The sequence below is a fragment of the Streptomyces sp. DG2A-72 genome, from assembly GCF_030499575.1.
Lineage (GTDB): Bacteria > Actinomycetota > Actinomycetes > Streptomycetales > Streptomycetaceae > Streptomyces.
On the sequence record NZ_JASTLC010000001.1, the window covers coordinates 8,327,306 to 9,239,525 of the forward strand.

General features: G+C 70.2%; 799 protein-coding genes, 2 tRNA genes, 65 pseudogenes and 2 riboswitches (1 of these 868 only partly in view). Of the genes and pseudogenes, 465 read left to right on the forward strand and 401 right to left on the reverse strand.

The window, feature by feature from the left end; genetic code table 11:
* Positions 1-59: 59 nt before the first annotated feature.
* On the reverse strand, positions 60-1,355 hold the full coding sequence (locus QQY66_RS39545; RefSeq protein ID WP_301985198.1) for a GAF domain-containing protein: 1,296 nt from the start codon (positions 1,353-1,355) through the stop codon (positions 60-62).
* A 381-nt stretch (positions 1,356-1,736) separates the two neighbouring features.
* Entirely contained in the window at positions 1,737-3,371 is a 1,635-nt protein-coding gene (locus tag QQY66_RS39550; protein ID WP_301985199.1) for an acyl-CoA dehydrogenase family protein, read from the reverse strand.
* A 133-nt stretch (positions 3,372-3,504) separates the two neighbouring features.
* Between QQY66_RS39550 and QQY66_RS39555 the strand changes: the two genes are divergently transcribed.
* A complete protein-coding gene (locus tag QQY66_RS39555) occupies positions 3,505-4,656 on the forward strand; it encodes a YihY/virulence factor BrkB family protein (RefSeq protein WP_301985200.1) in 1,152 nt (383 codons plus the stop codon).
* Positions 4,657-4,673: 17 nt separating this feature from the next.
* Here QQY66_RS39555 and QQY66_RS39560 read toward each other — a convergent pair whose 3' ends face one another.
* Positions 4,674-5,510: an SDR family oxidoreductase gene (locus QQY66_RS39560; protein WP_301985201.1), complete on the reverse strand. Its 837-nt coding sequence runs from the start codon at positions 5,508-5,510 to the stop codon at positions 4,674-4,676.
* An 80-nt stretch (positions 5,511-5,590) separates the two neighbouring features.
* Here QQY66_RS39560 and QQY66_RS39565 point away from each other — a divergent pair, with 80 nt between their 5' ends.
* Positions 5,591-6,565: an AraC family transcriptional regulator gene (locus QQY66_RS39565; RefSeq protein WP_301985202.1), complete on the forward strand. Its 975-nt coding sequence runs from the start codon at positions 5,591-5,593 to the stop codon at positions 6,563-6,565.
* Positions 6,566-6,612: 47 nt separating this feature from the next.
* Entirely contained in the window at positions 6,613-7,296 is a 684-nt protein-coding gene (locus QQY66_RS39570; RefSeq protein WP_301985204.1) for a helix-turn-helix transcriptional regulator, read from the forward strand.
* A gap of 113 nt (positions 7,297-7,409) precedes the next feature.
* On the opposite strand, the gene QQY66_RS39575 is transcribed toward QQY66_RS39570, so the two are convergent.
* From QQY66_RS39575 to QQY66_RS39600, 6 genes and pseudogenes are all read right to left on the reverse strand, one after another.
* The gene (locus tag QQY66_RS39575) at positions 7,410-7,820 is read right to left on the reverse strand and encodes a VOC family protein (protein WP_301985206.1); all 411 of its coding nucleotides are present in this window, start codon (positions 7,818-7,820) and stop codon (positions 7,410-7,412) included.
* A gap of 209 nt (positions 7,821-8,029) precedes the next feature.
* Positions 8,030-9,046 (reverse strand): DUF5954 family protein, encoded by a 1,017-nt coding sequence (locus QQY66_RS39580; RefSeq protein WP_301985207.1) that lies wholly within the window; start codon positions 9,044-9,046, stop codon positions 8,030-8,032.
* A gap of 91 nt (positions 9,047-9,137) precedes the next feature.
* Positions 9,138-10,178, reverse strand: coding sequence for a LacI family DNA-binding transcriptional regulator (locus tag QQY66_RS39585; RefSeq protein ID WP_301985208.1), 1,041 nt, complete (start codon positions 10,176-10,178; stop codon positions 9,138-9,140).
* A gap of 271 nt (positions 10,179-10,449) precedes the next feature.
* Positions 10,450-11,076: pseudogene (locus QQY66_RS50580) on the reverse strand (hypothetical protein); the annotation flags it as partial.
* Positions 11,077-11,090: 14 nt separating this feature from the next.
* Entirely contained in the window at positions 11,091-12,179 is a 1,089-nt protein-coding gene (locus QQY66_RS39595; protein WP_301985209.1) for a LacI family DNA-binding transcriptional regulator, read from the reverse strand.
* Positions 12,180-12,589: 410 nt separating this feature from the next.
* Complete coding sequence (locus tag QQY66_RS39600; protein ID WP_301985210.1) at positions 12,590-13,603, reverse strand: hydroxyacid dehydrogenase; 1,014 nt, start codon at positions 13,601-13,603, stop codon at positions 12,590-12,592.
* Positions 13,604-13,938: 335 nt separating this feature from the next.
* Between QQY66_RS39600 and QQY66_RS39605 the strand changes: the two are divergent.
* Positions 13,939-14,164, forward strand: a pseudogene (locus QQY66_RS39605) (Tat pathway signal sequence domain protein); the annotation flags it as partial.
* A 67-nt stretch (positions 14,165-14,231) separates the two neighbouring features.
* Positions 14,232-15,839, forward strand: a complete 1,608-nt coding sequence (locus QQY66_RS39610) for a carboxylesterase/lipase family protein (protein WP_301985211.1) — start codon at positions 14,232-14,234, stop codon at positions 15,837-15,839.
* Between the two features lie 4 nt (positions 15,840-15,843).
* Here QQY66_RS39610 and QQY66_RS39615 read toward each other — a convergent pair whose 3' ends face one another.
* Positions 15,844-16,893, reverse strand: coding sequence for a LacI family DNA-binding transcriptional regulator (locus QQY66_RS39615; protein ID WP_301985212.1), 1,050 nt, complete (start codon positions 16,891-16,893; stop codon positions 15,844-15,846).
* Positions 16,894-17,008: 115 nt separating this feature from the next.
* Entirely contained in the window at positions 17,009-17,920 is a 912-nt protein-coding gene (gene mmuM / locus QQY66_RS39620) for a homocysteine S-methyltransferase (RefSeq protein ID WP_301985214.1), read from the reverse strand.
* Between the two features lie 80 nt (positions 17,921-18,000).
* Here mmuM and QQY66_RS39625 point away from each other — a divergent pair, with 80 nt between their 5' ends.
* Positions 18,001-19,104, forward strand: a complete 1,104-nt coding sequence (locus QQY66_RS39625; RefSeq protein ID WP_301985215.1) for an aminoglycoside phosphotransferase — start codon at positions 18,001-18,003, stop codon at positions 19,102-19,104.
* 63 nt (positions 19,105-19,167) lie between these two features.
* On the opposite strand, the gene QQY66_RS39630 is transcribed toward QQY66_RS39625, so the two are convergent.
* Positions 19,168-21,267, reverse strand: coding sequence for an autotransporter (locus tag QQY66_RS39630; protein WP_301985216.1), 2,100 nt, complete (start codon positions 21,265-21,267; stop codon positions 19,168-19,170).
* A gap of 173 nt (positions 21,268-21,440) precedes the next feature.
* Here QQY66_RS39630 and QQY66_RS39635 point away from each other — a divergent pair, with 173 nt between their 5' ends.
* Together QQY66_RS39635 and QQY66_RS39640 are read left to right on the forward strand one after the other, a co-directional pair.
* A complete protein-coding gene (locus QQY66_RS39635) occupies positions 21,441-22,529 on the forward strand; it encodes a glycoside hydrolase family 43 protein (RefSeq protein ID WP_301985217.1) in 1,089 nt (362 codons plus the stop codon).
* A 1-nt stretch (position 22,530) separates the two neighbouring features.
* Positions 22,531-23,943, forward strand: coding sequence for an RICIN domain-containing protein (locus QQY66_RS39640; RefSeq protein WP_301985218.1), 1,413 nt, complete (start codon positions 22,531-22,533; stop codon positions 23,941-23,943).
* Positions 23,944-23,950: 7 nt separating this feature from the next.
* Here QQY66_RS39640 and QQY66_RS39645 read toward each other — a convergent pair.
* Positions 23,951-24,325, reverse strand: a pseudogene (locus QQY66_RS39645) (polysaccharide lyase family protein); the annotation flags it as partial.
* A gap of 143 nt (positions 24,326-24,468) precedes the next feature.
* Between QQY66_RS39645 and QQY66_RS39650 the strand changes: the two are divergent.
* The 6 genes and pseudogenes from QQY66_RS39650 to QQY66_RS39670 all read left to right on the forward strand — a co-directional run bounded on the left by QQY66_RS39650 (position 24,469) and on the right by QQY66_RS39670 (position 29,048).
* A complete protein-coding gene (locus QQY66_RS39650) occupies positions 24,469-25,488 on the forward strand; it encodes a rhamnogalacturonan acetylesterase (protein ID WP_301985220.1) in 1,020 nt (339 codons plus the stop codon).
* A 65-nt stretch (positions 25,489-25,553) separates the two neighbouring features.
* Positions 25,554-26,545 (forward strand): annotated as a pseudogene (locus tag QQY66_RS50585) (DUF2264 domain-containing protein); the annotation flags it as partial.
* Positions 26,546-26,629: 84 nt separating this feature from the next.
* Positions 26,630-27,241 carry a hypothetical protein gene (locus tag QQY66_RS50590; protein ID WP_367667106.1) on the forward strand — a complete coding sequence of 204 codons (612 nt, stop codon included), beginning with the start codon at positions 26,630-26,632 and terminating at the stop codon, positions 27,239-27,241.
* A 93-nt stretch (positions 27,242-27,334) separates the two neighbouring features.
* Positions 27,335-27,706, forward strand: coding sequence for a VOC family protein (locus QQY66_RS39660; RefSeq protein ID WP_301985221.1), 372 nt, complete (start codon positions 27,335-27,337; stop codon positions 27,704-27,706).
* A gap of 55 nt (positions 27,707-27,761) precedes the next feature.
* On the forward strand, positions 27,762-28,511 hold the full coding sequence (locus QQY66_RS39665) for an isocitrate lyase/phosphoenolpyruvate mutase family protein (RefSeq protein ID WP_301985222.1): 750 nt from the start codon (positions 27,762-27,764) through the stop codon (positions 28,509-28,511).
* A 117-nt stretch (positions 28,512-28,628) separates the two neighbouring features.
* Positions 28,629-29,048 (forward strand): NUDIX hydrolase, encoded by a 420-nt coding sequence (locus tag QQY66_RS39670; protein ID WP_301987647.1) that lies wholly within the window; start codon positions 28,629-28,631, stop codon positions 29,046-29,048.
* Here QQY66_RS39670 and QQY66_RS39675 read toward each other — a convergent pair.
* From QQY66_RS39675 to QQY66_RS39715, 9 genes are all read right to left on the reverse strand, one after another.
* Entirely contained in the window at positions 29,035-29,757 is a 723-nt protein-coding gene (locus QQY66_RS39675) for a hypothetical protein (protein WP_301985223.1), read from the reverse strand. The genes QQY66_RS39670 and QQY66_RS39675 overlap by 14 nt on opposite strands.
* A gap of 54 nt (positions 29,758-29,811) precedes the next feature.
* Positions 29,812-31,212 (reverse strand): hypothetical protein, encoded by a 1,401-nt coding sequence (locus QQY66_RS39680; protein WP_301985224.1) that lies wholly within the window; start codon positions 31,210-31,212, stop codon positions 29,812-29,814.
* 51 nt (positions 31,213-31,263) lie between these two features.
* Positions 31,264-32,079: an alpha/beta fold hydrolase gene (locus tag QQY66_RS39685; protein WP_301985225.1), complete on the reverse strand. Its 816-nt coding sequence runs from the start codon at positions 32,077-32,079 to the stop codon at positions 31,264-31,266.
* Positions 32,072-32,659, reverse strand: a complete 588-nt coding sequence (locus tag QQY66_RS39690) for a TetR/AcrR family transcriptional regulator (RefSeq protein ID WP_301985226.1) — start codon at positions 32,657-32,659, stop codon at positions 32,072-32,074. Before QQY66_RS39690 ends, QQY66_RS39685 begins: the two co-directional genes overlap by 8 nt.
* A 490-nt stretch (positions 32,660-33,149) precedes the next feature.
* Positions 33,150-33,425: a hypothetical protein gene (locus QQY66_RS39695; protein WP_301985227.1), complete on the reverse strand. Its 276-nt coding sequence runs from the start codon at positions 33,423-33,425 to the stop codon at positions 33,150-33,152.
* Positions 33,426-33,647: 222 nt separating this feature from the next.
* Positions 33,648-34,079 (reverse strand): caspase family protein, encoded by a 432-nt coding sequence (locus QQY66_RS39700; protein WP_301985228.1) that lies wholly within the window; start codon positions 34,077-34,079, stop codon positions 33,648-33,650.
* Positions 34,080-34,084: 5 nt separating this feature from the next.
* A complete protein-coding gene (locus QQY66_RS39705; protein WP_301985229.1) occupies positions 34,085-34,855 on the reverse strand; it encodes an alpha/beta hydrolase in 771 nt (256 codons plus the stop codon).
* A 22-nt stretch (positions 34,856-34,877) separates the two neighbouring features.
* Entirely contained in the window at positions 34,878-35,063 is a 186-nt protein-coding gene (locus QQY66_RS39710) for a DUF397 domain-containing protein (RefSeq protein WP_301985230.1), read from the reverse strand.
* Positions 35,060-35,905 carry a helix-turn-helix transcriptional regulator gene (locus tag QQY66_RS39715; RefSeq protein ID WP_301985231.1) on the reverse strand — a complete coding sequence of 282 codons (846 nt, stop codon included), beginning with the start codon at positions 35,903-35,905 and terminating at the stop codon, positions 35,060-35,062. Before QQY66_RS39715 ends, QQY66_RS39710 begins: the two co-directional genes overlap by 4 nt.
* A gap of 151 nt (positions 35,906-36,056) precedes the next feature.
* Between QQY66_RS39715 and QQY66_RS39720 the strand changes: the two genes are divergently transcribed.
* Positions 36,057-36,470, forward strand: coding sequence for an ATP-binding protein (locus QQY66_RS39720; RefSeq protein ID WP_301985233.1), 414 nt, complete (start codon positions 36,057-36,059; stop codon positions 36,468-36,470).
* A 65-nt stretch (positions 36,471-36,535) separates the two neighbouring features.
* Here QQY66_RS39720 and QQY66_RS39725 read toward each other — a convergent pair.
* Positions 36,536-37,851, reverse strand: a pseudogene (locus tag QQY66_RS39725) (jacalin-like lectin).
* A 246-nt stretch (positions 37,852-38,097) separates the two neighbouring features.
* Here QQY66_RS39725 and QQY66_RS39730 point away from each other — a divergent pair.
* The 4 genes and pseudogenes from QQY66_RS39730 to QQY66_RS39745 all read left to right on the forward strand — a co-directional run.
* Complete coding sequence (locus QQY66_RS39730) at positions 38,098-39,822, forward strand: PHP domain-containing protein (protein ID WP_301985235.1); 1,725 nt, start codon at positions 38,098-38,100, stop codon at positions 39,820-39,822.
* Positions 39,819-40,331, forward strand: coding sequence for a hypothetical protein (locus tag QQY66_RS39735; protein ID WP_301985237.1), 513 nt, complete (start codon positions 39,819-39,821; stop codon positions 40,329-40,331). Before QQY66_RS39730 ends, QQY66_RS39735 begins: the two co-directional genes overlap by 4 nt.
* Before the next feature lie 99 nt (positions 40,332-40,430).
* Positions 40,431-40,529 (forward strand): annotated as a pseudogene (locus QQY66_RS39740) (IS5/IS1182 family transposase); the annotation flags it as partial.
* Positions 40,525-40,788: pseudogene (locus tag QQY66_RS39745) on the forward strand (IS256 family transposase); the annotation flags it as partial. The pseudogenes QQY66_RS39740 and QQY66_RS39745, both read left to right, overlap by 5 nt.
* Positions 40,789-40,803: 15 nt before the next feature.
* On the opposite strand, the gene QQY66_RS39750 reads toward QQY66_RS39745, so the two are convergent.
* The gene (locus tag QQY66_RS39750; RefSeq protein ID WP_301985238.1) at positions 40,804-41,145 is read right to left on the reverse strand and encodes a helix-turn-helix transcriptional regulator; all 342 of its coding nucleotides are present in this window, start codon (positions 41,143-41,145) and stop codon (positions 40,804-40,806) included.
* A 35-nt stretch (positions 41,146-41,180) separates the two neighbouring features.
* Between QQY66_RS39750 and QQY66_RS39755 the strand changes: the two genes are divergently transcribed.
* On the forward strand, positions 41,181-41,669 hold the full coding sequence (locus QQY66_RS39755) for a nuclear transport factor 2 family protein (protein ID WP_301985239.1): 489 nt from the start codon (positions 41,181-41,183) through the stop codon (positions 41,667-41,669).
* 85 nt (positions 41,670-41,754) lie between these two features.
* A pseudogene (locus QQY66_RS39760) lies at positions 41,755-41,976 on the forward strand (hypothetical protein); the annotation flags it as partial.
* On the opposite strand, the gene QQY66_RS50595 reads toward QQY66_RS39760, so the two are convergent.
* The 3 genes and pseudogenes from QQY66_RS50595 to QQY66_RS39775 all read right to left on the reverse strand — a co-directional run bounded on the left by QQY66_RS50595 (position 41,960) and on the right by QQY66_RS39775 (position 43,277).
* Positions 41,960-42,220 (reverse strand): hypothetical protein, encoded by a 261-nt coding sequence (locus QQY66_RS50595; RefSeq protein WP_367667099.1) that lies wholly within the window; start codon positions 42,218-42,220, stop codon positions 41,960-41,962. The pseudogene QQY66_RS39760 and the gene QQY66_RS50595 overlap by 17 nt on opposite strands.
* A gap of 204 nt (positions 42,221-42,424) precedes the next feature.
* Positions 42,425-42,637, reverse strand: a pseudogene (locus tag QQY66_RS39770) (leucine zipper domain-containing protein); the annotation flags it as partial.
* A gap of 73 nt (positions 42,638-42,710) precedes the next feature.
* On the reverse strand, positions 42,711-43,277 hold the full coding sequence (locus tag QQY66_RS39775; RefSeq protein ID WP_301985240.1) for an alpha/beta hydrolase: 567 nt from the start codon (positions 43,275-43,277) through the stop codon (positions 42,711-42,713).
* Between the two features lie 105 nt (positions 43,278-43,382).
* Between QQY66_RS39775 and QQY66_RS39780 the strand changes: the two genes are divergently transcribed.
* Positions 43,383-43,838 (forward strand): Lrp/AsnC family transcriptional regulator, encoded by a 456-nt coding sequence (locus tag QQY66_RS39780; RefSeq protein ID WP_301985241.1) that lies wholly within the window; start codon positions 43,383-43,385, stop codon positions 43,836-43,838.
* A 218-nt stretch (positions 43,839-44,056) separates the two neighbouring features.
* Positions 44,057-44,965, forward strand: coding sequence for an aldo/keto reductase (locus QQY66_RS39785; protein ID WP_301985242.1), 909 nt, complete (start codon positions 44,057-44,059; stop codon positions 44,963-44,965).
* Positions 44,966-45,443: 478 nt separating this feature from the next.
* On the opposite strand, the gene QQY66_RS39790 is transcribed toward QQY66_RS39785, so the two are convergent.
* Positions 45,444-46,262 carry a helix-turn-helix transcriptional regulator gene (locus QQY66_RS39790; RefSeq protein WP_301985243.1) on the reverse strand — a complete coding sequence of 273 codons (819 nt, stop codon included), beginning with the start codon at positions 46,260-46,262 and terminating at the stop codon, positions 45,444-45,446.
* Between the two features lie 133 nt (positions 46,263-46,395).
* Between QQY66_RS39790 and QQY66_RS39795 the strand changes: the two genes are divergently transcribed.
* The 5 genes from QQY66_RS39795 to QQY66_RS39815 all read left to right on the forward strand — a co-directional run bounded on the left by QQY66_RS39795 (position 46,396) and on the right by QQY66_RS39815 (position 50,389).
* Positions 46,396-47,154, forward strand: a complete 759-nt coding sequence (locus QQY66_RS39795) for a hypothetical protein (protein ID WP_301985244.1) — start codon at positions 46,396-46,398, stop codon at positions 47,152-47,154.
* A 369-nt stretch (positions 47,155-47,523) separates the two neighbouring features.
* Positions 47,524-47,715, forward strand: coding sequence for a hypothetical protein (locus tag QQY66_RS39800; protein ID WP_301985245.1), 192 nt, complete (start codon positions 47,524-47,526; stop codon positions 47,713-47,715).
* Positions 47,712-48,338 carry a sigma-70 family RNA polymerase sigma factor gene (locus tag QQY66_RS39805; protein WP_301985246.1) on the forward strand — a complete coding sequence of 209 codons (627 nt, stop codon included), beginning with the start codon at positions 47,712-47,714 and terminating at the stop codon, positions 48,336-48,338. The genes QQY66_RS39800 and QQY66_RS39805 overlap by 4 nt, the downstream gene beginning before the upstream one ends.
* A 7-nt stretch (positions 48,339-48,345) precedes the next feature.
* The gene (locus tag QQY66_RS39810; protein ID WP_301985247.1) at positions 48,346-49,050 is read left to right on the forward strand and encodes a hypothetical protein; all 705 of its coding nucleotides are present in this window, start codon (positions 48,346-48,348) and stop codon (positions 49,048-49,050) included.
* Between the two features lie 103 nt (positions 49,051-49,153).
* Positions 49,154-50,389 carry an MFS transporter gene (locus tag QQY66_RS39815; protein WP_301987648.1) on the forward strand — a complete coding sequence of 412 codons (1,236 nt, stop codon included), beginning with the start codon at positions 49,154-49,156 and terminating at the stop codon, positions 50,387-50,389.
* A gap of 298 nt (positions 50,390-50,687) precedes the next feature.
* Here QQY66_RS39815 and QQY66_RS39820 read toward each other — a convergent pair whose 3' ends face one another.
* From QQY66_RS39820 to QQY66_RS39865, 10 genes are all read right to left on the reverse strand, one after another.
* Entirely contained in the window at positions 50,688-51,494 is an 807-nt protein-coding gene (locus QQY66_RS39820; protein ID WP_301985248.1) for an ABC transporter permease, read from the reverse strand.
* Between the two features lies 1 nt (position 51,495).
* Positions 51,496-52,299 (reverse strand): ABC-2 family transporter protein, encoded by an 804-nt coding sequence (locus tag QQY66_RS39825; RefSeq protein WP_301985249.1) that lies wholly within the window; start codon positions 52,297-52,299, stop codon positions 51,496-51,498.
* A gap of 1 nt (position 52,300) precedes the next feature.
* Positions 52,301-53,296 carry an ATP-binding cassette domain-containing protein gene (locus QQY66_RS39830; RefSeq protein ID WP_301985250.1) on the reverse strand — a complete coding sequence of 332 codons (996 nt, stop codon included), beginning with the start codon at positions 53,294-53,296 and terminating at the stop codon, positions 52,301-52,303.
* Positions 53,297-53,436: 140 nt separating this feature from the next.
* A complete protein-coding gene (locus tag QQY66_RS39835; protein ID WP_301985251.1) occupies positions 53,437-56,307 on the reverse strand; it encodes a glycoside hydrolase family 2 TIM barrel-domain containing protein in 2,871 nt (956 codons plus the stop codon).
* A gap of 12 nt (positions 56,308-56,319) precedes the next feature.
* Positions 56,320-57,219, reverse strand: a complete 900-nt coding sequence (locus tag QQY66_RS39840) for a carbohydrate ABC transporter permease (RefSeq protein WP_301985252.1) — start codon at positions 57,217-57,219, stop codon at positions 56,320-56,322.
* Positions 57,216-58,181: a carbohydrate ABC transporter permease gene (locus QQY66_RS39845; RefSeq protein ID WP_301985253.1), complete on the reverse strand. Its 966-nt coding sequence runs from the start codon at positions 58,179-58,181 to the stop codon at positions 57,216-57,218. Before QQY66_RS39845 ends, QQY66_RS39840 begins: the two co-directional genes overlap by 4 nt.
* Before the next feature lie 20 nt (positions 58,182-58,201).
* Positions 58,202-59,458, reverse strand: coding sequence for an ABC transporter substrate-binding protein (locus QQY66_RS39850; RefSeq protein ID WP_301985254.1), 1,257 nt, complete (start codon positions 59,456-59,458; stop codon positions 58,202-58,204).
* A 226-nt stretch (positions 59,459-59,684) separates the two neighbouring features.
* Positions 59,685-61,541 (reverse strand): glycoside hydrolase, encoded by a 1,857-nt coding sequence (locus QQY66_RS39855; RefSeq protein WP_301985255.1) that lies wholly within the window; start codon positions 61,539-61,541, stop codon positions 59,685-59,687.
* 11 nt (positions 61,542-61,552) lie between these two features.
* Positions 61,553-62,797: an ROK family protein gene (locus QQY66_RS39860; RefSeq protein WP_301985256.1), complete on the reverse strand. Its 1,245-nt coding sequence runs from the start codon at positions 62,795-62,797 to the stop codon at positions 61,553-61,555.
* 125 nt (positions 62,798-62,922) lie between these two features.
* A complete protein-coding gene (locus QQY66_RS39865) occupies positions 62,923-64,167 on the reverse strand; it encodes an FAD-binding protein (RefSeq protein ID WP_301985257.1) in 1,245 nt (414 codons plus the stop codon).
* A gap of 178 nt (positions 64,168-64,345) precedes the next feature.
* Here QQY66_RS39865 and QQY66_RS39870 point away from each other — a divergent pair, with 178 nt between their 5' ends.
* The 5 genes from QQY66_RS39870 (at position 64,346) to QQY66_RS39890 (ending at position 71,158) form a co-directional block, all read left to right on the forward strand.
* Entirely contained in the window at positions 64,346-65,665 is a 1,320-nt protein-coding gene (locus QQY66_RS39870) for a radical SAM protein (protein WP_301985258.1), read from the forward strand.
* A gap of 728 nt (positions 65,666-66,393) precedes the next feature.
* Entirely contained in the window at positions 66,394-67,881 is a 1,488-nt protein-coding gene (locus QQY66_RS39875; protein WP_301985259.1) for a cellulose binding domain-containing protein, read from the forward strand.
* A 265-nt stretch (positions 67,882-68,146) separates the two neighbouring features.
* Positions 68,147-69,238 carry a ribosome small subunit-dependent GTPase A gene (gene rsgA, locus QQY66_RS39880; protein ID WP_301985261.1) on the forward strand — a complete coding sequence of 364 codons (1,092 nt, stop codon included), beginning with the start codon at positions 68,147-68,149 and terminating at the stop codon, positions 69,236-69,238.
* Between the two features lie 67 nt (positions 69,239-69,305).
* Entirely contained in the window at positions 69,306-70,682 is a 1,377-nt protein-coding gene (locus QQY66_RS39885) for a DNA-3-methyladenine glycosylase 2 family protein (protein WP_301985262.1), read from the forward strand.
* On the forward strand, positions 70,679-71,158 hold the full coding sequence (locus QQY66_RS39890; protein WP_301985263.1) for a methylated-DNA--[protein]-cysteine S-methyltransferase: 480 nt from the start codon (positions 70,679-70,681) through the stop codon (positions 71,156-71,158). The genes QQY66_RS39885 and QQY66_RS39890 overlap by 4 nt, the downstream gene beginning before the upstream one ends.
* Positions 71,159-71,222: 64 nt before the next feature.
* Here QQY66_RS39890 and QQY66_RS39895 read toward each other — a convergent pair whose 3' ends face one another.
* The 4 genes from QQY66_RS39895 to QQY66_RS50600 form a co-directional block, all read right to left on the reverse strand.
* A complete protein-coding gene (locus QQY66_RS39895; RefSeq protein WP_301985264.1) occupies positions 71,223-71,594 on the reverse strand; it encodes a PPOX class F420-dependent oxidoreductase in 372 nt (123 codons plus the stop codon).
* Positions 71,595-71,948: 354 nt separating this feature from the next.
* Complete coding sequence (locus tag QQY66_RS39900) at positions 71,949-72,431, reverse strand: DUF456 domain-containing protein (protein WP_301985265.1); 483 nt, start codon at positions 72,429-72,431, stop codon at positions 71,949-71,951.
* A 418-nt stretch (positions 72,432-72,849) separates the two neighbouring features.
* Positions 72,850-73,293 (reverse strand): hypothetical protein, encoded by a 444-nt coding sequence (locus tag QQY66_RS39905; RefSeq protein WP_301987791.1) that lies wholly within the window; start codon positions 73,291-73,293, stop codon positions 72,850-72,852.
* Positions 73,294-73,725, reverse strand: a complete 432-nt coding sequence (locus QQY66_RS50600; RefSeq protein WP_367667029.1) for a hypothetical protein — start codon at positions 73,723-73,725, stop codon at positions 73,294-73,296.
* Between QQY66_RS50600 and QQY66_RS39910 the strand changes: the two genes are divergently transcribed.
* On the forward strand, positions 73,718-74,800 hold the full coding sequence (locus tag QQY66_RS39910; protein WP_367667030.1) for a PP2C family serine/threonine-protein phosphatase: 1,083 nt from the start codon (positions 73,718-73,720) through the stop codon (positions 74,798-74,800). The two genes, QQY66_RS50600 and QQY66_RS39910, sit on opposite strands and share 8 nt — an antisense overlap.
* Before the next feature lie 38 nt (positions 74,801-74,838).
* Here QQY66_RS39910 and QQY66_RS50605 read toward each other — a convergent pair.
* Positions 74,839-75,180: pseudogene (locus QQY66_RS50605) on the reverse strand (SLATT domain-containing protein); the annotation flags it as partial.
* A 247-nt stretch (positions 75,181-75,427) separates the two neighbouring features.
* Entirely contained in the window at positions 75,428-76,762 is a 1,335-nt protein-coding gene (locus QQY66_RS39915; RefSeq protein ID WP_301985266.1) for a helix-turn-helix transcriptional regulator, read from the reverse strand.
* A 204-nt stretch (positions 76,763-76,966) separates the two neighbouring features.
* Here QQY66_RS39915 and QQY66_RS39920 point away from each other — a divergent pair, with 204 nt between their 5' ends.
* Together QQY66_RS39920 and QQY66_RS39925 are read left to right on the forward strand one after the other, a co-directional pair.
* On the forward strand, positions 76,967-77,575 hold the full coding sequence (locus tag QQY66_RS39920) for a hypothetical protein (RefSeq protein WP_301985267.1): 609 nt from the start codon (positions 76,967-76,969) through the stop codon (positions 77,573-77,575).
* A 364-nt stretch (positions 77,576-77,939) separates the two neighbouring features.
* Positions 77,940-78,416, forward strand: a complete 477-nt coding sequence (locus QQY66_RS39925) for an ATP-binding protein (RefSeq protein WP_301985268.1) — start codon at positions 77,940-77,942, stop codon at positions 78,414-78,416.
* A 57-nt stretch (positions 78,417-78,473) separates the two neighbouring features.
* Here QQY66_RS39925 and QQY66_RS39930 read toward each other — a convergent pair whose 3' ends face one another.
* Complete coding sequence (locus tag QQY66_RS39930) at positions 78,474-79,523, reverse strand: DUF2637 domain-containing protein (protein WP_301985269.1); 1,050 nt, start codon at positions 79,521-79,523, stop codon at positions 78,474-78,476.
* Positions 79,524-79,828: 305 nt separating this feature from the next.
* Positions 79,829-80,677 (reverse strand): (2Fe-2S)-binding protein, encoded by an 849-nt coding sequence (locus QQY66_RS39935; protein WP_301985270.1) that lies wholly within the window; start codon positions 80,675-80,677, stop codon positions 79,829-79,831.
* A gap of 166 nt (positions 80,678-80,843) precedes the next feature.
* Here QQY66_RS39935 and QQY66_RS39940 point away from each other — a divergent pair, with 166 nt between their 5' ends.
* Positions 80,844-81,671 (forward strand): GntR family transcriptional regulator, encoded by an 828-nt coding sequence (locus tag QQY66_RS39940; RefSeq protein WP_301985271.1) that lies wholly within the window; start codon positions 80,844-80,846, stop codon positions 81,669-81,671.
* 26 nt (positions 81,672-81,697) lie between these two features.
* Here QQY66_RS39940 and QQY66_RS39945 read toward each other — a convergent pair whose 3' ends face one another.
* Both QQY66_RS39945 and QQY66_RS39950 read right to left on the reverse strand, forming a co-directional pair.
* Complete coding sequence (locus QQY66_RS39945) at positions 81,698-82,465, reverse strand: hypothetical protein (protein WP_301985272.1); 768 nt, start codon at positions 82,463-82,465, stop codon at positions 81,698-81,700.
* Positions 82,466-82,608: 143 nt separating this feature from the next.
* Positions 82,609-84,282: a PucR family transcriptional regulator gene (locus tag QQY66_RS39950; protein ID WP_301985273.1), complete on the reverse strand. Its 1,674-nt coding sequence runs from the start codon at positions 84,280-84,282 to the stop codon at positions 82,609-82,611.
* A 377-nt stretch (positions 84,283-84,659) separates the two neighbouring features.
* Between QQY66_RS39950 and QQY66_RS39955 the strand changes: the two genes are divergently transcribed.
* The 6 genes from QQY66_RS39955 to QQY66_RS39980 all read left to right on the forward strand — a co-directional run bounded on the left by QQY66_RS39955 (position 84,660) and on the right by QQY66_RS39980 (position 92,295).
* Positions 84,660-85,550, forward strand: a complete 891-nt coding sequence (locus tag QQY66_RS39955) for a xanthine dehydrogenase family protein subunit M (RefSeq protein WP_301985274.1) — start codon at positions 84,660-84,662, stop codon at positions 85,548-85,550.
* A complete protein-coding gene (locus QQY66_RS39960; protein WP_301985275.1) occupies positions 85,550-86,119 on the forward strand; it encodes a (2Fe-2S)-binding protein in 570 nt (189 codons plus the stop codon). Before QQY66_RS39955 ends, QQY66_RS39960 begins: the two co-directional genes overlap by 1 nt.
* 4 nt (positions 86,120-86,123) lie before the next feature.
* Positions 86,124-88,520 carry a xanthine dehydrogenase family protein molybdopterin-binding subunit gene (locus QQY66_RS39965; RefSeq protein WP_301985276.1) on the forward strand — a complete coding sequence of 799 codons (2,397 nt, stop codon included), beginning with the start codon at positions 86,124-86,126 and terminating at the stop codon, positions 88,518-88,520.
* A 279-nt stretch (positions 88,521-88,799) separates the two neighbouring features.
* The gene (locus tag QQY66_RS39970; RefSeq protein ID WP_301985277.1) at positions 88,800-90,257 is read left to right on the forward strand and encodes an NCS2 family permease; all 1,458 of its coding nucleotides are present in this window, start codon (positions 88,800-88,802) and stop codon (positions 90,255-90,257) included.
* A 63-nt stretch (positions 90,258-90,320) separates the two neighbouring features.
* Positions 90,321-91,478 carry an XdhC family protein gene (locus QQY66_RS39975; protein ID WP_301985278.1) on the forward strand — a complete coding sequence of 386 codons (1,158 nt, stop codon included), beginning with the start codon at positions 90,321-90,323 and terminating at the stop codon, positions 91,476-91,478.
* 4 nt (positions 91,479-91,482) lie between these two features.
* Positions 91,483-92,295, forward strand: coding sequence for an amidohydrolase family protein (locus QQY66_RS39980; RefSeq protein ID WP_301985279.1), 813 nt, complete (start codon positions 91,483-91,485; stop codon positions 92,293-92,295).
* Between the two features lie 12 nt (positions 92,296-92,307).
* On the opposite strand, the gene QQY66_RS39985 is transcribed toward QQY66_RS39980, so the two are convergent.
* Positions 92,308-92,748 (reverse strand): SRPBCC family protein, encoded by a 441-nt coding sequence (locus QQY66_RS39985; RefSeq protein ID WP_301985280.1) that lies wholly within the window; start codon positions 92,746-92,748, stop codon positions 92,308-92,310.
* Positions 92,749-92,881: 133 nt separating this feature from the next.
* Here QQY66_RS39985 and QQY66_RS39990 point away from each other — a divergent pair, with 133 nt between their 5' ends.
* Together QQY66_RS39990 and QQY66_RS39995 are read left to right on the forward strand one after the other, a co-directional pair.
* Positions 92,882-93,895 carry a DUF2278 family protein gene (locus tag QQY66_RS39990; protein WP_301985281.1) on the forward strand — a complete coding sequence of 338 codons (1,014 nt, stop codon included), beginning with the start codon at positions 92,882-92,884 and terminating at the stop codon, positions 93,893-93,895.
* A 33-nt stretch (positions 93,896-93,928) separates the two neighbouring features.
* The gene (locus QQY66_RS39995) at positions 93,929-95,152 is read left to right on the forward strand and encodes a cytochrome P450 (protein WP_301985282.1); all 1,224 of its coding nucleotides are present in this window, start codon (positions 93,929-93,931) and stop codon (positions 95,150-95,152) included.
* On the opposite strand, the gene QQY66_RS40000 is transcribed toward QQY66_RS39995, so the two are convergent.
* The 9 genes and pseudogenes from QQY66_RS40000 to QQY66_RS40040 all read right to left on the reverse strand — a co-directional run bounded on the left by QQY66_RS40000 (position 95,140) and on the right by QQY66_RS40040 (position 107,107).
* Positions 95,140-96,588, reverse strand: coding sequence for a family 43 glycosylhydrolase (locus QQY66_RS40000; protein ID WP_301985283.1), 1,449 nt, complete (start codon positions 96,586-96,588; stop codon positions 95,140-95,142). The genes QQY66_RS39995 and QQY66_RS40000 overlap by 13 nt on opposite strands.
* 19 nt (positions 96,589-96,607) lie before the next feature.
* The gene (locus QQY66_RS40005) at positions 96,608-98,080 is read right to left on the reverse strand and encodes a family 43 glycosylhydrolase (RefSeq protein WP_301985284.1); all 1,473 of its coding nucleotides are present in this window, start codon (positions 98,078-98,080) and stop codon (positions 96,608-96,610) included.
* Positions 98,081-98,175: 95 nt separating this feature from the next.
* Positions 98,176-98,439, reverse strand: coding sequence for a hypothetical protein (locus QQY66_RS40010; protein ID WP_301985285.1), 264 nt, complete (start codon positions 98,437-98,439; stop codon positions 98,176-98,178).
* A gap of 175 nt (positions 98,440-98,614) precedes the next feature.
* A complete protein-coding gene (locus QQY66_RS40015; protein WP_301985286.1) occupies positions 98,615-99,007 on the reverse strand; it encodes an SCO5389 family protein in 393 nt (130 codons plus the stop codon).
* A 54-nt stretch (positions 99,008-99,061) separates the two neighbouring features.
* Positions 99,062-100,021, reverse strand: coding sequence for an ATP-binding protein (locus QQY66_RS40020; protein ID WP_301985287.1), 960 nt, complete (start codon positions 100,019-100,021; stop codon positions 99,062-99,064).
* A gap of 542 nt (positions 100,022-100,563) precedes the next feature.
* Entirely contained in the window at positions 100,564-101,754 is a 1,191-nt protein-coding gene (locus QQY66_RS40025; protein ID WP_301985288.1) for a GTP-binding protein, read from the reverse strand.
* A 122-nt stretch (positions 101,755-101,876) separates the two neighbouring features.
* Positions 101,877-104,195, reverse strand: coding sequence for a 5-methyltetrahydropteroyltriglutamate--homocysteine S-methyltransferase (metE, locus tag QQY66_RS40030; protein ID WP_301985290.1), 2,319 nt, complete (start codon positions 104,193-104,195; stop codon positions 101,877-101,879).
* 150 nt (positions 104,196-104,345) lie between these two features.
* Positions 104,346-104,570: riboswitch (cobalamin riboswitch) on the reverse strand.
* Positions 104,569-106,207 (reverse strand): annotated as a pseudogene (locus tag QQY66_RS40035) (SpoIIE family protein phosphatase). Its footprint overlaps the riboswitch before it by 2 nt.
* 282 nt (positions 106,208-106,489) lie before the next feature.
* Entirely contained in the window at positions 106,490-107,107 is a 618-nt protein-coding gene (locus QQY66_RS40040) for a bifunctional 2-polyprenyl-6-hydroxyphenol methylase/3-demethylubiquinol 3-O-methyltransferase UbiG (RefSeq protein ID WP_301985291.1), read from the reverse strand.
* Between the two features lie 117 nt (positions 107,108-107,224).
* On the opposite strand from QQY66_RS40040, the gene QQY66_RS40045 reads away from it, so the two are divergent.
* The 5 genes from QQY66_RS40045 (at position 107,225) to QQY66_RS40065 (ending at position 112,109) form a co-directional block, all read left to right on the forward strand.
* On the forward strand, positions 107,225-107,731 hold the full coding sequence (locus QQY66_RS40045; protein ID WP_301985292.1) for a SigE family RNA polymerase sigma factor: 507 nt from the start codon (positions 107,225-107,227) through the stop codon (positions 107,729-107,731).
* A 10-nt stretch (positions 107,732-107,741) separates the two neighbouring features.
* Positions 107,742-108,254, forward strand: coding sequence for a hypothetical protein (locus tag QQY66_RS40050; protein WP_301985293.1), 513 nt, complete (start codon positions 107,742-107,744; stop codon positions 108,252-108,254).
* Between the two features lie 112 nt (positions 108,255-108,366).
* Positions 108,367-109,602: a bifunctional glycosyltransferase family 2/GtrA family protein gene (locus QQY66_RS40055; protein WP_301987651.1), complete on the forward strand. Its 1,236-nt coding sequence runs from the start codon at positions 108,367-108,369 to the stop codon at positions 109,600-109,602.
* Positions 109,599-110,858, forward strand: a complete 1,260-nt coding sequence (locus QQY66_RS40060; protein WP_301985294.1) for a glycosyltransferase family 39 protein — start codon at positions 109,599-109,601, stop codon at positions 110,856-110,858. The genes QQY66_RS40055 and QQY66_RS40060 overlap by 4 nt, the downstream gene beginning before the upstream one ends.
* Before the next feature lie 27 nt (positions 110,859-110,885).
* Positions 110,886-112,109: a hypothetical protein gene (locus tag QQY66_RS40065; protein ID WP_301985295.1), complete on the forward strand. Its 1,224-nt coding sequence runs from the start codon at positions 110,886-110,888 to the stop codon at positions 112,107-112,109.
* Positions 112,110-112,145: 36 nt separating this feature from the next.
* Here QQY66_RS40065 and QQY66_RS40070 read toward each other — a convergent pair whose 3' ends face one another.
* Positions 112,146-112,934, reverse strand: a complete 789-nt coding sequence (locus QQY66_RS40070; protein ID WP_301985296.1) for an IclR family transcriptional regulator — start codon at positions 112,932-112,934, stop codon at positions 112,146-112,148.
* Positions 112,935-113,049: 115 nt separating this feature from the next.
* Between QQY66_RS40070 and QQY66_RS40075 the strand changes: the two genes are divergently transcribed.
* From QQY66_RS40075 to QQY66_RS40085, 3 genes are all read left to right on the forward strand, one after another.
* On the forward strand, positions 113,050-114,009 hold the full coding sequence (locus QQY66_RS40075) for a 5-dehydro-4-deoxyglucarate dehydratase (RefSeq protein WP_301985297.1): 960 nt from the start codon (positions 113,050-113,052) through the stop codon (positions 114,007-114,009).
* An 88-nt stretch (positions 114,010-114,097) separates the two neighbouring features.
* A complete protein-coding gene (locus tag QQY66_RS40080) occupies positions 114,098-115,435 on the forward strand; it encodes a gluconate:H+ symporter (RefSeq protein WP_301985299.1) in 1,338 nt (445 codons plus the stop codon).
* Between the two features lie 50 nt (positions 115,436-115,485).
* Positions 115,486-116,814 (forward strand): enolase C-terminal domain-like protein, encoded by a 1,329-nt coding sequence (locus QQY66_RS40085; RefSeq protein WP_301985300.1) that lies wholly within the window; start codon positions 115,486-115,488, stop codon positions 116,812-116,814.
* Positions 116,815-117,193: 379 nt separating this feature from the next.
* Here QQY66_RS40085 and QQY66_RS40090 read toward each other — a convergent pair.
* From QQY66_RS40090 to QQY66_RS40100, 3 genes and pseudogenes are all read right to left on the reverse strand, one after another.
* A pseudogene (locus tag QQY66_RS40090) lies at positions 117,194-117,721 on the reverse strand (hypothetical protein); the annotation flags it as partial.
* 81 nt (positions 117,722-117,802) lie between these two features.
* Entirely contained in the window at positions 117,803-117,976 is a 174-nt protein-coding gene (locus tag QQY66_RS40095; protein WP_301985302.1) for a CsbD family protein, read from the reverse strand.
* A gap of 94 nt (positions 117,977-118,070) precedes the next feature.
* Positions 118,071-118,235, reverse strand: coding sequence for a hydrophobic protein (locus QQY66_RS40100; RefSeq protein ID WP_189327780.1), 165 nt, complete (start codon positions 118,233-118,235; stop codon positions 118,071-118,073).
* A 381-nt stretch (positions 118,236-118,616) separates the two neighbouring features.
* Between QQY66_RS40100 and QQY66_RS40105 the strand changes: the two genes are divergently transcribed.
* On the forward strand, positions 118,617-118,895 hold the full coding sequence (locus QQY66_RS40105) for a hypothetical protein (RefSeq protein ID WP_301985303.1): 279 nt from the start codon (positions 118,617-118,619) through the stop codon (positions 118,893-118,895).
* A gap of 70 nt (positions 118,896-118,965) precedes the next feature.
* On the opposite strand, the gene QQY66_RS40110 is transcribed toward QQY66_RS40105, so the two are convergent.
* Complete coding sequence (locus QQY66_RS40110) at positions 118,966-119,103, reverse strand: hypothetical protein (protein ID WP_301985304.1); 138 nt, start codon at positions 119,101-119,103, stop codon at positions 118,966-118,968.
* 59 nt (positions 119,104-119,162) lie between these two features.
* Here QQY66_RS40110 and QQY66_RS40115 point away from each other — a divergent pair, with 59 nt between their 5' ends.
* Together QQY66_RS40115 and QQY66_RS40120 are read left to right on the forward strand one after the other, a co-directional pair.
* A complete protein-coding gene (locus tag QQY66_RS40115; RefSeq protein ID WP_301985305.1) occupies positions 119,163-119,519 on the forward strand; it encodes a PRC-barrel domain-containing protein in 357 nt (118 codons plus the stop codon).
* 64 nt (positions 119,520-119,583) lie between these two features.
* Positions 119,584-119,943: an ANTAR domain-containing protein gene (locus QQY66_RS40120; RefSeq protein ID WP_301985306.1), complete on the forward strand. Its 360-nt coding sequence runs from the start codon at positions 119,584-119,586 to the stop codon at positions 119,941-119,943.
* A 135-nt stretch (positions 119,944-120,078) separates the two neighbouring features.
* Here QQY66_RS40120 and QQY66_RS40125 read toward each other — a convergent pair whose 3' ends face one another.
* The 8 genes from QQY66_RS40125 to QQY66_RS40160 form a co-directional block, all read right to left on the reverse strand.
* Complete coding sequence (locus QQY66_RS40125) at positions 120,079-120,795, reverse strand: GAF and ANTAR domain-containing protein (RefSeq protein ID WP_301985308.1); 717 nt, start codon at positions 120,793-120,795, stop codon at positions 120,079-120,081.
* 78 nt (positions 120,796-120,873) lie between these two features.
* Positions 120,874-121,635 carry a GAF and ANTAR domain-containing protein gene (locus QQY66_RS40130; protein ID WP_301985309.1) on the reverse strand — a complete coding sequence of 254 codons (762 nt, stop codon included), beginning with the start codon at positions 121,633-121,635 and terminating at the stop codon, positions 120,874-120,876.
* Positions 121,632-122,273, reverse strand: a complete 642-nt coding sequence (locus QQY66_RS40135; protein ID WP_301985310.1) for a hypothetical protein — start codon at positions 122,271-122,273, stop codon at positions 121,632-121,634. The genes QQY66_RS40130 and QQY66_RS40135 overlap by 4 nt, the downstream gene beginning before the upstream one ends.
* A 28-nt stretch (positions 122,274-122,301) precedes the next feature.
* A complete protein-coding gene (locus QQY66_RS40140; RefSeq protein WP_301985311.1) occupies positions 122,302-122,952 on the reverse strand; it encodes an SPFH domain-containing protein in 651 nt (216 codons plus the stop codon).
* A 173-nt stretch (positions 122,953-123,125) separates the two neighbouring features.
* Positions 123,126-123,614 carry a DUF5994 family protein gene (locus tag QQY66_RS40145; RefSeq protein WP_301985313.1) on the reverse strand — a complete coding sequence of 163 codons (489 nt, stop codon included), beginning with the start codon at positions 123,612-123,614 and terminating at the stop codon, positions 123,126-123,128.
* Positions 123,615-123,620: 6 nt separating this feature from the next.
* Positions 123,621-123,821 (reverse strand): hypothetical protein, encoded by a 201-nt coding sequence (locus QQY66_RS40150; RefSeq protein ID WP_301985314.1) that lies wholly within the window; start codon positions 123,819-123,821, stop codon positions 123,621-123,623.
* 5 nt (positions 123,822-123,826) lie between these two features.
* A complete protein-coding gene (locus QQY66_RS40155) occupies positions 123,827-124,417 on the reverse strand; it encodes a DUF5994 family protein (protein WP_301987652.1) in 591 nt (196 codons plus the stop codon).
* Between the two features lie 182 nt (positions 124,418-124,599).
* Positions 124,600-125,025, reverse strand: a complete 426-nt coding sequence (locus QQY66_RS40160; RefSeq protein ID WP_301985316.1) for an STAS domain-containing protein — start codon at positions 125,023-125,025, stop codon at positions 124,600-124,602.
* A gap of 515 nt (positions 125,026-125,540) precedes the next feature.
* Here QQY66_RS40160 and QQY66_RS40165 point away from each other — a divergent pair.
* Entirely contained in the window at positions 125,541-125,966 is a 426-nt protein-coding gene (locus QQY66_RS40165) for an Asp23/Gls24 family envelope stress response protein (protein ID WP_301987654.1), read from the forward strand.
* 163 nt (positions 125,967-126,129) lie between these two features.
* On the opposite strand, the gene QQY66_RS40170 is transcribed toward QQY66_RS40165, so the two are convergent.
* Complete coding sequence (locus tag QQY66_RS40170) at positions 126,130-126,312, reverse strand: hypothetical protein (protein ID WP_301985318.1); 183 nt, start codon at positions 126,310-126,312, stop codon at positions 126,130-126,132.
* 268 nt (positions 126,313-126,580) lie between these two features.
* Here QQY66_RS40170 and QQY66_RS40175 point away from each other — a divergent pair, with 268 nt between their 5' ends.
* Positions 126,581-126,901 carry a three-helix bundle dimerization domain-containing protein gene (locus QQY66_RS40175; protein WP_301985319.1) on the forward strand — a complete coding sequence of 107 codons (321 nt, stop codon included), beginning with the start codon at positions 126,581-126,583 and terminating at the stop codon, positions 126,899-126,901.
* A 142-nt stretch (positions 126,902-127,043) separates the two neighbouring features.
* Complete coding sequence (locus QQY66_RS40180) at positions 127,044-127,466, forward strand: hypothetical protein (RefSeq protein WP_301985320.1); 423 nt, start codon at positions 127,044-127,046, stop codon at positions 127,464-127,466.
* Positions 127,467-128,024: 558 nt separating this feature from the next.
* Here QQY66_RS40180 and QQY66_RS40185 read toward each other — a convergent pair.
* The 3 genes and pseudogenes from QQY66_RS40185 to QQY66_RS40195 form a co-directional block, all read right to left on the reverse strand.
* Positions 128,025-128,462, reverse strand: a complete 438-nt coding sequence (locus QQY66_RS40185) for a hypothetical protein (RefSeq protein ID WP_301985321.1) — start codon at positions 128,460-128,462, stop codon at positions 128,025-128,027.
* Positions 128,463-128,493: 31 nt separating this feature from the next.
* Positions 128,494-128,758, reverse strand: a pseudogene (locus tag QQY66_RS40190) (hypothetical protein); the annotation flags it as partial.
* Positions 128,759-129,173: 415 nt separating this feature from the next.
* Entirely contained in the window at positions 129,174-129,386 is a 213-nt protein-coding gene (locus tag QQY66_RS40195) for a hypothetical protein (protein WP_301985323.1), read from the reverse strand.
* A 383-nt stretch (positions 129,387-129,769) separates the two neighbouring features.
* Here QQY66_RS40195 and QQY66_RS40200 point away from each other — a divergent pair, with 383 nt between their 5' ends.
* On the forward strand, positions 129,770-130,048 hold the full coding sequence (locus QQY66_RS40200) for a hypothetical protein (protein ID WP_301985324.1): 279 nt from the start codon (positions 129,770-129,772) through the stop codon (positions 130,046-130,048).
* Complete coding sequence (locus tag QQY66_RS40205) at positions 130,045-130,536, forward strand: ANTAR domain-containing protein (RefSeq protein WP_301985325.1); 492 nt, start codon at positions 130,045-130,047, stop codon at positions 130,534-130,536. The genes QQY66_RS40200 and QQY66_RS40205 overlap by 4 nt, the downstream gene beginning before the upstream one ends.
* 185 nt (positions 130,537-130,721) lie before the next feature.
* Here QQY66_RS40205 and QQY66_RS40210 read toward each other — a convergent pair whose 3' ends face one another.
* Complete coding sequence (locus tag QQY66_RS40210; RefSeq protein ID WP_301985326.1) at positions 130,722-132,113, reverse strand: diacylglycerol kinase family protein; 1,392 nt, start codon at positions 132,111-132,113, stop codon at positions 130,722-130,724.
* 342 nt (positions 132,114-132,455) lie between these two features.
* Between QQY66_RS40210 and QQY66_RS40215 the strand changes: the two genes are divergently transcribed.
* Together QQY66_RS40215 and QQY66_RS40220 are read left to right on the forward strand one after the other, a co-directional pair.
* Positions 132,456-133,277, forward strand: coding sequence for a SigB/SigF/SigG family RNA polymerase sigma factor (locus QQY66_RS40215; protein ID WP_301985327.1), 822 nt, complete (start codon positions 132,456-132,458; stop codon positions 133,275-133,277).
* Positions 133,274-134,107, forward strand: a complete 834-nt coding sequence (locus QQY66_RS40220; protein ID WP_301985328.1) for a DUF1206 domain-containing protein — start codon at positions 133,274-133,276, stop codon at positions 134,105-134,107. The genes QQY66_RS40215 and QQY66_RS40220 overlap by 4 nt, the downstream gene beginning before the upstream one ends.
* A 41-nt stretch (positions 134,108-134,148) precedes the next feature.
* Here QQY66_RS40220 and QQY66_RS40225 read toward each other — a convergent pair whose 3' ends face one another.
* Positions 134,149-135,330, reverse strand: coding sequence for a magnesium and cobalt transport protein CorA (locus tag QQY66_RS40225; protein ID WP_301985329.1), 1,182 nt, complete (start codon positions 135,328-135,330; stop codon positions 134,149-134,151).
* A 128-nt stretch (positions 135,331-135,458) separates the two neighbouring features.
* On the opposite strand from QQY66_RS40225, the gene QQY66_RS40230 reads away from it, so the two are divergent.
* Complete coding sequence (locus QQY66_RS40230; protein ID WP_301985331.1) at positions 135,459-136,571, forward strand: winged helix DNA-binding domain-containing protein; 1,113 nt, start codon at positions 135,459-135,461, stop codon at positions 136,569-136,571.
* A 1-nt stretch (position 136,572) separates the two neighbouring features.
* On the opposite strand, the pseudogene QQY66_RS40235 reads toward QQY66_RS40230, so the two are convergent.
* The 3 genes and pseudogenes from QQY66_RS40235 to QQY66_RS40245 all read right to left on the reverse strand — a co-directional run bounded on the left by QQY66_RS40235 (position 136,573) and on the right by QQY66_RS40245 (position 141,134).
* A pseudogene (locus QQY66_RS40235) lies at positions 136,573-137,194 on the reverse strand (LysE family translocator).
* 136 nt (positions 137,195-137,330) lie between these two features.
* A complete protein-coding gene (locus QQY66_RS40240; protein ID WP_301985332.1) occupies positions 137,331-138,122 on the reverse strand; it encodes a trypsin-like serine protease in 792 nt (263 codons plus the stop codon).
* Between the two features lie 201 nt (positions 138,123-138,323).
* The gene (locus tag QQY66_RS40245; RefSeq protein ID WP_301985333.1) at positions 138,324-141,134 is read right to left on the reverse strand and encodes an AAA family ATPase; all 2,811 of its coding nucleotides are present in this window, start codon (positions 141,132-141,134) and stop codon (positions 138,324-138,326) included.
* A 293-nt stretch (positions 141,135-141,427) separates the two neighbouring features.
* Here QQY66_RS40245 and QQY66_RS40250 point away from each other — a divergent pair, with 293 nt between their 5' ends.
* Complete coding sequence (locus QQY66_RS40250; protein ID WP_301985335.1) at positions 141,428-143,098, forward strand: AMP-binding protein; 1,671 nt, start codon at positions 141,428-141,430, stop codon at positions 143,096-143,098.
* Entirely contained in the window at positions 143,095-144,690 is a 1,596-nt protein-coding gene (locus tag QQY66_RS40255; RefSeq protein ID WP_301985336.1) for an AMP-binding protein, read from the forward strand. The genes QQY66_RS40250 and QQY66_RS40255 overlap by 4 nt, the downstream gene beginning before the upstream one ends.
* Before the next feature lie 125 nt (positions 144,691-144,815).
* Here the strand turns inward: QQY66_RS40255 and QQY66_RS40260 are convergent, their stop codons facing one another.
* Positions 144,816-145,496 (reverse strand): hypothetical protein, encoded by a 681-nt coding sequence (locus QQY66_RS40260; RefSeq protein WP_301985337.1) that lies wholly within the window; start codon positions 145,494-145,496, stop codon positions 144,816-144,818.
* A gap of 218 nt (positions 145,497-145,714) precedes the next feature.
* On the opposite strand from QQY66_RS40260, the gene gcl reads away from it, so the two are divergent.
* Complete coding sequence (gene gcl, locus QQY66_RS40265; protein ID WP_301985338.1) at positions 145,715-147,499, forward strand: glyoxylate carboligase; 1,785 nt, start codon at positions 145,715-145,717, stop codon at positions 147,497-147,499.
* 216 nt (positions 147,500-147,715) lie between these two features.
* Here gcl and QQY66_RS40270 read toward each other — a convergent pair whose 3' ends face one another.
* From QQY66_RS40270 to QQY66_RS40345, 16 genes are all read right to left on the reverse strand, one after another.
* Positions 147,716-147,970, reverse strand: coding sequence for a hypothetical protein (locus QQY66_RS40270; protein WP_301985339.1), 255 nt, complete (start codon positions 147,968-147,970; stop codon positions 147,716-147,718).
* A gap of 290 nt (positions 147,971-148,260) precedes the next feature.
* Complete coding sequence (locus QQY66_RS40275) at positions 148,261-149,733, reverse strand: catalase (RefSeq protein WP_301985340.1); 1,473 nt, start codon at positions 149,731-149,733, stop codon at positions 148,261-148,263.
* Positions 149,734-149,916: 183 nt separating this feature from the next.
* Complete coding sequence (locus QQY66_RS40280) at positions 149,917-150,807, reverse strand: 2-hydroxy-3-oxopropionate reductase (protein ID WP_301985341.1); 891 nt, start codon at positions 150,805-150,807, stop codon at positions 149,917-149,919.
* 156 nt (positions 150,808-150,963) lie between these two features.
* Positions 150,964-151,803, reverse strand: a complete 840-nt coding sequence (locus tag QQY66_RS40285) for a TIM barrel protein (protein WP_301985342.1) — start codon at positions 151,801-151,803, stop codon at positions 150,964-150,966.
* 164 nt (positions 151,804-151,967) lie between these two features.
* On the reverse strand, positions 151,968-152,723 hold the full coding sequence (locus QQY66_RS40290; protein ID WP_301985343.1) for a hypothetical protein: 756 nt from the start codon (positions 152,721-152,723) through the stop codon (positions 151,968-151,970).
* Positions 152,724-152,756: 33 nt separating this feature from the next.
* Complete coding sequence (locus QQY66_RS40295; protein WP_301985344.1) at positions 152,757-153,308, reverse strand: hypothetical protein; 552 nt, start codon at positions 153,306-153,308, stop codon at positions 152,757-152,759.
* Entirely contained in the window at positions 153,281-154,555 is a 1,275-nt protein-coding gene (locus tag QQY66_RS40300) for an MCE family protein (protein WP_301985345.1), read from the reverse strand. The genes QQY66_RS40295 and QQY66_RS40300 overlap by 28 nt, the downstream gene beginning before the upstream one ends.
* The gene (locus QQY66_RS40305; protein ID WP_301985347.1) at positions 154,552-155,820 is read right to left on the reverse strand and encodes an MCE family protein; all 1,269 of its coding nucleotides are present in this window, start codon (positions 155,818-155,820) and stop codon (positions 154,552-154,554) included. The genes QQY66_RS40300 and QQY66_RS40305 overlap by 4 nt, the downstream gene beginning before the upstream one ends.
* Positions 155,817-156,938: an MCE family protein gene (locus QQY66_RS40310; RefSeq protein ID WP_301985348.1), complete on the reverse strand. Its 1,122-nt coding sequence runs from the start codon at positions 156,936-156,938 to the stop codon at positions 155,817-155,819. Before QQY66_RS40310 ends, QQY66_RS40305 begins: the two co-directional genes overlap by 4 nt.
* Positions 156,935-158,008, reverse strand: a complete 1,074-nt coding sequence (locus QQY66_RS40315) for an MCE family protein (RefSeq protein WP_301985349.1) — start codon at positions 158,006-158,008, stop codon at positions 156,935-156,937. The genes QQY66_RS40310 and QQY66_RS40315 overlap by 4 nt, the downstream gene beginning before the upstream one ends.
* Positions 158,005-159,042 (reverse strand): MCE family protein, encoded by a 1,038-nt coding sequence (locus QQY66_RS40320; protein ID WP_301985350.1) that lies wholly within the window; start codon positions 159,040-159,042, stop codon positions 158,005-158,007. Before QQY66_RS40320 ends, QQY66_RS40315 begins: the two co-directional genes overlap by 4 nt.
* Positions 159,039-160,250 (reverse strand): MCE family protein, encoded by a 1,212-nt coding sequence (locus tag QQY66_RS40325; RefSeq protein ID WP_301985351.1) that lies wholly within the window; start codon positions 160,248-160,250, stop codon positions 159,039-159,041. Before QQY66_RS40325 ends, QQY66_RS40320 begins: the two co-directional genes overlap by 4 nt.
* Positions 160,251-160,258: 8 nt before the next feature.
* On the reverse strand, positions 160,259-161,074 hold the full coding sequence (locus QQY66_RS40330; RefSeq protein ID WP_301985353.1) for an ABC transporter permease: 816 nt from the start codon (positions 161,072-161,074) through the stop codon (positions 160,259-160,261).
* A 3-nt stretch (positions 161,075-161,077) separates the two neighbouring features.
* The gene (locus QQY66_RS40335; protein WP_301985354.1) at positions 161,078-161,848 is read right to left on the reverse strand and encodes an ABC transporter permease; all 771 of its coding nucleotides are present in this window, start codon (positions 161,846-161,848) and stop codon (positions 161,078-161,080) included.
* Positions 161,845-162,759 carry an ABC transporter ATP-binding protein gene (locus QQY66_RS40340; protein ID WP_301985355.1) on the reverse strand — a complete coding sequence of 305 codons (915 nt, stop codon included), beginning with the start codon at positions 162,757-162,759 and terminating at the stop codon, positions 161,845-161,847. Before QQY66_RS40340 ends, QQY66_RS40335 begins: the two co-directional genes overlap by 4 nt.
* Positions 162,760-163,011: 252 nt before the next feature.
* Positions 163,012-164,040, reverse strand: coding sequence for a sigma-70 family RNA polymerase sigma factor (locus QQY66_RS40345; RefSeq protein ID WP_301985356.1), 1,029 nt, complete (start codon positions 164,038-164,040; stop codon positions 163,012-163,014).
* 84 nt (positions 164,041-164,124) lie between these two features.
* Here QQY66_RS40345 and QQY66_RS40350 point away from each other — a divergent pair, with 84 nt between their 5' ends.
* Entirely contained in the window at positions 164,125-164,418 is a 294-nt protein-coding gene (locus QQY66_RS40350) for a hypothetical protein (protein ID WP_301985357.1), read from the forward strand.
* A gap of 163 nt (positions 164,419-164,581) precedes the next feature.
* Here the strand turns inward: QQY66_RS40350 and QQY66_RS40355 are convergent, their stop codons facing one another.
* Complete coding sequence (locus tag QQY66_RS40355) at positions 164,582-166,129, reverse strand: sodium:alanine symporter family protein (protein ID WP_301985358.1); 1,548 nt, start codon at positions 166,127-166,129, stop codon at positions 164,582-164,584.
* A 535-nt stretch (positions 166,130-166,664) separates the two neighbouring features.
* On the opposite strand from QQY66_RS40355, the gene QQY66_RS40360 reads away from it, so the two are divergent.
* The 5 genes from QQY66_RS40360 to QQY66_RS40380 all read left to right on the forward strand — a co-directional run bounded on the left by QQY66_RS40360 (position 166,665) and on the right by QQY66_RS40380 (position 170,891).
* Positions 166,665-167,096, forward strand: a complete 432-nt coding sequence (locus QQY66_RS40360; protein WP_301985359.1) for an NfeD family protein — start codon at positions 166,665-166,667, stop codon at positions 167,094-167,096.
* Between the two features lie 4 nt (positions 167,097-167,100).
* On the forward strand, positions 167,101-168,138 hold the full coding sequence (locus QQY66_RS40365) for an SPFH domain-containing protein (RefSeq protein ID WP_301985360.1): 1,038 nt from the start codon (positions 167,101-167,103) through the stop codon (positions 168,136-168,138).
* Between the two features lie 167 nt (positions 168,139-168,305).
* A complete protein-coding gene (locus tag QQY66_RS40370) occupies positions 168,306-169,679 on the forward strand; it encodes a TrkH family potassium uptake protein (protein WP_301985362.1) in 1,374 nt (457 codons plus the stop codon).
* A complete protein-coding gene (locus QQY66_RS40375) occupies positions 169,672-170,397 on the forward strand; it encodes a TrkA family potassium uptake protein (RefSeq protein WP_301985363.1) in 726 nt (241 codons plus the stop codon). Before QQY66_RS40370 ends, QQY66_RS40375 begins: the two co-directional genes overlap by 8 nt.
* A 74-nt stretch (positions 170,398-170,471) precedes the next feature.
* Positions 170,472-170,891 (forward strand): hypothetical protein, encoded by a 420-nt coding sequence (locus tag QQY66_RS40380; protein WP_301985364.1) that lies wholly within the window; start codon positions 170,472-170,474, stop codon positions 170,889-170,891.
* 11 nt (positions 170,892-170,902) lie between these two features.
* Here the strand turns inward: QQY66_RS40380 and QQY66_RS40385 are convergent, their stop codons facing one another.
* The 4 genes and pseudogenes from QQY66_RS40385 to QQY66_RS40400 all read right to left on the reverse strand — a co-directional run bounded on the left by QQY66_RS40385 (position 170,903) and on the right by QQY66_RS40400 (position 174,558).
* Complete coding sequence (locus tag QQY66_RS40385; RefSeq protein WP_301985365.1) at positions 170,903-173,467, reverse strand: sensor histidine kinase KdpD; 2,565 nt, start codon at positions 173,465-173,467, stop codon at positions 170,903-170,905.
* A 31-nt stretch (positions 173,468-173,498) separates the two neighbouring features.
* Positions 173,499-173,648: pseudogene (locus tag QQY66_RS40390) on the reverse strand (winged helix-turn-helix domain-containing protein); the annotation flags it as partial.
* 10 nt (positions 173,649-173,658) lie between these two features.
* The gene (gene kdpF, locus QQY66_RS40395) at positions 173,659-173,748 is read right to left on the reverse strand and encodes a K(+)-transporting ATPase subunit F (protein WP_301985366.1); all 90 of its coding nucleotides are present in this window, start codon (positions 173,746-173,748) and stop codon (positions 173,659-173,661) included.
* Positions 173,749-173,997: 249 nt separating this feature from the next.
* Positions 173,998-174,558, reverse strand: coding sequence for a dihydrofolate reductase family protein (locus tag QQY66_RS40400; RefSeq protein WP_301985367.1), 561 nt, complete (start codon positions 174,556-174,558; stop codon positions 173,998-174,000).
* A 225-nt stretch (positions 174,559-174,783) separates the two neighbouring features.
* Between QQY66_RS40400 and QQY66_RS40405 the strand changes: the two genes are divergently transcribed.
* The 3 genes from QQY66_RS40405 to QQY66_RS40415 all read left to right on the forward strand — a co-directional run bounded on the left by QQY66_RS40405 (position 174,784) and on the right by QQY66_RS40415 (position 177,267).
* The gene (locus QQY66_RS40405; protein WP_301985368.1) at positions 174,784-175,299 is read left to right on the forward strand and encodes a hypothetical protein; all 516 of its coding nucleotides are present in this window, start codon (positions 174,784-174,786) and stop codon (positions 175,297-175,299) included.
* A gap of 103 nt (positions 175,300-175,402) precedes the next feature.
* A complete protein-coding gene (locus QQY66_RS40410) occupies positions 175,403-176,836 on the forward strand; it encodes a flotillin family protein (RefSeq protein WP_301985369.1) in 1,434 nt (477 codons plus the stop codon).
* A 281-nt stretch (positions 176,837-177,117) separates the two neighbouring features.
* Positions 177,118-177,267 (forward strand): hypothetical protein, encoded by a 150-nt coding sequence (locus QQY66_RS40415; RefSeq protein WP_301985371.1) that lies wholly within the window; start codon positions 177,118-177,120, stop codon positions 177,265-177,267.
* Positions 177,268-177,387: 120 nt separating this feature from the next.
* On the opposite strand, the gene QQY66_RS40420 is transcribed toward QQY66_RS40415, so the two are convergent.
* The 7 genes from QQY66_RS40420 to QQY66_RS40450 form a co-directional block, all read right to left on the reverse strand.
* On the reverse strand, positions 177,388-179,940 hold the full coding sequence (locus tag QQY66_RS40420) for a sensor histidine kinase KdpD (RefSeq protein WP_301985372.1): 2,553 nt from the start codon (positions 179,938-179,940) through the stop codon (positions 177,388-177,390).
* 46 nt (positions 179,941-179,986) lie between these two features.
* Positions 179,987-180,670, reverse strand: a complete 684-nt coding sequence (locus QQY66_RS40425; RefSeq protein ID WP_301985373.1) for a response regulator — start codon at positions 180,668-180,670, stop codon at positions 179,987-179,989.
* 118 nt (positions 180,671-180,788) lie between these two features.
* Positions 180,789-181,400, reverse strand: a complete 612-nt coding sequence (gene kdpC / locus QQY66_RS40430; RefSeq protein ID WP_301985374.1) for a potassium-transporting ATPase subunit KdpC — start codon at positions 181,398-181,400, stop codon at positions 180,789-180,791.
* A 6-nt stretch (positions 181,401-181,406) separates the two neighbouring features.
* Positions 181,407-183,545 (reverse strand): potassium-transporting ATPase subunit KdpB, encoded by a 2,139-nt coding sequence (gene kdpB, locus QQY66_RS40435; protein ID WP_301985375.1) that lies wholly within the window; start codon positions 183,543-183,545, stop codon positions 181,407-181,409.
* Complete coding sequence (gene kdpA / locus QQY66_RS40440) at positions 183,542-185,206, reverse strand: potassium-transporting ATPase subunit KdpA (protein WP_301985376.1); 1,665 nt, start codon at positions 185,204-185,206, stop codon at positions 183,542-183,544. Before kdpA ends, kdpB begins: the two co-directional genes overlap by 4 nt.
* A 9-nt stretch (positions 185,207-185,215) precedes the next feature.
* A complete protein-coding gene (gene kdpF / locus QQY66_RS40445; RefSeq protein WP_016434100.1) occupies positions 185,216-185,305 on the reverse strand; it encodes a K(+)-transporting ATPase subunit F in 90 nt (29 codons plus the stop codon).
* The gene (locus QQY66_RS40450; protein ID WP_301985379.1) at positions 185,302-185,484 is read right to left on the reverse strand and encodes a hypothetical protein; all 183 of its coding nucleotides are present in this window, start codon (positions 185,482-185,484) and stop codon (positions 185,302-185,304) included. Before QQY66_RS40450 ends, kdpF (QQY66_RS40445) begins: the two co-directional genes overlap by 4 nt.
* Before the next feature lie 194 nt (positions 185,485-185,678).
* Between QQY66_RS40450 and QQY66_RS40455 the strand changes: the two genes are divergently transcribed.
* Together QQY66_RS40455 and QQY66_RS40460 are read left to right on the forward strand one after the other, a co-directional pair.
* The gene (locus tag QQY66_RS40455; protein ID WP_301985380.1) at positions 185,679-187,727 is read left to right on the forward strand and encodes an APC family permease; all 2,049 of its coding nucleotides are present in this window, start codon (positions 185,679-185,681) and stop codon (positions 187,725-187,727) included.
* A gap of 200 nt (positions 187,728-187,927) precedes the next feature.
* Entirely contained in the window at positions 187,928-188,404 is a 477-nt protein-coding gene (locus tag QQY66_RS40460; RefSeq protein ID WP_301985381.1) for a CBS domain-containing protein, read from the forward strand.
* A 28-nt stretch (positions 188,405-188,432) separates the two neighbouring features.
* Here the strand turns inward: QQY66_RS40460 and QQY66_RS40465 are convergent, their stop codons facing one another.
* Both QQY66_RS40465 and QQY66_RS40470 read right to left on the reverse strand, forming a co-directional pair.
* Positions 188,433-188,990: a hypothetical protein gene (locus QQY66_RS40465; RefSeq protein ID WP_301985382.1), complete on the reverse strand. Its 558-nt coding sequence runs from the start codon at positions 188,988-188,990 to the stop codon at positions 188,433-188,435.
* A 114-nt stretch (positions 188,991-189,104) separates the two neighbouring features.
* Complete coding sequence (locus tag QQY66_RS40470) at positions 189,105-189,515, reverse strand: hypothetical protein (RefSeq protein WP_301985383.1); 411 nt, start codon at positions 189,513-189,515, stop codon at positions 189,105-189,107.
* A gap of 354 nt (positions 189,516-189,869) precedes the next feature.
* Between QQY66_RS40470 and QQY66_RS40475 the strand changes: the two genes are divergently transcribed.
* From QQY66_RS40475 to QQY66_RS40485, 3 genes are all read left to right on the forward strand, one after another.
* Positions 189,870-191,801: an NAD(P)-binding protein gene (locus tag QQY66_RS40475; protein ID WP_301985384.1), complete on the forward strand. Its 1,932-nt coding sequence runs from the start codon at positions 189,870-189,872 to the stop codon at positions 191,799-191,801.
* A gap of 427 nt (positions 191,802-192,228) precedes the next feature.
* Positions 192,229-193,290: a CdaR family transcriptional regulator gene (locus QQY66_RS40480; protein ID WP_301985385.1), complete on the forward strand. Its 1,062-nt coding sequence runs from the start codon at positions 192,229-192,231 to the stop codon at positions 193,288-193,290.
* 153 nt (positions 193,291-193,443) lie between these two features.
* On the forward strand, positions 193,444-193,677 hold the full coding sequence (locus tag QQY66_RS40485; RefSeq protein ID WP_301985386.1) for a hypothetical protein: 234 nt from the start codon (positions 193,444-193,446) through the stop codon (positions 193,675-193,677).
* Positions 193,678-194,110: 433 nt separating this feature from the next.
* On the opposite strand, the gene QQY66_RS40490 is transcribed toward QQY66_RS40485, so the two are convergent.
* The 4 genes from QQY66_RS40490 to QQY66_RS40505 form a co-directional block, all read right to left on the reverse strand.
* Positions 194,111-194,410: a hypothetical protein gene (locus QQY66_RS40490; protein WP_301985387.1), complete on the reverse strand. Its 300-nt coding sequence runs from the start codon at positions 194,408-194,410 to the stop codon at positions 194,111-194,113.
* Between the two features lie 62 nt (positions 194,411-194,472).
* Entirely contained in the window at positions 194,473-195,771 is a 1,299-nt protein-coding gene (locus QQY66_RS40495; protein ID WP_301985388.1) for an ArsB/NhaD family transporter, read from the reverse strand.
* Between the two features lie 135 nt (positions 195,772-195,906).
* A complete protein-coding gene (locus tag QQY66_RS40500; protein WP_301985389.1) occupies positions 195,907-196,071 on the reverse strand; it encodes a hypothetical protein in 165 nt (54 codons plus the stop codon).
* A complete protein-coding gene (locus tag QQY66_RS40505; protein WP_301985390.1) occupies positions 196,058-197,299 on the reverse strand; it encodes a sodium:proton antiporter in 1,242 nt (413 codons plus the stop codon). Before QQY66_RS40505 ends, QQY66_RS40500 begins: the two co-directional genes overlap by 14 nt.
* A gap of 753 nt (positions 197,300-198,052) precedes the next feature.
* Here QQY66_RS40505 and QQY66_RS40510 point away from each other — a divergent pair.
* From QQY66_RS40510 to QQY66_RS40540, 7 genes are all read left to right on the forward strand, one after another.
* On the forward strand, positions 198,053-198,304 hold the full coding sequence (locus QQY66_RS40510) for a hypothetical protein (RefSeq protein ID WP_301985392.1): 252 nt from the start codon (positions 198,053-198,055) through the stop codon (positions 198,302-198,304).
* Between the two features lie 47 nt (positions 198,305-198,351).
* Positions 198,352-198,663 carry a helix-turn-helix domain-containing protein gene (locus tag QQY66_RS40515; protein ID WP_155060317.1) on the forward strand — a complete coding sequence of 104 codons (312 nt, stop codon included), beginning with the start codon at positions 198,352-198,354 and terminating at the stop codon, positions 198,661-198,663.
* A gap of 144 nt (positions 198,664-198,807) precedes the next feature.
* Positions 198,808-199,320: a 2-oxo-4-hydroxy-4-carboxy-5-ureidoimidazoline decarboxylase gene (gene uraD, locus QQY66_RS40520; RefSeq protein ID WP_301985393.1), complete on the forward strand. Its 513-nt coding sequence runs from the start codon at positions 198,808-198,810 to the stop codon at positions 199,318-199,320.
* A gap of 4 nt (positions 199,321-199,324) precedes the next feature.
* A complete protein-coding gene (gene uraH, locus QQY66_RS40525; protein ID WP_301985394.1) occupies positions 199,325-199,717 on the forward strand; it encodes a hydroxyisourate hydrolase in 393 nt (130 codons plus the stop codon).
* A 6-nt stretch (positions 199,718-199,723) separates the two neighbouring features.
* Positions 199,724-200,647 (forward strand): factor-independent urate hydroxylase, encoded by a 924-nt coding sequence (pucL, locus tag QQY66_RS40530; RefSeq protein WP_301985395.1) that lies wholly within the window; start codon positions 199,724-199,726, stop codon positions 200,645-200,647.
* 120 nt (positions 200,648-200,767) lie between these two features.
* Positions 200,768-202,147 carry an 8-oxoguanine deaminase gene (locus QQY66_RS40535; RefSeq protein ID WP_301985397.1) on the forward strand — a complete coding sequence of 460 codons (1,380 nt, stop codon included), beginning with the start codon at positions 200,768-200,770 and terminating at the stop codon, positions 202,145-202,147.
* A gap of 323 nt (positions 202,148-202,470) precedes the next feature.
* Positions 202,471-203,838 (forward strand): nucleobase:cation symporter-2 family protein, encoded by a 1,368-nt coding sequence (locus QQY66_RS40540; RefSeq protein ID WP_301985398.1) that lies wholly within the window; start codon positions 202,471-202,473, stop codon positions 203,836-203,838.
* Between the two features lie 22 nt (positions 203,839-203,860).
* Here QQY66_RS40540 and QQY66_RS40545 read toward each other — a convergent pair whose 3' ends face one another.
* Both QQY66_RS40545 and QQY66_RS40550 read right to left on the reverse strand, forming a co-directional pair.
* On the reverse strand, positions 203,861-204,457 hold the full coding sequence (locus tag QQY66_RS40545; RefSeq protein ID WP_301985399.1) for a 3'-5' exoribonuclease: 597 nt from the start codon (positions 204,455-204,457) through the stop codon (positions 203,861-203,863).
* 101 nt (positions 204,458-204,558) lie between these two features.
* A complete protein-coding gene (locus QQY66_RS40550) occupies positions 204,559-205,908 on the reverse strand; it encodes an MFS transporter (RefSeq protein ID WP_301987655.1) in 1,350 nt (449 codons plus the stop codon).
* A 200-nt stretch (positions 205,909-206,108) separates the two neighbouring features.
* Here QQY66_RS40550 and QQY66_RS40555 point away from each other — a divergent pair, with 200 nt between their 5' ends.
* Positions 206,109-206,510 carry a helix-turn-helix domain-containing protein gene (locus QQY66_RS40555; protein ID WP_301985400.1) on the forward strand — a complete coding sequence of 134 codons (402 nt, stop codon included), beginning with the start codon at positions 206,109-206,111 and terminating at the stop codon, positions 206,508-206,510.
* Between the two features lie 169 nt (positions 206,511-206,679).
* On the opposite strand, the gene QQY66_RS40560 is transcribed toward QQY66_RS40555, so the two are convergent.
* From QQY66_RS40560 to QQY66_RS40570, 3 genes are all read right to left on the reverse strand, one after another.
* Complete coding sequence (locus tag QQY66_RS40560; protein WP_301985401.1) at positions 206,680-207,102, reverse strand: thioesterase family protein; 423 nt, start codon at positions 207,100-207,102, stop codon at positions 206,680-206,682.
* Between the two features lie 75 nt (positions 207,103-207,177).
* A complete protein-coding gene (locus QQY66_RS40565; protein WP_301985402.1) occupies positions 207,178-207,840 on the reverse strand; it encodes a hypothetical protein in 663 nt (220 codons plus the stop codon).
* 207 nt (positions 207,841-208,047) lie between these two features.
* Positions 208,048-209,256, reverse strand: coding sequence for a pyridoxal phosphate-dependent aminotransferase (locus QQY66_RS40570; protein ID WP_301985403.1), 1,209 nt, complete (start codon positions 209,254-209,256; stop codon positions 208,048-208,050).
* An 81-nt stretch (positions 209,257-209,337) separates the two neighbouring features.
* Here QQY66_RS40570 and QQY66_RS40575 point away from each other — a divergent pair, with 81 nt between their 5' ends.
* Positions 209,338-209,964 carry a winged helix-turn-helix transcriptional regulator gene (locus QQY66_RS40575; protein WP_301985404.1) on the forward strand — a complete coding sequence of 209 codons (627 nt, stop codon included), beginning with the start codon at positions 209,338-209,340 and terminating at the stop codon, positions 209,962-209,964.
* Between the two features lie 44 nt (positions 209,965-210,008).
* On the opposite strand, the gene QQY66_RS40580 is transcribed toward QQY66_RS40575, so the two are convergent.
* From QQY66_RS40580 to QQY66_RS40590, 3 genes are read right to left on the reverse strand one after another with little or no spacing between them, the layout of a single operon-like run.
* Positions 210,009-210,767, reverse strand: coding sequence for a hypothetical protein (locus QQY66_RS40580; protein WP_301985406.1), 759 nt, complete (start codon positions 210,765-210,767; stop codon positions 210,009-210,011).
* The gene (locus QQY66_RS40585) at positions 210,767-212,032 is read right to left on the reverse strand and encodes a VWA domain-containing protein (protein WP_301985407.1); all 1,266 of its coding nucleotides are present in this window, start codon (positions 212,030-212,032) and stop codon (positions 210,767-210,769) included. The genes QQY66_RS40580 and QQY66_RS40585 overlap by 1 nt, the downstream gene beginning before the upstream one ends.
* Positions 212,033-212,041: 9 nt before the next feature.
* On the reverse strand, positions 212,042-213,577 hold the full coding sequence (locus QQY66_RS40590; RefSeq protein ID WP_301985408.1) for an IucA/IucC family protein: 1,536 nt from the start codon (positions 213,575-213,577) through the stop codon (positions 212,042-212,044).
* A gap of 113 nt (positions 213,578-213,690) precedes the next feature.
* Here QQY66_RS40590 and QQY66_RS40595 point away from each other — a divergent pair, with 113 nt between their 5' ends.
* Entirely contained in the window at positions 213,691-215,175 is a 1,485-nt protein-coding gene (locus QQY66_RS40595; protein ID WP_301987656.1) for an IucA/IucC family siderophore biosynthesis protein, read from the forward strand.
* Between the two features lie 81 nt (positions 215,176-215,256).
* Here the strand turns inward: QQY66_RS40595 and QQY66_RS40600 are convergent, their stop codons facing one another.
* The 9 genes and pseudogenes from QQY66_RS40600 to aztA form a co-directional block, all read right to left on the reverse strand.
* Positions 215,257-216,102, reverse strand: coding sequence for a class I SAM-dependent methyltransferase (locus QQY66_RS40600; RefSeq protein WP_301985409.1), 846 nt, complete (start codon positions 216,100-216,102; stop codon positions 215,257-215,259).
* 97 nt (positions 216,103-216,199) lie between these two features.
* On the reverse strand, positions 216,200-216,475 hold the full coding sequence (locus QQY66_RS40605) for a helix-turn-helix transcriptional regulator (RefSeq protein ID WP_301985410.1): 276 nt from the start codon (positions 216,473-216,475) through the stop codon (positions 216,200-216,202).
* Between the two features lie 114 nt (positions 216,476-216,589).
* Positions 216,590-216,892, reverse strand: a complete 303-nt coding sequence (locus tag QQY66_RS40610) for a hypothetical protein (protein ID WP_301985411.1) — start codon at positions 216,890-216,892, stop codon at positions 216,590-216,592.
* A gap of 143 nt (positions 216,893-217,035) precedes the next feature.
* Positions 217,036-217,155 (reverse strand): annotated as a pseudogene (locus QQY66_RS40615) (ArsR family transcriptional regulator); the annotation flags it as partial.
* 19 nt (positions 217,156-217,174) lie between these two features.
* A complete protein-coding gene (locus QQY66_RS40620; RefSeq protein ID WP_301985412.1) occupies positions 217,175-217,945 on the reverse strand; it encodes a trans-aconitate 2-methyltransferase in 771 nt (256 codons plus the stop codon).
* A gap of 85 nt (positions 217,946-218,030) precedes the next feature.
* Positions 218,031-219,233: an aminotransferase class V-fold PLP-dependent enzyme gene (locus tag QQY66_RS40625; protein ID WP_301985413.1), complete on the reverse strand. Its 1,203-nt coding sequence runs from the start codon at positions 219,231-219,233 to the stop codon at positions 218,031-218,033.
* A 5-nt stretch (positions 219,234-219,238) separates the two neighbouring features.
* On the reverse strand, positions 219,239-220,594 hold the full coding sequence (locus QQY66_RS40630) for a pyridoxal-phosphate dependent enzyme (RefSeq protein WP_301985414.1): 1,356 nt from the start codon (positions 220,592-220,594) through the stop codon (positions 219,239-219,241).
* Positions 220,591-222,045: a Y4yA family PLP-dependent enzyme gene (locus QQY66_RS40635; RefSeq protein WP_301987657.1), complete on the reverse strand. Its 1,455-nt coding sequence runs from the start codon at positions 222,043-222,045 to the stop codon at positions 220,591-220,593. The genes QQY66_RS40630 and QQY66_RS40635 overlap by 4 nt, the downstream gene beginning before the upstream one ends.
* 922 nt (positions 222,046-222,967) lie before the next feature.
* On the reverse strand, positions 222,968-223,711 hold the full coding sequence (gene aztA / locus QQY66_RS40640; protein ID WP_301985415.1) for a zinc ABC transporter ATP-binding protein AztA: 744 nt from the start codon (positions 223,709-223,711) through the stop codon (positions 222,968-222,970).
* Between the two features lie 16 nt (positions 223,712-223,727).
* On the opposite strand from aztA, the gene aztB reads away from it, so the two are divergent.
* The 4 genes from aztB (at position 223,728) to aztD (ending at position 228,081) form a co-directional block, all read left to right on the forward strand.
* Positions 223,728-224,585 carry a zinc ABC transporter permease AztB gene (gene aztB / locus QQY66_RS40645; RefSeq protein WP_301985416.1) on the forward strand — a complete coding sequence of 286 codons (858 nt, stop codon included), beginning with the start codon at positions 223,728-223,730 and terminating at the stop codon, positions 224,583-224,585.
* Positions 224,586-224,602: 17 nt separating this feature from the next.
* A complete protein-coding gene (locus QQY66_RS40650) occupies positions 224,603-225,832 on the forward strand; it encodes a hypothetical protein (protein ID WP_301985417.1) in 1,230 nt (409 codons plus the stop codon).
* Positions 225,829-226,788, forward strand: a complete 960-nt coding sequence (gene aztC, locus QQY66_RS40655) for a zinc ABC transporter substrate-binding protein AztC (RefSeq protein WP_301985418.1) — start codon at positions 225,829-225,831, stop codon at positions 226,786-226,788. Before QQY66_RS40650 ends, aztC begins: the two co-directional genes overlap by 4 nt.
* Before the next feature lie 93 nt (positions 226,789-226,881).
* Entirely contained in the window at positions 226,882-228,081 is a 1,200-nt protein-coding gene (gene aztD / locus QQY66_RS40660; RefSeq protein ID WP_301985419.1) for a zinc metallochaperone AztD, read from the forward strand.
* A gap of 69 nt (positions 228,082-228,150) precedes the next feature.
* On the opposite strand, the gene QQY66_RS40665 is transcribed toward aztD, so the two are convergent.
* A complete protein-coding gene (locus tag QQY66_RS40665) occupies positions 228,151-228,354 on the reverse strand; it encodes a cold-shock protein (protein ID WP_301985421.1) in 204 nt (67 codons plus the stop codon).
* A 160-nt stretch (positions 228,355-228,514) separates the two neighbouring features.
* Positions 228,515-228,640, reverse strand: a pseudogene (locus QQY66_RS40670) (MFS transporter); the annotation flags it as partial.
* A gap of 151 nt (positions 228,641-228,791) precedes the next feature.
* Between QQY66_RS40670 and QQY66_RS40675 the strand changes: the two are divergent.
* The 3 genes from QQY66_RS40675 to QQY66_RS40685 all read left to right on the forward strand — a co-directional run bounded on the left by QQY66_RS40675 (position 228,792) and on the right by QQY66_RS40685 (position 231,305).
* Positions 228,792-229,502, forward strand: a complete 711-nt coding sequence (locus QQY66_RS40675; RefSeq protein WP_301985422.1) for a hypothetical protein — start codon at positions 228,792-228,794, stop codon at positions 229,500-229,502.
* Between the two features lie 185 nt (positions 229,503-229,687).
* Positions 229,688-230,317, forward strand: a complete 630-nt coding sequence (locus QQY66_RS40680) for a sigma-70 family RNA polymerase sigma factor (protein WP_301985423.1) — start codon at positions 229,688-229,690, stop codon at positions 230,315-230,317.
* Positions 230,318-230,552: 235 nt separating this feature from the next.
* Entirely contained in the window at positions 230,553-231,305 is a 753-nt protein-coding gene (locus QQY66_RS40685) for a DUF1775 domain-containing protein (RefSeq protein ID WP_301985424.1), read from the forward strand.
* Between the two features lie 6 nt (positions 231,306-231,311).
* On the opposite strand, the pseudogene QQY66_RS40690 reads toward QQY66_RS40685, so the two are convergent.
* From QQY66_RS40690 to QQY66_RS40700, 3 pseudogenes are all read right to left on the reverse strand, one after another.
* Positions 231,312-232,021: pseudogene (locus tag QQY66_RS40690) on the reverse strand (ABC transporter ATP-binding protein).
* A pseudogene (locus QQY66_RS40695) lies at positions 232,014-232,763 on the reverse strand (oligopeptide/dipeptide ABC transporter ATP-binding protein); the annotation flags it as partial. The pseudogenes QQY66_RS40695 and QQY66_RS40690, both read right to left, overlap by 8 nt.
* 31 nt (positions 232,764-232,794) lie before the next feature.
* Positions 232,795-232,947 (reverse strand): annotated as a pseudogene (locus QQY66_RS40700) (ArsR family transcriptional regulator); the annotation flags it as partial.
* Between the two features lie 149 nt (positions 232,948-233,096).
* On the opposite strand from QQY66_RS40700, the gene QQY66_RS40705 reads away from it, so the two are divergent.
* The 4 genes from QQY66_RS40705 (at position 233,097) to QQY66_RS40720 (ending at position 236,704) form a co-directional block, all read left to right on the forward strand.
* Positions 233,097-234,275: a sensor histidine kinase gene (locus QQY66_RS40705; RefSeq protein WP_301985425.1), complete on the forward strand. Its 1,179-nt coding sequence runs from the start codon at positions 233,097-233,099 to the stop codon at positions 234,273-234,275.
* A gap of 2 nt (positions 234,276-234,277) precedes the next feature.
* A complete protein-coding gene (locus QQY66_RS40710; protein WP_301985426.1) occupies positions 234,278-234,946 on the forward strand; it encodes a response regulator transcription factor in 669 nt (222 codons plus the stop codon).
* Positions 234,947-235,022: 76 nt separating this feature from the next.
* On the forward strand, positions 235,023-235,940 hold the full coding sequence (locus QQY66_RS40715) for an ATP-binding cassette domain-containing protein (RefSeq protein WP_301985427.1): 918 nt from the start codon (positions 235,023-235,025) through the stop codon (positions 235,938-235,940).
* Entirely contained in the window at positions 235,937-236,704 is a 768-nt protein-coding gene (locus QQY66_RS40720; protein ID WP_301985428.1) for an ABC transporter permease subunit, read from the forward strand. Before QQY66_RS40715 ends, QQY66_RS40720 begins: the two co-directional genes overlap by 4 nt.
* Positions 236,705-236,774: 70 nt before the next feature.
* Here the strand turns inward: QQY66_RS40720 and QQY66_RS40725 are convergent, their stop codons facing one another.
* Positions 236,775-236,915, reverse strand: coding sequence for a hypothetical protein (locus QQY66_RS40725; protein WP_301985429.1), 141 nt, complete (start codon positions 236,913-236,915; stop codon positions 236,775-236,777).
* 257 nt (positions 236,916-237,172) lie between these two features.
* Between QQY66_RS40725 and QQY66_RS40730 the strand changes: the two genes are divergently transcribed.
* Positions 237,173-237,946 (forward strand): sulfotransferase, encoded by a 774-nt coding sequence (locus QQY66_RS40730; RefSeq protein WP_301985430.1) that lies wholly within the window; start codon positions 237,173-237,175, stop codon positions 237,944-237,946.
* A gap of 5 nt (positions 237,947-237,951) precedes the next feature.
* Positions 237,952-238,320 carry a hypothetical protein gene (locus QQY66_RS40735; protein ID WP_301985431.1) on the forward strand — a complete coding sequence of 123 codons (369 nt, stop codon included), beginning with the start codon at positions 237,952-237,954 and terminating at the stop codon, positions 238,318-238,320.
* 27 nt (positions 238,321-238,347) lie between these two features.
* Here the strand turns inward: QQY66_RS40735 and QQY66_RS40740 are convergent, their stop codons facing one another.
* Together QQY66_RS40740 and QQY66_RS40745 are read right to left on the reverse strand one after the other, a co-directional pair.
* Positions 238,348-238,590, reverse strand: coding sequence for a twin-arginine translocase TatA/TatE family subunit (locus QQY66_RS40740; protein WP_301985432.1), 243 nt, complete (start codon positions 238,588-238,590; stop codon positions 238,348-238,350).
* Between the two features lie 16 nt (positions 238,591-238,606).
* The gene (locus QQY66_RS40745) at positions 238,607-239,182 is read right to left on the reverse strand and encodes a TerD family protein (protein WP_301985433.1); all 576 of its coding nucleotides are present in this window, start codon (positions 239,180-239,182) and stop codon (positions 238,607-238,609) included.
* A 190-nt stretch (positions 239,183-239,372) separates the two neighbouring features.
* On the opposite strand from QQY66_RS40745, the gene QQY66_RS40750 reads away from it, so the two are divergent.
* Both QQY66_RS40750 and QQY66_RS40755 read left to right on the forward strand, forming a co-directional pair.
* Positions 239,373-239,759, forward strand: a complete 387-nt coding sequence (locus tag QQY66_RS40750) for a BlaI/MecI/CopY family transcriptional regulator (RefSeq protein ID WP_301985434.1) — start codon at positions 239,373-239,375, stop codon at positions 239,757-239,759.
* A 6-nt stretch (positions 239,760-239,765) separates the two neighbouring features.
* On the forward strand, positions 239,766-240,698 hold the full coding sequence (locus QQY66_RS40755) for a M56 family metallopeptidase (protein ID WP_301985435.1): 933 nt from the start codon (positions 239,766-239,768) through the stop codon (positions 240,696-240,698).
* Between the two features lie 42 nt (positions 240,699-240,740).
* On the opposite strand, the gene QQY66_RS40760 is transcribed toward QQY66_RS40755, so the two are convergent.
* A complete protein-coding gene (locus tag QQY66_RS40760; protein WP_301985436.1) occupies positions 240,741-241,196 on the reverse strand; it encodes a tellurite resistance TerB family protein in 456 nt (151 codons plus the stop codon).
* 278 nt (positions 241,197-241,474) lie between these two features.
* On the opposite strand from QQY66_RS40760, the gene QQY66_RS40765 reads away from it, so the two are divergent.
* Entirely contained in the window at positions 241,475-242,812 is a 1,338-nt protein-coding gene (locus tag QQY66_RS40765) for a hemolysin family protein (RefSeq protein ID WP_301985437.1), read from the forward strand.
* Positions 242,809-243,831 (forward strand): hemolysin family protein, encoded by a 1,023-nt coding sequence (locus tag QQY66_RS40770; protein WP_301985438.1) that lies wholly within the window; start codon positions 242,809-242,811, stop codon positions 243,829-243,831. Before QQY66_RS40765 ends, QQY66_RS40770 begins: the two co-directional genes overlap by 4 nt.
* 70 nt (positions 243,832-243,901) lie before the next feature.
* Here the strand turns inward: QQY66_RS40770 and QQY66_RS40775 are convergent, their stop codons facing one another.
* Together QQY66_RS40775 and QQY66_RS40780 are read right to left on the reverse strand one after the other, a co-directional pair.
* Positions 243,902-244,873, reverse strand: a complete 972-nt coding sequence (locus QQY66_RS40775) for an NAD(P)-dependent alcohol dehydrogenase (RefSeq protein ID WP_301985439.1) — start codon at positions 244,871-244,873, stop codon at positions 243,902-243,904.
* Between the two features lie 231 nt (positions 244,874-245,104).
* Positions 245,105-246,034: a LysR family transcriptional regulator gene (locus tag QQY66_RS40780; protein ID WP_301985440.1), complete on the reverse strand. Its 930-nt coding sequence runs from the start codon at positions 246,032-246,034 to the stop codon at positions 245,105-245,107.
* A 119-nt stretch (positions 246,035-246,153) separates the two neighbouring features.
* Between QQY66_RS40780 and QQY66_RS40785 the strand changes: the two genes are divergently transcribed.
* The 8 genes and pseudogenes from QQY66_RS40785 (at position 246,154) to QQY66_RS40825 (ending at position 254,292) form a co-directional block, all read left to right on the forward strand.
* Positions 246,154-246,645 (forward strand): DoxX family protein, encoded by a 492-nt coding sequence (locus tag QQY66_RS40785; RefSeq protein ID WP_301985441.1) that lies wholly within the window; start codon positions 246,154-246,156, stop codon positions 246,643-246,645.
* Positions 246,642-247,877 (forward strand): trypsin-like peptidase domain-containing protein, encoded by a 1,236-nt coding sequence (locus QQY66_RS40790; protein ID WP_301985442.1) that lies wholly within the window; start codon positions 246,642-246,644, stop codon positions 247,875-247,877. The genes QQY66_RS40785 and QQY66_RS40790 overlap by 4 nt, the downstream gene beginning before the upstream one ends.
* 44 nt (positions 247,878-247,921) lie before the next feature.
* Entirely contained in the window at positions 247,922-248,956 is a 1,035-nt protein-coding gene (locus tag QQY66_RS40795; RefSeq protein ID WP_301985443.1) for an SDR family oxidoreductase, read from the forward strand.
* A gap of 781 nt (positions 248,957-249,737) precedes the next feature.
* Positions 249,738-251,027: a vanadium-dependent haloperoxidase gene (locus QQY66_RS40800; protein ID WP_301985444.1), complete on the forward strand. Its 1,290-nt coding sequence runs from the start codon at positions 249,738-249,740 to the stop codon at positions 251,025-251,027.
* Positions 251,028-251,664: 637 nt separating this feature from the next.
* Positions 251,665-252,118 (forward strand): annotated as a pseudogene (locus tag QQY66_RS50610) (hypothetical protein).
* Between the two features lie 22 nt (positions 252,119-252,140).
* On the forward strand, positions 252,141-253,091 hold the full coding sequence (locus QQY66_RS40815; protein ID WP_301985447.1) for an NAD(P)/FAD-dependent oxidoreductase: 951 nt from the start codon (positions 252,141-252,143) through the stop codon (positions 253,089-253,091).
* 698 nt (positions 253,092-253,789) lie between these two features.
* Positions 253,790-254,127 (forward strand): annotated as a pseudogene (locus QQY66_RS40820) (cytochrome P450); the annotation flags it as partial.
* Between the two features lie 36 nt (positions 254,128-254,163).
* Positions 254,164-254,292 carry a hypothetical protein gene (locus QQY66_RS40825; RefSeq protein ID WP_301987792.1) on the forward strand — a complete coding sequence of 43 codons (129 nt, stop codon included), beginning with the start codon at positions 254,164-254,166 and terminating at the stop codon, positions 254,290-254,292.
* Between the two features lie 10 nt (positions 254,293-254,302).
* Here the strand turns inward: QQY66_RS40825 and QQY66_RS40830 are convergent, their stop codons facing one another.
* Both QQY66_RS40830 and QQY66_RS40835 read right to left on the reverse strand, forming a co-directional pair.
* Positions 254,303-256,027 (reverse strand): CocE/NonD family hydrolase, encoded by a 1,725-nt coding sequence (locus QQY66_RS40830; protein ID WP_301985448.1) that lies wholly within the window; start codon positions 256,025-256,027, stop codon positions 254,303-254,305.
* A 45-nt stretch (positions 256,028-256,072) separates the two neighbouring features.
* Entirely contained in the window at positions 256,073-256,753 is a 681-nt protein-coding gene (locus QQY66_RS40835; protein ID WP_301985450.1) for a DUF3159 domain-containing protein, read from the reverse strand.
* A gap of 193 nt (positions 256,754-256,946) precedes the next feature.
* On the opposite strand from QQY66_RS40835, the gene QQY66_RS40840 reads away from it, so the two are divergent.
* Together QQY66_RS40840 and QQY66_RS40845 are read left to right on the forward strand one after the other, a co-directional pair.
* On the forward strand, positions 256,947-257,726 hold the full coding sequence (locus QQY66_RS40840) for a MerR family transcriptional regulator (RefSeq protein WP_301985451.1): 780 nt from the start codon (positions 256,947-256,949) through the stop codon (positions 257,724-257,726).
* Between the two features lie 137 nt (positions 257,727-257,863).
* Positions 257,864-258,427 carry a dihydrofolate reductase family protein gene (locus QQY66_RS40845; RefSeq protein ID WP_301985452.1) on the forward strand — a complete coding sequence of 188 codons (564 nt, stop codon included), beginning with the start codon at positions 257,864-257,866 and terminating at the stop codon, positions 258,425-258,427.
* Positions 258,428-258,490: 63 nt separating this feature from the next.
* Here QQY66_RS40845 and QQY66_RS40850 read toward each other — a convergent pair whose 3' ends face one another.
* Both QQY66_RS40850 and QQY66_RS40855 read right to left on the reverse strand, forming a co-directional pair.
* Positions 258,491-258,880: a hypothetical protein gene (locus QQY66_RS40850; protein WP_301985453.1), complete on the reverse strand. Its 390-nt coding sequence runs from the start codon at positions 258,878-258,880 to the stop codon at positions 258,491-258,493.
* Between the two features lie 276 nt (positions 258,881-259,156).
* Entirely contained in the window at positions 259,157-259,423 is a 267-nt protein-coding gene (locus QQY66_RS40855; RefSeq protein WP_301985454.1) for a hypothetical protein, read from the reverse strand.
* 530 nt (positions 259,424-259,953) lie between these two features.
* Between QQY66_RS40855 and QQY66_RS40860 the strand changes: the two genes are divergently transcribed.
* Complete coding sequence (locus QQY66_RS40860) at positions 259,954-260,793, forward strand: triacylglycerol lipase (RefSeq protein ID WP_301985455.1); 840 nt, start codon at positions 259,954-259,956, stop codon at positions 260,791-260,793.
* A 326-nt stretch (positions 260,794-261,119) separates the two neighbouring features.
* On the opposite strand, the gene QQY66_RS40865 is transcribed toward QQY66_RS40860, so the two are convergent.
* Positions 261,120-261,467 carry a GNAT family N-acetyltransferase gene (locus QQY66_RS40865; RefSeq protein ID WP_301985456.1) on the reverse strand — a complete coding sequence of 116 codons (348 nt, stop codon included), beginning with the start codon at positions 261,465-261,467 and terminating at the stop codon, positions 261,120-261,122.
* Positions 261,468-261,521: 54 nt separating this feature from the next.
* Here QQY66_RS40865 and QQY66_RS40870 point away from each other — a divergent pair.
* From QQY66_RS40870 to QQY66_RS40885, 4 genes and pseudogenes are all read left to right on the forward strand, one after another.
* Positions 261,522-261,863 (forward strand): annotated as a pseudogene (locus tag QQY66_RS40870) (transposase); the annotation flags it as partial.
* 226 nt (positions 261,864-262,089) lie between these two features.
* Complete coding sequence (locus QQY66_RS40875; protein WP_301985457.1) at positions 262,090-262,569, forward strand: RICIN domain-containing protein; 480 nt, start codon at positions 262,090-262,092, stop codon at positions 262,567-262,569.
* Positions 262,570-262,600: 31 nt separating this feature from the next.
* Positions 262,601-264,832, forward strand: a complete 2,232-nt coding sequence (locus QQY66_RS40880; RefSeq protein WP_301985458.1) for a glycoside hydrolase domain-containing protein — start codon at positions 262,601-262,603, stop codon at positions 264,830-264,832.
* A gap of 10 nt (positions 264,833-264,842) precedes the next feature.
* Complete coding sequence (locus QQY66_RS40885) at positions 264,843-265,445, forward strand: hypothetical protein (RefSeq protein ID WP_301985459.1); 603 nt, start codon at positions 264,843-264,845, stop codon at positions 265,443-265,445.
* Here QQY66_RS40885 and QQY66_RS40890 read toward each other — a convergent pair.
* The 5 genes and pseudogenes from QQY66_RS40890 to QQY66_RS40910 form a co-directional block, all read right to left on the reverse strand.
* Entirely contained in the window at positions 265,429-266,457 is a 1,029-nt protein-coding gene (locus QQY66_RS40890; protein WP_301985460.1) for a helix-turn-helix transcriptional regulator, read from the reverse strand. The two genes, QQY66_RS40885 and QQY66_RS40890, sit on opposite strands and share 17 nt — an antisense overlap.
* 143 nt (positions 266,458-266,600) lie before the next feature.
* A pseudogene (locus QQY66_RS40895) lies at positions 266,601-266,912 on the reverse strand (transposase); the annotation flags it as partial.
* Between the two features lie 54 nt (positions 266,913-266,966).
* Positions 266,967-267,260, reverse strand: a pseudogene (locus QQY66_RS40900) (IS5/IS1182 family transposase); the annotation flags it as partial.
* A gap of 180 nt (positions 267,261-267,440) precedes the next feature.
* A pseudogene (locus QQY66_RS40905) lies at positions 267,441-267,587 on the reverse strand (XRE family transcriptional regulator); the annotation flags it as partial.
* Positions 267,583-267,696, reverse strand: a pseudogene (locus QQY66_RS40910) (integrase); the annotation flags it as partial. The pseudogenes QQY66_RS40905 and QQY66_RS40910, both read right to left, overlap by 5 nt.
* Before the next feature lie 508 nt (positions 267,697-268,204).
* Here QQY66_RS40910 and QQY66_RS40915 point away from each other — a divergent pair.
* Positions 268,205-269,119: a HipA family kinase gene (locus QQY66_RS40915; RefSeq protein WP_301987658.1), complete on the forward strand. Its 915-nt coding sequence runs from the start codon at positions 268,205-268,207 to the stop codon at positions 269,117-269,119.
* A complete protein-coding gene (locus tag QQY66_RS40920) occupies positions 269,116-269,394 on the forward strand; it encodes a SelT/SelW/SelH family protein (RefSeq protein ID WP_301985462.1) in 279 nt (92 codons plus the stop codon). Before QQY66_RS40915 ends, QQY66_RS40920 begins: the two co-directional genes overlap by 4 nt.
* 3 nt (positions 269,395-269,397) lie before the next feature.
* On the opposite strand, the gene aceB is transcribed toward QQY66_RS40920, so the two are convergent.
* From aceB to QQY66_RS40940, 4 genes and pseudogenes are all read right to left on the reverse strand, one after another.
* A complete protein-coding gene (gene aceB, locus QQY66_RS40925; RefSeq protein WP_301985463.1) occupies positions 269,398-271,020 on the reverse strand; it encodes a malate synthase A in 1,623 nt (540 codons plus the stop codon).
* Between the two features lie 196 nt (positions 271,021-271,216).
* Positions 271,217-271,816, reverse strand: a complete 600-nt coding sequence (locus tag QQY66_RS40930) for a nucleotidyltransferase family protein (RefSeq protein WP_301987659.1) — start codon at positions 271,814-271,816, stop codon at positions 271,217-271,219.
* 252 nt (positions 271,817-272,068) lie between these two features.
* Positions 272,069-272,515, reverse strand: a pseudogene (locus tag QQY66_RS40935) (DUF6304 family protein); the annotation flags it as partial.
* Positions 272,515-273,318 (reverse strand): IclR family transcriptional regulator, encoded by an 804-nt coding sequence (locus tag QQY66_RS40940; protein ID WP_301985464.1) that lies wholly within the window; start codon positions 273,316-273,318, stop codon positions 272,515-272,517. The gene QQY66_RS40940 and the pseudogene QQY66_RS40935, both read right to left, overlap by 1 nt.
* Before the next feature lie 290 nt (positions 273,319-273,608).
* On the opposite strand from QQY66_RS40940, the gene allB reads away from it, so the two are divergent.
* Genes allB through QQY66_RS40955 form a run of 3 tightly spaced genes read left to right on the forward strand, consistent with a single transcriptional unit; the run spans position 273,609 to position 277,174 of the window.
* Complete coding sequence (allB, locus tag QQY66_RS40945; RefSeq protein ID WP_301985465.1) at positions 273,609-274,946, forward strand: allantoinase AllB; 1,338 nt, start codon at positions 273,609-273,611, stop codon at positions 274,944-274,946.
* 44 nt (positions 274,947-274,990) lie between these two features.
* Positions 274,991-276,106: an allantoicase gene (gene alc / locus QQY66_RS40950; protein ID WP_301985466.1), complete on the forward strand. Its 1,116-nt coding sequence runs from the start codon at positions 274,991-274,993 to the stop codon at positions 276,104-276,106.
* Between the two features lie 54 nt (positions 276,107-276,160).
* Entirely contained in the window at positions 276,161-277,174 is a 1,014-nt protein-coding gene (locus QQY66_RS40955) for a hypothetical protein (protein ID WP_301985467.1), read from the forward strand.
* A gap of 3 nt (positions 277,175-277,177) precedes the next feature.
* Here QQY66_RS40955 and QQY66_RS40960 read toward each other — a convergent pair whose 3' ends face one another.
* Entirely contained in the window at positions 277,178-277,921 is a 744-nt protein-coding gene (locus QQY66_RS40960; RefSeq protein ID WP_301985468.1) for an SDR family oxidoreductase, read from the reverse strand.
* A 112-nt stretch (positions 277,922-278,033) separates the two neighbouring features.
* Between QQY66_RS40960 and QQY66_RS40965 the strand changes: the two genes are divergently transcribed.
* The 3 genes from QQY66_RS40965 (at position 278,034) to QQY66_RS40975 (ending at position 280,065) form a co-directional block, all read left to right on the forward strand.
* Positions 278,034-278,846 (forward strand): AIM24 family protein, encoded by an 813-nt coding sequence (locus QQY66_RS40965; RefSeq protein WP_301985469.1) that lies wholly within the window; start codon positions 278,034-278,036, stop codon positions 278,844-278,846.
* Positions 278,847-278,920: 74 nt separating this feature from the next.
* Positions 278,921-279,547 (forward strand): dihydrofolate reductase family protein, encoded by a 627-nt coding sequence (locus tag QQY66_RS40970; RefSeq protein ID WP_301985470.1) that lies wholly within the window; start codon positions 278,921-278,923, stop codon positions 279,545-279,547.
* 131 nt (positions 279,548-279,678) lie between these two features.
* Positions 279,679-280,065, forward strand: a complete 387-nt coding sequence (locus tag QQY66_RS40975) for a ribonuclease domain-containing protein (protein ID WP_301985472.1) — start codon at positions 279,679-279,681, stop codon at positions 280,063-280,065.
* Between the two features lie 60 nt (positions 280,066-280,125).
* On the opposite strand, the gene QQY66_RS40980 is transcribed toward QQY66_RS40975, so the two are convergent.
* Positions 280,126-280,326 (reverse strand): hypothetical protein, encoded by a 201-nt coding sequence (locus tag QQY66_RS40980; protein ID WP_301985473.1) that lies wholly within the window; start codon positions 280,324-280,326, stop codon positions 280,126-280,128.
* A 180-nt stretch (positions 280,327-280,506) separates the two neighbouring features.
* Between QQY66_RS40980 and QQY66_RS40985 the strand changes: the two genes are divergently transcribed.
* The 3 genes from QQY66_RS40985 to QQY66_RS40995 all read left to right on the forward strand — a co-directional run bounded on the left by QQY66_RS40985 (position 280,507) and on the right by QQY66_RS40995 (position 283,748).
* The gene (locus tag QQY66_RS40985) at positions 280,507-281,757 is read left to right on the forward strand and encodes a histidine kinase (protein WP_301985474.1); all 1,251 of its coding nucleotides are present in this window, start codon (positions 280,507-280,509) and stop codon (positions 281,755-281,757) included.
* A gap of 47 nt (positions 281,758-281,804) precedes the next feature.
* The gene (locus QQY66_RS40990; protein WP_301985475.1) at positions 281,805-282,485 is read left to right on the forward strand and encodes a response regulator transcription factor; all 681 of its coding nucleotides are present in this window, start codon (positions 281,805-281,807) and stop codon (positions 282,483-282,485) included.
* Between the two features lie 84 nt (positions 282,486-282,569).
* Positions 282,570-283,748, forward strand: coding sequence for a cytochrome P450 (locus QQY66_RS40995; protein ID WP_301985476.1), 1,179 nt, complete (start codon positions 282,570-282,572; stop codon positions 283,746-283,748).
* Positions 283,749-284,003: 255 nt separating this feature from the next.
* Here QQY66_RS40995 and QQY66_RS41000 read toward each other — a convergent pair whose 3' ends face one another.
* Positions 284,004-285,026 (reverse strand): Gfo/Idh/MocA family oxidoreductase, encoded by a 1,023-nt coding sequence (locus QQY66_RS41000; RefSeq protein WP_301985477.1) that lies wholly within the window; start codon positions 285,024-285,026, stop codon positions 284,004-284,006.
* Between the two features lie 130 nt (positions 285,027-285,156).
* Here QQY66_RS41000 and QQY66_RS41005 point away from each other — a divergent pair, with 130 nt between their 5' ends.
* From QQY66_RS41005 to QQY66_RS41040, 8 genes are all read left to right on the forward strand, one after another.
* On the forward strand, positions 285,157-285,894 hold the full coding sequence (locus QQY66_RS41005; RefSeq protein ID WP_301987660.1) for a GntR family transcriptional regulator: 738 nt from the start codon (positions 285,157-285,159) through the stop codon (positions 285,892-285,894).
* 229 nt (positions 285,895-286,123) lie between these two features.
* A complete protein-coding gene (locus QQY66_RS41010; RefSeq protein WP_301985478.1) occupies positions 286,124-287,308 on the forward strand; it encodes an ROK family glucokinase in 1,185 nt (394 codons plus the stop codon).
* Positions 287,305-287,886, forward strand: coding sequence for a sugar kinase (locus QQY66_RS41015; RefSeq protein ID WP_301985479.1), 582 nt, complete (start codon positions 287,305-287,307; stop codon positions 287,884-287,886). The genes QQY66_RS41010 and QQY66_RS41015 overlap by 4 nt, the downstream gene beginning before the upstream one ends.
* 103 nt (positions 287,887-287,989) lie before the next feature.
* Complete coding sequence (locus QQY66_RS41020; RefSeq protein ID WP_301985480.1) at positions 287,990-290,824, forward strand: DEAD/DEAH box helicase; 2,835 nt, start codon at positions 287,990-287,992, stop codon at positions 290,822-290,824.
* Positions 290,821-293,091, forward strand: coding sequence for an SWIM zinc finger family protein (locus tag QQY66_RS41025; RefSeq protein WP_301985481.1), 2,271 nt, complete (start codon positions 290,821-290,823; stop codon positions 293,089-293,091). The genes QQY66_RS41020 and QQY66_RS41025 overlap by 4 nt, the downstream gene beginning before the upstream one ends.
* 157 nt (positions 293,092-293,248) lie before the next feature.
* A complete protein-coding gene (gene pcaC / locus QQY66_RS41030; protein ID WP_301985483.1) occupies positions 293,249-294,544 on the forward strand; it encodes a 4-carboxymuconolactone decarboxylase in 1,296 nt (431 codons plus the stop codon).
* A 70-nt stretch (positions 294,545-294,614) separates the two neighbouring features.
* Positions 294,615-295,250, forward strand: a complete 636-nt coding sequence (locus QQY66_RS41035; RefSeq protein WP_301985484.1) for an MBL fold metallo-hydrolase — start codon at positions 294,615-294,617, stop codon at positions 295,248-295,250.
* Positions 295,251-295,295: 45 nt separating this feature from the next.
* Positions 295,296-296,075, forward strand: coding sequence for an exodeoxyribonuclease III (locus QQY66_RS41040; protein ID WP_301985485.1), 780 nt, complete (start codon positions 295,296-295,298; stop codon positions 296,073-296,075).
* A gap of 120 nt (positions 296,076-296,195) precedes the next feature.
* Here the strand turns inward: QQY66_RS41040 and QQY66_RS41045 are convergent.
* Positions 296,196-297,108: pseudogene (locus QQY66_RS41045) on the reverse strand (SGNH/GDSL hydrolase family protein); the annotation flags it as partial.
* 201 nt (positions 297,109-297,309) lie between these two features.
* On the opposite strand from QQY66_RS41045, the gene QQY66_RS41050 reads away from it, so the two are divergent.
* Complete coding sequence (locus QQY66_RS41050) at positions 297,310-297,717, forward strand: DUF6278 family protein (RefSeq protein WP_301985486.1); 408 nt, start codon at positions 297,310-297,312, stop codon at positions 297,715-297,717.
* Positions 297,718-297,964: 247 nt separating this feature from the next.
* Here QQY66_RS41050 and QQY66_RS41055 read toward each other — a convergent pair whose 3' ends face one another.
* Positions 297,965-298,723, reverse strand: coding sequence for a hypothetical protein (locus tag QQY66_RS41055; protein WP_301985488.1), 759 nt, complete (start codon positions 298,721-298,723; stop codon positions 297,965-297,967).
* Positions 298,724-298,805: 82 nt separating this feature from the next.
* Between QQY66_RS41055 and ggt the strand changes: the two genes are divergently transcribed.
* Complete coding sequence (gene ggt / locus QQY66_RS41060) at positions 298,806-300,605, forward strand: gamma-glutamyltransferase (protein ID WP_301985489.1); 1,800 nt, start codon at positions 298,806-298,808, stop codon at positions 300,603-300,605.
* Between the two features lie 58 nt (positions 300,606-300,663).
* On the opposite strand, the gene QQY66_RS41065 is transcribed toward ggt, so the two are convergent.
* A complete protein-coding gene (locus QQY66_RS41065; protein ID WP_301985490.1) occupies positions 300,664-303,189 on the reverse strand; it encodes an ATP-dependent Clp protease ATP-binding subunit in 2,526 nt (841 codons plus the stop codon).
* 211 nt (positions 303,190-303,400) lie between these two features.
* Positions 303,401-304,168, reverse strand: a complete 768-nt coding sequence (gene map, locus QQY66_RS41070; protein ID WP_301985491.1) for a type I methionyl aminopeptidase — start codon at positions 304,166-304,168, stop codon at positions 303,401-303,403.
* 32 nt (positions 304,169-304,200) lie between these two features.
* Between map and QQY66_RS41075 the strand changes: the two genes are divergently transcribed.
* From QQY66_RS41075 to QQY66_RS41115, 9 genes are all read left to right on the forward strand, one after another.
* On the forward strand, positions 304,201-304,455 hold the full coding sequence (locus tag QQY66_RS41075) for a helix-turn-helix domain-containing protein (RefSeq protein WP_210571873.1): 255 nt from the start codon (positions 304,201-304,203) through the stop codon (positions 304,453-304,455).
* A gap of 158 nt (positions 304,456-304,613) precedes the next feature.
* A complete protein-coding gene (locus tag QQY66_RS41080; protein WP_301985492.1) occupies positions 304,614-306,314 on the forward strand; it encodes a hypothetical protein in 1,701 nt (566 codons plus the stop codon).
* Between the two features lie 179 nt (positions 306,315-306,493).
* A complete protein-coding gene (locus QQY66_RS41085) occupies positions 306,494-307,336 on the forward strand; it encodes a nitrilase-related carbon-nitrogen hydrolase (RefSeq protein ID WP_301985493.1) in 843 nt (280 codons plus the stop codon).
* Complete coding sequence (locus QQY66_RS41090; RefSeq protein ID WP_301985494.1) at positions 307,333-308,619, forward strand: aspartate aminotransferase family protein; 1,287 nt, start codon at positions 307,333-307,335, stop codon at positions 308,617-308,619. The genes QQY66_RS41085 and QQY66_RS41090 overlap by 4 nt, the downstream gene beginning before the upstream one ends.
* A gap of 25 nt (positions 308,620-308,644) precedes the next feature.
* Positions 308,645-310,222, forward strand: a complete 1,578-nt coding sequence (locus tag QQY66_RS41095; protein WP_301985495.1) for a PucR family transcriptional regulator — start codon at positions 308,645-308,647, stop codon at positions 310,220-310,222.
* Positions 310,223-310,554: 332 nt separating this feature from the next.
* A complete protein-coding gene (locus QQY66_RS41100) occupies positions 310,555-311,397 on the forward strand; it encodes a nitrilase-related carbon-nitrogen hydrolase (RefSeq protein WP_301985496.1) in 843 nt (280 codons plus the stop codon).
* A 95-nt stretch (positions 311,398-311,492) separates the two neighbouring features.
* A complete protein-coding gene (hydA, locus tag QQY66_RS41105; RefSeq protein ID WP_301985497.1) occupies positions 311,493-312,896 on the forward strand; it encodes a dihydropyrimidinase in 1,404 nt (467 codons plus the stop codon).
* Between the two features lie 10 nt (positions 312,897-312,906).
* The gene (locus QQY66_RS41110) at positions 312,907-313,926 is read left to right on the forward strand and encodes a TIGR03842 family LLM class F420-dependent oxidoreductase (protein WP_301985498.1); all 1,020 of its coding nucleotides are present in this window, start codon (positions 312,907-312,909) and stop codon (positions 313,924-313,926) included.
* A 163-nt stretch (positions 313,927-314,089) separates the two neighbouring features.
* Positions 314,090-315,616, forward strand: a complete 1,527-nt coding sequence (locus tag QQY66_RS41115) for an NCS1 family nucleobase:cation symporter-1 (RefSeq protein ID WP_301985499.1) — start codon at positions 314,090-314,092, stop codon at positions 315,614-315,616.
* A 17-nt stretch (positions 315,617-315,633) separates the two neighbouring features.
* On the opposite strand, the gene QQY66_RS41120 is transcribed toward QQY66_RS41115, so the two are convergent.
* Both QQY66_RS41120 and QQY66_RS41125 read right to left on the reverse strand, forming a co-directional pair.
* Positions 315,634-316,299: a hypothetical protein gene (locus tag QQY66_RS41120; protein WP_301985500.1), complete on the reverse strand. Its 666-nt coding sequence runs from the start codon at positions 316,297-316,299 to the stop codon at positions 315,634-315,636.
* A 199-nt stretch (positions 316,300-316,498) separates the two neighbouring features.
* Positions 316,499-316,707 (reverse strand): annotated as a pseudogene (locus QQY66_RS41125) (lipoate--protein ligase family protein); the annotation flags it as partial.
* 151 nt (positions 316,708-316,858) lie between these two features.
* Here QQY66_RS41125 and QQY66_RS41130 point away from each other — a divergent pair.
* From QQY66_RS41130 to QQY66_RS41145, 4 genes are all read left to right on the forward strand, one after another.
* Positions 316,859-318,670 carry a gamma-glutamyltransferase family protein gene (locus QQY66_RS41130; RefSeq protein ID WP_301985501.1) on the forward strand — a complete coding sequence of 604 codons (1,812 nt, stop codon included), beginning with the start codon at positions 316,859-316,861 and terminating at the stop codon, positions 318,668-318,670.
* A gap of 87 nt (positions 318,671-318,757) precedes the next feature.
* Positions 318,758-319,615 (forward strand): inositol monophosphatase family protein, encoded by an 858-nt coding sequence (locus QQY66_RS41135; RefSeq protein WP_301985502.1) that lies wholly within the window; start codon positions 318,758-318,760, stop codon positions 319,613-319,615.
* Positions 319,616-319,747: 132 nt separating this feature from the next.
* Entirely contained in the window at positions 319,748-321,157 is a 1,410-nt protein-coding gene (locus tag QQY66_RS41140; RefSeq protein ID WP_301987661.1) for an NAD(P)/FAD-dependent oxidoreductase, read from the forward strand.
* Positions 321,154-321,663 carry an O-acetyl-ADP-ribose deacetylase gene (locus tag QQY66_RS41145; RefSeq protein ID WP_301985503.1) on the forward strand — a complete coding sequence of 170 codons (510 nt, stop codon included), beginning with the start codon at positions 321,154-321,156 and terminating at the stop codon, positions 321,661-321,663. Before QQY66_RS41140 ends, QQY66_RS41145 begins: the two co-directional genes overlap by 4 nt.
* A 59-nt stretch (positions 321,664-321,722) precedes the next feature.
* On the opposite strand, the gene meaB is transcribed toward QQY66_RS41145, so the two are convergent.
* From meaB to QQY66_RS41165, 4 genes and pseudogenes are all read right to left on the reverse strand, one after another.
* Entirely contained in the window at positions 321,723-322,709 is a 987-nt protein-coding gene (gene meaB / locus QQY66_RS41150; RefSeq protein ID WP_301985504.1) for a methylmalonyl Co-A mutase-associated GTPase MeaB, read from the reverse strand.
* Entirely contained in the window at positions 322,706-324,868 is a 2,163-nt protein-coding gene (scpA, locus tag QQY66_RS41155; protein ID WP_301985505.1) for a methylmalonyl-CoA mutase, read from the reverse strand. The genes meaB and scpA overlap by 4 nt, the downstream gene beginning before the upstream one ends.
* Positions 324,868-326,667 (reverse strand): methylmalonyl-CoA mutase family protein, encoded by a 1,800-nt coding sequence (locus tag QQY66_RS41160; RefSeq protein ID WP_301985506.1) that lies wholly within the window; start codon positions 326,665-326,667, stop codon positions 324,868-324,870. Before QQY66_RS41160 ends, scpA begins: the two co-directional genes overlap by 1 nt.
* Positions 326,668-326,751: 84 nt before the next feature.
* Positions 326,752-327,225: pseudogene (locus QQY66_RS41165) on the reverse strand (ATP-binding cassette domain-containing protein); the annotation flags it as partial.
* A gap of 706 nt (positions 327,226-327,931) precedes the next feature.
* Here QQY66_RS41165 and QQY66_RS41170 point away from each other — a divergent pair.
* From QQY66_RS41170 to QQY66_RS41220, 11 genes are all read left to right on the forward strand, one after another.
* Positions 327,932-329,188 carry an ATP-grasp domain-containing protein gene (locus tag QQY66_RS41170; protein WP_301985507.1) on the forward strand — a complete coding sequence of 419 codons (1,257 nt, stop codon included), beginning with the start codon at positions 327,932-327,934 and terminating at the stop codon, positions 329,186-329,188.
* Positions 329,189-329,526: 338 nt separating this feature from the next.
* Positions 329,527-330,354, forward strand: coding sequence for a DUF364 domain-containing protein (locus tag QQY66_RS41175; protein WP_301987662.1), 828 nt, complete (start codon positions 329,527-329,529; stop codon positions 330,352-330,354).
* Complete coding sequence (locus QQY66_RS41180) at positions 330,351-331,430, forward strand: PLP-dependent cysteine synthase family protein (protein WP_301985509.1); 1,080 nt, start codon at positions 330,351-330,353, stop codon at positions 331,428-331,430. The genes QQY66_RS41175 and QQY66_RS41180 overlap by 4 nt, the downstream gene beginning before the upstream one ends.
* Positions 331,427-332,467 (forward strand): mandelate racemase/muconate lactonizing enzyme family protein, encoded by a 1,041-nt coding sequence (locus QQY66_RS41185; RefSeq protein ID WP_301985510.1) that lies wholly within the window; start codon positions 331,427-331,429, stop codon positions 332,465-332,467. The genes QQY66_RS41180 and QQY66_RS41185 overlap by 4 nt, the downstream gene beginning before the upstream one ends.
* Entirely contained in the window at positions 332,451-333,677 is a 1,227-nt protein-coding gene (locus tag QQY66_RS41190) for an MFS transporter (RefSeq protein ID WP_301985512.1), read from the forward strand. Before QQY66_RS41185 ends, QQY66_RS41190 begins: the two co-directional genes overlap by 17 nt.
* Complete coding sequence (locus tag QQY66_RS41195; RefSeq protein ID WP_301985513.1) at positions 333,674-334,465, forward strand: class I SAM-dependent methyltransferase; 792 nt, start codon at positions 333,674-333,676, stop codon at positions 334,463-334,465. The genes QQY66_RS41190 and QQY66_RS41195 overlap by 4 nt, the downstream gene beginning before the upstream one ends.
* Positions 334,466-334,475: 10 nt before the next feature.
* Positions 334,476-336,050: an ABC transporter substrate-binding protein gene (locus QQY66_RS41200; RefSeq protein ID WP_301985514.1), complete on the forward strand. Its 1,575-nt coding sequence runs from the start codon at positions 334,476-334,478 to the stop codon at positions 336,048-336,050.
* Between the two features lie 62 nt (positions 336,051-336,112).
* Entirely contained in the window at positions 336,113-337,105 is a 993-nt protein-coding gene (locus QQY66_RS41205; protein WP_301987663.1) for an ABC transporter permease, read from the forward strand.
* Positions 337,102-337,920 carry an ABC transporter permease gene (locus QQY66_RS41210; RefSeq protein ID WP_301985515.1) on the forward strand — a complete coding sequence of 273 codons (819 nt, stop codon included), beginning with the start codon at positions 337,102-337,104 and terminating at the stop codon, positions 337,918-337,920. The genes QQY66_RS41205 and QQY66_RS41210 overlap by 4 nt, the downstream gene beginning before the upstream one ends.
* Positions 337,917-339,455 carry an ABC transporter ATP-binding protein gene (locus tag QQY66_RS41215; RefSeq protein WP_301985516.1) on the forward strand — a complete coding sequence of 513 codons (1,539 nt, stop codon included), beginning with the start codon at positions 337,917-337,919 and terminating at the stop codon, positions 339,453-339,455. Before QQY66_RS41210 ends, QQY66_RS41215 begins: the two co-directional genes overlap by 4 nt.
* Positions 339,456-339,662: 207 nt before the next feature.
* Positions 339,663-343,565, forward strand: a complete 3,903-nt coding sequence (locus QQY66_RS41220) for a glycoside hydrolase family 2 TIM barrel-domain containing protein (RefSeq protein ID WP_301985518.1) — start codon at positions 339,663-339,665, stop codon at positions 343,563-343,565.
* Positions 343,566-343,579: 14 nt separating this feature from the next.
* Here the strand turns inward: QQY66_RS41220 and QQY66_RS41225 are convergent, their stop codons facing one another.
* From QQY66_RS41225 to QQY66_RS41245, 5 genes are all read right to left on the reverse strand, one after another.
* Positions 343,580-344,515 carry an endonuclease/exonuclease/phosphatase family protein gene (locus QQY66_RS41225; protein ID WP_301985519.1) on the reverse strand — a complete coding sequence of 312 codons (936 nt, stop codon included), beginning with the start codon at positions 344,513-344,515 and terminating at the stop codon, positions 343,580-343,582.
* Positions 344,516-344,581: 66 nt separating this feature from the next.
* Positions 344,582-346,105, reverse strand: coding sequence for an ABC transporter ATP-binding protein (locus tag QQY66_RS41230; protein WP_301985520.1), 1,524 nt, complete (start codon positions 346,103-346,105; stop codon positions 344,582-344,584).
* Between the two features lie 5 nt (positions 346,106-346,110).
* Positions 346,111-346,932: an ABC transporter permease gene (locus tag QQY66_RS41235; RefSeq protein WP_301985522.1), complete on the reverse strand. Its 822-nt coding sequence runs from the start codon at positions 346,930-346,932 to the stop codon at positions 346,111-346,113.
* Complete coding sequence (locus tag QQY66_RS41240) at positions 346,929-347,942, reverse strand: ABC transporter permease (RefSeq protein WP_301985523.1); 1,014 nt, start codon at positions 347,940-347,942, stop codon at positions 346,929-346,931. Before QQY66_RS41240 ends, QQY66_RS41235 begins: the two co-directional genes overlap by 4 nt.
* Positions 347,927-349,480 (reverse strand): ABC transporter substrate-binding protein, encoded by a 1,554-nt coding sequence (locus tag QQY66_RS41245; RefSeq protein WP_301985524.1) that lies wholly within the window; start codon positions 349,478-349,480, stop codon positions 347,927-347,929. The genes QQY66_RS41240 and QQY66_RS41245 overlap by 16 nt, the downstream gene beginning before the upstream one ends.
* A gap of 317 nt (positions 349,481-349,797) precedes the next feature.
* Here QQY66_RS41245 and QQY66_RS41250 point away from each other — a divergent pair, with 317 nt between their 5' ends.
* The 7 genes from QQY66_RS41250 (at position 349,798) to QQY66_RS41280 (ending at position 357,672) form a co-directional block, all read left to right on the forward strand.
* On the forward strand, positions 349,798-350,787 hold the full coding sequence (locus tag QQY66_RS41250; protein ID WP_301985525.1) for a TauD/TfdA family dioxygenase: 990 nt from the start codon (positions 349,798-349,800) through the stop codon (positions 350,785-350,787).
* A 23-nt stretch (positions 350,788-350,810) separates the two neighbouring features.
* Positions 350,811-351,815 carry an ornithine cyclodeaminase family protein gene (locus tag QQY66_RS41255; protein WP_301985526.1) on the forward strand — a complete coding sequence of 335 codons (1,005 nt, stop codon included), beginning with the start codon at positions 350,811-350,813 and terminating at the stop codon, positions 351,813-351,815.
* A gap of 41 nt (positions 351,816-351,856) precedes the next feature.
* A complete protein-coding gene (locus tag QQY66_RS41260) occupies positions 351,857-353,152 on the forward strand; it encodes a Y4yA family PLP-dependent enzyme (RefSeq protein ID WP_301985527.1) in 1,296 nt (431 codons plus the stop codon).
* 30 nt (positions 353,153-353,182) lie between these two features.
* Positions 353,183-354,211 carry a cysteine synthase family protein gene (locus QQY66_RS41265; protein WP_301985528.1) on the forward strand — a complete coding sequence of 343 codons (1,029 nt, stop codon included), beginning with the start codon at positions 353,183-353,185 and terminating at the stop codon, positions 354,209-354,211.
* 5 nt (positions 354,212-354,216) lie between these two features.
* On the forward strand, positions 354,217-355,605 hold the full coding sequence (locus QQY66_RS41270) for an MATE family efflux transporter (RefSeq protein ID WP_301985529.1): 1,389 nt from the start codon (positions 354,217-354,219) through the stop codon (positions 355,603-355,605).
* A gap of 101 nt (positions 355,606-355,706) precedes the next feature.
* Positions 355,707-357,179 (forward strand): DNA-3-methyladenine glycosylase 2 family protein, encoded by a 1,473-nt coding sequence (locus tag QQY66_RS41275; protein WP_301987664.1) that lies wholly within the window; start codon positions 355,707-355,709, stop codon positions 357,177-357,179.
* Between the two features lie 10 nt (positions 357,180-357,189).
* The gene (locus QQY66_RS41280) at positions 357,190-357,672 is read left to right on the forward strand and encodes a methylated-DNA--[protein]-cysteine S-methyltransferase (protein ID WP_301985530.1); all 483 of its coding nucleotides are present in this window, start codon (positions 357,190-357,192) and stop codon (positions 357,670-357,672) included.
* 15 nt (positions 357,673-357,687) lie between these two features.
* On the opposite strand, the gene QQY66_RS41285 is transcribed toward QQY66_RS41280, so the two are convergent.
* From QQY66_RS41285 to QQY66_RS41295, 3 genes are all read right to left on the reverse strand, one after another.
* Entirely contained in the window at positions 357,688-358,416 is a 729-nt protein-coding gene (locus tag QQY66_RS41285) for a Sir2 family NAD-dependent protein deacetylase (protein WP_301985531.1), read from the reverse strand.
* Positions 358,417-358,533: 117 nt separating this feature from the next.
* A complete protein-coding gene (locus QQY66_RS41290; RefSeq protein WP_301985532.1) occupies positions 358,534-359,025 on the reverse strand; it encodes an NUDIX hydrolase in 492 nt (163 codons plus the stop codon).
* Positions 359,026-359,123: 98 nt separating this feature from the next.
* Positions 359,124-360,194, reverse strand: a complete 1,071-nt coding sequence (locus QQY66_RS41295; RefSeq protein WP_301985533.1) for an ADP-ribosylglycohydrolase family protein — start codon at positions 360,192-360,194, stop codon at positions 359,124-359,126.
* Between the two features lie 179 nt (positions 360,195-360,373).
* Here QQY66_RS41295 and QQY66_RS41300 point away from each other — a divergent pair, with 179 nt between their 5' ends.
* Entirely contained in the window at positions 360,374-361,525 is a 1,152-nt protein-coding gene (locus tag QQY66_RS41300; protein WP_301985534.1) for a glycerate kinase, read from the forward strand.
* 86 nt (positions 361,526-361,611) lie between these two features.
* Here QQY66_RS41300 and pssA read toward each other — a convergent pair whose 3' ends face one another.
* Both pssA and QQY66_RS41310 read right to left on the reverse strand, forming a co-directional pair.
* Complete coding sequence (gene pssA / locus QQY66_RS41305) at positions 361,612-362,433, reverse strand: CDP-diacylglycerol--serine O-phosphatidyltransferase (RefSeq protein ID WP_301987665.1); 822 nt, start codon at positions 362,431-362,433, stop codon at positions 361,612-361,614.
* Positions 362,434-362,455: 22 nt separating this feature from the next.
* Positions 362,456-363,112, reverse strand: coding sequence for a phosphatidylserine decarboxylase (locus QQY66_RS41310; protein WP_301985535.1), 657 nt, complete (start codon positions 363,110-363,112; stop codon positions 362,456-362,458).
* A 2-nt stretch (positions 363,113-363,114) separates the two neighbouring features.
* Between QQY66_RS41310 and QQY66_RS41315 the strand changes: the two genes are divergently transcribed.
* Positions 363,115-363,237: a hypothetical protein gene (locus tag QQY66_RS41315; RefSeq protein WP_301985536.1), complete on the forward strand. Its 123-nt coding sequence runs from the start codon at positions 363,115-363,117 to the stop codon at positions 363,235-363,237.
* A gap of 46 nt (positions 363,238-363,283) precedes the next feature.
* Here QQY66_RS41315 and QQY66_RS41320 read toward each other — a convergent pair whose 3' ends face one another.
* From QQY66_RS41320 to QQY66_RS41350, 7 genes are all read right to left on the reverse strand, one after another.
* On the reverse strand, positions 363,284-364,489 hold the full coding sequence (locus tag QQY66_RS41320) for an acyl-CoA dehydrogenase family protein (RefSeq protein WP_301985538.1): 1,206 nt from the start codon (positions 364,487-364,489) through the stop codon (positions 363,284-363,286).
* 2 nt (positions 364,490-364,491) lie between these two features.
* A complete protein-coding gene (locus QQY66_RS41325; RefSeq protein WP_301985539.1) occupies positions 364,492-365,004 on the reverse strand; it encodes a MaoC family dehydratase in 513 nt (170 codons plus the stop codon).
* A gap of 5 nt (positions 365,005-365,009) precedes the next feature.
* Entirely contained in the window at positions 365,010-365,972 is a 963-nt protein-coding gene (locus QQY66_RS41330; protein WP_301985540.1) for a CoA ester lyase, read from the reverse strand.
* Positions 365,969-367,996: a protein meaA gene (locus tag QQY66_RS41335; RefSeq protein ID WP_301985541.1), complete on the reverse strand. Its 2,028-nt coding sequence runs from the start codon at positions 367,994-367,996 to the stop codon at positions 365,969-365,971. The genes QQY66_RS41330 and QQY66_RS41335 overlap by 4 nt, the downstream gene beginning before the upstream one ends.
* 9 nt (positions 367,997-368,005) lie before the next feature.
* Entirely contained in the window at positions 368,006-369,349 is a 1,344-nt protein-coding gene (ccrA, locus tag QQY66_RS41340) for a crotonyl-CoA carboxylase/reductase (RefSeq protein WP_301985542.1), read from the reverse strand.
* Positions 369,350-369,758: 409 nt separating this feature from the next.
* On the reverse strand, positions 369,759-370,571 hold the full coding sequence (locus QQY66_RS41345; RefSeq protein WP_301985543.1) for a TetR family transcriptional regulator: 813 nt from the start codon (positions 370,569-370,571) through the stop codon (positions 369,759-369,761).
* A gap of 160 nt (positions 370,572-370,731) precedes the next feature.
* Positions 370,732-372,537 carry a 3-hydroxyacyl-CoA dehydrogenase family protein gene (locus QQY66_RS41350; protein WP_301985544.1) on the reverse strand — a complete coding sequence of 602 codons (1,806 nt, stop codon included), beginning with the start codon at positions 372,535-372,537 and terminating at the stop codon, positions 370,732-370,734.
* Positions 372,538-372,909: 372 nt separating this feature from the next.
* Between QQY66_RS41350 and QQY66_RS41355 the strand changes: the two genes are divergently transcribed.
* Entirely contained in the window at positions 372,910-373,485 is a 576-nt protein-coding gene (locus QQY66_RS41355) for an adenylosuccinate lyase (protein ID WP_301985545.1), read from the forward strand.
* Between the two features lie 4 nt (positions 373,486-373,489).
* On the opposite strand, the pseudogene QQY66_RS41360 reads toward QQY66_RS41355, so the two are convergent.
* From QQY66_RS41360 to QQY66_RS41375, 4 genes and pseudogenes are all read right to left on the reverse strand, one after another.
* Positions 373,490-373,920: pseudogene (locus QQY66_RS41360) on the reverse strand (N-acetyltransferase family protein).
* Positions 373,921-373,940: 20 nt separating this feature from the next.
* Positions 373,941-374,339 (reverse strand): RidA family protein, encoded by a 399-nt coding sequence (locus tag QQY66_RS41365; protein WP_301985546.1) that lies wholly within the window; start codon positions 374,337-374,339, stop codon positions 373,941-373,943.
* 50 nt (positions 374,340-374,389) lie between these two features.
* Positions 374,390-375,961, reverse strand: coding sequence for an alpha/beta hydrolase (locus QQY66_RS41370; protein WP_301985547.1), 1,572 nt, complete (start codon positions 375,959-375,961; stop codon positions 374,390-374,392).
* Between the two features lie 136 nt (positions 375,962-376,097).
* Positions 376,098-377,135 (reverse strand): Rv2578c family radical SAM protein, encoded by a 1,038-nt coding sequence (locus QQY66_RS41375; protein ID WP_301985548.1) that lies wholly within the window; start codon positions 377,133-377,135, stop codon positions 376,098-376,100.
* Between the two features lie 169 nt (positions 377,136-377,304).
* On the opposite strand from QQY66_RS41375, the gene QQY66_RS41380 reads away from it, so the two are divergent.
* From QQY66_RS41380 to QQY66_RS41430, 11 genes are all read left to right on the forward strand, one after another.
* The gene (locus QQY66_RS41380) at positions 377,305-377,748 is read left to right on the forward strand and encodes an SRPBCC family protein (protein WP_301985549.1); all 444 of its coding nucleotides are present in this window, start codon (positions 377,305-377,307) and stop codon (positions 377,746-377,748) included.
* A 179-nt stretch (positions 377,749-377,927) separates the two neighbouring features.
* On the forward strand, positions 377,928-380,318 hold the full coding sequence (locus tag QQY66_RS41385; RefSeq protein WP_301985550.1) for an MFS transporter: 2,391 nt from the start codon (positions 377,928-377,930) through the stop codon (positions 380,316-380,318).
* A gap of 144 nt (positions 380,319-380,462) precedes the next feature.
* On the forward strand, positions 380,463-382,952 hold the full coding sequence (locus QQY66_RS41390) for a SpoIIE family protein phosphatase (protein ID WP_301985551.1): 2,490 nt from the start codon (positions 380,463-380,465) through the stop codon (positions 382,950-382,952).
* 202 nt (positions 382,953-383,154) lie between these two features.
* The gene (locus QQY66_RS41395) at positions 383,155-383,880 is read left to right on the forward strand and encodes a class I SAM-dependent methyltransferase (protein WP_301985552.1); all 726 of its coding nucleotides are present in this window, start codon (positions 383,155-383,157) and stop codon (positions 383,878-383,880) included.
* A 74-nt stretch (positions 383,881-383,954) separates the two neighbouring features.
* A complete protein-coding gene (locus QQY66_RS41400) occupies positions 383,955-385,361 on the forward strand; it encodes a M1 family metallopeptidase (protein WP_301985553.1) in 1,407 nt (468 codons plus the stop codon).
* Positions 385,362-385,477: 116 nt separating this feature from the next.
* Positions 385,478-386,311 (forward strand): M55 family metallopeptidase, encoded by an 834-nt coding sequence (locus QQY66_RS41405; protein WP_301985554.1) that lies wholly within the window; start codon positions 385,478-385,480, stop codon positions 386,309-386,311.
* A complete protein-coding gene (locus tag QQY66_RS41410) occupies positions 386,304-387,608 on the forward strand; it encodes a M20/M25/M40 family metallo-hydrolase (RefSeq protein ID WP_301985555.1) in 1,305 nt (434 codons plus the stop codon). Before QQY66_RS41405 ends, QQY66_RS41410 begins: the two co-directional genes overlap by 8 nt.
* A 4-nt stretch (positions 387,609-387,612) precedes the next feature.
* On the forward strand, positions 387,613-389,604 hold the full coding sequence (locus QQY66_RS41415; protein WP_301985556.1) for a prolyl oligopeptidase family serine peptidase: 1,992 nt from the start codon (positions 387,613-387,615) through the stop codon (positions 389,602-389,604).
* A 143-nt stretch (positions 389,605-389,747) separates the two neighbouring features.
* Positions 389,748-390,671 carry an LD-carboxypeptidase gene (locus tag QQY66_RS41420; RefSeq protein ID WP_301987666.1) on the forward strand — a complete coding sequence of 308 codons (924 nt, stop codon included), beginning with the start codon at positions 389,748-389,750 and terminating at the stop codon, positions 390,669-390,671.
* 130 nt (positions 390,672-390,801) lie between these two features.
* Positions 390,802-392,577 carry a CocE/NonD family hydrolase gene (locus tag QQY66_RS41425; protein WP_301985557.1) on the forward strand — a complete coding sequence of 592 codons (1,776 nt, stop codon included), beginning with the start codon at positions 390,802-390,804 and terminating at the stop codon, positions 392,575-392,577.
* A gap of 149 nt (positions 392,578-392,726) precedes the next feature.
* Positions 392,727-393,290: a GNAT family N-acetyltransferase gene (locus QQY66_RS41430; protein WP_301985558.1), complete on the forward strand. Its 564-nt coding sequence runs from the start codon at positions 392,727-392,729 to the stop codon at positions 393,288-393,290.
* Between the two features lie 144 nt (positions 393,291-393,434).
* Here the strand turns inward: QQY66_RS41430 and QQY66_RS41435 are convergent, their stop codons facing one another.
* On the reverse strand, positions 393,435-393,782 hold the full coding sequence (locus QQY66_RS41435; protein WP_301985559.1) for a VOC family protein: 348 nt from the start codon (positions 393,780-393,782) through the stop codon (positions 393,435-393,437).
* 171 nt (positions 393,783-393,953) lie between these two features.
* A pseudogene (locus QQY66_RS41440) lies at positions 393,954-394,040 on the reverse strand (hemerythrin domain-containing protein); the annotation flags it as partial.
* Between the two features lie 92 nt (positions 394,041-394,132).
* Between QQY66_RS41440 and QQY66_RS41445 the strand changes: the two are divergent.
* Together QQY66_RS41445 and QQY66_RS41450 are read left to right on the forward strand one after the other, a co-directional pair.
* Positions 394,133-394,663: a phage holin family protein gene (locus QQY66_RS41445; protein ID WP_301985560.1), complete on the forward strand. Its 531-nt coding sequence runs from the start codon at positions 394,133-394,135 to the stop codon at positions 394,661-394,663.
* Between the two features lie 6 nt (positions 394,664-394,669).
* Positions 394,670-395,716: an SDR family oxidoreductase gene (locus QQY66_RS41450; protein WP_301985561.1), complete on the forward strand. Its 1,047-nt coding sequence runs from the start codon at positions 394,670-394,672 to the stop codon at positions 395,714-395,716.
* Here the strand turns inward: QQY66_RS41450 and QQY66_RS41455 are convergent.
* Both QQY66_RS41455 and QQY66_RS41460 read right to left on the reverse strand, forming a co-directional pair.
* Positions 395,703-396,794 (reverse strand): enolase C-terminal domain-like protein, encoded by a 1,092-nt coding sequence (locus QQY66_RS41455; RefSeq protein WP_301985562.1) that lies wholly within the window; start codon positions 396,792-396,794, stop codon positions 395,703-395,705. The genes QQY66_RS41450 and QQY66_RS41455 overlap by 14 nt on opposite strands.
* A 22-nt stretch (positions 396,795-396,816) precedes the next feature.
* Positions 396,817-397,782 (reverse strand): LLM class F420-dependent oxidoreductase, encoded by a 966-nt coding sequence (locus QQY66_RS41460; protein ID WP_301985563.1) that lies wholly within the window; start codon positions 397,780-397,782, stop codon positions 396,817-396,819.
* 150 nt (positions 397,783-397,932) lie between these two features.
* On the opposite strand from QQY66_RS41460, the gene QQY66_RS41465 reads away from it, so the two are divergent.
* The 13 genes and pseudogenes from QQY66_RS41465 (at position 397,933) to QQY66_RS41525 (ending at position 407,029) form a co-directional block, all read left to right on the forward strand.
* On the forward strand, positions 397,933-399,378 hold the full coding sequence (locus tag QQY66_RS41465) for an NAD(P)/FAD-dependent oxidoreductase (RefSeq protein WP_301985564.1): 1,446 nt from the start codon (positions 397,933-397,935) through the stop codon (positions 399,376-399,378).
* A complete protein-coding gene (locus tag QQY66_RS41470) occupies positions 399,375-401,222 on the forward strand; it encodes a transketolase (protein WP_301985565.1) in 1,848 nt (615 codons plus the stop codon). Before QQY66_RS41465 ends, QQY66_RS41470 begins: the two co-directional genes overlap by 4 nt.
* Positions 401,219-402,145, forward strand: a complete 927-nt coding sequence (gene ligD, locus QQY66_RS41475; RefSeq protein ID WP_301985566.1) for a non-homologous end-joining DNA ligase — start codon at positions 401,219-401,221, stop codon at positions 402,143-402,145. Before QQY66_RS41470 ends, ligD (QQY66_RS41475) begins: the two co-directional genes overlap by 4 nt.
* Positions 402,146-402,205: 60 nt before the next feature.
* Positions 402,206-402,535, forward strand: a complete 330-nt coding sequence (locus QQY66_RS41480; RefSeq protein ID WP_301985567.1) for a gas vesicle protein — start codon at positions 402,206-402,208, stop codon at positions 402,533-402,535.
* A 43-nt stretch (positions 402,536-402,578) separates the two neighbouring features.
* Entirely contained in the window at positions 402,579-403,004 is a 426-nt protein-coding gene (locus tag QQY66_RS41485) for a gas vesicle structural protein GvpA (protein ID WP_301985568.1), read from the forward strand.
* The gene (locus QQY66_RS41490; protein WP_301985569.1) at positions 403,001-403,771 is read left to right on the forward strand and encodes a GvpL/GvpF family gas vesicle protein; all 771 of its coding nucleotides are present in this window, start codon (positions 403,001-403,003) and stop codon (positions 403,769-403,771) included. Before QQY66_RS41485 ends, QQY66_RS41490 begins: the two co-directional genes overlap by 4 nt.
* A gap of 3 nt (positions 403,772-403,774) precedes the next feature.
* The gene (locus tag QQY66_RS41495) at positions 403,775-404,038 is read left to right on the forward strand and encodes a gas vesicle protein GvpG (RefSeq protein ID WP_301985571.1); all 264 of its coding nucleotides are present in this window, start codon (positions 403,775-403,777) and stop codon (positions 404,036-404,038) included.
* A complete protein-coding gene (locus QQY66_RS41500) occupies positions 404,035-404,793 on the forward strand; it encodes a DNA primase (RefSeq protein ID WP_301985572.1) in 759 nt (252 codons plus the stop codon). Before QQY66_RS41495 ends, QQY66_RS41500 begins: the two co-directional genes overlap by 4 nt.
* Positions 404,793-405,449, forward strand: a pseudogene (locus tag QQY66_RS41505) (cyclase); the annotation flags it as partial. The gene QQY66_RS41500 and the pseudogene QQY66_RS41505, both read left to right, overlap by 1 nt.
* Positions 405,450-405,478: 29 nt before the next feature.
* Complete coding sequence (locus tag QQY66_RS41510) at positions 405,479-405,805, forward strand: gas vesicle protein (RefSeq protein ID WP_301985574.1); 327 nt, start codon at positions 405,479-405,481, stop codon at positions 405,803-405,805.
* Positions 405,802-406,566: a GvpL/GvpF family gas vesicle protein gene (locus QQY66_RS41515; protein ID WP_301985575.1), complete on the forward strand. Its 765-nt coding sequence runs from the start codon at positions 405,802-405,804 to the stop codon at positions 406,564-406,566. Before QQY66_RS41510 ends, QQY66_RS41515 begins: the two co-directional genes overlap by 4 nt.
* Positions 406,563-406,751, forward strand: a complete 189-nt coding sequence (locus tag QQY66_RS41520; protein ID WP_301985576.1) for a gas vesicle protein — start codon at positions 406,563-406,565, stop codon at positions 406,749-406,751. The genes QQY66_RS41515 and QQY66_RS41520 overlap by 4 nt, the downstream gene beginning before the upstream one ends.
* Positions 406,748-407,029 (forward strand): gas vesicle protein K, encoded by a 282-nt coding sequence (locus QQY66_RS41525; RefSeq protein WP_301985577.1) that lies wholly within the window; start codon positions 406,748-406,750, stop codon positions 407,027-407,029. The genes QQY66_RS41520 and QQY66_RS41525 overlap by 4 nt, the downstream gene beginning before the upstream one ends.
* Positions 407,030-407,096: 67 nt before the next feature.
* Here QQY66_RS41525 and QQY66_RS41530 read toward each other — a convergent pair whose 3' ends face one another.
* From QQY66_RS41530 to QQY66_RS41540, 3 genes are all read right to left on the reverse strand, one after another.
* A complete protein-coding gene (locus QQY66_RS41530) occupies positions 407,097-407,267 on the reverse strand; it encodes a hydrophobic protein (protein ID WP_301985578.1) in 171 nt (56 codons plus the stop codon).
* Between the two features lie 55 nt (positions 407,268-407,322).
* The gene (locus QQY66_RS41535; protein ID WP_301985579.1) at positions 407,323-408,156 is read right to left on the reverse strand and encodes a class I SAM-dependent methyltransferase; all 834 of its coding nucleotides are present in this window, start codon (positions 408,154-408,156) and stop codon (positions 407,323-407,325) included.
* A gap of 70 nt (positions 408,157-408,226) precedes the next feature.
* Complete coding sequence (locus QQY66_RS41540) at positions 408,227-409,723, reverse strand: bifunctional phosphatase PAP2/diacylglycerol kinase family protein (RefSeq protein ID WP_301985580.1); 1,497 nt, start codon at positions 409,721-409,723, stop codon at positions 408,227-408,229.
* 72 nt (positions 409,724-409,795) lie between these two features.
* Here QQY66_RS41540 and QQY66_RS41545 point away from each other — a divergent pair, with 72 nt between their 5' ends.
* The 3 genes from QQY66_RS41545 to QQY66_RS41555 all read left to right on the forward strand — a co-directional run bounded on the left by QQY66_RS41545 (position 409,796) and on the right by QQY66_RS41555 (position 412,455).
* Complete coding sequence (locus QQY66_RS41545) at positions 409,796-410,449, forward strand: histidine phosphatase family protein (RefSeq protein WP_301985581.1); 654 nt, start codon at positions 409,796-409,798, stop codon at positions 410,447-410,449.
* A gap of 64 nt (positions 410,450-410,513) precedes the next feature.
* Positions 410,514-412,133, forward strand: a complete 1,620-nt coding sequence (locus tag QQY66_RS41550; RefSeq protein WP_301985582.1) for an ABC-F family ATP-binding cassette domain-containing protein — start codon at positions 410,514-410,516, stop codon at positions 412,131-412,133.
* Between the two features lie 58 nt (positions 412,134-412,191).
* Positions 412,192-412,455 carry a DUF6158 family protein gene (locus QQY66_RS41555; protein WP_301985583.1) on the forward strand — a complete coding sequence of 88 codons (264 nt, stop codon included), beginning with the start codon at positions 412,192-412,194 and terminating at the stop codon, positions 412,453-412,455.
* 35 nt (positions 412,456-412,490) lie between these two features.
* Here QQY66_RS41555 and QQY66_RS41560 read toward each other — a convergent pair whose 3' ends face one another.
* The 5 genes and pseudogenes from QQY66_RS41560 to QQY66_RS41580 form a co-directional block, all read right to left on the reverse strand.
* Complete coding sequence (locus QQY66_RS41560; protein ID WP_301985584.1) at positions 412,491-413,033, reverse strand: type 1 glutamine amidotransferase domain-containing protein; 543 nt, start codon at positions 413,031-413,033, stop codon at positions 412,491-412,493.
* A gap of 6 nt (positions 413,034-413,039) precedes the next feature.
* A pseudogene (locus tag QQY66_RS41565) lies at positions 413,040-413,219 on the reverse strand (diguanylate cyclase); the annotation flags it as partial.
* A gap of 65 nt (positions 413,220-413,284) precedes the next feature.
* Positions 413,285-413,716: a CBS domain-containing protein gene (locus QQY66_RS41570; protein ID WP_301987667.1), complete on the reverse strand. Its 432-nt coding sequence runs from the start codon at positions 413,714-413,716 to the stop codon at positions 413,285-413,287.
* Positions 413,717-413,945: 229 nt separating this feature from the next.
* Complete coding sequence (locus tag QQY66_RS41575) at positions 413,946-414,320, reverse strand: DUF2795 domain-containing protein (protein ID WP_301985585.1); 375 nt, start codon at positions 414,318-414,320, stop codon at positions 413,946-413,948.
* Between the two features lie 63 nt (positions 414,321-414,383).
* Positions 414,384-416,180, reverse strand: coding sequence for a thiamine pyrophosphate-requiring protein (locus QQY66_RS41580; protein WP_301985586.1), 1,797 nt, complete (start codon positions 416,178-416,180; stop codon positions 414,384-414,386).
* A gap of 245 nt (positions 416,181-416,425) precedes the next feature.
* Between QQY66_RS41580 and QQY66_RS41585 the strand changes: the two genes are divergently transcribed.
* Positions 416,426-417,220: an RNA polymerase sigma factor SigF gene (locus QQY66_RS41585; RefSeq protein WP_301985587.1), complete on the forward strand. Its 795-nt coding sequence runs from the start codon at positions 416,426-416,428 to the stop codon at positions 417,218-417,220.
* Between the two features lie 79 nt (positions 417,221-417,299).
* Here the strand turns inward: QQY66_RS41585 and QQY66_RS41590 are convergent, their stop codons facing one another.
* On the reverse strand, positions 417,300-418,418 hold the full coding sequence (locus QQY66_RS41590) for a PAS domain-containing protein (protein WP_301985588.1): 1,119 nt from the start codon (positions 418,416-418,418) through the stop codon (positions 417,300-417,302).
* A 128-nt stretch (positions 418,419-418,546) separates the two neighbouring features.
* Between QQY66_RS41590 and QQY66_RS41595 the strand changes: the two genes are divergently transcribed.
* The 4 genes from QQY66_RS41595 to QQY66_RS41610 all read left to right on the forward strand — a co-directional run bounded on the left by QQY66_RS41595 (position 418,547) and on the right by QQY66_RS41610 (position 422,853).
* A complete protein-coding gene (locus QQY66_RS41595) occupies positions 418,547-419,263 on the forward strand; it encodes an ANTAR domain-containing response regulator (protein ID WP_301985589.1) in 717 nt (238 codons plus the stop codon).
* Positions 419,264-419,522: 259 nt separating this feature from the next.
* Positions 419,523-420,389 carry a hypothetical protein gene (locus QQY66_RS41600; RefSeq protein WP_301985590.1) on the forward strand — a complete coding sequence of 289 codons (867 nt, stop codon included), beginning with the start codon at positions 419,523-419,525 and terminating at the stop codon, positions 420,387-420,389.
* A gap of 149 nt (positions 420,390-420,538) precedes the next feature.
* Complete coding sequence (locus QQY66_RS41605; RefSeq protein ID WP_301985591.1) at positions 420,539-421,786, forward strand: aminotransferase class I/II-fold pyridoxal phosphate-dependent enzyme; 1,248 nt, start codon at positions 420,539-420,541, stop codon at positions 421,784-421,786.
* Positions 421,783-422,853: an MBL fold metallo-hydrolase gene (locus QQY66_RS41610; protein ID WP_301985592.1), complete on the forward strand. Its 1,071-nt coding sequence runs from the start codon at positions 421,783-421,785 to the stop codon at positions 422,851-422,853. Before QQY66_RS41605 ends, QQY66_RS41610 begins: the two co-directional genes overlap by 4 nt.
* A gap of 74 nt (positions 422,854-422,927) precedes the next feature.
* On the opposite strand, the gene QQY66_RS41615 is transcribed toward QQY66_RS41610, so the two are convergent.
* Both QQY66_RS41615 and QQY66_RS41620 read right to left on the reverse strand, forming a co-directional pair.
* Positions 422,928-423,545 (reverse strand): DedA family protein, encoded by a 618-nt coding sequence (locus QQY66_RS41615; RefSeq protein ID WP_301987669.1) that lies wholly within the window; start codon positions 423,543-423,545, stop codon positions 422,928-422,930.
* Positions 423,545-424,318 carry an MBL fold metallo-hydrolase gene (locus QQY66_RS41620; protein WP_301985593.1) on the reverse strand — a complete coding sequence of 258 codons (774 nt, stop codon included), beginning with the start codon at positions 424,316-424,318 and terminating at the stop codon, positions 423,545-423,547. Before QQY66_RS41620 ends, QQY66_RS41615 begins: the two co-directional genes overlap by 1 nt.
* An 85-nt stretch (positions 424,319-424,403) precedes the next feature.
* On the opposite strand from QQY66_RS41620, the gene QQY66_RS41625 reads away from it, so the two are divergent.
* From QQY66_RS41625 to dnaK, 6 genes are all read left to right on the forward strand, one after another.
* On the forward strand, positions 424,404-424,805 hold the full coding sequence (locus QQY66_RS41625) for a hypothetical protein (RefSeq protein ID WP_301985594.1): 402 nt from the start codon (positions 424,404-424,406) through the stop codon (positions 424,803-424,805).
* A 175-nt stretch (positions 424,806-424,980) separates the two neighbouring features.
* A complete protein-coding gene (locus tag QQY66_RS41630) occupies positions 424,981-427,056 on the forward strand; it encodes an alkaline phosphatase family protein (protein WP_301985595.1) in 2,076 nt (691 codons plus the stop codon).
* A gap of 81 nt (positions 427,057-427,137) precedes the next feature.
* Positions 427,138-428,199: an ATP-binding protein gene (locus QQY66_RS41635; protein WP_301985596.1), complete on the forward strand. Its 1,062-nt coding sequence runs from the start codon at positions 427,138-427,140 to the stop codon at positions 428,197-428,199.
* Positions 428,200-428,383: 184 nt separating this feature from the next.
* Entirely contained in the window at positions 428,384-430,120 is a 1,737-nt protein-coding gene (locus tag QQY66_RS41640; protein ID WP_301987670.1) for a hypothetical protein, read from the forward strand.
* Positions 430,121-430,183: 63 nt separating this feature from the next.
* Positions 430,184-430,612, forward strand: a complete 429-nt coding sequence (locus tag QQY66_RS41645; protein WP_301985597.1) for an OsmC family protein — start codon at positions 430,184-430,186, stop codon at positions 430,610-430,612.
* A gap of 243 nt (positions 430,613-430,855) precedes the next feature.
* Positions 430,856-432,718 (forward strand): molecular chaperone DnaK, encoded by a 1,863-nt coding sequence (dnaK, locus tag QQY66_RS41650; protein WP_301985598.1) that lies wholly within the window; start codon positions 430,856-430,858, stop codon positions 432,716-432,718.
* Positions 432,719-432,732: 14 nt separating this feature from the next.
* Here dnaK and narI read toward each other — a convergent pair whose 3' ends face one another.
* The 7 genes from narI to QQY66_RS41685 form a co-directional block, all read right to left on the reverse strand.
* Positions 432,733-433,455: a respiratory nitrate reductase subunit gamma gene (narI, locus tag QQY66_RS41655; RefSeq protein ID WP_301985599.1), complete on the reverse strand. Its 723-nt coding sequence runs from the start codon at positions 433,453-433,455 to the stop codon at positions 432,733-432,735.
* Positions 433,452-433,946 (reverse strand): nitrate reductase molybdenum cofactor assembly chaperone, encoded by a 495-nt coding sequence (gene narJ, locus QQY66_RS41660; protein WP_301985600.1) that lies wholly within the window; start codon positions 433,944-433,946, stop codon positions 433,452-433,454. The genes narI and narJ overlap by 4 nt, the downstream gene beginning before the upstream one ends.
* The gene (gene narH / locus QQY66_RS41665; RefSeq protein ID WP_301985601.1) at positions 433,946-435,496 is read right to left on the reverse strand and encodes a nitrate reductase subunit beta; all 1,551 of its coding nucleotides are present in this window, start codon (positions 435,494-435,496) and stop codon (positions 433,946-433,948) included. The genes narJ and narH overlap by 1 nt, the downstream gene beginning before the upstream one ends.
* The gene (locus QQY66_RS41670) at positions 435,496-439,107 is read right to left on the reverse strand and encodes a nitrate reductase subunit alpha (RefSeq protein ID WP_301985602.1); all 3,612 of its coding nucleotides are present in this window, start codon (positions 439,105-439,107) and stop codon (positions 435,496-435,498) included. Before QQY66_RS41670 ends, narH begins: the two co-directional genes overlap by 1 nt.
* Before the next feature lie 77 nt (positions 439,108-439,184).
* Positions 439,185-440,000, reverse strand: a complete 816-nt coding sequence (locus QQY66_RS41675) for an SAM-dependent methyltransferase (RefSeq protein ID WP_301985603.1) — start codon at positions 439,998-440,000, stop codon at positions 439,185-439,187.
* 37 nt (positions 440,001-440,037) lie between these two features.
* Positions 440,038-440,901, reverse strand: coding sequence for a helix-turn-helix transcriptional regulator (locus QQY66_RS41680; RefSeq protein ID WP_301985604.1), 864 nt, complete (start codon positions 440,899-440,901; stop codon positions 440,038-440,040).
* Between the two features lie 110 nt (positions 440,902-441,011).
* A complete protein-coding gene (locus QQY66_RS41685) occupies positions 441,012-441,827 on the reverse strand; it encodes a helix-turn-helix domain-containing protein (protein WP_301985605.1) in 816 nt (271 codons plus the stop codon).
* A 131-nt stretch (positions 441,828-441,958) separates the two neighbouring features.
* On the opposite strand from QQY66_RS41685, the gene QQY66_RS41690 reads away from it, so the two are divergent.
* Both QQY66_RS41690 and QQY66_RS41695 read left to right on the forward strand, forming a co-directional pair.
* Complete coding sequence (locus QQY66_RS41690) at positions 441,959-442,261, forward strand: 4a-hydroxytetrahydrobiopterin dehydratase (RefSeq protein WP_301985607.1); 303 nt, start codon at positions 441,959-441,961, stop codon at positions 442,259-442,261.
* 4 nt (positions 442,262-442,265) lie between these two features.
* Complete coding sequence (locus QQY66_RS41695) at positions 442,266-443,015, forward strand: class I SAM-dependent methyltransferase (protein WP_301985608.1); 750 nt, start codon at positions 442,266-442,268, stop codon at positions 443,013-443,015.
* On the opposite strand, the gene QQY66_RS41700 is transcribed toward QQY66_RS41695, so the two are convergent.
* A complete protein-coding gene (locus QQY66_RS41700) occupies positions 442,993-443,460 on the reverse strand; it encodes a hypothetical protein (protein WP_301985609.1) in 468 nt (155 codons plus the stop codon). The genes QQY66_RS41695 and QQY66_RS41700 overlap by 23 nt on opposite strands.
* Positions 443,457-443,936, reverse strand: coding sequence for a hypothetical protein (locus tag QQY66_RS41705; protein WP_301985610.1), 480 nt, complete (start codon positions 443,934-443,936; stop codon positions 443,457-443,459). The genes QQY66_RS41700 and QQY66_RS41705 overlap by 4 nt, the downstream gene beginning before the upstream one ends.
* A gap of 39 nt (positions 443,937-443,975) precedes the next feature.
* On the opposite strand from QQY66_RS41705, the gene QQY66_RS41710 reads away from it, so the two are divergent.
* The 4 genes and pseudogenes from QQY66_RS41710 (at position 443,976) to QQY66_RS41720 (ending at position 446,751) form a co-directional block, all read left to right on the forward strand.
* Positions 443,976-444,944, forward strand: coding sequence for a YafY family protein (locus tag QQY66_RS41710; RefSeq protein ID WP_301985611.1), 969 nt, complete (start codon positions 443,976-443,978; stop codon positions 444,942-444,944).
* A gap of 86 nt (positions 444,945-445,030) precedes the next feature.
* Positions 445,031-445,379 (forward strand): annotated as a pseudogene (locus QQY66_RS41715) (rhamnogalacturonan lyase); the annotation flags it as partial.
* A gap of 54 nt (positions 445,380-445,433) precedes the next feature.
* Positions 445,434-445,568 (forward strand): annotated as a pseudogene (locus QQY66_RS50615) (hypothetical protein); the annotation flags it as partial.
* A gap of 355 nt (positions 445,569-445,923) precedes the next feature.
* Positions 445,924-446,751 carry a helix-turn-helix transcriptional regulator gene (locus QQY66_RS41720; protein ID WP_301985612.1) on the forward strand — a complete coding sequence of 276 codons (828 nt, stop codon included), beginning with the start codon at positions 445,924-445,926 and terminating at the stop codon, positions 446,749-446,751.
* Here QQY66_RS41720 and QQY66_RS50620 read toward each other — a convergent pair.
* The 3 genes from QQY66_RS50620 to QQY66_RS41735 form a co-directional block, all read right to left on the reverse strand.
* Complete coding sequence (locus QQY66_RS50620; protein WP_367667031.1) at positions 446,685-446,978, reverse strand: DUF397 domain-containing protein; 294 nt, start codon at positions 446,976-446,978, stop codon at positions 446,685-446,687. The genes QQY66_RS41720 and QQY66_RS50620 overlap by 67 nt on opposite strands.
* A 395-nt stretch (positions 446,979-447,373) precedes the next feature.
* Complete coding sequence (locus QQY66_RS41730; RefSeq protein ID WP_301985613.1) at positions 447,374-450,025, reverse strand: cellulose binding domain-containing protein; 2,652 nt, start codon at positions 450,023-450,025, stop codon at positions 447,374-447,376.
* Positions 450,026-450,289: 264 nt separating this feature from the next.
* A complete protein-coding gene (locus tag QQY66_RS41735; RefSeq protein ID WP_301985614.1) occupies positions 450,290-453,205 on the reverse strand; it encodes a glycoside hydrolase family 48 protein in 2,916 nt (971 codons plus the stop codon).
* 319 nt (positions 453,206-453,524) lie between these two features.
* On the opposite strand from QQY66_RS41735, the gene QQY66_RS41740 reads away from it, so the two are divergent.
* Positions 453,525-453,656 carry a hypothetical protein gene (locus QQY66_RS41740; RefSeq protein ID WP_301985615.1) on the forward strand — a complete coding sequence of 44 codons (132 nt, stop codon included), beginning with the start codon at positions 453,525-453,527 and terminating at the stop codon, positions 453,654-453,656.
* Positions 453,657-453,718: 62 nt separating this feature from the next.
* Positions 453,719-455,419 carry a glycoside hydrolase family 6 protein gene (locus QQY66_RS41745; protein ID WP_301985616.1) on the forward strand — a complete coding sequence of 567 codons (1,701 nt, stop codon included), beginning with the start codon at positions 453,719-453,721 and terminating at the stop codon, positions 455,417-455,419.
* A 111-nt stretch (positions 455,420-455,530) separates the two neighbouring features.
* On the opposite strand, the gene QQY66_RS41750 is transcribed toward QQY66_RS41745, so the two are convergent.
* A complete protein-coding gene (locus tag QQY66_RS41750) occupies positions 455,531-456,301 on the reverse strand; it encodes a phytanoyl-CoA dioxygenase family protein (RefSeq protein ID WP_301985617.1) in 771 nt (256 codons plus the stop codon).
* A gap of 138 nt (positions 456,302-456,439) precedes the next feature.
* Here QQY66_RS41750 and QQY66_RS41755 point away from each other — a divergent pair, with 138 nt between their 5' ends.
* Both QQY66_RS41755 and QQY66_RS41760 read left to right on the forward strand, forming a co-directional pair.
* Positions 456,440-457,345, forward strand: coding sequence for a trans-aconitate 2-methyltransferase (locus QQY66_RS41755; RefSeq protein WP_301985618.1), 906 nt, complete (start codon positions 456,440-456,442; stop codon positions 457,343-457,345).
* 96 nt (positions 457,346-457,441) lie between these two features.
* On the forward strand, positions 457,442-458,143 hold the full coding sequence (locus tag QQY66_RS41760) for an SDR family oxidoreductase (protein ID WP_301985619.1): 702 nt from the start codon (positions 457,442-457,444) through the stop codon (positions 458,141-458,143).
* A gap of 28 nt (positions 458,144-458,171) precedes the next feature.
* Here the strand turns inward: QQY66_RS41760 and QQY66_RS41765 are convergent, their stop codons facing one another.
* The 4 genes from QQY66_RS41765 to QQY66_RS41780 all read right to left on the reverse strand — a co-directional run bounded on the left by QQY66_RS41765 (position 458,172) and on the right by QQY66_RS41780 (position 462,413).
* Positions 458,172-459,008 (reverse strand): aldo/keto reductase, encoded by an 837-nt coding sequence (locus tag QQY66_RS41765; protein ID WP_301985620.1) that lies wholly within the window; start codon positions 459,006-459,008, stop codon positions 458,172-458,174.
* A gap of 107 nt (positions 459,009-459,115) precedes the next feature.
* The gene (locus QQY66_RS41770; RefSeq protein WP_301985621.1) at positions 459,116-460,942 is read right to left on the reverse strand and encodes a long-chain fatty acid--CoA ligase; all 1,827 of its coding nucleotides are present in this window, start codon (positions 460,940-460,942) and stop codon (positions 459,116-459,118) included.
* 245 nt (positions 460,943-461,187) lie between these two features.
* Positions 461,188-461,490 carry a hypothetical protein gene (locus tag QQY66_RS50625; protein ID WP_367667032.1) on the reverse strand — a complete coding sequence of 101 codons (303 nt, stop codon included), beginning with the start codon at positions 461,488-461,490 and terminating at the stop codon, positions 461,188-461,190.
* Between the two features lie 44 nt (positions 461,491-461,534).
* Complete coding sequence (locus QQY66_RS41780) at positions 461,535-462,413, reverse strand: LysR substrate-binding domain-containing protein (protein ID WP_301985622.1); 879 nt, start codon at positions 462,411-462,413, stop codon at positions 461,535-461,537.
* 169 nt (positions 462,414-462,582) lie between these two features.
* Between QQY66_RS41780 and QQY66_RS41785 the strand changes: the two genes are divergently transcribed.
* Positions 462,583-463,587: a bile acid:sodium symporter family protein gene (locus QQY66_RS41785; RefSeq protein WP_301987671.1), complete on the forward strand. Its 1,005-nt coding sequence runs from the start codon at positions 462,583-462,585 to the stop codon at positions 463,585-463,587.
* On the opposite strand, the gene QQY66_RS41790 is transcribed toward QQY66_RS41785, so the two are convergent.
* The 3 genes from QQY66_RS41790 to QQY66_RS41800 all read right to left on the reverse strand — a co-directional run bounded on the left by QQY66_RS41790 (position 463,523) and on the right by QQY66_RS41800 (position 467,723).
* Complete coding sequence (locus QQY66_RS41790; protein WP_301985623.1) at positions 463,523-464,740, reverse strand: DUF4185 domain-containing protein; 1,218 nt, start codon at positions 464,738-464,740, stop codon at positions 463,523-463,525. The genes QQY66_RS41785 and QQY66_RS41790 overlap by 65 nt on opposite strands.
* Positions 464,741-464,749: 9 nt before the next feature.
* On the reverse strand, positions 464,750-466,648 hold the full coding sequence (locus tag QQY66_RS41795; RefSeq protein WP_301985625.1) for a sialidase family protein: 1,899 nt from the start codon (positions 466,646-466,648) through the stop codon (positions 464,750-464,752).
* 160 nt (positions 466,649-466,808) lie between these two features.
* Positions 466,809-467,723: a zinc-binding dehydrogenase gene (locus QQY66_RS41800; protein ID WP_301985626.1), complete on the reverse strand. Its 915-nt coding sequence runs from the start codon at positions 467,721-467,723 to the stop codon at positions 466,809-466,811.
* 90 nt (positions 467,724-467,813) lie between these two features.
* Here QQY66_RS41800 and QQY66_RS41805 point away from each other — a divergent pair, with 90 nt between their 5' ends.
* Entirely contained in the window at positions 467,814-468,251 is a 438-nt protein-coding gene (locus QQY66_RS41805; protein ID WP_301985627.1) for a MarR family winged helix-turn-helix transcriptional regulator, read from the forward strand.
* Between the two features lie 193 nt (positions 468,252-468,444).
* Here QQY66_RS41805 and fdhD read toward each other — a convergent pair whose 3' ends face one another.
* From fdhD to QQY66_RS41830, 5 genes are read right to left on the reverse strand one after another with little or no spacing between them, the layout of a single operon-like run.
* Positions 468,445-469,293 carry a formate dehydrogenase accessory sulfurtransferase FdhD gene (gene fdhD, locus QQY66_RS41810; protein WP_301985628.1) on the reverse strand — a complete coding sequence of 283 codons (849 nt, stop codon included), beginning with the start codon at positions 469,291-469,293 and terminating at the stop codon, positions 468,445-468,447.
* A gap of 7 nt (positions 469,294-469,300) precedes the next feature.
* Positions 469,301-470,161: a 2Fe-2S iron-sulfur cluster-binding protein gene (locus tag QQY66_RS41815; protein ID WP_301985629.1), complete on the reverse strand. Its 861-nt coding sequence runs from the start codon at positions 470,159-470,161 to the stop codon at positions 469,301-469,303.
* On the reverse strand, positions 470,158-471,975 hold the full coding sequence (locus tag QQY66_RS41820) for an NADH-ubiquinone oxidoreductase-F iron-sulfur binding region domain-containing protein (protein WP_301985630.1): 1,818 nt from the start codon (positions 471,973-471,975) through the stop codon (positions 470,158-470,160). Before QQY66_RS41820 ends, QQY66_RS41815 begins: the two co-directional genes overlap by 4 nt.
* A gap of 5 nt (positions 471,976-471,980) precedes the next feature.
* Entirely contained in the window at positions 471,981-473,909 is a 1,929-nt protein-coding gene (locus QQY66_RS41825; RefSeq protein ID WP_301985631.1) for a molybdopterin oxidoreductase family protein, read from the reverse strand.
* Positions 473,906-474,877 carry a 2-dehydropantoate 2-reductase gene (locus QQY66_RS41830; RefSeq protein ID WP_301985632.1) on the reverse strand — a complete coding sequence of 324 codons (972 nt, stop codon included), beginning with the start codon at positions 474,875-474,877 and terminating at the stop codon, positions 473,906-473,908. The genes QQY66_RS41825 and QQY66_RS41830 overlap by 4 nt, the downstream gene beginning before the upstream one ends.
* A gap of 229 nt (positions 474,878-475,106) precedes the next feature.
* Here QQY66_RS41830 and QQY66_RS41835 point away from each other — a divergent pair, with 229 nt between their 5' ends.
* From QQY66_RS41835 to QQY66_RS41930, 20 genes are all read left to right on the forward strand, one after another.
* The gene (locus tag QQY66_RS41835) at positions 475,107-476,444 is read left to right on the forward strand and encodes an OFA family MFS transporter (protein ID WP_301985633.1); all 1,338 of its coding nucleotides are present in this window, start codon (positions 475,107-475,109) and stop codon (positions 476,442-476,444) included.
* A complete protein-coding gene (locus QQY66_RS41840) occupies positions 476,413-476,547 on the forward strand; it encodes a hypothetical protein (RefSeq protein ID WP_301985634.1) in 135 nt (44 codons plus the stop codon). Before QQY66_RS41835 ends, QQY66_RS41840 begins: the two co-directional genes overlap by 32 nt.
* Positions 476,548-476,695: 148 nt before the next feature.
* Positions 476,696-477,634: a beta-ketoacyl-ACP synthase III gene (locus QQY66_RS41845; RefSeq protein WP_301985635.1), complete on the forward strand. Its 939-nt coding sequence runs from the start codon at positions 476,696-476,698 to the stop codon at positions 477,632-477,634.
* 183 nt (positions 477,635-477,817) lie between these two features.
* Positions 477,818-478,495, forward strand: a complete 678-nt coding sequence (locus QQY66_RS41850) for a GntR family transcriptional regulator (protein ID WP_301985636.1) — start codon at positions 477,818-477,820, stop codon at positions 478,493-478,495.
* 188 nt (positions 478,496-478,683) lie between these two features.
* The gene (locus tag QQY66_RS41855; RefSeq protein WP_301985637.1) at positions 478,684-479,865 is read left to right on the forward strand and encodes an ROK family protein; all 1,182 of its coding nucleotides are present in this window, start codon (positions 478,684-478,686) and stop codon (positions 479,863-479,865) included.
* Positions 479,866-479,978: 113 nt separating this feature from the next.
* Positions 479,979-481,496, forward strand: coding sequence for a sugar ABC transporter ATP-binding protein (locus tag QQY66_RS41860; RefSeq protein WP_301985638.1), 1,518 nt, complete (start codon positions 479,979-479,981; stop codon positions 481,494-481,496).
* Positions 481,493-482,512 carry an ABC transporter permease gene (locus tag QQY66_RS41865; protein WP_301985639.1) on the forward strand — a complete coding sequence of 340 codons (1,020 nt, stop codon included), beginning with the start codon at positions 481,493-481,495 and terminating at the stop codon, positions 482,510-482,512. The genes QQY66_RS41860 and QQY66_RS41865 overlap by 4 nt, the downstream gene beginning before the upstream one ends.
* Before the next feature lie 17 nt (positions 482,513-482,529).
* Positions 482,530-483,573: a substrate-binding domain-containing protein gene (locus tag QQY66_RS41870; RefSeq protein ID WP_301985640.1), complete on the forward strand. Its 1,044-nt coding sequence runs from the start codon at positions 482,530-482,532 to the stop codon at positions 483,571-483,573.
* Positions 483,574-483,662: 89 nt separating this feature from the next.
* Positions 483,663-484,889 (forward strand): Gfo/Idh/MocA family protein, encoded by a 1,227-nt coding sequence (locus QQY66_RS41875; protein WP_301985641.1) that lies wholly within the window; start codon positions 483,663-483,665, stop codon positions 484,887-484,889.
* A gap of 14 nt (positions 484,890-484,903) precedes the next feature.
* Positions 484,904-485,902, forward strand: a complete 999-nt coding sequence (locus QQY66_RS41880; protein ID WP_301985642.1) for a sugar phosphate isomerase/epimerase — start codon at positions 484,904-484,906, stop codon at positions 485,900-485,902.
* Positions 485,903-485,982: 80 nt separating this feature from the next.
* Complete coding sequence (locus QQY66_RS41885; RefSeq protein ID WP_301985643.1) at positions 485,983-488,475, forward strand: PQQ-dependent sugar dehydrogenase; 2,493 nt, start codon at positions 485,983-485,985, stop codon at positions 488,473-488,475.
* Between the two features lie 11 nt (positions 488,476-488,486).
* A complete protein-coding gene (locus QQY66_RS41890; RefSeq protein ID WP_301985645.1) occupies positions 488,487-489,848 on the forward strand; it encodes a ThuA domain-containing protein in 1,362 nt (453 codons plus the stop codon).
* A 118-nt stretch (positions 489,849-489,966) separates the two neighbouring features.
* Positions 489,967-491,241: an inositol-3-phosphate synthase gene (locus QQY66_RS41895; RefSeq protein WP_301985646.1), complete on the forward strand. Its 1,275-nt coding sequence runs from the start codon at positions 489,967-489,969 to the stop codon at positions 491,239-491,241.
* A 185-nt stretch (positions 491,242-491,426) separates the two neighbouring features.
* Positions 491,427-492,479 (forward strand): SCO3242 family prenyltransferase, encoded by a 1,053-nt coding sequence (locus QQY66_RS41900; protein WP_301987672.1) that lies wholly within the window; start codon positions 491,427-491,429, stop codon positions 492,477-492,479.
* A gap of 659 nt (positions 492,480-493,138) precedes the next feature.
* On the forward strand, positions 493,139-493,978 hold the full coding sequence (locus QQY66_RS41905; protein WP_301987673.1) for a sugar phosphate isomerase/epimerase: 840 nt from the start codon (positions 493,139-493,141) through the stop codon (positions 493,976-493,978).
* Positions 493,975-494,685, forward strand: a complete 711-nt coding sequence (locus tag QQY66_RS41910) for an EboA domain-containing protein (protein WP_301985647.1) — start codon at positions 493,975-493,977, stop codon at positions 494,683-494,685. Before QQY66_RS41905 ends, QQY66_RS41910 begins: the two co-directional genes overlap by 4 nt.
* Positions 494,685-495,533, forward strand: a complete 849-nt coding sequence (locus QQY66_RS41915; protein ID WP_301985648.1) for a TatD family hydrolase — start codon at positions 494,685-494,687, stop codon at positions 495,531-495,533. Before QQY66_RS41910 ends, QQY66_RS41915 begins: the two co-directional genes overlap by 1 nt.
* A gap of 3 nt (positions 495,534-495,536) precedes the next feature.
* Positions 495,537-496,706 carry a metabolite traffic protein EboE gene (gene eboE / locus QQY66_RS41920; protein ID WP_301985649.1) on the forward strand — a complete coding sequence of 390 codons (1,170 nt, stop codon included), beginning with the start codon at positions 495,537-495,539 and terminating at the stop codon, positions 496,704-496,706.
* Complete coding sequence (locus tag QQY66_RS41925) at positions 496,703-498,091, forward strand: nucleotide pyrophosphatase/phosphodiesterase family protein (RefSeq protein ID WP_301985650.1); 1,389 nt, start codon at positions 496,703-496,705, stop codon at positions 498,089-498,091. Before eboE ends, QQY66_RS41925 begins: the two co-directional genes overlap by 4 nt.
* 80 nt (positions 498,092-498,171) lie before the next feature.
* A complete protein-coding gene (locus QQY66_RS41930) occupies positions 498,172-499,233 on the forward strand; it encodes a sugar phosphate isomerase/epimerase (RefSeq protein ID WP_301985651.1) in 1,062 nt (353 codons plus the stop codon).
* A 71-nt stretch (positions 499,234-499,304) separates the two neighbouring features.
* Here QQY66_RS41930 and QQY66_RS41935 read toward each other — a convergent pair whose 3' ends face one another.
* From QQY66_RS41935 to frc (QQY66_RS41945), 3 genes are all read right to left on the reverse strand, one after another.
* Positions 499,305-500,690, reverse strand: coding sequence for an OFA family MFS transporter (locus QQY66_RS41935; protein ID WP_301985652.1), 1,386 nt, complete (start codon positions 500,688-500,690; stop codon positions 499,305-499,307).
* A 1-nt stretch (position 500,691) separates the two neighbouring features.
* Positions 500,692-502,080, reverse strand: coding sequence for an OFA family MFS transporter (locus tag QQY66_RS41940; protein ID WP_301985654.1), 1,389 nt, complete (start codon positions 502,078-502,080; stop codon positions 500,692-500,694).
* A gap of 189 nt (positions 502,081-502,269) precedes the next feature.
* Complete coding sequence (gene frc / locus QQY66_RS41945; RefSeq protein WP_301985655.1) at positions 502,270-503,535, reverse strand: formyl-CoA transferase; 1,266 nt, start codon at positions 503,533-503,535, stop codon at positions 502,270-502,272.
* A 150-nt stretch (positions 503,536-503,685) separates the two neighbouring features.
* Between frc (QQY66_RS41945) and sucC the strand changes: the two genes are divergently transcribed.
* The 5 genes from sucC to QQY66_RS41970 all read left to right on the forward strand — a co-directional run bounded on the left by sucC (position 503,686) and on the right by QQY66_RS41970 (position 509,408).
* Positions 503,686-504,816 (forward strand): ADP-forming succinate--CoA ligase subunit beta, encoded by a 1,131-nt coding sequence (gene sucC / locus QQY66_RS41950; RefSeq protein WP_301985656.1) that lies wholly within the window; start codon positions 503,686-503,688, stop codon positions 504,814-504,816.
* Positions 504,817-504,827: 11 nt separating this feature from the next.
* A complete protein-coding gene (sucD, locus tag QQY66_RS41955) occupies positions 504,828-505,727 on the forward strand; it encodes a succinate--CoA ligase subunit alpha (RefSeq protein ID WP_301985657.1) in 900 nt (299 codons plus the stop codon).
* Positions 505,728-505,871: 144 nt separating this feature from the next.
* Positions 505,872-507,428: an aldehyde dehydrogenase family protein gene (locus tag QQY66_RS41960; protein ID WP_301985658.1), complete on the forward strand. Its 1,557-nt coding sequence runs from the start codon at positions 505,872-505,874 to the stop codon at positions 507,426-507,428.
* Positions 507,429-507,572: 144 nt separating this feature from the next.
* Positions 507,573-508,802 (forward strand): formyl-CoA transferase, encoded by a 1,230-nt coding sequence (frc, locus tag QQY66_RS41965; protein WP_301985659.1) that lies wholly within the window; start codon positions 507,573-507,575, stop codon positions 508,800-508,802.
* A 51-nt stretch (positions 508,803-508,853) separates the two neighbouring features.
* On the forward strand, positions 508,854-509,408 hold the full coding sequence (locus QQY66_RS41970; RefSeq protein WP_301985660.1) for a carbonic anhydrase: 555 nt from the start codon (positions 508,854-508,856) through the stop codon (positions 509,406-509,408).
* A 33-nt stretch (positions 509,409-509,441) separates the two neighbouring features.
* On the opposite strand, the pseudogene QQY66_RS41975 reads toward QQY66_RS41970, so the two are convergent.
* A pseudogene (locus QQY66_RS41975) lies at positions 509,442-510,114 on the reverse strand (GntR family transcriptional regulator); the annotation flags it as partial.
* Positions 510,115-510,325: 211 nt separating this feature from the next.
* On the opposite strand from QQY66_RS41975, the gene QQY66_RS41980 reads away from it, so the two are divergent.
* Complete coding sequence (locus tag QQY66_RS41980; RefSeq protein ID WP_301985661.1) at positions 510,326-511,135, forward strand: acyl-CoA dehydrogenase family protein; 810 nt, start codon at positions 510,326-510,328, stop codon at positions 511,133-511,135.
* A gap of 27 nt (positions 511,136-511,162) precedes the next feature.
* Here the strand turns inward: QQY66_RS41980 and QQY66_RS41985 are convergent, their stop codons facing one another.
* Complete coding sequence (locus QQY66_RS41985) at positions 511,163-511,852, reverse strand: GntR family transcriptional regulator (RefSeq protein WP_301985662.1); 690 nt, start codon at positions 511,850-511,852, stop codon at positions 511,163-511,165.
* A 288-nt stretch (positions 511,853-512,140) separates the two neighbouring features.
* Between QQY66_RS41985 and QQY66_RS41990 the strand changes: the two genes are divergently transcribed.
* From QQY66_RS41990 to QQY66_RS42005, 4 genes are read left to right on the forward strand one after another with little or no spacing between them, the layout of a single operon-like run.
* Positions 512,141-512,614, forward strand: a complete 474-nt coding sequence (locus tag QQY66_RS41990; protein WP_301985663.1) for a formate dehydrogenase subunit gamma — start codon at positions 512,141-512,143, stop codon at positions 512,612-512,614.
* 2 nt (positions 512,615-512,616) lie between these two features.
* Complete coding sequence (locus tag QQY66_RS41995) at positions 512,617-514,230, forward strand: NADH-quinone oxidoreductase subunit NuoF (protein ID WP_301985664.1); 1,614 nt, start codon at positions 512,617-512,619, stop codon at positions 514,228-514,230.
* Positions 514,227-517,043: a formate dehydrogenase subunit alpha gene (fdhF, locus tag QQY66_RS42000; RefSeq protein WP_301985665.1), complete on the forward strand. Its 2,817-nt coding sequence runs from the start codon at positions 514,227-514,229 to the stop codon at positions 517,041-517,043. The genes QQY66_RS41995 and fdhF overlap by 4 nt, the downstream gene beginning before the upstream one ends.
* Position 517,044: 1 nt before the next feature.
* On the forward strand, positions 517,045-517,257 hold the full coding sequence (locus QQY66_RS42005) for a formate dehydrogenase subunit delta (protein ID WP_301985666.1): 213 nt from the start codon (positions 517,045-517,047) through the stop codon (positions 517,255-517,257).
* Between the two features lie 81 nt (positions 517,258-517,338).
* Here the strand turns inward: QQY66_RS42005 and moaA (QQY66_RS42010) are convergent, their stop codons facing one another.
* Positions 517,339-518,322: a GTP 3',8-cyclase MoaA gene (gene moaA / locus QQY66_RS42010; protein WP_301985667.1), complete on the reverse strand. Its 984-nt coding sequence runs from the start codon at positions 518,320-518,322 to the stop codon at positions 517,339-517,341.
* Between the two features lie 81 nt (positions 518,323-518,403).
* On the opposite strand from moaA (QQY66_RS42010), the gene QQY66_RS42015 reads away from it, so the two are divergent.
* Positions 518,404-519,336 carry a LysR family transcriptional regulator gene (locus tag QQY66_RS42015; protein WP_301985669.1) on the forward strand — a complete coding sequence of 311 codons (933 nt, stop codon included), beginning with the start codon at positions 518,404-518,406 and terminating at the stop codon, positions 519,334-519,336.
* Positions 519,337-519,388: 52 nt separating this feature from the next.
* On the opposite strand, the gene QQY66_RS42020 is transcribed toward QQY66_RS42015, so the two are convergent.
* The gene (locus QQY66_RS42020; RefSeq protein WP_301985670.1) at positions 519,389-520,969 is read right to left on the reverse strand and encodes a FadD7 family fatty acid--CoA ligase; all 1,581 of its coding nucleotides are present in this window, start codon (positions 520,967-520,969) and stop codon (positions 519,389-519,391) included.
* Between the two features lie 255 nt (positions 520,970-521,224).
* Here QQY66_RS42020 and oxc point away from each other — a divergent pair, with 255 nt between their 5' ends.
* The gene (gene oxc / locus QQY66_RS42025; protein ID WP_301985671.1) at positions 521,225-522,973 is read left to right on the forward strand and encodes an oxalyl-CoA decarboxylase; all 1,749 of its coding nucleotides are present in this window, start codon (positions 521,225-521,227) and stop codon (positions 522,971-522,973) included.
* A 59-nt stretch (positions 522,974-523,032) separates the two neighbouring features.
* On the forward strand, positions 523,033-524,289 hold the full coding sequence (gene frc, locus QQY66_RS42030) for a formyl-CoA transferase (protein ID WP_301985672.1): 1,257 nt from the start codon (positions 523,033-523,035) through the stop codon (positions 524,287-524,289).
* Between the two features lie 77 nt (positions 524,290-524,366).
* Here frc (QQY66_RS42030) and QQY66_RS42035 read toward each other — a convergent pair whose 3' ends face one another.
* Together QQY66_RS42035 and QQY66_RS42040 are read right to left on the reverse strand one after the other, a co-directional pair.
* A complete protein-coding gene (locus QQY66_RS42035; protein WP_301985673.1) occupies positions 524,367-524,792 on the reverse strand; it encodes a PAS domain S-box protein in 426 nt (141 codons plus the stop codon).
* A gap of 313 nt (positions 524,793-525,105) precedes the next feature.
* The gene (locus tag QQY66_RS42040) at positions 525,106-526,077 is read right to left on the reverse strand and encodes a 2-dehydropantoate 2-reductase (protein ID WP_301985674.1); all 972 of its coding nucleotides are present in this window, start codon (positions 526,075-526,077) and stop codon (positions 525,106-525,108) included.
* A gap of 322 nt (positions 526,078-526,399) precedes the next feature.
* On the opposite strand from QQY66_RS42040, the gene QQY66_RS42045 reads away from it, so the two are divergent.
* The 4 genes from QQY66_RS42045 (at position 526,400) to QQY66_RS42060 (ending at position 530,034) form a co-directional block, all read left to right on the forward strand.
* Positions 526,400-527,077, forward strand: a complete 678-nt coding sequence (locus tag QQY66_RS42045) for a GntR family transcriptional regulator (RefSeq protein ID WP_301985675.1) — start codon at positions 526,400-526,402, stop codon at positions 527,075-527,077.
* A gap of 227 nt (positions 527,078-527,304) precedes the next feature.
* Positions 527,305-527,389: transfer RNA gene (locus QQY66_RS42050), tRNA-Leu, on the forward strand.
* A 143-nt stretch (positions 527,390-527,532) separates the two neighbouring features.
* Complete coding sequence (locus QQY66_RS42055) at positions 527,533-527,667, forward strand: hypothetical protein (RefSeq protein WP_301985676.1); 135 nt, start codon at positions 527,533-527,535, stop codon at positions 527,665-527,667.
* Between the two features lie 168 nt (positions 527,668-527,835).
* The gene (locus tag QQY66_RS42060; RefSeq protein WP_301985677.1) at positions 527,836-530,034 is read left to right on the forward strand and encodes a tetratricopeptide repeat protein; all 2,199 of its coding nucleotides are present in this window, start codon (positions 527,836-527,838) and stop codon (positions 530,032-530,034) included.
* A gap of 410 nt (positions 530,035-530,444) precedes the next feature.
* On the opposite strand, the gene QQY66_RS42065 is transcribed toward QQY66_RS42060, so the two are convergent.
* On the reverse strand, positions 530,445-531,047 hold the full coding sequence (locus tag QQY66_RS42065; protein ID WP_301985678.1) for a methyltransferase dimerization domain-containing protein: 603 nt from the start codon (positions 531,045-531,047) through the stop codon (positions 530,445-530,447).
* A 727-nt stretch (positions 531,048-531,774) separates the two neighbouring features.
* Between QQY66_RS42065 and QQY66_RS42070 the strand changes: the two genes are divergently transcribed.
* The 3 genes from QQY66_RS42070 (at position 531,775) to QQY66_RS42080 (ending at position 533,171) form a co-directional block, all read left to right on the forward strand.
* Positions 531,775-532,581: a YhjD/YihY/BrkB family envelope integrity protein gene (locus QQY66_RS42070; protein WP_301987674.1), complete on the forward strand. Its 807-nt coding sequence runs from the start codon at positions 531,775-531,777 to the stop codon at positions 532,579-532,581.
* Positions 532,582-532,746: 165 nt separating this feature from the next.
* Positions 532,747-533,046, forward strand: a complete 300-nt coding sequence (locus tag QQY66_RS42075) for a hypothetical protein (protein WP_301985679.1) — start codon at positions 532,747-532,749, stop codon at positions 533,044-533,046.
* Positions 533,043-533,171, forward strand: a complete 129-nt coding sequence (locus QQY66_RS42080; protein ID WP_301985681.1) for a hypothetical protein — start codon at positions 533,043-533,045, stop codon at positions 533,169-533,171. Before QQY66_RS42075 ends, QQY66_RS42080 begins: the two co-directional genes overlap by 4 nt.
* Positions 533,172-533,221: 50 nt before the next feature.
* Here QQY66_RS42080 and QQY66_RS42085 read toward each other — a convergent pair.
* From QQY66_RS42085 to QQY66_RS42100, 4 genes and pseudogenes are all read right to left on the reverse strand, one after another.
* Positions 533,222-533,425: pseudogene (locus QQY66_RS42085) on the reverse strand (chitinase); the annotation flags it as partial.
* A gap of 75 nt (positions 533,426-533,500) precedes the next feature.
* Complete coding sequence (locus QQY66_RS42090) at positions 533,501-533,983, reverse strand: hypothetical protein (protein ID WP_301985682.1); 483 nt, start codon at positions 533,981-533,983, stop codon at positions 533,501-533,503.
* Positions 533,984-534,039: 56 nt separating this feature from the next.
* Complete coding sequence (locus tag QQY66_RS42095; RefSeq protein WP_301985683.1) at positions 534,040-535,242, reverse strand: hypothetical protein; 1,203 nt, start codon at positions 535,240-535,242, stop codon at positions 534,040-534,042.
* Positions 535,243-535,436: 194 nt separating this feature from the next.
* Positions 535,437-536,078, reverse strand: coding sequence for a DNA alkylation repair protein (locus QQY66_RS42100; protein ID WP_301987675.1), 642 nt, complete (start codon positions 536,076-536,078; stop codon positions 535,437-535,439).
* 197 nt (positions 536,079-536,275) lie between these two features.
* On the opposite strand from QQY66_RS42100, the gene QQY66_RS42105 reads away from it, so the two are divergent.
* The 8 genes from QQY66_RS42105 to QQY66_RS42140 are packed head-to-tail and all read left to right on the forward strand — an operon-like array spanning position 536,276 to position 542,709.
* A complete protein-coding gene (locus tag QQY66_RS42105) occupies positions 536,276-537,124 on the forward strand; it encodes an alpha/beta fold hydrolase (protein ID WP_301985684.1) in 849 nt (282 codons plus the stop codon).
* Positions 537,125-537,177: 53 nt separating this feature from the next.
* Positions 537,178-537,717: a GNAT family N-acetyltransferase gene (locus tag QQY66_RS42110; protein ID WP_301985685.1), complete on the forward strand. Its 540-nt coding sequence runs from the start codon at positions 537,178-537,180 to the stop codon at positions 537,715-537,717.
* Positions 537,714-539,201 carry an ABC transporter substrate-binding protein gene (locus QQY66_RS42115; protein WP_301985686.1) on the forward strand — a complete coding sequence of 496 codons (1,488 nt, stop codon included), beginning with the start codon at positions 537,714-537,716 and terminating at the stop codon, positions 539,199-539,201. Before QQY66_RS42110 ends, QQY66_RS42115 begins: the two co-directional genes overlap by 4 nt.
* A gap of 3 nt (positions 539,202-539,204) precedes the next feature.
* On the forward strand, positions 539,205-540,956 hold the full coding sequence (locus tag QQY66_RS42120) for an ABC transporter permease subunit (protein WP_301985687.1): 1,752 nt from the start codon (positions 539,205-539,207) through the stop codon (positions 540,954-540,956).
* A complete protein-coding gene (locus QQY66_RS42125) occupies positions 540,953-542,164 on the forward strand; it encodes an MFS transporter (RefSeq protein ID WP_301985688.1) in 1,212 nt (403 codons plus the stop codon). The genes QQY66_RS42120 and QQY66_RS42125 overlap by 4 nt, the downstream gene beginning before the upstream one ends.
* Positions 542,165-542,199: 35 nt before the next feature.
* Positions 542,200-542,346, forward strand: a complete 147-nt coding sequence (locus QQY66_RS42130) for a hypothetical protein (RefSeq protein WP_301985689.1) — start codon at positions 542,200-542,202, stop codon at positions 542,344-542,346.
* A 35-nt stretch (positions 542,347-542,381) separates the two neighbouring features.
* Positions 542,382-542,528 carry a hypothetical protein gene (locus QQY66_RS42135; RefSeq protein WP_301985690.1) on the forward strand — a complete coding sequence of 49 codons (147 nt, stop codon included), beginning with the start codon at positions 542,382-542,384 and terminating at the stop codon, positions 542,526-542,528.
* Positions 542,529-542,571: 43 nt separating this feature from the next.
* On the forward strand, positions 542,572-542,709 hold the full coding sequence (locus tag QQY66_RS42140; RefSeq protein WP_301985691.1) for a hypothetical protein: 138 nt from the start codon (positions 542,572-542,574) through the stop codon (positions 542,707-542,709).
* Positions 542,710-542,879: 170 nt separating this feature from the next.
* Here the strand turns inward: QQY66_RS42140 and QQY66_RS42145 are convergent, their stop codons facing one another.
* Positions 542,880-543,653, reverse strand: a complete 774-nt coding sequence (locus tag QQY66_RS42145; protein ID WP_301985692.1) for a CDP-alcohol phosphatidyltransferase family protein — start codon at positions 543,651-543,653, stop codon at positions 542,880-542,882.
* A 108-nt stretch (positions 543,654-543,761) separates the two neighbouring features.
* Here QQY66_RS42145 and QQY66_RS42150 point away from each other — a divergent pair, with 108 nt between their 5' ends.
* From QQY66_RS42150 to QQY66_RS50630, 5 genes and pseudogenes are all read left to right on the forward strand, one after another.
* Complete coding sequence (locus tag QQY66_RS42150; RefSeq protein ID WP_301985693.1) at positions 543,762-544,745, forward strand: zinc-binding alcohol dehydrogenase; 984 nt, start codon at positions 543,762-543,764, stop codon at positions 544,743-544,745.
* A 242-nt stretch (positions 544,746-544,987) separates the two neighbouring features.
* Complete coding sequence (locus QQY66_RS42155; protein ID WP_301985694.1) at positions 544,988-545,386, forward strand: 6-carboxytetrahydropterin synthase; 399 nt, start codon at positions 544,988-544,990, stop codon at positions 545,384-545,386.
* Positions 545,387-545,397: 11 nt separating this feature from the next.
* Positions 545,398-546,588, forward strand: a complete 1,191-nt coding sequence (locus tag QQY66_RS42160) for a glycosyltransferase family 4 protein (RefSeq protein WP_301987676.1) — start codon at positions 545,398-545,400, stop codon at positions 546,586-546,588.
* On the forward strand, positions 546,585-547,760 hold the full coding sequence (locus tag QQY66_RS42165; RefSeq protein ID WP_301985695.1) for a class I SAM-dependent methyltransferase: 1,176 nt from the start codon (positions 546,585-546,587) through the stop codon (positions 547,758-547,760). The genes QQY66_RS42160 and QQY66_RS42165 overlap by 4 nt, the downstream gene beginning before the upstream one ends.
* Positions 547,761-548,473: 713 nt before the next feature.
* Positions 548,474-549,211, forward strand: a pseudogene (locus QQY66_RS50630) (YbhN family protein); the annotation flags it as partial.
* A 92-nt stretch (positions 549,212-549,303) separates the two neighbouring features.
* On the opposite strand, the gene QQY66_RS42175 reads toward QQY66_RS50630, so the two are convergent.
* On the reverse strand, positions 549,304-550,083 hold the full coding sequence (locus tag QQY66_RS42175; RefSeq protein ID WP_367667033.1) for a creatininase family protein: 780 nt from the start codon (positions 550,081-550,083) through the stop codon (positions 549,304-549,306).
* Between the two features lie 38 nt (positions 550,084-550,121).
* On the opposite strand from QQY66_RS42175, the gene ribA reads away from it, so the two are divergent.
* From ribA to QQY66_RS42200, 6 genes and pseudogenes are all read left to right on the forward strand, one after another.
* Positions 550,122-550,781: a GTP cyclohydrolase II gene (gene ribA / locus QQY66_RS42180; RefSeq protein ID WP_301985696.1), complete on the forward strand. Its 660-nt coding sequence runs from the start codon at positions 550,122-550,124 to the stop codon at positions 550,779-550,781.
* A gap of 123 nt (positions 550,782-550,904) precedes the next feature.
* A pseudogene (locus QQY66_RS50635) lies at positions 550,905-551,291 on the forward strand (NAD(P)/FAD-dependent oxidoreductase); the annotation flags it as partial.
* Positions 551,244-551,624, forward strand: a pseudogene (locus QQY66_RS50640) (hypothetical protein); the annotation flags it as partial. The pseudogenes QQY66_RS50635 and QQY66_RS50640, both read left to right, overlap by 48 nt.
* A gap of 211 nt (positions 551,625-551,835) precedes the next feature.
* A complete protein-coding gene (locus QQY66_RS42190) occupies positions 551,836-552,891 on the forward strand; it encodes a saccharopine dehydrogenase (protein ID WP_301985697.1) in 1,056 nt (351 codons plus the stop codon).
* Positions 552,884-553,309, forward strand: a pseudogene (locus QQY66_RS42195) (saccharopine dehydrogenase NADP-binding domain-containing protein); the annotation flags it as partial. The gene QQY66_RS42190 and the pseudogene QQY66_RS42195, both read left to right, overlap by 8 nt.
* A gap of 229 nt (positions 553,310-553,538) precedes the next feature.
* Positions 553,539-553,994 (forward strand): annotated as a pseudogene (locus tag QQY66_RS42200) (saccharopine dehydrogenase C-terminal domain-containing protein); the annotation flags it as partial.
* On the opposite strand, the gene QQY66_RS42205 reads toward QQY66_RS42200, so the two are convergent.
* From QQY66_RS42205 to QQY66_RS42215, 3 genes are all read right to left on the reverse strand, one after another.
* Positions 553,995-555,221 (reverse strand): serine hydrolase, encoded by a 1,227-nt coding sequence (locus QQY66_RS42205; protein WP_301985698.1) that lies wholly within the window; start codon positions 555,219-555,221, stop codon positions 553,995-553,997.
* A 64-nt stretch (positions 555,222-555,285) separates the two neighbouring features.
* A complete protein-coding gene (locus QQY66_RS42210) occupies positions 555,286-556,626 on the reverse strand; it encodes an MFS transporter (protein ID WP_301985699.1) in 1,341 nt (446 codons plus the stop codon).
* On the reverse strand, positions 556,623-557,186 hold the full coding sequence (locus QQY66_RS42215) for a TetR/AcrR family transcriptional regulator (protein WP_301985700.1): 564 nt from the start codon (positions 557,184-557,186) through the stop codon (positions 556,623-556,625). Before QQY66_RS42215 ends, QQY66_RS42210 begins: the two co-directional genes overlap by 4 nt.
* Before the next feature lie 77 nt (positions 557,187-557,263).
* Between QQY66_RS42215 and QQY66_RS42220 the strand changes: the two genes are divergently transcribed.
* Positions 557,264-557,707, forward strand: coding sequence for a PPOX class F420-dependent oxidoreductase (locus QQY66_RS42220; protein ID WP_301985701.1), 444 nt, complete (start codon positions 557,264-557,266; stop codon positions 557,705-557,707).
* Positions 557,708-557,807: 100 nt separating this feature from the next.
* On the opposite strand, the pseudogene QQY66_RS42225 reads toward QQY66_RS42220, so the two are convergent.
* Positions 557,808-557,897 (reverse strand): annotated as a pseudogene (locus tag QQY66_RS42225) (NAD(P)-dependent oxidoreductase); the annotation flags it as partial.
* A 224-nt stretch (positions 557,898-558,121) separates the two neighbouring features.
* Between QQY66_RS42225 and QQY66_RS42230 the strand changes: the two are divergent.
* Positions 558,122-560,200 carry a tetratricopeptide repeat protein gene (locus tag QQY66_RS42230; protein ID WP_301985702.1) on the forward strand — a complete coding sequence of 693 codons (2,079 nt, stop codon included), beginning with the start codon at positions 558,122-558,124 and terminating at the stop codon, positions 560,198-560,200.
* On the opposite strand, the gene QQY66_RS42235 is transcribed toward QQY66_RS42230, so the two are convergent.
* Positions 560,187-562,163, reverse strand: a complete 1,977-nt coding sequence (locus QQY66_RS42235; RefSeq protein ID WP_301985703.1) for a hypothetical protein — start codon at positions 562,161-562,163, stop codon at positions 560,187-560,189. The two genes, QQY66_RS42230 and QQY66_RS42235, sit on opposite strands and share 14 nt — an antisense overlap.
* 198 nt (positions 562,164-562,361) lie before the next feature.
* On the opposite strand from QQY66_RS42235, the gene QQY66_RS42240 reads away from it, so the two are divergent.
* Positions 562,362-562,529, forward strand: a complete 168-nt coding sequence (locus QQY66_RS42240) for a hypothetical protein (protein WP_301985704.1) — start codon at positions 562,362-562,364, stop codon at positions 562,527-562,529.
* 524 nt (positions 562,530-563,053) lie between these two features.
* Positions 563,054-563,408 (forward strand): annotated as a pseudogene (locus tag QQY66_RS42245) (sugar phosphate isomerase/epimerase and 4-hydroxyphenylpyruvate domain-containing protein); the annotation flags it as partial.
* Here the strand turns inward: QQY66_RS42245 and QQY66_RS42250 are convergent.
* The 8 genes from QQY66_RS42250 to tkt all read right to left on the reverse strand — a co-directional run bounded on the left by QQY66_RS42250 (position 563,395) and on the right by tkt (position 574,044).
* Positions 563,395-564,858, reverse strand: coding sequence for a membrane-associated oxidoreductase (locus tag QQY66_RS42250; protein WP_301985705.1), 1,464 nt, complete (start codon positions 564,856-564,858; stop codon positions 563,395-563,397). The pseudogene QQY66_RS42245 and the gene QQY66_RS42250 sit on opposite strands and share 14 nt — an antisense overlap.
* Positions 564,859-564,904: 46 nt before the next feature.
* Positions 564,905-565,492, reverse strand: a complete 588-nt coding sequence (locus QQY66_RS42255) for a histidine phosphatase family protein (protein ID WP_301985706.1) — start codon at positions 565,490-565,492, stop codon at positions 564,905-564,907.
* Between the two features lie 6 nt (positions 565,493-565,498).
* A complete protein-coding gene (gnd, locus tag QQY66_RS42260) occupies positions 565,499-566,377 on the reverse strand; it encodes a phosphogluconate dehydrogenase (NAD(+)-dependent, decarboxylating) (RefSeq protein ID WP_301987678.1) in 879 nt (292 codons plus the stop codon).
* Between the two features lie 11 nt (positions 566,378-566,388).
* Entirely contained in the window at positions 566,389-568,041 is a 1,653-nt protein-coding gene (gene pgi / locus QQY66_RS42265; RefSeq protein ID WP_301985707.1) for a glucose-6-phosphate isomerase, read from the reverse strand.
* A gap of 263 nt (positions 568,042-568,304) precedes the next feature.
* Positions 568,305-569,240, reverse strand: a complete 936-nt coding sequence (opcA, locus tag QQY66_RS42270; protein WP_301985708.1) for a glucose-6-phosphate dehydrogenase assembly protein OpcA — start codon at positions 569,238-569,240, stop codon at positions 568,305-568,307.
* Complete coding sequence (zwf, locus tag QQY66_RS42275; RefSeq protein ID WP_301985709.1) at positions 569,237-570,781, reverse strand: glucose-6-phosphate dehydrogenase; 1,545 nt, start codon at positions 570,779-570,781, stop codon at positions 569,237-569,239. The genes opcA and zwf overlap by 4 nt, the downstream gene beginning before the upstream one ends.
* Positions 570,778-571,941: a transaldolase gene (gene tal / locus QQY66_RS42280; RefSeq protein WP_301985710.1), complete on the reverse strand. Its 1,164-nt coding sequence runs from the start codon at positions 571,939-571,941 to the stop codon at positions 570,778-570,780. The genes zwf and tal overlap by 4 nt, the downstream gene beginning before the upstream one ends.
* Positions 571,942-571,968: 27 nt before the next feature.
* Positions 571,969-574,044, reverse strand: a complete 2,076-nt coding sequence (tkt, locus tag QQY66_RS42285) for a transketolase (protein ID WP_301985711.1) — start codon at positions 574,042-574,044, stop codon at positions 571,969-571,971.
* A 144-nt stretch (positions 574,045-574,188) separates the two neighbouring features.
* On the opposite strand from tkt, the gene QQY66_RS42290 reads away from it, so the two are divergent.
* Positions 574,189-575,097 carry an AraC family transcriptional regulator gene (locus QQY66_RS42290; RefSeq protein WP_301985712.1) on the forward strand — a complete coding sequence of 303 codons (909 nt, stop codon included), beginning with the start codon at positions 574,189-574,191 and terminating at the stop codon, positions 575,095-575,097.
* 72 nt (positions 575,098-575,169) lie between these two features.
* Here the strand turns inward: QQY66_RS42290 and QQY66_RS42295 are convergent, their stop codons facing one another.
* The 4 genes from QQY66_RS42295 to QQY66_RS42310 all read right to left on the reverse strand — a co-directional run bounded on the left by QQY66_RS42295 (position 575,170) and on the right by QQY66_RS42310 (position 580,879).
* Positions 575,170-576,564: a glycoside hydrolase family 16 protein gene (locus QQY66_RS42295; protein WP_301985713.1), complete on the reverse strand. Its 1,395-nt coding sequence runs from the start codon at positions 576,562-576,564 to the stop codon at positions 575,170-575,172.
* Between the two features lie 221 nt (positions 576,565-576,785).
* Positions 576,786-578,894 carry an efflux RND transporter permease subunit gene (locus QQY66_RS42300; RefSeq protein ID WP_301985715.1) on the reverse strand — a complete coding sequence of 703 codons (2,109 nt, stop codon included), beginning with the start codon at positions 578,892-578,894 and terminating at the stop codon, positions 576,786-576,788.
* A 129-nt stretch (positions 578,895-579,023) separates the two neighbouring features.
* The gene (locus tag QQY66_RS42305; RefSeq protein ID WP_301985716.1) at positions 579,024-579,692 is read right to left on the reverse strand and encodes a response regulator transcription factor; all 669 of its coding nucleotides are present in this window, start codon (positions 579,690-579,692) and stop codon (positions 579,024-579,026) included.
* Positions 579,689-580,879: a sensor histidine kinase gene (locus tag QQY66_RS42310; RefSeq protein ID WP_301985717.1), complete on the reverse strand. Its 1,191-nt coding sequence runs from the start codon at positions 580,877-580,879 to the stop codon at positions 579,689-579,691. The genes QQY66_RS42305 and QQY66_RS42310 overlap by 4 nt, the downstream gene beginning before the upstream one ends.
* Before the next feature lie 249 nt (positions 580,880-581,128).
* Between QQY66_RS42310 and QQY66_RS42315 the strand changes: the two genes are divergently transcribed.
* On the forward strand, positions 581,129-582,904 hold the full coding sequence (locus tag QQY66_RS42315) for a sulfatase-like hydrolase/transferase (protein WP_301985718.1): 1,776 nt from the start codon (positions 581,129-581,131) through the stop codon (positions 582,902-582,904).
* 95 nt (positions 582,905-582,999) lie between these two features.
* Here QQY66_RS42315 and QQY66_RS42320 read toward each other — a convergent pair whose 3' ends face one another.
* The 3 genes and pseudogenes from QQY66_RS42320 to QQY66_RS42330 form a co-directional block, all read right to left on the reverse strand.
* Positions 583,000-583,767, reverse strand: coding sequence for an IclR family transcriptional regulator (locus QQY66_RS42320; protein WP_301985719.1), 768 nt, complete (start codon positions 583,765-583,767; stop codon positions 583,000-583,002).
* Positions 583,764-584,438 (reverse strand): annotated as a pseudogene (locus tag QQY66_RS42325) (hypothetical protein); the annotation flags it as partial. The gene QQY66_RS42320 and the pseudogene QQY66_RS42325, both read right to left, overlap by 4 nt.
* Positions 584,439-584,542: 104 nt before the next feature.
* On the reverse strand, positions 584,543-584,968 hold the full coding sequence (locus tag QQY66_RS42330) for a MarR family winged helix-turn-helix transcriptional regulator (protein WP_301985720.1): 426 nt from the start codon (positions 584,966-584,968) through the stop codon (positions 584,543-584,545).
* A 202-nt stretch (positions 584,969-585,170) separates the two neighbouring features.
* Here QQY66_RS42330 and QQY66_RS42335 point away from each other — a divergent pair, with 202 nt between their 5' ends.
* The 4 genes from QQY66_RS42335 to QQY66_RS42350 are packed head-to-tail and all read left to right on the forward strand — an operon-like array spanning position 585,171 to position 588,952.
* Positions 585,171-586,088 (forward strand): SDR family NAD(P)-dependent oxidoreductase, encoded by a 918-nt coding sequence (locus QQY66_RS42335; protein WP_301985721.1) that lies wholly within the window; start codon positions 585,171-585,173, stop codon positions 586,086-586,088.
* Between the two features lie 11 nt (positions 586,089-586,099).
* Positions 586,100-586,975, forward strand: a complete 876-nt coding sequence (locus QQY66_RS42340) for an amidohydrolase family protein (protein WP_301987679.1) — start codon at positions 586,100-586,102, stop codon at positions 586,973-586,975.
* Between the two features lie 10 nt (positions 586,976-586,985).
* Positions 586,986-588,488: an o-succinylbenzoate--CoA ligase gene (menE, locus tag QQY66_RS42345; protein WP_301985722.1), complete on the forward strand. Its 1,503-nt coding sequence runs from the start codon at positions 586,986-586,988 to the stop codon at positions 588,486-588,488.
* An 8-nt stretch (positions 588,489-588,496) separates the two neighbouring features.
* A complete protein-coding gene (locus QQY66_RS42350; RefSeq protein WP_301985723.1) occupies positions 588,497-588,952 on the forward strand; it encodes a MaoC family dehydratase in 456 nt (151 codons plus the stop codon).
* Here QQY66_RS42350 and QQY66_RS42355 read toward each other — a convergent pair.
* The 9 genes from QQY66_RS42355 to QQY66_RS42395 form a co-directional block, all read right to left on the reverse strand.
* Complete coding sequence (locus QQY66_RS42355) at positions 588,943-589,773, reverse strand: PaaX family transcriptional regulator C-terminal domain-containing protein (RefSeq protein WP_301985724.1); 831 nt, start codon at positions 589,771-589,773, stop codon at positions 588,943-588,945. The two genes, QQY66_RS42350 and QQY66_RS42355, sit on opposite strands and share 10 nt — an antisense overlap.
* 25 nt (positions 589,774-589,798) lie before the next feature.
* Complete coding sequence (locus tag QQY66_RS42360) at positions 589,799-590,647, reverse strand: hypothetical protein (protein WP_301985725.1); 849 nt, start codon at positions 590,645-590,647, stop codon at positions 589,799-589,801.
* Positions 590,647-592,314, reverse strand: coding sequence for a PHP domain-containing protein (locus QQY66_RS42365; protein WP_301985727.1), 1,668 nt, complete (start codon positions 592,312-592,314; stop codon positions 590,647-590,649). The genes QQY66_RS42360 and QQY66_RS42365 overlap by 1 nt, the downstream gene beginning before the upstream one ends.
* A gap of 22 nt (positions 592,315-592,336) precedes the next feature.
* Complete coding sequence (locus tag QQY66_RS42370) at positions 592,337-594,178, reverse strand: LamG-like jellyroll fold domain-containing protein (RefSeq protein WP_301985728.1); 1,842 nt, start codon at positions 594,176-594,178, stop codon at positions 592,337-592,339.
* A 63-nt stretch (positions 594,179-594,241) separates the two neighbouring features.
* Positions 594,242-597,151, reverse strand: a complete 2,910-nt coding sequence (locus tag QQY66_RS42375) for a glycoside hydrolase family 2 TIM barrel-domain containing protein (protein WP_301985729.1) — start codon at positions 597,149-597,151, stop codon at positions 594,242-594,244.
* The gene (locus QQY66_RS42380; RefSeq protein ID WP_301985730.1) at positions 597,148-597,987 is read right to left on the reverse strand and encodes a carbohydrate ABC transporter permease; all 840 of its coding nucleotides are present in this window, start codon (positions 597,985-597,987) and stop codon (positions 597,148-597,150) included. The genes QQY66_RS42375 and QQY66_RS42380 overlap by 4 nt, the downstream gene beginning before the upstream one ends.
* A gap of 12 nt (positions 597,988-597,999) precedes the next feature.
* Positions 598,000-598,950, reverse strand: a complete 951-nt coding sequence (locus QQY66_RS42385; RefSeq protein WP_301985731.1) for a carbohydrate ABC transporter permease — start codon at positions 598,948-598,950, stop codon at positions 598,000-598,002.
* Positions 598,950-600,236, reverse strand: coding sequence for an extracellular solute-binding protein (locus tag QQY66_RS42390; RefSeq protein WP_301987680.1), 1,287 nt, complete (start codon positions 600,234-600,236; stop codon positions 598,950-598,952). The genes QQY66_RS42385 and QQY66_RS42390 overlap by 1 nt, the downstream gene beginning before the upstream one ends.
* Positions 600,237-600,324: 88 nt before the next feature.
* Entirely contained in the window at positions 600,325-601,344 is a 1,020-nt protein-coding gene (locus QQY66_RS42395) for a carbohydrate kinase family protein (RefSeq protein ID WP_301985732.1), read from the reverse strand.
* A gap of 138 nt (positions 601,345-601,482) precedes the next feature.
* Here QQY66_RS42395 and QQY66_RS42400 point away from each other — a divergent pair, with 138 nt between their 5' ends.
* From QQY66_RS42400 to QQY66_RS42420, 5 genes are all read left to right on the forward strand, one after another.
* Positions 601,483-602,247, forward strand: a complete 765-nt coding sequence (locus QQY66_RS42400; RefSeq protein WP_301987681.1) for a DeoR/GlpR family DNA-binding transcription regulator — start codon at positions 601,483-601,485, stop codon at positions 602,245-602,247.
* Positions 602,244-603,581, forward strand: coding sequence for a 6-phospho-beta-glucosidase (locus QQY66_RS42405; protein WP_301985733.1), 1,338 nt, complete (start codon positions 602,244-602,246; stop codon positions 603,579-603,581). The genes QQY66_RS42400 and QQY66_RS42405 overlap by 4 nt, the downstream gene beginning before the upstream one ends.
* Positions 603,582-603,632: 51 nt before the next feature.
* A complete protein-coding gene (locus tag QQY66_RS42410; RefSeq protein WP_301985734.1) occupies positions 603,633-606,677 on the forward strand; it encodes a glycoside hydrolase family 38 C-terminal domain-containing protein in 3,045 nt (1,014 codons plus the stop codon).
* 151 nt (positions 606,678-606,828) lie between these two features.
* The gene (locus QQY66_RS42415; protein ID WP_301985735.1) at positions 606,829-608,079 is read left to right on the forward strand and encodes an alpha-L-fucosidase; all 1,251 of its coding nucleotides are present in this window, start codon (positions 606,829-606,831) and stop codon (positions 608,077-608,079) included.
* A 231-nt stretch (positions 608,080-608,310) separates the two neighbouring features.
* Complete coding sequence (locus tag QQY66_RS42420; RefSeq protein ID WP_301987682.1) at positions 608,311-609,144, forward strand: sulfotransferase; 834 nt, start codon at positions 608,311-608,313, stop codon at positions 609,142-609,144.
* 119 nt (positions 609,145-609,263) lie between these two features.
* Here QQY66_RS42420 and QQY66_RS42425 read toward each other — a convergent pair whose 3' ends face one another.
* Positions 609,264-610,391, reverse strand: a complete 1,128-nt coding sequence (locus tag QQY66_RS42425) for an ATP-grasp domain-containing protein (protein ID WP_301985736.1) — start codon at positions 610,389-610,391, stop codon at positions 609,264-609,266.
* A 294-nt stretch (positions 610,392-610,685) separates the two neighbouring features.
* Between QQY66_RS42425 and QQY66_RS42430 the strand changes: the two genes are divergently transcribed.
* Both QQY66_RS42430 and QQY66_RS42435 read left to right on the forward strand, forming a co-directional pair.
* Entirely contained in the window at positions 610,686-611,594 is a 909-nt protein-coding gene (locus QQY66_RS42430) for a metallophosphoesterase (RefSeq protein ID WP_301985737.1), read from the forward strand.
* On the forward strand, positions 611,542-612,225 hold the full coding sequence (locus QQY66_RS42435; protein ID WP_301985738.1) for a 4'-phosphopantetheinyl transferase: 684 nt from the start codon (positions 611,542-611,544) through the stop codon (positions 612,223-612,225). Before QQY66_RS42430 ends, QQY66_RS42435 begins: the two co-directional genes overlap by 53 nt.
* Before the next feature lies 1 nt (position 612,226).
* Here QQY66_RS42435 and QQY66_RS42440 read toward each other — a convergent pair whose 3' ends face one another.
* From QQY66_RS42440 to QQY66_RS42450, 3 genes are all read right to left on the reverse strand, one after another.
* Positions 612,227-612,463, reverse strand: a complete 237-nt coding sequence (locus tag QQY66_RS42440) for a hypothetical protein (protein ID WP_301985739.1) — start codon at positions 612,461-612,463, stop codon at positions 612,227-612,229.
* A gap of 462 nt (positions 612,464-612,925) precedes the next feature.
* On the reverse strand, positions 612,926-613,450 hold the full coding sequence (locus tag QQY66_RS42445; protein WP_301987683.1) for a toxin-antitoxin system, toxin component: 525 nt from the start codon (positions 613,448-613,450) through the stop codon (positions 612,926-612,928).
* Positions 613,451-613,482: 32 nt separating this feature from the next.
* A complete protein-coding gene (locus tag QQY66_RS42450) occupies positions 613,483-614,136 on the reverse strand; it encodes a helix-turn-helix transcriptional regulator (protein WP_301985740.1) in 654 nt (217 codons plus the stop codon).
* Between the two features lie 239 nt (positions 614,137-614,375).
* On the opposite strand from QQY66_RS42450, the gene QQY66_RS42455 reads away from it, so the two are divergent.
* Positions 614,376-615,047, forward strand: a complete 672-nt coding sequence (locus QQY66_RS42455) for a hypothetical protein (protein ID WP_301985741.1) — start codon at positions 614,376-614,378, stop codon at positions 615,045-615,047.
* 98 nt (positions 615,048-615,145) lie between these two features.
* Here the strand turns inward: QQY66_RS42455 and QQY66_RS42460 are convergent, their stop codons facing one another.
* The gene (locus QQY66_RS42460) at positions 615,146-616,558 is read right to left on the reverse strand and encodes an aminopeptidase P family protein (RefSeq protein ID WP_301985742.1); all 1,413 of its coding nucleotides are present in this window, start codon (positions 616,556-616,558) and stop codon (positions 615,146-615,148) included.
* Between the two features lie 76 nt (positions 616,559-616,634).
* Between QQY66_RS42460 and QQY66_RS42465 the strand changes: the two genes are divergently transcribed.
* The 6 genes from QQY66_RS42465 (at position 616,635) to QQY66_RS42490 (ending at position 622,218) form a co-directional block, all read left to right on the forward strand.
* A complete protein-coding gene (locus QQY66_RS42465; RefSeq protein WP_301985743.1) occupies positions 616,635-617,792 on the forward strand; it encodes an FAD-binding oxidoreductase in 1,158 nt (385 codons plus the stop codon).
* Entirely contained in the window at positions 617,789-618,091 is a 303-nt protein-coding gene (locus tag QQY66_RS42470; RefSeq protein WP_301985744.1) for a (2Fe-2S)-binding protein, read from the forward strand. The genes QQY66_RS42465 and QQY66_RS42470 overlap by 4 nt, the downstream gene beginning before the upstream one ends.
* On the forward strand, positions 618,084-619,481 hold the full coding sequence (locus QQY66_RS42475) for an NAD(P)/FAD-dependent oxidoreductase (protein WP_301985745.1): 1,398 nt from the start codon (positions 618,084-618,086) through the stop codon (positions 619,479-619,481). The genes QQY66_RS42470 and QQY66_RS42475 overlap by 8 nt, the downstream gene beginning before the upstream one ends.
* 43 nt (positions 619,482-619,524) lie before the next feature.
* Positions 619,525-620,421, forward strand: coding sequence for a dihydrodipicolinate synthase family protein (locus QQY66_RS42480; protein WP_301985746.1), 897 nt, complete (start codon positions 619,525-619,527; stop codon positions 620,419-620,421).
* Between the two features lie 13 nt (positions 620,422-620,434).
* Positions 620,435-621,436: a proline racemase family protein gene (locus QQY66_RS42485; RefSeq protein WP_301985747.1), complete on the forward strand. Its 1,002-nt coding sequence runs from the start codon at positions 620,435-620,437 to the stop codon at positions 621,434-621,436.
* An 86-nt stretch (positions 621,437-621,522) separates the two neighbouring features.
* Positions 621,523-622,218, forward strand: a complete 696-nt coding sequence (locus QQY66_RS42490; RefSeq protein WP_301985748.1) for a GntR family transcriptional regulator — start codon at positions 621,523-621,525, stop codon at positions 622,216-622,218.
* Between the two features lie 33 nt (positions 622,219-622,251).
* Here QQY66_RS42490 and QQY66_RS42495 read toward each other — a convergent pair whose 3' ends face one another.
* Genes QQY66_RS42495 through QQY66_RS42510 form a run of 4 tightly spaced genes read right to left on the reverse strand, consistent with a single transcriptional unit; the run spans position 622,252 to position 625,602 of the window.
* On the reverse strand, positions 622,252-623,061 hold the full coding sequence (locus QQY66_RS42495; RefSeq protein ID WP_301985749.1) for an ABC transporter ATP-binding protein: 810 nt from the start codon (positions 623,059-623,061) through the stop codon (positions 622,252-622,254).
* Positions 623,062-623,081: 20 nt separating this feature from the next.
* Positions 623,082-623,861, reverse strand: coding sequence for an ABC transporter permease (locus QQY66_RS42500; protein ID WP_301985750.1), 780 nt, complete (start codon positions 623,859-623,861; stop codon positions 623,082-623,084).
* On the reverse strand, positions 623,858-624,631 hold the full coding sequence (locus QQY66_RS42505; protein WP_301985751.1) for an ABC transporter permease: 774 nt from the start codon (positions 624,629-624,631) through the stop codon (positions 623,858-623,860). The genes QQY66_RS42500 and QQY66_RS42505 overlap by 4 nt, the downstream gene beginning before the upstream one ends.
* On the reverse strand, positions 624,628-625,602 hold the full coding sequence (locus tag QQY66_RS42510; protein ID WP_301985752.1) for an ABC transporter substrate-binding protein: 975 nt from the start codon (positions 625,600-625,602) through the stop codon (positions 624,628-624,630). Before QQY66_RS42510 ends, QQY66_RS42505 begins: the two co-directional genes overlap by 4 nt.
* Before the next feature lie 191 nt (positions 625,603-625,793).
* Between QQY66_RS42510 and QQY66_RS42515 the strand changes: the two genes are divergently transcribed.
* A complete protein-coding gene (locus tag QQY66_RS42515) occupies positions 625,794-626,609 on the forward strand; it encodes an IclR family transcriptional regulator C-terminal domain-containing protein (protein ID WP_301985753.1) in 816 nt (271 codons plus the stop codon).
* On the opposite strand, the gene QQY66_RS42520 is transcribed toward QQY66_RS42515, so the two are convergent.
* The 5 genes and pseudogenes from QQY66_RS42520 to QQY66_RS42540 all read right to left on the reverse strand — a co-directional run bounded on the left by QQY66_RS42520 (position 626,560) and on the right by QQY66_RS42540 (position 632,208).
* A complete protein-coding gene (locus tag QQY66_RS42520; protein ID WP_301985754.1) occupies positions 626,560-627,498 on the reverse strand; it encodes a PDR/VanB family oxidoreductase in 939 nt (312 codons plus the stop codon). The genes QQY66_RS42515 and QQY66_RS42520 overlap by 50 nt on opposite strands.
* On the reverse strand, positions 627,495-627,695 hold the full coding sequence (locus QQY66_RS42525; protein WP_301985755.1) for a hypothetical protein: 201 nt from the start codon (positions 627,693-627,695) through the stop codon (positions 627,495-627,497). Before QQY66_RS42525 ends, QQY66_RS42520 begins: the two co-directional genes overlap by 4 nt.
* On the reverse strand, positions 627,692-628,756 hold the full coding sequence (locus QQY66_RS42530; RefSeq protein WP_301985756.1) for an aromatic ring-hydroxylating dioxygenase subunit alpha: 1,065 nt from the start codon (positions 628,754-628,756) through the stop codon (positions 627,692-627,694). Before QQY66_RS42530 ends, QQY66_RS42525 begins: the two co-directional genes overlap by 4 nt.
* Positions 628,757-629,776: 1,020 nt before the next feature.
* Positions 629,777-630,733 (reverse strand): annotated as a pseudogene (locus QQY66_RS42535) (IS481 family transposase).
* Complete coding sequence (locus QQY66_RS42540) at positions 630,730-632,208, reverse strand: MFS transporter (protein WP_301985757.1); 1,479 nt, start codon at positions 632,206-632,208, stop codon at positions 630,730-630,732. The pseudogene QQY66_RS42535 and the gene QQY66_RS42540 overlap by 4 nt, the downstream one beginning before the upstream one ends.
* A gap of 129 nt (positions 632,209-632,337) precedes the next feature.
* Here QQY66_RS42540 and QQY66_RS42545 point away from each other — a divergent pair, with 129 nt between their 5' ends.
* Positions 632,338-633,228 (forward strand): sigma-70 family RNA polymerase sigma factor, encoded by an 891-nt coding sequence (locus QQY66_RS42545; RefSeq protein ID WP_301985758.1) that lies wholly within the window; start codon positions 632,338-632,340, stop codon positions 633,226-633,228.
* 154 nt (positions 633,229-633,382) lie between these two features.
* Here QQY66_RS42545 and QQY66_RS42550 read toward each other — a convergent pair whose 3' ends face one another.
* Positions 633,383-633,646, reverse strand: coding sequence for a helix-turn-helix transcriptional regulator (locus tag QQY66_RS42550; protein ID WP_367667034.1), 264 nt, complete (start codon positions 633,644-633,646; stop codon positions 633,383-633,385).
* Between the two features lie 109 nt (positions 633,647-633,755).
* Between QQY66_RS42550 and QQY66_RS42555 the strand changes: the two are divergent.
* A pseudogene (locus QQY66_RS42555) lies at positions 633,756-634,274 on the forward strand (transposase); the annotation flags it as partial.
* A gap of 87 nt (positions 634,275-634,361) precedes the next feature.
* On the forward strand, positions 634,362-634,778 hold the full coding sequence (locus QQY66_RS42560; RefSeq protein WP_367667035.1) for a MarR family winged helix-turn-helix transcriptional regulator: 417 nt from the start codon (positions 634,362-634,364) through the stop codon (positions 634,776-634,778).
* Here QQY66_RS42560 and QQY66_RS42565 read toward each other — a convergent pair.
* Positions 634,709-636,007, reverse strand: coding sequence for an MFS transporter (locus QQY66_RS42565; RefSeq protein ID WP_367667036.1), 1,299 nt, complete (start codon positions 636,005-636,007; stop codon positions 634,709-634,711). The two genes, QQY66_RS42560 and QQY66_RS42565, sit on opposite strands and share 70 nt — an antisense overlap.
* An 83-nt stretch (positions 636,008-636,090) precedes the next feature.
* Between QQY66_RS42565 and QQY66_RS42570 the strand changes: the two genes are divergently transcribed.
* Positions 636,091-636,849, forward strand: a complete 759-nt coding sequence (locus tag QQY66_RS42570; protein ID WP_301985759.1) for a DeoR/GlpR family DNA-binding transcription regulator — start codon at positions 636,091-636,093, stop codon at positions 636,847-636,849.
* Positions 636,850-637,172: 323 nt separating this feature from the next.
* Here QQY66_RS42570 and QQY66_RS42575 read toward each other — a convergent pair whose 3' ends face one another.
* From QQY66_RS42575 to QQY66_RS42605, 7 genes are all read right to left on the reverse strand, one after another.
* Positions 637,173-637,577, reverse strand: coding sequence for a hypothetical protein (locus tag QQY66_RS42575; RefSeq protein WP_301985760.1), 405 nt, complete (start codon positions 637,575-637,577; stop codon positions 637,173-637,175).
* 3 nt (positions 637,578-637,580) lie between these two features.
* Positions 637,581-637,721 (reverse strand): hypothetical protein, encoded by a 141-nt coding sequence (locus QQY66_RS42580; RefSeq protein ID WP_301985761.1) that lies wholly within the window; start codon positions 637,719-637,721, stop codon positions 637,581-637,583.
* Between the two features lie 187 nt (positions 637,722-637,908).
* Positions 637,909-638,748: a transposase family protein gene (locus QQY66_RS42585; RefSeq protein WP_301985762.1), complete on the reverse strand. Its 840-nt coding sequence runs from the start codon at positions 638,746-638,748 to the stop codon at positions 637,909-637,911.
* A 64-nt stretch (positions 638,749-638,812) separates the two neighbouring features.
* The gene (locus QQY66_RS42590) at positions 638,813-639,073 is read right to left on the reverse strand and encodes a hypothetical protein (protein WP_301985763.1); all 261 of its coding nucleotides are present in this window, start codon (positions 639,071-639,073) and stop codon (positions 638,813-638,815) included.
* Between the two features lie 78 nt (positions 639,074-639,151).
* Positions 639,152-639,274 carry a hypothetical protein gene (locus QQY66_RS42595; RefSeq protein WP_301987793.1) on the reverse strand — a complete coding sequence of 41 codons (123 nt, stop codon included), beginning with the start codon at positions 639,272-639,274 and terminating at the stop codon, positions 639,152-639,154.
* Between the two features lie 202 nt (positions 639,275-639,476).
* The gene (locus QQY66_RS42600; protein ID WP_301985764.1) at positions 639,477-640,058 is read right to left on the reverse strand and encodes an SMI1/KNR4 family protein; all 582 of its coding nucleotides are present in this window, start codon (positions 640,056-640,058) and stop codon (positions 639,477-639,479) included.
* Positions 640,059-640,153: 95 nt separating this feature from the next.
* Entirely contained in the window at positions 640,154-642,676 is a 2,523-nt protein-coding gene (locus QQY66_RS42605; protein WP_301985765.1) for a NucA/NucB deoxyribonuclease domain-containing protein, read from the reverse strand.
* 379 nt (positions 642,677-643,055) lie between these two features.
* On the opposite strand from QQY66_RS42605, the pseudogene QQY66_RS42610 reads away from it, so the two are divergent.
* Positions 643,056-643,250, forward strand: a pseudogene (locus tag QQY66_RS42610) (transposase family protein); the annotation flags it as partial.
* Positions 643,251-643,417: 167 nt separating this feature from the next.
* Here the strand turns inward: QQY66_RS42610 and QQY66_RS50645 are convergent.
* Positions 643,418-643,933 (reverse strand): annotated as a pseudogene (locus tag QQY66_RS50645) (HNH endonuclease); the annotation flags it as partial.
* A 628-nt stretch (positions 643,934-644,561) separates the two neighbouring features.
* Here QQY66_RS50645 and QQY66_RS42615 point away from each other — a divergent pair.
* A complete protein-coding gene (locus QQY66_RS42615; RefSeq protein ID WP_301985766.1) occupies positions 644,562-644,705 on the forward strand; it encodes a hypothetical protein in 144 nt (47 codons plus the stop codon).
* 620 nt (positions 644,706-645,325) lie between these two features.
* On the opposite strand, the gene QQY66_RS42620 is transcribed toward QQY66_RS42615, so the two are convergent.
* From QQY66_RS42620 to QQY66_RS42630, 3 genes are read right to left on the reverse strand one after another with little or no spacing between them, the layout of a single operon-like run.
* The gene (locus QQY66_RS42620; RefSeq protein ID WP_301985767.1) at positions 645,326-646,057 is read right to left on the reverse strand and encodes an SDR family NAD(P)-dependent oxidoreductase; all 732 of its coding nucleotides are present in this window, start codon (positions 646,055-646,057) and stop codon (positions 645,326-645,328) included.
* Positions 646,058-646,873 (reverse strand): SDR family NAD(P)-dependent oxidoreductase, encoded by an 816-nt coding sequence (locus QQY66_RS42625; RefSeq protein ID WP_301985769.1) that lies wholly within the window; start codon positions 646,871-646,873, stop codon positions 646,058-646,060.
* Positions 646,870-648,309 (reverse strand): APC family permease, encoded by a 1,440-nt coding sequence (locus QQY66_RS42630; RefSeq protein WP_301985770.1) that lies wholly within the window; start codon positions 648,307-648,309, stop codon positions 646,870-646,872. Before QQY66_RS42630 ends, QQY66_RS42625 begins: the two co-directional genes overlap by 4 nt.
* A 248-nt stretch (positions 648,310-648,557) precedes the next feature.
* Between QQY66_RS42630 and QQY66_RS42635 the strand changes: the two genes are divergently transcribed.
* The 7 genes from QQY66_RS42635 to QQY66_RS42665 all read left to right on the forward strand — a co-directional run bounded on the left by QQY66_RS42635 (position 648,558) and on the right by QQY66_RS42665 (position 655,700).
* A complete protein-coding gene (locus tag QQY66_RS42635; protein ID WP_301985772.1) occupies positions 648,558-649,925 on the forward strand; it encodes a glutamine synthetase family protein in 1,368 nt (455 codons plus the stop codon).
* Positions 649,926-649,945: 20 nt separating this feature from the next.
* On the forward strand, positions 649,946-650,914 hold the full coding sequence (locus tag QQY66_RS42640; RefSeq protein WP_301985774.1) for a TIGR03619 family F420-dependent LLM class oxidoreductase: 969 nt from the start codon (positions 649,946-649,948) through the stop codon (positions 650,912-650,914).
* Between the two features lie 8 nt (positions 650,915-650,922).
* The gene (locus QQY66_RS42645; RefSeq protein WP_301985775.1) at positions 650,923-651,732 is read left to right on the forward strand and encodes an acetoacetate decarboxylase family protein; all 810 of its coding nucleotides are present in this window, start codon (positions 650,923-650,925) and stop codon (positions 651,730-651,732) included.
* A gap of 38 nt (positions 651,733-651,770) precedes the next feature.
* Positions 651,771-653,222, forward strand: a complete 1,452-nt coding sequence (locus QQY66_RS42650; RefSeq protein WP_301985776.1) for an aldehyde dehydrogenase — start codon at positions 651,771-651,773, stop codon at positions 653,220-653,222.
* Between the two features lie 2 nt (positions 653,223-653,224).
* Positions 653,225-654,169 (forward strand): 3,4-dihydroxyphenylacetate 2,3-dioxygenase, encoded by a 945-nt coding sequence (locus tag QQY66_RS42655; protein WP_301985778.1) that lies wholly within the window; start codon positions 653,225-653,227, stop codon positions 654,167-654,169.
* Position 654,170: 1 nt separating this feature from the next.
* Complete coding sequence (locus QQY66_RS42660) at positions 654,171-655,016, forward strand: fumarylacetoacetate hydrolase family protein (RefSeq protein WP_301985780.1); 846 nt, start codon at positions 654,171-654,173, stop codon at positions 655,014-655,016.
* A 111-nt stretch (positions 655,017-655,127) separates the two neighbouring features.
* Positions 655,128-655,700, forward strand: a complete 573-nt coding sequence (locus QQY66_RS42665) for a MarR family winged helix-turn-helix transcriptional regulator (RefSeq protein WP_301985781.1) — start codon at positions 655,128-655,130, stop codon at positions 655,698-655,700.
* Between the two features lie 19 nt (positions 655,701-655,719).
* Here the strand turns inward: QQY66_RS42665 and QQY66_RS42670 are convergent, their stop codons facing one another.
* Both QQY66_RS42670 and QQY66_RS42675 read right to left on the reverse strand, forming a co-directional pair.
* A complete protein-coding gene (locus tag QQY66_RS42670; protein WP_301985782.1) occupies positions 655,720-656,421 on the reverse strand; it encodes a gamma-glutamyl-gamma-aminobutyrate hydrolase family protein in 702 nt (233 codons plus the stop codon).
* Positions 656,418-657,908, reverse strand: coding sequence for an aldehyde dehydrogenase (locus QQY66_RS42675; protein ID WP_301985784.1), 1,491 nt, complete (start codon positions 657,906-657,908; stop codon positions 656,418-656,420). The genes QQY66_RS42670 and QQY66_RS42675 overlap by 4 nt, the downstream gene beginning before the upstream one ends.
* 125 nt (positions 657,909-658,033) lie before the next feature.
* On the opposite strand from QQY66_RS42675, the gene QQY66_RS42680 reads away from it, so the two are divergent.
* Positions 658,034-658,738, forward strand: coding sequence for a type 1 glutamine amidotransferase (locus tag QQY66_RS42680; protein ID WP_301985785.1), 705 nt, complete (start codon positions 658,034-658,036; stop codon positions 658,736-658,738).
* A gap of 506 nt (positions 658,739-659,244) precedes the next feature.
* Here QQY66_RS42680 and QQY66_RS42685 read toward each other — a convergent pair.
* Together QQY66_RS42685 and QQY66_RS42690 are read right to left on the reverse strand one after the other, a co-directional pair.
* Positions 659,245-661,254, reverse strand: a complete 2,010-nt coding sequence (locus tag QQY66_RS42685) for an FtsX-like permease family protein (protein WP_301985786.1) — start codon at positions 661,252-661,254, stop codon at positions 659,245-659,247.
* Positions 661,251-661,973, reverse strand: coding sequence for an ABC transporter ATP-binding protein (locus tag QQY66_RS42690; protein ID WP_301985787.1), 723 nt, complete (start codon positions 661,971-661,973; stop codon positions 661,251-661,253). The genes QQY66_RS42685 and QQY66_RS42690 overlap by 4 nt, the downstream gene beginning before the upstream one ends.
* A 160-nt stretch (positions 661,974-662,133) precedes the next feature.
* Between QQY66_RS42690 and QQY66_RS42695 the strand changes: the two genes are divergently transcribed.
* Complete coding sequence (locus tag QQY66_RS42695) at positions 662,134-663,327, forward strand: sensor histidine kinase (protein WP_301985789.1); 1,194 nt, start codon at positions 662,134-662,136, stop codon at positions 663,325-663,327.
* Entirely contained in the window at positions 663,324-663,983 is a 660-nt protein-coding gene (locus QQY66_RS42700; protein WP_301985790.1) for a response regulator transcription factor, read from the forward strand. The genes QQY66_RS42695 and QQY66_RS42700 overlap by 4 nt, the downstream gene beginning before the upstream one ends.
* A 299-nt stretch (positions 663,984-664,282) precedes the next feature.
* Here QQY66_RS42700 and QQY66_RS42705 read toward each other — a convergent pair whose 3' ends face one another.
* From QQY66_RS42705 to QQY66_RS42730, 5 genes are all read right to left on the reverse strand, one after another.
* A complete protein-coding gene (locus tag QQY66_RS42705; protein WP_301985791.1) occupies positions 664,283-665,596 on the reverse strand; it encodes an RICIN domain-containing protein in 1,314 nt (437 codons plus the stop codon).
* 101 nt (positions 665,597-665,697) lie between these two features.
* Positions 665,698-667,629: a glycosyl hydrolase 53 family protein gene (locus QQY66_RS42710; RefSeq protein ID WP_301985792.1), complete on the reverse strand. Its 1,932-nt coding sequence runs from the start codon at positions 667,627-667,629 to the stop codon at positions 665,698-665,700.
* Between the two features lie 90 nt (positions 667,630-667,719).
* Entirely contained in the window at positions 667,720-669,948 is a 2,229-nt protein-coding gene (locus tag QQY66_RS50650) for a family 43 glycosylhydrolase (protein WP_367667037.1), read from the reverse strand.
* Between the two features lie 4 nt (positions 669,949-669,952).
* Positions 669,953-671,305 carry a right-handed parallel beta-helix repeat-containing protein gene (locus QQY66_RS42725; protein WP_301985793.1) on the reverse strand — a complete coding sequence of 451 codons (1,353 nt, stop codon included), beginning with the start codon at positions 671,303-671,305 and terminating at the stop codon, positions 669,953-669,955.
* Between the two features lie 4 nt (positions 671,306-671,309).
* Positions 671,310-673,163, reverse strand: coding sequence for a hypothetical protein (locus QQY66_RS42730; RefSeq protein ID WP_301985794.1), 1,854 nt, complete (start codon positions 673,161-673,163; stop codon positions 671,310-671,312).
* Positions 673,164-673,613: 450 nt separating this feature from the next.
* On the opposite strand from QQY66_RS42730, the gene QQY66_RS42735 reads away from it, so the two are divergent.
* Together QQY66_RS42735 and QQY66_RS42740 are read left to right on the forward strand one after the other, a co-directional pair.
* Positions 673,614-674,627, forward strand: coding sequence for a LacI family DNA-binding transcriptional regulator (locus tag QQY66_RS42735; protein ID WP_367667038.1), 1,014 nt, complete (start codon positions 673,614-673,616; stop codon positions 674,625-674,627).
* Positions 674,628-674,672: 45 nt separating this feature from the next.
* Positions 674,673-674,831: a hypothetical protein gene (locus tag QQY66_RS42740; RefSeq protein WP_301985796.1), complete on the forward strand. Its 159-nt coding sequence runs from the start codon at positions 674,673-674,675 to the stop codon at positions 674,829-674,831.
* Between the two features lie 240 nt (positions 674,832-675,071).
* On the opposite strand, the gene QQY66_RS42745 is transcribed toward QQY66_RS42740, so the two are convergent.
* The 6 genes from QQY66_RS42745 to QQY66_RS42770 form a co-directional block, all read right to left on the reverse strand.
* Positions 675,072-675,938: a GDSL-type esterase/lipase family protein gene (locus tag QQY66_RS42745; protein ID WP_301985797.1), complete on the reverse strand. Its 867-nt coding sequence runs from the start codon at positions 675,936-675,938 to the stop codon at positions 675,072-675,074.
* Between the two features lie 37 nt (positions 675,939-675,975).
* The gene (locus QQY66_RS42750; RefSeq protein WP_301985799.1) at positions 675,976-677,049 is read right to left on the reverse strand and encodes a rhamnogalacturonan acetylesterase; all 1,074 of its coding nucleotides are present in this window, start codon (positions 677,047-677,049) and stop codon (positions 675,976-675,978) included.
* Positions 677,050-677,118: 69 nt separating this feature from the next.
* Positions 677,119-678,174, reverse strand: coding sequence for a glycosyl hydrolase 53 family protein (locus tag QQY66_RS42755; RefSeq protein WP_301985800.1), 1,056 nt, complete (start codon positions 678,172-678,174; stop codon positions 677,119-677,121).
* A 204-nt stretch (positions 678,175-678,378) separates the two neighbouring features.
* Positions 678,379-680,160, reverse strand: coding sequence for a rhamnogalacturonan lyase (locus QQY66_RS42760; protein WP_301987687.1), 1,782 nt, complete (start codon positions 680,158-680,160; stop codon positions 678,379-678,381).
* A 502-nt stretch (positions 680,161-680,662) separates the two neighbouring features.
* A complete protein-coding gene (locus QQY66_RS42765; protein ID WP_301985802.1) occupies positions 680,663-681,547 on the reverse strand; it encodes an alpha/beta hydrolase in 885 nt (294 codons plus the stop codon).
* Positions 681,548-681,963: 416 nt separating this feature from the next.
* Positions 681,964-682,944, reverse strand: coding sequence for a PaaX family transcriptional regulator C-terminal domain-containing protein (locus QQY66_RS42770; protein WP_301985803.1), 981 nt, complete (start codon positions 682,942-682,944; stop codon positions 681,964-681,966).
* 620 nt (positions 682,945-683,564) lie between these two features.
* Between QQY66_RS42770 and QQY66_RS42775 the strand changes: the two genes are divergently transcribed.
* From QQY66_RS42775 to QQY66_RS42785, 3 genes are all read left to right on the forward strand, one after another.
* Positions 683,565-685,040 carry a glycoside hydrolase gene (locus QQY66_RS42775; protein ID WP_301985804.1) on the forward strand — a complete coding sequence of 492 codons (1,476 nt, stop codon included), beginning with the start codon at positions 683,565-683,567 and terminating at the stop codon, positions 685,038-685,040.
* Complete coding sequence (locus QQY66_RS42780) at positions 685,037-686,434, forward strand: BNR repeat-containing protein (protein ID WP_301985806.1); 1,398 nt, start codon at positions 685,037-685,039, stop codon at positions 686,432-686,434. The genes QQY66_RS42775 and QQY66_RS42780 overlap by 4 nt, the downstream gene beginning before the upstream one ends.
* A gap of 461 nt (positions 686,435-686,895) precedes the next feature.
* Complete coding sequence (locus tag QQY66_RS42785; RefSeq protein ID WP_301985808.1) at positions 686,896-689,862, forward strand: GH59 galactosidase; 2,967 nt, start codon at positions 686,896-686,898, stop codon at positions 689,860-689,862.
* A gap of 114 nt (positions 689,863-689,976) precedes the next feature.
* Here QQY66_RS42785 and QQY66_RS42790 read toward each other — a convergent pair whose 3' ends face one another.
* On the reverse strand, positions 689,977-691,143 hold the full coding sequence (locus QQY66_RS42790) for a substrate-binding domain-containing protein (RefSeq protein ID WP_301985810.1): 1,167 nt from the start codon (positions 691,141-691,143) through the stop codon (positions 689,977-689,979).
* Between the two features lie 346 nt (positions 691,144-691,489).
* Here QQY66_RS42790 and QQY66_RS42795 point away from each other — a divergent pair, with 346 nt between their 5' ends.
* From QQY66_RS42795 to QQY66_RS42805, 3 genes and pseudogenes are all read left to right on the forward strand, one after another.
* On the forward strand, positions 691,490-691,801 hold the full coding sequence (locus QQY66_RS42795) for a hypothetical protein (RefSeq protein ID WP_301985812.1): 312 nt from the start codon (positions 691,490-691,492) through the stop codon (positions 691,799-691,801).
* Positions 691,770-692,000 carry an NAD(P)-dependent oxidoreductase gene (locus tag QQY66_RS42800; protein ID WP_301987688.1) on the forward strand — a complete coding sequence of 77 codons (231 nt, stop codon included), beginning with the start codon at positions 691,770-691,772 and terminating at the stop codon, positions 691,998-692,000. Before QQY66_RS42795 ends, QQY66_RS42800 begins: the two co-directional genes overlap by 32 nt.
* Positions 691,958-692,135 (forward strand): annotated as a pseudogene (locus tag QQY66_RS42805) (DSD1 family PLP-dependent enzyme); the annotation flags it as partial. The gene QQY66_RS42800 and the pseudogene QQY66_RS42805, both read left to right, overlap by 43 nt.
* A gap of 301 nt (positions 692,136-692,436) precedes the next feature.
* On the opposite strand, the gene QQY66_RS42810 reads toward QQY66_RS42805, so the two are convergent.
* The 6 genes from QQY66_RS42810 to QQY66_RS42835 all read right to left on the reverse strand — a co-directional run bounded on the left by QQY66_RS42810 (position 692,437) and on the right by QQY66_RS42835 (position 701,447).
* Complete coding sequence (locus QQY66_RS42810) at positions 692,437-693,339, reverse strand: carbohydrate ABC transporter permease (protein WP_301985813.1); 903 nt, start codon at positions 693,337-693,339, stop codon at positions 692,437-692,439.
* 1 nt (position 693,340) lies between these two features.
* Positions 693,341-694,252 carry a carbohydrate ABC transporter permease gene (locus QQY66_RS42815; protein ID WP_301985815.1) on the reverse strand — a complete coding sequence of 304 codons (912 nt, stop codon included), beginning with the start codon at positions 694,250-694,252 and terminating at the stop codon, positions 693,341-693,343.
* Between the two features lie 31 nt (positions 694,253-694,283).
* Positions 694,284-696,344, reverse strand: a complete 2,061-nt coding sequence (locus QQY66_RS42820) for a beta-galactosidase (protein WP_301985816.1) — start codon at positions 696,342-696,344, stop codon at positions 694,284-694,286.
* Between the two features lie 72 nt (positions 696,345-696,416).
* Positions 696,417-697,733 carry an ABC transporter substrate-binding protein gene (locus tag QQY66_RS42825; RefSeq protein WP_301985817.1) on the reverse strand — a complete coding sequence of 439 codons (1,317 nt, stop codon included), beginning with the start codon at positions 697,731-697,733 and terminating at the stop codon, positions 696,417-696,419.
* A gap of 531 nt (positions 697,734-698,264) precedes the next feature.
* Positions 698,265-699,314: a LacI family DNA-binding transcriptional regulator gene (locus QQY66_RS42830; RefSeq protein ID WP_301985819.1), complete on the reverse strand. Its 1,050-nt coding sequence runs from the start codon at positions 699,312-699,314 to the stop codon at positions 698,265-698,267.
* 333 nt (positions 699,315-699,647) lie between these two features.
* Positions 699,648-701,447 carry an RICIN domain-containing protein gene (locus tag QQY66_RS42835; protein WP_301985820.1) on the reverse strand — a complete coding sequence of 600 codons (1,800 nt, stop codon included), beginning with the start codon at positions 701,445-701,447 and terminating at the stop codon, positions 699,648-699,650.
* A gap of 506 nt (positions 701,448-701,953) precedes the next feature.
* Between QQY66_RS42835 and QQY66_RS42840 the strand changes: the two genes are divergently transcribed.
* The 7 genes from QQY66_RS42840 (at position 701,954) to QQY66_RS42870 (ending at position 711,875) form a co-directional block, all read left to right on the forward strand.
* Positions 701,954-703,381, forward strand: coding sequence for an RICIN domain-containing protein (locus tag QQY66_RS42840; RefSeq protein ID WP_301985821.1), 1,428 nt, complete (start codon positions 701,954-701,956; stop codon positions 703,379-703,381).
* Between the two features lie 135 nt (positions 703,382-703,516).
* Positions 703,517-705,508: a DUF4978 domain-containing protein gene (locus tag QQY66_RS42845; protein WP_301985822.1), complete on the forward strand. Its 1,992-nt coding sequence runs from the start codon at positions 703,517-703,519 to the stop codon at positions 705,506-705,508.
* Between the two features lie 121 nt (positions 705,509-705,629).
* On the forward strand, positions 705,630-707,327 hold the full coding sequence (locus QQY66_RS42850; RefSeq protein WP_301985823.1) for a substrate-binding domain-containing protein: 1,698 nt from the start codon (positions 705,630-705,632) through the stop codon (positions 707,325-707,327).
* Positions 707,328-707,528: 201 nt separating this feature from the next.
* Positions 707,529-708,656, forward strand: coding sequence for a Gfo/Idh/MocA family protein (locus QQY66_RS42855; RefSeq protein WP_301985824.1), 1,128 nt, complete (start codon positions 707,529-707,531; stop codon positions 708,654-708,656).
* Positions 708,649-709,572: a PmoA family protein gene (locus QQY66_RS42860; RefSeq protein WP_301985826.1), complete on the forward strand. Its 924-nt coding sequence runs from the start codon at positions 708,649-708,651 to the stop codon at positions 709,570-709,572. The genes QQY66_RS42855 and QQY66_RS42860 overlap by 8 nt, the downstream gene beginning before the upstream one ends.
* Positions 709,569-710,312, forward strand: a complete 744-nt coding sequence (locus tag QQY66_RS42865; protein WP_301985827.1) for a cupin domain-containing protein — start codon at positions 709,569-709,571, stop codon at positions 710,310-710,312. Before QQY66_RS42860 ends, QQY66_RS42865 begins: the two co-directional genes overlap by 4 nt.
* Positions 710,313-710,384: 72 nt before the next feature.
* A complete protein-coding gene (locus tag QQY66_RS42870; RefSeq protein ID WP_301985828.1) occupies positions 710,385-711,875 on the forward strand; it encodes a glycoside hydrolase family 43 protein in 1,491 nt (496 codons plus the stop codon).
* A gap of 422 nt (positions 711,876-712,297) precedes the next feature.
* Here the strand turns inward: QQY66_RS42870 and QQY66_RS50655 are convergent, their stop codons facing one another.
* The 6 genes from QQY66_RS50655 to QQY66_RS42900 all read right to left on the reverse strand — a co-directional run bounded on the left by QQY66_RS50655 (position 712,298) and on the right by QQY66_RS42900 (position 716,062).
* Entirely contained in the window at positions 712,298-712,669 is a 372-nt protein-coding gene (locus tag QQY66_RS50655; protein ID WP_367667039.1) for an IclR family transcriptional regulator C-terminal domain-containing protein, read from the reverse strand.
* 74 nt (positions 712,670-712,743) lie between these two features.
* On the reverse strand, positions 712,744-713,172 hold the full coding sequence (locus QQY66_RS42880) for a nuclear transport factor 2 family protein (RefSeq protein WP_301985830.1): 429 nt from the start codon (positions 713,170-713,172) through the stop codon (positions 712,744-712,746).
* A 1-nt stretch (position 713,173) separates the two neighbouring features.
* Positions 713,174-713,980, reverse strand: a complete 807-nt coding sequence (locus QQY66_RS42885; protein ID WP_301985831.1) for an MBL fold metallo-hydrolase — start codon at positions 713,978-713,980, stop codon at positions 713,174-713,176.
* Between the two features lie 45 nt (positions 713,981-714,025).
* Positions 714,026-714,646 carry a DsbA family protein gene (locus QQY66_RS42890; protein ID WP_301985832.1) on the reverse strand — a complete coding sequence of 207 codons (621 nt, stop codon included), beginning with the start codon at positions 714,644-714,646 and terminating at the stop codon, positions 714,026-714,028.
* 125 nt (positions 714,647-714,771) lie between these two features.
* A complete protein-coding gene (locus tag QQY66_RS42895; RefSeq protein ID WP_301985833.1) occupies positions 714,772-715,254 on the reverse strand; it encodes a MarR family winged helix-turn-helix transcriptional regulator in 483 nt (160 codons plus the stop codon).
* A gap of 331 nt (positions 715,255-715,585) precedes the next feature.
* A complete protein-coding gene (locus tag QQY66_RS42900) occupies positions 715,586-716,062 on the reverse strand; it encodes a MarR family winged helix-turn-helix transcriptional regulator (protein WP_301985837.1) in 477 nt (158 codons plus the stop codon).
* Between the two features lie 156 nt (positions 716,063-716,218).
* On the opposite strand from QQY66_RS42900, the gene QQY66_RS42905 reads away from it, so the two are divergent.
* Complete coding sequence (locus QQY66_RS42905; protein WP_301985838.1) at positions 716,219-717,325, forward strand: ABC transporter substrate-binding protein; 1,107 nt, start codon at positions 716,219-716,221, stop codon at positions 717,323-717,325.
* A gap of 119 nt (positions 717,326-717,444) precedes the next feature.
* On the opposite strand, the gene QQY66_RS42910 is transcribed toward QQY66_RS42905, so the two are convergent.
* On the reverse strand, positions 717,445-718,326 hold the full coding sequence (locus QQY66_RS42910; protein WP_301985839.1) for an aldo/keto reductase: 882 nt from the start codon (positions 718,324-718,326) through the stop codon (positions 717,445-717,447).
* A gap of 291 nt (positions 718,327-718,617) precedes the next feature.
* Positions 718,618-719,271, reverse strand: coding sequence for a TetR/AcrR family transcriptional regulator (locus tag QQY66_RS42915; protein WP_301985840.1), 654 nt, complete (start codon positions 719,269-719,271; stop codon positions 718,618-718,620).
* A 154-nt stretch (positions 719,272-719,425) separates the two neighbouring features.
* Between QQY66_RS42915 and QQY66_RS42920 the strand changes: the two genes are divergently transcribed.
* On the forward strand, positions 719,426-720,499 hold the full coding sequence (locus tag QQY66_RS42920) for an alpha/beta fold hydrolase (RefSeq protein WP_301985841.1): 1,074 nt from the start codon (positions 719,426-719,428) through the stop codon (positions 720,497-720,499).
* A 61-nt stretch (positions 720,500-720,560) separates the two neighbouring features.
* Here the strand turns inward: QQY66_RS42920 and QQY66_RS42925 are convergent, their stop codons facing one another.
* The 5 genes from QQY66_RS42925 to QQY66_RS42945 form a co-directional block, all read right to left on the reverse strand.
* Positions 720,561-721,511, reverse strand: a complete 951-nt coding sequence (locus QQY66_RS42925; RefSeq protein WP_301985842.1) for an ornithine cyclodeaminase family protein — start codon at positions 721,509-721,511, stop codon at positions 720,561-720,563.
* Between the two features lie 5 nt (positions 721,512-721,516).
* A complete protein-coding gene (locus QQY66_RS42930) occupies positions 721,517-722,680 on the reverse strand; it encodes a DSD1 family PLP-dependent enzyme (protein ID WP_301985843.1) in 1,164 nt (387 codons plus the stop codon).
* Complete coding sequence (locus QQY66_RS42935) at positions 722,677-723,444, reverse strand: transcriptional regulator (RefSeq protein ID WP_301985844.1); 768 nt, start codon at positions 723,442-723,444, stop codon at positions 722,677-722,679. Before QQY66_RS42935 ends, QQY66_RS42930 begins: the two co-directional genes overlap by 4 nt.
* A gap of 224 nt (positions 723,445-723,668) precedes the next feature.
* Entirely contained in the window at positions 723,669-724,322 is a 654-nt protein-coding gene (locus tag QQY66_RS42940) for an NAD(P)-dependent oxidoreductase (protein WP_301985845.1), read from the reverse strand.
* 52 nt (positions 724,323-724,374) lie between these two features.
* Positions 724,375-724,878, reverse strand: coding sequence for a hypothetical protein (locus QQY66_RS42945; RefSeq protein WP_301985846.1), 504 nt, complete (start codon positions 724,876-724,878; stop codon positions 724,375-724,377).
* A gap of 125 nt (positions 724,879-725,003) precedes the next feature.
* Here QQY66_RS42945 and QQY66_RS42950 point away from each other — a divergent pair, with 125 nt between their 5' ends.
* Complete coding sequence (locus QQY66_RS42950) at positions 725,004-725,441, forward strand: MarR family winged helix-turn-helix transcriptional regulator (protein WP_301985847.1); 438 nt, start codon at positions 725,004-725,006, stop codon at positions 725,439-725,441.
* 567 nt (positions 725,442-726,008) lie between these two features.
* On the opposite strand, the gene QQY66_RS42955 is transcribed toward QQY66_RS42950, so the two are convergent.
* Positions 726,009-727,370, reverse strand: a complete 1,362-nt coding sequence (locus tag QQY66_RS42955) for an aminotransferase class I/II-fold pyridoxal phosphate-dependent enzyme (protein ID WP_301985848.1) — start codon at positions 727,368-727,370, stop codon at positions 726,009-726,011.
* A gap of 172 nt (positions 727,371-727,542) precedes the next feature.
* On the opposite strand from QQY66_RS42955, the gene QQY66_RS42960 reads away from it, so the two are divergent.
* The 8 genes from QQY66_RS42960 (at position 727,543) to QQY66_RS42995 (ending at position 735,528) form a co-directional block, all read left to right on the forward strand.
* Entirely contained in the window at positions 727,543-728,031 is a 489-nt protein-coding gene (locus tag QQY66_RS42960) for a MarR family winged helix-turn-helix transcriptional regulator (protein WP_301985849.1), read from the forward strand.
* A 12-nt stretch (positions 728,032-728,043) separates the two neighbouring features.
* Positions 728,044-728,346 carry a hypothetical protein gene (locus tag QQY66_RS42965; RefSeq protein ID WP_301985850.1) on the forward strand — a complete coding sequence of 101 codons (303 nt, stop codon included), beginning with the start codon at positions 728,044-728,046 and terminating at the stop codon, positions 728,344-728,346.
* A 558-nt stretch (positions 728,347-728,904) separates the two neighbouring features.
* Positions 728,905-729,558 (forward strand): (2Fe-2S)-binding protein, encoded by a 654-nt coding sequence (locus QQY66_RS42970; protein WP_301985851.1) that lies wholly within the window; start codon positions 728,905-728,907, stop codon positions 729,556-729,558.
* Positions 729,559-729,570: 12 nt separating this feature from the next.
* The gene (locus QQY66_RS42975) at positions 729,571-730,551 is read left to right on the forward strand and encodes a xanthine dehydrogenase family protein subunit M (RefSeq protein WP_301985852.1); all 981 of its coding nucleotides are present in this window, start codon (positions 729,571-729,573) and stop codon (positions 730,549-730,551) included.
* On the forward strand, positions 730,548-732,758 hold the full coding sequence (locus QQY66_RS42980; protein WP_301985853.1) for a xanthine dehydrogenase family protein molybdopterin-binding subunit: 2,211 nt from the start codon (positions 730,548-730,550) through the stop codon (positions 732,756-732,758). Before QQY66_RS42975 ends, QQY66_RS42980 begins: the two co-directional genes overlap by 4 nt.
* A 139-nt stretch (positions 732,759-732,897) precedes the next feature.
* The gene (locus tag QQY66_RS42985; RefSeq protein WP_301985854.1) at positions 732,898-734,049 is read left to right on the forward strand and encodes an XdhC family protein; all 1,152 of its coding nucleotides are present in this window, start codon (positions 732,898-732,900) and stop codon (positions 734,047-734,049) included.
* A 29-nt stretch (positions 734,050-734,078) separates the two neighbouring features.
* On the forward strand, positions 734,079-735,068 hold the full coding sequence (gene moaA / locus QQY66_RS42990; RefSeq protein ID WP_301985855.1) for a GTP 3',8-cyclase MoaA: 990 nt from the start codon (positions 734,079-734,081) through the stop codon (positions 735,066-735,068).
* 4 nt (positions 735,069-735,072) lie between these two features.
* A complete protein-coding gene (locus QQY66_RS42995) occupies positions 735,073-735,528 on the forward strand; it encodes a molybdenum cofactor biosynthesis protein MoaE (protein WP_301985856.1) in 456 nt (151 codons plus the stop codon).
* A gap of 7 nt (positions 735,529-735,535) precedes the next feature.
* Here QQY66_RS42995 and QQY66_RS43000 read toward each other — a convergent pair whose 3' ends face one another.
* Complete coding sequence (locus QQY66_RS43000) at positions 735,536-736,414, reverse strand: helix-turn-helix domain-containing protein (protein WP_301985857.1); 879 nt, start codon at positions 736,412-736,414, stop codon at positions 735,536-735,538.
* Between the two features lie 271 nt (positions 736,415-736,685).
* Between QQY66_RS43000 and QQY66_RS43005 the strand changes: the two genes are divergently transcribed.
* Positions 736,686-737,246, forward strand: coding sequence for a TetR family transcriptional regulator (locus tag QQY66_RS43005; protein ID WP_301985858.1), 561 nt, complete (start codon positions 736,686-736,688; stop codon positions 737,244-737,246).
* A 524-nt stretch (positions 737,247-737,770) separates the two neighbouring features.
* Here QQY66_RS43005 and QQY66_RS43010 read toward each other — a convergent pair.
* From QQY66_RS43010 to QQY66_RS43025, 4 genes and pseudogenes are all read right to left on the reverse strand, one after another.
* Positions 737,771-737,848: pseudogene (locus tag QQY66_RS43010) on the reverse strand (TetR family transcriptional regulator); the annotation flags it as partial.
* 288 nt (positions 737,849-738,136) lie between these two features.
* Entirely contained in the window at positions 738,137-738,499 is a 363-nt protein-coding gene (locus QQY66_RS43015; RefSeq protein ID WP_301985859.1) for a hypothetical protein, read from the reverse strand.
* A 227-nt stretch (positions 738,500-738,726) separates the two neighbouring features.
* Positions 738,727-739,539, reverse strand: coding sequence for a hypothetical protein (locus QQY66_RS43020; RefSeq protein WP_301985860.1), 813 nt, complete (start codon positions 739,537-739,539; stop codon positions 738,727-738,729).
* Positions 739,540-739,966: 427 nt separating this feature from the next.
* Positions 739,967-740,350 carry a helix-turn-helix domain-containing protein gene (locus QQY66_RS43025; RefSeq protein WP_301985861.1) on the reverse strand — a complete coding sequence of 128 codons (384 nt, stop codon included), beginning with the start codon at positions 740,348-740,350 and terminating at the stop codon, positions 739,967-739,969.
* Between the two features lie 101 nt (positions 740,351-740,451).
* Here QQY66_RS43025 and QQY66_RS43030 point away from each other — a divergent pair, with 101 nt between their 5' ends.
* A complete protein-coding gene (locus QQY66_RS43030) occupies positions 740,452-740,853 on the forward strand; it encodes a RidA family protein (protein ID WP_301985862.1) in 402 nt (133 codons plus the stop codon).
* A 10-nt stretch (positions 740,854-740,863) separates the two neighbouring features.
* Here the strand turns inward: QQY66_RS43030 and QQY66_RS43035 are convergent.
* From QQY66_RS43035 to QQY66_RS43045, 3 genes and pseudogenes are all read right to left on the reverse strand, one after another.
* Positions 740,864-740,947, reverse strand: a pseudogene (locus QQY66_RS43035) (AAA family ATPase); the annotation flags it as partial.
* Positions 740,948-741,106: 159 nt separating this feature from the next.
* Positions 741,107-741,849 (reverse strand): annotated as a pseudogene (locus tag QQY66_RS43040) (carboxylesterase family protein); the annotation flags it as partial.
* 29 nt (positions 741,850-741,878) lie between these two features.
* Positions 741,879-742,805: a DUF3152 domain-containing protein gene (locus tag QQY66_RS43045; RefSeq protein WP_301985863.1), complete on the reverse strand. Its 927-nt coding sequence runs from the start codon at positions 742,803-742,805 to the stop codon at positions 741,879-741,881.
* Between the two features lie 162 nt (positions 742,806-742,967).
* Here QQY66_RS43045 and QQY66_RS43050 point away from each other — a divergent pair, with 162 nt between their 5' ends.
* From QQY66_RS43050 to QQY66_RS43070, 5 genes are all read left to right on the forward strand, one after another.
* Positions 742,968-743,666, forward strand: a complete 699-nt coding sequence (locus QQY66_RS43050; protein WP_301985864.1) for a response regulator transcription factor — start codon at positions 742,968-742,970, stop codon at positions 743,664-743,666.
* Complete coding sequence (locus tag QQY66_RS43055) at positions 743,663-745,180, forward strand: cell wall metabolism sensor histidine kinase WalK (RefSeq protein WP_301985865.1); 1,518 nt, start codon at positions 743,663-743,665, stop codon at positions 745,178-745,180. Before QQY66_RS43050 ends, QQY66_RS43055 begins: the two co-directional genes overlap by 4 nt.
* Positions 745,177-745,665 (forward strand): hypothetical protein, encoded by a 489-nt coding sequence (locus tag QQY66_RS43060; protein ID WP_301985866.1) that lies wholly within the window; start codon positions 745,177-745,179, stop codon positions 745,663-745,665. The genes QQY66_RS43055 and QQY66_RS43060 overlap by 4 nt, the downstream gene beginning before the upstream one ends.
* 197 nt (positions 745,666-745,862) lie before the next feature.
* Positions 745,863-747,914 carry a phosphocholine-specific phospholipase C gene (locus QQY66_RS43065; RefSeq protein ID WP_301985867.1) on the forward strand — a complete coding sequence of 684 codons (2,052 nt, stop codon included), beginning with the start codon at positions 745,863-745,865 and terminating at the stop codon, positions 747,912-747,914.
* Between the two features lie 88 nt (positions 747,915-748,002).
* Positions 748,003-748,851, forward strand: a complete 849-nt coding sequence (locus tag QQY66_RS43070; protein WP_301985868.1) for a phospholipid scramblase-related protein — start codon at positions 748,003-748,005, stop codon at positions 748,849-748,851.
* Positions 748,852-748,856: 5 nt separating this feature from the next.
* On the opposite strand, the gene QQY66_RS43075 is transcribed toward QQY66_RS43070, so the two are convergent.
* Positions 748,857-749,762, reverse strand: coding sequence for a hypothetical protein (locus QQY66_RS43075; protein WP_301985869.1), 906 nt, complete (start codon positions 749,760-749,762; stop codon positions 748,857-748,859).
* A complete protein-coding gene (locus QQY66_RS43080; RefSeq protein WP_301985870.1) occupies positions 749,759-750,556 on the reverse strand; it encodes a phosphatase PAP2 family protein in 798 nt (265 codons plus the stop codon). The genes QQY66_RS43075 and QQY66_RS43080 overlap by 4 nt, the downstream gene beginning before the upstream one ends.
* 218 nt (positions 750,557-750,774) lie before the next feature.
* On the opposite strand from QQY66_RS43080, the gene QQY66_RS43085 reads away from it, so the two are divergent.
* On the forward strand, positions 750,775-751,392 hold the full coding sequence (locus QQY66_RS43085) for a TetR/AcrR family transcriptional regulator (protein WP_301985871.1): 618 nt from the start codon (positions 750,775-750,777) through the stop codon (positions 751,390-751,392).
* A gap of 154 nt (positions 751,393-751,546) precedes the next feature.
* Here QQY66_RS43085 and QQY66_RS43090 read toward each other — a convergent pair whose 3' ends face one another.
* The 3 genes from QQY66_RS43090 to QQY66_RS43100 all read right to left on the reverse strand — a co-directional run bounded on the left by QQY66_RS43090 (position 751,547) and on the right by QQY66_RS43100 (position 755,054).
* Positions 751,547-752,554 carry a DUF2510 domain-containing protein gene (locus QQY66_RS43090; protein WP_301985872.1) on the reverse strand — a complete coding sequence of 336 codons (1,008 nt, stop codon included), beginning with the start codon at positions 752,552-752,554 and terminating at the stop codon, positions 751,547-751,549.
* Positions 752,555-752,623: 69 nt separating this feature from the next.
* Positions 752,624-753,778, reverse strand: a complete 1,155-nt coding sequence (locus QQY66_RS43095) for an anhydro-N-acetylmuramic acid kinase (RefSeq protein WP_301985873.1) — start codon at positions 753,776-753,778, stop codon at positions 752,624-752,626.
* A 4-nt stretch (positions 753,779-753,782) separates the two neighbouring features.
* The gene (locus QQY66_RS43100) at positions 753,783-755,054 is read right to left on the reverse strand and encodes an MFS transporter (RefSeq protein WP_301985874.1); all 1,272 of its coding nucleotides are present in this window, start codon (positions 755,052-755,054) and stop codon (positions 753,783-753,785) included.
* 181 nt (positions 755,055-755,235) lie between these two features.
* On the opposite strand from QQY66_RS43100, the gene QQY66_RS43105 reads away from it, so the two are divergent.
* A complete protein-coding gene (locus QQY66_RS43105) occupies positions 755,236-757,920 on the forward strand; it encodes an AAA family ATPase (protein ID WP_301985875.1) in 2,685 nt (894 codons plus the stop codon).
* Positions 757,921-758,048: 128 nt separating this feature from the next.
* Here the strand turns inward: QQY66_RS43105 and QQY66_RS43110 are convergent, their stop codons facing one another.
* From QQY66_RS43110 to QQY66_RS43150, 9 genes and pseudogenes are all read right to left on the reverse strand, one after another.
* Positions 758,049-758,282 carry a hypothetical protein gene (locus QQY66_RS43110; protein ID WP_301985876.1) on the reverse strand — a complete coding sequence of 78 codons (234 nt, stop codon included), beginning with the start codon at positions 758,280-758,282 and terminating at the stop codon, positions 758,049-758,051.
* 115 nt (positions 758,283-758,397) lie between these two features.
* Positions 758,398-758,487 (reverse strand): annotated as a pseudogene (locus QQY66_RS43115) (3-oxoacyl-ACP reductase); the annotation flags it as partial.
* A 64-nt stretch (positions 758,488-758,551) separates the two neighbouring features.
* The gene (gene pcaD / locus QQY66_RS43120; protein WP_301985877.1) at positions 758,552-759,676 is read right to left on the reverse strand and encodes a 3-oxoadipate enol-lactonase; all 1,125 of its coding nucleotides are present in this window, start codon (positions 759,674-759,676) and stop codon (positions 758,552-758,554) included.
* Positions 759,673-760,968 carry a 3-carboxy-cis,cis-muconate cycloisomerase gene (gene pcaB / locus QQY66_RS43125; RefSeq protein ID WP_301985878.1) on the reverse strand — a complete coding sequence of 432 codons (1,296 nt, stop codon included), beginning with the start codon at positions 760,966-760,968 and terminating at the stop codon, positions 759,673-759,675. Before pcaB ends, pcaD begins: the two co-directional genes overlap by 4 nt.
* Entirely contained in the window at positions 760,965-761,570 is a 606-nt protein-coding gene (gene pcaG / locus QQY66_RS43130; RefSeq protein ID WP_301985879.1) for a protocatechuate 3,4-dioxygenase subunit alpha, read from the reverse strand. Before pcaG ends, pcaB begins: the two co-directional genes overlap by 4 nt.
* Before the next feature lie 6 nt (positions 761,571-761,576).
* Positions 761,577-762,350 (reverse strand): protocatechuate 3,4-dioxygenase subunit beta, encoded by a 774-nt coding sequence (gene pcaH / locus QQY66_RS43135; RefSeq protein WP_301985880.1) that lies wholly within the window; start codon positions 762,348-762,350, stop codon positions 761,577-761,579.
* Positions 762,351-762,475: 125 nt separating this feature from the next.
* Positions 762,476-763,678 carry a thiolase family protein gene (locus QQY66_RS43140; protein ID WP_301987689.1) on the reverse strand — a complete coding sequence of 401 codons (1,203 nt, stop codon included), beginning with the start codon at positions 763,676-763,678 and terminating at the stop codon, positions 762,476-762,478.
* An 8-nt stretch (positions 763,679-763,686) separates the two neighbouring features.
* On the reverse strand, positions 763,687-764,331 hold the full coding sequence (locus QQY66_RS43145; protein ID WP_301985881.1) for a CoA transferase subunit B: 645 nt from the start codon (positions 764,329-764,331) through the stop codon (positions 763,687-763,689).
* Positions 764,331-765,086: a CoA transferase subunit A gene (locus QQY66_RS43150; protein WP_301985882.1), complete on the reverse strand. Its 756-nt coding sequence runs from the start codon at positions 765,084-765,086 to the stop codon at positions 764,331-764,333. The genes QQY66_RS43145 and QQY66_RS43150 overlap by 1 nt, the downstream gene beginning before the upstream one ends.
* 187 nt (positions 765,087-765,273) lie before the next feature.
* Between QQY66_RS43150 and QQY66_RS43155 the strand changes: the two genes are divergently transcribed.
* Positions 765,274-765,744, forward strand: coding sequence for a MarR family winged helix-turn-helix transcriptional regulator (locus QQY66_RS43155; protein WP_301985883.1), 471 nt, complete (start codon positions 765,274-765,276; stop codon positions 765,742-765,744).
* Between the two features lie 17 nt (positions 765,745-765,761).
* On the opposite strand, the gene QQY66_RS43160 is transcribed toward QQY66_RS43155, so the two are convergent.
* Entirely contained in the window at positions 765,762-766,733 is a 972-nt protein-coding gene (locus QQY66_RS43160; protein WP_301985885.1) for a DUF3048 domain-containing protein, read from the reverse strand.
* A gap of 100 nt (positions 766,734-766,833) precedes the next feature.
* Positions 766,834-767,898: an ATP-dependent DNA ligase gene (locus tag QQY66_RS43165; RefSeq protein ID WP_301985886.1), complete on the reverse strand. Its 1,065-nt coding sequence runs from the start codon at positions 767,896-767,898 to the stop codon at positions 766,834-766,836.
* A gap of 74 nt (positions 767,899-767,972) precedes the next feature.
* Between QQY66_RS43165 and ligD (QQY66_RS43170) the strand changes: the two genes are divergently transcribed.
* Positions 767,973-769,025, forward strand: a complete 1,053-nt coding sequence (gene ligD, locus QQY66_RS43170) for a non-homologous end-joining DNA ligase (protein ID WP_301985888.1) — start codon at positions 767,973-767,975, stop codon at positions 769,023-769,025.
* Positions 769,026-769,028: 3 nt separating this feature from the next.
* Here the strand turns inward: ligD (QQY66_RS43170) and QQY66_RS43175 are convergent, their stop codons facing one another.
* The gene (locus QQY66_RS43175) at positions 769,029-771,179 is read right to left on the reverse strand and encodes a family 16 glycoside hydrolase (protein ID WP_301987690.1); all 2,151 of its coding nucleotides are present in this window, start codon (positions 771,177-771,179) and stop codon (positions 769,029-769,031) included.
* Between the two features lie 44 nt (positions 771,180-771,223).
* Positions 771,224-773,704: a ThuA domain-containing protein gene (locus tag QQY66_RS43180; RefSeq protein WP_301985890.1), complete on the reverse strand. Its 2,481-nt coding sequence runs from the start codon at positions 773,702-773,704 to the stop codon at positions 771,224-771,226.
* 189 nt (positions 773,705-773,893) lie between these two features.
* Between QQY66_RS43180 and QQY66_RS43185 the strand changes: the two genes are divergently transcribed.
* The 4 genes from QQY66_RS43185 to QQY66_RS43200 all read left to right on the forward strand — a co-directional run bounded on the left by QQY66_RS43185 (position 773,894) and on the right by QQY66_RS43200 (position 777,225).
* Positions 773,894-774,889 carry a multicopper oxidase domain-containing protein gene (locus QQY66_RS43185; protein ID WP_301985892.1) on the forward strand — a complete coding sequence of 332 codons (996 nt, stop codon included), beginning with the start codon at positions 773,894-773,896 and terminating at the stop codon, positions 774,887-774,889.
* A 77-nt stretch (positions 774,890-774,966) separates the two neighbouring features.
* A complete protein-coding gene (locus tag QQY66_RS43190) occupies positions 774,967-775,971 on the forward strand; it encodes a LacI family DNA-binding transcriptional regulator (protein ID WP_301985894.1) in 1,005 nt (334 codons plus the stop codon).
* A gap of 138 nt (positions 775,972-776,109) precedes the next feature.
* Positions 776,110-776,901, forward strand: a complete 792-nt coding sequence (locus QQY66_RS43195; RefSeq protein WP_301985895.1) for a VOC family protein — start codon at positions 776,110-776,112, stop codon at positions 776,899-776,901.
* A 78-nt stretch (positions 776,902-776,979) separates the two neighbouring features.
* Positions 776,980-777,225: a WhiB family transcriptional regulator gene (locus tag QQY66_RS43200; protein ID WP_301985896.1), complete on the forward strand. Its 246-nt coding sequence runs from the start codon at positions 776,980-776,982 to the stop codon at positions 777,223-777,225.
* Between the two features lie 20 nt (positions 777,226-777,245).
* On the opposite strand, the gene QQY66_RS43205 is transcribed toward QQY66_RS43200, so the two are convergent.
* The 3 genes from QQY66_RS43205 to QQY66_RS43215 form a co-directional block, all read right to left on the reverse strand.
* Positions 777,246-778,220, reverse strand: coding sequence for an acyl-ACP desaturase (locus tag QQY66_RS43205; RefSeq protein WP_301985898.1), 975 nt, complete (start codon positions 778,218-778,220; stop codon positions 777,246-777,248).
* 197 nt (positions 778,221-778,417) lie between these two features.
* Positions 778,418-779,194 carry a dimethylargininase gene (gene ddaH, locus QQY66_RS43210; protein WP_301985900.1) on the reverse strand — a complete coding sequence of 259 codons (777 nt, stop codon included), beginning with the start codon at positions 779,192-779,194 and terminating at the stop codon, positions 778,418-778,420.
* A gap of 97 nt (positions 779,195-779,291) precedes the next feature.
* Positions 779,292-780,920, reverse strand: coding sequence for an ABC-F family ATP-binding cassette domain-containing protein (locus QQY66_RS43215; protein WP_301985902.1), 1,629 nt, complete (start codon positions 780,918-780,920; stop codon positions 779,292-779,294).
* Between the two features lie 297 nt (positions 780,921-781,217).
* On the opposite strand from QQY66_RS43215, the gene QQY66_RS43220 reads away from it, so the two are divergent.
* Both QQY66_RS43220 and QQY66_RS43225 read left to right on the forward strand, forming a co-directional pair.
* Positions 781,218-781,889 (forward strand): GPP34 family phosphoprotein, encoded by a 672-nt coding sequence (locus tag QQY66_RS43220; protein WP_301985903.1) that lies wholly within the window; start codon positions 781,218-781,220, stop codon positions 781,887-781,889.
* Positions 781,890-781,975: 86 nt separating this feature from the next.
* A complete protein-coding gene (locus QQY66_RS43225; RefSeq protein ID WP_301985905.1) occupies positions 781,976-782,812 on the forward strand; it encodes an isocitrate lyase/phosphoenolpyruvate mutase family protein in 837 nt (278 codons plus the stop codon).
* A gap of 120 nt (positions 782,813-782,932) precedes the next feature.
* Here QQY66_RS43225 and QQY66_RS43230 read toward each other — a convergent pair whose 3' ends face one another.
* Positions 782,933-783,349, reverse strand: coding sequence for an SsgA family sporulation/cell division regulator (locus QQY66_RS43230; protein WP_301985907.1), 417 nt, complete (start codon positions 783,347-783,349; stop codon positions 782,933-782,935).
* Positions 783,350-783,573: 224 nt separating this feature from the next.
* Between QQY66_RS43230 and QQY66_RS43235 the strand changes: the two genes are divergently transcribed.
* From QQY66_RS43235 to QQY66_RS43245, 3 genes are read left to right on the forward strand one after another with little or no spacing between them, the layout of a single operon-like run.
* On the forward strand, positions 783,574-784,683 hold the full coding sequence (locus QQY66_RS43235) for an oxidoreductase (RefSeq protein WP_301985908.1): 1,110 nt from the start codon (positions 783,574-783,576) through the stop codon (positions 784,681-784,683).
* Positions 784,684-784,732: 49 nt separating this feature from the next.
* Positions 784,733-785,059: a plasmid stabilization protein gene (locus tag QQY66_RS43240; RefSeq protein ID WP_301985910.1), complete on the forward strand. Its 327-nt coding sequence runs from the start codon at positions 784,733-784,735 to the stop codon at positions 785,057-785,059.
* A gap of 37 nt (positions 785,060-785,096) precedes the next feature.
* Complete coding sequence (locus tag QQY66_RS43245; protein ID WP_301985911.1) at positions 785,097-785,786, forward strand: endonuclease V; 690 nt, start codon at positions 785,097-785,099, stop codon at positions 785,784-785,786.
* 20 nt (positions 785,787-785,806) lie between these two features.
* Here the strand turns inward: QQY66_RS43245 and QQY66_RS43250 are convergent, their stop codons facing one another.
* Positions 785,807-786,001, reverse strand: coding sequence for a hypothetical protein (locus tag QQY66_RS43250; RefSeq protein ID WP_301985913.1), 195 nt, complete (start codon positions 785,999-786,001; stop codon positions 785,807-785,809).
* Between the two features lie 191 nt (positions 786,002-786,192).
* On the opposite strand from QQY66_RS43250, the gene mmpA reads away from it, so the two are divergent.
* Positions 786,193-786,351 carry a morphogenic membrane protein MmpA gene (mmpA, locus tag QQY66_RS43255; protein WP_301985915.1) on the forward strand — a complete coding sequence of 53 codons (159 nt, stop codon included), beginning with the start codon at positions 786,193-786,195 and terminating at the stop codon, positions 786,349-786,351.
* A gap of 7 nt (positions 786,352-786,358) precedes the next feature.
* Here the strand turns inward: mmpA and QQY66_RS43260 are convergent, their stop codons facing one another.
* Positions 786,359-787,531: a trans-acting enoyl reductase family protein gene (locus QQY66_RS43260; protein ID WP_301985917.1), complete on the reverse strand. Its 1,173-nt coding sequence runs from the start codon at positions 787,529-787,531 to the stop codon at positions 786,359-786,361.
* Positions 787,532-787,624: 93 nt separating this feature from the next.
* On the opposite strand from QQY66_RS43260, the gene QQY66_RS43265 reads away from it, so the two are divergent.
* The 5 genes from QQY66_RS43265 (at position 787,625) to QQY66_RS43285 (ending at position 793,856) form a co-directional block, all read left to right on the forward strand.
* Positions 787,625-788,005: an MmcQ/YjbR family DNA-binding protein gene (locus QQY66_RS43265; RefSeq protein ID WP_301985918.1), complete on the forward strand. Its 381-nt coding sequence runs from the start codon at positions 787,625-787,627 to the stop codon at positions 788,003-788,005.
* A 104-nt stretch (positions 788,006-788,109) separates the two neighbouring features.
* Positions 788,110-789,249, forward strand: coding sequence for a CaiB/BaiF CoA-transferase family protein (locus tag QQY66_RS43270; RefSeq protein WP_301985919.1), 1,140 nt, complete (start codon positions 788,110-788,112; stop codon positions 789,247-789,249).
* Positions 789,246-790,388, forward strand: coding sequence for an acyl-CoA dehydrogenase family protein (locus tag QQY66_RS43275; RefSeq protein ID WP_301985920.1), 1,143 nt, complete (start codon positions 789,246-789,248; stop codon positions 790,386-790,388). Before QQY66_RS43270 ends, QQY66_RS43275 begins: the two co-directional genes overlap by 4 nt.
* Positions 790,389-790,409: 21 nt before the next feature.
* The gene (locus QQY66_RS43280) at positions 790,410-791,624 is read left to right on the forward strand and encodes an acetyl-CoA C-acetyltransferase (protein ID WP_301985921.1); all 1,215 of its coding nucleotides are present in this window, start codon (positions 790,410-790,412) and stop codon (positions 791,622-791,624) included.
* Between the two features lie 57 nt (positions 791,625-791,681).
* On the forward strand, positions 791,682-793,856 hold the full coding sequence (locus QQY66_RS43285) for a 3-hydroxyacyl-CoA dehydrogenase NAD-binding domain-containing protein (protein WP_301985922.1): 2,175 nt from the start codon (positions 791,682-791,684) through the stop codon (positions 793,854-793,856).
* Positions 793,857-793,995: 139 nt separating this feature from the next.
* On the opposite strand, the gene QQY66_RS43290 is transcribed toward QQY66_RS43285, so the two are convergent.
* Positions 793,996-794,721, reverse strand: coding sequence for a MerR family transcriptional regulator (locus QQY66_RS43290; RefSeq protein ID WP_301985923.1), 726 nt, complete (start codon positions 794,719-794,721; stop codon positions 793,996-793,998).
* Between the two features lie 224 nt (positions 794,722-794,945).
* Between QQY66_RS43290 and QQY66_RS43295 the strand changes: the two genes are divergently transcribed.
* On the forward strand, positions 794,946-796,412 hold the full coding sequence (locus tag QQY66_RS43295) for an amino acid permease (protein WP_301985924.1): 1,467 nt from the start codon (positions 794,946-794,948) through the stop codon (positions 796,410-796,412).
* 121 nt (positions 796,413-796,533) lie between these two features.
* A complete protein-coding gene (locus tag QQY66_RS43300) occupies positions 796,534-797,022 on the forward strand; it encodes a hypothetical protein (RefSeq protein WP_301985925.1) in 489 nt (162 codons plus the stop codon).
* Here the strand turns inward: QQY66_RS43300 and QQY66_RS43305 are convergent.
* Positions 796,982-797,866 (reverse strand): arginase family protein, encoded by an 885-nt coding sequence (locus QQY66_RS43305; RefSeq protein WP_301985926.1) that lies wholly within the window; start codon positions 797,864-797,866, stop codon positions 796,982-796,984. The genes QQY66_RS43300 and QQY66_RS43305 overlap by 41 nt on opposite strands.
* A gap of 89 nt (positions 797,867-797,955) precedes the next feature.
* A complete protein-coding gene (locus QQY66_RS43310; RefSeq protein ID WP_301985927.1) occupies positions 797,956-799,482 on the reverse strand; it encodes a M1 family metallopeptidase in 1,527 nt (508 codons plus the stop codon).
* Between the two features lie 188 nt (positions 799,483-799,670).
* On the opposite strand from QQY66_RS43310, the gene QQY66_RS43315 reads away from it, so the two are divergent.
* The 3 genes from QQY66_RS43315 to QQY66_RS43325 all read left to right on the forward strand — a co-directional run bounded on the left by QQY66_RS43315 (position 799,671) and on the right by QQY66_RS43325 (position 804,705).
* Positions 799,671-801,653, forward strand: coding sequence for a Xaa-Pro dipeptidyl-peptidase (locus tag QQY66_RS43315; protein WP_301985928.1), 1,983 nt, complete (start codon positions 799,671-799,673; stop codon positions 801,651-801,653).
* A gap of 41 nt (positions 801,654-801,694) precedes the next feature.
* On the forward strand, positions 801,695-802,903 hold the full coding sequence (locus QQY66_RS43320; protein ID WP_301987691.1) for a M14 family metallocarboxypeptidase: 1,209 nt from the start codon (positions 801,695-801,697) through the stop codon (positions 802,901-802,903).
* Between the two features lie 89 nt (positions 802,904-802,992).
* Entirely contained in the window at positions 802,993-804,705 is a 1,713-nt protein-coding gene (locus QQY66_RS43325; RefSeq protein WP_301985929.1) for a BCCT family transporter, read from the forward strand.
* Here the strand turns inward: QQY66_RS43325 and QQY66_RS43330 are convergent.
* Positions 804,696-805,274: a TetR/AcrR family transcriptional regulator gene (locus QQY66_RS43330; RefSeq protein WP_301985930.1), complete on the reverse strand. Its 579-nt coding sequence runs from the start codon at positions 805,272-805,274 to the stop codon at positions 804,696-804,698. The two genes, QQY66_RS43325 and QQY66_RS43330, sit on opposite strands and share 10 nt — an antisense overlap.
* Positions 805,275-805,350: 76 nt before the next feature.
* Here QQY66_RS43330 and QQY66_RS43335 point away from each other — a divergent pair, with 76 nt between their 5' ends.
* Positions 805,351-806,250, forward strand: coding sequence for a DMT family transporter (locus QQY66_RS43335; RefSeq protein WP_301985931.1), 900 nt, complete (start codon positions 805,351-805,353; stop codon positions 806,248-806,250).
* Here the strand turns inward: QQY66_RS43335 and QQY66_RS43340 are convergent.
* Positions 806,243-807,184, reverse strand: coding sequence for an FAD-dependent oxidoreductase (locus tag QQY66_RS43340; protein ID WP_301985932.1), 942 nt, complete (start codon positions 807,182-807,184; stop codon positions 806,243-806,245). The genes QQY66_RS43335 and QQY66_RS43340 overlap by 8 nt on opposite strands.
* Before the next feature lie 66 nt (positions 807,185-807,250).
* Between QQY66_RS43340 and QQY66_RS43345 the strand changes: the two genes are divergently transcribed.
* Together QQY66_RS43345 and QQY66_RS43350 are read left to right on the forward strand one after the other, a co-directional pair.
* A complete protein-coding gene (locus tag QQY66_RS43345; protein ID WP_301985933.1) occupies positions 807,251-808,273 on the forward strand; it encodes an oxidoreductase in 1,023 nt (340 codons plus the stop codon).
* A 45-nt stretch (positions 808,274-808,318) separates the two neighbouring features.
* On the forward strand, positions 808,319-809,956 hold the full coding sequence (locus QQY66_RS43350; protein WP_301985934.1) for an ABC-F family ATP-binding cassette domain-containing protein: 1,638 nt from the start codon (positions 808,319-808,321) through the stop codon (positions 809,954-809,956).
* A 100-nt stretch (positions 809,957-810,056) separates the two neighbouring features.
* Here QQY66_RS43350 and QQY66_RS43355 read toward each other — a convergent pair whose 3' ends face one another.
* The 4 genes from QQY66_RS43355 to QQY66_RS43370 all read right to left on the reverse strand — a co-directional run bounded on the left by QQY66_RS43355 (position 810,057) and on the right by QQY66_RS43370 (position 814,321).
* Positions 810,057-810,626, reverse strand: a complete 570-nt coding sequence (locus QQY66_RS43355) for a putative glycolipid-binding domain-containing protein (protein ID WP_301985935.1) — start codon at positions 810,624-810,626, stop codon at positions 810,057-810,059.
* Between the two features lie 108 nt (positions 810,627-810,734).
* Entirely contained in the window at positions 810,735-813,116 is a 2,382-nt protein-coding gene (locus QQY66_RS43360; protein WP_301985936.1) for a Tex family protein, read from the reverse strand.
* A 121-nt stretch (positions 813,117-813,237) separates the two neighbouring features.
* Complete coding sequence (locus QQY66_RS43365) at positions 813,238-813,369, reverse strand: LPFR motif small protein (protein WP_301985937.1); 132 nt, start codon at positions 813,367-813,369, stop codon at positions 813,238-813,240.
* A gap of 82 nt (positions 813,370-813,451) precedes the next feature.
* Positions 813,452-814,321 carry a hypothetical protein gene (locus QQY66_RS43370; protein ID WP_301985938.1) on the reverse strand — a complete coding sequence of 290 codons (870 nt, stop codon included), beginning with the start codon at positions 814,319-814,321 and terminating at the stop codon, positions 813,452-813,454.
* 113 nt (positions 814,322-814,434) lie between these two features.
* On the opposite strand from QQY66_RS43370, the gene QQY66_RS43375 reads away from it, so the two are divergent.
* Both QQY66_RS43375 and QQY66_RS43380 read left to right on the forward strand, forming a co-directional pair.
* Complete coding sequence (locus QQY66_RS43375) at positions 814,435-815,394, forward strand: GlxA family transcriptional regulator (protein ID WP_301985939.1); 960 nt, start codon at positions 814,435-814,437, stop codon at positions 815,392-815,394.
* A gap of 21 nt (positions 815,395-815,415) precedes the next feature.
* Positions 815,416-816,051, forward strand: coding sequence for a DJ-1/PfpI family protein (locus QQY66_RS43380; protein ID WP_301985940.1), 636 nt, complete (start codon positions 815,416-815,418; stop codon positions 816,049-816,051).
* Here the strand turns inward: QQY66_RS43380 and QQY66_RS43385 are convergent.
* Positions 816,038-816,787, reverse strand: a complete 750-nt coding sequence (locus QQY66_RS43385) for an enoyl-CoA hydratase/isomerase family protein (protein ID WP_301985941.1) — start codon at positions 816,785-816,787, stop codon at positions 816,038-816,040. The genes QQY66_RS43380 and QQY66_RS43385 overlap by 14 nt on opposite strands.
* A 232-nt stretch (positions 816,788-817,019) precedes the next feature.
* Here QQY66_RS43385 and QQY66_RS43390 point away from each other — a divergent pair, with 232 nt between their 5' ends.
* On the forward strand, positions 817,020-817,529 hold the full coding sequence (locus QQY66_RS43390; RefSeq protein WP_301987692.1) for an ATP-binding protein: 510 nt from the start codon (positions 817,020-817,022) through the stop codon (positions 817,527-817,529).
* A 6-nt stretch (positions 817,530-817,535) separates the two neighbouring features.
* Here the strand turns inward: QQY66_RS43390 and idi are convergent, their stop codons facing one another.
* Positions 817,536-818,129: an isopentenyl-diphosphate Delta-isomerase gene (gene idi, locus QQY66_RS43395; protein ID WP_301985942.1), complete on the reverse strand. Its 594-nt coding sequence runs from the start codon at positions 818,127-818,129 to the stop codon at positions 817,536-817,538.
* Between the two features lie 295 nt (positions 818,130-818,424).
* A complete protein-coding gene (locus QQY66_RS43400; RefSeq protein WP_301985943.1) occupies positions 818,425-819,363 on the reverse strand; it encodes a cation diffusion facilitator family transporter in 939 nt (312 codons plus the stop codon).
* A 407-nt stretch (positions 819,364-819,770) separates the two neighbouring features.
* Here QQY66_RS43400 and QQY66_RS43405 point away from each other — a divergent pair, with 407 nt between their 5' ends.
* The 20 genes and pseudogenes from QQY66_RS43405 (at position 819,771) to QQY66_RS43500 (ending at position 840,636) form a co-directional block, all read left to right on the forward strand.
* On the forward strand, positions 819,771-821,549 hold the full coding sequence (locus tag QQY66_RS43405) for a DUF5941 domain-containing protein (RefSeq protein ID WP_301985944.1): 1,779 nt from the start codon (positions 819,771-819,773) through the stop codon (positions 821,547-821,549).
* Positions 821,546-822,298, forward strand: a complete 753-nt coding sequence (locus QQY66_RS43410) for a phosphocholine cytidylyltransferase family protein (RefSeq protein ID WP_301985945.1) — start codon at positions 821,546-821,548, stop codon at positions 822,296-822,298. Before QQY66_RS43405 ends, QQY66_RS43410 begins: the two co-directional genes overlap by 4 nt.
* Entirely contained in the window at positions 822,286-823,347 is a 1,062-nt protein-coding gene (locus tag QQY66_RS43415) for an iron-containing alcohol dehydrogenase family protein (protein ID WP_301985946.1), read from the forward strand. The genes QQY66_RS43410 and QQY66_RS43415 overlap by 13 nt, the downstream gene beginning before the upstream one ends.
* On the forward strand, positions 823,325-824,104 hold the full coding sequence (locus QQY66_RS43420; protein WP_301985947.1) for a CDP-alcohol phosphatidyltransferase family protein: 780 nt from the start codon (positions 823,325-823,327) through the stop codon (positions 824,102-824,104). The genes QQY66_RS43415 and QQY66_RS43420 overlap by 23 nt, the downstream gene beginning before the upstream one ends.
* Complete coding sequence (locus QQY66_RS43425; protein ID WP_301985948.1) at positions 824,101-824,985, forward strand: glycosyltransferase family 2 protein; 885 nt, start codon at positions 824,101-824,103, stop codon at positions 824,983-824,985. Before QQY66_RS43420 ends, QQY66_RS43425 begins: the two co-directional genes overlap by 4 nt.
* A 97-nt stretch (positions 824,986-825,082) precedes the next feature.
* A complete protein-coding gene (locus QQY66_RS43430) occupies positions 825,083-826,012 on the forward strand; it encodes an ABC transporter permease (RefSeq protein ID WP_301985949.1) in 930 nt (309 codons plus the stop codon).
* Positions 826,005-826,784 carry an ABC transporter ATP-binding protein gene (locus QQY66_RS43435; protein WP_301985950.1) on the forward strand — a complete coding sequence of 260 codons (780 nt, stop codon included), beginning with the start codon at positions 826,005-826,007 and terminating at the stop codon, positions 826,782-826,784. The genes QQY66_RS43430 and QQY66_RS43435 overlap by 8 nt, the downstream gene beginning before the upstream one ends.
* A 386-nt stretch (positions 826,785-827,170) precedes the next feature.
* On the forward strand, positions 827,171-828,052 hold the full coding sequence (hpnC, locus tag QQY66_RS43440; protein WP_301985951.1) for a squalene synthase HpnC: 882 nt from the start codon (positions 827,171-827,173) through the stop codon (positions 828,050-828,052).
* Positions 828,053-828,068: 16 nt separating this feature from the next.
* Positions 828,069-829,019 (forward strand): presqualene diphosphate synthase HpnD, encoded by a 951-nt coding sequence (hpnD, locus tag QQY66_RS43445; protein ID WP_301985952.1) that lies wholly within the window; start codon positions 828,069-828,071, stop codon positions 829,017-829,019.
* The gene (locus tag QQY66_RS43450; RefSeq protein WP_301985953.1) at positions 829,019-829,159 is read left to right on the forward strand and encodes a DUF6380 family protein; all 141 of its coding nucleotides are present in this window, start codon (positions 829,019-829,021) and stop codon (positions 829,157-829,159) included. The genes hpnD and QQY66_RS43450 overlap by 1 nt, the downstream gene beginning before the upstream one ends.
* Positions 829,156-830,586 carry a hydroxysqualene dehydroxylase HpnE gene (gene hpnE / locus QQY66_RS43455; protein ID WP_301985954.1) on the forward strand — a complete coding sequence of 477 codons (1,431 nt, stop codon included), beginning with the start codon at positions 829,156-829,158 and terminating at the stop codon, positions 830,584-830,586. Before QQY66_RS43450 ends, hpnE begins: the two co-directional genes overlap by 4 nt.
* Positions 830,587-830,654: 68 nt before the next feature.
* A complete protein-coding gene (locus QQY66_RS43460; RefSeq protein ID WP_301987693.1) occupies positions 830,655-831,719 on the forward strand; it encodes a polyprenyl synthetase family protein in 1,065 nt (354 codons plus the stop codon).
* Between the two features lie 116 nt (positions 831,720-831,835).
* Positions 831,836-833,827 (forward strand): squalene--hopene cyclase, encoded by a 1,992-nt coding sequence (shc, locus tag QQY66_RS43465; RefSeq protein ID WP_301985956.1) that lies wholly within the window; start codon positions 831,836-831,838, stop codon positions 833,825-833,827.
* Complete coding sequence (locus QQY66_RS43470; protein WP_301985957.1) at positions 833,827-834,468, forward strand: 1-hydroxy-2-methyl-2-butenyl 4-diphosphate reductase; 642 nt, start codon at positions 833,827-833,829, stop codon at positions 834,466-834,468. Before shc ends, QQY66_RS43470 begins: the two co-directional genes overlap by 1 nt.
* A gap of 5 nt (positions 834,469-834,473) precedes the next feature.
* Positions 834,474-835,496 carry an adenosyl-hopene transferase HpnH gene (gene hpnH, locus QQY66_RS43475; RefSeq protein WP_301985959.1) on the forward strand — a complete coding sequence of 341 codons (1,023 nt, stop codon included), beginning with the start codon at positions 834,474-834,476 and terminating at the stop codon, positions 835,494-835,496.
* A 4-nt stretch (positions 835,497-835,500) separates the two neighbouring features.
* Entirely contained in the window at positions 835,501-836,658 is a 1,158-nt protein-coding gene (ispG, locus tag QQY66_RS43480; RefSeq protein WP_301985961.1) for a flavodoxin-dependent (E)-4-hydroxy-3-methylbut-2-enyl-diphosphate synthase, read from the forward strand.
* 29 nt (positions 836,659-836,687) lie between these two features.
* Positions 836,688-838,580 carry a 1-deoxy-D-xylulose-5-phosphate synthase gene (dxs, locus tag QQY66_RS43485; RefSeq protein WP_301985962.1) on the forward strand — a complete coding sequence of 631 codons (1,893 nt, stop codon included), beginning with the start codon at positions 836,688-836,690 and terminating at the stop codon, positions 838,578-838,580.
* A complete protein-coding gene (locus QQY66_RS43490; RefSeq protein WP_210575396.1) occupies positions 838,577-839,962 on the forward strand; it encodes an aspartate aminotransferase family protein in 1,386 nt (461 codons plus the stop codon). The genes dxs and QQY66_RS43490 overlap by 4 nt, the downstream gene beginning before the upstream one ends.
* 68 nt (positions 839,963-840,030) lie before the next feature.
* A pseudogene (locus QQY66_RS43495) lies at positions 840,031-840,554 on the forward strand (XRE family transcriptional regulator); the annotation flags it as partial.
* Positions 840,547-840,636 (forward strand): DUF6126 family protein, encoded by a 90-nt coding sequence (locus tag QQY66_RS43500; protein ID WP_301987694.1) that lies wholly within the window; start codon positions 840,547-840,549, stop codon positions 840,634-840,636. The pseudogene QQY66_RS43495 and the gene QQY66_RS43500, both read left to right, overlap by 8 nt.
* Before the next feature lie 27 nt (positions 840,637-840,663).
* Here QQY66_RS43500 and QQY66_RS43505 read toward each other — a convergent pair whose 3' ends face one another.
* Entirely contained in the window at positions 840,664-841,461 is a 798-nt protein-coding gene (locus QQY66_RS43505) for a tyrosine-protein phosphatase (RefSeq protein ID WP_301985964.1), read from the reverse strand.
* A gap of 171 nt (positions 841,462-841,632) precedes the next feature.
* Here QQY66_RS43505 and QQY66_RS43510 point away from each other — a divergent pair, with 171 nt between their 5' ends.
* The gene (locus QQY66_RS43510; RefSeq protein ID WP_301985965.1) at positions 841,633-843,702 is read left to right on the forward strand and encodes an alpha-galactosidase; all 2,070 of its coding nucleotides are present in this window, start codon (positions 841,633-841,635) and stop codon (positions 843,700-843,702) included.
* Between the two features lie 295 nt (positions 843,703-843,997).
* A riboswitch (cyclic di-AMP (ydaO/yuaA leader) is annotated at positions 843,998-844,162 on the forward strand.
* Positions 844,163-844,166: 4 nt separating this feature from the next.
* Positions 844,167-845,132 carry a LysM peptidoglycan-binding domain-containing M23 family metallopeptidase gene (locus tag QQY66_RS43515; protein ID WP_301985966.1) on the forward strand — a complete coding sequence of 322 codons (966 nt, stop codon included), beginning with the start codon at positions 844,167-844,169 and terminating at the stop codon, positions 845,130-845,132.
* Between the two features lie 88 nt (positions 845,133-845,220).
* Here the strand turns inward: QQY66_RS43515 and QQY66_RS43520 are convergent.
* Positions 845,221-845,549: pseudogene (locus tag QQY66_RS43520) on the reverse strand (branched-chain amino acid transporter permease).
* Positions 845,542-846,081, reverse strand: a complete 540-nt coding sequence (locus QQY66_RS43525; protein WP_301985967.1) for an AzlC family ABC transporter permease — start codon at positions 846,079-846,081, stop codon at positions 845,542-845,544. The pseudogene QQY66_RS43520 and the gene QQY66_RS43525 overlap by 8 nt, the downstream one beginning before the upstream one ends.
* On the opposite strand from QQY66_RS43525, the gene QQY66_RS43530 reads away from it, so the two are divergent.
* Positions 846,065-846,304: a hypothetical protein gene (locus QQY66_RS43530; RefSeq protein ID WP_301985968.1), complete on the forward strand. Its 240-nt coding sequence runs from the start codon at positions 846,065-846,067 to the stop codon at positions 846,302-846,304. The two genes, QQY66_RS43525 and QQY66_RS43530, sit on opposite strands and share 17 nt — an antisense overlap.
* Before the next feature lie 139 nt (positions 846,305-846,443).
* On the forward strand, positions 846,444-847,229 hold the full coding sequence (locus tag QQY66_RS43535; protein WP_301987695.1) for an SGNH/GDSL hydrolase family protein: 786 nt from the start codon (positions 846,444-846,446) through the stop codon (positions 847,227-847,229).
* Between the two features lie 209 nt (positions 847,230-847,438).
* On the opposite strand, the gene QQY66_RS43540 is transcribed toward QQY66_RS43535, so the two are convergent.
* Positions 847,439-848,059: a TetR/AcrR family transcriptional regulator gene (locus QQY66_RS43540; protein ID WP_301985969.1), complete on the reverse strand. Its 621-nt coding sequence runs from the start codon at positions 848,057-848,059 to the stop codon at positions 847,439-847,441.
* Positions 848,060-848,095: 36 nt separating this feature from the next.
* The gene (locus QQY66_RS43545; RefSeq protein WP_301985970.1) at positions 848,096-849,274 is read right to left on the reverse strand and encodes a glutamate dehydrogenase; all 1,179 of its coding nucleotides are present in this window, start codon (positions 849,272-849,274) and stop codon (positions 848,096-848,098) included.
* 143 nt (positions 849,275-849,417) lie between these two features.
* Between QQY66_RS43545 and QQY66_RS43550 the strand changes: the two genes are divergently transcribed.
* The 14 genes and pseudogenes from QQY66_RS43550 (at position 849,418) to QQY66_RS43615 (ending at position 862,919) form a co-directional block, all read left to right on the forward strand.
* Positions 849,418-850,245 carry an MOSC domain-containing protein gene (locus QQY66_RS43550; protein WP_301985971.1) on the forward strand — a complete coding sequence of 276 codons (828 nt, stop codon included), beginning with the start codon at positions 849,418-849,420 and terminating at the stop codon, positions 850,243-850,245.
* A gap of 107 nt (positions 850,246-850,352) precedes the next feature.
* Positions 850,353-851,603: an MBL fold metallo-hydrolase gene (locus QQY66_RS43555; RefSeq protein WP_301985972.1), complete on the forward strand. Its 1,251-nt coding sequence runs from the start codon at positions 850,353-850,355 to the stop codon at positions 851,601-851,603.
* A gap of 83 nt (positions 851,604-851,686) precedes the next feature.
* Positions 851,687-852,293, forward strand: a pseudogene (locus QQY66_RS43560) (sensor domain-containing diguanylate cyclase); the annotation flags it as partial.
* A gap of 768 nt (positions 852,294-853,061) precedes the next feature.
* Positions 853,062-854,783: pseudogene (locus QQY66_RS43565) on the forward strand (ATP-binding protein); the annotation flags it as partial.
* Between the two features lie 1,208 nt (positions 854,784-855,991).
* Positions 855,992-856,426, forward strand: a complete 435-nt coding sequence (locus QQY66_RS43570; protein ID WP_301985973.1) for a roadblock/LC7 domain-containing protein — start codon at positions 855,992-855,994, stop codon at positions 856,424-856,426.
* Positions 856,427-856,428: 2 nt separating this feature from the next.
* Positions 856,429-856,800 (forward strand): DUF742 domain-containing protein, encoded by a 372-nt coding sequence (locus tag QQY66_RS43575; RefSeq protein ID WP_210588630.1) that lies wholly within the window; start codon positions 856,429-856,431, stop codon positions 856,798-856,800.
* Positions 856,778-857,395, forward strand: coding sequence for an ATP/GTP-binding protein (locus tag QQY66_RS43580; protein WP_301985974.1), 618 nt, complete (start codon positions 856,778-856,780; stop codon positions 857,393-857,395). The genes QQY66_RS43575 and QQY66_RS43580 overlap by 23 nt, the downstream gene beginning before the upstream one ends.
* A gap of 59 nt (positions 857,396-857,454) precedes the next feature.
* A complete protein-coding gene (locus tag QQY66_RS43585) occupies positions 857,455-858,033 on the forward strand; it encodes a GAF domain-containing protein (RefSeq protein ID WP_301985975.1) in 579 nt (192 codons plus the stop codon).
* Between the two features lie 184 nt (positions 858,034-858,217).
* Positions 858,218-859,243, forward strand: a complete 1,026-nt coding sequence (gene tdh / locus QQY66_RS43590) for an L-threonine 3-dehydrogenase (protein ID WP_301985977.1) — start codon at positions 858,218-858,220, stop codon at positions 859,241-859,243.
* Positions 859,244-859,274: 31 nt separating this feature from the next.
* Positions 859,275-860,477 (forward strand): glycine C-acetyltransferase, encoded by a 1,203-nt coding sequence (locus QQY66_RS43595; RefSeq protein WP_301985978.1) that lies wholly within the window; start codon positions 859,275-859,277, stop codon positions 860,475-860,477.
* On the forward strand, positions 860,474-861,376 hold the full coding sequence (locus tag QQY66_RS43600) for a LysR family transcriptional regulator (protein ID WP_301985980.1): 903 nt from the start codon (positions 860,474-860,476) through the stop codon (positions 861,374-861,376). The genes QQY66_RS43595 and QQY66_RS43600 overlap by 4 nt, the downstream gene beginning before the upstream one ends.
* Positions 861,377-861,417: 41 nt before the next feature.
* Entirely contained in the window at positions 861,418-861,996 is a 579-nt protein-coding gene (locus tag QQY66_RS43605; RefSeq protein ID WP_301985981.1) for a helix-turn-helix domain-containing protein, read from the forward strand.
* Positions 861,993-862,529: a GNAT family N-acetyltransferase gene (locus QQY66_RS43610; protein ID WP_301985982.1), complete on the forward strand. Its 537-nt coding sequence runs from the start codon at positions 861,993-861,995 to the stop codon at positions 862,527-862,529. Before QQY66_RS43605 ends, QQY66_RS43610 begins: the two co-directional genes overlap by 4 nt.
* Before the next feature lie 30 nt (positions 862,530-862,559).
* Positions 862,560-862,919 (forward strand): MmcQ/YjbR family DNA-binding protein, encoded by a 360-nt coding sequence (locus QQY66_RS43615; RefSeq protein WP_301985983.1) that lies wholly within the window; start codon positions 862,560-862,562, stop codon positions 862,917-862,919.
* A 69-nt stretch (positions 862,920-862,988) separates the two neighbouring features.
* Here the strand turns inward: QQY66_RS43615 and QQY66_RS43620 are convergent, their stop codons facing one another.
* Entirely contained in the window at positions 862,989-863,888 is a 900-nt protein-coding gene (locus QQY66_RS43620) for a transketolase family protein (protein WP_301985984.1), read from the reverse strand.
* 103 nt (positions 863,889-863,991) lie between these two features.
* The gene (locus tag QQY66_RS43625) at positions 863,992-864,699 is read right to left on the reverse strand and encodes a transketolase (protein ID WP_301985985.1); all 708 of its coding nucleotides are present in this window, start codon (positions 864,697-864,699) and stop codon (positions 863,992-863,994) included.
* 149 nt (positions 864,700-864,848) lie between these two features.
* Between QQY66_RS43625 and QQY66_RS43630 the strand changes: the two genes are divergently transcribed.
* Positions 864,849-864,925: transfer RNA gene (locus QQY66_RS43630), tRNA-Pro, on the forward strand.
* 56 nt (positions 864,926-864,981) lie between these two features.
* Here QQY66_RS43630 and QQY66_RS43635 read toward each other — a convergent pair.
* Positions 864,982-865,626: pseudogene (locus QQY66_RS43635) on the reverse strand (transposase); the annotation flags it as partial.
* 100 nt (positions 865,627-865,726) lie between these two features.
* On the opposite strand from QQY66_RS43635, the gene QQY66_RS43640 reads away from it, so the two are divergent.
* A complete protein-coding gene (locus QQY66_RS43640; RefSeq protein WP_301985986.1) occupies positions 865,727-865,972 on the forward strand; it encodes an ABC transporter permease subunit in 246 nt (81 codons plus the stop codon).
* A gap of 250 nt (positions 865,973-866,222) precedes the next feature.
* Here QQY66_RS43640 and QQY66_RS50660 read toward each other — a convergent pair whose 3' ends face one another.
* The 3 genes from QQY66_RS50660 to QQY66_RS43650 form a co-directional block, all read right to left on the reverse strand.
* Positions 866,223-866,390: a response regulator transcription factor gene (locus QQY66_RS50660; protein ID WP_367667040.1), complete on the reverse strand. Its 168-nt coding sequence runs from the start codon at positions 866,388-866,390 to the stop codon at positions 866,223-866,225.
* Positions 866,391-866,454: 64 nt separating this feature from the next.
* The gene (locus QQY66_RS50665; RefSeq protein WP_367667041.1) at positions 866,455-866,601 is read right to left on the reverse strand and encodes a hypothetical protein; all 147 of its coding nucleotides are present in this window, start codon (positions 866,599-866,601) and stop codon (positions 866,455-866,457) included.
* Positions 866,602-866,758: 157 nt separating this feature from the next.
* Complete coding sequence (locus tag QQY66_RS43650; RefSeq protein ID WP_301985987.1) at positions 866,759-868,492, reverse strand: serine/threonine-protein kinase; 1,734 nt, start codon at positions 868,490-868,492, stop codon at positions 866,759-866,761.
* A 792-nt stretch (positions 868,493-869,284) separates the two neighbouring features.
* Between QQY66_RS43650 and QQY66_RS43655 the strand changes: the two are divergent.
* Positions 869,285-869,647: pseudogene (locus QQY66_RS43655) on the forward strand (ester cyclase); the annotation flags it as partial.
* Between the two features lie 80 nt (positions 869,648-869,727).
* Here the strand turns inward: QQY66_RS43655 and QQY66_RS43660 are convergent.
* Positions 869,728-870,210, reverse strand: coding sequence for a nuclear transport factor 2 family protein (locus QQY66_RS43660; protein WP_301985988.1), 483 nt, complete (start codon positions 870,208-870,210; stop codon positions 869,728-869,730).
* A 78-nt stretch (positions 870,211-870,288) separates the two neighbouring features.
* Here QQY66_RS43660 and QQY66_RS43665 point away from each other — a divergent pair, with 78 nt between their 5' ends.
* Both QQY66_RS43665 and QQY66_RS43670 read left to right on the forward strand, forming a co-directional pair.
* Complete coding sequence (locus QQY66_RS43665; RefSeq protein ID WP_301985989.1) at positions 870,289-870,729, forward strand: SDR family NAD(P)-dependent oxidoreductase; 441 nt, start codon at positions 870,289-870,291, stop codon at positions 870,727-870,729.
* A gap of 137 nt (positions 870,730-870,866) precedes the next feature.
* Positions 870,867-871,477 (forward strand): annotated as a pseudogene (locus QQY66_RS43670) (transposase family protein); the annotation flags it as partial.
* Positions 871,478-872,097: 620 nt separating this feature from the next.
* Here QQY66_RS43670 and QQY66_RS43675 read toward each other — a convergent pair.
* Positions 872,098-873,195, reverse strand: a complete 1,098-nt coding sequence (locus tag QQY66_RS43675; protein WP_301985990.1) for a class I SAM-dependent methyltransferase — start codon at positions 873,193-873,195, stop codon at positions 872,098-872,100.
* Between the two features lie 225 nt (positions 873,196-873,420).
* Here QQY66_RS43675 and QQY66_RS43680 point away from each other — a divergent pair.
* The 22 genes and pseudogenes from QQY66_RS43680 to QQY66_RS43785 all read left to right on the forward strand — a co-directional run bounded on the left by QQY66_RS43680 (position 873,421) and on the right by QQY66_RS43785 (position 902,127).
* Positions 873,421-873,816 (forward strand): annotated as a pseudogene (locus tag QQY66_RS43680) (D-arabinono-1,4-lactone oxidase).
* A gap of 655 nt (positions 873,817-874,471) precedes the next feature.
* A complete protein-coding gene (locus tag QQY66_RS43685) occupies positions 874,472-875,950 on the forward strand; it encodes a sugar transferase (protein WP_301985991.1) in 1,479 nt (492 codons plus the stop codon).
* Positions 875,951-876,023: 73 nt separating this feature from the next.
* The gene (locus QQY66_RS43690; protein ID WP_301985992.1) at positions 876,024-877,340 is read left to right on the forward strand and encodes a nucleotide sugar dehydrogenase; all 1,317 of its coding nucleotides are present in this window, start codon (positions 876,024-876,026) and stop codon (positions 877,338-877,340) included.
* Complete coding sequence (locus QQY66_RS43695) at positions 877,330-878,595, forward strand: glycosyltransferase family 4 protein (RefSeq protein ID WP_301985993.1); 1,266 nt, start codon at positions 877,330-877,332, stop codon at positions 878,593-878,595. The genes QQY66_RS43690 and QQY66_RS43695 overlap by 11 nt, the downstream gene beginning before the upstream one ends.
* Positions 878,592-879,962: a Wzz/FepE/Etk N-terminal domain-containing protein gene (locus QQY66_RS43700; RefSeq protein ID WP_301985994.1), complete on the forward strand. Its 1,371-nt coding sequence runs from the start codon at positions 878,592-878,594 to the stop codon at positions 879,960-879,962. Before QQY66_RS43695 ends, QQY66_RS43700 begins: the two co-directional genes overlap by 4 nt.
* Complete coding sequence (locus tag QQY66_RS43705) at positions 879,959-881,479, forward strand: Wzz/FepE/Etk N-terminal domain-containing protein (protein WP_301985995.1); 1,521 nt, start codon at positions 879,959-879,961, stop codon at positions 881,477-881,479. The genes QQY66_RS43700 and QQY66_RS43705 overlap by 4 nt, the downstream gene beginning before the upstream one ends.
* 3 nt (positions 881,480-881,482) lie before the next feature.
* Positions 881,483-883,417 (forward strand): asparagine synthase (glutamine-hydrolyzing), encoded by a 1,935-nt coding sequence (gene asnB / locus QQY66_RS43710; RefSeq protein ID WP_301985996.1) that lies wholly within the window; start codon positions 881,483-881,485, stop codon positions 883,415-883,417.
* Positions 883,418-883,446: 29 nt separating this feature from the next.
* A complete protein-coding gene (locus QQY66_RS43715) occupies positions 883,447-885,642 on the forward strand; it encodes a bi-domain-containing oxidoreductase (protein ID WP_301985997.1) in 2,196 nt (731 codons plus the stop codon).
* Positions 885,639-887,642, forward strand: coding sequence for an alginate lyase family protein (locus QQY66_RS43720; RefSeq protein WP_301985998.1), 2,004 nt, complete (start codon positions 885,639-885,641; stop codon positions 887,640-887,642). The genes QQY66_RS43715 and QQY66_RS43720 overlap by 4 nt, the downstream gene beginning before the upstream one ends.
* 179 nt (positions 887,643-887,821) lie before the next feature.
* Positions 887,822-889,354 carry a right-handed parallel beta-helix repeat-containing protein gene (locus QQY66_RS43725; protein ID WP_301985999.1) on the forward strand — a complete coding sequence of 511 codons (1,533 nt, stop codon included), beginning with the start codon at positions 887,822-887,824 and terminating at the stop codon, positions 889,352-889,354.
* Between the two features lies 1 nt (position 889,355).
* Positions 889,356-890,612 carry an O-antigen ligase gene (locus tag QQY66_RS43730; protein ID WP_301986000.1) on the forward strand — a complete coding sequence of 419 codons (1,257 nt, stop codon included), beginning with the start codon at positions 889,356-889,358 and terminating at the stop codon, positions 890,610-890,612.
* A 2-nt stretch (positions 890,613-890,614) separates the two neighbouring features.
* Positions 890,615-891,823, forward strand: coding sequence for a glycosyltransferase (locus tag QQY66_RS43735; RefSeq protein ID WP_301986001.1), 1,209 nt, complete (start codon positions 890,615-890,617; stop codon positions 891,821-891,823).
* Positions 891,820-893,064, forward strand: a complete 1,245-nt coding sequence (locus tag QQY66_RS43740) for a class I SAM-dependent methyltransferase (protein ID WP_301986002.1) — start codon at positions 891,820-891,822, stop codon at positions 893,062-893,064. The genes QQY66_RS43735 and QQY66_RS43740 overlap by 4 nt, the downstream gene beginning before the upstream one ends.
* Positions 893,061-893,855, forward strand: coding sequence for a sugar phosphate nucleotidyltransferase (locus tag QQY66_RS43745; protein ID WP_301986003.1), 795 nt, complete (start codon positions 893,061-893,063; stop codon positions 893,853-893,855). The genes QQY66_RS43740 and QQY66_RS43745 overlap by 4 nt, the downstream gene beginning before the upstream one ends.
* Positions 893,852-894,499, forward strand: a complete 648-nt coding sequence (locus QQY66_RS43750; RefSeq protein WP_301986004.1) for a PIG-L deacetylase family protein — start codon at positions 893,852-893,854, stop codon at positions 894,497-894,499. Before QQY66_RS43745 ends, QQY66_RS43750 begins: the two co-directional genes overlap by 4 nt.
* 3 nt (positions 894,500-894,502) lie before the next feature.
* Positions 894,503-895,528, forward strand: coding sequence for an NAD(P)-dependent oxidoreductase (locus QQY66_RS43755; protein ID WP_301986005.1), 1,026 nt, complete (start codon positions 894,503-894,505; stop codon positions 895,526-895,528).
* Positions 895,516-896,799 carry a DUF4910 domain-containing protein gene (locus QQY66_RS43760; RefSeq protein WP_301986006.1) on the forward strand — a complete coding sequence of 428 codons (1,284 nt, stop codon included), beginning with the start codon at positions 895,516-895,518 and terminating at the stop codon, positions 896,797-896,799. The genes QQY66_RS43755 and QQY66_RS43760 overlap by 13 nt, the downstream gene beginning before the upstream one ends.
* Positions 896,800-896,804: 5 nt before the next feature.
* Positions 896,805-898,103 carry a hypothetical protein gene (locus tag QQY66_RS43765; RefSeq protein ID WP_301987696.1) on the forward strand — a complete coding sequence of 433 codons (1,299 nt, stop codon included), beginning with the start codon at positions 896,805-896,807 and terminating at the stop codon, positions 898,101-898,103.
* Positions 898,100-899,047 (forward strand): glycosyltransferase family 2 protein, encoded by a 948-nt coding sequence (locus tag QQY66_RS43770; RefSeq protein WP_301986007.1) that lies wholly within the window; start codon positions 898,100-898,102, stop codon positions 899,045-899,047. The genes QQY66_RS43765 and QQY66_RS43770 overlap by 4 nt, the downstream gene beginning before the upstream one ends.
* Positions 899,044-900,246, forward strand: coding sequence for a polysaccharide pyruvyl transferase family protein (locus QQY66_RS43775; RefSeq protein ID WP_301986008.1), 1,203 nt, complete (start codon positions 899,044-899,046; stop codon positions 900,244-900,246). The genes QQY66_RS43770 and QQY66_RS43775 overlap by 4 nt, the downstream gene beginning before the upstream one ends.
* Positions 900,243-900,794, forward strand: a complete 552-nt coding sequence (gene rfbC, locus QQY66_RS43780) for a dTDP-4-dehydrorhamnose 3,5-epimerase (RefSeq protein ID WP_301986009.1) — start codon at positions 900,243-900,245, stop codon at positions 900,792-900,794. Before QQY66_RS43775 ends, rfbC begins: the two co-directional genes overlap by 4 nt.
* 7 nt (positions 900,795-900,801) lie before the next feature.
* Positions 900,802-902,127, forward strand: coding sequence for a glutamate-1-semialdehyde 2,1-aminomutase (locus QQY66_RS43785; protein WP_301986011.1), 1,326 nt, complete (start codon positions 900,802-900,804; stop codon positions 902,125-902,127).
* Positions 902,128-902,139: 12 nt separating this feature from the next.
* Here QQY66_RS43785 and QQY66_RS43790 read toward each other — a convergent pair whose 3' ends face one another.
* Positions 902,140-902,823: a phosphatase PAP2 family protein gene (locus tag QQY66_RS43790; RefSeq protein ID WP_301986012.1), complete on the reverse strand. Its 684-nt coding sequence runs from the start codon at positions 902,821-902,823 to the stop codon at positions 902,140-902,142.
* A gap of 249 nt (positions 902,824-903,072) precedes the next feature.
* Here QQY66_RS43790 and QQY66_RS43795 point away from each other — a divergent pair, with 249 nt between their 5' ends.
* Together QQY66_RS43795 and QQY66_RS43800 are read left to right on the forward strand one after the other, a co-directional pair.
* A complete protein-coding gene (locus QQY66_RS43795) occupies positions 903,073-903,597 on the forward strand; it encodes a pyridoxamine 5'-phosphate oxidase family protein (RefSeq protein ID WP_301986014.1) in 525 nt (174 codons plus the stop codon).
* Positions 903,598-903,715: 118 nt separating this feature from the next.
* Positions 903,716-903,841: pseudogene (locus QQY66_RS43800) on the forward strand (alpha/beta hydrolase); the annotation flags it as partial.
* Between the two features lie 204 nt (positions 903,842-904,045).
* Here the strand turns inward: QQY66_RS43800 and QQY66_RS43805 are convergent.
* A complete protein-coding gene (locus QQY66_RS43805; RefSeq protein WP_301986015.1) occupies positions 904,046-904,795 on the reverse strand; it encodes an SDR family oxidoreductase in 750 nt (249 codons plus the stop codon).
* A 156-nt stretch (positions 904,796-904,951) separates the two neighbouring features.
* Positions 904,952-905,857 carry an AraC family transcriptional regulator gene (locus QQY66_RS43810; protein WP_301986016.1) on the reverse strand — a complete coding sequence of 302 codons (906 nt, stop codon included), beginning with the start codon at positions 905,855-905,857 and terminating at the stop codon, positions 904,952-904,954.
* Positions 905,858-906,001: 144 nt separating this feature from the next.
* Here QQY66_RS43810 and QQY66_RS43815 point away from each other — a divergent pair, with 144 nt between their 5' ends.
* Entirely contained in the window at positions 906,002-906,319 is a 318-nt protein-coding gene (locus tag QQY66_RS43815) for a putative quinol monooxygenase (protein WP_301986018.1), read from the forward strand.
* Between the two features lie 97 nt (positions 906,320-906,416).
* Positions 906,417-907,397 (forward strand): alpha/beta hydrolase, encoded by a 981-nt coding sequence (locus QQY66_RS43820; protein ID WP_301986019.1) that lies wholly within the window; start codon positions 906,417-906,419, stop codon positions 907,395-907,397.
* A 12-nt stretch (positions 907,398-907,409) separates the two neighbouring features.
* On the opposite strand, the gene QQY66_RS43825 is transcribed toward QQY66_RS43820, so the two are convergent.
* The gene (locus QQY66_RS43825) at positions 907,410-907,703 is read right to left on the reverse strand and encodes a hypothetical protein (RefSeq protein ID WP_301986020.1); all 294 of its coding nucleotides are present in this window, start codon (positions 907,701-907,703) and stop codon (positions 907,410-907,412) included.
* An 82-nt stretch (positions 907,704-907,785) separates the two neighbouring features.
* Between QQY66_RS43825 and QQY66_RS43830 the strand changes: the two genes are divergently transcribed.
* The 3 genes from QQY66_RS43830 (at position 907,786) to QQY66_RS43840 (ending at position 911,264) form a co-directional block, all read left to right on the forward strand.
* On the forward strand, positions 907,786-908,007 hold the full coding sequence (locus QQY66_RS43830) for a hypothetical protein (protein WP_301986021.1): 222 nt from the start codon (positions 907,786-907,788) through the stop codon (positions 908,005-908,007).
* A 130-nt stretch (positions 908,008-908,137) separates the two neighbouring features.
* A complete protein-coding gene (locus QQY66_RS43835; protein WP_301986023.1) occupies positions 908,138-909,298 on the forward strand; it encodes an FAD-dependent monooxygenase in 1,161 nt (386 codons plus the stop codon).
* Between the two features lie 148 nt (positions 909,299-909,446).
* Positions 909,447-911,264: an ABC transporter ATP-binding protein gene (locus QQY66_RS43840; RefSeq protein ID WP_301986025.1), complete on the forward strand. Its 1,818-nt coding sequence runs from the start codon at positions 909,447-909,449 to the stop codon at positions 911,262-911,264.
* A gap of 67 nt (positions 911,265-911,331) precedes the next feature.
* Here QQY66_RS43840 and katG read toward each other — a convergent pair whose 3' ends face one another.
* Positions 911,332-912,220: the 3' portion of a catalase/peroxidase HPI gene (gene katG / locus QQY66_RS43845; RefSeq protein WP_301986026.1), read on the reverse strand. Its footprint extends 1,328 nt past the window's final position; the window shows 889 of its 2,217 coding nt (coding positions 1,329-2,217); its start codon lies beyond the right edge, outside the window; the stop codon is at positions 911,332-911,334.

Below are 912,220 nucleotides of genomic sequence, written 5' to 3' on the forward strand. Positions count from 1 at the left end.
CGCGGCGGCCCATGACGAAGACCCTGCAATTATGCGGAAGATGCCACCTCTTGTCCCCCTCAGGGCACATGAATCGACATCCGTCCCCTGGCCACCGCCGGAGCCGTGGAGTGCGGCAGCACCGCATGCGGGTCGTCCGGCAGCACGAGGTCGACCTCGGCGTCCTCACGGAAGCGGTAGGGGCGGTGCTCCAGGAATCCGCCGAGATAGCGGCGTACCCGCGACATCTCGGCGCGCACCGTCACCGTGCGGCCCGGATCGCCGAACAGGTCCTCGGCCAGCCCGGCCGCGCTGCGGCCGGTGCGGTGCAGGGCCAGCAGATACAGCAACTCGGCATGCCGGGGGCTGAGTTCATGGGTCCAGGAGCCCGCGCCGCCCGACGCCGTCACCGTCACCGACCAGCGGCGCGGCTGCGTCAGATCCAGCGCGATCCGTGCGCCGCCGTGTGCCACGGGCTCGTCGTCGGCCCGCACCAGCCAGCCCTCGGCCAGCGGCTCCACCGAGCAGAAGCCCAGCGCCGGCATCCACCGGCGGCCCGGCGACAGGGACTTGGGCAGCGCGATCCGGTCCGTGTACGGCATCCCGGTCACCGCCGCCGTCCAGCCGTCCCGGTCCACCACCAGTGCCCGGCCGGCGATCCGGGCCAGCGCCGGCGCCCCGACCGCGCGCAGTCGCTCCAGCGACACCAGGTGCAGTTCGCGCAGCTTGGCCTCGGCGAGCTTGGCCACCGAGTCGACCCAGGCGAGCGTGGCCGGATGCATGGTCTCCAGGGGGCCGCTGACGTCGACGACACCGATCGGGCGGCCGTCCCTGGGATCGGTGATCGGGGCGCCCGTACACGTCCAGGAGGCGTGGGACCGTACGAAGTGCTCCGCGGCGAAGACCTGTACGGGCCGGCGCACCACCGCCGGTGTGCCCACGCCGTTGGTGCCGACGACGTCCTCGCGCCAGTCGGCGCCGAGTTCGAAGCCGAGCCCGTCGGCCTTGCGGAGCACCGGCGAAGACCCCTCGCGCCACAGCACCCGGCCCTCCGCGTCCGCGACCACCATGATGTGGTGCGCGACGTCCGCGACCGACAACAGCCCTTCCCGCAGCACCGGCAGCACCTGCCTGAGCGGCGACTCCTCCCGGCGCCGCTGGATCTCCTCGTTGTTCAGCAGCCCGGACCTGAAGTCATGGTTGGGGTCGACACCGCTGCGCAGCATGCGTCCCCACGACTCCCCGATCACCGGGCGCGGGGGCAGGCGGGCGCGCTGTCCGGCGAGGGTCGCGTCCCGGACCTCGCTGAGTACCCGCGCCGCCTGCGCCGCGTCGACGGCGGCGAGTTGCGTCACGTCCATCGGCGAGTTCGCCACGGGGCCCTCCCGGCAACAGCCTGTGGGGAACCGGTTGTCGGGCGGTTGAGCCGACGCTTTCCGGTCCCTTGTTGAATGCTCGTCTTATAGTGCCGTTCAGGGCGAGCGGAGGGACACCCTCCGCACACAGACGCCAACAAGTTGCAACCCCTTGCAACCCTGGTGGTCTGCGCGCGGCCTGACTGAAACTTGAGCAGCGTCGCTCTCGGGCGGCGTTCGTGGCCTCGAATGGGCCAATGGCGGGGGTGGTGCCGTGTCGGCGCAGCACCACCCTTGCCTCCGGCGGTTGGGCCGGGTTACGCGGCGGGGGGTGGGGCCTGCTGTGCGTTGGCGTCTGCGGGTTCGTTGTGGCTGGTCGCGCAGTTCCCCACGCCCCTTCGGTCAGGCCTGCGGCCTGGACCGGTCCACCACCGACGTCAGGTCCAGGGTGGGCGGAAGGGTGCCGAACGCTGCTCCGCCGTCTGTGCCCAGGCGTGACGCGCAGAAGGCGTCGGCTACCTCCGGGGGTGCGTACTGGACCAGTAGGGAGCCCTGAAGGACCAGTGCCAGGCGTTCGGTGAGGCGTCGGGCCCTTGCCTCGATGCCGTCCATGTCGGCGAGGTCGGTCAGGAGGTCCTTGATCGCTGCGTCCAGGCGGTGATCGGCGCCGCGTGCTCGGCCGACCTCCTGGAGGTAGGCGTTGAGGGCCTGTGGTTCGCGGCGTAGCGCCCGCAGTACGTCGAGGGCCTGGACGTTGCCGGCGCCCTCCCAGATCGAGTTGAGGGGTGACTCGCGTACCAGCCGCGGCAGGCCGGATTCTTCGACGTAACCGTTTCCGCCCAGGCACTCGGCCGCTTCCACCGTCATCGGCGTACAGCGCTTCGTCACCCAGTACTTGGCGGCCGGCACCGCCAGCCGCAGCAGTGCCTGCTCCTGTTCGCCGCCGTCGTCGTAGGCGGCTGCGAGCCGCAGGGCGAGCGTGGTCGCCGCTTCCGACTCCAGTGCCAGATCGGCCAGTACGTTGCGCATGAGCGGCTTGTCGAGGAGTTTCCCGCCGAACGCCTCGCGGTGGGTGCAGTGATGCACCGCCTGTACGACGGCCTGCCGCATCAGGCCCGCCGAGCCAAGCACGCAGTCGAGCCGGGTCGCGGCCACCATGTCGATGATGGTGCGCACTCCGCGCCCCTCGTCGCCGACCCGGCGTGCCCAGGTCCCGTCGAACTCGACCTCGCTGGAGGCGTTCGACCGGTTGCCCAGCTTGTCCTTGAGCCGCTGGAGGAGAAACACATTGCGGGTGCCGTCCTCCAGCACGCGCGGGACGAGAAAGCAGGTCAGGCCCTCCGGAGCCTGCGCCAGCACCAGAAACCCGTCGGACATCGGTGCCGAGCAGAACCACTTGTGCCCGGTCAGCGCATACGTCCCGGCCTCGGCCAGCGGCACGGCGGACGTCTTATTCGCGCGTACGTCGCTGCCGCCCTGCTTCTCCGTCATGCCCATCCCGAACAGCGCCCCGGCCTTCAACGGCGCCGGGCGCAGCTCACGGTCGTAGATCATGGACGTCAGCCGCGGCTCCCACTCGGCGGCCAGCGCCGGGTCGGTGCGCAGCGCGGGCACCGCCGCGTGAGTCATCGACAGCGGGCAGCAGTTGCCCGCGTCGACCTGCGTCCACACCAGGAACGCCGCCGCCCGCCGCAGATGTCCGCCGGGCCGGCCCCAGGCCGCGGTCAGGCCGGCCGAGACGCCCTTGCCGAGCAGCCGGTGCCAGGCCGGATGGAAGTCGACCTCGTCGATCCGACGGCCGTAGCGGTCATGGGTGCGCAGCCGGGGCGGATACTCGTTCGCCTGGACGCCCCACTCCTGCACCTGCGCCGAGCCGGCGGTGCGGCCGAGCGCCGCCAGCTCGCCGCGGACCTCGTCGAGGAGGGCGGGGTCGAGGTGCCGTTCGACGGCCTCGGTCAGGGCCTTGTCGGCGCTGTAGACGTCGTATCCGACCAGCGGTGGGGTCTGGTTGGTCACGGTATGGGTATTGCCGGACATGTCTGCGAACCTACCCCTCGGTACGGCGAGGGTCACCACACTGGCACGCCACGCCTCACATGGGACGGACGCGGTGACCCGGCCGCGCCACCGGGGGATGAGCCGAGCCTCCCGCGGCGGATACCTTTAGTTCGTGCAGCCAGCAAGTGAATCCCCCGAGACGCCCCCCTCAGGCCGTCTCCACCGGGCTCGTGCCCTCTACCGGAACGTCTCCAAGCGCCGGACCGCCTGGCTGTTGCTCAAGGACACCGTCAACTCGTGCATCGAGTACCGGATCCTGGGTCTCGCGGCGGAGGCGGCGTTCTTCACGCTGCTGTCCGTCCCCCCGCTGCTGCTGAGCATGATCGGGCTGCTCGGCTACGTCGACGACTGGACCGGCACCGACACCATCAGCAGCCTGGAGACGAACATCCTGGAGGCCTCCCGCACGGTCCTGTCGGACAAGGGGGTCTCGCAGATCGCCCAGCCGATCCTGGACGACGTGATGAAGGGCGGCCGCCCCGACGTCATCTCCATCGGCTTTCTGTTCGCGCTGTGGTCGGGATCGCGTGCGGTAAACGTTTTCATAGACACGATCACCGTGATGTACGGCCTCGACGGCGTCCGCGGCATCGTCAAGACACGGCTGGTCGCCTTCGTGCTCTTCCTGGTGGCCCTGGTGATCGGCTCGGTCGCGCTGCCGCTGATGGTGGCGGGGCCGGACGCGGTGCTGAACGTCCTGCCGTGGTCGGAGACCCTTGTGCAGGTGCTGTACTGGCCCGTCGTCATCGTGCTGTCCATCGCGTTCCTGACGACGCTGTACCACGTGTCCGTGCCGGTGCGCTCGCCGTGGATCGAGGACGTGCCCGGCGCCCTGGTCGCCCTCGCGATGTGGGTCCTGGGCAGCTTCCTGCTGCGGATCTACCTGACCAACACGGTCGAGGGCGCCACCATCTACGGCTCGCTGGCCGCCGCCGTGGCCGTGATGCTGTGGATCGGCGTGTCCGCCTTCGCCGTCCTGGTCGGGGCCGCCGTCAACGCCGCCATCGACCGGGTCTGGCCGGCCGCCGCCACCGCCGCGGCCCGCGCCGCCAACGAGCGGATGCGCGAGGCCCAGGTCGCCGAGTACGTCGCCCGCGCCGCCGCCCACCGCGGCGACACCGACCCCGACGACCCGGACATGCCGTCCGAGTTCCCCGAACGCTGGTCCCGCTTCCTCCCCCCGGAGGACGTGACCTCACGCCTGCGCACCCATGCGAAGAGCGCACCGAAGGGGGAGGAAGCGGGGACGCCGGAGGGGCAGTGAGGTCCGCTCGGTCCCGGTCAGCGTTTCCAGGCGCCGGCCGCCGCTGATTCCCGTACGAAATCCGAGAAGTCCCGCGCCTGGCGCCCCAGCACCTGCCGCACCCCGGCCGTGACGTGGGCGTTGCGCCCGTCCAGCAGCCCTTCGAAGACCTCCACCAGGAAGTCCGCCTCCTCGGCCGGGACGCCGAAGCCGGTCAGGAACTCCCCGTACGCCCGCGCCTGCACCGGCGTGTACCTCAGCTCGATCCCGGTGGCCGCGGCGATCTCCGCCACCGCCTGCCGGAAGCTCAGCAGCCGCGGCCCCGTCAGCTCGAGCGTCCGCCCCACATACCGCTCCCCGGACGTCAGCACGGCCGCGACCACGTCCCCGATGTCCCGCACGTCCAGGAACGGCTCGGGCACCTCACCGGCCGGGAACACCAGCTCGCCCGTCTGCACCAGCCCCTCCGCGAGCAGCCCCTCGCTGAAGTTCTGCGCGAACCACGCGCACCGCACGATCGTCCAGTCCGCCCCGGACGACGTAAGCGCCTCCTCGGTCGCCGGCGCCTGCTCCTCACCACGCGCCGACAGCAGCACCAGGTGCCGTACGCCGAGCCCCACCGCCTCCCGGGCGAGCGCGCCGATGCCCTCGGCCGCCGCGGGGGAGCCGACGTCGGACGGGTACATCAGATACGCCGCGTCGGCGTCGCGCAGGGTGACCGCCCACGTCGTCGGGTCCTCCCAGTCGAAACCGCGAGCGCGCGAGGCCGCTCGCACGCTCAGGCCGGCGCCCCGCAGGGAGTCGGCGACCCGGCTGCCGGTCCGCCCGGAGGCGCCGGTCACCACAACCGTCATGTTCTGCGTGTTCTCCGTCATGCCTCCAGTCAACGGCCGCGCGCCCCAACAGCCCATCGCTGAACGGCTCATTCCCATACGTGCGCGTCTACTCTGGCCCCATGGACGCTCTCGCAGGCCTTCTCGAGGGTCCACGCGCGCGTGGCGCCTTCATGATCCGTGCGTGCTTCGAGCCGCCGTGGGCGATTCGCATCGAGGACCGCGCCCCGCTCACGGTGATGCTGATGGTCCGCGGCGCCGCCTGGATCCTGCCGGATTCGGGCGAGCGAAGCGAGACGGGGGTCCCCCCGGCCGAAGGCCGGGGGAGGCTTCGGCTGACGCCCGGCGACCTGGCGATCGCCCGCGGCCCGGACCCGTACACCTGCGCCGACGACCCCGGCACCGCCCCGCAGGCCCTCATCCTGCCGGGCCAGGAGTGCCGCTACCCCGACGGCCGCTCCCTGAACGGCTCCATGGACCTCGGCGTCCGCACCTGGGGCGACCGGCTCGACGGCTCCGCGGTGATGCTGATCGGCACCTACCCGATGGAGGGCGAGATCAGCGGCCGGCTGCTGGACGCGCTGCCGCCGCTGATCACCCTCACCTCCGACGTGTGGCAGTGCCCGCTCACCCCGCTGCTCATGGAGGAGATCGTCCGCGACGAGCCGGGCCAGGAGGTCGTCCTGGACCGGCTTCTCGACCTGCTGGTCATCGCCGCGCTGCGGGCCTGGTTCTCTCGCCCCGACGCGGAGGCCCCCGCCTGGTACCGGGCCCTGGCCGACCCCGTCGTCGGCCGCGTCCTGCGTCTCGTCCAGGACGACCCGGCCCACCCCTGGACGGTCGCCTCCCTCGCCGCCAAGGCCGGCGTCTCCCGGGCCGCCCTCGCCCGCCGCTTCACCGACCTCGTGGGCGAGCCCCCGATGTCCTACCTCACCGGCTGGCGCCTAGCCCTGGCCGCCGACCGCCTCCGCGCCACCGACGACACCATCGCCGCCATCGCCCGCCACGTCGGCTACGGCAGCGCATTCGCCCTGTCCAACGCCTTCAAGAGGGTGTACGGCGTCAGTCCGCAGGAGCATCGGACGCGGGTGGGGTAGGACGACGCGCGTGCCCCTGCCGCGGGCGGAGTCGTAGCCTTTCGTACGTGTACACCGAGCGGGCGTCCAGGCTGCCGGGCGCGGTCGTGTGGCGCCGGACCATCGAGGACCCTGTCGTCCGGCCTGTGCTGCCCGACGGCTGCATGGACCTGCTGTGGAACGACGGCCGGCTGCTCGTCGCGGGACCCGACACCCAGGCGTACGTTCCCGAGGGCGGCCCGCGGCACTGGGCGGGCGTCCGCTTCCATCCCGGCACCGCGCCCGCGTTCCTCGGCGTGCCCGCACACGAACTGCGCGACCGGCGCGTCGAGTTGACCGACCTGTGGCCCGCCGCGGAGGTACGACGCCTGCACGACCGTATCGAGGCGGCCGCGGACCCCGCGACCGCGCTGGAGGACGCGGCGCTGGAGCGGGCCGCCGACACAGAGCCGCCCGACCCGCTGCTGCTGCGGGTCGTCGCGTCACTCGACACGGGCCGCCCGGTCGCCGCCACGGCGGACGAACTCGGGCTGGGCGCCCGCCAGTTGCACCGCCGCTGTCTGACCGCCTTCGGCTACGGCCCCAAGACGCTCGCGCGGATCCTGCGCCTGCAACGCGCGCTGGCGCTGGCCCGCGACGGCCTGTCCCTCGCCGAGACGGCAGCCCGGGCGGGCTTCGCCGACCAGGCGCATCTCGCCCGTGACGTACGGGAGTTGGCGGGCATACCGCTCACGGAGCTACTTGGACGCTGAGCGCTCCGCGGGAAGGCCGGTGCACTGTCTGCGGGTGCGTCGTGGCTGGTCGCGCCCACGCGGCGGAGCCGCAAAATTGACACAGCCCCGCGCCCCTTTGGGGCACGTCGAACTCAGGCAACTTCACCAGGGCCGCTTGTCGGGGCGAACAGATCGACCCCGTGTCCGTCCGGGTCGTGCACCACCGCGTACCGCTGGCCCCATTCGGCGTCCCACGGCTTGTGTCCGCCCTGGTACCCGGCACCGACCAGGTCCTCGTACACCCGGTCCACCTCACCCGGGCTGTCGCAGAGCAGTGCCAGCGAATGCCGGCCGCCACCGGCCGGAGGCTGCCACCCGGCGACCAGGGACCGGACCATCTCCTCCGTGTCCAGCATCAGCCGCAGTCCGCCGGGCAGTTGGGCCTCGGCGTGCGGTTCGTTCTCGGCCCCCTCGGGGAAGGCGAAGCCGACTCGGCGGTAGAAGGCGACAGAGGCAGCCATGTCGGCGACGATCAGGCCGATCGCATCGAATCGTGGAGTCATGCGGCCACCGTAGGCGGCGCAGCGGCGGTGGGTCTTGAAGGAATCGGACAGGACAGGGTCGTGGTCAGTCGAAGGTCACCGGCCCACGCGGTGTGCAGCAGCGCCCCAAAGGGGCGCGGGACTGTGTCAATTTGCGGCTCCGCCGCGTGGGCGCGACCAGCCACGATGGCGCCGCGGACGATCGACGGCACATCGCACCACCGCGCCCCTCACTCATGGGTGAGGCTGCCGTCCAGCGGGTTCATCGTCGGGTGCATCTTCATCGGGCCGTACTCGTCGACGTCCGAGGGCCGCGGTGTCTCCGGGCCGTAGGGACCGGTGCGGAGCAGACGCTCCACCCGGCAGATCCGGAAGACCTGGCCGTCCACCTCGAACTCGTCGGCGTGGCCGAGCGCCCGGTACTCCTCGGCCGCCTGCGCGTATCTGGCCTTCTTGGTGTCGTCGAACTGGTACAGCATGGCCCAGATCTCGGCCATCCCGTCGTAGAGCACGCGCCGGGCGTCATGCGGCGTGGGCTGGAGGGTGCTGCGCGGACGCCAGCCGTCGCCGCTGCGTTCGACCACACCGAAACCGGTGGGCAGCAGCACGAGTTCGGGATGCGTGGCGACCGCCCGCTCGGAATCCGCGCGCACGTCGGCGGGGAAGCGGGAGCCCCGGTACGCGAAGCCCTGCAGCCCCAGCGTCAGCGCGCCCGCGGACGGCCCGTCCAGGTGCTCAGGATCGAGTACGAACTCCACGTCCAGGGGCGCGTGGCGCGTCTGCCGATCCCACGACCGCTCCACCGGCTCCCGGTCGGTGGGTCGGGGCGGCTCCAGGCCGTCGTCGCCCATCCGCGCGAACTCGTCCCCGCGCACCACCCGGTACCGCACCCCGCAGGCCGTCACCTCGTCCGCCGGCTCGCGCTCCAACACCTCCACTGCCGCCAGCAGTTCACGCCGTACGGCCGGATCGTCGGTGTCGTCCTTCGCGGTGAAGAACAGATGCGACTGCAGCCCGTCCCGCGCCACCTGCGGCATCCCGTCCACCACCGGTTTCACCACCCGCCACTGGGGCCCCACCGCCGGGTCCTGTGCCGCGATCCCGAACACCGGTCCGCGCAGGGCGATGCGGGGATACCGCACCGTGGCCTCCATCGCGTCGGCCTCCCGCACCCAGGCGGCGGGGTCGTCACGGCGGACCAACTCCTCCTGGAGGGCATCGATACGTTGCTGCCAGTCATCGGTCATGCACGCATTGTCGCGGTCGACGGGGGTGCGCAGGGGCCGTTCCGATGCAACAACCGTGATTGTTGGCGGACTTGAGGAGGGCGGACCACACTCACCGGACCGGGGCCGTGCTCGCCCGCTGCACCAGCCGCGTGGACAGTTCCGTGCGGGTGCTCTCCGGCCGGTCGCCCTCCATCATGCGGACCAGCAGCCGCAGGGCCGTCGCCGCCATCTCCGACAGCGGCTGGCGAACCGTGGTGAGGGCCGGAGTGGTCCAGCGGGCCTCGGGCAGGTCGTCGAAACCGACGACACTCAGGTCGTACGGCACGCTCAGTCCCCGCTCGGCCAGGGCCTCGTAGACGCCCAGGGCCATCCGGTCCGAGCACACGAAGACCGCGGTGGGCGGCTCGGGCAGGTCGAGGAGTTCCAGCGTGCGGCGGCGGGCCATGCCCTGGTCGAAGCCGGCGTGCCGGACGTACTCGGGCCGTTGCCGTATCCCCGCCGTCGCGAGCGCCGAGCGATAGCCGGCGATCCGCGCGCTGCTGCACATCGTGTGCGTGCTGCCGGCGACCACGGCGATGCGCTCGTGGCCCAGCGACAGCAGATGCTCGGTCGCCGTAACCCCGCCGTGCCAGTTCGCCGCGCCCACCGACACCACGCCGGGCGGTGGATCGAGGACCGGGTCGATCAGCACATACGGGATGTGGTGCTGGTCCAGCCACGCGCGCTGGGACGGCGTCAGCTCGGCCAGGTTGAACAGCACTCCCGACGAACCGCGTGCGGTGAGCTTGTCCAGCCACCCGCGCTCCGGACGGCCGCCGCGCGTCCGGTTCGGACCGGCCGACACGACCACCTCCAGACCGGCGTCGTGGGCCGCCGCCTCCACCCCGTGCAGCACCGCACCCGACCAGGAACTCTCCAGCGAGTGCAGCACGAGGTCGACCATCCCGGACACCCTCGCCGTGTCGAACCTCGGTCTGCGCACATAGCCGAGCCGGTCCAGCGCCTCGGTGACCCGGCGGCGGGTCTCGGGGGCCACGTCCTCCCGGCCGTTGACGACCTTGGAAGCGGTCGGCACGGACACGCCCGCCTCCCGGGCGACGACGGCCAGCGTCGGCCCGGCCGCCACGCTCGCACTCCCTGTACGGCTCATCGGGATTCACCTCTCCGGCCCGCCCGAGGGCCTTGAAAGTTTCGACCAGCGCAGAAACAGTCAGCGCGAAATAGTAAGCGCTTCCTACCCTAGGTTCACCACAGTTCGGCGGGAAGAGGCCGGAGTTCGGCGGGATCCGAGGCCTTGGGCTTTCGAAACTTCGAACGGAGGCTTTCCGCTCGGTACCCTCATCGTCCCGCTCCACCAGACGCGGTACCGTCCGGCCCGCGTCCCGCCACTGTCGGCCGTGCTGCCCCTCACCCTCCGGTTCCGCCCAGGTCAGGTCGAGGGAGACATAGGCCTCGGCGTCGTACCGGAGCACCGGCCCGGCGCCCTGCGTGAAGCTGGACGGGCCTGCCTCGAGCGTGACTTCGGCCTCCGCGCGGTGCCCGGTGATGCGCTGCGCCGGCAGGCTGTGCGCCCACCGCGATTCGGGACCGTGCCGTCCGCACATCCGGATCCAGCCGGGGCGTACGGCGGTGTCGGCCCAGGACGGATCGGGGTATCCACGAGCAGAGTTCCAGGGCCGGCCCAACGGCTCGTCTGCAGCGGTGGTCCAGCCCTTCGCGTCCCAAGTCACCGGCTGGACCGCCGTCTCGCGGCCGAGAGGACAACGCAGGCCGTCCGGCGTCCGCAGCGGACGGGCGGCGACGGCCCGTCCCGTTCGACGCCTGCCTGACCCGCCCGGACCTCGCTGCCCGCACCCGCGGCGGCCGGCGCTTCCTGCAAGCGGAAGCTGTAGTAAGCGGTTGCAGGGACAGTGGGGCCCGATGCCTTCACCCTGGCCTGGGACGGCCGTTGAGAGCGGTTTCGAGGCTCCTGGACCCAACCCGGCAAAAGCCCGCCTCGGAAAACGCTCACGCAACGATCGCCTGCAGTGTCTCCGGCAGACGCACACCGGTCGTCGTTCCGTCAGTCGCGCCGGGCAGGCGGCCGCACGGAGTTGCGTACGACGACATGCGTGCCCAGCACCAGATGGTCGCCGTCGCCGCCCTTGCCGCGGCTCGCGCTGCCCTCGCGCCGATCGGCCACCGCCCGTAGCGCGACGCGGCCCATCTCCTCGTACGGCACGTGCACGGTGGTCAGTTGGGGCGTGAGCTGGGAGGCGAGCGGGATGTCGTCGTAGCCGACGATCGACACGTCCTCGGGGACCCGGAGCCCGGCCGCGCGCAGGGCCTGCATGGCGCCCGCGGCGACCACATCGGTCCCGGCGAGCACGGCCGTGAAGTCGAGCCCTTCCCGCAGGCTTTCCTCCACGGCCCCGTACCCGTGCTGGTAGTCGTACGGGCCGTGCCGCACCATGCCCGGGTCGAAGGGCACGCCGTACGCCTCGAAGGCGCGCTGGGCGCCCTTCAACCGGCCCCGGGCTGTGCTGAACTCGGCGTGGCCCGGCAGGACGAGAACCTTGCGGTGGCCGGCCGACAGCAGATGGCTCGCCATCGCGTAGGCGCCGCCCTCGTTGTCGTAGTCGACCGTCGTCGCCGGCACGTCGCCCTCCAGGGATGGTCGGCCCACCAGGACGAGGTGGGAGCCGGCCGCGTCGAGGGAGCGGGCGAAACGGGCCATGCGCAGTTGGTACTCGTCGTGGTCGTAGGCACCGCCGAGCAGGACCACCGCGGCGACGCCCTGCTGGCGCATGAGGTTGACCAGGGCAAGTTCCCGCTCGGGATCGTTCCCGGTCGTGCCGACCAGGGAGAGCCAGCCGCGCAGGGTGGCGGCGCCCTCGACTCCCTTGGCCACGTGGGCGAACGCGGCACCGGTGATGTTGTCGATGAGGATGGCCACCGTGGGCGTACCGCCGCCGGCCAGCGAACGGGCATGGGCATTGGTGACGTAGTCCAGGTCCCGGACGACCTTCATCACGCGGCGGCGCAGATCCTCCGACACCGGGTAGTTGCCGGACAGGACGCGCGACACGCTGGCGACGGAGACCCCCGCGCGCTCCGCCACGTCCCGAATGGTGGCCCGACCGACGTCGTTCGACGCCTTGCGCTGACTCACCCTTGAGGCTCCTTCACGTCGTGGCCCCATCACGCCCACGTCCAGGACCACGCCCGACGCCGGTGCGGAAACCGTATCCCATTGTTACTCCGGCCCAGCGGGCGTGCGCCAACGCCGGGCAAGGGCCCACCAACGCGCACCGTCCCCACGCGCCGGCCGCGAGGGAGCCGCAGGGGGCGCGCCGGTGTCGAGAGCCCGAACGCGCGGAGGCGCGAAGCGCTGAGCACGATCGGGCTCTCGACACCGGCATAAAGCGCCCCCGGAGGCGACCGAGCCAAATATTCGGCACGCCAGCTGCAAGGCTTCTCGGCGTCAACGCACCGCTGCCTGCAAGGCTTCTCGGCGTCAACGCACCGCTGCCTGCAAGGCTTCTCGACCTCAACGCACCGCCGCCCGCAAGCCCCCCGCCGTCAAGCCACCCGCCCCAAATCCCCCACCCGCACCTCATGCACCAGCGCACCCCCCGCGACCAGCCGTTCCAGCTCCTCCACCACAATCCGCCCCAGCCGCTCCAGCTCGTTCCCGAGCGACCCGGCGATGTGCGGCGTGAGAAACACGTTGGGCAGTCGGTACAGCGGAGAGCCGGCGGGCAGCGGCTCGGGTTCCGTCACATCGAGGATGGCGTGCAGCCGGCCGGAGACCAGCTCGTCGGTGAGCGCCTCGTGGTCGACCAGGGCGCCGCGCGAGGTGTTGATCAGCACGCCGCCGTCCCGGATGAGGGCGAGCCGGTCGCCGTCGAGCATCCGGTAGGTCTCGGGGATGTCGGGCGCGTGCAGGCTGACGATGTCGCTGTGCCGCAGCAGGTCCTCCAACGACAGCAGTTCGGCCCCGAGTTCGGCGGCCTCGGCGGAGCTGACGTACGGGTCGTGCAGCAGCACGGTGAAGTCGAACGGCCGCAGCAACTCCAGCAGCCGTCTGCCCACGCGTGAGGCGCCGATGACGCCGATCCGGCGGCCGACGTTGCCGGTGGAGGCGGTCTCCTCGTCGGTCGGGTAGGTGTGCGTGGTGCGGAAGCGCTCTCGGTGCGTGAAGGTGTCCTTCCCGGCGAGCAGGATCATGGCGAGCGTGTACTCCGCGACCGGCAGCGCGTTGCCGGTCACCGCGCTGGAGACGGCGACGCCGTGCTTCCACAGGGCGTCGCCGATCAGCGAACGGACCGAGCCCGCGGCGTGCAGGACGGTGCGCAGCTCGGGTGCGGCCGCGAGGGCGTCGGCGTCCAGGTGGGGGCAGCCCCAGCCGGTGATCAGCACCTCGGCCCGGGCGAGGGCGCCGGCCGTCCTCGGGTCGCTGAGGTCCTGCACGACGAGGGCGGGGTCGATGTCGGACGCCTGCTTCAGCCGGGCCATCAGCGGCGGAGGGAAGAGCAGGGGGAGGTGCACCGGATCCATCGCGAACACGGCCCTCGGCGGGTGCGGGCTGGGCATGACTCTCCTGACACGCTGGTGGAAACATTTTCAGAAAGCGCCTTCTACGGTAGATCTGCCGAGAATGGCGGGTCAATCAGTTGGACGGAGCGGAGGGTGCGGTTTCCCCCGGAGGCTTCTGCGCCGTACACGCGTGTCGGGCAGGATGATGCGGCAGAACTGCGGTAGTCCGCCGCGGCGAGGCCATCGGCGCCCGGCCGTGGCCGGGCCCCGCCCCCTGCCCAGCCCCGAAATCGGTTACTCCAGTTTCTGCGGCGGAACCCGCTCGTGGCACCTCGTGGCAACCTCGTGGCAACCGGTTCCAGAACGCACGACGGAGATCGCCTGGCGGCCACGTCCGCCCGGTGTGGGCCATGCTCGACTCCCACTACTCCCACTACTCCCACTACCGGCGCCGCCGCAACCTGTCCGTCCCCTACCTGCAGCGCATCGCCCACTCGGTCCCACCCGGAGGGGGGTGGCGGCGACTACGGCCCCACCGGCGGAGGCTACGACCAGCTCGGCTTCGGCACGCTGGCGTACGCCGAACAGCCCTCCAGGCCACCTCGCTCACCGGAATAGTCGTTCGTGATGTGGTGCTCTGACATGTGCAGGGCGCAACGAAGTGCGGCGAGAAGCAGGTGGGCGCATGACGGCAGACCGGGCAGGGCAGGTGACGGAGCAGCCGGCGGAACGTCCGGTGATCAGGACGCCGTACGGGGCCGTGCGCGGCCGGTACGAGCACGGCGTCGCGGTGTTCCGGGGCATCCCGTATGCGGCGCCCCCGTTCGGCCCCCGCAGGTTCCGGCCGCCCGAGCGGCCGGAACCCTGGGACGGGGTGCGGGACGCGGGTGCCTTCGGCCCGACCCCGCCGAAACCGCCGTACTCCGAGGCCTTCGCGCAGTACCTGTCCGACCCGGTCGTCCCCGGCGACGACTGTCTCAACCTCAATGTCTGGACGCCCGAACCCGGCCCGGGCGCCCGGCTCCCGGTCATGGTGTGGCTGCACGGCGGCGCCCTGACCCGCGGATCCTCCGCGGTACCCGTTTACGACGGAAGCCGTTTCGCCCGCGACGGCGTCGTGTTCGTCTCGGTCAACTACCGACTGGGAGTAGAGGGTTACGGACTGTTTCCGGACGTCCCCGCCAACCCCGGCCTGCGCGACCAGCTCGCCGCGCTGGAATGGGTGCGGGCCTCGATCGAGGCCTTCGGCGGCGACCCCGCGCAGGTCACCCTGTTCGGCCAGTCGGCCGGCGCGATCAGCACCGGCGCACTGCTGGCCGCCCCGCAGGCCCAGGGCCTCATCCGGCGTGCGGTGCTGCAGAGCGGGCCGCCGGAGGCCGCCGAGCGGGACAAGGTACGGCGGATGGTGCGCCGTATGGCCACCCGGCTGAAGATCCCCGCCACCGCCGCGGCCTTCGCCGACGTCGACCGGGATCTCCTCCTGCGCACCCAGGCCGACGTGGGCAGGCTCAGCAGCCCGGTCCTCGGCGGGCCCGCCTTCGGGATCGTGGTCGACGGCGATGTCGTCCCGTGCAACCCCTTGGAGGCCCTGGTCGAGGGCGACGCGGCGCGGGAGGTCGACCTGATGATGGGCTGGACGCGAGACGAGTACCGGCTGTGGCTGGTGCCCGGCGGTCTCCTGGAGCGCGTCGACCGGCTCGGGCCGGTCGCCTTGGCGGGCGCCATGGCCCGCTGCCGCTGTGGACACGAGGTGCCGCGCGGCTACCGCGCCCTGCGCCCGGACGCGGGCACCGCCGAGATCGTCGGCCAGCTGGTCACCGACCACCTGTTGCGCCTGCCGCTGCACCGCCTGGCCGACGCCCGCCCGCAGTCGTCGTACGTCTACGAGTTCACCTGGCCCTCCAGCCTCCCCGACCTCGGCTCCTGCCACGCCCTGGAGCTCGGCTTCGTCTTCGACACCGGCGACGTCCCCGAGTCGCGGAAACTGGCCGGCGAGGGTGCCCCGCAGGAGCTGGCGGACGCGATGCACTCGGCGTGGGTACGGTTCGCGACCCATGGCGACCCGGGTTGGCGGCACTGGGACGGCACCCATCCGGTCCGCGTGTTCGGCGACGGCGAACCGGAGATCGCGTTCGGCCCGCGCGACGCGGAACTCGCCCTGTGGGCGGCCGACGCGAGGGCTCGGGAAGCGGTCCCGGAATCGGCGCCTGCGGATGGTGCGGTCGCGCGCGGGGCGGAACTGCGGTCGGTCGTACGACGGTTGCGGCTGCCGGGGTCGGTTCGGCGTTCCTGAACGGCTACTTCGCCGCCACGGAGTCCCGTACTACGACATGCGTGCCCAGCAGCAGGTGCTCGTCCGGGGTTTCCGGGGTGCGGCCCAGTGCCGTACGGACGGCGAGACGGCCCAGCTCCTCGTAGGGGACGTGGACCGTCGTCAGGGCCGGGTGGAGGTCGCGGGCGAAGGGAATGTCGTCGTAGCCGGCCAGCGAAACATCGCCGGGAACGTTCAGGCCCGCCTCGTGCAGAGCGGTGAGCGCGCCCGCGGCGACCATGTCGGTGGCCGCCACCACGGCCGTGAACTCCAGCCCCCGCTTGAGCGCTTCGCGGATCAGACGGTGGCCGGCGTCGCGGGTGAAGTCGCCGTGGAGGAGCAGCGCCGGGTCGGGTTCCAGGCCGCGGGCGCGGTGTGCGGCGAGGTAACCGCGTTCACGGCCCTGCGCGGTGGTGTGGTCGGGCTTGCCGCCGAGGAACAGCACCCGGTGGTGGCCTTGGGACAGGACATGGGCGACCAGGGCGTAGGCGCCGCCCTCGTTGTCGTACTCGATGACGGTCACCGGTGCGCCCGGCCCCAGCGGCGGGCGGCCGCACAGGACCAGCCGGGAGCCCGCCGACGCCAGCTGGTCGGCCATCCGGCGCGTGCGCTCGCGGTACTCGGAGGTGTCGGCGGAGCCGCCGACCAGGATCACGGCGGCGGCTCGCTGGGCACGCATCATCTCGACGAACTCCAGCTCGTGCCGGACGTCGCCCTCCGTGCTGCACACCACGCACAGATGCCCGAGCCGGGTCGCCTCCCGTTCCACGCCGTGCGCCATGTGCGCGAACGACGGTCCGGTGATGTCCTCCAGCACGAACGCCAGCGTGGGCGTGCCGACCCCCGCGACCGCCTTGGCGCGCGCGTCGGCGACGTAGTCCAGCTCACGCACCGCCCGCATCACCCGTGTCCGGGTCGCCGAGCTCACCGGATACACCCCGCCCAGCACGCGCGACACCGTCGACGCGGACACACCCGCGCGCGCCGCCACGTCCCGGATGGTGCTACGGCTCGCGTCTGCGCTCTTCCGCGTCATGTTCCGCCCACCCCGTTGTTCAGCAGCGGCAACACGGTGGAAACCGGTTCCCGACGCGGAGGCTAGCAGTGGGGAGCAGCAGGCACGAGGGGCGGAGGACGGGATCTCGCGCTGCTTACGCGGGCGTCAGCGTCCGCGTGATCGACGTGATCGCCTCCGGCCCCACCCGGCAGCACCCGCCGATCAGCCGCGCCCCCGCTTCCTGCCAGCCCCGCACCTGCTCGGGCGCGAAGCTGGAGCGGCCGGTCCAGGTACGGGCCTCGGCGTCCCAGGCCTCGCCGCTGTTGGGGTAGACGACGACCGGTTTACCGGTCACCCGGGCCGCGATCCGGATTGCGCCGTCGACGTCCTCGGGCGCGCAGCAGTTCACCCCGACCGCGATCACCTCGTCCGCGTCGGCGGCCGGCGCGAACGCCTCCTCCAGCGGCTGACCGGCACGCGTGCGATCCCCGTCGACCGTGTACGACAGCCAGGCCGGGACGCCGAGTCCCCGCACCGCCCGTAGCAGCGCGGTCGCCTCGTCGGCGTCGGGAACCGTTTCCAGCGCCAGTACGTCGGGCCGGGCGCCGGCCAGCACCTCCAGCCGTGGACCATGGAAACGCTCCAGCGCGTCAACGCTCAGCCCGTACCGTCCCCGGTATTCGGAGCCGTCGGCGAGCATCGCCCCGTACGGTCCCGCCGACGCGGCCACCCACAGCGGCCGGTCCGTCCGTGCTCGCCGAGCGGCCTCCCGGGCCAGCTCCACACTGAGCGCGAGCAGCTCGGCCGCCCGCTTCCGGCCGATCCCGCGCTTGCCGAAGCCCTCGAAGGTGGCCTGATAGCTGGAGGTGATCGCCACGTTCGCGCCCGCCTCGAAGTAGGCGAGGTGCGCCTCGATGATCGCCTCGGGCCGCTCGGCCAGCAGTCGCGCCGACCACAGCTCGTCGCTCAGATCGTGCCCGGCGGACTCGAGCTGGTTGGACAGTCCGCCGTCGAGGACGACGGTTCCGGCGGCGAGGGCTTCGGCGAGGCTGACGGTGCTGGTCATGGTGACGACGGTAGCCGAGGCGGGACGGGGGACCAGCAGGTGAGACACCGGTGCATCGCCGAGCGCTCTAGCCTTGTCGCATGCCTGTCCTGGATGGAGATGCCGAGGTACGCGAGGTCCTCGGAACTGAAGAAGCCGTTTTCGAACCTCTCGTCCACAACCCCAAGAACGGTGTCACAGGGGGCGTCTGGCGGGTCACCGCCGGGGATCGCTCGGCCGTCCTGAAGCTGCTCACCCGCAACAAGGAGGCGACCGGACGCTGGGCCGCCTCGGAAGACCCCCGGCACTGGAACCACTGGCGCCGCGAGGCCCATGTCTACGAGTCCGGGCTCGCGCAACTCTGGCGGCCGTACGGGATCAGCGCGCCCCGGCTGCTGGCCCGTGTCGAACGTGGGGACGGCGATGTGGCGCTGTGGCTGGAAGACGTGCCGGGCGAACCGGGCACGGCCTGGCCACTCGCCCGGCATGTCGAACACGCCCGCCGTCTGGGTGCCGCCCAGGGAGCCGTCCACCCGGACGACGAGCCGTGGCTGACGCGCGGTTTCCTGCGGCAGTATGTGCGCAGCAACACGCTCGGCCAGGAACTGCTCGACGCCGACGAGGCCTGGCAACAGCCCCTGGTCCGCGACCACTTCCCCGCCAGCCTTCGCCATGACATGGTCCGCCTTCACCACGACCGCGAGTGGTTCCTGGACGTCATGGAGTCCCTGCCGCGCGCCTTCAGCCACCTTGACCAGTGGCCCGCCAACGTCCGCTCCCACGGCCCGGACAGCGTCCTGTTCGACTGGGCCTTCGCCGGGGACGGTGCGCTCGGCGAGGACCTCGGCAACTACCTTCCCGACACCGTTTTCGACTTGTTCATCCCCGCCGCCCGGCTGCCCGGGTACGCGGCGGACGCGTACGAGGCCTATCTGCACGGCCTGCGCGAGAGCGGCTGGCGGGGAGACGAGCAGCTGGTGCGGCTGGGCGTGTGCGCGTCCGCGGTGAAGTACGACTGGATCACCGCCCTCATGCTCGCCCGGGCCGGCGAAGAGCAGCTCGACTACGGCGGCGGCCGCACCGTCTCCGCCGAACTCCGTTACCGCGAACGCGGGTTGACGCTCGCCTTCCTCGCCGGGTGGGCGGCCGAGGCGCGTGAACTGGCCCCGCGGCTGGGGTTCCCGGAGGCACCGAGCGGACGCTGACGCCCGCGTCGCCCGCTCGGATTCGTCGCCCAGCCTGCGTCCGAGCGCGCGAGGCGCCCCCTACTACGCCGCGTGCCGCCCGCCCCTCCTCCGTCCTCCGCGGCCCCGTACCCGTCGCGTCGCCGGCACCATCAGCCCGCCCAGCAGGCCGAGTCCCAGCGCATACGGCCACCAGCCGAACGTCTCGCTCTCCGCGCTCGCCGTGCGCCTGTCCGCGGGCGCCGCGCCGGCCGCCGTACGGGTGGAGGCGGTCGGGGAGGAGCTCGCGGTGGTCGCCGTCGTCAGGATGACGTCGTTGCCGTCACCGCCCCGGTAACTGATCCGGTACGTCGTGTTCGCGAGCTTCAGCCGGGCGCCCTCCTTGAGGCCGGTGAACGTGCCGGTCGTCTTCGCCCGGCCGGTGTGGTTGAGGATCTTGATCTCGCGTGCGGGCCGCGTACCGGCGGCGGACACATCGAGGTCCCCGGCCAGCCGTACCGCTCCCGCGACCTTCAACGGCTTGTCTCCCAGGACCAGTTGGCCCTTCGCATGCTGTATGTAGTCACCGGTTACGGCGACACCGCCCGCGACCACGCCGTCGTTCGTCACCGAGCCCTTCACCGTGCCCTTGCCGGAGAGGGCCGTCGCCACACGCAGGACCCCGGTACCCGCGTCCAGCCGTGCCCCCGCCGACGTGAGCCGAATCGCCCTGCTGCGTACGAGAGTTGCCCCGTCCCGCAGCGCCAGGGTGCCCTTCTCGACGGTCGTGGCCCCGGTGTACGTCACCGAGCCGCCCGTGAGCGTGGTCGTCGCCGCGCCCGACTGCACGAGCGACCCGCTGCCACTGACGTGCGTCAGCTTCACCGAGTCGGTCACGTTCCGCACGACGAGCGTTCCGTCGTTCACCACCCGCCGCTGCTCCGTGCCCGTCAGCAGCGAGCCGTCGCCGCCCGGCTTGCCCGAGCCGAGCCGTAGCACCGCCCCCTTCTCCACGGTGGTCGAGCCGTCGTAGTACTGCTTGGCCGCGAAGGTGACGTCGTTGCCGGGCGTCCCGGCGATGACGATGTCGCCGGCGCCGGGCGCGGACAGTGTGTCGTGGAAGACGCCGCCGCCGATGGGCGCGCCGAGCGTCACGGGCCCGTTGTAGTCGAAGGTGAGCAGCGAACGCGATCTGGCCGCAAGCAAGTTGATGTACACGGTCTCGGCGGTCCCCGGCATGAAGATCTTGTTCGTCGTCCCGTCGCCCCACTGGACGTTGGCGCCCTTGATGTTGGTGCCGCGTTTGTTGACGTTCTTCCGCGCGGGCGTCCAGTTCAGGGCGGGGTCGCTGAGCGAGGGGTCGGTGTCGCCGCCCTGGTTCGACCAGCTGTACTGGCCGGTCAGGACGACCTTGCTGCCCGGCCGGGACTGGACGTTGATGTCGCTGCCGTACTCGCGCTGGTAGAAGTCCATGCCCATGGTGACGGTCTGGCCCAGCGGGGTGTCCACGGTGTACGTGCCCTGGTTGAGGATCTTGCGCACGTTCGGCAGCGATGTCGCGTACTCCGGGCGTCCGGCGTTCAGCTGCGTGCCGTTGTCGATCACGCCGGAGAAGGAGTGGGTGCCCGACAGGTCCCAGGTGCCCCAGAGGAACCTGGGCTGGGTGATCAGCCCGGAGCCGCTGATGGTGCCCAGGTTGTAGGCGCTGGTCAGGGAGAGTCGCAGGGTGCCGTCGACCCGGATGTTGTCCTGGTTGAGCCGGAACGCCGGGGTGTTGTACGGGAAGTGGCCGATCAGCCCGGCCGTGCCGCCGTTTCCGTACTGCAGCGTCGCCCCGCGCTCGACCGTGATCGCGGGCGGGTCCGGGTTGGCCGTGGTGACGTACGGGTGGTTGCCGCCCTGCGTGCTCACCTTCTGTCGCTGCCGGGACTTCGGCAGCGTGAAGTCACTGTCCTTGGTCAGGACCAGGGTGCCGGTGCCGCGCACGGTCAGTGTGCCCTCGCCGTGGAACGCGCCGTCGTACGTCGTCGTACCCGAAGGCACGGTGACGACCGTGTCGCCGTTGAGCGTCACGTCGCGGTCCGCGAGGACATCGGCGGTGACATCCCGGGTGCCTGCGGCCTCGGCAGGGGGAGCGGTCACCAGGAAGGCGACGGCCGCGAAGGCGCCCGCAGCCGCTGCGGTCTTGTGGGGGAAGCTGCTCACGCACGGGAGACGCGCGGGTCGGCGACGGATAACAGAAATCTGTCCGGCCAAAATTCGGCGCGTCGGTCCCGTTGACCTCCTCGTGACACCCCCTTACCTTTTCGGCGTTCGTAATCACAGATGACGTTCGGGATACCGAACATCAAACTTCTCGCCCCCGAGAGGCAGCCCGAATGAGCCGCTACGAACCCCATGCCCTCGACCGCAGACTGATGCTGAAGGGCGCCCTGGCCGCGGGTGCCCTGGCCGCCGCCCCCTCGGTGGCCCACGCCGCCACCGACGCACCCGGCCGGAGGGCCGCACCGTTCGTGAACCCGCTCGTCCGCAACCGCGCCGACCCGCACATCCACCGCCACAGCGACGGCCACTACTACTTCACGGCGACCGCCCCCGAGTACGACCGGATCATCCTGCGCCGCTCCCGCACCCTGAACGGTCTCGCCACCGCCGCCGAGTCGGTCATCTGGACCAAGCACGCCACCGGCCCCATGGGCGCGCACATCTGGGCGCCGGAGATCCACCGCATAGGCGGGAAGTGGTACATCTACTTCGCCGCCGCGCCCGCCGAGAGCGTGTGGGAAATCCGGATCTGGGTCCTGGAAAACGCCAGCAGAGACCCGTTCAAGGGGACTTGGGTGGAGCGCGGCCAGCTGAAAACGGCCTGGGAAACGTTCTCCCTCGACGCCACCACCTTCACCCACCGGGGCACCCGCTACCTCAGCTGGGCCCAGCACGAGCCCGGCATGGACAACAACACCGGCATCTTCCTGTCCAGGATGGCGAACCCGTGGACCCTGACCGGTCCCCAAGTCCGGCTCTCCACCCCCGAATACGACTGGGAGACCATCGGCTTCAAGGTCAACGAGGGCCCCTCGGTCATCGCCCGCCATGGCCGGCTCTTCATGTCGTACTCCGCCAGCGCCACCGACGCGAACTACTGCATGGGCCTGCTCACCGTCGACGCGGACGCCGACCTGATGAACCCCGCGAACTGGTCCAAGTCGCCGACGCCGGTCTTCACCAGCAACGACACGACCAAGCAGTACGGCCCCGGACACAACAGCTTCACGGTCGCCGAGGACGGCCGCACCGACGTCCTCGTCTACCACGCCCGCCAGTACAAGGAGATCGTCGGCGACCCGCTGAACGACCCCAACCGGCACACCCGCATCCAGAAACTGGGCTGGAAACCGGACGGCACCCCCGACTTCGGCATCCCCGTGGCCGACACGGCAGCCGGTCCCGCGAAGGACGGTGCGTGAGATGAGACGTGCGTACGCGGTTCTGCTCGCCCTCTGTCTGGCGCTGGCCGGCGCCCTCGTCACCGCGGGCCCGGCCCAGGCCGCACCCCAGACCATCGCGAACGGCACGCAGTTCACCGACGTCAACGGTTCCCCCGTGCACGCCCACGGCGGCGGGGTCATCAAGGTCGGCTCGTACTACTACTGGTTCGGCGAGCACCGCAACGCCGACAACACCTTCCGCTACGTCGACGCCTACCGCTCCAGCGACCTGAAGAACTGGGAGTTCAGGAACCACGTCCTGACCGAGGCCAGCGACCCGGAGCTCGCCACCGCCAACATCGAGCGGCCGAAGGTCATGTACAACGCGTCCACCGGCAAGTTCGTGATGTGGATGCACAAGGAGAACGGTTCCGACTACAGCGAGGCCCGCGCCGCCGTAGCCGTCTCCGACACCGTTGACGGCAACTACACCTGGCGGGGCAGCTTCCGCCCGCTCGGCCAGCACATGTCCCGCGACATCACCGTCTTCGTCGACACCGACGGCACCGGCTACATGATCTCCGCCGCCCGCGAGAACTACGACCTCCAGATCTACCGCCTGACCAGCGACTACACGGGCATCGCCGCCCTGGTCGCGGACCCCTGGCACGGCGGCCACCGCGAGGCCCCGGCGCTGTTCAAGCGGGGCGGCGTCTACTTCATGCTGACGTCCGGCGCCACCGGCTGGAGCCCCAACCAGCAGCAGTACGCCACCGCCACGAACATCGCCGGCCCGTGGACCGCGATGAAGAACGTGGGCGACTCCACGACCTACGGCTCGCAGACCGCGTACGTCCTTCCCGTGCAGGGCACCTCCACCACCTCGTACCTCTACCTGGGCGACCGCTGGGGCAACTCCTTCGGCGGCACCGTCAACGACTCCCGCTACGTCTGGCTGCCGCTGACCTTCCCGACCTCCACCTCGATGTCGATGTCCTGGTCGCCGGAGGTCACCATCGACACCGCCACCGGCACGATCAGCGGCACGAGCGCCACGTACAACACCCTGATCGCCCGGCACAGTTCCAAGTGCGCCGACGTGACCAGCCAGTCGCTGTGGCAGGGCGCGCAGCTCAAGCAGTACGACTGCAACGGCGGCGCCAACCAGAAGTACTGGTTCAAGTCCGTCGGTAGCGGCTACTACCAGCTGACGACCCGGCACAGCTCCCTGTGCGTGCGGGAGAACGCGAGCACGGTCACCCAGGAGAACTGCGACGCCTCCGCGACCAACCAGCAGTGGTCGCTCACCACCACCGGCTCCTACGTCACCATCAAGTCCCGTGCCACCGGTGAGTGCCTGGACGTGAACGGCGCGTCCACCGCCAACTCCGCCGCGATCATCACGTACACGTGCAACGGCGCGACGAACCAGCAGTGGACGCGCGGGACATGAGATGCCGTCAGGCGAGCAGGTCGATCGCGTCGATCGCCGTGCCCGCGCTGAGATAGCCCGTCGCCCCCGAACCGCTCACCACGTCGATCCTCAGCACGTTGTACTGGCCGGTGTCCGTCAGCCAGGCGGACGCCGGCACGCTGTAGGTGAACGTGTGGTTGTTGCCCCGGTACGAACCGTTCGTCAGCGACCGGGTGTTCGGCTGCGTGGGCGGGGAGGGGACGGCGGACGTCCAGGCGCCGTTGACCGACACCTGGGGGCGGCCGTTGGCGTACGCCGTCGTCACCCCGATCCGCAGCGTGTGCGCGGCCGCGGCCTGGGCCGCCGTCAGCCGGAAGTACACCAGGATCCCGCTGTTGACGTCCTTCCAGAGGTGGCAGGGTGACAGTTGAATCGATTTCGCGAAAGGGCTTGCACATGCTCGGACTGGGCAATTCTCTGAGTTGGCACCGCACTCTAGAAAGCGCTTGTTGAAACGGGTACGGTCCAGGCGCAGGTGGGGTCCATCCGAGCGAGGAGTCGCGCATGAGACGTTTCAGCGCCGCCGTACTGGTGGCTGCCACCTTCGGTGCCGTGCTCACGTCGGCACCGGCCCAGGCCCAGGGCAACTGCACCGCCACCGCCTGCCACTTCGACCTCCCGCCCGGCACGTACGACGTGAAGGTCCTCATCGGCGGCGAGAAAGCGTCCAACACGAGCATCAGCGGCGAGAGCCGCCGCGCTCTCCTCCCCGAGACGGCCGCCGCGGCCGGTGAGCGCGTCGCCCGCAGCTTCACCGTGAACGTCCGCACCCCCGAGGGCGAACCCACCGGCGCCGACGGAACTCCCGGCCTGGACCTGCGACTCGGCGGCTCGGCCCCCGCTCTCGCCGACATCAAGGTCACCCCCGCCCGGCACGCCCGCCAGATCTTGCTCGTCGGCGACTCCACCGTCTGCGACCAGCCCGGCGACCCGTACTCCGGCTGGGGCCAGCAGCTGCCACAGTTCCTCCGCAAGGGCGTGTCCGTCGCCAACTACGCCGACTCCGGCGAGAGCACGGTCAGCTATCTGCAGAACCCCCGACTCTGGGCCACCGTCCAGCCGCTGATCCACCGCGGCGACCTCGTCCTGATCCAGCTCGCCCACAACGACAAGACGACCGACGGGGCGACATACCGGGCCAACCTCGAGACACTGGTCGCGGGCGTGCGCGAGAAGGGCGGGACCCCGGTCCTGGTGACCCCCATCGTGCGACGGTGGTTCAACTCCGACGGCACCCTGAACAACGGCACCGCGCTCCTGGTCAACGGCCTCGGCGTCGACCACCCGGCCGTCGCCCGCTCGGTCGCCGCCGCGCACGGCGTCCCGCTGATCGACTTGACGGCGAAGACGAAGGCGCTCGTGGAGTCCTTGGGTGCCGAGGCGTCCAAGGCGCTGTACCTGTACAACGAGAAACGGGACAACACGCACACCTCCGTGCACGGGGCCACGGTGTATGCGGAACTGGTCCGTGACGAACTCGTCGCCCAGCATCTGGTGCCCAACGGCCTGGTGCGGGTGGGATGAACCCCTGGGGCGCTTCGACCGGAACCGGAGCGCCCCAGGCCCTTGCCGGAAGGAAAGCGCTGCTGATGGAACTGCCCCGCGACGACCGTGACCTGAGCCCGTACACCGGTTACACCCGCGCTCACTGGGAGGCCGCCGCCGACGCCCTGCTCGCCGCGGTCGAGCCGTACGCGACCGAGGACCGTGCGCTGTACCACCTGCCCGGCGACCGCACGAGCTGGTCCGGCCGGCTGTCGGACGGCCTGGAGGGCTACGCCCGTACGCTGATGCTGGCGGCCTTCCGCCGGGACGAGACCGCGCTGGAGCGTTACGCGGACGGGCTCGCGGCGGGCGTCTCCGGCGTCTGGCCGCGTATCGAGGACCGCAGCCAGCCGCTGGTCGAAGCGGCCTCGATCGCCCTCGCCCTGCGGCTGACCCGCCCCCTCCTCTGGGACCGTCTGGACGACGGCGTCCGGCAGCGCGCCGCGGCCTGGCTCGGGGACGCGCTCACCGCCGAAGCCTGGCCCTGCAACTGGGAGTTGTTCCCGGTGACGGTGGGCGGCTTCCTCCAGGAAATCGGTTACGAAACCGACGCGTCCCACGCGGCGATCGACCGCGGTCTGGAACGCATCGAGAAGTGGTACCTCGGCGAGGGCTGGTACACCGACGGCGACGGCCGCAAGTTCGACTACTACAACGGCTGGGCCATGCACCTCTACCCGGTGCTGCACGCCTGGCTCGCCGACGACACCGAGCTGCTCGACCTCTACGGCGGCCGGCTCGCGCGCCATCTGGAGGACTACGCCCGCCTGTTCGGCGGCGACGGCGCCCCCATGCACCAGGGCCGCTCCCTGACGTACCGGTTCGCCACGACGTCCCCGCTGTGGCTGGGCGCGCTGACCGGCCGTACCCCCTGTCCCCGGGCGAGACCCGACGTCTGGCCTCGGGAGCGCTGCGTTACTTTCTCGACCGGGGTGCCGTGGACGACAACGGCCTGCTCACCCTCGGCTGGCACGGCCCCGACGAGGCGCTCCTGCAAGGCTATTCGGGCCCGGCGTCCCCGTACTGGGCCAGCAAGGGCTTCCTCGGCCTGCTCCTGCCGCCGGACCACGAGGTGTGGACGGCGACCGAGGAGCCCGGCCCGACGGAACACTCCGACGCCGTGACCCCGGTCCACCCGGTCAACTGGCTGATCCACTCCACCCGTTCCGACGGCCTGGTCCGCCTCCACAACCACGGCAGCGAGGACGTCCGCTACGACCCGTACTACACCCGGCTCGCCTACTCGACGGTGACGCGGCCCTCACCGTCGTACGACAACAGCGTGATCGTCGACGGCGACCCGAGCCGCACGGACATCGTGCCGCTGGGCGTGGGGGAGGGGTGGGTGGCGTCCCGGCACCGGGCGGCGGGCGGGGCCCGGGTGACGAGTGTGGTGCTGGCCCGAGGGGCGGTGGAGGTGAGGGCCTTCCTGGTGTCCGGTGCTCCGGAGGGCACCTCGGTGCGGATCACCGGATGGGCGGCGAAGAACGGGGCGCGTGCCGAACTCCTGCCCGTGGTGGGCCTGAACGACGAACTTACGGGATCGACGACCGACGACACTCTCTTTGTCGCGCTCGCCCGGCTGACGGGTGACCCGGACCCGGTCCCGTTGGCGGACTCGGCCACCGTACATCTCGACGGAGCAGGGGAGTTGACCGTCCGCTGGAGTGACGGGACCGAGACGCGGGCTCGGCTGGACGACGGGGCGGTGGACGTCAGCGTAGGAGCGTGAGCAGCCGGGGGAGGCGTAAGCCCAGGGCCGCGCCGAGGATGCCGTTCGGGGCGTCGCGTTGCCCGGGCCCGCCGGGTGCCCAAGAATCCCCGCATGACTTCCACGATCCGCCATACGACCATCGACTGCGCCCACCCCTACGAACTCGCCGCCTTCTGGTCGCGGGTCCTGGACCTGCCCGTGCACGAGGACGACAAGCCCGGCGACGAGGATGTCCTGATCGAGGGTGCGGGCCTGCTCTTCATCGCGGTGCCGGAGGCCAAGACCGTCAAGAACCGCGTGCACTTCGACCTTCAGCCGCAGGACCGCACGCGTGACGAGGAGGTCGAGCGGCTCCTGGCCCTCGGCGCCACGATGCTCGACGATCGCCGCAATCCGGACGGCACCGGCTGGGCGGTCCTCGCCGACCCCGAGGGCAACGAGTTCTGTGTGGAGCGTGGGGCGGGGGAGCGGGCGGGCAGCTGATACGGCCGGAACAGTTCGGCGGGCACCGAAACAACCCGGCCGTACGGTGCCGGGTATGAGCTTCGCCGACCTCCACCACGCGGACGAGCCCCTGCTGCTGCCCAACGCCTGGGACCACGCCTCGGCATCCGCCCTCGCCGCGCAGGGCTTCCCCGCGGTCGCGACGACGAGTCTCGGGGTGGCCGCGGCCGTCGGCGTGCTCGACGGCGTTTCCGCAACCCGTGAACACACGCTGCATCTCGCCCTCACCCTCGGCTCGGAGCCGTTCTTCCTCTCCGTCGACGCCGAGGACGGCTTCAGCGAGGACCCCGACGAGGTGGGCGAGTATGCGCGCCGGCTGGCGGTCGTCGGCGCCGTCGGCATCAATCTGGAGGACGGCCTCGGGCCCGTCGGCCGGCACGCCGCGAAGATCGCCGCGGTCAAGTCGGCGGCGCCCGGTCTCTTCGTCAACGCGCGCACCGACGCGCACTGGCTCGGAGACGGCGAGGACACACTGAGACGCCTCGACGCCTACCAACAGGCGGGTGCCGACGGCGTGTTCGTACCCGGGCTGACCGATCCCCAGGAGATCGCCCGACTGGTGAAGCACCTCGACGTACCCCTCAACATCCTCTACTCGCCCACCGGCCCGACCGTCCCCGCCCTGGCCGACCTCGGCGTGCGGCGCGTCAGCCTCGGCTCGCTGCTGTACCGGCGGGCGCTGCGCGCGGCCCTGGAAACGGTTGCTGCCGTCCGGGCGGGGCGTACGCCGCGGGGCGCGGCGCTGTCGGTCGGGGAAGTGCAGGCGTTCGCGCGTACACCGTGAGACCGACCGCACAGACCGGAAACGGCCCGGCTGGTACCGTGGATGCTTTCGCGGGTATCAGAACCTTTGTACTCAGCACCGTACTCATCACCGGCGAGGGACCGAGGAACCATGGACATGGACATCCCCGGCGACAGGCGACTGGCGGCTGCCGTCGTGATGAACGACGAGCAGCAGGTGCTGCTGGTGCGCCGCAGTGAGAAGGAGCGGTTTCTGCCGCGGGTGTGGGGCGTGCCGTGCGGGAAGCTGGAGCCGGGAGAGAGTCCCGAGGACGGCGCGCTGCGTGAGCTGAAGGAAGAGACCGGGCTGCTCGGGGAGATCGTACGGAAGGTCGGCGAGTCGTCCTTCGTCAGCGAGTACCGGGGCCGCGAGACCAAGAACTGGCAGGACAACTTCCTGGTCAGGCCGTTGTCCGGGGAGATCAGTCTGCCCCAGCCCGACCAGGAGCACATCTGGCTGCTGCCGTCCGAGCTGACCCGGGTCGACATCGACGACTACAACCTCGATGTCGTGCGCCAGGCCCTCATGAACTCCTGAGCAGTTCCGCCAGACCGCCGAGCGCACCCAGATAGTCCGCCGTGCTCAGCGGCACCTTCGCCACCGCCCCCGGATGCGGGCCCGCCGTGAACACATCGGTGCTGCGCCGCCGTTCGCTCCCCGTTTCCAGGAACAGCGTCAGGGTCGGCCGGTCCGTGTCGCACCAGGCGCGGTGCAGGGTGTGCGGGGGCAGGGCGTACGAGCTGCCGGCCGCGTACTGACCCACATGCGTCAGCCGCAGCCGGGCCGGACCGGCCGGCGCCAGTCGCCAGTCCGCCGAGCTCTCCGCCAGGGACTCCTCGTACCGGTCCGCCGCGATCCCGCCGTCGCCCCGCACCTCGTACAGCTCCATGGCCAGCCGCCCCCGGACGATGTAAGAGGCCAGCGGGGAACGGTGGTTGTGGATGTCCTCCTTGCCGATCCCGCCCGTGCCGGGATGCCACAGATGCGCACGCAGCATGTGCCGGGGGCCGCCGTCGATCAGCAGGAGCTTGTCGAAACCGAGTACATGGCGGTACGACAGCCTGGCGCATCCTTCCGGATCGCCCTCCCCGGAGGCGAGTTCGGCGATCAGCTCCAACAGGCGCTCGGAGGAGCCCAGTTCGGCGACCACGGAACGGGCGGCGGTCGCGAACTCGCGCTCGGACAGCTCACCGTCCATCGCCGAGGCCAGCAGCCGCCGAGCCGCCAGAACCTGCCGACCGCCCATGCATCATCCTCCAACTCCCGCCCGCGACAGGCGAGTTCGCTCGACTTTCAGTGCTCATGCCTCTGGCTGATACATCCATACGGCATGGGCACGCAGCGCGCAAAGGCCTTGATACGTCATCCAGATCGGCCTGCGCAGCTGGGTGCCGTCACCGAGCCCCCAGGTCCAGATGCCGCCGGACTGCCCCGCCCACACCGCGGCGACGGCACCGTCCAGCCGCTCCCGCCACCGCTCCTCAAGCCCTTCGTCGCGGGCGATCCGCCGGGCGGTCGGCGACATCAGGGCACGCACCACCCAGGCGGCGGTGAAGTGCCGTACGTTCAGGACTTCGTGGCGCGAGGGGTCGTCGGTGCGCGGGCGCCGTACCTCCTCGCGGAGGTTGGCCAGGTCGGCGCAGGAGTCGTGCGGTCCGTCCGGGCAGGCCAGTAGCCAGCGGACGCCGTCCTCGCGGGTGGCGCGGGCGGACGCGTTGTCGCCGAGGACCATGGCCGCCCGGTCGAGGGCGACCACCGCCTGGGCGGTGTGGAGCGCGGACGCCCTGCCGTTGTCCAGGTCGAGCCGGTAGTCCCAGCAGCGCAGGTGTTCGCGGCCCGGGTCGCTGAGCGCGCCGTCGACGATCGCCTCGCGTAGCCGGGGCAGCAGGGCGGAGTCGGGCGCGGCGCGCAGCAGTCCGCGCAGCACGGTCGTCACGACGTGCGTCGACTCCCGTCCGGCGCGGTCGAGTTCATGGGTGAACCCGGACGCGCACCGGGCCACCTCGTCCGCGAGCCGCTCCCGCGACGCCCCCGCCCGGGCCAGCGCGCCCAGCACCAGCGCGGTGACCTCCGGACGCGGCTCGGACCCCTGCGAGCGGGCCGACCAGCCGCCGTCCGGGAGCCGCAGCCGCCACAGGGTGTCCACCAGGTCCCCGGTGGACAGCCGTCCGTCGGGCGCGCCGAGGTCGAGCATGATGTGCAGGCCGTAGGCCGTGCCGACCGCGGTGGGGCGGGCGGGGCTGCTCTCGCCCAGGGAGTGCGCCCAGCCGGTGAGCCGCCCGCGGTCCGGGTCGTCGACGACGGCCAGTTGCTCGGCGAGAGCGTCGTACGCACCGGCGAACACCTGGGGAAGCGGGCCGGGCGCGAGGGCCGGACCGATCGCCGGAGCCACTGTGCTCGGCGTGCGTGCGACGGCGGCGGCCCGGGCCCGCACCAGCGCCGCCGCCAGCCAGGCGGCGAGCCCCGTGCCGAGGCCGCTCACCCCGGCGATCAGATACTTGGCGGCCTCTCCGTCGAGGGAGTCGGGCAGTACGCCGAACAGGAACTGGAACACTCCGTACCCGGCCGCCGCGCAGCCGAGTCCGCCGAGCCAGCCCACGAACCGGGCCGGCTGCGCACCGCCGTCGCCGTCGCCGCCGTCCGGCACCGGGGGCACCGAACCGGGCCCGCGCGGCCTGCGGCCCAACTGCTGCTGAGACAAGGCGCGTTCCCTCCCCCGTGGGCCTCACGTGACGTTCGCGAAGCTTCCAGTCTAAGTGGTCGGCGTGGCGCCTGGGGCGCCGACCGGAACCAGCGTTTCCGCGAGCCGTTCGGCAAAGGGGACGGGGTGCTGGACGGCGCCGATGTGTCCGCCGGGGAACTCGGCGAAGTCACCGCGTAGGGCCTGGGCGAGGAACTCGGCGGTGTGGTGGAGGAGTTGGCCGCGGGAGTCGGTTCCGGCGGCGAGGGTGAGGCGGGAGGAGAGGGAGGTGAGCTTGTCGAGGTCGGGGGTGTACGAGGTGAACGGGCGCAGGACATGGCGGAGGGAGAGGGCCATGGGATCGGCCAACTCCTCGTCACGCGACAGATGGTGAACCTCGGGGATCTCCGTGGGCTCGCTCGACGTCAGCATGGCGGTCATCAGGGAGGCGGCTGCCGCGAGCCCCGCCGCGCGATAACGGTCGCACACCTGCGCGAACATGGCCTGATGCCGTGCCCCGTCGGGCAGCACACTGACGCTCGGCGGTTCGTGCGCGATGACGTGCCGCAGCCGTTCGGGGTGCCGGGCGAGCAGGTCGAGGGCGACGACTCCGCCGGCGCTGGTGCCGAAGACGTACGCGGACTGCCCGTCGGGGAGTACGGCGTCAAGCACCCGGCCGGCGCCGTCGCTCCAGGCCTCGACCCGCTGGTCGGCGACGGGTAGCCCGAGGCGCCCGTGCGCGAGCCCGAGCGGGTCGTACGTCACGACGGTGAACCGCTCGGCGAGCCGCGCCGTCATCCCGTCCAGGCCCATGGGGTGCCCGGCGCCACCGGGAACGACGAGCAGGACGGGGCCGCTGCCGGCTATGTCGTAATACAGGTCAGTCACGCTTCTCCTTGTTTCGGGGCCAGTGATCCAACGCCACGTGCAGCGCTGCCACCGCCGCGTCCCATGATTTCTGCACATCGCGAGGCGCACCGAAGCCGCCGCCTGCCTCCAGGGCGCAGTAGCCGTGGAAGGTGCTGCGCAACAGGCGTACGGCGTCGGTGAGATCGGGCTCTTCGAGGCCGTACGCGCGCAGCATCCCGTAGGTGATCTCGGCGGTGCGGCGCAGGACGGGGGACTCGGCGACGAGGGCCTGGTCGATGCGGATCTGTGTGGCGGCGTACCGCCCCGGGTGCTCGAGCGCGTACGCGCGGTAGGCCCCGGCGAACGCGGCCAGCGCGTCCTTGCCGGCCCGGCCTGCGACGGTGGCGGCGATCCGGTCGATCATCTCGCCGCCGGCGAGCAGCGCAACCCGGGTACGCAGCTCCTGGAGGTTCTTGACGTGCGAGTACAGGCTCGCGTCTTTTACGCCGAAGTGGCGGGCCAGGGCGGAGAGGGTGACGTTCTCGAAGCCGGTTTCGTCGGCGAGGTCGGCGGCGGCCTTGGTGAGGCGGTCGGGGGTGAGGCCGGCTCTGGGGCTCATGGGGGCAGCTTACCTAGGGGTCCTAGGTTTTTGCCTAGCAGTTTTCGCCTAGGGCCTGCCCAGCCAGAGCCGCACTTGCCGAAGAACACCGGTCGAGGCGGCCGGCTCCGGCCTGCGGATTCCGGCGCCTTGATCCCCTTGCGTCCGGTCGATGCGGGGGCGGACGCCCGTGGGAAGATCGCGGCCTGGACGATCTACGCTTCCGTCTCGCTGCCGACGCCGATCTTGCCGCCGTCGTGGCTGTTGGCCAGCGGGAACCTCGCCAGTCGCCTACCGGTACTGACCCAGGTGCGTGTTCGAGGCGACCGACACGCGTGCCGGACGGCGTCCGCCCGGTCCTCGTGACGTGCGAGGCGTGCAGCCCTTCGTTGAATCCGGGCGGGACTCGTCCTCGTCGATGCGCCTGCCGACCGGTGGGGTGTGCTGGACTGCGGCCCGCCCGGGATGACCCTTCGCGTCGAGATCGGCCTGCAGCGCCGGCGGGAGCTGGTCAGGAGCGTGGCAGGTGAAGCGATATCTGCGTCTGTTCGACCTCCACGTCGTCGGTGAAGGCGCCGGCGAGCGCCCAACGGGCGGCCAGAACCTTTTGCAGCGGATCCCTGCCGAGCATGGTCGCCGCCGTGGAGCAGGGCAGGGTATGGCCCGCTTGCGTCGCACGGCGTTCCAGTTGGCGGTAGCTGAGGCCCGACCACGCCTTGAGGTGGCGGAGCGCCGCTACGAAGGCGACCGCGTCGGTGTCCGGCGGTGCGGGCGGTGCTGTGGTCATCGTGGTTCCCCCTGTTGACCTGGACGTACACGGGTTCGCACAAGCTCGAACACCATAAGGCTTGAGGAACGGCGGAAGCGGCGGTCAACCTCGTGGCGGATTCCCGACGTTGGAGGTCATGTGGGTACGACTGCATCTCGTCGTCACCCCCACCGCCGCCGTACGACCATCGCCTGCTGCGGCGGCGGACCCGGCTTCCCGTAAAGGGCCCTCGCTCAGAGTTCACCAGGTTCCACTTCGACAAGGAGATGTGATGCGCAAAGCCGTACTCGGCTTGTTCGTGGCATTGGCGGCTGTGCTCGCGGTAGCGCCGTTCGCCAGCGCCGACCAGACCCAGACCAGAGGTTCGGCCGGTGGTTCGAGCACAGCAGGTAGTTGGTCCTGGCCGTCCTTCTGGCCGTGTCCCGCGAAGTAGACCACCACCGTGTCCTCGGGGCCGAGCTCCGCCTCGTACGCCCACTCGTCCAGTCCCTCCACCAGCGCGCCGCGGGACGGATTCGAGGACAGTTCACCCAGCACCCGGGTGTATCCCATGGGCGCGAGCAGCCTCGCCACCCGCTCGGCGTCGACCGTCGCGCCCGGCAGGTCCGGGATGCCGGAGTCCTTGTACGTGCCCACCCCGACGGAGACGAGGAAGCGCCGCCCCGTGCCCATGGCCCTCACTCCAGCCCTTCGGCGACCGCCCGCCCCGTCTTCTTCGCGGTCAGATAGCGGAGCAGGCTGTGCGGCGCCGTCCCGTTGTCGAGGAACTCGTCCACAACTCCCCTGAAACGCGGGGCCAGTTCATTGACGACGGCGACCAGGTCACCGGGGTCCGTGAGGTTCGTCCACCGCCGGATGCCGCCGGGCCAGGCCCCTTTGCCGTCCTCCGGCAAGGGGCTGAGCCGGTTGAAGATGAGCGACAGCCCCAGCGGCGAGCCGACGGTGACGAAGTCGGTCACCGGCCACTCGGGGTGCTCGCACAGTGCCTCGTACGCCACGACCGAGCCCAGCGAATGCGCCACCACGACCCGTGTGTCCAGGCCGATCTCCTCGGCCACGCGCGCCCGCGCGGCCTGCCAGACGGGCGGTTCGTTCATGTAGCGCCGCACCTGCTTGAGGGCGAACACCATCATTCGGTCCGAGTACGTGCCGAAGAACCGCGACCCGGACAGGGCGTCCAGCGCCGCGCGCACCCGGTCGGACAGCAGCGCGGCCGTGCCGGGGAACGCCCGGGTACCGGCCTCGTCCGGTGGCGTGACCCCCGGATCCCGCTCCGCCCCCGCCTCCCACCAGGCTCGCAGCAACTCCGCCTCGAAGCACTCGTCGACGTCGTACTCGTCCCACGGCGGCACGTCCCACGAGCGCGTCCCCTCCTCGAGGAAGACGTCACCGTGGAACGCGCACGCCACGTCGTCCTCGTCCAGCCGCAGCCCCGACCCGAGCCGCACACCACGACCCGCGCCACGACCGTCAGCCGCGCGCAGCGAACTCCACGAACTCGTTCCAGGCGGTGGGGGAGAGGGCGAGTTGGGGGCCGGTGGCGTTCTTGGAGTCGCGGATGTGGATGGTGGTGGGGCAGGTGGCGACTTCGACGCAGTCGCTGGAACTGTCGCCGCTGTAGCTGCTCTTGAACCAGGCCAGTTCGGTGGTGCTCATAGCGCTCCTCGCATCCGCTCCAGCAGGCTCCGGGAATCCTCCGGATTGAGAGCCTGTGAGCGAAGTTTCGCATACCGCATGTGGAGCAGACTGATCGCTTTCGGGTCAGTGACGAACCGGCCGCTCTCCTGCGCTTCGCAGTAGGCGAACCACTCGTTCTCGGGGGTCTCCAGCAACTGGATGGGCCCAGCGTGGCCCGCGTGGACGCCGCGCGACATCGGCATCACCTGGATCTCCACGTTGCGCGGCTCCGTGGCTTCCAAGATGTGCTCGATCTGCTCGCGCATCGCCTCGGCGCCACCCGTCTGTCGGCGCAGGACGTGCTCCTCGACGATGAAGCTGAAGATCGTGTTGGGCCGTTCGGTCAGCAAGAACTGCCGCTCCATGCGGGCCACGACTCTTGCCTCGATCTCCGAATCGCTGATCACCGGGATGCGCTCCCGGAACAACGTCCGCGCATACCCCTCCGTCTGCAAAAGCCCCGGCACCAACCGGTTCTCGAACGTGTACAGACTGATCGCCAGCTCCTCCAGCTCCGCCCACTGCCGGAACCACGACGCCAGCCCCTTCTCGCGGGTCGCGTGCTTGTACACCCCCTTCAGCACGCCGAACGCGTCCAGGATCTCCTCCGCGCGCTCGACGAACCGGCGTTGCGGAAACCGGCGGCCCTGCTCGATGGACGCGACGGTCGACGGCTGGTAGCCGATCAGCGGCGCGTAGTCCTCCTGGGTGTGACCCGCCCGTTTGCGAAAGGCCTTGTGTGCCTCCCCGAACGCCTTCAAGCTGTCGGACGGCTCGGGCTCGTTCGAAACGGTCTCGGTGCTGATGGTGCTGTCGGTCATACGGGAACTCCCGAGTGCCTTGGTGCCAACCTCGCCAAGTCCCCAATCGTCACGGACCGTTACGCCGCCTGTCCACTCCGTGACTCGTACAACCCGTACCGTACGAGTTTCGTGCCTGGGCGACTCCCGGGTCCGCGGGGACCGTTGAGGCATGCCAGGAGAGACCCGGGTTCAACCACCCGTCACCGTCAGTACGTTCACGCAGCTGTTCAGTCCCACTCCGCGCGGCGCCCGGCACGCCCGTCACCTGGTCGCGAACCGGATGGACGTGTGGGGATACGGCCATGGCAGCGAGGCGAACGAGTCCGTGAGCCTCGTCGTCGCCGAGCTGGCCGCGAATGCCGTACGGCACGGACGGGTGCGCGGGCGCGCCTTCCGCGTACGGCTGTCGCTGCGGGGCGAGGTGATGCGGGTGGAGGTCGCGGACGCCCGTGTGGAGTGTCTGCCCGTGCTCGGGGAGCCGTCGGACGAGGGCGGGCGCGGGCTGGTCCGCGCGTGGGGAGTGGACGTCCGCCCGGGCTCGACGTACAAGACCGTGTGGGCCGAGGTCTGTCTCCCGCTGTGAGTTCGCTCCGGCGGTCGGCCGCCTTCTGAGGCGGCCGACCGCGTCATCCTGAGGGCTGGAGCCCGTCAGCCGATCGGCGCGTACAGCACACCCAGCTTGTCGATCTCGCCTCCGGCGCGGCCCGTGAAGCCGACGATCTGCCAGCCGGACGGGGCCGTGAAGGTCTTCGTGGCGGACGTCGCCGTGCCGGAGGTCAGGGTGCGGCCCTTGTCCGTGGTGAAGGCGGCCGAGAAGATCCTTGTGCGGCCGTCTTTCTGACCCTGCGTCAGCTTGACGGACGTGAGGTGCTCCCCGGAGGCGAGGGTCAGGGACGTCGCCGTGCCGCCCGTGCCGCCGTGGCTGAGCGTCGTACCGCCGTCGTGGGTCAGGGAGACCGCGTCCAGGCGGGAGGCGCCGCGCAGCGTCAGCGTGCGGGGGAAACGGTTCCCGGCAGGTCGTCCGCGTCGTTGAACGCCGTGCCGTGCGGGCCGCCCCAGAAGTCGCTCGCCCTGAGGGAGGAGTTGACGGTGTACGAGAAGTCGACCGCGTGCGGGAAGTGGTCGGAGAGGTGCTTGCCGTCGGAGCGGAGGAAGGACTTCCAGTCGTTGTTGTAGCGAGTGGCGTTCAGGGAGACGAGGTCGCTGCCGCGGTAGAGGACCTTGTCGACGACCTCGCAGTCGTTCGCCGGGGCGGCGGAGTCGCAGACCAGGGCGTCGCTGCCCTGCGCGGGCGGGGTGCCGCCCTTGACCAGGTCGACCCACGGGTCCTTGAGACCGTTTTCGGAAATGAGCGTGCGGATGTTGTCGCCGGCGCGCGTGTACCGCGTGTTCGTGTCGCCCATGACGATCACCGCGTTGCCGGCGGAGTTCGCCTGGATGAAGTCCGACATCTGCTCGATGTTTGCGCGGCGGGCGGCGAGCGCTGCGTCGTCGGAGTCCGCGTTGGTGTGCACGTTGTAGAGGTCCACGAAGACGCCCTCGGCGAGGCGGACCCGGGCCAGCGAGAAGCCCTTCGGGGTGAGGCAGTTCGTGCCGGTGCAGTTGTTCCACTTCACCCGCTGGAAGTCCTCGAAGGAGTAGTTGGAGAGGGTGTTCATACCGTCACCGAAGGCCGCGCCGCCACTCGTCGCCGTGCGGTGCGGGTGGGTGTCGTTGGCGTACAGGGAGGCGTGGTAGTTGAAGTCCTCCTGGACGTTCACGATGTCGTACGGCCCGAGCCGCTGGCCGATCAGCGGGGTGTTGGTCTCCGGGTCGCTGTCGCCGAGGCCGAGAGGGAGGCCCGCGATGTTGTACGTGAGGACGTTGAAGGAGCCGGTGGCGGCTGCCGCAGGGGTCGAGCCGGTGGTGGCGAGGCCGGTGACGGCGAGCGCAGCGGCAGTGAGGGTGCCGAGCAGTCTTCTCATGTGGGGGTGTCTCCGGTCGGAGGAGTCGGAAGAAGGTGAACGGGGCTCAGATTCAGCGCCAACCAGTGTGACGGTAAAGGTCAGTTGGGAGAACAGTGAGAGACGGGTTTACCCGCCGTGTCCATGGAACCCGGAGATCACTCCCCGGCCGTTCAATGTTCATCTTTCGCCTCGATTCTCCTCACGCGGCGCACTCGCGCCGTGAGAAGGCAGCCGCAGAAGGCAGCGGCATCCAGGAGGCGCTTCATGGGACACGGGCATCACCACACACACGGTCACGGACACGCGCACGACCATGACCACGGCCACGAGTCGGCCTCGGCGCTTCCTGCCGCCTTCGACGCCTCCGTCCCCGACGAGGCCCTGACCCCCGAGCAGCAGTCGCGCCGCACGATGCTGCGCCGTACCGGGCTGCTCGGCGCGGGCCTGGCGGCCGGCAGCGTGCTGGCCGGGACGGCCGGTTCCGCCCCGGTGGCCGCCGCTCCCGCCGCGCCCCTCGGCAGCAGCCCCAAGAACGGTTTCCTCTGGCTGGCCGGCGACCACCACATCCACACCCAGTACAGCAACGACGGCAAGTACCGCGTCTCCGACCAGGTCCGCCAGGGCGCCAAGCACGGCATGGACTGGCTGGTCATCACCGACCACGGCAATGTCACCCACTCCAAGATCGGCGTGGAGAAGGTCAACCCGGACATCCGTGACGCGCGTGACGCCTACGAGGACACCCTGGTCTTCCAGGGCCTGGAGTGGAACATCCCGGGCGCCGAGCACGGAACCGTCTTCGTGCACCCGGGCAAGAACGAGGTCTCGGTACTGAAGCAGTTCGAAACCGACTACGACGGCTCGGTCAAGGGCGCCTCCGACTCCACACCCGCCAACGAGGCCCTCGCCATCGCCGGCCTCAACTTCCTTGCCCAGCAGGTCCAGCGGCGCAAGGTCCAGGACGCGCTGATGCTCGCCAACCACCCGGCGCGCAAGGGCATCGACTCCCCGCACGAGGTGCGCGCCTGGCGCGACGCCACGTCCCCGCGCCACCAGATCGCGGTCGGCATGGAGGGCGCGCCGGGCCACCAGGCCGGCGGCATCGCCAAGCCGCTCGGGATGGGCCGGGCCCGCGGTATCTACGACAACAGTCCCGGCGCCAACTCCTTCGCCGGCTATCCGCTGGAGAGCTACCGCACCTGGGGCGGCTTCGACTGGATGACCGCCACCGTCGGCGGCCTGTGGGACAGCCTCCTCGCCGAGGGCAAGCCCTGGTGGATCACCGCCAACTCCGACTCCCACAACGTCTACACGGACACCGCCAAGCGCGGCCCGAACAGCAACTACGAAGCCAACGGCAAGTACGAGGACCCGGTCTACAGCGGCACGATCGACCTCACCGAGGGCGACTACTGGCCCGGCCAGTACAGCCGTACCCACGTCGGCGCCGCCGGCTTCAGCTACGCCGCCGTCATGGACGGCATCCGCGCGGGCCGCATCTGGGTCGACCACGGGCAGCTCATCAGCGGCCTCGACGTCCGTGTCTCCGGCGGCTACCGCTGGGCCACGCTGGGCGGCGCCCTGCATGTCCGCAAGGGCACGCGGGTGACCATGACGGTGGACATTGCGCTGGCCGGCGGCGCCAACTGGGCCGGCTTCCTGCCGAAGCTGGCGCGCGTCGACGTCATCCAGGGCGAGGTCACGGGCGAGGTCGCGGACAAGGACACGTTCACCGCGCCGACGACGAAGGTCGTGAAGTCGTACGAGGTGAACAAGTCGACGGGCACGGTCAGGCTCACGTACGAACTCGGGCGGGTCGACCGTCCGCTGTACCTCCGCCTGCGCGGCACCGACGGCAACCGGTCCGCGGTCGGCGCGATGGGTGCGGCCGTCGACCCGGCGGGCCCGGCCCTCGACGTCGTCGGCGACGCCGACCCGTGGGCCGACCTGTGGTTCTACGCCAACCCCGTGTGGGTCCTGCCCTCGTGACCCGTCACGTCCTCACCGTCGACGCGGGCATCACGGACCTGCGCGCGGCGGACCACCTGCTGCACGCGCTGGCCGCCGAACTCGCCCTCCCCGAGGGCGCGTTCGGCTGCACGCACCTGGTGCGCGGCGACCGGCCGCGCGTCGCCCTGTCCCTCACCCTGCCGTCGCAGCCGCTCCTTCGCACCGCCCAGGAGCGGCTCACCGGCCAGGGGTACGAGGTGACGGGCGGCGCGCCCGACGCGGCCGGCCGCGCGGTGGTCTACCCGGGGGTCTCGTCGCTCACCGGCACGCTGACGATCGCGGAGCTGCTCACGCGCTCCGCGATCGACCGGGTGACCGTGCTGGGAGCGTCGGGCCAACCGGCCCCCGACGTCCGGCTGGTGACACAGGATCATGTACGGCCGCAATGGAACGACGGAGAACTGGTCCTCACAGCCATGCCCGCGGTCGGCGGTGTCCTGGTGCCCTTCGAGGTGCCGGATCCGACGCCTTGCTGCGCGGATCACTAAGAGCTCGCGCGAACAGGCGGGATAGAACGCCCCGGGAGCAGAACAGGCACAGAGCCGGGTGATCACGAGCTGCAACGCTCTGTGATCACCAGGAGACCTGTGCCTGCACTGCCTTCATGGCTGATCGATACCCTGTGGGATCAATTCGCGGCACTACTGCCGCAGCGCACGGTCTACGATCCGGCCCATCCGCCCGGCCGAGCACTGGATCCATTTGCGGACCACGAACCCGATCGAGTCCACGTTCTCCACCGTCCGCCTGCGCACCCGCGTCACCCGCGGCGCCGGCTCCCGCACCGCCGCCCTGGCCATGGTCTTCAAGCTCGTCGAGTCCGCCCAGGCCCGCTGGCGGGCCGTGAACGCACCCCACTTCGTCGCACTCGTCCGAGCCGGAGCGACGTTGGTCAAGGGCGAACTCATCGAACGACCCGATGGTTACGGCCCTTCCGCCGCCTGAAAGACGGGCTAAAAGTTAGGCGTGCTCGGCGAGCACCAGATCGAGCAGGCCCGGGAAAATCTCGTCGAACTCGGAGTAGCGCAGACGGTTGAGGCGGCGGGGCCCCTCGTCGCGCTGCTCGATGAGCCCGGCGGCACGCAGAACCGCGAAGTGGTGGCTGCGGGTCGCCTTGGTGACCGGCAGGTCGAAGGTGCCGCACGCTTTCGTCCAGTCCGGCAGCCCAGCCAGCTCCCGCACGATCGCGCGCCGCACCGGATCCGCGACCGCGGTCAGCGCGTCCTGCAGTGACACGTCGCGCGGGTGCACGTGAGTCAAGCCGCGCGCTCGCGCACTGTTCGATGATTGTCGTACACTCATGTGGTCGACCTCCATCGAACATTCTAGGAGCACTCATGACACAGCAGCTCGACGTCTCGTTCGGACCCGCCTCACGCAACCGGCTCAACGAAGCGGCATCTCCCGGAGCCGACGGCGCGCTGGCCGCGCTTGAGACGTTCTACTTCGCCTTCAACACCCGAAATCTCGATGTGTTCGCCCAGGTGTGGTCCAAGGACCCACTGGCGCAGCTGAACAACCCGCTCGGCGGCATCCTCCGTGGCGGCGAGGCGATCACCGCGCTCTATGACAGGGTTTTCCACGGCCACGCCCTGGTCACCGTCACTTTCGGCGACGTCGTCGAGTACGCCGACGCCACCCATGTCCTGTTCGCCGGGCGCGAGACGGGCGAGTACTCAGTGGCCGACGGGCAGGTCGTACCGCTGTCGATCCGCACCAGCCGCTACTTCCGCTACGAGGGCGGCCGCTGGAGCCAGTTCCATCACCACGGCAGCATCGATGACGCGGACGCGTTGGCCGCGTATCAGGCCGCGATCCGGGGTTAGCCTCGTCCTCGACCCGAACACCTCACGCACGGCTGACCTCAACCTCACAACACGGCAGCCCCGAAGCAAGTCATCATCCACAACTCTTGACAGTTGCTCTGTCGGCTACGACCCGGCCAGGACCCGCACCACCCTCAGCGAAGGCGGACTACGCGGTCAGATCGCGCACAGAGGCGAGCGGGCCCCCGTCCAGGCCGCCCAGCGCTGGCACGTAGAGCGCACGCACGCCTGGCAGAACGCCTTCTTCGACTTCGCCGATGCCATCATCACCCTACGCAGCCTCATCCGCCTCAGCCCGGTTGCTTGATGCTCTCGATGATTCGGGCGAAGCCTTCCTCTCCATGGCCTGCATCAATCTGACGTTGGATGAGCCGCTGGACCATGGTGACCGACCTCGGTGCTGATGCCCTGGTCGGCACTGACGGCCACGAGGTCACTGAGGTTGGAGAACTGGAGGCTCTGTTGCCCTTCGGCGGTGTAGTCCCCGCCGTCACGCCGGCCGGCGTGACCATGGCGGCGCCGTGCATGAATCCGGCGAACATGACGTACATGCCCGCGAGTAGGGCGAGGTCGTACAGGGACGCCAGCCCGGCATCCTCACCGAAGTAGGTACTGGGTCCCACAGGTCGAGCAGCGGCCCGTACTGATTGAAAACATCGGCCGATCCGCTGTAGAGGATTGATGCCCCGGGCTGGCCGATCATGTGCGGCACGGCCATGATGCCGCCGTCCAGATACGCGACTCCGGCTTGGGCGGGTTTCGGCAGGCGTGGTCGTCGGTGACGATGCGGTGTCGAAGAACGATCGAGTAGGCCGAGGTCACCGTGGCGTCGGTAGCGGTTGACCCATTTGGACGCGCACGCTCGAGAGGCCCATTTTGGCTGCCACGTGTGCGATGGGCCGCGTCCGGCACCGTTCGACGAGCCGGCGGCGACCTTCGACGGACAGCGGCGCATTCTTGTGCGTCAACGGGCGGACTTCCTTGCTCGAAGGGGAACCGCAGGGCGGTACCAGGTGGCTATACGTCCCATGCGGTGGTTGATCACTGCTGGGTCAGCGAGTCCAGGAGTTCACGGCCGTGCTGCCACGAGCCCAGGCCGCTGGCGGAGTTGATGTGTCCGCACGCGCCCGCCAGGTGCCATCGCGCCTCCCACCGCGCCGCGAAGCCGGCGGCCGCCTCGGGGGTGCAGTACGGGTCGTTGGCGCTGCCCACCACCAGGGCCGGGCACGGCAACGGTTGTGCCGACAACTCCATGAACGTCGCGGCCGCCTGGCGTGGGAAGGCCGGCCCGTGCGGGTCGGGCGGCGCGACCAGGAATGCGCCGCCTGTCGGGCTGGAGGGGTTCTTGTTCAGCCATGCGGACGCGGCCCAGCAGCCCAGGCTGTGGGCTACCAGCACAACGTGGCTGTCCCGTTGGGAAGCGTCGTCGTACGCCCCCTGGACAGCGTCGATCCAGTCATCCAGATCGGGGGCGGACCACGAGGCAGGGGAGATCCTTACCGCCGAGGTGCCCCACTGCCGCTCCCACAAGGTCTGCCAGTGCTGTCCGTCCGAACCGTCGATACCCGGGATGACGACGTATGCGACCACTGCCCACCACCGTTTCACTCGTCGCTCCCTGCGATCCTGGGGGGCGCCTGGCGCAGATTCTGTTGGATCCATCAGGGCAGCGGCAGTAGCGCAAGTGATCTCAAAGAAAGTGGTGCAACAACAATGGAATCACTCGACCGGATAGACCGAGACATCCTCGCCCTGCTCCAGACCGACGGCCGGCTGACCGGCGCGGAGGTAGGGCGCCGCGTCGGACTCTCGCAGCCCGCGGCCAGCGCGCGCATCCAACGGCTGGAGAAAAGCGGCGTCATCACCGGCTACCGAGCCGTGGTCGACCCGGCAGCCCTCGGGCTGAACATTCACGCGGTCATCCGGCTCCGCACCACGCACGCCCAGCTCTCACGGGCCCTGGACTTCGCCTCCCGGACCCCCGAGATCGCCTCCACTCTCAGAGTCACCGGGGAAGACTGCCTCATCTTCGACGTCCACTGCCCGCAGGCAGGACGACTCGAAGAAGTCGTCGACGCACTTGCCCGTTACGGCCCTGTCACCACATCCCTCGTGCTCCGCGCCTACCCCCAGAAGCCGCTGACCGACGCCACGTCAACAACGTCATGACCCGCAACACCTAGCTGCCCTGCCCTGCTAAAATGCTGGTCATCACGCGAGCCTTCTCGGTGCGGATTTCGATCCGCCGGGGAGGCCTTTTTCATGCCCGGGCCCGCCTGCCTCGGCACTGGTGGACCCACTTCGATGTGCTCGCCCCGCCGAGCGGCCTCAACGTGCCGCGCCCACCCATCGATTTCCGTTCCCAACTGCAAGAGGAGATCCCAGTCATGAGCCCACGGACGAACGCCGCGGCACCCGCGGGGACTTGGCAACTCGGTGACCTGACCGTCAACCGCGTCGGGTTCGGCGCGATGCGCCTGACGGGTACCGCACCCTTCGACAGCGGCGTGCCGCGTGGCCGAGAGCGGTCGATCGGCGTGCTCCGGCGGGCGGTCGAGCTCGGGGTGAACCACATCGACACCGCTGCGTTCTACTTCTCGGCGACGCGCTCCGCCAATGAGCTGATCAACCGGGCGCTGGCGCCGTACCCGGAGGACCTGGTCATCACCACCAAGGTCTGGCCGGGCCGCGATCCCTCGGGTGCGTGGTGGTGGGCCGCGCCGGCGCAGTTGCGCGGCCAGGTCGAGGAGAACCTCCGCCAACTCGGCCGCGATCACCTGGACGTGGTGAACCTTCGCGTGCCACCGAGCTGCCGGACCGGTTCGATCGGCGAGCACTTCGCCGTGCTGGCCGAGCTGCGCGATGCTGGGCTGGTCCGCCACCTCGGCATCTCCAACGTCACATCTGAGCAACTGGCCGAGGCCCGGGCCATCGCCCCGGTCGTGTGCGTGCAGAACCCCTACGGTATCGGCGCGTTGAGCGAGGACCGGGCACTCCTACGGCTCTGCGGTGAACTCGGCCTGGCCTTCGTTCCGTTCTTCGCGATCGCCGGTCCCGGGCGCGAGGCGGGCCCGGCTGCCGGTGACAGCGAGGCGGTGTACGCCGTTGCCCGCGCGCACGGTGTGTCCATCGCGCAGGTCCGGCTGGCCTGGACCTTGCAGCAGGGGCCGCACGTGCTTGCGATCCCCGGCACAGGAGATCTGGACCACCTCGCGCAGAACGTGGCCGCAGGCGCGCTACGGCTCTCGGAACAGGAGATGGTGCGCCTCAGCTCGCTGCGGCCGGTCGGCGCATAGCGAGCCGGTGCCATCCGTCAAGGCCGTCGTCGCCGAGGTCCCGGACCCGACGCCAGGACCGCGCGATGTCGTGGTCGAGGTTCCGCAAGGGCGAGTCGGTGCTGAAGATCCTCGGCCGCTTCGGTGACCTGGGCGGCACCGACCCGTGGGCCACCGGCACGCACTCAGAGGATCCGCCGGCCCTCTACTGGCGGCCCCTCCAAACCGTTTTCCTGCCTAAGCGCTCCGCTGGAAGTCCGATGCGTCGCCTGCCGGTCCGTCGTGGCTGGTCGCTCCCCCACTCTCGAATTCTCCCCCACTCTCGGCTTCGCTCGAGCGGGGGGGGGACCCTCATGAGCGGGGGCCCCCATCGCGGCGGAGCCGCACATCGATACAGCCCCGCGCCCCTTCGGGGCGCTGCCGAACCGCACGGGACTTCGCCGGATCCGCTCAGAGCCGTCTTGCCGACCCTGAACCGTTGTCCCGCCCTGAACCGTTTTCACGCCTTGGCCATGAGGCGCAGGGCCTGCGCCTCCGGAGTGTCCGGGGCAGCCGTGTAGACGAGGAGGCTCAGGTCGGGGTCCTGGGGGAAGTGGGTGATCTCGTAGGCGAGAGTCAGCGGGCCGGCCTCCGGATGGTTGACGCGCTTGAACCCGGACGACTTGGTGTGCACGGCGTGCCGTTCCCAGTGATGCCGGAACTCCGGTGATTTCGCCGTCAGTTCGGCGATGAGCCGGTGCAGCGCCGCGTCCCGCGGATACCGGCCCGCCGCGATCCGCAGTTGCCCCACCACCTCCCGGGCGATGAAGTCGACGTCGGGGTAACGGCCGCCGATCTCGGCGTCGAGCAGATGCAGCCGCGCCATGTTGCGCTCGGTGGGCGACAGCGCCGCGAGGTCGGTGATGAGCGCACAGACCGGCCGGTTCCAGGCCACGATGTCCAGACGGTGGTCGACGGCCAGGGCAGGGGCGCAGATCCAGTCGAGCAACTGCCGCACGCCCGGGCGAGCGGGACGGCCGTCGGGTGCTCCCGAGGCACCGTCCGGGCGGGCCAGCCGGACCAGATGGGCGCGCTCGTCGTCGTCCATGCGCAGAGCGTCGGCGACCGCACCGAGGACGCTGTCGGACACCCCGCGATTACGGCCCTGCTCCAGCCGTACGTAGTAGTCGACGCTGACCCCCGCCAGAGACGCGACCTCCTCCCGCCGCAGCCCCGGCACCCGGCGCGGCCCCGACCCGGAGGCGAAACCGACGTCCTCCGGTCTCAGGCGTGCCCGCCGGGACCGCAGGAACTCCCCCAACTCCTGTGCAGGCTCCATGACGTCCATGGTGCCCGTGGGTGGGTCTGCGCGTCCCTGGGTCCCGCAGAGCCTGGGAGCGGCCCGGCGGCCGGGTGAGCATGGACGGACGGAACGACGTGGACCGAGTGGACGGACGTGAGGGGAGCGCGGGGTGCGCACACGGCACTGGAGCAGCGGCCTGGCCGCGGTGTTACTGACGACGGCGGGACCGGCGTGGGCAGCAGAGGGCGGCGGCACCCCGCCGGATCCCGCACCCGGCGGACCGCAACGGCCGTACGAACCGGACGTGTCCGGCCCGCGCAACATCGACTCCCTGAGGGTGCGGGTCGGTGGGGACGGGGGAGCGGGCGTCCGCGTGGCGTTCGACCGGACCAGCCGCGCGGAACCGGCCGGCCCGCCGGCCGCGCCTCGCCGCTTCGTCTTCCTCTTCGACGAGGCGCTCGACTTCCACCCCAAGGACTTCCCGCTCTGCGCCCGGACCGTCATCGAGACGAACGGCCCCGCAGCCTGCCCCGCCGGCTCCCGGATCGGCCACGGCACCAGCCACCTCTACCCCGAGGGCACCGCCGACGTGTACGCCTTCAACACCCGCCACACAGGCGGCCTGCGCGGCGCCCTCGTCGTCATCCCCGCGAGCAACACCATCCTGGAACTGACCTGGGAAAAGGTCACCCACCCCTACCGCGAACGCGGTTACCGCTGGGCCCTGGACGAGATCGTCCCGCCGACCCAGATCCCACCGGACCAACGCGTGGGCACCCGGCGCTTCGAACTCACCTGGGGCGCCACACACGGCACGGCGTCCTTCGCGACCGTACGCAAGAACGACGACAAGCTCCGCTTCGGACTGTGGAGCGAGTTCGTGACCGGGCAGATCGCGCTGCCGGAGACGGTCGATGTCCGTGCATGACCATCTGGATGCCGCTCGCGGTCAAACGTGATCTGTGACACATGCGGAAAGCGGGCAGTGTGATGTCACGTTCGCGCAAATGGCGTTCGGAGTTCTTCTCTTTCGGCGGATGCCCTGTTCGGCAGGGGTGGCGCGGGAGGCGTCAGGGGTGGCGTGGCTTTGGCGGAAAAGGATTGCGAATTCACCCATGGCCAACAGTCAGCGGAAAGCTACCCTCCGTTAGAAAGATCTGCTTGAAGGTCTGCACGTTCGACGGGTCCGGTCCGCTTACCTGTTCTCCAGAGCAACGATGCTCCAGGTGCCCGGCCCGCGTCGCGCGGGGGACGGAGCGGTCAATGGCACCGTCCGACAGACAAGGAAAGCATCACTGTGAACTACGAAGTAGTCAGCCTCGTGCTGGCCACCTCCGCGGCGGCGCGGTCCTTCGCGCCCGACGTGTGGTTCTTAGTGCGGCGCCTCCTCGGTGCCGGAGTTCGCATCGGGGCCACCGCCCTCAGCGAGCAGCAGACCCAGCCCCCAGCTGCCACCCCGGCCTCCTGGAACGAAGGAGGACACCGATGACCAGCAGGCAGCCCGACCCCGCAGGACCCATGACGCACCGTCCCGACTCCTCGATGCCGCCCGAGTTCTGGGACTTCCAGGCCCGCTACGACCGGGCGTGCTTCGAGTACAGCCGCATCCACCTCGGCGGCAACGCCGTCGCCGCCCGGCGGCTGGTCGACCGCACTTTCCTGTACCTGGCCACCATCTGGCCCCGGCTGGAGGCCATGGAGAACCCCGGCGCGTATGCCTGGGCGCTGTTCAAACAACGCGTCCATGGTGAACTCGCCGACCAGGGCCGTAGTCCGGCCACCACCGAGACCCTGGCGTTCGAGCGGGCCATCAAGGCGGCCAGCGCACCTCTGCTCGCCGCCTTCCGCAGCGCCTTCCACGCCGAGCACGGTGCGGAGATCGCTGAACTGGAGGAGGGCCTCGGGCTGTTCCGGCAGATGACACGACTGAGCGAGCGGCAGTTCGACGTGCTCGTCCTGCGCGATCTGCTCGAGTTCGACACCAAACACACGGCCCTGATCATGGGCATTCGCGAGGCGACCGTCCGATCCACCCGCCGCACCGCGAAACACCGGCTCGCGGCGGCCATGGGCTACCGGGTCGAGAGCACCCCCGACGACGACAAGGAGTGACCCACCCGTGAACCGCACCCCGCGCAGCATCGAGGAGGCCCTGCGCCGTTCCCGCGTCTTCCGAGGCGAGTACACCCAGGCCGACCTGGCAGACGCGCGGCACCAACTCGCCCGCGACCTGCACGAACTGAGCTGGGTGCGGTTCTTCCACCCCGTCGGACCACACGGCTGCCGGGGCCACCAGCCCCCCGCCGCCCTGCACGAACGGTCCGCGCACGACCTGCGCGTACTGTGTCGCGGCACCGTCCACCACGACGGTGCCGCCCGCCGCATCACCCTCTTCGACACCGCCCGCGACCCCGACGGGGCCCTCCCCTTCGCCTGTCTGCTCTACCTCGCCGACGAGGAGGAGGGCGCCCGGTTCTGGTGGCAGTACGCCGCCGGCGCGGGCAGCGTCACCGCCGCGCTGTGTCTGTATCTGCTCCATCTGCGCCACGGCGACATGCGCGACGCCCAGCACTGGGCCGACCAGATCCACCGCCTCAACACCCTTGACTGGTACGGCTACACGCCCGTCCCGCACCACGCCGACACGGCCGTCGACCGCCCCGGCGTCCGCTACACCCTGCCCGCCCGGTCTCCCGCCGTCTCCGAACGCGCGGTCAAGGACGTCGTCGACGAACTCGACGCCCCGCACGACGGAGGCCTCGGCCCCGTCCCCCAGCCCATCCCCGCCCTCGCCGACCAGTGGGCCGAACTGGTCGGCGCCTGAACGGCCGTAGTGGCGCGTCGTAAGGTTGCCGGAGTCTCAGGGGGAGGGCGGCTTGACGTACGACGCGCGGCGCAAGGGCGAACCAGGCAGCCGTAAGCCGGAGTTGGCCGACGTCGGTGGTCGTCCGCTGTGGCGCAGCCGGGACTTCGGGGTTTTCTGGGCGGCGCAGACCCTGTCCGTCCTCGGTGATTCCTTCGCGCTGATCGCGCTGCCGTTGCTGGTCCTGCAGGCCACCGGTTCGCTCGCCGCGATGGGTCTGCTGACGGCGGTGGGCGGGGCGGCCTCGGTCGTGGCGGCGGTGTTCGCCGGGGCCGTGGTGGACCGGGTCGACCGGCGCAAGCTGCTGATCGGCTGCGATCTCGTACGGATGGTGCTGTACGGGGTGATCCCGGTGGTGTGGCTCTTCGGACCGCGGATCTGGCTGCTGTACGTGGTGCTGCCGCTGTGCGAGGCGGTCGGGATGCTGTTCGCCGTCGGCTATGTCACCGTCGTGCGCAGCCTGGTCGGCACCGAGCAACTCACCGAGGCCAACGGCCGGTTGAACGCGACCGCCGCCGCGGCCGGGGTTCTGGGACCGCTGTGCGCGGGCCTCGTCGCCGCCTGGTCCGGGCCCGCCACCGCCGTCGGCGTGGACGCTGCGAGCTTCGGGGTGTCGGCGGCCTGTCTGGTCGTCGTACGGTTCCGGGGGCGCCCCGGAGACGATCGGACGGGTCAGCGCACCGGGCTGTGGCAGGACCTGCGCGCCGGGATCGCCTTCCTCTACGGCCATCCGGTCCTGCGGTCGCTGACCGCGCTGCTGTTCCTCTTCAGCTTCTTCACCCTCGGCCTGAACGATCTGGTGATCTACCACCTCAAGCACGATCTCGGCCATGACGACGGCACCGTCGGCACGGTGATGGCGGGCGGCGCGCTCGGCACCATCGCCGGTTCCCTGCTCGTGGCCCGGATCCGCCGCCGGCTCGGTTTCGGGCCGACCTGGATGGGCGCGGTCGCGGTGTGCGGACTCGCCTTCGCCGGGCTCGGCCGGGCGCAGGACGTCCCCGTCGTGGCCGTCCTCGCCGCGGCCTTCCTCGCGTGCGTCGCCGTCGCGGGCACCTGCTCGATGTCCCTGCGCCAGGAAGTGACCCCCGAGCCCCTTCTGGGCCGGGTCACCTCGGCCTTCTGGACGCTCCACTACTCGGCGGCCCCGGTCGGCGCGGCCGTCCTCACCTGGGCCGCGGAACGCGAGGGCACGGCGCCCGTGGCGCTCGTCGCGGGCGGCTGCTGCGTACTGATCGCGGTCGCCGCCCTGTTCACGCCGATACGGCGGTCGGGCACCGGCTCGGGATCGAGCAGGTGAGTGTTCGACCTTGCGCCGGGACCGGCATCCGGGGCGGATGGCGTTCTCCGTAGCGACCCGGCCGCCCACCGTGCCGAACTGCTGGACAAGTACGCCGTCCACGTGATCGCCGCGCGGGCCGCCATGTGCGCCGGGGACAAGGTCCTTCGTCGGCGAAGTCGTGAGCCGACTCGTGCTGATGCCGTTCACTTCCCAACGCGCCGTCGCCGCAAGAGGGTTGCAGATCGCCGGTATCTGCGTGCCTGCCTGACCGACGTCCTGAAGGCCGACGGCGAGGAGCGCGTCCGGGTCGGCTCCGTCATCCGTTCACGCCCGCGTAGTGCCGCAGGCTCCACCGCCACAGGAGGCGGGTCGCGAGGTACGCCAGGACGCCCAGCAGCGGGGAGGCCGCCGCCAGCCAGTACGGGACGCCGGTGCTGTGGCCGTGGCCGGTGAGGACGGCGGCCGGGAAGTAGGCGACGAAGGCGAGCGGGAGGCCGTACGTCAGGAAGCCGCCCACCGCCTTCGGCAGCACGTTCAGGGGGTAGCTGCCGAAGGTGCCGAGGAGTTCCTCCAGCCAGCGGCCCCAGTAGTCGGCGGCCGGGAAGCGCAGCGCGGCGCAGGCGACGACCGCGAACAGGGCCGCCTCCAGGAGCATGCCGCCGAGGACGGCCGCGATCAGGTAGGAGATCCGGCCCGCCGTCCAGTCCAGGTGACTGCGGCTGAGCGCGCCCACCATCAGGCCCGCCGCGACGGTCAGGTCGCCGATCGCGTTGGTCGGGAAGTAGGCGAGCTGGACCTGGCGGTACACCGGCATGGGGCGGACCAGATAGACGTCGATCATGCCTTCCTGGATCTGCCGGCCGATGAAGTGCAGTCGCCCCAGCACCAGGACGAACAGCCCGTGGGCGAGCATCCGGATCGCCGGGATCAGCAGCACGTCGGAGCTGTCCCAGCCGCCCATCCCGGTGAACCGCGCCAGCAGCACCGTCGCGAACACGATCACCGACACCTGCCAGATCGCGCCGGCCGCGATGTTCAGCAGGAACTCGGTGCGGTACTCCATCGCGGCACGGATGTTGAGCAGCGAGACGCGCCACACGATGCGCAGAGCCTTCAACGACATCTCAGCCTCCCTGCGAGATCACGCGCCGCGCGGCCTGCCGCCACACCCACCGGGTCAGCAGCGCCAGCACGACGACCCAGGCCGCCTGAATGGCCAACTGGACGCCCGCGTCGGCCAGTTGGATCCGGCCGATGTAGATCGACAGCGGCACGCTCAGCGTCGCCTGGAACGGCAGGAAACCGCTCAGCGTGAGGAACCAGTCCGGGAAGAACCACAGCGGCGCGTAGACCCCGGACAACAGGTTCTGCACGAAGATCAGGATCAGCATCGCGGAGTTGTTGCGGATGGTGAAGAAACACATCTGGTCCAGGACGAGCATCACGTAGTACAGCACCCACTGGCCGAGCAGCAGACTGACCGCGAACACCCCTGCCACAGCGGCCGACCGGGGCGGTTCGACCACCCCGAACGCGAGGCAGACCGCGAATCCGCCCAGCGCCCACGCCAGCCCGTACAGCTGCTCACCGAGGGCACGCAGGGCGTAGTACCGCTGGGGCGGCAGCGGGCGCAGATACCAGTAGACGATGGTGCCGAAGTGCATGTGCTGCAGCACGGTGTCCCGGCCCGCGTACTGGTCCAACTCCCGCATCCGGGAGGCGAGTACGGCCAGCACGGCATAGGTGACCGCCTGGCCCTCGTTCAGTCCGGCGGTGGTGCCGGTGTGGGAGTACAGGCCGTGCCACAGCGACGCCACCAGCACCACCTGCACGGCCAGCCGGACCAGCACGGCCGTCATCCGCGGCGGGGTGTGCAGCTCACCGAGGGGGGTGACGCGGGCGGCGCGCCAGGCGTGCAGAACGGCCACGTCAGACCGCCTCGGCGTGGACGTAGGCGGCCCGCATCACGTCTTCCAGGTCCGCTTCGTCGATGGCGACGCCCGTCACCTCGTACCGCTCGATGACCGTCTTCAGCGCCTGGTGCACCGTGGGCGCGTCGGTTCCGTCCGGCCCGAAGACGACCCGCGGTCCGTCCTGCCGCAGCAGTGCGATGCCCGGCAGTGGTACGACGTCGGTGTGCGCGTCGGCGAGGGTCGCCCGCACCTGCCATGTCGAGCCGAATTTGCGGCGGATCTCGTCGAGGCCGCCGTCCAGGACGAGCCGGCCGTGGTTGATCAGGACGACCCGCTCGGCGAGCCGTTCGACCTCCGTCATGTCGTGCGTGGTCAACAGGACCGTACGGCCACGCTGTTCGACCTGGTGCCGGAGGAACTCCCGCACCTGCTCCTTGACCACCACGTCCATGCCGATGGTCGGCTCGTCGAGGAAGACGACCGGCGGGTCGTGCAGCAGGGCCGCCGCGAGGTCGGAGCGCACACGCTGGCCGAGCGAGAGGTGGCGCACCCGGGTGTCCCAGAAGGAGGAGAGGTCCAGCAGCTCGTCGAACTCGCCGAGCCGGGTGGCGTGTTCGGCTCTCGGCACCTCGTAGATGTCCCGCAGGATCGCGAACGACTCGCGCACCGGCAGGTCCCACCACAGCTGGGTGCGCTGCCCGAACACCGCGCCGATGTTCCGGGCGTTGCGCTCGCGCTCCTTGTACGGCACCACGCCCGTGACCCGGCACTCGCCGGACGTCGGCGTGAGGATGCCGGTGAGCATCTTGATGGTGGTGGACTTGCCGGCGCCGTTCGGGCCGAGCAGGGCGAGGAGTTCGCCGGGGGCCACGTCGAAGGTGATGTCCTGGACGGCGTGCTTGGCGACCCGCTCCGGGTCGACCAGGGACCGCAGCGCGCCGATGAAGCCCGGTCGGCGGACGGTGGTGTGGAAGGTGCGGGACAGGCCGCGGACCTCGATGCTTCCGCTCACGTTCGTGAACTCCCTTACCTCGAACACGAGTTGCGGCCGGTCGGCTGGAAGGGCCGACCGGCCGCGGGCGCATCACGACCGTCGCAGAATGTCGATCAATCGGGCAATGGATTTATTGATCGATTGATTGGACTAATCGATCACCGGGAACCGGACTGATCGGCCACCGAGAACACGAACGAGAACTCCGCCGGCTCGGCCCGCAGGAAGTACTGCGGCAGCGGGCCGGGGCCGCACGACTGGGAGCCGATGCCGTGCTGCCCGTGGTCGAGGTTGACCCACACGGTGTCGCCGGGCGTGAGATCGGTCAGGTGCCGGGCCGCGTCCAGCTGCTCGTTCGTCCAGCGGCGCGCGCTGAACCAGAACTCCGGGTCTCCCTCGATCCGCAGCCCGCCGAGCTCCGCCCAGCGGACGTCGGCCCGGGCGCCGTTCTCCTGGGGGCGCACGTACGGCGTCTGCAACTGGTCCACGGTCGAAGTCCAACGACCCAGCATCGACGCCGACTCGGTGTCCGGGTAGGCCTCACCGGGACCTCCGCCGAACCACCGCACCGCGTCCGCCGACGCCAGCCCGAACCGGATGCCCAGCCGCGGCAGCGGCACGGTCCAATCACCCTCGGGACGCACGGAGACGGTGAGCTTCAGCCGGGTCCCGTCGGAGGTCCAGCGGTACACGGTGTCCAGGCCCACCTCCCAGGCGGCGGGCGCCACCCGGCTCCGTACGGTCAGGGAGTCCTCCGCCAACTCCACATCACCCAACCGGTGTCGCATCCGGTGCAGCCCGTACTTGCGCCACAGCACACCGAACCGGACGTCCGACTGCCAGGGCGCGCCGTCGTCGTTGTCGGTCGGCGCCCGCCACACGTCGAGGCGCAGACCGGTCACATCGACGCCGCCGATGGTCCGCAACGCGCCGGTGCGGGCGTCGAACGACGCGGGTCCGAGGTGGACGGTCCCCTCGCTCACAGCGGGGCTCTCGCTCGCCGTGACGGAGGGCTTCAGCCGCTCGGTCACCGGGAGTTGGGCCCACGCGACCACGTGGCCCTTCGGGGCCCAGGCGGTCTCCTGCGCCAGCAGCGCCCGCACCGTCCACTGCGCCTCGCCGCCCGGCCCGTCCGGCTGCGGCAGCTTCGCCTCGGCCGACTCACCGGGTGCGAGCGCGGGCACGTTCAGCGTCCCGGCCTCGACCGTCTCGCCGTCCACCTGGTACGACCACTCGAAGGCCAGCGCCGACAGGTCGGCGAAGTCGTACGCGTTCGTCACCCGTACGGTGCCGTCCGCGCCGTCGCCCTCGATGCGGACGGGCTCGATCACCTTCTTGTACTCGACGAGCCCCGGCGACGGCCGCCGGTCCGGGAAGATCAGCCCGTCGCAGACGAAGTTGCCGTCGTGCAGTTCCTCGCCGAAGTCGCCGCCGTAGGCGAAGCCCAGCTGCGGATGCTTGATGCCGTGGTCGATCCACTCCCAGATGAAGCCGCCCTGGAGCCGGTCGTACGACTCGAAGATCCGCTGGTAGTCGGCGATGCCACCGGGGCCGTTGCCCATGGCGTGGCCGTACTCGCAGAGGATGAAGGGCAGTTCACGCCTCTTGTGCGTGCCGCCGTCCAGCCCGGCACCGATCCGCTCGACCTCCTCATGGCCCGCGTACATCCGCGAGTACATGTCGGTGTCACGGCAGTCGATGTCGCCCTCGTAGTGCACGAGCCGCGAGTCGTCCCGGCCGTGGATCCACTCGGCCATCGCGGTCAGCCCGCGGCCGGTGCCGGCCTCGTTGCCGAGGGACCAGATGACGACCGACGGGTGGTTCTTGTCGCGTTCGACCATACGGGCGGCGCGGTCGAGCAGGGCCGGGGTCCAGCGGTCGTCGTCGACGGGATTGTCGCGCCAGGCCTGCTCGGTGAAGCCATGGGTCTCCAGGTCGCACTCGTCGATGACCCACAGGCCGTACTCGTCGCACAGGTCCAGGAAGGCCGGGTGCGGCGGGTAGTGCGAGGTGCGGACGGCATTGAGGTTGTGCCGCTTCATCAGCAGCATGTCCTCGCGCATGGTCGCAAGGTCGAGGGCGCGGCCCTTCTCGGGGTGCCACTCGTGCCGGTTGACGCCCTTGAAGAGGATGGCTTTTCCGTTGACCTTGATCAGCCCGTCTTCGAGGCCGACGGTCCGGAAACCGATGCGCAGCGGGACGCGCTCGCCCGCCGTGATCAGCTCACCGTCGTACAGCTTCGGCGTCTCGGCGGACCACGGCTGGACGGGGACGGTCACCGGCTCGCCGGTCGCGACATCGATGTCCAGGACGGGCACGGACACCCGCCCCTCGACGTCGGAGTCGACGCGCAGGGTGCCCTCGCCCGTGGTGTGGTCGTAGGAGGCGTGCATGAAGAAGTCGCCCGCGCTGCCCGCCGGGCGGTGCAGCAGGGTGACATCGCGGAAGATGCCGGGCAGCCACCACTGGTCCTGGTCCTCCAGGTACGACCCCGCGGACCACTGGTGCACCCGGACGGCGAGCACGTTGCCCGTCGGCTTCAGCAGCGACCCGACCGCGAACTCGTGCGGCAGCCGGGAGCCCTTGAACTCGCCGAGCTCCGTGCCGTTCAGCCAGACGCGGGCGCAGGACTCGACACCGTCGAAACGGAGGACGGCACCGCCGTCGCCGGGCCAGTCCGCCGGCAGGCCGAAGACGCGGACGTGGTCGCCGGTCGGGTTCTCGGTCGGGACGTGCGGCGGGTCCACCGGGAAGGGGTACAGGTGGTTGGTATAGATGGGCGAACCGAACGCCCCGTCGCCCTGGAGGACCCAGTGCCCGGGGACCGTGACCTCGGCCCAGTCCCCGGTGTCGTACCCCTCCTCCGTGAAGGAGTCGTCCTCGGCGTCCGCCGTCGCGGACAGGCGGAAGCGCCAGCTGCCGTTGAGGGAGAGTGACTGGGCGTCGGAGGACGCGTACCAGGCGCGGGGCGGCAGGACCCCGCTGCCCGGCGACACGTCCTCGACGTAATCAGTGGTGCGGAAAGACATCGGTCTCCTAGGTCAGCCCTTGATGCCGGTCTGTGCGATCCCCTGCACCAGCCAGCGCTGGAGGAACAGGAACACGAACACCAGGGGCAGGATGGAAACGGCCGTGGCCATGAAGATCATGTGGAAGACGACGGTCTGGTTGGTCATGTAGGAGGAGAGCGCGACCTGTACCGTCCAGGCGCCCGGGTCCTGGCCGATGACCAGCGGCCACAGGAAGGAGTTCCAGCCCTGGATGAAGGTGATCGTCGCCATCGCCGCGAAGAAGTTCAGCGAGTTGGGCACCACGATGCGCCAGTACGCGCCCCAGTAGCCCAGTCCGTCCACGCGTGCCGCCTCCTCCAGCTCCTTGGGGAACCCCAGGAAGTACTGCCGGAACAGGAAGCAGGTGAAACCACTGAACAGGCCCGGGATGATGAGACCCCGGTAGGTGTCCACCCAGCCGAGCGACGAGACCAGCACGAAGCTCGGGACGAAGGTGACCGCGGTCGGGACCATCAGGGTCCCCAGGACGGCGTAGAAGACCTTGTTGGCGTGCTTGTACGGGATGCGGGCCAGACCGTAGCCCGCGAGGGAGCACACCAGCAGGACGCCGACGGTGTGCAGGGTGGCCACGACCGCCGAGTTCCACAGGGACTGGGCGAAGGGGACCGTCTCGTCGGTGAACAGTTCGCTGATGTTGCCCCACTGGATGTCCGTGGGGAAGAACTTCCAGTTCTCTCCGGTGATCTCGGCGTCGGTGGAGAGGGCGTTGCGGACGAGAATGTAGAACGGGACCAAGAAGAGGAGGGCGGCGACGCCGGTGGCGATGTAGAGGCCGGTGGAGCTCATCACGCCACCGCCGCCGCGCTTGACGCGGCGGGGCTTGCCTGATTTCGGCGCGGACTTCCCCACCTCGGGCATGGTGGTGGTCACTTGGACTCCTCCCCCCTTCCAAAGCCCATGATCTTGCCCTGGAGCAGGGTCACGGCACAGATCAGCACGGTCAGAATGAGCGCTCCCGCGCTGCCGGCGCCGTAGTCCTGGCTCTCGCCCAGGGCCTTGTAGTACAGCTCGACGAGGGGCGGGCGGCCCCAGGTGGTCTTCGACAGCAGGTTGAAGAACTCGTCGAAGGCCTGGTAGGCGGCGATGAGCAGCAGCAGGATCACCGCGGTGGACGTGGCACGCAGCTGGGGCAGCGTGATGTACCGGAAGGTCTGCCAGCCCGGCTTGGCGCCGTCGATGGCGGCAGCCTCGTACAGCTCGTCCGGGATGTTCTGCAGCGCCGCGATGAACAGGATCATGAAGAAGCCGGACTGCAGCCACAGACGTGCGGTGACGATGACCAGCCAGTACCAGGGCGGATTGGGGTCGGCCAGCCAGGCGATGTTCTCGACCCCGAACCAGCCGAGAACCGTGTTCATCAGGCCGAAGCGGACTCCGCTGAAGATCGACATCTTCCAGATCAGCGAGGCGGCCACATAACTGCACGCGGTCGGCAGGAAGAAGACCGAACGGAAGAACGCCCGCATGAAGCGCAGCCGGTTCACCAGCAGGGCCAGGGCCAGCGAGAGCGCCCATGTGGTGGGCACGATGAACGCGGCGAAGACGGTGAAGGTGCCGAGTGAGCCGACGAAGTCGTCGTTCGTCAGCATGTACACGTAGTTGTCGAAGCCGACGAACTTGTCGGGCGTGACGGTGAAGCGGGCCTCGAAGAAGCTGAGCCAGAGGCTCCAGAGGATCGGCGCGTAGACGAAGATCGCCAGGCCGATGAGGAACGGTCCGGTGAAGAGCCAGAAGTTGAAGGTCGGGCTGCCCCGTAGACCCCGCCGCGGCTTGGCCGATGAGGCCTTCGCCGGGGCGGGGCGCGCGAGGCCGCGCGTCTTGGTCGTCGACATGTCGTGGTCCGTCCCGCGGTCTAACCGAACAGCTTCTTGAGCTCGCGGTTGACGGCTGTGTCGGCCTTGTCGAGAGCCTTCTCCGGGTCCATGTCCTTGCGGACGGAGTTGGCGAAGACGTCCTCCAGGGCGGTGATCATGGCCTGGGTCCAGCCGATGTTGTCGAAGTGACCGAACTCGTTGAAGAGCTTGACGCCCTCAGCGGCGTTGCCCGACTTGAGCTTGGTGGCGGACTCCGCGAGCGAGGTGCGCGGCGGAATGTGGAAGCCGTAGGAGGTGGCCCAGTCCTCCTGGTACTCCTTCTGGTCGATCCACAGCCACTTCACGTACTCCTTGGCCGCCTCGACGTTCTTGCTCTTGGCGTTGACGAACATCGACCAGCCGCCGTTGTAGACCGACTGCTTGCCGGAGTCCGTGACCTTCGGGAAGGGGAAGATCCCCCAGTCGTCGCCGAGCGCGTCCTGGATCGCCGGCATCGCCCACATGCCGCACCACTGGATGGCGCACAGACCCTGGTTGAGCGAGGAGGGGTCCCAGGACTCGGTCGGGGCGCCGAGGAGAAGGTCGCCGCTGGTGAACAGCTTGCGCATCTTGTTGAGGCCCTCGACGACGCCGTCCGTGTGGTAGGCGATCTCGTTCTTCTCGGTGAGGGTGTCGGCGCCTGCCGACCAGATCATCGGGTGGATGACGTTGTGCAGGTCGTTGCCGAGGTACAGGCCCTTCACCTTGCTGGTGGTGAGCTTGGCGGCGGCCTCCATCAGCTCGTCGAGCGTGGTCGGGACGTCGACCCCCGCATCCTCGAACATCGACTTGCGGTAGTAGAAGAACTGCGGGTCGTCGATCATCCGGACGCCGTATATCTTCCCGTCGACCGTGTGCGACTTGATGTCGGCCGGGTTGAAGTCGTCCTTGACCGGGTCGATGATGTCGGTCAGGTCCGCCACCTGGCCGCTCTTGACCATCTGGATCTGCGGGTGGAACTCGAAGAGATCCGGCGCGTTCTTGGTGAGCAGGGCCGAGAAGAGCTTGCTCTCGAAGTCCGCGCTGGTGATCCACTGCGTGGTCACGTTGGCGTCCTTGTACGCCTTCGCGTAGCGCTTGATGGCCTGCTCGGTGCCCGCCTCGCCGTACGCGTGGAACATCTGCACGAGGCTGTCGCCGGAGCTGCTCCGGCCGGTGTTACCACCGCACGCGGCCAGCCCGCCGGCCGCAGCCAGCCCCATCGCGGCGCGCAGTGCGGATCGGCGGTCCATGTTGCTGTTGCTCAGTGCCGACATGTTGACGTCCTTGTCTCGAGTGCGGCTGCGGCTCCACGGCGCGACGGCCGGTGGCTCAACCGGTGGCTCAATTCGGCTTGCGGTGCGGGACGTTAACCTTCGGCTAAGCCTTCGGCAAGGGGTTGGACGAAGTCTGCTCGAAGCGTTGTATGGCGTTCGGGATACCGGACGTGCGGGGTGGCGGGCCGCCGCACCAGCGGCCCGCCAACTCATCGATCAGGAAGGGTTACTGACGGAACCAGGCCTGGTTGCTCCCGCCGTTGCAGGACCAAAGGCCCACCTTGCTGCCGTCGGCCGTCGCCTGTCCGCCGACGTCCAGGCACGTGCCGGACGCCTCGTTCACGATCTGCCCGTTGGAGTTGAGCAGCCAGCGCTGACCGGCGGCACCCGTGAAGGCCGCGCTGGTCGTCAGGCCCGAACTGCCGGCCGTCAGATAGCCGCCCGCGCCCTTCAGCGCGCCCTTCGCGTCGTACGACCAGTCCTGCGCGTCCTCGCCCGTGCAGGCGTTGATCGCGGCCCCGGAGGCGTCCGCCGTCAGGCACTTCCCGGACTGCTGCCCCTGCAGCGCGCCCGTGATCGCCGAACTGCCGCGGCCCTTCTGGTCGAGGACGTACGTCGTGATGGACCGGGCGGGGAGCGAGGCGGAGACGGTCGAGCCGCGTACCGCCGGCCCCGCCACCTTCGCCCAGTTCTCGTCCGCCGACGTCCGCACGGCCTGCGAAGCCCGCACCGGCCGCTTGCTGTTGAAGTGCAACTTCAGCGAACTGTCGGTCGAGTTGTGGTTGTTGACCACCACGACCCATTTGCCGTCGCGGTCGTACGTCGACACCTCGACGCCGTCCGGCACTCCCGTCACGTTGTGCGCGACCGAGCCCGGCTTGACGAACTTGCTGTACTGGCCGAGCGCGTAGTAGCGCTTGGTGAAGTACAGGGTCTGGTTGCCGTTCGTGGCGTAGTCGGGGTCGTAATAGATCAGGCCGTCGTTCCAGCCGGAGTCGTTCTTCGCGTACGGGTCGGTGCCGATCATCTCCGACAGGGCGACCCACCAGTGGAACGCCGAGTCGTGCGCGGTCGCGAAGTCCTTGTGGATGATCCGGGACAGGTTCAGACCGCCGTCGATCGTCGGGTCGTACTCCTGCGCCCAGCCGGTGCCGCCCTTGCCGAAGCAGCAGACCTCGGTGGACCAGGACTCGATGCCGGCCTTCTTGGCCGTCTCGTAGACCTGCGCGCGGTTGGCGTCGCTGGGGTTGTCGTACGTGTGGTGGGCGAGCTTGTCGACGTACTGGGCCGTGCCCGGCTGCGAGATCCAGCGGGGGACCTCGTCGTTGAACTTGACCGTGCTGGTGGACTCGTCGGCGATGATGCCGGTCTTCTGGCGCCGTGCGTCCTGCTCGGCGCCGAGCGCCCGCACGATGTCGTCGCGCTGGTCGACGTCGACCAGCATGCCCTCCTGGCCGCAGGAGTCGAAGCTGTTCGTCGGCTCGTTGAAGGGGCTGATGTGGTCGAACCTCTGGCCCCGCTTGGCGAAGTGGTCGGTGACGTCGGCGATGTACTTCGCGAAGTCCTGCTCGTTCTCCGCCTTGAGATAGCCGCCGCAGCTCTTGCCGTTGGTCTTCCACTCGGCGGGCGCGCTGTTCACGAAGGCGACGAGGTTCTCGACGCCGTACTTCGCGGCGTAGGACAGGAACGTACGGCCGCCCTTGTCCTTGCTCCAGTCGTACGTCCCGTCGTCGTTCCGGAAATCGTCCGGGGCGCGGGACGGGGTGGTGACCGCCGTGCCGCCACCGCCGATGTTGTAGCGGTAGTTGCTGAGGTCGAGGCCACTGGAGGAGAAGAGCAGCTTCGCCACCCGGGCCTGGACCTTCGGGTCGAAGTTCTTCAGGTCGTTGACCCACCAGGCGCCGGACGCACCGATGTTGTCGATCGTCTGGGCGGCGTAGGGGGAGACTTCGGCGGCGACCGGGTCGGCGGCGCTCGCGGTTGGGGCGGATATGAGAGGGCCTGCGACAGCGAGCGCGGCTGCCGCTGCCAGGAGGGCCGGTCTCTTGCGGGGGTGAGCGGTGCGGGGGTGAGTCACGTGCATCCCTTCCGTCGTCATGAAGGTGGTGCGGTACGGCTCCTTGCGAGGGTGGTGCGCTTTGTGGCGGTCCTCTGCCCCAGGGACTGCAGTGCGCCTTCGAGCGCGAACGTGGCCGCGCCCAGGCACGCCGGGTCGGTGGGGATGGGGGAGAGGACGATCTCGGTGGCGGCCAGGGGCCGCCTGAGCGCGTGCCGGGCTACGGCCTCGCGCACTTCGTGCAGCAGGGGTTCGCCGAGCTTGCGGGCGACCCAGCTGCTGAGCACGACCACTTCGGGGTTGAGGACGTTGACCAGGTTGGCGATGCCGGCGCCGATGTAACGGGCCGTTTCCCGTACGACCTTGAGGGCCACGGGGTCGTACGCGCCCACTCCGCGGGCCAGCGCGTCGATGGTGGCCGTCTGGTCGTCCGGGTGCAGCAGCGGGCTCCGCGGGCTCAACTCCCGCAGGTTCAGCATGATCCCGGCCGCGCCGACGTAGGCCTCCACACAACCGCGGTTGCCGCAGCGGCACAGTCGCCCGTCCAGGACGAGCGTGGTGTGGCCCCACTCGCCGGCGCTGTTGCTCACCCCCCGGTACAGCCCGCCGCCGAGCGCCAGCCCGGCGCCGACCCCTGTTCCGAGGTTGACCACCACCGTGTCCCCGCGCCCGCGCGCCGCCCCGAACCACATTTCTGCGACCGCGCCGGCACGCAGTGGATTGTCCAGATAGAGGGGGTAGGCGATGACCTCGGACAGCAGGTCGAGCAGCGGCACATCGTGCCAGTCCCAGTTGGGCGCGTACTCGGAGACCCCGGTGTCGCGGTCCACCTGCCCCGGCACGCTCACCCCGACGCCGAGAACCCGCGCGCCCTCGATGCCGGCCTGCGCGACCACCGAGCCGACGGCCGCGGCGACATGGGCGACGACCTGCTCCGGGAGGCTCTCACCGGGGCCCATGTCCTCGTCCGCGCGGGCGAGGACGTTCAGCCCGAGGTCGAACAGCTCGACATGGACGTACGTCTCCGCGATGTCGACACCGATCAACGCGCCCCCCGACGCGTTGACGGCCACGAGTCCCCGGGCCGGCCCCGCCGAGTCCTCGAACCCGACCTCCGTGATCATGCGGAGGTCGAGCAGTTCGCCGACGAGCGTGGCGACCGTGGCCAGGCTCAGTTCCGTGGCGGCGGCCAGCTCCTGCCGGGAGGTGGGCGACTCGGCGATGATCTGGCGCAGCACCTCGTAGCGGTTCGCGGTGCGGATGTCACGTGAGGTGCGCTTCACCGGAGCAGCCCATCCCTTCCCAGCCAGGCCGGGGTCTACGTCGGCACCGGCGCGGCGCAAGGCTATGGGCTGCGAGGACTTTCGACAAGGGGTTAGGAAAGGGGGTGTAGAAAGTCCCGCGCGGTTCAGCCGGCCAGGATGTCCCGCACGAAGGCGTTGGCGAATTTGCCGCTGGGGTCGAGTACTTGAGCCAGCGCCCGGAAGTCGCCGAGCCGCGGATACCGGCCCAACGGGGCTGCGGTGAACACCTTCCCCCAGTGCGGCCGGGCGTCGAGCCCGTCCAGCGCCTCCTCCACCCGCCGCACCACCGGCAGCACCGCGTCCGTGTCCTCGACCCAGGTGAAGTGCACGGCCACGGTGTCCCGCCCGTACGCCGGGCTCAGCCACTGCGTGTCCGCGGCGACCGTCCGCACCTCGCAGGTCTGCACGACGGGAGCAAGCCGCGTACGGATCGCGTCGAGCGCGTGCAGCATGTCGAGGGCGTACGGGCGTGGCAGCAGGTACTCCGACTGGAGCTCGGCGCCGCTGCTGGGCGTGAACTCGGCCCGGAAGTGCGGCAGTCGCTCGTGCCACGGCCCCGGCACGCCGAACTGCTCGGTGCAGTTCACCGCGGGCATGCCCGGCACGGGGTGCAGCTTCTCGGTGGCGGGCGCGGCCCACGGGAAGTCGGGCAGCGGCTCGTCGGTGCGCCGCTTCAGCCACACCTGCCGGAAGCCGGGCTCGCGCCAGTCGGTGAAGAGGCTCACGCTGTACGCCGCCGCCATCACCGTCTCGAACGTGTCGAAGTCCAGCCCGGCCAGCGGCAGTTCGGTGAACACGTGCTGCTCGACGTCGTAGGACGGCTCCAGGTCGAGGGTGAGCGCGGTGACGACACCGAGCGCGCCGAGCGAGGTCACCGCCCCGCCGAACCGTTCGTCGTCCCGCCCGATGACGACGGTCGACCCGTCCGCCGTGACGATCTCCACCTCGCGCACCGGTGTGGCGAGCGACCCGTTGCGGATGCCCGACCCGTGGGTGCCGGTCGCCACCGAACCGGCCACCGAGATGTGCGGGAGGGATGCCATGTTCGGCAGCGCGAAACCCCGCTCGTGCACATGGCGGGCCAGGTCGGAGTACCGGACCCCGCCGCCGACCCGCACCGTGCGCGCCGCCGAGTCGACATCGACCTCGACGGGCAGGCCGCCCAGCGACACCAGCGCCCCCTCGACGCCCGGCTCGGCGATCTCGTTGAAGGAGTGCCCGCTGCCCAGCACCCGTACGCGGTCGCTGCCCGTCACGAGCGCGCGCAGCGCGGCCTGCGAGTGCGGGCGGTGCAGCTCCTTGGCGGTGTACGTGATGTTGCCCGCCCAGTTGGTCACGGTTTCGGCCATGCGGTCGCCCCTCCCGAGGAATACGAGAACCAGGAATGCCAGAACCAGGAATGCGAAAACCAGGAATCCCCTGGTGGAAACTACCCTGGCCGGAAACACATGGCCCCCCGCCCCCACCTCCGCTCGCCCGGGGGCATACCGTGAGGAGTCGAACGCCTGAGCCGGGAGGAGACACGGGATGGGCAGCCGTACCGCGCTGGTCGAGGATCTGATGGAGCGCTTTCCGCATGTGCCGCGGGAGGCCGTCTTCAAAGAGGATCTGCTCCGGGGCGGGGTTGCTTTCGACCCGTCGGCCCTCAGTGACAACGAAGGCGGCGAGGTCAAGCCGAAGTCGTACTTCATCTTCTCCTTCGACCACGGCACCCTGCCCGAGCTGGGCGAGGCGGCGCTGCGCCGCCCGCCGGAGGAGATCATCCTCACCGGAGGGCCGTACGACCTGCGGCGGACCGTGGTCTCGGTGCGGGTGAACCCGTCGTCGCCGTACCGTGTGGCCGCCGACGAGGACGGGATGCTCGGGCTCTACCTCGACGGGAAGCGGATCTCCGACGTAGGGGTGCCGCCCATGCCGGAGTACTACCGGCACACCCTCTCCAACGGGAAGTCCGTGATGGAGGTCGCCCCGACCATCCAGTGGGGCTACCTGATCTATCTCACCGTCTTCCGGGTCTGCCAGTACTTCGGCGCCAAGGAGGAGTGCCAGTACTGCGACATCAACCACAACTGGCGCCAGCACAAGGCGGCGGGCCGGCCGTACACGGGCGTCAAGGACGTGGAGGAGGTCCTGGAGGCGCTGGAGATCATCGACCGCTACGACACCGCGAAGGCGTCCACCGCCTACACGCTCACCGGCGGCGCGATCACCAAGACGGTGGCGGGACGCGATGAAGCCGATTTCTACGGCCATTACGCCAAGGCCATCGAGGAGCGCTTCCCGGGCCGCTGGATCGGCAAGGTGGTCGCGCAGGCGCTGCCGCGTGACGACGTACAGCGGTTCAAGGACTACGGCGTGCAGATCTACCACCCCAACTACGAGGTGTGGGACCGCCGCCTGTTCGAGCTGTACTGCCCCGGCAAGGAGCGCTATGTCGGCCGTGACGAGTGGCACAAGCGGATCCTCGACTCGGCGGAGATCTTCGGCGCCCGCAATGTGATCCCCAACTTCGTGGCGGGCGTGGAGATGGCCGAGCCGTTCGGCTTCACGACGGTCGACGAGGCGATCGCGTCGACCACCGAGGGCCTGCGCTTCTTCATGTCGCACGGCATCACGCCCCGGTTCACCACCTGGTGCCCCGAGCCGACGACCCCGCTCGGCAAGGCCAACCCGCAGGGTGCCCCGCTGGAGTACCACATCCGGCTCCTGGAGGCCTACCGCGCCACCATGGACGACTTCGGCCTGTCCTCGCCTCCCGGATACGGCCCGCCCGGCCCCGGCCGCGCGGTGTTCTCCGTCAGCTCCTTCATGGACAGCCTTTCGGCGCAGGAGCCAGTCGAGGTGTAACTCCCGCCGTGCCGCCGGACATAGAGAGATGTCTCAACGGACGGCGGACGGAAGGGGGGCGGGCGTGCCGGACGACGGAACACCTGAGGAAAGACTCCGCACGCTCTACGCGACGTACTACGGGCGGGTGCTGAACTGCGCCCGGCGTCGCCTGGCGACGTATCGACAAAGTGTCTCGCGGGCACGACGAGGAACTGCCGCGGCGCCGCGGCACGGGTCGTCGGCTGCTCGGCACGCACCTTCGCCGTACGCCTGCCCCTCCCTTTTTGTCGCCGCAGGGGCACGGCGCCCTGCTGGGCCCGGCGAACCCGGTGACCGCCGAATGCCCCCGGGCCGGACAGCGCTGGCCCGCATCCTCACCGAGGAGCGCCCGCGGACGCACCGGGAACCACATCAATGTCGGCCGGGATCGATACTTCTTGGCGTTTCTTCCGTATGACTCTCGTAGTGACGAAGGAAGAGTGGGTGGAGCAGTACAGGACGGAGTATCTCGACGCCGGCGGACGGGGCGTGGCGGTGGAGCAGTCGCGCCGCTGATCCGGGAGGACGGGGGGATGCGCGGTCCGGGCGAGAGGTAGCCCGGACCGCGTACCCGTCGGTCACTGGATTTGAATAGCGCGCTTGTCAGTTGTGTCGAGAACGTGAAAGGCTCGTGCTCTGCCGCGAGGTTTCCCCCAACTCCGTTGCCAATATAGTGAGTTGACCTCGCTCGTGGATGCAGGAGACCCATGCCCGACCTGCCGACCCCTCAGGACGCCGCCGAGGCCGCGCTGTTCTCCGAGTGCTGGGACGCGGTGCTCTCGTACGCCGACCTGTGCACGGCCGGATCCGCCGCGGCCACCCGGCTGGCCACCGAGGCCTTCGCGCTCGGTATACGCGAGGCCCGTGCCGGTGAGACCGGCACGTCCAGGAACGCCGGCCGCCGCCCGGCCCGGCTGCCCCGGATTCCCTTGCTGCTGACGGCCGTTCGGACCACCGCGGCGGCTTGGGAGACCGACGGCCAGGGCCACAAGCTCGACCCGGAGCTGCGGCTGTGGCTCAACTCGGACAAGGCCGAACGCTATACCGGACCTCCGCTGCAGCGCCCGCTCGCGCTGCGCGGCCTGCGCGACATGCAGGAACCGGACGCGGCGCTGCTGTGGCTGGCCGAGGTGGAGGCCCTGCCGATGTCCGTCGTGGCCCGTCGGCTCGGCCTCGACCCGGCGTCGGTCTCCGACGAACTCGAGCAGGTGCGGGTCCTGTTCCGGGACCGCTGCCACCGCGCCCATCTCGACACGCCGATGGCCGCGCAGTGCCGCAGCTACGCCCGGCTGCTCGACGCGGTCACCCGCTCCCCGCTCGCCGACACCCCGGACGACCTCTCCCGGCACCTCTCCCGGTGTGTGGAGTGCGCGGAGGCAGCCGCCTGTCTGCGGCTGCACGGCGGCGGGTTGCCGGCCGCGCTCGCCGGCGGTGTGATCGGCTGGGGCGGCCTCGCCTATCTGGAGCGCCGTCGCAGAGCCGCCGAGGTACGGCTGGGTGCCGGGCGCCCGGACCCCGCGGACGCGGAGGCGCCCCCGAACCTCGGTGCGCACAAGGCGCGCGTCGTGCGGGGCGGCCTCCTCGTCGCCGCCGTCATCGTCTCCCTGCTGGCGCTGGGCGTGTCGATGATGCCCGGCGGCGCCACCGACGACGGCGCCGCGGGACCCACCGACGGTTCCGACCGCCAGCCGGTGGCCGTCCCCAGCTTCTCCGAACCGTCCACCAGCGCGCGGCCCTCGGACTCGGCGACCGTCTCGCCCGAGCCGTCGGCGACCGGTCCCTCGGACCCCTCCGACGACAAGGCGTCCGACCCGGAACCCCAGGGCACCACCTCCTCCACCGCCCGCGGCGGCGACCCGGACCCCGGGACGGACGATCCGGCCACCTGCGAGGTCGCGTACGACCTGGTCAACCAGTGGCCCGACGGCTTCCAGGCCACCGTCACTGTCACCACCACCGAGGCCCTGGACAACTGGCGGGTCGCCTGGTCCTTCAAGGACGGCCAGCAGGTCGGCCAGATGTGGGACGCGAGCTTCGCCCAGGACGGCTCCCGCGTCACCGCCACCGCCGCCGACTACAACAAGACCGTCCCCGCCGACGGCTCTCTCGCCTTCGGCTTCCTCTCCTCCTGGCGCGGCAAGAACTCCCCGGGGTACGACTTCACCCTCAACGGCCACGACTGCACGAAGGCCTGACGCCGGGGCCGGGCGGAAAATGCGTTGACGGACCGCCGCAGGGTGGGACTACAGTTGCGGCGAATCGAGAGGGACGGCCTGCCGGCCGCCCCGTCGTCCGGTGAGCGAGAACAGGAGGTGTTGACCGATGGCTGTCACTGCGATGGGCGCTGCCCGCATCCAGAAGTCCATCAACTCCACCTCCGTGGCCACCGGCTGACCTTCCTTCTCCTCACATCGCGCCTGAGCGCGCGCAGGGCCGGGGCCGCCCTTCGAAGGGTCACCCTTGACTACCACCTCTGCTTTCTCCGCTCTCGCTCCCTACGGCTGGGACGAGGCATGGGCGGACCAATTCACCCCCTACGTGTCCGAAGGGCTGCTGCCCGGACGGGTGCTGAGGGTCGACCGCGGACAGTGCGACGTGGTCACCGCCGACGGGGTCGTGCGGGCCGACACCGCGTTCGTCACCCCGAACGATCCGCTGCGGGTCCTGTGCACCGGCGACTGGGCCGTCGTCGAACCCGCGGGCAACCCCCGCTATGTACGGACGTATCTGCCGCGCCGTACCGCCTTCGTGCGCTCCACCTCCTCCAAGCGGTCCGAGGGGCAGATCCTCGCGGCCAACGTCGACCACGCGATCGTCGCCGTGTCCCTTGCCGTCGAGGTCGACCTCGGCCGCATCGAACGCTTCCTGGCCCTGGCCTGGGAGTCCGGCGCGCAGCCGGTCGTGGCGCTCACCAAGGCCGACCTGGTCCCGGAGGCGGCCACCCTCGCCCATCTCGTCCAGGACGTGGAGACCACGGCGCCCGGTGTGCCGGTGCTGCCGGTCAGCGCCGTCGACGGCGCCGGGCTCGACGTCCTCGCCGCGGTCGTCTCCGGCGGTACGTCCGTGCTGCTCGGGCAGTCCGGCGCGGGCAAGTCGACCCTCGCGAACGCGCTGCTCGGCGAGGACGTCATGGACGTACAGGCCACCCGGGACGTCGACGGCAAGGGCCGCCACACGACGACCACCCGCAACCTGCTGCTCATGCCCGGCGGCGGCGTGCTGATCGACACGCCGGGGCTGCGGGGCGTCGGGCTCTGGGACGCCGAGACCGGTGTCGGGCAGGTCTTCTCCGAGATCGAGGAGCTGGCCGAGCGGTGCCGGTTCCACGACTGCGCCCACGAGGCCGAGCCGGGGTGCGCGGTGCTGGCCGCGATCGACTCCGGGGAGCTGCCGGTACGACGGCTGGAGAGCTACCGCAAGCTGCTGCGGGAGAACCAGCGGATCGTGGCCAAGACCGATGCGCGGCTCAGGGCGGAGATCCGCAAGGACTGGAAGCGGAAGGGGGCACAGGGCCGAGCGGCGATGGAGGCCAAGCGGGGGCGTTGGCAGTAGACCGTCCACCCCCATGTCCGATTTCCGCCAGCCGTGACGTCCCGCCTGGCGGAAACTGGAACACGTGATGGACGAAGACACCAGGTACGAAGCGGTGCGCAGCCGGGACGCCCGGTTCGACGGCGAGTTCTTCTTCGGCGTCGAGACGACCGGTATCTACTGCCGCCCGAGCTGCCCCGCCGTCACCCCCAAGCGCCGCAACGTCCGCTTCTTCACGACCGCAGCCGCCGCGCAGGGCTCGGGTTTCCGGGCCTGCCGGCGGTGCCGGCCGGACGCGGTGCCGGGATCGGCCGAGTGGAACGTGCGCGCGGACGTCGTGGGCCGGGCCATGCGGCTGATCGGGGACGGCGTGGTCGACCGGGAGGGTGTCGCCGGGCTCGCCGCACGGCTGGGATACAGCGCGCGGCAGGTCCAGCGGCAGCTCACCGCGGAACTGGGCGCCGGACCGGTCGCCCTGGCCCGCGCCCAGCGCTCGCACACCGCACGCGTCCTGCTGCAGACCACCTCGCTGCCGGTCACGGAGGTCGCGTTCGCATCCGGGTTCGCCAGCGTCCGGCAGTTCAACGACACCATCAAGGCGGTCTACGCCTCGACGCCCACCGGACTGAGAGGCGCCGCGCCGAAGGGCCGTACGGCCACCCCGGCGGCCGGTGTGCCGCTACGCCTCGCGCATCGGGGCCCGTACCAGGCCGGTGCCGTCTTCGATCAGCTGGCGGACGAGGCCGTCCCCGGCGTCGAGGACATCGGCGGACCGCGCGGGCGGCGGACGTACCGCCGCACCCTCCGCCTCCCCTACGGCACCGGAATCGTCGCCGTCGAGGAGCGGCCGGGACGGCCGCAGCCCGGGGCCGGCGGCTGGCTGGACGCGCGGCTGCACCTCACCGACCTGCGCGATCTGACGACGGCCGTGCAGCGGCTGCGGCGGCTGTTCGACCTGGACGCCGATCCGTACGCCGTGGACGAGCGGCTCGGCGCCGATCCGCGGCTCGCCCCGCTGGTCGCCGCCCGGCCCGGACTGCGGTCGCCGGGCACCGCCGATCCGGAGGAGCTGGCGGTACGCGCGCTGGTGGGGCGTACGGCGGCCGAGGTGCTCGTACGCCGGTACGGCAAGGCCCTGGACGCGCCCTGCGGCAGCCTCACCCACGTCTTCCCCGAGTCCGCGGTCCTCGCGGAGGCCGAGCCGGACGGTCCCCTGGGCGCGCTCACCGCCGACCTCGCCGACGGCTCCGTACGACTGGACCCGGGGGCCGACCGGGACGACGCGCAGGACGCGCTGCTCGCCCTGCCCGGGATGGACGCCCGCACCGTGGCGATCATCCGCACTCGCGCCCTCGGCGACCCGGACGTGGCCGTGCCCGGCACGGACGTCCCCGACAGCTGGCGCCCCTGGCGCTCCTACGCACTACAACACCTGCGTGCAGCAGGGGAGTTGGAGCAACGATGACGTACTACACCACCCTCGGCAGTCCCCTCGGCCCTCTCCTCCTCACCGCCGATCGCAACGGCACCCTCACCTCCCTCTCCATGCCGGGCCAGAAGGGCGGCCGCACCGTCCAGGACGGCTGGCGGTCCGACCCCGGGCCCTTCCGGGAGGCTCAGGAGCAGCTCGCCGCGTACTTCGCCGGCGATCTGAAGGAGTTCCGGCTGCCGCTGCGCGCCGAGGGCACCGCATTCCGGGAGCGGGTGTGGTCCGCGCTCGACTCCGTGCCGTACGGCGCGACGACGACGTACGGCGAGATCGCCGCGCGCATTGGGGCGTCCCGGGCCGCCGTGCGGGCGGTCGGCGGCGCGATCGGTGCGAATCCGCTGCTCGTTCTGCGTCCGTGCCATCGCGTGATCGGCGCGGATGGCTCTCTGACGGGTTATGCGGGGGGCCTGGAGCGGAAGGTGGAGCTGCTTGGGCTGGAAGGTGCGCTCTGAGCTCCTCTGCGGCGCCGTCGTGGCTGGTCGCGCAGTTCCCCGCGCCCCTTCGGGGCGCTCCAGGTCAGGCCTCCTCCAGTCCCCAGCTGTGGATCCACCGTGGATGGACGCGGATCACCTCATCGCTGAAGTGGGGGCCCAAGTCGTGTGGGCCTACGAGGAGTTCGGCCTCGCCGCGGATGTCGACGCCGCGGACCCGCCAGGGGCGGGCGCTGATCATGTCGTCGACGACGAGGGCGACCTTCGGGTTCTTCCGGAGGTTGCGCCACTTCTTGGTGGCGCCCATCGCCCGGCCGCCGATCAGGATCGTCCCGTCGTCCTGGGGGAAGATCCCGACCGGGTTGGCCTGCGGCTGGCCGTGCGGGTCGACGGTGGCCAGCCGTCCCAGCCGCTGGGTCTTCAGGTACGCGTGTTCGGCTTCGGTGAATTCCGCCATGACAGCAGACAAGCACGTCGTACGTACCGGGTCAGCCTTCCGTGCCGGGCAGCCCCCACCGGGGCGCGTCCTCGTTGGGCCGTACGGGTGTGACGGTGAGGTCGGGCCGGTCGCCCCGGCGTCCGTGTACCGCAGCGGGCGGCCACGTCCGTCCCGAGATCGGCAGCCGGGCCAGCCCGAACAGCGAGCCGGACGGTGCGTGTCTCGGCGCCCGGCTCGGCGTAGATGCCCGAGCCGAGGAAGCCGTTGCCCAGATAGCGGAGCTATCCAGGGGCGCAACGTAGGGATGGGGCGACAGATCGTCAATATGGAGGGAGAGATCCGATCAATCGACAGAAGCGGAGATCCTGGGCATCAGCCCCAGAGCACCGCCCCCAGCCACGCCCCGAAGATCACCAGACACGTGAACAGCTCCGCCAGCACACTGGAGCCCCCGTTGCGCATCGCCGTACGCAACGCCGCCCTCGCCTCACCGTGGCGGCCCAGCCGGAGGCGCTCGTACAGGTAGATGCCGCCCATGAAGCCGGGGATGGCGCCCAGCACGGGGATCAGGAGGAAGCCGAGGAACGCCCCCGCACCGGCGTACACCCCCATCCTGGGCGTGGCGCCGCTCGCGCGCAGACGCCGGGGCGGCAGGGTCCAGCGGACCACCTGGGACAGGAGCAGCGCGACGGTGGCGCCCACGAGCACCCACCAGGCGACGGGCTGCGGATCCTTCAGCGCCCACCACATGACCGCGGCCCACACGAGCCACGACCCCGGCACCCCGGGCACCAGCACTCCGCACAGGCCGAGCAGGATGACCACGCCGACCAGCAGGAGGTCCAGGACTCCCATCTGTCCAGAGTGCCGGAGTGGAAGAGAAAGCGCAGGTCACCCCTGGTGATCCGGGCATTCCCGCTGCTCTTCCCCGCTACGAACTCCCGGAGGATTGAATTCCGTGCGCTGGAAAGGGGTGGTGAACCACAGCGAGGCGACACAGAAACAGGTCACACTCAGGGTGCGGATGACGGATGCGAACGGCAATTCGTTCACCCAGATCGTGATCCGGGCCTACGACGTGCGCCCGCGCGTGCAGGGGATCGCGGGCCCGGGTCACTCCGGCGTCGCCGGGCGGTTCTCCCGTGGGGGGTGGGATCGCCCGGCGACTTCCCGAGCATCACGACCGGCGGCGGATTTCCGGATGCCCCGTTTTCATCCGGCCCGTGCGGTGGACAATTGGGGGCATGAGCCAGCAGGGGGGAAGTCCCACCGGTCACGAGGACGACTGGTGGGGGCAGCTGTACGACGACTCCACCGACGACACGGGCCCCACGGCCGCGCCCGACTCACTGGACGACCGGTTCGCTTCGGCGGCGGGGGCGGTGGGGGAGGGGGAGGGGAGCACTTCGGCGGTGGAGGACGGGCACGCTGCCTCGCCGCCGGGATCGGGTCCCCCGACGCCGGCTGCCCCGTCGGGGGTCAGAGTGCCCGCGCCGCGTGCCGAGGCCGCACCCACTGAGGGCACAGGACGGCACCGCGCCCCCTGGGAACCCCCGCCCACCGCACCTCCATCCCCGGCGAGCTTCCCGCCCGGCCCCATGCCACCCGGCTTCACCGACCAGCCACCCTCGACGACCGGCGCCGCCCGCACCTCGACGGAGACACCGGCGACGACGACTCCGACGTCACGGACACCGGATGACGGGCCGCCGCCCACTCAGGACGCCCCCGGCACCGACGCCCCGCCCACTCCGAACGGCACGGAAAACGGCCCCCCGTCTCCCACCCGACCGAGCACGGCCACCGAACCCGCCCGCCCCACCCCCCGCCACGGCACCGAAGCCCCTTCCGCACCACCGCCCTCTCGCAAGGCAGCCGAGTCTCCTTCCGCGCCTCTGCCCACCTGCTCGGCCGCCGAGTCTCCTTCCGCGCCTCCGTCCACCCGCTCGGACGCCGAGTCTCCTTCCGCGTCTCCGTCCACCCGCTCGGACGCCGAGTCTCCTTCCGCGTCTCCGTCCACCCGCTCGGACGCCGAGTCTCCTTCCGCGTCTCCGTCCACCCGCTCGGACGCCGAGTCTCCTTCCGCGTCTCCGTCCACCCACTTGGCCGCCGAGCCCTCCTCCGCACCTCCGCCCACCCACTTGGCCACCGAGCCCTCCTCCGCACCGCCGCACCCCGTCGCCCCAGCCCTCGCCGCGTCGTCGCCCGCCCGCCCTGCCACCCCCTCCCGCATCGAGCTCCCCACCGCCGCCCCACCCCTACACCTCGACTACGTCGGCTCCGGACCCCCCACCTACGACGCCGAACCCACCGCACTGCCCCCCGCCGACCCGGACGAACTCGACGACCTGGTCGCCGACACCGTGCTCGACGGAGCCCACTACGGGGCCTGTTCGTTGCGGGCCGTTTCGGTGCGCGGGGACTCCGCGCGGTACCGGGGTGAGCCGCGTCGCGACTCGTTGCTCACCGCGCGGTTCGGCAGTGGCGAGCAGGCGCTGATCCTCGTGGCGATGGCGACCGGGGCACGAGCGACACCGGGGGCGCACCGGGCGGCGGCCGAGGCCTGTCACTGGATCGGGCGGGCCGTGGGCCGCAGTCATGCGCGGCTCAGCGAGGACATCCGGGCCGCCCGGCGCGGTGATCTGAAGTCGGGGCTGCACCGGCTCACCGACCGCAGCCTCGGCAAGCTCCGCGCCGGCGCGGCCGAGCAGGGCATCGACCCGGAGGAGTACGCGGCCACCCTGCGCTGTCTGCTGCTGCCCGCCGACCCCGAGTGCCGTACCCGTGTGTTCTTCGGCGTCGGCGCGGGCGGACTGTTCCGGCTCAGGGACGGCGAGTGGCACGACATCGAGCCGTCGGTCGGCGACATCGCGGGCGAACCGGTCGTCGGCTTCGGCTCGCTCCCGCACGAGACGCCCGAGGGTGACCGGCTCACCATGGACCTGGGCATCCCGACGCCCCCGAGCCCGTACGAGCCCGCGCCCGAGCCGCCCCGCGAACCCTTCCGCTTCCGCGCCTCCGTAGCCCGCCCGGGTGACACGCTCCTGATGTGCACCGGCGGCCTGGCCGAACCGCTGCGCGGCGAACCGGAGCTGTGCAAGTACCTGACCGGCCGATGGTCGGGCCCCACCCCGCCCGGCCTGGCGGCATTCCTCGCCGACACCCAGACCCGGGTCAAGGGATACGCCGACGACCGTACGGCCGCCGCGGTCTGGGAGGCGTAGCCCAGTCGCGCCGGGGGCTCACGGTCGGCCGCCTCCGGCGCCGGCTCGGGCTCGGCCGACCACCGCTCCAGCGGCCGTTCCAACTCCTCCGCGGTGCGTGTGAACTCCAGCTGCTGGTACGCGTACCGTTGCGCAACCGCATGCGCGACGACCGCCACGCCGATCGACGCAGCGACCGCCACCCACGCCGCGATCTGCTCCATACCCCACGCCGCGGCGATCGCCGCCATCACCGCCCCGAGCCCGCCCAGCGCGAGCTCTACCCGCTCGTTCAGCCGGACCTTGCGCCGCATGTACGCGGCACGCGGCCGGTAGTAACCCATCAGCCGTCGGCGCAGCCGCTGCTCCACGTTCGACTCCACGTCCCGGACCTCGGGCATCGCACGCTCGACGGGCGTGATGTCCGTCGTCGGTCTTGAGGGCCTCAGAGACGGCGCGCAGCCGGGTCCAGTCGCACCACCTGCTGCTTGAGCCGCCCCGCAGCCTGAGACCACACACTCTGCTGAGCCCGGACCGCGGATATCGCCGTGCCCTGTGAAGTCCCCGTCAGAGAAGGGATGATGACAGGGCGCAGGGGGTTCTGGACAAAGGCGGGTACCGCCCGACCCGCGTCCGTAAGGGCGTTGCTCAGTCGGTCCAGGGTGTCCACTGGAGTTGGTTGTACGAGTACCGGGACAGGCCCTCGATGCTGCTGGTGCGGAACGGGCGGCCGTGGTCGTCGATACGGACCGTTCCTGAGCGCCCTTGCGAGGACCAGTCGAGCTCCAGGAACCAGCGGCAGTCGCAGGTCTTCGTCGTGGCGGTGACCAGCAGTACCTCCGGGTCCTCGGAGGAGACCCGGTAGGGCATGCGCACCGCCGGGATCGGGCCGTTCTCGTCGCCGCCGTCGACCGGGCGGGCGATGGGCCGGTTGATGTCCAGGTCGACGGCGAAGTAGCGCGGCGACAGCGATCCGCCGCAGCCCTGGTCCATCGAGTACGCCTTCCCGGCGACCGGCTCGCCGCGGCCCACCACCCGGACGCGGAGCGCCTCCAGCACCACGGCGGTGCTGGAGCGCCCCTGCACGGAGATCTCCACCAACTGCTCCCGCCCGTGCACCGCCCCCAGCGCCCTGGCCCAGTTCGCGGCGTCCTGCGGTGCCGGCGGCGGAGGGACCTGCTGCGGCGGCTTGTCGATGACGTAGTCGTGACCGCAGCCGAGCGCCCACTCATGGGAGTCGGCGGTCCAGGTGAGCGGCACGGCGGCGGTGCCGGTCGGGGTCTCCTCACCGCCGGAGGATCCGCCGCCCGACGGCCCGTTGCCGGAGGCCGCGCCACCGCCGCCGGTGGGCGGCGCCGACGTGGCCGCCTTGCCACTGACCGACGGTGACGGTGTGGCGGATCCGGAGGAGGAGGGGCTGGGCGACGTGGGCGAGGGGCTCTTCGGTGCGCCGGACGTCGTCGTAGGGGTGGGGTCGGCGAGCCGCCCATCGGCCTCCACCGAGGAACTCCCGTCCGGCAGCGCGGACAGGGTGCCCAGCGTGGCCAGCAGCACGGCGGCCACGGCAGCCGTGGTGGCGGTGAGGCGGCGTCGGCGGTACCAGCGGGTGGCGCGGGGAGCGGGGGCGGCACCCGAAGCAGCGGCCGATGCGGCTTCCGTAGCGCCGGCCGCCGCGGCTCCCGCAGCACTGGCCGCCGCCTGCGTCGTCTCCGGCTTCCCCGCCGGCCGCTGTCGCGCCGCCACCGCCGCCAGCCACAGCCGGTGCAGCTCCAACCGCTCCTCCGCGGACGCCCCGCACAGCGCGGCGAAGCGTTCCACGGGGGCGAAGTCGACAGGAACCGCTTCGCCCGCGCAGTAGCGGTGCAAGGTCGAGGTGTTCATGTGCAGGCGGCGGGCCAGCGCACCGTAACTGCGGTCCGTACGGTCCTTCAGCTGCCTCAGCAGCGCCGCGAACCGGGCGACGTCATCCTCTTCCGGCACCATTCCCCCGTATCCCCTCCCGGGACGCCATCCCAGGCACCCCATGTATCTGCACGTCGGACGGGCTGGGACGGTTCCACCGTCGCCGGCGCTTGCGTGCGCCCACCGTGACCGCTGATGCTCTGGGTGCCGCACCGACCAGGACCGGGCCGACCACCCGGAGTCGCGGCGGCTCCTGTCATTCACACACTCACCACGGGGACACCCATGCTCAAGCAGACCCGCGCAGGCGCGCTCACCCTACTCGCCCTCACGGGCCTCACGCTCGGTTCCGTACTCACCGCACCGGCCGGCGCGACACCCCGCACGGGGTTCCTCTCGGCCGCCGACCTGCCGCCGCACCCGTCCTCCTCCTGGACCGCGGGCGACATCACCGACGGCGTCCCGGAGGAACTGCTGCAGTGCCTCCAGGACGTGCTGCCGGGCTACGACTCCCGCTACCGTGCCTTCCACACCGAAGTGGACGCCAGCGCCCGCCAGTTGAACGTCGTCACGGGCACGCCCGCCAAGGCCCGGGCCCTCGCCACCCGCCTCAACAAGGAGATACGGACCTGCCCCGCCCGCATCGAGCAGCGGGACCCGGAGATCGAGGCCACGCACAAGGACTACGGCACCCTGCCCGTCGAGGAGGGCGCCCGCGTGCACGGCCTGCACACCGCCGCCTCCTGGGGCGCGACGGACATCCACCTCCTTTCGGTCGGCCGGGACGGACGCACCGTCACGGTCGTGGAGTGGTCGCAGCTCGGCGACTTCGACGACGCGCCGGTGAGCGCCTTCAAGAGGACGACCACCACGGCTGTCGCCAAGCTCCACTGAACCTCCACTGAACAAGGCCCGACAGCGGCGATTTCCGGTCAGCTTCACGAGCCGGGGGAACCGGTCGGACCCGACTGCCCCACGGCTTCGTCGCGTACGGCGGGATCGGCAGCGCGCCAGGGGCAGTTGGGCCGACCCCCTGCACCCGTGTCCCCGTACGGCGTGCGGCGTAGGAACGGCGACCCGGCCTGCCCCGAGGCGGCCTTCACCAGGGTTCATCGACAGCGCGGCGGCTGTCGTACGCATGGCCGAACAGCCGGTCGTTGACGATTCCACATGACTGTCGAGTGAGCCAACGGGCATGGATTCCCGTGAACGTGTTCGAGGCAGGAGGGGAACCGACATCGGCACGCAGGCGGGGGTCATGAAGAGGCAGGCACGAGGGGGCGGTCCCACGGCGATCGGGGCCTTCTCGGCTCAGACAGTGGAGGAAGAGGCCGACGGCGCCACGGCGCAGCCGCCGCAACTGCGGCGCAGACTCGGACGCGCGGACCTCAAGGCGGTGCCGGAGGCACGCAGGGCACTGCGCGAGCTGCTACAGCACTGGGGCAAGCCCGGGCGGTCCGAGATAGCGGAGCTGCTCACCAGCGAACTCGTCACCAATGCCATCGTCCACACGGACACCGACGCGGTCCTGACGGCCGTCGTGGGACCCCGTGGACTACGGGTGGAGGTACGGGACTTCGTCGCCCGCAGGCCCAGGCTGTGCGTACCGAACGCCGACGACGGTACGCACGGCAGGGGCCTGGTCCTGGTGCAGTCCCTCGCGGACGCCTGGGGCGTACGGCCGCACGGGGTGGGGAAGGCGGTGTGGTTCGAACTCGACCCGGACGCCGCGTGACCGGCGAAAGGGGGTACGGCCCCGGGCCGTACCCCCTGACGTCGGCTGCGTCCGTTCCTAGCCGAACTGCTGCTCCAGGTCCTTGAGCTTGCGCTCCAGGGAGTCGAGACGCGGCAGCGCCATCGTGTCGTCCTCCGCGGTGAGGTCCACGGTGATCGGGTCAGAGCTCTGGCGGACGGGCTGCAGGGAGGGCCGTGAGCGCACGGGCGGCAGCTGCTCCGGGGTGGATATGGCAGGCTCCGCGGTGACTCGGTCGGTGCCGCGCTCCATGGCCGGCACCTCCATGGGCCGTCCGGGGCCGCCGCGTCCGACGAAGCCGCGGTGACCGCGGCTGATCGCCTTGAGCTGGGCCCGCTCGACCCGCTCCTGCTCGCGCCGGCGCAGCCGGGCCGCTTCCTTCTGCCGCTTGTCCTCGCGCACCTCGTCGACGGCCTCGTCCAGGCTGCGTACGCCCTCGAGGAGCATCAGCGACCAGGCCTTGTAGGTCTCGCGGGGCGCCCGCACCCAGCGGACGATGCGGATCTGCGGCAGCGGACGCGGCACCAGACCCTGCTCGCGCAGCGCGGCCTTGCGGGTCTGCTTCAGCGCCCGGTCGAAGAGGACGGCCGCCGACAGTGACATGCCGGCGAAGAAGTGGGGGGCACCGTCGTGGCCCAGACCCCTGGGCGCGTGCACCCAGTTGAACCAGGCCGCGGCGCCGGCGAACGTCCATACAAGTATCCGGGAGCCGAGGGCCGCGTCACCGTGGCTGGCCTCGCGCACGGCGAGCACTGAGCAGAACATGGCCGCGCCGTCGAGGCCGAACGGGACCAGGTACTCCCAGCCGCCGGACAGGTTCAGGTTCTGCTGGCCGAAGCCGACCAGGCCGTGGAAGGAGAGGGCGGCGGCGACCGCCGCACAGCAGAACAGCAGGACGTAGGAGGCGGTGCCATAGATGGCCTCCTTGCGCCTGCGGCGCTCCTCGGCTCGCTCCCACGAATCGTCCGCGCTCGCATCCTTCCCCGAGGAGCGCTTGCCGCGCGCGAGCACCGCTACCGCCGCCAGCATGCCCAGGAGCAGTACGGCGCCCGGAAGCAGCCAGTTCAGCGATATGTCGGTCAGTCTCATCTGGGGTCCCTTGCATTGGGATAGGGCGTGTAACGCCCGCCATGGTGGCCCAATTCCACCGGCCCTCAGAGGGTTTCGGGGCAAGAGGCCGCCAAGGAAGTGCAAGGGGATGCCCAAGGCGGCGTTCTGCTCGAACTGCCGCGTGAGGGGCGGGAGTTGAGTTCGAATAAGACTACCCGTACGGATGGTTCGGCGGAAAGTTCCCGTGGCAAGTGAGGAAATTGTGAATCGCCTGTAACCGTGGGGCTGCCGAGTCCGCAGTTGATCTTACGGGACGTGTGAGGGTGGGGCTGTCTGAGGGGTCCTCAACTGGCCGCGTCGGCCAAGAGCTTGACGACGCGGTCCGCGTCGCAGGTGCGCGGGCAGGTGGCGCAGGCGTCCTCGGGGTCCAGCGTGTAGAACATGCAGCAGCTCGCCCGGTCCCGGGTGGGCAGCGGCTCCCCGTCCGGCCCGGTCAGTTCACGGAAGGCGGCGGAGCCGACATACGGCTTGGTCGCCCCCGGCAGCAGCAGCTCCAGCTCCCGCCTCGCCCGCTCCTGCTCGCCGAGCACTTCGGCGACGTACCAGAGCCCCTCGACGACCTCGTCGGTCGCCATGCCCCACAGCGCCCGCCCGCGCCGCCGCATGCGCGGACCGAACCCCGCGAGCACGGGTTCCAGATGCTCGGCGACGGCCTCCCGTACCTCGCCGCGCAGCGTCTCCTCGTCGGCGACCACACGGGCGCCGGGCAGGGTGGCGGCGGGATCGCCGGGCAGGCAGGCGAAGCTGTGGGCGCGGACGGCCAGGCGGCCGATGTCCAGGTCCGGGACCGTCCGGTCGTACGAGACGTCCGTCACGTGGAAGCGGGGCACCCGGCGGCTCAGGAACCACGGCACGGTGATCAGCAGACAGGCCGGCCAGGCGTACCGGTGCAGGCCGAAGCCGGCGACGACATCCGGTCGCGCTCGCTGCCCGTAGTCGCGCAGGACCTGTGCGTCGTCCCAGGCCAGGAACGCATCCAGCCCGGCTCCACCCTCCGCGAGCGCGTCGGCGGCGATCCAGCCGCCGTCCCGGGGGACCTGCTCCCCGGCGCCGAGCTGTGTGATCGGCAGCCCCGGGAGGACCTCGGCCAGACGCGTGTAGGCGTCCGCGAGGGCCGAGCGGGGCACGGGCATACGGGACCGCCGATCTGGTGTCTCTGCGGGCTGGCTAGAGGTAAGCCTTACCTTACCCAACATCGTTGAGATGTGAACCGGCTGCTTCTGGCCCTATGGTGCTTGACGGACGAGTAACAACCCGCCGTAATGACCCCAAGTACCGACAAGGCCGGAGGAGGACCCCGTGAAGCAGGGCACGCAGGGCTCCACGGAGACGGGGCATCCGGAGCGGGCGCGGATGCCGGCCGGCGGAATGCGGGTGCCGCCCCAGCCGCGGGCGGCCGACGTGGACCGGGAGCGGGACGCGGCAGCCGCGCCCGGGCCGGGGGCCGGCGACGTCCGGGGCGAGCACACCCACAGCGAGACGCCGATTCCGCGTCCCCGCCCCACCGTCCAGCGGTCCTCCGTGCGCGGGCAGATCCTCGACGCCCTGCGCACCGCCCTGGTCTCGGGCGAACTGACCCCGGGCGAGCTCTACTCGGCGCCCGCGCTCGGCGACCGCTTCGGGGTCTCGGCGACGCCCGTGCGGGAGGCGATGCAGCAACTGGCCCTGGAAGGCGCCGTCGAGGTCGTGCCGAACCGTGGCTTCCGCGTCATCGAGCGCGGCGCCCGAGAGCTGGCCGAACTGGCCGAGGTCCGGTCCCTGATCGAGGTTCCGGTGATGCTGCGGCTGGCGCGGACGGTGCCGGTGGAGCGCTGGGCGGACATGCGTCCCCTCGCCGAGGCGACGGTACGGGCGGCCGGCACCGGCTGCCGGGTGACGTACGCCGAGTCGGACCGGGCCTTTCACCGCGGGCTGCTCGCCCTGTCCGGCAACGAGCAGCTCGTGCACCTCGCCGAGGACCTCCATCGCCGGGCCCAGTGGCCCCTGATGGGCGGCCCTGCCGGACGCGGGCGCGCGGACCTGCTCGCGGACGCGGCGGAGCACACGGCGCTGCTGGACGCGTTGATCTCGCGGGACCTGGACGGGGTGCGGGCGCTGGTGGGGGAGCACTTCGCGGGGGCGAGCTGAGCGGTCCCCCTCAGGCGTGGCCCCGCTCAGGCTGTCACCGCCGGTGGCGCAGGGGGCGCCAACTCCCGTGCCAGCCACGTCGGTACGCCCCCCAGCAGCCGGAACAGCCGACGGGCCTCCTCCCGCAGGCGTGAGGCCTCCGGCTCCACCTCCGCGTCGGCCAGGGACACCAGCGCCGGCGCCGTACCCACGAGATAGCCCAACTCCTCCCGGATGCGCAGGGATTCGGTGAAGCCGTGCCGCGCCTCCGCCAACTCGCCGTCCCGCAGGGCGAGTCCGGCCAGATGGCGCCAGGTGAAGGATAGGAGAAGCGGGTCGGAGTGGGCCGTGGCGCCCGCGTGGGCCCGGCGGTACGCGGCGCGCGCCGCCTGCGGGGAGAGGGTCAGGTTCTCGGCCAGCAGGCCCCGGCGGAAGTCCAGCAGCGCCCGGCCGGGCGCCCCCGGCGGGATCAGCGCCGCCGCCCGGCCCAGCGCGGCCCGCGCCTCGTCCGCCCGGTCCCGGACCGTGTGCAGTGTTGCCGCGTAGGCAAGTTGCCCGCGTTCACAAGCGGCCGCGCCCCGCTCCTCGTCGCTGTGGGCCAGCGCCTCGGCCGTACGCAGCCCGTCCTCGGCCTCCTCCCAGCCCTGCTCGGTGTACAGACACCGTTCGACCAGCAGCGCGGCCCGCTGCAACGCGGAGGCCGGGGTGTCGGGCCGGAGCAGGGCCGCCGCGTCCGCCCAGCACGCGCGGGAGCGCAGCCGCCATACCGCGGTCTGGAGGGGATCGTCACCAGGGGTCGTTCCGGAACCAGACATGGCGGTATGCGCCACATTGCCCTCCCCGAGCGCGCCGTCGAGCTATGAGTGGTGGCGGCATCTCAGCACGAATCGTCGGCCCTGGCCAAGAGGGAGTGTGAAAGTTTTCACTTGCGCTGAACTCGCGCGGCCTTCTGGTCACCTCAACTCATCCGCAACGCCAGGAAGAAATCGAGCTTGTCCTCCAGGCGTGACAGGTCACGGCTCGTCAATTGCTCGATTCTCCCGACGCGGTAGCGCAGCGTGTTGACGTGCAGGTGAAGGCGGGTGGCGCAGCGTGTCCAGGAGCCGTCGCAGTCGAGGAAGGCCTCCAGGGTGGGGATCAGTTCGGCGCGGTGCCGGCGGTCGTAGTCCCGGAGGGGGTCCAGGAGCCGGGCCGTGAAGGCGCGCCGTACGTCGTCCGGGACGAAGGGCAGCAGCAGGACGTGCGAGGCCAGCTCCTGGTGGCCCGCCGCGCACACCCGGCCGGGCCGGGCCGCCGCCACCCGCCGTGCGTGCCGGGCCTCCTCCAGCGCCCCGCGCAGCCCCTCCGCCGAGTGCACGGCCGCGCTGACGCCGAGCGTGACACGCCCGTCCTCGTCCAGCCCGGCCGCCAGGGGATCCCGTACGGACTCCAGGAGCGCGTCGGCGTGGATCCCCGACTCGGAGCCGTCGTGCTCGGTCGACACCGCCGGGAGGGGGACGAGGGCGATCGCCTCGTCGCCGGTGTGGGCGACGGCGATACGGTCGGAGGGCTCCGGTCCCGTCGACAGCGGGTCGACGAGGATCTCCTCCAGCAGCGACTGGGCGACCGGCCCGCCCTCGATGTCCCCGCCGTCCCACTCCACCCGGGCCACGACCACCTGCCAGTGCGGTGCGGCGCCGAGCCCGGGCAGCAGCACCGGCGCGGCCACCCGCAGCCGGGCGGCGATCTCGGCGGGCGCGGCACCGGTCTGCACCAGCTCCAACACCTCCTGTGCGAGCCGTCTGCGCACCGTACGGGCGGCGTCCCGCCGGTCCCGCTCGACCGCGATCAGCTGGGTGACGCCCTGAAGCAGGTCGAGCCGTTCCTCGGGCCAGTCCCCGGCGTCCGCCGCGACGGCCAGCAGCCAGTCCGACAGCACCGTCTCCCGCACGTCCCGGGCGCCCTGCGGGGAGCGCCCGCTGCTACGGATCGGGAACAGCGCGTACGGCGCGGCGCCCACCGTCACCCGGTGCGGTCCCCGCCGTCCGGTGCGGGCAGCCGCCAACTGCTCGGCTGCCAGCTGCGCACACATGTCGGCGGGCAGCTCGGGCCCGCCCACCTTCGGGCCAGCGATGAGCCGCCCGGTCGGCGACAGCACCCAGGCGCTCAGGTCGAGGTCGGAGCCGAGGAGGTCGAGGACCACGTCGGGCCCGCCGCCCGCGGGGCCCGAGGTCATCATCCGCCGGTGCCGGTCGACCACCGCCGCGAGGTCCCCGGCGCGCTCGCCCGAGACCTGCCGTACGACATGCTCGGTGATCGTCGCGAACGCCACCGACTCGTGCACCGCGAACAGCGGCAGCCGGTGCTTGGCGCAGGCGACCACCAGATCGTCCGGGATGTCCCCCAGCTCGGCCTCACCGGCGGCGAGCGCGGCCACGCCGGCCGCCACCAGGATCCGTACGAACGGCTCGGAGTCCTCGGCGTCCCGGCGCCAGGCCAGGCCCGTGAGCACCAGCTCCCCGCCCGAGAGGTAGCGGCTGGGGTCCCTGAGGTCGGTGGTCATCACGCCCCGGACGGTGCGGTCCAGCTCGTCCTCGCCGCCGAGCAGCCTGAGGCCCAGCGCGTCGGTGTCCAGCAGTGCGCGCAGCCGCATTCTCGTCGCCGCCGTTCTTTGTCTCGAAATCTACGATGAATCTTGATGGGTCATGGTGGCCGCGGCCAGATCGGCGGGCCGGTGAGCGCTGCTGTGCGCGGTGCTCGCCTGCTTCCGGAGGTGTCCCAGGTCACAAGGGCTGTGACTGACGTTTCCACGGAAAAACGAGGAGGTTACCTGTGACCTCCATTCATACGAATCTACAAGATGACCTCGCTGGCCAGCCAACTCCTTCATGGTTTCCGTGACTGACCGATGAGACGCACCGCGCTGTGTACTGACTTCGATCCGCGTTAACAGAACATGAACGAGCCAGTCTCACCGCACCCGATCTGGCTTGATCAGTACGACCCACGAGACGAAGAAGAGAGCCGGTCATGGACTTCCTTCGCCCCGCCAGCTGGGAGGAGGCGCTCGCCGCGAAGGCCGAGCACCCCACCGCTGTGCCGATTGCGGGTGGCACCGATGTGATGGTCGAGATCAACTTCGACCACCGCCGGCCCGAGTACCTGCTCGACCTGAACCGCATCGGCGACCTCTGCGAGTGGGAGGCCGGCGAGGACACCGTGCGGCTCGGTGCCTCCGTCCCGTACACCAAGATCATGGAGCATCTGCGTCCCGAGCTGCCGGGCCTGGCCCTCGCCTCGCACACGGTCGCCTCCCCGCAGATCCGCAACCGGGGCGGCGTCGGCGGCAACCTCGGCACCGCCTCCCCGGCCGGCGACGCCCACCCCGCCCTCCTCGCGGCCGGCGCCGAGGTCGAGGTCGAGTCGGTGCGCGGCTCCCGTCTCATCCCGATCGACGAGTTCTACACCGGCGTGAAGCGCAACGCGCTCGCCGCCGACGAGCTGATCAGGGCCGTACACATCAAGAAGGCCGATGGGCCGCAGCAGTACTCCAAGGTCGGCACCCGCAACGCCATGGTCATCGCGGTCTGCGCCTTCGGCCTGGCGCTGCACCCGCGGACCCGCACCGTCCGCACCGGCATCGGCTCGGCCGCCCCCACCCCGGTCCGCGCGAAGGCGGCGGAGGAGTTCCTGAACGCGGCGCTCGAAGAGGGCGGCTTCTGGGACAACGGCAAGATCATCACCCCGTCGGTCGCCAAGCAGTTCGCGGAGCTGTGCTCAGGCGCCTGCAACCCGATCGACGACGTCCGGGGCACCGCGAGCTACCGCCGGCACGCGGTCGGCGTCATGGCCCGCCGCACGCTGACCTGGACCTGGGAGTCGTACCGCGGCGCCCGCCGCATCACCGAGGGAGCTGCGTAATGCGCGTGAACTTCACTGTCAACGGCCGTCCCCAGGAAGCCGACGACGTCTGGGAGGGCGAGTCCCTGCTGTACGTGCTGCGTGAGCGGCTCGGTCTGCCGGGATCGAAGAACGCCTGCGAGCAGGGCGAGTGCGGTTCGTGCACGGTCCGCCTCGACGGTGTGCCGGTGTGTTCGTGCCTGGTCGCCGCCGGTCAGGTGGAGGGCCGCGAGGTCGTCACGGTCGAGGGCCTGGCGGACTACGCCAGGCAGCGCTCCTGCGGCGACACTTGTGGGACCTCGCTCGACGAGGCCAAGGGATGGCAGGCCAAGGGCACCGACTCGCAGACCGGCGAGGGCACCGAACTCTCGCCGATCCAGCAGGCGTTCATCGACGCCGGCGCCGTCCAGTGCGGCTTCTGCACGCCGGGTCTGCTGGTCGCCGCCGACGAGATGCTGGAGAGCAACCCGAACCCGACCGACGCGGACATCCGCGAGGCGCTGTCGGGCAACCTGTGCCGCTGCACCGGCTACGAGAAGATCATGGACGCGGTCCGGCTGGCAGCTGCCCGGCAGGGAGAGGCGGTCTAGCACCATGCCCACCAACGGCGCTCCCATCGGCGCTCCCACCAAGGTCACCCAGGGCTCCCACACCAAGGGCGGCATCGGCGAGTCCACCCTCCGCCCGGACGGCACCCTCAAGGTCACCGGTGAGTTCGCGTACTCGTCCGACATGTGGCACGAGGACATGCTCTGGGGCCAGATCCTGCGCTCCACCGTCGCGCACGCCGAGATCGTGTCCATCGACACGAGCGAGGCCTTCGCGACGCCGGGCGTGTACGCCGTCATGACGTACGACGACCTGCCGACCGACGTGAAGAACTACGGCCTGGAGATCCAGGACACGCCCGTCCTGGCCCACGGCAAGGTCCGCCACCACGGTGAGCCGGTCGCGATCGTCGCCGCCGACCACCCGGAGACCGCGCGCCGCGCCGCCGCCAAGATCAAGGTGGAGTACCGGGAGCTGCCGGTCATCACGGACGAGGCCTCCGCGACCGCGCCGGACGCGATCCTCGTCCACGAGGGCCGCGACGACCACCACATCGGCCATGTCCCGCACCCGAACATCGTGCACCGCCAGCCGATCGTACGAGGGGACGTCTCCGCGGCTCGTGAGCGTGCCGATGTCATCGTCGAGGGCGAGTACACCTTCGGCATGCAGGACCAGGCCTTCCTCGGCCCCGAGTCGGGCCTCGCGGTCCCGGACGAGGACGGCGGCGTCCACCTCTACATCGCCACCCAGTGGCTGCACAGCGACCTTCGGCAGATCGCCCCCGTCCTCGGCCTGCCCGAGAGCAAGGTCCGTATGACGCTGTCCGGCGTCGGCGGCGCGTTCGGCGGCCGTGAGGACCTGTCGATGCAGATCCACGCCTGTCTGCTCGCCCTGCGCACGGGCAAGCCGGTCAAGATCGTCTACAACCGCTTCGAGTCCTTCTTCGGACACGTCCACCGCCACCCCGCGAAGCTCCACTACGAGCACGGCGCCACCAAGGACGGCAGGCTCACCCACCTGAAGTGCCGGATCGCCCTGGACGGCGGCGCTTACGCATCGGCCTCCCCGGCGGTCGTCGGCAACGCCGCGTCGCTGAGCGTCGGCCCGTACGTCGTCGACGACGTCGACATCGAGGCGATCGCCCTCTACAGCAACAACCCGCCCTGCGGCGCCATGCGCGGCTTCGGCGCGGTCCAGGCGTGCTTCGCCTACGAGGCGCAGATGGACAAGCTGGCCGCGAAGCTCGGCATGGACCCGGTGGAGTTCCGCAGGCTCAACGCCATGGAGCAGGGCACGATCATGCCGACCGGCCAGCCGGTCGACTCCCCGGCCCCGGTCGCCGAACTCCTGCGCCGCGTCAAGGCGATGCCGATGCCGCCGGAGCGCCAGTGGGAGAGCAGCGAGGGCGCGGACGTACGGCAGCTGCCCGGCGGTCTGTCCAACACCACGCACGGTGAAGGCGTCGTACGCGGAGTCGGCTACGCCGTCGGCATCAAGAACGTCGGCTTCTCCGAAGGCTTCGACGACTACTCGACCGCTCGCGTGCGGATGGAGGTCGTCGGTGGGGAGCCGGTGGCCACCGTGCACACCGCGATGGCGGAGGTCGGCCAGGGCGGCGTCACCGTCCATGCGCAGATCGCCCGCACCGAGCTGGGCGTCGCTCAGGTGACCATCCGTCCGGCGGACACGCAGGTGGGCTCGGCGGGTTCGACGTCGGCCTCGCGCCAGACATATGTCACGGGCGGCGCGGTGAAGAACGCGTGCGAGCTGGTCCGGGAGAAAGTGCTGGAGATCGGCCGCCGCAAGTTCGGTACGTACCATCCGGCTTGGGCGACTGCCGAGCTGCTCCTGGAGGGCGGCAAGGTCGTCACCGACGGCGGCGAGGTACTGGCCGACCTGGTGGACGTCCTCGAAGGCGAGACCGTCGAGGTCGAGCAGGAGTGGCGGCACCGGCCCACCGAGGCCTTCGACCTGCGCACCGGCCAGGGCAACGGCCACGTCCAGTACAGCTTCGCCGCGCACCGCGCCGTCGTCGAGGTCGACACCGAGCTGGGCCTGGTCAAGGTCATCGAGCTGGCCTGCGCCCAGGACGTCGGCAAGGCCCTCAACCCGCTGTCCGTCATCGGCCAGATCCAGGGCGGCACGGTACAGGGCCTGGGCGTCGCGGTGATGGAAGAGATCATCGTCGACCCCAAGACGGCCAAGGTCAGGAACCCCTCCTTCACGGACTACCTGATCCCCACCATCCTCGACACCCCGACCATCCCGGTCGACGTCCTCGAACTCGCCGACAACCACGCCCCATACGGCCTCCGCGGCGTCGGCGAAGCCCCAACACTGTCCTCAACTCCAGCCGTCCTCGCGGCAATCCGCAGCGCGACGGGCCTGGAGCTGAACAGGACGCCGGTACGTCCCGAGCATCTGACGGGAACTGCCTGATGTCCGCCGCCGCTGCGGGCAGTCGTGCCTCCCCCAGTGCCTTAAGGGCCTGGGGGGACCCCCAGGCGGCACGGGTGGGCGCAGCGGCACCCCGACGCCGGGCAACAGCCAAACCCACGGCAACCCGGCGCCGGTTCAAGTCCAGTACCACGCACACGCATCGTTCGATCTCGGGCCGTCCCCCGGGTCGTGCGGCCGAAGCACCTTCCCAAATCCCGTAGCCGCCGCCCCGGCGGTTCCCCAAACGGGTGTCCCTATGAACCTTGGGAGTAGGCCCACATGACCCAGCAGTCACTTGAGCCGAGGACCACAGCCGAAGACGCGGGCGAAGGCACCCGCGTCCCGGCCGGCAGGTCCTGGCTCGACCGGTACTTCCACATATCCAAGCGAGGATCCACCGTCGCGCGCGAAGTCCGCGGCGGCGTCACCACCTTCATGGCGATGGCGTACATCCTCCTGCTCAACCCCCTGATCCTGTCCGGCAAGGACGCGGCAGGGGACACGCTCGCCCAGAAGGCCCTCATCACCGCGACCGCGTTCGCCGCGGCCTTCACCACGCTGCTGATGGGCTTCTTCGGCAAGGTGCCGCTCGCCCTCGCCGCCGGCCTCTCCGTCTCCGGCGTCCTCGCCTCCCAGGTCGCCCCGCAGATGACGTGGCCGCAGGCCATGGGCATGTGCGTGATGTACGGCGTGATCATCATGCTGCTGGTCGTCACCGGCCTCCGCGAGATGATCATGAACGCGATCCCGCTGGCGCTGAAGCACGCGATCACCATGGGCATCGGCCTGTTCGTCGCCCTGATCGGCTTCGTCAAGGCCGGTTTCGTGCACCAGGGCGAGGGGACCCCGGTCACCCTCGGCCCCGCCGGCGAACTGGCGGGCTGGCCCGTCCTGCTCTTCGCCGTAACCCTCCTCGCCATCTTCATGCTCCAGGCGCGCGGCGTCCCCGGCGCGATCCTGATCGGCATCATCGGCGGCACCGTACTCGCCGTCGTCCTCAACGCACTTGACGTCATCAACCCGAAGCAGTGGGCGAGCGGCGCACCCGAACTGCACGGCAGCGCGGTCTCCATGCCCGACTTCTCGATCTTCGGCAATGTCGAGTTCGGCGGGTGGGGGCAGGTCGGCGCGATGACGGTCGGCATGATCGTGTTCACGCTCGTGCTCGCCGGGTTCTTCGATGCGATGGCGACGATCATCGGCGTCGGCACCGAGGCCAAGCTGGCCGACGACAAGGGCCGGATGCCGGGCCTGTCCAAGGCGCTGTTCATCGACGGCGCGGGCGGCGCGATCGGCGGTGTGTCCGGCGCCTCGGGCCAGACCGTGTTCGTGGAGTCGGCGACGGGCGTCGGCGAGGGAGCCCGTACGGGCCTGTCCTCGGTCGTCACCGGCCTGTTCTTCGCGGCCTGCCTCTTCTTCACCCCGCTCACGGCGATCGTGCCGGGCGAGGTGGCGGCGGCGGCCCTGGTGGTGATCGGCGCCATGATGATGATGAACGCGCGGCATGTGGACTGGGCGGACCGGGCCACCGCGATCCCGGTGTTCCTGACCGTCGTCATCATGCCGTTCACGTACTCGATCACGGCCGGTGTCGCCGCCGGCGTCATCTCGTACGTCGCCATCAAGATCGCTCAGGGCAAGGCGCGGGAGATCGGGGCATTCATGTGGGCCCTCACAGGCATCTTCCTGGTCTTCTTCGCCCTCAATCCCATAGAGAGCTGGATGGGCGTGCACTAGGCACGCCGCCGGTACGCCCGTGGTGCACGCCCCTCCGCACAACCGCTGTAAGGAGACCGAGAGATGCTGGACATCGCCGAAGAACTGCACCGGTGGGTCGAGCAGGGACGCGACTTCGCCGTGGCCACCGTGGTGGCCGTCGGCGGCAGCGCGCCCCGCCGGCCCGGCGCCGCCCTCGCGGTGGACGCCGACGGCACGGCGATCGGCTCGGTCTCCGGCGGCTGTGTGGAGGGCGCGGTGTACGAGCTGTGCGGGCAGGCGCTCCAGGACGGGGAGTCGGTCCTGGAACGCTTCGGCTACAGCGACGAGGACGCCTTCGCCGTCGGCCTGACCTGCGGCGGCCTCATCGACGTCCTCGTCACCCCGGTCCGGGCGGGCGACCCCGTCCGCCCGGTGCTCGCGTCCGCGCTCACCGCCGCCGCGCGCGGGGAGGCGGCGGCGGTGGCCCGGATCAGCTCCGGCGCGCCGGAGCTGATGGGCCGGGCCCTGCTGATCCACCCCGAGGGCCCGTACGACGGCGGCTTCGGCGCCCACCCCGAGCTGGACCGCACGGTCGCCGAGGAGGCCCGCGCCTTCCTGGACGCGGGCCGTACCGGCACCCTGGAGATCGGCGAGCAGGGTTCGCGCTGCGGGGCCCCGCTCACGGTCCTGGTGGAGTCCTCGGTCCCGCCGCCCAGGATGATCGTCTTCGGCGCGATCGACTTCGCGTCGGCGCTGGTCCGCATCGGCAAGTTCCTGGGCTACCACGTGACGGTGTGCGATGCCCGCCCCGTCTTCGCCACGAGGACCCGCTTCCCCGAGGCCGACGAGATCGTCGTCGAGTGGCCGCACCAGTACCTGGAGGGCACGCAGGTCGACGGCCGTACGGTCCTGTGCGTCCTGACCCACGACGCCAAGTTCGACGTACCCCTGTTGAAACTCGCGCTCCGGCTCCCGGTCGCCTACGTCGGCGCGATGGGCTCCCGCCGCACCCACCTCGACCGCAACGAACGCCTCCGCGAAGTCGGCGTGACCGAACTGGAGTTGGCGCGGCTTCGCTCCCCGATCGGCCTCGACCTCGGCGCCCGTACCCCCGAGGAGACGGCCCTGTCGATCGCCTCCGAGATCGTCGCCAGCCGACGCGGCGGCAGCGGCGTCTCCCTCACCGGCGCCCACACGCCGATCCACCACGACGTGACGTCGGCGTCGGAGCCGACGGGGCGGATCGGGTCGGTAGCCTGAACGCATGCCCGTCATCGACGCATGGATGCAGCACCCGACACTCCGGCACTCCCACCACGAGATGTTCGAGTCCCTGCGCCGCTGGACGGGGATGGAGCGGCTGGAGGAACCACTGCCGGTCAAGGCGACGGTGGCCGCGATGGCCGCCGCCGATGTCGAGACCGGCCTGTCCGCGGCCTGGTACGGCCCTCAGGGACCGCTGATCAGCAACGACGAGGTGGCCGAGTTCGTCGCCCAGTCGGACGGCAGACTGCGCGGCGTGGCCGGAGCCGACCTCACCCGCCCGGTCCCGGCGGTACGGGAACTGCGCCGAGCCGTGACGGAACTCGGCTTCGTCGCCCTGCGGATCGTCCCCTGGCTCTGGCAACTCCCGCCCAGCGACCGGCTGTACTACCCCCTCTACGCCGCCTGCGTCGACCTCGGCGTCCCCTTCTGCACCCAGGTCGGCCACACCGGCCCACTCCGTCCCTCCGAGACGGGCCGTCCCATTCCGTACGTCGACCAGGTCGCCCTGGACTTCCCCGAACTGACCATCGTGTGCGGGCACATCGGCTACCCCTGGACCACGGAAATGATCGCGGTCGCCGACAAACACGCCAACGTCTACATCGACACCAGCGCCTACACCGCCCACCGCTACCCGCCCGAACTGGTCGCCTACCTGCGCGGACGCGGGCGCGGCAAGGTCCTGTTCGGCTCCAACTACCCGATGATCACGCCGAGTCGGGCACTGGAACACCTCCCAGAACTGGGCTTGGACGACGAGACCACGGAACTGTTCCTGTCCGGCAACGCGCGACGCGTCTTCAGGCTCTGAGCGCCGACCCCGTCACTGCCACCTGAGCAACCGATTCACCGCCCGCCCGAACACATACCGCGCCGCCCGATCCACCACCGGATCGAAGACCCCGGGCAGCGGCCGCACCCCCAGTTCCTCGCGCCAGACGACGCGCGCCCGGCCACCTGGCCCCGGTCGCAGTTCGAGCTCCGCCCAGCCGGTGATCACGCGGCCCCGCTTCTCCAGGCGGCACAGGCCAGGGGTTTCGTCGCCCGGTGGGTGCCACACGGTGACCTCCATACGGTCGTCGAAGGCGAGGGGGCCGAGGCCGGTGCGGGCGACGAACACCGTGCCCTCCCCGGTGGGGGGCGGTGTGAGGACGGTGACGCGGGTCAGCGGTACGACCTCGCCGTGGCGGGGCCACTCGGTGAGGCGGCGCCAGGCCTCGGGGAGGGGGAGGGGGACCGTGCGTTCGAGGAGGAAGTTGACCACGCAATGATCGTAGGGAAGCTGGTCGTGAATTCCCGTCCCAACTTCCCGCACGGACCGGTGAAGCACGGCGGCGGGCCTCTAGCATGCCGCCATAGGCGGGCAATCCGCCCGCCCTCAGGGGGAGTTGTTCGTCATGCCACTGAAGGCCTACGGCGTACTGATCACACGTGCGGTCGACACCCGGCGCGAGGGCGCCGACGACACGCCGCACTATCAGATACACGTCACGGACGACGCGGGCACGCACTACCGCGCCGCCGTGAACGTCCTCTCGCAGGAGCGGCCCAGCGAGCTGCTGTACCTCGTCGACGAGGACTTCCGGCACCCCGTCACGGACCGGCTGGAAGGCCTCACCAGCGGCTGGAACACCCTGCCGGCCGGGCCCGGCGGCCCGAACCTCGACTTCGTCCGCGGCAACCTCTTCGACCCGGCGCGGATGCGCCCGCTGCCGCCGGACGCCGACGGTCCCGACAACGACCTCGCCGACGTCCTCGACCACTATGTGCGGCGCGCGGTCGACGACCCGGAGGCCCGGCTGTACGTCTTCGGTGAGCGCTGGGGGCCCGAGAACGGCGCCCAGGACAAGGTGTTCGGCTTCCGGCCCGGCAACGGCGTCCACGACATCCACATGAACCAGGGCAACAGCCGCCGCTTCCGGGGCGACGACGGCGTGTGGCAGGACGGCGGGATTCTGATCCACTTCCCCGGGCAGTCGCGCTGGGTCGGGATCTTCCTCGCCTTCCAGAGCCAGTCCTGGCACACGGACGACATCACCGGCCACGCCCTGGAAGGCGCCGACGGTACGCGTCCCGAGCCAGGCGGTCAGCGGGTGCGGGTCGTCGCCGCGCTGGTCAACCCGAAGGGTCCGGCACCCGAGGCCGAGACGGTGATGCTGATCAACGCCTCGCCGGACCCTGTCGACCTCACCGGCTGGCGCATCACCGACCGCCTGGGACACGGCTCCCCGGTACCGTCCGGGCCGCTGGCCCCCGGTGCCTTCCTGTCCGTGCCCCTCTCGGCGGACGGCGCCCGACTCGGCAACAACGGCGGCGAGATCAACCTCCTCGACGCGGGCGGTCTGAAGGTGCACGGCGTTTCGTACACCGGGCAGCAGGGGGGACGTGAGGGCTGGACCGTGGTGTTCTGACGACCGACGACGTGTCGCCACCGGAGGCGTCTCATGACCCCTGAACCGCACGGCGGACTCGACGCGTTGCAGCGCGACCCGTACCCGCACTACGCGCGCGCCCGGCACACCGACGGCCTCGTGCACCTCGCCGAGCTGGACGCCTGGCTGGTCGCCCGGGACGCCGACGTACGAGAAGTCCTGCGCCGCCCCGGGGATTTCTCGTCGGCGAACGCGCTGCGGCCGGACGTGCTGCCGTCGCCCGCCGCGCTCGCCGTCCTCGGCGGCGGGTTCGGCGGGCGGCCCGTCGTCGTCACCGCCGACGGGGAGCTGCATCAGCGGCTGCGCGCGCCGATCGTCCGCGGCCTGTCGCCGGCGCGCGTCGCCGCCGCGCTGCCGTACGCCGTCGAGCGTGCAGCCGCTCTCGTCGACGCGTTCGCCGGGGACGGGGAGGCCGAGCTGATGTCGGCCTACGCGATGCGGCTCCCCGGCGAGGTCATCGGCAGGATCGTCGGCCTCGACCCGGCCGACGTACCCGCCGTCGTACACGGTGGTTACCGGGCGGAGGAACTGCTCTTCCGTCCGCTGGAGGAGGACGAGCAGGTGGCCGCGGCCGAGGACGTCGTCGCCATGCAGCACATCCTCGACGGCTACGTGCGCGAGCGGCACGCGCACCCCCGCGAGGACCTCTGCACCGACCTCATCGCCTCCGTCACCACCCCGGGCAAGGGCGAACTCACCCTGGAGCAGCGGCACGAACTCGTCGCCCACCTCCAGAACCTGCTCCTCGCCGGACACCTGACGACCACCGCGCTGATCGGCACGACCGTCCTGCACCTCCTGCGCCACCGCAACCAGTGGGAGCTGCTGTGCGCCGAGCCCGACCGGATCCCGGCGGCGATCGAGGAGGCGGCACGCTACGACACCGCCCTGCAGGGATTCCGCCGCGTCACCACCCGCCCGGTCACCCTCGCGGGTACCGAACTCCCCGCCGGTGCCGCACTGTTCGTGGCCTTCGGCGGGGCGAACCGGGACGCGGTACGGCACCCGCGCCCCGACACCTTCGACATCACCCGCACACCCGACCGCCACCTCGCCTTCGGGTCGGGCGTGCACAGCTGCCCGGGCTCACAGCTCGCTCGCGAACAACTCCGTATCGCCCTGCGGGAGTTGACCGGCCGCCTGCCGGGCCTGCGGCTGGCCGAGGACCGACCGGTCACCATGCGCCCCACGCTGATCCACCGGTCCCCGCAGGCCCTGCACCTTCACTGGCCGTAGAACGTGGCGTCCGCCCGGTCCGTCGCCGCGCTGGGCGTCTGGACGTACAGCACCTGCTCCCAGTGCCGGATGTAGCGTCCGGCGTAGTTGTACGACTCGTACGAGACCCCCGCCGCGTCGGACAGCCCCGCCCGCCGGTAGAACGTCGCGTCGGACGCGAACCGCGCCGTCCCGTCGTTCCTCTCCAGCCACACCTCGAAGTTCTTGTGCCGCAGGAAGTAGCCGGGGAAGTTCGCCGACTCCAGCGCGACGGTCCCGCTCCCCGCAAGCCCCTTGACCACCCGGAACTGCGAGTCCGCCAGCGGCGAGACGTTCGCGTCCGTCCGGGCGCGGTACTCCCAGTGGCGCATGAACCGGTCCGGGAAGTTGTACGACGAGAAACGCTGCGGCGTGACCCCGTCGGCCACCGGGATCCCGAAGTCGGGGGTGCCGTCGGCCTTCCAGTACAGCTTCTGCACGCGGGTACGGCGGTTGGGGTCGTTGAGCGGGTCGCCGCTGATGTCCTTGTAGCTGCGGTCGTGGTAGACGAGGATGTCGCTCTTTCCGTCCTCGGAGACGGTGAAGGAGTTGTGACCCGGCCCGTACTGGCTGGTCGAGGCGTTGCTGGTGAAGACGGGCGTCGAACTCTTCGCCCATGACGCCGGGTTGAGCAGGTTCGCGCTCGCGGAGGCCGACAGCAGGCCCAGGCAGTAGTTGCTGTCCGTTGCACTCGCGGAGTACGACATGAACACCTTGCCGCCGCGCTGGATCACCGCCGGCCCCTCGTTGACCTTGTAGCCGACCGTCTCCCAGGAGTAGGTGGGCCGCGACAGCCTCACCGGGGTGCCGGTGATGGTCCAGGGGTTGGCCATCCTCGCGAGGTAGATGTCCGTGTTGTTGTTCACGGACGGGTCGCGCTGCGCCCACGCCAGATAGCGCACCCCGTTCACGACGAAGGTCGTGGCGTCCAGCGAGAAGCTCTCCCACTGGGTCTTGATCTGCCCCTTCTCCGTCCAGTTCGCGGTGAGCGGGTTGGCGCCGGTGCCCTCCAGGACGTACATCCGGATCGCCCACACATCACTGGTGGATCCGGCGGCGAAGTAGACGTACCACTTGCCGTCGATGAAGTGGATCTCCGGCGCCCAGATGTGCGCGCCCATCACGCCGCTGGAGTGCTTGGTCCAGATGGTGACCTCCTGGGCCGTGGACAGGCCCTGGATGGTCGTCGCCCGGCGCAGCACGATGCGGTCGTACGCGGGGACGGTCGCGGTGAAGTAGTAGAAGCCGTCGGTGTGTTTGACGATGTGCGGGTCGGCCCGCTTCTCCGCGATCGGGTTCGTGTAGGTCACGGCGGGGGAGTCGGGCACGGCGGCCTGGGCGGGGGAGCCCGGTGCGACGAGGCAGGCCGCGAGAGCGACCAGCATCGCCGTGAGCAGACGAACGACGTTACGTGTCAAGGGAGTTCTCCGCATCAGGTCAGGTGGTGGGGACGAGGCGCCACTGCTGGCAGTTGCTGTTCAGCCAGGTCCACTGGCGTACGTCGGCGCCGTTCGCGGTGGCGCATTCGGCCACGTCGGCGACCTTGCCGGTGGACTCGTTGACGATCCGGACGTGGTCGCCGCTCGCCGTGAAGACGAGCCGGTAGCGCTGGCACTTGTTGTTCAGCCAGGACCACTGCCGGATGTCGGCACCGTCGGTCGCGGAGCACTCGGCGGTGTCCATCACCTTGCCGGTGGCGACGTTGACCAGCCGGTTGGTGTCGTCGCCGAGGTCCTGGACCTTCCACTTCTGGTTGGTCCCGCCGTTGCAGGTCCACTGGAAGATGTTGGCGCCGTCGGCCGTGCTGCCGCCGTTCACGTCCAGGCACTTGCCACTGTTGCGGTTGACGAGGGTGTACGCGGTCGGGGTCGCCGCAGTCTCGCCGGACGGGCCGGGGAGCGTCGTACCGAGGGCGACGGGGGTGCCGAAGTTCGGGGTGCCGTCCGCGTTCCAGGTGAACTCCTGGGCCCGCGTGGTCCGTCCGTTGCCGCAGCCGCCGTTGGACGCGGAGTTGCCGTGGTAGACGAGCCAGTTCTCGGTGCCGTCCGGGGAGGTGAAGAAGCCGTTGTGCCCGGGGCCGTACACACCGCGTGCGTCACTGCGCTGGAAGACGGGCGTCGACTTCTTCGTCCAGGATGCCGGGTTCAACGGGTCGGAGCCGGTCAACTCCAGTTGTCCCAGCTTGTAGTCGGCCGTCTGGCAGGAGCTGGCCGAGAAGGTGAGGAAGGTCCGGCCGCCGCGGTAGAGCGGCTCGGGGGCCTCGTTGACGGGGGAACCCGACCGCTCCCAGCTCATTGTCGGACGGGAGATCACGGTGAAGGTGCGGCTCGCCAACGTATACGGATTGCTGAGCGGCGCGATGACCAGGCTCTGCTCGCCGCCGTTCACGAACCCGCTGCCGACGAGATAGAGACGGCCTCCGGCCCGCAGCACGCTCGCGTCGATCAGCCAGCCGCCGGGTGTGAGATTGGACCCGGTGAGCGAGCCCTTGTAGGTGTACGGGCCCATCGGGTCGGCGCCCGCGCTCTCCAGCACATGCGTGCGCTGCGAGTCACAGCAAGCCACCCCGCTCCGACCCGCCGAGTAGTACAGGTACCAGTGCCCGTCGACGAAATGCAGCTCCGGTGCCCAGAAGTTGGTGTTCCGCGTCGACGTCGTGTCCGACCACACCTGCACGTTCGGCGCGGTGGCGAGGCCCGCGAGCGTCGGTGACTTGCGGATGCCGAGGATGCCGGTGAACGTCGTGGTGATCAGGTAGTAGTTGCCGTCGTAGTACTCCAGCCAGGGGTCGGCGCCCTTGGACGACTTGAGCGGGTTGGCATACGGGCGCCCGTCGGCCGCGGCGGCCGGCTGGGTCGCCGACACCAGCGCGAGGAGTACGGCGCACACAAGGACGAGCATCTGACGCATACGAGATCCTGTCCGTGATTTCGAACGCGGTTCGTGAATTCGATCAGAAGATAGATCTGGGGCATGTTCCCGTCAACGGTCGTGTCACAAGGGCTTTACCGGGCTTCAACTGACGGCGCCTGCGCAAAGCGTCCCGTGGCGAGGTGGGCGCGGGGGGCGGTCAGCCGGGCGAGCTGCGCCTCGCACTCGGTGACGCGCCCCTTCACCGCCGTACGCCAGTCATCGTCCTTGCTGGTCCCGGACAGCAGCGCGGTCCGCTGCAGGAGCTGGATCAGCGCGATGCGCCGTCGTTCGACTGCGGCGCCATCGTGGCTGGTCGCGCAGTTCCCCGCGCCCCTAGGTCGGCACGCTTGCCGCAAGCTGCGGGCATTCGTGCCGCCTGGGGCGGCACGGGTGGGCGCAGGCGGCACCCCGTCAACGGGCTGCATGTGTGGGGGGTGATCACGGCAGCGGCGACACTCGTGGTCGCGGGGCTGCTGGTCCCGCTGGTGCGGGAGGGGGCCGCCGCCCCTCCCGCACCGGCGTCGTACGGCCTCAGCAGTCGCGGAACTCCGGCGACTGGTTCAGGATCTGGGCGCGCAGAGAAGTGAAGCGGGTGTACGTCTCACCGCCGCGCGCCTCCGGCGGGAACACGGCGACGCGGTGGCAGTTCTGGAAGGCGAGGGCGACGCCGAAGTGCCGCTCCAGGCTGCCGCGGATCGCGTCGCTGGACAGCGCCCGCAGCAGCTGACCGCGCTCCTTCTCGGAGGGCGGAGGCGTCTGGTTGTCGGCGAACTCGGCCCGACCGGCGCCCAGTTCGCCGACCAGACGGGCGATCAGATCGTAGGCGTACGGCAGGGACGTACGGACCGTATCCACGAAGTCCTCTTCCCGCACCTGGCCGTTCTCGGCTTCGGCGAGCAGCTGCGGGGAGACGTCGAGCGACATGAAGGGGGTGTCCTGTCTGTTGTGCTGGTGGTGGAACACAGAGGTGCGGTGAGGTCAGGCGAAGGCTGCGAGCGCCGCGGGGCCGTGTTCAAACTCGGGGTCGACCTGGTCGGCGAGGTCCCGGCCGGTGGCCTCGTTGGCCCAGGCCGTGGCGTTGCGGAGGTGGAACTCGACGGCGTGCCGCTGGAAGGCCGCCCAGTCCTTCGTACGGGCGTCGACGGCGGCCTGCAGCCGCTGCAGGGCCTCGGCGTTGGCGGGCTCCAGCTCGCCCTGGTCGCGGCCCTGTTCCTGGGCACGGACGAAGGCGGACTGCTCGCAGTGGGCGAGGAGGTCGTCGCCGACGTGCCGGCGCAGGAAGTCGAGGTCGTCAGCGCCGGTGACCTTGTTTCCGACCACGGCGACCGGGATGCCGAACTCGGCCGCGTGGTCGCGGTACTGGCGGTAGACCGAGACGCTCTTCCGGGTCGGCTCGACGACCAGGAACGTCATGTCGAACCGGGTGAAGAGCCCCGAGGCGAAGGCGTCCGCGCCGGCCGTCATGTCGACGACGACGTACTCGCCGGGGCCGTCGACCAGATGGTTGAGGTACAGCTCGACCGCGCCCAGCTTGGAGTGGTAGCAGGCCACCCCGAGATCGCTCTCGTCGAAGGCGCCGGTGACCATCAGGGACACCTCGCCGACCCGCTGGACGTGCCGCGAGTGGATCTCGTCGTCGCCGAGCAGCCGGACCAGTCGCGAGCCGCGCCCGGGCGGCGTGGTCTTCACCATCGCCTGGCGGGACGGGATCCGCGGGTTCGTGCCCCGCAGATAGTCCTTGATCTCACCGGTCCGCGCACTGAGCGGCGGCGCGGCGAAGACCTCGTCCTCGTCGAGCCCGAGGGCGTAGGCCAGGTGCTGGTTGATGTCGCCGTCCATGGCGACGACGGGCGCGCCCGAGCACGCGAGATGACGGGCGAAGAGTGCGGACAGGGTCGTCTTGCCGCTGCCGCCCTTGCCCACGAAGGCCACGCGCATGCCTAACCGCCCCTATTGGAAATGAATGTCATGAACGTAGATTGATGAGAGCAGGGGGCCGGTGTCAAATCCGCGGACGCTCAACTGGGCGGCGGGCGGAGTCAGTTGAAAATTGGGTAGTAATCCGGAGCCAGTCGGCGAGCCGGGCCGGGTCGTCCTGGGTGTCGACCATGCCGGGGCCCGTCGGTCCATGACGCGTCGGTCACCGACGCGGGGACCACCGTCCGGCGCGGGGTGTCCGTGAAGAAGGTCCGGCGCAGGTCGACCACGTCGGGCAGATCGAGGTCGAACCACCGGACCCGGCCGTTGTCGACGCGCTCGTACCGCGTGTTGAGACCGGTGCCGGTCTCGACGACCGTGCCCTCGGTCCGTCGTCGAAGCGGGCGAAGTCGTAGTCGATCGAGGCGACGAACTCCTCGGCCCGCGCGTCGCGCAGGGCGGGTTCCGGCTTGCGGTTCTCCGCCGCGCGGCCCGTAGAGCGGAATGAGCAGGGTCTCCCGGGCCGGGCGGTGCCGTGGCTGCGTCCACCGTCCGACCCGGAGTCAGTGGGCCCCGGCGACCAGTTCGGGGTGCTCTTCGTGCTCGCAGGCATCGTCGATGCCGTACGTCTCCCAGGCCGGGAAGGGGTCGGCAGCGGGTGGCGCTTCACCGGCCCGCATCAGACAGGCGGACAGCGCGGCGCGCAGCGGCTCGGCCTGCAACTCGGTGCCGATGAAGACCAGTTCCTGTGCGTACGGCGCCTCCTCGTCCCGCGCTGTGGACGGCTCGAAGCGGGCCACCGTACCGGCCTGCGACCACAGCCCCGTCACCTGCGGGCGGCTGGCCAGGGTGAAGAAGCCCTTGGAGCGCAGGACCTCCCCGAAGACTCCGCTGTCCAGCTGCTCGCTCACGAACGTCCACAACCGGTCGGGGTGGAAGGGCGGTTCGGCGCGGAAGACGGTGGAGGAGATGCCGTACTCCTCGGTCTCCGGGACATGGTCGCCGTTCAGCTCCCGGACCCAGCCCGGCGCCTGCTGTGCGCGCTCCAGGTCGAACAGACCGGTGCCCAGCACCTCGCGGACGTCGACCCGGCCGTGCTCGGCGCGGACGATCCGGGCGGCGGGGTTGAGGCGGGCGAGCGTCGCGCGCAGCCGGTCGGCGGTCGCGGTGTCGACGAGGTCGAGCTTGTTGACGACGATCACGTCCGCGAACTCGATCTGGTCCATCAGCAGATCGCTGACGGTGCGCTCGTCGTCCTCGTACTGGTCGAGCCCCCGCTCCACCAGCTCGTCGCCGCCCGCCAGTTCGGGCAGGAAGTTCGCGGCGTCCACGACCGTGACCATGGTGTCCAGTCGGGCCAGGTCGCCGAGGGTGGCGCCGTCGTCGCGGGCGAAGGCGAAGGTGGCCGCGACCGGCATCGGCTCCGAGATGCCGGACGACTCGATGAGGAGGTAGTCGAAGCGGCCCTCGCGGGCCAGCCGGTCGACCTCCTCCAGCAGATCGTCGCGCAGAGTGCAGCAGATGCACCCGTTGGTCATCTCGACCAGGCGTTCCTCGGTCCGCGACAGAGCGGCCTCGCCGCCGCGGACCAGCGCGGCGTCGATGTTGATCTCGCTCATGTCGTTGACGATGACCGCGACCCGCAGGCCCTCACGGTTGCCGAGGACATGGTTGAGCAGCGTGGTCTTGCCCGCTCCCAGGAACCCGGACAGCACGGTGACGGGCAGACGGTCGGACGGCGCAAGGGAAGGCATGGCGGATCTCCTGGGTGGGCGAGCACCGTCACGCTACATGAAAATGGATTCCATTACTACGGCCGGTTCGCCGGACCCGGCCGGGGCGCGCGGGGCGGCCCCGGCCGGTGGGAGGCAGGTGGTCAGGGCGTGGGCAGTTCGGCGCGGACCGTGCGGGCCGCGGTGACCAGGTTCTCCAGTGAGGAACGGGTCTCCGGCCAGGCTCGGGTCTTCAGGCCGCAGTCGGGATTGACCCACAGCCGGTCGGCGGGGATCGCCTTCAGGGCGGTGCGCAGGAGTTCGGCCGCTTCCTCGGCGCTCGGCACGCGCGGGGAGTGGATGTCGTACACGCCGGGTCCGGCCTCGCGCGGATAGCCGTGGCCGGCGAGTTCGCGGGCGACCTGCATATGGGAGCGGGCCGCCTCCAGGCTGATGACGTCCGCGTCGAGGTCGTCGATGGCCTGGACGATGTCGCCGAACTCGGCGTAGCACATGTGGGTGTGGATCTGCGTGTCCGGGCGCACGCCGCTCGTCGTCAGACGGAACGCCTCCGTGGCCCAGGCCAGGTAGGCGGGGTGGTCGGCGGCGCGCATCGGCAGCGTCTCGCGCAGGGCCGGTTCGTCGACCTGGATCACCGAAGTGCCCGCCGCCTCAAGGTCGTTCACCTCGTCGCGGAGAGCCAGGGCGACCTGCCGGGCTGTCTCGTCGATCGGCTGGTCGTCGCGGACGAAGGACCAGGCGAGCATGGTGACCGGACCGGTGAGCATGCCCTTGACGGGGCGCGAGGTGAGGGACTGGGCGTACGTCGTCCAGCGCACCGTCATCGGCTCGGGGCGGGAGATGTCGCCGGCCAGGATCGGCGGGCGGACGTAGCGGGTGCCGTAGGACTGGACCCAGCCGTGCTGGGTGGCGAGGCAGCCGGTGAGCTGTTCGGCGAAGTACTGGACCATGTCGCCCCGTTCGGGCTCGCCGTGCACCAGAACGTCAAGCCCGGTCTTCTCCTGGAAGGAGATCACCTCCTGGATCTCCGTCCTGATCCGCTCCTCGTAGTCGGCCGTGTCGATCCGGCCCGCCTTCAAGTGCGCGCGCGCCGCGCGCAGTTCGCCGGTCTGCGGGAACGAGCCGATGGTGGTGGTCGGCAGCGGCGGCAGGCCGAGGTGGGCCCGCTGGGCGGCGGCCCGCTCGGCGTACGGCTGGCAGCGGCGGGCGTCGGCCGCGGTGACGGCCGGGGCGCGGTTCCGTACGGCCGGGTCGCGGCTGATGGGGGAGTTGGTGCGGGAGGCCAGGTCGGCGCGGTTGGCGGCGAGTTCGGCGGTGATCGCGTCGGTGCCGTGGGCGAGGCCCTTGGCGAGGGTGACGATCTCGGCGGTCTTCTGCCGGGCGAAGGCGAGCCAGCGCAGGATCTGCGGCTCGATGTCCCGCTCGGCCGCCGTGTCGAGGGGGACGTGCAGCAGGGAGCAGGAGGCCGCGACGTCGACCCGGTCGGCCAGACCCAGCAGGGTGCCGAGCGTGGTGAGCGACGCCGACAGGTCGTTGGCCCAGATGTTGCGGCCGTTGACGACACCCGCGACCAGCCGCTTGCCGGGCAGCCCGCCGACCGCGGCGAGGGCGTCCAGGTTGGCGGCGGCGGCCTCGGTGAAGTCCAGCGCGAGTCCGTCGACCGGGGCCTTGGCCAGTACCGGCAGCGCATCGCCGAGCCGGTCGAAGTACGAGGCGACCAGCAGCCTCGGCCGGTCGGTGAGGGCGCCCAGCCCTCGGTACGCCCGCTCGGCGGCGTTCAGTTCGGCCGGGGTGCGATCCTGGACGAGGGCGGGCTCGTCCAGCTGCACCCACTCGGCGCCGGCGGCGCGCAGGTCGGCGAGGACCTCGGCGTACACCGGCAGCAGCCGGTCGAGGAGGGTGATCGGGTCGAAGCCGGCGGCCACGCCGGGGGCGGGCTTGGCGAGCAGGAGGTAGGTGACGGGGCCGACCAGGACCGGTCGCGCTGTCAGGCCCAGGGTGAGGGCTTCCTTCAACTCGGCGACCTGCTTGGCGGAGTCCGCCGTGAACACCATGTCCGGGCCCAACTCCGGCACCAGATAGTGGTAGTTGGTGTCGAACCACTTCGTCATCTCCAGCGGCGCCACGTCCTGGGTGCCGCGCGCCATGGCGAAGTAGCCGTCCAGGGCGTCCGCTTCGACGGCGGCCCGGTGCCGCTCGGGGATCGCGCCGACCATGACGGTGGTGTCGAGGACGTGGTCGTAGTACGAGAAGTCACCGGTCGGTACCTCGTGGATGCCGGCGCCGGACAGTTGCCGCCAGTTGCCGCGGCGCAGTTCGGCGGCGGTGGCGCGGAGGGCGTCGGCGGTGACGCGGCCCTTCCAGTAGCCCTCGATCGCCTTCTTCAGTTCCCGGTGCTGTCCCTGGCGGGGGTAGCCGTACACGGTGGCCCGTGCTGCCGCGGCTGCGGGCTTGCTTGTCACGGAGATCTCCTTCGCGAGATGAATCCCTGAGATCCCGGAGACGGGACGAGAACGCGAAGGGTGACCAACCGGACGGCAACGGCCACTGGCCGTCCGCTCGGTGGTACGCCGACCCGCCCTCGAGGTCACCGGGATGTCCGCGCACGAGTGGTTCGCACACGGGCAGTTGGCAGGTCTTCGGACTCACGGGCACGTCTCGTCGTCGTACGAGACATCTACTGGCCGTCGCTTCCCAGGCCCGATTCATGGACCCAGTGCGTATGACGGCGGTCGTTCCCGTTCACCGCTGCGGGGCAGTCCCGGATTTTCACCGGGTTCCCTCTTGCGACGCATCCCGCCTGGCAGGCGGGGCGAACCAGCTGCGTCGGCCAGCTTAACCCGCGGGAGGCAGCGGCTGCTCGAACCACACAACCTTGCCCGTGCTCACCCGAGTTGCCCCCCAGCGCTCTGCCAGCTGGTCGACCAGGAACAGCCCGCGCCCGCCCTCGTCGCTCAGCCGGGCGTGCCGCATCCTCGGCACCACGGGCGAGTCGTCGCCCACCTCGCAGCGCAGCACGTCCGTGCAGAGGAGCCGCAGGGTGATCGGCCGGGAGGCGAAGCGCACGGCGTTGGCCACCACCTCGCTGACCATCAGCTCGGTGGACTCCAGCAGGTCGTCGAGGCCCCAGCCGTGCAGCGTCCTGCGGGTCAGCCGACGGGCCTGCCGCGCGGTCTGCGGGCGCGGAGCCATGTACCAGTAGGCGACGGTCTCCGGCAGGATGCCCTCGAACCGGGCCGCGAGCAGCGCGATGTCGTCGTCCCGGTCACCGGCGTCCAGAGGGCCGAGCGCCTGGTCGCACAGGTCTTCCAGCGTCGGCGGCGCGGATCCCGGGCCGGTCGCGCGCAGCCGGGCGCACAGCCGCTCCACCCCGGTCAGCACGTCCGAGTCGCGGGACTCGACCAGGCCGTCGGTGTACAGCAGCAGCGTCGCCCCGGTCGGCGCGTGGGTCTCGACGGACTCGAATCCGCCGCTGCCGACACCGATCGGCGCTCCGGGCGGGACGTCCAGCACCTCCACGCTGCCGTCGGGACGCAGCAGCACCGGCGGCAGATGGCCGGCGCTGGACACGATCAGCCGGTGCAGTACGGGGTTGTACAAGGCGTACAGGCAGGTCGCGGTGTGTTCGCTGCCCAGCCGTCCCGCCTGCTCGTCGAGGTGGTGCAGCACCTCGTCCGGGGGCAGGTCGAGCCCGGCCAGGGCCTGGACGCTGGTCCGCAGCTGGCCCATGATCGCGGCCGAGGTCATGGAGTGGCCCATCACATCGCCGATCACCAGGGCCACGCGGTTGCCGGGCAGCGGGGATCGCGTCGTACCAGTCCCCGCCGACCTGCGCGGTCCGCGAGGCCGGCAGATAGCGGCTGGCCAGCCGGACACCGGGCGGCTCCGGCAGCGAGGGCGGGAGCATCGTGCGCTGCAACGTGTCCGCGACGGATGCCTCGCGCTCGTACAGCATCGCCTTGTCCAGCCCGAGGGCGGTGTGGGTGGCGAGCTGGGAGGCCACCAGCAGATCGTCGCCGGTGAAGTCGGGCCGGTCGAGTCCGCGGATGAGGACGACGCTGCCCAGCGCGTGGTTGCGGCCGTGCAGCGGGGCGATGATCAGCCGTCGCCCGGGAGGTGTCGACCAGGGCATGTGCACCCTCCCGAGCAGTTCGGCCGCCGCCGCGGCGACGCCCGGGTCGTTGCCGAACACCGGCCGTCCGTCCTGCAGCAGCTTGGCGAGCAGTCCGGTGGCGGCCGGGCGTACGACCTCGGCCGCCTGCCGGGTGTGCGCGCTCGGCGCGGGTGACCCGGAGCCCCGGCCGGCGGGGGCCCGAAGGGACGCGTGGTCCACGGTGTGCAGCCGCAGGATCTCCGGGGCGGCGCCGATCTCGTCGCCTATCGGCAGGGGAGCGTACAGGTGGACGAACGCCGTGTCGGCGAACGCCGGGACGGCCGCGCGGCACAGTTCGTACAGCGTCTCGTCGAGGTTCATGCCGCGAGCGATCTGCCGGGTCGCGGCGTCGAGATAGCGGAGTCTGTCGGTCTGCGGCGGGGTGACGTCGGGTCCGTCGCCCGGTGGGCGTCCGGCGGGAACCTCCGCGGCCGGCAGCCGCACGGTCACGCCGCGGTTCTCGGAGCCGGACGGCTGCGGCCGACGCATGAGAGCAGCGGGGTCCTGCGCGCCGGGCGCAGGACCCCCGGTGTCGTCACCGGTTCCGGACTGCTTCGTCATGCGTGTCCTTCCGGACGTGCGGCCCGCGCCCCGGCGAGCGGATCAGGAGTCGTCGGGCGTGCGCCGGCAGTGCAGGAAGATCTGCACCTCGGGCTGGATGTCGGCGACCGCCGGAGCGTAGGTGTACGAGGACTCGTCGCCGATCTCGAAGCCCGCCGTCTCGACGACCTCGCGCAGCTCGTCCCTCAGGTAGCCGGAGACGCGGATGCTCCTTCCGATGAAGGGGATCGAGAAGTCGTCCACATCGGCCTCCACCATCGACAGGGCGAGCAGGCCGCCCGGACGCAGCAGATGGCGGACGGTGCGCAGGGCGAGGGGGATCTCCGCGCGCGGGAGCATGAGCAGGGAGAAGAAGGCGGCCACGCCGTCGAAGCGGCCGAGGTCCAAGGGGCCGCCGGGCCGCAGATCCGCGATGTCCGCCTGGTGGAATTCGCCGGTGGGCACATGGTCGCGGGCCAGCGTGACCATCCCGTCCGACAGGTCCACCCCGACGACTTCGAAGCCCGCTTCTGCCAGCTGGCGCGCGGTCGGGAGCCCGGTGCCGCACCCGAGGTCCAGTACCCGGGACCCGGCCGGCAGGGAGCCGATGAGCCATGCGGCCGCCGCGACCTGCCCTTCCTTGTGCGGGAAGGCCTCGTCGTAGCAATTTTTCACATTCACTTGGTTATGTGCATGCTTCGGTGTGATCCAGATCACCGGCTGTGATTGCAGCGTGGAGGGGCTGTCAGTGCCTTCTCCCTTGTGTAGGCGAGCCGGCGAGAACTGGGGACAGCGCGGATGGAACGAGATCGGGCCGGTGAGTTCGACGAGTTCGTGGCCGCCCGCTGGTCGGGGCTGTTCCACTTGGCGCGTCTGCTCACCGGAGGCGATCGGCACCGGGCCGAGGACCTGTTGCAGGAGTCCCTGGTCAAGCTGTGGTTCGTCTGGCCGAAGATCGCCGACGAGGCGCCGGAGGCCTACGTGCGCAAGGTGTTGTCGCGAGCGGCGGCTCGCTCGGCCCGGCGGCGCTGGTGGGGCGAGCGCCCCGTGGAGCAGTTGCCCGAGGTGGCGGTGACGGGCGATGTGTCCGCGACCGTGGTGGAGCGTTCCCGGCTGGAGGCCGCGCTGGCCCAACTGCCGTCCCGGCAGCGGGCCGCGGTGGTGCTGCGCTACTACCAGGACCTGCCCGAGGCACACGTCGCCCAGGTGCTGGGCTGTCCGGTCGGCACGGCCCGGTCACACGCCTCGCGTGGGGTGGCGCGGCTGCGCCGGATTCTGGCCGATGTCATCGAGCCGGTGGGGTGAGGGAGAAGTCATGGATCACTTCGAGCGGCAGTTGGCGCAGTTGATGCGCGACACCCAGGAGCACACCCCCTACGAGCCGAAGCATCAGGACCGTCTGCGGGCGGGGGTACGAGCGCGCCGCCGGGCCCGCGCGGCACAGGCGGCCGTCGGCTCCGTACTGGCGGTCGCCGGACTCGGCATCGGGCTGTTCCTGCTGCCCGACGGCCAGGTCAGGAACGAGCCCAGCGCTCCCCGCCCGCAGCCCGCCGTCAGTCCGTCGTCCCCGGCGAGCACGACCTCGCCGCCGGGACCGTCGCCGACCGCGTCCTCGTCCAGCTCGGCGGACCCGGACGGGCCTCCCCCCACCACCGCACCCCCCACGTCGACGGGGAGTGCGACCACGGACTCCGGGGATCCGTCCGCAGGCGCCACCGAGCACGGCGCCACGAGCGCGACCAGCCCGCCACCCACGGCGACGGAAGGTGTGCCGGAGACAGGGGAGCCGTCGGCCACCGCGTCGTCCGTCGCCGGCTCGGCCGACTAGAACCCCACTCGACCACCCCAGCGATCACTCAGCGCCGCGTGTGCCTTCCGCACGCCCTGCGCCGGAGCGCAGACAAGGACGAACCATGACAAACGCAGGGACCGTCGCCTTCATGGGAAGGGACCGGCTGCCTCGCCCCGCCCCGCTCCCCGCGCACCACCCGGAGCCCGTCCTGGACGTGGTCGTGCCGGTGTTCAACGAGGCGGCCGATCTGGAGCGGAGCGTACGGCGGCTGCACGCGCACCTGAGGGAGACGTTCCCGTACCCGTTCCGGATCACCGTCGCCGACAACGCCAGCACCGACGCCACTCCACGGATCGCCGCACGGCTGGCCGGCGAGCTGCCCGAGGCGGACTGGTTACGGCTGGAGGAGAAGGGGCGGGGCCGTGCGCTGCGGGCGGCCTGGTCACGGTCCCGGGCCCCGGTGCTCGCGTATGTGGACGTGGATCTTTCGACCGGACTGGCCGCGCTGCTCCCGCTGGTGGCCCCGCTGATCTCCGGGCACTCCGACATCGCCATCGGTACCCGACTGGCCCACGGTTCTCGGGTCGTGCGCGGCCCCAAGCGGGAGATCATCTCCCGCTGCTACAACGTGCTGCTGCGCTCCACGCTCGCCGTGGGCTTCTCCGACGCGCAGTGCGGTTTCAAGGCGGTGCGGCGCGAGGTCGCGGAGCGGCTGCTGCCCCTGGTCGAGGACTCCGCGTGGTTCTTCGACACCGAGCTGCTGGTGGTCGCCGAGCGGGCGGGGCTGCGGATCCACGAGGTGCCGGTGGACTGGGTGGACGACCCCGACAGCCGGGTGGACATCCTCGCCACCGCGCTGGCCGATCTGCGGGGCATCGCCCGGATCGGCCGCGCACTGGCCCGCGGCACCCTGCCGTCGGCGGAACGGGCCAGGGGCGCGGACGACTCGTCGCCCGGACTGGTCAGGCAACTGGTGCGCTTCGCGGCCGTAGGAGCGGTGAGCACCCTCTGCTATCTGATCCTGTACGCGGCGCTGCGTCCGCCGCTGGGACCCCAGGCCGCCAACGCACTGGCGCTGCTGGCCTGCGCCGTCGCCAACACGGCCGCGAACCGGCGGCTCACCTTCGGACTGCGCGGCCGGGGCGGCGCCCTGCGTCACCAGGCCCGCGGCCTCGTCACCTTCTTCGTCGGCCTGGCGCTCACCAGCGGATCGCTCGCGGCCCTGCACCACATCGCGCCCACCGCCGATCACCGCATCGAACTCGCCGTCCTGGTGGCCGCCAATCTCATCGCGACCCTGCTGCGGTTCCTGCTCTTGAGGGCCTGGGTCTTCGGCACCCGTGCCACCCGTTCCGCTCGATCCCTGGGACGGAACGCCCGATGAACACGACGCTCACCGTCAGCCCCGACCACACCGCATCCCCGCACCGCGTCGTGCCCGACCGACGGCAGCGGCTGCACCGCCTGGCCGTGCGCTACGGACCGCCACTGGCGATGTACGGCGTACTGAAGCTCATCGGCTTCTCCGTCTTCATGTACCTGCTGGACTCCGCCGGTGACTTCCGGGCGAAGAACCCCCGCTTCGGCGGCGGCGCCCACCCCTGGGACGTCCTGGGCACCTGGGACGGCTGGTGGTACCAGCAGATCGCCGCGCACGGCTACCACCCCGAACTCCGCCCGATCCCCGGCGCCACCGGACTGATCACCCTCGAAGGGAACTCGGCGGCGTTCTTCCCGCTCTACCCGGCACTGATGCGGCTCGTCTCCGAGGTGACCGGCCTGGGCACCTACGGCGCCGGCCTGCTCGTCTCGGTCATCGCCTCTTTCGCCGCCGCCCTGGGGATCTACGCCGTCACCGCGCACCTCGGCGGCCCGCGCGCCGGGCTGACCGCGGCCGGGCTGTGGGCCGTCTGGCCCGGCTCCGGCGTGGAGTGGGCGGTCTACTCCGACTCCCTCTACGTCGCCCTGGCCGCCTGGGCCTGCTACGCGGTCATGCGCCGGAACTGGATCACCGCCGGCCTCCTCACCTGCGCGGCCGGCCTCAACCGCCCCACCGCCGTCGCCCTGATCGCCGCCCTCGCCGTCGCCGCGCTCCTCGCCATCCACCGGCACCGGCGCCACGAAGGCATCCTGCGCCCACTGGTGGCGGTGGCCGTCGCCCCGCTCGGCCTCCTCGGCTATCTGGCCTGGGTCGGCCATCGCATGGGCGACTACGGCGGCTACTTCAAGCTCCAGTCGGGCGCCTGGGCCCACGAGTTCGACTACGGCAAGTACACCCTCGACGTCCTCACCTCCGTCCCGGTGGGCCACGACGACTACCTCTTCGCGTGGCCCTACGCGGACATCGTCGGCGTCTGCGTGGTGCTGCTGGCGGCCGTGCTCGTCCCGCTGCTGATCCGGCTGCGCCCGCCTGCCGTCCTGGTCGTCTACCCGGCCGTCACCCTCGCCCTCGTCCTGGGCAGTCAGCAGATCTTCGGCAACGTCTCCCGCTATCTGCTCCCGGCGTTCCCGCTGTTCATCCCGCTCGCCCTGGCGCTGCGCCGGCTCAGCCTGCGCCTCCAGCTCACGGCGCTCTCCACCGCCGCGGTGGCCTCCGGCTCGTACGCGGGCTACGTCCTCTTCGAACTCGGCGTCCCGTAACCCGGCGGACCCAGGAATGGATGCACGATGACCGCGATCCTGCCCGAGCGGAACGTGGCAAGTCCCGTAAGGAAAAGGCCTCGTGCCGCCCCGCCGCGGCGGCGACTGCTCGACCGGCTGACCCCCGCGGACCGCCGGGTGCTGCGGCTCTACGCACTCACCCGCCTGGGACTGTGGCTCGTCACCTACTGCACCGCGTGGCTGTTCCCCGCCACCGGGAACGTCAAGTCACCGGCCCCATGGCTGTCCCACTGGGAGCGGTGGGACTGGGCCCACTACCAACACATAGCCGCATACGGGTACTTCGGCTCCTTCCCGGGGATGGACCCCGCCTCCGACAACCGAGTGGCCTTCTTCCCCGGCTTCCCGTTCACCCTCCGCGCCGTACACACCGTCATCGCCGACTGGACCGTGGCCGGGCTGCTGATCTCCCTGGTCAGCGGCGCCGTCGCGGTGGTGGCGCTGGCCCGCGTCGCCGGGCTCGGCCGGCCGGACGGTGCCCGGGCGGGCCAACGGGCCGTCACCTTCCTGCTGTTGTCGCCCACCGCGGTGTTCCTGGCCGCCGGATACACCAAAGCGCTCTTCCTCGCGTTCGCGCTGCCGGCCTGGCTCGCGGCGAAGAACCGCAACTGGCCCCTCGCCGGCCTGCTAGGCGCGGCGGCCACCACTACCCGGGTCAGCGGCCTGTTCCTGGCCGCCGCGATCGCCGTCGAGTTCCTGTCGGCCCGGGACGACCGCCGCGGCAAGCGCCGGCTGCGCGCGCTGCCCTGGTGCGCGGTGCCCGTCCTGCCCGCCGCGGCCTACACGGTCTACCTGTACGCGCGGACCGGCGACTGGATGGCCTGGAAGCACGCCCAGGAACGCGGCTGGTACCGGGACTTCCACACCCCCGCCGAAGCCTTCCGGCACACCTGGGACAACGCCTTCGACCACCTCCTGACCACCGGCTACGCCTGGGAGTTCCAGCTGGAGCTGGCCGCGATGGCGACCGGGCTCGTGCTGCTGTCCCTGCTGCTGTACCGCCGCCGCTGGCCGGAGGCCGTCTTCATCGCGCTCAACCTCTGGGCCCTCGGCACGTCGTACTGGTACCTGTCCGTTCCCCGCGCCACCCTGCTCTGGTGGCCCCTGTGGACCGGCCTGGCCCACTGGAGCCTGCGGCGCGGCTGGGTGAAGGAGGCGTACGTCGCCGTGGTGGCGCCGCTGATGGTGGTCCTCGCGGTGACGTTCACGTCGGGCCGCTGGGCAGGCTGAACCAGGCCTCCCCGTGACCGGGCGCACTCGCGGGGCTCAGCGCCAGTCCGGTGCCCCGGGGACGGGCGGCAGACGGGCCTCGATCTTCGCCCGTATCTCCCGCATCACGGCGACGATACGGACCTCGTGGTCCGGGGTGAGCCGGGCCACCGGGACCGAGCAGCTGATGGCGTCGGTCGCCGGGGCGTCGTACCGCAGGGCGAAGCCGAAGCCCGCGATGCCGGGCACCGTCTCCTGGCGGTCGACGGAGTGGCCGCGCTGGCGTACCCGGGCCAGGTCGGCCAGCAGAGCGGCGCGGGTCGTGTGCGTGTTCTCCGTGAGGGCGGTCAACGGGTCGTCGGGGAGCGGGAGTTCACCGTCCGGTCGTTCGGCGAGCAGGGCCTTGCCGAGGGCGCCGGCGTGGGCCGGGACGCGGCGGCCGACCCGGCTGATGGTGCGCAGATACTCGTGGGACTCGCGGGTGGCGAGATAGACGACGTCGCCGCCGTCGAGCCGCGCCAGATGGATCGTCTCGCCGAGCGCGTCCGACGCCTCGTCCAGGTACGGGCGGACCGCACGGATGCGCCGGTCGCCGTCGAGATAGCTGGTGCCGGTGAGGAGTGCGCGGATCCCGATGCCGTACAGGGAGCCGGTGGCGTCGGTGCGGACCCAGCCGCAGTCGACGAGGGTCCGCAACAGCTGGTACATGCTGCTGCGCGGCACGCCCAGCTCCTCGGCGAGCTGATCCAGGCGCGAGGGCTCCTCGCCCCGGGCGGCGAGCAGTTCCAGCAGCGCGACGGTCCGGGACGCCGACTTCACGCCGCGGACACCTCTCCCGTCCGACATGGGGACATCGTAAATCTGCGGCCGTCCGGGCCCGGCCACCCATTGACCCAGCCCGTTCACCCACCTAGCCTCCATCTGCATACATGGACGTCATCTGCATATAGGAATGAGATTCGTGGCAGAGATCAGTGCGGAAGCCGGACAGGTCGTCCAGCGGCTCCGGGACGGAATGGCGGGCGGGGTGCTGTCCTTCCCGCTCACGAGCTTCCGGGACGACGGCCGACTCGACCTCGACGCCTACCGGGCGTACCTGGCCGGCCGGCTGGCCACCGCACCGGGGGCGGTGTTCCCCGCCTGCGGGACCGGAGAGTTCTTCTCGCTGGACGAGGACGAGTACCGCGCGGTCGTCGAGACCACGGTCGAGGTCGCCGCCGGCCGGCTTCCGGTGGTCGCGGGCACCGGCTACGGCTGGGCCCAGGCGCTGCGGTTCGCCCGTATCGCCGAGGAGGCCGGCGCCGACGCCCTGCTGGTCCTGCCCCACTACCTGGTCGGGGCACCACAGGACGGCCTGGTGGCACAGCTGCGCCGGATCGCCGTCGGCACCCGGCTGCCGCTCATCGCCTACCAGCGGGGTCAAGTGGCCTTCGGGGCGGACGCGTTGAGGCGGATCGCACAGATCCCCGGCGTCATCGGCCTCAAGGACGGCCACAGCGACCTCGACCGTCTCCAGCGCCTCACCCTCGCCGCCCCCGAGGGCTTCCTCTTCTTCAACGGCGCCGCCACCGCCGAGATCCAGGCCCGCGCCTACGCCACCGTCGGCGTGCCCGCCTACTCCTCCGCCGTCCACGCCTTCGCGCCCGAGATCGCGAACGCCTTCTTCACCGCCCTGCAGAGTGGCGACGACGCGTCCATGACCAGGCTCCTGCGCGAGTTCTACGTCCCACTGGTCGAGCTGCGCGACCGGGTGCCCGGCTACGCCGTCTCCCTGGTCAAGGCCGCCGCCCGGCTGCGCGGCCTCCCGGTCGGCCCGGTGCGCGCCCCGCTCACCGACCCCGGCGCCGACGATCTCGCCGACCTGGAGAAGGTACTGGACCACGGCCTGAGACTGGTCGACGCCGTACGGCGATCCGCCTGACCCATCCGGCGCCGCCCGCGTCACCACCCGCCGCCCCGCGCCCGCGGAGCCTCCGACTGCCCAGTGAACAGTTCAAAGGGGAACTGCCTTGCCTCTCCTCGTAGTCGGGATCAGCGTCGTGATCCTGCTCCTCCTCATGACCAGGCTGAGGCTCAACGGCTTCGCCGCGCTTCTGCTCGTGGCGGTCGGCGTCGCGCTGGTCCGGGGCATACCGGTGGCGACCATCCCGGACGTCCTCTCCGAGGGCATCGGAGACCAGATCGGCGACACCATGCTCACCATCGGTCTCGGCGCCATGGTCGGCCGGGTGATGGGGGATTCCGGCGCCGCGCAGCGCATCGCCAGAAAGCTCCTCGACGCGTTCGGGCCGCGCTGGGTCCAGGTGGCCATGGTGGTCACGTCCATGCTGATCGGCGTGACCATGTTCTACGAGGTCGCGTTCATCATCATCGTGCCCATCGCCTTCACTCTGGTCAGGGTGACCGGAGCGAGGCTGCTGTGGGTCGGGCTGCCGATGTCCATCGCGCTGTCCACGATGCACAGTTTCCTGCCGCCGCACCCCGGCCCCACCGCCGTCGCCGCGACGTTCCACGCCTCCGTCGGACTGACCCTGTTCTACGGCCTGTTCATCGCCGTCCCGGCCGGTGCGCTCATCGCCCTGGTGTGGCCGCGCCTGCCGTTCGTCAGGGCGATGAACCCCGCCATCCCCAAGGGCCTGGTCAGCGATCGGGAGTTCACCGACGAGGAGATGCCGGGGCTGGGCTGGGCGCTGTTCGTGGCGCTCTTCCCCGTGGTGCTGATCGTGGCCGCCGCGATCACCGACATGGCCACCTCCGGCGAGAGCCCGCTGCTGAACACCGTCGCCTTCCTCGGCTCGGCGCCGATCGCACTGCTGCTCACCCTGTGCCTGGCGATCTGGGCGTTCGGACCGCGGATCGGCCGCAGCCTGGCCGAGGTCGGCGCCTCCTGCGGCTCGGCGGCCCAGGCGATGGCGATGATCCTCCTGGTGATCGGTGCCGGCGGGGCATTCAAGAACGTCCTCGTCGAAGGCGGGATCTCCGACTACATCAAGGACGCCACGGACGACTGGGCCATCTCGGCGATCGTCCTCGCCTGGCTCGTCGCCGTCATCCTCCGCGTGGCGCTCGGCTCGGCGACGGTCGCCGTCGTCACCGCATCCGGCGTGGTCCTGCCGCTGCTCGCGGGCAGTGGGGTCCACCCCGAGATGATGGTGCTCGCGGTCGCCTGCGGCTCGATCGCCTGCTCCCACGTCAACGACCCCGGATTCTGGCTGTTCAAGGAGTACTTCAACCTCTCCGTCATCGAGGCGATCAAGGTGCGTACCTCCTATACGACGGTGCTCGCCGTCCTCGGCCTGGGCGGCGTTCTGCTGGGCGAGTGGGTCCTCGACCTGCTCAGCCTCTGAAGCCTCTGCCCACGGCCCCTCCACCCCCGTACCCAAGGATCTTGATGAGCATGAGCCAGCCGACCGTCACCGCGTTCTGCGTCTATCCCGTCGCCGGCCGGGACTGCATGGAGCTGAACCTCTCCGGCGCCCACGGCCCCTACTTCACCCGCAATGTCGTCGTCCTCACCGACTCCGAGGGCCGCACGGGGCTGGGGGAGGTGCCCGGCGGGGAGAAGATCACGCAGACGCTGCGGGACGCCGAGTCACTGGTCGTGGGGGCGAGGGTGGGCGACTACAAGCGTGTCCTGCGAGAGGTCGGCGACCGTTTCGCCGACCGCGACGCCGGCGGTCGCGGCGCCCAGACCTTCGACCTGCGCACCACCGTCCACGCGGTCACCGCCGTCGAGTCGGCGCTGCTCGACCTCCTCGGCCAGCACCTCGACGTCCCCGTCGCCGCCCTCCTCGGCGACGGCCAACAGCGGGAGTCCGTACGGGTGCTGGGCTATCTCTTCTACGTCGGCGACCCCGACCGCACGGACCTGGAGTACGTCCGTGAACCGGACGAGACGGTCGACTGGTACCGGATCCGTCACGAGGAGGCTCTGACTCCGCAGGCGATCGTCCGCCAGGCGGAGGCGGCCTACGACCTGTACGGCTTCCGGGACTTCAAGCTCAAGGGCGGTGTCCTGGAGGGCGCGGAGGAGGTCAGGGCCGTACGGGCGTTGAAGGACCGATTCCCCGGGGCCCGCATCACCCTCGACCCGAACGGCGCGTGGTCCCTGCGCGAGGCCGTCGAACTGTGCGGTCCCCTCGTCGGCACGCTCGCCTACGCGGAGGACCCCTGTGGAGCCGAAGACGGCTACTCCGGGCGGGAGATCCTCGCCGAGTTCCGCCGCGCCACCGGTCTCCCCACCGCCACCAACATGATCGCCACCGACTGGCGTCAACTCACCCACGCCCTCGCCCTCCAGTCGGTCTCCATCCCCCTGGCCGACCCGCACTTCTGGACCATGCAGGGCTCGGTCCGCGTGGCCCAGCTGTGCAACGCGATGGGCCTGACCTGGGGATGCCACTCCAACAACCACTTCGACATCTCCCTGGCCATGATCACCCACTGCGGCGCCGCGGCCCCCGGCGAGTACAACGCCCTCGACACGCACTGGATCTGGCAGGAAGGCCTGGAACGGCTCACCACCGCCCCGCCCCGCATCGTCGACGGCGAGATCGCCGTCCCGGACGCCCCCGGACTGGGCATCCACCTCGACATGGACCGCCTCCTCGCCGCGCATGACCTCTACCAGGCGAAGGCCCTGGGCGCGCGCGACGACGCCCTCGCCATGCAATACCTCATTCCCGGCTGGGAGTTCAGCAGCAAGCGTCCGTGCTTGGTGCGGTAGCCGGTCCTGTCGCGGAAGCGGCTTGTCGGTGATCTCCCGGTAGTGCCTCGTTCTGCGAGGGCGTCCGTCAGGTGGGTGGCGAGTTCGTCGAAGGTGCTGTCGGCCTCTTCCGCCGCTTGGCTCGGCTGCCGGCGAAGTTGCTGAGGGCCTGATGGAGGCGCAGGGTGAGCTTGTCCCGTTTGCGTTGCGGGAGATGCTTCGAGTCCAGCCGGCGATCGGCGCCGTCGGTGCTGGTGCCGGGCTCACGCGGTGCATGAGCAGAGTCGGTGGGAGGTGTCTGCGGGGCACGCCGCATCGCGGGAACCGGGATTCCGGCCTGGGGCTGCCGTGCGTGTCCTTGGCCGTCGGGGGTCTGCGGACGGCGCTGGTCCGGGACAGCCGGTTGTTCGATGACCAGTGCCTCGAAGAGGCCTCGGGCTTCGACCATGGCCTCTCGCATCTCCTCGGTGCCGCGCTGGTCGCGGGCGGCTGTGTGCATGTTGCGATAACCCTGGACGAAGTAGGCGTGGCGGACGGAGAGAGCGGCCAACTGCTCCTCGAATTGCTCGCCGTCAGGGAAACCGCGGTCCCTTGCCAGGCGCGCCAGCAGCGCGTCCGCCTCGGTGACGGCCTTCTGCGGTGATTCGACGAACTGCTCCTGGGCGGTGGCCCATTGAGTCACGTAGTGCTCGCGGGCCTCGGGGGACAGCGGCTGCTCCCTGAGGGAACCGTGCTGCCGCACGCGCTCACCGAGCTCCCGCTCGGCCGCCCTGACGTTGCCGCCATGGTGGGCTACGGCACGGTCGTACTCCGGGCCGAAGCGCCTCTTCAGCCCGCGTCCGCCGCTGCCCCGGGCCCTTCCGCGTCCGAGGTAGAGGAGGGTGGCCAAGCCAATGACGATCACGGCGATGATCACGACGGTGAACATGGCTGCCTTCTTTGGCTCTTGGTTCGCAGATGGGTCTGCATCATTGCCGTCAATTCCTGTCGGCTGATTGAGTGTTGGTGGTCAGCGCCGGAACGCGTGCTTGACCTTGGAGCCGGCCTGCTTCAGGGTTCCGGAGACCCGGTCGGTCCTGCCTTCGCGCTGCAGTCGTTTGCTGCGGGTGGTCCGGCCGACGCGTTCGGTGATCCGGCCCTTGAATGCCTGGGTCTTGTGCTTGATCGTCTGTCCGACGCCCATGGTCGGCCTCCTAGGTGTCTGCTGAGTGGGCGCCCGGCGCGTGATCCTCGTACCGGCCGCCATTCCCGCGGGCGGAATCGAGCCCCGGTTTGGATTACCGGCGGCCGTACCGACGCCTGCCACCGCCGCGTCCGCGCCTCGTGAAGCCGACGATCCAGACGACCAGCAGTACGGCAGCGACCCACCAAAGGGTCTGCATGGTGAAGCCGAACCCGAACACCACCAGGATCAGCAGGAGGAGAAGAATCCAAAGAAACACGGCCGAGCCTCCACGTGATCACAGGGACAGTTCCTGCGTTCCGCGGGGTCAGGGCGAAGCGGAAGGTGGAAGGCCTCGCCCGGAGAGTTCCGGAGCGCGGTAGCCCAGCACCTGCGGTCAGTCAACGCCTGGTGTCCTCCCTTGTCAACGTAGCGTCGACACTGAGGAGTTCTGGGAGCTGGGCAGAGGCCGCCGGGGCAAACGGAGCCTCGACGGGGGCTTCAGCCGGTTCGGCCGGCGGACAGGTGTCAAGCAGCCATTCGTGCCGGACAGGACGCACTGATGTCGCGCCGTATCCGGAATCTTCGGGCAGGACTACGCTGGGGGGTGAGCCCCAGTCCCCGGTTTCGATTCTGTGTCCCGCTCCCGGGGAGGCCCGCCGTGTTCATCGTGCTACTCATCCTCATCATGGTCCTGTTCGGTCTCGGCTTCCTCGATCCCATCTGGTGGGTGGCCGCGGCGGTGTTGGTCTTCGGGGCCACCCGCTACGGTCGCGATCGTGGCGGGGGCCGGGGCCGTAGCGGCAGGTCCGAACTCGGGGACTACCGGGACTATCAGGAGCGCCGGGATCGTCAGGACCGCTGGGACCGCCGCTACCGCCGTCAGCACCGAGCGCGCTGGCGGCGCGAGGACCGTCGGGACCACGAACACCGCAGGTGACCCGTGGAATGGACCGGCGTCCACGGGTTCCTGCGGGACATGACGTCGTCGCACTGCGCGCCGAGAACGATCAGCTGCGGCGGGCGCTGGCCGGCAGTGCGATCTCAAACTCCGGGAAGTGGCGGCGGCGCTGGTCGCCACCTCGGAGGATGAGCCGCTCCAGGGGCAGATCCATCGGGCGCTGCGTCGTGCGCTGCGGCGGCTTCATACGGCAGACCTGCGATGAGGTTCATGCCGACCAGGCACGTCCTTCGGTAGGGAGGGATCATGATTCAGGCAGCTGATGTCCGGGAATGGCGTGACCTCGACGTCGTCGATACCGAGTCCCACAAGATCGGTGTCCTCGAAGCGGTCTATGTGGACACCACCACCGATGAGCCGGCCATGGCCACCGTACGAACCGGACTGCCCACCCGGCACCGGCTGGTATTCGTCCCCTTGGAGGACGCGATCGCCGGGCCGGGCTATCTCAAGGTGGCCTATGTCAAGACGCTGGTGAAGCAGGCCCCTTCGATCGGCACCGACGACGTGCTGCCCGCCGACCAGGAGGAGGCGATCTTCAAGCACTACGGCCTGCCCTACAAGCCCGGTGCGGCCGGTGAGAGGCAACTGGCGCGCCGCTGACCGCCCATGGGCACGACAACTGTGTTGTGAGGACTGTGTTGTGAGGACTGCTGAGGTACGCACCATGCACCAGGTGACCGCGCCCCGTGAAGAACGGCCGCTGCTGACGGCTGTGGCTTCGGCAGGCGATGCGGCCTTGCTGGCCGAGGTCGTCGAACTGCGTGCCAAGAACGAGCAGTTGGGGCGGGCCCTTTCGACCCGTGCGGTGATCGACCAGGCGCGCGGCATGGTGATGGCCCTGGCGCCGTGTTCCAGCGAGAGGGCCTGGGATCTGTTGGTGGGTGTGTCGCAGCACTGCAATATCAAGCTCCGGGATGTGGCTTCGGCTCTGGTCGCCACGACGAAGGACGAGACGCTCCCGGAAGAGATACAGCGGGAGCTTCGACGGGCGCTGCGGGGCCTTCACGCGGCGGACCGGGGGTGACGGAGTGCCCTCCTGCGGACGGCACCGGGAGCTGTGAGCTCAACTCTCCGGTGCCTTCGTCCGGGCCGGCCCTCGGACTCCCCTCCTGTGTAGCCCACCTCGGGGATCTCAAACACTTTCGCGTTCTGGATGCTGTCAGGCGCAGAAACCGGGGAGGGGCTCGGAGTCGTTGATGAAGGCGCGGGCGACGTCGGACAGGCGTCGGTTGTGGGCGCGGGCGTAGCCGCGCAGTGCGGTGAAGGCCTGTTCCATGTCGATGTTCTGGCGTTCGGCGAGTTTCCCCTTGGCCTGCTCGATCAGGACCCGGCTGTTCAACGCCGTCTGCAGCTGTTCGTTGAGCACCGTGCTGCGGTGGACGGTGCGTTGTTGCAGCAGGCTGATCGTGGCGACGTCGGCCAGGGCCTGCGCGATGAGTGTGGCGGCCGGATCGAAGGGGCCAGGCACGGCGCGGAAAAGATTCAGGGCGCCCACGGTCTCGTCCCGCAAGCGCATGGGCAGGGCCTGGACGGCCCCGAATCCGCTGCGGTGCGCTGCCGTGACGAAGCGCGGCCAGCGATCGACCTCCCGGGTCAGGTCGGGGACGATCACCTGTGTGCCGGTGCGGAAGCACTCGAGGCAGGGGCCTTCGTCGTTCTGGAGCTGGAAGAGTTCCAGCAGGCGTACCTGTTCGTCGGAGGCGGCCATGACACGGAGTTCGCCGTCGCGGTCCGCGAGCAGCACCCCGGCCGCACCGGCGCCGAGCATGCCCACGCAGCGGTCGGTGAGCAGGCGCAGGAAGTCGATCAGGTCGAAGTCGGCGACCAGATTGTCCGCCAGCTCGACGAAGGTCTTGGCCAGGAGCTGCTGATTCATCGTGACGCCCTCGCTTGAGACTGGTCCCGCTGTGAAGGGGCGGGAAGTGCAGCACGTTCATCGGATGGCACCGGTGCGTCAGGTCTCCTCGTCGGTCCGTCTCGGTTCTGTGTCCGGGGAGAAGCGGAGCCGGTGGGCCACCACGTCAGCGGCCACCTCGGCGAGTCGGCGCCCCTGCGCATAAGCGTAGGCGCGGAGCCTGACGAAGGCTTCGTCGATGCCGACGCCGAGCTGGACGGTGAGGATGCCGGTGGCCTGGTCGATCTCCGCCCGGTAGCCGCCCAGGTCCTCGAAGCCGCTCTCCGGCAACGGTTGGCCGGCCGACGCGCCCGTCTCGTCGATGCGCGTATTGAGCAGGAGCAGCGTCGCGAGATCGGCGAAGGCCAGCGCGTCGGCCAGCTCCTCCGCGTCCAGCACGGTCGGCACGTCTGCGTACAGGTCCAGGACTCCCGGACTGATCGCCCCTATCTGCAGGGGAAACGCGAAGACGGCGCGCGCTCCGGCTTCCAGGGCCGCATCGGCGAACACAGGCCAGCGGTCCTGCATCGCGCCGGTCAGCAGATCGGGTGTCAGGATGGCCGAGCCGTGCCGGAAGGCGTCCACGCAGGGTCCCTCGCCCAGGGTGAGCTGGAGCTCCTCCAGGCGTTTGCTGATGGCGTCGGTACTGCACAGCGGATGGCTTGTCGTGGTCCGGGACATCGCCGACAGCCCGGCCCCGCCGACCGGGAGCGCGGCCACGGCCGCGGTGCACACGTCGACGACGCCGACCTGGGCGCCGCGTCGGGCCGCCTGCTCGGCGACCAGCACATGGATACGGGCCGACCGGCGGTGGGACGTCACCCGGGCCACCGCGTCCAGGCATCGTGCGCAAGCCCCTCCAGCCTCGCGGCGGTTGGTCTCCCGACGGGAAGGACCAGCACCCGGAGCACCGTGGCGCTGATCGGCCTCCAGACCTCTCCCAGGTCCAGCCATCCCCAGGAGCGGAGCGCGGTGAGCGTTGGGCGATCGGCCCGGTCCACCACGGTGGCACCGAGCGCCGCCTGCTGGTCGGTCAGCAGCCGCTCCTGCAATCGGCGGGCCACGTCCTGGTCCTGCGGGTGCGGGCGGACCAGGATGTCGGTGATCGCGAAGACGCTTCCTGACTCGGTGAGTTGCTCGATGCTGTGCGGCAGTGCTCCGTAGCATTCGAGCCACCAGACGCCGTCGCTGCGGAGCGGGAATCCGAAGGCGCATCCCATCAGGCGGTCCGTCTCCGCGATCACCATGGCGAACCCCGGCCGACGGATGTCGGAGGCGAGACGGTTCAGAAAGTGCCGGCGGCCGGGACGGCGGTACGCCTCGCCGGGTGACGTCTCGCGGGAGTCCACGTACAGATCCGCCAGTTGCCCGCTCAGGTCCTGTGCCAGCCGGCGGTTCACCCGACGCAACCGCACCGCGTCCATGGTGGGCGACTCGTTGCCACGGAGCTTCGCGCTCACCCGACGACTGCCCGGGACCAGGGGGAGATCAGCTGTGGGCATGTGATGCGCCGGAGTCGGAGTCCGCCGGTGTCGGCCGGTTGTCCCGCTGTTCCAGGGTCACTGCCGCACGATTGCCGGTCCGCTCTGCGCGGGAGCCGGGCCGCTCTCCGCTCAGCGAGCCGACCGGCTCTCCACGCAGCGAGAAGGCGGGCGTGGCGGGCGGGCCGGGGGTGGTCAGTCCGGGGAGTGCGGGGCGCGGAGTGCTCCGGTACGCGGACTCGCCGTCAGTGTTCCGGCTCTGGCGCTCGAAGAAGCGCAGCATCTCCACCGGGAACGGCATGACCCGGGTGCTGTTCTTCTCCGCCGAGATGTCGACCACGGTCTGCGGCAGGCGCAGTTGGAGTGCACCCGGAGTATCGGCCATGGTCGCCGCGCGCAGTCCCCGGGGTTCCTCGGTGGGGGCGTCCTTCACCAGGGCCTTGACCGGGTCGATGACCCGGGAATAGACGACCGCGTCCACGGTGAGCGTCACGTCGTCGGCGGTGATGGATCCCTGCGGCGGGATGCCGAGCACCTCGGTCTGGACGGACACCTTCCGCATCCGGTTCCCGATCGGCCGGATGACGCGCAGGCTCATGGCGAGCAGGACCAGTCCGGCCGTGGCGAACACCACCAGTACGGTGATCAGAACACTCATGGTTCTCACATTCCTTACATCGGTCATTCCTGACGTCTATGGCGTCCCCGAACCCGAGCGGTCCGGGAAGCACCCGGCACGGGAGGACCCCGGCCTGTCGTCTGCGGTGCGGCGGCCGGGGTCCTGGGCTGCGGGTTGTGCGATTGCCGAGCGGTGCGGCTCCTTCCGGCCCCTCAGTCGGGAGAGCGGGACGGTACGACGGTCCGGTCGGCCGGGGGGACACCAGCGGCGGCGAGAACATGCTCGGCCGAGGCGGCGTTGTTGTCCCGTACGGCCATGGCCATCGCGGCCTGGGCGGGGGAGAGAGATGTCTGTGGAGGTATCACCAGGAACAGGAAACGGTCCTGGGCACCCCGGGTGACGGTCATTGTGCTCTCCCCCACGGCGGACCAGTCGATACGGACCGTATGCCCCGCGACGACCAGATGGCCCGGGGCCTCGTCCCAGTCGCTCGTGTCGAGGCCGACGCGGGCGATGGTGCCCAGCCGGGCCGTCAGTGCGATGACCAGGCCGGGCAGTTGGCTCCCGATGTCGCGGGACCGTGGCCACCACGCGCCGTCGAAAGTTCCCGTGCGCTTGGGTGTCGTCTCCATCCGCAGGACGGCGTTGCCGGGAAGCACCGGCTCACTGCTGGTGTCTGCCAGGAGCTGAGTGGGGAGCATGATGACTCACTTCCCTTGTGCCCGGGTCCGGCGCCGACCGCGAACCTGCTGCGGGGCCGATGGCGCGGGTCCCCGGGCAGCCGGCCGGGAGCGGCTGTAGTGGAAAGCGGCGATGCGCTCGTCATGCTGGTTGTTGAGCCGGTGGATCAGGAACGCGCCCGGAGCGACCATCGCCAGGAGCGCCACCAAGGTCACGAAGGTCTCCATGGCCCTCACGCTCCTCTCGCCGGATGCTGGGCCGGAAGAGCGACTGCTGGGATCCGCGGACATGATGCTGGAGCGTCGGCCTCATGGCCTCCTTCGGATTCCCGGACCGCTGCCACGTCCCTGTCGGTCTCCGTGTCTGTGTGCAGGCGCGCCGCCTCGTGCATCAGCCGGCCCGCGGTCGACGTGCGCAGTGGGTCGCTCGCGGCGGCCATCAGCCAGGCGGCCGAGACGGGACTCGTCTGCGGAGGGATCACCAACAGGTCCCAGCGGCCCACGTGGTAGGAGAGGAGCAACATCTGGTGCGGGTCCTGCTGGGCCGGGAACGAGCCCACCTTCACGACATGCCCGTCGACGGGCACCCTGTCCGGGACGGTCGGCCAGTGTGCGGGATTCACCGCGACCCTGGTGATCCGCCCCCACAGCGGATCGAGCACGGCTGTCAGTGCAGGGAGTTCCGCCCAGAGATCGCGGGAGCGGGGCCACCAGGCGCCGTCCAGCAGAGCCGGTGCGGAACCGCTGGGGGCCAGCGATATGCGGAGAGACGGAGGGGAGGGCTGGTCTTCGAGTGTCGGCGCGTACGTAACGGTCGCAGTCACCATGCGAACCCTGCTCCGGACCGGTCGGAACCGGCCACGGCGTAGCCAATCGCCGAAAACGGCACGAGCATGGAGGCCGGTGCGCGAAATACTCTCGGTAAGCCCAGCGTACTCCTCCGGCGAGCCCCAGGGACTGTGTCCATCGCCCGCCTTCCGTGACCTCCCCTGGCTGTATCGGGCCCTCACCTCACCTCGCCCGAGAGGACAGGCACCATCGGAACATGCCGGTGCGGCGCGGCCGGAGAGGACGCGACCGGGGCATCCCCGAGAGGAGGTGACAGGTGCCCGAACGGAAGGCCGAGGAGCAGGAACGCGCAGCCGGCGAGGTCGACCAGCAAGGCCAGCATCGGTGGCGGGTAGTGCAGTTGCAGGGTCCCGCCCGTGACGGTGGTCTGCTGGGAGGCGTGGAGGAAGGCGTTGAGGCCGCTGCAGTCGCAGAAGGTGACGGGGGTGAGGTCGACATCGACGGTGCGGATACCGTCGCGAAGACACCGCTCCAGTGCCGTGCGCACCAGTGGAGCCGATTCCAGGTCGATTTCACCGGACAGGGTGAGCAGCGCCCGTTTCCTTCGGTCATGGCGGTAGACGGTGAGCTGTGGAAGGGGCATGACGCCTCGGTTCAGAAGACCATCCGCAGCGCACGCGGTGACGCCGGGATTTCCGGCCCCTTGGCGCGCTGCAGGCGGGACGTACGTTCGGCTGGGGTGGGCAACGGCCGGTCCGACAGCCTGTGCAACAGGACAGAGGACCCACCCATTTCCCTCCAGGGATGCTCGGGGTGACGGACGAAAGGTCCGCTTCCCGCACCATCTGTGTCGAGCAACGACAGACAGGCCGCCGGGGTCTGGGACGTCCGTGCGGCAGCATAGTCCTCATCCCGGTCCGACGGACGGCCGGAAGCCGCCCATTCCCCTCGCCTGGAAGGTGCCAAGACGTGATGCCGCGCGGGCATATCCGGGTGCCCTGCACGGTACTGGGAAGGCAGCGCGGAAACGGGGCGACCGACGGCCGCCCGTTACGGCAGTCCGTGCATCGCCCGAGGAGGTGGCTTCGCATGACGGAGCCGAACAGCTCAACCCTGCAGAAGGCCTATCCCGATGCGCCCCGCGCCGGCGTGGGCACGATGCTGCAGGCCGCACGGCCCGGGCCTCAGGAACCGCCGGGGACCCGCGGCCGGACGGTCATCGCGGACGGGGTGGTGGAGAAAATAGCCGGGATCGCCGCACGCGAGGTCCCGGGAATCAACGCACTGGGCGGCGGATTCACTCGCACCATGGGCGCGGTGCGCGACCGGGTCCCGGGAGGGCGCTCAAGTACTGGGCGCGGTGTCAAGGTCGAGGTCGGTGAGAAGCAGACCGCCATCGACCTCCAGGTCGTCGTCGAATACGGGACAAGCATCACCGACGTCGCCGCGGCAGTCCGCGAGAACGTGATCGCGGCGGTGGAACGCATGACGGGCCTGGAAGTCGTCGAAGTGAACATCGCCGTCAACGATGTGCACCTTCCGGACGAGGACACGCCGGAGAGCGGCGAGGACCGGGTGCACTAGAGACTCCGCGGCATCGCTCTTCCGCGACATCTGGACAGCCACCAGGCCACCAGCTGGAGGCGCTGATCGCCTGATCCGGGCTCAACTCGGCCCGGCTGATGGCAATCCGTGGCGACTCCGCGTTCGGATCCGCCGACAAGAGGGATGGAACCCATCGCCCGGCTCAGCGCCGACGTCCGCTTCCCCGGGAGGACCGGCCGGACCCCACGCCGGCCGAGTGCACAGCGAGGAAAGCAAGCCCGGCAAGCATGAGGCTCGTCGGGCTGAAGATCACCTCTGTCGACGTCTCGGTGACGCGGATGACGAAGGCGATGACGAAGAGGGCGGCCGCCACGAATGCCAGCATCTGTCTGCTCCTGCCGATGGACGGCGAGCCACACGTGATCCCGGTGGCTGTACCGCTGCCCGCTGGCTTCCCCGGATTGCGCCGATCAGTCGTGCGACTCCGGGGCCGGAGGCCGACCGAACCGAGATGTCGAGCTGATGAACAGATCCGGTGGGCCGTTCCACGGACGCGATCCGTGCAAGTGTGGGAAGGGGACAGGCCGACGCCGAGCACCCGGATACTGATCGGATGCCGCGGGCCGGCCGTCCGTGACAGTGAGGAGCGCGCCATGGGCGCGAACACGGCTGAGTATGCGTTGCCTGACACCATTCAGGAGCTGACAGACCGCCTGACGGTCTCCTACGCCAACCTGCTGACGGCCGCGGTCGTGCGGGATGTGGTGCAGGACTGCTATCTGCCGCTCAGCAACGCTCGTATCGGCAACTACGTGCCGATCCTCGTCGAGCACAGCAGCCGCATCAAGCTGCGACAACTCACGCGACGCCCCGATGCCACGCCTCTCCTTCGCGAACACTCCGACGGGATACGAGGCCACTCAATTACCGCGGCCTTGCGAAGGGTTCGAGTCGCCCTGACCCGCTCGGCATAGGCGCCGCGCCCGTTGAATTCGATCGTCCAGTTGGATGGCTGGTCAGGCGCCGGCGGGTGTGCCGTCGGCACCGGCTACCTGTTCTGCTCGCCGACAAGGCTGCCCATCAAGGCCCGGACCGGCTTGTCACTGCTCATCAGCGGTGGCGTTGGAACTGCTCACGGCGCCACCGCTGGACGGCGCGGACGACACCGAAGCCTTGGAACTGGAACTGGAACTGGAACTGGAACTGGGGCTGGGGCTGGGGCTGGGATTGGAGCTGGGACGAGAACTGGTGTCGGGTGGCGCGCTCTCATCCGGCGAGGCAGAAATGCTCGTCTGCGGAGCCGCGCCACTGGATGCACCCGGGGTGGGTGTGCGGCTGTCGGCGGGACTGGGGGTACCGGCCGTGCCACCGCCCACCGAGGTTCCCCTGCCCGGCTCATTCTTGACCACGGCCGCTACCGGCTTGCCCATGATCAGCTCGACCGCGGTCACCGTGACCATCGCCAGGGCGAATACCAGGCCCGTCGCCAGGGCGTACTTCTTCCAGCCGATGGACCTCCGGAGGGAGCCACCCCGATAGGTGGTGACCGACTCGGCTTCGGAGGGCGCGGAGGCCGCCGTTGTCCCGCGGTGCTCATCGTCCGGACCACCGGGCCCGAAGGGCGGCATCGCGTCAACAGTCGTAGCGTCCGCGGGTAAACCGAACGCCGCCCGGGCGTCCGCGCGGTGTTCCGCCCGCTCCTGGGCCGGCGTCCTGGGCGCTCCTACGGGCGGCACTCGGCTGCGGATCCCCTCGCCCGTTCGCCGGAAAGCATGTGAGAAGACCGCTGCGCCTGTCGTGGCGCTGGCACTGATCACGGCGGCGCCGATGATCGTCCCGGTCACCCCCAGCACGGACGCCAGCACCGCGCCCACCACCGTCGCGAGTGCGCTCGCCACTACCTGCACAAGAGTCAGGTCGAGCACCTTGCGCCTGGGCGCCCGTTGATCTTCTTCTCTGAGATTCTCCATCAATGTCCCTTGATAGTTCTGGAGCCTGGCAGCCATCCGCCTCCAGAAGGCAGCCGCCGCAGTCCGACCGGTGGGTGTACGCACCGGTCGGACTGCGGCGGCATTGGTTTCCGCGGGGAGGACGGTGTTACTGACTGGTGGGCGCCGACATGTGCAGCAGTCGTTCGGTGATCTCCCGGTATTGCCTGAGCGCGAGCCGTAGTTCCTCGGTCTGTGTATCGGTCTCCTGGTCCTGCCAGCTTGCGCGCAGGACGCGGCGCCGTTCGGTGAGGGTGTTGGTGAACTGGGTGGCGATGTCGTCGAAGACGCCGTCGGCCTCCTCCACCGCCTTGTGCGGGTTGTCGACGAAGTTGTTCAGGGCCTGTTGGAGGCGCAGGGTGAACTTGTCCCGTTCGCCCTGCGGGACCAGTTCCGCGCCCGGCGGGCGACCGGGGCGGTCCGTGGTGGTGTCGCGCTCACGCGGTGCGTCAGTGGATTCGGTGCGGGGTGTCTGCGGGGAGCGCGGGGTCGCGGGATTCGCGCTTCCGGTCGGGGGGTGCGGTGCGTGTTCGGCGTTGTGCGACATCAGATGCTGCTTCCCTTCGCGTGGTGTCGGTTCAGTGCCCACGATGCGTGGCCGCGGTGGTCGGGGGACTGGGGATCTGCGGGCTGTCCTGGTCCGGGTCGGCCCGTTGTTCGGTGACCAGTGCCTCGAAGAGGCTTCGGGCTTCGACCATGGCCCCCCGCATTTCCTCGGTACTGCTCCTCGAACTGCTCACCGGGGAAGCCCCGGTCCTTCGCCAGGTGTGCGAGGAGTGCGTCCGCCTCGGTGACTGCCTTGAGCGGCGAGTCGACGAACTGCTCCTGAACGCCGGCCCACCGGCCGTGTACTGCCACGTCCGGCGACCAGGACGGCGACCGCCACGATGACGAGCACGGCGGTGATCACGATGGTGAGCATGGCTGCCTTCTCTGGCTCTCGGCTCGTAGGGTGCTCTGCTTCATTACCGTCCCGATCAATTCCTGTCGGCTGACCGCGCGTTGGCCTGCTGCGTCCGCGCATCGCGAAGCCGACGATCCAGACGACCAGGAGTACGGCGGCGACCCATCAAAGGGTCTGCATGGTGAAGCCGAACCCGAACACCACCAGGATCAGCAGGAGGAGAGGAATCCATGACATCGCCGGGCCTCCAGATCGCGGGAAGCTCCTGAGTTCCGCGGGGTCCGGGCGAAGCGGGAAGGTGGAATGCGTCGCCCGTGTGATCCGGAGTGGCATAGCCCTACGCCGTGCTGTCAGTCAACGCCCGACGACTTCCCTTGTCAACACAGTGTCGACACGGGGGATTTCTGCGAGCTGGGCAGGGGTCGCTGGGACAAACGGAGCCTCGGCGGGGGCTTCGAGCGGCTCGGCCGACGGCGTCGGCAGGACGTGGTCCTCCCACCAGGACAAGCCCATCACGGTGGCGAGCAGGACGAAGGGGGTCGAAGCGGGAACGATCAGCGCGTACATGTGTATCGCCTGTCGGTGGATACGTGCGACATGGCGGGCAGCCGATGGATGGTGCCCGCATGGGGCGCATCGAGGCTGAGCCGGGATCGCTCAGCGACGGCGAGTGCCGGAGCGGCCCGCTGAGGGCGGGACGGGGTCCGGCACTGATGCGCAAGGTGCGCCCTCGAAGGAGCGCGAGAGGTGTTCGACGCTGCCGGGGGCTCGGGCCGTACCGCACACGCTAACCTTCGCCGCGCTCCCTGGACAGATGTCAAGTGGCCATCTGGTCCCGGCGGAAGACGCTGACGTGGGTCGCTGTCCGCAACCTCGGGGCAGGGCTACGCTGTTGGTACTGGCCCCGGCCCCCGGCAGTGATGCTTTGTTCCGCTCCGGGGAGGCCCGCCGTGTTCGTTCTGCTTCTCATCCTGATCGTGGTCTTGTTCGGCCTCGGCTTCATCAGCCCCCTCTGGTGGGTGGCCGCGGCCGTGTTGGTCTTCGGCGCCACCCGGCACGGCCGCGATCGCGGGGGAGGCTGGATCCGTGACGACGGGTCCGATCTCGGGGGCTACCGGGACTACGAGAACCGCCGGGATTCTCAGGACCGCTGGAATCGTCGTTACAGCCGTCGGCACCGGGCGCGCTGGAGGCGCGAGGACCGTCGGGACCATGGACGCCGCAGGTGACCGATGAAGTTGCCCGACATCCAGAGATTCCGGGGCGGCTTCAGCCAAACCGGACGCGCGAAAATCGTGGAGAGGCAGATGCCATGCATCGCACAACCGTGCTCCCAGAGAATTGGTGGGATCTGACGGCTGAAGCCTGGGCGGAGAATGCGGCCGGTCAGGACGTCGTCGCACTGCGCGCCGAGAATGATCAGCTGCGGCGGGCACTGGCCGGCCGTATGGTCATCGACCAGGCCTGCGGCATGGTGATGGTCCTGGCCCCCTGCCGCCGTGGGCCGGCCAGGAAACTCCTCGTGGATATCTCGCGGCAGTGCAACAGCAAACTTCCGGAGGTGGCCGCGGCCGTGGTCGCCGCCTGGGAGGGGGAGCCGCTCTCGCGGCTGATGCAGCGGGCGCTGCGGCGTGCGCTGCGGCAGCTTTACGCGGAAGACCGGGGGTGCGGCGACTCCCCACCGGCCGATGAGTCGTCCGGAAGGGGAAGGGCATGATTCACGCAGCCGACGTCCGGGAATGGCGCTGACCGCCTGCGGACGGGATGTCTGCCATGGTGACGGCCCTGGCACCGTGTTCCAGTGAGAACTGCAACATCAAGCTCCGGGATGTTGCTGCGGCCCTGACCGCAAAGCCGTTGAGCAGGCAGAACGCTCGAAGAGCGCCGACCTCGCCGGTGGCGTCACTGCGGCGGTGGCAGGTAGACAGTGAGCGCACGCACCGACTTGTCGAGGAGGAGGGTGTCGGCGGCCGGGCTCACCTCGCCGTCACGGGTGTAGTCCCCCTCCTCTCCCACGCCGTCGATGCGCAGCCGGGTCACGGTGGTGGCCTGGTAGACGCGGGAGCGCGCGAGGGTGCCCGTGAGGAAGGCCGCGACGAGCCGTGTGCGGGCGAAGGGATGGCTGCCGTTGACGGCGCGGATGTCGAGGAGTCCGTCATTGAGGCTGCGGCGGTAGGAGGGGGCGAAACCGGGTGGGTCGTAACGGCTGTTGCCGGCGAAGAGCAGCCACAGTCGGCGGTGCCGCCCGTCGATGGTGACTTTGCGGGGCGTGCCGTCGGCGAGGACGCGGAGCAGGCCGACGGCGAGGGCGGGCCACTTGCCCAGGCGTGCCTCGCGGGCCTCCCGGGCCCGGACGAGTTCGGGGTAGACGCCGATGCTGAAGGTGTTCAGGAAGTACGTGCTGGAGTCACCGTCGGCACTGCCCTCGGTCGTGACACGGCCGAGATCGACGGCTCCACCGCAGCCCGCCTCCACGGCGTCGGCAGTGGCCTTCAGGGTCGCCAGTCCCAGGTCGGCGGCGAAGTGGTTGAGGGTGCCGCCGGGGAACACGGCCAGTGGCAGTCCGCTCTCGGTGGCCCTGACCGCTGCCGCGTTGACCGTCCCGTCACCACCCACGACCCCGAGCGCGCCCCCGCGGGTGAGTACGTCCTTGGCGGCTCGGTCGAGCACCAGGTGCAGGTCGACACCGCTCTCGCACAGCCGAATGTCCGTCATCGGCAAGAGGATCCGCAGTTCGGCTTCGGCCGGCGTGTCGCCTCCCGCGTCGCTGTTGACGACCGCGATCAGTCCCAGGCCTGCGGGTAGCGCGGGGACCGGGACGTTCGGCCGGGCCGCTTCGGCCGGTTCGTCCACGCGCAGCGGCCACCAGCGGCAGGTCGCCGCCGCGATGCCGATCCCGAGGGCCACGCCCGCGAGGACACCACCGGTGGAAGGTGTGGCGGTGCGGGCGCGGAAGGAGGTGGCCGCTGTAGCGAGGGGTAGGAGAGCGGCCCCCAGCCGAGGTGACTCCAACGTGGCGGCGGTGACGAAAGCGGCGACGGCTGCCGCGTGCCCGGACGGCACCACCCGGGTGGCGGGCCGCGGCAGAAGGCGGTGGCTGGAGGCCGACTTGGAGGCGATACTGACGGCGGCGGAGGCCAGGGCCAGGGAGCCGGCTGCGCGCAGTGCGGCACGGCGTGCACCGCGATTGCCGGACAGACCCATGACGGCCGCGCCGGTCAGCCACGGCAGCATGGGGTGGGCAGAGGCGACGCGTGCGAAGAGCCGTGCATCGAGCGCGCGGAGGTGTCTCATGCCGACTGGGTACCCTCGGCGATGCCGAACACGCGGCCACCCGCACTCACGAATCGGCCAACGGCCCGTGCCCCGTTGTTCGTTGACCATCGGATTGCGGATCGGACATCGGCCGGGCCCTCTTGAGTCCGCTACCGCGCCCACCACGTTCTGTGCGTGCGCGGTCCCCGACGGATTGCCGCAGATGGGCTGCGGAGACCTTGTTTGAAAGGGGGTTGTCCGGGAACTCGCTCGCTGTGCTTCAGACCGGAGGCACGCCCGTGGGAGCAACTGTCGCCGCTCCCCAGTGTGCTGCGGTCTGCCGGCTCCCACGATCAGTGACGCCACCGATCAGGGAGACACATGTCCGTGACGTACGAACGCCCGCAGAATCGGCGAAGTGACCGCCCCTACCACGACGCACCGGACACCGAAGCCGCGTTCCTCCGTATCGCCGCCCTGCCGGACGGCCCGGAGAGGTCCGCGCTGCGGCAGGAGGTGGTGTGCGCCTGGATGCCGATGGCCGTACGGCTCGCCCGGCGCTTCCGCCATCGCGGTGAGACTTTCGAGGACCTCGGGCAGGTCGCCCAACTGGGCCTGGTCAAGGCGGTGGCCCGCTTCGACCCCAGCCGCGGCACCGCCTTCCCGAGCTTTGCCATACCGACGATCCTCGGCGAGGTGAAGCGGCACTTCCGTGACGAACTCTGGGGCGTCCATGTACCGCGGCGCGTGCAGGAGTTGGGCGCCCGGGCCCGTTCCGCCGGCAGTGAGTGGGCCTCGCTCAACGGCCGCGAACCCTCGGTCCACGAGATCGCCTCACACAGCGGTCTGACCGAGGCTGAGGTTCGGCTGGGTCAGGGGGCGCTGGAGAGCTTCACCGCCCGGTCCTTGGACACCGTGCCCAGCCGCACCGGGGACAGTCACCAGCTGACCGACACCCTCGGCGACGTCGAGCCGGGCTTCGACCGGGTGATCAACCGCGAGGCGCTCCGCCCCCTGCTGCGGGCACTGCCCGAACGCGAACGGCAGATCTTGTACATGAGGTTCTTCTGCGAGATGACGCAGGCCCGCATCGGCCTGCAGCTCGGTGTCTCCCAGATGCACGTCTCCCGTCTGATCACCCGCACCTGCGCACGCCTGCGCGACCAGGTGATGGCGGACCGCGATCTGAGGAGGGCATCGTGACGACGTCCCGGGTGCACGGGCGGCACCGGACTGCCGGGCTCCGGACAAGGAACTCCGCGGAGCAGCAGACACTGACCGCAGCGGGGCGGGCGGGCTTTGCGGCACGTGGGGTGGTGTACGTCCTGATCGGCGTACTGGCCGTCCGGATCGCCCTCGGCAGCGGCGGCGAGTCGGCGGACCGCCAGGGTGCGCTGGCCCAGGTCGCGGCGCAGCCCTTCGGGAAGGCGATGCTGTGGGCGATGGCCGTCGGCTTCGGCTGCATGGCGTTGTGGCGGGGCGCCCGCGCGCTTGGCAGGGGGCCCCGCCACAAGGCCGCCTCACGAGTCCTTGACGGCGGGCGGGCGGTCTTCTACGCCGCCATCTGCTGGGCCACGGCGGCGTACGCCGCCGGGGGCGGGCAGGGCTCCAGCGGCAATGCGCAGTCGCAGGACTGGACGGCGTCGGCGCTCAAACTGCCGTACGGCCGGGCGCTGGTGGGTGGCGCGGGCTGCCTCCTGATCGGTATCGGCGCGGTACTCGCCGTCCGGGCGGCCATGCGGCGCTTCCTTCGGCAGCTGGACACCGGCGCCATGAGCCATCGTACGAAGCAGGTCGTCACCGCTCTGGGCGTGGGCGGAGGCGTGGCACGTGGTGTGGTGTTCGCCGCGGCTGGGATCTTCATCCTGGTGGCAGCCGTCCGCTTCGACCCGGACGAGGCCAAGGGCGTGGACGCGACGCTCCGCAGCTTCACGCAGACACCGGTGGGGCCGTGGCTCCTGGTCGGCGTCGCGATCGGGCTGGTTCTCTTCGGCGTCTTCTCCTTCGCCTCGGCTCGCTGGCGCCGCCTGTGAGCGCTTGACTTGCACGCCGCTTGCGTAGGTGTCGGTCGACCCTAGAGCCAGTCTTTCCGCTTGAAAATCAGGTACAAGCTGACGCACACCACGCCCATCAAGCCGACCGCGAAGGGATATCCGAACACCCAGTGCAACTCCGGCATGTGCTCGAAGTTCATCCCGTAGATCGTCCCGACCAGTGTCGGAGCGAAGAGGATCGCCGCCCACGACGAGATCTTCTTGATCTCCTCGTTCTGCTCGAAGCCCGCCTCCGCCAACGCCCGCATCTCCGCGTTCTGTTGCTGGGTGACCAGGGTCGTGTTCACGGTGAGGATCTCCGTGAGGGCCTGGCGGAAGCCGTCGACGCGTTCGCTGGTGTGGGTGACGTGGTCGGCGACGTCGCGGAGGTAGCGCTGGAGTTCCTCGTCCGTGCCGTATTTGGCGAAGCCGGCCATCAGGCCGTGCAGCATGCCGACGAGCGGGCGGGTGGCGCGCTGGAACTCGACCATTTCGCGGGAGAGTTCGTAGATGCGGCGGGACACTTCGGGGTCGCCGCTGAAGACTTCCGTCTCGATCTCGTCGATGTCGTTCTGGACGCCGGAGACGACGGGCACATAGCCGTCGACCACCGCGTCCAGGATGGCGTAGAGAACCGCCTCCGGGCCCAGCTTCAGCAGGTCCGGTGACTCCTCCATGCGGTGGCGGACCGCCGACAGGTCCGGTGCCGCGCCATGGCGGACCGTGATCACGAAGTCGGGGCCGACGAACACATGCAGCTCGCCGAAGTCGACCTCCTCCGGCGCGTCGAGATACCTGGCCGCCCGCAGCACGACGAAGAGCGTCTCGCCGTAGCGCTCCAGTTTCGGGCGCTGGTGGGCCTCCATCGCGTCCTCGACCGAGAGGGGATGGAGGTCGAACTCGGCGGCGAGGGAGAGGAGTTCGCTCTCGGTGGGGCGGGCGAGGCCGATCCATGCCATGCCGGCCGGCTTCTCGCGCAGCTCGCGGAAGGTCTCGGCGAGGGTGGCGGGGGAGGAGACGCGGACGCCGTCCTGGTAGAGGACGGCCTGGACGACGCTGGCCGGTTCGGGAGTGTCCGCCGATGCCGAAGAGGCCGGGGCGGGCTCGTGCTCTGTCTCGGGTGACGGCGGCTGGTGGTTGTGGTTCAGGGCGCGGCGCCAGACGGACTTCCTGGAGTTCTTCGCGGCGATGGCGGCACCTCCCTGCTGGTCCCTGCTCGTCATGCTCAAGCGGAGCGGTTGATCACGGAGCAGGATATACGGGGCATACGGCATCGGGGCGGGCGGGTGGTACGGGGTCAGGTGAGAGTTGCGGACGGAAGGTGTCCGCAAGCGGCGCTAGCGTGCGGAGCATGACGAAGACGACGTCCGCGACGGCCCCCGTGCTCGGCATCCGCGCCCTCAACCGCGCGACCCTCGACCGGCAGCTCCTGCTGCGCCGCTCGCCACTGACCGTGCGGGCGGCCGTGGAGCACCTCGTCGGCCTCCAGGCCCAGGAGGTCAAACCGCCGTACTACGCGCTCGCCGCCCGGCTCGACGGCTTCACGCCCGAGGAGCTGTCCCGGCTGCTGGAGCGCCGTGAGGTGGTGCGTATCGTCACCATGCGCTCGACGATCCATCTGCACACCGCCGACGACAGCCTCGCCCTGCGCCCGCTGGTGCAGCCCGCCCGGGACCGGGAGATCAACTACTTCCGCAAGGGTCTCGTCGGTGTCGACCTGGACCGGCTCGCCGTGCTCGCCCGCGAGCTCGTGGAGGACGGGCCGCGCACGATGAAGCAGCTGCGTGAGGCGCTGAGCGTCGAGTGGCCGGACGCCGACCCGCAGTCCCTGGCCGTCGCCGCCCGCTGCAAGCTGCCCCTCGTCCAGGTCACCCCGCGCGGAATGTGGGGCAGGAGCGCCCAGGTCTCCCTGACCAGCGTCGAGCACTGGCTGGGGCGTCCCGCCGAGCCCGCCGCCTCCGCCGACGCCACGGTTCTGCGCTATCTCGCCGCCTTCGGGCCGGCCTCCGTGAAGGACATGCAGACCTGGTGCGGTCTGACCCGGATGCGCCCCGCCTTCGAACGCCTCCGCCCTCAGCTGGTCACCTTCCGGGACGCAGGCGGCGTCGAACTCTTCGACCTCCCCGACGCCCCCCGCCCCGACCCGGACACCCCGGCCCCGCCCCGCTTCCTGCCCGAGTTCGACAATCTGCTTCTCTCCCATGCCGACCGCACCCGGGTGGTGCCGCCCCCGGTCCGGGGCCGTACCTGGCAGGTGAACACGGTCTACTGCCCGTTCCTCGTCGACGGCTTCCTCGCGGGCGTGTGGCGGATCCTCGACGGCGCCCTCGTCATCGAGCCCTTCGGCAAGCTCACCAAGGCCCAGCGCGGCGAGGTGACGGAAGAGGGAGCGCGGATGCTCCAGACGATGCATCAGGACGCGGCGTACGACATCCGCTTCGGGACCGTGATCCCGGAATCGTGAGTCAGTCCGCCCGGCCCGTCACCGCCACCGTCACACCCAGCCCGATCATCGTGCAGCCGCCGGTCCGAACGGGCGAACCAGGTGCGGGCCGCCGACGCGGTCAGGCCCCACAGGGTGTCCGTGACCAGGCCGATCACGATCGGGATCAGGCCCAACACCAGCATCTGCAAGGGGACTTGACCCGCGGCGTGGTCCACGAACTGGGGGAGTACGGCGGCGAAGAACACGACACCCTTGGGATTGGTGACGCCGACCAGGGAGCCGTCGAGGACCGTACGGAGGTCCCCGCGGGCCGGGCGTGCGGAGGCCGGCCCGGTCGCCGTCACCCGTAGCTCCTTGCGGTGCCGGAACGCCTGCACGCCCAGGAACACCAGGTACACCGCGCCCGCCAGCTTGACCGCGAGATAGAACGTCACGGACCGCTCGACCAGTGAGCCGATGCCCACCGCGACCGCAACCACCAGGAGGTAGGAGCCGAAGACGTTGCCGATCGCCGTCGCCACCGCGGTGCGGCGGCCGTGGGCCAGCGCACGTCCGATGACGAACAGCACGCCGTGACCCGGGATCAGGACCACCAGCAGCGACATCGCCGCGAAGGCCAGCAGCCGGTCGGCGGACACCATGACCATCACCTCCGTAGAGGCGGCCATTCAAACCCGGGGCGGTCGGACATGGATAGGGGGCGTTGCGGGCTGCTCGTGGAAGCCCGCAACGCCCCCTGGTCTTTCACCTGAGGGGTTGCTCAGGAGAACTGCCGGGTCACGAGTCGATCTGCTCCGTGACCTCGTCCGAGAACGTGGTCAGCCGGGTGTAGACACCCGGGTAACCGGCTGCCGCGCAGCCCTCGCCCCAGGAAGTGATGCCTGCCAGGACGCCCCCGATGAGCAGGGGACCGCCGCTGTCGCCCTGGCAGGTGTCGACGCCGCCGTCTTCATGACCGGCGCAAACCATGTCGGACTGGACGAAGTCCGAACCGTAGGAACTGCCGCAGTCGGCGTCGGACACGATCGGGACCGTGGCCGTCCGCAGCTGGTTGGAGGAGCTGCCGCCCGCGGAGGTGGTGCCCCAGCCGAGGATGCGGGCCGTGGCGCCCGTCGCGTACACGCCGGTGTCGTCGGCGGAGACATACGGGGCGGTCGTGTACGGCATCGAGGTGGCCAGGGTCAGCACCGCCACGTCGTCGCCGTTGGTGGTGTCGGTGTAGTCGGGGTCGACCCAGATGTCGGTGACCCGGCTGACCGTGCCGTTCGTGCCGTTGAGGTAGGTGCGGCCGCCGACGACTCTGACGTTGCCGGCGCTCTCGCCGGCCATGCAGTGGGCCGCGGTGACGACCTTGGTGGCCGAGACGAGCGTGCCGCCGCAGAACTGGTCCTCCGCAGCGTCCGTGATCTGCATCATGAACGGGTACGCCGTCGTCGTGGTCGTCGTACCGCCCACGATGGGCTGCGGGGCGGCGACCGCGGTGGGGGCCGTCAGCAGCGCGGTCGCGGCGGCGGCAGCGGTCGCCGCGACGACGGCGGCGGTCTTCGTGGCACGGGTGAGCCCGAACATGAGTCTCCTCAAGAGGTTGCCGGTGGGGGGTCGCACGGGTGTGGGGGGTTGCACGGGGGTCTCGGGACCGACCCCCGTATGCCCGGGCGAGCGGCATGGCCATACGCTAGGCGGGCGCCCAGCCTCCTCCCAATGAGGGAACCCCCTAAGGGAGTTGGGGAGGGAAAACCCTCGGTGGCGCCCAGTAAACCCGCACCGGTCTCACTTCGCGCGGCGTCCTGCCGCCAGTCGGACGATATCCACGCGCGAACGGATCCCCAGCTTGCGGTAGACCCGGGTCAGGGTCGCCTCGACCGTCTTGACGCTGATGAACAGATGCCCGGCGATCTCCCGGTTCGTCGCGCCCTCCATGACGAGCGCGGCGACCTGACGCTCCATCGAGGCGAGGCCCTCCAGCCCGTCGAGCGCGACCGGCGGCGGCGCGGCGGGCTCCGGCGGACCCGCGTCCGCCGCCGCGTCCACCTGCCGCAGCCACGGCAGCGCCCGGCACCGGCGGAACAGCCGAGCCGCCTCGTCGTACGACGTCGGACCGGGCCGCCCGGTGCGCAGCGAGGCCAGTACGAACGCGGTGCGGGCCTCCTCCAGGCCGTAGCCCAGCTTGGCGAGCCGGTCCTGGACCGACGTCAACTGGGCGACGGCGGCGTCGTGTTCACCGCGTGACGCCCGTACCAGCGCCTCCGCCCGGTCCAGTACGGCGAGCACGCTCTCGCGGCCGAGCCGCATCGCCTGTTCTCGGGTGACGTCGATGAGGACCTGCGCCTCGGCCGGCTCGCCGATCCGCACCAGTGCCTCGGCGAGGTCGCCGTGCCAGCGGCCACGCGCCGGGTCGGTGATGCCGAGCCCCTGCTCCAGTTCCCGCACCCGCCGCAGCGAGCGGACCGCCTCGGGTGCGTCCCCGGCGACCAGCTGGGCGTACCCGAGGGCGGCCAAGGCCCGGGAGATGTACACCTGGTCGCCGCCCTCCTCGGCGTGCTCGACCGCTTCCCTGGCCAGTGCCAGCGCCCGGTCCACCTCGCCGCCCGAGGCCTCCGCGATCGAGGTGAGGACGGCGGAGGCCACCTCGCCGATCCCGCTGTCCCGGGCCAGCCGCAGACCCTCCCGGGCCAGGTCAAGCGCACGGCCGCAGTGCCCGGACCGCAGTTCGGTCTCGGCCACCCCGCGCAGGAAGTGCACCTCGCTCTCGACGGAGCCGCGCCGCCGCACCTCGCGCAGCAGCGCGGTGACCGTCGCCCGCGCCTCGGCCAGCTGATCGCTCATGATCAGCCAGCGGAACCGGGAGTAGCCGGCCCCGTTGTGATGGCAGGCCACCCGCGGGTCCTGAGGTTCCGTCAGTGCGCGCCGGATGGTCGCGGGGGCGTTCGTGTGGCCCATGAGGGTCTCGATCTGGGCCTGGAAGGAGAGCGCCATCAGCTCGGTGTACCGGTCGCCGGCCCGCTCGGCCAGCTTCGCCGAGTACGCCGCCGCCCGGCGGGCCTCGTCGAAGTCGCCCTCCACCAGCAGGCCCCGCCAGGCGAGCTGGTAGTGGATCAGGGCGAGCAGTTTCGGGTCGTCGCCCGCGTCGGCGAGGGCCTGCGGGAAGACCGAGTCGACCTCGGTCATGGCGTGGCCCGCCGTGTCGATCACGATGATCCAGGCCCGTACCCGGTCCTCGGGCACGGTCGTCCGGCTGAGCACCTCCCGGGCGATGTCCCGGGCGAGGTCCAGGTCCCCGGCGGTGATCGCGTCCTCGGCGGCCTGCAGGCGCAGCACCTCCGGGGTCGGCTCGCCGTCCGCCGGGGTGTGCCGGGCCGCGAGCAGCCCGAGGGAGGCGGCCACGGACGGCGCGCCCCGGTCCCGGGCCAGGGTCGCGGCCTGAGCGAGCCGGGCCGCCACCTCCGGGTCGGTGCCGGTCGTCGCCAGGGCCAGATGCCGGGCCCGCTCGATCGGATCGGAGGCCGCGGTGGACAGCGCGACATGCGCGGCCCGCCGCTCCTGCGCGGCAGCCTCCGCATACAGCGCGGCCGAGATCAGCGGATGCGCGAACCGTACGGCCGGACCCTCGGACTCGGTCGCCAGCAGGCCCAGCGTGGCCGCCTGGGCGGTCTCGGCCTCGGCGTTCTCGCGGCCGGCCGCGTGCAGCAGGGCCAGCGTGGGGCGAGCGCCCGCGCTGGCCACGAGCAGGGTGTGGCGGACCTCGTCGGAGAGGTTCTCCAGCCGGCTGAGGACGAGGGCCCGCAGCGAGGTCGGCACCGGCAGTGGCTCGCCGGGCCGGGGGCGGGCGGGGCTCTCGGCGAGCGCGCGGCCCAGTTCGAGGGCGAACAGCGGGTTGCCGCCGCTGGTGCGGTGGATCTCGCGGACCGTGGACCGGGACAGGCCGGTGTAGCCGCGGTGGTCGAGGAGTTCGGAGACCTGGGTGCGGGAGAGCGGGTTGAGGCGGACCGCAAGGGTGTCCGGTGGGGACGCGCGTAGATGACGGTCGTACTCCTGGCCCTCGGTCCGCACCGCGCACAGCATCCGCACCGGGGTGTCGCCGAGGCGGCGGGCGGCGAAGCCGAGGAGTTCGGCGCTGGCCGGGTCCAGCCACTGCAGGTCGTCGGCAACGATCAGGACGGGACCCGCGGCGGCGAGCGCGCGCAGCGCGGACAGCACCGCCAGGCGCAGCGCGAGTCCGTCGCGCTGGAGGGTGGACTCGCCGCGGCCGGTGAGCGCCGACTCCAGGGCGGTGCGCTGGGCGGCGGGCAGCTGGTCGGACACCTCGTCCAGGGCGAGTCCGAGCAGGTCGGCCAGGGCGAGGAAGGGGAGATGGGATTCGGACTCGGTGGCCGAGCAGCGCAACACGGTCCGTGCCGCTTCGGCATATTGCGCGGCCAACGCCCGCAGAAGTGTCGACTTTCCTATTCCGGCGGGACCGTGGAGCAGCACGCTGCCGCCCCGGCCGAGTTGCTCACGCGCCTGAGCGACCTGCTCCTCCCGGCCGATGACCAGGTCGGGGCGGCATCTGGCAGGCTCCTTGAAGTCCCGTCGCACGGTCACCGCTCCCCTCCGTGTGTCGTGTCCGGGCCAATATTAGGCAACGGGTCTTTGAAATTCGGACGTGTGACGAGGTGAGGGAAATAACAGAGGTGATCATCGGGTGTGGAGCATGGGGAAATTCAAAGCACGAGTGAATGAATAGTGGGTTGTCGCGGCGGGCTCGGTCCAGGCGCGTGACAGTGGCGTCCCGGCAGGGGTAGGCAGACCTGAGCAGGTCGGGGAGCCGTCCGGCCGGGTTCCGGTCACGAGCGGGAGCGCCCCGCAGGCGATCGACCAAAAAGCTGGGAGGACGGATGACGACGCCGACGGAGGAGTTCCGCAGGGCACGGGACTTCCTGCTGGAGCACCGCGAGGACTACGCCGCCGCGTACGAGGGCTTCAGCTGGCCCCGGCCGGACCACTTCAACTGGGCGCTCGACTGGTTCGACGCCATCGCACACGGCAACGCCCGGACCGCGCTGCACATCGTCGAGGAGGACGGCGGCGAGGTCCGGCTGTCCTTCGGTGAGATGTCCGTGCGCTCCGACCAGTTCGCCAACTGGCTGCGCGGGCAGGGCGTCCGTGCCGGGGACCGGATCCTCGTCATGCTCGGCAACCAGGCGGAGCTGTGGATCACCGCGCTGGCCGCGATGAAGCTGCGGGCCGTCGTCATCCCGGCCACCCCGCTGCTCGGCCCCGCCGACCTGCGGGACCGTGTCGAGCGCGGCCGGGTCCGGCAGGTGATCGTGCGCCCCGAGGACACGGCCAAGTTCGCCGAGGTGCCCGGCGACTACACCCGCATCGCGGTCGGCGACGCGCCCGCGGGCTGGCTGTCGTACGAGGAGGCGTACGAAGCCCCCGCCGACTTCACACCCGACGGCCCGACCCGCGCCGACGACCCGCTGATGCTCTACTTCACCTCCGGTACGACGGCCCGCCCCAAGCTCGTCGAGCACACCCACGCCTCCTACCCGATCGGGCACCTCGCCACCATGTACTGGATCGGCCTCAAGCCCGGCGACGTACACCTCAACATCTCCTCCCCGGGCTGGGCCAAGCACGCCTGGTCCAATCTGTTCGCGCCCTGGAACGCGGAGGCGACCGTCTTCCTGCACAACTACACCCGCTTCGACGCGACCCGGCTGATGGCGGAGATGGACCGGGCGGGCGTGACCACTTTCTGCGCGCCGCCGACCGTGTGGCGCATGCTCATCCAGGCCGACCTGACCCAGCTGCGCACCCCGCCGCGCGAGGCCGTGGCGGCGGGGGAGCCCCTGAACCCCGAGGTCATCGAGCAGGTCCGGCGGGCCTGGGGCGTGACCATCCGCGACGGCTTCGGCCAGACCGAGACCGCCGTCCAGGTCTCCAACAGCCCCGGCCAGCCCTTGAAGACCGGCTCCATGGGCCGCCCCAGCCCCGGCTTCCGCGTCGACCTCCTCGACCCGGCCTCCGGCGCACCCGGCGCCGCGGAGGGCGAGATCGCCCTCGACCTCTCGGCCCGCCCGGTCGGCCTGATGACCGGCTACCACGGCGACCCGGAGCGTACGGCGGAGGCGATGGTCGACGGCTACTACCGCACCGGAGACATCGGCTCCCGGGACGCCGACGGCTACATCACGTACGTCGGCCGAGCGGACGACGTGTTCAAGGCCAGCGACTACAAGATCTCCCCGTTCGAGCTGGAGAGCGCCCTGCTGGAGCACGAGGCGGTCGCCGAGGCCGCCGTCGTGCCCGCACCGGACGAGCTGCGCCTCGCGGTGCCGAAGGCGTACGTCGTCCTGGCGGCGGGCTGGGAGCCGGGTCCCGACACGGCCAAGGTGCTGTTCGAGCACTCGCGGGAGGTCCTGGCGCCGTACAAGCGCGTGCGCCGCCTGGAGTTCGCACCGCTGCCCAAGACCGTCTCCGGCAAGATCCGCCGCATCGAACTGCGCGAGGCCACCGCCGCCGGCTCGGACGCCGAGTACCGCGAGGAGGACTTCCGGTGAGCTCGTCGAGTTCGTACACCCATGGGACCGGCGACACACCGCTGCTCGGCGACACGATCGGCGCCAGCCTGGACCGCGCGGTCGCCGCGTGGCCGGACCGTGAGGCGCTGGTCGACGTCCCGTCCGGGCGGCGCTGGACCTACACCCGATTCGCCGCGGACGTCGACGAGTTGGCGTACGCGCTGCTGGCGAGCGGGGTCGCCAAGGGTGACCGGGTGGGCATCTGGGCGGTCAACTGCCCCGAATGGGTCCTGGTCCAGTACGCCACCGCCCGCATCGGCGCGATCATGGTGAACATCAACCCGGCCTACCGCACGCACGAGGTCGAGTACGTCCTCAACCAGGCCGGCGTCTCCCTGCTGTTCGCCTCCCTCGGTCACAAGACGAGCGACTACCGGGCGATGGTCGAGCAAGTGCGGGGCCGGTGCCCGCGGTTGAGGGAGACGGTGTTCATCGGTGACCCGAGCTGGGAGGCGCTGATCGCACGGGGAACGCCTGCCGCGTACGAGGAACTGTCCTGCGACGACCCCATCAACATCCAGTACACCTCGGGCACGACGGGCTTCCCGAAGGGAGCCACGCTGTCCCATCACAACATCCTCAACAACGGCTACTTCGTCGGTGAGTCGATCGCGTACACCGAGCAGGACCGGATCTGCATCCCCGTGCCCTTCTACCACTGCTTCGGCATGGTCATGGGCAATCTGGCGGCCACCTCGCACGGGGCATGCATCGTCGTCCCGGCCCCGTCCTTCGACCCGAAAGCCACCCTGGAGGCAGTGCAGCAGGAGCGGTGCACCTCGCTGTACGGCGTACCGACCATGTTCATCGCGGAGTTGAACCACCCGGACTTCGCCACGTACGACCTGTCGTCGCTGCGCACCGGGATCATGGCGGGCTCGCCCTGCCCGGTGGAGGTGATGAAACGGGTGGTCACCGAGATGCACATGGCCGAGGTGTCGATCTGCTACGGCATGACGGAGACCTCGCCGGTCTCCACGCAGACCCGGCGCGACGACGACCTGGAACACCGCACCGGCACGGTCGGCCGGGTGCTGCCGCACATCGAGGTCAAGATCGTCGACCCGGTGAGCGGAGTGACACAACCCCGGGGCGTCCCGGGCGAGTTGTGCACCCGCGGCTACAGCGTGATGCTCGGCTACTGGAACGAACCCGAGAAGACCGCCGAGTCCATCGACGCCGCCCGCTGGATGCACACCGGCGACCTCGCCGTGATGCGCGAGGACGGCTATGTCGAGATCGTCGGCCGCATCAAGGACATGATCATCCGGGGCGGCGAGAACATCTACCCGCGCGAGATCGAGGAGTTCCTCTACGCCCATCCGAAGATCGCGGACGTCCAGGTGGTCGGCGTACCGCACGAGCGCTACGGCGAGGAGGTCCTCGCCTGCGTCATCGCACGTGACCCGGCCGACCCGCCGACCCTGGAGGAGCTGCGGTCCTTCTGCGACGGACGGCTGGCCCACTACAAGATCCCGAGCCGGCTGCGAATCCTGGAGTCCTTCCCGATGACCGTCTCCGGAAAGGTACGCAAGATCGAGCTGCGGGAGGAGGCCGCACGGGCGCTCTGACGGTTCGGAAGCGCCCCGAAGGGGCGCGGGGCTGTGTCAATATGCGGCTCCGCCGCGTGGGCGCGACCAGCCACGACGGGCCCGCAGACGCTCGACGGCCAATCGCCGCACTTCCCGCGGAGCGCTTAGGCCCCCGCGTCCAGGTCGTCCGCGAGGCTGTTGACCGGCTGCGGGGTGCCGGTGAGGTCGAGGACGAACAGGGGGACGCCCAGGTCGTCGGCGCGGGTGCGGGCGTCCGTGGCGTAGCCGGCGAGGGAGAAGTAGACGCAGTCGGCGGACTCCGTCATGGCCGTCAGCCACAGGCACTCCACATCGCGGAGTGAGGCCGGGCGCACGGTCGGGTCGACCTGGGCCAGCAGGCCGCGGGCGGCCAGGCCGATGCCGGACGGGGGCCGCTGGTCCGCGCGGCGGATGTCCTGGTAGCCGAGCCAGCGCAGATACAGGGCCGCGGCGGTGACCGCGTCGCGGGCCGTGCGGATGGTCACCGGCGTGAAGGCGCGGCGGGGGGCGGGCGGCGCGGGCTCGGCCACCGCGCCCTCGGCATCCGCCCGCGCCACCGGGACCCGCAGCAGCGTCCCGCAGGGACAGCCCAGCTGCGGCCGCGGCCACTGGTCGCTGCGGCCGCACGCAGCGCAGCGCACGGTGACCCACTGCTCGTCCCAGACCTGGTGGGTGACGGCCGTCGCGGTCCCCGCCGGATCGAGCGGCGGGAGCACCGGCGCCCCGCACGCACACGGAAACGGCGGCGCCGAGTAGAGCTGCTCGCGCCGACAGGCGGGGCAGCGTACCGACACGCTCTCGGACATGGCCCACTCCAGGACGAGATCACGACCGCACACCGGGACAGCGAGGCCATCGTCCTCCAGAGAACGCCTGCTTGTCCGTCTCTTGACTGCCCTTCCCCGCCCCGCCTACATTGATTCCAGATAGTAGAAAACTAATTCCACTATACGGAAGCTACACGGAAGTACTCACCGCGGGGCGCGACGGGAGTGCGAACCGACAGCCGAAGCAGGAGTACTCAATGGCTCGTATGACCGCTGCCCGCGCGGCAGTCGAGATCCTCAAGCGCGAGGGCGTCAGCAACGCGTTCGGTGTCCCGGGCGCGGCGATCAACCCGTTCTACGCGGCGCTCAAGGCCTCCGGCGGCATCCAGCACACCCTCGCCCGGCATGTCGAGGGCGCCTCGCACATGGCGGAGGGCTACACCCGGACCCACCCCGGCAACATCGGCGTCTGCATCGGTACGTCCGGCCCCGCCGGCACCGACATGATCACCGGCCTGTACTCCGCCATCGGTGACTCCATCCCGATCCTGTGCATCACGGGCCAGGCCCCGACCGCCGTGATCCACAAGGAGGACTTCCAGGCCGTCGACATCGCCTCGATCGCCAAGCCGGTCACCAAGATGGCCGTCACCGTCCTGGAGGCCGCGCAGGTCCCCGGCGTCTTCCAGCAGGCCTTCCACCTCATGCGGTCCGGCCGCCCCGGCCCGGTCCTCATCGACCTGCCGATCGACGTCCAGCTGACGGAGATCGAGTTCGACCCGGACACGTACCAGCCCCTCCCGGTCTACAAGCCCGCCGCCTCCCGCGCCCAGATCGAGAAGGCGATCGGCATGCTGAACGCCGCCGAGCGCCCGCTGATCGTGGCCGGCGGTGGTGTCATCAACGCCGACGCCGCCGAACTCCTCGTCGAATTCGCCGAGTTGACCGGCACTCCGGTCGTCCCCACCCTCATGGGCTGGGGCGTCCTGCCCGACGACCACGAGCTGAACGCCGGCATGGTCGGCCTGCAGACCTCGCACCGCTACGGCAACGCGACCTTCCTGGAGTCCGACTTCGTCCTCGGTATCGGCAACCGCTGGGCCAACCGCCACACCGGCAAACTGGACGTCTACACGGCCGGCCGGAAGTTCGTCCACGTGGACATCGAGCCCACCCAGATCGGCAAGATCTTCGCGGCGGACTACGGCATCGCGTCGGACGCGAAGGCCGCGCTGGAGCTGTTCGTCGAGGTGGCACGGGAGTCGAAGGCGGCCGGGAAGCTGCCTGACCGCTCGGCGTGGGCGGCCTCGGCGCAGGAGAAGAAGGCCACCCTCCAGCGCCGTACGCACTTCGACGACATCCCGATCAAGCCGCAGCGTGTCTACGAGGAGATGAACAAGGCCTTCGGCCCCGAGACCCGGTACGTCTCCACGATCGGCCTCTCGCAGATCGCCGGCGCCCAGATGCTGCACGTCTACCGGCCGCGGCACTGGATCAACTGCGGCCAGGCGGGCCCCCTCGGCTGGACCGTCCCGGCCGCGCTCGGCGTCGCCAAGGCCGACCCGGAGGCACAGGTCGTGGCGCTCTCCGGCGACTACGACTTCCAGTTCATGATCGAGGAGCTGGCCGTCGGGGCGCAGCACAAGATCCCGTACGTCCATGTCCTGGTCAACAACTCCTACCTGGGCCTGATCCGTCAGGCGCAGCGGGCGTTCGAGATCGACTTCCAGGTCAACCTGGAGTTTGAGAACATCAACTCGCCCGAGATCGGCGTCTACGGCGTCGACCACGTCAAGGTCGCCGAGGGCCTGGGCTGCAAGGCGATCCGGGTGACCGACCCGAACGAACTGGGCGCGGCCCTGGAGAAGGCCAAGAAGCTCGCCGCCGAGTTCCAGGTGCCGGTGGTCGTCGAGGCGATCCTGGAGCGGGTCACCAACATCTCCATGTCGACCACGAACGACATCGGCAACGTGGTGGAGTTCGAGGAACTGGCGACCGAGCCGGGCCATGCGCCGACGTCGATCAAGACGCTGAAGGTCTGACACCGCGAGCGCGAGAGGGGCGGTCCAGCCGGAAGGCTGGACCGCCCCTTTTCGTGTGCTCACTGGGCCGCTACGGGCCCGCCGCCCCCGTGCCGGCGGGCCCTGGCATGACATCAATGTGCCCCTCCGAGAGGGCGGTTGATGCCTCGCGGCACGCTGTTCAGAGCATGATCTGAGGGTTCCGTAGACCGTGTACGACCGCTGGCGTACGTGGGCTCACTGCTCGTGGTGCTTGTGGTGCTCGTGGTGTTCCGACAGGCCCGGCCAGTCGTCGGGGCCGCCGCCCTGCCACTCGATGAAGTCGCTCTCCGCGAGGTCCGTGACATACAGATCGGCCAGCCGCAGGATCTCGCTCACGTCGTCCTCGTGCGTGGCGATCCCCAGTGTCTCGTCGCCCGAGGTGACCCGCCGGGAGCCGTCCAGGGCCGGCGGATGCACCACGATGTGCGGATGCTCCGTTGGATGTGCCATGTCTTCAGGCTGCTGCGGACGCGATGGTTCCGCACCCCGGGAACACCGAAGAGCGCCGGATACGGGACCGTCCGTATCCGGCGCTCTTCAGCCCGGTGAGGGTGTGGCTGGGACCGCGGCGGATGCGACGGAGCCTGGAACGCCTTCCCTCAGGTCGAGAAGGGGAACTCGGGTCCTTCACCACCGCACTGGCTCGCACGCCGCCGCGGTCCTCGGCCTGCCCGCGCGATCCGACCGGCCACCCCTCATCCGGGCCGTTCGGCTGTCGCGGGCCGTCCTGGTCAGTCCTCTCAGTCCTCGCGCAGGGCGTGGACGGCCTCCTCCACCCGCTTGCCGTACTCCGGGTCGGCGGCGTGGAAGTGGGCCAGGTTCTTCTCGATCACGTCGTCGCGGGAGACCTGGGAGAGGCCGCCGGCGATGTTCGCGACGAGGCGGGACTTCTCCTCCTCGGACATCAGCCGGTACAACTCGCCCGCCTGGAAGAAGTCGTCGTCCTTGGTGTGCAGCGGGGCCTCGTGCGTGCCCGTGTGGCCGTTCACCGCCAGCGGGGCCGACAGCGGGCGGCCGGTCTGAGCCGGGCCGTCGTACGAGTTGGGCTCGTAGTTCTTGGCGTGGCGGCCCTGGGAGTTGGACGCCATGAAGCCGTCGCGGCCGTAGTTGCTGGCGACCGTCGCCTTCGGGGCGTTCACGGCGAGCTGGGTGTGGTTGACGCCCAGGCGGTAGCGGTGGGCGTCCGCGTAGGCGAACAGACGGCCCTGGAGCATCTTGTCGGGGGAGGGGCCGATGCCCGGAACGAAGTTGTTCGGGGAGAACGCGGCCTGCTCGACCTCGGCGAAGACGTTGTCCGGGTTGCGGTCCAGCACGAGCCGGCCCACGCGCTGGAGCGGGTAGTCCTTGTGCGGCCAGACCTTGGTCAGGTCGAAGGGGTTGAAGCGGTAGTCCGCCGCCTCGGCCGCCGGCATGACCTGGACGTGCAGGGTCCACGACGGGTTGACGCCCCGCTCGATCGCCTGGAGCAGGTCCGTCTGGTGGGAGTTGGGGTCCTTGCCCGCGATCTCCGCGGCCTGCTCGCTGCTGAGGCAGCGGATGCCCTGGTTGGTCTTGAAGTGGTACTTGACGAAGAAGACCTCGCCGTCGGCGTTCGTCCACTGGTAGGTGTGCGAGCCGTAGCCGTTCATGTGGCGGTACGACGCCGGGATGCCGCGGTCGCCCATCAGCCAGGTCACCTGGTGCGTGGCCTCGGGGGCGTGCGCCCAGAAGTCCCAGACGTTGTCCGGCTCCTGGCGGCCGGTGAACGGGTCGCGCTTCTGCGAGTGGATGAAGTCGGGGAACTTGATCGGGTCCTTGATGAAGAAGACCGGGGTGTTGTTGCCGACGAGGTCGTAATTGCCCTCTGCCGTATAGAACTTGACAGCGAAACCGCGCGGGTCGCGGACCGCGTCCGCACCGCCCAGGTTGTCGGCGACGGTCGAGAAGCGCAGGAAGACCTCGGTGCGCTTGCCGACCGTGTTCAGGAAGTCGGCGTGGGTGAAGCCGGTGACGTCGTCGGTCACCTCGAAGTAGCCGTACGCGCCGGAGCCGCGGGCGTGCACCACGCGCTCCGGGATCCGCTCCCGGTTGAAGCGCGCCAGCTTCTCCAGGAGGTGCTGGTCCTGGAGCAGGAGCGGGCCGCCGATGCCGGCGGAGGCGGAATTCTGGTTGTCTGCGACCGGGGCGCCGGACTCCGTAGTGAGTGTGCGAGCGGTGAGCACGCGCTTCGACATCGTGGACCTTCCGTGCGGGTGTCAGCGGGAAGTTTCGGAAAAGAACTTCCGCTTTGTGGAGCCTAGGAGTGGGGTGTCTGGACGTCAACAGTTTGTTGAAGTTGGTTCCGGGCCGCGGCGGCGCCTGGGCGCGACAGGACAGTTGTCAGCGCCGCCGCGGCCCGGAAGTCTCTGGGGTGCTCGTCAGAGCTGGGCGCCGGAGAGGCGCTCGACCGCGCGCAGCAGCGCGCTGTGGTCCAGGTCGCCGTCGCCCTGCGCACGCAGGGACGCGACCAGCTGGGCGACCACCGCGCCGACGGGCAGGGCCGCGCCCACGTTGCGGGCGGCGTCCGTCACGATGCCCATGTCCTTGTGGTGCAGGTCGATCCGGAAGCCCGGCTTGAAGTCCCGGTTCAGGAAGTTGTCCTTCTTGCGGGTCAGCACGGTGGAGCCGGCCAGCCCGCCGTTCAGGACGTCCAGCGCGGCCGTCAGGTCCACGCCCGACTTCTCCAGGAAGACCACGGCCTCGGCGCACGCCTGGATGTTCACGGCGACGATCAGCTGGTTCGCGGCCTTCACGGTCTGACCCGAGCCGTGCGGACCGCACAGCACGATGGTCTTGCCCAGCGTCTCGAAGATCGGCTTCGCGGTGTCGAAGTCGGCCTGCTCACCGCCGACCATGATCGACAGTACGGCCTCGATCGCGCCGGCCTCACCGCCGGACACGGGCGCGTCCAGGACGCGGATGCCCTTGTCCTTGGCGGCCTTCGCCAGGTCGACCGAGGTCTGCGGGGTGATCGAGGACATGTCGATCAGGAGCGCGCCGGACTTCGAGTTCTCCAGGATGCCGTCCGGGCCGTACGCGATGGCCTCGACCTGCGGAGAGGCGGGCACCATCGTGACGACCACGTCGGCGTCCCGCACGGCCTCGGCGATCGAACCGGCGGCGGTGCCACCGGCGGCGGCGAGCCGGTCCAGCTTGTCCTGCTCCAGGGTGAAGCCGGTGACGTCGTAACCCGCCTTGATCAGGTTCTCGGACATCGGGGAGCCCATGATGCCGAGGCCGATCCAGGCGATCTTGGGGAGTGTGCTCATTGGGGGTGCCTCTCTAACTGCGGCAATGCGTCTGCGAATTGGCGGGTGTCGGCAAAATCAGCCCGTTGGGGGTGCCCCTCTGGGGGAGTTTGAGGACGAGGCCCGTTCAGGGCCGAAGCGGGGGTCTGGGGGCGGCAGCCCCCGGTGACGGCCACCTCAGCGGGCGGCGCGCTGTTCCACCGGCAGCCAGCCGAAGGCTTCCGCGCTCGGGCGGTCGCCCGGCTTGTACTCGAGGCCGACCCAGCCGTCGTAACCCGCCTTCTTCAGCTGGTCGAGGAGATCTTCCAGGGGCAGCGAGCCCGTGCCCGGGGCGCCGCGGCCCGGGTTGTCGGCGATCTGCACGTGGCCGGTCCTGGCGGCGAACTGCTCGATCACCTGCGGCAGGTCCTCGCCGTTCATGGACAGGTGGTAGAGGTCCATGAGGAAGCGCGCGTTGCCGAGCCCCGTCGCATCGTTGACCTTGTCGACGGTGCCGACGGCGGCGGGGGCGCTCACCAGCGGGTACAGCGGCGACTCGGGCTGGTTCAGGGCCTCGATCAGCAGGATCGCGCCGATCCGGTCGGCCGCCCGCGCCGCGAGGACGAGGTTCTCCAACGCCAGCGCGTCCTGCTCGGCCGGGTCCACGCCGTCGACGCGGTTGCCGTACAGGGCGTTGAGCGCCTTGCAGCCCAGGGACTGCGCGAAGTTGGCCGCCACGTCGATGTTGGCGCGGAACTTCTCCGACTCCTCGCCGGGGATCGACAGGGCCCCGCGGTCCGGGCCCGGCAGCTGACCGGCGTAGAAGTTCAGACCCGTGAGCTGGACGCCCGCGTCCTCGATGGCCCTCTTGAGGGCGTCGAGCTCGGACTGCTCGGGGATGGGGGAGTCGACCCAGGGCCACCACAGCTCGACCGCGGTGAAGCCTGCCGCGGCGGCAGCCGCGGGGCGCTCCAGGAGCGGGAGTTCCGTGAAGAGGATCGACAGGTTGACGTTGAAGCGCTGCTCTGCAAATCCCATCGGGGCCGGCGCTCCCTTCCGTTGCGATCGATCGAGATTCCGTATTATGGAAGTTCGTTTCTGCTTAATGGAAGACTGCCTGTGGCCTGCGGCGGCTGTCAAGAGCGACCGACAAAAAAGCGCCCCCGCGCGGGTACGCGGGGGCGCTTGCGGAACGGGGCGGCTCAGAGTGCGTCGACGGCGCTCACCTTCCACCCCTCTGACGTGCGGGTCATCGTCATCCGCACCCGGTTCAGATCCATGCGGGCTCCGGTGACCTGGGTGCTCTCGGTGACCTGGTTGACGAAGAGCAGGACCACGGCCTCGTCCGCCGAGGCCGACACCACGGAGGCCGCGGGCGTTCCCCCGTCGGCGGGCTCCGCGATCGTCGCCTTCACCACCCCGTCGTACTTCTTCGCCGTCGGCCCGACCACGGTCTGTGTGGTCTTCCGGTACTCGTCCCGGAACTTCCCGGTCAGCCGGTCGCCCGCCGCGGCGAAGTCCCGGTCCAGATGCCGGTGGTCGTACGACAGCACGACCGGCGCCGCCTTCCGCGCGGCATCGAGCGCCTGCACGCGCGCCTGCTCGGCCTGCTCACCCGCCCGGTACCGCTGTCCGAGTACGGCGACGGCGACCAGGCCCGCCAGGAGCAGCACGGCCACGAGCACGGTGAGCAGTCCTCTCCGGGAACGCCGCACACCGGATCCGGAGTCGCCCTCCGCGAAGTCCTCCGGCAACGGCTCCGGCGGGTCGTCCCAGCCGTCCGGGGGCTCGATGACCACGGTGCGCCCGACGAGCGGAGGCGCCTCGGCCGCTGCGGTCGCCGGGCCGGCGTCGTGGTGGCCGCGTTCCGCGCGCCTGGCCGCGGCGCGGGCCGCCGCCGTCATCGTGTGCCGGGTCGGGGAACCGGCGCCGCGGCCTCGGGTGGTCGGTTTCGCCACGGTCTTACTCCTCACTCGGTGATACGGCGGTGGTCAGCCCACGAACTCGACGTCGGAGGTCAGCCAGCGGCCGTCCTCGTGGACGAGGTCGAGTTGCAGCCGGTACGTGCGAGCCTCCCCCTTGGGCACGGCGGTGTTGGTCACCTTGCTGTCGGCGACCACGAGCACACGAGCCGTGCGCTCGTCGGAGCGGACGATGCCCGCGTCGAGGACCTGGCCCTCGGACACGGACTTGTTCCGCGCGACAAGCTCGGTCAGCTCCTCGGTCTGCGCGGCGAACTCCTTCTTGAAGTCGCCGGTGGCGCCCTTGAGCACATTGCCGCTGTCCCGGTCGTAGCGCCGGTAGTCGAGGGAGGTGAAGTTGAGCGCCGACTGCCGGGCCGCCGCCAGGATGTCCTGCCGGCGCTGCTCCGCCTGGCGCTGGTCGTAGAGCCGGCTGCTCAGCCAGAGCGCGGTCGCGGTGGTGAGGACGGTCGCCACGACGAGCCCCACGGACAGGGCTCTGGAGCGTCCGGCTCGGGTGGTCAGGCTCCGGGTCGCATGGAACACGAGCCCGCTCATGCCATCGGTCCGACGAGCAGCCATTGCCACGACTCCTTTCCGAAGACGGTCTGCTGGCCGCCCGTCGAGCCGATCTCGACGGGCGTTCCGTCCGGGCCGGTGAGAGTGCCGGTCTCCGGGTCGTACGGCGTGACGTACGCCGCCTGGTCGGCCCCGCCGCGCGCTGACGCGCCGGGGGCGTTCTGCGCGCCGCGCACCGAGGTGGCGCTGCCGCGTGGGGCCGTGCAGCGCGCGTCGGTGTTCGCCTCGCGGGTGCTGGTGTCCGCCGGGTTGCGCCGGGCGGTGCCGTAGCCCTGGGTGCAGGGCGGCGGGTCGTCGGCGTTCACCACCAGGCCGAAGTGGGTGGTGCCGTCACCGGGGACGACGGTGTGGCTGCCCGCGACCACCACCGGGAAGGTGACCAGGGCCTGCTCCACGCCGGGCAGCCGCGCGAGCGTGACCTGCCCCCCGCTGATCAGGTTGGCCAGCAGCACCGACAGCCGCGGCTCGACCGACTTCAGCAGCGAGTTGAGCTCGACCGCCGCCGGTGTCGCGTTGCCGATGAGCTTGCGCAGGTCCCCGTCGCTCGACTTCAACTCCGCGGTGAGCAGGGCGAGATCGTGTGAGAACGCCTTGATGGACGAGCCCTGGTCGGCCTGCGTCTTGAGCACCTTCCGGGAGTCCTCGATCAGCGAGATCGTCTCGGGCAGCGACTCGGACGCCGACTCGACGAGCGCGTTGCCCGAGTCGACCAGCCTGCTCAGATGCGGGCCGGTGCCGGAGAATGCCTTGCCCAGCTCGTCGACGGTGACGCGCAGATCGTCCTTGCCTACCGAGTTGACCAGCCGGTCGAGGCTGAGCACCAGGTCCGTCGTGGGCAGCGGTACGCGCGTGCGGTCGCGGGGGATCGTGCTGCCCTGCAGCAGGTACGGCCCACCGGCCGCGCGTGGCTGGAGGTCGACGTACTGCTCGCCCACCGCCGAACGGTTCGCCACCACGGCGAGCGTGTCCGCCGGGATGCGTGGCGCCCCGTCCTCGATGTCGAGGGAGACCGAGACCCCGCTCGCGCCGGTCAGCTTCAGCGCGCCGACCCGGCCCACCGGCACCCCGCGGTAGGTGACCTCGGCGCCCTTGAAGATGCCCCCGGAGTCAGGGAAGTCGGCCCGCACGGTGTAGCCGCGGCCGAGGAGGCTGTCCACGAGGCCCGTGTACTCGGCGCCGACGTAGGACACGCCGACGGCGGTGACGGTGGCGAAGGCGAGCAGTTGGGCCTTGACCGTACGTGTGATCACGGCTGTATCCCCTTCAGCATCAGCTCCGCGAGCGCAAGGTCGATCCCCGGCGGCAGATCCCGGGCGGTGCCGGTGCCGTAGGCGGCGGTGCACACCGGTGGGCAGAGCGGGCCGCCGTCGGACGGCGCGGAAGGAGCCGCCGGTGCGTCGGGCAGCCCGGGTGCGGGCGTCGGCACGCTCGGCAGACCGGGGAGATCGGGTACGTCGGGGAGTTCCGGGGCATCCGGAAGGTCCGGTGCGTCGGGGGCGCCGCCCTCGTCACCCGGCTCCTCCGCCAGGTTGCCGTAGATGCTCGCCAGATCGAGGTCCGCGGTGACGGCGAGGTTCACGTAGTCGCCCTTGATGGCGTCGACCGCGTTGCGCGGGAAGGGGTAAGTGGTCAGCAGCTCAAGGGAGTTGGGCAGATCGTCGCCTGCCTTGTTGAGCTGCTCCAGGATCGGCCGCAGCTGCTTGAGGTTGGCGACCGTGTCGTCCCGGGAGGCCTTGACCACCCTGGTGCCCGTCGTGCCCAGCTTCGACAGCGCGGTGAGCATCCTGGTCAGGTCGCGCCGCTGGTCGGCGAGCACCTTGAGAGCGGGCGGCATCGTGTCGACGGCCTTGGCGATCGTCTTCTTCTCCTTCCCGAGCCGCCCCGCGAGCCGGTCGACGGCCTCGAGCGCGCGGACGATGTCCTCGCGCTGGTCGTCCAGGCCGCCGAGGAACGTGTTCAGCTCCTTGAGCAGGGACTTGACCCGGTTCTCGCGCCCCGCCAGGGCCTTGTTCAGCTCCACGGTGATCGTCTTGAGCTGGGCCACCCCACCGCCGTTGAGGAGCGCCGACAGGGCGGACAGCACCTCCTCGATCTCGGGGTTGCGACCGCTGCGGCTGAGCGGGATGCGGTCGCCGTCGCGGAGCCGGCCCACGGGATCGGAACCGGGCGGGGCGGACAGCGCCACGTACTTCTCGCCGAGCATGCTGGTCTGCCTCAGCTCGGCGACCGCGTTGGCGGGCAGCTTCACCGAGTCGGCGACCCGCAGCCGTACACGCGCGTGCCAGCCGTCCAGCTCGACCTTCTCCACCGCGCCCACGGTCACGTTGTTGACCTTCACGGCGGACTGCGGCACCAGATCGAGGACGTCGCGGAACTCGACGGTGACGCGGTACGCGTGGCCGTCCGAGGCCGCGCCTCCCGGCAGCTCGACGTCGTACCAGCCGTTGAACTCGCAGCCGGACAGCAGCAGCGAAGCGATCGCCGCCCAGGCGAGCGCACCTGCCTTGCGCCTCATGCGCGGCCCTCCAGGATTCCGCCGAGGGTCCGGTCGACCGTGCCCGTACTCGGCACGGCGGGGGCCTTCGGCACCTCGGGCAGGGCGCCGAAGAGCTTTTTCAACTGCGCACAGTCCGGGTTCTCGCCGCCCTCGTCGCCGGTGGTCCGCAGGACGGAGCACAGCAGCGCGGCCGGATCCTGTGATGTCTGCGCGTTGTTGCGGGTGTCGAGAGTCCCGGAGGACGCGTTGTAGGCGTTCTGGAGATTCGACAGACCGGTGGGGGCGACCTCCAACAGCTCCTCCAGCGCGGCCCGTTGGTCGACGAGCACCTTGGTCACCTTGCTGAGGCCCTTCACGTTCGAGGTCAGCGACTTCTTGTTGGCCTTCACGAACGCGGACACGTCGCCGAGCGCGGTGCCGAGGTTGCGCAGCGCCGCCGCGAGGTCCTTGCGCTCCCCGGCCAACTGCTCCGCCACCTCGGCGAGGCTGGTGTTGAACGACCGCACGCTCTTGTCGTCGGCCGCCAGCGCCGCCGTGAACACCTGGAGGTTGCGCACGGTGCCGAACAGGTCCCCGCGGCCGTCGGACAGCGTGGTGACCGCCTGAGAGAGGTCCTTCACGGTCTGGTGGATGTTCCCGCCCTGGCCCTCCAGGTTGTCCGCGCTCACTCCGAGCAGCCGGGACAGGGAGCCGTCCTTGTTGGCGCCCTCGGGGCCGAGCGCCTCGGCCGTGGTGTGCAGGCTGTCGAAGATCCGGTCCAGCTCGACCGGCACGGCCGTGCGCGACTCGGGGATGACGGCGCCGTCCCGCAGCGCCGGGCCCTCCCGGTACACGGGCAGCAGCTGCACATAACGGTCACTGACCACCGAGGAGTTGATGATCGCGGCCTGGGCGTCGTCCGGCACCTTGCGCCCCTCGTCGTACTCCAGCTCCACCCGCACCCGGCCGCCCTCGGGCGTGATCGTCTTCACCTCGCCGATGCGGACGCCGAGGACGCGGACGTCCGAGCCGGGGTAGATGCCGACGGTGCGCGGGAAGTACGCGGTGACGCGCACCTTCCCGGGGCGCGGCCACAGCACGAAGACGGCCGCGACGACGAGGGTCAGGGCGAGGAGCAGTGCCAGGCGCCGCTTCATCGTGAGCCTCCCGTGCTCGGCACCACCGGGGCGGCGACCAGGTTCTGGACGTAGGAGTCGAACCAGCGGCCGTTGCCGAGGGTGTTGGAGAAGACCCGGACGTAGGGCGCGAGCAGCCGGACGCTGCGGTCCAGGCTCGACTGGTTGCGTTCGAGCATCTCGACCACCTGGTTCAGGCCCTTGAGCGCCGGGCCGATCTCTTTGGCGTTGTCCTCGACCAGGCCGGAGAGTTCGACGCCGAGCGCGGCGGAGGTCTTCAGCAGCTTGTGAATGGCCTGGCGCCGCTTGCTGATCTCCCTGAACAGCGCGTCGCCGTCCTTGACCAGGGCGGTGAAGTCCCCGGTGCGCTCGGCCAGTACGCCCGTGACGCCGTTGGCATGGTCGAGGAGTTCGCCCAGCGCCTTGTCGCGCGAGGCGACTGTCCGGGAGATCTTCGACAGGCCCTTGATGGAGGCCCGTACCTCGGCGGGCGAGTCCTGGAAAGTGGTGGAGATGGTGTCCAGGGCCGTCGCCAGCCGGTCGGTGTCGACCTCTTCCGTCGTGGTGGTGAGATCGCTGAAGGCTTGTACGACGTCGTACGCGGGAACGGTCCGCGTCAGCGGGATCTCAGTGCCGGGCTTCAACTGCCCTGGGCCCTTGGGGTGCAGGGCGAGGTACTTGGCGCCGAGGATCGTCTTGACCCGGATCGAGGCCCCGGTCGCGGTGCCGAACCCCGGGTCACCCTTGATCTTGAAGGTGACCTTGACGTGGTCGCCGTCCAGGTCGACCTCCTCGACCTTTCCGACCTTGACCCCGGCGATCCGTACCTCGTCGCCGGGCTTGAGGCCGCCCGCCTCCGCGAAGGCCGCGCTGTACGTCTCGCCGTCGCCGATCACCGGAAGGCTGTCCGCGTTGAACGCGGCCACGGCCAGCAGCGCCAGGGTGGTCAGCCCGACGGCGCCGATCACCACCGGGTTCTGCTCGCGGAAGGGTGGGAGGTGCGGGAACCGGATACGCGGCAGCCTCGGCGGCTCGACGCGCACCTTGAACAACGGCTGGGGCTTGCGCTTCCTTCGGACCCGGATGCTCATCCCGCGCACCTCGCCCTCGCCACGTGCAGTTCGGGAGTGAGCACCTGCTTCGTCTTCGGCAGCACGATCCGGCCGTCGAAGTCGCAGAGGTAGAAGTTGAACCACGAGCCGTAGGACGCCGTCCCGGTCAGCTCGTTGAGCTTGTTCGGCAGTCGCTTCAGCACGCCCTCCACCGTCTTCTCGTTGTCGTTGAGCGTTCCGGTGAGATCGGTCAGCTCGGCGATGTCGTCCTTGAGGGGCGGACGCGCGTCCTGCAAGAGCCCCGACGTCGCCTCCGTCAGGTTGCCGATGCTCACCAGCGACTCGCCGATCGGCTTGCGGTCGGCGGACAGCCCCGAGATCACCCGGCGCAGTTGCTTGAGCAGCCCGGAGAATCGGGCGCCGCGCTTGTCGAGCGTCCCCAGCACGGTGTTGAGGTTGTCGATCACGGAGCCGATCAGCTTGTCCCGGCCGGCGAGCGTGGTGGTGAGCGAAGCCGTGTGCGCGAGCAGGCTGTTGACCGTGCCGCCCTCGCCCTGGAGTGTCTTGATGATTTCGGTCGCGAGCTGGTTGACGTCCTTCGGGCTGAGCGCGGCGAACAGCGGCTTGAAGCCGTTCAGCAGGGCGTTGAGGTCCAGCGCGGGCTGCGTCCGCGCCAGCGGGATCGTCGCGCCGGGCCGCAGCCGGGTGCCGTCGCCCGCGCCCTCGGTCAGGGCGACGTACCGCTGCCCGACGAGGTTCCGGTAGCGGACGACCGCGCCCGTGCTCTTGAGCAGCGGACGCTCCTCGCTGACCGTGAACGTGACCTCGGCGCGGGTCCGGTCCTTGATCCGGATGCCCTCGACCTCGCCGACCCGCACCCCGGCCACTCGTATGTCGTCGCCCTCCTCCAGGCCGGTGACGTCGCTGAACACGGCGCGATAGGTGTCTGTGGGGGTGAAGGAGATGTTCACGATGGTGGCGGCGAGCAGGGCCGTCGCCAGGATCGTCACCAGGGCGAAGAGGCCGAACTTGATCAGCGGACCGGCGGTCCGGCGAGCTTTCGTCGTGCTCATGCGACGCTCACCGCCGTCCCGCGGGCCATCGGCCCGAACAGCAGCGTCGCGACCGGCGGCACCTCGTCGGCGGGCATGCCCAGGACGGGGGCCACGAGGGAGCCGACGGCGCGCTGTTCGGCGCGGGTACCGGACACGTCGGACGTACCGTCATTGAGCTTGGTGTGCGGCGCGGGCACGCTCGGGTGGGGCAGGCCCCGGCAGTCCGGGCCGGACCGCTCGCCGTAGTGGGGCTCCTCGCCGGGTTCGTACGCCGGCCGCTGCCGTACGACTTCCAGGGTGATCCGCATCTTCCCGCCGCGGAACGCCTCCTCCGAGGCCTCCTCCTGCCGGACCAGGCCGTCGAGCAGGCACGGGTACTGAGGCGAGTAGCGGGCGAAGAGATCGAGGGTCGGGCGGGACACCCGGCCCAGGGCGATCAGCCGGTCACCGGTCCGGTCGAGGAAGCCGTCCGCCGTGTCGGCGGCGGTCGTGGTCGAGGTGAGCGCGGCGGCGAGCTGATCCTTCTGCTCCACCAGCGTGCGGCTGGTGGTCACCGTGTTGCGCAGGATCCGCATCAGGTCGGGCGCCGCGTCGCCGTACACCTCGGCGACGTCCGCGAACCGCGCGATGTCCTCCTTCAGGGACGGCAGATGTGGGTTGAGCCCCCGCAAGTAGGCCTCCACGCGCGTGAGGTTGGCGCCGATCCGGTCGCCGCGCCCTTCGAGGGCCGTGGCGAAGGCGGACAGCGTGGCGTTGAGCTCGCCGGGCTCGACCGTCCGCAGCAGCGGCAGCAGGTCGTTCAGCAGCTGCTGGAGCTCGATGCCGACGCGGGTGCGGTCCTGGGTGATCACGTCCCCGGCGCGGATCGACCGCGCGGACGAGCCGGCCGGGACGACCAGATCGACGTACTTCTCGCCGAACAGCGTCTTGGGCAGCAGCCGTGCATGCACATCGGCGGGGATGTACGACACATGCTCCGGCTTGAGCGCGATGTCGAGCGTCGCCTTCGTCCCGTCGGCCCGAACCTCGCGCACCTCGCCGACCAGCAGCCCGCGCAACTTGACGTCGGCCCGCCGGTCCAGCTGGTTGCCCAGGCTGTCGGCCTCCAGCGTGATCCGCACGACCGGCGTGAACGCCTGCTGGTAGACGGCGACGGACAGCGACAGCAGCAGGGCGAGTACGGCGATGAAGACGACGCCGTACAACCGCAGTCTCAGTACCCTCATACGGCGGCTCATCCCGCAATCCGTACGGTCGTGTTGGCGCCCCAGATCGCCAACGACAGGAAGAAATCAAGGACGTTGATCGCCACGATCGACGTCCGCACGGCCCGCCCCACCGCGACGCCGACGCCCGCAGGACCGCCGCTCGCGTAGTAGCCGTAGAAGCAGTGCACCAGGATGATCACGACGGCGAAGACCAGCACCTTGCCGAAGGACCACAGCACGTCGACCGGCGGCAGGTACTGCTGGAAGTAGTGGTCGTAGGTGCCCGCCGACTGCCCGTAGTAGCCGGTGGTGATCGTGCGGGCGGCGAAGTACGACGACAGCAGCCCGACCACGTACAGCGGGATCACGGCGACGAAACCGGCGATCATCCGGGTGGTCACCAGGAACGGCAGCGAGGGCACGCCCATGACCTCCAGGGCGTCGGTCTCCTCGCTGATCCGCATCGCGCCGAGCTGCGCGGTGAACCCGGCGCCGACCGTCGCGGACAGCGCCAGCCCGGCCACCAGCGGGGCGATCTCCCGGGTGTTGAAGTACGCCGAGAGGAATGCCACGAAGTTGGACGTGCCGAGCTGGTTGAGCGCGGCGTAGCCCTGGAGCCCCACCTCCGTGCCGGTGAAGAACGACAGGAAGGCGATGACGCCGACCGTGCCGCCCACGACGGCGAGTGCGCCCCGGCCGAAGCTCACCTCGGCGAGCAGCCGCAGGATCTCCTTCTTGTAGCGGCGCAGAGTGCGGCCGGTCCAGGCCAGCGAGCGGCCGTAGAAGGAGAGTTGAGCGCCCAGGTCCTCAAGGGACTTCAGGGGGCGGTCGAGAAGTCTCATCGCTCAGCCCCTCTGCGGAACGACCTGGAAGTACACCGCGGTCATCACGAAGTTGGTCACGAACAGCAACATGAAGGTGATCACCACCGACTGGTTCACCGCGTCGCCCACACCCTTCGGGCCGCCCTTCGCGGTGAGTCCCTTGTACGAGGCGACGATCGCGGCGATCGCGCCGAACACGAGCGCCTTGAACTCGGCCGCCCACAGGTCCGAGAGCTGCGCGAGGGTGGTGAACGAGGCCAGATACGCGCCCGGTGTGCCGTCCTGGAGAACGACGTTGAAGAAATAGCCGCCCGCCACCCCGACCACCGACACCAGGCCGTTGAGCAGCACCGCCACCACCATCGAGGCCAGCACGCGCGGCACGACCAGCCGGTGGATCGGGTCGATGCCCAGCACCTGCATCGCGTCGATCTCCTCGCGGATCTTCCGCGCCCCGAGGTCCGCGCAGATCGCCGTGCCGCCGGCGCCCGCGATCAGCAGGGCGGTCACGATCGGCGAGGCCTCGCGCAGCACCGCGAGGACGGAGGCCGCGCCCGAGAAGGACTGGGCGCCGAGCTGCCGGGTGAGGCTGCCGATCTGGAGGGCGATGACCGCGCCGAAGGGGATGGAGACGAGGGCGGTCGGCAGGATCGTGACGCTCGCGATGAACCAGGCCTGCTGGATGAACTCCCTTATCTGGAACGGCCGTTTGGGGACGGTCCGTACGACGTCCAGGGCCATCGCGAACAGGCTGCCGGAGTGGCGCAGCGCGCCGACGGGGTTGAGACTCATGCGTGCGCCACCTCCTCCTCCCGGCGGGCGATGGCCTGCCAGCGGGGCGGGCGGGGGATACCCGGGCTGGGCAGCAGCCGGGGCGTGAGGTGCTCCGGGTCGGTGACCTCGCCGATCTCGGCCAGCTCCTGCTCGACCTGGGCGGCGTCCTTCTCCTCCGCCATGCCGATCGGCCCCTGCATCCTGCCGTTGAGGAACTGCCGTACGACCGGTTCGTCGCTGGTCAGCAGACGGTCGCGCGGCCCGAACATCACCAGCTCGCGGCGGAACAGCAGTCCGATGTTGTCCGGGACCTGGCGGGCCGAGGCGATGTCGTGCGTGACGATGAGGAAGGTCGCGTCGATCTGGGCGTTGAGGTCGACGATCAGCTGGTTGAGATACGCGACGCGCACGGGATCCAGCCCCGAGTCCGGCTCGTCGAAGAGAATGATCTCCGGGTCGAGGACGAGCGCCCGGGCCAGTCCGGCCCGTTTGCGCATACCGCCGGAGATCTCGCCGGGCAGCTTCTCCTCGGCGCCGATCAGACCGACCATGTCCATCTTCTCGAGGACGATCCGCCGGACCTCGCTCTCCGGCTTGCGGGTGTGCTCGCGCAACGGGAAGGCGATGTTGTCGTACAGGTTCATCGACCCGAACAGCGCGCCGTCCTGGAACAGCACGCCGAAGAGCTTCCGCACCTCGTACAGGTCGTGCTCACGCAGTTTGGTGATGTCCCGGCCCTGGACCGTGATCGACCCGCGCTCCGGCTTGAGCAGTCCGACGAGCGTCTTGAGGAACACCGACTTGCCCGTGCCCGAGGGGCCGAGCATGACCGAGACCTCCCCGGCGGGCAGCGTCAGTGAGACGTCCTGCCAGATGACCTGGTGACCGAAGGACTTGGTCAGCCCTTCCACACAGATCTCGACACCCATCCGGTTCACCCTTCAGCCGTGGAGCAGCCCTGACATCTGCTCTACGGGGAGGGGCGGGGCGTCCGTCGCGGCGGACGCGAATTTTTTTCGGACGGGCTGAGCGGGGGGCTATGGCAGCGCGTCGACCGGCGTGGTGGGAGCGGAGGGCATGGGGGGTGTGTCCGGAGTCTCGGGGGTGGCGGGGAGGGTGGGAGCGCTGGGTGCGGTTCGCGGCAGGTCGCGCGCGTCTTTTTTCGGATGGGCTGAGCGGGGCTATGGCAGCGTGTCGACCGGCGTGGTGGGAGCGGAGGGCATGGGGGGTGTGTCCGGAGTCTCGGGGGTGGCGGGGAGGGTGGGAGCGTTGGGTGCGGTTCGCGGCAGGTCGCGCACGTCCGGGACGGTCGGGAGTTCCGGCACGTCGGGCACGTCAGGCACCTCGGGAGCGGCCAGGTCCGGTGCCGCGGAGATCTTCGGCAGGGGCGGCACGGACAGCGGCAGCAGTGACCGGTCGCCCGGCGTCCGCCTCGCCTCCGGGGCGGCGGCGGTCGAGGCGTCCGGGGTCTCGCGCCCGCCCGGAGCCGTCGCCCGGCCCTCGTCGTCCGGCTGCTGCCACGCCTCCGGCACCGGGGAGACGGCGACCCGAGGCGCCGCCCCCTGTCCGTCCCAGTCGTCGGCGTACGGCAGCACAAAGCCGGCCACGGCCACAGTCGCCGCCGTCGAGGCCGCCGCCAGGGCCTGGGCATGACTCGCCCGCGGCCTGCCCCGGCCGCACAGGAACAGCGCGAGGCCGAGCGTGCCGGCCAGCGAGTTGCGCAGCGTCCGGCGGGCCCGGGCCAGCAGCGACTCGACCGTCCGATAGCTCAGGCCCATCCGCACGGCGACCTGGCTCACGTCCAGGTCCTCCGACTTCAGCCGGATCGCCTCCGCCTGGCGCGCGGGCAGCTCCCCGCTGCGCACGGCCAGCCATCTGGCCTCGGCCCGGTCGCACACCGCCTCCTCGACCGGCACCGGTCCGGGAGCGATCAGCGTCGGGCTGCTGCGCACCTCGGCCTCCCGGCTGACCTGCCGGTAACGGTCGATGCACAGCCGTATCGTCACCGTGGTCAGCCAGGCGGCGAGCCGCTCGTCGTCCAGGTCGGGGCGTTCCGCCGCGCGCAGCATCGCCTCGTGCACGGCGTCCTCGGCGTCCTCCAGGGACATCGACCTGCGGCGGGCCACCTTGATCAGCTGCTCACGGTGCGTCCACATGCGCTCCCACCGGTCGTGGGCCGCCTGTATCTCCGCGGGCATGTCCATCGCCATGAGGGCCCCTTCGCGCTCACCCGCCGGCCACGTGCGTCCGGCGGGGCGCGACATTACCGTCCGGTAGCGGCGGTTGTGGAGGGGGTGGCGTCCAACGTGTTCGCATCGTTGCCGGGCAGCGGAGCCGTGCTGGGCAGCACGTCGTCGCCGGGCAGGGGGAGCGAGGGCCGCGGCGACGGTTCGGCGGACGGGGTGCGGGGCGCCGGCCGCGGGGCGGTCGGGGGCGCGGATCGGGACGGGGACGGGGACGGCGTAGGGGGTACGACGCCTGCTGGGCCGGGGCTGCGGGCCAACACCGTGTGCCCCACCTGGGTGCGCGCAGTGCCCTTCGACTACCGCCTCGAAGAGGTCCGGCGGACCGCCGCTGCGACTCACTGACGAACTGGTGCCCGCGGACGGCAGCCGCTCCTATGACGTGCAGCAACTGTCTGCGCAGGCCGGCGAATTGGCAGGCTTCGTCGCCCAGGGCAGCTGGACGGCGAGGTCGTCGCCGTCCAGCTGCGTACAGGCGGCCCACATGCCGAAACGGCTGGTGCGGGGGTCAGGCGACCTTGGCGGACTCCCGCTCGTCCGCGGGGTCCCCGCCGCCCACGGCGGCCCGTGCTTCGCGGCCCCGGACGAAGTCCAGGAAGGAGTTGAGCTCCCGCTTGACCACGGGGGCCAGCAGGTAGAGGCCGATGATGTTGAACACCGACAGCAGGAAGAGCGCCGAGTCGGCCAGGCTGATCAGCGAGTCGAGGGAGAGCAGGGAGCCGAGGACGACGAACGCGCTCCAGATGGCCTTGAAGACGATCTCGCTGGTCCGGCTCTTGCCGAAGAGGTACGTCCACGCCTTGAGACCGTAGTAGCCCCAGGTCAGGATCGTGGAGAAGGCGAACAGCAGCACCGCGACGGTCAGCAGGTCCGGGAACCAGGGCAGTACGGTCTCGAAGGCGTCGGAGGTGATGGTGACGCCGCCGATTTCGTCCGCGTTGCCCTCGCGGGCCTCGGCCCAGCTGGGCGGGTTGGCGATGGCGATGGTCAGCGCGGTCATGGTGCAGATGATGACCGTGTCGATGAACGGCTCCAGCAGGGCGACCAGGCCCTCGCTCGCGGGATGCTTGGTCTTGACCGCGGAGTGGGCGATCGGGGCCGAGCCGAGACCGGCCTCGTTGGAGAAGGCGGCGCGCTGGAAGCCGACGATCAGGGCGCCGATCACACCGCCCGCGACACCGTCGGCTTCGAACGCGCCCTTGAGGATGTCCTGGACCGCGTCGGGTACCGCGGTGACGTTCGCCAGGATGACGACCAGGCAGGCCACGATGTACATGCCGGCCATCGCCGGGACCAGCTTGCTGGTGACCGAGGCGATGGAGCGGATACCGCCGAGCAGCACCAGGCCGACCAGCGCGGCGACCACCAGGCCGAAGAGGACGGCACCGGTTGAGGAGGCCATGAAGCCGTCCTCTCCGCCGAAGTTCGAAGCGACCTGCGCGTAGCTCTGGTTGGTCTGGAACAGGTTGCCGCCGAAGAGGCCGAAGAAGAGGATCATGACGGAGGCGAGGACGGCGAGCACCTTGCCGAACTTGGCGCCACCGCTGCCGAAGCGCTCGGCGAGCCCCTTGGGCAGGTAGTGCATCGGACCGCCGGAGACGGTGCCGTCCTCATGCTCCTCGCGGTACTTCACACCGAGGGTGACCTCGACGAACTTGCTCGCCATGCCGAGCAGGCCGCACAGGATCATCCAGAAGGTGGCGCCGGGGCCACCGATGGAGACGGCGATGGCGACACCGGCGATGTTGCCGAGGCCGACGGTGCCGGAGACGGCGGCGGTCAGCGCCTGGAAGTGGTTGACCTCACCGGGCGAGCCCTCCTCGTCGTACTTGCCGCGTACGACGTCGATGGCGAGCTTGAACTTGCGTACCTGGATCAGCCCGAACCAGGTGGTGAAGATCAGGCCCGCGATCACGAGCCAGGCGACGATGAGCGGAAGGTCGGTGTCGCCGACGGGCACGGTGTAGAAGACAACCTTGCCGACGTTGGTGGCGACGGGCTCGAAGAAATCGCTGACGGCGTCGTCGATGGATGTGGTGACGGACTCGAGTGACATGTGGTCTACCTCGGTGGAGCGGGACGTGCTGGCGCGGCGCAGCAGTGGGGGGATGGGTAAAGGGACGGTGTGCGCATGGCAAAGGTCGTCCCATGAAGGAATTGGGAAGTCCTATCACGCTCTGGGCGCGGTCTCGAGTGACCCAAGTCGCACAAAGATGCCCCTGTGGCACAAATCTCAGGGGGCGGCAATGCGATCGTTATCCGGATTTGAGCGTCCGCTGAGGAACGCAGCCTGAAAACGGCTTGACAGGTCACCTGAAGCCCAGCCTGGACGTTCCACTGCCACCTGCGTATGCCCCTGAGCTGCGCCCGGACCGGCCTTGCCCGGGGATCAGGGGAGCCGGACGACTGGCACGGCGGGATCCTGTGGTCATGGCGTGAAGTGGTCGCTCACGGTGCGCTGCGCCAGTACACCTCCGCTCGTTCGGCAAGTTCCTTGTCCCAGGGGTATCGCGGCTGTCCCATATCGGGGTCCAATGGTGGGAGTCAGGCCTTTCGCGCCCGCATCGGTCAGAAGAGGCAAGAGGCACGCAATGGATCCATGGCTGATCTGGTTGATCATCGCAGCCGTGTTGGCTGCGGCGGAGATCTTCACTCTTACTGCTGCGCTCGGAATGCTGAGTGCGGCCGCGTTGGTCACGGCGGGATCTGCCGCGGTGGGGCTGCCGCTGCCCTTCCAGTTCTTGGTATTCACCATCGTCGCTACGGTCACCGTGGTGTTCGTGCGCCCCATTGCGGTGCGCCACGTGCTCCAGCCTCAAGCGGCGCGATTCGGTGTGGACGCACTGGTCGGCAAGCCTGCCCATGTCGTTGCCGAGGTGACGGGCCTGGGCGGCAGGGTCCGTATCGACGGTGAGGAGTGGACGGCCCGCGCCTACGACGAGACGCTGGTGATTCCTGCTGGAAAGACCGTCGACGTCATGGAGATAAGCGGCGCCACCGCGATCGTCTACCCACGGGACTGAAGCCATGGAAACCTCGGCGTTCCTCATTGCCGGCCTGATCGTCGCGCTGATCGCGGTGTTCACCGTGGTGCGGGCGGTCCGTATCGTGCCCCAGGCGCGCGCTCGTAATGTCGAGCGGCTCGGCCGCTATCACCGGACCCTGAATCCCGGCCTCAGCCTCGTGATCCCTTATATCGACCGCGTCCATCCGGTGATCGATCTGCGGGAGCAGGTCGTCTCCTTCAAGCCGCAGCCGGTGATCACCGAGGACAATCTGGTCGTTGAGATCGACACCGTCCTGTATTTCCAGGTCACCGACCCGCGAGCGGCCTTTTACGAGATCGCGAATTTCCTTCAGGCGGTGGAGCAGCTCACCGTGACCACCTTGCGCAACGTCGTCGGATCCATGGACCTGGAGAAGACGCTCACCTCGCGGGACACCATCAACAGCCAGCTCCGTGGCGTGTTGGACGAGGCCACCGGAAAGTGGGGGCTGAGGGTCAACCGGGTGGAGATCAAGGCCATCGACCCTCCGCAGTCCATCAAGGACGCGATGCAGAAGCAGATGCGGGCCGAGCGGGACAAGCGGGCCGCGATTCTCGGGGCCGAAGGGCAACGCCAGTCGCAGATTCTCACCGCTGAAGGCGACAAGCAGGCCGCCGTCCTGCGCGCGGAGGGTAACCGTACCGCTGCGATCCTCCAGGCCGAGGGCCGGTCCCGGGCCATCGACGAGGTGTTCCAGGCCGTCCATCGCAACGATCCCGACCCCAAGCTGCTCGCCTACGAGTACCTCCAGATGCTGCCCCAACTCGCGCAGGGCTCGGGCAGCACTTTCTGGATGATCCCCAGCGAGGTCACTGCCGCGCTCCAGGGTGTGTCCCGCGCCTTCAGCGAGGTGCTGCCGCAGTCGCCGGCCACCCGCGAGAAGCCCTCGGACGACATGATTGCCCAGGCCGCCAACGACAAGGCTCAGGCCGCAGAAGCCGCCGCCGCGGCCCTCGCCGACGCAGCCAAGGCCGAGGGCGTCGCCTCTGACACCCTCCCGTCCAACCCCCCACGCTGACCAGGGGCGACGATCGCCGATCCATAACGTCACCGTCGGCCCGCCCACCGATCGTGCCCCTCCCGCCCGGTTGTACCGAGGCCGACCTCGGTTAGGGTGGCCCGCTGGATCTTGACCAGATGCTGATGGATCCTTGACGGAACATTGGCAAGCAGGAAGGCCGGGGTGTGGCGGGACGCGCGGTGCGGGTGTGGCAGTCACTGCTGGCCGCGCACCCTGCTCGTACGGTCGTCATGGGCTTCGCTGCGGTGATCCTGCTGGGGACGGTGCTGCTGATGCTGCCCGTCGCCACCGAGGACGGCCGGAGCGCCGATGCGGTGACGGCGCTGTTCACGTCCACGTCCGCGGTGTGCGTGACCGGACTGGTCGTGGTGGACACCGGCACGTACTGGAGCGGCTTCGGCGAGGGCGTGATCCTCGTCCTGTTCCAGATCGGCGGCTTCGGCATCATGACGATGGCCTCGCTGCTTGGCCTGCTGATCTCCGGGAAACTGCGGCTGCGGATGCAGCTGACCGCGCAGGCGGAGACCAAGAGCCTGGACATCGGGGATGTACGGCGGGTGCTGCTCGGGGTCGCCGGATGCACGCTCGCGGTGGAACTCGCGGTGGGCGCGGTGCTGGCGCTGCGGCTGCGCTTCGGCTACGGCGAGTCCATCTGGGATGCCGCGTATCTGGGCTTCTTCCATGCAGTGTCGGCGTTCAACAACGCCGGGTTCGGCCTGCACGCCGACAGCCTCACGAAGTACGCGCAGGATCCGTGGGTGACGCTGCCCATCGCCGTGGCCGTGATTCTCGGCGGAATCGGTTTTCCTGTGCTGCTGGAGTTGCTGCGGCACCGCAACCGGGCCCGCGCCACGGGCCGGCGTCGCTGGTCGCTGCACTTCCGGCTGACGGTGATCACCACCGCCGTGCTGCTGTTCACCGGGACGCTGCTGACATGCGTGCTGGAGTGGACGAACGGCGGCACGCTGGGCCCGTTCGACTGGCACAAGAAGATCCTGGCAGGCTTCTTCCACTCGGCGATGTCCCGAACAGCGGGGTTCAACAGTGTCGACATCGGGGCGATGACGGACGCGACCCTGCTGCTGACCTGCATGCTGATGTTCATCGGCGGCGGCAGCGCGGGCACCGCGGGCGGCATCAAGGTCAGCACCTTCGCGGTGCTGGGTGCGGCGATGTTCGCCGAGGTGCGTGGTGAGCCCACGTCCTCGGTGATGGGCCGCAGGCTCGCACCGCATGTGCTGCGGCAGGCGCTGACCGTGGCGCTGGCCGGCGTGGGCTTCGTGATGACGGCGACCCTCGCCCTGCTCGCCGTGGTCGACGAGCCCTTCGAGGAGGTGCTGTTCGAGTCGGTCTCGGCCTTCGGCACGGTGGGGCTGTCCACCGGTATCACCGCTGACCTGCCGACCGTCGGCCGACTGATCGTCATCGTGCTCATGTTCGTCGGCCGGCTCGGCCCGGTCACCCTGGTTTCGGCGCTTGCCCTGCGCGAGCGGAAGCGCCGCTACGAGCTACCCGAGGAGCGACCCGTCATTGGCTAACTTTCTGCACTCGCTGCGCCGGCGCCGCCGCAAGCGCCTCGCGGGGCACGCTGCTGCCGCCGGTCATGGTGACCAGCGTGTGGCCGTGATCGGTCTGGGCCGCTTCGGCAGCTCGCTGGCTCATGAGCTGATGCGGCGCGGCTGGGATGTCCTCGGCGTCGACACCGACCCCCACCTCGTCCAGAGGCTGAGCGACGATCTCACCCACACCGCGGTCGCCGACTGCACCGACCCCGAGGTGCTGCGCCAGCTCGGCGTGCACGAGTTCAGCAGCGCCGTGGTCGGTATCGGCACCGACATCGAGGCCAGCATTCTGATCGCCTCCAACCTGATGGACGTGAACGTGCCCAACATCTGGGCCAAGGCCATCAGCCGCCAGCACGGCCAGATCCTCGAACGCCTCGGCGTGCACCACGTCGTGCTGCCCGAGCACGAGATGGGCGAGCGCGTCGCCCACCTGGTCACCGGCAGGATGCTCGACTTCATCGAGTTCGACGACGACTACGCCCTGGTGAAGACCGTCGCCCCGGCCATTTCCACCGGTATGCCACTCGGAGAGAGCCAGGTGCGCAGCAAGTACGGGGTGACGGTCGTCGGCATCAAGCGGCCCGGCGAGGGCTTCACCTACGCCACCGCCGAGACGGTCATAGAGAAAGGGGACGTCATCGTCGTCACCGGCAAGATCCACGATGTGGAGTCCTTCGCCGAACTCAGCTGAGTGAACCGCGAGCCGCCGTATCGCTGCTCTTTGCTTATGGGAGCAGCGCAGGTGACGCGGGGAAGGATGCGCTCATGGTGGAGTGGCGACCGTTGCGAGCTGCGGTCAGGCCGGTACCCGAGCCTGTCCCCACACCCTTCGTCTGGGTGGCGGCCTTCATCGGGGCGCTGCTGACGGTGGGGGTGCTCAGCGCGGCGAACGGGCTCACCGACCCGCTGCACGCCCTGCTTGTGCTGTGCGTCCTGGCGGCGCTGCTGGGAGTGTGCGCCCGCTTCGCCGCGGCGCCGGGCACCGCCGCGGTGTGCTGGCTGTTCCTCAACGGCTTCGCGGTGCCCCCGCAGGGCGAGCTTGCGTGGCAGGGGTATCCGGACGCCGGACGGCTCGCCTTCCTGATGGTCGCGGCGTTGCTGGGTACGGTGATCGCCCGCCTCGTCAACGCCCGCGGCGCGTACCGGCGGATCACGACTGGTGGGGACCGCGACGCGCGCTCCTGAGTTCCCGGCCGTTACGAGGTGAAGTGGGCGGGCAGGTCGGGGGGTACGGGTGGACGTCCTGGCGTGCTCTTGAGGGTGAGGACCATGGTCATGCCGCCGCCGGGGGTGTCCTCGGCGACGAGGGTGCCGCCCATGGCCTCGGCGAAACCGCGGGCCACCGCGAGGCCCAGACCGACCCCGGCGCCGCGAGGCGCATCCCCGTACCGCTGGAACGGCTCGAAGATCCTCTCCTTGGCCTCGTCGGGTACACCGGGCCCGCGGTCGACGACGCGCAGCTCGACCCGGTCGCCGAGCGTGCTGGCGGAAACAAGCACCATCTCGTTCTCCGGGCCGTACTTCACGGCGTTCTCCACGACGTTGGCGACGGCCCGCTCCAGCAGCCCGGGGTCGGCCGAGACCATCGGCAGGGTTTCGGGAATCTCCAGGGCGACGGAGCCTTCGGGAACGCCGCCGAGGGCCATCGGCACCACTTCGTCCAGGTCCACGTCGCGGATCAGCGGTGTGACGGTGCCGGTCTGCAGCCGGGACATGTCCAGCAGGTTGCCCACCAGGTGGTCGAGCCGGTCGGTGCCTTCCTCGATGCTCGCCAGCAGTTCCGCCTGGTCCTCTTCGGACCATTCGATGTCGTCGGAACGCAGCGAGGTGACCGCGGCCTTGATGGTGGCCAGCGGAGTCCGCAGATCATGGCTGACGGCGGCGAGCAGCGCGGTGCGGATCCGGTTGCCCTCGGCCAGTACGCGGGCCTGCCCGGCTTCCTGCTTGAGCCGCTGGCGGTCCAGGACGACGGCGGCCTGGGCGGCGAAGGCGGCCAGCACCCGGCGGTCCTCGGCGGGCAGCACCCGCCCGGACAGGGCGAGTACGAGGTGGTCGCCGACCGGCATGTCGACGTCGGCGTCCACCGGGCGCTCGATCGGACGGGCCGCCCCGACTCTGCCCGCGCAGGTCCACGGCTCGACCTCGCCGCTCCGCTCCAGCAAGGCCACCGACTCCATGCCGAAGGTCTCCCGCACCCGCTCCAGCAGCGCCTCCAGACCGTCCTCACCCCGCAGCACGCTGCCCGCCAGGAAGGACAGGGTCTCGGACTCGGCGCGCAGCCGGGCGGCCTGGTGGGTCCGGCGGGCGGCCAGGTCCACGACCGAGGCGACCGACACACCGACCGCGAAGAAGACGACGATGGCGAGGACGTTCGCCGGATCATCGATGATCCAGGTGTGGGTGGGCGAGGTGAAGAAGTAGTTCAGCAGCAGCGAGCCGGCCGTGGCCGCGGCCAGCGCGGGCAGCAGCCCGCCGAGCAGTGCGGCCCCCACTGTCAGGGTCAGGAACAGCAGCACCTCGTTGGCGAAGCCGGGCCCGTCGTCGGCGGGCCGGGTGTTCCACACCGAGGTGAGCAGCAGGGTCAGCAGCACCGGGCCGACCACACCGACCAGCCATCCGGCGATGATGCGGGAGCGGCCGAGCCGGGCGCCGCGCGCCACCGGCAGCCCGCGTCCCTTGGCGGCCTCCTCGTGGGTGACGATGTGGACATCGAGGTCCGGCCCGGACTCGCGGGCCACCGTGGCACTCACCCCGGGCCCGAAGGCGTACTGCCAGGCGCGCCGGCGGCTGACGCCGAGCACGATCTGGGTGGCGTTGACACTCCGGGCGAAGTCCAGCAGCGCCTGCGGTACGTCGTCGCCGACGACCTGGTGAAAGGTGCCGCCCAGGTCCTCGACGAGGGTGCGCTGTACGGCGAGTTCCTTGGGCGAGGCGGAGGTCAGCCCGTCGCTGCGGGAGACGTAGACCGCCAGCACCTCGCCGCCCGCGCCCTTCTCCGCCAGCCGGGCCGCTCGCCGGATCAGGGTCCGCCCTTCAGGGCCGCCGGTCAGCCCGACGACGATCCGCTCGCGGGCCTGCCAGGTGGAGCGGATGTCGTGTTCCCCGCGGTACTGCTGCAGGTACTCGTCGACCCGGTCCGCGGTCCACAGCAGCGCCAGCTCCCGCAGCGCGGTCAGATTGCCCGGCCGGAAGTAGTTCGACAAGGCCGCGTCGACCTTGTCGGGCTTGTAGATGTTGCCGTGCGCCATCCGGCGGCGGAGCGCCTGCGGTGACATGTCGACCAGCTCTATCTGGTCGGCGCGACGGACCACCTCGTCCGGTACGGTCTCCCGCTGCCGTACGCCGGTTATCGACTCGACGACATCGCCGAGCGACTCCAGGTGCTGGATGTTGACGGTCGTGATGACGTCGATCCCGGCTTCCAGCAGCTCCTCGACGTCCTGACACCGCTTGGGGTTCCGGGAGCCGGGCACGTTGGTGTGGGCCAGCTCGTCCACCAGGGCGACGGCCGGGCGGCGCTTCAATACGGCGTCCACATCCATCTCGGTGAACACCGCGTCCCGGTACGTCAGCTCCCGGCGCGGGATCTGCTCCAGGCCGTGCAGCATCACCTCGGTACGCGGCCGGTCGTGGTGCTCCACGAAGGCCACCACACAGTCGGTGCCGCGCTCCACGCGGCGGTGCGCCTCCGACAGCATCGCGTAGGTCTTGCCGACGCCCGGCGCCGCACCGAGGTAGATCCGAAGCTTGCCGCGTGCCATGGTTCAGGGGTTCCGATCGTTCTGCGCTGGCCGGCCCGGTGATGAGGTGGCGTGGATGCGATGGGTCTGCCTCCAGTTTGCGCCGCGGGCGTGTCACGTAGACCCGCAGGTTGTCGGTGTGTGTCTCGTACGAGGGTCCCCACACCTCCTGGAGCAGATGCCTTTGGCTGCCCAGCCGCCCCGCGCCGTGCTCAGAACCTCTCTGGAAAGATCAGCGCGAGGACCAGACGGCCCAGCAAGGTCACGGCCACGACCAGCCCGACGATGTTCTCGGTGCTCACAGCCGTCCCACCCCCCGGGCAATGAGAGCCGCCAGCGCGAACACCGCGACCGTGGCGCATACGAAGGCCACATTGGCCATCGCGAGCTCCTAGACGAGATTCGGAAGGAACGGACCTCTAGAAGTAACCCGCCGCAACGCCGATTTACCCACCGTTGACACGGCTCTTACGCCCCCGGCCGCTTCCTTGACGCTTTCCTGACGCGGCCGCGCCCGACTTGCGGAGGCCCGGACGGGGCCGCTGCGGTTCCTACGCTTCTGCAACGGGGTGGTAACGCACATCGACCTCGGCAAAGGGCTGTGAGCCATGGGCGTGTCGCAGCCGGACCGGCCGGCCGCCGGGATTGTCGAAGAGCCGGATGCCGTCACCGAGCAGGACGGGTGCAATGTGCAGGTTGACTTCGTCGATCAGGCCGCGTTCGAGTAGTTGGCGGCCAATCGTCGGGGAGAGGACTTCGAGATTCTTGCCGTCGGCGGCTTCCAGGCCGATGCGTACCGCCTCGGCCACGTCGCAGTTCAGGAACGTGACACCGTCGGCGGGCGTGGCGTCTTCAGGGTGGTGGGTGAGGACGAAGATCCGGCCCTTCCAGTCCTCGCTGTAGGGCCGGGCGCCCGGGGCGCGGTCCCAGCCGTTCCGCCCGCCCAGAACCGCGCCGGTGGTCTCGATGTACTCCTCTTCCACGCCGTCGCGGCCGGTGACCCCTGTCAGCCAGTCCATGGCGTGGTTCGGGCCCGCCACGAACCCGTCCAGCGACATGCTGAAGTGAAAGAGGACCTTGCCGGCAGCCTGTTGCGGTTCGATGTTGAGCATCTGGCGCTCCTTCGCTCGTCGTGCCGGCGCGAAAGCACCCGCTACACAGGCAGACCAGACGGACGCCCCAAACTCATCGCCGCATCTCGGAGCGTTCAGGATGTGAAGAGCACGGCATCAAAGCCGAGTAAAGATTGCCGGAACAAGGCAATGTGCTTGGACTTGTCCAGGTGCGAACATGCGTTCAACCAGCACGAAGGCGTCGACGAGGGGTGGTGAACGAGGATGGCCTGGTTTCTCGGTCTGGGCATTGCGGGGGTCGTACTGCTCGTGCTGTCGCTCGTCTTCGACGGCGTCCTTGAGGGACTCTTCGACGGGGTCGACGTGCTGGACGGCCTGTTCGACGGGTGGCTGTCGCTTCCGGTCATCGCCGGGTTCGTCTCCATGCTCGGCTTCTCCGGTGCGATCGCCATGGGCGCCACCGGGCTGGGCGCCGTCGGTGCCACCGTGATCGGCGTGCCGGCCGGAGTCGGCACGGGCTGGCTCGCGTACCGCCTCAGCCGTGCCCTGATGAACGACCGGTCCGGCGCCGCCCCGCGCGACGACGACCTGGTCGGTGTTTCGGGCTCTGTAGTCACCGCCATCCCAGCGGGCGGCTACGGCGAGGTACTGGTCCACCTGGCCGGACAACCCGTGAAGCTCGCGGCGAAGAGTTCCGCCCCGGTGGCGCGGGGCGCCGAGATCTGGGTGGAGGAGACGTTGTCGCATACATCGGTCTCCGTTCGCCGGGTGGAACGCTGACCGACCGCGCCGCCTACACATCCGGCACCGAGTCGGCGGTGCCCTTTCGTTCACATGAACCCATCGATCTGCCGTCCCCTGGGAGGGCTGAGGGGAATTTGTCATGAGCCCAGTTGTCATCGCTGTGATCGGAGTCGTCGTACTCCTTGTCCTGCTAGGCCTTGTCGTGATCACCCGCTACAAGGTGGCCGGGCCCAGCGAGGCGTTCATCGTCACCGGGCGGCGCGGGAAGACGTCCACCGACCCGGAGACCGGCCGGATCTTCACCGACAACAGTGGCCAGAAGGTCGTGGTCGGCGGCGGTGTCTTCGTGGTGCCGTTCGTGCAGCAGAAGTTCACGCTCGACCTGTCCAGCCGGCACATTCCGGTCGCGGTGCGTGGCGCGGTCACCCTGCGCGGGGTGAAGGCCCATTTGGAGGGTGTGGCCATCGTCAAGGTGGGCGGCAGTGAGGACTCCATCCGCGCCGCGGCCCAGCGGTTCCTGATGCAGCAGGACGGCATCGTCGGCTTCACCCAGGAGGTGCTCTCCGGCGCGCTGCGTTCCATCGTGGGCCGGATGTCGGTGGAGGACATCATCCGGGACCGTGCCGCGTTCGCCGGGCAGGTCGCGGAGGAGGCCGAAGCGAGCCTGTCCGGGCAGGGCCTGGTGCTCGACGCCTTCCAGATCCAGGACATCACCACCGAGGGGTCTTACCTGGAGGACCTGGGCCGGCCCGAGGCCGCGCGCGCCAAGCAGGAGGCCGACATCGCGGAGGCGGTGGCCCGGCGTGCTTCCGAGCAGGCGCGACTGAAGGCCGAGGAGGAGATCGCGATCGCCCAGCGGACGTTCGCGCTGAAGCAGGCCGAGATCAAGGCTGAGACGGATCAGGCGGCTGCCCAGGCGAACGCCGCGGGTCCGCTGGCCGAGGCCGCTCGGCAGCAGGATGTGTTGAGCGAGCAGGAGAAGGTGGCCCAGCGGCAGGCCGCGTTGACCGACCGCGAGCTGGACACCAAGGTCCGCAAGCCCGCCGACGCCGCCCGCTACCAGGCCGAGCAGGAGGCCGAGGCCCGCCGTATCGCCCTGGTCAAGCAGGCAGAGGCGGATGCCCAGCGGTCCCGGCTGACCGGTGAGGGCGAGAAGGCGCACCGCGCCGCGCTCGCCGACGCGGTCCGCATCGAGGGCGAGGCCGAGGCCGCCGCCATCGGTGCCAAGGGTGCCGCCGAGGCGGAGGCCATGCAGAAGAAGGCCGACGCCTTCGCCCAGTACGGCGACGCGGCCGTGCTGCAGATGCTCGTCGAGGTGCTGCCGCAGGTGGTCGCCAAGGCGTCCGAGCCGCTCAGCGCCATCGACAAGATGACGGTCATCTCGACGGACGGCGCGAGCCAGCTGTCGCGCACCGTCGCCGACAACGTCGCCCAGGGCGTCGAACTCCTCAGCTCCACCACCGGAGTCGACCTCGCCGAGCTCCTGAAGAACATCACCCAGCGGGGCAGTGGTTCGCAGCCCGCGACCACGGCATCCGCCGAGGCCAACGGGAAGGTCGAAATCACCGGCTGACATCAGTACTGATCAGCGGAGCGAGCCCGGGCGGCCCTTGAGCTGCCCGGGCTCGTGGTCGCTGGGCGGCTTCCCGGAAGTGGAGTGCGAGCGGTGTTTCTGTGGCTCTGGCTGATCGGCTGGTCGGGATTTGCCCTGCCCCTGGCGATCGCCTCGCTGCGCGGCTGGGCGCCCAAGTCGGCCCGGCGCCGGACCACTCCGTGGGGCATGCGCGTACGGGGCGTCGCTCTGCTGGTCGTCTGGGTCGGCGGGCTGAGCGTTCCTCTGCTGCATGGAGTGGCTTGGACACCGAGGACGCCATGGAGAAGGCGACCCCACTGCGCAAGTCACTGCCGGTGACGCACACGACGACCGGGATCGGGGGCGGCCTTGGGGGCGTCGTCGGTGGGCTGTTGGTCGGTCCGCCTGCCGAGGAAGCGGGGATCGACTGACTGAGTGAGGTCGCCGTCCGCTGCGTTGGAGACGGCCCGGTCGCCGCGATCGTCGGCGTGGCGGCCCTTGTCGACTTCCGCCGTATACGGCGGTTCTTCTCCGCCCACCGGGGGCTCTGTCTACGAGGTGGCCGTTGCCGGGAGACCAGGCCGTGTCGACGGAGGGCTGGTCGCCGCCGGGAGGGTGAGGACCATGGTGAGGCCGCCGCCGGGGGTGTCCTCGGCGGTGAGGGTGCCGCCGATGGCCTCGGCGAAGCCGCGGGCGACTGCCAGGCCGAGGCCGACGCCGGTGCCGCGTGGGGCGTCGCCGTAGCGCTGGAAGGGTTCGAAGATGCGGTCCTTGGCCTCGTCCGGGACGCCCGGGCCACGGTCCACGACACGGACCTCGACCCGGTCGGCGTGGGCGCTCGCCGATACGACGACCGGCTTGCCGTCGGGGCTGTACTTGACCGCGTTCTCCACGATGTTGGCGACCGACCGCTCCAGCAGACCTTTGTCGACGGCGACCATGGGCAGGGTTTCGGGGATGTCCAGGACGACGGTCGACTCGGGGTCCGGGACGCCGCCCAGTGCCATGGGGACGACTTCGTCCACGTCGATCTCGCGGATGAGCGGGGCGAGTGTGCCGGTCTGCAGGCGGGACATGTCCAGAAGATTGCCCACGAGGTGGTCAAGGCGGTCGGCGCCCTCTTCGATGCCCTCCAGCAACTCCGCCTGGTCCTGTTCGGACCACTCGACGTCGTCCGAACGCAGGGACGTCACCGCTGCCTTGATGCCCGCCAGCGGGGTGCGCAGGTCATGGCTCACTGCGGCCAGGAGCGCGGTGCGGATGCGGTTGCCCTCGGCCAGTTCCTTGGCCTGGTCCGCCTCGGACTGCAGCCGCTGACGGTCCAGGACCACCGCGGCCTGCACGGCGAAGGCGGCGAGGACGCGGCGGTCCTCGGCGGGCAGGACCCGGCCGGACAGGGCGAGGGCCATGTGGTCGCCGACCGGCATGTCGACGTCCGCGTCCTCGGGCCGGTCGACAGGCTGTCCGGTCCCGGCGCGACCGGCGCAGGTCCATGGCTCGACGTCGCTCTCGCGCTCCAGAAGGGCGACCGACTCCATGGCGAAGGTCTCGCGGACCCGTTCCAGGAGGGCTTCCAGGCTGGTCTCGCCGCGCAGGACGTTGCCGGCCAGGAAGGAGAGGATCTCCGACTCGGCGCGCAGCCGGGCGGCCTGGTGGGTGCGGCGGGCCGCCAGGTCCACCACCGATGCCACCGAGGCCGCGACCAGGACGAAGATCGCCAGCGCGAGCATGTTCTTGGGGTCGGCGATGGTGATGCGGTGCACTGGGGGAGTGAAGAACCAGTTCAGGAGCAGCGTGCCGACCGCTGCCGAGGCCAGTGACGGAAGCAGGCCACCGAGCAGGGCGGCGCCCACGGTGAGCGTCAGGAACAGCAGCATGTTGTTGGTGAGGCCGAGGTCGGCGTCGCTGTGGGTCAGCAGCAGCGTGAGGAGTGCCGGGCCACCGATACCGGTCAGCCAGCCCCAGATGAGCCGGGACCGGCCGAGGCGCGCGCCCCGGGACACGGGCAGTCCGCGTCCCTTGCCCGCCTCGCTGTGCGTGATCAGGTGCACGTCGAGGTCGGGCCCCGAGTCCCGGGCGACCGTCGCGCCGACGCCGGGTCCGAAGACGTACTGCCATCCCTTGCGACGCGACACTCCGAGGACGATCTGGGTGGCGTTCACCCCGCGCGCGAAGTCCAGCAGCGCCACCGGGACGTTGTCGCCGACGACGTGGTGGAAGGTGCCGCCGAGGTCCTCCACCAGGGTGCGCTGGACGGCCAGTTCCTTGGGGGAGGCGGAGGTGAGCCCGTCGCTGCGGGCGATGTACACGGCCAGTACTTCGCCGCCCGCTCCCTTCTCCGCCAGCCGGGCGGCGCGGCGGATCAGGGTCCGCCCCTCCGGCCCTCCGGTGAGGCCGACCACGATGCGCTCCCGCGAACCCCAGATCTTCGACACCCGGTGCTCACTGCGGTACTGCTGCAAATATTCGTCGACCCGGTCGGCCACCCACAGCAGCGCCAACTCGCGCAGCGCGGTGAGATTGCCCGGCCGGAAGTAGTTGGACAGCGCCGCGTCGACCTTGTCCGGCTGGTAGATGTTGCCGTGCGCCATGCGCCTTCGCAGGGCCTGCGGGGACATGTCGACCAGCTCGATCTGGTCCGCCCGCCGCACCACCTCGTCCGGCACCGTCTCCTTCTGCCGTACGCCGGTTATCGACTCGACGACGTCGCCGAGCGACTCCAGGTGCTGGATGTTGACGGTCGACACGACATCGATCCCGGCCGCGAGCAACTCCTCGACGTCCTGCCACCGTTTGGCGTTGCGCGAGCCGGGGATGTTGGTGTGCGGCAGCTCGTCGACGAGGGCCACGGCGGGGGCGCGCCGCAGCACCGCGTCCACGTCCATCTCGGTGAACGTCGTGCCGCGGTACTCGATCTCCTTGCGGGGCACTTGCTCCAAGCCCTGGAGCATCACCTCGGTGCGCGGCCGGGCGTGGTGCTCCACGAAGGCGACCACGCAGTCGGTGCCCCGCTCGATGCGGCGATGGGCCTCGGACAGCATGGCGTAGGTCTTGCCGACGCCCGGTGCGGCGCCGAGGTAGATCCGGAGCTTGCCGCGTGCCATCTTCTCGTCTCTGAAGTCGTGTGCGGTCAGGAGGATCGAGAGCGCGTCATGACTCGAAGCGGTAACCCATGCCCGGCTCGGTGATGAGGTAGCGGGGGTGGGAGGGGTCCGCCTCGAGTTTCCGTCTCAACTGGGCCATGTAGACCCGAAGGTAGTTCGTCTTGGCGCTGTAGGTGGCCCCCCAGACCTCCTGGAGCAGCTGCCCTTGAGTGACCAGGCGGCCGGGGTTGCAGACCAGGATCTCCAGCAGGTGCCACTCGGTAGGGGTGAGCCGGATGTCGTGGCCGCCTTTGGTGGCCTTCTTGGCCAGCAGGTCGATGGTGAAATCGCTCGTCGTGACCATGGTCGTCTCGGGCGCCATCGGCAGCGCCTCGGTACGCCGGACGGCGGCCCGCAGCCGGGCCAGCAGCTCGTTCATGCTGAACGGCTTGGTGATGTAGTCGTCGGCGCCCGCGTCGAGGGCTTCGACCTTCTCGTCGGACGCCGTCCGGGCGGACAGGACCAGTACGGGCACCCGGGTCCAGCCGCGCAGCGCCTTGATCACCTCGACGCCGTCCATGTCGGGCAGGCCCAGATCCAGCACCACCACGTCCGGCTGGCGGGCGGCGGCCAGTCGGAGCGCGGTGGCGCCGTCCGGCGCGGCGTCCACGCCGTACTGGCGGGCCTGCATGTTGATCACGAGGGCTCGTACGAGCTGTGGATCGTCCTCCACCACCAGCACCCGGGTCATCGGTGTGCGGCCTTCCTGTCGTCGGTGGGGTCGGGGCCGTCGGGTCGGCGGCGGGAGCCGACGGAGCCGGATGCCCCGGTCCGCCGGCTCCCGGCCGCTGTCCGTGCCGCCAACGGCATCAGCGGCCGGCCAGTTCCTTGAGCGCGATGTTGAGTTCGATGACGTTGACGCGCGGCTCGCCCATGAAGCCGAGGGCGCGGCCGTCGGTGTGGTCCTTGACCAGCTTGTCGACCTGGGCGACGGTCAGCCCGTTCGCCTCCGCGACCCGCTTCACCTGGATGTCCGCGTAGTCCGGGGAGATGTCCGGGTCGATGGCGGAGGCTGAGCCGGTGACCGCGTCGACGGGCACTTCGGACTCAGGTACGCCGTTGAACTCGGCAACCTGCTTCTTCGCCGCCTTCACCGTCTTCACGAGCTCGGGGTTGCCGGCGCTGAGCTGGCCGGAACCGGTGGCCAGCGGGTCGTAGTCGCTGTTGGACGGCCGTCCCTGGAACCACTTCGGGTCCGGCTTGTCGGTGCCCTTGATGTTCCAGCTCTGGCCGATCAGCTGGGAGCCGACCTGCTTGCCGTCGACCTCGACCATCGAGCCGTTGGCCTTGTCGTGGAAGGCGAGTTGGCCGATGCCGGTGACCACGAGGGGGTAGATGACGCCGGTCACGACGGTGAGGACGAGGAGCATGCGCAGCGCCGCCCATGCCAGGCGTCCGGTGTTTGCCACGGAGTTGTTCATGGTCCTTCACCCGATTCCGGGGAACAGCGAGATGAGCAGGTCGATGAGCTTGATGCCGATGAACGGGGCGATCAGACCGCCCAGGCCGTAGATCCCCAGGTTGCGGCGGAGCATCTTGTCGGCGCTCATCGGGCGGTACCGCACGCCGCGCAGGGCGAGCGGTACCAGGGCGATGATGATCAGCGCGTTGAAGATGACCGCGGACAGGATCGCCGACTGAGGCGACGACAGGTTCATGATGTTGAGCTTGTCGAGCGACGGGTAGGCGACCGCGAACATCGCCGGGATGATCGCGAAGTACTTCGCGACGTCGTTGGCGATGGAGAACGTGGTCAACGCGCCCCGGGTGATGAGGAGTTGCTTGCCGATCTCGACGATCTCGATGAGCTTGGTCGGGTTGGAGTCGAGGTCGACCATGTTGCCGGCCTCCTTGGCGGCCGACGTACCGGTGTTCATCGCGACGCCGACGTCCGCCTGCGCGAGCGCGGGCGCGTCGTTCGTACCGTCACCGGTCATCGCGACCAGCTTGCCGCCCGCCTGCTCCCGTTTGATCAGCGCCATCTTGTCCTCGGGGGTGGCCTCCGCGAGGAAGTCGTCGACGCCCGCCTCGTCCGCGATCGCCTTGGCGGTCAGCGGGTTGTCTCCCGTGATCATGACGGTCTTGATGCCCATGCGGCGCAGTTCCTCGAACCGCTCCCGCATGCCGTCCTTGACGACGTCCTTGAGGTGGATGACGCCCAGGATCCGGGCGCCCTGGTCGTCCTGGATCGCGACCAGCAGCGGCGTACCGCCCGCCTCCGAGATGCGGCCCGCGATCTCGTCGGCGTCCTCGGCGACCGACCCGCCCTGCTCCCGCACCCAGGCGATGACCGAACCGGCCGCGCCCTTGCGGATGTTCTTGCCGTCCACGTCCACGCCCGACATGCGGGTCTGGGCGGTGAAGGCGATCCACTCGGCGTGCGCCAGCTCGCCCTGGTGGCGTTCGCGAAGCCCGTACTTCTGCTTCGCCAGTACGACGATGGAGCGGCCCTCGGGCGTCTCGTCGGCCAGCGAGGAGAGCTGGGCGGCGTCGGCGACCTCGGCCTCGGTGGTGCCGCGCACCGGCACGAACTCGGCGGCCTGACGGTTGCCGAGGGTGATGGTGCCGGTCTTGTCGAGCAGCAGCGTGGAGACGTCACCGGCGGCCTCGACCGCCCGGCCGGACATGGCGAGTACGTTGCGCTGCACCAGCCGGTCCATGCCCGCGATGCCGATCGCGGAGAGCAGTGCGCCGATCGTGGTCGGGATCAGGCACACCAGCAGCGCGGTGAGCACGATCAGCGAGGTCTGCTTGTCGGCGCCCGCGTAGACGGCGAACGGCTTCAGCGTCACGACCGCGAGCAGGAAGACGATGGTGAGCGAGGCGAGCAGGATGTTCAGCGCGATCTCGTTCGGCGTCTTCTGCCGGGCGGCGCCCTCGACCAGGTTGATCATCCGGTCGATGAAGGTCTCGCCCGGCTTCGTCGTGATCTTGATGACGATCCGGTCGGAGAGCACCTTCGTACCGCCGGTGACGGCGCTGCGGTCGCCGCCGGACTCGCGGATGACGGGCGCGGACTCGCCGGTGATCGCCGACTCGTCGACGGAGGCGACGCCCTCGACGACGTCACCGTCGCCGGGGATGATGTCGCCCGCCTCGCAGACGACGAGGTCGCCGACCTTCAACTCCGTACCCGGGACCTGCTCTTCGGTGTCCCCGACGAGCCGGCGTGCCACGGTGTCGGTCTTGGCCTTGCGCAGGGTGTCCGCCTGCGCCTTGCCGCGGCCCTCGGCGACCGCCTCGGCCAGGTTGGCGAAGACGACGGTCAGCCACAGCCAGACGGCGATGACCCAGCCGAACCAGTCGCCCGGGGTCTTGACGGCCAGCACGGTGGTGACCACCGAGCCGATGAGCACGACGAACATCACGGGGGACTTGACCATCACCCGCGGATCGAGCTTGCGGAAGGCGTCCGGCAGCGACTTGACGAGCTGCTTGGGGTCGAACAGGCCCGCGCCGACGCGGCCCTCGGCGGGCTTGTGCCCGGTCGGTACGTCCTGGTGCGGTGCCCGGGTCGGGGTAACCGTGGACATCGGGTCCTCTTGCTTCTCGGTGTGGGTGGTCATGCCGCCAGCCCCTCGGCGAGCGGGCCCAGCGCCAGGGCCGGGAAGAACGTCAGACCGGTGATGATCATGATGGCGCCGACCAACAGGCCGGTGAACAGCGGCTTTTCGGTGCGTAGGGTGCCCGCGGTGACGGGAATGGGCTTCTGTTCGGCGAGCGAACCGGCCAGCGCCAGCACGAACACCATCGGCAGGAACCGGCCCAGCGCCATGCACAGGCCCAACGTCGTGTTGAAGAACTCCGTGTTGGCGCCGAAGCCCGCGAACGCGGAGCCGTTGTTGTTGGAGGCCGACGTGTAGGCGTACAGCACCTCGGAGAAGCCGTGCGCCCCGACGTTGGTCATGGCGTCCTTGCCGTCCGGCAGGGCCATCGCCACCGCGGTGCCGATCAGGACCAGCGCGGGCGTGATGAGGATGTAGCAGGCGGCCAGCTTGATCTCGCGGGTGCCGATCTTCTTGCCCAGGTACTCGGGCGTACGGCCCACCATCAGACCGGCGAGGAACACCGCGATGATCGCCATGATCAGCATGCCGTAGAGGCCGGAACCGACGCCGCCGGGCGCGATCTCACCGAGCATCATGCCCAGCAGCAGCACACCGCCGGACAAGCCCTGGTAGGAGTCGTGGAAGGAGTTCACCGACCCGGTCGAGGTCATGGTCGTCGACACCGCGAACAGTGACGACGGGCCTTCGCCGAAGCGCTGCTCCTTGCCTTCCATCGAGCCGCCGGCGATCTGCGAGGCGGTCCCCGGGTGGGCGTACTCGATCCACGTCACCGCGACCACCGCGAGGAACCAGATGATCCCCATGGCGGCGACGATGGCGTAGCCCTGCTTGACGTTGCCGACCATCTTGCCGAAGGTGCGCGGCAGCGAGAACGGGATCACCAGCAGCAGGAAGATCTCCAGCAGGTTGGTGAAGCCGCCCGGGTTCTCGAACGGGTGCGAGCTGTTGGCGTTGAAGAAGCCGCCGCCGTTCGTCCCCAGGTCCTTGATGGCCTCCTGGGAGGCGACCGCGCCGGGGCTGATGGCCTGCTTGTCGCCGGTCAGCGTGGTGATCGTGTGAATGTCGCCGAAGTTCTGGATGGCACCGGCCGCGATGAGGATCACGGCCGCGACCACGGAGATGGGGAGCAGGATGCGGACGACGCCGCGCACCAGGTCCGCCCAGAAGTTGCCCAGGTCCCCGGTGCGGGAGCGGACGAAGCCGCGCACCAGGGCCACCGCGACGGCGATGCCGACAGCGGCGGAGACGAAGTTCTGCACGGCCAGCCCGGCGGTCTGGGTGACGTGGCTCATCGTCGCCTCACCCGAGTACGACTGCCAGTTGGTGTTGGACACGAACGACACGGCGGTGTTGAACGCCTGGTCCGGCGTGATCGGCTTGAAGCCGAGCGACAGCGGCAGCTTGTCCTGGACGCGCTGCAGCACGTACAGGAACAGCACGCTCACTGCGGAGAAGGCCAGTACTCCGCGCAGGTAGGCGGGCCAGCGCATCTCCGTGTCGGGGTTGGCGCCGACCGAGCGGTAGATCCACTTCTCGATGCGCAGGTGCTTCTTGGACGAGTAGACGGCGGCCATGTAGTCGCCGAGGGGACGGTGCACCAGGGCGAGCGCGCCGATCAGCGCGGTCACCAGGAGCACGTCAGCAAGGACGGGGCTCATGACGGCGGCTCAGAACCTCTCCGGGAAGATCAGGGCGAGGACGAGATAGCCCAGCAGGGCGACGGCCACGACCAGGCCGACAATGTTCTCGGCGGTCACAGCTTCGCCACCCCCTTGGCGACGAGAGCCACAAGCGCGAACACCGCGATCGTGGTGACGACGAAGGCCACGTTGGCCATCGCAAGCTCCTGAATGAGGTTCGGAAATCCGTAAGAGGATCGGACCGCTACAGAAAACCCGCTTCCCGGCCGGATACGGCCGCCCTTAACGGATCCCATACGGCGGCACGTCCACCTTTGACGCACCCCATACGGCGACCCGCGCCGCACTGCTCTGCTGATGCCCGCTGAGGCGCATGCCGTCTCCATTTGCGCCATTTGTACGCATCACGCGAAACCCTAACGGCCCCTTAAACCCATGCAGCGGGTCTGCCCTTCCCCCGCGGCCCCCCTCGCGGCTTACCCTCGCGCACGTGCTCAACGTGACCGGTCTGCTCAAGCGCCTGGTGATCGGCCGGGCAAAGCGCAGCGAGGAGCTTCACGAGACGCTGCTCCCCAAACGGCTCGCCCTGCCGATCTTCGCCTCCGACCCCCTGTCCTCGGTGGCGTACGCGACCCAGGAGATCCTCCTGGTCCTCAGCCTCGGCGGTCTGGCCTACCTGCACTTCACGCCGTGGATCGCGGCTGCCGTCGTGGTCCTGCTGACGGTGGTGGTGCTCTCGTACCGGCAGGTGGTGAGCGCGTATCCCAGCGGCGGCGGCTCGTACGAGGTCGTCTCCACCAACCTGGGCCCCTCGGCCGGGCTGGTGGTCGCCGCCTCGCTGCTCGTCGACTACGTCATGACGGTGGCCGTCTCGGTCGCCTCCGGCGTCGACAACATCATCTCGGCCGTCCCGGAAGTCGCCGACCACCGCGTGGCCATGGCCCTCGGCTTCGTCGCGCTGCTCACCGCCATGAACCTGCGGGGCGTACGCGAGTCAGGGCGGGCCTTTGCCGCTCCGACCTACCTGTTCGTCGGCGGCGTCCTCATCATGATCACGACCGGACTGTTCCGCTACCTGGTCGGTGACGCTCCGGTCGCCGAGTCCGCCAGGTACGGCATCACGGCCGAACCGCACGAAGCGCATCTGACCGGACTGGCGCTGGTGATGCTCGTGCTGCGCGCCTTCTCACAGGGCTGCACCGCGCTGACCGGCGTCGAGGCGATCTCCAACGGGGTGCCCGCTTTCCGCAAACCCAAGCCGAAGAACGCGGCGACCACGATGGCCGTCATGGGAGCCATCTCCATCACCATGTTCGTCGGGGTCACCACACTGGCGCTGATGGCGAAGGTCCACGTCACCGAAGACTCCTGCCGCCTGACCGGTCTCGACGGCAGCTGCGACAGCCACACCCAGCGCACCGTCATCGCCCAGGTCGCGGCCGCCGTCTTCGGCGGCGAGCACAGCATCGGCTTCTACTGCATCCAGGCCGCCACCGCCCTCGTCCTCATCCTCGCCGCGAACACCGCATACAACGGCTTCCCGCTGCTCGCCTCGATCCTGGCCCAACATCGCTACCTGCCCCGCCAGCTGCACAACCGCGGCGACCGGCTCGCCTTCTCCAACGGCATCCTGGCCCTCGCGATCGTCGCCGGCCTGCTGCTGTGGGGCTTCCAGGCCAACGTCACCAACCTCATCCATCTCTACATCCTGGGCGTGTTCACCTCCTTCACGCTCTCCCAGACGGGCATGGTCCGGCACTGGAACCGCGAACTGCGCGCCGAGACCGACCCTGCCCTGCGCCGCCACCACAAGATCACCCGGGTCATCAACGGCACGGGCGCCGTCGTCACCGGCCTGGTCCTGCTGATCGTGCTGGCCACCAAGTTCACTCAGGGTGCCTGGCTCGCGGTCGTCGCCGCGATCGTGCTGTGGGTGACGATGCGCGGCATCCGCCGCCACTACGACGCCACCGCCGCCGAACTCGCCGTCACCGACCCGGCAAGTGAACTCGTCCCGCCCAGCCGCGTCTTCGCCGTCGTCCTCGTCTCCACCATCCACAAGCCGACCCTGCGCGCACTCTCGTATGCTCGCGCTTTCCGCCCCGACCACCTGGAGGCACTCACCGTCTCGGTCGACCGGGACGAGGCGGCCCGGCTGCACGACCGCTGGGAGGAGTACGGCATCGAGGTCCCCTTGAAGATCCTCGACTCTCCCTATCGGGAGGTGACCCGCCCGGTCGTCGACTACGTCCGCTCCATCCACCGCGAGAGCCCGCGCGACATCGTGGCCGTCTTCATCCCCGAGTACGTCGTCGGCCACTGGTGGGAGAACCTCCTCCACAACCAGTCCGCCCTATGGCTCAAGAGCCGTCTGCTCTTCACTCCCGGCGTGATGGTCACCAGCGTCCCCTGGCAGCTGACGTCCTCGGTCCGAGCCGACCGCCCGGCGGCCCGCGCTCCCGGCTCCGTCCGCCGCGGCGAGCCCCCGACCCCGGCGGCACGGCCGGAGAGGCACCCAGGATCCCGGCGGCACCCGTGACCGGTACCGGCGGCGTCCGGCGCACCGCACTGTGTATCGAGCACGCCGCTCCCGGCGGGGCGAACGCGCTCGGTAATCGGAGCGGCGCGGTCCGTGTCCATCGAGGTCGCTGCGTATGTTTGGCGCCAATGACCTGGCCGAGACCCGGAATACGTACGACGCTGGGCACAGGAACGTTTCCAGTAGATGAGGAGCCCGCCGTGCGCGCTCGTGACCTGGCGGTCGAATACGAAACAGTGAGCGTCGACAGCTACGCCATGGACGCGGCCCGGCTGATGGCCGAGCACAAGCTGCCCGGCCTGCTGGTACTCGACGAGCGGGGTGAGCCGAAGGCGATCCTGCCGGCCTCCCAGATGATCAAGGTGCTGGTGCCCGCCTACGTGATCGAGGACCCCACCCTTGCCGCGGTCGTCGACGAGAAGCACGCCGACCGGCTCTGCCAGGCACTGACGGGCCGTCGCGTCGGCGACGTCCTGTCCAGCAAGTCGGCCCTACCGCCGATCGCCGCGCCGGACGACACCGCGCTGGAGGTGGCCGCGCTGATGGCGCAGGTGCGCAGCCCGTTGGTGGCGGTGGCGGAGAAGGCGAAGGACGGTACTCATCTGCTGGGTGTGATCACGGCTTCCCACTTGCTGCACGAACTCCTCGGCGCAGCAGGAGTGGTGAGTCCCCAGTAGCCGCTTCCGGGCCCTGCGGCGCGCAGGGCTATTCCATGCCGGAGGCCCGGAGGACTCCGCGGCACGCATCTCCGTCGATCCGCCGCCCCAGCCGCTCCAGCACCGGCATGCCGCACCGCAGGGTCCCCTGCTTCAGGGATTGGCGGGCACCTTGATCCAGTTGGTGCCACAACAACGGGTTGGCGATCAGGACGCGTGGATCCAGCATCAGCCGCCCGCCCGACGTGTCCGTGAGAATCACGCGCGGGCTGACGCCTTCGGACATGCGCACCGTCACGAGGCGGTTGGTGCGCACCCGGCGGTGGGTCACGAGCCCGCGTGCGTCGAGTCCGCCGTCAGTCGCACTCACCCGCGGCGGCGTCAGGATGATCAGGAGCAGCACGGCGAGCGCGGCCCACCATCCGGCGCGCACGGCGGTGAGCCGCACGAGCCCCCAGTCGAGCAGTACCAGTGCCCCGAAGAGCAACACGCCGCAGAGCACCGCGCTGCGCAACTCCCGTGTCCAGTAACGGTCATGGACCGCCCGAACGGCATCCGCGCGGGTATTACCGCCCACCAAGGCGCTCTTCTTGATGTGCCGTCCCATACGAGTCACATTAGGGACGGCATCAGCTCGTGTCTTCAGCTGTGACAGGCCCGGTTTCGGGCTGACCGGTCAGCCGACGCCGCCCGCGAGAGGTGCTGCCGTGAAGGAACGTCGTCAGCAGTCGGACGGAGTGCGGTTCGCCAAGTCCCGTTGTCGCGGCCTGTGTTCGCTGGAGAACAGCCTGGCGAGTGGACCCGCGAGAGCATGTGCCACCGACCAGCCCACGAGCGCGGACAGCACCAGCAGCATGATGCGTGCCAGGGCGGTGCCGAACCCTGCGACGCCGATCCGGTCCAACACGACCGTTCCGCAGAAGCTGACGAGCCAGCCGCTCACCGTGACGACGGAGGCGGCCACGGCGACCGGTGCTCCTCCGAACACCCTGGCCAGCGCCGGGGTGTCGGCATCGAAGTCGCGTACACCGGCCCGCCCCAGCAGGACCAGGAACCAGAAGCCGAGCGCGACGACAAGAGCAGAGGTGAAGATGACGGTGGGGAACTGTGCGATGGCGTCGATGACCTCCAAGGTTCCTCACCCCCAAGTCTCGCCGTAGTGTCCGGGTTTCCGCGGCCGTTGCCGGGGCCGGGCACCAGGACGCACCCGTGTGTGCGTCAAGGTCATTGTGAAATGGAGCTGTTACTCACCACATTGCTGTGTTGCGGCAGTCTTGACGTCTCGTTGATGCCGGACTGCGATACCCAGGCGTGCCGACTGGTCACTACTCATGCGTCATGATCAGTTCCGGTCACGCGGTGTGCGCTTCGCTGTTGCTGTCACGTGGATATCGGCATCGGGGGAAGGACAAGGGGTGGGCCGACTCGTATATGACGCTGCAGAACAAACGGGCATCGGCGGGAGGGGGTGCGCACCATGAGGCGCATGCCCTCGCTTCCCGACCAGGCCCGGCATCCGGCTCTGCCGGGCCACATGGTGGTGTGCGGCGACGACGCCCTCGCCGAGCGCCTGGCCGCTGAACTGCGGGACTTGTACCGCACGCGGGTCACCGTCGTCCTACCGTCGCTGCCCGGTACCGCCGACACCGGGAACGGTACGGAGGGACGGGCACGGACCGCCGCGCTGCTCGCCCGTATGCAGGCGATCGTCAACCGGGCCACCGACTCGGAGGCCACACAAGGCATCCGCGTCCTTCAGGCCCCACTCCTCGACGAGGAGACGCTCGCCGAGGCCGGTATCGCGCGCGCCGATGCCCTCGCCCTCGTCCATGACGACGACGAGACCAACATCCGCGCCGCGCTCGCGGCCCGCCGCCTCAACCCCCGCCTGCGCCTGGTCATCCGGCTCTACGACCGCAAACTCGGCCAGCACCTGGCCGACTTGCTGGACCAGGCCGCCGCGGTCGCCTCACCCGGCCTCGACCCGGCCGCCCTGGACACCTCCACCACCGTCCTCTCGGACGCGGACACCGCGGCCCCTGCCCTGGCGGCCACGGCCGTCGCGGGCACCAGCAAGGTCGTGCAGGCGGACGGCCTGCTGCTGCGGGCCGTCGAGCGCACCCCGCCAGGACGCGGCGAGGTCGCCGACCCCGGCCTGTGCACGCTCGCGCTGCTCTCCGCCACGGCCAACGACCCGGCGGGAGCGGAGGGTTCGGACGCCAGCGGCCAGGACGGACCGCTGCTGCTGCCGGACGACCGTACCGTCGCCGCTGCCGCCGGCCGTGGCACCGTCGTGCTGGAAACCGTCACGCACGACGGCCCCGAGCGTCTCCCGAGCCGCAGTCTGCCGCTCGGCTCGCTCTTCTCGCGCCGCCTGCGCTGGTCCCTGGCCGGGCTCGTGCTGAGCGTCGTCGGCCTGGCGGTGGCGTCGTGGCTGACCACCGGTGATCACCCCCTGCACGCCGCCTACCTCACCCTCCTCGACCTCTTCGCCATCGGCGACCCGGCCCTCGGCGGTCCCACGGCCCGCCAGGTCCTCCAACTCCTGTCCGGCCTGACGGGACTGCTCCTGTTGCCTGTGCTGCTCGCTGCCGTACTGGAAGGACTCGGCACCTTCCGCACCGCATCCGCCCTGCGCCGCCCGCCGCGCGGTCTGTCCGGCCACGTCGTCCTGCTCGGGCTCGGCAAGATCGGTACCCGCGTCCTGGCCCGGCTGTGCGAACTCGGTATCCCGGTGGTGTGCGTGGAGGAGGACCCCGAGGCACGCGGCATTCCGCTGGCGCGCAGACTGCACGTGCCCACCGTGATCGGCGACGTGACCCAGGAGGGCGTGCTGGAGGCCGCGAAGGTCCACCGCGCGCATGCACTGCTTGCCGTGACCAGCAGCGATACCACCAATCTCGAAGCCGCCCTGTACGCCCGATCCGTACAGCCGGCCCTGCGTGTGTCACTGCGTCTGTACGACGACGCCTTCGCCCTCGCTGTCTACCGCACCCTGCGCGCCGCCCACCCCCGGGCCCTCACCCGCAGCCGGAGCGTGTCCACCCTCGCCGCGCCCGCGTTCGCCGGGGCGATGATGGGCCGCCGGATCCTCGGCGCGATCCCCGTCGAGCGCCGAGTCCTCCTGTTCGCCGCGCTCGACGTGGCGGGGCATCCGCGGCTGGAGGGCCGCACGGTCGCGGAGTCGTTCCGCCCCGGTGCATGGCGCGTCCTGGCCATCGACTCCGCCGCCCCCGACGCACGCCTGCCCGACCTCGCGGCCTCACCGTCGTACGACGGCACCGAGCACCCCAGTGGCCTCCTCTGGGACCTGCATCCCGGCTACGTCCTGCGACCGCAGGACCGCGTGGTGCTGGCCGCCACTCGCCAGGGCCTGGCCGAACTCCTGAGTGCCGGCTCGGGGACCCGCCGACGTTGACTCCTGTTGCGCCAACGGGCGGCTGGACGGCACCCGGCGGGCGGCCGGTGCCGTCGTACGGCTGCGACCTGGAAGCCGTACCGACCGCCGGCAAAAAGCGCTGCCGGCCCGGAACGGCGGGCAACAGACCAGACGGCCCACTGCCCGCTCCGTGTGCTGTGCGCCGGCTCCTCGTCGGTCGTCCTTCGGGAAGGCGCCCGTCCCTGTCGGCCGGCGCGGCAAGCTCGCCCGCTGGCTCGGTGAGCACGGCGAACCGGAGACCGCTGGTCCACAAGGAGTATGAGCACGCCGGTGAACGCGCCCGACAGACACCGGCAATCTTGATGCGCTGGTCATACCGGCTCTCTCACCGGCCCGGGGGTCTGCCACTCTTGTCCCTCGTGCGTCAGGAATACGCCAGCAGGGCGTCAAGAGCAGGGGAGGCCGGGTGACCGGGCGTGAGGTACCCGACGAATATCTGGAGGGCTATGCCCAGATATTGGCCGAGGCGTGCGTGACAGGCCGCCGCCTCACGCGGGACGAGCTGGAGTCCCTGCGAAACCGGGGAGAGCGCGCCGCCGAGGCCGGGCTCGGGCTACGGACTCTCGTCCGTCGGCATCTGTCCGTGACCCGCGGGAGCTGGCCCACCCTCTCTCCCACGGACGCCGATAGCGTGCTCGCCGTCGTGGAGCAGGCGATCGACGCCTTCGCCGAAGGACACGAACGCGCACAGAGGCTCGCCGTGCGGCAGGAGGAGGCCATGCGCCGGGAGTTCATCGATGACCTCCTCTACGGCCGCAGCGACCTGGGCCGCCTGGCCGAACGTGCCGAGCGCTTCGGGCTGCTCCTTTCCCGGGCCCATGCGGTCGCGGTCGCCCAGGGCGGCAAACCGGTGGAGGACACGCACCCGGCCACCCGGCAGGTGGAGAGCGCCCTGATCAGCAGATTCGGTGAGCGGCGCATCCTGCTCACCACCAAGGACGGGCGGCTGGTCTGCATCGCCCCCGGAGAGCAGGACGAGGTCCTGACGTTCTTCGCCAAACAGGCGCACGCAGCCACCGAAGGTGGCCAGGTCGCCATCGGACGCCCCCACCCGGGTGCCGGCGGAGTTGTCCACTCCTACGAAGAGGCCCTCAACGCCCTTGACCTGGCCGACCGGCTGCACATTGACGAGCCGGTACTGCGCGCCGCCGACCTCCTCGTCTACCCGGTGCTGACCCGCGACCGGCAGGCCATGGCCGACCTCGTGCGCAACACCCTGGGCCCACTGCAGTCCGCGCGCGGCGGCGCCCGGCCGCTCGTCGACACGCTCACCGCGTACTTCGACTCGGGTTGTGTCGCGGCCGAAGCGGCCCGCCGCCTGAGCCTGAGCGTGCGCGCCTTCACCTACCGCCTGGAGCGCATCCACAAGCTCACCGGCGCCAACCCGGCCGACTCCGTCCACCGCTACACCCTGCAGACCGCGGTGATCGGCGCTCGGCTCCTGGACTGGCCGGACAGCGACGTGTGACCTCGCCTTGCGTCGCCTCGCGCAGTACGAGGGTCCCCGGCGTGGTTGCCGAGGTACGGAAGGCAAGCAGGGCAGGACTGTGCCGAGAACGGTCCGCGACCCGGACGTGGTGAGCCCGCAGAATCGGTGCATGGCTCAGGGCAGACGGAGGGCGTGTCGATGCTTGTGGTGATCCTCGGGGCGGGTCTTGCCGTGCTCATGGCCTGGGCGATCGGAGTTCTCGTCCGGCGGGAACGCCGACGGCTCGGGACCAGCCCGGAGGCGCAGCGGATCGAGGCGGCCGCCACACGGAGTATTCGCGACACGCGGCGCCGTGTCCGAGCCCTGCACCATCTTGGCGGGGCGGCGGGGATCGGCCGCCTGGACGACCGAGACGTGAAGCACTGACGACAGCGAGTCGGCGGAGGCCGAGCCGAAACACAGATCCGAAGATCGCCCTCCCGAGCACGACTCGCAGCCTTGAATGACCTGTCACTGAACCCGGGTTCAGCGGGGTGACCAGCGATCCAGCACCTGCCGCCACGATCGCCGGAACGATCCCACGAGATGGCGGCACAAAGGGCCGGCCTGGGGCAGGGCGACAGAGGTCTCGTGGGTCATCGCCAGGAAGGACGCCCGCCCGTCCCGGGTCTGCAATGTCGTGCTCCATCGACAGCCGGGGCGATGGACGAGGAGGGAATGGACGAGATCGAGGCCCATACCCTGTCGTTGCCGGGCGTCGCAGACCCAGATGTCCAGGAGGCAAGGTCGTTCGACCCCTCAGACGGACCCACCCGGATCACCTCTCCCAGATGAGGCACGCTCAGGCGCTGCCGCCAGTTCAATGACGTCCACCTTTCCGGTTCTCCGCCTTGTCCGCTTCCGGCCCGGTGGACAGGTTGACGACGTGGGCGACGAGTGCCCCGGCCAGCAGCGCCCACGCCACGGAGGCGGTTCCGGCTGCCCGCCAGCCGCCGATGCAGAGAAGCACCGCCACGGTTGCTCCCGTAGCCATCGGTCGGCGGCGGGCAAGGAAGTACCACTGCCGGCGTGCGCTTCCCGGGTGGCGCATCTCCACCAGCGCGGTTCGGATCACCAGCAGGGCGATGACGGCCACGGGTGTCACCAGCGACGTGTTCATGCGTGTACCTACCTCCTTACGGTCCAGGCGGCCGTTCCCGTGGTGGCTCCGCAGACGACAGGTCAGGCGAGCGCGAAGTAGCGCAGCCACACATAGCCGAGGGCGATGGACACGGTGACGAAGGTGACGGCCAGGCCGTACTTGGTGAACTGCCAGAAGGAGATGGGCTGGCGGTTGCGTTCGGCGATGCCGAGCACGACGACGTTGGCCGAGGCGCCGATGGCGGTGGCGTTGCCGCCGAGGTCGGCGCCGAGGGCGAGCGCCCACCACATGACGTGGTCGCTGCCGCCACCCATGTTCTGGACGAGGTCGCTGGTGATGGGGGCCATGGTGGCGACGTACGGAATGTTGTCGACGATGCCGGAGAGGACGGCGGAGGCGCTCAGCAGGGTGATGGAGCCGCCGAGTTCGTTGTCGCCGATCGCGTCGGCCAGGGACTTGGAGACCTCGCCGATCACGCCGGTCTCGATCAGACCGCCGATCATGATGAAGAGCCCGGCGAAGAAGGCCAGGGTGGGCCACTCCACCTCCTTGAGCACGTCACCGGTGTCCGCCGAGGAGATGGCGATGAGCAGTCCGGCGCCGAGCAGGGCGACGACGCTCGGCTCGTAGTGCAGCACTGGATGCAGGACGAAGCCCGCCACCACCAGCAGGAGCACGATCAGGCCCTGAACGAGGAGTCGGGGATCGTGAATGGCCTCGCGTTCTTCCAGCTCCATGATCTCGGCGGCGCGATCTTCGTCGTAGATGAAGGCTTTGCGGAACATCACGCGGCACATCAGGACGAAGACGACGAGCAGGATCGCCGAGATCGGGGCGAGGTGGACCAGGAAGTCGTTGAACGTGAGGCCGGCGCGGCTGGCGATGATGATGTTGGGCGGGTCGCCGACCAGGGTCGCGGTGCCGCCGATGTTCGAGGCCATGACCTCGGCGATGAGGAACGGGGCGGCGGGCAGGGCCAGACGCTCGCACACCAGCAGCGTGACGGGTGCGATGAGCAGGACCGTCGTCACGTTGTCCAGCAGCGCCGACGCGACCGCCGTGATGACGACGAGCATGGCCATGACCCGGAAGGGTTTGGCGCGTGCCCGCTTCACGGACCAGATCGCCAGGTACTCGAACATGCCCGTCTTCTTCAGCACGCCGACGATCATCATCATGCCCAGCAGCAGGAAGATGACGTTCCAGTCGATCCCGGAATGCTCGGAGTAGAAGGCCGACTTGTCGTCGGTCGCCCTGATGGCCAGCATCAAGCCCGCGCCGCCGAGCGCAACCGCGACGCGGTGGATCTTCTCGCTGATGATCAGGGCGTACGCGCCGACGAAGACGACGATCGCTGCCCAGCTGTGCCAGTCGTTCACGGTCCTCCGATGAAGTGCTCCAAAAGCGCGGTGTCCTTGCGGGCCATCAGCACGGCGATCTGCGAAGGCGGAGCGTCCGGCCGACAACCGCGGGCGTGATACGGCCGCGCAGCCACTCGGTCACCGACCGTCCGGTCAACGCCTCCCTGGCCTCCTTGCCGAAGTGATCGTCGACCACAGAGGCAGGAATCGGCCCAGCAGCGCGGGCGACTCTTCCCGTAACAGCAGCCGGGCCGCGTCGAGCGCGTCGTCGTAGGCGGACGAGCTGGGGTAGGAGGTGGCCAGATCATGTGCGCGCATCGGCGTGGTGCTCCTTCGGCTGTGCGTCGGCGTCCTCGCGCCCGGACGGGATTCCGGCCAGCTCGTCGACGTCGAACGCGCGGGCGATCGGCACGTCCGTCGAGCTGTGCGCGATGATCGAGAAGGCGATGCACACCGCTATCAGCGTGAACGCCTCTTCCGCCCGCGGGATACCGGACTGCAGCACCAGCAGGCCGTAGACCACCGACGCGAAGCCCTTCGGGCCGAACCAGGCCGCCACCAGCCTCTCCTTGCGGGAGAGGCTCGTACCGATCAGCGACAGCAGCAGCGAAGCCGGCCGGATCAGCACGATCGCCAGGACCACCGCCACGTAGCCGCCGAACGACAGGTCGCCGAAGAGTTGCGGAGTCAGCAGCGCACCGAACACCAGCAGTGCCGCGAACTTCGCCAGCTCCGCCAGCGCCTCGCCCAGCGGCTCGAACGACTCCTTCGCCTCCGCGGACACGTGCACCAGCGCCGCGCCCGCCGAGAACGCCGCCAGGTACGGGTTGGCGTGGGTGAGGTGGCAGACCGCGTACAGGATGATCCCGGTCGCCAGTGGCAGCAGCGGTTGCAGCTTCGGCTCGGCGCCCAGGAGGCGCAGGCGCATCAGCGCGTTGACGAGGAGTGGCAGCGCGACGCCGAAGACGAGGCCCAGCAGCAGCTCCAGGACGATCTTCCCGGGGGATGCCTCAGCACTGTCGGCCGTCGGACCGGCGGCCGCGATCAGGATGAGGACGACCGGCAGGGCGAGCCCGTCGTTGATGCCGCTCTCCACGTTCAGCAACTGCCGCAGCTTCGCCGGCACTTCCCTGCGTCCGACGATCGCCGAGGCGAACACCGGGTCGGTCGGCGCCAGGACGGCTCCGACCAGGAACGAGGTCGTCCAGTCCAGGCCCACCAGGAAGTGCGTGACCAGGGCCATGAAGACGAACGCCAGCGGCATGCCCAGCCCGAGGGCACGGGCGGGGTTCTTCCAGTTGGCCCGCAGCTTGGGCAGCGACACGTGCATGCCGTCGGTGAACAGCACCGCGAACAGCGCCAGATCGGCCGTCACGTGCACGATCTCGCTGTCCGGCGTGATGTGGATCAGCCCAAGAAAGCCATCACTGACCAGGGCTCCGCCGACCAGGAAGAGGAAGGAGGTGGAGAGCACCGTCCGTGCCGCCAGGCCGGACAACAGCACCGCCACCAGCAGTGCGGCACCGAACACCGCTACGAGCACCATGACGGACACCCCGATCGGAAGAGAGATTGATCCCCTGCTCGCCGACCAGGCTTCCCGGCACACCGGGGCGAACCCTACCTGTCCTTGACGCGTTTTTGACAGATCGCCAACAGGCACACTGTGCTGGGTGCCATTGCCGGATCCCGGCAATGGCGAAGGCGTGACCTGCGCCGACGCTGATTCTCAGGTGCGCCGGGAAGCCTGGGTCGGCAGTCGGCCGCCCTCTGCCCTGAAGCCGGGTGCCAGACCGTCCACCAGTCCGGCCGAGTTCCTCGCGCAGTGCGTCAACTCGGCGCCGGCTGGGCCGCGTACCTCTTGCCCTTCCAGCCTCCGCGGTGCTGGTGGCCGCGGGGACGTACCGCTTCAACGGCCGCCGGGATGCTGGGCGACTTCCTGCTCCTGCCGAGATTCCGGCCTGGCTTCTGCCTGCGGGTCACGCGTTGCAAGATCTCAGGCAGGCGCTCGGCGGCGACGGATGGGGGCACGCTCGACGGGACGGCCGGATGTGAACGGCCGGCCTTTGGGTCCTGGTGCTGCGCGGGCGGCTTGGCCACGTGGAGGGCAGAGGGAGGTCATGGTCGGTTAGGGTCGCCTCGTGGGGACGAAGCGGCTCCGTCCCCGTGAAATTGATTGACCTCGGGTGCGTCGCGGCTGTGAAGGAGTCGGCTGATGCGTCCTCGTTGTGCCCTGATGTGCCCTCGCGGTGGGTGATCTGGGTAAAGGTGCAGGTCAGAGGCGTGTTCTGGGGGTACAGTGCGATTGAGAGTGGAGTTCACGACCGAGCCCTTCGACCTGGACGAGGCACCCGCGCACGCGCTGGTGGCCCGCGAGGTCATCGAGGCCGCCGAGCTGGACGCGGTGGACGTCGGGCCGTTCGGCAACACGGCGGAAGGCCCCGCCGATGCCGTGCTCACCGCCGTGGACGCGCTGTTGCGCAAGACCTTGGAGTCGGGTGCCACCCGGGTCTCGCTCCAGGTCAATGTGATCGGGGAGGGTGAGCGGTGAGTGAGGACGAGCCCTTCATCACGGCCGTGAAGCCGCTGGTCGACGCCATGGGCGGCATGATGCTCCCGCCCGACGAGGCCGGTCCCGACGACGTCGTGCTCTCCTGGGACGGCGCCGACGTCGTCGCCGTACGGCTGCCGCAGCTGGCCGACTCCCTCGATCACATCCTGGCCGCCATGGAGCGCAAGCAGGGCAAGCCGCTGGCCGACCTGGACCGCAAGGCGAAGCAGGAGGTCGTACGGATACTGGAGGCGCGCGGCGCCTTCTCCGTGCGGCACGGTGTCGAGACCGTGGCGGGTGCGCTCGGCGTCAGCCGGTTCACCGTCTACAACTATCTGAACCGCGAGAAGGGGGCCTGAGCGCGAGGCTCAGGGGTCGGGGTCGCTCCGCCGGGCTTTGTTACCCGGAATTTTCAACAAAGTGTTGACGTCGTGTTTCGAAGGGCGTTAGCTAGCGGCAGCCCGCTCAAGCACGCACGGCCGGTTACGGCCACGGAGGCTCCCGTGACTTCGACTTCCACGCCCCCGGGTCTGGCCCGGTTCAACGCCCTGGAGGAGCACGCGGCGTTCGCCGCACTGCACGAGGCCTGCGCCGCCACCGCCTGGGCCCGGCGACTGCTCGCCGCCCGCCCGTACGCCACCCCCGAGGACCTCTACGCCACCAGCGATGTCGCGATGGCCGAGCTGACCGCCGTAGACCTCGAAGAGGCGATGGCCGGGCACCCGCCGATCGGCCGCCCCAAGCCGGGCGATCCGGCCTCGGCCCGGGAGCAGCGCGGCATGGCCGGCGCCTCCGAGGGACTCAAGGCGGAGATGCTGGAACTGAACCTGGCCTACCAGGAGAAGTTCGGCCATGTCTTTCTGATCTGCGCAACCGGCCGGACCGGCGAGCAGATGCGGGACGCGGTCAAGGAGCGGATCGGGAACTCGCCGGAGCAGGAGCGGGAGATCGTCCGCACCGAGCTGGGGAAGATCAACCGGATCCGGCTCGCCCGACTCGTCGAAGAGGATGCCTGACGCCATGAGCACCAGCACCACCGCCTCCGTGTCCACGCACATCCTGGACACCAGCGTCGGCCGCCCCGCCGAGGGCGTCGCCGTCCGGCTCGCGGCCCGGTCGGGTCGTGCCGCGGACTGGCGGGCGCTCGGCGGATCCGCGACCGACGCGGACGGCCGGTGCAAGGACCTCCCGGCGCTGCCGGAGGGGACCACACACGTACGGCTCGACTTCGCGGTGGAGCCGTATTTCGAGAAGAAGCAAGCCGATGCGCAGCAGGACGCCCCCGCGAATCGGGACAGCGGTGCCGTGTTCTTCCCCGAGGTGGCGATCACCTTCGCCGTACAGCCCGGGGAGCACTACCACGTGCCGCTGCTGCTCAACCCGTTCGGCTACTCCGTTTACCGAGGGAGCTAGCAGACAATGCCCACGATTCTCGGCCAGAACCAGTACGGGAAAGCAGAGAACCGCGTCGTAAAGATCACGCGGGACGGCGCCACCCACCACATCAAGGACCTGAACGTATCCGTGGCGCTCTCCGGCGACATGGACGAGGTCCACTACTCCGGCTCCAACGCCAACTGCCTGCCGACCGACACCACCAAGAACACGGTGTACGCGTTCGCCAAGGAGCACGGCATCGAGTCCGCCGAGCAGTTCGGCATTCACCTCGCCCGCCACTTCGTGACCTCGCAGGAGCCGATCCACCGCGCCCGGATCCGTATCGAGGAATACGCCTGGGAGCGGATCGAGAGCGCCGACGCCAATTCCCAGTTCATCGGCGCCGACGAGGTCAAGCACTCGTTCGTACGGAAGGGCCAGGAGACCCGGCTGACCCAGATCACGTACGACGGCTCGCAGTGGGAGGTCGTCTCCGGCCTCAAGGACCTCGTCGTGATGAACTCGACGAACTCCGAATTCTGGGGCTACGTCAAGGACAAGTACACCACGCTCCCGGAGGCGTACGACCGCATCCTGGCCACGCAGGTCTCCGGCCGCTGGCGGTTCAACTGGTCCGACGACGAGCAGAAGATGCCCAACTGGGAGAAGTCCTACGAGCAGACCAAGAAGCACATGCTCCAGGCCTTCGCCGAGACCTACTCGCTCTCGCTCCAGCAGACCCTGTACCAAATGGGTGCGCGGATCATCAATAACCGCAGTGAGATCGACGAGGTCCGTTTCTCGCTCCCGAACAAGCACCACTTCCTGGTGGACCTGGAGCCGTTCGGGCTGAAGAACGACAATGAGGTGTACTTCGCCGCCGACCGCCCGTACGGCCTGATCGAGGCCACCATCCTGCGGGACGGCTGCGAGGCGAGGATCCCGGTCGATCTCAGCAACCTCTGATCAATTCCATATCCTCGGCACCCGCGGCCGGTGAGTTTCCTTACCGGCCGCGGTACTCAAATTCCCCAGGGTCCTGCCGTGCCCTCTCACTGTGAGTCCACTGAGCGAAAAGGACGCATCATGGCAGCAGCCCAGCGCATCGTCATCGAGAACTGTTCGATCGCGACGGTCGACGCCACCGACACCGAGTACGCCACGGGGTATCTGGTCGTCGCCGGCAACCGCATCGAGGCGCTCGGCCCGGGCAGGGCCCCCGAGGGCCTGGAGAACGTCGTACGCCGGATCGACGCCACCGGCCATCTGGTGACCCCCGGTCTGGTCAACACCCACCACCACTTCTACCAGTGGATCACCCGGGGCCTGGCCACCGACCACAACCTCTTCAACTGGCTCGTCGCGCTGTACCCGACCTGGGCGCGCATCGACGAGCCGATGGTGTACTCGGCCGCGCAGGGCTCTCTGGCGATGATGGCCCGCGGCGGTGTCACCACCGCCATGGACCACCACTACGTCTTCCCGAAGGACTCCAGCGACCTGTCCGGTGCGATCATCCGCGCCGCCCGCGAGACGGGCGTCCGCTTCACCCTCGCCCGCGGCTCCATGGACCGCAGCGAGAAGGACGGCGGACTGCCGCCGGACTTCGCCGTCGAGACCCTGGACGGTGCGCTCGCCGCGACCGAGGCGACCGTGAAGGAGCACCATGACGCCTCCTTCGACGCGATGACCCAGGTCGCCGTCGCGCCCTGCTCGCCCTTCTCCGTCTCCACCGAACTCCTCCGCGACGGCGCCCAGTTGGCCCGCCGTCTCGGTGTACGGCTGCACACGCACGGATCGGAGACGGTCGAGGAGGAGCAGTTCTGCAAGGAGCTGTTCGGCATGGGCCCGACCGACTACTTCGAGTCCACGGGCTGGCTCGGCGAGGACGTGTGGATGGCGCACTGCGTCCACATGAACGACTCCGACATCGCCGCGTTCGCCCGTACGAAGACCGGTGTCGCCCACTGTCCCTCGTCCAACGCCCGGCTCGCGGCCGGTATCGCCCGCGTCCCCGACATGCTCGCCGCCGGCGTCCCGGTCGGCCTCGGCGTCGACGGCACCGCGTCCAACGAGTCCGGCGAACTCCACACCGAACTGCGCAACGCGCTCCTCATCAACCGGCTCGGCGCGCACCGGGAAGCGGCGCTGAACGCCCGGCAGGCGCTGCGCCTCGGCACGTACGGCGGCGCCCAAGTCCTCGGCCGCAGCGCCGAGATCGGCTCGCTGGAGCCGGGCAAGCTGGCCGACCTGGTGCTGTGGAAGCTGGACACCCTGGCCCACGCCTCGATCGCCGACCCGGTGACCGCGCTGGTCTTCGGCGCCGCCGCTCCGGTCACCGCCTCGTTCGTGAACGGCCGTCAGATCGTCGAGAACGGGCGGCTGCTGCACGTCGACGAGGATGCCATCGCGCGGTCGACGCGGCAGGAAGCGCAGCGGCTGGCGCGGATCGCTGCGGGACGCTGAGCGCTTGGCTGGAGGCTGCGGCACGCCGTCGGTCGCCTGCGGCACCGTCGTGGCTGGTCGCGCAGTTCCCCGCGCCCCTGCGGGGCGCTGCCAAGCCCGCTTAGCCGTACGGCTACTTGAGCTCCGGCCGGGAGGGACGGCTCCCGGTCGGTAGCCGTGGACCCCACCAGGGTCCGCGGCGGCCGTCGCCGGGGTGCGCATGGACGTGCGCGCCCCGGAACGGTCTCCGTCCCCTTCCCCCAACGGTCCCGCACGACCGCGCATCACCTCCTTGAAACCCACGTCAGAGCCGACGTGCTGTCAACCGACCGGAGGAGCCGCCCGTGTCCGCCCATCCCGTCGACGAAAAACTCCCCGCCGCCAAGATGGCGACGACCGGCCTGCAACATGTGGCCGCGATGTACGCGGGAGTCGTCGCCCCACCTCTGATCATCGGCGCGGCCATCGGCCTCTCCGGCACCGAACTGACCTTCCTCACCGGCGCCTGCCTGTTCACCGCGGGCCTCGCCACGTTCCTCCAGACCATCGGCATCTGGAAGATCGGCGCCCGGCTGCCGTTCGTCAACGGCGTCACCTTCGCCGGTGTCGCCCCCATGACCGCGATCGTCGCCTCCACCGAGGACAAGTCCGACGCGCTGCCGATCATCTTCGGCGCCGTGATCGTGGCGGGGCTCCTCGGCTTCATCGCAGCCCCCTTCTTCAGCAAGGCGGTCCGCTTCTTCCCGCCGGTCGTCACGGGGACGGTGATCACGCTCATAGGTGTGTCACTGCTGCCGGTGGCCTTCGGCTGGGCGCATGGTCCCGACCCCGCCGCGGACGACTACGGCTCGACGACCTACCTGGGTCTGGCGGCGGCAACGCTCGTGATCGTGCTGCTCCTGCGCCGCTTCACCCGCGGCTTCGTCAAGCAGATCGCCGTCCTGCTCGGCCTGGTCGTGGGCACGCTCGTCGCGATCCCGTTCGGGGCCACGGACTTCAGCCCGGTCGCGGACGCGGCTGTCATCGGCTTCCCGACGCCGTTCCACTTCGGCGCCCCGCAGTTCCAGGTCGCCGCGATCGTGTCGATGTGCGTCGTGATGGTGGTCTCGATGACCGAATCGACCGCCGACATGCTGGCGTTGGGCGAGATCGTCGAGCGCCCGGCCGACGAGAAGACCATCGCGGCGGGCCTGCGCGCCGACACCCTCGGTTCGGCGCTCAGCCCTCTCTTCAACGGCTTCATGTGCAGCGCCTTCGCACAGAACATCGGCCTGGTCGCGATGACGAGGATCCGCAGCCGGTACGTCGTCGCCACCGGCGGCGGATTCCTGGTGCTGATGGGCCTGTGCCCGGTGGCCGCCTCGCTGATCGCCGTCGTACCGCGCCCGGTGCTCGGCGGCGCGGGCGTGGTCCTGTTCGGCTCGGTCGCCACGAGCGGCATCCAGACGCTGGTGAAGGCGGGCCTGGAGAAGGACAACAACGTCCTGATCGTGGCCGTCTCCCTGGCCGTCGGCATCATCCCGATCACCGCGCCGGAGTTCTACCACGCCTTCCCGGAGACGACGAAGATCGTCCTGGACTCGGGCATCTCCACGGGCTGTGTGGCCGCGGTGATCCTGAACCTCCTCTTCAACCACCTGGGCAAGCGGCGGGACGCCCAGGACGTCACCCATCCCATGGAGGCCGGTGAACACATCGCCGCCGCCCCCTGAACCGGGGCGCGCGTCGAGGAAGTCACTGTGCGGTGCCGGGCCATGCCATGAGGTTCGCGAAGAGCTCCGCCTGCTCGATCGCGTCGTCCAGCGCATGGTGCGTGTGCCGGCGCCGCGACAGCAGCTCACGCGGCATGGTCCCCTTGGCCACCGCCCGCAACGGCAGCCCGGCCTTCGTCGCGTACAGCGTCTTCATGTCCAGGCAGCCGGAATGCCCGAACGGGCTCGCGCCGGTGAAGCGGATCAGGTACCAGTACAGGAACGTCCAGTCGTACGGCGCAGGGTACCCGCACATCACCGGCTGCGCGCCGGCGCTGACCTCGCGCACCCAGTCGCTGAACTCGGCGAGGGCGACTGCCGGTTCACTGCCCTCCCGCTGGAGGCGCTCCCGGTCCAGCCCGCTGACGGCCAGCGCCTCCGGCACGAACTCCGCACTGATCGGGCGCAGCTCCCGATAGAAGGTGCGCTGCGCCGGATCGGCCGGCGTGAAACCGTCGGCGTCCTGCACTCCGGCCACCGCCGCGCCGAAGCTGAGCATGGAGTACGGACCGGGGATCGGGCCGTCCGCTTCGATGTCGACGGAGATGTAGAGGCTGGGTCTGGAACGTCGTGCGCTCATGGAGTGGGAGCTTCCCAGGTGGCCGGCCTTCCCGCATCCGGATTCCGCCGAGACCGTCACCGGGACCCGCCCTCGCGACGAAGAGCCCCAATCCGTCGCAGTCATGGGAGTTTGTTGCTCTGCCGTGTTCGCAGCACGGCCGTCGCCAGTACCAGCGCCCCCACCGCGATCACCGTCGCCACCCGGAACGCCAGCTGATATCCCTCCGCAGTGGCCGCCACCGAGTCCGCGCCCCCGTCGAGCAGCCCGTCCGTCCGGCTCGCCGCCAGTGTGGAGAGCACCGCGAGCCCCAGTGAACCTCCCACCACCTGCGTGGTGTTGAACAACCCGGAGGCCAGGCCCGCGTCCTCCTCGTGGGCTCCGGACATCGCGAGCCCGGTCAGCGCGGGCATCGCGGCGGCGAAGCCGGTGGCGAGCAGGAGGAGCGGCGGGAGTACGTCCGTGAGGTACGAGCCGTTCACGGGGGCGCGGCTCAGCAGGGCCATGCCCGCGACGATGAGCGCCAGACCGGTCAGCAGGACCCTGTACGCCCCGTAGCGGCCGATGGTCCGCGCGGACAGGCCCAGCATCAGTACGCCGATCGCGACCGGGGCCGGCAGGAAGGCCGTACCAGTGGCCAACTCACCGTAGCCGAGGACCCGTTGGACGTAGAGGGCGCCGATGAACTGGAAGCCGTACATGGTCGCGATCATCAGGATCTGGACGGCGTTCGCGCCGGTCAGCAGGCGGGAGGAGAAGAGGCGCAGCCGGAGCAGGGGGCGGGCGGCGCGGGCCTGGCGGAGCGTGAACGCCACGAACAGGGTGAGGGCGAGCGCGGCCAGGAGCAGGGTGGCGGTCAGATCGCGGTCGCCGGAGCCGACGATGACATACACCGTGAGCATCAGCGCGCCGGTGACCAGCGCCGCTCCCGGATAGTCGGCGCCCCGGTCCAGCCCCTCGCCCCGGTCCGGCGCCAGGACGCGCAGCGCCGCCAGCCATGCAGCCACGCCGATCGGCAGGTTGATCAGGAAGATCCAGTGCCAGCCGAGGGCCTGCGTCAGCGCCCCGCCGAGAAACGTGCCGAGCGCCCCGCCCGCCGCGCCGACCGCGCTGAACACCGCGATCGCGCGGGCCTGTTCACGCGGCTGTGGGAACAGCGCGACCAGCATGCCGAGGACGACCGCCGAGGTCATGGCCCCGCCCACCCCTTGCAGGGCACGCGCCGCGATCAGCGCGCCCTGGCTGGTGGCGATCCCGCACAGCACGGAGGCCGCCGTGAACACCGCGAGCCCCGTGGCGAACATCCGCTTGCGGCCCATCAGGTCACCGAGCCGGCCGGCCAGCAACAGCAGGCCGCCGAACGGGATCAGATAGGCGTTGACGACCCAGGCGAGGCCCGGACCGCTGTAACCCAGGTCGCTCTGGATCGCCGGCATCGCGACCGTGACGATATTGCCGTCGAGGATCGTCATCAGCGTCCCGGCGCACAGCACGACGAGGGACGCCCAGCGGGAGTACGTTCGGTGTGGCGCGTGGGTGGGGCGCTCGGTCAGGGACGACATGGCGGTCCGGCCTCCGTATTCTCCGTGAGTCTCCATGGACCCATAGGTGCACGTCTTGTAACGGGGTACATCGTGGGTGACCATGGAGGTGGGGGTAAGGAGGCAGTTCGATGTCCCAGAGGAACACCGGTGTTACCGTCCAGGTCGTGAACGCGCACGCGTGCCCGGTCCGCGAAGTTCTTGACAGGGTGGCGGGCAAATGGAGCGTCCAGATCCTGGTCGCCGCCGCGCACGGCCCGATCCGCTTCACCGAGTTGGAGCGCAGCATCGAGGGCATCAGCCGCCGCATGCTGACCCTGACGCTGCGCAACCTGGAGCGCGACGGCCTCGTCACCCGCACGGTGCACCCGACGGTGCCGCCCAAGGTGGAGTATGAACTCACGCAGGTCGCCCGCGAGTTGCACGAGACGCTGCAGAGCCTGACGGACTGGGCGGAGCGCAATCGCGTCTATATCGCCCAGTCCCGTGCGGACTACGACACCGAGCACCGGCCGGAGTTGACGGACTCCTGAGGCCGACGGCTCATCGTGAAGCACCCCGGCTGAACCCGCTGGACCGGACGGGGAGTGGGGCACGGCCCCGGGCGGCGGCGTGACGCGGCCACCACCGCCGCCCAGGGCGCGAAGCCGCCGAGGGCAGCGGCACGGTCACCGCCCGAAGCCGCCCACGGCAGCGACTCGGTCAGAGACCGAACAGGCTCGGATCGGCCGCCAGTTCCTTGAACCGTTCCTGCGGTGCGGCGACCAGCTTGCGGGCCGTGAGGTCCAGCAGCCCGCTGACCGCCGTGATCTCGGCGGCCACCGTGCCGTCGGTCTTGCGGATGGTCTGCTCGATGCGGAAGGTCTTCCCCTCACCCCAGGTGAAGGCGCAGGTCACCTCGACCTCATCGCCCGCGACCAGCTCCCGCTGGTAACGGATGGTGGTCTCCAGCGCGACAGGCCCCACGCCCTGGGAGATGAGGCCGGCCTGGCTGATCCCGGCCGCCTTCAGCAGCGACCAGCGGGCGTGCTCGGCGTAGTTGAGGTACACGGCCTGGTTGAGGTGACCCTGTACATCGGTCTCGTACCCGCGGACGGTCACCCGCACGGAAAACGGCTCGCTCACGCTTTTCCCTTCACGTACTCGGCATCACGTATTCGATGATCTGACCGACCGATCTTGGCATGCCCATCACCCTATTCACGCCCGGCGCGGGGACGCCAGCAGATACCGGACCCTCGTGCGCGGCTCGGTGTACTCGCCGGCCTGCCAGCCCGCCTTCTCCAGCGTGGCCGCGCAGGCGCGCAGGGCGTCGACTTCCGGCTCGTACACGGCGACGGCCTCGGGCTGCGGGGTCGCGATCACGCGGTAACCGGGGGACACCTGCCCCGCTGGTTGTCCGGTGGAGTCCGGCCCGGCGGGGCGATGCCCGGCCGCCTCCAAGGCGAGCGCGGCGGCCTGCACCAGATGGCTGCGTTCCCAGCCGCACGGCCGGTCGGTGGCGCCGTCCGGATTGGTCATCCGGCGCAGCTCGAGCAGCCCCTGCCAGGCGCTGTGCACTTCACGGACCCGGGAGGGGCCCGTTTCCGGCACGTCCTCCTCGCCGCCGACGCGGGCGGCGAAGACCCCGGCCGCCGTCGAGGGTGTCCGGACGGTCGGCTCCGGAGCGGCCTCGGGTACCTCCTCCCGTATCCGATGCCCCGCCGGTGTCAGAAAGTGATCGTGCGGAGGCCGCGGATGCCGGAAGGCGAGCCCCCGCTTCACCAGCGCCTCCAGCTGTGCCTCCGTGCCTCTGAGCCGCCCGGTCACCGGATCGGCGGCGTCGATGACACGGCGCTGCGCGGCGGTCGGCGGTCGTGTCATGACGTACTCCTCCCCGGTCCTCTCCTCGGTCCTGCGACCTCTCGGTCAGCCCATTCGAAGACTACGACCCGGGTCTGACAATCAGGCCGTCCCTGTGCCGTACGGCAGTCGGCCGCAGCAGCCACGAGCACCACCGGAGCTGTCTGGCGCAAGGAGTACCGCCCGGACCAGTGAGGGAACCGAGCCCGCTGCCGGGGAAGCCGGCCGCTACTGCCGGTACCCGCTGAGGAACCGCCCGATCCGCCCGATCGCCGCCTCCAGATCCTCCGCGTGCGGCAGCGTGAGGATGCGGAAGTGGTCGGGGGTGGGCCAGTTGAAGCCGGTGCCCTGCACCACTTGGATCTTCTCCCGGAGCAGCAGGTCGAGGACGAACTTCTCGTCGTCGTGGATCTTGTGGACGGACGGGTCCAGACGCGGGAAGGCGTACAGCGCGCCCTTCGGCTTCACGCACGACACCCCCGGGATCTCGTTGAGCTTCTCCCAGGCCATGTCGCGCTGTTCGCGCAGGCGCCCGCCCGGCGTGGTGAGATCGCGGATGGACTGCCGGCCGCCGAGCGCCGCCTGAATCGCGTACTGGGCGGGTGCGTTGGCGCACAACCGCATGGAGGCCAGCATCGTCAGGCCCTCCAGGTAGTTCTTCGCGTGCTGCTTCGGGCCGGTGATCACCAGCCAGCCGGAGCGGAAGCCCGCCACGCGGTACGTCTTCGACAGGCCGCAGAAGGTCAGGACGACCAGGTCGGGGGCGAGCGCGGCGGCCGAGTGGTGCACGGCGTCGTCGTACAGGATCTGGTCGTAGATCTCGTCGGCGAAGACCATCAGGCCGTGCCGCCGGGCGAGGTCGAGGATGCCCTCGATGATCTCCTTCGGGTAGACGGCGCCGGTCGGGTTGTTCGGGTTGATGATGACGACGGCCTTGGTGCGGTCGGTGATCTTCGCCGCCATGTCGTCCAGGTCCGGGTACCAGTCGGCCTGTTCGTCGCAGAGGTAGTGAACCGCCTTGCCTCCGGCGAGCGTTGTCACCGCCGTCCAGAGGGGGAAGTCGGGGGCCGGGATCAGGACCTCGTCGCCGTCCTCCACCAGCGCCTGTACGGCCATCGAGACCAGCTCGGACACGCCGTTGCCGAGGAAGACGTCGTCGACGCCGACCTCCAGGCCGAGGGTCTGATAGCGCCCCGCCACGGCCCGGCGGGCGGACAGGATGCCCCGCGAGTCCGTGTAGCCGTGCGCCTGCGGGAGCATCCGGATCATGTCCTGGAGGATTTCCTCGGGCGCCTCGAAGCCGAAGAGCGCGGGGTTGCCGGTGTTCAGGCGCAGCACGCTGTGGCCGGCCTCCTCCAGCGCGTTGGCGTGTTCGATCACCGGGCCGCGGATCTCGTAACAGACCTCGCTGAGCTTGCTCGACTGCCGGAACTCCATGCGCCCCTCCGGTATCTGGTGTTGCTTGGTTTTACCAAGTGTGAGCTTGGAAAGTCCAATGACACGTCTAGACTGCGTCGCATGTCACCTCGCCGAAGCTACGACCAGTACTGTTCCGCCGCCCGGGCGCTCGACCTCGTCGGCGACCGCTGGACCCTGCTGATCGTCCGGGAGCTGCTGGCCGGTCCCCGCCGCTACACCGACCTGCACGCGGATCTGCCGGGCGTCAGCACGGACGTACTCGCCTCGCGGCTGAAGGACATGGAGCGCGACGGGCTGACCACGCGACGCCGGCTGCCGCCGCCCGGCGCGGCGTTCGTCTACGAACTCACCCGACGTGGGCGGGAGTTGTTGCCGGTCCTTCAGGCTCTGGGCGCCTGGGGACAGGCCGAGCTGGGCGAGCGGCGGCCCACCGACGCCGTACGGGCGCACTGGTTCGCGCTGCCCCTGCTGCGGTCCCTCGAAGGCCAGGGAGTGGTCGAAGTCCGGCTGGAGGAGGGTGAGTTCCATCTGTACGTCGGTGCCGAGGAGGGGCCCGTGTACGGCGACGGGCCCGCGCCCGGGGAGCCCGACGCCCGGCTGGTGCTGGACGCCGGTACGTGGGAGGCGGTCGGGCGGGGGGAGTCGAGCCTGGCGGACGCGGTACGGGACGGCCGTATCACCGTGAGCGGCGAGGGGACGCCGGCCAAGGCGCTGCGGGAGGCATGAGAAAGGGCCCGCCGTACGACCGTACAGCGGGCCCCGTCGACCGGTCAGACGCCTTGCGGTCGCCCCGCCCCCCGTGTCAGCGCATAGCCGCCGATCCCCGCGAGCGCGGCCAGCACGCCGCCGATCGCGGTCCACACCCACCGGTCGGACCACCAGCCGGAGGACCAGCCGTCGTCGGGCTCGATCGCGGACAGCACGGCCGGGGACGACGAACTCTCCTCGGTCTCAGCGGACTTCACCGCGATGCCCGGCACCAGCGGCTGCGCCAGCGAACCGTCCACCGCTGCCGACCCGCCGATGTCTTTGGAGGACACCTCGACGGCGGCGGACACCGGAAGGCCGAGGTCGGTGGTCGCCAGGTCGAGGACCGTCAGCCGGATGTAGTACGTCCCCGGCAGCGGGTCGTTGGCCCATGGCTCGGACCAGCCGCGCACTGTGCGCAGGGTGCAGGCCAGCTCGACCGAGGACGCGTCCTGGGCGGCGGTGCGTGTCTGTGCGCCGTACTGGCAGGCCTGGCGGCGGCGCAGTCCGTCGTACACGTCGAGCTGCCAGGTCTCGGCGGCGTGTGCCTCAGGGAGGTCGACCGTGGCCTTGACGGTGGGACGGCTGCCGGCGTCCGCCGGGAACGACCAGTACAGGTAGTCGCCCGCCGAGCCGCTCGCCGTCGCCTTCTGGTCCTGGTCGATCTCCGTCGCCGTACGGAACGACGTGCCTGCCTGTGTCGGAGCCTCGGCCGCCACTGCCGAACCCGCGGCTACCCCCAGCATCAGCAGCGCGGCACTCAACACACGTGTGATCCGCATCAGTTGGTCCTCCAGACCGCGACCCGCCAGCGTGAAACCCAGCCCCACACCACACCGGCGAGGAAGCCCGTCAGGATCAGCGCGCCCAGCAGCCACCAGCCGCGTCCGAGGCCGAAGGAGGCCACGTCGCCCGACTGCGAGGGCCCGTCCACGACGTCGACGGTGAGTTCGAGGGGCAGTCCTGGCGTGGTCTGCACGCCGGAGGCCGCCGAGTAGGAGTTGGTGACCTGCAGGCAGACCGTCTCCGCGGGAGCGTTCTCCTCGTCGCTCTCCGCCTTCGGGTACCGCAGACCGGTCGAGATGACGTCCGTACGGCCGTTGCCCGTCCCCTCACCGCGCACGATCTCGCGCCCGCGTTCGGTGACGGCCCGCAGCAGCACCCCGTAGTCGGGGTTCACGGCCCGGTCGGCCGCCACGCTCACCGAGGCGCGCAGCTCCTGGCCGGGGTTCACGGCCACGCGGTACCAGCGCTGCTGGTTGAACTCCTCGCGGTCGGTGTACAGCCCGGACTTCAGCGTGGGCGCCTTCGCGCACGCGTCGGCCCCCTCGGTGGCCACCGGCGTCACCACCGGATCGGCCGCCCGGTCCACCAACTGGTTGACACGGTCGGTGAGTTCGTCGGTGTGCTCGACCGAGGTGTACGTCCCTCCGGTCGCCTCGGCGATACAGCTGAGCTGCTGCCGCATCTTGGCGTTGGGGACCAGGCCGAGGGTGTCGATGGTCAGGCCGATGCCCTTGGCGGCGATCTCGCGGGCGACCTCGCACGGGTCGAGCGGGGCGCAGGTGTCCTCGCCGTCGCTGATCAGCACGATGCGCTGGGAGCCGGTGCCGCCGTCGAGGTCGTCGGCCGCCTTCAGCAGCGCCGGGCCGATCGGCGTCCAGCCGGTGGGCGTGAGGGTGGCCACCGCCGTCTTGGCCTCGGTGCGGTCCAGCGGTCCGACCGGGTAGAGCTGCGCGGTGTCCTTGCAGCCCGTCTTCTGGTCGTCCCCGGGGTAGTTGGCGCCCAGGGTGCGGATGCCGAGTTCGACCTCCTCGGGCGTCGCGTCGAGCACCTCGTTGAACGCCTGCTTCGCCGCGGCCATCCGGGACTGGCCGTCGATGTCCCTGGCCCGCATGGAACCGCTGACGTCGAGCACGAGGTTCACCTTCGGTGCGTCCTCGCTCGTGGGTTCGCCGGCGGCCGCCGCGGCCGGGAAGGCGAGCCCGGCCGTCAGCGTGGCGAGCAGGGCGCAGGTGCCCGCCGCGAGCCGTTGTCTTGTGATCATCGGCGGATCTTATTGATCAAACGTGTCCCGCTCCAAAACGGTCTCCGACCGCAAGGGGTTGGGAAGTTGCGCCCACTGATCCCCGGGCGTCCCCGGCGACAGACGCATCAGCGTCAACGCCTTCGTGGGCAGCGGTTCCTCGAGCAGCGCGACGAGATCCGGGGTGCGCGGCAGATCCCGTACGGCCGTCTCCAGCGCCGCCCGCAACGCCGTACCCGAACCCGCCGTGCCCGCCAGCGCCCCGGCCACCAGCGAGCCGAACAGCTTGCGCCGCAGCGTCGTTTCGTCGTCCGTGACGACCCGTCCGGTCAGCTCCGGCAGCGGGATGCCGTGCCGGGCCAGCCGGGCGGGGCTGATGCGGATGTCGGCCAGATCGCGGTAGACCAGACGCAGCGGTGCGCCCGTCGGGGACAGCACCACGAGGAGGTTCTGGCCGTGCGCCTCCAGGGCCACGCCCAGCTCCAGCAGGCGCAGGCCCACGGTGAGCGCCAGCCGTGCGAAGTCCGCCAGCCAGGCCGGGGACCGGGGCAGCTCTGTGGTGGCGAGCGCGGCCACCGGCACGACCCGCTCGCCGCGCGCCTGGTCGCCGTACACCTGGGGCGACTCCCGCAACACGGCGGCCAGGTCGGGGGAGTGGGCGGTGATCGCGCCGATCGTGCGGGTGGTGTGCAGCAGACCGTCCGTGCGCGCCGCCATCTGCTCGGCGAACGCCGACAGGATCGCCGATGTCGAGATCGACCACTGGGAGATGTCCCGCACCGAGGACGTCAGCCGGGTGCTCAGCGCGGTCTTGACGTGCGGGCCGCGGACGCCGGGCAGGGCGAGGGTGCGCAGGGACATCAGCGGATGCGCGGCGGCGTCCAGGTCGAGGGGGCGCTTGAGCACGTGCTCCGCCTGCCAGGGATGCACCGGGATCAGCAGCCGCTCCCCGTCCCGCATGCGGTCCGGCCACTCGCCCGTCACCAGGCACTCCCGCGCCCCGACCGGCATCAGCCCCAGCCGCACATGCGAGCTGTGCTCGGGGCCGTACGCCAGCTGCTCGTCCACCGAAAAACCGGGCCGGGAACGGCAGTTGGGATGGAACGGATGCCCGTCGACCACTCGCTGCTCCCACTCCCAGTCCCAGTCCCAGTTGGGCCACTCCTTCGGGTGGCCTTTCTGCCCGGCCCGGGACAGCGCCAACGACGCCACACTGTGCGCGAGCTCGGAGGCGAAGTACGCCCCGTGCGGTACCGCGAGCCCCGTCATCAACCGGGCCGGATCGTCGTACGACACCCCGTCAAGCCGTACGGCGCTGACGTACGCGGAAGTGGCGTACGGGTCGGCGACCGGGCCGTGCAGCCACCGCCCGTCGGACAGCCGCAGCACACCGGGCCCGCGCCGGGCGATCCACGGCAGCGGCTCATGGGCCAGCGCCCGCCACAGCCGGGTCAGCACGGCCGCCCGCGCGCCGGGCAGCTCGGCCGTGTACCGCGACACGAGACCGGGGCGTACGACGGCCAGTTCGTCGGCGACCTCGGCCTCGACGGTGGGGGGACGATGCACAGGCGGGCTCCTAAGGTTGCAGGCAGGGCGTCACGACGGGGGCGTGACGACAGACATACTGATCGTCTCCCGCCCGAACGGACCGTAGGGAACAAGTGGAACGCCTGGACCTCATGCCCCCGCCCGCCGCCGACGACCCGTCGGCACGCGCTGACGCGTATGCGGCGGCCCCGCTGCTGAACTGCCTGCTGCGGGAGGTGGCACAACGGGTACCCGGCGAGCGGCGGGTGTACCGGCTGCCCGGTCTTGACCGCCTGTTGCGGGTGCGCGGGGAGCGCCGGCCCACAGAGCCCGAGCTGTACGTCGGCGGCACCTGGCAGCGACTCGGCCACACCGAGCTGGTGAAGCTCGTCGCCGAGGAGCTGACCCGGCACACGGGCCTGTCCAACCACGAACTCCCCGCCGAGATGACCGACAGCCGTGACGCCGTGGCCGCCCTGCTCACCGCGCGCGCCCGCACGACCGCGCCCGACGACCCGTATCTGCGCTCCGAGCAGTCCCTGATCACCGGCCACCCCTATCACCCCGCCCCCAAGGCGCGCGGCGGCGGTCCGGCCACCGGCTGGCTGCCGTACGCCCCCGAGGCCCACGCCGCCTTCCCGCTGGTGCTGCTCGGCGTACGCGAGGACTCGGTCGTCGAGGAGGGCGATACCACCGCCCTCGACACCCTGGGCGAGGCGCCGCCCGGCTACCGGCTGCTGCCCGCCCACCCCTGGCAGCTCGACCTTGTCGGCCACGACCTCGCCCCGGCCTTCGCGGACGGCCGGCTGATCCGGCTGGGCACGACCCCGTTCCCGGCCCGGCCCACGGCCGCGATCCGCACGGTCTACGCGCCCGACCGCGACCTCTTCCTGAAGTTCAGCCTCGATGTGCGCATCACCAATGACGTACGCCGGCTCTGGCGCCACGACCTGCTGACACTGCGCCGCACCGACACGGCCGTGACACAGGCCTTCGCCGCGATCGACGGCCCGGCGGCCTGGCTGACCGACCGCGGCTACCGCACCGCCGGCTTCGCCTTCGAGGAACTCGCCGTCCTGGTCCGCGACGGACTGCGTGCGCACTTGGTGCCCGGCACGACCCCGCTGCTCGCCGCCGGGCTCGTCGAAGGCTTCGCGGGCAGCCCACTCGACGGCACCGACGATCCGGCGGGCTGGTGGGAGGCCTATCTGCGCCAGGTGGTCCCACCGGTGCTGGCCGCCTTCGCCGACCACGGCGTCGTACTCGAAGCGCACCTGCAGAACACGCTGGTCGCCGTCGACGCCGACGGCACGCCCGTGCAGGCGCTGTTCCGGGACGCCGAGGGGGTGAAGCTGCTGGCGGACGTGGAGCGGGACGCCGGGTGGGAGCGGCTGGTGTACTGCCTGGTCGTCAATCACCTGTGGGAGATCGCCGCGGTCCTCGCGGAACGCCACCCCGGCCTCGACCCCTGGCCCGCCGTACGCGCCGAACTCTCCCGGCACGACCTCCCCGAGATCGCCGCCCTGCTCACCGCGCCCAGCCTCCCCGGCAAGACGAACCTGCTGCTGCGCTGGACGGGCGCGGACGGGGCCGACGCCCGCTATCTGCCACTGCCGAACCCGCTGGCCCTTACGTGACGTGACTTACCCTGCCCGGAGTCGTCGACCTGTGCGGATGCGTCCTTCACGGCGTTTCAGGTTCGTGCCGTGTGATCTCCTTCACTCGCCGTCGGAGCCACGCGGGAGCCGGACCAGGTTCAGCCGGTAGTCCTCGACCTGGGGAAGTCGCTGGGCGGCGAGGCCGGTGACCATCTCCTGGACGGGGGCCGGGAGTTCGTCGTACATCGGGGCAGGGAGGCTGCTGAACGTGTCGGAGGCCAGTACGTCGACTCCCGGTCGCCACTCGGCGAGCCGTGCCGGATCGGCGCAGCTCCACTGCATCCGGGCGTCGACCTTGCCGAGTGAGCCGGGCTGGTCCTGCGTGTCGAAGTGGCCGGGGCCGGAGGTGTCGAGGGCCAGCAGGGAGCCGGGAAAGCGGTCGGCGAGCAGGTCGATGACGTCGCGGACGTCCGCCTCCTCGAGGTAGGGCAGAACGGCTTCGGCGGCGAAGAGGTACGGGCCGCCGGATTGCGCGGCGACGGTGTCCGCCCAAGCCTTGTCCGTCACCGACGTGGCGATCATCGTGCGGCGTGGTGTGTCGGTGAAGAAGGTGCGGCGCAGTTCGATCACGTCGGGCAGGTCGAGCTCGAACCAGCGGGCCTGGCCGTTGTCGGTGCGTTCGTAGCGGGTGTTGAGGCCGGTGCCGATCTCCACCACGGTGCCGGTGGGATGTTCGGCGAGGAAGTCCGTCACCCAGCGGTCGAACAGGCTGGTGCGCAGGACCGTGCCGAGCAGCATCGGCAGGCCGTCGAAGCGGGCGAAGTCGTAGTCGATCGCCGCGACGAGTTCCTCGGCGACCGCGTCGCGCAGGACCGCTTCCTTCTTGCGGTTCTCCACCGCCCGGCCGTACAGCGGGATCAGCAGGGTTTCCTGGACCGTGCCCAGGCGTACGTCGCGCTCGGTCATGACCGCCTCCACAGTCCTCGGGCCGCGACGTACGCTATATGAAAATGGGATCCATTAACAAGAGTGCGGCGCCGTCGTATGGGGCGACGGCGCCGCACTACTCCTGCGCGTGCCGGATGGCGTCCAGCACGATGTGGGCGATGTGGTCGTCGGTGAGGCCGTACTGGATCTCGCGCGCCTGGCGGCGGGTCGTCACGATCCGGGAGTTGCGCAGGACCCGCAGATGCTGCGAGACCAGCGGCTGGCTCACCCCGAGGGCCGCGACCAGTTCGTGGACGTACTTTCCGCCCTCGGACAGCTCGCGCACGATGCCGAGGCGGACGGGGGAGGCCAGCGCCTTCAGCAGGTCGCTGGCGGCCTCCAGGGCGCGCATCGGTCCGTCCGCCGGGGTTGTCGAGGGGGAGGAGTCATCGTCACATGCATATGTTAGCAAGTGACAATGATTTCCGGTCCGGGTTCGTGCGGTCGAACGCGGATGCGGAGCGGATCAGTGGTCGTCCCAGTGGCCGTCGTGCGCGGCGTGGCGGTGGCCGTCGTGCACGTAGTCCACGTGGTCCTCGTGCGGCACGGCCACGTGGCCGCAGCCCTCGCCGTGCTGGTGGTCGTGGCCCTCATGGGTGGCGTGGCCGGCGCTCGCGCATTCGTCGACGTGGCCCTCGTGGGTCTTGTGGAGGTGGCCGTCGTGCGCGTAGTCGATGTGGTCGCCGTGCGGGATGGCGACGTGGCCGCAGCCCTCGCCGTGGGTGTGGGTGTGGTCGTCGTGTGTGCGGTGCGCGGTGGCGGTGGTCATGTGGTGCTCCTCGTGGTGCTCTCCGTTGCCTGCGGCTCGTGCTCCGCGGGCCGTGCGTGGCCACATTAACATATGGCAACTCGCGCATGTGTTGTGAGAAGTGCACCTCGTGTGGCCACGGTCGGCTCCCGTGGGTCGGGCCGGTCGTCGTAGAGGCGGTAGACGATACGGCGGCCGTCGCGTTGCCCGGTGACCAGGCCCAGGGCGCGCAGGAGCCGCAGTTGGTGGGAGCCCGCGGACTGCTCCATGCCGATGGCGGTGGCGAAAGGCGTCGGGCGGGCGTCAGTTCTTCAGTGCGGCGAGGACATGGCTGTCGCCGAACTGCCAGACGGGCGTGACGTGAGGGAAGCCTGCCTGCCGCAGCAGCTCGATGTGGTGGGTCAGCGTCAGGCCGTTGTCGCTGCCGCCGACGTTGCGGAGCTCCGACTGGCGCTGCTCGCGTCGGGTGACCAGGTCGGCCAGTTCGGCGTCCTGTGCGGCCGCGTTCCACCAGGACGTCCAGTCCTCGTGGCGGCACGTGTGTGAGCGCCTGGCGCGGCTGTTGCCGACGTGTGCGGTGAGGGCGGCGCAGCAGGGGTCGGCCTGGGTGAAGTGGTCGCCGTTGATGAGGGCGCCGCCGGGGCGCAGTAGTGCGGCGATGTGCTGGTAGGTGCGCAGTAGGACCGGTTCGGGGAGGTAGTGGAGGGCCGTGGTGGAGACGGCCGCATCGAGGGGGCGGTCCAGGCCGAGGGCGTCGGTCCATCCGTCGTCACCGATCACGGTGTCCACATAGCGTGCCGCGTTCGCATGGTGGGTGCGGCCGAGTTCCAGGAGCAGGGGGTCCATGTCGACGGCGACGATCTCTGCCCGCGGTAGCCGTGCGGCGAGCCTGGCGGCCAGGGAGCCCGGGCCGCAGCCCAGGTCGAGGATCAGCGGATGTGCGCGGTCGGCCGTCACGTGCTCGACGGCGTCGGCGATCACGGTGAACCGCTCTTCGCGGTCGGTGGCGTAGTGCTCCTGCTGGAGTTCCCAGCGTTCCACCCACAGCTTGGCTGTCGCCATGCTCACGCCCATCGGCTCGTGCGCCTCTTCCGTTTCTCACCCGGCAGTGCTGTTCCTCAATCTACAGGTGGAAACGGTTTCCATTCGCATCGTCCGCTCAGAGAGTGCCGAGGACGGACAGCAGGCGGTCGATCTCCTCCGCGGTGTTGTAGACGTGCAGGCTTGCCCGCACCGAACCGGCCTGGTGCTCCGCGCCGGCCTGGCACAGGCTGTCCGCCCTGACCATGAATCCGTGACTGAACAGGATGAACCCGAGGTCGTCGGAGGGGATTTCGCGGTGCCGGAAGGTGACGATGCCGTGCCGCCGTTGCACGGTGGAGTCGGCTGCCAGACTGGCCTGGCAGCCCAGGATCTCGTAGGCGGCCAGGTGGCGGAGCCGGTCGGTCAGCCGGGCCGTGAGGGCGGTGGTCCAGCGTGAGATCCGGTCAGTGCCCGCGGCGTCCAGCCAGTCGAGCGCGGCTTCGAGGGTGGCGATGCCGACAGTGTTGGGGGTGCCGTGCCAGCCGCCGGGCCGGAACCGCGGCCCGCGTGCGTTGCGGGCCCAGACGGCTCCGGAGCCGGGCAGGGCCAGTGCCTTGTGCCCCGAGAAGACCACGAAGTCCACGTCGAGTTCGGTCACGGACAGGGGCAGATGGCCGATGCTCTGGGCCGCGTCGAGACAGATCGGCACGTCGGGACCGACGACCTCCCGGATGCGGTGGACGTTCATGTCTCCGCCGTAGACATGGTGAATGTGCGTGGCGGCGACGAAGCGGGTGCGCGGGCCGACCATCCCGGTCAGGGCCCGGTGGTCGTAGTCTCCGGAAGCCGTCTGGTACGGCAGGGCACGCAGGTGCACGGTGATGCCCCGCTGTTCGAGCAACCGCTGGGTCTCCAGCCAGGGTTCCAGGTTCGCCTGGTGGTCGGCGAAGGGGACGAGGATCTCGTCGCCGTCGGTCAGCAGGTCGGTGAGCCAGTCGCGGGCGACGGCCCGCAGCCCCTCCGTGGTGCCGCTGGTGAAATGGACACCGGAGCGCTCGGGCGCGGGGTCGTCGAGGCAGTCCTTGACGCGCTGCCGGGTGCGTTCCGCCATCGCCGTCGTCCGGTTGGCCCACGGGTAGGTGCCCCGCCCGGCGTTGGCATTGGACGTCGTCAGATACGTCTGTGCGGCGTCGAGGACGGCGCGTGGCTTCTGTGAGGTGGCCGCGCTGTCCAGAAAGACCAGCTCCGGGTGTCCGGTGATGATGGGGAACTGCTCCCGCAGCTCCCGCTGCCAGCCGGCCAGCTCGTGCAGTTCGTTGCTGAGTTCCTCGTGGAGCATCGGGGTCAGTCCCGGACCAGTGGGGCGCCCGCGTCCCGCCAGGCGACGATGCCGCCGGACAGGCTGCGCACGTCCGGATGGCCCATGCGGGTCAGTAGCGCGGCGTAGCGGGCGGACTTCTCGCCGACCGGGCAGGCCAGCAGCACCGGCTGTCGCTTGCTGAACGGCAGGCCGCCGCGTACGAGTTCGCCGAACAGCTCGTCCACGATGTTGACCGATCCGTCGATGTGGAGCGCGGCGTACGCCTGCGGTCCGCGCAGGTCGATCACCAACGGCCGCGGCTGCCCGTCCATGATCCATCGCCGGGCGTCGTCGGTGTCGACAACCTTGGCCTGCGCCTGTACTTCGGCGTCGGTGAGGGCCGCCGCCGAATTCTTCTGGGGCGGCCTGCCCAGGAGTTCGGGTCGGCGTTGCCGTACGTAGCTCAGATAGCTCTCGGCTCGGTCGCAGACGATGAAGACCGCTGTCCGGCGGTTCGCCGGTCCCGGCTCCGTCCCTGACTCTTCCAACTCCGCGTCCACGGTGCGCAGATGTCGTACCGCGCCGTGATAGGCGGCGCCTCCGGTGGGCCCGGCCAGCAGTCCGCAGCGGCGGATCAGGGTCAGCATGCCGTCGATGGCCTCATCGGCGGTCACCGACTCCATCGTGTCGTACGTTGCCGGGTCGAAGAGTCCGACCTGGTGGACCTCGTCGATGGTGCGGATGCCGGGGATGAAGTCCGACTTGTGGGCGACCAGTCCGACCACCTGTACCCCGGGGTCCTGGTCGCGCAGTGCCCGGGCCACCCCGGTCGACGAACCGGCTGTGCCCACGCAGGCGATGAACCAGTCCGGTGCCCGCCCGCCCAGGTCCTTGACGATCTCCGGTCCTGTGCCCACCGCGTGCGCCTCGGTGTTGCGTGGGTTGAAGTACTGGTTGGTGTGCAGATACGCGTTGCCGTCCTCGGCGAGGGCCTGGTGGAAGCGGGTCAGCGGGTCCTCGGTGTCGGTCGGGTCGAGGCACTCGCTCTGCCCCGGCAACTCCTCGATCTCCGCGCCCAGCAGCAGAAGCAGGTCCTTGATCTCCGGCACCCGCATGCGGTTGGTGACGCTCTTGAAGCGCAGCCCGTACATCCCCGCGAGCAGGGCCAGGGCCTTCGCGGTGTTGCCGCTCGACAGTTCCACGACTGTCGCGCCGCGCTCCGCCGCCTCGGCCAGACCGGGGCGCGCCATGTTCCACGCGGCTCGGTCCTTGACCGAGCCGAAGGGGTTGAGCATCTCCAGCTTGGCGTACAGGTCGATGTGGCGCAGGCCGTGCACGGCCTGATCGATGCGTACCAGCGGAGTGTTTCCGATGGCTTCCGTGATGCTGTCGTACCTCATGACACCGGTCCTCCCGGCCGCTTGACCGGCCAGTACTCCTCGTCCGGACACCAGCGCCAGGAGTCCCCGTCGCGTACGACGGCGACCGTCCGTGCGATCGGCTGCCGCTGTGCGCGGTGAGCGTGGAAGTCCATCGCGTAGCCCGCGGTGTTGGCGAACCCCAGCAGATCGCCGGCATGTGGCAGCCGGGGCAGGAACACCTTTCTGCGGGTGATCAGGTCGGCCTCCAGGCACAGATTCCCGACCAGGTAGACCCCCACCCGCCCGTCGGCGCTCACGTCGTCCGTTCCGGCCGTTCCGGTACGGGGGAGAAGGACGGGATCGACGAGCACGCCGTGCTCCTCCAGGCTCACGTCGCCGGCGTTCATGCCGAGGCGCACCAGGAGGTCACCGGAATCCTGGCCGGCACGGCGCACGTCGAGCACCCGCGCCAGCGAGAGCCCGCACTGGTCGACGAGCGCGCGGCCCGGTTCGCAGTACAGGTCGTAGAGGTGCTCCAGGAGGAGGGTGGCCAGTGGGCGGCCCGAGGAGGGGGCGGGGTGGGAGAGGAGTTCGTCGAGATACCCCGGTCCGGCCGTGGGGCGGTGGGCCGGATAGAGCGCCGGGTTCCCGCGGAGGGTGCCGCCTTCGTTGCGCAGGCCGTAGCCGTGTCCGCGCCAGGTCAGGGCGGGGCGGGTGCCCAGCACCGCGTTGGCCAGCTCGGTGGTGTAGCGCTGCCACTGGCCGGCGTCCGCGAGATAGCCGACCCCGAATCCGCCGCCGATGTCGATGACGCGCGGATCCAGTCCGCGGGCGCGGCACTCGTCCATGACCGCGACACACTGCTCGAGCGCGGCGGCCTTCTCCGGCAGGCCGGTGGTGTCCAGGTGATAGGCGACCCCGGTCAGCCGGACCGCGTCCTGGTGTCGTTCGACCGAGTCGAGCAGAGCACCTACCTCCTGCAACGGTGTGCCGAAGCGGCTGCGGCGCGAGAGCATCTTCACCCCGGAGGCACCCGGGCCGGTGGCTGCCTCGAACCCTGACAGCCGCAGTAGGACATCGGCCCGGGGCAAGGCGAACTCTCGTATGAGCATGGCCAGTTGTTCGAGCTCGCCAGGCGAGTCGATGTTCATCGTGACGCCGGTGAGGGCGGCGAGCCACAGGAAATCCGGGTCCTTCGGGCCGGTGGCCATGATCCTGTCCGGGCTGACGCCGCATCCCAGGACGTGTTGCAACTCGCCCAGCGAGGCGACGTCGACGCCGACCGTCGAGGGTTCGGCCGCCGCCAGTCGGCGCACCAGGGAGCTGGACTGGTTCGCCTTGTGCGCGAAGTACACCCGGCCGGTGAGGTGGTGCTTGCGGTAGACGCTGTGGAATCCGTCGGCGTTCTCGGCGATCCGGTGGGGCAGCAGCACATTGAGCGGGGAGCCGAGGGCGTCGACGAGGGAGTGCAGGAAGGGCACGTCGTCCATTAGCGAGCTGAGCGGTGGTTCCAGTCGTGGTTGCAGATACAAGGGCACACGCACTACAGGCCCCTCCCCGTCCACCGGCGGCTGCGGCTCCCGGCGGTCGAGCGACCCCGCCGGGGGCACCGGCAACCGCTCGGACAACCGTTCGTGGATCATCATTTCCCGTTACATGTGTCCTTAAGCCATGGCCTGGCTTTGTGATGAGGTCGGCGACTGATCTCATCCGCATCCAGCCGCCTGACGGGCGTGGCGCCGATCCGCACGGGCCGTGGCGGGGTGGACGAGAGATTCGCGCAGCGTGCGTGCCCGGACCCACTCCTCGGCAGCGTCGCACCCAAGTGACCCGGTAGCCGTCACCGCCCGACGGGCGCCCCGGGCCGCCGTACGAGGTCGTGCATCGGTCGCGGGAGACTGCTGAGGGAGTTGTGAGGCGAGTACCGTCAGCCCCGGTAGCCACTCGGCGAGCTCGTCCGGCCGGTGCAGGACCACTGCATCCGGGCGTCCACCTCGCGGTGTCCAGGGCCGGCAGGGAGCCGGGGAAGCGGTCGAAGCCGCCGCCGAGCGCCTGTGACAGTGCCGCCTCGCGCGGCGAGCCCGGTCAGCAGCGCCAGTGCGGCAGCGGGTACTTGTATCCGTCGGAGGTCCCAGGTCGTGTCGGGGGCAGTCCGTCGCGGCGCGCTCACCTGCGTGACCGAGCCCGGCAGTGCCGGCACGCATGCTGGGCACCAGGGCAGGGCCGCATCCGCGGCCGGGGTCACTTCTGTGGCCTCTCAGGTCCTGTGTCATCGGCCTGCGGTGTTCGGCCCGGTCGCCTTCATGCCAACCGCATGGTCGTTTCGGCACGCACGGCACCGGCGCCACCCTGGCGCATGTGACAGCGCGATGTGAGCACCGTTTTGCCGCGAGACATGAACTGGCCGCCAGGTCAGGCCGGTTGCCAGATCTGGGCGAGCGTCAAGGGGGTGAGGAGTTGGGCGGGGTCGCCTTGTTCCACCACGTGGCCGTCGCTGAGCAGGAGGCAGGTGTCGGCTGAGCGCGCGGCTTCGAGGTCGTGCGTGGCCTGGACGACGGTCACCCCGTCGGCGACGAGCTCCGTCAGCAGCGCGGCGATCCGGTCCCTTGCCCCGGGGTCGAGACCAGTGGTCGGCTCGTCCAGGAGGAGCAGGTCCGACTCCTGGGCAAGGCCCTGGGCGATCAGCGCGCGTTGCCTTTGCCCGCCGGACAGTTCCCCGAGTTGGCGGGGGGCGAGGTCGGTGATGCCCAGTCGCTCCATGGCCGTGTCCACGGTGGCGTGGTCCTGCCGGGTCAGCCGACGCCACGGCCCGCGTTCGCCCCAGCGCCCCATCTCCACCGTCTGCCTTACGGTCAGCGGCAGCGCGTCACCGACGGCGCCGCGCTGCGGGACGAACGCCGACGGCCGGTTGCCGACGTGACGGAGCTCGCCTGATGTGGGCCGAATCACTCCGGCCAGCACTCCGAGCAGGGTGGACTTCCCGCTGCCGTTCGGGCCGACGAGTGCCGTGATGGCCAACGCCGGTATCTCGGCGTCGAGTTGATGGAGGACGGTGCGGCCCGGGTAGCCGGCGGACAGCCCGGTGAAGCGGACGCGGGGCGTCCCGCCCTTGGCAACGGCGGGGGAGACCCCCTGTTTTTTGAACATGATTTTCATCGTAGTCTGTTGACCCATGGAGTGGTTGACAGGTCCCTTCGAGGTGACCTTCGTGCAAAGGGCGCTGTGGGGCGGGATGTTGGTGTCGGCGATCTGCGCCCTGGCCGGCACGTGGGTGGTGCTCAGGGGGATGGCCTTCCTCGGCGACGCCATGTCGCACGGGCTGTTGCCCGGAGTCGCGCTCGCCGCACTGCTCGGCGGCAACCTGCTGGTGGGGGCGCTGCTGAGCGCGGCCGTCATGACGGCCGGCGTCACCGTCCTCGGCCGCACCCCGAGGCTGTCCCAGGACACCGGGATCGGCCTGCTGTTCGTGGGGATGCTGTCGCTCGGCGTCATCATCGTCTCGCGCTCGCAGTCCTTCGCGGTCGACCTGACCGGGTTCCTCTTCGGTGACGTCCTCGCCGTCCGGGAGCAGGACCTGGTGCTGCTGGGCGTGGCGCTGCTGCTGGCGCTGGTCGTCTCGGTCCTCGGCCACCGGGCCTTCCTCGCCCTGGCTTTCGACCCGCGCAAGGCGCAAACGCTCGGCCTGCGCCCGCGCCTCGCTCATGCGGTGCTGCTCGGCCTGCTGGCGCTGGCCATCGTCGCCTCCTTCCACATCGTGGGCACGCTGCTGGTCCTGGGTCTGCTCATCGCCCCGCCGGCGGCCGCGCTGCCCTGGGCGCGCAGCGTGCGGGGTGTCATGGCCCTGGCGGCGCTGCTCGGCATCACCGCCACCTTCTGCGGCCTGTTGCTGTCCTGGCACTTGAGCACCGCGGCCGGCGCGACCATCTCGGGCCTCGCGGTGAGCCTGTTCTTCCTCTCCCACCTGGCATCCGGTCTCCGCCACCACCGCCGTGCGCGCCTCGCCGGTGCTCACGCCGCGGCCCCTCACTGATGGAAGAGGCGATCCCCTTGTTCGTCCGCAGAAACGCCACTGCTTGGGTGCCCACCGCGCTCGTGGCCCTCTGTCTGCTCACCACGAGCTGCGCGGGTGCGGACGACACCGCGTCCGCCCCGAGGACGACTCCCCCGGCCTCTGCTCCGCACGGGTACGTCGCAGGGGCACAGGAGAAGGCCGAGCAGCAGTCGCGGCTGGTGCTCAACGACCCGAGGTCCGGGGACACCCGGGTACTCGATCTGATCACCGGCAAGGTGCACGAGGTGTCCCGGACCGCGGGCACCACGGAACTGACCACGGACGGCCGGTTCGGCTACTTCCACACCGCGGGCGGCACGCGCGTGCTCGACGGCGGCGCCTGGATGGTGGATCACGGCGACCATGTCCACTACTACCGCGCGGCGACACGTGACGTGGGCGAGCTGCCCGGAGGTCCGGGCACCCGTGTCCGCAGCGATGCCGCCGTGACAGCGGTGACCGACGAGGGCGGCCGGGCCAGGGTCTACCGCCGGGCCGAACTGGAGAAGGGCAAGGTCGGCTCCGCCCGCACGCTTCCCGGCACGCACGCGGGAGCTGTCGTGCCCTACGCGGAGCACCTGCTCGGCGTCACGGACGGCGGGAAGGTCGCGGTGTACGACCGCCAGGGCAAGCGGGCCGCGTCGCCGGACGCCCGGTGCGAGGAGGTGCGGGGCGATGCAGTCACCCGGCGCGGAGTCGTCCTCGGCTGTGCCGACGGCGCCCTGCTCGTCCGTGAGGCCGACGGCACCTTCACCGCCGAGAAGATCCCGTACGGCAGCGGCGTACCCGAAACGGAACGGGCCACGGCCTTCCGGCACCGGCCCGGCAGCGACACGCTCACGGCAGCCGCCGGGGAGCGGGCCGTGTGGGTCCTGGACGTCACCGAGCGCACGTGGACACGGGTGAAGACCGGTTCCGTCACCTCCGCCAACACCGCGGGAGAGGGTTCCGTCCTGATCTCCCTGGAGACCGACGGGGCACTCCACGGCTACGACATCGCCACCGGCAAGCAGGTCTCCAAGACGAAGCCGCTTGTGACGGGCGCCCCCGGGACCGGTACCGACGGGAACGTGGAACCGGTCGTCGAGGTCGACCGCAGCCGCGCCTACCTCAACGATCCCAAGGGCAGACGCGTGTACGAGATCGACTACAACGACAACCTGCGTGTGGCGCGCACCTTCGACCTGGACATCGAGCCGGCGCTGATGGTGGAGACCGGACGATGACGAGACAGACGCAACAGTCGCGGCGGCTGCGCACCCTCCTGCTGGTCCTGCTCATCCTCGCCCTGGCCGGTGCCGGCACCGGCTGTACGAGCAGCGACGAGCGCCCACGGGTCGTGGTGACGACCAACATTCTGGGCGACATCACGCAGGAGATCGTCGGCGACGAGGCCGCTGTCACCGTGCTGATGAAGCCGAATGCCGACCCGCATTCCTTCGGGCTGTCGGCCGTGCAGGCCGCCGAGTTGGAGCGTGCCGACCTCGTGGTCTTCAACGGGCTGGGCCTCGAGGAGAACGTACTGCGGCACGTGGACGCCGCCCGCGAGGCAGGAGTGGCCACGTTCGAGGCCGGCGAAGCGGCGGACCCCCTCACCTTCCAGGCGCATGACGACGGAGGACCCGAGGAGGAGGCCGGGCAGCCCGATCCGCACTTCTGGACCGACCCCGACCGCGTCCGCAAGACCGTGGGCCTGATCGCCGACCGGGTCGTCGAGCACGTCGACGGCGTGGACGAGAAGGTGGTCCGCGCCAACGCCGACCGCTACGACGCGCAACTCGCCGACCTCACCGCCTGGATGGAGAAGTCCTTCGACCGCGTACCCGAGCAGCGGCGCGCGCTGGTGACCAACCATCACGTCTTCGGCTACCTCGCCGACCGCTTCGGATTCCGGGTCATCGGCGCGGTGCTCCCGAGCGGTACGACGCTGGCCTCGCCCAGCTCCTCCGACCTGCGCTCACTCACCCAGGCCATGCGGACGGCAGGCGTACGAACCGTCTTCGCCGACTCCTCCCAGCCCAAACGGCTGGCCGAGGTCCTGCGCACGGAGATGGGCGGCGGCGTGCGCGTCGTCGAGCTCTACTCCGAGTCCCTGACCGAGAAGGGGAAGGGCGCCGGCACCTACCTGCAGATGATGCGCGCCAACACCACCGCCATGACCGACGGCCTGACCGGCGCCTGAACCAGCGCCCCTGACGTGGAAAACGGCCGACCGGCCGTTCAAGCACACCCGCACCCACTGCCGCGCCCGCGCGGCACAGAAAGGAACAGACCGGTGAACAAGCCGATACGCACCAAAGCATTCACGGGCACGGCCCTCATCCTGGCGGCCTCCGCGGTCCTGACCGCCTGTGGAGGAGAGGACACCTCGTCGTCCGACACGAAGGCCAAGAACGCGCCGAACACCAAGGCCGTAGCGGTCAAGGACCCGCTCGTCGCCACGTTCGACGGCGGCCTGTACGTCCTGGACGGCGAGAGCCTGAAGCTCGCCAGCACGATCGAGCTGCCCGGCTTCAACCGCCTCAACCCCGCCGGCGACGACTCCCACGTCATCGTCTCCACCGACGCCGGTTTCCGCGTCCTGAACGCCGCCGAACAGAGCTTCACCGGCATCGAATACAAGGGTGCCAAGCCCGGCCACGTGGTACGGCACGCCGGCAAGACGGTCCTGTTCACCGACGGCACCGGCGAGGTCAACGTCTTCGACCCCGACGACCTCGAAGGCGGCAAGAAGCCGCAGGGCCGCACCTACACCTCCGCCGAGCCGCACCACGGCGTCGCCATCGAACTGAGCACCGGCGAACTCCTCAGCACCCTCGGCACCGAGGAGAAGCGCACCGGCGCCCTCGTCCTGGACAAGAACGACAAGGAGCTCCAGCGCAACGAGAAGTGCCCCGGCGTCCACGGCGAGGCCGCGGCCAAGGGTGAGGCCGTCGGCATCGGCTGCGAGGACGGCATCCTGATCTACAAGGACGGCAAGTTCACCAAGGTCGACGCCCCCGACGACTACGGCCGCATCGGCAACCAGAGTGGCAGCGACGTATCGCCCGTCCTCCTGGGCGACTACAAGACCGACCCGGAGGCCGAACTGGAGCGGCCGACCCGCATCTCCCTCATCGACACCGAAACCGCGAAACTGCGCCTGGTCGACCTGGGCACCAGCTACTCCTTCCGCTCCCTCGGCCGCGGACCCCACGGCGAGGCACTCGTCCTCGGCACGAACGGAACCCTCCACGTCATCGATCCCGAGACGGGCAAGGTGGACAAGAAGATCCCCGTCGTGGGCGAATGGCAGGAGCCGCTGGACTGGCAGCAGGCCCGGCCCACCCTCTTCGTCCGCGACCACATCGCGTACGTCTCCGAGCCGGGCAAGCGCAAGCTGCACGCCGTCGACATCGAATCGGGCAAGAAGGTCACGTCCGTGACCCTGCCGAAGAGCACCAACGAACTGTCCGGCATCGTCGCCGGCCACTGATCGTCCGACCCGGGGAGGCCCTGTGTCGCATTGAGCACCTGCACCTGGGCATCAAATGCCGGGGCTCGGTCAGGCGGGGGTGACGTTTTCGGCTTGGGGTCCCTTGGGGCCCTGCGTCACGTCGAACTGGACCTTCTGGCCCTCGTTGAGTTCGCGGTAGCCGGTACTGGTGATGGCCGAGTAGTGGACAAACACGTCGGGGCCGCCGCCGTCCTGGGCAATGAAGCCGAAACCCTTCTCCGCGTTGAACCACTTCACAATGCCCGTAGCCATTTCGATCTCCTTCAGAGGCACAGCGCGAGTCCGCTGAAGTGCCGTTGTGCTTTGCCGTCCGACTCCCCGGGGTCGCGGAGGTTAAACACGGTGATCCGCGAGGCGCCTGGGGTCCTGTGTGCTGGTATCGGCGGGGATTCTGGTGAGGCGGGCCCGGGCCCACCACGCGCCCGTCGAGCGGTGAGAGCGCGGCGGCCGCTCCGAAGCCGACGGTCGTGGTCACGCCCAGCACGGTCGGCGACACGTCCAGGTCGTCCACGAGCCGGGGGCTGAGGGCGCCGAGCAGGAACTACCCGCGAGTTCCCGCCAGTTGCTGTGTCGTGGATCACGACGGAAGGATTGAGTCGGAGACCAGGGTCATGTCCGTACCCTCTCGTGACGCGTGAGACCCGGACTGCGAGGATGAGGCCGCCATGACTGTTGGGTGGTGTTCTCGCATGCTCAGGGCCGCTGTGTTCGCGGCCGTCTGCGTGCTGCTCACCTCCCTGGGGCACGTCATGATGTCGGGGACCGCGGTGCCCTGGTGGGCCATGGTCGCGGGTGCGGCGGTGACCGGCGGCACGGCCTGGCGGCTGGCAGGCCGGGAACGCGGGCCGGTCCTGGTCGGCGTCTTCACTGTCGGTGCCCAGGTCGTACTCCACGCGTCGTTCTCGCTCGCCCAGGCAGTCGTCCACCCGCAGACGTCCGGCGGCAGGCCGCTCGTCGAGCAGTGGCTGGGCTATCTGCTGTGCGGTTCGCCCTCGGGTCCGGGCGCGGAGCATGACGCCATGTCGGCGTCCATGGGCTCCATGGACCACGCGATGGGCGCCATGCACTCCATGGGGTCGATGGACCACATGGAGGCCGCCCGCTCCCTGGACCATGGCATGGGCGGCATGTCCTCCACCGGCATGCTCGCCGCGCACCTGCTGGCCGCGCTGCTGTCCGGTCTGTGGCTCGCCCACGGCGAACGCGCCGCCTTCCGCATCCTGCGGGCGCTCGCCGGCTGGCTCGTCGCCCCGCTGCGCCTGATCCTCCGGCTGCCCGCGCCGCCGCACCGCCCACGCATCAGGTCCCGCCGGGCCCGTACGGGTCACGGGCTGCGGCAACTCCTTCTCACCCACGCGATCACCACTCGGGGACCGCCCGCGGGGACCGCTGTCGCCTGACGACAGCCGGTTTCCCGAGGCCCGTCCACACGGACGTCGAGCCGTCGGCTCCCCGCCTCGGGCGTCGGCCGCACACACCCGTGCCCGGCCGTTCACCCTTCACCGGTTCCGCCGTGCCGCCCGCCGTTCTGCGCGCGCCGCCCCGGACATCGGTTCCCTGGATTCCCGAGAAGGAGAGACACCAGGTGATCACTCCTGCCCTGTCCTCAGCACGCGAAGCGTCGAAAGACGCACCGAAAGACGCGTCGAGAGACGAGTCGATCACGGCCTGGGCACTCGCCGCCCGCAGCGGCGACCCCGACGCCGTCGAGAAGTTCGTCCGCGCCCTGCACCGAGACGTCCGCCGCTACGTGACGTTCCTCGGCGCCGACCCGCAGAGCGCCGACGACCTGACCCAGGACACGTTCCTACGGGCCCTGGTCAGCCTGCACCGGTTCGAAGGCCGCTCCTCGGCCCGCACCTGGCTGCTGTCCATCGCCCGTCGCGCGGTGATCGACAGCATCCGCTACAGCTCCTCCCGTCCCCGCCTGTCGGACACCGACGACTGGCAGTCGGCCGCCGAGCGCGCCCAGCCGCGCGACCTGCCCGGCTTCGACGACGGCATCGCCCTCGCCCAGCTGCTCGACACACTCCCGGACGAGCGCCGCGAAGCATTCGTCCTCACCCAGCTGGTGGGACTTCCCTACGCGGAGGCGGCCGGCGTGAGCGACTGCCCCATCGGCACGGTGCGCTCACGCGTCGCCCGAGCGCGCACCTCGCTGATCGAGTGGCTGGACGACGCCGAGCACCGCACGCCGGTGGCCGCCGCGGCCTGACAGGCGGTACGTCGCCGCCGCCGACCTCGATCGGCACAACCGCAGGAAATACAGAGAATCAGGAGCACCCATCATGGCCGAGAAGACCTACACCGTGTCCGGCATGAGCTGCGGCCACTGCGCCGCGGCCTGAGCCGAACGTCCGGACGACCGAGTGCCTTCATCTGACGTGCGCCGCAGGGCATTCCCTGCGCTTGAATGCAGCCCCGACACCAACGGAACTAGGGAGTTCTCAGTGCATCGCCCGACCCTGGCACGAAGCCTGCGCCGCACCGGCGCCCTCACCGCGGTCGCGTTCGCGGTCGCTGTAGCCGTCGCGGGACCGGCCGCTGCCCACGCGGACGTCGAGGCCGAGGGCGCCCGGGCCCTCGACCAGAACGTCGAGCTGACCTTCTCAGCGGCGTCGGAGTCGAACTCCGCGGGCATCGCCAAGCTGGAGGTGATCCTGCCCAAGGGCATCACCCCGGGCGACATCACCTACAAGGAAGGCCCCGAGGGGTGGAAGCTCGCTCCCACCAGCCGGGGTTACACCGTCGCGGGACCCAAGCTCGCCGTGGGGGAGGACGCCGAATACGTCGTCACCGTCAGGCAGTTGCCCGATGCCAAGGAGCTCGTCTTCAAGACTCTGCAGAGCTACGGCGACGGCCGGGTGGACCGCTGGATCGAGCTGGAGGACCCCGCTGAGGACGGTCACGGCCACGGGGAGGGGCATCCCGCGCCCCGCTTGGAACTCAAGCCGGCCGCACCCGGCGCGAAGCTCGTCGGTCCCAGCCCCACGGAGGAGCCCACGACGGCCGCCCCCTCACCGGACACCGCCTCGGGCGAGTCGACGACCGGGACTTCGACGCCGTCGGCGGCGCCCGCGGCGGACAGCACGGACGGGGACGACGGCATGTCCGTCGCCGTACCCATCGGCATCGGGGCGGCTGTCCTCCTGCTCGGCGGCGGCGCGTGGTGGCTGCGTAGCCGTCGAAACGGGGCTGCCTGACAGCCGCTACGGCTCCCGAAGGCCCGATGCCTGCGGGAGCCGGCCCGCTGTGGGCGGGGTGCTGACGGCGATGTCGTCCCAGTGGAGCGTGCGGTCGCACCAGCGGTTCAGGAGCACCTGGTCGTGGCCGACGGCGAGGAGGCGGCGCCGCTGGTGGCGCGGTAGTCCTCGACGGCGGCCACCAGCGCGGCGGTGGTGGCCGCGTCCAGCATCGCGGTCATCTCGTCGCAGATCAGCCAGCGCGGGCGCAGCACGAGGGCGCGGGCGAGGCAGGCGCGTTGGAGCCAGCCGTCGCTGACCTCGTGCGGGCGGCGGTCCAGGATGTCGGGGGTGAGGCCGACGGCCGCTGCCAGCTCGGCGACGCGTTCGGGGATCTCTTCGCGGCGCCCGCCCGTGCGCAGGGGTTCGGCGATCAGGTCGGTGAGCCGAAGCCGGGGGTCGGCGGAGAGGCGGGGCTGCTGGAAGACGACGCCGAAGGCAGTGCGCTGGGCGCGCGGGGCGCGGTGGCGCCAGCGGTGTACGGGTTCGCCGTCGAGGAGGAGAGTGCCCGAGTCGGGGCGGTGGAGCAGGGCGGCGACCCGGGCGAGGGTGGACTTGCCGCAGCCGCTCGGGCCGAGCAGGCCGACGGCCTCACCGGGTGCGACGGTCAGCGAGGCGCCTCGCACCACCGGGACTTTTCTGTCGTATCCGGCGGTGATGGCGCGCAGTTCAAGCACGGATGTCCTCCGGAACGTGCGGATGGTGGCAGGCGGTTCCGCCGGTCGACGTCGGCAGGATGGCGCAGGCTTCGGAGGCGCGCTCGCAGCGTGGGGCGAAGGCACAGCCGTCGGGGAGGTCGCCGAGTTCGGGCGGCATTCCGCGGATGGGGGTGAAGCCGCGTTCGGGGAGGGCATCGAGCAGGCCGCGGCTGTAGGGGTGCTGAGGCCCGGGGGTGCCGAAGAACGTTGCCGTGTCGGTGAGTTCGACGATTCGGCCCGCGTACATCACGGCCACGCGGTCGGCTATGCGCTCGGCGGCCGAGAGGTCGTGGGGGATCATCAGCAGGGCCGGCCCGTGCCGCCCTCGCGGTCGACATGGCGGCGGAGTTCGTCGACCGTGCGGTCCACCAGGTCGCGGTCGAGTCCGGTGGTCGGTTCGTCGGCGAGGAGCAACGGCGCGTCTCCGACGAGGGCGAGGGCGGTGGCGGCGCGCTGGGCGAGGGCTGCCGGAGAGCTGGTGCGGGTGGCGGTCGAGGTGGTCGGTGGGGAACGCGACGCGCTCGGCGGCCTTGACGGCTGCGGCCCGTACGGCGGTACGCCCACGAGTGCCGGTCAACGTACCGACCGTTTCCTCCAGGTGGGAGCGGACCGTGCGCACCGGGGTGAGGTGTGCGGCCGGGCTCTGCGGGATGAGCCCGATCAGGCGGCCCCGCACCGTCCGGGCAAGGGTGCGTTCGTCGGCGGCGAGCAGGTCCAGATCGTCACCAACGGCGAACAGGGCCGGCATCACGGCGCATCGCTTCGCCGTCCTCCGCGAGTTTGAGCGTGCCGACGACCAGTCCGGCGGCCCCCGGCCGTTGCAGGTGCATGTGCGGCAGCGGGTGGCCGATGCCGATCTCGCGGGCCGGGGCGCTGGCGTAGTTCCGGCTCTCCGTGAGCGCCGCGGTGGCTGACAGCCCCAGCGAGCACCTGGCAAGGATTCCTGACACATCTCGGGGTGAGATGGGGGATGTCTCAGGGTCGGTTCGGGGACGGGCGCCGGGTACTCCCGCTGTCGTATGCGCCCGGGCGGTCGCGCTCATACGGTGTGGAGGTGACGACCTTCGACCGTCTGCCCGCGCGGCTGCGGGCGCTGCCGCCCGTTGCCGTGGACGTGCTAGTGGTGGGCGTCGTCGGCATGTTCACCGGGCCGGACGCGGCGGTGAACGAGCCGGAGTACCGGCAGGCGGACTGGCTGACCTGGCTGCTGCTGGCCGTCTCGCTGCTGGCGCTGCTGTGGCGGCGGCGGTGGCCGGTGCCGGTCGCGGTGGTCACCGGGGCGGCGTGTGCCGGATGGGCGCTGCATGGGCACATCGGAGAGCTGCTGAACCTGCCGACGATCGTGGCGCTGTACACCGTCGCCGTGCAGGGCGGCCGGCGGCGCACTCTGTGGACCGGGCTGGTCGCCGCGCTCACGTCGGGTGTGGTCGCGCTGTGGGTCGGCAAGGACGTGGTGAACCCGCAGGGGCTGCCGGTGCTGGAGATGCTCTGGCCGCTGGTGCCGCTGCTGCTCGGCGAAGTGGTCCGCACACGGCGGCAGTTGCTCGACGAGTACGCCGCCCGTGCCGCCCGCGCCGAAGCGGACCGCGAGCGGGAGGCGGCCCGCCGGGTCCGGGAGGAGCGGGTGCGGATCGCGCGCGAGCTGCACGACGTGGTCGCGCACACGGTCACGGCGATGACTGTCCAGGCGGGCGTGGCCCTGGAGACCTTCGACGCGCAGCCGGACATGGCCCGGCAGGCGATGCGGCAGGTCCGGGACTCGGGCAAGGGGGCAGTACGGGAGCTGCGGGCCACCGTCACCGTGCTGCGGGAACCGGAGGGCGAGGACGACCGGGTGGAGCCGGCGCCGGGCATCGAGCGGCTCGGCGAGCTGGTCGACCGGTTCGCGGGCGGCGGCATCGAGCTCACGCTCCGCGAGGAAGGGGCGTCGGACGGTGTGTCGTCGGTGGTGGGGCTGGCCGCGTACCGCATCGTCCAGGAGGCCCTGACGAACGTCGTCAAGCACTCCCGCGCCCGGCACGCGGCGGTCTCCGTCGTCCGGCAGAACGGCACGCTTGCGGTGGAAGTCATCGACGACGGCCCGCCGTCACCGCCACCGCACGAGGGCGGCTTCGGACTGGTCGGCATGCGGGAGCGCGCGGCAGCGGCCGGGGGCACGATCGACTACGGGCCGGTGCCCGGCGGGGGGTTCCGGGTCCGGGCGGTCCTGCCGACCGGCGAGAACGGAGAATGACGATGACCGTACGCGTGGTGCTCGCGGACGATCAGACCGTTGTCCGCGCGGGTTTCCGTGCCCTGCTGGATCTCACGGCCGACCTCGTGGTGGTCGCCGAGGCGGCCGACGGTGCACAGGCCGTCGAAGCCGTCCGTCTGACCCGGCCGGACGTCGTCCTGATGGACATCCGCATGCCCGGCGTCGACGGCCTCGAGGCCACCCGCCGTATCGCGGCCGACGCCGCGCTGGACGGCGTACGAGTGGTCATGCTCACCACGTACCAGGTCGACGCCTATGTCTTCGAGGCGCTGCGACACGGCGCGGCCGGTTTCCTGCTGAAGGACATCGAGCCGGACGAGCTGCGGGCGGCGATCCGCACGGTCGCCGCCGGACAGAGCCTCCTCGCGCCCGCCGTCACGCGCGCGGTGGTGGAGGAGTTCGCCCGGCTGAAGGGGCCGGAGGCGGCCGGCGTCGAACGCCTCGCCGTGCTCACCGAGCGGGAGCGAGAGGTGATGGCGCTGGTCGCGGCCGGGCTGAGCAACGAGGAGATCGGCAAGCAGCTGCTGATGAGCCCGCTCACCGCCAAGACCCACGTGAGCCGCGCGATGACCAAGCTGAGAGCACGGGACCGGGCGCAACTGGTGGTGCTGGCCTACGAGACGGGGCTGGTCAGGGCCGGGGAGCGGTGACCCTACTCCGCCGGGAGTAGCGGCCGACTCCCGGCGGCGGATGTCCGGAACGCCCCCGCTTCCTACCGTCGTCGGCATGATCGAAGCACGCGACCTCACCAAACGCTACGGGGACAGAGCCGCCGTCGACCACCTGACGTTCACCGTCCACCCCGGCAGGGTGACCGGCTTCCTCGGTCCCAACGGAGCCGGGAAGTCCACCACCATGCGGCTCGTCCTCGGCCTGGACACGCCCACCTCCGGCACGGTCACGGTGGCGGGGCGCCCATACGCCGAACTGCCCGCTCCCCTGCGCACGGTCGGCTCACTCCTGGACGCCAAGGGCGTGCACGGCGGCCGTACCGCCCACCATCACCTGGCCGGTCTCGCGGCGAGCAACAACCTCCCGCGCCGCCGGGTGGCGGAGGTCCTGGACCTGACCGGCCTGAGCAATGTGGCAGGACAACGGGTCAAGGGCTTCTCGCTCGGCATGGCCCAACGGCTCGGTATCGCGGCCGCGTTGCTCGGCGACCCGGAGGTGCTGCTGCTGGACGAACCGGTCAACGGCCTGGACACCGAGGGCATCCGCTGGATCCGCAACCTACTCAAGTCCCTTGCCGTACAAGGCCGTACGGTCTTCCTGTCCAGCCATCTGATGAGCGAGATGGAGCTCACCGCCGACCACCTGGTGGTGATCGGCCGCGGCAGACTGCTCGCCGACACCACGGTCCGCGACTTCATCGAGACCAACTCCCGCGCCCATACGCTCGTCCGCTCCCCGGAGCCGGAGAAGCTGCGCGACCTGCTGCAGGCCAGGGGCGCGACCGTACGCCTGGAAGCCCGGGGCGGCTGGCGCGTGGACGGCCTGGACGCGGCCACCATCGGCGACCTGGCCCGCGATCACGGAATCGCCCTTCACGAACTCACCGACACCCACTCCTCGTTGGAGGAGGTCTACACGGCCCTGTCCCAGGACTCGGCCGAGTACCGGACACGGCAGGAGGCCGTCCGATGACGACCCTCATCGATGCCCGGGCCGGGTTCCCGCAGGCCCTCTCCTACGAGTGGGTCAAGTTCCGCAGTGTGCGCTCCCTGGTGTGGACGACCCTCGCGACGGCCGCCGTACCCGTCCTGGGCGCGGTGTTCGTCGCCGCGACCGGGAGTCTGCAACCGGACGACACGGTCCTCGGCGGCAGCCTCTCCCTCACCGTCGTCGCCCAGATCCTGGCCGCCGTGACCGGCGCGCTGCTGATCACCGGCGAGTACGGCAGCGGCACCATCCGCACCACCTTCGCCGCCAACCCGCGCCGCGCGACCGTGCTGTCCGCGAAGGCGACCCTGATCGCGGCGGTCGCATGTGCCCTGGCCCTGCTCTCCTGCACACTCGCCTACCTGGTCGGCGACGCACTCCTCGAAGACGGCAAGTACGCCCAAGGGGAGCCGTGGCCCGCACTGTTCGGCGTCGCGGGCTCCTTCGCCGTGGCCGCGCTGCTGGGTCTCGCGGCAGGCACCCTCATCCGCCACTCCGCGGGCGCCGTCACCGCGGTCATCGCAGTCCTGCTCCTGCCGTCCCTCCTCGGCCCGCTCTTCGGTGACGCCCAGCGCTGGGTGGCCGGCCTCTCGCCGACGGCCGCCTTGCAGAAGCTCACCCAGACCTCGGACGCCACCGCCGAGACGGTCGGCAGCCTGGGCCCCTGGCCGTCCCTCCTTCTCGTCTCCGCCTGCACGGGGGCGCTGCTTCTGCTCGCGGCCGGAACGCTGCGCAAGCGAGACGCATGACGACGGCGCACGTACACACCCTTGTACGAAAGGAGACTTCGCCATGTCGTGGAGCCCCGCCCGTTTACGTCTACTCCTCGCCCTCGTGATCGCGGACCTCGTGCTGCTGGGAGTGGTGTCCGCCGACGCTCAGGAACTGCCCGAACTGCGTGATGTGCCGGTCGTGACGCTGGAAGGCCCTGTGGGGCGACCCGATCGCCCAGCGTGCCAACTGGCAGGCGCACGACCCCTCTTACCCGGCCGACCGGCTGCGCGCGAGTTCCACCGCTCGCTGCCGATGCTGCTGGGCGCCCTGCGCGAATGCTCAGGAGAATCTCATCCGCCCCCCATGGTGAAACCATGCGTCGGCCACAGTATGGTCAAGCCTTCAACAGGAGGGTGAGGTTCCGCACGCCGGGGGGTCAGGGAGGCACGGCAATGGTCTTGGTCGGGTCGGTCGGTCCGGGAGTGCGCCGGGTGGCGCGCGGGATGAGACGGCGCATACGCAGACTCGGCGAGCCTCCTGTGCCCGAGTCGGCCCATCGGCTCGTACCGGCCCCGGTGTTCGTCCTGTCCTCCGTCCGCTCCGGCTCCACCCTGCTGCGGGTCCTGCTCAACAGCCACCCGCAGATCCGCGCCCCGCACGAGATGCACCTGCGCACGCTCTCCGTCGACCTGAACAAGCCGTACACCAAGAAGGCGATGTCCGAACTCGAACTGGACCAGCGGGAGTTGGAGTACCTGCTGTGGGACCGCGTGCTGCACCGCGAACTCGTGCGCAGCGGCAAGCGGATCATCGTCGACAAGACACCCGGCAACGCGGGCGTCTGGGAGCGGCTGCACGAGGGCTGGCCCAAGGCCCGGTACATCTTCCTGCTGCGCCATCCCGCGTCGATGGTCAGCTCACTGATCACCAACCGTCCCGACCGCGATCCGGACGCGACCGTAAGGGAAGTGCGCGGCTACGTCGAGGCGGTCGAGGCGGCCCGCACCGCACTGCCCGGTCTCACCGTCCGCTACGAGGACCTGACCGAGCGGCCCGAGGCGGTCACCCGGGAGATCTGCGTCTACCTCGGCGTCCCGTGGACGCCGAGGATGCTCGACTACCGCAAGGGTGACCACGGCCCGTTCGTGCCCTTCATCGGCGACTGGAGCGAGAACATCAAGTCCGGGAAGATCCAGAAAGCGCGAGCGCTGCCGGACGCGGCAGACGTTCCGGCGGCGCTGCGCGACATCACCCGTGCCTGGGGGTATCCGTGTTGAGCGACATGTCCGACGTGAAGTACCGATGCACGTGCCCGGGAGCCACGGTGTGGGTCACCGGGCCGACGGCCGCCGACCGGCGCGGCGCCGCCTACGCGCTCGCCGAACGCCTGATGGCCGGACAGCGCCGGGTCGAGGTGCTCGACCGGCTCAACGGCCATGACACGGACCCCGAACGCATCGGCCTGATGGCCGAGGTACTGGCCCGCAACGGCATCGTGGCGATCGTGCCGTGCGCCGAGGAGGGCGTGGCGGCGGTGCGTGAACGCCACGCCGCGAGCGGCACGCGGTACGTCGAGGTGTGCGCCTGTGAGCGGGACTGCGCGGCGGAGACCGCGGAGGCGGTCCACGACCTGCTGACCGGGCGAGGGTGAGAAGAATTCCGCGCAGTCCCGCAGCCGTTACCGCCCCGTGCCCGGTGGCTGAGGCGCCTCCGGGGCGGCGGAGGTGGCGGTCTCCCCCTTGATCACACGGGGCGCTGTCCGCTCCTCGTCCGGTTTCTGGTCCTCCTTCAACGCCCGGCGCTCCGCCTTGAGGATGCGCGCCGCCTTGCCCGCGGAACGAGCCAGCTCGGGTCCCTTCCTGGCGGCCAGTACGGCGATGACGACGATGAGGATGACCGCGAGCTCACTCAGTCCGAACATGTGGATGCCGCCCCGGTCAGACGTTGACGCCGAAGTCGGTGGCGATGCCCGCGAGGCCCGAGGCGTAGCCCTGGCCGACCGCGCGGAACTTCCACTCGGCGCCGCCCCGGTACAGCTCGCCGAAGACCATCGCGGTCTCGGTGGCCGCGTCCTCGGACAGGTCGTAGCGGGCGATCTCGGCACCGCCGGCCTGGTTGACGACGCGGATGAAGGCGCCCCGGACCTGGCCGAAGCTCTGTCCGCGGTTCTCGGCGTCGTGGATGGACACCGGGAAGACGATCCGGTCGACCTCGGCCGGTACGCCCGCGAGGTTCACCTTGACGACCTCGTCGTCACCCTCGCCCTCACCGGTGAGGTTGTCGCCGGTGTGCTCGACGGAGCCGTCCGGGCTGGTGAGGTTGTTGTAGAAGACGAAGTGCCGGTCGGAAAGGACCTTGCCGGAGGTGTCGAGCAGCAGGGCGGAGGCGTCCAGGTCGTAGTCGGTGCCCGTCGTGGTGCGCACGTCCCAGCCCAGTCCGACCAGGACCGCGGTCAGACCGGGTACTTCTTTGCTGAGCGAGACGTTGCCGCCCTTGGACAGGGAAACACCCACTGTTTTCCTCCTGGTTGAGATTCCGGTCGAGGTTGCGGTCGCGGTTTCCTTCACCGTTTCGCCGTCGTAGAATCTACAGCATTGTAGAAATAATGAAAGGTGTGATCCGGACTCGAGGGCACCGTGTGATCCCCGGTGTCCTTACGATGGACCGCCCGTGGCGTGCGCGGCAGCGGAAGGGAGACAGGGCGTGACGGATCACCACCGTCCCCGGCGACGGGGGCAGGGCGAGCTGGAGGTGCAGGTCCTGGCTGCCTTGCGGGATGCGGACGGGCCTGCGACGGCGGGCTGGGTGCAGGAGCGGCTCGGCGGTGACCTCGCCTATACGACGGTGATCACGATCCTGACCCGGCTGCTGGCCAAGGGCGCGGTGACCCGGGAGCGTGCCGGACGGTCGTTCGCCTGGACACCGGCCTCGGACGAGGCGGGACTGGCCGCACGGAAGATGCGCAAGGTGCTGGACGGCGAGCAGGACCGCGAGGCGGTGCTGGCCAGCTTCGTCACCGCACTCGACCCCGATGACGAGCGGCTCCTGCGCGAACTGCTGGGTCAGCCGAAGGCCGAAGGGGAAGACTGAAGCCTCATGGGGGTGTTCGTCTTCCTGCCGCTGGTACTGCCGCTCACGGCCTGGCCGATCGCACGGCTGGCCGAGCACCATCTGCATCCGCGCATCGCCACCCGCCTGCTCACCGGCGTGGCCGGCGTCATGGCCCTGTGCAGCACGGTGTGTCTCGGCCTGCTGATGGTCGTCGGCACCGCCCAACTCCCCGGCAATCCGCTGCCGGACGGCTGGTCGGACCCCGAGGTGCGCGCGGCCGTCCCGTACGACGAGGTGGCGGGCAAAGCTGCCATCCCCGCGCTGATCGCCGTGGCCGTGGTGTGCGGCCGTACGCTGTGGCGCCACGGCCGGGTACGCCGCCGCGCCCACCGGGCCCTGGCCGGGCTGCCCGATACGGAGGTCGCGGTGCTGCTCGACGACGTGCCGTACGCGTACGCCCTGCCCGGCGGCACCCGTGATCGCATCGTGGTGACCACGGCATTGCTCTTAGGCCTCCAATCCGCCGAGCGGCGCGCCCTGTTCGCGCATGAACGGGCCCATCTCGCTGCCCGTCACCACAGATTCCTGCTGGTCGCACAGCTGGCGGCGCGCGCGAACCCGTTCCTGCGCCCCCTGCGTACAGCGGTGACGTACACGACCGAGCGCTGGGCGGACGAGGATGCGGCCCGCGTCATCGGCGACCGTCGGACGGTGGCCCACGCGATCGGCAAGGCGGCGCTCGTCTCCCGGGGCACCCCGATCCCCACGCTCGCGGGTCTCGCCTCCCCCGGACCGGTGCCGCGCCGGGTGGCGGCCCTCCTCGGGCCCGCCCCCGCGCCCCGCAGCTGGCCGTCCGTGTTCACAGCGGTGGGGGTGGCCGCGTGGACGGCGGCCGCGGGTACGGCCGTATCAGCACTGTCGTCCGCCAATTCGGCGGTGACGATGGCCCTCATCCTGCACGCGGCGACGCCGCTCTAGCCCCGGCAAGGGGCAGAGCGGCGTCGCCCACACTCGGAGACCTCAGAGTTCGAACTCGTGCGGCGGCAGGTCCAGCGCGAAGCACGCCTCGCGGACCACGGCCTGTTCGGTCTTGTCGAAATCGCCGTCGGCGCCGCCGATGACGATGCCGATCTGGATGACCGCCCGCGCCTCGGCGGGCTTCTTCTTCGCCTTGGCGACCTCCTGCAGCACGCTCACCTTGCCGAGGGCGAAGTCGGCGGTCAGCTTGTTGAGGTTGTCCTCGAAGCGCCGTTGCAGATCCGTGGCGTCGAAGTTCTGCAGCACCTCGTTGGTGGCGATCAGCTGGGCCACGCGCTGGCGCTCGGAGGGGTCGATGGTGCCGTCGGCGGCGGCGACCAGGGCGCACATCGCCATGCTCGCGTCGCGGAAGGCGCCGCTCTTGAGGTCGTTCTTCTTCGCCGTCAGCTGGGTCTGCATCGTCGATGCGGACTCTTTGATGCGGTCCCACAGGGCCATGAGAACTCCGTACGTGTCAGGAGGCGTGCCCGGACCGGCGCGGCCCGGGCAGCCGCAATCTTCTACAGCAATGTAGAAGATACATTGAATACGTCCGTCACGTGCGGAACATCCGGGACGGGCTCGCACGTTCTCTACAAGCGAGTAGAAGCCTAGAGTGGCTTACATCCACCCGACGTACCGAAAAGGAGCCAGAGTCCCACAATGGGTGAACCTCCCAGTACCGGCCGTGCCATGCCCTGCCCAGGTAACAGACTTGAGGGAACGGGGGTGGCACGGTGACCGAGGTCCTGCTGCTCCTGCTGGCCCTCCTCCTCACACTGGCCTGCGCCCTCTTCGTCGCCGCCGAGTTCTCGCTGACCACCGTCGAGCGCGGTGACCTCGAGCGGGCCGCCCAGGCGGGCGAGCGCGGCGCCGAGGGCGCGCTGAAGGCCGTACGCCGTCTGACCGTCCAGCTGTCCGGCGCCCAGCTCGGCATCACCGTCACGTCCCTGGTGATCGGCATGCTCGCCGAGCCGTCGCTCGCGGCGCTGCTGCGCGGCCCGCTGAAGGCGATCGGCCTGGGCGGTGCGGCGTCCACCGTCGCCACCTTGCTGGGCGTGGCCGTGTCCACCGTGGTGCTGATGGTGGTCGGCGAGCTGGTGCCCAAGAACTGGGCGATCTCCCGCCCGCTGGCCGTCGCCAAGGTGGTGGCGGGCCCGCAGCGCGGCTTCACCGCCGCCTTCGGCCCGTTCATCCGGCACCTGAACAACACCGCGAACCGTTTCGTACGCCGCTTCGGCCTGGAGCCCGCCGAGGAGCTGGCCTCGGCCCGCAGCCCCGAGGAACTGGTCGCGCTCGCCGAGCACTCCGCCGCCGAGGGCGCCCTGGAGGCCGACTCCGCCGAGCTGTTCGTGCGCACCCTGCACCTGAGCGAGCTGACCGCCGAGAACGTGATGACCCCGCGCGTCGACGTCAAGGCGCTCGAAGCGCACGCGACGGCCGCGGACGCCGCGAACCTGACCTACGCCACCGGCCTGTCGCGCTTCCCGGTCTACCGCGACAGCCTGGATGAGGTCATCGGCACCGTCCACATCCGCGACGTACTCGCGCTGGCGCCGGACAAGCGCGCGGTCACACCGGTCACCGAGCTGGCCACCGCGCCCCTGCTGGTTCCCGACAGCCTCACCGCCGACCGGCTGCTGCAGCGGCTGCGCTCCACCCGCACCATGGCCGTGATCATCGACGAGTACGGCGGTACGGCGGGGGTGGCGACGATGGAGGACATCGTCGAGGAGGTCGTCGGCGAGGTCCGCGACGAACACGACCCCGTCGAGGTGCCGGACCTGCAGTCCGCACCGGCCGCGGCCGACGGACGCGCGGCCTGGGAGGCGGACGGCTCCGTCCGCATCGACCAGCTCACCGCGATAGGACTGACGGCACCGGACGGCCCGTACGAGACCGTGGCCGGTCTGGTCGCCACCCACCTCGCGCGCATCCCCGCCAAGGGCGACGTCCTGGACCTGGACGACGGCTGGCGCCTGGATGTCCTCGACGTCGAACATCACCGCGCCGACCGTGTCCGTATCACCGCACCGGCCCGGGTGCCGGCCCAGGCGGGGGAGGAGACCCGATGACCGTCCTGCAACTCGCCATCGGCGCGCTCACCCTGCTGACCAACGCCTTCTTCGTCGGCGCCGAGTTCGCCCTGATCTCTGTCCGCCGCAGCCAGATCGAGCCGCGCGCGAAGGAGGGCAGCACCCGGGCCCGGATGACCATGTGGGCCCTGGAACACCTCTCCGCGATGATGGCCACCGCCCAGCTCGGCATCACCGTCTCCTCGCTGGTGCTGGGAGCCGTCGCCGAACCGGCCATCGCGCACCTGCTGGAACCCGGTTTCGAGGCGGCCCACATCCCGCACGGCCTGGTGCACCCGATCGCGTTCGTCATCGCGCTGACTGTGGCGACGTATCTGCACATGCTGATCGGCGAGATGGTCCCGAAGAACATCGCGCTGGCGGCACCGGTCCCGACCGCGCTGCTGCTGGGCCCGCCGCTCGTCGCTCTCACCCGCGCGCTGCGCCCGTTCGTGTTCGGCATCAACACCTTCGCGAACATGCTGTTGAAGCTGCTGCGGGTGGAACCGAAGGACGAGGTGGAGTCGGTCTTCACCGACGACCAGCTCGCCCGCATGGTCGTCGACTCCAGTGCGGCCGGGCTGCTCTCGCCGGCCGACGGCGAACGGCTGCGCAACGCGCTGGAACTGGGTACCCGCCCGGTCGGCGAGATCCTCGTCCCGGCGCAGCAGATGCGCACCGTGGACCACACCATCACCCCGGCGCGGCTGGAACGGACTGCCGCCGAAGCGGGCTACTCCCGCTTCCCGGTCACCGGTGCGGACGGCACGCTGCTCGGGTACCTGCACATCAAGGACACCCTGGGCATCGCCGACCGCGACCAGCCGTTCCCGCGCGGCACACTGCACCCGGTCACCCGCGTCCGCATCGACACCCCGCTGGACGACACCCTCACCGCCCTGCGCGCCGACGGCAGCCACCTCGCCGCGGTCACCGGCGAGAAGGGCGCCGTCCTCGGCTTCGTGACGATGGAGGACGTGCTGTCGGAGCTGGTCGGACCGGCACCCGCGACCGCCTGACCAAGGGCTCGTCCGGGTGGTCAACCAACTGACCTTGGAAACCTCTTCTGCTGACGCGACGAGACGTGCGTCAGATGGTCACCACGAGCTTGCCCCTGGGGTGCCCCTGCTTCAGATGACGGATGGCCGCGGGTGCCTCGGAGAGGGGGTATGCGCGGTCGATGGCCGGAGTGATCCGGCCCTTCTCGGCGAGGTCTTTCAGGGTCAGGAGGTCCTCTTGGCGGCTGAGGGAGATGAGGTTGCGGAGGTTCTGGGCGATGAAGGGCGAGAGCAGGACGGCACGGAGGCCACGGCTCATGCCGCCGAAGAAGCCGCTTCCTCCCTCGCCGCCGACGATGACGAGGGTGCCGCGCGGCGTGAGGGCTCGGCGGAGTACGGGCAACGGCCGAAGCCCCGCGTTGTCGATGATGACGTCGTAGCGGTGCGGGTCGTTGTCGGTGATGTCCTCGCGCGTGTAGTCGATGACGTGGGTGGCGCCGAGGGACCGGACGAGATCCGCGCCGGCGGGGCCGCAGACACCGGTGACCTCGGCGCCGTACATCGTGGCGAGCTGGACCGCGTACGTTCCGACGCCGCCGGACGCGCCGATGACGAGGACCCGCCGACCGGGCTGGGGGCGGGACTTGCCGCTGAGGGCCTGGAGGGCGGTCATGCCGGAGACGGGGAGGGCGGCGGCCTGCTCGAACGTGAGGGTGGCGGGCTTGAGCACGATCTTGTCGGCCTTGGCCCGCGCGTACTCCGCGAACGAGCCCTCGCAGTTGCCGAACACCTCGTCCCCCGGTTTGAATCCGGTCACCTTGGCCCCGACCGCCTCGACCCGCCCGGCCCCGTCCCAGCCGCGCACGGGATTCTTGGGCTTGCGAAGTCCGAGCGCGACCCGGGCCACGTACGGCCGCCCGGTCATCAGGTGCCACACCTCGGGCCCCACCCCCGCGGCACGCATCTCGACGAGCACCTCGTCGTCGCGGGGTACGGGCCGCTCGATGTCACGCAGTTCCAGCAGATCTTCCGACCCGTATGCATCCTGAACGATCGCCTTCATGACATGGCCCCCCTTTTGCCGGCCCCGACACCGCATGTCCCGGTTGCGCTGAGCGTCTTGGTCGCATCGAGCGTGTCCCGAGCATCCCGGCGGCTCGAACGCCTGACCAGATTCCTGAGTACGGTCTTGGGGCCGGGCGCGATGAGTTTCCCTACGGCGGACGCCCGACAGCCTGATTGCCGCCGCGGCGATGCCGACACCAACAGCCGATCACACCGTCCGCAGAGCAGTTCAGCCGGCCATGCTCTGGGGCTGGTGGAGGCGGGTCGCGGTGTGGACGAACTGGGCGACATGGTGCCTGCGTGAGCCCTCGAACCAGGCGATCGCGATCGTGTAGGGGGTGGCGTCGGTGACAGGTCGGTAGGCGATGTCCGTGCGCGGGTTGGCCTCGGCCAGGGACTGTGGAATCAGTGCGACGGCCTGTCCGAGGGCTACGACTTCGATCAGCTGGCTGGGGTCGCTGACCAGTGGCCCGGGCGGGGCGGCCTCGGTCTCGGAGATACCGGACGGGTTTCGCGCGGCGGGGCGGTCACGCCCGGACCAGTACGCGTGTTCTGCCGGTGTCATCCGCGGCCAGTGCGGTACCGGCTCGTCCTCCAGGTTGCGGCAGCGCAGTTCGTCATGCTGGGCGAGCGGGTGGCCGGCCGGCAGGGCCGCGACTCTGCGTTCGGCGGTCAACGGCTCGACGTCGAGCCCGCGTTGGTCGAAGTAGGAGCTGAGCAGCGCCATGTCCGCCCGTCCGTCGCGGACCATTTCCGCCTGGCCACGGTAGCCGCTGACCACGATCTCGACGCGGGCGGCGCCGGGCAGTGCGGTGTAGGCGTCCACGATGCGTCGGAGCATGCCGGTGGCGATGCCCGGCTTGGCGGTCACCACCAGCGTGGGCGTGGTCAGTGCGGCGCGGTGGGCCCTGCGGGTGACCCCGGCGAGCACATCGAGTGCAAACCGTGCCTCGTCGAGCATGCTCTTGCCGAAGTCGGTCAGCGCGACCCGGTGGGTGTTGCGGTCGAACAGGTCGGCGCCGAGGCGCCGTTCCATCTGGCTGATGGCCCGCGACAGCGGAGGCTGCGCCATGCCGAGGCGCTTGGCGGCGCGGGAGAAGTTGAGTTCCTCGGCCACTGCGACGAAGTAGCGCAGTTCACGCACGTCCAGGCCCTCCATACCCACAGAGTATAAGCCCGGATCGCATCGGTCTTTCCGTCCGAACCGTCGCCGGTGCTGAGGTGGGGGCAGGGCGAGCGTCGAAGCCACCGGGCCCACGCCAGACGAAGGGGAACGTCATGAATCTTCCGAACCGCCGGCTATCGGGCGAGAACGCGCACCGTCTCGCCACCGACATCGGCCTTCTGTTACTGCGCCTCGCGGTCGGCGCCGTTTTCATCGCGCACGGTTGGGGCGACGCGTCCCAGGACGGTGGAGCGGGCACGAACGTCGCGAACTACCGGGACGCCGGTATTCCGTTGCCGGAGTTGAGTGCCTGGTTCGGTGCCTACATGCAGTTGATCGGCGGGATCGTGGTCCTGCTCGGGGCGCTCACCAGGCTGATCGGTGCCGGTTTCGCGGTGGTGATGGCCGGCGCTTTGGTCTTCGTGCATCGCGGTGAGCCCTTGGTCATGGGTCAGGACGGCAGCGGCTCCGGGTTCGCGTTCATCATGCTCGCGGCCTCCCTCGCGCTGCTGGGTACGGGCGGGGGCCGGTTCAGCGTCGACCGGGTGTTCGCCGGTTGGCAGACCCGCTCCGGCCGTTCCGCACGTGTCGGAGCCACTCGGTGACGCCTGAGTTCTTCGCACGGGCCGCCCGTGCCGTGGCGCTGATCACCGGCGCCGTGCTGGCGGTGGCCGCGTGCACCGGCGGAGGTGACACCGGGACGGGCACCGGTACCGGCGCCACGACGTCCGTACCTTCGGCGCAGGGCGGTGACGACCTGCTGGCCAGGCTGCGGGACGGCGGCTTCACGGTCGTCATCCGGCACGCCGCCACAGACCAGTCCCGTCCGGACGATCCCGCCGTCGACCTGGACGACTGCTCCACCCAACGCAATCTCTCCGGCGAGGGGCGCGCCGACGCACAGGCGATCGGCAACGCCATCAGCCGGCTGGACATCCCCGTCGGAGAAACCTGGGCCAGCCCGTACTGTCGCAGCAGGGACACCGCCCAACTGGCCTTCGACCGATTCGAGGTGGTGCATGGCCTCGAACGGCTCTACCCCGAGCGGGATGAGCAGGCCGACCGGCGTCTGAACCAGCGCATCCAGGAGCGGGCGCCTGAGGCGGACGAGCCGAACCTGATCATCGTCAGTCATGGGGTCTACCCGAGCGTGCTGGCCCCCGCGGTCACGCTCGGCGAGGGAGAAGCGGCTCTCTATGCCCGCGCGGACAACGGATTCGAACTGGTCGACCGGGTCGATCCGAGCGGATGGGACGAACTCGGTCCGGAGGCAGCCGCGCTGAGCGCCGGCCCGGCGCGGGCGGCGGACAGCGTGGTCTCGCTGGAGGGGCCGGACGGCACCGGATCGGCGTTCCGCGTCGCCGTGCCCGGCATCCTGGTGACCAGCGCCCAACTGGTCGCGAACGCGCGCGAGGTCACCGTGGTACAGCCGGACGGAAGTCGGCTCACGGCACGAGTGCTCGGCCGGGAACGCGATGTCGACATCGCCGCGTTGCGCGTGGCGGACGACTCGGGCCTGCCGCCGCTGCACTCCGGTTCCGGCCTGTCCGAGGCTCGCACCGGGGACCGGGCGTTCGCGATCGGCGCCTCCGGTGCGGTGACCGCCGGCTCCATCCGCGCGCTGGGCGACCCCGTGCCGGTGGACGGCGGCGGCGAACTGGAGGCGATCCACATCGACGCGGAAGTGCCCCGAGGCAGCGCGGGCGGGCCATTGGTCAACGAGGACGGCGACGTGCTCGGCGTGCTCACCATGGCGGCCGGTGCGAGCGAGGGCGGCGTCGCGATCCCTGTCGACGTCGCGCGCAACGCCGCACTGGGAATCGTGCGCGGCAACTGACTGCAAGAAACCAGTCGCACATCACTACGAGTTGGAGGGACGTCATGTCACGAGCGCACATCGAGCGGAGAAGGGTCCTCGGAGCCGGAGGAGTCCTCGCGGCCGGAGCGGCCGTCGGGGTCGGCAGCGGACTGCCGGCCGGAGGGGCCGCGGCGGCGGAAACAGCCGTGAGCCCGACAGCGGCGCGCGGCGACCGGAAGGTCGTGCTGATCACCGGCACCAGCAGCGGCTTCGGCCACCTGAGCGCGCTCACCCTGGCCCGCGCGGGACACCACGTCTTCGCCTCCATGCGCGACACGAACGGCGCGAACGCCGAAGTGGCCCGGCGGCTGCGCAGCACCGCGACCAAGGAGTCGCTCGCCCTCGACGTCGTCGACATCGACGTCCGGCACGAGGCCTCGGTCGAGCACGGCGTGGGCAGGGTCCTGCGGCGCGTCGACCGGATCGACGTCCTGGTCAACAACGCCGGCTACTTCTACCCCGCGCTCCTGGAGACGATGACCATCGACGACGTGCGCGCGATGTTCGACACCAACGTCTTCGGCCACCTGCGGATGAACCGCGCGGTGCTGCCCGCGATGCGGGCGCAGGGCGAGGGCCTGGTCGTGCAGACCACCACCGCACTCGGCCGGTTCGTCTTCCCCTTCATGGGCGCGTACGTCGGGACGAAATGGGCCATGGAAGCCATGGCCGAGGCCAGCCGCTACGAGCTGAGGCGGCTCGGGGTGGACGTGGTCATCCTCGAGCCCGGCGCCTACAACACCGATCTGGTCGATCCCAACGGCGTTGGGTACTACCGGCGGTATCTCCACCGCCTCAGCCGCGAGGACGCCCGGCGCCGCGCCGCGTACGGCGACCTCGCCCGGCGCACCGAGGGGCACCTCGTCGAAGAGCCCGGCCTGCCCGACAACCAAGAGGTCGCCGACGCGATCGCCTCCCTGATCGAGACCCCGAGCGCCGAGCGGCCCGTACGCCTGCTCGTCGCGGGCGCGGCGGACTTCCTGGGCGAGGTGCACGGCGTGCACGAGCGTTTCCAGCGCGAGGTCATGGAGGGCTCCGGATTCGGGGACCTCCTGTAACCCCGGGGGGCCGGGCGACCGGGCGGTGCTCACCAAGGTTCGTCGTTCGGTCCGACCATCAACGCGGCATCCTGTCCAAGCTCTCCTCTCATTCTGGAAGCGGCCGTCGATGACAAGCGGCTTGCCGGGAACCCTATGCACGCGAATTCTGTGCGGTGGCCCAAGGCACCACAGGAGCGACGCGAGGCTTGGCCGTTGGAGAGGGCGCTTCGAGTCCGCCACGTCATCAATCCGCGCAACCGGACAGCCGGGGAGGTTGTCGACATGCCCTCCTCTGTGGCCGAGGAGGGGAAGCGTCACCTGGAAACCCGCGTTGGCCAAGGCGGGAATCATCCCGCAGCGCGCCAAGGGAGCAAAGGACTGGCAGTGGGAGGCAGCGCCGAAGGGCGGTGGCTTGGGCTCTCCTCGTCGGCGATCACCCCCGTTACTATGCTCACTTCATGCCGGAGGCCGGAGCCGCTGTTGGGTTTCTCCGAGGTCGACGTGGATTGCGAGGTCAATGAAGTGGGTGGCCTGCGTCTGCTATGGCGGCTTCCCAGCGGATGCGCTTCTGTCCGTGCCCTCCGTCCCCGCGACCGACCTCGCCACCACGGCCGACCGGCCCGCCCGGAGGGCGCTCCGGCCGAGTGCTCCCGGCCGGAGCCCGCGCATTCGTCGCCGAGGTGACGGACGGACGGGTGTGAACCCCGTCGGATTGTCGATGATTGTCGATGTAACGACAAAAACTGACCCCCGCCGATAGGCTCGGACAATCTGTCACCGACTAGCCCATGGGGGTCTCGTGACACAACGCCCGCTCGCCGGATCATTCAGAGGGTTACGCCGTATCGCGGTCCTCACCGCACTCGCCCTGACCGTCCCACTGACGGCCACCACCGCCGAGGCACACAGCGGTGTGGAGGCCGCCCCGGGCAATCCCGTCATCGCCTGGAACATCCACGCCCAGACCGCCATCCACGACACCGCCAAGCAGTCGCCCACCACCAGCACCCGCAGCTTCGCCATCGTGCAGGGCGCCGTGTACGACGCGGTCAACGCCGTCGCCGGCCGTCCGTACGAGCCCCTGGTCAGCGCGCCCCGCAGCCGCCCCGGGGACTCCACCGCCGCGGCGGTGGCCGCGGCCGCCCACGACACGCTGCTGTGGCTTTTCCCCGGGCAGGCCGAGTCGCTGAAAGCCCGGTACGACGAGGCGCTGGCCGCGATCCCCGACGGCCGCGCCGAGGACGGCGGGGTGGCCGTCGGCAGGGCCGCCGCCGCGGCGATGACCGAGAGCCGCCGTGACGACGGCTTCGACCCCACCGCGCCGTGGACCGTCGGCACCGAGCCGGGCGAATACCGGCTCACCCCGCCCGGCTACGTCGGCGTCGGCGCCTGGGTCCCGAACCTGAAGCCGTTCGTCGTCCCCGACGCCGGCGCCTACCGGGTCAAGCCCCCGCCGGCCCTGACCGGCGCCGCCTGGGCCCGCGACCTGAACGAGGCCAAGAGCCTCGGCGCGGCCACCAGCACCGTCCGCACCGAGGACCAGACCGAGGCGGCGATCTGGTGGGACGACCCCCGGATGGTCGAATGGTCGATCACCCGGCAACTCGCCGACGCGCACCGCCTCAGCAGCCTCCGGACGGCCCGGCTGCTCGCCATGGTGTACGTGGCCTCCGCCGACACCCTGATCGCCTGCTACAAGGCCAAGGCGCACTGGAACTTCTGGCGCCCAGTGACGGCCATTCCGCTCGCCGGCGCCGACGGCAACGCGGCCACCGATCCCGACCCGGACTGGACGCCGCTGCGGGTCACCGCCCCGTCGCCGGAGTACCCGTCGGGCCACGCCTGCTTCACCACGGCGGTCATGACGGCCCTGGGGTCGTTCTTCGGCCGAGACGACCTCACGTTCGCCGCGTACAGCCCCGCCTCCGGCACGACCCGCCACTACGACAGCCTTCAGGCGGCGACAGCCGAACTCCTGGAGGCGCGAATCTGGGCCGGCGTGCATTACCGCTTCGCCTCCGAGCACGGGCACCGGCTCGGGCTGGCGGTCACCCTCGACGTCCTGAACCGCGCCTTCCAGCGGCGCTGACGCGGCCGTCCCTTCCACCACCGCCGGGAGGACAGCTCGGGACAGCACCGACACCGGCGCCCTGGCCCGTCGCCTCGAAGCCGACAGATACCGCTTACGGCCGGTCCGTCGCCGTATCCGGTCATGCTGCCTGGTTGTTGCGGGCAGGGTGCGACACTGAGCCAACGGAGTTCCTCGTGCGACAGAAGGATCTTGGTCGATCTCCTGCCTATGGGGAACTCCGTTGCCGCGTGGGGCTTTCGCCGGACAATCACCCCAAATCGGGGCAGAGTTCACAGAGTTAGAGCCCTTACAGACTCGCTCCCCAACCCCCGCCACCTGCGGTAACACGCTAAGTAACCGGAATTGAGAGCTGGTCGCACTTCTCGACCAGGCCGAGGGCGACCGTGGGACGGCCTTCGCGGAGCGGCTGAAAAGCCTCGCCAATGAGCAGGGTGCATCGTGAATTCGCAGGTCACGGGTCTGGTCTGAATGACGACTCGGGTACTCGTGCCGGTCGGTGGCCGATGACCATGGTGTAGATCATCGGACAGGTCCGGTTCCGGCGGGGTGCCGGGTTCGGCTGCGCCCGTGATCGACCTCCGCCTACGATCCGTCAGCAGGTCGGCACGCCACGAGACCGTGGGAGGCTGCGGAGCTGCAAGAGCGGCAGTGGATCACCGCTCGCCGGAGCGAACTGGACGCCCTTGCCGAGCAGTTGGCCAAGCAGCTTCAGGAAGTCCAGGTCGAGCGGGACGAACTGGCGATCGCGGATCGGGTGTTGAACCGTCTGGCCGAGCAGGCCCAGGCCCAGGCCGACGCCGAGGCTGTCGCTCCGGTATCGGCGCAGGTGGCCGGGCGGGCGGTCCTGCTCATCCCGCACCGCAGCGACGCGGACAACGAGGGTGCGCTGCCCGGCGACTCCCGCAGGATCCTGGGCGATCGTGCGGGAGGCCGACGGCCCGGTGCAGGTCAGGGCGGTCGGCGAGCGGCTGGGCCTGAACACCTCGGTGCGCGGCAAGCTGGAGCCGCTGCGCGCGAAGATGACCAAGCTCGCCGACCGCGGCCGGCTGCACAAACGGCCCGACGGGCGCTTCACCGCACGTCCGTGAATGCGTGAGCGAGCCGTAACTGGTGGGCCCCCGGCGGGTGTCCGCGCTGGCCGGTGTGGAGATCGTGCAGGAGACCGAGGTACGGGGCCTGTTGGGGTGGTCTGGAGCGGTCAGCGGCGTGCGCGTCGGCGGGGCTCGCGACGCCGGTCACGCGGAGCGTGAGATCGACGCGGATCTGGTGATCGACGCCGGCGGGCGGGCGTCCCGCTCGCTGAGCCGGCTCGAGGAGCTCGGCCACCCGCGGCCGCCGCAGTCCCGGGTGGCCGCGGACGTGGTCTACCTGACGCGGCGCTATCGGGCGCGGAACAACCCGCCGCGCGCCGTGGTCGTGCCCCACCCGGGGAGCCCGCGCGGCGCCGCGATCGTCCATGAGGAGAATCAGCAGGTCGCCCTGGTGCTGTTCGGCCTGCTCGGCGCCGACCCGCCCGCCGACGAAGCAGGCATGCTGGCGTACGCCGAGAGCCTCGGCAGCGACGAGATCGTCTCGCTGGTCCGGGACGGCCTCCCGCTCGGTGAGCCGGTGAAGATGCGCTACCCGGCCAGCGTTCGTCAGCACCCGGAGCGGATGGCGCCACCGCCGCCCGGTTTCCTGCTGCTGGGCGACGCGATGGCCTCCTTCAACCCCACCTACGGCCAGGGCATCACCACCGCCGCGCTGCAGGCGCGCCTGCTGCAGACCCTGCTGGTCGACGGCGCCGACCGGCTGCCGGAACGGTTCTACCCGCCGGCCGCCAAGATCATCAACGGTGCCTGGGAGGCCTCCACCGGCAGCGATCTCCGCTTCCCGGAGGTTGACGGCCCACGGCCGCCGCTGTCCGGCCTCGTCAACCGCTACCTCGACCGCTTCCGCGCCGCGGCCGCGGTGGACCCGCGGCTCGCGCACGACTTCCTCCGGGTGAGCAACATGCTCGCACCGGCCAGCAGCCTGCTGTCACCGAAGCAGGCCCTGCGGATGCTGACCACGAAGAGCTGAACACCGGACCACCTCAGGAGAGCCCGATGCCGGAGATTCCGTCCAGCGATGTCGACCTTTACACCGAGGAGGCGCGTACCGACCCGTACGAGATCTATGCCGAACTCCGCCGCCTCGGACCAGTGGTTCATCTGTCGCGTTACGACCTCTATGCGCTGTCCCGCTATGACGACGTGCGCGGCGCGCTGAACGACTGGCAGACGTTCTCCTCGGCGCGCGGAGTGTTCGTCGACCCCGAGGTGAACGCTCAGCTGGAGGGGATCACCCTGTGCAGCGACCCGCCGGAGCACACGGCGATGCGCTCGGTGCTCGGGCGTCCGCTGCGACCGGACCGGATACGTGAGGTGACGCCGCGGATCGAGGCGGAGGCCGAACGGGTCGTCAAGCGGCTGGTCGACCGGGGGCGGTTCGAGGTCGTCACCGAGCTGGCCGAGTATCTGCCAATGACCGTGGTGTCGGATCTGGCCGGGCTCGGTGATCACGGGCGGGCGAAGATGCTCGAGTGGGCCGCGGCGATCTGGAACACCCAGGGCCCCGCCGACGACCGGGCCGCCGCGGCCGGCCCGGCGGTCGCGGAGTTCATGGAGTACGCCGCGACCACTGCCGTCCCCGGCAGGATCGACCCGGACGGATGGGCGGCGCAGCTCTACGCGGCCGCCGATCGCGGCGAGCTTCCGCGGGACAAGTGCCCGATGATGATGCTCGATTACGTCACCCCGAGTCTGGACACGACGATCCTCGCGATCACCAACGCGATCGCCCTGTTCGCCGAGCATCCGGACCAGTGGCGCCGGCTGCGCGAGGACCGTTCCCTGATCCCGCATGCGATCAACGAATCACTCCGGCTCGAATCCCCGGTCCCGCAGTTCAGCCGCGTGCTGACCGATGATCACGAGATCGGCGGCGTTCCGCTGCCCGCGGGATCCCGGGTCGCCCTCCTCTTCGCCTCCGCCAACCGGGACGATCGCCACTGCCCGGACCCGGACCGCTTCGACATCACCCGCCCGTCGGACATCTCGCGTTCGGCCGGGGCGAGCACGTCTGCGTCGGCCTGCATCTGGCCCGGCTGGAGATGACCGCGCTCCTGGAGCAGCTGGCCGACCGGGTCACCCGCTTCGAGATCCAGCACAGCCGGCCGCTGATCAACAACGGGCTTCGCGGTCTGGACCGCCTGGCTGTCGTGGTCGAGACCGGCCGGTGATGCGCCCGGTTCAGTCACGCGCCGTGGGAACCGTGAACGACGGGGGCCGCGCGGCCAGTTTCGTCGTCGTGTACGCCTTCACGTAGGTGTCGAGGTACGGCGAGCGCTTGCCCTCGGTGGGCCGGTCGTCGGCAGGGTCGTCGACGGAGAGGCTGAGGCGTGCGTCGGTCACCTTGATGCGGTCACCGGTCGGGGTGTCGATCCACGCGCCGTCCTGGACGGTGCCGATCTCGACGGCCAGGGAATGCCCCGCCGCGAGCCGCCAGTCGGTCGACTTGAGGTCCACGGCCACCAGCCCGGAGGCGTCCGCGAGGGCGACCTGCTGGTCGAACATGACGGCGGAGCCGTCCGGTGCGACGTCGTACAGCTTGGCCATGACGTTGCCGATGCCCTCGGTCTCCATCCGGATCCTGGGGGTGCCGGTGACGCGGACGGCGTGCTCGATCGGCTCGGACCACGTGAGGATGCTCGCCGAGCCGCCGGGCTCGCCCCGGTCCACGAAGGACCCGTCGCGCAGCGGTACGTCGGCGGACCGGTCCGAGAGGGGCCAGGTGTCCTGGGAGCGCCAGGTTCCGGTGCTGTCCTGGATGGCGTAGGCCGGGTAGTCGGTCGTGGGGTCGATGCCCTTGAGCTGCTGGTCGTAGAAGGACATCACCTCCTTGAACCAGCCCGCGCGACCCATCTGCAGCCGCCCGTCCTCGGTGCGTTCGTTGCCGCGCACGTGGTCCCACTGGCCGAGCCAGCCGCGCTCGGTGCCCTGGTGGCCCGCGAGGTACTCCTGCATCGCCTCCGGCGTGGTGTTCGACTCGATGAAGCCCTGGGTGAAGAACAGCGGGGTGTCGCTGCCCTCGGCCTGCTTCGCCAGGTCGCGCTGCCGCCAGTACGGGTCCTCGGGGTCGGGCTTGAGGTTGTTGTCCGTGTTGTAGGCGGTGCATTCCGGGTGCTTCAGCTCGTACTGGTTGTTCTTCCGGTAGCGCTTCTGGTCGTCGGGCAGCGGCGGCAACTGCGCGATCTGGTTGTACGTGTTGGGGGCGAGGGCGCCGCCGAGCTTCGGGATCCGGTTGGAGCGGATCAGGCGGTACATGTCCCAGACGGGTTCCTGGGCGACGACGGCCTTCAGCGCGTCCTGGTCCAGGTTGTTGCCGACCAGGGCGGTCGTCGCGTCGTACGACTTGCCGTACATGCCCACTTTGCCGGTGGACCACGGCTGTTTCGCCGCCCAGTCGATCGCCGCCTTGACGTCGGCCTGTTCACCCTTGCCCATGTAGTCGAGGCAGCCGCTGGACCCGCCGAAGCCGCGCAGGTCCACCTGCACCAAGGCGTAGCCCCGCTCGAACAGGTCGCCGCCCTCGGCGAGGTCCTTGAAGCGTGCGGACGGGCCGGTCTTCTTCCACTTCTCGTCCGTGAGCTCTCCAGAGTGCCCGAAGTAGGCGCCGACGGAGAGGATGACGGGCACCTTCTCGCCCCGGGGCAGCTCTTCCGGCAACAGGACGTCGGCGTGCAGCTCGGTGCCGGAGCCGTCCGAGGACGGGAAGTAGTGCTGGGTCCACGCCGCGCCCTTGGGAACACGCTCGTTGTCGCTGTGCGTCACCGCGTCATCGGCGGCGGATGCCGCGGGGGCGGCGGACGGTGCCGCGCCGGCGGAAGCGATGTGGGCGCCGGCCAGCGCCAGGACAGCGACGGTGGCGGTGGCGGTGGCCCGTGCAGTGGCTGCGGGCAGGGGGATCTTCTTCATGGTCTCCTCCGGAGATGGGTGTGGCAGCGTGTCGTCGCGGTACGGTCAAGGCCGCTGGACGAGCCGCTTGGTCGACCGGCGGAACGCCCAGAAGACGACCAGCAGGGCCGGCGCGAGCAGTGGCGCGCCCATGCCGACCTTGGCAACGGCCAGCCGGCCCGTGGAGTCGTTCTCGTACAGCCACAGCTGCACGCCGAACCGGGCCGCGAACAGGACGGCGAGGGTGGCGGTGGCGACGTCGTGCGCCAGCACGCTGGGACGGTCGTTTCGCCACGGGTGCCGGTTGCCGTGCAGCGCGTTCCACAACAGGCCGGTCAGCGGCCTGCGGGCCGGCAGGGATACGGCCGTGAGCACCGCGCCCGCGCAGCTCGCCCAGATCCCGATCAGAAAGAACCCGCCCGCCGAGCCGGTCCATGCCGCGACACCGCCCGCGGCCGCGACGCCGAAGAGACCGCCGCCCGCCGCGGTGAACGGCTCCCCCCGCGCCATCCGCCACACGGTGATCAGCAGGGCCACCGCGAGTGCGATGCCGATCGCGAGCGGCAGCCCGAGAGCGGCATTCGCGGCGACGAAGGCCGCGATCGGGATCGCCGAGTACGTCATCCCCTTCGTACCGCCGAGCTGGTCGAGGAGCCTCTGCTGCGCCTGGCTCTGCCGGGCGGGCTCAGCGGGTGTCGGCTGGGCGAAGGTGGGTCCGGCCGTTTCGGTGCCGTGGTGCTCGGTCATGGCGTCTCCTGGGTCGTCGCGAATCCGTGCCGTCGGTGCGCTGAGAACCAGGAGAAACTGTGCCGTCGCGGCACGGTCAAGCCCGTTGGGAAGGGACGGAGGGGCGCTTGACCATGCCGCGACGGCATGGTTTCGAATGGCGTGAGCAACGGCCGCGCGCCGAACCGCCAGGAGTCGAACGGAGTGCGAAGCAATGGCATGGAGCACGCGTGAGATCGCCGAGCTCGCGGGCACCAGCCTGCGGGCCGTACGCCACTACCACGAGGTCGGCCTGCTCGATGAGCCGGAGCGCCGGGCCAACGGCTACAAGCAGTACACCGTGGCCCACCTCGTCCGGCTGCTGCGCATCAAGCGCATGGTCGACCTGGGGTTCCCCCTCGCCCAGATCGCGGAGATGGGCACGGCCGACGATCACCCGGAGGAAGCTTTGCGTACGCTCGACGCGGAATTGGCCGCCACCATCGAACGGTTGCAGCGGGCCAGGATGGAACTCGGTCTCATCCTGCGCAAGTCGGTGCCGACCGACCTGCCCCTGGAGTTCGCCTCGGCGGCGGCGCCCGAAACCCCGATGTCCGAGACGGATCACTCGTTCGTCACTGTCATGAGCACCGTGCTCGGCCCGAAGGGCACGGCGGCCTACGCCGGCCTGATGAAGAACCCCGTCATCGATCCGGCCGGCGCGGCGTTCGAGGAGCTGCCACCCGACGCCGACGAACAGACCCGCGCCGACGTCGCCGAACGCCTGGTCCCCTTCGTGCAGTTGCTGCAGCGACAGCACCCCGGCTTGAGCACCCTGCCCGCCGACGCCCCCAAGGGCGAGGCCTTCGCCAAGAAGACCATCGGCAAGGCCGTCCAGGACATCTACAACGACGCCCAGGTGGACGTCCTCCGCCGCCTGAGCATCCTGCTCAAGGAAGCACGGCAGACCACGGAACAGCCGGGCGGCACAGGACGGCCCGGGGGCACGCCTTAGCCGCGCACCTGGAGCGCTCCGTGTTCACCGACGCGCTGGAGTCTGTACGGCGGCTCGGGCCGGCTGACACCCGACCGCGATATCTTCTTCCGGCGTTCCCGGGGACGCGTCCGCAAGCCCGGCAGCCAGGAGGAGACATGGGCAAGGTGGCCTGGGGGTTCACGTGCTCGATCGACGGCTTCATCACAGGGCCGGGCCACGACATGAGCTGGATGTCCGCGGCGGAACCACTGGCCGACGGCACCACGGAGCGCATGGCAGGCGAGGTCGCGGTCATCATCTCCGGCCGGGCCGGCTACGACGCGGCGAAAGCGCAGCAGGACGAGCGGGACGAGACGACCTCCGAGGCCTACGGCGGCGCGTGGTCCGGCACGGAGTTCGTCCTGACCCACCGTCCGGAGGAGCTCGCCGACGACCAGGCGGTCATTCCGCTGAACTGCGACATCGTGGAGGCGATCCGTCGCGCTCAGGCAGTCGCCGGCGACCGGGACGTGCAGATCATCAGTGCCGACATCGCCCGCCAGGCGCTTGAGCACGACCTCATCGACGAGCTGCAGGTCTTCGTCGCCCCGGTCTTCCTCGGCGACGGCGTGCGCATCTTCGACGTCCCCGGCGGGCGCCGGATCGACTGGGAACTGGTCGAGATCTTCACGGACAGCCCCCGCACCTTCGGCCGCATCTACCGCCCGAAGGACCGCTAGCGGCGTTCCTCCCCCTTCAGGCGTCGGGCTGCCGGCCCTGGTTGTCGAGGTGGCAGCGGGCGGTCAGGCGGCAGGGTCGACTTCGGGGTGCGTGAACCGCACGGGCTTGCCCAGCGACCGGGCGTAGGCGATTTCGGCTCGGGTGCTGTCTCCGATGTAGTCGCCGACTACGAGCACCTCATCAGCGAGCCGGATCTTCGCCCGGTGCAGATCGTCGAGTCGAACCTTCAGCGCCTCGGCCTCGACAGGATCGGACCAAAGTTCGTGCGGCGACTTCATGTCACAGCCCGGCTTGACGACGATCTTTCCGGCTTTGGTCTCCCGCAGATCGGCCTCGGTCATCTCGGTCATGAAGCGGGTGGAGCCGCAGATCACGACGATACGCGGGAGGCTCAACAGCTTCTTCGCGTCGGCGAGCTTCTCCTCGGGGGTGAGCAGTTGCGGGTATGACACTGGTTCCTCCTGGTGGTGTGCTCCAAGGGGTGCCTGAGGAGACGAGAACGAGGGTGTCCAATGGCACCCCGGCATCCCGTGACGTTGGCAATATGAGTGCCGGAAGGCATATGGAGAGTGTGGGGGCGGTCCAGTCGATTCCGCAGGCCACCGTGTAGGAGAGGTAGAGCACGACTCGGCTCGCGTAGTTCCGTTCGGTGTTCACCGAACAGTCTGCGGCCCGAAGGCCGTCGAGGTAGTCCAGTAACGGCTGGTGGAGTTGGAAGTCCTCGTCTATCACGACCCATCGCGACGACCGTCCGCTAACACCGCCCTCTCGGGCATCCAGCGGTGCGGGGGCGTGCGCCACATCGCGTGCCAGTCACGGGTGATGCTGCCGGTGCCCACCATGGTGAGCGTGGCGAGCACGGTGTCGTGCAACAGCCGCTGCTGGTCCCGTTCGTCGGTGCGGGCGGCGGACCGGGCCCGCGTCGACGCGCGCGCCGACGCCTCCTCGGACAGCGCGAGGTCCGCCCTACGCGCTCCATGTCGCAGCAGGACCATGAACAGGACAGCGGACAGACGTGCGAACCTTCGCCGAAGCTGGAGTTGGGCGGGTCCCTGCGTCAGTACGCCGCCTCCACTAAAGGAATTCCCGCCTCCGCGAAGAAAAGCAAGGGGTCCGACCGCATTCCTCACAGCGTTTCCCCCACACGCCGATGAGACCCGCCCCAACCTAAGCGAACGCGAGTGCGACCGGCAGGGTGTGGGCGACATCTCACGGCCACCACCATGGGGCAAATACGCCTGATTCCAGGCAAAAGAAGCGCATGAACGTAGGAGTGCCGGCGTTGTCACGTGTTCGCGTGACATGCCCATCTCCAGCCCGCCACGTAATCTTCGGTACCGGGCCGCCCGAGGGGGAATTTCGGGCGCAATTCGACCAGTGATCCTAAAAGTTCACGCTACATCAGTTTGCACCGACAGTCCCGGCCTGCAGAAACTCTGGCCATCCGCCCGGAAATGCCTCGGAGGGTAAGGTCATGCAACGAGCCCGAAGATCAACTACGCTTTTCATAACCACACTTCTCGCCATGGTGATCACCTTGGCGGGGGCCGCCCCGGCAAGCGCCGCGCCAAGTCGGTCCAACGGCAAAAGCAACACCGTGTTTTTTGTTCACGGATTCGACCCAAAGGGCGAGACGGCGGCCAGCGACTGTTCCGACTACTGGTCGGACGCGCTTGCGCATTTCGACGACGAAGGCTGGACCGGAAGCCTGGTCACGTTCGGCTACTATTCCGGGGGGAACAGGGAGGACTGCACCTACAAGTACAACGGTACACGTGGAACGTCCATCACGACGGTGGCCAAGGCACTCGCCAACCGTATCTACGAGAGCTACACCAGTCACGGCAGGAAGGTCGACGTAGTTGCCCATTCCATGGGTGGCCTCGTGATCCGCTCGGCGCTGTACCACGTCAGGAACGGTACCTCGGGTTTTCCGCCGTACCTCTACGTTGAGGACGTTGTCACGCTCGGCACTCCGCACAATGGGGCGAACGGGCTACAGCTCCTCGGGTGCAAGACAGTCTTCGAAGGGCAGAAACAGTGTTCGCAAATGACTGCGGGCAGTGATTTCCTCGAGACGCTTCCCGAAAACCCGTCGATCTCGCGTATGGGAACGGAGTGGACGGTAGTCTCATCCTTCTGGGACGCCACGGTTTCGGAGAATTCCGGAGTTGGGGTGAATGCGAGTCGAAAAACCCAGTACCACGGAAGCGGCTCCAAGACGATCGACCACACTGAACTGAAGGAACTTCGGAGCGGCAAGTATCTCGGCCGAGTCTGGACGGTACAGTGGACCGACTGGTATGACCGGCCCTCGCCGCTTGAGACGGCATTGAATGCCGCATACTGGGAATTCGGCGCGTAATTTTCTACCCGTTGAGTTTGGGGTACGCCTTGTAGAGGCGTATTCGACAGTTCGCCGGCCGAGGAAAATTCGCAATCACAGCAGTTTCCTCGGCGTCTTCCCTGACCGCACCGCACTGATCCGACTCATCGGCGCGGTGCTGGCCGGCCGGACGGGACCGCATCCGGCCAGGGTAGAGCGTCCGCGCTCGGCGGTCACGCTGCGTACGCGACCATAAGAAGTTTGTGTGGCGCGGTCACTCGCCGCGATAGGCGAGACGGGCTGGGACCGGGCAGGGCGCAAACAACTCCTGGTCGTGTGCGTGGCGGCCCAGAACTGGGCCTGTGTTACAGAGCGATCAGACCTGCTGCGGTCTCCCTGAAGCCGCAGGCATCGAAGTAGAACGGACGCAGGTGCTCCTCGAAGTCGACGTGAAGCCATTCGCACTTCGCGGCACGGGCTTCATCCGCTGCAGTTGCGACAAGCGCGGAGCGGACTCCTTGGGCCCGGCAGCGCTGGGCGACCACCGTGTCCAGGATGAAGGAATGGACTCCACCGTCCCAGACGGCGTTGACGAAACCGATCAGAGAGTCGTCCTCCCATGCGCAGACCCAGCCGAAGCTGTGGCGCTCAGCGTGTAGTGCGTTGAGGACGGCGTTGCCGAAGTCGCCTCGCCACTCGTACTTGATCGTCACGCCCCGATCGTAATGTCCGCGCCACGTCTGGTGACCGGATTACGGACCGAGGAGGACGTCCATCTCGCTTACGGCATACGGCAGTTCATCGCCCGACAGGACTGGCTGACCGTCTACCAGTTGCCCGCCTACGCACCCGACCTCAACCCGGTCGAGGGCATCTGGTCGGTGCTGCGGCGAGGCTGGCTGTCCAACACCGCCTTCACCACCCCCGAGCACCTCATCCAGACCATTCGGCACGGGATGAGGAAGATCCAGTACCGCCCTCACGTCATCGACGGATGCCTCGCCGGAACCGGACTGTACTGTCCCTCACCCCCAACGATTTCACGAGTTCAACCTGCGGCTGTACTGGAGTTGGCGGAGTCGCGGGCAGCGTCGTCACGACCACGCTGAAACCCGTTCCAGACATAGCCATTCCGGCCTCTCGGGCCGTTCTCTGAAGCATTCGCGGACTCTCCTCAGCGTCCGCACGCCCCGGGCAGCACCCGCGCAGTGCCTCACCTTTCCTCACCGGCGCGAAACACGTTTCACCTATTGCTTAAAGGTGTGGCGGCGACACGATCGCCGTCGCCAGCCTGGGCCCGCACACCGAGGACCACCAGGAATGCGGAGGATGAACATGGTCACCAGAAAGTCGATCAAGGCACTGCTGACAGCCGTACTGTGCACCGGGGCCATGGTCACCGCGGCCGGAACCGCCGACGCGGCCACGTCGGCGCGCGACGGAGGGACCGTTGTGCTGGCCGTCAACACTTTCCAGAACCTGGACACGTTGAGGTGCATGGACGACAGCAACCTGGGGTTCCGCACCTTCCCCTGCAACAGCCTGGACTTCCAGAAGTGGAACGTCCATGTGTTCAACGACGGCACGCGCCGCTTCCAGAACCTGGCGACCGGGCGATGCCTCTACGACGGCCCCGCGGGATTCAGCACCCAGTTCTGCGGCAGCTCGGAGAACGTCAGCTGGCATATCCTCCGTCACCACGAGGTCCGCCTCACCTTCCGCAACCAGGCCACCGACCGCTGCATCGACGACAGCGACAACAGCGGCTTCCGCACCACCCGGTGCAACGGCGGCCTTCACCAGGACTGGGTCTGACGCCCCGGCGCGAAGGCAGGAGGCAGGCAGCATGGCCGACGAGATGGTCGAACTGGCACAGCGCTTCATCAACTCCTACAACGTCCCGGGCATCCCGAAGGTCGAGGTGAACGGGAAGACCAGCTGGACGGTGATGTACGCCCTGACGCGGGCGCTCCAGCACGAACTGGGCATCACAGCACTGTCCGACAGCTTCGGACCGACGACGCTGAGCACTCTGCAGTCACGCTTCGGGCCGCAGATCGACGACCTCACCCGACACGGAAACGTCTACCGGATCGTGCAGTCCGGCCTCTACTGCAAGGGCTACGACGGCGGCGGAAGCGACGGCACGTACAACTCACGAGTGGCCGGGTCCGTCGCCGAGCTCAAGGCGAACATGGGCGTCGCCGGGGCGTATCCGGGCAGCGGACTGCAGCCGAAGGTGTTCAAGGCGCTGCTCACGATGGACCCGTACGTCCGAGTGGGCAACGGCACCGAACAGGTTCGCACGATCCAGCAATGGCTCAACGGCCGGTACGTCAAACGCCGGGAGTTCTTCATCTGCCCCTGCGACGGCCACTTCTCCAGGGACGTCCAGAAGGCCCTCGTGTTCGCCATCCAGTACGAGATCGGCATGAGCGACGACGTCGCGAACGGCCGTTTCGGACCCGGCACGCAGGACGGCATCAGGACGCAGGCGATCCTGGGCATCGGCTCGAGCGACTCGACGAAACAGTTTGTCCACCTCTTCCAGGCAGCCATGCGCTTCAACGGCTGGGATGTCGCCTTCGACGGCCGCTATTCGGGAGCCCTGGTTGACAGGGTCACCGAGTTCCAGCGGTTCGCGCAGTTGTTGCCCAGCAACGGCAGCGCCGACTTCCGCACCTGGGCCTCGCTGCTGGTCAGCACCGGCGACCCCACCCGGCCCGGCACCGCCTGCGACGGCATCACCGAGATCACTCCCGCACGCGCCCTGGCTCTCAAGGCCGCCGGATACACGACGGTCGGCCGCTATCTGACCAACGCCAGTGTGCCGAACCCGAAGAACAAGAAGATCCAGCCCGGCGAGATCGCCACGATCGTCGCGGGCGGGCTGTCCCTCTTCCCCATCTACCAGACGAACGGCGGCGACCCGGAGTACTTCAACCCGCAGCAGGGGGCGAAAGACGCCCTCGCGGCCCTGGAGGCCGCCCGGGGGCACGGGTTCCGGCCCGGTACCGTCATCTACTTCTCCGTCGACTACGACGCCGTCGACGAGGAGGTGACCAGCCGGGTCATCCCGCACTTCCGCGCGCTGAACGAACGCATGGTCCACTACGGCAGCGAGTACCGCATCGGCGTCTACGCACCACGCAACATCTGCAGCCGTCTGGACAGGGTCGGCCTGACCACCTCCAGTTTCGTGTCCGACATGTCGACCGGCTACAGCGGCAACCTGGGCTTCCCACTGCCGAGGGACTGGGCCTTCGACCAGATCGCGACGATCTGGGTCGGGGACGGGGACGGCCGCATCGAGATCGACAAGAACGTCGCCTCCGGACGTGACCGGGGACAGACCCAGTTCACGCCCCGGGGTACGGACGGTGCGCTGGACGTGTCCTTCGACCGGGCCCAGCAGGGTGCCCTGTTCACGGACCTGATCAACTACATCGAGAACAACGGCCACGACGACTGGTACCGGGACCGCGAGGCCCTGGAGTGTGCCAACAAGGTCCTGGACATGGACGCGCTGATCACGGGCCTCGCCCGGTCCTTCCGGATGCGCAAGTCACTCATCCAGGCCGTGGTCTTCTGGGAGTACCAGGCGGACTTCACCGACGACGGCGTGGACGTCCTCGTCGCGGGCTACTTCCACTGGAAAGAGACGTACGAGGCATGGGAGCAGAACCCCGTCGGTGAACCGCCTGCCCCGCCGCCCGTGTGGCGGGAGGACTCCAGCACCGGCGTCGCCCAGATCTTCGGCAAGACCGCGATCCTGGCCCGTAACCACTGTGTCGGCGCCGGCGTGATTCCGGGCACGCCCCTGAACCTGGACGACTGGCACGTACGACGGGACGTCTGGAAGCGGCTGCGGGACGACGACGACTACAACGTCGGCGCCGTACCCCTGATCCACATCCACTCCGCCCACGAGGCGGGCGTCACGACCGACCGGCTCCGCTACTCCGACGCCGACAACGTCGCGGTGCTCACCAAGTACAACGGCGCCGGGGAGTACGGGCGCCGGGCGCGCGACCTCTACAACATCTTCGAGAAGTACAACGCGGCTCTGCGCGGTTGAGGGGACTGGTATGTACACAAGTGACAGAGGACTGCCGCGGCGGTCCGTCCTACTGGCGGGGCTCGCCGGAGTGGTGTCGGTCGGCGTCACCGTTCCCCTGGCCGGAACGGCAGCCTCGGCGGTGGGCGGGAGCACCAACGGGTGGCCGATCACGGACACTGGCATCGCGACCCAGCCGGTGCCGGGAACCCCGGCGTCCGTCGCGCTCCGCGAGGGCGACGTCTCGGTGGTGCTCATCCACGTCATACGGCGGTTCCACTACGAGGTCGACGAGGTGGCGCGGCACGAACTGGCTGGGCACCGGCCCGCTGCCGGACCGGCCGGCCACGCCGCCAACTACGCTTCAGGAACTGCAGTCGCCATCCGCCCCGACGCCTACCCGCCGGGCGCGACTGGGACCCTCTTCCCACACCAGCAGACTGCGGTCCGGGACATCCTCAAGGAGTGCGAGGGGGTGGTGGCGTGGGGCGGCCGTCTCCGCCGACCGCACGTGGCGCACTTTCAGATCGACGTTCCTCCTGGCGACCCCCGGTTGCGTCGTCTGGCCGCCCGCATCAAGGGCTGGGCGGACACCCCGGGGCTGGGCGCGGGGGTGTTCACATTGGGTGCATGACCGCCGGTGACCGGCGGGACGGCTGCGGGATGCGCCGGTGGCCGTCCAGCAGTGCGCTCCCGAGTGCCGTGGCACTGTGGTGAACACTCTGTCCGCGGCGGTGGGTGACGATGAGGCCTGAGTCACGCAGCGCCGCGGCATGCTGGGAGACCGACGCCGGGGAGACGACCAACCGCCGGGCCAGTTCACTGGTGGATCCGCCGCCGTCGGCGATGGCCGCCAGGACATCGGCTCGGGTCCTCCCCAGCAGGGTGCCCAGTGCCTCCCGTCCGTCGCGGCCCTGACCGGCATCAGCCTGCGACCACCTGAGATCGTGGGCTATCGGATAGACGATCACCGGAGGAAGACCGGGATCGCGCAGAGTGATGGGGGCCCGCCAGCAGAAGAAGGAGGGCAGCAACAGCAGGCCGCGCCCGTCGAGACGGATGTCGCGTTCGTAGGCGCTGGCCACGGTGAGGATACCGGGCTGCCAGCGCAGGGAGGGGTGCAGTGTGGCCAGCATGCCCTCGGTGCCCCCGTCCAGGATCGCCCGTACGCGGACGGCACGGTCCGCCTTGATCGAGGACCCCACTTGGGCCCAGTACGGCTGCAACGCCACGTTGAAGTACCCCCGTAGGGCCGCGCCGAGGCAGAGCATCGCGGCGGAGCCCGCCTCGGCCAGCGACAGGGTTCGCGAGCCGAGGGGCCGGACCGTGGCAAGACGAGCGACGTCATGTCTGAGTCGACCGCGTGAGGTGGACAGGACGGCGTCGATGCCAGGTTCCAGTTCGCCTCGGTCAGGCATCGGCGTAAGGAAATCGGCTGAATACCCGCGGGGCGGTGCCAGATCGAACAGCAGGCGGGTGCTGTTGGGCAGGCGGCTGCGGATGTGCCGTTTCCACGCGCCGAAGACGACCGATCCGTCGCTTCCCCCCAGCAGGTGCAGGCTGAGCAGCAGTTCCCACATGGGATCCGGACCTGCCGCCATCCGGATGCGGGCCATATCGGCGCCCGTGAAGTGGAACTTGAGCATGGCTCCCCCGTATGGGTTCCCTACCTGAAGTCGTCCCGTACTGGATTAGAGCCGCCCGACGTGACAGGAGTTGCACAAGGTCCGGAATCCGGGCGCACAATGGCCGGTTCTGCTCGGCTCGGTTGATCACGGTGACAAGAGGATCGGCGTCGCAGGAGGTCGAAGTTTGCTCGGCCGTACATCTGTCGCTTCAGCAGTTTGATCCTGGTGACGTTGCCCTCGACCGCTCCCGATGTGTGCGTGGTAGTGAGGGCCGCGAGCACCGCTGCGCGGTCGCGCCGCAAGCCGCCGGCCAGCGTGCGGAGTTCTCGTTGTCCGTCCAGGCGCACGCCGGCGAGCCAGACACCCCGACACCCGGGAGAAGAATGTCGGCGACGCGTACCGCATCCATCACACCCAGGTGATGCCCACCCAGCCCAGGCTGGGCAGTCAGCTGCACGATCCGTACGGTGCACTCGTTCGCCGTGGTGCTTGTGCTTCCCGGACCACCACAGGTCGGCTTTGTTGGGGCCGGCCGCGGCGGCCCGCTCCAGCGCGGTCGACAGGCCCGGCGCGTGGTCGGCGAGCACGGTCAGTCCTTCGTGCAGGTAGCGGCAAGAGGTGGGCAGCGAGATGCCGTTGTCGCGGGCGAGTTGGACCAGACGCGTGCCGTCGACGAACCAGCGCAGCACCAGCACGGCCTGCTTGAAGACGCCCAGCGCCCGTGCGCCCCTGCGGGTGCGTGCGTCGGACGCCCCGCTGACCAAGGCGTCGGGATGACGGGCGAGGTGGGCGCGGATCCGTCCCCGGGCGGCGGGGGTCATCGCGGCGACGATCCGGGCGGCGTCCTCACCGGCCAGGGCGGGCAGGAACGCGGTCAATCGGTCGGCGAGGCCCTCCGGGCGCCGCACCCGCACCTTCCTCGCCGGCGGGACCACCGCAGGCCCGGGGCTCTCGCCCGACGCCGTCGGCTTGGCGACCTGGCGCCGGTCCTCCTTCACCGAGGGCTGCGTGACCAGCCGGAACACCTGCTCCCTCGACAGATGCACCCCGTACTCGGCCAGCCGCGGCACCAGATCCGTCGTCTGGAACATGTCCCGCTCGGCCATCAGCCGGCGCAGGTTCCACTCGAACCCCATCCTCTTCATCACCGCGCCGGGCCAACGATGCCTCCAGCAACCTGTTTCGGTACTCGTCCGACACCCACGTGTACAACGCCGTCGTCGACGCATAGACGTGGCCGACCTGCTCTTGGATCTTTCAGCGCGAGCCGATCGTTACCGATCTGGGATTGCTCGCGCGTGCTCGCTGCGGGCGTGGCTCTTGGGGAGTGTCTGGACGGAAAAAGGGCATCGAATCGACGTTGATTCCTGTTCGGTTACGGGGCTGGTGCTCGTCAGGGCGTTATCGGGTACCAAGCCGGAGGCAAGCGCAGCCCAGTCGGCAGAGGTTGCCCGCTCGACGGCACCAGGTGAGACGGTGCGACACCGTCCGCACCGGAGAAATCGACCGTGGCGCGACGGCCGAGCTGTGGCTGTTGGCCTGGCGCTCGTCGTGATGGCTCGCGCACTCCTCCCCGGCTGTCACGCTTGGTTACTATGCTCACTTCATGCCGGAGGCCGGAAGTAAGGGGCGCACCGCCATTGACGGACTGCTGGGGAGAACGGGAGACGAGCATGCCAGCCGAAACTCCCCAGATTCTCCCCAATTGCACCGCGTTGGAGCTGGCCGTGAAATGTAAGGCAATCGAGCTGTGGGGCCTTTGAAGATGCTGAGAGAGGTCACCGCCACCCGCTACATCGAACCCCTCCGCTCCGGCGGCTCCGTCCCCGGCGTCGTCGAGGCCGACGACCTGGGGACGTACGTCGTGAAGTTCACCGGCTCCGCGCAGGGCAAGAAGGCGCTGGTCGCCGAGGTGATCGTGGGTGAGCTGGCGCGTGCGCTGGGGCTGCGGTTCCCCGAGCTGGTGCTCGTGCACTTCGACCCGGAGATCGCCGACGGGGAGCCGCATCAGGAGGTGCGGGAGCTGCACAGCGCCAGCGCCGGGATCAACCTCGGCATGGATTTCCTGCCGGGGGCGAAGGACTTCACGCCCGAGGTCGCCGAGACGTTCCGCGTGGATCCGCTGGAAGCGGGCCGGATCGTCTGGCTCGACGCGCTGACCGTCAACGTCGACCGTACGGTCCACAGCTCCAACCTGATGATCTGGCCCACGTCCGGCACCGTGCCCGCACACCTGTGGCTCATCGACCACGGCGCCGCCCTCGTCTTCCACCACCGCTGGGACGCGACGGAACCGGAGAAGGCGTACGACTTCCGGCACCATGCGCTCGGGCACTACGCGCCGGACGTGCGCGCGGCCGACGCCGAGCTGGCGCCGAAGGTGACGCGGGAGCTGCTGCGGGCGATCGCGGCCGAGGTCCCGGACGCCTGGCTGGCCGGAGAGGAGGGGTTCGCGACGCCGGACGGCATCCGGACGGCATACGTGGACTACCTCCACGCGCGCGTGCGGGCCTCCAAGGCCTGGCTCCCCACGGACTTCCCCACCCGGGAGGAACTCGCCGCCGAGCAGGCCCTGCGCGCGGCGAAGACACAGCGAGGCCGTCCGAAGTGGCTCAAGCAGGTCCCGGACCTGCACGGCAGACCGGCGGTGGAACAGGATGGGGCGGTACACCTCGGATGACACAGCGCGTACAGATCGAGTACTGCACCCAGTGCCGGTGGCTGCCCCGGGCGGCCTGGCTGGCGCAGGAGTTGCTGACGACCTTCGAGACCGAGCTGACCGAGCTGTCGCTCAAGCCCGGCACCGGCGGCGTCTTCGTCGTCCGCGTGAACGACGAGGTGGTCTGGGACCGCCGCGAGCAGGGCTTTCCCGAGCCGACGGCGGTCAAGCAGGCCGTACGCGACCGAGTGGCCCCGGGGAAGCCCCTGGGCCACTCGGACAAGCCTGCTTCCTGAGGATCAGCCCTTGAGCTGCTCGTACGCGGGCGTCGTCAGGAAGTCCGCGTAGTCCTCGTCGAGGGCGACGGTCAGCAGCAGGTCGTGGGCCTGCTGCCAGTGCCCGGCCGCGAAGGCTTCCTCACCGATCTCGGCGCGGACGTTCGCCAGTTCCTCGGCGGCGACCTTGCGGGCCAGCTCCGGGGTGGCCTTCTCGCCGTTCTCGAACTCGACGCCGGCGTTGATCCACTGCCAGATCTGCGAGCGGGAGATCTCGGCGGTGGCCGCGTCCTCCATCAGGTTGAAGATGGCGACCGCGCCGAGGCCGCGCAGCCAGGCCTCGATGTAACGGATGCCGACCTGGACGGCGTTGACCAGACCGTCGTACGTCGGCTTCGCCTTGAGCGAGTCGACCGCGATCAGGTCGGCCGCCTTGACGTCGACGTCCTCACGGAGCCGGTCCTTCTGGTTCGGCTTCTCGCCGAGGACGGCGTCGAAGGAGGCCATGGCGATCGGGACGAGGTCGGGGTGGGCGACCCAGGAGCCGTCGAAACCGTCGTTCGCCTCGCGGTCCTTGTCCGCCTTCACCTTCTCGAAGGCGACCTTGTTGACCTCCTCGTCACGGCGGGACGGGATGAACGCCGCCATGCCGCCGATCGCGTGCGCGCCGCGCTTGTGGCAGGTGCGGACGAGGAGTTCGGTGTACGCCCGCATGAACGGGGCGGTCATGGTGACCGCGTTGCGGTCCGGGAGCACGAACTTGGCGCCGCCGTCACGGAAGTTCTTCACGATGGAGAACAGGTAGTCCCAGCGGCCCGCGTTCAACCCCGAGGCGTGGTCGCGGAGTTCGTAGAGGATCTCCTCCATCTCGTACGCGGCCGTGATCGTCTCGATCAGGACGGTCGCGCGGACGGTGCCCTGGGGGATGCCGACGTAGTCCTGCGCGAAGACGAAGACGTCGTTCCAGAGGCGGGCCTCCAGGTGCGACTCCGTCTTGGGCAGGTAGAAGTACGGGCCCTTGCCGAGGTCGAGCAGACGCTGGGCGTTGTGGAAGAAGTAGAGGCCGAAGTCGACGAAGGCGCCGGGGACTTGCTCGCCGTCGAGCTGGAGGTGGCGCTCGTCGAGGTGCCAGCCACGCGGGCGCATGACGACGGTCGCGAGCTCGTCATCGGCCTTCAGGGCGTACGACTTGCCGGAGTTCGGGTCGGTGAAGTCGATGTTCCGGGTGTAGGCGTCGATCAGGTTGAGCTGGCCGAGGACCACGTTCTCCCAGGTCGGCGCGGAGGCGTCCTCGAAGTCGGCGAGCCAGACCTTGGCGCCTGAGTTGAGGGCGTTGATGGTCATCTTGCGGTCGGTGGGGCCGGTGATCTCGACGCGGCGGTCGTTCAGGGCCGCGGGGGAGGGGGCCACCTTCCAGGAGTCGTCCGCGCGGATCGCGGCCGTCTCGGGGAGGAAGTCGAGCGTGGAGGTGCGGGCGATCTCGGCGCGGCGCTCGGCGCGGTGGGCGAGGAGCTCGTCACGCCGGGGCGTGAACCTCCGGTGCAGCTCGGCCACGAAGGCGAGGGCCGCTTCGGTGAGGACCTCCTCCTGCCGGGGCAGGGGCTCGGCGTCGACGATGGCCAGCGGGGACGGCGCTGGTGCGGACATGAGCTGTCACTTCCTTCAGCGGGCTGCGTACGTGTGGCACGGGGTGCCAGGGTCCTCGGGTGCGACTGACGGCGCCCGCGGAACGTCGGGGCGCTTCTGATCAGTGGATACTAGTTTCCTCATGGTGGAAGTTCAATGGTTTGTTGACGTCGAGATTCTCCGAGTCGAGGCATGGTGGCGCTCGGTGCCACCATGCTCACTCAAGGTGGCTCAGGTCGCCTTCCGTGTCGATGTCGTAGGCCTCGGCCACATCCCCGCACTCGACGAGCGTGATCGCCTCCTCGTGCGCCTTCAGATACGCGCGCGCCCCGCGGTCCCCGCTCGCCGAGGCCGCGATGCCGGCCCAGTGGGCGGCGCCGAACAGCACCGGATGCCCGCGTACCCCGTCGTAGGCGGCCGAGACCAGTGACTCCTCGTCCGTGTATGCGGCGAGAACTCGGGCGACCGCCTGCGGGCCGATGCCGGGCTGGTCGACGAGTGAGACGAGCGCAGCCGTCGCGGGGGTCCCGGCGAGCGAGCCGAGCCCGGCGCGCAGCGAGGAGCCCATGCCCTGCTCCCACTCCGGGTTGTCCACGAGCACGCACCCCTCCAGCCGCGCCCGTTCCCGTACGACCGCTGCCTGCGCCCCGAGCACCACATGGACGCGGGTGCACCCGGCCGCCCGCAGGACATCGACCGCGTGTTCGACGAGTGGCCGGCCTCGGTGTTCCAGCAGTGCCTTGGGGCGTCCGCCGAGCCGTCGTCCGCCTCCCGCGGCGAGCAGCAGCCCGGTCACCGTGTCTTGCTTGTCCGTCATGCGTCCTGCATACCTGAGACACGGGCGCGCGACGGCTTTCCGGAGACTGAATTTCGGTCCACGCGGTGGCGCATCCCGCATCGGGTGGCGTTTACTGACCCGCGTCCCCCGGCGCCCGACCAACCTTCCGGGGGTCCGGGCGCGATCACGACGTACAGGCGCACAACGGCGTGCGCGGGGGAGAGCTGTGTTGCGGAGCTTGGGGCAGAGGCGGCCAGTGACCGGCAGCGACGAGGACCGGGCGCAGGCGATGCAGGCCTTCATCCGGGCCGCCCGCGGCAGCTTGCGCTGAACGTCGTGCAGCGCCTCCTCGAAGTCCCCCTGGCCGTCCCCGTTGCGGAACTCGTACCCGTCGAGGAGCAGGGTGGTGGTCAGCGTCTCCTCGTCGAGTCCGCGTCGCGGGCCCGCCGGACCCCCGAGCCGCAGGGCGCACCGCAGCAGTCCCGGGCGTACGCCGCTGCCCCTGACCTCGACCGGTATCGGCACCTCCCACTCCAGGAGGCAGGAGCACAGTGCCCCGTCGAAGAACGAGAACGCCTGCTCGGGCGGCTCACCGCTCAGCGCGCCCAGATCGTCCATCGTGCCGCCCTCGAAGCGGACGCCCCTGATCGTCGTACGGATCAGTTCCCGGCCGTCGGTCTCGAAGACGATCTCCTCCGACCCGTGCCGATCGGTGTACCGGCCGGGCCGGCGCTGCATCACGCGGGGGCGTGGTTCTGGCTGCTGGCCAGTGCCTCGGACAGTTCCCCGGCGATCTGCTGGAGCACGGGCACGATCCGCTCCGTCGCCGTCTCGGTGACCCGGCCCGCCGGGCCGGAGATGGAAAGGGCCGCCGGGGTAGGGGAGTTGGGTACCGAGACCGCGAGGCAGCGGACGCCGATCTCCTGCTCGTTGTCGTCGACCGCGTAGCCGAGCCGTCGTACGTCGTCCAGGCCCGCGAGGAACCCCTCCGGCGTGGTGATCGTCTTCTCCGTGGCGGCCGGCATACCGGTGCGGGCGAGCAGGGCGCGCACCTCGTCGTCCGGTGTGTTCGCCAGCAGGGCCTTGCCCACGCCCGTGGAGTGCGGCAGCACCCGCCGGCCGACCTCGGTGAACATGCGCATCGAGTGCTTCGACGGCACCTGCGCCACGTACACGATCTCGTCGCCGTCGAGCAGCGCCATGTTCGCCGTCTCGCCGGTCTCCTCGACCAGGCGGGCGAGATAGGGGCGGGCCCAGGTGCCGAGCAGCCGGGAAGCGGACTCGCCGAGCCGGATCAGGCGGGGGCCCAGCGCATAGCGGCGGTTGGGCTGCTGGCGTACGTAACCGCAGGCCACCAGTGTGCGCATGAGGCGGTGGATGGTCGGCAGCGGCAGCCCGCTGCTGGCGGACAGCTCGCTCAGCCCGACCTCGCCGCCCGCGTCCGCCATCCGCTCGAGAAGATCGAAGGCGCGCTCGAGGGACTGGACCCCGCCCGTGGCGGACTTGGCGGAGTCGGTGGTGCTGGCGCTGGACGTCGGCACGGCGCGTTCCTTTCGGGACTGGCGGCCTTTTCGGGACAGGCAGGAAGAGCAGAAGCCTACCCGTCGGTCGGTTGACTCCCCGCTTGTGCATAGCTACGTTCTGCTTGCCGGAATACTAATTCCACTTTGTGGAAACGTCCAGAGTAACGCCATCGGGTGCACTGTGGAGAAGTGTGCCCTTGACGGCGCGAGGGCGGGAGTGAAGACTCATTCAACAGAACGTTGAATTCCGTAACGTGGAAGTAAATCCCGTTTCCCGGAAGTAAACGGCGGCAGAGAGAGGGGTCCGGGTGTCCGACGTCGAACTGATGTTGCGATCCACGCGTGTCATCACTCCGGAAGGGACGCGCGCCGCCTCGGTCGCGGTCTCCGCCGGGAAGATCACGGCGGTCCAGCCGTACGACGCCGAGGTGCCCGCAGGCGCCCGGCTGGAGGACTTCGGCGACGACGTCCTGCTGCCCGGCCTGGTCGACACCCACGTGCACGTCAACGACCCCGGCCGCACCGAGTGGGAGGGCTTCTGGACCGCCACACGCGCCGCGGCCGCCGGCGGCATCACCACCCTCGTCGACATGCCGCTCAACTCCCTGCCGCCGACCACGACGGCCGACAACCTCCGTACGAAGCAGAAGGTGGCCGCCGACAAGGCGCACATCGACGTCGGTTTCTGGGGCGGCGCCTTGCCCGACAACGTCGCGGACCTGCGCCCGCTGCACGACAGCGGGGTCTTCGGCTTCAAGGCGTTCCTGTCCCCGTCGGGCGTGGACGAGTTCCCGCACCTCGACCAGGAGCAGCTCGCCCGGTCCCTGGCCGAGATCGCCTCCTTCGGCGGCCTGCTGATCGTGCACGCCGAGGACCCGCATCACCTCTCCGCGGCCCCGCAGCACGGCGGCCCGAAGTATGCGCACTTCCTCGCCTCGCGCCCGCGTGACGCCGAGGACACGGCGATCGCCCAGCTGATCGCCCAGGCCAAGCGCCTGGACGCGCGCGTGCATGTGCTGCACCTGTCGTCGAGCGACGCGCTGCCGCTGATCGCCGAGGCGAAGGCGGAAGGCGTCCGCGTCACCGTCGAGACCTGCCCCCACTACCTCACCATCACCGCCGAGGAAGTCCCGGACGGCGCCAGCGAGTTCAAGTGCTGCCCGCCCATCCGTGAGGCCGCCAACCAGAACCTGCTGTGGCAGGCGCTGGCCGACGGCACGATCGACTGCGTGGTCACCGACCACTCGCCGTCCACGGCCGACCTGAAGACCGACGACTTCGCGACGGCGTGGGGCGGCATCTCGGGCCTGCAGCTGAGCCTGGCGGCGGTGTGGACCGAGGCGCGCAGGCGCGGTCACGGCCTGGAGGACGTCGTGCGCTGGATGTCCGAGCGGACGGCTCAGCTCGTCGGCCTCGGTCAGAAGGGCGCCATCGAGGCCGGCCGCGACGCCGACTTCGCGGTCCTCGCACCCGACGCATCGTTCACCGTGGACCCGGCGGCCCTCCAGCACCGCAACCGCGTCACGGCGTACGCGGGCAAGACCCTGTACGGCGTCGTCAAGTCAACCTGGCTGCGCGGCGAACGCATCGTGGCGGACGGCGAGTTCACGGACCCGAAGGGCCAACTCCTCACCCGCACCCCCTGACCGACCCCGCACCCGCAGCGGCCGACTCCCGAAAGGCAGACCTTGTGACGGCGACCCCGAGTTTCACCGGCGACGCGAACCCGTACGGAGGCGGTGACCCGTACGCGGACTACCGCACCGCCGACTTCCCCTTCACCCAGTACGCCAACCTCGCCGACCGGCAGCTCGGCGCCGGTGTCATCGCCGCCAACGACGAGTTCTTCGCCCAGCGCGAGAACCTGCTGGTGCCCGAGCGCGCCGAGTTCGACCCGGAGCACTTCGGGCACAAGGGCAAGATCATGGACGGCTGGGAGACACGGCGGCGTCGCGGTGCCTCGGCCGGCCACCCGTGGCCGACGGCCGAGGACCACGACTGGGCGCTGGTCCGCCTCGGCGCGCCCGGCGTGATCCGCGGGATCGTCGTCGACACGGCCCACTTCCGCGGCAACTACCCGCAGGCGGTGTCGATCGAGGGCACGTCGGTGGCGGGCTCCCCGTCCCCCGAGGAGCTGCTGGGCGACGACGTGAAGTGGACGACGCTGGTCCCGCGCACCGCGGTGGGCGGCCACGCGGCGAACGGCTTCGAGGTCTCCGTCGAACAGCGCTTCACCCACCTCCGCGTCAACCAGCACCCCGACGGCGGCATCGCCCGCCTGCGCGTGTACGGCGAGGTCGTCCCGGACCCGGCATGGCTCGCGGTCCTGGGCACCTTCGACGTGGTCGCCCTGGAGAACGGCGGCCAGGCCGAGGACGCCTCCAACCTCTTCTACTCACCGGCCACCAACACCATCCAGCCGGGCCGCTCCCGCAAGATGGACGACGGCTGGGAGACCCGCCGCCGCCGCGACCAGGGCAACGACTGGATCAGGTACCGGCTGGTGGCCCAGTCCCAGATCCGCGCGATCGAGATCGACACGGCGTATCTGAAGGGCAACAGCGCGGGTTGGGCGTCGGTGTCGGTGAAGGACGGCGAGGAGGGGGAGTGGCAGGAGATCCTGCCCCGCACCCGCCTCCAGCCCGACACCAACCACCGCTTCGCCCTGTCCGCCCCCGCCGTCGGCACGCACGCGCGCGTGGACATCTACCCCGACGGCGGCATCTCCCGCCTGCGGCTGCACGGCTCGCTGACACAGCAGGGCGCGGCGGGGCTGGCGGCGCGACACCAGGAACTGGGCGGCTGAACTCCGCTACCGTGAACACCCCTTTTGGAACAGGGGTGTTCACGGGGAGGCGTGATGGCGGTTCTGCTCTACTACCCGTTGGTGAAGCCACCGACTGAGGTCCTGCACCAGGCCCTGCTGTACTGGGACGGGATCGCCTCGGTCGTACCGCGGGAACCCGAGGTGTACGAGGCCGCGGTCTCGGCGGAGCTCAAGGAGCTGCGGGACCGGTCCCTGTACCGGCCGCTCCACTTCGACGACCGCTCGATGGAGCTGCTGTACGCCCCGAGGTACGGGCGCCCTGACGTCGGCGGCAACCTCGCTGCCGAGGTGCTGCGCCAGGAACTGCGCCGCATGGCGGGCAGTCCTGACCGGCCCTCGCTGCCGTCGCCGCCGGAAGCCTTCATCTACCAGTCGAAGCTCAGCCGCGGGCTGGAGCGGGACCTGCTGCGCCTCGGTCTCGCCGAGCGATGGGAGGACGATTGGTGGAGGCTCGCCGTACCGAAGCAGGTCCAGGAACTGATCATCGGCGTCCTGGCGCGCGAACTGGCCCTGGAGGGACCGGTCTCGTACATCCCGTACACCGACCGTCCGGACGCGTACGACTGCTCGCTGCGTGCCCCTGCCGAGCAACACCTGCTCGCGTACGAGACGGAACTCGGCGGGCTTCTCCCGGTCCCCGCCCCCGGCACCCCCACCGCCGACGTCCTCGCCTTCCGCGACCGGTACGCCGACGAGCGGCAGCGCCTGATGCGCGCCCTGCACCGACTGCTCGGCGATCTGCGGCGCGATTACGAACACCCCGCGGACGTCCTCTCCCAGCTGCGTCGCGAGATCGACCAGTCCGTGGAGGACTACCGCGGGGCTGCGAAGAGCAGCCGTATGGCCTGGGTGGAGCGGTCGGTGATGGTGACCGTCGCCCTGGGAGCGGCCGTCGGGAGCATGGTGGAACCCGGCCTGACCTGGGTCCTGGGCGCGGTCGGCGGCTACGCGCTGAACGTGGCCACCCGCGAGATCCGCCCGTTGGCGAGATCTCGAGACGGCCACGACTTCAGCTACCTGCACCGGGTCAAGAAGTCACTGCCATGACCGTCACGCGGCGTGTCCGCCGTCCACCGCGAACTCGGCGCCCGTGACATAGTCGGCCCCCGCCAGGTACGCGACCATCGACGCCACCTCCTCGGACGTGCCGAAACGCCCCAGCGCCGTCATCTCCGCCTGGCCGGGCGCGTACGGCCCGTCCACCGGGTTCATGTCCGTGTCGATGGGCCCGGGGTGGACGATGTTCGCCGTGATCCCGCGCGCACCCAGCTCGCGGGCCAGGGCCTTCGTCATGCCGATCAGGGCCGACTTGCTGGTCGCGTAGAGCGTGCCGCCCGGCCCCGGCACCCGCTGGGTCATGCAGGTACCGATCGTGATGATCCGGCCGCCCGCCGACATCCGCGCGGCGGCTGCCTGGGAGGCCAGGAACACCCCGCGCACGTTCACGGCGAGCAGCCGGTCGACATCGCTGACCGACAGGCTCTCCAGCGGCCCGAGCAGGCCGACGCCCACGTTGTTCACCAGCACATCCAGCCCGCCCAGCGCCTCCGCCGTACGCGTCACCGCCCCGGCCGCCTCCCGCGCGTCCGCGGAGTCCGCGCGCAGGGCCACCGCCCGTCGCCCGAGCGCCTCGACGGCCCGTACGACGTCCTCGGCCGCATCCTTGCCGTTCACGTAGGTGACGGCCACGTCCGCGCCCTCCCGGGCCAGCCGCAGTGCCGTGGCCGCGCCGATGCCGCGGCTGCCGCCGGTCACCAGGGCCACCTTGCCGTTGAGAGTTCCGTATGAAGTCATGCACCCATCCCAGCGGCGGGGGCTCCGCGGTGCTGGCGGCGAACGGACGTCGAGGTCGCCCGGTCGGACGCATCGCCGGAACTCTTGACTCCACTTCCGGCGTTCTCCCGGCGTGACACTTCAGCAAGAGATCGTCGGCAACGCCATGCAGATGGCGGTCGTCAGCCTGCAGCCCGGCCAAACTGTGTACTGCGAGGCCGGAAAGTTCCTGTTCAAGACGGTGAACGTGACCATGGAGACCCGTCTGACGGGCCCCTCGAACGGTCAGCAGCCCCAGGGCGGCTCGGGCGGCGGCATGGGCGGCATGCTGCGCCAGGCCATGGGCACCGCCATGCAGGTCGGCCAGCGCGTCCTCGCGGGTGAGTCGATCGCGTTCCAGTACTTCACCTCATCGGGCGGCGAGGGCACCGTCGGTTTCGCGGGCGTGCTCCCGGGCGAGATGCGCGCCCTCGAACTCGACGGCACGCGCGCGTGGTTCGCCGAGAAGGACGCATTCGTCGCCGCCGAGTCCACCGTCGACTTCGGGATCGCCTTCCAGGGCGGCAGGACCGGCATGAAGGGCGGCGAGGGCTTCGTCCTGGAGAAGTTCACCGGCCACGGCACGGTGATCATCGCCGGCGCCGGCAACTTCATCGACCTGAACCCGGCCGACTTCGGCGGCCGTATCGAGGTCGACACCGGCTGCGTCGTCGCCTTCGAGGAGGGCATCCAGTACGGCGTCCAGCGCGTCGGCGGACTCAACCGCCAGGGCGTGATGAACGCCGTCTTCGGCGGGGAGGGACTGTCCCTGGCCACCCTGGAGGGCAACGGCCGTGTCATTCTCCAGTCCCTCACCATCGAGAGCTTGGCCAACGCCCTGAAGAAGGCCCAGGGCGGCGACAAGCAAGGACCCACGGGCGGGCTCTTCTCGACCCACGCGGGCTGAACCGATGAGTTGCGGGTGCCGGTGGGGTCTGAGCTGATGACAGCAGACCCCACCACAGAGAGAAGGCATCCGCCATGGGCAAGCTCGTCTCCCAGATCTTCGTCAGCCTCGACGGCGTCTACCAGGCACCGGGCGGCCCGCAGGAGGACACCCGGGGCGGCTTCGAGCAGGGCGGCTGGACCGTGCCCTACGCCGACGAGGACTTCGGCGCGTTCGTCACCGAGGTCTTCGGCAGCGTCGACGCGTTCCTCCTCGGCCGCCGCACCTACGACATCTTCGCCGGGTACTGGCCGAAGGTGACCGACCCGGCCGACCCCGTCGCCTCCAAGCTGAACGCCCTGCCGAAGTACGTCGCCTCGTCCACCCTCACCGACCCCGAGTGGTCCGGCACCACCGTGCTCAGCGGCGACCTGGCCAAGGAGGTCACCGCCCTCAAGGAGCACACCGACGGCGAGATCCAGGTTCACGGCAGCGGCGCGCTTCTGCAGTCCCTGTTCGCCCTCGACCTCGTCGACACCGTCCACCTGCTGACCTTCCCGGTCGTGCTGGGCGCCGGCTTCCGGCTCTTCCCGGAGGGTGCGGTGCCGACCGCCTTCCGGCACAGCGGTGGACGGATCACCTCGACGGGCGTCTCCATCCAGTCGTACGACCTCGCGGGCCGCCCGGAGTACGGCACGTACGAGCTGCCCGAGAATGCCTGACCATCTGCCGCCCGGCCTGCGTGAAGACGCCGGGCGGCAGGTTAACTTCCCGAAAACTCATCGGACTTGAGGGGAAATTCTCTGGAGTTGACATTGACATGCCACTGTCTACGCGCGTCATCATGTGGAGCATGAGATTCCCCCCACGAATCACCCGCATCGGCGCCGCAGCCGCCGTCCTGTCCGCCCTTCTCATCGGCGGCACCGTCACCGCCACCCCGGCGGCCGCCGCCGTCGGCAGCATCTGCTACAGCGACCTGCCCTCCCAGGCGCACGACACGCTCGACCTGATCGAGCAGGGCGGCCCGTTCCCGTACGAACAGGACGGGACGGTCTTCCAGAACCGCGAAGGCATCCTTCCCTCCCAGTCGACCGGGTACTACCACGAGTACACGGTCATCACGCCGGGTTCGTCTACGCGCGGAGCTCGCCGGATCGTCACCGGTGAGGAGAACCAGGAGGACTACTACACCGCGGACCACTACGAGTCGTTCGACCTGGTCGACTACGGCTGCTGAGCCCGGCGACCAGGTCGACCACCGAGGAACGGTGCGACCGGCCGGAAGCCCGGTCCGCGCTCAGCCGGACTTCCGGCTCTCGGCGGCGGCGAACAACGCGAACCCCAGCACCAAGAACGCGACGCTCGCGTAGATCCCGTAGCCGTCGAGAAGGTCGATCCTCTGCACGAGGCCGATCTTCCAGTCGGTGAACTCGTGCACGAGACCCATCGCGCCCTGCGCCAGGGCGATGAAACCGAGTAGCTCCAGCAATTCCTTCATGGTGAGAACACTCGCCCCGCGGACCCCCCACAGTCATCGGCCGCGGGGCGAGGCCAGTTCGACGGAAGTCCTTGTTCCGTCCGCGGCCCCGCGTCGAAAGTCTGCGGCGGTGCGACTTTGGTCGTCGATCATGCGTACGGGGGAGGTGGAGCGGGCCCGCACTGCGTAGATTTGTCGACCGTGACTGGTGACAAGGCGGAGCAAGCTGTGTCGGCGTTCCAGGGGCGCCGGTGGCTGTTCCCGTCCGCCGTGGTCCATGAGCTCGACCCCGATGCCGGCGAGTCCGGGCGGCGACCGCGGCGCACCGCACGGGACTGGGTCGTCGACTTCTCCTGCTTCCTGCTGGCCGTCCTGATCGGCCTGGCAGCAGCTGACACCGTGAACGGAGACCCGAACACCTCGCGATCACTCGCCGCCGTCGACCAGTTGCTCGGCGCCCTCGCCTGTGCCCTGGTCTGGCTGCGCCGCCGCTGGCCGGTCGGGCTCGCCGTCGTCATGATTCCCCTCGGCTTCGTTTCGAGCACCGCGGGTGGCGCCGGCCTGATCGTCTTCTTCTCGCTCGCCGTGCACCGGCCCTTCAAGTACGTGGCCTGGCTCGGCGGCATCTCCCTCGTGGGGGTCCCGCTCTACTTCTGGTGGCGCCCGGAGCCCGGCCTGCCGTACCTGGCGGCGGTCGCGCTCACCGTGCTGCTCAGCGTCTCGGCCATCGCCTGCGGCCTGCTCGTACGGTCCAAGCGGCAGCTCATGGTGAGCCTGCGCGACCGCGCCCGGCGCGCCGAGACGGAGGCGCAGCTGCGCGCCGAGCAGGCGCAGCGGCTGGCCCGCGAGGCCATCGCCCGGGAGATGCACGACGTGCTCGCGCACCGGCTGACGCTGCTGAGCGTGCACGCCGGTGCGCTGGAGTTCCGGCCCGACGCACCGCAGGCGGAGGTCGCGCGGGCGGCGGGCGTCATCCGGGAGAGCGCGCACGAGGCGCTGCAGGACCTGCGGGAGATCATCGGCGTGCTGCGGGCCGGCGACCCCGACGAGGCCGGCCGTCCGCAGCCGACGCTCGCCGCGCTGGACGCCCTGGTCGCCGAGTCACGCGAGGCCGGCATGAAGGTCACCCTCGACAACCGCGTCACCGACCCCGCCGCCGTCCCGGCCTCCGTCGGCCGCACCGCGTACCGCATCGCCCAGGAGGGCCTGACCAACGCCCGCAAGCACGCCCCCGGCACCGAGGTCACCGTGTCCGTCGCGGGCGGACCGGGGGAGGGCCTGACCGTAGGCGTACGGAACCCGGCACCCGACGGCGAGGTTCCACCCGTGCCCGGCTCCGGGCAGGGCCTGATCGGACTGACGGAGCGGGCAACGCTGGCCGGGGGACGGCTCGCGCACGGGCCGGAGGGGGACGGGGGATTCGGGGTGCGGGGCTGGCTGCCGTGGGGGTGACAGGCTCTGGCCAACTCAGCCGACGCGACCGTGATTACGTAGGGCCCATGACTGCGATCAGAGTGCTCCTCGTCGACGACGATCCCCTCGTACGGGCCGGGCTGTCCTTCATGATGGGCGGCGCCGGCGACATCGAGATCGTCGGGGAGGCGGCCGACGGCCGTGAGGTCGAGGCGCTCGTCGACCGCACCAGCCCGGATGTCGTCCTGATGGACATCCGGATGCCGTCGATGGACGGGCTGACGGCCACCGAGCTGCTGCGCGACCGCAAGGACGCCCCGCAGGTCGTGGTCCTGACCACCTTCCACGCTGACGAGCAGGTACTGCGGGCGCTGCGCGCCGGTGCCGCCGGATTCGTCCTGAAGGACACCCCGCCCGCCGAGATCGTCGACGCGGTGCGCCGGGTCGCGGCCGGCGACCCCGTCCTGTCGCCCTCCGTCACCCGCCGGCTGATGGAGCACGCGGCCGGTGCCGCGGCCGACACCCGGCGGGCACGCGCGCGTGCCCGCATCGAGGCCCTCAACGACCGTGAACGCGAGGTCGCCGTCGCGGTCGGCCGGGGTCTGTCCAACGCCGAGATCGCCGCCACCCTCTTCATGAGCGTGGCCACCGTCAAGACCCATGTCTCCCGCATCCTGGCCAAGCTCGACCTCAACAACCGTGTGCAGATCGCCCTGTTGGCGTACGACGCGGGACTTCTGGAGGAATCCGAGGAGGACGGGCACTGATCGCGGGCGTCGGGCGTTGTCTGTGTGTCGAGGCTGTTGCGCGGGGGCTGTTGTGCGGGGGATGTTGTGCGAGGGGGGAGGGCCATGACGGACGTCATCGACATGGGGGAGTTCGGCGAGGGGTTCCGCGTGAACCCGCATCCGGCGTACGCGCGCCTGCGTGCCGAAGGCCCCGTCCACCGGGTCCGGCTGCCCGAGTGGCACTCCGAGGTGTGGCTCGTCGTCGGGCATGAGGAGGCGCGTACGGCACTCGCCGAGCCACGGCTGTCCAAGGACGGCGCCAAGATCGGCCTGAAGTCCCTCGACGAGGAGCTGATCGGGAAGAACCTGCTGGTCACCGACCCGCCCCAGCACACCCGGCTGCGCGGCCTGATCTCCCGCGCCTTCACCATGCGCCGCGTGGAGGCACTGCGCCCGAGGATCCAGCAGATCACGGACGAGCTGCTCGACGCGATGCTGCCGCAGGGCCGCGCCGACCTGGTGGAGTCCCTGTCCTATCCGCTGCCGATCACCGTCATCTGCGAACTGCTCGGCGTGCCCGAGATGGACCGCGCGGAGTTCCGCAAGATGTCCACGGAGGCGGTCGCACCGAGCAGCCCGGGCAGCGAGCACGACGCCTACGTCCGCCTCGGCGGGTACTTCACCGACCTGATCGAGGACAAGCGCTGCGCCGGGCCGAGCGGCGACCTGCTGAGCGACCTGATCCGCACCACCGCCGAGGACGGCGACCGGCTCTCCCCGGACGAACTGCGGGGCATGGCCTTCATCCTGCTCATCGCGGGCCACGAGACCACGGTCAACCTCATCACCAGCGGCGTCCACTCCCTGCTCACCCACCCCGACCAACTCGCCGCGCTGCGCGCCGACATGAGCCTCCTCGACGGCGCCATCGAGGAGATGCTGCGCCATGAGGGCCCGGTGGAGACGGCGACGTTCCGGTATGCCGCGGAGCCCCTGGAGCTGGGCGGCGTCCGGATCGACAAGGGCGAACCGGTGATGATCGGCCTCACCGCTGCCAACCGCGACGCGAGCCGCTACCCCGCTCCCGACACCTTCGACATCCGCCGTGACGCCCGCGGCCATGTCGCCTTCGGCCATGGCATCCACTTCTGCCTGGGCGCCCCGCTGGCCCGCCTCGAAGCGCGTACGGCGATACGGTCGCTGCTCGACCGCGCCCCCGGCCTCGCCTTCGACGGCCCGCCCGGCGAGTGGCTCCCGGGCATGCTGATGCGCGGGATGCGCAGCCTGCCGGTGCGCTGGTGAGCGGCAGAGCGCGGGGAGCCTCAGCCGACGGGGCCTTGGGCGCCGTGGCCGACGGCGCGCTGAGAGCTGCGGCTGACTGCGCCCCGCAAGCCGTGGCTGACTGCGCCCTGCAAGCCGTGGCTGACCGCGCCCCGCAAGCTGTGGACGACGCTGCCCTGAAGGCCGTAGATGCTGCGGACCGCTGAGGCGGCGCGGCCCTGCCGCCATCCCGCTGTCGTCCGTCCCCTCGCTGTCGTCCGCCCCGTCGGCGTCCGATTACACCGTCGCGGACGCGGAGCCCCCCGGGATCTCCGCGAGCCGTACCGGTCTTCGCTCGCGCCGGGACACGTCGCAGGCCTCGGCGATCCGCAGCGACTGCAGGGCCTCGCGGCCGTCGCACGGGTTGGCGCGCTCGCCCCGCACCACCTCGATGAACGCGGCCAGTTCGGCCTCGTAGGCGGGCCCGAAGCGTTCCAGGAAGCCGGTCCACGGCTTGTCGGCGGCCGGTGGCCCGGTCGGTTCGGTGGACGCGATGGGCGTACGGTCGTCCAGTCCGACCGCGATTTGGTCCAGCTCCCCGGCGAGTTCCATGCGGACGTCGTACCCCGCCCCGTTCAGCCGCGTCGCCGTGGCTGTGGCGAGCGTGCCGTCGTCGAGGGTGAGGACGGCCGCGGCCGTGTCGATGTCACCGGCCTGCCGGAACATCGCGGGACCGGCGTCGGACCCGGCCGCGTAGACGTCGACCACCTCGTGCCCCGTCACCCAGCGCAGCACGTCGAAGTCGTGGATCAGGGAGTCCCGGTACAGCCCGCCGGACAGCGGCAGATACGCGGCCGGCGGCGGCGCCTGGTCCGAGGTCAGCGCCCGCACGGTGTGCAGCCGCCCCAGCCGTCCGGAGCGCACCGCCTCCCGGGCCCCCGCGTAGCCGGCGTCGAAGCGGCGCTGGAACCCCATCTGGAGAACTGTCCCCGCGGTCTCGACCTCGCTGATCGCCTGCAGGGTGCCCGGCAGGTCGAGGGCGATCGGCTTCTCGCAGAACACGGGCAGCCCCGAGCGTGCCGCCCGGCCGATCAGTTCGGCGTGGGCCGATGTCGCCGTCGTGATCACCACGGCGTCCACGCCCCACCGGAAGATCTCGTCCACCCCTGGTGCGGCCGTCTCCCCCAGTTGCTGTGCCAGTTCCTGTGCTCTCTCCCGGTTCGCGTCCGTGAGGATGAGGGACCCGACTTCCCGATGGCGACTGAGCGTGTTCGCGTGGATGGTGCCGATCCGCCCCGTACCGATGACCCCGATGCGCATGAAAACAAAACTGCGGCCCAGGCCCGCACCCTGTCAATGCATATGTCCGGACAATCGAACTACACAACTTCCCGTCAACCGCCCACGGAGCTACGCTCGGCCCGTGCCGAAACCAGAAGTGGACCCGACCGTGCAGCTCGACCTCAGTGTGGACCGAAGCAGTCCGGTGCCGTTGTACTTTCAGCTGTCCCAGCAGCTCGAAGCGGCGATCGAGCACGGAACGCTCACCCCCGGCAGCCTGCTGGGCAACGAGATCGAACTCGCCGCACGTCTCGGACTGTCCCGGCCCACCGTCCGCCAGGCCATCCAGTCCCTGGTCGACAAGGGCCTGCTGGTCCGCCGCCGGGGCGTCGGCACCCAGGTCGTGCACAGCCAGGTCAAACGCCCGCTGGAACTCAGCAGCCTCTACGACGACTTGGAGGCGGCCGGCCAGCGCCCCGCGACCCGGGTCCTCGTCAACACGGTCGTCCCCGCGTCCGCCGAGGTCGCGGCCGCCCTCGGCGTCGGTGAGGACAGCGAGGTCCACCGCGTGGAACGGCTGCGGCTGGCGCACGGCGAGCCGATGGCGTACCTGTGCAACTTCCTGCCGCCCGGGCTGCTCGACCTGGACACCGCGCAACTGGAGGCCACCGGCCTGTACCGGCTGATGCGCGCCGCCGGGATCACCCTGCACAGTGCCCGTCAGTCGATCGGCGCCCGCGCCGCCGGCGCCGCCGAGGCCGAACGGCTCGGCGAGCCCGAGGGCGCCCCGCTGCTCACCATGCAGCGCACCACCTTCGACGACACCGGGCGCGCGGTCGAGTTCGGTACCCACACCTACCGGCCGACGCGCTACTCCTTCGAGTTCCAGCTCCTCGTACGACCGTAGGAACGGTAGTCGGAATCCGTCCATGGGCCCTCTATTCGTCTCAATGTCAGGACAAAGAGACTGCCTCACGCGCCCTATAGGAGCGGGGGGCTGTTTCGATATGCGGCTCCGCCGCGTGGGCGCGACAAGCCCCCACGCACCCGCACCCGGCATCGCGCCGGTAGTCCGGGTAGTCCCCTTTGCAGGCCCGTACAGCACCTGCGGTCACCGTGAGGCAGAATCGGCGGTGATGAGCAACTACCGCGATCTACCGTTCCCCAGAGCACTGAGCAACGTCGGTGTGCCAGGCGCCCCCATCGGTTCCCGCCGCGCGCCCACGCTCCGCACAGTCGGTACAAGGGAACGCCGCTCCCACCTCACCGCCCCCCGCGTGCCAACCGTCGGCATCGACATCGGCGGCACCAAGGTGATGGCGGGCGTCGTGGACGCCGACGGCAACATCCTGGAGAAGCTCCGCACGGAGACCCCGGACAAGTCCAAGAGCCCGAAGGTCGTCGAGGACACCATCGTCGAACTGGTCCTGGACCTGTCCGACCGGCACGACGTGCACGCCGTCGGCATCGGCGCGGCCGGCTGGGTCGACGCCGACCGCAACCGCGTACTGTTCGCGCCTCACCTGTCCTGGCGCAACGAACCGCTGCGCGACCGCATCGCCGGCCGCCTCGCGGTCCCGGTCCTGGTGGACAACGACGCCAACACCGCCGCCTGGGCGGAGTGGCGCTTCGGCGCAGGCCGCGGCGAGGACCACCTCGTCATGATCACGCTCGGCACCGGCATCGGCGGCGCGATCCTGGAGGACGGGCAGGTCAAGCGCGGCAAATACGGCGTCGCCGGCGAGTTCGGCCATATGCAGGTCGTGCCCGGGGGCCACCGCTGCCCCTGCGGCAACCGCGGCTGCTGGGAGCAGTACAGCTCCGGAAACGCCCTGGTCAGAGAGGCACGTGAGCTCGCGGCGGCCGACTCCCCGGTGGCGTACGGGATCATCGAGCACGTCAAGGGCAACATCGGCGAGATCAGCGGCCCGATGATCACCGAGCTGGCCCGCGAGGGCGACGCCATGTGCATCGAACTGCTTCAGGACATCGGCCAGTGGCTCGGCGTCGGCATCGCCAACCTCGCGGCGGCACTCGACCCCTCCTGCTTCGTGATCGGCGGCGGCGTGTCCGCGGCCGACGACCTGCTGATCGGCCCCGCGCGGGACGCGTTCAAGCGGCAGCTCACCGGCCGCGGCTACCGGCCGGAAGCCCGGATCACCCGCGCCCAGCTCGGCCCCGAGGCGGGCATGGTCGGCGCCGCCGACCTCGCCCGCCTGGTCGCCCGCCGCTTCCGCCGCGCCAAACGCCGCCGGGTCGAGCGCTACGAGCGCTACGAGCGGTACGCGGAGGCCCGCCGCGAAGCCCGGGAGGCGCTGTGACGGCCCAGCTGCCCCATCAGGCCCCGCCCGCGGACGAGCAGCCCGGGCAGAGCGAGGCCCGCGGCCGGGTGATCCGCCGCCGGGCGCTCACCCTGCTCATCATCGTGCTGCTCATCGGCGTACCGGCCGGCTATTTGGTGATCTCCGCCGCGCAGAGCCGGGACAGTGGCCGCGACAAGGAGGAGAAGTACGCGGCGCGGGGCCTCACCTCCGCCTGGCCGTCGAAGGTCCAGCGCCGCCTCTACCAGGTGCCGATGCCCCACCCGTCGGGCAAGGTCGCCTACTACGAGACGAACAACTGGAAGACCAGCCGGCTCTACGTCCAGTTCCAGACCCCCAACGCGAACCTGGACGTCTTCCTCAAGGACCTGGGCACCAGCCGGGCCGAGCTGAAGCGGGACAAGATCACCATCGGGAAGCGCGACCAGAAGGTCACCGGCTGGAACTTCTCGAGCCCCGGCCCCTGGTACGGCCTGGTCCACGAGCAGCGGGACCCGCGGCCCACGCAGCAGGTCATGGTGAGCCTGGGCGATCCGAACAACCCGTTCATCTACGTCGTCTCGCGCGTCATCCCCTGAGGGTCCGGGCCCGCCCGGGCCGGTGGCCGGGGCCGATTGTCAGACCCCGCCCGTAGAGTCGAAGACGTCTGATCCGACACACGGGCGGGAGGTGACAGGACGTATGACCGAGGCGACCGCGGTGGCCGACCGGGCGGGGGAGTCCGTACCCCTCCGACTGGCGGCCGTCTTCCTGCCCGCATCCGTCCCGCGCGAGGGCCGGATCGCCTTCTGGGACCCCGAAGGCGACATGGGCGGCGACTTCTCGAGCGGCGACGGCGTCGGTCGTACGGAGCTGACAGTCGTACGACGTCATGGCACCGGAGCGCGGCGCAGGCCCGCCCCGGCGCTGTCGCTGCCGGTCGGCGAGGCACTGCCGCTGCTGGTGCGGGCACGGCGCGACCCCGCCGCACACCCGGCCACCGCCTGCTGGGGAGCCGCCGCGCTGCACGCGCTGCGGCTCGCGGCCCGCGGACGCCTGCTGCCGGGGCTGACCCCGTCCGGGCACGACGCCTGGCGGGCAGGGCCCCTCGAACCGGACGACATCGCGCACCTGCGTGCGGTCGCGGCGGCGCTTCCGCCCGAGGGGCATGCCGTGCCCCTGCCTGGTCCCGGACCGCTTCGGCTGCCCGAACCGGAGGCGCTGATGCGCGCCTTCCTCGACGCGGTCGCGGATACCCTGCCCCGCACCCCCGCCGCGCCGTACGTCTCCGGCAGGCCCTTCGCGGACTCCCGTCCGCAGCATCTGCCGGATGCCCACGACTGGGCCGCGGAGGTCGCCGCCGGCATGGACGCGGGCGTGCGGATCTCGCTCCGGCTGGACCTGTCGGCGTACGACCTGTTCGACGGGGGCGAGTGGATCCGCAGCACCGGTGCGGCGATCGTCCAGGTGCACAGTCTCGCCGACCCCACGCTCGTCGTCGACGCGGCGGCTCTGTGGGCGGGTGAGGCGGACGCGGCGTTCGGTCCACGCGCGCACGTGGACGCCGCCCTCGCCGTGCGCCGCGCGGCTCGCGTCTGGCCGCCGCTGGACCGGCTCGCCGAACAGGACGTGCCCGACGTACTGGCCCTGACCGAGGGAGAGCTGGGTGAGCTGCTCGGTGCCGCGGCCACCCGGCTCGCCGCGGCCGGGGTCGCCGTGCACTGGCCGCGGGACCTGGCGCAGGACCTCACCGCGGCAGCGGTCGTACGGCCCGCGCCGGGCTCGGCGACCGACGGCACCGGCTTCTTCGAGAGCGAGGAACTCCTCCAGTTCCGCTGGCAGTTGGCACTCGGTGGCGACCCGCTCACCGAGGCCGAGATGGACGCGCTCGCCGAGGCGCACCGACCCGTCGTACGCCTCAGGGACCAGTGGGTCCTCGTCGACCCGGCGCTCGTCCGCAAGGCCCGCAAGCGTGAACTGGGCCTGCTCGACCCGGTGGACGCGCTGTCCGTCGCGCTGACCGGCAGCGCGGAGGTCGACGGCGAGACCGTGGACGCGGTGCCGACCGGCGCGCTGGCCGCCCTGCGCGACCGGCTGACGGCGGGGGTGCGGCCCGTCGAGCCGCCGCCGGGGCTGCGCGCCCGGCTGCGGGACTACCAACTCCGGGGCCTGGCCTGGCTCGACCTCATGACCTCTCTCGGCCTCGGCGGCTGTCTCGCCGACGACATGGGCCTCGGCAAGACGATCACGCTGATCGCGCTGCACCTGAAGCGGGCCCGCAGCGAGCCCACCCTGGTGATCTGCCCGGCCTCCCTGCTCGGCAACTGGCAGCGGGAGATCACCCGTTTCGCGCCCGGCGTCCCCGTCCGCCGCTTCCACGGCCCTGACCGCACCCTGGACGACCTGGACGGCGGTTTCGTCCTCACGACGTACGGCACGATGCGCTCGGCGGCGCCGACACTGGCCCAGCAGGCTTGGGGCATGGTCGTCGCGGACGAGGCCCAGCACGTCAAGAACCCGTACTCGGCGACCGCGAAGGCGCTGCGCACGATCCCGACACCGGCGCGGGTGGCCCTGACCGGCACGCCGGTGGAGAACAACCTCTCCGAGCTGTGGGCGCTGCTGGACTGGACGACACCGGGACTGCTCGGCCCGCTGAAGTCCTTCCGGTCCCGGCACGCGCGCGCCGTGGAGAACGGCGAGGACGAGGAGGCGGTGGAGCGGCTGGCCCGCCTGGTCCGCCCCTTCCTGCTGCGCCGCAAGAAGTCCGACCCCGGCATCGTTCCCGAGCTGCCGCCCAAGACGGAGACGGACCACCCCGTTCCGCTCACCCGGGAACAGGCCTCGCTCTACGAGGCGGTGGTGCGCGAGTCGATGCTGGCCATCGAGACCGCGCAGGGGATCGCCCGCCGCGGCCTGGTACTGAAGCTGCTGACCTCGCTGAAGCAGATCTGCAACCACCCGGCGCTGTACCTCAAGCAGGAGATCCGGGGCGACGGCCTCGCCGCCCGCTCCGGCAAACTGGCCCTGCTGGACGAGCTGTTGGACACCCTGCTGGCGGAGGACGGCTCGGCGCTGGTCTTCACGCAGTACGTCGGGATGGCCCGCCTGATCACCTCCCACCTGGCCGGTCGAGCGGTCCCCGTGGACCTGCTGCACGGCGGCACACCCGTACCCGAGCGGGAGCGGATGGTGGACCGCTTCCAGAGCGGCGCGACGCCGGTCCTGGTGCTGTCGTTGAAGGCGGCGGGCACCGGTCTGAACCTCACCCGCGCGGGCCATGTCGTCCACTTCGACCGCTGGTGGAACCCGGCCGTCGAGGAACAGGCCACCGACCGCGCCTATCGCATCGGCCAGACCCAGCCGGTCCAGGTCCACCGCCTCATCACCGAGGGCACCGTCGAGGACCGCATCGCCGAGATGCTCGAATCCAAGCGCGCCCTCGCCGACGCGATCCTCGGCTCCGGCGAGTCCGCCCTCACGGAACTGACGGACCGTGACCTGTCCGACCTCGTCTCGCTACGGAGGGAGCCATGACCTCCCGCCCCGCCGACGAGGCACGCCGAGCCCTCAGGGCGGCCCGGGAGCGTGTGAGCCGTCCTGAGGCTGCTTCCGGTGGACAGCGGTCTGGAGGAGCGGACGCGGAGCACGGCGAGGACGTAACGGCTCCCGAGGAGGCGGTGACCACCGGCCGGCTCGCGACTGGCGCGGCGCGACCTGGGGATGAGCAGGCTACGGGTGGGGCGGGGCGAGCTGAGGACGAAGAGGCTTGGGGTTGGGCGGCGCGTCCTGGGCACGACGAGGCTGCGGGTGGGGCGGGGCGAGCTGAGGACGAAGAGGCTCGGGGTTGGGCGGCGCGTCCTGGGCACGACGCGGCTGCGGGCGACGACGTACGGCGGACTGCCAGGGACACCTCAGGAGGAGCACCCCGGCCGAGTGACGCGGCCCGGGCGGCGCTGCGCGACGCCGCCACCGGCAGGCGTGCCGCCGCGGCAGACAAGGCTGTCGGTGCCTCGACTGCCGACGCGTCGGCCGGTGCGGCCGTTGGGGAGATCTCCGCCGAGGAGGGGAGCCGGGTTCGCGACGAGGGGTCCGAGGGCGTTGCCCGCGACCGGGCCGTGACCGGGCAGCGACAGGGCCGCGGGACGGCGACGCACGCCCGTAAGGCCCCGGAGGGCTCAGCCGACGCCCTGGCGGCGCGTCCCGCGGATGTCGCACGCCAGGCGTTGCGTGCCGCTCGTGGTGAGGGGCGGGAAGAGGGGGCGGACCGTGCGGACGGGGGAGTCGAGCCTGCGCCCAGGCCGAGTCCCCGGGCTCGGACCGCGCCTGCGGAAGCGCGTGGCGGGCGCGCCCGCGCCGCCCAGGGCAGAGCTCATGCCCTGTCGGACCTCGTCGCCGACGCCTTCCGGATGCCGGCCGCGGACGACCTGCCTGAGGAGGAGTCCCGCGAGACCTCCATGTCCGCCCGCCACCCAGGCTCGCCGAACGCCCTCGCCCGCCCCGACACTCGGGTACCCACCCGCTCCCGACCTCACTCGAGCGCGGGCACCCTGCGCGCCGGGACCGCCCTCACCGAACTGCGCCGCACCTTCCCCGCGTTCGCGCCGCTCCCCTCGGACGGTGGTGGATTCGCGGCGACCTGGTGGGGAAATGCATGGGTCGCGGCGCTGGAAGAAGGGGCGCTGGATGCGAAGCGGCTGGCTCGGGGACGTGGATATGCGCAGCAGGGGAATGTGCAGGCCATCACCGTCACGCCCGGTCTCGTCCTCGCGTATGTGCAGGGCAGCCGACCCCGGCCCTACCGCGTACAGCTGCGCCTGCGCACGTTGGAGGACGCCGACTGGGAGCGGTTCCTGGACACCGCCGCCGAGCGGCCCGGGCATATCGCCGCGCTGTTGGACAGGGAGTTGCCGCAGTCCCTGGCGGATTGCGGAGTGCCGTTGCTCCCCGGCCCCGGTGACCTTGTCCCGCAGTGCAGTTGCCCCGACCGCGGCCACCCCTGCAAGCACGCTGCCGCGCTCTGCTACCAGACGGCACGGCTGCTGGACGCCGACCCCTTCGTCCTGCTTCTGCTGCGCGGTCGCGGAGAGCGGGAACTGCTCGATGCCCTCTCCCGTCGCAACGCCGCCCGCGCCGCACAGGAGCGGGAACCGGCGCCGCTCCCGGGGGTACGGGCCACTGAGGCGCTCGCGCCGCGTCCACTCCCGCCCCTCCCCGCTCAGCCGCCCGCACCCCCGCACCCCGGGCAACCCCCGGTCTACCCGGCCGCGCCGGGCGGCCCGGACCCCTTCGCGCTGGACCAGTTGGCGACCGACGCGGCCCTCCGCGCCCACACGCTGCTCGCCACCGGCCGTGACCCGGTCGCCGAACTGACGCTGTGGCAGGACGCGGTGCGGCTCGCCGCGGCCCGCCCGGGTTCCGGACTCACCGCCGGTACCCGCGCCCTGTACTCCTCGCTCGCATCCGCCGCCGGCCGCACCCCTGCCGAGCTGGCGCGTGCGGTCGCGGCCTGGCGCCAGGGCGGCATCGAGGGCCTCGCCGTCCTCGAAGAACCCTGGGACCCGCCCGCCGGCCGCTTCGACCGGGCACGCCCCCTCCTCCTCGCCGCCGACCTCCCCGCCTTCCGCCCTTGGCGCAACCGCCTCACCCACCCCCGCGGCCACGTCCAGCTCCGCCTGGGCCGAGACGGCATCTGGTACCCGTACGAATCGGAACCCGGCCACGACGACTGGTGGCCCCGCGGCACCCCCGACCTGGACCCGGTCGGCGCGCTGACGGGCTTGGGCACGTCGCCGGAAGAGTGAGGACCCCGCACTGCCGCGACGTCGCGATGCGACACAGCTGCTGAGACGGGTATCCGGTGAAGGTCGTGTGAGAGTTCCCCGCTGATGTGCGGGAGCCAGGTGTGAGGACTTGGGGTCCAGGGGGCCGGTGCTCAGAAACGGCGGTTAGCGTGGAGCGGTGAGTGAGACGAAGACCCCCGCCCTCCAGTACCGGTTCGACGGCCCGGAAGACGCCCCGGTCCTCATCCTCGGCCCCTCGCTCGGCACGACGTGGCACATGTGGGACAGGCAGGTCCCCGAGCTGACGAAGCAGTGGCGCGTCTTCCGGTTCGATCTGCCGGGACACGGCGGCGCACCGGCGTACCCGGCGGGCTCGGTCGCCGAGGTGGCCGACCGGCTGCTCGCCACGCTCGACGGGCTCGGCGTGCAGCGCTTCGGCTACGCGGGCTGCGCGCTCGGCGGCGCCGTCGGTGTGGAGCTGGCCCTGCGGCACCCGGAGCGCCTCGCCTCGCTCGCGCTGATCGCCGCCTCGCCCCGCTTCGGCACGGCCGACGAGTTCCGGCAGCGCGGGGTGATCGTGCGCACGAACGGGCTCGACCCCATCGCCCGTACCTCCCCGGACCGCTGGTTCACCGGCGGGTTCGCCGCCGCGCAGCCCGCGATCACCGAGTGGGCGGTGCAGATGGTGCGCACCACCGACCCCGGCTGCTACATAGCCGCCTGCGAGGCGCTCGCCTCCTTCGACGTCCGTCCGGAACTCGGCCGCGTCGGCGTCCCCACCCTCGTGCTCGTCGGCTCGGACGACCAGGTCACCGGCCCCGCCGAGGCCCGCACCCTGGTCGCCGGAATACCGGACGCGCGGCTCGCGGTGGTTCCCGGCGCCTCCCACCTGGTGCCCGTCGAACAGCCCGCGGCCGTCACCGACCTGCTCGTCCGGCACTTCTCCACCGCCTGGCAGCCCGCCTACGACTCCTCCACCGGACAGGTCGCCATCCCGGCGGCCCCGGTCAAGCCGGTCCTGGCCGCACCGCCGCAGCCCGCGCCCATCGCCGAGATCGCCGCGGCCGTCGTACCGCCGCAGCCCACGGCGCGGCAGGATCCGTACGAGGCCGGGCTCAAGGTGCGCCGCGAGGTGCTCGGCGACGCGCATGTCGACCGGGCACTGGCGCAGGCCGACGAATTCTCCGGGGACTTCCAGGAGTTCATCACCCGGTATGCGTGGGGCGAGATCTGGGACCGGCCGGGCCTCGACAGACGGGCCCGCAGCTGTGTCACCCTCACCGCCCTGGTCGCGGGCGGGCATCTGGACGAACTCGCCTTCCACACCCGGGCCGCCCTGCGCAACGGCCTCACCCCCGTCGAGATCAAGGAAGTGCTGCTGCAGGCGGCCGTCTACTGCGGCGTACCGGCGGCGAACAGCGCGTTCAAGGTGGCCCAGGGGGTCATCCGCGAGGAGACCACTCCCACGGAGTGATCGCCGGCCGGGTATCGAAAGCACCACGCTGACCGGCCCTCGGCCCGCTCACCGGAGGCAGGATGGTGCCATGAAGCTCACGAAGAAGTCGCACGCCTGTATCCGTCTCGAGAAGGACGGGCGGACGCTCGTCCTCGACCCCGGGGGATTCAGCGAGGAGGACGCCGCGGTCGGCGCGGACGCGATCCTCGTCACACACGAGCACCCCGACCACTTCAACGAGGAGCGGCTGCGGTCGGCCATGGAGGCCAACCCGGCCGCCGAGATCTGGACCCTCAAGTCCGTCGCGGACAAGATCTCGACCGCCTTCCCCGGCCGCGTGCACACCGTCGGCCACGGCGACACCTTCACCGCCGCGGGCTTCGACGTCCAGGTCCACGGCGAACTGCACGCCGTGATCCACCCGGACATCCCCCGCATCACCAACGTCGGCTACCTCGTCGACGGCGGCCGCGTCTTCCACCCCGGCGACGCGCTCACCGTCCCCGACCGTGCCGTGGAGACGCTGATGCTCCCGGTCATGGCCCCCTGGAGCAAGATCTCCGAGGTCATCGACTATGTCCGCGAGGTCAAGCCGCAGCGCGCGTACGACATCCACGACGCCCTGCTCACCGACCTGGCCCGGCCGATCTACGACAACCAGATCGGCGCTCTCGGCGGCGCGGAGCATCTGCGGCTGACCCCGGGGGCGTCGGCGGAGGTCTGAGAACCCCGGGCCGCGTTGTCAGACCCGCCCGGTAGGTTGTGGGACATGCGCATCGCGACCTGGAACGTGAACTCGATCACCGCCCGCCTGCCGCGGCTCCTGGCCTGGCTGGAGAGCAGCGGCACCGACGTGCTCTGCCTCCAGGAGGCCAAGGTCGCCGAGGACCAGTTCCCGTCCGCCCAACTGCGCGAGCTCGGCTACGAGTCGGCGGTCCACGCGACCGGCCGGTGGAACGGCGTGGCGGTGCTCTCCCGCATAGGCCTGGAGGACGTCGTCAAGGGCCTGCCCGGCGACCCCGGCTTCGACGGCGTGGTCGAGCCCCGCGCCATCTCCGCGACCTGCGGCCCGGTCCGCGTCTGGTCGGTGTACGTGCCGAACGGCCGTGAGGTGGATCACCCTCACTACGCCTACAAGCTCCAGTGGTTCGAGGCCCTGAAGGCGACCGTCGCGGGCGACGCGTCCGGCAGCCGCCCGTTCGCGGTGATGGGCGACTACAACGTGGCCCCGACGGACGACGACGTCTACGACGTGGCCGCCTTCGAGGGCTCCACCCACATCACCCCCGCCGAGCGCGCGGCCCTGGCCTCCCTGCGCGAGGCAGGCCTGTCGGACGTCGTGCCCCGCCCCCTCAAGTACGACCACCCGTTCACGTACTGGGACTACCGCCAGCTCTGCTTCCCCAAGAACCGCGGCATGCGCATCGACCTGGTCTACGGCAACGAGCCGTTCACCAAGGCGGTCAAGGACTCCTACGTGGACCGAGAAGAACGCAAGGGCAAGGGCGCGTCGGACCACGCACCGGTGGTAGTGGACCTCGACGTATAACCGGCCTGCGCTGCAGCGCCCCGCAAGGGGCGCGGGGAACTGCGCGACCAGCGCCCACCGGCCCGCAGGTCAATCACCCAGCTACAACAGCCGCAGGTCCACAGACTCCGGCAAGCGCAGCGCCTGCGCCCCCGCCGGGATCTCGACGCCCGCCGCGCCCCGGAAGGCCAGCGGGACCGGCACGTCCCGCGCCTCGGCGCCCGCCGCCTGGACCGCCACCGTCGCGCTCCCGATCCGCACGGGCGCCGCCGCGAAGGTGTTGTCGAACCGCAGCCGCACCCGCGGTCCGCCCACCGAGGTGTGCACGACCAGCCGCAGGGTCCGGTCCGCCCAGGGCCCCACGGCCGGGTAGCCGGACGTCGCAGCCGCCCAACTGCCGGTCCAGCCCCGGGTGGCCGCCCGCACGGACAGCGCGAACACATGCAGCCCGGGCACGCTGGGCAGCCGTACCGAGGCGACCTCGTGTCCCGCCACGACCGGGACCGTCACGACGTACAGCCGTGCCTTCTCGGCGAGTTGACCGCCGGGCGTGTTCACGTGCGGCAGCGCGACCGCCTTCGTCGCGAGCGGGCCGGTGCGCCAGTCGGGGGCGGTCAGCCGGTACGTCGAGACGGAGCCGTCCTGGTACGACACCATGCCGGTGCCGCTCACGTCGCCACCGTCCGTGCCCGCCACGAGGAAGGCGAGCGCGTCGCCATGGCCGCGGACCCGCACCGCCTGACCGTCGGCCCGTACGTTGTCCGGCTCGCCCGCCCCGACGCGCGGCCAGGTCAGCCGGGCGCCCTGCACGGTGAGCATGCGGCCGGATGTCCAGCCCGCCGCCCCTGAGGTCCTGCGCGGAGATCGAGGCGCCCGTGCCGTCGAAGTCGGCCTCGCCCGGCCGGGTGTCGTCGCTGACCGCGGTGTTGTCGAAGTGACGCGCGAGCGGCAGCGGCTCGGCGCCGGTCGTGGGGGCGGCACCCGCCGAGGTGACCCAGACCAGCGAGGCGAGCAGCGCGAGGACGACCGCGGGACTCCGGACCCATCGGCGCACGGCCGCTCCTCCCGGTCACTGCCTGACCTGGACCACATGAGGAAAACGACATGAAGCGAAGAGACTGAGGACGCATCGTGAAGCTGCGGAGGCGACCGTGACACGTCAATCAGGCAGGCGCCAGGCGGCGCGAAGTCGGTTGCGATCCGGGGTGCGCGCGCCTGTGGTGCGCACGGCGGTGCGAATGACAGGCTGGGAGGTATGAAGATCCCTTTTCTGGGCGACCGGAGCAAGAAGCCCGGGTTCCCCGACGCCGAGGGCATCGCCGAACTCCTCTCCGAGTGTGAACTGCTGCGCTCCCAGGCGTCCGAGGAGGGCGTCCAACTGGACGACTCCGCCGCCTCGTTGGAGGAACTCGACCAGCTGGTCCCGCGGTGGCGGGACGACGAGGAGATCCTGCCCTGGCTGGGCAACGACGCCGGGCTGTATCTGGGCACCGTCATCGTGCGCACCGTGCCAGGTGCCGCGTGGGAGATCTGGCCCAACGGCCAGCCGGTGATCCGGCTCGCCTCGGGGCGCGAGTTCGATGTCGTCGCCTCCGGCCAGGAATGGGCGTCCAGCGGAGTGCCCGAACTGTCGCAGCTGTACGCGGAGGTCGCGGAGGCGTGACCCTCCGCGTTAAATACGGCTAATGCCCGAAAGGTGCGTGTCGTGTGCTTATGCACCTCTTATCCTGGATAGTTTGCGGCAACCACGACACAGTTGAGAGCGGGGTAGGGGGCAGCAGTCACAGAGCCAGGCCCGCCCGGCGGCAGCCGGAGATCACTGCTCGCACTGCGGAGGCGAGGAGAAGGTCAGCTGCACGCCGGACGGGTTCCGCCTTTGCCGCAGCGCCCGTGGCCGTGCCCGGTGGGACTCAGGAGGCGCGGTGGGAGTTGCGCGGAGCCGCCGGGGCCGGCAGCGGCGTCTGCGCGGTCCGGGTGACATCGCCGACGAGTTCGACCACGTCCGGTCCGTAGGCCTGGGAGTTGATGACCTTCAGCAGCAGGACGAAGGAGTTGCTGCCGTGCTTGCGGGCCAGGCGCTCGTGGTTGCGGGCCAGATAGCGGGTCGCGGCCTGGTTGGTGATGGCACGCTGGCCGCAGAAGAGGAAGACCGGACGGCTCTGCTTCGGGTCGCCCGCGGTGAGCCGGGCCAGCAGCACGTACTCGGCGACGCCCGCCTCCAGACGGTAGCGCTCGCTGCCGATCTGGAAGGCGCCCCGGTCCGGGCCGGGTTCGGGGTCGATGTTGATCCGTATCCCGGGCAGCATCGCGGACATATGGGCCAGCATGCGCCGGTTCGACCCCGGGCCGCCCACACAGAACTCCGTGCGCTCGCCGAAACCCTGATGGACCGCGTCCTGCGTGATCACCTGGGTGTGCGCGCCACAGTCCTTGATCAGCGCGGACAGCTCCAGCAGGGCGAACACGTCGAAGCGGTGCACCGCCGGTTCGGAGGTGGCCGGGTCGCGGTTGACGACGAGCAGTGACTCCGAGTTCTCCGGCAGCCCGAAGAAGGCCTGCTTGCGGCGGAGTTTGCGCTTCCACACATAGGTCCGGGCCAGCCAGCCGAGCGCGGCACTGATGCCTGCGGCCACCACGCCGAGGACGATGTTGCGTACGTCGTCATTCATGGGCGCGCATGGTAGCGGGTGCTCCTGACGGGGGCATGTCCATCCATTAGGCTGCGCGAACGGTCCCTGACTGGAGGTGCGGATGCGTCGTTCCGTCGCACGCAAGCTGTCGTTCCTGGCGGTCTCGGCCGCACTGGTGTCAGTGGGGGCGGCGGCGCCTCCCACCGCTTCCCGTCCGGCCGTCGAGAAGGTCCCCGTCGCCGTCGGCTACGGAGGTGCCGTCGCCAGCGTCGACGCGGACGCCTCCGCCGCCGGTATCGAGGTCCTGAAGGGGGGCGGCAACGCAGTCGACGCCGCCGTGGCCACGGCCGCCGCGCTCGGTGTCACCGAGCCCTACTCCTCCGGCATCGGCGGAGGCGGCTACTTCGTCTACTACGATGCCAAGTCCCGTACGGTGCACACGATCGACGGCCGTGAGACCGCGCCTCTGAGCGCCGACTCGCAGCTCTTCGTCGAGAACGGGAAGCCGGTCGCCTTCGCCGACGCCGTCAGCAGCGGTCTCGCCGTCGGCACTCCGGGCACGCCGGCCACTTGGCGGACGGCACTGGACAAGTGGGGCAGCACCAAGCTCGCGACGCTGCTCGAACCCGCCGAGCGCCTGGCCCGCGACGGCTTCACCGTCGACGACACGTTCCGCGCGCAGACCGCGTCGAACGAGACCCGGTTCCGCTACTTCCCGGACACGGCCGAGCTGTTCCTGCCGAACGGCCAACTCCCCGTGGTCGGATCCACGTTCAAGAACCCCGATCTCGCCCGCACCTACGAGGAGCTGGGCCGGGAGGGCGTCAAGGCCCTCTACCGCGGTGACCTCGCCGAGGACATCGTCGACACCGTCAACAACCCGTCCGTCGACCCGGATTCGGGCTGGAACGCCCGCCCGGGCGAGCTGTCGGCGGAGGATCTGGCGGCCTACCGCGCCAAGCTCCAGGCGCCGACCAAGACCTCGTACCGCGGCCTCGGCGTCTACTCCATGGCGCCCTCCTCCTCCGGCGGTACCACCGTAGGCGAGGCTCTCAACATCCTTGAGGGGACCGACCTTTCGAAGGCGAGCGAGGTGCAGTACCTGCACCGCTACATCGAGGCGAGCCGGATCGCGTTCGCGGACCGGGGGCGCTGGGTCGGCGACCCGGCCTTCGAGGACGTACCGACGAAGGAGCTGCTGTCCCAGCGGTACGCCGACTCGCGGGCGTGCCTCATCAAGGACGACGCCGTGCTCACCAGCCCGCTCGCGCCCGGCGATCCGCGTGATCCTGCGGACTGCGGTGCGGGAGGTACGGCGGCCGAGACGACGTACGAGGGCGAGAACACCACGCATCTGACGGTGGCCGACAAGTGGGGGAACGTCGTCTCCTACACGCTCACCATCGAGCAGACCGGCGGTAGCGGGATCACGGTGCCCGGACGCGGGTTCATCCTCAACAACGAGCTGACGGACTTCTCCTTCGCTCCGGCCAACCCGGCCGTCCACGACCCGAATCTGCCGGGGCCGGGCAAGCGGCCGCGGTCGTCCATCTCGCCGACGATTGTGCTGGACCAGTACAACAAGCCGGTCGTCGCGCTCGGTTCGCCCGGTGGGGCGACGATCATCACGACCGTGCTGCAGACGCTGACGGGGTTCTTGGACCGGGGGTTGCCGCTCGTCGACGCGATTGCGGCGCCGCGGGCGAGCCAGCGGAATGCTGCGCAGACCGAGCTTGAACCCGGGCTGTTCAACAGCCCGTTGAAGGCACAACTGGAGGCGATCGGGCACGGCTTCCGTCTGAACCCCGAGATTGGTGCGGCGACGGGTGTGCAGCGGCTGCCGGGTGGGAAGTGGCTGGCCGCTGCTGAGAAGGTGCGGCGGGGTGGTGGGGCGGCGCAAGTGGTGTACCCCGCGCCGTAGGCGTCTGCGGGTGCGTGGGGGCTGGTCGCGCAGTTCCCCGCGCCCCTTGCGGGGCGCTTCAGGCGTGGTCGGCTGATTGGTTCTCTGGGTTGAACTTCAAGCGGTCGGCCTCCGTGTCGACCCTTACCCGGTCGCCCTCCTTGACCTGGCCGTCCAGCAGCAGGCGGGACAGCTCGTTGTCGACCTCCCGCTGGATCGTGCGGCGCAGTGGCCTTGCGCCGTATTCCGGCTGGTAGCCGCGTTTCGCGAGCCAGTCGACGGCCGTGTCGGTGAAGTCGACCGTGACGCCCTGGGCGTGCAGGAGGCGACGGGTGCGCTCCAGCAACAGGGTGGTGATCTGGCGTAGTTGATCGCCTGTCAGCTGGCGGAAGACCACGATCTCGTCGATGCGGTTGAGGAACTCCGGCCGGAAGTGCTCGCGCAGCGGACGCAGGATCTGCTCGCGCCGTGCCTCCTCGTCGGCCTCGGTGCCGCCCGCTCCGAAGCCGATGCCCGCGCCGCGTCGGGTGATGGCCTCGGAGCCGAGGTTGCTGGTCATCACGATGACCGTGTTGGTGAAGTCGACGGTGCGGCCCTGGGCGTCGGTCAGCCGTCCGTCGTCCAGGACCTGGAGGAGGATGTTGAAGACGTCCGGGTGCGCCTTCTCCACTTCGTCGAGGAGGAGGAGGGAGTACGGGTGGCGGCGGACCACCTCGGTGAGCTGGCCGGCCTCCTCGTGGCCGACGTAGCCGGGCGGGGCGCCGATCAGGCGGCTGACGGTGTGCCGTTCCTGGTACTCGCTCATGTCGAGGCGGACCATGCGCTCCTCGCTGGCGAACAGGGCCTCGGCCAGCGCGCGGGCCAGTTCGGTCTTGCCGACGCCGGTCGGGCCGAGGAAGAGGAAGCTGCCGATCGGCCGGTCCGGGCTGGCGAGTCCGGCGCGGGAGCGCACCACCGCGTCGGAGACCACGCGGACCGCCTCGTCCTGGCCGACGACCCGCTCGTGCAGATGCTCCTCCAGGCCGAGCAGCCGGTCCTTCTCCTCCTCGGTGAGGCTGCTCACCGGGATGCCGGTCTGCCGGGACACCACCTCGGCGATCGCTTCCGCGGTGACCTCCAGGTCCTGTCCCTCGTCGGCCTTTCCTTCCCCGGTGTCGGTGATCCGCCGCTTCAGTTCGCCGATCCGGTCGCGCAGCTGCGTGGCCGTCTCGTACTGCTCGTCCGCGACCGCCTGGTCCTTGTCCCGGGTGAGCTGCTCGACCTCGCGCTCCAGGGCCCGTACGTCCGTGCCCTTCGTCCGGGCGTGCAGCCGCACCCGCGCGCCCGCCTGGTCGATCAGGTCGATCGCCTTGTCCGGCAGCCGTCGGTCGGTGAGATAGCGGTCGGACAGCTCCACGGCGGCCACCAGGGCCTCGTCGGCGTAGCGGACCTGGTGGTGGGCCTCGTAGCGGTCGCGCAGGCCGCGCAGGATCTCGATCGCGTCCGCGGCGGTCGGCTCGGGCACCAGGATCGGCTGGAAGCGGCGGGAGAGCGCCGCGTCCTTCTCGATCCTGCGGTACTCCTCCAGCGTCGTCGCGCCCACGATGTGCAGCTCGCCGCGGGCCAGCGCGGGCTTGAGGATGTTGCCCGCGTCCATGGACCCGCCGCCCTCGCCGCCTCCGCCGGCGCCGACCACGGTGTGCAGCTCGTCGATGAAGACGATCAGTTGGTCGGAGTGGGAGCCGATCTCACCCACGATGGTGTGCATCCGCTCCTCGAAGTCGCCCCGGTAGCGGGTGCCCGCGACCACGCCCGTCAGGTCCAGCGCCACGACCCGGCGCCCGCTGAGTACGTCCGGCACGTCACCGTCGGCGATGCGCTGGGCCAGGCCCTCGACGACCGCCGTCTTGCCGACGCCCGCGTCACCGATGAGCACCGGGTTGTTCTTGCCGCGCCGGGAGAGGACCTCGATGGTCTGCTCGATCTCCTCTTCCCGTCCGATCACCGGGTCGATCCGGCCCTGGCGGGCCAGGTCGGTGAGATCACGGCCGTACTTGTCCAGGGTCGGTGTCCCGGTGGCGCGCGGCTGTTCGGCGCGGGGCGGGGTGGCGTCCGGGGTCTCCGGCGGCAGGCCGGTGGGGGCGAAGCGGGCCGCGTGGAGGATGTGCCCGGCGGCCGAGTCGGGGTTCGCCGCCAGCGCGCTGAGCACGTGCTCCGGGCCGATGTAGCCGGTGCCGCGCGTCCGGGCCAGTTCGTGCGCGTCCAGCAGGGCACGCTTGACCGCGGGAGTCAGGGACAGCGCGGTGGGCGGCGGGGCCTCCTCCGGCGCGTGCTGGACCGGGCCGGAGCGCTCGTCGATCTCCGAGGCGAGGGAGTCCGGGTCCGCGCCGGCCCTGGCGAGCAGGCTCCGCGTGGGCTCGGTCGCGAGTGCGGCACGCAGCAGATGCTGGGTGTCCAGATCGCGGCTGCCGTGCTCGGCGGCGTACTGGGCGGCGCCGCGGACCAGCTCGCGGGCGGGTTGACTGAGCAGGCGGCCGATGTCGATCTGACGGGGGGCGGGGCGGGGGCCGCCGAAGAAGCGGGCGAGGAATTCGCTGAGGGGGTCGGAGTCGAAGCCGCTGGTCATCGCATGTCCGTTCCGCTGATCTACGTGCCGGTGCGGACGAGTGCCCAATGCGGGGCCCCGCTACACCCGGGCTTCTACAACACCTTGGCACGGTCGTGGGGCGGCGGCATGTTGTGAGACGCCTACGGTTCGGGGGAGTGATCTTGGCTTGCGGCTGCGGGTTGTTTGTGGCTGGTCGCGCAGTTCCCCGCGCCCCTTACGGGGCGCTCTCTTACCGCTCAGTGAGAATGCGGGGGCCCGTCTCCGTGATCGCCACCGTGTGTTCCGCGTGGGCTGCCCTGGACCCGTCGTTTGTTTTGAGGGTCCAGCCGTCGCCTGCTGCGTGGTAGCCGTCCTCGCCGCCGGCCAGGAGCATGGGCTCGATGGCGATGGCCATGCCATGGCGGAGGGGGAGGCCGCGGCCGGGGCGGCCCTCGTTCGGGATTGAGGGGTCCTCGTGCATGCGGCGGCCGATGCCGTGGCCGCCGAAGCCCTGGGGGATGCCGTAGCCGGCGGCGCGGCAGATGGTGCCGATGGCGTGGGCGATGTCGCCGATGCGGTTGCCGACCACGGCCGCCTCGATGCCGGCGGCGAGGGCGCGCTCGGCGGTCTCGATCAGGCGGAGGTCGGCCGGGCGTGGCTTGCCGACGATGAAGCTGATCGCCGAGTCGCCGACCCAGCCGTCGAGTTCGGCGCCGCAGTCGATGGAGACGAGGTCGCCGTCGCGCAGCCGGTAGCGGGTCGGGATGCCGTGCACGATCGCGTCGTTGACGGAGGTGCAGATGACGGCGGGGAAGGGGACGGGGGCGAAGGAGGGGCGATAGCCGAGGAACGGTGATGTCGCGCCCGCCCCGCGCAGCACCTCACGCGCCACCTCGTCCAGCTCCAGCAGGGAAACGCCCACGTCAGCGGCTTTTCGTACGGCTGTGAGGGCCTGGCCGACGACCTGGCCGGCCGTGTACATCGCATCGATCGAAGTGTCCGTCTTCAGTTCCACCATGCCAATTACTATACCGGTATTAGAATGGTGGCATGGTACGCACCCCACTGACTCCACAAGAGCGTGAACGCGGCGAGCGGCTCGGGCGGCTGCTGCGTGAGGCGCGCGGCGGACGCAGCATGGCCGACGTCGCGGCGAGCGCCGGGATCTCCGCCGAGACGCTGCGCAAGATCGAGACCGGACGGGCCCCGACGCCGGCCTTCTTCACCGTGGCGGCGCTGGCCGGGGCGCTCGGTCTGTCGATGGATGAGCTGGCGGGGGGCTGCGTGCTCGCGGCGGCGGCGTGATCAGCCGCGTTCGCATGGCGGTGATCGGATTCGGTCACCGCCACCACTCCTGCACAGGGAGACTCCTGCTCACCCGTGGAAAACTCCCTGTAGCGCTCCCGTAACACGGCTGGTGTTGCCTACGGACCGGAGTGTTCCGGTCTGGCAGGAGTTGAGCGATGACTGTGGATCAACTCCCGGGACGCATGCGGGAGTTCGCGAACTACCTGGACCGTCTGCTGGCGCGCCTGGATCACGGCGCCGGCTGGTGCGCGGTGTTCTGGCAACGCGACCCCGACGGCATGCGGGCCTGTCTCGACGGACGCGAAATCCCGCCCTGGGACGTGATGGAGGCGCTCCTGCAGGACCTCGCCGCCGACTACGGTCCCGATGTCGCCGCTCCCGAGAAGGACCAGGCCCGCACCCTGCACGCCGCCGCGCTCAACGCCCATGACGCCCGGCCCGGCGCCCGCGACGCCCTCGGGGACCGCCTGGACGTGATGCTCCGCGAGCAGCGCTACGCCGCCGAACGGCAGGCCGAGCTGGGCCATTTGCTCGCCTCCGCCACCACCCGCGAACAGGCCGATGACCTCCGCCTCGACCTCGCCTGGGCCCGCGACGACCATGACCGCGCCACCGCCCGATGCGCCGAACTCCGCTCCCGCATCGCCGAGTTGGACCGCAGATCCGTCGGCGGACAGGCGGCGGCGATCCGCCGGGGCGGCGGCCAGGGGACGTACGGGGATGGCGCGGGGGCCGGTGGGCAGGGGGCGTACGGCGACGCCACAGGGGTGCGGCGCAGTGGTGCGTACGACGGCGGCGACAGCGGTGCCCACGACGACGTGTTCCCGCAGCACGGCGATTCCCGCGGCGCCCCGCAGCACGCGGGAGCGCACCGGATGGCGCAGCAGCGCTCCGCACAGTCCCCGGGCCCCGCGTACGGTCCGCGGAACCCCGAGGGCCTGCTCGCCCCCGGCCCCGGACACGCGTCGGGTCCTGGCCGGCACGTGAATCCGGTGCACGGCGAAGCCCGAGGCGCTGGAGGTCCCGCCCCGCAGGAAGCCGAGGACGCGGGGCACGAGCGGAGCCGGACCGTGGGTCCCGACCCGGCCCCGGAACAGCCCGCACAGCCCGCCCCCAAGCAACGCAAGCGGCGCTGGGGTGGTGCGCGGTTCGCCGGGATGGTCGAGGAAGAGGCCGCCCCCGTCGTCGTACCTCCGGACGCCGCCGTACCGGTGCTGCCCGAGCCGCCCGCCGCGGCCGGGCGTACGCCGCGCGGGGCCCGGTTCGCCGGGGCCGCCGCGGCGCAGAAGGCGCCGGCGCCGGAACCGCAGGCCGAGCCGGTGGGCTCGGAGGCGCGGCGGCAGGTCGCCGGGACGGTCGAGACGCTGGCGCGGCTGCGGGCCGAGGGGCGTAGCGGCGAGGCGCATGTGCTGCTCGTCGAGGCCGCCTACTGGCCCGCCGACCACTTTCCGCTGCTCGCCGCCGAGATGCAGCGGGCCGGGTTCGGTGCCGACTGGGCGACGCTGCTGTGGGAGGCGGCCTCGCTGCCCGCCGACCGGCTGGTCGCCGCGGCCGATGCGCTGGCCGCGGCGGGGCGGACGTCGGACGGGGAGCAGATCCTGCGGCAAGGTGTGGCGCGGCCCGCCGCCGAGATCGGGCAGGCCGTGCTCGGGCTGGCCGGTGCGGGGCGGGGGCGCGAGGTCCGGGCACTGCTGGACGCCTACGTCCGGGTCCGCACCCCGGAGGAGGCCGCCCGTAGCGCCGAGCCCGACCCTGGGACCCTCGTACCGCTGCTGCTGGAAGCGGCCCGGGGCGTGTCGGAGGAGCGCCACTGGGACCTGGTCCACGCCCTCCGGGTGGCCGGATTCGCCGCCTGACATGTACACCAGTACGGACTGGGAGGTCATCCGACTCACCCGCGGGAGTGTGAAACATGATCGACTCAGCGGGTTAACGACGATGGTCTTGGCAAGGCTGTCCCCGAGGCTTACTTTCGACCCTCTACGGCAGTGTCTACGTGCGTAGAGGCTCTGACGTCCCGTCGAAGGAGCAGCTCATGGCCAACGTCGTTCGTGCCGCTCTGGTCCAGGCCACCTGGACCGGCGACACCGAGTCCATGGTGGCGAAACACGAGGAGTACGCCCGGGAGGCGGCTCGCCGGGGCGCCGGGATCATCGGTTTCCAGGAAGTCTTCAACGCGCCCTACTTCTGCCAGGTGCAGGAGCCCGAGCACTACCGCTGGGCCGAGCCGGTGCCCGACGGGCCGACCGTGCGTCGTATGCAGGATCTCGCGCGCGAGACCGGCATGGTGATCGTCGTCCCGGTCTTCGAGGTCGAGCAGTCCGGTTTCTACTACAACACCGCGGCCGTGATCGACGCCAACGGCACCTTCCTCGGCAAGTACCGCAAGCATCACATCCCGCAGGTCAAGGGCTTCTGGGAGAAGTACTACTTCAAGCCCGGCAACGTCGGCTGGCCCGTCTTCGACACCGCCGTCGGGAAGGTGGGCGTCTATATCTGCTACGACCGCCACTTCCCGGAGGGATGGCGGCAACTCGGTCTGAACGGCGCCCAGTTGGTGTACAACCCGTCGGCCACCTCGCGCGGTCTGTCCGCCCATCTGTGGCAGCTGGAGCAGCCCGCGGCCGCCGTCGCCAACGAGTACTTCGTCGCCGCGATCAACCGGGTCGGACAGGAGGAGTACGGCGACAACGATTTCTACGGGACGTCGTACTTCGTCGACCCGCGCGGGCAGTTCGTGGGGGAGACCGCGAGCGACAAGGGCGAGGAACTCGTCGTCCGGGACCTCGACTTCGACCTCATCGAAGAGGTACGGCAGCAGTGGGCCTTCTACCGCGACCGACGGCCCGACGCGTACGAGGGGCTGGTGCAGCCGTGACCAAGGACCTGCTGGGACGCCACCGTGCCGTCCTGCCCGACTGGCTCGCCCTCTACTACGAGGACCCGCTGGAGCTCACGCACGGCGAGGGGCGCTACGTCTGGGACTCCCAGGGCAACAAGTACCTCGACTTCTTCGGCGGCATCCTCACGACGATGACCGCGCACGCGCTGCCCGAGGTGACGAAGGCGGTGAGCGAACAGGCCGGGAGGATCATCCATTCGTCCACGCTCTACCTCAACCGGCCGATGGTCGAACTGGCCGAGCGGATCGCCCAGTTGTCCGGCATCCCGGACGCCCGCGTCTTCTTCACCACCTCCGGCACCGAGGCCAACGACACCGCGCTGCTGCTGGCCACGACATACCGCCGCAGCAACACGATCCTGGCCATGCGCAACAGCTACCACGGCCGGTCCTTCAGCGCCGTCGGCATCACCGGCAACCGCGGCTGGTCCCCGACCTCGCTGTCCCCGCTGCAGACGCTGTACGTCCATGGCGGCGTCCGCACCCGCGGCCCGTACGCCTCCCTGAGCGACGCCGAGTTCATCGCGGCCTGCGTCGAGGACCTGACGGACCTCCTCGGCCACACCCGCCCGCCCGCCGCGCTGATCGCCGAGCCGATCCAGGGCGTCGGCGGCTTCACCTCCCCGCCGGACGGGCTGTACGCCGCCTTCCGTGAGGTGCTCAGCGAGCGCGGCATCCTGTGGATCGCCGACGAGGTGCAGACCGGCTGGGGTCGCACCGGCGAGCACTTCTGGGGCTGGCAGGCGCATTCCCGGAGCGGCCCGCCCGACATCCTCACCTTCGCCAAGGGCATCGGCAACGGCATGTCCATCGGCGGGGTCGTCGCCCGCGGCGAGATCATGAACTGCCTGGACGCCAACTCCATTTCGACGTTCGGCGGCACCCAGATCACCATGGCGGCGGGGCTCGCGAACCTGACGTATCTGCTGGAGCACGACCTCCAGGGCAACGCCCGGCGCGTCGGCGGACTGCTCATCGAACGGCTGCGGGCCGTCACGGCGCAGATTCCCGGCGTACGGGAGGTGCGCGGGCGCGGACTGATGATCGGCGTCGAACTGGTCAAGCCCGGCACGGACCAGGCCGACCCGGAGGCCGCGAGTGCCGTGCTGGAGGCGGCCCGCGAGGGCGGGCTGCTGCTCGGCAAGGGCGGCGGCCACAACACCAGCGGCCTGCGGATCGCCCCGCCGCTGTCCCTGACCGTCGCGGAGGCCGAGGAGGGCGCCGCGATCCTCGAACACGCTCTGAGGAGCACCCAGTAGCAGAACCTGAGCAAGGGATCACGCCATGACCACCACCGCCTTCGAGACCTTGGAGACCCTGGAACCCGCTCTGTCGGTGCGCCAGGTGCTCACCCTGGAACGGGTGCTCGCCGGGGAGCCCGAGGTGGTGGCCGGCGCGAGCCAGCTCGACCGGCCCGTGCGCTGGGTCCATGTCGCCGAGGCCGCCGACGTGGGCGTGATGCTCAGCGGCGGCGAGATGGTGCTGACCACGGGCGTGCTGCTGGCCGGGGACGAGGACAAGCAGGCCGAGTACATCCGGTCCCTGCACCGCGCGGAGGCCGCGGCCGTGGTCCTCGGACTCGGCCGCGCCTTCCCGGCCCCGCCGGACGTGATGCGCCGGGCGGCCGAGCGGTGCGGGCTGCCGATGGTCGTACTCCATCGCCCGTTCCCCTTCGCCGAGTTGACGGAGGAGGTGCAGTCCCGGCTGGTGCGGCGGAAGTTCGCCGCCGTCAGCCTCTCCGAGGCCGTACGGACCGCGCTCACCGGGCTGATCACCGCGGGCGCCCCGCTGCAACGCCTGCTCGACGAGGTCGCCCACCACAGCGCCTGCCCCGTCGTCGTCACCAACCTCGCCCACCGCGTCCTCGCCACGGCGGGGGAGCGGCCCGCGGTGGACGACGTGCTGCGGGACTGGGAGCGGATCGCCCGGCAGGCGGGCGGGAGCGAGGGGGACGGCTGGATCCGCGCCGAGCTGGGCGGGCGCGGGGAGCGGTGGGGGCAGATCATGCTCTGCGGGTACCGCGGCGACACGGCCGCCGGACGGCTGCTCGCCGACCGGGCCGCCGAGGCCCTCGTGCTGCACCGCATGCTCGGCGGCGGCACCGCGCACTCATGGGAGGAGGAGTCGGCGCAGGGACTGCTCACCGACCTGGTGAGCGGTGTCGTACCGGCCAGGCAGCTGCTGCCCCGGGCACGGGCGGCCGGGCTCCCGGTCAACCTGCGGACCTTCGTGCCGCTCGTCGTCCGTGACGGCGATCCGGCCCAACTGGACCGTATGCTCCGCCTGTTGGGGCTGTCCGGCCTGGTCGCCGAACTCGCCGAGGGCGCCACCGCCGTCCTGCTCAGCCTGGCCCGGGACCAGGACGCGGAGGGGATGACGGCGCACTTCGCGGCGCGGCTGCGCACCGAGTCGGGGTCGGGGGAGTCCGTGGTCGCCGCGGCCGGTCCGCGGATCGCCTGGGACGACGTACCGGCCGGACTGCGCGAGGCACAGCACGTCGCCGACGCCGTTGCGGACTCCTCGGCGGTCCTGGACCTCCCGGCCGTCGTACGCCTGAAGGACGTACATCTGCGGGGCCTGATCCGGCTGCTGCGCGACGACCCGCATGTGCAGTCCTTCGCGGAGCGGGAGCTGGACGGGCTGCTGTGCGAGCCGGAGGAGGACTTGCTGGCCGTACTGCGGACGTATCTCGCCTCCGGCCGCAACAAGTCCCGCACCGCACAGCTCCACCACGTCTCACGGCCCGCGCTGTATCGCCGGCTGGAGGCGATACAGGGGCGGCTAGGTGTCGACCTCGACGACTTCGAGCAGGCCGCCTCGGTGCACATCGCGCTCCTCGCGCATGACGCGCAACAGGGCTGAAACATGCGACGACCTGGGAAAACGGCGGTGAAACATGGGCCCACGACAGGGTGACACCGTGGCACGCCGGACGCCCGCAGACGTGACACCGTGCAACTCAAACCGGCTCTTCGGACTTCCTAGGCTCCTGGGGCGAGCGTCGGAAGTGCCGTCTGCCCCACGACGCCCGGCACGCACTCTCGCCGCACCGGGCACAAGCCCAAGTACATCCAGTACGAGGACTTGCGCCCGGCACGCCGAGAGCGCGCACCGGACGCCGCAGGGCCCGCCCTTCGGGCGGACGACGGCACTTCCGACGCTCGCCCCAGCACACCGAGCGACCGGAGGTCCCGATGAGCAGAGTGATTCGTGCCGCCCTCTTCCAGACCGCGTGGACGGGCGACAAGGAGTCGATGATCCAGGTACACGAGCAGGCGGTCCGCGACGCGGCCGCGCAGGGTGCTCAGGTCCTGTGCTTCCAGGAGCTGTTCTACGGGCCCTACTTCTGCCAGGTCCAGGACAAGGCCTTCTACGAGTACGCGGAAGCGATCCCGCAGGGCCCGATCGTCCGGCGCTTCCAGGCGCTCGCCGAGGAACACGGCATCGTGCTCGTCCTGCCGATGTACGAGGAGGAGCAGCCCGGCGTCCTCTACAACACGGCCGCGGTGATCGACGCCGACGGCTCGTACCTCGGCAAGTACCGCAAGCATCACATCCCTCAAGTGCCGGGATTCTGGGAGAAGTTCTACTTCCGCCCGGGCAACGTGGGCTGGCCGGTCTTCGAGACGGCCGTAGGGAAGATCGGTGTGTACATCTGCTACGACCGGCACTTCCCGGAGGGCTGGCGGGCACTGGGTCTCGCCGGTGCCAAGATCGTCTTCAACCCGTCGGCCACCTCGCGCGGCCTGTCCGCCTACCTGTGGCAGCTGGAGCAGCCTGCCGCGGCGGTCGCCAACGAGTACTTCGTCGGTGCGATCAACCGGGTGGGTGTCGAGGAGTACGGCGACAACGACTTCTACGGCACGACGTACTTCGTCGACCCGGAGGCGCAGTTCGTGGGGGAGGTGGCGAGCGACAAGGAGACCGAACTCGTCGTCCGCGACCTGGACATGGCCAAGCTGCGCGAGGTCCGCGACCGCTGGCAGTTCTACCGCGACCGCCGCCCGGAGGCGTACGGCCCGCTGACAGCCCCGTAAGACCAGGCGGTACCCGCGCCCCTTCCGGGGCGCGGGGAACTGCACGACCAGCCACCGGCGACCCGCACCCGACCACAACCCAGCGGAGTCAACCCATGAGCAGCCGTACCGTCATCCGCGGCGGCCTCGTCATCACCGCATCCGACGAGATCCACGCCGACGTCCTGATCGAGGACGGCCGTATCGCCGCCCTCGCCACCTCCGGCGCCCCCGCCGCCGAGGCCTGGACGGCCGAGCGGGTCATCGACGCCACCGGGAAGTATGTGATCCCGGGCGGGGTCGACGCCCACACCCACATGGAGCTGCCGTTCGGCGGCACCTTCGCCTCCGACACCTTCGAGACCGGCACCCGGGCCGCCGCCTGGGGTGGTACGACGACGATCGTCGACTTCGCGGTGCAGAGCGTGGGCCACAGCCTCCGCGAAGGCCTCGACACCTGGCATGCCAAGGCTGAGGGCAACTGCGCGATCGACTACGCCTTCCACATGATCGTCTCCGATGTGAACGAGGAGACGCTGAAGGAGATGGACCTGCTGGTGGAGGAGGGGGTGACCTCCTTCAAGCAGTTCATGGCGTATCCGGGCGTCTTCTACTCCGACGACGGCAAGATCCTGCGCGCCATGCAGCGCTCCGCCGAGAACGGCGGCCTGATCATGATGCACGCCGAGAACGGCATCGCGATCGATGTGCTGGTCCAGCAGGCGCTGGCCCGGGGCGAGACCGACCCCCGGTACCACGGTGAGGTCCGCAAGGCCCTGCTTGAGGCCGAGGCCACCCACCGTGCCATCAAGCTCGCGCAGGTCGCCGGTGCGCCCCTGTACGTCGTACACGTCTCGGCGATGGAGGCAGTCGCCGAGCTGGCCCGGGCGCGCGACGAGGGGTTGCCCGTCTTCGGGGAGACCTGCCCGCAGTATCTGTTCCTGTCGACCGACAACCTCGCCGAGCCCGACTTCGAGGGCTCGAAGTACGTGTGCTCCACGCCCCTGCGGCCCAAGGAGCACCAGGCCCAGCTGTGGAACGGCCTGCGCACGAACGACCTCCAGGTCGTCTCCACCGACCACTGCCCCTTCTGCTTCGTGGGCCAGAAGGAGCTGGGCCGGGGTGACTTCTCCAAGATCCCCAACGGTCTGCCGGGCGTCGAGAACCGGATGGACCTGCTCCACCAGGCCGTCGTCGACGGGCACATCTCCCGTCGGCGCTGGATCGAGATCGCCTGCGCCACCCCGGCCCGGATGTTCGGCATGTACCCGAAGAAGGGCACCATCGCGCCGGGCGCCGATGCCGACGTGGTCATCTACGACCCGCACGCCGAGCAGGTCATGTCCGCCGAGACGCATCACATGAACGTCGACTACTCGGCGTACGAGGGCAAGCGCACCATCGGCCGCGTCGAGACGGTCCTGTCGCGGGGCGACGTCGTCATCAACGAGCGGGAGTACACCGGACGCGCGGGTCACGGCGTCTACACCCCGCGCTCCACCTGTCAGTACCTCAACTAGGAGTGGCCCCATGGACTTCGGACTCGTCCTGCAGACCGATCCGCCGGCCTCGAAGGTCATCAGCCTGATGAAGCGGGCCGAACGCAACGGCTTCACCTACGGCTGGACCTTCGACTCCGCGGTGCTCTGGCAGGAGCCGTTCGTGATCTACAGCCAGATCCTCGCCAACACCACGAAGCTGACGGTCGGCCCGATGGTCACCAACCCGGGCACCCGCACCTGGGAGGTCACCGCCTCCACGTTCGCCACCCTCAACGACATGTTCGGCAACCGCACCGTGTGCGGCATCGGCCGCGGCGACTCAGCGATGCGCGTCGCGGGCCGTACGCCGAACACGCTGGCCCGGATCAGCGAGGCCATGAAGGTCATCAGGGCGCTCGGCTCCGGTCAGGAGGCGGACCTCGGGGGCACGGTCATCAAGTTCCCCTGGATCAAGGAGGACGCCCAACTCCCCGTCTGGATGGCCGCGTACGGGCCGAAGGCCCTGAAGATGACCGGCGAGGAGGCCGACGGGTTCATCCTTCAGCTCGCCGACCTGTATCTCACCGAGTACATGGTGAAGGCGGTCAAGGACGCGGCGGTCGCGGCCGGACGTGACCCGTCCGACGTGAAGATCTGCGTCGCCGCCCCCGCCTACGTCACCGAGGACGACTCACCCGAAGCGCTCGCCCACGCCCGCGAGCAGTGCCGCTGGTTCGGCGGGATGGTCGGCAACCATGTCGCCGACCTGGTGTCCAAGTACGGCGAACACTCCGCCGCCGTCCCCGACGAACTCACCGACTACATCAAGGCGCGCGAGGGGTACGACTACTCCCACCACGGACGCGCCGACAACCCGGACACCGCGTTCGTGCCCGACGAGATCGTCGACCGGTTCTGTGTCATCGGCCCGGTCGAGAAGCACATCGAGAAGCTGAACGCGCTGCGCGAGCTGGGCGTCGACCAGTTCGCCGTGTACGACATGCACGACGCTCAGGAAGCCACGATCGACGCGTACGGGTCGCAGGTGATCCCGGCCGTCAACGGCTAGCAGTTCACGGGCAGCCGATGCCCGTCCCCCTTGTACGTCCCCTTCCCGCCGTTCCCGGGAAGGGGACCCAGGCCGCCCCGCGTCTCAACGGCTTCGGGCCGCACCCCCCTCGGCGCCACCCGCACGGCCTCTCCCGTCCCAACCTCCCCTGATTGGCCTGCCCATGACCGACACCGCTCCCACGGCCACACCGCCGTCCACGCAAGTCACCCTCGCCGACGGCCGGGTGGAGATCGCCCCGGACGCCCCCGCTCCGGGCGGTGCCTACGCCAACGAGGACCTGCTGCCGGTTCCCGTCGAGAAGCGCACCTGGACCACGTACAACTTCTCCGCGCTGTGGGTCGGCATGGCCCACAACACGGCCTCCTGGACCCTGGCCTCCGGTCTGATCGCCGTGGGCATGGACTGGAAGCAGGCGGTGCTCACCATCGCCCTGGCCAATGTGATCGTGCTGGTCCCGATGCTGCTCACCGGGCACGCGGGACCCAAGTACGGCATTCCCTTCCCGGTGTTCGCGCGCGCCTCCTTCGGGATACGCGGCGCCAACCTGCCTGCCGTCGTACGGGCGTTGGTCGCCTGCGGCTGGTTCGGCATCCAGACCTGGATCGGCGGTGAGGCGATCTACTTCCTGGCCGGAAAGCTCATCGGCAACGGCTGGAGCGACGCCGCGAAGGTCGGCGGGTACGCCTGGACGATGTGGCTGTCGTTCGCGATCTTCTGGGCGATCCAGGTCGCGATCATCTACCGGGGCATGGAGACGATCCGCCGCTTCGAGAACTGGGCGGCGCCCTTCGTGATCGTCGGCGCGCTCGTGATGCTCGTGTGGATGAGCAACAAGGCCGGCGGTTTCGGCCCGCTGCTCGACCAGCCCTCCAAGCTGGGCTGGGGCGGCGACTTCTGGAAGCTGTTCTGGCCCTCCCTCATGGGCATGATCGGCTTCTGGTCCACCCTGTCGCTGAACATCCCGGACTTCACTCGCTACGGCAAGAGCCAGAAGGCGCAGATGTGGGGCCAGGCGCTGGGCCTGCCCACCACCATGACGCTGTTCGCGTTCCTGTCGGTGATGGTCACCTCCGGCTCGCAGGCGGTGTACGGCGAGCCGATCTGGGACCCGGTACAGCTGGCCGCCAAGACGGACAACGTGGTCGGCCTGCTGTTCGCGCTGGTGACCGTGCTGGTGGCAACGCTGTCCGTGAACGTCGCGGCCAACCTGGTCTCCCCGGCCTTCGACTTCTCCAACATCGCGCCCCGTAAGATCACCTTCCGGGCGGGTGCGCTCGCGACCTGTGTCATCGGCGTGCTGATCTTCCCGTGGAAGCTGTACTCCGACCCGCAGGGCTACATCTTCACCTGGCTCGGCCTGGTGGGCGGGCTGCTCGGCACGGTCGCCGGCATCCTCATCGCCGACTACTGGATCCTGCGCCGCGGCAAGCTCGACCTGCTCGATCTGTACCGCTCGGGCGGCCGCTACTGGTACGAGGGCGGCTGGAACTGGCGGGCGGTCGTCGCCTTCGTGGTCGGCGGCGTGCTGGCCATCGGCGGCGCCGACTTCGACCCGCTGATCGACGGCCGGCCCATCCCGGCGCTGTCGTCGCTGGCGGACTACGGCTGGGCGGTGGGCCTGGGCACCTCGATGGTGCTGTACCTGGGTCTGATGCTGCTGCGCGGCAGGGAGAAGACCACGGTCTGACCGGAGCGGGAGGACGGTCAGCCCTTCTTCTGGCCGTCCTCCAGCGTCGCCACCGCGTCCTTGGCGGCTTTGATGGCGCCCTTGTTGATCTCGTCCGTGCTGGGCGCCTTCTTCGACTCGAAGTTGCTGCCGTTGTAGGTGATGACCACCAGCGCGTTGGACGAGCGGACCACCACCACGCCCTCGCGGGTCTGCTGCTTGTCCTGCGTGGTGAGGTTCACCACCGAGTAGCCCGCGTCGCCCAGGCCGGGTACGTCACCGCCGCCGCTGTCGTCCGAGAGGCGCTGCTTGTACGACTTCTCCGCCGCCTCCTCCGAGTCCATCACCTCGAAGGACACGTCGAGCCAGCGGTAGTCGTAGCCCTTGAGGGCGTTCCAGGAGCAGGTGCGGCGCACCTTCGAGTCCGTGGACGCGATCTCCTTGCCGGCCGTCTTGGCGCCGGGGACCAGCGACTTGACCGTCTTCACGGGAATGCTCGTGCACGGGGCGGGCGCGGCGTCGTACGCCTTCGACGCCGCCGCGGTGGCGGGTGCGGTCGGCGACTGGGAGCCGTTGTCCTGGCCGGGCTTGTTCTCGGCGGCCGGCGTCGAGGGACCGGACGACAGGGCCCAGCCCGACACGGCGAGCACGGCGACCGGGGCCAGACGCGCGGAGAGGGTGAGCGGCAGGGGTAGCGAACGCACGGCGCACTTCTCGTGGGGGACGGTGCGGACGGGGTCCGCACTGCGGACGGGACGCCAGTGTCACACGAGTCCCTGTGGGTTGAAAGTGCAACTTCGCTCCGTGCCTGCGCCGTGACCGCACCTCGTGCGATTGGGGCAACTATGGGCGATTTACTGCACTTTGGTTACGGCATCCTGGCCGTCCACTCCGGGGAGCCCGCTCCCACACACGCAGCGTCGGCGGACGCAGGCCCGCGGCGACCTGCGCGGTCAGCACTTTGTCGAGCGCCATGTGCATCACGGGGGACTGCGGGCCCTCGTGGATCAGCTGCCAGTCGTAGTCGGTCCAGTCGGTGGCCTGCGCGAGGGCACGGCGTCCAGCGCCTCGTCGGGTTCGAGGAAGAAATCGCTCGCCACGCGCGCGTGCCTCTTGTACTCGCCGTGCACCGATCTGCCTCCCTCATGTCCCTGATCGGCTTTCAACGTGCGGACCTGGGAAAACATTCCGGCGCCGGGCGGCCGTGCGCCTCGGCCGGTGAGTACCATCGCCGGACGTTCGCCCCGAAGGACGGAGTCCCCCGTGTTCACCACCCGCCCCACCCTCCAGGGCACCTTCGGCATGGTGTCGTCCACGCACTGGCTGGCCTCGCAGTCCGCGATGGCCGTGCTGGAGGACGGCGGCAACGCATACGACGCCGCCGTCGCGGGCGCCTTCGTGCTGCACGTCGTGGAGCCGCATCTCAACGGGCCCGCCGGCGAGGTGCCGATCCTGCTCGCGCCCGCGGACGGTGAGGTACGGGTGCTGTGCGGGCAGGGCGTCGCCCCCGCCGGTGCGACGGTCGCGCACTACAAGGGGCTCGGCCTGGACCTCGTACCCGGCACGGGACCGCTGGCCGCCGCGGTGCCCGGGGCGTTCGACGCCTGGATGCTGCTGCTGCGCGACCACGGCACCAAGTCCCTGGACGACGTCCTGAAGTACGCCATCGGGTACGCCGAACACGGGCACGCGCCCGTGGAGAACGTCGGCGCCACCGTCGAGACCGTACGGCAGCTGTTTGAGTCGGAGTGGACGTCGTCGGCGGAGCTGTACCTGCCGGGTGGGAAGGCACCCCGGCCCGGCGCACTGCTGCGCAATCCCGCTCTCGCGGCCACCTGGAAGCGGCTGCTCGCCGAGATCGCCGGGGCCGGGGACCGGGACGCGCGGATCGAGGCGGCGCGTGAGGTGTGGCGCGGCGGCTTCATCGCCGAGGCGCTGGTACGGCAGTCCGCGCGCCCCACCATGGACACCAGCGGCGAGCGGCACTCCGGCACGCTCACCGCCGCCGACCTCGCCGGGTGGTCCGCGGCATACGAGGCGCCGGCGACGTACGACTGGAACGGCTGGACCCTGTGCAAGGCCGGACCCTGGAGCCAAGGGCCGGTCCTGCTCCAGCAGTTGGCGCTGCTCCCGCACGAACTGCCGCCCTGCGGATCCGCCGACTACGTCCATCTGCTCATCGAGGGCTGCAAGCTCGCCATGGCCGACCGGGAGGCCTGGTACGGCGACGCGGCCGACGTGCCGCTCGACGAGCTGCTGTCGGCGGACTACAACGCCGAGCGGCGTGCGCTCGTCGGGGACAAGGCCTCGCACGAGCTGCGGCCCGGCAGTCCGGGTGGGCGCACTCCGCGACTCGGTGCGCACGCGCGCGTGGTCGCCCCCGACGTTCCGGGCTTCGACCCGATGGGCGCCGGTGAGCCGACCGTCCAGAAGCTCGCGGGCCTGCCCGACGTGGCCTCCGACGGGCACACGCGCGGCGACACCTGCCACCTCGACGTCGTCGACCGCTGGGGCAACATGGTCGCCGCCACACCCAGCGGCGGCTGGCTGCAGTCCAACCCCGTCGTGCCCGAACTGGGCTTCCCGCTCGGTACCCGGCTGCAGATGACCTGGCTCGAGGAGGGCCTGCCCGGCTCGCTCACCCCGGGGCGCCGGCCGCGCACCACTCTCACGCCGTCGATCGCGCTGCGCGACGGGGTGCCGGTCATGGCGTTCGGCACGCCCGGCGGGGACCAGCAGGACCAGTGGCAGCTGCACTTCTTCCTCGCGGTTGCCCTGCGCGCCCAGGTCCGCGGCGGCCTCGACCTCCAGGGCGCGATCGACGCTCCGAACTGGCACAACGACAGCTTCCCCAGTTCGTTCTACCCGCGCGGCATGCGCCCCGGCAGTGTCACCGTGGAGTCCAGAACGGACGCGGAGGTCGTCGCGGAGCTGCGGCGGCGCGGACACGACGTGACCGTGGGCGAGCCGTGGTCGGAGGGGCGGCTGTGCGCGGTCGCACGGGATCCGGAGAGCGGCATTCTGTCGGCGGCCGCGAATCCGCGGGGGATGCAGGGGTACGCGGTGGGGCGCTGAACGTCCGAAGAGGGGTGTTCATCCCCATTCCACCCGCGGTACATGGGGCGGGCGGGGATTGTCAGTGGTGCGTGCTCTCATGGAGGCATGATCGAGCACATCGAAACCATCGACGAGTTTCTCACGCGTCACTCCGCCGACGTGGAAGACGCGGTCCGCGAGGCGGCCGCCGCCGAGATCATGCCGCGCTTCCGCCGGCTGGCCGCGCACGAGGTCGACCAGAAGGCCGGCCCGCACGACCTGGTCACGGACGCCGACCGCAAGGCCGAGCAGTACCTCACCGAGGCACTCGGCAAGCTGCTGCCCGGCTCCGTGGTGGTCGGCGAGGAAGCGGTGCACGCCAACCCGGCGACGTACGAGGCGATACAGGACGACGCCCCGGTCTGGATCGTCGACCCCGTCGACGGAACACGGCAGTTCGTACACGGCGACTCCGGCTTCTGCACCCTGGTCGCGCTCGCCCGGCGCGGAGTGGTGCTCGCCTCCTGGACCTATGCACCGGCGCGCGACCAACTGGCCACGGCAGTACGGGGTGGTGGCGCCTTCCTCGACGGCGAGCGGCTGCACGCCGGCCCGCCCGCGCCCGGCCGGGACCTCCGCATCGCCACCTCCCACCCGGACTACACGACGGACGAGCAGAAGCGCGCGCTGCTCAGCCTGTGGACGGACGGCGTCGCACCGCGCGCCTGTGGCTCGGCGGGACTGGAGTATCTCGCCGTCGCCCGCGGCGAGTCGGACGCCGTCGCCTTCTCCTGGGAGGCCGCCTGGGATCATGCGGCGGGCCTGCTGCTGGTCGAGGAGGCGGGGGGCGCCCACCTGACGCTCTCGGGGGAGCCGTTCCGCGTCACGGGCGGGAACGCACTGCCGTTCACCGCGGCACGCGACGAGGCCACGGCTCGCCGGGTCGTGGAGCTGCTGTCCGAGCCGTACCCGTGGATCCGATGACGGCGCCCCGACCGGGCTCCGCTCTCCCCGACGCACGCCCGGCCCCACCGCGGCGCGAGGACTGTCAGTGCCCCGGCATATCCTGATCCTTCAGTGGCCATCGGCTGACAAAGGAGTCCGAAGGTGCCGTCGATGCTCGATGCGGTCGTGGTGGGTGCGGGGCCGAACGGACTGACGGCCGCCGTGGAGCTGGCCCGGCGCGGCTTCTCCGTGGCCGTCTTCGAGGCCCGCGACACCGTGGGCGGGGGAGCCCGCACCGAGGAGCTGACCCTCCCCGGCTTCCGCCACGACCCGTGCTCCGCCGCGCACCCCCTCGGCATCAACTCACCGGCGTTCCGAGCCATGCCCCTGGAGCGGCACGGCCTGGAGTGGCTGCACGCCGAGCTGCCCATGGCGCACCCCTTCACCGACGGCACCGCGGCCGTGCTGTCCCGGTCGGTCGCCGAGACGGCCGCATCGTTCGGGCCACGCGACGCGGGCACCTACCGCAGGCTGGTCGAGCCCTTCCTGCCCAGGTGGGACACCCTCGCCCACGACTTCATGTCCCTGCCACTCACCTCGCTGCCCCGGGACCCGGTGACCCTCGCCCGCTTCGGCCTCGTCGGCCTGCCCCCGTCGACCTGGCTGACCCGCCGCTTCCGCGACGAGCGCGCGAAGACGCTGTTCGCCGGACTCGTGGCCCACGTCATGGCCCCGCTGAGCGGCCTCGCCACCGGCGCCATCGGCCTGGTCTTCGCCCTGGCCGCGCACGCCCGCGGCTGGCCGGTGGCCCGCGGCGGCTCCCAGTCGATCTCCGACGCGCTCACCTCGTATCTGAAGGACCTCGGCGGCACCGTCCACACCGACTACGAGGTCAAGCGCCTCGACGACCTGCCGCCGGCGCGCGCCTACGTCTTCGACACCTCACCCACCGCCCTGGCCCGTATCGCCGGCTTCGGGCGGTACTACGAGGGCTTTCGCTACGGCCCCGGAGTCTTCAAGGTCGACTACGCGCTGGACGGCCCGGTGCCGTGGACCGCGCCTAAGGCCCGTGCCGCCGGGACCGTGCAGATCGGCGCGGACAGGGCGGAGATCGGCGCCGCCCTGCGCGCCGCGTCCCGGGAGGGCCGGGCACCCGACAAACCGTTCATGATCACGGTCCAGCCCAGTGTCATCGACCCCACCCGGGCCCCGGCCGGGAAGCAGGTCTTCTGGGCGTACGGCCATGTCCCCAGTGGCTGGACCGGCGACCTCACCGACGCCATCGAGCGCCAACTGGAGCGCTTTGCACCGGGATTCCGCGACCGGGTCCTCGCCCGCGCGACCGCGGGCCCGCCCGAGCTGGCCGCCCGCAACGCCAACTATGTCGGCGGCGACATCGCCTCCGGCGCCGTCTCCGGACTCCAGACCCTGCTGCGGCCCAAGCTGTCCCTGTTCCCGTACAGCACCCCCCACCCGGCCGTCTTCATCTGCTCCTCGGCCACCCCGCCCGGACCCGGAGTGCACGGCATGTCGGGGCACAACGCGGCGAAGGCGGTCTGGAGGAAGCTGAGGCAGACATGACCACCATCACCCTCGTCCAGGGCGACATCACCCGGCAGACCGCCGACGCGATCGTCAACGCGGCGAACTCCTCCCTGCTCGGCGGAGGCGGCGTCGACGGCGCCATCCACCGGCGCGGCGGCCCCGCGATCCTCGAGGAGTGCCGCAAGCTCCGCGCCTCGCGGTACGGCAAGGGCCTGCCCACCGGCCGGGCCGTCGCCACGACGGCGGGCGCACTCGACGCGCACTGGGTGATCCACACTGTCGGCCCGGTCTTCAGCCGCACCGACGACCGCTCCGACCTCCTCGCCTCCTGCTACCGGGAAGCGCTACGGGTGGCCGACGAGCTGGGCGCCCGGACCGTAGCATTCCCCGCCATTTCCACTGGCGTGTACCGCTGGCCGATGGAGGACGCGGCGCGGATCGCGGTGGAGACGGTGAGGACCACCGAAACGCAGGTCGAGGAGGTCAGATTCGTCCTCTTCGACGACAGGGCGTACCAGGCATTCGCGGCACAGATCGACTGACGAACAGCCGGGCGCCCCATAGGGGCGCGGGGAACTGCGCGACCGGCCCCCACGGCCTATCACGGCGCTCCCCGCGGAGCGAACGCCTTCAGAATCCGCTCCGCCGCCAGGGTCGCAGTCAACTCCCCGTCCCGCACCTGCTGTTCGAGACCGGGCGCAAGCGAACGCACCGCCGGATCGGCATGCAGCCGACCGAGCAACTCGTCGCGCACCATGTTCCAGGTCCAGTCGACCTGCTGGTCACGGCGCTTGGCGGTGAGGCGGCCGGTGGAGTCAAGAAGGGCGCGGTGCTGTTCGAGGCGCTCCCAGACGGTGTCCAGGCCGGTCGACTCACGCGCGCTGCAATGCAACACCGGCGGCGTCCACAACGCGTCCTTGCCATGCATCAGCCGTAGCGCGCCCGACAGTTCACGCGCCGCCGCACGCGCGTCGCGTTCGTGCGGCCCGTCCGCCTTGTTCACGGCGATGACGTCGGCCAGCTCCAGCACACCCTTCTTGATGCCCTGCAACTGGTCGCCGGTGCGGGCCAGTGTGAGCAGGAGGAAGGAGTCGACCATGCCCGCCACCGCGGTCTCCGACTGGCCGACGCCGACCGTCTCGACGAGCACCACTTCGTAGCCCGCGGCCTCCATCACCACCATCGACTCGCGCGTGGCCTTGGCGACCCCGCCGAGCGTGCCCGCGCTGGGGGAGGGGCGGACGAAGGCCGCGGGGTCCACGGCCAGGCGTTCCATCCGGGTCTTGTCGCCGAGGATCGAGCCGCCCGTCCGCGTGGACGACGGGTCGACGGCGAGCACCGCGACCCGGTGACCGAGGGACGTCAGCATCGTGCCGAACGCGTCGATGAACGTCGACTTCCCCACGCCCGGCACCCCGCTGATCCCGATCCGCCGGGCCCGGCCGCTGTGCGGGAGCAGAGCGGTCAGCAACTCCTGTGCCAGCGCGCGGTGTTGAGGTCGTGTCGACTCGACGAGCGTGATGGCGCGTGCGACGAGTGCCCGCTTCCCGTCGAGCACGCCCTTCACATACGTGTCGAGATCGATCACTGCGGGTGCCCGAGGTCGGCCGACAGTCGCTTCACGAGGTCGTAGGCCGCGTCCGGGATCACCGTCCCGGGCGGGAAGACGGCCGTCGCGCCCATCTCCAGCAGGGTCGGCACGTCCTGCGGCGGGATCACCCCACCGACGACGATCATGATGTCCTCCCGGCCCTCCGCCGCCAGCTCTTCGCGCAGCGCCGGTACGAGAGTGAGGTGCCCGGCGGCCAGCGACGAGACGCCCACGATGTGCACATCCGCCTCCACCGCCTGGCGGGCCACCTCGCCGGGCGTCTGGAACAGCGGGCCGACGTCGACGTCGAAGCCGAGGTTGGCGAAGGCGGTCGCGATCACTTTCTGGCCGCGGTCGTGGCCGTCCTGGCCCATCTTGGCGACCAGGATGCGCGGGCGGCGGCCCTCGGCCTCCTCGAAGGAGTCGACGAGGGTGCGGGTGCGGTCGACGGACGGGGAGGAGCCGGCTTCGTTGCGGTACACGCCGGAGATCGTACGGATCTGGCTCGCGTGCCGCCCGTACACCTTCTCCAGGGCGTCGGAGATCTCCCCGACGGTCGCCTTCGCGCGGGCCGCGTTCACCGCCAGCTCCAGCAGGTTGCCCTCACCTGCCGCCGCCCGGGTCAGCGCGTCCAGCGCCTCCCGGCAGGCGACGCTGTCGCGCTCCTCGCGCAGTCGCCGCAGCTTCTCGATCTGCTGGGTGCGCACGGAGGAGTTGTCGACCTTGAGCACGTCGATCTGCTCGTCGGAGTCCACCCGGTACTTGTTCACGCCGATGACCGGCTGCCGCCCCGAGTCGATACGGGCCTGCGTCCGTGCCGCCGCCTCCTCCACGCGGAGCTTCGGGATGCCCGCATCGATGGCCTGCGCCATGCCGCCCGCCTGCTCGACCTCCTGGATGTGCTGCCAGGCACGGCGGGCCAGGTCGTAGGTCAGCTTCTCGACGTAGGCGCTGCCGCCCCAGGGGTCGATCACCCGCGTCGTGCCGGACTCCTGCTGAATCAGCAGCTGCGTGTTGCGGGCGATGCGTGCCGAGAAGTCGGTGGGCAGCGCGAGCGCCTCGTCGAGGGCGTTGGTGTGCAGCGACTGCGTGTGGCCCTGCGTCGCCGCCATCGCCTCCACGCACGTACGCGTGACGTTGTTGAACACGTCCTGCGCGGTCAGCGACCAGCCCGAGGTCTGCGAATGGGTGCGCAGGGAAAGGGACTTGGAGTTCTCCGGCTCGAACTGGGACACCAGCTTCGCCCACAGCAGCCGCGCCGCCCGCAGCTTCGCGACCTCCATGAAGAAGTTCATGCCGATCGCCCAGAAGAAGGAGAGCCGCGGCGCGAACGCGTCCACGTCCAGGCCCGCTTCCCGCCCGGCCCGGATGTACTCCACACCGTCGGCGAGCGTGTACGCCAGCTCCAGGTCGGCCGTCGCGCCCGCCTCCTGGATGTGGTAGCCGGAGATGGAGATCGAGTTGTAGCGGGGCATCCGCTGCGAGGTGAAGGCGAAGATGTCGGAGATGATCCGCATCGACGGCTTGGGCGGATAGATGTAGGTGTTGCGGACCATGAACTCCTTGAGGATGTCGTTCTGGATGGTCCCGGCCAACTTCTCGGGCGGTACGCCCTGTTCCTCCGCCGCCACGATGTACAGCGCGAGGATGGGCAGCACGGCGCCGTTCATCGTCATCGACACGGTCATCTTGTCCAGCGGGATGCCGTCGAACAGCTGCCGCATGTCGTAGATGGAGTCGATGGCCACGCCCGCCATGCCGACGTCGCCGGTCACCCGCGGGTGGTCGCTGTCGTAGCCGCGGTGCGTCGGCAGGTCGAAGGCGACCGACAGGCCCTTCTGCCCGGCGGCGAGGTTGCGCCGGTAGAAGGCGTTGGACTCCTCGGCGGTGGAGAAGCCCGCGTACTGGCGGATCGTCCAGGGCTGGTTGACGTACATCGTCGGGTACGGGCCGCGCAGATACGGCGCCATGCCCGGGTAGGTCTGAAGGAAGTCGAGACCCTCCAGGTCACGGCCGGTGTAGAGCGGCTTGACCGCGATGCCCTCCGGGGTCTCCCAGAACGCGTCGTCGCTCCCCGCGGCCTTGCGCCACTCGTCGGCGCCGACATCGGTCCTCGGCTCCCCGAGTTCGATCCCGGTGAAGTCGGGGATTCCCATCAGGACACTCCCATGCGGTCGAGGGTGGCGGAGAGTACGGCTACGGCGTCGCAGCCCGCGAAGACGTGGTCGTCGACGGGGTACTGCCCGGGCTTGCCCGCGAGGAACACATGCGTGGCGCCCGCTGTCCTCAGGGCCTGTGCGGTGTCCGCCGCCTGCTCCTCGTACAGCGTGTCGCTGGAGCAGAGGCAGGCCTCGGTGGCGCCGCTCTCCTCGAACGTGCCCTCCGTGACGGGTTCGATGCCGCCCGCCTGGAAGAGGTTCGCGGCGAAGGTGAGCCGTGCGGTGTGGGCGGCGGCGGGGCCGAGCGCGGCGAGGAAGATCCGCGGCCGGGTGCCGGTCGCGGCGAGGTGGGCGTCGGAGCGGGCGCGCAGCGCCTCGTACGCCTCGTCGCGGTGGACGCGGGGCAGGCCGCCGGACGGTGCCGTGGGCGCGGGCGCGCGCTCCACCGGCTTCTCGGCGAGGTGCGGGAACTCGCTGACACCGGTGATGGGTTCGCGCCGCTTGGCGAGCTTCGCGCTGCGCGCCTGCCAGGTCTCCGCCAGCTTCTCGCCGAGCCGGCCCGAGCGCAGGGCGGCCGCCTGGCCGCCGACCTGCTCCAGCCACTGGAAGAACTCCCAGCCCGCGTGGGCGAGTTCGTCGGTGAGCCGCTCCACGTACCAGGAGCCGCCCGCCGGGTCGATCACCCGGGCCAGGTGCGACTCCTCGATGAGGATCGTCGAGGTGTTGCGGGCGATGCGCCGTGCGAACGCGTCCGGCAGGCCGAGCGCGTGGTCGAAGGGCAGCACGGTGACGGAGTCGGCGCCGCCGACCCCGGCGGCCAGCGTGGCGACCGTGGTGCGCAGCATGTTCACCCACGGGTCGCGGCGCGACATCATCACCGGCGAGGTCACGACGTGCTGCACCTGCCTGCCGGGCCCTCCGCTCACCTCGGCGACCCGCGCCCACAGCCGGCGCGCCGCGCGCAGCTTGGCGATGGTCAGGAACTGGTCGGCGGTGGCCGCGTAGCGGAACTCCAGCTGTGCGCAGGCCTGTTCGACGCTGAGCCCGGCCGCTGTCAGCTCCCGCAGGTAGGCGACTCCGGTCGCGAGCGAGGCGCCCAGCTCCTGCGCGGCCGACCCGCCGGCCTCGTGGTACGGCAGCGCGTCCACGGTCAGCGCCCGCAGCCCCGGGTACTCCTCGGCGCACCGCCGGGCCAGTGCGGTCGTGGGTGCGAAGTCGAGCTGCTGACCGCTCCGGGCCTCGTATCCGAGCGGGTCGGCGCCGAGGTCGCCGCGCGCCGCGTCACGGCCGACGCCGCGCTCCTCGTACAGCCGCAGCAGTTCGCCGGCAGCCTTCTCGGTGTCCCGGCCGGCCTCCAGGACGACGGGCGCCAGATCGAGATAGACGCCTTCGAGTACGTGGCCGAGTGCTGAGACCGGGAAACCGCCTTCACCGACGACCAGCCAGAGGGAGGTGACACCGTTTTCGAGGTCGGCGAGGACGAGGTCACCCGAGGCCGTCGCGTGCCGCTGCCGTACATCCCAGCCGCCCTTGGTGTTCCCCTCCGGGCGACCACCCCGTACGAACGGGGCAAAACCTGGGAAACCGGTGTCGGGAGCGGTATCGAGCGCGGTGTACAGGGGCCGGGTGCGCAGCCCGTCCTCCAGCGCGGTGGCGAGGGCGTCCTCGGCGGCGGCACCCGTGACGTCCCGGCCAGACTTGCGCAGGACGCCCTCCACGAGGCGTTGCCACTGCTCATGGGTCGCGGCGGGGAACTCGGCGGCCGTCGAGAGCCCGTCATTGGGCAGGACTGTCATGCTCGGGATGCTAGGCGAGAGCCCCTGAGCAGGAGCAGAGCCTCAGGCTGTGACCTTGCCCTCGCCGCTTCTGTGACCGGCACCTCACCGCTCGACGGCCACCATCGCGGCGAGCTCGCCGGGGGTTCGATGACCTGCCGCCGTGTCGCTCAACAGCCCGTGCGCACAGAGTACTTGGGCCGCCGCGACACCCCACGGCAGGCGCAGCCCGGCCTGCTGGAGGAGGTCGGTGCGGGCCGGCATCCCGGCGGCCGGACCGGTGCGTACTCCGGACGGGGTGAGCAGCGCCGTGTCGTCGGCCCAGCGCAGGGCGAGGTCCACGTCGTGCGTCGCCATCACCACCGTGGTGCCGCCCGCGCGCAGGGCGCCGAGGGTGGCGAGCAGCCGCTCCTGGCCGTCCGGGTCGAGCCCCGCGGTCGGCTCGTCCAGGATCAGCACCCGGGGCCGCATCGCGACCGCGCCCGCGATCGCCGTCCGCTTGCGCTGCCCGTAGGACAGCAGATGCGTGGGCCGGTCGGCCAGGGCGGCGATGTCCAGCGCGGCAAGCGCCGCGTCCAGCACCATCCGTCCGACCCGCTGCGGGAACAGTGCCGCGTAGGCCGCGCCGAGATGACTGCCGCGACACTCCGAGGAAGCCCGTCCTGGGTTCGCCGAGCGCGGCGCGGATCGCGTCCATGTCGTACGCCGTCTGCTCGGTGGACAGATATGGCAGGACACCGCCCGCGCCCTTCGCGCAGTCGTCGGCCATGTTTCGCAGCGAGGCGAGGCAGGCCCGTTCCGCCGCCGGGCGCACTGGCACGGGGTCCGTGCCCGGGCTGTCGAACAGGCCGCCCATGTCACCGCAGTCGACCGGTGAGCTGTGGCCGATGCCGCGCGGGTCGAAGCCGATGTTGACCAGCAGGATGCCACGTCGCTCGGCGGGCGTGCCGGAGGCGGGGACCCGAGAGACGGCGATGGTGAGGCGCGGTCCCTGCGGGTGGTGCCGGTCGAGCGGGACGCTGATCCGCCCGCACTCGACGCGGTACGTCCGGTGTCGGCGGTGCGGCCTCGGCGGGAGCGGCGGTGGGGAGCAGCGCGAGGGCGCACAGTATCGCCGCGGAGCGGGTGGAGACGGGCAAAAGGAACCCCAAGGTGATGTTGTTTTTTCAGATGACAATGAAAATGATTATCGATAACGTAGCCGAGTCAAGACCCGGCCTCCCTCCCGTCCGAGGGGGTTCCGAGCTGCCCTGACGTCTGAACCACCCGTCGGAAAAGGGGAGTTGTGGCTCATCTGCTGATGGTCGAGAGCTGGGTCGGTTCCATGAGCCGACTGCTGCCGAGAGCGATCCGGGAGAGCGGGCACGAGTTCACGTTCCTCACCCGTGACCTGCACCACTACCTCCGGTCGGCGCCGGAGGGCACCGCGCATCCGCTGCTCGGCGCCCGCCATGTGATCGCCGCCGACACGAACGACGTCGACGCCCTGCTGCCCGAGGTCGAGCGGCTGCACGCGGCGCTCGGCTTCGACGGGGTGCTCACGTCCTGTGACTACTACCTGCCGACCGTGGCGCGCATCGCCGGACACCTCGGACTGCCCGGCCCGGGCCCCGAGGTGGTGGAGAACGCCTGCCGCAAGGACGCCACCCGCCGTGTCCTCGCCGACGCGGGCCTGCCGCAGCCGCGCTTCGCCGTCCACGAGGAGTGGGCCGACCTCGCACGGGCTGCCGGGGAGATCGGCTACCCGCTGGTCGTCAAGCCCGTCGACCTGTGCGCGGGCATGTACGTACGGCAGGTCGACGACGAGGCGCAACTCGCCGCGGCGGTACGAGACTTGGGCGACTTCCCGGTCAATGCGCGCGGGCAGCGCCGGGCGCCCGTCGTCCTCCTCGAAGAGCTGCTGGACGGCCCCGAGGTGAGCGTCGAGACCGTCTCCCACGCGGGCGCGGTCCAGGTGGTCGGTGTGACCGACAAGAGCATCGGCGGCGCCCCCGCCTTCATCGAGACCGGCCATATGTTCCCGGCCGCGCTGACGCCCGCCGACACCGAGGCCGCCGAGCACACCGCGCTCGGCGCCCTGAAGGCCCTCGGGCTGACGGACGGCGTGGTCGCCCACACCGAGATCAAGCTGACCTCCGCCGGTCCCCGCGTCGTCGAGGTCAACCCACGGCCCGCCGGAAACCGCATCACCGAACTCGTCCGCCACGTCACCGGCATCGACCTCGCCGCCGCCTTCGTAGAGGTCGCCCTCGGCCGTACACCCGACCTGCGCCGCACGGACACCGGGCTGGCCAGCGCGGCCATCGGCTTCCTCGTCCCGCACACGGCGGGCACGCTGGAGGCGCTGGACGGACGTGAACTGCACGACACCACCGGTGTGTTGGAGCTGCAGCTCGCCGAGCCCGGCAAGGCCGTGAAGGCGGCGGGCAGCAACAACGAGTACCTAGGGCACGTCATGGCCGGCGACGCTGAGGGACCCGGCGCCCGCGACCGCGTCGAGGCGCTGCTGGCCGCGCTGCGGGCGGGGCTGGTGATCCGGTGACCGCGACTGAGACGGTGACCGCGACCGACACGGTGACCGCGGCCGACGCGGTGACCGAGACCGGGACGGCGACCGCCACCGAGGCGGTGACGACTGGCGATGCGGGGACCGCCACGGGGGCGGCGACCGCCAGCGAGGCGGCGACGACTGGCGATGCGGGGACCGCCACGGGGGCGGCGGTCGCCAGCGAGGCGGTGGCGATCACTGAGGCGGTGGCGATCACTGAGGCGGTGGCGATCACTGAGGCGGTGGCGATCACTGAGGCGGTGGCGACCACTGAGGCGGTGGCGACCACTGAGGCGGTGGCGACCACCGAGACGGCGACGATCACCGGGACGGTGACCGCCACCGAGACCATCACGACCGCCTTCGACGACCTCATACGCCGGGTCAGCGCCGGTGACCTCGGTCCGGACCCGGCCACCCTGCGTATCGCGGTCGCCTTCACCACCTGTCAGGCCGTACGGCACGACGGGCGTGGCACCGGCTACCGCAACGAGGTGCTCAGCCTGCGTCTCGCGGAGGCCGTCGGCTCGTGCGCGGTCGAACCCGGCGCGCTGCCCGACGGCGCGCTGGACGATTGCGTCGGCGCGGGTGTGGCGCGGCTGCTGGAGCATCCGCTGCTGCCCGTGCGCGTGGCCGCGCTGGACGCGTATCTGACGCACGTCACCCCGCACGCCCCGGCCAACGGAGCCCGTCCCGTCCCGCTGCCCGCCGGAACCTCGCTGGAGAAGTCCCGGGCCCGCGCACAGGCCGTCGTCGAGCTGCTCGACCTGCGGCCGGGGGCCACCGTGCTCGTGGTCGGTGTGGTCAACTCCCTGCTGGAGGCGCTGCGTTCGCGCGGGCTCGGCTATGTGCCCTGCGACCTCAAGGGCGGCGCGACGGAGTGGGGCGAGGAGGTCGTCGGGGACGCGCTCGCCGCGGCCGACCGCTGTGACGCGCTGCTCGTGTCCGGGATGACCCTGGGCAACGGCACCTTCGAACCGCTGCGGCGGCACGCCCTCCAGCGCGGCAAGCAGCTGGTGATGTTCGCGCAGACCGGCAGCGCCGTACTGCCCCGTTTCCTCGGGCACGGCGTGAGCGCGGTGTGCGCGGAGCCGTACCCCTTCTTCTGGCTGGACGGCGGGCCCGGAGTGATCCACCGGTACCGCGGAGGTGGCCGATGACCGCCACCGCCGTACGGGTCGTCGCCCGCCCGGAGTTGCTCGACCTGCTCGGCCGCACCCCGACCGTCCGCATCACCGCCGGTCTGCCCGGACCCCACCCCGGCTTCTGGGCCAAGCTCGAAGGGCTCGCGGCGGGCGGGATGAAGGCACGGGCGGCCTTGTCGATGCTGCTCGGCGCCCGCGAGCGCGGCGAACTGCGGCCCGGCGCGCCGGTCGTGGAGTCCACCTCCGGCACGCTCGGCATCGGCCTCGCGTTCGCCGGGCAGGCGCTCGGCCACCCGGTCGTTCTGGTCGGCGACAGCGAACTGGAGCCGTCCATGCGGCAGTTGCTGCGCGCCCACGGGGTCCGGCTGGAGATCGTCGACCGTCCGGCCCCGGTGGGCGGCCGGCAGGCCGCACGCCTCGCGCGGCTGCGCGAACTGCTCGCGATCCTGCCCGACGCCTACTGGCCGGACCAGTACAACAACCCCGACAACACGACCGGTTACGCCACCCTCGCCGCCGAACTCGCCGCCCAGCTGGACCACTTGGACGTCCTGGTGTGCAGCGTCGGCACCGGCGGACACAGCGCGGGCATCATCGGCCCACTGCGCCGCCACTGGCCCGCCCTGCGCCTCATCGGCGTCGACGCGACGGGCTCCACCATCTTCGGCCAGCCCGCGCGGCCGAGGCTGATGCGCGGCCTGGGCAGCAGCATCCACCCGCGCAACGTCGCCTACGACGCCTTCGACGAGGTCCACTGGATCGGCCCCGCCGAGGCCGTGGACAGCTGCCGCCGGCTCACCCGGGGCAGCTTCGTCAGCGGCGGCTGGAGCACCGGCGCGGTCGCGCGCGTCGCCGCCTGGGCGGCCCGCGTCCACCCCGGCGCGGTCGTCGCAACCGTTTTCCCCGACGGTCCGCACCGTTACCTCGGAACCGTTTACGACGACGACTTCACCACCGCCCACGGCATCGACCCGTCCACCGCGGCCACCCGCCCCGTCGAGATCCCGCACCCCCGCGCCGCCGAGGCCACCGGCTGGGCCCGCTGCACCCGCGTGACCGATCCGCTCGACTCCCCGGAAGAAACCCTGTGAAGGCCACCCTGCGCACCGTACGTCTCGACCTCACCGAGCCGCTGCGCATCTCCCGCTCCACCATGTCCGCCCGCGACGCCGTATGGCTGACGATCGAAGACGAGGGCCTGTACGGCCATGGAGAGGCCGTCACCAGCGTGTACTACGGCCTCGACGCCGACACCCTGGGACGGCACTTCGCGGCCGTCGACCTGAACCGCTTCCCCGACCCCGAGAGCGCGTTGGAGGACCTGAGGCAGGGGTGGCCCGTCCCGCCGGCGGTGGCTGCCGCCGTCGAGGCCGCACTGCTCGACCTGGTCGGCAAGCGCATGGGAAGCCCGGTCCACCGCCTGCTCGGCGCCCCCGCCGCCCCGGTCGCCGCCACCGCCCGCACCATCGGCATCACCTCCCTCGCGCAGGCCGCCGCCGAGGCCCGCCGTCTCGCCGCGAGCGGCTTCCAGGTCATCAAGGTCAAGGCGGGCACGCCCGACCCCGAGGACGACATCGAGCGCGTACGGATCATCCGCGACGCCGCGCCAAACGCCCGGCTGCTCCTCGACCCCAACGGCGCCTGGAGCGTCCCGCAGGCCCGGGCCCTGCTGCCGCGTTACGCGGCCCTCGGCGTCGAAGCCGTCGAGCAGCCCCTCGCGCCGGGCGACCCCGAGGCGTTGGGAAGGCTGGCCGAGCGCTCACCGCTGCCGATCATCGCCGACGAGGACGCCGTAAGCCTCGAAGACGCCCGCCGTCTCGCGGGACGTGTGCACGGCGTCAACGTCAAGCTCGCCAAGTGCGGCGGCGTCCACGCGGCCCTGCGCATCGGGGAGTTGATCGAGGGCAGCGGGACCGAGCTGATGCTCGGCTGCCTCACCGCCAGCAGCCTCGGCCTCGCACCCGCCGTCCACCTGGCCGACCGCGCCCGCTGGGCCGACCTCGACGGACATCTGCTGCTCGCCCACGACCCGTGGACCGGGATCGGCGGCACCGACGGCTTCGTACGCGCCCCCGACCTGCCGGGGCTCGGCGTGGAGGAGGTGGCGGCCCGTGAAGACGTGGCATGAGATACGGCAATTCCCGCTCGCCGTACGCCTGTTGCTGGTGAACCAGCTCGGCGTCAACACCGGTTTCTACCTGCTGATCCCGTACCTGGCCACCCACCTCACCGAGAACCTCGGCATGTCGGCGGCCGTAGTCGGCATCGTCCTCGGGGTCCGCAACCTCAGCCAGCAGGGCCTGTTCATCATCGGTGGCTCCGCCTCCGATCGGCTCGGCGCGCGGGGCGTGATCATCGCCGGGTGTGCGCTGCGGACGGTCGGGTTCGCGCTGTTCGCGCTCGGCGACGGGCTGCCGGTGCTGCTGGCCGCGTCCGTGCTCAGCGGGCTCGCGGGCGCGCTGTTCAACCCGGCGGTGCGGGCCTATCTCTCGCAGGAGGCGGGGGAGCGCAAGGCGGAGGCGTTCGCGCTCTTCAACGTGTTCGCGACGACCGGCGCGCTGATCGGCCCACTGCTGGGCAGCGCCCTGCTGCTGGTCGACTTCCGCACGTCCGCGCTCACCGCCGCCGGAATCTTCGCGGCCCTCACCGTGGCCCAGGCGCTGGTGCTGCCCGCGCGGGAAGTGGAGCCCAGCAAGGGCGGCGTCCTCGCCGACTGGCGTGAAGTCGTCGGCAACCGCGCCTTCCTGGCCTTCGCGCTCGCCATGGTCGGCATGTTCACCCTGGAGAACCAGCTCTACCTGCTGCTGCCCGAGGGAGCCCGACAAGCCACCGGCTGGGAGGGCGCGGCAGGCCTCGTCTTCCTCGTCGGAACCGTTTCCAACCTCGCGTTCCAGCTCCGCATCACCCGCTCTCTCAAGTCCCGTGGCAGCAGACCGCGTTGGATCGCGGCCGGACTCGCCCTCATGGGCCTGGCGTTCGTGCCCCCGGCCTTCGCGACACAGCACACCGGTCTGCTCGCCGCCCTCCCCGTACTCCTCGGCACCCTGCTCCTCTACCTCGGCGTCATGATCGCCTCGCCCTTCGTCATGGAGCTGATCCCCGGCTTCGGCCGCCCCGAGCTGACCGGCACCTACTTCGGGATCTTCTACGTCGTCTCCGGCATCGCTGCCGCCGTCGGCAACACCGTCGTCGGCTGGGCCATGGACACGGGAGACCGGCTTCCGTGGCTGTGCTGCGCCCTCTTCGGGCTGGCCTCCGCGGGCGGGGTCGCCTGGCTGCACCGGCGGGACGCGCTCCCGGTGATCCCGGTGCCGGTCGCCGAACGGAGCGCCGTATGACGAGCGGCAACCTCCTCACCGACAACCCCGAGCTGTACGAGGCCCGCTTCCCCGACCCCGACCGGCTCGCCGGACGCTGGGCCGAGGACTGCCTGCGGCGGTACGGCGCCGGGTCCCGTGTGCTGGACATGGGCTGCGGGACGGGCCGTGACGCCGGCCATCTGCACAAGGCCGGCCGTACGGTCACGGGCGCCGACCTCTCCGAGACGATGCTCGCGCACGCCCGCGCTCAGCACCCCGGGCCGGCGTATGTCCGGGCCGACCTGCACGGCTTCGACCTGGGCGCGTTCGACGCGGTCGTCTGCCTGGACAGCTCCCTGCTGTACTGCCACACCAACGACCAGCTCGACGGCTTCCTCGCCTCCTGCCGTCGCGCCCTGACACCCGGCGGGCTGCTCGTGGCGGAGATGCGCAACGGCGCCTACTTCCTGGGCCGGACCGACCTCCTCGACACGCCCAAGGTCAACGCCTTCATCTGGCAGGGCACCGCCTACCGGTCGACGACGACCCTGACTGTCGACCGCACCGCCCAACTCCTGCGCCGCATCCGCGTATGGATGTCCGACGACGGCTCCCCGCCCGTCGAGCAGCGCTCCGCCTGGCGGCTGCTGTTCCCGCTGGAGCTGCGCCACTTCCTGGCCGTCCACGGCTTCGAGGTCCTCGACCTGTACGACGGCCCCGGACCACGCACCGAACCGCCTTGGCGCGAGGGCCAGTTGCCCGGATCGGCCACGGACGCCGACCGGCTGCATGTCGTAGCGCGCCTGAACCCGCTCACCCACCACTGAAGGACATCGCATGTACGACGATCGCTTTCCCGGTCTGCGCCGCCGCGGCTTCCTCGCCGCCACCGGTGCCGCCTCGCTCGGTGCGCTCGCGCTCACCGGCTGCGGTTCCTCCGACGACAGCTCCGGTACGGGGGCGGGTGACGGCAAGCCGAAGCAGGGCGGGCGGCTGCGGGCCGCGTTCGCGGGCGGTGGCGCCAGCGAGACCCTGGATCCGCACCTGGCCAACCTGTTCGCCGACGTCGCCCGCGCCAAGGCCCTCTTCGACAAGCTCGCCGACTACGGTCCCGATCTGTCGGCGCGGCCCCGGCTCGCCGAGAAGTGGGAGTCCGGCAAGGCCCTCGACAAGTGGTCTGTCACCTTGCGCAAGGCCACCTTCCACGACGGCAAGCCCGTCACCGCGAAGGACGTGCTCTACAGCTACCGCCGGATCGCCGACCCGAAGCAGGCATTCCGTGCCAAGGCCTCCCTGGAACCCATCGACCTCGACGCCAGCCGCGCCACGAGCGAGACGACCATCGAGTTCGTGCTGAAGCGGCCGACCGCCGAATTCCCCAACGTCCTGGCCGCGTTCGGCGCGTACATCGTCCCGGACGGTGCGACCGAGTTCGACAAGGAGCCGATCGGCTCCGGCCCCTTCCGCTTCGTCTCGTTCGCGCCGGGCCGCTCGGCCGTCTTCCGCCGCTACGAGGACTACTGGGAGGGCGCCCCGCACCTCGACGAGCTCGAATTCGTCGTCGCCAACGAGGAGTCCGCGCGCGTCAACGCGCTCCTCGGTGGCCAGGTCGAGTACGCGCACGAGCTCAACCCCACCACCGGCCGCGCGCACGAGGGCAAGGGGCAGATCGAGATCGTGCGGTTGCGCAACAGCGCCATGCAGGGCTTCGCGATGAAGACCGACCGGGCGCCCTTCGACGACAAGCGGGTCCGGCAGGCGTTCTTCCTCATCGCCGACCGGCAGGAACTCGTCGACGGCGCACTGTCCGGGGCGGGCGAGGTCGGCAACGACCTGTTCGGCAAGGGTTACGAGTACTACGCCGACGGCCTCCCGCAGCGCGAGCGGGACCTCGACAAGGCGCGTGCCCTGCTGAAGCAGGCGGGCGCGGAGAAGCTGAAGGTCAGCCTCGACACCTCCGCCGTCGCCGCCGGATTCACCGAGGCCGCCAGCATCTTCCGCGACCAGGCCGCGAAGGCGGGCGTCACCGTCGACGTGAAGATGGGCAGCAAGGACACGTACTGGGCCGACATCCTCGACTCCGGCACCCTGTGCTGCTACCGCTCCGGCGCCATGCCCATCGAGGCCCATATCTCGCAGCGGCTGCTCACCGACTCCAGCACCAATGCCACCAGGTGGCAGCACAAGGACTTCGACGCGCTCTACCAGCAGGCGCAGTCCACGCGGGACAAGACCGAGCGGGCCGCCGTGTACGAGCGCATGCAGCGTCGGCTGTACTCCGAGGGCGGTTTCCTGATCTGGGGCTTCGCCGACTGGATCCTCGGAACGGCCAAGAACGTCAAGGGCGTCGAGACGAACGCCCCCGCCAACTCGCTCGACTGGGCCCGCTTCGACAAGGTCTGGCTGGCGTGAGGACCAAGCAGGGCGGGCTGAGTCGGTTGCGGTCCGTCAACGCCCTAAAGGGGCGCGGGGAACTGCGCGACAAGCCACGACGGAGCAGCAGCCGACAGACGGCATCCCGCGGCACATCCTTCGTCGTCCGGCGCCTTATGCTCGGCGGAGCCCAAACCGTGGCCGTCGTGCTGCTGGTCTTCGCGCTCACCGAGGCGCTGCCGGGCGACGCCGCGGTCGCCCTCGCCGGTGACCAGCCCGACCCGGCCCGGATCGCCGCCATCCGTGAGGCGATGGACCTGGACCGGCCTGCGTACGAGCGGCTGCTCGACTGGGCATCCGGGCTGCTGCACGGCGACTTCGGCACGTCCTTGACCTCCGGGCGGCCGGTCGGGCAGTACATCTCGGACGGCTTCGGGCCCACCCTGCTGCTCGCCGGCCTCACCGTCGCGCTGCTGATCCCGCTCGGCTTCGGGCTCGGTGTGCTGGCCGCCCGGCACGAGGGGCGGCTCGTCGACCGGCTGGTCAGCTCGGTGACGCTCGCCGTGTATGCGGTTCCCGAATTCGCCCTCGGCGTCCTCCTGATAACCGTCTTCGCGCTCCAACTGGGCTGGCTGCCGCCGACCGCCGTCGGTTACGGCACCGACCTGCTCGCCCACCCGGCCGCACTGGTCCTGCCCGTCCTGGTCCTGCTGTCCCGGCCGGTGTGCTCCATCGCCCGCCTCGTCCGCGCCGGCATGGTCGACGCACTGGCCTCCCCGTACGCGGCCCACGCCCACCGCTACGGCGTACCGGGCGCCCGCATCCGCTACACGCACGCCCTGCCCAACGCGCTCGCCCCGGCCGCGCAGCAACTCGCCCGCACCATCGACTGGCTGCTGTGCGGCGTCATCGTCGTGGAGGCCCTGTACGTGATCCCCGGACTCGGCACCGTCCTGCTCAACGCCGTCGCCGAACGCGACGTACCGGTGGTGCAGGGACTCGCCGTCGTCTTCGGCGTCCTGACCGTCGTACTGAACCTCGGAGCGGACCTGGTGGCCCATCGGCTGACCCCACGGGCGGGGGTGGCCGCGTGAAGGCCCGGCGCTACTTCCTCGGCATCGCGGTCATCGCCGTACCCCTCGTCCTCGCCCTCCTCGGGCCGCTGTTCGCGGGCGAACCGGGCCCGCGCGCCCCGTCGTTCACGCTCGGCGACGGGCACTGGCTCGGCACCGACTTCGTGGGCCGGGACGTCGGGCAGCAGGTGCTGCACGGCGGACGCCCGGTCGTCCTGACCGCGCTGGCCGCCACCGCGCTGGCCTATCTGGTCGCGCTGCCGGTCGGGCTCGTCAGCGCGCTCACCCACCGCCGCTGGCTGGAGGAGACGCTGATGCGGCCGCTGGACGTGCTGCTCGCGGTGCCCTCGCTGCTGCTGATCCTGCTGGTGGCGTCGGTGTTCACGCCGGGGGCGACCGGGCTGGCGCTGCTGGTCGCGCTGGTCAACGTGCCCGACGCGGCACGCATCGTGCGGGCCGCCGCAGCGGAGGCCGCCGCGCGTCCGGCCGTCGAGGCGCTGCGGATGCAGGGCGAGACGTGGTGGCGCACGGCTGTCGGATATGTCGGCCGGTCGATGCTGCGCACTCTCGCCGCCGACGCGGGCATCCGGCTCACCGGCGTGCTGTACCTGGTGGCCACGGCGGCGTTCCTCGGTGTCGGGGTCGCGCCGGACGCGGCGGACTGGGCGGTCATGGTCGACCGCAACCGCACCGGACTGTTCGTGCAGCCCTGGGCCGTGGTGGTGCCCGCGCTGCTGATCGTCGCGCTGACGATGGGCAGCAACCTGCTCTTCGACGCGGCGCTGGAGAAGCGAGACCTGCCACTGAAGAAGCGAGAGAAGGAACGATCGTTGTGAGTGAGAGTGACACTCCCGTCGCCGAGATCCGCGACCTGCGCGTGGAGATCGACGGCCACGCGATCGTGGACGGCGTGAACCTGCGGGTCCTGCCCGGACGGGTGACGGCTCTGGTCGGCGCCTCCGGAAGCGGCAAGACCACGACGGGGCTCGCGCTGCTCGGGGAGTACCCGCCCGCGGCCCGCGTCAGCGGCGACGTACGCGTCTCGGGGAACGTCGGCTACGTACCGCAGCACCCCGCCGCCGTCCTCAACCCCGCGCGCCGGGTCTCGGCGCTGCTGACCGACATCGCCCGCACGCAGGTACGCGACCTGCCGCGTGCTCAGCGCAGGGCTGCCGCCCGCGAACGCGTCCTCCGCGCCCTCTCCGACGCCCAGCTCCCGGACGCTGAGCCCCTGTTGGGGCGCTACCCACACCAGCTCTCCGGCGGCCAGCAGCAACGCGTCGTCCTCGCGCAGGCCCTCCTGCTCGGCGCCCGGGTGATCGTCGCGGACGAACCCACCACCGGGCAGGACGCGTTGACCAAGAGCCGGATCGTCGACGAACTGGCGGCGGTCGCGGCACGCGGTATCGCGGTCGTGCTGCTCAGTCATGACCTGGACGTGGTGCGCACGCTCGCCGACGACGTACTGGTCATGAAGGCGGGCCGGGTGGTGGAGTCGGGCCCGGCCGAACGGCTCTGGCTCGCACCCCGGCACGAGTGGACCCGCGGGCTCCTCGACGCCCGGCCCCCGGCCCCGCAGGAGTATCCCGCCGAGGACACGACGGAACCCGTCCTGCGCGTCCGCGACCTGACCGCCCGCCACGGCAGGAGCGCCGTCCTGCGCACCGGCGGCCTCGCCGTCCACCCCGGTGAGTGCCTGGCCGTCGTCGGCCGCTCCGGCAGCGGCAAGACCACCCTCGCCCGCTGCCTGGCCGGACTCCACCGCGACCACGACGGCGAGATCGACCTCGACGGCACCCCGCTGCCGCGCAGCCTCCGCCACCGCGACCGGGCTCAGCTGAGGGCGGTCCAGTACGTCTTCCAGGACGCACGGGCCGCCTTCGACGAGTACCGGCCGGTCCTCGACCAGGTCGCCCGGACGGCCGTACGCCTGCGCGGCATCGACCCGCGCACGGCCGGGGAGGAGGCCCTGACGACACTCATCGGCCTCGGCCTCGCCCCCGGTCCGGCCCGGCGCCGCCCGCCGCAGCTGTCCGGCGGCGAGCTCCAGCGCGCGGCCCTGGCCCGGGCGCTGCTCGCGCACCCCCGGGTGCTGATCTGCGACGAGATCACCTCGGGCCTGGACACGGTCACCCGGCGCGGCATCCTCGACGTCCTCGAAGGGCTCCTGCGCGACCGCGACGACCTCTCCCTCGTCCTGATCACCCACGACCTGGACACCGCACGCCTGGCGCACCGCATCGCCGTACTGGACGCGGGAGAGCTGGTCGAGCAGGGCCCGGCCGACCGGATCCTGACCGCGCCGCAGCACCCGTTCACCGTGTCGCTGATGGAGACGACGGCCCGGCTGGAGGCGGGAACAGGGCCCTGACCTCGATGTGCGGCGTCGAAACCCGTTACGCCGGCGCCCGACCATTCGAACCCCCTTGCTGTGAGGCCCGACTGATGTCCGATCAGGACCCAACAAAGTCCGACAGGAATGTTGCTTCTGATGCGTTCGGAACCTAGTGATATGGACAGGATCCGACGCAAGCACCCAGTGGTGCAGCGCACTGTCGTTCTGAGGAAGGTCTCGGTCATGCCGCACCCGCACGCGCACCAGCACTCCTCGCCCGCCTCTCCCGCCGAACGGCCGGTCATCAGCCGCCGCCGTCTCCTCGAGTCGTCCGCCGCCGTCCTCGGCGCCCTCGCCCTGTCGTCCACGCCGGCCCAGGCGTCAACCAGGCGTGCCGCGCCGGACGCCACTGTGGAGTGGAACGGCAACATCGCCCTCTTCCGGCTCGGCACCGAGCCGCCGCACACCACCCTCATGCCGTACGCGGACGTGAGACAGGCACTGGCCGCCGACCGCACCCGCTCGCCCTACCGGCAGAGCCTCGACGGCACCTGGAAGTTCGCCTACGCCGACCGCCCCGACGACCGCGACGCCGACTTCTACCGCACCGACGTCGACGACAAGGACTGGGACACCCTGCCCGTCCCGTCGGTCTGGCAGCTGCACGGTTACGACTTCCCGATCTACGTCAACATCACCTACCCCTGGTGGGGCGCCAACGGCCTGGGAGAGGAGCCGCAGCCCCCGGCCGCGCCGACCCGCTACAACCCGGTCGGCCAGTACCGGCGCACCTTCACGGTCCCCAAGGACTGGGCGGGCCGGCGGACCTTCCTGCACTTCGAGGGCGTCAAGTCGGCCCACTACGTGTGGATCAACGGCGAACTGGTCGGCTACCACGAGGACTCCTTCACCCCGGCCGAGTACGACATCACCGAGCACCTGAAGCCCGGCACCAACCAGATCGCCGTGGAGGTGTACCGCTACTCCGACGGCGACTGGCTGGAGGACCAGGACATGATCCGGCTGAGCGGTATCTTCCGCTCGGTCTACCTGTACTCCACCCCGGCCGTGCACCTGCGCGACTTCAAGCTGGACACCCCGCTGAGCGACGACTACACGGCCGCCGAGCTGTCGGTGACGGCGAGCGTGCGGGCGTACGGCACTGCGGGCGGCGGCCGGTACACCGTCGAGACGCAGCTGTACGACGACCGGGGCCACGCCGTCTGGTCCCGGCCTCTGCAACAGACCGTCGATGTCGGCGCGGCGGGCGAGGATGCGACCGTACAGGCTCAAAAGGCCGTAGCGGCACCGGAGTTGTGGTCGGCGGAGCACCCGAACCTCTACACCGCCGTCCTGCGGCTGCGCGACCGGGCCGGAAAGGTGATCGAGACCCTTTCCCACCGCGTCGGCTTCCGCGAGTTCGCGCTCAAGGACGGGCTGATGCGCATCAACGGCAAGCCCGTCTCCTTCCGCGGCACCAACCGGCACGAGATGCACCCGGCTCGCGGCACCGCGCTCACCCGAGCGGACATGGTGCTGGACATCGAGGTCATCAAGCGGATGAACATGAACACCGTCCGGACCTCGCACTACCCGGACAACCCGCTCTGGCTCGAACTCGCCGACGAATACGGCCTGTACATCGTCGACGAGACCAACCTCGAAACCCACGGCATCCGCGACGAATACCCGGGCAACCACGCCGACTGGAGCGAGGCCTGCGTGGCCCGCGCCCAGAACATGGTCCACCGGGACAAGAACCACGCGTCGGTCGTCATCTGGTCGCTCGGCAACGAGGCGGGCGCCGGCAGCACCTTCGTCAACATGCACAACTGGATCCGCTCGTACGACACGACCCGCGTCATCCAGTACGAGGGCGACGACCGCCCGGGCGTCAGCGACATCCGCTCCGAGATGTACGACAGCCCGGCGCGCGTGGAGGCCCGTGCGAAGGACACCGCCGACACCCGGCCGTACGTCATGATCGAGTACTCGCACGCGATGGGGAACTCGAACGGCAACTTCAAGAAGTACTGGGACATCGTCCGCCGTTACGACGTCCTCCAGGGCGGCTGGATCTGGGACTTCATGGACCAGGCCGTGTCCTGGCCCACCCCGACGCGCAAGCTGTTCACCGACTCCGGGCCGAAGAAGCTGAAGGGCGAGATCCTCGCGCCCAGCGGCACCTTCGACCGTGACAAGGGCGTCTATGGCGGAACCGTTTTCGCCCGCGACGCCTCCCTCGACCTCACCGGCTCGCTCACGCTGGAAGCGTGGATCACCCCGCACGTGACCGGTTACCACCAGCCGATCCTCGCCAAGGGCGACACCCAGTACGCGCTCAAGCAGACCAACAAGAACATCGAGTTCTTCATCCACGGCGGCGGTCAGTGGATCACGGCCAGTTGGCCGGTACCCGCGGACTGGACCGGTAAGGAGCATCACGTCGTAGGCGTTTTCGACGCCGATGCGGGCACCGTCACCCTCTACGTCGACGGCGAGGTGCGGGCCACCCGCACCACCACCCGCAAGCCCAGCAGCAACACCGCGCCGCTCTCACTCGCCACCGACGCCGACAACTGGTCCCGCGAGTTCAGCGGCACGATCCGCCGCGCCCGTGTCTACGCCCGCGCCCTCACCGCCGCCGAACTCGCCTCCGGCAGCCGTGGCCCCGGTGACGAGGGCGTGCGGTTCTGGTTCGACGCGGCCACGGTCGGCTTCACCGAGAAGCGGTCGCCGGAGAAGACCTTCTTCGCGTACGGCGGCGACTGGGGCGACAACCCCAACGACGGGAACTTCGTCGCGGACGGCATCGTCACCGCCGACCGGGGCCACACCGGCAAGGCCGCCGAGGTCAAGCAGATCTACCAGGCGATCCATGTCACAGCGAGCGGCGGCCCGGGAGCGGTGACGCTCATCAACGAGAACCTCTTCACCAACCTCCGTGAGTTCGACGGCAGTTGGACGCTCATCGGCGACGGAAAGGTCGTCCAGCGGGGGAAGCTGACCCGCGCGCAGCTGGACGTACCGCCGCTGTCCGAGAAGAAGATCACCGTGCCGGTGCGGCTGCCGGCGAACCCGGCGCCGGGCGCGGAGTACTTCCTGCAGCTGTCCTTCACCACCAAGGAAGCCACGAAGTGGGCGAAGGCCGGCTTCGAGGTGGCCAAGCAGCAACTGCCCCTGGACGCGGGCAGTCCGGCCGTGACACCGGTGCCGCTGGCGAGGGTGCCCGAGCTGCGTCACCAGGACGGAACCGCTTCCGTAAAGGTGACCGGCCAGGGCTTCTCGGTCACCGTCGACAAGAGCAGCGGCCTCATCACGTCGTACGAATCCCGGGGCACCCGGCTCATCAGCTCCGGGCCCGTGCCGAACTTCTGGCGGGCGCCGACCGACAACGACAAGGGCAACGGCCAGCACACCCGCAACCAGACCTGGCGGGACGCGGGCGCGAACCGCAAGGTCACGGACGTCGGTGTGCGTGAACTGCAGGGCAGGGCCGTCGAGATCAAGGTCAGCGGCACCCTGCCGACGTCGGTCGAGTCGACGTACACCACCACCTACACCGTTTTCGGGAACGGCGAGATCAAGGTCGACCACACGCTGCACCCGGGCGCGTCGAGCCTGCCGTACATCCCGGAGGTCGGCACCCTGCTGTTCCTGCCGGGGCGGCTGGACCGCGTGCACTACTACGGGCGTGGTCCCGAGGAGAACCACTGGGACCGCAACAACGGCACGGACGTGAGCCTGTACTCCGGGACCGTCGACGGGCAGTGGACCCCGTACATCCGGCCGCAGGAGAACGGCAACAAGACCGACGTCCGCTGGTTCGCGCTGACCGACCGGCGCGGCAACGGGCTTCTCGTCAGCGGCGAACCCCTACTGGAGGTCAGTGCCTCGCACTTCACCCCGGAGGACCTGTCGGTCGGCGCGCGCCACGACTACCAGCTCACCCCGCGTGAGGAGGTCGTCCTGCGCGTGAACCACCGGCAGATGGGAGTGGGCGGCGACAACAGCTGGGGCGCGCACACGCACGACGAGTTCAAGCTGTTCGCCAACCGGGACTACGCGTACACCTATCGGCTGCGGCCGATCAGCGACGTGGCCGGGGCGACGGCGGCCTCGCGGCGGCCCACGGCGACCCAGTAGCCGTCGAGCAGCCGTCACAACCGGATACGGGCGGCGACCGGCACATGGTCGCTGCCCGTGTCCGGCAGCGTCCAGATGCGGGTGACCGTCGCGTCCCTGGCCAGGATCTGGTCGATCCTGGCCAGCGGGAACGACGCGGGCCAGCTGAAGGCGAGCCCCCTGCGCGGTGCGCTCACGTGTGCGCGCACCGGGTCCAGCCCGCGGTCGTCGACCGTGCTGTTGAGGTCGCCGAGCAGGATCACGTCCGGCAGCCGCTCCGCGTCCAGTGCCCGGCCGAGCAGGGCCGCGCTCTCGTCCCGGAGTGCGGTGTCGAACCCGGCGCCGAGGCGGACGGAGGGGAGGTGCGCGACGTACACCGCGACCTCGCCGGACGGGGTCGCGGCGGTGGCCCGCAGTCCGCGGTTCCAGTCCGTCCCCACGCCGGTCGGCCTGATGTCGACGGCACGGACGTCGGTGAGCGGGTATCTGGACCACAGGCCGACCGTGCCCACGACGGCGTGGTGCGGGTAGTCGAGCGCCGCCGTGAACTCCCTTGCGTGGGACGGCGTCACCTCTTCGAGGGCGATCAGGTCGGCGTCGGCCCGCAGCAGGGTGCGGGCGGTTCCGGCCGGGTCCGGGTTGACGTCGCTGACGTTGTGCTGCACCGCCGTGAGGTCGTACGCCCCGTCCGACCGGGGGAGCAGCGGCCCGCCGAAGAGAGCCAGCCACGCCACCAGCGGCGGCAGGACCGCGGTGAGGGCGCCTGGTGACCGCCGCAGCAGCGCCACGCCCGCCAGGACCGGGACGGCCAGACCGAGCCAGGGCAGGAAGGTCTCCAGCAGACTGCCCAGCCGGCCGACCCGGTTGGGCACGACGGCGTGAAACGTCAGCACACAGGCGACGAGCACACTCGCGACCCACGCGCCGCGCGGTCGGAACCAGGTGCTCAGGGCCTGCCGCGCAGGGCTCACAGGACTCGCAGGACTCGCAGGACTCTCAGGGCTCATAGGTCTCGTACGACGCCCAGCCCGGCGATCTCAGTTCCCCAGCGGAACTCCCGTCGCCAGCGCCGCCGTCACCGGATGGGACGGGGACGCGAACAGCTGTGCCGTCGGCCCTGACTCGACGGCGTGACCGTCGGACATGACCACCAGCCCGTCCGTCCGGTCGGCGACCAGGCGCAGGTCGTGGCTGACCAGGACCAGGGACAGACCGCGGCTCTCCCGCAGTTCCGCCAGCAGGTCCATGACGGCGACCGCCGTGTCCCCGTCGAGCGCGGAGGTCACCTCGTCGCACATCAGCACGTCCGGGTCGGCCGCCAGGGCGCGGGCGATGGCGGCGCGCTGCCGCTGGCCCCCGGAGAGTTCGTGGGGGTAGCGATCGGCGAAGGCCGCCGGGAGGCCGACGCTGTCCAGGAGTTCCAGGACCCGGTCGGGCGCCCCGGCCCGGTCCGCGCGGCCGTGCAGCAGCAGGGGGCGGCGCAGGGTGGCCCCGATGGTGCGGCTCGGGTTGAGCGTGCCCAGCGGGTCCTGCGGGACGAGTTGCAGACGGCGCCGCTGTTCCCGGGAGCGGCGCCGGGCGGTGGGGCCCAGACGGGTGCCGTCCAGGGTGACGCTGCCCGCGGTGGGGCGGTGCAGGCCGACGAGCGTGCGCAGCAGCGTGGTCTTGCCGGAGCCGGAGGCCCCGACGACGCCGATGCTGGTTCCGGCCGGGACGGCGAGGTCGATGCCGTGCAGGACGGGCGTACGGCGGCCCCGGTGCGCGTAGGCCGCGTGCAGGCCGGAGACGGTGAGCACGGCCGGGGCGTCGGACGGCACCGGATCGCGCGGGGTCGCGTCCGGGCGCGGCGGCTTCGTCGGCCGTGCGCCCGTCAGGTCCACCACGTCGTCCGCGAGCCGGTCGACCAGGCCGGGGTCGTGGCAGGCGAGGGCGACGGCCAGCCGGTGGCTCTCGGCGAGGTGCCGCAGCAGATCGGCGATCTCGTCGCGCAGCGCCGGATCGAGACCGGCGGTGGGCTCGTCGAGCAGCAGCACGGCAGGGCGGCGGGCCAGCGCCCGGGCGAGCGCCACCCGGCGCTGCTGACCGCCCGACAGCCCGCCGATCCGTCGGTCCGCCAGCCCGTTCTCCAGGGGCAGCCTGACCTCGGTGAGCAGCGCCTCGATCGCCTCCTTGCCGCGCTCGACGGCGACTTCGGCGAGCAGGCGGCGCACCTTCATCCGCGGGTTGAGGGCGGAGGCGGGGTCCTGGCCGACGTAGGCGAGACGGTGTCGGCGCAGGTCGCGCAGGTCGGGGGCGGACAGGGCGAGGGGGTCGCGGCCGAGGACGGTGACGGTTCCGGCGGTGCGGCGCGCGCCGGGCGGCAGGGCGCCGGCGACGGCCCGCAGCAGGGTGGTCTTGCCGCAGCCGGAGGGGCCGGTGACGGCGGTGATCCGGCCGGGGCGTATGTCGAGGCCGGCGGCGTCCAGCAGATGACGGCCGTCGCGGGCGGCGACGGTCAGGCCGCTGACCCGGACCGCGAACTCGCCCTCTTCGTCCGGGACTTCGGGATACCAGTCGGGCATGTGGTTCACAGCGCGGGCACCGCCTTCCGGCCGGTCTGGGGGACGAGGGCGGCGGCTGCCAGGTTGACGCTCATGGCGAGCAGGCCGATGCCGATGCTGGGCGCGAGCACGGCCCAGGGGTTGAGCAGGATGCCGCCGGAGTTCTCGCGGATCATCAACGCCCAGTCGGCGGCGGGCGGTTGGGGTCCCACCTGGAGGAAACCGGCCGTCGCGACCAGATAGACGGCGGCGACGAACCGCAGCCCGAACAGCGCCAGCAGGGTGGCCCGCAGATTGGGCAGCACCTCCCGCACGACGAGATACCAGAGCCGTTCACCGCCGACGGTCGCCGCCTCCACATACCCGGACGCGGCCACCGGAGCCGCCGCGCCCGCGACCAGCCGCACCGCGTAGGGGACGCCCAGCACGACCGACGCGGTGACCACGGCGAGCCGTCCGCCGTTCGGCCAGGACAGCGTGACGAGCAGGATGCCGAGGACGGCGGGCAGCAGCATCAGCACGTCCGCGACCCGCTCGATGATCCGCCCGACGGCCGGGCGCAGCACGCTGACCGCACCCAGCAGCGCCGCCGCACCGGTGACGAGGACCGCGACGAGCAGCGAGGTGACGACGAGTTCACGTCCCCCCGCGAGGATCCGGCTCAGCACGTCCCGCCCCAACTGGTCGCCGCCGAGCGGGGCGGCACCGCCGGGCTCCGCGTACGGGGCGGTGATGGGGGCGTCGATGGCGTGCGGGGCGAGCCAGGGCCCGGCGAGGGCGAGGGCGGTGAGCAGCAGCGCGGGCAGCACGCGCAGGACGACCGGACGGCGCCAGGCGGTGATGGTCATGTCCGGCCTCCCGAGGCCCAGGCGCGGATGAGGTCGGAGAGCAGCAGCACGCCGGTGATGACGACCCCCGTGACGGCGACGACACCCGCGATGACAGGGCTGTCCCGGTCGGCGACAGCTCCGGCCAGGACCGAGCCGATACCGGGGTAGTTGAAGATGGTCTCCACCACGACCGCACCGCCCAGCAGCATCCCGGTCGAGGTGGCGAGTCCGGCGGCGATGGTGGGCAGCGCCCCGGGCAGCAGGTGATGCGTGAAGACACGGTGCCGCGGGAGTCCGTCGAGGACGGCGGTCTCGATGTGCGGCGCCTTGGCCTCGTCGGCGAGCGCCGCCCTCACGATCCGGGTGTTCCAGCCGATCTGCGGGATCGCCAGCGCCAGCACGGGCAGCACGAGCATCTCCCAGGAGGCGGGCGAGCCGTCGGCGTCGGTGAGCGTGACCGCGGGCAGCCAGTCCGTCCACAGCGCGAACACCAGCACCAGGGCCACCGCGACCACGAACTCGGGCAGCGCGAGGATCCCGGTGGCACTCGCCGACACCGTACGGTCCACCGGGCCCTCGGGTCTGGCGGCGGCCCAGCAGCCGAGGGCGACCGAGGCCACCAGCGTCACCAGCAGCGCAAGACCGCCGAGCAGCAGCGTGTTGGGGAACGGACGGGAGAGCAGGTCGGCGACCGACTCGCCCCGCGCGGACGTGCCGAGATCCCCGGTGGGCAGGCCGCTCATCCAGTGCCAGAAGCGCTCCAGGACCGGCTGGTCCAGGCCCAGCAGCCGACGCCGCTCGGCGATGCCGGCCGCGCTCTCCCCGCGCTCGGAGGTGGCGTCCGCCGCGTTGCCCGGCAACAACTCCACGGCGGCGAAGACGAAGGCGAGCAGCAAGGCCAGCAGCAGCGCCCGGCGGGCGAGCACCCCGGCCACCGCCGTGACCGTACGCAACACGGCCGGGGCCGTCCGGGGCTCGCTGCCCTGGGACGGCCCGCTCCGTGTCGCCGGGATCAGCGAGCCAGCCATGCCGTCTCGAGCTGGACGCGCCCATAGCCGGGCAGGGTGGGCAGGTCACGCACGGCAGCGGCGGCGAGATCGATGCCGTCGGCCATGCCCCACAGCAGATAGCCGGACTCGTCGAACTCGATCTGCTGAAGCTCGTGCAGCACCTTCGCGCGAGCGGCCGCGTCCTTGGTTCCCATGGCCTTGCGGTACGAGGCGTCGAACTCGGCGTTCTTCCAGCCCGCCTCGTTCTGCCCCGAGTCGGACACCATGGTCTTGCTGGCGAAGAACACCACGGAGTCGTTGGTGCCCCAGTACGTGCTGTACAGGTCGCCCTTGAGCCAGGTCTTGTCCCAGAACGTGGCCGACTCCTGCTTGGTCACCTTCACCTTCACCCCGGCCTCACGGACCTGGGAGGCGAAAAGGGTGGCCGCCTCGGCGAGGCCCGGGATGTCCTCGGTGGTCAGCAGCTCGTACGTCTTCGACAGGTCGAACTCCGCCTCCGCCAGCAGGGACTTGGCCTTGGCCAGATCGCGGGTGCGCTGCGGGATGTCCTTGGCGTAGACGGGGTCGCCGGTGCCGAGGATGTCGTTGGCGACCGTGCCGTAGCCGGACAGCACCTGCTTGACCATGGCCTCACGGTCCACGGCCAGCCGCAGCGCCTCCCGCACCTTCGCGTCCGCGAACGGGCCGTCGGCGGTACGCATCACGATCGGCATCGCCATGTCGTTGGGCCGCCGGACGATCTGGATGTCCCCCCGGCTCTCGGCCGTACGGGCCGCCACCGCACCGACGTTGGACGCGACGTCGATCTGCCCGGCCAGCAGAGCGTTCGCCATCGCCTGCGGGCTCTCGAAGATCTTGACCTCGATGGCGTCGAGGTACACGTCACCGCCGTACCAGTCCTCGTTGCGCACCAGGCGGGCGTTGCCGGAGCGGAACCAGTCCAGCTTGAACGGGCCCGTGCCGGGCGCCTTGCCGAGGTCCTTCTCCGCGGTGTCCTTCTTCAGGACGAACGTCGTCAGGCGCAGCAGCAGCGGCAGTTCGGCGTTGGCGTAGTCCGACACGAGTACGACGGTGCCGGTGCCCTCGGCCTTGATGTTCTCCGGCTTGATCCCGGGCAGCCGGGACGCGCCGGAGGGGGTGTTGCGCAGCCGCTTCAGCGACCAGACGACGTCCTCGGCGGTGACCGGGGAGCCGTCGTGGAACTTCGCACCCTTGGCGATGGTGAACTTCCACGTCTTGAGGTCGTCCGAGGGCTCCCAACGAGCCGCGAGCCGCGGCACGGTGTTGGGCTTGGTGCCGGGCACGGTGAGCGTGTCGTAGACCAGCGAAATGATCAGGTAGTCGCTCTCGTTGGCCTGTGTGCCGTGCGGATCACGGGTGATGGCCGACGCGCGGCCCAGTGCGCCGACCCGCAGGGTGCCACCGGGCCGCGGCTTTTCGTTCGCCTTGTCAGGCGAGTCGGACGAGGTCTCGTCATTGCCGCCGCAGGCGGCGAGAAGCACGGATGCGCCTATTCCGCCACCGGCAAGCAGCACTTGGCGCCTGTTCAGGTTCACTTTCGACCTCGTTCCACTGGAGTGGGGCATTTTGCTTAGGTGTGCCTACCCTAAGAAGATCCTTTTGGCAACCTGCGTGATGTCGTCGTTACGTGGTTTCGGGGGCGTCAAAGCCGCGCACAGAAGCACGTCTTGGCGCATGGGAGGTCAATGAGGTGATGCGGGGCACAGGGGCCCTAGTTAGGGTTGCCTTACCTAAATCGGGTTGGTATACGTTGCAGGCGCCGCTGCCACAGTCGATTCTCAGGTTGGCGCATCACGAGACCGCACCCCCCGCCCAGAGCCCCACTCCGCACCCTGAAACGGACGTCTCTGTCATGCCCTTGGGAGCCGCATCCCTGCGTCAGCTCGCCCCGCACGCCGTTGCCGAGCTGACCGAAGCAGCCCAGAAGATCCTTGCCGACTCCGGCGGTTCGACCGCCCGGCCCGAACTCCTCCGACGCGTTGCCCAGGCCTCGGCCGATCTTGACGAAACGATTCGTCACGCCTGTCGCCCCGTCGACACCGACGACGGTCTGTTCGTCCTGCGCGGCCTGACCGTCGACGACACCGAGATCGGCCCCACGCCCGCCAGTTGGGCCACCGCCGACGACACGGCCGCCGAGTGGGACGTACTCCTGCTGCTCCTCGCCACCGTGATGGGCCGGCCGATCGCCTGGGAGGGGCAGCAGGACGGCCGGTTCGTGCACAACATCGTGCCCGCGCCCGGCCACGAGCAGGAGCAGACCGGCGCCAGCAGCACCGTGCTGCTCAGCCCGCACACCGAGGACGCCTTCCACCCCGGCCGCGCGCATCTGCTCATGCTCGGCTGCCTGCGCAACCACGACGCCGTCGCCACCACCGCGGCCTCCGTCCGCAAGGTCCGCCTCGCCGAGGACGACGTCGCCCAACTGTCCCGCCCGGTGCTCCCGATCCTCCCCGACGACGCCTACACCGAGGCCCAGGGCTTCGCGGGCCCGCCGCCGAAGATCCCCGCCCTGTGGCAGTCCCCGGACGGCCCGACCCTGCGCTACGACCCCGCCTACACCCCACTCGACGACGCCCCCGCCGACCACCGCGCCGCCTACGACCGGCTGACCGCCGAACTGGAGCGTGTCTCGGTCGCCGTCAGCCTCGAACCCGGTGACGTCCTGGTCGTCGACAACGACCTGGTCGTCCACGGCCGCGTCCCGTTCCGAGCCCGCTACGACGGCACCGACCGTTGGCTGAAGCGGGCCTCGGTACGCGTCCCCGGCCGCCGCAGCCGCCCGCCCGCCGAGGCCGGCGAACACGGCTATGGGCAGGCCGTGTTGGTCGCCGACGTCTGATCACCGCCACGGAGGGAACAGCAGTGACCCAGAACCACATACCCGCACCCGACAAGAGCCTGCGCATCCTCAGCACCAGCGACCTCGCCGGCATCGACATCTCCCTCGCCGACGTCGTCGACGTGGTCGAGCAGGCCTACCGCACCCTTGCCGACGGCAAGTCGGCCAACCCGCGCAAGCTCACCGTCAAGCCCGAGGACGGCCACTCCGTCTCGTACGCCATGCTCGGCCGCGACGGTGTGCGGGGCGTCGTCGCGGTCAAGACGTCGTACAAGCACGGCCTGGACAAGGGCCGGGACGAGCAGCACTACTACACGACCCTGACCATCTACGACGACACCACCGGCCTGCCGGTCGCGATGATGGACTGCGGCCGCATCGGCTCGCTGCGCACCCCGGCCGTCTCCGCACTGCTCGCCCGCGAGTGCGCGGCCCTCGGCAGCCGCAGCGCCCTCGTCATCGGCACCGGGACGCAGGGGCGACTGGCCCTGCCCTTCCTGCTCACCACGCTGCCGCAGCTGGACCGGCTCATGGTGTACGGCACTCACCCGGAAGGTCTCGCGGCGGTGCGGGAGCGGTTCCACCACTACTTCCCGGAGCGGGAGTTGGAGGTCGTGGAGGACGTACGGGCCGCGGCTTCCGATGCCGATGTCGTGGTCGCCACCGCGGGCAACCACACCCCGGCCGCCGTGGAGTCCGACGACCTGAAGCCCGGCGCGCTGTCCATCCTGGTCGGCCACGGCATCGCGCCCTCCACCCTCCAGCGGGCGGATCGCGTCATCGCCACAAGCGAGGCCCAGATGAAGGTCACCGGCACCGACATGACCGACGCCAACGGCAACTTCCCGCCCGTCGACGCCGAGTTCCCCGAAGTCCTGGCCGGGCGGGCGCGGGGGCGGCACACGCCGGACGAGCGGATCTTCGCGTACAACAGCGGTCTGGTGGTCACCGACATCGCGCTCGGCCACCGGTTCGCACAGCTCGCCATCGAGCAGGGGCTGGGAACGCGGGTGTCGGTGTGGCAGTGAGCGCCTCTCCTGTGTCCGCATCCCTTTCGTCCGCTCCTCCCTTGCCCGCCCACCCGGACCCCGAGTTGGAGGCGATCCTCGGCAGCGGACTTCCGCACGAGCTGTCGTACGCCCTCGGCGGTCCGTTCCACCTGCTGCTGCCCGACCGCTTCGACGCCAACGCCGCCGCTTTCCGGGCGGTGTTGGCGGAGGCGGGCGTCGAGGGGCGCGTGTACTACGCGAAGAAGGCGAACAAGGCGGCGGCGTGGATCGAGCGCTGCGCCCTGACCGGCACGGGCGTCGATGTGGCCAGCGCCGGTGAGCTGCGGGACGCCCTCGGGTGCGGGGTTCGCGGCGAGGGCATCGTGGTGACCGGGCCCGCCAAGGCCGACGGGCTGCTGCGGGTCGCCGTGCTCCAGGGGTGCCTGATCGCGGTGGACGCCCTCGACGAACTGGACCGGATCATCGCCCTCGGGCGCCCCGCGCGGGTGCTGCTGCGGCGGCTTCCCCCTGCCCAGCCGCACAGCCGATTCGGGCTGGACGACGGGGAGTTGGAGACGGCGCTCGTACGGTGCCGGGAAGCAGGCCTGGTGATGGAGGGCTTCTCCTTCCATCTCTCCGGCTACGACCCGCAGGCTCGGGCCGAACTCGCCGCCGAACTGGTCGACTTGTGCCTCAAGGCACGGACGCTCGGCCTGCGCGCCGACCGGATCAGCATCGGCGGCGGATTCGCCGTCGACTACACGGACGCCGAGCACTGGGAGCGCTATCTGCGCGAACAGCGGCCCGAGCACTATCACGCGGGCAAGTCCTTCGCTCCGGCGGACTTCTACCCGTACCACTCGCCGGTGGCCGGTCCCGACGCGCTGCGCGCGGTGCTGGCCTCGGACGGCCTCGCCGGGCGGCTGCGTGAGGCGGGCGTGCAGCTGCTGCTGGAGCCCGGGCGGGCGTTGCTGGACCGGGCCGGGTGCACGGTGTTCCGCGTCCAAGGGGTGAAGGATCGCAGCGGGTACGGCATCGTCACCGTGGACGGCAGCAGTCTCAGCCTGTCCGAGCAGTGGTTCAGCAGTGAGTATCTGCCGGATCCGGTGCTGCTGCCGGTCGCTGGGGCCTCGGAGCCGTACGCCGCCTGTGTCGGTGGTGCCACCTGTCTGGAGTCCGACATGGTCACCTGGCGCAAGGTGCGCCTGTCTGCTCGCCCGGCCCTCGGTGACCTGCTGGTGTACCCCAACACCGCCGGATACCAGATGGACTCCAACGAGTCCCCGTTCCATGACCTCCCGCTCCCCCCGAAGGTCGTCCTCGACACCGCCGGCGATCGCGTCCGCTGGCGGCTCGACCGCCATCCACCCGCCTGACTCTCCCTACCCGAACTCTGGAGCCATCCGATGGACAAGGCGCTCTCGCGTCCCGCCGTGGTCAGCCGTGTCTCCGACCTCATCGGCCACACCCCGCTGTTCGAGCTGTGCCGCACCGGCGACGGCAGCCGACTGCTGCTGAAACTCGAGCAGTTCAACCCCACCGGCACCGCGAAGATCCGCATGGCACGCCAGATGGTCCTCGACGCCGAGGAACGCGGGCTGCTGGGCCCCGGCGGCCGGATCGTCGAGTCCACCTCCGGCAACACCGGCCTCGGTCTCGCCGTGATCGCCGCCGAACGCGGCTACACCTTCACCGCCGTCGTCGACCACCACGCCGCCGCCGACAAGCTGCGCGGCATGAAGGCGCTGGGCGCCGAACTCGTCTACGTCGCCGACGAGGGCGACGAGGAGCTGGCCACCGCCGCCCGCGAGGAGTTCGCCGAGAAGCTGGCCGCCGAGAGCGACAACGCCTACTTCACCGAGCAGCACAACAACCCGGCCAACGGCGTGGGCTACTACCCCGTGGCGCATGAACTCGACGCCGCCCTGGACGGCCGTATCGACATATTGATAGGCGCCGTAGGGACCGGCGGCGGGCTCTTCGGCACCGGGGGAGAGCTGCGCAGGACCGTGCCCGGGGTGCGGATCGTCGGGGTCGAGCCCAAGGGGTCGATCGCCTTCGGGCCGCCCGCCCACGACTACTACCAGTCCGGCACCGGCACGCCCGAGGGCGCCACCATCGGCGCCATGGTCGACTACGACCTGCTGGACGAGGGCGCGAAGGTCGGCGACGTCGAGGCGTTCGCCACCGCACGGGTCCTCGCCCGTCGCCTCGGGCTGCTCATCGGCGGCTCCGCGGGCGGGGTGGTGTACGAGGCGCTGACCCGGATGCCCGCGCTCGCCCCCGGCACGACTATGGTCGCCCTGATCAATGACGGCGGGGAGAAATACATGGACACCGTCTTCAACGACGACTGGATGAACGCCCGCCGGCTCATCGACCCCGACATCGAGCACGAGGTGGACGAGCTGCTCACCAAACTTCGCGAGAACTGACACCGATGCCGACACAGCTCACCGCTCTGCTGCGCGACAGCCGCGCCCTGGCCGCCCTGGCCGTACCGCTCGCCCTGACCCAGCTGGCCCAGGTCGCCCTCACCACCACCGACACGGTGATGATGGGCCTGATGGGCACCGAGGCCCTGGCCGGCGGCGGCCTGGCGATGGTCATCTTCAACCAGCTGCGCACCATGGGCGTCGGCATGGTCACCGCCGTCGGCAACCAGGTCTCCGCGGCCTCCGCCCATGCCGAGGACGAGACGCTCTCGCAGGAGGCGGCCGAGGAGGTCCGGGACGTCGTACGCGCCGCCCTCGCGCTCGCCACCCTCTCCGGGGTCGTCGGCGCGGTCGTCATCCTGCTGATCGGGCAGGCCGTCGCCTTCCTCGGCCAGGACCCCGAGGTCGTCGAGACCGCCTGGCCCGTGCTGCTCGCGCTCGCGCCCGGGCTGATCCCCTGCCTGTGGTTCCAGGTGATACGCCAGTTCACAGTCGGCATGCGCCGCCCCCAGGCCCTGCTGCAGATCACCATCGCGTCCGTCGCCGTCAACGCCGGCCTCAACTGGGCGCTCATCCACGGCACTTGGATACTGCCCGAGCTGGGCCTGCCCGGCATCGGCATCTCCACGTCCCTGGTGTACGCGCTGACCTGCGTGGCCCTGTACGCCTCCGCCCGCCGCGACCCGCAGCTCGCCCCGCTGCTGGACTTCCGCATCTGGAAGGCCCGCCCCGCGACCCTGCGCCGCCTGACCGGCCTGGGTGTCCCGATCGCCGCCACCTACGGCTCCGAGGCCGGGTTCTTCTCCGTCGTCGCCCTGCTGATCGGCACCTTCGGCAGCGCCGCGCTGGCCGCCCACACCGCCGTCAACCAGCTCATCTACATCGTCTTCCAGATCGCCGTCGGCCTGTCCCACGCCGCGTCCATCAACGTCAGCCGGGAACTCGCCCTCGACCGGGTCGACGCGGCGCAGCGCATCAAGAACACGGCGCTGGCGTGCGCGGCGGCGGTGATGGCGTTGGTCGGCGTGCTGTACCTGACCATCCCCGAGCTGGTCCTGCGCCCGTTCCTGGACGCGTCGTCCAACGCCGAGGACATCGCCACGAACCTGCTGCTCGTCGCCGCCGTCCTGCAGTTCTTCGACTGCGCGCAGAACATCGGCGTCGGTCTGTTGCGTGGCCTCGACGACACCAAGAGCGGCTTCCGTATCACCCTCGTCGGCTACTGGCTGATCGGGCTGCCCGCGGCCTGGATCTTCGGCAGCCTGGCGGGCTGGGACACGGTGGGTGTCTGGCTGGGGCTGCTGACGGGGCTGGCCGCGACGGCGATCCTGCTGCTACGGCGCTACAGCCGGGCCCTGTCCCTGCGGGTGAGCCGGCAGTCGGCCGCGGCATAACGGCATGTGATCCGCCCGGCCCCAGGGCACGCGAGGTCCATGTCGGATTCTCGCCAGCCAGGCGCCGGGCGGTGACCCATGCTGGAGGCTTGCAGAACGCGATGCACACCGACTGGGAGCGGTGCGTGCGCGCCGTCCAGTCCAAGGACGCGCGTTTCGACGGCTGGTTCTTCACGGCCGTCGTCACCACCCGTATCTACTGCCGGCCCAGCTGCCCCGTCGTGCCGCCCAAGCCGGAGAACATGACCTTCTACCCCAGCGCTGCCGCCTGCCAGCAGGCCGGCTTCCGGGCCTGCAAGCGCTGCCGCCCCGACACCAGCCCCGGCTCACCGGAGTGGAACCAGCGCGCCGACCTCGTGGCCCGCGCGATGCGCCTGATCGCCGACGGTGTGGTGGACCGCGAGGGCGTCCCCGGCCTCGCCGCCCGCCTCGGCTACAGCACCCGCCAGGTCGAACGCCAGCTCCTGGCCGAACTGGGCGCGGGCCCGCTCGCCGTGGCCCGCGCCCAACGCGCCCAGACGGCAAGGCTGTTGATCGAGACGACCCCACTGCCGATGGCGGAGATCGCCTTCGCGGCGGGCTTCTCCTCCATCCGCACCTTCAACGACACCGTGCGCGAGGTCTTCGCCCTCTCCCCGAGCGAGCTGCGCACCCGCGTGCCCATGTCTCGCGGCGCTCAGGGCACGCCGGGCGTGCTGACCCTCCGCCTCCCCTTCCGCGCCCCCCTCAACCCCAACAACCTCTTCGGCCACCTCGCGGCCACCGCCGTACCCGGGGTGGAGGAGTGGCGGGACGGCGCGTACCGCCGGACGCTCAGACTGCCGTACGGCCATGGCATCGTCTCCCTGGCTCCCGAGCCGGACCACATCGCCTGCCGTCTCACCCTCAGTGACCTGCGTGACCTGCCCGTCGCGATCAGCCGGTGCCGCCGCATGCTGGACCTGGACGCGGACCCGGTCGCGGTGGACGAGCAGCTCCGCGCGGACCCGGTCCTGACGCCCCTCGTCGACAAGGCTCCCGGCCGCCGTGTCCCGCGCACCGTGGACGAGGCCGAGTTCGCGATCCGCGCGGTCCTCGGCCAACAAGTTTCCACCGCGGCGGCCCGCACGCACGCGGCCCGCATCGTCACCGCCCACGGCGAGCAGGTGGACGACCCGGAGGGCGGCCTGACTCACCTGTTCCCGTCGCCTCAGGCACTGGCCGCGTTGGACCCGGAGTCGCTGGCGATGCCGCGCACCCGCCGTACCACCTTCACGACGTTGGTCCGCGAACTCGCCGACGGCAAGCTGCACTTGGGCGTGGACAACGAGTGGACGGAAACCCGTTCCCGCCTGCTGTCCCTGCCGGGCTTCGGCCCCTGGACGGTCGACGTCATCGCCATGCGCGCCCTCGGCGACCCCGACGCGTTCCTCCCCACGGACCTCGGAATCCGCCGCGCGGCCCAGGAGCTGGGCCTGCCTTCCACTCCCGCGGCACTCACGGCACGGGCGGCGGCCTGGGCGCCGTGGCGGGCGTACGCGGTCCAGTACCTGTGGGCGACCGACAGCCACCCGATCAACTTCCTTCCTGTCTAAGGACTTTGCAGTGAAGCAGCACACCGTGATCGACAGCCCGTACGGCCCCCTGACCCTCGTCGCCGACGACGGCACCCTCTGCGGCCTCTACATGACCGGCCAACGCCACCGCCCACCGGAGGAGTCCTTCGGTACGCGAGAGGACACCCTGTTCTCCGAAGCCGAGGACCAGCTGAAGGCGTACTTCGCAGGCGAGCTGAAGGAGTTCACCCTCGAACTCCGCCTGCACGGCACACCGTTCCAACGCACCGTCTGGGACCAGCTCCGCAAGATCCCCTACGGCGAGACTCGCTCCTACGGCGACCTCGCCGACGCCCTCGGCAACCCCGGCGCCTCCCGCGCCGTCGGCCTCGCCAACGGCAAGAACCCCATCGGCATCATCGTCCCCTGCCACCGCGTCGTAGGCGCGGGCGGCAGCCTCACCGGCTACGGCGGCGGCTTGGAACGCAAGCGGCGGCTGCTGGAGTTCGAGGGCGGGGCGGCGCTGTTCTGACCACCCAAGCGGCAGTCAATCGGTACCCACCGTGCGCAGCAGCTGTGGCAGTGCTGTGCCGATGGGCTCGCGGATGACGTCGTCGGCGAGTTCGTCGTACGGCGTCGGCTCGGCGTTGACGATGACGAGCCGTGCGCCGTGATCGGCGGCGACGCCGGCTAGTCCTGCCGCGGGCTGGACCTGGAGGCTGCTGCCGACGGCGATGAAGACCTGGCAGGCCTTGGTGATGGCGAGGGCCTCGCCGAGGACGACCGGGTCGAGCCGCTCGCCGAACATGACGGTGGCCGACTTGAGGATGCCGCCGCACTCCAGGCACGGCGGGTCTTCTTCGCCGGCCTCGACACGGGCGATCGCGTCCTCCATCGGGCCCCGGGCCTGGCACCCGGTGCACACGAAACTGCGCGCGCTGCCATGGAGCTCGAGCACCTTGCGGGCGGGCATTCCGGCGAGCTGGTGGAGCCCGTCGACGTTCTGCGTGATGACCCTGACCGGCACTCCGGACTTCTCCAGCTCGGCCACGGCCCGGTGCGCCGCGTTGGGCTCGGCCTTCAGCGTCCGGTTCTTGCGCCGCATCTGCCACGAACGGCGCCGGATCTCCGGGTCGCCCATGTAGTACTCGTACGTCACGAGCTTCTCGGCCTCCGGATCTCGCCGCCACAGCCCGTTGGGGCCGCGATAGTCAGGGATTCCTGAGTCGGTGGAGATACCGGCGCCACTGAGGATGGCGACGAGAGGCTTGGTCATGGCACCGAGAGTAGGACGGGGGCGCCGGTGGCGGCGACCGGGTATCGGGGGCGGTGCGTGAGGTGGACGCGAAATCCCGGGATGTCGAGGGCTGAGAGCCCGAGCCCGTCCCGTCCGTCAGCCCACGCGGTGGCCGTTCTCCAGTTCCGCCGTGCCCGAGCCGTCCGCCAGGACGTCCAGAGCGGCCAGGACGCGGCGGCCCAGGGAGCCCGGCAGATGGGCGGTGAGTTCCTCGCGGGGGACGAGGCGCCAGGACAGGAGTTCCTCTTCTTGCAGGCGGATGGACTTCAGGTCGTCCTCGCCGAGGACGCCGCCGTCGTAGAGGTAGGCCACGAGCGGAGGGTGGGCCGTGCCGTGCACCCAGTCCACCGCCAGCAGGCGGCCGAGTTCGACGTCGAGGCCGATCTCCTCGGCGGTCTCGCGGCGCGCGCCCTGCCGTGGGGTCTCCCCGTCGTCGGACTCGATCGTGCCGCCGGGAAGCGCCCAGCCCTCACGGTAGTTCGGCTCGACGAGCAGCACCCGGCCCTCGGCGTCGAGGAAGAGAGCGGCGGCCCCGGCGAGGACACGGGGCAGGCCCGCGATGTACGTGGCGAAGTCTGGAGTGGTCACGCAGGAAGGGTAACCAGCTGCCCAGCCGCGCCCCGGGCGCAAACCGGGTCGACAGCCTGAAGGCCGGCACGGCATACGCGGACGCCGCGCCCTGATCCTCACTCGCCGTCGGCCAACTGCACCGTCCGCTCCGCCAGTTCGCTGATCCGTACCCCGTCGAAGCCGAACACCGCACTGCGGACCGTGTCCTCCAGCGGCTCCTTCCACTGCTCCGGAATCGCGTCCGCACCGGTCAGCACACCGGCCACCGAACCCGCGGTCGCGCCGTTGGAGTCGGTGTCCAGGCCGCCGCGGACGGTGAGGGTGATGGTGCGGGTGAAGTCGCCGTCGCCGTACAGGAGCCCGGCGGTGAGCACCGCGGCGTTCGGGACGGTGTGGATCCAGCCCAGCCCGGCGGTCTCCTCGGACACGGTGGTGAGCGTGTCCTCCCAGGTCATCCGGGTGTCGTGCAGCGAGACGACACGGCGTACGGTGCGGGCCGTGCGGCTGCTCGCCGGGATCACGGCCAGCGCCTCGTCCACGGCGTGCCGCACCGTGGGCGCGGTGAACGCCGCCGCGATCAGCGCGGCCGCCCACATCGCGCCGTACACGCCGTTGCCGGTGTGGGACAGCACCGCGTCCCGGCGGGCGAGGGAGGCGGCGCGGCGGGGGACGCCGGGGCAGGTCCAGCCGTAGATGTCGGCGCGGATGAGGGCGCCGATCCACTCCTGGTACGGGTTGTCGACGGTGGCGGTCAGGGGCGGCTTGAGCCCGTTGGCGAGGTTCCGGTACGCCGCCCGCTCGGCCGTGAACGTCTGCAGATACGGCATGCGCAGCAGCCACAGGTCGCCGACCTGCTCGGTGCTGAAGCCGAAGCCGTGGGTCTCCAGGAGGTCGAGGCCGAGGATCGCGTAGTCGACGTCGTCGTCACGGCAGCTGCCGTGGATACGGCCCCGGACGCACTGGCGCCACTCGGGCCGCAGCTCGAAGCCGTCGCTCTCGTCGACCGGCTCGGGCAGATAGTCGGTGAGGGGCAGGGCGGCGGCCTGCCGCAGATATCGGTCGATACGGTCCCGCGTCCACAGATCGCCCTGCTCGACCGGCTTGCCGAGCATGTTGCCCGCGATCCGGCCCAGCCAGCCCCCGAGGATGCGGTCCGCGAGCTCGTGCTCAGTGCCCACAGGGGTCATAGGACCGGTCTACCCAATTCCGGGCGCGCCCGCTCGGGGTCGGGTGCTCGCACAGCGCGTTCCCAGCGGTGTCCCAGGCTCCGGTCGGGGCATGACGGCGGGGGGTTCCTCCGGTTAAGGTCACAGCGGCGCGACTGGCCTTGACATGTGCGAGGCCCGTAGAGCAAGGGGATGCAAAGGTGGCGAACGCTGCAGGCAGGGGGACCCAGAGGGTCCTCATCGCCGCGGACAAGTTCAAGGGGTCACTGACGGCCGTCCAGGTCGCCGAGCGGGTGACGGCCGGGCTGCGCAAGGTCGTGCCGAGCCTCCAGGTCGAGGCGCTGCCGGTCGCCGACGGCGGCGACGGAACGGTCGACGCGGCGGTCGCGGCCGGGTTCGAGCGGCGTGAGCTACGGGTCGCGGGCCCCCTCGGCAACGAGGTGACGGCCGCGTTCGCGCTGCGCGGTGACACCGCGGTCGTGGAGATGGCCGAGGCCAGCGGGCTGCAGCGGTTGCCGGCCGGCGTCTTCGCGCCGCTCACGGCATCGACGTACGGCTCCGGCGAGCTGTTGCGGGCCGCGCTGGACGCGGGCGCCCGCACGATCGTGTTCGGCGTCGGCGGCAGCGCGACCACGGACGGGGGTGCCGGGATGCTGTCCGCGCTCGGCGCGCGCTTCCTGGACGCGGACGGGGAGCCGCTGTCTCCGGGCGGCGGCGGACTGGCCGACCTGGTGTCGGCCGACCTGTCGGGCCTGGATCCGCGTCTCGGCGAGGTCGAGCTGGTGCTCGCCAGCGATGTCGACAACCCGCTGACCGGGCCGAAGGGGGCACCGGCGGTGTACGGCCCGCAGAAGGGCGCCTCCCCGGACGACGTACAGACGCTGGACGAGGCCCTCGCGCACTACGCCAAGACCCTGGAGTCGGCGATCGGCCCGAAGGCGGCCGAGTACGCCGCGTCGCCCGGCGCGGGCGCGGCCGGCGGCATCGGCTACGGCGCGCTGATCGTCGGCGCCCGCTTCCGCCCCGGCATCGAGGTCATGCTCGACGTCCTCGGCTTCGCACCCGCCCTGGACCGCGCCGACCTGGTGATCACCGGCGAGGGCTCCCTCGACGAGCAGACCCTGCACGGCAAGGCCCCGGCCGGGGTCGCCGCGGCGGCACGCGCGGAGGGCAAGGAGGTCGTCGCGGTGTGCGGCCGTCTCGCGCTTCCGCCGGAGGCGCTGGGGCGGGCCGGGATCCGCCGGGCGTATCCGTTGACGGATGTCGAGTCGGATGTGGCGAAGTGCATCGCGGATGCGGGGCCGATTCTGGAGCGGGTGGCTGAGTCCATCGCGCGGGACTTCCTGACCTGACCTCCACGATGAACGTGGAAGGCCCCGGATCCTGGGATCCGGGGCCTTCCACGTCATACGACCCTCAAGCAGTCGTCATACCGCCGCTAGGGGAGTTGCGCCGCCCGTGCCTCACGCCGGTTGTCGCGGAAGTTGTTCACCCGGCGGGCCGTGGCGAACAGCGGGATCACCGCGCCCATGACGAGCTGCAGGGCGCAGCCGGTCTGCAGGAGGAGCTGGCCGCTGGGGGCGTCGAACGCCCAGGCGGTCAGGAGGCCCATGGAGACGACGATCCAGGACAGCATCGCCACGGCGAGGCGACCCCGCGGCTTGGGGTACTCGACCCGGCTGACCATCAGCCACGCGGTGCCGAGGATCGCCAGCAGCGTCGCCACGAAGGGCAGCTCAAGGAGCACGATCGAGACCACCGTCAGCGCCCCGAAGGGGCTCGGCATGCCCTGGAACATGCCGTTCGTCGGTGTCACGCACGAGAAGCGGGCAAGCCGCAGCACCACCGCCAAGAGCACCACGACCGCTCCGACCGCGGCCACCTTCTGGTACGCGTCGTCCGCGACCATGCCGTAGACCAGGACGAAGTACGCCGGGGCCAGGCCGAAGCTGATCAGGTCCGAGAGGTTGTCCAGCTCGGCGCCCATGGGGGAGGAGCGCAGCTTGCGCGCCACCAGGCCGTCGAACAGGTCGAAGACCGCCGCGCACAGCATCAGGATGACCGCCGTGGCCGCGCTGTTGCGGGCCATGCCGGTTTCCTGGCTGTCGGTGAGGTGCGGGATCAGGATGCCGGTGGTGGTGAAGTACACCGCCATGAAGCCGCACGTGGCGTTGCCGAGGGTGAGGGTGTCCGCTATCGAGAGGCGGAGAGAAAGAGGCATCTCCTCCTCTTCGTCCACCACCTCGTCGGCCTCCGGCACCCAGCCTGCCTGTGTCTCAGGATCAATCACGGTCAATGCGAGTCACCCCAGCCACGGTCTTCTGCCCGACCTCGACCGAGACCTCCACGCCCTCGGGCAGGTAGATGTCGACACGCGAGCCGAAGCGGATCAGGCCGATCCGGTCACCCTGCTCGACCTTCGTGCCCTGGGGCACGTACGGCACGATGCGACGGGCGACCGCGCCGGCGATCTGGATCATTTCGATGTCGCCGAGTTCGGTGTCGAAGTGCCAGACTACGCGCTCGTTGTTCTCGCTCTCCTTGTTGAACGCCGGAACGAACCCGCCGGGGATGTGCTCGACCGACGTCACGGTACCGGCGAGCGGAGCACGGTTGACATGGACGTTGAGCGGGCTCATGAAGATCGCGACGCGGGTACGCCCGTCCTTCCACGGCATGATGCTCTGCACCACACCGTCGGCCGGCGAGATGACCCGGCCCGGGGCGATCTCGCGCTCGGGGTCGCGGAAGAACCACAGCATGCCCGCCGCGAGCGCGGTGGCGGGTACGGCCACGGCCCTGGCGGCGCCGGAGCGGCGCGCGCGGGCCAGGCTGAGGGCTGCGGTGGCGACGGTCGGGAGAAGCCACGGCGATGCTCCGCGCGCGAGGCGTACGCCTGCCAGGCTGTCGCGTGGTGCAGAGGTTTGGCTGTGGGGCATGGATGACCTTCGTAGCGGATGATGCCGCGCTGCGTGAGGGGGACGGCGGCTTTCACGCGATCGTACCGGTCGCGGGCTACAACTGGGCAAGCCAGGAAGCCGAGTCGGCGGCCGAAGAGTGTTGACGGGGTGTGATCTCCTTCGCGAAGAAAACACCCCCAACCCGGACATCTAGCCCTGGAGTCGATACTCTTCGAGCAGCCTGCGACCGATGATCATTTTCTGGATCTCGGCGGTACCTTCACCGATCAGCAGCATCGGAGCCTCTCGGTAGAGGCGCTCGATCTCGTACTCCTTGGAGAAGCCGTAGCCGCCGTGGATCCGGAAGGCGTCCTCCACGACCTCCTTGCAGTACTCGGAGGCGAGGTACTTCGCCATCCCAGCCTCAAGGTCGTTTCGTTCTCCGGAGTCCTTTTTGCGTGCCGCGTTCACCATCATCGCATGCGCGGCCTCGACCTTGGTAGCCATCTCGGCCAGCTTGAACTGGATCGCCTGGTGCTGGGCGATCGGTTTGCCGAAAGTGTGACGCTGCTGGGCGTACTGGACGCCGAGCTCGAAAGCACGCTGAGCGACACCGCAACCACGTGCCGCCACGTTGACGCGGCCGACCTCCACGCCGTCCATCATCTGGTAAAAACCCCGGCCGGTCTCGCCGCCGAGCACACGGTTGGCCGGAATCCGCAGGCCATCCATGATGAGCTCGGTCGTGTCGACGCCCTTGTAGCCCATCTTGTCGATCTTCCCGGGGATGGTCAGGCCGGGGCGGACCTCTCCGAAGCCGGGCTCCTTCTCGACGAGGAAGGTCGTCATCGACTTGTGGGGGGCGGTGCCCTCAGGGTGTCCTTCGTCACTCTTCACGAGGACGGCGACCAGAGTCGACGTACCGCCGTTCGTCAGCCACATCTTCTGGCCGTTCAGGACGTACTCGTCGCCGTCCTTGACCGCCTTCGACGTGATGGCCGACACATCGGAACCCAGCGCCGGCTCCGACATCGAGAAGGCGCCGCGGATCTCACCGGCCGCCATCCTCGGCAGGAAGTAGTCCCTCTGCTCGTCGGTGCCGTGCTGCTTGAGCATGTACGCCACGATGAAGTGCGTGTTGATGATGCCGGACACCGACATCCAGCCGCGTGCGATCTCCTCGACACACAGGGCGTACGTCAGAAGGGACTCGCCCAGGCCGCCGTACTCCTCCGGGATCATCAGGCCGAACAGGCCCAACTCCTTGAGGCCGTCGACGATCTGCTGCGGGTACTCGTCGCGGTGCTCCAGCTCGGTCGCGACCGGGATGATCTCCTTGTCCACGAAGTCGCGGACGGTGGACAGGATCTCCTGCTGGATGTCCGTCAGACCGGCGGTCTGGGCGAGTCGCGCCATGGCTACTTCTCCTGCTGCTTCAGGTCCGGGCGGCCCGGCTGCTCGCCGCCGCGCTCCTTGATGTACGTCTCGGTCGGCACCATGACCTTGCGGCGGAACACGCAGACCAGCGTGCCGTCCTGCTTGTAGCCCTTGGTCTCGACGTGGACGATGCCGCGGTCGTTCTTCGACTTGGACGGCCACTTGTCGAGCACCGTCGTCTGGCCGTAGATCGTGTCGCCGTGGAAGGTCGGCGCCACGTGCTTGAGCGACTCGATCTCCAGGTTGGCGATCGCCTTGCCGGAGATGTCCGGCACGGACATGCCGAGCAGGAGGGAGTAGATGTAGTTCCCGACCACCACGTTCTTGCCGAAGTCCGTCGTGTTCTCGGCGTAGTTGGCGTCCATGTGGAGCGGGTGGTGGTTCATGGTGAGGAGACAGAACAGGTGGTCGTCGTACTCCGTGACCGTCTTGCCCGGCCAGTGCTTGTACGTCGCCCCGACCTCGAACTCCTCGTAGGTGCGTCCGAACTGCATGGCGCTCAGCCCTCCGGAATCTCGAACTTGCTGGTGCGCCGCATGCCGGCCGCGCGGCCCTTGCCGGAGATGACCAGCGCCATCTTGCGGCTGGCCTCGTCGATCATCTCGTCGCCGAGCATCGCCGAGCCCTTCTTGCCGCCCGCCTCGGACGTGTAGTGGTCGTACGCGTCCAGGATCAGCTCGGCGTGGTCGTAGTCCTCCTGCGAGGGCGAGAAGATCTCGTTGGACGCCTCGACCTGGCCCGGGTGCAGCACCCACTTGCCGTCGAAGCCGAGGGCGGCGGCGCGCTGGGCGACCTCGCGGTAGCCGTCGATGTTGCGGATCTGGAGGTAGGGGCCGTCGATCGCCTGGAGGTTGTTGGCGCGGGCGGCCATCAGGATCTTCATCAGGATGTAGTGGTAGGCGTCCGCCGGGTAGCCGGGCGGCTGCTCGCCCACGACCAGCGACTTCATGTTGATCGACGCCATGAAGTCGGCCGGGCCGAAGATGATCGTCTCGACGCGCGGGGAGGCCTGCGCGATCTCGTTGACGTTGTTCAGGCCCTGGGCGTTCTCGATCTGCGCCTCGATGCCGATCTTGCCGACCTCGAAGCCCATCGTCTTCTCGATCTGCGTCAGCAGCAGGTCCAGGGCGACGATCTGCTGGGCGTCCTGGACCTTCGGCAGCATGATGCAGTCCAGGTTCGGGCCCGCGCCCTCGACCACCGTCACGACATCGCGGTACGTCCACTCGGTCGTCCAGTCGTTGACGCGCACGACCCTCGTCTTGCCCGTCCAGTCGCCCTCGTTGAGGAACTTGACGATGGTGTGCCGCGCCTCGGGCTTGGCGAGTGGCGCGCACGCGTCCTCTAGGTCGAGGAATACCTGGTCGGCGGGGAGGCCCTGCGCCTTCTCCAGGAAGCGCGGGTTCGAGCCCGGTACGGCCAGGCAGGAGCGCCGCGGGCGAAGGCGGTTGACGGTCGTCATGCGGGGACCTCCAGGGGGTCGAGCTTGTTCGCTTTCCGGATCTCGTCGACGATGCGGCCGATGATTCCGGTGATGTCGAAGTCCTTCGGGGTGAAGACGGCGGCCACACCCGCCGCCCTCAGCTGCTCGGCGTCGCCATTGGGGATGATCCCACCGGCGATGACAGGTATCTCTGTGGCACCGGCCACATGGAGGCGTTCCAGCACGTCCGGCACCAGCTGAGCGTGCGACCCGGAGAGGATCGACAGGCCCACCGCGTGCACGTCCTCGGCGAGGGCGGCGTCCACGATCTGCTCCGGCGTGAGCCGGATGCCCTGGTACACCACTTCGAAGCCGGCGTCACGCGCGCGTACGGCGATCTGCTCGGCGCCGTTGGAGTGCCCGTCCAGGCCCGGCTTGCCGACCAGGAAGCGGAGCTTGCCGACACCGAGGTCACGGGCGGTCTCGTCCACCCGGCGGCGGACGAGCGCCATCGCGGTGCCCTCCTCGGCGGTCACCGCGACCGGCGCGGAGGACACGCCCGTCGGTGCCCGGAACTCGCCGAACACCTCGCGCAGGGCCCCGGCCCACTCGCCGGTCGTGACCCCGGCGCGGGCGCACTCCAGGGTGGCCTCCATGAGGTTGGCGGTGCCCTTCGCGGCCTCCTTCAGCTTCTCCAGCGCCTTGCAGGGGCGCGGGTGGTTGAAGGGCGGCTGGTAGCGGGTGTCACGCCAGTGCGCCAGGGCGTTCACGACGCGCGCCTCGACAGCGGGGTCGACCGTATGGATCGCGGCGTCGAGGTCGGCCGTGAGCGGGTTCGGTTCGGTCGACTCGTAGATGTTGACGCCGACGATCTTCTCCCGGCCGGACTCGATACGAGCACGGCGCTCCGCGTGGGACGCCACGAGCTGCGACTTGAGATAGCCCGACTCGACGGCGGCCATCGCGCCGCCCATCTCCTGGATCCGGTCGATCTCCGCGAGGGACTCCTCGACGAGCTTCACGACCTTCGCCTCGATGACGTGCGAGCCCTCGAAGATGTCCTCGTACTCCAGCAGGTTGCTCTCATGGGCGAGCACCTGCTGGATGCGCAGCGACCACTGCTGGTCCCAGGGGCGGGGCAGACCCAATGCCTCGTTCCAGGCGGGGAGTTGGACGGCACGCGCGCGTGCGTCCTTCGAGAGGGTCACGGCCAGCATCTCCAGCACGATCCGCTGGACGTTGTTCTCCGGCTGCGCCTCGGTCAGGCCGAGGGAGTTGACCTGGACGCCGTACCGGAAACGGCGCTGCTTGGGGTTCTCGATGCCGTACCGCTCGCGCGTGATCTCGTCCCAGATCCGGCCGAACGCCCGCATCTTGCACATCTCCTCGATGAAGCGGACGCCCGCGTTCACGAAGAAGGAGATACGGGCGACGACATCGCCCATGCGTTCCTGCGGCACCTGGCCGCTGTCGCGCACGGCGTCGAGCACGGCGATGGCGGTGGACATCGCGTACGCGATCTCCTGCACCGGCGTGGCGCCCGCCTCCTGCAGGTGGTAGCTGCAGATGTTGATCGGGTTCCACTTGGGGATGTGGGAGACCGTGTACGCGATCATGTCCGTCGTCAGGCGGAGCGACGGCCCCGGCGGGAACACATGCGTCCCCCGCGACAGGTACTCCTTGACGATGTCGTTCTGGGTCGTCCCCTGGAGCTGGGTGATGTCGGCACCCTGCTCCTCCGCGACGACCTGATAGAGCGCCAGCAGCCACATGGCGGTGGCGTTGATCGTCATCGAGGTGTTCATCTGCTCCAGGGGGATGTCCTGGAACAGCCGGCGCATGTCACCGACGTGCGACACCGGGACCCCGACCCGGCCGACCTCGCCACGGGCGAGGATGTGGTCCGGGTCGTAGCCGGTCTGCGTCGGCAGGTCGAACGCCACCGACAGACCCGTCTGGCCCTTGGCGAGGTTGCGCCGGTACAACTCGTTGGACGCCTCGGCGGTGGAGTGACCGGCATAGGTCCGCATGAGCCACGGCCGGTCCTTCTGACGCTCAGTCATGTGCCAACCTCAGATGTTGCGGAAGCGGTTGATGGCGTCGACGTGCTGGGCGCGCTTCTCGTGGTCCCGCACGCCCAGGCCCTCCTCGGGCGCCAGGCACAGGACGCCGACCTTGCCCTGGTGGAGGTTGCGGTGCACGTCGTAGGCGGCCTGCCCGGTCTCCTCCAGGGAGTAGACCTTCGACAGCGTCGGGTGGATCTTGCCCTTCGCGATGAGCCGGTTGGCCTCCCAGGCCTCGCGGTAGTTGGCGAAGTGCGAGCCGATGATCCGCTTCAGGGACATCCACAGGTAGCGGTTGTCGTACTCGTGGTTGTAGCCCGAGGTGGAGGCGCAGGTGACGATCGTGCCGCCCTTGCGGGTGACGTAGACCGAGGCGCCGAAGGTCTCCCGGCCCGGGTGCTCGAAGACGATGTCGACGTCCTCGCCGCCGGTGAGTTCCCGGATGCGCTTGCCGAACCGCTTCCACTCGCGCGGATCCTGGTTGTGCTCGTCCTTCCAGAACTTGTAGCCCTCGGCGGTGCGGTCGATGATCGCCTCGGCGCCCATGGCACGGCAGATGTCGGCCTTCTGCTCGCTGGAGACGACACAGATCGGGTTGGCGCCGCCCGCGAGCGCGAACTGCGTGGCGTAACTGCCGAGTCCGCCGCTCGCGCCCCAGATCAGGACGTTGTCGCCCTGCTTCATGCCGGCCCCGTTGCGGGAGACCAACTGCCGGTAGGCGGTCGAGTTCACCAGACCCGGAGCGGCGGCCTCCTCCCAGCTGAGGTGGTCCGGCTTGGGCATCAGCTGGTTGGACTTGACCAGCGCGATCTCGGCGAGGCCGCCGAAGTTGGTCTCGAAGCCCCAGATGCGCTGCTCGGGGTCGAGCATGGTGTCGTTGTGGCCGTCGGAGGACTCCAGCTCGACCGACAGACAGTGCGCGACGACCTCGTCACCGGGCTGCCAGGCGTTGACGCCCGGGCCGGTGCGCAGGACGACGCCCGCGAGGTCGGAGCCGATGATGTGGTACGGCAGGTCATGGCGCTTGGTGAGCTCGGAGAGCTTGCCGTAGCGCTCCAGGAAACCGAAGGTCGACAGCGGCTCGAAGATCGAGGTCCACACCGAGTTGTAGTTGACCGAGGAGGCCATCACGGCCACCAGGGCCTCACCCGGGCCGAGCTCCGGCACCGGAACGTCGTCCAGGTGGATCGACTTGCGGGGGTCCTTGTCGCGGGTGGTGAGCCCGGCGAACATCTCCGTCTCGTCCTTGTGCACGGTGATCGCGCGGTACGACTCGGGGAGCGGCAGAGCGGCGAAGTCGGCCGGAGTCGAGTCCGGCGACTGGATCGCTTCCAGGATGTCCTTCACGGTCACGGTTTGCCTCCGGCGGTACGCGTCCTGAGGGAGGGACGCTGGGGGTTACGTCGGTGCTGCTGAGGGTTTTGTTGGTTGCCGTCGGTTCGGCGGTGGTGCTTCGGCAGCGCTTTGTGGCGCGGGAGGTTGCCTGTGACGCAGGCGTCCGGGCGCGCAGGCCGGAGGGGCTTGCGGGGACAGCCGACGTACGAAGGGTCTCTGCACGCCGGCCGCCCGGACAACTTCAACGTATGACACCGCGTGTCACCTCGCAAGGCACTGAGTGCCAGAAGTTGCTCTCAGGTGAAATCTTTACGTAACAAATGAGCGATGATCGATCGAATGCCCCATGAAATCTGCTCGAAAAGGGGCTCTGACATGCCAAAACGGCCACCCCGTGGGGTGGCCGTCGTCACGGTGGCGAAGGGGCTCAGTGCTCCTTGAGGGCCTGCTCGATGGTGCGCATGACTTCGTCCAGCGGTGCGTCCGTGCGGGCGACCGTCACCAGCACCTCGCCCTGCGTGGACACCGTCGCGGCGGCAGGCTTCGTGGTCGTGCTGCGCCCGGCTCCGATGCCCGTGCCGAACGTCCTCCGTACGATCGCGAAGGCGTGGTCCAGCTGTGCCTCGACGTCGCCCTGGGCTCCGGCCCGCAGCCAGCGCCGCAGCACATGGTTGTGGGCGGTGACGACGGCGGACGCGGCGACCTCCGCAAGGAGCGGATCGTCGTTGGCGTCGTCGTCGTGCGCGTGCTCGTCGAAGTGGCCCAGGAGATAGCGGGTGAACAGACGCTCGTAGCGGGCCACCGAGGCGATCTCCGCCTCACGCAGGGTGGGCACCTCGCGCGTGAGCTTGTAGCGGGCGACCGAGATCTCCGGCCGGGCCGCGTACATCCGCATGACTTCCTTGATGCCGCGGCACACCGTGTCGAGCGGGTGCTCGTGCGCCGGCGCGGCATTGAGGACCGCCTCGGCACGGATCAACGTGTCGTCGTGGTCGGGGAAGATCGCCTCTTCCTTGGAGCGGAAGTGCCGGAAGAACGTACGGCGGGCGACCCCGGCCCGGGCCGCGATCTCGTCGACGGTGGTCGCCTCGTACCCCTTGGTCGCGAACAGCTCCATCGCCGCGGCCGCCAGTTCCCGGCGCATCTTGAGCCGCTGGGCCGCGGCACGGCTGCCCGCGGCACTCTCCGGCGCGTCGGGCGGCGTGGCTGGTGTACGTGAGGACTTGGCGGGCTGGGGCATGACCCGAACGTACTGCATGTGCGCAGCTTGATGCGCATGTCCCCGGCTTCTCCCGCCCGCCCGGCCCTGGGTTCCCCCGCCCTGGACGAGCGGGGGAACCGCGGCGGGATCGAGCAGGCCGCCCCAGTCCTCGGCGTCCCTGAACCAGTCGCCGGGACGATCAACGCCGGGCATATTCGCGGAAGCCGCGGCCCGTCTTGCGGCCGAGGCAGCCCGCGGCCACCAGGTGCTCCAGGAGCGGCGCCGGGGCAAGGCCCGGGTCGCGGAACTCGCGGTGCAGGACATTCTCGATGGCCAGCGAGACGTCAAGCCCCACGACGTCCAGCAGCTCGAAGGGGCCCATCGGGTAGCCGCCGCCCAGCTTCATCGCCGCGTCGATGTCGTCAAGAGACGCATAGTGCTCCTGCACCATCTTGATCGCGTTGTTGAGGTACGGGAAGAGCAAGGCGTTGACGATGAAGCCGGCTCGGTCGCCGCAGTCCACCGCATGCTTCTTGATCTTGACGCAGACCTCGTGAACCGTCGAGTGGACGTCCTCGGCCGTGAGCACCGTACGGACCACCTCGACCAGCTTCATCGCCGGTGCCGGGTTGAAGAAGTGCATGCCGATCACGTCCTGCGGGCGCGAGGTCGCGCGGGCGCAGGCAACGACCGGCAGTGAGGAGGTCGTCGTCGCGAGGACCGCGCCCGGCTTGCAGACCTTGTCCAGCGTCGCGAACAGCTGCTGCTTGATCTCCAGGTCCTCGGCGACCGCCTCCACGGCCAGGTCGACATCGCCGAAGGAGTCGTACGAGCCCGCCGGGGCGATCCGGTCCAGGGTCTGCGCGGCGGCCTCCGCGGTCATCCGGCCCTTGTCGACAGAGCGCGAAAGCGACTTGCCGATACGGGCCTTGGCGGCCTGTGCCTTCTCCTCGCTGCGGGCGGCGAGGACGACCTCGTACCCGGCCTTGGCGAAGACCTCGGCGATACCGGACGCCATGGTGCCGGAACCGGCGACACCGACGGAACGGACCGGTCGGCCTGGGGTGTCCAGGTCGCCGGTCAGCGGGGTGAGCGTGTCGCGCACGACGCTCGCGCTGCCCTCAGCCTCGTAGGTGTAGAAGCCGCGGCCCGACTTGCGGCCGGTCAGGCCCGCCTCGCTGAGCTGCTTGAGGATCGGGGCGGGGGCGTGCAGGCGGTCGTGGGAGGCGGCGTACATGGCCTCCAGGACCGTACGGGCGGTGTCGATGCCGATCAGGTCCAGCAGCGTGAGCGGGCCCATCGGCAGTCCGCAGCCGAGCTTCATCGCGGCATCGATGTCCTCGCGGGAGGCGTACTTGGCCTCGTACATCGCGGCGGCCTGGTTGAGGTAGCCGAACAGCAGCCCGTCCGCGACGAATCCGGGACGGTCGCCGACCGCGACGGGCTCCTTGCCGAGGTCCAGGGCGAGGTTGGTGACCGCGTCGACGGCGGTGGGCGCGGTCAGCACGGACGAGACGACCTCGACCAGGCGCATCGCCGGGGCCGGGTTGAAGAAGTGCAGGCCCAGCACGCGCTCCGGGTGGGCCGAGTCGGCGGCCAGCCGGGTGACGGAGAGGGCGTTGGTGCCGGTCGCCAGGATCGTCTCGGGCCGGACGATCCCGTCGAGTTCACGGAAGATCTGGTGCTTGATCTCGTACGACTCCGGAGCCACCTCGATGACCAGCTCCGCGTCGGCCGCGGACCGCAGATCGGTGGAGGTGCGGACGCGGGCCAGGACATCGGCGCGCTCCTGCTCGGTCAGCCGGCCGCGCTCCACCGCGCGGGCGGTCGAGGACTCCAGGGCGGCGACGGACCGGGCGGCCGCGGCCTCGCTGATGTCGATGCCGACGACCTCGCGGCCGGCCTTGGCGAGGACCTCGGCGATGCCGGTGCCCATCGTGCCGAGGCCGATGACGGCAATGGTCTTGAGCGGGGACAGAGGGGTGTCGGACAGGGGAGTGGCCATCGCGGGACTCCAGGTGAGGGTGACGACTGGGAGTGCGACCGGGTGCGCCAAGAGGCGCACGCCGGTTGCCGGTTGAGGAGTGCGGGTGTTGCCGGGCTGCGAGCGCACACGCCCGGTGCCGTCACCGCGGGCGTGCACACGCCCGGGGAGCGGCGGATCGACCGGCCCTGTCCCGGAGCCGGGTCGTACTGAGGTACGCGATGTACCGAACCGACCAGCACTCACGACGGCTGCGTCACCAGGCCGTCATAAGCAAGTCCGCGAGTGGGTAACTCGCTCGTCTGAGCTTAACCCGTGGGTAACGAGCGCGCCAGCCCCCCGAGTTTGTGATGTAGGTCCCGGCGCGACGGCGGCGCGTCTACGCTCGGCCTCATGGACGAAGAGTTGCGATCAGTCACGGAGCGCTTACGGCAGGAGTCGGCGGCATCGGCGGCGTACGAGCACCTCGTCGTCACCGACGACCACGACGAACTGGCCGGTGTGCTCACCGCGCCCGGACAGCCGCTGTGGGCCAGGGAGTTGGCGGCCTTCCGGCTGGGGCTGGCCGGTGATCGCCGCGCCTTCGAGGCTCTCGTCCTCCTTCTCAACCACCGCGACCCCCAGCGCTGCGCCTCCGCCGCCCACGCCCTGGCCCGCCTCGGCGACCCCCGCACCGCCCGGGCGGCAGCCGCCCTCGCCACCAACGAACTCCGCGTCGCCTACGCCCTCCACCCGGTACGCCTCCTCACCGCCCTCCGCGCCCCCGAATCCGTACCCGCCCTCATCACCACCCTGGAACGACGCCTCCGCCCTCACGACCCCTACCGCAGGGTCGCCCTCGCCTGCGTAGACGGCCTTGGCACCCTCGGCGACCCCCGCGCGAGACCCGTCCTGAAAGAAGCCCTGGCGCATCCCGCCCTCGCGGAGGCGGCGGTACGGGCGCTGGCACGGATCCCCGAGGAGGGGTGAGCCGTCAGCCCGCAAGCTCCTTCACATACCGCACTTCGGGTACCGCGACACCGGCCACCTCGAAGGGCTCCGCGGAGCCGTCGGTAGAACCGCTGGGCGCGGACGTTGCCCCGGAGGACCCGGAGGAGCATGCGCCGGTACCCGGCGGCTGTGCATCGGCGTACCGACTCCCGGAGAAGAGCCTGCCCGATGCCGGTGCCGAAGGACTGGGAGTCCACGTAGAGCGCGTACAACTCGGCGTCCTCGGTGCGGACTTCGCCGTCCCGGTACGGGCCGTGGCAGGCCCAGCCGGTGATCGCAGAACGCGCGACGGCGCTCGGCGTCCTCCTCGGCACTCAGACCGTCGAGGTGCGACTGGGGCATCAGTCCTCGGTACGCCGTCTGCCGGCCGCGGATGCGGACCTCCGCCACGCGGTCGCAGTCGGCGGGTGTCATCTCTCATAACCGCAGGTCGGTCACGCGGGTATCACTGCGAACGCCTCGATCTCCAGCAGGAATTCGGGCCGGACCAGCGAGGCGACCTGCACGGCGGAGGCGGCCGGGAGGCCGTCGTCGGGTATGTGGGCGGCTCGGGCCGCGCGGATTGCGGGCATGTGGGCCATGTCCGTGACGAAATAGGTGAGTTTGACGACGTCGTCGAAGGTCGCGCCGGCGGCGGCCAGGCAGCGGCGGAGGTTCTCGAAGACCTGGAGGGCCTGGGCGGCCGGGTCGCCTACGCCGACGAGCCTGCCGTCCTCGTCCAGGGCGACCTGGCCGGAGATCGCGACGAAGCGGCCGGTGCCCAGGACGACGTGGCTGTACTGGGTGGCGGGGGCGACTCCGTCGGGGGCGGGGATCCTGGTCAGCTCGGTCATGTGTCCATGGTGGACCATGGGTCTGACAACGCCCGCCCCCGACGGTGCGCTCAGCCGCGGAAGCCGAGCATGCCGTGCAGTGTCGCGCCGCGTGATGCGGTCGACTCCGAGCTCAGCGGCTTCGGATCGGGCAGCGCGGCGCACACCGCGTCGACCTCACCGCCGCTGCGCGGCACCGTGCCGTCGGTCAGATACGCCGCCAGATGCTTGTCCAGGCATGCGTTGCCGCTCAGCGAGATGCCGTGGTTTCCGCCGCCCTGCTCGACCACCAGGCTGGAGCCGCGCAGCAACCGGTGGACCCTCACGCCGCCTTCGTACGGGGTGGCCGCGTCGTCGGTCGCCTGGAACAGCAGCACCGGCGGCAGCTTGTCGTTGGTGACGTCCACGGGGGCCGGCGAGTCCGTCGGCCAGAACGCGCACGGTGCGTTGTACCAGGCGTTGTTCCAGGTCATGAACGGCGCCTTCGCGTACACCGCCCAGTTGTCCTTGCGCCACTGGCTCCAATCGCGCGGCCAGTTGGCGTCACGGCACTGCACCGACGCGTAGATGCTGTAGCCGTTGTCCCCCGCGGGGTCGATGGCCGCGAAGTTCTCGTACGCCTCGACCAGCGGGTCGGCGTTCTTGTCGTTCACGTAGGCCGCGAACGCCTCTGCCAGATAGGGCCAGTAGCCGTTGAAGTAGCCGCCCGGAAGGAAGGTGTCCTCCAACTCGGAGGCGCCCACCTTCCCGTCGGCCGGCTTCTTGGCCAGCGCCGCCCGCATCGCGTACCACTTGGCCTCGATCCTGGCCGGGTCGGTGCCGAGCTTGTACGTCGAGTCGTACTTGGCGACCCACGCCATGAAGGCGCGGTGACGGTCGTTGAAGGCGTAGTCCTGGTCGAGGTTGTTGTCGTACCAGACGCCCGTGGGGTCGACGATCGAGTCCAGGACCAGACGCCGTACGCGCTCCGGGTAGAACTTGCCGTAGACCGCGCCCAGATAGGTGCCGTACGAGTAGCCGAAGTAGTTGATCTGCTTGGCGCCCAGGGCCCGCCGGATCGCGTCCATGTCCTGCACGGCGCTGACCGTGTTGATGTACGGCAGCACATCCGCGTACTTCTGGCCGCAGGCCTTGGCGAAGGACTTGGCGCGGACGAGGTTTGCCTTCTCGATCGCCGGTGAGCTGGGCACGGAGTCCGGTCGCACCGGGTTGAAGTAGCCGGGCGAGCAGTCGAGGGCGGGCTTGCTCTCGCCCACCCCGCGCGGGTCGAAGCCTATGACGTCGTACTGGGCCGAGACCGCCTTGGGCAGTGCGGAGGCGACGAATCCGGCGAGCGTCAGACCACTGCCGCCGGGGCCGCCGGGGTTGACCAGCAGCGGGCCCTGGTACTTCTTCGCGGTGTGCGGGACACGGGACAGGGCGAGGGTGATCTGCCGCCCGTGCGGGTTCGCATGGTCGAGCGGCACCTTGAGGGACGCGCACTGGAGCGTCGGATAGTCGGTGGTGCCGCATTTCTTCCAGGTGAGTTTCGCGGCGAGTGCGGTGTCCGCGGTCCGCGGGGCGCTCGCGTCGGCGGGGACGGCCGTGACGGTCCCGGCCACCACGACGGCGGCGCCGCACAGCACGGCTGCGCGTTTTCTCATGGAGTCCTCCCAGGACGGAGGGGTTTCGGACCGCGAGGGTCACGGTCCACGCCGCATCGTCCCGGAAAGCGCCCCCGGAAGAACGCGTTCTGGCAAGACTCGACCCAATCGGGTCGCGAGAAGCGCCAGAACGCTCCTAAATCAGCGAAAGTTGGGTCGGTTCGGACAGATTCGGTCCTACGGGCTCAGGTTCCCGGATCCGTCGCGGCATGCCCCCGTGCGCGGGGCCGATGCCGTACTCCTGGGCCAGTTCATGGACCTGACGGGTGATCCGGCGCTGGTACCACTTCGGCGCATACGCGCCGGCCGCGTACAGCCGCTCGTAACGACGCACCAGATACGGGTGGTGCCGGCCCAGCCAGGTCATGAACCACTCGCGTGCGCCGGGGCGCAGATGCAGCACCAGCGGCGTGACCGAGGTGGCCCCGGCGGCCGCGATCGCCCGTACGGTCGCCCGGAGCCGGTCCGGACGGTCGCTCAGGAACGGAAGCACCGGCGCCATCAGGACCCCGCACCCGATGCCGTGCTCGCCCAGGGTCCGTACGACGTCCAGCCGGCGCTCCGGCGCGGGCGTGCCCGGCTCGACGGTGCGCCACAGCTCGGGGTCGGTGAAGCCGACCGAGACGGAGATGCCGACGTCCGTCACCCGGGACGCCTGCTTGAGCAGTTCGAGGTCGCGCAGGATCAGCGTGCCCTTGGTCAGGATCGAGAAGGGGTTCGCGTGGTCGCGCAGGGCGGTGAGGATGCCCGGCATCAGGCCGTACCGTCCCTCGGCGCGCTGATAGCAGTCGACGTTCGTGCCCATCGCGATGTGCTCGCCCTGCCAGCGGCGTGAGCCGAGCTGACGGCGCAGCAGCTCAGGGGCGTTCACCTTGACCACGATCTGGGAGTCGAAGTCGATCCCGGTGTCGAGGTCGAGATAGGTGTGCGTCTTGCGGGCGAAGCAGTACACGCACGCGTGCGTGCAGCCCCGATAGGGGTTGACCGTCCAGTCGAAGGACATGCGGGAGACCCCCGGCACCCGGTTGATGATCGAGCGGGCCCGCACCTCGTGGAAGGTGATCCCGCGGAACTCGGGCGTGTCGAAGGTGCGGGTGACCACAGAGTCCGCGCCGAACAGCGCGGCGTCGGTCTGGCTGCCGCCGGACTTCACTGTGAGGTTCTCCCAGCGCATGACGCCTCCTCGGTAGCGGTGCGTCCCGATTGAAACACGTGTTCGAATTATCGGGCAAGGGCAGTTTCTGATCGCTTCGGACGCCCGGGGGCACCCCGATTTGGGCAGCCGGGGAGCGGGGTGGTTGGCTTGCCCCCGCCCCCGAAAAACCAGGTCCTGGAGGAAGTCAATGGCGCAGGTCGAGGCCACTACGGAGCGGATCGTCGCGGCGGACGCGGAGAAGGTGTTCGACGCCCTCGCCGACTACAGCGGCACCCGCGCGAAGCTGCTGCCCGAGCACTTCAGCGAGTACGAGGTGCGCGAGGGCGGCGACGGCGAGGGCACCCTCGTGCACTGGAAGCTCCAGGCCACCAGCAAGCGGGTGCGCGACTGCCTCCTGGAGGTCAGCGAGCCCACCGACGGCGAGCTCGTCGAGAAGGACCACAACTCCACGATGGTCACCACCTGGCGGGTCACCCCGGCCGGCGAGGGCAACTCCCGGGTCGTCGTGCACACCACCTGGAAGGGTGCCGGCGGTATCGGCGGCTTCTTCGAGAAGACCTTCGCACCCAAGGGCCTCGGCCGGATCTACGACGCGGTGCTCGCCAAGCTCGCCACCGAGGTCGAGAAGTAGCTGAAAGTCGAGAAGTAGTTCAAGACGCAGGCCTGTAAAGGCCGTTGGCGTCTCACCGGTTCGAGTGGAACTCCTGACCGGCCGGCATGATGCCGTAACTCGTCGCGCTTGCTCGTAGTTGTCGATTTACGCAGGGATTTGCGTAAAAGCGTGCAGCAGCGCGACGAGGGGAGCGGTACGTGGGCGGGACGAGTCTGGTGCAGGACGAACCGGCCCTGGCACCCCCGCAGACGCCCGCGCCGCCACCGCCTCAGGCGGTCGAACTCAGCCCCCGCCGTGTGCGGTTGGTCTTCCTCGGGCTGCTGCTGGCCCTGCTGCTGGCCGCCCTGGAGCAGATGATCGTCGCCACCGCGCTCCCGAAGATCGTCGGTGAGCTGCACGGCCTGGACAAGATGTCCTGGGCGATCACCGCCTATCTGCTCACCTCCACCGTCGGACTGCCGATCTACGGCAAGCTGGGCGACCTCCTCGGCCGCAAGAGCGTCTTCCAGTTCGCGATCGTCGTCTTCGTCGTCGGCTCCGCACTCGCGGGCCGGGCCGGGACCATGGATCAGCTGATCGCCTACCGCGCCGTCCAGGGCGTCGGCGCGGGCGGGCTCATGATCGGCGTCCAGGCGATCATCGCCGACATCGTGCCGCCCCGGCAGCGCGGCCGCTTCATGGGCCTGATCGGCGCCGCGTTCGGCCTCGCCTCCGTCGCCGGACCGCTGCTGGGCGGCTACTTCACCGACCATCTCTCCTGGCGCTGGTGCTTCTACATCAACGTGCCCTTCGGACTGGTCACGCTGGTCGTCGTCGCCGTCGTACTGAAACTGCCGAAGCCCCAGGCCAAGCCCCGGCTCGACATCCTCGGCTCGCTGCTGCTCGCCACCGCCTCCACCTGCCTTGTGCTGCTGACCAGTTGGGGCGGCACCGAGTACGCCTGGGACTCCCGGGTCATCCTCGGCCTGGGCGCGGGCGCCGCGGTCGCCTCCCTGCTCTTCCTGGTCGCCGAGCACTTCGCGCCCGAACCCCTCATCCCGCTGCGGCTGTTCAAGGACTCCGTCTTCAACATCACCGGCCTGGTGGGCCTCGTGGTCGGAGTCGCGCTGTTCGGCGCCGCCAGCTATCTGCCTACCTTCCTGCAGATGGTGGACGGGGCGAGCGCCACCGAGTCCGGGCTGCTGATGCTGCCCATGATGGGCGGCATCGTCATCGCCTCGATCGTCTCCGGACAGCTCATCAGCCACACCGGCCGCTACAAGATCCACCCGATCCTCGGCGGTGCCCTCTCCGTCGTCGGCATGTGGCTGCTGTCCCGGCTCGACATCGACACACCCCGACTGCACTACAGCATCTGGATGGCCGTCCTCGGCGCCGGCATCGGCATGGTGATGCCCGTGCTGATCCTCGCCGTGCAGAACTCCGTGCGCCCCGCCGATCTCGGCACCGCCACCAGCGCCAACAACTACTTCCGGCAGATCGGCGGCAGCGTCGGCGCCGCCGTCTTCGGCACGCTCTTCGCGGACCGCCTCACCGACTCCCTGACCGGCCGCCTCCCCGCACACGCGGGCGCCGGACTGCCCGACCCCGAGTCGATCACCCCGCAGCTCGTCCACGCGCTGCCACCGGAGCTGCGCGACGCATACATCCGGGCCTACGCCGACGCCATGCCGCGGATCTTCCTCTATCTGGTGCCGGTGCTCGTTCTGGGCCTGTTCATCGCCCTTTTCCTCAAGGAGAAACCCCTGGTGTCCCACAACGCACCCGCCACCGAGACGGAGCCTCCGTACGTGCACGCCCCCGTCCCGCAGGCCCGTTCCCCGTACGCCGCCGGAATCCCCGTCTGCGGCACGGTGCAGCACCCCGACGGGACCGTCGTCCCGCGCGCGGCGCTCACGCTCATCGATGTCGCCGGACAGCAGATCGGGCGGGGCGCGAGCGGTGAGGACGGGCGGTACGCGCTGTCCACGCCCGGGTCGGGGTCGTACGTCCTGATCGCGGCAGCGGGCGGGCATCAGCCGCAGGCCGTCTCCGTGACCGTCGGCGAACGCCCCGTCGACCTGGACGTCGTCCTCGGCGGCGCCGGACGGCTCGCCGGCAGCGTGCTCACCGCCGACGGCACGCCGGTGCGGGAGGCCACCGTCACGCTGACCAACGTGCACGGCGAGGTGGTGGCCAGCACCCGCAGCGGACGCGAGGGCGGGTACGTCATCGGCGAACTGGTCGCCGGTGAGTACACCCTCGCCGCCAGCGCACCCGCCTTCCGGCCCACCGCGCTGCCCGTCACCGTCCAGGCCGCCCGCGAGACCCGCCAGGACATCGAACTCGCCGGCGGTGCCGTGCTGCGCGGCACCGTGCGCGCGAGCGGCGGACGTCCCGTCGACGACGCGCGCGTGACGCTGCTCGACGCGGCGGGCAACGTCGTGGACACGCTGACGACCGGAACCGACGGAACGTTCCGGTTCGTGGACCTGTCGAGCGGCGAGTACACCGTCATCGCCGCCGGCTATCCGCCCGTGGCCACCGTGCTCCAAGTGGCGGGCGGGGGACGGACGGAGCGGGACCTTCAGGTGGGGCACGAGGACTGAAACGTCCGACGGGCGCGGGCCCGTGCGCCGGGGCACTCCGGTTTCGTCAATTCGCGTATTGCCGCACATCGTGAGCGGTCACCGCCGTACCGTGGTGACGGCGGCACAGATCTTGCGGAGCCGTGGGGAGAGAGGGCCGGGGACATGGACCGTGGCACCGAGAGGGATGTACCTCTCAGCCGCGGAGCTGAGGACGGCGCGGCGGAGCCCGCCGCTGCCGGACGTATCCCCCTGGCCGTGGTCGTCGTGGACCGTGACGGTCTGGTGTCGCACTGGAGCACGGGCGCACGGCGGCTGTTCGGCGCCGCCAAGGAGGACGCGATCGGCCGTCCCGCGCTCGACCTGCTCCCCGTCTCCGGCGCCCTCCCCGAGGAGGACGACGTCACCCTGTACGGGGCCCGTGCGGCGGCGTACGACGGACTCGGACCCGATCTCGAATCCTCCCTCGACGGGCGGCTGTCCTACCCCGCCTCGGGCCGCGCCCGCCTCGCGGTGGCCACGGACGAGCGGGCGGACGTCCTGTGGTGGGCGTACCCCCTGGTGGGCCCGGGACGGGAGAAGCTGCTGGTGCTGGCGGCCGACGCGGCGGGCCTGCACCACGACGACGAGGACGCGGTCTTCGAGCGGATCGCCCCCGGCTTCGCCCTGCACACCGACTTCCCCGGCGCCGAGGATCTCGCCCGCCGGCTCCCGGAGATCCTGCCCAGCATGAGCGTCGGCGAGGGCGCCCGGATCGTCGCGCAGATCCTTGAACTGGGCTATCCCGTCCTGGAGTTCAGCCAGAACGACCGGGTGCCTGTCACGCCCGACTGGGGTGTGCCCCGGCGGGCCGAGCGCAAGGCGCGCCGCGAGCGGGCGGCACGGGCGCGGGCCGAAGGTCTGCCGGTGCCGAAGGAGTTCGCGGACGAGGTCGAGGACCTCGAGTACACCGCCGTACGCGAGCGCCTGGAGTTCCTCAACGAGGTCAGCGGTCGCATCGGCACCTCGCTCGACCTGGCGAAGACCATCGTCGAGGTCAGCCGGGCCGTGGTGCCCCGCTTCACCGATGTCGCCGGCACCTATCTGCGGGAACAGGTCGTCGCAGGCGAGGGGTTCCCGGACGGTGTGCCGGACACGACGACCATGTGGCACCGGGTCGCCCTTGAGCACACCGACGAACCGGGCCGCTGGGACGACGTGGTACCCGTCGGCGAGGCCATGCCCTTCCCGGCGCACACCCCGTTCTTCCAGTGCATGACCAGCGGAGAGCCCGTCCTCGTGCCGCGCATCAGCGAGCAGATGGGGCACGCCATCGCCTCGCAGTTCGAGAAGCGCGACATCCGGCCGCTGATCACCGGCCGCTCCATGCTGGTCGTACCCCTGAAGGCCCGCAATGTGGTCCTCGGCTTCATGATCCTGCTGCGCCACCCCGAGCGTGTCGAGTTCAACGACATGGACCGGGTCACCGGCGCCGAACTCGCCGCCCGCGCGGGCCTCGTGCTCGACAACGCACGCATGTACACCTACCAGGAGAGCGTCGCCGAGACCCTCCAGGACAGCATGCTGCCGCACATCCCGCCGCGCATGGCGGGCTGCGACATCGCCACCCGCTATCTGCCGGGCACCCTGCTCGGCCGGGTCGGCGGCGACTGGTTCGACTCGGTGAAGCTGCCCGGCGCCCGCACCGCCCTCGTCGTCGGCGACGTCATGGGCCACGGCCTCAACTCGGCCGCGATGATGGGCCAGTTGCGTACGGCCGTCCAGACCATGGCCGCCCTCGACCTGCCGCCCGCCCAGCTGCTGCGCAACCTCGACGACCTCGCCCAGCGCCTCGGCGACACCTACCTCGCGACCTGTCTGTACGCCGTCTACGACCCGATCGCGAGCGAACTGCACATCGCCAACGCGGGCCACATCCCGCCCGTGCTGGTCCGTGCCGAGGACGGGCACAGCGAACTGCTCGACCTGCCGACCGGTGCGCCGATCGGCGTCGGCGGGGTGCCCTTCGAGGCGGTACGCGTGCGCGTGGAGCCCGGCGACCGGCTGGTGATGTGCACCGACGGCCTGGTCGAGGTGCGCGGCGAGGACATCGGCGTAGGACTCGCGACCCTGTGCGCGTCGGCCGCCCACCCGGCAGCCTCCATGGACGACGCCTGCGACACCATCATCCGCGCCCTCGCTGTGACATTTTCAGAAGCGGGCCGCGGTGGCCGCAAGGACGACGTGGCTCTGCTGATGGCCCGCCTGAACGGCATCGAGCCCGACGACGTGGCCGAATGGCGGCTCGCCCTCGACCCGCACGAAGTCGGCCGGGCGCGTGCCGCGGTCCGCGAACAGCTCCACGACTGGGGGCTCGCCAAGCTCGCAGACCCCACAGCGCTGATGGTCAGTGAGCTGGTCACCAATGCCGTACGGCACTCCCACAGCCGCCCGATCGAGCTGCGCCTCGTGCGCGGGGACACCCTGCTGTGCGAGGTGGACGACGACGACCACGAGCTGCCGACCCTGCTGAACACGGGCCCGGGCGACGAGTTCGGGCGCGGTCTGCGCGTGGTCAGCACGCTCGCCCGGGAGTGGGGCACCAGCCGGACCAAGGCCGGCAAGACCGTCTGGTTCGAACTGACGTTGCCACGTGCTCCGCTGGGGACGCGGTAATTCACCTGCGGGCCGGTGGGGGCTGGTCGCGCCCACGCGGCGGAGCCGCATATCGATACAGCCCCGCGCCCCTTCGGGGCGCACGTCGTTCGAATGCGGCGTGAAGGAATGCGCCACGCGCTTGATGCCTTGACCAGGGCACGATAGACCGTACTCGCCTGTCACTCGCGACGGGCGGCCGTCGCATCCTGGGGAGTTGGGCATGAGCGTGACGAGTCGGTACCGGGAAGCCTGGGAGGGCTTCTGGCGCGAAGCTCCTGAGGAGCAGGGCGCCGTGTTCTGGGACGCGGAGCCCACGCTGACGGTGGGTGTCCATCTGGCGATCTTCGAGCCGCAGCTGCCCGACCCCAACCTGCCGATGGTGGACCTGGGCTGCGGCAACGGCAGCCAGACACGCTTCCTCGCCGACCGCTTCCCGCACGTCATCGGTGCCGACCTGTCCGAGGCGGCCCTCGACCACGCCCGACGCGCCGACCCCGCCGGGCAGGCGACCTACCGGCTGCTGGACGCCTGCGAGAAGACCGAGGCGGAGGCGCTGCACGCGGAACTCGGCGACACCAACGTCTATCTGCGAGGCGTGCTCCACCAGGCCGAACCCGAGGACCGGCAGACCCTCGTCGACGGTATCGCCGCGCTCGTCGGGGAACGCGGCCGGGCCTTCCTCGTGGAACTCTCCGAGGCCGCCCGGCCCGTCCTGATGAGCCTCGCCCAGAGCCCCGCGGGCCCGCCGCCCAAGCTGGCCCCGGTCTTCCGGCACGGCATCGCGCCCGGCGAGGTCGCCGACGACGCGGTCCCCGTGTATCTGCACGCGGCCGGGCTCACGGTCCTGGCCAGTGGTGAACTTCCGCTGATCACCACGGAGTTCGCCTCCGACGGCACCCGGATCGAACTGCCGTCGAGGTGGCTGTCGGCGGGGCGTACGGCCTGACGGGCGGTCAGCCGTCCCGCCCGGCATCCGGTCTGACCGCCAACTGTCAGACCGATGTGGCATGATCCGCTGCCATGTCGTCGGTACGTGCACGCGCGTGGTGGTCAAGAGCCGGTCGCCGTCTGCTGGTTGCCCCGCTTGCCTTGGTCGTGGCAGCGGGCGCCACCGGTGCCGGTGCCGCCACGGCACCGGCACCGCCACCAGCACCCAAGGCCAAGGCCGCGACGCCCGATCGGCTTCGCTACGACGTGTCCCTGCGCGGCGACGCCGACGGCTCCCGCTGGACGGGCCGGCAGCGGGTGTCGTTCCGCAATGCCTCCGATCGACCCCTGCGTGAGGTGTACGTACGTCTGTGGGGCAACGGCGACGACAAGTGCGGAACGCCGGGCAAGCCGTCCCCCGTCAAGATGTCCAAGGTGCGCGGTGGCACTCCGGGCCGCCTCACCGTGAACTGCACCGCGCTGCGCATCACCCTGCCGAAGCCGCTCTCGCGCGGCGAGCGGACGGCCGTCTCCTTCGACGTGTCCATCACTGTGCCCCAGCGCAACAACCGCTTCGGCCGCGAGGGCGCGTTCCGCTTCCTGGGCAATGCGCTGCCGGTGCTCGCCGTGCACGACGCGAAGGAATGGCACCTCGATCCGTATGTGTCGACCGGCGAGAGTTTCTACGCCCTGGCGAGTGACTTCCGGGTGCGCATCGACCACCCGTCGGCCCTCAAGGTCCCCGCGACCGGCCGCACTTGGACCCGCCACGGCATGTCCGGGCGCACGGTCACGCACAGCGTCGCGCACCGGGTGCGGGACTTCGCGTGGGCGGCGGGCCCGTTCCGCGTGGCGAGCGAGACCTCGCCCGGTGGTGTGCGCGTGAAGTCGTACTGGGCGCCGAACACGCCCGCGGCGGGTGTGCGCCTCAACCGCAAGGACGGCGTCGCCGCCGTCGACCGGTTCGGCAAGGAGTTCGGCCGTTATCCGTACGGCGAGATCGACTTGGTGATGACCAAGGAGTTCGGCGGCGGTATGGAGTACCCCGGCCTGGTCATCCTCGGCACCGCCGAGGACGGCAGCGCCGTCGTCCACGAGGTGGCCCACCAGTGGTGGTACGGCATCGTGGGCAACGACGAATACGGCGCCCCCTGGCTCGACGAGAGCTTCGCCCAGTACGCCAACGCGCGCTTCTACGGCTGGGACACCCGCGACTGCTGGTCGGACGACGACTGGCCGAGCGACCGGACCGCGCTCACCAACTCGATGGCCTACTGGGCCGAGCACCGGGACGAGTACCACGTCGTCTACACGGCCGGCTCGTGCGCCCTGGCGAACCTGGAGCGCACCCTCGGCGCCGACACGATGGCGCGACTCCTCAAGGGATACGCCCGCGACCACTGGTACGGCGTCTCCACCACCGCGGACTTCAAGAAGGCCGCACAGTCCGTGACGGACACCGACCTGGACCCCTTCTGGAAGAAACACCGCATCCGGTGAAACCCCGGTTGTCGCCTCCGGTGCAAGGCCGGTGCCGGCTTCGCCGTGGCGGAGCCCGCTCGACCTCCTCTCCGCTTCGTAGGAAGTTGCCTCGCCGACGCGTAACGTGATGCGGTATGAAGATCCTCATCAGCGCCGACATGGAGGGCGCGACGGGCGTCACCTGGCCGGCCGATGTGCTGCCGGGGACGCCGCAGTGGGAGCGGTGCCGGTCGATGTTCACCTCGGATGTGAACGCCGCCGTGCTGGGCTTCTTCGACGGCGGCGCGGACGACGTGCTCATCAACGAAGCGCACTGGACGATGCGCAATCTGCTCCTCGAACGGCTCGACGAGCGGGCGGAGATGCTCACCGGGCGGCACAAGTCCCTCTCCATGGTGGAGGGCGTGCAGTACGGCGACGTGGACGGCATCGCGTTCGTCGGCTATCACGCGGGCGCCGGCATGGAGGGCGTCCTCGCCCACACCTACCTCGCCAACTCCATCACCGGGGTGTGGGTCAACGACGTACGGGCGAGCGAGGGGCTGCTCAACGCGCACGTGGTCGCCGAGTACGGGGTGCCCGTCGTCCTCGTCACCGGCGACGACGTGGCCTGCGAGGACGCGCTGGGATACGCCCCGCAGGCGCTGAAGGTCGCCGTCAAGGACCATGTGTCGCGGTACGCGGCCGTGTGCCGTACGCCGGCCAGGACGGCCTCCGAGATCCGGGCCGCGGCCAAGGAGGCGGCGGCGCTGGCGGTGCGTCACGAACCCGTCGTCGGGGGGCCGTTCACCGTGGCCCTGGAGTTCGATGCCGAGCACCTGGCGATGGCGGCCACCGTCGTGCCGGGTGTGGAGCGGATCGGGGAGCGGAAGGTGGCGTACACCAGCGACACCATGTATGAGGGGGTCCGTACCTTCAAGGCGGTCACCACGATCGTCTCGGCCGCGGTGGAGGAGCAGTATGGCTGACCAGCAGGCGCTGGACGAGGTCGTCCGGTTCACGTCGGACCTCATCCGCATCGACACCACCAACCGCGGAGGTGGCGACTGCCAGGAGCGGCCCGCCGCCGAGTACGCGGCGGAGCGGCTGGCCGGGGCGGGCCTGGAGCCGACGCTGCTGGAGCGCACCCAGGGCCGTACGAACGTGGTCGCCCGGATCGAGGGCGCGGACCCGTCCGCGGACGCGCTCCTCGTCCACGGTCATCTGGACGTCGTACCCGCCGAAGCCGCCGACTGGAGCGTGCACCCGTTTTCCGGGGAGATCCGCGACGGCGTCGTCTGGGGACGCGGCGCGGTCGACATGAAGAACATGGACGCGATGATCCTCGCGGTCGTGCGCGCCTGGGCGCGCGAGGGCGTACGGCCCCGACGGGACCTCGTCATCGCGTTCACCGCCGACGAGGAGGCGAGTGCGGAGGACGGTTCCGGGTTTCTCGCCGATCGGCACCGGGGGCTCTTCGAGGGCTGCACCGAGGGCGTCAGTGAGTCGGGGGCGTTCACCTTCCACGACGGCGGCGGACGCCAGATCTACCCCATCGCCGCAGGTGAGCGCGGTACCGGCTGGCTGAAGCTCACCGCGCGCGGGCGGGCCGGACACGGCTCCAAGGTGAACCGGGAGAACGCGGTGACGAGCCTCGCCGCCGCCATCGCCCGGATCGGCGGCCACGAGTGGCCGCTCCGGCTGACCCCGACCGTCAGCGCGGCCCTCACCGAACTCGCCGCGCTCTACGGTATCGAGGCCGACCTCGACGACGTGGACGGGCTGCTGACGAAGCTCGGCCCGGCGGCCGGGCTGGTCGAGGCCACCGTACGCAACAGCGCCAACCCGACGATGCTGGAGGCCGGTTACAAGGTCAATGTCATCCCCGGGGAGGCCGTCGCGTACGTCGACGGGCGCTATCTCTTCGGCGCCGAGGACGAGTTCCGCGCGACGCTGGACCGGCTCAGCGGACCGGACGTGGACTGGGAGTTCCACCATCGCGAGGTGGCCCTCCAGGCGCCGGTCGACTCGCCGACGTACGCGCGGATGCGTGCCGCGGTCGAGGAGTTCGCGCCCGAGGGGCACGTGGTGCCGTACTGCATGTCCGGCGGCACGGACGCCAAGCAGTTCTCCCGGCTCGGCATCACCGGCTACGGCTTCACTCCGCTGAAGCTCCCCGAGGGCTTCGACTACCAGGCCCTCTTCCACGGAGTCGACGAGCGGGTCCCGGTCGAGGCGCTGCACTTCGGCGTCCACGTCCTGGACCGCTTCCTGCGGACGGCCTAGCGGCATGGAGCTGGCATTCGGCTCATGGCCGTCCCCGATCGACGCGGCTCTCGCCGCCGCGCACGACGGGCATCCCGAGTACGTCGGCTTCGTCGGCGACGAGGCCTGGTGGACCGAGCCACGGCCCACCGAGGGCGGCCGGCGCACGCTCGTCAGGCGCCGCGCCGACGGCACCGCGGAGTCCGGGCTGCCCGCGCCGTGGAATGTGCGCAGTCGCGTCATCGAGTACGGCGGACAGCCCTGGACCGGTGTCGCCGGACCGCTCGTCGTGTTCGTGAACTTCGCCGACCAGCGGCTGTACCGGTACGAGCCCGGCACCGATCCGCGTCCGCTGACGCCGGCCGGACCACGCTGGGCCGAGCCGCAGTTGCGCCTGGACGTCGGTGAAGTGTGGTGCGTGATGGAGGAGTTCACCGGCGACGCGCCCACGGACGTACGCCGGGTGCTCGCCGCGGTGCCGCTGGACGGCTCGGCGGCCGGGGACCGGGACGCCGTACGCGAACTGACCGACGACCGGCACCGGTTCGTGACCGGACCGAGGATCTCGCCCGACGGGCGGCGTGCGGCCTGGCTCGCCTGGGACCATCCGCGGATGCCGTGGGACGGCACGGAACTCGTCGTCGCCGAGGTGGACGGTGTCTTCCGTGCGGCGCGCACGGTCGCCGGCGGCCCTGAGGAGTCCATCGCGCAGGTGGACTGGGCGCCCGACGGCTCCCTGCTGTACGCGAGCGATCGCTCCGGCTGGTGGAACCTCTACCGCGACGGCCGACCGCTCTGCCCGCGCGAGGAGGAGTTCGGCGGCCCGCTCTGGAAGCTCGGGCACCGCTGGTTCGCCCCGCTGGAGAGCGGACTGATCGCCGTCGTGCACGGACGCGGCGCCACCGCGCTCGGCATCCTCGACCCGGAGACCGGCGAGGTCGTCGACGCCGCCGGTCCCTGGACCGAGTTCGCGCCCACGCTCGCGGCGCACGGCGAGCGAAGCGAGATGGGGGTCCCCCCGCCCGAAGGGTGGGGGAGGATTGTCGCCGTCGGAGCCAGCCCGCGCACCGCGTACGAGGTGGTGGAACTGGACGCCCGTACCGGACGGGCCCGGGTGATCGGCGCCGGGCACAAGGACTCGGTCGACCCCGCGTACTACCCCGAACCGCACATCCGCACCTTCACCGGCCCGGCCGGACGCGAGATCCACGCGCACATCTACCCGCCCCACCACCCCGCCTGCGTCGCACCCGGCGACGAGCTGCCGCCGTATGTCGTCTGGGCGCACGGCGGGCCCACCAGCAGGGCACCGCTCGTGCTCGACCTGGCGATCGCCTACTTCACCTCGCGCGGCATCGGGGTCGCCGAGGTCAACTACGGCGGCTCGACCGGATACGGGCGGGCCTACCGGGACCGGCTGCGTGAGCAGTGGGGCGTGGTCGACGTCGAGGACTGCGCGGCCGTCGCGCTGGCCCTCGCCGACGAGGGCACCGCGGACCGTGACCGGCTCGCCGTCCGGGGCGGCAGCGCGGGCGGCTGGACGGCCGCCGCGTCGCTGGCCACGACGGATGTCTACGCCTGCGGCACGATCATCTACCCGATCCTCGACCTGACCGGCTGGGGATCGGGGGAGACCCACGACTTCGAGTCCCAGTACCTGGAGTCGCTGGTCGGGCCGCTCGCCGAGGTGCCCGCGCGGTACGTGGTGGGGGCACCTCCCAGGCCCTTAAGGCACTGGGGGAGCTCGCCCGCCGAGCACGCCGAACGGATCACCGCGCCCTTCCTGCTGTTGCAGGGCCTGGACGACGTGATCTGCCCGCCCGCGCAATGCGAGCGCTTCCTGGCCCGCATGGAAGGCCGACGCGTGCCGCACGCCTACATCGCCTTCGAGGGGGAGGGACATGGATTCCGCCGGGCCGACACCATGATCCGCGCCCTGGAGGCCGAACTCTCCCTGTACGCACAGGCCTTCGGGCTGCACCCGCCCGACATTCCCACCCTGGAGCTCACCCATTGAGCCCTCCCCCAGCTGAGGCAGGGGGATTCCTGGCTCACGTCGCCTGCGGACAGGCGGTCAACAGGTCTTACACGATCAACACCAGCCGGGTTGGAACCAGCCCGGTTCGGTACCGCAGAGCAAAGGAGTTGCTTGTGAACCCGGTGAAGCAACTGGATCGTCCGCCCCGGCTCGCCCCCGGCGCCCGCGTGGCCGTCGTCGCGCCCAGCGGACCGGTGGCCGAGGAACGACTGCAGGCCGGACTCGACGTGTTGCGCGGCTGGGACCTCGAACCGGTCGTCGCACCCCATGTCCTCGACCGGCACGGCGAGCTCGACTACCTCGCCGGCACCGACGCGCACCGGGCCGCCGATCTGCAGAACGCCTGGTGCGATCCGTCCGTCGACGCCGTGCTGTGCGCCCGCGGCGGCTACGGCGTGCTGCGGATGGTCGACCTGTTGGACTGGGACACGATGCGCACGGCCGGGCCGAAGGTGTTCGTGGGCTTCAGCGACATCACCGCGCTGCACGAGGCGTTCGCCACGCGGCTGGGGCTGGTCACGCTGTACGGGCCGACGGCCGCGGGCGTCGACTTCACCAAGAACACCCGGGCCCAGGAGCACTTGAGGGCGACCCTCTTCGCCCCCGAGACGGTCCGCACCATCGAGTCGCGGGGCAGCGCTCTGGTCCCCGGGCGGGCCCGGGGTGTCACTTACGGAGGATGCCTCTGCCTCCTCGTGTCCGACCTCGGCTCACCCCACGCCCGCACCGATGCCCGTGGCGGACTGCTGATGATCGAGGACGTCGGCGAGCAGCCGTACCGGATCGACCGGATGCTGACCCAACTCCTGCGCGCGGAACGGCTCGACGGCGTCACCGGGATCGCGCTCGGCTCGTGGAACGAATGCGGTGCCTACGACGCACTGCGCGCCGTGTTCGCCGACCGGCTCGGCGGACTGGGCATCCCGGTGGTGGAGGAGTTCGGGTTCGGCCACTGTGACGGGGCGTTGACCATCCCCTTCGGACTGGAGGCCGAACTCGACGCCGACAACGGCACGTTGACGCTCGACGAACCCGCTCTGCGCTGAGCGAGACCTACTGAAACCGTCAAAACCACTCGTCACAGCGATTGACCTGCGCCTGACACGTGTCACACCATGATTACCGGCCAGTACCTACTGGCCGGTATCCCGGGTTGTCCTCAGTGTGGAGGTCTACGTGTCCCGACGTGTGCCCAGATCCCGCGTCCCGCTCGTCCTCGCTCTCGGCGCCGCCCTCACCACACCCCTCGCACTCACCTCACCCGCCACCGCGACCGGCCAATACGCCGTCACCGCACTGAAGTTCACCGTCCAGGCCGGCGGCCGCACCTGCACCGTCGACGCCGACCTGTACCGGCCCGCCGACGTGGACGCCGCCCACCCCGCACCCGCCGTGCTCGCCACGAACGGCTTCGGCGGCAGCAAGAACGACGGCTCGACCAACGCCATCGGCAAGGCCTTCGCCGAGCGCGGCTATGTCTCCCTGGTCTACTCGGGGCTCGGCTTCGGCCGGAGCGGCTGCCTCATCTCACTGGACGATCCGGCCATCGACGGCCAGGCGGCCTCGCAGCTCGTCGACTTCCTGGCCGGGAAGCGGGCCGCCGACGACGGTACGAACGCCGACTTCGTGACCCAGGACGGCCCCGGCGATCCCCGGGTCGGCATGATCGGCGGCTCCTACGGAGGCGCCATCCAACTGGCGACGGCCGCCGTGGACCACCGGGTCGACGCGCTCGTACCGATGATCACCTGGAACAACCTCGCCTACTCCCTCGACCCGAACAACGCCGTCGGCAGCGGCAGCGTCCCCGGTGTCTTCAAATGGCAGTGGACCAACGGCTTCTACCTCATAGGAGAGGGCCAGACCCTGCTGGAGCCCAGCCTCGACCCGTCCCGGATCAACTCCCTCGCCTGTCTGCACTTCGTCACCAAGGCCTGCGACACCGTCCGCACCCTCAACTCCGGCAGCTACCCGGCCGACAAGACCGCCGAACTGCTCGACTACGCGCACAGCGTGTCCCCGGTGTCGTACCTCAGCCGCGTCGAGGCGCCCACGCTGCTGGTCCAGGGGCAGGCCGACAGCCTGTTCAACCTCAACGAGGCGACGGCGACGTATCGGACGCTCAAGGCGCAGGGCACGCCCACCAAGATGATCTGGCAGTCCTGGGGGCACAGCGGCGGCCTCACCGACCCGGCGTCCGGCGAACTCAACCTGAGCCAGGGCAACCTGGACTCCTCCTACGTCGGCAAGCGGATCCTCGCCTGGTTCGACCGCTACCTCCACAAGCAGCGCGACGTCGGCACGGGACCCGCCTTCGCCTACTACCGCGACTGGATCACCGACCCGAACGGCACCTACGCCACGGCTGCCCAAGTCCCCGCGCTCAGCCAGAAGATGTACCTCTCCGGCGACGGCAAGCTCGTCGACAACCGCAAGAAGGTGGCGCGCGGCAGCCGTACCTACACCAACTGGCTGATCCCCACGAGCCATTCGGAGAACTCGCTGACCGGGATCATCGGGCTGCCCGACCCGGCGCCGTACGACACCAGGGGCACCTACCTGGGGTGGACCAGCGAGCCGCTGGCGCGCACGGTCGATGTCGTGGGCGCGCCGAGGGCCACGCTCAAGGTGGTCTCCCCGAAGGCCGAGCGGACGCAGGATTCGGGAAACGCCGCCGACAAGCTCGTCCTCTTCGCCAAGCTGTACGACGTCGCGCCCGACGGCACCAAGACGCTGGTGCACCGGCTGGTCGCGCCGGTCCGTGTTCCCGACGTCACCAGGAGTTTCACCGTGACGCTGCCGGGGATCGTGCACCGGTACGAGAAGGGGCACCGGCTGCGGTTCGTGATCGCGGCGAGCGACGACGCGTACTTCGGGAACCGGGGGATCAAGCCGGTGACCGTGGTCAGCGCGCCTCAGGACACGGGGGTGCTGGAGCTGCCGGTCGCATGAAGGGCGGGTGCGGACCATGCTGGTCGTATGAGTCCGACGACATCGGAGAGGGGCGGCAAGGCGCGCGGTCATCGGCGCGCTGTGTGGTGCCTGTTTCATGAAGCGGCGACAGTAGCCCGGCGACCGGAGGCCCGGCATAGGGTGGCGGGATGCCGCACACCGCATCCCGCTATCTCGCCGAAGGCCCTCGTGTGGGCATACGCCACTTCACCTACGACGACGCCGCCGAGTTCAGCGCGCGCGCCCGGGAGAGCAAGGACCTGCACCATCCGTGGCTCTTCCCGCCGGACAGCCCGCAGGCGTACACCACCTACGCGGGCCGGCTGATCGACGACCCCACCAAGGCGGGCTTCCTGGTCTGTGAGAAGGACGGCGGGGCCATCGCCGGGTTCATCAACATCAACAACATCGTCCAGGGCGCCTTCCTGAGCGGCGCCCTCGGCTATGGCGCCTTCGCGCACGCGGCCGGGCGCGGGCTCATGCGCGAAGGCCTCGACCTCGTCGTCGGCCACGCCTTCGGCCCGATGCGGCTGCACCGGCTCGAGATCAACGTCCAGCCCAGCAACACCGCGTCCATCGCCCTGGCCCGCGCCTGCGGATTCCGCCGGGAGGGCTTCTCGCCGGACTTCCTCTACATCGACGGCGCCTGGCGGGACCACGAGCGCTGGGCGATCACCGCGGAGATGAGGGCTTCCGGCTCTGCACAATCCTGACCGGTAGCGCCCCTGGTCACCTCCGCGGTGTCCGCCTTCGCGAAGGGGATGAGGTGATCGGGCGGTTGTGGGATCGGATCAGCGATGAGCCGGTGCCGGAGCGCCACGATTTCCGGATGTGGCCGCCCGCGACACCGTGAGGCGTCAGCCGCGGCGGTCCACGTACTCGTAGATCGCGCCGTCCGGATGCATCACGATCATGTTGCGGCCCACCGGCGTCGTCACCGGACCGGCGACGATGTGCGCGCCCAGCTCGGTGAGGACCTTGTGGGCCTCGTCGACGTCCGTGACGGCGATCGTCGCCGCGACCTTGCGCAGCACTTCCAGCTCCGCTTCCGGCCCGCTCATCAGCAGGAAGCAGCCGACGGCGGCCACCTGGACGCCGCCACGCTCGAAGCGGAGGGCTTTGCCGCCCGCGAGGCGTTCGTAGAAGGGGACCGCGGTCTCCAGGTCGTCGACGCAGACGCGCAGCGTGGCTCCCAGAATGTCCATGCGCACGAGCCTAGTTGGGACGGCCGGGACGCGGAGATCGTTTCGCCCGATCTCCCCGTCCCGGCCACCAAGTCAGCCCATGGCCTTGCGTACGGCGTCCCTGGTGCGGGCGAAGCGAGATGGGGGTCCCTCCGCCCGAAGGGTGGGGAGTGTGGGAGCGAGGGCCTCGGCGCGGGCATAGGGGTGGACGACCTCTTCCTCGGCGGTCTCGTGCACCGCGAGGAGCCGGACGAGATCATGGAAGCTCTCTTGACTTCCTTTTGCCGGCTTGCGCCTGTGGAAGGTGCGGGCCGGGCGGGTACCCGGCTCCCTGGGCGTTAGGCGCACGGGCCCGCGGGTACCCGGCGGCCATGGACCGCTTGGATCATCTGGAGCACTTGGACAAGGAGCTGGTCGACGAGCTGGCGCAGGTGGCGCGCGAGACCGTACGCGACGAACTGCGTCAGCAGACCCGCAAGCAGCGCCGCACGGCCGTCCTGTACGCCGCGTCCGGCGCCGTCGCCCTGTACGCGGGCGCGTCCCTCGCGCTCGCTCTGGGCCTGGCCCTCGCCACCGGACTGCCCAACTGGGCCGCCGCGCTGATCACCGCGGTGATCCTGGGCATCGTGGCCTATGTGCTGCGTGGTTCCGCCCGGCCGTCCGCGACCCGGCCGACGCCGGAGCGCGAGACCGAACTCGTCGCGGAACGTGAACGCGCCCTCGGCGGCATGCCGCAGGGCAGCGCGGGTGCGCCGCCCTATCCGCCGGTGCCGCCCGCCACGCCTGGCGCGCTCGGCGGGGCGGCCGGCGCACCGGCGACCGGCGTGCCGGGGGCCGGCATACCGCCCGCCGCGCCGCGCCCCGAGGACATCGACCCCGAGCAGCCGCACCACCGGGCGTGATGCGCGGTGCGTACGCCGTCGCGGATTTCGCTGTCGAAGGGCGGCAGGGCCGTCGTGGTCACCGGGGCCAGCGGCGGCGTGGGCCGGGCCACGGCTCTGGCCTTCGCCGCGCGGGGCGACCGGGTCGCCCTGCTGGCCCGGGGACGCGAGGGCCTGGCCGCGGCGGCCGATGAGGTGCAGCGCGCCGGGGGCCAGGCCCTCGTCGTCACCGTCGACATGGCCGACCCCAAGGCCGTGGAGGACGCCGCGCAGCAGGTCGTCGACGCCTTCGGGCGCATCGACGTATGGGTCAACAACGCCTTCGCCGGGGTCTTCGCGCCGTTCACGGAGATCACCGCGGACGAGTTCCGGCGGGTGACCGAAGTGACGTATCTGGGCTGTGTGTTCGGTACGCGGGCGGCGCTGCGGCACATGCTGCCACGGGACCGGGGGACCATCGTGCAGGTCGGTTCCGCGCTCGCCTACCGGGGGATTCCGCTGCAGTCCGCGTACTGCGGTGCGAAGCATGCGATTCAGGGGTTCAACGAGTCGCTGCGGTGCGAGTTGCTGCACGAGGGGAGCCGGGTCCGCACCACGATGGTGCAGCTGCCTGCCGTCAACACCCCGCAGTTCGACTGGGTGTTGAGCCGGATGCCGGGGCGGGCGCGGCCCATGCCGCCCGTTTATCAGCCGGAGGTGGCGGCGCGGGCGATCGTGCATGCGGCGGGGCACGGGCGGCGGCGGGAGTACTGGGTGGGGGGTTCTACGGTGGCCACGCTGGTCGCCAACGCGGTGGCGCCGGGGCTGCTGGACCGGTATCTGGCGCGGACCGGGTTCGAGGCACAGCGGGACGAGGGCGAGCACCGCGACCCCGGCAACCTGTGGACCCCGGCCGACGGGCCGCACGGGCGGGACTTCGGGGCGCATGGGCGGTTCGACGCGGAGTCCCATGGGGACAGCTCCCAGGAATGGCTCTCGGCGCATCGCGGCCGTATCGGTACGGCGCTCACCGCGGGCGCCGGGATCCTGGCCGCGCGCAAACTGGCCCGCCTTGTCGCCGTCAGGCGACCCTGAACTCCTCCACCTCATCCGTCCGCAGCGTCAAGCCGTGGCCCACCCCGCGGAGCGGTCGTACTGAGCCGCCCGTCGGGTCCAGCGCGCCGTCGAAGAACATGTCCTCGATGCGGACGTGGTCGTGGAACCACTCGATGTGGCGGAGGTTGGGGATCGCGGCGGCCGCGGCGGCGTGGGCGTGCGGGGCGCAGTGGGTGGAGACCTCCAGGCCGTGGGCATGGGCCAGGGCGGCGGCGCGAAGGAATTCCGTGAGGCCGCCGCAGCGGGTCGCGTCGACCTGGAGGCAGTCGACCGCGCCGGCCGCGATCATGCGGGCGAAGTACGGGAGGTCGTAACCGTATTCGCCTGCGGTCACGTCACTGACCAGCGCGTCGCGGACCAGGCGCAGACCGGTCAGGTCGTCGGAGGAGACGGGTTCCTCGAACCAGCCGACGCCGTGCTCGGCGAGCGCGTGGCCGACCCGGATCGCCTGCTTGCGGGTGTAGGCACCGTTCGCGTCGACGTACAACTCGGCGTCGCCGCCGATCACTTGGCGGGCGGCGTGGACGCGGGCCAGGTCGCGGGTGACCGCCCGGCCCCAGCTCTCGCCGATCTTGATCTTGACCCGCGGGATGTGCTGCCCGTGCACCCAGCCGTTCAACTGGGCGGCCAGATGGGTGTCGTGGTACGTCGTGAAGCCGCCGCTGCCGTAGACCGGGACCCGCTCACGGGCGACGCCCAGCAGCCGGGCCAGCGGGAGTTCCAGGAGCCGGGCCTTGAGGTCCCACAGGGCGATGTCGACCGCGGAGATCGCGCAGGCGGCGATGCCGGGTCGTCCGGCGTTGCGCACGGAGCGGCACATCGCGCAGTGCACGGCGGGGATGTCCAGGGCGCTGCGGCCCTCGACCAGCGGAGCGAGGTGCTTGCTCAGGAAGTCGCCTACCGCCGCCGGGCCGTAGGTCCAGCCCGTGCCGGTCGCGTCGTCGGTCGTCACCTCGGCGATCACCACGGTCGTCGTGTCCCACGCCAGCGTGCCGTCGGCCTCGGGTCCGTCCGTCGGCACCGTGTACACCGACACCACGGGCCGGTGGAGTTTCATCGCTGACTCGCCCCCGTACGGATCAGTGGCCGGCCCGCTGGAGCTGCGGCAGCACCTTGGTGCGGTAGAAGTCGAAGAAGCCGCGCTGGTCGGGCCCGATCTGGTTGACGTAGATCCGGTCGAAGCCGGCCTCGTCGAACGCGGCGAGCGCGGCGACATGTTCGTCGACGTCGTCCCCGCACACCGACTGCTCGCTCACCATCTCCTCGGTGATCAGCGGCTCCAACTGCTCGAAGTGCTTGGGCGAAGGCAGGATCTGGCCCATCTCGCCGGGCAGCAGCTGGTTGGACCACAGCCGGCGGACGGTGCGTACGGCCTCGTCGCGGTCGATGCCGTAGCAGACCTTCGTGCCGCCGCTCACCGGCTTGGTGCCTCCGCCGCCCTTGCGGAAGTTCTCCACGAGTGCCTGGTCCGGCATCATCGTGATGTAGCCGTCGCCCACGCGGGCCGCGAGCGCGGTCGCCGCCGGTCCGAAGCCGGAGATGTCGATCGGCATGGGCTCGTCGGGGACGGTGTACAGGCGGGCGTTCTCGACCTTGTAGTGGGTGCCGTAGTGGCTGACCTCCTCGCCCGAGAACAGCCGGCGCATCACCTGGATCGCCTCCTCCAGCATCTCCATCCGGACACTGGCCGGCGGCCAGGTGTGGCCGACGACGTGCTCGTTCAGGGCCTCACCGGTGCCGACGCCGAGCCGGAAGCGGCCGTTCGTCATCACCGCGCTGGTCGCCGCGGCCTGGGCCACCACCGCCGGGTGGATCCGCACGGTCGGGCAGGTGACGGCCGTCTCGACCGGCAGCGACACGGCCTCGGAGATCGCGCCGATCACCGACCAGACGAACGGGCTCTGGCCCTGGGCGTCGTTCCACGGGTGGTAGTGGTCCGAGATCCACAGCGACTGGAATCCGGCCTGCTCCGCCATCCTCGCCTGCTCGACGAGGTCTGCGGGGCCGAACTCCTCGGATGCGAGGAAGTAGCCGTACTCGGGCATGTGAGGGGACACCTCCGGGCGGGGGCGGGGCTGGTCACTCGCCGGGTATCCCTGGCCATGGGGGCGAAACGCTCGTGCGGGCCGCGTTTGGGGCCACTGACCAGGGGGACGCGGAAAACCTCGTACGAGCGAAAGCGCCGGAGGCGAACCGTGAGTCGACCCCGCATCGTGATCGTCGGTGCCGGTTTCGCCGGGTATCAGGCGGCCCGCACGCTGTTCCGGCTGACCCGGCACCGCGCCGAGGTCACCCTGCTGAACCCGACCGACTACTTCCTGTATCTGCCCCTGCTGCCCCAGGTCGCCGCCGGCATCCTGGAACCGCGCCGGGTCACCGTCTCCCTGTCGGGCACCCTGCCCCGGGTGCGGCTGGTGCTCGGCGAGGCGGACGGCGTCGACCTGGACGCGCGCACCGTGCACTACTCCGACCCCGAGGGCGGAGCCGGCACGCTGCCGTACGACCGGCTGGTGCTGGCCGTCGGCAGCGTCAACAAGCTGCTGCCGATCCCCGGCGTCGCCGAGCACGCGCACGGCTTCCGCGGGCTGCCCGAGGCGCTGTATCTGCGCGACCACGTGACCCGGCAGGTGGAGCTCGCGGCCGGCGCGGACGACCCCAAGAGCTGCGCCGCCCGGTGCACCTTCGTCGTCGTGGGCGCCGGATACACCGGCACCGAGGTCGCCGCGCAGGGGCAGCGGTACACGGACGCCCAGGTGCGGGGGCATCCGCTGCGGGACGGAATGCGCCCGCGCTGGCTGCTGCTGGACATCGCGCCGCGCGTCCTGCCCGAACTGGACGAGCATCTCTCACGCACCGCCGACCGTGTCCTGCGGCGGCGGGGCGTCGAAGTCCGCATGGGGACCTCGGTGAAGGAGGCCACGCACGACGGAGTCCTGCTGACCGACGGGGAGTTCATCGAGACACGGACGCTGGTGTGGTGCGTGGGCGTGCGGCCCGATCCGCTCGTCGAGGGCATCGGGCAGCCCCTGGAGCGCGGGCGGCTGATCGTCGACCCGTACCTCCAAGTGCCGGGCCGGCCCGAGGTGTTCGCCTGCGGTGACGCGGCCGCCGTGCCCGACCTGAACAAGCCCGGCTCCTTCACACCGATGACGGCGCAGCACGCCTGGCGGCACGGCAAGGCCGTCGGCCACAACGTCGCGGCCTCCCTCGGCATCGGCGAGCGGCGCGTCTACCGCCATCGCGACCTGGGGTTCGTCGTGGACCTGGGCGGCGCGCAGGCCGCCGCCAACCCGCTCGGTGTGCCGCTGGCCGGCCCGCTCGCCGGGGCGGTCACCCGCGGCTACCACCTCGCGGCGATGCCCGGCAACCGCGTGCGGGTGGCCGCCGACTGGCTGCTCGACGCCGTACTGCCGCGCCAGGCCGTCCAGTTGGGGCTCGTACGGTCCTGGTCGGTGCCCCTGGACACGGCCTCACCGGAACTGGCGCGAGTGCCGGGCGGGGCGGAGCAGCGGGAGAAGCCGCAGACGCCGGAGAAGCCCGAGACGGCGACGGAGTCCATCGAGGCACCGCACAGCTCCGGGCACCCCGAACCACCCGGCCCCGTCAAGCGTTCCGAAGACCCCGCGGAAGGAGCCTCATGAACACCGGTGAACTCCAGGAACTCGCCCAGCAGCTGCGCGTGGACAGCGTCCGTGCCGCTGCCGCCGCGGGCTCCGGGCACCCCACGTCCTCGATGTCCGCGGCGGACCTGATGGCGGTCCTGCTCGCCCACCACTTCCGCTACGACTTCGACCGCCCCGCCCACCCCGCCGCCGACCGCTTCGTGCTCTCCAAGGGACACGCCTCGCCCCTGCTGTACGCCATGTACAAGGCGGCCGGCGCCCTCGACGACGACGCACTGCTCACCTTCCGCAAGCTGGGCAGCAGGCTCGAAGGACATCCGACGCCCCGGCGGCTGCCGTGGGTAGAGACGGCCACCGGCTCGCTCGGTCAGGGACTGCCCGTCGGCGCCGGCATCGCGCTGGCCGGCAAGCGGCTGGACCGCACCGGATACCGGGTGTGGGTGCTGTGCGGCGACAGCGAGCTGGCCGAGGGTTCCGTGTGGGAGTCCGCCGAGCAGGCGGCGTACGAGCATCTGGACAACCTCACCGCGATCGTCGACGTCAACCGGCTGGGCCAGCGCGGCCCCACCCGGCACGGCCACGACCTCGACGCCTACGCCCGCCGCTTCCAGGCCTTCGGCTGGCACACCGTGGAGCTCGACGGACACGACGTCGACGCGATCGACCGCGCCTACGGCGAGGCACTGTCGACCACCGGCCAGCCGACCGTGATCCTCGCCCGCACCCTCAAGGGCAAGGGCGTCGAGGCCGTCCAGGACCGCGAAGGACTGCACGGCAAGCCGCTGCCGGAGGCCGACGAGGCCATCGCCGAACTCGGCGGACGACGCGACCTGCGCGTCCACGTCCAGGAGCCGCCCGCCGCCCGGATGCTGCACTCCGTGGGCACCGGGCAGCTCGAACTGCCGCGGTGGGACAAGGGTGATGAGGTCGCGACCCGGGACGCCTACGGTCAGGCGCTCTCCGCGCTCGGCACCGCGCGCGAGGACGTCGTCGCCCTCGACGGTGAGGTCAGCGACTCCACGCGGGCCGAGTTCTTCGCCAAGGAACACCCCGACCGGTTCTTCGAGTGCTACATCGCCGAGCAGCAGATGGTCGCCAACGCGGTCGCGTTCGCGGCGCGCGGCTGGGTGCCGTACGCGTCCACGTTCGCCGCGTTCCTCACCCGCGCCCACGACTTCGTCCGCATGGCCTCCGTCAGCGGTGCCGGCATCAACCTCGTCGGCTCGCACGCCGGTGTCGCGATCGGGCAGGACGGGCCCTCGCAGATGGGCCTGGAGGACCTGGCGATGATGCGGGCGGTGCACGACTCGACCGTGCTGTACCCGTGCGACGCCAACCAGGCCGCCCACCTCGTCGCCTCCATGGCGGGCTGCGACGGCATCCGCTACCTGCGTACCTCCCGCGGCAAGAGCCCGGTGATCTACGGCCCCGACGAGGAGTTCCCCGTCGGCGGCAGCAAGGTGCTGCGCTCCTCCGATGAGGACCGGATGACGCTCGTCGCGGCGGGCGTCACCGTGCACGAGGCGCTGGCCGCCGCCGACGCGCTGAAGGGGGAGGGCATCGCCGTACGGGTGATCGACCTCTACTCGGTCAAACCCGCCGACCTGCCCACTCTGCGCAAGGCGGCCGAGGACACCGGCTGTCTGCTCACCGTGGAGGACCACCATGAGGAGGGCGGCATCGGCGACGCCGTCCTCGCCGCGTTCCTCGACGGCCGGCCCGTGCCGCGGCTGGTGCGGCTCGCCGTACGGTCGATGCCGGGCTCCGCGTCGCCGGAGGAGCAGCTGCACGCCGCGGGCATCGACGCCGAGTCGATCGCGGCGGCGGGGCGGCTGCTGGTGGAGGAGGCGGTCGTGCGATGAGCGGCGACGACGTACGGACGGTGCGCGCGGGGCGCCGTACGGTCGAGGTGCACCGCCCCGGCAAGGTGCTCTTCCCCGGCGACGGGGACGCGAAGGAGTACACCAAGGGCGACCTCGTCGACTACTACCGTGCCGTCGCCCCGTTCATGCTGCCCCATCTGCGCGGGCGCCCGCTGATGCTCCAGCGGCAGCCCGACGGGCTCGACGGTCCCCAGTTCATGCAGAAGAACACCCCGGACCACTACCCGGAGTGGATCACCCGGGTCGAGGTGTCCAAGGAAGGCGGCACCGTCTGCCACACCGTCTGCGACGACACCGCGACCCTGGTGTACCTCGCCGACCAGGCCTGTCTCACCCTGCACCGCTGGCTCTCGCGCACCGACAGCCTCGACCGGCCCGACCGGATGGTCTTCGACCTCGACCCGGCCGAGGACGACTTCGAGACGGTGCGGGAGGCCGCCCGGCTGCTCGGCGGACTGCTGGACGAACTGAAGCTGCCCTCGGCCCTGATGACCACCGGCTCCCGCGGACTCCATGTGATCGTGCCGCTGAACGGACATCACGACTTCGACGAGGTACGGGAGTTCGCCCGCGACCTCGCCGACACCCTCGCCGGCGCCCACCCCGACCGGCTCACCACCGCCGCCCGCAAGAAGGACCGCGGCGACCGGCTGTACCTGGACGTCCAGCGCAACGCCTACGCCCAGACCGCCGCCGCGCCCTACACGGTCCGCGCCAAGCCCGGCGCGCCCGTCGCGACGCCCCTCACCTGGACCCAGCTGGACGACCCGGACCTCGACGCCCGCCACTGGACCATCGCCGACGCCGTCGAGCAGGCCCGCACCGACCCCTGGAGCGGAGCGATGAAGAAGGGCCGCGCCCTGGGACCGGCCCGGCGCAGGCTGGACGCGCTGCGGGACTGAAATACGCGGTGCCGTGGGTTTGGCGAACGCGTCTTTGGCCACTCGCCGTTCGAGGCGCCCATGACTAATTCACAGAACGAACCCACATCATCCAGACGACAGGGCGGGGCGGACGACCGGCCGACCCCCATGGAAGTGCTGCGCCAAGGAAGCACCCAGCTCGCCGAACTCACCGGCATGACCGCGGAGACGGTGTCGTCCTTCGAACAGACCGAGGACGGCTGGACGTTGGAGATCGAGGTCCTGGAACTGGCCCGCGTCCCCGACACGATGAGCCTGCTCGCGAGCTACCAGGTCGATCTCGACCCCCACGGACAGCTCACCGGCTACCGGCGCGTTCGCCGTTATGAACGCGGGCGGTCCGACGCACACAGGCCCGCCGGCCGCTAGGCCGCCCGCCCACCACATCCCAAGACAAGGAGGAACGGTCGGCATGACCGTTGTCCCGGCACAGCAAGCCGGCGGAGGAGGCGGCACCAGCGGCCTCTACGACGTCCTGGAACTCGTCCTCGACAGGGGACTCGTCATCGACGCGTTCGTGCGGGTCTCCCTCGTCGGCATCGAGATCCTGAAGATCGACGTCCGCGTGGTCGTCGCCAGCGTCGACACCTATCTGCGCTTCGCCGAGGCGTGCAACCGGCTCGACCTGGAGGCGGGGCCGCGCAAGAGCCCCGGTCTGCCCGACATGGTCGGCGAGATCACCGAGTCCGGCGCGCAGGGCAAGTCCAAGGGGGCGCTGTCCGGCGCCGCCGAAACCATCTCCGACGCGTTCAAGCAGGCCCGCCAGGAAGGGGAGGCCGAGCCGAGGCCGCGCGCCCGCAAGTCGACCGCGGCACGCCGGAAGGGGGAACAGGAGTGAGCACGTACGTGTACGGCATCGCCGCCGCCTCCCATCCGTCCCTGCCCAAGAAGCTGTCCGGCGTCGGCGACCCGCCGCGCCCCGTCCGTGTCCTGACCGCGGCCGACCTCGCGGCCCTTGTCAGTGACGCGCCCGAGGGGCTGCGCCCCAAGCGCCGGGATCTGCTGGCGCATCAGGCCGTGCTCGCCGAGACCGGCGCCGCCGGGTGTGTGCTCCCCATGCGCTTCGGCAGCGTCGCGCCGGACGACGAGACCGTCACCGGTGTGCTCGCCGAGCGCGCCGACCACTACAAGGAGCGGCTGCGGGCGCTGGACGGCAAGGTCGAGTACAACGTCAAGGCGGTGCACGACGAGGAGGCCGTCCTGCACCGGCTGCTCTCCGAGAACCCGGAGATCCGGGCCATGACCGAGGCCAACCGGAAGGCAGGAGGCGGCAGTTACGAACAGCGGCTGCGGCTCGGCGAGACGGTGGTCGCCGCGGTCAAGGCCCGCGAGGCCGAGGACGCGACCGAGGTGCGCGCCGCCCTGGAACCGGCCGCGGCAGCCGTGAGCGTGGGCCCCGAGTCCACCGGCTGGCTGGCCAATCTGTCGTTCCTGGTGGAGCGGGAGACGGCCGAGACGTTCGTGACCGGCGTGGAGGAGATCCGCAAGGCCTTCCCCCACCTCGAACTCCGTCTCAACGGCCCGCTGCCGCCGTACAGCTTCGTCGAGCCCGGCCCGGCCCAGCCGGCGGGCAGCGTCCTCGGCGCCGACGCCGCCGAGGAGTGAGGCATGGGACTGATCGGAGAGATCCTGCTGCTGCCGTTCGCCCCGGTGCGCGGCAGCGCCTGGGTCATGAGACAGGTACTGAGCGAGGCGGAGCGGATCTACTACGATCCGGCCGCCGTCCGGGCCGAACTCGCCTTGCTCGAAGACCGGTTGGAGGCAGGTGAGATCGGCGAGGAGGAGTTCGACCGCCGGGAGGACGAGCTCCTCGACCGGCTGGAGACAGGCCTGCGCGGCAGCGCGGGCACTGGCAACGGGACGGCGCGATGAACCGAGCGGGACTGGGCCTCGCGATAGGGGCCGGATACGTCCTCGGACGTACGAAGAAGATGAAACTGGCGTTCGCCGTCGGCACGTTGGTGGCCGGCAGGCGGATGCAACTCGGCCCGCGGGCGCTCGCGGACCTGGTGACCCGGCAACTGGCGGACAACCCGCAGTTCAAGGAGATCGGGGACCAGCTTCGCGAGGACCTGCGAGGCGTCGGCAAGGCGGCATCGGGCGCCATGGTCGAGCGACGGCTCGACGCCATCGCGGACCGGCTGCACGGACGTACCGAACAGGTCCGTGACCAGCTCGCGGGCGTGGCGCCCGAAGCACCCGACCTCGGCTTCGAGAGGAATGGGGAGGACGAGGAGCCCAGTGGGCCCGAGGAGGCCGAAGAGGCGGAGGGCTACGAGGAGTTCGAGGACGTGGAGGACGTAGCGGGCGCCGAGGATTCTGAGGGTGCCGAGGACTACGACGATGGAGAGCCGGAGCTGCGGCGGAGCGAAGCGGCGAGGAAGGCACCGGCCAAGAAGGCGGCCGAGAAGCCGCCCGCGAAGGCCGAGAAGCCGCCCGCGAAGAAGGCCACCACGAAGACCGCGCCGGCCAAGAAGACGACGGCGAAGAAGACGACGGCGAAGAAGACGACGGCGAAGAAGGCGGCAGCGAAGAAGACCGCTGCCGCCGCGCGGAAGAGCACCACCGGAGCCAGGAGCGCCACCCGCGGTGCCCGGTCCCGGCTGCCGAAGGGGGGCGGTGAGTGATGACCGAGACCCTCGGATCCGCACGCTCCGCCACGCGCGGAGCGACCCCGAGCCCGCTCGGCGACCTCGCCCACAGCGAAGCCGCCGACCGGCTCCGGGCCGAACTGCAGGAGTACCTCGCTGCCCAGGCCCAGCGCCTGCTGGTCGGCGTCGGCCGCAAGCTCGGCGAGACCACGCTCAAGCTGAACGACATGGCCGAGGGCCGGAGCCCCGGCTTCGCCAAGCTCGCCCTGGACGGTGGCCGCAAGCTCGCCGAGGGCAAGGGGCCGCTGCGCAGCGCCCTGGAACTCGGCGCCGCCCGCGCCAAGGACAACGTCGTCGGCGCCGGCAAGAAGCCCACCGTCATCATCGAGTACGCCGACGTCGGCGTACCGCTGCGCACCGCCTACGATCAGTGGACCCGCTACCAGGAGACCGACGACACGCAGCTCTTCGACGACCGCATCGCGTGGACGTCGGAGGGCACCAAGGGCGCGATGAAGGGCGTCGTCTCCTTCCACCCCCTCGCCGACACCCTCACCCGTGTCCTGCTGGTGATCGAGTACTACCCCAAGGGCCTGTTCCAGAAGACCGGCAACCTCTGGCGTGCCCAGGGCCGCCGGGCCCGCCTCGACCTCAAGAACTACGTTCGCTACGTCACCCTCGAGGGAGAGGCGTACGAGTACGCCGACGGCGGGAGCCGCCGATGACGACGCCCAGCCGGGTTCCCGAGCCCTACGGCCCGAACGGCGGCGCCAACCTCGCCGACATCCTGGAGCGCGTGCTCGACAAGGGTGTCGTCATCGCCGGCGACATCCGGATCAACCTGCTCGACATCGAGCTGCTCACCGTCAAGCTGCGGCTGATCGTCGCTTCCGTCGACAAGGCACGCGAGATGGGTATCGACTGGTGGGAGGACGACCCGTCGCTGTCCTCACGTGCCCGGCGCGACGAGCTCGCCCGTGAGAACGCCGAGCTGCGGGAGCGGCTGGCCGCTCTGGAGCCCGGCCGAGGGCAGGAGGAGATCCCATGACCGGCCTGCGTTACGTCTACGCCGTGTGCCGTCCCTTCCGGTCCGCGCTCCAGGCCCAGCTCAAGGGCGTCGCGGGCGAGCCGCCGAAACAGCTGACGCACCACGGCCTGGTCGCCGTCCTCAGCACGGTGCCGGAGCGAGACTTCGCCGAAGAACCGCTCCGTGCCCATCTGGAGGACCTGGACTGGCTCACCGAGACCGCCCGCGCCCACCAGAGCGTGATCGACGCGCTCACCGCGGTCACCACGCCCCTGCCGCTCCGGCTCGCCACGGTCTTCCGGGACGACAGCGGCGTACGGATCATGATGGAGGCACGCGAGGCGGAGTTCCGCCGCACCCTGGACCGGCTGGAGGGGCGGGTGGAATGGGGCGTGAAGGTGTACGTCGACACGGAGCCCGCGGAGACCGGCCCGCCTGCCGGGACGGGGACGGCCGCGTCGGGCCGGGACTATCTTCGGCAGCGGCGTTCGCGGGTCCGTGCGCACGAGGGCAGGTGGCAGCAGGCGGAGAGGTTCGCGAGCAGACTGCACGCGACGCTTTCCGCCCGTGCCGAGGATTCCCGGCTGCACGCCCCGCAGAGCACCTCCCTTTCCGGCGCCTCCGGACGGAATGTGCTCAACGCCGCCTATCTCGTGCCGCGCGCCGATTCGGAGGGCTTCGTCGAAATGGTGGACCGTACGAAGGACGAGGAAACGGGAATTCGCGTCGAACTCACCGGGCCCTGGGCGGCCTATTCCTTCGTCGGGGAGGAGGGCGCGTGACCGTCATCGAACGCCGTGAGGTCGCCCTCGTGGACCTGCTCGACCGGCTGCTGGCCGGCGGCGTCGTCATCACGGGAGACATCACTCTGCGCATCGCGGACGTCGACCTCGTCCGCATCGACCTGAACGCGCTGATCAGCTCCGTGAACGCACAGGTGCCCTCGCCCTTTCAGGAGCTGACATGACCCCGCGCAACCGGCTCGACCTGGAGCCCGACACGGTCGAACGCGACCTCGTCAAGCTCGTCCTGACCGTCGTGGAGCTGCTGCGCCAGCTCATGGAGCGACAGGCGCTGCGCCGCTTCGACGAGGGTGGTCTGACCGAGGAGCAGGAGGAGCGGATCGGGCTCACGCTGATGCTGCTCGACGACCGGATGACCGAACTCCGTGAGCGCTACGGACTGCGGCCCGAGGACCTCAATCTGGACCTCGGGCCGCTCGGACCGCTGCTCCCCAGGGACTGACCAGCGGCCAGGGGATGACCGGGGCCAGGGATTGACCGGGGGCCAGGGATTTACCGGGGGAGCAGATTCACCACCTGTACCAGCGGCCCCTGCCACCGGCTGCCGTCGTGCCTCGCATCAGGAATCCCAGCAGCCACAGCACCAGCACCGCCAGCGCGATCCACCACAGCAGCTTTACGGCGAATCCGGCACCGAAAAGAACCAGCGCCAGAAGTAGTACCAGCAGAATGGGAACCATAATTCGACCTCCTGCTGGCCGGGTTTCCAGGAATCCGGCTTTCAGGCTTTCTTTCTCAGGCTTTCTTCCGGCAGAGGATCTCCCCGTGCAGCACGCTGAACCAGCCGTCCTCCCGCGTCCCCCACTCCCGCCAGGCGGCCGACACGGCCCGTAGTTGCTCGGGGGTCGCGTGAGCGCCGGCCGTGGCGCGCTCGGCGTACGCCGACGCCAGGGTGCGGTCCGCCCACAGGCCGCTCCACCAGGCCCGCTCGTCCGGCGTCGAGAAGGTCCAGGTGCTGGAGGTGGCGGTGATGTCGGTGAGGCCCGCCGCCAGCGCCCAGGACTTCAGCCGGCGTCCCGCGTCCGGCTCGCCGCCGTTGGCGCGGGCCACCCGCCGGTACAGGTCCAGCCAGTCGTCCAGGCCCGAAGACGCGGGATACCAGGTCATCGCCGCGTAGTCCGAGTCGCGGACGGCGATGAACCCGCCCGGCTTCGTCACCCGGGCCATCTCACGCAGCGCCCGCACCGGATCGCCGACATGCTGGAGCACCTGGTGGGCGTGGACCACGCAGAACGTGTCGTCCGGGAAGTCCAGCGCGTGGACGTCGGCCACCGCGAAGCCGGTGTTCGTCAGGCCCCGCTCGGCGGCGGTGTCCCGGGCCCGCTCCAGGATCTCCGGCGCCCGGTCGACGCCGGTGACGTGCCCCTCGGGGACCAGCGCCGCCAGGTCGGCCGTGATCGTGCCCGGGCCGCATCCGATGTCCAGGATCTTCATATGCGGCTTGAGTGAACCGAGCAGGTAGGCGGCGGAGTTGGCGGCGGTCCGCCAGGTGTGCGAGCGCAGCACGGACTCGTGGTGGCCGTGGGTGTAGACGGCGGTTTCCCGGGTTTTCCCCTGCGGTTTCGACATGCTGACACGGTACGTCGGCATGTCGAATGATGAGACTGGCGTTTTACTATGTGGACATGGCTGGGGCTGTCTATACGGACTTCCCGTTCAGCGGGCGGTACACCGTGAGCGCCTCCGGCAGCTTCTCCACCGTCACCTCGCCCGCCACCTCCGTGACTTCGCCGTCGTGGGCGAGCAGGGTCCCCGGCGCGACGCCGGCCACCCGCAGCCGGCCCACCTGGACCGCCGCGTGGGCCGGGGAGCGGGTGAGCGGGCCCGCGAAGGCCGCCGCGAGCAGCCGCAGCGCCGGTTTGCGGCCGCCGTGCACCACCCGTACGTCGAACCGTCCGTCCGCCAGATCCGCACGCCGGCCCGGCACCAGGCCCATCCGGTGGTAGGTGCCGTTCCCGACGAACAGCAGCCACAACGGGCGTGCCCGGCCGCCGAGTTCGGCCTGCAGTGGATGGCGGTCGGCGTTCAGCACGCGCAGTGCCGCGAGGACGCCCGCCGGCCAGCCGCCGATCCGGTGCGACCAGCGGTCCCGTTCGCGCACCAGCTCCGGGTAGACGCCCAGGCTGCAGGTGTTGAGGAAGATGCCGTTCCGCTCGCCGCAGACGAACCGGCCCACGTCCACCCGCACGGCCTCGCCGCCGCGGACGGCCCGGCTCAGATCGCGGACGTCCTCCACGCCCAGGTCGCGGGCGAAGTGGTTCAGCGTGCCGCCGGGCAGCACCGCCAGCGGCAGGCCGTGGCGCATCGCGATCCCGGCGGCCGTGTTCACCGTGCCGTCGCCGCCGCACACGCCGAGCACCCGGGCGCGGGCCGCCGCCTTCACCAACTCGTCGTGGATCTCCGCCGATTGGCACTGCACGATCTCCGCCCGCGGCAGCGACTGGGCCAGCGCGTTCACGCGCTCGGCGGTTCCCGCGGCCTTGTTGGCCACGACGACCAGGCCCGCGCCGTCCGGCAGGGCGGGGACGTCCGCACGGGGCCGGGCAGGCGTGCCCTGGGGGCGGGTCGGCACCAGGCCCTGTACGGCGTACGCGGCACCCGCGCCCAGGGCGGCGCCCGCGAGCACGTCGCTCGGGAAGTGGACGCCGGTGTAGACGCGGGACAGGACGACCGACCACGCGACCGGTGCCACCGCCGCGCCCCAGGCGGGGGACTCCAGGGCGACGCCGGTCGCGAAGGCCGCCGCGGACGCGGAGTGACCGGACGGGAACGATGTGGTGATCGGCTGCCGCTTCAGCTGCCGGACCAGCGGTACCGGGTCGAGGACGGGGCGCGGGCGGCGCACACTGCGTTTGCCGAGCGTGTTGATCGTGGCCGAGGCCAGGCTGAGGGAGGCGACGCCGCGGGCCGCGGCACGGCGGCCCCGGGGCGTCCGGCTCGCCGCGATGACGGCCGCCGTGGCGAACCACAGCACACCGTGGTTCGCGCTCCGGCTCAGCTTCGGCAGGATGCGCTCGGCGCCGGGCCAGTGGCGCTCGGCGGCGAACTCGAAGAGCCGGTTGTCCAGCGCGAGCAGCCAGTCACGCAGCACATGGTGGCCGGGCTTCGGGACGGTGAGATCGACGTCTGGGCTCATGCGGAGCCGGGTACCCTGAAGCGCCCGTTTCTTGTGCGGCGGGACGCGAACCACACCCGGAGGACCCCGTACATGCGCCTGCTCCTCATACGCCACGGCCAGACTCCCTCGAACGTGGACCATCTGCTGGACACGGCGGTTCCCGGCCCGGGGCTGACCGCGCTCGGCGAGCGTCAGGCGGCCCTGCTGCCCGAGGCACTCGCCGACGAGGACATCGAGGCCCTGTACATCTCCACCCTGATCCGCACCCGGCTCACCGCCGCCCCGCTCGCCGCCGCCCGCGGCCTCGACATGATCGTCCGCGACGGCATCCGGGAGCTGACGGCCGGTGATCTGGAGATGCTGCCCGGTGACGGGGAGCACGGCCGGACCTACATGGAGACCGTGTTCGCCTGGGCGGCGGGCGACGTGGAGCTGCGGATGCCCGGCGGCGAGAGCGGCACCGAGGCGCTGGCCCGCTACGACGCCGTGGTCGCCGAAGCCGCAGGCAGCGGGGCCGGTACCGTCGCCATGGTCAGCCACGGCGCGGCGATCCGCATGTGGACGGCGGCCCGCGCGGACAACGTCGACATCTCCTTCGCCGCCGCCCACCACCTCGACAACACCGGCGTGGTCGTCCTGGAGGGCTCCCCGGCCGACGGCTGGAAGGCACTGTCGTGGGCGGGCGCCGTCGTGGAGGCCACCGGACCCGGCACGGAGAGCGGCCCGACCGGTCAGCCCCTGTAGGCGGCCGGGCAAGGCCCGATAAGCGTTTGCCCGGACTCCTCCGCGGCCCGCAGAATGCGTCCTCATGGGACATCTGGAAGCCGCGCATCTCGAGTACTACCTCCCCGACGGGAGGGCGCTGCTCGGCGATGTGTCGTTCCGGGTCGGCGAAGGCGCCGTCGTGGCCCTGGTCGGCCCGAACGGCGCGGGCAAGACGACCCTGCTGCGGCTGATCTCCGGCGAGCTGAAGCCGCACGGCGGCACGGTCACCGTGAGCGGCGGCCTCGGCGTGATGCGCCAGTTCGTGGGCTCCGTACGGGACGAGACGACCGTACGGGATCTGCTGGTGTCGGTCGCGTCGCCCCGTGTCCAGGAGGCGGCGAAGGCCGTCGACAAGGCCGAGCACGCGATCATGACCGTCGACGACGAGGCCGCGCAGATGCAGTACGCGCAGGCCCTGTCCGACTGGGCCGAGGCCCACGGGTACGAGGCCGAGACCCTGTGGGACATGTGCACCACGGCCGCGCTGGGCGTGCCGTACGAGAAGGCGCAGTTCCGTGAGGTGCGCACACTGTCCGGCGGCGAGCAGAAGCGGCTGGTGCTGGAGGCGCTGCTGCGCGGCACGGACGAGGTGCTGCTGCTCGACGAGCCGGACAACTACCTCGACGTGCCCGGCAAGCGCTGGCTGGAGGAGCGGCTGAAGGAGACCCGCAAGACGGTCCTCTTCGTCTCCCACGACCGGGAACTGCTCGCCCGTGCCGCCGAGAAGATCGTGTTGGTGGAGCCTTCGCCGGCGGGCGCCGACGCCTGGGTGCACGGCGGCGGGTTTGCCACCTACCACGACGCCCGGCGCGAACGCTTCGCCCGCTTCGAGGAGTTGCGCAGGCGCTGGGACGAGAAGCACGCCCAGCTGAAGAAGCTGGTGCTGAACCTGCGCCAGGCCGCCTCCATCAGCCATGAGCTGGCCTCCCGCTACCAGGCCGCCCAGACCAGGCTGCGCAAGTTCGAGGAGGCCGGTCCGCCGCCGGAGCCGCCGCGCGAGCAGGACATCAGGATGCGGCTCAAGGGCGGCCGTACCGGCGTAAGAGCCGTCACCTGCAAGCAACTTGAGCTGTCCGGCCTGATGAAACCCTTCGACCTGGAGGTCTTCTACGGCGAACGGGTCGCCGTCCTCGGCTCCAACGGCTCCGGCAAGTCGCACTTCCTGCGGCTGCTGGCAGGGGAGACCGTCGCGCACACGGGGGAGTGGAAGCTGGGTGCGAGGGTCGTCCCGGGCCACTTCGCCCAGACGCACGCGCACCCCGAGCTGACCGGGCGCAAGCTGCTCGACATCCTGTGGACCGAGCACTCCCAGGACCGCGGTGCCGCCATGTCCCGGCTGCGCCGCTACGAGCTGACGAACCAGGCCGAGCAGAGCTTCGACCGGCTCTCCGGCGGCCAGCAGGCCCGCTTCCAGATCCTCCTGCTGGAACTGGAAGGCGTGACGGCCCTGCTGCTCGACGAGCCGACCGACAACCTCGACCTGGAGTCCGCCGAGGCACTCCAGGAGGGCCTGGAGGCCTTCGACGGCACGGTCCTCGCGGTCACCCACGACCGCTGGTTCGCCCGCTCCTTCGACCGCTACCTGGTCTTCGGCAGCGACGGCCGGGTCCGCGAGACGGCGGAGCCGGTGTGGGACGAACGGCGGGTGGAACGGGCGCGCTGACCCGTGGAGTGTTCGTACAGTGGATGCTGAAGCCAGATCCGGCGGGTACTCGAACCGTATGGACGACCACGACGAGCGGGGCACCACCATGACCGGAGTCGACCCGGGCCGGCTGGACGATCAGCAGCTCATGAAAGAGCTGGAGACCATCCACCGCACACGCCACGACACGCTGCTGTACGGCTCGAACGACGCGCTGCGCGCCCACAACGATCGGATGGCGCAGCTGGAGGGCGAGTATCTGCGCCGCAACCCGCGGCGTCCGGTGGCCGCGGGTCGCACACGCGAAGGGGCCCGGGAACGGGGCTGCGCGGATTCGTAGGCCCGGCGCGGGTCAAACCGTCTGCCGGGCGCAGCTCACACCGTCTGCCGGGCGAACACCTCGAGGAAGGCCTCGTCGAACGCCTTCAGGTCGTCCGGCTTGCGGCTGGTGACCAGCGGGTTCGGGCCCTGGTCGTCGATGTGCACCTGCTCGTCGACCCAGGTACCGCCCGCGTTGCGGATGTCGGTCCGCAGGCTGGGCCACGAGGTGAGCGTCCGGCCCCGTACGACATCCGCCTCGACCAGCGTCCACGGGGCGTGGCAGATCGCGGCGACCGGCCTTCCCCGCTCGAAGAACGCCTGGACGAACGTGACCGCGAGCTCGTCCATCCGCAGGAAATCCGGATTGGCCACGCCACCGGGCAGCACCAGCCCGCCGAACGACTCGGCCGGCACCTCGCCGACCACCTCGTCCACGGCGAAGGTGTCCGCCTTGTCGAGGTGGTCGAAGGCCTGCACCCGTCCGGGTTTCGTCGACACCAGCACCGGCTCGTGCCCCGCCTCGACAGCCGCCCGCCACGGGTCGGCCAGCTCGATCTGCTCCACGCCCTCGGGCGCCGTCAGAAACGCGATGCGCATCGTCCTTCACCGTCCTTTCTCGGCACGCCAGTGGGCCTCGTCACCCCTGGCGCGCTTGGTGTTCCGTCGGGCCGCGCGTCGGCAGCGCAGCAGTGCCTTCACCTGTTCGGCGTGCAGACACATCAGCGAGGCCGGCGCACCGAACGGCAGCGACTCCAGGAAGCTGTGGATGTGCTGCTCCAGCGGGTGGTGACGTCACCGACGTCCACGGTGACGCCCGGTGGCGCTGATCTCGGCGGCCTGGTCCCGGCTCACCCGGGTCCCTCGCGGTCCGGTGCGGCCCGGCTGATGTCGGCCAGAGCCGAATCGGGGTCCTCCTCCTCGGCGAGGTCGCCGAGGGTGACGATGCCGACCGGCAGGCCGCTCTCCACGACCGGCAGCCGGCGTACCGCGTGCTCCCGCATCAGGGTGATCGCGTCGGACACCGGGTCGTCGGGCGCGACCATGACCGGATCGGGCGTGCACACGGTCTGGGCGCTCACCGTCAGCGGATCGGCGCCCTCCGCGACGGCGCGCACCGCGATGTCACGGTCGGTGAGCATCCCGACGACCCGTGAACCGTCGGCCACCAGCACATCGCCGATGTCCTGTGTGCGCATCAGCTGCGCCGCTTCGACGAGCGAGGCGTCCGGGCGGACCGCGACCACGCCCGGCGTCATGACATCCCTCACGAACTCAGCCATCATGGTGGCCCTTTCCTCCGTTCCCCGGCCGGTGTGAGCACCACGGCGCCGGGCCGGTACGACGCCGTCCGCAGTACCCCGGGCCGGGTCGGCTATGCCTGCTTCTGAGGCCCTGACAGGCCTTGGCCCCTTCAGGGGCGCGGGGCTGTATCAATATGCGGCTCCGCCGCGTGGGCGCGACCAGCCCCCACCGACCCGCGGATGAATCACCGCGCTCCCAGCGGAGCGCTCACGTCCGGGTCAGGGCCTCCGCCAGTTCCTGGACGTTGGCGTAGCGCGCCGAACGCGGCAGCCGTTCCACCGCCTCGGCGAGGGTGTCCGGCGCGTACCGCCGGCGCAGCTCGCGGGCAAGTTCGCGCGGGCCCGCCGGGAAGGCGCCACGGCCGAGCAATTTGGCCAGCTCCAGCCGGACCGCGGCCAGGGAGGCCCGGGTGCGCCCCGGCGCCACCGGCCCGCCCGCGATCTCCGGGTCGTCCTCGGCAGTCGGCTCGGGGTCGTGCCACTCCTCGGTCCTCGTGGGGTGCCCCGACCTCAGCAGACCCTGCAGTTCATGCTTCATCTCGTCGTCACGATGGACGCTCAGCCGATCACTGCCTCGCTGCATGACTCCCTCCAGATCTTCGGGGGTGAGGCTCCGCGTACCCGAAGAGCGGCGGGCGACACTCGGCTACTTCTTCTCCCGCCCGGGCAGGAACTCCTGCACCTTCGCCTTGAAGCCCTGCTTGATCATCGAGCCCCGGTCCGCGTCGCCCTTCATGATCGATGCGGCCGTGGCCTCCATCTGGTCCCAGGTGGCGTGCGGCGGGATCGGCGGCACGGCCGGGTCGGTCAGGAACTCGATCACCGCGGGCCCGTCCGCCTCCAGCCCGGCCCGCCAGCCCGCCTCGACGTCCTCCGGCTTCTCCACCCGGATGCCCGTCAGGCCCAGAGAACGGGCGAAGGCGGCGTACTGCACGTCGGGGATCTCCTGCGAGGGCAGGAAGGACGGGGCGCCCTCCATGGCCCGCATCTCCCAGGTGACCTGGTTGAGGTCATGGTTGTTCCAGACGCCGACGACCAGCCGCTTGTCCTCCCAGCGGTCGGCGTACTTCGCCGCCGTGATCAGCTCCGCCAGCCCGTTCATCTGCATCGCCCCGTCCCCGACCAGCGCGATCGCGGGCCGGTCCGGGTGGGCGAACTTCGCGCCGATCGCATACGGCACCCCGCAGCCCATCGTCGCGAGCGTGCCGGACAGCGAGGCGCGCATGCCGGGCCGCATCGTCAGGTGCCGCGCGTACCAGTTGGCCACCGAGCCCGAGTCGGAGCTGATGATCGCGTTGCCCGGCAGCAGCGGGTCCAGCGCCCGTGCCACGTACTCCGGGTTGATCGGGTCGGCCGACAGCCCGGCCCGCCGCTCCATCACGTCACGCCAGCGCGTCACGTTCGCGCACACCGTGTCGTACCACTCCCGCCCGCGCTCCTCCGTCCCCAGCAGCGGGATCAGCTGCTGAAGGGTCGCCTTCGCGTCGCCGACGAGATTCACCTCGTACGGATAACGCATCCCGACCATGTGCGGATCGATGTCGATCTGCACACCGCGCGCCTTGCCGAAGTCCGGCAGGAACTGGGTGTACGGGAAGGACGACCCGATGGTCAGCAAGGTGTCGCAGTCCCGCATCAGCTCGTACGACGGTCGGGTGCCCAGCAGCCCGATCGCGCCGGTGACATACGGGAGTTCATCGCTGAGCGCGTCCTTGCCGAGCAGCGCCTTGGCCACGCCGGCGCCGAGCAGTTCGGCGATGCGCTCCACCTCGGGCTGGGCGCCGGACGCGCCCTGGCCGACCAGGATCGCCACCTTGTCACCGGAGTTGAGGATCTCGGCCGCCCGCCCGAGGGACTCCTCGGAGGGGATCGCCGTCCAGGAACTGCGGTCCAGGCTGGAGGGCACCATCTTGAACTCGTGTGTGGGCGGCGAGTAGTCGAGCTCCTGCACATCGCCGGGGATGATGATCGCCGTGGGGGAGCGGCGCGCGTACGCGGTGCGGATCGCCCGGTCCAGTACGTTCGGCAGCTGCTCGGGGACGGTGACCGTCTCCACGAAGTCCGAGGCGACGTCCTTGAACAGGGTGTGCAGGTCCACCTCCTGCTGATACGAGCCGCCCATCGCGGTGCGGTGCGTCTGGCCGACGATCGCCAGCACCGGAACGTGGTCGAGCTTGGCGTCGTACAGGCCGTTGAGGAGATGGATCGCGCCGGGGCCCGAGGTGGCCGCGCACACGCCGACCCGGCCGCTGAACTTCGCGTAGCCGACCGCCTGGAACGCGGACATCTCCTCGTGCCGGGACTGGATGAAACGGGGCCGGTCCTCGGCGCGGCCCCAGGCGGCGAGCAGCCCGTTGATGCCGTCGCCGGGATAGCCGAAGACGTGCTCCACACCCCATTCGCGCAGGCGGGCGAGGACGTGGTCGGAGACCTTGGTGCTCATGACGGACCTCCCGGACTCGGGATCGACAGCAGCAGCACCGCCCGAGTCACCCGCCGGGCCTGCGGAAAACCTGCCCGGTGTTTGCGGCCGGGGGAGGAGGGCAGGCGAAGAACCAGTGCTTCGGACAGGAGGCACGTCCGTGGGAGCAGCGCTCTCGCCGCCACGGCCGCGTCTGTCCGACGTGCGGCCGCGCTCCCACGGTGACCGTCCAACCCAGAGCACAACCAAGGGAGTTGTGGCGCATCATGCCCACTCAAGTGAGCGCGAAGCACCACCCGCACGACGACGCACCCGACACGGCCGAGGCCTTCCGCAAGCTGGCCACGCTGCCGCCGGGGCCGCAGCGCGACACGCTCCGTGACGAGATCGTCGAGGCCTGGCTGCCCATGGCCGACCGGCTCGCCGGACGCTTCCGCAGCCGCGGCGAGAGTTTCGACGACCTGCGTCAGGTCGCGGCCCTCGGCCTGGTCAAGGCCGTCGACCGGTACGACCCCGCACGCGGCAACGCCTTCGAGAGCTATGCCGTACCGACCATCACCGGCGAGATCAAGCGGCACTTCCGCGACCACATGTGGACGCTGCACGTGCCGCGCCGGGTCCAGGATCTGCGCAACCGGGTCCGGTTCGCCTGCCAGGACCTGTCGCAGACCGTGTCCGGCCAGCGGCCCACCGTGGCCGCGATCGCCGAGCACGCGAACATGAGCGAAGAGGACGTGCTGGTGGGCCTGGAGGCCCTGGAGAGCTTCACGGCCCTGTCCCTGGACGCGGAGCTGCCCGGCAGCGAGGACGGCTACTCCCTGGGCGACGCCCTCGGCTCGTCCGACCCGGCACTGGACACGGTCGTGGACCGTGAGGCCGTACGGCATCGGCTGGCGGCGCTGCCGGAGCGGGAGCGGGCCATTCTGTACATGCGGTTCTTCGGGGACATGACGCAGAGCCGGATCGCCGAGCGGCTCGGTATCTCGCAGATGCATGTGTCCCGGCTGATCAGCCGGTGCTGCACGCGGGTGCGGGATCAGGTGCTGCAGGATGTGGCCTAGTTCCGGGTTTCGCCGTGGGGGTGCGGTGGTTCGCGGGCTGCAGCTTCGTTGTGGTTGCTCGCGCAGTTCCCCGCGCCCCTTAGGGCGTTGTCGTGAGCCTCAGTGTTATGTGGCGGGACATCGTGTCCATCGCTTGCGCCTCGGCCATCGAGAAGGCCAGGCGGGCCCCGCAGCGCAGCAGAGTGAGGACGCCGTGCACGGTGCCGTCGGTGGTCAGGGGCACGCACAGCAGTGAGGTGACGTTCGCCTGTACGAGGACCGGGGCGCCGGACGCGTCCCGGCCCAGGGCGTCCGGATCCTCGGGGCGTACCTGGAGCGCCGGGGCGCCGCCCCGCGCCGCCTCGGCGACCAGGGGAGAATCGGCCGGATCCAATGCCATCAGCGCGGCCGCCTCCTTCTCCGACGGGGCGAACACCGCCGTGCGGGACAGTCGGGCGGCCCCCGCGTCGGCGACGACCCAGTCGGCGAACCGTCCATGCAGTACCTGACCCGCCCGGTGAAGGACTTTGCCGGGCGGGGCCGTGAGCAACGCCGTGGTCATGGCGTCCACCAGGTCCATCAGTGACGCGTGCCGGGTGGTCTCGGTGAGGTCCGGGACATGGCCCGCGGCGCCGTGGTCCGGTCCCGGCGCGGCGGGCACGCCCAGTCCGCCGGGCTGTAGGAGGACGAGCACCGTGGGGCGTGGCTCGCCGGTCGGTCGTACGGCGGCCAGGGTCACGTGCACCGGCTCGGCCGGGCGTCGTTGGAGGTGGACGGTGAGGCTGCGGTCGCCTTCGCCGCGGGTCACGGCCGCGGCCTGGGAGCGGAACGCCGCCCGGTCGGCGTGGGCGAGGAAGCCCGTCAGGGGCCGGCCTGTCGCGTACCCGGCGCGGACGCCGGTGAAGGCGGTCGCCGCGAAGTTCAGCCGGCGCACCACGGTCTCCCGGTCCACCAGCGCGACCGGCAGCGGCAGGCGCTGGAACACCGTCCGCAACAGCTGCTGTTCCTGGCGGTCGGCGGGGGCCGGGCGGGAGCCGCCGACGGTGGACAGCCGCTCGTACCACGGCCACAACTGGTCGGCCACATGGTCGAGTTCGAAGATCGCCGCATCCAGTACGGTGGGCAGGTCGCCGCCCGAAGCGGACCGCGCCGCCTTCAGCTCTGCGATGCGGCGCACGAAATCCGCGAGCTCTTCACCGAATTCCTCCGTCTGCGCCATGCGACGAACCTAACGCGCGGTACGGCTTCCCGGGTCCGCCGGAGTCCGACGAGCGGCACGCTCCGGCTTCGCCCGCTGTTTCCCGGCCAACTCGACGGGGCAGCCGACGGGAAGAGGAGGACTGCACAATGCCGGACACTCAGGACACCGGCCGCTGGGGCGCGGAGTCCGCCGAGTCCACGCTACCCGGCCGACGGCTGTCCGAACTGGTCGAGCAGGCCGCCCGCTGCACCGCCGACTGCTGCGGAGCGAGCGGCACCGTCAGCGAGGGCAGTCCCGAACGACCGGCGGCGGTCACCCATCCCGACCTGGCCGCGCTCGTCGCGGTGCAGATGCACTCCGGGGAGGGGCCCATCCCCGCCGCCCTCGAACGCGGGGAGCCCGTCGACTCGACGGATCTGCTGCACGATGAGCGATGGCCGCAGTACCGCGCCCTGGCGCTGGACTCGGGGGTGCGATCCTGCGTGACGTTCCCCTTCCGCCGGTCCGGGCTGACGGTGACCCTGAGCCTCTACAGCTTCCGCCCGGGCACCCTTGAGGACGCCTCGCACGGGCCCGCCCGGGCGCTCGGTGACTTCGCCGCGGCGTGCCTGGTCCGCGACCAGTCCTACCGGGCCGCGCTCACCGAACTCGACCAACTCGGCACGGCCCTGCGCTCCCGCCCTGTCGTCGACCAGGCGTGCGGCATCGTCATGCATGTCCTGGGCTGCGACGCGGACGCCGCGTTCGGCATCCTGCGGCGTATCTCCCAGACCACGAACCGCAAGCTGGCCGATGTCGCGTCGGCGGTCGTGGACCGGCGGGGCCGGGGGCTGGAGGGGGATCTGGCGGCGCTGCTGAACTAGGTGCTCCGCGGGAAGTGGGGTGATTGGCCGTCGATCATCCGCGGGCCGGTGGGGGCTGGTCGCGCCCACGCGGCGGAGCCGCATAGTGATACAGCCCAGCGCCCCTTCGGGGCGCTGGCAAACCCTTCATCACCCGGTCGGGCGAGTCCGTCCCGCGAATGGGGTCCTGCCGCGCGCGGTGTGTGGGTGGGCGGGCTGTGATGGCGGTGGGGGCACGATCATCGCGCCCCCGCAGCCGTCGGCCGAAGGAGTGCACCCCATGCGCCGCACCGTCCGTGCCCTGTCCGTCGCCGCTCTGGCCGGGATTCTTCCGGTCGTCGCCGCCGCGGCCGCCTTCGCGGATCCGGCCGCGGAGGTCAGCCCGGGACAGGTGGCCCCGGGCCGCAGCATCACCGTGTCGGTCTCCTGCGACCCCCTTGAGGGTCCCGCACCAGCTGCCGTCGACGCCACATCGATGGCCTTCGAAGAGGGCACCGTCCAGTTGCGCAGGGTCGCCGGCAACGAGGACGAGGCATCCGGGCCCGCCTACTCCGGCACGGCCCGTATCGCTCCGGCCGAGGACCTGGAGGACGACGAGGGTGTCGGCCCCGACACCGCGTGGACGGTCGACGGCACCTGCCCGGCCGCTCCCGGTGGGGAGGGCACGCCGTGGAGCGCCACGTTCACGGTGGCCCGCGGTGGCAGCAACGGCCCGTGCGCCGACCCGCTCGACCCGGCCTGCGCCACCAGCGAGCCCTGCGTCGATCCGCTGGACACGTCGTGCGCCACCAGCAAGCCCTGCCCGGTGCCGACCGCCACCCCCTGCCACACGAGCAAGCCTTGCCCGGAGCCGACTGCCACGTCCTGCCAGACCAGCAAGCCCTGCCCCGACCCGACTCCCACCGCCTGCCACACCGGTCAGCCGTGTCCCTCGCCGGACCCTTCGTGCCACACGAGCAAGCCCTGTCCCGACCCGCACGACACGACCTGCGGCGGTGCGGTGATCGAGCACGGCGTGCATGCCGGTGACGGCGGCGCCTTCAACGACTCGGTGCCCGCCCTGGTGGCCGGGGGTGTGCTGATCGTGGGCGCGTTCGGCGGTGCCGTGTACCGGCTGTGGCGCAAGGCACCCGCCGAGGACGGCTGACGCGCCTCACCATCCCCGTGTGACCGGCACAACCCGAGCGATCCTCCATGGCTCACCGGCACCCTGGGTACGTAGAGCCCAGGGACGACAACCGCACCCGCCCATGGACGACGGGCGACCCAGGGACAGCGAACCGGACGGGAGGGACCATGTCGCGGACGGATCCGGAAGGTCACGGCCCCGTCCGCTACGGGCCGCCGATCCCGGACGACGGGCTACCCGTACTGCCCGAACTCTCCGACGTACTCGCCGAGGCCGCGACCCGCGCCGCCAGCGAGCCGATCGGCGGCGGCCCGGCGCTGCTGGACGCCGCGTGCGGCTACTGGGAGCGGCGGGGCCTTGCCGCCGGTCCCGAGCGGGCCGTCGCCGCGCCGGGCGCACCCGCGCTGCTGCTCGCGCTGACCTTCGCCATCGGCGGCGACGTGCTGGTGCCCCGGCCGTGCGCGGCCTGGTGGGCGCCGTACGCACGGCTGTTGGGCAGACCCGTCTTCCATGTGGCGACATCGGCCGAGTCCGGCGGTGTCCCGGATCCGTACGCCCTCCTGGAGACCGTGCGCCGGGTCCGTGCCGAGGGCGGCGACCCGCGGCTGCTCGTACTGTCCGTCGCCGACGACCCCACCGCCACCGTCGCGCCTCCCGAGGCGCTGCACGAGACCGTCGAGGCCGCCCAGGGCGAGGGGCTGCACCTGGTCAGCGACGAGACCTGGCGCGACACCCTGCACGCCCCGCACGACACCGTGCTGCTCAGCCCCGCCGAGATGCTGCCCGACCGGGTCACCGTCGTCACCGACCTGGCCGGCGCGCTGCTGCCGCCCGGCTGGCCCGCGGCCGTCGCCCGCTTCCCGGCCGGCGAGACCGGCGACGGCCTCCACGCGCGCGTGCTCGACGTGCTCACCGCTCTCGGCGCCCGCGTCGCCGGACCGGTCGCCGCCGCGGCCACGTACGCGCTGACCGAACCCGAGCCGGTGTCCCTACGGATGTCCGCCGCCGTACGCCTGCACGCGCGCGTGGCCGCCGCCGCGCACGCCGTCGTCGTCGCCGCGGGCACCCTCGCCCGCCCACCGCAGGCAGGCCGCCATCTCTACGCCGACCTGGGCCCGTTGCGCCCCGCGCTCACCGCACACGGAGTCGGCGACGCCCAGGAACTGGAGGACTTCCTCGCCGCCCGGCTCGGCATGCCCGCACCCGGCGGCCACCGCTTCGGCGACGAGCTGGGGGCGCTGCGCGTACGGCTGTCCACGGGGCCGTTGCTCGGCGGAACGGACACCGAGCGCGCGGAATGCCTCAGTTCACCCTCGCCGTTGGAACTGCCACATGTGCACCGTGCGTTGATCCACTTGAAGTCGGTCTTCGACGATCTCCGCGACGACGCTCAGCGAGGGGAGCCTCCGCGATGACGCAGCAGTCCGAGTCACCCACGTCGACCACCACGAGTCCGCCCACCCGGGAAGCCGACGTTCCGGCGACCCCGTCCCCCTTCGCGCCTCCGTTCCCGCCCCTCGCCGAACCCCGCCCGCTGGGCGAACGCCGCGTCTGGCCGCGGACGTTCCACGACCGGCTGACCGCCCCCCTGCCCGGCCTCAAGTCCGTCGCCCGCTTCGCCCGGGAGGGCGCTGTCCGCCCGGACAAGGAAGGCCTCGCCGACATCCCGCGCCTGCCCTTCGAGCCCGCCCCGCTGCCCCGGGCCGACGCGCGCACGGTCGCCGTCTCCTGGGCGGGACACGCCAGTTGGGTCGTCCAGATCGGCGGACTCACCGTCCTCACCGACCCGGTCTGGTCCCGCCGTATCCTCGGTACCCCGGCCCGCGTCACCCCGGTAGGCATCGACTGGGACGCGCTGGGCCGGGTGGACGCGGTCGTCATCAGCCACAACCACTACGACCACCTGGACGCCCCCACCCTGAGCCGCCTCCCGCGCGACACCCCGGTGTTCGTACCCGCCGGCCTCGGCCGCTGGTTCCACCGCCGCCGCTTCACCTGCGTCACCGAGCTCGACTGGTGGGAGGCCGCCGAACTCCGGGGCACCCGCTTCGACTTCGTGCCCGCCCACCACTGGTCCAAGCGCACCCTCACCGACACCTGCCGCTCCCTGTGGGGCGGCTGGGTCCTCACCGCCCCCGACGGCCACCGCATCCACTTCGCCGGCGACACCGGCTACGGCCACTGGTTCACCCGCATCGGCCGCCGCTACCCCGGAATCGACCTGACCCTCATGCCCATCGGCGCCTACAACCCCCGCTGGTGGCTCAGCGACGTCCACTGCAACCCGGAGGAGGCGGTCCGTGCAACCCAGGATCTGGGGGCGCGACGGATGGCCCCCATGCACTGGGGCACGTTCGTACTGTCGGCGGAGCCGGTACTGGAGCCGCTGACGCGGGTGCGGGTGGCGTGGGAGAAGGCGAACTTGCCCAGAGAGGACCTATGGGACATCCCGGTAGGAGGATCAAGGGTGCTGAGCAACTAGGGGCGCGGGGATCTCCCCAGGGGCGCGGGGAACTGCGCGACAAGCCCCCACACACCCGCACTCCGCAACGCGCATCACTTGGCAGCCCGAACCCGCTTCCACACCCCCGGAGCCGCACTGATCACCAAGGTCAGCACAACCGCCGCAACCACACCCTCCCAAGGCTCCTTGAACAGCGAACCTCCCAGAATCCCGATCAGCTGATACGTCACCGCCCAGGCAAGGCACGCCGGGAAATTCCCGCGGGCAAACCGCCGCACCGGCCACTTCGCCACCAGGCACGCCAGCATCACCGGAATGCGACCCGCCGGCATCAACCGGGACAGCACGAGCACCGCAAGCCCATGCTGGGCCAGCCGTTCCTGCGCCTGCGCAAGCCGCTCCTCCGGCGCGCGCGAGCGAATCGCCTCCAACCACCGCGACCCGTTCTTCGACCCCATCCCCCGCCGCCCCAGCCAGTACAGGGCGATATCCCCGAGAAACGCGGCCAGAGACGCCGTAACAAACACCAGCGCCAACGCGAACGGCGCCGTCTGATGAAACGCCACCACCGCCGCCGAACTCACCAACGCCCCCGTCGGCACAACCGGCACCAACGCCCCGATCAGCACCAGCAGAAACAGCGACGGATACCCGATCGCCTGCTGCGTGGACTCGGCCGGCGGAGGCGTCGCCGCAGCGGCGAGCCACATCACCGCGCCACCTCAAGCCGCACGCTCTCCCCGTGCCCGAGCAGATGCACCGCCACCTCGGGCGCGACGCCGGCGGCCAACCGCACGAACTCCGAGCCCGGGGCGTGGAATTCGTGCGGGCGCACCGCGTCCATCCCGATCGGCCAGTACGTTCCGTAGTGCACCGGCACCGCACTGCGCGGCGCCAGCCGGACCAGCGCCTCAGCCGCCCGCCCCGCGTCCAGATGCCCCTCACCGAGATACGGCCCCCAGCCACCCACCGGCAGCAGTGCCACGTCGACCGGCCCGACCTCCTCGGCCATCGAGTCGAACAGTCCCGTGTCCCCGGCGAAGTACGTACGCGCCTCGCCCTCGACGACATAGCCGAGCGCGGGAGAGCGGTGCGGCCCGACCGGCAGCCGCCGCCCGTCGTGCCACGCGGGCACGGTCCGTACGACCAGGCCGCCGATCACCGTCTCGTCGCCGGGCGCCACTTCACGGATCTCCAGGTGCCCGAGCCGGCGCAGTCCCGGCACCGCCCTGGACGCGCCCCGGGGCACGAGCAGGCGGGTGCCCGGGGCGAGCGAGGCGAGCGAGGGAACGTGCAGGTGGTCGACGTGCAGATGGGAGACGAGCGCCACGTCCGCGTGCCGGGCCCGCGACGGGGGCACCGCGCCCCGGCGACGGCGCAGATGCGCGAGCCGGCGCGCGAACAGGGGATCGGTGAGCACGCGTACGTCCGAGTCCGCGACCGTGCAGGTGGCGTGACCCCACCAGGTGATCTCCACCGGCACCTCTTTGCCTCCTTCGCGCGACTCCCCCGAAGCCTACGACCAGGAGTAGTCTCGGCGCCTGAAACCCGGAGGTGAGGGGGACGCCATGGGACCGGTACGGGTCACGACCATCGCGAGTCTGACGCCGCTGGAGGAGCTGGACGACGACCCCTTCCTGGTGGACTCCCGCGGCCAGCACGCCATGTGCGCCCGCTGGGCCGCGGAGCAGGGCTACACCGTGAGCCGGGAACTGCTGGTCCGTGGACTGCGGCCCGACCACTGCGTGCTCTGGGACGGCGTCCGCCCCGGCGTCGACCTCTTCGTGGCCCCCAGCCGCCGGGTCCTGGAGAGCGCCCTGTCCTCCGCCGACGAGTTCACCGCCGAGTGCGCCCGACGCGGGGTACGGGTGGAGACGGTAGGGGTAGCGGAGCCCGCGTACGACTCCCAGATGAAGGCCCGAGTCCACCGCCGACTGTCGATGCCGACGGCAGGCTACGACGGCCGTTGAACGCCCTTGGCCTACTCGGAGACGGTTCGAAAGCGCCGGTAAAGGGGCGCGGGGAACTGCGCGACCAGCCACGACGGCCCCGCACCCGACCAACGACCCCTCGCCCCGAAACCCGGTATGCCACGCTGGAAGCGCCCCGCATCGACGACGAGCCGAGACGTGAGGTGAGCGGAGCGTGCGCGGTGGGCGTTGGCGGCGGGTCGTCAGTCAGGGCGGCCGAAGCGTCGCCGTGTGGGCGGTCTCCACGGTCACCATGCTCGTGCTCGCCGGCCTCCTGCCCGACTTCCAGCTGCGGTCCGCGGACGGTGACAGTGCCACCGACATAGCGGTGACCGCGGCGTTCGGCGCGGGCGCCTTCGGCGTGCTGTCGGCCGTGGTGTGGCCGCTGCTCGTCCGGCTCCTGCTGCTGGTGCCCGCGCTGGTCCTGGGGCTGCTGGTGTTCTTTCTCAACGGCGGGCTGCTGCTGGTGGCACTGCGCCTCAACCCCACCGAGCGCGGCGCCGTCGCCTGGGAGACCGGCGTCGTGGTCGCCGCCGTGATGTCCGCCGTCGCGTCCGCCACCGGCGGTGCCCTGGCCGTGCGCGACGACGACGCCTACCGCCGCCGCCTGTACCGTCTCGCCGACCGCCGCCGCGGCTCCGGCTCGCCCTGCCCCGCCACCCACGGCACCGTCTTCCTGCAACTCGACGGCGTCGGCCACGACGTCCTGCTGGCCGCGGTCGGCAAGGGCCTCATGCCGACCGTCGCCCGCTGGCTGGGCACCGGCGACCGGGCCAGGCCCACCCACCGGCTCACCCCGTGGCGCACCGACTGGTCCAGCCAGACCGGCGCCAGCCAGCTCGGCATCCTGCACGGCAGCAACCACGACATCCCCGCCTTCCGCTGGTACGAGAAGGACCGCCGGGAGGTGATGGTCAGCAACCGCCCGACCAGCGCCGCCGAACTCCAGCGCCGCGCCGTCGAGCGCACCGGCGACGCCGGACTGCTCTGCGCCGACGGCGCCAGCCGCGGCAACCTGTTCAGCGGAGGCGCCGACGAGCAGGCCCTCGTGCTGTCCATCGCCACCAAGCGGCGAGGCCGGGAGAACCGCTCCCGGGCGGGCTACTTCGCGTACTTCTCCGACCCGGCGAACGCCGTGCGCACCGCCCTGTCCTTTCTCGCCGAGGTCGGCCGCGAGATCGGCCAGTCCACCCGGGCCCGCTTCTGCAAGGTCCGCCCGCGCGTCAAACGCGGTGGCCTCTACCCCTTGATCCGCGCCTTCGCGACCGTCGTGGAACGGGACGTGGTGGTCGCCGCGGTGATGGGCGACATGCTCGCCGGGCGCACCGCCGTCTACGCGGACCTGGTGGCGTACGACGAAGTGGCGCACCACTCCGGGCCGATGAGCCGTGACGCCGAGAAGGTCCTCGAACGTCTCGACCGCGCGCTCGCGCTGATCGAGAAGGTCGCCGAGCACGCCCCCCGGCCGTACAGGATCGTCGTGCTGTCGGACCACGGGCAGAGCCCTGGCGAGACCTTCCGGGCCCGCTACGGCCTCTCCCTCGGCGACCTGGTGCGGGCCGGCTGCGGGCTGCCCGTGCCGCGCAAGGCGCAGCGCACCCACAGCGGCGCAGAGGCCCGCGCCGCGGTGCGTGCCGCGCTGCACAGGCCGGTCGAGGAGGGCGGCGAGCAGCACCGCCCGTCGCGCCGCTCGGAGCCGCTGGTGCTGGCATCCGGCAATCTCGGCCTCGTCTCCTTCCCGGACGTCCCGCACCGGATGAGCAAGGAGGAGATCGACGCCCGCCACCCCGCCCTGCTGACCACGCTCGCCAACCACCCCGGCATCGGCTTCGTCCTCGTCCGCAGCGAACAGCACGGCGGCGTCGTGCTCGGCCCGTACGGCACCGAGATCCCGCTGGACCGACTCGACGAGGACCCGGGCCCCCTCAAGGACTTCGGCCCGGGTGCGGCGGACACGGTCCGCCGCACCCACTCCTTCCCGCACACCGCCGACATCATGGTCAACTCCTGGTACGACCCCGCCGACGGCGAAGTCCTCGCCTTCGAGGAGCAGATCGGCTCGCACGGCGGCCTCGGCGGCGCCCAGGCGAAACCCTTCCTGCTGTCGCCCGTCGCCCTGTCCGCCCCGGTCGACGACACCCAGGAACTCGCCGGCGCCGAGCACATCCACCACGTCCTGCGGCGCTGGCTGCGTGAGTCGGGCGGGCCGCAGGTACCGCTGGATGCTGAGCCGGAGGAGCGGGCCGCCTGAAAACCGGGTGCGTCAAAACGGTCGTACACACACACTGTTCACAGTCGAACCTGCTCGAACAGACTTGAGGAGCCCCCTGCTTTGCAGGCTGCCGTAACCGTCACTCCCGCCCGTATACCCGAGCTGCTGCTCGGTCTCGCGACCGTCCGCCCGGTCTTCCTCTGGGGCGCCCCCGGCATCGGAAAGTCCTCCCTGGTAAGGGAGTTCGCCGAATCCCTGGGACTCGAATGCGTCAGCCTGCTGGGCACCCAGCTCGCCCCCGAGGACCTCATCGGCGTGCCGCAGATCCGTGACGGGCGGTCGGTGTTCTGCCCGCCGGAGGCGATCGCCCGCGACGAGCCGTACTGCCTGTTCCTGGACGAGCTGAACGCGGCGACGCCCGATGTGCAGAAGGCGTTCTACTCGCTGATCCTGGACCGCCGTATCGGCAACTACGAGCTGCCGAAGGGATCGATCGTCATCGGCGCCGGAAACCGCGCCACGGACAACGCGCTGGCCCGCCCGATCGCCTCCGCGCTGATCAACCGCCTCGCCCACGTCCATCTGGAGGCCTCCGCGAAGGACTGGCTCGCCTGGGCCGCGGGCAACGGCATCCACCCCTGGATCCTGGACCACCTCACCGACCGCCCCGACCACCTGTGGTCCAAGCCGCCCAAGACCGAGGAGCCCTTCTCCACGCCCCGTTCCTGGCACATGCTCTCCGACGCGATGCACTCCTTCGGCGCGGAGCTCGACGAGGCGACCCTGAAGATCGTCGCGCACGGCACGCTCACGCCCGCGCACGCCGTCGCCTTCTGCGGCTACGTCAAGATCGTGCGCAGCCAGTACGGCATCGAGGCGATCATCAAGGGCGACGCACGCTGGCCGCACCGGATGCAGGACCGCGACCTGCTCTACTACCTCGCCGAGTCGTTCCGCGGACGGCTGGTCAAGGAGCTGCCGGCGAGCAAGGAACACCTGTCGGCGAGCGGGCAGCAGATGGCGTACCGCGCCAAGTCGCTGCTCGTGCAGCTCGCCGAGATCTCGGTGGAGGTCGCGCAGAGCGTCATCGCCCCGGACACCGACGGCAACCCTCTGCTGCCGGCCTGGTTCCTCGTCGAGGCGGCCCGCGACATGCCCCGCCTGGTGGAGGCGCGGCAGTGAGCGGAACGTGCGGTGCGAGGGGCCGAGAGACGGGTGGCCGCGGGGTGAGCCGGCCCTGTGCCGCGCCGCCGCGGAAGCAGCGGCTACGTGAGGAGTCGCCGCGGAAGGGGCCGCCGCGGTGAGCCGTAACCGCGCTTCCAAGCCGCCCAAGAAGGACCTCGCGGCCGAGGCGTTCGCGGAGGGCATGCGGCTGGTGCGGGCCAACCGGGCGCTTGCCGCCGTCGGGTTCAGCACCTGCCGCAAGGAGGACTGCCCGCTCGCGCCCACCTCCGGGCTCGTCCGCGTCGACTCCGACGGCATCCTGCATGTCCACCCCACCCGCCGAGCCGACCCCGCCGACTGGGCCTGGGCGATCGCCCACGGCATCATCCACCTCGGCTTCGGCCACGTCCCGGCGAAGGAGGGCCGCCGTACCCAGCCCGACCGGTACGAGCTCGCCGCCCGCTGCGCCGTCGTCAACCGCTTCCTGCTCGGTTTCTCCATCGGCCGCACCCCCGACGCCCTGCCGCCCGCCTACCCCGACGGCGACGAGGAGCAGCTCGCCGCCCGCTGGCGCCGCGACGGCATCCCGGGCCCGTACGAGCACTGCGGCACGGCCGGCGGCGACCCGGACCAGCTCCTGGTGCCGTGGGACACCTGGATGGGCGGCACCCCGACGAACTGGCAGCTGGACTTCGCGCACGCCCTCACCCGCACCGTGGCCACCGCCATGGACGTGGCCGGTGGCCGCCGCGACTCGATGCGCGGCGGACCCACCCGGCTCCAGCCGTGGGAGCGGGCCCTGAGCTGGTTCGTCTCCTCCTACCCGCTGCTCGGCGGGATCGCGGCCGGCATCACCCTGGTCGCCGACGCCGAACTCGCCCGCGCCCACGGCATCTCCGTCGCCGCCGTCGACGCGGAGGCGGCCGAGATCTACCTCAATCCCCTGCGCGAACTCGACGACGAGGAATGGCGGTTCGTCCTCGCCCACGAGATGCTGCACGCCGCCCTGCGCCACGGCGACCGCCGCGGCCCCCGCGACCCGTATCTGTTCAACGTCGCCTGTGACTACGTCATCAACGGCTGGCTGGCCGAGATGCAGATCGGCACCATGCCCGACGGACTGCTCCACGACCCCGGACTCACGGGCCTCTCCGCCGAGGAGGTCTACGACCGTATCGCCGGCGACGTGCGCCGGATGCGCCGTCTGTCGACCCTGCGCGGCAAAGGCGTGGGCGACATCCTCGGCGGACCGCTCGGCAGCCCGCGCGACTACGTCGACCTGGACGAGTTCTACCGCCGGGGCCTGTGCCAGGGCCTCGACCTGCACCAGCAGCAGGAGCGCGGCTTCCTGCCCGGCGGCCTGGTCGAGGAAATTCGCGCACTGAGCCATCCGCCGCTGCCGTGGGACGCACAACTGGCCCGCTGGTTCGACGAGTTCGTCCCCCGACCGGAGCCGGTACGGTCGTACGCCCGGCCCTCGCGTCGGCAGTCCTCCACCCCCGACATCCCGCGCGCGGGCCGCTACTTCCCGCCCGAGGAGATCGCCCGCTGCACCTTCGGCGTCGTCCTCGACACCTCCGGCTCCATGGACCGCACACTGCTCGCCAAGGCGCTCGGTGCCATCGCCTCGTACGCCGAGGCCCGTGACGTACCGGCCGCACGCGTCGTCTTCTGCGACGCGGCCCCGCACGACGCCGGATTCCTGCCGGTCACCGAGATCGCCGGGCGGGTGCGGGTGCACGGCCGCGGCGGTACGGTCCTCCAGCCCGGCATCGACCTGCTGCACCGGGCGGACGACTTCCCGCCGGGCGCCCCCATGCTGGTGATCACGGACGGCGACTGCGACACGCTCCGGGTGCGGCGCGAGCACGCCTATCTGATTCCCCAGGGCGCCCGACTGCCGTTCACCGCACGTGGTCCGGTGTTCCGCGTGCGGTGAGCCGGAATGTGATCGGATGGTCCACGGAACCCCGCAACGGGACCCCATGCGAAAGGAAGAACCGTGGCAACCACGCGCTCCGCACACACGGTCTGGGAAGGCAACCTTCTCGAGGGCAACGGCGTCGTCACCTTCGACTCCTCCGGAGCCATCGGCGAGCAGCCGGTCACGTGGGCTTCGCGCGCCCAGGACGCGAACGGCAAGACCAGCCCCGAGGAGCTGATCGCCGCCGCCCACTCCAGCTGCTTCTCCATGGCCTTCTCGAACATGCTCGCCAAGGCCGGTACGCCGCCCACCAAGCTCGTCACCTCGGCGGACGTGTCCTTCCAGCCGGGTGAGGGGATCACCGGGATCCACCTCACCGTCGAGGGCACGGTTCCGGGCATCGACAACGACACGTTCGTCGCCACGGCGGAGGAGGCGAAGGTGGGCTGCCCGGTCAGTCAGGCGCTCACGGGTACGACGATCACGCTGTCGGCGAAACTCACCTGACGCTTCGCTGAGGGGTGCGGGGAGGGCAGGTGCCGCCGCTGGGTCCGTTGTCGGCTGCGGCGCCGTCGTGGCTTGTCGCGCAGTTCCCCGCGCCCCTTAGGGCGTTGCCCTACCCCCTCCGAAGAGCTGAGCGGGTGCTCAGTCCGTGATCCGGATGCCTCTCTGGGTACCCGTCCCATTGACAACAGCGCGCTCAAGTTTTGTGCTGGAGTGCGGGAGCGGCCCTGGCGGAAGGGGACAGCGATGGCACGTGCGGTCGGAATCGATCTCGGGACCACGAACTCGGTGGTCGCCGTCCTGGAGGGCGGCGAACCCACCGTCGTCGCCAATGCGGAGGGGGCCAGGACCACACCATCGGTCGTGGCCTTCGCGAAGAACGGCGAGGTGCTCGTCGGTGAGGTGGCCAAACGGCAGGCCGTGACGAACGTGGAGCGCACGGCTCGCTCCGTGAAACGGCACATGGGCGACGGGAACTGGCGGTTCCCGGACCAGGGCGACATCGACGGCACCCGCTACCGGGCCCAGGAGCTGTCCGCCCGCGTCCTGCAGAAGCTGAAGCGGGACGCGGAGTCCTACCTCGGCGAGGACGTCACCGACGCGGTGATCACCGTACCGGCGTACTTCGACGACGCCCAGCGGCAGGCGACCAAGGAGGCCGGGGAGGTCGCGGGCCTGAAGGTGCTGCGGATCATCAACGAGCCGACGGCCGCCGCGCTCGCCTATGGCCTCGACCGCGGTGAGGAGCAGACCGTGCTGGTCTTCGACCTCGGCGGCGGCACCTTCGACGTGTCGCTGCTGGAGATCGGCGACGGCGTCATCGAGGTCAAGGCCACCAACGGCGACACACACCTCGGCGGCGACGACTGGGACCAGCGGGTCGTGGAATACCTGGTCAAGCGGTTCAAGGGACAGAACGGCATCGACCTCGGCAACGACAAGATGGCGCTGCAACGGCTGCGCGAAGGCGCCGAGAAAGCCAAGATCGAGCTGTCGTCGTCCACCGAGACCACGATCAACCTCCCCTACATCACCGCCTCCGCCGAGGGACCGCTCCACCTCGACGAGAAGCTGACCCGCGCCCAGTTCCAGGAGCTGACCGCCGACCTCCTCGACCGCTGCAAGAACCCCTTCCACCAGGCGGTCAAGGACGCCGGCATCAAGCTCTCCGCGGTCGACCATGTGATCCTCGTCGGCGGCTCGACCCGGATGCCCGCCGTGACCGAACTGGTCAAGGAGCTGACCGGCAAGGACCCGCACAAGGGCGTCAACCCGGACGAGGTCGTGGCGGTCGGCGCCGCCCTCCAGGCCGGTGTCATCCGCGGCGACGTCAAGGACGTCCTGCTGCTCGACGTCACCCCGCTGTCCCTGGGCATCGAGACCAAGGGCGGCATCATGACCAAGCTCATCGAGCGCAACACCACGATCCCGACCCGGCGTTCGGAGATCTTCACCACCGCCACCGACAACCAGCCCTCGGTCGGCATCCAGGTCTACCAGGGCGAACGCGAGATCGCCGCCTACAACAAGAAGCTCGGCGTCTTCGACCTCACCGGACTGCCGCCCGCCCCGCGCGGGGTCCCGCAGATCGAGGTCGCGTTCGACATCGACGCCAACGGGATCATGCACGTCTCCGCCAAGGACCTCGCCACCGGCCGCGAGCAGAAGATGACCGTCACCGGCGGCTCGGCCCTCCCCAAGGACGACATCGACCGCATGATGCGGGAGGCCGAGCAGTACGCGGAGGAGGACCGCAACCGCCGCGAGGCCGCGGAGACCCGCAACCAGGCCGAGCAACTCGTCTACCAGACCGAGAAGTTCCTGCGGGAGAACGAGGACAAGGTCGCCACCGACACCAAGTCGGAGGTCGAGTCCGCGATCACCGAACTCAAGGAACTCCTGGAGCGCAACGCCGAGACCAACGAACTGCGCACCGGCGTCGAGAAACTCGCCTCCGTCAGCCAGAAGATGGGCCAGGCCATGTACGCGCAGGCCCAGCAGACACCGTCGGAGGACGCCGGACAGCAGACCTCGTCGCCGGACGAGGAGGGCGTGGTGGACGCGGAGATCGTCGACGACGAACGGGACCAGAAGGGCGGCGCTGCCTAGGAGCTGGCGAGCCCTCAGAACCCCGCCCGCTCCCAGCCCCGCTGCTCCGGACGGGGGCCCAGCTGCTTCGGGTCGCGGCTGCGGTAGACGATGTACGGCCGGAACAGGTACTGCACCGGCGCGCTGAACATATGCACCAGACGGCTGTACGGCACGAACGCGATCAGGGCCATGCCGATCACCGCGTGGATCTCGTCCAGCACGGGCACGCCCGCCATGCGGGCGGTGTCGGGCTGGAGGGTGAACAGGCTGCGGGCCCAAGGGGCGATGGACGCACGGTAGTTGTAGCCGTCGCCGGAGGCGTGGCTCAGCTTGGCGACCATGCCGAGCACGATCGCGGCGAGCAGGACGACGTACATGACCTTGTCGTTGGCCGTCGTCGCGCGGAACACCGGCGCGTTGGTGCGGCGGCGGTGGATCAGGAGCACGATTCCGGCGATCGTGAGGAGACCGGCCGCGGTGCCGCCGTACAGGGAGACCAGGTGGTACGAGCGCTCGCTGACGCCGATCGCGTCGGTCCACGACATCGGGATGAACAGGCCCACGAGGTGGCCGACGAGGACGAACAGGATGCCGTAGTGGAAGGCGGGGGAGGCGATGTTGAGCAGCTTCGACTCGTAGATCTGCGAGGAGCGTGTGGTCCAGCCGAACTGGTCGTAGCGGTAGCGCCAGACCAGGCCGGCGACCAGGAGTGCGAAGGCGACGTACGGCAGGACGCCCCAGAGGAAGACGGTCATGAGCGGGCTCCGGTGCGGACGGGCGGCAGGGTCGCGCACACGGCGTCCAGGACGCAGGCGTACGGGGTGCCGAAGTCGGTGAGACGGGAACGGAGTTGCTCCAGACCGGCGCGGTGGTCGGTGAGCAGGTCGGTGTTGCCGGTACGGGAGGCGAACTCCAGCACCGCGGGCAGGAAGTCCGGCAGCTCCTCGCCGGTGAACTCCAGGCCGTGGGCGCGGTAGACCTCCTTGAAGCGGACCAGGGACATGCCCCTGCGCCGGGTGTCCCCGTCGTGCCACCAGCTCAGGTACAGGCTGTGGCGGTTCTTGAAGTCGAAGACCTCGACGTAGTGCGCGGCCAGTTGCTGCGGGTCGGTCACCGCCGCGTGGTCGGTGAACTCCCGCAGCTGCGGGGCGGCTTCGCGCAGCAGCGGCAGCCGGGCGCGGAACTCGTCGTCGGGGTAGGTGAGACAGAGCGCCGCCGCCTGGTACAGCACCTCGAACGTGGGCATCAGGTCTCCTCCTCCTTGTCCGCGGTCTGCCGGTGGCGCAGCGCGTGGAAGTTCTCCACGGACACGAGCGGCAGATGAGTACGGCCCCCGGAGTCCTGGCCGAACGGCCCGTCGCCGCCCATGCCCGGCCCGCCGTCGTAGTCGAGGCTGCACCCGCCCGGGAGCGCCGACTCCTCCAGCCGCCGCGCGTCCGAGACAGCCGCCGTCGGGATCACATACCGGTCCTCGTACTTGGCGATCGCCAGCAGCCGGTACATCTCCTCGATCTCGGCGGCCCGCATGCCGACGGCGCGCGCGACCGACGGATCGGGCTCCTCACCCAGGTTGATGGCACGCATATGGGAGCGCATCGCGGCGAGCTTCTCCAACGACGCCCGGACCGGGGCGACATCGCCCGCGGTGAAGAGCTCCGCCAGATACTCCAGCGGAATGCGCAGGGTGTCGATCGCGCCGAACAGGTTCCGCGCGTCCTCTCCGTCGTGCCCGGTCTCCGTCAGCGCCTCGACCACCGGCGACAGCGGCGGGATGTACCAGACCATCGGCATGGTGCGGTACTCGGGATGCAGCGGCAACGCCACCCGGTACGTGCTGATCAGCGCGCGCACGGGCGAGTGCCGGGCCGCCTCCACCCAGTCGTACGGGATCCCCGCCTCCGCACAGGCCCGCCGCACCCCGGGATCCTCGGGGTCGAGAAAGACACCCAACTGCGCCGCGTACAGCGCCTGTTCGTCGACCACGGAAGCCGCGGCCGTCACCCTGTCCGCGTCGTACAGCACCACCCCGAGATAGCGCAGCCGCCCCACGCACGTCTCCGAGCAGACCGTCGGCAGCCCCACCTCAAGGCGCGGATAGCACAGCGTGCACTTCTCGGCCTTGCCGGTGCGGTGGTTGAAGTAGACCTTCTTGTACGGGCATCCGGTCACGCACATCCGCCAGCCCCGGCAGCGGTCCTGGTCGACGAGGACGATGCCGTCCTCCGCCCGCTTGTACATCGCGCCGGAGGGACAGGAGGCCACGCAGGACGGGTTGAGGCAGTGTTCGCAGATGCGCGGCAAATAGAACATGAAGGTCTGCTCGAACTCGAACCGCACCTTGTCGGCGGCCTGTCGGCGGACCCGCTCGACCATCGGATCGAGGTCGCCGTGGGCGGGGGCGCTCGCGGAGAGGTGCTGTGCCACCGGGTGGTCGTCGCCGAGCGGGGCGTCAGTGACGTTCCTGTGGTCGTAGGTCCAGGGCTCGTAGTAGTCCTTGTAGTCCTTGATCTCCGGGAGTCTCGGATTGGAGAAGATGCCCGCGAGCCTCTTGAAACGGCCGCCGGCCTTCAGCTTCAGCGCGCCGCGCCGGTTCAGCTGCCAGCCGCCCTGCCACGTCTCCTGGTCCTCGTAGCGGCGCGGATAGCCCTGGCCGGGGCGGGTCTCGACGTTGTTGAACCAGACGTACTCCATGCCCTGGCGGTTGGTCCACGCCTGCTTGCAGGTCACCGAGCAGGTGTGGCAGCCGATGCACTTGTCGAGGTTCATCACCATCGCGATCTGGGCCATGGGGCGCATCAGTACTCGACCTCCTGGCTGCGGCGGCGGATCACCGTCACCTCGTCGCGCTGGTTGCCCGTGGGGCCCAGGTAGTTGAACGCCCAGGAGAGCTGGGCGTAGCCGCCGACCAGGTGGGACGGCTTGAGGAGCAGCCGGGTCAGGGAGTTGTGGATGCCGCCGCGCTGCCGGGTCGTCTCCGTCTTCGGCACGCCCACCGTGCGTTCCTGCGCGTGATGCGTGTAGACGGTGCCGTGCGGGATGCGGTGCGAGACGACGGCGCGGGCGACGACCACGCCGTTGCGGTTGACGGCCTCGATCCAGTCGTCGTCCTTGACGCCGATCGCGTCCGCGTCCTGCGGGGACATCCAGATGTTCTGGCCGCCGCGGGACAGCGCCAGCATGAAGAGGTTGTCCTGGTACTCGGAGTGGATGGACCACTTGTTGTGCGGGGTGAGGTAACGGACCGTCACCTCGCTTTGGCCGTCGGGCCCGAGGCGGGGTTCGCCGAAGAGCCGGTTCATGTCCAGGGGCGGCCGGTACACCGGCAGAGCCTCGCCCAGCTCGTGGATCCAGTCGTGGTCCAGGAAGAAGTGCTGGCGGCCGGTGAGGGTGTGCCAGGGCTTGAGATGCTCGGTGTTGAGCGTGAACGCCGTGTAGCGGCGCCCGCCGGACTCGCTGCCCGACCACTCCGGCGAGGTGATCACCGGCACGGGAGCGGCCTGCGTGTCCGCGTACGTGACCCGCTTGCCCTCGTGCTCGGCGGCCAGGTGGGCCATCGCCTGCCCGGTGCGCGCCTGAAGGGTGCGGAAGCCCTGGGTGGCGAGGCGCCCGTTGGTGGTGCCGGACAGGGCGAGGATCGTGTTCGCGGCCTTCACCGCCGTGTCGAGACAGGGGCGGCCTTCGTACGCCGTGCCGTTCAACTGCCGTAGATCCTCCACCTCCTCGGTCGGCATCAGGGCGATTCCCTTGGCGGGCAGACCGAGTTGCTCCACGAGTGGGCCGAGGGCGGTGAACTTCTTGCCGATCGCCGTGTAGTCACGCTCCACCACGGTCAGGTGGGGCATCGTCCGCCCGGGCACGGGGTCGCACTCCCCGCGCTTCCAGTCCCTCACGACCCCGCCCGGCTGGGCGATCTCGCCCGGCGTGTCGTGCTGGAGGGGCGACGCGACCAGGTCCTTGCGCACCCCGAGATGGCCGACGGCCAACTCGCTCAGCCGCTCGGCCAGTGCCTTGAACGTGTCGAAGTCCGTGCGCGCCTGCCACGGCGGGTCCACGGCCGGGGTGAAGGAGTGCACGTAGGGGTGTATGTCCGTGCTGGACAGGTCGTGCTTCTCGTACCAGGTCGCGGCGGGCAGGACGACATCCGACAGCAGCGTCGACGAGGTCTGCCGGAAGTCCAGCGACAGCAGAAGGTCGAGCTTGCCCTCGGGCGCCTCGTCCCGCCAGGTCACGTCCCTCGGGCGCTCGCCGGGCTCGGCCTCCCGCGCGCTCAGCGACGACTGCGTGCCGAGGAGGTGCTTGGTGAAGTACTCGGCGCCCTTCGCCGACGAGCCCAGCAGATTGGCCCGCCACAGCGTCAGCACGCGTGGCCAGTTCTCCGGCGCGTCCGGGTTCTCGCACGCGAACTTCAGGGTCCCGGCGCGGAGTTCGGCCACCACCCGCGACACCGGATCGCCGAACGCCCCGCCCAGCTCCAGCGGATTGCGGTCGAAGGTCGGATACGACGGCATCCACCCCGAACGCGCCGACAGGGCAAGGCAGTCCGCGCCGGTCATCCCCGCGAACCGGCCCTCACCCAGCGGCGAGGCGAGCACGTCGGCCGTGAACCGGTCGTAGCGCCACTGGTCGGTGTTGAGGAACCAGTACGCGGTGCCGATCATCTGGCGCGGCGGACGCGACCAGTCGGAGGCGGCGGCCAGCGTCGCCCAGCCGGTCACCGGGCGGCACTTCTCCTGGCCCACGTAGTGCGCCCAGCCGCCGCCGTTGCGGCCCTGGCAGCCGGTGAGCTGGAGCAGGGCGAGGAAGGCGCGGTAGATCGTCTCGGAGTGGAACCAGTGGTTCGTCCCCGCGCCCATCAGGATCATGCAGCGGCCCTTCGACCGCTCGGCCGTCCGCGCGAACTCCCGGGCGATCTTCACGCACTTGGCCGCGGGGACGGACGTGTGCGCCTCCTGCCAGGCGGGCGTGCAGGGCGCGTCGGCGTCCTCGTAGGAGGCGGGCCAGCGGCCGGGCAGGCCATGGCGGAAGATGCCGTACTGGGCGAGGAGCAGGTCGAAGACCGTGGTGACCAGGGGGCCGTCGGCGCCGCCCAGCCGGGTCGCCGGGACTCCCCGGCGCACGACGTCCCCGCGCCCCTGTCCGTGCTCGCCGCCCTCGGTGTCGAAGCGCGGCAGCAGCACCGCCACCCCTCCGGCCGCCTGATGGCCGTACAGGCTCAACTGCGGCTCGATCGGCCCGAGTTCGAGGTTCCAGCGGCCCTTGCCGGAGTCGGTCCAGCGGAAGCCGAGCGAGCCGTTGGGGACGACCGCGCGTCCGCTCGCCGCGTCCAGCACGACCGTCTTCCACTGCGCACCCTCGCCCTCGTGCCCCAGGTCGGCGGCGCGCAGGAACTTCCCCGGGACGTAGGCGCCGTCCCGTTCGGTCAGGGTCACCAGGAAGGGCAGGTCGGTGAACTTCCTTACGTAGTCCGCGAAGAACGGCGTCTCGCGGTCGACGAAGAACTCCCTGAGGATGACGTGGCCCATCGCGAGCGCTAGGGCGCCGTCCGTGCCGGGGTGCGGATGCAGCCACTCGTCGGCGAACTTCGCGTTGTCCGCGTAGTCGGGGGCGACGGCCACGACCTTCTGGCCGCGGTAACGGGCCTCCGCCATCCAGTGCGCGTCGTGTGTGCGGGTCACCGGGACGTTGGAGCCCCACATCATCAGATACGCGGCGTCCCACCAGTCGCCCGACTCCAGTACGTCGGTCTGGTCGCCGAAGACCTGCGGCGAGGCGACGGGCAGGTCCGCGTACCAGTCGTAGAACGACAGCATCGGGGCGCCGATCAGCGAGTGGAAACGGGCGCCCGCCGCGTGCGACACCATCGACATCGCCGGGATGGGGGAGAAGCCGGCGACGCGGTCGGGGCCGTACGCCTTGATGGTGTGGACATGCGCGGCGGCGACGATCTCGACCGCCTCGTCCCAGGTGGCGCGGACCAGGCCGCCCTTGCCGCGGGCCTGCTGGTAGCGGCGGCGGCGCGCAGGGTCCCGCTGGATGTCGGCCCAGGCGAGGACGGGGTCCCGCAGGCGTTCCTTCGCCTCCCGGTACATCTGCAGGAGCACACCGCGGACGTACGGATAGCGCACACGGGTGGGGGAGTAGGTGTACCAGGAGAAGGCGGCGCCCCGCGGGCAGCCGCGGGGCTCGTACTCGGGGCGGTCGGGGCCGACGCTCGGACAGTCGGTCTGCTGACTCTCCCAGGTGATGATGCCGTCCTTGACGTACACCTTCCAGCGGCACGAGCCGGTGCAGTGCACGCCGTGCGTGGAGCTGTGCAGGTCGGGGGAGGGCGTGCCGGAGCGGAAAAACCGCCCGGTGCGCAGCAGGAACGCGGCCGGCTCGGCGGGCGGCATCTGCGTGTCGGTCACATGCGCTCCCTTGCTTGCCCTGGCCTCAAACCTAGGGGCGAGCAGGGGAGCGCACCTGTTCACGGCGCCCGTACGGGTCAGGCCTTACGGGCGACTCCCGCGTACAGGGGCACGATGCCCTCCGCCTGTGCCGCCACGTCCTCCGGCCCCGGCCGCCACCCGGTGGCCGGAATCACGCCGGGACCCAGCAGCTCCAGGCCGTCGAAGAAGCGGGAGATCTCGGCGAGCGACCGTGGATGGAACGGAGTGCCACTCTTGCGGAAGTGATCGGCGACCTTGGCGATCACTTCCGGGCTCAGGTCGGGGGTGACCTGGGAGAGGATCAGGTAGCTGCCCGGGGCGAGCTCGGCGACGTACCGCTTGAGCAGGCCGTAGACGTCGTCGCCGGCCGGCTCCTCGTCCAGGTAGTGGGTGAGCGCGACCAAGGACAGCGCGACGGGCTGCGAGAAGTCCAGGGACTCCGCGGCCAGCCGCAGGATGGTGTCCGGCTCGCGGAAGTCGGCGTGCACGTAGTTCGTGGCGCCCTCGGGCGTGCCGTGCAGCAGCGCCTCGGCGTGTCTGAGAACGATCGGGTCGTTGTCCGCGTACACGACCTTCGCCTCCGGGGCGACCTCCTGGGCCACCTGGTGGAGGTTGGGTTCGGTGGGGATGCCCGTGCCGACGTCCAGGAACTGCCGCATCCCGGCCTCGGTGACGGTGCGGACGGCCCGGTGCATGAACCGGCGGTTGGCGCGCGCCGAGCGCACCGCCGCCTCGTCCGTGGCGGCGATCCTGCGGGCCAGCTCCTCGTCCACCGGGTAGTTGTCCTTGCCGCCCAACCACCAGTCGTAGACCCGGGCGGGATGCGGACGGCTGGTGTCGATGCGGGCGAACTCGGCCTCGGATCCGGTCATGCGGTGTCTTCTCCTACGACTTCGGGTCGGGGGTGGCTCAGCAGTCCACGCGGTGGTCCCGCAGGATCTTCTTGGTCTGCTCGGCGGACGCGGCACGCGCCGTCATGTGGTCCAGCACCTCCAGGTGCGTGGAGACCTCCGTGCGGGAGTCGAGATACAGCGCACCGGTCAGGTACTCGGTGAAGACCATGTTGGGCAGCTCGGGCTCGGCGAACCGGAACAGCGTGAACGGCGCGTACGTCCCCGGGTGCGGGCCCGCCCTGAACTCGGCGACCTGGAGGGTGACGCGGTCGCGCTCGGCGAACTCCAGCAGCTTGTCGATCTGGTCGCGCAGCACGGAGCCGTCGTCGCTCACGGGACGGAGCAGGACCGTCTCATCCATGATCACCCACAGGTGGGGGCGGTCGTCGCGCTCCAGGAGCTGCTGCCGGGCCATGCGCAGCGACACATGCCGCTCGATGGTCTCCGGACCGGCCTGCCCGATCGTCCCGGCCTCCAGCACGGCCCGCGCATACGCCTCCGTCTGCAGCAGACCGGGCACGAAGTGCGGCTCGTAGGAGCGGATGATCCGGGCGGCGCCCTCCAGGCTCACGTACAGGCTGAACCAGTCCGGCAGCACATCGTGGAACCGTTGCCACCAGCCCGGCTGGTTGGCCTCCTCGGCGAGCGAGACGAACGCCGCCGCCTCCTCCTCGGGCACGCCGTACGCGCTGAGCAGCAGCTGGACGTACGGGATCTTCAGCGCGACATCGGCCATTTCCATGCGCCGCACGGTCGCGGGGGCCACGCGCAGGACCTGTGCGGCCTCCTCGCGCTTGAGGCCGGCCGCCTCGCGCAGCTCCTGCAGCCGCTTGCCGAGCACCACCTGGCCGACGGTGGGCGCGGGTCGCCGCTCGCTCACGCCACGCCTCCCCTACGTGCCGAAGTTCGGGAGCAGTGTGTCATGTTCGGGTGCGTGTCGGACAGGAACGGTGGTGAGTCTCACCACGGGGCGCTTCCCCGGAGGGCGCGTCAAGGCAGCTGCGACTGAAGGTACTTGAGTGTCGCCGGGTCGGCCGGGAGCAGGGTCTCGATGGCCAGCTCGGCGACGGTCACGTCCATCGGGGTGTTGAAGGTGGAGATGGAGGAGATGAAGGACAGCACCCGGCCGTCGTGCTCGATGCGCATCGGGAGCGCGAAGTACGGGACGGGCTCGGCCGGTTCCTCTGCCGTCTCCCGCACCTGGTACGCGGCGACCTCCTCGTACAACTCCCGCAGCTTTTCGGAGCGTTGCAGCGCGATCTGCCGTTCCATCTGGGCGAGCAGATGGCCGCGCCACTCCCGCAGATTGTGAATCCGGGGCGCGAGGCCCTCCGGGTGGAGGGTCAGCCGCATCGCGTTGAGCGGCGGCACGAGCAGCGACTCGGGCAGGCCGTCGAGCAGAGCCAGGATGCCCCGGTTGGCGGCCACGACGTTGTACGTCGCGTCCACCACGAGGGCGGGGTAGGGCTCGTAGCCCTGGATCAGCTGCTCGATTCCCTCGCGCAGCGTCTCCAGCGCCGGGTCGTCCAGCGGGGTCTCCCGGTAGCGCGGGGCGTAACCGGCCGCCAGGAGCAGGGCGTTGCGCTCCCGCACGGGCACGTCGAGATGCTCGGCCAGCCGCAGCACCATCTCCTCGCTCGGCCGGGAGCGGCCCGTCTCGATGAAGCTGATGTGCCGGGCGGAGGAGTCGGCCCGCAGCGCCAGCTCCAGCTGGCTGACCCGCCCACGCTCCCGCCAGGACCGCAGCAGGGGGCCGACGCCTTCGTCGGCGTGGAGTGCGGCGGCGCCGGACGCGGGAGTGGTCATACGACGACCGTAGTCCAGGGGCGCGCAAATGTGTCCGGAACAGATCTCCGGGCACCTGTCTGACCAGGGCGTCAAGTGTGCGGCTGTGGCACGCTGAAGAAGAACCGCGACACCTTGGAAGGAGCGAGGCCATGCCCCTCGAACCGCTGTCGCAGAAGGAGATCGAGGAGCGGCTGGCGGAGCTGCCGGGCTGGTCCCTGGACGGGGACCGTATCGCCCGCTCCTACCGGCTGCGCTCACACCTCGCGGCCACCGCGATGGTCGTCCACATCGCCCAGGTCCAGGAAGAGCTCGACCACCACTCAGACCTCACCCTCGGCTACAACACCCTGTCACTGAGCGTGAACACGCACACCGTGGGTGCGGTGACCGAGCGGGACTTCAAGCTGGCCCGCCGGGTGGAGGAGCTGGCGCCGGGCCACGGGGCGAAGTGACGCGGTGCTGGACTACGACAAGGAAGCCGACGCCTACGACGTCACACGCGGCGGCGAACCCCGGGCCGCCGCGGCTGCCGACGCCGTCCTGGGCCTGCTGCCCGGCGTGACCGGCCGCCTCCTCGACGTGGCCTGCGGCACCGGCATCGTGACCCGGCGGCTCGCGGCGGCCCGGCCCGGTCTGCGGGTCACGGGCGCGGATCTGACGTACGGGATGGCCCGGATGGCTGCCGGCCGCCTGCCCGGCGCGGTCGTGCTCGCGGACAGCCGGCGGCTGCCGTTCCCGGACCGGGCGTTCGACGCCATGACCAGCGTGTGGCTGCTGCATCTGCTCGACGAACCCGACGACGTGCGTGCCGCCGTCGCCGAATGCGCCCGGGTGCTGCTGCCGGGCGGTGTGTACGTCACCACCGTCGACAAGGCCGCCGCGCACGACGTGGGCAGTGACATCGATGCCGTGCTCGCCCCGCGTCCACGCCGCCCCGCCCGGGACGCGGCGGCGGCCGTGGAGTCGTACGCCGCCGAGCAGGGACTGCTTCTCGCCGGGAAGGCCCGCTTCCCGGGCGTGGGTCAGGGCCGCAGCCCCCGGCGGACCGCCGCCGACCTGCGGCGCGGCTGGTTCACCCAGCTGCCGCCCGGCGAGCCGCGCACCGAACGGTTCGCCGAGCTGCTGGCGACGCTCCCCGACCAGGACCGGCCGCGCCCCGACCCCGTGTTCTCCCTCCGGGCCTTCAGGAAGCCGCCCGACGACTGAACTCCATGATCCAGTTGGTCAGCCAGGTCACCCCGTCGTCCATGGAGAACGCCTGTTCCCAGCGGGCCGCGGTCTGAGACATCCCCGACCAGACGAACCGGACCCGGACGTCCTTCCCATCGTGGGTGTCGTCGCCGTAGAACTCGCCGCGGTCGCCCTCGAACCGCCCGAACACCGGCGGGAACAGCTTGCCGGTGCTGCTGGAGGACCAGTTCAGCGACCAGGTCTTCGTCTCGACGTCGAACAGCCGCAGCGTCAGCCCCTTGGAGCCCAGATACGGCATGTCGATCTCGTCGATGTTCGCCGCGCCGTCGAACAGGGGCCAGCAGCGGTTGACGGCCGGGAACTCCACCCAGTCGCTGTCCGGGTCGAGGAAGTCGGTGCGGCGGCGGTTGACCACCGCCCACGAGCCGTGGAAGAAGTCGAAGTCGTGCGGGCTGCTCATGAGCGGTCTCCAGTCGTTCCGGCGGGCAGGGTGTCCGCCAAGTAGGCGTCCAGGTCGGGCAGTTCGGGCGCGAGCATGTGCCGTACCCAGGCGTCCCGTTCGTGCAGGATCGGCGGCAGCTCCCAGACGCAGCCGATCCACGGCTTGTCCGGCGTGATGAAGTGCGTGGGATCGTTGTCCGGGCAGCCGAGCATTGGCTGGCCCGCCGAGGCGCCGCGGAAGTGCAGGACGTTGTCCCACACCCAGCTGTACGCGTTCAGATACGCGCCGTCGTCACCGCCCCGGTGCAGCACGACGAACGTCGCCGGCGCAGTGCCGTCCGGCTCCGGCAGCAGCTCCGGCAGGATCGCGTACGCCGCCTTCTCGACGTCGGGTGCGATGCCCGCCGGGTCGGCGGTGACGTGGTAGCGCTTGATGTGCCGCCCGGCCACCTCGATCGGCGGCGGCACGGTCAGCAGTTTCTCGGTGAAGCTCATGGCAGGACGCTAGGACCGCTTCACTGACATCCTGTGTCAGTGAAGTCCAGCCGACTCGTCTCGATCCTGCTGCTCCTCCAGACCCGGGGCCGGATGACCGCCGCCCAGCTCGCGGAGGAGCTGGAGGTCTCCGTCCGCACGGTCTACCGGGACGTGGAGGCGCTGAGCGCGGCCGGTGTCCCGCTGTACGGCGACGCGGGCCACGACGGCGGCTATCGGCTGCTGGACGGCTACCGCACTCGCCTCACCGGCCTGACCGCCGACGAGGCCGAGGCGCTGTTCCTCGCCGGGATCCCGGGACCCGCCGCCGAGCTGGGCCTCGGCTCCGTACTCGCCGCCGCCCAGCTCAAGGTCCGCGCCGCACTGCCAGCGGAGCTGCGGGCCCACGCCGACCGGATCAGCGGCCGTTTCCACCTCGACGCCCCCGGCTGGTACGCGGACGGCGAGCAGGCCCCGTATCTCCCGGCGGTCGCCGACGCCGTGTGGAACAGCCGGGTGCTGCACGTCGTCTACCGGCGCTGGCGCGAGCCCACCGACGTGGAGCGCCGCCTGGAACCGTACGGACTGGTCCTCAAGGCGGGCCGCTGGTATGTGGTCGCCGGTCCCGGGCCGCGCACCTTCCGGGTCGACCAGATCCTCGAACTCACCGCGTCGGACGAGGAGTTCACACGTCCCGGCGACTTCGATCTCGCCGCCTACTGGGAGGCGTACCAGAGGGACTTCCACGACCGGCTGTACCGGGCGGAAGCGGTGGTGCGCCTGGCGCCGTCGGCGACGCTCTCCGGCCCGCTCGCCAGCGCGGTGGCGACGAACGGCCGTACGGACGAGACCGGTTGGATCCGGGCCACCGTCCCCATCGAGTCCGTCGACCACGCGGCGGGCGAGTTCCTGCGCCTGGGCACGGACATCGAGGTGCTGGAGCCGCCCGAGCTACGGGCGAAGATCGCGCGGACGACCGCCGAACTGGCCGCAAGATACGGCAACTTCGAGGTGCACGGCGACCACTGAGAGGCCGGAACCCGTCCGTCCTCCAGGAGGTACGTCTCGTGCAGCACCCGCACAAGCACCGCAGACGAAGGGTCGTCCTCTCCGCGCTGGGCGCCACGGCCGCGCTCGTCGCCGCCCAGCAGCGGCAACCTGGTCAGCTGGCGCTGGCTGGGCACCGACCCGGGCGACGTCTCCTCCAACGTCTACCGCGCCGGTACCAAGGTCCACGCGACCCCGATCACCGGCTCCACCAACTACTTCCACTCCGGCGCGCCCGACCAGGCCGACTCGGTCCACGCGATCCAGTTCCGCGCCGGCTACAAGGACGTCCCCATCTCCCCGCCCGCGGGCGGCACCACACCCGACGGCGTCGCGTACACCTACGAGGCCAACGACGCCTCCGTCGGCGACCTCGACGGCGACCTCGACCGCGTCCTGAAGTGCCAGCCCACCAACAACACGGCCCTGCGCATCTACTCGACCCCGGTCGAGACCAGCACGAAGATCACGACCCTCCTGCACGACCCGATGTACCGCACGGGCATCGCGTGGCAGAACACCGGCTACAACCAGCCCCCGCACCCGAGCTTCTTCATCGGCAACGGGATGCCGACGGCGCCCAGGCCGACCGTCTACACCCCATGACCCGTCCCGGCTTGTAGCCCTGACGAGTGATTCCAGGCGGCTTTCCGCATCGGCGGGCAGCCGCCTCCGTCGTGGGCTGAAGCAGGGAAGAGCGGCACCTCAGTAAAGCCAATTCTGATCGGCCGTCACTCCTCCCTCACCTGCACTGATCACCTGACGTCGTGTCTTGCCAGTTTCCGTCGTGGGATGGCACGGTGTGCTATGAAGCACGGTGACTCATCCTCAAGTGAGGTAAGGCAAGGGTGAGTAAGGCTTCTTGGGTTAGCGCCCGCCGACATGAGGCATCAAGGGGCGGCCGAGGAGGTATGCATGCACATCAGGTCCATCCAAAGTGAAACCGAAGGAGTGGTGTGTCATGGCCGAAAACCCCATGTACTCGAGGCAGCGGCTGGCTCGGCGGCTGCGGAAGGGGCGCGAGGACTCCGGCCTCACCCAGCAGCAGGTGGCGGAGGCGTTCGGCTGGTCGCCGTCGAAGGTGATCAGGCTCGAAGGCGGGACCAAGCCGGTGAGTGTGCCGGACACCATGGTGCTGCTGGCGAAGTACGAGATCGCCGGAGAAGAGGCAGAGCAGCTGATCGAGCTGGCGAAGGTGGCCCGCCAGCCCTCCTGGTACGCCAGCTACCGAGAGATCATGTCACCCGAGTTCGAGGCCTACTTGGCCTATGAGGAGTCGGCGTCCATCATCAGGGATTTCTCCCGGAACGTCGTTCCGGGTCTTCTCCAGACCGAGGAATACGCCGACGCCCTCTTCGAGGCGTTCGGCGTCCGCGAGGCAACCCGCGAGATGCGGGTCGAGTTGCGGCTGAAGCGCCAGAAGGTGCTGGACACGGACGCGCAGCTCTACTTCATTCTGGACGAGGCGGCGCTCCGCCGGCAGGTCGGCTCCGACACGATCATGAGGCATCAGCACGAGGCGCTGGTCAGGGTGAATGAGCGGCCGAACGTGACGGTCCTGTACGTGCCTTTTCGAGCCGGCATCTATCCGTTGTTCCGGAGCCCTTATGTCATCTTCGAATTCCCGGACAGCGACGACTTGGTGACGTATTTGGAGAAGCCCGAGACGGAAGAGTTGCTGAGTGAGAAGACGCCCAAGTCCGGTCAGCAGAGTCCGTCGGACTATTTGGATGCCTTTTGGAAGCTGGAGCACTCGCTGGCGTCGGACGTCGCGCAGGCCTTCGCGTAGTTGGGGTGATGATGTACGGCTCGTATGAACGCCGCCCACGACACCGTTGCGTAGGTGAGATGTCTGCGGTCGGGACTTTTCGAATCCCTGACGGCTATCGCGGCGTCTCGGAGTATCTCCACGCAGGCTTCGCCGGCCCCGGAGTAGGAGCTCTTCTGCCATCGGCCGACGCTCTGGAACTCCACATCCACCCCCTGTGCGAGCCAACGATGCCGCTTGCACATCATGGGCGACACACCTTTGCTTCAACAAGGTGTGTTTTCCGACGTCATCAGCCGAAGAGGGGGATGTGTATGGCGTCCTGAGAAAAGGAGCCCCTGGGCCTTGCCGGCAAGCATCCGGCCCGGGGCTCCCCTGGAAGAGCGCTCCCTCACGATCACGAAGGGCACCCTATGGAGCGTAAGTCTAGCGATTCTTCTGGCGGAACTGTCACGAAGGTCGCGCGTAAACATTGGAACAGCTGGGGACGGACTGTCGCAGGCCACGGCCTGCGAGGAGCCAGCTCGGCGGCCGGTACCGCCCTCATCTCCTTCATAGTTTGGTGGGTCAGGTACAGGTAGGCCGTCTTCGGACATTGGTAGGTCAGCTCCCGGGCCGGTGATCCGGCCCGGGAGCCCGGCCGTCACCGCACCGTGCAGGTCTGCTCACCCAGCTTGAACGCGATCGGCTTCGCGTTCGCTCCCGACCAGCTCCCCGTGAACCCGAAGCTCACGGACGAGCCCGCCGCCACGGTGCCGTTCCAGCCCAGGTTCTTCGCCGTCACCGCTGAACCCGACTGCGTGTGATCGGCGTTCCAGAGCTGGGCGATGGTCTGGCCGTTCGGGAAGGTCCAGTTGAGCGACCAGCCCGACCAGGCACTCGTCCCGGTGTTGCTCAGCTGGACGTCCGCCTGGAAGCCGCCCGACCACTCGTTGGTCACCTTGTAGGTGACGGCGCAGGCGCCCGTCGGTGTGGGCGTCGGGCCGGTGCCGCCGCTGTCGGCGGTGTCGCCGTAGATGACGCCGCGGCCGTTCGTCGCCACGTACACCCGGCCGTACACCCGAGGGTCACCGGTGATCGCCGCACCCGTCCAACCCCACTGATGGGCGTCGTCGTTGATGCGGGTCCAGGTCGCGCCGCGGTCGGTGGAGCGGAAGATGCCGCGTACGCCGCCGATCTTCGCGCTGGTGTAGAGCGTCTGGTACGTCGCTCCGGGCGCCGCCTTGCCGAAGCCGATGGTGTCGGCCTGCTCGACGTCGGACAGCTTGGTGAAGGTGGCGCCGGAGTCGGTGGAGTGCCACAGGCCGTACGCGCCGTCGCTCGCGCCGCCCGCCAGCCATACGTCCCCCTTCGTGCCGGGCAGCGCCTTGAAGCGGACGGTGTCGCCGGAGGGGAGTCCGGTCGCTGCCGACGCGGAGAAGGTCGCGCCGCCGTCCGTACTGACGTAGAACTTCCCGGACTTGAAGCCGTAGAAGGTCATCGGGTCGACCCGGTCGGACTCGACGATCGCGCCCGCCGGGATGCCGCTCGACGCCGACCAGGACGTGCCGAAGCCCCTCGCGTAGTGGACCCCCGTGCCCTGCGGACTCCACACGAACCGGCTGCCGTCGGCCGCCGCAGCGACTGTGCCGCCACCGCTGACGCCCGAAGGGTCCGTTCCCGCGAACCAGTTGGCGCCGTTGTCCGTCGAGAACGCGATATGCGGTCCCGAGTCCAGATTGCCGGCGCGGACCACGGTGTTCGGGTTGCTCTCCGCGAAGTCCAGGCTGGTCGTCGAGGTGAAGTTCGGGGAGGTGTACATCATCGGCGGGACCTTGGTGAGATCCGTGTGCCGGAAGCCGCCTATGTCGCCGAGCGCGCTGAGCAGGGGAGCGCCCGAGGGCGGCGACGCGAGGTCCAGGACGGCCGTCTCCTCCAGGCCCCGCACCATCGGCTTGATGGTGAACTGGCCTCCGCTGTCCCACTTCGACAGGTCCTCGGTGCCGTAGATCGTCGCACCCGTCCCGTACATCATCCGGTTCGAGTCGAACGGGTCGATCTCCAGCGACTCCGTCATCCAGCCGAGTTTCGGGGTCTGTTCGGGCGGCGCCGGATTCGCGCCCCAGATCAGCCAGGGCGACGAGGAGACGTCCATCGTGTAGCGGTTCGAGCGGTTGGGGTACGAGGTGTAGTCCCAGGCCTTCGTCCAGGTGGAGCCGCTGTCCGTCGAGCGGAAGATCTGGGTGTCCGGCCACCAGGAGCTGTACCCCGTCGCCATCACCGTGCCGGGCCGTTGCCGGTCGACGGTGAGACCGCTGAAGCCGTAGTACGTGTCGGCCTCCGTCACCGGGCTGATGTCCGTCCAGGTACCGGTCGCGGTCGCATACCGCCACAGCCGGCCCTTGCCACCGTCGTACGGACCGCCCTTGTCGCTGTAGGCGAGGTACAGATAGCCGTTCGTCGCGTCCAGCACGCCCTTGTGGGCCAGATAACCGGTCGGCTGCCCGGCGACACGGGACCAGGTCGCCCCCGCGTCCGTCGAGCGGTACACCGCGTTGTCCTTGTCGGCGACCCCGACGTAGATCGTCCGTGTGGCGCTGCCCGCCGTACCGGTCGACTCGTCGAACGTGACCCAGACGATGCCCTGATTGTCGGAGGCGTAGCCGCTCGTGTCGCTCGGATCCTGCGCGTAGTTGCCGACGTTGGGGAAGTTGGTCACCTGCGACCAGGTGGCACCGGAGTCCGTCGACCGCCACAGCCCCTTGCCGCTGGGCGCCCCCAGATACAGCACGCTGTTCCTGTTCGGGTCGACGGCAAGCCGCTCACCCATGCCCCGGCCCGGCATGTTCCCGCCCAGCTTGAACGGCAGCTCGGCCTTCTGCCAGCTGGCGCCCCGGTCGGCGGAGCGCAGCACCGCCCCGTTCCCCGGGTCCCAGCTGTTGGTGTACGTCCCGACCGCCGCGTACACCCTGTCCGGGTCGACGGCGTCGGAGGCCAGACTGACGACGCCCGTGTGCCCCCAGTCGTCCCAGCCGACCGAGTCCAGCAGCGGCGTCCAGGTCTTCGTCGACTCCTGCCAGCGGTAGGCACCGCCGATGTCGGTACGGGCGTAGGCGAGGTTCTTCTCGGCGCGGTTGAAGACGATGCCGGGGACGAAGCCGCCGCCGTCGATGCGCGCGTTCTTCCAGGTGTAGCTGTCGGCGGCGATCGACACCTTCTTCGCGGCGATGGCGTCGGAAGCGAGTGCGGGCGGGGTGCCGGCGAGGAGACCGGCTGCTAGGGCCAGGACGGCCGTGAGGATGCGGGTTCTTCGCACGGGGGGTCCTTTCCTGGTGGGGGGAGCGGTCGGTAAGCGCTTTCCATCCAGTACGAGAGTTGCCGGGCGGCCCTCATTGCGAGAGAGGGCCGCCCGGCCGGTCGGTCTCGCCGTCAGGTGACGAGACCACGCACGCGGAGCTTTTAAGCGGTTCCGGAGAAGAGCGGTGCTACCGCGCCCCGGCAGGGGCGCGGGGAACTGCACGACCAGCCACAGCGGACCGGCAGCCGAACACGGCTCAACCCGCGGAGCGCCCGGCGGGGACTATTCGAGAAGCTCCGCGTACGAGCCCATGGCCAGGGCGATGTCCGCCTGGGCCCAGAACCGGTGGTACGTGAAGGAGGGCGCGGCCCCGCCCGCCAGATACGCCTCGATCTTCGACCAGGCCGGGTCGTCTTCGTAGAACGAGCGGATCGAGTCGAAGGTCGACGACGAGTTGATCACGTCACCGTTCGGCATGGTGCCGCTCCAGCCGGACGGGACGTACACTCCGTCGTCGAACCGGCTGTAGTCCGCGCGGGTCTCCGGGACGGCGATGCCCAGCGCGTCCTGATGGTTGCCCCACATGCCGTCGAGCAGAGCCTTCGCCGTCGCCGCGGCCTCCGTGTCACCGGAGCGGTCCGCGTAGTACGTCAAGGTCTTGGTGTACGCGGCGGCCACGCCGACATCGTTCGTGTAGTCGGCGACGGTGACATGAAGTCCGTTGTTGGCGCCCGGACTTGACGGGTTCCACGTGTCGGGCTGGCCCGACCACTGAAGCGTCGACGGAATCTGGTACGTGCCGTCGGGATTGACGGTCGTCTCGGACAGCGCCCAGTCGACCCACTTGTCGAGGACCGCCTTGGCCTCCGCGTTCCCCGTCTGCTGGTAGTACTCGGCGACCCGCTCCATCGACCACGCCTGGAAGCCGAACCACTGGTTGGACGGCGGGTCGTGGTAGACGGGCTGCTGGTCGTAGTACATGCCGTAGAACGTCGACTTCCCGGCCGGCGGAGTCGCGTACCGGCCCGCCCAGCTGTTGGTCGCGCCACCCGCGATCGCGCCCTCGGACGACTGCAGCCAGCGGTAGAACTCCAGCTGCCGGTCGAGCGAGGTGGCCCAGTCCTGCTGGCCCGTCGCAGACTTGGGCTTCAGGTCGGCGTAACTGCTGAGCGCATACGCGGCGAGGGGATTCTGGTAGCCGCCGTGCGCATGGCTGGAGCCGATGCGCCAGGACCAGCCGGCGGAGGTGTCGGTGGCGCCGCCCCACGCGTAGTACCAGGACAGCAGGTAGTGCGAGGAGTCCTTGCCGGTACCGGCCGGGCAGGACGAGGGCCCGACACAGTTGCCGACTTTCTTGAAGTACTTGTCGTACATGGCGTAGCGCAGATAGTCGCCCATCTTCGCCGCCTTGCCGACGGTCGCCGAGACGTCCGAGCCCTTGCCCTGCTCCTCGGCCCAGATGTCCGCCCAGTACGCCGCCTGCACCGCACGTGCGTCGGCGTCGGGGGCGTTGGTGAACTTCCACTGCTTGGCGTAGGACGAGTCGCCGGTGAACAGGTCCAAGTACCCGTTCGGGCCGCCGTACTTGAACGCGTCACAGGTCGGCTGCGGCACCGTCTCCCACACCGACTCCTGCGCACCGCGCTGGAAGGTGTTGATGTACGACGGACCGGTGTCCGACGGCCCCGCCTCGCACTTGCCGGGCGAGTTGCCGAAGCCGTAGACGTTGTCGACGTCCTGCAGCCAGTGCATGCCGTACACGTCGTCCGTGCCGTACGCGCTCTTCAGCTCGGCCGCGATCGGGTCGGAGCCGACGGAGACCGACGGGTCGAGCCGGGCCGGGTACTCGTTCGGAGTGTCCAGCTCGGGCGCGTAGGTCGCCGGCTTCGACGCGTTGTAGAAGGAGTTGGTCGGCTGGTCGGCATGGGTGGGGATCATGTACTTCTCCATGATTTCCCAGGCGCCGTTGAACTTCGACCAGTCGCCGGTCACCTTGCCGTACATGGCCTGGAGCAACAGCAGATAGCTGTACGCCTCCGACGTGGTCTCATGGCCGTGGTCCGGCGCCTCGACGATCAGCGTCTCGACCGAGTGGTACGGGATGCCCTCGGGGGAGAAGTAGCCGTTCGCCGGGTTGGTGATCTTGCCGTAGAGCTCCAGGAAGCGGGCGTCGTACTGCTTCGTCGCCGCGATCTGCGTGACCGTGACAGCGGCCTTCGCATGCCCGGTGGCGGACGACTCGAACGTCGCCGAGCCCGTGCCCGACGAGTCCGCCGTCACCGTCACCGACTGCGCGGTGTTCCAGTTCGACGGAGTGAAGGTGAGGGACGCCCCACCGGTCACCGACAGACCCGAGTTGCCGCCCGTCCGGGCCGTCGTGACGGTCACATCGGCGGACGGCTGAGTCGACAGTTTCACCTGGTACGTGCCCGTCTTGCCCTGCTGGACGGCCAGTTGGTTGGTCGAGGCCACCACGGCGGGACCCGAGGCGACCGTGATGCCGACCGGCGTGGAGCTCGCGGACGCGCCCAGGCTGTCGTACGCCTTCGCCACCAGCGAATGACTGCCCACGGTCAAACTTGAGACCGAGAGCGAGTACGGCGCGCTGGTGTCGGTGCCTAGCAGCGTGGTGTCGTCGTAGAACTCGACCTTGCTGATCGTCGCGTCGTCGGCCGCCGCTGCGGTGGCCGCCAGCGGGACGGCGTCACCCTGCGAGTAGACGGCGCCCGCGGTCGGGCTGGTCAGCACGGTGATCGGCGGCTGATGTGCGCCTGTGCAGGGCGTGCCGTTGATCGCGAAGTTCGTGGGCGCCGTGTTGGTGCCGCTGTAGGTGAACTGCGCGCCGGTCGAGGCGGCGGCTCCCGCCGCGATCGTCGCGTTGTACGAGGCGCTCTGCACGGTGACCGTCCGGCCGGACTGGGACCAGGTGCCGTTCCAGCCGTTGGTCAGCTTCTGGTTGCCCGAGTACGCATACGTCAGGGTCCAGCCGCTGATCGGATCCGTGCCGCGGTTGGTGATCGTCAGGTCCGCGGTGAAGCCGGAGCCCCAGTCGTTGGTCTTGTAGTCGACGCTGCACTGAAGTGCCGCCGCCTGGGCGGGTGTTGATCCTGTCGACAGCATCGTGAAAGGGAGTGCGAGGGCCGCCACGACGGCGGTCCATAACCGCCGCGCGGTGCGGCGTCTCCTTTTGGGGGGCATGTGCTGGTTCCTCCTTGCGGCTCGGGAAAGTCAAGGCTTGAACCAGTGGGAGCGCTCCCATAGTGGGGATGGGCGTCTAGGGGGTCAAGGTGCTTGAAGAGTCGAAAAGATTCGATGGATTCAGTTGAGGAAAAGTCAAGCGCATCCTCTGTTCTTTACCGTTACTTGGCGCTACCTTCCATCACACAGTGGGAGCGGCTCCATCAGTCGACGCGTCCGTCCGACGCGCCCGAACTGCAAGGACTCGCTCATGCGAAACCCCCCGCGTTCAGGACTTTTACTCGGCTTATCGCCCGCGTGCACCAACAACACGGCTGCGGTGGGCAGTTGGCGTGTCGGCTACGAGGTCGCCGGTGCGCAGGACCTCGTCGACGCCGTCCGGGGCACCGGCGCGCGGAACCTGGACCTCGAACACGTGGAAGCGCAGCTCCGGTCCGGCGCTGATGCGTGATCACTTGCGCGCCCTCAACGGATAACACCTCCTATCTCCGACCGAGAGGGAAACCCGCACTCATGAGTCGTACCAGAACAGCGATGCTCGCCGCCCTGGCGCTGGTCGCCGGAGCCTCCGGGACGGCGTTCGCCGTCGATACCGGCGGCATGGAGGCCGCCGCCGTCCCCTGCACCGTCGACTACAAGGTGCAGAACCAGTGGGACACCGGCTTCACCACCGCCGTGACGGTCACCAACAACGGCGCCGCCAAGTCCGCCTGGGCGGTCAAGTGGTCGTACGCCGGAAACCAGAAGATCACCAACGGCTGGAACGCGAAGTTCAGCCAGAGCGGGGCCGCCGTCACCGCCGCCAACGAGTCCTACAACGGGACGCTGGCGGCCGGCGGTTCGATCAGCTTCGGCTTCAACGCCTCGTACAGCGGGAGCAACGCGCTGCCGACGAGCTTCACCCTCGACGGCGTGACCTGCAACGTCGACGACGGTGGCGGCCCCACGGGCCCGACCGGACCGAAGGTCGACAACCCGTACTCCGGCGCCAAGGTGTATGTGAACCCGGAGTGGTCCGCGAACGCCGCCGCCGAGCCGGGCGGCAGCCGGATCTCCAACCAGCCGACCGGTGTGTGGCTCGACCGGATCGCCGCCATCAACGGAGCAGGCGGCAAGATGGGTCTGCGCGCCCACCTCGACGAGGCCCTGACGCAGAAGGGCAGCGGCGAGCTCGTCGTCCAGCTGGTGATCTACAACCTGCCCGGACGCGACTGCGCGGCCCTCGCCTCCAACGGTGAGCTCGGCCCGACGGAGATCGGCCGCTACAAGACCGAGTACATCGACCCGATCGCCGCGATCCTCGCCGACCCGAAGTACGCCGCGCTGCGGATCGTCACCACCGTCGAGATCGACTCGCTGCCCAACCTCGTCACCAACACCGGAAGCCGCGAGACGGCCACCCCGGAGTGCGATGTGATGAAGGCCAACGGCAACTACGTCAAGGGCGTCGGCTACGCGCTCAGCGAGCTCGGTGACGTGCCCAACGTCTACAACTACGTGGACGCAGGGCACCACGGCTGGATCGGCTGGGACGACAACTTCGCGCCGTCCGCCCAGCTCTTCAGGGAGGCGGCGTCGGCCGAGGGCGCCACGGTCAACGACGTCCACGGCTTCATCACCAACACGGCCAACTACAGCGCCCTGAAGGAGAACAACTTCACCATCAACGACAACGTGGCCGGCAAGTCCGTCCGCGAGTCCGACTGGGTCGACTGGAACCGGTACGTCGACGAGCTGTCCTTCGCCCAGGCCTTCCGCACTCAGCTGGTCTCGGCCGGCTTCAACTCGGGTATCGGCATGCTGATCGACACGTCCCGCAACGGCTGGGGCGGCTCCGCCCGGCCCGCCGGTCCCGGTCCGACGACCAGCGTCGACACGTACGTCGACGGTGGCCGCTACGACCGTCGCATCCACGTCGGCAACTGGTGCAACCAGTCCGGCGCCGGCCTCGGTGAGCGTCCGCAGGTCAACCCGGCCGCCGGGATCGACGCGTATGTGTGGATGAAGCCGCCGGGGGAGTCCGACGGTTCGAGCGAGTTCATCGAAAACCCCGAGGGCAAGGGTTTCGACCGGATGTGCGACCCGACGTACGAGGGCAACCCGCGCAACGGCTACAACATGTCCGGCGCGCTGCCCGACGCACCGATCTCCGGGCACTGGTTCTCCGCCCAGTTCCAGCAGCTGATGCAGAACGCGTACCCGCCGTTGTCGTAGTGCTATGACTGCGGCTGCGGGTCGTCCGTGGCTGGTCGCGCCCGCGCGGCGGAGCCGCATATAGATACAGCCCCGCGCCCCTTCGGGGGCGCGGTAGTCCGCCGGGGTTGGTCAGTTCTCTCTGGCCAGGCCCCGGCGGATTGCGAACTCCACTGCCGAGTAGTCGGCGTCGGGCCGCTCCAGTTCGATCGGCTTCGCCGTGTGCAGGGGTGGCTGGGCCATGAAGCGGGGGCGGGTGCCGTGGTGGGGCTGGGCGGCGTGGACGAGGAAGGGGTGGCAGAGGTAGACGTCGCCGGGGCTGCCGGTGGCGTGGGCGAGCGGGCGGTGTGCGGAGGCTTCGGCGACCTTCGGGCCGAGCTCCAGGTAGGAGGCGCCCGTCTCGCCGTACGGCGCCAGGACCGGCGGTACGTCGAGATGTGAGCCGACCCGGATGCGGGTCGGGGCGTTGCCCTCGGTGACCTCGCTGAACAGGAACAGCATCAGCAGCGCGCGGTCCTTCGAGCGCAGGTTCGTGTGGGGGTGCTCGGCGCCCTCGGGGACGTAGCTGCCTTCGATGTGCCAGCCCGCGTCGTCCGGTTCCTCCTCGTGCGGGAACCGCAGCGGGAAGCTGCCCAGCGAGTAGCGCGACTGCCAGCGGTCCTCACCCACCAGCAGGTCGAACGCCTCGTGCAGGGCGGGGGAGTTGGCGGCGGCCGCGAAGGGGCCCTGTGCCATGTCGTATACCCAGTGCACCGGGTCCTTCCAGGTGCCCGGATCCTCCGGGTCGTACCCGGTCTCCCGCCACAGCAGCCGTGCGCAGTGCTCGGCGACGCGCGGCGGGAAGGCGCCCTCGATCTTCACGAACCCGTCTTCGAGGAACCGTTCCACCATCACGTCGTCCATGGGGCCATCCTGGGCGACCGGCGGCAGGCGGCGCATCCGATTTTCGGCGCCGTGGTTTTTGCTGCGGCGGCAACTGCGATTGCCTGTTCGCGGTGCGTCGGCGCACGCTGGCCGTACGCGGACGAGAGGCTGACCACCATGGCGCACGACCACCAGCACCAGCATCAGCACCAGCACGACCACCGTCACCAGCACGATCACACCGACATCGACTGGGCTGAGATGGCCCCGCTGCTGGAGGCACAGGCGGAGCTGTACACGCCCCTGCACGAGCGCGCGCTCGCCTGGCTCGGCAAGAAACAGACCGAGCCGGGGCTGATCGTCGACGCGGGCAGCGGGCCCGGCGTCGTCTCCTGTCTGCTCGCCGACGCCTTCCCCGGCGCCCGGGTCGTCGCCGTCGACGGCTCCGAACCGCTGCTGGAGCGGGCCCGCGCGCGGGCGAAGCGGCTCGGCGTCGCGGACCGCTTCGGCACGCTCGCCGGTGAACTGCCGGACATCATGACCGACTTGGACTACCCGGCCGATCTGATCTGGGCCAGCCACAGCCTGCACCACCTCGGCGACCAGCGCGCCGCGATCGCGGCCTACGGCGAACGGCTGACGTTCGGCGGCACGCTCGCGCTGGTGGAGGGCGGCCTGCCCACGCGCTTCCTGCCGCGCGACATCGGGATCGGGCGCCCGGGCCTGCAGGCGCGCCTCGACGCCGTGCAGGAGGAGTGGTTCACGCAGATGCGGGCGGCGCTGCCGGGGAGTGTGGCGGTGCCCGAGGACTGGCCGGCCCTGATGACCGCCGCCGGCCTGAAGCCCACCGGCACCCGCAGCTTCCTGCTCGACCTGCCCGCCCCGGCCCCCGACCGGGCACGCACCGTCGCCGCCGCCACCCTCTCCCGCCACCGCGAGATCATCGGCGACAGCCTCGACGCCACCGACCGCGCCACCCTCGACCGCCTCGTCGACCCCGACGACAAGGCGAGCGTGCACCACCGCCCGGACCTGTTCGTCCTGTCGGCCCGCACGGTCCACACGGCCGTCCGGACCGGCTGAGGCGCGGCTCAGCAGCCGCCGGGCACAGAGCACTTGACTTCAAGAGCACTCCAAGTGATGGACTCCCCGCAGTTCACCAACGAACAGGGGGAAACCATGACTGACTCTCCGGTCACGCTCATCACCGGCGGTGGCAGTGGCATAGGCGCCGCGGTCGCCCGGCAGCTGCTCGGCGCCGGGCAGCGAGTGGCCGTCACCGGCCGCGGTGAGGCACGCCTGCGCGGCTTTGCCGAGGAACTCGGCGATCCTGAGGGCCTGTTGACGATCGCCGGCAACGCGGGCGACTACGACCAGATCCGTGCGGCCGTCGAGGTCACGCTCAAGGAGTTCGGGCGGCTCGACACCGTCGTCGCCAACGCCGGTTTCGCCACGCACGATTCGGTCGCCGAGGGCGATCCCGCCGGGTGGACGGAGATGGTGCTGACCAATGTGCTCGGCCCCGCGCTGCTCATCCGCGCGTCCATCGACGCGCTGAAGGAGACACGGGGCCGGATCGTCCTGGTCGGGAGTGTCGCCGGGTTCGTGCCCGGGCCGGGCAATATCTACGGGGCGACGAAGTGGGCCGTGACCGGGCTCGCCGAGAACACCCGGCGGCAGGTCACCGAGTGGGGCGTCGGCGTGACCCTGATCGCGCCCGGCCGCGTGGAGACCCCGTTCTGGGACAACTACGGCAGTCTGCCGCCCGGCCATCTCCTCACCGCGGACCAGATCGCCGACTCGGTCGTGTGGGCGATCCGCCAGCCGGAGGGAGTCGACATCAACACGGTCGTCGTACGACCGATCGGGCAGCCCAACTGACGTATGCGGGCCGCCCGACCGGTGCCGCTCAGGCTCCTTCGAACGTGGCCGGGTCCGGACCGATCCGCCGGTCCTCGTTGAGCGCGCTGATCGCCGCCAGGTCCTCGGTGTCCAGGGTGAAGTCGAAGACCTCGATGTTCTCCTTGATCCGGGACGGCGTCACGGACTTGGGGATCACCACGTTGCCCAGCTGGAGGTGCCAGCGCAGCACGATCTGGGCGGGCGTGCGGCCGTGCTTCTGGGCGATGGCCACGATCGCCGGGACCTCCAGCAGGCCCTTGCCCTGGCCGAGCGGCGACCAGGCCTCGGTGGCGATGCCCTGCTCCGCGTGGTACTCGCGGGCCGCGTGCTGCTGGAGGTGCGGGTGCAGCTCGATCTGGTTGACCGCCGGGATGACCGACGTCTCGCCGATCAGGCGCTCAAGGTGCTCCGGCAGGAAGTTGGAGACGCCGACGGCACGGACCCGGCCGTCGGCGAGGAGCTTCTCGAACGCCTTGTACGTGTCGACGAAGTTGCCGGTGGCCGGGCGCGGCCAGTGGATCAGGTACAGATCCAGGTGGTCCAGGCCGAGCTTGGCCAGGGACTCGTCGAAGGCGCGGAGGGTGGAGTCGTACCCGTGGTCGCTGTTCCAGAGCTTGGTGGTGACGAAGAGGTCCTCGCGGGGAACGCCGGAGGCGGCGATCGCCCTGCCGGTGCCCTCTTCATTGCCGTAGATCGCCGCTGTGTCGATGCTGCGGTACCCGGTCTCCAGCGCGGTGGTGACCGCCTGCTCCGCCTCGTCGTCCGGCACCTGCCAGACGCCGAAGCCCAGCTGGGGCATCTCGACGCCGTTGTTGAGGATGATCGGGGGGACCTTGCTGCTCACGAGCTCTCGATCCTTCGGTTGTCGTCAGGTGGTATTCATATCGTCAACGATCACGAGCCGTGATGCATTCCTGACCGGAGAATCCCTCGAAACTCCTTGCACGGGCGTCACGCCCGGTACAGCGCCTCGACCTCGTTGGCGTAGGCGTTCTCGATCGCCTTGCGCTTCAGCTTCAGCGACGGGGTCAGCAGCCCGTGCTCTTCGGTGAACGGCTGGGCGAGTATCCGGAATGTGCGGATCGATTCGGCCTGTGAGACAAGCGTGTTGGCGGCGACCACCGCGCGCCGCACCTCCGTCTCCAGGTCCGCGTCGCGCACCAACTGGGCCGGGGACATCTGGGGCTTGCCGCGCATCGACAGCCAGTGCTCGACGGCCTCCTGGTCGAGGGTGACCAGGGCGGCGATGTAGGGGCGGTCGTTGCCGACGACGATGCACTGGGAGACCAGCGGATGGTCCCGTACGCGTTCCTCCAGCTGGCCGGGCGAGACGCTCTTGCCGCCAGAGGTGACCAGGATCTCCTTCTTGCGGCCGGTGATGGTGAGATAGCCGTCCTCGTCGAGGGAACCCAGGTCGCCGGTGGCGAGCCAGCCGTCGTGCAGGGTCTCGTCGGTGGCCTTCTTGTTGTTGAGGTAGCCCTGGAAGAGGTTGGCGCCGTGCAGCCAGATCTCGCCGTCGTCCGCGATGTGCACCGTCATGCCGGGGATGGGCTGGCCGACGGTGCCGTAGCGGGTGCGCTCGGGCGGGTTGGCGGTCGCGGCGGCCGTCGACTCGGTGAGGCCGTAACCCTCGTAGATGTGCACGCCCGCGCCCGCGAAGAACAGGCCGAGCCGCCGGTCCATCGCCGAGCCGCCGGTCATCGCGTGCCGGATGCGGCCGCCCATCGCCGCCCGGATCTTGGCGTAGACGAGCTTGTCGAACAGCTGGTGCTGCACGCGCAGACCGGCCGAGGGGCCGGGCCCGATGCCCCAGGCCCTGGCCTCCACGGCGTCGGCGTACTTCACGGCGATCTCGACGGCCTTCTCGAAGGGCCCCGCCTTGCCCTCCCGCTGGGCCTTGCGGCGGGAGGCGTTGAAGACCTTCTCGAAGATGTACGGCACGCCGAGGAAGAACGTCGGCTTGAAGGCGGCCAGGTCGGGAAGGAGGGCGGCCGCGTTCATCTGCGGCTGGTGGCCGAACTTGACCTTGCCGCGGATCGCGGCGACCTGCACCATCCGCCCGAAGACATGCGCGAGCGGCAGGAACAGCAGGGTGGCCGCCTCGTCGCCCTTCTTCGAGTGGAACACCGGCTCCCAGCGCTCGATGACCGTGTCCGCCTCGTACATGAAGTTGCCGTGCGTGATGACACAGCCCTTGGGGCGGCCCGTCGTCCCCGAGGTGTAGATGACCGTGGCGACCGAGTCCGGGGTGACGGCCTGGCGGTGCCGGTGCACGATCTCGTCGTCGATGTGGGCGCCCGCGTCGTACAGCTCCTGCACGGCGCCGGAGTCGAGCTGCCACAGATGGCGCAACTGCGGAAGCCGGTCGATGACCGTGGCGATGGTCATCGCGTGGTCCTCGTGCTCCACGATCGCGGCCGTGCACTCGGCGTCGTACAGCATCCAGAAGCACTGCTCGGCCGAGGACGTGGGATAGACCGGGACCACCTGGGCGCCGATCGTCCACAGCGCGTAGTCGAAGAGCGTCCACTCGTAACGGGTGCGGGACATGATCGCGACCCGGTCGCCGAACCGGATGCCTCGGGCAAGCAAACCCTTGGCGAGAGCCAGCACTTCGTCACGGAACTCCGCGGCGGTGACGTCCCGCCACTGGTCCAGCTCGTCCTTGCGGCCGAGCGCGATGTGCAGCGGGTCTTCCTGGGCGTGCTGAAAGACGACATCGGCCAGACCGCCCACCGGCGGCGCCAACGCCAACGGAGGGTTGGTGAACTCGCGCAAACCCCGCTCCCCGCTCCCTCTTACCTGGTTCAGGTGACGCTCCGCACAGGCCGTGAAAGCTACCCCACGCGCGGGCGCGACGGGAGAGGGGCCAAAACGGAGTGACTCTCAGGTACGCCCTGGTCAGTGTCGGAAAATGCCCTCACATGGGGAAAGGGTCGGACAGTTTCCTTACGGTTGAGTAAGTTTCGGTGCCGTAATCTCCACCGAATCTGTACGACGCGATTACGGCACCGGACGGGGTATCAGTTCCGGTGCGCGGCCTCCTCCTCCGTCAGCGTCCGCGCGGGCGCTTTCGTCACTCCGCCCGGCGCACTGACCAGGGCGAGGACAAGCACTCCGGCCGCCGTCGCCACACAACCGGCCACCCCCGCGGCCGAGTTGAGGCCCGCGGCGAACGCCTCGTGCAGGGTGTGCTCGGGGAACGCGCCGCGCAGCGCTCCGGCGCCACCCCGTCCAGCATCATGGTGACGTCGGTCGTGAGGAACAGCGCGGGACTCCACGACTGCTTGAGCGGGCGCCTGGGCCACCTCCCCGGCGTCCAGCACGTGGAGGCGTCGCCGTTCCTGCGTCGGGTCAAGCAGCTGACGTATCAGAAGCCCTTCCGCTGACGGCGGTGCAGCCGGTCGCCGCCCGCCAGGATCGCCGCGGCGAGGGCGTCCGCCGCGCCCTGGGCGGAGGTGCGGCGGCGGCCGTGGACGAGGACGAAGTCGACCTGGCCCAGTTCCGGCAGGCCCGCCCGGTCCGGTACGCGGACCAGGCCGGGCGGGATCAGGCCGCGGGAGTGGGCCATCACGCCCAGGCCCGCGCGGGCTGCCGCGACGAGGCCGTTGAGGCTGCCGCTGGTGCAGGCGATGTGCCATGCGCGGCCCTGTCGCTCCAGGGCCTCCAGGGCCAGGGCGCGGGTGATGCCGGGCGGCGGGTACACGATCAGCGGGACCGGGCGGTCGGGGTCGAGCCGCAGGCGTTCCGCGCCGATCCACACCAGGCCGTCGTGCCACACCAGTTCTCCGCGCGGGTCCTCGGGGCGCCGTTTCGCCAGGACCAGGTCGAGCTTCCCGGCGGTCAGCTGCTCGTGCAGGGTGCCCGACAGCTCGACCGTCAGCTCCAGGTCGACCTCGGGGTGGTCGTGCCGGAAGCCCTCGAGGATCTCCGGCAGCCGGGTCAGCACGAAGTCCTCCGAGGCACCGAAGCGAAGCCGGCCCCGCACCCGGGTACCCGTGAAGAACGCGGTCGCCTGCTCGTGCACCTCCAGGATCCGGCGCGCGAAACCGAGCATCGCCTCGCCGTCCTCGGTCAGCTCGACGGAGTGGGTGTCCCGGGTGAACAGCTGCCGCCCGGCGGCGTTCTCCAGCCGCCGCACATGCTGGCTGACCGTCGACTGGCGCAGCCCGAGACGCCGGGCGGCCTGCGTGAAGCTCAGGGTCTGCGCCACCGCCAGGAAGGTGCGCAGGTGGGAGGGCTCGTACACACGGAACACGGTAGCGCTTTATCGCGGAACGCGATGACAGTCAGAGCAGTATGACGGATTCCCGATCACGGTGTCGTGGAGGACGATGGAGAGGGGCCCTCTTGGCCCCACACCGCCCGAGAACCAGAGTTAGTGGAGCACCGTGAAACGCCTGCGTTGGCCCCGTTGGATGCCGATCGACCCGTACATCCTGCTCCTGCTCGGGACGGTCGGCTTCGCCGCTCTCCTGCCCGCGCGCGGGACGGGCGCGGACGTCGCCTCCGGTGCCTCCACGGCCGCGATCGCCTTCCTGTTCTTCCTGTACGGGGTGCGGCTGTCGACGCGCGAGGCCCTGGACGGGCTCAAGCACTGGCGTCTCCATGTCACGGTCCTGGCCTGCACCTTCGTGATCTTCCCGGTGCTCGGTCTGGCGTCCCGCGGCCTGGTCCCGGTGCTGCTGTCGGAGCCGCTCTTCCAGGGCCTGCTCTTCCTCACGCTCGTCCCGTCGACCATCCAGTCGTCGATCGCCTTCACCTCGATCGCCCGCGGCAATGTGCCCGCAGCGATCTGCGCCGGCTCCTTCTCCTCGCTGGTGGGCATCGTCGTCACTCCGCTCCTTGCGGCCTCCCTGCTGGGCGGCACCGGCGGTTTCTCCGCCGACTCGCTGATCGAGATCGTGCTGCAGCTGCTGGTGCCGTTCCTCGCCGGGCAGTTGCTGCGCCGCTGGATCGGCGGGTTCGTCGCCCGGCACAAGAAGGCGCTCGGACTGGTCGACCGCGGGTCGATCCTGCTCGTCGTCTACACCGCGTTCAGCGAGGGCATGGTGCAGGGCATCTGGCACCAGGTGAGCCCGGCCCGGCTGGCCGGTCTGCTCGCCGTGGAAGCGGTCCTGCTCGCCGTGATGCTCGCGCTGACCTGGTACGGCGCCAAGGCGCTGCGCTTCGACCGGGAGGACCGGATCGCGATCCAGTTCGCCGGCTCGAAGAAGTCCCTGGCCGCCGGACTGCCCATGGCGAGCGTCCTGTTCGGCGCACAGGCCGCGCTGGCCGTACTGCCGCTGATGCTCTTCCACCAGATGCAGCTGATGGTGTGCGCGGTGATCGCCAAGCGCCGGTCGCACGACAAGGTGCTCAGCGAGCCGGCTCCAGCCGAAGAGTCACGAATCGCGGTCGGTACAGGGACACGTTCCGGCTGAGCTGCGCCGCCGCGCCACCATTGGTGTCCAGCCAGTTGACGTCGTAGCTGAGCACCAGCCGCCCGTCGTCGCTCAGCTCGGGGTGGACCTGGGGGTTGTACGCGGCGACCTGACCGTCGGGCAGCGCGGGGCTGAAGTCCCGCGTCGGCCCGTGCCAGGGCCCGGTGGGGGAGCAGGCCCAGTACGAGGTGATCGTCGTCAGCCCCTCGGCACCCGCCGCCATGGTGAACAGCACATACGTGTCGTCCTCGCGCACCACCGAGAACGCGCTGCCCACGCCGTCGCCCAGCACCGCGCGCGGGACACCACGGGCCGCCCACCCGGACCCGTTCCAGTACTGCCAGGCGCCCGGCTCGGCGAGCCTTCCCTCGGGCACGCGCGCCACGTACGCCGACGAGGCGGGGCGGGACGCGGCCTGGGCGTCGTCGCCACCGAAGACGTATGTCCAGCCGTCCCGTTCGACCAGCGTCGTGCCGAACAGGACCCGCCGGGAGGGATCGGGGACGAGTTGCTGGTCCAGCACCGGGACGACCGACTCGACCCGCAGATCGGGCAGGGACAGGGTGGCGACCTCGGTGGCGGTGGGCACGCCGTAGATCCAGGGTGACGGGCCCGCCGTCCGCACCCACAGCACCACCCGTACGACCTGCTCCGGCGAACCGGGAGAGCGGGGCTCGACCCGCGCGGCGACCGGCCACCGCCACTGGTTCGGGGCCGGGTCGGGGAACAGGGGCGCAGGGAGGGTGCTCTGGAGCCGGCCGTCCCGCATCACCACCGCCGAGTTGCGGACCAGCGGCGCCGCGGTGTCCCGCCAGGCGTGCGACTCGCCGACCGGGTTGGGCGGCGCGTACACCTGGCCGAGAAAGGTGTCCGAGAACAGCCACAGCAGCCGGCCGTCCGGCAGCCGCACCGAGTGGGTGCCGTCGCCGCCGGTCCAGTCGTCCGCGCGGGACGCGTCGTCGCCGTAGCGGGCGAACTCGCCGGTCAGCCCGCGGTCCGCCGACCAGGAGCCCACCGTACGGGCCGGGCACGCGCCGCCGCCCTCCCGGTCGCCGTCCGGGAGGGCGGTGAGCAGCACGGCCCCGAGCACCAGGGTCAGCAACAGGCCGAGCCCGGTCCCCGTCCGCTGTCGTGCTCGTGCGTCGTCGGGCACGCCGCGACGTTAGTCGCTGCCGTTCACCTGGTCCATGGGCAGCCACACCACGGTGTCGAGGACCGGCCCCGTGCCGTCCGTACGGACTTCGCCGATCTCCGCGTCGGTCAGCGCCCGGTCCCAGACGCGGACGTCGTCGATCGCGCCGGTGAAGAAGGCACGACTGTCCATGCGCTCGCCGATGTGCACCCCGAAGGGCGAGTTGCGGCTCACCGAGCCGGGCACATCGGCGGCGCTGATCGCCTTGCCGTCAAGAAACAGGGTCAGTGCCCCGTCGCCGCGGCGCAGCGCCAGATGGTGCCAGCGGCCGTCGTTGTACGCGCCATCGGTGCTCACGGACGCCTTGCGCACGGTCGTCGGACCCTCCCGCGCGGTCATCAGGGCCTGCACACGGTTGCTGGCGGGCTCGCCGCGCAGCGTGATGTGCGGCTGGCCGGTCGCGACGCCGCCCATCGACAGCAGCGGCTGCTCGCCGGACGTGGCGGTGTGCCGGAACCAGAGGGAGGCGGTGAAGTCCTTGGTGCCGAGCGGGAGCCGGTCGTGGTACGGCAGGCGCACGGCGTCGTCGGTGCCGTCGAAGGCCAGCGCACCGTCGAAGGCGCCGTCCGTCACCGTGGCACCGCCGAGGACGGAGGCCGACGGGGCGAGCAGGGCCTGGTCGGCGGTGGTGGGGTCGGAGCCGCGCCGCGGGGCGAGCCAGTCCTCGTTGAACCGGGCGAAGCGGATCTCGTCGCGGGCGTCGACGGTCCCCGCCTCGTACATCAGGCCCGTGGTGGTGCCGGTGATGTGCACCAGATCGGAGTAGCCGGACCAGTCCCGGGTGACGACCGTGCCGCGGTCGACGCTGTCCCAGGTGGCGCCGCCGTCGTAGGAGGAGCGGATCATCATGGTCCGGCGGCGGTCGGGGTCGCCGGGGCAGGCCAGCAGCATGCGGCTGCTCACCCGCAGCATCGAGCACTGCACCTGCGGGGCGTACAGGTCGGGAAGGTTCTGGAAGGGCGTGCCGAAGCTGTCGCCGCCGTCCTCGCTGACGGCCTGGGTGCGATGGCCGACGTTGGTGCCGTCCTGCTCGCGGCCGCTGACCAGGATCGTGCCGTCGGTGCGCTCGGCCAGCGTCAGCTCGCCGTTCTTCTGCTCGAAGGTGCCGTCCGCGGCGACTTCCGAGGAGTCGGTGGCGCCGAGCCGCCAGTGGTCGCCGCCGTCGTCGCTGATGATGAGCGCCGCATGGTTCGCGGTGACCCGACTGCCGTTCCACGTCTCGCCGTTGACGCTGATGACGATCCGCCCGGCGTTCAGGCCCCGGGTGAGCTGGATGCCGTGCACGGGCCCGGTGGCGTACCAGGAGTTCCAGTGCTCGGGCAGGATCTCGGCGCTCAGGTCACGCGGCTCGGACCAGGTGCGCCCGTCGTCGTCGCTGTACTGCAGATACGGGCTGCGTTTGCAGGGTACGTCGCAGTTCCCGCTGTCCGAACGGCCCTTGTTGTACGTCTCCGCCAGCAGGATCCGGCCCGTGGACTGGTCCACGACCGGCGTCGGATTGCCGTGCGTGTCCCCGGCGCCCTCGTTCACCACCTGGAGCGGGCCCCAGGTACGGCCGCCGTCGGTGGAGCGCTTGACGACGATGTCGATGTCCGTGGCATCACCGCAGTTGAGGACGCGGCCCTCGGCGAACGCCAGCAGTGTGCCCTGGTTGGTGCGCACGATCGCCGGGATCCGGTAGCAGGCGTAGCCGGGGTCCTGCGAGGCCTTGAACAGGACCTGCTGCTCGAACTGGGGCGCCTTGGTGGCCGGTTGGGCGTGTGCGGGGCTCGGCAGCGCGGCGGCCGCCGTACTGACGGCGGCCGCGGTGAGAGTGTGTCTCAGAGCTCGGAGGGGGGATCTAAGACGTGCACGAAGACTTGGCGGCATGGCATGACCTGCCCTTCAGGCATCTGGACATCTGACCGTCTGGACGTCCCACGTCCAACATGCGTGCATCAGACGGTAGTTATGGCGTCGGCAGTTCACGAGAAGCGGGTGGGGGCCCGTGGGAGCGCTGAGGGGAGTGCTGCCGGTGATGCGCGCCCCGTCAGGGCCGCAGCACCACCTTCCCGAGATTGCTCCGCGCCTCGATCAACGCGTGCGCCCCGGCCGCTTCCTCCAGCGCGAACTCCCCGTGTACGGCGGGCCTCACGGAACCCTCGGCGAACCACCGCCACAGCTCCCGACGCCACGACTCGTACAACTCCGGCTGCTCGCGGGCTATTCGACCCAGCTGAAAGCCCGCCATGATCTTGGCGCCCACAAGCAGGTCGTACGCCCGTACCGACCCGCCACCCGAGCTGAACGCCACGAGCCGCCCACCAGGGGCGAGCGCGGCCAATGCCGGGGTGAGCAGCTCGCCGCCCACCGCGTCGAGCACATAGTCGACCGGCTCGCCCCAGTCGTCGCCGTAGACCACCACCTCATCGGCACCCAGCGACCGTACGAATCGAGCCTTCGCTGGGTCGGAGACGGCCCCCACAACCCTGCGCGCACCCCGCAGCCGAGCGACTCGAATGGCCACCTGACCCACCCCGCTCGCCGCGGCCGTCACCAGAGCCGCCTCACCCGGCCGCGGCTTCGCCGCCTCCAGGGCACCGAGCGCGACCAGCCCACTGCGGACCAGCGCGACCGCGTCGACGGGGCAGGCACCCTCCGGCACAGGGGAGGCCATGCCCTCGCCCAGGCAGGCAAAGTCGGCGTAGGCGTGCCCGAAGCACAGCCCCGTCACCCGGTCGCCGACCCGAAACCGCGTCACACCGTCGCCCACGGCCACGACCTCCCCGGCGATCTCACCACCGAGTGCAACCGGCTCAGCCGCTTCCCTCACCTTGCGCACGACCGGGAGGGTCACACCGACCGCCTCGCACCGGACGAGCAGCTCGCCGGGGGCCGGTTCCGGGATCGGGGCCTGCTCCAGGAACAGGGGGCCACCAGGGGCGTCGTACCGGACGCGACGCATCGATCGCACCTCCAGGGGGTTCGTTGGGAGTCCCAACGATAAGCAGATGATCGTAGGGAAGTCCAACGACAATTCACCTAGTGTGTTGCCATGGCCGAAGCTCCCCTGCTCGCGATACGCACCCTGCCCAGCTGGCTCCTGGGACGCGCCGCCGCCCGGGGCCGCGCCCTGGTGGCCGCCGCCCTCGCAGAGGAGGGCATGAAGATGTGGCACCACGTCGTACTCTCGGCCGTCCGCGACCTCGCCCCCGTGGCCCAGGCCGACCTCGGCAGAAGCGTCGGCCTCGACCCCAAGGACGTCGTAGGCATCCTCAACGACCTGCAGTCCGCAGGCCTGGTCGTCCGCACCCCCGACCCGACGGACCGCCGCAAGAACGCCGTGTCCCTCACCCCGGACGGCGCCCGGCTCCTGACCCGCTGCGAGAAGGCGGCCCGCGCGGCGAACGACGACCTCCTCGCGCCCCTCTCCGAGGCGGAGCGCGCCCAGTTCATGGGCCTGTTGACCCGGATCTCCGGTACGGACGGCTGACAACGGTCTGACGCCGCCGCGTCGTGCCTCCCTGCCCAGCCCGGCACCGGGCAAGGGCCCACCAACCAGCACTGGTCCGACGCGCCGGCACAAAGCGCCCCCGGAGGCGACCGAGCAATACAGCGGGGCCCCTAAATGGCGCAGGGGCGCTCCCCGCCGTTCGGGGCCCCGCCGCCGTGTCGCGGGGAACCGGTCAGCCCTGGGCGGCCGCGGCCCGCAGGGCGATACGGTCCTCGCCCGCGTACACGTTCATGGAGCTGCCGCGGAGGAACCCCACCAGGGTCAGCCCGGTCTCGATCGCCAGGTCCACAGCGAGGGACGACGGAGCCGACACGGCCGCGAGCACCGGAATCCCGGCCATCACCGCCTTCTGCGCGAGCTCGAACGACGCCCGCCCCGACACCAGCAGGATCGTCCGCGACAGCGGCAGGCTCCCGTTCTGCAAGGCCCGGCCGACGAGCTTGTCCACCGCGTTGTGCCGGCCGACGTCCTCCCGTATGTCGAGCAGTTCCCCGTCCTCGGTGAACAGGGCCGCCGCGTGCAGCCCCCCGGTCCGGTCGAAGACCCGCTGGGCCGCGCGCAGCCGGTCGGGGAGGTCGGCCAGCAGTTCGGGTTCGACCCGGACCGGGGGAGTGTCGGCGATGGGCCACCGGGCCGTCGTACGGACCGCGTCCAGGCTGGCCTTGCCGCACAGACCGCAGGACGACGTGGTGTAGACGTTCCGCTCCAGCGTGATGTCCGGGATCACCACGCCCGGCGCCGTCTGCACGTCCACCACGTTGTACGTGTTGGACCCATCCACCGTCGCGCCCGCGCAGTACACGATGTTCTGCAGTTCCGAGGCGGCGCCCAGCACCCCCTCGCTCACCAGGAACCCGGCGGCGAGCGCGAAGTCGTCTCCCGGCGTTCGCATGGTGATCGCGAGCGCCTTGCCGTTCAGCCGGATCTCCAGCGGTTCCTCGGCGACGAGTGTGTCCGGGCGGGAGGAGACCGCCCCGTCCCGGATCCGGATCACCTTGCGTCGTTCCGTGACTCGTCCCATGTCCTGATCAGCCCCGGTTCTGTACGTGCTGGTAGCCGAAACGGCCCTTGATGCAGAGGTTGCCGTGGGTCACCGGGTTGTCGTGCGGTGAGGTGACCTTCACGATCTCATTGTCCTGCACGTGCAGCGTCAGGTTGCAACCCACTCCGCAGTACGCGCACACGGTCGTCGTCTCGGTCTGCGCCGACTCGTCCCACGTACCCGCCGCCCGCATGTCGAACTCCGACTTGAACGACAGCGCGCCGGTCGGGCAGACCTCGATGCAGTTCCCGCAGTACACGCAGGCCGAATCGGTCAGCGGAGCGTCGTGCTCCACCGCGATCCGCGCATTGAATCCCCGCCCCGCCACCGAGATCGCGAACGTGTTCTGCCACTGTTCACCACACGCGTCGACGCACGTGTAGCAGAGGATGCACTTGTCGTAGTCGCGCACATACAGATCGTTGTCGACCTTGGGTTCCTCGTTGAGGCGGGCCGCGTCCGGGCCGAAGCGGTCCGGCTTCGCCTCGTACTCCTTGATCCACTCAGCCACTTGAGGCGTGGTCGACAAATCGACCGACGAGGCAAGAAGCTCAAGCACGACCTTCCGACTGTGCCGCGCACGCTCCGTGTCGGTGCGGACCTCCATGCCGGGCTCGGCCCTGCGGGAGCAGGCCGGGACCAGGGTGCGGGAGCCCTCCACCTCGACGACGCACACCCGGCAGGCGTTCTTCGGGGTGAGCGTGTCACCCTCGCACAGGGTCGGGATGTCCTTGCCCGCCGACCGGCAGGCATCGAGGATCGTGGAGCCCTCCGGCGCCCGCACCGGCTCCCCGTCGATGGTGAATTCCAGCAGCCGGCGCGGGATCCCCAGCGGTGTCACGGTCATTCGTACGCCCCCAGACGGTCGATGGCGGATTCCACGGCGTTCCACGCGGTCTGCCCGAGACCGCAGATCGAGGCGTCCCGCATGGCGCGGCCGACCTCCCGGAGCAGGGCGATGTCGTCGGCCGCGGCGGCACCGGTCCGCTCCGCGATCCGGTGCAGCGCCTCCTCCTGCCGCACGGTCCCGACCCGGCACGGCACGCACTGCCCGCAGGACTCGTCGCGGAAGAACTCGGCGATCCGCAGCAGCAGCCGCGGCAGCGGAACCGTGTCGTCGAAGGCCATCACCACGCCCGAGCCGAGCGTCGTCCCCGCCTCCCGGGTGCCTTCGAAAGTGAGCGGGATGTCCATCTCATCGGCCCGTACGAAGCCGCCCGCCGCCCCGCCGAGCAGTACGGCCCGCAACCCGTCCCGCACCCCGGCCAGCTCCAGCAATTCGCCCAGAGTGGCACCGAAGGGCAGTTCGTAGATCCCGGGCCGGTCCACCGTCCCCGACACACAGAACAGCTTCGGCCCGGTGGACCTCGCCGTCCCGATCGCCGCGTACGCGGGCGCGCCCATCTTAAGGATCGGCAGTACGTTGACCAGCGTCTCCACGTTGTTCTCGACCGTGGGCTTGCCGAAGAGGCCCTTCTCCACCGGGAACGGCGGCTTGGAGCGCGGTTCGCCGCGGTAGCCCTCGATGGAGTTGAACAGGGCCGTCTCCTCACCGCAGATGTACGCGCCCGCGCCCCTGCGGATCTCGATGTCGAAGGCGTACCCCTGGCCGAGGACGTCGTCGCCGAGCAGCCCACGCGCGCGTGTCTGCACCAGCGCATGCTCCAGACGCCGCAGCGCCCGCGGATACTCGCCGCGCAGATACAGATAGCCCTTGTGCGCGCCCGTCGCGTACGCCGCGATCGTCATCGACTCGATCAGCGCGTACGGGTCGCCCTCCATGATCACGCGGTCCTTGAAGGTGCCCGGCTCGGACTCGTCCGCGTTGCACACCACGTAGTGCGGATGGTCGGGCTGGGATGCCGTGGCCTGCCATTTGCGGCCGGTGGGGAAGGCGGCGCCGCCACGTCCGACCAGGCCCGAGTCGGTGACCTCACGGATCACCCCGGCGGGGCCAAGCTCGAAGGCGCGGCGCAGGGCGGTGTAGCCGCCATGGGCGCGGTAGTCGTCCAGGGATGCCGGGTCGACCACGCCGACGCGGCTGAGGAGGATCAGGTCGCTCGAGCCTGCCTGGGGCACCGCGAGCGCCGCCGACGGCTCCTCGGGCGCCGAGTCCGGAGCGGTCGCGGCGAGGACGGCCTCGCGGACGGTCGCCGGCGCCGACACCGCCGTACGCACCGGATCCCCGGCCCTGATCGCCAGCGCGGCCGGAGCCCGCTCGCACAGACCCAGGCAGGGGCTGCGCTCCACGTGGACCCCGGGACCGAGTCCCGCCTCGATCCCGGCGCACAGCTCGGACGCCCCGGCAGCCGCGCACGCCAGGTCGGTGCAGACGTGCAGCACCGTCGCCGGACGCGGCTTCACGGAGAACATCGCGTAGAAGGTGGCCACCCCGTACGCCTCCGCCGGCGGCACCGTCAGCCGGCGGCACAGGTAGTCCAGGGCGCCGTCGCTGATCCATCCCACCCGGTCGTTGATGGCGTGCAGCCCCGGCAACAGCAGGTCGCGGCGGTCCCGGGCCTCGCGTCCGCCGCGCGCCCACCTGAGGTCCGCGTCGGAGCGGTCGGCGCCCTCCCAGGAGGACTCGGGCGGGCCCAACAGGGCGTCGACGGCCGCCCGTTCGTCGTCCGTCGGCTTGCTGTCGCCGAAGTGCAGGTCCACTTACGTCACCTCACGATGGTCGCGACGGGGAGCTTCTCGATCCGGATCGCCGACGCCTTGAACTCCGCCGTCCCCGCGATCGGGCAGTTCGCCTCGATCGTCAGCTGGTTGGTGTCCACCTCGTCGGGAAAGTGCATGGTCATGAAGGCCAGACCGGGACGGAGCGCCGGGTCCACCCATACCGGAGCGACGACCGCCCCGCGCCGCGAGGTCACCTGGACCTCCTCACCGACCACCACCCCGTACCGCTCGGCGTCCTCCGGGCACAGCTCGATGTACTCCCCGCGCCGCAGCGGGGAGGCGAAACTCCCGCTCTGCACACCGGTGTTGTAGGAGTCGAGCCGCCGCCCGGTCGTCAGCCGGATCGGGAACTGGTCATCGGTGAGGTCGACCGGCGGATCGTGCTGGACCAGCCCGAACGGCGCCGGCATGCCCCGCATCGCCGGGTCGGCATCCCACAGCCGGCCGTGCAGATACGTCGGTTCGAGCTGCTCGGTGCTCGGGCACGGCCACTGGATGCCCTGGTGCTCCTCCAGGCGTTCGTACGTCATCCCGTAGTGGTCCGGCGAGACCGACCTGAGCTCGTTCCAGACGGCCTCGGAGTCGGCGTACTTCCAGTCGTGGCCGAGGCGTGCCGCCAGCTCGCAGATGATGTCGATGTCCTCGCGGGCCTCACCGGGCGGCGTGACCGCACGCCGTACGCGCTGAACTCGGCGTTCGCTATTGGTAGTTGTCCCGTCGGTCTCGGCCCACCCGGCGGTGGCGGGCAGCACCACGTCCGCCAGCTCGGCCGTCTTCGTCAGGAAGATGTCCTGCACGACGAGGAAGTCGAGCGCCTGCATACGCCGTACCGCCTGCTCGCTGTCCGCCTCCGACTGCGCCGGGTTCTCGCCGATGCAGTAGACGGCCTTGAGCGTGCCCTCCTCCATCGCCTCGAACATCTCGGTGAGGTTCATCCCGTAGTGCGGCTCGATGACGGTGTCCCAGGCCGACTCGAACTTCAGCCGGGTGTCCGGGTCGAGGATGTCCTGGAAGCCGGGGAGGCGGTTGGGGATGGCGCCCATGTCGCCGCTGCCCTGCACGTTGTTCTGGCCGCGCAGGGGCTGCAGCCCGCTGCCGTAGCGGCCCACATGGCCCGTCAGCAGCGACAGGTTGATCAGCGCGCGGACGTTGTCCGTGCCGTTGTGGTGCTCGGTGATGCCCAGGGTCCAGCACAGCTGGGCGCGTTCGGCGCGGGCGTAGGCGTGCGCCAACTCCCGTATGGCGGCGGCCGGTACGCCCGTCACCTTCTCGGCGAGCGACAGCGTCCACGGCTCGACCAGCTTCTTGTACTCCTCGAAGCCGCTCGTCGCCCGCTCGATGAACGCCTCGTTGGCCAGCCCCGCGTGGATGATCTCGCGGCCGATCGCGTGCGCCATCGGGATGTCGGTCCCGACGTTCAGTCCGAGCCAGCTCTCCGCCCACTCGGCCGTCGACGTCCGGCGTGGGTCGACGGTGTACATCCGGGCGCCGTTGTGGACCCCCTTCAGTACGTGCTGGAAGAAGATCGGGTGCGCGAAACGGGCGTTGGAACCCCACATCACGATGACGTCGGTGTGCTCGATCTCCTCGTACGACGACGTCCCGCCGCCGGAGCCGAAGGCGGCCGACAGGCCTGCCACGCTCGGGGCGTGGCAGGTGCGGTTGCAGGAGTCGACGTTGTTGGTGCCCATGACCACGCGGGCGAACTTCTGCGCCACGTAGTTCATTTCGTTGGTCGCGCGGGCGCAGGAGAACATGCCGAACGCGCCGTGGGCGGCTTGCAGACCGCGGGCGGCACGGTCCAGTGCCTCGTCCCAACTCGCTCGGCGGAAAGGCTCGTTGCGGGAATCCCGTACCAGGGGGTGGGTGAGTCGGGTGTAGGTCTTCGGTTCGCGCTTCTTCGTGCTTTTCATGCGGCGCTCCTCAGCGCGAGCAGGTCCGAGATGGCGTGCACGGTGCGCAGGGTGGGCACCTCCACGCCGGTGATCTCCGCCAGTTCGACGACCGCGGCGAGCAGTACGTCGAGTTCGAGCGGCTTGCCACGCTCCAGGTCCTGGAGCGTGGAGGTGCGGTGGTCGCCCACGCGCTCGGCGCCGGCGAGACGGCGCTCGATGGAGACGCCGACCTCGCAGCCGAGAGCCTCGGCGACCGAGAGCGTCTCGGTCATCATGATCTCGATGACCTTGCGGGTGCCGCCGTGCAGGCACATCTGCCGCATGGTGGCGCGGGCCAGCGCGCTGATCGGGTTGAAGGAGATGTTGCCGAGCAGCTTGAGCCAGATGTCGTTGCGCAGATCCGGCTCGACAGGGCACTTGAGCCCGCCCGTCTGCATGGCCTCGCTGAGCGCGAGACACCGCGTGGACACGCTGCGGTCGGGCTCGCCGATGGAGAACCGGGTGCCTTCGAGATGTCGTACGACTCCTGGTTCCGCCAGTTCTGTGGCCGCGTACACGACGCAGCCGATGGCCCGTTCGGGCGCGAGCACCGCACTGACCGCGCCGTCCGGGTCCACACTTTCGACGCGGTGGCCGTCGTAGGGGCCGCCGTGCCGGTGGAAGTACCACCAGGGAATGCCGTTCTGGGCGGCCACGACCGCCGTGGTGTCGTGCAGCAAAGGCTCGATCAGCGGCCCGCACGCCGCGTACGAGTTGGCCTTCAGGCCCAGGAAGACGAAGTCGGCCGGGCCGATCTCGGCCGGGTCGTCGGTGGCATGGGCGCGGGCGGTGAAGTCGCCGCGCGGACTGAGCACCCGCACCCCGTGCTGCCTCATGGCCGCGAGATGCGGTCCACGGGCGACGAGGTGCACTTCGGCGCCGGCGCGGTGGAGCGCGGCACCGACATAGGCGCCGATCGCACCGGCGCCGAGGACTGCGACTTTCATACGGGGGAGCTCCGTTCGGTCGAGGGTACCGAGGAACTGACGAAACTCTGTCGACAGAATATTGTCTACAGTATGGAACTTGAGGCAGCAAGGGTTCGCGCAAGAACCAGAACCGGCCACCCCGCGATCGTTGATCTGCGACCGTTCATCGCGCCCTGGATACCGCTCACCGCATACGGTCGACCTGCCGCCTTTTCAACCACCCGCGTTCTTCCTACCGTTCGGGATCATGAGTCCCCCAGTCGCCCCCGCGGGCTGGAGCCGCTGGCTCGTTCCCCCAGCCGCGCTCTCGGTCCATCTCTCCATCGGCCAGGCCTACGCCTGGAGCGTGTTCAAGCCGCCGCTCGAATCCGCGCTCGGCCTCAGCGGCACCCAGAGCGCGCTGCCCTTCCAGCTCGGCATCGTGATGCTCGGCCTGTCGGCCGCGTTCGGCGGCACGCTCGTGGAGCGCAACGGACCGCGCTGGGCGATGACCGTGGCGCTGGTGTGCTTCTCGTCCGGTTTCCTGCTCTCCGCGCTCGGCGCGGCGACCGAGCAGTACTGGCTGATCGTCCTCGGCTATGGCTTCGTCGGCGGGATCGGCCTCGGCATCGGCTACATCTCGCCCGTGTCGACACTGATCAAGTGGTTCCCCGACCGGCCGGGCATGGCCACCGGTATCGCCATCATGGGCTTCGGCGGCGGCGCGCTGATCGCCTCGCCGTGGTCGGCGCAGATGCTGGAGTCGTTCGGCAGCGACAGCTCCGGGATCGCGCTGGCGTTCCTGGTGCACGGACTGTCGTACGCCGTGTTCATGCTGCTGGGCGTGCTGCTGGTGCGGGTGCCGCGCACCGAGAAGCCGGTCGAGGGGGCGCCGAGCGCCTTCCAGGGACCGCAGGTCTCCGCCAACAGCGCCATCCGCACCCCGCAGTTCTGGTGCCTGTGGGTGGTGCTCTGCATGAACGTGACCGCGGGCATCGGCATCCTGGAGAAGGCCGCCCCGATGATCACGGACTTCTTCGCGGACACCTCGACGCCGGTCTCGGCGACGGCCGCCGCGGGCTTCGTGGCGCTGCTGTCGGCGGCCAACATGGCGGGCCGCATCGGCTGGTCGTCGACCTCCGACCTGATCGGACGCAGGAACATCTACCGCGTCTATCTGGGCGTCGGTGCGCTGATGTACGCGTCCCTCGCGCTGTTCGGCGACTCCTCCAAGCCGCTGTTCATCCTGAGCGCGCTGGTGATCCTCTCCTTCTACGGCGGCGGCTTCGCGACCATCCCCGCCTATCTGAAGGACCTCTTCGGCGCGTACCAGGTCGGCGCGATCCACGGGCGGCTGCTGACCGCCTGGTCGCTGGCCGGAGTGCTCGGGCCGCTGATCGTGAACTGGATCGCCGACCGGCAGGAGGAGGCCGGCAAGCACGGCTCGTCCCTGTACGGGCTGTCCTTCGTCATCATGATCGGGCTGCTCGTCGTCGGCTTCATCGCCAACGAACTCGTCCGGCCCGTCCACCCCCGCCATCACATCCCCGAACCCATCAGTCAGGAGGCCGTCGATGTCGAACGACAGCAGCCAGAGTCCGCCTGACCGGCGCGGTCTGATCGCCTTCGCCTGGGTATGGGTGGGGGCGCCGCTGGCCTACGGGCTGTACGAACTCGTTCAGAAAGCGACGCAGCTGTTCACCGGGTGACTGTTCGAGAAGTGTTCGGGCGTCCGGGAACCTGACGGAAGCCGACAACCGGGGCGAGCGTTTCCTGTGGCTTCACCTGCCGCCGTACCGGTGAGTCACTGATCAGACTGGTGGATCCCGTAACCCGAAGCACCGAGGGGGACCACCCATGAACGGCTCGCGGATCGCCGCCGTCGGCCATTACCAGCCCGCCAGGGTACTCACCAACGAGGACCTGGCGGGCATGGTCGACACCAGCGACGAGTGGATCACTAGCCGGGTGGGCATCCGGACACGCCATATCGCCGGGCCCGACGAGCCGGTGGACGAGCTGGCCGCGCACGCCGCCGCCAAGGCGCTCGCGACGGCGGGCCTGGCGCCCGCCGACATCGACCTGGTCCTCGTCGCCACGTCCACGGCCGTCGACCGTTCACCGAACATGGCCGCCCGGGTCGCGGCCCGGCTCGGTATCCCGTCGCCCGCCGCCATGGACGTCAACGTCGTCTGCGCGGGCTTCACCCACGCGCTGGCCACGGCGGACCACGCCGTACGGGCGGGAGCTGCCGTACGCGCCCTGGTCATCGGCGCCGACAAGATGTCCGACGTCACCGACTGGACCGACCGGACCACCTGCGTTCTCGTCGGCGACGGGGCGGGGGCCGCCGTCGTCGAGGCCGTGGACGAGCCCGGGATCGGGCCCGTGCTGTGGGGCTCGGTGCCGGAGATGGGGCACGCCGTACGGATCGAGGGCACGCCCGCGCGGTTCGCGCAGGAGGGGCAGAGCGTCTACCGCTGGGCCACCACACAGCTGCCGCCGATCGCCCGCAAGGCCTGCGAGAAGGCCGGGCTCGCGCCCGAGGACCTCGCCGCGGTCGTCCTCCACCAGGCCAACCTGCGCATCATCGAGCCGCTTGCCGAGAAGATCGGCGCGGTCAACGCGGTCGTCGCCCGCGATGTGGCCGAATCCGGCAACACCTCCGCCGCCAGCATCCCCCTCGCTCTCTCCAAGCTCGTCGAACAGGGCGCGATCACCACCGGCGACCCGGTCCTGCTGTTCGGCTTCGGCGGCAATCTCTCGTACGCCGGACAGGTCGTCCGCTGCCCGTGAGCTGCGCCGGCATCCGGGTGGGGACTCGGGATGGGGCTCGGGGTGGCTAGGATCGTAACTCCGGGTGTGACAAGGGCGACTCCGCGTTCCCCTGGCCCCGGAGCGCCGTAGACTGTAGACGAAAGACAATTCATACTCACGCTACGGCTGCTGTGCACGGCCCTGCCGAGGAGGGGGACCGCGATGTTGTCGACAGGACTGCCGCAGGGAGCTGTACCCAAGCTCGAACGACCCGGACCGCTGCGCGACCGTGTCTATGAGGCGCTGCTCGAACTCATCACCACCCGCGCCCTCCAGCCCGGCCAGCACCTGGTCGAGAGCGAACTCGCAGGCCATCTCGGCGTGTCGCGCCAGCCGGTGCGCGAGGCGCTGCAGCGGCTCAACACCGAGGGCTGGGTCGATCTACGGCCCGCGCAGGGCGCGTTCGTGCACGAGCCGACCGAGGAGGAGGCCGACCAGCTTCTCACCATCCGTACGCTCCTGGAGGCCGAGGCCGCCCGGCTCGCCGCCGCCAACGCGGGCAGAGCCGGCATCACCACGCTGGAAGAGCTGTGCGCGGAGGGCGAGAAGGCCGTAGCCGCCGATGACGTGGACGGTGCCGTCGCCATGAACGCCCGCTTCCACGCCAAGGTCATGGAGCTGGCCGGCAACGCGGTCCTCGCCGAACTCGCCGCCCAGGTCGACCGCCGCGTCCGCTGGTACTACACCCCGATCGCCCGCCAGCGTGGCCGGCAGTCCTGGATCGAGCACCGCGAGCTGATCGCCGCTATCTCCGAGCGGAACGAGGAGCGCGCCACCCAGCTGATGCGGGACCACACCGAGCACACCAGACGGTCGTATCACGCGCGGGCGAAGTCCTGAGGCCCGCTTACCCGTAGGTGCGGTTCGCCCGTATCCGGAACCCGCACGCCGACCTTTGTCCTGTGAGTGGAGAAAGTCGGCAGCAATCTCTGCACAGATTCTTCCCAGCGTCGACGACCGCTGCTACGTTCCCCTCGAAAGCCCGGCAACTGGTGGCCGATTGAGGCGGGGAGGGGCTCGTGAGACGCATGACGGCACGACCCGCGAACGCCCATCAGGCCCGTCTGCTCCTGCTGCTCAGGGACGGCGGCCCCAACTCACGGGCCCAGCTGGGTGATCAGGTCGATCTGTCACGGTCCAAGCTGGCCGTGGAGGTGGACCGGCTCCTGGAGACCGGTCTCGTCGTGGCCGACGGACTCGCCGCCTCGCGCGGTGGCCGCCGCTCCCACAACGTCCGCCTGAATCCGGGACTGCGTTTCCTCGGCGTCGACATCGGCGCGACCTCGGTCGACGTCGCCGTCACCAACGCCGAGCTGGAGATCCTCGGCCATCTCAACCAGCCCATGGACGTACGCGAGGGCCCGGTCGCGGTCTTCGAGCAAGTCCTCGCCATGGCCGCGAAGTTGAGGGCCACGGGGCTTGCGGAGGGCTTCGACGGCGCAGGCATCGGCGTCCCGGGGCCGGTCCGCTACCCCGAGGGTGTGCCGGTGGCTCCGCCGATCATGCCGGGCTGGGACGGCTTCCCGGTACGGGAGGCGCTCAGCCAGGAACTCGGCTGCCCGGTCATGGTCGACAACGACGTGAACCTGATGGCGATGGGGGAGCAGCACGCCGGCGTCGCCCGGACCGTGGCCGACTTCCTCTGCGTCAAGATCGGTACCGGTATCGGCTGCGGCATTGTCGTCGGCGGCACCGTCTACCGAGGTACCACTGGCAGCGCGGGCGACATCGGGCACATCCAGGCCGTGCCCGACGGCCGACCCTGCGCCTGCGGCAACCGGGGCTGCCTGGAAGCCCACTTCAGTGGAGCCGCGCTGGCCCGGGACGCCGTGGAGGCGGCCCAGCAGGGCCGGTCGGCGGAACTCGCCGCGCGCCTGGCGGCGAACGGCACCCTGACCGCCGTGGACGTCGCCGCCGCCGCTGCCGCCGGTGACGCCACCTCCCTCGACCTGATCCGCGAGGGCGGCAACCGCGTCGGCCAGGTCATCGCCGGACTCGTCTCCTTCTTCAACCCCGGCCTGTTGGTGATAGGCGGTGGAGTGACCGGCCTCGGCCACACGCTGCTCGCCGCGCTCCGCACCCAGGTCTACCGCCAGTCGCTGCCCCTGGCGACCGGCAACCTGCCCATAGTTCTGGGGGAGTTGGGCCCCACCGCCGGAGTCATCGGCGCGGCCCGGCTCATCAGCGACCACCTGTTCTCACCCGCGTAAGCAGCACCTTCGTCAGGCACCTCACGCACAGCGCCCCTGATCTGCCCTGCCCTGAACACGCATGCCCGCAAGCGCCCTGCAACCGGCCCGCACGCCCGCCGAGGGGAAGCCACATGGCACCAGAATCTCCGCTGCTCAGCATGTCCGGCATCACCAAGTCGTTCCCCGGAGTCCGGGCCCTGGACGGCGTCGACCTCGACGTCCAGGCCGGTGAAGTGCACTGCCTCCTCGGCCAGAACGGAGCCGGGAAGTCCACGCTGATCAAGGTCCTGGCCGGCGCCCACCAGCCGGACACCGGCACGATCCACTGGCGCGGCGAACCGGTCACGCTCCGCTCGCCCATCGCCGCCATGCGCCTCGGCATCGCCACCATCTACCAGGAACTCGACCTGGTGGAGCACCTGTCGGTGGCCGAGAACGTCCACCTGGGCCATGAACCCACGGCCGCCGGTTTCGTCGTACGACGCAAGACCGCGCGCGAGTCGACGGCCGCGCTGCTACGGCGGCTCGGGCACCCGGAGATCGATCCGGCGCGGCTGGTCGGGGAGTTGTCGGCGGCCCAGCAGCAGATCGTGTCGATGGCGCGGGCGCTCTCCCACGAGGTACGGCTCATCGTGATGGACGAGCCGTCCGCGGCGCTCGACCCCGACGAGGTCGACAACCTCTTCCGGATCGTGGGTGATTTGACCGCCGACGGGGTGGCCGTCGTCTATATCTCGCACCGCCTGGAGGAGATCCGCCGCATCGGCGACCGGGTGACCGTGCTGAAGGACGGGCGGGCGGTGGCGGTCGGGCTGCCCGCCAAGTCCACGCCGACACGTGAGGTCGTGGCGCTGATGACCGGGCGGAACGTCGAGTACGTCTTCCCGGACCGGCCTGTGCACGATGCGTCGGGGAGTCCCCTGCTGGAGGTGCAAGGACTGTCCAGGGAAGGCGAGTTCGAGCGCCTCGACCTGACCGTGCACCCTGGAGAGATCGTCGGCCTGGCGGGTCTGGTCGGCTCCGGCCGCTCCGAGATCCTGGAGACGATCTACGGCGCCCGCAAACCCGCCTCCGGTCAAGTCCGCGTCGACGGACGGGCGCTCAGGCCCGGCAGCGTGCGGGCCGCCGTCCGCGCCGGGCTCGGCCTCGCGCCCGAGGAGCGCAAGGCGCAGGCGCTGCTGATGCTGGAGTCCGTCACCCGCAATGTGTCGGTCTCCTCCATGTCCCGCTTCTCGCGCGGCGGCTGGATGGACCGGGGCGCCGAGCTGAGCGCGGCGCGGGCCGCCACCCGCGAGCTGTCGCTGCGCCCCGACAACCCCTCGGTGCCGGTGCGCACCCTGTCCGGCGGCAACCAGCAGAAAGCGGTCCTCGCCCGCTGGCTGCTGCGCGGCTGCCGGGTGCTGCTGCTCGACGAACCGACCCGTGGCGTCGACGTCGGCGCCCGCGCCGAGCTGTACGCGGTGATCCGCCGTCTCGCCGACGAAGGGCTCGGCGTGCTGCTGGTCTCCAGCGAGGTGCCCGAGGTGCTGGGCCTCGCCGACCGCGTCCTGGTGTTGCGCGAGGGGCGTGTCGTACACGAGGCGCCCGCCCGTGAGCTCGACGAACACCGTGTACTCGACCTCGTCATGGAAGGAAGTCCGGCGTCATGACGCAGCACGTCTCCCCGCCCCGGGGCGGCACCGACAAGACGGTCCCGGTGGGCGAACCCCCCGCCTGGCGAGGGATGTTGGCCCGCTCCGACGTCCGCACGCTCTCCCTGCTCGGCGTGCTCGCCGCGCTGATCCTGATCGGCGGCATCACCAAGCCCGAAGAGTTCCTCGACACCCGCAACCTCCAACTCGTCCTCACCCAGGGCTCGGTGATCGGCGTCGTCACGGTCGGCATGACCTTCGTCATCACCTCCGGCGGCATCGACCTCTCCGTCGGCGCGATCGTCGCCCTCGCCTCGGTCTGGGCGACCACCGTCGCCACCCAGGAGTACGGCTTCGCGGGCATCCTCTTCACGGCGGTGATCGTCGGAGTGGGCTGCGGCCTGGTCAACGGCCTGCTCATCGCGTACGGCGGGATGGTCCCGTTCATCGCCACCCTCGCCATGCTGGCCTCGGCGCGCGGGCTCGCCCTCCAGATCACCGACGGCAAGACCCAGATCGTCACGGTGCCCTCCGTCCTGGACCTCGGCGAGCGCGACGCGTACGTCCTCGGCATCCCGCCGCTCGTGATGGTGTTCGCCGTCGTCACGATCATCGGCTGGCTGATCCTGAACCGCACCACCTTCGGCCGCCGCACCGTCGCCGTCGGCGGCAACGCGGAGGCCGCCCGGCTCGCCGGCATCGACGTACGCCGCCAGCGGCTGTACCTCTATCTGCTGTCCGGACTGTGCTGCGGCATCGCCGCCTTCCTGCTGATCGTCCTGTCCGGATCGGGCCAGAACACCAACGGCAACCTGTACGAGCTCGACGCCATCGCGGCCGCGATCATCGGCGGCACGCTGCTGAGCGGAGGCCGCGGCACCATCGTCGGCTCGGTGCTCGGCGTTCTGATCTTCACCACGATCACCAACATCTTCGCCCTGAACAACCTGCAGAGCGACGTCCAGCAGATCGCCAAGGGCGCGATCATCGTCGCCGCCGTGCTGGTCCAGCGCCGTACCGCGAGCACGACTTGAGGAAAGGGTTCAGTGATATGTCACATCTCACCAGTCGCAGAGGACTGCTCTTCGGGGCCGCCGCCGTATCCACCGGAGCCCTCCTCGCAGGTTGCACGAGCAACGAGCCGAGCGGCGACGACGAGCCGGCCGCGAACGATCAGCCGGCCGCCGACGACAAGCCCGGCAAGCAGGTCACCATCGGCTTCGCCGGACCGCAGGCCGACCACGGCTGGCTCAACGCGATCAACGACAACGCCAAGAGCCGGGCAGAGAAGTACTCCGATGTCACCCTGGAGATCACCGAGGGCTCCAATGACACGGCCGCGCAGATCGGCCAGATAGAGACTCTGATCAACAAGAAGGTCGACGTCCTGGTGGTGCTGCCCGCCGACGGCAAGGCGCTCACCCAGGTCGGGTTGCAGGCGATGCGCGCGGGCATCCCGGTCGTCAACCTCGACCGGATCTTCAACACCCCGCAGGCGTACCGCTGCTGGATCGGCGGCGACAACTACGGCATGGGCCTCAATGCCGGTCACTACATCGGCGAGAAGCTCAAGGGGAAGTCGGGCGCCCGCGTCATCGAGCTGGCCGGCCTGGACAACCTGGAGCTGACCCAGCAGCGGACGCAGGGCTTCGACGACGCGCTGAAGAACTACCCCAACGTCAAGAAGGTGGCCCGTCAGGCGGCCGAGTTCACGGTGGAGTCCGGGCAGGCCAAGATGGCCCAGCTCCTCCAGGCCCAGTCGAAGTTCGACGCCCTGTGGAACCACGACGACGACCAGGGCGTGGGCGCCCTGCGCGCCATCGAGCAGGCCGGACGGGACGACTTCCTGATGGTCGGCGGGGCGGGCGCGCTCTCCGCCTTCCAGGCCATCAAGCAGGACGACGGCGTGCTGAAGGCGACCGTCCTCTACCCGCCGACCATGGCCGCGTCCGCGATCGACCTCGCCCGCGCCCTCGGCCAGAGCAAGGGCATCGGCGGCCTCGCCGAGTTCGAGATCCCGGCCTCGCTGACGCTGTACTCGGCCGTCGTCGACAAGACCAACGTCGACCAGTACATGTCCACCGGCTTCAAGTAAGCGCGCCCCGCACCCCCCCCCGGGTCCGGCCCGCGCACCGGGTCGGACCCCACCCCCCACCGCGCCACGACGACGAGGAGGACCACTCCATGGGACAGCCGAACCCGCCCGAGGGAGCAGAGGGAGCCGGGGGAGCCGAGCCCGACAAGCCGCCGCTGCGTGTCGGCATGGTCGGGTACGCCTTCATGGGCGCCGCCCACTCCCAGGGCTGGCGGACCGCGGGCCGGGTCTTCGATCTTCCCCTGCGCCCGGCGCTGACCGCGATCTGCGGACGGGACTCGGCCGCCGTACGCGCCGCGGCCCACCGGCACGGCTGGGCGTCGGCCGAGACCGACTGGCGGACCCTGATCGAACGGGACGACATCGACCTCGTCGACATCTGCACCCCGGGCGACAGCCACGCCGAGATCGCCCTCGCCGCGCTGGCCGCCGGCAAGCACGTCCTGTGCGAGAAGCCCCTCGCGAACACCGTCGAGGAAGCGGAAGCCATGACGGCAGTCGCTCAGGAGGCTTCGGAACGCGGCCAGTTGGCGATGGTCGGCTTCAACTACCGCCGGGTGCCCGCCACGGCGCTCGCCCGCCGGATGATCGCCGACGGCAAGCTCGGCAGCCTGCGCCACGTCAGGGTGACGTACCTTCAGGACTGGCTCGTCGACCCCGAGTTCCCACTCACCTGGCGGCTGCGCAAGGAGCTGGCCGGCTCCGGCGCCCTCGGCGACCTGGGCGCCCATATCGTCGACCTCGCGCAGTATCTGGCGGGGGAGCAGCTCGCCGGGGTGTCCGCGCTCACGGAGACGTTCGTGCGGGAACGCCCGCTGCCGGGCGGTGCCGTGAAGGGCCTGTCCGCGGTGTCGGCCGAGGGCACCGGCCCGGTCACCGTCGACGACGCCGCCCTGTTCACCGGCCGCTTCCCCTCCGGCGCCCTCGCCTCCTTCGAAGCGACCCGGTACGCCACCGGCCGCAAGAACGCCCTGCGCATCGAACTCAACGGCGAGCACGGCTCGTTGGCCTTCGACCTGGAGCGCCTCAACGAGCTCTCGTACTACGACGGTACGGAGCCCGGAACGCACGCCGGGTTCCGCCGCATCCTCGTCACCGAACCCGACCACCCCTACCTGGAGGCCTGGTGGCCGCCCGGCCACGGCCTCGGCTACGAGCACACCTTCGTCCACCAGGCCCGCGACCTCGTCCACGCCATCGCCGAGGGCCGCCGGCCGGAACCGTCCTTCGCGGACGGCCTCCAGGTGCAGCGCGTGCTGGCGGCGGTCGAGGAGAGCGCCGAGAAGAACTCCGTCTACACACCCATCGCCGTCTGAGGAGGCCTCTGTCCATGCCGCGGAACTTCACGCTCTTCACCGGCCAGTGGGCCGACCTCCCCCTCGAAGAGGTCTGTGGCCTCGCCCGCGACTTCGGCTACGACGGACTCGAACTCGCCTGCTGGGGCGACCACTTCGAGGTCGACAAGGCCCTCGCGGACCCGTCGTACCTCCAGTCCCGGCACGCACTGCTCGACAAGTACGGCCTCAAGTGCTGGGCGATCTCCAACCACCTCGTCGGCCAGGCCGTCTGCGACGCCATCATCGACGAGCGCCACCAGGCGATCCTGCCGGGCGAGATCTGGGCCGACGGAGACCCGGAGGGGGTGCGGCGGCGGGCCGCTGACCGTATGAAGGACACCGCGCGTGCCGCGTCCGCCTTCGGTGTCGACACCGTCATCGGCTTCACCGGCTCCGCGATCTGGCATCTGGTCGCGATGTTCCCGCCCGCCCCCGAGTCGATGATCGACCGCGGCTACCAGGACTTCGCCGACCGCTGGAACCCGATCCTCGACGTCTTCGACGCGGAGGGCGTGCGGTTCGCCCACGAGGTCCACCCCAGCGAGATCGCGTACGACTACTGGACAACTCACCGCGCGCTGGAGGCCGTCGACCACCGGCCCGCCTTCGGCCTGAACTTCGACCCCTCCCACTTCGTGTGGCAGGACCTCGACCCGGTCGGCTTCCTCTGGGACTTCCGCGACCGCATCTACCACGTCGACTGCAAGGAAGCCCGCAAGCGGCTCGACGGCCGCAACGGCCGCCTCGGCTCGCATCTGCCCTGGGGCGACCCGCGCCGCGGCTGGGACTTCGTGTCGGCGGGCCACGGCGACGTCCCCTGGGAGGACGTCTTCCGCATGCTCCACTCCATCGACTACCAGGGCCCCATCTCCGTGGAGTGGGAGGACGCCGGCATGGACCGGCTCCAGGGCGCACCCGAGGCCCTGACCCGCCTCAAGGCCTACGACTTCGAGCCGCCGTCGGCCTCCTTCGACGCGGCCTTCGGCAACTGAGCAGTTCACTTCTCCGGGGTGACGGCGTACCCCGGCGCAAGGCACCCGCATGGACAACCAGCCCCATTCTGGAGGCACCCGTGCACGCGAACGACCGCACCACCGGCACCGACAGAAACGAGACCCACGGACGACGCCGCCTGTCCTTCCGTAAGGCGGTCGCCCTGCTCAGCGGGACACTGCTGGCGGGCGCGTCCCTCACCCTCGTAGCGCCCCCTGCCGGCGCCGAACCCTCGGTGGCCGCCGAGGACTTCCAGCAGGTCACGCTCGCCAAGGGCGAGCCGGAGGTCGGCGAGCCCATGTCGCTCGCCGTCCTCCCGGACCGCTCGGTCCTGCACACCTCCCGCGACGGCGAACTCCGCCTCAGCGACGCGGCGGGCGCCACCAAGCCGGCCGGCAAGCTCGACGTCTACTCGCACGACGAGGAGGGCCTCCAAGGCGTGGGCGTGGACCCGGGATTCGCCGACAACCGGTTCATCTACCTCTACTACGCGCCCCCGATGAACACCCCGGCGGGCGATGCCCCCGAGACCGGCACCGCCGCCGACTTCGCCCCCTTCGACGGCGTCAACCGCCTCTCCCGCTTCGTGCTGAAGGCGGACGGCACCCTCGACAAGGCCAGCGAGACGAAGATCCTCGATGTCCCGGCCACGCGCGGCATCTGCTGCCACGTCGGCGGCGACATCGACTTCGACGCGGCGGGGAACCTGTACCTGTCGACCGGCGACGACTCCAACCCGTTCCAGTCCGACGGCTTCACCCCCATCGACGAGCGGTCCAACCGCAACCCGGCCTTCGACGCCCAGCGCACGGCCGGCAACACCAACGACCTGCGCGGCAAGATCCTGCGCATCAAGGTGAACGCCGACGGCTCGTACACCATCCCCGACGGCAACCTCTTCGCGCCCGGCACGGACAAGACGCGCCCCGAGATCTACGCGATGGGCCTGCGCAACCCGTTCCGCTTCAGCGTCGACAAGGAGACGGGGATTCTGTACGTGGGTGAGTACGGCCCCGACGCCGGAGCCGCCGACCCGGCCCGTGGACCCGCGGGCCAGGTCGAGTTCGCCCGCATCACCGAGCCCGGCAACTTCGGCTGGCCGTACTGCACCGGTGACAACGACGCCTACGTGGACTACGACTTCGCAACGGGCTCTTCCGGTGCGGCATTCGACTGCGCCGCCCCCAAGAACACCTCGCCGAACAACACCGGCCTGACCGATCTGCCCCCGGCGCAGCCCGCCTGGATTCCGTACGACGGCCCGTCCAAGCCCGAGTTCGGCGACGGCTCCGAGTCCCCGATGGGCGGCCCGGTCTACCACTACGACCCCGAGCTGGACTCGCCGGTCAAGTTCCCCGAGGCGTACGACGGTGACTTCTTCGCGGGCGAGTTCGGCCGCCGCTGGATCAAGCGCATCACCTCGGACGCCGACGGCACGGTGCAGTCGATCAACGACATCCCGTGGACCGGCACCCAGGTCATGGACATGGCCTTCGGCCCGGACGGCGCGCTGTACGTCCTCGACTACGGCGTCTCCTGGTTCGGCGGCGACGAGCACTCCGCCCTGTACCGGATCGAGAACGCGACCGACGGCCACTCCCCGGTGGCGCAGGCGTCCGCTTCCGTGACGTCCGGTCAGGCGCCGCTCAAGGTGCGGTTCTCGTCCGAGGGCACGAGCGACCAGGACGGCGACGCGCTCACCTACAGCTGGGACTTCGGCGACGGTCGTACGTCGACGGCGGCGAGCCCTTCACACACGTACAAGAAGAACGGGACGTACACGGCGACGCTGACCGCGAAGGACGCGAGCGGCCGCAGCGGCAGCGCGAGCGTGCAGGTCGTGGTGGGGAACACCGCGCCGAAGGTGACTCTGGAACTCCCGCAGGACGGGCAGCTGTTCAGCTTCGGAGACGCGATCCCGTTCAAGGTGAAGGTCACCGACCGTGAGGACGGCAAGACCATCGACTGCTCCAAGGTCAAGGTCACCTTCATCCTCGGCCACGACAGCCACGGCCACCCGCAGACCTCGGCGGGCGGCTGCACCGGCACCATTCAGACCAGCGCCGACGGCGGCCACGACCCGAACGCCAATATCTTCGGCGTCATGGATGCCGAGTACACCGACGGCGGTGGCGGCGGCCAGGCCCCGCTGACCACCCACGACCAGAGCGCCCTCCAGCCCAAGCACCGCCAGGCCGAGCACTTCGGCAACGGCTCCGGCGTCTCGGTCACCAACAGGGAAGCCGCCAACGGCGGCAAGACCGTCGGGGACATCCACAACGGCGACTGGATCTCCTTCACGCCGTACGTCCTGAGCAACGCCCGCAAGATGACCGCACGCATCTCGTCCGGCGGCGCGGGCGGCACGCTCGAGGTCCGCGCGGGTTCGGCTTCGGGTCCGCTGCTCGGCAGGGCGACCGTGCCGGTGACCGGCGGCTGGGACACATTCCAGGACGTCACCGCCCAGCTGTCTCGCGCGCCCCGCTCCACGACCACGCTCTACCTGGTCTTCAAGGGCAGCGGCACCGGCGCCCTGTACGACGTGGACGACTTCACCTTCACCACGGGCTGAGAGGAGGCGTGATGCGATCAACCAGCCGAATGACAACCGCGGTTGTGGGCGCGGCACTGGTCCTCGGGTGCGTCTCGGGGCCGGCCGCGTCGGACCCCGACGCGGACGCCGGGCGGGTGCTGGTCTTCTCCAAGACCGCGGGCTTCCGCCATGACTCCATCCCCGAGGGCGTGGCAGCCCTCAAGGAACTCGGCGCGTCGAGCGGCTACACCGTCGACGCGACCGAGGACGCGGGCGCCTTCACCCCGTCGAACCTGCGGCGCTACGACGCCGTGGTCTTCCTCTCGACAACCGGGGACGTCCTGAACGGCAAGCAGCAGCGCGCCTTCGAGGGCTACATCCGGCACGGCGGCGGCTATATGGGCGTCCACGCCGCCGCCGACACCGAGTACGACTGGGCGTTCTACGGCGGCCTCGCCGGTGCGTATTTCGAATCGCACCCGGCGATCCAGCGCGCGACGGTGCACGTCGAGGACCACGCGCACCCTGCGACCGCGGGTCTGAACGCCATCTGGGACCGGACGGACGAGTGGTACAACTACCGCTCCAACCCGCGGGATCGGGCCCATGTCCTCGCCTCGCTGGACGAGTCCTCGTACACGGGCGGCACGATGGACGGCGACCACCCGATCGCCTGGTGCCAGCAGTACCAGGGCGGACGCTCCTTCTACACGGGCGGCGGCCACACCAAGGAGTCCTACGCCAAACCGGCCTTCCGGCAGCACCTGTTGGGCGGGCTGCGCTGGACCGTCGGCGACGCCCGGGCCGACTGCCGTCCGGAGAACGGCTACCGCCCGATCTTCGACGGCACGTCCGCCTCTCTGGCCGACTGGAAGCAGGCGGGCCCGGGTTCGTTCGTCCTGAACGACGACGGCACGCTCACGACGACCGGCGGCCTCGGCATGCTCTGGTACGCCTCCAAGGGCTACGGCACCTACTCACTGAAGCTCGACTGGAAGGTGGACGGAGACGACAATTCCGGTGTATTCGTGGGATTTCCGCCCTCGGACGACCCGTGGTCGGCTGTCAACAACGGCTATGAGATCCAGATCGACGCCACGGACGTACCGGAGAAGACGACCGGGTCCGTCTACGGCTTCCAGTCCGCCGACCTGGCCGAGCGCGACCGTGCGCTGAACCCGCCGGGGGAGTGGAACACGTACGAGATCCGCGTGGAGGGCGAGCGCCTCCGCGTGTGGCTCAACGGCGTGAAGATCAACGACTTCACCAACACCGATCCGGCCCGGAGTCTGCGCGACGGACATGTCGGCATCCAGAACCACGGAGCCGACGACCAGGTGTCCTTCCGCGACATCCGGATCAAGGAACTGCCCGCGAAGGGGTCGAAGACCTCGGCCTCTCCGGGCGACTGAACGGCGGCGGGCGGGGGACGCCGGACTCCCGCCCGCCGTCTCCCACTTGTGCGTTCCCGGACGACGGCTCGTGCACGGCGTTCGCGCACGGTGTTCGCGTACGACAAGGAGGCTGCCCATGTCCGCGTCCCTTCCTCGACCGCCTCGTGTGGGGGTATGGCTGATCGGAGCCCGCGGCTCCGTGGCCACGACCGTCGTCGCGGGGTGCGCCGCCGTCACGGCGGGCCTGCATCCGCCCACCGGCATGGTCACCGAGACCCCCGACTTCACCGACTGTGGTCTGCCACCCCTGTCCTGCCTCGTCTTCGGCGGCCACGACACGGTCGACTGCCCCCTGCCGAAACGCGCCGAGGCCCTCGCGGCAGGCGGCGTCCTCCCACCCGGCCTCCCCGCGGCGACCGCCTCCGAACTGACCGCGGCGGACCGGGAGATCAGGCCCGGCGGCCCGGCTCCCGGCGACACCCGGGACGAGGAGGACCTGATCGCCGCCTTCACCGCGGACATCCAGGATTTCGTACGACGGTGTCGGCTGGAGCGCGCGGTGGTGGTGAACGTCGCCTCCACGGAACCCCCGGCCACCGGCGCCTCCCTGCCGCCGAGTTCCCTGTATGCCGCGGCGGCCCTCCGCGCGGGCTGCCCGTACGTCAACTTCACCCCGTCGACCGGCCTGCACCACCCCTCGCTCGCCGCCGCGGCCGAGGCGAGCGGTCTGCCGTACGCCGGCCGTGACGGCAAGACCGGCCAGACGCTGCTGCGTTCGGCGCTGGGCCCGATGTTCGCGCAGCGCGCCCTCGCCGTCCGGGCCTGGTCCGGCACGAACCTCCTGGGCGGCGGTGACGGCGCCGCGCTCGCGGATCCCGGTGCCGCGGCGGCGAAGAACGCCGGCAAGGAACGGGTGCTGGCGGACACCCTCGGCACCGTCCCCGAGGGCGAGGTCCACATCGACGACGTCCCCGCCCTCGGCGACTGGAAGACCGCCTGGGACCACATCGCCTTCGACGGCTTCCTCGGCACGCGGATGATCCTGCAGACCATCTGGCAGGGCTGCGACTCGGCCCTTGCGGCACCCCTCGTGCTGGACCTTGCGCGGCTGGTGGCCCGCGCCCACGAGACGGGTCTGTCCGGCCCGCTGTCGGAACTCGGCTTCTTCTTCAAGGACCCGGTGGGGGAGGGGCCTTCGGCCCTTGGTGAGCAGTTCGGGGTGCTGCGGGAGTTCGGAGTGCGGCTGAAGAGGGCGGGGGAGTCGGGCGGCGGGCCGAGGGCGGGGGCCCTGGGGGATTCAGGGGGCGGTTCGGGGGACGCGGCTGCGGGAGAGCTGCGGGACGGCTCGGTGGTCGCGACAGCGGGGGAGCCGAGAGACGGTTCGGTGACCGGGGCCGGGGAGGAGCGGTGAGCGGGGGCCGTGAGGGGGCTTGGCTGCGTGTCGTGGGTGACGGGGGGATGGGGGATCGAGCTGCTCGGGGGGATGGTTCGGGCCGTGTCGATGCCGGTGGTGTCGATGCCGGTGGTGTCGAGGCCGGGGGCCGAGGCGATGGCGGTACTGGTGAGGCCGTGCGCCGGGTTGGTGCCCGAATCGACCTGACCCCGGGCCAGGGCCACGCTCGGACTGCCGCCCCGAGCCGAGCCCGCGCCTGGGCCGAACTTCTGCGTCTTCCTGCCCTGTTCACGGTGCCCGGCGATGCCCTGGCAGGCGCCGCCGCGACCGGGGTGCACCCCAACCGCCGCACTCTGCTCGCCATCGGCTCCTCCGTCCTTCTCTACGAGGCCGGCATGGCCCTCAACGACTGGGCGGACAGGGACGAGGACGCCGTGGAACGCCCGCACCGACCCCTTCCCTCCGGCCGCATCCACCCCACCGCGGCCCTCACGGCAGCCTGCGCCTTCACCGCCGGGGGCCTCGTCCTGGCCTCCCGCGCCGGCCGCCCCGCCCTCGCGGTCGCGGTGCCTCTCGCGACGACCGTCTGGGCCTACGACCTCGCCGCGAAGCACACCCCCGCGGGCCCGCCCGCCATGGCCCTGGCCCGCGGCCTGGACGTCCTCCTCGGCGCCGCCGCGACCGCCGGCCGCACCCGCGAGGCCCTCCCGTCCGCCGCCGTCCTCGGCGCTCACACGCTCGCGGTCACGACCGTCTCCCGCCAGGAGACGCGGGGCGGCTCACCCTTGGTCCCCTTGGCGGCGCTGGCCACGACCGCGGTGCTGTCACGGCTGCTGACCCGCCCGAGCACGAGGCACGCCTCCGCGGAGCCGTCGGCGGAGTCCCCAGCCCGCACCAGCCGCACCCCGTTCCGACGGCCCCCGTCAGGTCAAGTGACCGCAGCCGTCCTCGGCCTGCCGGCCACCACGACCCCGGCCGCCAGGTCGAGCCCTGCCATGCCGCCCCCGGCCACCCCGAACCCCCTTCCCACAGCCCTCGCCACGGCCTACGCGGCAACCGCGGCCCGCCCCTACTTCCACGCCACGCTCAACCCGTCACCCCCACTCACCCAACGCGCCGTCTCCGGCGGCATCCGCGCGATGATCCCCCTCCAAGCGACCCTCGCCGCCCGCTCCGGCGCCCCCGTCACCGCCCTGCTGACCGCCGCCCTGGCCCCACTCGCCCGCAGGTTCGCAAAGAAGGTGACCATCACATGACCCAGGAATCCCGCCTTCCCGAGAACACCCGAGCATCGGCCGCCCCCACCTGGGGTGACGACAAGGCAGACCTCGCGCAAGCCGACCCGGCACCTGCCCCGGCCCGCAGCACCGCCGATTTCCGCCGCGCGCAGAGCCCTCCGGTATCTGACGCCGAGGCCCGCCTTGAGCAAGCTGTCCCGGCAACGCCTGAGGCCGGCGGCCCCGGCTCTCTCCGTTTCGGTTACGGGACCAACGGCCTCGCCGGTTTCCGCCGCGCGCAGAGCCCTCCGGTATCTGACGCCGAGGCCCGCCTTGAGCAAGCTGTCCCGGCAACGCCTGAGGCCGGCGGCCCCGGCTCTCTCCGTTTCGGTTACGGGACCAACGGCCTCGCCGGTTTCCGCCGCGCGCAGAGCCCTCCGGTGTCCGACGCCGAGGCCCGCCTTGAGCAAGCTGTCCCGGCAACGCCTGCGGCCGGCGGCCCCGGCTCTCTCCGTTTCGGTTACGGGACCAACGGCCTCGCCGGTTTCCGCCGCGCGCAGAGCCCTCCGGTATCTGACGCCGAGGCCCGCCTCGCACAAGCCGCCCCAGCAACCACCCCGGACTGCGGCCCCAGCCCCCTCCGTTTCGGCTACGGAACCAACGGCCTCGCCGACCTCCGCCTCGACGACGCCCTCGCCCTGCTCGCCGACCTCGGCTACGACGGAGTCGGACTGACCCTCGACCATATGCACCTCGACCCGATGGCGCCCGACCTCGCCGCCCGCACCCGCCGGGTCGCGCGACGGCTGGACGCGCTCGGGCTGGACGTCACCGTGGAGACCGGCGCCCGCTATGTGCTCGACCCGCGCCGCAAGCACGGCCCTTCTCTGCTGGACGCCGATCCGGCGGATCGGGCGCGCCGAGTCGACCTGCTGATCCGGGCCGTCCAGGTCGCCACGGACCTGGGTGCGCACGCGGTCCACTGCTTCAGCGGAATCACCCCGGCCGGAACGGACACGGACACGGCGTGGAAGCGGCTGGCCGAGTCGCTCGAACCGGTTCTGGACGCCGCCACCGAGAACGACGTCCCGCTCGCCGTCGAACCCGAACCGGGTCACCTCCTCGCCACCCTCGCCGATTTCCACCGTCTCCGGGAGACCTTCGGTGACGCCGAGCACCTGGGCCTGACCCTCGACATCGGCCACTGCCAGTGCCTGGAACCCCTGCCGCCCGCCGACTGCGTACGCGCCGCCGCCCCCTGGCTGCGGCACGTCCAGATCGAGGACATGCGCCGCGGCATCCATGAACACCTCCCTTTCGGAGACGGCGACATCGACTTCCCACCGGTACTCGCCGCCCTCGCCGCCACCGGCTACCAGGGCCTGACCGTCGTCGAACTGCCCCGCCACTCCCACGCGGGCCCGCACCACGCCGAACTCTCCCTTCCCTTCCTCCAGCACGCCGCCGCCCAGCACACCCCGCCCGTCGCACCACCCCACGGCGAGCCCTCCGCCACCCCTGAAGGGAGCACCCCATGACGCAACCGCACTCCGCGCCGGAAACCCCCGCGGCCGGCACCCCAGGCGGCACCGCCCTCGCCCTCACCTCGCTGGACGAGCTGCACCGCCACCTCACGACCCGTCTCCCCGGCGCCGCCCGGGCCTGGCTGGACCAGGCTCTCGACGAGGCCGCCGCCCATCCCGGCGCACACGGCCCCATCTCCGTGTGGGAGCTGCGCCTCGCCGAGGCCGGCCGCCGCTGCGGAACCGACCACGCCGACGCCGCCCGCGTCCTGATCCTGCACGCGGCCCACGCCGACACCGACGCCCTCACCCGGGTCTACTCCCAGGGCACCGCCGCCGAACGCCGAGCCGTCCTGCACGCGCTGCCCCACCTCGTGCCGGGCCCGGACGCCCTCCCGCTCGTCGAGGACGCCCTGCGCACCAACGACACCAGCCTCCTCGCCGCGGCCGTCGGCCCGTACGCCGCCCGTCACCTCACCCCCCACCACTGGCGCCACGCGGTCCTGAAGTGCCTGTTCACCGGCGTGCCGGTGGACGAGGTGGCCGACCTGGAACGCCGCGCCCACGCCGACGCCGAACTCGCCCGCATGCTCGGCGACTACGCGGCCGAACGCAGCGCCGCGGGCCGTCCCGTACCGGAGGACCTGCACCGCGTCCTGGCCCTGACCGAGCCCGGACACCCACGGCACTCAGCTGCCGACCCCCACGGCAAGGAGTCCTGATGCGCATCTTCGACCCCCACATTCACATGACGTCACGGACCACCGACGACTACCAGGCCATGCACGCGGCCGGTGTCCGCGCCGTCGTCGAGCCGTCCTTCTGGCTCGGCCAGCCCCGCACCTCTCCTGCCACCTTCCTCGACTACTTCGACTCCCTCCTCGGCTGGGAACCCTTCCGCGCGGCGCAGTACGGCATCGCCCACCACTGCACGCTCGCCCTCAACCCCAAGGAGGCGAACGACCCGCGCTGCCTCCCCGTCCTCGACGAACTGCCCCGCTATCTCGTCAAGGACCAGGTCGTGGCCGTAGGCGAGATCGGCTACGACTCCATGACCCCCGCCGAGGACACCGCGCTCGCCGCCCAGCTCCAACTCGCCGCCGACCACGAACTGCCCGCGCTGGTGCACACCCCCCACCGCGACAAGCTCGCCGGTCTGCGCCGCACCCTCGACGTCGTCCGGGAGTCCGCGCTGCCCCTGGAGCGCGTCCTGGTCGACCACCTCAACGAGACCACCGTCAAGGAGGCCAAGGACAGCGGCTGCTGGCTGGGCTTCTCCGTCTATCCCGAGACCAAGATGGACGAGCAGCGGATGGTGGCGATCCTCCAGCAGTACGGCCCCGAGCAGGTGCTGGTGAACTCCGCCGCCGACTGGGGCCGCAGCGACCCCCTGAAGACCCGCAAGGTCGCCGACCTGATGCTGGCCGAGGGCTTCACGGAGGACGACGTCGACCGGGTGCTGTGGCGCAACCCCGTCGCCTTCTACGGCCTCAGCGGACGACTCGTCCTCGACGTCGCCGCCACCGACGCCACCCACGAGGGCAACTCCATCCTGCGCGGCGGGGAGTGAGCGATGCGCTTCCGCCACCCCGACGGCTCCACCGTCCACCTCGCCTACTGCACCAATGTCCACCCCGCCGAAACCCTCGACGGAGTCCTCGCACAACTCCGCGACCACTGCGAACCCGTGCGCCGCCGCCTCGGCCGCGACCGCCTCGGCATCGGCCTCTGGCTCGCCAAGGACGCCGCCAGCGCCCTCGTCACCGACCCGTCCGCCCTGCGCGGGCTGCGCACCGAACTCGACCGCCGCGGCCTCGAAGTCGTCACCCTCAACGGCTTCCCCTATGAAGGATTCGGCGCGGAAGAGGTCAAGTACCGCGTCTACAAGCCGGACTGGGCCGACCCGGAACGTCTCGACCACACCTTTGCCCTGGCCCGCGTCCTCGCCGCGCTGCTCCCGGACGACGTCACCGAGGGCACCATCTCCACGCTGCCCCTGGCCTGGCGCACCGCCGCCACCGAGGAGCGCACCGCGACGGCCCGCACCGCCCTGCTCGCCCTCGCCGAACGCCTCGACGCCCTGCACGAGTTGACCGGCCGCTCCATCCGCGTCGGCCTGGAGCCGGAACCCGGCTGCATCGTCGAGACCACCGCCGACGCGCTCGCCCCGCTGACCGCGATCGCGCACGACCGCATCGGCATCTGCGTCGACACCTGCCACCTCGCCACCTCCTTCGAAGACCCGCACACCGCCCTGGACGCACTCACCGAAGCCCGCGTCCCCGTCGTCAAGTCCCAGCTCTCCGCCGCCCTGCACGCCGAACACCCCCATCTTCCCGAAGTCCGTACGGCTCTCGCCGCCTTCGACGAACCCCGCTTCCTGCACCAGACCCGCACCGCCACCGCCGCCGGCCTGCGCGGCACCGACGACCTCGGCGAAGCCCTCAAGGGTGACGCCCTCCCCGACGCCGCTCCCTGGCGCGCCCACTTCCACGTCCCGCTGCACGCGGCCCCCGCCGCGCCCCTCACCTCCACGCTCCCCGTGCTCAAGTCCGTGCTGACCCGCCTGGTGGGCGGCCCGCACCCGCTCACCAGCCACCTCGAGGTCGAGACATACACCTGGCAGGCCCTCCCGCCCGAGCTGCGGCCCCGCGGCCGGGCCCAGCTCGCCGACGGCATCGCCGCCGAACTCACCCTCGCCCGCGACCTGTTGACGGATCTCGGCCTGAAGGAACTGCCATGACCCGATCCGAAGGGCCCACTCCTCTCCTCGTCCTGGACGTCGTCGGTCTCACCCCCCGCCTGCTGGACCACATGCCCCACCTCAAGACGCTCGCCCAGTCCGGCTCCCGCGCACAGCTCGGCACCGTCCTGCCGGCCGTCACCTGCGCCGCCCAGTCCACGTTCCTCACCGGCACCCACCCGTCCGAGCACGGCATCGTCGGCAACGGCTGGTACTTCCGCGAACTCGGCGACGTCCTGCTGTGGCGGCAGCACAACGGCCTGGTCGCCGGGGACAAACTCTGGGACGCCGCGCGCCGCGCGCACCCCGGCTACACGGTCGCCAATATCTGCTGGTGGTACGCCATGGGCGCCGACACCGACTTCACCGTCACCCCCCGTCCGGTCTACTACGCCGACGGCCGCAAGGAACCCGACTGCTACACCCGGCCCCCGGCCCTGCACGACGAACTCACCGAGAAACTCGGCACCTTCCCCCTCTTCCACTTCTGGGGACCCGGCGCGGACCTGGTCTCCAGCCGCTGGATCATCGACGCGACCCGCCACATCATGCGCACCAGGCACCCCGACCTGACGCTCTGCTACCTCCCTCACCTCGACTACGACCTGCAGCGCTTCGGCCCCGACGACCCGCGCGCCCGCAAGGCGGCCAGCGACCTGGACGCGGCCCTGGCCCCGCTCCTGGCCGACGCCCGCGCCGAAGGCCGGACCGTCGTCGCCCTGTCCGAGTACGGCATCACCCGGGTGAGCCGCCCGGTCGACATCAACCGCGCACTGCGCCGCGCCGGCCTGCTCGAAGTCCACACGCAGGACGGCATGGAGTACCTCGACCCCATGGCCTCACGGTCCTTCGCGGTAGCGGACCACCAGATCGCCCATGTCTACGTGCGCCGACCCGAAGACCTGGAGGCCGTCCGGCAGGCACTCCAAGATCTGCCCGGCATCGAGCAACTCCTCGACGACGAGGGCAAGAAGGCCCACCATCTCGACCATCCGCGCTCCGGCGAGCTGGTCGCCGTGGCGGAGCCGGACGCCTGGTTCACGTACTACTACTGGCTCGACGACGACCGCGCGCCCGACTTCGCGCAGCTGGTCGAGATCCACCGCAAACCCGGCTACGACCCGGTCGAACTCTTCATGGACCCGCTCGACCCCTATGTGAAGGTCAAGGCGGCCACCGCCCTGGCCCGCAAGAAACTCGGCATGCGCTACCGCATGGCGGTCGTGCCCCTGGATCCCTCACCTATTCGCGGCAGCCACGGCCGCCTCCCGGCGAGCGACGACGACGGTCCGCTCCTCATCTGCTCCACCCCCCGCGCTGTCGGCGACCGCGTCGCGGCCACCGATGTGAAGTCACTGCTGCTCCAACTAGCCGGTCTCACCTGAGGGGTGAGCCCCTCAGGTCCGACTGGTCACAAGTGAAGCACTCACCACTGACAACGCCCTCCCACCACGAGGAGTTCCAGATGAGCCGCACCCCTCGCACCGCCAGATCCAGCGGGGCGTACGACCCCGAACTGGCCCACCGCCTCAGCAGACGAGGCATGCTCGGCGTGGCCGCCGGCGCCACCGCCGCGGCGCTGCTCGGCGCCGCCTCCACTCCGGCCGTCGCCGCGACCGACGCGACTGCCGGCGCCCAGCGCCGCGGCCGTCCCGTCCTGCCCCCCGGCCGCCTGGGCATCCAGCTCTACAGCCTCCGCGACAAGGTCTCCACCCTCGGTTTCGCCGCCGTCTTCGCCGAACTGGAGAAGTACGGCTACGACGAGGTCGAGTTCGCCGGATACACCCAGGGTTCGGCGGGCCCGATCACGCTCGCCCAGCTCAAGCGGCTGGCGAGGAACCACGGTCTGAACCCGATCGGCAGCCACGTCGGCTACTACTCCAGCGACCCGAACGCCTACACCTTCGCGCAGAACCTCACCAAGGTCCTCGACGACGCCCAGGCCCTCGGCCTCAAGCACATCGGCACCGCCTCAGGCCCGTTCCGCTACGGCTCGACCGTCGACGCCTGGAAGCGTGCCGCCGAGGAGTTCAACACGTACGGGGCCGCCGCGAAGGCACGCGGCATGAAGTTCTACCAGCACAACCACTCCGAGGAGTTCTCCTTCGCCACCGACAACCCCAAGGTCCGCCTCTACGACGTGCTGCTCGCCGAGACCGACCCGGACCTCGTGTTCCTGGAGATGGACATCTTCTGGGCCTACTCGGGCCAGTTCCGCTTCTCCAAGCGGCCCGACGGCACGCCCGCCCCCTTCGAGCCCCTCGACTACGTACTCGAGCAGCCGGACCGCTACCCGCTGTTCCATGTGAAGGATGGCGAGAGCGACCCGTCGAACCAGTACGGCTACCGCATGACCGACGTCGGTGACGGCGACATCGACTACCAGAGGTTCATCTCCGCCGTGACCCGTCTGCGCGGCCACCGCCTGGCCCACCACTGGCAGGCCGAACACGACAACCCGACCGAGTCGTTCACGTTCGCCCGCCGGTCCAGTGCGCACCTGCACTCACTGCGTGAGAAGTGCTGAACGGCACACCTACACACGAGGAGGCCCCTCCCGAGGTCTGGGGGAGGGGCCTCCTCGTCCGCGCGCCGCCTTCAGTGCGCGGTCGCAGCCCGGCTGTCCCTTCCCGGCTGCCGCAGCAGCAGCGCAAGCGCCGCCGCCACCATCGACACGCCGCCAGCGAGGGCGTACGCGCCGTTGTAGCCCCAGGCCGCCACCACCATGGAGCCCAGGCCGCCGCCGAACAGACCGCTGACCAGCTTGCCGCTGTACACCAGGCCGTAGTTGGTGGCGTTGTAGTTCTCCCCGAAGTAGTCCGGGGTGAGCGCCGCGAACAGCGGATAGAAGGCGCCGCCGCCGAAGCCGGAGAGGAAGGCGAAGAACAGGAACAGCGCCTCGCTCCGCACGTCACCGGCCCAGATCACGCCGAACTGGGCGAGGCCAAGGACGACGATGACGAACACCAGGGTGGACTTGCGGCCCCATCTGTCCGACAGCCAGCCCACCACGCCGCGGCCGATTCCGTTGATGACCGCCATGACCCCCATCGAGGACGCGGCGACCAGCGGCCCGAAGCCGACCTCCTTGGCGAAGTCGACCTGGAAGGAGATTCCGAAGATCGACACGCCCGCGGTCATCACGACGGAGATCCACATCAGGGGCAGCATCCCCGTCCTGATCGCCTCCTTGGGTGTGTACTGCTTCACCGCGGGAGGGTTCTTGGCGAGCCCGGCGGCGTTCTTCCGGTCGCCGGAGAACGTCAGCGGGTCCACGTCCGCGGGCCACCAGTTCTTCGGCGGGTCCTTGAAGAAGAACGCGCACCCGAACACCACGACCACGATGTAGCAGCCGATGAGGTCGAGCACCCGGTGGTAGTTCGCCGTGTCGAAGCCGTAGTTGAAGATGAAGATGAACGGCAGCGACCCGTACGCGAACCCGCCGTTGACGAAGCCGGTCCGCGCGCCACGTCGCTCGGGGAACCACTTGCCGACCATGTTGATGCAGGTTGCGTAGACCAGGCCGGCCCCGACGCCGCCGACCACGCCGAACCCGAGGATCGCGAGCCAGACGTTGCTCATGTGCGACAGGGCGAGGAACCCGAAGAGGCACAGGACGGAGCCGATGTACATCGCTTTGCGGGCCGTGAGGATGCCCTTCTCCCGCAGCCAGCCCGCCGGGAAGGCGATGCCGGCCTGGAAGAAGACCCACACGCTGAGGATCCAGAAGGTGTTGCTCTGCGTCCAGCCGTGGGCGTGGGACAGGGTGTCCTCCGCCGAGCCGTACGCGTACTCGAAGACGCTGATGGCCATCATGGCGATCCATGGCAGATACACCATGAGCTTGCGGGAGTGACCCAGGATGTCCCGGTCGGTCTCGCCGACACGGTAGACGCGGCCGTGCGCGTCGGTCACTTCACGGTAGGGACGGTTCGCGGCGTCGGGTTGTGCGGGGTCGTTCGATGCGACGGGGTCAGCCGTCATGTCACGCAGTCTCCTCGCCGAGCGGGTGCGGGTTGGGCTTGATGAGACGCCCCTTGTAGTCGCGTCCGGGCGCCTTGAGGAACAGGGCAATGAAGAACGCTGCGAAGGAAAGGGCGCCGGCCAGCGTGAAGGCGCCATTGAGCCCCCAGGCCGTCACTGCGACGGAGCCCATTCCGGCGCCCAGGCCGGAAACGAGCTTGGAGCTGTACACCATGCCGTAGTTCGAGGCGTTGTTGTTCTCGCCGAAATAGTCCGCGGTCATGGCCGCGAACATCGGGAAGATCGCGCCGCCACCGAAGCCGGAGATCGCGGAGAAGATCAGGAACAGCGGCAGGTTCTTCATGTCGGCCGACCAGATGATGCCGAACTGCGAGGCCCCCAGGACGATACAGACGAAGAGCAGGCATTCCTTACGTCCGTACCGGTCGGAGAGCCAGCCGATGACTCCGCGGCCGGTGCCGTTGACGATGGCCTTCAAGGACATGGCCGTCGCCACGATCCCTGCCGCGAAGCCGGCGGACTCGCCGATGTCGACCTGGAACGAGATACCGAAGATGTTGACGCCCGAGGTGAAGGCGAGACAGACCCACATCACCGCGACACGGCCGGTCTTCCAGGCCTCCTTGGGCGACATCTGCTCGACCGCCGGCGGGTTCTTCTGCAGGGAGCGGGCCGCACGCGGGTCCTTCGGCGGGTTGAGTGGGTCGATATCCGCCGGCCACCAGTTCTTCGGCGGGTCCTTGAAGAAGAAGCCGGCGTACGCCACGGCTCCGGCGAGGAAGAGCCCCGCCGCGACCAGCACCCACTCGAAGTTGGTCACGTCCATGTAGCCGTGGAAGAGGAAGACGAACGGCACCGAACCGTAGGCGAACCCGCCGTTCACGAATCCGGTCTTGCCACCCTTGCGCTCCGGATACCACTTGCCGACCATGTTGACGCAGGTCGCGTACACCATGCCCGCGCCCATACCGCTGAACACGCCGAAGCCGATGACGGCCAGCATGACGTGCGGTGCGAAGGCCAGCGACAGGTAGCCGATGAAGGTACCGGCGGCGCCGAGCATCATCGCCCAGCGAGCAGGCAGCTTTCCGGACTCACGGAGCTTTCCCGCCGGGAAGGCGACCGCGGCCTGGAAGAAGACCCAGACGGTCAGCATCCAATAGATGCTGGTGCTGGACCATGCGTGCGCTTGGTGCAGGGTGTCCTCGGCGGACGCGAACGCGTACTCGGCGGAGGAGATGCCCATCATGCCGATCCAGGGCAGGATGACCATCCACTTGCGTTTACGGCCCATGATGTCGATGTCGGTTTCACCGATGCGGTACATGCGGCCGTTCTTGTCCGTCACCTCCCTGTAGGGGACGGACGTCGAGTAATCGATGGTTGTCATCTGGTCAAGCACTCCTTGCGTCGAAAGATCTGGCCAGCGCCCCCTGTCCAAATACCTCTCGTGCGCGCACGGGTCCCGGGACCGGCCGACGCGCACCGTCGGCCGTTCCCTGTGTTCGGTTACCTCATGATCCGCCCCCCAACAGCCGGGAGGCTCCGCACCGTTGCGGCGCGCTGCAGGCCCCCCACGTCAGATCACCCCGCTCGCCCGGAGTAGCGGCAACTCCTCGTCGCCCAGGCCGAGTTCGCCGATGAGGATTTCTTCGGTGTGTTGGCCGAGGAGGGGTGAGGGGGTGATGTGGGTGGGGGAGTCGGAGAGTTTGAGGGGGTTGCCGACGGTGGTGAACTCGCCGCGTTCGGGGTGGGGGACCTTCACGACGATGTCGTTGGCGGCGAGGGAGGTGTCCTCGATGATCTCTTTGGTGGAGAGGATGGGTCCGCAGGGGATGTTGTGGTTGTTGAGTTGTTCCAGGACCTGCCACTTGGGCAGGGTCGAGGACCATTCCTCGATGAGCTGGAACATTTTGGCGAGTTTGGGCAGGCGGGCTTCGGGGGTGGCCCATTCGGGGTCGTCGGCCAGTTCGGGCCGGCCGATGAGTTCGCTGAGCGGTTTCCAGCCGACGGGCTGGACGATGACGTAGACGTAGTCGTTGGGGCCGCCGGGTGCGCAGCGCACGGCCCAGCCGGGCTGGCCGCCGCCGGAGGCGTTGCCGGAGCGGGGTACCTCGGTCCCGAAGTCGGTGTTGGGGTATTCCGCGAGCGGGCCGTGGGCCAGGCGTTGCTGGTCGCGGAGTTTGACCCGGCACAGGTTGAGGACCGCGTGCTGCATGGCGACGTTCACGCGCTGGCCGCGCCCGGTGGTGGCGCGCTGGAAGAGGGCCGCGAGGATGCCGGCGACGGCGTGGATGCCGGTGCCGGAGTCGCCGATCTGCGCGCCGGTGGCCATCGGCGGGCCGTCCTCGAAGCCGGTGGTGGTCATCGAGCCGCCCATCGCCTGCGCGACCACCTCGTAGGCCTTGAAGCTGGTGTACGGGCCGTCCCCGAAGCCCTTGATGGAGGCGTACACGATCCTTGGGTTGATCTCCTTGATGCGGTCCCAGGTGAAGCCCATCCGGTCCACCGCTCCGGGCCCGAAGTTCTCCACCAGCACATCCGAACGGCGGATCAGCTCGGTCAGGATCTCCTTGCCCCGCTCGGTCTTGGTGTTCAGCGTGACACTGCGCTTGTTGCAGTTGAGCATCGTGAAGTACAGGGAGTCCACGTCCGGCAGATCCCGCAGCTGCCGGCGCGTGATGTCCCCGCCCGGCGCCTCCACCTTCACCACATCCGCCCCCAGCCACGCCAGAAGCTGCGTCGCCGACGGACCCGACTGCACATGCGTCATGTCCAGGACACGGATCCCCTCAAGAGCCTTCGTCGTCACAAGGTCACCTCGCTTGTCCGTTGCCTTGAGCATCCTGGCCGCGTCATCCCTGCGCCGCGTCCGGCACATTGCATACAGTCGACGGATACTGTATGAAGATTGTTATCCCGCATCAGGGTGGGTGATGTCCAGGGGTCGTGCACCACTTTTCAGACGCGACACTTCCAAGACGGGAGCCGAATCATGGACCTGTACGAACACCAGGCCCGAGGGCTCTTCGAAGAACACGGCATTCTGGTGCCGAGGGCGGAGGTCACCGACTCGCCCGAGGAAGCGCGCGAGTTGGCCCGCAGGTTCGGCGGCCGCGTGGTCGTCAAGGCGCAGGTCAAGACCGGGGGCCGGGGCAAGGCGGGCGGTGTGCGGCTCGCCGCCGACCCGGCCGCGGCGGAACTGGCGGCACGTCAGATCCTCGGCATGGACATCAAGGGCCACACGGTCGGCAAGGTCATGCTGGCCCAACCGGTGGACATCGAGGCGGAGTTCTACGTCTCGTACGTCCTCGACCGCGCGGCGGGTCGCTTCCTCGCCATCGCCTCCGCGGAGGGCGGCATGGAGATCGAGGAGGTCGCCGCCAGTCGACCGGAGGCGGTCGCCCGTATACACATCGACCCGACCGAGGGCGTCACCTCCGCGAAGGCGGGGGAGATCGCCGAAGCCGCCGGCCTTCCGCCGCGGACCGTCGACGTCCTCGTACGCCTGTGGCAGGTGCTGGTCCGCGAGGACGCCGTCCTCGTCGAGGTCAACCCGCTCGTCCGCTCCCGGCAGGGGCAGATCCTCGCCCTCGACGGCAAGGTCACGCTCGACGACAACGCCCGCTTCCGACAGGCGCGTTGGGGCGCGGAGGAAGAGGAGCACGACGACGCGCTGGAGGCGGTGGCCGCGGCCAAGGGCCTCAACTACGTGAAGCTCGACGGCGAGGTCGGCGTCATCGGCAACGGCGCGGGCCTGGTCATGTCGACCCTCGACGTGGTCGCCGGCTGCGGTGCCCGTCCGGCAAACTTCCTCGACATCGGCGGCGGCGCGTCCGCCCAGGTCATGGCCGACGGGCTGTCCGTCATCCTCTCCGACCCGGCCGTGAAGTCGGTCTTCGTCAACGTCTTCGGTGGGATCACCGCGTGCGACGCGGTCGCCGACGGCATTGTGCAGGCCCTGGACGCCGTCCAGTTGACCAAGCCGCTCGTCGTGCGCCTCGACGGCAACAACGCCGCCCGTGGCCGCGCCGTTCTCGACGCCCACGCCCATCCGCTGGTGCAGCAGGCCACCACCATGGACGGCGCCGCCCGCCGTGCCGCCCAACTCGCCACCGCAGCCTGAGGAGACGGCACATGGCGATCTACCTCACCAAGGAGAGCAAGGTCCTCGTCCAGGGCATGACCGGCGGCGAGGGCATGAAGCACACCCGGCGCATGCTCGCGGCCGGTACGAACGTGGTCGGCGGCGTCAACCCGCGCAAGGCCGGTCAGACCGTCGACTTCGAGGACCGGGCCATACCCGTATACGGGTCGGTCGCCGACGGTATACAGTCGACCGGCGCCGACGTCACCGTTGTATTCGTACCGCCCGCCTTCGCCAAAGCGGCGGTCATGGAGGCTGTCGACGCGGGGATCGGGCTCGCCGTCGTTATCACCGAGGGCATCCCCGTCCACGACTCCGTCGCCTTCACCGCGTACGCGAAGGAGAAGGGCACCCGGATCGTCGGCCCGAACTGTCCGGGCCTGATCACCCCCGGTCAGTCCAACGCGGGCATCATCCCGGCCGACATCGCCAACCCCGGACGCATCGGCCTGGTGTCCAAGTCGGGCACGCTCACCTACCAACTCATGTACGAGCTGCGCGCCATCGGCTTCACGACCTGTGTCGGCATCGGCGGCGACCCCGTCGTCGGCACCACCCACATCGACTGCCTGGCCGCCTTCCAGGACGACCCCGACACCGAACTCGTCGTTCTCATCGGGGAGATCGGCGGCGACGCCGAGGAACGCGCGGCCGCGTACATAAAGAAGCACGTCAGCAAGCCCGTCGTCGGCTACATCGCCGGCTTCACCGCGCCCGAGGGAAAGACCATGGGGCATGCGGGCGCCATCGTGTCCGGTTCCTCGGGCACGGCGCAGGCGAAGAAGGAAGCGCTGGAAGCGGTCGGCGTCAAGGTCGGAATCACCCCGACCGAGACGGCCCGCCTTGTGCTCGATCTGCTGGAAGCCGACCGTGACGCCACTCATGGTTGAGGCGGAGTGACTGCCGGAACCGTCCGGCGCCACTGCGTTCCTCCCTCTATACGCGACCACTGGTCGCACGGGCCTGCGCGCTGCGGTTCCGCAGTTGCCAGGCCCCTCCCGCCCCCGACTGTGCACCGAGAGCGGAGACACCCGATGACAACCACCCTCAACTCCACCTCACTCGTGGTGAAGTCCGGTACCACCTGGGAAGGCGCCTGGCAGCGCTGTCTGGCGGTCGCCCCCGAGGCGTTCCGGGACGATCGTGTCCTCAACCTCTGGAACTCCGCCTGGCGAGCGGACGGCCGGGCCCTGCCCGCCATCAGCCCCGTCGACGGCAGCCCCATCGCCGGCCCGCCGCGCCTGGACCGGCAAACCGCCCATCAGGCCGTACGCGCCTCCCTCGACCAGCACCGCGCCTGGCGGCACATCCCGCTCGAAGAGCGCCGTGCCCGCGTCGCGGCCACCCTCGACGTCCTCACCCAGCACCGCGAACTCCTCGCCCTGCTGCTCGTCTGGGAGATCGGCAAGCCGTGGCGGCTGGCGCAGGCGGACGTCGACCGGGCCATCGACGGGGTGCGCTGGTACGTCGACGGCATCGAGCCAATGGTCGACGGCCGGGCCCCGCTGGACGGCCCCGTGTCCAACATCGCCAGCTGGAACTACCCGATGAGCGTGCTCGTTCACGCCATGCTGATACAGGCCCTGGCGGGCAACGCGGTCATCGCCAAGACCCCGACCGACGGCGGTGTCGCCTGTCTGACCCTGGCCTGCGCGCTCGCCGCCCGCGAGGGGATTCCCGTCACCCTCGTCAGCGGCAGCGGGGGAGAGCTGTCCGAGGCGCTGGTGCGGGCGCCCGAGATCGGCTGCGTCTCCTTCGTCGGCGGTCGCGACACCGGCGCCGCGGTGGCCACGGCCGTCGCCGACCTCGGCAAGCGGCACGTCCTCGAACAGGAAGGACTCAACACCTGGGGCATCTGGAACTACTCGGACTGGGACGCCCTTACGGCGGTCATCCCCAAGCTCTTCGACTACGGCAAGCAGCGCTGCACGGCGTACCCGCGCTTCGTCGTCCAGCGGGAGCTGTTCGACGCGTTCCTGTCGGCGTACCTTCCGGCGGTGCGCACCCTGCGCGTCGGGCATCCGCTCGCCGTCGAGAAGGCCGACGACCCCTACCCGTCACTGGACTTCGGGCCGGTGATCAACGCGGCCAAGGCGAAGGAGCTGCACGACCAGGTCGCCGAGGCCATCGCCCGCGGCGCCGTCCCCCTGCACCGCGCCAGTGAGGCCGACGCCCGCTTCCTGCCCGGCCAGGACACCTCGGCGTACGTCCAGCCGGTCACCCTCCTGAACCCGCCCCCGTCCTCTCCGCTGCACCACGCGGAGCCGTTCGGCCCGGTCGACACCATCGTCCTGGTCGACACCGAGGCGGAGCTGCTGGCCGCGATGAACGCCTCGAACGGCGCGCTGGTGGCCACCTTGTCCACGGACGACCGGGCGACCTTCGACCGGCTCGCCCCGCAGATCCGCGCGTTCAAGGTCGGCCACGGCAAGCCGCGTTCGCGGGGCGACCGCGACGAGCTGTTCGGCGGGTTCGGCGCGTCCTGGCGCGGCGCGTTCGTCGGCGGTGAGCTGCTGGTGCGCGCGGTGACGCAGGGACCGGCGGGAGAGCGGCTGCCCGGGAACTTCCCGGAGTACCAGCTCATGCCGTGAGGTGAGTTCGGGTGGCGTCCCTGTCGGGGCGCCGCCCGACAGAGGCTTTTAACAATCTCATTCAGTATGCAATCTGCAGTATGAGATTTAGTGAGCGGTGGACCGCCGACGTGCGCACGATGACGCGAAGATGAGGTGGCGAGCATGGCTAAGGCTCTTGAGGGGATCCGTGTCCTGGACATGACGCATGTGCAGTCGGGTCCGTCGGCGACGCAGCTTCTGGCGTGGCTGGGGGCGGATGTGGTGAAGGTGGAGGCGCCGGGCGGGGACATCACGCGCCGGCAGCTGCGGGATCTGCCGGACGTGGACTCCCTGTACTTCACGATGCTCAACTGCAACAAGCGCAGTGTCACGCTGAACACCAAGACCGAGCGGGGCAAGGAGATCCTGACCGAGCTGATCCGCCGTTCGGATGTGCTGGTGGAGAACTTCGGGCCCGGAGCGGTGGACCGGATGGGCTTCACCTGGGACCGCATCAAGGAGATCAACCCAAGGATCGTGTACGCCTCCATCAAGGGCTTCGGGGACGGCCCGTACACCAGCTTCAAGGCCTACGAGGTGGTCGCGCAGGCGATGGGCGGCTCGATGACCACCACCGGCTTCGAGGACGGCCCGCCGATGGCCACCGGCGCGCAGATCGGCGACTCCGGCACCGGCATCCACGCCGTCGCCGGCATCCTCGCGGCCCTCTTCCAGCGCGCCACCACCGGGCGCGGCCAGCGCGTGAACGTCGCCATGCAGCACGCGGTCCTCAACCTGTGCCGGGTCAAACTCCGCGACCAGCAACGCCTGGCCCACGGCCCGCTCGCGGAATACCCCAACACCGACTTCGGGACCGAGGTACCCCGCTCCGGCAACGCCTCCGGCGGCGGCCAGCCCGGCTGGGCCGTGCGCTGCGCACCCGGCGGCCCCAACGACTACGTCTACGTCATCGTCCAGCCCGTCGGCTGGAAACCGCTCAGCGAACTCATCGGCCGGCCCGAACTGGCCGACGACCCCGAATGGGCCACCCCCGAAGCCCGCCTGCCCAAACTCGCCAAAATGTTCCAGCTCATCGAGGAATGGTCCTCGACCCTGCCCAAGTGGCAGGTCCTGGAACAACTCAACAACCACAACATCCCCTGCGGACCCATCCTCTCCACCAAAGAGATCATCGAGGACACCTCCCTCGCCGCCAACGACATCGTCGTGAAGGTCCCCCACCCCGAACGCGGCGAGTTCACCACCGTCGGCAACCCCCTCAAACTCTCCGACTCCCCCACCCACATCACCCCCTCACCCCTCCTCGGCCAACACACCGAAGAAATCCTCATCGGCGAACTCGGCCTGGGCGACGAGGAGTTGCCGCTACTCCGGACCCAGGGAGTGATCTGACCGCCTGATAGGCGCCGTTTATTGAACTCGACCGGAGTGAGGTAGCCCAGCATGTCGACACACGCACCCCGTTTCGACCAGCCCGTCCGCAACGCCGCACCCGCCACCGAGACGGTCATCGACCGGCTTCTGGAGTCCAATCGTGCCTACGCCGCCGGATTCGTCGACCCGGGCATGGGCGCCCGCCCGGTCCTGCGCGTGGCCGTCGTGGCCTGCATGGACGCGCGCATCGACCTGCATGCCGCGCTCGGCCTGGAGCTCGGCGACTGCCACACCATCCGCAACGCCGGCGGTGTGGTCACCGACGACACGATCCGCTCTCTGACGATCAGTCAGCGTGCCCTCGGCACCCGCAGCGTCATCCTCATCCACCACACCGGCTGCGGTCTGCAGACCCTGACCGAGGAGTTCCGGCACGAGCTGGAGCTGGAGGTCGGGCAGCGGCCGGCGTGGGCGGTGGAAGCCTTCCGGGACGTCGATCAGGACGTACGGCAGTCGTTGCAGCGCGTACGCACCTCACCCTTCCTGCCGCAGACCGACGACGTCCGGGGCTTCGTCTTCGACGTCACCACGGGGCTGTTGCGGGAGATCGACCCGCAGCGCTGACCTCCCGTAGTGGCCTAGTGCGCCGGGGCCGGCCATCGCGGCGATCTGCTTGCAGTAGAAGTCGGTGGTGTTCGCGGTGTGCCGGCGCATGAGCTCCTCGGCGCGCTCGGGGTCGCCGTCGGCATGGCCTCGATGATCCGCGCGTGCTCGCTCCAGGCGTCGGTGCCACGGGGTTTGGCGATCGGCATGTAGTACCAGCGCACCCGTCGGTCGACCTGGGGGATGAGCTCGGCCAGGACCGCGTTGCGGAGAGATGGGTGATGTGGGCGTGGAAGGCGGCGTTGGCCTCGACGATGGCCCGGGCGTCGCCCGCCGCGAGGGCGGTGAGGCCGGTCTGCTGCAGCTCCCAGAGCCGGGCGACATCGGCAGGGGTGGCGTGCTGGGCGGCGCCGCGCGCGGAGTGGGTCTCCAGGACGGCCCGGACGCTGAGCAGTTGGGCGCACTCCTCGGCGGTGGGGGAGTGTACGAAGGCACCCGGGGAGGGGCGCAGGTCGACCCAGCCGGCGGTGTGCGGCCGTTGCAGGGCCTCGCGTATGGGCTGGCGGCTGACGCCGAGTTGCTCGGCGAGATCGGCCTCGACGAGGCGCTGACCGGGCTTGAGTCGCCCGTTGATGATCAGTTCGGTCAGGGCGTCGTACACGGCCTGGCGCAGTGGGGCGAGCCTGGCGATCTGGCCGCGGGCTGCCACGGTGGGTGTGTCGGGCATGGACCCTCTCCCTCGCTCGACTGCGGACGGCAAACATCGACTACGCGATACTGAATTTAGTATGCAATAGCCATTCGCGTGTGACCTGCGTCGCGGAGTGATGGAAATTGTCTCGCCCGCCCTCTTGGTGTCAGCTAGGGGATGCAACATACTGTATGCAATCATCCGCGCCTGGCCGCGGACCGGAAACCGCTCCCGAGGGGGTCACTCCGTGTCGTACCGCACCGCTCTCGCAGAAGTCCTGACCCGTGTCGTAGCGCCCTGCGCCGAACTGACCGGCACAGAGGGCAGGTTCCCCCGTGGCGCCGTCACGGCCCTCGGGGCCACCGGGCTGCTGGGGCTGACCGTCTCCACCGAGTTCGGCGGCGCCGGACTGGGGCTGCCGGAAGCCGCCGAGGTGGTGGCACGGACCGCACGCGTCTGCCCTGCCACGGCCGCCGTGCTCCAGGCCCACTACACGGCGGTCGCCGTCATCGAGTCGTACGGCAGTCCCTGGGTGCGCGGCGAGATCGCCGCCGGACGCCACCTCGCAAGCCTCGCGCTCGCGGAGGACGGCGCCAGTGAGCAGGAGCTCCTCGCGCCGCGCTGCACCGCCGTCCGCTCCGGTGGCGTGGTCGCGCTGCGCGCTCGTAAACGCCAGGTGGTCGCGGCGGGAGAGGCCGACAGTTACGTCTGGTCCTCGCGGCCGCTCGGCGTGCCGGACGGCCTGGACCTCTGGGCGGTTCCGGCGCACGCCCCGGACCTGTTCGTGCCGGCCCGGCCCGACGCCGCGGGGCCGCCTGGCAGTGCGACGTCCACGGTGTGTGCCGACCCGGTGCTGGTGCCTGCCGACGCGATGCTCGGCGGGGACGGCGGCGGGTGCGACATCGTGCGGTTCACGGTCCTGCCGTGGCTGCGTGAACTGCGGGCCGCCGCCGGAGTGGAGGGACTCCACCTCGCGACCGACGTCGGGCGCAGGTCTGCCGATGCGCTCGCGGCCGACGGTGTCCGCCGCCCCGCCGATTCCCTTGCGCCCTCCTGAACTGCCGCCTGGGGGCGGCCCGTTCGGTCAGTCCTGACTCGCCCCGGAGGGGGTCTGCTTGCGGTAGAAGCCGGTCGTGCGCTCGGTGTGCCTGCGCATGACCTCGCCCGCTCGGTCCGCGTCGCCCTTGGCGATGGCCTTGATGAGCTGCGCGTGCTCGTTCCAGGCCTCCTTGCCGCGGGGTTTGGCGATGGGTGTGTAGTACCAGCGCACCTTCTGGCCCACCTGCGAGAGCAGTTCGGCCAGGACGTCGTTGGCGGCCACGGAGGTGATGAAGGCATGCAGGGCGGTGTTGGCCGCGACCAGGCGTTCGACGTGGTCCTCGGCGAGTGCGTCGACGCCTTCCTGCTGGAGCTCCCAGAGGTGTTCGACGTCCTCGGGCGTCGCGTTCCGGGCGGCGAGCTGGGCCGAGTAGGTCTCCAGCACCGAGCGGACGCCGAGGAGTTGGGCGGCCTCTTCCTCGGTGGGGGAGTGCACGAACGCGCCCTGGGTGGGCCGCAGATCGACCCAGCCGGCTGTCTGCAGTCGCTGCAGGGCCTCGCGGACCGGCTGGCGGCTGACCCCGAGGTGCTCGGCGAGCTCGGCCTCGACCAGGTGCTGGCCGGACCTGAGGGAGCCGTTGACGATCAGTTCGGTCAGGGCGTCGTACACGGCCTGGCGCAGTGGTGCCGGGCGGGCGACGCGCCGGGACGCTGCGGCCGTGAGTGCCTCGCGCATGGTTGTCCCGTTCTGCCGCCGGGCCGACGGCTTTGCCAAGAGGAAGCCGCCGAGAGGGTCGCCGACGGCGGCTTCAGTATACAGGTTTTGGTATGCAACATGGCGTGGGCAGTCGGGTCGCGAGGCGGGTCTCGACCATGGCTCCGGGGTCGCTCATGCCCGGCTTCGGCTGGGCCGGTTCGGCTGCGGGCTTTACGACTGTCGTCTGTATACAGAAGCCTGTATGAGGTATTGTCTCAGTCTCCTGCAACCCTCGCCGGGGACCCGCGTTCGGAAGGCGGAGCGATCATGACGACCAGCGGGAGTGACGTGACGGTCGAGAGCGTGGTCCGGAGGGTGGTGGCCGATCACCGGGGTCAGCGCGGCGCGCTGCTGCCCGTACTGCACGCGATTCAGGCCGAGTTGGGCCATGTGCCGCAGGAGGCGATACCGGTGCTCGCCGACGAGCTCAACCTCTCCCGGGCGGACGTCCACGGAGTGGTGACCTTCTACCACGACTTCCGCCGCGATCCCGCGGGCCGCACCACGGTGCGCATCTGCCGCGCCGAGGCCTGCCAGGCCCTGGGCGCCGACCGCCTGGTGAGCTACACGCGCGAGGCCGGACTGACCCTGGGGGAGACGACCGCGGACGGTTCGGTGACCGTCGAGCAGGTCTTCTGCCTGGGCAACTGCGCACTGGGGCCGTCGGTGGAGGCGAACGGACGGCTGTACGGACGAGTGGGCCCGGCCCGACTGGGCTCGATCCTCAACGGGACGGTCTGATCATGAACAACTCATCCAACGCCGCGGTGACGGTCTACGTCCCCCGCGACTCGGCGGCCAGGTCCGTCGGCGCCGACGAGGTCGCCGGCGCCCTGCAACGCGCCGCCACCCGCGGGGACTTCGCCATCGACGTCGTACGCAACGGATCACGCGGCATGCTCTGGCTGGAGCCGATGGTCGAGGTCGTGACCCCGCAGGGCCGCGTCGGCTACGGACCGGTGGCCCCCGAGGAGGTGGAGGAACTCCTCGCCGCCGGCATGCTCGACGGCGCGGACCATCCGCTGCGGCTCGGCCTTGTCGACGAACTGCCCTGGCTGGCCCGCCAGAACCGGGTCACTTTCGCCAGAGTCGGGGTGACCGACCCCCTGTCGCCACAGGACTACGTCGAGCACGGCGGGCTGAAAGGACTGCGCGCCGCCCTCGCACTCGCACCCGCGGACGTGGTCGCCGAGGTCACCGAGTCAGGACTGCGCGGCCGCGGCGGCGCCGGATTCCCGGCCGGCATCAAGTGGAAGACCGTGCTCGACTGCACCGACGAGCTGAAGTTCGTCTGCTGCAACGCCGACGAGGGCGACAGCGGGACCTTTGCCGACCGCATGGTCATGGAAGGCGACCCGTTCCTGCTCATCGAGGGCATGACCATCGCCGCACACGCGGTCGGTGCGAGCGAGGGCTACATCTACCTCCGCTCCGAATACCCGGACGCCATCGCCACGATGCGCGAGGCCATCGAGATCGCCCGCGAACAGGGCTGGCTCGGCAAGGACATCCTCGGCTCCGCGCTCGACTTCGACCTGCACGTACGCGTCGGAGCGGGCGCGTACATCTGCGGCGAGGAGACCTCCATGCTGGAGAGCCTGGAGGGCAAGCGGGGCATGGTCCGCGCCAAGCCGCCGATCCCGGCGATCGAGGGACTGTTCGGCAAGCCGACCGTGGTGAACAACGTGCTGACCCTCACCACCGTCCCGGTCGTCCTCGCCGACGGCGCGAAGGCGTACCAGGACCTCGGCGTCGGCCGCTCCCGCGGCACCCAGGTCTTCCAGCTCGGCGGCAACATCGCCCGCGGCGGCATCGTGGAGACCGCCTTCGGCATCACCCTGCGCGAGCTGATCGAGGAGTACGGCGGCGGGACCCGGAGCGGGCGCCCCGTGCGTACGGTCCAGGTCGGCGGACCTCTCGGCGCCTATCTCCCGACGTCGCAGTTCGACCTCCCGATGGACTACGAGGCGTTCGCCGAGGCCGGCGCGATGCTCGGCCACGGCGGCATCGTCGTCTTCGACGACACCGTCGACATGGCGGCGCAGGCCCGCTTCGCGATGGAGTTCTGCGCCGAGGAGTCCTGCGGCAAGTGCACACCGTGCAGGGTCGGTTCGGTACGGGGCGTCGAGGTGATCGACAAGATCGTCGCCGGCACCCACCGGGACGAGAACCTGGCCCTGCTCGAAGACCTCTGCGACCTGATGACCGACGGCTCGCTGTGCGCGATGGGCGGGCTGACCCCGATGCCCGTACGCAGCGCCCTCACGCACTTCCCCGACGACTTCCTCGGCGGTCGTCGGCTCCTGGAGATCCAACCCGTACAAGCGACTGGCGTGAGGACGGAGGGCACGGCATGAGCCTTCTCAAGGAACCCGACTTCGGAACCCCGGAACGGCCCGGCCCGGCAACGGTGTCGGTGGAGGTCGACGGTCTGCCGGTGACCGTCCCGGAAGGCACTTCGGTGATGCGCGCCGCCGCGCAGGCCGGCGTCGACATACCCAAACTGTGCGCCACCGACAGCCTGGAAGCATTCGGCTCCTGCCGGCTGTGCGTCGTGGAGATCGACGGTCGGCGCGGCACCCCGGCGTCCTGCACCACACCGTGCGCCGACGGGATGAAGGTGAGCACCCAGACGCCGAAGGTGGAGAAGCTCCGCCAGGGCGTCATGGAGCTCTACATCTCCGACCACCCCCTCGACTGCCTCACCTGCCCGGCCAACGGCGACTGCGAACTGCAGGACATGGCAGGCGTGGTGGGGCTGAGGCAGGTCCGCTACGGCTACGAGGGCGAGAACCACCTCGACGCCGAGAAGGACACCTCCAACCCCTACTTCGACTTCGACCCGTCCAAGTGCATCGCCTGCTCCCGCTGCGTACGGGCCTGCGGCGAAGTACAGGGCACCTTCGCGCTCACCATCGAGGGACGCGGCTTCGACTCCAAGGTCTCTCCCGGCGCCGGCGAGACCTTCATGGACTCCGAGTGCGTCTCCTGCGGGGCCTGCGTCCAGGCCTGTCCTACGTCGACGCTCCAGGAGCGTTCGGTCGTCGAACTCGGCATGCCTACCAGGTCGGTTGTGACCACGTGCGCGTACTGCGGTGTCGGCTGCTCGTTCAAGGCCGAGCTGCGCGGCGACGAACTGGTGCGCATGGTGCCGTACAAGGACGGCGGAGCGAACGAGGGCCATTCCTGCGTGAAGGGCCGCTTCGCCTTCGGCTATGCCACCCACCCCGACCGCCAACTCAAGCCCATGGTCCGCGACCGGATCACCGACCCCTGGCGCGAGGTCGAGTGGGACGAGGCGATCGGCACGGTCGCCCGGCGCATGCGCGAGCTCCAGGACCGGTACGGAACGAGCGCCGTCGGCGCCATCACCTCCTCGCGCTGCACCAACGAAGAGGTCTACGTCGTACAGAAGATGGTGCGCGCGGCCTTCGGCAACAACAACGTCGACACCTGCGCCCGGGTCTGCCACTCCCCGACGGGATACGGGCTCAAGCAGACCTTCGGCGAGTCGGCCGGCACCCAGGACTTCCGTTCCGTGGCACAGGCCGACGTCATCGTGGTCATCGGCGCCAACCCCACCGACGGGCACCCGGTGTTCGCCTCCCGGATGAAGCGCCGGCTGCGCGAGGGCGCCAAGCTCATCGTGGTCGACCCGCGCCGTATCGACCTGGTGCGTTCGCCGCACATCGAGGCCCAGCACCACCTCCAGCTGCGGCCCAGCACCAACGTGGCCGTCGTCAATGCCATGGCGCACGTCGTCGTCACCGAAGGTCTGGTCGACCGGTCCTTCGTGGACCAGCGGTGCGAAGGCTTCGACGACTGGGCGGAGTTCATCGGCCGCCCGGAGAACAGCCCCGAGGCGGTCGAGGAGATCACCGGCGTACCAGCCGATGAACTGCGCGCCGCCGCCAGGCTGTACGCGACCGCCCCCAACGGGGCCATCTACTACGGCCTCGGCGTCACCGAGCACAGCCAGGGCTCGACCATGGTCATGGGGATGGCCAACCTCGCGATGGCGTGCGGCAACATCGGCCGCGACGGTGTCGGCGTGAACCCGCTGCGCGGTCAGAACAACGTCCAGGGCTCCTGCGACATGGGCTCGTTCCCGCATGAACTGCCCGGCTATCGGCACGTCTCCGACGACGCCGTACGCACCGTCTTCGAGAACCTCTGGGGCGGAACTCTCCTTGCCGAGCCGGGACTTCGCATCCCCAACATGTTCGACGCGGCGATCGACGGCACCTTCCGCGGACTCTTCGTCCACGGCGAGGACATCGCCCAGTCCGACCCGAACCTCCAGCACGTCACCGCCGCGCTCGAGGCCATGGAACTCGTCGTCGTACAGGACCTGTTCCTCAACGAGACGGCCAAGTTCGCCCACGTCTTCCTGCCCGGCGCGTCCTTCCTGGAGAAGGACGGCACCTTCACCAACGCCGAACGCCGCATCAACCGGGTGCGCGCGGTGATGAAGCCCAAGACGGGCAAGCACGAGTGGCAGATCGTCAGCGAGATCGCCACCGCCATGGGCTATCCGATGGCGTACGACCATCCGGGCCAGATCATGGATGAAATCGCCTCGGTCACCCCGACGTTCACCGGCGTGTCCTTCGAGCTGCTGGACAAGCTCGGCAGCGTCCAGTGGCCGTGCAACGAGGAGTCTCCGGAGGGGACGCCCATCATGCATGTGGACGAGTTCGTGCGCGGCAAGGGCAAGTTCGTGGTCACCTCCTACGTGCCGACGACCGAGCGCAGCACCCGGCGCTTCCCACTGGTCCTCACCACCGGGCGGATCCTCAGCCAGTACAACGTCGGCGCGCAGACCCGCCGTACCGGCAATGTCGCCTGGCACCCCGAGGACATCCTGGAACTGCATCCCCACGACGCAGAGGTCCGCGGCATCGAGGACGGCGACATGGTCACGCTGACGAGCCGGGTCGGGGAGACGACGTTGCGCGCGGAGATCTCCGACCGGATGCCGACCGGGGTCGTGTACACCACCTTCCATCACCCCGTCACCGGCGCCAACGTGGTGACCACGGAGAACTCCGACTGGGCGACCAACTGCCCGGAGTACAAGGTGACCGCCGTACAGGTCGGACTCGCGCGACCGGACCGGCACGGCGACAGCGAAGTCACCGAGAACGACCTCGTGACGGTGGTGGACTGAGATGACAGCCACCGTGCCGTCCGAGCGCAGGATGGCGAACGACATCGCCCGGAACCTCGGACACCTGCCGGGGGAGCGGGCGGCCGAGGAGATCGCGGGGCACATCGGCAGGTTCTGGGACCCGCGCATGCGCAACCGGCTCTACGAGTTCGTCGATACCGGAGCGGAGGGGCTTGACCCGCTGGTAGTCGCCGCCGTGAAGCTCATGCGCTGAACGACTGCGCCTGCGACCGCTGTAGGGGACGTGCAGCGGTCGCAGGCGCGCTTGCGTCGGGCGTCCGAGACGCTCCTTGCGTCAGCCGCCGATCGCGGACATCGGACGCTCGGGCTGGACGAAGGACGCGTCGTCGAGACCGGCGCCCGCCTTCTTGCCCCACATCGCGGTACGCCAGAGTCCGGCGATGTCCTGGTCGGAGGCTCCGGAGCGCAGGGCCGTGCGCAGGTCGGACTCCTCGCGGGCGAACAGACAGTCGCGGACCTGCCCGTCGGCGGTGAGCCGGGTGCGGTCGCAGGCGCGGCAGAACGGCCGGGTGACCGAGGCGATCACCCCGACCCGCGCGGGTCCGCCGTCGACCAGCCAGCGCTCGGCGGGCGCGGAGCCGCGCACCGCATCGGGCGTGAGAGCGAAACGGGCACCGAGCCTTTCGAGGATCTCCGCGGCTGTGACCATGTCGCCGCGCTGCCAGCCGTGTTGGGCGTCCAGCGGCATCTGCTCGATGAAGCGGAGTTCGTAGTCGTGCCGCAGCGCCCAGTCGAGCAGGTCGGGGGCCTCGTCGTCGTTGACGCCGCGCATGAGGACCGAGTTGACCTTGACCGGGAGGAGTCCGGTGGCGCGGGCCGCGTCGAGGCCGGCGATGACGTCGTGGTGCCGGTCGCGGCGGGTGAGTATGCGGAAGACCTCGGGGCGCAGGGTGTCGAGGGAGACGTTGACCCGGTCGAGCCCGGCGGCGCGCAGCGCCTCGGCGGTACGGGCCAGTCCGATGCCGTTGGTGGTCAGCGAGAGTCGGGGGCGCGGGGCGAGGGCGGCACACCGCTCGACGATGCCCACCAGACCGGGGCGGAGCAACGGCTCGCCCCCGGTGAAGCGCACCTCGGTGACGCCCAGTTCGGTGACCGCGACGGAGACCAGCCGTACGACCTCGTCGTCGGTGAGCAGCTCCGGTTTCGCCAGCCACCGCAGACCTTCTTCCGGCATACAGTACGTGCACCGGAGATTGCACCGGTCGGTCAGTGAGACCCGCAGATCGCGGGCGATCCGGCCGTGGGTGTCGATCAGCACGACTACCTCCCTGTACATATCCCAAATACTGCATACAGTATGGGGCTATGTGGAGCGGCCTCGGGCAGAGAGGAGTCGTTCATGCTGTTCCGGCAGCTCGAATATTTCGTGGCGGTGGCAAGGGAACGGCACTTCGCCCGGGCGGCGGAGTCCTGCTACGTTTCCCAGCCCGCGCTTTCGGCGGCGATAGCGAAGCTGGAGCGGGAGCTGAACGTCACGCTGATCAACCGGGGGCACAGCTACCAGGGCCTCACCCCGGAGGGCGAGCGGCTCGTCGTATGGGCCAAGCGGATCCTCGCCGAACAGGACGCGTTCAAGGCCGAGGTGGCCGCCGTGCAGTCCGGCATCACCGGGACGCTGCGGCTCGGGACGGACCCCACGGCCTCCACGACCCTGGCGCTTCCCGTGGCCGCGTTCTGCGCGGCCCACCCGCTTGCCAAGGTCCAGGTGCGTTCCCGGCTGTCGACGAAGGAACTCCACCGGCAGCTGCGCGACTACGAACTGGACGTGGCGATCGCCCACTTCGACCCGGGCGACCAGGAGGGCCTGCAGGTCGTCCCCCTGTACCAGGAGAGATACATGCTGCTGGTCTCGGACGACCAGCTGGCAGCCCAGTCCGCCACTGTGACGTGGGCGGACGCGGTCCAGCTGCCGCTCGCCATGCTGACCCCCGACATGCGGATCCGCCAGATCGTCGACACCGTGTTCGCGGAGAAGGGGTTCGTGGTGACCCCCCAGGTGGAGACGGACTCCATCGCCTCCCTCTACGCGCACGTGGGCGGCGGGGGGTGGGCCAGCATCGTGCCGCACACCTGGCTGCGCGCGATGCCTGTGATCGGCCGGACGCGTGCGCTGCCCCTGGTCGACCCGGAGGCCGGCGCCCAGGTCTCGGTGGCGATCCACGCGGCGACCCCCGGCTCGATCGCCGCCCGGGCCTTCGTCAACGCGGCGACGGGCCTGTCCCTGGACGCCTTCTTCAGCGGGCCACTCCCGGCCGAGCACCGCGTGCGCTGAGTGCCTGCCCCGGCCGAGCAGCGCGCGCCGAACCCCCGGTAAGCCGCCCCTGTCACGGCGCGTACCGGGCCTGGACGGCCTTCCGGTCAAGACCCCCCTTGGCGGTGTACGGCAGCGCGGCGACCAGCTCGAGCCGGTCGGGCACCTCGAACGCGGCCAGCCGGTCACGGCAGTACCGCAGGATCTCCTCGGCCTCGACGCTCTCGCCCTCGCGCACCACCACGGCGGCGCCCACCCGCTGCCCGTACACCGGATCGGGCACGGCGAACACGGCCGCCTCGGCGACTCCCGGACATCCCGCGAGGATGTCCTCGACGTGCTCGGGCGAGATCTTCTCGCCGCCGCGGTTGATGAGGTTGTTGATCCGCCCGGTCAGCGACAGATATCCGTCCTCGTCCAGCGCGCCCAGGTCACCCGTGCGCAGCCACCCGTCGACAAAGGTGGACGACGTCCCCTCCCGGTCGCCGAGATAGCCCCGGGCGACGGTGGGACCGTGCACCCACACCTCGCCCTCGACGTCCACCGGACACGCACGCCCGCTCCGGTCGACGACCCGCACCTCGACCCCGGTCGGCCGGCCCACCAACCCGTGCTTCAACAACCCCCGCCCGGTCAGCGGTTCACTGGTCGCCTGGTGCGAGGACTCGGTCATCCCGTACGCGGACAGCAGCGGCGCGCCGAACGTGCGCTCCAGTGCCCGCTGGGTCGCCGTGTTGAGTGGCGCGCTGCTGCTGCGGACGAACCTCAGGGTCGGCGCCTGCGGACCCGGGTACTCCCGCTCCGAACGGTCCAGGAGAATCTCGTGGATGGCGGGGGCCGCGGTGAACCAGGTGGCGGACACGACGCGCATGTCGTCCCAGAACGTGCCGGCCGAGAACCGCCCCCGCTCGGGCAGCAGGACACAGCCTCCGCTGGCCAGGGACGCCAGCAGCGCCGCGAACAGCCCATGACCGTGGAAGAACGGCATCACCGCGACCGTCGCGTCATCGGGCCCCAACTCATAGGTGGCGCAGATGGCTTGGACGGACGCGGCCACGTTGGTGTGGGTCAGCGGGACCATCTTCGCCCGTTCGCTGGTCCCGGCGGTGAACAGGACAAGGGCGTCCTGCCCCGACAACTCGCCGGACGCACCCCGGACGTGGGGCGCGGCAGGTGCACCGGGGGCGAGTTCGACCTCCGCCGTGCCGGCCCGGGAGACGTTGACCCGCACAGGCCACGCCGGGACGGGAAGCGGGACTGCTGCCGCAGCCGGTCCCAGCAGGGCAGCCCGCGCACCCAACGCCTCCAGCCGCGCGGAGAGTTGAGACTCGGGCAGCCCGGGATCCAGCGGAGCGGCCACCAGACCGGCCCGCGCCGCACCGAGCAGCGCGACGGCGAACTCGGCGGTGTTGGCACCGACCAGGCCGACCGCGTCACCGCGGCGCAACCCGGTGCCGGCGAGACGGGCGGCCACGTCGTCGGCCGCGGCACCGAGGGCCCGGTACGACAGGTGCACCCGGTCCCCGGTGACGACCAGGGCCCGGGCGTACGGGCGTTCCCGCACCTGCCGGTCCAGGAGATCGACGAGGCCCGTGACCGTCGGAGGCCGGTACCCGTCCGCATCGCGCACGGATGCCGCGGTCGGAACGGCCATGACCTCACCCCCTCGTGCCATGTCCGATGAAACGTCCTCTGCGAGCCTGCGGTGGCCTGCGGTGCGCGTCCAATACGCACTGGCGAACGGTCGATAGCAGCCGTCTATCAAGGGAGTTGGCGACGCCTCCACCAGCAGTCGATAGATGCTGTTTATCGGCTGGTCGCCGATGGGTCTTGGACGCGGGCGGGCGCGCTGCGGATGGTGAGAGGAGTAGCCGCTCCGGCAGGACCTGCCCAAGGAGGACCTCGGACCATGACCGCCCCCTCGCCACTGGAGACCGCGGCAGCAGCCGACGTTCCGACCGAGCTCACCGACGGGTATCACCTGGTCGTCGACGCGCTCAAGATGAACGACGTCGACACCATCTACGGCGTGGTCGGCATCCCGATCACCGACCTGGCCCGTCTCGCCCAGGCCCAGGGCATCCGCTACATAGGCTTCCGTCACGAGAGCAACGCCGGGCACGCGGCGGCCATCGCCGGCTACCTCAACAAGAAGCCGGGCGTGGCCCTGACGGTGTCGGCACCGGGCTTCCTCAACGGCCTGGTCGCGCTGGCGAACGCGACCACCAACTGCTTCCCCATGGTCCAGATCTCCGGCTCCAGCGAGCGCCACCTCGTCGACCTCAAGCAGGGCGACTACGAGGAGATGGACCAGCTCGCCGCCGCGCAGCCCTTCGTGAAGGCCGCCTACCGGGTCAGTCGCGTCGAGGACATCGGCCGCGGCATCGCCCGCGCCCTGCGCACCGCGATCTCCGGGCGCCCCGGCGGTGTCTACCTCGACATCCCCGCCGCGGTGCTCGGCGCCATCATGCCCAAGGCGGAGGGCGACAGGACGCTGAGCCGCCTCGTCGACCCCGCCCCGCGCCAGCTGCCCGCGCCGGAGGCCGTGGACCGGGCGATCGAGCTCCTGGCCTCCGCCGAGCGCCCGCTGGTGGTGCTCGGCAAGGGCGCCGCGTATGCCCAGGCGGACGCCAAGGTACGGGAGTTCATCGAGTCCACCGGCATCCCGTACGTACCGATGTCGATGGCGAAGGGCCTGCTGCCCGACGACCACCCGCAGTCGGCGGCCACCGCCCGTTCCCTGGCGCTGAAGAAGGCCGACGTGGTGATGCTCGTCGGTGCCCGCCTCAACTGGCTGCTGGGCCATGGCCAGACGGGGTGGAACCCCGACGCCAAGTTCATCCAGATCGACATCGACCCCAAGGAGATGGACAGCAACCAGCCCATCTCCGCCCCGCTCGTCGGTGACATCGAATCGGTGCTCGACGCGCTCGCCGAACGCACCAAGCCAGGCCAGATCCAGGCCCCTTCGGCCTGGCGGGACGAGCTCGGGGAGCGCTCGGCGCAGAACGTCGCCAAGATGGCCAAGCGCCTCGAGGCCGACCCGCACCCCATGCAGTTCATGGGCGCCCTGAAAGCCGTACGCAACGTCGTGCACCAGCACCCGGAGACGTACATCGTCAACGAGGGCGCCAACGCCCTGGACATCGCGCGCAACGTCATCGACATGCATGTCCCGCGTCACCGTCTCGACAGCGGCACCTGGGGCGTCATGGGCATCGGCATGGGCTACGCCATCGCCGCCGCCGTCGAGAGCGGCGCTCCGGTCGTGGCCATCGAGGGCGACAGCGCCTTCGGGTTCAGCGGCATCGAGATCGAGACGATCTGCCGCTACAAGCTCCCCGTGGTCACCGTGATCATGAACAACGGCGGTGTGTACCGCGGCGACGACACCAACCCGTACGACGACGCCCCGTCGCCCACCACCCTCATGTCGGCGGCCCGCCACGACCTGCTGATCGAGGCGTTCGGCGGCAAGGGCTACCGCGCCACCACGCCCGCCGAGGTCACCGCCGCCCTCACCGAGGCCCTCGCCTCGGGCGGGCCGGCGCTCATCGACTGCGTGATCGACCCCTCGGCCGGCACCGAGAGCGGCCACATCTCCCACCTCAACCCCAAGGGAATCACCGTCGGCAACATCACGCCGGCGAAGAAGTGACGACCCCTGTTCCTCGAACTCCCGCTCCGTACACGTACGTTCACGAAAAGGAAGCTGACATGAGTGAAAAGCCGCTCGCCGGAATCAAGGTGATCGACTTCACCGGGGTCCAGGCCGGTCCCGCCTGCACGCAGATGCTCGCCTGGTTCGGCGCCGACGTCCTGAAGGTGGAGCGCCCCAACGGCGGCGACGTCACCCGCAAGCAGCTGCGGGACATCGAGGACCTCGACGCGCTGTACTTCACGATGCTCAACAGCAACAAGCGCTCCCTCGCCATCAACACCAAGACCGCCGAGGGCAAGGAGGTCCTGGAGAAGCTCATCACGGAGGCCGACGTCCTGGTGGAGAACTTCGCCCCGGGCGCCCTGGACCGCATGGGCTTCTCCTGGGAGCGCATCCAGGAGCTCAACCCGCGCCTGATCTTCGGCTCGGTCAAGGGCTTCAACGACCAGTCGTCCTGGAACGACCTCAAGGTCTACGAGAACGTCGCCCAGTGCGCGGGCGGCGCCGCCTCCACCACCGGCTTCTGGGACGGCCCGCCGACCATCTCCGGCGCGGCCATCGGTGACACCAACACCGGTATGCACCTGGCGATCGGCATCCTCACCGCGATCATCGACCGCAACAAGACCGGCAAGGGCCAGAAGGTGTCCGTCTCCATGCAGGACGCCGTGCTCAACCTCTGCCGTGTCAAGCTGCGCGACCAGCAGCGCCTGGAGCGGGTCGGCCACCTGGAGGAGTACCCGCAGTACCCGAACGGCGAGTTCACCGACGTGGTACCGCGCGGCGGCAACGCCGGCGGCGGCGGCCAGCCCGGCTGGGTGCTCAAGTGCAAGGGCTGGGAGAACGACCCGAACGCGTACATCTACTTCACCCTCCAGGAGCAGAACTGGAAGCGCACCGCCGAGGCGATCGGCCACCCCGAGTGGGCCGAGGACCCGGAGTACGCCACCGCGCGCGCCCGGCAGTCGCACATCTTCGAGATCTTCGCGGAGATCGAGAAGTGGCTCGCGGACAAGACCAAGTACGAGGCGGTGAACATCCTGCGTGAGTGGGAGGTGCCCTGCGCCCCGGTGATGAGCATGAAGGAGATCGCCTACGACGAGGACCTGCGCAAGAGCGGCACCGTCGTCGAGGTCGAGCAGAAGGGCCGGGGCACGTACCTGACCGTCGGCAGCCCGGTGAAGTTCTCCTCCTTCAAGCCGGAGGTCGCCGGAGCCCCGCTGCTTGGCGAGCACAGTTCCGAGGTCCTGGTCGAACTGGGCTACGACGAGGAGACCATCGGTCGGCTGAAGGAGAGCGGCGTCATCGTCTGACGCGCCGGCAACACGGAAGCGGTCGTGGCCTTCGGGCCACGACCGCTTCCGTGTGTCCGGGGACTGTCCGGCGGGTCTCAGACCGTCGCCTCGGCCCGCCGCCGCATCAGCTCCCGCTCCCGCTCGCGCCGCGCGGTGACGTCCCGGATGACCGCCCCGACATACGTGCTGCCGTCGGGGGACGGCAGCAGCACCACGCTGAACTCGATGGACAGCTTGCGGCCGTCCGCCGCCAGCGCGGGAACGTTCAGCAGGTCCGCCTCGCCGTACTTGGTGGACCCCCGGTCCATGGCCTCCTGGAAACCGTCCCAGTGCCGCTTCCTGTGCCTCTCGGGGATGATGACGTCCAGACTGCGACCGTCCACGTCGCCCGCCGGGAACCCGAAGATGCGCTCCGCACCCTGGTTCCAATAGCGGATCAGTCCTTCGCTGTCGATGATCACTATGCCGTCGGGCGCCTGGGCGGCCATTCCCAGCACCACCTCGGGATTCAGATCTTCCATGTCGCCTCCGAGTCGGGGCCATTGGATGCTGAACGTATACGGAGCGACAGTATACAGAGCGATGGTGGACTGTATACAGGATCCAGGAAGCCGTTCTCCGTGCGGATTCATGTGCACTCAGGCACGACTTCCGACACGGCTTCCGACGCGATTTCCGATATGGCTTCCGGCACGACTGAGGCGGGGCCTCCGCGGCGCAGGGGGCGCTCCCCGCCGCTGGAGACCCCGCCGTCGTGTCGCGGGGAACCCGGTCAGCCCTGGGTGGCCGCGGCCCATAGGGCTATGCGGTCCTGTCCCGCGTACACGTTCATCATCATGCGGCGGTCCGGAGTGCGAGGAGGTCGCTGATGGCGTGGACGGTGCGGAGGGTGGGGACGTCGACGCCGGTGATGTCGGCGAGTTCGACGACGGCGGAGAGGAGGACGTCGAGTTCGAGGGGTTTGCCGCGCTCGAGGTCTTGGAGGGTGGAGGTGCGGTGGTCGCCGACGCGTTCGGCGCCGGCGAGGCGGCGCTCGATCGAGATGCCGATCTGGCAGCCCAATGCTTCGGCGACGGTGAGGGTTTCGCCCATCATGGTTTCGATGACTTTGCGGGTGCCGCCGTGGTGGCACATCTGGCGCATGGTGGCGCGGGCGAGGGCGCTGATGGGGTTGAAGCTGATGTTGCCCAGGAGTTTGAGCCAGATGTCGTTGCGCAGGTCCGGCTCGACCGGGCATTTCAGGCCGCCGGCCTGCATGGCCTGGCTGAAGGCCTGACAGCGTGGCGAGATCGACCGGTCGGGTTCGCCGATGGAGAACCGGGTGCCTTCCAGGTGCCGCACCACACCCGGACCGTCCAACTCCGTCGCGGCGTACACCACGCACCCGATGGCGCGCTGCGGGGCGAGTACCGCGCTGACCGCGCCGGCGGGGTCGACACTCTCGACACGGTGGCCGTCGTGTGGTCCGCCGTGCTGGTGGAAGTACCACCAGGGGATGCCGTTCTGCGCGGCGATCACTGCCGTGGTGTCGTGGAGCAGGGGTTCGATGAGCGGCCCGCACGCCGCGTACGAGTTGGCTTTGAGTCCGAGGAAGACGTAGTCGACAGGGCCGATGTCGGCCGGGTTGTCGGTGGCGTGGGCGTGGGCGGTGAAGTCGCCGCGGGGGCTGATCACTTGCACGCCGTGGCGCCTCATGGCCGCCAAATGCGGTCCACGGGCGATGAGGTGGACGTCGGCGCCTGCGCGGTGCAGGGCGGCGCCGACGTAGGCGCCGATGGCTCCGGCGCCGAGGACTGCGACTTTCACTGTGTGGCGCTCCGTTCGGTCGAGGGTGTACCGCGGAACTGTTGAAACTCGGTCGAACTCTGTCGACGAAATATTGTCTACAGGATGGAAGTGGTGGCAGCAAGGGTTTGGGGACCGCACCCGGACGGCCACTCGTGCCGCGTGCGGCGCCTGGAGCGTTCGCCCTTCGCGCTTGTGAGCTGCTCGTACGTGCCTCCCCGCGCCCCACCGCGACGAGCCCGACTCCCCTGTGTCCAGGGGATGTGCGCCGTAGACTGTAGGCGAAAGCCAATTCATACTTGGCTCTCGTATACAGCGACGTCGCTGGCGAGGAGGGGGCGCGATGTTGTCCACGACAGGACTGCCGCAGGGTGCGGTGCCCAGGCTCGAACGCCCCGGCCCGCTGCGCGACCGTGTCTTCGAGGCGCTGCTCGAACTCATCATCACGCGCGCCCTGCAGCCCGGGCAGCACATGGTCGAGAGCGAACTCGCCGGCCACCTCGGCGTCTCGCGGCAGCCGGTGCGCGAGGCGCTGCAGCGGCTGAACACCGAGGGGTGGGTCGATCTGCGGCCCGCGCAGGGGGCGTTCGTGCACGAGCCCACCGAGGAGGAGGCCGACCAACTCCTCACCGTGCGCACGTTGTTGGAGGCCGAGGCCGCCCGGCTCGCCGCGGCCAACGCGGGTGCCGCCGCCGTCACCGTGCTCGAGGAGATGTGCGCGGAGGGCGAGTGCGCGGTGGCCGCCGACGACGTGGACGCCGCGGTCGCGATGAACGCCCGGCTCCACGCGAAGATCATGGAACTCGCGGGCAACGCGGTTCTCGCGGAGCTGGCCGCGCAGGTCGACCGCCGGGTCCGCTGGTACTACACACCGGTCGCCCGGCAGCGGGGCACCCAGTCCTGGATCGAGCACCGTGAGCTGATCGCGGCCATCGCGGCCCGCGACGAGCAGCGCGCCACGGCGGTCATGCGGACCCACACGGAGCACACGCGGAAGATGTACCACGAGCGGGAGAAGTAGGGGCCCGGCTACCGTGTCGGCTCGGCCCTCTCCCGCCCCGCAGTCGCGTTGCGACCGGGCCGTGTGTAACCGACTGGTTGCTCGCGGTGAGACCTAGGGATGACTCCTGCCGCCTGGCCGGGACCGCTGTCCGGGGCACGAATATGCAGGTGAAAGGCACCCCGAAATCTTGGTATTGTTGTCCGTGCCGCCGCGGGGAACAGCCCCCGTAAGGCGACAGACACCTGGTCCGGGTGGCGGAATGGCAGACGCGCTAGCTTGAGGTGCTAGTGCCCTTTATCGGGCGTGGGGGTTCAAGTCCCCCCTCGGACACAGACCGTATCCCCAACTTGTGCGGGTCGAGGCGAGCCTCGGCCCGCACGAGCTGTTTTCCGGGGCCGTAGGTGAGCCGGAGGCCGAGGTTCTGGTAGACGTCGGCCTTGTCCTGTGGTTCGGCGCAGGACCCAGAAGGGCTGGTGCCGCCACAACACTCCCTCTGGGGCACAGCCCCGCAGTACGCGTGCTTCGTGGGCGCGGGCGTGACGACGCTCGTCACGCTGGGCGCTCTGGCCGGAGTCCCCGCGGCCCGCCGCCGGCCGCAGAGCGAGTGACGATGAGTCGTGGTCTTTCGCCCCGTCGGCGGTCTGGCGGAGGACGAGGCTGCGAATGGCTCGAACTGCTCACCATTGCTTCGTCCGGCCGGCGATTGCCTGGTGTCTCTCGGGGAAAGCAGGCTTTCGAGGGCAGGAAGTTCCTGTGCCGGGGGGTTGGGGTCGCCGATGTGGGGGCGTAGGCGCCGCGTGCAGGGCGAGGAGTCCGGCTCGGATGCGGGTGCACTGTGCGAGCGGGCACGTGTCGCCGCCGGCGAGGGGGCGCTGGATCTGGCGATCGAGTTGCTGGGGCGGGCGGCCCTGCTGCGCCCCGGGCAGGCGGCGATCCACAGGGAACTCGGGTCGGTCTTCCAGCGTGCCGGGCGCATTGAGGCCGCGCGTTGTGCCTATGGCCGGGCCGTCGAGTTGGATGCGAGCGATCGTGCGGCCCGGCAGGCGCTCCAGGCGCTGCCGCCGCTGCCCCCACGGCGGGTCAATTTCGCCGTCGGCCAGCGACTGGAGGGCAGCCGGGCGTCGAACACCGGCGACATCAACCGCTACGTCGTGGAGGCCGTGCGCAGCGGGGGATTCGGAGTCGTCTACATCGTCCGGGACACCGACGAGGGGGTGTATGCCGTCAAGTCGTTCGACGCCCGCCTGCTGTGGAGCGACGACGACCGCGTGCGCTTCCTGCGGGAAGGCGCCACCTGGGTCAGCCTCGATGAGCATCCGCACATCGTCACCGCCTTGTGGGCGGAGACCATCGAGGGCTTTCCCTGCTTGGTGATGGAATACGTCGACGGCGGCGATCTCGGCGACCGCCTGTACACGGGACCGCTCAGCCCGCGCCAGGCCATCCGTTTTGGCCTGCACCTGTGCGACGGCATGGCTCACGCCTGGCGCCAACTGGGCCTGGTCCACCGGGATCTCAAGCCGTCCAACTGCATGGTGACCGAGGACGGCATCCTGAAGGTCACCGACTTCGGGCTCGCCCACACGCTGCGCACGGCGCGGGAGGCGACGCTGGGGCTGACCGCCGCCCCGGCCTCTGCCCGCGCCATCTACACCACCGTCGCCGGAACGCCGGCTTACATGGCGCCCGAGCAGTTCAGACCCGGCGCCGAACTCGGCGCGTGGACCGACGTCTACGCCTTCGGCGTGATGCTCTTCGAGATGCTGACCACCCAGCTGCCGCCACCGGGCGGGCATGCGCAGCGTCACATCGGCCGCTCCCCGACAGCCCGGGCGATCCCGGCCCCGCTCACGAAGGTCATTCTCCGCTGCGTCGACCCGGACCCCGCTCGGCGTCCCGCATCCTTCGCCGAGGCACGCGAGTTGCTCGACCACGCGCATCAGCGGATCGTCGGCCGTCGTGCCTCCGCCTCCCCGACCGCGCGTGGCACGGACGTCACCACCTGGCTCAACCGGAGCATCGCGTTCCGTGAACTGGAGCAGCCGGAGAAGGCCCTGGCAGCGGCGGAGTCCGGACTCGCCATGACGCCCAGCGGTGACGACGTCGAGGACAGCAAGCTCTGGCAGGTCCGCGGGCTCGCGCTCGTCGCCCTCGGCCGGCGTGTTGACGCCCTCGCCTCCTACGACCGTGGCCTGGAACTGAACGCGCGGGAACCGAGCCTGTGGGTCAGCAAGGGCGGGGCACTGAGCGAACTCGGCCGCCACGAGGAGGCGCTGCCCTGTCTCGACCGCTGTCTGGAACTCGCACCGAACCTCGGCGCTGCCTGGCGGAACAAGGGGAACTCGCTGGGCAAACTCGGCCGCTACGAGGAGGCGGACGCGGCGTTCGAGCGGGCTGCCGAGCTACTGCCGAACGACGCCGAACTCTTCTCCACCTGGTCCATGATCCTGACCCGGCAGCAGCGGTTCACCGAGGCCCTCGCACGTGCGGATCGATCTTTGGAGATCGCGCCTCGCTGGTTCAACGGATGGCTCGCACGCGGGCTCGCCCACAATCAACTCCAGGAGTTCGACCAAGCGCTCCACTGCTTCGACCGCGTGCTGGAAATCCGCCCCGACGACCGGGTCACGTGGTGGCACAAGTCCCGCACGTTGGCGGACCTGGGCCGCTATGAGGAGGCGGACGCGGCGTACCGGCACACTGCGACACTGTGGCCGGGCGACGCCAACCTGCTCAATAGCTGGGGCGTCATGCTTCGGGAGTGGGGCAGGTACCGCGAAGCACTGGAGCGTACGGACCAGGCCCTCGCAATCGAGCCGGAATCACCATTGATCTGGGCGAACCGGGCGCGCGTACAGCACCACCTCGGGCGCCACGATGACGCCGTCACGGACTGCGAGCACGCACTTTCCCTCGCCCCGGAACACCCGTACGCCCGCGAGATCCGCGACTGGCTGGCATCGTCCGGGAAATGAGAGGTCATGAGGCGCCCGGCACCGCTCTCACCGCGAAGTCGCCGCGGCCCTGCGGCATTTGTGCCGGACAGGCCACGCGGTCGCGCCCCTGCCGGAGGAGAAAGGTGCGGCGGTTGGCTGAGGAGGGGACGGTTTCGGTCCCGTCGTTCTGGCGGAGTACTACAGCGCCGAGTACGACCTGCTCCTGGGCGCGCTGATGGGACTGTGCCTGCCGGCCCGCAGGTGCGAACCGTGCTCGCTACGCGGCCACCGCGTCGAGGATGCTGAACCCGCCCGCGCCCGAGGTGACGCCCGCCGACTTCAAGTCCGCCTGCCGGAGCAGCTGTTCGAACTCCGCTGCCGTGCGCTGCCGGGTTCGTTGAGCGTTTCGGGAACGAGGGCTTCACACAGCAGGACGTGGCCACCGTCGTTCATCGCGGCAGGGCAGTGCAGGTAGGCGTCACCGCCCGGGGCACGGCCTCGAAGAAGTCCCCGCCGACGAGTTCGCTCCGGTCGGCCACCTCGGCTTCCCGCAGCGGCGCTCCCGCACCCTCGATGACGGACGGCAGGTCGAACAGCACCCCGCGAGCCTTGGGACGACCGGACAGCACGGCCGCGAGCGCGTTGTTGAGTACCTCGCCGTCCTCGGGGTGCGCGTCGAAGTACTCCCCACCGCCGAAGAGCCGTACGAAGGCGGCGTCGCCGGTGCGCACGCTCTCCAACAGCTCGGTCCAGATGCGGCGGTGCCAGGGCGCGCCCACCATGATGGCGAGCCCGCGCAGGGACGCCGGCGCATCAGTCCGGAGCGGCTCGCCAAGCTCGGTGAGGGTGAAGCGGCGGTCACCGGACTCCTCGACGAGGCCGAGTCCGGACAGCGCGCGCAGGAGCCGGTACAGGGCGTCGGGGTCCGCGTCCACCGCTTCGGTGATCTCCTCGGCACGGTGGGGTCCCCGCGCGAGCTGGTCGGCCACTCCCAGCGTGGCCGCGACGCTGACGGCCTGGGCGGCCCAGGCGCCGGTGATGAGTCCCGTCATCCGTGTGATCAGTGCTCACTCACCGACGTCTCCCTTCGTCGTCCGATGCGAGGACAGCGGCTGTGAGTCCGAGATTGGTCCGTCGTTCAGCGGGCGGGACGCCTCCCGAGCGCGCTGCTGATCAAGGGGGTGCAGACAACCGTGCGCCGGTCCTTCACCAGCTGGGCAGGAACATCACCGTCCGCTACGACCCGGGCGTGCCCACCGCCGACGGCAACATCAACGGAACCATCCACTTCGGCAACGGCAGCTACCTGAACGAGCGGACCGCCCGGCGCGAGATCGTCGCCGTCATGGTTCGCGACGGTCTGTAACTCGGGGTATCGCCCGCCGGGCCCCGCCGAGCCGCTGAGTCGGTCGCGCATCCGGAGCAGGCGGAGCACGCTGGAAGCAGCCGCTCGCGATGCACGGGCCCGCCCGGTGCGGGACGAGTACGCCGGTGCACGGGAACAGGACGAGGTGACCAGGCATGCGCCACGCGGTCGTGTCGCCACTCCAGCAGGCTTGTCGCGGCTCCCCCGGCCAGGGGCGTAACGGCGGCGGACATGACCCGTCCGGCCGACCCGTGGAACCGGCCGGTCCCACGGGCCCGTCCCAGTCGTCCGGCTCACCGGGTGCCCGGGATTCCTCCGGGGCGCCTGAGCCTCCGGGTTCCCCGGCCCACGACCGGCCCGACACGAACGCGGATCACCCGCGCACCCGCACCCGCAGCCACCGGTCGAGGGAAGTGGGCCGCTTCTTCCACGTCAGGGGTACGCGTGTATGGCGGCGCGGCAGGGAAGTGGAGCTGATGCACCGGGCCATGGGCTTCGCGGCCCTCGGACTGGTGACGATCGCCCCGCTGCTGATCGTGGTCGCGGCGGCCCCGATCCAGGAACGAGGCTTCGCCCTGTGGGTCGTGGACGGCATGGGGCTGTCCGGGCGCTCCGCCGACGCCGTGCAGGACCTCTTCGCCGCACCCCGCAAGGTCCTGAGCACGATCAGCGTCCTGAGCGTGGTGCTGCTCGCGCTCTTCGGCGTGCCGTTCGCGGGCAGTGTCCAGACCGGCTACGAAAAGGTGTGGGACCTGTCGGCCGGGCGCTGGCACACCGTATGGCGACGCGTGGTGTGGCTTGTCGTTCTGACGGCCTACCTCTTCGCCGAAGCGCAGAGCGGGGCCGCCCTGGGGCCGGGAACCCTGCGGTCATGGACGCGGATCGCGCTGAGCACGCTGCTCGGCGTGCTCTTCTTCTGGTGGGGGCAGCGCTTCCTGCTGGGCGGCCGGATCCCCTGGCGCGCCCTTCTGCCGGGCGCCATTGCCACGATGGTGGGCCTGGGCGGTCTGCGGCTGTTCTCTTCCCTGGTCTTCTCCCCGCTCATCGTGAGCAACGCGGACTCGTACGGTTCGGTCGGCACCGTCCTGATCGTGACGTCCTGGCTCGTCGGTGTCGGCTTCGTCGTCTTCGGCGGCGCCCTCGTCGGCCGCTACTGGTACCTCCACGAACCGCACCACATCCCGCATCCGCACCCTCACCCCCGGTCCCGAAAGCGCTGAATCAGACCTCCTCGACGGGCGGCATGAACGCCCGCAGCCACCGCTCCGTCTGTGCGACGTGGGCCTGCGCGTCGCTCTTGCGGCGCAGCTCCGGGCCCTCGGGGAGGGTGAAGACCTGGTACTTGCGGGAGCGGGCGCGGTTCGGGGGTGGCCTCCAGGGCCTCGATGAGGGAGAAGAGCGTCTCGACGATCCCGTACATCAGGGTCACCCTCGCGCTGACCGTGCTGCTGCGGGTCATCTGGATCTTCAACTTCCCCAACCTGATCTTCGGGATGACCGGCGGCGGACCCAACGACGAGACGCACATCGTGACCACCTGGATGATCAAGATCACCCAGCAGGGCGACTACGGCAGGGCCTCCGCGCTCGGTCTCGTCGTGGTCGCCACGCTGCTGGTGTTCGCGGTCTTCTTCCTCCTGGCCACGCGCGAGAAGCGGGACGACAAGCGAGAGGTGAAGCCTTGATCGGCAAGGAGTCCACGGCCGGCCGGGCCACCAAGTTCGCCTTCCAGATGAACAGCGACAGCAACAAGACCGTCCCCACGGCCCTGAACGGGTTCATCTCCAGCTTCAACATCGACTGGGGCTGAGGGACCGCGCCCCGCCCGCGAGGCGGGGCGCGCTTCCCGACGGGCGGGCGTCAGCAGCTGAGGTTGCCGCCCGGGGCCACGCCCAGGATCCGCGTGAACTGCTGGTACTTGTCGATGCGGCTCTGTACCTGCGACGGATTTCCGCCGTTGCACTCCAGGCTGCCGTTGATGCCGCGGATGGTCTCGCCGAATCCGGGGCTGTCGACCATGGCGTCGTGCGGCGTCATGGTCCCGGGCCCGGTCTGCGTGTTCCAGTTGCGTGAGCCGGAAGTCGGGACGGCGGGTCGTCCGCGCCTCCGAAGCCCTGGGGTACCGCGAAGAGATCATGGTCACTGCCGCAAGGGCCAGAACTGGAGCAGGAACCGTTCGATGCCGTGCGGGACGGCGTCCGGATCGTCGGTCAGGAGGGCGTCGAGTGTGTCGCCACCGGTTCTGTGGGCCCGTACGGCGTAGCGGCCGGGTGGGCCCACCGGCAGCGGATCGCCGGCGACGGCGCCGCCGCTGAAGGGCAGGATCGCCACGGTTCCGCCGGAGAGTTGGAGCGACGTCTGCCCCGTGTCGGTCCACGCGCCGTCCGGTGGCCTCGGTGCGGGGTGGTCCCAGGACTCGACGCGGACGGACGGGTAGTGCAGCAGCGCGTCCGAGGCACTGACCAGGATCACGATGTTGTCCGCGGCCAGCAGCCAGGGGGCCCCGGCGGCGGCCCGGGCGGCGACGGCGCTGCCGCCGCCGTCCAGGTCCTCCACCGTCAGACGGCCCTCGTCGATGACGACTTCCGCTTCGGTGACGTCGGCCGGCTGTTCGGTGCTCATGAGGCGGTGGTGACCTTCATGGGGTGAGGGTGACTTTCATGGGATGCGGATGGCGGTCACGGGACGATGTTGACGTAGAACTCGTCCTGGTCGCCCATCAGGATGCGGTCGTTCTTGTAGAAGTCTTTCAGCTGGTTGCCGGCGGCGATGTTCTGCTGGGCGTTGACCCAGGCCACGGAGCCGTTGCCGATGATGTTGCCCTGGGCGTCCTTGGCACCGAGTCCCTCGCGGGTGGAGGCGAAGGGGAACTCGTCTGCCTGGACGTCGGGCGACGGCTTGGGCGGCAGATCGTCCGGGCCGTTGTACGGGGCGTTTCGGTCCCTGATCTTCCGCTGCTCGGTGCGGTTCGCCACGTACTCGGGTGAGCCGACGGCCACCCGGTGCAGGCCCGGATCGCCCCAGACGCCGGTGTACTTGCCCGGGATGGTCTTCGGCGTGCCCCGGTTGGGATAGGTCTCGACGGGCCGGTTCAGCGCGGTCTCCAGGTGCTGGGCGACCCCGGCCGCCGGGCCGGACTTGCTGTAGGTGATGTACGGCATCACGTCGTCGTTGACGCAGGCGCGGGGCGTCCAGCCGCCGTAACCGGGCGCGGTCCCGGCGGAGTCGCAGCGGATGTGGTGGTCCAGGCCGACACCGGAGATGGTCGCCTGGCCCGAGGTGGTGACGAGCTGCCCGGAGAAGTTCCAGCGGTGGCGGGCGACCCGTTCCGCTCCGAGGCCCTGGTCCTGCGAGGTGATGTCCCAGGACACGAACCCGGTCAGATCGCGCCAGGTGAGCAGCCAGTTGTTCTTGTCGCCGTCGTCGTTGCCGGTGACGTCGCGGGCGGCCTGGCAGCCGAGGCTGATGCGCATGTCGGTGAACGAGTTGATGACGCCGCCGCTGGTATCGAAGTCGTCGACCTGGAAGAAGACCCGCACCTTGCGGTCCGCGGGGTCGGCGTAGGCCAGTGCGGTGTAGGTGATGTCCGCTCTGCTGACGGAACCGTTGGTGACGATCTCGCCGTAGCTCGTGGTGTGCTGGCACCACACGCCACGGTTCCACACCCGGCCCTGTTCGCTGTTCGACTCGGGGTCGTTCTGGCACTGCTCGACGAAGTTCGCGTCCGGCTCCTCCGGCAAGGCGGCGGCTGCCGTGGGCGCGGGTTGCGTGGTTGCCTCGGTGTCCGGTGCCGGTGTCTCGGCCGCCGCCGACGGCGGGCTGAGCGACAGCGTCAGTACTGCGGCTGCCGCGGCGGCTATGCACCCTAATGCGCGTCGCATGGCTCCCCCTTGGAATCCATCGCGGGCTGTGGTCCTTGGTCGTGCATCACCAGCCTCGTGCGGACTCTCGGCACCTTTTGTGCTTTCGCATCCCTTTCACGACAGCGTTTCGACCGGGGCACAGAGCGTTGCAAGCGAAGTGCGGGGGCGCAGTTGCGGAGAAAAACGGTGGCCGTGACGCACCCGGTCACCGTCTAGTCGCGCTGTCGGCTCACCATCTCGGTGATCCAGATGGGCGCGAACGGAGAGGTGCAGCCGGGGGAAGTCGGGTAGTGCTTGAGCACTTCCAGGCGCTCACCGATGTCGAGTGCGCGGGCCCGGTGTTCGGCGTGCTCGATGCCGATCTGGGCCAGGCAGTGGTTCATCGCCCACTGCAGGCGCTCCGGGGCGTCTTTCATCTCCGCCTCGATGACGTCGAGCAGTCCTGCGAGGTCGAGGCCCTCGGGCTTCTTCGCCACGCGTTCGACGGTCAGCGCCCAGCCCGCACTCGCGACGACCGGATCGGGGTCGGCGGACCAGGCCAGCCGCAGCTCTTCGGCGTGCGGGTTCTTCTTCACCACGTAGTTCACGAGCCAGTCGTGCACCTTGGGTGTGCGCGCCTCGCGCAGCATGGTGTCCAACTCGTCCCGCTCGAAGGCCTTCGGGCGGCAGATCAGGAGCGCCAGCAGTTTCGCCGCCGTGTCGTCCGTCTCCCAGAGCCGGCACGCGAGTTCCTGCTGTGTCTTCAGCCGCTTCGCGAGCGCGCGCAGCTTGCCGAGGTTCACCCCGTGATCGTCGCCGTGTCTCTCGTTCACCTCGCGTGCCTTGGGGTCCTCCAGCTCGGCCAGCTCGGCCATCACCTCGTCCACCGTCGTCTCGGCCACCTCAGCCTCCTGTCCGTCATGTGGGAGAGCCGAGCCTACGAGGAAGTCGGCCTCTCGCGTACACGCCGGTCAGGTACAGGCCGGGGTTCCTCTTGGGGTGATCACTGGGCGGCGGGCGGCCCGGCGCAATTCGTTTGCCGGGCCACGATCCCCCTGTCAGGCTCGCGCACATGCCGACCTTCTCCGTGCCCGACGGAACCACGCTCGCCTTCCACGTGTCCGGAGAGACCGGTCCTCCCGTGCTCTGCCTGCCCGGCGGCCCGGCCGCGTCCGCCTACCTCGGTGATCTGGGCGGCCTCTCCGCACACCGGCGGCTGATCAGGCTGGACCTCCGCGGCACCGGCGAGTCGGCGACCCCGACGGACCTGGCCGGCTGCCGCTGCGATCGCATGGTCGACGACGTCGAGGCCCTTCGGGCCCACCTCGGCCTCGACCGCGTCGACCTGCTGGCCCACTGCGGAGGCGCCAACGTCGCGGTGCAGTACGCGGCTCGCCACCCCGATCGGATCAGCAGGCTCGTGCTGATCACTCCGAGCGTCCGGGCCGTCGGCATTCCGAGCACCGGTGAGGACCGACGGGAGATCGCGGAGCTGCGCAGGGGCGAATCGTGGTTCCCGGAGGCGTACGCGGCGCTGGAAGAGATCGTCGCGGGCAGGCCCACCGCCGCGAGCTGGCAGGCGATCGCGCCCTTCTCCTACGGCCGCTGGGACGAGACCGCCCGCGCCCACCAGGCCGCCTCGGAGGCGGAGGACAACGGCGAGGTGATGGCCGCCTTCGGTGCCGAGGGGGCCTTCACCCCGGACGTAACCCGCAAGGCCCTCGCCGAGGTCGGGGCGCCCGTCTTCGTGCTCGCGGGTGAGGTCGACATGGCCGCTCCGCCTCGGGTGATGGCGGAGTTCGCCGCGCTGTTCCCGGATGCGCGGATGGTCGTACAGCCGAGGGCCGGGCACTTTCCGTGGCTCGATGATGCCGAGTGGTGTGCTGCGGCCGTGGCGGGGTTTCTCGCATCGGCCCGGTGATCGTCGATCATCTTTGGGCCCGGTGATCACCTCACGCACTTACTGCATATGATGTGCAAGTGCGTGACTACAGCATCAGGGCGGCAGGCCCGGACGACCTGGACGGTGCGCGAGCCGTGATGCTCGACACCGTGTACCGAGACTTCGGCAGCGGATACGTGCCCCGCTGGCACGCCGACATCATCGACCCGGCCGGCGCCTATCTGGCCCCGGCCCGCCACACCCTGCTCGTGGCGGTCGACGACGAGGGCGAGGTCGTCGCCACGGCCGCGCTCGACTCACGGGGTCCGGCCCATCCGCCGAACCCGCGGCATGTCGCCGAGCGCTTTCCGTCCGGTGAGACGGCGCAGGTCCGTCGGGTGTACGTCCGCCCCGAGCACCGCAGGCGCGGGCTCGCCCGGCGACTCGTCGGGGAGCTGATGGCGTTCGCGGCGGCCGACGGCGGGTACCGGGCCGTCTATCTGCACACGGATCCTGCGGTGCCGGGCGCGGAGGGCTTCTGGCGGTCGCTGGGGAAGGTCGTGCACGACGAGCGTGAGGACGCCGGCGGCGGTCAGGGCATCGTGCACTTCGAGATACCGATGGGGCGGTGACCCGCGTGCGCCGTATCCTCGCCGCCCTGCTGCTCGTCCCGGTCCTCACCGGCTGCTTCGCCTCCAACGGCGACTCCACCGACGACGCGGACGCCGGTTCCCGGCTGCGGGTCGCCCTCGCCTTCCCGCCCGCGGAGAACCTCTCCCCTTACGGCGCCGACGCCACGATCCTCAGCCGTCTCGGCGTCACCGAGAGCCTGACCGCCCTGGATGCCAACGGCTCCGCGGCCCCCGCGCTCGCCGCCTCCTGGAAGCGGGAGAACGACCGCACCTGGCTGTTCACCCTGCGCGAGGCCACCTTCCAGGACGGCACGGACGTATCCCCATCCGCCGTCGCCGAAGCCCTCACCCACGCCACCGAGGCCAAGCCCGAGCCCGCCGCACTCTCCGGCGTCACGCTCACCGCGAAGGCCGAGGGCAGCACCGGTGTCCGCATCACCACCGAAGTCGCCGACCCCGTACTGCCGCTGCGTCTGTCCAGCCCCAGCCTCGCTGTGCTCTCTCCGAAGGCGTACGACGGCAAGGACCGCGTCGACCCGGTGGGCACCGCCACCGGACCCTTCGCGCTCACCAAGGTGACCGGCAGCACCGCCGCCACCCTCGACCGTTTCGACGACTACTGGGGCGGCCGAGCCCAGGCCTCCGGCGTCGACGTGAAGTTCATCGCCGACGGCACCGCCCGCACCAGCGCCCTGCGCACCGGCGAGGCCGACCTCGCCGAGGCGGTCCCGGTCGCCCAGGCGGCGACCCTCGACGAGGACACCCGCAAGGCCACGGCGACGACCCGCACCACCAGCCTGCAGCTCAACACCGGGTCCGGCCCCTTCAAGGATCCGAAGCTGCGCGCCGCCGCCCGCGCGGCCATCGACACCTCCGCGCTCGCCGACGGCGTCTACGAGGGATACGCCGACGCCGGCGCCGGCATCTACGGACCCGCCGTGACCTGGGCCGAGGGCAAGCGGACCCAGCCCACCGGGCGCGCGAAGGCCGCGGCACCGGGCGGAGCGACGGTCACCATCGCCACGTACGACAACCGGCCCGAACTCCCGGAAGTCGCCCAGGTGTTGAAACAGCAGCTGGAGAAGGCCGGGTTCAAGGCCGAGCTGGAGGTGCGCGAGTACTCGCGGCTGGAGAGCAACGCGCTGGACGGGAAGTTCGACGCCGTCGTGCTCGCCCGCAACACGCTCGTGGACACCGGCGACCCCGTGGCCGTACTCGCCAGCGACTACACCTGCGACGGCGGCTTCAACATCGCACAGCTCTGCGACAAGGGCGTCGACGCGGTGGTCGCGAAGGCTGAGGGCACTGCCGACACCGACGAGCGGCAGGACGCGGCGATGGCGGCCGAGGCGGCGGCTCTCGGCACCGACGCCGTCGTTCCGCTGGTCCACCAGCAGATCATCACCGGCGTGGGCAGCTCGGTCAGCGGGGCGCTCCTCGACCCGTACGAGCGCACCCTCGTCGGCACCGGCACCCGGCGCTGACGGATGCGGCAGTACACGGCCACGCTCCTGTGGCGGGCCGGACTCGCCCTTGCCCTGGTGTGCGCGATCGGCCTGTTGCCGTGGCTGGCGCGGACCGATCCGGCGCTCACCGTGCTCAAGGCCCGGTCGGCCGACCGTGACCCCACGCCCGAGGTGCTGGCGGACATCCGCGCCCAACTCGGCCTGGACGCCGGCCCGTTGCATCTGCTCGGCCAGTGGCTGGGCGGGCTCTGGCGCGGGGACGCGGGCCGGTCGTGGCTGTCGGGCAACGAGGTCATGCCCGATGTGCTCCAGGCGCTCGGTGTGTCCCTGCTGCTGATGGCGGTGTCGCTCGCGGTCGCCGTGGTCACGGCGGGGGTGATCTGCGCCCGCACCCTGTGGCGCGGTCGGCGACGGCGGCGCACGGGTGGCAGCGGCTCCGCCGTCCTCGCCGCGCTGCCCGAGTTCCTCACCGCGTCCGTGCTCGCGACGGTCGTCGGAGTCCAGCTGGGCTGGCTGCCCGCGCTCGGCTGGTACGGCCCCCAGTACACGGTGCTGCCCGCGCTCGCCCTCGGTCTGCCCGCCGGGGCCGTGCTGGGGCGGCTCCTCGACGACCTGCTGCCCGGCGCGTTCGCCGAGCCCTGGGCGCAGGCCGCCGACGCCCGCGGAATACCCCAGGGGAGGATCGCCCGGCACGCGCTGCGCCGCTGCCTGCCCGGACTGCTGCCGAACACCGGCCTGTTCGTCGTCGGCCTGACCGGCGGTTCCGTCGCCGTGGAGCAGATCTTCGACATCCCCGGCCTCGGCCGCACCACCCTCCAGGCCGCCCTCGCCCAGGACCTTCCCGTCCTCCAGGCCGGCACGCTCGCCCTCGTCCTGCTCGCCGCCGTGGCCGCGGGCGCCGCGAGCCTCCTCACCCGCCGGCTGATCGGCCCCGCCCTGCGCGACAGCGCCCTGACCTCCCCGCACCGGCCGGCCCCGCCCACCCGCGGCATCCTGCCCCTCGTCTACGGCGGCCTGCTCCTCGGCGTCGTGGCGCTCGGCCTGCCCCGCGACCCGCTCGCCCTCGACACCGGGCAACGCCTCCAAGCGCCCTCCCCGGCCCACCCGTTCGGCACCGACGCGCTCGGCCGGGACGTACTCGCCCGGGTCGGCCACGGCGCCCTCGACACCCTGCTGCTCGCCCTCGCGATCGGCACCGCCGCGCTGCTGACCGGCGTACTCCTCGGACTGGTGCCCCGGGTGTCCGGGCCGCTCGTCGACACCGTCAACGCCGTGCCGCCGGTCCTCCTCGCGCTCCTCGTCACCGCCGTCGCGGGCAGCGGCACGCTCACGCCCGCGCTCGCCGTGAGCGCCGTCGCATGGGCGCCGCTGGCCGCCCACACCTCCGCGCTGCTGCGGCAGGAACGCGCCGCCCTCCACATCACCGCCACCCGCGCCCTCGGCGCCGACCGCTGGTATGTGCTCCGCCGCGACCTGCTCCCCGCCGTCCTCCCACCCGTCACCCGCCACGCCCTGCTGCGCCTGCCCGGCACCGCCCTGGCCCTCGCCTCGCTCGCCTTCCTCGGCCTCGGTGCCCAGCCGCCGTCCCCGGAGTGGGGCCTGCTGCTCGCCGAGAACCAGCCCTACGCCGAACGCGCCCCCTGGGCGGTCCTCGCCCCCGCCGCCGTACTCGCCCTGCTCGGGGCACTCGCGGTGACCGCGGCCCGTACCAAAGTGGTCCAACAGCCTTTGAAGCAGAGGGAGTTGGCTGCTTCCGGAACGGAAACCCGATGACCACCCTGACGCTCGGCCCTCGCGCCCGCCTGTCGCCACTGCTGCACCTGCTGATCCTCACCCAACTCGCCTTCAACATCGGCTTCTACGCCGTCCTGCCCTTCCTCGCCGAGCACCTGGGGCAGGGGATCGGCCTGGCGGGCTGGCTGGTCGGGTTCGTACTGGGCCTGAGGACCTTCAGCCAGCAGGGGCTGTTCGTGGTGGGCGGGGCGCTGGCCGACCGGTACGGCATCCGGCCCGTGGTGCTCGCGGGCTGTGCGCTGCGGATCGCCGGGTTCGCCTGGCTGGGGTACGCGCACGAGACCTGGTCCGTCATCGGCGCCGTGCTGCTCATCGGGTTCGCCGCCGCGCTGTTCTCGCCGGCCGTGGAGTCCGAGGTCGCCCGGCAGGCGGTGGTGTGGGAGGAGTCGGGCGGCGGCTCGCGCACGCGCGTGCTGGCGCTGTTCACCGTGGCCGGGCAGGCGGGGGCGTTCGTCGGGCCGCTGCTGGGCGGGCTGCTGCTGTCGGTGGACTTCCGGACGGTCTGTCTGGCCGGAGCGGGAATCTTCGTCCTCGTCCTCGCCGGGCACGCGTGGCTGCTGCCGCAGCACATCCCGGGGCGAACCCGCGTCGAAGTCCGGGGCGGTATGAAGCTGCTGGTCCGCAACCGCCGCTTCCTCGCGCTGTGCTGCGGATACGGCGCCTATCTGCTCGCCTACAACCAGCTCTATCTGGCCCTGCCCGCGGAGGTGGAGCGCGCGGCCGGTTCGCAGGCGCCGCTGGCCTGGCTGTTCGCGCTGTCGTCGCTGCTGGTGGTGACGGCCCAGCTGCCGGTCACCCGGTGGGTGGGGGAGCGGCTGGAGATGCGCCGGTCGATGGTGGCCGGACTGCTGCTGATCGCCGCCGGGTTCGCGGTCGTGGCCGCCGCCCGGCCCGCCGGCTGGACCGGCATCGCGGGACTGCTGCCCGCGGCGGGCTTCGTGGTGCTGCTCACCCTCGGCCAGATGCTCGTCGCGCCCGTCGCCCGGGCCTGGGTGCCCGACCTCGCGGAGGAGGGGCGGCTCGGCCTCTACACCGGGGCGTTGTCTTCGGTGTCTGGTCTGATCGTGCTGGTCGGCAGCTCGGCCACCGGGTCGCTGCTGGACAGCGGGCTGCATCCGGCCGTGCCCTGGTTGGTGCTGGCCGCTGTGCCGGTCGCGGCGATCGGACTGCTGCCGCGCCGCGGCTGAGCGCTCCGCTGGAAGTTCGGCTCTACACCGGGGCGTTGTCTTCGGTGTCTGGTCTGATCGTGCTGGTCGGCAGCTCGGCCACCGGGTCGCTGCTGGACAGCGGGCTGCATCCGGCCGTGCCCTGGTTGGTGCTGGCCGCTGTGCCGGTCGCGGCGATCGGACTGCTGCCGCGCCGCGGCTGAGCGCTCCGCTGGAAGTCCGGCTCTACACCGGGGCGTTGTCTTCGGTGTCTGGTCTGATCGTGCTGGTCGGCAGCTCGGCCACCGGGTCGCTGCTGGACAGCGGGCTGCATCCGGCCGTGCCCTGGTTGGTGCTGGCCGCTGTGTCGGTCGCGGCGATCGGACTGCTGCCGCGCCGCGGCTGAGCGCTCCGCTGGAAGTTCGGCTCTACACGGGGCGTTGTCTTCGGTGTCTGGTCTGATCGTGCTGGTCGGCAGCTCGGCCACCGGGTCGCTGCTGGACAGCGGGCTGCATCCGGCCGTGCCCTGGTTGGTGCTGGCCGCTGTGCCGGTCGCGGCGATCGGACTGCTGCCGCGCCGCGGCTGAGCGCTCCGCTGGAAGTCCGGGCGTCGGCCGCAGGTCCGTCGTGGCTGGTCGCGCCCACGCGGCAGAGCTGCATATCGATACAGCCCCGCGCCTCTTTGGGGCGCTGCCGAACGCAGCGGACTGCGTCGGACCCGTTCAGCCGCGCGCTGCGGCACTCGACGCCGCCACGCTCAGCTCGCGACGAGTTCGGGCTCGCGCACCTCGCGCTCCTCCGGTGCGTTCTCGACCCGCGACGTCCGCCACAGCCACAGCCACAGCACATCCCGCCCGAACGACCACACCAGCAGCCCCAGCGCCAGCGCGACGATGCCGAACGTCGCCGGGTACGGCAGCAGCTTCGAGGCGCCCGCCAGCAGGAACACGCCCTGGAGCGCGGCCACCGTCTTGCGGGCCGTGCTCGGCGGCAGCGGGGCGTTGAGCCACGGCCAGACGCGGGCCGCGGCGACGAAGGCGTAGCGCATGGCGCCGATCAGCAGCACCCACGGGCCCAGGAACATCGAGACGTACACGCTGAGCACCAGGATCAGAAACGCGTCGACCTCCATGTCGAAGCGTGCGCCGAGCGCTGTCGAGGTGCCGGTGCGGCGGGCGACCTTGCCGTCGACTCCGTCGAGGATCAGGGCCACCGCGGTCAGACCGACGAGGAGCGTGATGGGCGGCGGGCTCTGGAAGGAGTCCGCGACCAGGGCCGTGACACCGCCGACGAGGATGGAGCGGCCGAGGGTGACCCGGTTGGCGGGGCCGAACGACCGCAACCGGGACCGGTGCAGGGCCCGGGAGAGCACGGCCCAGGTGGCGATGGCGAAGGCGAGTCCGGTCAGCCAGCCCGCGGGCCCCATCCCGATCGCCGTGCCGAGCAGGGTCAGCACAAGGATCTGCACACCCGCTCCCACAGCGGTCTCCTGTTGGACGAGCCTCGCGTCGTAAGTGTGGTTCAGGGCCACCGAACATCCTCCGGCCGTGTGACAGAGTCGATCATCGCCGCTACGTTGTGCGCGGCCTGTGCACCTCTCCGTACGTGAGCAGCTTCCCGATCGTTCAGGAGGATTCCGATGAACCGCACCGCACGCGCGTTCTGGCTCAACTCGCCTGGGCTCGGTGAGATACGCGAGGTGGACCTGCCGGGATGCGGCACGGACGACGTACTGGTACGCACGCTCTTCTCCGGGGTGAGCCGTGGCACGGAGACGCTCGTCTTCCGCGGCGGTGTGCCCGAGAGCCAGTACGCGGCGATGCGGGCGCCGTTCCAGGAGGGCGAGTTTCCCGGGCCGGTGAAGTACGGCTACCTCAACGTCGGCGTCGTGGAGGAGGGACCGGCGGCACTGGTCGGCCGTACGGTCTTCTGCCTCTACCCGCATCAGACGCGGTACGTCGTCCCGGCCGCCGCCGTCACCGTGGTGCCGGAGTCGGTGCCCGCCTCGCGCGCGGTGCTCGCCGGCACGGTGGAGACCGCCGTCAACGCGCTGTGGGACGCGGCGCCCCTGGTCGGTGACCGGATCGCCGTGGTCGGTGGCGGCATGGTCGGCTGCTCGGTGGCCGCGCTGCTGGCGCGCTTCCCCAGCGTACGCGTCCAACTGGTCGACGCCGACCCGGCGCGGGCCAAGGTGGCTGAAGCACTCGGCGTCGGCTTCGCCGCTCCCGCGGACGCCCTCGGCGACTGCGACCTTGTCGTCCACGCCAGCGCCACCGAACAGGGCCTCGCCCGCTCCCTGGAACTCCTCACCGACGAGGGCACGGTCCTCGAACTGAGCTGGTACGGCGACCGGCAGGTCAGCCTCCCGCTCGGCGAGGCCTTCCACTCCCGGCGCCTGGTCATCCGCAGCAGCCAGGTCGGCACCGTCTCCCCGGCCCGCCGCTCCAGCCGCACATACGCCGACCGGCTCGCCCTCGCCCTGGACCTGCTCACCGACCCCGCGCTCGACGCCCTCGTCACCGGGGAGAGCGATTTCGAGGATCTTCCCGAGGTGATGCCGAAGCTCGCCTCCGGGCGGATCCCGGCCCTCTGTCACCGCGTCAGCTACGCGGACGCGCCCTGACGGACATGTTCACCTGGGCCGACCTCGCGATGTTCGCGCCGGTCATTCCGGCCGACCCGCATTTCTGCTGGGGGTCCGGGGGTCATCCCCCGAGAGATGCGGCATCCGGGACGGCCAGCGCGCCTGACCTCCCAAAAAGGGGAACAGGTCGCTGAACAAGGCATGGCAGGGAGCCGTACTACACGACATCCCCGGCGGCGATCGGCCGGGGACCAGACGCGCCGCACCTGGAGGGTCGTCCGTTGTTCAGCATCACCGTCCGCGATCACATCATGATCGCCCACAGCTTCCGCGGCGAGATCTTCGGACCCGCGCAGCGCCTGCACGGAGCGACGTTCCTCGTGGACGCCACCTTCCGGCGCGAGCAGCTGGACGACGACAACATCGTCGTCGACATCGGACTGGCCACCCAGGAGCTCGGCGCCGTAGTCAGCGAGCTGAACTACAGAAACCTCGACAACGAGCCGGACTTCGCGGGGGTCAACACCTCCACGGAGTTCCTGGCCAAGGTCATCGCCGACCGGCTCGCCGAGCGGATCGAGAAGGGCGCGCTGGGCGAGGGCGCCCGCGGCCTCGCGGGCCTCACCGTCACGCTGCACGAGTCGCATGTCGCCTGGGCGAGTTACGAGCGTGCCCTGTGACCGACACGACCATGGAGCCCTCCACCGGCAGGGCTCTGGAGCCCATGCGGCTCGAATACGTTCCCGTGCAGCACTCCGCCCTGAAGAACGCGGAGATCATCCCCATGTCCCTGCGTTCGGTGCACTTCGTCATGCCGGGCGGCGTCGACGACCCGGCCCAGCCGAGCGGCGGCAACGCCTATGACCGGCGGGTGTGTCTGGATCTGCCGGGCTTCGGCTGGCAGGTCGACAAGCACACCGTGGACGGCAGCTGGCCCCGGCCCGGGGTGGCGGCGCGCGAGGAACTCGCCCGCACCCTGCGGCAGTTGCCCGATGACGCGGTCGTCCTCCTCGACGGTCTGGTCGCCTGCGGCGTCCCCGAGATCATCCTCCCGGAGGCCGAACGCCTGCGTCTCGCCGTCCTCGTCCACCTGCCGCTCGGCGACGAGCGGGGTCTGGCGCCCGACGTGGCCGCGGAGCTGGACGCCAGGGAACGTACGGTGCTGCGGGCGGTCCCGGCGGTGATCGCCACGTCCGACTGGGCGGTCCGCCGTCTGGTCTCCCACCACGGGCTCGCCCCCGAGCGGGTCCATGTCGCCGCCCCCGGCGCCGACATCGCCCCCCTCGCCTCCGGCACGGACGGCGTCTCCCGGCTGCTGTGCGTCGCCGCGGTGACACCACGCAAGGGGCAGCACCGGCTGGTGGAGGCGCTGGCCGCGGTGGCCGACCTGCCGTGGAGCTGCGTCTGCGTGGGCGGGCTCGGCCACGACCCGGAGTACGTGGCCGGACTGCGGTCCCTGATCGCCCGGTACGGCCTGGAGGACCGGCTCGTGCTGGCGGGACCGCAGGCCGGCGCCGAACTCGACGCGAGCTATGCATCCGCCGACCTGATGGTCCTCACCTCCTACGCGGAGACCTACGGCATGGCGGTGACGGAGGCGCTGGCGCGCGGCATCCCGGTGCTGGCGACGGATGTCGGCGGCCTGCCGGAGGCCGTCGGCCGCGCCCCCGACGGCGGTGTGCCCGGCATCCTCGTCCCACCGGAGGACCCCCTGGCTCTCGCCGCCGAACTGCGCGGCTGGTTCGGCGAGGCCGATGTACGACGCCGCCTCAAGGCGGCGGCCCGGGGGCGACGCGCCGCCCTCGACGGCTGGGCCACCACGGCCCGCAGCCTGGCCGCGGTACTGGGCCGACTGCCGAACGAACCCAGGAGGGCGGCATGAGGAAGACAGCGACGACCCAGCGCGGCGGGGGGATTCCGGCCCAGCCGGGTCCGCGGGATGTCTCGGCCGCGGCGGAACCCGGGGTGAGGCACATGGCACGATCGACTGAGGCCGGGGCGAGGCAGGGCGCCCCCTCGATGGAGCCCGGGGCGAGCAGTGCCGCCCGGTCCGCGGAACCGGCGTCGGCGGCTGCCGTCGTCCAGGCGCCGGACCAGGTGATCCCCGGCGCCGGTCCCGCGCCCAACGACCGGGTGATCCCCGGTGCCGGTCCCGCCGCCGGTACGGCCTCCCGCCCCGGCGAGCGGCCCACCGTGCGGTTGCGGGAGGACGGGCCTGACGAGCCGCCGCGGTATGCGCCCGAGTGGCTTCAGCTGCGGGAAGGGGCGGACGCGCTGGCGCGGGCGGGGGAGTTGCTCGATCCGCTGCGGATCCGGCTGGCGAATCTGCCGGGGCGGGCCGGTGGACTGGTCGTGCACGACCTGGGCTGCGGCACCGGTTCGATGGGTCGCTGGCTGGCCCCCCGGCTGGACGGCGCCCAGCACTGGATCCTGCACGACCGCGACCCCTACCTCCTGCACTTCGCCGCCGTGGCCTCCCCGCGCTCCGCCGCCGACGGCAGCCGCGTCACCGTGGAGTCGCGCCGCGGCGACGTCGCCCGGCTCACCCCGGACGCCCTGGCCGGCGCCTCACTGGTCACCGCGTCCGCACTTCTCGACGTCCTCACCCGCGAGGAGATCGACACCCTCGCCGCCGCGTGCACCGGCGTGGGCTGCCCGGCCCTGCTCACGCTTTCCGTCGCCGGACGCGTCGAACTGACCCCGTCCCATCCGCTGGACACGGAGATCGCCGAGGCGTTCAACGCCCACCAGCGACGCTCCGGCCTGCTCGGACCGGACGCGGTCACCGCCGCCTGCGAGGCGTTCTCCGAGCGCGGCGCGACGGTCCATCTGCACCCCAGCCCCTGGCGCCTCGGCCCCGACGAAGCCGACCTCACCGCCCAGTGGCTGCGCGGCTGGGTCGGCGCGGCGGTCGAGGAACGCCCCGAACTGCGTGAACGCGCCGACGACTACCTGCGCGACCGCCTGGAGGCCTGCGCCGCGGGCGAGTTGAGCGTGATCGTCCACCACACCGACCTGCTGGCACTGTCGCGGCCGACGGGCGGGACGGCATGAGCGCACAGACGGTGACCGCCGAGGTGGCGGTGCGGGTCGTCAGGGTCCGTGCGGCAGTGGGGGTCCGCGCGGTGGTACGGGTCGGCACGGGCCGTCGCGTCACGCCGCGGGCCGCTGCGAGGCAGGCCGCCGAGACCCGCGCGAAGGCACGCGAGGCGCACGCCCCTCACCGGCCCGCCGACCGCGACTCCGGTACTGCTTCGACGGCGGTCGCGGGTGGACGCCGGGCCGCTGTCGACGGGTTGCCCGCGGCGGAGCCGGCTCCGGTCGTCGACGCGTGTCACTCCGTCACGGAGTCCGCCCCGGTCGCCGGTGCGTGCCGGGCTGCTGTTGATGTGTCGTCCGCGGCGGACCGGGCTCTGGTCGACGCGTGTCACCGCGTCACGGAGTCCGCCCCGGTCGCCGATGTGTGCCGGGCCGCTGTTGATGTGTCGCCCGCGGCGGACCGGGCTCCGGTCGACGCGTGTCACCGCGTCACGGAGTCCGCCCCGGTCGCCGATGTGTGCCGGGCCGCTGTTGATGTGTCGCCCGCGACGGACCGCGTTCCCGTCGACGAGTCTCACCCCGCCACCGGTCCCACCCCGGCCGGCGACGCTCGCCCAGCTGCCGGCAAGCCGGCCGCCACCACTCCCCGCCCCACCTTCCTGAGCCGCGTCCGCCCCCACCTCGGCACCATCGCCGGTGTCGCCATCCTCACCGTGCTGCTCTGGCGCATGGGCACCGGTGTCTTCCTGGACGGGCTGCGCCGGATCGACGCGGTGACGTTGGTCGCTGCCGTCGGGATCGGCGTCGTCACCACCGTGTTCAGCGCCTGGCGCTGGGCGCTGGTGGCGCGTGGGCTGCGGATCCGGCTGCCGTTCGGGCCGGCCGTGGCCGACTACTACCGGGCGCTGTTCCTGAACGCGGCCCTGCCGGGCGGCGTGCTGGGGGATGTGCACCGGGCGGTGCGGCACGGGAAGAGCGAGGGCGACCTCGGCCGCGGGGTGCGGGCCGTCGTACTCGAACGGGCCGCCGGGCAGGTCGTGTTGGCCCTCGTCGGTGCCGCGGTGCTGCTGACCATGCCGTCGCCGGTGCTGGCCCAGGCCCGGCAGTTCGCACCGCTGCTCCTGTTCGCGGCGCTGGGCGCGAGCGCGGTCGTCCTGGCGCTGCGCATGAACCGGACGCCCTCCCGCCGTAGGCGTGCCCTGCGCTCGACGCTGGGCGAGGCACGCCGGGGCCTGCTGTCCCGCCGTAACTGGCCCGGCATCGTCGTGTCGTCCGTCGTCGTGCTGGCGGGCCACATCGCGATGTTCGTGCTCGCCGCCCGTGTCGCGGGCTCCGGCGCCTCCGCCGTCGTACTGCTGCCCATCGCGGTGCTCGCCCTGCTCGCCATGGGCCTGCCGCTGAACGTCGGTGGCTGGGGACCCCGGGAGGGCGTCACCGCCTGGGCGTTCGGCGCCGCCGGACTCGGCGCGAGCAGCGGACTGGCCGTCGCCGTCGTGTACGGCGTGCTCAGCTTCGCGGCCAGCCTGCCGGGCGTCCTCGTCCTGGTCGCCCGCCGGCGCTACCCCCGTGCGTCACCCGCGTCACCCGCGTCACCCGTGAACAACGACAAACACGCGCCGAAGGAATCCGTGAGGCTCTCAAGCAGCGCCTTCCCTTTTTCCGCCGAACCCAGCGAAGGACGCCCGATGACACCCGAATCGGTATAGGCGGACATTCCGCGGGTCAGCAGATGGCGCCGGTCGTCCGCGACGAAATCAGCGGTCTCATAACCGGACCTGACCAATTCGGGATGAGCGTGCAGAAGGATGGAGGTCTCAATTTCCCCCGCGTGCATGTCCGTGAGCAACGAGGTCCGCACACCCGCCCGCTCCCGCGCCGTCTCCCAGTCCTCCGCGGCCGGGAACAGGGCCATCGACTCACCTTGCGCGGAGGATTCCTGAACGACGTTTCCCAGTACATAGTTTCCGCCGTGCCCGTTGACCAGCACCAGGGCGTCGACGCCCGAGCGGCGGAGCGAAGCCGCTATGTCCCGTATCACCGCGTGAAGGGTGACGGAGGAGATGCTGACGGTCCCCGGCCAGGCCGCATGCTCGTGCGAGCAGGAGATCGTCACCGGAGGAAGGAGGTGCACCGGGTGCGCGGCGGCTATCTCCCGCGCGACGGCACAGGCGACGAGCGAGTCGGTGGCCAGCGGAAGGAAGGGGCCGTGCTGCTCGAAGCTTCCGACGGGAAGGACGGCGACCTGCCGTGAGACGCCTGCCCCGCGCGTGCGTACATCTTCCGTGGTGTCCGCCGGCAACAGCCCGTATGCCGCCGAACGCGTTCCCGAAACACTCATTTCCTCACGGCCCTTCGTCTCTGCTTAGGAACCAGATCATGACAGAAAACATTGGCGTACTCGGCAAGAAGTCTCCACAGCGGACGGGCGTGGAGCGCGTCGTGAATGCGCCGCTGCCCACGGTGTACGGGGAATTCCGCGCGGTCGGCTATCTCGACCACGATCGCGGCGACGAACAAGTGGCCCTGGTCCACGGTGAGATCGGCACGGACGACGTCCTCACCCGGCTGCATTCCGAATGCCTGACCGGCGACGCCTTCGGCTCCCAGCACTGCGAGTGCGGTGATCAACTCGCCTCCGCACTGCGCGCCGTCGCCGCCGAAGGGCGCGGCGTCGTCGTCTACCTGCGCGGGCACGAGGGCCGCGGCATCGGCCTGCTCGGCAAGCTGCGCGCGATGGCGCTGCAGGCGGAGGGCCTGGACACCGTCGAGGCGAACCTCGCGCTCGGCCTGCCGGTGGACGCCCGGGACTACGGCGTCGCCGCGCGGATCCTCGACGACCTGGGCGTGCGCTCCGTACGCCTGATGTCGAACAACCCGCGCAAGCGCGAGGCGTTGCTGGAGCACGGCATCAAAGTCGCCGAGCAGGTCCCGCTGCTCATCCCGCCGTGTGAGAACAACATCACCTATTTGCGGACGAAGCGGGAGCGTCTCGACCATCACCTGCCTCATCTGGACGCCGTGGCGCACTGGTCCTGATTGCCGTGGCGACGGTCCGGACAGGAAGAGGGAATGACCGACGACGTCCTCTTCCTCTCCGGGGACCGGTCCGGGGGTCTGCGCGGCGTCACCGGCGGCGGAGTCATGGGCATGAGCGGAGTCATGGGCACGAGCATCGCCTACCACCTCGCCCGGGCCGGCGTACGGGACGTGGTCCTGGTCGAACGGGACGAGCTCGGGGCCGGATCCATGTCGAAGGCGGCGGGCGGCGTCCGGGCACAGTTCTCCGACGAGCTCAACGTCCGACTCGGCGCCCAGAGCCTGGAGGCGTTCGACCGGTTCCAGGAGGAGATCGGGTACGACATCGGCCTGCACCGCGTCGGCTATCTGTTCCTGCTGTCGACGCCGGAGGACGTCTCCTCCATCGAGGCGGGCGTACGGCTCCCCGCTGATCAGCACCGACGGACTGCTGGAGGCCGCGTTCTCACCGGACGACGGCCATTGCGCTCCGGAGTCCGTCGTCCACGGCTACGCGACCGCCGCCCGCGAGTTCGGCGCCCGGATCCTGCGCCACATCGATGTCACCGGCATCGAACGGGACGGCGACACCATCACCGCCGTACGCACGACCCTGGGCAGCATCACCACCGACACCGTGATCTGCGCGGCCGGCGCCTGGTCGAAGGCCGTCGGCGCCATGGCCGGCGTGGACCTGCCGGTCGAGCCGTTACGCCGCCAGATCGCCGCCACCGCTGGATCCCCCGCCTCGCCGAGGCCATGCAGCACCGCGCCCCGGCCCTCCTCGACCTGCGCCGCACCGGCGGCTGGGCGGGCCTGTGCGAGAACACCCCTGACCACAACGCCCTGATCGGCGAGGCGACTTCACCCTCCCGCTTCCTCTACGCCACCGGCTTCTCCGGCCACGGCTTTCTGCAGGGACCTTCCCCCACTCTCGGCTTCGCTCGAGCGGGGGGACCCCCACCGGCGAGGTCGTCCGCGACCTGTACCTGGGCCGCGTACCCTTCGTGGACGTCAGCCCGCTCAGCGCCGGCCGGTTCGCGGCCGATGCCCCGCGTCCGGAGGCCAATCTCGTATGACCGAGCTCCATCTGTGGCTGCGCCACGAGGTCCGCTCCACCGAACGCCGCACCCCGATCGTGCCGTCCGACGCACGCCGGCTCATCGACAGCGGAGCGGTGCTGACCGTCGAGGAGTCACCACAGCGGATCTTCCCCATCGAGGAGTACGAGGCGGTCGGTTGCCGGGTCGCGGCGCCGGGCTCGTGGGTGTCGGCGCCCAAGGACGCCGTGGTCCTCGGACTGAAGGAACTCCCGGATGAGCCGGGCATGTTGATCCACCGGCACATCTTCTTCGGGCACGCCTACAAGCGGCAGCCCGGCGCGGCGGAACTGCTGCGCCGGTTCGCCGCCGGGGGAGGCAAGCTCCTCGACCTCGAATATCTGGTGGACGACGACGGCCGTCGCCTCGCCGCCTTCGGCTTCTGGGCGGGCTACCTGGGCGCGGCCCTGGCGGTGCTCCATCACCGGGGCAGCCTGCGGGCACCCCTGCGCCCCACGTCGAAGGAGGAGCTGGACGAGGCACTGCAGGCGCCCGGCGAGGAGTTCACCGCGCTGGTGATCGGCGCCCTCGGCCGCAGCGGGCGCGGCGCCCGCGTCGCCCTTCATGTCGCCGGGCTCGACCCGACCGGCTGGGACCTCGCCGAGACCCGCGACCTGGACCGCCGGGCCCTCCTCGACCACGACGTGATGGTCAACGCCGTGCTCGCCACCACCCCCGTCCCGCCCTTCCTCAGGGACGAGGACCTCGACGACCCCGCCCGCCGTCTGCGCACCCTCTGCGACGTCACCTGCGACGTCGGCTCGCCCCTGAACGTGCTGCCGGTCTACGACCGCGTCACCGACTGGACGGACCCGGTGCGCCGCCTGCGCAAGGAACCCCCGCTGGACCTCATCGCCATCGACAACCTGCCGTCCCTGCTGCCAAGGGAGTCCAGCACCGACTTCTCGGCGTCCCTGGTGCTCCAGCTGCTGGAGTTCGAGAGCGGCGGGCCGTGGGGGCGCTGTCTGGACCGGTTCCACCAGGCCTGCCGTGAACTCGGCATCGCGGAAGGGGAGTCCCGTCATGGGTGAGCGTGTTCCGGCGAGCGGTACCGTGCACTGGATCGGCGCCGGACTGTCCACGGGCAGCGGACTGGAGGCGCTGTGCGACGCCGCCGAGCGGGTACGGCTGTGGCACCGCACCGGGAAGCGCGCCGCCGAGGCGCTAGACGAGCGGGGCCTCACCGGTCGCGCTGAACCGCGTGCGTACACGCTCTTGGCGCTCACCGCCGAACTCGCGCCCGGCGACGTCGTCGTATCGATGCTGCCCGCGCCCGAGCATGCCGGGATCCTGGCGGCGTGCGTGCGGGAACCGACGCAGGCCGCCTGCTAGAGCTACGTGTCGGACGCGGTTCCGGAACGGTTGTGAGAGGCCGAGGTGGCAGGGACCATCGTCCTTGCCAAGGCAGACCTCGACCCAAGTAGCGACCACCTCTTCGCGCACAGCGTCTCTGAATGGCTCGGTGGGCCCGAGCATTGCTCAGGGGGTGAGCCAATCGCCTTCGTGCCCTGGTACCGAACGACGTGAGCCGTCAGCCCGCGTGGCACGTCCCTCCGGACGCTGGTCGGTGAGGTCTCGCGACTTCACCGAGGAGGGTGCCCGGCGTCGCCTGGGCGCCGGGCGTATGCTAACACTCTGCCATAGGTCAACTACTTTCCGCTAATCGGCAGTTAGTTCAAACCGCGACAGCCTGCCCTTCGTGGAGCAGTACGGACTGCCGTCCGCGTGGAAGGCGCAGACCTTCGTCCGCGGCACGCTGCGTCTGGAAGGCTGGCTGCGGGCCTGGGACGCCGTCTTCGAGGAGCTGAAGGCGGGTGACGACGCCCGGATCGCCGCCCTGGCACAGGAGTTGGCGACCGCGTATCCGACCACGGAGGCCGACCGGGACCGGGTGGTGCTGGCGGTGTCGCTGGAGGTGAACCAGTGGTCGGGCCGCTACCTCCTGGACCTGACCGGTGACGCGGAGGAGAGCGCGATGGCCCGCTGTGTCTCCCGCACCCTCGCGCTCGGCGTCCGGCACATCCTGGACGGTTCGCTGCCGCCCGGCCTGAACCGCGCCGCCGAGACCGCGGCGCGCTCGCAGGAGTGGCTCACCGAACTCGCCCGGGAGGGCGTCGAGTTCACGCTGAGCTGATCAGTCCGTGACGGCCTCGTGCACGAGCCTCTTGAGGTCGGGGAACATCGTGTGCGAAGTCCTGGGTCGCACCTGGGTCATGAACTGCACGGTCAGATCGCGGCTCGGGTCGACCCAGAACGTGGTCGTCGCGACGCCGCTCCAGCCGAACGTGCCCAGCCCCGAGGGTGCGAGCGTCCGGGCCGGGTCGATCACGACGGAGACGTTGAACCCGAAGCCGACGCCCTCGTTGCCCGGCTCCTTGTGCGGGGGAGCGCCGAAGGAGCGCAGGTCGGCGCCGCCGGGAAGGTGGTTGGAGGTCATCAGGTCCACGGTCTTCGGGGCGAGCAGGCGGACGCCGTCGAGTTCGCCGCGGCGCCGCAGCAGTTCCATGAAGCGATGCATGTCGTACGCGCCGGTCACCATGCCGCCGCTGCCGGACAGGAACCGGGGTCTGCCGTGCAGCGGCAGCCCGGGGATCGGCTCGATGCCGCCGCCCTCGGTCTCGCCGTACAGCTCGGACAGCCTGCCCGCCTTTTCGGCGGGGACCTGGAACCCGGCATCCGGCATCCCGAGCGGGCCGAAGATCCGCTCCTGGTAGAACTCGTCGAGCGACTGCCCGGACACGACCTCGACGACCCGGCCCAGGACGTTCGACGCCACCGAGTAGTTCCACTGCGTCCCCGGCTCGAACTGCAGCGGCAGGCTCGCGTACACGTCGATCGTCTCGGCCAGGTTCGCACCCGGAGGCACCGACGACTCCAGGTTGGCCTCGCGGTAGAGGGCGTCGACGGGGTGGGAGTGGTAGAAGGCGAAGGTCAGGCCCGAGGTGTGGGTGAGCAGATGCCGGATCAGCATCGGCCCGGCGGGCGGACGGGTCTTGACATCTGCCCCGGAGCCACTGTCGTACACCTCGACGTCGGCGAAGACCGGCAGATGCGCGGCGACCGGGTCGTCCAGCGACAGCTTGCCCTCCTCCATCAGCAGCAGTGCGGCGACCGCGGTGACCGGCTTGGTCATGGAGTAGATCCGCCACAGCGTGTCCGCCTCGACGGGCAGCCCTGCCGCGACGTCGCGCCGGCCGTGCGTGGTCAGATGGGCGACGTGTCCGCCGCGCGCCACAGCCACGAGGAACCCGGGCAGCCGTCCCTCGTCGACGTAGTGGGCGAAGTACTGGTCGAGGCGGTCCAGCGCCTTCGGGTCCAGCCCCACCTCGTCGGGTTCGACCTCTTGTCGCAGCAGTGCCATCGGTGTCCTCCGTCGCTTTCGTCGAGGTGCGGTCCGGCATACCCAGCCGCAACGCCCTCAGACCTCATGGTCGCGTAGGAACGCGTATCCGGTCGCTCGGATGGACATGATCGACGCCCGACGTGGCGGAAAGCACAGGCAACGCGAGCCCCGCCACCGCCCCGATCAAGGCCACGCCGACGAGCACGACCAGCGCAAACGCGTGTCCGAGCCCCATCAGCGGCGTCACGACAGCCACCCCCACCGTCGGCCCGATGTTCATCGCGGTCTGCTGCAACCCGCCCGCCACCCCGGCCGACGCGACCGCGGCCAGCCGCACGACGACGTGCGTGGCCGCCACCATCACCGTGCCGAACCCGGCCCCCAGCAGGGCGAAGCCGGTGCAGAGGAAGAGCGCGCCCGACGCCCGGGAAAGGATCAGGATGCCGAGGCCGAGTACGACCATGGCCGCCACGGTCGTACGCCGCGCTCCGGCCCGGCGCAGCAGCACCGCGCACACGGGAGCCGCCGCCACCATCAGCACCGCCAGCGGCAGGCTGCGCAGGGCGCTCTGGAACGGGTCGAGACCGAGCGTGTCCTGGAGGACGTACGTCGCCACGAACAACGTGCCCGACAGCGCCGCCGAGGCCGCTGCCAGAATGCCGAGCGCCGAGCCGACCGCCGGTGCGCGGATCAGGTCCGGCGACAGCAACGGGCTCGCCGTGCGCCGCTCATGCCGGACGAAGAGGGCAGCCGCGACCAGGCCGAGCGCGCTCGCGGCCGTCGCGCCGGAGACCAGCGTGTGGACCAGGCACGCCAGGGCCACCGCGAGCAGAAGGGCGCCGGGGAGATCGAGCGCGGCGGAGGACGTCGGCCGCTGCGGGCGCCGTACGGCGAGCGCGAGCACGCCGAAGACCAGGGCGGGCACGACATTGAGGAAGAACACCGCCCGCCAGCCCAGCCAGGCCACCAACGCCCCACCCACGACCGGCCCGACGGCGGCCGACACGCCGATTGCACTCGTCCGTACGGCGATCGGCATGCCCAGCCGGTCGGGCGGATACGCGGCCCGCAGCATTCCCAGCGTCGCCGGTTGCAGCAACGCGCCGAACACCCCCTGGACGACCCGCAGTCCGATCACCCAGCCGACTCCGGGCGCCGGCCCGATCCCCGCCGACGCGGCCCCGAACCCCAGCATGCCGAGGGCGAACAGCCGATGGTGCCCGTACCGGTCGCCGAGGCGTCCCGCGAACACCAGCAGGGAGGCGACGGCGATGAGATACCCGGTGCCGGCCCACTGGATCTCCGCGAAGGAGGCGTTCAGATCCCGCCGCAGGGTCGGCTGGGCGACCGTCAGCACGGTGCCGTCCAGGGCGACGATCGCCGCCCCTGACACACTCGCGGCGAGCGTGAGCCGGCGGTTCACTCGTCGCCCAGGTGGGCGTCCAGAGTCGCTCGGAGCAGGGGTTCGAAGTCCTCGGTCGCGGTGGCGAGTTGGAGGCTGCCCCAGGTCCAGAGCTGGGCGATGCCGTGCAGGTTCGCCCACAGGGCGCCCGCGACGAGGCGGGGGTTCGTGCCGGGACGGATACGGGTGATGAGATCCACCAGGCGGCCGAACAGGGGGAGGCTGGTGTCGCGTAGGCCCAAGTGGCCGCTCTCCAGCAGATCGTGACGGAACATCAGCTCGTACATGCCGCGGTTGTGCAGGGCGAACTCCAGATAGGCCCGCGCCAGCGTCGCGATCTGTTCCCTGGGGGTACCCTCCCCGATCGCCGACGCCCGCTCCCCGAGTCGGGCGAAACCGACGCGTGCGATGGCGGACAGCAGCTCCAGGTGGGTGGGAAAGTGGCGGCGCGGCGCCCCGTGCGACACGCCGGCCCGGCGGGCGATCTCCCGCAGGGTCAACGCCTGCGCGCCTTCCGTGGCCACCAGCTCCACACCGACGTCGATCAGGCGGGATCGCAGTCCCGTCTCGGATTCATGCATAGACAGTGTCTACCAGGCGACGTAGACACTGTCTACTCGCGGGAATGGGAAGAGCCCTCGCCCTCGTTGATCCCGACATGACTCACGACTCGTCTCAGGACGCACTGCTGGCGCTGCTCTCCGAGACCAAGGCCGGCGTGCTGGTCACCCTCAAGCGCGACGGCCGGCCCCAGCTGTCGAACGTCAACCACGCCTACTACCCGGACGAGCGGATCATCCGCGTCTCGATCACGGACGACCGTGCCAAGACCCGCAATCTGCGCCGGGACCCCCGGGCGTCGTACCACGTGACCACCCCCGACGCCTGGGCGTACACGGTCGCCGAGGGCACGGCCCACCTCTCGCCCGTCGCGAAGGACCCGTACGACGACACGGTCGAGGAGCTGATCCGGCTCTACCGGGACGTGAGGGGCGAGCATCCCGACTGGGACGACTACCGGGCCGCGATGGTCCGCGACGGGCGGGTGGTGCTGCGTCTGAAGGTGGAGCGGGCTTACGGCATTCCCCGGCGCGCCGGCTAAGCGGCCTTGGTGAAGTCCGACGCGGTACCGCGCGACCGGCCCCCACCGGCCCGCGCCCGCGGCGGAGCCGCATATCGATACAGCATCACCGCGCTTCCAGCGGAGCACTCAGGCCGGTGCCGCGGGCCGCCTCGGCGATCAGCTGGTTGTTCTTCAGTACGTCCCAGGCCGCAGCCTGCGCCGCGAAGTCTGGGAGCACTCTGGCGAGGCCGTGCCCATGGGGACGACGATCCGCGTCGGCCACGGCGGTCTGCCACAGGTGTCGTGGGCTGTCGGTGTCGATGCTCATGCCGGGCAGGGTCGATCCTGGCACCGGTGTCGGATTCAAGTCGGTGTGCGGGGCACCGCGTTGATGTGCCGTCACATGCCGCTAGGGTTGATCAAACCTGGGACACGGACGGGGGAGTGCGCGGCATGGTGGATCCGATCTCGGTGGGCGCCATCGGCGCGGTGCTCGGAGCCGTCGGGACCGGTATGGCGAACGAAGCGGGCAAGTGGGCCTGGGAGTCGGCCGGTGGCCTGGTCCGCCGTATCGCCGGCCGGGAGGTACCCGCGCCCACCACGCCCGGCCAACTGGACGACGTGGCACGCCTGGTGCACGACCGCCTGCACGACGACCCCCGACTCGCCGCAGCCTGGGCCCTGTTCGCCCGCGGCATCCGGCGCCCCGAGGCGTCGGGCCGCCCGAGCCTCCCCGACGCGCCGCGCTTCTTCACGGACCGCCGACAGGCCCTGAAAACCCTCGACAAGGAGGCCAGGCGCGCCTTCGACGGACGTCCCCGCCGGGTCCTCCTGCACGGCCCCGAAGGCATCGGCACCAGCACCCTCGCCGTCCACTGGGGCTGGCGGCACACCAACCGCTTCCCCGACGGCCAGTTGTACGCCGATCTGCGCGCCCTCGCGCCGGAAGCGCTGCCCGGCACCCTGCTGCGCGGCCTCGGCCTGCCCGCCGAGGAGATACCCCCGGCCACCGAGGACCGCGCCGACCTCTTCCGGCGCTGCCTCGCCGACCGACGGCTGCTCCTCGTGCTCGACCACGCCCGGTCCGCCGCCCAGGTGCAGCCGCTGCTGACGTCGGCGCCCGGCGTGTTCACCATCGTCATCGCCCGGCACCGGCTCCTCGGCCTCGACGCCCTGCCGGTCCAGGTCGGCCCGCTGGCCCGCCGGGACGCCGAACGGCTGCTCACCGAGCTGGCCGGGAAACCCGCGGTCACCGCCGCCCGCGCCGCGCTGCCCGCCGTGCTCGACCGCTGCGCCGGCTCCCCGTACGCACTGCGCGCTGCCGCACCCCGCCTGGCCACGCCACCCGCAGAGGCCCACGCCGTGCCCGAGAACGACCCGGTCGGCGCCGCAGCCGCGGACTCCTACCACCTGCTGACACCGGAGGCGGCCCGCCTCTACCGCCTCGCATGCCTCCGCGACTGGCCCGCGCTCGACGCCGCGGCAGCTGCCCGCGCAGCGGACGTCACCGATGCCGCCGAGCTGCTGGACGAACTCACCGACGCACTCCTCCTCGAACGCACCGCCACCGGCCGCTACCGCTACCGCCCCGCCGTACGCGCCCACGCCGAACGCACGGCCGCCGCGGTCGACGGCATCGCGGCCTGCTCGGCGGCCGTCGCCCGCGTCATCGAGGGCTACCGGGACCTGGCGGTGGGCGCGGCCCGGGCGGCGCTGCCGGAGAGCTGGCGGGTCCCGGACGCCGACTCGCCGGTGTCCTTTCCGGACCGGGGCTCGGCCGTCGCCGCGCTGGCCGCCGAGGCGCCCAACCTCGTCGAAGCGGTGCGCACGGCCGACGACTTCGGCGACCGGGAGACCGTGGTCCTGCTCTGCCGGTCGCTGTGGCCGCTCCAGCTCAAGGCCGGACACCACGAGGTCCTGCTCCCCGCCCTGCGCATCGGCGCCCGCAGCGCCGACGCCCACTTCCCCGGCACCCGCACGGCCGGTTCGCTGCACGCCCAACTCGCCCACACTCTCACGGAGTTGCGCCACTGGGACGAGGCCGAACCGGAGGCCTTCGCCGCGGCCCGGGACGAGCAGACAGCCGGTCATCCACGCGGCCACGCCTCCGCCGTCGAGTTCCTCGGCCTGCTGCGGCTGCGCCAGTGGCGGTTCGACGACGCGTACGCCTGCTTCGAAGAGGCGGACACGCTCCTCGACGCCATCGGCCCCACCGACGAGGGAGCGGCCGATCTGCCGCGCGCCCGCGCCCTGTTGCAGCGCCACCGAGGACGGGCCCTGCGCGGCCTCGGCCGCCGTGACGAGGCCGTACGACGACTGGAACGCGCCCTGCGCTTCTTCCGCGACAGCGGCGAGGCCTACAACAGCGCCCGCACCCTCACCGACCTCGCCGAAACCCGCCTGGACGGCGACGAGTTCGACGCCGCGCTGCCGTTGATCGAGGAGGCACTCGCGGCGCTGGAGGGGGAGAACGCCGCGTATCACGTGGCCCATCTGCGCGGGCTGCGCGAGCGGTGCGTCACGCCGGAGTGACCGTCACCGGGTGGACGACCTCACCGGTGCGCACTGTCAGTCCCTGCACGACCAGCTCCTCCGACGACTTGCCCGCCGCGAGCCAGCCATGCAGCGCCGAGGCGTACACAGCCGGATCGGCGTCCGCGCCGGGCCCGGCGTCCAGGCGCAGCAGCGCCCCTGCCCGCGTGCGCACCACGCAGGCCCCGCGGCCGGTGACATAGGCGGCGAGCGCGCAGTACCGATGCCGTTCCAGGACTTCCGCCGTCCAGTCGGCCGGGGATCCGAAGCGCGGGTCGTCGGCGTCTCCGTACCGGAACACCACATCCGCGTATGGCAGTTGATCGGCCTCTCGGGTGTCCTCGTCGACGGCGGTGTGCGCCTCGCCCGCCTCGTCGTCCCGCGGATGCGGGCCCGCGTACCGGGTGACCGCGATCTCGCCGGAGCCCAGCAGCCGGGTGAGCACCAGCAACGGCACGGTGGGGGCGGGTGGTTCGCAGGGCGGGAGGGGGAGCGGTTCGAGGCGCGCGGGCTCGTCGGGTTCGGGGATGCCGATGGCGTCGTAGAAGAGCCGGCGGAGCCGGGTTGCGGACTCGCCGGGTGCGGAGCTGGTGAACTCGGCCCGTTGGGGCTGTGGTTGGTGGTGATCGAGCAGTGCTTCCACCTGCGGGCGCAGGGGGAGCCCGGGGTCCAGGCGGGGTGCGGTGCGGACGAACTCGTACACCGGGGCGTCCGGCGCGAGACCGGAGAGGGGTGCGGTGCCCAGGAGCACGGGTACGCCGAGTGCGGCGGCGTAGTACGTGACCGAGCCGTGGTCGCCGATCACCGTGTCGGCGGCGATCAGTGCCTGTCGCCAGCCGTCCAGTGGGTCGATCAGGGCCAGCCCCGCGCGCCGGGCGCGGTTGAGCCAGGCGCGGATCTGGCCGGGCCCGTGACCGTGCCAGACGTTGGGGTGCAGGACGGCCGCGAGACGGTACTGGTCGGCCGGGAACTCCGAGGTCAGGCGGGGGAGGAGGGAGGGCAGTACGTCATCGCCGCCGTCGCCGAAGAGCGACTCGGGGTTCCATGTGGAGCTGAGGACGATCAGGCGTTGCCCCCTGCCGACGCCGAGAGCCCGGCGGAAGCGGTCGCGATACGGGCGGGCCGCCAGCATGCGGTCCCAGCAGGGGTCCCCGGCGAGTGCGGCCGTCGGCGCGGCTTCGGGGCAGACGGTGCGCAGTCGCTCGTACTGCTCGGGGTGCGAGAGCACGAGCACGTCCGCGACGGGCTTGCCGTTCTCGTCGAGCAGCCACTCCGGCGACATCCCGAAGACCGGCGCTTCCTCGGCGACCCCGCTCGTCGGGTGTCGGGTGTCGGGTGTCGGGTGTCGGGTGTCGGGTGTCGGGTGTCGGGTGTCGGGTGTCGGGTGTCGGGTGTCGGGTGTCGGGTGTCGGGTGTCGGGTGTCGGGTGTCGGGTGTCGGGTGTCGGGTGTCGGGTGTCGGGTGTCGGGTGTCGGGTGTCGGGTGTCGGGTGTCGGGTGTCGGGTGTCGGGTGTCGGGTGTCGGGTGTCGGGTGTCGGGTGTCGGGTGTCGGGTGTCGGGTGTCGGGTGTCGGGTGTCGGGTGTCGGGTGTCGCCAGCCTCTTAGCATATCCGATGCCGTGCGACAACACGGTCAATACGCCGGAAATCGACCGTAGTTGACCGCCGAAGCTCGCTGAGACGGCAAGTGAGATCGGCACCTCGACCGCTTGCTCCCACGGCAGGACCGGCACTCCGGTGTCCGCCAGCAACTCCGCGAGGCCCGCCCGGAACGCCGACGACCCCGGACTGGTCGCCAGCAACTGCACCCGCAGGTCGTCGTGGAACAGTGGCAGGACGTCGAGAAGGCGGGTCGCCGCGGTCACGTTGTGGACGACCAGGAGCACCTTGCGGGTGCCGCCGCGCGTGGCCCACCGCGCCGCGTCGTCGCCGACCGGCACCCGTATCCACCCGGCCCCCGTCACGCCCTCGCCCGCCTCTCGTCCCCGCTCATGCGATCGGGCAACGATAGTGCCTGCCCTTACCGCAGTGCGCGCAGGGCCTTTCCGCATGCTCGGCCCTTGATGGCCGTACCGCGGTTGACGTCGGACCACGTGCCGGCTGTGCTTGCCGCCCGCCCCGCCCGGAGCTAACCTCCGCGCGAGATCAACGGAGCCCATGTGGTGATCTACACACGCGACGCCGAGGCGGACCGCGCCTTCATCCGGGACGTTCTGGGCTGGTCGCACGTCGACGCCGGACACGGCTGGCTCATCTTCAAGGCGCCGCCCGCGGAGGTCCCGGGTGGAGGCGAGGTGGGGTTGTACGAGCCACGTCATCCGCGCGCCTAGCTCCGGCCGTCTCCTGCCCCAGGTCTCAAGCCACCCTGCGAACTCGGCTGCCCCGTCAAGCCAGTTGAAGTCGGCGAGGGCCGCCTCGTGCCCCCGCTTCGACCAGCTCGGGCGCAGTTCGGCGTCGGTGCTCGGCCGCCTTATGGCCTCCGCCGCTGCGAGTGGATCCTTGTGCGGGACAATGAGACCGCAGCCGTACCGCTGAAACGGGTGGCATGGACGTGGACGCCACTGCTGGTGTCCGGCTGATGCCCGGGGTGCGCGGGCCGATGTTGGTCATTTGGGGCGGGGTGGAGGGGTGTGGTCGGTAGCGAATGATCTGGTCGGCGATCATCTTCGGCCCTTCCTGCGTGGAGGGGATCAGTTGTTCGCCAATCGCTGTCACGTGCCACTCGGGGTGTGGGGCTGGGGTTAGCTTCGGCCCGTCGAGATCATCACAGGTGGGCAGGGGTGCATGGCGATGGGCAAGCGGGTGCGGATCGGGAACGTGCCTGCCGCGCACAATCGGCGGGCCGAGCGGAAGAAGGCCAATGACCAACGCCGACGGCAGCGTTCGCATCGCCCTCGGCCTTGGCCCCTCCTCCACCGACGACGCCTGTTCCCCGCACATCGCGCTTGGTACCGACGACGCGGTCGCGAAGCCCGCGCCTCCCGAGCCTCCGAGGGCTGGAAGCCGGCGGTGAGTTGGCGACGTACCGGGAGCTCGGGATTCTCTACGACCGGGACGCGGAGGGCGAGTTCTGCCACTGCTATACGCGGACGATCGGGCGGGTCTTCTTCGAACTGGTCCAGCGGGACGGCGGCTACCGGGGCTACACCCAGAACGCGCCGGTGCGGCTGGCGGCGCAGCATGTGGTGATGGGGGTCATTGGCGGCTGACGGTCCTGGTCACGCCGGTGACGACGGTCGTGGCGAGGATCCAGCCGGTGATGATGAGGACGTAGGACAGCCACTGGTACCCGCCTTTCGGGGCGAAGGCGCTCTCCTGTCCGAAGGAGATCACCGGCAGGAGCAGGTCGAGCGTGTAGAACACCGGGTTGAAGGGCGGGACCTCGGACGCCTTCAGCGGCGGCGGATGGTGCAGCGCATACGCGATCGAGCCGACGGCGAGCAGGGAGAGCAGCCAGCCGAAGGCGCGCAAGGGGCGGAAACCGTAGCCGACCGTGGCGTCCTGGACGTGGCCCCACAGGCGTCCGTACCAGCTGAGCGTGGAGCGCTGCCGGCGCTGTTTGGCGAGCTGGACGAGCCTGGCCGCGTGGTCGTCGCCGATGCGACGGTAGGCAGCGGTCAACTGCTCGTAGGCGTGTGGGACATAGCCCTCGACGTCCCGCTCCAGCATGGGCAGACGGCGCTCGGCCGGCTCGTGCGGGGTGAGGGACGTATAGGCGAGGTTGTCGAGACGGAGCCGGTCCGGGACCACCTCCGGCTCCAGGAACAGGACGTCGATCTGGGCGCGGCGCAGGTTCAGGGTGCCTTGCGGGGGTGGGCCCTTGCGCAGCCACAGCTCCCCGATGGTGCAACTGCTCGCCCGTAGCGCGGCATCGCCCGGATTCGACAGGCGCGCGTACGACAGGTCGAGGCGGCCGGCGATACGGGCGCCCTTCAGGCCGATCCAGCCACGTGTGTGCGCGCGCTTCAGTGCGAGGTCTCCCCCTACGGTGAGGGCCATCGCGTCGAGGGCGGCGTCGCCCGGGTTCTCGCACTGCGCGTCGGTCAGGTTGACCGTCCCGGTGACGTTCGCGCCGTTGAGACGTATCTGGCCGTGGGTCACCAGCCCGGGTGCCCACAGGTCGGCCCCGAGAGCCGCCTGGTTGAGCTGGAGCACCGGCTCCTCGGCGTCCGGCGCGTTGATCTGCGCGCTCTCCATGTACAGGCTCCCGGCGAGCTGTGCCCCGCCGAGCCGCACCGGTCCTCGGAACACAGTTCGCGTCGTCCGCAGGGTGCCGTCCACCCGCAGGGCCTGGGCGGTGAGCCCGGGCAGGTCGGACTCGCTGAGGTTGAGCTCGCGGAGCCGGGCGGCGTAGAGCCGTGGGGTCTCGTCGAAGTGGCAGCGTCTGAGCCGCACGGGGTGGTCGATCGTCGCGTACTGAAGGTCGAGCACTCCGGTGATGCGAGCCCCCGCAAGCTTCAGCGACGCTATTTCACCGTCCTCCTGGGGGCCGTTGAGAAGCAGCGACCTCAACACGGCCGCGCGGACGGTGCGTTCCGGACCCCAGGCCGCTCCGTTCCCCGCGTCCTCGCCGGCGGCGGAACGGAAGTCCACGGACTCCCCGTGGGAAAAGGCCTGCCACGCGCGCAGTTCGGTCGGCGTCAGATCGTTGGGCTCCATCGTCGGCGACTCTGACCTGACCGAACCACGCGTGTCAACAACGTACTTACGGCCGTACGTTCCATTCGGCGACGACCGGCCGACCGTGCTCCGTGGACAGCCGGCTCACCGTTCCCGTCGCCAGCTGGAACAGCCGTCCCTCCGCGGGCGAAAGCCCCAGCCGCCGTGCGGTCAGGACCCGGAGGAAGTGGGCGTGGGCCACGAGGATCACGTCTCCGCCGACGAGCGCGTCGTCGACCCGGGACAGCACGCGGTCCGCGCGAGCGCCGACCTCGGCCGGTGACTCGCCGGGATGCCCGGCCGGGCCCGGTGGCACGCCGTCCGTCCACAGGTACCAGTCGGGGCGGGTGCGGTGTATGTCGACGGTGGCGACGCCCTCGTACGCGCCGTAGTCCCACTCGTGCAGATCCTCGTCGGGCACGACGTCGGACAGGCCCGCCAGTTCGGCGGTGTGGATCGCACGGTGCAGCGGGCTGGACAGCGCCAGGGAGAAGGTCCGGTGCGAGAGGAGCGGGGCGAGAGACTTGGCCTCTTCCTCGCCGTGCCCGGTGAGGGGCAGGTCGGTCCAGCTGGTGTGCCGGCCCGACACGCTCCACTCCGTCTCACCGTGGCGGACCAGCAGGAGATCTCCCACGGCCGGCTACTCCTTCGGCTCGACGGCGTGGCCGCCGAACTGGTTGCGCAGCGCCGCGATCATCTTCATCTGCGGCGAGTCGTCCTGGCGCGAGGCGAACCGCGCGAACAGGGAGGCCGTGATGGCGGGCAGCGGGACCGAGTTGTCGATGGCGGCCTCCACGGTCCAGCGGCCCTCGCCGGAGTCCTCCGCGTAGCCGCGCAGCTTGTCCAGGTGCTCGTCCTGGTCGAGGGCGTTGACGGCGAGGTCGAGCAGCCAGGAGCGGATGACCGTGCCCTCCTGCCAGGACCGGAAGACCTCGCGCACGTCGGTCACGGAGTCGACGGCCTCCAGCAGCTCCCAGCCCTCGGCGTAGGCCTGCATCATGGCGTACTCGATGCCGTTGTGGACCATCTTCGAGAAGTGGCCCGCGCCCACCTTGCCCGCGTGGACATAGCCGTACGGGCCTTCGGGCTTGAGTGCCTCGAAGACGGGCTGGAGCCGGTCCACGTGCTCCTTGTCGCCGCCGACCATCAGGGCGTAGCCGTTCTCCAGGCCCCACACGCCGCCGGAGACACCGGCGTCGACGAAGCCGATGCCCTTGGCGCCGAGTTCCTCGGCGTGCCGCTCGTCGTCGGTCCAGCGGGAGTTGCCGCCGTCGACGACGATGTCGCCGGGCTGGAGGAGGTCGCCGAGTTCGTCGACGACGGACTGGGTGGGGGCGCCGGCCGGGACCATCACCCAGATGGTGCGCGGCGCTTCGAGCCGCTCGACCAGTTCGGTCAGGCTGCTGACGTCGGAGACCTCGGGGTTGCGGTCGTAGCCGACGACGGTGTGGCCGGCGCGGCGGATCCGCTCGCGCATGTTGCCGCCCATCTTGCCGAGGCCGATGAGCCCCAGTTGCATCGGTGCCATGGTCAGTTCTCTTCCTTGAGTTCGCGGTAGGCGGCCACGAGGGCGGCGGTGGAGGGGTCGAGGCCGGGGACGTCTGTGCCCTCGGTCAGTGCGGGCTCCACCCGCTTGGCGAGGACCTTGCCGAGTTCGACGCCCCACTGGTCGAAGGAGTCGATGTGCCAGATCGCGCCCTGTACGAACACCTTGTGCTCGTACAGCGCGACCAGCTGGCCGAGGACCGACGGGGTCAGCTCGGGGGCGAGGATCGTGGTGGTCGGGTGGTTGCCGAGGAAGGTGCGGTGCGGGATCTGCTCCTCGGGCACGCCCTCCGCGCGGACCTCGTCGGCGGTCTTGCCGAAGGCGAGTGCCTGTCCCTGCGCGAACAGGTTGGCCATCAACAGGTCGTGTTGGGCCCCCAGTTCGTCACTCAGCTCGCCGACCGGCCGGGCGAAGCCGATCAGGTCGGCGGGGATCAGCCGGGTGCCCTGGTGGATCAGCTGGTAGTAGGCGTGCTGTCCGTTGGTGCCGGGCGTGCCCCACACCACCGGACCGGTGGTCCAGCCCACCGTGTGCCCGTCCCGGTCGACCGACTTGCCGTTGGACTCCATGTCCAGCTGCTGCAAGTAGGCGGTGAACTTGGAGAGGTAGTGGCTGTACGGCAGCACCGCGTGCGACTCGGCCTCGAAGAAGTTGCCGTACCAGACGCCCAGCAGGCCCATGATCAGCGGGGCGTTGGCCTCGGCGGGCGCGTTCTTGAAGTGCTCGTCGACGATGCGGAAGCCGTCGAGCATCTCCCGGAACCGGTCCGGGCCGATGGCGATCATCAGGGAGAGCCCGATCGCCGAGTCGTACGAGTACCGTCCGCCGACCCAGTCCCAGAACTCGAACATGTTGTCCGGGTCGATACCGAACTCGGTGACCTTCCCGCCGTTCGTCGACAGGGCGACGAAGTGCCGGGCCACCGCCTTGTCGTCGCCGCCCAGCCCGGCGAGCAGCCAGGACCGCGCCGACTTGGCGTTGGTGATCGTCTCGATCGTGGTGAACGTCTTCGACGCGACGATGAACAGCGTCTCCGCGGGGTCCAGGTCGCGCACGGCCTCGTGCAGGTCGGCGCCGTCGACGTTCGACACGAAGCGGAACGTCAACTCCCGTGCGGTGTACGGGCGCAGCGCCTCGTACGCCATCGCCGGGCCGAGGTCGGAGCCGCCGATGCCGATGTTGACCACGTTCTTGATGCGCTTGCCGGTGTGGCCGGTCCACTCGCCCGAGCGGACGCGGTTCGCGAAGTCGGCCATCTTGTCGAGGACGGCGTGCACGCCCGGGACGACGTTCTCGCCGTCGACCTCGATCACCGCGTCCCGCGGGGCGCGCAGCGCGGTGTGCAGCACGGCGCGGTCCTCGGTGATGTTGATGCGGTCACCGCGGAACATGGCGTCGCGCAGCCCGAACACCTCGGTGGCGGTGGCGAGTTCCTGGAGCAGGGCCAGCGTCTCGTCGGTGATCAGATGCTTGGAGTAGTCGATGCGCAGATCGCCGACGCGTACGACGTACCGCTCCGCGCGCCCGGGATCGTCCGCGAACAGCTCACGCAGCCGGGGACGTTGCAGCGCGTCGGCGCGGTGGTCCTCCAGGGCCGTCCACTCGGGTCGCCTGGTCGGCTTGGGAAAGTCAGACATGGGAGACGGTCTCCTTGGTGCCCCGAGGGGGCGTCTGATGGATCTTGCCGGTGTCGCGGGGTCTGGCACGCACATCTGCGGCGTTGTCGTCGGTCTCCCCCACTCTCGGCTTCGCTCGAGCGGGAGGGACCCCCACTGGCTCCGCCATGACTCCCTCCTCCGCCTTGCAGCTGCACGCTCCCCCACGCTCGAACCGGCTTCGCTCGGCTCGCGCGGGAGGTACCCCATCGCCCCCGCTCGGCGGGGTTATGAGCTGCCGTCGTTCAGGGCCGGCCTGATCCATCAGACCCCCCCTCGCCACGCAGGGCGATGGCGTACATCTCGTCCGCGTCGAGGCGCCGCAGCTCCTCGGCGATGAGTTCGGAGGTGGTGCGGACCTTCAGCGCGAGGGTGCGTGAGGGCTGGCCGGGCAGCGACAGCGTGGCCAGCGGGCTCTCGGGACGGTCGATGACGATCTCGCCGTTCGCGGTGCCGAGGCGGACCGCCGTGACGAGTGGACCGGCGGTGACGACGCGGTCGACCGTGACGCCGAGGCGGGCCTCCAGCCAGCGGGCCAGCAGCTCGGCCGCCGGGTTCTCCTCCTCGGCCTCCACGGCCGCCGAGGTCACCTCCACCCGGGCCTGGTCGAGGGCAGCGGCCAGCATCGAGCGCCACGGGGTCAGCCGGGTCCAGGCGAGGTCGGTGTCACCGGGCGCGTAGGAGCGGACCCGGGTCTCCAGGACCTGCAGCGGGTCGTCCACGGCGTACAGGTCGGTGATCCGGCGCTGGGCCAGCGCGCCCAGCGGGTCCTTCGCCGGGTTCTCGGGCGCCTCCGCCGGCCACCACACCACGACCGGCGCGTCCGGCAGCAGCAGCGGCAGGACGACGGAGTCGGCGTGGTCGGACACCTCGCCGTACGTCCGCAGGACCACCGTCTCGCCGGTACCCGCGTCGGCGCCCACCCGCACCTCGGCGTCGAGGTGGGACGCGGTGCGGTCGCGCGGGGTGCGGGCGTGCCGCTTGATGACGACCAGGGTGCGCGCGGGGTGCTCGTGCGAGGCCTCCTCGGCCGCCTTGATCGCGTCGTAGGCGTTCTCCTCGTCCGTGACGATGACCATCGTCAGGACCATGCCCACCGCGGGTGTGCCGATGGCGCGGCGGCCCTGCACCAGCGCCTTGTTGATCTTGCTTGCCGTGGTGTCGGTCAGGTCGATCTTCATGGCCTGCGCCAGCTCCGTCCGTCTCGTGCGAGCATCTCGTCGGCTTCCTCGGGTCCCCAGCTGCCCGAGGCGTACTGCGCGGGCCTGCCGTGGTTCGCCCAGTACTTCTCGATCGGATCGAGGATCTTCCAGGACTCTTCCACTTCCTGGTGACGGGGGAACAGGTTGGCGTCGCCCAGAAGGACGTCGAGGATGAGCCGCTCGTACGCCTCCGGACTGGACTCCGTGAACGATTCGCCGTACGCGAAGTCCATCGACACGTCCCGGATCTCCATCGAGGTGCCCGGCACCTTCGACCCGAACCGGACCGTCATGCCCTCGTCGGGCTGGACACGGATGACGATCGCGTTCTGGCCGAGTTCCTCGGTCGCCGTCGAGTCGAACGGCGAGTGGGGTGCCCGCTTGAAGACGACCGCGATCTCGGTGACGCGGCGGCCCAGCCGCTTGCCGGTGCGCAGATAGAAGGGGATACCCGCCCAGCGCCGGTTGTCGACCTCCAGCTTGATCGCCGCATAGGTGTCGGTCGCCGACTTGGAGTCGATGCCGTCCTCCTGGAGGTACCCGGGCACCTTCGCGCCGCCCTGCCAGCCCTCCGCGTACTGGGCGCGGACCGTGTGCTCGCCCAGGTTCTCCGGCAGCCGCACGGACTTCAGGACCTTCAGCTTCTCGGTCAGCAGCGACTCCGCGTCGAACGCGATGGGCTCCTCCATCGCGGTGAGCGCCATCAGCTGCAGCAGGTGGTTCTGGATGACGTCTCGGGCGGCGCCGATGCCGTCGTAGTAACCGGCTCGCCCCCCGATACCGATGTCCTCGGCCATCGTGATCTGGATGTGGTCCACGTACGACCGGTTCCAGATCGGCTCGTACATCTGGTTGGCGAAACGGAGCGCCAGGATGTTCTGGACGGTCTCCTTGCCGAGGTAGTGGTCGATGCGGAAGACCTGGTCCGGCTCGAACACGTCGTGCACGATCGCGTTCAGCTCACGGGCGCTGGTGAGGTCGTGGCCGAACGGCTTCTCGATCACCGCGCGCCGCCACGAGCCCTCGGGCGCGTTCGCCAGACCGTGCTTCTTCAGCTGCTGGACGACCTTCGGGAAGAACTTCGGCGGTACGGAGAGATAGAAGGCGTAGTTGCCACTGGTGCCCCGCGAGGCGTCCAACTCGTCGACTGCGGAACGGAGTTGCTTGAACGCCTGGTCGTCGTCGAAGTCGCCGGGGATGAACCGCATGCCCTCGGCGAGCTGATGCCAGACCTCCTCGCGGAACTCCGTACGCGCATGCTCGCGGACCGAGTCGTGCACGACCTGCGCGAAGTCCTGGTCCTCCCAGTCCCGCCGGGCGAAGCCGACGAGGGAGAAGCCCGGCGGGAGCATCCCGCGGTTGGCGAGGTCGTACACCGCCGGCATCAGCTTCTTGCGGGACAGGTCGCCGGTGACGCCGAAGATGACGAGCCCGGACGGGCCCGCGATCCGCGGGAGCCGGCGGTCACGGGCATCACGCAGCGGGTTGGACCGGTCGACCTCGGTCAGTTCCTCGCTCATTCCCCGTCGACCCCCTTGCTGCTCAGCGACTTCGCCACGGCGTCCAGCAGGTCCTGCCAGGCCACCGCGAACTTGGCGACGCCCTCGTCCTCCAGCTGCTGCACGACCTCGTCGTACGAGATCCCGAGCGTCTCTACGGCGGCCAGGTCGGCGCGTGCCTGGGCGTAGCCGCCGCTCACCGTGTCGCCGGTGATCACGCCGTGGTCGGCGGTGGCGTTCAGCGTGGCCTCCGGCATCGTGTTGACGGTGCCGGGCGCGACCAGCTCGTCGACGTACAGCGTGTCCTTGTACGCCGGGTCCTTCACGCCGGTCGAGGCCCACAGCGGGCGCTGCTTGTTGGCGCGGGCGCCGGCGAGGCCGGTCCAGCGGGTGCCGCCGCGTGCTGAATTGTCGGCAGAGCCGAACCTGTCCTCGTACGCCTCATAGGCGAGCCGGGCATTGGCGAGCGCCGCCTTGCCCTTCAGGCCGAGGGCCTCGTCGGTGCCCAGCACCGTCAGTCGCTTGTCGATCTCGCTGTCGACGCGGGAGACGAAGAAGGAGGCCACGGAGTGGATGGCGGCGAGGTCGAGGCCCTTGGCGGCGGCCTTCTCCAGGCCCGCCAGGTAGGCGTCCATGACCTCGCGGTACCGCTCCAGCGAGAAGATCAGCGTGACATTGACGCTGATACCGAGGCCGATGACCTCGGTGATCGCCGGGAGACCGGCCTTCGTCGCCGGAATCTTGATCATCACGTTGGGGCGGTCGACCAGCCAGGCAAGCTGCTTGGCCTCGGCGACGGTCGCCTTGGTGTCGTGCGCCAGCCGCGGGTCGACCTCGATGGAGACCCGGCCGTCCCGTCCGCCGGTCGCGTCGTACACCGGCCGCAGGATGTCGGCGGCGGCACGGACGTCGGCGGTGGTCATCATCCGTACGGCCTCGTCGACCGTGACACCGCGCGCGGCGAGGTCGGAGAGCTGCTCCTCGTACCCCTCACCCGAGCCGATCGCGGCCTGGAAGATCGACGGGTTGGTGGTGACGCCGACGACGTGCTTGCCGGCGATGAGTTCGGCGAGGTTGCCCGAGGTGATCCGCTTGCGGGACAGGTCGTCCAGCCAGATGGAGACGCCCTCGTCGGACAGGCGCCGGAGGGCTTCCGCGGTGGCGGTCGCTTCGATGGTCACAGTGTCATCCTCTTTCTGGCGATCGGATCAGGCACGCGCGGCAGCGAGGGAGGCCCGGGCTGCGGCGGCGACGTTCTCGGCGGTGAATCCGTACTCGGCGAACAGGGTCCTGGCGTCGGCGGAGGCGCCGAAGTGCTCCAGCGAGACGATGCGTCCCGCGTCCCCCACGAAGCGGTACCACGTCAGACCCACCCCGGCCTCGACGGCGACGCGCGCCTTCACGGACGGCGGAAGGACGGTCTCGCGGTACTCACGGGGCTGCTCCTCGAACCACTCCACGGACGGCATCGACACCACCCGGGTGCCCACACCCTCGGCCTCCAGCTCCTCGCGCGCGGCGACAGCGAGCTGGACCTCCGAGCCGGTGGCGATCAGGATCACCTCCGGCGTCGCGGTGGAGGACTCGCGCAGGACGTAACCGCCCTTTGCCGCGTCCTCGTTGCGCGCGTACGTCGGCACACCCTGACGGGTGAGGGCGAGGCCGTGCGGCGCCGGGTCGGTGGCGTGCCGCTGGAGGATCTCGGCCCAGGCGACGGCCGTCTCGTTGGCATCGGCGGGCCGGACGATGTTCAGGCCGGGGATGGCGCGCAGCGAGGCCAGATGCTCGACCGGCTGGTGTGTCGGGCCGTCCTCGCCGAGACCGATGGAGTCGTGCGTCCACACGTACGTCACCGGCAGCTGCATCAGCGCGGACAGGCGCACGGCGTTGCGCATGTAGTCGGAGAACACCAGGAAGGTGCCGCCGTAGATACGGGTGTTGCCGTGCAGCGCGATGCCGTTCATCTCCGCGGCCATGGAGTGCTCGCGGATGCCGAAGTGGATGGTCCGGCCGTACGGGTCGGCCTCCGGCAGCGGGTTGCCCTTCGGCAGGAACGACGACGTCTTGTCGATGGTGGTGTTGTTCGAGCCGGCCAGGTCGGCGGAACCGCCCCACAGCTCGGGCAGCACCGGCCCGAGCGCCTGGAGGACCTTGCCGGAGGCGGCGCGGGTGGCGAGGGACTTGCCCTCCTCGAAGACGGGAAGCGCGGACTCCCAGCCCTCGGGCAGCTGACCGGCCACGACCCGGTCGAAGAGCCGGGCGCGCTCGGGGGAGGCGGCGCGCCACTCGGCGATCCGCTTGTCCCAGGCGGCGTGCGCCTCGGCGCCCCGGTCGAGGGCGGTACGGGTGTGGGCGAGGACGTCGCCCGCGACCTCGAAGGTCTGCTCCGGGTCGAAGCCGAGGACGCGCTTGGTGGCGGCCACCTCGTCCTCGCCGAGCGCCGAGCCGTGCGAAGCCTCGGTGTTCTGCGCGTTCGGAGCGGGCCAGGCGATGATCGTGCGCATCGCGATGATCGAGGGGCGCCGGGTCTCGGCCTGCGCGGCCTTCAGCGCCGTATGGAGGGCGTGGACATCGATGTCGCCGTCGGCGGCGGGCTCGATGCGGTGGGTGTGCCAGCCGTAGGCCTCGTACCGCTTCAGCACGTCCTCGGAGAAGGCCGTCGCGGTGTCGCCCTCGATGGAGATGTGGTTGTCGTCGTACAGGAAGACCAGGTTGCCGAGCTTCTGGTGCCCCGCGAGGGAGGAGGCCTCCGCGGAGATCCCCTCCTCCAGGTCGCCGTCGGAGACGATCGCCCAGATGGTGTGGTCGAAGGGGGACTCGCCCTCGGCCGCCTCGGGGTCGAACAGCCCGCGCTCGTATCGGGCGGCCATCGCCATGCCGACGGCATTCGCGACGCCCTGGCCGAGCGGACCGGTCGTGGTCTCGACACCCGCCGTGTGCCCGTACTCGGGATGGCCCGGAGTCTTCGACCCATGGGTCCGGAACGCCTTCAGGTCGTCCAGCTCCAGCTCGTACCCGGCGAGGAAGAGCTGGGTGTAGAGGGTGAGTGAGGTGTGGCCGGGGGAGAGAACGAAACGATCCCGCCCGGTCCACTCGGGATCGGCGGGATCGTGACGCATCACCTTCTGAAAGATCGTGTACGCGGCCGGGGCCAGGCTCATCGCGGTACCGGGGTGCCCGTTCCCCACTCGCTGTACGGCATCGGCCGCCAGGATGCGGGCGGTGTCGACGGCACGCCGGTCGAGGTCGGTCCACTCGAGACGGTCTGAAGTCTGCGCGCTCATCTTCAAGAAGTCCTCACGGGAAGGGTCTGACCAGCGGAACGCCTTCAAAACTAAAAGTCTGACTTTTCGGAGGGAAGGTCATCGTGTGCCAGCCTGTGGTGAAACTGGGACACGGACGGCGCGACAGGGCGGCATGAGTAGGACATGGCGGACACAACCATCCAAGCCGCAGGCGGTGACGGGAGCGGAGACGGCATCCGAACGTTCCCTTTCCCGGTCGAGCTGAGCGTGTGCGGAGTCGGCATGCAGGTCGGCCCGATGGGCACCGACCGCACCTGGCACGCCGCCGACGCCCCGCTGGACCGCGTGCACCGCATCGACTTCCACGTGGTGATGCTCTTCAGCGAGGGCCCCGTACACCACATGATCGACTTCGCCGAGTACGAGGCGACGGCCGGCGACATCCTCTGGATCCGCCCCGGCCAGGTGCACCGCTTCTCCCGCACGAGCGAGTACCGCGGCACCGTCCTGACCATGCAGCCCGGTTTCCTGCCCCGCGCCACCGTGGAGGCGACCGGCCTCTACCGCTACGACCTGCCGCCCCTGCTCCACCCCGACGACGCACAACGCACCGGTCTCCAGGCGGCCCTGAACCACCTGCAACGCGAGTACGAGGACACGAGCACGCTCCCCCTGAGCCTGCACACCGCGGTTCTACGCCACTCCCTCACGGCGCTCCTGCTGCGCCTGGCCCACCTCGCGGCCAGCTCCGCGGAGGCGGCACGCCGGCAGGCCGACACCACCTTCACCCTCTTCCGGGACGCGGTCGAGAAGGGCTTCGCCACCAACCACAGCGTCAGCGCCTACGCCGACGCCCTCGGCTACTCCCGCCGCACCCTCGTCCGCGCCGTCCGCTCCGCCACCGGCGAGACCCCCAAGGGCTTCATCGACAAACGCGTCATCCTCGAGGCCAAGCGCCTACTGGCCCACACCGACATGCCGATCGGCCGCATCGGCGCCGCCGTCGGCTTCCCCGACGCCGCCAACTTCTCCAAGTTCTTCCACCAGCACACGGACCTGACGCCGGCGGCGTTCCGGGCGGAGCTTCGGTGAAGTTCAAGGCGGAACTGCGCTCAAGAAAGGGGGGCTCCACGCGCGCGTGGAGCCCCCTCGGGAAGTAACCCGTCAGCGGCCGAAGTTGAACCAGTTCATATTCACAAAGTCGGCCGACTGCCCACTGCTGAACGTCAGATACACATCATGCGTCCCGGTCACGGAGCTGATGTTCGCCGGAACGGTCCGCCAGGACTGCCAGCCACCGGTGTTGCCGACGGCGAAGCTCCCGATGGGTGCGTTGGTACGACTGTCCAGGCGCACCTCGACCAGACCGCTCACGCCGGACCCGGCGCCGCTCGCGACCCTGGCGTTGAACTGAGTAGCCGCTGTGGAGCCGAATTTGACGCCCCGGAACAGCGCCCAGTCGCCGTTGCCCACCGCCCCGATGTTCTGCCCGCCGCCCGAGTCCGACGTCGACTCGGTCATCGTGCCGGACTGTCCGTCGTACGACTCGGCCTGGATGGCGCTGTAGGCGTCACGGTTGCCGGTCGGCGGAGGTGTGGTACCGCTCCCGCTGGACAGCACCTGGACGTAGTCGACGACCATCGAGTGCCCCGGCACGGTCGCGGCGTCCGGGCCGCCGCCGAACGCGTCCACGAAGCCGCCGCCCATCGCTACGTTCAGGATGATGAAGAAGCCGTGGTTGGTGGCGTTGCTCCACGTCGTCGCGTCGACCTGATCGGCGCGCACCGTGTGGTAGTTGATGTCGTCGACGTAGAACCGGATCTGCTCCGGGCTGGTCGAGCGGTCCCACTCCATCGCGAAGGTGTGGAAGCCCGCCTGGCAGGTGGCGCCGGGACAGGCCCGCGAACCGCCGATGCCCGTCGTCTCGTTGCAGGGCCCGCCGGGGCTCGTACCGCAGTGCATCGTCGACCACACGGTGTTGAGGCCCTGGACGTTCTCCAGGATGTCCAGCTCGCCGACGCTCGGCCAGTTCCAGTAGTTGCCGCGGTACGGGGTGCCCAGCATCCAGAACGCCGGCCAGTAGCCGCGGGCCGCCGCGCCGGTGACGTTGGGCATCTGGATCCGGGACTGCACGCGCAGTTTGCCGCCCGCCGGCGGCTGGAAGTCGCCGCGGTTGGTCTCGATCCGGCCGGACGTCCAGTTGCCGGAGGCGTCGCGGCGCGGGGTGATGCGCAGGTTGCCGCTGCCGTCCAGGGCCACGTTGTTCGTGCTCGACGTCATGTTCTCGATCTCGCCGGTGCCCCAGTTGGCGGGGCCGCCGGGGTAGCCGTGGCCGGTCGCGTACTGCCAGTTCGCGGTGTTGACGCCGGTGCCCGCGGCGCCGTTGAAGTCGTCCACGAAGACCTGCGTCCAGCCCGACGGCGGCGAGGGAGCGTCGGCGATCGCGGACGGTGTGGCGGCGGTGGCGGCGACCGCCGCGAGACCGAGGGTGCTCAGTACGGCGACGAGTGCGCGGCGCAGGGGGCGCCGTCTGTGGGGTGTGCCGGAGGGTTCACTCATGGGGAGGTGCCTCTCGGGTACGGAGTCGATATGCGCGGGATGCCTCTGAGAGCGCTCTCAGAGTGCCGCCAATGTGCTCCCGGTCACTCCGGTCGTCAAGAGGTAAAACCGTGAACGCCCCTGGGGCTCGGTGGAGTTCACACCATGAATGGACGCGTACCGGCCCAAAGCGCGCTGACCGGCGCGGGCGTCGACCCGCGCCGGCCCGCGTCAGCACGCGGTCACACCCGGTTGCCCACATAGGGCGCTGGAGCCGGTGCCGCCTCCTCGCTCAGCCCGAACCGGTCGTGTGCCCGCCGCAGTGGCTTCGGTGCCCACCAGGCGTACCGGCCCAGCAGCGCCATCGTCGCCGGGACGAGCAGCATCCGTACGACCGTGGCGTCGATGAGGACCGCGAGCGTGAGGCCGAGGCCGATCTGCAGGATGGGGGAGAAGCCGCCGGTCATGAACGCGCCGAAGACGACGGCGAGGAGCAGGGCGGCGCAGGTGACCACGCGGCCGGAGCGGCGCAGGCCGGTCACCACGGCCTCCTGGTCGTCCCCGGTCTGCTGCCGGGCCTCGCGCATCCGGGCCAGGATGAACAGCTCGTAGTCCATGGCGAGTCCGAACGCGATCGCGACGATCAGTGGTGGTGCGGTGAGGCTGAGCGCGCCCAGTTCCTGGGAGCCCAACAGACCTGCCAGGTGACCGTCCTGGAACACCCAGACCACCACACCGAGCGCGGCGCCCAGGCTGAGCAGCGTGGTGAGGATGGTGCGCAGCGGGATCAGCACCGAGCCGGTGAACGCGAACAGCAGGGCGAAGATGCCGGCCAGGACGGTCACGGCCGCCCAGGGTGCGCGGTCGGAGAGCATGTCGCGGAAGTCGACCAGCCGGGCCGCCACGCCGGTGACCTCGATCGGTTCGTCGCCGCGCAGGTCTCGTACCTGTTTGACGAGGTCGGTGGCCGCGTCGCCGTCGACGCTGCCGGGTGGCTGGAGTTCCATGACCGTGGTGCCGCCCGGCAGTTCGCGCGTTTCCGCGTCCGGGGACAGCGCGCGGATCTCGTCCGCGGTGGCGGGGTCGGTGCCGGGCTTGAGGACGACGGTGATCGGCGAGACGCCGGTGCCCGGCGGGAAGTACGCGTCGACGGTGTCGTACAACTGCCGTGCTTCGGTGCTCGACGGCAGTTGGTCGGCGCCGCCGATGTTGATGCGCATGCCGGTGACGGGCAGGGCCAGGACGAGGAGCACCGGGACGACGACCGCGACCACGGCGATACGGCGGCGGGCGGCGAAGCGGGCCAGGCGGGCGAACAGGCGGCCCTCCTCGCCCTCGGGCCGCTCCTTCGCCGGGGCGATCTTCGCGCCGAACTTGGTCAGGAGGGCGGGCAGCAGCGTCAGCGCGGCCAGCATGTCGATGACCACCACGGCGGCCACGGCCAGGCCCATGCTGCGCAGGAAGACGCTCGGGAAGACCAGCAGCCCGGTCAGGCTGACCGCCACCGTGAGCCCCGAGAACAGCACGGTCCGCCCGGCCTGCTCGACCGTGCGGTGCACCGCCTCGACGACGTCCGCGGTATGCCTGCGTTCCTCGCGGAAGCGGACCACCATCAACAGGGCGTAGTCCACGGCGAGTCCGAGGCCCAGCATCGTGGTCACCTGGATCGCGTACACGGAGATGTCGGTGAACTGGCTGAAGCCGAACAGCGCCAGGAAGGCGCCCGCGATCCCGCTGACCGCCACCATCAGCGGCAGCCCGGCCGCGCGCAGCCCGCCGAAGATGACCAGCAGCAGCGCCAGCACGACCGGCAGGGAGATCAACTCCGCGTTCCGTACGTCCTCCTGGGCGCGCTCACCGAGCTGGGTGCCCAGCAAGGAGCCGCCGCTGACATGGACTTCGGGCGCGTCGATCTGATGGATGCGGGTGGCCGCCGCGTCCACCGCAGCCTCCTCGTCCTCGTCGTCCAGACCGCCCTGGAGGGTGACGGACACGAGCAGCGCCTGTCCGTCCTCGGCGACCAGGCCGCGGGTCGCGTACGGGTCCGGCACCGCGGCGACCCCGGCGATGTCACGGACGTCCGCGACGGCCCGCTCGACCTGGGTGCGCAGGGCGGGGTCCAGGACGGCGACGCCCTCCACGACGCCGGTGATCGAGTCACCGGTCGGGTCGACGCCGTCGAGGTGCTGCGCGGCCCGCTCCGACTCCGTGCCGGGCACTTCGGGCACGTTGTCGGAGAGCCGGCCGAAGACGCCCGTTCCGAGCCCGAAGCCGAGCAGCAGGAAGAGCACCCACAAGAGGATGACGGTGAGCGGACGGCGGGTTGCCGTCCGGGCGAGCGTGGCGAGCACGGTCCCTCCCGGCGAGTCGTCGGTTGACTTCGCCTTCAGGCTCGTGCGCGCGGGGGTGTCACCGGATCGCCGGAGGGAGCGGTTTCGGGCACTGGGCCGTACGGGGGAGGCGGGCCCGTGTCTCCCTCGCTAGGGGGAGCCGGGGGTCACCAGGCCGGTCTCGTACGCGCAGATCACGGCCTGCACCCGGTCCCTCAGACCGAGCTTGCTGAGCACGTTGCTGACATGGGTCTTGACGGTGTGCTCGCTGACGAAGAGGGTCGTGGCGATCTCGGCGTTGGACAGTCCGCGGGCGAGCATCCGCAGGGTCTCCACCTCGCGCGCGGTCAGGACCTCCAGCCGGTCGGGCGTGACCTCGGCGGTGGCCTCCTCGCGGCGGCGCCGCACGATGTCCGCGACCAGCCGGCGGGTCACGGTCGGGGCGAGCAGCGAGTCGCCGCCCGCGACGACCCGTACGGCGTGCACCAGGTCGTCCCGGCGGACGTCCTTGAGCAGGAAGCCGCTGGCGCCCGCGTACAGCGCCTCGTAGACATACTCGTCGAGGTCGAACGTGGTGAGCATGACGACCTTGCAGCTGGACTGCGCGCACACCTGCCGGGCCGCCTCCAGACCGTCCGTGCCGGGCATGCGGATGTCGAGCAGCAGGACGTCGGGGGTGTGCTGCCGCACCGCGGCGACCGCCTCCGCGCCGTCGCCCGCCTCGGCGACCACCTCGATGTCCGGCTGCGCCTCCAGGATCATGGTGAAGCCGCTGCGGACCAGCTCCTGGTCGTCGGCGACGACCACGCGGATGCTCACCCCAGCGCCGCCTGCCGGTCCGCGGCCGGGAGGCGTACGACGACCTGGAAGCCGCCGTCCGGGCCGCGCCCGGCGCGTGCGCTGCCCCCGCAGGCGGCGGCGCGTTCGCGGATGCCGATCAGACCGTGCCCGCCGCCCGGACCGGACGGGCCCCGTCCGTCGTCCGTCACCACGAGTCTCAATTCGTCCTCCAGCCAGTCGAGCGCGACCGTCGCGGAGGAAGCGTACGCATGCTTCACGGTGTTGGTGAGGGCTTCCTGCACGACACGGTAGGCGGCGACTTCGGTGTCCGGCGGCAGCGGGCGGGGCTCGCCCGTGGTGCGCAGCTCGACGTGCAGGCCGGTGGAGTCGGTGACCTGCCGGACCAGGCTGGAAAGGGCGGCCACATCCGGCTGCGGCAGACGGTCCGGGGCGCCGTCGCGCTGCTCTTCCTTGAGGACTCCGAGGATACGGCGCAGTTGGGACATCGCGTCCCGGCCGGTCGCCGCGATCGCGTCGAACGCGGCCTCCGCGCGCGCCGGATCGCTGCGCACCACCACCGGTCCCGCCTCGGCCTGCACCACCATCAGGCTCACCGCGTGGGCCAGGATGTCGTGCATGTCCCGGGCGATCCGGGCACGCTCCTGCGTCGTCGCCCGCGCGGTGTCCGCGGCACGCTCCCGCTCCAGGCGGCGGGCCCGGTCCACCAGCGCCGCGGTGTAGGCGCGCTGGACGCGTGCGAGTATGCCGAACCCGTACGCGCAGGCGACGCTCAGCAGCTGGAAGGCGTACTCGAAGGGGAGGGGATTCGCCTTGTGCTGCATGGTGAGGGTGACCCCGAGGATCCAGCCCACCAGCATCACGCGTCGCTGCCAGGGGCGGCCCTGCGCGGCCATCGTGTAGAGGACGACCAGCCCGCCGTACGCCACGTCCGGCGGTGGCGCGTGATAGACGGCCATCGCGGTCGTGGCCGCGGACACGGCCCACGCGGTCGCGAACGGCGCCCGGCGCCGCCACACCAGCGGCACGGCCGTGGCCGCCGCGAGCAGCCAGCCCTGCCAGGTCAGCTTGTCGTCGGTGTCGCCGCGGAAGATCCACTGCAGGGAGGCGGCGAACAGCACCAGCGCGGCCAGCGCGCCGTCGACGGCATACGGATTCGCCGTGCGCAGCCGGGTGACGGCAGGCGTGATCCAAGGCGGTGGGGACATGGGCGGCTCCTCGGGGCAAGGGCCCTTCCAGTATCGCGACGGCGAAGCGGACGGGGCCTCACCGGTGAGAGGGATATCGTCTCTTCCGTTTGTGATCGTTCTGATGCCGTGGAGGGGGAACCTCCGCCGCGCACTTTTGCCTCTCAATGATCGAAACGGAGCGTTCACAGCGTGTGCATGGTTTTGGACCGATGGTGGCGATCACCATCGGTTCTGCTGTCCGCACCCGCCGTCACACAGGAGACCCGTATGCCGAGCCGCCGCCGATTTCTCACCGGGGCCGCCGCCGCGCCCGTCGCGCTCGCGGCGGCCACGGCGTGCGAGGCCGGTGACGAGGCGCAGCCCGCGCAGCTCAACAAGCCCGCCGCGGCCATGCCCGCCGCGCAGGGCCCGGCGTCGGGCCGACTCAACTTCGTGGTGATCCTCGCCGACGACCTCGGCTACGGCGAACTCGGCTCCTACGGCCAGAAACTGATCCACACTCCGCGTCTGGACGCCCTCGCCGCCGAGGGCCTGCGCTTCACCGAGGCCTATGCCCCCGCCCCGGTGTGCGCGCCCTCGCGCTGCTCGCTGCTCACCGGGCTGCACAGCGGACACTCCACCGTGCGGGAGAACCCGTGGGGGCCGGGCGGCCAAGGCGCCCTGACCGACCGGGACTTCACCTTCGCCGAGGCGCTGCGGGCGCTCGGCTACCGCACCGGCATCATCGGCAAGTGGGGCTTCGGACCCGAGCTCCCGGACCAGCCGAGCCACCCCAACTCCCGTGGCTTCGAGGAGTTCTACGGCTACATCGGCCACGGTCACGCCCACGACTACTTCCCCGAGTACCTGTGGCACAACGGCACCCGGCAGGAGATCCCCGAGAACAAGGGCGGCGCCCGCGAGGTGTACGCCCCCCACCTGATCCAGGACCGCGCGCTCAGCTTCATCAACGCCCACCAGAGCGAGCCGTTCCTGCTGTATCTCGCCCCGACCGTGCCACACGCCCCCAGCCAGGACCCGGACGACGGCGAGTACGCCGACCGGCCCTGGACCGGCCCCAACAAGCGGCACGCCGCCCAGGTCACCTCCTTCGACACCCTGGTCGGCAGTGTCACCGACCGGCTCACCGAACTCGGCATCGCGGACCGCACCATCGTCCTGGTCACCAGCGACAACGGCCCGCACGAGGAGGGCGGCACCGACCCCGAACTCTTCAACGGCAACGGCCCGTTGCGCGGCATCAAGCGGAACCTGTACGAGGGCGGCATCCGCGTCCCGCTCATCGCCTGGTCCCCGCAGCACGTACGGTCCGGCACCACCGACCGCCCCACCCCGCTCACCGACCTGCTGCCCACCCTCGCCGACCTCGCGGGCGCCCCCGCTCCGACCGATGTCGACGGCCTCTCCCTCGCACCGCTGCTGCGCGGTTCCAAGGACGCCGCCCGCCACGACAGCCTGTACTTCTACCGCAACCACGCCAACATCACCCCGCGTTCCGACGCCTTCGACCTCGGCCGGGGCCGCCGTCTCGCGGAGGCGCTGCGGCGCGGCGACCTCAAGGCCGTGCGGTTCGCGCCCGGACAGAACCGGCGGGCGCCCGACGACCAGTGGGACGTAGAGCTGTACGACCTCGCCAAGGACCCCGGCGAACTGCACGACCTCGCCGCCGCGCGGCCCGCCCAGGCGGACGAGCTGGTGAAGCTGATGCGTGAGTCATGGGCCCCGGTGTACCGGCGCAAGCCCTTCGGTGTCCGGCTCCAAGTCACCGGCCAGGGCCCGGAGTTCACGGTCACCGCCACCTTCGCCAACGGCTCCGCCCGCCCCTGGACCGCCGCCCGGCTGGCCCTGCAAACGCCGAGCGGCTGGCGGATACACGCCCTGGACGCGCTCTCCACCGCCCGCCTGGACAGGGGCGAACACCTCACGGCCCGCTGGAAGGTCACCCCCACACAGGTCTCGACGGCCACGACGCTCATCTGCCGGGCCACGGCAGAGCACGCGGACGACGAGGTGACGTACACGGCGAGCACGAAACTGAACTGACGCCGGTTCGGCGGAGTCGGCCGTGTTGGCGCGCCCCTTTAGGGGCGCGGGGAACTGCGCGACCAGCCACAACGAACCCGCAGACAACCGACGGCCTAACGCGGCGTATCCCGCGGAGCGACCGGTTGCCAGCCAAGCGCCCGCGAGATCCCGCGCGCAGCGAGCCGCACCGCCGGTATCAACGCCGGTACCTGCGCGTCGACTTGGGGCACGACGATCGACACGGCGGCGACCACCGCCCCGCCCGGGCCGCGCACCGGAGCGGCCACTGACAGCGCGTCCTCGGTCACTTGACGGCTGCTCACCGCCACACCGGTACGCCGCACCTCGGCCAGCACCCGGCGCAACTGCGCCGCATCGGTGACCGTGTACGGCGTGAAGGAGGCGAGCGGCCCCGAGCAGTACTCCTCCTGGGCCTCGGGATCACTGTGCGCCAGCAGCACGAGACCGACGCCGGTGGCATGCAGCGGCCAGCGCGCGCCGACGCGGATGTGCACGCCGACCGCGGAGCGCCCGGAGAGCCACTCGATGTAGACCACCTCGGAGCCGTCCCGCACCGCCAACTGCACGTTCTCGTGGGTGGCTTCGTACAGGTCCTCCAGATACGGCAGGGCGACCTGCCGCAGCGCCAGCCCGCGCGGGGCGAGCGCGGCGACCTCCCACAGCCGCAGCCCGATGTGGTAGACCCCCGACTCGTCCCGCTCCAGGGCGCCCCACTCGGTGAGGGCGCCCACGAGCCGGTGCGCGGTGGTCAGGCTCAGCCCGGCCCGGCGGCTGATGTCCGTCAGAGACAGCGCGGGGTGCTCGTGATCGAACGCCGAGAGCACGGACAGCAGCCGGTCGGGGGCGGATCGGGTGGTCATGGGCGGGTGGCGGCGGGGTGCGCGAGGTCGTCGGGGCGGGGGTAGGCGGTGGGGTGGTATGTCACATACCGTGGCTCGTTCGTCGGGTCCGCCAGGTCGGCCCGGGCATTGAGGCTGCTCGGCGACGTGTCCCAGCGGCCGGTGTCCAAGCGGTGCTCCAAGGTGTCCAGGGCGCCGATCATTTCGCCCGGGGTGAAGGTGCAGTGGCCGGGCCCGTCGACATGGGCCTGGCTCAGCAGCGGGCCCGAACCCCCGGCGGTCGCGGCACGGCGGTAGGCGCTCTCGGCCCGCACCGGAATCAGCGTGTCGCCGGTCGTGTGGATGTTGAGCTGCGGGTCGGTGAGCCGGCCCTTGAAGACGCTGGTGTCCCGCATCCACCGGACGGCAGCGAGATCGGCGGAGACACGGGGCGCCCGGTTGAGTGCCGTGAGGTCGGCGCGCAGGGACAGGCCCGCCTTTCGGTACAACTCCGTCACCTCCTTGAACAGCGGGGAGCGGTACAGCATCGTGGTGCAGTCGACGCCCGTGTTCCAGTGGTTGGCCTGCTGGGCGTCCCAGTCGGTGGGCGCCGGTTCGGTCTGCGTAGGATCGTTGTACCCGGGGATGTTGTGCAGGGCGGCGGCGAGGGCGATCCGGGCGCGGCCCTCGGCGGTCTGCCGGGCCGCGGGAAGAACAGGTCGCCGAAGAGGCTGCACGGTGAGCTTCCTGGGGACGGGTCTCGGGCTGCCCGTGAAGCTAGGCATCTCTCGTGCGGCCGTCAATCATTTGCACAACATCAGTTGGGCCCGTCCTCCACGATCCGCAGCAGCAGCGCCTGCAGCGTCTCCCGCTCGGCCGCGTCCAGCGGGCCCAGCAGATCGTTGGTCACCCGCAGCCCGGCTTCGTCGGTGCCGCGCAGGAAGGCGCGGCCTTCCTCGGTGAGGACCACGATCCGGCTGCGGCGGTCGTCCGGTGCGGGGCGGCGCTCGGCGAAGCCGAGCTTCTCCAGGTCGTCGATCAGGCCGACGATCGCGCTCGGGTCGTAGCCGAGCCGGGCGCTCAGCTCGCGCTGCAGGGCACCCTCGGCGGTGGCGAGGAAACGCAGTACCGCGTAGTGGCGCAGGCGCAGCCCCGACTCCTGGAGGAAGGAGTTGAAGAGCTGGCCCGAGCGCAGGCCCAGCCGGTACAGCAGGTAGCCCGTGTCCGCATGCAGCCCGCGCATCCATGGCTCGTTCGCGTCGATGGGCTTCGGGGTGGCGTGCTGGCGTGTGATGGCGGGCTCCCTGTGCTCGATCGATGTGTCCTGGAGATTTCAGCATGTCGCACACGGAGGTCATCAACAACTATTGACGTCAACAATTATTGCTCTTAGCTTCGATCTCGGAAGCCGCATCCCATGTGCCACCGCTTGAAGGGACTCGCTCGTGCCCAGCATCGATCTCACCGGCAAGGTCGCCGTCGTCACCGGCAGCGGCCGGGGCCTCGGCCTCGCCTATGCGCACGCCCTCGCCGCCCACGGCGCCTCCGTGGTCGTCAACGACATCGACGAGGCCGTGGCCGAGCAGGCCGTGAAGTCCATCACCGCGGCCGGCGGCACCGCCGTCGCCGAGGTGGTCCCGGTCGGTACGACCGAGGCCGCCGAGCGGCTGGTGAACCGCGCCGTCGAGGAGTTCGGGCGGCTCGACATCCTGGTCACCAACGCGGGCATCCTGCGCGACAAGGTCCTGTGGAAGATGACCGACGACGACTTCGACGCGGTGATCACCACCCACCTCAAGGGCACCTTCACCTGCGCCCGCGCCGCCGCCGTCCGGATGCGCGAGCAGGGCGAGGGCGGCAGCCTGATCCTGGTCGGCTCCCCGGCCGGGCAGCGCGGCAACTTCGGGCAGACGAACTACGCCGCCGCGAAGGCGGGCATCGCCGCCATGGCCCGGACGTGGTCGATGGAGCTGGGCCGCGCGAACATCACCGTCAACGCGATCGTGCCGGTCGCCGCGACCGCCATGACCGAGACCATCCCCGCCTTCGCCCCGTACATCGAGGCCATGAAGAACGGCGAGCCGCTTCCCGACGTCCTCCGCAAGGGCGAGGGCTTCGGCACCCCCGAGGACTGCGCGGCCCTCGTCCCCTTCCTCGCCTCCGAGGCGGCCCGTGGCATCACCGGGCAGGCCATCGGCATCGGTGGCGACAAGGTGGCACTCTGGTCGCATCCGCAGGAGATCAAGGCGGCGTACGCCGACGGCGGCTGGACCCCGGACACGCTGGCCGCCGCCTTCCCGACCTCGGTGGGTGCCGAACCGCAGTCGGTGGGCATCCCCGCGCCCAAGCTGCCGGAGGCGTGATGGCACCCCCCATGAACATCGACGAACTCGTCGCCATCGACGTCCACACCCACGCGGAGGTCTCCTCCAAGGGGCACTCCTCCCTGGACGACGACCTGCACGACGCCTCCTCCGCCTACTTCAAGGTCGAGGGCAAGCGGAAGCCGACCCTTCAGGAGACGGCCGCCTACTACCGCGAGCGGAAGATGGCCGCCGTGATCTTCACGGTCGACGCCGAGTCCGCGACCGGCACCGCGCCCGTCCCGAACGAGGAGGTCGCCGAGGCCGCCGCCGCCAACGCGGACGTCCTCATCCCCTTCGCCTCCATCGACCCCTTCCGCGGCAGGGCGGGCGTGAAGCAGGCCCGCCGCCTGGTCGAGGAGTACGGGGTGAAGGGCTTCAAGTTCCACCCCAGCATCCAGGGCTTCTTCCCCAACGACCGCTCGGTGGCGTACGACCTGTACGAGGTGATCGAGGAGACCGGCACCATCGCGCTCTTCCACACGGGCCAGACGGGCATCGGCGCGGGCGTGCCCGGCGGGGGCGGCATCCGCCTCAAGTACTCGAACCCGCTCCACGTGGACGACGTGGCGGCCGACTTCCCGCACCTCAAGATCATCCTGGCGCACCCGTCCTTCCCCTGGCAGGACGAGGCCCTCGCCGTCGCCACGCACAAGCCCGGCGTGCACATCGACTTGTCCGGCTGGTCGCCGAAGTACTTCCCGCCGCAGCTCGTGCAGTACGCCAACACACTGCTCAAGGACAAGGTCCTCTTCGGCTCCGACTTCCCCGTCCTCACCCCCGACCGCTGGCTCGCCGACTTCGAGAAGCTGACGATCAAGGACGAGGTCAAGCCGAAGATCCTCAAGGAGAACGCCGCCCGCCTGCTCGGGCTGACCAAGCCATAAGGGGTCGTAGATGCGCAACGAGGGACTGGGGTCATGGCCCGCACGCCGGGCCCGGAAGACCCCGCACCGCACCGCCCTGATCCACGGCGAGACGACGTTCACCTACGCAGAGCTGTACGACCGCACCACCCGCCTCGCCCATGCCCTGCGCGCCCGCGGCGTGAGGCGCGGCGACCGGATCGCCTACCTCGGCCCCAACCACCCCTCCTACCTGGAGACCCTGTTCGCGACGGGCACCCTCGGCGCGGTCTTCGTGCCGCTCAACACCCGCCTCGCCGGACCCGAGATCGCCTACCAGCTCGCCGACTCCGGAGCCAAGGCCCTCGTCTACGGCCCCGCGTTCCAGGGCCTGGTCGCGGGACTGCCGGGCAGTACCGACGTCCGTACGTACGTCGAAGCCGGCGCCGAATACGAGGAGGCGCTGGCCTGCGCGTCGTACGAACCCATCGACGAACCGGTCGGCGCCGACGACACCTGCATCATCATGTACACCTCGGGCACCACCGGCCGCCCCAAGGGCGCGATGCTCACGCACTCCAATCTGACCTGGAACGCGATCAACGTCCTCGTCGACACCGACCTGATCGCCGACGAACGAGCGCTTGTGTCAGCCCCGTTGTTCCACACGGCGGGCCTGAACATGCTCACCCTGCCGGTGCTGCTCAAGGGCGGCACCTGTGTCCTGGTCGAGGCCTTCGCTCCGGAGGCGACCTTCGACCTGATCGAACGGCACCGGATCACCTTCATGTTCGGGGTGCCGACAATGTTCGAGCAGGTGGCCCGGCATCCGCGCTGGCCGGACGCCGACCTGTCCAGCCTGCGGATCCTCACCTGCGGTGGCTCTCCGGTGTCGACACCGCTGATCGCCGCCTACCAGGAGCGCGGGCTGACCTTCCTCCAGGGCTACGGCATGACGGAGGCCTCGCCCGGGACGCTGTTCCTGGACGCCGAGCACGCGGTGACCAAGGCGGGCTCGGCGGGCGTGCCGCATTTCTTCAGCGACGTACGGGTGGTACGGCCGGACCTCGCGCCGGTCGACGTCGGTGAGACCGGCGAGATCGTGGTCCGGGGACCGCATGTCATGCCCGGCTACTGGGGGCTGCCCGAGGAGACGGCCGGCTCCTTCGCGGACGGGTGGTTCCGCAGCGGGGACGCGGCCCGGATCGACGAGGACGGCTATGTCTTCATCGTCGACCGGATCAAGGACATGATCATCTCCGGCGGGGAGAACATCTACCCGGCCGAGATCGAGGACCTGCTCCTCGCCCACCCCGACATCGTCGAGTGCGCGGTCATCGGTGTGCCCGACGACAAGTGGGGCGAGGTGCCGCGCGCGGTGATCGTGCCGCGTGAGGACGCCTCGGTGGATCCCGACGAGATCCTCGCGTCCCTGTCCGGCCGCCTCGCCAAGTACAAGATCCCGAAATCGGTGGTCCTCGCGAACGAACTCCCGCGCACCGCCTCCGGAAAGCTCCTCAAGTCCCGTGTCCGCAGTCGATACGGCAACCAGTAAGGAACCTCATGAGCATCACCGTCAACGGCCTCGACGAACTGAAGAAGCTCGCGGGCAGCGACCTCGGCACCAGCGAGTGGATCGAGATCACCCAGGAGCGCATCAACACGTTCGCCGACGCCACGGGCGACCACCAGTGGATCCACGTCGACCCGGAGAAGGCCGCCGAGGGCCCCTTCGGCGCCCCGATCGCGCACGGCTACCTCACCCTCTCCCTCTTCATCCCGCTCTTCACCGAGCTGCTGGACGTCCAGGGCGTCACCACCAAGGTCAACTACGGCCTGAACAAGGTGCGTTTCCCTTCGCCGGTGAAGGTCGGCTCGAAGATCCGGCTGCTCGGGAAGCTGGCGGACGTCGAGGACGTGCCGGGCGGCGTGCAGATCACCGTCGACGGCACGATGGAGATCGAGGGCGGCGCGAAGCCTGCCGCCGTGCTGCAGAGCCTGTCCCGCTTCTACGCCTGATCGGGGCGTACTGGCACGAGGTCGAGAAGGCGTTCCGAAGCGTCCAGCGCCGGCGGGGTGAACCGCTCGTGCACCCGACGGAACGTCTTCTCGGCCTGCTCGGCCGGCCAGTCGTCCGGCAGATGCTTGACCGGCAGCCGGGGGTCACGGCGGATGATCCGCAGCCACTCGGCCTGCAGCACCAGCCGCAGCCCTAGAGCCTCGTCGAGGCCCGGCAGGTCCGTCTCCCACGGCTGCCAGCGGCGGACGAACTCCTCGTAGCGCACCGCCAGTTCGGACAGCTCCCAGGTCTCCTCGATCATCGCGCCGATGTCCATGCCGGCGTCGGCGTGGGCGCGGAAGACCTTCACATGCGCGGACAGCCCCAGCTCGGCGACCAGCTCACCCACGTCGACATGGCCGGGCGTGATCCACAGCCCGTTGAACAGCGGCCCGAAGCCGCTCCAGGTGAGCTTCGAGCGCAGGTCGTGCCGCTGCCGCTGCCAGGACTCGGGCAGGGAGAAGCCGAGCAGGGTCCAGGTGCCGTCCCACTGCCGGTTGACCGCGCCGGTCTCCCAGATGCGCCGCTCGCCGTCGCGCAGGACGGCCGCCGAATGCCCGGTCAGCCCGAAGTACATCCGGCGGCCCTCGCGCTGGCGGCGCAGCAGGCCACGGTGCACCATCCGGGTCAGCGTCGAGCGCGTCGCCTGCTCGCCGACGCCGACCCGGCGGAAGACGTCGATGACGCTGCCCGAGTACACGCAGACATCACGCCCGAGCACCTGATCGCCCAGGAACGTCAGCATCAGGGACTGGGGCCGCAGCGACTCTTCGGTGGTCACGCGGCCCACGGTAACGCGTGCCGGATCAGTCCGTGACCTGCTGGTACGAGTACACGGTCGTCGACAGTGCGCAGATGCCGGGCTGGATCACCTGGGCGCGCAGGGTGCCGCTGTTCACGTCGTGGTCGACGCCCTCCGTCTCGAAGGTGCCGGTGCACACGCTGCGCTGCGGCAGCGCGGACAGGCTCTTGACCGCCCCGGTGACCGGCTTCCCGTCGAGCTTTCGGGGCAGGTCGACCTGGAGGAGCGGGCGGATCTGAGGGAAGAGGGACCCGGTGGCGTCGTTCGAGGCGCACACCAGCCGGGTCTCGGTGACGAAGTCGCAGCCCTGGATGTCACGCACCGGCTTGTCGAGCGTGATCTGCCCGGCCTCCTTCAGGTCACCGCCCGTCTGCGGGGTGGACGGGTTGAGCACGGGAGCGGGGAAGACCTGGAGCCGGTTCTGGTCGCCCCACTCGCCCGACACCAGCCACTGCCCGTCGGGCGAGACGGTCGCGAAGGAGTTGTTGAGCTTCTCGCCCGCGTTGAGCTGGTGGACGTACTCGTAGCGCTTCCCGGCCGGGGTCGTCACCGCGAACATCTTGGCCGTGGCCGTGTCCGGGCCCTGATAGGCGTCGAACGTGTAGCCGTTCGCGATGTCCGGGTCGCCCACGTGGTTCCAGCCCTTGACGCGCAGGTCCAGCGGGATGTCCGCAAGCCCCCGGTACAGCAGCGACCCGTCGGCCCGGCTCGCGAGGCCCTGCCCGCCGCCGAGGGTGTCGGTGTACGCCGTGCCGGTCTCCTCCCAGCGCGGGTCACCGGCGGCGGACGCGGTGCCCGCGCCCACTGCGAACGCTCCGAATAACGCGGCCAGGCAGACGAGTTGACGCTTCATCAGGCACCCTTCACGTCGACGAATATCGGGTTGGAATAGAACCATGTATCGGCCCACGGGTCACCGTTGCCGGGCTCGTGGGGAAGCGGCCCGTGCGGATCGACGGAGGCGCCCAGGTATCCGGCGCCGTGCCGGTTGCCGTCGCTGCCGCGCAGCCGGACGTAGAAGGACTCGTCGCCGGCGACGAGCGGGATGCGCAGGGTGTACGTCCCCTTGCGGCCGCTGACGTCCTTGGTGGTGACGACCTTGGTGGCGGGCGCCCGCCAGGTGTCACGGTCGGCCGCCGGGCCGCGCACCGCGCCCCTGATGACGTCCACGTGTGCCAACTCGGGCAGGATTCCCTGGGGGTTGGGGCGGGAGGCGCTGGTGACCGTGACGGTCAGGGTGAGCCGCTCGCCCTTGCGGACACGCAGCCTGCCGCCCAGCGTGACGCCCCGGCCGTGGTCGCAGTCGCGCCTCAGCCGCACCTCGAGCCCGTCCAGCAGATGCCCGTGGTCCAGCCAGACCCGGCCCGCGCGCAGGCCCGCCATCACCGAGCGGTAGCCGTAGCGGGTGACGCCCACGTGAGTGCGGGAGAACTGTCCGGGCCAGAAGTCGCTGCCGGGCTGCGGGGTGTCGGTGTTCACCGGGTCGGGCAGCCGGCCGGTGTTGTCGAAGTTCTGGCCCGGCAGCCAGTCGCCGTTCTTCCAGGTGTCGAAGACGATCCGGTGGGCGTCGGAGTTCGTGGTGATCGAGAACAGGCTGCCTTCTGCCAGCATCGAGTCCCACAGACCGCCGACGGTCGCGGTCGCCCAGTCGAAGCCGCCGTACGTGAGGTAGCCGTCCGCCGGGTAACCGGCGAAGGAGTCGGCGGAGGGCTTGTTCTCGTACTCGCCGCGGATGGAGGTCGTCCCGCGCCAGCCGGGTATGGCCGCGCCCTGGGCGCCGGGCGCCCCCTCCATGCCGATCATGATCTCGGGCGCGGCGTCCCGCCAGTTGCGCATCTCGTGCGGAGAGTCGATGCCGAGCCGCATGGGGTGATTGGCGAGGACCAGGACGTCGTCGACGTAGCCCGTGCGCCGCTGCTTGGCCAGCCACCGGATGGCCTTGACGGCGTGGTCCTCGTTGCGCGCGGTGTTGGCGTTGCCGGGGGCTCCGTCGGTGTAGCCGAGCAGCTTGCCGTCGTAGGCGCTCTCGAACTTGGTGAGCAGGTCGACCTCGTGCAGGCCGGGCGCGGCGAAGACCGTGCAGTGCTCGGCGGCCGGGATGTACCACTCCAGGCCCTGGAAGATCAGCTGACGCGGGTTCTCGGCCCGCGCCTCGAGGATCTCCTTGTGCTCCAGCGGGGCGCCGTGCTGGGCGTGCCCGAAGTTGGAGTGCTCGGTGAACACCATCCAGTCGAGGCCGTACTTCGCGCCCGCGGCGGCCAGTTGGGAGAACGTGTACTTGGCGTCGTGGCTGTAGACGGTGTGGATGTGGTGGTCGCCGACGAGGTAGGCGAGGCGCGGGTCGTCACCGCCGAAGGGCCGCGAGGACGCCGCCGCGGGCACGGCCGCCGAACCGAGGGCGAAGGCGGCGCCGAACAGGCCCGCGCGGCGCAGGAGTCCGCGTCTGGACAGGCCCTGCGGATCGAGTTCCGCAAGGGATATGGATGGGTCGGCCCAGGCGGGCAGCTGCTGGTCGTTCACGGAGGGATGCCTTCCGAAGGGTTCAGTGGTTCATGAACGACGTGACGGGCAGGGCGCGTTCGACGATCCGTACGTCGCCGAGGCGCCCGTACAGGATCTGGTCGATCTTCCCGCCGTACTCGTAGCCGCCGAGCAGCCACGGCAGGCCCACCGAGGTGAGGCCGATCGCGGGGGCGTGCGGGTTGCGGGCGACCGGGCAGCCCTGGACGTACAGCGTGGTGTGCCTGCCGTCGTTGACGACGGCGAGGTGCCACCACTGCTCGCGGGCCGTCTCGTCGCCCCAGTTGGTGGCGATGCCCTGCTGGTTGAGCGGGCGCACGGCCCACTGCGGACCGGGTCCGTCGGAGAGGGACAGCGTGGCGAGCGGCTCGTCCGGATCATCCTCGGTCTTGCCTGCCGCCCCGCCGGTGCCGGTGCGGCTGACCAGTCCGGCCCAGGCGTTGCGGGAGGAGGTCCAGTCGGCGGGCAGCCAGTAGAACGCCTCGATGGTGTAACCGGACTTGAAGGTGGCCGAGTTGAGGGGCGCGCCGTCGACCGTACGCAGGTAGGCGCCCTTGAGCGGCGGCTTGCCGCCCCGGAAGTACAGGCTGCCGTGCCCCGGCTGGTCGGGGTGATGGGCGGTGGACCAGGTCAGCGAAGCGTCTCCGACCTTGACCACGGTGAGGTCGTTGCCGCGCCCCGACAGGTCACGCACCGTCCCCTCGACCGCGGCTCCCTCCTCGTGCCCGTCGAACCGCCAGTACGCGACCGTGCCCCGCACCAGCATCCGGTCGGCGGGCCGGGACGGCCGCGCGGGTAGGGGCGCGAACCCGGCGAACCGCTCCTCGAAGTCGATGTCGACGGAGAACCGGTCCGCGTCTCCGGACAGCTCCATCTCCTGCCGCTCCAGCTCGTTGAGCCCCTTCGCGGCCCGGCCCAGGATCCACGGCGACAGCGTCTCGACGTCGATCGTGTTCCGGTCGAGGTCGAAGTGGTAGAGGCGGATCATCGCCGCGCCGCCGAAGTACCGGTTCTGATAGTTCGTCAGGTGTAGATGTACGTCGTTCCCGGCCGCGTTCTTGCGGACCGCGCGGGCGGCCGGCCAGTAGTGGCCGTTGAGGGTGAGGAAGATCTGGTCGTGGTCCTTGACCAGCTTGTCCCACAGCTGCTGTCCGTACGAGGAGAGGGAGTCGTCGCCGACGACCAGCTCATGCGTGGTGAGGATGACGGGCGTGCTCGGGTGCTGGGCGATGACGTCCTTCGCCCATGCGTAACCCTTGTCCGACAGCCGCCAGTCCAGGGCGAGGACGAGCCACTCGCGCCCGGCCGCCTTGAAGACGTGGAAGGTGTTGTAGCCGTCGGCAGAGGCACCGCCGAAGGTCGGCTTTCCCCTGAAGCGGTGCGGGCCGAACGTGTCCAGGTACGGCGTCGCGCCGCGCTGGTCGGTGGTGGACGAACGGACGTCGTGGTTGCCCGCCAGCACGCTGTAGCCGACCCCGCGCCGGTCCAGCAGCTCGAACGCCTCGCCGATCGCGTCGCATTCGGCCTTCGCGCCGTTCTCGGTCAGGTCGCCCAGGTGGGACAGGAAGACGAGGTTGTCCTCGCGCCCGTGCTCCAGCAGATAGCGCAGCGAGGCCTGGATCGGTGCCGGGTTGATGCTCGGTCCGTCGAAGAGGTACTGCGTGTCGGGCATCACGGCGAGCGTGAAGCGGCGGTTCTCGGTGTCGGGGCGCCGGCCACGGCCGACCGCCGCTGCTTCAGCGGCGACGGTCGGGAGGGTGACGGCGGTGGCCGCGGCGCCGATCAGCGCGGTGGCTCTGAGGAAGTTGCGCCTGCCTGCGTGGGCGCAGGCAGACTCCTGGCCGGGCTCATGGGTGGTGCACACATCGACTCCAGTGAAGGCACAAGGGCGTGAAGGTGTGAAGCGGTGAAGGGAGTGAAGGCGGGTTCAGAGTGCGCGCAGGGTCCAGTTCCAGCGGTGGACACCCGGCGGGATCAGATAGGAGGCAGAGGTGTCCGGGCCGCACGACGCGGTGCCCAGCCCTCGGTGCGCCGCGTCGATGTGCACCACGCACCCCGGTCGCGGGACCAGCTCGTCATGGTGGGCGGCGGCGGTCAGGTCCTCGGCGCGGTACCGGGTCACCGAGACCTGCCGGGGCTCGTCCAGCCGTACCGCGAGACCGGTGGCGTCCGGTGCCGACAGCGTGAAGTGCCGTACGCCGTGCCGGCCGCCGCTCTCCTGCGGGCGCAGATAGGGGGTGAACAACTCGTCCACGGGCACCGAGTGATGGCCGACGGGCGTGCCCGCACTCCGGTCCGGGTACGACTCCCAGGGCCCCTGCCCGAACCACTCCAGCAGGTCCAGCCCCGGCACCGTCTCGAACACCGTGCCCACCCGGGCCACGTCCTCGAAGTCCTCGGGCAGCTCGGCCGACTCCTCGACCCGGACGCCGCCCTCGACGGGGGTGAACACCTGCACATGGCGCACGACGCCGATCGTCCCGGCGTACTCGGCGTGCACGGTCACCTTCTCGCCGTCCCGCCTCACGTTGACGACCTTGCGGACGAGCGCGTCGAGCCCCCAGGTCCGCCAGCGCAGCGCGATGCCGCCCAGCTCGTCGTTGTCGGTGGGCGCCCGCCACAGCGACAGCGTGGGGGCGGCGGTGAGGAGGGGATGGACGAGGAGCCCTTCCCCGTCGACCTCGACGGGCGGGCCCTGGACGGTCGCGTTCCGCGGCGCGGGGGCCGCCCGCAGCCGCAGCTGGGGTGCGCACACCTCGGTGCCGCGCGGCCCCCACGGCTCGTCGTCCTTCGTGGTCACGCGCAGCGTCACCCAGGCCTCGCCGCCGTCGTCCGGCAGCTCGAAGGGGAGCGGCACGGCCGCCGTCTCGCCGGGAACCAGGTCGGGCAGCTCGGCGGGAGCGGTCAGCGTACGGCCGTCGGAGAGGGTCAGCTCCCACTGGGCGGACAGCCAGTCCAGCCCGCGGAAGCACTGGTGGTTCTGGACCACCAGGCCCTCGTGCTTGAAGCACGTCAGCCGCACCGGCGCCGCGATCTCGCGGTGCTCGTACATCACGGGCTTGGGCGTGCGGTCGGGGAAGACGATCCCGTCGGCGATGAACGCGCCGTCGTGGATCCGCTCGCCGAAGTCGCCGCCGTACGCCCAGCGATGTCCGGGCGCGGCGACACCGTTGTCGTACAGCCCGGCGCCGGAGCGCCCGGCGGGTCTGCCGTCAGTCACTCGCTGGAGAATGCCGTGGTCCCAGAACTCCCAGATGAAGCCGCCCTGAAGACCCGGCGTTGACTCGATGGCGGCCCAGTGGTCGGCGAGCGTGCCATTGCTGTTGCCCATGGCGTGCGAGTACTCGCACTGGATCAGCGGTCGCGTCTGCTCCCCGGAGAGCGCGTGCGCGACACAGTCCTCGATCGGCGCGTACATCGGGCAGGCGATGTCGGAGGCGTCGTCCGTCGCCGCCCAGTCGAGCTTGGCCGCCCCCTCGTACTGGATCGGCCGCGTCGGATCGTGCCGCCGTATCCAGCCCGCCGCCGCGTCATGGTTGGCGCCGTAGTCGGACTCGTTGCCCAGCGACCAGATGATCACCGACGGATGGTTCTTGTCCCGCAGCACCATCCGCGACACCCGGTCCACGAAGGCGTTCAGATAGCGCGGGTCGTCGGCGATCTCATGGGCGTGGTCGTGCGCCTCGATGTCCGCCTCGTCGACGACGTAGAAACCCAGCTCGTCCGCGAGGCCGTACAGCGCCGGGTCGTTCGGGTAGTGCGCGGTGCGGATCGCGTTGAAGCCGAAGCGCTTGAGCAGGACGAGGTCGGCGCGCATGTCGTCGTACGACACCGTCCTGCCCGTCAGCGGATGGAAGTCATGCCGGTTCACGCCCCGGATGTAGATCCGCTCGCCGTTGACCAGCAGGTCCCGGCCGACGATCTCGACGTCGCGGAAGCCGATGCGCTGGCAGGAGGTGTCGGTGACCGTTCCGTCGGCGCGGTGCAGCCGGACGGTCAGGCCGTACAGCTCGGGCGTCTCGGCGGTCCAGGTGCGGACGTCGGGGACGGTGGCGCACAACCGTGCCTCGCCGAGGAAGTCGGAGACCCGCTCGTCCTCGGTGTTGAGCCGGTCGAACTCGGCGTCCTGCGTCAGGGGTTCGCCGTCCAGGTCGCCGGTGACGTACCAGCCGTCCGGCAGCACACCCCGTACCTGGCAGTCGACGCGTAGCTCGCCGTCCGCGCGCGCCCGTACGGTCACGTCGGCGAGATACAGCGGATCCGTCGCGTACAGCAGCACCGACCTGGTGATCCCGCCGTGCCACCACTGGTCCTGGTCCTCGATGTGCGAGGCATCGGACCATTTGACGACCGTGAGCCGTACGGCCGCGGACGAGCCCGGGCGTACGGCGTCCGTCAGATCGAACTCGGCCGCCAGGTGCGAGTCCTTGGAGATCCCGACCGGCCGCCCGTCCACCTGCACCAGCAGCACGCTCTCGGCCGCCCCGACCTGGAGCACGATCCGCCGCCCGGCCCACTCGGCGGGGACGTCCACCTCACGCTCGTACACACCCGTCGGATTCTCGGACGGCGACGACGGCGGGAACTCGGGGAACGGCATGCGGACGTTGGTGTACTGCGGGAGGTCGTCGGTGTCCTGGAGGGTCCAGACGCCGGGGACGTACGACGAGGACCAGACGTCGCTCACCGGCGCGTCCGGCGTCAGCAGCAACTGGAAGCGCCACTCGCCGTCGAGGTTCAGCGCCCCGGGGCGGCGGTCGACGGCGTTCATGGGGAGCCGCCCCCAGGAGGTCACCTCGGGTGCCTCCCAGGGGCGGAGTGCCAGCAGGGGGTTCATCCGCGGACGGCTCCCTTGGCGAGGTCGCCGATGATCTGCTTGGCACCGATCGCGAACACGATGAGCAGCGGGATGAGGGCGAGGAGGGCGCCGGTCATCACGATGCCGTAGTCGGTGGTGCCGTGGGTGCCGTTGAGCTGGGAGAGAGCGACCTGAAGGGTCACGTTGTCCGGGTTGGTGAGGGCGATCAGGGGCCAGGCGAAGTCGTTCCACTGGCCCATGAAGGTGAAGATGCCGAGGAAGGCGAGGCCGGGGCGGACCACCGGCAGCGCCACGTGCCAGTACTGGCGCAGGAAGTTCGCGCCGTCGAGCTTGGAGGCGTCGAGCAGTTCGTCGTGGATGGCCGTCTTCATGTACTGGCGCATCCAGAAGATGCCGAAGGCGTTCGCCGCGGCCGGCACGATCAGCGCGGTCATCGAGCCGATCCAGCCGATCTTGGCCATGAGGACGAACTGCGGGATGACCGACAGCTGCGCCGGCACCATGAAGATGACCATGAGCAGCCCGAACAGCACGTTCTTGCCGGGGAACTCGAACTTGGCGAAGACGAAGGCGGCCAGTGAGTCGAAGAGCAGGACCAGGAAGGTCACCGCCGTGGCGACCAGCAGCGAGTTCCACATCGACCCGAAGAAGTCGATGGCGTCGAAGAGGTTGCGGACGTTCTCCAGGAAGTGCGTGCCCGGCAGCAGCTTCGGCGGGTAGGAGAAGATCTCCGACGAGCTGTGCGTCGACATGATCACGGCCCAGTAGAACGGGAAGGCCGAGAGCAGCGTGCCGATGATCAGCGGGAGGTGCAGCGCGATCCCTCTGCGGTGGGACCCCTTGATGGAAGACATGATGGGCCCTTCCTATTCGCCCCGGCGCTGCACGAGGCGCCAGTTGATGATCGAGAAGAGCACGACGACCAGGAAGATGCCCCAGGCCACCGCGGCTCCGTACCCGAAGTCGTTGTTGTCGAAGGTCTGTTGGAAGAAGTAGAGGACCATCGTCTGGCCCGAATGGCCCGGACCGCCCGCGAACGTCGAGTCGTTGGACGAGGTCTGGAGCAGGACCTGCGGTTCGGAGAAGCTCTGCAGGCCGGTGACCGTGGAGACCACGAGCACGAACAGCAGCGTGGGCCGCAGCAGCGGGAGCGTGATCCGGAAGAAGGTCTGGATGGGCCCGGCGCCGTCCACGCGCGCCGCCTCGTACAACTCGCCCGGGATGGTCTGGAGCCCGGCGAGGAAGATGATGGCGTTGTAGCCGGTCCACTGCCAGGTCATCAGCGCCGCGATGGTGACCTTGATGCCCCACGGCGTGTTCAGCCAGGCCACCTGGTCGAGGCCCACCGCGTTGAAGACGGCGTTCACCATGCCGTTGTTGGTGGCGAAGATGGAGCCGAAGACGATGGCGATCGCGACGACCGAGGTGACGTTCGGCAGGAAGTACGCGACCCGGTACAGGCCCTTGAACCGGACCGCGGAGTTGAGCATCACGGCCGTGACCATCGCCAGGAAGATCATGGGGAAGGTGGCCAGCGCCCAGATGATGATCGTGTTGCCGATCGAGTTCCAGAAGTCGGTGTCGCTCAGCAGGTACTGGTATTGCGAGAGCCCGGCCCACTCCATGGAGCCGAGGCCGTCCCAGCGGTGGAAGGACAGGTAGAGGGAGAAGCCGACCGGGAACAGGCCGAAGCCGAGGAAGATCAGGTAGAAGGGGGAGATGGCGGCGTAGAGGTGCCAGTACTTGCGGAAGCCCTTCTTGGGCTGTGTCGGGGCGGGCTGCGCCACAGCGGGCGGGGTCTGCTCGAGAACGGCCATCAGTAGCTCACCCCCAGGTGCTTCGCGATGCGCCGGCACTTGCTCATGGCGTCACTCCAGGCCTTCTTGGGGTCCTTGCCGAGGACACCGACGTTCTTGATCTCGTCCTTGAGGGGCTGCCCGAGCGCGATGTCGAACGGGCTGTTGTAGGCGACCACGATCTTCTGCGCGGCCGGCCCGAAGACGTCGGTCGTGACCTGGCCGCCGAAGAAGTCGTCCGGCTCCTGCATCGGCTTCAGGCCGTAGGAGGCGGGCGTGGAGGGGAAGAGGCCCGCGTCGACGTAACCCTGCGCCTGGTTGGACGCGTTGAGCATCCAGGTGATGATCTCGAAGGCCCGCTCGGGCTCCCGGCACGCCTTGGTGATCGACAGGAACGAGCCGCCGCTGTTGGCGGGCCGCACGGGCATCTGCGCCACCCGCCACCTGCCCTTGGTCTTCGGCACACCGTTCTTGATGTCGAAGCTGGCCCAGGAGGCGTTCAGCTGGCTCGGCAGCTTGCCGTCCTGGATGGCCGACAGCTGGTCCGGAGTGCCGCTGACCAGGTCCGAGACGATCCTGCGCTGCTTGGCCTCCACGGCGAGCGCCCAGGCCCGGCGGACGTGCTCCTGGTCGCCGATGAAGTGGCGGTCCTTGTCGACGTACCGCTGCGCGCCCTGCTGCACGACGTTCTCGAAGACGGAGTTGACGTCGGTGAGCAGCCGGGCCCCCGGGACGCGCTTGGCGAGTTGCACGCCCGCGTCGAAGAACTTCTCCCAGGTGTTCAGTCCGCTCGACACGTCGTCGGGCTCGTACGGCAGCCCCGCCCTGCGGAACACGTCGTACTGGTAGTAGTGCGCGACCGGCCCGCAGTCGATCGGGAAGCCGACCATCGTGCCGTCGTCGGCGATGCCCTGGTCCCACTTCCAGGACAGGTACTGGCTGCGGTACTTGTCCGCGCCAAGCGTCCGCAGATCGATGAACTGGTTCGCGTTCGGCAGGTAGGCGGCCATGTCTTCGCCCTTGAGTCCCGCGATGTCGGGGATGTGGGCCCGGCCGGTGATGGTGGTGATGAGCTTGGAGCGGTACTGGCCGCCGATCTGGATGGCCTGGAGGTCGACCGAGTTGTCGTATCGCGCTTTGGCGCCTTCGACGACCTTGTCGCTCAGGCCGCCGCTCCAGTACCACAGCACCATGTTCCGGCCGGTCGACCCGGTCGGAACGGCACAGCCGGTCGCCAGGCCGCCGAGTGCCGTGGCGGCCGTACCGGCCAGGCCCGCGCGCAGCAGGCCTCTTCGTGAGAGCCGCACAGCTCCCACCGCCTTTCGGATGTTCACGGATCTTCGAGGATCTTCGTGTGCCAGAGGGATCAGGGGGATCAGGGGAGATCAGGGGAGATCATTGGGGGGAGTTCGGGGGCGTCAGCGGCGCGTACCGGACCGGTGGTCCCAGGTCAAGCGGCATCCGGTCGGCCAGGAAGCCGTACGAGCGCCGCAGTTCGGGGTCGTCGAGCGCCTGCCACCACTGGTGGATGCCGTACCAGCCGGGGGCGGCCAGCGCTCCGGTGTGGTGCCGTACCGAGAGGCCGGACGCCAGCACCGCGAACTTCAGCCGCTCCGCCAGCGGCCAGCCGCCGAGCGAGGCGGCGACGAAGCTCGCGCCGAACACGTCGCCGGCGCCGGTCGCGTCCAGGACATCGATGTCGAGGGCGGGAACCTCCGCGTACTCGCCCGTCGTCTGGTCGGCGGCGATCGCGCCGTCGCCGCCGCGGGTGACCACGGCGACCGGCACCAGCTCGGTGAGCGTGCCGAGCGCCGCGACCGCGCTGTCGGTGCGGGTGTAGGCCATCGCCTCGGTCTCGTTGGGGAGGAAGGCGTGGCACAGGGAGAGCTGGTCGAGGAGGTCGGTGGACCACTGCTGGGTGGGGTCCCAGCCGACGTCCGCGTAGATCTGCGTGCCGTTCGCGGCGGCTTTGCCGAGCCAGGCGCGGGGTTCGGCCTCGATGTGCACCAGGGCGGCGCGCGCCTCGGGCGGGTCGCCCATCAGCGTGTCCTGCGAGTACGGCGGTTCCTGGCCGTGGGTGACCAGGGCCCGGTCGTGGCCGTGCGCGATGGAGACGGTGACCGGGGTGGGCCAGCCGTCCGCGGTGCGGGAGAGCGAGAGGTCGACGCCCTCCTGGTCGGCGAGGACGTCACGGCAGTGCTCGCCGTAGAAGTCGTCGCCGAAGACCGTGGCCAGGGAGGTCTTCAGGCCGAACCGGGACGCGGCCACCGCGAGGTTCGCGATGCCGCCCGGGCCGCAGCCCATGCCGGACGTCCAGATCTCCTCGCCCGGCGTCGGCGGCTTCCCGAGCCCGGTGAGGACGAGGTCGTAGAAGAGCAGCCCGGTCAGCAGCACATCGGGCCTGTCGTCGTCCACGCGCACATCCCTTCGTGGGAGCTCGTCAAAACTCGTCATTTTCGATGACCGGAATCGTGCGCTGCTCGGCGACATTGGTCAATACCTCAGCAGAAGTGAGCATGGAAATGATTGAAGATGACGAGTAGTGTTCACGGCGTGCTGGCAGAACGACGACACCAACTCATCCTGCGGGCCCTGCGCTCCGGCGGCCCCGCGGCCGTGACCGATCTCTCCGAGCAGCTGGGTGTGAGCCCCGCCACGATCCGGCGTGACCTGGTGAAACTCGAGGAGGACGGCCTGCTCACCCGGGTGCACGGCGGCGCCGTGGCGGAGGAGGGCGACCAGCCCTTCGCCGAGGTCGCCGAGGTGCGCGTGTCCGAGAAGGACGCGATAGCCGAGCACGCGGCGGGGATGATCAAAGACGGTCAGTCGGTGCTGCTCGACATCGGCACCACCGCCTACCGCCTGGCCCGCCGGCTGCACGGCCGCCGGCTCACCGTGATCACCAGCAACCTGGTGGTCTACGAGGAGCTCGCCGACGACGAGGGCATCGAGCTGGTCCTGCTCGGCGGCATGGTCCGCCGCGACTACCGCTCCCTGGTCGGCTTCCTCACCGAGGACAATCTGCGCCAGCTGCACGCCGACTGGCTCTTCCTCGGCACCAGCGGAGTGCGCCCGGGGGGTCAGGTGATGGACACGACGGTCGTCGAGGTGCCGGTCAAGCGCGCCATGATCAAGGCCGGCGACCGGGTCGTCCTGCTCGCCGACTCGGCGAAGTTCCCGGGCACGGGCATGGCGAAGGTATGCGGTCCCGAGGACCTGGACATGGTGGTGACGAACGCTCCCGTGAACACGGCGACGCGGTCCTCCCTGGAGGAGGCGGGCGTCGACGTGTTCGTGGCAGGAAAGGTGCAACCTTGAAGCTGACGATTCTGGGCGGCGGCGGATTCCGCGTGCCGCTCGTGTACGGGGCGCTCCTCGGGGACCGCGGCGAGGGCCGGGTGACCCGGGTCGTGCTGCACGACCTGGACGTCGGCCGGCTCGACGCCGTGACCCGCGTCCTGGCCGAGCAGGCGGTGGACGCCCCCGACGCTCCCGAGGTCACCGCTACCACCGACCTCGACGAGGCGCTGCGCGGCGCCGACTTCGTGTTCTCCGCGATCCGCGTCGGCGGCCTGGAAGGGCGCGCGAACGACGAGCGGGTGGCCCTGGCGCAGGGCGTCCTCGGTCAGGAGACGGTCGGCGCGGGCGGCATCGCCTACGGCCTGCGCACGGTGCCCGTCGCCGTCGACATCGCCCAGCGCGTGGCCCGCCTCGCGCCGGACGCCTGGGTCATCAACTTCACCAACCCCGCGGGCCTGGTCACCGAGGCCATGTCCCGCCACCTCGCGGGCCGCGTCATCGGTATCTGCGACTCGCCGGTCGGCCTCGGCCGCCGTATCGCCCGCGTCCTCGGCGCCAACCCGCGCGAGGCCTGGATCGACTACGTCGGCCTCAACCACCTCGGCTGGGTCCGCGGCCTGCGCGTGGCCGGCCGCGACGAGCTGCCGCGGCTGCTCGCCGACCCCGGCCTGCTCGGCTCCTTCGAGGAGGGCAAGCTCTTCGGCCCCGACTGGCTGCAGTCCCTCGGCGCGATCCCGAACGAGTATCTGCACTACTACTACTTCAACCGGGAAGCCGTCCGCTCCTACCAGGAGGCCCACCAGACCCGCGGCGCCTTCCTGCGCGACCAGCAGGCCCGCTTCTACGAGGAGATGCGCGACCCGAGCGCGGCGGCCCTGCTCGCCTGGGACCGCACCCGCGCCGAACGCGAGGCGACGTACATGGCGGAGAACCGGGAGACGGCGGGCGCCGGCGAGCGCGACGCCGACGACCTCTCCGGCGGCTACGAGAAGGTCGCCCTCGCGCTGATGCGGGCCATCGCCCGCGACGAGCGCACCACCCTGATCCTCAACGTGCGCAACGAGCACACGCTCTCCGTCCTTGACAACGATGCCGTCATCGAGGTCCCGTGCCTCGTCGACGCCAACGGCGCCCACCCCGTCGCCGTCGATCCGCTGCCCGACCACGCCACCGGGCTCGTCTGCTCGGTGAAGGCGGTCGAGCGCGAGGTCCTCGCAGCGGCCGAGTCCGGGTCCCGTGCGACGGCCGTGAAGGCCTTCGCCCTGCACCCGCTCGTCGACTCCGTGAGCGTGGCCCGCAGACTGGTCGACGGCTACACCCAGGTTCACCCTGGTCTCACGTATCTTGCGTAAGCGCTTTCCCGGCAGGCTCTTCATCTCCCCGTACGCTCTCTGGAGACTCTGATGCACGACGAACGCCAAAGGATCGAAGAGCGCGTCCAGCGCCTTCACGACCAGCGCATCAAGGCCGCGATCTACGCGGCCACGGTGCCGTTCGAGGTCAAGGCCTGGCAGGCGCCGGGCGAGCCGGTCTCCTTCGAGGAGGCGGCGGCCGCTCCCTACGCTCCCTTCGCGATGGACACCCCGTGGGGCCCGCCGTGGGGCACGACCTGGTTCCGGATGCGCGGACAGGTGCCCGCCGAGTGGGCCGGCAAGCGCGTCGAGGCGGTCATCGACCTCGGCTTCATCGGCGACTGGCCCGGCAACCAGGCCGAGGCGCTGGTCCACCGCACCGACGGAACCCCGCTGAAGGCGGTCAACCCGCTCAACCAGTACGTGCCGATCGCCAACCCGGCGACCGGCGGTGAGCAGATCGACTACCTCGTCGAGGCGGCCTCCAACCCGGACATCCTCGCCGACAACTTCTCGAAGACCACGCCCATGGGCGACGTCCTGACCGCCGGCGACAAGCCCCTCTACACCTTCCAGCGCGCCGACCTCGCCGTCCTCGACGAGGAGGTCTTCCACCTCGACCTGGACGTGCAGGTACTGCGCGAGCTGATGCTGGAGCTGGGCGAGCACGACCCGCGCCGGCACGAGATCGCGCACGCCCTGGACCGGGCGATGGACCTGCTCGACCTCGACGACGTCTCCGGCTCGGCGGCCGAGGTGCGTGAGGCGCTCAAGCCGGTGCTGTCGAAGCCCGCGAACGCGAGCGCGCACATCGTCTCCGGCGTCGGCCACGCGCACATCGACTCCGCCTGGCTGTGGCCGATCCGCGAGACCAAGCGCAAGACGTCCCGCACCTTCTCCAACGTCACCGCGCTCGCCGACGAGTACGAGGACTTCATCTTCGCCTGCTCACAGGCCCAGCAGTACGAGTGGGTGCGCGACAACTACCCGCAGGTGTGGGCACGCATCCAGGAGTCGGTGAAGAAGGGCCAGTGGGCTCCGGTCGGCGGCATGTGGGTGGAGGCCGACGGCAACCTGCCCGGCGGCGAGGCGGTCGCCCGGCAGTTCGTGCACGGCAAGCGGTTCTTCATCGAGAACTTCGGCGTCGAGACCAAGGGCGTGTGGCTGCCGGACTCCTTCGGCTACACAGCGGCCTATCCGCAGCTCGCCAAGCTGGCCGGCAACGAGTGGTTCCTCACCCAGAAGATCTCCTGGAACCAGACCAACAAGTTCCCCCACCACACGTTCTGGTGGGAGGGCGTCGACGGCACCCGTATCTTCACGCACTTCCCGCCGGTCGACACCTACAACGCCCGCTTCAGCGGCGAGGAGATGTCCCGCGCGGTCCGCAACTACCAGGAGAAGGGCAGCGCCACCCGCTCCCTCGCCCCCTTCGGCTGGGGCGACGGCGGTGGCGGCCCCACCCGCGAGATCATGGAACGGGCGCGCAGGCTGGCCGACCTGGAGGGCTCGCCGAAGGTCGTCGTCGAGCACCCGGACGACTTCTTCGCCAAGGCCCGCGAGGAGTACGAAGACGCCCCGGTCTGGGTCGGCGAGCTCTACCTCGAACTGCACCGCGCCACGTACACCTCGCAGGCCCGCACCAAGCAGGGCAACCGCCGCTCCGAACACAAGCTCCGCGAGGCCGAGTTGTGGGCGACGACGGCGGCACTGCACGCGCCGGGCTACACCTACCCGTACGAGAAGCTGGACCGCCTGTGGAAGACGGTGCTGCTGCACCAGTTCCACGACATCCTGCCGGGCTCGTCGATCGCCTGGGTGCACCGGGAGGCGGAGGCCGAATACGCCCGTGTGGCAGAGGAGTTGGAGGCGCTGACGCGGGAGGCGGTGGACGCCCTCGGCGGTGGCGGACCCCGGGTGTTCAACACGAGTCCGTACGAGCGTTCCGAGGTGCTGCGCGCGGCCGACCGGCCGGTCTATGTGGAGGTACCGGCCGGCGGCAGCGCACCTGTCGCCGCCGCCGAGCCCCCGCAGCCGGTGACGGTCGAGAACCGCACCCTCGACAACGGTCTCGTACGCGTGACGGTGGCGGAGGACGGAACACTGTCGTCCGTCCACGACCTGCGGGCGAACCGCGAAGTCCTCGCCGACGCCGGCAACCTGCTCCGCCTCCACACCGACCTTCCCAACTACTGGGACGCCTGGGACGTCGACAAGCACTACAAGAACCGCTACACGGACCTGCTGGACGCCTCGGAGATCACCGTCGTCGAGCAGGACCCGCTGGTCGGCGCGATCCGGGTGGTGCGGTCCTTCGGCAACGGCTCGACCATCACCCAGACCATCACCCTCCGCGCCGGCAGCCCCCGTATCGACTTCGAGACGGACATCGACTGGCACGAGGCCGAGAAGTTCCTCAAGGCGGGCTTCCCGGTGGACATCCGGGCCCCGCACTCCTCCGCCGAGATCGCATACGGCCACATCCAGCGCCCCACGCACACCAACACCAGTTGGGAGGCGGCCCGCTTCGAGGTCTCCGGCCACCGCTGGGTGCACATCGGCGAACCCGGCTACGGCGTCGCCGTCATCAACGACTCGACGTACGGCCACGACGTCTCCCGCACGGTCCGCGAGGACGGCGGTACGACGACCACGGTCCGCCTCAGCCTGGTCCGCGCCCCGCGCATCCCGGACCCGGAGGCCGACCAGGGCCGCCACCGCTTCACCTACGCGCTGCTCCCCGGCGCGACCATCGAGGACGCCGTCGCCGAGGGCTACGCCCTCAACCTCCCGCTGCGCGTGGCGGATGCGGCGGGCGCCCCCGAGCCGGTCGTCTCCGTCGACGGCGAGGGCGTGACCGTCGAAGCGGTCAAGCTCGCCGACGACCGGTCCGGCGATGTCGTCGTCCGGCTCTACGAGTCCCGCGGCGGCCGCGCCCAGGGCGTCCTGCGCACCGGGTTCCCGCTGGCCGGAGCGAAGGTGACCGACCTGTTGGAACGTCCGCTTGCGGACGAGCACGTTGAGGTTGTCGACGGCGGGGTCGCGGTCGGGTTGCGGCCGTTCCAGGTGCTGACGTTGCGTCTCGCTCGCGCGTAGCGCTCCGCTGGAGGGGCGCGTCGTTTGCTGCGGGTCTGTGGGGGCTGGTCGCGCAGTTCCCCGCGCCCCTTAGGTGGGACGCGGCACCGCCCATGATCAGCCGCCCGCCCCTTCTCCTTCGAAGTGACCTATTACCGTCGGGAGTTCAGCCGTGCCCATACAGCAGTGGTTCACGGACGCCAAGCTGGGCATCTTCATCCACTGGGGGATCTACGCGGTCGACGGCGTCCAGGAGTCCTGGTCGTTCTACGACGACATCGTCCCGTACGACGCCTACATGTCCCAGTTCGACCGCTTCACCGCATCCCGGTACGAGCCGCGGGACTGGGCGAAGCTGTTCGCCCGCGCCGGCGCCAAGTACGCCGTCCTGACCACCCGCCATCACGATGGCGTCGCCCTCTGGGACACCGCGTACGGCGAGCTGAACGTGGGCCGGGACCTGATATCCGGATACGCCGGCGCCCTGCGCGAGCAGGGCCTCAAGGTCGGCTTCTACTATTCGCACTCCGACTGGAGCCACCCCGACTACGCCTCCACGCGCAAGCCGGGCCGCCCGCCGGAGCTGGAGGACAACCGCTACTCGGAGGTGGCGGCCGAGTTCGAGGACCTGGAGGCCTGGGAACGCTTCCTCGCCTACCGGGACGGCCAGATCCGCGAACTCACCTCCCGCTACAAGCCGGACCTGATGTGGTTCGACGGGGAGTGGGACCGCAGTGAGGAGCAGTGGCGCATCCCCGAGTTGGCCGCGCTGATCCGCTCCGAGGTCCCGGACGTCGTGTTCAACGCCCGCATGCTCAGCGAGGGCGACTACGCGACCCCCGAGCAGGGCGCCCCGGTCGTCCCGCCCGAGGGCCCCTGGGAGCTGTGCCTGACGATCAACGACTCCTGGGGCCACCAGCACCACGACCACAACCACAAGTCGGTCGACCAGCTGATCCGCTACTTCACCGAGACGATCGGCGGTGGCGGCAATCTCCTCCTCAGCGTCGGACCGAGGGAGGACGGCACGATCCCGCAGGAGCAGGCCGAGCGCCTCGAAGGGCTCGGCGACTGGATCGCCCAGCACGCGGAGGCGGTGTACGGCACGGTACGGGGGCTGCCCGCCGGGCACCACTACGGCCCGAGCACCCTCTCCAAGGACCGCCGCACGCTGTACCTGATCCTGTTCGACGCCCCGCGCGCGGAGATCAACGTACGCGGTCTGCTCGGTTCGGTGCGCAGGGTCACCGTGCTCGGCAGTGGCACCGAACTGGACCATCGGATCACCGGAGGCCTGCACGAGACGCCGGGCGTGCTGTGGATCGAACCGCCCGCCGCGGCGGACCTCGACCCGCACGCCACGGTCCTCGCCGTCGAGTTGGACGGCGAGCTGGAGCTGTACCGGGGGGCCGGACGTTTCTGATCCTGGACACGTTGTCCCAGGAACTCCCATGAAGATTTAAGGAAGCGGTAAAGCGCCTGGTCACGGCCGGATTCCCGGAGCCCGTGACCATGGCGCTTTGCTTCTTGGACACTTGGAGTTTGCCTACTGCCCGTGGGATGCGAAGGTAAGGCGGAAGAGAAAGGTGTCGCGGTGGGAGACTCGCGTAAGTCAGCGATCGGCAAAGGGCTGAGGCGCCGGGGGAGGCTGATGATGCAGGCGGTGAGCCCGCCGCGTCGCACCCTGGACGCCATTCCGTCGCCCCGGCCCGCCGCGAAGCTGAAGGAGTCGACGTACGTCGCTCCGATCGCCCCGCGCCTGGTGGAGTCGCCGGTCTTCGTGCTGTCCTCGGTGCGCTCGGGCTCCACCCTGCTCCGCGTGCTGCTGAACAGCCACAGCCGGATCCGCGCCCCGCACGAGATGCATCTGCGCACCGTCCACGTCCAGCTGACCCGCAGCTTCACCGCGGACGCCATGAAGGCGCTGGAACTCGACAAGGCCGAGCTGGAGCACCTCCTCTGGGACCGGGTGCTGCACCTGGAGCTGACCCGCAGCGGCAAGGACATCATCGTCGACAAGACGCCACCCAACACCCTCATCTGGCCCCGCCTGGACCGATGTTGGCCCAGCGCCCGCTACATCCTGCTGCTGCGCCACCCGGGCGCGATCGTCGCGTCCCTGACCGACCGCCGCCGGGACCCCGACCACGAGGCCATCCGCGCCGAGGTGCTCAACTACTCGGAGAAGCTGGAAGAGGCCCGGCAGAAGCTCGGGAACGCGCACATCGTCACGTACGAGGAACTCACCGCCGAACCGGAGAAGGCCACCCGCGCGCTGTGCGACTACCTGGGCGTCGAGTGGGAGTGCGGCATGCTCGACTACGGCAACAAGGACCACGGCACCTTCCGCCCCCAGCTCGGCGACTGGAGCAGCACCATCAAGTCGGGCCGCATCCAGCCCGCCCGCACCGCCGACCCGACCGCCGAACTGCCGCCGCGTCTGCAGGAGATCGCGAAGGCGTGGGGGTACGAGGTCCAGGCACCGTAGACACCCCCACACCGACGCCCGCCCAGTCACGGATCTGGGTCCAGGTCGCCGGTGAGTCGATTTGCGGCTCCGCCGTGTGGGCGCGAGCAACCACAGACCACCCGCACCCGGCAGACAACCTAGAGCGGCAGTGCCTGCGCCGCCGCACCCGACTCCATCGACTCAACCGGCGCAGGCGAAGGCACCCTCGACAGCGGCACAGCCTCCCGCTGCTGAGGCAACGACACCGGCCGCAACGGCCGCGGCCCGGAGACCACCGTGTAGTCCTGCCCCAGGAACGGCGGAACCACCTCACCCGGATCCTCACCGAGCGCCAACTGAACAGCCGCCCAAGGCGCGTTGACACCGCACAACGACAGCTGATGCAGCCCGCCGGCCGGACGCGTGTTGACATCCATGAGGACCGGCGTGTCCCCGAACATCCGGAACTGGATGTTGGACAGGTAGTGCAGCCCGAACCCCTCCGCGATCGCCCGCGCCGGCGCCAGCCACTGCTCGTGCAGCGTGAACCCACGTCGCCGGCCGTCCTTCGTGCGGCCCACCGCCAGCCGGATCCGGTTGTCGGGCCCGGTGAGGCAGTCCACCGACACCTCCGGCTGCTCGAGGCGCGGCATGACCAGCCAGTCCACCGGCTCGTCGGACTGCCGTACCGCCTGCACGACCAGGTCGAGAGGGACGTACGAACTCGGGAAGCCGTTCAGGTGCATCATCGAGAACGGGGTGCGGGTGATGTTGCGGAAGCCCACCCCGCCCGCGCCGGACGCCGGCTTGAAGCACGCCTTGTGGCCGCCCGCCTCCAACTCCTCGACAACGGCGACGAGTTCGTCCGCCGACCGCACCCGCCACCACGGCGGCACCGGCACGCCGATCGCCTCGACCGCCTCGTACGCGATCACCTTGTCGTGGAAGACGGCCACGGCCTCGGGCGGCGGTGCGAGCACCGCCGTGCCGACCGCCTCGAAGTCGGCGCGGTGTGCCACGATCGCCGACTGCTGCATGCGGGGCACGAACACGTCGATGCCGCGACGCGCGCACTGGTCCAGGGCGTACTCGACATACGCGGCCGGGGACAGGCCCTCCGGCTCGAAGTCGGCGGTGTCGGCGGCGGCCAGCACGGGGGAGTCGGCGTCCCCGTGCGTGGCATGGATCTCGACGGCCCGATCGCTGGGATTTCGTCGCAGCTGATCCATGAAGAACACGTTCTCCGCGTACGTGCGGTTGAGCCAGACGCGTACGCGAGAGACCATGCAGGCCGCCTTTCACGGTTCGCGGGCACGGCGGAGCAGGCCGGGCCCGGCCAGATCGAATGGAGGGAACACCAAACTGCCCCTGGTGAAGGGAAGTCCGTGGTGGTGGTGTTGGGGCGATCATACGGCTTCGCGGGGGTGTGGCGTGCAACGTACGTGTTACGGATTCTCGGATGTTGCCTGTCGGGACGATGTTCTCCTGATAACCCGCGCGGCCCGCCGTCGAGATCCGCCTTGTCCGGGGGCTTCGGATGTGCTGTCGTGGAGCCATTCGTGCGCGGAAGGGGCGAACACGTGACGTCGACGGCCGGCGGTGCCGGACAACTGCTGGCCATCAGCGATCTGCACATCGGCTACCCGGAGAACCGCGCCCTCGTCGAGAAGATGCACCCCGAGACGGACGACGACTGGCTCCTGGTGGCCGGCGACGTCTCCGAGACCGTCTCCGACGTGCGCTGGGCCCTGAAGACCCTCGCCGGCCGCTTCCGCAAGGTCGTCTGGGCCCCCGGCAACCACGAACTGTGGACCCACCCGAAGGATCCCGTCACCCTGCGCGGCGTCGCCCGCTACGAGCACCTCGTCGAGGAGTGCCGGGAACTCGGCGTGCTCACACCCGAGGACCCGTACCCCATCTGGGACGGCCCCGGCGGCCCGGTGGCCGTGGCGCCGCTGTTCCTGCTCTACGACTACTCGTTCCTCCCGGCCGGCTGCGCGACCAAGGACGAGGGACTGGCGTACGCGCACGGAACCGGCATCGTCTGCAACGACGAGTATCTGCTGCACCCCGACCCCTACCCGAGCCGCGACGCCTGGTGCCGGGCCCGGGTCGCGGCCACCGAGCGCAGGCTCGCCGAGCTGCCCGACGACCTGCCGACGGTGCTGGTCAACCACTACCCGCTGGACCGGCACCCGACGGACGTCCTGTGGTACCCCGAGTTCGCCATGTGGTGCGGCACCGAGCTGACGGCCGACTGGCACCGCAGATTCCGGGTCCAGACCATGGTCTATGGTCATCTGCACATTCCGCGGACGACCTGGCACGACGGTGTCCGCTTCGAAGAGGTGTCCGTCGGATACCCGCGAGAATGGAGCAAACGCTCCCAGGAGCCGGGGGCACTGCGCCGCATACTGCCCAGGGAGGTAGGGCCAGGTGATCGAGGAGCTGCTGCCCGCCTCGGTGGTGGTCGTGGAGACGTACGGTAACGACGAGCCGGCGCCTCTGTACCCCGAGGAAGAGGCGGTCGTGGCGCGGGCGGTCGACAAGCGCCGCCGTGAGTTCGCCACCGTACGGGCCTGTGCCCGCCGCGCCATGGAGAAGCTCGGCGTGCCGCCGCAGCCCGTGCTGCCCGGCGAGCGCGGCGCACCGGGCTGGCCGGCCGGCCTGGTCGGCAGCATGACCCACTGTGAGGGCTACCACGCCGCCGCCCTGGTCCGCGCCACCGACCTCGCCTCGATCGGCATCGACGCCGAACCCCATCACCCGCTCCCGGAAGGTGTCCTGGCCGCTGTGTCCCTGCCCACGGAGGGACCGCGGCTCAGCAGCCTGTCCGCGCTCCACCCGGACATCCACTGGGACCGGCTGCTGTTCAGCGCCAAGGAGTCCGTATACAAGGCGTGGTTCCCCCTCGCCCGGCAGTGGCTGGACTTCACCGAGGCCGACATCGAGATCTCCGCGGACCCCGGCGATCGGCTCGGCGGCGCCTTCCGCGCCGAACTCCTGGTCCCCGGACCGCTGATCGGCGGCCGGCGGCTCCGTCACTTCGAGGGCCGCTGGACCGTCCGGCGCGGCCTGGTGGCGACGGCCGTCGCCGTGCCCCACCAGGCCAGGGCGTAGGTCAGGCCTCCGGGCACCAGCTCTGCAGCAGCCGGAAGAACTCCTCCTCGTTGCCCGCAAGCCCCGCTTCCGCCAGCGCCTGCTCCGCCTCGGCCAGCACGGACGGCGGAACGGCAGGTGGCAGGCCACCGCCCGGCGGGCCGGCAGCGGTGTCGAAGGCCGCACGCACGGTATGCAGCAGCCGCAGATAGGCCTGTACGGCGGCGCGCTCACGGTCGGTCACCAGGGCGGTCTGCATCGGTCGGCTCTCCCCACGTCGGCGTCGGTCGGGCGCGCCTCCGCACTCGGGTGGCACGCACCTCCAAGTTTGCCGCCCACCACTGACAATCGGGCTTGGCTACCTGCCGGTTCGCCCACTCAGCCCAGGGCGAGTGCCCGGCGAGTGCCCACCAAGGCCCACTGGTCCGACGCGCCGGCCGCGAGGGAGCCGTAGGGGGCGCGCCGGTGTCGAGACAGCGAACGCGCGGAGGCGCGAAGCGCTGAGCACGTTCGCTGTCTCGACACCGGCATTCAGCGCCCCCGGAGGCGACCGAGCCATTCAACACAGCGGCGCGAAGCGCTGAGCACGTTCGCTGTCTCGACACCGGCATTCAGCGCCCCCGAAGGCGACCGAGCCATTCAACACAGCGGCGCGAAGCGCTGAGCACGTTCGCTGTCTCGACACCGGCATTCAGCGCCCCCGAAGGCGACCGAGCCAGTGTCACGGCCCCAGATACCCCAGCGACGCCTCGATCCGCCCCGCCAGACGATCCCGCTGCACCGGCCCCCGCGACGACGAACCGGCAAGCCAGGTACGGCACTTGCTGGCCAGCAGGAGGCCGAAGCTCTCGGCGTCCTGCTCGTCGGCGAGGTCGAAGCGGGTGCGGGCGGCGATCCGGCGGACGGTGTCCTCGAGGTCGGCCTCGTCGCTGAGCAGCCGGGCTGCGACGGCGGCGCCCTCGACATGGTGGCTGCAGTGCCCGGCCTTCATGTGCCACAGCTCGTGGCCGAGGATGACCAACTGGTGGTCGGGGGCGGTGCGTTCCTCGACGACCACGACGTCCTGGTCGGCCATGTCGAGCCACAGCCCGCTGGCGGTGCCGGGCGGGAAGGCGGCCGTACGGAAGTGGACAGGACGGCCGCGGCGTCTGCTCATGGCGTCGCACAGAGCGCCGTACAGTTCCTCGGGCCGTGCCGGTGCGGGGAGCGCCAGCTCCGCGACCAACTCGCCGCACAGGCGACGCATTTCCTTGTCGATGCCCACTGCTCTCCCCCGGCTCACGACTCGGGCCGCTTGACGCTCTCCAGGAGCATGTCCAGCCATTCGGCGACCTTGTCGCGGTGCTGGTCGGTGGGCAGCTGTGCGGCCCGCCAGGCGATTCCGCGGACGCCGTGGTCCTGCAGCAGCCGCTCCAGCGGGTCGTCGGCGGCGGCTGCCGCCTCCCGCTCACGGTCGGCGAGCTTCTGCAGCAGTTCCTGCTCGGTGCGCTGAAGGGCGCCCGCGAGCGCCTCGGGGTCCTCGGCCGTCAGGAATCCGGCGTGCACCCGGAAGAAGCGCTGGATGGCGTCGCAGTGCTCCATCGTGGGACGCCGGTCGCCGTTGATGAGAGCGCCCGCCTGCTGCCGCGACATACCCGCGCCGTCGGCGATCTCCTGCTGGGTGTACTTGCGCCCGTTCGGCTTGAGCCGGGTGCGGCGCAGCAGGTCCAGGCGTTGCAGAAACCTCGCCTGCACATCGGGCTCGCCCGCCGGCCGGCCGCTCAGCAGGGCCTTGACCACGGGCTCGGGGACACCGGAGGCGACGGACAGACGGCCGGTGGCGAAGACGTCCGCGTGCGCCACGCCCAGCCGGTCGGCGAGTGCGGTGACCCGGGCGACGACGGCCGGCAGAGCCGCCGTCACGGCGCCGGGACCCTCGAAGCCATCCGTCACCGACAGATCTCCCACGTCTCTCACAGGCCTTCTCACCGGCATTCTCACCACACACGGTTGCCGTGAACTTCCCGGAGAGTAGCCGGTGGTTCGAACTCACATCCAGGTCTCGCCACAACTGTGGCCAATTTCAGCCGTCAACCGGCATGAAATGCCACGATAGTTGACACGCCTCGCGTCGGGGCAGGAGGATCAAGGCGCCGCGTGAAGGCCGCATAGGCAAGAGGGGTGACCTCCCGATGGCATATCAGGCAGGTGGGCAGCGGCCGGCGCCGCGGCCCGTCCCCGAGAGTCTTGAGGCCCAGGCGTATCTCCATGACTACGCCACCCTCCTGGAAGCCGTCACCTTCCCGTCCGTCGTGCTCGATCACCGGTGGGACGTGGTCCTGACCAACACCGCTTTCGAGACACTTTTCCGCGGCATCGGCCCGCACCCCACGGCCATGCCGTACGACAACTTCCTGCGCTTCGTCCTGTTCCATCCGGACGCGAGCACGGTTCTCGGCGAACACGAGTCGAGCTGGTGCCTGCCCATGCTGGCCCTCTTCGCCGCCGCCGTCGAGCGGCACGGCCATGACCACGGGCTGCAGTCGATCCGTCGGGACATCGCCCAGGACCCCATCATGGAGGCCGCCTACCGGCACGGCCTGCCGCACTGGATCCGCGCGGTGGGCGAGCAGGCCCTCGCCCACGACGGCGCGGTCCGCCCGCTGCTGCACCCGGACCCGCGCTGGGGCGCCACGGACTGCCGGGTCGTCGACGAAACCCCCCGGACGCTGCACGAGATGGGCTACACGCGGATGACGCTGGTCCTGCGCCCCGCCCGCCGCGCCACCCCCACCGGCCGCAGGCCCGCACGAGCCCGCCGCACGGCGAGCCACCTCACGGTGGTCACCGCCCCCGACGCCTGACCGGGCACCGCCGGCGTTCAGGTCGCCGACGGCGCTCTGGTCAGGACGGGGCGCGTCGCCCCCTTTCCGGTTCTGTCGCCCCCTTTCCGGTTCTGGGGTCAGCCCGCGAACTCCCGCATCCACGCCTCGACTTCGTCGGCCGAGCGGGGGAGCCCCGCCGACAGGTTCTCGTTCCCGTCCGCCGTCACCAGCACATCGTCCTCGATCCTGACGCCGATGCCGCGCCACTCCTCGGGGACGGTCAGGTCGTCGGGCTGGAAGTAGAGGCCGGGCTCGACGGTCAGGCACATACCGGCTTCCAGCACGCCGTCGATGTAGTCCTCGTTGCGGGCCTGCGCGCAGTCGTGCACGTCGAGACCGAGCATGTGACCGGTGCCCGCCATGGTGAAGCGGCGCTGGAGATCCAGCTCGTACACGCGCTCGGCCGGGCCCTCCAGGAAGCCCCACTCCACCAGGCGGGCGGCCAGCGACCGCTGGGCGGCCTCATGGAAGTCGCGGTAGTGCGCACCGGGCTTGACCGCGGCCATGCCCGCCTCCTGGGCCTCGTGCACCGCGTCGTAGATCTCACGCTGCAGCGGCGTGAAGGTGCCGCTGATCGGGAGCGTGCGCGTGACGTCGGCGGTGTAGAGAGTGCGGGTCTCCACGCCCGCGTCCAGCAGGAGGAGTTCGCCTGGGCGGACCGGGCCGTCGTTGTCCTGCCAGTGCATGATCGTGGCGTGCTCGCCGGCCGCGCAGATCGAGCCGTAGCCGACGGTGTTGCCCTCGACGCGGGCCCGGCGGAAGAAGGTGCCCTCGATCCACCGCTCCGACGTGGCGATCGCCTGCGACAACTCCCGTACGACATCGGTGAATCCGCGGACCGTCGCATCCACGGCGCGGCGCAGTTCGGATATCTCCCACTCGTCCTTGACCAGCCGCAGTCCGGAGACGGCCTCCTCGAACTCGTCGTCCCGCTCCTCGTCGGTGGCGAGCACCGCATCCAGGGACGGGTCGACGCCGCGGACGACACGGGTGGGGGTGTTGGTCGACTTCGCGAGGTCCTCGGCGATCGTACGGATGTCCCGGCACTCCATGCCGAGCACCAGCTCCGACTCGGCGAGCGTACGGCGGCGGCCCATCCACAGCTCGGCGGTGTAGCCCGTCCAGAACTCGTCGGTGTCCCTGCTGTCACGGGGGAGCTGGTAGCAGTGCGCGTCGTGGCCGCCGTCCGGGCGGGGTTCCAGGACCAGGGCGCCGTCGCGGGCCTGATCGCCGGTCAGGTGCACATAGCCGGTGTACGGGCGGTACGGGTAATGGGCGTCGTTCGAGCGGATCTTGAGGCCTCCGGAGGGGACGACCAGCCGCTCTCCCGGGAAGCGGGCCGACAGCGCGGCGCGGCGGCGGGCCGCGTAGGGGGCCTGCTCGGTCTGTCGCAGATCCGTGCGTTCGGTGTCGGCCCAGCCCGTCCGCATCAGGGCGGACAACTCGTCGGAGATTCCTCGGTAGAGAGAGTTCTTACGGCCGTTGGCCATGTCGGGGGCACCTCTTCCGTGTGTGACGTCGGGTGACATCGTTCCCAGCTGGAGCGGTATGTGACATAGTACTGCCGTGAGCAAGCGATTGACCTGCGATGTCGTGGTCGTCGGGGCCGGCATGGTGGGCGCCGCGTGCGCCCTGTACGCCGGTCGCGCGGGCCTCGACGTCACAGTGGTCGACCGTGGCCCGGTGGCCGGCGGCACGACCGGCGCCGGCGAGGGCAACATCCTCGTCTCCGACAAGGAACCCGGCCCCGAGCTGGACCTCGCGCTCCTGTCCGGCCGCCTCTGGGCCGAACTCTCGGCGGAGTTCGGGAAGTCCGTGGAGTACGAGGCCAAGGGCGGCGTCGTGGTGGCCACGTCCCCCGGTGGACTCACCGCCCTGGAGCGCTTCGCCGACGGCCAGCGCGCCGTCGGAGTCGCCGCCCAACTCGTCGCACCCGACACCCTCTACGACCTCGAACCCCATCTCGCCCCCGGTCTTCCCGGCGCCGTCCACTACCCCCAGGACGCTCAGGTCATGCCCGCCCTGGCCGCCGCCCACCTCCTCAAGGCCTCCGGCGCCCGCCTGCTCACCGGCAGGACCGTGACGGACATCCTGCGCACACCGGACGGGGCGGTCCGTGGCGTACGCACCGACGGAGGCGACTTGCACGCCCCGGCGGTCGTCAACGCCGCGGGCACCTGGGGCGCCGACCTCGCCGCCCTCGCGGGCGTGGACCTCCCCGTCCTCCCGCGCCGCGGCTTCGTCCTTGTCACCGAACCGCTCCCGCGCGTGGTCCACCACAAGGTGTACGCCGCCGACTACGTGGCCGACGTCGCCAGCGACTCGGCGGCACTGCAGACCTCGCCGGTCGTGGAGGGCACGGCCGCCGGGCCGGTCCTGATCGGCGCGAGCCGTGAACGTATCGGCTTCGACCGGACCTTCTCCCTGCCGGCCGTACGGGCGCTCGCGGCGGGCGCGACGCGGCTGTTCCCGTTCCTGGAAGGGGTCCGCGCGATGCGCGCCTACCTCGGCTTCCGGCCGTACATGCCCGACCACCTGCCCGCCATCGGCGCCGATCCACGGGTGCCGGGCCTCCATCACGCCTGCGGTCACGAGGGTGCGGGCATCGGGCTCGCGACCGGCACGGGGCAACTGATCGCGCAGGTGCTGACCGAGAAGGCCCCGGACCTGGATGTGGCGCCGTTCCGGCCTGACCGCTTCGCCTCGCCCGAGGAGGCCGCGTGAGAACCCCGTTTGACTTGGCCGGGGCCCGGCCCGGTCCCGCCTTCACAGTCACGCTGGACGGCCGCGAGATCGAGGCCCTTCCCGGCCAGACCGTCGCCGCCGCGCTCTGGTCGGCCGGCGTCACCTCCTGGCGCACCACCCGTGCCGAAGGCCGCCCGCGCGGGATCTTCTGCGGCATCGGCGTCTGCTTCGACTGCCTGGTCACGGTCAACGACCGCCCGAACCAACGCGCTTGCCTCGTGCCGGTGCGGCCGGGCGACGCGATCCGTACGCAGGAGGGGACGGGGCACGATGACTGAACGGCCGCATCTCGCCGTGATCGGCGCGGGCCCGGCGGGCCTCGCCGCCACCGTGGCCGCCGCGGCGCGCGGTGTCCGGGTCACCCTGATCGACTCGGCGCCGGAGGCGGGCGGGCAGTTCTACCGTCAGCCCGCCGCCGAACTCCGCGCCCGAAGCCCGCAGGCCCTGCACCATCAGTGGCGGACGTGGGAGCGGCTGCGGGATGCCCTGGCCGGAGGCGTGGAGGCGGGACATGTCACGCACTTGACGGACCATCATGTCTGGCTCGTGGAAGGGCAGTCGGGTCACTTCACGGTGCACGCCCTGCTCGGCCCCGAGCAGGAGGAACCCGCCGTCGTGCAGACCGACGCCGTCCTCCTCGCCACCGGCGGCTACGAGAAGGTCCTGCCCTTCCCCGGCTGGACCCTCCCCGGCGTCATCACCGCGGGCGGCGCCCAGGCCATGCTCAAGGGCACCCTCGCCGTCTGGGGGCACACCGCCGTGGTCGCCGGGACCGGGCCGCTGCTGCTTCCGGTGGCGACCGGACTCGCCGCGGCCGGGGTGAAGGTGGCAGCGCTCGTCGAGTCCGCGCACCTCACAGATCTCGTACGACGGACCCGGGCGCTCGCGGCTCAGCCTGGCAAGGTCGGTGAAGGCGCCCAGTACGCCGCCCAGTTGCTCCGGCACCGGGTGCGCGCCCTCGTTCACCACACCGTGGTCGAGGCGCACGGCACCGAACGCCTCAAGGCGGTGACCGTCGCCGCGCTCGACGGCGCCGGACGCGTCCGGCCCGGCACCGAGCGGCGCATCTCCTGTGACACCCTCGCCGTCGGGCACGGCATGCTGCCGCACACCGACCTCGCCGAGACCCTCGGGTGCCGCCTCGACGGACCGAACGTGCACGTCGACGACGAGCAGCGCACCGACGTCCCCGGCGTCTGGGCCGCGGGCGAGATCACCGGCATCGGCGGCGCGGCCCTCGCCCTCGCCGAGGGGCACATCGCGGGCTGCTCGGCCGCCGCGCGGCTTAACGGTGCCGAGCCAGACCCGGGCGCGTGGGCCGCGGCAGCGAAGTCACGTAGCAGCTTGCGGGAGTTCTTCGCCGCGCTGGACACCGTGTACGCGCCGCCCGCGCACTGGGCCGAGCAGGTCACCGACGACACCGTGGTCTGCCGCTGCGAGGAGGTGACCGGCGGCGCGATCCGCGAGGCCGTCGGTGAACTCGGTGCCGGTGACCTGCGGAGCGTGAAGCTGCTGACGCGGGCCGGGATGGGCTGGTGCCAGGGGCGGGTGTGCGGGCCCGCGGTCACGGGGCTGGCCGGGTGCGCTCAGACGCCGGGCAGAAGGCCGTTCGCGCGGCCGGTGCCGTTGGGGGTGCTGGCTCGGGCAGGGGAGTCCGAAGTCGAGTGATGTCTCCAGTGATATGTCACATTCCATTCGGAGGGAACCTCATATGACCGCCACCGCGAACCGCCCCTGGCGGGGCATCCTCGTCGCCACCGCCCTCCCGCTCGACGACGACCTGTCCGTGAACCACGCCAAATACGCCGAACACTGCGCCTGGCTGGTCGAGAACGGCTGCGACGGCGTCGTACCGAACGGCTCGCTCGGCGAATACCAGGTACTCACCCCCGAGGAGCGGGCCAAGGTGGTCGAGACCGCCGTGGCCGCCATCGGAGGCGAGCGCGTCATGCCCGGCGTCGCCGCCTACGGCTCGGCGGAGGCTCGCCGCTGGGCCGAGCAGGCACGCGACGCCGGCTGCGCGTCCGTGATGCTGCTGCCGCCCAACGCCTACCGCGCCGACGAGCGGTCGGTGCTGGCGCACTACGCGGAGGTCGCCAAGGCGGGGGTGCCGATCGTGGCGTACAACAACCCCATCGACACCAAGGTCGACCTCGTACCGGAACTCCTCGCCAAGCTGCACGGCGAGGGCCACATCCATGCCGTCAAGGAGTTCTCCGGCGACGTCCGCCGCGCCTATCAGCTCGCCGAACTCGCCCCGGAACTGGACCTGTTGATCGGCGCCGACGACGTTCTGCTGGAGCTTGCGCTCGCGAGCGCCAAGGGCTGGGTGGCCGGCTACCCGAACGCGCTGCCCGTCGCGACCGTCGAGCTGTACCGGGCGGCCGTGGGCGGCGACCTCGCCACCGCCAAGAGGCTCTACGAGCAACTGCACCCGCTGCTGCGCTGGGACTCCAAGGTCGAGTTCGTGCAGGCGATCAAGCTGTCCATGGACATCGTCGGCCGGCACGGCGGCCCGGTTCGCCCGCCGCGCGTCCCGCTGCTGTCCGAGCAGGAGGCGGCCGTACGCGCCGCGACCGAGAAGGCCGTAGCCGCAGGGCTCGCGTGAAGGAGTCTGGACCATGCGCAGCAAACTCGTCCTGCACGCCGTCGACTCGCACACCGAGGGCATGCCGACCCGCGTGATCACCGGCGGGATCGGCACCATCCCCGGCGACACGATGAACGAGCGGCGGTTGTACTTCCGTGAACACCGGGACGACATCAAGCAGTTGCTGATGAATGAGCCGCGGGGCCACTCCGCGATGAGCGGCGCGATCCTCCAGCCGCCCACCCGCCCCGACTGCGACTGGGGCGTCGTCTACATCGAGGTCTCCGGCTATCTCCCGATGTGCGGGCACGGCACGATCGGCGTGGCGACCGTGCTCGTCGAGACCGGCATGGTCGAGGTCGTCGAACCGGTCACCACGATTCGGCTCGACACCCCGGCGGGCCTGGTCGTCGCCGAGGTGGCGGTGGAGGACGGCGCGGCGAAGGCGGTCACCCTCCAGAACGTGCCGTCCTTCTCCGTCGCCCTCGACCGCAAGATCGCGCTCGCCGACGGGCGGACGGTGACTTATGACATGGCATACGGCGGCAACTTCTACGCCATCCTGCCGCTGGACGAGTTCGGCCTGCCCTTCGACCGCTCCCGCAAGGACGACATCCTCAAAGCGGCCCTGTCCCTGATGGAGGCGATCAACGCCGAGGACGAGCCTGTCCACCCCGAGGACCCGTCGATCCACGGCTGCCACCACGTCCACCTGTACGCCCCCGGCTCCACCGTCCGCCACTCCCGGCACGCGATGGCCATCCACCCCGGCTGGTTCGACCGCTCGCCCTGCGGCACGGGCACCAGCGCGCGCATGGCGCAGTTGCACGCGCGCGGCGAACTCCCCCTGAACACCGAGTTCGTGAACGAGTCCTTCATCGGCACCCGGTTCACCGGCCGGCTGCTCGCCACCACCGAGGTCGCCGACCGCCCCGCCGTCCTGCCCAGCTTCACCGGCCGCGCCTGGATCACCGGGACGGCGCAGTATCTGCTCGACCCCGCTGACCCGTTCCCGGCGGGGTTCGTGCTGTGAGCCTGCGGCCCGCGTCCGGGGATATTGTCGTGTGACGCGTGACATTGCACCGTCGCACAGCCAGTTGCACCGCCTAGGAGAGTCCCATGCCCGCCCAGCGCACCAGCGCCCCGACCGCCGCTGCTCCCGCCCTGCCCACGGTGGGCGGCAAGAAGAGCAGCTACCGTGAGCGGGTCGCCGACGCCCTGCGGGCCGCGCTGATCGCCGGTGAACTGCGCCCCGGCGAGCTGTACTCCGCGCCCACGCTCGCCGCTCGCTTCGGCGTATCGGCGACCCCGGTCCGCGAGGCCATGCTGGATCTCGCCAAGGAAGGCCTGGTCGACACCGTCCCCAACAAGGGTTTCCGGGTCACCGAGGTGTCCGAGGAACAACTCGACGAGTACACGCACATCCGCGCCCTCATCGAGATTCCCACCGTCGTGGATCTGGCCAGGACCGCCGACTCGGTCTCGCTGGAGGCGCTGCGCCCGGCCGCAAGAGAGATCGTCGCCGCCGCTGCCGCCGGGGATCTCATCGCCTATGTCGAGGCCGACACCGCCTTCCATCTGGGTCTGCTCGCCATCGTCGGCAACGCGCACCTGGTCGAGGTCGTCGGCGACCTGCGCAAGCGCTCCCGTCTGTACGGGCTCACCGCACTGCTCGAGGGGGGCCGGCTGATGGCCTCCGCCGAAGAGCACCTCGAACTCCTCGATGCCCTGCTCGCCCGGGACGAAGACGCCGTGCGCGAGGTCATGACCCGTCACCTCGGCCATGTCCGCGGCCTGTGGGCGGCTCACGAATAACCATCCCACCTTCTGGACGCAAGCCGTGTGCCGTCAGGTGATGCTCTTCCCCGGGCCGGGTAGCGTCTCCCCGCGCTTCGCCGCCTGGATCTGCTCGTACACATGGGTCCGCAGCTCGGCGAAGCGCGGGGCCACCCGGGTGTGCAGCTGGTCGCGGTCGTCGGGCAGGTCGACCTTGAGCTGTTCCTGGATGACGGTGGGGGAGGAGGACAGGACGATCACCCGCTCGCCCAGGTACACGGCCTCGTCGATGTCATGGGTGACGAACAGGATCGTGATGCCGCGCTCCCGCCACAGCCCTCGTACGAGGTCTTCCAGGTCGGCGCGCGTCTGCGCGTCGACCGCCGCGAACGGCTCGTCCATCAGCAGTACCCGTGGCTCGTACGCGAGCGCGCGGGCGATGGCGACCCGCTGCTGCATACCGCCCGACAGCTGCCAGGGATAGGCGCCTGCCGCGTCCGCGAGCCCGACCGATTGCAGCGCGTCGGCCACCAGCTCTCTGCGCCGTGCTTTGCTCAAGTCCTTCTGCTTCAGGGGGAGTTCGACGTTCTCGCCGACCCGCATCCAGGGGAACAGACTCCGCCCGTACTCCTGGAACACGAAAGCCATCCCGGGCGGCGGCCCGGTCACCTTCCGTCCCTCCAGCAGCACTTCACCGGCCGTGGGCGCGAGCAGTCCGCCCATGCACTTCAGCAGGGTCGTCTTGCCGCAGCCCGACGGGCCGACGAGACAGACGAGTTCTCCGGCGTCGACGGTGAAGGTGAGGTCGCGGACCGCCTCGACCCGGCGCCCCGACCCCTCGTAGACCTTCTTCAGGCCGGATACGGCAAGAAGCGCGTGCATGGACCGCCCTTTCGCGAGGTTCACGGCGACCGCCTGGTCGAGGCGCGCAGGCCGTGGTACCAGCCGAGCACTCGGCGCTCGACCAGCTGGAAGACGACGGAGAGGAGGAAGCCGAGCAGACCGAGCAGGAGGATGCCGGTCCACATGTCGGGGATGGCGAAGCCGCGCTGGAACTGGACGATGGTGAAGCCGAGGCCGTTGCTGGCCGCGAACATCTCGCTGATGACCATGAGGATGATGCCGATGGACAGCGCCTGACGCAGCCCCGCGAAGATCTGCGGGCTCGCCGAGCGCAGCACGATGTTCCGCAGCCGTGCGCTGCCGGTAATGCCGTACGAGCGCGCCGTCTCGGCCATCACGGGGTCGACCGCGCGTACGCCTTCGACGGTGTTGAGCAGGATCGGCCAGACGCAGCCGCTGGCGATCACGGTGACCTTCATGGTGTCGCCGATGCCCGCGAACAGCATGATGACCGGCACGAGGACCGGGGGTGGCACCGCCCGCAGGAACTCCAGGACCGGTTCGCAGACCGCGCGCACGCGTCGGTAGGAGCCGATGACCGTGCCGAGTGCCACGCCGACGACCGCCGCGAGCGCGTAACCGCCGGTCAGCCGCAGCACGCTGGGCAGGACGTCGTCCTGGAGCCGGTCGGCGGTCCATACGTCGGGGAAGGTCTTGAGGATCGTCCGCAGCGGCGGCCAGTACACGTCCGTACTGCCGTCGGACGCGACCCACCAGCCCGCCACCAGCAGTGCGGGCAGCGCGAGCACGAAGGAGCCCCGCAGCAGCAGCCGGCTCACACCGCCACCTCCCCGCGCACCGACTGGTGCCAGGCCAGCGCCCGCCGCTCCACCGACCGCGCGCCCACGTTGATCAGCAGCCCCAGCAGGCCGGTGACCACGATCAGCGCGTACATGTCGGGCACGGCCTGCGAGGTCTGCGCCACAGCGATCCGCGCGCCCAACCCCGGTGCGCCGATGACGAGTTCGGCCGTCACCGCGAGGATCAGCGCGACGGCCGCGGCCAGGCGCACGCCGGTCATGACGTACGGCAGCGCGGTCGGCCAGAGCACATGCCGGATCCGCGCCCAGGTGCCCAGGCCGTACGACCGTGCCGTCTCGTCGGCGACCGGGTCCAGGTCCTGGACGCCGTACAGGGTCTGGATCAGCACCTGCCAGAAGGAGGCGTACACGACCAGGAGCAGGACCGAGCGGAGTTCGGTGCCGTAGAGGAGGACCGCCAGGGGGATCAGGGCGACCGAGGGGATCGGGCGCAGGAACTCGATCGTGGAGGCCGTCGCCTCCCGCAGATGGGGGACCACGGAGATGACCACGCCGACCACGATCCCCGCACAGGCCGCGATCGCCAGGCCCAGCGCCCAGCCGGTGAGGGTGTCCCCGAGCGCCGACCAGAAGGCGCCGTCGGTGAGTTCGCCACCGAGCGCGTCGGCGATCCGGCTGGTCGGCGGGAAGTAGTCGTCCTTGACCAGACCGAGCCGCGGCACCACCTCACCCAGGGCGAGGAAGGCCGCGAGCCCGGCCGCACCGAGTGCGGCGTTCACGCCCCTCACGGCAGCAGCGCGTCCAGGTCCGGCGTCTTCTTGAAGAGGCCGTCCTCCTCGCCCAGCTTCATCAGGGCTTCGATGGAGGCGCGGTTGGCCTCGGCCGGCCACTTGGGCAGGGTCACCCGCTCCAGGACGTCCGCCGGGATCTTCGTGTACGTCGTCATGATCGCTCGGGCCTCGTCGGGGTGGGAGTCGGCGTAGGCCAGGGACTGGGCGGTGGCCTCCCGGAACCTCTTCACCACGTCCGGGTTCTGCTGCTCGTACTGCTGCGAGGTGAAGTACATGGCGACGGTGAGGTCCGGGGCGATGTCGACCAGGGGAGAGGCGATCTCCACGCCGCCCTGGCTCCTGATCGTGGCGGTCGCCGGCTCGACCACGCAGGCGGCGTCGATCTGTCCCTTGTCGAGCGCCGCGGGCATCTGGTCGAAGGCGAGCTCGACGAGCTGCACCTTGTCGGGGTCGCCGCCCGCCGCGCGTACCGACTGACGCACCACGGTCTCGTTGATGTTCTTCAGGGTGTTGATGGCGACCTTCTTGCCCTCCAACTGCTTCGGCGACGTGATCGAGCTGCCCTTCTTCACCATCAGGCCGTTGAAGTCCTTGCCCTTCACACCGGTCGAGGCGATGCCGTTCACCACGGCCTTGATGGGCACGTTGTTGGACTGGGCGACCATCAGCGAGGTCACATTCGAGAAGCCGAACTGGAACTGGCCACTGACCACACCCGGCACGATCGCGGCGCCGCCCTGCGCGGGCGTCAGCTCCAGTTTCAGGCCGCGTTCACTGAAGAACCCCTTCTTCTGGCCCAGATAGAGGGGCGCGACATCGACAATCGGGATGATCCCCACCTTGACCGTGGTGGTGCCGCCGGACGAGGCGTTCGGGTCCGACGCGCCACCGTCGTCGGACGAGCCGCACGCCGTCGCGGCGGCCAGAACGGATAGGGCCGTGAGGCCGATGAACAGACGACGACGCATGACTCCCCCTGTGGGACCGGTCCTGGTGCTCCGAGAGGTTGTGCGCAGACTGCACGGGTGTGCTGTGTGGGAACGTAAGGCCCGGCCCCGGGCAGGGTCAATGTCCGTGTCATCACAGGTCGTTGACAGGGGGAGATGCGCGCTCTTAGCGTGCGCACAGCGCACGTTCATGCGTCCGCCCGGAGGCTACGATGCCCGCTGCACCCCGCGCACCGCACTTCGTCCGGTCCTTCGAGCGGGGTCTCGCCGTCATCCGCGCCTTCGACGCCGAGCACCCGGCTCTCACGCTCAGCGATGTCGCCCGCGCCTGCGGACTGACCCGCGCGGCTGCCCGCCGCTTCCTGCTCACGCTCGCCGACCTGGGCTACGTCCAGACCGACGGCCGGCGCTTCCGCCTCACCCCGCGCGTGCTGGAACTCGGCTACTCCTACCTCTCCAGCTTCACCCTGCCGCAGATCGCCGAACCGCATCTGGAGCAACTCGTCGCGCAGGTACGGGAGTCGTCCTCGCTGTGCGTCCTCGACGGCGACGACGTCGTGTACGTCGCGAGGGTCCCCACCAGCCGCATCATGACCGCGTCCATCACGGTCGGCACCCGCTTCCCGGCGCACGTCACCTCCGTGGGCCGGGTCATCCTCGCCCATCTGCCGGACGAGGAGATCGAGATCCGCCTCGCCCGCGCCGATCTGCGCCCCCTCACCGCCCGCACCGTCGTCACGGCGGACGCCCTGCGCGCCGAACTGCGCCGGGTACGGCGTCAGGGGCACGCCCTCGTCGACCAGGAACTGGAGGAGGGGCTGCGATCGGTCGCCGCCCCGGTGCGTGACCGGGACGGCGAGGTGGTGGCCGGCGTGAACATAGCCGTGCACGCCGGCCGCAACTCCGTCGAGTCCGTACGCCGCGATCTGCTGCCCCATCTGCTCGCGACGGTCGCCCGGATCGAGGCGGACGTACGGATCACAGGTCCAGCACGAGCCGCTTCCCCCGGCACCGGGACACACAGATGAGCATGGTCTCCCCGGCCTCGCGCTCCTCCTCCGTGAGGACCGAGTCACGGTGGTCCGGGGTGCCCTCGATGACGTCGGTCTCGCAGGTGCCGCAGGTGCCCTCGGTGCAGGAGAAGAGCACCTCGACACCCGCGGCACGCACGGTGTCGAGCACGGAGACGTCCGGCGGGACGGTGAGGGTGCGCCCGCTCTGCTGCAGGACGACCTCGAACTCCTCGTCGTCTCCGGTCTGTTGCTGCTCCTTCGGGCTGAACCGCTCGACGTGCAGCACTCCGGCCGGGCAGCGCTCCTCCACCGCGTCCAGCAGCGGCCCGGGACCGCAGCAGTAGACGAGGGTGCCCTCGGGGAGGTCGTCGAGGACCGGGGCGAGGTCGAGCAGGCCGGCCTCGTCCTGCGGAGCGACGGTGACGCGGTCGCCGTACCGCCGCAACTCCCCGGTGAACGCCATGGACCGGCGGCTCCGTCCGCCGTAGAGCAGCGTCCACTCGGCGCCCGCCGCTTCCGCCGCCGCCAGCATCGGAAGGATCGGCGTGATGCCGATGCCGCCCGCGATGAAGCGGTAGCGGGGTGCCGGGGCCAGCGCGAAGTGGTTGCGGGGCCCGCGCACCCGCACCTTGTCGCCCGGCCCCAACTGCCCGTGCACGTGCGCAGATCCGCCCCGCCCGTCCGGCTCCCGCAGCACCGCGATCCGCCACACCGAGCGGTCCGCCGGATCCCCGCACAGCGAGTACTGCCGCTCCAGCTCCGGACCCAGTACGACGTCGATGTGCGCCCCCGGCTCCCAGGCCGGGAGCTCCTCGCCCAGGGGATGGCGCAGGGTGAGGGCGAGCACGCCGTCGGCCGCGGCCTCCCGGCGGTCGACGACGAGTTCGGCTTCGTACACGGTCATGAGTCGCTTCCTCGCGGCTGGTGTCCTTCGGGGTGGTGTCCTTCGGGGTGGTGTCCTTCGGGGTGGCCCAGCATCCACTCCCACATCTCGATCGGATCCTGGGCGGTGTGCTCGGCGCCGCAGTGACAGGTGCCGTGCAGGATGTCGGTGCCCGGCAGCCAGTCGATGCGGTAGATCTCGCCCGTGGGGCTCGTCACTGGACCTTCTCCATCGGCTTGTCGCCCTCCTCCACCAGCCGGGCGAGGATACGCCGGGCTGCCAGGCCGCCGGTGTCGATGTTGATGCTCAGCTCCTGGTACCCCGTCCGCTCGGTCCCGAGCGTCTTCTGGAGCAGGTTGAGGGCGTCGACGTCCTGCATGACGACGGTGTGGTTGTTGCCGCGCAGGAACTCGGTGACCTCGTCGTCGTCCGTCGCCCAGTCCCGGGAGACCATCCAGAAGTCGTACACCTTGCCGTCCGAGGACGGCGTGATGGCGTACGTGATCTCGGTGTGGAAGCCGTTCGGATCGCTGCCGTCGGCCTCCGGCACCACGCCGACCGGGGCGATCCGGCTGTGCAACAGATAGAGGCAGGGGGCGTGGTACTCGATGTCCTGCCAGCGGGTGATGCGGCCCTCGATGCCGGTGGACTTGGCGTAGAACGGCGGGCACTCGGCGTCGTCCATGTGCCGGCTGACCCGCACGATCCCCGCGCCCTCGTCGACCTCGGTGGTGATCGGCGTCTCGGCGACCTCGGGGGTGCCGATGTAGCCGCCGTGCAGATACGTCTCGTGGGAGAGGTCGAGGAGGTTGTCGACGAGCAGTCCGTAGTCGGCGTCGATGGGCTCCATGCCGCGGACGGTGGTCCAGCCGGGGGCGTCGAGGTGCCGGGCGCGCGGGATGGTCTGCGGGTCCGCGAGCGCCGGGTCGCCGATCCACACCCAGATCAACGAATCCTGCTCGACCACCGGGTAGGAGGCGACGCGGGCCGTGCGCGGGATGCGTTTCTGCCCGGGCACGTACACGCAAGCGCCCGTCGTGTCGTACGTGAAGCCGTGGTAGCCGCAGACGATCCGGTCGCCGTCGAGACCGCTCTCCGACAGCGGGTACCGGCGGTGCACACACCGGTCGTGCAGCGCGACGGGCGTTCCGTCGCCCTCGGTGCGGTAGAAGACGAGCGGCTCACCGAGGACGGTCCGGCCGAGCAGCTCACGCCCGACCTCGTGGCTGTAGGCGGCGACGTACCACTGGTTCCTGGCGAAAGTCGTCATGTGCGGCATTGGCTTCGGCTCCCGTCGTTGGGTGATGGCGACATCGTCCGGAAGGGTGTCACGGCGCCGCAATACCTCTTCCGCCTCACGGAAGGCTCTGGGGAAACTTCCTGTTCAGGACGGGTGCTCGTTTGTGGGAGTGAAATCAGGAGTGCGCTGAGCCGGCGATCTCGCTGAGCGTTTCCGCCGATGGTTTGTGTCAGCCTGGCATTCCCGCTTTGCGATATATAACGGCTTTGAGCATTTTGTATCGATCGTTGCGCCGCAAACTGTCTGCACAGGAGCAGAAATTGCATCGTCGCAGATCAATCATGTTCGTCGGCTCGGGAGAGGGCTTCGGGGGCGAATCCGGGTCGAATCTGCCCTCCTTTCGACTCTCCAGTGTGTTGTCGCAGGTCGGACAGGCAGCGCGAAGGCTTGGGGACAGGGATCGCGAGGAGGCTGCTGGATTGACGGACGCGGGGACGCGGCCGTCGACCGGCTGTTCGTCTCCCGGTGGCACCCGTGAGACGCCAGCTCTCGCTTGCGGAAACGGGACTGCTGTCGGATGGTGACTCGGCCCACGAGTGGCCCGGTTAGGTTTCGGGTGGCGCGGCCAGGACGGGTCCTGGTCCGGCTGCGTCCCCAGTCCTATGTCGGGGTTGGGCAGCGAGCGGGGAGTGAATTCGGGTCGAGCAGAGCAGCGGACTCATAATCCGTCGGCCGTGGGTTCGAGTCCCACTCGCCCCACCGGGCAGGCATCTGACCTGCGGAAACGTCTCATCGAGGGTGCGGATTCAGTCTGTTGGGTCAACGGACTGAATCCGCTGCTCGTGACTTCAACGGCGTTGCCGTCAAAGGTAGTTCGAACTGTTCTGACCTGCACGGATGTCGTAGCTCATAGCCAGGAGAGGTCGCCGCATGTGGTCTCTGTGAGTGGCTGGGCGCTTGATTCGGGACGCTGGCAGGACGCAGGGAAATCGGAAGTGGCTGCCGCGGCACTGTCCTGCCCGAGACTGCTGTGGTTGGTGGCCGGGTGGCGGACGATGATCAGGGTGCTGGACGCCCCTTAGATGTGTACTGACCCGGGAGGTTGATCAAGCGGGCGATGGGCGGCTTGTTCCCGATGGCGGTGTGTGGCCGGTGGTGGTCATAGGTGTGGAGCCAGGCGGAGAGGGCGGCCCTGCGTTCGGCTTCTGAGACGTAGCAGCGGGCGTATCCCCAACCGTCAGCGAGGGTGCGGTGGAATCTCTCGATCTTCCCGTTGGTCTGCGGGCGGCGGGGTCGCGTGCGTGAGTGCTTGATCCGAAGTTCGGTGCAGGCGTCGCGCCAGAGGTGTGACACGGGCGGCGCCATTGTCGGAGAGCACCCGCTCGACGGTGACGTCACGGTCGGCGAACCAGGTCACGGCTCGGCAAAGGCGACACGAGAGTGGTCGTCGATGACGGTGTGAACGAATGCGTAGCCCATCTTCGGGTCGTGGTGCTGATTCTTCGGCTTCCCTTCCGTCCGCGCGCGGTTGCGTGTGCCTTGCGCGCGACCGACGAATCGCCATCCGCCTCCGTCGGGAATGTTGCCGAGCTTCTTGACGTCGACGTGGATCATCGACCCCGAGTGAGGGTGTTCGTAGCGGCGTACCGGGTCTCCCGTAGCACGATCGAGGTAGTTCAGACGGCTGATGTGGCAGCGCCGAAGCACCCGGTGCACGGTCGATGGCGCGACCCCGGTCAAGGCAGCGAGCTGGACAGGGCCGATGCGCTTGCGCAGGCGCAGCGAGACGATTCGTTTCGTCGTTGCTGCTGGCGTCTTCGCGGGGCTGGTGTGTGGTCGGGAGGATCGGTCGGTCATGGGCTGCCCGGCTGCGTACCTGCTCGCCCATCGCTTGACGGTTGGCCATGAGCATTGGAATCGGGCGGCGACTTCGCGGATCAGGACTCCTTGGTCGACGACCAGTTGGGCGACCTTGAGTCGCGCTCGCGGGGTCAGGGCGGAGTTGGCATGACTCACAGACTCGGTTCCTTCACCCGGGCTGCCTCGGCGCGGGCCGTCGGCTGCTTGAACGCGTGCAGTGATAGCCACACGGCGACAAGGAGGCTCGCGATGCAGATTCCGAGTGCGACGTGGTAGCCGGTTTCGAATGCGTGACGGGCCGTGCCCTGCATCTGGGTGGGAACTGCATGGAGGTTTCCGGTGGCGATGGTGCCGGGGGCAGAGTGCGTGTGCCCGAATCGCGATGCGACCCAGGTGTGGTGCGTCACTGCCGCGCCGATGGCGCCGACGAGCGCGAGGCCTACGGCGGTACCGAGCTGGCGCGAGGAGTTCAGCACCGCCGAGGCAGCACCCGCGACGGGCGCGGAGACGTCGCGCATGGCCACGTGGGTGATCCCAGGAACCAGCAGTCCGAAACCGACTCCTGCGACCAGGTACCCGATGCCCGCCACGGCGAATGGGGTGGTTGGCGTCAAGGTGCTCAGTGCTGCCACACCGAGCGCTCCGGCCGCGCAGCCCGTGGTCACGATGGCACGTGGCGTGAAGCGTTGACTGAGTTTGCCGGCCATCTGCGCGGCCACTAGGAACGGGGTGTTCATCAGCAGCCACGACAGGCCGGTGTGAAGTGCGGACCAGCCGAGAACGTTCTGGAACATCAAGGTGACGTAGTAGAGCGTGCCGCTGAAGGCCAGGTAGCTGGTGAAGTAGATGAAGCAGGCACCGATGAACGCTGAGTTGCTGCGCACCGCTCTCGGTACCAAAGGATCGCTGGCGCGGCGTTGCCACTGCACGAACGCCACGAGAACGAGCCCGCCACCGATGAGCGGCAACAGGGTTCGTGCCGGATCCCAGGACACGTCAGTCGCGGTGATCAGCCCGAAAGTCACTGATGTCAGGCCCACCGACGCGAGCACGACACCCGGCACGTCAAGCGGCCGCGACTCGGACGTCGTAGCGGCCCGTGGGATGGTCAGCAGAATCAAGACAACCGTGACGACAATGATCGGGAGATTGGCCCAGAAGATCGTTGACCAGCCGAAGGCCGACAGCAGTAGGCCGCCGACGATCGGGCCCGCGCCGAAGCCAATGCCGCCGATCGCTGCCCACCAGCCGATCGCGTGACCGCGCTGTTCCGGCGGGTAGGTATCGGTCAGTACGGCGAGGGTGAGCGCCAAGATGTCGGCTCCGCCAACTCCCTGACCGATTCGCGCGCACACAAGCGCCACGGGGCTGGGTGCCAGCGCTGCTCCGGCGGAGCAGAGGCCGAAGACGACCAGACCGGCCAACAGGACCGGCCGGTGGCCAAGCCGATCACCGAGTGCACCCATCAACGGGATCAGTGCAGCCAGCCCGAGGGCGTAGCCGCTGATGATCCACTCCAACGAGCCTGGCGCCACTTGCAGCTCATGCTGGATCGTCGGGAGGGCGACATTGACGATCGTGACGTCGAGCTGGATCAAGAAGCCAGCCAGACACAAGGCCAGCAGCGCCATCCGGCGTCGTTGTCGGGCATCTAGGGTTGGCGCTGATTGGTTCGGGGTCATCACATCGTGCTCCAGTCACGTTCTCGCTCGTAGGCGTGTCACAGGCACTGACACCCCGCAACACGAGGACGTGACTGGATGGACTCTGCTGAACAGCTCAGCCGACACTTCGAAGAGAGCCGTCAACGGCTGACCGCACTGGCCTACCGGATCCTCGGCAACAGCGCGGATGCAGAAGACGCTGTCCAAGATGCCTGGGTGCGCCTCAGCCGTCCCGGCGCAACAGACGTCGCCGTCGTCACCAACCTCGATGGATGGATGACGACCGTCGTCTCACGCACATGTCTCAACAAGCTGAGAGCGCGAACCGCGCGACCCGAGAGTCCAACAGACGCAGCCGGGCCCGAACTCCACGTGCGCCCCGACCAGGCACTGAGCCCAGAGGATCAGGCTCTTCTCGCCGAGCAGGTCAGCCTGGCGCTCCACATCGTTCTACAAAGTCTGACGCCACCAGAGCGCCTCACGTTCGTGCTGCACGACTCCTTCGGAATGCCGTTCAGTGAGATCGCCAACGTCCTCGGCAAGTCGACCGAAGCTACCCGCAAACTCGCCAGCCGCGCGCGTCAACGAGTGCACGCCGTAGATCCCGCCGAGATTGAGACCAATCCCGCAAGTCAACGCAGCGTGGTCAACGCCTTCTTCGCAGCATCCCGCGACGGTGACATCGACACGCTTCTCACTCTGCTGCACCCCGAGATCACATTCCACGCCGACGGCGGAGCCACCCGGCCTGCCACGTCCGCCACGATTCGCGGCCCAGAGAACGTGACACGACGCGCAGCGACATTCGCCATCCCGGACGCCACGTTCCAGCCCATCACGCTAAACGGCAGCGCGGCTGTCGTCGTCCGCACCAACCACCAGCCCGTCTCGATCATGGCTTTCGTGATCTCCCACGGCCGAATCGTCCAGATCTACTCACTGCTCGACCAACCACGTATCGAGCAACTGGTCAACGGCATCGGGTAGGCCCGCCGGCTCAGCGACAACGCATCTCCCCAGAGCGCCCCTCGCTGAGCCGCTCAACCAATGTCCCGGGTCAGTACAGCTAGGAAGGCCTCAGGGCGCAGCCGGCGATTCCGGTGGTGGTGCCTACGCACGAGCTTCACGCCGGACCGCCCACTCATCGCAGGACATGTTGCTGCCTGGCTCGCCGAGCCTCGAGCGCGCTCGTTGTGAGCGAGCGCCCCTGGGCCGTCAGCTCGTAGTACCGCCGGGGCGGACGCCCGGGATGCGGCTCGGTCTCGGTCCAGCTGGAGGCCCAGCCGTGCCCTTTGAGCCGATCGAGGATGGGGTACACGGTGCCGGAGCCGAGGTCGGCATCGCGGCAAATGCTGAGCCCCCACGCAGGGGCATCGTCCGTCGACGCCAGCAACACCTCCAGCACGGCGATGGTCGGCTTGGTCAGCCTAGTGCTGTGGCCGCATAGGTTCGCCGGTTTGGTGGTCGTGGCGGTTGGATGTGCGGTGACGTCCGATCTGATGGCTGGGGGTGTGGTGGCTGAGCCTGTCCGTGTGCGCCGGTTGACCGATCAGGAGGGGCAGAAGCTGCAGCAGATCGTTCGCCAGGGCAGCACGAGCACGGTGCCCTACCGGCGGGCGATGATGCTGCTGGCCTCGGCCGACGGGAACCGGGTACCGGTGATCGCCCAGCTGGTGCAGGCCGATGAGGACACCGTCCGGGATGTGATCCACCGGTTCAACGAGATCAGCCTGGCCTGCCTGGACCCTCAGTGGGCGGGAGACCGTTCCCGCCTGCTCAACCGTGACGACGAGGAATTCGTCGTCCAGACGGCCACCACCCGCCCCACCAAACTCGGCCAGCCGTTCACCCGCTGGTCACTGCGCGAACGCGTCGCCTACCTGCGCAAAGTCCACGGCCGTGTGATCCGCATTGGCCGCGAGGCGTTACGCGAGTCCCCGGACCCCGAGCGGAAGGCGAAGCTGGACCGGATCGAAGAGGTCCTGGACCGCTTCCCGGACCGGGGCTTCGCGTTTGACGAGTTCGGTCGGCTATAACCACCTGTATGCCGGCGCTGTCAGGCCCCCCGGAACCCCGTCGGAGAGACGGCCCTCGAAGGAGCTCTCACTAGAGTGCGATCCATGGAACCCCGTTGGCTCTCCCCCGAGGAGCAGCGCGCCTGGCGCGCCTACCGCGACCTCAGCCTGGTACTGGAGGACGCTCTCGACCAGCAACTGCGGCACAAGGCCGACCTCAGCCACCTGCACTACTCGGTGATGGTGTTCCTCTCGGAGGCCCCCGAGCGACGGCTGCGCATGACAGACCTCGCCGAACAGCTGAAGATCGCCCGGACACGGCTCTCCTACACCGTCAGCCGCATGGAGGAGCGCGGCTGGGTGCGCCGCGAGGACGCGCCGGGGGACGGACGGGCCCAGCTCGCCGTGCTGACGGACGAGGGGCTGACCGCCCTAGAGCAGGCCGCCCCCAGTCACGTCGCCACTGTCCGGGCTGCCGTCTTCGACCGGCTGACACCCGAGTCGAAGACGTCCGTGACCTGAAGGCGGCGTCGGCCGAAGCTGACCACTGCGGTGAAGCCGAGGATGCTCGCTATGCCGATGAGGAACGCCATCTTGTGACCGCTGTGTTCGATCACGGCTCCGCTCGCGGCCTGGCCGGCGGCGTTGCCCAGGGCGATGACGGTGGTGACCCATCCGAAGGCTTCCGAGACCTGATGGGGCGGTACGAGCGAGTCCAGGAGGGTGTTCTGAGTGGTGAGTTGGGGAGCCAGGGTGAGGCCCGTGAGGATCATCGCTGCTGCGATGCCGTAAAAGCCGCCGATGAAGACCGGGCAGAGCAGCAGGCCGAAGGCCGCCATCAACAACGGCAACCGCAGGGATGCTTCGGAGGGCCGGGGGCGACGGTTGTAGCCGAGTCCGCCCACGACGGAACTGACGGACCAGGCGGCCAGCAGCAATCCGGCGGCCGTCGGCATACCGAGTGCGCTTGCTGCGGCCGGTACACCGACCGCGACGAAACCGACTCCGACACCGAATCCCAGCGCGGCCATCAGCAGGATCGGCATTCCTCGATGGTGCAGGACCGCTTGCGTGTGCTCCGGCGACTGCACGGCACTGCGTTCTGCGCCGCGGTGTCGACGTGCGGCCGGGGCCAGGGCAAAGCCGATGGCCGCCATGGTAATGACACCGGAGGCCAAAGTCAGAGGAGTTCCCGGCCACAGCGTTGCGGCCAGAGTGGCGGCGATGGCCGGGGCGATGAGATAGCAAGTTTCGGTGCTGATGGTCTCGTAGCTGTATGCCGTCCGACGCGGCGAGACCGCCGGGACGAGGCGCGGCCACATCGACCGGGACACGACGGCCAGCAACGGCTGTGTGGCGCTCTGGGCGAGGACCACGCAGACCAGCGGAAGATTCAGTGAACGCTGGGCAGAGACCATGGCGATCAGCGCGAGACTCAGCGGGCCGTACGCTGCTGCCAGGACGAGCAGGGGGCGGCTGGGCCCGAACCGGTCGATCAGTCGGCCTTGTCCGATCGCCCCGGCGGCCGTGCCGATCAGACTGACCGCGGTCATGCTCCCGGCCAAGGCATAGGAACCGCTGGTCGCGCTCACGTACAGCAGCAGGCTCAGGTTCGTCATTGCGAACGCCAGCCGCCCCAGCAGTGACCACACCACCAGCGGCGGCGCCCCGTGCGCCGTGAGAACGGCGCGGTAGCCGGAGGCTCCGTCGTGCTGGGTGTCACGCCGTATCCGCCGTGAACGTAACCGCATGGATGCTCCATTCCCTGCCGATCCGGCGTAGAGCGTTGCAGCCTCTCCTTGATAACGCACACCGGTAGCGATTGGATAGTCATATGGAGCTTTCGGAACGGCATCTGGCAATCATGAATTGTCTTCGTGAAAGCGGGCAGGTCGATGTGTCCGAGCTGGCCCAGGCGACGGGCGCTTCTGAGGTGACCATCCGCCGGGATCTGGAGCAGCTGGCCGCGCTGGGTGCGCTGCGGCGGGTGCGGGGCGGGGCCGTCAGCGACCTCGCGCGCGGGGATGAACCCCCGTTCGTCTTCCGCGAACTGGACAACGCTGAGGCCAAGCACGCCATCGGCACTGCGGTCGCCGAGTTGGTCCAGGACGGGGAGGCGGTCCTGCTCGACGGCGGGACCACCGCCTTGCATATCGCTCGCGCCCTGGCCGGACGCCGGGTGACGGTCATGCCACTGTCCCTGCAGGCGGCCAATGTCCTGTCGGCCGCGGCACCGACCCGGGTCATCCTGCCCGGCGGCGACCTGCGGCCCGGAGAATTGGCCGTCAATGGGCCGCTGGCCGAGGCGAGCCTGCGCGCCCTGCGCTTCGACACCGCGATCCTCACCTGCTGCGGCGTCTCCGTCACGGACGGGATCACCACCTACAACCTGGCCGACGCCGCTGTGAAGCGTCTGGCCATTACCCAGGCACGACGCGTGCTGCTGGCCGCTGACGCCAGCAAGTTCACCCGCACCGCGCTGGCCATGATCGCACCACTCGACCGCGTCGATGTCCTGGTGACCGATGGCGCAGCACCACAGGTCATCGTCGATGCCATCGAAGCTCTGGGCGTCGCAACGCACCGAGGCTGAGCACCCAGCAGGAAGCCGCAACTAAGCTCCCACCAGCCGTACGCCAACTGCGGGCCACTCCGGTACGCAAGCAAGCCGAGGCTTCACGGAAGAGCGGTCACAACCAACTGAAGCGCTCAGTCACATGAGCGTCACACCACTTGTGACCTTCAGTGGTAAGTGGCCAGAGACGTCGAGAAGTCCGCTGGTGAGCGGCCGGTGTTCAACTACGGTTGGCCATTTTGCTCAGAGATAGTTGGCCACTCCAAGCATCGGAGTTGGCCACAGGGTAGTGCCCCCTGGGCGACTCTCCAGGGTGAGGGCTCTGCAACGTCCGGCGTCATTCATCGCTTCGCACTGCCCGTCTCGTAGTCTGTCAGCGCGATTGAACAGTCCGTTCCCGAAGGCTCGACTCCTCCTGACTGTCGGGACCGTTCAGGCGGGATGGAGCCCACCGTGCGGCCGGTTCGCGCCTCGTAGACAGTGGCACGGTACCGGCCCTGGTAGTAGTCGACGCGATAGGACGAGCCGGAATGGTCCTTGTACGCGCAGGCGGCGATCGAGGTGTCCGACACGCGACCGATCAACGTGGCGCACGCCACCAACTGCACATCCTCCGGAGCCGGTTCCGGCCCTGTGACGAAGTCGGGATCCCCCGTCACAGGGAAGACCACCAGCGGATGCGGTGCCGGGTCGCGGTAGGCCGCCGCACTCTCATACCCGGCATGGTCCTCGCAGACGCGCTCCAAGTCTCATAGGCTGTCCAGCCGTTCGTCCCGGTGCTCGCCGTGGTCGGTATAGTTCGTCAGCTCAGCGACTGCGTACAGCACGAGCCACAGCGTGACCACGGCGGTCGCGATGCATCCCGGCGAGCGGACCGATTTTTTTCTCATGGCGCGGAAGGCTAGGCGAAGACGCGCGGGACCGGACCCGGCGCTGGTACCGACGTCACGGAACTTGAAACTGCTGAACTTGATTGAGCACTGTGCATCGTGAAGTTGCTGGTCACGGGTCTGGTGTGCGTGGGGTTCGGGGTGCTCGTGCTGGTCGTGGGCGGATGACTTCGGTGAAGATCGTCGGTCACCGGGAGACTTCGCGGTTCGTGAGGACGAGCAGGGACCTGACCAGGGCGGTCGCCCGCGTCGGGTCGGTGCGGACCTTGCCGAGCACGCGCCAGTTCTTGAGGTGGGCGAAGCCGTGCTCGACCGGTGCCCGGACCGCTTCCAGTGCGGTGTTCGAGAGTTTCTGTCCTCGTGTCAGGGGGCGGTTCCGGGCGGCCTTGTAGCCGGTGATCACCGCCGGGTCGATGTCGGGGCCGCTGTCGTCGAGGCCGACGAAGCCCAGGTCGGCGATGGCGCCAAGGCCGGCCGCCCGCAGCCTGGCGGTGAGCTGGTCGTGCTGGCAGGCGGTGATCTCCGAGGTCCGTCCGGGCCGGGCCGCCGAGACCCAGAGGAGCCGGCCGCGGTCGTCGGTGAGCGCGATGACGAGCAGGCCATGGCATTTGCTCTTGCCGGAGTAGTTCTTCCGGTCCTCTTTGCCGGTGCGCCGCCGGGTGCGGATCAGCGTGCCGTCCAGCAGCACCACCCCGCCACCCTTGTGGGCGATCTTTTTGAGGGCGCGGTCCGGGCGCAGGGCGCGGGCGGCCAGCAGGCCGACGACTTCCCGCACCCACCGGGTCACGGTGGTGCGGTGTATCTGGTTGCCGCCGGCCAGGTCGCCCGGCCGCTGGTCACAGCGCAGTACCGCCAGCACGATGGCGGCGATCTTCCCCGCGGGCAGGGCCCGCCACCGCGAGCCGATCTTCTTCAGGTGGCCGCGTATCAGGCTGGCGAGCCAGTTCAGGGTGGCACTCGACAGCGGCAGGCAGGCAGTGCAGACAAGGTCGTCAGGGCCCTCGACGGGATGGTTGTTTTTCTTCACCCTAAACTCAACTGCCGCCGGGGGCCCGCTAGTTACGCTCCGTCGGCGCCCGCATTGCCTACGCCTACGAGCGTGCGGTGAACCTGCCGTCGGGACGCTTGTGCAGTCGGCCGCGGTCGCCGAGCTTGGTCAGCTTCGCCCGCAGCGGTTCCAGCTTCCCGCGCACCGTCACCTCAAGGCCCAGCTCCTCGCTGACGGCCCTGACCTGCATCGGGCCGTCGGCAGCCCGCACGATCGCCAGGATCTTGCGGTAGTCGGCGGGCAGCGCGGCCTCGTCGGGATTCTCGCTGCGGTGTGGGATCAGCAGGACCGCCCGCCCCGCCACCCGGGCCGCCGTCGGGGCGACGGCCGCGGCGGCCTCCTGCGCAGCCCGGTCCTGTTCGGCCAGCCGGTTCAGGACCCGCTAGGCGATCACCAGTTCCTCCTGCTCGGCCTGGACCTCCGCCAGTTGCTTGGCCAACCCCTCGGCAAGCGTGTCGAGTTCATTCCGGCGAGCCGTGATCCGCTCCAGCTGCAGCATCTCCACGCCCTCCCCACGCCCTCCCGGCGCACCGGCCCGGCCACGGATCGTAGGAGCGGCACTGCGGTTGGCGCAGCAGAACCCGGCAACGGCCCCGGCCGACAGGTCAGACGATCTTCACCATGGACACCCGCCGACGACCAGCGCGAGTATCCTGCCCGCCCCGCACACCAGACCCATGACCTGCGTACTTCATGTTCCACAGGTCTCATTGGGGCGCGGGCAGCTCGTCCTCCGTCCAGATCAACGTTCGGGGAAAGTCCGGATGGGCGTCCGTGGCCTCCCACTCCTCATCACCCGGCAGTATTGCGATCCAAGGGCGCGGCGAGGCGAGCAGGTTCCCGACGAAATCGAGAACCGACGACAAAGTTCCCCCGGGAAGTTGCGCGTCGGACGAGTAGGGGCTCTCGATGTCCCACCAGCCCAGCTTTCCCGTTCTGGTGTCAACAAGGAGCATGTTGCTACTCAGAGCGGCTATGGGCACGATGAAGGGTTTATCGGTTTCGCTCAGGTTACTGTCGTCCGTCATGGCGAAACGTAGCCATGATGCGTGCTTCTTAAGAATGTCTTCGGTGCTGAGCAGCGTGAAGCCGGGAGGGATGATCGTGGTGATGCCGGAGCCGTCGTGGCGGAGCAGGGAACGTTCCACGTCCTCCGGTAGGTGTACCCCGAGCTGATCATGAAGTTGTTGGATGCCCGAGGGAGTGCACGGCCCTGGCAAAGCAGGCTCGTTCGGTGCATGCCGGACTATCCACTGTTCGATCTTCTCCCAGGACTCTTCAACCGACATGTTCCACTCCTTCGTCGTCGTAGATGACGGTCACAGTGTGGTGTCCGCGCTGCCGGACGGCAGCGCGGACACCACACATGCCGAGCAGTTATGCGTTACGGGCAGGGTTTTCCGCGGACCAGGGAGAATACCCCGGCCAGAGGGCGTTGTTCTGGTCGACAGGGTATCGCTGTCTTCTGCGGTTGCTGGGTCGAGTACTTGATGTTCGCTTCGCTCCGTTTGACGTTGGAAGTCTCCAGAGTGAACGAAACGAATCGCGGCCGGTAGATCGTGGGATCACGATAGTGTGCGGCGCCGGGCGCGATGTTGCTGTCGAAGTTATTCACGTTGTAGGACAGGATCCAGCGGCTGTCACTCGACAGTGAAGGGTGGACGTGTGCGTTGTAAGAGAAGCACTTTCCGTCTTCTTCTTTCTCGGTGCAGTCTCCGTAAGGACCCGGTTCAGGCATTTGATAGACCTCGTCGTGGCCTACCCAGGAGCCAAAGGGGCCGTAGGGATCGCAGCCGTTCCACATACGGATCTTTCCGCTGAACGCTACGGTGCTGTCCTGGCTGACGAGGACGTAGTTGCCCTTGAATGGGGTGACGCTGTATTCGTTGGCGACGCCCGTCAGTGCGTTGTCGCCCTCGGTCTCGCCATACATCCACTCGCCTCTGGCGGAGTTGAGGTATTGCCACTTGTCCGGGTCGGCAATGTTGGTTCCCTTGACGCGAGCAATCCTCATGCCCTTGTGGGTGGGTGCGTCATCGACACCGTAGATGTAGGTGTACCCGTCGTCGCTCTGATCGGCTGACATGACGGCTGCTCCCCACTGGACGCCTGCTTCGGCGGGCAGCGGCTGCATCCACTCGGGAGCGGTGAGATCGTCAGGGTCGAAGGTTGCCACGAGTGATCGCTTGATCTTGAAGTCCCAGAGGCCCTCGCCGAACTTGTACCACTCGTGGAAGACGACCTGTAGTTTCTTCTTTCCCCCGATGGTGGTGATGAGGCCGTCTCCGAGCCAGTACCAGTGTTTGTCCGCCTGGGGAGGCATGAGTGCTTTGGGGTTGCTGTCCGAGCCTCCCTTAATGGTGGTGAGGTTGTCTCCGACCTGGGCCACGAAGGAGCTGTTGATCAGGCCCGCACTTGTCGGCCGGGTGCCGTCGTCGTTCAGCGGACCGAGGAAAGTGTCGGAGAACATCCACAAGCGGCGACCGTCGGGCATGGTGACGCTGTAGGTGGAGTCCCCTCCCGTCCAGCCATTGCGCGTGGTGGCGGCATACTTGTTGAACACGTCCTCCGGGTACGCCTTGGGGGCTGCTTGTTTGGCTTCCACCACGGCATTTCCCTCGCACTGGTGGTAGGTGACGGGAGCAGCGGCCCCGCTCGGTTTATTGGGCCCGTTGTACTCGCCCCCGGAGGGGGTGATCAGGTGGACGTAGAACCTGTCGCCGTCGAGTATGCGACTTGATACGTAGAAGTGCGCCGTGAGGTCGGTTCCAGCGAGCTGATTGTGTTCGGCGTTGATCGGCTTCACGGAGAAATGCCGGAACCCGTCATTGGGTTCGATCCCGTTCACGCCCGTTGCGGATCCCTCATAGGTGGATGCGTACGGGTACTCGTCACAGTCGCGGGGATACGACAGCGCGTCAGAGTAACGGCCGAAGTAGTTCCTGCACTGAAGGGTGGACCTGTCTCTGTTCGCCCTGTTGTCGCTTGCGCTGAAGCGCCTCGTGAGCGGATCTTTACTCTTGGGGGAGCCAGGTATCTGCTTCTTGTATTGCGAGGAAGGCTTCGTCCGGTCGGGAGTGTTCTGTGCCTCCCAGACGTGTTCCGTCTGCTCTACCCACTCAGGACGCGAATCGAATCGATAGGTGACCGGCTCATCGTCATCGAAGACACATCCACGCGCGGACCCCACGTAGGTAGCCGAGTCGCAGCGGAAGGGAACATCTTCGATCCTGTTCACCTCCTGCGCGGTGAACTCGATGTCGAAGGTCGAGTTTGCGACCTTGTCGCCGGACAACGATCCTTCCGGGGAAAAGAAGGTCACCCACTCGTTGACGTCATCGAGGTAACGCCACTCGCTGAGCGGGGCAGTTCGGCCACCTTGGTCGTTGCAGGTCACGCCACCCGTCTTTGGGTGGCATATCCCTTTCAGCCCGAAGCGCTGGGTCCAGTCCGGGGTCCCGGTAGTGCGCCAGTTGTCCAGGTGGATCCACACATCGACGTTGCGGTCAGCTTCCGCCGGCCCTGAGCTCGCTTTGCCCAGGGCCGTCAGCCGGAACCGGATGGAGCCGCGGCTGGTCTGGTACAGGATGTCACCCATGGCGCACCAGGTCAGCCGGTCCATGATCATGTGGCGTTTGCCGGCCGGGTAGGGGGCGTTGCGGCAGGTTTCTAAGTCTGCCTCGGCAACCGCCTTCCGCTTCTTCTGCGACGCCAGCTCTTCGTAGTCGGGGGAGTGCTGGTGCATGTACCGGGAAAGTTCTGTTCTTTCCTCGGGTGTCATCGGCTTCTTCGACCGTTCCCAGACCTTGGTGTCACTGGTCTTCTCTCCCGATGAAGACCCGTGGTCGGCGTCCTGGCCAGCAGTCAGGGCCGTCGCGAGAAGTGCTGCGATCACAAAAGTGATCAAGGTTCGTAACTTGCGTCTTCGTTTCAATTCTCGCCTCCGTGGTTCAGGCCATTACTGAGGAGGCCACAGTAAAACTGACGCATTCTTGATCAAACAAGGCGCGATATTCTGTAAAGGTGTGTTTGGCTTAAAACAGCTACTCCAGCGTGGAGTTGCTTCCCTTCACGACGCGTCGCGGGCGCCCCCGGCGCGAGCCGTGGCCTCTTCGTCGTAGTGGGCGAAGGGCCTGCTCGGTACTCTCCGTGGCGGCTGGCGAACCGGCCGGTAGCATGCCCGCATGCGCCCGCTCACCTCCGTCAGCAGCGCCAACGATGCTCCGCCACCGCTCGCCGACTGACGGTACGTGACCGCCACATGATCTTCGCTACTTCGTAAACCCGCCCGGAGCCGCCCCCTGACACGAGGACAGAAACTGTCGAACACCGCACTGGAAGCGGTCCGGGCACCGGTCGAGCACGGCTTCGCCCACCTCAAGAACTGGCGCGTGCTCGGCAAGGTCCGCACCGACCCGACGCGGGCGACCGCCCTGGTCAGGTCCCTGCTCGTCCTCACGAACCGCGAAGTCTCCCGGTGACCGACGATCTTCACCGAAGTCATCCGCCCACGACCAGCACGAGCACCCCGAACCCCACGCACACCAGACCCGTGACCAGCAACTTCACGATGCACAGTGCTCAATGGTGCCGTGCTCGGGCTGAGCCGGTCGGCGGAGAATCGGACACTCACGACCGACTGCGCCGTGCTGCCCTTGCGCAGATTGCAGGAACCGCAGATTGCCTGGAGGTTCTCGCTGCTGGTCCGCTCGCCCTGGCTCCATGGCACGATGTGGTCGCCCTGCATCAGGTCGAAGGGAATCGCGCGCCTGCAGAGATTGCAGACGCAGCCCTGCAACTGCCATGCACGCCAGGTCTCCTGGCACGTAAATGTTCGCCGGGCATCGACTGTCACGTAGGGAGGGTAGTGAGCGGGGACCAGGGGAGGCGGATGACCATCGAGATGTCCTAAGCTCGCACGACAGGTCGCCGTCGACCTCACCCCCGACCAACTCGCCTTCCTCTCCGTAGCCGGGCATACCGTCGGCACCCGCACAGCCGAGACAACGAACCGCCGCCGCGGCCGCCGGTCGTGGTGGGGGATGCCGGACCGCCCCCCGGGACATTCAGAGGGACAGGGCCGACTCACCGAGGAGGTGGCTGTCCGCCTGATTGGAGCGGCAGTACGGCGTTCTTCGTGAGGAATCCTGGAAGCCCGGGCCACGCCAGTACGTCCTCGCTGATGCCTCGGCTACGACTTCCTCATCACGACGGGGATCGCACTCTCCTGTACGAGGCGAAGGCCTTGGCCGTTCGCAGACTTGCGTCTACTGCGATCGCAGCAGGCGGGGTGGCGAGGGATGGCCTGCCCTCCCCTCGTGGGCGGAGGTGCACGCCGCCGGGTCCGGCGTACTGGGCAGGGTCGGCGGCACCGCGGACCTCGACCGGCGGTTCATGAGGGCCGGAGCGCTGCAGCTGTCATGGAGCTCGGTTCTCTGTGGCTGTCCCGATCGTGCCGTATCGACAGGCCGCGGTGGCGATCGTGCTCCGGGGCCCATCAGGGCCGACTCACCCTGGCACAGAGCCGCCCGCATTCGGGCGGGCCGCCGACGCCCAGCTGGGCTGGTCGGGGTCCCAACGGGGTGATCCGGCTTGTGATGGCCACCACCGACCCGACCACCCTGCCCGAGACACCATGACCCGCCGCCACCATAGCCTCGTGAACTGCGCGTATAGCCTGACTCGTCTGCCGCTCTGCATTTCCGCAGGTCAGAGGTCATGTTTTTCAGGCAAACAAACCGTCGGGGTCGAATCCGGGTCGAAGGACCGCCACGAGAACCATCGAGCGGTTCGTGCACGCCATCGGCGTGCCGACCGGTTCCCCGACGCTCCCGGGTCGGCTGATTGCTCCGGTTCCCGAGGACTACGAGGCCGCCGGTAAGGAATTCGGCATCGAGTTCCACCCGGAGTGGGACCCGAGGACCGCGGAGAGTTGAGTTCAGACAGCAGTCCTGGGTGGTCCCGACTGCAGTCGGAGTGCACGGGGCGGAGGTATCGGATGTTCCACCGTCAGGGACCGGAGCCGCGGTACCAGTTTGTAAGCCGTGATGACGCACCGGTCGGACTGACAGTGACGCAACGGGAGGCGAGCTGCACCTGCTCAGGGAAGGATGTGTCCTTCCCTCTTCTCCGGAGCGAGGTAAAGGATGCCCGTGATGGCTGACAATGCGACCCAAGCCAAGCGCTCGTCTTCCAGTCGGCATCGTGACCGCGGCCTCCGTGCGCAAGAGACATGCCGCGCGAGCACGTCGACCAGGCCACAGGAACGGCCCGAGAGGACTGGTCAGAAAAAGAACGTCATCGGTCGGCTGGGGCTCGGCGTCGAGCGCATCGGCGATCTCCCGTAGTCGGGATCAGTGAAATGCCTGCTCAGAGCAAGCACTCGCCCGCAGGGGCGTTGTCAGGGACGGCCTGAGAGGCCGCCGGCGCGCTGGTGTGACGCGCGTTCGAACGGTGGGACAACGCCGAGGCCCGCCCGGGAACGGCGGCGCATGCCTCGTACGTGCTTCAGAGGGAGTTCGCGCTGCAGGGCGGAGCCGGTTGCTGGGACGGTCGGTCAGGCGGGGAACGCGGACCGGGCCAAGCCGCCGAAGTCGAGTACGTGGGTGGTGCCGTTCACACCCCGGGCCAGGTCGGAGACGAGATAGCAGACGGCCGCCGCGATCTCCTCGGGGCGGTGTACCGGGAACGGCTGGTCGTCGAAGCCGGCCTCGACGAGCCCGAGGTCGGCCCGGGACATCGGGGTGTCGACGATGCTGGGGGCCACGCAGTTGACCCGCACGCCGTACGGGTCGAGGTCGGTGGCGAGCGCCTTGGCCAGCATCAGGACGCCGCCCTTGGAGGCGCAGTACGCGGCCATGCCGGGCGCGGCGACGAAGCCGGAGTTGGAGGCGACGAACACGATCGCCCCGCCGCCCCACTCCCGCATGGCCCCCGCCGCGTGCTTGGCCAGCAGGAACTGGCCGGTGAGGTTCACCTCGACGGTACGGGAGAAGTCGGCGCGGGAGATGTCGGTGGGTGCCTTGCCCATGGGGCCGGAGATGCCGGCGCAGCCCACGGCGACGGCGAGGCCTTCGCAGTCCCGTACGGCGCCCGCGACCGCGTCCTCGTCGGTCACGTCGCCGGTGTGCCAGTGGACGGAGCCGGGCAGGTCCGCCGGCCGCGGGGCGCGGTCGAGGACCGTGACCCGCGCCCCCTCGGCGAGCAGCGCGGTGACGACGGCACGGCCGATGCCGCTGGCGCCGCCCGTTACCAGGGCCGTACGGCCGGTCAGTTTCAGATCCATCATTCAGTCCTGGTTCTGACGTGGGGTGATCCGGAAGTCGAAGGGCACCGCGCCGGGGTCGATGACCGTGGTGCCGCCGTCGACGGTGAGGGTCGTGCCGTTGACGTACGAGGACCGCGGTCCGAGGAGCCACAGCACGGCGTCGGCGATCTCCTCGGCGGCGGCCGGGCGGCGCTGGGGGACCAGCGCGGTGACGGCCTCGTACGACTCCTCGACGCTCATGCCCAGCGGGCCGCCGAACTCGCGCATCTCCTCGTCGGCCATCTCGGTGCGGGTCCAGCCGGGACAGACCGTGTTGGCGCGCACGCCGAGCGGGCCGAACTCGGCCGCGATGGTGGTGGTCAGCATCGCCGCGCCGGCCTTGGATGCGGCGTAGGCGGACATGCCGGTGGGCGCGCGCAGGCCGGCGATGGAGCCGACGGTGACGAACGCGCCCCGGGTGGCGGTGAGTTGGCCGATGGTGGCGCGGGCGAGCAGGAAGACCGAGGTGAGGTTGGTGGCCAGGGTGGCGTCCCAGTCCTCGTCGCTGAGGTCGAGGACCCCGCCGGGGCGCATGACCCCGGCGTTCGCCACGACCCCGTCGAGCCGGCCGTGTTCGCGTACGACCGACTCGACCAGGTGCTCCACATCCGTGCGGCTGGTGACGTCGGCGACGTGCGCGGTGGCGCCGCAGCGGGCGGCGACCGCCGCGAGGGCGTCCGGTCGCCGTCCGCAGACGGCGACCCGGGCCCCGGCGGCGCACGCGCGCTCGGCGACGGCGGCGCCGATGCCACTGCTCGCTCCGGCGACCAGATAGACGGGCGGCTGTGCTGCGGTCAACGTGTCACCGCCGTACGGGACTTGACCGCGACGGCGGCGACCACGGCGAGCGCGCACCAGCCGATGGCCCCCAGCGCCGCCCAGATGGTGGGGGAGGGCACCTTGTACACGGAGCCGAAGAGCGCGCCTCCGGTGATCAGCACGCCTATGACCGCGGCGCCCCAGACCTTGGCCGGGCTCGCGTGCCCACGCAGTCCGCGGGGTGCGCCGAAGCACATCGCGAGGTAGATCGAGGCCAGGCAGAAGATGCCGAACGCCGACAGCCAGGCGTACCAGCTGAAGTAGTCCGGCAGGCCGGGCACGGAGACGCCCTTCGGGAACGCCTGGCTGACGAGGAGGATCAGCAGGTAGGCGACGGCGACCACCGCGGTGCCGCCGATCGGGGTGCCGCGCCGGGCGTTCACCCGGGTGAGCTGCTTGGGCAGCCAGCCGTCGCGGGCCATCGTCAGCACACCGCGGGTGACGGAGACCGAGATGCCGATGTAGACGGCCAGCATGTCGAGGAGGATGACGAGTTCGACCAGGCGGGCCAGCCAGGTGGCGCCGTACATGCCCGGCGAGGCGAGCGTGGTGAGCGGGGCTCCGGCGTTCTCTGCGACGGCGGAGACGTCGAAGTGGAAGCCGGCGATCTGGGCGTAGCAGCCGAGCAGGAAGAAGACGGCGGAGGCGATCAGTGAGATGAGGACGGCCCGGGGGATGGACCGCTGGGGTTCGGCCGTCTCCTCGGCCAGGTTGGCTGCGGCCTCGAAGCCGGTGAAGAGCAGTACGCCGTAGATCACGGAGAAGGCGATGCCGCTGAGGCCCTGGGCCGAGCTGGAGGGCTTGAAGGCGGTCAGGCTGTTGTCGCCGCCGACCTTGACGATCAGGTAGACGAAGAAGACGGTCAGTACGGCCATGGAGACCAGCGCGAGCGCCAGCTGCATCTTGACCGAGATCTGGACGCCGATGTGCACGACGGCGACGACGATCGCCAGGACGATCAGCTGCCAGGCCCACACGGGCACGGCGTCGAAGCCGAACTCGGCCTTGAGGTCGTCGTACAGAGTGCCGCCGATCAGTACGGCGATGCCCGCGCCGAGGACGAGGACGCCCAGGTAGTAGACGTATCCGGCGGCGGCGCCGAGGCGGGTGCCGAGACCTTCGGTGACGTAGTTGTAGAGCGATCCGGCGGCGCGGATGCGGCGGGCGTAGGCGGAGACGATCCAGCCGATGCCGAGCATGCCGATGGTGCCGATGAGCACCGCGAGCGGGGCGGCGGCGCCGGCGCCGTTACCCGTGGCGGTGGTGATGCCCACGAGCATCGGGAGCAGGACGGAGACGGAGAAGACCGGGCCCATGAAGCCGACCGACTGTGCCACCACGTCGGTGAGGGACAGGGTGCCCGCGGTGGGTGCGGCTTGGGGCGTGGTGCTCGGTGGTGCGGTCTGGTGCGACATGGATCGCTCCATCCGGGAAGAGCCGCGGACGTGCGGCGGCGATGGCGGTCGGGAGACGGGCGGCGGGCGCGGGTGGAGCCGATGCTTATCGTTTGGGCCCGTACGTTATTCCGGGTTCCGCCTGTCGGCAATGGTCTGGATGTCTCGACTCGGCAAAGGGGTGTGCACTGGGCGCGCCTCTTGCCGTGCGGTCCGGTCGTGTCTATTGTTTGGTCTCAAACGAAATTCCGGCGAACCGGAGGCCCCCGGTGTCAGACAGCACTCCGCCCGCACGCGCCGAACGGCTCGCGGCCCTCGCCGACGACCTGTCCGGCCGGGGCATCGACCTTGTCCGTGTCCTGTGGAGCGACCTGCACGGCGTCGCCCGGGGCAAGGAGATCGCCACCGCCGAACTGCCGCACTTCGCCGACCACGGAGTGGCGTTCTGCCAGGCCCTGATGGTCACCGACCTCGGCGGCAACCCGCTCGACGTACCGGAGTCGGCGGCCAGTGGCTGGCCCGACGCGGACGCCCTGATCGACCCCGACACACTCGCTCTGCCCGGCTACGCGCCCGGCATCGCCTACCTGCTGGCCGAGGTCACCGACCCCGCAGCGGGCGGCGCTCCGCTGGGCTTCGACCCGCGGTCCATGCTGCGCGGGCAGATCGACCGGCTGGCCGCCCGCGGACTGCACCCCGTCGTCGCCCCCGAGCTGGAGTTCTACCTGCTCCGTGAGGATGCCACCGCCACCCACGGCTGGCGTCGCTACCTGGACCGCGACACTGCCGGCTACGTCGTCGGCACGGCCTACGACCCCGACGACATGCTCCCCCTGCTGATCCGCGAGTGCCGCGCGCTCGGCCTCCAGGTCCACGCGGGATTCCAGGAGTTCAGCGGTGGCCAGTACGAGATCAACCAGTGGCACGGCCCCGCGCTCGGGGCGGCCGACCGGGCCTTCCTGTTCAAGTACGCGGTCAAGGAGATCGCGGCGAAACGCGGGATGCGGGCCACCTTCATGGGCAAGCCATTCGCCGACCGCTCCGGCAGCGGCCAGCACATTCACGTCTCCGTCACTGACGAGCAGGGCACCAACCTCTTCGCCGACAGCAACGCCGACGACGGGCTCGCCCCGCTCGCCAAGTCCTTCCTGGCCGGCGTCCTGGAGCACGCCCCGGCCCTGATGGCCGTCCTCAACCCGACCGTCAACGCCTTCAAGCGCCTCGCCGATCCCGGCTCACTGGCCCCCGTCACCGCCAACTGGGGCTACGACAACCGGCTCGCCTTCGCCCGCATCCCGCCCGAGCGCGGCCACGGCACCCGCGTCGAGGTCCGCATCGGCGACGGGGCGGCCAATCCCTACCTGGCGATCGCCGCCCTGCTCGCGGCCGGACTCGACGGCATGGAACGGGACCTGACACCTCCGCCGCCCATCGCAGGCGCCCGCGGCGACGACGGCGCCCCGCTGCCCACCTCGCTCGGCGCGGCACTCACCGCCCTGGAGACGGACAAACTCCTCGCTCAGGCGCTGGGCGACCGCTTCGCCGAGGTGTTCACCGCCCTGAAGCGGCAGGAACTGGCGCGCTTCGACAGGGCCGTCACCGACTGGGAGTTCCACGAGTACTCGTGGATGCTCTGAAGAACGGAGTGCGTACGACCATGACGACCGTCCCAGCACCCCGCATGCAACTGGTGCTCAGCGAGAACTGGACCATGACCGGAGGCCGGGCCGACCTGCCCACGCTGGTGCGCTGGGCCCGCGAGGCCGAAGACGCCGGGTTCGACTCCGTGATGATCAGCGAGCACATCGTGCTCGGCCCCGACGCGGGCGTGAACGGCGTCATGGGCAACCCGCGCGACTACGCCCTGCCGGGCAACCAGGACCCGTACACCCCCTGGCCCAACTCCCTGATCCTGCTCGGCGCGATCGCGGCCGTGACCGAGCGCCTCCGCCTCGCCGCCTCCGCCGTGATCGCCCCGCTGCGCCACCCGCTGCTGCTCGCCCGCGAGTTGGGCACCCTCGACCTGCTCTCCGAGGGACGCCTGATGGTGCTGCCCAACGTGAGCTGGAGCCGCGACGAGTACGACGCCCTGGGCGTCCCCTACTCCCGGCGCGGGAAGCTGCTCGACGAACACCTGGAGATCTGGGCGAAGTTGTGGGGCCCGTCCCCCGTGTCGTACAAGGGCGAGCACTACAGATTCGAGAACGTCTACTTCGAGCCCAAGGCCCACCGGCCCGACGGCCCGAGGCTCTGCTTCGGCGGCGCCGGCATGCACGACGCCATGGTGCGCCGGATCGTCCGCCACGGCCACGCCTTCAACCCGCTCGGCCGGCCGACATCCGAGCAGATGCGCATCCTCGCCGACGCGATGGCGGCCGAGGGCCGTGACCTCGCCGACCTGGAGATGATCGGCGGCACCCGCGCGGTGTTCCCGGACGATCGCTCGTGCGCCGACCTCGGCCGGGCGCTGGAGTCGATCCCCGAGCAACTGGAGCAGGGCTTCACGACGTTCTGTGTGAAGCCCTCGCAGTTCACCGACGACCCGCACGGCGTCGGGGCCTTCTGCCGCGACGTCATACGCCGGGTGGAGTCGCTCACCTCCACCTCCCCCTCATCCAGCGCCTAAGGAACGTCATGGCCAGTGTCCGTGGTTACTTCCCTCCCAAGACGGCGACCGGTTCGTCGTCGCTGATCCCCTCCCCGCCGTGGCACTACTCGGGCGACCTGCTCACCGTCGAGTACCGCACGGATCCCTCGCGGGTACGTGAACTGCTGCCCGAGCCCTTGGAGTTGGCCGACGACGATCCCGGTGCGGTCGCGCTGATCTGGGCGGACTGGCAGTCCTGCTCGGCGTCGGCCGAAGAACTCCTCGACCCGGTACGAGCCCAGTACAAGGAGGCGTTCGCGGTCGTCCGCTGCCAGTACCGGGGGCAGACGTACTCGCGCTGTGTGTACATCTGGGTCGACAAGGACTTCGCCATCGCGCGCGGGCTGCACCAGGGGTATCCGAAGAAGCTCGGGTCCATCCACCAGACGCGTCCGCATCCGTACGGGCCCGCTCCACGGATCGAGGCGGGAGCGCGGTTCGGGGCGACCCTGGCCGCGGCGGACCGGCGCCTGGCGCAGGCGGTCGTCACTCTGCGGGAGCCGTCGCAGACGAACGGGTTCGTCAACGGGCACGCCATGGCCCATCACCGATGGCTGCCTTCGATCGAGAAGGGCAAGGGGCTCGCTCTCGATGAGCTGATCGAGTCCGGTGCGGCCTCATTCGAAGGGGGGCAACCCTGGCTCGGTGACGCCGAGCTGGAGCTCTTCGAGGCGCCGACGGAGGAACTGGCCCGGCTGGAGATCCGGGAGCCGATCGCCGCGTACTACCGCCAGGTCGGGGTGGTGTGGGACGGGGGGCGGTTGCTGGAGGCCGGTACGTCGTCTGCGCGCCCCTGATAGGCGTACTCACCCTTCGTTCAAATGGAGCACTTCTCATGTCTGACAAGATCACTGTCGCCGGGGTTTCCGTCGACACCCGGCACTGGATCGGGGGTCGACGCGTCGCGTCCGCCGAGACGTTCACCGATGTCTCGCCGATCGACGGAAACGCCCTCGGTGAGGTCGCCCGCGGCGGCCCGGCCGAAGCCGAAGCCGCCGTTGCCGCCGCTCGTGAGGCGTTCCCCGCGTGGGCGGCCACCCCGCGTGCGGAGCGGGCCCGCATCCTGCACGCCATTGCCGACGGCGTCGAGAAGCGGATCGAGGAGCTGGCGATCGTCGAGACGAACGACAACGGCGCTCTCCTGCGTTCGCACCGCCGTGGTGTGATGCCCCGCGTCGCGCACAACTTCCGGTTCTTCGCGGACTGGTTGCTGAAGCTGGACCACGAGGACTTCGAGACGCGCGGCCACACGAACCGGGTGAGCTGGGACCCGGCGGGCCCGAGTGTGCTGATCACGCCGTGGAACGCGCCGCTGATGCTGGCGACGTGGAAGATCGCCCCGGCCCTCGCCGCCGGCAACACGGTGATCCTCAAGCCCGCCGAGTGGACCCCGCTGACCGCCTCACTGCTCGCGGACATCGCCGCCGCGGCCGGGTTGCCCGCCGGGGTGTTCAACGTCGTCCAGGGTTACGGCTCCGAGATCGGCGACGCTCTCACCTCGCACCCGGACGTGCGCCGGATCAGCTTCACCGGGTCCGTGCCGACGGCCCAGCGCATCGCCGGGTCCGCCGCCGTGAATCTCACCCCGCTCAGCCTCGAACTCGGCGGCAAATCACCCCTGTTGGTGTTCGCCGATGCCGACCTGGACCTCGCCGTGGACCTCGCGGTGGAGCAGTACGACAACGCCGGGCAGGTCTGCCTCGCGGCGACCCGGTTCCTCGTCGAGGAGTCGGTCGTCGAGGAGTTCACGCGCCGGTTCGTCGAGAAGGCGAGCGCGCTGAAGCAGGGCGACCCGCGTGACGAGGCCACCGACATCGGGCCCAACATCCACCCCCGTCAGCTGGAGAAGATCGACGGGTTCGTGCAGCGGGCGCTCGCCGCCGGAGCCCATGCGGTCATCGGCGGACACCGCGGCGACGGGCAGTACTATGCGCCGACGCTGCTCACCGATGTCGCGCAGGACTCGGAGATCGTGCAGGAGGAGGTCTTCGGACCCGTTCTCACGCTCCAGACCTTCACCACCGAGGACGAAGCCGTCCGCCTCGCCAACGACACCCGCTTCGGCCTCGCCGCCACCGTCGCCACCGGCGACAAGGAGCGCGCCGAACGTGTCACCGCACAGCTCGTCGCGGGCACGGTCTGGGTCAACTGCTTCTTCGTCCGCGACCTCCAGGCCCCCTTCGGCGGCTCACGCCAGTCCGGCGTCGGGCGTGAGGGCGGCACCTGGAGCTTCGACTTCTACTGCGACCTCAAGAACACCGTCACCGCACCGAACGGATGGCAGTAACCATGGGCGAGATCGTCGGAGCCGGGCTGCTCGCCCACGTACCCACCATCGTGCTCCCCGAGGCCGACCGGCTGGAATTGAATGAGGGCAAGGAGATCACCCTCGTCACCGGCCTGCACCAGCTCCGCAAGGACGTCTTCGAGTCCGACGACTACGACACCGTCGTCGTCCTCGACTCCCACTGGGCCACCACCGTCGAATTCGTCGTCACCGCGCAGCAGCGCCGGGCCGGGCTGTTCACCTCCGAGGAACTGCCGCGCGGCATGTGCCGGATGCCGTACGACTTCCCCGGCGACCCCGAACTCGCCCACAACATCGCGAAGTTCGCGGACCGGCACGGCACCTGGATCACCGCGATCGAGGACGAGTACCTGCCGATCTACTACGCCACCATCAACCTCTGGAAGTTCCTGGGGGAGGGGCTGCCGGACAAGCGGTGGGTGACCATCGGGGTCTGCCAGACCGGCGACATGGAGGACCATCTGCGCCTGGGCCGCGCTCTCGCGGACGGCATCGCCGCCACCCCAGGCCGTCGTGTTCTGGTCATCGCCTCCGGTGCGCTGTCGCACACCTTCTGGCCGCTGCGCGAGATCCGCGACCACGAGGCCAGCGACCCGGTGCACATCTTCACGCCCGAGGCGCGGGCCGCCGACGAGGAGCGCATCGCCTGGTTCAAGGAGGGCCGCCACGACAAGGTCCTCGACACCATGGACGCGTTCTGGAAGTACAAGCCGGAGGCGAAGTTCTTCCACTACCTGATGCTTGCCGGCGCCCTCGGCGAACAGGCGTGCACCGCCAAGGCCCGACAGTACGGCCAGTACGAGAACTCCGTCGGCACCGGCCAGGTCCACCTCTGGTTCGACCGCCCCGCCGGCGGGTGGACCGGCACCACTCTGCCCGCAGCCGCTTCCCCACGCACCCCGCACAGCCGCCCCCAGGAGGCCTGACATGCCTGAATACCGCCGTATCCTCCTGGACGGCGCCGCCGTCCAGGTCACCGTCGAGGGTGACGAACTGGTCGCCGGGGACGGCCGCCGCGTCAAGACGGAGGAGGCGCGGCACCTTCCGCCGGTCGTGCCGTCGAAGGTGATCGCCGTCCACCTCAACCACCGCAGCCGCGTGGACGAGTTCCAGATCCGACTGACTCCGACCCCGACGTACTTCCACAAGCCGACCTCGGCCCTGAACTCACACCAGGGTGCGATCGTCCGCCCCGAGGGCTGCAAGTGGCTCAACTACGAGGGCGAGGTCGCGATCGTCATCGGCAAGACCGCGCGCAACATCTCCCCGGCCGAGGCGGGGGAGTACATCGCCGGCTACACCATCGCCAACGACTACGGGCTGCACGACTTCCGGGACACCGACGCCGGGTCCATGCTCCGCGTCAAGGGCTCCGACACCCTCTGCCCGCTCGGCCCCGGCCTGGTCACCAACTGGGACTTCCACGGCAAGTACCTGAAGACGTATGTCAACGGGGAGGTGGTACAGGACGGTTCGACCGACGAGATGGAGTGGGACATGCACTACCTCGTCGCCGACATCGCCCGCACCATCACCCTCTACCCGGGCGATGTCCTCCTGTCCGGGACGCCCGCCAACTCCCGTCCCGTACGACCCGGTGACATCGTCGAGGTGGAGGTCGAGGGCCTGGGCCGGCTCACCAACCACATCGTCACCGGCCCGACCCCGATCCGCAGCGACGTGGGCGCGCAGCCCACGGAGTCGGAGGAGGTGCTGTCCACGGCGCTCGGCGGCGACTGGGAGTTCCGTGGCATCCGCCCGCCGCAGCGGTAGACAGGGGTCACTCACCTGCGTCGATGACCTGTCGCAGGTAACACGTATGATTTGACGCCGAACGAATTCGTGGGGAACCCATACGGTTCAGTGGCGCATCGGAGGTGTGCGGTGTCCGGGCAACGATCCATCGTCGAGACCGAGAAACTGGTCAAGGCCAAGCTGGGCGACACCCCCATCCGCCATGAGCAGATGGCAGTCGTCGCGAACATCCACCGGGCCGCTGCCGCGGTCCGTCAGCACGTGGAGAACTCCGTGCTGCGGGGTTGCGACCTGACCTGGACCGGGTTCGTCGTGCTCTGGGTCGTGTGGATCTCGGGCGAGACGGAGACGCGGCTCGTCGCCGAGGAGGCCGGGATCTCCAAGGGCACGCTCACGGGTGTCGCCCGGACACTGGAGTCGCGAGGACTGGTGCGGCGCGTCGAGCACCCCTCCGACGGCCGACGGGTCCTGCTCGGACTCACGGACGCGGGGGAGGCCCTGATGCAGAGCCTCTTCCCGGAGTTCAACGCGGAGGAGGCCTTCGTCGCCTCCCCGCTGAGCGACGAGGAGTGCCTGGCGACCGCGGACGCGTTGCGCCGGATCGTCGTCCAGGTCGAGACCCACGGCGAGGAACGCCGCCTGGAACTGCTCGACGGTGCCGAGCCCGCCCCGCGGCGCAGCGGGCGTCGCCCCAGGACCTGAGCCGCGTCGCGCGGGGCGCTCAGTCCGTGTCGCGCGCGACGCGTACGAGGGCGTCGAACAGCCCTTGCTGGGCGGGGTCGGTGTGTGCGGTGTCCTCGGGATGCCACTGCACAGCAGTGAACCAGTTCCGTGTGTCCGGGAGTTCGAGGCCCTCCACGGTGTCGTCGGCGGCGCGGGCGGTCACCGAGAGGCCGGTGCCGAGGCGGTCCACGCGCTGGTGGTGGTAGCAGGACGCCTCTGTCTTCTCGCCGCCGGTAGCCTGTTCCACCAGCGTGCCGCGTCGGAGCGTCACAGGGTGCACAAGGTGCCGGTGTTCGCGATCCGGGCCGCCCATGTCCTGTTCGAGGGTGCCGCCGAGGGCGACGTTGACAGCCTGCAGACCACGACAGATCGCCAGCAGCGGCAGACCCAGGTCCAGTGCGGTACGGGCGACTTCGAGGTCGAAGGCGTCCTGGAGGTCGTCGACGTCGTACACGCTGTCGTGGGTGTCGGTGGCGCCGTAACGGTGCGGAGCGAGGTCGCCGCCGCCGGGGAGCAGCACGCCGTCGAAGCGGGTGAGACGGGCGGCTACGTCGGTCATCTCCGGGTGGATGCTCACCGGCTCGCCGCCGGCCCGCCACACGGCCTCGATCAGGGCGCGGGCGTTGACCTCGGCGGCGTACCGGAGCGCGGAGGTGGTGGCGGCGAAGCGTGCCGGTATGGCGATCAGGGGTCGGGTCACAGCTGGATCCAGGTCGTCTTGAGCTCCGTGTACTTCTCCAGGGCGTGTGCGGACTTGTCGCGGCCGTTGCCCGACTGCTTCATGCCGCCGAAGGGGACGGTCAGGTCGCCCTCCTCGTAGCAGTTGACCCAGACGGTGCCGGCTCTGAGTGCGCGCGAGACCCGGTGGGCGGTGGACAGGTCGGAGGTCCACAGGCCGGCGGCCAGACCGTACTCGGTGGCGTTGGCCAGCCGTACGGCCTCGTCGAGGTCGTCGAAGGTGAGCACGGACAGCACCGGGCCGAAGATCTCCTCGCGGGCCAGCCGCATCCCCGGGTCCACCCCGTCGAAGACGGTGGGCCGCAGATAGCTGCCGCCGGACTCGGCCAGCGTCCGGCCACCGCCGGCCCGCAGCCGGGCGCCTTCCTCCAGCCCGGTGCCGATGTGGTCGAGGACGCGCCCGAGGTGGCTCTCGCCCACCATCGCGCCCATCTCGGTGGCCGGGTCGAGCGGATCACCGACCCGCAGCTCGCCCGCCCGGGCCACGATCGCCTCGGTGACGCGTTCGGCGACCGAGGAGTGCACGAGCAGCCGGGAGGGGGCGGTGCACATCTCGCCCTGGTTGAAGAAGATGCCCCAGGCCGCGGTGGCGGCGGCCTTCTCCAGGTCGGGGGCGTCCGGGAGGATGATGTTCGGCGACTTGCCGCCGAGTTCCAGCCAGACGCGCTTGAGGTTGGAGTCCGCCGCGTAGCGCAGGAAGTGGCGGCCGACCGCGGTGGAGCCGGTGAAGGCCAGGACGTCCACGTCCGGGTGCAGGCCGAGTGCCCGTCCGGCGACCGGTCCGTCACCGGCGACGACGTTGAGCACGCCGGGCGGCAGCCCTGCCTCGGTGGCGATCCGGCCCAGCAGCAGCGCGGACAGCGGGGAGTTCTCCGAAGGCTTGAGCACCACCGTGCAGCCCGCGGCCAGCGCCGGGGCGATCTTCCAACTCGCCAGTGTCAGCGGGAAGTTCCACGGGACGACCGCCCCGACGACTCCGGCCGGTTCCCGGGTGACCAGGGCGAGCGCTTCCGGTGCGGTGTGCGGCGACTCATCGGTGAGCTTGTCGGCCAACTGCCCGTACCAGCGGAACGTGTTGATGGCGGCGCGCAGTTCGATGGCGTAGGCGTCGGTGATGGGCTTGCCCATCTCCAGGCTGACGGCGAGCGCGAGAGTTTCGCGGTACTCCTCCAGCAGGTCGGCGAGGCGCAGCAGGATTCTGCCCCGGTCGGCCGGGGAAAGGCGCGGCCAGGGGCCGGAATCGAAGGCCCGGCGCGCCGCGGACACCGCCGAGTCCACCTCCCCGGGCCCGGCGTCGGCCACCTGGGCGAGCACCTGGCCGTCACGGGGTGAGACCACCGGAAAACTGCGACCGCTCCCGGCTTCCCCGACACCGTCGATGTGGTGGGTCGTCGGCAGCGTCAGCGCCTTGGCCAGGTGCAGCCACTCGTCATGGGTGCGGTCCGCCATGGATGTCTCCCGGGGTGCGCGATGCATTACGTTTGAAGCCAAACGATATCGCCGGGTCGGCGCTCCCCACAAGAGCCGTCCGCTCCCGCACCATCGCCGCCGAAAAGCCGAGAAGAGGAGAGCCCGTGCGCGCCCTCGTCATACGTCACGACCACGCGTCCCTGTCCGGTCCCATCGGCGACCGTGTCGCCCAGCTCGGTTACCGGATCGACGAGGTGACGGTCGTCCCCGAGGCCCGTCACCGGACCCCCGCCCTGGACTTCGACTTCCCCGACCCCGCCGGCTACGACCTGCTGATCCCGCTCGGCGCCCCCTGGTCGGTCTACGACCGGAGCACGGTCGCCCCGTGGATCGACGGCGAACTGGAGCTGCTGCGCACCGCGCACGCCTCGGACCTGCCCGTCCTCGGTATCTGCTTCGGCGCCCAGGTCCTGGCGACGGCCCTGGGCGGGAGCGTGGAGCAGGCGCCCCGTCCGGAGATCGGCTGGATGACCGTCGAGTCCGACGCGCCGGAGCTCATCCCGCCAGGTCCCTGGTTCCAGTGGCACTTCGACCGCTTCGTGACGCCGCCGGGAGCCGTGGAGCTCGCCCGCAGCGCCGTCGGCCCACAGGCGTTCCGGGCCGGCCGGGCCCTCGGGGTGCAGTTCCACCCCGAACTCACCGAGGAGACGCTACAGCGGTGGCTCGACCTTGGCGGACGCCGGCAGGCCAGGGAACACGGCATGGACCCCGATCGACTGCTCGCCGAGACTCGGAGCCTGCAAGAGGAGTCCGTGCGGAGGGCGTACGGCATCGTGGACGCGTTTCTGGCACAGGTGGCCCGGAACTGAGAGCGCTGCCCCGGCATCGTGCCGCGATACCGGGACGGCGTCAGCGTCAGCGACGGTTCCGGCCAGGAACGTCGGCTTGCGCGTGAGGCAGCAGCCGCACTGGTCCGAGGAGGCCGTGGCCGAGCTCGGCCTGGCCGTCCAGGTGTCGGGCCCTCTCGGAATCCATCGGGTCGGAGCCGTCTTGGTCGGGGAAGCGGTCGGCGGAGCCAGGGCCGGGTGCCCGGGCAGGACAACGGCCGAGCCGGAGCGGATCGCGACGGTCGCCTCGTGGCCCCGGTTCGGCTCGGCCGCGGCGATACGGGAGCCGTCATGCCAGTGACACCGATCAAGAGCTTACGGCCGTGCGCGCCCCTGCACCGTGCCGCGTGCGGAGTGGGCCAACAGCTTGGTCACCAGCTCGCGCAGGATCAGCCGCTCGACCGGGGCATCCGGCTGGTCAACGCCGGCCTCGAACGCAGCCCGCCCATGCACAGCCGGGCCCGCCGTCGGGCTCGGCCCCGCGGCGTTCACTCGCCCCGTGCTCCCACCTGCCGGGTGACCGCGCGCAGCAGAGGACGGCTCAGTCCGCCTGCCGCCACGATCCCGCCGACCCCGGCGGCGCAGCACACCGCGAGAACGATCAGGCCGCGCGCGTCGAACGACGAGTCGCCGCCGGCCGGCATCATCGATCCCCCGCACATCAGCCCTGCCGCGACGGCCCCGCCCGCCAGCACCGTCACCGGGATCAGCGTCTCCCGGCTGCGGGCGGCGTCCAGGACCCGCAGGGGAGTCCCGGCCAGGTGGAGCAGGGCGTAGGTGCGGCGGCGGTCCAGGACGGAGGAGGCCGCGGTGATCCCGGCCGAGGTGATGGCGACGGCGAAGGTCACCACGAGCACCACCCGGGTGATGGTGTTGAAGTCCCGGGTGAGCCGTGCCTCGGACCAGTTCACCTCGACGCCGGTGACCGGGTACTGGTCGGGCATCAGGCCGGTGAGCGCGGTACGGGCACGGTCCAGCTCGGCCGGGCCGCCGGACACGGTGGCGGTGACCTGGCGGCTGTCGTAGGGGGCTTGGGCCACGAAGCCGTCGTCCACGCCGACCACGGCGGTCACCCCGGCGGCGTGCAGGCGCTGTTCGGCCAGCGTCCGTACGTGCGTCACCTTGTTGTGCGGGACGGCGATGGCGAGCTGGTCGGGCCCTCCTCCCCACGTGGGAGCGGCGTCCAGGCTGAGCAGGGCGAAGAACCCGGCGACGAAACCGGCCAGGGTGAGCCCGGAGACGATCCGCCAGGCGGCCTTGGGATCGTCGAGCAGCCGGCGCCCGGCCAGCAGCGTCGCGGGGCGCTTGGCCCGGGCGGTGACGACCCTGCCGAGCAGCCGGACCACCCAGGGCCCGATCACGGCCAGTGCAAGGAAGACCGCGGCGAACGCGGACAGCGCCACGACGTCGTCGCTGCCGTACTTCCTGGTGATCCAGCCGTACACGGCGACCACGGCCACGAAGACCAGCGCCCGTACGGCGCTCGCTCCCCGGCCGCGCGAGCGGCGGGCCACGCCCAGTGGGCCGACGACCACCTGACGGAGACCGGCGAGCGCGCTGACCACGACCAGCGCGACCACCCCGGCCGTCACCGCCAGCAGCGGCGGTGCGCCGATCCACAGGTCGGCTGTGTACCAGGAGCCGCCCGCGATCGGCAGACTCGCCGCCGCCGGCAGCAGCACCGCGTACCCCACGGCACCGAGCAGTGCCCCGGCCGCCCCGGTGAGCAGTGCCTCGGCGGCCGTCATCCCGGCGATACGGCCCGGCGTGGCACCGATCAGGCGCAGCGCGGCGAGCCGCTGATCGCGGCGGGAGACCGACAGCCGCGCGGCGGAGGCACCCAGCACCAGCAGCGGTACGACGACGAGGATGGTGGCGAGCCGGGCGAGGAGCGTGTACATGTCGCCCACGCCTTCCTTCAGCGGCGTGCCGGTGAAGGAGGCGACGGGGGTGGGAGAGACGGTGTCGCCGATCCGGCGCGGGTCGGGCGCGCGCTCGGCGGTGACCGCCGGGTCGGTGGAGCGGTGTCCGATCACCGCGACGAGTTCGTCGGGGTGTGCGAGCGCCGCGCGGCCCAGTGTTCCGGTGGGCGTGCCGGGGACCGGGTGGCGGTCGGCGGGCAGCCGGTCGAGCAGGGCGCCGAGCGCCGGGGAGACCCACAGCTGGCCGGGGGCGGGGAAGCGGTCGAGGCCGGGCGGGGCGGGAGCGGTGCGCCCGGGCAGCTGCGCCACGTCCACGACGGTGACGGGCACTCCTTGGGTGAATGTGGTCCCGACCGCCTCGATGGCCGCCGGGCGGGAGGACTCCACCGGGTTGCGCCAGTCGGTGTGGTCCGAGCGGTGCTGGAAGCCGAGGTTCATCGCGACGCACAGCAGCAGCAGTGTGGTGGACACGGCAGCCGCCGCGACCGCGAGCCCGGTGGCGAGCAGGCCGGTGCGGCCGCCGGCCCGGGTGAGCCGCCAGGTCAGCGTCCAGGTGGTGCGGTCCAGTGCCCTCATCGCCGGTACCCCGCCTTCGACTCGGCCCCGGCCTCTGCCGCAGCTCGGTCTCCGGCCAGCCGGCCGTCGCGGACCTCCACCGTGCGATCGCACCAACGGGCCACGTTCGCGTCGTGGGTGACCAGGACCAGGGCGGCGCCCTGGCCACGGCTGACCTCCGTCAGCAGGTGGATCACTTCCATGCCGGTGGCCTGGTCCAGCGCGCCGGTCGGCTCGTCCGCGAAGATCACCTTCGGACGGCCGACCAGGGCCCGGGCGATGGCCACCCGCTGCGCCTGACCTCCGGACAGCTGTCCGGGACGCCGACTTTCCAGGCCCTGCAGGCCCAGTGGACCGAACCACTGCCGGGCCTGCTCGACGGCTGCCCGGCGCGTCGTGCCGCCGAGCATCAGCGGCAGGGCCACGTTCTCGTCGGCGGGCAGTTCCGGCAGCAGCTGGCCGGACTGGAAGACGAAGCCGAACGCGGTGCGGCGCAGCTCGCTGCGGGCCGGTTCGCGGAGCTGGTCGACCCGCTTGCCGTCCAGCCGGACTTCACCGGAGTCGGGTCGTTCGATCCCGGCCAGGCAGTGCAGCAGGGTGGATTTGCCGGAGCCGGACGGGCCCATGACGGCCAGCGACTCGCCGGCCGTCACTTCGATGTCGACGCCGGCCAGGGCGCGGGCCATGCCGTAGGACTTGAACAGGCCGGTGCCGGTCAGGACGGCGGAGGGGGTGCTCATCGGGCGGTCTCCCGGGGGGAAGCGGTGTTCAGCGGGTTCATGCCGTCCACGATCGGGGCGCACGTTTCCGGCGGGCTCGGCCGGACGGCCGGTTGTGGCGGCCGGACATCGGCCATTCGGCCGAGTCCGCCGGGAATCGCCGCTTCCGTATCCTGCGGGCGTGAACTCCAAAACTCCGCTGCTCCGTCGGGCGCTGACCGCCGTCGGCTGGATCATCCTCGGCCTGATGGGGCTGTTCGACATGTTCGCCAAGGGGGCGCCCGACTACAGCTGGCCGAGCTTGCTGCAGATGGTGTCCGGCTTGCTCGCCTGCATGGCGCTGCTGTGGCCCGCTCGTCGGCCGAGCGTGCCGGTACGTGCCGTGCTCGTCGCGGGCGGCTCGCTGGTCCTCACGGCCGTGATCGCCACGTGGGCGGGCCCGGGCGCCCGTACGTTCGGGGCGCTGGAGAGCGTTGCTCTGCTGGTGCTGCTGTCCCGCGCGGTGTGGGCGGTACCGGGCCCGAGGACCGCGGTGGCCGTTTGTGCCGCACTGAGCGTGGCGGGCGTCGCGATCCCGCAGCGCTTGCTGCCGAACGACATCCGGAACGACGGCCAGGACGCCCTCAGCGGGTCCCTGCTGATGACGCTCGCCGTCGGCCTGGCTCTCGCCTGGGGTTCGCGGGTACGACTGATGGAGGAGCGGCGGGCCCGCGACATCGCCGCCGTGCGCCAGCGCCAGCGCCTGGAACTCGCCCACGACCTGCACGACTTCGTCGCCCACCACGTCACCGGCATCATCGTCCAGGCCAATGCCGCGCTGACCCTTCAGCACACCGCGCCGGAACAGGTCGGACCGCTGCTGCAGAACATCACCCGCTCCGGATCGGAGGCACTGGACTCGATGCGCCGTCTGGTGCGGGTCCTGCGCGAGGACGACCACGCGGGCGTGCGGCCCGGCGAGGTGTGGGCGGAACTCGCCCGCCTGGTTTCCGCGTTCTCCGGAGACGAAGAGGACGCCCAGTTGCACGTGGCGGCGGCGGCCCGCGAGGTGCGGCTCGCCCCCGAGGTGGAGACGTCCGTGCACCGCGTGGTGCAGGAGGCGTTGACCAACGTGCGCCGGCACGCGCCCGGCGCCGTGGTCGCCGTACGGATCGATGTGGACGGGAACCGGCTGCGGGTCGAGGCGTACAACACGGCACCGGCCGCGCGCCACCCCGGCCCGGTCGGCGGGCGCGGCGGCTTCGGGCTGGTCGGCCTGCGGGAACGCGTCGAGGCGGTGGAGGGCACGCTGACCGCCGCCCCCACCGACGACGGCGGCTGGCGGGTGACCGCCGCCTTCCCGGTGCTGGCCGCTGTGGCAGGATCACCGGCATGAACGATGCGGCGATCCGGGTGCTGATCGCGGACGACCAGGAGCTCGTCCGCATGGGTTTCCGGCTGATCCTCGGTGCCCAGCCCGGTATCGAGGTGGTCGGTGAGGCCGCCGACGGCGCCGCCTGCGTGGAACTCGCCCGCCGGCTGCGGCCGGACGTGTGTCTGGTCGACATCCGGATGCCGAAACTGGACGGCCTGGATGTCACCCGGGCGCTGGCGGGCCCCGGAGTCCACGCCCCGATGCGGGTCGTCGTGATCACCACGTTCGACCAGGACGACTACGTGCACACCGCGCTGCGCAACGGGGCCTGCGGCTTCCTGCTCAAGGACGCCCCGCCCGGCCTGCTGATCGAGGCGGTGCGGGCCGCCTCCCGCGGCGACGCGCTGGTTTCCCCCGCCGTCACCGTCCGGCTGCTGAAGGAACTGTCCTCCACGCCGCCCGAGCCGGATGCCGCCTGCCCGCTGACCGAACGGGAACTCGACGTGGCCCGGCTCGTCGCGGTGGGCCGGACCAACCAGGAGATCTGCGACGAGCTGGTGGTGTCGCTGTCCACCGTCAAGACGCACCTGGCCAACATCCAGCAGAAGATCGACGCCCGCAACCGGGTCGAGATCGCCGCCTGGGCGTGGGAGTGCGGCATGGTCCGGGAGCGATAGGGGCAGCTGAGCCCGGAACGCCTCCACGATCCCGTTGCGGGACTTGGGTGTCCCGCCGGGCCTTGTGGTCCGGCCGGTCCACCTCCGCCACCGTGACCTCGTTCGAGGAGGAACCGCGCGACCTCGGCGCCGTAGGCGCCGGTCCCCTCGACTCCGACGGCGAGGACGTCGCCATGGGACCGGACGACCACGGCCTGGTGGACATCGGTGTGGGTCTCGGTCCCGCCGATCACCGCCATCTCGTCGGCTCGGGGCACCGCCCGCCCTGTTGCCCGAGCGGTGCTCCGACAGGTCCCGGGTCAGACGCGGCGGCGGGTGAAGCGCTGGTTGGCGTTGCCGCTGTAGGTGTACTGGGTGATGCGGGCGCCGTTGGCGGTGGAGTATTCCCAGACGTCCATGGCCAGGCCGGACTCCCGGTTGACGAGGCTGATCACGTCACCGCCGTGGTCGATCACGCGCCACTGCTGGACGGTGGCGCCGCTGTCGGCCTGCTGGACTACGTCCGCGCCGGTCGTGGTGCCCGCGGGCTGGAGGAACAGGCCACTGTGCCGGGCCTTGATGCGGACGTGGCCGTCGCCGGCGTCCACGAACTCGAACTGCTGGTTGGGGCGGCTGTTGGCGGTGTACTGGGCGAGCCTGGCGCCGGCGGCGGTGGAGGCCTCGTAGATGTCGGCGGCCTTGCCGCTGTGCTGGGCCACCAGGCTGTAGACCCCGGGGCCGCCGGTCGAGTCACCCAGCTGTGCTTCCCACCTGGTGTTGGATCCGGCCGCGTCGGCGGGGAGGCGGTCGCGTGCGGCGGTGTCGCCGTACATGGTCCAGCGGGCCCAGTCGACGACGGTCCTTGGGAAGCGTTGGTCGCTCCAGAAGCTGGTGTGGCTGCCGCCGACGAAGGTGAGGAACGCCTTGGGCCAGGTCATCTCGGTGTATGCCTGCCGGGCCGAGGAGTACGACGTGGTTGAGTCCCGGTCGCCGTGGACGAACAGGACCTTGGCGGAGACCGAGGCGGCGGGGTTGCCCATGTCCACGCAGGACTGGGGGTTGGCGGAGATGATCCGGCTGTCGGGCCAGGAGGTGAGCAGGCCGTGGGTGACCATGCCGCCCAGGGAGTGGCCGGAGACGCCGACGCCGATGCCGGTGTTGATGTGTCCGGCCAGCGGTCCGCTTGTGTTGAGGGCGAGGGTGTTGGTGAGGATCTGCGAGACGTCCTTGGAGGTGTTGCCGTTGTTGACGTCGGTGAAGTTGTGGTTGAAGTGCGGGGCGGGGACGATGAAGCCTGCCGCGGCCAGGGCTCGGATGATGAACAGGGAGTTCTGCGGGCTGCTTCCGTAGCCGTGGGTCATGTTGTAGACGGGGAAGACGCCGCCTGCGACCGGGGCGTCGGTCACGGGGTTGCCGCCGGGGGTGCCGGTGGCGGGGTAGTAGACGTAGGTGGTGCACGGGCGGCTGCCGCGGGTCCAGTTGTACCTGCGCACGCCGACCGCGAACGGCGTGGTCGGCGCCGTGTCCAACGGCCCGACGGCGGCCGGCGCCTGTCCTGCGCCGAGCAGGGACAGACCCACGCCCGTCGCTCCGGCCGCGCTCATGCTGAGGAATGTCCGTCGTTGCATGGCCATGGATGTCTCCTGGGGTGCGGGGATGGATGTAGCGATTGGCGTTCGGCGGGGCAGAGGTCTTCGTGCACGCCGTCTTCTGGTCCTTCGCTCGGCGATGGAGGCTATGAGGTGGTCAAGTCGTGTTCGCCGCGTCCGGGAACGACGTCGATGACCGCCGTCACCGGTCCTGTGTCGGTCATCCCGGTGACTGTCACCTCACCCGGCCTGTCGGTCGCGCCAGGTGGCAACGGCTGCCAGCGGACGGGAACACGGGTGATCCTGTTGTCGGCGGTGGTGAGCATGCGGATGGAGGAAGGCAGCTTCGGGGCGGCCCCCACCACGGTGGCGGTGTAGATGGTGTCCTGGAGGATGTGCTTGGCGCGGCTGGCGTTGAAGACGTTGATGGAGGCGTGCGGCTCCCATGTGTTCGCCAGCCCGGGCACGGCCCGGAACATCGGCTGGTAGCCGGCCGGCTCCCACACCAGTACACCTGAACCTCGGTTGTCGACCACGTCGTTGGCGGCCTGGAACACCCTCCGGACAGCGTCCGCCTGGCCCTGAATCGTTCGCGGGAAGGGTGAGTTGGGCAACGGCGAGCCGTCGCCGCCCGAGGCGGGGTAGGCGGTTTCCGCGATGTCGATCTCGTAGCCGGGATAGGCGGTGGCCATGGTGTTCAGGTTGAGATCCAGAGCCTCGGGCGTACCGTGCCACTCCGGGTAGTACGAGATGGCCAGCACATCGGGGTTCTGCCCCTTTGCCTTCACCCGGGTGACGAACTGGTGCCAGAACTCCATGGTTTTGGCGAGCCGGTCCTTGCCGACGATCACGTGTATCTCGACCTTGGATGTCGGTGACGCGTCGCGGACGGCTTTGATCCCGGCCGCGGCCAGGGTGGTGAACCGGTCCCACGCCTGGTCGTAGAGCTGCTGCTCCACCGGGTCGGTTGACCCCCAGTACTGCCACAGCAGGCCACCGCCGGGCTTCGACTGGTAGATATCGGCCTGGTCGACGAAATACGGCGGACTCGTCGTGCCGATGTGGGCCGCCTCGCTGCCGTACATGAAACCGTTGATGATCTCGTTACCGACGGCCACCTTCTCCGGCGTGGTGCCCTGCTGGATCAACCGGTCCAGATAGTCAGCGGTGAAGTCGTACACGGCCTGGGACAGGTCCGCGAACTCCAGCTCGGCCCAGGCGCGTGGTTTTGGTTGCTTGCTCGGGTCCGCCCATGAGTCCGCGTAGTGGAAGTCGATACCCAGGCCCATGCCCCGCTGCTTGATCCCCTTCGCTGAGACCAGTGAACGCTCCGGGCCTTGGCGCGGTATCGGCGTCGGCCGACCGGTGCTCTCGCTGCGCGGCTCGTTGAATATCCGCAGCCGGGTGTGCTGCATGCCGCGGTCCTTGGCCACGTCGAGCAGGTGTGGCCCGGCGCCGCGGTCTTCGGCCAGGGGGTCGACCCAGTATTGCCGGTCCTGGACGTCGTCCATCCAGGACAGATCGGCGCCGAGGATGAGGTCGTCGCGCAGGTAGTTGAAGACCTGGAGCTCGCTGACGCCGGCTTGGGCACGGCCCGGCCCCCCAGTGAACATCAGCCGGACGAAGCGCGTTGCCGGCCGGGTGAACAGGTGTACTTCCCCTCGTGACACGGCTTGGTTGTGGGACCTGTCGGCGATGGTCTTCCACCGGCGACCGTCGGATGAAGCCTCGACGATGTACCGATAGGCCACGCCACGGTCCGGGAACATCACCTTGACCTTGCGCAGGTTGTCGTAAGTTCCACCGAGGTCGACGGTGAGCCACTGCCGACCGCCGGCACGACCGGGTTGCCAGGACGTCGTCGGGTCGCCGTCGATGGCCAGTCCGGCGTTCGACGAACCGGTGGCGGCTGTCGCCGAGGCCCAGGGTTTGGCAGCGATATTGCTTTCGATCGGCTTGATGTCCGCGGTGCCGAAGGTCGCATGGGCCGGCGCGGGCACCATGAGCAATGTCGCGGACACCATGGTGGCCAACGTCGTCATGCCCGCGACGACGCGGGGCAGACGCTTGCTGCTCATTCCTTCTCCTGACGATGTGACGGTGTCGTGGACTCAAGGACGCGACCCTGCACGCTCTGCCGGTCGAAGCGACCGGCAGAGCGTGGGATGTCAGCCAGTCGCGGCACCGACATCGAGGTAGTCGACGTTGGGCAGACCGGCTGCCGTCGTCGGATCCAACCGGATGGTGTTGCTGCCGGCGTTCAGCGGGACGGTCGCGGTCTTGGTCGACCACGTCGTCCACGCACCGGTGGACTCGAACGAAACCGTCCCCACCGTGGTCCCGTTGACGACCAGGTTCGCCGGCCTCGCACCGGTACTGGCGCCATTGGCGAACCGGATCGCCAGCGTGGCCGTACCAGCGGCCTGCGAGGTCACCGTGAACTGTGCGTAGGACCCCGCGGCGGCATTGCCGTTGCAGAACCCGCTACCGGAATAGCCCGCTTGGTTCGAGTCGATCGTGCCCTGGCACTCCGCCGGCGCGGTCTCCGCCTCGTACCGCTGTCCCGATGGCGCGTCGGCAGAGGTCTTGACCAGTGAGAGCTGGTCGACGATGACGCCGCCCGAACCCGACGCCCGCACGGTGACGGTGGCGGCCCCGCTGGGTAGCTGGATGCCGGTGAGCTCGCGCTTGGCCCAGCCGCTCGACGACGGGATGCTGAGGGTGCGCTGGCTGCCGTTGGCGCCGGTGATCACGACCTGTCCGGCGCTACCCCGAGCGTGCAGGGACAGGGTGTAGGTGCCTTCGGGCACCGACGCGATCCGCTGCTCGACGCCGCCGCTGTTGCTCACCTGGAGGGCGAAGCGAGACCCGTTCACACCGCCGTTGACGTTGGTCACCGAACCGCCGAGGTTCCGCCATCCGCGCACACTGGAGACGATGATGCGGTCGGCCTGGATGTCCGGGTTGAGGATGTAGTTGTTCGCCGGCCCGACACGCCACTCTCCGGTCGTGACGTTGAACTGCCACTGGCTCACCGAGTGGAACTGCGGCCTCGCGCCGGTCTTGGTGATCGGCACCCACTGGTTGTATCCGATGCCGTTCCAGGCGAAGTCGGCCCAGCGGTCGCCGGCGTAGATCACCGTGTTCTGCTTGGTGCCCTTGACCGTCACGAAGAACCCGGTCTGGGTCACGTGGCTGTAGTCCATCTCGGTGCCGGCAAGGACGTACTCGCTGCTGTAGGAGCCCTGGACGTTGCTGCTGGTCGACTCATTGACGTAGTTGACAGAGGTGTTCCAGCCGTGCAGGTCCGACGCCGCGTGGTAGTACTTGCCGTCGAGCTTGAACATGGCGTTGCCCTCGCGACCGTCACCGCGACGGATCTCCACGCCTGGCTCGATCCGCAGCGAGTCGGACTCCCGGAACTTGGCCACGAAGCCGCGCGACCGTCCTTCGCGGTTGGAGAAGATCAGGTAGTCCTTGCCGTCGTCGTCGGTGAAGACGGTCTGGTCTCCGGTGCCGGTCGTCGGCGAGTTGGTGATCTGGGTCTGGAAGTAGCCGTAGTCGAAGGTGTCGGTCGGCGAGTCACCCTGCAGCAGCAGGACGCCGTGCCCGCCCCTGCCCGTGTGCCACATCTGCACGGCGAGCACGTATTTGCCGGTGTTCTCGTTGTACGAGACACCGAGCCGCCCGACCCAGCCCGCGCCGCCCATGTTGGCGCCGCTGCCGACGCCGGTGGAGCGCGTCGCGACGCGGTTCTCGAACTTCCAGTTCACCAGGTCCTTGGACGAGTACACCGGGATGGACCTGAAGCTGACCTCGCCGTCGTACTTCCTCGTCGGATTGGCCCGGTAGGACTCGGCGCCGAGGTAGTGCACGCCGTACCAGTAGTAGGTGTCACCGAACTTGAAGACCCCACCGCCCTGCGAATAGATGGGGTTGCCGCTGGTGTCGTTCCAGAAGGTGTTGTTCGTGATGGTCTGGAACGTGCCCTCGTCGGCAGCCTGCAGATCGCCGGCGGCGTTCATCAGCGCCGTCTTCGCCTCGGCGACCTCCGACTTGGTGGCCGATGTGTCGTCGGCTACCGCGTCCGCGGAACGCAACGCCTTGGCGAAGGGTTTCCAGGAGCCGGCCGTGTACTTCGACGGAGCGCGGGTCTCGTACTCGGACACCAGGTACTTCAGGCCGCGATCCACCACCGGTCCAGCAGCGGCACCCTGGTCTTGGAGCGCCGTCGCCGGTGTCCGCGTGGCCTGTGTCTGTGTTGTTGCCTGTGTCCGCGTCGCAGGTGTCTCCGCCGCAGCGGTGCTCGCCGAGAGCGGTGCCGCCAACGCCACGGACAACAATGCGGCGGCGGCCACCTTCCAGTACTTCGAGAGGACGCGCGATCTTTGCCTCAAGATGTCACCTTCCATCGTTCTCAAAGGCGCCGAGATCCGGCGCACTTCCGCTGAAGGGCAGTCCCACGCCGGTGCCCTTGTCGATCAGGGCACTGTTCGCCGCGAGACGGAGGTGGGGCAGCACGGGCAGGCTTCCGTCGGTCTGGCGGGGCGCGTCCCAGCCGGATGTCGACACACTCTGGAACTCGGAGTTCGACAGGGGGCTGCCGAGGTTCCAGGAGTTGTACGCGGCGTTCGTGCCGGTCATGTACGACGTCGGCGTTCCGGTGTAGGCGATGTTGTTGCGCAGGTTGCCCCGGCCGACGGCGGCGCCGCTCGAGTCGACGCCACGCATGTTGAAGTTGGGGCTGTTTCCGTAGCCGGTGTTGTTGAAGAAGTCGTTGGCCACCGGGTGGTGGTTGGCGTAGAAGCCGGCCGCCTTGTTGAGGAACGCCACCGAGAAGCGGACGGTGTGCTTGGGCGCGTTGGTCTCGTAGTCGCCCCCGTAGCCGCCCGACTTGAAGCCGGCTCCGTTGCCGGAGGGCGTCGTCGTCCCCGGCACGTACCCGTTGCGCCAGGCCCACGAGTTCTCGATGATCACGGGCGAGTAGGTGGAGATGAGGTCGAACCCGTCATCGGCGTTCCACCACGCGCGGCAACCCCGGAACACGTTCGCGGCGCGGCCGGCCGGCGTGTAATGCGAACCGAACCCGTCGGCGTTCTCACCGGGCCCGTCATTGCTGCGCAGGTCGTAGTTGTCATGCGAGTCCGAGTTGAGGACGAGGTTGCCGCCCCCGCCGTTGATGAACAGGCCGGTTCCCATGTGGTGGTGGGTGTTGATCTGCTCGAAGACGTTGTTGCTGCCGGAGACCCAGATCCCCCAGGACTCGGCGTTCCGGTTGTTGTTCTGCGGAACGCCCTTGACTTCCAGTCCTTTGAGGTGGATCCAGCTGCCGGTGACGTTGAAGCCCTTGATGCGGCAGTTGTCCGTCATCCGCGAGAAGTCGAAGACCGGCTTCTCGCCCGGCTGGGCCACGTACCGGATCGGGCTGCCCGAACTGCCGCTCTTGTTCAGGGTGATCGCGTCGACTCTGGCGGACTGGCTCGAACAGGCGCTGTTCGCGCGGGTGTAGGTGTAGGTGCCGCCCCGGAAGTGGACCGTGTCACCCGCCTTGGCGACGGACTGCGCACGGGCGATCGATGCCCACGGAGCGGCCTGCGTACCCGCTGCGCCGTCGTTCCCGTTCGGGGCGACGTAATAGGTGTTTCCGGCCGCCGCGTCGCTGGCGGACGCCGAGTCGGCGACCATCACGAGAGAGCTCACCGTGACCACCGAGAGCAGGAGAGCGGCAGGGGGGACGAACTTCGCGGTTCTCACAGCGTCATCTCCCGGGGTAGGTGATGTTCGGCCGTGGTGGCCGGGCCATGCCGGCGCCGAGGAAGTAGTCGACGTGGTGGGACTGCATGTATCCCTTGAACGTCATGGCGTTGCGGTAGGCGGGGTTGTGCGCGAGCGTGTACAGCCGTGTGCTCGACGGGCGATCGGTGGTGAAGATGATCAGCTGGTTGTGGCTCGCGTTGGTGTACACGGCTTCCTCACGCCAGTCGCCGAGGATGTCGCCGTAGAAGGTGGGCTGGACGTTCTGGCTCGCGTCGACCGCTCCGTAGTTCGAGGTGGTGAGCAGCCGTGTCAGGCTGTTGGTGGGCTTGGGGTTGTTCGGGTCCCACTTCTCGAACTTGCCGTCGTTGAGCAGCTCCATCGTGATGTCGCCGTCCCACCACAGGCCCAGCTGCGGCCAGGGACGCAGTGAGGTGTTCGGTTCGGTGAGGCGGTTGGCGGGTGCGTTGTAGAGGCCTGAGAAGGACCAGACCTCCATGCCGGGGAACCGCGGGTCGATGTCGCCGGCCATGCCGCGTCCCACGTCGGCGGTGCCGGACGCGGTGTGCCGCCAGATGATGGAGCCGTTGGTGGCGTCGTAGTAGTACTCGCGCAGACCGCTGGGGTTGTCCTGCTGGACGCCGTAGCCCTGCAGGCCCGGGCGGTTGGGGTCCATTTTGGCGATGTGGAAGCGGTCGCCGTGGATGACGCCCGCGGGGCCCAGGGAGTACCGCAGGGTGCCGTTGCCGTTGAGCACGAACCCGATCTCGGCGACCTCGTCGGTCCCGTCGCCGTCGACGTCGATGGCGCGGGTGTTGTGCCCGTCGGGTGTGTTCTGGTTGCCGCGCAGCCACTTCCACTGCTGGGTCAGGGACTGGCCGTTGAACTGCCAGGCGCCCATCATGAGGTTGAACGCCCCGTTGCCGATCCGGTTCTTCATGAAGGCGACCAGACTGGGCCGGGAGCCGTCGAGGTAGCCCACGCCGAACCGGGCGTACATCGGGCCGTCCGCCAGGTAGTCCGTCGGCACGGGAGCGGTCGCGCGAGGCGCCCCGGTCATGCCGTCGAGGATCGCGATGAACTGGCGGTTGTTGTTGCTGTTGGTGAATGTGGTGCCGTCGCCGAAGCGGACACCGTTGGCGATCCGCACGGCGACCTCGGCGCGGCCGTCACTGTCGAAGTCGTAGACGGTCACGCCGTCGTTGTGGCCGACGTCGATGGTGGACGATCCGCCTTCGATGTTGTTCTGGTTGGTGCTGTTCGGCCCCATGTTGACCGACCAGAGGAGCTGCCCGTCGCGCCGGTAGGCCTCGAGTGTCTGCGGCGATGTCTGGCGGTCCAGGACGAAGTCGTATTCACCGTCGCCGTCGAGGTCGCCGACCCAGACGAACTTCACCGGGCCCCCGGCGCGCAGCGGTACGCGAAGGGCCGGCTCGACGGCGTGGTTGGCGGTCAGGGTGAAGGCGCCGCTCGGTGACTGCTCCGCGCCGTCGATCACGGGCCGTACCCGGTAGCTGTTGGACCGGGTCAAGTCGGCCGTGGAGTCGGTGAAGTTGGTGCCTTGGGTCAGGACCGCGGAGTTGAGCTTGACCTCCTGGCCTCCGGCTGTGGACCGGTACACGTTGAACCCGATGCCGTCCGGATCGAGCCCCAGCAGCCGCCAGGAGACGAGAACACTGGTGTTGCTCGACCGCACGGCCACGACGCCGCGGCCGAGGTTCTCCATCGGTCTGGCGGCTGCCGCTGCGAGGCCGTCCGTCGGCGTCGCGGCACCCGCGTCGACTGCGAGCGTCGTAGTCGCGGCGGACAGGAGTACGGCTGTGGCCCCGGCTAACGAGACCTTGATGGAACGTTTCATGAATCCTCCCGTGCGGGTGCGGGTGCAAGGCAGATGATCACCGTCGGCCGCGGTTGCGCCGGTACGGCCGCCTGGCCCGTCGGGGTGGTGGGGGAAAGCTCGCCGCCGCGGGGGTGCTGCGTCGGCCGGGGGAGAGCGACGGGAAGGTTCGGGCATCGGGGCCCTCCACCCAAGACGGTGTTAAAACGTTTACTATCCCGATGTCATGATCGTGTCAAGACTCGTCGTCGCTATCCGTTGTCATTGCTGGTATTGATCGTGTTGCGACGCGGCCATAAGCTCGAGCCATCGGTGCAAACGCTTTAACCGATGCTCCCCCGGGCGGCGGATCGCTGTCTCCCTGCACGGGATGGCCCAGGCGCACTGGGAAGCGGGGAAGGCTGGTGGTGGACGATGGCGCGACGGGCGAGCGAGCCCGGGGGCGGCCGACGGCGGCCCACGATCCGCGAGGTGGCGGACCGGGCAGGCGTGTCCGTCGCCACCGTCTCCCGAATCCTGACCGGCGACTACCCCGCCTCCCCCGCCACTCGCAAGCGCGTCATGCGCGCCGTCGAGGAACTGGACTACGTGGCGAATGCCCACGCCCGCGCTCTGGCGGGCACATCCGCCAAGAGCATCGCCATCGTGCTCAACTCGGTGATCTCGCCGCACTACGCGCATGTCGCCCAGGGAGTGGAGGCCCAGACCGCCGTCGAAGGCCGGCTGTGCCTGATCGGCACGACCGGCGGTGACCCCGAGCGCGAACTCGCCATGGTGAAGTTCATGCGGGAGCAGCATGCCGAGGCGGTCATTCTGGTCGGCAACGTCATCGCGGACGAGAAGTACCGGCAGCGTATGAGCCAGTACGCACACGCCCTGGCCGCCATCGGGTCCCAGCTGGTGCTGTGCGGCCGCCCGCCGCTCGGCCCCGACGTGCCCGCGGTCGCCGTGGAGTACGACAACGCCGGTGGCGCGTTCGCCGCGACCAGCCACCTGCTGTCCGCGGGACACGAGCGGATCCTGTGCCTCGGCCACCGTCCCGGCTACACCACGGCCGAAGGCCGGGTGGCCGGGTACCGCCGGGCGCTGGCCGCGCACCGTGTGCCGCACGACCCGGCACTGGAGGTCGAGGGCGGCCCGTTGGAATGGCACGAGGGTTACCGGATGATGAAGGAGCGGCTGGCCACCGGTCCTCGCGACTTCACCGCGGTGTTCGCCCTCAACGACCTCATCGCCGGGGGCGCCTGCCGGGCACTGACCGAGCACGGGCTCGGGGTTCCCGACGACGTGTCGATGGTGGGATTCGACGATCTTCAGTCCTCGCTCGACCTCAATCTGACCACTGTGCACCTGCCGCACGAGGAGGTCGGGCGTACCGCCGTACGTCTCGCACTGGAGCACGAGGCACGCGGCGGCACACCTGCGCACGTAGTCCTCGGTACGCACCTGGTGGTCCGCGATTCGGTCCGCCCCCGCGTGTCCTGACGCCTGGGCGGCGGGCTTGGCCGGCGGCGGTGTACTCCTTGGCCGGTGGTCCAGTCGGTGCCCGGCGCGGAGCTGGCCCGCCTGGAGGACCGTGGCCAACCCGAACGCAGGCCGCACCCTCGCCACCGTCATGTGCAGGAGCTCCACGTCACCGACGCCGGCCGCGAAGCCCTGCGCCGGGCCGACGCCGTCCAGGAGATGTGATCGGCGGCCTCGCGGCGCCGCGTGATCAGCAGGCTGGAGGGCCGTAGCCTGCCGCTCCGGGCGGCGGTGACGCTCGCCACCGTCGCCGCAGGCAGACACCCGGGTCCGCCACGATCGGCGGATCCGGGCGTTGCAAGGTGCCCTCAGACTTGGGCCGGGCCGCTTCCGTACTCCGTCGACATGACGGACGTTGTCCATCTCGCCCGTTGCACCGCCTTCACCGGAGGCCACCACGGCGCGCTACCTGAGATACGCGGCGAGCGGGAGGCTCTGCCGGCGCACGTCACCGGCGACGAGCCCGGCTGTCTGCTGCGCGCCATGGGTTTCGAAGTGGGTCCGGTCGTTGCAGAAGAAGGCGCCCACGGGGCCCGATCCGAAGTCGCCGTTGTGCGGGCAGAAGCGCAGGCTGTTGTAATGCGAGACGCTGAGCGTCTGCAGGTCGATGACCGGCGCCCCGGTGGCGGTTCCGGCGGCGAAGGTCTCGTTCACGAAGCCTCGGTTCTTGGTCGCCGTACTGCCGGAGCAGGTGATGGCGGCCACCGAGGTGAGCAGCACCGGATGCGCGCCCCGGGCCAGGGCGGCCTGCGCCATCATGGTCATCAGCTGTTGGTACCGGGCCGGGCCGACGTGCCGGGGGCAGGTCGAGGAGGAGTCGTTGATGCCGAACTGGATGAACAGGTAGTCGCCCGCCTTCATCCCGGTGCTCGCGTTCAGCATCGCCTGCCAGCGTGACGAGTACGTGTTGGACGTGAGGCGGCACTCGCCGTCGGAGCCCTTGGTGCTGCTCACGTTCCCCTCGTACAGCCAGGTCTGGATGCTGCGGCCTCCTACGGCCTGGTTCTTGACGGTCACGTCGCTGTTGAACAGGGCGTCGAACTGGCTGCCCCAGCCGACCGGGCACCGGGCGGAGCCCGGGTTGGCCATGGTGGAGTCACCGGCCAGCCACACGGTGACCGGTGCGGCCGCCGCTCGAGCGGCCGGGGCCTGGGCGCGGGAGGCGTCGGTGCAGTTCGGCGCGGAGCGGTCGGCCGCCGAGGCGGCGCTGACGCCGAGGCTCGACAGGGCGATCACCAGCGCGGTCGTGATCAGTGTCCGGAATTTCTGCATGGGGTCTCTCCCAGAGACGGGCGCCGCCGCGCGTCGGTCAACGCAGGTACGTGGCCAGGGGCAGGCGTTGCTCCCGGATGCTCTGGAGCACCAGCCCGCCGAACTGGGTCGCGCCGTACTGGGAGAAGTGGGTGTTGTCGTTGACGCCGTCGACGGAGGAGCGGAGGAAGAGTTGCGCGGAGGCGGACGGGCCGAGGGACTCCACCAACGTCTTGCTCTTGGTGGTCAGGTCGATCACCGGCACGTTCTGCGCCGCGCCGAGCGAGCGCATCTCGGCGGGCAGGTTCACGCCGACGCCGTTGACATGCAGCGCCGTTGGCGTGAGCCGGTTGCCGTTGAACTGTCGGCGGACCGGCGGGGTCACCAGGACCGGGACGCCGCCCTTCGCACGGACCTGCGTGATCATGGACGTGAGGTTGCTCCGGAAGGCGGACGCGCTGGTCTGCTTGTCGTTGTGGCCGAACTGGATGAAGACCGCGTCGTTCGCCCTGACCTTCGACAACAGGGCCGGGAAGAGCGCCGAGTTGCTCCGGAAGCTGCCCGAACTCTCTCCGGAATCGGCGTAGTTGGCGATGACTGCGCCCGGACGCACCGCAGGCGTGATCATCTGGCCCCATCCGGTGTACGGGGCGATCAGCTGGTCGCACACGGTCGAGTCGCCGGCCAGGTAGGCGACCATCGGCTGGGTCGCCGGTTTCACCGAGACGGCCGAGACCTGGGGGTTGGACCCCGCGAACCGGATGTCCAGACCAGGGTTTCCGGTGCCGCCCTGGCCGGTCGGCTGCCCCTCCGGCTGCCGCACGTTGACCGTGAACGAGTACGAGGCGACGGCTCCGGCCGCCGTTCTCGTCGCCGGAAGCATCAGCCGCCGGGCCTCCACCCACATCTCGGTCTGCCCGTCGGAGGCGCCGCCACCGATGGAGACCGTCACGTCGTAGTTGCCGGGTGAGACCGCGTAGTGACACTTGACCGGCGCAGTGCCGGAACAACCGGCCGGCAGAGCCCGTGTGGCGGCATGGGCATGCGCCGCACCGGTGCCGACCAGCGTCGCAAGGGTCAGGAGCCCTGCGGCCCCCAGCCTGACCCCATGCCCCTCCAGGCTGAATGTCATGCGCATTTCAATCACCAGTTCCCATCCTTGACCGGGGAGACGCCCGGGTTGAGGTCCACTGCCTGTCGCTCAGGCCTGGGTGAAGCCGTCCATGATGACGGTGGGTCGCTGCGTGGAGGAGTCCCAGGCGCCCATGTTGTAGCCGGTGAACGGGGACATGCACTCCGGCTCCCAGTAGAAGATGCCCTGCCCTCCGTTGGCCTTCAGCGCCGTGGTGTAGGCGACCAGCGCGGCCCGGGTGGAGGAGGCCCTGTCCACCCGACCGCCGAACTCGCTGTGCAGGAACGGTTTGCCGTAGGCATCGGAGATCTTCTTCATGTTCGCCACGATCCCGGGGGCGACGTCGGCGCTGCCGTACGAGGAGAACACCGACATGTCCCACTTGCCGCCGTTCGCGGCGTAGCGGCTGAAGAAGGTCGTCATCACGTCGTACTTCTGCGGCTGGGCCAGGTGGATGCACACGGTCGAGTTCGGTGACACCGCCTTGACCTGGGTGTACGCCGCATTGAGCAGCCCGGTCATCTGCGCCGGGTTGGAGACGCTGCCGACGGGGCGGCAGATCCCGCTGTTGATCTCGTTGCCGATCTGCACCCACGTGGGGAGCACGTCGTTGTTCTTCATGACCGTCATGGTCTGGTTCACGTACGTGCTCATCGCGGTGCGCATCTGGCTGTAGCTCATGTTCCGCCAGGCGGCGGGCGGGTTCTGCACACCGACGGAGTTCCAGGTGTCGCCGAACATGTAGTCCAGCATGATCGACATTCCGGCGGCCTTGACCCGCTTGGCGAAGGCGGCGACCTCGTTGATGCCGCAGTGCCCGTCGGTCGGGCTGCTGGAGGGGTTGACGAACGTGCGCAACCGCACGGCGGTGATGCCGTACCCCTTGAGAATGGTCAGCAGGTCCTGCGTCTGCCCGCTCGCGTTCTTCCAGGAGAAGCCGCGCGCCTCCATCTGCGGCACCCAGCTGATGTCGACGCCCTTGACGAAACCCGCGGCGGCGTTGGCCGGCGTCTCGAGTTCGGCGAACACGGCGGCGGTGGCGATCGCCCCGGTGGTGGCGGTGGTGGCCTTGAGCAGGGTTCTGCGGCTGATGCGTTCGGAACGTGATGCCTCGGTGGGGTGCATGGTCGCTCCTTGCTGCGCGCCGGCCGCGCGTGAGTCGTGGCGGCCGACGGGCAGTTGGTCGTGGGGGGTGGGTGTTTCCAGGGCTTGGTGAAGGCGAGTAGGGGGTGCGTGATCGCAGGAGGTGTTCTTTCGCGCCGAACCAGCCCTCCCACGCCCCTGGTCGGCCGCCCATGCGGTGGAGCACGGGCGGCCACACGGCGGGGTTCAGGGCGTGTAGACGGTGGGCCGTGGAGCCGTCGGCATTCCGTTGCCGATGAAGAAGCTCGGGTGCGGCGGCTGGTTGTAGGCGGTGTTCTGCCAGGCGAGGGCCGTACGGTACTGGGTGTCGTGGAGCAGGGTTGTGATGCGGGTGTTCGTCTGGTGCGGCGTGGAGTAGATCCGCAGGGCCGTGTTGTTCGACGTCGGCCAGATGACCTCTTCACGCCAGTCGCCGAGGATGTCTCCGGACAGCGACGGGGTGGCCTTGGTGCCGTTGTTGGAGTGGACGCCGGAGCCGGTGAGCAGGCGGGTGTCGCCGGAGGTGCCGTACTTGTCGATGCGGGTGCCGTCGAGGAGTTCGCGCACGGGGTCGCCGTCCCACCAGCTGACGAAGTTCGTGCTGGACGGCTCCCGGCCCAGGGAGGAGCCGGTGGCCGAGCGCAGGGTGGTGTCGGAGGCGGACCATGCCTCGGCACCCGGGCTGCCGGCGTGGATGTCGGCGGCGACGCCACGGCCGTTGTCCGAGCCGGAGGCCGTCCGCCACAGGATCTGGCCGGTGCGCGCGTCGGCCATCCACGAGCCGGGCTGGCTGGAGCTTTCCGAGACCTTGAAGTACTCCAGGCCCGCGCGGGACGGGTTGAGGTCCCCGACATGGCCCGCGTCCCCGTGGCCCAGCCTGGTCGTCCAGAGCCCGGCGCCGTTGTCGTCCACCGTCATCGCGCCGTAGACGATCTCGTCCTTGCCGTCGTTGTCGACATCGGCGACGGACAGGCTGTGGTTGCCCTGCCCGTCGTAGCCCTTGCCGCTGTTGGTGGAGGAGCTGGTGTCGAAGGTCCAGCGGCGGGTGAAGGCACCGTTTCGCCAGTCCCAGGCGGCTATCACCGTACGGGTGTAGTAGCCACGCGCCATGATCAGCGACGGGCGGGCGCCGTCCAGGTACGCCGTTCCGGCCAGGAAGCGGTCGACGCGGTTGCCGTAGTTGTCGCCCCAGGAGGAGACGTTGCCGCGGCCCGGGACGTAGTCGACGGTCCCCATCGCCTTGCCGGTCTGGCCGTTGAACATGGTCAGGTACTCGGGGCCGGACAGTATGTAGCCGCTGGAGTTGCGGTGGTCGGCGGACGCGCTGCCGATCACCGCTCCGGTGCCGTCCCGGGTGCCGTCAGCGGTCTTCATGGCGACCTCGGCCTTGCCGTCGCCGTCGTAGTCGTACACCTGGAACTGCGTGTAGTGCGCGCCGGAGCGGATGTTGCGGCCCAGGTCGACGCGCCACAGCCGGGTGCCGTCGAGCTTGATGCCCTCGATGATGGTGTTGCCGGTGTAGCCGGACTGGGCGTTGTCCTTGGCGTTGGTGGGATACCACTTCAGGACGAGGTCGAGCCTGCCGTCGCCGTCCAGGTCGCCGAGACTGGCGTCGTTGGCCTCGTAGGTGTACGCCGAGTTGCCCGGGGCGGTGCCTCCGGCCGGCGGCGAGATCGGCACGTCCAGGTAACCCGACCGGAACTGCAGCGCGCGCTCGGAAGGGGCCTGCTCGGTGCCGTTCACCACCGGGCGCACCGTGTAGTCGGCGGAGTCCTGGGCGCCGGAGTCGAAGTAGTTCGTGGAGCCGGTGATCGGCGAGGAGTTGAGCTTGGTGGCGCCGCGGTAGACGTTGAACGCCACGTCGTTCGGGTCGGTGGCCAGCCAGCGCCACGACACCAGATTCCCGCTGCTGGTGTGGACACTGGTCAGTCCTCGGTCGAGGCGCTCCACCTGCCGCGCGGTCGCGGCCTGCGCGGTCTGGGGCAGCATGGTGAGCGCGGAGGCGGCCAGCACGACGGCGGCGGTGAGAACGCCTGCCACACGGCCGCCCGAGGCTCGGCGGATTCTTCGTGGACCCGGCGCCGTGCGGGGGCGCCGGTACGACTCGGTCACAGTGACCTCCGGGGTGGGGGAGTGCGATGTGTGCGGGGAAGTGGGGATGTGTGCCTTGTGGTGGATCACGCGGTGGTGGCCGACGGGGTGCTTCTCCCGCGGAAGACGTAGGTGGTGATGCTCTGCGCCGGCAGGTTCGGTTGCCGCGCGGGCGACATGGTCAGGATCTGCACACCGCTCGGCGGCCCGGCCGCCGGGGACACGGAGCCGGGACACGCACGAACTTTTGGGTCGTTTCCGGGCCGCATACCGCTCGCCCGAAACCGCGGTATCCACGCCGGGTTCGAGTCGTTGGCGAGTGGACGGCCAGGAGTGCCCCCACCCCCGAGGCTGACTCGGCCATGACAATTCGGGGGCGGGGCGGAGATCAGAAGCCTCTTCAGCTCAGGACGGCTTCCCACCTGGTGTTGGATCCGGCCGCGTCGGCGGGGAGGCGGTCGCGTGCGGCGGTGTCGCCGTACATGGTCCAGCGGGCCCAGTCGACGACGGTCCTTGGGAAGCGTTGGTCGCTCCAGAAGCTGGTGTGGCTGCCGCCGACGAAGGTGAGGAACGCCTTGGGCCAGGTCATCTCGGTGTATGCCTGCCGGGCCGAGGAGTACTGCGTGGTCGAGTCCCGGTCGCCGTGGACGAACAGGACCTTGGCGGAGACCGAGGCGGCGGGGTTGCCCATGTCCACGCAGGACTGGGGGTTGGCGGAGATGATCCGGCTGTCGGGCCAGGAGGTGAGCAGGCCGTGGGTGACCATGCCGCCCAGGGAGTGGCCGGAGACGCCGACGCCGATGCCGGTGTTGATGTGTCCGGCCAGCGGTCCGCTTGTGTTGAGGGCGAGGGTGTTGGTGAGGATCTGCGAGACGTCCTTGGAGGTGTTGCCGTTGTTGACGTCGGTGAAGTTGTGGTTGAAGTGCGGGGCGGGGACGATGAAGCCTGCCGCGGCCAGGGCTCGGATGATGAACAGGGAGTTCTGCGGGCTGCTTCCGTAGCCGTGGGTCATGTTGTAGACGGGGAAGACGCCGCCTGCGACCGGGGCGTCGGTCACGGGGTTGCCGCCGGGGGTGCCGGTGGCGGGGTAGTAGACGTAGGTGGTGCACGGGCGGCTGCCGCGGGTCCAGTTGTACCTGCGCACGCCGACCGCGAACGGCGTGGTCGGCGCGTTCTGCGGCCTGGCGATGGCACCTGCCGCCTGCCCGGTGCCGAGCAGGGACGCGCCCACGCCTGCTACTCCGGCCGCGCTCAGGGTGAGGAACGTGCGCCTTTGCATGTTCATGAGCGACTCCTGTGTGGGGGGTTGCTTGCGGGGAGGGGGGACGTGACGCCTTGTGGGAGGTTCAGGGACTCGGACGCCGCACTGGTGGGGCAGCACCAGGAATGGTGACGGCGGCGGCACGACCCTGCTGACGTGGAACACGGCCGTTGTCCAACGCCCTTGCCGATCCGTGAACCACCGCGGCATCCGTGCCGACCAGCCGTAACTCACGCATGGAGATGCCTCCTGTCACCACTGATGCGGAGGTACAAACGCCCGAGGCGGCGAGGAGCGATGCATGCGGTCTGCTCGGTGCGCACCACATGACTGTGAACGCTCCCACACCATTCCGAATAACAGAAAGAGTCGCGACCGCACACTCATCTGTCAATCGCTGCGACCCAATCCCTCTGAACTCAGGGTCGGACCGCCGGCCATCAGCCGTGGCTGTGACCGATACCAGCACTCATGCCGGCGATCGTATGGGCACTGATGTCGAGGTGCGGACCGTCCGCGGACCGGGCCGCCACCGAACGGACGTGTTCCTGGGCCGGTTGGGCCAGACCGTCGTACACCGCGACGCACACTTCCCGCGCCCGGGACCGAGGCCAGTCGGCCGGCAGCAGATCGATGGGCAGCAGGGGATCCAGCACCGGGAAGTGGCGGTAGGTGTTCATCACCTCGGTGCGGGCGCGCACCGCAGCGGCGCCGGTGACGCGGCCGGCACTGATACGGGGCAGCAGGCCGCTCCACCGCCGGATGAAGATCTCGTACTGGTCGGCGATGCCGGGCAGGTCCCATGATTCGATCGGGTTGCGGTTGGCCTCCGTCTCGAGATCCACCTGTCGCGCGTGGAACACACTCACCGCCCCCAGCGCCAAGTCGGCCAGTTCGACACGCCCTTTGGTGGTGAGCGGGTGCGGCGAGGCCCAGACCGCGTCGTACAGCGGCGCGTACCCCCGCCACCGCAACGCCGTGCGCAGCGCGCGCCGTCGCGTGCTCTCCCGTTCCGGCACGGAGAAGGCGACCAGTGTCCACCATCCGTCCCATGAGTCGGGTTGCGTGGTGAACGTGGCGATCGAGCCACCGCCGCTCCACAGATCGACAGCGGCCTCCCGCGTCAGCCGGTACGAGCTGTACCGCCCCTGCCGACTGCCCTCCAGCACCCCTCGACCCGCCAGCCTGCTGATCGTCGTACGGGCGGCTCCCTCGGCCACGTCGAACTCCCTCAGCAACGCCACGATCGCCGCCGCCGGCAACCAAGCCCGAGCCGGGAACGTGTAGTCGGCGATCAAGGTGACCGCCAAACCCGCTGGTGAACCGCCGGCCTGCCAGCGCGGCAACCGCATCGGCCTGGTGCCGTCGCCGGAGAAGATCTCCTCGAGGTGGGACAGGTTCGCCAAGGTCTGCTCCGACACGTCGAATACGGCGGGCCTCGCGCCAGGGAACGCGCACCGGATGTCGCCTGACTGACGTAGTTGAATCTCAGTTCGATGCCCGGTCGGACACTGAGTGAAGCACGATTCCGAGTAACAGAGGGATCTGGCCTGCCGCCCTGGCGGCGAGTGCCGCGTCGCGCCTGGGTCGAGCGGCGCCAGGCCGTCGACGAGGACAGGCAGCCGTTGCAGATGACCGGCGACGAACCGATGAGCCTGTCCCGGATCCCGGCATTCTGTGCACGTTCACACTAGTTCGCGCGCGCTCGTCGGGCACGGGTCCTCGGCGTGGCCCCCCTCGTTGCGGCCCCCGCGTCACAGGTCGTTCTTGCAGGTCAGGCAGGTCGGCGGCGTCCGGACGGTTGCTGGCCGGTTCGCTGATCCCCATGCCCGGAACGCGTCGTACTTCGGCGTCGGCACCTTTGGAGCTGTGACCTCGTGAGGCCGGTCGGTTCCGTTCGGCTTTGGTCGTTCCTGTTCGGCCCGTTGACCGAGACTACGACAGGCATTGAAGTTTCTTCATCAGTCCACCAGGGGGCGGCGATAGCGCTGCGTCACGACGCACGGTGCTGCCCGCGTCACCTTCCAACGAGGAGAGCGCCATGGACTTACCGGCAAGGATCAACCGCCGGACCCTGCTCGCCGCGGCCGGCGGCACGGTCGCCGCCGGAGCCCTGGGCACCGGCGTGGCGCACGCCGACGCTACCGTGCGCGTCGACCCCGCCGCCGATCAGGGCGCCTGGGAAGGCTGGGGCACCTCGCTCGCATGGTGGGCCAACGTGTTCGGCGACCGGGACGACTTCGCCAACCTGTTCTTCACCACCAAGACGGTGAGCTACAACGGCGCTTCGCTGCCCGGCCTCGGCATGAACATCGCCCGCTACAACCTCGGCGCGTGCAGCTGGAACGCCGTCGGCAGCGCGCGCATGGCCGTCTCGCCCAACATCCCGCGGTTCAAGCAGATCGAGGGCTTCTGGCAGGACTGGCGCAACGAGGACCCGGCGTCCTCGGCGTGGAACTGGAACGCCGACGCCAAGCAGCGCGCGATGCTGGTCAAGGCGACCGAGCGCGGCGCGATGAGCGAGCTGTTCGCCAACTCGCCGATGTGGTGGATGTGCTCGAACCACAACCCGTCCGGCGCGGCAAACGGTGGCAACAACCTCCAGTCGTGGAACCACCGCCAGCACGCGCTGCACCTGGCCACCACGGCCCGCCGCGCCCGTGACCAGTGGGGCGTGACCTTCCGGACGGTGGAGCCGTTCAACGAGCCGTCGTCGAACTGGTGGAGGGCGGACGGCAAGCAGGAAGGTTGCCACATCGACGCGACGACCCAGCGCAGCGTCATCGCCAACATGCGTACCGAACTGGACCGGCTGGGCTTGAGTGGCGTGGCGATCGCGGCCTCCGACGAGACGAGCTACGACCTCGCCCGCACCACCTGGAACAGCTTCGACTCGGCCACCAAGAACCGGGTGCGCCAGGTCAATGTGCACGGGTACCAGGGCCTCAGCGGCCGTCGCGATCTGCTGGGCAATGACGTGCGCGCGGCGGGCAAGATCCTGTGGAACTCCGAGCACGGTGACAACAATGGCAGCGGCATGATGACGGCCCGCTGTCTGCTGTCGGACTTCCGTTGGCTCAAGCCGACGGCCTGGTGCTACTGGCAGGTGATGGACCCCACGGCCGGCTGGGGTGCGATCCGCTACGACGGCAACTCAGGGCAGGCCGGCGCGGTGGAGACGAAGTTGTACGTGCTGGCGCAGTTCACCCGGCATATCCGGCCCGGAATGCGGATCATCAACGCCGGCGTGGATTACGCGGTGGCGGCGCACGATCCGGCCGCGCACCGCCTGGTGATCGTTGCCGCGAACAACGGTGCCGCGCAGAACCTGACGTTCGACCTCTCGCCGTTCGGTACGGTGCCGAACGGCACGGCCACCCGCTGGTCAACGCTGACGTCGGGATCCGGCGACCGGTACACGCGGCGCCAAGACCTCACGGTGAGCGGCAAGCTCGTACGCGTGCCGTTCGCGGCGGGCGCCGTACAGACGATCCAAGTGGACGGGGTGGTCCGGTGAGGAGCGTGGTGGCGGCGATGGTGCTCGCCGCCTCCGTGGTCCAGATCCAGCCCCCCGTCGCACACGCGGCGCCAGGTGTGACCCTGCTGGCGGACACCGTGCTGGACCAGTCCGCGTTGTACTTCGTGTCGTACGACGGATTGGTCAACAACAACGCGTTCCAGGACGCGCTGATCACCTACAACGGGTACCAATACGCGGCGTGGTACACGTCCAGCCGCAACGCCGTGGTCGCGCGGCGTGCGTTGAGCGGTGGCGGTTGGGAGAAGGCCGTGCTGCCGCACCGGCTGAGCGTCAACGATTCGCACAACGTGATCTCGATCGGGATCTCGCCGCAGGACGGCACCCTGCACGTCGCGATGGACACCCACAACACCCGGCTGTACTACTCGAAGTCGGTGGCGGGGCTCGCCACGCAGCCCGGTTCGCACCGGTGGTCGTCGTCGGTCTTCGGTGCGGTGCAACGGACTCTGGGGGGCGTTGAGCTGGGGAACATGACGTACCCGCAGTTCGTCGTGGAGCCCGGGGGCGCGTTGCAGTTCAGCTACCGGACCGGCGGATCGGGCAACGGCGTGAACGAGTTGGCCGAGTACACGGGCGGCACGTGGCGGAAGCTCGGCGGGTGGTCGTCCGCGACTGGGAACTACACCGGGCCGAACGGTGTCGTGTCCACGACGCGGAACATGTACCTGCACGGTCTCACCTACGACCGGCGGGGGCGGCTGCACGCGGCGTTCACCTGGCGCGAGGGCAACACCAGGGTGCTGTGCAACTCCGGCGGCCTGACCAACCACGACACCGGTTACGTCTACAGCGACGATCGGGGTCGGACCTGGCGCAACGGCGCGGGCACGGTCGTCGGGACCACCGGCGGCACGCGGGTCTCGGTCAACTCGCCGGGCCTGATCGCAGACCCCCTGGACCCGAACCACGGCCTGATGAACCAGGAGGGCCAGGGCGCGGACTCCATCGGCACACCCCACGTCGTGATCAGCTACGTGCCGGGCCGGTTCACGCAGTGCGTCTCGAACTACGCGCAGCAACGCACCCAGTACGGCCGCACCTTCCACCTCGTGCGCAACGCGAACGGCACATGGACCAAACGCGAGGTCCCGGTCGCTCCGGGGAGCACGCAACGCACGAAACTGGTCTTCGACCGCAACGACAACGCCTACCTGGTGATGCCGCGTGGCCGGATCGTCTCGGCGAGCAAGGCCGACGGCTGGACCGACTGGACCCTGGTCTTCGACCGGCCGTCGATGAACGCGTTCGGCGAGGTCAACATCGACACGTCCAGAGTGGCGGTGGACGGTGTCCTGTCGTTCCAGTACCAACAACGCTCCACCGGCACCACACCGTCGGCGATCCGGGTGGTCGACGTTCGCCTCGGCTGATCGTTGGGGCCTGTCTTCAAAGGGAGTTGGGGGCCTCATTTGGTGCGTCGTACGACGGCATGAGCGAGTGATGCGGGAGACCGTGGCCCTGTTCGGCGAGTAGCACATGACGGTCTCCTCGGCGCCGCGGCCGCTGCGACATGCTCGAGCACGCTTCGGAGCCGTCCCGCCTGCGGCTGCCCGCTTCGCCCGATGAGGTGACCCCGGCGGGTGTCATTCGTGCCGGTCACATGGATCTCACCGGCCTGAGGGAGCCGACGCGCTCGTGGCGATGACGCCGGGCGCAGCGTGATGTTCGAGTGCGAATGAGTGTGGTCGTTTGTGGGCGATCTGTAGAGGCCCCGAACGGTGCCGTTGTGCCATGTTCACGCGCCCGACGCCGCATTCGCCTGCCGAGGCTGCCAGCACCGACCTGGGCCGCCACGCGCAGGCCACGACGAAGGCCAAGGAGTCGAAGCTGGATGAGTATGCACAAGAGACTGAGATGGGCATCGCTCGCTGCGGCAGCCGCCGTGACCCTGGGGTCAGGGCTGATCGCCGCGCCTCCCACCCACGCCGCGGCCGAGCCGGTGGACGTCGTGATCGACGGGGACGACGTGCGCAGCGACAACCGGAACGGCCTGCCGTACAAGGGCCTCGGCGTGCTCAGCTGCAACAGCACAAGCAATCTGTTGATGGACTACAAGGCGCAGCACCCGGGCCGGTACTGGCAGCTCGTCAGGGTTCTGTTCGGCGGGAAGCGCCCTCTGATCAACCATGTCAAGGTCGAGATGGGGTCGGACACGAACACGTCGACCGGCGCCGATCCGGCGACCATGCGCACTCCGGACGAGTTCGCCGACGCGTCGCGTTCTCCCGGATTCCAGCTGGCCGCCGACGCCAAGACGGTCAACCCAAAGCTGAAGGTCTCGATTCTCCGCTGGGAAATGCCCGCATGGGTCCAGAAGGAATGGGACAAGGGCTCGGGCGACGACGAGATGTACAAGTGGTACAAGGAGACGATCCTCGACGCGTACGAGAAGTACGGATACATGGTCGACTACGTCGATCCGGACAAGAACGAGACGCGAAATCCGGACGAGGCCTTCATCAAGCGGTACAAGAACGCGATGGTGACCGACCAGGACTTCGCGAATCCGAGGTACGGCATCCCGGCGGACCAGCGGGAGAAGGCCGAGAAGGCCTACCACGACATCAAGATCATCGCCTCTGACGAGAACGAGACCCACCACATCGGGCCGGCGATGCTCAGCGACAAGGAACTCTTCGGCATCGTCGACGCGGTGGGCTATCACTACAACACCGAGGACCGGCGTGAAGGTGCCGCCGACAGCGACACGTATCTGCCGTACACCAAGCTGGCCACCGGCAAGAACAAGTACAACGAGGACAAGGAGGTCTGGTACAGCGAAGGCGTCGCCTCGTTCGGCTACACCGACTACCGCGTCAACAACACCGAAGGCCCGAACGGATCGAGCACCGGCATCGGCGGTGTCCAGAGCGCCCTCGACCTCGCGAACCGCTCCATCAAGTCGTACGCGAACTCGAAGCGGACGCACTACATCTTCCAGCCGGCGATCGGTTCCTTCTACGAAGGTGCGCAGTACAGCCACAAGGAGCTCGTCAGCGCCCGCGACCCCTGGTCGGGCCACCTCCACTACGACGCGTCCCTTTATGTGATGCAGCACCTCACCCAGTTCGCGAAGACCGGCTGGGAGAACGACACGAATACAGCGGGTATCTGGCGCACCGTGCCGGAGGCCAGTTACAGCGGGGTGAGCGGCACCGTCGACCTCGACGGCTCGAACGGGGCCCCGAGTTACATGACGCTCGCCGATCCCCGCAAGAAGGACTTCTCGACGGTCGTCGTCAACGACAGTGACCAGCCCAAGACGTACCGCATCAGAGCCGAGAACATGCGGCTCGGCGACCCGGCCATGGAGATCTGGGAAACACGGGCGGCGGACAGGGGTCAGGCCTACGACGCCAACTTCAAGCACCTCGTCGACGAGATCCGCCCCGACGGTGACGGCTACTACGCGTACACGGTCAAGCCGCGATCGATCGTGACCCTGACGACGCTCGACCGGAGCGCCGACCCGGAGACCAGGCAGCGGCTGCCCCGGTCCGGGGACCGCACCGTGCTCGACACCGATACGAGCGGCAAGCGGCACAACACCCGTGACAGGCTCCTGTACGCCGACGACTTCGGCTACGAGGAGGAGGGCAAGGTCCGGGTGGGGACGGCCGACGGCGCGCGCAAGATGTCCCAGGACTACCTGAAGTCGCGCGGCAACCAGCCTCGCTACATGGTCGACCAGACGGGCGCCTGGGAGGTCGGCAAGGACGTGAGCGGCAACAACGTGCTGTACCAGCACATGGACCAGTCCATGAAGGACACCCATGCCTGGAACAAGCACACCCCCAACACGACGGTCGGCGACTTCCGTTGGGAGAACTACAAGGCCACGGTCGACGTCTCCTTCCCGGACCGGGACGGCGGACTCGCCGCCCTGGGCATCCGGCACCAGAAGGGCATGGCGATCAGTGACGCCGCCTACAACGTGCGCATCGGCCCGGACGGGGCATGGACGTTCTACGAGTACGGCAAGGCGGTCAAGACGGGAACGGTCGCAGCGTCGGACAGCTATCGCCTCGCCATCGAGGCGAAGGGCGCGACCATCACGGCCTTCGTCGACGGGAAGCCCGTGCACACGTACGAGGACCCGACTCCGCAGACCGCAGGCCGCGTCAAGCTCGGCAGTGACTTCCGCAAGACGGCGTTCGACAACCTGAAGGTCGAGAAGATCGACGGGTACACGCCGTACGCCGACGCCCAGTTGGACAACATGGACGGCTCGGTGGCGTACGAGGGCACTTGGAGCAGGAAGGCTTCCTTCGGCAACGCGATGGACTGGTACCGGTCGACGTCGACGAGCACAGCGGTCGGCGCCTCCTTCACCGTCCCGTTCAAGGGCACGGGTATCGATGTCATCGGCGGCAACGACGGCAGCGCCGTCCTCGACGTCTACATCGACGGCGCGTTGGTCGCGAAGGACGTGAACACCGCCGCCACCGACAAGCGCCTGGCGACGTACGCGCTGCGCGGCCTGCCGGACGGCAAGCACGAGGCGAGGTTCGTGCTGAAGTCCGGAAAGCTCGTCGTCGACGCCCTCAACGCCATCTCCGGCGACGTGGACGGCGCTGTCGATACGGGACCGGTCCGTCGTGCCCTGGCGGAGGTCGGAACGCCGGAGCGGGACGACTACACGGCCGACTCCTGGCGGGTGTTCGCGGCGGCCTCCGCCGCGGCGAAGACCGCCGTGGCCAGGCAGAAGGGCCTCGATGTGCTCGGCACCGAGCAGATCGTGCGCAGGCTCGAGACGGCGTACGACCAGCTGGTGCGCAAGGAGGCCACCGCGCGGTAAGCGGCCCCCGGCGTGCCCGCCGGATCAGGGCCTGGACCCGGCCGTCGCGCACGAGCACGGCAGCCCCGACGGCATCGCTGTCGGGGCTGCCGGCGCTGTCGGCCGGCCCGGTCATCAGCGGTGTTCAGGGAGCGAGCGGCGCGGCGCGGACTGGTCCGCGTAGCTGGGCAGGGGGTGCGGCGAGGTGGACAGTGATGAGGCGCGGATCATCAACATCGGGAGGATGACGGTCCGTTGGATTTGCCGACGGCTGCCCTCAAGGAGGCGCGCCACCATCATCTCGACAGCCGTACGGCCCACCAGCGCCTTGGGCGGCCGCACCGCCGTGATGGCCGGATCGGCGAGGTGGGCGACCTCGTCGTCGTAGCTGACGAGCGCCATGTCGTCGGGAACGCGGATCCCTTGCTCGGTCAGGTACTGGACCACCGAGATGGCATCGGGATCGCTGTGGACGATGAGCGCGGTGATGCGGGAGCGGCGGCAGCCGTCGAGGATGTCGCCGATGATCCCGCGGTGCCTGGGCACGTTGAGCGCGACGCTCTCACGTATCAGGAAGTCGGCGGACAGGCCGAGTTCGCCGCAGGCGCGGTGCCAGCCGACGGCGAGGTGAGCCGAAGTGGGACTGCCCTTGGACAGGACGAGCCCGATGTTGCGGTGACCAAGCGAGTGCAGGTGCCGGACCGCCATCTCCAGGCCGAGCGCGTGGTCGCTGCGCACCCATTCGAGCTGGTGCGGCGTCGGGGTCCACTCGGGCGTCTGCCGCTCCACCAGGACGACAGGGACGCGCAGATTGCCGATCCAGTCGATCATCTCGTGCATCTCGCGCATGTCAGGGCCGTCCAGGTTCGGTGCGAGCAGCAGCCCCTGCACCTGCCCCGATTCGGTCAGCCGGACGATCTGTCTGCGGTCCTCCGCCCAGTCGTAACTGGAGCCCCGCAGCTGCACATTCACACCGTGTGCGGCCGCGGCATTGCGGACGCCGCTGACGATCTGCGGCCAGTAGAAGTCCAGCGACGGGACCACCATCCCGAGCGTGAAGGCGGGCGTCGCGAGCCGCCGCCGGCGCACCGGCTCCGGCTCAAGCGCCGACGGCAGCGTGGCCCCGCCGTGCACCCGGGTCAACAGACCGCGGTCGGCCAGGGCGGCGATGTCGCGCCGGATCGTCAGTTCGCTGACCGACAGGTCCCGGGCGAGATCGCGTACGCGAACAGCCCCGTGCAGCCGCAGCTGGTCCATCAGCCGCTCTCGGCGCTGCAGGGCGAACAGTTGCTCATTTCCCATGGGCCCCATGGATCGTCCCCTCCCGTCCGGTACGGAGCTCGGTGCGAGGTGCGAGGTGCGAGGTGCGAGGTGCGAGTTCGAGTTCGAGTTCGATCGGATCGTGTCGTATGCGTTCGAGCTCTGGTGGTTTTGTATGGGCGACCACTATCTCTGACTCGGCGTCTTCTGGGTGCAACTCGCCGGAAACACGAATGGCACCTGCCCTGGCGGAGTGTGCCCGAGGCACACTTCGACCGGGACCGGCTGCGGCGTCTCGCCGAAGTGGTGACGCTGGACGAGCCGTGCCGCACGGCGCGGGCAGCGTGCGCGACCTGGTCGGTCAAGAGGTGTGGCGGCGAGGAATCCGGTGACCAGCGCCGCGGACGCCAACGCCGTCCCGGTGGCCGAAAACACCCTGGCGGCGATCATCTTCGCGGGCAAGAAGGCACCGTTCCTCGCCGCCGACGAGCAACGCGCGTACGGGGGTTGGGGTTCGGTCACCGGGTACGGCGACCTGTCCAACTTCGGCCGGACCGTGGGCATCGTCGGCTTCTCGCGGATCGGCCGCCAGGTCGTGGAGCTGGAGATGCTGCCGCGGGTCCACGTGCTGTCCGTGCACGCTGGCCGCCGAGTGCGCCTCCGGGCGGCTGTTCGCGATCCTCGACGTCACCGACCCTGAACCGCTGCCCGCCGACTCGCCGTTGCGCCGCCTCGCCCGCGTGATGATGACCCCGCATATCGCCGGGTCGATGGGCACCGAGATCGGGCGACTGACCGACCCCGTGCTGTACTCCGGCCCGCCGCACCGCTCCCCGCCCTCATGCGCCTTCGGCCAGTCACCGACATGGACGGCACGCTCGTCCCGAGCCTGGTCATGACGGCTGCAAGCCAGGAACACGGCACCCTGACCGCCCGCGCCGGCGCCCGCCTGCGCCACCGCCACCCAGCACCATGGCTACCACCCCGGCGAAGGCGGAGCAGCCTCGCCCGGGTTGCCGCGTACACGTACATGACTTGCGGCGCCCCCAAGGGCGGCACTCCGCACCAGCCGTCCAATGCCCGCCCGCTTCAGCCACGGGCCGAACAGCGCATGAGCGGAGTGTTCGTCCGGCACGTAGAGGTGCAGCATGACGCCGCGGATGGGGCTCTCGCCTACCGCGAGTCCGTCCGTGGTCGGCCGTGGCCGCGCCGCCGACCACGTCCGTCCGCAGGTACAGAGGCCGGGAGTCCGAGGTCCTCCCGCTGCGGCACCAGGGCCGCATCGCCAACGCCTGGTGACAGCGGCTCCGTTCGCTGAGTGCTCCAGGCCGAGGGCTACTTCATTCCGGTGGTGGCGATTCCCTTGACGAGGTAGCGCTGGCCGATGAGGAAGACGATGAAGACCGGGATCAGCGTGACGACGGACATCGCGAACAACGATCCCCATGAGGCGCCGCTGGTGGCGTCCACGTAGTTGCGCAGGGCCACGGGAGCCGTCTGCAGTTCGGGTTTTGTCAGGTAGATCAGCTGGCTCAGGAAGTCGTTCCACGTCCAGATGAAGGTGAAGATCGCGGTGGTGGCCAGGGCCGGCAACGAGATCGGCAGCAGGATGCGGAAGTAGATGCGCCAGTACCCGGCTCCGTCGATCTTGGCCGCCTCGTCCAGTTCGGTGGGAAGGCTCCGGAAGAACTGGATCATCAGGAAGATGAAGAAGGCGTCCGTGGCCAGGAACTTGGGGACGATCAGCGGAAGGAACGTGTTGACCCATCCGATCTCCGAGAACATCACGTACTGGGGAATGATGAGGACATAGATCGGCACCATCAGGGTCAGCATCATCATGCCGAAGAAGAACCCACGCCCGCGGAACTTGAGCCTCGCGAACGCGTAGGCCGCCATGGAGCAGCTGACCAGGTTGCCGAGCAGTGCACCCAGGACGACGATCGCCGAGTTCATGAGGTACACCCCGAACGGGTACGACAGTGCGTTCCAGCCGTCGGCGTAGTGGCTGAAGTCGGTCTCCGTGGGCAGCAGTGAAGGATCACGGAAGATCAGGGCATCGGGTTTGATCGAGCTGGCGATCATCCACAGCAGCGGGTAGAGCATCACCAGCCCGGCGGCGATCAGAACGACGTGCTTGAGGAGCGCCCGTATGCGAGCCACCCGCCTGCGGCGGTGCGAGGCGGACGTGGGGGCAGGGGCCGGCGAAGAAGTGTCATCGGCCTTCAGGAGTGTCATCTCACTTACCGTCACTGTAGAAGACCCATCTCTTGCTGAAGTAGAAGTTGATGGCGGTGAGGGCGCCGACGATCACCACGAGCAGCCACGCCATGGCCGAGGCGTATCCCATGCGGAGTTGGCCGAAGCCTTCCTCGTACAGGTACAGGGAGTAGAAGAGGGTGGAGTCCGAGGGGCCTCCTGTCCCCCCGCTGACGATGAACGCCTGGGTGAACGACTGGAAGGAATTGATCACCTGCAGTACGAGGTTGAAGAAGATGATCGGGGTCAGCAGGGGCACGGTGACGTGCCGGAACTGATGCCAGCGGCCGGCGCCGTCGAGGGCGGCGGCTTCGTAGTACTGCTCGGGGATCTGCCGCAGGCCGGCCAGGAAGATCACCATCGAGGAGCCGAAGGTCCACACATGCAGGACGATGAGGCTGTACAGCGCGGTCTCGGGGTTGGAGATCCAGCCGGGTCCGTCGATGCCGAACAGTGCGAGGAACTTGTTCACCAGGCCGTCGGTGCCGAAGACCTGCCGCCACAGGATGCCTACCGCGACCGAGGCACCGAGCAGTGAGGGCAGGTAGTAGACGGACCGGTAGAACGCGAGTCCCTTGATGCCCCGGTTGAGGACCATCGCCAGGGCGAGGGCGACCGCCAGCAGCAACGGCACGCTGAGGGCGACGTAGACGAAGGTCACGCTCAGGGACTGGCGCAGCCGGGGGTCGTCGAGCATCTTGCTGTAGTTCGCGAATCCGACCCACTCGGGAGAGCTCAGCAGGTTGTAGTCCGTCATCGAGAAGTACAGCGAGGCGATCATCGGGCCGAGCGTGACGCCGGCGATGCCGATGAACCACGGCAGAAGGAAGACCCATGCGGTCCGTTCTTCTTTTCTGGCCGCCTGGCTGAGGGGTCTGCGGAGCACAGTCATCGTCCTCGGGTTCTTGGATCGGGTGCGGGGTTCAGGAGCCGCTCGGCGACGGCTCGCCGTGCTGCGGCGTGGCCAGGGGACTGCGTACGACGGCCACGTCCGCCGCGTCGAGGACGAGCGTCTCCCCGACCTCCAGACGGCGTCCGGTGATCAGGTCGGTGCCGGAGCGGTCGAGGGCGACGGTCGCCTTGTCCTGTCGGTGGTTCAGCAGGAACAGGTACGCGCTCGTGTCCGTCCGTCGCTCGGTGACCTCGACGCCCCGCGGTGCGGCGTGCACCGCCCGCACCCCGGCACGGTCCAGGACGTGCCGCACCAGGGCCTCGAGGGCGTCGTCGTCCAGACGCGTGCCGACGTACACGGCACGGCCCCGGCCGAGTTCGTGCTCGGTCACCGCGGCTTTGCCGGCGAGATGCCCCTTGCGGTAGACGGCGAGCGGCCGGGCGGTCTCCGTTTCGAGGTCGTCCTGCCACCCGGAAGCGGTCGCGAAGAAGCCGTCCAGTGCGGTCTGCTCGGCTGCCGCCTGGACCGGCACCGCGGTCTCCGCGGGCAGCGGGGAGAACTCCTGGACGTGCGTGCCGATGACCTCGCGCAGGGCTCCTGGATATCCGCCTGCGACGATCCGGTCGTCCTCGTCGACGATCCCGGAGAAGTACGAGACGACGAGATGGCCGCCGTCCTCCACGAACGTCCTCAGCGCCGCGCTGTGTTGATGGGCCATCAGGTACTGGTTGGGGATGACCAGAACGCTGTAGGGCGACAGGTCGTCGTCGAGGGTGACGACGTCGACGGCGACCTGGCTGTTCCACAGGGCCCGGTAGTGCCGGGCCACGGTGTCCCGGTAGTCGAAGGTGTTGTCCGGGTGGGCGCAGCCCTCCACGGCCCACCAGTTCTGCCAGTCCCACACGATCGCCACCTGGGCGCCGGTCCGCGCGGTGGCGACCTCGTCGATGGTCCGCAGCTCGTTGCCGAGCGCCTTGACCTCCTGCCACGTCCGGGTCTTCTCGCCGCCGTGCGGGAGCATCGCCGAGTGGAACTTCTCCTGCCCCTGGCGTGAGGCCCGCCATTGGAAGAACATCACCGCGTCGGAGCCGTGCGCGATGGCCTGGTAGGAGCCCAGGCGCATCCGGCCCGGTTGTTTGACCTGGTTGGTCTTCCACTGGCTGACCGCGCCGGCCGCCTGCTCCATCAGCATCCAGGGCTGACCGCCGCGCAGGGAGCGCATCAGGTCGTACTGGAAGGCGGCGTTGGCCAGCGAGTGGGGCTTGCCCGGGTCGGGGTAGCAGTCGAAGGCGACGACGTCGAGTTCCTTCGCCCACCGGTGGCTGTCGGTCAGCCTGCACTGGAAGAAGTTGGTGGTCGCCGGCACGTCCGGCGTGATCCCGTGGAGCAAGTCGCGCTCCCCGGTGACCAGTTCCAGCAGGAGACCGGAGGTGAAGCGGGAGAAGTCCAGCTCACGGGAGGGGTTGACCGAGCCGCGCACGGGCTGGGGCAGGTGCACTTGGGCCCAGTCGCTGTAGCGCTGGCTCCAGAATGCCGTGCCCCACCGGTGGTTGAGCTCGTCCAGTGTGCCGTATCGCTGCCGCAGCCAGACGCGGAAGCGGTCGTCGCACAAGTCGCAGTAGCAGTCGGAGTGGTACTCGTTGCCGATGTGCCACATGGCCAGACCGGGATGCTTCCCGTACCGCTCGGCCAACTCGGTGGCGATGCGCCGGCTGCGGTCCCGGTAGACCGGGGAGGAGGGGCAGAAGTGTCCCCGGCTACCGATGCCGTGCCGCACTCCCTGCCGGTCGACCGACAGCGTTTCGGGAAAGTCCGTGGCGAGCCACGGCGGTGGCGCGGCGTTCGGTGTCGCGAGGTTGACATGGATGCCGTTCGACCACAGCAGGTCCATGATTTCGTCGAGCCATGAGAAGTCGAACCGGCCGTCGGCCGGCTCCAGCATGGCCCAGGAGAAGACGCCCAGGCTCACGAGCCGCACGCCTGCGGCTCGCATGAGCCGGACGTCCTCCTGCCGCACCTCCCTCGGCCACTGCTCCGGGTTGTAGTCCCCGCCGTAGACGACTCCCGGTAGTCGACGGCGAAAGGTGGTCATGCGCGAATCGTTTCTGCGCGGATCGGGCACAGCGGGGGTTCCCTTCCGGAAAGCGCTACTGCACGTGGTTTCTCACATCTGGGACTTGATCTCGGAGATGAACTTCTCGGCCGCATCCTTCGGCGACAGGCGCTTGAACAGCACGTCCTCGTTGTAACGCTTGAAGGTGTCGGGAACCGCGGGACCCGCCTTCGCGTTGGACTTGTGCACCGCGGTCGGCTTCAGGGCGTTGATACGGGCCAGGTAGTCGGCGATCCGCTTCTCGGCAGGTGACAACTCCGGCCTGATCGCCTTGATCACGTCGGGGTTGACGGGCACCCCGCGGTCGAACTTCTGAATCTTGTTCGCCTCGGGCGAGTTGACCAGGAAGTCGATCAACTCGGCGGCCTCCTTGGGATGCTCGGTTCGTGCGGAAGCGCCGTACCAGATGCCGGGCTTGGTGTAGGCGCCGACCTGGGCGGCTCCGTCCTCGCCGGGGAAGAGGAGCAGCTTGGTTTCGCGCTGGCTGGCGGCCTCGAGCGCACCGAGCTGGGTGACGGACATCTCGGTCATGGCCGCCTTGTGGGTGGCGACCAGGTTCTGCTCGATACCGGCTCCGGCCGACTGCCTCTCGACCGCGGCCTCGGGGCTCTCCGTGCCACCGCTGTCACGCAGCTTGAGGACCCATGTCCAGTAGGCGGCCACGGTCTCCTCGGTGAAACCGATGTCGCTGCCGTCCTCGTTCCAGAAGTCCTCGCCGTGCTGCCGCAGCCAGACGCCCAGCATGTTGGGGTAGAGCTCCATCTCACTGCCGACCAGACCCGGCTGCGCCTTGGAGAGGGCGGTGGCGGTCTTCACGTAGTCGTCCCACGACCACTTGGTGTCGTCCGGCACGGGCACACCGGCCTTCTTGAACGCCGCCGGATCCACGGCCACGCCGAATGCGCTGTCGCCGGCCGGGATGCCGTAGAGACCGCCCTTCACGGTCGTCATTGCCATCGAGTTCTGGGTCAGCTTGTCGGTGTGCAGCAGGTCCTTGTACTTCTTGAGGTCCAGCAGCTGCCCGTTGTCGATGTAGGAGAACATGTACGGGTCGGTGATCTGCAGTACGTCAGGCATGTCACCGGCGGCGGCACCGGTCGACAGCTTCTTCCAGTAGTCGTCCCAGTTGGAGTACTCGGGCTGGACGTCGATGTTCGGGTGCTCCTTCTCGAACACCGCGATCATCTGCTTGGTCATCTCGTGCCGGGCGTCGTACCCCCACCAGTTGAACCGGATGACGGTCTTGCCGTTGTCGCTCCCGGCTGAGCCTCCCGCGCAGCCCGCGGACAGGACCAGGGCGAAAACCGAACAGGTCAGCCCGGCGGCACGCAGTCGGGTGCGTCTGGTCAGGCGGGAAGGGTTGTTCATGATGAGGGCTCCTCTGCTGGATTACCTGGGCTGTGCGCCCGACGGGGGATACGTCGTGTCAGGAACCGGTCCCGGCACCGTGCCGTATCGCCGCGCGGTGGCGGGGCTGCACAGCTCGGGTGTTTCGGCCCGCGAAGACAGGTCTCCCTGCGGTCCGTGTGCGGATGGTTGCCCGCCCCGGTTTGTCGAACTCTCGGGCGGATTGCGGCGGCTCTGACCAGTGTGGTTGTGAACGTGCGCTGGAACCTTGTCCTCGGCGTACCGAGCCGCTGTGCTGGGTTGGCCGCGAGCACCGCACCGGGTTGAGGCCCGTGTGACATCAGTAATAGTGAACGTTCACGCGGCGAGCGTAATGACGGACCACATTCCGGTCAAGGCTCTGTACCGCAACGCTTGTGACGTCACTGGCACTTCATCGTTTCGGCAAGTTCCGGAAGGACAGCGGGGGCATGGGAACGTGCCGGGACGGCCGCGTCCTGGCCGGTGGGGAGGGAACGCAGGGGTGCCCGCGAACGGGCCCTGGGATTTCGGTCAGGGAGAGATCGAGCTCTGGCGCATGACGTCGCCGGTCCTTGCCGGGCCGGTCGACTCGCGCAGCACGAGGCGTGAGGTGAGGTCCAGGTGGAGTTCCGGCTCCGCCTCCTGGCGAATGCGGGCGAGCAAAGCTTTCATGGCCTGCCGGCCCATGGCTTCGCGGTCGAGGTCCACGGTCGAGATGGAGGGATTGAAGTACGCGGTGAACTCCTGGTTGTCCCAGCCGAAGACGCTCACGTCCTGCGGGACCCGCCAACCGCGGTCCTGGAAGCCGCGGATGACGCCCATGGCGACGTCGTCGTTCGCGGCGAGCACCGCGGTGACGCCGGAATCCGGCGACAGGCTCTGAGCCGCGTCGTATCCGGACCGCACCGACCAGTCACCGTCGATGACGGCGTAGTTCTCCAGGCCTCGCTCGGCGATCGTCCGCAGATAGACCTCGCGTCGCTTGCGCGCCGACATCCAGTCCGTGCTGCCGGCGACGTGGATGAAGCGCCGATGGCCGATGGAGGCGAGGTGGTCGATGATCTTGGCGGCCGGCTCGCCGTCCGCCGTGATGCCGTGGGACCGCATCTGGTCGTCGTACTCGCCGACCACCACGGTCGGGGTGTGTTCTAGTCCGAGCCGTTCGATGTCGCCGATGGGCGTGAAGGTCAGCACTCCATCGGCCTGACCGGAGTCGAGCAGAGCACGGACACGGTCTCCCCGAGCCCTTTCGTCGCCTTCCAAGCCGACGATGTCCAGCATGTATCCGGCTGCCTGCGCCTCCGCGGACGCTCCCCGCAGGATCTGGGAGGGCACGAAGGTCGTCATGGCCGGCAGGACCACGGTGATGCGGTTCGACCTGCGGGTACGCATCGACCGCGCCACCAGGTTGGGGCGGTAGTCCAGGTCGGCCACGGCCTGTTCGATGCGGGCCACCGTCTGCGGTTTCAGACCTCCGTTGCCCCGTAGGAAGCGGGAGACGGTCTGATGGGACACCCCCGCGTGCGCCGCGACGTCGAGGATGGTGGGACGCTTCTTGCGGGGAGTCTTCGCTCGCTCCACATCCCGCTCCGATCGCTCCGGTCTCGCGTCCACAGTAGTTCCCCGCCGCCTCTCTCCGCCCCGAATGGCCGTCGGTACCTTACTGCCGAGTATGTGGCGACCGTCTGTGCCATGACTCTCGTCGTCTCCTCGGTATGCCTCCGACCGACTCCGCCGGTCGGAGGGCGTAACTGCCCATAAAACCCGGTTCCGAGCCCGGTTGACCGTGGCATGGCCGGGCTCGGAACACCACGTACTGACCGAGGCCACCGCGTTACGCCGCCGGTCGCCGGTCGCCGGTCGGCGGGCACCGTAACCGTCTCATCCGCCCGCGACGGTGCGGGTCCCGGCTCCTCAGCCCTCGAGGTTCCACTGCTGGTTCTGGCCGTCCAGGCAGCTGTACTGCTGCAGACGCGCACCTTCCGCGGTCGAGGCCGAGGCCACGTCCAGGCACTTCCCGGAGTGGCGGGCGACGAGTTCGAAGTAGCCGCTGCCGGCATCGTGCAGCTGCCACTGCTGGTTGGTGCCGCCGTGACAGGTCCACTGGATGACCGCAGCCCCATTGGCCGTCGAGGCCGAGGCCACGTCCAGGCACTTCCCGGAGTGCTGGGCGACGATCTGGTAGTAGCCCTCACCGGCGCTCCGCAACCGCCACTGCTGGTTGTCGCCGCCCTGGCAGCTCAACTGCTGGACCGCGGCCCCGTCGGCGGTCGAGGAGCCGGCCACGTCGGCGCACTTGCCCGAGTGCCGCGCCTTCATCGTCGTCGGGACGAGCCGAGACAGCTGGGCGGTCAGCTCCGGCACGTAGAAGTCGGTGATGCCGGAGATGTTCGGATGGGTGCCACTGCCGCCACTGCCCGGGTAGCCGCCCACGAGGCCGTCGAAGGTGTACGCCACTCGTTGAGCGTCGACACGGGTGTCGAGCGTCGTGTTCCCGAAGACGTCGGCGACCGCGACGCCCCACTTCAGGGCGGCCTGCAGGGTGATCTGGCGCAGGGCGAGCTGGGTGTCCCAGTCACGCGAGCCCATCTTGTGGGCGGCCACGTACACGAGTTGGGCGGCCGGCCACTTCTGGCGCATCGTGTAGATGGTGTTCTCCAGCGCACCGGCGTAGGTGCTCGTGTCGAACGTGGTGGGATCCTTGGAGCCGCTGATGGTGCCGATCGCGTACGTGTGATGGTCGTGGACCTCGATCGCGTCGTTCGTACCGCCGTCGAAGACGACGAAATCGGGCGCCTGTGAGCTGGCCGCCCGCACCTGAGTGATGATCTGCCCGCCGCTGGCGTTGGGCGCCGGACCCACGGTCGCGCCGTTCCGTGCGTACTTCGTCAGCGTCATTCCTTCCCGCTCGGCGACGAAGTTCAAGAAGCTGCGCGAGTACTGGTGCCCGTAGACGATGCTGTCGCCGAAGGCGTAGACGGATGTGCCGGCGAGGGATCCATAGGCGGAGTTCGCGGGCCGGACCAGCCGGAAGTTGTCGATGGACTGCTTGCCGGTCCCGTAGTAGTTGCAGGCGACGAACTTCGCGAGGCTCGTCCCGGTGATGGACCCGGTGGCGGATGCCATCACTACCGGTGCGGCCTCCTTGCTGATGATCGAGTACTGGACCTTGCCGAGGGTGAAGTCCATGTGCAGATCGACCGTGTACCACTTGCTCCGGTCGAAACTCGTCTTGATCCAGGTGGGGTTGAGCGAGTCCGGGGCAGAGGTGGAGTCCGAGACGGGCCCGGTCACGGCGTAGCGGAGTTCGGTGCCTGTCGCCGCGATCGCGAAGACGAGACGCCCCGCGTCGTCACGCAGTTCCAGACCGGTCTTCATCCCGCTGTCGGCGATGTCCGTCTTCCAGTCGAAGCGCAGATCGAGCGTCTTCTCCTGCAAGGTGGACGACGCGAACGGCCGTACCGACGTCGTGTAGTTGCCCATGCCCTGCGTGACGTTCAGAACGCCGCCGCTGATGCCGGCTCCGACCGGGAAGCCGAAGTTCGGCGGATCGGTCTGCGCGTCAAAGGTCTCGTTGATCAGCGTTGCACCTGGGGTTTCGGCAGCCGAGGCGGCGTGTGGAGTGAGAAGGGCGGACAGGAGCAAGGCCCCGGCGGCGAGTGGGCCGGCCCATCTTCGAGACCGGAAACCCAGTCTGCCTATGGCGGTGTACACATTGATCTCCCTTGATCTCTGGTGGTGTCGACCGGTGCCCGGCGGGGAGAAACGCTCGTCGCCGTCCGCTGGAGCCGACCTCTCTCGTGGCAGCGGTGCGACTGTGCTCGCCCGGGGCACCTGCTCAGGAGGGAGAACCACCGGGAAGGACGTGCCGTCCGACGACTGCGCAGGAAACGTAGTGATCGATCACCTCAGGGGTCAAGATATCTGCGCGTGATCGTTCACATTGCCCCACCCCATCCACCTCACAAGAAGGCCGTCTGCGGGCTCATCACGACCGTTCAGCGGCCGTCGGCTGGGCCACCTGGGCCGCGAGCCGCGGCGAATTCACCTCGTTAACACCATTGACACACCAGCGGTCCCGCCAGTCTCATGTGCGACAGCGTTGGTTTCAGTGAACTTCTGATCGGTTGCGCTCGGTCATCTCGGCCAACCTCTGATCGCTCCTGTCCTGCCGTGTTGCCTTCGTCTTGCAAGCGGCAGCCGAAGTGGAGGCACATCTCATGCGCCGCGCCTGGCTACTCGTCCTCGCCGTGCTCGTTGCCCTGCTGCCGCAGACGCTCCTGGCGGGCACCGCACACGCTGCGACGGTCACCATCACCAACGGAACCCAGTTCACCGACACCACCGGCGCCGTGGTCCACGCCCACGGCGGCGGGGTGATCAAGGTCGGCACGTACTACTACTGGTTCGGTGAGAACCGCAACGAGGACAACACCTTCCGGTACGTCTCCGTGTACCGCTCGACCGACCTGAAGAGGTGGGAGTTCAGACGTCACGTCCTGACCCAGGCCACCGACCCCGAACTGGCCGTGGCCAACATCGAGCGCCCCAAGGTCATCTACAACAGCAGCACCGGCAAGTTCGTGATGTGGATGCACAAGGAGAACGGCAGCGACTACAACCAGGCCCGTGCGGCGGTGGCGGTCTCCGACACCGTCGACGGTGACTACACCTGGCAGGGCAGCTTCCGCCCGCTCGGCTACATGTCCCGTGACATCACGCTGTTCAGGGACGACGACGGCACCGGCTACATGATCTCGGCCGCGAACAACAACCGGGACCTGCACGTCTACCGCCTCAGCGCCGACTACCTGACCGTCGAGAGCCGGGTACAGCTGCTGTGGCCGGGCCAACTGCGCGAGGCCCCGGCGATGTTCAAGCGCAACGGCGTGTACTTCCTGCTCACCTCGGGCGCCACCGGCTGGAACCCCAACCAGCAGAAGTACGCCACCGCCTCCAGCGTCACCGGCACCTGGAGCGAGCCGCAGAACATCGGCGACTCCACCGCGTACGGCTCGCAGACCGCCTATGTGCTGCCCGTGCAGGGTACTTCGGGCACCGAGTACCTCTACATGGGCGACCGGTGGGGCAACTCCTTTGCGCAGAACGTCAACGCCTCCAAGTACGTGTGGCTGCCGCTGGAGTTCCCCAGCAACACTTCCATGACCATGGACTGGGTCCCCCAGCTCTCCATCGACACCGCCACCGGCGAGGTCGACGGCGCCGGCGGACCGTGGGAGACCCTCGCCGCCCGCCACAGCGGCAAGTGCGTCGAGGTACCGGGCAAGTCCGTGGACGACGGGGTCCAGCTCACCCAGTACCGCTGCAACGGCGGTATGAACCAGGCCTGGTGGCTCAAGGACCTCGGCACCGGATACGTGCAGCTCATGGCCAGGCACAGCGGCATGTGCATGGACGTGGCCGACAACTCCACCGCCAACGGCAACAAGATCATCCAGTGGCCCTGCGGCAGCGGCACCAACCAGCAGTGGCAGCTTCAGGACGCCGGTGGCGGCTACGTCCGCCTGGTCTCCCGGCTCAGCGGAAAGTGCCTGGACGTCGCCGGCGCCGCCACGGCCGACGGCGCCAAGTTGATCCAGTGGACCTGCGGCTCAGGCACCAACCAGCAGTTCAAGCGCGGAGCTTGACCGACTCGCCTGCTTTCCCGAAGAAGAGCTTGCCATGCGGCCTCCCCGAGAGGGCCGCATGGCGACAACGCATGACGGACGACACCAGCAGTTTCATCAGTCGGCGGCTGATTGCCGTAACACGGAGGTAGTCCAATGAAGTCGAACAGCGATCTGTGGTCGCGCCGCAGGTTCCTCACCACGACCGGGGCAGCAGCCTTGGGGGGTGTCGCCCTCGATCTCGCCGGAAACCTCCCGCAGGCCGCGGCGGCCGACCTGGTTTCCTACGTCGACACCTCGAAGTCCACGTACGACAAGCTCGTACTCATGGTTGACGGGAAGCCCTTCTACCACAGCGGGATCCAGTTCCGGTACGAGAAGCACAAGTACACCTTCGGCTGGACGGACGCCCAGCTGAAGCCCGTGCTGCAGATGATCCGCGACGACGGTTTCACCGTGGTGAACATCCCGATCTGGTGGTCGCAGGTGGAGACCTCGAAGGACACCTTCGACTGGACCGATATCGATCGGTACCTCGCCTGGTGCAAGGAGTACGACATCAAGCTCGAACTCCTCTGGTTCGGCTGCGACTCGACCGGTTTCTCATTGGCGCCCCGGTTTCCCTCTTACGTGCTGAACGACTACCAGCTGGTGCTGAAGTCCGACGGCACGAAGTTGGCGCTGAACGGCACCAATCTGCTGGACAAGACCGACCCCAACCTGCTCAGCAGGGAGAAGTACGTGCTCGGCCGGCTCATGGCCCACATCGCGGCGGCCGACACCAGCCACACTCTCATCGGGGTACAGGTACTGAACGAGCCGAACGTGGCACAGATGCAGTGGGGCCAATCCTCCGACCGGAGCTACAGCACTTACAGCACCGACAGATGGAACAGCGGCGGGTACACCGACGCGGCGAAGTTCCGCAATGACGTGCTGCTCGATTACCTGAACCAGCTGGGGCAGGTGGTGAAGCAGTCGAGCCACTCGGTCTACACCCGTGTCAACGTCGTGGGGGACGCCCGGCCGATCACCGAGAACGAGGCGCTCAGGAACCAGGGGAAGGCGTTCATCGACTTCTTCGGAAGGGACCCGTACACACAGAGCAACGACGCGCTCTATCAGTACGGAACGGACGGTTTCTGGGCCCAGGGGAAGAACTTCCCCATGATCATGGAGAACTTCGCCGGCACCCCGGCAGCGGACGTCCAGAAGTTCAATGCCATCGCCGGCAACACCGCGTTCAACCTCTACGCCGCCCTGGACCCGGACTCCAGCACGGGCAGCAGCAACCACGGCCTGTACAACTTCAATCCGACCACCAAGGTCGTCACCCGCAAGGCCGTCTCCGACAAGGTCGCCGCCCTCAACCACGTGCTGAACAAGATCCACCGGGATATGGCCAGCAAGAGCCCGGTGGAAGCCGGCGGAACCAACCTGCAGACGTTCAACCGGAATGCGACCGCCAGCGCCACCACCACCAAACCCGTGGGCGGCGTGGACATCACGTACACGACATCGAGCGGTGCGCAGGCATTCGCCGTCAGGCGAGGTGCGGCCGAGTTCGCATTCACCGGCACGGGCGAGGCCACGTTCACAGTGCCGGGAACCGTCGGCGTCATAAGGTCCGTCGAGACCGGACACTACGACGGGAACGACAACTGGGTGAGGGCCGGGGCCAAAACGTACAGCACGGTCTCAGGGAACATCGCCATCGACCTGGCGGCCGGCGAATGCGTACGGGTCACCTACTTCGTCAGCGGTGCGACGTACAAGATGAGGCATTCCTCCTCGGGCCTTTACCTCGACACCGACCTGAACGGTACGGTCACGCTGGCGGCCAAGACGGTCTACGACGACCAGGACTGGATTGTCGCCAAGAACCCGTCCGGATCCTGGACCATCAAGAACGCAAGATCAGGGCGCAACTACCTGGAAACCGTATCCAGCAACAACGGTGTCCTCTGGAATTCCGGATCCGTTTCCGACAGCTCGCTCTGGAGCCTGGAAGGGGTCGCCGGAGGCGGGATCCGCGTGAAGAACAACTCGGCGGGAAGGGCATACCTGTACAGGACCTCCGCGGGTGAAGTGAAGTGGAACTCGGGATCGCAGGACTCGAGCACGGTCTGGGCGTTTGAACCGAAGTAGGCGGCATCCCCGCCTTCGGGGCATCTGATCAGCGAGGGTGTCCGGTTCACCGGCCGTGACGGCTGGTGAACCGGACACCCTGCTGTCGTCTGCGGGAACGACCGAGTGTAATGATTGCTGAATGAGTCAGGCTGACGTGCTGAAGGCGTTGGAAGAAAGGGCCGCCGACCAGTGGGGGCTGGTCACCACCGCCCAGGCCAAGCTGGACGGCGTGCAGGGAGTGCAGCTTCTGAGGCTGGAGCGCGCCGGACTGCTGGAGAGCGTCGGCCACGGGGTGTACCGCATCGCCGCCTCCTCCTCACCGGAGAACCTCAGGATCAAGGTCGCGTGGCTGCGGCTGGATCCCAGGACGCCGGTGCGGCACCGCAGCGCCTCGGGCCCCAAGGCGGGCGTCGTCTCGCACGCCTCCGCCTGCGCGGTGCACGGACTGGGCGACTGGCCCGCCGATCGCGTGGAGCTGACTGTCCCGGTACGCCGTACCACTCGTGACGAGAGCGTGGTGCTGCACTGCGCGCGGGCGGACGACGGCGACATCACCGCCGTCGACGGCCTGCCCGTCACCACGGTGCACCGGACCGTCGTCGACCTGCTGCGCGTCCGTGCCGACGCCTCCCGCGTCGGCGCCGTCGTCGCCGAAGCCGCGTCCCGTGGCCTGGTGGACGTCCGCGACCTGGCGGCGCGGGTCGGGTCCTTCGCCGGTGCCTACGGCCTGCCCGCGGAGGCGTCCGGTGCGCAGCTGCTGGAATCCCTGTGCGAGCGGGCGGGACGCCCCCTGCGGGTGAGGAAGGCCGGGCGGGCCACAGGAACAAAAACCGGCTCGGAGAAGAAGCGGGCGACCATCTGGGAGGTGGCCCGGAGGGCCGGAGTGTCGCACCAGACCGTCTCCCGGTATCTCAGGAACGACGGCGGAATGCGGCCGGCGACGCGGGCGAGGATCGAGCGTGCCGTTGCCGAGCTGAAGTACCGGCCCAACCTCATGGCGCGGTCCATGCGTACCAAGCGGTCCCACCGGATCACGATCGTGCTGCCCGAACTGGGCAGCTTCGTACCGATTCCCCTGTTGAGGGGCGCGTCGGCGGCCGCGCACGAGGCCGGCTACATGACGGACGTCATCGGCCTGGAGGGCGGGAAGTCGCGGCGAGCGCAGACTGTGATGTCCCTGCTGGACGCCCAGCAGGCGGACGGCGTGCTGTCGCTGGTGCCGTTGGCGGACATGCCCGACGGTGCCGATGCCGGGCAACGGCCCGTCGTCGTGCTGGGTGAGTACGACGACAATCTGCACTCCCGGGGACGACTGGCCGACGGGCGGCCCGCCGAGCAGATCCTGCGTCACCTCGCGGACCAGGGGCACCGCCGGTTCCTCCACGTTGCCGGCTCGCAGGAGTGGGCCTCGGCGCGCAACCGGCGCGCGGTGTACGTGGAGGCGATCGAGCGACTGGGCCTGGAGTCCTACGGCGTGGTCGACGGCGACTGGTCGATGCGCTCCGGATACGACACTGCCCGGGACCTGCCACCCGATTCCGGCGTGACGGCTGTGCTGGCCGCCAACGACTACGTCGCCATGGGTGTGATCCGCGGCTTCCAGGATCGCGGATGGCGCGTCCCGGGGGACGTCAGCGTGTTCGGCTGGGACAACGAGGAGTTCACCCAGTACTTCTCGCCGACCATCTCGACGGTGCACATCAACAAGGAAGAGGTCGGTCGCCGGGCGATGCTGTCGCTGCTCGCCCTCCTGCGCGGCGAGCCCGCACCCGTGGCTGACGTCGACGACCTGTTCCGGATCATTCCGCGAGATTCGAGCGGCCCGGCCCGCCGGTAGAGCGAGGACTTCCACAGCGAAATGTGATCGATCACTGCGTAACTCTTGACCTCAAACGTGACCGATCACTACGTTCTTGCTGCTGCCACGTCACGTCGGCGAGCGCCGGCGCCGTCCGCGCGAAGTCGTTCTGTTCGACCGCTCCGGGTCAGGACCCGGTACCGCGCCCACCGCAGCACCGAGCTTCTACGAGAGAGCCACATGACTGAGGACAGACCGGCCGTGAGAGTGGCGATCGTCGGCGCCGGAAACATCGCCGGCGGCTGCCACATGCCCGCCGTCCAGGCCCAGAACGGCGAAGCCACCGTCATCGCGGTCGTCGATGTCGACCAGGAACGCGCCAAGGCCTTCGCCGCCCAGTGGGACATCCCCGCCGCTTATGACGACCTACGGCAGATGCTCCGGGAGGAGCGCCCCGACCTGGTCATCGTCTGTACGCCCCCGATCGCCCACCGCGAGGCCGTCACCACCTGCCTGGACGCCGGGGCATGGGTGTGGTGCGAGAAGCCCCCCACCCTTTCGGTCGCGGAGTACGACGCCGTCAGCTCCCACGAGCGCGAGGGCGGCCCGTACGTCTCCTACGTCTTCCAGCATCGGTTCGGTTCCGCCGCCCGGGCCTTGCGGGAGCAGATCCGCACCGGCCGCCTCGGCGCGCCCCTGGTCGGTGTCTGCCACACCCTGTGGTACCGGGACGACGCCTACTTCGACGTCCCCTGGCGCGGCAAGTGGGAGACCGAGGGCGGCGGTCCCACCATGGGCCACGGCATCCACCAGATGGACCTCATGCTGTCCTTGATGGGGGACTGGACCGAAGTCCGCGCCGCCATGGGCACGTTGGCCCGCGAGGTGGAGACCGAGGACGTCTCCATGGCCATGGTCCGCTTCGCCAACGGCGCCATGGTGTCCATGGTCAACAGCCTCCTCTCCGCCCGTGAGACCAGCTATCTGCGCTTCGACTTCCCCGAGGCCACGGTCGAGCTGTCCCACCTCTACGGCTACGACAACTCCCACTGGACGTGGACTCCCGCACCCCACCGGGCCAAGGCAACGCCCGCCGAGATCGGGGCACCGCTCGACGACGAGGCCAGTTCGCACGCCGCGCAGCTGCGCGTGCTCCTGCGGTCGCTGCGCGCCGGGCAACGCCCCGAAGCCAGTGGCGACGACGGCCGCCGCGTCCTGGCCTTCATCGCCGCCCTGTACCAGTCGGCGACGACCGGACGCCCCGTCACCCCGGACATGCTGACCCCGGACAACCCCTTCTACCACTCCATGTGCGGCCGCCTCGGCATCGCCCAGGACAACGCCGTCAAGGAGAACACCGATGTCTGACACACACTTCAGAATCGAGCACGACGACGCCGGGACCGAGTTCGTGGTGTCGGCCGCGGGCACGGACCTCGCCACGTACGTCTACCGGCCGGACACTCCTCTCGAGGAATCCCCCAAGCCGTATCTCTACCCGTTGAAGACCCTCTCCGGTGCGCCCGTGGGCGTATACCGGCCCTGGGACCACCGCTGGCACAAAGGCCTGCAGCTGACCTGGTCGCACCTGTCCGGCGACAACTTCTGGGGCGGGCCCACCTTCGAGAAGGGCGCGCCCGGCCACGGCTACGTGTGGCGGGAGAACCACGGCCAGCAAGTGCACCGCGGCTTCGACCGGCAGGACGACAGCGGCAGCGAGGTGTCGATCGCCGAGGTCCTGGACTGGTTCGCCTCCAGCGACGAGGTGTGGATCGACGAGACCCGAATCCTTCGCTTCCACAGCGCCGACACCGACGACGGTGTCTGGGCGCTGGACTTCACCACCGCCCTGACCAACGTGCACCGCGAACCCCTGGAACTGGGCAGCCCCACCACACACGGCCGCCCCAACGCCGGCTACACAGGACTGTTCTGGCGTGGGCCCCGGGCCTGGACCGGCGCGGACGTCATCGCCGACGGCGGCCACGAAGGCGACGCAGTCATGGGCACCCAGGGCGCCTGGGCCGCCATCACCGGCGAGCACGACGAGATCGACGGCGGTGCCACGGTCCTCGCCTACGCCGGCACCACCACGGCCGCCGTCCCGCTGAAGTGGTTCGCCCGCAGCAGCGCCTTCGCCTGTCTCAACCCATCGCCCGCTTTTGACACCGAGATCAAGCTCGAACCTGGTGAGACCCTGTCCCTGAGCCACCGCTTCGTGTTCATCGACCGCATGGTGGACCGCCGTGAACTCGAGCCGATCGCCCAGAGGTTCGCGCCGTGACCGCCCTCCCCGACTTCCCCGGAGCCGTGGGGCTCAGCCAGCTCGAGGTGTACCCCTGGCCCACGGCGGATGACGAACACGGCGGCTCGCCCCATATGCACCTCGCCTGCACGGAGTGCTACGTCGTCATCAGCGGCCACGGCCGACTGGAAACCCTCAATCACCAAGGGCACATGACGACCGAGCTGCACCCCGGAGACACGGTCTGGTTCACCCCGGGCACGATCCACCGCGCCATCAACGACGAAGACCTGCGCGTGATCGTCATCATGCAGAACAGCGGCCTGCCTGAAGCGGGCGACGCGGTCATGACCTTCCCGCCCGCGTACCTCTCCCTCGAGACCTATCCGGGCGCGGCCTCGCTCCTCGACGCCGACGGCAGCCCCAACCCCGAGCGCGCCCAGGCTCGCAGAGATCTGGCCGTCGAGGGGTTCAGGGAGCTGACGCTCCAGTGGCGGCGCGGCAACCGCTCGGCCTACGAGGACTTCTGCGCGGCAGCCGTGCGACTCGTCCAGCCACGTCTGGACGCCTGGGAGAAGACGGTCGACGACGGTGCGCTGGCCTCCGCGCAGGCGGCGCTGCGGCAGATCGATTCCCTGCGCAACGGCGACCTCAACCACCTGTACGAGGCGACCGTCTCACGTATCGCCCAACCGCCCGGGCAGACCCTGGGCATGTGCGGTTTCCTGCGCGCCTACGACCCGGCCCGGCGGGCCGGCACATCGGCCGAGCCTCAGTGACGCACGCCCCCACTCGAACGTGCCCGAACGGCTGCTGATCTGCCCGGGTTCGAACCAAGGAAAGTGTTTCGCATGAGTTCGATGCTGCCGGAAGGCGCCGGGAGCGCCGACGCGGCGACCGCCCCGATCCTGTCAGGGATGTATCCCGATCCATCGGTGTGCCGGGTCGGCGAGGACTACTTCCTGGCGAATTCGTCGTTCGAGTACAGCCCCGGCATCCCGATCTGGCATTCCCGGGACCTGGTGTCCTGGCATCAGATCGGCAACGCCCTGACGAGGGACGACCAGTTCCCCGCGGGCCGGTCGCCGTCGAGCCGTGGCATCTACGCCCCGACGCTGCGCCACCACGGGGGACGGTTCTGGCTGATCACCACGAACATCGACGACGCTCGCGGTGGTCATCGGATCTACCACGCGACCGACCCGGCCGGGCCGTGGTCGGCGCCGGTGTGCCTGACCGAACTCGACGGCATCGACCCGGACCTGGCCTGGGACGACGAGGGAACGTGCCTGGTCACCTACTGCTCGTGGTCGGAGACCGAGATCGGCATCAGACAGGTCGCGGTCGACCTGGAGCGGGGCGTGGTCCTCGAGAAGCCGCGGTGGATCTGGCACGGCACCGGCCTGGCCCATTCCGAGGGGCCGCATCTGTACCGTCGCGGCGCCTGGTGGTACCTGGTCATCGCCGAAGGCGGCACCGACCGGGGCCACGTGATCTCGGTCGCACGCTCACGCAGCCCCCAGGGGCCGTTCGAGGCCGCCCCGCACAATCCGGTCTTCAGCCACCGCAGCACGGCTCATCCCGTCCAGAACGTCGGTCATGCCGATCTGGTGGAGCGTCCCGACGGGACCTGGGCGGCGGTGTATCTCGGCACCCGGCCGCGCGGCCGCAGTCCGCGCTTCCACGTCAACGGGCGTGAGACGTTCCTCGCCGACGTCTCCTGGGTGGCGGACTGGCCACAGTTCGTGCCGGCGAGCCTGCGCGTCCCCACCGGGCAGCGGGACTTCGAGGACGACTTCTCCGCGCCCGGACTGCATCTCAGGTGGGTCTCGCCAGGGGAGCGTCCCGACCGGTTCGTCCACAGCGTGCCGGAAGGGGTGGTCGTGGGGCACGCACCGAGCGAGACCGGTGAGCCCTCGGGCCTGTTCACCCGCGTCGGCGGAGACCACTGGGAGGCCGACTTCCTCGTCGAGCCGGGAGAGGGCGCGTTCACCGTCGCGCTACGGCTCGATGGTGCTCATTGGTACGGGCTGCGCGTCGCCGACGGCGAAGTCACGGCCGTCGCACGGATCGGACAGGTCCAGACAGTTCTCGGCGCCCGCCCGCTGCTCGGCCCCCGTGTCCCCCTCCGCATCCGATCCACGGAGCCGACCTGGAACGGACCGGACGACATCGAACTGGGCATCGGTGTCGGAACCGCTACCGATGTCCTCGCCCGCCTCGACGGACGCTATCTCTCCACAGAAGTGGCGGGCGGGTTCACCGGACGCTTGGTCGGTGTGTGGACCGAGTCGCGGGAGGTCCTCGTCCGCCGGGTCCGGTTCGCCGAACAGCGGGCGTGACACGAACTCCGGCCAGAATCATGTCCTTGGAGCTGTCCGACAGACGCCGGCAACACTCCGCGGTGGAGTCGGCCGTCGCCGCTTCTCGTCGCAACGCCGGTCAGGACTGCGCGGCCGAGGATGTGGCCTGCCATGGTGAAGCCGAGGCAGGCGAAGGTGCTGACGAAGCGGGCCAGACGGGCGTCGTCGGGCAGTTGGGAGGCGCCCTCGGGCAGTCCCGAGCCCCGTGTCGTCGCCGGAGCCGGTCGGGGCGTCCGGGGCGTAGACGTTACGGGCACGCTATGGGCACGCCGCCGTGGATCGGCGGGACACCGCGTGAGCGCGGTTGCTGAAGCGTCGGGTCCGGCTCGCTCTGTGAGCAACCTGCTCGGAGAGGTCGTATGACGAGCTTCGAAGACTGCCACGGCGTGCGCCGGAGTCGTTCACAGTCCCTGACCGATGTCCTGTACGGCCGTGAGCAGAGGTTGGGACAGTTCCGTGAGCCGTGCGCGGGTGCAGCGGACGGACGGAGCCGCCACGGCCACGGCGGCGAGGGCGGTGCCCGTGCGGTCGCGCACGCATGCGCCGACGCATGCACTGGGGCCCTCCACGCCGTCCAGGAAGCGAGTGCGCGACGCCGAGCGGGGCCCAAGCCGGGCGGGCTCGAGAAGGTGGCGGTCTTCCGTTACACCTACCGGGGCAACAAGATCCCAGCCCCTGGCCGACCACGAACCCCGACTGACGGCAGAACCCGTGAAGAGCCCGTTGCCGAGAGATCGGTACGAAGGTAATGGGCGGTGAGCGGTCCGGGGCACGGTGCCGGGAGCAATCCCGGCACCGTGCCCCGGACCGACTCAACAACCGGAAGCCGTCGGGCACGCCGACGACCTCACGCGCCCTGCGCCATGGCGTCGCGGACGAGGGCGGTGTCGGTGAACTGTTCGAAGCGGACGATCAGGCCGCCGCGGACCACGAAGTGGTGGGCGACGCGGACGTTGATCGGTTTGCCGGTGGCCTTGTTGGTGGCGGTGTAGCGGGCGAGGACGACGACGTTCTCGCCGTCGACGACATAGGTGTCGTCGTGAGCGGTCCAGCCGTCCCAGTCCTGGCCGAGCTTCTCCATCACGTTCGAGGTCACGCCGTCGGGGGTGCGGTAGGTGCCGGCGAGGGGGAAGCCTGCCATCTCCGTCCACTCCACGTCGGGGGCGAGGGTGGCGCGCAGGGCCTCCAGGTCGCCGGCCGCGGAGGCCAGGTACTGGCGGCGGACCACGTCGGCCGGGGCCGTGGAGGTCGCGAAGTCGGTGTGCTCGTACGTCATCTCAGCCCCACTTCATCTCGCCCTTGGCGACCTTCGCGCCGATCTGGGCGGCGATGAGCATGCCGTTGTCGGGGTAGCGCTTGACGAGTGCCTCGGTCAGCGCGGCGCCGTCGGCCGCCTTGCCGAGTTCCTCCTCGAAGGCGAGGAGGTAGTCGCGGGTGGCGGTGATGGCGGAGGCGTCGGCCGCCGTGCCGGGCAGGCGGTGGCCGGGGACGACCAGTTCCGGCTGCAGGGAGGCCATCTCGTCGAGCAGGTCGATCCAGACGGAGCGGTCGTCGGGGGTGGGGGTGTCGGCGACCCAGACGTGCTCCTGCTGGAAGAGCAGGACGCCGCCGAGGAGGGCGCGGTGCTCGGCCTGCCACAGGTAGTGGCGGTCGGGCAGACCCGCCGGGCCGCCCTTGAGCTCGAAGCGGTGGCCTTCGAGGGTGAGGTCGCCGGTCAGCGGGGTGAGGTCGACCAGGCGGGTGGGCAGGTTCGGGCCGAGGGCCGCCCAGGCCTTGAGCTTGCCCTCGTAGGAGTGCTGGATGTGCTCGATGACGATCGGGGTGGCGACGAAGACGGCGTCGGGGAAGGCGTCGGCGAGGATTTCGGCGCCGAAGTAGAAGTTGGGGTCGCCGTGGCTGACGAACACGGTGGTCAGCTTCTTGCCGGAGTCGAGGATCTCGGCGGCCAGGCGGTGGCCGTCGGCCCGGGTGAAGGCGGCGTCGACCAGCAGCGCCTCCTGCTCGCCGGTGACGAGGGTGGCGGTCTTGTTCTTGCTGCCGGCCGGGAAGTCGAGGTCGAGGACCTTGAAGGAGAGGGTGCTCATGCGGGGCCTCCTGAAGGGGACGGAATTCAGTGAGTGGGGGCGTGGTCAGGGCGCGGTGGTCAGGGTGGCCAGTCGCCGGTCGACCTCGTCGGCGGTGGCGTGGCCATGGGCCAGGACGGCGACTCGGTCGCCGTCGACGGCGAGCAGAGTGGGGAATCCGGTGACACCCAGCTCGGCGGAGCGGTGGAAGTCGTCCGCCGCCGCGTTGTGCGCCTCGGGCGCGTCGAAGGCGGCGGCGACGGCGTCGGCGTCCAGACCGGCCTCCCCGGCGACCTTCCTGTAGGTTGCGGGGTCGGAGAGGCTGAGGCCGTCGACGTAGAAGGCATGCTGGAGGGCGCCGGCCAGTTCCGCCACGCGGTCGGGGGCCATCCGGCGCAGGGCGACGACGCCGCGCGCGGCGGCCTCGGAGTCCATCACGAACGATCCGTCGGCGATCAGCCGCTCGTAGCCCTCGCCGAACTCGGCGCCGGTCAGCTCGGCGATCTGGGCGTTGGAGCCCTGGACGTAGCCGAACTCGTGGATCGGTACCCGGCGTGGCCCGGTGAACAGGCCGCCGGAGACCACCTCGACCGGCAACTCGGGATGACGGGAGACGACCTCGCGCAGAGTTCCGGAGAACCCGTGCGACCAGCCGCAGTAGGCGTCGAAGACGTAGACGAGCTTCATCGAAGGTCCCAGCGAAGGTGTGGCGCTTGCCGAATGCGAGCGATTCGTCTGATGGAACAGTAGCTGACGCGTCAGATATTTCCCAATGTGCGTGGTGCTCGTCACACCTCAGCCCGGAGGGGCCGTCACGGCAGGCGCGGCAGCTCGTCCCGTGCGGAGTGGCTCAGGATCCGCAGGTCCTCGGCGAACCGCTCCCGGTCCTCGGGTGGCAGCGGCGCCAGGAAGTAACGCCGGACGTTCTCCACGTGCACCCTGGACGCCCGCACTGTGGTCTCTTCCCCCAACCGGGTCAGCCGGACCAGCCGCCCGCGCCTGTCACCGGGATCCTCGGCTCGCTCCACCAGCCCGGCCGTCTCCATCCGGTCCACCAGACGCGTCGCCCCACCCGTAGTCAGCACCTGCTCCTGGGCGATGGCCCGCATCGACAGTCCGGGATCGCCCGCCCGCCCTAGGATGAGCAGCACCTCGAACATCAGATGGGTGATGCCGCACTCCAGCTCCAGCGACCGCCCGAGGATGTACTCCAACCGGTTCGCTGCCCCCTGCAACCGCCCGAACGCCAGCACCAGCGCATTGTCCGCGGCCTCCTTCGGCGACGAGATCTCCATTGGCTCTTCCACGTTCCCCCCACCCGACTGGTCCTCCACACCATGCATCCACTGATCATGCCTCGCACGGCCTTGGGCGCTCACCTCGGCCGGAAGGTGCGGGAAATCTGGATCTTGTCGTCGGATTGCCGACGACGTCACGTCCCGCGTGGCCGGCCTGATCCAGCCGCACCATACCGAGCCGCTGCCGTGAGGGCCTGCGCGGTCTGCCGCGCAGTGGCCTCGGTGCCCGTCGGCGCCCGCCGTACGCGTCGGTGGCGCCGGGTCGGCACGGTGCGGCATCCTGCTGGGCGGGGGAGGAGCTGGAGGGTTACCGGGAGAGGCTGGACGGTTACGGCCGTGTGGATCCCTGCACCGTGCCGCGTGCGGAGTGGGCCAACAGCTTGGTCACCAGCTCGCGCAGGATCAGCCGCTCGACCGGGGTGAGCGGCTCCACAAGGTCGGCGGTGACCTGGGGAACATGCGCGGCGAGGGCGCGTTCCAGCAGTTCACGACCTTTCGGGGTGGCCTCCAGGAGCGCGGCCCGGCGGTCGTCGGGGTGGGGGTGGCGGGCGAGCAGCCCGGCCTCCTCCATGCGGGCGATCAGCCGGGTCAGTCCGCCCGAGGTGAACGACAGGTCCTCGGTCAGGCGTGCGCTGGTCATCCGGTTCTCCGGATGGCGGGCCAGGCGCAGGAGCACCTCGAACTCGGAACCGCCCAGTCCAGCAGCCTCGCGGATGGTGCGCTCGGCCCGTCCGCCGATCGCGTCCGTCAGCCGCAGGATGTCGCCGTACAGGACAACCCCCTCGTCGTTCAGCAGCTCACTCATAAAGCTGACGGTACAGCATTTTCAAGTACCTGTTGGGTCCCAAATCACCGGATTCTCCTGCCGTATGGTTCACTTGAAGTTTGAAATAATGCTGCACAGGAAGGTATCTTCTTGTCCGTCCAGCGCACCGCAGCACTGCACTGAAGGGGAAGATCCATGCCGGTCGGACGACGTCAGGTACTCGCCGCAGGTTCACTCACGGTCGCCGGAGTGGCGCTGGGTACCGGAACGGGGTACGCCGCGAAGTCCGGTGAGGAGACGAAGAGCCTGAAGCAGCTGTACCGGGAGGCCAGGACGGAGGGTGGCACTCTCACCGTCTATGCCGGCGGCGACACCGCCACCCAGCAGGACGGCAACAAGGCCGCCTTCGAGAAGGCGTTCCCCGGCATCACCCTGAACATCGTCGTGGACTACAGCAAGTTCCACGACGCCCGCATCGACAACCAGTTCGCCACTGGCTCCCTCGTCCCGGACGTCGTACAGCTGCAGACCCTTCAGGACTTTCCCCGCTGGAAGCGCGAAGGCGTCCTGCTCCCCTACAAGCCGGCCGGCTTCTCCCGCGTCCACCCGGCCTTCAGGGACCCCGACGGAGCGTGGACCGGCATCTTCGTCGACGCCTTCTCCACCATCTACAACGTCGACAAAGCCGGCGGCACGGCACCCGCCTCGGCCCGGGACCTCCTCGACCCGCGTTGGAAGGGGAAGATCGTCTCGACGTACCCGAACGACGACGACGCGGTGCTGTACCTGTACAGCCTCATCGTCGACAAGTACGGCTGGGAGTGGCTGCGGCGATTCGTCGCCCAGGACGTGGCCTGGGTGCGCGGTACGCAGGAACCCGCGGACCGGGTCGAGGCGGGCCGCGCGGCCGTCGCACTGGGCACGGACGGCATGCTGACCCCGGCGGCGGGTGTGAAGACACGCTTCGTCGCCCCGAAGCACGACCCGTTCATGGCCTGGGCCCAGCGCGCCGCCATCTTCCGGCACGCGAAGCATCCCGCCGCCGCGAAGCTGTACCTGAACTGGTGGCTGTCGAAGCAGACGCAGTCCGACTTCTGCATGTGGTCGGTCCGCACCGACGTCCAGCCCCACGAGGGTTACCGCCCCATCTGGGAATACCGCAACGCCCACCTCGGCGGCTTCGAGGACTTCATGGCGGACCGGGGTCTCGTCGAGCGCTTCAGACAGCAGCTCACTCTCTACGTCGGCGAGGTGACGGGGGCTCCCTCCCCGGGGTGGCTCGGCCTGCACCCCGGGCGCTGACCGGCACGGCGGCCCCGCGCGATGAAACCCCGGGTCGGCAACCCGGGGTTTCATCGCCGTGCGCGGATCTCGTCCAGCCGGCTCTCCGTCCCGCAAGACCGTGACTGCGCCCGGCAGGCTCAGACGGCGTCGACGAGGGCCTGGTAGGCGCTGTCGGAGAGCCGGATCCGAGCCGCGCCGATGTTCTCCTCCACGTGGGCCACCGAGGAGGTGCCGGGGATCGGCAGCAGCGCCGGCGAACGGCGCAGCAGCCAGGCCAGCGCGAGCTGAGAGGGTGTCGCGTCGTACTCCTTGGCAACGGTGTCGAGGGGGCCGCCCGGCCTGGCCAGCTGTCCGGTGGCGATGGGGAACCACGGGATGAAGCCGATGCCGTTGGCCTCGGCGTAGTCCAGGACGTCTTCGGACTTGCGCTCGGCGAGGTTGTACATGTTCTGCACCGAGGCGATCTCGGTGATCGCCCGGGCCTGCTCCAGTTCGGCCGCGGAAACCTCCGAGAGGCCGATGTGCCGGATCTTGCCGGCGTCCCGCAGCTCGGCCAGGGCGCCGAGCTGGTCGGCGAGGGGCACCTGCGGGTCGATGCGGTGCAGCTGGTAGAGGTCGATCCGCTCCAGGCCGAGGTGGCGCAGGCTCAGTTCGACCTGCTGGCGCAGGTACTCGGGGCGGCCCACCGGCCGCCACTCACCGGGGCCCTGCCGGGTCAGGCCGCCCTTGGTGGCGATGACCACGTCGTCCGCGTAGGGGTGCAGTGCCTCGCGGATGAGCTGCTCGGCGGTGAAAGGGCCGTAGGAGTCGGCGGTGTCGATGAAGGTGACTCCCAGCTCGACCGCACGGCGCAGGACGCGTACGGCCTCGGCGCGGTCGGTGGGCTCCCCCCAGACTCCGGGGCCGGGCAGGCGCATGGTGCCGTAGCCGAGGCGATGGACCGGCAGGTCGCCGCCGATCCGGAAGATGCCGCTTTCGGCTGCGGGTTGGACGGCGGTACCGGTCGCGTTCGTGATCACGTGGAGGTCCTCTCAAGGCTGAGCCGGCTGCGAAGCCGAAGTGTTCATGTCTGCCGCGACAACGCCGAACCCTGCCCTGACTCGACGGAGGCGGAGCGGATGGGCGTGGCAGATGTGGAGGGATCAGAGGGCGCTCGTCGATCAGGCGCGCAGGTGATCCTCCAGATCATTTGTAGCACTGCCGGTGTATCAATGCACTTTCAGTGCATATTCTTTGCCATATCCATAGCCGTCCGGGTACGCGCCACGGGCCCCTGTCGAAAGCGGTGTGTCGCCAGTTCCGAGGTGCCGTCAGTCCTGCGGCGCCGCGAGGCCGTCGAGGAGGAGGTCGAGTTTCGCCCGAAGGGCCGGGCCGAGAGGGAATGGCTGGTCGGTGTGCTGATGTGCCTGGAGCCAGCGGTGGAGGGTTTCGGTGTAAATGGCACTGAGGGTTTCCGCGACGGTTTCCGGGGTCACGGAGGGGCGGAAGTCGCCGTTCTCCTGGCCGAGGCGGACGCTGTCGCGGAACGAGTCGAAGACCGGGAAGGGGCTCTCGAACGTTTCCAGTTCGCTCAGCCAGCCCAGCGAGAGGACGCGGGCCATCCTGGGGTTCTCCTCGTTCACCTGGGTCAGGACCTCCATCTGGAGTTCGAGCTGGCGGCGGGCGGGGGCTCGGCGGACGCCGCCGTCACCCAGCCGGGCGGCCACGAGCTCGCGGCGCTCGACCCTCCAGGCATCCAGCATGTCGCGCTTGCGGGGGAAGTGGTTGAAGACGGTCCGGCGGGCAAGGTCGGCACGTTCCGCGATCTGGTCGATGGTCGTGGCGGCGTAGCCCTGTTCGGCGAACAGCTCCAGGGCGGCGTCCAGGATCGCGGAGCGGATCCGCTGCCGCTGCCGCTCCCTGCGGCCCATCGGCTGCTCGGTCGGGCCTGTCGGGCTCTTGGCTGCCGCGGGTGAACGGGTCACGTGTGTTCCCTCGCCTGGAAGTCACGGTTGGTGTACTCGATTCGCGCTGCTCCATTCTATATATGCATTATTGATGTATCGGTGCACCATGGTGCACACTTAGGGAAGTGGGGACCCACTGTCTCGCCGTCTCACTCCTCTGGAGGGCCGCATCATGCCGTTCACCTTCGCCGTAGACCCCGCCGAAGTCATCGAGGAGCGCGCCCCCCAGTGGCGGTTCGGGGGCACCGAGGACGCCGTCCTGGAGGAGATGTCCGCTCGCATCCGCGATCTGTGGGCCGAGGGCCCCGGGGGCTGGGCGCACGAGTGGTCCCTCCTCGCCGAGCAGGCCGAGAAGGACGGTGATCTGCTGAAGGCCAGCCACCTGTACGGGATCGCCAAGTTCCCGGTCCTGGGCGGCAACGCGGCGCACACCCGGGCATACGAGAACCACCTGCGCACCTTCCTGGAGGCCTCATCCGGCTTCGAGGTGCCCTTCGAACGCCACGTGATCGATGTGGACTTCCGCGGAGAAACCGTGCAGGTCCCCACTCACCTCTACGTCCCCGAGAACCTGCCCGCGGACGCCCCGATCGTGCTGGTCTTCAGCGGCGTGGACACCTGGAAGGTCGAGGTGCACGCCACCGCGCTCGCGACGGCTCGTCTGGTCGGCGCGCGGGTGGCCACCGTCGACATGGCCGGGACCGGGGAATCGCCGGTCGCGAGCGGACCCGACGGAGAACTGTATGTCGGCGACGTCATCGGCTGGCTGCGCCGCCGCTTTCCCCAGGCGCGCAAGGTGGGCACCGTCGGCTTCAGTTTCGGCGGGCACTGGACGATCAAGCTGGCTTTGCGCGGGATGGTCGACGCCGCGGTGAGCATCGGCGGGCTCATCGACACCGCCTTCTCTCCCGAGGCCGCCGCCCGGCTCCGGTTCGGCATGCCCGGCATCTTCGGCAACTCCCTGCGCCTGGACGCCGAGCCGAGCCTCACCGAACTCCAGGCCGCCATGGCCGCCTTCTCACTGCGTGCGCAGGGGCTCCTGGACGACTGGGGCAGCGACCCCGTACCGCTGCTCTACGTCAACGGAGACCAGGACCAGCACGTCCCGGCCGACGACTCCAGGCCCCTGGAGGCCCGCCCGAACACCGTCGTCCGGCTCGTCCCGAACGCCACCCACTGCGCCATGCAGAAGGCCCAGGAGATCGTCCCCTGGAGCCTGCAGTGGCTCCGCGACCAACTGACCTGACCCCCGCGCATCACCAGGTGTTCCCCCGGGCCGGGGGGAACATCCGGGCGGGCTGTGTGGGTCATGTGGTGGCTTCGGCAGTGGGTGCGGCGGCGTGCAGGAGGGCGTCGGCGACGAAGAGGTCCTGCAGGGCTATGCCGGAGCTGTCGAACACGGTGATGTCCTGCTCGCTGTGGCGCCCCTCGGTCTGCCCGGTCAGGACGTCGCCCACGGCGGTGAGTGCGAGGGTGCCGTCGTCGATGAGGTGGGCGACATGCTGCAGTTCCCCGATGCGGAGCGCCTGGGCGGGAAGGTCGCAGAACAGGTGGGCCTCCCTGAGCAGTTGCACAGGCAGTTCCTGTTTGCCGTGGGCGTCGGAGCCCATGCTGGCGATGTGGGTGCCAAGGCGCACCCACGCACCGTCGAACAGCGGCGCGGTGGCGGTGGTGGCGGTGATGATGATGTCGGCGGCGCGGCACGCCTGTTCGGCAGGGGTGAGCCGGCCGGCGAGCCCGCGCTCTGCCAGCTGGGTCAGGAAACGCTCGCCGCGCTCGGGGGTGCGGGCGACGACATGGATGGTGCTGATGGGACGTACGCGGGAGACCGCTGCGCATTCGTACAGGGCCTGGTGGCCCGTGCCGAAGATGGTCAAGGTGGTGGCGTCGGCCCGTGCCAGGACGCTCGCGGCGACCGCGTCGGCCGCGGCCGTGCGGTAGGCGTTGACCACGCCGGCTTCGACGACCGCACCGATGCGGCCGTGCTCCTGGTCGAAGAGGAGAACCAGGGAGTTGTGCCGGGGAAGGCCCTTGTCGGCGTTGCCCGGCCAGTAGCTGCCGATCTTCACTCCGGCAAGCCGCGCCGCTGCGGCGGACTTCACGGCGAACCGGTTCTCGTCCTGTGATCCGTGGCCGAGGACGGCGGGGAAGACCTCGGCATGCGGGCCGGCGGCAGCGATCAACGCGTCCCGCACTGCCGTGAAGGCCAGCTCTTCGGTGATGAGAGCGGCGGACCGCTCCTCGGGCAGGAAACGCATGGTGGTCACCATCCTCGGATGCGCGGCCACACGGCTTCGACGGTGCGGGAGCCGGTTTCGGTCAAGTGGTAGTGGTCGTGCTGTGCGGCGGTCGCGCAGGCGTGGATGGGCAGGATCCGCACGCGCGTACCGACCGGCAGGTCGGGTAGCCCGGCGGTGCTGTCCGGGCGCATGGACAGCACGCCGTGCTCCTGGCTCGCGTCGGTCATCAACAGGCCGTCGAACAGAGTGCCGTCCAGGTCGGCGACGAGGCCGTATCCCTGATCCACTCGCTGACGCGAGGTGCCGCGGTCCCGTGACGTCGCCATCCAGCCCGCGTCGGTGAGGATCCACCCCTTGTCCGGACGGTGACCGATCACGGTCGTGACCACCGTCATCGCCAGGTCGGACGTGGAGCACACGCCGATCCCGGCCATCACCAGGTCGAAGAAGACGAAGTTGCCGGCCCGGACCTCGGTGACGCCGGTGAGGTCGGTCGCGAAGTGCGCGGTCGGCGTCGAACCCACGCTCACCACCGGCACCTCATGACCGGCCGCCCTCAACACCTCGGCGGCCTGCACGGCGCACCGGCGCTCGTTCTCGGCGGCGGCGCGCAGTTCGTCCTCGCCGTCGGCGTAGTACGACTCGCCGGCATGGACGAGCACACCCCGCGGGACCGCGCCGCCGTCGCGCAGGGTCCGCGCGATGGCAGGCAGTACCGGGTCGTCGGGTCGCACCCCACCGCGGTGGCTGTCGCAGTCGACCTCGACCAGTGCCGGAATGCCGGACATCCCCGAGCGATGCGCAGCGAGTGCGGCGGCCTGCTCCACGCTGTCGAGCAGCACCGTCAGGTCCACGCCACGCTCCCGTAGCGCGGTCACCCGGGGAAGCTTGTGCGGTGTGATGCCGACCGCGTACAGGATGTCCCGGTATCCGGCGTCGGCGAACGCCTCGGCCTCCGCCAGCGTGGACACCGTGATCGGTCCCGGCTGCCCGTCGTACAGCAGCGTGGCCACGTCGAGGGACTTGGCCGTCTTGACGTGGGCCCGCAGTGTGACGCCGAGCGCGTCGAGGTGCTCGCGCAGCCGGCTGATGTTCGCCTTCACCGTTGCCGCGTCCAGTGCCAGGAACGGGGTGTCCGGATCGTCGAGCGTTCTCCGGCCTCTCAGTGCCTGGTCGCCGTCGGTCATCGGCTTTCCTCACCGCTTGTCGGGACCGGCCGCCGCACGGCTCCGGGGCTCTCCTCGGTCCGCGGAGGTCGGTGCCGCCGTGCCACCGGGGCCACGCCATCGCTGCGGTGTTGCGGGTCAGCCGGTGGCGTCTTGCGGCACTCGTTGAGATCCGCGTAGACCGCCGAGCGGGACACGCCGAGCCGTTCGGCGATCCGCGGAACCGCGTTGCGCACCGCGAAGACACCGCGCCGGTCCAGGACGTGGAGGAGAACCAGCCGCTCCACCCGGGTCAGACTGCTCACCGGCTTCCCGCGGGACACCTCCTCGGCCCGGATCAGCGCGTCGACCACGTCGTCGAAGTCGTTGCTGAACGTGGTGTCCGTCACCTGCACGGGCGCCGTCCCCGCCAGTGCCGTCAGCAGGTCGCCGGCCTGCCGCAGCGCCGTGACGTCGACATTGACGCACAACGCCCCGAACACATGGCCCGCACCGTCGCGCAACGGCATGGTCGACGACTTGATGATCCGCCCGTCCCCGGTGCGCGTCACGTAGTTGATGTCGTTCGTCGCCGCGTCCCCCTGCGCCAGCACGGCCAGGCCGATCTCGCTCAGCGCGCCGCCGACCTTGCGGCCGGTCACCGCACCCGAGACCGCCGCGACCGACTGCTCACCCCGCCGGTAGTCGTGCAACACGACCTCGCACGTCGGCCCGAACGTCTCCGCCAACCCATCGACGACCGGCAGCAACGCCGCCAGGATCGCGTCCGCACTTCCGTCGGCCATCACACCATCCCTCAGTCTCATCCAGCCCTGGACGTCCAACTATAGTAGACGTCCAGAGCCTGGACTAAAAGTCCGAGGTGCTGGTCCGTGACCTGAAACCCTCCCCTAGGGCGCTGCGCAGGCTCCATTGCTGCCCGCCTGGAAGTCGAGGTCGAGGACCTTGAGGGAGAGGGCAGTCATGAGGGGCCTCAATCCACTCGTACAGGCGCAGCGAGGGCAACCCGTCAGTACGCGACGGTGATGCGGCGACGGATCGCGGTGCTCTTCTCGGCCTCGTCGACCAGGGCGACCGCGTAGTCCTCGGCGCTGATGAAGCTGGTGCCGTCCTCCGCGATGAGCAGGTCGTCGCCGCCGAGGCGGAAGGTGCCGGTGCGCTCGCCGGGGGCGATCTCGTCGGCGGGGGAGACGTACGTCCAGTGCAGGTCGTCGCCCACTTCGGCGCGCAGCAGGCGCAGCACCTCGCGCTGGGCGAGCGCCTCGGCCTTGTACATCTCGGGGAAGTCCGGGGTGTCGACCCGGTCCTGGCCCGAGGCGGTCTTCAGGCTGCCCGCCCCTCCGACCACCAGCAGGCGGTGCACCCCCGCGATGCGCAGCCCCTCGACCAGGGACTTGTACGTCGCCAGCAGCGGGGCGGCCGGGTCGGAGCCGTCGCGGGGCGGGGAGACGGCGGAGATGACGACGTCGTGTCCGGCAGCGGACTGGGCGACCTTGCCCGGCACGGAGGCGTCCAGGGCGAGGACGGTCAGCGCCTCGTGCTTCGGCAGGCCCTCCGCGCGGCCCGAGCGGGTGGCGGCGGTGACCTCGTGGCCGCGGCTGAGCGCTTCCGCCGTGGCGCGGGAGCCGATCATGCCGGTGGCGCCGATCAGGAGGATCTTCACAGTGACTCCGTTCGTGCTTGTTTCGTATGCGTGGGTGTGGTCAGCGCTGTCGTCAGTGCTGGATCTCGAAGGTGACCTTCGCCTGCTCCACCGTCTCTTGCAGGACGCGCACCTCTCCGGAGGCGTTCTTGTACGTGCCGGTGCCGCCCGTGATGGCGAACCGCTCGTCGAAGACGGGTCCGGAGGTGGAGAGCTTCGCCGTGCCGGCTGTGGTGATCTTTCCGCCGGGCAGCTCGTAGACGAAGGTCAGCAGCTCGGCGGTGCGTGGCTTGGCGTCGGTGGAGACGCCGACGAAGCTGCTGGTGCCGAGCTTGCGGCCGTCGCGGCCGATGAGGTCGCCGGTTCCGATCAGCTGGTCTCCGAGGGCGGAGTCGGCCGGGGCGACGTCGACCATGTTGATCGCGGTGCCCTTCTCGACGGCCTTGATGGTGATCGTGCGGTGCCCGTGCGAGGCGGGGGCGGCGTCCGCCGAAGCGGGCGCCAGGGACAGGCCGAGGGTGAGGGCGCCGGCCGTGGCGGCGGCGACACCGAACGCGGGGAGGGTGCGCTTGCGCATGATCGGGCTCCACATCTGTGGGGGCGTACAGCCAAAAGTATCTGCCGACGCAGACAATATATCTGTAGGTACAGATATTGCAATGGCAGATTCTTCCGCTCTCGGCTTTCTGTCATCCTCGTGGGGTGAACGAGCAACTGCTGAACGACGACGACGTGACGCTCTACGGCCTGTTCGTGGAGGCGTTCGCTCGCCTCAGGCCCCTGGTGCACCGGGACCTGGGAGTCCCGGACACCTGGTTCGAGGTGCTGCTGCGACTGGGGCGCACCCCCGGGCACCGGCTGCGCATGACGGATCTGGCGGAAGCCGTGTCCTTCAGCTCGGGCGGCTTCACCCGGCTCGCCGACCGCATGGCGAAGGAGGGGTTGATCCGCCGCGATCCCGACCCTGCCGACCGGCGAGCCGCGCTCGCCGCACTGACCGACAAGGGCGCCGAGGCGCTCGACCGCGCCATGACCACCCACGTCTCCCATCTCCGCAGCCACGTCACTGGACCGCTCTCATCCGAGGACCGCCGCTGCCTGGAGCGCATCCTGCGCACGCTCCGTGACGCCAACGAATGAGTTCCGCGCGGACGCGGAGACCCTCGGCGCAGGATGGACCGGGGTAACCACATGGCCACCTGCAGCCGGTCGCCCGGACCGCAGGACAGTCGCCCTTCGCCGTCATCGCAGAGACCATGGGCCCGCCCCGTCCACCGGCACGGCACGGCACGGGTGATGCGCGTGCCTTGGCTCGCGGTCGCCGGCCGTGTCCTGGCGGTGGCCGGTGGGAGGGCAGCTGTCGTGGCCTGCTCTTGGTGCCCCAGCATCACCGAGACCCCGGGGAACTCGTCGACCACTCCGTCGTAGATCAGGCGAAGTGCGTGGGCGCCGACCTGGGCTGTCCGTCCCCAGGACGACAGGACCTGCATGTCCACCCCATGCCCGTCCATGTCCGCCAGCCGCACCTGCGTGAAGTCGGCGAGCCGACGCCCCCACTCCTGCCCCCCAGTCGGCACGCATCCGGGCCTCCGTGGTTCGGCCTGGGGCTTTGACGTCGAAAGGTGTCAGGATCGGGCCGGCACCCGCCGAAGGCACACGGGCCAGTGGACACAGCGTCCTCGCCTGATGCGCGGGCGGTCATCGCCCTCAGGATCGGGTGAGCCGTTCGACTTGGTGATGGATGTCATCCACGTGGTGCTCGGATTCCGGTTTCATCAGCACGCTGCGGAGGATTCGCGCGCCGTCGGCGTCCGCGGTGATTTTGGGGTGGCGTGCGGTGAACGCCTCGCGGTCGGCTCTCAGGGTGCTCAGGAACACGGGGTCGGGGCTCGCCATGCCGTCCGCCAGGATGCGGGCGGAGGCCGTGTCGATGCCGCTCAGGGTGGCGGGGTCGACCACGGGGAAGTAGCTGACGATGTCCAGTTCCGGCTGTTGGTAGAGCTCCAGGTGGTCGGAGGTGGTGATCAGTTGTGCCCACTTCAATGCGGCTCGACGGCCCGCCGCCAGCACCTGGCCCAGGCCGTCGGTGGTGGGCGGGATGAGCTGGAAGGTGAGCCACAGGGCGGCGGCCGAGGCGCCGGCGCGTGAGCACTCCAGGCTGATCTCGCCGAGGTGCAGCTCGCTGGAGGTGAAGTAGGTGTAGGGCGAGTCGTGGAGGTAGAAGCGCCCCACCTCGGGGTCGCGGAAGATGACGGCACCGCAGCCGTAGGGCTGGAGCCCGTGTTTGTGCGGGTCGATGACGAGCGAGTCGCACCGGGCGATCGCCTGCCATGGTTCGGGCGCGACTCCCTCGGGCCCGTCGGCGCCGGCCAGCAGGGTGAAGAAGCCGCCGTAGGCGGCGTCGACGTGGATACGGACGCCGTAACGCTCTTTGAGGAGCAGGGCCTCGTGGATCGGGTCGACGGCCCCCAGTCCGGTGGTTCCGGCGGTCAGGACGACCGTGCCCACCCGGCCGCTGCGCAGCAGGTCCTCCAGCGCGTCGAGATCCATGCGTCCCCGATTGTCCGTGGGGACCGCGTGTCCCTCCATCCCCAGCACGCGGCACATACGGCCGTGGGTGTAGTGGGCGTCCGCGCTGTACGCGACACCTCGACCGGGGTGGAGTTCGCGGGCGACGAAGAGGGCTTCGAGGTTGGCGATCGTGCCGCTGGTGGTGAGGTGGCCGAGGTGGGTGTCGTAGCCGAACATGGCGGCCAGCTGAGCGACGGCCTCGCGTTCCATCCGGGCCGTGGCGGGGCCGCCGTCCAGGGCGTGGTTGTTGGGGTTGATCAGCATGGCGGTGAGGTAGCCGACCACCGCGGCGGGATGCGGGGGCTTGAGCATCTGCCCCACGTAGCTCGGGTGGAAGAAGGGGTAGTTGTCCTTCAGTCTCCCGGTGAACTCCTCGAAGGCTGTGGCGAAGCGGTCGTCGTCGACCTGGAGTGACGGGTGCGGCTGGTAGGGGCCGAAGGTGTCGGCCCAGGCCTGTATTGCCTCGGTGGCTCGACCGAGCCAGTGCTGCATGTCCATGGATGTCCCTCTCTCCGATGTGGCCGATCTCCGATGCGGCCGACGGGATGGCGCCCACCATAGAATTTCGTTGAGCAGTCAGCAATTGACTGCTCAGTAATTGAGACGTCGGTAGGTGATATGGCAGTAAACTCGCGCGCCAGTACCGTCAAGCATGGGAGGACCTCGGCAGGTGAATGCCGCGACCCGGCGGGGCGGCCAGGCCGCCCGTGCCGCCAACAGCCGGCTCGTTCACGACTTCGGGCTGCTCATCAAAGCCGCGACCCGTCTGGAGCAGCGGATCGACACCGCCCTGCGCCGCGAGTGCGGGATCAGTCACACGATGCTGGAGGTCCTGATCAGGCTGTGCCGCAAGCCGGGCGAGGAGGTCTCGCAACGTCGGCTCGCCGAGGACCTCACCCTCACCAGCGGTGGCATCACCCGGCTGATCGACCGCATGGAAGAAGCCGGCCTGGTTCGCCGCGTACCGTCACCGGACGACCGCCGAAGCATCCTTGTCGAACCAACTGATCACGGCCGGACCGTGTTCCTTCAGGCCGCGGCCGTTCACTCCCAGGTCGTCGAGCGTTACTTCGTGACGCCCGTGGCCCGCGACGACTACACCCGGCTGACCGGCGCGCTGAGCGACATCAACGAGGCACTGCGCGACGCCGCCGACTGACTCCGCTGACCCATGGCGGTTTCCGCTGCGTCGAGCCCCGGGCTGGAACAGGCAGTCAGGCAGCGGTCCTTCCTTCGTGATCTGCGGATCGGCCGGATCGGTTCCCCGGCCGCCTTCCTCACCCTGCCCGCCGACTGCCCGGCGTCGAGAGGGACCGAACCAGAGCGTGCGGTCACCGACTTGGCTCTCTCTGCACCCCGCCATGGCTCCACCGACCCGACGGGTGGACCGCTGCGGCTTCCCGAGGGCACCGCGCTGGCCCGGGTCGCGATCCTCTCGTCCGACTTCCTCGCCGGCAGCGACATCGACCTGTGAGTGTTCGACGAGGACGGCAACCGGCTCTCCTCGCCCGTCGGCAGGAGCGACGAGTCGTCGACCTCACCGAGCCGGGCACGTACGAGGTGTACGTGAACCAGTTCGCCCTGCCTTAGGGCGCCACCAGCCAGGGGCCCTGGGGCACCGCGGACGTCACCGTCTCCTGGCGCGACCTCCCGACCGGCCGTACGCGAACCGTACGGCCGCCGTGTCGGCATGCCCGGCTGCCGGCCATGACGTCATGAGGACCACCGCCGACGACCGGACCGCTCTGCCTGCTACTGCCAGACGTACCAACGGCAGTCGTAGTTACGGGAGTCGTCCCAAAACTGCTTGCTCGTTGGATCGCGCCGCATGCGGCACAGTGGATGCCACGCCGCACCGAGGGCCTGGTGAGGCGGCTGCAGACCGTATTCGACCGCCGGTCGCCGCCATCCTCGGGGGCCGAGGGCCCGGCTCGTCCACCGTGGCGTGAACCGTCTCCCGTACTCACGCCGATTCGTGCACATGGCGGTGGTCGGTAACGCCATCCGTCTTCCGTCGACCAAGAGAGTGGGCATGTTCATCGAACCCCCCGAGTCAACAGTTGCTCCCCCCGAGGGATCTCCTGAGGCATCTTCGTCCGACCCGTCCCGGCGCACGTTCATCGCGACCACCACCGTCGTCGGGGGTGCGGTCGTCGCGGGCGGCCTGATAGCCGGACCGTCCGCGTTCGGCGCCGATTCCGCGGACGCCGCCCAGGCGCCCCCCAGCAGCCGCGTCTCCCTGACCGTCAACGGCCGGCGGCACACCGTCACGGTCGACAACCGGACCTCGCTGCTGGACCTGCTGCGCGAGCACCTGGACCTGACCGGTTCGAAGAAGGGCTGCAACGCCGGGGCCTGCGGCGCCTGTACCGTCCTGGTCGACGGACAGCGGGTCAACTCCTGCCTGACGCTGGCGGTCCGGCTGGACGGCGCCGAGGTCACCACCATCGAGGGCCTGGCCAAGGGGGAGCGGCTGCACCCGCTGCAGCAGGCGTTCATCGACCAGGACGCCTTCCAGTGCGGCTACTGCACCTCCGGCCAGATCATGTCCGGCGTCGGCTGCATCAACGAAGGCCACACCGACTCACCGGAGGAGATCCGGGAGTTCATGAGCGGCAACCTGTGCCGCTGCGGCTGCTACGTGAAGATCGTGCGGGCGGTCGAGCAGACCGCGCACGGGAAATGAGGCGCGACCCCCATGCATCCCTTCTCCTTCACCAAGGCATCCGACACTCGGGAAGCCCTCGCCGCGGGCCGTGACGGCGGCCGGTACATCGCCGGCGGCACCACCCTGGTCGACCTGATGCGCGAGACCGTCGAACGCCCCGAGACACTCGTCGACATCAGCGACCTGCCGCTGCGCGAGGTCACCGTGACCCGGCGCGGCGGCCTGCGCATCGGCGCACTGGTGAGTATGGCCGAGACCGCCGCCCACCCCAAAGTACGCGCCTTGTATCCGGTGATCTCCGAGGCGCTGGAGTTGAGCGCGTCCGCGCAGCTGCGCAACATGGCCACCATCGGCGGCAACATCATGCAGCGCACCCGCTGTACGTACTTCCGTGACGTGAGCGCCGACTGCAACAAGCGTGAGCCCGGCTCCGGTTGCGCGGCCCTGCACGGCGTCAACCGCACTCACGCCATCCTCGGCACCTCCGACGACTGCGTGGCCACCCACCCCTCCGACGCCGCCGTGGCGTTCGCCGCCCTGGAAGCGCAAGTACACCTGCTCGGCCCGGACGGCGAGCGCACCGTGCCCTTCGCCGACTTCCACCTCAGGCCCGGCAACACCCCCAACCGTGAACAGGCCCTGCGCCGCGGCGAGTTGATCACCGCTGTCGAGATTCCTGCCCTTCCGCGTCCGCTGAAGTCCGGCTATCTGAAGGTGCGCGACCGCCAGTCGTATGAGTTCGCGCTGACCTCCGCGGCCGTCGCGCTGCACGTACGCGGCGGAGTGATCCTGGACGCGTACGTCGCCGCCGGAGGTGTGGGCACCGTTCCGTGGAAGCTCCCCGCCGTTGAAGAAGCCCTCGTCGGTGAACGCCCCTCCGACCGGCTGTGGGCCCAGGCCGCCGAACACGCCGCCGACGGGGCCCGGCCCCTCCAGCACAACCGTTTCAAGGTCGAGTTGCTCCAGCGCACCGTCGAACGCCAGCTGCGCATCGTAGGAGGTACCAAGTGAGCCCGCAGCCGCAGGCAGCCGTCGGAGCCCCGCTGTCCCGGGTGGACGGGCGGCTGAAGGTGACCGGCCAGGCCAAGTACTCCGCCGAGCACGACATCGACGGGGTGGTGCACGCCGTCGTCGTCGACAGCAGTATCAGCCGCGGCCGTATCACCGGTATGGACACCCGCGACGCCGAAGCCCAGCGCGGCGTGCTGAAGGTCATCAGCCACCGCAACGCGCCCGAGCTGGCTTACCGCGAGTTCCCCGGCATCCCCTTCCCGGGCGAGCGGCTGCACATCTTCCAGGACGACCGTGTCCGGTTCTTCGGCCAGCCGGTCGCGGTCGTGGTGGCCACCACACTGGAGGCCGCGGAGCACGCCGCGAGCCTGGTGAAAGTCACCTACGACGCCGAGAAGGCCTCGACCGACCTGACCGACGCCCCGGCCGAAGCCGGACCTCTGCCCTTCGCGCAGCCCTACTCGCGGGGTGACGCCGAGGAAGCGCTGGGCTCCGCGGACGTCCGGATGGAGATGACCTACCGTCTCTCCCGCAACCACCACAATCCGATGGAGCTGCACTCCACCATCGCCCGCTGGGAGGGCAACAAGCTCACCCTGTGGGACAAGACCCAGCACGTGATCGGTACACAGAACGAGCTCGCGTCCGTGTTCGGCATTCCACCGGCGGACGTGCGTGTCCTGACGCCGTTCATCGGCGGCGCCTTCGGCAACGGACTGCGGCGGTGGCCGAACACCACCATCGCCGCGCTCGCCGCACGTGAGGTGAAACGCCCGGTCAAACTCGTCCTGACCCGCAGGCAGATGTACTTCAGCGTGGGGTTCCGGCCCGCGTACGAGTACAAGCTGCGGCTGGGCAGCAGCCGGCGCGGGCGGCTGACCGCGATGACCCACGACTTCAAGTACGAGACCTCCAGCTACGAGCGGTTCTGGGAGGCCAACCTGGCGCTGGGGCAGATGCTGTACGCCGTGCCGAACGTCAGCCAGACGCCCCAGACCGTGCCGCTGGATGTCGTCACCCCGATCTGGATGCGCGGCCCCGGTTACTCCACTGCCAGCTTCGCCATCGAGTCGGCGATGGACGAACTCGCCTACAAACTGCGCATGGACCCGATCGAGCTGCGGCTGCGCAACGAACCCGACGAAGACCTGTCGAGCGGACACCCCTTCTCCACCCGGCGGCTGCGCGAGTGCTTCGGCGTGGGCGCCCGCGAGTTCGGCTGGCACCGGCGCAACCCCAGGCCGCGCTCCACGCGTGACGGCGACTGGCTCATCGGCACCGGCGTGGCCACCGGCTGCTACGACGTCTTCCAGAGCGCGGCCCAAGCCCACGCCCGGCTCGATGCCGACGGCACCGTGGTGGTCCAGTCCGCGACCCATGACGTGGGCACGGGCACGTACACCTCCATGAGCCAGGTCGCCGCCGACGCCCTCGGCCTGGCAGTGCGCCACGTCACCTTCCAGCTCGGCGACTCCAGGATGCCGCCGGCCCCGCCGCAGGGCGCCTCGCAGACCATGGCCAGCGTGGGCTCCGCCGTCCAGGACACCTGCGACAAGCTGCGGCAGCAGGCCATCAAGCTCGCCGTCGAAGACGAGCGCTCACCGCTGCACGGTGTCGACGCCGACGACATCGTGGTCCGCGGCGGCCGGATGCATGTGACGGGCAACCCCGCGCGGGGGGAGACCTACCGGCAGCTCCTCGCCCGCAACAACCGCACCCACCTGGAGGCACGCGGGTCCTACTCCCCGGTGCCGGAGCAGGACAGGCGGTTCTCGATGTACGGCTACGGCGCGGTGTTCGCCGAGGTCGCCGTCGACGCCCGCCTGGGTCTTGTCCGGATGCGGCGGATGCTCGGCGTCTACGACGCGGGCCGGATCATCAGCCCCAAGCTCGCCGACAGCCAGGCCTTGGGCGGGATGATCGGCGGCATGGGCCAGGCCCTGCTGGAGCACACGGTCACCGACCACCGCGACGGCCGGATCACCAACGCCAACTTCGCCGACTACCTCGTGCCGACCCATGCCGACATCCCCGACCTGAAGGCCATCTACCTCGACGGGGAGGACTACAAGGCCGACCCCATCGGCGTGAAGAGCCTGGGCGAGCTCGTGATGGTCGGCGTGGCACCCGCCATCGCCAACGCGGTCTTCCACGCCACCGGACGCCGCGTCCGCGAACTGCCCATCACCGCCGAAGCCCTGCTCTGAACCCCGGGCGGTACGGGCCCCTCCCGCCACCCGGGCGGGGCCCCGAGAGCCTCCCACTGATCGGCCCGCCGCCGTGCCTCTATCCCCCCTCATGCCGGCACGGCGGCGGGCTTCCCAACCGCCCCCAGGAGAGCCACTCATGCTGAACATCGCGGACACGCTGTACCGCTGGTGCCGCGAGGACCGCCCCTTCGCCCTCGCCACCGTGATCCGGGTCAGCGGCAGCGCACCCCTGCCACCCGGCACCGCACTGGCGGTGGGCACCGGCGGCGAGGCGGTCGGCAGCATCTCCGGAGGATGTGTGGAAGGCGCCGTGTACGAGCTGTGCCAACAGGTGCTGAAGTCGGGCGAACCCCCGGTACGGGCCTCGTTCGGCTACTCCGACGACGACGCCTTCGCCGTGGGCCTGACCTGCGGCGGCGAGCTGGAGGTCCTGGTGCAGCGGGTCGACCCCGCCGACCAGCCCCACCTCGCCACCGCCCTGGAACGGGTGTCGGCCGGTGTGCCCGGCGCCGTGGCACAGGTCGTGGACGGGCCGCGGCGTCTTCTCGGCCGCACCCTGTCCGTCTTCGGGGGCGGCAGCGCGTACGACGGGACACTGGGCAGCCGACAGGAGGACCGGGCGGTGGTCACCCAGGTCCGCGCGCTGCTGCGGGCAGGCCGGACCGCCCGCGTCGAGGTGGGCGGGGACGCCGACACCTGCCCGGAGAAGCTGACGCTCCTGGTCCACACCCACGCGGCCCCGCCCCGCATGCTGATCTTCGGTGCCATCGACTTCGCCGCCGCCCTCAGCCAGGTCGGACGCCTCCTCGGCTACCACGTCACCGTCTGCGACGCCCGCCCCGTCTTCGCCACCACTCAGCGCTTCCCGCACGCCGACGAGGTCGTCGTCGACTGGCCCCACCGCTACCTGGAGGCCACGGAAGTCGACGCCCGGACCGCGATCTGCGTCCTCACCCACGACGCCAAGTTCGACATCCCGCTGCTGCGTCTGGCCCTCGGCCTCCCGGTCGGCTACATCGGCGCGATGGGCTCCCGGCGCACCCACGAACACCGCCTGGAACGTCTGCGTGAGACCGGCGTGCCCGAAGAGCACCTCGCGCTCCTGCACTCGCCGATCGGACTGGACCTCGGCGCCCACACCCCCGAAGAGACGGCGATCTCCATCACCGCCGAGATCATCGCCCACATGAACAACGGCACCGGCCTGCCCTTGTCCCGCGTCCCCGGCCCCATCCACGGTTCCGTCCCGGTGGCCCGGATGTCACCGGCCTCGGTCCTGGCCGCATGACGGCGCGACATGTATGGAGGAGAGGCCCCGTGCTCATCGACACCTACGGCCGGGTGGCCACCGACCTGAGGGTCTCGCTGACCGACCGGTGCAATCTGCGCTGTACCTACTGCATGCCCGAGGAGGGCCTGCAGTGGCTGGCCAAGCCGGACCTGCTCACGGACGACGAGATCGTCCGCCTGATCGACATAGCCGTCACCTCCCTGGGCATCAAGGAGGTCCGCTTCACCGGCGGTGAGCCCCTGCTGCGCCCCGGCCTGGTCGGCATCGTCGAGCGGGTCGCTGCCCTCGACCCGCGCCCCCAGATGTCCCTGACCACGAACGGCATCGGCCTCAAGCGCACCGCGAGCGCCCTGAAGGCGGCGGGCCTGGACCGGGTGAACGTCTCGCTGGACACCCTGCGCCCGGACGTCTTCAAGACCCTCACTCGCCGGGACCGCCACAAGGACGTCATCGAGGGCCTGCACGCCGCCCGCGAGGCGGGCCTGACCCCCGTGAAGGTCAACTCGGTCCTGATGCCGGGGCTGAACGAGGACGAGGCCCCGGACCTCCTGGCCTGGGCCGTCGAGCACGACTACGAGCTGCGGTTCATCGAGCAGATGCCCCTGGACGCCCAGCACGGCTGGAAGCGCGACGGCATGATCACGGCGGGCGACATCCTGACCTCCCTGCGCACCCGCTTCGACCTGACCCCCGAGGGTGAGGAGAAGCGCGGCCCTGCCCCGGCCGAGCGCTGGCTCGTGAACGGCGGCCCGCACCGCGTCGGCGTCATCGCCTCGGTCACCCGCCCGTTCTGCGCGGCCTGCGACCGCACCCGCCTCACCGCCGACGGCCAGGTACGCACCTGCCTGTTCGCCCGCGAGGAGACCGACCTGCGTGCCGCGCTCCGCTCAGGCGCTCCCGACGAGGAGATCGCCCGCATCTGGCGTGCCGCGATGTGGGGCAAGAAGGCCGGTTCGGGCCTGGACGATCCCTCGTTCGTACGACCGCAGAGGCCGATGTCGGCCATCGGGGGCTGATCCGATGGCAGCCCACGAGCACCCGGGTGAGCAGGCGCACCCGCACCCGATCAAGCTGATCGCGATACGACGGACACCGCTCTGCCTGGACGAGGTGTTCCAGGCCGTCGGCGACGCGGCGGCGGGCGGGATCGCACTGTTCGTCGGCACGGTGCGGAACCATGACGCGGGCGCGGACGTGGACGGACTGGGGTATTCGTGCCACCCGACGGCCGAGGCCGAGATGCGGCGGATCGCGGAGAAGGTCGTGGCGAACCACCCGGTGCGTGCCCTCGCCGCGGTGCACCGGGTCGGTGAACTCGCGGTGGGAGATCCGGCGGTCGTGGTCGCTGTCGCATGTCCGCACCGGGGAGATGCCTTCGAAGCCTGCAGGCAACTGATCGACGACCTCAAGCACGAAGTGCCCATCTGGAAGCACCAGAAGTTCTCGGACGGAACCGATGAATGGGTCGGCGCGTAGAGCTGTCTCAGCGCAGCGGCTCCATCTCCCAGCTGGCCAGCATCTGCAGAGCTTCCTCCGACCGGGAGCCCGGCTCGGCATGGTAAGTGGCCAGCCGCATGGGGGTACCCCCGGGCAGCGCCATGGGCTCTTGGACGAGGTCGAACTCTCCCGCCAGCGGGTGCCGGATCCGCACGGTCTCGCCGATGGTCCCGCAGCTCACCTCGTGCCGTGCCCACAACTGCCGGAACTCCTCGCTCTTCTGTGACAACTCCTGGATCAGGGAAGAGAGGTACGAATCCGCGGGGCTTTTGCCGGCGTTCATGCGCAGAGCGCCGACGGCCCTCAGCGCCACGCGCTCGGGGTCGGCGAAGCGGTCGCGCGCCTCGGGCGAGAAGGCCAGCCGGGCCACGTTGCGCTCCTCGGGCGGCAGCAGGCCCCAGTCCCCGAAGACGGCGGCGGCGAGCCGGTTCCACCCCAGGATGTCCAGGCGTCGGCTGACGACGTAGGCGGGCACGCCGATCGTGTCGAGCAGATGCTGGACGCTGGGCCGCAGCCGCTGCGGCCCGGCCTGCGTCGTGCTCTGTCGCTCGGGCTGGGCCAGCCGGATCAGATGGTCACGCTCTTCCTCGTTCAGGCGCAGGACGCGGGCGACGGCGTCCAGCACCTCGGCCGACATGGTGTCGCCGTATCCCTGCTCCAGGCGTGCGTAGTAGGCGTACGACACCCCCGCCAACTGCGCCAACTCCTCGCGCCGCAACCCGGGAACCCGCCGCCGCCCGTACGTGGGCAGGCCCACGTCCTCGGGCCGGAGCCGGGCCCTGCGCGAGCGCAGGAACTCCTTCAACTCGGTACGCCGGTCGAGTCCGGACGCCACTTGGTCACCGGGCGCCACATGTGAAGACATCTCTGTCCTCCAGTCGTCCTGCCTCGCTGGTCGGAGCAGCGTACAACAGCGACTCAGCAACTCGAACTGAGACCAGGGATCACTGTGATGCGGAGTCTCCTCGCAAGATTCCATCTTGAACGGAGTGCCTGGACAGGGGCCCGAAGGCCGGCCGAGTCTCATGGCTGATACTCGGTTTCAAATTGAGTCGTTGTTATGCTCATGCGTCATGACTGAATCCCCCGATACCTCCGCCCGGTCCGCACGGAAGCCGCCCGGCTTGCGTGAGCGCATGCGTGCGACGGTTCGGGCGGAGGTGGTCGAGGTGGCGCACCGGCTCTTCGTCGAGCAGGGGTTCGACCGGACGACCGTCGACCAGATCGCCGCCGAGGTGGGCCTCTCGCGTGCCAGTCTGTTCCGGTACTTCGGTACCAAGGAAGAGATCCTCCTGGGGCGCCTGGAGGAATCCGGTCGCCGGGTTGCGGAGGCGCTCGCCGCCCGCCCCGATGACGAGCGGCCCTGGGAGGCGCTGCGCCGGGCGTTCGATGTCCTGACGCAGAATGACGAGCAGACCCCCGAGCGGGTGCTCGGCTACCTGCGGATGCTCCAGGAGAGCCCGTCACTGCGCGCCCGGCGCTACGAGAAGCACCTGAGCTGGCAGGAGCTGTTGGTGCCGGAGATCGCCCGGCGAATGAGGGCCCGTCCTGACCGGTCCGAGGACATCAGGCCGAGTGCGCTGACCGCGGCCGCGCTCGCGTGCCTGGATGTGGCCACGGCCAGCTGGGTGGCCTGCGACGGCACTGTTCCTCCGGGCGTGCTGCTCGATCGCGCGATGGGGGCGCTGGCGGAGTAGCCCGTGCGGGGGCGCGGCGCACAGCATCCGTTACTGCACCGGCTGCCCGCGCATGCCCCGCCGCAGACCGTCCAGCACATCGTCGGCCACCTTCTGGCACAGGTCTGCGGCCCGTGGCGGGGCCGCATACGCGGGGACGCGGCTGCCTGCTTCGGCGTCTGGTCTGGCCGGCGTCTGCCGATCTCCTCGCCGTTGACGAAGGTGCCGTTCAGGCTCCCGTCGTGAGACACACCGGTCATCGTCCGGCAGCCTGGGCCGGCAGTCGGTGGCCCAGTCCTCGCTCATGCCGTTTCGCCTTCAGGAGCCGCGCCCTCAGGAGATTCTCCTTCGGGGGGCGTCCCTCGAAGGGGCGTCCCTTCAGGAAACCGGTACTCCCAGTCCAGCTCCCAGACGCAGGTGCGTACCAGACCGTCGCCCCCGCCGGTGACGGCGAAGTGGCCGTCATCGCTGACCAGAACCTTATGGACAGGAGGACGCACGGCCTTCCTGACGACATGCCGGCACCGGCTCGGTGAGTGTGTCGAGAGGACGTCGACCTTCGACTTGCAGCAGCGGTAGATCGTCTGCTTGGCCACGCCGGCGCGCTGGGCGATGCCTTCGATGGGTCCTTCCTGATGGGACGTACCAGGCTGAGCAGTACGCCGAGTGCGAGCGCGGCCACCACGGCGCTGAACGTCTCGCCTGCGGGGCGCAGACTGGTCTGGCGGATCAGGACGCCGACGCCGATGGCGGGCACCGCGAGCATCGAGTACAGGATGGCGAAGAAGGTGGAGACGGACGTGCCCCTGTGCTGTGGGGCGCTGCGCGTGGTGATGCTGCCGATGCCGTGGCCGACAGCGATGCCCGTCGCGAGGCCGTTCACAGCGGCGCCGGCGAGCAGAGGGGGCAGGTCAGCCCTCCCGCGCGCCGGTCGGTTCCGGGTGGCCTGATAGGGAGCGGCACAACGACTCCGCCGCGCAGTCGGGGTAGAAACCGCTCCACTGCGGGGAAATCTCCTGCGTGCCGCGGGCGAAGACCGCGACGCGGTTCGCCTGGACGTAGGTGACGCCTCCTTGGGACCAGCGCGGAGGCGTCTCCAGCAACCGTGCCAGGGCGGTCAGGCGGACGCCGTACTCGTGCTTCCACATCACGACCAGGTCGTTCCCAGTGCACCCCTCGCAGGTGTGGGTCGAGAAGTACTCCGCCGAGCCGTGGCCGGTATCGATCAGGCGGGCCAGGCGCCGTTCGTCACCGGCGCAGGCCGCTTCGTACACCGGTCCGATGACCTTGCGCCACGACGCGGCGACGTCCGGGGCGACCGATGGGCCGTCACCGACGTTGGGCCCGGGGCACGGTGGTGCCGTCCGCGAGAGGGCCGGGGTCGGCGAAGGCCCCGACCCCGACGGGGGCCGAGGCTCTGTGCACCCCACGAGAAGGGCGGCGAGAAGGCATCCGGCGGACAGCCGGTGGACGAGGGAGAGGGACGACCCCGGGCGCACTCTCACTCCTCTTCGCAGGGGAGGGACGGGTTTTTGTCCGGGCCGGAGGACTGGCAGAACGAGAGGCCGTACTTCCCGTACTTGAAGACCCGTCGGTAGCTGTCGGAGCCCTGCTTGCGCCCGGTGACCTGGAAAGGGCGTCCTTGGTCGTCAATGACGGTGTGCTTCTTCCGGTCGCCGACCATGTAGGTCACCCGCAGCCGGAACGCCACGGAGTACCGCAGCGATGTGGCCCGGAGCACCACGACGTGCTGCTCATGGTTGGCCAGGACGATCGTCTGCCGGGCGAAGAACGGCGGCCCCGGCTTGAACGAGTCGTCCTCGTCGTCGAATACCGCCTGGCGGACGATGGGAAAGGGTCTGTCCAGGTCGAGCAGTAGCGTGGACGTGGTTGGGCCGCTCTGCGGCGGTGCGTCGAACAGGGTCCCGGCGAGCGGATCGGAGCGCCGTACGGAGACCGGCTGGATGTCGAGGATGTTGACCTTCTCGGCGCGACGGCCCGTCAATGTCAGGCGCAGCGTCAGGTGCTCCAGGTTGACCGCGCTGGCGGAGCGCAGGAGAGCAGTGAAGCCGGGAGAACCTGCGGCCCCTGGGTCTGCCAGCAGCCGGGTCTGCTCGGCGCTGGGCCGGAAGTCGCCGGGTGTCACCGCGCTCCTGCCTTCGTCGTTCAGGCGGATCAGATCGACGGAGACGGAGAAGTCAGGGCCGTTGACGGCCCGGTCCTGGGTCCGGTCATGCGAGGAGAGCCAGCCGCCGATCCGGTCGGGCAGCGCCGTGATCTGTTCCTCGATCGACGCGGCGACTCCCAAGAGCACGATCGGTATGAGCCACGCGTGAAACCTGCGCGCGCGAGTGGCCATCCTCGCCCACACCGTGGAACCGTCGCCCCGCTCCCGGCCGGTGCTCCCGGCCGGTCGACGGTCCCGGCCGCCAGTCCCGTGTACAGGGGGCCTGCGTTGCCGCGGTGGCCTGAGCCGCGGGCGCCTGGCAGGAGGCACGCCGCTCCTTTCGTCTTCGATGTTTTCGGCACGTCAGCATGCCACCGGGCGTATGTGGCAGGTGGGAAAACCGGCGGGTAACGATCCCGCCGTCACCGGTGCCAACGGTCAAGCATCTCCTGAGACCTCACACCGACAGCCGATGTCCCGACGGCCCGCGGACAAGGCGTAAACAGCGGCATCGACCGAAGAGTGGGATCGATCAGGGAATCGCCCAACGCGCGAGGGTGTCGCTGCGCGCCCGTCAGGCGTCGAAACGGTCGCGTGCACTCTCGATGTGACCGAGGTGCTGGTGGGTCCAGCCGCATATGGCGTCGACCGCGGTGCGCAGGGCCCGGCCCGGCTCGGTGAGGGTGTACTCGACCCGCGGCGGCACGGTGGGGTGCACCTTCCGGTCGACCAGGCCATTGCGCTCCAGCATGCGCAGGTTCTGGGTGAGCATCTTGTGGCTGACGCCCTCGACCTCGTTGCGCAGCTCGCTGAAGCGCAGGGTGCGCTCGCCGAGCGCCTCGATGATCAGGAGTGCCCACTTGTTGGCGACGTCCGAGAAGATCTCCCGCGCCAGGGAGTCCGCGCGCCGCAGGTCAGCGTCCTCGGGCAGGCCCTTGAGCAGTTGCTTGGTCACCATCAGGTTCCTCAGTCACCGAAAAGTGCGTTCTTCCAGGTCAACCGTCACTCTCCTACAGTTTCCGAGTAACTACAAGAGAGCGAAACGGAAGGGCGAGCACCGTGGCCACCATTGATGTCTTCCACTACAACGTGCCGGCCGAGAGCGACTTCGGCTACGCGCAGGCGATCAAGTCCGGCGAGCTGATCCACGTCTCCGGACAGCTCTCGTTCGATGAGGCAGGCGAGTTCCTCTACGCGGGCGACTTCGCCGCCCAGCTCAAGCAGACCTACGCCAACATGGACAAGGTCCTGGACCACTACGGCGCCACCCGGAACCAGGTCGTCTCGCAGACCCTGTACGTGGTGAACCTGCGGCAGAATGCCGCGGCGACGTCGGAGGGCAACCTGGGGTACTTCGGCGACCACCGCCCGGCCAGCACGGTCTTGGGCATCACTGAACTGACCTTGCCCGGCCAGGTCATCGAAATCAGCTTCGTCATCGACACGAAGCTGCCCGCTTGAGGTCTCCTCCTTGCTCGGGCAGGACCTGGAAAAGCAACTCGGCGCCGTGCCCGTCCAGTTCCATGTATCCCAACTCGGCGATGCACCCAAGATCGAACGGCGCGCCGACGGCCGCGGCGCTCGCCTCGCGTGCACCTTGTCCTCCAGGCCCGGACCTCCGGCCTTGAGTACGGCGGTGACGTCGCGCAGGTCTGTGTGGTCCGCTCGGCGACCGTGGTGCCGACGACCTTGCCCGTACGGACGTGTACGAGGTTCAGCTCCATGCCTGTCGTTCCTGGCTGCTTGGGTCGTCGACCTGGGTCCACTCGGCGTCGATGCGCATCGTGGACCTGCGCTCGGTGTCGTACGGGCCCCAGCCGGGGTTGCCCGTCCTGGCGAACCGGACCCAGGTCTCGTGCATGCGGGCGCCGAGCTCTCCGTCCAGGGCCTGGGAGCGCCAGGCGAACTCGTAGGCGTGGGTGGCGGACTGGACATGGGTCGCATGTGCGCCGGTCAGGGCCCAGCTGCCGGCGCCGAACAGCGCGTCGCCCATGATGGCGGAGCGCAGCTCGCCGAAGGACGCCTCGGGGCGTGTCTTCCGGTACGTCTCGACGAGCCGCGCAGGATTCGGGTGCGAGCGCGCCGCCGTGGCGTCGACGTCCCCGGCGGTCGAGGTGGCGTACTTGTCCACGGGAACCAGGTAGAGGTTGCCCTCCTCGGTGTTGGTCCCGATGAGCAGGTCGATGCCGGTGCTGAGGCCGGAGGCGGCCTCGATACCCAGATACTCGGCCGCTGCCTTGGTGACGCGGGCTGCCTGCTCGGTGGTGAACGCGCCCAGGCCGCTGCCGCTTTGGACGATCGCCCGGCCGAAGAGGCCTGCGGCTTCAGGGGGGCGAGGGCGCCGCCGACGATGGTCGCCCCGGCCGACTGGCCGAAGAGGGTGACGTTGTGCGGGTCACCGCCGAAGGCAGCGATGTTCTCCCGCATCCAGCGCAGCGCGGCGACCACGTCGAGCAGATCGTGGACGCCCTCGCCCTGGCGGTCGGTCAGGGTACGGCGGGTCCGGTGATGAGGCGGCCCTTCGCGTCGTACGGCCAGACGTTGGGTGTGCAGCCGAGCATGCCCTTGATCTGCTGCATCATCGCCGGGGCCGGCTTGCCGGCGCCCGGGCAGGTGACATGGCCGTGGCCGAGGAAGTGGCCGACCTCGTGGTTGATGATCAGTGCCCGGTAGGCATCCACGTCGTCGGCGTACACCGGGGTCGCCAGCAGCCACCGCTTGAGGTTGACCACGACGTCCTTGCCGACGCTGCAGTTGACCTCGCCGCCGGTGTCCAGCCCGTAGCGGCCGCAGATCTTGTCGACCGTGCTCGGCGTGGCGAGCCGTATGACGAAGTCGGGCGTGCCACTGGAGATACGGCGGAACGCGGACTCGCCGTCGGCGGTCCAGCCGCGCGGGTCGGCGAGTATGCCCTCCACCTGCCGGGCGACATCGGCGGGGGACTGGGTGAGGCCGTCCTCCACGACGACCTCGTAGCGCAGCACACGGCTGCCCCGGCCCGCGGTGTCGCTCTCGCCGGCGGCGGTGGTGAACGTGCCGGGGCCCGAAGGCGGGATGGCGGCCGAGGAGGAGGAGTCCGCGGATGGGTCGCCCATTCCGCTGGGCTTGCTGTCGGTCTGCGCGTCGCCCTCCGCGCTGCTGCTCGGCTTCGTGGACCGGTCCGGTGCCGGCGGGGGAGAAGGTGACCGGGTGGGGGCAACGGGTGCGTCGTGGGAGCCGGTTGCGGAGGTCTCCGGCGGTGTCCGGTGCACGGCCAGAGCGGTGGCCGAGGCCAGCACGGCGATCGCGGCGAGGCCGCCCAGCAGGGGCCCCTTCCCCTTCCGGCGGAGCCCGCCGGCGTGTGCGGAGCCTCTGCGGCGACGACGCCGGGACCGCGGGGTCGACGGCGTCGCACGATGCGTGGTGGTGGTCATGGCCGTCAAGGCTGTGTACGCGATGTGATGAGACGTGGCCCGAATGGTAACGAAACCATAACGGTCGATCTTCGGCCGGGCTATGTGATCGTCCCGTAACAGTTCCCGGCCGGACCTCATACCCGCCCTCAACCCCCTTGATCCGTACGGATACTGGGGCGCATGCCACGTGTCCTGCTCATCGAAGACGACCGCGCCGTACGAGAGGGCGTCGTGCTCGCGCTGCGCCGTCAGCGACACGACGTCAGCGGTGCCGCCACCGGAGAGGACGGGCTGGCCCGGCTGCGGTCCTTCCGGCCGGACGTCGTCGTGCTCGATCTGATGCTGCCCGGGCTGAGCGGTCTGGAGGTGTGCCGCCGGATCCGCGCCGAGGATCAGGTGCCGATCATCATGGCGACCGCCCGCGGCGACGACACGGACATCGTGGTCGGGCTCGAAGCCGGAGCGGACGACTACGTCGTGAAGCCGGTGCAGGCACGCGTCCTGGACGCCCGTATCCGCGCCGTCCTGCGCCGGGTCGGCGGCACGCCCGCCGACGGCGGCATACCGAAGATAGAGACCCACGGCGCCCATGGTGAACTGGCCATCGACCGGGCCGGGTTGACCGTCGCACGGCAGGGAGAGCCGGTCGTCCTCGCTCCCTCCGAACTACGGCTCCTGCTGACCCTCTCGGCCTCGCCCGGCCAGGTGTTCTCCCGGCAGCAACTGCTGGAGGCGGTCTGGGAGCACAGTTACCACGGCGACTCACGGATGGTGGACGCCTGCGTCAAGCGGCTGCGCACCAAGATGGGCGAGCCGGCGGGGCAGCCGCGCTACATCGAGACCGTGCGCGGCTTCGGCTACCGGTTCCGGTCCCGGTGAGATCACCGCTGCGCGGACTGCGCGGCCGGCTGCTCGTGGCCTTCGTGCTGGTCGCCGCCGTGGCCACCCTGACCACGGGCGCCCTGACCTTCCGTGAGGCCCGCGTCGGAGTGCTCCAGCAGGGCCAGGACACCGTGATCAAGCGCCTGCGCCATCACGTCAACGGCGTTGCGCCGGGCATCGGTTACCCACCCGGCCAAAGCGACCTGGAGTGGGTCGCCACTGAGGTGGCCGGCGCCGAACCGGCACAGAACTGGCGTGTTCTGGTCACGTATCGGGAAATGCGAGCCACCTCCACGCCGCAGGACAGGTTCACCGAACTGACCCCCGCCATGCGCTCTGCCGTGGCCGACCGTCGGGCCGCCGTCTTCCAGCGGGTGTCGACGGACGGCCGTTCCTCGCTCGTCGTCGGCATGCCCATCACCCTGGAGACATCCGGCGAGCCCCCGGCGTCCGGGGTCGTCGTCTTCGTCACGGTGCCGCAGACCGTCGAACAGGGCTACGTCGACGCCCTGGTCGCCGCCATCGGGCGCGCCGTCGTGCCGGCGCTCGGCCTGGCCGTCCTCCTCGCCCTGCTGGCCGCCCGGGGCGTGCTGCGCCCGGTACGGGAGCTGCGCCGCGCCACCCGCAGGATCGCCGAGGGCCATCTGGACACCCGGCTCGCCGTCAACGGCTCCGACGAACTCGCCGATCTCTCGCACACCTTCAACGAGACCGCCGTGGCTTTGGAGGAGTCCGTGTCGGAGCTGCGCCGCATGGAGGCCCGCGCCCGCCGCTTCGTCGCGGACGTGTCGCACGAGCTGCGCACCCCGCTGGCCGCGATGTCGGCCGTCACCGACATCCTCGACGAGGACGCGGCCGGGCTCGACCCGGACACCGCCACCGCGGTACGGCTCATCAGCGAGGAAACCGTGAAGCTCGCCCGCCTGGTGGACGACCTCATGGAGATCTCCCGCTTCGACGCGGGCGCGGCGGATCTGCGGTTGGACGACATCGACCTCGCCGAGTCCCTACGGCGCACCCTCGCCGCCCGCGCCTGGCTGGACCTCGTGGATGCCCGGCTCCCCGGGTCCGGCGAGCTGCGCGGCCGGGTCGACCCGCGCCGCCTCGACGTGGTGGTCGCCAACCTCGTGGGCAATGCGCTCCGGCACGGGGCCCGGCCCGTCCAGCTGCGCCTGCACGCAAGGGAGATGATGGACGTCGACGCACCAGGGTGGGCCGTCATCGAGGTGCTGGACAGTGGGCCGGGCATTCCCGCCGACGTTCTGCCCCACGTCTTCGACCGCTTCTACAAGTCGGACACGGCCCGGACCCGAACGGAGGGCAGCGGCCTCGGCCTCTCGATCACGGCCGAGAACGTCCACCTGCACGGCGGCACGGTCCGGGCGGCGAACCGGGCGGAGGGCGGCGCGGTGTTCACGGTCGAGATCCCCCTGCGGCAACCCCGGCATCAGCCTCCGTCTCAGCTCCCGAAGCGGTCCCTGCGCCTGTCCTTGAAGGAGGGGGAGTCATGAGCCCCGCCCCCCGGGTGCTCCGGCCCGCGCTGCTGTGCGCGACCGCCCTTCTGCTCGCCTCCTGCGGCATCCCCGAGACCGGCGTGGTGGAGACCGGAGAGCCCGCCACCGGCATCCGGCCGGCCCAGGTCTCCTACTTCGTCAGCGAAGGCACCCTGGTTCCCGTCCGGCGCTGGGGCTTCGCCTCGGTCGACATCGAGACGGCCGTGGCGACGGTGTTCCAAGGGCCGGACGGCAGGGAACGCCGTAGGGGCATGACCACCCAGCTCCCGCCGCTGACGGGCGCTCCTTCGGTCCGCACGGACGGCGGCGGCGAGGTGACGGTCGAACTGCCCCGGGGCACCGGGCCGCTGACCGAAACGGCCGTTGCCCAGCTGATCTGCACAGTCGCCTACGCCCGGTTCGACAGCGCACCGACGGCGGTGACCGTGACGGTCCCCGGCGCCTGGCAAACCGAAGGCTCCAGCGATTCCTGTCCCCCCTGATCGGCAGGGCCGCCGCCACACCCCGATCGCCGGCTTCCGTCGGTCGGCCCGGCCCGCACCTCTCGTACCGACGACTTTCACATGAGGGCCATCAGACCCTTCCCTGACGTTTGGTGCTCTTGGAACACTCCTTTCGCGCGCGTTCCGTCATACGGATCCGACGGGTCGAACACCCCCAAGGGAGAGGTCCCTCACCCATGCCCGAAGTCAACCGGCGCCGATTTCTCCAAGTGGCGGGCGCCACCACGGCCTTCGCCGCCCTGTCGAGCAGCATCGAGCGCGCCGCCGCGCTCCCCGCGAACCACCGCACGGGGTCGATCGAGGATGTCGAGCACATCGTCGTCCTGATGCAGGAGAACCGTTCTTTCGACCACTACTACGGCTCGCTCAGAGGAGTCCGTGGCTTCGGTGACCCGCGGCCCGTGACCCAGCGGAACGGCAAGTCCATCTGGTACCAGTCGGACGGCACCAAGGACCTGCTGCCCTTCCACCCGGACGCCGACGACCTCGGCATGCAGTTCCTGGAGGGCCTGCCGCACTCCTGGCCCGACGGCCAGGCCGCGTACAACGAGGGCGAGTACGACAAGTGGGTGCCCGCGAAGGGCTCCACCACCATGGCGTACCTGACCCGTGACGACATCCCGTTCCACTACGCGCTCGCCGACAAGTTCACCATCTGCGACGCCTTCCACTGCTCGTTCATCGGCTCGACCGACCCGAACCGCTACTACATGTGGACGGGCTACACCGGCAACGACGGCACCGGCGGCGGGCCGGTCCTCGGCAACGACGAGCTGGGCTATGGCTGGACCACGTACCCCGAGCGCCTGGAAGAGGCCGGCATCTCCTGGAAGATCTACCAGGACATCGGCGACGGCCTGGACGCGGCCGGCTCCTGGGGCTGGATCCAGGACGCCTACCGCGGCAACTACGGCGACAACTCCCTGCTCTACTTCAACAAGTACCGTAACGCCAAGCCCGGCGACCCCTGGTACGACAAGGCCCGCACCGGCACCGACGTGAAGAACGGCGACGGCTACTTCGACCGGCTGAAGGCCGACGTCAAGGCCGGCAAGCTGCCGCAGATCTCCTGGATCACCGCGCCCGAGGCCTTCTCCGAGCACTCCAACTGGCCCTCGAACTACGGCGCCTGGTACATCGCCCAGGTCCTGGACGCGCTCACCTCCAACCCCGCGGTCTGGGCGAAGACGGCGCTGTTCATCACGTACGACGAGAACGACGGCTTCTTCGACCACGTCGTGCCGCCGCTCCCGCCCAAGTCCGCCGCGCAGGGCAAGTCGACGGTGGATGTGGAGCCCGACCTCTACAAGGGCGACGCCAACCGGGTGGCTGGTCCCTACGGCCTGGGCCCGCGCGTGCCGATGCTGGTCGTCTCGCCCTGGAGCAAGGGCGGTTACGTCTGCTCCGAGACCCTCGACCACACCTCGATCCTGCAGTTCATGGAGCGCCGGTTCGGGGTGCGTGAACCCAACATCTCGCCGTGGCGCCGGGCCGTCTGCGGCGACCTCACCTCCGCGTTCGACTTCTCCCGCAAGGACCCGCGCCCCGTCGGCCTGCCGGACACCGACGGCTACGAGCCGCCGGACCGCGAGCGCCACCCCGACTACAAGCCCACCCCGCCCGCCGACTCGCGTCTGCCCAAGCAGGAGCGCGGTCTGCGCCGGTCCCGGCCGCTCAAGTACGCCCCGTACGTGGACGGTTCGGCCGACACCGCGGCCGGGAAGTTCACCCTCACCTTCGCCACGGGCGCCAAGGCGGGCGGCGCCTTCCACGTCACTTCCGGCAACCGCACCGACGGCCCGTGGATGTACACCACCGAGGCCGGCAAGTCGATCGCGGACACCTGGAACTCGGCCTACTCCAGCGGCTCGTACGACCTGACGGTCCACGGTCCGAACGGCTTCGTGCGCGCCTTCAAGGGCGCGAACAAGACCGCCGGACCCGAGGTCACCGCCCGGCACAGGGGCGACGACCTCGAGCTGACCTTCACCAACAAGGGCTCCGCGACGGTGGAGCTGAAGGTCGCGAACGGCTACAGCGGCCGGACGCAGCGGTTCGTGGTGCGGCGCGGTGCCACCGTGCGGCACAGCTTCGACCTCGGGGCGAGCGGGCAGTGGTACGACCTGACGGTCACGTCCGGCTCCGACTCCGCGTTCCTGCGGCGTTTCGCCGGACGGGTCGAGACCGGGCGTCCCGGGGTGAGCGACCCGGCCGTCATCACTGAATGACCGTCACTGCAATGGGGCGGTAAAGCCTGATGCGTACGGGATGGCCGGAGCTGGTCAGGTGCTGGTGTGCTCGGGGTAATGTGCCCCGGTGACCACGCATTCGAACACACCTGCAGGCTGGTACGCCGATCCGCACGGCGCGCCCCGGACCCTCCGTTACTGGGACGGGGCGCAGTGGACCGAGCACACCGCGCCGGACCAACAGGCGCAGCACGCCGGGCCGGTGCCGCAGCAGCAGCCGGCCGTTCCGGTGCAGCAGCAGCCGGTTGGTCCGGACCCGCGGGTGCAGCGTCAGGTGCAGCAGCAGGCCGGAGTCGCCGGGGGCGGCTCCGGCGGCGGCACCCTGTTCACCGAGCCGGTCCTGGTGGTGAACCAGAAGGCCAAGCTGATCGAGCTGACCAACGAGTACAAGGTCATGGACCAGCACGGCAACCAGATCGGCTCGGTCGTCCAGGTCGGGCAGAGCGCGCTGAAGAAGGTGCTGCGCTTCTTCGCCGGCCTGGATCAGTACATGACGCACAAGCTGGAGATCCGGGACGCCTACGGGCAGCCCGTGCTGCTGCTGACCCGGCCGCGCAAGTTCATCAAGTCCCGGGTGATCGTGGCACGTCCGGACGGACAGCCGGTTGGTGAGATCGTCCAGCAGAACGTCTTCGGGAAGATCAACTTCGCGATGATCGTGAACGGCCGGCAGGCCGGCGCGATCAAGGCGGAGAACTGGCGGGCCTGGAACTTCGCGATCGTGGACCACGCCGACAACGAGGTCGCCCGGATCACCAAGACCTGGGAAGGCCTCGCCAAGACGATGTTCACGACCGCGGACAACTACGTCCTCCAGGTCCATTACCAGCTGCCCGAGCCCCTGCTGAGCCTCGTGGTCGCGACGGCGCTGACCGTCGACACGGCACTCAAGCAGGACAAGCGCGGCCTGGGCTGACGTACTCAGAGCGGTGTGAGGTGCCCCAACGCCGGTTCCGGTGACGCCGATTCGGGCTCCAGGGCGAGTACGGCGGCCACCGGGTGGTTCTCGGGCGTGACCCGGGTCAGCTGCACCACACCCCAGGACGCCAGCGCCGCTCCCGCCAGCGCGAGGAGCACACCGAGCGCGCCGCCCCGCAGCCCCTCGCCCAGCAGCGACAGCCCGATCACCGCGGCGGCCACCGGGTTGGCCAGCGTCACCACGGCGAGCGGGGCACCCAGGCCGCCCCGGTAGGCGAACTGTGACAGCAGCAACCCGCCGACGGCGAAGACCGCGACCAGCAGCGCCACCCCGATCACCTGCCAACTGAGCAGCGGGCCCGAGCCGTCCGTCGCGGCGACCGTCACGGTCTGGGTGAGCGCGGACCCGACCCCGGAGGCGAAGCCGGACGCGGCGGCGTGCCGCAGCCCCGACCGGTCGCCCGGCCGCCCCAGCAGACCGATCAGTGCCGCGCTCACACCCGCGACCGCCAGCGCCTCCGGCACGCTCAGCACCTGGCCGGGCTCGGACCCGGACGCCGCCACGACGAGGATCGCGGCGAGCCCGACGAGCGTGAACACCGTGCCCCGCCACTCCACCGCGCTGACCCGCCGCCCGGCCATCCGCGCCCCCATCGGCACCGCGGCGACCAGCGTGAGCGCACCGAGCGGCTGTACGACAGTGAGCGGGCCGTACCGGAGCGCCACGACGTGCATGACCGCGCCGGACGCGTTCAGCGCGACCGAGGACCACCAGGCGGCGGTGCCGAGCAGTCGCAGCAGGCTCGCCCCCTTCGTGCGGGAGGCCAGCCGTTCCTGGGCGACGGCCGCTGCCGCGTAGGCGACGGCGGAGAACAGGGACAGGATGACGGCGACCATCGTGCCGCTCATCGTCCGGCCCCCACCAGGACGTGCTCGTCGCCGGGCGCGAGCGTCTGCTGACCGCGTCCGGCGGTCGTCCGGGTCCGGTGCGGAACATCGATTACGGCGAGCGCGAGGCCGAGCATGGCCGCCGCCACGATCGCATCGAGCCAGTAGTGGTTGGCCGTGCCCACGATCACGAGCAGTGTCAGCAGCGGATGCAGCAGCCACAGCCGGCGCCAGCGGGACCGCGTTGCCACGATCAGGCCGATCGCCACCATCAGCGCCCACCCGAAGTGCAGCGACGGCATCGCAGCGAACTGGTTCGACAGGGTGTCCGTCCGCGGTGAGCCGTACACGGACGGCCCGTACACGTGCGCGGTGTCCATCAGGCCGGTCGCGGCCAGCATGCGCGGCGGGGCCAGCGGGAAGGCCAGGTGCACCACCAGCGCGGCGGCGGTGACCGCGGCGAGGATCCGGCGGGCCCAGACGTAGTGCGCCGGGCGCCGCAGATACAGCCAGATCAGGAAGGCCGCGGTGGCCGGGAAGTGGACGGTGGCGTAGTAGGTGTTCGCGAGGTGCACCAGCGTCTCGTCGTGCAGCAGCAGGGACTGCACCGCACCTTCGCCGGGGAGATGTACCGCTCGCTCCAGGTCCCACACGTGGTGCGCGTTGCGGAAGGCTTCGCCGGTGTGGCCCGTCGCCAGCATGCGGCCGAGCTTGTAGACGAGGAAGAGCCCCACGACGAGCAGGAGCTCACGGACGAGCGGCGGCCGCGCTATCGCGTCGGACCCCGCTTCGGCAGGCTCGGTGCGGGCATTCATCCCCCGGCCCTTTCTCGCTGACGTGGTGCTGTGGGTTGAACGGGTGGGCTCACCGATACGGCCACGTACCGATACGCGCCGGTGCCGATACTAGGCCGTTTCGATACGCCACTGTACCGATACGACGGGGTACCGGTACAGTGGCGTATCGATAGACGTGCGCCACACTGGAGGTGCGGGCCCCTCAGGGCGCCGCCGACGAGCGAGGAGAAGAGTCCATGACGTCGCAGGCCGCGGACGGACCGGAGACGGTCGTCGCCTCGCGCCGCTCCAAGCTGACGCCCGAGCGTGAGCAGGAGTTCTTCGACGCCGTGCTCGAACAGATCCGCAGCTGCGGATACGACGCCGTGACCATGGACGGAGTCGCCGCCAGCACCCGGTGCAGCAAGTCCACGCTCTACCGGCAGTGGAAGACCAAGCCCCAGTTCGTGGCGGCGGCGCTGCGCTCGAACCGCGAGGTCCGCTTCGCGGGCATCGACACCGGATCACTCGCCGAGGACCTGCGCGAGGTCGCGCGCGCCGCGGCCGAGTGGTCCACGAAGGACACCACCACGCTCATGCAGGCGCTCGGGCACGCCGTCATGCAGGACAAGGAGCTTCAGCAGGCGCTGCGTGAGGCGCTCGTCGAGCCGGAGGTCGCCGCGCTGGAGGAGATCCTCCGGCGTGGGGTCGAGCGGGGCGAGGTCGCGGCCGACCATCCCGCGCTGCCGTATGTCGCGGCGCAGATGTTCGGCGTCCAGCGCGTGCGACCGGTACTCGAGGGGGAATACGCCGACCCGGACTATCTCTTGAGATTCGTGGAGGCCGCCGTGCTGCCGGCACTCGGCCTGACCTGAGACCCAGGCCGCCGTCCATGGGATGACTGGACGGTGACCTGTCCGCGCCGCACCGTGGGGACGGGGGCGGCGCGCGCCCCCGGCCGGGTGGGGTGCCCTTTGAGCGGAGGGCGCCCCACCCGGCCGACTCATGTCCGGGGCACGGAACAGCGGCTCACACGTCCTGGCCGCTGCCGCCGCCGGACGCCACCTTGATGCCCTTGGTGATCTCGTCGAGGATGGTCTGCTTCTCGCTGACGTCCACGCCCAACCGGACGACGACGATCTGCTGGGGGTTCGCGGGCGAGGGGAAGGCGAGCGACTCGACGTACCCGTCGTCGCCCTTGCTGGTGACCGCCTTCCAGCGGACCTGGTAGCCCTTCTGCCCGGCCACGGTGACGGCCTTGGAGGCCAGCACCTCGTGCGAGGTGATCTTGCCGTAGGACTTGCCGCCGTACGACTGCTCGGCGTTCTGTGCGATGTCCGCCTTGGCGACCTGCTCGGCCGTGCTGCCCTTGGTGCCGAGCACGAGGGCGGGCGCCGAGTACGCGCCGCCCTTGGTGCAGGACGCGGAGGTGTCGCCGGGGCACTTGTAGGAGGCGTCCGAGGTGACCGAGGCACCGACCGTCAGCTGCTGGCCGTACCAGTCGTCGGGGATGGGGATGCTGATCCCGCTGATCGGGTCGGTCACCGACCCGCTGTCGATCTTCGGCGCCTCGGACCCCTCGGGCGAGGGGGAGGGCGAGGCACCGCCGGAGCCACCCGACCCGCCGTCACCGAACGGACCGCCCTGGCCACCGGATCCGCCCTGTCCGCCGGGACCGCCCTGTCCATCCGGCGCCTGCTGCGAGTCCGCCCTGCTGCCACCCCCGCCGTCGTCCTTGGACAGCGCGTACACACCCACGCCGATGCTCGCGAGGACCGCGGCCGCCACCGCGACGGCTATGCCGGTCCGCAGCCCGCGCCGCGCACCGGCGGGAGGCTGGGCGGGATACGCGGGGTAGGCCGGAAACGCACCGCCGGCGCCGGGCTGCGGCTGCGGCGGGGGACCCCATGCGGCGCCCGACCCCGCCGGGCGGGTCTGGTCCGTCCACGCCTTGCCGTCCCACCAGCGCTCGGTGGGAGGACCGTCACTTGTCTGCCCGGGGTCGGGGTGCCAGCCGGGAGGAGTCTCCTGCGTCATGGCCCCACCGTATGAGGCGTCGGTGAAAGGCGGATGAGAAGCCTGGGACCGGAACAGGTGCGGGTGTGCTCATTTCAGTACGAGTCGTACGGGGGACTCGGTCGCCGGCGCCGGAAGGCGCAGTCCGTCCCGGCCGGGCGTCACCGAACCGAGCATGCGCGCGTGCCGTGCGCCCGTGCCCGCCGGATCCGTGCCCGGCAGTCCGTGCACGGTGAGGAACCCGAGGACCGCGAACACGTACGCCTCCTTCGCGTCCGACGGCAGCCCCAGCTCGTCGGAGGTGCCCAGCGCCACCCCCGGCAGCAGTTCGGCGAGCCTCCTCATCAGCACCGGATTGCGGGTCCCGCCGCCCGAGGCGATCACCTCCGTGGCGCCCACCCCGCGCACGGCGTCGGCGACCGTCCGGGCCGTGAGCATGGTCAGCGTGGCGAGCACGTCCTCGGCGGGCAGCGTGCCGAGCCCGGCGAGCGCCTCGTGCAGATGGCGGAGATGGAACAGCTCCTTGCCGGTCGTCTTCGGCGCGGGCAGCGCGTAGTACGGCTCGGCCAGCAGCCGCTCCAGCAGCAGATGGTGCACCCGGCCCCGGGCCGCCAGCGCCCCGTCCTTGTCGTACTCCAGACGCCCGCCGCTGAACCCCCGCGCCGCCGCGTCGATCAGCGCGCACCCCGGACCGGTGTCGAAGGCGGTCCCGTCAGGGGCGGTCAGGTTGGCGATGCCCCCGATGTTCAGCGCCACCGGCATCCCCGGCCGGCCGCGCAGCCACAGCCGGTCGACCAGTGCGACCAGCGGTGCGCCCTGGCCCCCGGCGGCGATGTCGCGCGGCCGGAAGTCGGCGACCACCGGCAGCCCGGTCGCCTCGGCGATCCACGCGGGCTGCCCGAGCTGAAGCGTGCCGTGCACCCGCCCGTCCGCCACCCAGTGGTAGACGGTCTGCCCGTGCGAGGCGACCAACTCGGCCCGACCCTCGCACAGTTCACGATCGGCCCGCACGGCCGCCGCCGTGAACGCCTGCCCGATCCGCGTGTCCAGCCGGCACACCTCCGCCATCGTGACGGCACCCGGCGGCAGCGCCGCCGCGAGCGCGTCCCGCAGCTCCGCCTCGTACGGCTCGCTCACCATCCCGAGCCGCTTCAGCACCAGCGTGTCCCCGACGAGGTCCAGCTCGGCCGCCGCCGCGTCGATGGCGTCGTACGACGTGCCCGACATCAGGCCGATCACCCGCATCGTCTCAACTCGCCTTCCTCGCAGGCAGCGTGAGCAGGGCCAGGATGCTCACCGCGCACGTCGCCGCCGCGTAGTACGCCGGGACGTCCACGTTCCCGGTCCGTTCGACGGTCTCGGTGATGATGAGCCCCGCACACCCGGAGAACACCGCATTCGACAGGGCGTAGGCGAGCCCCAGACCCGTGTAGCGCACGGTAGTGGGGAACATCTCCGCCAGCATCGCCGGGCCCGGCCCCGCCATCAACCCGACCACGGCACCGGCACCGAGCACCGCCGCGCCCTTCACCGCGTTCGAAGCCCCCGCGTCCTGCAGCAGGTTGAGCAGCGGCACCGCGAGGACCACCACCAGCACCGCCCCCGTCAGCATCACCGCCCGCCGCCCGATCCGGTCGCTGAGCAGCCCCGCCGGGACGATCGTGAGCGCGAAGCCCAGGTTGGCCAGCACCGTGGCGATCAGCGCCTGCTGGAAGCTCGCGTCCAGCGTGCTCTGCAGATACGAGGGCAGCACGACCAGGAAGGTGTAGCCGGCCGCCGCCCAGCCCATGATCCGCCCGGCGCCCAGAGCGACGGCCCGCGCCACCTCGCGCGGAGGCGGACTCGTCCGCTCCACCGCCTCCCGGAACGCCGGCGTCTCGTCCAGCCGCAGCCTCAGCCACAGCGCCCCGAGACCCAGCGGCAGCGTCAGCAGGAACGGCAGCCGCCACCCCCAGTCGCCCAACTGATCCTCTGTCAGCACCGTCGCCAGCAGCGCCGCCGCACCCGCCCCACCCAGCAGCCCCAACGCCACCGTGAACGACTGCCACGACCCGTACAGCCCGCGCCGGCCCGGCGGAGCGAACTCCGTCATCACCGACACCGCACCCCCGAACTCCCCGCCCGCCGACAGCCCCTGAAGCGCCCTCAGGAAGGTGAGCAGCCACGGCGCCGGCGCCCCGACCGTGGCATACGTCGGCAGCACACCGATCAGCGTCGTCGCCCCCGTCATCAGGACGATCACCAGGATCAGCACCGGCCGCCGCCCGATCCGGTCACCGAGCCGGCCGAACAGGGCCGCGCCGATCGGCCGGAAGAAGAAGGCCAGCGCGAAGGAGGCGTACGTCTTCACCAGCGCCTCGGCCTCGCTGCCGCCCTCCGGGGTGAAGAAGCGTGCCGCGATGATCGTCGCGAAGTAGCCGTAGACCCCGAACTCGTACCACTCGATCAAATTGCCCACCGAGCCCGCGACCAGGGCCCGCCGGGACCGGCCGGTGCCCCGCTCCTCGAAAGTCACCTTCATTCCCACGAGTATTGACGGACCGTTACCTTTACAACAGCAGGTGGCACGCCGTTCGCGTCGCCCGCGGGCCCGCACTGTCACCCATCCCGGCAACAGCTCCCCGGACCCGCCCGCATCGCGCCGACCGGAGGGCTACGCTCGGGTTCGGTACGTCGTTCGGGCGACTTGGGGAGGTAGCGGGATGACGGAGGTACGGCCCACGGCGGCCGCCTCGGCTTCCCTGTGGGAGCGCGACCGGGAGGTCGCCGCGGTGGAGGAGGCGATCGCCACCCTGCACGGGGACCGCTCGTCCTCGGGCAGCCTCCTGGTGTTCCGGGGCGAGGCCGGACTCGGCAAGACCGCGCTGCTGGCCGAGACCCGCCGCATCGCCGAGGCACGCGGCTGCACGGTCTGGTCGGCCCGTGGCGGCGAGACCTTGAAGTCCGTCCCCTTCAATGTCGTACGACAACTGCTGCAGCCCGCGCTGGTGTCGCTGATGCCGGAGGAGGCGCGCGAATACCTCGGCGACTGGTACGACATCGCCGGCCCCGCCCTGGGCATCACGGACCCCGGCGAGCGGCAGGCCGACCCGCAGGGCGTGTGCGACGGCCTGGTCGCCGCGGTGCGCCGGCTGGCCCGGCGCGACTGGCCGCTCGTGCTGCTGATCGACGACGCCCACTGGGCCGACCAGGAGACCCTGCGCTGGCTCGCCGCCTTCGCCGAACGCCTCGACGACCTGTCCGTCCTGGTCGTGGTGGCCCGCCGCCCCGGCGAGGTCGCCGCCGACAGCGCCCGGTACCTCGACGCGGTTGCCGCGGCGGCGGGCGGACCGGTCACCAACCTGAGCGCCCTGACACCGGACGCGACCGCGGGCCTCACCCGCGCCACCGTCGGCCCGCACGCCGACGCCCCGTTCTGCCGCGAGGTCTGGGCCGTCACCGGTGGCAACCCGTACGAGACCGTCGAACTCCTCGCCAAGGTCCAGGACAGCGAACTCGAACCCGTCGAGGCACAGGCCGCCGAACTGCGCGCCCTGAACCGCTCGGCCCGCGGCGGCGGCCTCGTCGCCCGCCTGGAGGGACTCGGCGTCGACGCCACCCGGTTCGCCTGGGCCGCCGCGATCCTCGGCGCCGACATCTCCGTCGACCTGGTCGCCCGGCTCGCCACCATGGGCCACGACCAAGCCGTGCGCTGCGCCGAACTGCTGTGCAACGCCCGCATCCTCACCGAACCCGACCCGGCGACCGCCCGCGCCGGCGACAGCGGCCTGGAGTTCGTGCATCCGCTGATCGCGACCGCCGTCTACAACTCCATCCCGCCCGCCCTGTGCACCGCGATGCACGGCATCGCCGCCCAGGTCGTCACCGACTCCGGCCGTGGCGCCGCGGCGGCCTCCCGGCATCTCCTCCAGGTCCACCCGGACGACGACGAGGAAGTCGTCGAGCAGCTGCGCGAGGCAGCCCGCGAACACCTCGCCGTCGGCGCCCCCGACGCGGCCCGCCGCTGCCTGGAGCGCGCCCTGGTGGAGCCGCCGCTGCCCGAGGTCCACGCGCGCGTGCTCTACGAACTGGGCTGTGCCACCCTGCTCACCGCGCCCGCCACCACCATCGACCACCTCCAGTCCGCGCTCGCCATGCCCGGCCTCGACGGCACCGAACGCGTGGACGCCGTCTTCCGGCTCTCCCAGGCACTCCTCCACAACGACCAGCTGGAGGAGGCCGTCCGCACGGTCGAGGCGGAAGCAGCCCGGCACGAAGAGGGCCCGGCCAAGCTGCGGCTGCAAGCCGTGCAGTACATGTGGGAGGGCGTCTACGCGGGCGAGACCACCACCCCGGGCCGCTCCGAGCGGCTCGCCGGGCTCGCCGCGACCTGCACCGGCAAGGACAACTCCGAGCGTGCGCTGCTGATGCTGCGCGGCTTCGACGCCATGACCCACGGCGAGAACGCGGAGGAGGTCGTCGAAATGTGCGACCGCTCCCTCGTCAACGGCCGGCTCGCCCCCGGACTCGGCTGGACCGACACCGAGTGGGGCCTCGAACTGCTGCTGATGCTGGCCACCGCGTACGCCTACACCGACCGCCTCGACCGCGCCGACGCCCTGTACACGGAGGCCCTGCGCACCTACGAGTCCGCAGGCTGGAGCGGCGGCCACCTCGCCCTCGCGCACGCCTATCTCGGCCTCGGCCACCGCAGAAGGGGCCGGCTCAGGGAGGCGGAGACATCCCTGCGCGAGGGGCTGCGGCTGGCCGAGCGCGTCGGCCGCGGACTGCCCCTGTACTGGACGGCGACCTGCAACCTCGTCGACACGCTGCTCGCCCGCGGGCATGTCGACGAGGCCTGGTCGATCGCCGAGGAGTACGGCTTCGGGCCGCCCTACCCGTCCACCATCGTCATCCCCGACCCGCGCTCCGTCCGCGGCCGTCTCCTGCTCGCGACCGGGCGCACGAAGGACGGCATCAACGAGCTGGAGGCCGCGGAGAAGGCGGCGACCGCGCGGGGTCACCACAACCCGGTCATGGTCCCCTGGGCGGTCGACCTGGCCCGGGCCCTCGCCACCGAGGACCCGGTCCGCGCCGCCCGGCTCGCCTCCGACGCCCGCCGCCAGGCCGAGCGGTTCGGCACGGACACCGCCATCGGCGAGGCCCTGCGCTGCGCCGCCGCCCTGGAGACCGGCCAGCGCGCGGTCCGGCTCGCCGCCCAGGCGGTCGCCTACCTGGAGGCCTCGCCCTGCCAGTACGAGCACGCCGCCGCCCGCGTCGAGTACGGCATCGCCGCCCGCTCCGTCGCCGAGCTCAACCGGGGCCTGGCGCTGGCGCGTTCCTGCGGCGCCGACGGACTGGTGGCCCAGGCGCGGGAGGTGCTGGAGACGGGACGCGGGCTGCGGTAGCGCTCCGCTGGTGCCGCGATGGGCCGTCGGTCCGGTGCGGCGCCGTCGTGGCTGGTCGCGCCCGCGCGGCGGAGCCGCATATCGATACAGCCCCGCGCCCCTTCGGGGCGCTGCCGAACCGTAGCGGGTCAGGTGTGCAGCAGATGGTCGGTGACCGCCGCCAGCCGCCCCCCACATCGTGGTCGTACGCCGCCGCGTTCGCCCGCGCCGGACGCGTCCCGTCGTAGTAGCCGCCCGTGCCCGTCGCGGGGCAGCACGTTCACGGAGACACCAGTGGCAGCCAGCTCCGGGTGCACCTTGGTGGCCCGGGCGGCGACACGGATCGCGTCCGTGCTCCGAGCTGGGCGGGCGGAGTCCCTCACGATCTGGCCTGTAGGTGCGGCCAGAGGCGACGGGGAGGCCCTGAACCATCTCTCTGGTGGAGAAGGCTACGAGCGGACGATCGAGCTAATCGACTCCTGGCACGCTCACCGCACGCGCGAACACCCGGTGTCCGGAGAGGACCGGTTCGAAGGCGATGTACCGGCCGAGACCCGAGGTGGCGCCGGTGATCAGGATGGTGGACATGCCTCCACCGTAGGCACACGGGCCGGGCGTCTGCTTGGTGCCGTTGAAGCTACGACTGGCAGGGTCACCCTCGGCCGGTCTCGTCCTCCTCGGCCAGCGCCCGCTGGGCCACCGCGAACGCCGAGTTCGCCGCCGGCACCCCGCAGTACACCGCGGTCTGCAGCAGCACCGCGCCGATCTCCTCCGGGGTCAGCCCGTTGCGCCGCGCCGCTCGCACATGCATGGCCAGCTCGTCGTAGTGCCCGTGGGCGACCAGCGCCGTCAGCGTGATCATGCTGCGCTCGCGGCGCGAGAGCGTCGGGTCGGTCCAGATCTCGCCCCAGGCGTAGCGCGAGATGAAGTCCTGGAAGCGGGCGGTGAAGGGGGCCTGGCGGTCCTGCGCCCGGTCGACATGCGCGTCGCCGAGCACCTCGCGCCGTACCTCCATGCCGCGAGGGGCGGAACCGTCGAAGTGCGCGCGCAGGGCGGTGAGCACCGCCTCGGGGCATTGGGCGGGCGCCAGATGCGAGGCGCCGGGGATCTCCACGAGTGCGGCGCCCGGCACGGCGTCCGCGATCTCCCGCAGATGCGCGGGCGGCGTCGCCGTGTCCTCGCGCCCGGCGATCAGCAGCGTGGGCGCGGAGATCTCGGGCAGCCGGTCCCGGATGTCGAAGGCGGCGAGCGCGTCACAGAGCGCGGCATACGCGCCCGGATCGCTCTCCCGCATGTCCTGGACCAGCCGGGGCACGGTGAACCCCGGCGTGAACCAGCGCTCGTTCGCGCTCTCCGCGAGCCCCGCCACCCCTTCGGCCCGTACCAGCGCGGCCCGTTCCTCCCACGGCTTGGAGCCGCCGTAGTGGGAGGACGAGCAGATCACCGCGAGGGACTCCACCCGCTCGGGGTGGTGCACCGCGAGATGCAGCCCCACCGAACCGCCGATCGATACACCGGCATAACGGAACCGCTCGACGCCGAGCGAGTCGGCGAGGGCCAGCACCAGGTCGGCGAGATCACCTATGGTCGCCCCCGCCGCGATGAGATCGGCCGCCGAGCCGCCCTGCCCCGGCAGATCCCAGCGGATCACCCGATGCGTGACGGACAGCTCGGGCGCGACCTTGTCCCACAGGGCGTACGAGGTGCCGACCGAGGGTCCGAGGAGCAGCGGGGGTGCGGAAGCGGGGCCTTCGACAAGGTGGTTGAGGAGTTTCAACGTCGCTCCAAAGCGCGGTCGGTGAGGGCTCCGGCGGAGCCGGTGTAGTGGGTGGGGTCCAGGTCGACGTCCCGCAACTCCGGTGCCTCGGCGAGCGGGCGCCCTTCGGACGCCAGCCGGGTGAGCAGTTCCTTGGCGCGGGCCCGGCCCAGCACCGGGGCCAGCTCGGCGGACAGCCGTTCCGAGACGATCAACCCATGGGTGAGATCAAGGTGTTCGCGCATGACATCGTGCCTGACCCGCAGCCCCTCGGCCAGCTCCACGGCATCCCGGGCGGCCCCGCCGACCAATCGCAGCAGTTCCCTGAGCGGCTCCCACTCGGCGTGCCAGGCCCCGGCCGGCCGCTCGTCCTCCGCCGCCAGCGATCCGTACAGCGTGGCGGCGAGCTGAGGCGCCCGGCGCGCGGCGGCGGCGATGAGGGTGGACCGTACCGGATTGGACTTGTGCGGCATGGCGGACGAGCCCCCGCCACTGCCCTCCGCGACCTCGGCGATCTCGGTGCGGGAGAGGGTGAGGACATCGACGGCGACCTTGCCGAGCGCGCCCGCCGTGAAGGCGAGGCATCCGGCGAGATCGGCGATGGGCGTCCGCAGGGTGTGCCAGGGCAACAGGGGTGCCTGGAGGCCGAGTTCATGCGCGTATGCCTCCGGGAGAGACACGGCGTCCTCGGCTCCGTACGCCCCGAATGCCGCCAACGTCCCGGCGGCGCCCCCGAGTTGTGCGGGCAGCCCGTTCCGTACGGCGGTCACCCGGTCCCGTGCGTCGAGCACCAGCGACCGCCACCCGGCAGCCTTCAGCCCGAACGTCGTCGGTACGGCGTGCTGCGTGAGCGTCCGTCCCGGCATCGGGGAGTCACGGTGCTCGACGGCCAGCCGTGCCAGCGCCCGCTCCGTGCGGCCGAGGTCGGTGCGGACGACGTCCAGGGTGCGGCAGGCGACCAGCATCGTCGCCGTGTCCATGATGTCCTGGCTGGTCGCACCCCGGTGGACGTAGGGGCCGTACTCCTCGCCGACCGCCTTGGTCAGATCCGCGACCAGGGGGATGACCGGATTCCCGCCGCCCCGTGCGCGATCGGCGATCGAGGCCACGTCGAAGTGCCCGGCATCCGCCGCCTCCGTCACCGCGGTCGCGGCCTCGGCCGGGGCGAGCCCCAGCGCGGCCTGGGCGCGCGTCAGCGCGGCCTCCGCGTCGAGCAGCGCCGTCAGATAGGCGCCGTCGCCGGTGGCCGCGGCGGCGGGGGAGCCTGCCCACCCGGGGGCGAGCAGGCCGCTGTCGGGTTCGGCAGCTGTCACTGGAACTCCAGGAAGACCGTTTCGCCTTCGCCTTGAAGGCGGATGTCGAAACGGTATGTGCCGTTGCCCCCGTCCGTGGCGATCAGCGTGTCGCGTCGGCCCTGGTCCAGCCGCGCCAGGAGCGGGTCGGCGGCCAGCGCGGCCTCGTCGCCCGGAAGATAGATCCGGGTGAACAGATGCACCAGCAGCCCGCGCGCGAAGACGCACACACTGATGTACGGCGCACTCTGCCCCCGCGCCCCGGGCCGCAGCGTCCGCGCGCTCCAGTGGCCGCCCGCGTCCGTCTGGATGCGCCCCCAGCCGGTGAACTCCACGCCGCTACGGCCCAGGAAGCCACCGCTCGCCGGGTCGCGCCGCATCGAACCGTCGACCTGCGGCACATTGCCGTCCGGGTCGGCGCCCCACAGCTCCACGAACGCGTCGGGCAGCGGATTGCCCTCCCCGTCCAGGACATACCCCTGCAGCGCGATCGTGTCCGGGTGGCCGATCGGTGCGATGTCGCCGCCGCCGGGGAAGGGCAGGGCATGACCGTAGAAGGGGCCGACCGTGTGGGAGGGCGTCGGGAGCACGGCCTCGGGATTGCTCGTGTCGATCTTCGTCATCGTGGGTCAGCGTCCCTCTTCGATCCAGGTGGCGTTCGGTCCGTCGAGCACGATGTCCCAGTGGTAGCCCATCGAGAACTCCGGGATCGACAGGCTGTGGTCGTACGTCGCCACCAGCCGCTGCCGGGCCGCGTCGTCCGTCACCGACTGAATGATCGGGTCGTACGGGAACAGCGGATCGCTCGGGAAGTACATCTGCGTCACCAGCCGCTGCGTGAACGCCGTACCGAAGAGCGAGAAGTGGATGTGCGCCGGCCGCCAGGCGTTGATGTGCTGGCGCCACGGGTACGGGCCCGGCTGGATGGTGGTGAACGAGTAGAAGCCGCTGTCGTCGGACAGCGTGCGGCCCACCCCCGTGAAGTTCGGATCCAGCGGCGCGTCGTGCTGCTCACGCTGATGCGCGTACCGGCCCGCCGAGTTGGCCTGCCAGATCTCGATCAGCTGCCCCCGGATCGGGCGCCCGTCCCGGTCGAGCAGACGCCCGGAAACGGTGATCCGCTCACCGATCGGCTCACCGTTGTGCTGCCGGGTGAGGTCATTGTCGATCTCGGTGATGTCCCGCTCCCCGAAGGCGGGGGAGACCAGCTCCACCAGCTCCGGGTCCGTCGTCACGTCGATGGCGACCGGCGGCTGTTTCGGATGCCGGAGAACCGAGGAGCGATACGGGGCGTAGTCGCGGCGCGGCTGATGCTCAACGGGCGCACCGTCGGCGACACGCTTCTCATAGGCGGCGTGCTCGGCGGCGATTTCTTGGTCGATGTCGTGCTGGGTGAGAGTCATGGGGGTTTCCTAATGCTCATGTCCTGAGGAGTTACGGTGCGGCACGCGCCCCTTCAGGGGCGCGGGGAACTGCGCGACCAGCCACACCCGGCCCGCAGCCCGCAAACGGCATGTACTGGCAGGACCTATCGCTCGAGAACGAGGGCGAGACCTTGACCAACGCCGATGCACAACGTGGCGACACCAACCCCACTCCCCGCGCGGCGAAGCTGATGCGCAACCGTCCCCGCAAGCCGCGCCCCCGACGCCCCCAGCGGATGACCCAGCGCGATCGCCCCACCCTGCGGATTGAGGATCGCCGGATCGAACTCGGGCCACTCGGCGACACACCCCAACACCTGCGCGGCGAACGCCTCGTTCAACTCCAGCACCGACAGATCCCCGAACCCCTTGCCCGCCTTGGCCAGCGCACGCGTAACCGCCTCGACGGGGGCGAGTCCGAAGTAGTGCGGGTCGAGCGCGTTGACGCCGGTCGCGGAGACCCGGGCGAGCGGCTCGCGACCGGTCGCCTTCAGCCCTTCCTCGTCGACGAGAAGCAGAGCGGCCGCACCGTCGTTCAAGGGGGAGGCGTTGCCTGCCGTGACCGTCCCCTCCGACGTACGGAACGACGGCTTCAGCTTGGCCATCGCCTCCAGAGAGGCATCCACTCGCACGCATTCGTCCGCACCGAACACCACCGGCTCACCCCTGCGCTGAGGGATCGACAGCGGCGCCAGCTCGGCGTCGAACAGCCCCTCACCCTGCGCCTTGGCGGCCTTCTGATGGGAGGCCAGCGCGAACTCGTCCTGCTGCTCACGGCTGATCTTGTGCTTCTCGGCGATCAGCTCCGCGCTCTCGCCCAGCGGAACCGTCCACTGCGGCTCCATCTTCGGGTTGACCATCCGCCAGCCGAGGGTGGTGGAGTACAGCTCGGCGTGCCCGGCCGGGAACGGCTTGTCGGACTTCGGCAGCACATACGGCGCGCGGGTCATCGACTCCACACCACCGGCTACGGCGATGGACGCGTCGCCGACCGCGATGGCCCGGGCCGCCTGGATCACGGCTTCCAGACCCGACGCGCACAGCCGGTTCACGGTGACGCCCGGCACGGACGTCGGCAGTCCGGCCAGCAGCGCGGCCATGCGGCCGACGTTGCGGTTCTCCTCACCCGCGCCGTTGGCGTTGCCGAAGTAGACGTCCTCGATCCGGGAGGGGTCCAACCGCGGTGTGCGGGCGAGGAGTTCGCGGATGGCGTGTGCGCCCAGGTCGTCCGGGCGCACACTTGCCAGACCGCCGTTGTAGCGGCCGATGGGCGTGCGCACCGCGTCGACGATGTAGACGTTCTTCACTGCGGACTTCACTTCAGGCCCTCCGCTACGGTCAGCTTGGCGTCGGTCTTGCCGGTGATCTCGTCGACGCTCACACCGGGCGCCGTCTCGACGAGCACCAGGCCGTCGTCGGTCACGTCCAGCACACCGAGGTCGGTGATGATCCGGTCCACACACGCCTTCCCGGTGAGCGGCAGCGCGCACTCCTCCAGGATCTTCGGGGAGCCGTCCTTGGCGGTGTGCGTCATCACCACGATCACCGTACGGGCGCCGTGCACCAGGTCCATGGCCCCGCCGATCCCGGTGATCATCTTGCCGGGGATGGCCCAGTTCGCCAGGTCCCCGCGGGCGGAGACCTGCATGGCGCCGAGCACCGCGACGTCGATGTGGCCGCCGCGAATCATCGAGAAGGAGAGCGCCGAGTCGAAGTAGGAGGCGCCGGGCAGGACCGTGACGGTCTCCTTGCCCGCGTTGATCAGGTCGGGGTCGACCTGGTCCTCGGTGGGGTAGGGGCCGGTGCCGAGGATGCCGTTCTCCGACTCCAGGACGACCTCCACGCCCTCCGGGAGGTAGTTGGGGATGAGTGTCGGCAGGCCGATGCCGAGATTGACGTACTGGCCGTCCTGAAGTTCGCGCGCGGCGCGGGCGGCCATCTGGTGCCGGGTCCAGGCCATCAGCTGCTCACCGTCCGCTGCTCGATCTTCTTGTCCGCCGCCTGCTCCGGAGTGAGGGCGAGGACCCGCTGCACGAAGATGCCGGGCAGATGCACCGCGTCCGGGTCGATCTCGCCGGGCTCGACGAGTTCCTCGACCTCGGCGATCGTCACCCGGCCCGCCATCGCCGCGAGGGGGTTGAAGTTCCGCGAGGACTTGTTGAAGACCAGGTTCCCGTGCCGGTCGCCCTTCGCCGCCCGCACCAGCGCGAAGTCGGTGCGGATGCCGCGCTCCAGCACGTACTCGGTGCCGTCGAACTCCCGTACCTCCTTCGCCGGGGAGGCCAGAGCGACGCCGCCGGAGCCGTCGTAGCGCCAGGGCAGCCCGCCCTCGGCGACCTGGGTCCCGACACCGGCGGGGGTGTAGAAGGCGGGGATGCCGGCGCCGCCGGCGCGCAGCCGCTCGGCGAGGGTGCCCTGCGGGATCATCTCGACTTCCAGCTCACCGGCCAGGTACTGCCGCGCGAACTCCTTGTTCGCCCCGATGTAGGAGCCGGTCACCCGGGCGATCCGGCCCGCGGCGAGCAGCACGGCGAGTCCGGACTCCATCGCCCCGCAGTTGTTGGACACGACGCCCAGACCGCTCACGCCCCGCTCGTACAGCGCCTGGATCAGTACGTTCGGCACACCGCTCAGCCCGAATCCGCCGACCGCGAGGGTCGCGTCGTCCGGCACATCGGCCACCGCCTCCAGGGCTGTGGCGACCACCTTGTCCATCCGTGAAGCCCCATCTCTTACGATCCCGGTTAGTCAGGGCACTGATTATTTCCGCGAGGTTTTCCTCACGCTGCCACTCCGGGGATGGGCAGTCAAGACCCCAGGTGAAAGCAAAGGTGAGCGCCGGGAGTGATGCGATATTGTTCAGTGCACCGATGAAATACTGCATCGACGCTGAGGAGCACACATGGCCGCGGTGGACCTCACCACCCACCCCGGGCACCTGGCCCGGCGCCTCCAGCAGGCTCATTACCTGCTGTGGAACACCATGGTCTCCGAGGAGATCACGTCACCGCAGTTCGCCGTCCTCAACGCGCTCGTCGCCGAGCCGGGCCTCGACCAGCGCACGGTGGGGGAACGCGTGGGGCTCGACCGGTCCACCATCGCCGAGGTGATCAGCCGGCTCGGCCGCCGGGGTCTGCTCGACAAGGTGCGCAACCCGCAGGACGGCCGCCGCTTCCTGCTGCGTCTCACGGACGAAGGCACCCGGACCCACCGCAAGCTCACGGTCCGTACGGCCCGGATGAACCAGGTCTTCCTGGCCCCGCTCTCCACCGAGGAGCAGACCGTCTTCTTCGACCTCCTCCGCCGTGTCTCGGACGCGGCGGAGGGGCTGCGTAATCCGACGGAACCTCTTACGGCGTCGAAGGCCGGGTAGGCGCGTCTGTACGAGGGTCAGGCCTGCGCGAAGACCACCCAGACCTGGCCCTCGGCGAAGTTGACCTGCGTGCCGTTCCCGGTGGTGAAGTCCGTGCCGTCGGTGGCGTTCGCGCGTTTCCAGCCGGCGTCGAAGACCTTGCCGTCGCGCAGCACCTCCGCCCTGCCCGCGCCGACCGTCTCGGTGTACGGCGTCGTGTTGCCGAGGGAGTCGTGGAAATCGGACTCGCGCACGTTCACGTACTGGATCACGACCGTCGCCGGTGCCATCCGCGCTCCGTCGGTGGTCACCGTGGGTGAACCGTCCATCGACACCAGCCATCGGTCGCGGTTCTCGGACCAGGTGAAGGTGAACCGGGCGGCCGGGTAGCGCACGGTCAGGGAGGTCTCGGGTGTGCCGCCCGAGGGTGCGGTGCCGTAGCGGAATCCGGTCGTCAGCGCGTCCGCGCCGGGCGCCGAGGGCATCAGCCGGTCGGGCCGCAGGTAGAGGTTGTGCGGGGCGGGCGTGGCCGTGCCCCGGTAGTAGGCGTCGGACGCCTTGCCGGGCGGCTGGGCGTTCACCGGCGCCTCGTCGATCAGCGGGAGCAGTCTGCGCTGGGCTCCCGAGAAGGCGAGCGTGGGCCGGTCGAACTGGCGCAGCAGCTCCAGGTCGGACTCGCGGGCGCTGCGCACCGGGCCGATCACCGGCGGCAGCTTGGTCGCGTACACCGCCATCAGCCGGCTCAGGCCGCCCTCGACCTGCTCGACGTACACGATGTCCGCGGAGTCGAGCCCCGTGTGAGGGCGGGCCGCGCGGGCGTTGTCGATCTTCACGGCGAGCACCGAGCCCTCGGCAGCCCGGCTCTGCGACGGCCGCTCGACCCGCTCCTGGCCCGTTCCGCGCCCGTCGTCGCCCGACGAGGTGCAGCCCGCGGTCAGGGAGAGCGTCATCAGGGCGGCCAGAAGCGCCACCCCCGTCGTTGCGCGTCGCGTGCGTGCCCTGCGTCCCATGTCCACCGTTGCCACCTGCCTCGTGTCAACGATTGTGCACGTATGGGCCGATTGATAGCCATACCTGATCGGTCCTGATCGGGATTTCAGGTCGGTTCCGTCATGGGCCGAAGATCTCCGCCAGGTCATAGCTGACCGGCTCCTCCAGCTGCGCGTAGGTGCAGCTGTGCGGATCCCGGTCCGGGCGCCAGCGGCGGAACCGGGCCGTGTGCCGGAAGCGCACCCCGTTCTCCATGTGGTCGTACGCCACCTCGACGACCCGCTCCGGCCGCAGCGGCACCCAGGACAGGTCCTTCTTGCCGGACCAGCGGCTGGGCGCGCCGGGCAGCCGCGCCGACTCGTGCGCCGCCTCCTCGGCCCAGGCCGCCCAGGGGTGCCCGGCGACATCGTCCATCCGCAACGGCTCCAGTTCCTCGACGAGTTCGGCCCGGCGCTTCATCGAGAAGGCGGCGGAGACGCCCACGTGCTGGAGGGTGCCCTGATCGTCGTAGAGGCCGAGCAGCAGCGAGCCCACGACCGGTCCGCTCTTGTGGAAGCGGTAGCCCGCGACGACGACGTCCGCCGTGCGCTCGTGCTTGATCTTGAACATCGCGCGCTCGTCCTGGAGATAGTGCACCCCGAGCGGCTTCGCGATGACGCCGTCGAGGCCCGCCCCCTCGTACTGGTCGAACCACTGCCGCGCCACCTCGATGTCGGTCGTCGCCGGCGCCAGGTGCACGGGCGCCGTCACTCCGTCCAGCGCCCTGGTCAGCAGGGCCCGGCGGTCGCTCAGCGGGACGTCCAGCAGCGACTCGTCGTCCAGAGCCAGCAGGTCGAAGGCGACGAAGGAGGCCGGGGTCTTCTCGGCGAGCATCCGCACCCGGGAGTCCGCCGGGTGGATGCGCTCGGTCAGTGCGTCGAAGTCGAGGCGCCCCTCACGGGCGATCACGATCTCGCCGTCCACGACGCAGCGCTTCGGCAGCCTCTCCCGCACCGCCATCACAAGCTCCGGAAAGTACCTGGTCAGCGGCTTGCCGGTGCGGCTGCCGAGCTCCACGTCGGTCCCGTCGCGGAACACGATCGCGCGGAAGCCGTCCCACTTCGCCTCGTAGTGCATGTCCGGCGGGATCTTCGCGACCGACTTGGCGAGCATCGGCTTCACGGGTGGCATCACAGGGAGGTCCATGCTCTGATTCTGCGCGTGTGAGGCCGTGAACGCCCGGTGTGCGAGGGACGGGTGTTGGGCCTACCGTGGCTCGCATGGGTGAAGCGGTGCAACTGGAGGCGGGCGGCCGGACCGTACGGCTGTCCAGCCCGGGCAAGATCTTCTTTCCGGAGCGCGGTTTCACCAAGCTGGACCTCGCCCGGTACTACATCGCCGTCGGCCCCGGCATCCTGCGCGCCCTGCGCAACCGCCCCACCACCCTGGAGCGCTACCCGGACGGCGTCACCGGCGAGAACTTCTTCCAGAAGCGGGCCCCGAAGAACATGCCCGACTGGATCCCCACCGCCCACATCACCTTCCCCAGCGGCCGCAGCGCCGACGAGATGTGCCCCACGGAGGAGGCCGCCGTCCTGTGGGCCGCCCAGTTCGGCACCCTCACCTTCCACCCCTGGCCGGTGCGCCGCGACGACGTCGACCACCCCGACGAACTCCGCATCGACCTCGACCCGCAGCCCGGCACCGACTTCGACGACGCCGTCCGCGCCGCCCATGAACTGCGCGCGCTCCTGAACGAGTTCGGCGGCCTGCGCGGCTTCCCCAAGACCTCCGGCGGACGCGGCCTGCACGTCTTCGTGCCCATCGAACCCCGCTGGACCTTCACCCAGGTCCGCCGCGCCGCGATCGCCGTCGGCCGCGAGCTGGAACGCCGGATGCCGGAGCACGTGACCATCAAGTGGTGGAAGGAGGAGCGGGGGCAGAAGATCTTCGTGGACTACAACCAGACCGCCAGGGACCGCACCATCGCCTCCGCCTATTCCGTACGACCCCGCCCGCACGCCCCCGTCTCGGCACCCCTGCGCTGGGACGAGGTCGGCGTGGCGCACCCCCGGGACTTCGACCTGGCGACGATGCCGGTGCGCTTCGCCGAAGTGGGCGACGTCCACGCGGACATGGACGACCACCGCTACTCCCTGGAAGCCCTGCTGGACCTGGCCGCCAAAGACGAACACGACCACGGGCTCGGCGATCTGCCGTACCCGCCCGAGTATCCGAAGATGCCGGGTGAGCCCACGCGGGTGCAGCCGAGCCGGGCCAAGAAGAAGGCGGCGCCCCCTGAGGAGGCGCCGCCAGAGCCTACAACTCCTTGATAGCTACAGCTCCTTGATCCGGATGTCCCGGTACGAGACCACATCCGTCGTGCCGTGCACCTGGAGCCCGACGTAGCCGGAGGCGAACCGACGTCCGTCCGTGCCCGGGTCGTCCGAGCGGGGCGGGACGAAGTCCTGGCCGCCGATGTTGTCGAACTCATTGATCAGCACGCCGTTGCGGTAGACCGAGTAATGCTGGTCGACCACGCGGATCTCGTAGTCGTTCCACGTGCCCTTCTGGGTGACGCCCGCACCGCCGAGCCCCACCCGGTCGAAGCCGTAGACCGACCCGGTCTTGTACATGTCCCCACTGGGACTGTCGAAGACCTGCACCTCGTGCCCGTACTTGATCGCGGCCCACTCCGGCCGCGGCTCCTCCGGATGGTCATGGACGTACGGGAACCGCACGAACACACCGGAGTTGGCGTTGCCCGTTCCGGGCGCGTCGTCCCGCCACTGGAGCCGGAGCGAGAAGTCGCCGTACTTGCGCTCCGGGAACCACAGCATGCCGAGGCCCGCCTTGGTCGTGCCGCTGGTCATCGACCCGTCGGGGTTGAGCCCGAACGAACCGCCGCCCACCTGCGCCCACTTGGCGAAGGAGCCCGCGGTGCCGTCGAAGATCGTGCGGTAGCCCTCGGTCTGGCCGGGCTTGCCGATCCCGGACTCACGGGCGGCCTTCAGGATCGCGTTGTGCTCCCGCTGATCGACGACGCCTTCGCTGAGGAGCTTGGCCAGGACCGTCCGTACGTGCTTCAGGAACAGCGCGTGGGACGTCCACTCCTTCTCGTCCTCGATCAACTCGTTGATGCGGCACCGGTTGTTGGTGACGCGGTTCGGCACACCCGAGTCGACCGTGCCGACGAGGACCGTCAACCGCTCGTCGTACTCAGGGCAGTTGGGCGCGGGCACTCCGCCTCCGGCCACCACGGTGAAGCTCACCGTCCGTGGTGCGGAGGTGTTGCCCGCCTTGTCGCTCGCCCGGTAGGCCACGGTGTGCGGGCCCACGCGGTCGACGATCACGGGCGCGGTGTAGGCGAGGTACGGCCCGCCGTCGAGCGAGTACTCGATGCTCGCGACCTCGCCGCCGTGGTCGGTCGCGCTGACGGTGACCTTGGCGTTGTTCACATACGCCCCGTCGGAGTTCCGCGTGCCGTCGACGCTCACACCGGTGACGGGCGGGGTGGTGTCCTGCGGTGGTGCCGAGACGACCGTGAACTGCACGCTCTTCTCGGCGGCCACGTTGCCCGCCTTGTCGGTGGCGCGGTAGCGCACGGTGTGCGTGCCGACCGCGTGCACCATCACGGGGGCGGTGTACGGCTGCCAGGCGCCGTCGCCGACCGCGTACTCGATGGTGTTGACCCCGGAACCGGTGTCGGAGGCGGAGACGGTGACCGTGGCCATGTCGACATAGGCCCCGTCCGCGTTCTGTTCGCCGGTCACCGTCGCCGAGGTCTCCGGCGGTGTCTTGTCATCGGTCGGCGGCGCCACGACGGTGAACTGCACGCTCTTCTCGGCCGCCACGTTCCCCGCCTTGTCCAGGGCGCGATAGCGGACCTTGTGGCTGCCGACCTGGTCGACGACGACCGGGGTGGTGTACGGCTGCCAGGCGCCCGTGTCACCGATGGCGTACTCGATGCGGTCCACGCCGGAGCCGCCGTCCTCGTCGGTGGCGTTGACCGTCACGCTCGCCGAACCGACGTACTGGCCCTGCGAGTTCTGCGTCCCGCTCACCTGGGCCGAGGTCTGAGGCGGGGTGGTGTCCTCGCCGCTGCCCTCGGTCACCACGAGGATGCCCTGCATCTGGCCGTGTCCCGGGATCGTGCAGTAGTAGCGGTAGCGGCCGGGGGTGAGCGTGACCTCGGCGGTGTGCTTTCCGCCCTGGTCGTCGTTCGGGTTGGCGAGGATGTTCAGCGGGACGTCGTTGTTGTACTCCGGGTCGGAGACGTCGAACGTCAGGGTGTGCGGCATGCCGGTCGTGTTGCCGGTCGCCACGCTGTTCTCGAAGACGATCGTCGTCGTGCCCGCCACGGCCGTCGCCGGTGCGGACACGTACTTGTTGATGTCGTCGCCCGCGGTCCAGGTGAGGGTCTGGGCGGCGGCGGCCTGCGGCTCCGACTGCCCTGCGGCGGGCAGGGATTGGAACCCCAGCAGCATGAGGAGCGCGGCCGACAAGGCCGTCAGGATTCTTCGTTGGCGTATCACTGCGCTCCCCTCGCCAACTGGCCGGCGGCCGGTGTCGGCCCGCCGCCCGTGTACGTGACCCGCCACAGCGCCGACTTGGGGTCCGAGGTGAAGAAGCCGCGGCCGTAGTCGAGGACGTACATGGCTCCGTCCGGACCGAACTTCCAGTCCATGAGGTTCTTGATGCCGTCGTTGCCGATCGGCACGATCTTCTTCAGCGACTCCGAGTGGATCGGCAGACCGCCGTCACCGTGGGTCTTCGGGTCGGTGATGACGGCGTTGCGCGGCTGGTCGGCGTCGTAGAAGTCGCCGACGAACCACTTGCCGTCCCAGTAGGAGGGCCACTTCGTCGCGCTCGCGCTCTGGGCGTCGTACCGGTAGACCGGCCCGTTCATCGCGGCCTGGCCGCCGCCCTTGAGCCACGGCAGCAGGTACTTGGCCTCCTCCTGCTTGTACGAGGGGATGCCGTTCGCGTCCCGGGGGTAGTCCGGGGCGCCGCCCTGGGGCGAGTACCAGATGTTGTTGCCGGTGACCGGCGGCAGGTTGACCAGGCCGTCGTTGTTCGGCGACTCGTTCTTCGGGTGGTCGCAGTCGTACCAGCCCAGCGGCTGCGACGGGTCGGGCAGACTGCGGTCTCGGTAGGGCTGCTTGTTGCCCATGCAGTACGGCCAGCCCCGGTTGCTCGCCTTGGTGATGACGGCGAAGGTGTCGTACTTCGCCGGGCCCCATGTCGTGGAGGGTGCCGAAGCGTCCGGGCCGACCCAGCCCGCGTACAGGATGTCGGTCTTCTGGTCGACGAAGATGCGGGCCGGGTTCCTGACCCCCATCACATAGATCTCGCCGCGCGTCTTCCCGCCGCCCTCGTCCGTCTCCTTGCCCGTGAACAGGTTGCCCTCGGGGAGCGTGTACGTCCCGTCGGGCTCCGGGTGGATGCGCAGGATCTTGCCGTTGAGGTTGTTGGTGTTGCCGGCGGTGCGGCGAGCGTCGGCGAAGGAGACGCCCTTGTAGTTGGGCTGCGGGTTGTTGCCCGAGTAACCGCCGCTGAAGCCACTGGAGTTGTTGTCGCCCGTCGCGATGTACAGGTTGCCCTGGGAATCCCAGGCCATCCCGCCGCCCGAGTGGCAGCAACTGTGGATCTGCACCGACCACTTGAGCAGCACCTTCTCACTGCTCAGGTCCAGCTTGTCGGAAGCGAGGTCGAGCGTGAAGCGGGAGACCCGGCGCTCGGCCATGCGCGTGTCGCGGTTGATCTGCGAGTGCGGCGTGTAGTGCAGATACACCCAGCCGTTCTGCTCGAAGCGCGGGTCCAGTTCGATACCGAGCAGCCCCTCCTCGACCTTGGTCAGCTCGTCGCCGCCGCCCTTGTTGCCGAAGACGCTCAACGCGCCCGCCAGGGTGACCTTCTTGGTCTTCGGGTCGTAGACGTGGATCTCGCCCTTGCCCTTGCCGATGTCCGGATTGTTCCAGTCGGTGATCACCGGCTGGGAGGAGTCGGCGCCGCCCCGGCCTATGTAGAGCACGCGTCCGTCGGGCGCGGTGACCAGGCCGTGCGGCTCGCCGATCTGGTCGTTCTGACCGGGCTGGTTGGGCTGGGTCAGGCGTTCGGCCTTGTAGTTGGCGTTGATCGTCGCCTTGCAGTCGGCCTGCGCGAGCCGGGTGGTCCACAGCAGCGCACCGCGCAGATGGGCGCGGAAGTCCGTCTCGTCGTACGCCGACACCGTGCCGCCCATGCCGGTGTAGAAGGAGCGCCCGCCGTCGTAGTCACGGCACCAGCTCACCGGGTGATCCCAGCCGTTGGCGGTGGTTCCCGGCTGGTACGTCGACTCGCGCACCCGCGCGACGGTGTGCACCTCGCCGGACGGGTTCTTCACCCAGTTGAACCACTGGTCCGGCCGCTTCCACTGGACCGGCAGGTCCTTGGTGGCCGGGTGCTGCCGGTCGCCGACCTCAACCGTCGCCCGTTGTACGGCCGTCGGGCTGGAGGCGGCCGGGCGGGCGCCCACCAGACCCGTGAACCAGTCCGAGTACGGCTCCGCACGTGCCGCGTCATGGATGCCGACGAAACCGCCGCCCGCCTCCATATAGGCCTCCAGGCCCGCCTCCTGCTCCGGGTCGAGGACATCGCCGCCACCGGTCAGGAACACGATCGCGTTGAAACGGCCCAGCCGGGTCTCGTCGGTGAAGACCGAGGCGTCGTCCGAGGCCACCACCTTGAAGCGCTGGTTCTCCGGTCCGGACAGGCCGATCTTCTCGATGGCCTCGATCCCGGCGTTCACGACCGGCGACTCCTCCCCGGCCGCCGCGGTGCCGTAGAAGACCAGCACCCGCACATTCGCGCCGCCCGGCGGCGACTTCACGGACATCGTTGTCAAGGGTGATCCCGGGTCGGGACGCGCGTTCGCGGCGGGACCCGACATGAGTCCGGCGGCGACGACGCCGGCGGTCACGATGGCCGCCCAGACCCGTCTTCTTCTTGTGCTCAACCCTCGTAAGTGCATGGGCACCTCCTCGGTCACAGCGACAACGCCAAGGAAGCTAGACCTCTTTGCGCGACCCGCCAATACCTATGACCGCAATGACACGAACTTTGTCCAGGGTGTGGATAAACGAGAGTGTGGCCGGTACCGTCTCACAAGTTCATCACAGGTGCGCCTCCGCAAGTTCCGTATCAGGGTGGGGAGTTCCGCATGGACCGACGCGGGTTCAACAGACGGGTGCTGCTGGGCGGCGCGGCCGTCGCGACATCGTTGTCCGTGGCCTCCGAGGCCGTCAGCGTCGACGCCTCGGCGAAGAGCGCCGCGGCGAGGACGGCTCCGGCCGGCGGCGCGGTCAGGCACATCAAGCTGTACGCCGAGAAGTTCGCCGACGGACAGCTGGGCTACGGCTTCGAGAAGGGGAAGGCGACGATCCCCGGGCCACTGATCGAACTCAACGAGGGCGACACCCTGCACATCGAGTTCGAGAACACGACCGACGTACGGGCGAGCCTGCACGTCCACGGCCTGGACTACGAAATCTCCAGCGACGGCACCAGGTTGAACAAGAGCGACGTCGAACCGGGCGGCACCCGCACCTACACCTGGCGCACCCACAAGCCCGGCCGCCGCGCCGACGGCACCTGGCGGGCGGGCAGCGCGGGCTACTGGCACTACCACGACCACGTCGTCGGCACCGAGCACGGCACCGGCGGTATCCGCAAAGGCCTGTACGGTCCGGTGATCGTGCGCCGGCAGGGCGACGTCCTGCCCGACGCGACCCACACGGTCGTCTTCAACGACATGCTGATCAACAACAAGCCGGCGCACTCGGGGCCCAACTTCGAGGCCACGGTGGGCGATCGGGTCGAGTTCGTGGTGATCACGCACGGCGAGTACTACCACACCTTCCATATGCACGGTCACCGCTGGGCGGACAACCGCACCGGCATGCTCACCGGCCCCGAGGACCCGAGCCAGGTCATCGACAACAAGATCACCGGTCCGGCGGACTCCTTCGGCTTCCAGGTGATCGCGGGGGAGGGGGTCGGAGCGGGCGCGTGGATGTACCACTGCCATGTCCAGAGCCACTCCGACATGGGGATGGTGGGGTTGTTCCTGGTGAAGAAGACGGACGGGACGATTCCGGGGTACGAGCCGCACGAGCATGGTCATGAGTCGGCCGCGGGGTCCGCGCACGAGCACTGACGGGCGTGCGGAGAGCGCTCTCACCGCGGCACGTGGCGCGGGCTATCCTGATCGGCACCCGCCGAGGAGGAGCCCACGTGACCGAAACCGCACCTCGTCCCACCCTGGAGGCCGTGGCTGCCCGGGCCGGGGTGTCACGGGCCACCGTGTCCCGTGTGGTGAACGGCGGGGACGGAGTGCGGGAACCTCTGGTGGAGCGGGTGCGGCGGGCCGTGGAGGAACTGGGATACGTCCCCAACCAGGCCGCCCGCAGTCTCGTCACCCGGCGGCACGACGCCGTCGCCGTCGTCGTCGCCGAACCGGAGACACGGGTCTTCGCCAACCCCTTCTTCGCGCTGCAACTCCGGGGAATCAGCAAGGAGCTGACGGCCCACGACAACCAGCTCGTACTGCTGCTGACCGAGGGCCGCGACGACCACGCGCGCGTGGGGCGCTATCTCGCCGGGGGCCATGTCGACGGCGCCCTCGTCTTCTCCCTGCACCTGGACGATCCACTGCCCGAGTTGATCCAGCGCGCCGGAGTCCCGACGGTGTTCGGCGGCCGGCCCGGCTGGAGCGACGGCACGAGCGGCGTGGTCTACGTCGACAGCGACAACCGCGGCGGCGCCCGCGAGGCCGTACGCCATCTCGTCGGCCTCGGCCGCACCCGCGTCGCGCACATCGCCGGCGCCCTCGACCAGACCTCCGCGGTGGACCGGCTCGACGGGTTCCGGGACGTCATGGCCGACGTCGATCCGCGGCTCGTCGTGGAGGGCGACTTCACGCCGGCCGGCGGTGAGCGGGCGATGCGGGAACTCCTCGACCGGTGCCCCGACGTGGACGCCGTCTTCGCCGCGAACGACCTGACCGCCGCGGGCGCCCTGCGGGTGCTGCGCGAGCGCGGGCGGCGGGTGCCGGACGACGTCGCCGTGATCGGTTTCGACGACATGCTGCCGGTCGCCGAACAGACCGACCCGCCGCTGACGACGGTCCGTCAGGACATCGAGGAGATGGGGCGGTTGATGGCGCGGATGCTGCTGAGGGGTCCGGCGCCGGGCGGTGTGGTGCTGCCTACGACGCTGGTGCGACGGGTCTCGGCGTAACGCCGGGACGTGCACGCGCCGCCGGGCGGAACATCCGGACAGCCCGGGACGGACGCGTTCCGACGGCGACTGTCAGTGGGCGGTGCAAGACTCGGCAGAGCAGGTAACCGGACAACGGGACCCCCCGAGGAGGGCACCATGCTCAGCACCCGTTTTCTGAACGGCGCTCCCAACTGGGTCGATGTCGGTACGGCCGACATCGGGGGCGCCACATCCTTCTACGGCGCCCTGTTCGGCTGGGAGTTTCAGTCGGCGGGGCCCCAGGCCGGTGGTTACGGCTTCTTCCAGCTCGGTCACAGGATCGCCGCGGGCGGCATGCAGACCACGCCGGAGCAGGGCCCGCCGTCCTGGACGGTGTACTTCCAGAGCCCGGACGCGGATGCCACGGCCAAGGCGGTGGAGCAGGCCGGCGGCAGCGTGCCCGTGGCGCCGATGGACGTCATGGGACAGGGCCGGAGCGCGATCCTCGCCGATGACACGGGCGTGCCCTTCGGGATCTGGCAGCCCGCCGCCCGGAAGGGCCTCGACGTGGTGAACGACCCCGGTTCGCTGTGCTGGGTCGAGCTGTACACGCCGGACATCGCCCGGGCCGCCGCCTTCTACGACGCCGTGTTCGGCTGGGAGACCTCGGCCATGCCCCTCCCCGGCTCCACGTACACCTGCGTCAACCCCGCGGGGACGGACGAGAACGCCATGTTCGGCGGCCTGGTGCCGCCGGCGGACGACCCGACCGAGGCGGAGTCCGGTCCGTACTGGCTGCCGTACTTCGAGGTCGAGGACACCGACGCCGTGGTCGCCAAGGCGCGGGAGCTGGGCGGCGGAGTGCGGATGCCCGCCACCGACGCGGAGGGTGTCGGCCGGATGGCCAAGCTCGTCGACCCTTACGGCGCGCGCTTCGCGGTGATCAAGAGCGTGCCGCAGGTGAGCTGAAAACACGCAGGCCGTGCCGCGCGCCGCGTTGATCCGGCGTTGATCGAACGTTTTTCGCCGCCCGGCACGCTGCTGGCCATGCACACCGAAACAATCACCCCGCCCGACCTCGCCTGGCAGGATGAGGCGTTGTGCGCCCAGACCGGGGCGGACTTCTTCTTCCCCGAGCCCGGCAGCTCCGTACGGGAGGCGAAGCGGATCTGCGGTCTGTGCCCGATCCGCTCCGCCTGTCTGGAGTACGCGCTGGACAACGACGAGCGCTTCGGTGTGTGGGGCGGCCTGTCGGAGAAGGAACGCCTGGAACTCAGGCGTACGTCCCACTGAACCGCCCGCACCCGGACGTTTCAGCCCGCGGCTCGCGCCGCCATCCGCGCCTTGCGCGCGGCCAGCTTCTCGTCGAACTTCGACGCCTCCGCATCCAGCCCGCCCATGTACAGGCCGAGCTCATCCTGCGCCTTCTGCCCCTCGGGGCCGAGGCCGTCGATCTCCATGACCTTCAGGAAGCGCAGCACGGGCTGGAGCACGTCGTCGTGGTGGATGCGCATGTTGTAGATCTCGCCGATCGCCATCTGCGCGGCGGCCCGCTCGAAGCCGGGCATGCCGTGACCGGGCATGCGGAAGTTCACGATCACGTCGCGCACCGCCATCATCGTCAGGTCGGGCGCGAGCTCGAAGGCGGCCTTCAGCAGGTTGCGGTAGAAGACCATGTGCAGGTTCTCGTCGGTCGCGATGCGTGCCAGCATGCGGTCGCAGACCGGGTCGCCGGACTGGTGCCCGGTGTTGCGGTGCGAGACGCGGGTCGCGAGCTCCTGGAAGGAGACGTAGGCCACCGAGTGCAGCATCGAGTGGCGGTTGTCCGACTCGAAGCCCTCGCTCATGTGGGCCATCCGGAACTGCTCCAGCTTGTCCGGGTCGACCGCGCGCGAGGCGAGCAGGTAGTCACGCATCACGATGCCGTGGCGGCCCTCCTCGGCGGTCCAGCGGTGCACCCAGGTGCCCCAGGCGCCGTCCCGGCCGAACAGCGAGGCGATCTCGTGGTGGTAGCTGGGGAGGTTGTCCTCGGTGAGCAGGTTCACGACCAGGGCGATCCGGCCGATCTCGGTGACCTTGGACTGCCCCTTCTCCCAGGCCTCGCCGTCCTCGAAGAAGCCGGGGAAGTTGCGGCCGTCGCTCCACGGCACGTACTCGTGGGGCATCCAGTCCTTGGTGACCTTCAGATGCCGGTTGAGTTCCTGCTCGACGACTTCCTCCAGCGCGTACAGCAGCTTGGCGTCGGTCCAGACGGAAGGGCTGCCGAGGTGAGGGGAAGTAATCGTCACGGGTACTCCAGGGGACGTGGGAGAAACCGGCGAGCGGTGCCGGGTAACTTACGGGATCGTAGGCTACGAAACCGTAGGTTACGAAGCCGTAGGTTAAGCGTGCCGTAAAGGCCGCTGATCAGCCAACATTCCCAAGGGATACGGAGAAGCCCCGGGACGCGCAGGTCCCGGGGCTTTTGGGGCGATTCGGTACCCGATCAGGCGTACAGCTCACGCAGTCTGACCGAGAGGCATGTCACACATCCCTCGAGTTTCTCGAACTCGCTGATGTCCACGACGACCGGGTCGTGGCCGAGATCGGCCAGCAGCTCCGCCGTCTTCGGCGCGCTCGCCGCCATGAGCAGCTTGCTGCCGCCGAGCAGGACCACATGGGCGCCGGCCTCCTCGGGCACCGACAGGAAGCGCGGGAACAGCGACGGCCGGTCCACCTTGGGGATGTGCCCGATGACCGTCCCGTCGGGCAGGGCCGTCACCGCCGACTTCAGGTGCAGCACCCTGCTCACCGGCACGGCGACGACACGCGCCCCCAGCGGTTCGAAGGTGGCCCGCAGCTGCTGGACCCCGGCCGCGTTGGTACGGCCGCCCCGGCCGACGTAGATGGTGTCGCCGACCTTGAGGACGTCGCCGCCGTCCAGCGTGCCGGGATCCCAGATCCAGTTCACCGAGCAGCCGAGCCGGGCCACGGCCTCCTCGACGCCGAGGGTCTCCTCACGCCGGGGCTCGGCGCCGGACCGGGCGATCAGCGCGACGTTCTTGTACATGACGACCGTGTCCTCGACGAACACCGAGTCGGGGCAGTCGTCGGCCGGCTCCACCTCGACCGTCTCCCAGCCGTGCCCCCGCAGGGCCTCCGCATACGCCTCCCATTGCTCGAGCGCGAGATCGATGTCGACCTTCTCCCGCTCGATGTGGGTCACCAGCCCTTCGGCGAGGCGCGGGCTGGGGCGGCGGATGAGGGCCTTCTTGCTGGGCACGTCCAGAACTCCGAATCGCGTGAGAGTGTCGGCGCCCGTGACGCAGCGCCGGTCCGCCATCATGCAGGGCCGGTCCGGGCGCACGAAACCCCCGTCGTCAGGCTGTGGCCTCCCCGAGATGATCGTCTCCCGTGGTCTCCCGCAGCTCGCCGTCCAGGAGCAGCCACCGGGTGATGCCGATCGACTCCAGGAACGGCACGTCGTGGCTGGCCACGATCAGCGCCCCCTCGTACGACTCCAGCGCCGTGGTGAGCTGGCGCACGCTCGCCATGTCGAGGTTGTTCGTGGGCTCGTCCAGCATCAGCAGCTGCGGTGCCGGTTCCGCCAGCATCAGCGCGGCCAGCGCCGCCCGGAAGCGCTCGCCGCCGGACAGCGTCGCCGCCTGCTGGTCGGCCCGGCCGCCCCGGAACAGGAAGCGGGCCAGCCGGGCCCGGATCCGGTTGTTGGTGGCGCTCGGCGCGAACCGGGCCACGTTCTCGACGACGGTGCGGCTGCCGTCGAGGACGTCGAGCCGCTGCGGCAGGAACCGCAGGGGCACATGCGCCGTCGCCTCGCCCGACACCGGCGCCAGCTCTCCGGTGATCGTCCGCAGCAGCGTCGTCTTGCCCGCGCCGTTGCGCCCGATCAGCGCGACCCGCTCGGGACCGCGCAGCTCGAAGCCGCCGGCCACCCGCGCGCCGTACGCCAACTCCAGATCCTGGAGGGTGAGGACGGTACGGCCCGGCGGTACGGCCGTGTGCGGCAGGTCGACGCGGATCTCGTCGTCGTCCCGTACGGCCTCCACCGCCTCGTCGAGACGTTCCCTGGCCTCGGCGAGTTTCTCCTGGTGCATGATGCGGTGCTTGCCCGCGGACTCCTGCGCCGCGCGCTTGCGCGCCCCCATGACGATCTTCGGCTCCCGTTTCTGGTCCCACATCTTCTGGCCGTACCGCTTGCGGCGGGCCAGCTTGACCTGGGCGTCCACCAGTTCACGCTTCTGCTTCTTGAGGTCGGCCTCGGCGACCCGCACCATGCGTTCGGCCGCCTCCTGTTCGGTGGCGAGGATCTCCTCGTACGCCGAGAAGTTGCCGCCGTACCAGGTGATCTCCCCGGAGCGCAGATCGGCGATCTGGTCGACGAGTTCCAGGAGTTCACGGTCGTGGCTGACCACGACCATCACCCCGGGCCAGGCGGCGACGGCCGCGTACAGCCGCCTGCGGGCGTAGAGGTCGAGGTTGTTGGTCGGCTCGTCGAGCAGCAGCACGTCCGGCCGGCGCAGCAGCAGTGCGGCCAGCCGCAGCAGTACCGACTCGCCGCCCGAGACCTCGCCGATCCCGCGGTCCAACTCGATGTGTCCGAGCCCGAGTTCGCCGAGGGTGGCGAGCGCGCGCTCCTCCACGTCCCAGTCGTCGCCGACGGTCTCGAAGTGCTCCTCGGCCACATCGCCCGCCTCGATGGCGTGCAACGCGGCCCGCTGTGCGGCGATGCCGAGCGCCTCGTCGACCCGGAGCGCGGTGTCGAGCGTGACGTTCTGCGGGAGATAGCCGATCTCGCCGGCGACCCGGACGGCCCCGTCGGCCGGTGCGAGGTCACCGGCGATCAGCTTCAACAGGGTTGATTTTCCTGACCCGTTGACGCCGACGAGCCCGGTCCTGCCCGGACCGAAGGCGGTGTCGAGGCCCTCGAAGACGGCGGTGCCGTCGGGCCAGGCGAAGGACAGGGACGTAACGGTGATGGACATGGACATGCGAGCCTCCGCGGTTGCTCGAAAGGATCAGGGGCAAACGCGTATCGAGACACGGGCGACCAACGGGGAAGAGGTCCCGGGAGGCATGAGAAAAGGCCTGCCCGTCGAGGACGGCTCGAATGCCGAGGTCGCACGCAGCGCCCACACGTAAGCGTGTGGCGCGGTGTCTCAGGACCTCAGACGAGCAACGTCCCTCTCCAATCGACGGCAACAGAACCGCTGTACAACGTACGAGGAGGCTCGTCGGCTGTCAACGGATTAACGTGAACCCCGACCTCACCACCCGAAGGAGTCCCCGTGCCCAACGGCTCGCTGTCGCTGCCGGCCCGGCTCTGCCTGCTGGCCTGGGACACCACGACGAACGAGGTCACCGGCGCCGCCCACCTCCACCATGTGGTGCGGGCCGGCGCCCTCACCGAATTGGCCCAGCGCGGCCTGCTCATCGACGCCGACGGCATTGCGACCCCGGTCGACATGGACTCCCTCACCGGGGACCCCGTGCTCGACGGGCTCCTGGAACTCGTCCGGGAGTCACGACCGCACCGGTGGCGGACCTGGGTGACGCTGCACGCGCGCGTGACGCTCGACGCGGTACAGGCGAAGCTCGCCGCCGACGGGTACCTGCAGGTGACGAAGAAGCGGGTCCTCGGGGTGTTCCCCACCGTCGAGTACGGCGTGGACTGCACCACCGTCGTGGAGGCGCTGCGTGAGGAGGCACGGCAGGTCCTCGAAGGGCCGCTGCCCGTCGCGGAGATCGCGGACCGGGACGCCGCCGCCGTCACCCTCGCCGTCGCGGGCCGGATGCGCACGCTGGTGCCCCCGAAGGAACTGGGCCGTCACGAGGAGCGGGTGGCGGCGCTGACGGAACGGAGCGGGGCTGCGGCGCCGGGACTGCGGGCGGTGATCCGCGAGGTGCGTGCCGGGGTGGTCGCGGCGGTGTCGGCGCCGTCGGTGGCGACGGGCGGCTGAGGCGGCCCGCGCGTGCGGCACAGTCGTCACCATCGTGTCGGATTTCTGCCAGCCTCCGCACAGCCAGGGCTGGTTGAGTGACCCGCATGACGAACCAGAACACTCTCCGCGACCAGGCGCAGGCCTTCCGGGCCCTGCACGTCCCGGGCCGGCCGCTGGTCCTGCCGAACGCCTGGGACACCGCGAGCGCCTGTCTCGTCGAGGACGCCGGTGCCGCGGCGGTGGCGACCACGAGTGCCGGGCTGGCGTGGGAGCTGGGCGCCCCGGACGGCGACCGACTGGAGCGCGACGCCGCGATCGAGGCCGTCGCGCGTATCGCCGCCGCGGTGGACGTACCTGTCAGCGCGGACATCGAGAGCGGCTACGCGCAGGATCCGGCGGGCGTCGCCGACACCGTCCGCGCGGTGCTCGCGGCGGGTGCGGTGGGCGTGAACATCGAGGACGCGCTGCACGGCGCCGGAGAGGGTCCGCTGCGGCCGGTCGCCGAACAGGCGGAGCGTATCGCCGCCGCCCGGGAGGCCGCCGACACCGCGGGCGTGCCGCTGTACGTCAACGCCCGCATCGACACGTTCCTGCGCGGCGCCGGGGGAGTGGACCTCACCCTGGAGCGGGCCGCCGCCTTCCTGGCCGCGGGCGCCGACGGGATCTTCGTCCCCGGCGCCGTCGACCCGGGAACCGTGAAGCTGCTCGCCGACGGGATCGACGGGCCGCTGAACGTGATGGCCGGTCCCGGTGCGCCGCCGGTGGCAGAGCTGGCCGCACTCGGGGTCGCCCGCGTGAGCGTCGGCTCGGGCATGACCCAGGCCGCGCACGCCCTGGTCCGCCGCGCCACTCGGGAACTGCTGACGGCGGGGACGTACGAGTCGCTGGCGGACGGACTCGACTACGGCGAGCTCAACGCGCTGCTGGGCCGGAAGCGCTAATCTCAGCGCCCCGAAGGGGCGCGGGGCTGCGTTGAATATGCGGCTCCGCCGCGCGGGCGTGACCAGCCACAACAAAGCCGCAGCCGATCGACGACCCATCGCGGCGCTTCCAGCGGAGCGCTACGCAGGGTCCCGCATCAGCTCGGCAAGGTCGTGGTCCAAGTCGAGCTGCATATCCTCCAGGCCGATGGGAACGAGCGCGCTCGTGGCCGCCAGGAAGGAGCGCAGCTCCTCCGAGCGGACGTGCACGACGGCGGTGCCCTCGGGTGCGTGGAACTCCAGAACGGTGCGGTCGTAGCCGTACGGACGTATCCGTACGTCGCCATGGCCCTCGGCGCCCTGCATGCCGGCCGCGAGGAGCTCGCGGGAGAAGGTCCAGCAGACGTCGACGCCTTCCAGCGTCGCCGGGGCCGGGAAGGTCATGCGGATGGCGAACGGATCGCGTCGGTCGTACTGCAGGGTGGCGGGAATGCTCGGCATCCGCGGTGCTGCGGCGACGAGACGGGCCTCGACAGGCTGCTCGATGACGGTGGACAACGCCTTGCTCCCTTATGACGACGGGACGGTTTTCCGGGGATGAGGCCGGGCACTGGGTGAGACGACGGAATCAGCCAATCCGTGCACATGACTGGCGAGTGACCTCGGTCACTGCATTCATGCACGCGAGCGGCCCGGCGCACCTCATGTGCCCCTTGGGGAACATGAGGCGGCATGCGACGTCATCTGGACGCCACCGGGGCGGTGGACTAGCTTCGCCCGCCATGAGGCGCTTGGGGAGCACGCGACCGGCCGGGGCAAGGGGACGTACGAGACGAGCGGTGTCCGTGGGGGTGGTGTGCGGGGCGGCGCTGGCGGTGCTGACGTGCGCCGGGCCCACGCAGGCCGGCGAGGACCGGGTACCGCACTGGGAACTCAAGGACAGCGGCACGACCGACGTACGGTTCCGGGGCCTCGCGGCCGTCAGCCGGGACACCGCCTGGCTGGCCGGATCCGCGGGCACCGTCCTGCGCACCACGGACGGCGGCGCGAACTGGCGGAACGTCTCGCCGCCGGGCGCCGCCGAGCTGGAGTTCCGGGACGTCGAGGCGTTCGACGCGCGCCGCGCGGTGGTGCTGGCCATCGGTGAGGGCGAGGCATCCCGCGTCTACCGCACCGAGGACGGCGGAGCGACCTGGACCGAGTCCTTCCGCAACACCGACGCGCGGGCCTTCTACGACTGCATGACCTTCTTCGACCGCCGCCACGGCCTCGCACTGAGCGATCCGGTGGACGGAAAGTTCCGCATCCTGTCGACGAGCGACGGCGGCCGCTCCTGGAAGGTGCTGCCCGACACCGGCATGCCCGCAGCGCTGGACGGCGAGTTCGGGTTCGCGGCCAGTGGCCAGTGCCTGGTCGCCGCCGGCCCGAAGGACGTCTGGCTGGCCACCGGCGGCGGTGCCCACGCGCGCGTGCTGCACTCGGCCGACCGCGGACGGACCTGGACGGCCACCGACACCCCGATCCCGGCGGGCGACCCGGCTCGCGGCGTCTTCGCGCTCGCCTTCCGCGACCGTACCCACGGCCTCGCGGTCGGCGGGGACTACCGCCCCGACCAGGCCTCCCCGCGGGCCGCCGCACGCACCGCCGACGGCGGCCGCAGCTGGCAGCCCGCAGCCCAGCCACCGCCCGCCTACCGCTCCGGCGCCGTCTGGCTCCCGTACAGCCGCAGCGCCGCCCTCGCGGTCGGCCCCACCGGCACGGACCTCACGACGGACGCCGGCCGCACCTGGCGGACCGTCGACACCGGCTCGTACGACACCGTGGACTGCACGCCCGACCTGGGCTGCTGGGCCGCCGGAGAGAAGGGGCGGGTGGCCCGGCTGGAGGGCTGACGCCGAATTGTGGGTACCCGGTCGCCGAGTGCGAGAGGAGTGACCGTCCATGCCACGCGGTTCGAGCGAGAAGCGGGAACGCCAGTACGAGCACATCAAGGAGAGCGCCCGGGAACGCGGAGAGAGCCCCGAGCGCGCCAAGGAGATCGCCTCCCGGACGGTGAACAAGGAACGCGCCCGGTCCGGCGAGTGGAAGACGGCCAGCCGTACCTCGACCCAGGACATGTCGTCCGGCAGGCGGGGCGGCCAGCGGTCCGGCAAGGGCTCCCAGGGCCCCACCTACGACCAGCTCTACGAGGAGGCCAAGCGCCGTAACATCCAGGGCCGTTCGGACATGAACAAGGGCGAGCTGAAGCGGGCACTGGGCGGCAAGTGAACCGGGGCCGGCGGGCGGCCGTACCCTCGTCCTCACCATGACGACCGTACCCATCCCCGCCGGCTGGCCCGCGACCGAGGAACAGGCCCGTGCCGTCCAGGACGAGTTGCGCGAGCAGGTGGTGCTCGACGAGCCCGGGCCGCCGCCCGGATCGGGGCAGGTGACCGGGGTCGACGTGGCCTACGACGACGAGCGGGACGTCGTAGCGGCCGCGGCCGTCGTGCTGGACGCGGCGCGTCTCGACGTCGTCGCCGAGGCCACCGCCGTCGGGCGGATCTCCTTCCCGTACGTGCCCGGCCTGCTCGCCTTCCGCGAGATCCCCACGGTCCTCGCCGCCCTCGACGCCCTGCCGTGCCCGCCGGGCCTGGTCGTCTGCGACGGCTACGGCCTTGCCCACCCCCGCCGCTTCGGCCTCGCCAGCCACCTCGGCGTCCTCACCGGCCTGCCCACGATCGGCGTCGCCAAGAACCCGTTCACCTTCGCGTACGACGACCCGGACGCCCCGCGCGGCAGTACGTCGCCGCTGCTCGCGGGAACCGAGGAGGTCGGCCGTGCCCTGCGCACCCGGGACGCCGTCAAGCCCGTCTTCGTCTCCGTCGGCCACCGGGTGAGCCTCGACAACGCCTGCGCGCACACCCTCGCGCTGAGCCCCGCATACCGTCTCCCGGAGACGACACGCAGGGCTGACGCGCTGTGCCGGAGGGCGCTGCGGGACGCGACGCCCTGAAGGGCTCTTGGGGGATCCCGCTACTCGGCCGTGCCTTCTATGCGCCAGCGGCCCACCCCCTGGTAGTCCGAGTCGTAGATGTCGGCGCCGTCGCCGGGTTCGAGGGCGTAGTGGCGGACGTTCCCGGCCCAGTAGCGCAGAATCCGGCCCAGTTCGCCTGCCGGGTCCTTCGCCAGTGCTTCGCCGTCCATGGTGACTTCAAGCAGGAACTTCATGCCCTCAATCGTGTCACTGAAGATGCGTGTGAAGGTTGGGCGCACGGAGCCGCAGGTTGCATGCTTCAGCGAACTGGAAAGTCTCAAACCGGGGCGCAGGGCAGGGCTCGCGGTCCTCGTGCGATCTGAGTACCCGGACTGAGTACCCGTACGGATGTGGCCGCACCGTCCCGGTCGGCAGGGTGGGGCGCATGACGACACGCCGTGCCGCCCACCGTGCCCCCAAGCCCCTCGCCGACCCGAACCGACCGGTCGAGCGTGCCGTGAACGCCGCGCTGATCCTCGCCGTGCTGGCCGGGCTCGGCTGGATCGGCGGCATGATCTACACCCTGCTGGGATGGTCGCTCTAGGACCCGTTCAGCGGGTCGCGGCCACCCGGAAGGTGATCCCCGCCCCGCGCAGCCGTTCGGTCAGGGCGTCGCCCATCGCCACTGCCGTCGTGACCTGCCCGGCCGTCGGCGGAAGTTCGTCGAACGCCAGGCACAGGGCCGACTCGGCGAACATCTTCGCCGTCTCGCCGTACCCCGGGTCGCCGCCCGCGACCTCGGTGAACACCCGCCGGCCGCCGCCCTCGCCGACGAAACGCACGGAGAACCAGCTCTTCGCCCGCTTCTCGGGGCCGGGGCCGTCCCCGGGCTCCAGCCGGGAGGACAACCAGCGCCGCGCGGCCGGTAGTTGGGCCGCCGCCATCATCGCACCCGCGAAGGCGACCCCGCCCAGCGCGACCGGCAGATGCCGGACGGCCGCGTACTCGCGGTAGCGGAAGTCAGGTCCGTACCGCTCCAGGGCCCGCGCGGACCGCCGTACGATCTGCGCGTCGATGGTGGGCAGCGGGACCGCCCAGGCGCCGACCTCCCCGGCGAACCGGGGCGTACCCGTCGGCGCGGTCGCGCGACGGCCCACCAGGCGCGGCTCGTGCCGGTTCCGGTCGCGTGCGGCGGCCACCATCTGGCGCGCACGGGCGAACTGGTTGAGCGCCGAGGCGAAGGTGCCGCCGGAGAACGTGGCGTCGGCGGTCACGAACGCGTCGACGGTCAGCGGCACCCCCTGCGGCAGCTGCCGGACCGTGAAGTACGCCCCCAGGTCGTACGGGATCGAGTCGAAACCGCAGGCGTGTACCAGTCGCGCGCCGGTCTCACGCGCGCGTGTGTCATGGCGGACGTACGTCAGGTCCACGAACTCCGGCTCACCGCTCAGGTCGATGTAGTCGGTGCCGGCGTCCGCGCAGGCGGCGACCAGTTCCTCGCCGTACGTCACATAGGGGCCGACCGTCGTCGCCACCACGCGCGCGTGCCCGGCGAGTTCACGCAGCGCCGCCGCATCGGACACGTCCGCCTGGACCACGCCGACCTCGCCGGTCAGCCGTTCCCTGAGCCGCTCCAGCTTCTCGCGGTTGCGCCCGGCGATCGCCCAGCGCAGACCCTCGGGTGCGTGCGCGTCGAGGTACTCGGCGGTGAGGACTCCGACGAAGCCGGTGGCGCCGTAGAGCACGATGTCGTAGGGACGGTCCGCCCTGTTCAGCCTGGTCATGACACTCCTGGAGTCCGCCGCACGCGCCGTTGTCGGTGGCCGAGGCTAGCGTGAGGAGTGCGCAGCTCGATGACCAGCCCGGAGGTGTAGTCGGTGGCCGTGCCCAGGAACGCCCTGAAGAAGTGGGAGAAAGTGCGTGAGTTCGCGCTCGGCCTGCCCGGCGCCGCCGAGGAGTTCCCCTGGGGCGAGACCGTCGCGAAGGTCAACAAGAAGGTCTTCGTCTTCATGGGCGTCGCCGACGGCAGCTATCCGATGGGCATCACGGTGAAGCTCAAGGACGACGAGGCCCACGCCCATGCCCTGACCTGCCCCGGTGCCGAGCCCGCCGGGTACGGCCTGGGCAAGGCGGGCTGGGTGAGCATCCCCTTGGAGCAGGAGGGCGCCCCGGCGGCGGAGCTGCTGTGCGACTGGGTGGAGGAGAGCTATCGGACGATCGCGCCCAAGAAGTTCATAGCGGAGCTGGACGAGCGCTGACGCCAACTTGGCTAAGCGCTTGCTCGCCCAGGTCTTGTGTCCACCGGTACGCCTTCTTAGCATCACTGGTGTTACATCGGTTGTGTCATACCTCAGGGGGCTGGATGACGACGGCGTCACACACACCCGCACCGGGCCCGCTCGGCGGCGTCCGCGTGGTCGAGCTGGCCGGGATCGGGCCGGGCCCCTTCGCCGCCATGCTCCTGGCCGACCTGGGCGCCGACGTGGTCCGCGTGGACCGGCCCGGCGGCTCGGGCCTGGCGATCGACCCGGCGTACGACATCACCAACCGCAACAAGCGCTCGGTGATCGTCGATCTGAAGTCCCCGGACGGCCCCGCCCGCGTCCTCGACCTCGCCGCGCGCGCAGACATCCTCATCGAGGGCTACCGCCCCTCGGTCGCCGAGCGCCTCGGCGTCGGCCCCGAGGCCTGCCGGGCCCGCAACCCGAAGCTCGTCTACGGCCGCATGACCGGCTGGGGCCAGGAGGGCCCCCTCGCCGACCGCGCCGGTCACGACATCGCGTACATCGCGCTCACCGGCACCCTCGGCATGATCGGCGACGCGGACTCGCCCCCGGCCGTCCCAGCCAACCTGATCGGCGACTACGCGGGCGGCTCGCTCTACCTCGTCGTCGGTGTCCTCGCGGCCCTGCACCACGCGCGTGTGACCGGCACCGGCCAGGTCGTGGACGCCGCGATCGTGGACGGCGCCGCCCATCTCGCCTCGATGATCCACGGCATGTTCGCCGCGGGAGGCTGGCAGGACCGGCGCGGGGCCAACCTGCTGGACGGCGGCTGCCCCTACTACGGGACGTACGAGACCGCGGACGGGAAGTCCATGGCGGTCGGCGCCCTGGAACCGCAGTTCTACGCCGAGTTCCTGGACCTGCTCGGCATCGAGGGGCATGCCGGCTCCCGCAAGGACATCGCGCGCTGGGGCGAGCTGCGCGAGGCGGTCGCCGCCCGCTTCAAGTCCCGTACGCGGGACGAGTGGACGGCCGTCTTCGCGGGCTCCGACGCGTGCGTGGCGCCGGTCCTGTCGCTGCGCGAGGCCCCGCACCACCCCCACCTCGCCGCCCGCGGCACCTTCACCGACCACGGCGGCATCACCCAGCCCGCCCCCGCGCCCCGCTTCTCGGCGACGCCGACCGGCGTCCGCACCGGCCCCGCCCGACCGGGCGCCGACACGGCCGACGTGGCCCGCGACTGGGACGTACCCGACCTCATGAAGGGCCAGGAATGAAGCGGAAGATCTTCGCCCCGGAGCACGAGGAGTTCCGCGCGACCGTGCGCAGCTTCCTGGCCAAGGAGGTGCTGCCCCACTACGAGCAGTGGGAGAAGGACGGCATCGTCTCCCGCGACGCCTGGCGCGCGGCCGGAAAGCAGGGCCTCCTCGGGTTCGCCGTGCCGGAGGAGTACGGAGGCGGCGGCACGTCCGACTTCCGCTACAGCGCCGTCCTGGCCGAGGAGTTCACGCGCGCGGGCGCGCCCGGGCTCGCGCTCGGACTGCACAACGACATCATCGGCCCGTACCTCACGGGCCTGGCCACCGAGGAACAGAAGCGGCGCTGGCTGCCCGGCTTCTGCGACGGCTCGCTGATCACCGCGATCGCCATGACCGAGCCCGGCGCCGGATCCGACCTCCAGGGCATCCGGACGCACGCCGAGGACCGCGGCGACCACTGGCTGCTGAACGGCTCCAAGACGTTCATCTCCAGCGGCATCCTCGCCGACCTGGTGATCGTCGTGGCGAAGACGACACCCGAGGGCGGCGCGCACGGACTGTCGCTGCTCGTCGTCGAGCGTGGCATGGACGGCTTCGAACGCGGCCGCAACCTCGACAAGATCGGCCAGAAGGCCCAGGACACGGCCGAGCTGTTCTTCCACGACGTCCGCGTGCCCAAGGAGAACCTGCTCGGCGACCTCAACGGCGCCTTCGTGCACCTGATGACGAACCTCGCCCAGGAGCGCCTGAGCATCGCCGTCTCCGGGATCGCCGCCGCCGAGCACGTCCTGGAGCTCACCACGGAGTACGTCAAGGAGCGCGAGGCGTTCGGACGGCCGCTCGCAGGGCTCCAGCACATCCGCTTCGAGATCGCCGAGATGGCAACCGAGTGCGCAGTCACCCGAACCTTCCTCGACCGCTGCATAGAGGACCACGCACGCGGCGAGCTCGACGCCGTGCACGCCTCCATGGCCAAGTGGTGGGCGACCGAGCTGCAAAAGCGCGTCGCCGACCGCTGCCTCCAACTGCACGGCGGATACGGCTACATGGCCGAATACCCCGTCGCCCGGGCTTTCACCGACGGCCGTATCCAGACCATCTACGGCGGAACCACCGAGATCATGAAAGAGATCATCGGTCGTGCCGTCCTCGGCTGACCCTCACCGAAAGGCTTACCAGTGAGCACCGAAGCGTACGTGTACGACGCGATCCGCACCCCGCGCGGCCGCGGCAAGGCGAACGGCGCCCTGCACGGCACCAAGCCCATCGACCTCGTCGTCGGACTCATCCACGAGATCCAGGGCCGCTTCCCCGGCCTGGACCCGGCCGCCATCGACGACATCGTGCTCGGTGTCGTGGGCCCCGTCGGCGATCAGGGCTCCGACATCGCCCGGATCGCCGCGGTCGCCGCCGGGCTGCCGGACACGGTGGCGGGCGTACAGGAGAACCGCTTCTGTGCGTCGGGTCTGGAGGCCGTCAACATGGCGGCCATGAAGGTGCGTTCCGGCTGGGAGGACCTCGTCCTCGCCGGCGGCGTCGAGTCGATGTCCCGGGTGCCGATGGCCTCGGACGGCGGCGCCTGGTTCAACGACCCGATGACGAACCTGGCCGTGAACTTCGTGCCGCAGGGCATCGGCGCCGACCTGATCGCCACCATCGAGGGCTTCTCGCGGCGGGACGTCGACGAGTACGCCGCCCTCTCGCAGGAGCGGGCGGCCACGGCCTGGAAGGAGGGCCGCTTCGCGCGGTCCGTCGTCCCCGTGAAGGACCGCAGCGGCCTGGTCGTCCTCGACCACGACGAGCACCTGCGCCCCGGCACCACCGCCGACTCCCTTGCCAAGCTGAAGCCGTCCTTCGCGGACATCGGCGACCTGGGCGGCTTCGACGCCGTGGCGCTGCAGAAGTACCACTGGGTCGAGAAGATCGAGCACGTCCACCACGCGGGCAACTCCTCCGGCATCGTCGACGGCGCCTCGCTGGTCGCGATCGGCTCCAAGGAGGTCGGCGAGCGCCACGGGCTCACCCCGCGCGCCCGCATCGTCTCCGCCGCCGTCTCCGGCTCGGAGCCCACCATCATGCTCACCGGTCCCGCACCCGCCACCCGCAAGGCCCTGGCGAAGGCAGGCCTGACGATCGACGACATCGACCTGGTCGAGATCAACGAAGCCTTCGCGGCGGTCGTCCTGCGCTTCGTTCGGGACATGGGCCTGTCCCTCGACAAGGTCAACGTCAACGGCGGCGCGATCGCCCTCGGCCACCCGCTCGGCGCGACCGGCGCGATGATCCTCGGCACGCTCGTCGACGAACTGGAGCGCCAGGACAAGCGGTACGGCCTCGCCACGCTGTGCGTGGGCGGCGGCATGGGCATCGCGACCATCGTCGAGCGCACCTGATTCCCGGCGGAATCGGCGGAATCAACAGACTTCAACGGCTTCTAACGGAGACCTGCCATGACACAGAGCACCACCATCCGCTGGGAACAGGACCGCACCGGCGTCGTCACCCTCGTTCTCGACGACCCCGACCAGTCCGCGAACACCATGAACCGGGCGTTCCGCGACTCCCTCGCCGTCGTCACCGACCGTCTGGAGGCCGAGAAGGACTCCATCCGCGGCATCATCTTCACCTCCGCCAAGAAGACCTTCTTCGCGGGCGGCGACCTGCGCGACCTGATCCGTGTCACGCCCGAGACGGCGCAGGAGCTGTTCGACGGCGGCATGGAGATCAAGCGCCGGCTTCGCCGCATCGAGACGCTCGGCAAGCCGGTCGTCGCGGCGATGAACGGCGCGGCCCTCGGCGGCGGTTACGAGATCGCGCTCGCCTGCCACCACCGCATCGCCCTCGACGCCCCCGGCTCCAAGATCGGCTGCCCCGAGGTCACCCTCGGCCTGCTTCCCGGAGGCGGCGGCGTCGTCCGCACCGTACGCCTCCTCGGCATCGCCGACGCCCTGCTGAAGGTGCTGCTCCAGGGCACCCAGTACAGCCCGCAGCGCGCCCTGGAGAACGGCCTGATCCACGAAGTGGCCGCCACCCAGGACGAGTTGATGGCCAAGGCCCGTGCCTTCATCGAGGCCAACCCCGAGTCGCAGCAGCCCTGGGACAAGCCCGGCTACCGCATCCCGGGCGGCACACCGGCGAACCCCAAGTTCGCGGCCAACCTGCCCGCCTTCCCGGCCACTCTGCGCAAGCAGACGAACGGCGCCCCCTACCCGGCGCCGCGCAACATCCTCGCCGCCGCCGTGGAGAGCTCCCAGGTCGACTTCGACAACGCGCAGGTCATCGAGGCCCGCTACTTCGTGGAGCTGGCCGCGGGACAGACGTCGAAGAACATGATCCAGGCGTTCTTCTTCGACCTCCAGGCCGTGAACTCCGGTGCCAACCGCCCCAAGGGCATCGAACCGCGCAAGGTCAGCAAGGTCGCCGTCCTCGGCGCCGGGATGATGGGCGCGGGCATCGCGTACTCGTGCGCCCGCGCGGGCATCGAGGTGGTCCTGAAGGACGTATCGGCCGAAGCCGCTGCCAAGGGCAAGGGCTACTCCGAGAAGCTGTGCGCGAAGGCCGTCTCCCGGGGCCGTACGACCCAGGAGAAGGCGGACGCGCTGCTGGCCCGCATCACGCCGACCGCGGACCCGCAGGACGTGGCCGGCTGCGACGCGGTCATCGAGGCCGTCTTCGAGGACCCGGCCCTCAAGCACAAGGTGTTCCAGGAGATCGAGCACATCGTCGCGCCGGACGCGCTGCTGTGCTCCAACACCTCCACGCTCCCGATCACCGCCCTCGCCGAAGGCGTGGAGCGGCAGGGCGACTTCATCGGGCTGCACTTCTTCTCGCCCGTCGACAAGATGCCCCTCGTCGAGATCATCAAGGGCGAGCGGACGGGGGAGGAGGCCCTCGCCCGCGCCTTCGACCTGGTCCGGCAGATCAAGAAGACGCCGATCGTCGTCAACGACTCGCGCGGCTTCTTCACCTCCCGGGTCATCGGCCACTTCATCAACGAGGGCGTGGCCATGGTCGGCGAGGGCATCGAGCCCGCATCGGTCGAGCAGGCCGCCGCCCAGGCGGGCTACCCGGCCAAGGTGCTGTCTCTCATGGACGAGCTGACGCTCACCCTCCCGCGCAAGATCCGGGGCGAGTCCAAGCGGGCGGTGGAGGAGTCCGGCGGCACCTGGCAGCCCCACCCCGCCGAGGCCGTCATCGACCGCATGATCGACGAGTTCGAGCGCACGGGCCGCAGCGGCGGCGCGGGCTTCTACGACTACGTGGACGGCAAGCGCGCGGGCCTGTGGCCGGGCCTGCGGGAGCACTTCACCCGAGAGGGCGCGGAGATCCCGTTCCGGGACATGCAGGAACGCATGCTGTTCTCCGAGGCGCTCGACACGGTGAAGCTCCTGGAGGAGGGCGTGCTGACGTCCGTCGCCGACGCCAACATCGGCTCCGTCTTCGGGATCGGCTTCCCTGGCTGGACGGGCGGCGTCCTGCAGTACATCAACGGCTACGAGGGAGGCCTGCCCGGCTTCGTGGCACGCGCGCGTGAACTCGCCGAGCGGTACGGGGAGCGGTTCATGCCGCCCGCGCTGCTGGTGGAGAAGGCGGAGAAGGGCGAGAAGTTCACCGACGCGATGTGACACAGCACTGAGCGACACGCCCACCTGGCCCTGGGGAGGACGGGAGACCGACGCTGACCGCCGAACCGGTCACGGTCCCCGTCCCCACGAGCTGGTGGACGAGGGCAGCGGCTTCCGCACCGGGCAGACGCTGAACGTGTCAGGCGGATCCGCCTACCTCTGAGATCCCGTCCAGCCACTCCCGCAGCTCCTCCCTGAGGGAGCGCTGAAACGTCGTCAGCAGGGCCTGCACCACCAGCGGATGCATGTGCGCGGACAGCGACTTCACGTCCTCGGCGGCGCGCTCGGCCACGGCTTCGCGCAGCAGCCGCGACAACTCGTGCGCCGCCGCGCGCGAGTGCTCGATCAGCGCCGTGCGGGCCGCCATGATCGTCTCCTGGGACAGCGGTACGTCGAGCAGCTCGACGCCGAGCCGCAGCAGACCGGAGTCGACACGGAACGCGCCGTCCTCGTGCGCGACCACGTTCATCGCCCCCAGCCGCTCCACGTCCTGATCGCTCAGCGTCCGCCCGGCCCGCCGCTGCAGCTCCTCGCGTGTCACCGTCTCCACCGAATCCGGGGCCCAGCTCGCCACCACGGCACGGTGGATGGCGAGGTCGTGCGCGCTCAGGTCCGGCGGCAGCTGGCGCAGATAGCGGTCGATCGCCGCGAGGGTCATGCCCTGGGTCTGGAGTTCCTCGATCAGCGCGAGGCGTGCGAGATGCTCCTGGCCGTAGTGACCGACCCGGCGTGGACCGATCACCGGCGGCGGCAGCAGGCCCTTGGTGCTGTAGAAGCGGACCGTGCGGACCGTGACGCCCGCCCGTGCGGCCAGCTCGTCGATCGTGAGGGTCGGCTCCGCCACGTCGGTGGATTCGGTCGTCATGTGCAGCAGTATCGCTGTCTCACCAACACTGTGAAACCTCGGGGCGTCCACCGAATGACCTTGTGACAAGCACCGCTCTGTGACATGAGCCACCGCATGCGGGGCAATCTCCGTGGGAAGGTGCTGCCTTGGTCTGTACCGCGTCCAGGCGCGGTGCGGGCCACACCTTTGCACGGACACCCGGGCCCACCCCCGCCCGGGCGCACCAGAGAGTGGTACCACCTGTGAGCAAGGACGCCGTGGACACGGCACAGGTCGCCGCCCATCCCGAGGCGACCGGGACCCCCGCGGACGCGGGCGACGCCGGCTACAGCAAGGATCTCAAGGCCCGCCACGTCAACATGATCGCCATCGGCGGCGCGATCGGCACCGGACTCTTCCTGGGCGCCGGCGGCCGCCTGCACAACGCCGGCCCCGCCCTCGCACTGGCCTACCTGGTCTGCGGCGTCTTCGCCTTCTTCGTGGTCCGCGCCCTCGGCGAGCTGGTCCTCTACCGCCCGTCCTCCGGGTCCTTCGTGTCGTACGCGCGCGAGTTCCTCGGCGAGAAGGGCGCGTACGTCGCCGGCTGGATGTACTTCCTGAACTGGTCGACGACCGGCATCGCCGACATCACCGCGATCGCGCTCTACACGCACTACTGGAGCATGTTCACCGACATCCCCCAATGGGTGCTGGCACTGATCGCCCTGGCCGTCGTCCTGGCGGTGAACCTGATCTCGGTGAAGATCTTCGGCGAGATGGAGTTCTGGTTCGCGATCATCAAGGTCGCCACGCTGGTGGGCTTCATGCTGATCGGCATCTTCCTGCTGGCCACCCAGCACGAGGTGGGCGGCACGACGCCCGGCCTGTCCGTGATCACCGACAACGGCGGCGTCTTCCCGCACGGCCTGATGCCGGTCGTCCTCGTCATGCAGGGCGTGATCTTCGCGTACGCCGCCCTGGAACTGGTCGGCGTCGCCGCGGGCGAGACCGCCGAGCCGGAGAAGATCGTCCCGCGCGCGGTGAACTCGATCATGTGGCGGGTGGGCCTGTTCTACGTCGGCTCGGTCGTCCTCCTCGCCCTCCTCCTCCCCGGCTCGGCGTACTCGGCCGACCAGAGCCCCTTCGTCACGGTCCTGTCGAAGATCGGCGTTCCGGCGGCGGGCGACGTGATGAACCTGGTGGTGCTGACGGCGGCGATGTCGTCGCTGAACTCCGGCCTGTACTCGACGGGCCGCATCCTGCGCTCCATGGCGATGGCGGGCTCGGCCCCCAAGTTCACCGCCCGCATGAACCGCAGCCAGGTCCCCTACGGCGGCATCCTGCTCACCTGCGCGGTGTGCGTGCTCGGCGTCGGCCTGAACTTCCTCGTGCCGAGCCAGGCCTTCGAGATCGTGCTGAACGTCGCCTCCCTCGGCATCATCAGCACCTGGGTGATCATCATGGTCTGCCACCTGGTCTTCGTCCGCCGAGCCAAGGCGGGCCTGGTCACCCGTCCGCACTTCCGGCTCCCCGGCAGCCCCGTCACCGAGATCACCACGATCGCCTTCCTGCTGGCCTGCCTCGCCATGATGTGGAACGACCCCGAGGTCGGCCGCAAGACGCTCCTCCTCATCCCCGTGATCGCGGCGATGCTGATCGGCGGCTGGTACGCACTCCGCCGCCGGGCAGCCAGGGCGGAGGACCGGGAGCTGACCGAGCTCACGAAGTAACATACGGTCAGGAACGCGCCCCGTAAGGGGCGCGGGGAACTGCGCGACCAGCCACACTCAACCCGCAGAAACCCACTGTCGGAGGGCCTACGGCGACACATTCGGTGGGTAAGGGAGCCGCATGGACCTCATTCCCGTCGAAGTCGGCCCGCTGAATCCCCAAGTGCTGGACCTGGCCGTCGGCCTCGTGCTGTTCGCCGTCTGCTACCTCGGCATGGTCCCGCTGCTCCGCCGCGCCCGCCGCATCATGGACGCGCGTGAACAGGCGACGGACGGCGTCGCCAAGCACGCCGAGCAGGTCCGCGCCCTCGCCGAGGAGAAGCGCAACGAGGCGCGGGCCCTGCTCGCCGAGGCCCGGCACGACGCGGCGCGCACCCGGCAGCAGGCGGAGGCAGAGGGCGCTTCACTCATCGCCGAGGCCCGCGCCGACGGCATACGCGAGCGCGACGCACTCCTCGCCCGTGCCGCCACCCGCATCGAGGCCGACCGTGCCGCCGCGGAAGCCGAACTCCACACGCACATCCCGGAGTTGGCGGCGGAGTTGGCGAGCCGCGTGCTGGGCGAGCCCGTCAGCCCCGGGACGCGAACGCCCGCAGCAGACACTCGGTGAGCCGTGCCGCGATGGTGCCGTCGGGGTCGAGGCGTGGGTTGAAGATCGCGACGTCGAGGCCCATCGCGCCCGGGCCGGAGAGGGCAATGCCGAGCACCGCCTCCAACTCCTCCCAGGACAGCCCGCCGGACAGCCGGTAGTCCACCGCGGGCATCACCGCGTCGTCCAGTACATCGACGTCGAGATGCACCCAGTACCCGGCGGACCCACCGCCCGTGAGGAGATCCACCGCACGCCGTGCCGCCTCGGCCGCGCCCAGCTCCCGTACCGCGTCGAGGTCCATCGCATGCAGGGCGTCCGGCAGCGGCTGCATCCCGAACACCGAGGCCTCCGCCTGGTCCCGGAAGCCCAGGGCGACCGCGTCCGCGTCCTGCACCAGCGGCCCCCGCCCCTCCAGATCGGCCAGGACGGCGGGCCCGTGCCCGGTGGCCAGGGCCAGCTCCATGGAGGCCACCTCGCCGACCGGTTCCGCCGCCGGCTGATAGAAGTCGGTGTGGCCGTCGAGGAACAGCAGCCCGTGCCGCCCCCGCCGCCGCAGCGCCAGCAGATTGCCGAGCAGCACGCTGCAGTCGCCGCCCAGCACCACCGGGAACCTGCCCTCGTCCAGCACTCCGCCGACCGCGTCGGCCAGCCGTACGGAGTAGTCGGCGATCCCCGCCGGATTGAGGACCTCGGTCTCCGGATCCCGCTCAGGGTCGTACGGCCCCGGTTCGACCCTGCCCGCCCGCACCGCGCCGAGGCCGTCGGCCAGACCCGCGTCGAGCAGTGCCCCGGGCAGCTCCTCGACGCCGGTCGGCCGCAGCCCCAGCACGGACGGTGCCTCGATGATCGCGACGTCCCGCACTGGAAGACTCCCTCGTCAGGCGGCGCCGGCCGGCCCACGCGTGTCCGGCGCGTGGGCCCACCGTAAACCGCGGGAGGGCGCGGAGCGCGTCAGTGCTGGTGTCGCGGGGCGTCCCGCTCCGCGTCTTCGTGCTCGTGCACCCCGTTCGTCGCGGCGATCTTCTTCCACGACTTCGGCGGCGCGTCAGGTGCCGCCTGACGGGTGATGGACGCGGACCGTGCCGCGGGCGCGCTCGGCTTGGACGGCTGGTACAGCCAGGTGTCGAAGAGCGCGGCCAGCGGCTTGCCCGACACCTGTTCGGCGTACACCCGGAAGTCGGCGACCGACGCGTTGCCGTGCGCGTACTTCTTCGGCCAGCCCTTGAGGACGGCGAAGAACGCCTCGTCCCCGATCTCGTTCCGCAGCGCCTGCAGGGCCAGCGCGCCCCGGTCGTAGACCGCGAGGTGGAACTGGTTCTCCGGCCCCGGGTCGCCCGGCTTCACGGTCCAGAACGCGTCGTCGGCCGGATGCGACGCGTAGACATAGTCCGCGATCTCCTGGGCCGTGCCCTCGCCCTCGTGCTCGGACCACAGCCACTGCGCGTACCGGGCGAAGCCCTCGTTGATCCAGATGTCCTTCCAGCCGGCCACCGACACCAGGTCGCCGTACCACTGGTGGGCCAGCTCATGGACGACGACGGAGGTGTTCGACCCGCTCGCGAACTGCCGCGGGCTGTAGAAGGGCCGGGTCTGGGTCTCCAGCGCGTACCCGGTGTCGGTGTTCGGCACGTATCCGCCGAGCGCGTTGTACGGGTACGGCCCGAAGTACCCGGTCAGCCAGTCGGCGATCTCCCCGGTCCGCTCCACGCTCGCGCGCGCCGCGCCGGCGTTTGCGCCCAGGTCCTTGCTGTAGGCGTTGATGACCGGAATGCCGCTCTCGGTCGTGCCCGTCGTGACGTCGAACTTCCCGGCCGCGAGCGTGGCGAGGTAGGTCGCCTGCGGCTTGTCGGAGCGCCAGTTGTAGCGGGTCCAGCCGGCGCGTGAACTCGACGACTGGAGCGTGCCGTTGGAGATCGCCTGGGTACCGTCGGGCACGGCGACGGACACGTCGTAGGTGGCCTTGTCGAGCGGATGGTCGTTGCTCGGGAACCACCACCAGGCCGCCTCGGGCTCGTTCGCGGCGACTCCGCCGTCCGGTGTGCGGTGCCAGCTGGTGAAGCCGTACGCCTGTTTCGTCGACGGCACTCCGCTGTACCGCACGACGACGGTGACCGAGGTGCCCTTGCGCACGGGCTTGTTCGGCGTGATCTCCAGCTCGTGCTCGCCGGACGTCGCGAACGACGCCTTGGCTCCGTCGACCCGCACTTCGCTCACGTCCAGCAGGAAGTCCAGGTTGAACCGGGACAGGTCCTGCGTGGTGCGGGCCAGCAGGGTCGCGGTGCCCGACAGTTCGTCGGTGGCCGGCTGGTACTTCAGCCGCAGGTCGTAATGGGAGACGTCGTATCCGCCGTTGCCGTAGGCCGGGTAGTAGGGGTCGCCGATACCCGGGGCGCCCGGGGACACGCTCGCGGCCGATGCCGGGATCGCCAGCAGCAAGGCCGCGGCGAGCGAGCCCGGCGCGATGAATCTGCGGTGCACGAAAGCTCCAAGTCGTAGGGGACCGAAGTCTGTTCGGAGCCTATTCATTCGCTGTGCACCCTGGCGTGTCCATGGTGCCCCTGTCACACGATCGCCATTCGGCCGTCATGAGCCGAATGGCGCAACCGTCTCCTCCGCACCGGATGGCCCTCTTCTGCACGGGAGTTGACCGATGTACCGTCCGGCGCATGCCGATACGCATGACCTTCACGACCCGGAGACCGCTCGTGCGCTTCACGACCTGGAGATCACTCGCGGCCGTCGCCGTAGCCGCCCTGATGGCCGCGCTCCTCACCCCGGCCGCGGCGCACGGCGCCCCGCGCGAGAGCAGGCCGGTGTACTCGTACGAGAAAGCCGTCCGCGAGGCCGTATGGGTGGACACCGGACTCGACGGCGACAGCGACGGAAGGACGGACCGCGTCGCCGTCGACATCGTCCGCCCGCGCGAACCCGCCCAGCAGGGCCGGAAGATCCCGGTCATCATGGACGCCAGCCCCTACTACTCCTGCTGTGGACGCGGCAACGAGAGCCAGCTGAAGACGTACGACGCGGACGGCGACGTCGTCCAGATGCCGCTCTTCTACGACAACTACTTCGTGCCGCGCGGCTACGCCTTCGTCGGCGTCGACCTCGCCGGCACGAACCGTTCCGACGGCTGCGTGGACATCGGTGGCCGCTCCGACATCCAGTCCGCCAAAGCGGTCGTCGACTGGCTGAACGGCCGCGCCAAGGCCTACACCACCCGCACCGGCACGACCCGCGCCGAGGCCACCTGGACCAATGGCAGGACGGGGATGGTCGGCAAGAGCTGGGACGGCACGATCGCCAACGGCGTCGCCGCCACCGGCGTGGAGGGCCTGAAGACGATCGTCCCGATCAGCGCCATCTCCACCTGGTACGACTACTACTTCACCAAGGGCGCCCCGCTCTACGACTCCGGCCCCGACGCGCTGTCCAACGCCGTCGAGAGCGCCGACGCCCGCGCCAAGTGCGGCGCCGTCCAGCAGAAGCTCGTCGACGGCGCGCCGCGCACCGGCGACCGGACACCGCTGTGGACCGAGCGCGACTACATCAAGGACGCGGCGAACGTGAAGGCGAGCGTCTTCCTCATCCACGGCATGCAGGACCTCAACGTCCGTATGCAGCACGTCGGTCCGTGGTGGGACGCCCTCGCGAAGAACGGCGTCGAGCGCAAGATCTGGCTCTCCCAGACCGGCCATGTCGACCCCTTCGACTTCCGCCGCGCCGACTGGGTCGACACCCTGCACCGCTGGTTCGACCACGAACTCCTCGGCTACGACAACGGCATCGACGACGAGCCCATGGCCGACATCGAACGCCATCCCGACCAGTGGGTCACCTCGGACACCTGGCCGCCGAGCGGCACCCGGACCACCACCCTGCGCCCCGACTCGGGCGCCCAGCCCGGCGTCGGCACCCTGGGCCTCAGCAAGGGCCACGGCACCGAGACCTTCACCGACGACCCCCAGCTGGGCGAGACCGACTGGGCCGCGCAGATCGGCGCCTCGACCCCCGGCAAGGCGGGCTTCGTCACCCGGCCGCTCACCGGCGACCTGCGCCTGTCCGGCTCCTCCGAGGTGACCGTCACCGCGACCCCGACCACCTCGACGGCCCATCTGTCCGCCGTCCTCGTGGACCTCGGCCCCGCCACCATCCGCGACTACGCGGTGCGCGGCGAGGGCATCACCACCCTCACCGACCGCACCTGCTGGGGCGCGAGCACCAGCGGGGACAGCTCCTGCTTCAAGGAGACGGCGGCGAAGACGGCGGACGTCGACTACACGATCGTCAGCCGCGGCTGGGCCGACCTCGGCAACCACGCCTCCGACGAGACGGGCGGCCCGCTCACCCCGGGCAAGGCGTACCGCATCACCCTCGACCTGGGCGCGACCGACCATGTGATCCCGGCCGGGCACCGGCTGGCGCTGATCGTCGCGGGCACCGACAAGGACCTCATCGAGCCGCCGTCGACCAAGCCGACGCTGACCCTCGACCTGTCCCGAACCTCGGCCCAGGTCCCGCTGGTCGGCGGCGCCAAGGCCTTCGCCCGCGCCACCGCAGGCGCCCCGTTCGTCGCCCCCGAGGCCACCACCCTCGACGGCGTCCAGGCACCGCGCACCGTCCAGCGCATCCCGGGAGGCCATCGGTGATCCGCGCGCTGACCGTCACCACGGCGGCTCTCGTCGCATCCATGGTCGCCGTCCCGGCACAGGCGGCGGACTCCCCGCCGCGCACCGGCTTCGAGCAGTCGAACGGCGCCCGCTGGACCACCCAGCCGCAGGAGCAGGACTTCCTGGCCACCGTCGACAGGGCGAGCGACCGCGTCTCGATCGCCCGCATCGGTACGACGAAGCAGGGCCGCCCCCTCCAACTCGCCCGCCTCGGCGCACCCCACGCGCCCACCAAGGTCCTGCTCGTCTGCACCCAGCACGGCGACGAACCGTCCGGCCGCGAAGCCTGTCTGACCACCATCCGCGACCTCACCTACGCGACCGACCACCGGACCCGCCGCTTCCTGGACCGCACCACGCTGCTCGTCGTGCCCACCGCCAACCCGGACGGCCGGGCCGCCGACACCCGCGGCAACAGCGACGGCGTCGACATCAACCGCGACCACCTCGCCCTGCAGACGGCCGAGGCACGCACCCTGGCCACGGTCATCCGCGACCAACGCCCCGACCTCGTCTACGACTTGCACGAGTACGGCGCCACACCGCCGTACTACGACAAGGACCTCTTCGACCTCTGGCCCCGCAACCTCAACACCGCCACCGCCGTCCACGACGAGGGCGAGACCCTCGCCCAGGCGTACGTCCGCCCGGCCGCACAGAACGCCGGGTATACGACGGGCACCTACGGCATCTGGACCGACCCCGTCACCGGTGACCCGATCAAGCAGGTCGCCGGCGACGGTCAGGAACGCATCCTGCGGAACATGTCCGGCGTCAAGCACTCGATCGGCCTGCTCATCGAGAGCCGCGTCGATCCCCTCACCGACGCCGAGAAGGCGGACGAGTCGCTGAACAACCGGCGCCGGGTCGACTCCCAACTCGCCGCGCTGAAGGGCTTGTTCGAGTACACCGACGAGCGTCGCAAGCAGGTCGGGGTCGCGACGGGCATCGCGCGCCTCGGGGGATACCTCGACACAGGCCCCGTCTACGTCGGCGGCGCCGACAACGACCCGCCCGAACCGGCCGAGGTGATCCAGGACCCGCCCTGCGGCTACCGGCTCACTCGGGACCAGTACACGGAGTTCAAGGACGAACTCGCCCTGCACGGAGTGCGGACGCAGGGCACCTACGTCCCGCTCCGCCAGTCCCTGCGAGCCCTCGTCCCGCTGCTGCTCGACGAGCGCGCGCCGTACCACCTCACGGCCGGTGAGCCCGACATCGACTGCTGAGGTTGTCGAGATCGGCGGCACCTGTGGTAGGCCGTGAGGCACAACGCTGAACAGGCGTACCTCACGGTTTCTCAGGGAAGGTGCCGCAGATGACTGAAGATCTGAAGAAGAGGGGAGGCGGCCGGGAAGGTCCCTCGGACATTCCCGGCGGCCGGGGCCACCAGACGGACCGAGTGGTGTTCGGCGTCACCGCCGCCATCACCCTGGCGTTCGTACTCTGGGGTGCGGTGTGGACGGACTCACTGGAGAGCGCCTCCACGAAAATGCTCAACGGCCTGATCCACAACGGTGGCTGGGCCTTCATACTGGCGGCCTCGGCCTTCGTCGTCTTCGCGTTGTGGCTCGCGATCAGCCGCTACGGCAGAATCCACCTCGGCGCCGAGGGCGAGGAGCCCGAGTTCCGCACCGTGTCCTGGGTCGCGATGATGTTCAGCGCCGGCATGGGCATCGGCCTGATGTTCTACGGCGTGAGCGAGCCGCTCTCGCACTACACGACACCGCCTCCGGGCTCGGACCCGGCCGACTCCGCGGAACGCATGCAGACGGCGATGGCCACCACCCTCTTCCACTGGACCCTGCACCCCTGGGCGATCTACGCGGTGGTCGGCCTCGCCATCGCCTACAGCACCTTCCGCAAACGCCGGCGCCAGACCATCAGCGCGGTCTTCACCCCGCTCATCGGGGAGAAGCACGCGAACGGTGCCGGGGGCCGGGTGATCGACATCCTCGCGATCATCGCCACCGTCTTCGGCTCCGCCGCCTCGCTGGGCCTGGGCGCGCTCCAGATCGGCTCCGGTTTCCAGGAGCTGGACTGGATGGACGACGTGAGCACCGGACTGCTCGTCGCCATCATCGCCGTACTGACCCTGGCCTTCGTCGCCTCGGCGGTCTCCGGCATCGAGCGGGGCATCCAGTGGCTGTCCAACACCAACATGGTGCTCGCCCTGATCCTCGCCTTGTTCGTGTTCATCGCGGGTCCCACGATCATCGTGCTCGACCTGCTGCCCACCTCCGTCTTCTCCTATCTCGGTGATCTGCCGCAGCTCGCGGGCCGCACCGAGGCCAGCACAGGCGAGGGTGTCGCGGACTGGCTCAGCAGCTGGACGGTCTTCTACTGGGCGTGGTGGATCTCCTGGACGCCGTTCGTCGGCATGTTCATCGCGCGCATCAGCCGGGGCCGCACCATCCGGCAGTTCGTCGGCGGCGTGATCCTCGTGCCCAGCACCGTCAGCCTCGTCTGGTTCGCGGTCTTCGGCGGTTCGGCGATGAGGCTGAGGGAGGGCGGCGCGCTCGGCGAGGAGTCGACTCCTGAGGGCCAGCTCTTCGGCCTCCTCCAGGAGTTCCCCGTCGCGACCGTCACCAGCCTGCTGGTGATGATCCTGGTCGGCATCTTCTTCGTCTCGGGAGCCGACGCCGCGTCCATCGTGATGGGTACGCTCTCCCAGAAGGGCGCCCTCGAACCCGGCCGCTTCGTCGTCGTGTTCTGGGGTGTGGTGACCGGAGCCGTCGCCGCCATCATGCTGCTCGTCGGCAGCGGTCAGGGCGATGCGCTCACCGGCCTGCAGAACCTCACGATCCTGGCCGCCGCTCCGTTCGTCCTCGTGATGATCGGGATGTGCGTCGCCCTCATGCGCGACCTGCGCCACGACCCCCTGATCGTGCGCGGCGCGATGGGCTCCGAGGCCGTCGAACTCGCCGTGATCGAGGGCCACCAGAAGTACGACGGCGAGTTCGGGATCAGGGTCGGACCAGGCCCCGGCACGGAGACGGAGGGCGACCCACTGGGGCACGACTACCGCTGAGCGTCGAGGAGTTCGCCCGCCTCGTCGCGGGCACGGCCGATCGGGTCGGGGAAGATGCGCAGGCCGTGGGCGACCAGCGCGCCCTCGTGGAGCAGCATCAGGGCGGGGGCGAGTTGGTCGGCCCGGCCGGGCGCGACTTCCCGGACCAGATCGGTGAAGAGCTCCAGCATCCATTGCTTCTGCCCGGTGATGATCGCGTAGGCCGGGTGGGCGGGATCGCTGATCTCGGCGTGGGCGTTGACCATGCTGCACCCCTTCGGGCTGTGCTCGGTCGTCCAGGACCGGGACGCGTCGAACACCGTGAGAACGCGGTCGACGGATCCCGGCTCCACGCGATCCAGCCGCTGCGCGACGAAGCGCCGCCAGCGCTCGTCGCGGTCGGCGAGGTACTCGACGACGATCTGGTCCTTGGACCCGAACCGGTCGTAGAGCGTCTTCTTCGTCACTTTGGCCTCGGCGGCGATCAGGTCCACCCCGACCGCGTGGATGCCGCGCTCGTAGAACAGCCGGGACGCCGCCGCGAGAACGCGGTGCGCGCCGGGGGTCATCGTGATCCGCCTGGTACTCATGGCACCTGACTATACCGATCTGTATAGTGGTCTGGGTAGGTAGACCGATCTGTATAGTCGCGGTGAGTGGTGGACCATGAACATCCTGCTGTCGGTCGCCTTCGTGCTCTGCTGGAGCTCGGGGTTCGTCGGCGCCAAACTGGGCACGGAGCACGCGGGCGCGGTGACGCTGCTGATGTGGCGGTTTCTGCCGCTGGCCGTCATCCTCATCGCGGTCGCCGTCGCCCGGGGGCGGGCGTCATGGCAGGGACTGACCGCGCGGGACATCGCACGGCAGATCGCGATCGGACTGCTCTCCCAGAGCGGCTATCTGCTGACCGTCTACTACGCCATCCAGCTCGGCGTCTCCAGCGGTACGACCGCCCTGATCGACGGCACCCAGCCCCTCGTCGCGGGCGCGCTCGCCGGCCCGCTGCTGCGTCAGTACGTCTCGGCGCGGCAGTGGCTCGGCCTGTGCCTGGGCCTTGCCGGTGTCGCCGTCGTCACCACGGCCGACGCCTCGGCGACCACCGCCGTCGCCTGGTGGGTCTATCTCGTTCCGTTCGCCGGGATGCTCTCCCTGGTGGCGGCCACCTTCCTCGAAGAGCGTTCCCGGGCACAGGTGACGCCCCTGGTGTCGATGACCGTCCACTGCACCACCAGCGCACTCGTCTTCACGGTCGCCGCCATCGCGGCCGGGGCCGCCGCCCCCTCCTCCGCACCGTCGTTCTGGCTGGCCACCGTGTGGCTCGTGACGCTGTCGACGTTCGGCGGCTACGGGCTGTACTGGCTGGTGCTGCAGCGATCGGGGGTGACCAAGGTCAACACGCTGATGTTCCTGATGGCCCCCGTCACGGCCGTCTGGGGTGCCGCCATGTTCGGTGAGCCGTTCTCCGTGCAGACCGCCGTCGGCCTGGCGGTCGCCCTCCTGGCGGTCGCCGTGGTGCACGGCGCGAGCCCACGGGCAGGGCAGGAGCGGGTCACCGCCGCTAGTTGACGGCCCGGGCCGTCTCCTCCGCGCAGCCCCACGCCACGGTGACACCCGCACCGCCATGGCCGTAGTTGTGCACCAACAGCCGCCCGCCCGGCAGCAGTTCACGCTCCAGCCGGACCGTCTGACGCGCGGGCCGCAGCCCGACCCGATGGTCCAGCACCCGTGCCCCGGCGATCTCCGGCCGCAGCGCCGCACACCGCCGTACGATCGCCTCCGCCACCGCCGGATCCGGCTCGGTCGAGAACTCGTCCTCGTCCGCCGTGCCGCCCAGCAGCAACCGGCCGGGCTGCGGAAAGAAGTACGCCTTCGCCCCGGCGGCGTCGGTGGAGACGAGCCAGGTCCGGATGCCGGGGTTCTCCACGACGACCAACTGCCCGCGCACAGGACGTACGGAGGCGTCCGGCACCAGCTCCCGCGCCCCCAGCCCGGTGCAGTTGACCACGACGGGCGCGTCGACCTCCGCGAAGGCGGCCACCGTACGCATCTCGATCGCTCCGCCCGCCCCGAGGAACCGCTCGCGCAGCCACGGCAGATGGACCGCCATGTCGATCAGCGGCAGCCGCGCCCACAACCCCGTGCCCGGGTACTCCTCGGCGGTCGCCGGGCGCAGCCCCGGAAGCCGGTCGGCGGCCCAGGCATCGTCCAGACCTGCCTCGCCCAATACCCCTTCGACCATGCGTACGCCGGTCACCTCGGGCCGTCCCGCCAGCTCCTCGTACACTTCGAGCGACCGCAGCGCCCACTTGCGCGCCTGCGCGACCGGCTCGATCCGGTACGGCCACCACAGCGCGCCCGCAACCGCCGAGGTGGTCCGCTCCACGGGATCCCGCGTCCACACCCGCACCCGGCGGCCACGCTCGGCGAGGACGACGGCCGTGGTCAGCCCGATGACCCCGCCGCCGACCACGATGATCTCGTCGTTCGGTTCATTGCTCACGCGGGGACGGTAGCGGAATGTGTCATGCCGTGCTCAGAGAGCGGTCTGTCTGGGGATACTCACAGCATGTCTGCCGAGTACGCGACCTTCGGCCTGGCACCGGCGATGCGTGCCGGTGGAGTTCTCGCCAACGGTGACTACCGAGTACACCGGGATTTCGTGGACTTCATCGTGAACGACCGTCCGCTGCTGTTCCAGCTCTCCGACCTCGACGCCGTCTCCCCACTCGCCTCGGACGTCCCACCCGCGATCTTCACCGCCCAGGTCCGCAGCCTGATGCTGGAGACCGACGCACCCCTGCCCGGCGGCCGGTACGTCATCTACGGCTGTCCCGAATGCGAGGACCTGGGATGCGGGGCGGTCACCGCGGTCATCGAAAAGGAAGGCGACGACTACATCTGGCGCGACTTCGCCTGGCAGACCGAGGAGTACGCCGACCTGGAGCTCAACGGCTACCACGGCATAGGGCCGCTCCGCTTCCGCGGCGCCGAGTACCGGACGGCGCTCAGCTCACTGCTGGACGGCTCCGGCAGCGCCCGCCGCCGCGTCCTGCTCATCGGCGCCCGCGTCGCCCTGCTGGCCAAGCTCGCCGCCGCGCTGCGCACCATCGGCATCGGCGCCGACATCACCCGCGACGCGGCCGACGTCCCCGCCGACGAACTGCGCGGCTACGGCGCCGTCGCGTTCGGCCGCGCGGTCACCCAGCAGGAACGTGCCGCCGTACGCGCCGCCTTCGACCGCGCCGGTGTCGATGCCGCCTACGTCGACGGACTCGCCCCGATCGTCCCGCTGCTCGTCGCCCAGATCGAACACGCCCTGGACCGCAGTCCCGCCGACCGGCGCCGGCTGACCCGGCTGGTCGCCGCCGACGGCGAAGCGGGCATCGAGGTCACCTCACCCTGCCGGGTCCAGCTCACCGCGTACCGCCTCGACCGCCTCTACCGCACCCACGCCCACGAGGTCTTCGACGGAATCCTGGAACCCGGCCGACATCGCATCGCCCTGGACGCCAAGGCGGTGAAGGGGGAGTCCTTCGTGGTGGCGCGGACGTCGGGAAGCGTGCTGGTGGAGGCGATGGCGCACGGATAGTCCGGGCGCGATCGACTCCGCAGGGCCACTAGGATCTACGGTCTGATGACTGCCACCCTCGTCGCCAAGAACCTCGCCGCCGGCCACGGCGACCGCGCGCTGTTCACCGGGCTCGACCTCGTCGTCGCGCCCGGCGATGTGATCGGCCTGGTCGGGGCCAACGGCGCCGGCAAGTCCACGCTGCTGCGGATCCTCGCCGGACTCACCGCGCCGGAGGAGGGCGAGCTGCGCCTCTCCCCGCCCACGGCGACCGTCGGCCACCTCCCGCAGGAACCGGAGCGTCGCCCGGGCGAGACCGTACGGGAGTTCCTGGCCCGCCGCACCGGCGTGGCCGAGGCCCAGCGCACGATGGACGAGGCCACGCAGGCGCTCGTCGACGGAGCACCGGGCGCCGACGACGCGTACGCGACGAGCCTGGAGCGCTGGCTCGACCTCGGCGGCGCCGACCTGGACGAACGGGCCGAGGAGGTCACCGACTCACTGGGCTTGGCAGTAGACCTCGACCAGGCGATGACGTCCCTCTCCGGCGGCCAGGCGGCGCGCGCGGGCCTGGCGTCCCTGCTGCTCTCCCGCTACGACGTCTTCCTGCTCGACGAGCCGACCAACGACCTCGACCTGGACGGCCTGGAACGCCTCGAACGCTTTGTGAGCGGCCTGCGCGCCGGCACGGTCGTCGTCAGCCACGACCGCGAGTTCCTCGCCCGCACCGTCACCAAGGTCCTCGAACTCGACCTCGTACAGGGACAGATCAATCTCTACGGCGGCGGCTACGAGGCCTATCTGGAAGAACGCGAGACGGCCCGGCGGCACGCCCGCGACGACTACGAGGAGTACGCCGACAAGAAGGCGGCACTCCAGGACCGGGCGCAGATGCAGCGCACCTGGATGGACAAGGGCGTGAAGAACGCGCGCCGCAAGGCGAGCGACAACGACAAGATCGGCCGCAAGTTCCGCAGCGAGGCCAGCGAGAAGCAGGCCGCGAAGGCCCGCCAGACGCAGCGCATGATCGAACGCCTCGATGTCGTCGAGGAGCCGCGCAAGGAGTGGGAGCTGCGCATGGAGATCGCGTCGGCCCCGCGCTCCGGCGCCGTGGTCGCCACCCTGCGGGACGCCGAAGTGCGGCGCGGTGACTTCGTCCTCGGCCCGGTCTCCCTGCAGATCGACTGGGCGGACCGGGTGGCCGTGACGGGCGCGAACGGCGCGGGCAAGTCGACCCTGCTCGGCGCCCTGCTGGGCCGGGTCCCCGTGGCGGCGGGCCAGGCCTCCCTCGGCTCCGGCGTCCTCGTCGGCGAGGTCGACCAGGCGCGCAAGGTGTTCCACGGCCCGGAGTCCCTGCTGGACGCCTTCAGCGCGGCCGTCCCCGACACGGAACCGGCCGAAGTGCGCACGCTGCTCGCCAAGTTCGGCCTGAAGTCGGACCACGTACTGCGCCCGGCGGCGACGCTGTCACCGGGCGAGCGGACCAGAGCCGCGCTCGCCCTGCTCCAGGGCCGAGGCGTCAACCTCCTCGTCCTCGACGAGCCGACCAACCACCTCGACCTCCCGGCCATCGAGCAACTGGAGTCGGCTCTGGATTCGTACGAGGGCACGCTGCTCCTCGTCACTCACGACCGCCGCATGTTGGACGCGGTCCATGTGACGCGTCGCCTGGAGGTCGCGGACGGCAAGGTGACGGAGCGCTGAGCGCTCCGCTGGAAGGCCGGTGTACCAGCTGCGGGTGCGTCGTGGCTGGTCGCGCAGTTCCCCGCGCCCCTTCGGGGCGCTGCCGACTTCGTCCACCTGCTTAACTGGGCGCCAGACGCGTGGCCAGTCCCGGGTAGTCGACGACGCAGCAGTCCGCGTCGAACACGAGGTCGCTGCGGAAGTCGCCCGAGGTGAAGCGGACTCGTCCGCCGTCGCCGGTGCGATCGAGGTGGGTGTACCGCTGTGGCGACGGCTGGACGGTCAGGTCCGGCACCGACACCCAGGCCATGAGGAAGTCCTCTTCACCCGGCGTGCGATGGAGTCCGTGCCGCAGCACCGGCATGGTGTTCGTCAGCGGGCACAGACCGAGGTCGCAGTCGAGGGCACCGTCGATGCCGGGCAACCGCTCGCCGTCCACCGTCCACCGGCCCTCGCCGTCATGCCGCAGATCGAGGTCCTGAGTTCCGGAGTGGGTCTCGGCCGTGACCCGCAGCCGCCGGGTCACGAAGCCCTCGCCGGTGTCGAGTTCGTACGTGATCCAGTACGGCTGCGGAACAGTCCCCACCGCACGGCCACGGGCCCGCAGGGCATCGCCGGTCAGCTCGATCCAGGCGGTCTCAATGCCCTTGCTCTCCGAGACTCCCCAGGTGATGACGCGTGACGTCGGCATACGGTCACTGTAGATCCGCAGGGCTCCGACCGCGCCCCAAAGGGGCGCGGGGAACTGCGCGACCAGCCACAACGCACCCGCAGCTCCCCACGGCCCCCGACGGAGTCGTCAGCGCCGACCGTTTTTCGGATCGACCAGCCCCGCCCGGCGAAGAGCATCGGCCATCGCGCTGTTGCCCGGCGGGGGCGTCTGGCGCGAGCCGCCACCGCCGCCTCCCCGGCCCTGGCGCTGCTGCGGAGGACGTCCGCCGCGCTGTCGCCGCTCGCCGCCCTCGCCCTGCCCGCCGCCCTGCGGAGCCGCCGCCTCGTCGTCCAGCCGCAGCGTCAGGGAGATCCGCTTGCGCGGAATGTCGACGTCCAGGACCTTCACCTTGACGATGTCGCCGGGCTTGACCACATCCCGCGGATCCTTGACGAACGTCTTCGACATCGCGGACACATGCACCAGCCCGTCCTGGTGCACACCGACGTCGACGAACGCCCCGAAGGCCGCCACGTTCGTCACGACCCCTTCGAGGACCATCCCCGAGGACAGGTCGGAGATCTTCTCGACGCCCTCCTTGAAGGTGGCGGTCTTGAACGCGGGCCGCGGGTCGCGCCCCGGCTTCTCCAGCTCCTTGAGGATGTCGGTGACGGTCGGCAGACCGAAGGTCTCGTCGACGAACTCCTGCGGCTTCAGCGACCGCAGCACAGCCGTGTTGCCGACGAGCGAGGCCACCTCCTGACCGGACGTCTTCACCATCCGCCGTACGACCGGATAGGCCTCGGGGTGAACGCTCGACGCGTCCAACGGGTCGTCGCCGCCCCGGATCCGCAGGAAGCCCGCGCACTGCTCGTACGCCTTCGGACCGAGCCGCGCCACGCCCTTCAGCTCGGACCTCGACTTGAACGGGCCGTTGGCGTCACGGTGCGACACGATGTTCTCGGCGAGCCCGGAAGAGATACCGGACACGCGTGCGAGGAGCGGCGCGGAGGCCGTGTTGACGTCGACCCCGACGCCGTTGACGCAGTCCTCGACCACCGCGTCCAGCGAGCGCGACAGTTTCACCTCGGACAGGTCGTGCTGGTACTGGCCGACACCGATCGACTTCGGATCGATCTTCACCAGCTCGGCCAGCGGGTCCTGGAGCCGGCGCGCGATCGACACCGCACCGCGCAGCGACACGTCCATGTCCGGCAGCTCCTGCGAGGCGAAGGCGGAGGCCGAGTACACGGAGGCGCCCGCCTCGGACACCATCACCTTGGTGAGCTTCAACTCCGGGTGCTTGGTGATGAGTTCACCGGCGAGCTTGTCGGTCTCCCGGGACGCCGTGCCGTTGCCGATCGCGATCAGCTCGACCGCGTGCTCCTTCGCCAGCCGCGCCAGCTTGGCGATCGCCTCGTCCCACCGGTTCGCCGGGACGTGCGGGTGGATCACGTCGGTCGCCACGACCTTGCCCGTCGCGTCGACGACGGCGACCTTCACGCCCGTACGGAAGCCCGGGTCCAGCCCCAGCGTCGCGCGCGTGCCGGCCGGGGCGGCGAGCAGGAGGTCGCGCAGGTTGGCGGCGAACACGTTGACCGCCTCGTCCTCGGCGGCCGTACGCAGCCGAAGGCGCAGGTCGAGGCCGAGGTGGACGAGGATGCGGGTGCGCCAGGCCCAGCGGACCGTGTCCGTGAGCCACTTGTCGGCGGGACGGCCGCGATCGGTGACGCCGAATTTCGAGGCGACCATCCCCTCGTACGACGACGGCCCGTCCGTGGGCTCCTCCGGCTCCAGGACGAGGTCGAGGACCTCCTCCTTCTCGCCGCGCAGCATGGCGAGGATCCGGTGCGAGGGCAGTTCGGTGAACGGCTCGGCGAAGTCGAAGTAGTCGGAGAACTTGGCGCCCGCCTCCTCCTTGCCCTCCCGCACCTTGGCGGCCAGCCGTCCGCGCACCCACATGCGCTCGCGCAGCTCGCCGATCAGGTCGGCGTCCTCCGAGAACCGCTCGGTGAGGATCGCCCGCGCGCCGTCCAGGGCGGCCTGCGGATCGGCGACTCCCTTGTCCGCGTCGACGAACGCCGCCGCCGCGGCCAGCGGCTCGATCGTCGGATCGCCGAGCAGGCCCTCCGCGAGCGGCTCCAGACCGGCCTCACGCGCGATCTGCGCCTTCGTCCGCCGCTTCGGCTTGTAGGGCAGGTAGATGTCCTCGAGCCGCGCCTTGGTCTCGGCGCCGCGGATCTGTGCCTCCAACTCGTCGGTGAGCTTGCCCTGCTCGCGCACCGAGTCGAGGATCGCCGCCCGCCGCTCCTCCAGCTCCCGCAGATAGCGCAGCCGCTCCTCGAGCGTGCGCAGCTGCGCATCGTCGAGCATCTCGGTCGCTTCCTTGCGGTAGCGGGCGATGAAGGGCACCGTCGAACCGCCGTCGAGCAACTCCACGGCAGCCTTGACCTGCCGCTCCCGTACGCCGAGCTCCTCGGCGATCCTGCCTTCGATGGACCCTGCTTCGAGGGACCCGGGTGTCGTCACGATCCCGTACCGCCTTCTCACTGAGGTTGCGCGGCAATTGTGGCAGGTGACACCGACAATCGGGGATCGGGTCGGCACCCCGGCCCTGTCGAGGCGGGCGCGAGGTCCTCAGCGGGCGACATCAGACCCGGCGTCGCCGGGTACCGCCCGAGGCGCCGCCCAGGAGCCGGGCCAGCGCCCGGAAGGGCAGCGTCACCACGGTGGCGATCGCCCCACCGATCTGTCGCAACACGTCTGCAATCGCACGGAGCATGAGCATCCCCTTTCTCTTCCGGCCCCGGTGGCCGGGAAAGACCGAGTACCTCGCCCAGGTCACACCATGCGCCGCGGCCGGCTCAGCCCTTGCCGAACAGATCCCCGGGGAACGCCCCGGCGGCGACCACGGCGCGGGCGAACCCGGTTGCCAGCTCCGTCAGCCGCTCCACGCCCTCGGCTCCCAGGTGCTCGTAGGGCGCATGGTCCAGCCGGTCGGTCTCCTGCTCGATCTCCGCCCGGAGCGCGACGCCCTGCTCGGTCAGCTCGCCCGCCGCGTCCAGCAGCCCGCGCTCGCGCAGCCGTACCTTCGCCGCGTCCCACTCCTCCTGGCGCCAGCCACGCGTGCCGAACACCCACTTCGGCCTGAAGCCCTTGCCGGTCGCCGTGTGGGTCACCAGCGCCTCCAGACCGTCGAGCCCGGCCGACACCAGCACGGCGAGATGCCCGTCGCCCCGGTGCTCGCGCAGCAGCGTCGCCGCGTGCCAGTACGCCAGATGCGGTTCCTCGGGCACCGGCAGGTCGGCATGCGCGGCGTACAGCGGCCGGGCGCCGCGCGTACAGGCCTCGGCCGCCCGCAGCGCGAGACGCGCGGCCTCCGCCATCTCCGGCGAGGTCACCACCTGCTCACCCAGGAGGCGGCGCAGCGCGGAATCGACCCCACGCGCGCGTGCCGCCAGAACGGCGTCGGGTGAGGCGATCGACCACACCGCGGGCACATGCCGGGCCACCAGCTCGTACTTGTAGTTGTAGAACGCCGCCGCCACCGTCCCGGGCCCCACCGGACCCAGCGCGGCCGCCCGCACGGCGAAGTTGACGGCCCTCGGGTCCGTGACCCCGAGCGCGCCCAGCTCCTTGCCGACCTCGGGTGCGAAGTAGTGCGTGGAGTGCAGGGCGTTGAGCGCGTTGTGGCAGCGCCGACCGGCGCGCGGATCGATGGTGGCAGTAGTCATGCCGCGAACATTACTGACCGGTCGGTTCGTGCTCCACAGCCCCCTGATCCAGGGCAGGAAAGGTGGGGAACTCGTCATTGCGGCCATCCCCCGGCTCGCCAAGAATCGGAGGCATGGCGCAGCGAACCGTTCTCGTCGTCCTCTTCGACGGCGTGCAGAGCCTCGATGTCATCGGCCCGGTGGAGGTCTTCGCGGGGGCCGAGAAACACACGCCGGGGACGTACCGCATCCGTACGGCCTCCCTGGACGGCTCCCCCGTGCGCACCTCCAGCGGCCTGACCCTCGTACCGGACGGGGCCCTGGACGCCGTACCCGACCCGCACACCCTCCTCGTCCCCGGCGGCCAGGGCACCCGCCGCCCAAACGCGCATCTCACCGACTGGCTGCGCGACCACGGCCCGCGCGCCGAACGCCTGGTCTCCGTCTGCACCGGGGCGATCCTGCTCGCCGAGGCGGGCCTCCTGGACGGCCGCCGCGCCACGACCCACTGGGCGTACGCCGACAAGCTGGCCTGCGACCACCCGGCCGTGCGGGTCGACGCCGACCCCATCTACATCCGCGACGGGCAGGTCTCCACGTCGGCGGGCGTCACCTCGGGCATCGACCTCGCGCTCGCCCTGGTCGAGGAGGACCTGGGACGTGAGGTGGCCCTGACGATCGCCCGTCACCTGGTGGTCTTCCTGCGCCGCCCGGGAAACCAGGCCCAGTTCAGCGCCCAGCTCGCCGCCCAGACCGCACAGCGCGAACCGCTCCGCGAAGTCCAGCAGTGGATCACCGAGCATCCGGACGCCGATCTGACCGTCGAGTCACTGGCCGCCCGTGCCCGCCTCTCGCCCCGCCACTTCGCCCGCGCCTTCCAGGCCGAGACCGGCATGACCCCAGGCCGGTACGTCGACCGCGTGCGCCTCGAACACGCCCGCCGCCTGCTGGAGGACACGCGCGACGGCATCGAGGAGATCTCCCGCACCAGCGGCTACGGCACCCCCGAGGCCATGCGGCGCGCCTTCGTGAAGTCCCTGGGGACGGCCCCGGCCGAATACCGCCGCCGCTTCCGCCCCGCCCCCGCCCCTTGAACGCCCGCCGAAAGGAAACCGATGCAGATCGCCCTGGTCGTGTTCGACCGGTTCACCGCCCTCGACGCCGTCGGCCCCTACGAGATCCTGTCCCGCACGCCGGACGCGGAGACCGTCTTCGTCGCCAAGGAGGCCGGGCCCGTCCGCTCGGACAACGGAGCCCTCGCGCTCAGCGCCGACCAGGCGCTGGCCGAGGTGCCCAGTCCCGACATCGTGGTGGTGGCCGGCGGTCCCGGCCAGAGCGCGCTGATGGAGGACAAGCAACTGCTGGACTGGCTGCGCGCGGTCGATGCCACCAGCACCTGGACCACCTCCGTGTGCACGGGCTCCCTGCTGCTCGCCGCCGCCGGACTCCTCCGGGGCCGCCGGGCGACCTCGCACTGGCTGGCTCTGGAGCAGCTGAAGCGGTTCGGCGCCGAACCGACGGGGGAGCGGGTCGTCCTGGACGGCAAGTACGTCACCGCGGCCGGCGTCTCGTCCGGCATCGACATGGCGCTCACCCTGCTCGGGCGCATCGCAGGTGACGACCACGCCCAAGCCGTACAACTGGCCACGGAGTACGACCCTCAGCCGCCCTACGACGCCGGGTCACCGCAGAAGGCGCCCGCGCACATCGTCGACGCCCTCCGCTCGCGCAGCCGGTTCATCGTGACGTAGTCCAGGTGAAGCGCGGCGGCCTGCGCTCCAGGAACGCGGCGACGCCCTCCGCGGTGTTGCCGCTGCCGCGCGCCTGCTCGGCCCAGTGGGTGTCCCGGTCGGTGCGCCCGTTCGCGAACTCCTTCGCCGCGGCCTGCGTCAGCTGGGAGCGGGAGACCAGGATCCGGGCGAACTCCGCGACCCGCTTGTCGAGTCCGCCCTCGGGCAGCACCTCGTCGACCAGACCGGTGCGCAGCGCCCGCTCCGCGTCGATCAACTCGCCCGAGAACAGCAGGTACTTGGCCGTCGCCGGACCCACCAGCGACACCAACCTCCGGGTGGAGGACGCCGGATACACGATCCCCAGCTTCGCCGGCGTCACCCCGAACAGCGCGCCCTCCTCGGCGAACCGCAGATCACAGGCCGCCGCGAGCTGCGAGCCACCACCCACACAGTGCCCGCGAACCGCCGCCAGCGTCGGCTTCGGAAACGCGGCAAGCGCCTCCTCCGCGCCCACCGCGAGCCCCTGCGCCTCGTCCGGCGACCCCCGGAGCGTGGAGATGTCGGCGCCCGCACAGAACGTCCCGCCCTCACCGGTCAGCACCAGGGCCCGTACGTCCGGGTCGGCGGCCAGCCGGTCGAGCAGCGGCGGCAGCGACCGCCACATGTCGGCGGTCATGGCGTTGCGCTTGGCCGGATGACGGATGACGACGGTGGCCACCGAGTCGGTGACACCGTGCAGCAGCTGCGGCTCCATGCGCCGGATGCTATCCGCCCCCGCCGAACTCCGACTCAAACCCGTACAACCCGAATAGTTCGTGAAGTCCGCACAAGAGGGACAGGAGCAGTCCCACAACTGACCGTGTCATACGCCAACGATCAGAACCGCTCGATACCAGCTGACTTCTGTTCAGTCCTCCGGGCCGCAGCGACCGGGTGCCAACACTCGAGGTGTGGTGACAATCGAGCGCAAGGGTGGCGACCGGACCATGGAGAATCACGGGCGTGGGCCCGGCCCACGCCCAGACGGCGGCACGGAGGGACCCTTCGGCAGCCCGCCACCCGATCCGCTGCCGTACGAGGGGGTCTGGCGGTTCACCGCACCGGCTGTCGACGTGTCGGTCCCGCAGGCCCGGCACGCCGTGCGGGACCTGCTGTTCCGTCAGGGCGTGCCGGTCTCGGACGACCTGGTCCAGGGCCTGCTGCTGATCGTCTCGGAGCTGGTCACGAACGCCGTCCGGCATGCGGCGCTGCTGTCGCCGATGCTCGCCGTGGAGGTCGCCGTGGGCGCCGAGTGGGTGCGGGTGTCGGTGGAGGACAGCCACCCCTACCGCCCCACCGCCCTGGAGGCCGACCACGGCCAGACCGGCGGCCGGGGGCTGCTGCTGGTGCGCGAGATCGCCCGGGAGGCGGGCGGGGTGTGCGACGTCGAGCACACCGCGAGCGGCGGCAAGGTGATCTGGGCCGCCCTGCCGCTCACCCCCGTGCGCGCGCTGTAATCCCGCTCACCAGCCGGCCGACGGGCCCGTCAGCTCCCTGACCGCGGGACGTGCCGCGTCCAGCACGGTCATGAACCAGGAGGAGAACACGTCCTTCGCGTGCCGCTCCGCCAGCTCGGCGGGGGTCACGAAGGCCGTCGCGCCGACCTCCCCCGGGTCGGGCCGCAGCGGCGCCTGCACCATGCCGACGAAGAGGTGGTTGTACTCCTGCTCCACCAGGCCCGACGCCGGGTCCGGGTGGTTGTAGCGGACCGTGCCCGCCTCGGCGAGCAGCGAGGGCGAGGCGCCCAGCTCCTCGTACGTCCGCCGGGCCGCCGCCGCGAAGGGGGCCTCGCCCGGGTAGGGGTGGCCGCAGCAGGTGTTGGACCACACGCCGGGGGAGTGGTACTTGCCCAGCGCCCGCTGCTGGAGCAGCAGCCGGCCGTGGTCGTCGAAGAGGAACACGGAGAAGGCGCGGTGCAGCTGCCCCGGCGGCTGATGGGCGGCGAGCTTCTCCGCGGTGCCGATCGTCACGCCCTTCTCGTCGACCAGTTCCAGCAAGATCGCGTCCGCGGTGCCGTTCGACGAGCTGTGCGTCGCGGTGGCAGGTGTGATCGGCATACCCATCCTTCGCATCGGTCTTCGCGCCCCAAGTGTGCCGTACGAATCCGGCACTCCCGGCACTTCGCAGTACGCCCGCATGTCCGCGCCGGGCGCGGGCCGCGGCCGTCGCCGGCCGGAGTCCGGGAGAGGGGCCCGGTTGTTGATCGTGCCCGGTGTCCCGAGCGGAGAACCGTCCCGGTGGGGCTGTGAGAGGGAGGACGCAACCGCGCGCCGGACCGATGCGCTCCATGTGCGCCGGTTGCAAATGCGCTGCACGCGCGCCGGTTGCGGATGTGCTGCACGCGCGCCGGTCTCAGTGGCAGAGTCGTGCCTCGTGCTCCGCGTGCCCGCGGGGCTCCAGCTGGAAGGTGCAGTGCTCGACGTCGAAGTGGTCGCCGAGGCAGCCCTGGAGCTCGTGCAGCATCTTCTCGTGGCCGATCGCGCTCAACACCTCGGAGCGCACGACGACGTGCACGGACAGGACCGGCATGCCGGAGGTGATCGTCCAGGCGTGCAGGTCGTGGACGTCCTGGACGCCGTCGAGGGCCAGTATGTGCGCCCGTACCTCCGCCATGTCGACGTCCTTGGGGGCCGACTCCAGCAGGACGTCGAGGGTCTCGCGCAGCAGCTTCATGGTACGGGGCACGATCATCAGGCCGATGACCAGCGAGGCGATCGGGTCGGCGGCCTGCCAGCCCGTGGTGAGGATCACGGCCGCGGAGATCAGCACCGCGACCGAGCCCAGCGCGTCCGCCGCCACCTCCAGGAACGCGCCGCGCACGTTCAGGCTCTCCTTCTGCCCGCGCATCAGCAGCGTCAGCGACACCAGGTTCGCGACCAGACCGATCAGACCGAACACGATCATCGGGCCGCCCTCGGTGCCGGCCGGCGTGAAGAACCGCTGGATCGCCTCGAACAGGACATAGCCGCCGACCCCGAGCAGCAGCAGACAGTTGGCGAGGGCGGCGAGGATCTCGGCGCGGGCGTACCCGAAGGTGCGGTTGCCGGTGGCCGGGCGGCCCGAGAAGTGGATCGCGAGGAGGGCCATGCCGAGGCCCAGCGCATCCGTCGCCATGTGCGCCGCGTCCGCGACGAGGGCGAGCGAATCGGCGACGACGCCGCCGACGATCTCGACCACCATGACGCCGAGCGTGATCGACAGCGCGACGCGCAGCCTGCCGCGGTACGCAGCTGTCGCCGTACCGCCGGCGGGTGCGCCGTGCGCATGCCCGTGATCGTGCCCAGCCCCCATGGCGGCAGCCCTCCTGTGTTCCGTCCGGGATCACAGTGAACTACGGGCGGGGGGTATCGGGCAACGCGGCACTGAACACCGTTGTCATATGCCCTGACCTGCGCAAACGAAGTGCAGGTCAGTAGGCCGGCGATCGGTCTGAGCCTTGCGTGGCCGTGCGCCGTTCCCTGTCGCGAATATCCGTTCTGCGACCGCGATTTTGTGTGCAGGGCAGGCGATCCCTGATGATGATCACGGCAAAGGCGAGGGCAGATCGTGTCGACCGGACCATGAACGATCGGTGAACACGAACTTCCCATCATCCGATAGCCTCTGCCGACATGCCGCCCGCCTGGTGCATCCAAGGGGCGCCCCCACCACGTACATGACCGGCGCGGAGCGTCGGCATTCCCAGGGAGTGAGTTCGGTTGTCGACCGCCATCCTCACCGGTCAGCCGGTCCCCGGATCGTCGATCGAGGGTGATCTGCGGTCGCTCGGCTTCGAGGTGCGGACCGCATCGGACGCCGCCGACGCGGAGACGCTTCTCGCCGAGGTCCCCGGTGACCAGCGGGTCGCCGTCGTCGACACCCGCTTCGTCGGCCATCTGCACGCCCTGCGTCTCGGCCTCACCGACCCGCGCTTCCCGCTCGCCGCGATCCCGGGCGCCGTGACCGCCCAGCCCGGCGCCCGTCAGGCGCTGACCCGGGCGATGGCCCGCGAGAACTCCGCCGGCGGCGCACTGCTGGTGGACAGCTTCGCCGACCGCATCGCCGCCGCCCTCGGCGCCGATGTGCACCGCCCGGACCTCGGCAGCCTCGTGGCCGCCGTCCCCGCCGACCCGCAGGCCCGCAACGAGGCACGGCAGGCGGTCGCCGCCATCGACGACGAGGCCGTACGCCTGAAGTCGGCCGTGAAGGCCCGCGACGGCTTCTTCACGACCTTCTGCATCAGCCCGTACTCGCGCCATCTGGCCCGCTGGTGCGCCCGCCGCGGCCTCACCCCGAACCAGGTCACCACCGCCTCCCTGCTCACCGCGCTCATCGCGGCGGGCTGCGCGGCCACCGGCACCCGGGGCGGATTCATAGCCGCCGGACTGCTGCTCCTCTTCTCCTTCGTCCTGGACTGCACCGACGGACAGCTCGCCCGCTACTCCCTGCAGTACTCCACACTCGGCGCCTGGCTCGACGCCACCTTCGACCGGGCCAAGGAGTACGCCTACTACGCGGGCCTCGCGCTCGGAGCGGCCCGCGGCGGCGACGACGTATGGGCCCTGGCGCTGGGCGCGATGATCCTTCAGACCTGCCGGCACGTCGTCGACTTCTCCTTCAACGAGGCGAACCACGACGCCACCGCCAACACCAGCCCCACCGCGGCCCTTTCGGGCAAGCTGGACAGCGTCGGCTGGACGGTCTGGGTGCGCCGGATGATCGTCCTGCCGATCGGCGAGCGCTGGGCGATGATCGCCGTCCTGACGGCGGCCACCACCCCCCGCATCACCTTCTACGCGCTCCTCATCGGCTGCGCCTTCGCGGCGACGTACACCACGGCGGGCCGCGTGCTGCGATCGCTGACGCGCAAGGCGCAGCGCACGGACCGAGCGGCGCAGGCGCTCGCGGACCTCGCGGACTGCGGTCCGCTCACCGAACTGGTCCTTCGCGCGGGGCGTGGCACTTATCCCCGTGGTGGTTATTACGCCGCTTTTGCCGGCGGTCTCCTGGTGGTGATCTCCGCCGCACTTTGGGGCGCCGGATGGCAGACCGTTCTGTGTGCCCTCGCCTATGTCGTCCTGTCCGCCGCCGCCGTCCAGAACCCGCTCAAAGGCGCTCTGGACTGGCTGGTTCCGCCTTTCTTCCGCGCCGCTGAATACGGGACCGTCCTCATCCTGGCAGCTGAATCAGAGGTGAACGGGGCGCTTCCCGCGGCTTTCTGCCTGGTGGCCGCTGTCGCCTACCATCACTACGACACGGTCTATCGCATCCGCGGCAACGCGGGCGCCCCGCCGACGTGGCTGGTGCGGGCGGTCGGGGGGCACGAGGGCCGGACGCTGGTGGTCGTCGTGCTGGCCGCGCTGCTCACCGGCGCGCAGTTCGAGGTCGCGCTCACGGTCCTGGCCGGGGCCGTCGCCCTGGTGGTGCTCGTCGAGAGCACCCGCTTCTGGGTGTCCGCCGGGGCACCCGCCGTACACGACGAAGGAGAACCCGCATGATCGGCCTCGTGCTGGCGGCAGGCGCCGGACGGCGTCTGCGCCCCTACACCGACACCTTGCCGAAGGCACTGGTGCCGGTGGGGCCCGCGGGCATCGAGGGCGAACCGACCGTGCTGGACCTCACCCTCGCCAACTTCGCCGAGATCGGCCTCACCGAGGCCGCGGTCATCGTCGGCTACCGCAAGGAGGCCGTGTACGAGCGCAAGGCGGCCCTCGAAGCGAAGTACGGCCTCACGCTCACGCTCATCGACAACGACAAGGCCGAGGAGTGGAACAACGCCTACTCCCTGTGGTGCGGCCGTGATGCCCTCAAGGACGGCGTGATCCTTGCCAACGGCGACACCGTCCACCCGGTCTCCGTCGAGAAGACGCTGCTCGCCGCCCGCGGTGACGGCAAGAAGATCATCCTGGCCCTCGACAGCGTGAAGTCCCTCGCGGACGAGGAGATGAAGGTCGTCGTGGACCCCGAGAAGGGCGTCCAGAAGATCACCAAGCTGATGCACCCCGCCGAGGCCACCGGCGAGTACATCGGCGTCACGCTCATCGAAGGCGACGCCGCCCCCGAGCTGGCCGACGCGCTGAAGACCGTGTGGGAGACCGACCCGCAGCAGTTCTACGAACACGGCTACCAGGAGCTGGTGAACCGCGGCTTCCGTATCGACGTGGCGCCGATCGGCGAGGTCGACTGGGTCGAGATCGACAACCACGACGATCTCGCCCGGGGACGGGAGATCGCGTGCCGCTACTGACCAGGCTCATCCCCTCACCGGTCGTCGTCGACATCCGCCCGGGTGCCCTCGACGACCTGGGCGACGTGCTCGCCGACGAGCGCATCTCGCACTCCGGCAAGCTCGCCGTCGCGGTCAGCGGCGGCTCCGGCGCCAAGCTGCGTGAGCGCATCGCCCCCTCGCTGCCGGGCGCCACCTGGTACGAGGTGGGCGGCGGCACCCTCGACGACGCGATCCGGCTGGCCGCCGAGATGAAGGCCGGCCACTACGACGCGGTCGTCGGGCTCGGCGGCGGCAAGATCATCGACTGTGCCAAGTTCGCCGCGGCGCGGGTCGGCCTGCCGCTGGTCGCCGTACCGACGAACCTCGCGCACGACGGCCTGTGCTCGCCGGTCGCGACCCTCGACAACGACGCGGGCCGCGGCTCGTACGGCGTGCCCAACCCGATCGCCGTCGTCATCGACCTGGACGTGATCCGCGAGGCCCCGGCCCGGTTCGTGCGCGCCGGTATCGGCGACGCGGTCTCCAACATCTCGGCGATCGCGGACTGGGAACTGGCGGTCCGCGTCAAGGGCGAGAAGATCGACGGCCTCGCCGCGGCCATGGCCCGCCAGGCCGGCGAGGCCGTGCTCAGGCACCCCGGCGGCATCGGGGACAACGACTTCCTCCAGGTGCTCGCCGAGGCGCTGGTGCTCAGCGGTATCGCCATGTCGGTGTCGGGCGACTCCCGCCCGTCGTCCGGGGCGTGCCACGAGATCAACCACGCCTTCGACCTGCTTTACCCGCGTCGCGCCGCCGCCCACGGCGAGCAGTGCGGCCTTGGCGCCGCCTTCGCGATGTGGTTGCGCGGAGCCCACGAGGAGTCGGTCCACATGGCCGAGGTGCTGCGCCGGCACGGACTGCCGGTGCTGCCGGAGGAGATCGGCTTCACGACCGAGGAGTTCATCAAGGTCGTGGAGTTCGCCCCTCGGACCCGGCCCGGCCGCTACACGATCCTCGAACACCTCGACCTCACCACCGACCAGATCAAGGACACCTACGCCGACTATGTCAAGGCCATCGGTAGCTGAACTCCGCCCGGTCGTGCACCCCGCCGGGGTCAAGGACCGGCGCAGCGGTGAGCACTGGGCGGGACGCCTCTACATGCGCGAGGTGTCCCTGCGGATCACGCGTTCCCTGGTGAACACCAAGGTCACGCCCAACCAGCTCACGTACCTGATGACCCTCTGCGGCGTGCTCGCGGCCCCCGCCCTGCTGGTGCCGGGGATCTCGGGCGCCTTGCTCGGCGTGCTGATGGTCCAGCTCTATCTGCTGCTCGACTGCGTCGACGGCGAAGTGGCGCGCTGGAAGCAGCAGTTCTCGCTCGGCGGGGTCTACCTGGACCGGGTCGGTGCCTATCTGTGCGATGCCGCGGTGCTCGTCGGCTTCGGCCTGCGCGCCGCCGACCTGTGGGGCTCCGGGCGCATCGACTGGCTGTGGGCGTTCCTCGGCACCCTGGCCGCCCTCGGCGCGATCCTGATCAAGGCCGAGACCGACCTCGTCGGCGTCGCCCGCCACCAGGGCGGACTGCCGCCCGTCAAGGAGGCCGCGTCCGAGCCGCGTTCCTCCGGCATGGCGCTGGCCCGCAGGGCCGCCGCGGCGCTGAAGTTCCACCGGCTGGTGCTCGGTATCGAGGCGTCCCTGTTGATCCTGGTCCTGGCCGTTCTGGACGCGATGCGTGGCGACCTGTTCTTCTCCCGGCTCGGTGTCGCGGTGCTGGCCGGCATCGCGCTTGTGCAGACCCTGCTGCACCTGGTCTCCATCCTCGTGTCGAGCAGGCTCCGGTGAGCCCCGGGATGAAGGTCGGGGCGGTCATCATCACCATGGGCAACCGCCCCGAGGAGCTCAGGGCCCTGCTCGACTCGGTCGCCAAGCAGGACGGTGACCCGGTCGAGGCCGTCGTCGTGGGCAACGGCTCACCCGTCCCCGACGTCCCCGACGGCGTCCGCACGATCGAACTGCCCGAGAACCTCGGCATCCCCGGCGGCCGCAACGTCGGCATCGAGGCCTTCGGGCCGAGCGGCCGGGATGTCGACATATTGCTCTTCCTCGACGACGACGGCCTGCTCGCCCAGCACGACACCGCCGAGCTGTGCCGCCAGGCCTTCGCGGCCGACCCGAAGCTCGGCATCGTCAGCTTCCGCATCGCCGACCCGGACACCGGCGAGACCCAGCGCCGCCACGTGCCCCGGCTGCGCGCCTCCGACCCGCTGCGCTCCTCCCGGGTCACCACGTTCCTCGGCGGCGCCAACGCCGTACGCACCCAGGTCCTCGCCGAAGTCGGCGCGCTCCCGGACGAATTCTTCTACGCACACGAGGAAACCGACCTCGCATGGCGGGCCCTCGACGCGGGCTGGATGATCGACTACCGGTCCGACATGGTGCTGTACCACCCCACGACCGCGCCCTCGCGGCACGCGGTCTATCACCGCATGGTCGCCCGCAACCGCGTATGGCTCGCCCGCCGCAACCTCCCCGCGCCCCTGGTCCCCGTCTACCTCGGCGTCTGGATGCTGCTCACCCTGCTGCGCCGCCCCTCGCGGCCCGCGCTCAGGGCGTGGTTCGGCGGATTCCGGGAAGGCTGGACGACCGAGTGCGGGCCCCGCAGGCCCATGAAGTGGCGTACGGTGTGGCGGCTGACTCGACTGGGCCGACCCCCCGTCATCTGACAAGCTCGGTCCTGAGAGCACCCGGCCGTCACCCACGGCCGCCGGCTCATGCCCTGCCCGCACAGGCTGCGCATCTCGAAGACGAAAGTTTCTTTTGGTGAGTGAGACAACGCACGACGGTGGAGTCGCGGTGAGCGCGGCTCCGTCGCCCGACGAGCGACTGACCGCGGCCCAGCTCGCCGCGAAGTACGGACTGTCCGTGAGCGGCGCCCGCCCCTCACTCGTGGAATACGTCCGCCAGCTCTGGGACCGGCGTCACTTCATCCTCGCCTTCTCCCGGGCGAAGCTGACCGCCCAGTACAGCCAGGCGAAGCTCGGCCAGCTCTGGCAGGTGGTCACCCCGCTGCTGAACGCGGCCGTGTACTTCTTCATCTTCGGCGTCATCCTCGAGGCCGACCGGGGCATGTCCCGCGAGGTGTACATCCCGTTCCTGGTCACCGGCGTCTTCGTGTTCAGCTTCACACAGAGCTCGGTGCTGGCCGGCGTCCGCGCGATCTCCGGCAACCTCGGCCTGGTCCGCGCCCTGCACTTCCCGCGCGCCTCGCTGCCGGTGTCCTTCGCGCTCCAGCAGCTTCAGCAGCTGCTCTACTCGATGATCGTGCTGTTCGCGATCACCATGGTCTTCGGCAGCTTCCCGGACCTGTCCTGGCCCCTGATCGTCCCGGTGCTCGCCCTGCAGTTCCTCTTCAACACCGGCCTCGCCCTGATCGTGGCCCGGGCCGGCTCCAAGACCCCGGACCTCGCGCAGCTGATGCCGTTCGTGATGCGTACATGGATGTACGCGTCCGGCGTGATGTACTCCATCCCGATCATGCTGGCCGACAAGCCCCAGTGGATCGCCAATGTCCTGCAGTGGAACCCGGCCGCCATCTACCTGGACCTGATGCGCTTCGCGCTCATCGACGGCTATGGCTCCGAGAACCTCCCGGACCATGTGTGGGCGGTCGCGCTCGGCTGGTCCGTGCTGCTCGCCGTCGGCGGCTTCGTCTACTTCTGGAAGGCGGAGGAGAGGTACGGCCGTGGCTGAGCACCCGAGGGACGAACGGATCCCCACCGTCATCGCCGACGACCTGCACATCGTCTACCGCGTCAACGGTGCCAAGACCGGCAAGGGCAGCGCCACGGCAGCGCTCAGCCGCATGCTCAAGCGCGGCGAGGAACGCGGAGTGCGCAAGGTGCACGCCGTGCGAGGCGTGTCCTTCGTCGCCTACCGCGGCGAGGCCATCGGTCTGATCGGCTCCAACGGTTCCGGCAAGTCGACGCTGCTGCGCGCCATCGCCGGCCTGCTTCCCGCCGAGAGCGGCAAGGTCTACACCGACGGCCAGCCCTCCCTGCTCGGGGTGAACGCGGCCCTGATGAACGACCTCACCGGCGAACGGAACGTCATATTGGGCGGGCTCGCCATGGGCATGTCCCGCGAGGAGATCAAGGAGCGCTACGAGGAGATCGTCGACTTCTCCGGCATCAATGAGAAGGGCGACTTCATCACCCTGCCCATGCGCACCTACTCCTCCGGCATGGCGGCCCGGCTGCGCTTCTCCATCGCCGCCGCCAAGGACCACGACGTCCTGATGATCGACGAGGCGCTGGCCACCGGCGACCGCAAATTCCAGAAGCGCTCCGAGGAACGCATCCGCGAACTGCGCAAGAGCGCGGGCACCGTGTTCCTGGTCAGTCACAACAACAAGTCGATCCGCGACACCTGCAACCGCGTCCTGTGGCTGGAACGCGGCGAGCTGCGCATGGACGGACCTACCGAAGAGGTCATCAAGGAGTACGAGAAGTTCACGGGCAAGTAGTCCACCCGGACCCGGGCGAAAAGCCCACCACGCTTCCCAGGGCCTCGCAGGAACCCTTCCGGCGGGGCCCCGCGTCTGCAAAGGAGACGTCAACTTCGGTCGGCCCAAGGAATCTTGATGCCAATCGGTGTGTTCTTGTGATGCGCAGGACACCCCGACGGACCCTGTTGCGTTGTACAACGTAAGCTGTACCGGTCCCGATAAGCGGCAAGTGGGGCGATAGTGCGCGACACTCCACGCCAGGGCAGCCGCGCCGACGACCGGGTGGCGTGTCCGAAATAGTGTGTATTGGGTCGACGGTGTAGAACGGGAGATGTGACGGCAATGGCTACGGAAACTCCCCAGGTCGACGCAGCATGTGCCGTCCCCGCCCCGGGCAGCGAACGGTGACGGGAACCGGCGCCGCGCCGACCGGTGATCCGGAGCGCGGCACGCTCGACAAGGCCGCGGACGAGAACTTCCCCGTGGCCCCGTTCTTCCTGCCCAGGGCCTGGCGCGCCGACCTCGTGGCCGTGTACGGCTTCGCCCGCCTCGTCGACGACATCGGCGACGGCGATCTCGCCCCCGGGGGTGTCGACGCCCGGCTGCTCGGCGTGTCCCCCGCGCAGGCCGAGGACCGGCTGCTGATGCTGGACGCCTTCGAGGCCGACCTTCACCGCGTGTTCGATTCGACGCCGCGTCACCCGCTGCTGCAGCGCCTCCAGCCGACCGTCCGGCGCCGCGCGCTGAGCCCGGACCCCTTTCTCGGCCTGATCGCCGCCAACCGCCAGGATCAGCTCGTCTCCCGCTACGAGACCTACGACGACCTCGTTGCGTACTGCGAACTGTCCGCCAACCCCGTCGGCCGTCTCGTCCTCGCCGTCACCGGCACCGAGACCCCCGAGCGGGTCAGGCGCTCCGACGCGATCTGCACGGCCCTGCAGATCGTCGAGCACCTCCAGGACGTTGCCGAGGATTTCGGCCGCGACCGTATCTATCTGCCCGCCGCCGACATGAAACGCTTTCATGTCCAGGAGGCGGATCTCGCCGCGAAAACCGCGGGCGCATCGGTGCGCGCCCTGGTTGCATACGAGGCGCAACGCGCCCGCGATCTCCTGAATGAAGGCGCCCCCCTGGTGGGTAGCGTCCACGGCAGGTTGAAGCTGCTGCTCGCAGGGTTCGTGGCGGGGGAAGGGCGGCAATCCATGCGATTGCCGCCGCCGAATACGACGTACTTCCCGGCCCGCCCGAACCCGGCAAGATCCAGTTGCTGCGTGAGGTGGGCCTGACTCTGCGAGGAGAGGGGTGATCCGGACCGTGGACTCTCCCACACACGTGTCCGCACCGGTACTCGCCGCCTACAGCTACTGCGAGGCCGTCACCGGACAGCAGGCCCGTAACTTCGCCTACGGCATCAGGCTGCTGCCCACGCACAAGCGGCGCGCGATGTCGGCGCTGTACTCGTTCTCGCGTCGTGTCGACGACATCGGCGACGGCGCGCTGGCACCCGACGTCAAGGTCGCCAGACTCGAGGACACCCGGGCGCTGCTGACCCGGATCCGCCAGGACGCGGTCGACGAGGACGACACCGACCCGGTCGCGGTCGCCCTGACCCATGCCGCCGAGCAGTTCCCGATCCCACTGGGCGGCCTGGACGAGCTCATCGACGGCGTGCTCATGGACGTACGCGGCGAGACCTATGAGACCTGGGACGACCTGAAGGTGTACTGCCGCTGTGTGGCGGGTGCCATCGGGCGGCTCTCGCTCGGGGTGTTCGGTACGGAGCGGGGGGCGCGTGGCGCCGAGCGCGCGCCGGAGTATGCCGACACGCTCGGGCTAGCGCTTCAGCTCACCAACATCCTGCGGGACGTCCGCGAGGACGCCGAGGGCGGGCGCACCTATCTACCCGCCGACGACCTGGCCAAGTTCGGCTGCTCGGCCGGGTTCAGCGGGGCGAAACCGCCGGAGGGCGCCGACTTCGCGGGTCTCGTGCACTTCGAAGTGCGTCGGGCCCGCGCCCTTTTCGCCGAGGGCTACCGGCTGCTCCCCATGCTCGACCGGCGCAGTGGCGCCTGTGTCGCCGCCATGGCCGGCATCTACCGCCGCCTCCTCGATCGCATCGAGCGCGATCCGGAGGCGGTGCTGCGTGGCCGGGTCTCGCTGCCCGGGCGAGAGAAGGCGTACGTCGCCGTGCGCGGCCTGTCCGGCCTGGACGCGCGGCATGTGACCCGGCGGACCGTCAGGAGGCGCGCCTGATGGACAAAACGGTCCAAGGTGATTTCAGCGGCGAAAAGTGGCGGGCAACCCTCCGGTGCCGCGCGGCGTCCCTCACTGCGACGGCCTGCCATGCACCGTTCAAGCATCGCGGTGGCCGAGCAGGGGGGAGTGCACGATGACCGACGGCTCGCGGACCGAGGAGCCGCTCGCGGACATGCCGGGGTCACGCTCCGGGCGGGACGCCGTCGTGGTCGGCGGCGGGCTCGCCGGGATCACCGCCGCGCTCGCGCTCGCCGACGCCGGAGTGCGCGTCACCCTGCTCGAAGGCCGGCCGCGCCTGGGCGGGCTCGCCTTCTCCTTCCAGCGCGGCGAGTTGACGGTCGACAACGGACAGCATGTGTATCTGCGCTGCTGCACCGCCTACCGCTGGTTCCTCGACCGCATCGAGGGAGCGGCGCTGGCGCCGTTGCAGGATCGTCTCGACGTGCCCGTACTCGATGTCGCCAGGCCCGAGGGACGGCGGCTCGGCAGGCTGCGGCGCGACGCGCTGCCGGTGCCCCTGCATCTGGGGCGCAGCCTGGCCACGTATCCGCATCTCTCACTCGCCGACCGCGCCAAGGTCGGGCGGGCCGCGCTCGCGCTCAAGGGGCTGGACCTCGCCGATCCGACCCTGGACACGCAGGACTTCGGCAGCTGGCTGACCGCGCACGGTCAGTCGGCGCGTGCCGTCGAGGCCCTGTGGGACCTGGTCGGGGTCGCCACCCTCAACGCGGTCGCGGGCGACGCCTCGCTGGGGCTCGCCGCGATGGTGTTCAAGACCGGTCTGCTGTCCGACCCGGGCGCGGCCGACATCGGCTGGGCGCGCGTCCCGCTGGGGGAACTGCATGACCGGCTGGCCCGCAAGGCGCTCGACTCCGCGGGCGTGCGTACCGAGGTCCGTACACGAGTCACCTCCATCTCTACTGACGACAACGGGAGCCTGAGCGTTCAGGTTCCCGGCGAGACACTTCGGGCGGACGCCGTCGTCCTCGCCGTACCCCACCGCGAAGCGCACGATCTGCTGCCCGCCGGAGCCCTCGACGCGCCGGAACGGCTGCTGGAGATCGGCACCGCGCCGATCCTCAACGTCCATGTCGTGTACGACCGGAAGGTGCTCCACAAGCCCTTCTTCGCGGCCCTCGGCACGCCGGTGCAGTGGGTCTTCGACCGGACCGATGCCTCCGGGCTGAAGCAGGGCCAGTACCTGGCGCTGTCGCAGTCGGCGGCGCAGGACGAGATCGACGCACCGGTCGCCGAACTGCGCGAGCGCTATCTGCCCGAGCTGGAACGGCTGTTGCCCGGCACCCGCGGTGCCGGGGTGACGGACTTCTTCGTGACCAGGGAGCGCACCGCCACGTTCGCTCCCACCCCCGGCGTCGGACGACTGCGGCCCGGCGCCCGTACCAAGGCCTCCGGCCTCTATCTGGCCGGAGCGTGGACCGCCACGGGGTGGCCCGCGACCATGGAGAGTGCGGTTCGCAGTGGTGTGAGTGCGGCGGACGCCGTGCTGAGCTCCCTGGGCCGGCCCCGCCCCCGTTATCTCTTCGAAGTCGAGGAGGCGGCCTGATGCTCCATCAGCGCGCGGCAGGTCCCCGCACCCCCGGTACCGCAACAAGAGGAGAGACTGTGCCCACTGTGCCCCCGGCCTCGACGGCCGCTCGAAGGACCGCGGTGGACGTGACCGCGCTCCTGGAGCGCGGCCGGTCCCTGGCCACACCGGTACTGCGGGCGGCGATCGACCGCCTGGCCCCTCCCATGGACACCGTTTCCGCCTACCACTTCGGCTGGATCGACGCCCAGGGCAATCCCGCCGACGGTGATGGCGGCAAGGCCGTACGCCCCGCCCTCGCGGTGCTCTCCGCCGAGGTCACCGGCGCGGCGCCCGAGGCCGGCATCCCCGGAGCGGTCGCCGTCGAACTGGTCCACAACTTCTCCCTGCTGCACGACGACCTGATGGACGGCGACGAACAGCGCCGGCACCGCGACACCGTCTGGAAGGTGCACGGCCCCGCCCAGGCGATCCTGGTCGGCGACGCCCTGTTCGCCCTGGCCAACGAGGTCCTGCTGGAGCTCGGGACCGTCGAGGCCGGCCGCGCCACCCGCCGGCTGACCTCCGCGACCCGCGCCCTCATCGACGGCCAGGCGCAGGACATCTCCTACGAGCACCGCGACCGTGTCAGCGTCGAGGAGTGCCTGGAGATGGAGGGCAACAAGACCGGCGCCCTGCTCGCCTGCGCCAGCTCCATCGGCGCCGTGCTCGGCGGCGCGGACGACCGCACCGCCGACACCCTGGAGAAGTACGGCTACCACCTGGGCCTCGCCTTCCAGGCCGTCGACGACCTCCTCGGCATCTGGGGCGACCCGGTCTCCACCGGCAAGCAGACCTGGAGCGATCTGCGCCAGCGCAAGAAGTCCCTGCCGGTCGTGGCGGCGCTCGCGGGAGGCGGCGCCGCCTCCGAGCGGCTCGGCGAGATCCTCGCCGCCGACGCCAAGAGCAGTGACTTCGCGAACTTCTCCGAGGAGGAGTTCGCGGCCCGTGCCGCCCTCATCGAGGAGGCGGGCGGGCGCGAGTGGACCGCCGAAGAGGCGCGCCGCCAGCACACCATCGCCATCGAAGCCCTCGACGCCATCGAGATGCCCGACCGGGTGCGGGCACAGTTCGCGGCGCTCGCCGACTTCGTCGTCGTACGGAAGAGATGATCATTATCGGTCGAACAGCCCTCGCGTAGTCGCCGGCCGGTGCTACGGACGCACGAGCACCGGTCGACGGCGGACCCACAGCAGCACGACTCGTACGACTGCACGAAGGGGAAGCCATGACAGCGACGACCGACGGAAGCACCGGGGCACTGCCGCCCCGAGCAGCCTCGGCCAGCGAAACACAGATCGACATCCCCCCGGCGGCCGGGGTGCACGAGGCCGCCGTACACGCCATCGGGTGTGCCACCGAGTTCCTGCTCTCCCGGCAGGACACCCAGGGCTGGTGGAAGGGCGACCTCGAGACGAACGTCACGATGGACGCCGAGGACCTGCTGCTGCGCCAGTTCCTGGGCATCCGCGACGAGGCCACCACGCGCGCCGCCGCCCTGTTCATCCGCGGCGAGCAGCGCGAGGACGGCGCCTGGGCCACCTTCTACGGCGGACCCGGCGAACTCTCCACCACCATCGAGGCGTACGTCGCCCTGCGGCTGGCCGGCGACGCGCCGGACGCGCCGCACATGGCGAAGGCCTCGGCCTGGATCCGCGAGCGGGGCGGCATCGCGGCCTCCCGGGTCTTCACCCGGATCTGGCTGGCACTGTTCGGCTGGTGGAAGTGGGAGGACCTGCCCGAACTCCCGCCGGAACTCATCTACTTCCCGAAGTGGTTCCCGCTCAACATCTACGACTTCGGCTGCTGGGCGCGGCAGACCATCGTCCCGCTGACGATCGTCTCCGCGAAGCGTCCGGTGCGGCCCGCGCCCTTCTCCCTCGACGAACTGCACACGGATCCGCGCAACCCGAACCCGGTCAAGCCGCTGTCTCCCGCGGCGAGTTGGGACGGCGTCTTCGAACGGCTCGACAAGGCGCTGCACCAGTACCGCAGGTTCGCTCCGCGCGGCCTGCGCAGGGCGGCGATGAACTCCGCCGCCCGCTGGATCATCGAGCGGCAGGAGAACGACGGCTGCTGGGGCGGCATCCAGCCGCCCGCCGTGTACTCGGTCATCGCCCTGTACCTGCTCGGCTACGACCTCGAACACCCTGTGATGCGCGAGGGGCTCGCGTCGCTGGACCGTTTCGCCGTCTGGCGCGAGGACGGGGCGCGGATGATCGAGGCCTGCCAGTCCCCGGTGTGGGACACCTGTCTCGCGGCCATCGCACTCGCCGACGCGGGGGTCCCCGCCGACCATCCGCAGCTGGTGAAGGCCGCCGACTGGATGCTCGGCGAGCAGATCGTGCGGCCCGGCGACTGGTCGGTGCGCAAGCCCCAACTGCCGCCCGGCGGCTGGGCGTTCGAGTTCCACAACGACAACTATCCCGACATCGACGACACCGCCGAGGTCGTCCTCGCGCTGCGCCGGATCCGGCACCACGACCCGGAGCGGGTGGAGAAGGCGATCGGGCGCGGGGTGCGCTGGAACCTCGGGATGCAGTCGAAGAACGGCGCCTGGGGGGCCTTCGACGTCGACAACACCAGCATGTTCCCCAACAAGCTGCCGTTCTGCGACTTCGGCGAGGTCATCGACCCGCCGTCCGCGGACGTCACCGCACACGTGGTGGAGATGCTGGCGGTCGAGGGCTACGCCCATGACCCGCGTACCCGGCGCGGCATCGAGTGGCTGCTCGCCGAACAGGAGCCGGACGGCTCGTGGTTCGGGCGCTGGGGCGTCAACTACATCTACGGCACGGGGTCCGTGGTGCCCGCGCTGACCGCCGCCGGACTGCCCGGCTCGCATCCGGCGATCCGCCGGGCCGTCGCCTGGCTGGAGTCCGTCCAGAACGACGACGGCGGCTGGGGCGAGGACCTGCGCTCGTACCACGACGTGAAGAAGTGGAGCGGCAAGGGCGCCTCCACCGCCTCGCAGACGGCATGGGCGCTGCTGGCCCTGCTCGCGGCCGGCGAGCAGGACTCCAAGGCCGTCGAGCGCGGCATCGAGTGGCTCGCGAGCGCACAGCGCGAGGACGGCTCCTGGGACGAGCCGTACTTCACGGGGACCGGCTTCCCGTGGGACTTCTCGATCAACTACCACCTCTACCGGCAGGTCTTCCCGCTCACCGCGCTCGGCCGGTACGTCCACGGAGAACCGTTCTCCAAGGCCGAGGCGGGCTGATGAGCGCCCAGCCCGCCCCCGCCCCGCTGCTGATCGCCTGCGCGCTCGGCATCGAGCACCTTGCCCTGCGCCTGAGCGATCGCAGTGGCGCGGGCGGGCCGGTCACCGTCCTGCGTACGGGGATGGGGCCCAAGGCGGCGGAGCGATCCGCCGCCCGGGTGCTGGCCGACCCGGCGTTCGGCGAGGCCGCCGTGCTCGCGACCGGTTTCTGTGCGGGGCTCGCCCCGGGCATGCACCCCGGCGACCTGGTCGTCGCCGAGGAGACCCGGGGCCCGGACGGAACCGTTCCGTGCGTCGGGACCGACCTACTGGTCAAGGAACTCGTGCGCGCCGCACCCGGCCGCACCGTCCACACCGGGCCGCTCACCGGCTCCGACCATGTCGTACGCGGTCAGGAACGGTCCGATCTCCTCGCGACCGGCGCGATCGCGGTCGACATGGAGTCCGCGGCCACGCTCCTGAGCGCCGTGCGCACGGGCCCGCGCCCGGTTGCGGCCGTCCGGGTGGTCGTGGACGCTCCAGAACATGAACTCGTCCGGATCGGCACATTGCGCGGAGGAATATCGGCCTTCCGCGTATTGCGCTCCGTTCTTCCTGCTTTCTACGAATGGCACCGTTCTTTGCTGCTCCCCAGGAGGTGAGCCAGATGGCCATGCCGCTGCGCCAGTCCATCAAGGTCGCTACGTATTTGGCTGAACAGAAGCTCCGCAGGCGGGACAAGTTTCCGCTCATCGTCGAGCTGGAACCGCTCTACGCCTGCAATCTCAAGTGCGAGGGCTGCGGCAAGATCCAGCACCCGGCAGGTGTGCTCAAGCAGCGCATGCCGGTTGCCCAAGCTGTGGGAGCGGTGCTCGAGTCCGGTGCCCCGATGGTGTCGATCGCCGGCGGGGAACCCCTGATGCACCCCAAGATCGATGAGATCGTGCGGCAGTTGGTGGCGAGGAAGAAGTACGTCTTCCTGTGCACCAACGCCATGCTGCTGCGCAAGAAGATGGACAAGTTCAAGCCCTCGCCGTTCTTCGCCTTCGCGGTGCACATCGACGGGCTGCGCGAGCGGCACGACGAGTCCGTGGCGAAGGAGGGTGTGTTCGACGAGGCAGTGGAGGCGATCAAGGAGGCCAAGCGGCGCGGCTTCCGCGTCACCACCAACTCGACCTTCTTCAACACCGACACCCCGCAGACCATCATCGAGGTGCTCAATTACCTCAACGACGACCTCAAGGTCGACGAGATGATGATCTCGCCCGCCTACGCCTACGAGAAGGCCCCCGACCAGGAGCACTTCCTGGGCGTGGAGCAGACCCGTGAGCTGTTCAAGAAGGCCTTCGCCGGTGGCAACCGGCGCAAGTGGCGGCTCAACCACTCCCCGCTCTTCCTGGACTTCCTGGAGGGCAAGGTCGACTTCCCGTGCACCGCCTGGGCGATCCCGAACTACTCCCTCTTCGGCTGGCAGCGCCCCTGCTACCTGATGAGCGACGGGTACGTCACCACGTACCGGGAGCTGATCGAGGACACCGACTGGGACAAGTACGGCCGCGGCAAGGACCCGCGCTGCGCCAACTGCATGGCGCACTGCGGCTACGAGCCGACCGCGGTCATGGCCACCATGGGCTCCCTCAAGGAGTCCCTGCGGGCCATGCGCGAGACCGTCGCCGGAAACCGCGAGTGACACCATGACCGCCATTTCCTTGGGCGTCCCCGAGGTACCGGTCCGGCCGATCGCGGAGCGCCGTGTCTCACGGCAGATCCAGGTCGGGCCGGTGGCGGTCGGGGGCGGGGCCCCGGTGTCGGTGCAGTCGATGACGACGACGCGTACGTCGGACATCGGCGCCACCTTGCAGCAGATCGCGGAACTCACCGCGTCCGGCTGCCAGATCGTCCGCGTCGCCTGCCCCACGCAGGACGACGCGGACGCCCTCGCGACCATCGCCCGCAAGTCGCAGATCCCGGTGATCGCGGACATCCACTTCCAGCCGAAGTACGTGTTCGCCGCGATCGAGGCCGGCTGTGCGGCCGTACGCGTCAATCCCGGCAACATCAAGCAGTTCGACGACAAGGTGAAGGAGATCGCGCGGGCCGCCAAGGACCACGGCACACCGATCCGTATCGGCGTCAACGCGGGCTCTCTCGACCGGCGGCTGCTGCAGAAGTACGGCAAGGCGACGCCGGAGGCGCTGGTGGAGAGCGCCTTGTGGGAGGCGTCGCTCTTCGAGGAGCACGACTTCCGGGACATCAAGATCTCGGTGAAGCACAACGACCCGGTGGTGATGGTCAACGCGTACCGGCTGCTGGCCGAACAGTGCGACTATCCGCTGCACTTGGGCGTCACCGAGGCGGGTCCCGCCTTCCAGGGGACCATCAAGTCGGCCGTGGCTTTCGGGGCGCTGCTGTCGCGGGGGATCGGTGACACGATCCGGGTGTCCTTGAGCGCTCCGCCCGCCGAGGAGGTCAAGGTCGGCATCCAGATCCTGGAGTCGCTGGGCTTGAGGCAGCGGCGCCTGGAGATCGTCTCGTGTCCCTCCTGCGGGCGCGCCCAGGTCGACGTGTACAAACTGGCCGACGAGGTCACGGCAGGTCTGGAGGGCATGGAAGTGCCGCTGCGGGTGGCCGTGATGGGGTGTGTGGTCAACGGTCCCGGTGAGGCGCGGGAGGCGGACCTGGGGGTCGCCTCCGGCAACGGCAAGGGGCAGATCTTCGTGAAGGGCGAGGTCATCAGGACCGTGCCCGAGTCGAAGATCGTGGAGACCCTCATCGACGAGGCGATGAAGATCGCCGAACAGATGGAACAGGACGGCGTCGAGTCGGGGGAGCCGGCCGTCACCGTGAGCTGAACAGCACGGACCGAAGGGGGCCCGCGAACGTGACGATTCTGGAGAGCATCCGGGGACCACGCGACCTGAAGGCACTGTCCGAGGCGCAACTTGGCGAACTGTCCGACGAGATCAGGGAGTTCCTGGTGCACGCCGTGGCCAGGACCGGCGGTCACCTCGGGCCCAATCTGGGGGTGGTGGAACTCTCCATCGCCCTCCACCGGGTCTTCGAGTCGCCGGTCGACCGCATCGTGTGGGACACCGGCCACCAGAGCTACGTACACAAGTTGCTGACAGGGCGTCAGGACTTTTCCAAGCTCCGCGGCAAGGGGGGCCTCTCCGGCTACCCGTCGCGCGAGGAGTCCGAGCACGACATCGTCGAGAACAGCCACGCCTCCACCGCGCTCGGCTGGGCCGACGGGCTCGCCAAGGCCCGCCAGGTGCAGGGGGACAATGGGCATGTCGTCGCGGTGATCGGCGACGGCGCGTTGACCGGCGGCATGGCCTGGGAGGCGCTGAACAACATCGCGGCCGCCAAGAACCGGCCGCTGATCATCGTCGTCAACGACAACGAACGGTCGTACGCCCCCACCATCGGCGGCCTCGCCAACCACCTCGCCACCCTGCGCACCACCGACAGCTACGAACAGGTCCTGGCCTGGGGCAAGGACGTGCTGCAGCGCACGCCGATCGTCGGCAACACCGTCTACGAGGCACTGCACGGCGCCAAGAAGGGCTTCAAGGACGCGTTCGCGCCGCAGGGGCTGTTCGAGGACCTGGGCCTGAAGTACGTCGGCCCGATCGACGGACACGACATCGGTGCCGTCGAGTCCGCGCTGCGGCGTGCGAAACGCTTCCACGGGCCGGTGCTGGTGCACTGCCTCACCGAGAAGGGGCGCGGCTACGAACCCGCTCTCGCGCACGAGGAGGACCACTTCCACACCGTAGGTGTGATGAACCCACTCACCTGCGAGCCGCTCGCGCCGTCCAACGGGCCGTCCTGGACCTCGGTGTTCGGCGAGGAGATCGTCAGGATCGGGGAGGAGCGGGAGGACGTCGTGGCGATCACGGCGGCCATGCTGCACCCGGTCGGGCTCGGCAAGTTCGCCGCGCGGTTCCCGGACCGGGTCTGGGACGTCGGCATCGCCGAGCAGCACGCGGCGGTGAGCGCGGCCGGGCTCGCGACCGGCGGACTCCACCCCGTCGTCGCCGTCTACGCCACCTTCCTCAACCGTGCCTTCGACCAGCTCCTGATGGACGTCGCCCTGCACCGCTGCGGCGTCACCTTCGTCCTGGACCGGGCCGGTGTGACGGGCGTCGACGGCGCCTCCCACAACGGCATGTGGGACATGTCGATCCTCCAGGTCGTGCCGGGCCTCAGGATCGCCGCGCCGCGCGACGCCGACCAGCTGCGGGCCCAGCTGCGCGAGGCGGTCGCGGTGGACGACGCGCCGACCCTCGTACGGTTCCCGAAGGAGTCGGTGGGGCCGTGCGTTCCCGCGGTCGACCGGGTGGGCGGCATCGACGTACTGCACCGCGGAGAGTCGCCGGAGGTCCTGCTGGTCGCCGTCGGCGTCATGGCGCCCGTCTGCCTGCAAGCCGCCGAGCTGCTTCAGGCGCGCGGCATCGGCTGCACCGTCGTCGACCCGCGGTGGGTCAAGCCCGTCGACCCGGCGCTCCCCGGTCTCGCCGCCGAGCACCGCCTGGTCGCCGTCGTCGAGGACAACAGCCGCGCGTCCGGGGTCGGAGCGGCGGTCGCGCTGGCGCTCGGTGACGCCGATGTCGACGTGCCCGTACGGCGGTTCGGCATCCCGGAGCAGTTCCTCGCGCACGCCAAACGCGGCGAGGTGCTCGCCGACATCGGCCTCACGCCCGTCGAGGTCGCCGGACGGATCAGCGCGAGCCTGGCCGTCAAGGAGTCAGCCAAGGAGAAACCCGAATGACCACGGAGTTCGACCTCGGCGCACTGCTGGCCGAGCGCGGAGCCGAGCGCTACGAGCTGCACACCAAGTACCTCAACCATCAGCTCCCGCGCATGCTGCACACCATCGGCTTCGACAAGGTCTACGAGCGGGCCGAGGGCGCGTACTTCTGGGACGCGGACGGCGACGACTACCTGGACATGCTCGCCGGGTTCGGGGTGATGGGCCTGGGCCGCCATCACCCCGTCGTCCGCAAGGCGCTGCACGATGTGCTCGACGCACAGCTCGCCGACCTCACCCGCTTCGACTGCCAGCCGCTGCCCGGGCTGCTGGCCGAGCGGCTGCTCGCGCACAGCCCGCATCTGGACCGGGTGTTCTTCGGCAACAGCGGCACCGAGGCGGTCGAGACCGCGCTGAAGTTCGCCCGCCGCGCCACCGGAAAGCCCCGCGTCCTGTACTGCGAGCACTCCTTCCACGGCCTGACCACCGGCTCCCTGTCCGTCAACGGCGAGGACGGCTTCCGTGACGGCTTCGCCCCGCTGCTGCCCGACACGGCCGTACCGCTCGGTGATCTCGTCGCGCTGGCACGGGAGTTGAAGAAGGGCGACGTCGCCGCCCTGATCGTCGAGCCGATCCAGGGCAAGGGCGTCCTGGAGCCCCCGCCCGGCTATCTGCGCGCGGCCCAGGACCTGCTGCACAAGCACAAGGCGCTGCTGATCGCGGACGAGGTGCAGACCGGGCTCGGCCGGACCGGGGACTTCTACGCCTACCAGCACGAGGACGGCGTCGAACCGGACCTGGTCTGCGTAGCGAAGGCGCTCTCCGGCGGCTATGTGCCGGTGGGCGCCACGCTCGGCAAGGACTGGATCTTCAAGAAGGTCTACTCGTCGATCGACCGTGTGCTGGTGCACTCGGCGAGCTTCGGATCCAACGCCCAGGCCATGGCGGCGGGCCTGGCCGTCCTGTCCGTCATGGAGAACGAGCAGATCGTCGCGAACGCCCGGGCCACCGGCGACCTGCTCAGGTCCCGCCTCGCGGCGCTGGTCGACAAGTACGAGCTGCTCGCCGACGTACGCGGCCGGGGCCTGATGATCGGCATCGAGTTCGGCAGGCCCAGCTCGCTGAAGCTGCGCAGCCGCTGGACCATGCTGCAGGCCGCGCGCAAGGGCCTGTTCGCGCAGATGGTGGTCGTGCCGCTGCTCCAGCGGCACCGGATCCTCACCCAGGTCTCCGGCGACCATCTGGAGGTGATCAAGCTGATCCCGCCGCTGATCGTCGGCGAACGGGAAGTGGACCGGTTCGTCGAGGCCTTCACGGCCGTGATGGACGACGCCCACAGCGGCGGCGGTCTGATGTGGGACTTCGGGAAGACGCTGGTCAAGCAGGCGGTGGCCAACCGCTAGAAACGGGCGCTTTTGCCTATGGGGCAAAGAATTTGCCCCATAGGCAAGCCTCCGGCTGAATGGAGGGCATGAGCTCTCCCGACCTGCCCGTCGTGGCGCCGCAGCTCCGAGCCCTGCGGCGTCGTGCCTCCCTCACCCTGGAGGCCGCGGCGGGCGCCGCCGGGCTGTCGCCCGCACCTCAGCGTGAACGCCGGGAGCGCTCGGTAACTCATCTGATGCGCTCAGTGCATCGTTGGCGGGCGACAATCAAGTCCCCAACAACCCGAGCGAGTCCCGTACTTGCTCCGGCGGCCGGAAGGGGCGTCGTCGGACAGGCATGACCTGCCAAACTCCCCGGAGCGATCCAGGGGAGAGTCTCCCGGCTTCCTCTGGGAGAGAACTTCAAGGTACGACCGTGTCCGAACCGATGAGACAGTTGCCAACGGGGACGCGGCGCGCAGGCACTGCCCGTCCGCGTCCCGTCTCGCGCCCGGCGACAGCGCACTTCGACTCGCTGACCCCGCATCGGATCGCCGCGGAGGACCGCGACGGGCTGGAGCTTCTGTTCGTCCACACCCTGCTGCAGAGCCCGACGGCCGCGCGCCCTGTGGGTGCGCCTGATCATCTACATCGCGGTCGGGCATGTGTTCGCGGGCTTCATCTACCTGCTCTTCGAGCTGAGGGCGAAGCAGTAGACGTACATCCTCAGTAGGCGTACGCCCTCAGTCGAGGAGCCGCTCACACAGCCGCTCGCGGGTCTCGGGGGTGACTGCGAGGCCGTGTTCCAGGTAGGCGTCGACGCCGCCCCAGGTGGACTCGATGGTCTCGAAGGCCGCGGTGAGGTATTCGGCGCGGGCGTCGAAGAGGGGGTTGAGCAGTTCCATGACCTCGGGGTAGTAGGCGGAGGCCGCGCTGCTGCTGCGGTGGACCTTGTAGCGGCGGTGCTTGGCGTTCGACTCCAGGTAGTCCGCCACGATCGCCTCGCGCTCGACGCCCAGGGCGAGCAGCGTCACGGCTATGGAGAGGCCGGCGCGGTCCTTGCCGGCCGCGCAGTGCATCAGGGCGGGGACGCTGTCCTCGGCGAGCGCGTGCAGCACGCGGGAGTGCTCGGCGGTGCGCTCCTTGATGATCGTGCGGTACGAGGTGATCATCCGGTGCGCTGCCTTGCCGTCGGCGAGGATCGTGCGCAGCTGGTCGATGTCGCCGTCGCGGACCATCTTCCAGAACTCGGCGCCGTCCGCCGGGTCGGTCAGTGGGAGGTTCACATTCCGCACGCCGGGCAGCTCGACGTCCGGTCCCTCCAGCTTCTGGTCGGCCGCGTTGCGGAAGTCGAAGACCGTGTGCAGGCCGAGCGAGCCGAGGAACGCCGCGTCCTCCTCGGTCGCGTGCGCGAGATGCCCGCTGCGGAACAGCACGCCCTGTCGCACCCGTCGTCCGTCCACGGTCGGCAGTCCGCCCACGTCACGGAAGTTGCGCACTCGGGCCAGCTCCGGCTCGGTCGACGGGATCTGCTGCGTCACGGGGGCTCCCCTCCCAGTCGGCTTCGTCGGCGCGGCTCGTCGACGGGCACGCACTCGACGATACGACATGGATTCCTGGGGCAATGAGTTGTCCACAGGCGTTGTCCCGGGGTTCCCGGACATAGATGATGTTGGTACTTGAGTGCACCTGTTCGGAACTGTGGAGACGTGATGCTGGAAATTTCCGAGAACGGCCGTACGTGGCTCCTGACCGGGCCGACCAGCGGTTACGCCATCCACCTCACCGACGACCACGAGCTGCTGCACCTGCACTGGGGCCCGCGGATCACGCTCGCCGACGCCGAGGCCCTCGCCGTACGTCCGCTGCCGGACTACCGGCCCTTCGAGTCCCCGCTCGACGGACGTGAGGAGTACCCCGTCGAGGGCGGCCCCCGCTTCGCCCGGCCCGCCCTCTCCGTACGCACCGAGGAGCGGCGCGGCACCGAGTGGCGTTTCGAGGCGTACGGGTCCGAGGACGACGCGCTGCGGCTGCGATTCCGCGACGGCGGCCTGGCCGTCACGCTGCACTACCGGATGCGCGACGACGTCGTGGAGCGCTGGGTGACCCTCGGCAACGAAGGGCCGGAGGTCGAGCTGCTGCGGGCCGACTCCGCGACCTGGACCCTGCCGGACCGCGACGGCTGGCGGCTCTCCCAGTTGCACGGCCGCTGGGCCGCGGAGTCCCGGCTCGTGCGCTCCGACCTCACCTACGGTGAGAAGGTCATCGGCAGCCGCCGCGGACATACCGGACACCAGCACCTGCCCTGGGTCGCGCTGGACACTGATGCGACCGAGGAGCGCGGCGAGGTCTACGGCTGCGCGCTCGGCTGGTCCGGGTCCTGGCGGATCGCCGTGGCCCAACTCGCCGACGCGCGCGTGCAGATCACCGGCGGCGCCGGACACGACGACTCGGGCCTGCTGCGACTGGCGGCGGGCGAGTCGTTCACGACGCCCGTCTTCGCCGGACTGTGGAGCGACGGCGGCTACGGCGGGGCGAGCCGCGCTTGGCACGCGTACCAGCGGACGTATGTCATTCCGGACGCGGGCGAGGACCGGCCGGTGCTCTTCAACTCCTGGGAGGCCACCGAGTTCGAGATCTCCGAGGAGCAGCAGCGGGCGCTGGCGCGGCGGGCCGCGGACATGGGCGTGGAGCTGTTCGTGGTCGACGACGGCTGGTTCGGGGCACGGACCAGCGACCGGGCCGGGCTCGGCGACTGGACACCCAACCCCGACCGCTTCCCCGGCGGGCTCAAGCCGCTCGCGGACCACGTGCACGGCCTCGGTATGCAGTTCGGTATCTGGGTCGAGCCCGAAATGGTCAATCCGGACAGCGACCTGTATCGCGCCCACCCCGAATGGGTGCAGCACCAAACCGGGCGCAAGCGGACGGAATTCCGCAATCAGCTCGTACTGAACCTCGCCCGCGACGACGTTCAGGAGTACCTCTGGGAGCAGCTCGACACGCTCCTCTCCAGCGCCCCGATCGACTATGTGAAGTGGGACTTCAATCGCTGCTTCACCGATGCGGGCTGGCCGGGAGAGGCGTATCCGCAGCGGTTGTGGGTCGACCATGTGCGTGCGCTGTACGGGCTGTTGGACCGGCTGCGGGACGCGCACCCCGGAGTCGCCTTCGAGTCCTGCTCGGGCGGCGGCGGCCGGATCGACCTCGGGGTCATGAGCCGTACGGATCAGGTGTGGACCTCGGACAACACCGACCCGCTCGACCGGCTCGCCATCCAGCACGGCTTCAGCCAGATCCACCCGGCACGGGTCATGGCCGCGTGGGTCACCGACAGCCCCAACGTCCAGCTCAACGGCCGGGTCAGCTCGCTGCGCTTCCGGTTCGTGAGCGCCATGGCCGGGGTGCTCGGGGTCGGCGGTGACCTCACCGAGTGGACGGACGACGAGCTGGCCGAGGCCCGGAAGTGGGTGGGTCTGTACAAGGAGATCCGGCCCCTGGTGCAGCGCGGCGACCTGTATCGGCTGCGGCCCCCGCAGGGCGGGCTGAGTGCGGTGCAGTACGTGCTCGGCGACGAGACCGTCGTCCTCGCCTGGCTCGAGGCGCAGCGTTACGGCGAGCCCGTTCCGGCGCTGCGACTGCGCGGCCTCGACCCGACAGCGTCGTATGAATGCCGCGAAACGGGCGAAGTTCACCGGGGTGCGGTCCTGCTGCATCACGGATTGCGCACAGGGCTACGCGGTGACCTCGATGCGGCAGTTCTCCGGCTGCGTCGCATCTGAGCGATCTGTCCGAATTAGGATCTTCATTCCAACTCGCTCTGGGATAAAGCCTCCTGGGGGGAGCTGCGTGAGCAGCGTCATATTCGTGACCGAGCGTTGTCCGCCATGTTCACGTAATTCACGTGTTTTTCCAGGGGATTGAATCCGTCGGCGGGGGTGGAATTCACGGAGGGTGACTGGGTTTTCTCACAAGGGATCAAGAGAAACGCACAGCCATGGAACCTCTTGCTTGTCCCTTTGCGTCTTGGTCGCTTACGTTCGCCACCAATCCGGACGGACGCCCAATCCTGCCGCCGCCCGGAGACCGCTCAACTCACCCGTGAACGGCAGGAGCGGGGGACCCACAGGTACAACCGCCTGTTCCGGTCTCCGGAACGGCTAGGGGTTAAGCCGCCACCGCGCGGCCGGACATCTCCAGTCCGCACCCGACAGCTCACCTCGTAGGCGCCGGAGAGGAATTCGCCATGCCCGCGAAGGGTAAGCACCGCCGTCCCAAGAGCCAGCGCTTCACCCGCTCGATCGTCGTCGCCGGAACCGGTGGCGCCGCGCTCGCCCTGCCGCTCCTGGGGGCCACCGGAGCGCATGCCGCTCCCGCCAAGTCGGTTTCGGAAAAGGCCGTTCAGTCGGTTCCGAAGACCGAAAAGAAGGCCGCCGAGAAGACCGCCGCCGCGAAGAGTTCGGGTGTGCGGACCTATTCGGTGCGGGCCGGTGACTACCTTTCGAAGATCGCCGACGAGCAGAATGTCAGCGGTGGCTGGCAGAAGCTCTACGCGGACAACCGTGAGGCCGTCGGCTCGGACCCGTCGATGATCCACCCCGGCCTGAAGCTCTCGATCGGCAAGAAGGCCGCGACCGGTTCTTCCAAGCCGTCGTCCTCTTCGTCGGATTCGTCTCCTTCATCCTCTTCTTCGAAGAAGTCGTCCGGGTCTTCTGATTCATCTGGTTCGTCTGCTTCGGGTTCGTCGAAGTCGTCCTCGAACACGGCGACCACCCAGTCCTCCGACACCACGAGTACGGCCGGCGGCTTCACCCTCCCTGTGGCCGGTGCCAGGGTCGGTACCCCGTACCGCATGTCGGGCAGCATGTGGTCCAGTGGCTACCACACCGGCGTCGACTTCGTCGTCCCGACCGGCACCTCGCTCAAGTCCGTGGGTGCGGGCACGGTCGTCTCCGCGGGCTGGGGCGGCGCGTACGGCAACCAGGTCGTTGTCAAGCTGGCCGACGGCTACTACGCGCAGTACGCCCACCTGTCCTCGCTCTCCGTCTCCAACGGACAGACCGTGACCGAGGGCCAGCAGATAGGCCTCTCCGGCGCGACCGGCAACGTGACCGGCCCGCACCTGCACTTCGAGATCCGCACCACCCCGGACTACGGCTCGGACGTCGACCCCGTCGCCTACCTCCGCTCGAAGGGTGTCTCCGTCAGCTGACACCCGGCGCCTGAAGCGTCCCCCACGCCACCGAAGGCCGGACCCCGATCCCCGGGTCCGGCCTTCGGTGTTGGCTGTGCGGACCCCCTCAGTGCGCGAAGACCGTACTGGCCAGGACCACTGGACAGCGGTGCCGCCGAGGATGCTCAGCAGGGCGTTGCGACACCACTGGTGCAGGCCGACGGTGACGGCCAGGGCTGCCGACGGGGGGATCGCGCGCGTGTCGGTGAGGGGCACCTCGCGCAGGCAGTGGACGACCAGGATCACCATGACGCCGGCGGGCATACGGGCGCTGAGGTACTGGACGGTCGTACTGGCGCGCAGCGGGGCGAGGGCGGCGAAGGGGAGGGTGCGCAGGGCTCGGGTGACGGCGGCGGTGACGAGGACGGCGGCTATGGCGTAGGGGGTGTCAGGCATGGCGTGCCCTCTTGCCGGTCGTGCAGCGGCGGGCCGGCAGTTCTGCGGTGAACAGGGCGAAGGCGGCGAGGAGCAGTTGGCCCGGGAAGAGGAGCCGCGCGGCCACGGCGCTGAGGAGGGCGAGCGCCGGCGTGGGCAGGTCGTCGCGCAGCTCCCGGAGAGCATCGAGGGCGAGCACGGTGAACAGGGTGGTCAGAGCGAAGTCCAGGCCGGTGACCCCCTCCGGGAAGAGGGAGCCGAGCAGGGCTCGGGCGGTTGCGCTTCCGGCCCAGTACAGGTGCATGAGGAACTGCAGCCACAGGATGCGCCGGCCGGCCCAGGACCGGGCCTCCTCCCCGGCGGTCAGGGCGTACGTCTCGTCGCTGAGTGCGAAGGTGCCGTACGCGGTGCAGGGGGAGGAGAGCGCGTAGAAGACGTGCCGGACGTTCACCATGAAGGCCGTCGTGGCGATGGACGCCAGGGGAGCGGCCGCGGTGGCCAGGCCGATCAGCAGGAACTCGAACGATCCGCCGTAGATGAGCGCCGCGGACATCGACCCCGAGGCGCTGAGGCGCGGGCTGGAAGTGCTCATCGACATCGAGACCTACGCCCGGGACCGCAAGATGTTCGAGGAGTTCGAGTCCACCGTGGCCGTCGCCGACCACGCCGACCAGGCCGCCTACGAAGCCTTCGTCACCGACAAACTCGGCGACCTGCCTGCCGTGCTGCGCCTCGAATCACATCTCACCATGAAGAAGATCAAGGCTGACGGCTGAGCATATTCCTGAGTTGGCGAACACTTTAGGAGTGGCTTATCTCACCGTCCGTCAACCCCTTCCTACGGTCGCGTAGCTCACATCCGAAGGTGAATCATGGGCCGACGTGGCAGACGATTCGAAGAATGACATCAGATCAGTGATCGGGTCGTACGTGGCGGTGGGGGACAGCTTCACCGAGGGCGTCGGCGACCCCGGCCCTGACGGGGCGTTCGTCGGCTGGGCCGACCGATTCGCGGTACTGCTCGCGGACCGGAGGCCGGAGGGCGACTTCGAGTACACCAACCTTGCCGTGCGCGGCAAACTCCTCGACCAGATCGTGGCCGAGCAACTCCCGCGGGCCGTCGAACTCGCCCCGGACCTGGTCTCGTTCTGCGCGGGCGGCAATGACATCATCCGGCCCGGAACCGACCCCGACGAGGTCGCCGAGCGCTTCGAGCGGGCGATCGTCCGGCTCACCTCGGCCGTCGGGACCGTCATGGTGACGACCGGCTTCGACACCCGGGGCGTCCCGGTGCTGAAGCATCTGCGCGGCAAGATCGCCACCTACAACGGACACGTCCGGGCCGTCGCCGACCGGTACGGCTGCCCGGTACTCGACCTGTGGTCCCTGAAGACCGTTCAGGACCGGCGGGCCTGGGACGGCGACCGGCTCCACCTCTCGGCCGAGGGGCACACGCGCGTGGCGCTGCGCGCGGGCCAGGTCCTCGGGCTTGAGGTCCCGGCCGACCCCGAGCAGCCCTGGCCCCCGCTGCCGCCGCGCGGCACTCTCGACGTGCGGCGGGACGACGTCCACTGGGCGCGCGAGTATCTGGTGCCGTGGATCGGGCGGCGGTTGCGCGGGGAGTCCTCGGGCGACCATGTGACGGCGAAGGGCACGCTGTCGCCGGACGACATCAAGGAGCGGATCGCTTCCGTGGCCTGAGTCTGTGCTTCAGCGGGGCGGTGGGCGGCCGGCTCAGCGCCCCGCCCGGCTCACCGCTCCCGTCCGGCTCAGCGCCCCGCCTGGCTCACCGCTCCCGTCCGGCTCACCGCTCCCGTCCGGCTCAGCGCCCCGCCTGGCTCACCGCTCCCGTCCGGCTCAGCGCCCCGCCTGGCTCAGCGCTCCCGTCCGGCTCAGCGCTCCCGCCCGGCTCACCGCCCCGACGCGGTGAACGCCTCCCGCTCCAGCCCCAGTTCGCGGGCGAGGGCGTCATCCACCCATTCCTGCGCACGCGCGCGTGACACCGCTCCGGCGTAGGCGGTCATCTGTACGGCGAGTCCGTCGAGGAGGGCCGTGAGGCGCAGGGCCGCGCCGGTGGGATCCGGGCAGCGGAACTCGCCCGCGGCCACTCCTTCGGAGATGACCTCGGCGATCGCGGCCTTCCACTCCTTGTCGAGGTCCCGGGTGACTTCTCGCAGAGCGGGCTCGCGCAGCGCCGCCGCCCAGCCCTCGATCCACAGCCGCCAGCCCTTGGCCTGGCCCGTGGGCGCGTACCACCGCACGGCGGCCCGAAGCCGGCGCAGCGCTGTCGTACGGCGGCCGAGCAGCCGGCGCAACTGCGCGAGGTCCGCCTCGGCGGCGTGGGTGAAGGCGGCGGCGACGAGCTTCTCCTTGGTGGAGAAGTGATAGAGCACCAGCGCGTTGCTCACACCCAGTGCCGTGGCCACGTCGGCGATCCGGACGGCCGCCACTCCCCGTGCCTCGATCTGCTCGATGGCGGCCTTCAGCAGTTCCTCGCGCCGCTCAGCCACGCTCAACCGCACCCTCGCCACGCGCTCACCCTACCCAGAACATGTCAACGGCCCTCGTCACCGATACCACCCGAACCGTGCGGCGATCACCGGCAGCCGGTCCGCGACGATGGCATGCGCGGCGGCCCGCGGCGTCGTCCCGTCCGTCTCCGCCCGGGCCAGCATCAGGCCCACCAGGGCGCGCATCGAACGGCGCGTGTACGCGAACGCCTCGTCCGCGTCCGCGCCGATGTCACCGAACAGCGTCCACCACCACCAGGCGTTCGTCCCCGAGTTGACGACCACGTCCGGCAGCACGGCGACCCCGCGCGCGGCCAGCAGCTCCTCCGCCTCGGGCAGTACCGGCATATTGGCCGCCTCGACGATCCAGCGGGCGGTGATCCGCTCCTGGTTCGCGGCGTCGATCGCGTACGAGACCGCCGCCGGCACCAGCACCTCCGCGTCGACGGACAGCCAGGCGTCGCCCGGCAGTTCCCGGTCACCGGGGCGCAGCACGCCGCGGTCGACGGTCCCGTACGCGTCCCGCGCGGCGAGCAGCGCCTCGACGTCGAGCCCCCGCGGATTGGCGATCGTGCCCTTGATGTCGGCGACGGCCACGACGGTGAGCCCCGCGCGCGTGAGGAAGCGCGCCGTCGCCCCGCCCATGGTGCCCAGGCCCTGCACGGCGACCCGCGTTCCGGCGTACGGCACGCTCGCCCGGTCCAGCGCGGCGAGCGCCGACTCGGCGACCCCGCAGCCGCCGACGAGTTCGTCGAGCCCGATGCCGTCCACGTCGACGGCGAACGCGTCGGCGAGCCGGCGCCGGGCAGCGGCCTCGTCGTCCAGCAGTGGATACATGGCCTGGATCGACGACACGAGCCCCGCCTCCGCGGCCGCCCGGTCCACCAGGTCCTGGGTGAGCCCTAGATCCTCGCCCGTGGTCCAGAGAGTCTCGATGTACGGCCGCATGGCGCGCAGGTAGCGCACCAGCAGTCCGTACGCGTCCGGGTCCTGCGGATCGCAGTCGATGCCGCCCTTGGCGCCGCCGAGGGGGACGTACCGGCCCTCGGGGTCGTAGTGCAGCGCCTCCTTCATGGTCATGCCGCGCGCGAGTGAGGTGACCTCGTCGAGGGTGCAGCCCGCCCGCATCCGCAGACCCCCACTGGACACACCGCGCACCAGCCGGTCGACGACCAGAAAGCCCCTCCGCCCGGTGACGTGGTCGGTCCACACGAGCGACATCAGGGGGGTGGTCATGCGGGCTCCTCGAGATGAGCGTTACTGAATGGCCAGTCAGTATCGGGATGGGCGCCCGGTCGTGTCAACGAGAAACCGGTTGACGGGCCGGCAGGGCAGCGCGTCATATCGTCGACGGAAGGCGGAGGGAGCGGGACGAAGCTATGGCTCATGTCGTCGAACTGACCTACTACCCCATCAAGGGGTGCGCCGGGACCTCGCCGGGCGAGGCGCTCGTGACACCCGCCGGTCTCGCCCACGACCGCAGCTTCATGGTCGTCAGCGAGGCGGGAGTGTTCCGGACGCAGCGGCGGGATCCGCGGCTGTCGCTCATCCGGCCGGAGGTCGGCGCCGGAGGGGAGCGGCTGGTGCTGCGGGCGCCGGGGTACGAGGCCGTGCACGTCGACGTGGACGCGTCCGGGGCTCGGCGGCCGGTCGACCTGTTCGGGAATCCGTATCAGGGGATCGACCAGGGGGACACGGCCGCCGCGTGGCTGTCGGACGTGCTCCGGGCACCCAGCAGACTCGTCCGCGTGCCGCCCGAGCACGACCGGGTGACCGACGGCCGGACACCGGGTACCTCCGGCTACGCCGACAGCTGCGCACTGCACATGCTCTCCCGCTCCACCCTGGACCTCCTCAACGCCAAGGTCGCGGAGCGCGGTGGCAGCCCGCTGTCGCTGGACCGCTTCCGCCCGAACGTCGTCGTCGGCGGCTGGGACGAACCGCACACCGAGGACCGCGCCCATCGCATCACCCTCGGCGACGCCGAACTGGGCTACGCGAAGCTCGCCGTCCGCTGCGCCGTCACCCTGGTCGACCAGGAGGCCGGGACCAGGGACGGCCCGGAACCGCTGCGCACGCTCGCCGGCTATCGCCGGGCAGCCGAGGGCGGAGTCGCGTTCGGCGCGAAGTTCGCGGTGCTGCGGCCCGGCAAGGTGACGGTCGGGGACGAGGTGGACGTGCGGGTCTGGGGCGACTCGGAGCTGTAGTTCCCGCGGGCGGAGGTGGGTGGGACATCGCGCCGTGACCGGGGTGACCCGGGGTTGTCAGAGGGGCCGCCCATAATGGAAGCCTCAGCGATTCCCCTGGAGGTACCGTGACCGGATTCCGTTCCTTGAGCTCCGGGCTCCGCGCACTGCAGCCCGCGGCCTTCGGCGCGGACCCCAGTGGTGAGCGTCTGGCCCGTATTCGCAGATCGCCCCACTTCAAGGACGGGGTCTTCCTGAATCCCGGCGGCGAGGCCCGGACCCGGCCCTCCGGCTCGTCCGTGGAGCTTGCGAAGGGTTTCTTCGACAAGGACACCCGCCCCCGCCGCGCCCCACAGGGCACGGTCCCGGTGCACGCCACCACCCTCGCCGACATCTCCAGGCCGCCCGCCACCGGACTGCGGCTGACCTGGATGGGGCACTCCAGCGTGCTCGCGGAGATAGACGGTCGACGCGTGCTGTTCGACCCCGTCTGGGGCGAGCGCTGCTCCCCGTTCGCCTTCGCCGGCCCCAAGCGACTGCACCCGGTACCCATGCCGCTGGCCGCGCTCGGCCCGGTCGACGTCGTCGTCATCTCGCACGACCACTACGACCACCTGGACATGCCCTCGATCAAGACGCTGGCGGGCACGGACACCCTGTTCGCCGTGCCGCTCGGTGTCGGCGCCCACCTCGAACACTGGGGTGTCTCCGCGGACCGGCTGCGCGAGCTGGACTGGCACGAGGAGACCAAGGTCGGCGGCCTCACCCTGACCGCCACCCCGGCCCGCCACTTCTGCGGCCGCGGACTGCGCAACACCCAGCACACCCTCTGGGCCTCCTGGTCGGTCGCGGGCGAGAACCACCGGATCTACCACAGCGGAGACACCGGCTACTTCGAGGGCTTCAAGGACATCGGCGCCGACTACGGCCCCTTCGACGCCACGATGATCCAGATCGGGGCCTACTCCGAGTTCTGGCCCGACATCCACATGACCCCCGAGGAGGGCATGCGCGCCCATCTGGACCTCCAGGGCGGGACACCCGCCGGGGTGATGCTGCCGATCCACTGGGCCACCTTCAATCTGGCGATGCACCCCTGGGCGGAACCCGGCGAGGGCACCGTCGCCGCCGCCCGTGCGCAGGGCGCCCGCGTGGCCCTGCCCCGTCCCGGCGAGCCCTTCGAGCCCACGGCCGAGACCGTGCCGTCCGAGCCCTGGTGGCGAGGGGTGGCCGCGCGTCCGGCGAGCGGATGGCCTGATGCCGAGGCGCCCGGCGGTGTGGTGGCCGCTGCGGGCGTCGACGTGCCGCCGGAGTCGGCGGGCCGGCCGGAGGACAAGCAGGAGGGCAGCGGCGAGCCGGAGGCTGTTCCGGCGGGCTGACGCCGCGCACACCTCCTATCCTGAAACCATCGGGGTAGCACGGGAGTTGGGGGCACACGTGGAAGCGGCGCAGGCTCCGGAGGGTGGGGCGGACGCCGAGTGAATCCGAGCCGTACGTCCGATTGGCGACGCTGCGCCAACTGCAAGCGGTCCTGGCGGACGTACACACGACCCCGCAGTCTGGCGGAGCCCCTGCAGACAGTCGCCGACGGCACGGTCACCGCCCTCGGATACGAGGTGGGCAGCCTCCATCTGGTGCGCCCGGACGGCGAACTGGTCGTGGTGGCGGTGGCCGGCGACGACCGTGGCGTGGAGCGGGCGGGCCGGGTCGGCTCCCGCACCACCTGGGCGCGACGTCTGTCGGCGGGCGAGGAGTGGGGTGACCTGCGCTTCGTCCCCTACACCGAGGGCCGCCGGCTCGACGGCGACGACCTGCCGCAGTACGGCGACGCGCCCCTGCCCTTCTTCGACGACGAGTGGCACCCCGGTGACCGGCTCTTCGCGCCCATGACCGAAGCTCCTGGTGCGCGGATCGGCCCGTCCCGTGAGCTGATCGGCGTGCTGTCCGTGGACCGCCCGCGCAACGGCCGCCGGCCCGGCGCGTGGGGGCGCGAGGCATTCCAGATGTACGTGTTCCAGGCTGCGATCGCGATCAGCAACGCCCGTCTGCGGGGCAATATGCAACGAGCCGGGTCGGCCGTTCGCCGTCGAGCCGTCGAGCCGTCGACGATGGGGTCGAACTCCTTCTCGTGCTGGAGCACGTGTCCTCCGGTGAAGCGCGCGACAGGGGCCTGACAGACGGGACTTCGCCCGTTCGAGTCGATCACCATTCTGTACCCGCGCGGTGACAGGGCGCATCGATATGGCCCCGGTGGCGACGGACATCGATACCGAGCGGGCGTCACGGCGGTCGCATGCCGTCACCATCGGTCATGACGCGGGCGCGGTGCAGCGGGGGTGTGAGGAGCCCGTGAGCGGCTTCCCGAGGGGGCGGTGTGGGGAGGGGAGCGGCGTGAGGCGGGGCTTTGTGGAGTGGGGGCGCTCCGGCGCCTCGTCCGTTCGCGAACGCTTCTGAACAGGTGTGATCGTTCTCTTGCCGTTCGTGGGTGGTCTACCGAGGGGCTTATCGGTCTGTCGTACGAAGCCTCATACCAGAGCGGGATGCTCGCCGTGGGACTTTGTCAACTGCCCACCGCACCTGGTGTGTAGGCGACTACTGTGAGTGTCCGCTGGGCGACGCAGGGCCGAATTCATCGGTTCTCTCGACCGGCATCGCGATGGCGCATGCCCTGTGCGCGCAATCCGCGCCGGGGGTGTCGTGTGGATCAGACCGGATCAGGGAGCGGGGCCCGGCACGTGCAGCAGAGAGGCGGCGGACACACCAAGTCCAGGGAGCCCGGCGGCGGTCACGCGCGAACCCCTGGCAACCAGGCCCGACGGAACAGCACAAGGACACCGATGTCTCAGCTCCGCGCACCGGCAGCACGCGCAGAACGCCGCGAGGGCGGCAGGCACGGGCGGCCGGTCGCCCGCCCCGTACCGGCGCTGCCCGAGACGCAGATACGGCCTCAACTCCTGCGTCTCGCTGTGCTGCCGCCGGTCGCGGTCGCCCTCAGCGCCAGCGCCGCCGTGCTGTTCACCGTCCGCACCACCGGGGCGCAGCCCAGCCTCACCCTGTGGGGAGTGCTCGCCGGCGCGGTCTCGGTGACCTGCGTCGGGATCGCCATCGCCGCCGTGGCCGCCGACCGCGCCGCCAAGTCCGTGAGCGACCGGCTCGGCGCGATGCGGCGGAGCAGCGCGCGCGGCGAGGCCGATCTGAAGACCCTCGTCGAGGCGCTGCGGCGCGGCGAAGGACCGCCCAAGCGCAAGCCACGCAGCGGACCCCCCGATGACGCCGACGACTTCGAACTGCTCGCCGCCGACCTGGCCCGCGCACACGACGGCGCCGTCACCGCCGTCGTCCAGGCCGCACAGCTGTCCAGTCAGGCGGGCAGCGAGCAGAAGCTGGAGGTCTTCCTGAACCTCGCCCGGCGCCTCCAGTCGCTGGTGCACCGAGAGATCTCCATCCTCGACGAGCTGGAGAACGAGATCGAGGACCCCGACCTGCTCAAGGGCCTCTTCCACGTCGACCACCTCGCCACCCGCATCCGGCGCCATGCGGAGAACCTCGCCGTACTGGGCGGCGCCGTGTCGCGCAGGCAGTGGAGCAACCCGGTCTCCATGACCGAGGTGCTGCGCTCGGCCATCGCCGAGGTCGAGCAGTACTCGCGCGTCAAGCTCGTTCCGCCGATCGACGGCACTTTGCGCGGACACGCCGTCGCCGACGTGATCCATCTGCTCGCCGAACTCGTGGAGAACGCCACGGTGTTCTCCGCTCCGCACACCCAAGTCCTGCTGCGCGCCAACCTGGTCACCTCCGGGCTCGCCGTCGAGGTCGAGGACCGCGGACTCGGCATGCCCGTCGGTGAGCAGAGCAAGATGAACGCCCTGCTCGCCGACCCCGACCAGGTCAATGTCGCCAGCCTGCTCGCCGACGGCCGCATCGGGCTGTTCGTCGTCTCCCAACTCGCCCGGCGGCACGGCATCAACGTCCGCCTGCAGAACAACATCTACGGCGGTGTCCAGGCCGTACTCGTCGTGCCGCAGGGGTTGTTGGGTACGCATCCGGGCGCCCCGGGAGCCGTACGGCCGCCGCAGGAAACCGGTGGTGGTGCGGGAGCGGCCGTTCCGCCGCAGCAGCGTCCGCGGTCCGGGCCGGCACCGGCACCCGACGCGGGGCAGCAGCGGGTCGCGCCCTCGGCGCCGACCGTCGTGCCGCCCCGGCAGGCTCCTCGGGCCGCCGCCCCGATGCCGGACAGCGGCCCGTCGATGCCGCTGCCCGTGCGTGTCCACGAGGTACGGCCCAATCCGGCCGAGGCCCTGCCGGGCATCCGGCCCGAGGACCGTCCGCTCGTCGCCGAGAACACGGCCACACCGCCCCTGCCGCGCACCAGCACCGTCCGCGGCACCATGGGCAAGCCCCAACTGCCCCGGCGTCGGGCCCAGGAACACATCGCCCCCCAGCTCCGCGACGGACCGGCACCACGCCAGGACACGGACCACCTCGTCGGCCACGACCCCGGCCTCATGGCGGCCTTCCAGCGCGGCATCGGGCTTGCGGAGGCGCAGCAGCACAGGGAGCCGGGCCACGTGGGGTCGGGCCACGTGGGGTCGCGCTACATGGAGCCGGGCCACATGGAGTCGGCGCACATGGACTCGGCCCACAGAGACTTCCCGAACAGCAGCGCCTCCCAGAGCATGGACTCGCCGCACATGGACTCGCCGCACAGGGAGTCCCGGCACACGGACGCCGCACCTCTGGAGACGCCGCGCACGGTGTCCGGACACAGGAACTCCGGGCCACACACGGTGTCCGGCTATATGGAACCCGCACACATGGAGTCGGCACACATGGAGTCGGCGCACATGGACTCGGCCCACAGAGACTTCCCGAACAGCAGCGCCTCCCAGAGCATGGACTCGCCGCACATGGACTCGCCGCACAGGGAGTCCCGGCACACGGACGCCGCACCTCTGGAGACGCCGCGCACGGTGTCCGGACACAGGAACTCCGGGCCACACACGGTGTCCGGCTATATGGAACCCGCACACATGGAGTCGGCACACATGGAGTCGGCGCACATGGACTCGGCCCACAGAGACTTCCCGAACAGCAGCGCCTCCCAGAGCATGGACTCGCCGCACATGGACTCGCCGCACAGGGAGTCCCGGCACACGGACGCCGCACCTCTGGAGACGCCGCGCACGGTGTCCGGACACAGGAACTCCGGGCCACACACGGTGTCCGGCTATATGGAACCCGCACACATGGAGTCGGCACACATGGAGTCGGCGCACATGGACTCGGCCCACAGAGACTTCCCGAACAGCAGCGCCTCCCAGAGCATGGACTCGCCGCACATGGACTCGCCGCACAGGGAGTCCCGGCACACGGACGCCGCACCCTTGGAGACGCCGCGCACGGTGTCCGGACACAGGAACTCCGGGCCACACACGGTGTCCGGCTATATGGAACCCGCACACATGGAGTCGGCACACATGGAACCGGTGCGCACAGAGCCGACGCGCCTCGCGCCGACCCGACCGGATGCGTCCCACACAGATGCCGAACCCATGACCAGGGCCCACTCCATGGACGTACCGCCCATGGATCCGGCCCACACAACGGAGGCGCGCCGCGTGCCGCCCCGCCCGGACCACCCCACCACCACCCGGCACGACGGGAGCGCACCAGCCGGATGACCACCTCCGCAGACACCCCCCTGCCCACCGCCACCCCCACCCCCAGCGCTCCCGCAGACCTTCGTACCTCAAGGAGTCGATCCACCATGGCGAGCGAAGCGCCGACCGGCCAGGTATCCGATCTCGACTGGCTGATGAGCGGCCTCGTGCAGCGCGTACCGCACACCACCAGCGCGGTACTCCTGTCCTGCGACGGGCTTGTGAAGTCGGTCCACGGCCTCGACCCGGACAGCGCCGACCACATGGCCGCCCTGGCCTCCGGTCTCTACTCCCTCGGCCGCAGCGCCGGCGTCCGCTTCGGCGACGGCGGAGACGTCCGCCAGGTCGTCGTCGAACTCGACTCGACCCTGCTGTTCGTGACCACCGCCGGATCCGGCACGTGCCTCGCCGTGCTGGCCGGCCGTGAGGCCGACGCGGCGGTGCTCGGTTACGAGATGGCGATGCTGGTCAAGAGCGTCCGCCCCTACCTCATGACCGCGCCCCGTCAGCACGCCGTCGAATCCACGGCGTTGAGGCCTTGACCGTGGCGGCGGCCGGCGACGGGCCCTGGCTCGACGACGCGGCCGGACGGCTGGTGCGCCCCTTCACGGTCAGCAACGGCCGCACCCGACCCACCGTCGCGCTCGACCTCCTGTCGCAGGTGATGGCGACCGGGGCAACCCCCCTCGGCTACCTCGGCCCCGAGCACGCGCAGGCCCTCGACCTGTGCCGCGCTCCCGTCTCGGTCGCCGAGGTCGCCGCCCATCTGAAGCTGCCGGCGGTGGTCACCAAGGTGCTGCTGTCCGACCTAGTCGACTGCGGGGCCCTGACCACCAAGCCACCCGAGTTCCACCACAACCCCACTGACCGGGCCCTTCTGGAGGCAGTGCTCGATGGACTACGACGACAGCTCTGACTACGACGACGGCGCCGACCCCTTCCCCACCGCGCTCAAGATCCTGGTGGCGGGAGGGTTCGGGGCCGGCAAGACGACCTTCGTCGGCGCCGTCAGCGAGATCGCGCCGCTCAGCACGGAGGAGTTGCTCACCACGGTCAGCGCCGCGACCGACAACCTCGACGGGATCGAGAACAAGGTCGAGACGACGGTGGCCATGGACTTCGGCCGCATCACCCTCGACCCGGAACATGTGCTGTACCTGTTCGGCACACCGGGACAGGAGCGGTTCTGGTTCATGTGGGACGAGCTATCCGAAGGCGCCCTCGGAGCGATCATCCTCGCCGACACCCGCCGACTGGAGGACTGCTTCGCCGCCGTCGACTTCTTCGAGCAGCGCGGCATGGGCTTCATCGTCGCGATCAACGAGTTCGACGGCTCCTACCGCTACGACCCCGATGAGGTACGCGCGGCCATCGACCTCGACCCGGAGATCCCCGTCGTGCGCTGCGACGCCCGGATCTCCAGTTCCGGCGTCCAGACCCTGCTGACCCTCGTACGGCACCTCATCGCCCACGCCCCGGCCTCCGCGCCGAGCCACGGCGCCCACATGTGATTCCCGCACACGCCACGGAGCCCGCCTATGAGCCATCCCCACAGCGACGGAGTGCGCCGATGAGCTACGACCCGCCGCGCCCGGCAGGTCGTCTGCTGCTCACGCCCGAGGACAAGGAGGCCCCCGCCCGGGCGGACCGGCTGCGTCGGCTGGGCCTGGGGGAGCGGACGGAGCCCGCCCTCGACGCGTTCGCGGACGGTCTGGCCGAGCTGACCGCGGCGCCGTACGCCATGGTCAACTTCATCGACGAGAACCGGCAGTTCTTCGCGGGCCTGCATCTCCCCGCCATCGACCCGTTCGTGAAGGGCGACGGCACCACTCCGGAGTTCGGCCGCGCCCTCCCGCGCGACCATGGGTTCTGCCCCTATGTGGTGGTCCGACGCAAGGCGCTCGTCCTGGAGGACGTCTGCGACTATCCGCGGTTCGCCGGCAACCCCGTCGTCGACGAGTTCGGCATCCGTTCCTATCTCGGCGCACCGCTCATCGACAGCACGGGCATGGTGCTCGGCACCATCTGCGTCATCGACGTGGCACCGCGGCCCTGGGGGAAGCCCGGCCTGGAGACCATCAAGTCGGCGGCGGCAGGCCTCGTCGCCCGACTCGAACGGCGGGAGGCCGACGGGCTTCCGGTGCTCTGACGCCAGGTGTCCCGCCCGGCCGCCGCGCGGGTGTGAAGCGGAGCTGCGGCGCGGCTTAAGAAATCCTCGATGGACCGGGGATGGTGTCGTACGGCAGATTGCTGGGCGATTCCACCCCTCTCCCTGGATGCGGGCGCCTTCGGCATGCCCGGACCCCGGGGTCGCACCGTCAGGAGCCGTAGCGTTGAAGGCGCTGGTCAAGGAGAAGGCGGAGCCCGGGCTGTGGCTCGCGGACGTCCCCGAGCCCGCCGTGGGACCGGGCGACGTACTGATCAAGGTGCTGCGCACCGGCATCTGCGGCACCGACCTGCACATCCGGTCCTGGGACGGCTGGGCGCGGCAGGCGATCCGCACACCGCTGGTCCTCGGGCACGAGTTCGTCGGCGAGGTCGTCGAGACCGGCCGGGACGTCACCGACATCGCGGCCGGCGACCGGGTCAGCGGCGAGGGCCATCTGGTGTGCGGGAAGTGCCGCAACTGCCTGGCCGGGCGGCGGCATCTGTGCCGGGCCACGATCGGTCTCGGCGTCGGACGGAACGGGGCGTTCGCCGAGTACGTGGCGCTGCCCGCCGCCAATGTGTGGGTGCACCGTGTGCCCGTGGACCTCGATGTCGCCGCGATCTTCGACCCGTTCGGCAACGCCGTGCACACCGCCCTGTCCTTCCCGCTGGTCGGCGAGGACGTCCTGATCACGGGCGCCGGCCCGATCGGTCTGATGGCCGCGGCGGTGGCCCGGCACGCCGGTGCGCGCAACGTCGTGATCACCGATGTGAGCGAGGAGCGGCTGGACCTCGCCCGCAAGATCGGCGTCAGCCTGGCGCTCAATGTCTCCGAAACGACGATCGCCGCGGGGCAGCGCCGACTCGGGCTGCGCGAGGGCTTCGACATCGGCCTGGAGATGTCCGGCCGTCCCGAGGCGCTGCGCGACATGATCGCGAACATGACCCACGGCGGCCGGATCGCGATGCTCGGCCTGCCGTCCCAGGAGTTCCCGGTCGACTGGGCCCGGATCGTCACGTCGATGATCACCGTCAAGGGCATCTACGGCCGAGAGATGTTCGAGACCTGGTACGCGATGTCGGTGCTGCTGGAAGGCGGCCTCGACCTCGCGCCCGTCATCACCGGCCGCTACGGCTACCGCGACTTCGAGGCGGCGTTCGCCGATGCGGCGAGCGGCCGCGGCGGCAAGGTCATCCTCGACTGGACCTAGTAACTCCCTTACAGCTTCAGGAGCTTCAGCCATGTTCGACTCCGTGCGCGACGACCTCCGCGCCACCCTCGACGAGATCCGCGCCGCCGGGCTGCACAAGCCCGAGCGTGTGATCGACACCCCGCAGTCGGCGACCGTGCACGTCAGTGGGGGCGGCCGGCCCGGTGAGGTGCTCAACTTCTGCGCCAACAACTACCTCGGCCTCGCCGACCACCCGGAGGTCGTGGCCGCCGCTCACGCGGCCCTGGACCGCTGGGGCTACGGCATGGCCTCCGTGCGCTTCATCTGCGGCACGCAGGAGGTGCACAAGGAGCTGGAGGCACGGCTGTCGGCGTTCCTCGGCCAGGAGGACACGATCCTGTACTCCTCCTGCTTCGACGCCAACGGCGGCGTGTTCGAGACGCTGCTCGGCCCCGAGGACGCGGTCATCTCGGACGCGCTGAACCACGCCTCGATCATCGACGGCATCCGCCTGTCCAAGGCCCGCCGCTTCCGCTACGCCAACCGCGATCTGGCCGATCTGGAACGGCAGTTGAAGGAGACGCAGTCCGCCGGGCGCAGGCTGATCGTCACCAACGGCGTCTTCTCCATGGACGGCTATGTGGCCCCGCTGCGCGAGATCTGCGACCTGGCCGACCGCTACGACGCGATGGTCATGGTCGACGACTCGCACGCCGTCGGCTTCGTCGGCCCCACCGGTCGCGGCACCCCCGAACTGCACGGCGTCATGGACCGCGTCGACATCATCACCGGCACCCTCGGCAAGGCGCTCGGCGGCGCGTCCGGCGGCTACGTCGCGGCCCGCGCCGAGATCGTCGCCCTGCTGCGCCAGCGCTCACGGCCGTACCTCTTCTCGAACACGCTCGCCCCGGTGATCGCGGCGGCCTCCCTGAAGGTGCTTGACCTGCTGGAGTCCGCCGACGACCTGAGGGTCCGGCTCGCCGAGAACACCGCGCTGTTCCGCCGCCGGATGACCGAGGAGGGCTTCGACATCCTCCCCGGCGACCATGCGATCGCCCCCGTCATGATCGGTGACGCCTCCGTCGCCGGGCGGATGGCGGAGCTGCTGCTGGAGCGCGGGGTGTATGTGATCGGCTTCTCCTACCCGGTCGTACCGCAGGGCCAGGCCCGTATCCGCGTCCAGTTGTCCGCCGCGCACTCGGCGGCGGATGTGAACGTTGCGGTCGACGCCTTCGTCGCGGTGCGCGCGGACCTGGGAGAATCGGACGCATGATCGAGGCGCGGCGGCTCCACATCCTCCGTGCGGTGGCCGACCACCGCACGGTGACGGCGGCTGCCGCCGCGCTCTATCTCACCCCCTCCGCCGTCTCCCAGCAGCTGACGGCGCTGGAGCAGGAGACGGGCCACCGGCTGGTGGAGCGCGGCGCGAAGGGTGTACGGCTCACTCCGGCCGGCGAGATACTGCTCAGCCACACCAACGTCGTCCTCGCCCAGCTGGAGCGCGCCGAGGCGGAACTGGCCGCGTACAGCTCGGGCGCTGCAGGCACAGTCACCGTCGCCTCCTTCGCGACCGGCATCGCCCTGGTCGTCGCGCCCGCGGTGGCCCGCCTCGCCGTGACGGCGCCCGGCATCCGCATCCGCGTGCAGGACGCCGAGGGCGACGCCAGCCTGCCGATGGTGCTGGACCGGCAGGTCGACGTCGCGGTCGCCGTCGAGTACCGCGGGGCGCCGCCCGCCGACGACCCGCGGCTGGCCCATGTGCCGCTGTACGCCGAGCCGTTCGACGCGGTGGTTCCGGTCAGCCACCGGCTGGCGGACGCCGAGGAGGTCCCGCTGGCGGAGCTGGCCAAGGACCCGTGGATCGGCCCGTACCCCGGCAATCCGTGCCACGACGTCGTCGTCCTCGCCTGCGAGAGCGCGGGATTCCAGCCCCGTCTGGAGCACTCCTCGGACGACTTCCGCGCCGTCGTCGCCCTCGCCTCGGCCGACGCGGGCGTGGCGCTCGTACCCCGTTCCGCACTGCACGGCATGGACCTCACGGGCGTGGTGGTCCGCCCGGTCGACGGGGTCGCGCCCACCCGCCGGGTCTTCGCGGCCGTACGGCGGGGAGCGGAGGAGCATCCGCTGATCCGTCCGGTGCTGGACGCGTTGGAGGCGGCGGCCCAGGGCTGAGGGCACTCCGGGTTTCTCGTATATGGGATAGTATCCCGAATATGAAACACGTGGAAGCCGCGCCCGACCCCGTGGACGCCCGGCTCGGTGCCCGCCTCGCTGAGCTGCGGTCCGAACGGGGCTGGTCCCTCGGGGAGTTGGCGGAGCGCAGCGGAGTGAGCCGGTCGACGCTGTCCCGTGCCGAGCGCGCGGAGATCAGCCCGACGGCGTCCCTCCTCAACCGCCTCTGCGCTGTCTACGGACGGACCATGTCCCAACTGCTCAGCGAGGTCGAGCAGGAGCCCGCGCTGCTGGTGCGGGCTACCGAGCAGCACGTGTGGGAGGACCGGTCCTCCGGGTTCGTACGGCGTTCCGTGTCCCCGCCGCACGCCGGGCTGCGCGGCGAACTCGTCGAGGGGCGGCTCGCAGCGGGCGCCGACATCGCGTACGACCGGCCGCCCGTGCCGGGACTGGAGCAGCACATCTGGGTGCTGGAGGGGTCCCTGGAGGTGACCGCGCAGGACGTGGAGCACCGGCTCGACGCGGGCGACTGTCTGCGGCTGCGGGTGTGGGGGCCGACGCGGTTCCGGTGCGCCGGCGCCGAGGAGGTCCGGTATGTGCTGGCGGTGGTGCTCCCGTGAACGTCATGCGCTTGGACGCGGATCAACTGCTCGCGGCGGTCGAGGAGTTGGCCGATCTGCTGACCGGCACCGTGCACTCGGGCGCCTCCATCGGCTTCCTCGCGCCGCTCGACCGCGCGGCGGCCGTGGCGTGGTGGACGGAGTGGGCCGCCGGAGTCGCCGCCGGGCAGCTCGCGGTGTGGGTCGCACGTGAGGAGGGCGGCCGGGTGGCCGGCACCGTCAGTCTGGCCTTCCCCGACAAGCCCAACAGCCGTCACCGCGCCGAGCTGGTCAAGCTGATGGTGCACCGGGACGCGCGGGGGCAGGGCCTTGGCCGTATGCTCCTGGACACCGCAGAAAGGGCGGCAGCCGAAGCGGGCATCACCCTCCTCCACCTCGACACCGAGACCGACAGCCTCGCCGAACGCCTGTACCGCTCGGCCGGGTGGACCCGGCTCGGCGCGATACCCGACTACGCGGCGAGCCCGGCCGGGGTCCTGCGTCCGACGACCATCTACTTCAAGCAGGTCGAAGCGACCGCTCTCACCTGCTGAATGTCAGTGGGAGCCGCTACCGTGCGTCCCATGCCGGATGCCGAAGACGTACGACGGATCGCCCTGTCACTGCCGGACACGACGGAGAAGATCGCCTGGAGCATGCCCACATTCCGGGTCGCGGGGAAGATGTTCGCCACGCTGCCCGAGGAGGAGACCTCCCTCGCCGTGCGCTGTCCCAAGGAGGAGCGCGATGAACTGGTCCTGGCCGAGCCGGAGAAGTTCTGGATCGCCGAGCACGAGGCGATGTTCGCCTGGGTCCGGGTCCGGCTCGCGGCGCTGGAGGGCGAGGGGGAGCTGAGGGACATCCTCGCCGACTCCTGGCGCCAGGCCGCGCCGACCCGACTCCTTGAGATCTACCCGGAGTTGGGGCTGCCGGCCGCGGACTAGGCGCTCCGCCGGCACAGCCCCGCGCCCCTTCGGGGCGCTGCCGAACCGCAGCGGACTTCGCCCGACCTCTTAGAGGTCCACGAAACCCGTGATCCGCTTCCGAAGCGACCCGGCGTCCAGGCCGTGCGCGGCGACATGCTCCTCGAAACCGCCGTAGCGCCGCAGCTCACGGCGGCCGACGCCCAGGCCCAGGACGCGGTGGGGTACGTCGGCCAGCGCGTCGTTCGCGGCGGCGGTCGACGTACCCGCGAGGTAGGGCTCGACGAGAACGACATCCGTTCCGGCGGCCTCCGTGGCCCGGCGCAGCGAGTCCGCGTCGAAGGGCCGTACGGTCGTCGCGTACAGGACGGTCAGGTCGAGACCCTCGGTGGCGTCCAGCACGGCGTCGAGCATCGGCCCCACGGCGACGACGACACCGGAGCGGCCCTCGCGGACCGGGACGAAGCGTGCCCCGTCGACCGGGCGTCCGGCCGCGTTCGACTGGACGGACAGCCGGACGTACACCTTGTCGTCACCGGCGGCGACCGCATGCCGCAGCAGTGTCTCGGCCTCGTCCGGATGCCCCGGCACATGCACGGTCCAGCCGTCCAGGGTGTCGAGCAGTGCCACATCGCCCGGCGCCATGTGCGTGTACCCACCGGCCGGCCAGTCGAAGGACGCGGCGGCGCTCACCAGCACCGCACCGACGTCCTGATGCCCGAGGTCCAGCTTCACCTGCTCGAAGGGCCGCTCCACGAGAAAGCTGGCGAAGGTGTGCACGATCGGCCGCATCCCGGTGAGCGCCAGGCCCGCGCCCGCCCCGACCAGGAGCTGCTCGCGGATACCGACGTCGATCACCCGGTCGGGATGCCTGCGCCGCGCCTCCTCGAAACTGTCCGAGCCGATCACGGCGAGAACGACCGCGACCCGCGGATCCTCGTCGAGCAGCCGCGAGGCGACGGGAGCGAAACGGTCACGCATGGTGTCCATGGAGTGCGAGCCCTTCTGTTGAGATCGGCGTGGGGCGTGAGTTCGAAGTGGGGCGTGAGTTCGGCGTGGGCGTGAGTTCGGAGCGGGCGTGTGCGGGTGGCGCTCAGGTGTACTTCGGCTCGACGCGGGCCACGACCACGTGCGGGCGGCCCGGGTGCGGGGCGGTGTAGGCGGCGTACAGCGCCTCGTGGTCGCGGCCGTCGACCGTGACCGCCGACCAGCCCGCGACTTCGAAGCGGGCGGCGATCCCGCCGGGCCGTGCGTATGTGGCGGACGCGTTGTCGATGACGACGGTGTGCAGCCGCTCCAGACCGGCGGGCCCCGCGAAGGCGATCGCCTCGTGATTGCTGCCCTCGTCCAGCTCGGCGTCTCCGACGAGCGTCCAGACCCGCGGCTCGTCGAGTCCCTGCGCGCGCAGGCCGAGCGCCGTACCGACGGCGATCGGCAGCCCGTGCCCCAGCGAACCGCTGCCGATCTCCGCCCCCGGCACGAGCACCCGGTCGGGGTGGTGGCCGAGGGGGGAGTCGTACGAGCCGAAGTCCGGCAGCCAGTCCACGGGCACGAAGCCCTTCGCGGCCAGGACCGCGTAGTACGCCATCGGCCCGTGCCCCTTGGACAGCAGGAACCGGTCCCGCTCCGGGTCGTCCATCAGCTCCGGGCGCACCCGCAGCACCCGGTCGTAGAGCACCCACAGCGCATCCAGCGTGGACGTCGCCGCAGGTCCGTGCTTCTCGTCGCCCGACATCAGGCTCATGAGCCGGGGCAGGTCCGCGTAGCTGTGCGTACGCCTGTTCTCCTCGGTGATCGTCATACAGACGATCGTGCAACCTCAACCAAACTTGAGGTCAAGTGCGGCTCGATACGAGGCGCCGCGCATAAACGAGTGCGCGACCATCTACGCAAGTGCGGTATTGTTTCCATGCGCGTTCGGCCGCGGGAAATCCCAGGTCAGACGGGCACCGGGACGTGGCGCAGCTTGGTAGCGCACTTGACTGGGGGTCAAGGGGTCGCAGGTTCAAATCCTGTCGTCCCGACCAGCTTTGATGCAGGTCGGAGGCCGTTCTCTCGTTTTCGGGAGGGCGGCTTTTCGCATCTTTTTGCGGACGGCCTTGCGGATGCGGGCGTTGACGCTCTCGATCACGTTCGTGCAGCGGATGACTGTGCGTATCTCGACGTCGAGGGAGAGGAAGGGCACGAACTCGGCCCAGGCGTCCGACCACAGCTTCACGATCGCCGGACACCTCTGGCCCCAGGACTCCCGGAACTCCAAGAACTGCTCCGTGGCCGCGTCCTCGCCGGGCGCGGTGCAGAGTCGGTCTCCACGGCCTTGGGAAGGCCCTTGAGCCCCTCGCAGACCAGCACCAACGCATCGTCCAGGCCACGAATTTTCAGCTCGGTGAACACATGCAGCCAGTACTCCGCGCCCTCGCCGCCGTCGTCGGCCCAGATACCGAGGATGTCGCGGGTGCCGTCCACGGCCACGGCCATCACCACGTGGACCTGACGGTTCGCGACCTGCCCGTCCCTGATCTTGACGTTGATGGCGTCGACGAACAGGACCGAGTGGACGCGATCGAGCGGCCGATTCAGTGAGGCACTTCGCCGAGAGCGACAGCACCATTTCGTCGACGCCGGCCAGGCGGGGCTGCCGTTTCTTGACGGTCTGTGGGTTGCGGCTGTTGCCGTTGTTCTTCCCGGCCGGGTCGTGCTTCTCGTAGCCGACGTGGTCGGTTCGGTCTGCTCGTTCTCCACGGCGGTCTCTGTCATCAGAGGCGTCTCCTTGATCATCAGATCCGCCGTCGATCAGACACTCCCTTACGTTCACCCTCGTCGGGCTGATGGTGCCGCCCGAGGCATTGGTCATCCCGCTGTACTTCCACCTGCGCAGCGCCGGACTCACCGACTCCTACTGGGTGTTGATCCTGCCGCAGACCGCGCAGTCCCTCGCCGTCAGCATCTTCTGGACGCGCGACTCCTTCCGATCCGTGCCCACCAGCATCATCGAGGCGGCGCCTCTGGACGGGGCCTCGGACTGGCGGCTGCTGTGGCGGATCTGGTGCCCACGAGCCGTCCGGCGCTGCTGACGATGGCCATGCCGGTGTTGATGTGGACCTGGAACGAGTTCCTGCTGGTCGTGATCACCGACGGGAACAAGCGCGCGGCTCCCCTGGGTCTGGCGTTCTTCCAGAGCGAGCACACCACGCAGTACTCCCTGCTGGCGGCCGCCTCCACCATCGTCGCCCTGCCGGTCGTCGCCCTGTACGTCTTCCTGCAAACGGCACTTCGTCTGCGGCATGCTCTCCGGAGCCGTGAAGGGGTGAGCGGGGCGCGCTGTCAGGCGGCGGCCGGGCGCACCAGACGCGTCTCGTGGGCGAAGACCACCGCCTGCACCCGGGCCCGCGCGCCGATCTTCGCGAGGATGTGGCTGACGTGGGACTTCACGGTCGTCAGTGTGATGGACAGCCGCTCGCCGAGCTCGGCGTTCGACCAGCCGGAGGCCACGGCGGTGAGGATGTCGCGTTCGTGATGACGGCGTCCCCGGCGGCCACGATGCGGACGGCGGCGGTCAGTTCCTCGGGTGTCGTCCTGGGCGAGGAAGCCGCCGCCCGCCGTCGGCGTCGGAGGCGCCGTTGCCCTTGGCGACGACGTCGGGCCGCAGGGCGTTCCTCGCCTCGCCGGCGACGGTCGGATCGGGTTCGGCCGCGAGGAGCATACGGAGGCCGAGGCGTTGCAGGGACTGGTCATGGACGACGAGTACGGAGGTCGTGGTGGGCCTCCATCGTGAACGAAACCGTTTCGTTCATATGAGGATCGGCGTAGTCCCGTCGCTACCGAACGACACCGTCTCGATTGTGGTGTCGATCACGCGCTCAGACGGTTTCGCGCAATGCGGTCCACGTGTCGCGCCCCACGATGCCGTCGGCGTCGAGCCCCTTGGTGCTCTGGAAGCTCTCTACGGCGGCCGTCGTCCCGGGACCGAACTCGCCGTCGACCCCCGAACTGCCCACGTCATAGCCGCGCTTGGTCAGCATGCACTGCGCCTGCAGCACCCGCTTGCCGCTGTCGCCCTCGCGCGTGCGGCCCTTGCCGGCGTAGTAGGTGCAGTCGGAGATCCACGGCGGGGTCGCGGGCTCGGAGGGCGTGCTGGTCGTGGTGGCGAGGCCGGTCGGCTCGCCGGTCACGGTCGGCCCGGCGGTGGGAGCCGAGGAGGAGTCGTGCCGCCCGGTGCCTGGCGAGCCCGAGGCGGCAGATGCCGTGGCGGAGGCAGCACTTCTTGACCCGCCGTCGACCCTCCTGCCGGAGGCGGACGTGTGCGTGGAGGACGCGGACGCAGTCGGTGCGGCGCCGCCGGGCAGGGAGCCGCCGCTTGTCGTGCCGGAGCCGGGGGAGGCGTCGGAAGTGCGCGGGCCTTGGCCATCGAGGGCCAGGATCCCCGCGGCCGTCGCACACAGCATGACGCCCGCGGCGACGACGAGCAGCGGCTTTCTGCGGCCCCGGGTGCGGGTCTCGGCGGGACGTAAGCGCTCCGGCGGATCCGACGGAGCAGCGGGGGCTTCGGCTTCGGGCGCGGCGACCTGCTCCACGGGCCCGGCGGCGACGGCCACTGGTATGTCCTCGGGGGAGCGCAGGCGAGTCGTCCCGTCGCCCGGCAGACCATCGAGCGCCTCGTACGCCCGCTGCCGGGCCAGCACCCTGCCCGCGAGCGGCTCGGGCCAGTCGGCCGTCTCGGCGCGGGCCGAGGCGGTGTCGATCAGATGCTGCGGGGTGGGCCGCCGCTCGGGTTCCTTGGCCAGGCAGGCGGACAGCAAGGCGGCCAGGTCCGCGTCCGCCGCCGCGACCTTGCCCAGCAGCTCTGCGTTCGGCTCCTCGAAGGCCACCCGGTGCATCACGTCGACGCCCGTGCCGTCGCCGAAGGGGGCGCTTCCGGTCGTCGCGTAGACCAGCGTCGCGCCGAGCGAGAACACGTCCGAGGGCGGCTCACACGTGCCCGTTCGCAGGTGTTCCGGCGACATGTAGGCCGGGGTGCCCACCCGGTTGCCCGTGCCGGTCAGCGCGCTCGCATCGACGGCCTTCGACAGGCCGAAGTCGATCACGTGGGCGCCGTGGACGGACAGCAGCACGTTGGACGGCTTCAGGTCCCGGTGCACGATCCCGACGGCGGCGAGGTCGGCCAGCGCCTGCCCCAGCTCGGCCACCAGCCGCCACACCGCGGCGGTCGCCAGGGCGCCGTCCTCGCGTACCGCGTCCGCCAGGTCGAGGCCCGGCAGATACTCGGTGGCCATCCACAGCAGCCGCTCCTGGAAGCCCGTGCCGCACAGGCGGGGCGTGCGCGCGGTGCGGACCAGGTCGTGCACAGACGCCTCGCGCTCGAACCGGCGCCGAAAGCCCGGGGCGTCCGCGTACTCGGGCCTGATCACCTTCACTGCGACCAGGCCCGGGCCACCGCCCGCGGGGCGGCCGAGATAGACCCGCCCCATGCCGCCGCTGCCCAGCAGCGCCAGCGGCACATAGGGGCCGATGCGGCGCGGGTCGCCCGAGTGCAGGGGTGCGGCGCCGGTCTGCCGCAGTGCCGCGGCCTCGTCCGGCGCCGAGTCCGATGGCACCGGTCGGTGTTCTGACACGTGTCCCCCGAAGTGATGTTCGTCGCATGCCAGTTCGCCCATGAGGGAAAGACGAGGCTAACGCAGCAGCGCCCTGCAGACAGCGGTTTCGATCAGTATGGGGCCCGGAGGCCGGGGTTCACCGGCGGTGCATGGTCTCCAACGCGGCGGCCGGCACATGAGGGAAGACACCCCGTCGAGGCGCAGGTGGTGCAGGGCCTCCTCGAGGATCTCCCGGCCGGGAGCACATCGTCATCGGCTTGGGCGTGTGGTTGCCCGCACGGGCCGGGAAGAGGCCGTAGCCCCACCACACCGCGACTTCCTGGGCAGCGCGACCACGTATGCGGCGGCCACCCCCAACGACCTGTGGGCGACGCTCCACGCCCCGCGCACCGCGCTTTCCGTCTCCGCGCTGGAGAACGTGGTCCGGGCGGGCGCCAGACAGAGCGAAGGGATTTCGGTCGCTGAGGACCCGCTGGTCCTCGGTCGTATCGCACTCCATTCCGAGGAGCGCGGAGATTCCCTCATCGAGGTGGATCCGACCCTCGGGGTATGGAAAGTGAAGAACGCGGAAACGAGGGCTCCCGTCATGACCGTCACGGGCCTTCGCGGGCCGATCGGAAACGGTTGTCCGCTGCCCTTTCGAATGACACGGTTCAAATGTCGCGGCTCGAATGTCCCAGTGAATTACTCCACTTACCGCTGCTGAGAAGAAACAGAAACCAGGGAAGGTAAAGATGTCGAAGCTGCTGGAGAACAAGGCCGTACTGGAGCGCTAATACGAGGAGTTGCCTCAACAAGGGCAACCTCGATGTGATCTACGAGGGCGCCGGCGACGGCCACATCAGCCATGGAACGGCCCCGAACGGCAAGGAGGGCGTCGAGCACCTCAAGGAGTGGGTGCGGCTCCAGCGCGCGTCCTTCCCCGACCTCCACGTGACCGTCGACGACTGGATCCTGGAGGACGACAAGGTCGTCAGCCGGTTCACCGCACGCGGCACCCACACCGGGGAGTCCTACGAGGGCGCGCCGGCCATCGGCCGGGAGTTCGCCGTCAGCGGCATCGTGATCGACGCGTTCGACGACGGGAAGATCGTGGAGAGCTGGTTCTCGCTGGACGGGCTCGAACTCGCCAAGCAGCTGGGCGCCCTGGGATGACGGCGTCGGCCCCGGCACCTGGTGGTGCCGGGGTCGGCCGCGTTCCCCCGGCTCCTCGGCTCGGAGTCCGGTGCCGTTCTTCAGTCCTGCCGGCCGGAGCGTACGGCGTACGCGTCGGTGATGGGCTCGGCGTGTGCCTCCGCGTTGCCGGAGGCGGCGATGGAGTCCAGCGCCCGCTGGAGGACGACGGTGTCCTCCAGGGTGTGGATCTCGGTGATCCTGCCCCACTTCAGATACATGAACTGGGTCATGATGTTGTCGTAGCGCGTACCGTCGGGCAACGGCCCGCCGACGCGTACGCGGGTCGCCACCTTGGTCAGCCAGGGGCCGCCGGAAATGACGATTTCCAGCGGCTCGAAACCGGCGTCGGGAATCAGCCTGAAGACCCGCTGCCACCACAGGCTCATCGCTTCGACCGTATGCCGCTCGCCCGAAAGGGCGTGCTCACCGTAGAACACGTAGGTGAAATCGGGTGCCAGCGTGTCCACCATGGACTGCCAGTTTCCGGCATTGATGTCGGCAAAAGCTTTACGGAGCTTGGCGGCAACGATTCGATGGTACATAAACTACCTTTCTCGAGCGTATGAGCGGCCTTTTGCTGCAGCCCCCTGAATTTTTTTCCTGTCAACGTCTCAATTGGGATGACGACGCCCCTGCCGGTGCTGATCACCGGCTGTTCCTCCGGGATCGGCCGCGCCTGCGCACTGCGGATGCATCGGGCCGGTCTGACCGTGTACGCCACGGCACGCAGGCCGGAAACCCTGACCGGCCTGGCGGCCGAAGGAATCCGGACGCTGCGCCTGGACGTCACCGACGAAGCGAGCATGCGCGCGGTCGTCGACCTCGGTCACGCACTGTGGTACGGCTCGCCGGTGATCTCGCTGCGCCCCCTGCAGGACGTCATGGTGCGTCTGACGGCACGCGACCGCACGGTCACCGGGAGCCCCCCCGCAACCCCGCTCACATCCGCCACCGACACCACCGCCGAAGGCGATGCCGACACTTACGCCGCCAAGGACGCGTCTTCAGCCCGTACGGAAGGGTGCCCTGCTCACCGTAGTCCAGGCTCTGACACACGGTGACGCCACCGATACGTAGACAGTGAGCCTTTTCAGCATGGCCTCTGATCGAGTGACGCTGGTGGTGTGCGCAACGCACGAGGCGCCCGTGCCGTTGGGGGAGGTGTTCGAAGTCTCAACCCACAGGCACGGGAGCCGCGTTGGTTCCGCATTCTGCCGCACTCGACCTGCCCCACGCCCTGGCCGAGTGGGTCACCATGCTCATCGTCACCCGCGAGGGTGACCGTCGCTGCAAACTCCCGCCGCACCAGCGTGCGCTGGTCGGCCTGGTGTACCTGCGCCGGCACGACACCCTCGCCCAGATCGCCGCCGGCTTCGGTATCTCGGTGGGCACCGCCCACGCCTGCACCACCACGGTGATCAGCCTGCTCGCAGAATGTGCACCGGGCCTGCTCAAGGCGCTGCGCGAGACCGATCCCGACTACGTCCTGCTCGACGGCATTCTCGCGGAGTGCGACAGGGTCGGCGACAGCCGGGCGGCTGCTGTGGATCTCGCCCGTGCTGCCCGGCCGCGCGCACGACCTCACAGCGGCCCGCACCCACCGGATCATCCGGATCTGCGAACGCCCAGGGCGTCCCGGTCCTCGCCGACCGCGCCTACACAGGAGCCGGCCCGTGGGTGACGACACCCCTCAGACGCCCGCCGGGCCGTGACCTCACCCCCACCCAGCAAACCGTCAACCGCGCGCTGTCCGCAGCGCGGGCGCCGGTCGAGCGCGGCATCGCACGACTGAAGTCATGGCTGATCTTCATTGGCCCTCGCCGCGGGTGCTTGGAGCAGAAATGGCAAGGCGCCCTGGGTGAGACGTGCGCAGGACGATCCCCGCGAGTGCGAGGAGCACCGCGTTGTACCGCAGGGCCCGGCGGCCTCGGGACCATCCCCGCGGGTGCGGGAGCAGAATGTACGCCATGGCGGCACGCATCGCTGCGCGAGGCCATCCCCGCGGGCGCGGAAGGCGGCGCGGCTTGGCCTGGCCGATCGAGGAGGCTTGCGCGGTGCGATCGAGCCGCACGAGCTCCGACCTCACGCGCTCGGCGTCACCGCGGCCGACCAACTCCGCGGCACGACGCTGCGTCACGGGCCAGAACGCGGTACCACGGCCCGGACCACTGCCCGTCCGCCTTCTGTCGCCAGTGCCGTCGCGGTTCCCCTCGAGGAGCGGAAGGCGGTGCGTGAGTCGACGAGGCGGTCCTGTCTACCGACTTTGGTTTTCGCAGGTCGGAGGCCGTTTTCCCGTTTACGGGAGGGCGGCTTTTCCCGTTCCCGGAAGGCTGGTGGTCGCAGGCCGACTGCCGGGTCGGCGGAAGCTCAGTCCGGTGAAGGGGTTATGTGGGGTGCTGTGGGTGCGGGCGCTTGAGCAGGCCCGGTGCTCACAAGTCGGGTGACTGCGGGCTTCGGTTGGCGCTGGTGCCGGTGGACTGGGCAGGGGCCTTCGCGGCGAGGATGCGGTAGGCGTTGCTGTGGCGTGGCAGCAGCGGGCGGACAGTCAGGTCGAGCAGGAGGCCGGCCGGCAGCGCAGGCAGGGCGAGGAGCAGCGCGGCGGCCCATCGTGCGTGGTCGGTTGTGGTGGGTGGGCGAGGTACCCAGGGGCGGCGTGGGTCCTGGGCGAGGGTGGAAAGAAGCCTTTTGGCGCCCAACAGAAAGTCCAGTCCAAGGTCGGCTCGTCTGCGCTCGACGGTCAAGATCGAGAGGCCGTTGGCGGCGAGGGCCTGTTTGAGGTTGCCGACGGGGAACATGTGCAGGTGCTGGGGTTGCACCCACTGTGACCAGTACTTGCCGAGGAGGCGGGCCCCGGCGCATTCGGGGTCGGGTACCTCGATGAGGAGGTGTCCGCCGGGGGGCAGGACGTGTGCGGCGGCGCGGATCTCAGCGATCGGGTCGATTGTGTGCTCGAGATAGTGGTGCATGCTCACCACGTCGTAGCGGTGGGTGAGGGTGTCGGCGAGGTCGGGGAACGAGCCTTGGTGAGCGTCGTCGATCCAGCCACGGCGTTGGGCTTCTCGCACTCCGTCGCCGCGGTCCAGGCCCGCGAAGGTGGTCTGTGGCCAGATCTGCTTGGCGGTGTGGCAGAAATGCCCGTAGCCCGTGCCGACATCCAGCCAGGCGCGGGGCGTGGTGTATGGCTGGAGCATGCGGGCGCGTCGCTGGTAGAGCTTGCGCATCAAGCTGAAACCGAACTCGACGCTCTTGGCACCGAGCCCGTCGTAGAGGTCCCGGTAGTAGAACTCAAGGCCGGAGGCGTTCAGTCGGGGGTTCTGAAATATGTGTCTGCAGTCGCGGCACCGTTCCAGCGTGAACGAACCGGGCTTGGCTTGAATGAAGTCGGGGCTGGTCAGGTGGACTTGAAGGGTCGTTGAGCCGCACCAGGGGCAGTCAGGGCGGCGCGGCTCCAGAAAGCGGGCCGTTCCGTCGGCGAGGTCGGCCTGGTAGCTGGTTCTCAGGGCGGCTCGCGTGCTGGGCGTGGTCATCACGGCGTCCTCGTCCTTTCCTGGGCCGGCGGATAGCCGGCGCCCAGGGGCCTGTGGATGTCGGTGGGGAAGGGGCTCGTGTTCGTTCTTGGTGTTCTATCAGTGGTGCGCGCCGATGTCGGGGCCGAAGTCGGCCAGGGGGTTGGCAGGTTATGGGCGTCGAGGGAGAAGGCGTGAAGGGCCGTTCCGTGGTCGCCGGAGGTGGTGGCGCCGAGGAAGCGCATCGTGGGGTACGCCGTCCTGCGCGAGGCCGGCCTCGACACCCTCCGCGAGCTCAAGGCCATGGTCGACCGCTTCGATCTGCGTACCAGCTTTCCCGTCGAGGTACGCACCGCGCCCGCGGACGACATCACCCTCTCCACCGCGTCCGACGCGACAGCGCCTGCATAGCCGTCCACGTGTACCGCGGAACCCACCCCTTACCGTGAGTACTTCGCAAAAGCGGAGCACATCTTCATGGCGCACGAGGGACGCCCGCACTGGGGCAAACTCCACACCCGCGACGTCGGCCACTTCGCCGAGGTCTATCCGCGTTTCGCCGAGTTCACCGCGCTGCGCAACCGGCTCGACCCCGACCGGCGCTTCACCAACGCGTACGTGCGAAGGCTTTTGGGCCACTGAACCGGATCGGGCGGGCTCCCGGCAGGCAAATTCCGCCGAATCGGCCCCGAGCGCGGCCAGTTGGTAGGGCGGCCACGCCTCGGGGTTGCCGGTGTCGGCACCCCGGAGACGTCTCGTCATCACAGGTCAGAGGGCATGTCCTCGTCGCCGAGGCAGTCGTGGGAGGTGAATGATCTGTGGATACGGCTTCAAAGTTTCAGCACAAATTACTCACGTCCCCCTCTCCAGACTGGGTTCGATGGTCTAGATTGACCTTGCTTCACATGCGGGACACGAGGCGACAAATGATGATCTATAGGTCTGCCGCTGCGAACAACGCATCGCGTTTCCGGCGCCAGACGTGGGGGTGATCAATTTGTGGAGCCCGAGAGGGGCCTTGGGCGCGGGGAGCATCCGGGGTTTCGACGGGTTCCTGCGCACCTCGAGTGGCCGACAGGACGTACGAGTCTGCTGCCGCCGGGGCGGGTTGTACACGTAGCGCTGCAGTAGCCGGGATGTCGTGCGCGGGCAGGAGTCGCCCGCGGGGAGGGGAACAGTGCGGCGCGGGGGGCGGGGGGCCTCCCGAGGGGAGGAATCATGCGGGGGGCGGGGGCCTCCCGGGGGGAGGAACGGTGTTTGGCGACCACGTCGTACCACTGGGGACCGGGGGGGTTCTGTGCGGCAGGGGGGATTAGTCGACCCTTTTTCGTCGGCGCGCGGGGGTCTGGCGAGTGGGGCAATCAGCCAGCCCGCGATCGAATGGGAGCAGCGGTACCGCCGTGCCGTGATCACCAGCGACACGGTGGCCACCGCCTTGGTGGTGGCGGCGATCGGCAACTTCTTCGGGGCCCGGGACGCGGCCAACTGGCACGAGAAATGGGGAATTCTCGCATTCTGTACCGAGCTGCTGGTGCTGGGAGCGTTGGCGGTGAGCCGGTCGTGGGCTCCGGCCGTGCTCGGCCAGGGTGCCGAGGAATTCCGCCGGCTCGGACGCGCACTGTTCGCGGCGACCGTCGTACTGGCACTCGGCGGGATAGCCCTCACCTCGCGCAACATCAAGCTCTGGATCTTCGTCGCGATCCCCGCGATCGCGCTCATCACCATGACCGCCCGGTATCTGCTCCGCCTCCGGCTGCACAGACAGCGGAACGAAGGACGGTGCCTGAGACCGGTGCTCGCTGCCGGGAGCCCGGCCACCGTGCGCGACCTGATCAACCGAACCCGCAAGTTCCCGCACCTCGGCTGGCGGGTGGAGGCGGTGTGCACGCCGGACGGACTCGGGCTCGACGGAGACCACCTGGACGGAGTGCCGGTCGTCGGCCGACTGGCGGATGTCGCGAGCCACGTCCGCCGCGACGGCTACCGTGTCGTCGCGGTCACAGCGGACCCGCACTGGTCACCGGACCGGCTGCAGCGGCTGGCCTGGAACCTCGAAGGCAGCGACGCCGAGATGATCGTGGCCCCCGTGCTGATGGAGGTGGCCGGCCCGCGGCTGCACGTCGACGCGGTGCTCGGGATACCGCTGCTGCGGGTCAGCATGCCGACCTTCACCGGGGGGCGCCGGGCGGTCAAAGAGGTCGCCGACCGGATGGGCGCGGCGGTCCTGCTGGTGCTGTTCGCGCCGCTGCTGGTGCTCGTCGGGTTGCTCGTGGTGGCGGACAGCCGGGGCGGGGTGTTCTACCGCCAGCGCAGGGTCGGCAAGGGCGGCCGCGAGTTCACGATGTTCAAGTTCCGCACCATGGTCGCCGGGGCTCACAAGGCACGTGCCGCCCTGGCCGACCGCAACGAGGGTGCAGGGCTGCTGTTCAAGCTCCGCCGGGATCCGCGGGTGACCCGGGTGGGAGCGGTGCTGCGCCGGTACTCCATCGACGAGCTTCCGCAGCTTTTCAACGTGCTCTCCGGATCGATGTCGCTCGTCGGTCCGCGGCCTCCGTTGCCGGAGGAGTGCGCTGCGTACGGCCCGGACATCCGGCGGCGGTTGCTGGTCAAGCCCGGGCTCACCGGCCTGTGGCAGATCAGCGGACGCAGCGACCTGCCGTGGGAGGAGGCGGTCCGCCTCGACCTGCGGTACGTGGAGGACTGGTCGCTCGCCCTGGACGCGGTGATCTTGTGGAAGACGCTGCGTGCGGTGCTGCACGGGCAGGGGGCCTATTGATGCGCGGGGGTTGTCGTTCGGTGCGTGCGCGGACCGCAGGCCAAAAGGGCCTGCCCGGGGGGAGGGACGGATCATGAAGGTCAGCGTTTTCGGGCTCGGCTACGTGGGCTGTGTGTCGGCCGCGTGCCTGGCCAGCATGGGTCACGAGGTCATCGGCGTGGACGTGAACCAGGTGAAGGTCGACCTGGTCAACGACGGCAAGGCCCCGGTGGTCGAGGAGCGGATCGGCGAGCTCGTCGCGGAGGTCGTGCGGACCGGAGCATTACGCGCCACCGGCGACGTCCGAGAGGCGGTCATGGGCAGCGAGGTGTCGCTGGTCTGCGTGGGCACGCCTTCGGAGCCCAACGGCAGCCTGTGCACCACCTACTTGGAGCGGGTCACCGAGCAGATCGGTGCCGCGCTGGCCGAGCGGGGCGGACGGCACACCGTCGTGTTCCGCAGCACCATGCTCCCGGGTACCTGCCTGAACCTGCTGGTACCGATCCTGGAGAAGTACGTCGGTGGCACGGCCGGGGTGGACATCGGGGTCGCGGTCAACCCGGAGTTCCTGCGCGAGGGCACGAGCGTGCGGGACTTCTTCGACCCGCCCAAGACCGTCATCGGCGAACTCGACCCGGCAAGCGGGGACGCGGTGCTGGCCCTGTACGACGGCTTGCCCGGCGAGGTGTTCCGGGTGCCGGTCCCGACGGCCGAGGCGATCAAGTACGCGGACAACGCGTTCCACGGCCTCAAGATCGGCTTCGCCAACGAGCTGGGCGCGGTGTGCCAGGCGCTCGGGGTGGACTCGCACCAGGTGATGGACGTTTTCCTGGCCGACCGCAAGCTGAACATCAGCCCCGCCTACCTGCGGCCCGGCTTCGCCTTCGGTGGCTCCTGCCTGCCCAAGGACCTGCGCAGCCTGGTCCACGCGGCGCAGCGGGCCGACATCTCGGTGCCCATCCTCGCCCACGTGCTGCCCTCCAACTCCGCACATCTGCAGCGCGCGGTGGAGCTGGTCGAGCGCACCGGCAAGCGCCAGGTGGGAATGTTCGGGCTGTCCTTCAAACCCGGCACCGACGACCTCCGCGAGAGCCCGCTCGTCGAGCTGGCGGAGAGACTCTTCGGCAAGGGGTACGACCTCAAGATCTACGACGCCAACGTGAGCCTCTCCCGGCTGATGGGCGCGAACCGCGAGTACATCGAGACCCGGCTGCCGCACCTCGCGCAGCTGCTCGCGGACTCCGTCGACGAGGTGCTCGAGCACGCCGAGGTGTGCCTGGTCGGAACCAGGGATCCGGCCGTGCTGTCGGCGCTGCCCCATGGCGACGGCCCGGTGATCGTCGACCTCATCCACCTTCCCGACGCCGACGCGCGCCGGACCGAACCGGGGTACATAGGCCTTGCTTGGTAACGCAACCAGCGGCGACGGGTCGAACCGGCGCGCGCTGATCCTGGTGGAGAACCTGTCGGTGCCGTTCGACCGGCGGGTGTGGCAGGAGTGCACGACGCTGCGCGACGCGGGCTGGGAGGTGCACGTCATCTGTCCCCGCGGGGAGAAGCGGGACACGGAGCCGGAGGCCGTGATCGACGGGGTGCGGATCCACCGCTACCCGTTGCGCGCGGCCACCGGAGGACCGGCCGGCTACCTGCGGGAGTACGGATCGGCGTTGTGGCACACCGCCCGGCTGGCCCGCAAGGTCGGGCCGGTCGACGTGGTCCACGCGTGCAACCCGCCCGACCTGCTGTTCCTGCCCGCACTGTGGCTGAAGCGGCGCGGGGCGCGGTTCGTCTTCGACCAGCACGACCTGGTACCCGAGCTGTACCTCTCCCGGTTCGACCGCGGCGAGGATCTGCTCTACCGCGCCGTGTGCGCGCTGGAACGGCGGACCTACCGGGCCGCGGACGTCGTCCTCGCCACGAACGAGAGCTACCGGGACGTCGCGATGAGCCGTGGCGGTCGGCGGCCGGAGGACGTTTTCGTGGTGCGCAGCGCGCCCGCCATCGAGCGGTTCCAACCGGTGCCGCCCGAGCCGGAGTTGAAGCGCGGCAAGCCTCATCTGCTGTGCTACCTCGGCGTCATGGGCCCGCAGGACGGCGTCGACTACGCCTTGCGGGCCCTCGCGAAGCTGCGCGACGAGTTCGGGCGGTCCGACTGGCACGCGGTGTTCGTCGGTGCCGGCGACGCCTTCGACGCGATGGTGGAGCTGTCCCGGCGGCTCGATCTCTCCGAACAGGTGCAGTTCACCGGACGCATCCCGGACGCCGACCTGGTGCGCTACCTGTCCACCGCGGACGTGTGCCTTTCCCCCGACCCGCGCAATCCGCTCAACGACGTGTCGACCATGAACAAGGTCCTGGAGTACATGGCGATGGGCAGGCCGATCGTCTCGTTCGACCTGAAGGAGGCGCGCGTCTCCGCCGGTGACGCCGCCGTCTACGCGTCCGCCAACGACGAGGCCGAGTTCGCCGAGCTCATCGCGCTGCTCCTCGACGATCCGGAGAAGCGGGCCCGGATGGGCAAGATCGGCCAGGAGCGGATCAGCGGACCGCTCTCCTGGCGGAACTCGCAAGCGTCGCTGCTCGCCGCCTACGCCGCTGCCTGCCGCGACCACACCCCGGTGTCGCCGGGCGGCCCGGTCCGCACAGGGAAGAGGCAGCGCAGTTGAGCGAGGACACGATACGCCTGGTCACCATCGGGCGGATATTCCGTCGGCGTCGGCGGCTTCTCGCCGTCCTCGCCGTCGTCGGCGCGCTCGTCGGCTATGGCACCTCGTTGGTGTTTCCGCCGCGGTACACGACGTCGGCTTCCGTACTGCTGCCGGGGCAGTGGGAAGAGCGCGAGCTGCTGACTCAGGTGGACATCGCGACCAGTTCCACGGTGGTCGACCGCGTGGCCGCCACGCTCGGCTGGAGGGGCGTCAGCGGCGCCGAGCTGCGGGATCGAGTGACCGCCAAGGCCGCCGACGGGAACATCATCAAGATCTCGGGTACGGCCGACACCCCGCGGCGCGCGCAGCAGCTCTCCGACCAAGTGGCCCGGCAGTTCGTCCAGTTCGCCGCACAGATCGCGGGCGGCGGCACCGACTCCGAAGCGGCCACGGCGCCCGAGGCGCTGCGGCAGCAGGTGGAGGAGACCAACCGCCGCATCACCGACCTGGCCAATGCGGCCGATCCGGGGCAGACCGTGGAGAGCGTGCAGGCCCGCACCGCGCTCGAGAAGCTGCGCACCTCGCTGGAAGAGGCCATGACGAAGCTGGACCAGGCCGACCCGGCGGCCGACAAGGCCGGCATGGTCGTCATGGGGCCGGCGGCCCGGCCGACCGGCGAGGCGCCGCCGACGAGGATGCAGCTCATCGTCGGCGGGGCGGTGCTGTTCTTCCTGCTCGCGGTCATCGGCCATCTCGCCGCCGCACGGATGAACCGCCGACTGCGCACCGAACCGGAGATCGCCGCAGCCCTGGGCTCGACGCTCCTCGGCACCGTCGACGTGCCCGAGGAACCGCGCCGCGCGCACCGGCCGGAAGACCGTGGCCTACGCGCCCGGATCCGCCGACTCCTCGGCGCCGACACCCGGTGGGACCTGCCGACCCCGCAGAGGTCCGGTGACGAGGCCGGCCGACGGATCCGCTACCGGCGGGTGTGCGCTCGCCTCCGGGACCGGCTGCCGGCGGCCCGGCGGCTGCTGGTCGTCGTACCGGACGGCGACGAGATCGCCCGCCGGGCCGCGGCGCAGCTCGTCGCCGAGGCCAAGAGCGATCCGCTGCTGCGGGTGGTGGAGGTCTCGGTGGACCGGCCGATCGTTCCGGACCGCGACACCGAGTCCGGTGCCCTGGTCGTCCTCAGCGCGGACAGCTGGACCGCGGAGGAACTCGCCGGCCTCGCCGAGGCGTGTGCGGACGGCAGGCATGAGGTCGTCGGCATCGTCCTCGCCGGCACGGTCCGGGCCCGTCCGACGACGCGGTCCGCCGGCCCTCCTCCGGACAATGCCACTCCCGCCCTCGCGGTTCGCGGCGCGACGGGAGGTTCAGCGTGATGACGAGTACGACGTCGGAGTCGTCGGCCACCGCTCCGCTCCTCGACCTGCAGGCGCTGGTGGTCGCGGTCCGCAGGCGCCGTCGCCTCTGGTGCGCCATGGCGCTCCTCGGCCTGCTGGCCGGCGCGGCTGTGGCGGTCCTGATGCCGCCCCCGCCGACCGCGGTGACCAAGGTGCTGGTCGCGCACAAGGAGGACCAGCCGAACGACACCGGAACGCTGATCCGCACCGACGTCGAGCTGCTGGGGACCACGCGGATCGCCGAGCTGGCCCTGCGGTCCCTCAAGTCCCCGGAAAAACCTGAGGACTTCATGCGGGACTACCGGGGTACCGGCCTGACCAACAACCTGCTGCAGATCGATGTGACAGGTGACAGCGACGCGGACGCGGTGGCCCGGGCCAAGGCGCTGGCCGATGCGTTCGTCGCGGACCATGTGCGGCGGATGCAGGAAACCGCGCAGGCCGAGGCCAAGGCCCTGCTGGACCAGCGTGACCGCATGCGGGACGAGCTGGCCCAGGTCAACAAGGAGATCGGAGACCGATCGCCGGAGAGCGACCCGGAAGCGTCGGCGAGCATCGAGTCGCTCTTCGCCCGCCGGGCCGAACTCAACTCGCGGATCGCCGAATTCGACCAGCGCGCCGCGGAGGCGCGCACCGGCACGCCCAGGGTCGTCGCCGCCACGCAGATCGTGGACGCCCCGCGCGCGGTGCGGCACTCCCTGCCCAAAGCCGCTGTCACCGACGCCGCGATCGGGCTCGTCCTCGGGCTCGTCCTCGGGCTCGCGCTGGCCGCGGTCGGCACGGTGGTGGCGGACCGCCCCGTGCTGCGCCGGGACATCGCGGCGAACCTCGGCGCCTCGGTCATCGCGGAGCTGCCCCGCCGGTCGGGCAAGCGGTGGCAGCGCCGGCGGACCCGGGTGACACGCGAACGGCTCACCGCGACCCTGGCCCGCATCGCGCGCGGCTCCGCGCAACCGGTGTCGCTGCTGGAACTGGGCTGTGCGCGCAGCACGAGCGTGATCGCCCTGGACCTCGCCAGGGCGATGGCGGCGGACGGACCGGTGGCCGTCATCGACGGCCTGCCAGGCCCGCAGCTCGCAGGCCGCCGCCCGAAGCCGTCAGACCCCACCGTGGTCAGCGGCGAGCGTGCCGCGGCCCTGTCGCCTCAGGAGCGCCGGATCGGCGTCGGTTCGGTGGCGCCCGGCACGGCGTGGACCGACCTCCAGTACCTCGGCACTCAGACCGTGCTCGTCGTGCGTGCAGGGCACGGCAGCGCCGCATGGCTGCACACCGTGGCGCGGCAACTCGCGGACCAGCGCATTCCGGTGATCGGTGTGGTGCTGATCGACCCCGATCCGCGGGACCGGACCGACGGCACGCTGTGGGACGGGCTGCACACCGCGCTGCGCGGCCGGAGCGAGCGGCCGGTGCGGCAGAACGGCACCGGCCCGCGGCGGACCGAGCGGCTGCCGATGGGGGCCGCACGGGTCCCGGACAACGACCAGGAGGCGCGGTAGCACATGTGTGGCATCGCAGGTACTTACCGATGGCCGGACGGGAAGGTCGTGACCGACCGGCTCACCGAGACCCTCACCCACCGCGGTCCGGACGGGGCGGGCCGGTACGGCCACCCCGTCGGTGACAGCGAAGTGCAGCTGGGGCACCGCCGCCTCGCCATCATCGACCTGTCCGAGACCGGCGCCCAGCCGATGGTCTCGGACGGCCTCGCCCTGACCTACAACGGCGAGCTGTACAACGCGCCCGAGCTGCGTGCCGAGCTGGCAGCCGCCGGGGTGCGCTTCCGCGGTACCTCCGACACCGAGGTGCTCCTCGAGGCGTGGCGGCGCTGGGGCACGGACTGTCTGCCCCGGCTGCGCGGCATGTTCGCGTTCGGGATCTTCGACGAGCGCACCGGTGAACTGGTGCTGGCCCGCGACCAGCTGGGCGTCAAGCCGCTGTTCCTGCTCCGGCGCGGCGCGGGTCTGGTGTTCGCCTCCGAGCTCAAGGCGCTCGCGGCCGTGACCGGCGGGTCGCTGGAGGTGGACCATGCGGCGCTGGTGGCCTCGCTGCTCTACTACTGGGTGCCGGACTCACGGTGCGCGTTCCGCGAGGCGGAGAAGCTGCCGCCGGGAAGCTGGCTCAGGTGCCGGCCCGACGGCCGGGTGGAGCGCGGCCGGTACTGGAACCTGAGGGACGTCGCCGCCGAGGGCCAGGAGCGGGCCCGCAGCGGCGAGCGGCCGGACTTGGCCGCCATCGTCGAGGAGTCGACCCGGCGGCACCTGCTCTCCGACGTACCCGTGGCGACCTTCCTCTCCGGCGGCCTCGACTCCAGCTACCTGACCGCGCTGGCCGCCCGCCACCAACCCGGGATCTCCGCCTACACGATCGGGTTCCGCGCCGAGGACGCCAAGTTCGAGGCCATGCCGGACGACCTGCGCTACGCCCGGCAGGTGGCCGAGCAGTTCGGCGTCGATCTGCACGAGATCGAGATCGCCCCGAACGTGCTCGACCTGCTGCCGCAGATGACGTACCACCTGGACGAGCCGATCGGCGACCCCGCCGCGATCAACACGTTCCTGATCTGCTCGGCCGCCCGGGAGGCCGGGGTCAAGGTGATGCTCTCGGGGATGGGCGCCGACGAGCTGTTCGCCGGGTACCGCAAGCACCTGGCCAACCTGCTCGCGCTGCGCTACCAGCGCGTCCCGCGGCCCTTGCGCCGCGGACTGTCCAGGGCCGTGGACCGGCTGCCGGTCGCCACGTCCCGCCGCGGGTACCGGTCGGTGCGCTTCGCGAAGCGGTTCCTCTCCTTCGCCGATCTGCCGGAGGAGACCGCGTTCCGGCGCAGCTACACCATGTACGACCAGAACGAGCTGCTGGGCCTGCTCGACCCGGACCTGGCCGGGACGGTCGACGACGTGCTGACCGAACATGCGGACACCTACCAGGACAACGACCTCGACGACTTCGTCAACCGCATGTGCCTGACCGACGCCCGGATGTTCCTGCCAGGTCTGAACCTCGCGTACACGGACAGGTCGAGCATGGCCGCGTCGACCGAGGTACGGGTGCCGTACGTGGATGTCGAGGTGGTCAAGGCGGCGTTCGCCGTGCCCGGCGATCGCAAGATCGTCGGACGGCAGGGCAAGGCCGTGCTCAAGGAGGCGGCCACCTCGGTCCTGCCCCGGGAGATCGTCTACCGGCCCAAGGGCCTGTTCAGCGCCCCGCTGCGCGCCTGGATGAGCCGGGATCTGGCACCGCTGGTGCGCGAGGTGGTCAACGACGGCCTGCTGGTCAATTCCGGGTTCCTGCGCCGCGACGCGCTGGCGCGGATGGTCGCCGAGGACGCCGCCGGGCAGCGGGACTTCTCCAAGCATCTGTGGCATGTGCTGACGCTCGAGTACTGGTATCGCGACGCGACGTCCGGGTCCGGCCAGAGCACTCGCTCGACGGCGTAGAAGACGGCGTAGAAACAAGGGGACTTCGGGTGAAACAGGTTGTGCAGAACTACAAGAGCGGCGAGCTGGCGGTGCTCGACGTTCCGGTGCCGGGGTGCAAGCCGGGCGGTGTGCTGGTCCGCAGCGCCTACTCGCTGATCTCCACCGGGACCGAGCTCATGAAGGTGTCCGAGGCCGGTATGTCGATGCTGGGCAAGGCCCGCTCCCGGCCGGACCAGGTGGCCAAGGTCATGCAGAGCGTGGCCACCAACGGGGTGCCCGCCACCTACCGCAAGGTGATGGGCAAGCTGGACTCCTACACGCCGCTGGGCTACTCGCTGTGCGGGGTGGTCGAGCAGGTCGGCGCCGGGATCGACGATGTGAAGGTCGGCGACCTCGTGGCCTGCGCCGGCAATGAGCACGCGCTGCACGCCGAGCTGAACTGGGTGCCGAAGAACCTCTACGCCCCGGTGCCGGACGGCCTCGCGCCGCGGCACGCGGCCTTCGGGACCGTCGGGTCGATCGCGTTGCAGGGCGTCCGCCAAGGCGAGTCACAGCTGGGCGAGGTCGCGCTGGTCATCGGCCTCGGGCTGATCGGGCAGTTGGTGGTGCAGCTCCTCGCCGCCTCGGGAGTCCGCGTTGTCGGCGTCGACCCCGACCCGGTGCGCTGCGAGCTCGCCGCGCGCCTGGGCGCGATGGCCTGCGGCGATCCCGCGTCCGCGGCCGTGGAGGCTTCCGTCGCCGAGCTCACCGATGGTCACGGCGTGGACCAGGTGTACCTGGCCGCCGGCGGCGGCAGCAATCAACCGGTCGAACTGGCGGCCCGGTTGAGCCGGGACCGCGGCCGGGTGATCGACATCGGCAAGTGCCGTCTGGACCTGCCGTGGAACGCGTACTACGAGAAGGAGCTCGACGTCCGGTTCTCCCGCAGTTACGGCCCCGGTCGCTACGACCCGGAGTACGAGCTGGAGGGCCGGGACTACCCGATCGGCTATGTGCGCTGGACCGAGCGCCGCAACCTGGCGTGCTTCCTCGACCTCGTCGCCCGCGGCAGCGTCGATGTGGAACCCCTGGTCTCCCACGTCGCCGACTTCGATGACGCCGTCGAGACGTACCAGCGCCTGAAGGACGGCGAACTGAAGGCCGTGGCCGTGCTGTTCCGCTACCCCCGACAGGACGGGAAAGCGGAGGAAGCGGCGGCTCCGGCGGTGACCGTGCCCGCGGTGGCTGTGTCCACTAAAAGCGTGAAGCGGAGTCCGGCCCGGGACGCCAAGTCGCCGGTGCGCCTCGCGTTCGTCGGCGCGGGAAACTACGCGACGTCGATGCTGCTGCCGCACCTGGCACGGCGCGAGGGCATCGAGTTGTCGACCGTCGTCACCACGACGGCGCTGTCCGCGGCCAACGCGCAACGGAAGTTCGGCTTCGCCGAGGCGACCACCGATCTCGACGCCGTACTCGGCGACAAGTCCATCGACGCGGTCTTCGTCGTCACCCGGCACAGCTCGCACGCCGAACTGACCCGAAGAGCACTGCTGGCAGGCAAGACCGTGTTCGTGGAGAAGCCCCTGGCCCTGACCGAGGACGAACTGGCCGACGTACTCGCGGCGGTGGAGGAGTCCGGCAACGACCGGCTGCAGGTGGGCTTCAACCGCCGGTTCGCGCCGCTGCTGCAGGAGGCCAGAAAGCGGTTCGGCGCCCGGACCGGTCCGGCGAACCTCCGCTACCTGGTCAACGCGGGCCGGCTGCAGCACGGCAGCTGGTACCTCCAACAGGGCAGCGAGGGCTCGCGGTTCGCCGGCGAGGGCGGGCACTTCATCGACACGGCGAGCTGGCTGCTCGACGCCGACCCGGTCTCGGTGTACGCGGTCGCCCCGTCCGGCAACGAGGACATGCAGGTCGTACTGCGCTACCCGGACGGGTCCACGGCCACCATCAGCTACGTCACCACCGGCCCGGCCGGCCTCCCCAAGGAAACCCTCGACCTCGTCGCGGACGGGAAGGCGCTGCGACTGGACGACTTCGTCCGCGCCTCGGTGTACGGCCGCAAGAAGTGGGTCAGTTCGCGACTCCCCAAGGCCCGCGACAAGGGCCAGAACGCCGAACTGGCCTCGTTCATCAAGGCCGTGCGGACCGGCGGGCCGATGCCGGTGCCGCTTCAGTCGCTGGTCGCCACCACGGCGGCCACCCTCGCCGTACAGACCGGCCTGGCCGGCGGTGCACCGGTGACGTTGGAGAAGCCGCGATGACTGTGAACTCGGGGAGTCCGGGCTGGTACCTGCGGCGGCTGTCCCGGATGGGACCGCAGGAGGTCGCGGGCCGGGCGGGCGACGCGGTGCGCCGGCGCCGGTGGCGGTCGGCGCTGCCGGCCTGCCCGAGCGTGACCGACGCCCGGTTCACCGCGGTCCTGCCCGCCGGGACGATCGCCGCAGTGCCTCCGGACGCCGCGAAACGGCTCATCGCCGAGGCCGACCGGCTGATGTACGGGCACGCCGAGTACTTCGGGGTCGTCCGCGACGACTTGGACGACCCGGACTGGTGGCGCGACCCGAAGACCGGCCGCCGGGCTCCGTGGGGCTACGCCTTCGACGTGCCGTACCGGAACGAGGACGCGGTAGGGGACATCAAGCAGATCTGGGAGCTGTCCCGGCACCAGTACCTCACCCAGCTCGCCGCCGCCTACGCGATCACCGGGAACGAGCGGTACGCCGAGCGCGTGGCCGAGCACCTGCGGTCGTGGTGGGTGGCCAACCCACCGCTGCGCGGCGTGCACTGGATCAGCGGCATCGAGCTGGGCATCCGGATGCTGTCCTGGGTGTGGATCCGCCGGCTGCTCGACGGCTGGCCGGGCGCGGCCGGGCTGTTCGAGGGCAACCCGGTGGCGCTGAACCAGATCTGGCACCACCAGCGCTGGCTGGCCGCCTTCCCCAGCCGGGGGTCCTCGGCGAACAACCACGTCATCGCCGAGGCCGCCGGGCAGTTCGCCGCGTCCTGCGCCTTCGACTGGTTCCCCTCCTCGGCGCGCTGGCGGGCCGGCGCGCTGCGCTCGCTGGAGCGGCACCTGCGCGGCAACACCTTCGGCTCCGGCCTCAACCGCGAGCTGGCCACCGAGTATCACGGACTCGTGCTGGAGCTCGGCCTCGCCGCGGTGGCTGAGGCGGATGCCGCCGACGTGCCGGTCCCCACGACCGTCCGGCTGGTGCTGCTGCGGATGACCGACGCGCTCGCGGCCATCGTCGACAACCGGTTACGGCCACCGCGCCAGGGGGACGCGGACGACGGTCACGGCCTGATCGTGGACGGCGCGGGCACCGACCGCTGGGCCTCGCTGCTGGCCACCGGCAACGCCGTGTTCGGCCGGCTCGACTGGTGGCCGGCGGTGACCGGCACCGATGTGCGCACCCCGCTGCTGGCCGCGCTCATCCGGCCGTACGCGAAAAGGGGAACGGCACCGGCCGTGACCCGCCCGGCAAGCCGACCGGCCCACTTCGCCGACGCGGGGCTCACCATCCTGCGCGGTCCGGAAGAGATCTGGTGCCGCTGCGACGGTGGTCCGCACGGCTTCCTGTCCATCGCCGCGCACGCCCACGCGGACGCGTTGTCCGTGGAGGTCCGGCACGACGGGGTCGACGTGCTCGCCGACCCGGGGACGTTCTGTTACCACGGGCAGCCCGAGTGGCGGCAGTACTTCCGGTCGACCCTCGGCCACAACACCCTGCAGCTGGACGGCGCCGACCAGTCCGTCTCCGGGGGCCCGTTCCTGTGGACCCGGCATGCCAAGAGCCGCGTCCTGGTCGCGGACCCATCCGACACAGGCGTGGCCCGCTGGTGTGCCGAGCATGACGGTTACCAGCGCTCCGTGCACCGCCGCCGGGTGGAACTGACGGCTGAGAGCCAGGAGTTGAGGGTGGTCGACGAGGTCCGCGGCCAACACGGCGATCGCCGGGCCGTGCACCTGGCCTTCCACCTCGGCCCGGCGATCGCCGCGGACCTGGTGGGGAACCAGGCACAGCTCACCTGGACCCGGGACGGCGAGGCCCGCTCCGCGGTGCTCGACCTGCCCGGCCGGCTGAACTGGCGGGCGCATCGCGGCGAGAGCGACCCGCCGCTGGGCTGGTACTCCGCCGGATTCGGGCGCAAGGAACCCACCACCACGCTGCTCGGCACCGGCTTCGCCGACGGCGCGGAGGGCTTCACCACCGTGCTCAGGTTCCGCGGCCCCCTAAGCACTCCGCGGGAAGTGCGGTGATGGGCCGTCGATCGTCTGCGGCGCCGTCGTGGCTGGTCGCTCCCTCAAGTTCTCGGCTTCGCTCGAACCCGGGGGGACCCCCATCGCGGCGGAGCCGCATATTTGGATACAGCCCCGCGCCCCTTTGGGGCGCTGCCGAACCGCAGCGGACTTCGCCCAGGCTGCTTAGGGGAGGACGCGTGGGGATCAAGAGGCGGCGGCACTGGGGGTTGGCGGCGGCACCGCTGGCGCTCGCCCTGCTGGCGGCGACCGGCTGCGACAGCGACAGCACGTCGGACGCCGGGGCAAAGCCTTCCGCTGAGCCGTCGTCCACGCCCGTGGCCCAGGTGTGCGCCAATCCCGCGGCCGGGCCGGCGAAGGCTCCGGCGGGCGCGGTCACGGTCGACCCCGCCGTGGTCGGTGACCTGGCGGCGAAGACCAAGAGCAACCCCGTGAACACCACGTTCTGGCTCCGCCCGGGCAGGCACAGGCTCGACCCGGACCGCTATGCCCAGGTCATCCCCAAGAAGGGGAACCGCTACCTCGGTGCGCCGGGCGCGGTGCTCGACGGCGGAAAGAAGAACCAGTACGCGTTCGGCGGCAGTGCCCGCGACGTCACCATCCGCCACCTGACCGTGCAGGGTTTCGTCGCGCCGCACAACGAGGGCGTGGTCAACCATGACTCGGCCGACGGGTGGGTGATCGAGCACGCGACGATCCAGAACAACTCCGGAGCCGGGCTGATGGCCGGTGCCCGCCAGCAGGTCCGCGCCAGTTGTCTGCGCGACAACGGTCAGTACGGCATGAACGCGTACAAGGGCGGAGGCCGTATCACCGGCCTGGTGATCGAGGGCAACGAGATCGTGGGCAACAACACCGGCGACTGGGAGCGGCGGCGGGAGGGCTGCGGCTGCACGGGAGGCATCAAGTTCTGGGCCGTCAACGGCGCCGACGTACGCGGCAATTGGGTGCACGACAACCGCGGCACAGGGCTGTGGGCGGACACCAACAACAACGACTTCCGCATCGAGAACAACGTGATCGAGGCCAACGACGGCGCCGCGCTGATCTATGAGACCAGCTACAACGCGGTCATCCGGAAGAACACGATCCGGCGGAACAACTGGGTCGAGGGCCGCAGGGAAGCCACAGCGGGCGACAGCTTCCCGTTCGCGACCGTCTACGTGTCGGAGTCCGGCGGCGAGCCACGGGTCCGAGCCCGTACGGACAAGATCGAGGTCTATCGGAACGTACTGGAGAACAACTGGTCCGGGATCACCCTGTGGGAGAACGCCGACCGGTTCTGCAACAGCCCGGCCAACACCTCGTCCGGTGACTGCACCCTGCTGGTGAAGGACACCGACCGCTGCGCCCGGCCGGCGATCGCGAAGGCGCCGCTCTACGCCGACTGCCGGTGGAAGACCCAGCGGGTGGACATCCACGACAACCGCTTCGTGCTGGACAAGTCCGTCGTCAAGTGCACGGAGAAGTGCGACCGCATGGCGGTCCTCGCCAACTACGGCACCTACCCGGACTGGTCGCCGTACCAGGGCGAGAAGGTGGCCGAGGCGATCACCCACAAGCAGGACAACCGCTGGCACGACAACGTCTACCTCGGACCGTGGAAGTTCGTCGCCCAGGACACGAGCCGGGTGATCGACTTCGGGGAGTGGCAGGGCGAGCGCCACCGGCAGGACGCGGGCAGCACCCTCGACCCACGGGCCGGTGGTTGAGATGGGCACGCAGTACGGCGCGGAACCGCGCCCCGCCGGCACACCGAAGGCCGTCGGAATCGTCTGGGGGCTGCTGGTCCTCAACACGCTCGGCTCCGCCGGGGCGAAGACCATCGTCCCGCTGCCCCGCTCCCTCATCCAGATGGTCACCATGGGCGCGCTGGTCGCCGCGTTCGCGCTGGCGCTCGCGCTCAATCGCCGGCTGCGCATCCGGGCCAGCGCCTATGTGCTCCTGCTCACCCTGCTGCTGGTGCCGAGCGTGATCTCCAGCGTGTACCTGGAGTCCGGGTTCGGCGCGCTGTTCCGCTGCGCCCGGCTGGCCCTCTTCGTCGGCACGCTGTGGCTGCTCAGCCGCTGGTGGGACGGCGGCCTGACGTTCGTCAGGCACCACATCCGGATGTACTTCGCGGTGCTCGGATCGGTGGCCGCCGGCCTGGCCATCTCACCGGGCGCGGCCCTGCCCGACCTCTACGGCGGGCGCCTCGTCGGCGCGTTGTGGCCGCTCACCCCGCCGCAGATCGGACAGTACGCCGCGGTGATCATCGGGCTCACCGTGCTGCTCGTACTGGGCCGCAGAACCGACCGGGCCGGCGCGGCGGTGGTCATCGTGCCGTCACTCGTCCTGCTCGCGTTGACCCACACCCGGACGGCCACGCTCGGCCTGTTCATCGGCCTTGCGCTGGCGATCGGCTCGCTCATCCTGACCAGCGCCGCCGCCCGCCGGTTCTTCACCTGGACGGTGCTGTGCGCCACGGTGGCCGCGGTGGGGTTCAGCTCCGCGCTCCAGGCGTGGTTCCTGCGCGGACAGAGCCAGGAGAACTTCTCCAACCTCACCGGTCGGGCCAAGGTCTGGGAGGCCCTGCTGGCAGCGCCCCGGACGACCGCGGAGAAGGTGTTCGGCATGGGCCTGGGCGACAAGTCGTTCGGCGGGCTGCCGATCGACAACAGCTGGCTGGCCGTTTACCAGGAACAGGGTCTGATCGGCGTCGCCCTGGTGGCGGCGATCATCATCGTCCTGGGCGGCGTCGCGTTGCTGCGGCCACCGTCGCTGGAGAGGGCCTGCGCGATCTTCCTGATCAGCTACTGCGCGATCGCGTCGTACACCGAGGCCGGCCTTGGCGACGCCTCGCCGTATCTGCTGCATCTGGCCCTGGCCGCCTCGCTGTTGGCGGCACCGGCCGTGACCGCTCCTGTCGCGATGCCCGAAGTCCCGCGACGACACATCCCGCGCTGGGCCCGTAGATCGGAGGTGATCTGAGCATGTACGTCCTCGTGGTGCACAACCGCTACGCCTCGGCGCAGCCGAGCGGGGAGAACAAGGTCGTCGACCAGGAGGTGGAGCTGCTGCGCGCGGCCGGCCACCGGGTCGAGGTGTTCGAGCGGCGCAGCGACGACATCGCCGCCCGGTCTCTGCTCGGCAAGGTCGCGGTGCCGCTGCTCGTACCGTGGAACCCGGGGGTCCGCGCGGAACTCGCCGCCCGGCTGCGCACCGACCGGCCGGACGTGGTCCACGTCCACAACGTCTTCCCGCTTCTGTCGCCCGCCGTGCTGGCCGCCTGCGCCGACGCCGGGGTGCCCGCCGTCGCCACGCTGCACAACTACACCCAGATCTGCCCGCCCGGCACGCTGCAGCGGGACGGCCTGCCGTGCACCGAGTGTGTCGGGTCGACGCCGCTGCCCGCAGTCCGGCACGGCTGCTACCGCAGCTCCCGCCTTGCGACGGTGCCGCTCGCGGTCAGCCTGTCGGTCAACCGGCGGCGGTGGTGGTCCGGCGTGGAGCGGTTCTTCTGCATCTCCGCGGCACAGCGCGACGTCCTGGTGCGGGCCGGCATGCCGGCCGAGCGGCTGGTGGTGAAGCACAACTTCGTGCCCGACCCGGACGACCGCCGATCAGGCGAGGGCGAGCATCTGCTCTTCCTCGGCCGGCTCGCGGAGGCCAAGGGCGTACGGCTGCTCATGTCCGCGTGGGACGAGATCGCGGCGAGCGGCGGTCTGGGCGTACCGCTCGTGATCGCCGGCACGGGGCCACTGGAGCGAGAGGTGACCGCCTGGGCGGCGGGCCGGGACGACGTCCGCTACGTCGGCCTGTTGGACCCGGCGGAGTGCCGGAAGGCCGTCGCGCGGTCGGTCGCCGTGGTGGCTCCCTCGACCTGGCTGGAGGCGTTCGGCCTGGTGGTCGTGGAGGCGATGGCGGCGGGGGTCCCGGTCGTCGCCGCCGGTCACGGCGCCTTCGTCGAACTCGTCGAGGACGGGGTGACCGGACTGCTGCACCGGCCGGGCGAGTCGGCCTCGCTCGCGTCCTGCATACGCCGGATCGCGGCCGAGCCGGCCCTGGGCCGGGAGATGGGCGAGGCGGCCCGGCGCCGTTACGAGCGGGGCTTCAGCCCGGCCGTCGGGCTGAAGCGCCTGGTGGAGGAGTACCGCACCGCGATCGTGGGGCGGACGAAATCAATGGGGGACAGTAGATGACACGATGCCGACTCTGCGGCTCGGAAGCCATGGCGAGCGTCGTCGATCTCGGGGCGACGCCACCGTGTGAGAGCTTTCTCGCCGCGGACCAACTGGATCAGCCGGAGCCGGCGTACCCGCTGCACCTGCGGGTCTGCACCGACTGCTGGCTGGCGCAGATCCCGCCGCTGATCACGCCGGAGGAGACGTTCAAGGAGTACGCGTACTTCTCCTCGTACTCGACCTCCTGGGTGGAGCACGCGCGCACGTTCGTCGCCGACGCCGTACAGCGCCTCGCTCTCGACTCCGACGGCTCCGATGCCTTCGTGGTCGAGGTCGCGAGCAACGACGGGTACCTGCTGAGGCACGTGGTGGACCGCGGGATCCGCTGCCTGGGCATCGAGCCGTCGGTGAACGTCGGCGCGTCGGCGCGGGACGCGGGTGTGCCCACGCTCACGGAGTTCCTGGACCCGGCCACCGGAGCAGCCGTCCGCGAAGAGCACGGCCCGGCGGACCTGGTCGTGGCCAACAACGTGTACGCGCACATCCCCGACGTCGTCGGTTTCACCCAGGGGCTGCGCGCCCTGGTCGCCGACGACGGCTGGGTCTCCATCGAGGTGCAGCACCTGCTGACCCTGATCGAGGAGAACCAGTACGACACGATCTACCACGAGCACTTCCAGTACTACACGGTCGCGTCCGCGACCCGGGCCCTGGCGAGCGGCGGACTCGCGCTTGTGGACGTCGAGTTGCTGCCCACGCACGGTGGTTCGATCCGGCTGTGGGCCCGGCCGGCCGAGGTGGCGGGCGAGCCGACGCGGCGGGTGGCCGACGTACTGGCCCGGGAGAAGGCCGCCGGGCTGCAGGAGCTGTCCGGGTACACCGAGTTCTCCGCCCGGGTGGCCAAGGTGCGCCGGGACCTCCTCAAGTTCCTCATCGAGGCGGCCGAGCGCGGCGAGACGGTCGTCGGCTACGGCGCCCCGGGCAAGGGCAACACCCTGCTCAACCACTGCGGTATCCGCCCCGACCTGCTCCCGTACACGGTCGACCGCAACCCCTACAAGCACGGCAGGTTCACCCCGGGCACCCGCATCCCGATCCTGCCGCCCGAGCAGATAGCCGCCGACAAACCGGACTACGTCCTCGTCCTGCCGTGGAACCTGCGGACCGAGTTGGCCGAGCAGCTGTCCTTCGTGCACGACTGGGGCGGTCGGCTTGTCTTTCCCATTCCGGAACTGAGCATTGTCGAGGTCAAGTCATGAAGGTCGTTCTGTTCTGCGGCGGTTACGGGATGCGCATGCGCAACGGGACCTCCGACGACGTCCCCAAGCCGATGGCGATGGTCGGCCCGCGACCGCTGATCTGGCACGTCATGCGCTACTACGCGCACTTCGGGCACACGGAGTTCATCCTCTGCCTCGGGTACGGGGCCCACCACATCAAGGACTTCTTCCTCAACTACGAGGAGACGGTGTCCAACGACTTCGTGCTGAGAGGCGGGCGGACCGAGCTGCTGTCCACCGACATCGCCTCCTGGACGATCACGTTCGCGCAGACCGGCATCGAGTCACCGATCGGGGAGCGGCTGCGCCGGGTGCGGCACCACCTGGACGGCGACGAGATGTTCCTCGCCAACTACGCCGACGTGCTCACCGACGCCCCACTGCCGGAGATGATCGAGAACTTCGCCCGGCGCGACGCCGGTGCGTCGATGACGGTGGTGCCGCCGCAGTCGTCGTTCCACTGCGTGGAGCTGGGCGAGGACGGCCTGGTGGGGGGCATCACCGCGGTGAGCGAACTGCCGCTGTGGGAGAACGGCGGCTACTTCGTGCTCCGCCAGGAGGTCTTCGACCACATACCGGAGAACGGGGACCTGGTCGCCGACGGATGCGCCCAACTCGCCAAGCGCGGCCGGTTGGTGGCACACCAGCACCGCGGCTTCTGGAAGCCGACCGACACCGTGAAGGAGCGGGCCGCGCTCGATGCCGCCTACGCCCGGGGCGACCGCCCCTGGGCCGTGTGGGAGCAGGACAGCGCCGGGGTGAAGGCGTGATCCGGCTCGGTGCCGGGCCGCTGGACCGGATCGTCGCGGTGGGCGCGCACTGCGACGACATCGCCATCGGGGCGGGCGGCACGCTGCTGACGCTGTGCCGCGCGCGGCCGGGGATCCGTGTCGACGCGCTGGTGCTCTCCGGCGGTGGCAGCGAGCGGGAGCAGGAGGAGCGGGCCGCGCTCGCCGCCTTCTGCCCGGGCGCCGACCTGCGGCTGACCGTGGACAAGCTGCCGGACGGCCGGCTTCCCGCGCACTGGGAGGAGGCCAAGTCCGCGGTCGAGGAGCTGCGCGAGCGGACCGACCCGGATCTGGTCCTCGCCCCGCGTACCGATGACGCGCACCAGGACCACCGCGGTCTCGCGCAGCTGATACCGACCGCGTTCCGCGACCACCTCGTCCTCGGCTACGAGATCGTCAAGTGGGACGGCGATCTCGGCCGGCCGGCCGCCTACCAGCCGCTGTCGCCGGAGCTCGCCCAACAGAAGGTGCGGCTGCTGCAGGAGCACTACCCCTCGCAGCGCCACCGGCCCTGGTACGACCGCGAGGCCTTCCTCGGCCTGGCCCGGATCCGCGGCATCGAATGCCATGAGCGCTACGCCGAGGCGTTCGCCGTCACCAAACTCGTTCTCAACCTGGGGGATTGAACCTTGCGCGTACTGCTCACCGGACACCAGGGCTACCTGGGCACCGTCATGGCCCCGGTCCTTGCCGCCGCCGGACACGAGGTCGTCGGCCTCGACGCCGGCCTGTTCGCCGACTGCGTCCTCGGCCCGACGCCGGCCGACCCGCAGGGGCACCGGGTGGACCTGCGTGACGTCACGGCGGAACACGTGGCCGGCGTGGACGCCGTGATCCACCTGGCCGCGCTCTCCAACGACCCGCTCGGTTCGCTGGCACCGGAACTCACCTACGACATCAACCACCACGCGTCCGTACGGCTCGCCCGGCTGGCCCGCGACGCCGGAGTGCGGCGCTTCCTGTACGCGTCGACCTGCTCGGTCTACGGCGCCGCCGGCGGTGACGACCTGGTGGGCGAGGACGCCCCGCTGCGCCCGGTGACGCCGTACGCGGAGTCCAAGGTGCGGGTGGAGGACGACCTGCACGCGCTGGCCGACGGCGACTTCACCCCGGTGTTCATGCGCAACGCCACCGCGTTCGGCTATTCGCCCCGGCTGCGCGCCGACATCGTGCTGAACAACCTGGTGGGCCACGCGCTCCTGTCCGGCGAGGTGCTGGTGCTCTCCGACGGCACCCCCTGGCGCCCGCTGGTGCACGCCGCCGACATCGCACGGGCCTTCGCGACCGCGCTGACCGCGCCGCGCGAAGCGGTGCACGACCGGGCGTTCAACATCGGCAGCGAGATCAACAACGTCACGGTCGCGGAGATCGCCGCGCAGGTCGCCGAGGCGGTGTCCGGTGCGAAGGTGGTGATCACCGGGGAGAACGGTGCCGATCCGCGGTCGTACCGGGTGGACTTCTCCCGGTTCCGCGCCGCGATTCCCGGCTTCGACTGCGAGTGGACGGTGAAGCAGGGCGCGCTCGAACTCGCCGATGCCTACCGGAAGTTCGGCCTGACCCGCGAAGGCTTCGAGCAACGCTTCACCCGCCTCGCCGTGCTGCGCGCGGCGTCCGAGTCCGGCGCCGTCGACGACACCCTGCGGTGGCGCCCGTGACCGAGATCGGCGAGGAGATGTACGCGCTGGTGGAGCGGATGTACCCGCTGTGCCGGAGCATCACCGGCGACGGTGTGCGCGCCACCTTGGACATCGTGGGGGAGTACATCCCGCTCCAGAGGCACGAGGTGCCGACCGGCACGCAGGTGCTCGACTGGACCGTGCCGCAGGAGTGGAACATCCGCGACGCGTACATCGCCGACACCACCGGCCACCGCGTCGTCGACTTCGCCGCGTCCAGCCTGCACGTGCTCGGCTACAGCGTGCCGGTGTCGGCGACCATGCCGCTGGCCGAACTGCGGGAACACCTGCACACCCTGCCGGAGCACCCGAACTGGGTGCCGTACCGCACCAGTTACTACAAGCCGGAATGGGGTTTCTGCCTGGCCCAGGAGACGTTGGACGCGATGCCGGACGGCGACTACGAAGTGCGCATCGACTCAACCCTCGCCGACGGACACCTCACCTACGCCGAGCACGTGGTCCCCGGGCAGGTCCCCGACGAGGTGATCGTCTCCTGCCACGTCTGCCACCCGTCGCTGGCCAACGACAACCTGGCCGGCATCGCGGTGGCGACGTTCCTGGCCCGGACGCTGGCGGAGCAGACGCCGTACTACACCTACCGGTTCATCTTCGCGCCCGGCACCATCGGGGCGATCACCTGGCTGGCCCGCAACGTGGAGCGGGTGGAGCGGGTCAAGCACGGCCTGGTCCTGGCCTGCGCCGGCGACTCGGGCCACCTGACGTACAAGCAGAGCAGACGCGGCGACGCGGAGATCGACCGGGTCATGGGGCACGTGCTGGCCGCCTCCGAACGCCCGCACCGCGTCACCGAGTTCACTCCGTACGGCTACGACGAGCGGCAGTTCTGCTCGCCCGGGTTCGATCTCGGCGTGGGCTCGCTCAGCCGTACCCCGTACGCGGGCTATCCCGAGTACCACACGTCGGCGGACAACCTGGACTTCGTCTCCCCGGAGGCGATGGCGGACACGCTCGCCGTCTGCCGCGAGGCGTTCGCTGTCCTCGACCGCAACCGGCGGTACCTCAACCTCAGTCCCTACGGTGAACCGCAGTTGGGCCGGAGGGGCCTGTACGACGCGCTCGGCGGTCGCAGCGACACCAAGCAGGCTCAGATGGCCATGCTCTGGGTGCTCAACCTGTCCGATGGCGAGCACAGTCTGCTGGACGTCGCCGAGCGGTCCGGGCTGCCGTTCGACACCGTCGTTGCCGCGGCCGACGCCCTGCACGGCGCCGGGCTGATCAAGGCATGACGCCGATGACCACCGAGGGGGAGAACCCGCAGACGACGGCGCGACCGGCCGGATCCGCCCGGCGGGCCCTTGTCGGCCGGCTGTCCTGGGGACTGGCCGACCAGGCGGCCTCCAGCATGACCAACCTCGCGGTGGGGATCTACGTGGCGCGCTCGCTGGGGGTGACCGCGTTCGGCGTGTTCAGCCTGGTATGGGTGACCTACGGCGTCGTACTCAACGTCTCCCGGGGCCTTGCCACCGACCCGCTCGTGGTGCGCTTCAGCGGCGTGCCGGACGCGCCCTGGCGGGGGGCGGTGGTCCGGTCGTCGGGTGCCGCGCTCGGCGTCGGTGCCGCCCTGGGCGCGGCGTGTGTGCTGGCCGGCCTTGCTCTCGGCGGGCGTGTGGGGCCCGCGTTCGCCTGCCTCGGCGTCGTACTGCCGGGGCTGCTGCTGCAGGACGCCTGGCGGTACTCGTTCTTCGCCGCCGGCGCCGGGCGGAAGGCGTTCGTCAACGACCTCGTGTGGGGCGTCGCGCTCGTCCCGGCCATGGTGGTGGCGGCCCGCGTGGGCAGCGTGGCCGCTTTCGTGCTCGCCTGGGGCGCGTCCGCCGCGGTGGCCTCGGTGTACGGCTGCTTCCAGTCCGGGATCCGGCCCCGGATGACCGGAGCGCGCGAGTGGCTTCGCGACCATCGTGACCTCGGCTCCCGGTACCTCGTCGAGAACGTCGGCGTCAGCGGCGCGTCCCAGCTGCGGGCGTACGGGCTCGGCGCGATCGTCGGAGTCGGCGCGGTGGGTGCGGTCCGGGGCGCCGAGCTGCTGCTCGGCCCGTTCCTCGCGGTGCTGATGGGTCTTTCGCTAGTGACCGTCGCGGAGGCGGCACGGGTGCTGCGGCGGGCCCCGCACCGGCTGGCCAAGTTCTGCCTCCTGCTCGGCGCCGGGCAGGCCGCCGCCGCGCTGCTCTGGGGCGCGGCGCTGCTGCTGGTGCCGGACAGAGTCGGCGAGCTGGTGCTCGGCGGCGTCTGGCACTCCGCCTCTGAGCTCATCGTGCCGGCCACGCTCGGCGTCGCGGGCGCCGGCCTCGGCACCGGCGCGGCGGCCGGGCTCCGCGCCCTCGCCGCGGCCCGGCGCAGCCTGCGCGCCCAACTGTTCGCCTCCGCCTGCTATGTCGGCGGCGGGCTCGGCGGGGCGGCCGTGGGCGGCACGGTCGGCTCGGCCTGGGGCGTCGCCGCCGCGACCGCCTGCGCCTCGGCCGTGTGGTGGCTGCAGCTGCGGTCCGCCCTGCGCGAGCACCACCAGAACACGATTCTCGAAGTGAGGACGTCATGACCCACCACCCCCGGCTGAGCATCGGCCTGCCCGTGTACAACGGCGAGGAGTACCTGGCCGAGTCGCTCGACGCCCTGCTCGGCCAGACCTACGAGGACTTCGAGCTGGTCATCTCCGACAACGCCTCGACCGACGGGACCGAGGACATCTGCCGCAAGTACGCCGGGCAGGACTCGCGCATCCGGTACCTCCGCCTGCCCCGGAACGTCGGTGCCGCACCGAACCACAACTACGTGTTCACCGAGTGCCGCGGTGAGCTGTTCAAGTGGGCTTCGCACGACGACCTTTACGCCCGCGATCTGCTACGGCGCTGCGTATCGGCGCTGGACGAGCGGCCGGACATGATCCTCGCGCACTCCGGCCAGGCGGTCATCGACGGCGACGGCCAGGTGAAGGTCCCGTACGAGTACGGGCTCGCCACCGACTCGCCGCACGCGCCGGAGCGCTTCCGCAGCCTGCTGTTCGAGCCCGGTGGCGACGACTTCTACGGGGTGATGCGGGCCGACGTGCTGCGCCGGGTGAAGCCGCACGACAGCTACCACCACGCGGACCGCACGTTCGTCGCCGAGATCACCCTGCACGGGCCCTTCCACCAGGTACCGGAACTGCTGTACTTCCGCCGCGACCACCCCACCCGCGCCGAGCGGGCGAACCCGTCCAAGCGCTCCCGGTGCGTCAACCTGGACCCGCGCCGGGCAGGCCCGCTGCACCCGACGCCCCGGCTGCTCGCCGAGTACGTCTGGGGCTTCGCCTCGGCGATCCGGCGGGCGCCGTTGTCCCCGGCCGACCGGCGCGCGTGCTACCGCCACCTGGGCGCATGGATGACCAGCAGGGTCCGGCCGGGCTCCGGTGAGCGGGTCGAGGACCGCGCCCCGGTCGACGCGGCCAAGCTCACGGTCTCCGTCGACGCCCTCGTCGCCGGCCGTGAGGGGAGGCAGGTATGACCCCGGTGCGGGTGGGGGTGTTCGGCCTGCTCGGCTCCGGCAACCTCGGCAACGACGGGTCGCTGGAGGCCGTGCTCGGGTATCTGCGCGCCGAGCACCCGGAGGCGGTCGTGGACGCGCTGTGCGGCGGACCCGAGGTCGTCGCGGCCCGGTACGGGATCCCCGCGACGCGGCTGCACTGGTACCGCGGGGAGTACCGGACCGCGTCACGTGCGGGATCGATCGCGGCGAAGGGCCTGGGAAAGCTCGTCGACGTCGTCCGCACCGCTGCCTGGGTGCGCCGGCACGACGTGGTGATCGTGCCGGGCATGGGCGTCCTGGAGGCCACGCTGCCACTGCGGCCGTGGGGCTTCCCGTACTCGCTGTTCCTGCTCTGCGCGAGTGGCCGGCTGCTTCGCACCCGGGTCGCGCTGGTCGGTGTCGGCGCGGACGAGATTCACAACCGCCCGACGCGGGCCCTGGTCCGCTGGTCGGCCAGGCTCGCCGCGTATCGCTCGTACCGCGACGACCTGTCCCGTGACGCGCTGCGGGCGATGGGCGTGAACACCGCGCGGGACAAGGTCTACCCGGACCTCGCCTTCGCGCTGCCGACACCGCGCGGGAGCGCACCGTCGGGCTCGGTCTGCTTGGGCGTCATGGACTTCCACGGCAGCAACGACGACCGCGCCCGGGCCGAGGAGATTCACCGGCGCTACCTGGACGGGACGACACGGTTCGTCCGCGAACTGGTCGAGGACGGCAGGCAGGTACGGCTGCTCACCGGCGATGCCTGCGACTCGCCGGTCGTGGCCGCGATCCTCGACGCGGTGGACTCCCCCCTGGTCACCGCACCCGAAGTCGCCTCACTCGCCGACCTGATGAAAGAGATGGCGGCCGCCGACACAGTGGTGGCGACCCGCTATCACAACCTGATCTGCGCGCTGAAGGTCGGGGCCCCCACTCTCGCGCTCAGCTACGCGGCGAAGAGCGACGCACTCATGGACCGGATGGGCCTCGCCGCCTACTGCCACCCGGCCCGAGAGGTCGATGCCGACCGGCTGCTCGAACAGTTCCGGGAAATGGAGAAGCGATCGGAGGAGCTGCGACAGACCCTGACCGAACGGAACCTGGCAGCGACCCGCCAACTCGACGACCAGTTCCACGAGTTGACGGCGGTCCTGTTGCCCGCGAACAACCGACCCCGCCAGGAGGCCTCATGAAAGTGACCGAAGTCCCGGCGATCGCGGGCGCGTTCCTCTTCGAGCCGACGCCGTACACCGACGAACGCGGCTACTTCTGCCGCACCTTCGACGCCGACGTGATCCGCTCGGTGGGCCTCGACCCGCACGCCTTCGTCCAGGACAGCGTGTCCCGCTCGGTCCGTGGAGTGCTGCGCGGCCTGCATCTGCGCTCCGGCGCCGGCGAGGCCAAGCTGGTGCGGTGCTCGTACGGGCAGATCTTCGACGTCGTGGTGGACCTGCGGCCGGACTCGCCGACGTATCTGGGCCGGGCCTTCTTCGAGCTGTCCGGCGAGACACAGGCGACCCTGTACATCCCGGCGGGCTGCGCGCACGGCTTCCAGGCACTTACCGCCACCGCCGACACCTCGTACCGGATCGACCGCCCGCATGATCCGGCCGAGGACGTGACGATCGCGTATGACGACCCGGAGCTCGCCATCCCCTGGCCGCTGCCGGTCACTTTGATGTCTCAGCGGGACCGGGAGGCGCCGAGCCTCGCTGACGTCCTCAAGCACAGGGAGAGTTGAGGTCGTCGTGGACACCGAAGAATTCCAGCTGCCCCGGTCGCGGCAGGCGAACGAGCGGCTGCACGCCATGATCCCCGGGGGCGGGCACACCTACGCCAAGGGCGACGACCAGTACCCCGAGAACCTGGCCCCGGTCATCAGCCACGGCCACGGTGCCCATGTGTGGGACATCGACGGCAACCGCTACATCGAGTACGGCTCCGGCCTGCGGTCGGTCAGCCTCGGCCACGCCCACCCACGCGTGATCGAGGCGGTGCGGCGGGAGCTCGACCGCGGCAGCAACTTCGTGAGGCCGTCCATCGTGGAGGTCGAGGCCGCGGAACGCTTCCTGGCCACGGTGCCGACCGCCGAGATGGTGAAGTTCGCGAAGAACGGTTCCGACGTCACCACCGCCGCGGTGCGCCTCGCCCGCGCCGTCACCGGGCGCCCACGGGTGGCCATCTGCGGCGACCACCCGTTCTTCTCGGTCGACGACTGGTTCATCGGCACCACGCCGATGTCGGCCGGTATTCCGGCGGCGACCACCGAGCTCACCGTGGCGTTCCCGTACGGGGACCTGGCCGCCACGGAGGAACTGCTCACCCGGTACCAGGACGAGGTCGCCTGCCTGATCCTCGAACCCGCCGGCCACATCGAGCCGCCGCCCGGCTACCTCGCCGGGCTGCGCGAGCTGGCCGACCGGCACGGCTGCGTACTGATCTTCGATGAGATGATCACCGGCCTCCGCTGGTCCGAGGCGGGCGCCCAGGGCCTGTACGGCGTCGTCCCCGACCTCTCCACGTTCGGCAAGGCGCTGGGCAACGGGTTCGCCGTCTCCGCGCTGGCCGGGCGCCGCGAGCTGATGGAGCGGGGCGGGCTGCGTCACCCCGGCGACCGGGTGTTCCTGCTGTCCACCACGCACGGTGCGGAAACACACTCCCTGGCCGCCGCGATGGCCGTGCAGACCACCTACGTCGAGGAGGGCATCACCGCGCGGCTGCACGCCCTCGGCGAGCGGTTGGCCGCCGGTGTCCGGGACGTTGCGGCGAGCATGGGCGTCGGCGATCACGTCGTCGTCCGGGGCCGGGCCAGCAACCTGGTCTTCGCCACCCTCGACGAAAGCCGGCAGCCGTCGCAGCAGTACCGCACCCTGTTCCTGCGCCAACTCCTCGCGGGCGGGGTACTGGCCCCGTCGTTCGTGGTGAGCAGCGCGCTCAGCGACGCCGACATCGACCGCACCGTGGAGGTGGTGGCCCAGGCATGTGCCGTGTACCGGAAGGCACTTGACGCCGCCGACCCCACGCCCTGGCTGGGCGGGCGGCCGGTGAAGCCCGTGTTCCGCCGCCTGGCGTGACGTGACGTGCCGTCAGCGACGCGCCCGCCGACCGGCGTCGGCCATCCGGTCGCCCTGCCGGTCGGCGATCCGGTCGACCAGCCACGCGGTCGCCGGTACCACCGCCAGCGCGGTGCACCAGCCGCCGAGGACGTCGGTCGGGTAGTGCGCGCCCAGCGCGACCTGCGCCCAGCCCATGGCGGCGCCGGCCACCAGCGCCGCGCCGAGCACGAGTGACGTGCCGGCCGTTCTGCCGAGGCCGGGCCGACCGGTCGCGAGCAGCGCGACCACGAGGGCGAGCCCGGTGAGGAAGGCGGTGTGCCCGCTCGGGTAGGACAGGTTGCCGTCGCCGTGGATGGTACGTCCCACCAGGTGCTTGAGCAGCCTCGCCGTCCCCACGGTCATACCGACGCCGACCACGACGAGCACCGCCGCACGAGGACGCCGAAGCAGCAGGCACCCCGTCACGGCGGCCACGACCAGCATCGCCGCTCCGGCGGGTTCCCCCAGGAAGTCCGTGGCCAGAGCGGCGTGCCGCCACGGCGGCCGCACAGTGTCCGCCGTCGGCTGGATGATCCACCTGTCCACCCTGCCGGGCTCGCCATCGCCGGCGTACAAGCCCCCGACCACGACGACCACCAGCGCGGCGAGGGCCGCGACCAGTCCGAGCCACGCTCGCAACGACGGGGGCAGCACCGCCGGCGCCGGACCGGTCACGCGCCCACCGCGTCCAGCATCCGCTCCTGCCAGGCGATCCAACGCCAGCCCCCCGTCGTGTCCGACCCACCCTCCAGCGACCACAACCGCCCGCGGACGCCCCCGGCGTGTGCAACCCTAACCAACGTCCACGGAGACATACGGCCATCTCAGTTTCAGCTGGCTGCCGAGGATGTCGAGAACGGCGTGACGGCTCCGTCCCAGGGGCAGAAGCGACCACCGTGGTCGCACGACCTCAGGAGGCCCACCATGACGAACGACCAGGTCACCGAGATCCTCAATCGCCCGCTGAGCCAGGAGATGCTGGCTCGTGACCTCTGCCGCCTGGCCTACGTGGCCAAGGACGGGACACCGCGGAACATCCCGATCGCCTTCGCCTGGAACGGCAAGGAGGTCGTGATGTGCACGTCGAAGAACGCCCCGAAGCTGGCTTCGCTCCGTCACAACCCGGCCGTCGCCATCACGATCGACACCGAGGTGCACCCGCCCAAGATCCTGCTCGTCCGCGGCACCGTTGAACTCGACGACGTCGACGGCATTCCCGAGGAGTACCTCGAGATGAACGGCTCGTACAAGATGACGGCCGAGCAACGGGTCGAGTGGGAGGCCGAGGTCCGCTCGCTCTACGACGGCATGGTCCGCATCGTGATGACGCCGACGTGGGCGAAGCTGATCGACTTCGAGACGACCTTGCCCAGCGCCGTCGAGGAACTCATCCAGCAGCGTGCGGAACGTCAGCAGCAGAGTGGCAACAGCGCGCGGTCCGAGGGGTGACCACCGACAACATGCAAAAACCTGTTGGTGGACGACGGCGACCACGGCTACTTTTCCGGAGGCCGTGCGAGAGGTCGTCCGGGAGCGCCGTTCAAGAGCACTCCCGAAAGGCACGACCATGCGATTCACTTCCGAACAGCGTCTGGACGACGGCGTCCTCGAACGCGAATTCACCCTCGGCGAGATCCCCGGCACCCTGTGGACGCCGGAATCCGCCGCACCGGCCCCGCTGATCCTGACGGCCAGTCGCGCCACTTCCGCGTCCACCTGTTCCCACATCTGCGCTCCCCGTTAGTCCTTGCACGTCATGGGACCGAATCGCGGAGCACTCTAGAAGCCCACGGAGCCCTGACCGCAGAGAAACGGGTGACTTGAGCGTTTTTGATCGATGGCCTGCTCAACTGAATACGCCAGGCGCCCAATTGCACCCTCGTTGCCCGCCGGTCGGTCACTTCGCCTGGGCGAGCCAGACCGCGTCGGGGCCGGCCGGGAAGCGGAGCTGGCCGGTCGTGTCGTGCACGGCTCGCCAGACCGTCTCGGAGACGTCGCTCTCCTCGGTGAAGACGTCCTGGCCCATGAAGCCGTCCATGGCCTTCTTCGCGAACGCCGCGTAGGGCGCAGGGACCAGTTCGTCCAGCGAGGCGCCGTTCGTCGCGTTGGCTGCGAAGTTCGTTGTCAGGCAGGCGCCCGGCTCGACCGTCTTCGCCTGCACACCGAACGGCGCGAGTTCGAGCGCGAGGGACGAGGTGAACCCCTCGATGGCCATCTTGCTCGCCTTGTAGACGGCCGAGAGCGGCATGTGTCCCAGCACCACGCTGGAGGTCACGTTGACCACCGCGCCGGAACCGCGCTCCCGGAACTGGGGCAGCACCGCCTGCGTTGTCGCCATCACACCGAAGGTGTTGGTCTCGAAGACCTCCCGTACGCGGGCCATTGGGGTGCCCTCGAACACGCTGATCGACGGGATGCCCGCGTTGTTGACCAGGGCGTCGATGGGCCCCGCCGCCTCGAACGCGGCGGTGATGGATTCGGGCTCGGTCACGTCGAGTCCGACGATGCGGAGCCGGTCCGACTCGGGGAGGACGTCCGGACGCGGGGTGCGCATCGTGGCGATGACGTTCCACCCCTGCGCGTGGAAGTGGAGGGCGGTCTCCCGCCCGTAGCCGGACGACGTGCCAGTGATCAGAACGGTCTTCATGCTGTGCCCCTTGCGATGAGGTGGGATCCGCGGAGCGACAGGCATTTTCCTGCTCCGCTGGAGAATCGGTGATCCCATTGAATCGCTCTGAACTGCTGAAATAGTAGACCTATCCTCGCTCTGCCTTGCACGATCCTCTTCCATCGCACAGCCGGCTCAGGGAAGGACGCTCACGGGGCTGCGTGCGGTGTCGCGCAGGCGGGCCGCGTCCTGGCTCGGGGGCGCCCCGAACTGGCGGCGGTACTCCCGGCTGAACTGTGAGGGGTTGTCATAGCCGACGCGCCGGCCGACGCCGGTGACATCACCCGGGTGGGTGGCGAGCAGCAGCCTGGCCTCCTGCAGCCGGATCTGCTTCTGGAACTGGATGGGGCTCATCGCGGTGACCGCCTGGAAGTTGCGGTAGAAGGCGGAGACGCTCATGCCGGACATGCGTGCCACGTCCTCGACCCGGAAGGGCTGCGCGTAGTGCTCGCGGATCCACCGCACGGCCCGGGAGACATGGCTGAGGCCGCTGTCGGCCAGGCCCAGCTGGCGAACCGTCGCCCCCTGCTCGCTGGTGATCAGGCGCCACAGGATCTCCCGCTTGACCAGCGGGGCCAGTACGGCGCGGTCGCGAGGTTCGTCGAGCAGGCGCAGCAGCCGGACCACCGCGTCGAGCAGCGCCGCTGACGCGTCGCTGACGGCAATGCCCGACGGCACGCCTGAGTCGGCGCGGGGGATGTCGCCGGGACCGGCCTGCAGCAGCAGTTCGGCCACGGCGGACGGCTCCAGCGTGAGACCGAAGCCGAGGGCCGGTCGCTCGGGTTCGACCTGGGTGAACTGCCCCGTGACGGGCAGGTCGACGGATGCGACCAGATACTGCCCGGCGCCGTATTCGTAGACCCGGTCGCCCAGCGCGAGGCGTTTGGCGCCCTGGGCGATGACCGCGAGCACCGTGCCGGACATGGAGGGCGCCGGGGGATCGGACCGGTCGACCTTCGAGATGAGGACGCCGTCGATGGCGGTGGTCCAGTCGGGGCGGGCATGCCGGGCCAGCAGGGTGCGGAGTTCTTCGAGACGCATGCCTCCATTGCAGCACCATCCCTGCGTCCGCTCTCCCGTGGCTGCGAGGATCGTGCAAGCACCAGCGAGTATCGTTCTAACATTTTCGCAGGTCAGACGCGTTCAATGGAATCACTTCACTCCCTCACCGAGAAGAAGGCATCCATGATCGCCGCCTTTGGCTTCAACGCCACCCTGACCGCCAGGCCCGGAATGGGCGACCGGCTGGTCGACCTGCTGCTGACCGGCCTGAACGAGGGCAGCCCCGGCGCGAGCGAACACTGCGTCGTCTACCTGGTCTCCCGTTCCGCGTCCGACCCCGACGTCGTCCACGTCACCGAGGGCTGGACCAGTGAGGAGGACCACCACCGGATCTTCGCCGGCGAGGCCGCCCAGGCCATCGTGGCGCGGATCGACGGGCTGTTGGCCAAGGAATCCGAGTACACCGACTACGTCCCGGTCCGTGGCAAGGCCGCTTTCTGAAGCCCTCGGGTCGAACCCGGCGTGCTGTCTCGGCACCTGCCGAGGCGGCCCCTTTCTCACCCGGCCCACCGGCACCACCTTGCGAAAGGCAGCAACCATGACCACGGCACGACCCGCCCTCGACCCCGAACTGCGTGAACTCCTCGCCGACATGCCTCTGATGTCCCAGCTCAACGCGGAAGTCCTCGCCCAACTGCGCCAGCTCCCCACGTCGCCCGTCGAGTCCCTTCTCGCACACCGGCAGGTCGAGCGGCGCGAGATCACCGTGTCCGCCAAGGACGGCGCCCAGATCGGCCTGTCAGTCCTCAGCCCCGCGCAGACCGATCGCACCACCCCCGCCGCACCCTGCATCTACTGGATCCACGGAGGCGGGATGGTCATGGGCGACCGGTTCTCACAGATCGACATCCCGCTGGAGTGGCTCGACCGGTTCGGTGCGGTCGTGGTCACCGTCGACTACCGGCTCGCACCGGAGGCCACCGGCACCACCCTGGTCGACGACTGCTATCAGGGCCTGCTCTGGATCGCCGAGCACGCCGACGAACTGGGCATCGACGCCGCCCGGATCGTCGTCGCGGGCGCCAGCGCGGGCGGCGGGCTCGCCGCCGGCGTCACCCTGCTGGCCCGCGATCTCGGCACCCCGGCGATCGCCGCGCAGATGCTGATCTGCCCCATGCTCGACCACCGCAACGCCACCATCTCCAGCCGCCAGTACTCCGGCGTTCCCGGTGTCTGGACCGGCGAGATGAACGCGTTCGGATGGCACGCCGTCCTCGGCGACCTCACCGACGAGGAGATACCCGCGTACGTCTCACCTGCCCTGGCCGACCTCTCGGGCCTGCCGACCACCTACATCGACACCGGCTCCGCCGAGGTCTTCCGCGACGAGGACACCGACTACGCCACCCGTATCTGGGCGGCCGGTGGCCAGGCCGAACTGCACGTCTGGGCGGGCGGCTTCCACGGCTTCGACGCGCTGTTCCCGCGGGCACGGATCTCGGCCACAGCCCGCCGCACCCGCACCGACTGGCTCGCCCGGCTCTTGTCCCTGCCTCGCGAGAGCGGGGGCGTCGGCTGATGGGGCCCCTCGTCAGTGCTGAGGGTGCGGTCCGGCCGCGGTGTCCGTTCCGGTGAACCGGGGCCGGTGGGCGCGGGGGCTCCTGGCGCGTCGGTGTGCTGTCGCGCGTATCGCCATGGCCAGGCCCACGCAGAAGATCAGCGCCAGCGCGAGGCCGGAGCAGAAGACGGCCAGGGTGTTCATGGTCGCGATGTCGTTGCCGAGGACGGACACGGTGTACTCAGGGCCGCCGGACAGGTTGTCGCCGATTGCGAGCCCGGTGAACGCAGCGGCGCCCGCGAGGAGGAGCAGTCCGATGAACAGCATCCGAGTCATCTCCTAAAGGAGCTGAAAGGAGCGTGAAAGGGCCTCAAGGGCACTTCGGTACTACGAGTACCCGTGGCTCGCCGTGACACACGGCCCTCAAGCCGTCGTCGTCGACCGCATCGCCACCCTGTTGATCACCCTGAGCGTGACACCGTCGTACCCGACGCCGCCGGCCGCCGGCACCAACCGCACCTACGTCTTCGGCTTCGACACCACCAGCGGTGACGGGGCGCTCGTCACCGGAGGCAGCGGTGGATCACAGACCTTCACGTCGATCGCCGAACCGGAGGCCCACCACCGCTGAGCCGGGCGTCGGATTCGGGGTCGTGAACCAGCCCGCAGTGTGCCCGAAACGCGTCGTACGTCAGCGAAGTCCCGTTCGCTATCCTGCCCGAGCCGACGTGGCGCAGGGTCCGGCGAAGTGAGGTCGGGGGATGAAAGCGATCGTCGTGGGGGCGGGCATCGGGGGACTGGCCGCGACGCTGAGCCTGCGCAGGGCCGGCTGCGAGGTCACACTCATCGAGCAGACGCCGCGGTTCACCGAGATCGGTGCCGGGATCCAGCTGGCGCCCAACGCGACGCGGGTGCTGCGCCGGCTGGGCCTGCTCGACGCGGTCGCCGCGCAGGCGGTCCGGCCTCCGTACGTGAGTTTCCGGACCTGGTCCGACGGGGCCGAGATCTGCCGCTTTCCGATCGGGCCGGAGGCCGAGAAGGAGTTCGGGGCGCCCTATCTGCAGATCCATCGGGCCGATCTGCACCAGGCGCTGGCGGACGCGGTGCCGGCCGAGTGCGTACGCCTGGACACCGTGGTCGTGGGGATCGATCAGGACGACACCGCCGCGTATGTGACGACCGGGAGCGGTGAGCGTCTGGCCGCGGACCTGGTCGTGGCCGCGGACGGGGTGCGGTCCCCGGCACGGCAGTGGCTCTTCGGCAAGGACGAGGCGGTCTTCTCCGGGACCGCCGCCTACCGGGCGCTGCTCCCGGCCGACAAGGTGGCCGATCTGGACCTGCCGGAGTACGCCGGCTGGTTCGGACCGGGCCGGCACTTAGTCCACTACTGGGTGCGTCCCGGCCAACTGCTCAACGTCGTGGGCGTGTTCGACACTCAGGCGCCCGCGCAGGAGTCGTGGACCGCGCAGGCGGAGCCGGGAGAGCAACTGCGCACCTTCGACGGGTGGGACCCCCGGCTGCTCAGCGTCCTCGAACGCGCGGGTCAGGTCTTCCGGTACGGCATCTACACCCGTGTCCCGCTGGAGAGATGGAGCCTTGGGCGGGTGACGTTGCTGGGCGACAGCGCCCATGCGATGGTGCCGTTCCTTGCCCAGGGCGCGGCACAGGCGATCATGGACGCGGCCGTGCTGGGCGACGTCCTCGCGGAGGCGACGCCGGCCGAGGTGCCCGAAGCGCTCGACCGGTATGTGCGGCGGCGGCTCACGACCGCCACGGGCGTGCAGGCCGGTTCCGCTCGTGCGGGCCGGGACTATCACCTGCCGGACGGCCCCGAGGCCGAGGCGCGGAACGCCCGCTGGGTGGCGTACGCGGCCGAGAACAGGTTCGGTCCTCATGCGGTCGCGTGGGGCGTCGACGTCTGAGCCATCCCACGGGAAAACGCTTGGACTCGGCCCGTCCGCCCGCGGGACACTACGGCTTCTGCCCTGTCCGTAGTGGCGCGGACATCGAGGCAAGGGCACCTCCTGACCGAGCACACGGCGGGCTGCCGTATGACACCACGGGGTTGAGATGGGATCGCCTGAATCGGGTGAGTTACGCCGGGCCAAGGGCTCGGTGCTGCTCGCCCTTCGTTACTACGGACGGGAGTTGTCCCGGCTGCGATGGCTGACGCTGCCCGCGATGCTGCTGCCGGCGCTGGGCAACATCGGCATCGGCTACCTCGCGCCGCTGGTCGTCGCGAAGCTGGTCGGCCGTATCGCCGGCGACACCGATGTCTCGCTCGGCTGGACACTGCCGTACGTCCTCGGCTTCGCCGGGGTCCTGCTGCTCGCGGAGACGCTCTGGCGCATCGGCCTGCACTGTCTGAACCGCGTTTCCGCCCGCAGCATCGAGCAGTTGTACGTGATCGGCATGGACGAGCTGTTCGCCAAGGACGCCGCGTTCTTCCACGACAACTTCGCCGGGGCGCTGACCAAGCGGGTCCTGAGCTTCGCCTCGCGCTTCGAGGATTTCATCGACACGCTGACGTTCCAGGTGGTGGGCAGCTTCGTGCCGCTGCTGTTCGGGGCGGTCGTGCTGTGGCGCTACGAACCCCTGCTCGTCCTCGGGCTGCTGGCGATGATCGCGTTGACGGCGCTGTGCGTGCTGCCGCTCATCCGCCGTCGGCAGGCGCTCGTCGACCAGCGCGAGGAGGCGATCGCCCGGGTGTCGGGCCATGTCGCCGACAGCCTGATGAACATGGACACCGTCCGGGCGTTCGCCGCCGAGGAACACGAGGCCGCCGAGCACCGGTCCCGGGTCGCCCGGTCGCGCCGGCTCACACTGCGGTCCTGGGACTACGGCAATCTGCGCATCGACACGCTGGTGGCGCCGATGTCCGTACTGACCAACGCACTCGGCCTGCTGGTCGCGGTCGCCCTCGCCGGGGGCACGCACGGCGTGGAGGCGGTCGTGGTCGCCTTCACGTACTACACGAACGCGACGCGGATCATGTTCGAGTTCAACCAGATCTACCGCCGTCTGGAGAGCTCGATGACGGAGGCCGCGCAGTTCACCGAACTGCTGCTGGTACGGCCGACCGTACTCGACCCGGTGGCTCCCGAGCCGGTGCGGCCCGGCGCCGCCGACGTCCGCTTCGAGCGGGTGACCTTCGCCCACGCGGGAGCGGAGCCGCTCTTCGAGCGCCTCGACCTGGCCGTGCCCAGCGGGACGAAGATCGGGCTCGTCGGCCGTTCCGGAGGCGGCAAGACCACACTCACCCGGCTGCTGCTGCGGATGACCGACATCGACGCCGGCCGGATCCTGGTCGGGGGACAGGACATCAGCCGGCTGCGCCAGGCCGACCTGCGCGGTCTGATGGCCTACGTGCCGCAGGACCCGGCGATGTTCCACCGCACCCTGCGGGACAACATCGCGTTCGCCCGGCCGGACGCCACCGAGGCCGAGATCCGGCGGGCGGCTCAGGCGGCGCATGTCACGGAGTTCGCCGACGCCCTGCCGCACGGCTTCGACACCCTGGTGGGCGAGCGCGGGATCAAGCTGTCCGGCGGACAGCGCCAGCGGGTCGCTCTCGCCCGGGCGATCCTGCGCGACGCGCCGATCCTGCTGCTCGACGAGGCGACCAGCGCCCTGGACTCCGAGAGCGAGATCCTCGTGCAGGAAGCGCTGTGGCGGCTCATGGAGGGGCGGACGGCGCTGGTGGTGGCCCACAGGCTGAGCACGGTCGCCACCATGGACCAGCTCGTCGTCCTCGACCGCGGACGGATCGTCGAGCAGGGCACGCACCAGGAACTGCTCGCGTCGGACGGGACGTACGCGAAGCTGTGGCAGCACCAGTCGGGCGGCTTCCTCGACGACACCGCCCCTGACTACAGCACGAGCCCCTGAGCGCAGCGGAAAAGCACGATGTCCAGGGCGGCCACGCGGGCAGCCCTGGACATCGTGATCAGAAGGCTCAGACGAGGTCGAACCGGTCCAGGTTCATGACCTTGTCCCACGCCGCGACGAAGTCCTTGACGAACTTCTCCTTCGCGTCGTCGCTCGCGTAGACCTCGGCGAGCGCACGCAGCTCCGAGTTGGAGCCGAAGACCAGGTTGGCACGGGTGCCGGTCCACTTGACCTCGCCCGTGGCGGCGTCGCTGCCCTCGAACGTGGTCTGGTCCTCGGAGGTCGACTTCCACGTCGTGCCCAGGTCGAGCAGGTTGACGAAGAAGTCGTTCGTCAGGACGCCCGGGGTCTCGGTGAGGACGCCGTGCTTCGACTGCTGGCTGTTCGCACCCAGGACACGGAGGCCACCGACGAGGGCCGTCATCTCGGGGGCGCTCAGGGTCAGCAGGTTCGCCCGGTCCAGCAGCAGGTACTCGGCGGGGAGGCGGCTGCCCTTGCCGAGGTAGTTGCGGAACCCGTCCGAGGTCGGCTCCAGCGCGGCGAACGACTCCGCGTCGGTGTGCTCCTCGGTCGCGTCGACACGGCCCGGCGTGAAGGGCACCTCGATGTCGAAGCCCGCGTCCTTGGTGGCCTTCTCGACGCCGGCGCAGCCGCCGAGGACGATCAGGTCGGCCAGGGAGACCTTCTTGGCGCCGGAGTTGAACTCACCCTGGATCGACTCGAGGGTGCGCAGCACCGTCGCGAGCTGGTCGGGGTCGTTCGCCTCCCACGTGCGCTGCGGCTCCAGGCGGATACGCGCGCCGTTGGCGCCGCCGCGCTTGTCGCTGCCGCGGTAGGTCGAGGCCGACCCCCACGCGGTGGAGACCAGCTCGGAGACCGACAGGCCCGAGTCGAGGAGCTTGGCCTTGAGCGCCGCGATGCCGGCGGCGTCGATGACCTCACCCTCCGCCTGCGGC

What these genes read in the sequence shown, in the direction of transcription:
- QQY66_RS41610 (WP_301985592.1), top strand. Translation starts at nt 421,783, where the DNA reads ATGACGCAGCAGTCCGAGTCACCCACGTCGACCACCACGAGTCCGCCC.
- QQY66_RS41860 (WP_301985638.1), top strand. Translation starts at nt 479,979, where the DNA reads ATGGCACCAGAATCTCCGCTGCTCAGCATGTCCGGCATCACCAAGTCG.
- QQY66_RS41430 (WP_301985558.1), top strand. Translation starts at nt 392,727, where the DNA reads ATGCCGCACACCGCATCCCGCTATCTCGCCGAAGGCCCTCGTGTGGGC.
- QQY66_RS42710 (WP_301985792.1), bottom strand. Translation starts at nt 667,629, where the DNA reads ATGAGCAGCAAGCGTCTGCCCCGCGTCGTCGCGGGCATGACGACGTTG.
- QQY66_RS42975 (WP_301985852.1), top strand. Translation starts at nt 729,571, where the DNA reads ATGCATCCCTTCTCCTTCACCAAGGCATCCGACACTCGGGAAGCCCTC.
- QQY66_RS40760 (WP_301985436.1), bottom strand. Translation starts at nt 241,196, where the DNA reads ATGGCCCTGTGGGACCGCATCAAAGAGTCCGCATCGACGATGCAGACC.
- QQY66_RS42105 (WP_301985684.1), top strand. Translation starts at nt 536,276, where the DNA reads ATGCCGACCTTCTCCGTGCCCGACGGAACCACGCTCGCCTTCCACGTG.
- QQY66_RS39920 (WP_301985267.1), top strand. Translation starts at nt 76,967, where the DNA reads ATGCTCAAGCAGACCCGCGCAGGCGCGCTCACCCTACTCGCCCTCACG.
- QQY66_RS41020 (WP_301985480.1), top strand. Translation starts at nt 287,990, where the DNA reads ATGACCGAGGCGACCGCGGTGGCCGACCGGGCGGGGGAGTCCGTACCC.
- QQY66_RS40450 (WP_301985379.1), bottom strand. Translation starts at nt 185,484, where the DNA reads ATGGGATCCGTTAAGGGCGGCCGTATCCGGCCGGGAAGCGGGTTTTCT.
- QQY66_RS39730 (WP_301985235.1), top strand. Translation starts at nt 38,098, where the DNA reads ATGGGACACGGGCATCACCACACACACGGTCACGGACACGCGCACGAC.
- QQY66_RS43675 (WP_301985990.1), bottom strand. Translation starts at nt 873,195, where the DNA reads ATGACCACGCCCAGCACGCGAGCCGCCCTGAGAACCAGCTACCAGGCC.
- QQY66_RS40240 (WP_301985332.1), bottom strand. Translation starts at nt 138,122, where the DNA reads ATGTTCGGGCTCACCCGTGCCACGAAGACCGCCGCCGTCGTCGCGGCG.
- QQY66_RS39970 (WP_301985277.1), top strand. Translation starts at nt 88,800, where the DNA reads ATGACCCAGCAGTCACTTGAGCCGAGGACCACAGCCGAAGACGCGGGC.
- QQY66_RS42645 (WP_301985775.1), top strand. Translation starts at nt 650,923, where the DNA reads ATGGCCAGTGTCCGTGGTTACTTCCCTCCCAAGACGGCGACCGGTTCG.
- QQY66_RS42890 (WP_301985832.1), bottom strand. Translation starts at nt 714,646, where the DNA reads ATGAAGCTCGTCTACGTCTTCGACGCCTACTGCGGCTGGTCGCACGGG.
- QQY66_RS43770 (WP_301986007.1), top strand. Translation starts at nt 898,100, where the DNA reads ATGACCCACCACCCCCGGCTGAGCATCGGCCTGCCCGTGTACAACGGC.
- QQY66_RS41375 (WP_301985548.1), bottom strand. Translation starts at nt 377,135, where the DNA reads ATGCGCTGGGAGAACCTCACAGTGAAGTCCGGCGGCAGCCAGACCGAC.
- QQY66_RS41355 (WP_301985545.1), top strand. Translation starts at nt 372,910, where the DNA reads ATGGACGAAGAGTTGCGATCAGTCACGGAGCGCTTACGGCAGGAGTCG.
- QQY66_RS42745 (WP_301985797.1), bottom strand. Translation starts at nt 675,938, where the DNA reads ATGCAGAAATTCCGGACACTGATCACGACCGCGCTGGTGATCGCCCTG.
- QQY66_RS40150 (WP_301985314.1), bottom strand. Translation starts at nt 123,821, where the DNA reads ATGGAGACCTTCGTGACCTTGGTGGCGCTCCTGGCGATGGTCGCTCCG.
- QQY66_RS40005 (WP_301985284.1), bottom strand. Translation starts at nt 98,080, where the DNA reads ATGCGTCAGATGCTCGTCCTTGTGTGCGCCGTACTCCTCGCGCTGGTG.
- ligD (WP_301985888.1), top strand. Translation starts at nt 767,973, where the DNA reads ATGGGTGAAGCGGTGCAACTGGAGGCGGGCGGCCGGACCGTACGGCTG.
- QQY66_RS41855 (WP_301985637.1), top strand. Translation starts at nt 478,684, where the DNA reads ATGACGGCACGACCCGCGAACGCCCATCAGGCCCGTCTGCTCCTGCTG.
- fdhF (WP_301985665.1), top strand. Translation starts at nt 514,227, where the DNA reads ATGAGCCTTCTCAAGGAACCCGACTTCGGAACCCCGGAACGGCCCGGC.
- QQY66_RS43000 (WP_301985857.1), bottom strand. Translation starts at nt 736,414, where the DNA reads ATGTCTTCACATGTGGCGCCCGGTGACCAAGTGGCGTCCGGACTCGAC.
- QQY66_RS42755 (WP_301985800.1), bottom strand. Translation starts at nt 678,174, where the DNA reads ATGCACCCCACCGAGGCATCACGTTCCGAACGCATCAGCCGCAGAACC.
- QQY66_RS43065 (WP_301985867.1), top strand. Translation starts at nt 745,863, where the DNA reads ATGCCCGAAGTCAACCGGCGCCGATTTCTCCAAGTGGCGGGCGCCACC.
- QQY66_RS43165 (WP_301985886.1), bottom strand. Translation starts at nt 767,898, where the DNA reads ATGGACCTCCCTGTGATGCCACCCGTGAAGCCGATGCTCGCCAAGTCG.
- QQY66_RS42925 (WP_301985842.1), bottom strand. Translation starts at nt 721,511, where the DNA reads ATGCGTTTCCTGCCCGAGGAGCGGTCCGCCGCTCTCATCACCGAAGAG.
- QQY66_RS39865 (WP_301985257.1), bottom strand. Translation starts at nt 64,167, where the DNA reads ATGGCCGAAACCGTGACCAACTGGGCGGGCAACATCACGTACACCGCC.
- QQY66_RS39960 (WP_301985275.1), top strand. Translation starts at nt 85,550, where the DNA reads ATGCGCGTGAACTTCACTGTCAACGGCCGTCCCCAGGAAGCCGACGAC.
- QQY66_RS42895 (WP_301985833.1), bottom strand. Translation starts at nt 715,254, where the DNA reads ATGGAGATCTCGTCGCCGAAGGAGGCCGCGGACAATGCGCTGGTGCTG.
- QQY66_RS40110 (WP_301985304.1), bottom strand. Translation starts at nt 119,103, where the DNA reads ATGAAGCCGCCGCAGCGCACGACGCAGCGCCCGATGGATCTGCCCCTG.
- QQY66_RS39610 (WP_301985211.1), top strand. Translation starts at nt 14,232, where the DNA reads ATGACGGCAGACCGGGCAGGGCAGGTGACGGAGCAGCCGGCGGAACGT.
- QQY66_RS41785 (WP_301987671.1), top strand. Translation starts at nt 462,583, where the DNA reads ATGCCGATCGACCCGTACATCCTGCTCCTGCTCGGGACGGTCGGCTTC.
- QQY66_RS39695 (WP_301985227.1), bottom strand. Translation starts at nt 33,425, where the DNA reads ATGACCACAGCACCGCCCGCACCGCCGGACACCGACGCGGTCGCCTTC.
- QQY66_RS42510 (WP_301985752.1), bottom strand. Translation starts at nt 625,602, where the DNA reads ATGCGTCGTCGTCTGTTCATCGGCCTCACGGCCCTATCCGTTCTGGCC.
- QQY66_RS40335 (WP_301985354.1), bottom strand. Translation starts at nt 161,848, where the DNA reads ATGAGTCTCAACCCCGTCGGCGCGCTGCGCCACTCCGGCAGCCTGTTC.
- QQY66_RS42480 (WP_301985746.1), top strand. Translation starts at nt 619,525, where the DNA reads ATGACCGCCACCGCGAACCGCCCCTGGCGGGGCATCCTCGTCGCCACC.
- QQY66_RS40890 (WP_301985460.1), bottom strand. Translation starts at nt 266,457, where the DNA reads ATGCTCAAGTTCCACTTCACGGGCGCCGATATGGCCCGCATCCGGATG.
- pucL (WP_301985395.1), top strand. Translation starts at nt 199,724, where the DNA reads ATGCCCACGATTCTCGGCCAGAACCAGTACGGGAAAGCAGAGAACCGC.
- QQY66_RS39780 (WP_301985241.1), top strand. Translation starts at nt 43,383, where the DNA reads ATGGAATCACTCGACCGGATAGACCGAGACATCCTCGCCCTGCTCCAG.
- QQY66_RS41415 (WP_301985556.1), top strand. Translation starts at nt 387,613, where the DNA reads ATGGAGCTGGCATTCGGCTCATGGCCGTCCCCGATCGACGCGGCTCTC.
- tkt (WP_301985711.1), bottom strand. Translation starts at nt 574,044, where the DNA reads ATGAGCGCGCAGACTTCAGACCGTCTCGAGTGGACCGACCTCGACCGG.
- QQY66_RS42540 (WP_301985757.1), bottom strand. Translation starts at nt 632,208, where the DNA reads ATGGCGCTGCTGGCCTTGTGTCTGGCTGGCTTCTTGATCCAGCTCGAC.
- QQY66_RS41845 (WP_301985635.1), top strand. Translation starts at nt 476,696, where the DNA reads ATGAACGGCTCGCGGATCGCCGCCGTCGGCCATTACCAGCCCGCCAGG.
- QQY66_RS40160 (WP_301985316.1), bottom strand. Translation starts at nt 125,025, where the DNA reads ATGCCCCTTCCACAGCTCACCGTCTACCGCCATGACCGAAGGAAACGG.
- QQY66_RS41455 (WP_301985562.1), bottom strand. Translation starts at nt 396,794, where the DNA reads ATGAAACTCCACCGGCCCGTGGTGTCGGTGTACACGGTGCCGACGGAC.
- QQY66_RS43105 (WP_301985875.1), top strand. Translation starts at nt 755,236, where the DNA reads ATGACGGAGGTACGGCCCACGGCGGCCGCCTCGGCTTCCCTGTGGGAG.
- QQY66_RS39700 (WP_301985228.1), bottom strand. Translation starts at nt 34,079, where the DNA reads ATGGGCACGGGGCGGCGCTTCCTCGTCTCCGTCGGGGTGGGCACGTAC.
- QQY66_RS41850 (WP_301985636.1), top strand. Translation starts at nt 477,818, where the DNA reads ATGTTGTCGACAGGACTGCCGCAGGGAGCTGTACCCAAGCTCGAACGA.
- QQY66_RS41240 (WP_301985523.1), bottom strand. Translation starts at nt 347,942, where the DNA reads ATGGCTGGCTCGCTGATCCCGGCGACACGGAGCGGGCCGTCCCAGGGC.
- QQY66_RS42125 (WP_301985688.1), top strand. Translation starts at nt 540,953, where the DNA reads ATGACCACCCTGACGCTCGGCCCTCGCGCCCGCCTGTCGCCACTGCTG.
- QQY66_RS40420 (WP_301985372.1), bottom strand. Translation starts at nt 179,940, where the DNA reads ATGGCACGCGGCAAGCTCCGGATCTACCTCGGCGCCGCACCGGGCGTC.
- QQY66_RS41275 (WP_301987664.1), top strand. Translation starts at nt 355,707, where the DNA reads ATGCACACCGACTGGGAGCGGTGCGTGCGCGCCGTCCAGTCCAAGGAC.
- QQY66_RS42995 (WP_301985856.1), top strand. Translation starts at nt 735,073, where the DNA reads ATGGCAGCCCACGAGCACCCGGGTGAGCAGGCGCACCCGCACCCGATC.
- QQY66_RS40140 (WP_301985311.1), bottom strand. Translation starts at nt 122,952, where the DNA reads ATGAGTGTTCTGATCACCGTACTGGTGGTGTTCGCCACGGCCGGACTG.
- opcA (WP_301985708.1), bottom strand. Translation starts at nt 569,240, where the DNA reads ATGAAGATCGACCTGACCGACACCACGGCAAGCAAGATCAACAAGGCG.
- QQY66_RS40175 (WP_301985319.1), top strand. Translation starts at nt 126,581, where the DNA reads ATGGGCGCGAACACGGCTGAGTATGCGTTGCCTGACACCATTCAGGAG.
- QQY66_RS41400 (WP_301985553.1), top strand. Translation starts at nt 383,955, where the DNA reads ATGTCGTCGGTACGTGCACGCGCGTGGTGGTCAAGAGCCGGTCGCCGT.
- QQY66_RS40195 (WP_301985323.1), bottom strand. Translation starts at nt 129,386, where the DNA reads ATGTACGCGCTGATCGTTCCCGCTTCGACCCCCTTCGTCCTGCTCGCC.
- QQY66_RS41050 (WP_301985486.1), top strand. Translation starts at nt 297,310, where the DNA reads ATGAAGATCCCTTTTCTGGGCGACCGGAGCAAGAAGCCCGGGTTCCCC.
- QQY66_RS41960 (WP_301985658.1), top strand. Translation starts at nt 505,872, where the DNA reads ATGACAACCACCCTCAACTCCACCTCACTCGTGGTGAAGTCCGGTACC.
- QQY66_RS43100 (WP_301985874.1), bottom strand. Translation starts at nt 755,054, where the DNA reads ATGAAGGTGACTTTCGAGGAGCGGGGCACCGGCCGGTCCCGGCGGGCC.
- QQY66_RS40280 (WP_301985341.1), bottom strand. Translation starts at nt 150,807, where the DNA reads ATGAGCACACTCCCCAAGATCGCCTGGATCGGCCTCGGCATCATGGGC.
- QQY66_RS41200 (WP_301985514.1), top strand. Translation starts at nt 334,476, where the DNA reads ATGTACGACGATCGCTTTCCCGGTCTGCGCCGCCGCGGCTTCCTCGCC.
- QQY66_RS40305 (WP_301985347.1), bottom strand. Translation starts at nt 155,820, where the DNA reads ATGAGGCGCAAGGCAGGTGCGCTCGCCTGGGCGGCGATCGCTTCGCTG.
- QQY66_RS41265 (WP_301985528.1), top strand. Translation starts at nt 353,183, where the DNA reads ATGGACAAGGCGCTCTCGCGTCCCGCCGTGGTCAGCCGTGTCTCCGAC.
- QQY66_RS43025 (WP_301985861.1), bottom strand. Translation starts at nt 740,350, where the DNA reads ATGGTGACCAAGCAACTGCTCAAGGGCCTGCCCGAGGACGCTGACCTG.
- QQY66_RS40970 (WP_301985470.1), top strand. Translation starts at nt 278,921, where the DNA reads ATGGGCAAGCTCGTCTCCCAGATCTTCGTCAGCCTCGACGGCGTCTAC.
- QQY66_RS40715 (WP_301985427.1), top strand. Translation starts at nt 235,023, where the DNA reads ATGATCGAAGCACGCGACCTCACCAAACGCTACGGGGACAGAGCCGCC.
- QQY66_RS43605 (WP_301985981.1), top strand. Translation starts at nt 861,418, where the DNA reads ATGAAACACGTGGAAGCCGCGCCCGACCCCGTGGACGCCCGGCTCGGT.
- QQY66_RS42290 (WP_301985712.1), top strand. Translation starts at nt 574,189, where the DNA reads ATGGCGGACACAACCATCCAAGCCGCAGGCGGTGACGGGAGCGGAGAC.
- QQY66_RS41235 (WP_301985522.1), bottom strand. Translation starts at nt 346,932, where the DNA reads ATGACCATCACCGCCTGGCGCCGTCCGGTCGTCCTGCGCGTGCTGCCC.
- aztB (WP_301985416.1), top strand. Translation starts at nt 223,728, where the DNA reads ATGGAGTGGTTGACAGGTCCCTTCGAGGTGACCTTCGTGCAAAGGGCG.
- QQY66_RS43200 (WP_301985896.1), top strand. Translation starts at nt 776,980, where the DNA reads ATGCACACCGAAACAATCACCCCGCCCGACCTCGCCTGGCAGGATGAG.
- QQY66_RS41865 (WP_301985639.1), top strand. Translation starts at nt 481,493, where the DNA reads ATGACGCAGCACGTCTCCCCGCCCCGGGGCGGCACCGACAAGACGGTC.
- QQY66_RS40275 (WP_301985340.1), bottom strand. Translation starts at nt 149,733, where the DNA reads ATGTCGAAGCGCGTGCTCACCGCTCGCACACTCACTACGGAGTCCGGC.
- QQY66_RS41575 (WP_301985585.1), bottom strand. Translation starts at nt 414,320, where the DNA reads ATGCAGCGAGGCAGTGATCGGCTGAGCGTCCATCGTGACGACGAGATG.
- QQY66_RS41075 (WP_210571873.1), top strand. Translation starts at nt 304,201, where the DNA reads ATGGTACGCACCCCACTGACTCCACAAGAGCGTGAACGCGGCGAGCGG.
- kdpA (WP_301985376.1), bottom strand. Translation starts at nt 185,206, where the DNA reads ATGAGCCCCGTCCTTGCTGACGTGCTCCTGGTGACCGCGCTGATCGGC.
- QQY66_RS39950 (WP_301985273.1), bottom strand. Translation starts at nt 84,282, where the DNA reads ATGCGGCTGCGCGCACTGCTGGACACCGACGCGCTGGGCCTCAGGCTG.
- QQY66_RS41365 (WP_301985546.1), bottom strand. Translation starts at nt 374,339, where the DNA reads ATGACCGAGCTGACCAGGATCCCCGCCCCCGACGGAGTCGCCCCCGCC.
- QQY66_RS42750 (WP_301985799.1), bottom strand. Translation starts at nt 677,049, where the DNA reads ATGACATTCAGCCTGGAGGGGCATGGGGTCAGGCTGGGGGCCGCAGGG.
- QQY66_RS40600 (WP_301985409.1), bottom strand. Translation starts at nt 216,102, where the DNA reads ATGACCGAGCGCGACGTACGCCTGGGCACGGTCCAGGAAACCCTGCTG.
- QQY66_RS41395 (WP_301985552.1), top strand. Translation starts at nt 383,155, where the DNA reads ATGAGCGTGACGAGTCGGTACCGGGAAGCCTGGGAGGGCTTCTGGCGC.
- QQY66_RS42020 (WP_301985670.1), bottom strand. Translation starts at nt 520,969, where the DNA reads ATGGCCGTTCCGACCGCGGCATCCGTGCGCGATGCGGACGGGTACCGG.
- QQY66_RS41815 (WP_301985629.1), bottom strand. Translation starts at nt 470,161, where the DNA reads ATGACCGTGACACCGCTGGGGATCCCGCGCCGGCTGCTGGAATTCACC.
- QQY66_RS42560 (WP_367667035.1), top strand. Translation starts at nt 634,362, where the DNA reads ATGGAACCCCGTTGGCTCTCCCCCGAGGAGCAGCGCGCCTGGCGCGCC.
- QQY66_RS41760 (WP_301985619.1), top strand. Translation starts at nt 457,442, where the DNA reads ATGACTGACTCTCCGGTCACGCTCATCACCGGCGGTGGCAGTGGCATA.
- QQY66_RS43160 (WP_301985885.1), bottom strand. Translation starts at nt 766,733, where the DNA reads ATGGGACGCAGGGCACGCACGCGACGCGCAACGACGGGGGTGGCGCTT.
- QQY66_RS40060 (WP_301985294.1), top strand. Translation starts at nt 109,599, where the DNA reads ATGAACACGACGCTCACCGTCAGCCCCGACCACACCGCATCCCCGCAC.
- menE (WP_301985722.1), top strand. Translation starts at nt 586,986, where the DNA reads ATGCGCAACGAGGGACTGGGGTCATGGCCCGCACGCCGGGCCCGGAAG.
- QQY66_RS43330 (WP_301985930.1), bottom strand. Translation starts at nt 805,274, where the DNA reads ATGAGTACCAGGCGGATCACGATGACCCCCGGCGCGCACCGCGTTCTC.
- QQY66_RS39895 (WP_301985264.1), bottom strand. Translation starts at nt 71,594, where the DNA reads ATGGCGGAATTCACCGAAGCCGAACACGCGTACCTGAAGACCCAGCGG.
- QQY66_RS43195 (WP_301985895.1), top strand. Translation starts at nt 776,110, where the DNA reads ATGCTCAGCACCCGTTTTCTGAACGGCGCTCCCAACTGGGTCGATGTC.
- QQY66_RS43735 (WP_301986001.1), top strand. Translation starts at nt 890,615, where the DNA reads ATGTACGTCCTCGTGGTGCACAACCGCTACGCCTCGGCGCAGCCGAGC.
- QQY66_RS41040 (WP_301985485.1), top strand. Translation starts at nt 295,296, where the DNA reads ATGCGCATCGCGACCTGGAACGTGAACTCGATCACCGCCCGCCTGCCG.
- QQY66_RS40635 (WP_301987657.1), bottom strand. Translation starts at nt 222,045, where the DNA reads ATGGACGACGTGCCCTTCCTGCACTCCCTCGTCGACGCCCTCGGCTCC.
- QQY66_RS42340 (WP_301987679.1), top strand. Translation starts at nt 586,100, where the DNA reads ATGAACATCGACGAACTCGTCGCCATCGACGTCCACACCCACGCGGAG.
- QQY66_RS43775 (WP_301986008.1), top strand. Translation starts at nt 899,044, where the DNA reads ATGACCCCGGTGCGGGTGGGGGTGTTCGGCCTGCTCGGCTCCGGCAAC.
- QQY66_RS40915 (WP_301987658.1), top strand. Translation starts at nt 268,205, where the DNA reads ATGCTGAGAGAGGTCACCGCCACCCGCTACATCGAACCCCTCCGCTCC.
- QQY66_RS39930 (WP_301985269.1), bottom strand. Translation starts at nt 79,523, where the DNA reads ATGAGACTGACCGACATATCGCTGAACTGGCTGCTTCCGGGCGCCGTA.
- QQY66_RS41930 (WP_301985651.1), top strand. Translation starts at nt 498,172, where the DNA reads ATGAGCCGCACCCCTCGCACCGCCAGATCCAGCGGGGCGTACGACCCC.
- QQY66_RS40170 (WP_301985318.1), bottom strand. Translation starts at nt 126,312, where the DNA reads ATGCTGGCATTCGTGGCGGCCGCCCTCTTCGTCATCGCCTTCGTCATC.
- QQY66_RS42015 (WP_301985669.1), top strand. Translation starts at nt 518,404, where the DNA reads ATGCTGTTCCGGCAGCTCGAATATTTCGTGGCGGTGGCAAGGGAACGG.
- QQY66_RS42490 (WP_301985748.1), top strand. Translation starts at nt 621,523, where the DNA reads ATGCCCGCCCAGCGCACCAGCGCCCCGACCGCCGCTGCTCCCGCCCTG.
- QQY66_RS43410 (WP_301985945.1), top strand. Translation starts at nt 821,546, where the DNA reads ATGATCGGCCTCGTGCTGGCGGCAGGCGCCGGACGGCGTCTGCGCCCC.
- QQY66_RS42380 (WP_301985730.1), bottom strand. Translation starts at nt 597,987, where the DNA reads ATGTCTTCCATCAAGGGGTCCCACCGCAGAGGGATCGCGCTGCACCTC.
- QQY66_RS41315 (WP_301985536.1), top strand. Translation starts at nt 363,115, where the DNA reads ATGACCTTCGTAGCGGATGATGCCGCGCTGCGTGAGGGGGACGGCGGC.
- QQY66_RS43600 (WP_301985980.1), top strand. Translation starts at nt 860,474, where the DNA reads ATGATCGAGGCGCGGCGGCTCCACATCCTCCGTGCGGTGGCCGACCAC.
- QQY66_RS39890 (WP_301985263.1), top strand. Translation starts at nt 70,679, where the DNA reads ATGACGTACTACACCACCCTCGGCAGTCCCCTCGGCCCTCTCCTCCTC.
- QQY66_RS43665 (WP_301985989.1), top strand. Translation starts at nt 870,289, where the DNA reads ATGACGACGCCCCTGCCGGTGCTGATCACCGGCTGTTCCTCCGGGATC.
- QQY66_RS42685 (WP_301985786.1), bottom strand. Translation starts at nt 661,254, where the DNA reads ATGAGGGCACTGGACCGCACCACCTGGACGCTGACCTGGCGGCTCACC.
- QQY66_RS40980 (WP_301985473.1), bottom strand. Translation starts at nt 280,326, where the DNA reads ATGAAGGAATTGCTGGAGCTACTCGGTTTCATCGCCCTGGCGCAGGGC.
- sucD (WP_301985657.1), top strand. Translation starts at nt 504,828, where the DNA reads ATGGCGATCTACCTCACCAAGGAGAGCAAGGTCCTCGTCCAGGGCATG.
- QQY66_RS40340 (WP_301985355.1), bottom strand. Translation starts at nt 162,759, where the DNA reads ATGGGTGTCGAGATCTGTGTGGAAGGGCTGACCAAGTCCTTCGGTCAC.
- QQY66_RS39785 (WP_301985242.1), top strand. Translation starts at nt 44,057, where the DNA reads ATGAGCCCACGGACGAACGCCGCGGCACCCGCGGGGACTTGGCAACTC.
- QQY66_RS42815 (WP_301985815.1), bottom strand. Translation starts at nt 694,252, where the DNA reads ATGACTGTGCTCCGCAGACCCCTCAGCCAGGCGGCCAGAAAAGAAGAA.
- QQY66_RS40875 (WP_301985457.1), top strand. Translation starts at nt 262,090, where the DNA reads ATGGTCACCAGAAAGTCGATCAAGGCACTGCTGACAGCCGTACTGTGC.
- QQY66_RS42385 (WP_301985731.1), bottom strand. Translation starts at nt 598,950, where the DNA reads ATGGCCGTTCTCGAGCAGACCCCGCCCGCTGTGGCGCAGCCCGCCCCG.
- QQY66_RS39755 (WP_301985239.1), top strand. Translation starts at nt 41,181, where the DNA reads ATGACACAGCAGCTCGACGTCTCGTTCGGACCCGCCTCACGCAACCGG.
- QQY66_RS43640 (WP_301985986.1), top strand. Translation starts at nt 865,727, where the DNA reads ATGGTGCCGCCCGAGGCATTGGTCATCCCGCTGTACTTCCACCTGCGC.
- QQY66_RS40860 (WP_301985455.1), top strand. Translation starts at nt 259,954, where the DNA reads ATGGTGATCACCTTGGCGGGGGCCGCCCCGGCAAGCGCCGCGCCAAGT.
- QQY66_RS41685 (WP_301985605.1), bottom strand. Translation starts at nt 441,827, where the DNA reads ATGACCACTCCCGCGTCCGGCGCCGCCGCACTCCACGCCGACGAAGGC.
- QQY66_RS40825 (WP_301987792.1), top strand. Translation starts at nt 254,164, where the DNA reads ATGACCGCGCTCCTGGAGCAGCTGGCCGACCGGGTCACCCGCTTCGAG.
- QQY66_RS42205 (WP_301985698.1), bottom strand. Translation starts at nt 555,221, where the DNA reads ATGGCACTGCTGCGACAAGAGGTCGAACCCGACGAGGTGGGGCTGGAC.
- QQY66_RS41640 (WP_301987670.1), top strand. Translation starts at nt 428,384, where the DNA reads ATGCGGCTGGTGCGGGCCAACCGGGCGCTTGCCGCCGTCGGGTTCAGC.
- QQY66_RS40755 (WP_301985435.1), top strand. Translation starts at nt 239,766, where the DNA reads ATGGGGGTGTTCGTCTTCCTGCCGCTGGTACTGCCGCTCACGGCCTGG.
- hpnE (WP_301985954.1), top strand. Translation starts at nt 829,156, where the DNA reads ATGACCGACGGCTCGCGGACCGAGGAGCCGCTCGCGGACATGCCGGGG.
- QQY66_RS39575 (WP_301985206.1), bottom strand. Translation starts at nt 7,820, where the DNA reads ATGACTCCACGATTCGATGCGATCGGCCTGATCGTCGCCGACATGGCT.
- QQY66_RS41480 (WP_301985567.1), top strand. Translation starts at nt 402,206, where the DNA reads ATGACTAATTCACAGAACGAACCCACATCATCCAGACGACAGGGCGGG.
- QQY66_RS40085 (WP_301985300.1), top strand. Translation starts at nt 115,486, where the DNA reads ATGAGCCAGCCGACCGTCACCGCGTTCTGCGTCTATCCCGTCGCCGGC.
- QQY66_RS42945 (WP_301985846.1), bottom strand. Translation starts at nt 724,878, where the DNA reads ATGCGCAAGCGCACCCTCCCCGCGTTCGGTGTCGCCGCCGCCACGGCC.
- QQY66_RS41990 (WP_301985663.1), top strand. Translation starts at nt 512,141, where the DNA reads ATGACGACCAGCGGGAGTGACGTGACGGTCGAGAGCGTGGTCCGGAGG.
- QQY66_RS40050 (WP_301985293.1), top strand. Translation starts at nt 107,742, where the DNA reads ATGGATCACTTCGAGCGGCAGTTGGCGCAGTTGATGCGCGACACCCAG.
- dnaK (WP_301985598.1), top strand. Translation starts at nt 430,856, where the DNA reads ATGGCACGTGCGGTCGGAATCGATCTCGGGACCACGAACTCGGTGGTC.
- QQY66_RS40015 (WP_301985286.1), bottom strand. Translation starts at nt 99,007, where the DNA reads ATGTCGCTCGACGTCTCCCCGCAGCTGCTCGCCGAAGCCGAGAACGGC.
- QQY66_RS40575 (WP_301985404.1), top strand. Translation starts at nt 209,338, where the DNA reads ATGTCACCTCGCCGAAGCTACGACCAGTACTGTTCCGCCGCCCGGGCG.
- QQY66_RS39615 (WP_301985212.1), bottom strand. Translation starts at nt 16,893, where the DNA reads ATGACGCGGAAGAGCGCAGACGCGAGCCGTAGCACCATCCGGGACGTG.
- QQY66_RS39665 (WP_301985222.1), top strand. Translation starts at nt 27,762, where the DNA reads ATGAGCTTCGCCGACCTCCACCACGCGGACGAGCCCCTGCTGCTGCCC.
- pcaH (WP_301985880.1), bottom strand. Translation starts at nt 762,350, where the DNA reads ATGACTCTCACCCAGCACGACATCGACCAAGAAATCGCCGCCGAGCAC.
- QQY66_RS41570 (WP_301987667.1), bottom strand. Translation starts at nt 413,716, where the DNA reads ATGGCTGAGTTCGTGAGGGATGTCATGACGCCGGGCGTGGTCGCGGTC.
- mmuM (WP_301985214.1), bottom strand. Translation starts at nt 17,920, where the DNA reads ATGACCAGCACCGTCAGCCTCGCCGAAGCCCTCGCCGCCGGAACCGTC.
- QQY66_RS39875 (WP_301985259.1), top strand. Translation starts at nt 66,394, where the DNA reads ATGCCCGACCTGCCGACCCCTCAGGACGCCGCCGAGGCCGCGCTGTTC.
- QQY66_RS39750 (WP_301985238.1), bottom strand. Translation starts at nt 41,145, where the DNA reads ATGAGTGTACGACAATCATCGAACAGTGCGCGAGCGCGCGGCTTGACT.
- QQY66_RS40770 (WP_301985438.1), top strand. Translation starts at nt 242,809, where the DNA reads ATGACCGTCCTGCAACTCGCCATCGGCGCGCTCACCCTGCTGACCAAC.
- QQY66_RS41925 (WP_301985650.1), top strand. Translation starts at nt 496,703, where the DNA reads ATGACCCGATCCGAAGGGCCCACTCCTCTCCTCGTCCTGGACGTCGTC.
- QQY66_RS41895 (WP_301985646.1), top strand. Translation starts at nt 489,967, where the DNA reads ATGTCCGCGTCCCTTCCTCGACCGCCTCGTGTGGGGGTATGGCTGATC.
- QQY66_RS42120 (WP_301985687.1), top strand. Translation starts at nt 539,205, where the DNA reads ATGCGGCAGTACACGGCCACGCTCCTGTGGCGGGCCGGACTCGCCCTT.
- QQY66_RS40920 (WP_301985462.1), top strand. Translation starts at nt 269,116, where the DNA reads ATGACACAGCGCGTACAGATCGAGTACTGCACCCAGTGCCGGTGGCTG.
- QQY66_RS41750 (WP_301985617.1), bottom strand. Translation starts at nt 456,301, where the DNA reads ATGGACGACGTGATGGTGGAACGGTTCCTCGAAGACGGGTTCGTGAAG.
- hydA (WP_301985497.1), top strand. Translation starts at nt 311,493, where the DNA reads ATGAGCAGCCGTACCGTCATCCGCGGCGGCCTCGTCATCACCGCATCC.
- QQY66_RS41805 (WP_301985627.1), top strand. Translation starts at nt 467,814, where the DNA reads ATGGCCGAAGCTCCCCTGCTCGCGATACGCACCCTGCCCAGCTGGCTC.
- QQY66_RS39835 (WP_301985251.1), bottom strand. Translation starts at nt 56,307, where the DNA reads ATGTCTTTCCGCACCACTGATTACGTCGAGGACGTGTCGCCGGGCAGC.
- sucC (WP_301985656.1), top strand. Translation starts at nt 503,686, where the DNA reads ATGGACCTGTACGAACACCAGGCCCGAGGGCTCTTCGAAGAACACGGC.
- QQY66_RS42545 (WP_301985758.1), top strand. Translation starts at nt 632,338, where the DNA reads ATGGACTCTGCTGAACAGCTCAGCCGACACTTCGAAGAGAGCCGTCAA.
- QQY66_RS42705 (WP_301985791.1), bottom strand. Translation starts at nt 665,596, where the DNA reads ATGGCCATGCAACGACGGACATTCCTCAGCATGAGCGCGGCCGGAGCG.
- QQY66_RS43325 (WP_301985929.1), top strand. Translation starts at nt 802,993, where the DNA reads ATGACTGAAGATCTGAAGAAGAGGGGAGGCGGCCGGGAAGGTCCCTCG.
- QQY66_RS43765 (WP_301987696.1), top strand. Translation starts at nt 896,805, where the DNA reads ATGACCACCGAGGGGGAGAACCCGCAGACGACGGCGCGACCGGCCGGA.
- QQY66_RS40930 (WP_301987659.1), bottom strand. Translation starts at nt 271,816, where the DNA reads ATGACGGACAAGCAAGACACGGTGACCGGGCTGCTGCTCGCCGCGGGA.
- QQY66_RS42675 (WP_301985784.1), bottom strand. Translation starts at nt 657,908, where the DNA reads ATGGCGGACCGCACCCATGACGAGTGGCTGCACCTGGCCAAGGCGCTG.
- QQY66_RS42870 (WP_301985828.1), top strand. Translation starts at nt 710,385, where the DNA reads ATGAGTTCGATGCTGCCGGAAGGCGCCGGGAGCGCCGACGCGGCGACC.
- QQY66_RS43490 (WP_210575396.1), top strand. Translation starts at nt 838,577, where the DNA reads ATGACCACGGAGTTCGACCTCGGCGCACTGCTGGCCGAGCGCGGAGCC.
- QQY66_RS40225 (WP_301985329.1), bottom strand. Translation starts at nt 135,330, where the DNA reads ATGACGAGCAGGGACCAGCAGGGAGGTGCCGCCATCGCCGCGAAGAAC.
- oxc (WP_301985671.1), top strand. Translation starts at nt 521,225, where the DNA reads ATGACCGCCCCCTCGCCACTGGAGACCGCGGCAGCAGCCGACGTTCCG.
- QQY66_RS42220 (WP_301985701.1), top strand. Translation starts at nt 557,264, where the DNA reads ATGACTCACGACTCGTCTCAGGACGCACTGCTGGCGCTGCTCTCCGAG.
- QQY66_RS40410 (WP_301985369.1), top strand. Translation starts at nt 175,403, where the DNA reads ATGAGCCCAGTTGTCATCGCTGTGATCGGAGTCGTCGTACTCCTTGTC.
- QQY66_RS42005 (WP_301985666.1), top strand. Translation starts at nt 517,045, where the DNA reads ATGACAGCCACCGTGCCGTCCGAGCGCAGGATGGCGAACGACATCGCC.
- QQY66_RS43260 (WP_301985917.1), bottom strand. Translation starts at nt 787,531, where the DNA reads ATGACCAGGCTGAACAGGGCGGACCGTCCCTACGACATCGTGCTCTAC.
- QQY66_RS43080 (WP_301985870.1), bottom strand. Translation starts at nt 750,556, where the DNA reads ATGAATGCCCGCACCGAGCCTGCCGAAGCGGGGTCCGACGCGATAGCG.
- QQY66_RS40360 (WP_301985359.1), top strand. Translation starts at nt 166,665, where the DNA reads ATGGATCCATGGCTGATCTGGTTGATCATCGCAGCCGTGTTGGCTGCG.
- QQY66_RS41600 (WP_301985590.1), top strand. Translation starts at nt 419,523, where the DNA reads ATGCGCCGCACCGTCCGTGCCCTGTCCGTCGCCGCTCTGGCCGGGATT.
- QQY66_RS39975 (WP_301985278.1), top strand. Translation starts at nt 90,321, where the DNA reads ATGCTGGACATCGCCGAAGAACTGCACCGGTGGGTCGAGCAGGGACGC.
- QQY66_RS42955 (WP_301985848.1), bottom strand. Translation starts at nt 727,370, where the DNA reads ATGGACATGCAGCACTGGCTCGGTCGAGCCACCGAGGCAATACAGGCC.
- QQY66_RS43550 (WP_301985971.1), top strand. Translation starts at nt 849,418, where the DNA reads ATGGCTCATGTCGTCGAACTGACCTACTACCCCATCAAGGGGTGCGCC.
- QQY66_RS40880 (WP_301985458.1), top strand. Translation starts at nt 262,601, where the DNA reads ATGGCCGACGAGATGGTCGAACTGGCACAGCGCTTCATCAACTCCTAC.
- QQY66_RS40610 (WP_301985411.1), bottom strand. Translation starts at nt 216,892, where the DNA reads ATGACCACCGCCACCGCGCACCGCACACACGACGACCACACCCACACC.
- QQY66_RS42900 (WP_301985837.1), bottom strand. Translation starts at nt 716,062, where the DNA reads ATGAGTGAGCTGCTGAACGACGAGGGGGTTGTCCTGTACGGCGACATC.
- QQY66_RS43835 (WP_301986023.1), top strand. Translation starts at nt 908,138, where the DNA reads ATGAAAGCGATCGTCGTGGGGGCGGGCATCGGGGGACTGGCCGCGACG.
- QQY66_RS42965 (WP_301985850.1), top strand. Translation starts at nt 728,044, where the DNA reads ATGGCGGTTTCCGCTGCGTCGAGCCCCGGGCTGGAACAGGCAGTCAGG.
- QQY66_RS42920 (WP_301985841.1), top strand. Translation starts at nt 719,426, where the DNA reads ATGCCGTTCACCTTCGCCGTAGACCCCGCCGAAGTCATCGAGGAGCGC.
- QQY66_RS42885 (WP_301985831.1), bottom strand. Translation starts at nt 713,980, where the DNA reads ATGAGCACCCTCTCCTTCAAGGTCCTCGACCTCGACTTCCCGGCCGGC.
- QQY66_RS41095 (WP_301985495.1), top strand. Translation starts at nt 308,645, where the DNA reads ATGACCACCACCGCCTTCGAGACCTTGGAGACCCTGGAACCCGCTCTG.
- QQY66_RS42420 (WP_301987682.1), top strand. Translation starts at nt 608,311, where the DNA reads ATGCAGGCGGTGAGCCCGCCGCGTCGCACCCTGGACGCCATTCCGTCG.
- QQY66_RS43050 (WP_301985864.1), top strand. Translation starts at nt 742,968, where the DNA reads ATGCCACGTGTCCTGCTCATCGAAGACGACCGCGCCGTACGAGAGGGC.
- QQY66_RS42060 (WP_301985677.1), top strand. Translation starts at nt 527,836, where the DNA reads ATGTGGGGGCGTAGGCGCCGCGTGCAGGGCGAGGAGTCCGGCTCGGAT.
- QQY66_RS39650 (WP_301985220.1), top strand. Translation starts at nt 24,469, where the DNA reads ATGAGACGTTTCAGCGCCGCCGTACTGGTGGCTGCCACCTTCGGTGCC.
- QQY66_RS41615 (WP_301987669.1), bottom strand. Translation starts at nt 423,545, where the DNA reads ATGTGGCTCGCCGCTGCGGCGACGCCTCCGCCGGCCGAGTCCACGCAG.
- QQY66_RS42810 (WP_301985813.1), bottom strand. Translation starts at nt 693,339, where the DNA reads ATGACACTCCTGAAGGCCGATGACACTTCTTCGCCGGCCCCTGCCCCC.
- QQY66_RS40515 (WP_155060317.1), top strand. Translation starts at nt 198,352, where the DNA reads ATGGGCGGCATGATGCTCCCGCCCGACGAGGCCGGTCCCGACGACGTC.
- QQY66_RS39915 (WP_301985266.1), bottom strand. Translation starts at nt 76,762, where the DNA reads ATGGTGCCGGAAGAGGATGACGTCGCCCGGTTCGCGGCGCTGCTGAGG.
- QQY66_RS42935 (WP_301985844.1), bottom strand. Translation starts at nt 723,444, where the DNA reads ATGGCCGACGGAAGTGCGGACGCGATCCTGGCGGCGTTGCTGCCGGTC.
- QQY66_RS39820 (WP_301985248.1), bottom strand. Translation starts at nt 51,494, where the DNA reads ATGTCGTTGAAGGCTCTGCGCATCGTGTGGCGCGTCTCGCTGCTCAAC.
- QQY66_RS43085 (WP_301985871.1), top strand. Translation starts at nt 750,775, where the DNA reads ATGACGTCGCAGGCCGCGGACGGACCGGAGACGGTCGTCGCCTCGCGC.
- QQY66_RS40740 (WP_301985432.1), bottom strand. Translation starts at nt 238,590, where the DNA reads ATGTTCGGACTGAGTGAGCTCGCGGTCATCCTCATCGTCGTCATCGCC.
- QQY66_RS41525 (WP_301985577.1), top strand. Translation starts at nt 406,748, where the DNA reads ATGACCCCGCGCAACCGGCTCGACCTGGAGCCCGACACGGTCGAACGC.
- QQY66_RS41055 (WP_301985488.1), bottom strand. Translation starts at nt 298,723, where the DNA reads ATGAATGACGACGTACGCAACATCGTCCTCGGCGTGGTGGCCGCAGGC.
- QQY66_RS43180 (WP_301985890.1), bottom strand. Translation starts at nt 773,704, where the DNA reads ATGCACTTACGAGGGTTGAGCACAAGAAGAAGACGGGTCTGGGCGGCC.
- QQY66_RS40020 (WP_301985287.1), bottom strand. Translation starts at nt 100,021, where the DNA reads ATGCGCGTGGCCTTCGTGGGCAAGGGCGGCAGCGGCAAGACGACCCTG.
- QQY66_RS40795 (WP_301985443.1), top strand. Translation starts at nt 247,922, where the DNA reads ATGTCACGAGCGCACATCGAGCGGAGAAGGGTCCTCGGAGCCGGAGGA.
- QQY66_RS43390 (WP_301987692.1), top strand. Translation starts at nt 817,020, where the DNA reads ATGGAGAATCACGGGCGTGGGCCCGGCCCACGCCCAGACGGCGGCACG.
- QQY66_RS39580 (WP_301985207.1), bottom strand. Translation starts at nt 9,046, where the DNA reads ATGACCGATGACTGGCAGCAACGTATCGATGCCCTCCAGGAGGAGTTG.
- shc (WP_301985956.1), top strand. Translation starts at nt 831,836, where the DNA reads ATGACAGCGACGACCGACGGAAGCACCGGGGCACTGCCGCCCCGAGCA.
- QQY66_RS43840 (WP_301986025.1), top strand. Translation starts at nt 909,447, where the DNA reads ATGGGATCGCCTGAATCGGGTGAGTTACGCCGGGCCAAGGGCTCGGTG.
- eboE (WP_301985649.1), top strand. Translation starts at nt 495,537, where the DNA reads ATGCGCTTCCGCCACCCCGACGGCTCCACCGTCCACCTCGCCTACTGC.
- QQY66_RS42930 (WP_301985843.1), bottom strand. Translation starts at nt 722,680, where the DNA reads ATGACCGACGGCGACCAGGCACTGAGAGGCCGGAGAACGCTCGACGAT.
- QQY66_RS41330 (WP_301985540.1), bottom strand. Translation starts at nt 365,972, where the DNA reads ATGACGACCGTCAACCGCCTTCGCCCGCGGCGCTCCTGCCTGGCCGTA.
- QQY66_RS42485 (WP_301985747.1), top strand. Translation starts at nt 620,435, where the DNA reads ATGCGCAGCAAACTCGTCCTGCACGCCGTCGACTCGCACACCGAGGGC.
- QQY66_RS40595 (WP_301987656.1), top strand. Translation starts at nt 213,691, where the DNA reads ATGCCCCCGCCCGCCGCCGACGACCCGTCGGCACGCGCTGACGCGTAT.
- QQY66_RS42495 (WP_301985749.1), bottom strand. Translation starts at nt 623,061, where the DNA reads ATGCACGCGCTTCTTGCCGTATCCGGCCTGAAGAAGGTCTACGAGGGG.
- QQY66_RS39805 (WP_301985246.1), top strand. Translation starts at nt 47,712, where the DNA reads ATGACCAGCAGGCAGCCCGACCCCGCAGGACCCATGACGCACCGTCCC.
- QQY66_RS42775 (WP_301985804.1), top strand. Translation starts at nt 683,565, where the DNA reads ATGGACTTACCGGCAAGGATCAACCGCCGGACCCTGCTCGCCGCGGCC.
- QQY66_RS40070 (WP_301985296.1), bottom strand. Translation starts at nt 112,934, where the DNA reads ATGTCGGACGGGAGAGGTGTCCGCGGCGTGAAGTCGGCGTCCCGGACC.
- aztA (WP_301985415.1), bottom strand. Translation starts at nt 223,711, where the DNA reads ATGAAAATCATGTTCAAAAAACAGGGGGTCTCCCCCGCCGTTGCCAAG.
- QQY66_RS40500 (WP_301985389.1), bottom strand. Translation starts at nt 196,071, where the DNA reads ATGCGCGCACATGATCTGGCCACCTCCTACCCCAGCTCGTCCGCCTAC.
- QQY66_RS41940 (WP_301985654.1), bottom strand. Translation starts at nt 502,080, where the DNA reads ATGACAACCATCGATTACTCGACGTCCGTCCCCTACAGGGAGGTGACG.
- QQY66_RS43470 (WP_301985957.1), top strand. Translation starts at nt 833,827, where the DNA reads ATGAGCGCCCAGCCCGCCCCCGCCCCGCTGCTGATCGCCTGCGCGCTC.
- QQY66_RS40830 (WP_301985448.1), bottom strand. Translation starts at nt 256,027, where the DNA reads ATGAAGAAGATCCCCCTGCCCGCAGCCACTGCACGGGCCACCGCCACC.
- QQY66_RS43175 (WP_301987690.1), bottom strand. Translation starts at nt 771,179, where the DNA reads ATGCTGCTGGGGTTCCAATCCCTGCCCGCCGCAGGGCAGTCGGAGCCG.
- QQY66_RS42440 (WP_301985739.1), bottom strand. Translation starts at nt 612,463, where the DNA reads ATGCAGACCGCCCTGGTGACCGACCGTGAGCGCGCCGCCGTACAGGCC.
- gcl (WP_301985338.1), top strand. Translation starts at nt 145,715, where the DNA reads ATGGCTCGTATGACCGCTGCCCGCGCGGCAGTCGAGATCCTCAAGCGC.
- QQY66_RS41935 (WP_301985652.1), bottom strand. Translation starts at nt 500,690, where the DNA reads ATGACGGCTGACCCCGTCGCATCGAACGACCCCGCACAACCCGACGCC.
- QQY66_RS40665 (WP_301985421.1), bottom strand. Translation starts at nt 228,354, where the DNA reads ATGGCTACGGGCATTGTGAAGTGGTTCAACGCGGAGAAGGGTTTCGGC.
- QQY66_RS43690 (WP_301985992.1), top strand. Translation starts at nt 876,024, where the DNA reads ATGAAGGTCAGCGTTTTCGGGCTCGGCTACGTGGGCTGTGTGTCGGCC.
- zwf (WP_301985709.1), bottom strand. Translation starts at nt 570,781, where the DNA reads ATGAGCGAGGAACTGACCGAGGTCGACCGGTCCAACCCGCTGCGTGAT.
- QQY66_RS42840 (WP_301985821.1), top strand. Translation starts at nt 701,954, where the DNA reads ATGCGCCGCGCCTGGCTACTCGTCCTCGCCGTGCTCGTTGCCCTGCTG.
- narI (WP_301985599.1), bottom strand. Translation starts at nt 433,455, where the DNA reads ATGACCGTCTTCCTCTGGGGCGTCCTGCCGTACGTCGCCTTCGCACTC.
- QQY66_RS42230 (WP_301985702.1), top strand. Translation starts at nt 558,122, where the DNA reads ATGGTGGATCCGATCTCGGTGGGCGCCATCGGCGCGGTGCTCGGAGCC.
- QQY66_RS40045 (WP_301985292.1), top strand. Translation starts at nt 107,225, where the DNA reads ATGGAACGAGATCGGGCCGGTGAGTTCGACGAGTTCGTGGCCGCCCGC.
- QQY66_RS40465 (WP_301985382.1), bottom strand. Translation starts at nt 188,990, where the DNA reads ATGGGACGGCACATCAAGAAGAGCGCCTTGGTGGGCGGTAATACCCGC.
- QQY66_RS42315 (WP_301985718.1), top strand. Translation starts at nt 581,129, where the DNA reads ATGCCGAGCCGCCGCCGATTTCTCACCGGGGCCGCCGCCGCGCCCGTC.
- QQY66_RS41065 (WP_301985490.1), bottom strand. Translation starts at nt 303,189, where the DNA reads ATGACCAGCGGCTTCGACTCCGACCCCCTCAGCGAATTCCTCGCCCGC.
- aceB (WP_301985463.1), bottom strand. Translation starts at nt 271,020, where the DNA reads ATGTCCGCACCAGCGCCGTCCCCGCTGGCCATCGTCGACGCCGAGCCC.
- QQY66_RS39855 (WP_301985255.1), bottom strand. Translation starts at nt 61,541, where the DNA reads ATGCACGTGACTCACCCCCGCACCGCTCACCCCCGCAAGAGACCGGCC.
- QQY66_RS42330 (WP_301985720.1), bottom strand. Translation starts at nt 584,968, where the DNA reads ATGCGCGGGCTGCATGCGGACACGGGCTACCTGCTGTACCGGCTGGGC.
- QQY66_RS42215 (WP_301985700.1), bottom strand. Translation starts at nt 557,186, where the DNA reads ATGCATGAATCCGAGACGGGACTGCGATCCCGCCTGATCGACGTCGGT.
- QQY66_RS40720 (WP_301985428.1), top strand. Translation starts at nt 235,937, where the DNA reads ATGACGACCCTCATCGATGCCCGGGCCGGGTTCCCGCAGGCCCTCTCC.
- QQY66_RS41195 (WP_301985513.1), top strand. Translation starts at nt 333,674, where the DNA reads ATGACGAGCGGCAACCTCCTCACCGACAACCCCGAGCTGTACGAGGCC.
- QQY66_RS42620 (WP_301985767.1), bottom strand. Translation starts at nt 646,057, where the DNA reads ATGATGGATCTGAAACTGACCGGCCGTACGGCCCTGGTAACGGGCGGC.
- frc (WP_301985672.1), top strand. Translation starts at nt 523,033, where the DNA reads ATGAGTGAAAAGCCGCTCGCCGGAATCAAGGTGATCGACTTCACCGGG.
- QQY66_RS40775 (WP_301985439.1), bottom strand. Translation starts at nt 244,873, where the DNA reads ATGAAGGCGATCGTTCAGGATGCATACGGGTCGGAAGATCTGCTGGAA.
- QQY66_RS42820 (WP_301985816.1), bottom strand. Translation starts at nt 696,344, where the DNA reads ATGACCACCTTTCGCCGTCGACTACCGGGAGTCGTCTACGGCGGGGAC.
- QQY66_RS40215 (WP_301985327.1), top strand. Translation starts at nt 132,456, where the DNA reads ATGTCCGTGACGTACGAACGCCCGCAGAATCGGCGAAGTGACCGCCCC.
- QQY66_RS43315 (WP_301985928.1), top strand. Translation starts at nt 799,671, where the DNA reads ATGCCGATACGCATGACCTTCACGACCCGGAGACCGCTCGTGCGCTTC.
- QQY66_RS43795 (WP_301986014.1), top strand. Translation starts at nt 903,073, where the DNA reads ATGACGAACGACCAGGTCACCGAGATCCTCAATCGCCCGCTGAGCCAG.
- QQY66_RS41135 (WP_301985502.1), top strand. Translation starts at nt 318,758, where the DNA reads ATGATCGAGCACATCGAAACCATCGACGAGTTTCTCACGCGTCACTCC.
- QQY66_RS40955 (WP_301985467.1), top strand. Translation starts at nt 276,161, where the DNA reads ATGGCGGTTCTGCTCTACTACCCGTTGGTGAAGCCACCGACTGAGGTC.
- QQY66_RS42250 (WP_301985705.1), bottom strand. Translation starts at nt 564,858, where the DNA reads ATGGAGCCCAACGATCTGACGCCGACCGAACTGCGCGCGTGGCAGGCC.
- QQY66_RS40295 (WP_301985344.1), bottom strand. Translation starts at nt 153,308, where the DNA reads ATGGCTGCTCGTCGGACCGATGGCATGAGCGGGCTCGTGTTCCATGCG.
- QQY66_RS40535 (WP_301985397.1), top strand. Translation starts at nt 200,768, where the DNA reads ATGGCAGCAGCCCAGCGCATCGTCATCGAGAACTGTTCGATCGCGACG.
- QQY66_RS39670 (WP_301987647.1), top strand. Translation starts at nt 28,629, where the DNA reads ATGGACATCCCCGGCGACAGGCGACTGGCGGCTGCCGTCGTGATGAAC.
- QQY66_RS41535 (WP_301985579.1), bottom strand. Translation starts at nt 408,156, where the DNA reads ATGTCGAAACCGCAGGGGAAAACCCGGGAAACCGCCGTCTACACCCAC.
- QQY66_RS43420 (WP_301985947.1), top strand. Translation starts at nt 823,325, where the DNA reads ATGTCAAGGCCATCGGTAGCTGAACTCCGCCCGGTCGTGCACCCCGCC.
- QQY66_RS39660 (WP_301985221.1), top strand. Translation starts at nt 27,335, where the DNA reads ATGACTTCCACGATCCGCCATACGACCATCGACTGCGCCCACCCCTAC.
- frc (WP_301985659.1), top strand. Translation starts at nt 507,573, where the DNA reads ATGGCTAAGGCTCTTGAGGGGATCCGTGTCCTGGACATGACGCATGTG.
- QQY66_RS41115 (WP_301985499.1), top strand. Translation starts at nt 314,090, where the DNA reads ATGACCGACACCGCTCCCACGGCCACACCGCCGTCCACGCAAGTCACC.
- QQY66_RS42295 (WP_301985713.1), bottom strand. Translation starts at nt 576,564, where the DNA reads ATGAGTGAACCCTCCGGCACACCCCACAGACGGCGCCCCCTGCGCCGC.
- QQY66_RS43235 (WP_301985908.1), top strand. Translation starts at nt 783,574, where the DNA reads ATGAGGCGCTTGGGGAGCACGCGACCGGCCGGGGCAAGGGGACGTACG.
- QQY66_RS42690 (WP_301985787.1), bottom strand. Translation starts at nt 661,973, where the DNA reads ATGAGCACCCCCTCCGCCGTCCTGACCGGCACCGGCCTGTTCAAGTCC.
- QQY66_RS42660 (WP_301985780.1), top strand. Translation starts at nt 654,171, where the DNA reads ATGCCTGAATACCGCCGTATCCTCCTGGACGGCGCCGCCGTCCAGGTC.
- QQY66_RS41590 (WP_301985588.1), bottom strand. Translation starts at nt 418,418, where the DNA reads ATGGCGCAGACGGAGGAATTCGGTGAAGAGCTCGCGGATTTCGTGCGC.
- QQY66_RS42350 (WP_301985723.1), top strand. Translation starts at nt 588,497, where the DNA reads ATGAGCATCACCGTCAACGGCCTCGACGAACTGAAGAAGCTCGCGGGC.
- QQY66_RS43585 (WP_301985975.1), top strand. Translation starts at nt 857,455, where the DNA reads ATGAGCTACGACCCGCCGCGCCCGGCAGGTCGTCTGCTGCTCACGCCC.
- QQY66_RS41550 (WP_301985582.1), top strand. Translation starts at nt 410,514, where the DNA reads ATGGGACATCTGGAAGCCGCGCATCTCGAGTACTACCTCCCCGACGGG.
- QQY66_RS43285 (WP_301985922.1), top strand. Translation starts at nt 791,682, where the DNA reads ATGACACAGAGCACCACCATCCGCTGGGAACAGGACCGCACCGGCGTC.
- QQY66_RS41745 (WP_301985616.1), top strand. Translation starts at nt 453,719, where the DNA reads ATGAGTCGTACCAGAACAGCGATGCTCGCCGCCCTGGCGCTGGTCGCC.
- QQY66_RS40630 (WP_301985414.1), bottom strand. Translation starts at nt 220,594, where the DNA reads ATGAGGTACGACAGCATCACGGAAGCCATCGGAAACACTCCGCTGGTA.
- QQY66_RS41545 (WP_301985581.1), top strand. Translation starts at nt 409,796, where the DNA reads ATGCGCCTGCTCCTCATACGCCACGGCCAGACTCCCTCGAACGTGGAC.
- QQY66_RS41470 (WP_301985565.1), top strand. Translation starts at nt 399,375, where the DNA reads ATGAACACCGGTGAACTCCAGGAACTCGCCCAGCAGCTGCGCGTGGAC.
- QQY66_RS41690 (WP_301985607.1), top strand. Translation starts at nt 441,959, where the DNA reads ATGCCCCTCGAACCGCTGTCGCAGAAGGAGATCGAGGAGCGGCTGGCG.
- QQY66_RS40380 (WP_301985364.1), top strand. Translation starts at nt 170,472, where the DNA reads ATGGTGGAGTGGCGACCGTTGCGAGCTGCGGTCAGGCCGGTACCCGAG.
- QQY66_RS40185 (WP_301985321.1), bottom strand. Translation starts at nt 128,462, where the DNA reads ATGTCGCACAACGCCGAACACGCACCGCACCCCCCGACCGGAAGCGCG.
- QQY66_RS43275 (WP_301985920.1), top strand. Translation starts at nt 789,246, where the DNA reads ATGAAGCGGAAGATCTTCGCCCCGGAGCACGAGGAGTTCCGCGCGACC.
- QQY66_RS43145 (WP_301985881.1), bottom strand. Translation starts at nt 764,331, where the DNA reads ATGGCCTGGACCCGGCACCAGATGGCCGCCCGCGCCGCGCGCGAACTT.
- QQY66_RS43290 (WP_301985923.1), bottom strand. Translation starts at nt 794,721, where the DNA reads ATGACGACCGAATCCACCGACGTGGCGGAGCCGACCCTCACGATCGAC.
- QQY66_RS40400 (WP_301985367.1), bottom strand. Translation starts at nt 174,558, where the DNA reads ATGCTCAACATCGAACCGCAACAGGCTGCCGGCAAGGTCCTCTTTCAC.
- QQY66_RS41985 (WP_301985662.1), bottom strand. Translation starts at nt 511,852, where the DNA reads ATGCGCGAGGCACTCACGGCCGCAGCGTCCCGGCGCGTCGCCCGCCCG.
- QQY66_RS42410 (WP_301985734.1), top strand. Translation starts at nt 603,633, where the DNA reads ATGCACGACGAACGCCAAAGGATCGAAGAGCGCGTCCAGCGCCTTCAC.
- QQY66_RS40115 (WP_301985305.1), top strand. Translation starts at nt 119,163, where the DNA reads ATGATTCAGGCAGCTGATGTCCGGGAATGGCGTGACCTCGACGTCGTC.
- QQY66_RS41720 (WP_301985612.1), top strand. Translation starts at nt 445,924, where the DNA reads ATGGCCGAAAACCCCATGTACTCGAGGCAGCGGCTGGCTCGGCGGCTG.
- QQY66_RS43370 (WP_301985938.1), bottom strand. Translation starts at nt 814,321, where the DNA reads ATGACTACTGCCACCATCGATCCGCGCGCCGGTCGGCGCTGCCACAAC.
- QQY66_RS43300 (WP_301985925.1), top strand. Translation starts at nt 796,534, where the DNA reads ATGGACCTCATTCCCGTCGAAGTCGGCCCGCTGAATCCCCAAGTGCTG.
- QQY66_RS42045 (WP_301985675.1), top strand. Translation starts at nt 526,400, where the DNA reads ATGTTGTCCACGACAGGACTGCCGCAGGGTGCGGTGCCCAGGCTCGAA.
- QQY66_RS42580 (WP_301985761.1), bottom strand. Translation starts at nt 637,721, where the DNA reads ATGAGAAAAAAATCGGTCCGCTCGCCGGGATGCATCGCGACCGCCGTG.
- QQY66_RS41515 (WP_301985575.1), top strand. Translation starts at nt 405,802, where the DNA reads ATGACCGGCCTGCGTTACGTCTACGCCGTGTGCCGTCCCTTCCGGTCC.
- QQY66_RS42160 (WP_301987676.1), top strand. Translation starts at nt 545,398, where the DNA reads ATGGAGCCCTCCACCGGCAGGGCTCTGGAGCCCATGCGGCTCGAATAC.
- QQY66_RS43270 (WP_301985919.1), top strand. Translation starts at nt 788,110, where the DNA reads ATGACGACGGCGTCACACACACCCGCACCGGGCCCGCTCGGCGGCGTC.
- QQY66_RS43815 (WP_301986018.1), top strand. Translation starts at nt 906,002, where the DNA reads ATGATCGCCGCCTTTGGCTTCAACGCCACCCTGACCGCCAGGCCCGGA.
- QQY66_RS43350 (WP_301985934.1), top strand. Translation starts at nt 808,319, where the DNA reads ATGACTGCCACCCTCGTCGCCAAGAACCTCGCCGCCGGCCACGGCGAC.
- QQY66_RS43570 (WP_301985973.1), top strand. Translation starts at nt 855,992, where the DNA reads ATGGCGAGCGAAGCGCCGACCGGCCAGGTATCCGATCTCGACTGGCTG.
- QQY66_RS42515 (WP_301985753.1), top strand. Translation starts at nt 625,794, where the DNA reads ATGCCCGCTGCACCCCGCGCACCGCACTTCGTCCGGTCCTTCGAGCGG.
- QQY66_RS40570 (WP_301985403.1), bottom strand. Translation starts at nt 209,256, where the DNA reads ATGGAGTTCCGGCAGTCGAGCAAGCTCAGCGAGGTCTGTTACGAGATC.
- QQY66_RS41825 (WP_301985631.1), bottom strand. Translation starts at nt 473,909, where the DNA reads ATGAAAAGCACGAAGAAGCGCGAACCGAAGACCTACACCCGACTCACC.
- QQY66_RS42570 (WP_301985759.1), top strand. Translation starts at nt 636,091, where the DNA reads ATGGAGCTTTCGGAACGGCATCTGGCAATCATGAATTGTCTTCGTGAA.
- QQY66_RS42845 (WP_301985822.1), top strand. Translation starts at nt 703,517, where the DNA reads ATGAAGTCGAACAGCGATCTGTGGTCGCGCCGCAGGTTCCTCACCACG.
- fdhD (WP_301985628.1), bottom strand. Translation starts at nt 469,293, where the DNA reads ATGGGACGAGTCACGGAACGACGCAAGGTGATCCGGATCCGGGACGGG.
- QQY66_RS40320 (WP_301985350.1), bottom strand. Translation starts at nt 159,042, where the DNA reads ATGAGCACGACGAAAGCTCGCCGGACCGCCGGTCCGCTGATCAAGTTC.
- QQY66_RS41110 (WP_301985498.1), top strand. Translation starts at nt 312,907, where the DNA reads ATGGACTTCGGACTCGTCCTGCAGACCGATCCGCCGGCCTCGAAGGTC.
- QQY66_RS40365 (WP_301985360.1), top strand. Translation starts at nt 167,101, where the DNA reads ATGGAAACCTCGGCGTTCCTCATTGCCGGCCTGATCGTCGCGCTGATC.
- QQY66_RS50665 (WP_367667041.1), bottom strand. Translation starts at nt 866,601, where the DNA reads ATGCTCCTCGCGGCCGAACCCGATCCGACCGTCGCCGGCGAGGCGAGG.
- asnB (WP_301985996.1), top strand. Translation starts at nt 881,483, where the DNA reads ATGTGTGGCATCGCAGGTACTTACCGATGGCCGGACGGGAAGGTCGTG.
- QQY66_RS40165 (WP_301987654.1), top strand. Translation starts at nt 125,541, where the DNA reads ATGCTGCAGGCCGCACGGCCCGGGCCTCAGGAACCGCCGGGGACCCGC.
- QQY66_RS40550 (WP_301987655.1), bottom strand. Translation starts at nt 205,908, where the DNA reads ATGACGATCCTCGACGGCAATATCGTCACGGTCGCGATGCCGGCGATC.
- QQY66_RS39550 (WP_301985199.1), bottom strand. Translation starts at nt 3,371, where the DNA reads ATGTCCGGCAATACCCATACCGTGACCAACCAGACCCCACCGCTGGTC.
- QQY66_RS43320 (WP_301987691.1), top strand. Translation starts at nt 801,695, where the DNA reads ATGGTCGCCGTCCCGGCACAGGCGGCGGACTCCCCGCCGCGCACCGGC.
- QQY66_RS40585 (WP_301985407.1), bottom strand. Translation starts at nt 212,032, where the DNA reads ATGATCACAAGACAACGGCTCGCGGCGGGCACCTGCGCCCTGCTCGCC.
- QQY66_RS40095 (WP_301985302.1), bottom strand. Translation starts at nt 117,976, where the DNA reads ATGGGCGTCGGACAGACGATCAAGCACAAGACCCAGGCATTCAAGGGC.
- QQY66_RS41485 (WP_301985568.1), top strand. Translation starts at nt 402,579, where the DNA reads ATGACCGTTGTCCCGGCACAGCAAGCCGGCGGAGGAGGCGGCACCAGC.
- QQY66_RS42600 (WP_301985764.1), bottom strand. Translation starts at nt 640,058, where the DNA reads ATGTCGGTTGAAGAGTCCTGGGAGAAGATCGAACAGTGGATAGTCCGG.
- QQY66_RS42565 (WP_367667036.1), bottom strand. Translation starts at nt 636,007, where the DNA reads ATGCGGTTACGTTCACGGCGGATACGGCGTGACACCCAGCACGACGGA.
- QQY66_RS43615 (WP_301985983.1), top strand. Translation starts at nt 862,560, where the DNA reads ATGCCGGATGCCGAAGACGTACGACGGATCGCCCTGTCACTGCCGGAC.
- QQY66_RS42880 (WP_301985830.1), bottom strand. Translation starts at nt 713,172, where the DNA reads ATGACGTACGAGCACACCGACTTCGCGACCTCCACGGCCCCGGCCGAC.
- QQY66_RS43450 (WP_301985953.1), top strand. Translation starts at nt 829,019, where the DNA reads ATGGACAAAACGGTCCAAGGTGATTTCAGCGGCGAAAAGTGGCGGGCA.
- QQY66_RS42065 (WP_301985678.1), bottom strand. Translation starts at nt 531,047, where the DNA reads ATGACGGGACTCATCACCGGCGCCTGGGCCGCCCAGGCCGTCAGCGTC.
- QQY66_RS43720 (WP_301985998.1), top strand. Translation starts at nt 885,639, where the DNA reads ATGACTGTGAACTCGGGGAGTCCGGGCTGGTACCTGCGGCGGCTGTCC.
- QQY66_RS42150 (WP_301985693.1), top strand. Translation starts at nt 543,762, where the DNA reads ATGAACCGCACCGCACGCGCGTTCTGGCTCAACTCGCCTGGGCTCGGT.
- QQY66_RS40145 (WP_301985313.1), bottom strand. Translation starts at nt 123,614, where the DNA reads ATGCTCCCCACTCAGCTCCTGGCAGACACCAGCAGTGAGCCGGTGCTT.
- QQY66_RS39925 (WP_301985268.1), top strand. Translation starts at nt 77,940, where the DNA reads ATGAAGAGGCAGGCACGAGGGGGCGGTCCCACGGCGATCGGGGCCTTC.
- QQY66_RS40025 (WP_301985288.1), bottom strand. Translation starts at nt 101,754, where the DNA reads ATGCCTTCCCTTGCGCCGTCCGACCGTCTGCCCGTCACCGTGCTGTCC.
- QQY66_RS40675 (WP_301985422.1), top strand. Translation starts at nt 228,792, where the DNA reads ATGCTCAGGGCCGCTGTGTTCGCGGCCGTCTGCGTGCTGCTCACCTCC.
- QQY66_RS43365 (WP_301985937.1), bottom strand. Translation starts at nt 813,369, where the DNA reads ATGCTCCGTGCGATTGCAGACGTGTTGCGACAGATCGGTGGGGCGATC.
- QQY66_RS40345 (WP_301985356.1), bottom strand. Translation starts at nt 164,040, where the DNA reads ATGGCGATGGACATGCCCGCGGAGATACAGGCGGCCCACGACCGGTGG.
- QQY66_RS41495 (WP_301985571.1), top strand. Translation starts at nt 403,775, where the DNA reads ATGGGACTGATCGGAGAGATCCTGCTGCTGCCGTTCGCCCCGGTGCGC.
- QQY66_RS40120 (WP_301985306.1), top strand. Translation starts at nt 119,584, where the DNA reads ATGCACCAGGTGACCGCGCCCCGTGAAGAACGGCCGCTGCTGACGGCT.
- kdpC (WP_301985374.1), bottom strand. Translation starts at nt 181,400, where the DNA reads ATGAACAACTCCGTGGCAAACACCGGACGCCTGGCATGGGCGGCGCTG.
- QQY66_RS41915 (WP_301985648.1), top strand. Translation starts at nt 494,685, where the DNA reads ATGCGCATCTTCGACCCCCACATTCACATGACGTCACGGACCACCGAC.
- QQY66_RS41970 (WP_301985660.1), top strand. Translation starts at nt 508,854, where the DNA reads ATGTCGACACACGCACCCCGTTTCGACCAGCCCGTCCGCAACGCCGCA.
- QQY66_RS41085 (WP_301985493.1), top strand. Translation starts at nt 306,494, where the DNA reads ATGGCCAACGTCGTTCGTGCCGCTCTGGTCCAGGCCACCTGGACCGGC.
- QQY66_RS42190 (WP_301985697.1), top strand. Translation starts at nt 551,836, where the DNA reads ATGACCGAGCTCCATCTGTGGCTGCGCCACGAGGTCCGCTCCACCGAA.
- QQY66_RS40995 (WP_301985476.1), top strand. Translation starts at nt 282,570, where the DNA reads ATGACGGACGTCATCGACATGGGGGAGTTCGGCGAGGGGTTCCGCGTG.
- QQY66_RS40730 (WP_301985430.1), top strand. Translation starts at nt 237,173, where the DNA reads ATGAGACGGCGCATACGCAGACTCGGCGAGCCTCCTGTGCCCGAGTCG.
- QQY66_RS41910 (WP_301985647.1), top strand. Translation starts at nt 493,975, where the DNA reads ATGACGCAACCGCACTCCGCGCCGGAAACCCCCGCGGCCGGCACCCCA.
- QQY66_RS39560 (WP_301985201.1), bottom strand. Translation starts at nt 5,510, where the DNA reads ATGACGGAGAACACGCAGAACATGACGGTTGTGGTGACCGGCGCCTCC.
- QQY66_RS41325 (WP_301985539.1), bottom strand. Translation starts at nt 365,004, where the DNA reads ATGCAGTTCGGACGCACCTACGAGGAGTTCGAGGTCGGGGCGACGTAC.
- QQY66_RS41890 (WP_301985645.1), top strand. Translation starts at nt 488,487, where the DNA reads ATGCGATCAACCAGCCGAATGACAACCGCGGTTGTGGGCGCGGCACTG.
- QQY66_RS39675 (WP_301985223.1), bottom strand. Translation starts at nt 29,757, where the DNA reads ATGGGCGGTCGGCAGGTTCTGGCGGCTCGGCGGCTGCTGGCCTCGGCG.
- QQY66_RS42320 (WP_301985719.1), bottom strand. Translation starts at nt 583,767, where the DNA reads ATGACCACCCGATCCGCCCCCGACCGGCTGCTGTCCGTGCTCTCGGCG.
- QQY66_RS39955 (WP_301985274.1), top strand. Translation starts at nt 84,660, where the DNA reads ATGGACTTCCTTCGCCCCGCCAGCTGGGAGGAGGCGCTCGCCGCGAAG.
- QQY66_RS42095 (WP_301985683.1), bottom strand. Translation starts at nt 535,242, where the DNA reads ATGCGACGCGCATTAGGGTGCATAGCCGCCGCGGCAGCCGCAGTACTG.
- QQY66_RS41700 (WP_301985609.1), bottom strand. Translation starts at nt 443,460, where the DNA reads ATGAGCAGCCCGCACGACTTCGACTTCTTCCACGGCTCGTGGGCGGTG.
- QQY66_RS40250 (WP_301985335.1), top strand. Translation starts at nt 141,428, where the DNA reads ATGACGACGCCGACGGAGGAGTTCCGCAGGGCACGGGACTTCCTGCTG.
- QQY66_RS41555 (WP_301985583.1), top strand. Translation starts at nt 412,192, where the DNA reads ATGGACGACCACGACGAGCGGGGCACCACCATGACCGGAGTCGACCCG.
- QQY66_RS42100 (WP_301987675.1), bottom strand. Translation starts at nt 536,078, where the DNA reads ATGGCCGAGCTGGCCGAGCTGGAGGACCCCAAGGCACGCGAGGTGAAC.
- QQY66_RS43660 (WP_301985988.1), bottom strand. Translation starts at nt 870,210, where the DNA reads ATGTACCATCGAATCGTTGCCGCCAAGCTCCGTAAAGCTTTTGCCGAC.
- QQY66_RS40625 (WP_301985413.1), bottom strand. Translation starts at nt 219,233, where the DNA reads ATGCTCCACGAGGAACTCAGCAACGAACTGCACGAGCTGGCCGGCTGG.
- QQY66_RS42530 (WP_301985756.1), bottom strand. Translation starts at nt 628,756, where the DNA reads ATGCCGCACATGACGACTTTCGCCAGGAACCAGTGGTACGTCGCCGCC.
- QQY66_RS43745 (WP_301986003.1), top strand. Translation starts at nt 893,061, where the DNA reads ATGAAGGTCGTTCTGTTCTGCGGCGGTTACGGGATGCGCATGCGCAAC.
- QQY66_RS41000 (WP_301985477.1), bottom strand. Translation starts at nt 285,026, where the DNA reads ATGCGCATCGGGGTCATCGGTACGGGGCGGATCGGCACCATCCACGCG.
- QQY66_RS41445 (WP_301985560.1), top strand. Translation starts at nt 394,133, where the DNA reads ATGGACCGCTTGGATCATCTGGAGCACTTGGACAAGGAGCTGGTCGAC.
- QQY66_RS43090 (WP_301985872.1), bottom strand. Translation starts at nt 752,554, where the DNA reads ATGACGCAGGAGACTCCTCCCGGCTGGCACCCCGACCCCGGGCAGACA.
- QQY66_RS43400 (WP_301985943.1), bottom strand. Translation starts at nt 819,363, where the DNA reads ATGGGGGCTGGGCACGATCACGGGCATGCGCACGGCGCACCCGCCGGC.
- QQY66_RS40125 (WP_301985308.1), bottom strand. Translation starts at nt 120,795, where the DNA reads ATGAATCAGCAGCTCCTGGCCAAGACCTTCGTCGAGCTGGCGGACAAT.
- QQY66_RS40425 (WP_301985373.1), bottom strand. Translation starts at nt 180,670, where the DNA reads ATGACCCGGGTGCTGGTGGTGGAGGACGATCCACAGCTCGTACGAGCC.
- QQY66_RS39710 (WP_301985230.1), bottom strand. Translation starts at nt 35,063, where the DNA reads ATGAGCACCACCGAACTGGCCTGGTTCAAGAGCAGCTACAGCGGCGAC.
- QQY66_RS39790 (WP_301985243.1), bottom strand. Translation starts at nt 46,262, where the DNA reads ATGGAGCCTGCACAGGAGTTGGGGGAGTTCCTGCGGTCCCGGCGGGCA.
- QQY66_RS41160 (WP_301985506.1), bottom strand. Translation starts at nt 326,667, where the DNA reads ATGACAGTCCTGCCCAATGACGGGCTCTCGACGGCCGCCGAGTTCCCC.
- QQY66_RS40960 (WP_301985468.1), bottom strand. Translation starts at nt 277,921, where the DNA reads ATGACTTCATACGGAACTCTCAACGGCAAGGTGGCCCTGGTGACCGGC.
- QQY66_RS41230 (WP_301985520.1), bottom strand. Translation starts at nt 346,105, where the DNA reads ATGCCCGACTGGTATCCCGAAGTCCCGGACGAAGAGGGCGAGTTCGCG.
- QQY66_RS41580 (WP_301985586.1), bottom strand. Translation starts at nt 416,180, where the DNA reads ATGAGCACCAAGGTCTCCGACCACGTCCTCGCCCGCCTGCGCGAATGG.
- QQY66_RS41250 (WP_301985525.1), top strand. Translation starts at nt 349,798, where the DNA reads ATGCCCTTGGGAGCCGCATCCCTGCGTCAGCTCGCCCCGCACGCCGTT.
- map (WP_301985491.1), bottom strand. Translation starts at nt 304,168, where the DNA reads ATGGTGGAACTGAAGACGGACACTTCGATCGATGCGATGTACACGGCC.
- ggt (WP_301985489.1), top strand. Translation starts at nt 298,806, where the DNA reads ATGCGTCGTTCCGTCGCACGCAAGCTGTCGTTCCTGGCGGTCTCGGCC.
- QQY66_RS41460 (WP_301985563.1), bottom strand. Translation starts at nt 397,782, where the DNA reads ATGCCCGAGTACGGCTACTTCCTCGCATCCGAGGAGTTCGGCCCCGCA.
- QQY66_RS39625 (WP_301985215.1), top strand. Translation starts at nt 18,001, where the DNA reads ATGCCTGTCCTGGATGGAGATGCCGAGGTACGCGAGGTCCTCGGAACT.
- QQY66_RS41285 (WP_301985531.1), bottom strand. Translation starts at nt 358,416, where the DNA reads ATGACCAAGCCTCTCGTCGCCATCCTCAGTGGCGCCGGTATCTCCACC.
- QQY66_RS41625 (WP_301985594.1), top strand. Translation starts at nt 424,404, where the DNA reads ATGGGACCGGTACGGGTCACGACCATCGCGAGTCTGACGCCGCTGGAG.
- gnd (WP_301987678.1), bottom strand. Translation starts at nt 566,377, where the DNA reads ATGCAACTGGGGCTCATCGGCCTCGGCAAGATGGGCGGCAACATGCGC.
- QQY66_RS40405 (WP_301985368.1), top strand. Translation starts at nt 174,784, where the DNA reads ATGGCCTGGTTTCTCGGTCTGGGCATTGCGGGGGTCGTACTGCTCGTG.
- ispG (WP_301985961.1), top strand. Translation starts at nt 835,501, where the DNA reads ATGACCGCCATTTCCTTGGGCGTCCCCGAGGTACCGGTCCGGCCGATC.
- QQY66_RS40285 (WP_301985342.1), bottom strand. Translation starts at nt 151,803, where the DNA reads ATGGGATTTGCAGAGCAGCGCTTCAACGTCAACCTGTCGATCCTCTTC.
- QQY66_RS43805 (WP_301986015.1), bottom strand. Translation starts at nt 904,795, where the DNA reads ATGAAGACCGTTCTGATCACTGGCACGTCGTCCGGCTACGGGCGGGAG.
- QQY66_RS43345 (WP_301985933.1), top strand. Translation starts at nt 807,251, where the DNA reads ATGTCTGCCGAGTACGCGACCTTCGGCCTGGCACCGGCGATGCGTGCC.
- QQY66_RS39565 (WP_301985202.1), top strand. Translation starts at nt 5,591, where the DNA reads ATGGACGCTCTCGCAGGCCTTCTCGAGGGTCCACGCGCGCGTGGCGCC.
- QQY66_RS41830 (WP_301985632.1), bottom strand. Translation starts at nt 474,877, where the DNA reads ATGAAAGTCGCAGTCCTCGGCGCCGGTGCGATCGGCGCCTATGTCGGT.
- QQY66_RS40385 (WP_301985365.1), bottom strand. Translation starts at nt 173,467, where the DNA reads ATGGCACGCGGCAAGCTTCGGATCTACCTCGGTGCGGCGCCGGGCGTC.
- QQY66_RS42175 (WP_367667033.1), bottom strand. Translation starts at nt 550,083, where the DNA reads ATGAGTGTTTCGGGAACGCGTTCGGCGGCATACGGGCTGTTGCCGGCG.
- QQY66_RS41405 (WP_301985554.1), top strand. Translation starts at nt 385,478, where the DNA reads ATGAAGATCCTCATCAGCGCCGACATGGAGGGCGCGACGGGCGTCACC.
- QQY66_RS43820 (WP_301986019.1), top strand. Translation starts at nt 906,417, where the DNA reads ATGACCACGGCACGACCCGCCCTCGACCCCGAACTGCGTGAACTCCTC.
- QQY66_RS42850 (WP_301985823.1), top strand. Translation starts at nt 705,630, where the DNA reads ATGAGTCAGGCTGACGTGCTGAAGGCGTTGGAAGAAAGGGCCGCCGAC.
- narH (WP_301985601.1), bottom strand. Translation starts at nt 435,496, where the DNA reads ATGCGCCCCATGGCCCAGATCGCGATGGTGATGAACCTCGACAAGTGC.
- QQY66_RS41995 (WP_301985664.1), top strand. Translation starts at nt 512,617, where the DNA reads ATGAACAACTCATCCAACGCCGCGGTGACGGTCTACGTCCCCCGCGAC.
- QQY66_RS41675 (WP_301985603.1), bottom strand. Translation starts at nt 440,000, where the DNA reads ATGACCGGATCCGAGGCCGAGTTCGCCCGCATCGACACCAGCCGTCCG.
- QQY66_RS42460 (WP_301985742.1), bottom strand. Translation starts at nt 616,558, where the DNA reads ATGGCCAACGGCCGTAAGAACTCTCTCTACCGAGGAATCTCCGACGAG.
- QQY66_RS43355 (WP_301985935.1), bottom strand. Translation starts at nt 810,626, where the DNA reads ATGCCGACGTCACGCGTCATCACCTGGGGAGTCTCGGAGAGCAAGGGC.
- QQY66_RS41540 (WP_301985580.1), bottom strand. Translation starts at nt 409,723, where the DNA reads ATGAGCCCAGACGTCGATCTCACCGTCCCGAAGCCCGGCCACCATGTG.
- QQY66_RS40310 (WP_301985348.1), bottom strand. Translation starts at nt 156,938, where the DNA reads ATGAAGCGGCGCCTGGCACTGCTCCTCGCCCTGACCCTCGTCGTCGCG.
- narJ (WP_301985600.1), bottom strand. Translation starts at nt 433,946, where the DNA reads ATGCCCACGTTCGAGGTGCTGTACCAGGCGGCGGCGCTCTGTCTCACC.
- QQY66_RS50620 (WP_367667031.1), bottom strand. Translation starts at nt 446,978, where the DNA reads ATGATGTGCAAGCGGCATCGTTGGCTCGCACAGGGGGTGGATGTGGAG.
- idi (WP_301985942.1), bottom strand. Translation starts at nt 818,129, where the DNA reads ATGCCGATCACACCTGCCACCGCGACGCACAGCTCGTCGAACGGCACC.
- QQY66_RS42730 (WP_301985794.1), bottom strand. Translation starts at nt 673,163, where the DNA reads ATGAAACGTTCCATCAAGGTCTCGTTAGCCGGGGCCACAGCCGTACTC.
- QQY66_RS41530 (WP_301985578.1), bottom strand. Translation starts at nt 407,267, where the DNA reads ATGGTTCCCATTCTGCTGGTACTACTTCTGGCGCTGGTTCTTTTCGGT.
- QQY66_RS42360 (WP_301985725.1), bottom strand. Translation starts at nt 590,647, where the DNA reads ATGAAGCGTCAACTCGTCTGCCTGGCCGCGTTATTCGGAGCGTTCGCA.
- QQY66_RS43075 (WP_301985869.1), bottom strand. Translation starts at nt 749,762, where the DNA reads ATGAGCGGCACGATGGTCGCCGTCATCCTGTCCCTGTTCTCCGCCGTC.
- QQY66_RS43380 (WP_301985940.1), top strand. Translation starts at nt 815,416, where the DNA reads ATGCAGATCGCCCTGGTCGTGTTCGACCGGTTCACCGCCCTCGACGCC.
- QQY66_RS41145 (WP_301985503.1), top strand. Translation starts at nt 321,154, where the DNA reads ATGACCACCATCACCCTCGTCCAGGGCGACATCACCCGGCAGACCGCC.
- QQY66_RS41410 (WP_301985555.1), top strand. Translation starts at nt 386,304, where the DNA reads ATGGCTGACCAGCAGGCGCTGGACGAGGTCGTCCGGTTCACGTCGGAC.
- QQY66_RS39600 (WP_301985210.1), bottom strand. Translation starts at nt 13,603, where the DNA reads ATGCCCAGCCCGCACCCGCCGAGGGCCGTGTTCGCGATGGATCCGGTG.
- QQY66_RS40835 (WP_301985450.1), bottom strand. Translation starts at nt 256,753, where the DNA reads ATGACCGAGCACCACGGCACCGAAACGGCCGGACCCACCTTCGCCCAG.
- QQY66_RS40260 (WP_301985337.1), bottom strand. Translation starts at nt 145,496, where the DNA reads ATGTCCGAGAGCGTGTCGGTACGCTGCCCCGCCTGTCGGCGCGAGCAG.
- QQY66_RS41140 (WP_301987661.1), top strand. Translation starts at nt 319,748, where the DNA reads ATGCTCGATGCGGTCGTGGTGGGTGCGGGGCCGAACGGACTGACGGCC.
- QQY66_RS40710 (WP_301985426.1), top strand. Translation starts at nt 234,278, where the DNA reads ATGACCGTACGCGTGGTGCTCGCGGACGATCAGACCGTTGTCCGCGCG.
- QQY66_RS41025 (WP_301985481.1), top strand. Translation starts at nt 290,821, where the DNA reads ATGACCTCCCGCCCCGCCGACGAGGCACGCCGAGCCCTCAGGGCGGCC.
- QQY66_RS50595 (WP_367667099.1), bottom strand. Translation starts at nt 42,220, where the DNA reads ATGTACGTCATGTTCGCCGGATTCATGCACGGCGCCGCCATGGTCACG.
- QQY66_RS41585 (WP_301985587.1), top strand. Translation starts at nt 416,426, where the DNA reads ATGCCCACTCAAGTGAGCGCGAAGCACCACCCGCACGACGACGCACCC.
- QQY66_RS43060 (WP_301985866.1), top strand. Translation starts at nt 745,177, where the DNA reads ATGAGCCCCGCCCCCCGGGTGCTCCGGCCCGCGCTGCTGTGCGCGACC.
- QQY66_RS39635 (WP_301985217.1), top strand. Translation starts at nt 21,441, where the DNA reads ATGAGCCGCTACGAACCCCATGCCCTCGACCGCAGACTGATGCTGAAG.
- QQY66_RS41870 (WP_301985640.1), top strand. Translation starts at nt 482,530, where the DNA reads ATGTCACATCTCACCAGTCGCAGAGGACTGCTCTTCGGGGCCGCCGCC.
- QQY66_RS40270 (WP_301985339.1), bottom strand. Translation starts at nt 147,970, where the DNA reads ATGGCACATCCAACGGAGCATCCGCACATCGTGGTGCATCCGCCGGCC.
- QQY66_RS43515 (WP_301985966.1), top strand. Translation starts at nt 844,167, where the DNA reads ATGCCCGCGAAGGGTAAGCACCGCCGTCCCAAGAGCCAGCGCTTCACC.
- QQY66_RS42075 (WP_301985679.1), top strand. Translation starts at nt 532,747, where the DNA reads ATGAGGGAGAAGAGCGTCTCGACGATCCCGTACATCAGGGTCACCCTC.
- QQY66_RS39995 (WP_301985282.1), top strand. Translation starts at nt 93,929, where the DNA reads ATGACCCCTGAACCGCACGGCGGACTCGACGCGTTGCAGCGCGACCCG.
- QQY66_RS40055 (WP_301987651.1), top strand. Translation starts at nt 108,367, where the DNA reads ATGGGAAGGGACCGGCTGCCTCGCCCCGCCCCGCTCCCCGCGCACCAC.
- QQY66_RS43385 (WP_301985941.1), bottom strand. Translation starts at nt 816,787, where the DNA reads ATGGAGCCGCAGCTGCTGCACGGTGTCACCGACTCGGTGGCCACCGTC.
- frc (WP_301985655.1), bottom strand. Translation starts at nt 503,535, where the DNA reads ATGCTCAAGGCAACGGACAAGCGAGGTGACCTTGTGACGACGAAGGCT.
- QQY66_RS41510 (WP_301985574.1), top strand. Translation starts at nt 405,479, where the DNA reads ATGACGACGCCCAGCCGGGTTCCCGAGCCCTACGGCCCGAACGGCGGC.
- QQY66_RS40605 (WP_301985410.1), bottom strand. Translation starts at nt 216,475, where the DNA reads ATGCGCGCCCTGGAGGCCGCCAGCGACCTGCTGAAGGCGCTGGCCTCC.
- QQY66_RS42655 (WP_301985778.1), top strand. Translation starts at nt 653,225, where the DNA reads ATGGGCGAGATCGTCGGAGCCGGGCTGCTCGCCCACGTACCCACCATC.
- QQY66_RS42035 (WP_301985673.1), bottom strand. Translation starts at nt 524,792, where the DNA reads ATGGAAGATCTGAATCCCGAGGTGGTGCTGGGAATGGCCGCCCAGGCG.
- QQY66_RS41595 (WP_301985589.1), top strand. Translation starts at nt 418,547, where the DNA reads ATGCCGGACACTCAGGACACCGGCCGCTGGGGCGCGGAGTCCGCCGAG.
- QQY66_RS42790 (WP_301985810.1), bottom strand. Translation starts at nt 691,143, where the DNA reads ATGGGAAATGAGCAACTGTTCGCCCTGCAGCGCCGAGAGCGGCTGATG.
- QQY66_RS42425 (WP_301985736.1), bottom strand. Translation starts at nt 610,391, where the DNA reads ATGGTCTCTCGCGTACGCGTCTGGCTCAACCGCACGTACGCGGAGAAC.
- pgi (WP_301985707.1), bottom strand. Translation starts at nt 568,041, where the DNA reads ATGTCTGACTTTCCCAAGCCGACCAGGCGACCCGAGTGGACGGCCCTG.
- QQY66_RS43825 (WP_301986020.1), bottom strand. Translation starts at nt 907,703, where the DNA reads ATGCTGTTCATCGGACTGCTCCTCCTCGCGGGCGCCGCTGCGTTCACC.
- QQY66_RS42475 (WP_301985745.1), top strand. Translation starts at nt 618,084, where the DNA reads ATGACTGAACGGCCGCATCTCGCCGTGATCGGCGCGGGCCCGGCGGGC.
- QQY66_RS40735 (WP_301985431.1), top strand. Translation starts at nt 237,952, where the DNA reads ATGTCCGACGTGAAGTACCGATGCACGTGCCCGGGAGCCACGGTGTGG.
- QQY66_RS40355 (WP_301985358.1), bottom strand. Translation starts at nt 166,129, where the DNA reads ATGTCACTCGAGTCCGTCACCACATCCATCGACGACGCCGTCAGCGAT.
- QQY66_RS42860 (WP_301985826.1), top strand. Translation starts at nt 708,649, where the DNA reads ATGTCTGACACACACTTCAGAATCGAGCACGACGACGCCGGGACCGAG.
- QQY66_RS42640 (WP_301985774.1), top strand. Translation starts at nt 649,946, where the DNA reads ATGACGACCGTCCCAGCACCCCGCATGCAACTGGTGCTCAGCGAGAAC.
- QQY66_RS41010 (WP_301985478.1), top strand. Translation starts at nt 286,124, where the DNA reads ATGAGCAACTACCGCGATCTACCGTTCCCCAGAGCACTGAGCAACGTC.
- QQY66_RS39990 (WP_301985281.1), top strand. Translation starts at nt 92,882, where the DNA reads ATGCCACTGAAGGCCTACGGCGTACTGATCACACGTGCGGTCGACACC.
- QQY66_RS43185 (WP_301985892.1), top strand. Translation starts at nt 773,894, where the DNA reads ATGGACCGACGCGGGTTCAACAGACGGGTGCTGCTGGGCGGCGCGGCC.
- QQY66_RS43525 (WP_301985967.1), bottom strand. Translation starts at nt 846,081, where the DNA reads ATGTCCGCGGCGCTCATCTACGGCGGATCGTTCGAGTTCCTGCTGATC.
- kdpB (WP_301985375.1), bottom strand. Translation starts at nt 183,545, where the DNA reads ATGACCACCCACACCGAGAAGCAAGAGGACCCGATGTCCACGGTTACC.
- QQY66_RS40580 (WP_301985406.1), bottom strand. Translation starts at nt 210,767, where the DNA reads ATGCGGATCACACGTGTGTTGAGTGCCGCGCTGCTGATGCTGGGGGTA.
- QQY66_RS40315 (WP_301985349.1), bottom strand. Translation starts at nt 158,008, where the DNA reads ATGAGCATCCGGGTCCGAAGGAAGCGCAAGCCCCAGCCGTTGTTCAAG.
- QQY66_RS43545 (WP_301985970.1), bottom strand. Translation starts at nt 849,274, where the DNA reads ATGACCACCCCCCTGATGTCGCTCGTGTGGACCGACCACGTCACCGGG.
- QQY66_RS39965 (WP_301985276.1), top strand. Translation starts at nt 86,124, where the DNA reads ATGCCCACCAACGGCGCTCCCATCGGCGCTCCCACCAAGGTCACCCAG.
- QQY66_RS41100 (WP_301985496.1), top strand. Translation starts at nt 310,555, where the DNA reads ATGAGCAGAGTGATTCGTGCCGCCCTCTTCCAGACCGCGTGGACGGGC.
- aztC (WP_301985418.1), top strand. Translation starts at nt 225,829, where the DNA reads ATGACGAGACAGACGCAACAGTCGCGGCGGCTGCGCACCCTCCTGCTG.
- QQY66_RS42090 (WP_301985682.1), bottom strand. Translation starts at nt 533,983, where the DNA reads ATGAGCACCGAACAGCCGGCCGACGTCACCGAAGCGGAAGTCGTCATC.
- QQY66_RS39945 (WP_301985272.1), bottom strand. Translation starts at nt 82,465, where the DNA reads ATGTCTGGTTCCGGAACGACCCCTGGTGACGATCCCCTCCAGACCGCG.
- QQY66_RS41345 (WP_301985543.1), bottom strand. Translation starts at nt 370,571, where the DNA reads ATGCCCCAGCCCGCCAAGTCCTCACGTACACCAGCCACGCCGCCCGAC.
- QQY66_RS42905 (WP_301985838.1), top strand. Translation starts at nt 716,219, where the DNA reads ATGCCGGTCGGACGACGTCAGGTACTCGCCGCAGGTTCACTCACGGTC.
- QQY66_RS40885 (WP_301985459.1), top strand. Translation starts at nt 264,843, where the DNA reads ATGTACACAAGTGACAGAGGACTGCCGCGGCGGTCCGTCCTACTGGCG.
- QQY66_RS43335 (WP_301985931.1), top strand. Translation starts at nt 805,351, where the DNA reads ATGAACATCCTGCTGTCGGTCGCCTTCGTGCTCTGCTGGAGCTCGGGG.
- QQY66_RS42970 (WP_301985851.1), top strand. Translation starts at nt 728,905, where the DNA reads ATGTTCATCGAACCCCCCGAGTCAACAGTTGCTCCCCCCGAGGGATCT.
- QQY66_RS43215 (WP_301985902.1), bottom strand. Translation starts at nt 780,920, where the DNA reads ATGTCCATGTCCATCACCGTTACGTCCCTGTCCTTCGCCTGGCCCGAC.
- QQY66_RS43150 (WP_301985882.1), bottom strand. Translation starts at nt 765,086, where the DNA reads ATGGACAAGGTGGTCGCCACAGCCCTGGAGGCGGTGGCCGATGTGCCG.
- QQY66_RS41735 (WP_301985614.1), bottom strand. Translation starts at nt 453,205, where the DNA reads ATGCCCCCCAAAAGGAGACGCCGCACCGCGCGGCGGTTATGGACCGCC.
- ligD (WP_301985566.1), top strand. Translation starts at nt 401,219, where the DNA reads ATGAGCGGCGACGACGTACGGACGGTGCGCGCGGGGCGCCGTACGGTC.
- QQY66_RS43620 (WP_301985984.1), bottom strand. Translation starts at nt 863,888, where the DNA reads ATGGACACCATGCGTGACCGTTTCGCTCCCGTCGCCTCGCGGCTGCTC.
- QQY66_RS39980 (WP_301985279.1), top strand. Translation starts at nt 91,483, where the DNA reads ATGCCCGTCATCGACGCATGGATGCAGCACCCGACACTCCGGCACTCC.
- uraH (WP_301985394.1), top strand. Translation starts at nt 199,325, where the DNA reads ATGAGCACCAGCACCACCGCCTCCGTGTCCACGCACATCCTGGACACC.
- QQY66_RS40210 (WP_301985326.1), bottom strand. Translation starts at nt 132,113, where the DNA reads ATGAGACACCTCCGCGCGCTCGATGCACGGCTCTTCGCACGCGTCGCC.
- QQY66_RS43580 (WP_301985974.1), top strand. Translation starts at nt 856,778, where the DNA reads ATGGACTACGACGACAGCTCTGACTACGACGACGGCGCCGACCCCTTC.
- QQY66_RS42165 (WP_301985695.1), top strand. Translation starts at nt 546,585, where the DNA reads ATGAGGAAGACAGCGACGACCCAGCGCGGCGGGGGGATTCCGGCCCAG.
- QQY66_RS43095 (WP_301985873.1), bottom strand. Translation starts at nt 753,778, where the DNA reads ATGCGGGTGATCGGCCTGATGTCGGGCACGTCGTACGACGCCATCGAC.
- QQY66_RS39845 (WP_301985253.1), bottom strand. Translation starts at nt 58,181, where the DNA reads ATGTCGACGACCAAGACGCGCGGCCTCGCGCGCCCCGCCCCGGCGAAG.
- QQY66_RS40475 (WP_301985384.1), top strand. Translation starts at nt 189,870, where the DNA reads ATGCCCTCGCTTCCCGACCAGGCCCGGCATCCGGCTCTGCCGGGCCAC.
- QQY66_RS42455 (WP_301985741.1), top strand. Translation starts at nt 614,376, where the DNA reads ATGGCATATCAGGCAGGTGGGCAGCGGCCGGCGCCGCGGCCCGTCCCC.
- QQY66_RS41335 (WP_301985541.1), bottom strand. Translation starts at nt 367,996, where the DNA reads ATGACTGAGCGTCAGAAGGACCGGCCGTGGCTCATGCGGACCTATGCC.
- QQY66_RS43375 (WP_301985939.1), top strand. Translation starts at nt 814,435, where the DNA reads ATGGCGCAGCGAACCGTTCTCGTCGTCCTCTTCGACGGCGTGCAGAGC.
- QQY66_RS41310 (WP_301985535.1), bottom strand. Translation starts at nt 363,112, where the DNA reads ATGCCCCACAGCCAAACCTCTGCACCACGCGACAGCCTGGCAGGCGTA.
- QQY66_RS42985 (WP_301985854.1), top strand. Translation starts at nt 732,898, where the DNA reads ATGCTGAACATCGCGGACACGCTGTACCGCTGGTGCCGCGAGGACCGC.
- QQY66_RS41380 (WP_301985549.1), top strand. Translation starts at nt 377,305, where the DNA reads ATGGCGCAGGTCGAGGCCACTACGGAGCGGATCGTCGCGGCGGACGCG.
- QQY66_RS42700 (WP_301985790.1), top strand. Translation starts at nt 663,324, where the DNA reads ATGAACGATGCGGCGATCCGGGTGCTGATCGCGGACGACCAGGAGCTC.
- QQY66_RS41800 (WP_301985626.1), bottom strand. Translation starts at nt 467,723, where the DNA reads ATGCGTCGCGTCCGGTACGACGCCCCTGGTGGCCCCCTGTTCCTGGAG.
- QQY66_RS40565 (WP_301985402.1), bottom strand. Translation starts at nt 207,840, where the DNA reads ATGACACGACCGCCGACCGCCGCGCAGCGCCGTGTCATCGACGCCGCC.
- QQY66_RS41370 (WP_301985547.1), bottom strand. Translation starts at nt 375,961, where the DNA reads ATGAGAAAACGCGCAGCCGTGCTGTGCGGCGCCGCCGTCGTGGTGGCC.
- QQY66_RS41755 (WP_301985618.1), top strand. Translation starts at nt 456,440, where the DNA reads ATGGCGCACGACCACCAGCACCAGCATCAGCACCAGCACGACCACCGT.
- QQY66_RS43510 (WP_301985965.1), top strand. Translation starts at nt 841,633, where the DNA reads ATGCTGGAAATTTCCGAGAACGGCCGTACGTGGCTCCTGACCGGGCCG.
- QQY66_RS41295 (WP_301985533.1), bottom strand. Translation starts at nt 360,194, where the DNA reads ATGACCCCTGTGGGCACTGAGCACGAGCTCGCGGACCGCATCCTCGGG.
- QQY66_RS39640 (WP_301985218.1), top strand. Translation starts at nt 22,531, where the DNA reads ATGAGACGTGCGTACGCGGTTCTGCTCGCCCTCTGTCTGGCGCTGGCC.
- QQY66_RS41320 (WP_301985538.1), bottom strand. Translation starts at nt 364,489, where the DNA reads ATGGCGCGACTCGCCCAGACCGCCGGTCTGACGGACATCCAGCAGGAG.
- QQY66_RS43740 (WP_301986002.1), top strand. Translation starts at nt 891,820, where the DNA reads ATGACACGATGCCGACTCTGCGGCTCGGAAGCCATGGCGAGCGTCGTC.
- QQY66_RS39585 (WP_301985208.1), bottom strand. Translation starts at nt 10,178, where the DNA reads ATGAGCCGTACAGGGAGTGCGAGCGTGGCGGCCGGGCCGACGCTGGCC.
- QQY66_RS40490 (WP_301985387.1), bottom strand. Translation starts at nt 194,410, where the DNA reads ATGAACACGTCGCTGGTGACACCCGTGGCCGTCATCGCCCTGCTGGTG.
- QQY66_RS40620 (WP_301985412.1), bottom strand. Translation starts at nt 217,945, where the DNA reads ATGGGCGTGAGCATGGCGACAGCCAAGCTGTGGGTGGAACGCTGGGAA.
- QQY66_RS42855 (WP_301985824.1), top strand. Translation starts at nt 707,529, where the DNA reads ATGACTGAGGACAGACCGGCCGTGAGAGTGGCGATCGTCGGCGCCGGA.
- QQY66_RS40505 (WP_301985390.1), bottom strand. Translation starts at nt 197,299, where the DNA reads ATGGTGCTCGTAGCGGTGTTCGGTGCCGCACTGCTGGTGGCGGTGCTG.
- QQY66_RS43810 (WP_301986016.1), bottom strand. Translation starts at nt 905,857, where the DNA reads ATGCGTCTCGAAGAACTCCGCACCCTGCTGGCCCGGCATGCCCGCCCC.
- QQY66_RS40840 (WP_301985451.1), top strand. Translation starts at nt 256,947, where the DNA reads ATGGCATGGAGCACGCGTGAGATCGCCGAGCTCGCGGGCACCAGCCTG.
- QQY66_RS39885 (WP_301985262.1), top strand. Translation starts at nt 69,306, where the DNA reads ATGGACGAAGACACCAGGTACGAAGCGGTGCGCAGCCGGGACGCCCGG.
- QQY66_RS42310 (WP_301985717.1), bottom strand. Translation starts at nt 580,879, where the DNA reads ATGTCCCCACCGCCTTGGATCACGCCTGCCGTCACCCGGCTGCGCACG.
- QQY66_RS40785 (WP_301985441.1), top strand. Translation starts at nt 246,154, where the DNA reads ATGAATCTTCCGAACCGCCGGCTATCGGGCGAGAACGCGCACCGTCTC.
- QQY66_RS43530 (WP_301985968.1), top strand. Translation starts at nt 846,065, where the DNA reads ATGAGCGCCGCGGACATCGACCCCGAGGCGCTGAGGCGCGGGCTGGAA.
- QQY66_RS40330 (WP_301985353.1), bottom strand. Translation starts at nt 161,074, where the DNA reads ATGAGACTTCTCGACCGCCCCCTGAAGTCCCTTGAGGACCTGGGCGCT.
- QQY66_RS41500 (WP_301985572.1), top strand. Translation starts at nt 404,035, where the DNA reads ATGAACCGAGCGGGACTGGGCCTCGCGATAGGGGCCGGATACGTCCTC.
- QQY66_RS41180 (WP_301985509.1), top strand. Translation starts at nt 330,351, where the DNA reads ATGACCGCCACCGCCGTACGGGTCGTCGCCCGCCCGGAGTTGCTCGAC.
- QQY66_RS43225 (WP_301985905.1), top strand. Translation starts at nt 781,976, where the DNA reads ATGACGAACCAGAACACTCTCCGCGACCAGGCGCAGGCCTTCCGGGCC.
- QQY66_RS42650 (WP_301985776.1), top strand. Translation starts at nt 651,771, where the DNA reads ATGTCTGACAAGATCACTGTCGCCGGGGTTTCCGTCGACACCCGGCAC.
- QQY66_RS42765 (WP_301985802.1), bottom strand. Translation starts at nt 681,547, where the DNA reads ATGAACATGCAAAGGCGCACGTTCCTCACCCTGAGCGCGGCCGGAGTA.
- QQY66_RS39900 (WP_301985265.1), bottom strand. Translation starts at nt 72,431, where the DNA reads ATGGGAGTCCTGGACCTCCTGCTGGTCGGCGTGGTCATCCTGCTCGGC.
- QQY66_RS43045 (WP_301985863.1), bottom strand. Translation starts at nt 742,805, where the DNA reads ATGACCACCACCACGCATCGTGCGACGCCGTCGACCCCGCGGTCCCGG.
- QQY66_RS42520 (WP_301985754.1), bottom strand. Translation starts at nt 627,498, where the DNA reads ATGACCGTGTACGAAGCCGAACTCGTCGTCGACCGCCGGGAGGCCGCG.
- pcaG (WP_301985879.1), bottom strand. Translation starts at nt 761,570, where the DNA reads ATGACGAAGATCGACACGAGCAATCCCGAGGCCGTGCTCCCGACGCCC.
- QQY66_RS41350 (WP_301985544.1), bottom strand. Translation starts at nt 372,537, where the DNA reads ATGGCCACTCCCCTGTCCGACACCCCTCTGTCCCCGCTCAAGACCATT.
- QQY66_RS40545 (WP_301985399.1), bottom strand. Translation starts at nt 204,457, where the DNA reads ATGAGCGCACGACGTTCCAGACCCAGCCTCTACATCTCCGTCGACATC.
- QQY66_RS40990 (WP_301985475.1), top strand. Translation starts at nt 281,805, where the DNA reads ATGACTGCGATCAGAGTGCTCCTCGTCGACGACGATCCCCTCGTACGG.
- QQY66_RS39690 (WP_301985226.1), bottom strand. Translation starts at nt 32,659, where the DNA reads ATGAGCCCCAGAGCCGGCCTCACCCCCGACCGCCTCACCAAGGCCGCC.
- QQY66_RS43245 (WP_301985911.1), top strand. Translation starts at nt 785,097, where the DNA reads ATGACGACCGTACCCATCCCCGCCGGCTGGCCCGCGACCGAGGAACAG.
- QQY66_RS42785 (WP_301985808.1), top strand. Translation starts at nt 686,896, where the DNA reads ATGAGTATGCACAAGAGACTGAGATGGGCATCGCTCGCTGCGGCAGCC.
- QQY66_RS41270 (WP_301985529.1), top strand. Translation starts at nt 354,217, where the DNA reads ATGCCGACACAGCTCACCGCTCTGCTGCGCGACAGCCGCGCCCTGGCC.
- QQY66_RS41435 (WP_301985559.1), bottom strand. Translation starts at nt 393,782, where the DNA reads ATGGACATTCTGGGAGCCACGCTGCGCGTCTGCGTCGACGACCTGGAG.
- QQY66_RS40555 (WP_301985400.1), top strand. Translation starts at nt 206,109, where the DNA reads ATGTCCCAGAGGAACACCGGTGTTACCGTCCAGGTCGTGAACGCGCAC.
- QQY66_RS41605 (WP_301985591.1), top strand. Translation starts at nt 420,539, where the DNA reads ATGTCGCGGACGGATCCGGAAGGTCACGGCCCCGTCCGCTACGGGCCG.
- hpnH (WP_301985959.1), top strand. Translation starts at nt 834,474, where the DNA reads ATGGCCATGCCGCTGCGCCAGTCCATCAAGGTCGCTACGTATTTGGCT.
- QQY66_RS43155 (WP_301985883.1), top strand. Translation starts at nt 765,274, where the DNA reads ATGGCCGCGGTGGACCTCACCACCCACCCCGGGCACCTGGCCCGGCGC.
- QQY66_RS42825 (WP_301985817.1), bottom strand. Translation starts at nt 697,733, where the DNA reads ATGAACAACCCTTCCCGCCTGACCAGACGCACCCGACTGCGTGCCGCC.
- QQY66_RS40065 (WP_301985295.1), top strand. Translation starts at nt 110,886, where the DNA reads ATGACCGCGATCCTGCCCGAGCGGAACGTGGCAAGTCCCGTAAGGAAA.
- QQY66_RS41835 (WP_301985633.1), top strand. Translation starts at nt 475,107, where the DNA reads ATGAGTCCCCCAGTCGCCCCCGCGGGCTGGAGCCGCTGGCTCGTTCCC.
- QQY66_RS40845 (WP_301985452.1), top strand. Translation starts at nt 257,864, where the DNA reads ATGGGCAAGGTGGCCTGGGGGTTCACGTGCTCGATCGACGGCTTCATC.
- rfbC (WP_301986009.1), top strand. Translation starts at nt 900,243, where the DNA reads ATGAAAGTGACCGAAGTCCCGGCGATCGCGGGCGCGTTCCTCTTCGAG.
- QQY66_RS41705 (WP_301985610.1), bottom strand. Translation starts at nt 443,936, where the DNA reads ATGAGCTTCACCGAGAAACTGCTGACCGTGCCGCCGCCGATCGAGGTG.
- QQY66_RS43730 (WP_301986000.1), top strand. Translation starts at nt 889,356, where the DNA reads ATGGGCACGCAGTACGGCGCGGAACCGCGCCCCGCCGGCACACCGAAG.
- QQY66_RS39870 (WP_301985258.1), top strand. Translation starts at nt 64,346, where the DNA reads ATGGGCAGCCGTACCGCGCTGGTCGAGGATCTGATGGAGCGCTTTCCG.
- QQY66_RS43005 (WP_301985858.1), top strand. Translation starts at nt 736,686, where the DNA reads ATGCGTGCGACGGTTCGGGCGGAGGTGGTCGAGGTGGCGCACCGGCTC.
- QQY66_RS41390 (WP_301985551.1), top strand. Translation starts at nt 380,463, where the DNA reads ATGGACCGTGGCACCGAGAGGGATGTACCTCTCAGCCGCGGAGCTGAG.
- QQY66_RS40325 (WP_301985351.1), bottom strand. Translation starts at nt 160,250, where the DNA reads ATGAGGGTACTGAGACTGCGGTTGTACGGCGTCGTCTTCATCGCCGTA.
- QQY66_RS41880 (WP_301985642.1), top strand. Translation starts at nt 484,904, where the DNA reads ATGCCGCGGAACTTCACGCTCTTCACCGGCCAGTGGGCCGACCTCCCC.
- QQY66_RS39715 (WP_301985231.1), bottom strand. Translation starts at nt 35,905, where the DNA reads ATGACCGACAGCACCATCAGCACCGAGACCGTTTCGAACGAGCCCGAG.
- QQY66_RS41840 (WP_301985634.1), top strand. Translation starts at nt 476,413, where the DNA reads ATGTCGAACGACAGCAGCCAGAGTCCGCCTGACCGGCGCGGTCTGATC.
- QQY66_RS43240 (WP_301985910.1), top strand. Translation starts at nt 784,733, where the DNA reads ATGCCACGCGGTTCGAGCGAGAAGCGGGAACGCCAGTACGAGCACATC.
- QQY66_RS41795 (WP_301985625.1), bottom strand. Translation starts at nt 466,648, where the DNA reads ATGCCGCCAAGTCTTCGTGCACGTCTTAGATCCCCCCTCCGAGCTCTG.
- QQY66_RS42760 (WP_301987687.1), bottom strand. Translation starts at nt 680,160, where the DNA reads ATGCTGCCCCAGACCGCGCAGGCCGCGACCGCGCGGCAGGTGGAGCGC.
- mmpA (WP_301985915.1), top strand. Translation starts at nt 786,193, where the DNA reads ATGACGACACGCCGTGCCGCCCACCGTGCCCCCAAGCCCCTCGCCGAC.
- QQY66_RS43595 (WP_301985978.1), top strand. Translation starts at nt 859,275, where the DNA reads ATGTTCGACTCCGTGCGCGACGACCTCCGCGCCACCCTCGACGAGATC.
- QQY66_RS41080 (WP_301985492.1), top strand. Translation starts at nt 304,614, where the DNA reads ATGACTGTGGATCAACTCCCGGGACGCATGCGGGAGTTCGCGAACTAC.
- QQY66_RS40975 (WP_301985472.1), top strand. Translation starts at nt 279,679, where the DNA reads ATGAGATTCCCCCCACGAATCACCCGCATCGGCGCCGCAGCCGCCGTC.
- QQY66_RS40230 (WP_301985331.1), top strand. Translation starts at nt 135,459, where the DNA reads ATGACGAAGACGACGTCCGCGACGGCCCCCGTGCTCGGCATCCGCGCC.
- QQY66_RS43625 (WP_301985985.1), bottom strand. Translation starts at nt 864,699, where the DNA reads ATGACGATCACCGAGGAGAACAGGCGTACGCACAGCTACGCGGACCTG.
- QQY66_RS41220 (WP_301985518.1), top strand. Translation starts at nt 339,663, where the DNA reads ATGCCGCACCCGCACGCGCACCAGCACTCCTCGCCCGCCTCTCCCGCC.
- QQY66_RS41035 (WP_301985484.1), top strand. Translation starts at nt 294,615, where the DNA reads ATGAAGCTCACGAAGAAGTCGCACGCCTGTATCCGTCTCGAGAAGGAC.
- QQY66_RS42630 (WP_301985770.1), bottom strand. Translation starts at nt 648,309, where the DNA reads ATGTCGCACCAGACCGCACCACCGAGCACCACGCCCCAAGCCGCACCC.
- QQY66_RS42375 (WP_301985729.1), bottom strand. Translation starts at nt 597,151, where the DNA reads ATGAACCCCCTGCTGGCACTCCGCCCCTGGGAGGCACCCGAGGTGACC.
- QQY66_RS39720 (WP_301985233.1), top strand. Translation starts at nt 36,057, where the DNA reads ATGCCAGGAGAGACCCGGGTTCAACCACCCGTCACCGTCAGTACGTTC.
- QQY66_RS41560 (WP_301985584.1), bottom strand. Translation starts at nt 413,033, where the DNA reads ATGCGCATCGCGTTTCTGACGGCGCCCGAGGGCGTGGAGCAGATCGAG.
- QQY66_RS43250 (WP_301985913.1), bottom strand. Translation starts at nt 786,001, where the DNA reads ATGAAGTTCCTGCTTGAAGTCACCATGGACGGCGAAGCACTGGCGAAG.
- QQY66_RS42445 (WP_301987683.1), bottom strand. Translation starts at nt 613,450, where the DNA reads ATGCGTCGCCTGTGCGGCGAGTTGGTCGCGGAGCTGGCGCTCCCCGCA.
- scpA (WP_301985505.1), bottom strand. Translation starts at nt 324,868, where the DNA reads ATGGGAATCCCCGACTTCACCGGGATCGAACTCGGGGAGCCGAGGACC.
- QQY66_RS40855 (WP_301985454.1), bottom strand. Translation starts at nt 259,423, where the DNA reads ATGGTCCTGCTGCGACATGGAGCGCGTAGGGCGGACCTCGCGCTGTCC.
- QQY66_RS41875 (WP_301985641.1), top strand. Translation starts at nt 483,663, where the DNA reads ATGGGACAGCCGAACCCGCCCGAGGGAGCAGAGGGAGCCGGGGGAGCC.
- QQY66_RS40780 (WP_301985440.1), bottom strand. Translation starts at nt 246,034, where the DNA reads ATGGAGGGCCTGGACGTGCGTGAACTGCGCTACTTCGTCGCAGTGGCC.
- ribA (WP_301985696.1), top strand. Translation starts at nt 550,122, where the DNA reads ATGACAGAAAACATTGGCGTACTCGGCAAGAAGTCTCCACAGCGGACG.
- QQY66_RS39935 (WP_301985270.1), bottom strand. Translation starts at nt 80,677, where the DNA reads ATGCCCGTGCCCCGCTCGGCCCTCGCGGACGCCTACACGCGTCTGGCC.
- QQY66_RS39850 (WP_301985254.1), bottom strand. Translation starts at nt 59,458, where the DNA reads ATGTCGGCACTGAGCAACAGCAACATGGACCGCCGATCCGCACTGCGC.